General features: G+C 52.1%; 690 protein-coding genes, 9 tRNA genes, 3 rRNA genes, 2 other RNA genes, 7 pseudogenes and 1 riboswitch (2 of these 712 running past the window's edge). Of the genes and pseudogenes, 377 read left to right on the top strand and 334 right to left on the bottom strand.

What is annotated here, in order from left to right:
- Window positions 1-1,955, bottom strand: the 5' portion of a protein-coding gene (locus tag ADH68_RS06760; RefSeq protein ID WP_068961463.1) for a SusC/RagA family TonB-linked outer membrane protein. The gene continues 649 nt to the left of window position 1, outside the view; 1,955 of the gene's 2,604 nt are visible here — the first part of the coding sequence; its start codon is at window positions 1,953-1,955; its stop codon lies off the left edge, out of view.
- Between the two features lie 99 nt (window positions 1,956-2,054).
- Here ADH68_RS06760 and ADH68_RS06755 point away from each other — a divergent pair, with 99 nt between their 5' ends.
- A complete protein-coding gene (locus ADH68_RS06755; protein WP_068960265.1) occupies window positions 2,055-2,819 on the top strand; it encodes an IS5 family transposase in 765 nt (254 codons plus the stop codon).
- Here ADH68_RS06755 and ADH68_RS06750 read toward each other — a convergent pair.
- From ADH68_RS06750 to trmD, 4 genes are all read right to left on the bottom strand, one after another.
- Window positions 2,806-3,396, bottom strand: coding sequence for a carboxypeptidase-like regulatory domain-containing protein (locus ADH68_RS06750; protein WP_084274106.1), 591 nt, complete (start codon window positions 3,394-3,396; stop codon window positions 2,806-2,808). The genes ADH68_RS06755 and ADH68_RS06750 overlap by 14 nt on opposite strands.
- 361 nt (window positions 3,397-3,757) lie before the next feature.
- Window positions 3,758-4,048, bottom strand: a complete 291-nt coding sequence (locus ADH68_RS06745) for a DUF721 domain-containing protein (RefSeq protein WP_068961465.1) — start codon at window positions 4,046-4,048, stop codon at window positions 3,758-3,760.
- Between the two features lie 14 nt (window positions 4,049-4,062).
- The gene (gene recF, locus ADH68_RS06740) at window positions 4,063-5,160 is read right to left on the bottom strand and encodes a DNA replication/repair protein RecF (RefSeq protein ID WP_068961466.1); all 1,098 of its coding nucleotides are present in this window, start codon (window positions 5,158-5,160) and stop codon (window positions 4,063-4,065) included.
- Window positions 5,161-5,173: 13 nt separating this feature from the next.
- Window positions 5,174-5,863: a tRNA (guanosine(37)-N1)-methyltransferase TrmD gene (gene trmD / locus ADH68_RS06735; RefSeq protein ID WP_068961467.1), complete on the bottom strand. Its 690-nt coding sequence runs from the start codon at window positions 5,861-5,863 to the stop codon at window positions 5,174-5,176.
- 341 nt (window positions 5,864-6,204) lie between these two features.
- Here trmD and ADH68_RS06730 point away from each other — a divergent pair, with 341 nt between their 5' ends.
- The 10 genes from ADH68_RS06730 to ADH68_RS06690 all read left to right on the top strand — a co-directional run bounded on the left by ADH68_RS06730 (window position 6,205) and on the right by ADH68_RS06690 (window position 26,815).
- Complete coding sequence (locus ADH68_RS06730) at window positions 6,205-9,366, top strand: choice-of-anchor Q domain-containing protein (protein WP_088294793.1); 3,162 nt, start codon at window positions 6,205-6,207, stop codon at window positions 9,364-9,366.
- Between the two features lie 84 nt (window positions 9,367-9,450).
- Window positions 9,451-10,548 carry a hypothetical protein gene (locus tag ADH68_RS06725; RefSeq protein ID WP_133165669.1) on the top strand — a complete coding sequence of 366 codons (1,098 nt, stop codon included), beginning with the start codon at window positions 9,451-9,453 and terminating at the stop codon, window positions 10,546-10,548.
- A 134-nt stretch (window positions 10,549-10,682) separates the two neighbouring features.
- Window positions 10,683-10,755, top strand: a tRNA-Pro gene (locus ADH68_RS06720).
- An 804-nt stretch (window positions 10,756-11,559) separates the two neighbouring features.
- A complete protein-coding gene (gene carB, locus ADH68_RS06715; RefSeq protein ID WP_068961470.1) occupies window positions 11,560-14,769 on the top strand; it encodes a carbamoyl-phosphate synthase (glutamine-hydrolyzing) large subunit in 3,210 nt (1,069 codons plus the stop codon).
- Window positions 14,770-15,811: 1,042 nt separating this feature from the next.
- Window positions 15,812-17,377, top strand: a complete 1,566-nt coding sequence (locus tag ADH68_RS06710; RefSeq protein ID WP_068961471.1) for a TonB-dependent receptor — start codon at window positions 15,812-15,814, stop codon at window positions 17,375-17,377.
- A gap of 124 nt (window positions 17,378-17,501) precedes the next feature.
- Window positions 17,502-19,127 (top strand): hypothetical protein, encoded by a 1,626-nt coding sequence (locus ADH68_RS13920; protein WP_068961472.1) that lies wholly within the window; start codon window positions 17,502-17,504, stop codon window positions 19,125-19,127.
- A 56-nt stretch (window positions 19,128-19,183) separates the two neighbouring features.
- Window positions 19,184-20,380: an MG2 domain-containing protein gene (locus ADH68_RS06705; RefSeq protein ID WP_068961473.1), complete on the top strand. Its 1,197-nt coding sequence runs from the start codon at window positions 19,184-19,186 to the stop codon at window positions 20,378-20,380.
- Between the two features lie 265 nt (window positions 20,381-20,645).
- Window positions 20,646-22,091 (top strand): efflux transporter outer membrane subunit, encoded by a 1,446-nt coding sequence (locus ADH68_RS06700; protein ID WP_068961474.1) that lies wholly within the window; start codon window positions 20,646-20,648, stop codon window positions 22,089-22,091.
- Window positions 22,092-22,114: 23 nt separating this feature from the next.
- Window positions 22,115-23,239, top strand: coding sequence for an efflux RND transporter periplasmic adaptor subunit (locus tag ADH68_RS06695; protein WP_068961475.1), 1,125 nt, complete (start codon window positions 22,115-22,117; stop codon window positions 23,237-23,239).
- A 387-nt stretch (window positions 23,240-23,626) separates the two neighbouring features.
- A complete protein-coding gene (locus ADH68_RS06690) occupies window positions 23,627-26,815 on the top strand; it encodes an efflux RND transporter permease subunit (protein ID WP_068961476.1) in 3,189 nt (1,062 codons plus the stop codon).
- 1 nt (window position 26,816) lies between these two features.
- On the opposite strand, the gene ADH68_RS06685 is transcribed toward ADH68_RS06690, so the two are convergent.
- The 23 genes from ADH68_RS06685 to ADH68_RS06575 all read right to left on the bottom strand — a co-directional run bounded on the left by ADH68_RS06685 (window position 26,817) and on the right by ADH68_RS06575 (window position 62,462).
- Complete coding sequence (locus ADH68_RS06685) at window positions 26,817-27,629, bottom strand: glycoside hydrolase family 16 protein (RefSeq protein ID WP_068961477.1); 813 nt, start codon at window positions 27,627-27,629, stop codon at window positions 26,817-26,819.
- A gap of 122 nt (window positions 27,630-27,751) precedes the next feature.
- On the bottom strand, window positions 27,752-28,741 hold the full coding sequence (locus ADH68_RS06680; protein ID WP_128712233.1) for a hypothetical protein: 990 nt from the start codon (window positions 28,739-28,741) through the stop codon (window positions 27,752-27,754).
- Window positions 28,742-28,939: 198 nt separating this feature from the next.
- Window positions 28,940-29,920, bottom strand: coding sequence for an AEC family transporter (locus tag ADH68_RS06675; protein ID WP_068961479.1), 981 nt, complete (start codon window positions 29,918-29,920; stop codon window positions 28,940-28,942).
- Between the two features lie 100 nt (window positions 29,921-30,020).
- The gene (gene oxc, locus ADH68_RS06670) at window positions 30,021-31,775 is read right to left on the bottom strand and encodes an oxalyl-CoA decarboxylase (protein WP_084274237.1); all 1,755 of its coding nucleotides are present in this window, start codon (window positions 31,773-31,775) and stop codon (window positions 30,021-30,023) included.
- A gap of 127 nt (window positions 31,776-31,902) precedes the next feature.
- A complete protein-coding gene (gene frc / locus ADH68_RS06665; protein ID WP_068961480.1) occupies window positions 31,903-33,213 on the bottom strand; it encodes a formyl-CoA transferase in 1,311 nt (436 codons plus the stop codon).
- A gap of 134 nt (window positions 33,214-33,347) precedes the next feature.
- Window positions 33,348-34,394, bottom strand: coding sequence for a 4-phosphoerythronate dehydrogenase (locus ADH68_RS06660; protein WP_068961481.1), 1,047 nt, complete (start codon window positions 34,392-34,394; stop codon window positions 33,348-33,350).
- A 66-nt stretch (window positions 34,395-34,460) separates the two neighbouring features.
- Window positions 34,461-35,444, bottom strand: a complete 984-nt coding sequence (locus ADH68_RS06655) for a hypothetical protein (protein ID WP_068961482.1) — start codon at window positions 35,442-35,444, stop codon at window positions 34,461-34,463.
- A gap of 121 nt (window positions 35,445-35,565) precedes the next feature.
- Complete coding sequence (purD, locus tag ADH68_RS06650; protein WP_068961483.1) at window positions 35,566-36,846, bottom strand: phosphoribosylamine--glycine ligase; 1,281 nt, start codon at window positions 36,844-36,846, stop codon at window positions 35,566-35,568.
- A gap of 51 nt (window positions 36,847-36,897) precedes the next feature.
- Window positions 36,898-38,571 carry a THUMP domain-containing class I SAM-dependent RNA methyltransferase gene (locus ADH68_RS06645; RefSeq protein ID WP_068961484.1) on the bottom strand — a complete coding sequence of 558 codons (1,674 nt, stop codon included), beginning with the start codon at window positions 38,569-38,571 and terminating at the stop codon, window positions 36,898-36,900.
- Entirely contained in the window at window positions 38,571-39,494 is a 924-nt protein-coding gene (locus ADH68_RS06640) for a serine O-acetyltransferase (RefSeq protein WP_068961485.1), read from the bottom strand. Before ADH68_RS06640 ends, ADH68_RS06645 begins: the two co-directional genes overlap by 1 nt.
- A 172-nt stretch (window positions 39,495-39,666) precedes the next feature.
- The gene (locus ADH68_RS06635; protein ID WP_068961486.1) at window positions 39,667-40,575 is read right to left on the bottom strand and encodes a S66 peptidase family protein; all 909 of its coding nucleotides are present in this window, start codon (window positions 40,573-40,575) and stop codon (window positions 39,667-39,669) included.
- 15 nt (window positions 40,576-40,590) lie between these two features.
- Window positions 40,591-41,370 (bottom strand): radical SAM protein, encoded by a 780-nt coding sequence (locus ADH68_RS06630; protein ID WP_068961487.1) that lies wholly within the window; start codon window positions 41,368-41,370, stop codon window positions 40,591-40,593.
- Between the two features lie 62 nt (window positions 41,371-41,432).
- Window positions 41,433-42,749, bottom strand: a complete 1,317-nt coding sequence (locus ADH68_RS06625) for a hypothetical protein (RefSeq protein ID WP_133165670.1) — start codon at window positions 42,747-42,749, stop codon at window positions 41,433-41,435.
- A gap of 89 nt (window positions 42,750-42,838) precedes the next feature.
- A complete protein-coding gene (locus tag ADH68_RS06620; protein WP_068961489.1) occupies window positions 42,839-43,234 on the bottom strand; it encodes an HIT family protein in 396 nt (131 codons plus the stop codon).
- 19 nt (window positions 43,235-43,253) lie between these two features.
- Complete coding sequence (greA, locus tag ADH68_RS06615) at window positions 43,254-43,724, bottom strand: transcription elongation factor GreA (protein ID WP_068961490.1); 471 nt, start codon at window positions 43,722-43,724, stop codon at window positions 43,254-43,256.
- 214 nt (window positions 43,725-43,938) lie between these two features.
- On the bottom strand, window positions 43,939-45,414 hold the full coding sequence (locus tag ADH68_RS06610) for a retropepsin-like aspartic protease (protein ID WP_084274108.1): 1,476 nt from the start codon (window positions 45,412-45,414) through the stop codon (window positions 43,939-43,941).
- Between the two features lie 298 nt (window positions 45,415-45,712).
- Entirely contained in the window at window positions 45,713-50,029 is a 4,317-nt protein-coding gene (locus ADH68_RS06605; RefSeq protein WP_068961492.1) for a choice-of-anchor J domain-containing protein, read from the bottom strand.
- Between the two features lie 179 nt (window positions 50,030-50,208).
- The gene (locus ADH68_RS06600) at window positions 50,209-52,677 is read right to left on the bottom strand and encodes a glycoside hydrolase family 2 TIM barrel-domain containing protein (RefSeq protein ID WP_232321565.1); all 2,469 of its coding nucleotides are present in this window, start codon (window positions 52,675-52,677) and stop codon (window positions 50,209-50,211) included.
- A gap of 257 nt (window positions 52,678-52,934) precedes the next feature.
- The gene (locus ADH68_RS06595) at window positions 52,935-54,584 is read right to left on the bottom strand and encodes a DUF5123 domain-containing protein (RefSeq protein ID WP_161953074.1); all 1,650 of its coding nucleotides are present in this window, start codon (window positions 54,582-54,584) and stop codon (window positions 52,935-52,937) included.
- 24 nt (window positions 54,585-54,608) lie between these two features.
- Window positions 54,609-56,528, bottom strand: a complete 1,920-nt coding sequence (locus ADH68_RS06590; RefSeq protein WP_068961495.1) for a RagB/SusD family nutrient uptake outer membrane protein — start codon at window positions 56,526-56,528, stop codon at window positions 54,609-54,611.
- 19 nt (window positions 56,529-56,547) lie between these two features.
- Window positions 56,548-59,769 carry a SusC/RagA family TonB-linked outer membrane protein gene (locus ADH68_RS06585; protein WP_068961496.1) on the bottom strand — a complete coding sequence of 1,074 codons (3,222 nt, stop codon included), beginning with the start codon at window positions 59,767-59,769 and terminating at the stop codon, window positions 56,548-56,550.
- Between the two features lie 20 nt (window positions 59,770-59,789).
- Window positions 59,790-61,547 (bottom strand): hypothetical protein, encoded by a 1,758-nt coding sequence (locus ADH68_RS06580; RefSeq protein WP_068961497.1) that lies wholly within the window; start codon window positions 61,545-61,547, stop codon window positions 59,790-59,792.
- 18 nt (window positions 61,548-61,565) lie between these two features.
- Window positions 61,566-62,462 carry a hypothetical protein gene (locus tag ADH68_RS06575; protein ID WP_068961498.1) on the bottom strand — a complete coding sequence of 299 codons (897 nt, stop codon included), beginning with the start codon at window positions 62,460-62,462 and terminating at the stop codon, window positions 61,566-61,568.
- Window positions 62,463-62,927: 465 nt separating this feature from the next.
- Between ADH68_RS06575 and ADH68_RS06570 the strand changes: the two genes are divergently transcribed.
- Window positions 62,928-66,203 carry a helix-turn-helix domain-containing protein gene (locus ADH68_RS06570; RefSeq protein ID WP_068961499.1) on the top strand — a complete coding sequence of 1,092 codons (3,276 nt, stop codon included), beginning with the start codon at window positions 62,928-62,930 and terminating at the stop codon, window positions 66,201-66,203.
- A gap of 76 nt (window positions 66,204-66,279) precedes the next feature.
- Here ADH68_RS06570 and metK read toward each other — a convergent pair whose 3' ends face one another.
- Entirely contained in the window at window positions 66,280-67,566 is a 1,287-nt protein-coding gene (gene metK, locus ADH68_RS06565) for a methionine adenosyltransferase (protein ID WP_068961500.1), read from the bottom strand.
- Between the two features lie 765 nt (window positions 67,567-68,331).
- Here metK and secD point away from each other — a divergent pair.
- Window positions 68,332-71,211, top strand: a complete 2,880-nt coding sequence (gene secD / locus ADH68_RS06560; protein WP_068961501.1) for a protein translocase subunit SecD — start codon at window positions 68,332-68,334, stop codon at window positions 71,209-71,211.
- A gap of 118 nt (window positions 71,212-71,329) precedes the next feature.
- Here the strand turns inward: secD and mutS are convergent, their stop codons facing one another.
- A complete protein-coding gene (gene mutS / locus ADH68_RS06555; protein WP_068961502.1) occupies window positions 71,330-73,945 on the bottom strand; it encodes a DNA mismatch repair protein MutS in 2,616 nt (871 codons plus the stop codon).
- Window positions 73,946-74,065: 120 nt separating this feature from the next.
- Here mutS and ADH68_RS06550 point away from each other — a divergent pair, with 120 nt between their 5' ends.
- The 4 genes from ADH68_RS06550 (at window position 74,066) to ADH68_RS06535 (ending at window position 76,514) form a co-directional block, all read left to right on the top strand.
- On the top strand, window positions 74,066-75,568 hold the full coding sequence (locus ADH68_RS06550; protein ID WP_068961503.1) for an arylsulfatase: 1,503 nt from the start codon (window positions 74,066-74,068) through the stop codon (window positions 75,566-75,568).
- Window positions 75,569-75,727: 159 nt separating this feature from the next.
- Window positions 75,728-75,804 (top strand) — tRNA-Ala (locus tag ADH68_RS06545).
- A gap of 64 nt (window positions 75,805-75,868) precedes the next feature.
- The gene (locus ADH68_RS06540; protein WP_068961504.1) at window positions 75,869-76,168 is read left to right on the top strand and encodes a nucleotidyltransferase family protein; all 300 of its coding nucleotides are present in this window, start codon (window positions 75,869-75,871) and stop codon (window positions 76,166-76,168) included.
- A complete protein-coding gene (locus ADH68_RS06535; protein ID WP_068961505.1) occupies window positions 76,161-76,514 on the top strand; it encodes a HepT-like ribonuclease domain-containing protein in 354 nt (117 codons plus the stop codon). The genes ADH68_RS06540 and ADH68_RS06535 overlap by 8 nt, the downstream gene beginning before the upstream one ends.
- A gap of 138 nt (window positions 76,515-76,652) precedes the next feature.
- Here the strand turns inward: ADH68_RS06535 and ADH68_RS06530 are convergent, their stop codons facing one another.
- From ADH68_RS06530 to rsmA, 4 genes are all read right to left on the bottom strand, one after another.
- The gene (locus ADH68_RS06530; RefSeq protein WP_068961506.1) at window positions 76,653-77,342 is read right to left on the bottom strand and encodes an SIR2 family NAD-dependent protein deacylase; all 690 of its coding nucleotides are present in this window, start codon (window positions 77,340-77,342) and stop codon (window positions 76,653-76,655) included.
- 117 nt (window positions 77,343-77,459) lie between these two features.
- Window positions 77,460-78,032, bottom strand: coding sequence for an FKBP-type peptidyl-prolyl cis-trans isomerase (locus tag ADH68_RS06525; RefSeq protein WP_068961507.1), 573 nt, complete (start codon window positions 78,030-78,032; stop codon window positions 77,460-77,462).
- A 68-nt stretch (window positions 78,033-78,100) separates the two neighbouring features.
- Window positions 78,101-79,468, bottom strand: coding sequence for a magnesium transporter (gene mgtE, locus ADH68_RS06520; protein WP_068961508.1), 1,368 nt, complete (start codon window positions 79,466-79,468; stop codon window positions 78,101-78,103).
- On the bottom strand, window positions 79,468-80,289 hold the full coding sequence (rsmA, locus tag ADH68_RS06515; RefSeq protein WP_068961509.1) for a 16S rRNA (adenine(1518)-N(6)/adenine(1519)-N(6))-dimethyltransferase RsmA: 822 nt from the start codon (window positions 80,287-80,289) through the stop codon (window positions 79,468-79,470). The genes mgtE and rsmA overlap by 1 nt, the downstream gene beginning before the upstream one ends.
- A 209-nt stretch (window positions 80,290-80,498) precedes the next feature.
- Here rsmA and ADH68_RS06510 point away from each other — a divergent pair, with 209 nt between their 5' ends.
- Entirely contained in the window at window positions 80,499-81,065 is a 567-nt protein-coding gene (locus ADH68_RS06510) for an RNA polymerase sigma-70 factor (protein ID WP_068961510.1), read from the top strand.
- A gap of 75 nt (window positions 81,066-81,140) precedes the next feature.
- Here the strand turns inward: ADH68_RS06510 and ADH68_RS06505 are convergent, their stop codons facing one another.
- The 5 genes from ADH68_RS06505 to ADH68_RS06485 all read right to left on the bottom strand — a co-directional run bounded on the left by ADH68_RS06505 (window position 81,141) and on the right by ADH68_RS06485 (window position 88,760).
- A complete protein-coding gene (locus ADH68_RS06505) occupies window positions 81,141-82,463 on the bottom strand; it encodes a BACON domain-containing protein (protein WP_068961511.1) in 1,323 nt (440 codons plus the stop codon).
- 32 nt (window positions 82,464-82,495) lie between these two features.
- Window positions 82,496-84,076 carry a SusD/RagB family nutrient-binding outer membrane lipoprotein gene (locus ADH68_RS06500; RefSeq protein ID WP_084274110.1) on the bottom strand — a complete coding sequence of 527 codons (1,581 nt, stop codon included), beginning with the start codon at window positions 84,074-84,076 and terminating at the stop codon, window positions 82,496-82,498.
- Between the two features lie 16 nt (window positions 84,077-84,092).
- A complete protein-coding gene (locus ADH68_RS06495) occupies window positions 84,093-85,823 on the bottom strand; it encodes a SusC/RagA family TonB-linked outer membrane protein (RefSeq protein WP_084274111.1) in 1,731 nt (576 codons plus the stop codon).
- A 1-nt stretch (window position 85,824) separates the two neighbouring features.
- Entirely contained in the window at window positions 85,825-87,693 is a 1,869-nt protein-coding gene (locus ADH68_RS06490; RefSeq protein ID WP_084274112.1) for a carboxypeptidase-like regulatory domain-containing protein, read from the bottom strand.
- Window positions 87,694-87,761: 68 nt separating this feature from the next.
- Window positions 87,762-88,760 (bottom strand): FecR family protein, encoded by a 999-nt coding sequence (locus ADH68_RS06485; protein WP_068961513.1) that lies wholly within the window; start codon window positions 88,758-88,760, stop codon window positions 87,762-87,764.
- Between the two features lie 264 nt (window positions 88,761-89,024).
- Here ADH68_RS06485 and ADH68_RS06480 point away from each other — a divergent pair, with 264 nt between their 5' ends.
- From ADH68_RS06480 to ADH68_RS06455, 6 genes are all read left to right on the top strand, one after another.
- The gene (locus ADH68_RS06480; protein WP_068961514.1) at window positions 89,025-90,098 is read left to right on the top strand and encodes a radical SAM protein; all 1,074 of its coding nucleotides are present in this window, start codon (window positions 89,025-89,027) and stop codon (window positions 90,096-90,098) included.
- A gap of 20 nt (window positions 90,099-90,118) precedes the next feature.
- A complete protein-coding gene (locus ADH68_RS06475; RefSeq protein ID WP_068961515.1) occupies window positions 90,119-91,222 on the top strand; it encodes a glycosyltransferase family 4 protein in 1,104 nt (367 codons plus the stop codon).
- 64 nt (window positions 91,223-91,286) lie between these two features.
- The gene (locus tag ADH68_RS06470) at window positions 91,287-92,927 is read left to right on the top strand and encodes a dipeptidase (RefSeq protein ID WP_068961516.1); all 1,641 of its coding nucleotides are present in this window, start codon (window positions 91,287-91,289) and stop codon (window positions 92,925-92,927) included.
- Between the two features lie 19 nt (window positions 92,928-92,946).
- Window positions 92,947-93,417, top strand: a complete 471-nt coding sequence (queF, locus tag ADH68_RS06465) for a preQ(1) synthase (RefSeq protein ID WP_068961517.1) — start codon at window positions 92,947-92,949, stop codon at window positions 93,415-93,417.
- Between the two features lie 5 nt (window positions 93,418-93,422).
- Entirely contained in the window at window positions 93,423-96,749 is a 3,327-nt protein-coding gene (locus tag ADH68_RS06460; protein ID WP_068961518.1) for an ATP-binding protein, read from the top strand.
- A gap of 662 nt (window positions 96,750-97,411) precedes the next feature.
- On the top strand, window positions 97,412-97,783 hold the full coding sequence (locus ADH68_RS06455; RefSeq protein ID WP_068961519.1) for a lipocalin-like domain-containing protein: 372 nt from the start codon (window positions 97,412-97,414) through the stop codon (window positions 97,781-97,783).
- A gap of 9 nt (window positions 97,784-97,792) precedes the next feature.
- Here the strand turns inward: ADH68_RS06455 and ADH68_RS06450 are convergent, their stop codons facing one another.
- On the bottom strand, window positions 97,793-98,113 hold the full coding sequence (locus tag ADH68_RS06450; protein WP_068961520.1) for a hypothetical protein: 321 nt from the start codon (window positions 98,111-98,113) through the stop codon (window positions 97,793-97,795).
- 113 nt (window positions 98,114-98,226) lie between these two features.
- Window positions 98,227-99,321: an OmpA family protein gene (locus tag ADH68_RS06445; RefSeq protein ID WP_068961521.1), complete on the bottom strand. Its 1,095-nt coding sequence runs from the start codon at window positions 99,319-99,321 to the stop codon at window positions 98,227-98,229.
- A gap of 780 nt (window positions 99,322-100,101) precedes the next feature.
- Between ADH68_RS06445 and rsmH the strand changes: the two genes are divergently transcribed.
- The 16 genes from rsmH (at window position 100,102) to era (ending at window position 119,449) form a co-directional block, all read left to right on the top strand.
- Entirely contained in the window at window positions 100,102-101,010 is a 909-nt protein-coding gene (gene rsmH, locus ADH68_RS06440) for a 16S rRNA (cytosine(1402)-N(4))-methyltransferase RsmH (RefSeq protein WP_068961522.1), read from the top strand.
- Between the two features lie 12 nt (window positions 101,011-101,022).
- Window positions 101,023-101,367 carry an FtsL-like putative cell division protein gene (locus ADH68_RS06435; protein WP_068961523.1) on the top strand — a complete coding sequence of 115 codons (345 nt, stop codon included), beginning with the start codon at window positions 101,023-101,025 and terminating at the stop codon, window positions 101,365-101,367.
- Between the two features lie 90 nt (window positions 101,368-101,457).
- Window positions 101,458-103,542 carry a penicillin-binding protein gene (locus tag ADH68_RS06430; protein WP_068961524.1) on the top strand — a complete coding sequence of 695 codons (2,085 nt, stop codon included), beginning with the start codon at window positions 101,458-101,460 and terminating at the stop codon, window positions 103,540-103,542.
- A 43-nt stretch (window positions 103,543-103,585) separates the two neighbouring features.
- Window positions 103,586-105,037, top strand: coding sequence for a UDP-N-acetylmuramoyl-L-alanyl-D-glutamate--2,6-diaminopimelate ligase (locus ADH68_RS06425; RefSeq protein ID WP_068961525.1), 1,452 nt, complete (start codon window positions 103,586-103,588; stop codon window positions 105,035-105,037).
- A gap of 57 nt (window positions 105,038-105,094) precedes the next feature.
- Window positions 105,095-106,354, top strand: a complete 1,260-nt coding sequence (gene mraY / locus ADH68_RS06420; protein ID WP_068961526.1) for a phospho-N-acetylmuramoyl-pentapeptide-transferase — start codon at window positions 105,095-105,097, stop codon at window positions 106,352-106,354.
- A gap of 16 nt (window positions 106,355-106,370) precedes the next feature.
- The gene (gene murD, locus ADH68_RS06415) at window positions 106,371-107,744 is read left to right on the top strand and encodes a UDP-N-acetylmuramoyl-L-alanine--D-glutamate ligase (RefSeq protein WP_068961527.1); all 1,374 of its coding nucleotides are present in this window, start codon (window positions 106,371-106,373) and stop codon (window positions 107,742-107,744) included.
- A gap of 71 nt (window positions 107,745-107,815) precedes the next feature.
- On the top strand, window positions 107,816-109,180 hold the full coding sequence (locus ADH68_RS06410) for an FtsW/RodA/SpoVE family cell cycle protein (protein ID WP_135993842.1): 1,365 nt from the start codon (window positions 107,816-107,818) through the stop codon (window positions 109,178-109,180).
- A 15-nt stretch (window positions 109,181-109,195) separates the two neighbouring features.
- A complete protein-coding gene (gene murG / locus ADH68_RS06405; protein WP_068961528.1) occupies window positions 109,196-110,296 on the top strand; it encodes an undecaprenyldiphospho-muramoylpentapeptide beta-N-acetylglucosaminyltransferase in 1,101 nt (366 codons plus the stop codon).
- A complete protein-coding gene (locus ADH68_RS06400; RefSeq protein WP_068961529.1) occupies window positions 110,293-111,669 on the top strand; it encodes a UDP-N-acetylmuramate--L-alanine ligase in 1,377 nt (458 codons plus the stop codon). The genes murG and ADH68_RS06400 overlap by 4 nt, the downstream gene beginning before the upstream one ends.
- Window positions 111,670-111,719: 50 nt before the next feature.
- Window positions 111,720-112,712, top strand: a complete 993-nt coding sequence (locus ADH68_RS06395) for a cell division protein FtsQ/DivIB (protein WP_068961530.1) — start codon at window positions 111,720-111,722, stop codon at window positions 112,710-112,712.
- Between the two features lie 43 nt (window positions 112,713-112,755).
- The gene (ftsA, locus tag ADH68_RS06390) at window positions 112,756-114,081 is read left to right on the top strand and encodes a cell division protein FtsA (RefSeq protein ID WP_068961531.1); all 1,326 of its coding nucleotides are present in this window, start codon (window positions 112,756-112,758) and stop codon (window positions 114,079-114,081) included.
- A 54-nt stretch (window positions 114,082-114,135) separates the two neighbouring features.
- Entirely contained in the window at window positions 114,136-115,524 is a 1,389-nt protein-coding gene (gene ftsZ / locus ADH68_RS06385) for a cell division protein FtsZ (protein ID WP_084274113.1), read from the top strand.
- Window positions 115,524-116,231, top strand: a complete 708-nt coding sequence (locus ADH68_RS06380) for an SAM-dependent methyltransferase (RefSeq protein ID WP_068961532.1) — start codon at window positions 115,524-115,526, stop codon at window positions 116,229-116,231. Before ftsZ ends, ADH68_RS06380 begins: the two co-directional genes overlap by 1 nt.
- A gap of 24 nt (window positions 116,232-116,255) precedes the next feature.
- The gene (locus ADH68_RS06375) at window positions 116,256-117,305 is read left to right on the top strand and encodes an MBL fold metallo-hydrolase (protein ID WP_084274114.1); all 1,050 of its coding nucleotides are present in this window, start codon (window positions 116,256-116,258) and stop codon (window positions 117,303-117,305) included.
- A gap of 73 nt (window positions 117,306-117,378) precedes the next feature.
- A complete protein-coding gene (locus ADH68_RS06370; protein ID WP_068961533.1) occupies window positions 117,379-118,467 on the top strand; it encodes a mannose-1-phosphate guanylyltransferase in 1,089 nt (362 codons plus the stop codon).
- A 91-nt stretch (window positions 118,468-118,558) separates the two neighbouring features.
- Window positions 118,559-119,449: a GTPase Era gene (era, locus tag ADH68_RS06365; RefSeq protein ID WP_068961534.1), complete on the top strand. Its 891-nt coding sequence runs from the start codon at window positions 118,559-118,561 to the stop codon at window positions 119,447-119,449.
- 736 nt (window positions 119,450-120,185) lie between these two features.
- On the opposite strand, the gene ADH68_RS06360 is transcribed toward era, so the two are convergent.
- The 7 genes from ADH68_RS06360 to ADH68_RS06330 all read right to left on the bottom strand — a co-directional run bounded on the left by ADH68_RS06360 (window position 120,186) and on the right by ADH68_RS06330 (window position 131,826).
- On the bottom strand, window positions 120,186-120,773 hold the full coding sequence (locus ADH68_RS06360; protein ID WP_068961535.1) for a TlpA family protein disulfide reductase: 588 nt from the start codon (window positions 120,771-120,773) through the stop codon (window positions 120,186-120,188).
- Window positions 120,774-120,796: 23 nt separating this feature from the next.
- Complete coding sequence (locus ADH68_RS06355; RefSeq protein WP_133165726.1) at window positions 120,797-124,150, bottom strand: hypothetical protein; 3,354 nt, start codon at window positions 124,148-124,150, stop codon at window positions 120,797-120,799.
- A 93-nt stretch (window positions 124,151-124,243) separates the two neighbouring features.
- A complete protein-coding gene (locus tag ADH68_RS06350) occupies window positions 124,244-126,112 on the bottom strand; it encodes a hypothetical protein (protein WP_068961537.1) in 1,869 nt (622 codons plus the stop codon).
- A gap of 31 nt (window positions 126,113-126,143) precedes the next feature.
- Complete coding sequence (locus tag ADH68_RS06345; protein WP_084274116.1) at window positions 126,144-127,370, bottom strand: FimB/Mfa2 family fimbrial subunit; 1,227 nt, start codon at window positions 127,368-127,370, stop codon at window positions 126,144-126,146.
- Window positions 127,371-127,593: 223 nt separating this feature from the next.
- Window positions 127,594-129,555 (bottom strand): fimbria major subunit, encoded by a 1,962-nt coding sequence (locus ADH68_RS06340; protein ID WP_084274117.1) that lies wholly within the window; start codon window positions 129,553-129,555, stop codon window positions 127,594-127,596.
- Between the two features lie 167 nt (window positions 129,556-129,722).
- Window positions 129,723-131,201 carry a DUF3868 domain-containing protein gene (locus tag ADH68_RS06335; protein ID WP_161953093.1) on the bottom strand — a complete coding sequence of 493 codons (1,479 nt, stop codon included), beginning with the start codon at window positions 131,199-131,201 and terminating at the stop codon, window positions 129,723-129,725.
- Window positions 131,202-131,223: 22 nt separating this feature from the next.
- Window positions 131,224-131,826: a DUF3575 domain-containing protein gene (locus ADH68_RS06330; protein ID WP_068961542.1), complete on the bottom strand. Its 603-nt coding sequence runs from the start codon at window positions 131,824-131,826 to the stop codon at window positions 131,224-131,226.
- Between the two features lie 506 nt (window positions 131,827-132,332).
- On the opposite strand from ADH68_RS06330, the gene ADH68_RS06325 reads away from it, so the two are divergent.
- From ADH68_RS06325 to ADH68_RS06295, 7 genes are all read left to right on the top strand, one after another.
- Window positions 132,333-135,557, top strand: coding sequence for a SusC/RagA family TonB-linked outer membrane protein (locus ADH68_RS06325; protein WP_084274119.1), 3,225 nt, complete (start codon window positions 132,333-132,335; stop codon window positions 135,555-135,557).
- Window positions 135,558-135,574: 17 nt separating this feature from the next.
- Window positions 135,575-137,293: a RagB/SusD family nutrient uptake outer membrane protein gene (locus ADH68_RS06320; protein WP_068961543.1), complete on the top strand. Its 1,719-nt coding sequence runs from the start codon at window positions 135,575-135,577 to the stop codon at window positions 137,291-137,293.
- Between the two features lie 217 nt (window positions 137,294-137,510).
- Complete coding sequence (locus ADH68_RS06315) at window positions 137,511-138,203, top strand: 5'-methylthioadenosine/adenosylhomocysteine nucleosidase (RefSeq protein ID WP_068961544.1); 693 nt, start codon at window positions 137,511-137,513, stop codon at window positions 138,201-138,203.
- A gap of 1 nt (window position 138,204) precedes the next feature.
- Complete coding sequence (locus tag ADH68_RS06310) at window positions 138,205-138,681, top strand: S-ribosylhomocysteine lyase (protein WP_068961545.1); 477 nt, start codon at window positions 138,205-138,207, stop codon at window positions 138,679-138,681.
- The gene (locus ADH68_RS06305) at window positions 138,678-139,331 is read left to right on the top strand and encodes an AlbA family DNA-binding domain-containing protein (RefSeq protein WP_068961546.1); all 654 of its coding nucleotides are present in this window, start codon (window positions 138,678-138,680) and stop codon (window positions 139,329-139,331) included. The genes ADH68_RS06310 and ADH68_RS06305 overlap by 4 nt, the downstream gene beginning before the upstream one ends.
- Window positions 139,332-139,878: 547 nt before the next feature.
- The gene (locus ADH68_RS06300) at window positions 139,879-141,615 is read left to right on the top strand and encodes a GumC family protein (RefSeq protein ID WP_068961547.1); all 1,737 of its coding nucleotides are present in this window, start codon (window positions 139,879-139,881) and stop codon (window positions 141,613-141,615) included.
- Window positions 141,616-141,666: 51 nt separating this feature from the next.
- Window positions 141,667-142,404, top strand: a complete 738-nt coding sequence (locus ADH68_RS06295; RefSeq protein WP_068961548.1) for a tyrosine-protein phosphatase — start codon at window positions 141,667-141,669, stop codon at window positions 142,402-142,404.
- 78 nt (window positions 142,405-142,482) lie between these two features.
- Here the strand turns inward: ADH68_RS06295 and serS are convergent, their stop codons facing one another.
- The gene (gene serS, locus ADH68_RS06290) at window positions 142,483-143,754 is read right to left on the bottom strand and encodes a serine--tRNA ligase (protein ID WP_068961549.1); all 1,272 of its coding nucleotides are present in this window, start codon (window positions 143,752-143,754) and stop codon (window positions 142,483-142,485) included.
- Between the two features lie 51 nt (window positions 143,755-143,805).
- Complete coding sequence (locus ADH68_RS06285) at window positions 143,806-144,255, bottom strand: GatB/YqeY domain-containing protein (protein WP_068961550.1); 450 nt, start codon at window positions 144,253-144,255, stop codon at window positions 143,806-143,808.
- Between the two features lie 102 nt (window positions 144,256-144,357).
- On the opposite strand from ADH68_RS06285, the gene ADH68_RS06280 reads away from it, so the two are divergent.
- From ADH68_RS06280 to ADH68_RS13915, 10 genes are all read left to right on the top strand, one after another.
- A complete protein-coding gene (locus ADH68_RS06280) occupies window positions 144,358-144,909 on the top strand; it encodes a shikimate kinase (protein ID WP_068961551.1) in 552 nt (183 codons plus the stop codon).
- Window positions 144,902-146,089: an alanine dehydrogenase gene (locus tag ADH68_RS06275; RefSeq protein ID WP_068961552.1), complete on the top strand. Its 1,188-nt coding sequence runs from the start codon at window positions 144,902-144,904 to the stop codon at window positions 146,087-146,089. Before ADH68_RS06280 ends, ADH68_RS06275 begins: the two co-directional genes overlap by 8 nt.
- Before the next feature lie 57 nt (window positions 146,090-146,146).
- On the top strand, window positions 146,147-146,785 hold the full coding sequence (locus tag ADH68_RS06270; protein WP_068961553.1) for a ribonuclease H1 domain-containing protein: 639 nt from the start codon (window positions 146,147-146,149) through the stop codon (window positions 146,783-146,785).
- 63 nt (window positions 146,786-146,848) lie between these two features.
- On the top strand, window positions 146,849-148,549 hold the full coding sequence (locus ADH68_RS06265) for a hypothetical protein (RefSeq protein ID WP_133165727.1): 1,701 nt from the start codon (window positions 146,849-146,851) through the stop codon (window positions 148,547-148,549).
- 252 nt (window positions 148,550-148,801) lie between these two features.
- Window positions 148,802-149,176, top strand: a complete 375-nt coding sequence (locus tag ADH68_RS06260) for a hypothetical protein (protein ID WP_133165728.1) — start codon at window positions 148,802-148,804, stop codon at window positions 149,174-149,176.
- A 33-nt stretch (window positions 149,177-149,209) separates the two neighbouring features.
- The gene (locus ADH68_RS06255; protein ID WP_068961556.1) at window positions 149,210-149,857 is read left to right on the top strand and encodes a hypothetical protein; all 648 of its coding nucleotides are present in this window, start codon (window positions 149,210-149,212) and stop codon (window positions 149,855-149,857) included.
- A gap of 96 nt (window positions 149,858-149,953) precedes the next feature.
- Window positions 149,954-150,355 carry a hypothetical protein gene (locus ADH68_RS06250; protein WP_068961557.1) on the top strand — a complete coding sequence of 134 codons (402 nt, stop codon included), beginning with the start codon at window positions 149,954-149,956 and terminating at the stop codon, window positions 150,353-150,355.
- Between the two features lie 66 nt (window positions 150,356-150,421).
- The gene (locus ADH68_RS06245) at window positions 150,422-150,871 is read left to right on the top strand and encodes a hypothetical protein (RefSeq protein ID WP_068961558.1); all 450 of its coding nucleotides are present in this window, start codon (window positions 150,422-150,424) and stop codon (window positions 150,869-150,871) included.
- A 409-nt stretch (window positions 150,872-151,280) separates the two neighbouring features.
- The gene (locus ADH68_RS06240) at window positions 151,281-151,685 is read left to right on the top strand and encodes a hypothetical protein (protein ID WP_068961559.1); all 405 of its coding nucleotides are present in this window, start codon (window positions 151,281-151,283) and stop codon (window positions 151,683-151,685) included.
- Between the two features lie 325 nt (window positions 151,686-152,010).
- Complete coding sequence (locus ADH68_RS13915) at window positions 152,011-152,160, top strand: hypothetical protein (protein WP_157517408.1); 150 nt, start codon at window positions 152,011-152,013, stop codon at window positions 152,158-152,160.
- A 47-nt stretch (window positions 152,161-152,207) separates the two neighbouring features.
- Here the strand turns inward: ADH68_RS13915 and glyA are convergent, their stop codons facing one another.
- From glyA to ADH68_RS06215, 5 genes are all read right to left on the bottom strand, one after another.
- Window positions 152,208-153,488, bottom strand: a complete 1,281-nt coding sequence (glyA, locus tag ADH68_RS06235) for a serine hydroxymethyltransferase (RefSeq protein WP_068961560.1) — start codon at window positions 153,486-153,488, stop codon at window positions 152,208-152,210.
- A 115-nt stretch (window positions 153,489-153,603) separates the two neighbouring features.
- Complete coding sequence (locus ADH68_RS06230) at window positions 153,604-154,176, bottom strand: flavin reductase family protein (protein WP_068961561.1); 573 nt, start codon at window positions 154,174-154,176, stop codon at window positions 153,604-153,606.
- Between the two features lie 8 nt (window positions 154,177-154,184).
- A complete protein-coding gene (locus tag ADH68_RS06225) occupies window positions 154,185-154,643 on the bottom strand; it encodes an aspartate carbamoyltransferase regulatory subunit (protein WP_068961562.1) in 459 nt (152 codons plus the stop codon).
- A gap of 23 nt (window positions 154,644-154,666) precedes the next feature.
- Window positions 154,667-155,593, bottom strand: a complete 927-nt coding sequence (pyrB, locus tag ADH68_RS06220; RefSeq protein WP_068961563.1) for an aspartate carbamoyltransferase — start codon at window positions 155,591-155,593, stop codon at window positions 154,667-154,669.
- Between the two features lie 193 nt (window positions 155,594-155,786).
- Window positions 155,787-157,010, bottom strand: a complete 1,224-nt coding sequence (locus ADH68_RS06215) for an IS4 family transposase (RefSeq protein WP_068960910.1) — start codon at window positions 157,008-157,010, stop codon at window positions 155,787-155,789.
- Window positions 157,011-157,152: 142 nt separating this feature from the next.
- On the opposite strand from ADH68_RS06215, the gene ADH68_RS06210 reads away from it, so the two are divergent.
- From ADH68_RS06210 to ADH68_RS06185, 6 genes are all read left to right on the top strand, one after another.
- A complete protein-coding gene (locus ADH68_RS06210; protein WP_068961564.1) occupies window positions 157,153-157,530 on the top strand; it encodes an L-rhamnose mutarotase in 378 nt (125 codons plus the stop codon).
- Between the two features lie 156 nt (window positions 157,531-157,686).
- A complete protein-coding gene (locus ADH68_RS06205; RefSeq protein WP_088294790.1) occupies window positions 157,687-160,551 on the top strand; it encodes a putative LPS assembly protein LptD in 2,865 nt (954 codons plus the stop codon).
- Between the two features lie 107 nt (window positions 160,552-160,658).
- Window positions 160,659-161,705: an NAD-dependent epimerase/dehydratase family protein gene (locus ADH68_RS06200; RefSeq protein ID WP_068961566.1), complete on the top strand. Its 1,047-nt coding sequence runs from the start codon at window positions 160,659-160,661 to the stop codon at window positions 161,703-161,705.
- Window positions 161,702-162,004, top strand: coding sequence for a hypothetical protein (locus ADH68_RS06195; protein ID WP_068961567.1), 303 nt, complete (start codon window positions 161,702-161,704; stop codon window positions 162,002-162,004). Before ADH68_RS06200 ends, ADH68_RS06195 begins: the two co-directional genes overlap by 4 nt.
- A gap of 31 nt (window positions 162,005-162,035) precedes the next feature.
- The gene (gene deoC / locus ADH68_RS06190; protein ID WP_068961568.1) at window positions 162,036-162,920 is read left to right on the top strand and encodes a deoxyribose-phosphate aldolase; all 885 of its coding nucleotides are present in this window, start codon (window positions 162,036-162,038) and stop codon (window positions 162,918-162,920) included.
- A gap of 39 nt (window positions 162,921-162,959) precedes the next feature.
- On the top strand, window positions 162,960-163,364 hold the full coding sequence (locus ADH68_RS06185; RefSeq protein WP_084274120.1) for a DUF2752 domain-containing protein: 405 nt from the start codon (window positions 162,960-162,962) through the stop codon (window positions 163,362-163,364).
- Between the two features lie 16 nt (window positions 163,365-163,380).
- Here ADH68_RS06185 and ADH68_RS06180 read toward each other — a convergent pair whose 3' ends face one another.
- The 4 genes from ADH68_RS06180 to ADH68_RS06165 all read right to left on the bottom strand — a co-directional run bounded on the left by ADH68_RS06180 (window position 163,381) and on the right by ADH68_RS06165 (window position 168,008).
- Window positions 163,381-164,520, bottom strand: a complete 1,140-nt coding sequence (locus tag ADH68_RS06180) for a glycosyltransferase family 4 protein (protein WP_068961569.1) — start codon at window positions 164,518-164,520, stop codon at window positions 163,381-163,383.
- Window positions 164,521-164,729: 209 nt separating this feature from the next.
- On the bottom strand, window positions 164,730-165,260 hold the full coding sequence (locus ADH68_RS06175) for an RNA methyltransferase (protein WP_068961570.1): 531 nt from the start codon (window positions 165,258-165,260) through the stop codon (window positions 164,730-164,732).
- Window positions 165,261-165,355: 95 nt separating this feature from the next.
- A complete protein-coding gene (locus ADH68_RS06170; protein ID WP_068961571.1) occupies window positions 165,356-166,951 on the bottom strand; it encodes a YifB family Mg chelatase-like AAA ATPase in 1,596 nt (531 codons plus the stop codon).
- A 25-nt stretch (window positions 166,952-166,976) separates the two neighbouring features.
- Window positions 166,977-168,008 carry a DUF4369 domain-containing protein gene (locus ADH68_RS06165; protein ID WP_133165702.1) on the bottom strand — a complete coding sequence of 344 codons (1,032 nt, stop codon included), beginning with the start codon at window positions 168,006-168,008 and terminating at the stop codon, window positions 166,977-166,979.
- 205 nt (window positions 168,009-168,213) lie between these two features.
- On the opposite strand from ADH68_RS06165, the gene ADH68_RS06160 reads away from it, so the two are divergent.
- The 6 genes from ADH68_RS06160 to ADH68_RS06130 all read left to right on the top strand — a co-directional run bounded on the left by ADH68_RS06160 (window position 168,214) and on the right by ADH68_RS06130 (window position 175,199).
- The gene (locus ADH68_RS06160; RefSeq protein WP_232321388.1) at window positions 168,214-169,068 is read left to right on the top strand and encodes a phospholipase A; all 855 of its coding nucleotides are present in this window, start codon (window positions 168,214-168,216) and stop codon (window positions 169,066-169,068) included.
- Window positions 169,069-170,152: 1,084 nt separating this feature from the next.
- Window positions 170,153-171,235, top strand: a complete 1,083-nt coding sequence (locus ADH68_RS06150) for a lysylphosphatidylglycerol synthase transmembrane domain-containing protein (RefSeq protein ID WP_068961575.1) — start codon at window positions 170,153-170,155, stop codon at window positions 171,233-171,235.
- A gap of 47 nt (window positions 171,236-171,282) precedes the next feature.
- Entirely contained in the window at window positions 171,283-171,996 is a 714-nt protein-coding gene (locus tag ADH68_RS06145; protein ID WP_068961576.1) for a hypothetical protein, read from the top strand.
- 96 nt (window positions 171,997-172,092) lie between these two features.
- Window positions 172,093-172,998, top strand: a complete 906-nt coding sequence (locus tag ADH68_RS06140; RefSeq protein ID WP_088294788.1) for a helix-turn-helix domain-containing protein — start codon at window positions 172,093-172,095, stop codon at window positions 172,996-172,998.
- Window positions 172,999-173,169: 171 nt separating this feature from the next.
- Window positions 173,170-174,246, top strand: a complete 1,077-nt coding sequence (locus tag ADH68_RS06135; protein WP_068961578.1) for a hypothetical protein — start codon at window positions 173,170-173,172, stop codon at window positions 174,244-174,246.
- A 740-nt stretch (window positions 174,247-174,986) separates the two neighbouring features.
- The gene (locus ADH68_RS06130) at window positions 174,987-175,199 is read left to right on the top strand and encodes a winged helix-turn-helix domain-containing protein (RefSeq protein WP_068961579.1); all 213 of its coding nucleotides are present in this window, start codon (window positions 174,987-174,989) and stop codon (window positions 175,197-175,199) included.
- 78 nt (window positions 175,200-175,277) lie between these two features.
- Here the strand turns inward: ADH68_RS06130 and ADH68_RS06125 are convergent, their stop codons facing one another.
- The 3 genes from ADH68_RS06125 to ADH68_RS06115 form a co-directional block, all read right to left on the bottom strand.
- A complete protein-coding gene (locus tag ADH68_RS06125) occupies window positions 175,278-177,248 on the bottom strand; it encodes an LTA synthase family protein (protein ID WP_068961580.1) in 1,971 nt (656 codons plus the stop codon).
- A 38-nt stretch (window positions 177,249-177,286) separates the two neighbouring features.
- Window positions 177,287-178,477 (bottom strand): DUF4421 domain-containing protein, encoded by a 1,191-nt coding sequence (locus ADH68_RS06120; protein ID WP_068961581.1) that lies wholly within the window; start codon window positions 178,475-178,477, stop codon window positions 177,287-177,289.
- Between the two features lie 140 nt (window positions 178,478-178,617).
- Window positions 178,618-179,679, bottom strand: coding sequence for a linear amide C-N hydrolase (locus ADH68_RS06115; protein ID WP_084274121.1), 1,062 nt, complete (start codon window positions 179,677-179,679; stop codon window positions 178,618-178,620).
- 230 nt (window positions 179,680-179,909) lie between these two features.
- Here ADH68_RS06115 and ADH68_RS06110 point away from each other — a divergent pair, with 230 nt between their 5' ends.
- The 3 genes from ADH68_RS06110 to ADH68_RS06100 all read left to right on the top strand — a co-directional run bounded on the left by ADH68_RS06110 (window position 179,910) and on the right by ADH68_RS06100 (window position 183,500).
- Window positions 179,910-181,730: a Na/Pi cotransporter family protein gene (locus ADH68_RS06110; protein ID WP_068961582.1), complete on the top strand. Its 1,821-nt coding sequence runs from the start codon at window positions 179,910-179,912 to the stop codon at window positions 181,728-181,730.
- A gap of 419 nt (window positions 181,731-182,149) precedes the next feature.
- Entirely contained in the window at window positions 182,150-182,878 is a 729-nt protein-coding gene (locus ADH68_RS06105) for a response regulator transcription factor (RefSeq protein ID WP_068961583.1), read from the top strand.
- Window positions 182,862-183,500 carry a ribonuclease HII gene (locus tag ADH68_RS06100; RefSeq protein ID WP_068961584.1) on the top strand — a complete coding sequence of 213 codons (639 nt, stop codon included), beginning with the start codon at window positions 182,862-182,864 and terminating at the stop codon, window positions 183,498-183,500. The genes ADH68_RS06105 and ADH68_RS06100 overlap by 17 nt, the downstream gene beginning before the upstream one ends.
- Window positions 183,501-183,582: 82 nt before the next feature.
- Here ADH68_RS06100 and ADH68_RS06095 read toward each other — a convergent pair whose 3' ends face one another.
- The 3 genes from ADH68_RS06095 to ADH68_RS06085 all read right to left on the bottom strand — a co-directional run bounded on the left by ADH68_RS06095 (window position 183,583) and on the right by ADH68_RS06085 (window position 186,470).
- Window positions 183,583-184,611 (bottom strand): FAD:protein FMN transferase, encoded by a 1,029-nt coding sequence (locus ADH68_RS06095; protein WP_068961585.1) that lies wholly within the window; start codon window positions 184,609-184,611, stop codon window positions 183,583-183,585.
- A 121-nt stretch (window positions 184,612-184,732) separates the two neighbouring features.
- Window positions 184,733-185,959: an S-adenosylmethionine:tRNA ribosyltransferase-isomerase gene (locus ADH68_RS06090; protein WP_068961586.1), complete on the bottom strand. Its 1,227-nt coding sequence runs from the start codon at window positions 185,957-185,959 to the stop codon at window positions 184,733-184,735.
- A 34-nt stretch (window positions 185,960-185,993) separates the two neighbouring features.
- A complete protein-coding gene (locus ADH68_RS06085) occupies window positions 185,994-186,470 on the bottom strand; it encodes an acyl-CoA thioesterase (protein ID WP_084274122.1) in 477 nt (158 codons plus the stop codon).
- A 98-nt stretch (window positions 186,471-186,568) separates the two neighbouring features.
- On the opposite strand from ADH68_RS06085, the gene ADH68_RS06080 reads away from it, so the two are divergent.
- From ADH68_RS06080 to ADH68_RS06040, 9 genes are all read left to right on the top strand, one after another.
- The gene (locus ADH68_RS06080; protein ID WP_068961587.1) at window positions 186,569-189,265 is read left to right on the top strand and encodes a DNA gyrase/topoisomerase IV subunit A; all 2,697 of its coding nucleotides are present in this window, start codon (window positions 186,569-186,571) and stop codon (window positions 189,263-189,265) included.
- 2 nt (window positions 189,266-189,267) lie between these two features.
- Window positions 189,268-190,110 carry a DUF3316 domain-containing protein gene (locus ADH68_RS06075; RefSeq protein WP_068961588.1) on the top strand — a complete coding sequence of 281 codons (843 nt, stop codon included), beginning with the start codon at window positions 189,268-189,270 and terminating at the stop codon, window positions 190,108-190,110.
- Window positions 190,111-190,122: 12 nt separating this feature from the next.
- The gene (locus ADH68_RS06070) at window positions 190,123-191,178 is read left to right on the top strand and encodes a S41 family peptidase (RefSeq protein ID WP_068961589.1); all 1,056 of its coding nucleotides are present in this window, start codon (window positions 190,123-190,125) and stop codon (window positions 191,176-191,178) included.
- Window positions 191,179-191,234: 56 nt separating this feature from the next.
- Window positions 191,235-192,098 (top strand): lysophospholipid acyltransferase family protein, encoded by an 864-nt coding sequence (locus tag ADH68_RS06065; RefSeq protein ID WP_084274123.1) that lies wholly within the window; start codon window positions 191,235-191,237, stop codon window positions 192,096-192,098.
- Window positions 192,095-193,357, top strand: a complete 1,263-nt coding sequence (locus tag ADH68_RS06060) for a sigma-54 interaction domain-containing protein (RefSeq protein WP_068961590.1) — start codon at window positions 192,095-192,097, stop codon at window positions 193,355-193,357. The genes ADH68_RS06065 and ADH68_RS06060 overlap by 4 nt, the downstream gene beginning before the upstream one ends.
- A complete protein-coding gene (locus ADH68_RS06055) occupies window positions 193,350-193,937 on the top strand; it encodes an LptE family protein (RefSeq protein WP_235606687.1) in 588 nt (195 codons plus the stop codon). The genes ADH68_RS06060 and ADH68_RS06055 overlap by 8 nt, the downstream gene beginning before the upstream one ends.
- Before the next feature lie 17 nt (window positions 193,938-193,954).
- Window positions 193,955-194,758, top strand: a complete 804-nt coding sequence (locus tag ADH68_RS06050; RefSeq protein WP_068961591.1) for a hypothetical protein — start codon at window positions 193,955-193,957, stop codon at window positions 194,756-194,758.
- Between the two features lie 9 nt (window positions 194,759-194,767).
- Entirely contained in the window at window positions 194,768-195,136 is a 369-nt protein-coding gene (gene secG, locus ADH68_RS06045; RefSeq protein ID WP_068961592.1) for a preprotein translocase subunit SecG, read from the top strand.
- A gap of 240 nt (window positions 195,137-195,376) precedes the next feature.
- On the top strand, window positions 195,377-195,841 hold the full coding sequence (locus tag ADH68_RS06040) for an Lrp/AsnC family transcriptional regulator (protein WP_068961593.1): 465 nt from the start codon (window positions 195,377-195,379) through the stop codon (window positions 195,839-195,841).
- An 87-nt stretch (window positions 195,842-195,928) separates the two neighbouring features.
- Here ADH68_RS06040 and ADH68_RS06035 read toward each other — a convergent pair whose 3' ends face one another.
- The 14 genes from ADH68_RS06035 to ADH68_RS05970 form a co-directional block, all read right to left on the bottom strand.
- Window positions 195,929-197,338 carry an ATP-dependent DNA helicase gene (locus ADH68_RS06035; protein WP_068961594.1) on the bottom strand — a complete coding sequence of 470 codons (1,410 nt, stop codon included), beginning with the start codon at window positions 197,336-197,338 and terminating at the stop codon, window positions 195,929-195,931.
- Between the two features lie 32 nt (window positions 197,339-197,370).
- The gene (gene cysS, locus ADH68_RS06030) at window positions 197,371-198,855 is read right to left on the bottom strand and encodes a cysteine--tRNA ligase (RefSeq protein ID WP_370014994.1); all 1,485 of its coding nucleotides are present in this window, start codon (window positions 198,853-198,855) and stop codon (window positions 197,371-197,373) included.
- Between the two features lie 12 nt (window positions 198,856-198,867).
- Window positions 198,868-199,197: a DUF3467 domain-containing protein gene (locus tag ADH68_RS06025; RefSeq protein WP_068961595.1), complete on the bottom strand. Its 330-nt coding sequence runs from the start codon at window positions 199,195-199,197 to the stop codon at window positions 198,868-198,870.
- A 35-nt stretch (window positions 199,198-199,232) separates the two neighbouring features.
- Window positions 199,233-199,916 (bottom strand): NigD1/NigD2 family lipoprotein, encoded by a 684-nt coding sequence (locus ADH68_RS06020; protein ID WP_084274124.1) that lies wholly within the window; start codon window positions 199,914-199,916, stop codon window positions 199,233-199,235.
- Window positions 199,913-200,596, bottom strand: coding sequence for an ABC transporter ATP-binding protein (locus ADH68_RS06015; protein WP_068961597.1), 684 nt, complete (start codon window positions 200,594-200,596; stop codon window positions 199,913-199,915). The genes ADH68_RS06020 and ADH68_RS06015 overlap by 4 nt, the downstream gene beginning before the upstream one ends.
- A 34-nt stretch (window positions 200,597-200,630) precedes the next feature.
- Window positions 200,631-201,359 carry a tRNA threonylcarbamoyladenosine dehydratase gene (locus ADH68_RS06010; protein ID WP_068961598.1) on the bottom strand — a complete coding sequence of 243 codons (729 nt, stop codon included), beginning with the start codon at window positions 201,357-201,359 and terminating at the stop codon, window positions 200,631-200,633.
- 29 nt (window positions 201,360-201,388) lie between these two features.
- Entirely contained in the window at window positions 201,389-202,624 is a 1,236-nt protein-coding gene (locus ADH68_RS06005; RefSeq protein ID WP_084274125.1) for a C1 family peptidase, read from the bottom strand.
- A 116-nt stretch (window positions 202,625-202,740) separates the two neighbouring features.
- A complete protein-coding gene (locus ADH68_RS06000) occupies window positions 202,741-203,442 on the bottom strand; it encodes a DUF4919 domain-containing protein (RefSeq protein ID WP_068961599.1) in 702 nt (233 codons plus the stop codon).
- A 55-nt stretch (window positions 203,443-203,497) separates the two neighbouring features.
- Window positions 203,498-204,025 (bottom strand): hypothetical protein, encoded by a 528-nt coding sequence (locus ADH68_RS05995; RefSeq protein ID WP_068961600.1) that lies wholly within the window; start codon window positions 204,023-204,025, stop codon window positions 203,498-203,500.
- 202 nt (window positions 204,026-204,227) lie between these two features.
- On the bottom strand, window positions 204,228-207,875 hold the full coding sequence (locus ADH68_RS05990) for a leucine-rich repeat domain-containing protein (RefSeq protein ID WP_068961601.1): 3,648 nt from the start codon (window positions 207,873-207,875) through the stop codon (window positions 204,228-204,230).
- Window positions 207,876-207,946: 71 nt separating this feature from the next.
- On the bottom strand, window positions 207,947-210,325 hold the full coding sequence (locus ADH68_RS05985) for a S8 family serine peptidase (protein WP_068961602.1): 2,379 nt from the start codon (window positions 210,323-210,325) through the stop codon (window positions 207,947-207,949).
- 198 nt (window positions 210,326-210,523) lie between these two features.
- Window positions 210,524-212,434: a hypothetical protein gene (locus ADH68_RS05980; RefSeq protein ID WP_068961603.1), complete on the bottom strand. Its 1,911-nt coding sequence runs from the start codon at window positions 212,432-212,434 to the stop codon at window positions 210,524-210,526.
- 429 nt (window positions 212,435-212,863) lie between these two features.
- The gene (locus ADH68_RS05975; RefSeq protein ID WP_068961604.1) at window positions 212,864-214,915 is read right to left on the bottom strand and encodes an HD family phosphohydrolase; all 2,052 of its coding nucleotides are present in this window, start codon (window positions 214,913-214,915) and stop codon (window positions 212,864-212,866) included.
- 58 nt (window positions 214,916-214,973) lie between these two features.
- Window positions 214,974-217,241 (bottom strand): RelA/SpoT family protein, encoded by a 2,268-nt coding sequence (locus tag ADH68_RS05970; protein WP_068961605.1) that lies wholly within the window; start codon window positions 217,239-217,241, stop codon window positions 214,974-214,976.
- Window positions 217,242-217,397: 156 nt separating this feature from the next.
- Between ADH68_RS05970 and ADH68_RS05965 the strand changes: the two genes are divergently transcribed.
- Window positions 217,398-218,585 carry a MalY/PatB family protein gene (locus tag ADH68_RS05965; RefSeq protein WP_068961606.1) on the top strand — a complete coding sequence of 396 codons (1,188 nt, stop codon included), beginning with the start codon at window positions 217,398-217,400 and terminating at the stop codon, window positions 218,583-218,585.
- 346 nt (window positions 218,586-218,931) lie between these two features.
- The gene (locus tag ADH68_RS05960) at window positions 218,932-220,014 is read left to right on the top strand and encodes an ISAs1 family transposase (RefSeq protein ID WP_232321368.1); all 1,083 of its coding nucleotides are present in this window, start codon (window positions 218,932-218,934) and stop codon (window positions 220,012-220,014) included.
- Window positions 220,015-220,356: 342 nt separating this feature from the next.
- Here ADH68_RS05960 and ADH68_RS05950 read toward each other — a convergent pair whose 3' ends face one another.
- A complete protein-coding gene (locus ADH68_RS05950) occupies window positions 220,357-221,649 on the bottom strand; it encodes an O-acetylhomoserine aminocarboxypropyltransferase/cysteine synthase family protein (RefSeq protein ID WP_068961608.1) in 1,293 nt (430 codons plus the stop codon).
- 151 nt (window positions 221,650-221,800) lie between these two features.
- Between ADH68_RS05950 and ADH68_RS05945 the strand changes: the two genes are divergently transcribed.
- Window positions 221,801-222,277 (top strand): Lrp/AsnC family transcriptional regulator, encoded by a 477-nt coding sequence (locus ADH68_RS05945; protein WP_068961609.1) that lies wholly within the window; start codon window positions 221,801-221,803, stop codon window positions 222,275-222,277.
- Window positions 222,278-222,378: 101 nt separating this feature from the next.
- Entirely contained in the window at window positions 222,379-223,611 is a 1,233-nt protein-coding gene (recA, locus tag ADH68_RS05940) for a recombinase RecA (protein WP_084274126.1), read from the top strand.
- A 132-nt stretch (window positions 223,612-223,743) separates the two neighbouring features.
- On the opposite strand, the gene ADH68_RS05935 is transcribed toward recA, so the two are convergent.
- Window positions 223,744-224,112, bottom strand: a complete 369-nt coding sequence (locus tag ADH68_RS05935) for a hypothetical protein (RefSeq protein ID WP_068961610.1) — start codon at window positions 224,110-224,112, stop codon at window positions 223,744-223,746.
- A gap of 134 nt (window positions 224,113-224,246) precedes the next feature.
- Between ADH68_RS05935 and ADH68_RS05930 the strand changes: the two genes are divergently transcribed.
- The 4 genes from ADH68_RS05930 to ADH68_RS05910 all read left to right on the top strand — a co-directional run bounded on the left by ADH68_RS05930 (window position 224,247) and on the right by ADH68_RS05910 (window position 228,217).
- Window positions 224,247-225,761 (top strand): GH3 auxin-responsive promoter family protein, encoded by a 1,515-nt coding sequence (locus ADH68_RS05930; RefSeq protein WP_068961611.1) that lies wholly within the window; start codon window positions 224,247-224,249, stop codon window positions 225,759-225,761.
- A gap of 22 nt (window positions 225,762-225,783) precedes the next feature.
- Window positions 225,784-226,413, top strand: coding sequence for an HAD family hydrolase (locus tag ADH68_RS05925; protein ID WP_068961612.1), 630 nt, complete (start codon window positions 225,784-225,786; stop codon window positions 226,411-226,413).
- A 38-nt stretch (window positions 226,414-226,451) separates the two neighbouring features.
- Window positions 226,452-227,105 carry a uracil phosphoribosyltransferase gene (gene upp / locus ADH68_RS05920; protein WP_068961613.1) on the top strand — a complete coding sequence of 218 codons (654 nt, stop codon included), beginning with the start codon at window positions 226,452-226,454 and terminating at the stop codon, window positions 227,103-227,105.
- Window positions 227,106-227,626: 521 nt separating this feature from the next.
- A complete protein-coding gene (locus tag ADH68_RS05910) occupies window positions 227,627-228,217 on the top strand; it encodes a class I SAM-dependent methyltransferase (RefSeq protein ID WP_068961614.1) in 591 nt (196 codons plus the stop codon).
- Window positions 228,218-228,324: 107 nt separating this feature from the next.
- Here ADH68_RS05910 and ADH68_RS05905 read toward each other — a convergent pair whose 3' ends face one another.
- Both ADH68_RS05905 and gap read right to left on the bottom strand, forming a co-directional pair.
- The gene (locus tag ADH68_RS05905; protein ID WP_084274127.1) at window positions 228,325-234,339 is read right to left on the bottom strand and encodes a C10 family peptidase; all 6,015 of its coding nucleotides are present in this window, start codon (window positions 234,337-234,339) and stop codon (window positions 228,325-228,327) included.
- 379 nt (window positions 234,340-234,718) lie between these two features.
- The gene (gap, locus tag ADH68_RS05900) at window positions 234,719-235,729 is read right to left on the bottom strand and encodes a type I glyceraldehyde-3-phosphate dehydrogenase (RefSeq protein WP_068961616.1); all 1,011 of its coding nucleotides are present in this window, start codon (window positions 235,727-235,729) and stop codon (window positions 234,719-234,721) included.
- 249 nt (window positions 235,730-235,978) lie between these two features.
- Here gap and mscL point away from each other — a divergent pair, with 249 nt between their 5' ends.
- From mscL to ADH68_RS05855, 9 genes are all read left to right on the top strand, one after another.
- Complete coding sequence (gene mscL / locus ADH68_RS05895) at window positions 235,979-236,434, top strand: large-conductance mechanosensitive channel protein MscL (RefSeq protein WP_068961617.1); 456 nt, start codon at window positions 235,979-235,981, stop codon at window positions 236,432-236,434.
- Window positions 236,435-236,457: 23 nt separating this feature from the next.
- The gene (locus tag ADH68_RS05890) at window positions 236,458-237,666 is read left to right on the top strand and encodes a saccharopine dehydrogenase family protein (RefSeq protein WP_068961618.1); all 1,209 of its coding nucleotides are present in this window, start codon (window positions 236,458-236,460) and stop codon (window positions 237,664-237,666) included.
- Between the two features lie 102 nt (window positions 237,667-237,768).
- The gene (locus ADH68_RS05885) at window positions 237,769-238,734 is read left to right on the top strand and encodes a glycosyltransferase (RefSeq protein ID WP_068961619.1); all 966 of its coding nucleotides are present in this window, start codon (window positions 237,769-237,771) and stop codon (window positions 238,732-238,734) included.
- Window positions 238,735-238,855: 121 nt separating this feature from the next.
- On the top strand, window positions 238,856-240,010 hold the full coding sequence (wecB, locus tag ADH68_RS05880; RefSeq protein ID WP_068961620.1) for a non-hydrolyzing UDP-N-acetylglucosamine 2-epimerase: 1,155 nt from the start codon (window positions 238,856-238,858) through the stop codon (window positions 240,008-240,010).
- A gap of 67 nt (window positions 240,011-240,077) precedes the next feature.
- On the top strand, window positions 240,078-241,073 hold the full coding sequence (locus ADH68_RS05875) for a glycosyltransferase family protein (protein WP_068961621.1): 996 nt from the start codon (window positions 240,078-240,080) through the stop codon (window positions 241,071-241,073).
- A gap of 72 nt (window positions 241,074-241,145) precedes the next feature.
- Window positions 241,146-242,600 (top strand): flippase, encoded by a 1,455-nt coding sequence (locus ADH68_RS05870; protein WP_068961622.1) that lies wholly within the window; start codon window positions 241,146-241,148, stop codon window positions 242,598-242,600.
- Window positions 242,601-242,649: 49 nt separating this feature from the next.
- Window positions 242,650-243,492 (top strand): polysaccharide biosynthesis/export family protein, encoded by an 843-nt coding sequence (locus ADH68_RS05865; RefSeq protein WP_068961623.1) that lies wholly within the window; start codon window positions 242,650-242,652, stop codon window positions 243,490-243,492.
- 23 nt (window positions 243,493-243,515) lie between these two features.
- Window positions 243,516-244,793: an O-antigen ligase family protein gene (locus ADH68_RS05860; RefSeq protein ID WP_068961624.1), complete on the top strand. Its 1,278-nt coding sequence runs from the start codon at window positions 243,516-243,518 to the stop codon at window positions 244,791-244,793.
- Window positions 244,793-246,835 carry a GumC family protein gene (locus ADH68_RS05855; RefSeq protein WP_068961625.1) on the top strand — a complete coding sequence of 681 codons (2,043 nt, stop codon included), beginning with the start codon at window positions 244,793-244,795 and terminating at the stop codon, window positions 246,833-246,835. The genes ADH68_RS05860 and ADH68_RS05855 overlap by 1 nt, the downstream gene beginning before the upstream one ends.
- 106 nt (window positions 246,836-246,941) lie before the next feature.
- On the opposite strand, the gene uvrC is transcribed toward ADH68_RS05855, so the two are convergent.
- The 5 genes from uvrC to ADH68_RS05830 form a co-directional block, all read right to left on the bottom strand.
- A complete protein-coding gene (uvrC, locus tag ADH68_RS05850; protein ID WP_068961626.1) occupies window positions 246,942-248,768 on the bottom strand; it encodes an excinuclease ABC subunit UvrC in 1,827 nt (608 codons plus the stop codon).
- A 50-nt stretch (window positions 248,769-248,818) separates the two neighbouring features.
- A complete protein-coding gene (locus ADH68_RS05845; RefSeq protein ID WP_068961627.1) occupies window positions 248,819-249,337 on the bottom strand; it encodes an adenine phosphoribosyltransferase in 519 nt (172 codons plus the stop codon).
- 59 nt (window positions 249,338-249,396) lie between these two features.
- Window positions 249,397-251,274: a tRNA uridine-5-carboxymethylaminomethyl(34) synthesis enzyme MnmG gene (gene mnmG, locus ADH68_RS05840; protein WP_068961628.1), complete on the bottom strand. Its 1,878-nt coding sequence runs from the start codon at window positions 251,272-251,274 to the stop codon at window positions 249,397-249,399.
- Window positions 251,264-251,704 (bottom strand): rRNA maturation RNase YbeY, encoded by a 441-nt coding sequence (ybeY, locus tag ADH68_RS05835; RefSeq protein WP_068961629.1) that lies wholly within the window; start codon window positions 251,702-251,704, stop codon window positions 251,264-251,266. The genes mnmG and ybeY overlap by 11 nt, the downstream gene beginning before the upstream one ends.
- A gap of 124 nt (window positions 251,705-251,828) precedes the next feature.
- Window positions 251,829-253,061, bottom strand: a complete 1,233-nt coding sequence (locus tag ADH68_RS05830) for a nucleoside recognition domain-containing protein (protein WP_068962152.1) — start codon at window positions 253,059-253,061, stop codon at window positions 251,829-251,831.
- 419 nt (window positions 253,062-253,480) lie between these two features.
- Here ADH68_RS05830 and ADH68_RS05825 point away from each other — a divergent pair, with 419 nt between their 5' ends.
- On the top strand, window positions 253,481-254,560 hold the full coding sequence (locus tag ADH68_RS05825; RefSeq protein ID WP_068961630.1) for a glycosyltransferase: 1,080 nt from the start codon (window positions 253,481-253,483) through the stop codon (window positions 254,558-254,560).
- 24 nt (window positions 254,561-254,584) lie between these two features.
- Entirely contained in the window at window positions 254,585-255,337 is a 753-nt protein-coding gene (locus ADH68_RS05820; protein WP_068961631.1) for a lipopolysaccharide kinase InaA family protein, read from the top strand.
- 155 nt (window positions 255,338-255,492) lie between these two features.
- Here the strand turns inward: ADH68_RS05820 and ADH68_RS05815 are convergent, their stop codons facing one another.
- The 6 genes from ADH68_RS05815 to ADH68_RS05790 all read right to left on the bottom strand — a co-directional run bounded on the left by ADH68_RS05815 (window position 255,493) and on the right by ADH68_RS05790 (window position 263,478).
- Window positions 255,493-256,041 (bottom strand): hypothetical protein, encoded by a 549-nt coding sequence (locus ADH68_RS05815; protein WP_068961632.1) that lies wholly within the window; start codon window positions 256,039-256,041, stop codon window positions 255,493-255,495.
- Between the two features lie 393 nt (window positions 256,042-256,434).
- Entirely contained in the window at window positions 256,435-258,081 is a 1,647-nt protein-coding gene (locus tag ADH68_RS05810) for a hypothetical protein (protein WP_068961633.1), read from the bottom strand.
- 21 nt (window positions 258,082-258,102) lie between these two features.
- Window positions 258,103-260,859, bottom strand: a complete 2,757-nt coding sequence (locus ADH68_RS05805; RefSeq protein WP_068961634.1) for a TonB-dependent receptor — start codon at window positions 260,857-260,859, stop codon at window positions 258,103-258,105.
- 291 nt (window positions 260,860-261,150) lie between these two features.
- The gene (locus ADH68_RS05800) at window positions 261,151-261,708 is read right to left on the bottom strand and encodes a dihydrofolate reductase (protein WP_068961635.1); all 558 of its coding nucleotides are present in this window, start codon (window positions 261,706-261,708) and stop codon (window positions 261,151-261,153) included.
- Window positions 261,705-262,499 (bottom strand): thymidylate synthase, encoded by a 795-nt coding sequence (locus tag ADH68_RS05795; RefSeq protein WP_068961636.1) that lies wholly within the window; start codon window positions 262,497-262,499, stop codon window positions 261,705-261,707. The genes ADH68_RS05800 and ADH68_RS05795 overlap by 4 nt, the downstream gene beginning before the upstream one ends.
- Window positions 262,474-263,478, bottom strand: a complete 1,005-nt coding sequence (locus ADH68_RS05790) for a 4Fe-4S binding protein (RefSeq protein WP_068961637.1) — start codon at window positions 263,476-263,478, stop codon at window positions 262,474-262,476. Before ADH68_RS05790 ends, ADH68_RS05795 begins: the two co-directional genes overlap by 26 nt.
- A gap of 152 nt (window positions 263,479-263,630) precedes the next feature.
- On the opposite strand from ADH68_RS05790, the gene ADH68_RS05785 reads away from it, so the two are divergent.
- Both ADH68_RS05785 and ADH68_RS05780 read left to right on the top strand, forming a co-directional pair.
- Entirely contained in the window at window positions 263,631-265,463 is a 1,833-nt protein-coding gene (locus ADH68_RS05785) for an ABC transporter ATP-binding protein (RefSeq protein WP_068961638.1), read from the top strand.
- 26 nt (window positions 265,464-265,489) lie between these two features.
- Window positions 265,490-265,942, top strand: coding sequence for an RpiB/LacA/LacB family sugar-phosphate isomerase (locus ADH68_RS05780; protein ID WP_068961639.1), 453 nt, complete (start codon window positions 265,490-265,492; stop codon window positions 265,940-265,942).
- Window positions 265,943-266,025: 83 nt separating this feature from the next.
- Here the strand turns inward: ADH68_RS05780 and ADH68_RS05775 are convergent, their stop codons facing one another.
- Both ADH68_RS05775 and ADH68_RS05770 read right to left on the bottom strand, forming a co-directional pair.
- The gene (locus ADH68_RS05775; protein ID WP_232321394.1) at window positions 266,026-268,068 is read right to left on the bottom strand and encodes a M13 family metallopeptidase; all 2,043 of its coding nucleotides are present in this window, start codon (window positions 268,066-268,068) and stop codon (window positions 266,026-266,028) included.
- Window positions 268,069-268,259: 191 nt separating this feature from the next.
- Window positions 268,260-270,923, bottom strand: a complete 2,664-nt coding sequence (locus ADH68_RS05770; protein WP_084274129.1) for a family 43 glycosylhydrolase — start codon at window positions 270,921-270,923, stop codon at window positions 268,260-268,262.
- A gap of 376 nt (window positions 270,924-271,299) precedes the next feature.
- Between ADH68_RS05770 and ADH68_RS05765 the strand changes: the two genes are divergently transcribed.
- Genes ADH68_RS05765 through ADH68_RS05755 form a run of 3 tightly spaced genes read left to right on the top strand, consistent with a single transcriptional unit; the run spans window position 271,300 to window position 274,188 of the window.
- Window positions 271,300-272,229: a glycosyltransferase family 8 protein gene (locus ADH68_RS05765; RefSeq protein ID WP_068961641.1), complete on the top strand. Its 930-nt coding sequence runs from the start codon at window positions 271,300-271,302 to the stop codon at window positions 272,227-272,229.
- Between the two features lie 22 nt (window positions 272,230-272,251).
- Window positions 272,252-273,172, top strand: coding sequence for a glycosyltransferase family 8 protein (locus ADH68_RS05760; protein WP_068961642.1), 921 nt, complete (start codon window positions 272,252-272,254; stop codon window positions 273,170-273,172).
- Window positions 273,173-273,177: 5 nt separating this feature from the next.
- Window positions 273,178-274,188 (top strand): glycosyltransferase family 2 protein, encoded by a 1,011-nt coding sequence (locus tag ADH68_RS05755; protein WP_068962154.1) that lies wholly within the window; start codon window positions 273,178-273,180, stop codon window positions 274,186-274,188.
- Window positions 274,189-274,191: 3 nt separating this feature from the next.
- On the opposite strand, the gene ADH68_RS05750 is transcribed toward ADH68_RS05755, so the two are convergent.
- Both ADH68_RS05750 and ADH68_RS05745 read right to left on the bottom strand, forming a co-directional pair.
- Complete coding sequence (locus tag ADH68_RS05750; RefSeq protein WP_068961643.1) at window positions 274,192-275,208, bottom strand: glycosyltransferase family 2 protein; 1,017 nt, start codon at window positions 275,206-275,208, stop codon at window positions 274,192-274,194.
- Between the two features lie 19 nt (window positions 275,209-275,227).
- Window positions 275,228-276,232, bottom strand: coding sequence for a glycosyltransferase family 2 protein (locus tag ADH68_RS05745; protein WP_068961644.1), 1,005 nt, complete (start codon window positions 276,230-276,232; stop codon window positions 275,228-275,230).
- A 251-nt stretch (window positions 276,233-276,483) separates the two neighbouring features.
- On the opposite strand from ADH68_RS05745, the gene nadB reads away from it, so the two are divergent.
- Together nadB and ADH68_RS05735 are read left to right on the top strand one after the other, a co-directional pair.
- A complete protein-coding gene (gene nadB / locus ADH68_RS05740; protein ID WP_068961645.1) occupies window positions 276,484-278,049 on the top strand; it encodes an L-aspartate oxidase in 1,566 nt (521 codons plus the stop codon).
- Window positions 278,050-278,165: 116 nt separating this feature from the next.
- On the top strand, window positions 278,166-278,819 hold the full coding sequence (locus ADH68_RS05735) for a DUF4294 domain-containing protein (RefSeq protein ID WP_232321396.1): 654 nt from the start codon (window positions 278,166-278,168) through the stop codon (window positions 278,817-278,819).
- Between the two features lie 15 nt (window positions 278,820-278,834).
- Here the strand turns inward: ADH68_RS05735 and ADH68_RS05730 are convergent, their stop codons facing one another.
- The 5 genes from ADH68_RS05730 to ADH68_RS05710 form a co-directional block, all read right to left on the bottom strand.
- A complete protein-coding gene (locus tag ADH68_RS05730; RefSeq protein ID WP_068961646.1) occupies window positions 278,835-279,350 on the bottom strand; it encodes a hypothetical protein in 516 nt (171 codons plus the stop codon).
- Window positions 279,351-279,540: 190 nt separating this feature from the next.
- Window positions 279,541-280,578, bottom strand: coding sequence for a glycosyltransferase family 2 protein (locus ADH68_RS05725; protein ID WP_068961647.1), 1,038 nt, complete (start codon window positions 280,576-280,578; stop codon window positions 279,541-279,543).
- Window positions 280,575-281,606, bottom strand: coding sequence for an acyltransferase family protein (locus ADH68_RS05720; RefSeq protein ID WP_084274131.1), 1,032 nt, complete (start codon window positions 281,604-281,606; stop codon window positions 280,575-280,577). Before ADH68_RS05720 ends, ADH68_RS05725 begins: the two co-directional genes overlap by 4 nt.
- A gap of 56 nt (window positions 281,607-281,662) precedes the next feature.
- Complete coding sequence (gene porZ, locus ADH68_RS05715) at window positions 281,663-284,062, bottom strand: type IX secretion system anionic LPS delivery protein PorZ (protein ID WP_157755873.1); 2,400 nt, start codon at window positions 284,060-284,062, stop codon at window positions 281,663-281,665.
- Window positions 284,063-284,332: 270 nt separating this feature from the next.
- On the bottom strand, window positions 284,333-284,917 hold the full coding sequence (locus ADH68_RS05710) for a non-canonical purine NTP diphosphatase (RefSeq protein WP_068962156.1): 585 nt from the start codon (window positions 284,915-284,917) through the stop codon (window positions 284,333-284,335).
- Window positions 284,918-285,110: 193 nt separating this feature from the next.
- Here ADH68_RS05710 and ADH68_RS05705 point away from each other — a divergent pair, with 193 nt between their 5' ends.
- Window positions 285,111-285,773, top strand: a complete 663-nt coding sequence (locus ADH68_RS05705; RefSeq protein ID WP_133165668.1) for a hypothetical protein — start codon at window positions 285,111-285,113, stop codon at window positions 285,771-285,773.
- 88 nt (window positions 285,774-285,861) lie between these two features.
- On the opposite strand, the gene leuS is transcribed toward ADH68_RS05705, so the two are convergent.
- The 7 genes and pseudogenes from leuS to lysS form a co-directional block, all read right to left on the bottom strand.
- Entirely contained in the window at window positions 285,862-288,633 is a 2,772-nt protein-coding gene (gene leuS, locus ADH68_RS05700) for a leucine--tRNA ligase (protein ID WP_068961651.1), read from the bottom strand.
- 53 nt (window positions 288,634-288,686) lie between these two features.
- Window positions 288,687-289,667, bottom strand: coding sequence for a quinolinate synthase NadA (nadA, locus tag ADH68_RS05695; RefSeq protein ID WP_068961652.1), 981 nt, complete (start codon window positions 289,665-289,667; stop codon window positions 288,687-288,689).
- An 812-nt stretch (window positions 289,668-290,479) separates the two neighbouring features.
- Window positions 290,480-291,087, bottom strand: a pseudogene (locus ADH68_RS05685) (CatA-like O-acetyltransferase, family 2).
- 164 nt (window positions 291,088-291,251) lie between these two features.
- Entirely contained in the window at window positions 291,252-292,178 is a 927-nt protein-coding gene (locus tag ADH68_RS05680) for a leucine-rich repeat domain-containing protein (RefSeq protein ID WP_161953071.1), read from the bottom strand.
- Between the two features lie 1,031 nt (window positions 292,179-293,209).
- The gene (locus tag ADH68_RS05675) at window positions 293,210-294,553 is read right to left on the bottom strand and encodes a glucose-6-phosphate isomerase (RefSeq protein ID WP_068961655.1); all 1,344 of its coding nucleotides are present in this window, start codon (window positions 294,551-294,553) and stop codon (window positions 293,210-293,212) included.
- A gap of 45 nt (window positions 294,554-294,598) precedes the next feature.
- Complete coding sequence (locus ADH68_RS05670; RefSeq protein WP_232321398.1) at window positions 294,599-295,612, bottom strand: NAD(P)H-dependent glycerol-3-phosphate dehydrogenase; 1,014 nt, start codon at window positions 295,610-295,612, stop codon at window positions 294,599-294,601.
- A 14-nt stretch (window positions 295,613-295,626) separates the two neighbouring features.
- On the bottom strand, window positions 295,627-297,378 hold the full coding sequence (gene lysS, locus ADH68_RS05665; protein ID WP_068962158.1) for a lysine--tRNA ligase: 1,752 nt from the start codon (window positions 297,376-297,378) through the stop codon (window positions 295,627-295,629).
- A gap of 203 nt (window positions 297,379-297,581) precedes the next feature.
- Between lysS and ADH68_RS05660 the strand changes: the two genes are divergently transcribed.
- The 4 genes from ADH68_RS05660 (at window position 297,582) to ADH68_RS05645 (ending at window position 301,142) form a co-directional block, all read left to right on the top strand.
- Window positions 297,582-298,604 carry a branched-chain amino acid aminotransferase gene (locus tag ADH68_RS05660; RefSeq protein WP_068961656.1) on the top strand — a complete coding sequence of 341 codons (1,023 nt, stop codon included), beginning with the start codon at window positions 297,582-297,584 and terminating at the stop codon, window positions 298,602-298,604.
- 10 nt (window positions 298,605-298,614) lie between these two features.
- Window positions 298,615-299,172, top strand: a complete 558-nt coding sequence (locus ADH68_RS05655; protein WP_068961657.1) for an HDIG domain-containing metalloprotein — start codon at window positions 298,615-298,617, stop codon at window positions 299,170-299,172.
- A gap of 222 nt (window positions 299,173-299,394) precedes the next feature.
- Complete coding sequence (locus tag ADH68_RS05650) at window positions 299,395-300,402, top strand: PD40 domain-containing protein (RefSeq protein ID WP_068961658.1); 1,008 nt, start codon at window positions 299,395-299,397, stop codon at window positions 300,400-300,402.
- A 44-nt stretch (window positions 300,403-300,446) separates the two neighbouring features.
- Window positions 300,447-301,142 carry a porin family protein gene (locus ADH68_RS05645; protein WP_068961659.1) on the top strand — a complete coding sequence of 232 codons (696 nt, stop codon included), beginning with the start codon at window positions 300,447-300,449 and terminating at the stop codon, window positions 301,140-301,142.
- 90 nt (window positions 301,143-301,232) lie between these two features.
- Here the strand turns inward: ADH68_RS05645 and ADH68_RS05640 are convergent, their stop codons facing one another.
- The 14 genes from ADH68_RS05640 to ADH68_RS05575 all read right to left on the bottom strand — a co-directional run bounded on the left by ADH68_RS05640 (window position 301,233) and on the right by ADH68_RS05575 (window position 310,867).
- The gene (locus tag ADH68_RS05640; RefSeq protein WP_157755872.1) at window positions 301,233-301,733 is read right to left on the bottom strand and encodes an AAA family ATPase; all 501 of its coding nucleotides are present in this window, start codon (window positions 301,731-301,733) and stop codon (window positions 301,233-301,235) included.
- A gap of 5 nt (window positions 301,734-301,738) precedes the next feature.
- The gene (locus tag ADH68_RS05635; RefSeq protein ID WP_068961661.1) at window positions 301,739-302,632 is read right to left on the bottom strand and encodes a DUF362 domain-containing protein; all 894 of its coding nucleotides are present in this window, start codon (window positions 302,630-302,632) and stop codon (window positions 301,739-301,741) included.
- 41 nt (window positions 302,633-302,673) lie between these two features.
- On the bottom strand, window positions 302,674-303,264 hold the full coding sequence (locus ADH68_RS05630) for a TatD family hydrolase (RefSeq protein WP_068961662.1): 591 nt from the start codon (window positions 303,262-303,264) through the stop codon (window positions 302,674-302,676).
- Window positions 303,265-303,269: 5 nt separating this feature from the next.
- Complete coding sequence (gene yidD / locus ADH68_RS05625; RefSeq protein ID WP_203415217.1) at window positions 303,270-303,491, bottom strand: membrane protein insertion efficiency factor YidD; 222 nt, start codon at window positions 303,489-303,491, stop codon at window positions 303,270-303,272.
- A gap of 28 nt (window positions 303,492-303,519) precedes the next feature.
- Window positions 303,520-303,966 carry a ribonuclease P protein component gene (locus tag ADH68_RS05620; RefSeq protein WP_068961663.1) on the bottom strand — a complete coding sequence of 149 codons (447 nt, stop codon included), beginning with the start codon at window positions 303,964-303,966 and terminating at the stop codon, window positions 303,520-303,522.
- A gap of 18 nt (window positions 303,967-303,984) precedes the next feature.
- Window positions 303,985-304,725 carry a uroporphyrinogen-III synthase gene (locus ADH68_RS05615; RefSeq protein WP_068961664.1) on the bottom strand — a complete coding sequence of 247 codons (741 nt, stop codon included), beginning with the start codon at window positions 304,723-304,725 and terminating at the stop codon, window positions 303,985-303,987.
- Window positions 304,726-304,739: 14 nt separating this feature from the next.
- Window positions 304,740-305,519 carry a DUF4271 domain-containing protein gene (locus ADH68_RS05610; protein ID WP_068961665.1) on the bottom strand — a complete coding sequence of 260 codons (780 nt, stop codon included), beginning with the start codon at window positions 305,517-305,519 and terminating at the stop codon, window positions 304,740-304,742.
- Window positions 305,520-305,526: 7 nt separating this feature from the next.
- On the bottom strand, window positions 305,527-306,117 hold the full coding sequence (locus tag ADH68_RS05605) for an LOG family protein (protein WP_068961666.1): 591 nt from the start codon (window positions 306,115-306,117) through the stop codon (window positions 305,527-305,529).
- 11 nt (window positions 306,118-306,128) lie between these two features.
- The gene (locus tag ADH68_RS05600) at window positions 306,129-306,740 is read right to left on the bottom strand and encodes a riboflavin synthase (protein WP_068961667.1); all 612 of its coding nucleotides are present in this window, start codon (window positions 306,738-306,740) and stop codon (window positions 306,129-306,131) included.
- A 30-nt stretch (window positions 306,741-306,770) separates the two neighbouring features.
- On the bottom strand, window positions 306,771-307,979 hold the full coding sequence (locus ADH68_RS05595) for a glycosyltransferase (protein ID WP_068961668.1): 1,209 nt from the start codon (window positions 307,977-307,979) through the stop codon (window positions 306,771-306,773).
- 76 nt (window positions 307,980-308,055) lie between these two features.
- Window positions 308,056-308,129, bottom strand: a tRNA-Pro gene (locus ADH68_RS05590).
- A gap of 159 nt (window positions 308,130-308,288) precedes the next feature.
- Window positions 308,289-309,119 (bottom strand): SDR family oxidoreductase, encoded by an 831-nt coding sequence (locus ADH68_RS05585; protein WP_068961669.1) that lies wholly within the window; start codon window positions 309,117-309,119, stop codon window positions 308,289-308,291.
- On the bottom strand, window positions 309,116-310,282 hold the full coding sequence (gene uxuA, locus ADH68_RS05580; protein ID WP_068961670.1) for a mannonate dehydratase: 1,167 nt from the start codon (window positions 310,280-310,282) through the stop codon (window positions 309,116-309,118). Before uxuA ends, ADH68_RS05585 begins: the two co-directional genes overlap by 4 nt.
- An 87-nt stretch (window positions 310,283-310,369) precedes the next feature.
- Window positions 310,370-310,867, bottom strand: a complete 498-nt coding sequence (locus ADH68_RS05575; RefSeq protein WP_088294785.1) for a hypothetical protein — start codon at window positions 310,865-310,867, stop codon at window positions 310,370-310,372.
- Between the two features lie 140 nt (window positions 310,868-311,007).
- On the opposite strand from ADH68_RS05575, the gene ADH68_RS05570 reads away from it, so the two are divergent.
- Window positions 311,008-312,522: a mechanosensitive ion channel family protein gene (locus ADH68_RS05570; RefSeq protein WP_157755871.1), complete on the top strand. Its 1,515-nt coding sequence runs from the start codon at window positions 311,008-311,010 to the stop codon at window positions 312,520-312,522.
- On the opposite strand, the gene ADH68_RS05565 is transcribed toward ADH68_RS05570, so the two are convergent.
- From ADH68_RS05565 to ADH68_RS05530, 8 genes are all read right to left on the bottom strand, one after another.
- Window positions 312,443-313,117 carry a WbqC family protein gene (locus ADH68_RS05565; protein WP_068961673.1) on the bottom strand — a complete coding sequence of 225 codons (675 nt, stop codon included), beginning with the start codon at window positions 313,115-313,117 and terminating at the stop codon, window positions 312,443-312,445. The two genes, ADH68_RS05570 and ADH68_RS05565, sit on opposite strands and share 80 nt — an antisense overlap.
- Window positions 313,114-314,520 (bottom strand): signal peptidase I, encoded by a 1,407-nt coding sequence (gene lepB, locus ADH68_RS05560; RefSeq protein ID WP_068962159.1) that lies wholly within the window; start codon window positions 314,518-314,520, stop codon window positions 313,114-313,116. Before lepB ends, ADH68_RS05565 begins: the two co-directional genes overlap by 4 nt.
- 94 nt (window positions 314,521-314,614) lie before the next feature.
- The gene (locus ADH68_RS05555; RefSeq protein ID WP_068961674.1) at window positions 314,615-315,370 is read right to left on the bottom strand and encodes a 4-hydroxy-tetrahydrodipicolinate reductase; all 756 of its coding nucleotides are present in this window, start codon (window positions 315,368-315,370) and stop codon (window positions 314,615-314,617) included.
- Between the two features lie 161 nt (window positions 315,371-315,531).
- Window positions 315,532-315,903 carry a nucleotide pyrophosphohydrolase gene (locus ADH68_RS05550; RefSeq protein ID WP_068961675.1) on the bottom strand — a complete coding sequence of 124 codons (372 nt, stop codon included), beginning with the start codon at window positions 315,901-315,903 and terminating at the stop codon, window positions 315,532-315,534.
- Window positions 315,903-316,355 (bottom strand): D-aminoacyl-tRNA deacylase, encoded by a 453-nt coding sequence (gene dtd / locus ADH68_RS05545; protein WP_068961676.1) that lies wholly within the window; start codon window positions 316,353-316,355, stop codon window positions 315,903-315,905. The genes ADH68_RS05550 and dtd overlap by 1 nt, the downstream gene beginning before the upstream one ends.
- 3 nt (window positions 316,356-316,358) lie before the next feature.
- The gene (ribF, locus tag ADH68_RS05540; RefSeq protein WP_068961677.1) at window positions 316,359-317,309 is read right to left on the bottom strand and encodes a riboflavin biosynthesis protein RibF; all 951 of its coding nucleotides are present in this window, start codon (window positions 317,307-317,309) and stop codon (window positions 316,359-316,361) included.
- Between the two features lie 87 nt (window positions 317,310-317,396).
- The gene (locus tag ADH68_RS05535) at window positions 317,397-318,080 is read right to left on the bottom strand and encodes a tetratricopeptide repeat protein (RefSeq protein ID WP_068961678.1); all 684 of its coding nucleotides are present in this window, start codon (window positions 318,078-318,080) and stop codon (window positions 317,397-317,399) included.
- Between the two features lie 214 nt (window positions 318,081-318,294).
- Window positions 318,295-319,515 (bottom strand): DUF418 domain-containing protein, encoded by a 1,221-nt coding sequence (locus ADH68_RS05530; protein ID WP_068961679.1) that lies wholly within the window; start codon window positions 319,513-319,515, stop codon window positions 318,295-318,297.
- Window positions 319,516-319,776: 261 nt separating this feature from the next.
- Here ADH68_RS05530 and ADH68_RS05525 point away from each other — a divergent pair, with 261 nt between their 5' ends.
- Complete coding sequence (locus tag ADH68_RS05525; RefSeq protein WP_068961680.1) at window positions 319,777-321,138, top strand: MATE family efflux transporter; 1,362 nt, start codon at window positions 319,777-319,779, stop codon at window positions 321,136-321,138.
- 24 nt (window positions 321,139-321,162) lie between these two features.
- Here ADH68_RS05525 and ADH68_RS05520 read toward each other — a convergent pair whose 3' ends face one another.
- The 4 genes from ADH68_RS05520 to ADH68_RS05505 all read right to left on the bottom strand — a co-directional run bounded on the left by ADH68_RS05520 (window position 321,163) and on the right by ADH68_RS05505 (window position 324,757).
- A complete protein-coding gene (locus ADH68_RS05520) occupies window positions 321,163-321,930 on the bottom strand; it encodes a DUF3108 domain-containing protein (RefSeq protein ID WP_157755870.1) in 768 nt (255 codons plus the stop codon).
- Between the two features lie 66 nt (window positions 321,931-321,996).
- Window positions 321,997-322,455, bottom strand: a complete 459-nt coding sequence (locus ADH68_RS05515) for a YhcH/YjgK/YiaL family protein (RefSeq protein ID WP_068961682.1) — start codon at window positions 322,453-322,455, stop codon at window positions 321,997-321,999.
- Window positions 322,456-322,561: 106 nt separating this feature from the next.
- Complete coding sequence (locus ADH68_RS05510; protein WP_068961683.1) at window positions 322,562-323,185, bottom strand: thymidine kinase; 624 nt, start codon at window positions 323,183-323,185, stop codon at window positions 322,562-322,564.
- Window positions 323,186-323,317: 132 nt separating this feature from the next.
- On the bottom strand, window positions 323,318-324,757 hold the full coding sequence (locus ADH68_RS05505; RefSeq protein WP_068961684.1) for an alpha-amylase family glycosyl hydrolase: 1,440 nt from the start codon (window positions 324,755-324,757) through the stop codon (window positions 323,318-323,320).
- Window positions 324,758-324,967: 210 nt separating this feature from the next.
- Here ADH68_RS05505 and ADH68_RS05500 point away from each other — a divergent pair, with 210 nt between their 5' ends.
- Window positions 324,968-326,965 carry a glycoside hydrolase family 97 protein gene (locus ADH68_RS05500; RefSeq protein WP_068961685.1) on the top strand — a complete coding sequence of 666 codons (1,998 nt, stop codon included), beginning with the start codon at window positions 324,968-324,970 and terminating at the stop codon, window positions 326,963-326,965.
- Between the two features lie 219 nt (window positions 326,966-327,184).
- Here the strand turns inward: ADH68_RS05500 and ADH68_RS05495 are convergent, their stop codons facing one another.
- Window positions 327,185-328,264: a uroporphyrinogen decarboxylase/cobalamine-independent methonine synthase family protein gene (locus ADH68_RS05495; RefSeq protein WP_154955890.1), complete on the bottom strand. Its 1,080-nt coding sequence runs from the start codon at window positions 328,262-328,264 to the stop codon at window positions 327,185-327,187.
- Window positions 328,265-328,492: 228 nt separating this feature from the next.
- Window positions 328,493-328,704, bottom strand: a riboswitch (cobalamin riboswitch).
- 129 nt (window positions 328,705-328,833) lie between these two features.
- On the opposite strand from ADH68_RS05495, the gene ADH68_RS05490 reads away from it, so the two are divergent.
- The 8 genes from ADH68_RS05490 to ADH68_RS05455 all read left to right on the top strand — a co-directional run bounded on the left by ADH68_RS05490 (window position 328,834) and on the right by ADH68_RS05455 (window position 338,413).
- Complete coding sequence (locus ADH68_RS05490) at window positions 328,834-329,439, top strand: DUF4254 domain-containing protein (protein ID WP_068961687.1); 606 nt, start codon at window positions 328,834-328,836, stop codon at window positions 329,437-329,439.
- Window positions 329,426-330,487, top strand: coding sequence for a glycosyltransferase family 9 protein (locus ADH68_RS05485; protein WP_068961688.1), 1,062 nt, complete (start codon window positions 329,426-329,428; stop codon window positions 330,485-330,487). Before ADH68_RS05490 ends, ADH68_RS05485 begins: the two co-directional genes overlap by 14 nt.
- A 7-nt stretch (window positions 330,488-330,494) precedes the next feature.
- Entirely contained in the window at window positions 330,495-331,526 is a 1,032-nt protein-coding gene (gene ruvB, locus ADH68_RS05480) for a Holliday junction branch migration DNA helicase RuvB (protein WP_068961689.1), read from the top strand.
- A gap of 33 nt (window positions 331,527-331,559) precedes the next feature.
- Window positions 331,560-333,047 (top strand): lipopolysaccharide biosynthesis protein, encoded by a 1,488-nt coding sequence (locus tag ADH68_RS05475; protein ID WP_068961690.1) that lies wholly within the window; start codon window positions 331,560-331,562, stop codon window positions 333,045-333,047.
- 10 nt (window positions 333,048-333,057) lie between these two features.
- Window positions 333,058-334,443 (top strand): DUF389 domain-containing protein, encoded by a 1,386-nt coding sequence (locus ADH68_RS05470; RefSeq protein WP_068961691.1) that lies wholly within the window; start codon window positions 333,058-333,060, stop codon window positions 334,441-334,443.
- Between the two features lie 15 nt (window positions 334,444-334,458).
- Entirely contained in the window at window positions 334,459-335,550 is a 1,092-nt protein-coding gene (locus ADH68_RS05465; RefSeq protein WP_068961692.1) for a glycosyltransferase family 4 protein, read from the top strand.
- Window positions 335,551-335,667: 117 nt separating this feature from the next.
- Window positions 335,668-338,031 carry a leucine-rich repeat domain-containing protein gene (locus ADH68_RS05460; RefSeq protein ID WP_068961693.1) on the top strand — a complete coding sequence of 788 codons (2,364 nt, stop codon included), beginning with the start codon at window positions 335,668-335,670 and terminating at the stop codon, window positions 338,029-338,031.
- Between the two features lie 133 nt (window positions 338,032-338,164).
- The gene (locus tag ADH68_RS05455) at window positions 338,165-338,413 is read left to right on the top strand and encodes a hypothetical protein (RefSeq protein ID WP_068961694.1); all 249 of its coding nucleotides are present in this window, start codon (window positions 338,165-338,167) and stop codon (window positions 338,411-338,413) included.
- 98 nt (window positions 338,414-338,511) lie between these two features.
- On the opposite strand, the gene ADH68_RS05450 is transcribed toward ADH68_RS05455, so the two are convergent.
- The 6 genes from ADH68_RS05450 to ADH68_RS05425 all read right to left on the bottom strand — a co-directional run bounded on the left by ADH68_RS05450 (window position 338,512) and on the right by ADH68_RS05425 (window position 348,219).
- The gene (locus ADH68_RS05450) at window positions 338,512-339,588 is read right to left on the bottom strand and encodes a hypothetical protein (protein ID WP_068961695.1); all 1,077 of its coding nucleotides are present in this window, start codon (window positions 339,586-339,588) and stop codon (window positions 338,512-338,514) included.
- A gap of 37 nt (window positions 339,589-339,625) precedes the next feature.
- Window positions 339,626-341,089, bottom strand: a complete 1,464-nt coding sequence (locus tag ADH68_RS05445) for a BT_3987 domain-containing protein (protein WP_068961696.1) — start codon at window positions 341,087-341,089, stop codon at window positions 339,626-339,628.
- Window positions 341,090-341,234: 145 nt separating this feature from the next.
- Window positions 341,235-342,368, bottom strand: coding sequence for a DUF1735 and LamG domain-containing protein (locus tag ADH68_RS05440; RefSeq protein ID WP_068961697.1), 1,134 nt, complete (start codon window positions 342,366-342,368; stop codon window positions 341,235-341,237).
- Between the two features lie 36 nt (window positions 342,369-342,404).
- Window positions 342,405-343,475: a glycoside hydrolase family 18 gene (locus tag ADH68_RS05435; protein ID WP_068961698.1), complete on the bottom strand. Its 1,071-nt coding sequence runs from the start codon at window positions 343,473-343,475 to the stop codon at window positions 342,405-342,407.
- 47 nt (window positions 343,476-343,522) lie between these two features.
- Entirely contained in the window at window positions 343,523-345,151 is a 1,629-nt protein-coding gene (locus tag ADH68_RS05430; RefSeq protein ID WP_068961699.1) for a SusD/RagB family nutrient-binding outer membrane lipoprotein, read from the bottom strand.
- Window positions 345,152-345,174: 23 nt separating this feature from the next.
- On the bottom strand, window positions 345,175-348,219 hold the full coding sequence (locus tag ADH68_RS05425) for a SusC/RagA family TonB-linked outer membrane protein (RefSeq protein ID WP_068962160.1): 3,045 nt from the start codon (window positions 348,217-348,219) through the stop codon (window positions 345,175-345,177).
- Between the two features lie 555 nt (window positions 348,220-348,774).
- Between ADH68_RS05425 and ADH68_RS05420 the strand changes: the two genes are divergently transcribed.
- A complete protein-coding gene (locus ADH68_RS05420; RefSeq protein ID WP_068960103.1) occupies window positions 348,775-349,875 on the top strand; it encodes an ISAs1 family transposase in 1,101 nt (366 codons plus the stop codon).
- 497 nt (window positions 349,876-350,372) lie between these two features.
- Here the strand turns inward: ADH68_RS05420 and ADH68_RS05415 are convergent, their stop codons facing one another.
- The 3 genes from ADH68_RS05415 to ADH68_RS05405 form a co-directional block, all read right to left on the bottom strand.
- On the bottom strand, window positions 350,373-352,652 hold the full coding sequence (locus ADH68_RS05415; protein WP_068961700.1) for an alpha-amylase family glycosyl hydrolase: 2,280 nt from the start codon (window positions 352,650-352,652) through the stop codon (window positions 350,373-350,375).
- 98 nt (window positions 352,653-352,750) lie between these two features.
- On the bottom strand, window positions 352,751-353,878 hold the full coding sequence (locus ADH68_RS05410; protein WP_068961701.1) for a hypothetical protein: 1,128 nt from the start codon (window positions 353,876-353,878) through the stop codon (window positions 352,751-352,753).
- A 16-nt stretch (window positions 353,879-353,894) separates the two neighbouring features.
- Window positions 353,895-354,695 carry a protein kinase domain-containing protein gene (locus ADH68_RS05405; protein WP_068961702.1) on the bottom strand — a complete coding sequence of 267 codons (801 nt, stop codon included), beginning with the start codon at window positions 354,693-354,695 and terminating at the stop codon, window positions 353,895-353,897.
- Window positions 354,696-354,928: 233 nt separating this feature from the next.
- Here ADH68_RS05405 and ADH68_RS05400 point away from each other — a divergent pair, with 233 nt between their 5' ends.
- The 4 genes from ADH68_RS05400 to ADH68_RS05385 are packed head-to-tail and all read left to right on the top strand — an operon-like array spanning window position 354,929 to window position 357,522.
- Window positions 354,929-355,426 carry an RNA polymerase sigma factor gene (locus ADH68_RS05400; RefSeq protein WP_068961703.1) on the top strand — a complete coding sequence of 166 codons (498 nt, stop codon included), beginning with the start codon at window positions 354,929-354,931 and terminating at the stop codon, window positions 355,424-355,426.
- 17 nt (window positions 355,427-355,443) lie between these two features.
- Window positions 355,444-355,947, top strand: a complete 504-nt coding sequence (locus ADH68_RS05395; RefSeq protein WP_068961704.1) for a hypothetical protein — start codon at window positions 355,444-355,446, stop codon at window positions 355,945-355,947.
- The gene (locus ADH68_RS05390) at window positions 355,928-356,434 is read left to right on the top strand and encodes a DUF6108 family protein (protein WP_068961705.1); all 507 of its coding nucleotides are present in this window, start codon (window positions 355,928-355,930) and stop codon (window positions 356,432-356,434) included. The genes ADH68_RS05395 and ADH68_RS05390 overlap by 20 nt, the downstream gene beginning before the upstream one ends.
- Window positions 356,435-356,466: 32 nt before the next feature.
- Window positions 356,467-357,522 carry a hypothetical protein gene (locus ADH68_RS05385; protein ID WP_068961706.1) on the top strand — a complete coding sequence of 352 codons (1,056 nt, stop codon included), beginning with the start codon at window positions 356,467-356,469 and terminating at the stop codon, window positions 357,520-357,522.
- Window positions 357,523-357,650: 128 nt separating this feature from the next.
- Here ADH68_RS05385 and ssb read toward each other — a convergent pair.
- The 10 genes and pseudogenes from ssb to ADH68_RS05335 form a co-directional block, all read right to left on the bottom strand.
- Window positions 357,651-357,977: pseudogene (ssb, locus tag ADH68_RS05380) on the bottom strand (single-stranded DNA-binding protein); the annotation flags it as partial.
- A gap of 7 nt (window positions 357,978-357,984) precedes the next feature.
- The gene (proC, locus tag ADH68_RS05375) at window positions 357,985-358,782 is read right to left on the bottom strand and encodes a pyrroline-5-carboxylate reductase (RefSeq protein WP_068961708.1); all 798 of its coding nucleotides are present in this window, start codon (window positions 358,780-358,782) and stop codon (window positions 357,985-357,987) included.
- A gap of 4 nt (window positions 358,783-358,786) precedes the next feature.
- Window positions 358,787-359,917 (bottom strand): aspartate aminotransferase family protein, encoded by a 1,131-nt coding sequence (locus ADH68_RS05370; RefSeq protein WP_068962161.1) that lies wholly within the window; start codon window positions 359,915-359,917, stop codon window positions 358,787-358,789.
- Between the two features lie 26 nt (window positions 359,918-359,943).
- Window positions 359,944-360,915, bottom strand: a complete 972-nt coding sequence (gene argC / locus ADH68_RS05365; protein WP_068961709.1) for an N-acetyl-gamma-glutamyl-phosphate reductase — start codon at window positions 360,913-360,915, stop codon at window positions 359,944-359,946.
- Window positions 360,912-362,129 carry an argininosuccinate synthase gene (locus ADH68_RS05360; RefSeq protein ID WP_068961710.1) on the bottom strand — a complete coding sequence of 406 codons (1,218 nt, stop codon included), beginning with the start codon at window positions 362,127-362,129 and terminating at the stop codon, window positions 360,912-360,914. Before ADH68_RS05360 ends, argC begins: the two co-directional genes overlap by 4 nt.
- A 40-nt stretch (window positions 362,130-362,169) precedes the next feature.
- Entirely contained in the window at window positions 362,170-362,799 is a 630-nt protein-coding gene (locus ADH68_RS05355) for a GNAT family N-acetyltransferase (protein ID WP_068961711.1), read from the bottom strand.
- Window positions 362,800-362,882: 83 nt separating this feature from the next.
- Window positions 362,883-363,395: an arginine repressor gene (locus tag ADH68_RS05350; RefSeq protein ID WP_068961712.1), complete on the bottom strand. Its 513-nt coding sequence runs from the start codon at window positions 363,393-363,395 to the stop codon at window positions 362,883-362,885.
- A gap of 315 nt (window positions 363,396-363,710) precedes the next feature.
- Complete coding sequence (locus ADH68_RS05345) at window positions 363,711-365,000, bottom strand: GTP-binding protein (protein ID WP_068961713.1); 1,290 nt, start codon at window positions 364,998-365,000, stop codon at window positions 363,711-363,713.
- 15 nt (window positions 365,001-365,015) lie between these two features.
- Entirely contained in the window at window positions 365,016-366,860 is a 1,845-nt protein-coding gene (gene glmS / locus ADH68_RS05340) for a glutamine--fructose-6-phosphate transaminase (isomerizing) (protein WP_068961714.1), read from the bottom strand.
- Window positions 366,861-367,094: 234 nt separating this feature from the next.
- Entirely contained in the window at window positions 367,095-367,619 is a 525-nt protein-coding gene (locus ADH68_RS05335; protein ID WP_068961715.1) for a PepSY-like domain-containing protein, read from the bottom strand.
- A gap of 105 nt (window positions 367,620-367,724) precedes the next feature.
- On the opposite strand from ADH68_RS05335, the gene purN reads away from it, so the two are divergent.
- From purN to ADH68_RS05320, 3 genes are all read left to right on the top strand, one after another.
- Window positions 367,725-368,309 carry a phosphoribosylglycinamide formyltransferase gene (purN, locus tag ADH68_RS05330; protein WP_068961716.1) on the top strand — a complete coding sequence of 195 codons (585 nt, stop codon included), beginning with the start codon at window positions 367,725-367,727 and terminating at the stop codon, window positions 368,307-368,309.
- Between the two features lie 204 nt (window positions 368,310-368,513).
- Window positions 368,514-369,707, top strand: a complete 1,194-nt coding sequence (locus ADH68_RS05325; protein WP_068961717.1) for a mechanosensitive ion channel family protein — start codon at window positions 368,514-368,516, stop codon at window positions 369,705-369,707.
- Window positions 369,708-369,884: 177 nt separating this feature from the next.
- Complete coding sequence (locus ADH68_RS05320; RefSeq protein WP_068961718.1) at window positions 369,885-371,108, top strand: serine hydrolase domain-containing protein; 1,224 nt, start codon at window positions 369,885-369,887, stop codon at window positions 371,106-371,108.
- Between the two features lie 704 nt (window positions 371,109-371,812).
- Here ADH68_RS05320 and ADH68_RS05315 read toward each other — a convergent pair.
- From ADH68_RS05315 to istA (ADH68_RS05270), 10 genes are all read right to left on the bottom strand, one after another.
- A complete protein-coding gene (locus ADH68_RS05315; protein ID WP_068961719.1) occupies window positions 371,813-373,474 on the bottom strand; it encodes a putative transporter in 1,662 nt (553 codons plus the stop codon).
- A 580-nt stretch (window positions 373,475-374,054) separates the two neighbouring features.
- The gene (locus tag ADH68_RS05310; protein WP_068961720.1) at window positions 374,055-374,849 is read right to left on the bottom strand and encodes a hypothetical protein; all 795 of its coding nucleotides are present in this window, start codon (window positions 374,847-374,849) and stop codon (window positions 374,055-374,057) included.
- A gap of 12 nt (window positions 374,850-374,861) precedes the next feature.
- The gene (locus ADH68_RS05305) at window positions 374,862-375,761 is read right to left on the bottom strand and encodes a hypothetical protein (protein ID WP_068961721.1); all 900 of its coding nucleotides are present in this window, start codon (window positions 375,759-375,761) and stop codon (window positions 374,862-374,864) included.
- A 63-nt stretch (window positions 375,762-375,824) separates the two neighbouring features.
- A complete protein-coding gene (locus ADH68_RS05300) occupies window positions 375,825-376,163 on the bottom strand; it encodes a hypothetical protein (protein ID WP_068961722.1) in 339 nt (112 codons plus the stop codon).
- Window positions 376,164-376,341: 178 nt separating this feature from the next.
- Complete coding sequence (mobV, locus tag ADH68_RS05295) at window positions 376,342-377,814, bottom strand: MobV family relaxase (RefSeq protein WP_068961723.1); 1,473 nt, start codon at window positions 377,812-377,814, stop codon at window positions 376,342-376,344.
- 425 nt (window positions 377,815-378,239) lie between these two features.
- Window positions 378,240-379,586, bottom strand: coding sequence for a primase-helicase family protein (locus ADH68_RS05290; protein WP_232321401.1), 1,347 nt, complete (start codon window positions 379,584-379,586; stop codon window positions 378,240-378,242).
- Window positions 379,580-379,891, bottom strand: coding sequence for a helix-turn-helix domain-containing protein (locus ADH68_RS05285; RefSeq protein ID WP_068961724.1), 312 nt, complete (start codon window positions 379,889-379,891; stop codon window positions 379,580-379,582). The genes ADH68_RS05290 and ADH68_RS05285 overlap by 7 nt, the downstream gene beginning before the upstream one ends.
- A 286-nt stretch (window positions 379,892-380,177) precedes the next feature.
- On the bottom strand, window positions 380,178-380,660 hold the full coding sequence (locus ADH68_RS05280) for an ORF6N domain-containing protein (protein ID WP_068961725.1): 483 nt from the start codon (window positions 380,658-380,660) through the stop codon (window positions 380,178-380,180).
- 62 nt (window positions 380,661-380,722) lie between these two features.
- The gene (gene istB / locus ADH68_RS05275) at window positions 380,723-381,505 is read right to left on the bottom strand and encodes an IS21-like element helper ATPase IstB (RefSeq protein ID WP_068961956.1); all 783 of its coding nucleotides are present in this window, start codon (window positions 381,503-381,505) and stop codon (window positions 380,723-380,725) included.
- A gap of 37 nt (window positions 381,506-381,542) precedes the next feature.
- Window positions 381,543-383,144 carry an IS21 family transposase gene (gene istA, locus ADH68_RS05270; protein WP_068959738.1) on the bottom strand — a complete coding sequence of 534 codons (1,602 nt, stop codon included), beginning with the start codon at window positions 383,142-383,144 and terminating at the stop codon, window positions 381,543-381,545.
- 110 nt (window positions 383,145-383,254) lie between these two features.
- On the opposite strand from istA (ADH68_RS05270), the gene ADH68_RS05265 reads away from it, so the two are divergent.
- The 3 genes from ADH68_RS05265 (at window position 383,255) to ADH68_RS05255 (ending at window position 385,497) form a co-directional block, all read left to right on the top strand.
- Window positions 383,255-383,854, top strand: a complete 600-nt coding sequence (locus ADH68_RS05265; protein ID WP_068961726.1) for a BspA family leucine-rich repeat surface protein — start codon at window positions 383,255-383,257, stop codon at window positions 383,852-383,854.
- A gap of 350 nt (window positions 383,855-384,204) precedes the next feature.
- Complete coding sequence (locus ADH68_RS05260; protein WP_148060989.1) at window positions 384,205-384,828, top strand: hypothetical protein; 624 nt, start codon at window positions 384,205-384,207, stop codon at window positions 384,826-384,828.
- A gap of 219 nt (window positions 384,829-385,047) precedes the next feature.
- Window positions 385,048-385,497, top strand: a complete 450-nt coding sequence (locus ADH68_RS05255) for a hypothetical protein (RefSeq protein WP_133165750.1) — start codon at window positions 385,048-385,050, stop codon at window positions 385,495-385,497.
- 58 nt (window positions 385,498-385,555) lie between these two features.
- On the opposite strand, the gene ADH68_RS05250 is transcribed toward ADH68_RS05255, so the two are convergent.
- The 3 genes from ADH68_RS05250 to ADH68_RS05240 form a co-directional block, all read right to left on the bottom strand.
- Entirely contained in the window at window positions 385,556-386,890 is a 1,335-nt protein-coding gene (locus ADH68_RS05250) for a tyrosine-type recombinase/integrase (protein ID WP_068961729.1), read from the bottom strand.
- Window positions 386,891-387,105: 215 nt separating this feature from the next.
- A complete protein-coding gene (locus tag ADH68_RS05245; protein WP_068961730.1) occupies window positions 387,106-387,327 on the bottom strand; it encodes a DUF2795 domain-containing protein in 222 nt (73 codons plus the stop codon).
- A gap of 65 nt (window positions 387,328-387,392) precedes the next feature.
- Complete coding sequence (locus tag ADH68_RS05240; RefSeq protein ID WP_068961731.1) at window positions 387,393-387,956, bottom strand: cob(I)yrinic acid a,c-diamide adenosyltransferase; 564 nt, start codon at window positions 387,954-387,956, stop codon at window positions 387,393-387,395.
- Between the two features lie 26 nt (window positions 387,957-387,982).
- Here ADH68_RS05240 and ADH68_RS14255 point away from each other — a divergent pair.
- Window positions 387,983-388,054 (top strand): annotated as a pseudogene (locus tag ADH68_RS14255) (hypothetical protein); the annotation flags it as partial.
- 7 nt (window positions 388,055-388,061) lie between these two features.
- On the opposite strand, the gene ispF reads toward ADH68_RS14255, so the two are convergent.
- The 3 genes from ispF to porV all read right to left on the bottom strand — a co-directional run bounded on the left by ispF (window position 388,062) and on the right by porV (window position 390,831).
- Window positions 388,062-388,550: a 2-C-methyl-D-erythritol 2,4-cyclodiphosphate synthase gene (ispF, locus tag ADH68_RS05235; protein WP_068961732.1), complete on the bottom strand. Its 489-nt coding sequence runs from the start codon at window positions 388,548-388,550 to the stop codon at window positions 388,062-388,064.
- Window positions 388,551-388,596: 46 nt separating this feature from the next.
- Window positions 388,597-389,511, bottom strand: a complete 915-nt coding sequence (locus ADH68_RS05230; protein ID WP_084273910.1) for an IS982 family transposase — start codon at window positions 389,509-389,511, stop codon at window positions 388,597-388,599.
- Window positions 389,512-389,631: 120 nt separating this feature from the next.
- Entirely contained in the window at window positions 389,632-390,831 is a 1,200-nt protein-coding gene (gene porV, locus ADH68_RS05225) for a type IX secretion system outer membrane channel protein PorV (protein ID WP_068961733.1), read from the bottom strand.
- Window positions 390,832-391,003: 172 nt separating this feature from the next.
- On the opposite strand from porV, the gene ADH68_RS05220 reads away from it, so the two are divergent.
- From ADH68_RS05220 to queG, 3 genes are read left to right on the top strand one after another with little or no spacing between them, the layout of a single operon-like run.
- A complete protein-coding gene (locus tag ADH68_RS05220; RefSeq protein ID WP_084274243.1) occupies window positions 391,004-394,453 on the top strand; it encodes a protein O-mannosyl-transferase family in 3,450 nt (1,149 codons plus the stop codon).
- Window positions 394,454-394,465: 12 nt separating this feature from the next.
- Window positions 394,466-395,119 carry a polysaccharide deacetylase family protein gene (locus ADH68_RS05215; protein WP_068961735.1) on the top strand — a complete coding sequence of 218 codons (654 nt, stop codon included), beginning with the start codon at window positions 394,466-394,468 and terminating at the stop codon, window positions 395,117-395,119.
- A complete protein-coding gene (gene queG, locus ADH68_RS05210; protein WP_068961736.1) occupies window positions 395,119-396,066 on the top strand; it encodes a tRNA epoxyqueuosine(34) reductase QueG in 948 nt (315 codons plus the stop codon). Before ADH68_RS05215 ends, queG begins: the two co-directional genes overlap by 1 nt.
- Before the next feature lie 97 nt (window positions 396,067-396,163).
- Here the strand turns inward: queG and ADH68_RS05205 are convergent, their stop codons facing one another.
- The 10 genes from ADH68_RS05205 to ADH68_RS05160 all read right to left on the bottom strand — a co-directional run bounded on the left by ADH68_RS05205 (window position 396,164) and on the right by ADH68_RS05160 (window position 411,460).
- Window positions 396,164-397,192, bottom strand: coding sequence for a hypothetical protein (locus tag ADH68_RS05205; RefSeq protein ID WP_068961737.1), 1,029 nt, complete (start codon window positions 397,190-397,192; stop codon window positions 396,164-396,166).
- An 89-nt stretch (window positions 397,193-397,281) separates the two neighbouring features.
- Window positions 397,282-398,889 carry a calcineurin-like phosphoesterase C-terminal domain-containing protein gene (locus ADH68_RS05200; protein WP_068961738.1) on the bottom strand — a complete coding sequence of 536 codons (1,608 nt, stop codon included), beginning with the start codon at window positions 398,887-398,889 and terminating at the stop codon, window positions 397,282-397,284.
- Window positions 398,890-398,895: 6 nt separating this feature from the next.
- On the bottom strand, window positions 398,896-399,228 hold the full coding sequence (locus tag ADH68_RS05195) for a hypothetical protein (protein WP_068961739.1): 333 nt from the start codon (window positions 399,226-399,228) through the stop codon (window positions 398,896-398,898).
- A gap of 37 nt (window positions 399,229-399,265) precedes the next feature.
- Window positions 399,266-400,216, bottom strand: coding sequence for a DUF6772 family protein (locus tag ADH68_RS05190; RefSeq protein WP_068961740.1), 951 nt, complete (start codon window positions 400,214-400,216; stop codon window positions 399,266-399,268).
- Window positions 400,217-400,281: 65 nt separating this feature from the next.
- On the bottom strand, window positions 400,282-401,985 hold the full coding sequence (locus ADH68_RS05185) for a RagB/SusD family nutrient uptake outer membrane protein (protein ID WP_068961741.1): 1,704 nt from the start codon (window positions 401,983-401,985) through the stop codon (window positions 400,282-400,284).
- Window positions 401,986-402,003: 18 nt separating this feature from the next.
- Window positions 402,004-405,093 carry a SusC/RagA family TonB-linked outer membrane protein gene (locus tag ADH68_RS05180; protein ID WP_232321403.1) on the bottom strand — a complete coding sequence of 1,030 codons (3,090 nt, stop codon included), beginning with the start codon at window positions 405,091-405,093 and terminating at the stop codon, window positions 402,004-402,006.
- A 45-nt stretch (window positions 405,094-405,138) separates the two neighbouring features.
- The gene (locus ADH68_RS05175) at window positions 405,139-406,452 is read right to left on the bottom strand and encodes a BACON domain-containing protein (RefSeq protein WP_084274140.1); all 1,314 of its coding nucleotides are present in this window, start codon (window positions 406,450-406,452) and stop codon (window positions 405,139-405,141) included.
- 34 nt (window positions 406,453-406,486) lie between these two features.
- The gene (locus ADH68_RS05170; RefSeq protein ID WP_068961743.1) at window positions 406,487-408,661 is read right to left on the bottom strand and encodes a histidine-type phosphatase; all 2,175 of its coding nucleotides are present in this window, start codon (window positions 408,659-408,661) and stop codon (window positions 406,487-406,489) included.
- Window positions 408,658-410,388, bottom strand: coding sequence for a sodium:solute symporter family transporter (locus ADH68_RS05165; protein ID WP_068961744.1), 1,731 nt, complete (start codon window positions 410,386-410,388; stop codon window positions 408,658-408,660). Before ADH68_RS05165 ends, ADH68_RS05170 begins: the two co-directional genes overlap by 4 nt.
- 22 nt (window positions 410,389-410,410) lie before the next feature.
- On the bottom strand, window positions 410,411-411,460 hold the full coding sequence (locus ADH68_RS05160) for an NAD(P)-dependent alcohol dehydrogenase (protein WP_068961745.1): 1,050 nt from the start codon (window positions 411,458-411,460) through the stop codon (window positions 410,411-410,413).
- Window positions 411,461-411,803: 343 nt separating this feature from the next.
- Here ADH68_RS05160 and ADH68_RS05155 point away from each other — a divergent pair, with 343 nt between their 5' ends.
- Window positions 411,804-412,832: a LacI family DNA-binding transcriptional regulator gene (locus ADH68_RS05155; protein ID WP_068961746.1), complete on the top strand. Its 1,029-nt coding sequence runs from the start codon at window positions 411,804-411,806 to the stop codon at window positions 412,830-412,832.
- A gap of 24 nt (window positions 412,833-412,856) precedes the next feature.
- A complete protein-coding gene (locus ADH68_RS05150; protein WP_084274142.1) occupies window positions 412,857-414,455 on the top strand; it encodes a calcineurin-like phosphoesterase C-terminal domain-containing protein in 1,599 nt (532 codons plus the stop codon).
- 99 nt (window positions 414,456-414,554) lie between these two features.
- Here ADH68_RS05150 and ADH68_RS05145 read toward each other — a convergent pair whose 3' ends face one another.
- Together ADH68_RS05145 and ADH68_RS05140 are read right to left on the bottom strand one after the other, a co-directional pair.
- Window positions 414,555-415,997, bottom strand: a complete 1,443-nt coding sequence (locus ADH68_RS05145) for a Gfo/Idh/MocA family protein (RefSeq protein WP_084274143.1) — start codon at window positions 415,995-415,997, stop codon at window positions 414,555-414,557.
- Between the two features lie 140 nt (window positions 415,998-416,137).
- Complete coding sequence (locus ADH68_RS05140; RefSeq protein WP_088294784.1) at window positions 416,138-417,478, bottom strand: hypothetical protein; 1,341 nt, start codon at window positions 417,476-417,478, stop codon at window positions 416,138-416,140.
- Between the two features lie 355 nt (window positions 417,479-417,833).
- Between ADH68_RS05140 and ADH68_RS05135 the strand changes: the two genes are divergently transcribed.
- From ADH68_RS05135 to xerA, 20 genes are all read left to right on the top strand, one after another.
- Complete coding sequence (locus ADH68_RS05135; RefSeq protein WP_068960594.1) at window positions 417,834-418,817, top strand: IS30 family transposase; 984 nt, start codon at window positions 417,834-417,836, stop codon at window positions 418,815-418,817.
- 295 nt (window positions 418,818-419,112) lie between these two features.
- A complete protein-coding gene (locus tag ADH68_RS05130) occupies window positions 419,113-420,480 on the top strand; it encodes a DUF4886 domain-containing protein (protein ID WP_133169804.1) in 1,368 nt (455 codons plus the stop codon).
- Between the two features lie 113 nt (window positions 420,481-420,593).
- Window positions 420,594-423,737 carry a SusC/RagA family TonB-linked outer membrane protein gene (locus ADH68_RS05125; RefSeq protein WP_232321405.1) on the top strand — a complete coding sequence of 1,048 codons (3,144 nt, stop codon included), beginning with the start codon at window positions 420,594-420,596 and terminating at the stop codon, window positions 423,735-423,737.
- 39 nt (window positions 423,738-423,776) lie between these two features.
- A complete protein-coding gene (locus tag ADH68_RS05120) occupies window positions 423,777-425,273 on the top strand; it encodes a RagB/SusD family nutrient uptake outer membrane protein (protein ID WP_068961750.1) in 1,497 nt (498 codons plus the stop codon).
- A gap of 30 nt (window positions 425,274-425,303) precedes the next feature.
- Window positions 425,304-427,772 (top strand): BACON domain-containing protein, encoded by a 2,469-nt coding sequence (locus ADH68_RS05115; RefSeq protein WP_068961751.1) that lies wholly within the window; start codon window positions 425,304-425,306, stop codon window positions 427,770-427,772.
- A gap of 14 nt (window positions 427,773-427,786) precedes the next feature.
- Window positions 427,787-430,054 (top strand): DUF5689 domain-containing protein, encoded by a 2,268-nt coding sequence (locus ADH68_RS05110; RefSeq protein WP_068961752.1) that lies wholly within the window; start codon window positions 427,787-427,789, stop codon window positions 430,052-430,054.
- Between the two features lie 27 nt (window positions 430,055-430,081).
- A complete protein-coding gene (locus tag ADH68_RS05105) occupies window positions 430,082-430,990 on the top strand; it encodes an endonuclease/exonuclease/phosphatase family protein (protein WP_084274146.1) in 909 nt (302 codons plus the stop codon).
- A 12-nt stretch (window positions 430,991-431,002) separates the two neighbouring features.
- A complete protein-coding gene (locus ADH68_RS05100) occupies window positions 431,003-431,920 on the top strand; it encodes an endonuclease/exonuclease/phosphatase family protein (RefSeq protein WP_068961754.1) in 918 nt (305 codons plus the stop codon).
- Between the two features lies 1 nt (window position 431,921).
- Window positions 431,922-432,827: an endonuclease/exonuclease/phosphatase family protein gene (locus ADH68_RS05095; protein ID WP_068961755.1), complete on the top strand. Its 906-nt coding sequence runs from the start codon at window positions 431,922-431,924 to the stop codon at window positions 432,825-432,827.
- A gap of 378 nt (window positions 432,828-433,205) precedes the next feature.
- On the top strand, window positions 433,206-435,035 hold the full coding sequence (gene ilvD, locus ADH68_RS05090; RefSeq protein ID WP_068961756.1) for a dihydroxy-acid dehydratase: 1,830 nt from the start codon (window positions 433,206-433,208) through the stop codon (window positions 435,033-435,035).
- 51 nt (window positions 435,036-435,086) lie between these two features.
- A complete protein-coding gene (gene ilvB / locus ADH68_RS05085) occupies window positions 435,087-436,805 on the top strand; it encodes a biosynthetic-type acetolactate synthase large subunit (protein ID WP_198161567.1) in 1,719 nt (572 codons plus the stop codon).
- Entirely contained in the window at window positions 436,805-437,356 is a 552-nt protein-coding gene (gene ilvN, locus ADH68_RS05080) for an acetolactate synthase small subunit (RefSeq protein ID WP_068961758.1), read from the top strand. Before ilvB ends, ilvN begins: the two co-directional genes overlap by 1 nt.
- Window positions 437,357-437,367: 11 nt before the next feature.
- A complete protein-coding gene (locus tag ADH68_RS05075) occupies window positions 437,368-438,156 on the top strand; it encodes an acyl-[acyl-carrier-protein] thioesterase (RefSeq protein ID WP_068961759.1) in 789 nt (262 codons plus the stop codon).
- A gap of 61 nt (window positions 438,157-438,217) precedes the next feature.
- Window positions 438,218-439,261, top strand: coding sequence for a ketol-acid reductoisomerase (gene ilvC / locus ADH68_RS05070; RefSeq protein WP_068961760.1), 1,044 nt, complete (start codon window positions 438,218-438,220; stop codon window positions 439,259-439,261).
- A 429-nt stretch (window positions 439,262-439,690) separates the two neighbouring features.
- Window positions 439,691-441,199, top strand: coding sequence for a sensor histidine kinase (locus ADH68_RS05060; RefSeq protein ID WP_068961762.1), 1,509 nt, complete (start codon window positions 439,691-439,693; stop codon window positions 441,197-441,199).
- A gap of 123 nt (window positions 441,200-441,322) precedes the next feature.
- Window positions 441,323-442,852, top strand: coding sequence for a glutamate--tRNA ligase (gene gltX, locus ADH68_RS05055; protein WP_068961763.1), 1,530 nt, complete (start codon window positions 441,323-441,325; stop codon window positions 442,850-442,852).
- Window positions 442,852-444,102 (top strand): 3-deoxy-D-manno-octulosonic acid transferase, encoded by a 1,251-nt coding sequence (locus ADH68_RS05050; RefSeq protein ID WP_068961764.1) that lies wholly within the window; start codon window positions 442,852-442,854, stop codon window positions 444,100-444,102. The genes gltX and ADH68_RS05050 overlap by 1 nt, the downstream gene beginning before the upstream one ends.
- 63 nt (window positions 444,103-444,165) lie before the next feature.
- Entirely contained in the window at window positions 444,166-446,718 is a 2,553-nt protein-coding gene (locus ADH68_RS05045; RefSeq protein WP_068961765.1) for a glycosyltransferase family protein, read from the top strand.
- Window positions 446,693-447,430, top strand: coding sequence for a hypothetical protein (locus ADH68_RS05040; RefSeq protein WP_068961766.1), 738 nt, complete (start codon window positions 446,693-446,695; stop codon window positions 447,428-447,430). Before ADH68_RS05045 ends, ADH68_RS05040 begins: the two co-directional genes overlap by 26 nt.
- 40 nt (window positions 447,431-447,470) lie before the next feature.
- Complete coding sequence (gene xerA, locus ADH68_RS05035; RefSeq protein WP_068961767.1) at window positions 447,471-448,391, top strand: site-specific tyrosine recombinase/integron integrase; 921 nt, start codon at window positions 447,471-447,473, stop codon at window positions 448,389-448,391.
- Between the two features lies 1 nt (window position 448,392).
- Here xerA and porE read toward each other — a convergent pair whose 3' ends face one another.
- The 4 genes from porE to ADH68_RS05015 form a co-directional block, all read right to left on the bottom strand.
- Entirely contained in the window at window positions 448,393-450,375 is a 1,983-nt protein-coding gene (porE, locus tag ADH68_RS05030; RefSeq protein WP_068961768.1) for a PorE family type IX secretion system protein, read from the bottom strand.
- Between the two features lie 109 nt (window positions 450,376-450,484).
- Entirely contained in the window at window positions 450,485-451,006 is a 522-nt protein-coding gene (locus ADH68_RS05025) for a ferritin (protein WP_084274148.1), read from the bottom strand.
- 435 nt (window positions 451,007-451,441) lie between these two features.
- Window positions 451,442-453,694, bottom strand: a complete 2,253-nt coding sequence (locus ADH68_RS05020; RefSeq protein ID WP_068961769.1) for a GH92 family glycosyl hydrolase — start codon at window positions 453,692-453,694, stop codon at window positions 451,442-451,444.
- Between the two features lie 279 nt (window positions 453,695-453,973).
- Entirely contained in the window at window positions 453,974-455,566 is a 1,593-nt protein-coding gene (locus ADH68_RS05015) for a hypothetical protein (RefSeq protein ID WP_068961770.1), read from the bottom strand.
- 969 nt (window positions 455,567-456,535) lie between these two features.
- On the opposite strand from ADH68_RS05015, the gene dnaB reads away from it, so the two are divergent.
- The 3 genes from dnaB to ADH68_RS05000 all read left to right on the top strand — a co-directional run bounded on the left by dnaB (window position 456,536) and on the right by ADH68_RS05000 (window position 460,078).
- The gene (dnaB, locus tag ADH68_RS05010; protein WP_068961771.1) at window positions 456,536-458,059 is read left to right on the top strand and encodes a replicative DNA helicase; all 1,524 of its coding nucleotides are present in this window, start codon (window positions 456,536-456,538) and stop codon (window positions 458,057-458,059) included.
- Window positions 458,060-458,194: 135 nt separating this feature from the next.
- Window positions 458,195-459,175, top strand: a complete 981-nt coding sequence (gene pfkA, locus ADH68_RS05005; RefSeq protein WP_068961772.1) for a 6-phosphofructokinase — start codon at window positions 458,195-458,197, stop codon at window positions 459,173-459,175.
- 21 nt (window positions 459,176-459,196) lie between these two features.
- The gene (locus ADH68_RS05000; protein WP_068961773.1) at window positions 459,197-460,078 is read left to right on the top strand and encodes an HAD family hydrolase; all 882 of its coding nucleotides are present in this window, start codon (window positions 459,197-459,199) and stop codon (window positions 460,076-460,078) included.
- A 114-nt stretch (window positions 460,079-460,192) separates the two neighbouring features.
- Here the strand turns inward: ADH68_RS05000 and ADH68_RS04995 are convergent, their stop codons facing one another.
- From ADH68_RS04995 to ADH68_RS04980, 4 genes are all read right to left on the bottom strand, one after another.
- Window positions 460,193-460,906: an MIP/aquaporin family protein gene (locus ADH68_RS04995; RefSeq protein ID WP_068961774.1), complete on the bottom strand. Its 714-nt coding sequence runs from the start codon at window positions 460,904-460,906 to the stop codon at window positions 460,193-460,195.
- Between the two features lie 430 nt (window positions 460,907-461,336).
- Window positions 461,337-461,696, bottom strand: coding sequence for a DUF4834 family protein (locus tag ADH68_RS04990; protein WP_068961775.1), 360 nt, complete (start codon window positions 461,694-461,696; stop codon window positions 461,337-461,339).
- A gap of 58 nt (window positions 461,697-461,754) precedes the next feature.
- Entirely contained in the window at window positions 461,755-462,456 is a 702-nt protein-coding gene (pssA, locus tag ADH68_RS04985; protein WP_068961776.1) for a CDP-diacylglycerol--serine O-phosphatidyltransferase, read from the bottom strand.
- A 76-nt stretch (window positions 462,457-462,532) separates the two neighbouring features.
- Complete coding sequence (locus tag ADH68_RS04980) at window positions 462,533-463,198, bottom strand: phosphatidylserine decarboxylase family protein (RefSeq protein WP_068961777.1); 666 nt, start codon at window positions 463,196-463,198, stop codon at window positions 462,533-462,535.
- A 360-nt stretch (window positions 463,199-463,558) separates the two neighbouring features.
- Here ADH68_RS04980 and rpsL point away from each other — a divergent pair, with 360 nt between their 5' ends.
- The 34 genes from rpsL to eno all read left to right on the top strand — a co-directional run bounded on the left by rpsL (window position 463,559) and on the right by eno (window position 483,373).
- On the top strand, window positions 463,559-463,954 hold the full coding sequence (rpsL, locus tag ADH68_RS04975) for a 30S ribosomal protein S12 (RefSeq protein WP_068961778.1): 396 nt from the start codon (window positions 463,559-463,561) through the stop codon (window positions 463,952-463,954).
- A 169-nt stretch (window positions 463,955-464,123) separates the two neighbouring features.
- Window positions 464,124-464,600, top strand: a complete 477-nt coding sequence (rpsG, locus tag ADH68_RS04970) for a 30S ribosomal protein S7 (RefSeq protein ID WP_068961779.1) — start codon at window positions 464,124-464,126, stop codon at window positions 464,598-464,600.
- A 45-nt stretch (window positions 464,601-464,645) separates the two neighbouring features.
- On the top strand, window positions 464,646-466,772 hold the full coding sequence (gene fusA, locus ADH68_RS04965) for an elongation factor G (protein ID WP_068961780.1): 2,127 nt from the start codon (window positions 464,646-464,648) through the stop codon (window positions 466,770-466,772).
- Between the two features lie 27 nt (window positions 466,773-466,799).
- Window positions 466,800-467,105: a 30S ribosomal protein S10 gene (rpsJ, locus tag ADH68_RS04960; RefSeq protein ID WP_068961781.1), complete on the top strand. Its 306-nt coding sequence runs from the start codon at window positions 466,800-466,802 to the stop codon at window positions 467,103-467,105.
- A gap of 116 nt (window positions 467,106-467,221) precedes the next feature.
- Window positions 467,222-467,839 (top strand): 50S ribosomal protein L3, encoded by a 618-nt coding sequence (gene rplC / locus ADH68_RS04955; protein ID WP_068961782.1) that lies wholly within the window; start codon window positions 467,222-467,224, stop codon window positions 467,837-467,839.
- Window positions 467,839-468,459: a 50S ribosomal protein L4 gene (gene rplD, locus ADH68_RS04950; RefSeq protein ID WP_068961783.1), complete on the top strand. Its 621-nt coding sequence runs from the start codon at window positions 467,839-467,841 to the stop codon at window positions 468,457-468,459. The genes rplC and rplD overlap by 1 nt, the downstream gene beginning before the upstream one ends.
- A gap of 22 nt (window positions 468,460-468,481) precedes the next feature.
- Window positions 468,482-468,772: a 50S ribosomal protein L23 gene (gene rplW, locus ADH68_RS04945; protein WP_068961784.1), complete on the top strand. Its 291-nt coding sequence runs from the start codon at window positions 468,482-468,484 to the stop codon at window positions 468,770-468,772.
- 3 nt (window positions 468,773-468,775) lie between these two features.
- The gene (rplB, locus tag ADH68_RS04940; RefSeq protein ID WP_068961785.1) at window positions 468,776-469,603 is read left to right on the top strand and encodes a 50S ribosomal protein L2; all 828 of its coding nucleotides are present in this window, start codon (window positions 468,776-468,778) and stop codon (window positions 469,601-469,603) included.
- A gap of 19 nt (window positions 469,604-469,622) precedes the next feature.
- On the top strand, window positions 469,623-469,892 hold the full coding sequence (gene rpsS, locus ADH68_RS04935; RefSeq protein WP_068961786.1) for a 30S ribosomal protein S19: 270 nt from the start codon (window positions 469,623-469,625) through the stop codon (window positions 469,890-469,892).
- A 54-nt stretch (window positions 469,893-469,946) separates the two neighbouring features.
- Window positions 469,947-470,363 carry a 50S ribosomal protein L22 gene (gene rplV, locus ADH68_RS04930; protein WP_068961787.1) on the top strand — a complete coding sequence of 139 codons (417 nt, stop codon included), beginning with the start codon at window positions 469,947-469,949 and terminating at the stop codon, window positions 470,361-470,363.
- A gap of 3 nt (window positions 470,364-470,366) precedes the next feature.
- Window positions 470,367-471,104 carry a 30S ribosomal protein S3 gene (rpsC, locus tag ADH68_RS04925; protein ID WP_068961788.1) on the top strand — a complete coding sequence of 246 codons (738 nt, stop codon included), beginning with the start codon at window positions 470,367-470,369 and terminating at the stop codon, window positions 471,102-471,104.
- A gap of 20 nt (window positions 471,105-471,124) precedes the next feature.
- Window positions 471,125-471,556: a 50S ribosomal protein L16 gene (gene rplP, locus ADH68_RS04920; RefSeq protein WP_068961789.1), complete on the top strand. Its 432-nt coding sequence runs from the start codon at window positions 471,125-471,127 to the stop codon at window positions 471,554-471,556.
- Window positions 471,557-471,562: 6 nt separating this feature from the next.
- Window positions 471,563-471,760 carry a 50S ribosomal protein L29 gene (gene rpmC / locus ADH68_RS04915; RefSeq protein WP_068961790.1) on the top strand — a complete coding sequence of 66 codons (198 nt, stop codon included), beginning with the start codon at window positions 471,563-471,565 and terminating at the stop codon, window positions 471,758-471,760.
- A gap of 9 nt (window positions 471,761-471,769) precedes the next feature.
- On the top strand, window positions 471,770-472,030 hold the full coding sequence (gene rpsQ / locus ADH68_RS04910; RefSeq protein WP_068961791.1) for a 30S ribosomal protein S17: 261 nt from the start codon (window positions 471,770-471,772) through the stop codon (window positions 472,028-472,030).
- Between the two features lie 2 nt (window positions 472,031-472,032).
- Entirely contained in the window at window positions 472,033-472,398 is a 366-nt protein-coding gene (rplN, locus tag ADH68_RS04905) for a 50S ribosomal protein L14 (protein WP_068961792.1), read from the top strand.
- Window positions 472,399-472,425: 27 nt separating this feature from the next.
- Window positions 472,426-472,746 (top strand): 50S ribosomal protein L24, encoded by a 321-nt coding sequence (gene rplX / locus ADH68_RS04900; RefSeq protein WP_068961793.1) that lies wholly within the window; start codon window positions 472,426-472,428, stop codon window positions 472,744-472,746.
- Window positions 472,746-473,297 (top strand): 50S ribosomal protein L5, encoded by a 552-nt coding sequence (rplE, locus tag ADH68_RS04895; RefSeq protein WP_068961794.1) that lies wholly within the window; start codon window positions 472,746-472,748, stop codon window positions 473,295-473,297. The genes rplX and rplE overlap by 1 nt, the downstream gene beginning before the upstream one ends.
- A 9-nt stretch (window positions 473,298-473,306) precedes the next feature.
- The gene (gene rpsN / locus ADH68_RS04890; protein ID WP_068961795.1) at window positions 473,307-473,606 is read left to right on the top strand and encodes a 30S ribosomal protein S14; all 300 of its coding nucleotides are present in this window, start codon (window positions 473,307-473,309) and stop codon (window positions 473,604-473,606) included.
- Between the two features lie 89 nt (window positions 473,607-473,695).
- A complete protein-coding gene (rpsH, locus tag ADH68_RS04885; protein WP_068961796.1) occupies window positions 473,696-474,094 on the top strand; it encodes a 30S ribosomal protein S8 in 399 nt (132 codons plus the stop codon).
- A 20-nt stretch (window positions 474,095-474,114) separates the two neighbouring features.
- The gene (gene rplF, locus ADH68_RS04880) at window positions 474,115-474,669 is read left to right on the top strand and encodes a 50S ribosomal protein L6 (RefSeq protein WP_068961797.1); all 555 of its coding nucleotides are present in this window, start codon (window positions 474,115-474,117) and stop codon (window positions 474,667-474,669) included.
- A 17-nt stretch (window positions 474,670-474,686) separates the two neighbouring features.
- Window positions 474,687-475,028 (top strand): 50S ribosomal protein L18, encoded by a 342-nt coding sequence (gene rplR / locus ADH68_RS04875; RefSeq protein WP_068961798.1) that lies wholly within the window; start codon window positions 474,687-474,689, stop codon window positions 475,026-475,028.
- Between the two features lie 6 nt (window positions 475,029-475,034).
- A complete protein-coding gene (gene rpsE / locus ADH68_RS04870) occupies window positions 475,035-475,553 on the top strand; it encodes a 30S ribosomal protein S5 (protein WP_068961799.1) in 519 nt (172 codons plus the stop codon).
- Window positions 475,554-475,567: 14 nt separating this feature from the next.
- A complete protein-coding gene (gene rpmD, locus ADH68_RS04865) occupies window positions 475,568-475,747 on the top strand; it encodes a 50S ribosomal protein L30 (RefSeq protein WP_068961800.1) in 180 nt (59 codons plus the stop codon).
- A 13-nt stretch (window positions 475,748-475,760) separates the two neighbouring features.
- A complete protein-coding gene (rplO, locus tag ADH68_RS04860; protein WP_068961801.1) occupies window positions 475,761-476,207 on the top strand; it encodes a 50S ribosomal protein L15 in 447 nt (148 codons plus the stop codon).
- Window positions 476,208-476,209: 2 nt separating this feature from the next.
- Window positions 476,210-477,565, top strand: coding sequence for a preprotein translocase subunit SecY (gene secY, locus ADH68_RS04855; RefSeq protein WP_068961802.1), 1,356 nt, complete (start codon window positions 476,210-476,212; stop codon window positions 477,563-477,565).
- Between the two features lie 69 nt (window positions 477,566-477,634).
- Window positions 477,635-478,417 carry a type I methionyl aminopeptidase gene (map, locus tag ADH68_RS04850; protein WP_068961803.1) on the top strand — a complete coding sequence of 261 codons (783 nt, stop codon included), beginning with the start codon at window positions 477,635-477,637 and terminating at the stop codon, window positions 478,415-478,417.
- A gap of 9 nt (window positions 478,418-478,426) precedes the next feature.
- Entirely contained in the window at window positions 478,427-478,645 is a 219-nt protein-coding gene (gene infA / locus ADH68_RS04845; RefSeq protein ID WP_068961804.1) for a translation initiation factor IF-1, read from the top strand.
- 15 nt (window positions 478,646-478,660) lie between these two features.
- Entirely contained in the window at window positions 478,661-478,777 is a 117-nt protein-coding gene (gene ykgO, locus ADH68_RS04840; protein WP_068961805.1) for a type B 50S ribosomal protein L36, read from the top strand.
- Window positions 478,778-478,812: 35 nt separating this feature from the next.
- Window positions 478,813-479,193: a 30S ribosomal protein S13 gene (rpsM, locus tag ADH68_RS04835; RefSeq protein WP_068961806.1), complete on the top strand. Its 381-nt coding sequence runs from the start codon at window positions 478,813-478,815 to the stop codon at window positions 479,191-479,193.
- A gap of 9 nt (window positions 479,194-479,202) precedes the next feature.
- A complete protein-coding gene (gene rpsK, locus ADH68_RS04830; RefSeq protein ID WP_068961807.1) occupies window positions 479,203-479,592 on the top strand; it encodes a 30S ribosomal protein S11 in 390 nt (129 codons plus the stop codon).
- Between the two features lie 181 nt (window positions 479,593-479,773).
- A complete protein-coding gene (gene rpsD, locus ADH68_RS04825) occupies window positions 479,774-480,379 on the top strand; it encodes a 30S ribosomal protein S4 (RefSeq protein WP_068961808.1) in 606 nt (201 codons plus the stop codon).
- Window positions 480,380-480,399: 20 nt separating this feature from the next.
- A complete protein-coding gene (locus tag ADH68_RS04820) occupies window positions 480,400-481,392 on the top strand; it encodes a DNA-directed RNA polymerase subunit alpha (RefSeq protein ID WP_068961809.1) in 993 nt (330 codons plus the stop codon).
- 7 nt (window positions 481,393-481,399) lie between these two features.
- On the top strand, window positions 481,400-481,885 hold the full coding sequence (rplQ, locus tag ADH68_RS04815; RefSeq protein WP_068961810.1) for a 50S ribosomal protein L17: 486 nt from the start codon (window positions 481,400-481,402) through the stop codon (window positions 481,883-481,885).
- A gap of 192 nt (window positions 481,886-482,077) precedes the next feature.
- Entirely contained in the window at window positions 482,078-483,373 is a 1,296-nt protein-coding gene (eno, locus tag ADH68_RS04810; RefSeq protein ID WP_068961811.1) for a phosphopyruvate hydratase, read from the top strand.
- 98 nt (window positions 483,374-483,471) lie between these two features.
- Here the strand turns inward: eno and ADH68_RS04805 are convergent, their stop codons facing one another.
- From ADH68_RS04805 to ADH68_RS04790, 4 genes are read right to left on the bottom strand one after another with little or no spacing between them, the layout of a single operon-like run.
- Complete coding sequence (locus tag ADH68_RS04805; protein ID WP_068961812.1) at window positions 483,472-484,908, bottom strand: lipopolysaccharide biosynthesis protein; 1,437 nt, start codon at window positions 484,906-484,908, stop codon at window positions 483,472-483,474.
- Between the two features lie 10 nt (window positions 484,909-484,918).
- Window positions 484,919-485,815, bottom strand: a complete 897-nt coding sequence (locus ADH68_RS04800; RefSeq protein ID WP_068961813.1) for an ornithine cyclodeaminase — start codon at window positions 485,813-485,815, stop codon at window positions 484,919-484,921.
- Window positions 485,816-485,819: 4 nt separating this feature from the next.
- Window positions 485,820-487,631: an aminotransferase class I/II-fold pyridoxal phosphate-dependent enzyme gene (locus ADH68_RS04795; RefSeq protein WP_068961814.1), complete on the bottom strand. Its 1,812-nt coding sequence runs from the start codon at window positions 487,629-487,631 to the stop codon at window positions 485,820-485,822.
- Between the two features lie 51 nt (window positions 487,632-487,682).
- Window positions 487,683-488,552 carry an N-acetylmuramoyl-L-alanine amidase-like domain-containing protein gene (locus ADH68_RS04790; RefSeq protein WP_068961815.1) on the bottom strand — a complete coding sequence of 290 codons (870 nt, stop codon included), beginning with the start codon at window positions 488,550-488,552 and terminating at the stop codon, window positions 487,683-487,685.
- Between the two features lie 644 nt (window positions 488,553-489,196).
- Here ADH68_RS04790 and ADH68_RS04780 point away from each other — a divergent pair.
- From ADH68_RS04780 to nfo, 5 genes are all read left to right on the top strand, one after another.
- Window positions 489,197-490,736, top strand: a 16S ribosomal RNA gene (locus ADH68_RS04780).
- 178 nt (window positions 490,737-490,914) lie between these two features.
- A tRNA-Ala gene (locus tag ADH68_RS04775) sits at window positions 490,915-490,988 on the top strand.
- Window positions 490,989-491,132: 144 nt separating this feature from the next.
- Window positions 491,133-494,040, top strand: a 23S ribosomal RNA gene (locus ADH68_RS04770).
- A gap of 142 nt (window positions 494,041-494,182) precedes the next feature.
- A 5S ribosomal RNA gene (gene rrf, locus ADH68_RS04765) occupies window positions 494,183-494,291 on the top strand.
- The 16S, 23S and 5S rRNA genes sit together here with 1 tRNA gene alongside, the layout of an rRNA operon.
- Window positions 494,292-494,547: 256 nt before the next feature.
- Complete coding sequence (gene nfo / locus ADH68_RS04760) at window positions 494,548-495,390, top strand: deoxyribonuclease IV (protein ID WP_068961817.1); 843 nt, start codon at window positions 494,548-494,550, stop codon at window positions 495,388-495,390.
- Window positions 495,391-495,564: 174 nt separating this feature from the next.
- Here the strand turns inward: nfo and ADH68_RS04755 are convergent.
- Both ADH68_RS04755 and ADH68_RS04750 read right to left on the bottom strand, forming a co-directional pair.
- Window positions 495,565-495,638 (bottom strand) — tRNA-Asn (locus ADH68_RS04755).
- 22 nt (window positions 495,639-495,660) lie between these two features.
- A tRNA-Asn gene (locus ADH68_RS04750) sits at window positions 495,661-495,737 on the bottom strand.
- Between the two features lie 472 nt (window positions 495,738-496,209).
- Between ADH68_RS04750 and pckA the strand changes: the two genes are divergently transcribed.
- From pckA to ADH68_RS04725, 5 genes are all read left to right on the top strand, one after another.
- Window positions 496,210-497,814, top strand: a complete 1,605-nt coding sequence (pckA, locus tag ADH68_RS04745; RefSeq protein WP_068961818.1) for a phosphoenolpyruvate carboxykinase (ATP) — start codon at window positions 496,210-496,212, stop codon at window positions 497,812-497,814.
- Between the two features lie 149 nt (window positions 497,815-497,963).
- A complete protein-coding gene (locus ADH68_RS04740; protein ID WP_068961819.1) occupies window positions 497,964-500,084 on the top strand; it encodes an Ig-like domain-containing domain in 2,121 nt (706 codons plus the stop codon).
- Window positions 500,085-500,103: 19 nt separating this feature from the next.
- On the top strand, window positions 500,104-501,009 hold the full coding sequence (locus ADH68_RS04735; protein ID WP_068961820.1) for a DUF3822 family protein: 906 nt from the start codon (window positions 500,104-500,106) through the stop codon (window positions 501,007-501,009).
- Entirely contained in the window at window positions 501,000-501,578 is a 579-nt protein-coding gene (gene rsmD / locus ADH68_RS04730; protein WP_068961821.1) for a 16S rRNA (guanine(966)-N(2))-methyltransferase RsmD, read from the top strand. Before ADH68_RS04735 ends, rsmD begins: the two co-directional genes overlap by 10 nt.
- 32 nt (window positions 501,579-501,610) lie before the next feature.
- Window positions 501,611-502,471, top strand: coding sequence for a CE1 family esterase (locus tag ADH68_RS04725; protein WP_084274151.1), 861 nt, complete (start codon window positions 501,611-501,613; stop codon window positions 502,469-502,471).
- Window positions 502,472-502,637: 166 nt separating this feature from the next.
- Here the strand turns inward: ADH68_RS04725 and ADH68_RS04720 are convergent, their stop codons facing one another.
- Both ADH68_RS04720 and ADH68_RS04715 read right to left on the bottom strand, forming a co-directional pair.
- The gene (locus ADH68_RS04720) at window positions 502,638-503,666 is read right to left on the bottom strand and encodes an aspartate-semialdehyde dehydrogenase (protein ID WP_068961823.1); all 1,029 of its coding nucleotides are present in this window, start codon (window positions 503,664-503,666) and stop codon (window positions 502,638-502,640) included.
- Window positions 503,667-503,877: 211 nt separating this feature from the next.
- Window positions 503,878-505,044, bottom strand: coding sequence for a putative sugar nucleotidyl transferase (locus ADH68_RS04715; protein ID WP_068961824.1), 1,167 nt, complete (start codon window positions 505,042-505,044; stop codon window positions 503,878-503,880).
- 144 nt (window positions 505,045-505,188) lie between these two features.
- On the opposite strand from ADH68_RS04715, the gene ADH68_RS04710 reads away from it, so the two are divergent.
- Window positions 505,189-505,635, top strand: coding sequence for a hypothetical protein (locus ADH68_RS04710; RefSeq protein WP_133165740.1), 447 nt, complete (start codon window positions 505,189-505,191; stop codon window positions 505,633-505,635).
- A 100-nt stretch (window positions 505,636-505,735) separates the two neighbouring features.
- A complete protein-coding gene (locus ADH68_RS04705; RefSeq protein ID WP_068961826.1) occupies window positions 505,736-506,308 on the top strand; it encodes a hypothetical protein in 573 nt (190 codons plus the stop codon).
- Between the two features lie 442 nt (window positions 506,309-506,750).
- Here ADH68_RS04705 and ADH68_RS04700 read toward each other — a convergent pair whose 3' ends face one another.
- The 4 genes from ADH68_RS04700 to ADH68_RS04685 all read right to left on the bottom strand — a co-directional run bounded on the left by ADH68_RS04700 (window position 506,751) and on the right by ADH68_RS04685 (window position 511,699).
- Entirely contained in the window at window positions 506,751-507,347 is a 597-nt protein-coding gene (locus tag ADH68_RS04700) for a 4'-phosphopantetheinyl transferase family protein (protein WP_068961827.1), read from the bottom strand.
- Entirely contained in the window at window positions 507,344-507,931 is a 588-nt protein-coding gene (locus tag ADH68_RS04695; protein WP_088294780.1) for a hypothetical protein, read from the bottom strand. The genes ADH68_RS04700 and ADH68_RS04695 overlap by 4 nt, the downstream gene beginning before the upstream one ends.
- Before the next feature lie 37 nt (window positions 507,932-507,968).
- Window positions 507,969-509,291: a gliding motility-associated protein GldE gene (gene gldE / locus ADH68_RS04690; RefSeq protein WP_068961829.1), complete on the bottom strand. Its 1,323-nt coding sequence runs from the start codon at window positions 509,289-509,291 to the stop codon at window positions 507,969-507,971.
- A 302-nt stretch (window positions 509,292-509,593) separates the two neighbouring features.
- Window positions 509,594-511,699: a leucine-rich repeat domain-containing protein gene (locus ADH68_RS04685; protein WP_068961830.1), complete on the bottom strand. Its 2,106-nt coding sequence runs from the start codon at window positions 511,697-511,699 to the stop codon at window positions 509,594-509,596.
- 174 nt (window positions 511,700-511,873) lie between these two features.
- Here ADH68_RS04685 and ADH68_RS04680 point away from each other — a divergent pair, with 174 nt between their 5' ends.
- Window positions 511,874-512,668, top strand: coding sequence for an IS5 family transposase (locus ADH68_RS04680; protein WP_232321407.1), 795 nt, complete (start codon window positions 511,874-511,876; stop codon window positions 512,666-512,668).
- Between the two features lie 66 nt (window positions 512,669-512,734).
- Here the strand turns inward: ADH68_RS04680 and ADH68_RS04675 are convergent, their stop codons facing one another.
- Complete coding sequence (locus ADH68_RS04675; RefSeq protein WP_068961832.1) at window positions 512,735-513,835, bottom strand: ISAs1 family transposase; 1,101 nt, start codon at window positions 513,833-513,835, stop codon at window positions 512,735-512,737.
- A gap of 439 nt (window positions 513,836-514,274) precedes the next feature.
- Here ADH68_RS04675 and ADH68_RS04670 point away from each other — a divergent pair, with 439 nt between their 5' ends.
- Window positions 514,275-515,258 (top strand): IS30 family transposase, encoded by a 984-nt coding sequence (locus tag ADH68_RS04670; RefSeq protein WP_068960594.1) that lies wholly within the window; start codon window positions 514,275-514,277, stop codon window positions 515,256-515,258.
- A gap of 76 nt (window positions 515,259-515,334) precedes the next feature.
- Here the strand turns inward: ADH68_RS04670 and ADH68_RS04665 are convergent, their stop codons facing one another.
- On the bottom strand, window positions 515,335-516,336 hold the full coding sequence (locus ADH68_RS04665; protein ID WP_133165745.1) for a hypothetical protein: 1,002 nt from the start codon (window positions 516,334-516,336) through the stop codon (window positions 515,335-515,337).
- Between the two features lie 164 nt (window positions 516,337-516,500).
- Window positions 516,501-516,574: transfer RNA gene (locus tag ADH68_RS04660), tRNA-Asp, on the bottom strand.
- A 249-nt stretch (window positions 516,575-516,823) separates the two neighbouring features.
- Here ADH68_RS04660 and ADH68_RS04655 point away from each other — a divergent pair.
- Together ADH68_RS04655 and ADH68_RS04650 are read left to right on the top strand one after the other, a co-directional pair.
- Window positions 516,824-519,229, top strand: a complete 2,406-nt coding sequence (locus tag ADH68_RS04655; RefSeq protein WP_068961833.1) for a TIM-barrel domain-containing protein — start codon at window positions 516,824-516,826, stop codon at window positions 519,227-519,229.
- A 352-nt stretch (window positions 519,230-519,581) separates the two neighbouring features.
- Window positions 519,582-520,202, top strand: coding sequence for a hypothetical protein (locus tag ADH68_RS04650; RefSeq protein ID WP_068961834.1), 621 nt, complete (start codon window positions 519,582-519,584; stop codon window positions 520,200-520,202).
- A gap of 13 nt (window positions 520,203-520,215) precedes the next feature.
- Here the strand turns inward: ADH68_RS04650 and rlmN are convergent, their stop codons facing one another.
- The 15 genes from rlmN to ADH68_RS04570 all read right to left on the bottom strand — a co-directional run bounded on the left by rlmN (window position 520,216) and on the right by ADH68_RS04570 (window position 543,458).
- Window positions 520,216-521,259 (bottom strand): 23S rRNA (adenine(2503)-C(2))-methyltransferase RlmN, encoded by a 1,044-nt coding sequence (rlmN, locus tag ADH68_RS04645; protein WP_068961835.1) that lies wholly within the window; start codon window positions 521,257-521,259, stop codon window positions 520,216-520,218.
- 336 nt (window positions 521,260-521,595) lie between these two features.
- Window positions 521,596-523,773, bottom strand: coding sequence for a cation:proton antiporter (locus ADH68_RS04640; protein ID WP_068961836.1), 2,178 nt, complete (start codon window positions 523,771-523,773; stop codon window positions 521,596-521,598).
- 765 nt (window positions 523,774-524,538) lie between these two features.
- The gene (gene rpsO, locus ADH68_RS04635) at window positions 524,539-524,814 is read right to left on the bottom strand and encodes a 30S ribosomal protein S15 (RefSeq protein WP_068962168.1); all 276 of its coding nucleotides are present in this window, start codon (window positions 524,812-524,814) and stop codon (window positions 524,539-524,541) included.
- Window positions 524,815-524,920: 106 nt separating this feature from the next.
- Window positions 524,921-525,253 carry a DNA-directed RNA polymerase subunit omega gene (locus ADH68_RS04630; protein ID WP_068961837.1) on the bottom strand — a complete coding sequence of 111 codons (333 nt, stop codon included), beginning with the start codon at window positions 525,251-525,253 and terminating at the stop codon, window positions 524,921-524,923.
- 47 nt (window positions 525,254-525,300) lie between these two features.
- Entirely contained in the window at window positions 525,301-526,110 is an 810-nt protein-coding gene (locus tag ADH68_RS04625) for an outer membrane protein assembly factor BamD (RefSeq protein WP_068962169.1), read from the bottom strand.
- Window positions 526,111-526,828: 718 nt separating this feature from the next.
- A complete protein-coding gene (gene tnpA / locus ADH68_RS04615; protein WP_068961839.1) occupies window positions 526,829-527,293 on the bottom strand; it encodes an IS200/IS605 family transposase in 465 nt (154 codons plus the stop codon).
- A 1,317-nt stretch (window positions 527,294-528,610) separates the two neighbouring features.
- A complete protein-coding gene (locus tag ADH68_RS04610; RefSeq protein WP_068961840.1) occupies window positions 528,611-530,539 on the bottom strand; it encodes a hypothetical protein in 1,929 nt (642 codons plus the stop codon).
- 81 nt (window positions 530,540-530,620) lie between these two features.
- The gene (locus ADH68_RS04605) at window positions 530,621-532,039 is read right to left on the bottom strand and encodes a DUF4302 domain-containing protein (protein ID WP_068961841.1); all 1,419 of its coding nucleotides are present in this window, start codon (window positions 532,037-532,039) and stop codon (window positions 530,621-530,623) included.
- A gap of 58 nt (window positions 532,040-532,097) precedes the next feature.
- A complete protein-coding gene (locus ADH68_RS04600; RefSeq protein WP_068961842.1) occupies window positions 532,098-533,459 on the bottom strand; it encodes a substrate import-associated zinc metallohydrolase lipoprotein in 1,362 nt (453 codons plus the stop codon).
- Between the two features lie 27 nt (window positions 533,460-533,486).
- Window positions 533,487-535,193, bottom strand: a complete 1,707-nt coding sequence (locus ADH68_RS04595) for a RagB/SusD family nutrient uptake outer membrane protein (RefSeq protein WP_068961843.1) — start codon at window positions 535,191-535,193, stop codon at window positions 533,487-533,489.
- A gap of 21 nt (window positions 535,194-535,214) precedes the next feature.
- Window positions 535,215-538,544 carry a SusC/RagA family TonB-linked outer membrane protein gene (locus ADH68_RS04590; protein WP_068961844.1) on the bottom strand — a complete coding sequence of 1,110 codons (3,330 nt, stop codon included), beginning with the start codon at window positions 538,542-538,544 and terminating at the stop codon, window positions 535,215-535,217.
- Between the two features lie 586 nt (window positions 538,545-539,130).
- Complete coding sequence (locus ADH68_RS04585; protein WP_068961845.1) at window positions 539,131-539,835, bottom strand: Bax inhibitor-1/YccA family protein; 705 nt, start codon at window positions 539,833-539,835, stop codon at window positions 539,131-539,133.
- A gap of 128 nt (window positions 539,836-539,963) precedes the next feature.
- Window positions 539,964-541,748 (bottom strand): arginine--tRNA ligase, encoded by a 1,785-nt coding sequence (argS, locus tag ADH68_RS04580; RefSeq protein WP_068961846.1) that lies wholly within the window; start codon window positions 541,746-541,748, stop codon window positions 539,964-539,966.
- 79 nt (window positions 541,749-541,827) lie between these two features.
- Window positions 541,828-542,814 (bottom strand): FecR family protein, encoded by a 987-nt coding sequence (locus ADH68_RS04575; protein ID WP_068961847.1) that lies wholly within the window; start codon window positions 542,812-542,814, stop codon window positions 541,828-541,830.
- Between the two features lie 68 nt (window positions 542,815-542,882).
- Window positions 542,883-543,458: an RNA polymerase sigma factor gene (locus ADH68_RS04570; RefSeq protein WP_068961848.1), complete on the bottom strand. Its 576-nt coding sequence runs from the start codon at window positions 543,456-543,458 to the stop codon at window positions 542,883-542,885.
- A gap of 243 nt (window positions 543,459-543,701) precedes the next feature.
- On the opposite strand from ADH68_RS04570, the gene ADH68_RS04565 reads away from it, so the two are divergent.
- Genes ADH68_RS04565 through ADH68_RS04540 form a run of 6 tightly spaced genes read left to right on the top strand, consistent with a single transcriptional unit; the run spans window position 543,702 to window position 553,259 of the window.
- A complete protein-coding gene (locus tag ADH68_RS04565) occupies window positions 543,702-547,241 on the top strand; it encodes a TonB-dependent receptor (RefSeq protein ID WP_084274156.1) in 3,540 nt (1,179 codons plus the stop codon).
- Between the two features lie 23 nt (window positions 547,242-547,264).
- The gene (locus tag ADH68_RS04560; RefSeq protein ID WP_068961849.1) at window positions 547,265-548,989 is read left to right on the top strand and encodes a RagB/SusD family nutrient uptake outer membrane protein; all 1,725 of its coding nucleotides are present in this window, start codon (window positions 547,265-547,267) and stop codon (window positions 548,987-548,989) included.
- A gap of 8 nt (window positions 548,990-548,997) precedes the next feature.
- Window positions 548,998-549,999 (top strand): endonuclease/exonuclease/phosphatase family protein, encoded by a 1,002-nt coding sequence (locus tag ADH68_RS04555; protein ID WP_161953075.1) that lies wholly within the window; start codon window positions 548,998-549,000, stop codon window positions 549,997-549,999.
- Entirely contained in the window at window positions 549,996-550,892 is an 897-nt protein-coding gene (locus ADH68_RS04550; RefSeq protein WP_068961851.1) for a glycerophosphodiester phosphodiesterase family protein, read from the top strand. The genes ADH68_RS04555 and ADH68_RS04550 overlap by 4 nt, the downstream gene beginning before the upstream one ends.
- 16 nt (window positions 550,893-550,908) lie before the next feature.
- Window positions 550,909-551,856, top strand: a complete 948-nt coding sequence (locus ADH68_RS04545) for a glycerophosphodiester phosphodiesterase family protein (RefSeq protein WP_084274157.1) — start codon at window positions 550,909-550,911, stop codon at window positions 551,854-551,856.
- Window positions 551,857-551,861: 5 nt separating this feature from the next.
- A complete protein-coding gene (locus tag ADH68_RS04540) occupies window positions 551,862-553,259 on the top strand; it encodes an MFS transporter (protein ID WP_068961852.1) in 1,398 nt (465 codons plus the stop codon).
- A gap of 133 nt (window positions 553,260-553,392) precedes the next feature.
- Here ADH68_RS04540 and ADH68_RS04535 read toward each other — a convergent pair whose 3' ends face one another.
- The 10 genes from ADH68_RS04535 to ADH68_RS13905 all read right to left on the bottom strand — a co-directional run bounded on the left by ADH68_RS04535 (window position 553,393) and on the right by ADH68_RS13905 (window position 568,984).
- Window positions 553,393-554,121, bottom strand: coding sequence for a glycoside hydrolase family 28 protein (locus tag ADH68_RS04535; RefSeq protein ID WP_084274159.1), 729 nt, complete (start codon window positions 554,119-554,121; stop codon window positions 553,393-553,395).
- On the bottom strand, window positions 554,082-554,864 hold the full coding sequence (locus ADH68_RS04530) for a glycoside hydrolase family 28 protein (RefSeq protein ID WP_133165721.1): 783 nt from the start codon (window positions 554,862-554,864) through the stop codon (window positions 554,082-554,084). The genes ADH68_RS04535 and ADH68_RS04530 overlap by 40 nt, the downstream gene beginning before the upstream one ends.
- Before the next feature lie 233 nt (window positions 554,865-555,097).
- Window positions 555,098-558,202: a glycoside hydrolase family 2 TIM barrel-domain containing protein gene (locus tag ADH68_RS04525; protein ID WP_068961853.1), complete on the bottom strand. Its 3,105-nt coding sequence runs from the start codon at window positions 558,200-558,202 to the stop codon at window positions 555,098-555,100.
- 961 nt (window positions 558,203-559,163) lie between these two features.
- Window positions 559,164-560,747 (bottom strand): DUF4832 domain-containing protein, encoded by a 1,584-nt coding sequence (locus tag ADH68_RS04520; RefSeq protein WP_088294779.1) that lies wholly within the window; start codon window positions 560,745-560,747, stop codon window positions 559,164-559,166.
- Between the two features lie 67 nt (window positions 560,748-560,814).
- Complete coding sequence (locus ADH68_RS04515) at window positions 560,815-562,101, bottom strand: SusE domain-containing protein (protein WP_068961855.1); 1,287 nt, start codon at window positions 562,099-562,101, stop codon at window positions 560,815-560,817.
- Between the two features lie 22 nt (window positions 562,102-562,123).
- Window positions 562,124-563,767 (bottom strand): RagB/SusD family nutrient uptake outer membrane protein, encoded by a 1,644-nt coding sequence (locus tag ADH68_RS04510; protein WP_068961856.1) that lies wholly within the window; start codon window positions 563,765-563,767, stop codon window positions 562,124-562,126.
- Between the two features lie 13 nt (window positions 563,768-563,780).
- Window positions 563,781-567,086, bottom strand: a complete 3,306-nt coding sequence (locus tag ADH68_RS04505; RefSeq protein WP_232321409.1) for a SusC/RagA family TonB-linked outer membrane protein — start codon at window positions 567,084-567,086, stop codon at window positions 563,781-563,783.
- Window positions 567,087-567,147: 61 nt separating this feature from the next.
- Window positions 567,148-568,110: a FecR family protein gene (locus ADH68_RS04500; RefSeq protein WP_068961857.1), complete on the bottom strand. Its 963-nt coding sequence runs from the start codon at window positions 568,108-568,110 to the stop codon at window positions 567,148-567,150.
- Entirely contained in the window at window positions 568,094-568,666 is a 573-nt protein-coding gene (locus tag ADH68_RS04495) for an RNA polymerase sigma factor (RefSeq protein WP_068961858.1), read from the bottom strand. Before ADH68_RS04495 ends, ADH68_RS04500 begins: the two co-directional genes overlap by 17 nt.
- Window positions 568,667-568,786: 120 nt before the next feature.
- Window positions 568,787-568,984 (bottom strand): hypothetical protein, encoded by a 198-nt coding sequence (locus tag ADH68_RS13905; protein ID WP_133165691.1) that lies wholly within the window; start codon window positions 568,982-568,984, stop codon window positions 568,787-568,789.
- A 275-nt stretch (window positions 568,985-569,259) separates the two neighbouring features.
- Between ADH68_RS13905 and ADH68_RS04490 the strand changes: the two genes are divergently transcribed.
- The 7 genes from ADH68_RS04490 to ADH68_RS04460 all read left to right on the top strand — a co-directional run bounded on the left by ADH68_RS04490 (window position 569,260) and on the right by ADH68_RS04460 (window position 576,963).
- Window positions 569,260-571,992, top strand: a complete 2,733-nt coding sequence (locus tag ADH68_RS04490; RefSeq protein WP_068961859.1) for a M6 family metalloprotease domain-containing protein — start codon at window positions 569,260-569,262, stop codon at window positions 571,990-571,992.
- A gap of 12 nt (window positions 571,993-572,004) precedes the next feature.
- Window positions 572,005-572,295 carry an FtsB family cell division protein gene (locus ADH68_RS04485; protein ID WP_068961860.1) on the top strand — a complete coding sequence of 97 codons (291 nt, stop codon included), beginning with the start codon at window positions 572,005-572,007 and terminating at the stop codon, window positions 572,293-572,295.
- Window positions 572,296-572,344: 49 nt separating this feature from the next.
- A complete protein-coding gene (locus tag ADH68_RS04480) occupies window positions 572,345-572,710 on the top strand; it encodes a hypothetical protein (protein ID WP_068961861.1) in 366 nt (121 codons plus the stop codon).
- Between the two features lie 132 nt (window positions 572,711-572,842).
- On the top strand, window positions 572,843-573,589 hold the full coding sequence (locus ADH68_RS04475; RefSeq protein ID WP_157755868.1) for a type III pantothenate kinase: 747 nt from the start codon (window positions 572,843-572,845) through the stop codon (window positions 573,587-573,589).
- A gap of 51 nt (window positions 573,590-573,640) precedes the next feature.
- The gene (locus tag ADH68_RS04470; protein WP_068961863.1) at window positions 573,641-574,909 is read left to right on the top strand and encodes a hypothetical protein; all 1,269 of its coding nucleotides are present in this window, start codon (window positions 573,641-573,643) and stop codon (window positions 574,907-574,909) included.
- Complete coding sequence (gene lptC, locus ADH68_RS04465; protein WP_068961864.1) at window positions 574,906-575,610, top strand: LPS export ABC transporter periplasmic protein LptC; 705 nt, start codon at window positions 574,906-574,908, stop codon at window positions 575,608-575,610. The genes ADH68_RS04470 and lptC overlap by 4 nt, the downstream gene beginning before the upstream one ends.
- 60 nt (window positions 575,611-575,670) lie before the next feature.
- On the top strand, window positions 575,671-576,963 hold the full coding sequence (locus ADH68_RS04460; RefSeq protein ID WP_068961865.1) for a hemolysin family protein: 1,293 nt from the start codon (window positions 575,671-575,673) through the stop codon (window positions 576,961-576,963).
- Between the two features lie 132 nt (window positions 576,964-577,095).
- Here the strand turns inward: ADH68_RS04460 and ADH68_RS04455 are convergent, their stop codons facing one another.
- From ADH68_RS04455 to ADH68_RS04420, 6 genes are all read right to left on the bottom strand, one after another.
- The gene (locus tag ADH68_RS04455; RefSeq protein WP_084274164.1) at window positions 577,096-577,527 is read right to left on the bottom strand and encodes a D-Ala-D-Ala carboxypeptidase family metallohydrolase; all 432 of its coding nucleotides are present in this window, start codon (window positions 577,525-577,527) and stop codon (window positions 577,096-577,098) included.
- Window positions 577,528-577,795: 268 nt separating this feature from the next.
- Window positions 577,796-579,214 (bottom strand): InlB B-repeat-containing protein, encoded by a 1,419-nt coding sequence (locus tag ADH68_RS04445; RefSeq protein ID WP_133165692.1) that lies wholly within the window; start codon window positions 579,212-579,214, stop codon window positions 577,796-577,798.
- Window positions 579,215-579,503: 289 nt separating this feature from the next.
- Window positions 579,504-583,838 carry a choice-of-anchor J domain-containing protein gene (locus tag ADH68_RS04440; RefSeq protein ID WP_068961868.1) on the bottom strand — a complete coding sequence of 1,445 codons (4,335 nt, stop codon included), beginning with the start codon at window positions 583,836-583,838 and terminating at the stop codon, window positions 579,504-579,506.
- Between the two features lie 828 nt (window positions 583,839-584,666).
- Window positions 584,667-586,742, bottom strand: coding sequence for a hypothetical protein (locus ADH68_RS04430; RefSeq protein WP_068961870.1), 2,076 nt, complete (start codon window positions 586,740-586,742; stop codon window positions 584,667-584,669).
- Window positions 586,743-586,753: 11 nt separating this feature from the next.
- The gene (locus ADH68_RS04425) at window positions 586,754-588,856 is read right to left on the bottom strand and encodes a pectate lyase family protein (RefSeq protein WP_068961871.1); all 2,103 of its coding nucleotides are present in this window, start codon (window positions 588,854-588,856) and stop codon (window positions 586,754-586,756) included.
- Window positions 588,857-589,034: 178 nt separating this feature from the next.
- Window positions 589,035-592,514 carry a pectinesterase family protein gene (locus ADH68_RS04420; protein WP_068961872.1) on the bottom strand — a complete coding sequence of 1,160 codons (3,480 nt, stop codon included), beginning with the start codon at window positions 592,512-592,514 and terminating at the stop codon, window positions 589,035-589,037.
- A gap of 317 nt (window positions 592,515-592,831) precedes the next feature.
- Between ADH68_RS04420 and xyl3A the strand changes: the two genes are divergently transcribed.
- Together xyl3A and ADH68_RS04410 are read left to right on the top strand one after the other, a co-directional pair.
- Entirely contained in the window at window positions 592,832-595,396 is a 2,565-nt protein-coding gene (gene xyl3A, locus ADH68_RS04415; protein WP_068961873.1) for a xylan 1,4-beta-xylosidase, read from the top strand.
- A 7-nt stretch (window positions 595,397-595,403) separates the two neighbouring features.
- Window positions 595,404-597,101, top strand: a complete 1,698-nt coding sequence (locus ADH68_RS04410; RefSeq protein WP_068961874.1) for a glycoside hydrolase family 43 protein — start codon at window positions 595,404-595,406, stop codon at window positions 597,099-597,101.
- 140 nt (window positions 597,102-597,241) lie between these two features.
- On the opposite strand, the gene ADH68_RS04405 is transcribed toward ADH68_RS04410, so the two are convergent.
- The 7 genes from ADH68_RS04405 to ADH68_RS04370 all read right to left on the bottom strand — a co-directional run bounded on the left by ADH68_RS04405 (window position 597,242) and on the right by ADH68_RS04370 (window position 609,985).
- Entirely contained in the window at window positions 597,242-598,915 is a 1,674-nt protein-coding gene (locus tag ADH68_RS04405) for a nucleoside kinase (RefSeq protein WP_068961875.1), read from the bottom strand.
- A 922-nt stretch (window positions 598,916-599,837) separates the two neighbouring features.
- Window positions 599,838-601,463, bottom strand: coding sequence for a hypothetical protein (locus tag ADH68_RS04395; protein ID WP_133165693.1), 1,626 nt, complete (start codon window positions 601,461-601,463; stop codon window positions 599,838-599,840).
- Window positions 601,464-602,033: 570 nt separating this feature from the next.
- Complete coding sequence (locus ADH68_RS04390; RefSeq protein WP_133165694.1) at window positions 602,034-603,584, bottom strand: hypothetical protein; 1,551 nt, start codon at window positions 603,582-603,584, stop codon at window positions 602,034-602,036.
- A gap of 386 nt (window positions 603,585-603,970) precedes the next feature.
- Entirely contained in the window at window positions 603,971-605,782 is a 1,812-nt protein-coding gene (locus tag ADH68_RS04385; RefSeq protein WP_084274166.1) for an LTA synthase family protein, read from the bottom strand.
- Window positions 605,779-606,585 (bottom strand): formate/nitrite transporter family protein, encoded by an 807-nt coding sequence (locus tag ADH68_RS04380; protein WP_068961879.1) that lies wholly within the window; start codon window positions 606,583-606,585, stop codon window positions 605,779-605,781. The genes ADH68_RS04385 and ADH68_RS04380 overlap by 4 nt, the downstream gene beginning before the upstream one ends.
- Before the next feature lie 15 nt (window positions 606,586-606,600).
- Entirely contained in the window at window positions 606,601-607,554 is a 954-nt protein-coding gene (locus tag ADH68_RS04375) for a Rossmann-fold NAD(P)-binding domain-containing protein (protein WP_068961880.1), read from the bottom strand.
- Between the two features lie 274 nt (window positions 607,555-607,828).
- Window positions 607,829-609,985: an elongation factor G gene (locus ADH68_RS04370; protein WP_068961881.1), complete on the bottom strand. Its 2,157-nt coding sequence runs from the start codon at window positions 609,983-609,985 to the stop codon at window positions 607,829-607,831.
- A 462-nt stretch (window positions 609,986-610,447) separates the two neighbouring features.
- Here ADH68_RS04370 and ADH68_RS04365 point away from each other — a divergent pair, with 462 nt between their 5' ends.
- The 18 genes from ADH68_RS04365 (at window position 610,448) to pnp (ending at window position 629,536) form a co-directional block, all read left to right on the top strand.
- Window positions 610,448-611,032 carry a hypothetical protein gene (locus tag ADH68_RS04365; protein ID WP_068961882.1) on the top strand — a complete coding sequence of 195 codons (585 nt, stop codon included), beginning with the start codon at window positions 610,448-610,450 and terminating at the stop codon, window positions 611,030-611,032.
- 10 nt (window positions 611,033-611,042) lie between these two features.
- A complete protein-coding gene (locus tag ADH68_RS04360; RefSeq protein ID WP_084274168.1) occupies window positions 611,043-611,600 on the top strand; it encodes a hypothetical protein in 558 nt (185 codons plus the stop codon).
- Window positions 611,601-611,615: 15 nt separating this feature from the next.
- Window positions 611,616-612,215: a hypothetical protein gene (locus tag ADH68_RS04355; protein ID WP_068962175.1), complete on the top strand. Its 600-nt coding sequence runs from the start codon at window positions 611,616-611,618 to the stop codon at window positions 612,213-612,215.
- Between the two features lie 137 nt (window positions 612,216-612,352).
- Window positions 612,353-612,862, top strand: coding sequence for a hypothetical protein (locus ADH68_RS04350; RefSeq protein WP_084274172.1), 510 nt, complete (start codon window positions 612,353-612,355; stop codon window positions 612,860-612,862).
- 19 nt (window positions 612,863-612,881) lie between these two features.
- Window positions 612,882-613,472, top strand: coding sequence for a hypothetical protein (locus tag ADH68_RS04345; protein WP_068961885.1), 591 nt, complete (start codon window positions 612,882-612,884; stop codon window positions 613,470-613,472).
- Between the two features lie 215 nt (window positions 613,473-613,687).
- Window positions 613,688-615,292, top strand: coding sequence for a DUF4435 domain-containing protein (locus tag ADH68_RS04340; RefSeq protein WP_068961886.1), 1,605 nt, complete (start codon window positions 613,688-613,690; stop codon window positions 615,290-615,292).
- Window positions 615,293-615,348: 56 nt separating this feature from the next.
- Window positions 615,349-616,218: a 1,4-dihydroxy-2-naphthoate octaprenyltransferase gene (gene menA / locus ADH68_RS04335; RefSeq protein ID WP_068961887.1), complete on the top strand. Its 870-nt coding sequence runs from the start codon at window positions 615,349-615,351 to the stop codon at window positions 616,216-616,218.
- 2 nt (window positions 616,219-616,220) lie between these two features.
- Entirely contained in the window at window positions 616,221-616,979 is a 759-nt protein-coding gene (locus ADH68_RS04330; protein ID WP_068961888.1) for a glycoside hydrolase family 25 protein, read from the top strand.
- A 243-nt stretch (window positions 616,980-617,222) separates the two neighbouring features.
- A complete protein-coding gene (locus ADH68_RS04325) occupies window positions 617,223-617,807 on the top strand; it encodes a C40 family peptidase (RefSeq protein ID WP_068961889.1) in 585 nt (194 codons plus the stop codon).
- Between the two features lie 221 nt (window positions 617,808-618,028).
- Window positions 618,029-618,748: a porin family protein gene (locus ADH68_RS04320; protein WP_084274174.1), complete on the top strand. Its 720-nt coding sequence runs from the start codon at window positions 618,029-618,031 to the stop codon at window positions 618,746-618,748.
- 307 nt (window positions 618,749-619,055) lie between these two features.
- Window positions 619,056-620,612, top strand: a complete 1,557-nt coding sequence (locus ADH68_RS04315) for a DUF6242 domain-containing protein (protein WP_068961891.1) — start codon at window positions 619,056-619,058, stop codon at window positions 620,610-620,612.
- A gap of 40 nt (window positions 620,613-620,652) precedes the next feature.
- Window positions 620,653-621,387 carry a type IX secretion system protein PorG gene (gene porG / locus ADH68_RS04310; protein WP_084274175.1) on the top strand — a complete coding sequence of 245 codons (735 nt, stop codon included), beginning with the start codon at window positions 620,653-620,655 and terminating at the stop codon, window positions 621,385-621,387.
- Window positions 621,388-621,417: 30 nt separating this feature from the next.
- On the top strand, window positions 621,418-622,173 hold the full coding sequence (locus tag ADH68_RS04305; RefSeq protein ID WP_068961893.1) for an isoprenyl transferase: 756 nt from the start codon (window positions 621,418-621,420) through the stop codon (window positions 622,171-622,173).
- An 81-nt stretch (window positions 622,174-622,254) separates the two neighbouring features.
- Window positions 622,255-624,894, top strand: a complete 2,640-nt coding sequence (locus ADH68_RS04300; protein WP_068961894.1) for a BamA/OMP85 family outer membrane protein — start codon at window positions 622,255-622,257, stop codon at window positions 624,892-624,894.
- 108 nt (window positions 624,895-625,002) lie between these two features.
- A complete protein-coding gene (locus ADH68_RS04295; RefSeq protein WP_068961895.1) occupies window positions 625,003-625,518 on the top strand; it encodes an OmpH/Skp family outer membrane protein in 516 nt (171 codons plus the stop codon).
- Between the two features lie 116 nt (window positions 625,519-625,634).
- Window positions 625,635-626,135 (top strand): OmpH/Skp family outer membrane protein, encoded by a 501-nt coding sequence (locus ADH68_RS04290; RefSeq protein WP_068961896.1) that lies wholly within the window; start codon window positions 625,635-625,637, stop codon window positions 626,133-626,135.
- A 160-nt stretch (window positions 626,136-626,295) separates the two neighbouring features.
- Window positions 626,296-627,126: a glutamate racemase gene (gene murI, locus ADH68_RS04285; RefSeq protein ID WP_068961897.1), complete on the top strand. Its 831-nt coding sequence runs from the start codon at window positions 626,296-626,298 to the stop codon at window positions 627,124-627,126.
- Between the two features lie 160 nt (window positions 627,127-627,286).
- Window positions 627,287-629,536, top strand: coding sequence for a polyribonucleotide nucleotidyltransferase (gene pnp / locus ADH68_RS04280; protein WP_068961898.1), 2,250 nt, complete (start codon window positions 627,287-627,289; stop codon window positions 629,534-629,536).
- 204 nt (window positions 629,537-629,740) lie between these two features.
- Here the strand turns inward: pnp and porU are convergent, their stop codons facing one another.
- The 4 genes from porU to panB all read right to left on the bottom strand — a co-directional run bounded on the left by porU (window position 629,741) and on the right by panB (window position 637,173).
- A complete protein-coding gene (gene porU, locus ADH68_RS04275) occupies window positions 629,741-633,163 on the bottom strand; it encodes a type IX secretion system sortase PorU (protein WP_068961899.1) in 3,423 nt (1,140 codons plus the stop codon).
- A gap of 165 nt (window positions 633,164-633,328) precedes the next feature.
- Window positions 633,329-635,620: an NADP-dependent malic enzyme gene (locus ADH68_RS04270; RefSeq protein WP_068961900.1), complete on the bottom strand. Its 2,292-nt coding sequence runs from the start codon at window positions 635,618-635,620 to the stop codon at window positions 633,329-633,331.
- 239 nt (window positions 635,621-635,859) lie between these two features.
- Entirely contained in the window at window positions 635,860-636,252 is a 393-nt protein-coding gene (locus tag ADH68_RS04265) for an FKBP-type peptidyl-prolyl cis-trans isomerase (protein ID WP_068961901.1), read from the bottom strand.
- A gap of 102 nt (window positions 636,253-636,354) precedes the next feature.
- Window positions 636,355-637,173 carry a 3-methyl-2-oxobutanoate hydroxymethyltransferase gene (panB, locus tag ADH68_RS04260; RefSeq protein WP_068961902.1) on the bottom strand — a complete coding sequence of 273 codons (819 nt, stop codon included), beginning with the start codon at window positions 637,171-637,173 and terminating at the stop codon, window positions 636,355-636,357.
- Between the two features lie 423 nt (window positions 637,174-637,596).
- Between panB and ADH68_RS04255 the strand changes: the two genes are divergently transcribed.
- From ADH68_RS04255 to ADH68_RS04240, 4 genes and pseudogenes are all read left to right on the top strand, one after another.
- A complete protein-coding gene (locus ADH68_RS04255; RefSeq protein ID WP_084274177.1) occupies window positions 637,597-637,800 on the top strand; it encodes a transposase in 204 nt (67 codons plus the stop codon).
- A 98-nt stretch (window positions 637,801-637,898) separates the two neighbouring features.
- Window positions 637,899-638,813, top strand: coding sequence for an IS982 family transposase (locus ADH68_RS04250; RefSeq protein WP_084273910.1), 915 nt, complete (start codon window positions 637,899-637,901; stop codon window positions 638,811-638,813).
- 24 nt (window positions 638,814-638,837) lie between these two features.
- Window positions 638,838-639,413: pseudogene (locus tag ADH68_RS04245) on the top strand (IS5 family transposase); the annotation flags it as partial.
- A gap of 132 nt (window positions 639,414-639,545) precedes the next feature.
- Complete coding sequence (locus tag ADH68_RS04240; RefSeq protein ID WP_068961904.1) at window positions 639,546-640,178, top strand: hypothetical protein; 633 nt, start codon at window positions 639,546-639,548, stop codon at window positions 640,176-640,178.
- A gap of 90 nt (window positions 640,179-640,268) precedes the next feature.
- Here ADH68_RS04240 and ADH68_RS04235 read toward each other — a convergent pair whose 3' ends face one another.
- A complete protein-coding gene (locus ADH68_RS04235; RefSeq protein WP_068961905.1) occupies window positions 640,269-641,210 on the bottom strand; it encodes a hypothetical protein in 942 nt (313 codons plus the stop codon).
- A 329-nt stretch (window positions 641,211-641,539) separates the two neighbouring features.
- Here ADH68_RS04235 and ADH68_RS04230 point away from each other — a divergent pair, with 329 nt between their 5' ends.
- From ADH68_RS04230 to ADH68_RS04185, 10 genes are all read left to right on the top strand, one after another.
- Window positions 641,540-642,262, top strand: a complete 723-nt coding sequence (locus tag ADH68_RS04230; RefSeq protein ID WP_068961906.1) for a LexA family transcriptional regulator — start codon at window positions 641,540-641,542, stop codon at window positions 642,260-642,262.
- On the top strand, window positions 642,262-643,581 hold the full coding sequence (locus tag ADH68_RS04225; protein WP_068961907.1) for a leucine-rich repeat domain-containing protein: 1,320 nt from the start codon (window positions 642,262-642,264) through the stop codon (window positions 643,579-643,581). Before ADH68_RS04230 ends, ADH68_RS04225 begins: the two co-directional genes overlap by 1 nt.
- Window position 643,582: 1 nt before the next feature.
- On the top strand, window positions 643,583-644,341 hold the full coding sequence (gene trmB / locus ADH68_RS04220; protein WP_068961908.1) for a tRNA (guanosine(46)-N7)-methyltransferase TrmB: 759 nt from the start codon (window positions 643,583-643,585) through the stop codon (window positions 644,339-644,341).
- Window positions 644,342-644,375: 34 nt separating this feature from the next.
- A complete protein-coding gene (locus ADH68_RS04215; RefSeq protein ID WP_068961909.1) occupies window positions 644,376-645,485 on the top strand; it encodes an Mrp/NBP35 family ATP-binding protein in 1,110 nt (369 codons plus the stop codon).
- A 9-nt stretch (window positions 645,486-645,494) separates the two neighbouring features.
- Window positions 645,495-646,817, top strand: coding sequence for a glycosyltransferase family 2 protein (locus ADH68_RS04210; protein WP_068961910.1), 1,323 nt, complete (start codon window positions 645,495-645,497; stop codon window positions 646,815-646,817).
- Entirely contained in the window at window positions 646,817-648,892 is a 2,076-nt protein-coding gene (locus ADH68_RS04205) for a DUF4922 domain-containing protein (protein WP_084274180.1), read from the top strand. Before ADH68_RS04210 ends, ADH68_RS04205 begins: the two co-directional genes overlap by 1 nt.
- A gap of 324 nt (window positions 648,893-649,216) precedes the next feature.
- Complete coding sequence (locus ADH68_RS04200) at window positions 649,217-650,497, top strand: MFS transporter (RefSeq protein ID WP_068961911.1); 1,281 nt, start codon at window positions 649,217-649,219, stop codon at window positions 650,495-650,497.
- A 1,426-nt stretch (window positions 650,498-651,923) separates the two neighbouring features.
- Entirely contained in the window at window positions 651,924-655,139 is a 3,216-nt protein-coding gene (locus tag ADH68_RS04195; RefSeq protein WP_068962177.1) for a glycoside hydrolase family 2 protein, read from the top strand.
- Between the two features lie 20 nt (window positions 655,140-655,159).
- The gene (locus tag ADH68_RS04190; RefSeq protein WP_232321412.1) at window positions 655,160-658,882 is read left to right on the top strand and encodes a glycoside hydrolase family 2 TIM barrel-domain containing protein; all 3,723 of its coding nucleotides are present in this window, start codon (window positions 655,160-655,162) and stop codon (window positions 658,880-658,882) included.
- Between the two features lie 584 nt (window positions 658,883-659,466).
- On the top strand, window positions 659,467-661,761 hold the full coding sequence (locus ADH68_RS04185; protein ID WP_084274184.1) for a GH92 family glycosyl hydrolase: 2,295 nt from the start codon (window positions 659,467-659,469) through the stop codon (window positions 661,759-661,761).
- An 85-nt stretch (window positions 661,762-661,846) separates the two neighbouring features.
- On the opposite strand, the gene rnpB is transcribed toward ADH68_RS04185, so the two are convergent.
- Window positions 661,847-662,262: RNase P RNA component class A (gene rnpB, locus ADH68_RS04180), an RNA gene on the bottom strand.
- Window positions 662,263-662,317: 55 nt separating this feature from the next.
- Window positions 662,318-663,142, bottom strand: coding sequence for a LicD family protein (locus ADH68_RS04175; protein ID WP_068961913.1), 825 nt, complete (start codon window positions 663,140-663,142; stop codon window positions 662,318-662,320).
- A gap of 68 nt (window positions 663,143-663,210) precedes the next feature.
- Between ADH68_RS04175 and ADH68_RS04170 the strand changes: the two genes are divergently transcribed.
- Entirely contained in the window at window positions 663,211-664,257 is a 1,047-nt protein-coding gene (locus ADH68_RS04170; RefSeq protein ID WP_068961914.1) for a C45 family peptidase, read from the top strand.
- A 58-nt stretch (window positions 664,258-664,315) separates the two neighbouring features.
- Window positions 664,316-664,693, top strand: a complete 378-nt coding sequence (locus ADH68_RS04165; protein WP_068961915.1) for a DMT family protein — start codon at window positions 664,316-664,318, stop codon at window positions 664,691-664,693.
- A 268-nt stretch (window positions 664,694-664,961) separates the two neighbouring features.
- Here the strand turns inward: ADH68_RS04165 and ADH68_RS04160 are convergent, their stop codons facing one another.
- The 3 genes from ADH68_RS04160 to ADH68_RS04150 all read right to left on the bottom strand — a co-directional run bounded on the left by ADH68_RS04160 (window position 664,962) and on the right by ADH68_RS04150 (window position 668,046).
- Window positions 664,962-665,690 (bottom strand): GIN domain-containing protein, encoded by a 729-nt coding sequence (locus ADH68_RS04160; RefSeq protein WP_084274186.1) that lies wholly within the window; start codon window positions 665,688-665,690, stop codon window positions 664,962-664,964.
- Window positions 665,691-665,695: 5 nt separating this feature from the next.
- Window positions 665,696-666,685, bottom strand: a complete 990-nt coding sequence (gene dusB, locus ADH68_RS04155) for a tRNA dihydrouridine synthase DusB (RefSeq protein WP_068961917.1) — start codon at window positions 666,683-666,685, stop codon at window positions 665,696-665,698.
- 125 nt (window positions 666,686-666,810) lie between these two features.
- Window positions 666,811-668,046 (bottom strand): M16 family metallopeptidase, encoded by a 1,236-nt coding sequence (locus ADH68_RS04150; RefSeq protein WP_068962179.1) that lies wholly within the window; start codon window positions 668,044-668,046, stop codon window positions 666,811-666,813.
- 820 nt (window positions 668,047-668,866) lie between these two features.
- Between ADH68_RS04150 and rplS the strand changes: the two genes are divergently transcribed.
- Window positions 668,867-669,220 (top strand): 50S ribosomal protein L19, encoded by a 354-nt coding sequence (gene rplS, locus ADH68_RS04145; RefSeq protein ID WP_068961918.1) that lies wholly within the window; start codon window positions 668,867-668,869, stop codon window positions 669,218-669,220.
- 95 nt (window positions 669,221-669,315) lie between these two features.
- Here the strand turns inward: rplS and ADH68_RS04140 are convergent, their stop codons facing one another.
- The 3 genes from ADH68_RS04140 to ADH68_RS04135 form a co-directional block, all read right to left on the bottom strand.
- Window positions 669,316-669,600, bottom strand: a complete 285-nt coding sequence (locus ADH68_RS04140) for a hypothetical protein (protein ID WP_068961919.1) — start codon at window positions 669,598-669,600, stop codon at window positions 669,316-669,318.
- Between the two features lie 21 nt (window positions 669,601-669,621).
- Window positions 669,622-669,786, bottom strand: a complete 165-nt coding sequence (locus ADH68_RS13900) for a hypothetical protein (RefSeq protein ID WP_157517409.1) — start codon at window positions 669,784-669,786, stop codon at window positions 669,622-669,624.
- Window positions 669,787-669,913: 127 nt separating this feature from the next.
- Window positions 669,914-670,297, bottom strand: coding sequence for an START-like domain-containing protein (locus ADH68_RS04135; RefSeq protein ID WP_068961920.1), 384 nt, complete (start codon window positions 670,295-670,297; stop codon window positions 669,914-669,916).
- A gap of 138 nt (window positions 670,298-670,435) precedes the next feature.
- Here ADH68_RS04135 and ADH68_RS04130 point away from each other — a divergent pair, with 138 nt between their 5' ends.
- The 4 genes from ADH68_RS04130 to ADH68_RS04115 all read left to right on the top strand — a co-directional run bounded on the left by ADH68_RS04130 (window position 670,436) and on the right by ADH68_RS04115 (window position 674,469).
- Window positions 670,436-670,990, top strand: a complete 555-nt coding sequence (locus ADH68_RS04130) for a DJ-1 family glyoxalase III (protein ID WP_068961921.1) — start codon at window positions 670,436-670,438, stop codon at window positions 670,988-670,990.
- A gap of 251 nt (window positions 670,991-671,241) precedes the next feature.
- A complete protein-coding gene (locus tag ADH68_RS04125; RefSeq protein ID WP_068960594.1) occupies window positions 671,242-672,225 on the top strand; it encodes an IS30 family transposase in 984 nt (327 codons plus the stop codon).
- Window positions 672,226-672,354: 129 nt separating this feature from the next.
- Window positions 672,355-673,437: an SGNH/GDSL hydrolase family protein gene (locus ADH68_RS04120; RefSeq protein WP_068961922.1), complete on the top strand. Its 1,083-nt coding sequence runs from the start codon at window positions 672,355-672,357 to the stop codon at window positions 673,435-673,437.
- A 102-nt stretch (window positions 673,438-673,539) separates the two neighbouring features.
- Complete coding sequence (locus tag ADH68_RS04115; RefSeq protein ID WP_068961923.1) at window positions 673,540-674,469, top strand: hypothetical protein; 930 nt, start codon at window positions 673,540-673,542, stop codon at window positions 674,467-674,469.
- 39 nt (window positions 674,470-674,508) lie between these two features.
- Here the strand turns inward: ADH68_RS04115 and ADH68_RS04110 are convergent, their stop codons facing one another.
- On the bottom strand, window positions 674,509-675,255 hold the full coding sequence (locus ADH68_RS04110) for a hypothetical protein (protein WP_068961924.1): 747 nt from the start codon (window positions 675,253-675,255) through the stop codon (window positions 674,509-674,511).
- Window positions 675,256-675,410: 155 nt separating this feature from the next.
- Here ADH68_RS04110 and ADH68_RS04105 point away from each other — a divergent pair, with 155 nt between their 5' ends.
- The 9 genes from ADH68_RS04105 (at window position 675,411) to xylE (ending at window position 686,404) form a co-directional block, all read left to right on the top strand.
- A complete protein-coding gene (locus tag ADH68_RS04105; protein ID WP_068961925.1) occupies window positions 675,411-675,953 on the top strand; it encodes a helix-turn-helix domain-containing protein in 543 nt (180 codons plus the stop codon).
- A 42-nt stretch (window positions 675,954-675,995) separates the two neighbouring features.
- The gene (locus ADH68_RS04100) at window positions 675,996-677,666 is read left to right on the top strand and encodes an AMP-binding protein (RefSeq protein WP_068961926.1); all 1,671 of its coding nucleotides are present in this window, start codon (window positions 675,996-675,998) and stop codon (window positions 677,664-677,666) included.
- A gap of 20 nt (window positions 677,667-677,686) precedes the next feature.
- Window positions 677,687-678,799, top strand: coding sequence for a glutamate 5-kinase (gene proB, locus ADH68_RS04095; protein WP_068961927.1), 1,113 nt, complete (start codon window positions 677,687-677,689; stop codon window positions 678,797-678,799).
- A gap of 89 nt (window positions 678,800-678,888) precedes the next feature.
- Complete coding sequence (locus tag ADH68_RS04090) at window positions 678,889-679,458, top strand: hypothetical protein (RefSeq protein WP_123611446.1); 570 nt, start codon at window positions 678,889-678,891, stop codon at window positions 679,456-679,458.
- Between the two features lie 16 nt (window positions 679,459-679,474).
- Window positions 679,475-680,722 carry a glutamate-5-semialdehyde dehydrogenase gene (locus tag ADH68_RS04085; RefSeq protein ID WP_068961929.1) on the top strand — a complete coding sequence of 416 codons (1,248 nt, stop codon included), beginning with the start codon at window positions 679,475-679,477 and terminating at the stop codon, window positions 680,720-680,722.
- 287 nt (window positions 680,723-681,009) lie between these two features.
- Complete coding sequence (locus ADH68_RS04080; protein WP_068962180.1) at window positions 681,010-681,738, top strand: NUDIX hydrolase; 729 nt, start codon at window positions 681,010-681,012, stop codon at window positions 681,736-681,738.
- A gap of 108 nt (window positions 681,739-681,846) precedes the next feature.
- Window positions 681,847-683,349: a xylulokinase gene (locus ADH68_RS04075; RefSeq protein ID WP_068961930.1), complete on the top strand. Its 1,503-nt coding sequence runs from the start codon at window positions 681,847-681,849 to the stop codon at window positions 683,347-683,349.
- Window positions 683,350-683,385: 36 nt separating this feature from the next.
- Window positions 683,386-684,702 carry a xylose isomerase gene (gene xylA, locus ADH68_RS04070; protein WP_068961931.1) on the top strand — a complete coding sequence of 439 codons (1,317 nt, stop codon included), beginning with the start codon at window positions 683,386-683,388 and terminating at the stop codon, window positions 684,700-684,702.
- 181 nt (window positions 684,703-684,883) lie between these two features.
- Complete coding sequence (gene xylE / locus ADH68_RS04065) at window positions 684,884-686,404, top strand: D-xylose transporter XylE (RefSeq protein WP_068959691.1); 1,521 nt, start codon at window positions 684,884-684,886, stop codon at window positions 686,402-686,404.
- A 294-nt stretch (window positions 686,405-686,698) separates the two neighbouring features.
- On the opposite strand, the gene ADH68_RS04060 is transcribed toward xylE, so the two are convergent.
- The 4 genes from ADH68_RS04060 to ADH68_RS04045 all read right to left on the bottom strand — a co-directional run bounded on the left by ADH68_RS04060 (window position 686,699) and on the right by ADH68_RS04045 (window position 691,588).
- Entirely contained in the window at window positions 686,699-687,997 is a 1,299-nt protein-coding gene (locus ADH68_RS04060; RefSeq protein ID WP_068959692.1) for a DUF2851 family protein, read from the bottom strand.
- 136 nt (window positions 687,998-688,133) lie between these two features.
- Window positions 688,134-689,315, bottom strand: a complete 1,182-nt coding sequence (locus ADH68_RS04055) for an AGE family epimerase/isomerase (RefSeq protein ID WP_068959693.1) — start codon at window positions 689,313-689,315, stop codon at window positions 688,134-688,136.
- Between the two features lie 20 nt (window positions 689,316-689,335).
- Entirely contained in the window at window positions 689,336-690,253 is a 918-nt protein-coding gene (locus tag ADH68_RS04050) for a dihydrodipicolinate synthase family protein (protein WP_068959694.1), read from the bottom strand.
- 33 nt (window positions 690,254-690,286) lie between these two features.
- Window positions 690,287-691,588, bottom strand: a complete 1,302-nt coding sequence (locus ADH68_RS04045; protein WP_068959695.1) for an MFS transporter — start codon at window positions 691,586-691,588, stop codon at window positions 690,287-690,289.
- A 455-nt stretch (window positions 691,589-692,043) separates the two neighbouring features.
- Here ADH68_RS04045 and ADH68_RS04040 point away from each other — a divergent pair, with 455 nt between their 5' ends.
- Together ADH68_RS04040 and tamL are read left to right on the top strand one after the other, a co-directional pair.
- Window positions 692,044-696,867: a translocation/assembly module TamB domain-containing protein gene (locus ADH68_RS04040; RefSeq protein ID WP_107042894.1), complete on the top strand. Its 4,824-nt coding sequence runs from the start codon at window positions 692,044-692,046 to the stop codon at window positions 696,865-696,867.
- The gene (tamL, locus tag ADH68_RS04035) at window positions 696,851-699,175 is read left to right on the top strand and encodes a translocation and assembly module lipoprotein TamL (RefSeq protein ID WP_232321414.1); all 2,325 of its coding nucleotides are present in this window, start codon (window positions 696,851-696,853) and stop codon (window positions 699,173-699,175) included. The genes ADH68_RS04040 and tamL overlap by 17 nt, the downstream gene beginning before the upstream one ends.
- Window positions 699,176-699,256: 81 nt before the next feature.
- Here tamL and ADH68_RS04030 read toward each other — a convergent pair whose 3' ends face one another.
- The 3 genes from ADH68_RS04030 to ADH68_RS04020 all read right to left on the bottom strand — a co-directional run bounded on the left by ADH68_RS04030 (window position 699,257) and on the right by ADH68_RS04020 (window position 705,369).
- Window positions 699,257-701,887, bottom strand: a complete 2,631-nt coding sequence (locus ADH68_RS04030) for a Kelch repeat-containing protein (RefSeq protein ID WP_157755867.1) — start codon at window positions 701,885-701,887, stop codon at window positions 699,257-699,259.
- A 1,252-nt stretch (window positions 701,888-703,139) separates the two neighbouring features.
- Window positions 703,140-704,633: a sensor histidine kinase gene (locus ADH68_RS04025; RefSeq protein WP_068959698.1), complete on the bottom strand. Its 1,494-nt coding sequence runs from the start codon at window positions 704,631-704,633 to the stop codon at window positions 703,140-703,142.
- A gap of 25 nt (window positions 704,634-704,658) precedes the next feature.
- On the bottom strand, window positions 704,659-705,369 hold the full coding sequence (locus ADH68_RS04020) for a response regulator transcription factor (RefSeq protein WP_068959699.1): 711 nt from the start codon (window positions 705,367-705,369) through the stop codon (window positions 704,659-704,661).
- Window positions 705,370-706,104: 735 nt separating this feature from the next.
- On the opposite strand from ADH68_RS04020, the gene ADH68_RS04010 reads away from it, so the two are divergent.
- The 7 genes from ADH68_RS04010 to ADH68_RS03985 all read left to right on the top strand — a co-directional run bounded on the left by ADH68_RS04010 (window position 706,105) and on the right by ADH68_RS03985 (window position 720,814).
- A complete protein-coding gene (locus ADH68_RS04010; protein WP_133165714.1) occupies window positions 706,105-707,400 on the top strand; it encodes a hypothetical protein in 1,296 nt (431 codons plus the stop codon).
- A gap of 402 nt (window positions 707,401-707,802) precedes the next feature.
- Window positions 707,803-709,863, top strand: a complete 2,061-nt coding sequence (locus ADH68_RS04005) for a hypothetical protein (RefSeq protein ID WP_068959701.1) — start codon at window positions 707,803-707,805, stop codon at window positions 709,861-709,863.
- Between the two features lie 402 nt (window positions 709,864-710,265).
- A complete protein-coding gene (locus ADH68_RS14205; protein WP_256359323.1) occupies window positions 710,266-710,397 on the top strand; it encodes a PH domain-containing protein in 132 nt (43 codons plus the stop codon).
- 3 nt (window positions 710,398-710,400) lie between these two features.
- Complete coding sequence (locus tag ADH68_RS04000; RefSeq protein ID WP_084273882.1) at window positions 710,401-713,568, top strand: SusC/RagA family TonB-linked outer membrane protein; 3,168 nt, start codon at window positions 710,401-710,403, stop codon at window positions 713,566-713,568.
- A 15-nt stretch (window positions 713,569-713,583) separates the two neighbouring features.
- Complete coding sequence (locus tag ADH68_RS03995; protein ID WP_068959702.1) at window positions 713,584-715,695, top strand: SusD/RagB family nutrient-binding outer membrane lipoprotein; 2,112 nt, start codon at window positions 713,584-713,586, stop codon at window positions 715,693-715,695.
- A gap of 53 nt (window positions 715,696-715,748) precedes the next feature.
- Complete coding sequence (locus tag ADH68_RS03990; RefSeq protein ID WP_068959703.1) at window positions 715,749-717,020, top strand: glycoside hydrolase family 71/99 protein; 1,272 nt, start codon at window positions 715,749-715,751, stop codon at window positions 717,018-717,020.
- Between the two features lie 14 nt (window positions 717,021-717,034).
- The gene (locus ADH68_RS03985; protein ID WP_068959704.1) at window positions 717,035-720,814 is read left to right on the top strand and encodes a glycosyl hydrolase family 28-related protein; all 3,780 of its coding nucleotides are present in this window, start codon (window positions 717,035-717,037) and stop codon (window positions 720,812-720,814) included.
- Window positions 720,815-721,219: 405 nt separating this feature from the next.
- Here ADH68_RS03985 and ADH68_RS03980 read toward each other — a convergent pair whose 3' ends face one another.
- Window positions 721,220-722,419 carry an IS110 family RNA-guided transposase gene (locus tag ADH68_RS03980; RefSeq protein ID WP_088294777.1) on the bottom strand — a complete coding sequence of 400 codons (1,200 nt, stop codon included), beginning with the start codon at window positions 722,417-722,419 and terminating at the stop codon, window positions 721,220-721,222.
- Between the two features lie 166 nt (window positions 722,420-722,585).
- Between ADH68_RS03980 and guaA the strand changes: the two genes are divergently transcribed.
- Window positions 722,586-724,109: a glutamine-hydrolyzing GMP synthase gene (guaA, locus tag ADH68_RS03975; protein ID WP_068959706.1), complete on the top strand. Its 1,524-nt coding sequence runs from the start codon at window positions 722,586-722,588 to the stop codon at window positions 724,107-724,109.
- 163 nt (window positions 724,110-724,272) lie between these two features.
- Here guaA and ADH68_RS03970 read toward each other — a convergent pair.
- Window positions 724,273-724,346 (bottom strand) — tRNA-Met (locus ADH68_RS03970).
- 243 nt (window positions 724,347-724,589) lie between these two features.
- Between ADH68_RS03970 and thrS the strand changes: the two genes are divergently transcribed.
- The 10 genes from thrS (at window position 724,590) to ADH68_RS03920 (ending at window position 737,351) form a co-directional block, all read left to right on the top strand.
- Window positions 724,590-726,527 (top strand): threonine--tRNA ligase, encoded by a 1,938-nt coding sequence (gene thrS, locus ADH68_RS03965; RefSeq protein ID WP_068961933.1) that lies wholly within the window; start codon window positions 724,590-724,592, stop codon window positions 726,525-726,527.
- A gap of 9 nt (window positions 726,528-726,536) precedes the next feature.
- Entirely contained in the window at window positions 726,537-727,127 is a 591-nt protein-coding gene (gene infC / locus ADH68_RS03960; RefSeq protein ID WP_084273883.1) for a translation initiation factor IF-3, read from the top strand.
- A gap of 82 nt (window positions 727,128-727,209) precedes the next feature.
- Window positions 727,210-727,404 carry a 50S ribosomal protein L35 gene (gene rpmI / locus ADH68_RS03955; RefSeq protein ID WP_068959707.1) on the top strand — a complete coding sequence of 65 codons (195 nt, stop codon included), beginning with the start codon at window positions 727,210-727,212 and terminating at the stop codon, window positions 727,402-727,404.
- Between the two features lie 155 nt (window positions 727,405-727,559).
- The gene (rplT, locus tag ADH68_RS03950; RefSeq protein WP_068959708.1) at window positions 727,560-727,910 is read left to right on the top strand and encodes a 50S ribosomal protein L20; all 351 of its coding nucleotides are present in this window, start codon (window positions 727,560-727,562) and stop codon (window positions 727,908-727,910) included.
- A gap of 386 nt (window positions 727,911-728,296) precedes the next feature.
- Window positions 728,297-730,105: an AMP-dependent synthetase/ligase gene (locus ADH68_RS03945; protein WP_068959709.1), complete on the top strand. Its 1,809-nt coding sequence runs from the start codon at window positions 728,297-728,299 to the stop codon at window positions 730,103-730,105.
- A gap of 57 nt (window positions 730,106-730,162) precedes the next feature.
- Window positions 730,163-731,284 (top strand): peptide chain release factor 2, encoded by a 1,122-nt coding sequence (gene prfB / locus ADH68_RS03940; protein WP_068959710.1) that lies wholly within the window; start codon window positions 730,163-730,165, stop codon window positions 731,282-731,284.
- Between the two features lie 28 nt (window positions 731,285-731,312).
- The gene (gene argB / locus ADH68_RS03935) at window positions 731,313-732,098 is read left to right on the top strand and encodes an acetylglutamate kinase (protein WP_068959711.1); all 786 of its coding nucleotides are present in this window, start codon (window positions 731,313-731,315) and stop codon (window positions 732,096-732,098) included.
- A gap of 133 nt (window positions 732,099-732,231) precedes the next feature.
- Entirely contained in the window at window positions 732,232-733,860 is a 1,629-nt protein-coding gene (locus ADH68_RS03930; RefSeq protein ID WP_068959712.1) for a CTP synthase, read from the top strand.
- A 10-nt stretch (window positions 733,861-733,870) separates the two neighbouring features.
- On the top strand, window positions 733,871-735,982 hold the full coding sequence (yidC, locus tag ADH68_RS03925) for a membrane protein insertase YidC (RefSeq protein WP_068959713.1): 2,112 nt from the start codon (window positions 733,871-733,873) through the stop codon (window positions 735,980-735,982).
- A gap of 157 nt (window positions 735,983-736,139) precedes the next feature.
- Window positions 736,140-737,351, top strand: coding sequence for an iron-containing alcohol dehydrogenase (locus ADH68_RS03920; RefSeq protein WP_068959714.1), 1,212 nt, complete (start codon window positions 736,140-736,142; stop codon window positions 737,349-737,351).
- Window positions 737,352-737,634: 283 nt separating this feature from the next.
- On the opposite strand, the gene ffs is transcribed toward ADH68_RS03920, so the two are convergent.
- An RNA gene (ffs, locus tag ADH68_RS03915) (signal recognition particle sRNA small type) lies at window positions 737,635-737,734 on the bottom strand.
- A 133-nt stretch (window positions 737,735-737,867) separates the two neighbouring features.
- On the bottom strand, window positions 737,868-738,575 hold the full coding sequence (locus ADH68_RS03910; RefSeq protein ID WP_068959715.1) for an SGNH/GDSL hydrolase family protein: 708 nt from the start codon (window positions 738,573-738,575) through the stop codon (window positions 737,868-737,870).
- Window positions 738,576-738,674: 99 nt separating this feature from the next.
- Here ADH68_RS03910 and ADH68_RS03905 point away from each other — a divergent pair, with 99 nt between their 5' ends.
- From ADH68_RS03905 to ADH68_RS03840, 14 genes are all read left to right on the top strand, one after another.
- A complete protein-coding gene (locus ADH68_RS03905; protein WP_068959716.1) occupies window positions 738,675-740,666 on the top strand; it encodes an ABC-F family ATP-binding cassette domain-containing protein in 1,992 nt (663 codons plus the stop codon).
- 63 nt (window positions 740,667-740,729) lie between these two features.
- Window positions 740,730-742,766, top strand: coding sequence for a M13 family metallopeptidase (locus ADH68_RS03900; protein ID WP_232321416.1), 2,037 nt, complete (start codon window positions 740,730-740,732; stop codon window positions 742,764-742,766).
- A gap of 24 nt (window positions 742,767-742,790) precedes the next feature.
- Window positions 742,791-743,072 (top strand): HU family DNA-binding protein, encoded by a 282-nt coding sequence (locus tag ADH68_RS03895; protein ID WP_068959717.1) that lies wholly within the window; start codon window positions 742,791-742,793, stop codon window positions 743,070-743,072.
- Window positions 743,069-744,358, top strand: a complete 1,290-nt coding sequence (locus ADH68_RS03890; protein WP_068959718.1) for an HU family DNA-binding protein — start codon at window positions 743,069-743,071, stop codon at window positions 744,356-744,358. The genes ADH68_RS03895 and ADH68_RS03890 overlap by 4 nt, the downstream gene beginning before the upstream one ends.
- A gap of 137 nt (window positions 744,359-744,495) precedes the next feature.
- Window positions 744,496-745,491 carry an AAA family ATPase gene (locus ADH68_RS03885; protein ID WP_068959719.1) on the top strand — a complete coding sequence of 332 codons (996 nt, stop codon included), beginning with the start codon at window positions 744,496-744,498 and terminating at the stop codon, window positions 745,489-745,491.
- Window positions 745,492-745,576: 85 nt separating this feature from the next.
- A complete protein-coding gene (locus ADH68_RS03880; protein WP_068959720.1) occupies window positions 745,577-746,452 on the top strand; it encodes a DUF58 domain-containing protein in 876 nt (291 codons plus the stop codon).
- A gap of 17 nt (window positions 746,453-746,469) precedes the next feature.
- Window positions 746,470-747,525 carry a cell wall anchor protein gene (locus tag ADH68_RS03875; RefSeq protein WP_133169805.1) on the top strand — a complete coding sequence of 352 codons (1,056 nt, stop codon included), beginning with the start codon at window positions 746,470-746,472 and terminating at the stop codon, window positions 747,523-747,525.
- A complete protein-coding gene (locus ADH68_RS03870) occupies window positions 747,525-748,511 on the top strand; it encodes a vWA domain-containing protein (protein ID WP_068959722.1) in 987 nt (328 codons plus the stop codon). The genes ADH68_RS03875 and ADH68_RS03870 overlap by 1 nt, the downstream gene beginning before the upstream one ends.
- 14 nt (window positions 748,512-748,525) lie before the next feature.
- A complete protein-coding gene (locus ADH68_RS03865) occupies window positions 748,526-749,557 on the top strand; it encodes a vWA domain-containing protein (RefSeq protein WP_068959723.1) in 1,032 nt (343 codons plus the stop codon).
- Between the two features lie 3 nt (window positions 749,558-749,560).
- The gene (locus ADH68_RS13895) at window positions 749,561-750,403 is read left to right on the top strand and encodes a tetratricopeptide repeat protein (protein WP_107033568.1); all 843 of its coding nucleotides are present in this window, start codon (window positions 749,561-749,563) and stop codon (window positions 750,401-750,403) included.
- Between the two features lie 76 nt (window positions 750,404-750,479).
- A complete protein-coding gene (locus ADH68_RS03855; RefSeq protein ID WP_084273884.1) occupies window positions 750,480-752,282 on the top strand; it encodes a BatD family protein in 1,803 nt (600 codons plus the stop codon).
- 24 nt (window positions 752,283-752,306) lie between these two features.
- Window positions 752,307-753,095 carry a tetratricopeptide repeat protein gene (locus ADH68_RS03850; protein ID WP_084273885.1) on the top strand — a complete coding sequence of 263 codons (789 nt, stop codon included), beginning with the start codon at window positions 752,307-752,309 and terminating at the stop codon, window positions 753,093-753,095.
- Between the two features lie 313 nt (window positions 753,096-753,408).
- Window positions 753,409-753,669 (top strand): DNA-binding protein, encoded by a 261-nt coding sequence (locus ADH68_RS03845; RefSeq protein ID WP_068959726.1) that lies wholly within the window; start codon window positions 753,409-753,411, stop codon window positions 753,667-753,669.
- 23 nt (window positions 753,670-753,692) lie between these two features.
- A complete protein-coding gene (locus ADH68_RS03840; RefSeq protein WP_068959727.1) occupies window positions 753,693-754,832 on the top strand; it encodes a universal stress protein in 1,140 nt (379 codons plus the stop codon).
- A gap of 457 nt (window positions 754,833-755,289) precedes the next feature.
- Here the strand turns inward: ADH68_RS03840 and ADH68_RS03835 are convergent, their stop codons facing one another.
- Window positions 755,290-756,192: a hypothetical protein gene (locus tag ADH68_RS03835; RefSeq protein ID WP_133165715.1), complete on the bottom strand. Its 903-nt coding sequence runs from the start codon at window positions 756,190-756,192 to the stop codon at window positions 755,290-755,292.
- 143 nt (window positions 756,193-756,335) lie between these two features.
- Between ADH68_RS03835 and ADH68_RS03830 the strand changes: the two genes are divergently transcribed.
- Window positions 756,336-758,150 (top strand): DUF6383 domain-containing protein, encoded by a 1,815-nt coding sequence (locus tag ADH68_RS03830; protein ID WP_068959729.1) that lies wholly within the window; start codon window positions 756,336-756,338, stop codon window positions 758,148-758,150.
- Between the two features lie 103 nt (window positions 758,151-758,253).
- Here ADH68_RS03830 and ADH68_RS03825 read toward each other — a convergent pair whose 3' ends face one another.
- The 9 genes from ADH68_RS03825 to ADH68_RS03785 all read right to left on the bottom strand — a co-directional run bounded on the left by ADH68_RS03825 (window position 758,254) and on the right by ADH68_RS03785 (window position 770,705).
- Window positions 758,254-760,284 (bottom strand): transketolase family protein, encoded by a 2,031-nt coding sequence (locus ADH68_RS03825; RefSeq protein ID WP_068959730.1) that lies wholly within the window; start codon window positions 760,282-760,284, stop codon window positions 758,254-758,256.
- Window positions 760,285-760,540: 256 nt separating this feature from the next.
- A complete protein-coding gene (locus ADH68_RS03820) occupies window positions 760,541-761,878 on the bottom strand; it encodes an MFS transporter (protein WP_068959731.1) in 1,338 nt (445 codons plus the stop codon).
- Between the two features lie 185 nt (window positions 761,879-762,063).
- On the bottom strand, window positions 762,064-762,738 hold the full coding sequence (locus ADH68_RS03815) for a YggS family pyridoxal phosphate-dependent enzyme (RefSeq protein ID WP_068959732.1): 675 nt from the start codon (window positions 762,736-762,738) through the stop codon (window positions 762,064-762,066).
- 14 nt (window positions 762,739-762,752) lie between these two features.
- Window positions 762,753-763,205: a DUF4494 domain-containing protein gene (locus tag ADH68_RS03810; RefSeq protein WP_068961937.1), complete on the bottom strand. Its 453-nt coding sequence runs from the start codon at window positions 763,203-763,205 to the stop codon at window positions 762,753-762,755.
- A gap of 250 nt (window positions 763,206-763,455) precedes the next feature.
- On the bottom strand, window positions 763,456-764,880 hold the full coding sequence (locus tag ADH68_RS03805; RefSeq protein ID WP_068959733.1) for an MFS transporter: 1,425 nt from the start codon (window positions 764,878-764,880) through the stop codon (window positions 763,456-763,458).
- Entirely contained in the window at window positions 764,880-765,782 is a 903-nt protein-coding gene (locus ADH68_RS03800) for a glycerophosphodiester phosphodiesterase family protein (RefSeq protein WP_068959734.1), read from the bottom strand. The genes ADH68_RS03805 and ADH68_RS03800 overlap by 1 nt, the downstream gene beginning before the upstream one ends.
- Before the next feature lie 151 nt (window positions 765,783-765,933).
- Window positions 765,934-767,622 carry a DUF6528 family protein gene (locus ADH68_RS03795; RefSeq protein ID WP_068959735.1) on the bottom strand — a complete coding sequence of 563 codons (1,689 nt, stop codon included), beginning with the start codon at window positions 767,620-767,622 and terminating at the stop codon, window positions 765,934-765,936.
- A gap of 20 nt (window positions 767,623-767,642) precedes the next feature.
- Window positions 767,643-769,664 (bottom strand): outer membrane protein assembly factor BamB family protein, encoded by a 2,022-nt coding sequence (locus ADH68_RS03790; RefSeq protein WP_068959736.1) that lies wholly within the window; start codon window positions 769,662-769,664, stop codon window positions 767,643-767,645.
- 18 nt (window positions 769,665-769,682) lie between these two features.
- Complete coding sequence (locus tag ADH68_RS03785; protein ID WP_232321418.1) at window positions 769,683-770,705, bottom strand: RagB/SusD family nutrient uptake outer membrane protein; 1,023 nt, start codon at window positions 770,703-770,705, stop codon at window positions 769,683-769,685.
- A 134-nt stretch (window positions 770,706-770,839) separates the two neighbouring features.
- On the opposite strand from ADH68_RS03785, the gene istA (ADH68_RS03780) reads away from it, so the two are divergent.
- From istA (ADH68_RS03780) to ADH68_RS03770, 3 genes and pseudogenes are all read left to right on the top strand, one after another.
- Window positions 770,840-772,432: an IS21 family transposase gene (gene istA / locus ADH68_RS03780; protein ID WP_088294776.1), complete on the top strand. Its 1,593-nt coding sequence runs from the start codon at window positions 770,840-770,842 to the stop codon at window positions 772,430-772,432.
- A 37-nt stretch (window positions 772,433-772,469) separates the two neighbouring features.
- On the top strand, window positions 772,470-773,252 hold the full coding sequence (istB, locus tag ADH68_RS03775) for an IS21-like element helper ATPase IstB (RefSeq protein WP_068961938.1): 783 nt from the start codon (window positions 772,470-772,472) through the stop codon (window positions 773,250-773,252).
- Between the two features lie 68 nt (window positions 773,253-773,320).
- Window positions 773,321-773,758: pseudogene (locus ADH68_RS03770) on the top strand (transposase); the annotation flags it as partial.
- 243 nt (window positions 773,759-774,001) lie between these two features.
- Here the strand turns inward: ADH68_RS03770 and ADH68_RS03765 are convergent.
- The 10 genes from ADH68_RS03765 to glpA form a co-directional block, all read right to left on the bottom strand.
- Entirely contained in the window at window positions 774,002-777,028 is a 3,027-nt protein-coding gene (locus tag ADH68_RS03765; RefSeq protein ID WP_068959739.1) for an endo-beta-N-acetylglucosaminidase, read from the bottom strand.
- Between the two features lie 121 nt (window positions 777,029-777,149).
- Window positions 777,150-778,925: a SusD/RagB family nutrient-binding outer membrane lipoprotein gene (locus ADH68_RS03760; protein ID WP_068959740.1), complete on the bottom strand. Its 1,776-nt coding sequence runs from the start codon at window positions 778,923-778,925 to the stop codon at window positions 777,150-777,152.
- Between the two features lie 28 nt (window positions 778,926-778,953).
- Window positions 778,954-782,136, bottom strand: a complete 3,183-nt coding sequence (locus ADH68_RS03755) for a SusC/RagA family TonB-linked outer membrane protein (RefSeq protein WP_235606685.1) — start codon at window positions 782,134-782,136, stop codon at window positions 778,954-778,956.
- A gap of 548 nt (window positions 782,137-782,684) precedes the next feature.
- Window positions 782,685-784,187, bottom strand: a complete 1,503-nt coding sequence (locus ADH68_RS03750; RefSeq protein ID WP_068959742.1) for a sulfatase-like hydrolase/transferase — start codon at window positions 784,185-784,187, stop codon at window positions 782,685-782,687.
- 133 nt (window positions 784,188-784,320) lie between these two features.
- The gene (locus ADH68_RS03745; protein WP_068959743.1) at window positions 784,321-785,547 is read right to left on the bottom strand and encodes an anaerobic sulfatase-maturation protein; all 1,227 of its coding nucleotides are present in this window, start codon (window positions 785,545-785,547) and stop codon (window positions 784,321-784,323) included.
- A gap of 94 nt (window positions 785,548-785,641) precedes the next feature.
- A complete protein-coding gene (locus ADH68_RS03740) occupies window positions 785,642-786,439 on the bottom strand; it encodes a glycerophosphodiester phosphodiesterase family protein (RefSeq protein WP_068959744.1) in 798 nt (265 codons plus the stop codon).
- 129 nt (window positions 786,440-786,568) lie between these two features.
- Window positions 786,569-788,107 carry an MFS transporter gene (locus tag ADH68_RS03735; RefSeq protein ID WP_068959745.1) on the bottom strand — a complete coding sequence of 513 codons (1,539 nt, stop codon included), beginning with the start codon at window positions 788,105-788,107 and terminating at the stop codon, window positions 786,569-786,571.
- Window positions 788,108-788,232: 125 nt separating this feature from the next.
- Entirely contained in the window at window positions 788,233-789,531 is a 1,299-nt protein-coding gene (gene glpC / locus ADH68_RS03730; protein WP_084273890.1) for an anaerobic glycerol-3-phosphate dehydrogenase subunit GlpC, read from the bottom strand.
- Window positions 789,528-790,796 (bottom strand): anaerobic glycerol-3-phosphate dehydrogenase subunit GlpB, encoded by a 1,269-nt coding sequence (gene glpB / locus ADH68_RS03725; RefSeq protein WP_068959746.1) that lies wholly within the window; start codon window positions 790,794-790,796, stop codon window positions 789,528-789,530. The genes glpC and glpB overlap by 4 nt, the downstream gene beginning before the upstream one ends.
- A 53-nt stretch (window positions 790,797-790,849) precedes the next feature.
- Window positions 790,850-792,514 (bottom strand): anaerobic glycerol-3-phosphate dehydrogenase subunit A, encoded by a 1,665-nt coding sequence (gene glpA, locus ADH68_RS03720; protein ID WP_068959747.1) that lies wholly within the window; start codon window positions 792,512-792,514, stop codon window positions 790,850-790,852.
- Between the two features lie 596 nt (window positions 792,515-793,110).
- Here glpA and nifJ point away from each other — a divergent pair.
- The 9 genes from nifJ (at window position 793,111) to ADH68_RS03675 (ending at window position 807,213) form a co-directional block, all read left to right on the top strand.
- Window positions 793,111-796,683: a pyruvate:ferredoxin (flavodoxin) oxidoreductase gene (nifJ, locus tag ADH68_RS03715; protein WP_068959748.1), complete on the top strand. Its 3,573-nt coding sequence runs from the start codon at window positions 793,111-793,113 to the stop codon at window positions 796,681-796,683.
- 366 nt (window positions 796,684-797,049) lie between these two features.
- Window positions 797,050-797,598: an SPFH domain-containing protein gene (locus ADH68_RS03710; protein WP_068959749.1), complete on the top strand. Its 549-nt coding sequence runs from the start codon at window positions 797,050-797,052 to the stop codon at window positions 797,596-797,598.
- Between the two features lie 29 nt (window positions 797,599-797,627).
- On the top strand, window positions 797,628-800,840 hold the full coding sequence (locus ADH68_RS03705) for a tubulin-like doman-containing protein (protein ID WP_068959750.1): 3,213 nt from the start codon (window positions 797,628-797,630) through the stop codon (window positions 800,838-800,840).
- A gap of 64 nt (window positions 800,841-800,904) precedes the next feature.
- Window positions 800,905-801,582 carry a hypothetical protein gene (locus tag ADH68_RS03700; RefSeq protein WP_068959751.1) on the top strand — a complete coding sequence of 226 codons (678 nt, stop codon included), beginning with the start codon at window positions 800,905-800,907 and terminating at the stop codon, window positions 801,580-801,582.
- Window positions 801,583-801,639: 57 nt separating this feature from the next.
- Complete coding sequence (locus tag ADH68_RS03695; RefSeq protein WP_068959752.1) at window positions 801,640-802,770, top strand: hypothetical protein; 1,131 nt, start codon at window positions 801,640-801,642, stop codon at window positions 802,768-802,770.
- A gap of 92 nt (window positions 802,771-802,862) precedes the next feature.
- Window positions 802,863-803,780 carry a hypothetical protein gene (locus ADH68_RS03690; RefSeq protein WP_068959753.1) on the top strand — a complete coding sequence of 306 codons (918 nt, stop codon included), beginning with the start codon at window positions 802,863-802,865 and terminating at the stop codon, window positions 803,778-803,780.
- 38 nt (window positions 803,781-803,818) lie between these two features.
- Window positions 803,819-804,832 (top strand): hypothetical protein, encoded by a 1,014-nt coding sequence (locus tag ADH68_RS03685; RefSeq protein ID WP_133165663.1) that lies wholly within the window; start codon window positions 803,819-803,821, stop codon window positions 804,830-804,832.
- Between the two features lie 35 nt (window positions 804,833-804,867).
- Window positions 804,868-806,004, top strand: coding sequence for a formylglycine-generating enzyme family protein (locus tag ADH68_RS03680; protein ID WP_068959755.1), 1,137 nt, complete (start codon window positions 804,868-804,870; stop codon window positions 806,002-806,004).
- Window positions 806,005-806,229: 225 nt separating this feature from the next.
- Window positions 806,230-807,213, top strand: a complete 984-nt coding sequence (locus tag ADH68_RS03675) for a metallophosphoesterase family protein (RefSeq protein WP_084273891.1) — start codon at window positions 806,230-806,232, stop codon at window positions 807,211-807,213.
- Between the two features lie 105 nt (window positions 807,214-807,318).
- On the opposite strand, the gene ADH68_RS03670 is transcribed toward ADH68_RS03675, so the two are convergent.
- Window positions 807,319-808,692, bottom strand: coding sequence for an alkaline phosphatase (locus tag ADH68_RS03670; protein WP_068959757.1), 1,374 nt, complete (start codon window positions 808,690-808,692; stop codon window positions 807,319-807,321).
- A gap of 3 nt (window positions 808,693-808,695) precedes the next feature.
- On the bottom strand, window positions 808,696-810,006 hold the full coding sequence (locus tag ADH68_RS03665; protein ID WP_084273892.1) for a hypothetical protein: 1,311 nt from the start codon (window positions 810,004-810,006) through the stop codon (window positions 808,696-808,698).
- Between the two features lie 219 nt (window positions 810,007-810,225).
- On the opposite strand from ADH68_RS03665, the gene der reads away from it, so the two are divergent.
- From der to ruvA, 7 genes are all read left to right on the top strand, one after another.
- Window positions 810,226-811,542: a ribosome biogenesis GTPase Der gene (gene der / locus ADH68_RS03660; protein WP_068959758.1), complete on the top strand. Its 1,317-nt coding sequence runs from the start codon at window positions 810,226-810,228 to the stop codon at window positions 811,540-811,542.
- The gene (locus tag ADH68_RS03655; RefSeq protein ID WP_068959759.1) at window positions 811,539-813,326 is read left to right on the top strand and encodes a DEAD/DEAH box helicase; all 1,788 of its coding nucleotides are present in this window, start codon (window positions 811,539-811,541) and stop codon (window positions 813,324-813,326) included. The genes der and ADH68_RS03655 overlap by 4 nt, the downstream gene beginning before the upstream one ends.
- Window positions 813,327-813,394: 68 nt before the next feature.
- Window positions 813,395-814,021 carry a DUF3256 family protein gene (locus ADH68_RS03650; protein ID WP_068959760.1) on the top strand — a complete coding sequence of 209 codons (627 nt, stop codon included), beginning with the start codon at window positions 813,395-813,397 and terminating at the stop codon, window positions 814,019-814,021.
- A 34-nt stretch (window positions 814,022-814,055) separates the two neighbouring features.
- Window positions 814,056-815,414 carry an exodeoxyribonuclease VII large subunit gene (gene xseA / locus ADH68_RS03645; protein WP_068959761.1) on the top strand — a complete coding sequence of 453 codons (1,359 nt, stop codon included), beginning with the start codon at window positions 814,056-814,058 and terminating at the stop codon, window positions 815,412-815,414.
- Between the two features lie 46 nt (window positions 815,415-815,460).
- Window positions 815,461-815,676, top strand: a complete 216-nt coding sequence (gene xseB, locus ADH68_RS03640) for an exodeoxyribonuclease VII small subunit (RefSeq protein WP_068959762.1) — start codon at window positions 815,461-815,463, stop codon at window positions 815,674-815,676.
- A 6-nt stretch (window positions 815,677-815,682) separates the two neighbouring features.
- Window positions 815,683-817,044, top strand: a complete 1,362-nt coding sequence (locus ADH68_RS03635; protein ID WP_068959763.1) for a TrpB-like pyridoxal phosphate-dependent enzyme — start codon at window positions 815,683-815,685, stop codon at window positions 817,042-817,044.
- A 9-nt stretch (window positions 817,045-817,053) separates the two neighbouring features.
- Complete coding sequence (gene ruvA / locus ADH68_RS03630) at window positions 817,054-817,650, top strand: Holliday junction branch migration protein RuvA (protein WP_068959764.1); 597 nt, start codon at window positions 817,054-817,056, stop codon at window positions 817,648-817,650.
- A gap of 88 nt (window positions 817,651-817,738) precedes the next feature.
- Here the strand turns inward: ruvA and ADH68_RS03625 are convergent, their stop codons facing one another.
- Window positions 817,739-821,467, bottom strand: a complete 3,729-nt coding sequence (locus tag ADH68_RS03625; protein WP_068959765.1) for a glycosyl hydrolase family 95 catalytic domain-containing protein — start codon at window positions 821,465-821,467, stop codon at window positions 817,739-817,741.
- Window positions 821,468-821,640: 173 nt separating this feature from the next.
- On the opposite strand from ADH68_RS03625, the gene ADH68_RS03620 reads away from it, so the two are divergent.
- Window positions 821,641-823,929 (top strand): AraC family transcriptional regulator, encoded by a 2,289-nt coding sequence (locus tag ADH68_RS03620; protein WP_068959766.1) that lies wholly within the window; start codon window positions 821,641-821,643, stop codon window positions 823,927-823,929.
- A 104-nt stretch (window positions 823,930-824,033) separates the two neighbouring features.
- Here ADH68_RS03620 and hpf read toward each other — a convergent pair whose 3' ends face one another.
- The 9 genes from hpf to aspS form a co-directional block, all read right to left on the bottom strand.
- Window positions 824,034-824,333: a ribosome hibernation-promoting factor, HPF/YfiA family gene (hpf, locus tag ADH68_RS03615; protein ID WP_068959767.1), complete on the bottom strand. Its 300-nt coding sequence runs from the start codon at window positions 824,331-824,333 to the stop codon at window positions 824,034-824,036.
- A complete protein-coding gene (locus ADH68_RS03610; protein WP_068961941.1) occupies window positions 824,323-825,237 on the bottom strand; it encodes a tyrosine-type recombinase/integrase in 915 nt (304 codons plus the stop codon). Before ADH68_RS03610 ends, hpf begins: the two co-directional genes overlap by 11 nt.
- Window positions 825,238-825,356: 119 nt before the next feature.
- Window positions 825,357-825,548, bottom strand: coding sequence for a 30S ribosomal protein S21 (rpsU, locus tag ADH68_RS03605; RefSeq protein WP_068959768.1), 192 nt, complete (start codon window positions 825,546-825,548; stop codon window positions 825,357-825,359).
- Between the two features lie 244 nt (window positions 825,549-825,792).
- Window positions 825,793-827,865 (bottom strand): hypothetical protein, encoded by a 2,073-nt coding sequence (locus tag ADH68_RS03600; protein WP_133165662.1) that lies wholly within the window; start codon window positions 827,863-827,865, stop codon window positions 825,793-825,795.
- 7 nt (window positions 827,866-827,872) lie between these two features.
- Window positions 827,873-829,213, bottom strand: coding sequence for a Na+/H+ antiporter NhaC family protein (locus ADH68_RS03595; RefSeq protein ID WP_068959770.1), 1,341 nt, complete (start codon window positions 829,211-829,213; stop codon window positions 827,873-827,875).
- 42 nt (window positions 829,214-829,255) lie between these two features.
- Complete coding sequence (locus tag ADH68_RS03590) at window positions 829,256-829,822, bottom strand: hypothetical protein (protein ID WP_068959771.1); 567 nt, start codon at window positions 829,820-829,822, stop codon at window positions 829,256-829,258.
- Window positions 829,823-829,930: 108 nt separating this feature from the next.
- On the bottom strand, window positions 829,931-830,710 hold the full coding sequence (locus tag ADH68_RS03585; RefSeq protein ID WP_068959772.1) for a zinc ribbon domain-containing protein: 780 nt from the start codon (window positions 830,708-830,710) through the stop codon (window positions 829,931-829,933).
- 2 nt (window positions 830,711-830,712) lie between these two features.
- Window positions 830,713-831,501, bottom strand: a complete 789-nt coding sequence (locus ADH68_RS03580; RefSeq protein WP_068959773.1) for a Nif3-like dinuclear metal center hexameric protein — start codon at window positions 831,499-831,501, stop codon at window positions 830,713-830,715.
- A gap of 12 nt (window positions 831,502-831,513) precedes the next feature.
- On the bottom strand, window positions 831,514-833,277 hold the full coding sequence (gene aspS / locus ADH68_RS03575; protein ID WP_068959774.1) for an aspartate--tRNA ligase: 1,764 nt from the start codon (window positions 833,275-833,277) through the stop codon (window positions 831,514-831,516).
- A 281-nt stretch (window positions 833,278-833,558) separates the two neighbouring features.
- On the opposite strand from aspS, the gene ADH68_RS03570 reads away from it, so the two are divergent.
- The gene (locus ADH68_RS03570) at window positions 833,559-834,416 is read left to right on the top strand and encodes a hypothetical protein (protein WP_133165661.1); all 858 of its coding nucleotides are present in this window, start codon (window positions 833,559-833,561) and stop codon (window positions 834,414-834,416) included.
- 256 nt (window positions 834,417-834,672) lie between these two features.
- Here ADH68_RS03570 and ADH68_RS03565 read toward each other — a convergent pair whose 3' ends face one another.
- The 6 genes from ADH68_RS03565 to mce form a co-directional block, all read right to left on the bottom strand.
- On the bottom strand, window positions 834,673-835,023 hold the full coding sequence (locus ADH68_RS03565; protein ID WP_068959776.1) for a hypothetical protein: 351 nt from the start codon (window positions 835,021-835,023) through the stop codon (window positions 834,673-834,675).
- A 313-nt stretch (window positions 835,024-835,336) separates the two neighbouring features.
- Window positions 835,337-836,494, bottom strand: coding sequence for a sodium ion-translocating decarboxylase subunit beta (locus tag ADH68_RS03560; RefSeq protein ID WP_068961942.1), 1,158 nt, complete (start codon window positions 836,492-836,494; stop codon window positions 835,337-835,339).
- A gap of 53 nt (window positions 836,495-836,547) precedes the next feature.
- Window positions 836,548-836,985, bottom strand: coding sequence for a biotin/lipoyl-containing protein (locus ADH68_RS03555; RefSeq protein ID WP_068959777.1), 438 nt, complete (start codon window positions 836,983-836,985; stop codon window positions 836,548-836,550).
- Between the two features lie 37 nt (window positions 836,986-837,022).
- A complete protein-coding gene (locus ADH68_RS03550; RefSeq protein WP_068959778.1) occupies window positions 837,023-837,928 on the bottom strand; it encodes an OadG family transporter subunit in 906 nt (301 codons plus the stop codon).
- A gap of 10 nt (window positions 837,929-837,938) precedes the next feature.
- On the bottom strand, window positions 837,939-839,492 hold the full coding sequence (locus tag ADH68_RS03545) for an acyl-CoA carboxylase subunit beta (protein WP_068959779.1): 1,554 nt from the start codon (window positions 839,490-839,492) through the stop codon (window positions 837,939-837,941).
- Between the two features lie 46 nt (window positions 839,493-839,538).
- Window positions 839,539-839,961, bottom strand: a complete 423-nt coding sequence (mce, locus tag ADH68_RS03540; protein ID WP_068959780.1) for a methylmalonyl-CoA epimerase — start codon at window positions 839,959-839,961, stop codon at window positions 839,539-839,541.
- Window positions 839,962-840,328: 367 nt separating this feature from the next.
- Here mce and dnaK point away from each other — a divergent pair, with 367 nt between their 5' ends.
- Together dnaK and ADH68_RS03530 are read left to right on the top strand one after the other, a co-directional pair.
- Entirely contained in the window at window positions 840,329-842,236 is a 1,908-nt protein-coding gene (gene dnaK / locus ADH68_RS03535; RefSeq protein WP_068959781.1) for a molecular chaperone DnaK, read from the top strand.
- A gap of 273 nt (window positions 842,237-842,509) precedes the next feature.
- Window positions 842,510-842,911, top strand: a complete 402-nt coding sequence (locus tag ADH68_RS03530; protein ID WP_161953080.1) for a PepSY-like domain-containing protein — start codon at window positions 842,510-842,512, stop codon at window positions 842,909-842,911.
- Window positions 842,912-843,089: 178 nt separating this feature from the next.
- On the opposite strand, the pseudogene ADH68_RS14330 reads toward ADH68_RS03530, so the two are convergent.
- Window positions 843,090-843,296, bottom strand: a pseudogene (locus ADH68_RS14330) (IS982 family transposase); the annotation flags it as partial.
- A 113-nt stretch (window positions 843,297-843,409) separates the two neighbouring features.
- Here ADH68_RS14330 and ADH68_RS13820 point away from each other — a divergent pair.
- From ADH68_RS13820 to ADH68_RS03500, 7 genes are all read left to right on the top strand, one after another.
- Entirely contained in the window at window positions 843,410-843,625 is a 216-nt protein-coding gene (locus tag ADH68_RS13820) for a hypothetical protein (RefSeq protein ID WP_068959783.1), read from the top strand.
- A complete protein-coding gene (locus ADH68_RS03525; RefSeq protein ID WP_068959784.1) occupies window positions 843,612-844,214 on the top strand; it encodes a zeta toxin family protein in 603 nt (200 codons plus the stop codon). The genes ADH68_RS13820 and ADH68_RS03525 overlap by 14 nt, the downstream gene beginning before the upstream one ends.
- A gap of 132 nt (window positions 844,215-844,346) precedes the next feature.
- Window positions 844,347-844,688 (top strand): PepSY-like domain-containing protein, encoded by a 342-nt coding sequence (locus ADH68_RS03520; RefSeq protein WP_084273894.1) that lies wholly within the window; start codon window positions 844,347-844,349, stop codon window positions 844,686-844,688.
- A gap of 346 nt (window positions 844,689-845,034) precedes the next feature.
- Window positions 845,035-845,505 carry a lipocalin-like domain-containing protein gene (locus ADH68_RS03515; protein WP_068959785.1) on the top strand — a complete coding sequence of 157 codons (471 nt, stop codon included), beginning with the start codon at window positions 845,035-845,037 and terminating at the stop codon, window positions 845,503-845,505.
- A gap of 607 nt (window positions 845,506-846,112) precedes the next feature.
- Window positions 846,113-846,910, top strand: coding sequence for a glycoside hydrolase family 16 protein (locus ADH68_RS03510; protein WP_068959786.1), 798 nt, complete (start codon window positions 846,113-846,115; stop codon window positions 846,908-846,910).
- 116 nt (window positions 846,911-847,026) lie between these two features.
- Window positions 847,027-850,107: a SusC/RagA family TonB-linked outer membrane protein gene (locus ADH68_RS03505; RefSeq protein ID WP_068959787.1), complete on the top strand. Its 3,081-nt coding sequence runs from the start codon at window positions 847,027-847,029 to the stop codon at window positions 850,105-850,107.
- 18 nt (window positions 850,108-850,125) lie between these two features.
- Complete coding sequence (locus tag ADH68_RS03500; protein WP_068959788.1) at window positions 850,126-851,760, top strand: RagB/SusD family nutrient uptake outer membrane protein; 1,635 nt, start codon at window positions 850,126-850,128, stop codon at window positions 851,758-851,760.
- Between the two features lie 286 nt (window positions 851,761-852,046).
- Here the strand turns inward: ADH68_RS03500 and ADH68_RS03490 are convergent.
- From ADH68_RS03490 to ADH68_RS03480, 3 genes are all read right to left on the bottom strand, one after another.
- Window positions 852,047-852,130: transfer RNA gene (locus ADH68_RS03490), tRNA-Leu, on the bottom strand.
- 129 nt (window positions 852,131-852,259) lie between these two features.
- Window positions 852,260-852,712, bottom strand: coding sequence for an SsrA-binding protein SmpB (smpB, locus tag ADH68_RS03485; RefSeq protein ID WP_068959790.1), 453 nt, complete (start codon window positions 852,710-852,712; stop codon window positions 852,260-852,262).
- Between the two features lie 72 nt (window positions 852,713-852,784).
- Window positions 852,785-853,336, bottom strand: a complete 552-nt coding sequence (locus tag ADH68_RS03480; RefSeq protein ID WP_068959791.1) for a hypothetical protein — start codon at window positions 853,334-853,336, stop codon at window positions 852,785-852,787.
- Window positions 853,337-853,458: 122 nt separating this feature from the next.
- Here ADH68_RS03480 and ADH68_RS03475 point away from each other — a divergent pair, with 122 nt between their 5' ends.
- The 3 genes from ADH68_RS03475 to ADH68_RS14050 all read left to right on the top strand — a co-directional run bounded on the left by ADH68_RS03475 (window position 853,459) and on the right by ADH68_RS14050 (window position 858,617).
- Complete coding sequence (locus ADH68_RS03475; RefSeq protein ID WP_157755865.1) at window positions 853,459-854,571, top strand: acyltransferase family protein; 1,113 nt, start codon at window positions 853,459-853,461, stop codon at window positions 854,569-854,571.
- Window positions 854,564-855,298 (top strand): HesA/MoeB/ThiF family protein, encoded by a 735-nt coding sequence (locus tag ADH68_RS03470; protein ID WP_088294774.1) that lies wholly within the window; start codon window positions 854,564-854,566, stop codon window positions 855,296-855,298. The genes ADH68_RS03475 and ADH68_RS03470 overlap by 8 nt, the downstream gene beginning before the upstream one ends.
- Before the next feature lie 121 nt (window positions 855,299-855,419).
- A complete protein-coding gene (locus ADH68_RS14050) occupies window positions 855,420-858,617 on the top strand; it encodes a hypothetical protein (RefSeq protein ID WP_068959793.1) in 3,198 nt (1,065 codons plus the stop codon).
- A gap of 79 nt (window positions 858,618-858,696) precedes the next feature.
- Here ADH68_RS14050 and ADH68_RS03460 read toward each other — a convergent pair whose 3' ends face one another.
- The 12 genes from ADH68_RS03460 to ADH68_RS03405 all read right to left on the bottom strand — a co-directional run bounded on the left by ADH68_RS03460 (window position 858,697) and on the right by ADH68_RS03405 (window position 872,174).
- On the bottom strand, window positions 858,697-859,629 hold the full coding sequence (locus ADH68_RS03460) for a ribose-phosphate pyrophosphokinase (protein ID WP_068959794.1): 933 nt from the start codon (window positions 859,627-859,629) through the stop codon (window positions 858,697-858,699).
- 86 nt (window positions 859,630-859,715) lie between these two features.
- Window positions 859,716-861,428, bottom strand: a complete 1,713-nt coding sequence (locus ADH68_RS03455) for an alpha-amylase family glycosyl hydrolase (RefSeq protein ID WP_068959795.1) — start codon at window positions 861,426-861,428, stop codon at window positions 859,716-859,718.
- A complete protein-coding gene (locus ADH68_RS14135; protein ID WP_068959796.1) occupies window positions 861,425-862,225 on the bottom strand; it encodes a patatin-like phospholipase family protein in 801 nt (266 codons plus the stop codon). The genes ADH68_RS03455 and ADH68_RS14135 overlap by 4 nt, the downstream gene beginning before the upstream one ends.
- A 173-nt stretch (window positions 862,226-862,398) precedes the next feature.
- Window positions 862,399-862,830, bottom strand: a complete 432-nt coding sequence (locus ADH68_RS03445; RefSeq protein ID WP_068959797.1) for a GtrA family protein — start codon at window positions 862,828-862,830, stop codon at window positions 862,399-862,401.
- Between the two features lie 35 nt (window positions 862,831-862,865).
- A complete protein-coding gene (locus ADH68_RS03440; RefSeq protein WP_068959798.1) occupies window positions 862,866-863,531 on the bottom strand; it encodes a trimeric intracellular cation channel family protein in 666 nt (221 codons plus the stop codon).
- Window positions 863,532-863,554: 23 nt separating this feature from the next.
- Complete coding sequence (gene nth / locus ADH68_RS03435; protein WP_068959799.1) at window positions 863,555-864,235, bottom strand: endonuclease III; 681 nt, start codon at window positions 864,233-864,235, stop codon at window positions 863,555-863,557.
- Window positions 864,236-864,323: 88 nt separating this feature from the next.
- A complete protein-coding gene (gene pheS, locus ADH68_RS03430; protein ID WP_068959800.1) occupies window positions 864,324-865,346 on the bottom strand; it encodes a phenylalanine--tRNA ligase subunit alpha in 1,023 nt (340 codons plus the stop codon).
- Window positions 865,347-865,401: 55 nt separating this feature from the next.
- The gene (locus ADH68_RS03425) at window positions 865,402-867,411 is read right to left on the bottom strand and encodes a dipeptidyl-peptidase 3 family protein (RefSeq protein ID WP_407940414.1); all 2,010 of its coding nucleotides are present in this window, start codon (window positions 867,409-867,411) and stop codon (window positions 865,402-865,404) included.
- Window positions 867,412-867,450: 39 nt separating this feature from the next.
- Complete coding sequence (locus ADH68_RS03420) at window positions 867,451-868,635, bottom strand: class I SAM-dependent rRNA methyltransferase (protein WP_068959801.1); 1,185 nt, start codon at window positions 868,633-868,635, stop codon at window positions 867,451-867,453.
- Between the two features lie 22 nt (window positions 868,636-868,657).
- Entirely contained in the window at window positions 868,658-870,019 is a 1,362-nt protein-coding gene (rseP, locus tag ADH68_RS03415; protein ID WP_068959802.1) for an RIP metalloprotease RseP, read from the bottom strand.
- A 4-nt stretch (window positions 870,020-870,023) separates the two neighbouring features.
- Window positions 870,024-871,202: a 1-deoxy-D-xylulose-5-phosphate reductoisomerase gene (locus ADH68_RS03410; RefSeq protein ID WP_068959803.1), complete on the bottom strand. Its 1,179-nt coding sequence runs from the start codon at window positions 871,200-871,202 to the stop codon at window positions 870,024-870,026.
- 96 nt (window positions 871,203-871,298) lie between these two features.
- Window positions 871,299-872,174 carry a M23 family metallopeptidase gene (locus tag ADH68_RS03405; RefSeq protein ID WP_068959804.1) on the bottom strand — a complete coding sequence of 292 codons (876 nt, stop codon included), beginning with the start codon at window positions 872,172-872,174 and terminating at the stop codon, window positions 871,299-871,301.
- A 350-nt stretch (window positions 872,175-872,524) separates the two neighbouring features.
- Here ADH68_RS03405 and ADH68_RS03400 point away from each other — a divergent pair, with 350 nt between their 5' ends.
- The 4 genes and pseudogenes from ADH68_RS03400 to ADH68_RS03385 all read left to right on the top strand — a co-directional run bounded on the left by ADH68_RS03400 (window position 872,525) and on the right by ADH68_RS03385 (window position 878,324).
- Window positions 872,525-873,727 carry an OmpA family protein gene (locus tag ADH68_RS03400; RefSeq protein ID WP_068959805.1) on the top strand — a complete coding sequence of 401 codons (1,203 nt, stop codon included), beginning with the start codon at window positions 872,525-872,527 and terminating at the stop codon, window positions 873,725-873,727.
- An 804-nt stretch (window positions 873,728-874,531) separates the two neighbouring features.
- Window positions 874,532-875,191, top strand: a pseudogene (locus tag ADH68_RS14125) (succinate dehydrogenase cytochrome b subunit); the annotation flags it as partial.
- A gap of 381 nt (window positions 875,192-875,572) precedes the next feature.
- Entirely contained in the window at window positions 875,573-877,552 is a 1,980-nt protein-coding gene (locus tag ADH68_RS03390) for a fumarate reductase/succinate dehydrogenase flavoprotein subunit (RefSeq protein WP_068961944.1), read from the top strand.
- A gap of 22 nt (window positions 877,553-877,574) precedes the next feature.
- Complete coding sequence (locus ADH68_RS03385; RefSeq protein ID WP_068959807.1) at window positions 877,575-878,324, top strand: succinate dehydrogenase/fumarate reductase iron-sulfur subunit; 750 nt, start codon at window positions 877,575-877,577, stop codon at window positions 878,322-878,324.
- 139 nt (window positions 878,325-878,463) lie between these two features.
- On the opposite strand, the gene ADH68_RS03380 is transcribed toward ADH68_RS03385, so the two are convergent.
- Entirely contained in the window at window positions 878,464-879,243 is a 780-nt protein-coding gene (locus ADH68_RS03380; RefSeq protein ID WP_084273896.1) for an N-acetylmuramidase family protein, read from the bottom strand.
- Window positions 879,244-879,332: 89 nt separating this feature from the next.
- Window positions 879,333-880,793 carry an aminoacyl-histidine dipeptidase gene (locus ADH68_RS03375; protein WP_068961946.1) on the bottom strand — a complete coding sequence of 487 codons (1,461 nt, stop codon included), beginning with the start codon at window positions 880,791-880,793 and terminating at the stop codon, window positions 879,333-879,335.
- 156 nt (window positions 880,794-880,949) lie between these two features.
- Between ADH68_RS03375 and ADH68_RS13890 the strand changes: the two genes are divergently transcribed.
- Window positions 880,950-881,132 carry a hypothetical protein gene (locus ADH68_RS13890; RefSeq protein WP_084273897.1) on the top strand — a complete coding sequence of 61 codons (183 nt, stop codon included), beginning with the start codon at window positions 880,950-880,952 and terminating at the stop codon, window positions 881,130-881,132.
- Between the two features lie 24 nt (window positions 881,133-881,156).
- Window positions 881,157-881,750, top strand: a complete 594-nt coding sequence (locus ADH68_RS03370; protein ID WP_084273898.1) for an OmpH/Skp family outer membrane protein — start codon at window positions 881,157-881,159, stop codon at window positions 881,748-881,750.
- Between the two features lie 135 nt (window positions 881,751-881,885).
- Here ADH68_RS03370 and ADH68_RS03365 read toward each other — a convergent pair whose 3' ends face one another.
- Window positions 881,886-882,476 (bottom strand): sigma-70 family RNA polymerase sigma factor, encoded by a 591-nt coding sequence (locus ADH68_RS03365; protein ID WP_068959809.1) that lies wholly within the window; start codon window positions 882,474-882,476, stop codon window positions 881,886-881,888.
- A 365-nt stretch (window positions 882,477-882,841) separates the two neighbouring features.
- Here ADH68_RS03365 and ADH68_RS03360 point away from each other — a divergent pair, with 365 nt between their 5' ends.
- Entirely contained in the window at window positions 882,842-883,021 is a 180-nt protein-coding gene (locus ADH68_RS03360; RefSeq protein ID WP_088294773.1) for a hypothetical protein, read from the top strand.
- 4 nt (window positions 883,022-883,025) lie between these two features.
- Here the strand turns inward: ADH68_RS03360 and ADH68_RS03355 are convergent, their stop codons facing one another.
- A complete protein-coding gene (locus ADH68_RS03355; RefSeq protein WP_068959810.1) occupies window positions 883,026-884,048 on the bottom strand; it encodes a gliding motility protein GldB-related protein in 1,023 nt (340 codons plus the stop codon).
- Between the two features lie 189 nt (window positions 884,049-884,237).
- Here ADH68_RS03355 and ADH68_RS03350 point away from each other — a divergent pair, with 189 nt between their 5' ends.
- The 7 genes from ADH68_RS03350 to ADH68_RS03320 all read left to right on the top strand — a co-directional run bounded on the left by ADH68_RS03350 (window position 884,238) and on the right by ADH68_RS03320 (window position 893,220).
- Window positions 884,238-885,347 (top strand): N-acetylmuramoyl-L-alanine amidase family protein, encoded by a 1,110-nt coding sequence (locus ADH68_RS03350; protein WP_157755864.1) that lies wholly within the window; start codon window positions 884,238-884,240, stop codon window positions 885,345-885,347.
- A gap of 72 nt (window positions 885,348-885,419) precedes the next feature.
- Window positions 885,420-886,319 (top strand): MlaD family protein, encoded by a 900-nt coding sequence (locus tag ADH68_RS03345; RefSeq protein WP_068959812.1) that lies wholly within the window; start codon window positions 885,420-885,422, stop codon window positions 886,317-886,319.
- Window positions 886,320-887,023: 704 nt separating this feature from the next.
- On the top strand, window positions 887,024-888,415 hold the full coding sequence (dnaA, locus tag ADH68_RS03340) for a chromosomal replication initiator protein DnaA (protein ID WP_068959813.1): 1,392 nt from the start codon (window positions 887,024-887,026) through the stop codon (window positions 888,413-888,415).
- 246 nt (window positions 888,416-888,661) lie between these two features.
- A complete protein-coding gene (gene dut, locus ADH68_RS03335) occupies window positions 888,662-889,096 on the top strand; it encodes a dUTP diphosphatase (protein ID WP_068961947.1) in 435 nt (144 codons plus the stop codon).
- An 18-nt stretch (window positions 889,097-889,114) separates the two neighbouring features.
- Window positions 889,115-890,881 (top strand): tetratricopeptide repeat protein, encoded by a 1,767-nt coding sequence (locus ADH68_RS03330; protein WP_084273899.1) that lies wholly within the window; start codon window positions 889,115-889,117, stop codon window positions 890,879-890,881.
- A gap of 57 nt (window positions 890,882-890,938) precedes the next feature.
- On the top strand, window positions 890,939-891,796 hold the full coding sequence (locus tag ADH68_RS03325; protein ID WP_084273900.1) for a DUF4292 domain-containing protein: 858 nt from the start codon (window positions 890,939-890,941) through the stop codon (window positions 891,794-891,796).
- Between the two features lie 44 nt (window positions 891,797-891,840).
- Window positions 891,841-893,220 carry a murein hydrolase activator EnvC family protein gene (locus tag ADH68_RS03320; RefSeq protein WP_068959816.1) on the top strand — a complete coding sequence of 460 codons (1,380 nt, stop codon included), beginning with the start codon at window positions 891,841-891,843 and terminating at the stop codon, window positions 893,218-893,220.
- 89 nt (window positions 893,221-893,309) lie between these two features.
- Here ADH68_RS03320 and ADH68_RS03315 read toward each other — a convergent pair whose 3' ends face one another.
- Window positions 893,310-894,533 carry an IS4 family transposase gene (locus ADH68_RS03315; protein ID WP_068959817.1) on the bottom strand — a complete coding sequence of 408 codons (1,224 nt, stop codon included), beginning with the start codon at window positions 894,531-894,533 and terminating at the stop codon, window positions 893,310-893,312.
- Between the two features lie 180 nt (window positions 894,534-894,713).
- Between ADH68_RS03315 and ADH68_RS03310 the strand changes: the two genes are divergently transcribed.
- From ADH68_RS03310 to ADH68_RS03300, 3 genes are all read left to right on the top strand, one after another.
- Window positions 894,714-896,204 carry an oligosaccharide flippase family protein gene (locus tag ADH68_RS03310; protein ID WP_068959818.1) on the top strand — a complete coding sequence of 497 codons (1,491 nt, stop codon included), beginning with the start codon at window positions 894,714-894,716 and terminating at the stop codon, window positions 896,202-896,204.
- 209 nt (window positions 896,205-896,413) lie between these two features.
- Window positions 896,414-898,189 carry an LTA synthase family protein gene (locus ADH68_RS03305; protein ID WP_084273901.1) on the top strand — a complete coding sequence of 592 codons (1,776 nt, stop codon included), beginning with the start codon at window positions 896,414-896,416 and terminating at the stop codon, window positions 898,187-898,189.
- On the top strand, window positions 898,186-898,908 hold the full coding sequence (locus ADH68_RS03300) for a phosphatase PAP2 family protein (protein WP_068959819.1): 723 nt from the start codon (window positions 898,186-898,188) through the stop codon (window positions 898,906-898,908). Before ADH68_RS03305 ends, ADH68_RS03300 begins: the two co-directional genes overlap by 4 nt.
- Before the next feature lie 162 nt (window positions 898,909-899,070).
- Here ADH68_RS03300 and ADH68_RS03295 read toward each other — a convergent pair whose 3' ends face one another.
- Window positions 899,071-900,621, bottom strand: coding sequence for an endonuclease (locus ADH68_RS03295; protein ID WP_068959820.1), 1,551 nt, complete (start codon window positions 900,619-900,621; stop codon window positions 899,071-899,073).
- Between the two features lie 129 nt (window positions 900,622-900,750).
- Between ADH68_RS03295 and ADH68_RS03290 the strand changes: the two genes are divergently transcribed.
- The 12 genes from ADH68_RS03290 to ADH68_RS03235 all read left to right on the top strand — a co-directional run bounded on the left by ADH68_RS03290 (window position 900,751) and on the right by ADH68_RS03235 (window position 913,553).
- Window positions 900,751-901,401, top strand: coding sequence for a chromate transporter (locus tag ADH68_RS03290; RefSeq protein WP_068959821.1), 651 nt, complete (start codon window positions 900,751-900,753; stop codon window positions 901,399-901,401).
- Complete coding sequence (locus ADH68_RS03285; RefSeq protein ID WP_068959822.1) at window positions 901,398-901,928, top strand: chromate transporter; 531 nt, start codon at window positions 901,398-901,400, stop codon at window positions 901,926-901,928. The genes ADH68_RS03290 and ADH68_RS03285 overlap by 4 nt, the downstream gene beginning before the upstream one ends.
- 35 nt (window positions 901,929-901,963) lie before the next feature.
- Window positions 901,964-903,259 carry a bifunctional folylpolyglutamate synthase/dihydrofolate synthase gene (locus ADH68_RS03280; RefSeq protein ID WP_068961949.1) on the top strand — a complete coding sequence of 432 codons (1,296 nt, stop codon included), beginning with the start codon at window positions 901,964-901,966 and terminating at the stop codon, window positions 903,257-903,259.
- 79 nt (window positions 903,260-903,338) lie between these two features.
- On the top strand, window positions 903,339-903,797 hold the full coding sequence (locus ADH68_RS03275; protein WP_157755863.1) for an energy transducer TonB: 459 nt from the start codon (window positions 903,339-903,341) through the stop codon (window positions 903,795-903,797).
- Window positions 903,798-903,913: 116 nt separating this feature from the next.
- The gene (locus ADH68_RS03270) at window positions 903,914-904,642 is read left to right on the top strand and encodes a lysophospholipid acyltransferase family protein (protein ID WP_068959824.1); all 729 of its coding nucleotides are present in this window, start codon (window positions 903,914-903,916) and stop codon (window positions 904,640-904,642) included.
- A gap of 118 nt (window positions 904,643-904,760) precedes the next feature.
- Window positions 904,761-905,315 carry an IS1096 element passenger TnpR family protein gene (locus ADH68_RS03265; protein WP_068959825.1) on the top strand — a complete coding sequence of 185 codons (555 nt, stop codon included), beginning with the start codon at window positions 904,761-904,763 and terminating at the stop codon, window positions 905,313-905,315.
- 231 nt (window positions 905,316-905,546) lie between these two features.
- Window positions 905,547-906,230, top strand: coding sequence for an SDR family NAD(P)-dependent oxidoreductase (locus ADH68_RS03260; RefSeq protein WP_068959826.1), 684 nt, complete (start codon window positions 905,547-905,549; stop codon window positions 906,228-906,230).
- Between the two features lie 119 nt (window positions 906,231-906,349).
- A complete protein-coding gene (locus ADH68_RS03255; protein WP_157755862.1) occupies window positions 906,350-907,279 on the top strand; it encodes an alpha/beta hydrolase in 930 nt (309 codons plus the stop codon).
- Window positions 907,280-907,458: 179 nt separating this feature from the next.
- Window positions 907,459-908,256 carry a DUF5715 family protein gene (locus tag ADH68_RS03250; RefSeq protein WP_088294772.1) on the top strand — a complete coding sequence of 266 codons (798 nt, stop codon included), beginning with the start codon at window positions 907,459-907,461 and terminating at the stop codon, window positions 908,254-908,256.
- Between the two features lie 5 nt (window positions 908,257-908,261).
- Entirely contained in the window at window positions 908,262-911,690 is a 3,429-nt protein-coding gene (locus tag ADH68_RS03245; RefSeq protein WP_068959827.1) for an AsmA family protein, read from the top strand.
- 6 nt (window positions 911,691-911,696) lie between these two features.
- Window positions 911,697-912,440 (top strand): HAD family hydrolase, encoded by a 744-nt coding sequence (locus ADH68_RS03240; RefSeq protein WP_068961951.1) that lies wholly within the window; start codon window positions 911,697-911,699, stop codon window positions 912,438-912,440.
- A gap of 54 nt (window positions 912,441-912,494) precedes the next feature.
- On the top strand, window positions 912,495-913,553 hold the full coding sequence (locus ADH68_RS03235; RefSeq protein WP_068959828.1) for a 3-dehydroquinate synthase: 1,059 nt from the start codon (window positions 912,495-912,497) through the stop codon (window positions 913,551-913,553).
- 123 nt (window positions 913,554-913,676) lie between these two features.
- Here ADH68_RS03235 and ADH68_RS03230 read toward each other — a convergent pair whose 3' ends face one another.
- Together ADH68_RS03230 and ADH68_RS03225 are read right to left on the bottom strand one after the other, a co-directional pair.
- Complete coding sequence (locus tag ADH68_RS03230; protein WP_068959829.1) at window positions 913,677-913,874, bottom strand: hypothetical protein; 198 nt, start codon at window positions 913,872-913,874, stop codon at window positions 913,677-913,679.
- Window positions 913,875-914,188: 314 nt separating this feature from the next.
- Window positions 914,189-915,679: a succinate CoA transferase gene (locus ADH68_RS03225; RefSeq protein WP_068959830.1), complete on the bottom strand. Its 1,491-nt coding sequence runs from the start codon at window positions 915,677-915,679 to the stop codon at window positions 914,189-914,191.
- Between the two features lie 146 nt (window positions 915,680-915,825).
- Here ADH68_RS03225 and miaB point away from each other — a divergent pair, with 146 nt between their 5' ends.
- Complete coding sequence (gene miaB / locus ADH68_RS03220) at window positions 915,826-917,205, top strand: tRNA (N6-isopentenyl adenosine(37)-C2)-methylthiotransferase MiaB (RefSeq protein WP_068959831.1); 1,380 nt, start codon at window positions 915,826-915,828, stop codon at window positions 917,203-917,205.
- Between the two features lie 104 nt (window positions 917,206-917,309).
- Here the strand turns inward: miaB and ADH68_RS03215 are convergent, their stop codons facing one another.
- Window positions 917,310-917,996 (bottom strand): Crp/Fnr family transcriptional regulator, encoded by a 687-nt coding sequence (locus tag ADH68_RS03215; RefSeq protein WP_068959832.1) that lies wholly within the window; start codon window positions 917,994-917,996, stop codon window positions 917,310-917,312.
- Between the two features lie 59 nt (window positions 917,997-918,055).
- Window positions 918,056-918,985, bottom strand: coding sequence for a transporter (locus ADH68_RS03210; RefSeq protein ID WP_068961952.1), 930 nt, complete (start codon window positions 918,983-918,985; stop codon window positions 918,056-918,058).
- 652 nt (window positions 918,986-919,637) lie between these two features.
- Between ADH68_RS03210 and ADH68_RS03205 the strand changes: the two genes are divergently transcribed.
- The 3 genes from ADH68_RS03205 to ADH68_RS03195 all read left to right on the top strand — a co-directional run.
- Window positions 919,638-921,140 (top strand): DUF6377 domain-containing protein, encoded by a 1,503-nt coding sequence (locus ADH68_RS03205; RefSeq protein ID WP_068959833.1) that lies wholly within the window; start codon window positions 919,638-919,640, stop codon window positions 921,138-921,140.
- Between the two features lie 499 nt (window positions 921,141-921,639).
- The gene (locus ADH68_RS03200; RefSeq protein WP_068959834.1) at window positions 921,640-922,074 is read left to right on the top strand and encodes a deoxycytidylate deaminase; all 435 of its coding nucleotides are present in this window, start codon (window positions 921,640-921,642) and stop codon (window positions 922,072-922,074) included.
- A gap of 111 nt (window positions 922,075-922,185) precedes the next feature.
- Window positions 922,186-922,746, top strand: the 5' portion of a protein-coding gene (locus ADH68_RS03195; RefSeq protein ID WP_068959835.1) for a S41 family peptidase. It continues 1,104 nt past the right edge of the window; 561 of the gene's 1,665 nt are visible here — the first part of the coding sequence; the start codon lies at window positions 922,186-922,188; the stop codon falls past the right edge of the window.

The following is a 922,746-nucleotide window of genomic DNA, read 5'->3' as shown; positions in this document are numbered from 1 at the left end:
TCATTGCCTGCGGTAAGTTTGGTAATCTTGTTTTGGTTCCAGGCGATGTTGAAGTCGGACGACCATGTGAGATCCTGAGTGACAATCGGGCGTGTTGATACGGTAAACTCAATACCGGTGTTCTCAAGGTCGCCGATGTTCATGTTGAGGGCGTTGGTGAGGTTGGAGCCTGCGGGCACAGTGGTGAATGTGAGCAGGTCCTTGGTCTTGCGCTTGTAGAAGTCGAGGCTACCGTTGATGCGGTTGTTGAGGAAACCGAAGTCGACACCAACGTTCCATGTGTGTGTCTCCTCCCACTTGATGTCAGTGTTGTAGCCGTTGGGCTTGAGCACATTGATGAATGCGTAGTCAGAGCCATACTGGCCGCGGAGCGACTCGGGTATGGGGTTGGGATATGATGTGGTGTTGGGCTCGAGGTTGCCGTTATTGCCGATAACGTATACAGGGAGGTAGGGGAAGAAGTCGTCGCCGAGATCCTGCTGTCCGGTGACACCGTAGCCTACACGCAGCTTGAGGTCGGAGAGCACGGGACGGAGCGAAGCCATGAAGTTTTCGTCGATAAGGCGCCATGCGAGAGCTACAGAGGGGAATGTGCCCCAGCGGTGGTCCTTAGAGAAGCGCGATGTACCGTCGCGGCGTACGGTCACGGTAAGGAGATACTTGTCCATGAATCCGTAGTTGAGTCGGCCGAAGAAGCTGACGAGAGCAAGGTCGTTGCGGTAGTAGCTTGTTGGATATGCCTGGAAGTTGTTGTATTCGCCTGAGTTGATACGGGTAAGGCTGTTGCCCTGCCAGCGGAACGACTGCCATGAGTAGCCGGCTGTAACATCGAGGTTGGAGCGGATGCTCTCAAACTCTTTCTTATAATTAAGGTAGAAGTCGAGAAGGAGGTTGGCCTTCACCTGGTGTTCGTGGAATGTACGGCCCTGTCCGTCGCGAGTCGACTTGATGTCATATTTTCCTGAGCCAATCTGGTCGGGAGCCACCAGCACATCGCCTACATAGGGGAGGTCGGAACCGTTTTTCCACGACATGGGGGAGTATGCGTTGTGGATATTGTCGACATTCGAGCGCGAGATGTCGTAGCCGAGGTTGAGGTTGGCGTGTAGCTCGGGGAGCCAGGGGAGAGCGCCGTCAATCTGGAGGTTGCCGATTGACTGGAACACCTTGGACTGCGAGTCATACTCCTTGAGAAGCGAAACCGGGTTGAGTGCCTTCAGAGTGTTGATTGACGATCCAGGGGTGTCCGGGCCCGCTACGGCAGTACCGGCATAGGTGGTATAGTTGAGGAATATGTTGCCGTCGGGAGCATATACGGGGAGCGTCGGGTTGAAGCTCACGGCACTACCAAGAGCCGACTCCTCGTAGAAGCGGTTGTTGATGTATGCGCCGCGGAGGTTGGCGTTGATAGAAAGGAGTCCGTTGAAGAACTTGGGCGAAAGGTTGAGGCCGAAAGTGGCACGGTCCATCTTGGTGGTCTCCACGATACCGTTGTTGTTGGTATAGCTGACCGACACGCGGTAGGGAAGAGCACGGTATGTGCCTCCGACGCTGAGGTTGTAGTCGGAGCTGACGGTGGTGCGGAGCACCTCCTTCTGCCAATCGGTAGAAGTGTTGCCGAGGGCGTTGGCCTGCGATGAGCCTTCGCCATATTCATTGATGATGAAGTTGCGGAACTGCGATGCCGACATCATGTCCATGTAGTTGCGCGGAGTGTTGATGTACATGTTGGCTGCGAAGTTGACTGTCGGCGCGCCCGAGCTACCCTTCTTGGTGGTGATGATAATCACACCGTTGGAGGCACGGCTACCGAAGATTGCGGTTGCCGATGCATCCTTGAGGATTGTCATCGACTCGATGCTCTCGGGGTTTACGAGCGACAGAGGGTTGGATGAGCCCAGAGTGCCCTTTGTGTCCATGGGCACACCGTCGATAACAATAAGAGGGTGTTTCATAACAACTGTTAAGATAGTCCATCAAAAAAATGCCTCTGCTAAAGGAGAGGACATTTCTAAATTGTTTATTTGTTGACAATTATAAGAAAGGATTTAGAAATGTACACCTCTGATTTAACAGAAGCACAGAAAGCTTTCATAAAAGAAACAATTCCAATGGATAATTGGACGAGCAAATATGATTTTTTCCTTGTCTTTGATGCCATTCTATATGTGGACAAGACCGGCTGTCAATGGCGTAATCTACCTCATGACTTTCCGGCATGGCAGACCGTATATTACTATTTCCGTGCATGGAGTGCCATCGGCGAGTTCAAGAATCTGCTTGACAGCCTTGTCGCAGAAGTGCGATTTCAGGAAGGTCAGACACCGGAACCAAGTGTTGCGGTTGTAGACGCTCAAAGTGTGCGGGCTGCCTCATATCCCTCACCGAAAGGTTTTGACGGCAACAAGAAAGTCAAGGGAATAAAACGGCAGATTGCAGTTGACGAGAATGGGCATCTGCTTGATGTAAAGACAACTACCGCTAACATACATGACTCCAAAGGCGGTTTGATGCTTCTGGCTTTACTTGCCGCCTCGCACCCGGTCATCAAGAAGATTCTTGCAGACAGAGGCTATCGCGGAGATTTGATTGAACTTGTGAGAAATACCTTTGGCATGAACGTGGAAATCACTTTGTCTGGTTCTTCTGACGGGAAGTTTATCCCGGCAAAGGGCAGATGGGTTGCGGAGCGCTCTATCTCATGGCTTGACAACTTCCGACGTTTATGCAGAAATTATGAGGATACATTGGAGGTCGCACGACAGATGGTCATCATAGCAGGTGTGGCAATGCTCTTGAACAGGCTTACAGCAAATTAACAATCGTTATGAAACACCCTCTAAGAGGCTCGTTGGATGCCGAAAGCGAGGCACCGCCACGAATCTGGATGTTGGCCTTGCCTTCGGGCTGACCGCCGGCGGTAGTTACAACCACACCGGGCGAACGTCCTACGAGGAGATCCTGGGCCGAAGTCGACAGACCGGCCTGCACCTCAGAGGGCTTGATGGCCGACACAGCGCCTGTGGCGTCGCTCTTCTTCACTGTACCATAGCCGATGGCTACGACCTCGTTGAGCATAACCGAGTTTTCGGATAGCACAACGTCGATTGTAGTGCGACCGTTGACAGCTACGTTCTGAGTGTCGTAGCCTACATAGGAAAATACGAGAGTGGCGTTGGCATCGACGTCGATACGGTAATTGCCGTCGAAGTCGGTGGCTGTGCCCTGCTGGGTGCCTTTTGCGAGCACACTCGCCCCAATCAGGGGTTCGCCGGTCTTGTCAGTGACAGTACCTGATACTGTAATCTTCTGTGCAAGAGCCGGGAATGAAAGACACAGGACCATAATGGCCACAAGCCATGCCTTCCGATTCATCTGGAAACAAATGTTCTTCATGCAAGAGTTTGTTTAAATAAATATTAGTTGATATGTTGCTATAAGACTTGAATTTATTCCATGCGCTTACACGCATGGACGGGCATATGCCCGTGAATCCGGAGAGATGGGACAGAGGTACACGGGCAAATAATCTTATACCCGCGAAATGTTAAAATCTTATATTTGGTTAACTTAATAAAAACTATCTTCAGACAAAAGCGTTCGAAATTATTATATATCGACGCTCTGTTCGGGCGCAAATATAGCTCATTTAAGGAAAATTCGGCAAATAAAGATTTAAGAATAATATTCAATTTCACATTTTTTAACCTAAATAAAAATTTAGGGAATCTCCCGGAAGTCAGGAATGCATAAGAAATCAGTGAATCACAATTCCGGTGAGCACCGGGCGACCGATTGCAGCATTGATGTCTGCGGTAAGGCGCTCGCGGCAGAATGAGAGCTCCTGCTTAAGGGGCGCCGACGAAATGTATACATGCAACACACCCTTGTCGACATAGCGACGTGTGGTGTAGCGGTTTATCACATGCCCGACCACCTCGGGCCACAGGTAGGCCGCCCGCTGCTCGTCGACAGTGGTCGTGAGCCCTTCATGGCTGAGATATTCGTCGATAATCTGGTTGACTGACTTAGGGTCGGTACGCTTCATGGCAATAATGAGTTTCAGAGACGGGAAAATACCCCGGAGTCGACATTCCACAGCGAATAGTCGGAACCGGTGCGGCGTATTATTCCGTCGAGATGCGTGCGGTTGGTGTCGGTGATGAATATCTGGCCGAACCCGGCGCCGGCCACGAGCTCCATTATGCGCTCCACGCGTGTAGCGTCGAGTTTGTCGAAAATGTCGTCGAGCAACAGTAGCGGGCGCATGCCGACATTCTCTCGCAGAAAGTCGTACTGGGCGAGTCGCAGGGCTATGGCATATGTCTTACACTGTCCCTGCGATGCAGCCCTGCGCATCGGCATTCCGTCGATAAGCATTTCAAGGTCATCGCGATGAGGGCCGACCGAGGTGTGGCGCACAGCCTCGTCGCGTCTCCTTGCCGAGTCGAGCAGAGATGAAAGCGTGGCGCCGGAGTTGAGCGAACTGTCGTAGCGGAGCTCTACCTGCTCGGCGCCGTCACCGGCAATCGCCGAATAGTATCGGCTGAATATCGAGGTAAGGCGCTCGGTCCATGCGGCTCTTGACTGATGGATTGCCGAGGCGGCGATGTCCATCTGCATCTCCACCGCAGCGTATAGCGAGGTGTCGGCGATGCCGTCGCGCAGCATGCGGTTGCGCTGGTCGAGGGCACGTCCGTAGCGTATGAGTGCGTCGAGATACACAGGGTCGGTCTGCGATATCACCATATCCATAAGGCGCCGGCGCTCGTCGGAGGAACCACGGATGATATCGACATCCTGAGGCGACGACATCACCAAAGGAAACGCCCCGATATGGGCCGACAGGCGCTGGTACTCCTTGCCCTGGCGTTTGAGCGACTTGCGGCGTCCGGGAGTGATGCCGAGCGACAGCTGCTCGTCGATACCGTGGCGCAGGTATGTGGCCCTGACCATGGCGAAGTCGTCGCCGCGGCGTATAATCTGGGCGTCGGTCATGCCGGAAAAGCTCTTACAGAAACTCAGGAAATATATGGCGTCGAGCAGATTGCTCTTGCCCATGCCGTTGTTTCCCAACAGCGCGTTGACTTTCGGCGAGAAGCACAGCGATGCCTCGGCTATGTTCTTGAATCCGTTGATATGTATCTCTTTGAGAATCATGGCGGGGAGTTTATCAGTCAAGCCCCATGTCCTTGAGCAGGTTGGGCCGGAGGGAGCGTGTGCGCGCTATGGCCTGCTCGTGGCGCCACTCGTCGATGCGCGCCTGATGGCCCGAAAGGAGTATGTCGGGCACACGCCATCCCTTATACTCGGCGGGGCGTGTATATATCGGAGGGGCGAGCAGTCCGTCCTGGAACGAGTCGGACAGCGCGCTCTGCTCGTCACCTATGGCTCCCGGAATCAGGCGCACTATGGCGTCGGTGATAATCAGGGCGGGCATTTCGCCTCCGGTGAGCACATAGTCACCAATGGTGATTTCGCGTGTCACAAGGTGCTCGCGTATACGCTGGTCGACCCCCTTGTAATGGCCGCAGAGTATAATGATGTTATCGAGCATCGACATGCTGTTGGCCATCGGCTGTGTCAGCTGCTCTCCGTCGGGCGATGTGAATATCACTTCGTCGTAGTGGCGCTCGGCTTTCAAGGAGGATATAGCGCGGTCGACAGGTTCAATCTGCATCACCATACCGGCCTCTCCGCCAAATGGATAGTCATCGACCTTGCGGTAGCGGTTGGTGGTATAGTCGCGCAGGTTGTGTACTTTGATTTCCACCAGGCCCTTTTCCTGCGCGCGCTTAAGTATGGAGCAACCCAGGGGCGACTCCAGCATCTCGGGCAGTACGGTAATGATATCGATGCGCATGATTTCTTTTTTGTAAAACGTGTTAACTGTCATGCAAAGTTAGTGACTTTGGCCGACATTACAACAATACCGGATGTGGCAGAGTATTACTTCATGCATCCGTATGCCCGGCACAATCAGAATGGAGTGGGTATATAATATTTGCAAAAATTAGTTAAATACATATACAACTGCGATTAATTCGGGTTGTTTTAGTATTCTTTTTCATATATTTGCAAATATTCGGAATAATATCTGCATTATTTCAGAATCTAATCCGGCACATTCTATACAATGCCGCGACAAGGCAATAGCCTCATGAGCTAAAAAATGGAGAAGTAATACACTACAGCTATATTGATATGTACGAGAGATTATATGCACGCATAGCGGGCATAGCCGCCATTGCAACGATGGCGGCCGGCGCATCGGCCGACGCCGCGGTGCGCTATGTGAAAGCCGGAGCCGAAAGTGGCGACGGCCTGTCGTGGGCAACCGCCATGACCGATCTGCAGGATGCAATCGATGCGTCGGAAGCGGGCGACGAGGTATGGATTGCCGGCGGCACATACCGACCGACACGGATATACGACTCTCGCGTAGGCAACTCGCGCACATTTGTAGTAAAGGACGGGGTGTCGATATACGGTGGATTTGCCGGCACCGAGACCGCAAAGGCCGAACGTGCCGTAAAAGCCGGAGGGCGCCCGTGGGAGATGATCAACGAAACGATACTCGACGGCGACGACGATGTGGCCGACGTGTGGGAACGCGAAATCACTGCCGGCACCACATACCGCAACACATGGAAAAAGGAGGACAGCCAGATACCCGGCACACAGAACAATGCCACCCATCTGCTCTACCAGCCGGAAGTAATACGCCAACACACCGTAATCGACGGGCTCACCATCAAGGGGGGCAACGCAAACAATTACCGGGTGAAAGCCTCGGGAGGCGGCATATACGTGCGCGGCAACGTGAGCATCAGCGCGTGCCGCTTCTATGAAAATTCATGCTACCTGCGCAACGAAGCCTATATCAACGCTGCCGGCGGCGCAGTATACCTCAATGGAGCCGGCGACGCATCGGTGTCCGACTGTCATTTCGCCAGAAACTACGCATACGCCTCATATACCATGGGAATAGGCGGAGGCCTGTATGCCCAGAACGCACGGGTGGAAGGTTGCCTGTTTGAGGACTGTGTGGGCGAAGACGCCGGTGGCGCCGTGTATCAGAGCGGAGGCTCGCTGAAAAACTGCCACATCACCACCAGCTATTCCTCGGCAGGAGGAGGCCTGTACACCATCGGTGTGCTTGACAATAACGACAACGTACAGTATGCCGCTACCGCAGAGGATGTGACCGTGACCGACTGCCAGGGTCTTAACGGCGGCGGAATCAACGTAGCAACAGGTAGCACACTGACCCATGCCCGCGTATGGAACTGCAAGGCCGACGCAACGGAATATGGAGAAAGCGCCGGAGGATCAGGCGGCGGAATATTCTTACAGGGCGGCACCGCACTGGGGTGCGTGGTATACAACAATATGGCATTCCGCGGAGCGGGCATATGCATCCGCTCGGGCAAGGCCGCCAACTGCACAGTGCAGCACAACGCCAACCGCAAGGCCGACCCCGCCGTATCAAATATTGCCGAATGGCCCGAATCGGGAGCCATGAAAGGTGTATCGAACTGCATAGGCAACCCCGACGCCGACGCGTCGAACTTCACTGCCCCGAGCACATTCACCGGTCTTGCCACTACCGACGGACAGAAAGCCTCGCTCGCCTCGGCCGACTGGAGCCTGAGAGCCGGAAGCGAGTTTATCGATGCAGGGACATCCACCGACGGACTGCAGGAGGCCACCGACATGGCCGGCAATCCGCGAGTGATGGGGAGCAGCATCGATGTAGGCGCTTATGAATATGTAAGCGAGGCTGCACCCAACGCGTCTCTGACATTCAACGGCAAGAACGAGGAAGTGATAATATACTTCCGCACTACCGACGGAAACTTCAAGGTGAAAGTCGGCGACGACATGTACACCGTAGACAATGTGAAGCCCAACGCCGACAAGGGTGTGGCCCTCCCTCTCGGCGGCTCGACCGTAGCCGCGATATATGCCGAGGGACTGTCGCGACTGAGAATCGAAGGCCAGGGCCTGACCGCAATCGACCTGTCGAACGCTCCGGAACTCACCATGCTGCAACTTGGCAAGAACGAGCTGTCGGAACTTGACGTGACCCGCAACACAAAACTCACAGGCATCTATGCCGAAGACAATAATATCGCTGCCCTCGACATAAGCAACTGCACGGCTCTGCGCGTGCTCACCATGTATGGCAACCGACTGAACGGCACACTCGACCTGAGCGGAATGTCGGTACTGTCGTCGGTCGACATTGATGACAACAATGTGAGCGAACTGCTGTTGCCGGCCCATGCATATCTTGTAGAGGTAAACTGCGAAAACAACGCTCTTACCGACATTGACATCGCCAACCGCTCGGGACTGCGCGACATCAATCTCTACGGCAACCGTCTGACTTCGCTCGACCTCACGGGACTGAGCGCGCTTGAAGACCTCTATGCCGGCAAAAACGAAATAACCGAGGTGAAAGGCCTGGCCGACTGCAAGGCAATCGAGACATTAAATGTAAGTGGCAACCGGCTTACCGGTATCGATATAAGCGTAGCGCCCACCATCACCGGTCTATACCTATATAATAACGAGCTGACCGCGCTCGACCTCTCGGGCAACCCCAACATCTCGTGGATGAACGTAAGCGACAACCACATCGGCGCACTTGACATCTCGCGCCTGACCAACCTGCGCCTGCTCCACGCCAACAACAACGCCCTGACAGAGCTCGACCTAAGCAACTCGCCCTACTGCTCGCAGCTGACCGTAGGCGGCAACAGAATCGGTAAGCTCGACCTTTCGAAACTTACCGCGCTCTACTGGCTCAAGGCCGACGGCAACAATCTCAGCGAACTTGACGTGACCGCCAACACCTACCTCAGTCTGCTCGAATGCGGCAACAACCGTCTGACTGCGCTCGACATAAGCAAGAACACCATGCTGCGCCGCCTTGCCGCCGAAAACAACATGCTGACCACGCTCGACATCGCGGCCAACAAGGACCTTTGCGGCATATCAGTACAAGGCAACGCCATGGAGACTGCCGCCATCAACAACATGATTGCCAACCTTATCGACGTAAGCGACATGACTCCCCTTGAAGGAAGCGAGTGGATTACCATGCTCGACATCAGCTCTATGCCAGGCACCGCAGGGGCCAACGTAGCCGCAGCAGAGTCCAAAGGATGGAACGTGACAGCCAACGGAGGAAGCGGCATCGACAGTATCGACATCAACGGAGCCGAAGTGGCGGCCGTGACATTCTACACCCTGTCGGGAGTGGAGCTCGGTCCGGAAACACCATCAGCAGGATGCTACATAGCCCGCATGACCCTCACCGACGGACGCACCGTAGCCCGCAAGTATTTTGTAAAATAATATAATATCGACGGCGTTCAGGAGATGCCATCCACGACACTCCTGAACGCTCTTTTATCTATCCAATCATTTAAAAATTTCCGTATGAAAAAAACTTTACTCTTCGCTTTTGCTATGTGTGGCACTATAGCAGTCAACGCCATGGAGCCACTGTCGGCCGAACAGCTCGCCAGACTCTCAATCCAGATTAATACCTCGGACAATGCATTCAAATCCAATGCCACTGTAGGGCCGGAATATACCGACGAGAGCAATCCCACCACAATAAAAATCCAGAATTTCAACAATTCCGGACTTGCAATTTCTTTATTTGTAGACTGGGAGAATGCAACCCTATCGGCCGCACCTCAGACTCTCGGCTATGATGATGACTATGCCAATATGCTGATGGTGGTCACTCCTGAAGCGTCAGAGCTAAGCAGTCCGATGGATCAGGCGTTCCAAAACGCAAGGATAACAGGCACAATCAGCAACGATGAAATCAGGCTCAATCCATGGACAATCGTGTCAGTGCCTACAAGTTTTACATCTGTAACCAAACTATACGACAAGCCTTTCGACACAAAATTCATTTCACCCAACGCCACCATGTCGCAGGAGCGCCTCGATTGGGATAACGACTGGGAGAATCTTGTGTCATCATATAGCCAGGATTTCCGCGTATATACCGAGGTGGACGGCACCACTCTGACCGTATACGGCTGGGACGACATGGAATCATGCGTGAAACTCACCCGTAAAGTGGACAACGGCACCTTTACCTATGAGAACAACCCTTCTGACCTGATTTACGCCGACAAAAAACGCGACTGGTATCTTTGCGCTCTGCCCGGCACAACATGGGATGACCTCGAAAATTTCAAATCGGAGAACGCCACTTCATTGGTGTCAAATCCGATTACCGACTCAAAGGTCATCACATTCAACCAGTGGATTATCGTAAATTTCGGCGAGAGCTACAACAATGAACGCTCATTCGGCTCCTCGGCCAAACTTACACTTGACACGCCTCTTCAGCTCGGCACAAGCGGAATCGGTGAGACAATAGCATCGGGCGCCCCCGTAAAAGTAGCCTACTTCAACCTCAACGGCATTGAGACCGCCAAACCGGCCGCAGGTATCTTCGTAAAGGTATCCACCTATGCCGACGGCTCTGTAAAGACTGAGAAGGTGGCCCTGTAATCGCTCTTCCCCACAATCGCCGTCGATTGTAAACCAGCAGGTTGCAGCGATTTTAACATCTGAATGAATAAAAATCATAAAAAAGTTTTTGCGACTGCAAGATAATTGCTTATCTTTGCAGTCGCAAATGCCATCGGGGTGTAGCACAGTTGGCAGCGCGCCACGTTCGGGACGTGGAGGTCGGAAGTTCGAGTCTTCTCACCCCGACATTTATTAAGACAAACGGATTTAGCTCAGTGAGTTAAATCCGTTTTTTTGTAATTTGCAAGGAGTAATCAGTCGCCGGGCTACGCCGGGCATGCCGAGATGTTGCTTATTGACCTGTGGCTGCGCACCGCTAACGCGGAGCTTACCACAGGCTAACGTTGTAGACGCCCCCATAGGGGCTATGCGCTAACGCGAAGGGTTGTCATTGCAATCCAACGGGCTATCCAAGGACTTTCAATTAACACTCCAACAACACCCTCCCCGGCACACATACACAGCCCTACAATACACCTGCGTGCCGCAACAAATCCTCCGGGCTACAAAGAGTCTCATTCATATCTTCCTCGCACACCCATCATCCCGCAACACTGCTTCATCCCGCAACAAATCCGCCGGGCGACAAAAAGCTACATCCACAACTCCCCGCGTCAGCGCATAGCCGCGTTAGCGGTGTCTACAACGTTAGCCCCACCCAAGAGCCGCCATAGCGGTTCGCAGGGTGGGGTCACGGTCCTCCCCTCGACATGCCCGGCGTAGCCCGGCGACTCAATACACCACCGTCCAATCAAGGGAAACAATCTCTTTTTCCGAGGGCAATCCGGGCACTGCACCCCGCGAGCCGCATGATACTTTATAATTGCCAAAAAATTGCGGAAACGGCTTAATTGTCGTAACTTTGCGGGAGTGGGAATACGCGCAACCGCACAATCCCGCTATGACAGGGAGCGGCAGAATGCGCCGGACACCGGAGAGACGCCGCCGACCGCGACAGAGACACGCGAACAACAAGGAATTTCTTTATATATGAAAAAGGTATTGTTATTAGGCTCAGGCGCCCTGAAAATCGGGCAAGCGGGCGAATTTGACTACTCCGGGTCTCAGGCTCTGAAGGCGCTGAGAGAAGAGGGCATTTCCAGTGTGCTCATCAATCCCAACATTGCAACAATCCAGACCTCCGAGGGCGTAGCCGACCAGGTATATTTCCTGCCGATTACGCCCTATTTTGTAGAGGAAGTAATCAAAAAAGAGCGTCCCGACGGCATTCTGCTCGCATTCGGAGGGCAGACTGCACTCAACTGCGGCACCGAACTGTATCAGAGCGGAGTGCTTGACAAGTACGGAGTGAAAGTGCTCGGCACATCGGTCGAGGCAATCATGATTACCGAGGACCGCGACCTTTTCGTAAAGAAACTCAAGGAAATCGACGTAAAGACCCCCGTCAGCGAGGCTGTCGAGAGCCTGGAGGATGCCAAGCGTGTGGCCCACGAAATCGGCTTCCCGGTAATGGTGCGCTCAGGCTACGCCCTGGGCGGTCTCGGCTCAGGCATCTGCACCAACGACGAGGAGTTTGCACGCCACTGTGAGAGCGCCCTCGCCTACTCACGCCAGATTCTTGTGGAAGAATCGCTCAAGGGCTGGAAAGAAATCGAATTCGAGGTAATACGCGATGCCAACGACCACTGCTTCACCGTAGTGCCGATGGAGAACTTCGACCCGCTGGGCATCCACACCGGCGAATCAATCGTAGTGGCACCCATCGTAAGCCTCACCCCCGAGCAGATAAAGATGCTCGAGGATATCGCCATCCGCACCGTGCGCCATATCGGCATCGTAGGCGAGTGCAACATCCAGTATGCATTCAACGCCGAGACCAACGACTACCGCATCATCGAAATCAATGCCCGCCTGTCGCGCTCGTCGGCACTCGCGTCAAAGGCTTCGGGTTATCCCCTTGCATTTGTTGCCGCCAAGCTCGCCCTGGGCTATACCCTCGACCAGATTGGCGAGATGGGCACCCCCAACTCGGCCTTCGTGGCTCCGAGCGTCGACTACATGATTGTGAAGATTCCCCGCTGGGACCTCACCAAGTTTGTCGGCGTCGACCGCGAAATCGGCTCGTCGATGAAGTCGGTAGGCGAAATCATGTCGATAGGCAAATCATTTGAAGAAATCATACAGAAGGGTCTGCGCATGATTGGCCAGGGCATGCACGGATTTGTCGGCAACAACGACATCCGGTTCGACGACCTGGAGAAGGCCCTCACCCACCCCACCGACCTGCGCATCTTCGCCATCGCCCAGGCGCTCGAAGAGGGCTGGACCGTAGAGCGCATCTCCGACCTTACCAAGATTGACCGCTGGTTTGTAGAGCGCCTGAAAAATATCGTCGACTACAGCCACAAACTCGGCGCCTACGACAAAATCGAAGACCTCCCCAAGGATGTGCTTGCCGAGGCCAAGCGTCTTGGCTTCAGCGACTTCCAGATAGCACGTCTCGTAGAGAAGCCCGAAGGCACCATGGAGGCCGAGGTGCTCCGCGTGCGTGCCCACCGCAAGAGCCTCGACATTCTGCCCAAGGTGCGCCGCATCAACACCGTGGCTTCGGAATACCCCGACCTTACCAACTATCTCTACGTGACCTACGGCGCCACCGAGAATGCGATACCCTACGACATGAACCCCGGCAACAACATCGTGGTGCTCGGCTCGGGCGCATACCGTATAGGCAGCTCGGTAGAGTTCGACTGGTGTTCGGTCAACGCCGCAAGCACCTGCCGCAAGCTCGGCTACCGGTCGATAATGATCAACTACAACCCCGAGACCGTATCGACCGACTACGACATGTGCGACCGCCTCTACTTTGACGAACTGTCGTTTGAGCGCGTGATGGACATCATCGACCTTGAGTCGCCCCGCGGCGTCATCGTGAGCGTCGGCGGCCAGATACCCAACAACCTGGCCATGAAGCTCTACCGTCGCCACGTGCCCATCCTCGGCACCTCGCCCGTGTCGATCGACCGCGCCGAAAACCGCCACAAGTTCTCGGCCATGCTCGACCAGCTCGGCATCGACCAGCCCCGCTGGAAGGAGCTCACCACCCAGGACGACATCGACTCGTTTGTAGAAGAGGTAGGCTTCCCCGTGCTCATCCGCCCGAGCTACGTGCTCTCAGGCGCCGCGATGAACGTATGCTACGACTACGAGCAGATGCATCGCTTCCTCGGACAGGCCGCCAAGGTGTCCAAGGAGTTCCCCGTGGTCATCTCCCAGTTCCTCCAGAATGCCAAGGAGATTGAGTTCGACGCCGTAGCCCGCAACGGCGAGATTGTCGAGTATGCCATCTCGGAGCACATCGAGTTTGCCGGCGTACACTCCGGCGACGCAACCCTCGTGTTCCCCGCCCAGAAAATCTACATGGCCACCGCACGCCGCATCAAGCGCATCTCGGCCAAGATAGCCAAGGAGCTCAACATCTCCGGACCGTTCAACATACAGTACCTCGCCAAGGACAACGACGTAAAGGTGATCGAATGCAACCTGCGCGCATCGCGCTCATTCCCCTTTGTCAGCAAGGTGCTCAAGAAAAACTTCATCGAGACCGCCACACGCATCATGCTCGGCGAGAAAGTCGACCGACAGGATTCGTCGACATTCGACATCGACTACATCGGCGTAAAGGCATCGCAGTTCTCCTTTGCCCGTCTCCACAAGGCCGACCCCGTACTGGGTGTCGACATGTCGTCGACAGGCGAGGTAGGCTGTCTCGGCAAGGACTTCGACGAGGCCCTGCTCAACGCCATGATATCCGTAGGCCACCACGTGCCCAAGGGAGGTGTGCTCGTAAGTTCGGGCGATGTACGCGGCAAAGTCGACATGCTCGACGCATGCCGTGCGCTCTTCGACAGCGGCTACAAGATTTACGCCACCGAAGGCACAGCCCGTTTCCTCAACAACAACGGCATAGCCACCCAGGCTGTAGGATGGCCCGACGAAGAGGGTACAAGCACCGAGAATGTGCTCGACCTCATTGCCTCTCACAAGGTCGACCTGGTAATCAACATCCCCAAGAACCACACCAAGCGCGAGCTCACAAACGGCTACCGCATACGCCGCTGGGCTATCGACCACAACATACCGCTGCTTACCAACGCCCGCCTCGCCGGAGCCTACGTGAAGGCATTCATCAACCGTCCGATGGAATCGATATCAATCACTCCCTGGAAGGAATATTGATTATAGTCTACATACCCCATACAAATGCCGCAGAGTACATCACAACTCTGCGGCATTTATTTTAGGCAAGGGCCTCACACCGCAAGGCTTGGTCATCTCCAATTAGCGAAATAGTCGCCGGGCTACGCCGGGCATGCCAAGGGACGGGGACACAGACCTATGGCTGCGAACCGCTAACGCGGCTCTTACCATAGGCTAACGTTGTGGACGCCCCCAAAGGGGCTATGCGCTAACGCGGGGACTTGCCAATGTGACCATAACGAAATCGGCGGAATGCAGACAGCCATAACAAACTATGCACCAACATATAGCATTACAGATACAATCAAAAGAAACACGATTGCGGACTATACCACCCCCACCTGCAACTCAACGCGTTAGCGCATAGCCCACACCTCCTTAACACCTATCCCTTTGGCCCCATCCACAACCCAACGCGTTAGCGCATAGCCCCTCTGGGGGCGTCCACAACGTTAGCCCCACCCAAGAGCCGCCCAGACAGCCATAACAAACTATGCACCAACATATAGAATAACAGATACAATCAAAAGAAACACGATTGCGGACTATACCACGCCCCACCCCACCTGCAACTCAACGCGTTAGCGCATAGCCCACACCTCCTTAACACCTATCCCTTTGGCCCCATCCACAACCCAACGCGTTAGCGCATAGCCCCTTTGGGGGCGTCTACAACGTTAGCCCCACCCAAGAGCCGCATTAGCGGTTCGCAGGGTGGGGTTGGCCTCCTCCCCCCCGAAATGCCCGGCGTAGCCCGGCGACTTAACACCAACCGCGCCATTCCTCGACTACACTCCTTATACCCTGTACCGGCGTGTTGAATATCACAACCAAATAACCGTAGAAGGCTTTGATGACAACGGCCATATTGTCGATACAGTCATAAAACAGGATTGACACATACGAGTCATTGACAGGCACAACCTGTGACCGGCGGGTTAAAAATCATCAACACAATTGTAAACATATCTAATTATTGCTAACTTGCGGCAGATTTATACAATAATATCACTGAAAACGTATGAAAAAGGTAATTTTAGCTATAATTGCGAGCGTTTTCGTTCTCACTGATGTCGGGGCGGTGACGCGCATTCAGTGCCGCATCGACACAGCCCGCAGGGTAGTAGTGATTCCGGCGGTTGAGGGTGGCGCCGACGTGGCCGTCGCGGTCATCGATCGCAGCATAGGCGTGCCCGACACCACAGTCACCATAGCTTCGCAGTTGCTGATGCAGAGCGACCTGCGCGGACACGTAGAGGATGCAGCATGGTATCTGCGCACTCCACGCCGCGAGGCCGGCCCTGCCGCCGACGCCCTGATGCTCACTCAGGGATGGACGCGCTACGATATGCCGGCGGCAATACGCGGCGAAATCAACGACTCACTCCCCTACCCGCTGGAAATCGGTGCACAGCTCGACGGAGTAATCCGCTCGAAATGGCGCGGAAAGCCACTGACAGGTGTCACAGTAAAAGTGCTCGCTCCACGAATGGCTGACGGAGCGGTAGCACTGACCGATTCGCTCGGCCACTTCTGCATCACAGGACTCGAGTGGCCCGACTCGACATTTCTCGTAATCAGCGCCACCAACCGGAAAGGTAAACTTGAAGAAAATATCAATCCCGAATTCGACTTTTTCCCTCGTATCTCAACATTCTCGGAGCCGGAACTTGAAACTTCCGCGAATATATCATCATCCGGCCGGTCAGATAACGAGTCGGAGTGGAATCTGTTTATAAACAGACTGGCGGCATCCCCACAGGGTATGCATAATCTGCTTGAAGAAGTAGTAGTGCACGGCCGACGTCCCCGCAACGCAAGCAATGCCATTGATTATCTCGCCTCCGTATATATCCGTCCGGGAGAAGACCGCAATATACAATCATATGAAATAGCTGTAGCCGGTATCCCCGGAGTAAATATAATAAACGACAAGCTGATGTACCACCAGACTCCTGTAGCCGTGTGGGTCGACGGACGCTATCTTGGTTCGGCCGACGGAGCATCGAGGATACGCAACAGCACATCGCTGTCAGTCTACAGACCAAGCTACAATTCCGTGCAATCCTCCGACTTCGGACTTGGAAATTCCGCCTCCATGGCAGAGGTAAACAGTGCTATATACGGACAAAATCAGGCCTCTTATTCAAGTAGCGGACTACTCCACAATCAGCTGAATATCTCGGAATTGGAGGCAATGTACCCTTTCCTGGAAAACGAATCGGTGGCATACATACCCCCTCATCTGTCGACACTTTTCCGGCGCGAAGGACATACGCGTGGCGGAGTATTGAATATCACAACCAAAAATCCCGGGAAGGTACACCATACACTCTCACCTGAATTCAAATGCGTCACTCCATTAGGATATCAGAGGCCTAAGTCGTTCTATGTGCCGGAGTACATTGCCGACACTGACCCCGACATCCCACGTGGAGCTACTTTGACATGGATTCCTTCTGCATGTCCGGTGGAATCCATAGCAATCCCCATACCTCCTTCAGCCGATATAAACCACCTGGGCATAATCGTAGAAGGCTTTGATGGCAACGGCCATATTGTCGATACAGTCATAAAACAGGATTGACACATACGAATCATTGGCAGGCACAACCTGTGACTGACGGGTTAAAAATCATTAACATAATTGTAAACATATCTAATTATTGCTAACTTGCGGCAGATTTATACAATAATATCACTGAAAACGTATGGAAAAGGCAATTTTAGCTATAATTGCGAGCGTTTTCGTTCTCACTGATGTCGGGGCGGCGACGCGCATCCAGTGCCGCATCGACACGGCCCGCAAGGTAGTGGTGATTCCGGCGGTAGAGGATGGCGCCGACGTGGCCGTCGCGGTCATCGATCGCAGCATAGGTGTGCCCGACACCACAGTCACCATAGCTTCGCAGCTGCTGATGCAGAGCGACCTGCACGGGCACGTAGAGGATGCCGCATGGTATCTGCGCGCACCGCGCCGTGAGGCCGACCCCGCAGCCGACGCCCTGATGCTGACTCAGGGATGGACACGCTACGACATGCCGGCGGCAATTCGCGGCGAAATCAACGACTCACTCCCCTACCCGCTGGAAATCGGAGCGCAGCTCGACGGAGTAATCCGCTCGAAATGGCGCGGAAAGCCACTCGCCGGGGTCACCGCCAACGTCCTTGCTCCGCGCATGGCCGACGGCGCTTCCGCCACAACCGACTCACTTGGCCGCTTCTCGATAAAAGGGCTCGAATGGCCCGACTCCACTGCACTCGTAATCAGCGCCATGAACGTAAAGGGCAAACTCGAAGAGAACATCCACCCCGAATTCGATTCCTTTCCTGCCATCACGTCACTCCCCGAGGATGAATCATTTATCTCCATCATCCCAACTCCGGCATCCGAAGATGATGACTGGGAGGGCTACGTGGCGCGCCTCAACTCCTCGCCCCAGGGCATGCAGATATCCCTGAAGGAGGTAGTCGTGCGCGGCACGAGGCGGCGGCAAGAAAGCAACCCGATCGACATACTTGCCTCCGCCTGTATCCATCCCGATGACAATCCCGATATCCGCAGCTACGAGCAGGCGATGGCCAATGTCCCCGGTGTAAACGTGGTCAACGACCAATTGTATTTCCAACAGGTGCCGATGGCTGTATGGGTTGACGGACGTTATATCGGCTCATCGCCGGCGGAGTTGAAGCGTCTGCGATACAAGAACCTATCGGTATATCCCGAACAGCATTCAAAGATAATGCAGCTGTCAGGGAAACCCAATCAAAATGCACAACCTCTCGGTTCAGAACCTTCTCCCTACTCAATTCCCTCCGAATCCACTATTGGCGTCTCCCTTCCCGGCGCTGCGAGTACTATTTCTGATGTTCCCAACTCTATAGACACCGGCTTATTCAGCGACAAACTGAAACTTTCCGATCTTGAAAACATCTACCCGTTCATCGACAACGAGACGGTGTCATTCATCCCGCCGCATCTGTCGATGTTGTTTTACCGTAGCGCCCTCAACAACATCTCCATCCTTGACGAGAGGAACGGAGGCGTACTGAACATCACCACCAAGAATCCCGGTAAAATAAAGGCTAAGCTCTCGCCCGAATTCCGTGCGGTGATGCCACTCGGCTATCAGAAGCGGAAACAATATTACATGCCGGCATATACTCCTGAGGGTACCATCGAAGAGCAGAACGGCGCTACTGTCGCATGGATTCCCGTGGCCGATCTGTCAGGCGAGCTTGTTCTGCCGATTCCATCGGGAAAGGGAGCCTCCGACATCGCAGTGACAATCGAAGGCATTTCGCCCGAAGGAAAGACTGTAGATTACAGAAAATAACATGTAGCCCAATCTCCGGAAAAAACAAAACCATCCACCCAATAACTACACTTCGTATGAAAAAGATAATAACCTCGATAATGACTACAATCGTGGCGGCGGGAGCCTCCATTACAATGCATGCCGCCCTACACCCCGACAGCATCTCGGCAAGAATGGAGCGCCAGTTGCTCGAATATCCGCAGGAGGCGATACACATCACCACCGACCAGGGTGTGTATCTGGCCGGCGACACCATATGGATGCGCCCGTTTGTGGTCGATGCCGCCACTCACCGCCAGGCCGATGCAAGCCGCTACGTATATGTAGAGTTTTCCACTCCGACAGGCGAACTGGTAAAGCGCGTTAAACTGCTCAAACACGAAGGCCGGTTTACCGGCTATATCCCCCTGCCGATAGAACTGCCCGAGGGGACATACACCCTGAGCGCCTACACCACATTCATGCGCAATATCGGACAGGAGTACTTCTTCCGAAAGGGAGTAAAAGTGCTCAGCCCCTACGCTCTGAGAGAGGGTTTCGACATCAAGAGCCTGGTCAACAACCGCATGACCGTAGAGCGCAAAAGCACCGTCAACCCCATGAAGATAAAAGCCGGCGAAGAGGAACGCATCATCAAGAAAAGTGAGCCTACAGTCGAATTCCAGCTCTCGAAAAATGAGCGCAAGGCGGGCACCATACTTGTAAGCAACGGCAACTACGCCCGCTATATCAAGCTACCCTCAGCCGACACGACAATCTCTGTCACACTCCATCCCGAGGGCGGATACCTCATCCCCGGCATACCATGCAAGGTAGGTGTGAAAGCCATCGGCACCGACGGCCTCGGGCGCGACATCGCCGGCGAGGTAGTCGACAGCCACGGCAAATCGATATGCGGGTTCAACACACTTCATGCCGGAATGGGGACATTTACCATCACTCCCGAAACAGGCGAAAAATACACCCTGAAAGTCGGCACCGACAGCTACGCGCTGCCCGAGGCCGACAGCCGTGCGGCTGTAATCCATGTGGCCGGTAGCGAAAACACCCACTCCGCAATCACGGCAAGCGCCGTGGGCAATGTGCCTGCCGGGGCTATGCTCGTGGTGCATACACGCGGCATTCTCAAAGGCGTATCGCCTATCGCCGCCGGCACCCCGGTGCGAATACCGCGCGAACGCCTCGGCGAAGGTATAAGCCAGTTGCTGCTGATTGACGCCGACGGCAACCCTCTGAGCGAGCGCCTCGTATGGACCGCTCCCGAGGAATAGACAAAATATGATTGAGTACCCCCGCGGCCCGTGTTTTCCGACAGTTGGAAAACACGGGCCGCGTGTCATATCGGCATACCCCGACCGCCACGGAGAGTGCGTTTAAAAGTTGTTAAATACAGTAGAGGAATGCTAACCAATTGAGGCAATGAAAGGTTATAGTATCAATACGCCACAGGCTATCCGGGACTTTACCGCGACCATGCTACCCGCAATGCCTGAGCGTAAACCTTACTTTGAGCTTGTTTAATAACTTCTCTACCACATGTATCTGTTATTTCGCAAACCTGCCGGATATCTGCGCCACACCCTCCTTGCCGCATTCCTTGCACTCTATGCCGCGGCGGCCTATGCCGGAGGAAACAATACCGGAGAGGCGGCGCTTACCGACTCCGTGCCGTCACACTGGACCTACGACGAGCACTTCAACCAGTCGATACCTACCGACGACAACTGGTGGCATCAGCTCGGCGACCCTCTGCTCGATTCGCTGATAGCCCGCGGCATCGAAAACAACCCCAACGTGGTAATCGCCGGTAAGCGCATAGTCATGGCCAAGGAGGCTCTCAACGCCGCACGGGCCGGATATTATCCGTCGCTCGGACTACAGGGCGGCTGGACGAAAGCACGCTCGTCGGGCGCTCTGGGCAACGTGTCCATGCCTGCCACCACAACCGACTACTTCTCGCTCGGACTCAACATGAGCTGGGAAATCGATGTGTTCGGCAAAATCTCGGCCAAGGCATCGCAACAGAAAGCGCTCTACAACGCCACCCGTGCCGAATATGCGGCCACTATGGTGACACTCTGTGCCAACATAGCCAAAGCCTACGTGAATCTGCGTGTCTGGCAGGCCGAGTGGCAGGTGGCCGTGGAGCATATCGCATCGCAGGAGAAGATAGTCAAGATAACCGAAGCACGCCATGAAGCCGGGCTCGCATCGATGCTCGATGTGACACAGGCCCGAATCGTGTACTATTCCACACAGGCGTCAATGCCCACTCTGCGCTCCTCGATACGCACCACCATCAACTCCATAGCCCTGCTGCTCGGAGTATATCCGCGCGACATCAACGACCTGCTTGAGCCTACGAGTCCCCTACCCGACCACCGCCAGATTGTGCCGGTAGGCGTACCCGCCGAACTGCTGCGCCGGCGTCCCGACATCGTGGAGGCGGAGTATGAGCTGGCATCGTATGCCGCAGCACTCGGCATAGCCAAACGCGACTTCCTGCCGACACTCTCGCTCAATGGGTCGATAGGCACAGGCGCTCACAGCGCCGGCGACCTCTTCTCGCGCAACAGCCTCACCTACTCGATAGAGCCCACCCTTACATGGACAATTTTCGACGGCATGTCGAGACGCGCGAATATGGCGAGCGCACGCCAACAGATGGAAATCGGCATCGAGAGCTACAATAACACCGTAATGACGGCAGTGGAGGAAGTCGACAACGCCATCACCACATATGCCGGCACTCTGCGCAACCTTGACATACTCGATGACGTGGTGACGCAGAGCCGCAAATCGCTCGACCTGTCGCTCGACCTGTACAAGCGCGGTCTGTCGCCGTTCAACAACGTTGTGACGGCACAGATGAACCTTCTCGAATATCAGAACTCGGTAGTGACAGCAAGTGGAAACGCCCTCACTGCCCTCATCACACTCTATGAGGCCCTCGGAGGCGGATGGGATGCCGCCGACATGTAAAACGCCTAAATTCCTAAACGATTATGAAAAAGATATACCATATGACAGCCCTGCTTACATGCACGGCACTGACCATACTCCCCTCATGCCACAATGATAAAAGCTCCGACCACTCCGACGGGGTACTCGCCGTAGATGTCGCACGTCCAGTCACCGACTCGGTGATGCTATACCGCACCTATCCCGGAACCGCCGGCGCCAGAGCCTCGGCCGATATCGTGGCACGCGTAAACGGCACGCTGCTGACCCGCGACTACACAAGTGGCTCACTTGTCGACAAAGGGACAGTGCTCTTCACAATCGAGCCCACCCAGTACAACGACGCCGTGATGCAGAGCCGCGCATCGCTTGAAACCGCCCGAAGCGAATACACCTACGCCTCCAACCAGGCTGCGGCTATGAAAAAAGCCCTCGAAAGCGACGCCGTCAGCAAACTCGACGTAATCCAGGCCGAAAGCAATATGGAACAGTCGGCGGCAGCAATAAAGGAGGCGGAGGCACAGCTCAATCTGGCACTCACCAACCTTGGCTACTGCACGATACGAGCACCTTTCAAAGGGCACATCACCTCGTCGACCGTCGACCCCGGCGCCTACATATCCGGAGGCGGATCGCCATTCACTCTCGCCACGATATACGATGACGCCGAGGTAGTGGTGACATTCTCAATCTCCGAACCGCAGTACCAGCAGATGCTCGGAATAAGAGGCACCCCGCAGGAAGAGATATTCCGAAAAGTGCCCCTGTCGTTTGACAATGAACTCGCACACAAATACACAGGCGACCTCTACTACACCTCGCCGATTATTGACAAAAGTACCGGTACAATCACCCTGAAATGTATCGTCGACAACCCCTACGGCGAACTTCGAGACGGAATGTATGTGACAGTCCACATGCCATTCGGCGCCTCGTCCCATGCCCTGCTGGTCAAAGACAGTTCGATAGGCACCGACCAGCTCGGCAAATACCTGTATGTGGTCAACGACAGCAACCGCATAGTCTACACCCCCATAGAGACAGGCGACATATACCGCGACTCACTGCGCATAGTCACCAAAGGAATTGGCCCCGAGAGCCGTTATGTCACCTCAGCCATGCTCAAGGTACGCGACGGCATGGAGGTAAAACCGGTCGAGGCAAGATAGCATATCCGACACTCTCATGCCCTAAAACAATAAGAGCTTGTTTAATAATAAATGTTGCCGCCAGGGTCGTATAGCTTGAGTCGATTTTCGACATGTGACGAAGGAGTGTACTTTATGTACATGACTGAGGGTCATGGCGAAAAGCGGCCAAGATATACGAGACAAAAGGTAGCTTTATAACCATTCAATCTCTTGCCTGCTTTAAAGCAAATGTAAAAATATATTAACAATATGGAACAAATTACCTCCAGTCGGTCATTCGCCGGCATATTTCCGCCTGTTCTTCGGTCGTTATGGAACCCCATAACTCCCTCATCACAAGCGAAAATCTGCTCGCCGACTGACCGCCCTGACGGTAACATTTATTATTAAACAAGCTCTAAGCCCATGTTCTCAAAATTCTTTATAGACAGGCCTATATTCGCCACAGTGCTCGCCATACTCATGGTGATAGCGGGACTGCTGACAATAAACTCACTGCCCGTCGCGCAGTTTCCCGACATCACTCCACCGACCGTAAGCGTATCGGCCTCATATCCCGGAGCCGATGCTGAAACTGTGGCCCGTACCGTAGGCGTCCCCATCGAACAGCAAATCAACGGAGTGGAGGATATGCTCTATATGAGTTCCAACTCAGGAAGCGACGGAAGCTATGGCCTTACCATCACATTCAAGCAGGGCACCGACATCGACCAGGCTGCAATCAACGTGCAGAACCGACTGAACCAGGCTACACCACAACTGCCGGAGGCTGTGACGCAACAGGGGGTCACTGTCAACAAGGAATCGACCAACATCGTGCTGTTCTGCTCGCTCGAGGGTGACAGCACCGGGCGCTACAATGCCCTATATCTCACCAACTACGCCAACATCAATCTCGTCAACGCTCTGTCGCGCGTAGAAGGTGTAGGCGGAGTCGAGGCATTCGGCGGAGGCAGCTACAGTATGCGCGTATGGCTCGACCCGGAGAAGATGCGATTCTACAACCTGACACCCCAGGATGTCACCGCCGCCATACAGTCGCAGAACATGGAAGTGTCGGCCGGCTCGGTAGGCGCATCTCCTGCACCGACCGACGAGGCGTTCCAGTTCACACTCGTCAGCAAAGGCAACCTCAACACTGCCCAGGAATTCTCCGATATCATCATACGCAGCGGTGCCGACGGGCTGCTACGGCTCAAGGATGTGGCACGCACCGACCTCGGCAGTATCAGCTACTCGGCCACTACATTTGTGTCGGGGCATGAGGCCGCACTGCTCGGCATCAAGCAGTTGCCGGGTGCCAATGCACTGTCGGTAAGCAAGAACTCGCGCGCCGAGCTCGAACGCCTTGCCCAATACTTCCCCCCGGGTGTGAAATACAATATCGTACTCGACTCGTCAGACTTCGTAACAGCCTCAATCGACGATGTGCTTGTCACCTTCGTAGAGACCACCCTCATCGTCATGATTGTAATCCTGCTATTCCTACAGAACTGGCGTGCGGTAGTCATCCCCATGATTACCATTCCGGTGAGCCTCATCGCCACATTCGCCGTAATGAAAATAATGGGCTTTACCATCAACACCCTCACGCTCTTCGGCCTGGTACTGGCAATCGCCATTGTAGTCGACGACGCCATTGTGGTGGTGGAAGACTGCTCGCGCCTTGTCGATGCAGGAAAACTCTCGCGGCGCCAGGCTGCAGAAAAAGCCATGGAGGAACTTACAGGCCCTGTAATCGGCGAAGTGCTCGTGCTCCTGTCGGTATTTATCCCCACTGCCTTTGTGAGCGGCATCACCGGCGAACTCTACAAGCAGTTTGCCCTCACGATAGCCGTATCCACGGCATTCTCAGGATTCAACGCCCTCACGCTCACCCCGGCTCTGTGCGCCCTGTTTCTTACCCCGCGCAAGAAGACAAAATTCTTCATCTACCGGTGGTTCGATAAAGGGTATCAGGCGACCGAGAATCTCTACAAGCGCTGTATCCATACATTGCTGAAAAGACCGTGGCTGTCGACATGCGGCTTTATCGCGATAGCCGTATTCGGATTCATTCTGTTTCTCAACCATCCCACAAGCTATGTGCCCCAGGAGGACCAGGGCTATTTCATGAGCTCCATCCAGCTCCCTCAGGGCGCATCGCTTGAGCGCACACAGAAAGTTGTCAACCGACTTTCCGACATGATACGCAAAGAGATACCCGAGGTCGAGAATGTGATGAGCATAAGCGGATTCTCATTCATGGGCGGAGGTGCGGCAAGCAATATGGGCTCACTGTTCGTAACCCTTACCCCCTGGAAAGAGCGCACCGGCAAAGGACAGGGGGTCGACGCAATCATGGAAAAGGTCGACGCCATAGCCGCACGCATGCAGGAACCGATAGTCTTCTCCGTCAACCCTCCATCAATACCCGGACTCGGCATGTCGGCCGGCCTCGAAATGCAGCTGCTCGACATCAACAACCATGGAGCGGCAGAACTCGCCAAGGCTGTCGCCTCACTGCAGGAGGCGGCCAAGGAAGAGCCTGCAATCGAGCGCGTCACATCGCTGTACCAGGGTGTCGTGCCACAATACCGTCTGAATATCGACCGCGACCGCGTGCAGATGCAGGGTCTCACTATGAGCGATGTGTTCAGTTCGCTTAGCGGATACACGGGCGGAAGCTATGTCAACGACTTCACCGAGTTCGGCAGAGTGTTTCAAGTGACAATGATGGGCGACGAAGAGGCCCGCGGCAATATCAGCGACATAATGAAACTGAGTGTGCGCAACTCGTCGGGCGCTATGGTGCCCTTCGCATCGTTCACCACCATCGAACAGACCATGGGCGAACCCTCCGCTTCCCGCTACAACATGTATGGCACAGCGTCGGTGACCGCCACCCTCGCCAAGGGATACAGTTCGCAGGAAGGGATAAAGGCAATGGAACGCCTCGTAAAGAACACACTCGGCAACAACTACAGCTATGCCTGGACCGGCGAGGCATACCAGGAGACACAGTCGGGCACCACAGTGACTGCCGTGTTTATCTTCGCCATCATACTCACCCTGCTGGTGCTTGCGGCCCAGTATGAGAGCTGGACCGACCCGCTTGCCGTGGTGCTGGCGATGCCTGTAGCAGTGCTGGGCTGTGTGTTAGGATGCATCATCATGGATCAGAGCATAAGCATCTACACCCAGATCGGTCTGATACTCGTGCTTGGTCTGTCGGCCAAGAACGCTATTCTGATTGTTGAGTATGCTACCTATTTCCGGCGCGGCGGAGTGCTGATACCCGGCGCGGCCGAGGATGCGGGAGTGATACGTTTCCGTCCGATTATGATGACGGCAATAGCATTCATCCTCGGTGTGATACCTATGATGACCGCCCACGGCGCCGGCGCTGCAAGCCGCGTATCGCTCGGCACGGCGGTAGTGTTCGGCATGCTCATCAACGCCGTGTTCGGCACTCTGTTCGTGCCCGGCTTCTGGGCTGCCCTGCAGGGATTTCAGGAGAAATATCTCGACAAATTGTTTAAGGATGTCGACACCGTGCCCCCCGCCCCGATGGGCGATGACTCGACCCTCGGGGGAGGCGCCTCCGGAGTATGACCTATCGCCACTGATAATATTTCACCCATGCAACCTCCATCTCTACCGGCAGCTGGCGTGCATTGATTTTGCCTACCCAGCTGCCGCCGAGCTGCATATCGATGCGCAGATCCCACTCCTGGTAGAATGGATACTGTCCGTCGACAGCCATGCGCGGGTAGGTCAGCTTATCGACACCGTCGATATGAAAAACGACCTTGTCCTCTGTAATATCCACGCCGTAGACATGAAATTCGGTGACATCGGCAACCGGCGACTGGCGTGAATACAGCGGGTTGTCTCTGTTATTGTCAACATCTATGTAGCCTGAGTGAAGTGTCTGATGTACCGACTTGTCCATATTGAGATGCTCCATTATGTCGATTTCGCCATCGTAAGGCCACCCCTTGTCGGATTGGAAAGGCATCATCCAGATCGCCGGCCACGCACCCTGTGCCTGTGTCATACGGGCACATACCTCGATACGGCCGGGGCCGAACGCTTTCTTTCCGGCGGTGTAGAGGCCTCCGCACAGATAGTCGCGAGGGTCAGCATCCTTGTCGTCATTCACAATTCCATAGAACACAATCGAACTTCCGCGCTTCTCATAGCAACGGTCGTCGGTGCTCTGATATTTTTTCCAGTCGGGGGTACCCTCTGTGATGCGGCTCCATACACTTTCGTCGACAGTCTCGCCGTCAAATTCGTCCTGCCATACCAGCTCCCAACCCGGCTCCTTATTATTGTCGGAGATTACATTTTCATCGTCGCTACCGCCACAGGCGAGCAACATGAGAGACAACAATGGCATTGACATCATTATTTTCTTTTTCATGGTATAAATAAAGTTTTAAGTTATTAAATTTCGCGCTAATATAGTGATAAATCCTGAAATACACTCAATATTACACGGATTCCTATGAAACAGGTATTGAGTTTGCCTGCTATGCCGGGGAGTCAGCGGGTATGGAAATAGCGAGGCGCCGTGAATTTATGGCGCGGAGAGGCTTTGGTGCGTGGCGTACGGGCTGTATCGAGCACAAATTGAAAACCGCAGGAAATCATAAGGTCATGTCCCCACCGCGGCGAAGACACTATCTCTTTCTCGGCAACCGCTCCGGGCATATGCATCTCATTATTACCGGAATAATGATGGCCGCCCGGTGCGAAGTAACTGAGCCAAATATGAGGATAATGGAACGGCAGACGGTATCCGGCTTCCAACACGACATTGACGCCTCTGGCCAGCCGATATCCTGCGGTCAGCCCGACAGAGACATAATTCGACCTGATATGACGGCATATCTCAAATTTCGGATAAACATAATGGTCATCCATCCGATAGTATATTCCCATTATATCCTCATCCGCTCCCATGCTAAATATCCCGTATCCGGCTCTGGCCTGCAATACCCATTTCCTGTACTGCACCTGATATGAAATACCGATTTCCCCTGACACATTAAACAGCGGTGTGCTCATAAGGCATCCATCCGAAGAAGGTGTCACAAGTGGAAGCCCTATGATATCGGCCCAGTAACGGCGAGGCTTGTAGGAGGAATATGAAGTGGAAAGATATACTCCCCAATGATGCAACGGATAGTATGCGATTCGGATTGTGAACCAGTTGACGGCATTAGGGCGCGGACCGGACCAGTCATGGCGGCTGCCATGCGATCCGAGGGCTATGGCCGGACCCGTCAAAATGTCGAACATAAACGGCCTGCGAAACGGACGCATCCTGTACTCCTTGTTATGGCGTGCCAACATCGACTCCGGCCCTATGGCATCTATCTCGGGGAACGATACGGCAGGGCATGTCGATATAAGCGCGACACTGTCGGGCTTCACCCCGGCAACCGACAAATCGAGAGCCGGTCGGTCAGCAGCCATAGCCGATAAAATGCCTGAAATCCACAGGCACAACATAGCAATCCGTTTTTCCATGCGCTTAGTCCTTTAAAAATCGCAAGTTAGCAATACTACTCCACAAATCAAAATTCCACTACATCGAGAACATGAAAAACATTAAACCGTAAAATTATCATAGCCGTGGTGACATAAATGAAATTCCCGCCTACAGGATTCTCAGTTTGAAAATCCTGTAGGCGGGAATATTATTATATCTATAGGAAAAGATTATTGTCAGCAGAGGAAACCCGAGCGCAGGGCCGCATCGGTAAGCCATATCCACAACGGGCAGAATCCGATGAAGAGAATTACCGAGAGGGTAAGTGAGGATGTGCCTGTAGCGACATATGTGTTGTATTCATCGGCAATGATTATACCGGAGAAGGCAGGGGGCAGAGCGGCTGCTACAACCAGCATCTTGAGGTTGAGCGGATCCATATGGAAGAGCAGGCCGAGGATAAGAATCACGGCAGGCATCATTATCATCTTGAATATCGAGCCGAGCACTGCCTGCCAGTTGACAGTAAACTTGATTGCAGCCAGAGTGATGCCGGCGGAGAATACAGCCATCGAGGCATTGGCCTTAGCGATAAGGTCGAACGAGGGACTCAGATAGGCCGGCCATGGAATGCCGACCACAACCCACACCACAGCCAGTATCGGTGCCCAGGCCACAGGCTGCTCAAGAGCGTGTATCACAGGTTTCCACGCACTTTCATGCTTGGTCGAGCCTGGATTCTGCTTTTCGAGGGAAGCATTCATCAGCGACAGCCCTACAGGTATGCCAATGGCATTGACCACTATGCCTACGATTGCCACCACGAGCGCTACCGAGGGCGATGTGCCGAAGATAGGCTCCAGCACGGCGAATCCGAGGAATCCTATTGTAGGAGAGCCGCTGATAAGGGCACTGACGGCTGCATCGGCGCCGGTGTTTTTCTTGAACATGCGGAACACGAAGTAAACCGTCATGAAGCAGGCCATGATGCCTACTGTAGAAATCAGAGTGAGCTTGATATCCTTAACAAGGTCCTCGCGGGTTGCCTGCACAATAGATACAAACAGAGCGGCAGGAAGGGCATAGTCAAGCACTACCTTGTTGAATTTCTTGGCATCGTCGCCGGTGAATACACCCTTCTTTCCGGAAAGATATCCGGCGAGCATCACCACTATGATAGGGACGATGGCATATAGAATGACATGAGAAAGATTCATAATTCGCTATTGTTAGGCATTCTGGTAATATGGTTGCAGAGAGGACGGGGCGCCGACAGCCCGGTGCGCCATGGGATTTATGGCGCACTGCGGGCTGAGGTCACACGGTATAGTCTATTAGCGGTATCGGATTGAGATAACCGATGTGGCCGCTCTCCTTGCCGGCATCGGCGGCGAGCTGCACATCAATCAGACACGGACGCTTTGAGGCGATTGCAGCCTCGAGGGCGGCACGCAGGTCGGCGATATTGTCGACCCTGTAATTGTCGGCACCAAAGGCCTTACCGATAAGATTGTACTGTGCGTCGATATCAAGGGTGGTAGGCGCAGGCGCATCGGCACCCGAAGGGTTGACACCTATGCCGTTGTATATGCCTCCGTTGTTGAACACGAGTACAGTTACAGGGAGTTTATAACGACATATTGTGGCGAAATCCATGCCGGAAAATCCGAATGCGGAATCGCCTTCGACAGCAACCACACTCTTGCCGGTAGCCACGGCGGCTCCAACCGCAGAACCCATGCCCATGCCCATAATCGACCATGAGGCACAGTCGATACGATGGCGCGGGAGCGACATGTCGACAGAGTCGCGTGTGTCGTCAAGAGTATTCGCTCCTTCGTTGACCAGTATCACATCGGGATTGGCCTCAAGCACCGGCTTGACAACCGACAGCGCGCTCCAGTGGTTCATAGGCGAGAGCCTGGCGGCATCGGCCAGACGGGCGGCAAACTTGGCATTCTTGGTCTTTGTGTCGGCCTGCAGCGAAGCGAGCCATGCCGGGTCGGCCGACATAGAGCGCCCCTTCATCTCGTCGAGCAACATGTCGAGCGCGAGCCCCATGTCTCCGACTACAGGAGCGGCGACAGGCACATTGCGGTCAATCTCGGAAGGCTCTACCTCAAGCTGAATGAACTTCACATCGGGATTCCACTTGCCGCGGCCGAACGAAAGCATCCAGTTGATACGCGCTCCGACAACGACCACTACATCTGCCTTCTCCATAATCGTTGAGCGGCAACTCAGTGCGCTGAGTTCTCCGGCATCGGGCATCAGTCCCTTTGCCATGGACATGGCCAGATATGGAATACGGTATGTGTCGACAAGAGTCTTTATCTTGTTGTCGACCTGCGCATATGCGGCGCCTTTGCCGAGAAGCAGTGCGGGCCGCTTGGCTGAGGCCAGAATATCGGCGGCACGCGCCACAGCCTCCTTATTGGGAGCCACCGGCGAAGCCACATCTACCGGGCTATAGAACAGTTTCTCCACATCGGCGGCATCCATTATCTCGGCAAGAGCCGGGGTAGTCATATCGATATACACGCCTCCCGGGCGGCCGCTTACAGCTACACGGTAGGCACGTGCCACCGCCCTTGGAATATCCTTGGCATGAGAGCACCGGAAAGCGGCCTTGACAAGCGGGCGCGCGGTATTCAACTGGTCGAGCTGCTCGTATGTGCCCATGTCCATGTCGACCATATCGGGGTCGGATGCACCCGATATCTGTATCATAGGATAGCAGTTGACGGTGGCGTTGGCAGTCGCGGTAAGACCGTTGAGCATGCCGAGCGACGACACGGTGAGGAGCACTCCGGGCTGCTTTGTCAGGTAGCCGTGGGTAGCGGCAGCCATGCCGGCCTGCTGCTCGAAACGGAATCCATAGTAATTTATGCCCACTTTCTGCATCGCATAGGCGGCTTCTGTGACCGGAATGCCGACAAGTCCGTAGACATGCATCAGCCCCAGTCGTCGCAGAGTCTCGGCAAGAATATACATGCCTGTCACCTGCTGAGGAAAATGTGGCGCCGCGGCGGAAGCCGGCGCAGCAGATTTTATTGTATTAACATCAGCCATTGTGTTCAGTATTTTCAAGAGCTGTCCGGCAGAGTAGATTGCCAAACAGCCAATTAGACAAAGAGGTGGCGCCGACAGGGAGTAGTGTCCATGTGCGGGCAAGCCACCTCATAAAACAATCACATTATCATTTCTTCGGCTCTGCGAGCGAAGCGGTAGTGCCGTTCTGAGCAAAAGTCTTTATCTGGTCATCGGTATAGCCAAGTGACTTGAGCACCTCATCGGTATTGCCGCCAAGTGACGGGCACGGGCCATACTGCGGCTGATAGTTGGACATCGTAAACGGACATCCGACAGTGACGAACTCGCCGATATCACCACCCTGATTTATCCTCACGAGGGTATTTCCATCGTAAAGCGATTCATCGGTCATCATCTCCTTAGTCGAGAGCACGGGGCCGACAGGCACACCTGCTGCACCGAGAATCTCGGTCACTTCATACTTTGTCTTATCGGCAGTCCAAGCGGCGATACGCTGATGGACGGCATCCTTGTGACGGTCGCGAGCATCGGCGGTATTGAAGTCGGGATTGGTGAGCCAGTCCTCGAATCCCATAGCCTTGCATGCGGCCTCAAAGTCCTTGGCACCACGCTGAAGGATTACATATACATAATTATTTCCATCGATTTCAGAGTCGAGGCCACCGGCAGGCTTACATTTATAGGTCCATCCGAGCACACCGCTACCCTCGATATTGCCGGCACGCGGCACACAATCGCCGAACTTTCCGTCGGGATATTGCGGGAACTGGGTAAGATACCCGATACGGTCGAGTGTAAGCTGGTCGCGCGTCTTGATACGGCAGAGGTTAAGACATGCATTGTGCATCGACTGGTACACATATGTGCCCTCACCTGTCTTCTCGCGCTGGCAAAGAGCGGCGAGCAGACCGATAAGCAGATGCATGCCTGTGTTGGAGTCGCCAAGAGCGGCGCCTGACTGTGTAGGCATATTGTCGGGATCCGAATACCATCCTGTAGTAGATGCAGCGGCAGCAGTCACCTGGGCAATAGGTTCATATGCTTTCAGATTCTTATATTTCGAGGATACCGGAAATCCCTTTATTGTGCCATAGATACAACGGGGGTTAAGGGCATGCACGGCCTCCCACGAGAATCCGAGCTTATCCATTGCTCCCGGATGAAGATTTTCCACAAATATATCAGCTTCCTTAATAAGCCGGGTAAGGATTTCCTTTCCGTCGGGAGTCTTTGCGTCGAGAGCAAGAGATTTCTTGTCGGAATTCAACTGAAGGAAGTAGTAAGACGGCTCATCGGGAGCGAACTGAAGTTCCTTACGTGTAGCGTCGCCTACTCCTGGACGCTCGATTTTTATTACATCGGCTCCGAGCCATGCCAGCATCTGTGTACATGACGGGCCCGACTGAACCTCGGTGAAATCCACCACCTTGATTCCCTGTAATGGTGCAGTGTTCATAAGTCAGGAATGTTTGATTTTGTTTTAATCTTTCTTTATACTGAATTATAAACATTACCATAAACAAATAGTTACCCGCCGAGGTAACTATTTCATATTTTTTAAATAAATTAATTATAAAATTATCAGATAATTCAACGGACCTCCGGACGGTAATTGTAGCCGTTGCGCAGGGCTTCGAACGCTGAGGGATTGAGGCGCAGTGCGGCGGTGTCGGCAAGCGGATTGTAGGAGGCCGATATCTCATGGGGCGCAGGGTGGTCGGGGACGGGAAAGCCGACAGTCTCCAACGGCGATACGTGGGGCAGGGCGAAAAATCCGCAGATAGCGTCGAGCGCCATTGATGTGGCACGTATTTTGCCCTCTCGTGAATATCCGGCGATATGGGGAGTGGCGATGAATGCACGCTCAAGAAGCGCGGGAGATATGCCCGGCTCGCCTTCCCAACAGTCGATGGCCGCAGCCCTTACTTTGCCGCCATCGATAGCCTCCACAAGCGCGGCATTGTCGACTACCGGCCCTCTGGCACTGTTGATGACCAGCGGCTTGCGCTCAAGAGTGTTGAAAAAAACGGCATCAGCCATATGGTAGGTCGGACAGTAGCCATCGCGGGTAAGCGGAGTATGGAAAGTGATGACATCGGCCTCACGGGCGGCATCGGCAAGAGTGGAGAATCCGGCAGGCCCCTCGGCCATTGCGCGCAACGGGTCGACACGAAGCACTCGCATCCCCAGTCCCTCGCCCCAGCGAGCTACGATGGAGCCGACATTTCCTACACCGACCACGGCCAGACTCATATTGCTCAACCGGGAGTCGCACCCATCGACATCCGAAACGTCTCTGGCAAGCCCAAAGGCTTTACGGTAGGCCAGAATGGAAGCAAACACATATTGGGCGACCGCGGGAGCATTGCATCCGGGCGCATTGGCCACGGTGATACCACGGGCACGGCAGTAGTCGAGATCGATATGGTCGGTGCCGATTGTGGCAGTGGCTATAAACCGGCAACGGGAGCCTTCGAGCAGAGCGGCGTCACATCGGGTGCGTGTACGCGTAATCAACGCGTCGGCATCGCGCATCGTCTCGGGAGTAATGTCCTCTGGAGCGAGATATTCGACATCGGCCATGCCGTCGAGCAAGCCTTGGATAAATGGGATGTTTTTTTCAATTATAAGTTTCATAATGACAGAAAAGCTATCAATCGTGCAGTTATTCGGGATTACCATCACAGAAATTTTCCCATGGGGCTACAAGGACAACGCCCACAGGTAAAGCACGGCATATATACCTATAACACATATGACAGGGATATAGCTGCGCTTACGCCGGTTGATTATGAAAAAGTGGCCCATCTGTATGGCTGTACACACATTGAGCATCGGCAGGTATATGACAAGACGGTTGTAGTCGACCACCATCAGCGCGACCGTGGTAATGGCCAGAACGACAAGGAAACCGTTGTAGGCGCGTGTGCGTGCATTGTAGCTGTAAATCTTCAGCAGATTGAACATTCCGAATCCGATGCCGAGCGCCAGGGATGTGCCGGCATATACCAGTACCTGGGCTATCTTCATGACCTCAAGCACCGAGAATAGGCTTACAAACTCAGGGAGTCTAATCGCCGCTACAGATAGCGCTCCCGTGCCCCACGCAATCCACCATGGTGTGATGATACCCAATACGGCGGCCAGCATCGTGCGCAGTGTGATGCATCTCATCTGGAAGCATCCGACAAACAAGGCTATAAGATAGGCCGCACATGTAATGTCGACCAATGCACCGGCACTTACGATGCAGAAACTCAGGAACACCCGGCGTGTGCGCTCAGAATCCTGAAAGGTGGTATACAGCGGTATGAGAGAAAGGAGAACGACCACAGCTATAAATATGCCGTCGGACATATGCACAAAAAGCGTGGGGAGCGCCGCCTCCATCACCAGAAACAGTCCGGCAAACAGGTAGGATATGGAGCGTAGCACATTGTAGTGCTTGTTGATGTAGATAAGCAGAAGCGCTATAAAAAAGTTGAGCGCCACGGCTACTGCCAGAGACACCGGCGGTATTTTCGAGAACCATTCTGCAAATGAAAACATCAACGGTCCCCATCCGGCCCCGGGCGCCATGGTCGGAGCCTGTATGTACGCGCCACCGGCCGCAGCAACCGACATAAGGGCCATCAGCATGAATCCGTAGCGCGAATGCAAGAAATCGGTGATTCGTTGCTCTTTCATATCTTAATTGAAAAATCCAACAGCCTCGTCATCACAGACAGGAGGCAGACGGGAGTTTTGAACAAACAGAATGAGGCGGCCTTTCAACCGCCTCTTCTATCTTGAGTAATTGTATATTCGATTATTTTTCGAGAGCCATGAGGTCGCGGCCAATGTCGCGGCGGAAGTTGGCATGGTCGAAAGCGATTTCGCCGATTGATGAGTAGCTGCGAGCGAGCGCGTCGGCAATCGAATCGCCATATGAACTAACCGACAATACGCGTCCGCCGGAGGTAAGGACACGTCCGTCGTCGTCGCGCGAGGTTCCGGCATGAAACACAATGCTGTCGGTCACGCGGTCGAGCCCGGTGATTTCGTACCCCTTGCCATATGAGCCGGGATAGCCTCCTGACACCATCATCACGGTGACGGCAGTGCGAGAGTCGTGGCGCAGTTCAAGATTGCCGAGATTACCTTCGGCAGCAGCCTTCATAAGCTCAACCAAGTCGGCATCGACGCGCAGCATCACAGCCTCGGTTTCGGGGTCGCCCATGCGCACGTTGTATTCGATAACCATCGGTTCGCCGGCCACGTTAATCAGTCCGAGGAATATGAATCCACGATATACGATACCTTCCTCGGCGAGGCCCTTTACAGTAGGCTCGATGATGCGCTCTGTAACCTTGCGCATGAACTCGTCGTCGGCGAAGGGAACGGGGCTGACTGCGCCCATGCCGCCGGTGTTGAGACCGGTGTCGCCCTCGCCGATGCGCTTGTAGTCTTTAGCGACGGGGAGCACGCGGTAGCCACCGTTGCCGTCGGTGAGGACGAATACGGAGCACTCTATGCCGGAGAGGAATTCCTCGATAACCACAGTCGCACTCGAAGAGCCGAACATGCCGCCGAGCATCTCCTTAAGCGATGCTTTGGCCTCATCGATATTGTCGATTATGAGCACGCCTTTGCCTGCGGCGAGTCCGTCGGCCTTGAGCACGTATGGTGCCTGAAGAGTTTCGAGAAAGGCATATCCGTCCTCGAGAGTATCGGCGGTGAAACTGCGATAGCGTGCTGTAGGTATGGAGTGGCGCATCATGAATGCCTTGGCGAAGTCCTTGCTCCCCTCCAGGGCGGCTCCGGCCTGCGACGGGCCTACAACAAGCACACTCTGGTCATCCTTGAAATAGTCCCAGATGCCTTTTACGAGCGGGTCCTCGTTGCCTACGACAATCATGTCGACGGCATTTTCCTTGACAAAAGCGGCTATTGCAGGGAAATCTACCGGCGATATGGCCACATTTGTACCGTAAGCGCCGGTGCCTCCGTTGCCCGGGGCAATATAAAGATTCTCTACGACAGGGCTCTGACTGATTTTCCAGGCGAGGGCCGATTCGCGGCCACCCGATCCAAGCAGGAGTATGTTCATTGGGGTTATGCTTTGTGGTTGTAATGTCGATAAAAATTGGAGCATTTAAAATCAATTCTCCGACGCCGGTGCGGCCGAGGAGTCGGTATCATTTCCCTTAACGCGTCGCCATCCGCGGCGTGCAAGCGGCTGCGGCTGCGAGTCGCGGTTCATAATCTTGTCGAGCAGGGCCTGGTTGCGGCGTTTTGCAAGCGGATTTTCCGACTCTGCGGCGGGAGCATCATCGCGGCGCGCCATCGGCTTACCGTCGCTTTTGCGTGCGAAAGGCTTGCTGTCATCGCGACGTGCGAAAGGTTTCCCTCCAAACGACGGCTTGCGGCCGAATCCGTCAGGGCGCTCCTCACCGTCGTAGCGTTTTTTGCGTCCGAGCGGTTTGGCGCGGTATTTCTCCTCAAGCGCATTTGGCTTGCGCTGCGGGCGTTCGGCGCCTTTGCGGAATCGTGGATTGTCGCCGTCGCGTCCGCCGAATCCTTTCTTGCGGGCATCGCGACGCCACTCATCGTCGGTCTTGCGGCGATCGGCCTTGCCGCGCTGAGGGGCGGTATCCTTGTTGAGTCGGTTGCCCTCGCTTCTGAAACTCTTGTAATCGCCCTCGAATATCTCGTATTCGCGCAGTTCGCATTCCAGAGAGCCGTTGTAGAGGCTGATTTTGTGAGATGGGGCAAGACCGATATGTCGCATGTGTTCATCCTGATAGCCGATAATCCAGGCATGATAGCCTTTGAACACATTTTTGAGGCGGTTGCCGATGGTGGAATACAGCGATGCCATGTCGTCGACCGATATGCGCTCGCCATAAGGGGGATTGGACACGAGTATGCCTGCGGCGGGAGCCTCTTCCCACTTTGCTATCGGCTTGATCTGTATGTCGACCCAGCGGCCTACTCCTGCCTGCTTGATGTTTTTCTCGGCAATCGCAATCGCTTTGGGCGATATGTCGGCTCCGATAATAGGATATTCGGGGGTGCGCTCGGATGAATCGTCATTGTAGAGACGCTCGAACAGCTCTTCGTCGAAGTCGGGCCACTGCTCGAAAGCAAAGTTGCGACGGTATACGCCGGGATTTATATTGGCGGCAATCATTGCAGCCTCAATAAGGAATGTGCCCGAGCCACACATGGGGTCGACGAGGGGACACTGCCCGTCGTAGCCGGCCTTCAGCAGGATGCCTGCGGCAAGCACTTCGTTGATGGGGGCTTCGGTCTGTGCCACACGGTAGCCGCGCTTGTGGAGCGATTCGCCCGAAGAGTCGAGCGACATGGTGACACGGTTGCCGTCGATATGCACGTTGATCATCACGTCGGCATCCTGGAGGCGCACGCCGGGGCGCCTGCCCTCGCCGAGACGGTCCTGGAAATAGTCGACGATAGCGTCCTTGACGCGATATGTCACATAGCGCGAGTGGGTGAATGTATCGGAATTTACCACCGGGTCGATGGAGAAAGTCTTGTCGACCGAGAGCAGCGAGCTCCAGTCCATCTCCTTGACCATATCATAAAGTGTGTCGGGGTCGGACGCCGTAAACTTGCATATTGGCTTAAGTATTCTCAAGGCTGTGCGGCAGCAGAGATTAGCCTTGTATAGCATCTCGTTGTCGCCCGTAAACGATACCATGCGCCTTCCGGGGGTCACATTTTCGGCACCGAGTCGTGTAAGTTCGCCGGCAAGCACATCTTCCAGTCCCTGGAAGGTCTTGGCTACCATTTCAAAATTTTCCGATTTCATCACTGCTTTATTCTAAGTATATTGTCGGCCTTCGCCTGTATGAGTCGTTCGCCGGGCGCCACATCATTGGTCACCCATATATTACCGCCGATTATGGCGTTGTCGCCCACCGTAATGCGCCCGAGTATGGATGCATTGCTGTAGATTATCACATTGTTTCCGATTATTGGATGGCGGGGTATCCCCTTGATAGGATTTCCCGATTCGTCGAGGTCGAAACTTTTTGCACCGAGTGTCACCCCCTGGTATATTTTCACGTGGTGTCCGAGTATCGCAGTAGCTCCGATTACCACACCGGTGCCATGGTCGATGGTGAACGATTCGCCGATTGTGGCCGCGGGGTGTATGTCGATACCGGTCTCACTGTGGGCGCGCTCGCTGATCATGCGAGGTATGATAGGCACGCCGAGCTTCACAAGCTCGTGGGCGATACGGTAGTTGGCTATGGCCTTGATGCCGGGATAGCAGTATATCACTTCCTGTACGGAATCGGCGGCAGGGTCGCCATGGTATGTAGCCTCGACATCGGTGTTGAGTACCCGGCGCAGCTCGGGAAGGGTCTCTATGAACGAAAGAGCTTTTTCAGCGGCCAGGCGCTGTATGGCGTCGTACTGCGGCATGGAGTCGGTGCATGTGCTCATTGATATGCCGGCATGTATCTGCTCTACAAGGAGATGATACAGTTTTTCCATCCATAGGCCTGTAAAGTAAAGCACGTTCTCGCGGGTGACATCGCTGTCGCCAAAGAATCCGGGGAACACCAACGCACGCGAGAGCGTGACAATGTCGCGCACCGCCTCCTGCGACGGCAACGGCTCCCCTCGCCATTGCGAAGGGCAGATGTTGGTGAGGTTGTCGCCGTCGCTCAGACGCGCAACCGTTTGGCGAAGCACTGCTTCGGCTCTCTGGTTCAGTTCTATCATAGTGCTTTTTGCGGGGAGACGCTCTGCCTGATTATGCGGCGCCCCACTCTTTCACCCACAAAGTTAGCGTTTTTCCGACAATATCGCACAGAAATCCTGCTGAAATTTGAGCCGTAGTATAGAAAGTTTAGGATGCTACTCTTCTGAAATTCCGCCACATCCGCGATTTTTCTTAGATAAAGCGCAATGTAGCGGATGAGGGAGTAACGGAAAGTGTGGCCGGGGCGCCGGAGAGGAGCGGGAGATTGTGGTCGACGTGTCCTACGGGGAAGTTGAAGGTCACGGGGCATGTGACTCCGGCGAGGGCCGAGTCGAGCATAGTGTACATGTCGGGGTAGTTGCGGTCGGGACGGTAGTCGGTAAACTGTCCGATGATAATGCCTGCCACCCGGTCGAGGAAACCCATGAGGCGCAGCTGCCAGATGATGCGCTCTACCTTATATATAGGCTCGGCGATATCCTCAATAAAAAGGATTGTGCTCTCGGGGTCGGCAAATGGTGAGACAGGGGTGGCGATAAGGTCGGCAATAACGGCGAGATTACCACCGCGCAGACGTCCGGAGGCTTCTCCGAATCGGTTGCACGGATGCGGCTCCACCTCATAGACAGGCCGAGAGCCTTCAAGTATGGAGAAAAGGCGACGGTTGTCGGCATCGTCGGCCTCACGCAGGGCGAGGGCCTTGCACATCGAAGCGTGGACGCTGACAATACCCCTCGAGTTGAGCATTGCATGAATGGCAGATATGTCGCTGAAGCCTACAAGCCAACGCGGGTCGGCGAGCCATTCGGCTATCGGAAACTCCGGCAAAAGATGCACTGCGCCGTAGCCACCGCGCGAACATAGTACGGCTCGCACTTCCGGGTCGGCCAGTGCCGCGCGGAAATCGGCAAGGCGCTCCAGTGGAGTACCACTATAAGAACCAGTGGAACCGAGCGTATGCGGCTCGACTACCGGCACATACCCGCGGGAGGAGAGCCGGCGGCACGCGCCGTCGACATAATCGGGGTTGATGATACCGGCGGGGGATAGGATGGCGACCTTGTCGCCGGGCGCAATCGGGCGCGGGAATATTGTATCCATACGTCGGAGATGATGTCAGGCAGTGGCAATCTTTATGCCGGTGGCTTCGGCAATACGGGCAGCGATGGCATCAAGCTCGGGGCGCTCCACCTTACAGAGGTCGGCCTCGGGAGTGGCGCGGTCAATCGAATAGAGCATCACCTCGCGCGGACGTATGCGCCGGTATGCCTCGATGAGTGCGTCAATCTCCTCGGGGGTAGTGTTGTCGATATGGTGCCCGTCGTGGTTGCCTCGCAGGAGCATTGTCTGGATGATACACCTGTCGCCCATCGCGGCAAGTTGCGGGATAAGCGTCGCACAGGAGAATGACGGCGAGTTGGGCTGATCGATAAGCCGCATTGTCGGGGTAAGGGCCGAATCGAGCTTGAGTATGCAGTTGTCGGCCATAAGCAGTCCGCGCCTTACATCCTCGCGGTCAAGCCGGGTGGAGTTGCATAGCACCGACACCTTGGCGTCGGGAAAGAAACGGTCGCGCGCGGCCACCGTATCGGCTATAATCCCCTCGAAGTCGGGATGCAGAGTCGGCTCGCCGTTGCCAGAGAATGTAATCACATCGAGCGACTGTCCGCGCGAACTCATTTCGGCAAGGCGGGCCTCAAGGTCGTGTTTTACGTCGGCGCGCGAGGGCAGTCCGGTGGTGCCGGGCCCCTGGGCATTCCATCCGGCCTCGCAGTATACACAGTCGAACGAGCATATCTTGCCGTCATTTGGCGAGAGGTTCACTCCGAGCGATGTGCCGAGGCGGCGCGAATGTATCGGGCCGAATATTGTTGAGTGGAATAGTACGCGTTGCATATTTTCGCTATGAGGGTTTACGCAAAGGTAGGAAGTATGCGGCGCAAATGCAAGAGATTGTTTCAGAAGCTGTACTGATAGGTGAGCCCTACGCGGTTGACCCAACGTCGGTCGCCGCTGACATCCTTGCGCGCACCGAAATTGTACTCGGCACCCAGGAGCAGGCGCGACGTTGGATTCCAGAATATATTGGCAGCGCCATATAGGCCGTATTTGTACATTCCGTCGTCCTTTATATCGCCGGGGAACAGGCGTACCTCGCTAAACATCACGGTAGAATATAGGTCAGGGCGGAAATTATACTGGAGCGCGGCATACCATGCAATTGATTTGGCGGTATGCATGGCTCCGGGATTCCACACCGATGGGAGCATGTCGAGGCCGCGGCTGTCGCACTGCAGGTCGTTGTTGAGCGACGCGATGCCCTTGCCGGCATTTATACCACCATATAACACGGTGGAAGGGAGCGGGTTGGCAACTGTGCTGAGATGAGCGCCCCACCCTATCACATGATGATTCGCGGCAGTGATGTCGTCGCGGTACTCAAGCCCGCGTATTATGCCCGACAGCCTTACGTGGTAGAGTCCGTCGGCCCACTGATACTGTCCGAATGCTGCAAAGTCGGGCATGTAGGAGTTGCACGCGGTGGCTATGCCCGGATATGTGGGCACCTGGGCGTCGGGCGCTTCCACAGATGCCGCTATGCTCCAATGATTGCCCTTGAAGGTATGCATGTAGCGGAGAAGGAATGTCGTTTCGGAGACCTCGGCATTTGGGCCCTGGGGGTCGACTGTGTTGGGGCATGCGGCAGGGTCGGCAAAGGTGGTCGACGCATAGCCGAGAGTCCAGTCGCCGACACTTGCATATGCTTTGCTGAGTTTGAAGCCGTATCCGTTCATGCCGTTGCCTGTAAATTTAGCCTGTATATACAGCTGATACCACCCGAAGCGGTCGGATTTTCCAAACAGACGCAGGAACAGTTGCGACTCGCTCACCGAAGCGCCTATGCGATGGCGCTGTGTGTTGTCGCGCGACATCGGTATCTCAAACGGGATGAAACCATTGTCGTCGACAGTGCCGTTCCAGTCGTAGTAGGCCGTGGCATTGAACTTGCCGCCGATACCGAGCGCCAGTTTTGAGTCACGGCTCATAAACATGAAATATGGTGCAAGCGGGTCGTGGGCGTGGCGGAACTGGTCGAAATAGAATTTGCTTATCATCTCTTCCGACGAGCCGGACTCGGCAGTTCCGTCGCCGAAATATATTATTTTATGGCCGTTGTCGGCGGTAGAGCTCGGTGCGGGCTGTTCGGCATTAATCTGTGCGAACGAGGATAATGAGGCGGCACACATGCCTACCAAAAGCAAATGACGTAACATAATAAAGACGGTAGAAAGTTGTTATATATTGTTAACAACAATCTACCGTCGGAATGTGTTGGCGGAGTACTCAGTTTTTTAGAGCATGTTCATTCCATTGCCGCTGCGATGGATGCGGCCATAGAAGCCATCTCTTCGGGCTGCATCGAAAGATGCTCGCCAAAGAAGTTCATGTCGGCCTCGCGGTTGATGGGCACAAGATGGATATGGGCGTGGGGAACTTCCAGTCCCATCACAGCCACTCCCACGCGCTTGCAGGGGACAGCCTTCTTTATGGCTCCAGCCACCTTCTTGGCAAATAGCTGAAGATCGGCGTACTCCTCGTCGGAGAGGTCAAATATATAATCGACCTCACGCTTGGGAATCACCAGTGTATGACCGGCCGCTACCGGACTGATATCAAGAAAGGCATAGTGGCGGTCGTCCTCGGCCACCTTGTAGCTCGGTATCTCGCCGGCTACTATTCTTGAGAATATGCTTGCCATAATCGTGGACTGCAGTTTATCAGAATGAAATCTCGACAATCTCGAATTTAGCTGTTCCGGCGGGTATCTTTATCTCGACTACCTCGCCGAGTTTATGTCCGAGCAGACCCTGTGCTACCGGAGTAGACTGTGCGAGTTTCTTCTCGCGGAGGTTGGCCTCGGAGTCGGCAACGATGGTATACTCCATTGTCATGCCATTGGCCACATTGCGAATCTTGACCTTGTTGAGCACCTGCACTTCCTCGGTGTTGAGTTTTGACTCATCGAGTATGCGGGCATTGGCCACGAGGTCCTTTAGCTGGGAAATCTTCATTTCGAGCATTCCCTGGGCCTCCTTGGCGGCATCGTACTCCGAATTCTCGGAAAGGTCACCCTTGTCGCGGGCCTCAGCGATAGCTCGTGATATTTCAGGACGCTTAACACTTTCAAGGTAAGCGATTTCGTCCATCTTCTTCTTGTACCCTTCGCGGGTCATGTAAGTGATAGCCATTATTGATGTTTTTTTAATTGACAAAAAAATTAAAGGAATCTCGACCTTTCCGGGCGAGACCCTTATACTGAACTTACGCCTGCCGGTTCTTTGACCGTGGCATTTCTGATGTTACGATGCAAAGATAGGGAATAAAATCCAAATTCCGCGAAATGGCAGACATGTTTTATAACACATCACCACGGATTTTGTTTTCACGCACTATATCCGGGCGCTACAAATCGGGATTAGCCGGGGCGTTGGGATTGATAAGAGCCCTTGCAGTTCCGACAGCAATCACTCCCAATGCCTGAGCCACCGACATACCCTTATGCCTTGGCACTTTAAAAGACGGCACATCATAATTCCGGCTGTTGAAAACAGTGATATCCTGAGGATATGTGGTAAGGACGAAATCGACCAGATTGAATCGCACCTTACCAAACATCATAAGTGTCTTCAGCCCTATGTTGCAGTCAAACGACAGTGCGGAGACTGATATCGGCTTGGTGTTTACCACGAGTCCCGGTATCTCAAGGGTGTGGCCGCCCATGGTCACAGGCATTGCCGGCATACGATAGCAGAGCAATTCGACGACACCGCCAAGACCGCCTCCGCGTATAGTATCCGTCCGGCCATTGTCCATAATGAAATTTTTGTTGGCATTGAAGAAAGAGACACCCAATGAACCGTAGGAGGCATCGCCCGTGTCGATATTCATTAGTATGGGATTGTTGAGCACACGCCCGGCGACACTGAGATTCATGCCGTCGCTAAAACTCATATTGGGAGACGCATCGCTTCTCTCAGGCGCTACTGACGGCACGGTTATCTCCTTATTGGTGAAATCGACGGTCAAATCTTTCAATTGCAACATCAACTCACTTCCGAGAATAATGCTGAAGTGATGTGTATGCCGATCAGCCTTAGCGTTGCCGGTCTTGAAATCCATAATCACGAACGGCACATCGCTGACGGTAATGTTGCCGAGCCTGACCTCGCGGGCTATCGCATACCGTCCCTTACGCCTCCCAATTCCGGCAGCCGTGACATATCCGTCAATGGGGATAAGATTGAATTTTCGGGCAAGCGAGTCTGATATAACATTGACTCCGGCTCCGGTGTCAAAAGTAATGTCGGCATCGATTCCATTTATGGAGGTGTTTTCAAGATGCATTAGAACCGAGCCATATTTTTCCTCTCCAACCGGTACAATCCTGAATGGAACACGTCCGAGCGGTGCGGCAAACGTAAAGCCGTATGGCCTGTAGGCCGACAAGGCAGAGTATTTCGATACAGCCTGCTCCAACGATGCTGTCCATGTAGAATCAAGATGCTCACGGGTTGCTTCCAGAATCGATTTGGTCAGTTCGGCGGCCTGTCCGTTATACCCTATCCGGCTTAAATCGGTTGAAAACATGATGGTTGAACTCAACAGATTGTCGAGGCCAAGAGATGAGGAATGTTCTTTGAACAGTTGGTCGAAAGCGGCCACGGAAACGTCAGGTCGGTTGAGGCGGTTGCCGATGAGACATCTTGAAAAGACTTCAAGAAATGGTGATATTGAATCTTTTGGTGCAGACTTATATATTGAATCCAAGGCAAACCAGTCGCCGGCATTCATAGCCCCGGCTATACGCTCGTCATATGATTGAGCCGAAGAGACCAGCGACGAGACCATGAGCATGACAGACAGTAGGACTTTCCGCATAATGATTGGGAGTTTGTTTAAAAGATTTACAAATATATGTAATAATGTTATCTTCAACAAGCCACAGCGATTTTTTTTACATGGATTTAACACCTGTAAATAAAACAATTATCTAAAACGATGTGTTGTAGTTGCAGAAACCGCGGAATAGCGGCGGGATAAGAAATCCCAATTGTGGTTAATGGCGGATGAAATAGTCGCCGGCCGTCTGTTCCCCTATAGATTTCAAGAAAAAAGATGGAGTCCCTTGTACAAGGTGCTCCATCTTATTTTTTAGAGGATGATGTGAGAAGCGCTGTCAGAACACACGCTTTGCTGTTGTACCGTCGGACAATCTTACTATATATGTATTGCCCCGTACAGGCGTGCGAATCGCAATGCCCTGAAGATTGTAATAGCGCACCGGTGTGCAAGCTGTATCGTCCGCTACGGCCTCTATGCCAGAAGTGAATACGTCGGCATCGTTGGAAAATGCCGATTCGCCCACATGGTAGGCTGTAGTCACGTTGTAGACATGTGTCTTCCCGTCGCCGGATGTGGTATCAAGGTATTCCTCCACATCGGACCATGCGATTCTCTCGCCGTCGCGGTATATGTTGTAGCCGCGTATCTCAAGCTGCTCCATCGGTGACGAAGCCGGCACAAAGGTGATATCGTCGATTACGATGGCCTTATTGTCCTGAGTGGACAGACTCGCGCGTATTGCGGCATATTTTGCATCGGCAGGGAGCGTGACCTCATACTTCCGGAAACCGTTTTCAGAGTCGGTGCTCCATCCGTTGGGCACCTCAAATGGCTCGCCATATGTGGTGAAATCGGCGATATCGCATCCCGTCGACGAATAGAGTATCTCGATTTTCTCAGGCCGAATCTGGCCGTAGCTTACCGCCGCGGCATGTGCCCAAAACGCCACTGTAGTCTCTCCCGGGAACAACTCCGGCAAGATGAGCCAGTCGGAACTTGCACCCTCGGCCGCACCCCACACTACAAATGAGCATGCACCCGAACGGGCATTGACGCCATAGGTAGAAAGGTCGAGGTCGGGATATTTCCCGGCCTTTGCCACCTGAAAGGCCATCGGCGCATAGGCGTTGGGATGCTTCGCCCACGAGCTTATAGCCACAGTGGCCCCGCCGTCGGCGTCGTAGATGCGGTAGTCGCCGATTGCTCCGTGGGGATTTCCGGCACTGACGCCCCCGAAGTCCCATGGGTCAAGCGACTCCAGACTGTCGGTAAACGGACTCGGATTGCGCTCCTCGGCAGGACGTTCCCAAACGAGCCTGACAGCACCTCCGGCATTGACGGCGGAAAGCGAACCTACGACAGGGAGACGGGGAACATCGACCGACACCGCCAGCGCGGCCTCATCGTTGGCTCCATACTCGTCGCCGTCGACCGTCACCGCCGCAGTGAGACCTATGCTCTCAACATTGACCGGCACCGGAACATCGACAGAGAGCGACACAAAACCGTCGGGCTCTACCGGAGCGCCTGTGGCCGAAGCGAGCAGTCGTCCGCCGGCAGAGATATCCACGGTGTAATTTTCGGCTGTCTGAGTGCCCTCGTTGAGAAGTCGCACGGAGTATGCGGCGACGGTGCCGCCTACCACACGCTCGGGCCCGGAGAACGAGACCACGCCAAGGTCTATGGCCCGGCTGTCGGTAAGCCGGATATTGTCGAGCATCATATCGTTGTAATCGCGGGTGGCGGCTTTGAATGCTACCTGAAGGCGATTTGCAGAAGCATATCGGTCAAGACCGAAGGTAACGCACTCCCACGCGGCACATTCGGCCTGCAGAGAACACAGGATGTCCCATGTAAGACCCTGATCGGCCGACACCATCACGTCAAGGGCGACAGGACCGTCGGGCGACATCATCCAGAATTTCAGCATCGGCGAGCGGAGGGGAGCGATATCGACAAGCGGCGATACAAGCGTGACAGTGCCGTTGGACGAATATTTCACCCATCCGGCATCGCCGTCCTGCGAGTAGTCGATATTGTCATATCCCTTTGTTGTGGGAGTCCACGACGGATAGCCCGTCCCCTCCTCCACAATTGTCACCCATGGCGACATGTCCTCCCTGCCGCCGGAAAACGACTCAACGAACGGAGCAGTGTAAGGTGTGCCGAATGTCAGACTGTTGGAGCGTGTGCCCGACGAGGTACCGGCTGCACTTGTGGCATAGACGGTATATTGGAGCACTCGCTGGCCGTCGGTAGGCTGTGAGCTGTCGGTAAAGGTGCATTCCGTAAGCGAGGGCGCCACGGTAACTGAACTCGACGAGAGGGCCACCCGGTAGGTGAGCCGGTCGGGATTCACATAGCCGCCGTTGACACCCTCGGCGGGAGCTTTCCACACAAGCACGGCATTGTCACCCTCCTGGCGCAAAACCACATCGGATACAGGCTGCGGTATATCCTCTCCGACATAGACACTGACCGTAGCGGGATACCCCTTACCTGCCTCGGTGTAGAACACCACCGAATATTCATTGAAACCGTTGACAGGAGCGACATCTGTGACAGATACCTGCGCGCCAGGCTCCGGATTATCAACGACAGAGACCGTATTGCCGGTGGTAAGATTGACAATCTCAGCTTTCAGAAGCGAGACAATCGCAGAACCGTCGACAGCTTCTACAGGAGCTATTGCAGAGACTGTGGCCTCCAGTCTGCCCAAGGGAGCGGCCTCAGCTACAAGGGCCGACGGAGCGACCGGCGCCCCGGGAGCCACCGGCTCTGAAACAGAGAAGGAGTAGATGTATATCCCGTTCATATATTTCTCGCTGATACCGTGGATACCGAAACGGCAAGGGCCGTCGGCGTCGGGAGTGAACACTGCGGTGACAGTCTCCCGGTTGCCGGCAGTGAGCTCAGTCGGCCCTATCACAGGAATAGCAAGAGCCTCGGCATGCGGCGACGGTCCGGCCATCACCTCAAACATCTCCTTATACCGGTTGCTCCCCGAGCGCCCCTCTATCTCTATCTTGTAGCGATGGCCGGCCTTTAGCTCTACAGGCGGAGTAACAAGCCAGTCATCGGTGTTGTTGGTGCGGTGGTAGTTGCAGCGTGTGCCGTTGATGCTCCACTGCCATGTAGTGCCGTCGGCGTTGGCATCTATTACCGTAAAAAACTTGAACTGCGCCTCATCGGTAAGGTCAAACGCCACCGGAGCCGACAGTGTTGAGCCAAGGGTCAATGGCGCGGACACGGCCGGCGAGCCTTGTTTTCCAGCATATGATGCAGCAACCTCATATGTATAGTCGCCGAGCAGAGAGGGCAACGCAGTGTCTTTACATGACGTCGACGAAATGCCGGAAGCAACTACCTGCGCATCGGGCATTCTGGTGACTGTATAGGTGACAGCGGACGGGTCGACATAGCCGCGGTGGGCACCGTCGGCTACGGCATTCCAGGATATGACTATCTCATCGCCGGTTTTCACCGCCGACACCCCCGACGGAACTGCAGGGGTGTCATCTCCGGCATATACGGTAAGGCGCGAGGATGCACCGCGCCCTTCGGAGGATGCTGCATATACCACGAGTGTATGCAGCCCTTCAGCAAAGGTAATGTCGCGCTCGACCGTAGCACCGGCAGAGGCCGTACCTGACATGATGACGGTGCCGCCATCCTCTACGGTATAATCCAGAGAGCCGGAAACGGCGTCACCGGAAATAGTGACCGAGGGCATATCGAAAGATATTGTGCCGGAAAGCACGTTGCGGTCAAGTACGACTGTGAGCGAACCGACAGCCTGCGGCCCCTTGAGGTCGGCCACAGAGCTTAGCGAGTAGAGCCCGACGAACTCCTCATCGTCGGCAAATGTGCAGACACGTGTGGCTGCGCCGGTCGAGGTATCCACGATAAAGAGCGCAGAAAGGTCGGCATTGCATGCGGCCCAGTAAAGCTCGCCGGTAGTGAAGTCGAAACATCCCGACTGATTCCACAGGGCGGGCACGAATCCTGTAGGGCCGACACACGTATAGTCGCCGGTGAGACGGTCGAAACGATAGAGGTCGCCCGTCGAGGCTATGCCGTAGATGTCACCCTCCTTGTCGGCGGCAACCACAAGAAACGATACAGGACGGTTTCCGTCCATGAGGGTGATCTCCTTGATTTCGCTTACGACGCCATCGTCAAGACAGAGCGTGCCGAACACATATCCCGAAGATGTCGAGTTGGTGAACACTCCGTATACCTTGTTGTCGACCGGACACCAGGTAAGGTCGGAAGCTGATGTCGAGAGCGGTATTTCCTTCTCGGATATCAGAGTCCACGTGTCGGCATCGTAGGTATAGAGAATATTTTTCTGTATCTTGCCGGTGTTGGGCACATGTGTGAGCACATAATATTTCCCGTCGGCATACACAGCTCCGCCGTTGGCATAGATATTCCCCTCGCCGGGATGATATTCCAACGCTACCTCAGGAGCATTTGAGGCATTGAAGCGGTATACGCCGGCACGGGTAGCGTCTTCATCGCCCCATGTACGGGTATAAATCAGGTTGCCGTAGAGCACAGGGGTAAAAGCCGCGGCCATCATATCGGCCACTCCAATCACACAGAAAGACAGGGCCAGCGCGACGGCTGACAGCAGGATTTTTCGCATTGCAAGTATATCGTTTACAAAATTTACATAATTCCTGCGTAAAGATATACAATATTTACGTCAGGACACACATATTGATATTGTTTTTGCCGACAAGGATATATACATTGACAGGTGAGCCATTGTCCTTGTTGCGGGGACAATGGCTCACCTGTGTTTCTATAAACAGTGTTGTACTGTTATTTTGTAGAGTTAAGAGTTATTCGGGCAGATTTCACTCCCGGCGCCGAGGCCGTGAATACAATCTCACCGGGTTTCTCGCCGGTGCGCACTACGGCTGTAAGCTGGCCATGGAACAGCGACATCTGAGGCTCCTGGAACGATTCGAGCGAAGATGCGTCGCCGTTTGCAGCGGCATGGTATGTGCCGGCGCCCTTTACAGCGAATTTCACTTTCTGCGAGGCATCGGGACACAGGTTTCCATCCTTGTCGACAACCTTCACGTTGATAAACGCCATGTCGCGTCCGTCGGCCACATAGCTGTCGCGGTCGGCGGTCACAACAAGATGGTGGGGCTTGCCTGCGGTACGCACTTCGGCGGTATCGACGGGAGTACCGGCGGCATCGTAAGCCACCACGGTGACGGTGCCCGGCTCATAACGGGTATCCATCCACATGAGTCGGTAGCGCTTCTGTCGCTCGAAACTCTTCTGTGCGGCCTCAGTATATGAGCTGTCGATTCCCACGGAGAGGTCCTTCTTGCGGCGTCCCTGGCTTACGCCGTTGATAAACAGTTCGGCCTCGGGATGGTTGGTGTAGACAAATACCGGAGTCACTTCGCCCTCGCGTCCGGGGAATGTCCAGTGAGGCAGTATATGCAAGGTCGAGGCCTCGGGATTCCAGTGGCTGCGATAGAGATAGTAGCGGTCCTTGGGTATGCCCGCAAGGTCGACAATGCCGAACAGCGAGCTGTGGCTCGGCCAGTTGGTATAATACGGTGTAGGCTCTCCGAGGTAGTCAAATCCGGTCCATACGAACTCGCCTATGCAGTAGGGAAGGTCCTCATGCTGGATGAAATCATCTTCAGGAAGATTGGACCATCCGCAGTGTTCCACATCGTAGCCTGAGGCCTGGTGGTCGTCGTAGGTGGCCATAGCCTTGCGCTCTACGGGGAATTTGTAGACACCGCGCGAGCTGACGGTAGAGGCCGTCTCTGTGCCAAGTACAATCTGCTGTGGCAGTTTCTGGTATGCCTCAGGATATTTAAAGGGACGGTAATTGAATCCGGCCACATCCATTATCGCAGCGAAGTTGTTGTTGAGCACAGCGTCGGGACCGTCCATGCCCTGGGTGACGGGACGTGTCGGGTCAAGACGGTGGCATATGTTCTGGAGGAAATATGCGGTCTTGACGTCGCCGGGATGCCACTGTTCCGATACCTCGTTGCCGATACACCACATGACCACCGAGGGACTGTTGCGGTAATTCTTTATAAGATTGGTAAGGTCCTTCTCGGCCCACTCGTCAAATAGGAGGTTGTAGCCGTTTTTTACCTTGGGGCGACGCCATTCGTCGAAGCTCTCGGCCATCACCATCATGCCCATCTCGTCGCATGCCTTTACCAGCTCGGGAGCAGGCATGTTGTGGGATGTGCGGATAGCGTTGCAACCCATATCCTTGAGAATGCGTATCTGGCGGCGTATGGCGGCATCGTTGACAGCCGCGCCCAAGGGGCCGAGATCATGGTGATTGCACACACCCTTGAACACAGTCTTCTCGCCGTTGAGGAAGAATCCCTCATTGGGACGTATCTCGATAGAGCGTATGCCGAATGTGGTAAGGTACTCATCTCTTACCTTGCCGTTGCCGATAAGCTCGCTCTTCGCTTCATACAATTGCGGTGCATCAGGCGACCACAGCGCCGGACGGTCAACGACAAACGACTGACGCACGGTGCTGTCATTGTATTGGAGGTCCGACAGTGGTGTAGTGACGCTCTTGACCATCTCGCCCGAAGGGGAGTAGACAGAGGTACGCAGCGAATACTGCGCCTCGTCGGCACCGGCGGGGAGGCGTACCTCGGTGGCGACATCTACTTTGGCCCACTCTTTGCTGACATTGGGAGTGGTGATGTATGTGCCCCACACGGGTATATAGGCTCCGTCGGTAACAATAAGGTGTACATTGCGGTACAGCCCCGCTCCGGGATACCAGCGCGACGATTCGGGCAGGTTCTCCAACCTTACGGCGATATTGTTTTTCTCGCCGGGCTTTACAAGGCCGGTTATGTCGAAATAGAAAGAATTGTATCCGTAGGGCCAGTAGCCGGCTTCCTTGCCGTTGACATACACTCGCGCATGCGACATGGCGCCGTCAAACTTTAGTGTAACTCGCTCGCCAGGAGCAAGAGCGGGGATATCAATATCGTTGCGATACCATCCGGTGCCTACAAAAGGGAGGCCTCCGGTGCGTCCGGCATGTTCCATGGCTTCTTTCTGACCGTCCTGTGCGATAGCCACTTTCTGCATGTCGTTCTGCCAGCTGAAGGGGCCGTATATAGCCCAGTCATGGGGTACGGTCACAGCCTGCCACAACCGGTCGTCGTAAGACGGAACTGAGAATTCACTGTTGTCCTCACGGGTAAACCTCCACCCTTTCTCAAGCAGCTGTGTGCTGCGTGCCGAGGCGCTTAAAGAAACCACGGCCATGGCCGCAGACAAAGCAGTATAACAAAAGGATTTTTTCATGATAGGCGCTTTATTACGTCAAAAGGTAAGTTGCACTGATTTTATTCAAAGCTACAAATATAGCACATAATTGACATTAAATCAAATCACGCTGAAAACTTTATGGAATATTAAGAGAGGCGTTTCATAACAAACTCTTAATATAATAACAACAGGCTCGCCGTACCGGACATATCCGGTACGGCGAGTCGGTCTATTCAGTGTGTTGTTTCAGCTAATCAGTCGACGAGCCAGCGCGGGTCGCCTGCCTCGTTGATGAATATCAGCGACGAGTGGTCCTTAAGGGTAAGGTCGCCGCCGTCGGGATTCACAAACAGGTCGGCCGCAGCTGCTCCGACGCTTGTGGCACGAATCTGAGAGCCTCCAAGACGGTAGTCGGTAGTAGCGTAGTTGTTGGAGAATGTAGTGCGTGTGCCCGATCCGAGCGAAAGCAGCTCGCCCATGTCGGATGCAATGACGGTATTGCGCACGGTTACTGTAGAGCGCTCGGTGTTGGTAATGTCGACAAGACGCTGGTTGATACAGAAATCGTAGAATGTGACACTCTCTATGATAAGATTAATCGGATGAGACGACTGTGAGTGGTTGACAAGATTGCCCCAGCCAAATCGAGTATCCTGTTTGTATCCGCCACGCGAGAATGTTGTGTTGCGTATGGTCAGATTGTCAATCTGGTCGTATGTGCCGATTTCGTCCTTGTTGCCTGAACCGAATGCGAATGTACCGTAAGTACCGCTCTGCCACCCGCACTGGTCAAACCAGCAGTTGTCAATCTCAATGTTCGATATATGCTTGGTGCTTGCACCCTGGTGACGCCAGAAGCCACGGCGAATCTGACGGAACACACAGTTGGTAAACGATGCGGTCTCCATTTCGAATGGATTGCCTGAGTTGAAGAAGTACTGATTGTCGGCCTGATTGCGAAGTTCGACATTCTCAAACGAGAATGAGGCGATATTGGCGTTGGCTGCGGTGCTCCAAGTGCCGTTCATCACGATTACCGGACGGTCGCCCGTAGAGGGACCATGCAATACGAATCCTTTCTTGATAGCAAAGGGAGTGATAGTATATGTAGTACCTGCGAGGAGGTCGTATACAGTGCCTTCGGGAGTCTCGGGATCGTCGTTGGCGGCAATCAGCATGGCCGAGAGGTCGTCGGTAGGCTCTACCTCAACGGTAGCCGGCGCGGGACCGGTGGTGCGGAGCGACACTGCATTGTAGGGCTTGTCGTATTTACGCGGCTTGGAGGTGTCGTAGACATTGACTGTATACAGTGTGGAGGGGATAAGCCCTGTAACGTGTATCTCGCCGGTCTGCTTCTCCTCTGATGTCACGTAACGGCTTACCGAAGGTATGTCGGACGAGATGGCCGGAACCACCGAGAAACTGTCGACCGGATTGGCTGCGTCGACACGCCAGCGGATTATAGCGTCGTTGTCGCCGATTTCAGTCTTTGACACGCCCATTAGTATCTGCTCGTAATCAGGACGTGCCTCGGTAGAGAAGTTGCAGCGGGCCCACTGTGAATTGTTGGCAGGATTGGCCGCATTGGAACGTACTCTCACATAGAATGTGGTCGCGTAAGGTATATCCTCGATGGTCACATATGGGTCGGTGGTCTCAAGTTCCATGAAAAGGCGCTGATAGTAGCTGTCCTCGAAGAGCTGCACGGTATAGCCTACAGCGTCGTTGACCTTGTACCATACAAGCGTCATATCGTTGTGATTCTTGACGGTGACTTCGGGGCTTGTTGCAAAGCGGGGCTGGAACAGGTCGCCACGCGAGGTAAACTTGTCATCGTCGTCGCAGGCAGTGAGGGCGAGCGCAACCGCCGCCATGGCTGCAAAACGGAATATATTGAATTTCATAAGTCTGAGCATGAAAGGTGAAAATTAACGATAACCGTACTGCTGCTGTATGCTACCCTTGTGGGTAGTGATGATACGGCTTGGATAAGGACAAAGATAACGCACGGGGATATCGGAGGTGACACTTCCGGCATTGGTATAGTTGATGTATCCACGTAAGCTCCACTTCACATCGTCGTGAAGCTCGTAGTCACCTGTCTCGGCATTGCGTGTCCACCAGTTCTTGGCATAGTCCTGCTGGTCGCGCCATCCCTCGGATGCGGGGTGATCGACATCCTCGCCATACTCCTTGAAGCCACGGAACTCAAGGGTTGTGCGTCCGGCATCGTTGGTGCTCTTGCGCATGTAGATTACATCGCGCACATCATCACGGGTACCGATACCGTTGGCACGCTTGCCCCAGTCAGCGAGTTTATTATAAAGGTATATCAGAGTTTCGGAATATTTGTTCCAGCGTGCGAGGTCATACTTGCGTATACCTTCACCGCCGAATTCCCAGGCGCGCTCGTCCATGATGGCCTTGAAGAATGCGTCGCGTCCGGCAAGACCCTCGACATATGTCTCTACCATCTCGCCATAGAGCGAGCTGTCGAAAGCGCGGCGGCGCACCTTCTTGAGCGCTTCCTTGGCGTCGGCTGTCGGACCGTTCAGTTCATTCTCGACCTCGGCAAACATCAGGAGCACGTCGGCGTAGCGCATACGCACGGCGTTAATACCGGTCGAGCCGGCGATACCCGACATCATATTGTCGAGATCCATCTTCATCTTATCCCACTTGCCGATATTCCAGCCCGACACACAGCTCTTGCCGAAGTCGGCTTCCTGGTTTAGGTCCTCGTCGTACTTGTAGGGGACACAGGTGACATCGAGACGGAGGTCGCGCTGGTCGAAAGTGAAGGGATAGAGGCCGCAGAAGTTGACACGGTTGGTAGCCTGTCCGAACTGATGTCCGGGACGGTCCTCGTTGTAGCCGATAGTCATGCCGACGTTGTAGCCGTAAGCACCGTTTCCATCCTTCATCATCGGCACCTCGAATATGATGTCACCGTCGCGGAGCACCTGCCAGCGGCATTCGCGGGCCCACATTTCGGCGAAGCTCTCGCGGTCGAGCGAATGACGGTTGTCGGAAATCACCTTGCCGAGGTAGGTCTTTGCCGTACGGTAGTATTCGAGATAATCATCGGCGCGGGTCATCACACCGGTAGAGCCACCGGGGCGCAGGGCATATCCGCCGCGATAGAGACAGAGCTGTCCGATAAGCGCCTGACAGTATTCGCGGGAGGCACGTTCAACACCCTCGGTAAGGTCGGCGGCAGGAAGCATAAGATCCTCTATGCCGATAAGGTCGTCGATGAGACTGGAAAGAATCACATTGCGGTCGGTGACACCCTCTCCGTAGAAGTCGATGCCAACCTTGGTCGACTCGGTGCGGTAAGGCACGTCGCCCCATGTGCGGATAAGGTCGAGATAGAGCATCGCGCGCAGACACTTCACCTCACCATACATCTGCTGCATCATAGTAGGTGTGCCGCTGACCTGGGCCGAGAATAGGGGCGACTGCTCCATGTTCTCCACAAAGTCGTTACAGTAGTTGACGGCCTCATATGCGGCATTCCAGGTCTTTTCGAGCGAACCCCATAGAGCACGCATGTCAAAGCAGTTTACTTCGTCGCCGTTGCCCGAGGTGGAGTTCTGGTTGCCGTTTGACCTCATCTCGACATCGGTGTTGGTATTGAATGTGTAGGGCCATGCCAGACCATAGAGGTCGTTGGCGGTCAGCTTGGTGTAGATAGTGTTGAGCATCGCCTTTGTCTCGTCCTCCGATGAGAATATGTCCTCGTTGGTAATCGACGAGTCGGGACTTACATCGAGGAAGTCCTCGCAGGCTGAGAGCGACACGGCTATCGCGCCGAAAGCTATATAGCGGAATATATTGAGTTTCATGACTGTGAATTAGATGAGATTAGAAAGCGAGCTGCACACCGAATGTGTAGGTACGCGAACGGGGATACATGTTGTAGTCGATGTTAGGCGAAGTGCCCTGACCGATATTTACCTCAGGATCATATCCGGAGTAGTTGGTGATTGTGAAGAGGTTGTAGCCGGTGGCATAGAAGCGGCACTTCGACATATGCAGATGGCGCAGCAACGACTTGGGAAGCGAGTATCCGAGTGTAAGAGTCTGAAGACGCATGAACGAACCGTCCTCGACACCATAGGTAGAGATGAACGACTTGGTCATGTTGGCCGGATTCCACATTGTGGCGTTGCGGTTGTAGTAGGCCATCAGCTCGGGGTTGCGGTACATATCGTTGCCCATCTCGTCGTAGCGGTGCCACATTCCGGAGAATTCAGCCGAGAGGTTGCGGTAGGCGCCTGTGCTCGACGGCATGAGGCTCATATTGATTTTGTTGAGGTTGATTACGTCGAACCCTGTCATGAAGTTGAAGAACGCGGCGAGGTCAAACCCTTTGAAGGTGGCATTGAGTCCGAAGCCGCCCGAGATTTTCGGCGATGTGTTGCCGATAAACTGACGGTCGTCGGCAGTAAGCACATTGGCGTTGGGGTCATTGGGATCGACTTTAGCGGTCTTCTTGAATTTGGGCGAACCGGGGGCAAGGTTTCCGGCAAGCAGCGAGCAGTCGATGACACCGGGCTTGAGTGTATAGGTGTTGGCCTCTGAGTCGAATGTGAAGTCGTCAACAGTATAGAAACCGTCGTTGACATAGCCGTAAATCTGGCCCATCTTCTTACCTACACGGTACCAGAACACGTCGTCGTTGACATCTACTTTCGGAGCAGTGGTGTAGAATGACTCCTCGCCTTCGGAGAGCTTGTCGATCTTACCCTTGTTGAAGCCGATGTTGAAGCTGGCGCTCAGCGAGTAATCGCGTCCTTCGAGAATGAATCCGTTGAGGTTGAGCTCAACACCACGGTTGGAGGTCTGGCCGATGTTGGTCATCATCTGTGTGAAACCAGTATCACCGGGTATCTGTGTGGCGAGCAGGAGATCCTTGGTGGTGTTCCAGTAGATGTCGACAGTACCGTCGAGACGTCCGTTGAACATACCGAAGTCAAGACCGACGTTGCGGGTGATGGTAGTCTCCCACTTCACGTTGGGGTTTACCGGATATTTGCTCTGGAATTCATAATATTTACCGGAAGGGAGTAGGCCTGAAGCCTTGGAGGCATCGCCTTCCTTATAGAGCTTGATGTAGAGGTCGGAGTCGATACGGTCGTTACCCGACATACCGAATGACAGACGGAGCTTGAGATTGGAGAGCCAGTGGTAGTTCTTGAGGAAACGCTCGTTGGAGAGACGCCATGCGAGGGCGGCTGCGGGGAAGAAGCCCCAGCGGTTGCCGCGGGCAAATTTGGAGGAACCGTCGGCGCGCAGAGTCACGGTGGCGAGATAACGGTCGTCGTAGGAGTAGTTGACACGACCGAACCACGAGAGAATCCTCACGTCGGAGGGGTGAGTCCAGGTGTGGCTCAGGAGCTGGCCGAGGTGGCGGTTGGCAAAAGCGATGTTGGCGTTGACTTCCTCGTCAGTGGCAAATCCGAACAGAGCACCGCGCAGGTAGCCTACATAATCCTTGTTGGTGTTCTCTTCCTGACTCTTCATCTCCTGACCGGCCATGAGCTGGAAGTCATTGGCACCAAGGTCGAAGTTCCAGTTGAGCACGTTGGTCATCTGCCATTTGTGGCGGCCCTTCAGCTGGTCGGTAAGGTTGGGTCCTACAGTCTTGGAATTGCTGTTGGAGTTGGCGGCGTTGAACTGACGGTCGCTTTCACGGAAATACTCGTAGTAGAACTCGTTGCGCAGTGTAAGGCCCTTCTTGAATGTCCATGTAAGGGCACCGCCGAGGTTGATGAGGCGCGACTTGCGGCGACGGTAGAAGCGACGGTTGGTCTCAAGGGGATCGTAATGGAAGTATTCCACAAAGGTATCCTCATCGACAATTTCAGAGTTGTCGGGTACGGAAGTATAGTCCTGAAGGCCGTTGGTGGGCTGCTCCTGAAGAGCTGTCAGCAGTGAGATACCCTCAGTGCCGCGGCCCGATAGGGTCTTGTCCATATAGCGTGTACGCCACTCGATACCGAGCCACTTGAAAGGCTTGAAGTTTAGGTTGAGGTTGGCGTTGTTCTGCACAAGGCCATTGTCGGGCATCACCGACGGCTGGTCCTGATGCATGTAGGAGAGTTTGTACTTGAACTTGTCGGTACCTCCGTTGATGCTGGCGTCGAGCGACCATGACACGGGATGAGTACCGAAGATGATATCCTGCCAGTCATAGCCTTCCTCGCCCTGGTAGATATACATTTCGTAGGGCTGTCCGAAATTGGCCGCATAGCCATTGCCTGCGCTTGCGCCTTTGGGGCGGATGCGCTCGTAGTTGGCCCATACGAAGTCGTAGGGCTTGAGCACGTCGATTTTGTTGGAGAGTTCGGAGGTCTTCACATAAGCGTTGACCGACACCTGTACCTTGCCCTTGTTGGCCTTCTTGGTGGTGACGAGCACAACGCCGTTGGCGCCTCGCGCACCATAGATAGCTGTCGACGCGGCATCCTTAAGCACCTGGATATCCTCGACATCGGTAGCGGGCACATCGTTGAGCGAGCCTTCAAAACCGTCAATAAGCACAAGTGGCTCGTTGCTCTGGGTAAGCGAGCCGCCACCACGCACACGTACGGTAATCTCGGCGTCGGGCGAACCGTCGGCTGTTGTAACCTGCACACCGGGCATACGTCCTACGATAGCCTCGCCGACGTTGGCCACAGGCATGCGCTCGATAGCCTTGGCGTCGACCGAAGCCATTGAGCCGGTAAGGTTGCCGCGCTTCTGTGTGCCGTAGCCGATGACCACAACCTCGTCCATAAGTGTCGAGTTTGTCTCAAGGAAGATATCTATGCCCGAGGTGCGTCCTTTCAGAGCCACCTCTTTGGGATTGTAGCCAACCGAGCGCACTTCAAGCACCGCTTTTTCGGGATTTACTCCCGAGAGTGTGAAGTTGCCGTCGAAGTCGGTGGCAGTAGCTATGGTTGTGCCTTTCACCTGCACGGTAGCACCGATTACAGGGCCGTCGGGGTCGTTGACAGTACCGGTGACGGTGGCAGTCTGAGCCCATGCTCCGGTCGTGCAGGCCAGGAGCATGAGAAGTGTAAGGATTATCTTGTTCTTCATAACTGTGTTTCCTATGGGGGTTAGAGGTTAAGGCTCGATATGATTTCGTCGAATGTCATTGCAACTTCGTCGGGCTCTGGAGTAAAGCCATAGGCCTTCATATCATAACCTTTGGCACGGGTATTGCCCGAAGCATTGACTGTAACGTTGGAGTTGGTCACCATCCATGTGCCCACACAGCTCTTCGGGCTACCTACAAGACAGTCGATGATAGTGACGGTCGCGGTAGTGTTGGCCGGCGATACATTACACATGGTAAAGTTACCGCCGCGTGTGTCAAGGAACTTACATCCGTCGAACTTCATTGACACAGGCCCGTCGGTCTTGTCGAGACCCTTCATGAAGAATATCGAGCTGCCGAAATTGCCGTGGAACAGACAGTCGGTGAACTCCCAGTTGTAGATTGGCTCGACGCGTGCCGCAGGAAGATTGAAGAGCGGAGTGTTGTCTGCGGCCACAAAGTTGGTGATGGTACATCTTTCCATACGGAACTTATGTACAATCTGGCTGCGGTCGGTTGCCGCTATCTGATACCATATGATACCCTGGTTCCAGCGGTTGGGGAAGCGGCAGTTGACCAGCGATACCTCCTGCAGTGTAAATGTATTGCGGTTGATATTGAACAGACGGGACGATAGTCCGGAGAATTCTATATTCTCGAAATGCACTCTGTCAAATGTGCCGCTGAAGGTAAACGAGTTGACTGTAACGACTGCCTCCGACTGTCCGTAGCCTGGAGTCTGGCCGAGAATCGAAATCGACTTTGTAAGGGTGTTGGTAGTAGTGCCTCCAATCTTATAAGATGCCGAAGCCTTCAAGAATATGCGTATTTCGTCGACTGAAGGATCGGCAGCCTGGGCTTTGATTACGTCGTCGATCGACTCGCCGGGAGCCACATATGTATAGCCTTCGGGCACCTTGACCTCGGTCGAGGGATAGAGAGTCGACTCTGTCCAGCGGTTGGGACCAAGGACGATGTTGTAATTGATGGTCACACGCTCGTCGGGGTTGTTGAGCATGAACTCGACCACTGTTGTGTCGTTGGGGAGCACCTTGATGGGATCGACACCCTCAAGAGTGCGGGTCTTCACTACCGCTCCGGCATTGTCGAGGTAGTCAAGGCGAATATTCAGAGGCTGATCGGAGCCGAGAATCATTGCGTCCTCGGTAAATCCTACTCCACCCGAGGAGGTGTCTTTCTCACGCACGAGTTCGTATGACTCTCCAAGCACAACCTCGGCACGCCCTACATGATAGGCTGTGACAGGAGTAGTGATGACAGTGCGTATGGCCGAATAGCTCTTATCCGACTTTACATCAGTAGAGCGCAGACGCAGCATACCGGTGCGGGTCTTGAGCTCAAGCGTCATCGGACTGCCCGCGCTGTATACTACCGGTGCGGAAACGGCAAATGTCTTTCGTGTCTCCGGGTCCTGCTCTATTACCTGGTCGTTGAGCGAAGTCGGCGGATCGAGATATGTCGACTGATTGGTGGCGAGCACGAGATATTCCCCGCTCTCAAGCGAGAATCGGTAGGACGACTGCATGTTGCGGTAGTAAGAGCCGTCGGTAAGGTATACGAATATAGGGCGGTTGTTGTTGGTAGGGTCGACTTTGTTGTCGGTGCCGTAGTAAGGGCTCCACGGCTCACCGTCAAGAGTCATCTGCAAGTCGCGCATCACCGCCGTGTCGTAGGCTTCCTCCTTGCTGCATGAGACAGTTACGGAAGCGGCGGCTATCGCCAGCATGGCTATGCCGCAGTTGATATATCGTTTCATATCGATGGTGTCGGTTGATTAGAGGTCTGAAATAGTAACGGTCAGGGGCGACATCGCAGAGCGTGCCCATTCATCAGCCATATAGTTGATGTCGGTCACCGGTACTTTCAATGTATATGCCGCTCCGGATGTGTAGGGAGAATTGACATCAAGGTCGCTCGAAGAGGTGTTGACCTGTACGCCGCCCTTCATATAGCTTAGGCTCAGCGCTCCGTTGACACCTGTGTTGCGGGTCTCGAATGTGTATATGGTCGCGCCATACTGTGATGCAGCGTCGACCGACACCGTCACCTCTGACAGTTGCGCCTGCATCTTGCTCACAAGATACGCGTCGGCCACATTCTTGAATGTAACGTCGATACGGTCGAAGTCGGTCTGCGAGGCAAGGAGTGCCTGTCCGTCGGGAGTATCGTTTTCAGCGGCAGCGAATGTGAGCCTCGATACCACACGTCGCATCTCGAGAGACACCTCTGACACCGATTTGTCAGTAGAGAAGCGTACCGGGCTTGTAAGCCACACGTCGCTTCCGCCCTTCGGGTCGAGATGTATCACGGCAGTCTCACAGGTTTCCTTGTCGGTGACACCGCTCGCGTTGGCCACAGCAAAAGTCTGGTAGGTTTCACCAAGAGGGAATTCGAAGTCGATACAGGGCTCGTTGACATCAAACTCCTTCTCCATGAATAGTGCTGACCCACGACGCTCTACCTTATAGACATAGACCGTAAACTTCTGAATCCCGGCCTGAATAAACTCAAACGCGGCGGCACGAGAAAGCGCCATTGTCACTGTGGCTCCCTGTCCGGGCACAGACACATCGCCCAAACCGAGATCCGAGGCTGCATCATCGACACCCTGCGAGCACGCCGTAAGAGTGACGGCACACCCGAGCATGAGCTTTGAGAGTGATTTGATCATGATATTATTGGTTTATTTGGTTTAGATTACTTTTTATGGATATTTGCACACTTCCGCCACGGCATCTGCCGTGACAGAGGCGACATAGGCCAATGTCATAGAATCGGGCAAAGGCTTAAATCACCTGTGCAAAATTCCGAAATAAAAAAGTAAGTCGGGGTGAATTTTTGACGTATTGGGCGTAAATTTAATATATTCCACCGACAGAAGACACCTCGGGACAGGGTTTTAACTTTTTAACATAATGCATATCAAAATTGCCTCCAGGTATTATAATTAGTGTGAATAACGCCATGCCAACCATATACATCTGGTAGAATTATTGGCACCACCGTCACTCTGCTTCTTTATAAAGTGTTTATTTTTATTTAGTGATATTTGCAAATCATCAGCCGATTTTGTTACTTTGCAATTACTATTTTACGAATTGCAGGGCTAATTTATTATTCACATCTTTACGCAGCCATGAACACAGCAGTGACAGAAAAAGACACATACATATGCCGGGCGCAACGCCCTATTGCCACAGCAATAATGCTCATAGCCGCAGCGATACTATATATTAATGTATCGGCGCAACCTTATTGCAGAGTGCGCACATATCGCACGTCCGACGGGCTGCCGTCGCACAACGTATCGCGAATCGCACAGGACTCCACCGACCTGATATGGGTGTCGACATGGGGCGGACTGTCTAATTTCGACGGCAAGAATTTCATAAGCTATCGCTCGGGTGAACGCAACGGCACTCTCCCCACCAACCGCATCACCGCCATATGGCCCGACACCCACGGGCGCCTGTGGATGCATCTGTATGGCGAGCTCCCCTACTACCTCGACATCGCATCCGGAAAATTCGTAGCAGTGAGCGACGATATCGCCATGAAGACCGGCGGCGAATACCATTGCAGGGCCATATCAGTAGCGCCCGAGGGGATATGGATGATAGGCTCGAGAGGCAAGCCGACAATCAGGCTTAACGCCAAAGCGCCATCCGACACGGCCTTGATGGAGATATGGGACACAACCCATATGGCCTCTATCGGCGCACACCACATAACAACGGTGAAAAGCACTCCATCGGGACATGAATGGATATTCACCGACACGGGCATCAGCCTGTATGGCAGCGACGTGCATGCCGACGGTGTATTCATGGAGCCGGTAGAACTTGATGGGAAAGACTATTTCCTGACAACCGACGGACGCGCATACGTGTATAACTCCGGAAAGCTGACGGCAATCTCCGCCGTGCCGGGACGTCCGTCCGTAAGCGCCGGACGCCGGCTTGATGACAAACGCATAATGGCGGCAACATCGTCGGGAATAGCCATATATGACATTACAACCAACCGCTGGAGCATGATAACATCGCCCGGAGGAGAGGAAATAACCGACCTGTATGTCGACACAAAGTCGCGCATATGGGCCTTTGCAGAGGGTGGCAACATACTGCTTGCCACGCCAGAAAGCAACACCGCAAGATACATCGACACGGAAGAGAGCATGACACCGATAACAGTGTCGCGCCGCCCCCTCTGGCTTGAAGACCCGACCGGCACGGTATGGCTCGCCCCACGCAACCGGCCATTCGGATATTACAGCGAATTCAGCGGTAAAGTAAAACCTCTGCCTCTGGTATCACCGCAGCTCAACTACTCGGCCATACCGTCAATCGAACGATACTTCATTGACAACCAGTCGAACCTGTGGCTCAGCGGCGCACACGACCTTACCTGTGTAACTTTCGGCCGACGTAGCATCAACACAATACCGCTTGAACGCAACGAAGAGGTAAGAGCGCTTACTGTAAATGACGACGGGACATTACTCGCCGGCACCGCCACCGGCATTATCGGATGGCTCGACCCTGACGGCAAGCTGAAAGGGTATCTTACACAAACCTCCGGCTCTGACGGTAGCACCAAAGCACAGATATCACAATCGCCCCAGCCTTTTGCCTACCGCATATATTCAGTGCTGACCGACTCTAAAGGTACTACCTGGATAGGCACCAAAGGCAACGGGCTGTATACCATAGACCCTAAAGGAAAAATCACCAACTACCACCGCACCTCCGACCCCTATTCAATAGGATGCGACAGCATATACCAGGTGATGGAGGACAGTCGCGGAAGAATATGGCTGGCCACCTACGGAGCAGGCGTGCATATGGTAAGACGCGACTCAACAGGTGGATACCGGTTTATACATCGAGGCAATGACATGAACGGATATCCTGCCGACGGATTCAACCGCGTAAGGCGCGTGGAGGAAGGCCCGGGCGGAGTTATGTTCCTATCCACAACCGAAGGCTTTCTTACCGTCGACGGACATAGCGACGACGCCCCGTCTATGCGGTTTTTCCGTACCACCCATTCGGAGACCGACCCGTCATCGCTGCTTACCCCCAACGTAATGCAGATTCTTTCAAGCAAGAAAGGCCGCATATATGTAGCCACGATGGAGGGCGTACAGGTTGTGGCGGAAAAGACTCTGCTGAAAGACAATCTGAAGCTAAAGCCGATAGCCATGCCGGCCACATCGTCGTGTATCAACAATGTGCTTGCACTCGGCGAGACTCCTGACGGACGTATATATATTGTAAGAGAGTCAGATATTGTGGCATACAATCCGTCGACCGGAGCTGACCGCACCCTCAGCCATACCGACAACGCAGAGTTTACAGAAGCACTCCCGGTATATGACGGACAAAATCTGTGGACAGGAGCACTGAACGGTCCGGCATTCTTCACCCCCGACAAGAAGATTCCGGGAGTAGAAATCCCGAAGATAATCGTCACACGTGTGCTTCACGGCACCGGGACCGACGCCGGAACCGAACTGAACCCCTCGGAAATAACCGTGGCTGGCAACGAACGGCACCTTACCGTAGAGTTTGCCGCACTCGACTATGCCGACACAGGGAGCCTGCGCTATGCCTACAGGCTCGACGGCGACACATTATGGCACAATCTCGGCAGCGAGGGCAAGCTGAAATTCAACCGACTGTCGCCGGGAAACCATACTCTGTATCTGCGTAGCACAAACAGTTCGGGACATTGGGTAAACAACACGCGCCAGATAAGTCTGAAAGTCGAGCCCTCGTTCTGGAAATCATGGCGCGGAACGGGAGTGATACTGCTGATAATCCTTGCCGTGACCGGAGCGGCCGTAATCATATACCTGCAGAGACGCGACAATGTGCGCATGTCGGAAATCAATGAGCAGCAGCGACGCACTCTTGAGGAGATAACCCGTGTGATGCACGAACAGGCTGTGAGAGCACAGGCCGCACGCGAGGCCGAAGAAGCCCGCGCCGGAAATACGCAGGAACCACCTGCTCCGGCGCCACAGGCGTCCGACTACAGACTTGAATCTCCCACCATCATCGACGAAGACCAGGAAATGATGCAACGTCTGCTCAAATTCCTCGACACACGTATCGGTGACGAGAATCTGAAGATAGAGGAACTGGCCGAGTCTGTCAACATGGGCCGCACCGTATTCTACGGTAAGATAAAGACCCTTGTTGGCATGTCGCCGAGCGATTTCCTGCGCCGACTGCGGCTTCAGCGCGCCCAGGAACTTATAGCCAACAGCCGCATGAGTTTCTCTCAGATAGCTTTTGCCGTAGGATTCTCCGACCCGAAGTATTTTACGAAATGCTTCAAAAAAGAGACCGGGATGACTCCGTCGGAGTTCCGCAGCAAGAACCAGTTGTCCGACAACGACGCATAGTACCATATTGCATAACACAGGGCCGTCAGAGAGTATCAATGTTCTCTGACGGCCCTGTGTTATGCAATATGGAGGGTTACAGTCCGAACGCCTCGCGCATGTCGTCGACACGGTCGAGCTTCTCCCAGGTAAAGAGTTCAACCTCGCGGGTCAGTGAAGGGTTGCACTTGCTATGCCAAGTGACGGTCTCAGGTCGACGACCCACATGGCCATAGGCTGCTGTCATCTGATATATCGGATTGCGTAGCTTAAGACGCTGCTCGATAGCATGCGGGCGCATATCGAAAAGCGAGCTTACTTTTGCTGAAATCTCGGCATCGCTCATTGCCACATTGGCAGTGCCGCGTGTATTAACATACAGGCTTACGGGCTGCGCCACACCGATAGCGTATGCCACCTGCACAAGAGCCTCGCGCGCCACACCGGCTGCCACAAGATTCTTGGCGATATGGCGTGCGGCATATGCGGCCGAACGGTCGACCTTGGATGGATCTTTTCCGGAGAACGCGCCGCCGCCGTGGGCGCCACGGCCGCCGTAGGTGTCAACAACAATCTTACGTCCGGTAAGTCCGGTATCGCCGTGCGGGCCTCCAATCACAAACTTGCCGGTAGGATTGACATGAAGTATCAGTGTATCATCAAACAGCGCACGGATGCCATCGGGGAGCACGGCTTTCACACGCGGCAGAAGTATATCGCGCACATCTGTGCGTATCTTGTCGAGCATCAGTCGGTCGGCCTCGGTCTGCGAGGCTGTGTCGTCGGCGGGGATAAACTCGTCGTGCTGTGTGGAAACCACAATCGTATGTATGCGTACAGGCTGATTACGGGTGTCGTACTCTACAGTAACCTGGCTCTTGGCATCAGGGCGCAGATAGGTCATCTCGCGGCCCTCCCGGCGTATTTTAGCAAGCTCCACAAGGAGAATATGGCTGAGATACAGCGGCAGAGGCATATAGTCGGGAGTCTCGTCGATAGCGAATCCAAACATCATGCCCTGGTCGCCTGCACCCTGGTCTTCCTTTATCTCGCGGTCGACTCCGCGGTTGATGTCGGCGCTCTGTTCGTGGAGAGCCGACAGGATGCCGCATGCATTGCCGTCAAAGCGGAGGTCGCTGCGGTCATAGCCTATGTCGGTAATCACCTTGCGGGCCACAGCCTGCAGGTCGATGTATGCTTCGGAATTGACTTCCCCGGCGATAACTACCTGACCGGTGGTGACAAGAGTCTCGCATGCCACCTTAGACTCCGGGTCCTGGGCAAGGAACTCGTCGAGTACGGCGTCGCTTATCTGGTCGGCAACCTTGTCGGGATGACCCTCGGACACCGATTCCGACGTGAAGAGATAATGATTAATATCCATATATTCAAAAAATCTGTTGTTTTGCAAAATATGCCGGAAGGGCAAAAAAAATCTCCGTCACCGGCGTAAGACTCAAACCGGAGCGGAGTAAAATATGCATTAATAACCTCTGTCGTAAATTCGTGCAACTTCCCTGCATGAGGACAAGCGGTTTTAGCATTTTTTTCGGTGGTTGCAAGCAGCCAAATTTGTCCACCCGGATTGATATCGTGGCGCAAAGTTACATCTTTTATCCGATACTCCAACCATCGACCGTGTTAAATTTTTCGGATCATGACCTCCAGACCGCAAAATGCATGGTCACAACGGAACACGGGATATTGATGACGAATATGCCACATAGCCATCGGCCATGATAGCATACCCACCATGTCATTCCGGAATATCAATCAATTGGAAAAGCTGATTTTATCCTTTGTCCATGAACCATCGGCAGTGCCGGAGAATCGGCCATATCCAATAATGCCCTGTTGCAACATGAAGAGTATGTTTAAAGCGATTTAAGCAACTACGGTCGCCCACTCCCGCCAGCGTGTGAACTGTAAAAGATATTTTAAGAGCAGTAAAATGTGTATTATGAGAAAAAAACGCTATATTTGCACGCTGAAAAATAGTGTTAAATTTCAATCCCTGAAAAAGATGGAAATCTGATGACATTTTTTTCGAATAGAGTCTGCACTATCCGGCTGCTTCACACATCATGCCGGTGCACAGATAAAAAACGTATTCTATTAACTACTTTAATCATATCATCTTAACCAACACATGCAAAGCAAAGGTACGACCGGAAGCGCCATTTCCGGTGTAATAGCAATCTTCCTCGTGCTCGTGTGTCTGTTCTATCTCTCATTTACGTGGGTCACAAACCGCTATGAGAAGAAAGGCCAGGAGTACGCACTGGCAATCGCTAACGGCGATTCCAATTCCGAGGCTTACACAAAGGCTTACAAGAACTACATCGACTCAATCGGAAAAGAGAAGGTGTACCCGGTATTCGGCTATACATTCAATCAGGTACAGAAGATGGGCGTAGGCCTCGGCCTCGACCTGAAAGGAGGTATGAACGTAATCCTCCAGGTAAGCGTGCCCGACATTCTGCGCTCTATCGCCAATGCCGAAGACAACAAGACATTCAACCGTGTACTCGCTGCAACCGACTCGGTAGTGAAGCGCACCAAGACCAGCGACTATGTATCTGCATTCTTCAAACAGTACAAGGAGATGGAGCCGGGCGCCGACATGGCCGTAGTGTTCAAAAACGTGGCCAAGCGCGGCGAGAGCGCCGACCAGGTCGAAGCAACAGTAAAGCAGGAGGTAAAGGACCGCGTGAACTCTTCCACCAACGTGCTCCGCAACCGTATCGACCAGTTTGGCGTGGTTGCCCCCAACATCCAGGAGCTTGAAAAGGACGGACAGATTCTTCTTGAACTTCCGGGCGTTAAAGAGCACGATCGTGTACGCGACCTGCTCAAGGCATCGGCCAATCTCGAGTTTTACGAAGTATACAACCTTGAGGACATACAGAGCCAGCTCATGGCCCTCGAGAATGCCCTCCGCAGCGACAGCGCCGGTGTAGCCAAAACTTTCTTCGGCTACTTCGACGGCCAGGGCTATGCAGGAACTCCCTATATCGGTATGGCCACACAGGCCCACCGCGAGGTAATTGACTCCATTCTCGGCACAGCAACCGCTGCACGCATCCTCCCCTCCAACCTGAAACTCCGCTGGGAGGTGAAGCCCCAGGAAGTGACCTACACTGACACCGTGACCAACACCACCCGCAAGGCCGACATATACCAGCTCATCGCTCTCAAGAGCAATAACGGCAAGCCCGCTCTCGGCGGCGACGTGGTGACAAACGCCACAAGCGACTTCGACAACCTTCAGGGCAACTACGTGAGCATGGAGATGAACAGCGAGGGCGCAAAACAGTGGGCCCGCGTGACTCAGAACAACCTCGGCAAGCCCGTGGCTATCGTACTCGACGACGCCGTATACTCAGCTCCGCGCATCAACAGCGTAATCGAGGGTGGCCGCTCGCAGATTACCGGCAACTTCTCTGTCGACGATGCCAAGGACCTCGCCAACGTGCTCAAGTCGGGTAAGATGGCAGCCAAGGTCGACATCGTAAGCGACACTGTAATCGGTCCGTCGCTCGGCAAGCAGGCAATCCACGACGGCTTCCTGTCGTTTGCTATCGCCCTCGTGCTTCTCATGGTGTTCATGATGGCATTCTACGGATTTATTCCCGGACTCATCGCCAACATCGGCCTTGTCTGCAACCTCTTCTTCACATTCGGCATCCTCGCCTCGTTCCAGGCAGTGCTTACACTCTCCGGCATCGCCGGTATCGTGCTCGCCCTTGGTATGGCCGTTGACGCCAACGTGCTTATATTCGAGCGTGCCAAGGAAGAGCTCCGCGCCGGCAAGAACATCCATCAGGCTATCGCCGACGGTTATGCCAACGCATTCTCCGCCATCTTCGACTCTAACCTTACCTCAATTATCACCGCAGTAATCCTGCTCCTCTACGGCACAGGTCCTATCAAGGGATTCGCCACCACACTTATCATCGGTATCGTCTGCTCGTTCTTCACAGCAGTGTTCCTTACCCGACTGGTATTCGTGGCATTCGGCAAGACCAAGCCTTTCCTTAACCTTACCTTCACCACTCCCCTCTCGCGCGGCAAACTTGAGAATGTAAACTTCAACTTCCTCGGCGGTCGCAAGGTATCGTTCATGGTAGCTCTGGCATTCATCGTAATCGTTGTAATCTCGCTCTTCGCCCGCGGCCTCAACCAGGGCATCGACTTCTCCGGCGGTCGCAACTATATCGTACAGTTTGACCATGAGGTTAAGACCGGCGATCTCCAGCAGAAACTCGCCCCGATGTTCCCCGATGCATCGCTGTCGGTAATCACCATCGACAATGACACCAAGGTGCGCATCTCGACCAACTACAAAATCAACGAAGAAACCGACGGTGTAGACAAAGAGATTACCGACATCCTCTACAAAGGCCTGCAGAGCGAACTCGGCGGCATGTCTCTTGAAGACTTCTCTACAACCAACGAGAATATCGGCATACAGCAGTCGCAGAAAGTAGGTCCGACCATTGCGGCCGATATGAAGAAGAACGCCTACATCGCTGTAGTGCTATCGCTCATCGCGATGTTCCTCTACATCCTGCTCCGTTTCCACAACGTGGCCTTCTCGGTAGGCGCTCTTGCAGCCGTTGCGTTCACAGCCTTCACCGTAATCGGATTCTACACCCTATTCTGGGGCGTACTTCCCTTCTCGATGGAGATTGACCAGTCGTTTATCGCCGCTATACTTACCGTTATAGGATATCAGATCAACGATACCGTGGTAGTATTTGACCGTGTGCGCGAAAACGTTGGTCTCTATCCCAAACAGGACTTCTTCACCACTATCAACAAGTCGCTCAACTCGACTCTCGGACGTACAATCATGACATCGGCATCAACCGTGCTCGTGCTCCTCTGTATCTTCATCCTCGGTGGCGAAGCTATCCGCAGCTTTACATTCGCAATGCTCTTTGGTGTAATCACCGGTACGCTGTCGACCATCTATATCGCAGCGCCTGTGGCTTATCTTACCGACAAACGTCTTGAAAAGAAATAATCCGTAATACAGCCATAATTAAATAGAATCGCCCCGACCGTTGTTTTCGGTCGGGGCGATTTGTATATACAGATACGTGAATCAGTCTGTCGGAATCGAACAGATACCATAACCGGTATCATGCCTTGCCGGTGATTATCGAGCGGATATCGTGGAGCTTGTTGAGCGCTGCCATCGGTGTAAGATTATTGATGTCGAGAGTGAGAATCTCATCGCGTATCTGCGACAGCACCGGGTCGTCAAGCTGGAAAAACGACAGTTGCATCCCTCCCTCTACAGCCGGAGACGTAATCTCCTTGCCGATATCGTCGCGCCGGTTGGACGCTTCGAGCAGATGGAGCACATGTGTGGCACGCTCGACTATCGACTTAGGCATGCCGGCCAGACGCGCCACATGGATGCCAAAGCTGTGCTCTGAGCCGCCGCGCTGGAGTTTACGCATAAACACCACTTTGCCGCCGATATCCTTTACCGACACATTATAGTTGGCTATGCGTGGATAGGATGCCTCCATGTCGTTGAGTTCATGATAATGTGTGGCGAAGAGAGTCTTGGGATGCATCCCGGCATGCTCATGAATATGCTCCACGATAGCCCAGGCTATCGATATTCCGTCGTAGGTGGAGGTTCCGCGGCCAAGTTCGTCAAACAATATCAGCGACCGTTCGCTCATGTTGTTTAGAATCGATGCAGCCTCGTTCATCTCCACCATAAATGTCGACTCGCCAAGGGATATGTTGTCGCTCGCTCCCACACGGGTAAACACCTTGTCGACAAGTCCTACGCGGGCGGATTCCGCCGCTACAAAACATCCGGTCTGCGCCATTATCACATTAAGCGCAGTCTGGCGCAGCAATGCCGACTTACCCGACATGTTGGGTCCGGTAATCATCATTATCTGCGTGGCGTCATTCGAAAGTGAGACACTGTTGGATATATACGGCTCGGAGGCAGGAAGCTGCTTCTCTATCACCGGGTGGCGCGCCTCGTTGAACTCTATCACAAGCGAATCGTCGACCACAGGCCTGTTGTAATGGTTCTCAAGAGCCACACGGGTGAACGCGGAAAGCACATCAAGCCTTGCCAGCATATGGGCGTCGAGCTGAATGGCAGGGATATACTCCGACACAGCGGACACAAGATCAGTGAAAATGCGTGTCTCTATTATGGCGATACGGTCCTGAGCGCCGAGTATCTTCTCCTCGTACTCCTTCAGCTCCTGGGTTATATAGCGCTCGGCGTTGACGAGTGTCTGCTTTCTTATCCACTCCTGCGGCACCTTTGCCTTATGAGTGTTTGTCACCTCGATATAATAGCCGAACACATTGTTGTATCCAATCTTAAGGCTCGGGATACCTGTGGCTTCTATCTCGCGCTGCTGCACCTTCATCAGGTAATCCTTCCCCTGATAGGCTATCTCACGAAGCTCGTCGAGCTCGGCATCGACGCCGGGACGCACCACTACCCCGCGGTTGAGAGCCGCGGGAGCGTCATCGACAATCTCCCGGGCGATACGGTCACGGATACATTCACAGGGGTTGAGTTGTTCGCCGATAGAGCGCAGTGCCGTAGTGGCCGACTGCATGCACATGGCTTTTATGGGAGCAACAGCACGCAATGCGTCGCGCAGCTGCACCAGCTCACGCGGCGACACTCTGCCTACCGCTACCTTTGAAATAACACGCTCCATGTCTCCCGCCTGCTCCAGCCCTTCTTTCAGCAGAGTACGCTCGTCGGGATAGCGCATGAATCCCTCCACCACATCCAGACGCGCATTGATAGCCTTCACGTCGGTAAGGGGGAATAGCAGCCAGCGACGCATCAGTCGTGCTCCCATAGGAGTGACTGTGCGGTCAAGAATCTGCAACAGGCTGCGCCCATCCTCGCACAAAGGCTCTACCAGCTCGAGATTGCGCACAGTAAATTTGTCAAGCCTGACATAAGTCCCCTCCTCTACACGGGTAAGTTTGGTTATATGTCCTGTCTGTGTATGATTGGTTATGTCGAGATAATGAAGTATGGCTCCGGCTGCCACGATAGAGGCGTGCATGCCGTGTACGCCGAATCCTTTCAACGATGATGTGGCAAACTGCTTAAGCAGACGGTCGCCTGCGGCATCATCAGTAAATATCCAGTCGTCAAGTTCGAAACTGAGCAACTTGCCTGAAAATTTCTCTTCAAGCAGACGTCGGTTGCCACGCTCGACCAGCACCTCCTTCGGAGAGAAATTATTGATTAGCTTGTCGACATAGTCGGCATCGCCCTCGGCAGCGAAGAACTCGCCGGTAGATATGTCAAGAAACGCCACTCCGATTGCAGCCGAACGTGTGAAATGTACGGCGGCTACAAAATTATTTTCCCTGTGATTGAGCACGGTATCGCTTACGGCCACACCGGGAGTCACCAGCTCTGTAATGCCTCGTTTTACAAGTTTCTTTGTGAGTTTCGGATCCTCAAGCTGCTCGCATATAGCGACACGCTTCCCTGCACGGACAAGTTTCGGCAGGTAGCTGTCAAGGGCATGGTGGGGAAATCCTGCAAGTTCCACATACTGAGCGCTACCGTTGGCTCGTCGCGTCAGCGTAATACCAAGAATCTCGGATGCAACGATTGCATCGTCGGAAAATGTCTCATAGAAGTCGCCGACACGGAAAAGCAGTATGGCATCGGGATGCTTGCCCTTCATCTCTACATACTGCCTCATAAGCGGCGTTTCCACTATCTTTTTAGCCATTTAATTTTCATCTGTTTGTTATGTAAAGTTACGATTTTAGCGCCGTACGTGCAAATTCAGGAAAAAAACTGTAAATTTGCCATTATGAAAATTTTTTCGTCATTAGAAAGCACAGTCTTGATGGGACTGTGTGTTACAGCCATACCGGGATGGGCGCAGAAAAGCGAAACGACGACTGCCGCCAAACCCAATATCATATATATAATGTGTGACGACATGGGGTATGGTGATTTGGGTTGCTATGGCCAGAAATACATCAGTACTCCGCATATCGACAATATGGCATCCGAAGGCATGCGCTTTACACAGGCTTATGCGGGAAGCCCGGTCAGCGCTCCATCGCGCGCTTCGTTTATGACCGGACAACACTCGGGACACTGTGAGGTAAGGGGCAATAAGGAATATTGGCGCGATGTGCCTATGATGAAATATGGCGACAACGATGAATACACCGTAGTAGGACAGCACCCATATGACCCCGGACATATCATCCTCCCTGAAATAATGAAAGATAACGGCTACACTACCGGCATGTTCGGCAAGTGGGCCGGAGGATACGAAGGCTCGGTGTCGACTCCCGACAAAAGGGGGATAGACGAATTCTACGGCTACATATGCCAGTTCCAGGCCCATCTGTACTATCCTAACTTCCTCAACCGCTACAATCCGGCCAAGGGTGACACAACAGTGGTGCGCGTAACGATGGAGGACAACATCCCCTACCCCATGTATGGCGATGATTATTTCAAGCGTACACAATACTCGGCCGATATGATACACCAAGAGGCGATGGACTGGCTTGACCGTCAGGAAGAGGGCCGACCATTCTTCGGCATTCTTACATATACACTACCGCATGCCGAACTGGCACAGCCCCGCGACTCCATACTCCTCGACTATCACCGACGGTTCTTCGAAGACAAGACCTGGGGAGGTCAGGAAGGCTCCCGATACAATCCGTCGGTACATACCCACGCACAGTTTGCAGGAATGATTACGCGCCTCGACCATTACGTAGGCGAAGTACTTGCAAAACTTAAAGAGAAGGGACTGGACGACAACACCCTGGTAATATTCACCAGCGATAACGGCCCCCATGAGGAGGGTGGTGCGGATCCTGAATTCTTCGGGCGCGACGGACAGTTGCGCGGACTCAAGCGCCAATGTTACGAAGGTGGCATACGTGTGCCCTTCATCGCGCGTTGGCCCGGGAAGATTCAGTCAGGAAGCGTTACCGACCATCAATGTGCGTTCTATGATATAATGCCTACATTTTGCGACCTCATCGGCGTAGACAATTATGCCGGAAAATATGCAAACAAAGAGAAGAGCACCGATTACTTCGACGGCATATCCTTCGCCCCTACACTGATGGGAACCGAAGGGCAGCAAGCTCATGAATTCCTGTACTGGGAATTTGACGAGACCGACCAGATAGGCCTCCGTATGGGCAACTGGAAGATGGTTGTAAAGAAGGGTGAACCTTATCTCTATGACCTTGCTACTGATATACATGAGGATAATGACGTGGCGGCACAGCACCCCGACATCGTAGCGCGCATGACAGATATAATACGTGCGCAGCATACTCCAAACCCTCATTTTTCCGTCACCATACCCTGACATTCCATCTGAGGACATGCACAATCCCGGACAGAATTCAAGATTGCATCCAAGATGCTTGTCTAAAGATTTCTCATTTCAACGATAATCACAAAAAAATAGCGCATTGTCTTGCAAATAATAAAATATTATATTAACTTTGCATCGCAAAAGCGCATCGGGGTATTAGCTCATCTGGCTAGAGCGCGACACTGGCAGTGTCGAGGTGAGCGGTTCGAGTCCGCTATACTCCACCAAAGGCGAATCGAAATTTCGATTCGCCTTTTTGTTATATAATTGTAAATAATTATATTTGCGTCGATGAAACTTATAGAGATGAACATAGACAAGATTATAGCTTTGTGTAAAAAATACAAGGTGGCCAAACTGTGGGTGTTCGGCTCTATACTAACTCCGCGCTTCAATGATGACAGCGACGTTGATTTCTCTGTCATTTTTCACTACGACCAAATTCAGGATTTGTTTGTAACTTTTTTTGATTTCGTCGAAGATCTCCAATTACTACTCGGGAGAAAGGTCGACTTGGTTGATGAAACAGCTATCAAAAACAAATATTTCCGCAAAGAACTTGACAACACAAAACACCTGATATATGGATGAGCAAATTCTCAAATCGCTGAATGATATACTTAAATCAGTGGAGAACATTGAATTATTCTGCTCATCACGACCAAAAGAGTTTAAGACATTCTGTGAGGACACCTGTTTCCGCAGCGCCGTGCAATGGGAAATTGCAATAATTGGAGAAGCGATGAACCGCATCTTGAAAATATCTCCAAATATCCAAATCACATCTGCCCGAAGAATTGTCAACACACGCAATTATCTCATCCACGGATACGACAGCTTAAGAGAAGACTTAATATGGGCAATTGTAATCAACCATTTGCCTTTATTAAAATCCGAGGTCACAAAACTCATCGAATCCTCTCAGGAAGTTCGATAATTTGGCGGCATACCACACCAAAAGCGAATTCAGAATAAAATCTGAGTTCGTTTTTTTCATTTTCAGCCACTCAACTCCATGCAAACCGATGCATGCAAAGGGGGAATCAGAGCCGATGTGACAAGAAGGGGATTCAGATTAGCGTACGGGATTCAGCATGGCGGCGAGACGCGCTACGCCTTGTGTGGCCGGAAGGGGTAGAACGGTAACACCAGCCGGCACCGATGCCGGATGCGGGTCGATATAGTATACCGGAGTGCCGGGACGCACATAATGGAGCAGACCTGCAGCAGGATATACATTGAGCGATGTGCCTATTACGACAAACACATCGGCCTCGCTCACAAGCTGTATGGCCGGCTCTATATTGGGCACGGCTTCCTGGAAAAACACGATATGAGGCCGCACACGGTGTCCGTCGATTACGGTATCGGGAGTAGTGTCGAGCGCCCCTGGATGAAGAGTGTACACCTTTGTCTCATCATCAATGGCACGCACTTTCATAAGCTCGCCATGAAGATGAAGCACATTCTTGCTGCCGGCACGCTCATGGAGGTCATCGACATTCTGAGTAATGACGTATACATCGTACCACTGTTCGAGATCAACCAGCCCGAGATGACCGGCATTGGGCTCGGCTTTCAGCAGATCGTGGCGCCGCTGATTGTAAAATTCATGTACGAGCGCAGGATTTGCGGCATAGCCGTCGGCACTTGCCACCTGCATCACGGGATATTTCTCCCAAAGGCCGCCTGCATCACGGAACGTGGAGATTCCACTCTCGGCGCTCATGCCGGCACCGGTGGATATGACAAGTTTAGGTTTCATGATAAGTAACTGTCGTGATTTATTTACCGAAATGTTGTAAATGCAGCCAAGGCCAACAAGGCCGATACTTTGTATCTATCGCGCTTGTCGGCCTCGACCGTGATTAATATAGGATAATCAGTGGCAACCACCGCAACTGCCGTCGTTGCAGCCGCACTCGCCGTCTTCATCGGAGCCGCATCCCGAGCAACCGCCGCAACCGCCATGAGCCGGATGCAGTTCTTCAGGAGTGGCCTCGCGCACCTCGGCGATAGTGCCACGGAAGCGCACGTCCTTGCCGGCAAGGGGATGGTTGAAGTCCATCACCACCTCTTTGTCTGTGATTTCAAGCACCTTTCCGTTGATACGGTATCCCTCGGCTGTCATCATCGGAATATAGTTGCCTACGGTCACGTATTCATCATCAAATTTTCCCTCGACTTCGAAAATCGACTTGTCGAGATGAGCCACCTGCTCGGGGTCGTGAGGGCCGAAGCCTTCGGCCGCGCTAACCTTAACATCAAATGCATCACCTTTCTTAAGACCTTCGATTGCCTTTTCAAGGGGAACGATTACACCCTTAGTAACTCCAAACACTATGCGCTCGGGGCTGTCGGGCTCTACCTTATGTACCAGTTCTTCACCGTCGGGTGTTACTACAGAGAGGTCGTATACCATCTCAACATATTTTCCGGGTTCGATTTTTTCCATAATTTTATATTGTTGAATATTGATTTAGAGGGTGATTGATAGTAAAACATTCATGTCCGGCATTTTGCTCATGCCACCGTGCCGAAAGCCGCCAGGAGCGACGAGGAGATAAGCATATAGATTACCATGCCTATAATATCGTTGGTGATGGAGATGAACGGGCCTGTCGCAAGGGCCGGATCTATTTTGAATTTCTCGAGGGTCAGAGGCACGAATGTGCCGAATACGGAGGCGAACACCACTACTGCAAAGAGCGACAGCGACACCGCTATGGTAGTCACTTGCGTAGGACCAAGCGCAAATACATTGTAGACAAATACCAGCAGCGATATGATGCTGGCATTGAGAAGGCCTACGCCCAACTCCTTGAATATCTGTTTAGCCGACGATTTCACATCGAGAGAGCCATTGGCAAGGCCCTGTACGATGATAGCCGACGACTGTATACCCACATTTCCGCCTGTACCGCCTATAAGGGGGATAAACAGGGCCATGGCCGGATTGACCGCAAACGCGCCTTCAAAATTACCGAGAATCAGCGAGTTGCCTATACCACCCAATATGCCGATGAGAAGCCACGGCAGGCGCGCCTTGGTCTGGGTAAACAGAGTGTCGTCGCTCTCCACGTCGCCCGACAGACCCGATGCCAGCTGATAGTCACGCTCGCTCTGCTCGCGCGCCTCATCCATAACATCGTCGACGGTAATCTGCCCTACCAGACGCCCTATCGAATCCACCACAGGCATGGCCACGAGGTCATACTTCTCGAAGTCGAGGGTCAGGTCGTCAATCGGAGTATCGGTCTTAACTGCCACAGGGTCGGTCTCCATCACATGCTTTATCTTGCTTACTGACGGATGGGTAAGCATCTTTTTCAGAGGGAGCACTCCGAGCAGACGGTAATCATTGTCGACAACGTACACATAATATATGTCGTCGAGATTCTCGGCCTGACGACGCATCTCCTGGATGCATTGGGGCATCGACCAGTTCTCGTTGACCACAATCATCTCGGTGCCCATAAGGCCGCCGGCGGTGTCCTCGTCATATTTAAGCAGGTCAATGATGTCGCCGGCCTGCTCCACGTCGTCTATATGGGCCAGAATCTCGTCGCGGTCCTCCTCGTCGAGTTCCTGTATGATGTCGACGGCATCGTCAGTGTCGAGGTGCACTACCTGCCGGGCGATATCTTCGGTCGACATCGCGCTAAGCAGTTTGTGACGGTCATCCTCGTCAAGCTCCATCAGCACATCGGCCGCAGTCTCGTCGTCGAGCAGCCGATAGAGGAATTCCGCCTCTTCAAGGTCAAGGTCCTGATACAGCTCGGCGATATCGGCCGGATGGAGGTCGGCTATTGCCTTGCGTGCCTCCTCCTCGTCGTGCCGCTCTATTATAGCCTTAAGGCTGTCCAGATATTCGGAAGAATGTTCTTTCATCAAAGTTCGTTTATAGAGCCGGATACAGCGCTTCTTACACCGGATGCAAGATTGGTCAACTCGACAAAATCGGCCACCGACAATTGCTCGGGACGTTTTGCCCAAAGCGGAGATTCTGGCAGAGGCGCTCCCGCTGGCAACAGGCCGCGTATGGAGTTGCGCAGAGTCTTGCGGCGCTGGCCGAATGTGGTCTTGACGATAGTGCGAAACAGACGCTCGTCGCAGCCGAGATCGGTCACATCGTTGCGTGTCATTATTATCACACCCGACTTTACCTTTGGCGGGGGGTTAAACACATGCTCGTCAACAGTAAACAGATACTTCACATCGTACCACGCCTGGAGCAACACACTCAGTATGCCGCGCGCTTTAGTACCCGGGGCCGCTGCAAGACGCTCGGCCACCTCTCGCTGAAGCATACCGCTACAGCAGGGTATCATATCCTTGTAGTCAAGCACCTTGAAGAATATCTGCGACGATATATTATAGGGATAATTGCCAATAACACAGAAAGGCTTATACCCCATTTTGTCAGCCAGATCCATCTGCAGGAAATCGCCGTCGATTATGCGTTCGCCCTGCAACTGAGGAAAGTTCTCGCGCAGGTAATCTATGCTCTCGCCGTCGATTTCGACAACCGTCACATCATGGCCGTCGGCAATCAGATACTTGGTGAGCATACCCATGCCCGGCCCTACTTCTATGACCGGAGTGCCTACATACCCCGACAGGGTGTCGGCGATACGCCTCGACACACTCTCGTCGGTAAGGAAGTGCTGTCCCAAAGCCTTTTTGGGCCGTACTTTGCCGTTGTTTGCCATGCGAAAAGCAGTTTATTAATATTCAAACAACAAATTTACCATCTTTTCTCAAATAACAGGCAAATACTTCGGTTTTAATTCATGAAGATTGAAAGCATATTCCATATTTTTCATGAATAAATTACATAGAGCTGTATAAAATAACCTCCGATTCACTTGTGTGACAGATATAATTTACGTATCTTTGAATAATAAGAAACGGCATAAAAATGCAGGAAAATCCGAAAGAATCCTCCGACGTCCAATTGCTTGAGCGAGTGCATAAGGGCGATTCCGGTGCGCTCGGCCTTCTCTATATACGCTATTCTGCAAGAGTCTACGACTTAGCATTGCATTTTTCAGGAAATGAAAAAGAAGCCGAAGATATCACCCAGAATGTATTCTCCCGTCTGTGGGAGCGGCGTGAGCTGCTGACAAACATATGCTCGCTGAAGGCATATCTGTTCCGAATGACACGGAACGAGATTCTCACACTGTTCCGCCACCGCAAAGTCGAGCGTGGCTATGCCCGGCAACAGATGGAAAAAGAGCCTCAGCATGCTCCCGACAGCTCGATGAAAGTAACTACCACAGAACTGGTAGAAATGATTGACATTGCCATCGAACGCATGCCGGAATTACGCAAGCGCATATTCATGATGAGCCGATACGACGAAATGACATATGCAGAGATAGCCCGACATCTCGACATAAGTCCGCGCACAGTCCAGTACCACATCGGCAAAGCATTGAACGAGTTACGGAAACTCATGGATGTGATGGTTCTGTTTGTATGACATAAAGTATCCAATAACAAATGCCCGGCTGAAATCAGCCGGGCATTTGTTATTGGATAAAAATAGAGTCTGCCGTCAGTTTTCAACAATTTTAAAATTGTCGACAAAGAGGCGTGAGTTCTTGGAATTACTGTTTTGATATGCGTTGTCGACAGAACCCGTACCGGTTACGAATACTACCCGTGACTCAGAGGTAAAGCCTTCTACATTGATTGAAAACAGCGAGGTGGCAGAGGTCCACACTTCCGTTCCGGTAGGATCGTTTACAGGGTCAAACCATGCGCCGGCACCAAGTTCAAACCGGACCGCATTGAGCATGACTGACTCTCCGTCGCTATCTTTGTAGATAAACGTGGCGCCTGAAGTCCCGTTTGAGCTGGTGCCTGTGATATTGCCAGGGCCAAGTATTCCTACAAAATAATAGTCAATATCATCGTGCACGTTTTTGGCTGTGACATATCCGAGGGCGTTCCATGAAATAGTGACATCGGCCGACCCGCTGATTTCAGATATGTACGGCGACGCAACATCCCCTCCGTAGCCACCCTTGCCAAACTTTATGAAACCGGTGCGCGAGTAGAGCCATGTCGACAGCGATGTCCAGCCATGACCTTTCTCTTCGGCGCTCCACTGGTCTATGCGCACCTCCTTCTTTCCTGTTGCAATTTTCCATCCAAGTACCCCGGCTTCGCTTTTCAGCCAGCTGAAATCGTCGAAGAATGTGGCATACAACTGAGTAAGGGATATGACCCGGTTCACAGAGCTGTTGTCACCAGTACCGCGCAAAATCAATGCGGCCGATATGTCGGCACCGGTCTCATTTACACCTATAGCCTTGACTGTCAATGAAGCCATGTCGGATGAGGTAGCCACAAACCGCGAAGCATCTTCGCCATCAATGTTGTATTCCCAGTCGACATTAGTGTCGACTATCACACTAAGTTCACCGCCTATTCGTTTGAATGTCAGCGCAGATGTACTGATATTAAGAAACGGCTGTGCCGGAGCCTGGGTTATAGTCAAAGTCTCTTCCTGTGGGATGCCGTTGACACTTATCATGTATTCTGCCGTACGCTCCGAGGCGCGAGTGTTTTCGTCGGCATACAGGCGCAGCCATCCGTCATCATCACCCTCCATGGGATATATCTTCATCCATCCCGTATCGTCGCCTACCGGCTCGATTGTCCAGTGACCGTTGGCACGGATTATTACTTTCTTACCATTTCCATAAGATGTCGGATCGATACCTTTAGACGGAATAAGATAGTCGGACGACAACTCGATATTGTAATAAAGGCTGTCGGCGGATATGGCATCATCACTGTCACATGAGGTAATGCAGATACCTGACAGAATCACGGCAATATATATATGTCGTATGAAATTTCTCGTGTTCATGTAGATATATAGGTTGATATATTATGGCATGATTAATTTATGGCATTGTCGGGCCGCACCTCTCGGAAGGTGCCGTTGATTGCCTTGTAGCTCCACCATACCGGGGTGAGCATATTGTTTACGCCTCCCATGTTGCTGAGCGCGGCGTTTACGTTGTCGGGATTAGAACCCACCGATTCCGATGGGTAGCCCATACGCTGAGGCAGATGCCAGTCGTTGTACAAGGCCCCTCGGCCTATCGTGAGTTCGGGCCATGACGTGCGTCGCAACTCATGATATGCTTCCAGCCCTACCCAAAACAGCGACAGATACTTCTGTTCGGCAATCAGACGTTCCTTGTCGGTATGGCTGTCCCATCCGGCCAGTCTTCCTGCCAGCAGTTTTGCTATTGCATTATCGTCTATTGGCGCCTTGACATCTGAATACCGCTCGAGTTCGGCCCATTTCTGACACGACGCTTTTACGGCCGACTCATAATATACTCGTGCCTGGGCTTCGCCTCCGTCAATCCATCCTTTAAGGGCCGCCTCAGCCATAATGAACCGAATCTCGCTGTAGTCCATCAAAAAGTTAGGGGCATCGTCACGTACAAGTACTTTATAGTTGAGCAATGCGCAGTCTTTTACATCTACTTGTTGGTCGGCAAGTTCACAGCCGGCAGTCGCACCTTTCCAGTCGTCACCGTCGCGCTCGGCCCATGTAGTAAGCCGCGGATCCTGCTCTGAATCTGCGCCATCGGCTATAGTAGTCATTGCAATAAACTGTTTTGCTATCTTGTATGCGCTGCTTGTAAAATTCATCTTAGTCATATCGGCCGGTCGAAATCGGCCAAAGTACGGGTCTACTCCGGTGTTGTGAATAGTGGCATTCTCAGTGTTTGATGCAATCAGAGGGTATTTTGAAGAGTCCTTGAGCATAGCTGCAATCTTTTCTCCCGCCTTCATCTCCGGGCGCCCGCTCACACGGCAGAGCAGACGCAGATATAGCGAATTATTGAATTTCCGCCACAGCTTCATATCGCCTCCATACATTATGTCGAGAGAGGCACGCTCAAATGTAGGTTGTTGCGCATAGAGTTCATTGGCAGTCTCAAGCTCGGCAAACATCTGCTCGTACACCTCTTTCTGAGTGTCAAAGCGCGGTCGGTCGATGCCCTCGCGCTGTCGGTATGCCTCGCTGTATGGTATATCGCCGAACAGGTCGGTAAGATTGCTTAGCGCGTACACTTTCAGAGTGAGGGCCACGGCCTGGCAGCCCTTGTCGCCAAATTTCACTCCGAGTTCATACATATGAGTGGCATTAAGACCTTTGCCGGCATAATTGTTCCAAAGCGAGCCCCATTGTATATCGGTAATTTTATATCGGTGGCGCTCTTGAGCCGTCAGCGACGATACCGTAAACTGAGCAAGTTCGTCGGTCCAGTAGTAGGCATAGTAGGTCTGCTGATTGGCCATTCCATAAAGTAACGGCTCAAACATGCCGTAAGGCTGAAGGTCGCCAACCTGCATTTTGTTGGGGTCTGTATTAATCTCCTCGAAGCCGTGGGTGCATCCTGCAATCGACGCCACAAGCATGGCCAGCCCACAATATAGTATTCCTGATAGTATCTTCATGATTGACAATACGGGATTAGAATGAAAGTTTGAGATTAAATCCGTAAGTACGGGTCATCGGCATAGCTCCGATTTCTATGCCGCTGTAAATGTTGGTTCCGACTATATTGCCGGCTTCCGGGTCAAACTGCGGAAAGTCGCTTATACAAAACACATTGGTAGCATATGCGCCTATAGCAGCTCCCTGCAGCACCTTAAGTTTGCGACACACCTTGCGCGGCAAGGTATAATCAAGGCGCATCTCCTTCAGTTTGAGAAAGTCGGTTTTAAACACATTCTCCTCGGCATTATCACGGGCAAAATATGTAGTATAATATTTGTTGATCTGTTCGGTAGGCGTACGGTTGAGTTTGTACACCGTGTTGCCTTCGGCATCGGTGCTTACGTTGACTCCCTCGACCACAAGACCGTCGTTACGCCCCGGAAGAGAATTTTCAAGTTTGCCCTGGTAGGCAAGTATGGCGTTGGTAAATGAATAGGCATGCCCACCCATCTGAGCCGTGAAGTTAAGCCCTAGGGTACAGTCGCGGTAGCGCAGTGTGGTACCGAGTCCGCCGCGCCATGTCGGATTTACTTTGCCAAGACGTATGTTGTCAGTTGTCATTACTGGATAACCGGTACTTTCGGTGATAATCTTCATGCCGGCGCAGTTTACAGTGTTGCCGTCAGCATCGACGTATGTAGCGCCTTCCGGAGCGCGTTCGTAGCCGCGTCCGTATATTATGTTCATTTCCTCCCCGATGTACGACAGTATTCTGCCATAGTTGCCTATGAGATTCTTTGTCTGTTCATACGGCGTGCGTATGTCCCAACCATCTTCAAGACTTACAAGTTTGTTCCAGTTGCGGCTCCAGTTTATATCGATGCTCCATGTAAAATCGCGGCTGCGCACCGGCACTGCATGGAGAGCGATTTCGATACCACGGTTACGTATCTCTCCGGCATTGATTTTCTTGCTTGACGCTCCTGTCATAAGGTCGGTCACAGCATTGACAATCTGATTTGTTGTTGAAGAATTATAGAACGCGACATCAAATCCGAAACGATTCATGAAAAACATTGTCTCGATACCGCCCTCCCAGCTTTCCACATTCTCAGGCTTGATATAGTAATTGGAGCAGTTGGTAGGATAAGTATAGCCCCCGGGATAGGTGGAAGAAGCCGTGTATGCGTCGGTAAGGGAGTATGGCGAAGTATCATTGCCTACGTTAGCCCATGATGCTCGCAGTTTGAGCATGTTGACTTGCGGAGCTACATCCTGTAGATTTAGTGTCTTGTCAAGCAATACGCTTGCGCTGACACTCGGGTAGAAAAACGACCAGTTACCTCTCCCGAGCGTCGACGACCAGTCGTTGCGGGCCGTAAGATCGAGAAAGTAAGTATCGTCCCACGACGCTGATATAAATCCATAGAAGCTATTGACAACCTTTTTGCTACGCCATTGGTAAGGACGCGATGTCTCGCCTGTGGGAGTATTGCTTGAATTATACACCCCCGGCTCTCCAAGTTTGTCGAGAGTAATCTGCGAACGGTATACACTGCGGCTCATGTTATTTCCGCCGAATGCGGCGTTGAATGCAAGGCGCGTGCCAACCATGCGGTTGTTGACATATTTGAGCAGAAAATCAATATTTGTCTCTTCATCTCGATTGTTCTGTTCGCGGTAGAATCCCGATTTATACCCGGGAGTATAAAACGGTTTCTGCTGCTGACGGAAGTCGGCTGATATGTCTGTACCGCCACGCAAATCAAGAGTCAGGCCTTTTACCGGGAATGATAATTGTAAGGTTCATTGCGCCGTATACACGGCTTTTGTTGATGGAATTGGTCGCCTCGTAAAGCTGATGATATGGGTTGCCCGGCTGAGAGTTTCCCAGCGAATTGACCATACCAAGCCCATCCTTGCAGCCTCCGTTGTAATTGGCCGAGTTGACACGCCCGCTGAAATACTCGTCTTTATACAATCTCATCGAGTTGGATGTCAGTCCCCACACAATATAATATGTAGGCGACGATGTGGAATATCCTGTAACGGGCGTATTGTCACTGGTCTTGTGAAGATAATTCACTTTTGCGTTGAACTTCACCCATTTACCCATCTTTGTCGAGAACGATGCCGACACAGTCTGGTTCTGATAGCCGGTATTTGGCATAATCCATGAGTTGCGTGTGTCGGTTATCAACACACGTGCCGACGTGCCTTTACCATTATTGGAAGTCAGGGTTACGTTGTTCTTATATGTCGTGCCGGTCTCGTAGATACCGCTGTACCAGTCATCGGCATATTCAAACGGAGTCAGTGTATATTCCCCCGTCAGCCAATTGTATGAGTTGAACTGGTTGCGTAGCTTGCCGTAGCCGAAAGCCTCGCCATATGAGTATCGGGAAGCATTACGCCCGCTCTCGAAACCCTCGGGAGCTTCTGTCTTACTGAAGTTCCATGCAGCAAACGGCTTGTATCCATTGTCATTGCCCGGACCATATACTTTCTGGAACTTCGGAAATCTCATGGCCTTTTCAAATGTCACCGACGAATTTACGGTGACACCAACACCCTTTGTATCGCGTCCGCTTTTAGTGGTTATCACTATGGCTCCGTTGGCCGCGCGCGACCCATATAGAGCGGTAGCGGCCGGACCCTTGAGTACAGACACCGACTCTACATCCTCGGGATTTATTTCCGACGCACCGTTGCCGAAGTCTACTGTCGCGTCGGTATTGCTCATACCGCCGCTTCCTGTACCGACGTCGCCCGACGAGACAGGTACACCGTCTACTACAAACAGGGCCTCGTTAGAGCCATAGTTGAGCGACTGGTCACCACGCAACACCACACGCATCGAGCCGGTCGGGCCAGAGGCGCCGCCAACCGTACTGAGTCCTGCGACTTTGCCGTTGAGATTATTTAGCCAGTTGCCGCTGACGCTATTGTTGAGCTCATCGGAGCTCACCTTTGACACGGCATATCCAAGGGATTTCTGCTCGCGGGTTATACCGAGCGCTGTCACTACTACCTCATCAAGATTGATACCCGACCCTTTCAGCTTGATTTTCATTGGTTTTCCAACTATTGCCTTTACTTCAGAAGGAGTGTAGCCTATATAGCTGACCCTGATTGTAGGCTCTGAACCGCCGACATTAATTGTAAAGTGACCGTCGATGTCGGTAGTAACCGCATTCGATGTGTTGCGCTGCATGACAGTAGCGCCGATTACAGGCTCTCCGTTTTCATCATAGACTGTGCCGGTGACAGTCTGCCGCATATTTTCTTTTTCCTTCTTATTATCTTTATTCTTCTTTCTTGGCGAAAGCAATATTTTCTTGTCTTCGGTTCGTACAGATACTTCAGGCATTACCTCGGCAATAATGGCCTCGACCGACATGTCGACTGCATTGACCGATACACGCCTGTCGAGTGGAATCTGAGAGTTGGCATATGCAAAGGTATAGCCGCTCTGAGCCTCAATCTGCTTCAGCAGTTCTTTGACTGTGACATCTTTTACGCTTACACTTATGCCGGCCGGCTGCGCCGACAGACTTAACGTGGCAATTGAGCATAGAAGCATCACCCAAAGCATCCGCCGTGAAATACTTTTAATTGTGAAGTGTGATGGCATGATAGATTTAGTGAAGAATTTAATAGATTGGTAGATTTATATTGCAGTTGCGCAAACTGGATATCAAATTATTCAGCACTGACATACAGGGTATTGCCCCTGATTTCATATGCAATCGGCGACAGATATGACAGAACGCCCATTATACTCTCAAGCGATTCCCCACCCATGGTCACCGAAAGACAGAATGACGTGTCTACGCCACTCTCGATTTTAAGGTCGACTCCATATCGCCGACTTACATTAATCAGAATGTCGGAAAGCGGTTCGTTGTCAAATATTGAAAATCGCTCAAACCAACGGCAGTAATTGTCGGCATCAGTATGTGAAAGCATCACTTTTCCCGTTTCACGGTTAAATACCAGCATTTCGCCCGGAGCCATAGTCACATGCTTGTCGCCCCATGGCCCGCTGACATTTATGCTACCCTCCCTCAATATGATATCATGGGTACGGCATGCTGTATAGTTTCTTACATCAAATTCAGTACCTGTCACCTGTATCTGCATGTCGTCCATATCTACGATAAACGGGCAGTCATTATCATGCGCCACATCAAAGTATGCTTCACCGTCTATCTTGACTTTACGGAATCCTCCTGCTGAGAAATCTCGGTTATAGACAAGGGTAGTGCCGCCATTCAGCCACACATGACTCCCGTCAGGCAGTGTAAACTCGCCTACACTCCCTGTTGCGGTGACAAGCATCATATCCGGTTCCGACAGTCTGTTGTCAAGCATATTTACAGTGCCGAATACTAATGCGGTCAGCACTGCGGCCACAGCTGCCACGCGCCATATTATACCGGCAGGACTATAATATCTGCCATTTCGGGATGCCGGTGTCTCGATTGACTGCAAAAGCCGTATAAGGCCGGCCATATTTACTTTTCCCGACATGTCCTCGCCCGAGGCCCATATACGTGCGATGCTCTCCGACAGACGGTGCTCGTCGCTGTGGTCAAGTATCCATGACTCAATCTTTTCCCGCTCTTCATCCGGAATGTCGCGGGATGCGCCTAGGTATCCTACAATCAGGTCGTAATCATCTGGTGTATGATGTATCATCTGGTGCTATGATTTTTCGGTTAATCCGTTTTGTTTATCCAAGACGCACAAGTTTATGCATATGCTAACATACGATAACATTTTTTTGAAAAAAACATTTTAAAAATGCGCAATGCACGGAATACGCAATAATTCACCTCACTGCACAATAAAAAAGCAAGAACCGGTGTTAATACTATACCGTCCAACCGACCCATTGCCGGGCTGATTCTGTACAGTGGACACTACTCTCTCTCCACGACAAACTTATCACCAATATCCTATATGGAAAATAAACATACGGTACCGGTGCCGACCGACGCCAGCATTATCCTCACTTACCGCTGCCCAATGCGCTGCAAGATGTGCAACATATGGCAGAACCCTACCGACAGACGCGAGGAGATAACCGCGGCCGATTTGCGCTGTCTGCCCGACCTGAAATTCATAAATCTCACCGGCGGAGAGCCATTCATCCGCGAAGACCTTGCTGAAATTGTCGAGGAGTGCTACCGCCACACCCGTAGGATTGTGATATCCACAAGCGGATGGTTTGAGGATCGTGTGATAGCGCTTGCACGCCGTTTTCCCGACATCGGCATACGCATATCGATAGAGGGGCTCAGCGGCAAGAACGACGAGTTGCGCGGTCATGCCGGTGGATTTGACAAGGGGCTCCGCACACTCCTTGCTCTTAAGCAGATGGGCCTTAAGGATATCGGTTTCGGCTGCACAGTCAGCAACAACAACTCGGCCGACATGCTCTCTCTGTATCAGCTCAGTCGCTCGCTCGGCATGGAATTTGCCACCGCCGCCTTCCACAATTCATATTATTTCCATAAGGATGACAATGTAATTACCAACAAGGAGGAGGTATGCCGCAATTTCGAGCAACTGATTGAATGGCAGCTTCAGGAGAAGCACCCGAAATCGTGGTTTCGCGCATGGTTCAACATGGGCCTCATCAATTATATCGAAGGTGGACGCCGGATGCTCCCCTGCGAGGCCGGTTCGGCCAATTTCTTCATCGACCCTTGGGGCGAGGTATATCCCTGCAACGGCCTTGAGCCAAAATACTGGAAGAAATCGATGGGCAACATACACACCACTCCCGACTTCATGGAGCTATGGCGCTCGCCGCAGGCGGCAGAGGTGCGCGACTGTGTGGCCCGTTGTCCCAAAAACTGCTGGATGGTAGGCACGGCATCGCCGGTAATGCATAAATACATGAAATATCCGATGCGATGGGCTGTCACCAACAAGTTGCGCTCGATGCGCGGGCTGAAACCGTGTCTTGACAAGACCTGGCACGATGTAGGGCAGAATCCTTCTCAGGGCGACCTCCGCGAAAAATTCTGACCATATTCACACATTATCCCATGAAAGTATTCGTAACCGGCACGCGAGGCATACCAGGAGTGATGGGCGGAGTGGAGACCCACTGCGAGCATCTCTATCCGCGCCTTGCCGCGATGGGCTACGATATTACAGTCGTGAGGCGCGACTCGTATGTGGCCGGCGATTCCCGTACACGATGGCAGGGGGTGAATCTGGTCGACATAGCCACTCCCCGCAAAAAGGCTTTTGAGGCGATAGTCCATACGATAAGAGCCGTGGTTGCCGCTCGCCGGGCTAAGGCCGATCTGCTGCATATACACGCCGTGGGGCCATCGCTGGCAGTACCCCTGGCCAAACTCCTAGGCATGCGTGTCGTAATGACCAACCACGGGCCCGACTATGAGCGCGCCAAATGGGGACGATTAGCCCGCACGATTATCAAGATGGGCGAAAGCTGGGGGAGTCGTTTCTCCGACGATGTGATTGTAATCAGCGACGCCATTCGCCGCAACATCGCCTCTCGCTATGGCCGCACACGCCGTGTACATCTTATATACAATGGTGTCCCTGAGCCTGAGATATGTTCCGACGACGCATACTTCTCTGAACTCGGAATCAAGCCCGGACGATATATTCTGGGCATGAGCCGTTTTGTGCCCGAGAAGAATCTCCACCACCTTATCGATGCCTTCAACCGCACCGGCCTCGCCCGGTATGGATATAAACTCTTGCTTGCAGGCGACGCCGACTTCGAGGACGACTACTCACGCTTGCTCAAGCAAAAGGCCCGCGACAACGATGTGGTGCTGACCGGATTCATACGCGGACGGCGGCTGCACTCGCTCCTCTCCAACGCGGCATGCTTCTCGCTCCCATCTTCCCACGAAGGGCTACCCATCGCTTTGCTTGAGGCTATGTCATATCGACTGCCGGTGGTGGTGAGCGACATCCCCGCCAATCTTGAGGTAGGACTGCCCGCCGGTGACTATTTTCCCACCGGCGACATCGACACCCTCGCATCGCGCATACGTTCAAAAATCGACAATGGCCCGCAACGTATCGATTACAGCCTCGGAAAATATGACTGGGACAACATCGCCATGCAGGTAGCGTCGGTATATGGCGCTCCGGACAGCGCCATATAGTTGCCCGAATCCCTCTTTTTGTGTAAATTTGTAGTCACGTATATCACATGTGACAAATACCTCTATGAATTTAAAGACCATATCCGCAGCTATTGCCGCCATATTCGCGGCAGGGCATTTTACTGCATCGGCCTGTACAAGCCTTATCGCAGCCCCCGGCGCCACCGCCGACGGAAGCGCCATGATAACATACGCCGCCGACTCCCATACCCTCTACGGCGAGCTCTACTCAACACCGGCAGCCGACCATGCCCCCGGAGAGATGCGCGAAGTACGCGACTGGGACACCGGACGCCTCCTCGGACATATCCCCCAGCCGGCCCACACCTATGCTACCGTAGGCAACATCAACGAGCATGGCCTCGCAATCAGCGAGAGCACATGGGGAGGGCGCGAGGAACTGGTCGACACCACCGGAATAATCGACTACGGCTCTCTCATCTACATCACCCTCGAGCGTGCCAAGACCGCTCGCGAGGCCATAAAGACTATGACCGACCTTGTTGCCGAATACGGTTATGCAAGCGAGGGCGAATCATTCTCGATAGCCGACGGCAACGAGGCCTGGATTATGGAGATGATAGGCAAGGGAGGCAAGAGCAAAGGAGCCGTATGGGTGGCCCGCCGTATCCCCGACGGCATGATTTCCGGACATGCCAACCACGCCCGCATCCACACCTTCCCCCTCAACGACCCGGAGACCCTGTATTCGCCCGATGTCATCAACTTCGCCCGCTCACAAGGCTACTTCTCCGGCAAGGACAAGGATTTCGACTTTTCGAAAGCATATGCAATCACCGATTTCGGCGCGCTGCGCGGATGCGACGCGCGCGTGTGGTCATTTTTCAAGAAACACTCCGACGACGATATCGATCGCTGGCTCCCCTGGATCAACGAGGCCAAGGGCGAACCGATGCCACTGTGGGTAAAGCCCGCACGCCCGCTATCGGTGCGCGACATGCAGTGGGCTATGCGCGACCACTTCGAGGACACACCCTTCGACATGACACAGGATGTCGGAGCCGGCCCGTTCAAGGTGCCCTACCGCTGGCGTCCGATGACATTTACTGTCGACAGTGTTGAGTACACCAACGAACGCGCCATCGCCACACAGCAGACCGGATTCAGCTTTGTGGCGCAGCTGCGCAAGGATATGCCCAAAGCTATGAAAGGTGTTCTGTGGTTCGGAGTCGACGACACCAATACCTGTGTGTATGTGCCAATGTACTGTTCGATTCAGCGTGTGCCGCGCTGCTATGCCCCGGGCAACGGCGACATGCTTACACTCAGCTGGGACGCTGCATTCTGGGTCCACAACTATGTGGCCAATCAGGCCTACAACCGCTACAGCCAGATGATTCCCGACATACGCCGCGTACAGAACGAGCTTGAGGACAATATCGCCCATGCGGCAGCCGACATCGAGTCGCGCGCCATGCATCTCGCTCCCGCCGACCAGGAACGTCTGCTTACCGAATTCTCATGCACATGGGCCGACCGCTCGACCAAACGCTTCAAAGAGCTCGGCGACTATCTTTTTGTAAAATACCTCGACGGCAATATAAAGAAAGAGACAGCCCCCGGACGGTTTGCCCGCACTCCTGAAGGGCAGTGCGCATCGCCTGTGTTCGGAGGATACAGCGAGGAATATTACCGCTCGGTGGCAAAAGATGCCGGCGAACGCCTTAAAGTAGTCAACCCTTGATTCCATAATTATTTAACATATGTCACGTCAGGACAACGAGATGCCGGGCCTCAGCTTGCTCGGTAATACAGCGACTAACTATCCGGATAAATATGCCCCGCAGGTGCTTGAGACATTCCCCAACAAGCATCCCGACAACGAATACCTCGTCACATTCCATTGTCCGGAATTCACATCGCTCTGCCCAAAGACGGGCCAGCCCGATTTCGCAAAAATCATCATAAGCTACATACCGCGCGAACGCATGGTAGAGAGCAAGAGTCTGAAGCTGTATCTGTTCAGCTTCCGCAATCACGGCGACTTCCACGAAGATTGCGTGAACATTATCATGAAGGACCTCGTGGCTCTCATGGACCCTCGCTATCTGGAGGTAAAGGGCATATTCACCCCTCGCGGCGGCATCGCCATACACCCCTTTGCCAACTATGCCGACGATGAGCACCGCGACATGGCCCGCTCGCGCATGCTCGCCTCATTTCCTGAATCCTGACAGATATGACTCCTGACAGAGACAAGAAATACACTTTCCCGGCCCGAGAGATAGAAGTCAACCGTGAGTCGGGAAAGCTCTTTTTCAATATCAGCGCATTCGGCCGCACATACCGAGTGCCTGCCTATAATTTTCAGCGCGACAGTCTTCCGGAAAGCATCACATGCGTGCTTCGCGACGACGGGAAGATGGAACAGGATCTTGACACTATCCTGCCGCAATTCTACACCGTGGGCGAAGACTATGCATTCTGCGTGCTGTCAGGGCTACAGTCGGGCGGCTACAAGGTGCGCGACGATATCAACGGTTTTACGTTTCCGCTTACCGACTTCGGACGCCGCCGTCTGCAGCGCTTCAAGCGAATTGTATGTCGGGTAAACGGTATCGCCGACGGTATGCTCCAGCTTTCTCTTGTTGACTATGAGAAAGAACGGGCTACCACCGTAGGGATTACACCCGGCCAGATAGCCATGCTCGACCCCGAAGGGTCAATGACCGGAGAGTGGATTATCTCGTTCATGCGTTCCCACAAAGTGCTCGGCGAGGCTCTGTCGCTTTGCGAAAACTCCGACCCGCGATGGGTAATTGCCGCCCTTGAGGGCGTGGAGCGCAACTTCGCCCAATGGCTCAACCCAAAGAAGGGATGCCGTCCCGACATATATATGCAGCGCAAACTGCGCTGGCTCGAACGATATATAGCCATAGCTACCGGCGTGCTTGAACGCGGCAGTGTGCTCGGCGCGTTTCCCGCCTCCTCCCACGAAGGGATACAGGCCCGGCTAGCACGCATAATAACCCATGCCGGCGACTATCGCGAGGCTATCTGGCTGCTGCTCGACGGACGCGAGCAGGCATTTATCGACGATGCCATCGACACACTCAAACTATCGGGTTATCTTTATCAGCCAGAACGCCGCATGCGTGTGCTCATGTCGCTGTTCACTCTGCGCACGGAGTATCTGCGTCGATACGTGTCCGACATATTCGACATCATACGCGACCGTCATGCCCAGCCCCGGTTTGCCAAACTCTACAGCAAGGCATTCATCGAGATGCTCGACATCTTCATCAACAATGAAAGCAAGATTGTCGCCGCCATAGACAAAGCCTCGGTACGCGAGATGATTGTAGCCCTTGCCCTGCAGCTGCTGCTTACTTCCGGACGCGATTTCTCTTCGTGGAATCTGTACCGCGCCATGCTCTACCGCTACGCGTCGATGCTTATCGACAAGCGCAGTTCCGAACTTATCGACAAAGCATTCTGCACATTGCTCGGCGAGAATGAAGATGCCATCGAATTCGGGTGGAACGATCTTGACGACGTATCGCTCCTGTGCTCGACAAGGCTGTTGCGCCCGGTGCAGCACCGTGGTATCCCGGTGCAGGGTGTCTACGAAAGCAGCAGCGCCATAATACGTCTGCGCGACGGCATAATCACCATCGCACACTCCGACCATGCCGCACTACGCAACGTACTTCCCTCCGACATGTTCGCTCCCCGAAAGGTACAGGTGCTGCTCAACGAGAAACTCCCCGAAAAAACCGGCAGTGACATCAACGATCTGAGCCGCCTGCACACTATATGGGACACCGTGCAGGACACTCTACTTACCCCCCGCAAAACCAATACTCATAAAGCCGACACGACATCCAGGACCGTGCTCCCTGAAGTGGGACAGTCGGTGCTTGTAAGAATTGCTGGCGCGATGCCGGATAATCCGCACAATTTCCTGTGCTGTGTCGAAGAGCCCGGCTATACCGGACAGGGCACTATCAACACATTCGACATCGTGATATACCCACTTGCAGCAAAAGCCGAGGATTTTGTAGATTTCGACAGCGGACGCCCGTTCCTGCTCAAAGCCACTGTCGAGGAAGTGGACTATGCCACAGGGATGATGCGCTTCTCGATGCGCAAAGGCATACGCGAGCTTACCATACGCATGGCCTCTGAAGCACGCGACTCCAAAGAGGAGTGCCGCACCTATCTCTACGACTACCGCAGCGCCACCAACCAGTGGTTCGGAGTTACCGATTCCGGATTTCCTGTCGTTTTCAAGGCACCGCGCGAAGAACTTATGGCCAATGAAGTGGTGTACACCCGGATTGAGTACATTAATTCACGTCCTGACAACAAACTGTTTATCAACGGACGGTTTATTGACACAGAGGACAAGGACGACAATCTGTTCCGCTTCAAGCGCAACGCGTTCTATTATCTGCTTAAACGCTATGCCGGCGGCGCATTGTACTCGCCTGCTCCGGGAGCGGATACCGACGAGATGGTAGCAGCACCCACCGAGCCCGAGGTATATCTTCAGCCCGACGAGGTAAGAGAGCTGATAAGGCTCGTCGACAGCGTGGCCTCGATGCGCCATACCGACTATGTGCCCACCTACAATCATCTTGCGCTCGCAAGGCTGCTGTCGGCCATACTTGACGACACTTTCCTGCGCGAGGTATACTCCGTAAAGATGTCGCTTGTCGAGGCCTTGTGGTCATTTGCGGCTGTAGGATGGATTGACAGGGAGACGTTTGACGCCCTTGACCGCCGCGCGTCAATGCTCGCCCAGAGCGATCCCGACACACGTCGCCGTCTGATGATACTGCGGGTGCTCTCGCGCCTCGACACTCCCTGGCAGGAATCGGGCGCTCTTGTAGATGCCGCATCAAGCGGCGACAACACAACAATCGGAGCGCTCGCCCGTCTGGTAATGTCGTACAATTTCCTACGAGGCATTGAGGTATACGAGGCTCGCCAGACTCTTAAGCGGGAGATTTACCGACTGCTCGACCTGCCTATGCCCGACACGCTCCACACACGTGTGGCACAGGAGGAGGACATTTACCACGAATTCAAAACATCCCTGATATATCCGCCCGAACGCGACCGTCACATGACGGCCGACCCGCGACTACAGGTAGCCGACATAATGAAGGGTATCGATGCCATGCTCAACCAGAAGGGTGGTACACTCTTTATCGGCGTTAACAACAACGGACAACCCGTAGGGCTCCATTCCGACTTTGTATACCTCAACGGCGGAATAGACGATTACGATATCCAGGATGTGAAAGACAAGTTCCGTCTGATGCTTGACAACGGCATGCGCCGGCATTTCGGAGCCGCACCGGAGGGCGTTGTACTCTATCCCGACTATGTGAAGCCTGAGTTTGACTTCATTGACGGACAGTGGGTATGCCGCATCGACGTGCGTCCCGCTCCGGTAATAATCCCGATGACAGATGGAACCGTATACGTACGCGGCATAAACGGGAAGGGCGAACCCCTCACCTCCAAGGAGATAAAAGCGCTGAAAGCGGCCCGATAGATATACGTATAAACAAGGAGTCTGCGGCTACCTGATTCTTATCAGTGTATCCGCAGACTCCTGGATATATATTGACAGCAGATGGATATGATGGTTGTAGAGATTTATATTTAGGCATCCAATGCTGCTGGATCCGCACTCAATTCAAGATTAGTGCAATCTGTTATCTTGGCTCGATTCTCAACAGAGAGCCGGCGTATAAGACGTATCAATCGGTACGCGGGCCTCTGTCCCGTCATATGTCGTTGCTCTATTTCTATGTCTTATGCCTCCTTTCTATTAGAATGTGGCATGCGGTGATTCTTACTTTTGCCGCGGCTTTCCGCATGCGGCTTCCGGAAAAAGGTAAGAGCGGATACGACCGATTTGGGATTTCTATTTTGAGAGCCATTACATATGTGTACGGGCTCTTGTAGTTCCGTCGGGAAACTTCGCATACATCCTTTCATGCCCTACCCGCTCTTGCCGGAAGTATATGCATAACGAAAATCGGGATGAAAAAGTTAGCTCCGGGAGCCGTTTTTTATGATATTTACAAAAAGTTTCACATAGCTTTTGTTAATATTTTCCCGGTTATTCTGTATCTTTGCCATACAGCGCCAGCCTCCGGAAGGCAATCTAATACAATTAACAATCGTCTACATCCTCAACACCCCGACAATATGAAATTAATAACAAGAGCTATTTGTGCTGCCGCCATATGTGCCGTGGCCACTACTACGCTGACTCTATGCGTAGGCAAGAACACCGATATCGAAGGAAGATGGATTCAGCCTGTGCCTGGACAGCCTGACGCATGGCAGGGAATTGCACTCGAGCCTGATGGAAAAGCCTCATCAATAAACATGGCCACACTCGCCTACGACACATGGACAATCGAAGGCAACCGCCTCATACTCGGAGGCAAAAGCATAGGCAACGGCCAGACAATAGATTTCTCCGACACCCTTGTCGTTGTCAGACTGTCGGCAGATACCATGGTACTGCGAATGGGCGCGATGGACCTCGAGTATACAAGAGAAAAATGCCAATAGCCCGCCAAGCTAATAATAGCTGACAAAACTGTAATGCCTACGTCTGCCGGGATATCCCGAATCCGACTGATTGCAATATGCCTCTTTCTCAAATGAGATATTAAGGTATCCCTTGTGTAAACCCCTGTACTGTATTACCCGTATCAGCCACTCCACTACATACGCCAGATAGAAAAACAGATATCCCAGTTCTTTCATCTGTGCGGTATGTATCTTCTCGTGGGTTATGATTGTGCGGTTGCACGGACCCTTGGCAAACAGCACTCCGAAAAGATTTATCGCATAGTACCGTTTGCCGACAGGAATCAGTCTGTTATAGATAATTTTCATCGTACTGTAGTGTAATTTTTTTACACACCTGATATAATAACGTAGACGGCGGCCGAATATTCGGCCGCCGTCCTCTGTATGGATATCCGGTATTTGCCTGTAATGGCAATATGCTACTCAACCACGAAGTCAATACGACGGTTGGGCGACAATTCCTTTGATATCGGGTCGGAGGTATTAAGACCGCTGGCTTTCAGGCAGTCGGGAGCTACGCCCTTGCTTACAAGATAGTCGACAACAGTGGCGGCCCGCTTATCGGAAAGCACCTGGTTGGCCTGTGGATTGCCTTCTCGAGAGGCATATCCGTTGACCGTAATCTTCATGCCGGGATTCTCTTTCATTATCCGGGCCACATTGTCGAGAATAGCCTTTGCATCAGGCTTAAGCTGATATTCTCCGACAGGATATTCAATTGCGTCAAACTGTTTCTGATATTTCTCTATCTGGGCAACAGCCTCAGCCGGTGCGGTGGTACACGTACCGGTGTTACCGGTCACCTTGGCTGTAGCAGCACCGGTGGCGTCAGACACAGCAGCTCCAGTTGAGGAATTTACGCTGCTTGCATCAGTACCGGCATTCTGGCCGGCAACGCCATTTGCCCCGGTCTGAGCACCTCCGCCGGCCTCATCGACAATGATGGCAGTTTCGGTGATTTCCCCTGCCGGAACCACAGTATCATCCTTACTGCAGCACTTACCGATGAACAGAGCTATAAGGAATATGAGGAAGATACCGAGCAGAACCCACAGCCATCCCAGACAACCGCGTTTCATCTTGCTCTCCTCATATTGCTGTACCGTCTCAACCTCGTCACCGGGAACGAAGCCGTTGACATACTCTATATAGTAGGAGCCTTTTTTACCCACCTGCTGCTGATGCTCAAACTCGGCCACCTCTATGTCGTAGTCGGCGGCACGGCGCACCAGATTGTCATATGAGGGCTTTGTCCAAAGTTTTGCCATGGCTACTCTCTTGCCATCGGCAGTCTCGATTACCTCATCGGCCGATGTAAAATAGTGCTCGTCGGCATCAGGGGTGTCGGCGTCAATGAAAATTTCGGCCACACCTTTATCGGGCGATAGCGCGTCGGGAAAGGCATTGCGCAGATCTTCAATTGTTGCCTCGGGATACAGCTTCATGTATGCATGAATTATCCCCAGCGCAGTTAGGTTTTGAGCCTGTCCGTAGACTCTGATTTTGCTTGCCATGATTCTCTTTTTTTGGGGGTTATAAACTTCGAGAAAAATTTTTATGGAAGAGTAGGCTTTTATTTAAAAAAGATTTGTAACGCAAAAAGTTTAGAGCTTGTTTAATAATAAATGTTACCGTCAGGGCGGTCAGTCGGCGAGCAGATTTTCGCTTGTAATGAGGGAGTTATGGGGCTCCATAACGACCGAAGAACGGGCGGAAATATGCCGGCGAATGACCGAAGGGATGTAATTTGTTCCATATTGTTGATATATTTTTACATTTGCTTTAAAGCAGGCAAGAGATTGAATGGTTATAAAGTTACCTTTTGTCTCGTATATCTTGGCCGCTTTTCGCCTTGTTCCTCAGTCATGTACATAAAGTACACTCCTTCGTCACATGTCGAAAATCGACTCAAGCTATACGACCCTGGCGGCAACATTTATTATTAAACAAGCTCTTATAGTCATCTGCCTAATTCTTGCATTTTGCAAGCCGACTGCCCGTTTCATTGTGCGTTTTCTTATCCGTACTATTAATTTCACAGTTTGAGGCTCCATTAAAGCATGTTTAATAACATGCCGTCACAGACTCTGCCTACATCGACATTTTATTATTATCCCTCATAAAACCATCTATCTTTCCTCACGAAGTGTTTACAAATGCAAACATACTGCCACCCAACCTTCAGGAATGAAGATTTTCTACATATGTCGATAAGTTTTTTGGAATTTGTAGTTGCAAATTTTTGGGTAAATATATGGAATTTCTGTAACTTTACACCTTTGAACCGTTGAGCTATGAACGACCAACCCTACCACATACCTGCGCTCCTTGATGCAACCATCAAAGGCCTTGATATAAAGCCCGATGGCACCTATGTCGACGTCACATTCGGTGGCGGCGGACATTCGCGTGCGATTATGCGGCAACTTGGGGGCGAAGGCCGTCTGCTCAGTTTCGACCAGGACGCCGACGCAATGGCCAACGCCATCGACGACCCGAGGTTTACATTCGTCTACGGAAACTTCCGCTTTCTGCGCAACTTCCTGCGCTTCTACGACGCGCCTCAGGTCGACGGAATCCTTGCCGACCTCGGAGTATCGTTCCATCATTTCGACGACCCGGAGCGCGGATTCTCGTTCCGCTTTGACGGACCGCTCGACATGCGAATGAACCGCCGGGCCGAACACTCCGCGGCATGGCTCTTGGCAAATGCCTCTGAAGAAGAACTTACACGCATGTTCACCCTTTACGGCGAGCTTCGCCAGGGAAAGCGACTCGCACGAGCTATCGTGAAAGAGCGCGACAACTCTCCTGTCGACACTGTCGAGCGCCTTATTGACCTCTCTCGGCCATTCATCGACAAGCGGCGCGAGAAAAAAGAGCTTGCTCAGGTGTTTCAGGCACTGCGTATCGAGGTAAACGGTGAAATGGAAGCCCTGCAGGCATTCCTGCGCCAGACACTCGAAGTACTCAAGCCGGGAGGAAGACTCGCAATAATCACATACCATTCGCTCGAAGACAGGCTGGTCAAGAACTTCATGCGCACAGGCAATCTCGACGGACAACTCCGGCAGGATTTCTACGGACGCAATCTCTCCCCTCTCCGCCTCCTCACCTCCAAACCCATAATACCCGACGATGACGAAATCGAATCCAATCCTCGCTCACGCAGCGCGAAACTTCGCATCGCCGAAAAGATATAACATAGCCCCGCAATGGCAAAAAAAACGACATCAAAACGCAAAAGCGACAATATAATATTGAGGATAGTCCACGGGCGTCTGCTACCCATCGACTACTTCGTAAAGCATTGGGTGTACGTACTCCTATGCGTAGGAATGATTATGGTGTACATCACCAACCGCTACCAGTGCCTGACACGCATGGAAGAGATACGTAAGCTTGAGCACGAACTTGAAATCGTGCAGACGGAACGCATACGCGAACGCAGCGAATACATGAGCCGCATACGAGAGTCGTCGATGCAGGAACTCGTCGACACAATGCACCTCAACCTGCGCGTACAGGACAAGCCTCCCTACCGGCTCGCGCCGCGATGACCCCCGGCACACAAGACATCACCAAGCCTCATCTCCATCATCTCCAAACAACCCGTTCTTGTTATAGCAACACATGGATTCAAGCGCACGATGAAAAAAGAAAACCGCTCGCACATATTACTTAGATATGCCGTAATCATCGGTCTGATTTTCCTGTTTGCCGGAGCTGTCGTGTACAATTCGCTCGACAACACCGTGCTTTCCGCGCCGAAATGGAATGAGAAAGCCATGCAGGAACTGTCAAGAGTGGTATCCCTACCCCCCGACCGAGGCAACATTCTCGCCAACAACGGCAGCATACTCGCCACCAACCTCTGCTTCTACAACATACGCATCGACTACCGCAGCGAACGATTCCTCGAAGGACGCTATCTTGTAGCAGTCGACTCGCTCGCCGACAGTCTGGCCAAGCATTTCCCCATACGCGACAAAGCCGGATGGAAGAAACGGCTTATGAAACCCCTGGAGACAGAAAAAAGGAAGCGTCCGAGAGCCTACAAGCTCCTTGGCAATATCTCCGATACCCAATACCAGCTGTTGCGCACATTCCCGTTCTTCAATATCCCCAATCGCAATAAGACCGGACTCACACGCGAGCCGGTAATGCGACGTGTCAACCCCTACGGGGCCATGGCCCGACGCTCGATTGGGGGTGTAGGCATCGACTCAATCACCGGAGAGACCCATGGCATATCCGGACTCGAACGCGCCCTCGACTCGCTGCTATACGGCACGCCGGGAGTAGCGAAAAAAGTGCCTCTGACAAAAGATATCGTCAATTGGACCGACATACCTCCGGTCAACGGCTACAACATAAAGACCACCATCGACATCAACATGCAGGATATCGTGGAGAATTCGCTCAACGATGTTCTTACGGCATGCGACGCCGACTGGGGCGTGGCAGTGCTGATGGAAGTATCCACCGGAAACATCAAGGCGATATCCAATCTCGAGAAAAACCGTGCCGGAACAGAATACATCGAAGGCATGAACCGCGCCGTGCTCGGCTATGAGCCGGGGTCAGTGGTAAAGACACTCTCCATGATGATTGCACTTGAGGACGGCATCGTGACCGATGTAGAGCAGGTGATACCCACAGGTCGCGCATTCCCTTATGCCGGCGGACGCCCCATCACCGACAGCCACGCATGCGACGCCATGCCCGTAAGAGAGGTAATCGAGCGCTCGTCCAATATAGGCATGGCCAAGATAATAACATCGCGCTACGGCGACAATCCCGGAGCATTCTACTCCCGACTGAAGCAGCTCGGATTTCTCGACCCGATGAATACCGGCATCGCCGGAGAGCGGCCGCCGCGCATCGACAGTGTCGCCAACAACCGCGGTGGCCGCATTGCCCTCTCGCGCATGTGCTACGGATACTCCACAGAGATTCCTCCGCTGTATACCCTATCCATATACAATGCCATAGCCAACGACGGTGTATACGTAAAGCCCCGACTGGTCAAAGAACTGATAAGCACCAACGGCGTCGACTCCGTGCTCCCGGTGGCATACATGGGCAACGGACGCGCATGCTCACAGCAGACAGCCGAACGGATGCGCATGATGCTCACACAGGTGGTATGGGGTGACCATGGCACCGGAAAGATGCTGCGCAACGACAAAGTACGCATAGCCGGAAAGACGGGTACGTGCTATATGATCGAAGGCGGCGGCTACAACACCTCCAAAAAGCGCCTCGCTTTCTGCGGATTCTTCCCGGCTGAGAAACCCCAATACTCATGCATAGTGCTGACATGTCATCCGAGGCAAAACTTCTTCGGAGCAGCATCCACTTCAGGCACCGTACTGAAAAATGTGGCTATGAAAATGTACTCGCGCGGCATGCTCAACAACAGTTCCGACTTCCACAGCGACGCAAGACCCGACCCGGGAGTTCCTACATTTTTCGCAACCTCGCGCCCGCATATAGAGCGTCTGCGCGAATCATTCGATATACCCAGGGTAAAGCACTTCGCCACCGCCGACAAGCAATCCGACGGGTTGCCGTCGGTCATCGGATACTCCCTGCGCGAGGCCCTCAACCGGCTTGAAAAAGCCGGCGCGGAAGTCACATTCTCCGGCACAGGATTCGTCACAGCGCAGACCCCATCGCCGGGACATATACCTGCCTACGGGACACGAGTGCATCTTACCCTCGCACAATAAGACCTGACAACAACGACATTTCACCATTTTTAAACTTTCATATATGAAAGCCCTTTCACAACTCCTTTCCGCAATTCCGGTGATTGAAGTCATCGGTTCGGACGACAAGCAGATAACCGACGTCGTAAGCGACTCCCGACGTGTGACCACCGGCTCACTGTTCGTGGCCGTACGCGGCACACAGGTCGACGGACACACCTTTATTCCTCTGCTCCAGTATAGCGGGGTAGCCGCTATCGTATGCGAGGAACTGCCGGAGTTTCTCGAGACATCGATTACATATATAAGAGTGGCAAACTCAGCCGTGGCTTTGGGGCATCTCGCATCGGAATGGTACGACAATCCCTCGCGCCAACTGAAGCTCGTCGGTGTCACAGGCACCAACGGCAAGACCACAACAGCCACACTAATCTACGAGATGGCCCGACTGATGGGCTACAAGGCCGGACTTCTCTCCACCGTGTGCAACTACATCGACACAGAAGCAGTGCCCACAAGCCAGACCACTCCCGACCCGCTCACAATCAACGCCCTGCTGCGCCGCATGGTCGACAACGGATGCCTATACGCCTCTATGGAGGTAAGCTCCCACGCCGCCCACCAGCACCGCATCGCCGGACTACACTTTACCGGAGGCATATTCACCAATCTCACCCGCGACCATCTCGACTACCATAAAACAGTCGAGGCATATCTTCAGGCAAAAAAATCGTTCTTCGACGACCTGCCGTCGACAGCATTTGCCCTCACCAACGCCGACGACAAGACAGGCCAGGTAATGCTCCAGAACACTCTCGCAAAAAAATACACATACTCGCTGCGCACACAGGCCGACTTCGTAGGCCGCGTAATCGAAAGCCGACTCGACGGCACATCGATGTCATTCAACGGACGCGAGGTCGAGGTGCTGTTCACCGGACGCTTCAACGCCTACAACCTGACTGCTGTCTATGCCGCATCTGTGCTTATAGGCTGGCCCGTCGAGCAGGTACTTGTAGCCATGAGCCGCCTCGTGCCCGTCGCCGGACGCTTCCAGGCATTCCACTCACCCAAGGGATTCACAGCAATTGTCGACTACGCGCATACTCCCGATGCCGTTGTCAACGTACTCCAGGCCATACGCGAGGTAGTGGGCACACGGGGCTCAATCATCACCGTAGTCGGTGCCGGAGGAAACCGCGACAAAGGCAAACGTCCCATCATGGCAAAAGAAGCCGCTCTGCGCAGCGACCGGCTCATACTTACCTCAGACAACCCGCGCAACGAGGAACCCGCCGACATAATCCGCGACATGGAGGAGGGACTCGACATCGAAGGACGCAAAAAGACCCTGAGCATTGCCGACCGCAGGGAAGCGATACGCACGGCGGCAGCCATAGCACAGCCGGGCGATGTAATCCTTATCGCCGGCAAGGGACATGAGGACTATCAGGAAATCAAAGGTGTGAAACATCACTTCGACGACCGCGAGGTAGTGAAAGAGTTCCTTCTGTAAACCGCCGTACCACCATACATTAACATACAACTACAGACCTCCCCTCCTATATACGCAGTGATATACTATCTTTTCCAGTGGCTTGACGATTTCGGCGTGCCGGGTGCGCGCCTGATGGACTACATAACCTTCCGCAGCGGATGCGCGCTGGTGCTGTCGCTATTTATCGCCGTGATATTCGGCCGCAAAATAATCGACCGACTGCAGATGATGCAGGTAGGCGAAATAATTCGCGATCTCGGGCTCGAAGGCCAGATGAAGAAGACCGGAACCCCTACAATGGGCGGTGTCATCATCATCATCGCCATCCTCGTGCCCTGTCTGCTCGTTGGCAACATAGGCAACGTATACATGGCCCTGATGCTGATTGCCACATTATGGCTCGGGGTGCTCGGAGGCCTTGACGACTATATAAAGGTCCACCGCCACGACAAGGACGGACTCAAAGGCAAGTTCAAGATTGTAGGCCAGATTGGCCTCGGACTTATGGTAGGCCTGACGATGGTGTTCAGTCCCGACATCGTAATGCGCGAGAATGTCGAGATGCGCAATGTCGAGAACAGTGAAGTGGTGATAGAGTATGTCCAGGAAGATGTAAAGACACCTCAGACCACCATCCCGTTTGTCAAAAACAACAATTTCGACTACTCATGGCTCACATCATGGATGGGACGCGGCGCCACAGCCGGCGGATGGATACTCTTCGTGCTCGTGGTGATATTCGTAGTCACAGCCACATCCAACGGTGCCAATCTGACCGACGGACTCGACGGGCTTGCCACAGGCACATCGGCCATCATCGGCACAGCGCTCGCCATAATGGCTTATCTCGGAGCCAATATCATATACTCCTCCTACCTTAATATAATGTATATCCCAGGCTCCGAGGAACTGGTGGTATACATGGCCGCATTCATAGGCGCTCTCGTAGGATTCCTCTGGTACAATGCATATCCCGCACAGGTATTCATGGGCGACACCGGAAGCCTCACCATCGGAGGCATTATCGCCGTATTCGCAATTCTCATCCGCAAGGAACTGCTCCTCCCGATATTATGCGCGATATTCTTCGTCGAGGATCTCTCGGTGATTATCCAGGTAGCATACTTCAAGATTACAAAGAAACGCTATGGCGAAGGGCGAAGGGTATTCAAAATGACACCTCTCCACCACCACTTCCAGAAACAGGGTGGTATCGTCACCGCGCTCATACAGAAACCGATGCAGGCTATTCCGGAGTCGAAAATCGTGACGCGGTTCTGGATTGTGGGCATAATGCTCGCTGTAATCACATTTGTCACTCTCAAAATACGATAATAAACGACACTGCAATATGACAGACAACTCAATAACACACCGCAAGCGCCTGGTAGTACTCGGAGGCGGAGAGAGCGGAGTCGGAGCCGCCATCCTCGGAAAGGAAAAGGGGATGGACGTGTTTCTCTCCGACTACGGAAATATCCCCCAACGCTACGCCGCGCAGCTTGAAGAGGAAAACATACCGTTCGAACAGGGCGGACACTCCGAGCATCTCATACTCAACGCCGACGAGGTGGTAAAAAGCCCCGGCATCCCCCCTACTGCCCCCATAATGGTAAAAATCGCGGAAAAAGGGATACCGGTAATATCGGAAATCGAGTTCGCCGGACGCTACACCGACGCCAAGATGGTATGTATCACAGGCTCTAACGGAAAGACCACTACAACACTGCTGACATACCACATATTGCGTGAGGCCGGTATAAATGTCGGACTCGCCGGCAACGTAGGCCGTAGCCTCGCCCTGCAGGTTGCGCGCGAGCACCACGACGTCTATGTCATCGAGCTAAGTTCATTCCAGCTCGAAAATATGTACGACTTCAAAGCCAACATCGCCGTGATGCTCAACATCACTCCCGACCATCTCGACCGCTACGACTACAAGATGCAGAACTATATCAACGCCAAGTTCCGCATCATCCGCAACCAGACACCTGAGGACGCGTTTATTTTCTGGCAGGACGACCCCGTAATCGAGGCCCAGCTTCGCCAAATTACCATAGAAGCCGCCAAATACCCTTTCAGCGAGCATATGGAAGAAGAGGCCGCCGCATATGTCGACACTCTCGACAACCTCATCATCAACACTCCGCGCACATCCCTTGAAATGCCGCGCAAAGACCTTTCGCTCCACGGTCTGCACAATCTGTACAATTCCATGGCTGCCGGACTGTCGGCATGTCTGCTCAACATCCGGAAAGAGGATATACGCCGCGCGCTCGAAGACTTCGAGGGCGTAGAGCACCGTCTGGAATTTGTAGCCGATATAGATGGCGTGCGCTACATCAACGACTCCAAAGCCACCAACGTCAACTCATGCTGGTATGCCCTCGAAAGCATGCCACCCGGAGGCAACGTAATCCTTATCCTCGGCGGAAAAGACAAAGGCAACGATTACTCCGAAATCGAGCCGCTCGTGCGCGACAAGGTCAAGGCAATCGTGGCAATGGGTCTCCACAACGAGAAAATCGTGGAATTCTTCGGAGGCAAAGTGCCGGTAATCCGCGACACACACTCGCTACAGGATGCTGTCGACGCATGCGCCGCGCTGGCAACCGCCGGCGACACCGTGCTCCTTTCGCCATGTTGCGCCAGCTTCGACCTGTTCCAGAGCTACGAGGACCGCGGACGTCGGTTCAAAAATGCGGTAAAAGCTCTGAAGAAATAATCCCGCACACTTCATATACATCACACATACATCCACCCGGGCCTCACTCCATCCCTTACAGCTCTCCGGCAATGATACTCGACAACAATACTACGACAACCGAATCAACCCCTTTCGGCAATATAGCCGCCGCAGCTACCAAGGCCATACCATCGTCTACGGCCTCCACATTCCGCCGCCACGGCGACAAATACATATGGGGCGTATACATCGCTCTCTGTATAATCTCTATCATCGAGCTGTACAGTGCCTCGTCGCGTGAGGTGGCGTCGGCCGGCGTCTATGGCCCTATCGTGCGACATCTGAGCATGCTCCTCGCCGGCTTTGGCATAGTGTGGACTCTTGAGAGAATGCACTACAAGTGGTTCTATGCACTGGCCTACGTTTTCGTAGGCTTCTCCGTGCTGCTGATGATATACATCACATTCTTCGGCGATATCATCAACGGCGCGCGGCGCAGTGTGACAATCGGACCACTCGCCCTGCAGGGAGCCGAATTCATCAAGATGTCGGCCGTTCTGGCCATAGCAAAGATAATGGGCACATCACAGAAAGCCAAGAGTATAGGCGTGGAGACACGCGCCGTGGTCATCTCTGGTATAGTCATCGCCATATTCTGCGGGCTCCTCCTCCCTCAGGGGCTCACCAACACGATTCTGCTCACAGGCATAGCAGCAGCCATGATACTCATAGGCGGCACAGAGTGGAAAAAAGTGCTTGCGCTCGGAGCCGTATTCGCGTTTCTTATGGGATGCGTGGTGGCATACAAGTTTCTCGGCTCCTCCCACGACAAGAATTCCGAGCTGACAGAGGCCGTCGCTCAGACCGGAGGCACAGAGAGCGTGGCCGGAGCACGCGAGGGCACATGGGCAAAGCGCCTCGACCGATTCTTCGGCGATTCCATACCCAAATACGAAATGGAGATTACAGCCGAGAATCGCCAGGAGATGCTCTCCTACATGGCACAGGCCAACGGCGGACTTTTTGGAGTGTTTCCCGGCAACTCGCGCGAGACAGCACGTCTGCCGCTCGCATTCTCCGACTATATCTATGCCATCATACTTGAGGACATCGGATTTATCGGCGGAACACTGCTGCTCGGACTTTATCTCACATTGCTTGCCCGAGCGGGAATGATAGCACAGAGGTGCCACCGCGCGTTCCCCGTAATCCTGCTGATGGGGCTGGCGGTAATGATAGTGTTGCAGGCCCTCTTCCATATGGCTATCACTACCGGCACCTTCCCGGTGTCGGGACAGCCGTTGCCGCTCATATCCAAGGGGGGCACCTCGATTCTCATAACATCAATAGCATTCGGCATGATGCTCAGCGTAAGCCGTACAGCCGTGCAGAACGGCACATCGCAGCAGATAAAGGAGGAGCTCAACGCACTTCCCGAAGAACTTCGTGCCAGCAATCCGGTAGAATTGCGATAACAGACACACCGACCTATGAAAGTACTTATAAGCGGAGGTGGCACAGGAGGCCACATTTTTCCCGCACTGTCAATAGCCAATGCATTGCGCCGGCGGATGCCCGACGTCGAGATATTGTTTGTCGGAGCCGAAGGACGCATGGAGATGGAGCGCGTTCCGGCTGCCGGATATAAGATTGTCGGACTCCCCGTAAGCGGATTCGACCGCAAGCGCCTGTGGCGCAATTTCGGCGTGCTCATGCGCCTGTGGCGCTCGATGCGTATGGCAAAAAAAATATTGCGCGAATTCCGTCCCGACATAGCCGTGGGCGTAGGCGGATATGCCAGCGGACCGATGCTCAAGGAAGCGCAGAAGCATGGCATACCCACCCTCATACAGGAGCAGAATTCATATGCAGGAGTCACCAACAAACTGCTTGCCGCCAAGGCTGAAGCCATATGCACCGCATATCCTGGAATGGAACGTTTCTTCCCATCCGGCAAGATATTGCTTACGGGCAACCCTGTGCGCTCGGCCATCACCGAAGCCGCGGCCATAAGCCGTAGCGAGGCATGCAGCGAACTCGGAGTGCCTTCCGACAGACCTGTCGTGCTCGTAGTGGGAGGCTCACTCGGGGCGCGCACTGTCAATGAAGCTGTGGCAGCATCGCTCGACGCAGCCCGTAAAGCCGGGGCGTTCATACTGTGGCAGACAGGTAAATACTATGCCGAACAGTGTGCCGCCATAGCCGCCGGGCATGAAAACACGGTAAAAGCCGTGCCGTTCATCTCAAGGATGGATCTCGCCTACCGCGCCGCCGACATCGTAGTTTCGCGCGCCGGCGCCGGCACCATATCCGAACTCCAGATACTCGGCAAGAGCGCAATCCTTATTCCATCGCCCAATGTGGCGGAGGACCATCAGCGTAAAAACGCCGAGGCTCTCGCCTCGCGCGATGCCGCGGTGATGATTCTCGACTCGGAGGCATGCCGTGAACTACCTTCCGCGCTTACATCGCTCCTTGACAATCCCGATGCACTCGGACGACTCGGACAAAACGCAGCAAAGATGGCGCTCCACAATGCCGACGATAAGATTGTCGACCGTATTATTTCTATTGTAGCAGACAGAAAATGATTAAGAAAAAGATATATTTCGCCGGAGCCGGAGGTATCGGAATGGCCGCGCTCGAACGTTATTTCCTTTCAAAAGGGATGCGTGTGGCCGGCTATGACCGCACACCCTCCGACCTCACCAGTGCCCTAAACGATGAAGGTGTCGAGATTACTTTCGACGAATCGGTCGAGGCTATCCCGGCCGACTTCCGTGGCTGTCCCGACGAAGTGACCGTAGTCTACACTCCCGCACTACCCGACTCACATCCGCAGCTCACCTACTTCCGCGACAACGGGTATGAGGTTATCAAGCGCGCGGCAGTGCTCGGCGCCATAACCCGCGACTCCAAAGGTCTCTGCTTTTCCGGCACCCACGGCAAGACTACCACCTCGTCGATGGCCGCCCACCTGATGCACACATGCGGCATAGGCTCCAACGCATTCCTCGGAGGGGTGTTGCGCGGCTATGGGAGCAACCTTATGCTAAGCGCCACATCGCCCTACTCTGTCATCGAGGCCGATGAGTTCGACCGCTCGTTCCACCATCTTTCGCCCTACGTGGCCGTAGTCACCGCCACCGACCCCGACCATCTCGACATATACGGCACCGAAGAGGCTTATCTCGAAAGTTTCGCCCACTTCACCGAGCTGATAAAGTCCGGCGGAAAGCTGCTGCTCCACACCGGGCTGAAGCTAAAGCCCCGGCAGAGTCCCGGAGTGGAAGTGTACACCTACTCCCGCGACGAGGGCGACTTCCATGCCGCCAACATACGCCGCGCAGAGGGCCACCTGTCGTTTGACCTCGTGGCTCCCGGTCGCACAATCTCCGGCATTGACCTCGGTGTACCCGTAGACATCAATATCGAAAATGCTATCGCTGCTATCGGCGCATGCCTCCTCACAGGAGAGGATATCTCCGATGACAACATACGCAAAGCCATGGCTACATTCCAGGGCGCGAAACGCCGCTTCGAATTCTGGCTGCGAGAGCCGGGACGGGCAATAATCGATGATTACGCGCACCATCCCGACGAACTGCGGGCATCGATTACCTCGGTCAAGGCACTATATCCCGGACGCCGGCTTACCGTGGCATTCCAGCCCCACCTCTATTCACGCACACGCGATTTCGCACCGCAGTTTGCCGAGGCCCTTTCTATGGCCGACTCCGTAATCCTGCTCGACATATATCCGGCACGTGAAGAACCTATCGAGGGGGTAACATCAAAAATCATATTCGACCGTATCTCCACTCCCGACAAAATAATGATTTCTAAAGAGAATTTGACAGAAACAATAAAAAGTCGTAACTTTGAGATATTATTGACCGCCGGGGCCGGCGACATATGCGCCAGCCTTCCCGCAATCGTCGATGCTGTCGGCCATAAAGGCTGACATGCAGCGACTTAACGCATATATACCCCTCTCTCCTCCGACATAAGGCAATGAAAAGAACAGTACGCTGCATAATCACCCTTCTACTGCTCGTCTACGTAGCGGTAGCCGTATCATGGTCGCACAGCCGCGCCGACGAGATGATGTGCCGCGGACTTCACATCGAGGTCGATGACTCCAAAGGCTCCCACTTCGTCACAGCCCGAGAGGTAGCCCACGAACTCGGCAATATGGCGAAAAGCCCGTCGAAGCGACGTCTGGCCGACATAAACACCGACAGCATGGAGCGACTGCTCAACAATATTGACAAAATCGAGAGCGCAGTATGCACCAAGCTCACCGATGGCACCGTCAACATCGAAGTGACACCCATGCAGCCTGTAGCCAGAGTATTCGAAGGCAATCACTCCTACTACATCAACAAGGACGGAAAGCGCATATCGGCTACGGCACGCTACCACACCGACGCGCCCATCATCTACGGACGCTTCGACTCGACTATGAGCGCCGTCGACCTGCTCCCGCTCCTGCGCCATATCAGCTCCGACTCGGCATGGTCGGCGCTGATTACATGTGTGAAAGCCGACGGACCGAACAATCTCATTCTCGTGCCCATGATTCACGGACATGTAATCAATATCGGTGACATAAACGACCTCCCCGACAAGTTCAAACGCATAAAAAGAGCCTATCGGGAGATACTTCCTGTAAAAGGCTGGAACTTTTATGACACCTTATCGGTTAAATGGAAGGGGCAGATTGTCGCGACGCGTCGCGCCAAGAAACTACACACTGCAATAAGCGCTGTGGATTTCGAGGCTGAACGCGAAGCTCCTGATGTCGGGACAATGCTTGTAGGCGACTCAGTGCTCATATCCGACAACCAGTCGATAAAGACAGTACCGGCCGGCAAAGTGAAAGCCATAGCCGACACAATGCCCCGACCGAAGCTCACACTTGAAAAGGCCGCACACGGAGCCGCCAAAAAACCGGCTCCAAAGCACTCGCCACAAAAAAACGGAAAAAAGAACAGCAAATCCTGATTCCGCCCCATCACTCACAACACAGTAAAACTACATTCCACATATGGAACCGACATATATCGCAGCAATCGAGATAGGAAGCTCACACATCCGCGCCGCAGTAGGCCGAGTAGACGAGACCGGAACACTCTCCGTGCTTGGCGTTGAAGAGGAATGCGCTATCGACGCCGTACGCTACGGAGCGGTACAGAACGTCGAGGAGGTAAGCAACCGCATCAGCAAGCTCAAACTCAAGCTCGAAAACCACCAGACAATACATCCACGCAAGATAAAGGCAGTATACGTGGCCCTGGGCGGACGCTCTACAATGGGGGCGTCGGCCACTGTGGAGCGCGCCTACAACGAGGAGACCGAGATTACGGCCGATGTACTCCGACAGCTCAACGACGAGGCACGCGCGCAGGCATTCTCCGACCGCACGGTCGTGCAGGTGCTCCCGCGCCAGTTTATCGTCGACAATATGGACATCGCCAACCCCCGAGGCACATTCGGACGCGACATCCACGCCGAGTTCAACCTAATCACCTGCAAGCCGATGGTGCAGAAAAATCTCGTGAGAGCCATCTCCGACCGCCAGCAGCTGGCCATAAAGGGGATACTCGTGCGCCAGACCGCACTCGCCGCTCTTGTACTCTCTTCCGACGAAAAGAAACTCGGATGCATGCTCGTCGACTTCGGTGCGGAGACCACCACCGTAAGCATCTACAAAAACGGATTCCTGACCTACTTCGCCACCCTGCCGATCGGCTCGCGCTGCATCACACGCGACATAATGACCCTCGGCTACACCGAAGAAAAAGCCGAGGAAATCAAGCGCAATATCGGCGACGCCATAAACGCCGAGCCGGCCATACGCAAGCACGACTTCGACGGCGACCCAGCAGAGGTCAACAATTATGTGCGCGCACGCGCCGGAGAGATTGCGGCCAACATCATCGAGCAGCCAAAATATGCCGGACTGTCACTCACCAACGACCTCCCGGCAGGAATCATACTCGTAGGCGGCGGCTCGCGTCTGCGCGGATTCCCACAGCTGCTTCAGTCGCAGCAGAGCAATGTAAAGGTGCGCCTCGGCAGCCTGCCTCCCGAAATACGCATCTCCGACCCGCGGCTCCAGAGCATCGACACCCTGGATGTTATATCGATTCTCAACATCGCGGCCAGAGTGCCACAGGAGTGCACCGAAATGCCCGAGCCTACAGTAGCTGTCGATTCGGCCTACGACGAAGAGGACGGTCCCGGCATCAACCCCAAAAAGAACCGCGAGAAGAAAAAGGAGAAAAACAAAGGCAACGGAGGCTCGTCGATCGACCGCATCATGGGGCGCCTCAGCAAATGGTTCCAGGAGCCCGATGACAATGACGAGTAAACCGCGAGCCCTCAGAAAGCCCACCAAACACCTCATCCACTGATTATTACCGACATGACAATCGAAGACATACCCAACGCATATGATGCCGGATTTGCAACCGGTGAGGACGAAGACGTTATCATAAAGGTGCTCGGCGTAGGCGGCGGCGGCAACAATGCCGTCAGCCACATGTTCCGGCAGGACATCAAGCATGTATCGTTCGTAGTGCTCAACACCGACCGCAAGGCCCTGATGCAGTCGCCGGTGCCCACCAAGGTGCAGATCGGCAACGGCCTCGGCGCAGGCAACAAGCCCGATGTGGCCAGAGCCGCTGCCGAGGAGAGCGCCGAGAAGATTGCCGAAATCTTCAACGACAAGACCAAGATGGTGTTTATCACCGCAGGCATGGGTGGCGGCACCGGCACCGGCGCGTCGCCGGTAGTGGCACGCATCGCACGCGACCGCGGACTCCTCACAATCGGTATCGTCACCATTCCCTTCCTGTTCGAAGGCACCAAAAAGATTATCAAGGCCCTAGAGGGCGCCGAGGAGATGAGCAAGTATGTCGACGCCATGCTCATCATCAACAATCAGCGCCTCAACGAGATATACCCCGACCTCAACGTCATCAACGCGTTCGGCAAAGCCGACGACACCCTCACCACCGCCGCCCGCTCAATCGCCGAGCTGATCACATGGGAGGATGTGCATATCCGCCTCGACTTCAACGACGTGGACACAACCCTGCGCAACGGTGGCGCCGCAATCATCTCAACCGGATACGGCGAAGGCGAGAACCGTGTGACCAAAGCCATACAGGACGCTCTCAACTCTCCGCTGCTCAAGAACCGCGACGTGCTCTCGTCGAAAAAACTCCTTTTCAACATCTACATCAACCCCGACATGGACTTCAAGATGGAGGAGACCGACGAGCTCACATCGTTTATCAGCTCGATTGACACCGATGTCGACATCATCTGGGGTATGTACTACGACCGCACTCTCGAAAACCGCGTGAAGATGACCATCCTCGCCACCGGATTCGAGATTACGATCAACGATACCAAGGACAACACCCGCTCCACATTCTTCGGCGGCAAGAAAGACAAAATCGACTTCGGCGAGAACAAGAATTCAGCCGACGCCACCGAACGCATACGCCAGGAATACGGCGACAAGGCCGTGGCCGGCATGGTCGAGCAGAAGACCAAAGCCAAGTTTATCGTCCTCACACCCTCGCAGATGGACGACGACCGCTTTATCGAGGCTTTCGAGAAGAGTCCGACCCACAACCGCAACGCCAACACCGCCAACGAAATCCGCGAGATAGGCCGCAAGGGCTCCAATCCCGGCTCGGTGGCCGCCGCAGTGCTGTCGCGCAACAACGACTCACCGCTATCGTCGGGCCCCGCACCCATGTCCTCACAGCCCGGCACGTCAAACCGCACAATCCGATTCTGATGGCCGGCCGACTCTATCTCATCCCCGTCCCCCTGTCAGAAACCGCGCCCGACCGCGTGCTTCCCGGCTACAACACCGGCATAGTGCAGACGCTGCGCTACTTCGTTGTCGAGAATCTGCGCTCGGCGCGCCGCTTCCTCAAGTCGTGCGACAAGAGCATCGATATCGACAGCCTCACCATGGTCGAGCTGAGCGAACACACCCGCCGCGAGGAGGTCGACGCCATGTTGCGCCCCATCCTCGACGGAGCCGACTGCGGTGTGATATCCGAGGCAGGATGCCCCGGAGTGGCCGACCCCGGAGCCGACATCGTGGCTCTCGCACAGCGCCACGGCATAGAGGTAGTGCCCCTCGTAGGCCCGTCGAGCATAATCATGGGGCTGATGGCATCGGGATTCAACGGACAGAACTTCGCATTTCTCGGCTACCTCCCGATTGAGAGCCATCGCCGCACAGCCGCCATACGCGACATGCAGCAACGCATAGCGCGCAACAGCCAGACACAGATTTTCATCGAGACACCCTACCGCAACAACCGTCTCATACGCGAGCTTGCCGCCACACTCCCCTCCGACATGCTCCTCTGCGTGGCCTCCGACATTACCGGCCCGCGGCAGTCGATTGTCACCCGTACTGTGTCGGCATGGGCGCGTGCCGACTACAACTACGACAAGATACCCACCATATTCCTGCTATACAAAGCATAACCCACCTACCGCCACCGACAAGATATGGCCAAACGATCCAGATACACAACCCCCGACTTCCCCGGTCTGTTTGACGACCAGGAGCGTACGCCATATACCCCACAGCCGGTGCAGACCGACATCGCCCGCCACTCCACCCTGCTCGAAGGCGGCCTCAACGCGTTTCCGCATCCGGTGGCGCCCGCATCGCCCCTCGGCCCGGTAGTCGCAAGCCCGGTGCCCAACCGCATACGCTTCATGTCGCTCGGCTCGGGCTCCTCGGGCAACTGCTGCTACATCGGCGACTCGCAGAGCGGATTTCTCGTCGACGCCGGTGTCGACGCGCCAACCGTGGTCGACACCCTGCGGCGCCACGGCATCAGCATGCAGCACGTGAAAGGGATATGCATAACCCACGACCACAGCGACCACATGCGCTGCGTCTACACCCTGCTGCGCAAACACCGGCACATGGCGCTGTACTGCACCCCGCGCGCACTGAGCGGCATCATGAGGCGCCACAGTGTGTCGCGACGTCTGAAGGACTACCATGTGGCAATATACAAGGAGATACCCTTCACGATAGGCAACTTCACCATAACGGCGTTCGAGACCATGCACGACGGCACCGACAACGCCGGCTTCTTTATCCGGCACGACGACCGCGCGTTTACCATAGCCACCGATCTGGGATGCATATCTCCGCGCGTCGACCACTATATGCGCCAGACCGACTATCTGGTCATCGAGTCGAACTACGACCTCGAGATGCTGCGCCACGGCTCATATCCCGAGTATCTCAAGGCACGCATACAGACCGACAACGGCCACATGGACAACCTCGTGACCGCGCACTATCTGGCCGAAATCTACACCCCGAGGCTCAAGAACGTATTCCTGTGCCATCTCTCGCAGGAGAACAACACCCCCGAGAAGGCCCTCGAAGAGTCGAGAAAGGCCCTCGAAGGGATAGGCCTCAAGGTGGGCGAAGGCAACGACACCCCGGCCGACTTCGCCGCCGACATACAATTGGTGGCCCTGCCGCGCACGGGCGAATCGAGGTTCTACTCATTCCGTCCCGACCGTACCCGGTAAGCCGACACCGGCCACTCCATACTGAAATTTCTTTTTTACTTATCTCATTTCTCCCATAAACTTACCAATCTCTATGAGCAATCCACATCGTTATTGCGTGATTATGTGCGGAGGCATAGGCTCCCGATTCTGGCCCTACAGCCGCGCCGACCGCCCCAAGCAGTTTATCGACTTCTTCGGCACCGGACGTTCGCTGCTCCAGATGTCGTACGACCGCATATTGCCGCTCGTCGACAAAGAGCATGTGATTATCGTGACCAACGACCACTACGCGCCGCTCGTGCGCGAGCAGTTGCCCGAACTCGCCGACCACCAGATACTCCTCGAACCCGCCCGCCGCAACACAGCACCCTGCATTGCCTGGGCGGCCCACCACATCCACGCGCTCGACCCCGAGGCGTCGATGATAGTCACCCCCAGCGACCACCTCATCACCCGCGAGCTTGAGTTCATCAACTCGATCGACCGCGGATTCTCATTCGTCGAAAACAACGACGCCCTGCTCACTCTCGGCATCAAGCCCACACGCCCCGAGACCGGCTACGGCTACATACAGGTAGGGAGCCCCGTGGAAGGCAACGACGGCATACTCAAGGTGAAGACATTCACCGAAAAGCCCGACCTCGACCTGGCCAAGGTGTTTGTCGAGAGCGGCGAGTTCTTCTGGAACTCCGGCATATTCCTGTGGTCGGCCAAGGCCATACTTGAGGCGCTCCACATGCACGCGCCCGACCTGACGGCCACCTTCGACCGCGGCCTAGGCGACTTCGCCACAGAACGCGAGCGCGAGTTTATCGAGCGCGAGTTCCCCTCGTGTGTCAACATATCGATTGACTACGCGGTGATGGAGCGCGCGGCAAACGTGTATGTCGAGTGTGTCGATTTCGGCTGGAACGACCTCGGCACATGGAGCTCGCTCTACGACAATTCGCCCAAAAACCGCGACCAGAACGTGACCCAGAACTGCCGCGTGCTGGCCTACAACTCGTCGGGCAACATCTTTGCCGTAAAGGGCGAGAAACTTGTGGTGGCCAACGGCCTTCACGACTATATCATAGCCGACGCCGGCGATGTGCTGCTCATATGCCCCAAGTCGGAGGAGCAGCATATCAAGCTCTACGTCAACGACGTGAAGCTCACCTACGGCGACAAGCACCTGTAATCCCCCCTCCCGGCTTCCACCGCGGGCGGCTCACAACTTAAACGTCCATTCGGGCGTTATAGGTAGAGTACAATCAAAATTCAAGACACCAATGAACGAAAATCATAAATCAGGCTTCGTCAATATCGTGGGCAACCCCAACGTAGGGAAGTCGACGCTGATGAACGACCTCGTGGGCGAGCGCATCTCGATCATCACCCAGAAGGCCCAGACCACACGCCACCGCATAATGGGTATCGTCAACACCGACGACTACCAGATAGTGTTCTCCGACACTCCCGGCGTGCTCAAGCCCAACTACAAGATGCAGGAGGCGATGCGCGAGTTCTCCGAGGGCGCGCTGACCGACGCCGACGTGCTCCTCTACGTCACCGACGTGGTCGAGGACCCTACCAAAAACGCCGACTTCCTCGCCAAGGTGGCCAAGGAGACCGTGCCGGTGCTGCTGGTCATCAACAAGGTCGACCTGCTCAAGGGGCAGGACGAGCTTGAGTCGACCGTGGCCCGCTGGAAGGAGCTGCTCCCCAACGCCGAAGTGTTCCCCACCTCGGCCAAGCTCCATTTCAACACCGACACACTCATGGCGCGTATCGTCGAGCTGCTCCCGGTGGCGCCGCCATATTTCGGCAAGGATGCGCTCACCGACAAGCCGGCGCGCTTCTTCGTGACGGAGATAATCCGCGAGAAGCTGCTGCTCAATCTCGACAAGGAGGTGCCCTATTCGGTCGAGGTGGTGGTGGAGAAGTTCGACGAGAAGGAGGACGGTATCCACATCATGGCCGTAATATACGTGGAGCGCGACTCGCAGAAGGGCATCATCATCGGCAAGGGTGGCACGATGCTCAAGAAGGTGGGCACGCAGGCCCGCAAGGATATCGAGACATTCTTCGGCAAGCACGTGTATCTCGAGTTGTTTGTGAAGGTCGAGAAGGATTGGCGCAACCGCGACAACAAGCTCCGCGCGTTCGGCTATATCGAATAGATAATCTTTTTACCCGGTCTAATCGGAATATACCATCAATACGAATGTCAGCCGTCCCCCCGTGGGGCGGCTGATTTTTTTCGTTTTGGGCGGGGACAAATGCGGGGATGGGTGGTGGGGGTTGGGAGGGACGATGGAGGATGGATGGTGTCGCCGGGCTACGCCGGGCATTCCGGGGGTGGGACTATACCTATGGTTGCGAACCGCTAAGCGCGGCTCTTACCATAGGCTAACGTTGTGGACGCCCCCAAGGGGGCTATGCGCTAACGCGGGGAGTTGCCGGCGCAGCCATACCAGGACGCCACCATCATGATTGCACTCAACAATGGGGATTATCGGAGATAGCTATCCGAATTGCGCCCAACAATGGATGGAGGGAGCGCCATGGCATGGCGATGGGAATAAGACAATAGAATGATGAATTGGGCGACAAGAGCATACGGATAAAAAATGCCTCCCGAGATTTGGATTGCGGGGCGGGCAAATCGGTAAAGATGATTGGATTGCCGGGCGGCTATACTACACGAAACGCGGATTGCGGGGGCGGCCCAACGCGTTAGCGCATAGCCCCCTTGGGGGCGCCCACAACGTTAGCCTATGGTAAGAGCCGCGCTTAGCGGTTCGCAGCCATAGGTCAAGGGATTTCATCTCGTGTGTGCTCGGCGTAGCCCGGCGACAATTCCAAATTGGGACAATGCTGTGCACGGGGGATTGGGGGGCGGGGCAAATGCGGGAATCAGGGGAGGGCGGCGCGGAGGGCCTCGGGGGTGAGGCGCTCGACGAAGAGGGCGGAGATGACGGGGAGGGGCGCGGAGGAACGGGTGACGTAGACGCGCGGGATGATGCGGTTGGCGAAGAGTCGGTAGACGGCATCGTCGGGTTGGGCGGAGTACGGGAGGGTGAGGCCGGCCTCCTGCCAATAGGCGGCGACTGAGGGTTGCGTCTCACCTCGGGATATGCATATGAAACGCACATCAAGGGCATCACCACGGGCCTTAGGGGAGGTGTAAACGGCATTGTCGGCAACCTCAACCCCATCGCGGGGAATGCATGACGTCGAGGCGGCGAGCTCTGAGGCTACAGACTGGATGACGGGGAGGGCGGCCCGGCAGTCGGGGCACGAGGTGTCGAAGAATACTATGACGCAGGGGTGGCGGCGCACTATGTCGTAGTCAAACTGCGAGCCGTCATCGAGCGTCACCGAGAACTGCGGCACGGCATCGCCGACTCCGACCGACACCACAGGCTCATCTTTCTCAGTGATGCAGCCGCCCGCCACAACAAGCAGCAGGAGTGACAACACAACCCTTACAACGACCGTCATAGCAGACATAAATCTTCGGTACCCTACTCTTCTACAAAACGCACCATACAAGCATCCTCTCCTCCGGCAAGATTGCTGACTCCAATCATATTTACATCAAATGTAAAATAATTCAAGTCCATTCCAGCAGCAACACCATCATTGGTGACATTAGTAACCTCGCCGGCCCAGTTCAGAGAATTGGAGTCCTGTTTTTTTGCATAATATATGGCTCCAGGACGATAATAGAGAGCGGAGAATAGCGGAGCACTCTTGTCAAATGTAGCACCTCGCGACTGATATCCCGTACAGCTATAACGTAATACGCCTTTCTTATCTGGCGATTCCGTCCAGGTATTATTCCATTTTGTATATACTCCCTGCTTACGATGGCCATATCCAGAACGTCCAATCGGGAAGAATATATTCTTTCCTGTATAGGAATCATCAGGTTTAGTAGCGTCCCAATAATACATGAATCCACCTCTCATACCCTTTTTCTTTCTGTCGGGATCATCACGATAATATCCATAGGCATCATTCACACTAAACTGTGTGGTTGTGGCGCCATCGGCATAAAGCACACCAAATCCGAAATTAATATTAGGAGTGGTATAAAGCTGCTCGTAATGTCGCATTGTAGCCATTGATTTCCATCCATCATCGTCGGGGAAACCGTTACTATCCATATTTATATCGGTCCATAGGGTACGTGTCCCAGCCTTAGAGCCATCGTCATTGGTAAGGTAATAGCTTCCGGATGATGCATAATCATTGGCATCATAGAATACAGTTGGCGCCCTGTAATCACCAATTCCATCATACTTACCACTGCCATCCTTATCACCATAGCAATTATTGAATGGATGAATCGGTTGAGTGCTCTTGCCGTATTTAAACAATGAGCCCTCGTCGCGCGGATCGTCGGTATCCATAGTCTTTGACAATCTATTGAAAGTGCGCCATTTCACAGGGGGGGCTGTATTTTCCTGATGGTCATAATCTTTTGCCTTTTCAGATATGGCCTGCGGCTCATATCCCTGGCGCACAAATATGAGGTGGGTACATGTATAGCTGTTGTAGAGCACACGCACCACGGCATTGCGCACAGTCTTATCGTCAGAGGTGTTCAGTTTGTTGAAGCGGATAGTAAATTCGATAGAAGAGCCGGTAGAGCCGGTGACCACCTGCTTTCCGTCGAGAGTGATAAAATTTTTATCACCGAGTATCTCGGCCATCCAGGGGCCATCGGACTTGAAGTCGCGGAATGAGGTAGCCAACTCGCCGGGGAGTTCCAGCAGATGCACTCTAAAGTCCTGATTGTTGCCCGACCGGCGATATACACCCTTGGGATTCACAATACGACGCACCTGCTCTACTTCAATCTCTTTTGGAGTAGCCGGCTCGGGGGTATCCTCGCTGCCAATCTTTCTCACATAAGGCGTTACCTCTATCTTGGCCGTACGGGTATAGCCGACGTAAGGATTATTCCCACTATAACCGGACTGCTTGATCAAGACCTTGGCCCTGGTAAATAACGGAATCTCCATAGAGACACTATTGCCTCTCCGCTGATAACTATACTGCTCAAAACCGGTATTCTCCGGGTCGGTACGCCCATCTACATAGTATTTGCGCCTGGATCTATCCAACCTATTCTTTTCCGGAACGCTTTCAGCCCCTGTAAAATAGGCCTGATTCAAGTCCTTCATATTATCAGCTGCATAATCGACCTTCCAATCATCGGAAGCACCACACATCTGAGGCGTAACCACCACAGCGGTTGTCTTTCTCAATGATAGAAAGCCATTTCCGAGACTTTTGTTTTCCGTAGCGTTAATAGCTCCGTCGTTGTCGGGAGGGAGGGAGATACCGGGGTCTTCGTCGGGTTCCCACGGATTCTTTATAATCTCGGCGTCGAAGTACACGACCTCGTAGCCATCCTTGGGAGTGTATTTGAAGGGGATATTTGACTGATGGTTGTAGAGGTAGGATACATACCACGGGTTAGGCACATCCCACGAATCGGGCTCCTCGCGATAGTCGATATGCCAGGAGTAGTCGTTGGCATTGCCGTTGAATTTCAGCGTCACCTTGTAGTGGTAGTTGCGCTCGGCATCGCAGTTTTTCACGGCGTCCTTGCCGAGCATGAAGCGGTATTTGATCGGGCCGTTGCTCACATTGCCCGAGGCTTCAGACTCGTAGAATCCCGTCACTTCGATATATGTGCCGTAGGGCACGCTCTCTTTCACGACATCCTTGTTGGCCACGCCGCCGTTGATGAGGTCGAGTATGGGGCCTTTGCCGTTGGGAGCGTCGCCCTGCATGTTTTCGTAGAAGAATAGCGACTGCGCATCGTTGGCATGCAGATTGCGCTTCTCCATCACATCGGCTTCAGGATCGACATAGATGAAAGGCGAACCTTTGGAGATACGCGGCCAGTCCTTGTGGGAGGCATCGTCGGCCGAGGCGGCGCTGTTGTACATGTTGTAGAACTTGATCTCATGCGGTCCGTCGTGGAGCATGGCGGCCTTGTCGCCCGAGGCGGCATCCTCGTCGCTCCCTACGGTGTTGTTGTAGTTCTTGTAGTGCTCTTGGGCATCGAGGCGTCTCTTGCCGAATCCGAGGGTGCACGACGAGGCAACGTCGTATATCTTCACGTCCTTGATATATATCTTCACGTTCTCGCGCAGGTCGGTGCCGTCGAAATCGACAGTCACCTTCGAGGCGATACGCCGCATCCACGCGCGCAGAGTCATCCCGTCGCGGTCGACTACCACGGTAAGGAAATTGTCGGTAGCGCCGGGGCTGTGTGTGTCCTTGCTCTTGTCGGCAAAGTATCCGCACATGGCGCGGTTGTTGGCATAGTTGGTGGAGTCCCATGCACGACGCAACAAGCGCAGACGGTCGAGCGTAGAATACTCCTCGGCATCCATAGCATCGAGCACCTGCTTGGTGCTTTTAGCTACGGTAATCTTCCCGTCGGCATCCTTGGCATACTCGCCCATATTGGCCACGGCCACGATATAGTATTCGCCGTAGAATAGCTTGACGGTCTTTTTGAGACACTTTGTCATGATTTCGGCGGTGGCGCCGTTGCTTGCATCGGAAGGGCCGCGGGTCTCGTCGGCCTCGGTGTAGTCGGTCAGTTCCATCGGGAATCCGTCGAGGATTTTGCCGTTGATATCGTAGGCCAACAGCACTACATCGGACACATCGCCCATCACATCGCCTTTAGGAGCGTCGTAGGCACGGCTCCCCACGGCGCTCTCGGAGAACGGCACGAAAGCGGCCTCGATATTTATGACAGCCTCGCCGTGGGGCATGACTCCCTGCCGGAACACGAGGTCGTCGTCGACACACGAGGTGACACCCACGGAAACCAGTACCGTGAGCATGAACATGTATATTGATAAGCAGTATTGTTTCATCTGATGGATAGCTGATTGGTAAGTATCGTATGCCGCCGGCATGCTGACGCACCCCGGGAATTAGCGTATGCTGTTTCTTTCCTCTTCAGGAATCTCAACCTCAACCTTGTTGCCGGTCTCCGTGCCGGAGATATCATATTCGATAAAGATATACCTGGTGCCGTCGGCCGACGTGGCGCGGACGTAGAATATGCCCGTAGACTCGTCCCACGACTCGACGGGATAGAGCTTGCCGTCGACATCCTTGAAGCAGAGACCCTTCTCCTCGTCATAAATCACAGAGGAGTGGTTGTGGTTGTGCTGACGGCGTATATCGCCGTCCATATCCTTGTGGCACACCTCCTGGTGGGAACCTGTGTAGGCTATGACCTTGCGTGTCGAGCAGTCCTGGCTGTTGTCGTCCTTCGGTGCGAAGTTGGTGAGCACCCTGTCGCCGTCGCGGTCCTTAAGCCAGATTTCTGAACCGGCCATGGTGCCGTCGGTGCCGCGGTGTATGGCGTAGTAGTCGCCCATCTCGCGCTCAAACTTCAGCTCCACCCCGTCGGGGTCTTTGGGAAGCTCCTTGCCGTACTCCGACCTAAAGGCATTGAAAGTCTCGGGGAATACCCACTCGCCTGACTCCTCGTCAAACACCATGTAGACCATCAGGTCGCCCATGTCGTCGGCAAGGAGGCCAAGACCGGGCTCTACCTTACACTCGGCATAGGGCTGCACGTCAAGCTCTACCGTTACATCGTGCTCGCGGCGGCTGAGTGAGTATATGTACCAGTTGTTGCGGCAGATGTCGAACGGAGCGTTCTTTGCCGGAGTGGCGAGCTGGCCATAGTTCTTGAAATCGAGCATGAAGCTGCTCTTGTCGGCATAGGTGACTTTGATTCGGGCTTTGGTGGCGGAGGCCGATGTGTTGTCGTACTCGGGGACGTAGATTATCCAGGAGCCTTTGCCGGAGTTGCCTTTGGAGTATTTGAAGAACGGGATGTCGGTGCTCACGCCGGGGGCGGCTGCTCCGGGGGTGTCGCAGGTGTCGCCGGGGAGACTCACGTGGTCGACATAGTCGGTGGCGTGGGAGCCGGTGACGTAGTCGCCCTTGCCGTACACTCGCGAGGGGAGACACTTGAAGAGGGTGTTGCATCGGGTGAGGCTCACCGACTCGATGGCGCGCTTGGTGTCGGGGGCGTCGTATACCTCGATTTTGGCGAATGCGCGCAGCAGGTGGAGGGTCTCGCCGAGGTCGGTAAGGCCGTTGGCCATGAGGTCGATGTCTGAGTATCCGTGTACGCCGAAGAGGGGCACGCGGGTGTCGCGGGTGAGCTCGGGGCCTACAGCCCCGTCGGGGAATTCGCGTGTGGAGCCTGCGGCGGCATACAGCTCGTCGAGAGTGGCGCCGGCGGAGAGCACGGGGTAGTCGGCCCACTGCCCTGAGGCGAGTGTCCATGCATGCCAGTTGGCGAGCATGACGAGGCGGAACGAGGCCTTGGCGGTAGCCTTGTCAAACAACAGCATAGGGTCGTCGACACGGAAGCGGCACATGTAGCGCTTGGCCGACTCGGCGGTGCCACCGTCGGCGGGCACAAGACCTGTAATCTCGGCGCGCGCTATGAGGCGGGGTGCAGAGGCCGAGGCATCGCCGGCGCTGAAGATATAGAGAGCGAAGTCGCCGGCGCTGATGTCGATGAAGTTCTCATATCCCGCTCCGGGGTCGTAGTCGCCGTCGGAGGGTGTGGCGCGTCCGGCAGGCATGTCGCCATAGGAACGCTCCGCGCCGTTGTCGCCGAGCGAGATGAGCATGCCGAACTCGACGGGCCCTTCGGGACACACCGGGAGCACGGGCGCAGGCGCACTGTCCGGGCCGGCGAGCGGATCGGACGAGCATGCTGCGGCGAGCAGCAGCATCAGTATAGGCAATATGACTTTATATATGCGGTACATTAAGATATGGCCGGGTTATTGTGGGGGAGGGTCAGAGTTCTTCGTTCTGATGGCGCTTTGACCATGAGAGCACGTTGACCACGATGTCGCAGTAGGCCCACGACTCGCCTTTGAGGAAGAGGTTGAGATGGTAGTCGTACTCGCGGTCGAGATACTCCTGTGGCGAGTAGCCGTAGAGCTCGTAGGCGGCGCGTCCTTCGGCGAGCATGTAGGGGAGGTTGATGCGTGCCACTACCTTGCCCGAGTTGAGGTTGCGCACCTGTAGCATGGCCGAGCGGGCGGCATCGTCGTTGTACATCAGTCGGTTGAACATGAGATTGTAGTGGGCGGTGCGCTGGTAGCGCAGTCCGTCGGGTGCGTCGTCATCGGCCTGGGATGTGGCGCGCGGCACGGTGGGGTCTACAATCACGCCGCCGTCGGTGAATCGCGAGGTCCATGCGGCATAGGGAGTATACCTCAGGGAGTCGGACGGGGCGAGGGCGTTGTCGTGGAGCAGGGTCGCGTTGTCGTCGACAATCGTCACCTCATAGTCGTGGTGGAACACATCGTCGGGGAAGTCGAGATGGCGCATAGTGATGTTGAGGTGCTTGGTGTCGCGCACGAGCGATATGGTGGCGTATGTGGCCATGTTGTCGGTGACGGTCACATACTGTTCGTCGAGGGGGTATACCGAGTAGGGGCGCGATGTGCGCTGCATCGGCATGGGGGCCACACCGTCGGTGGGGGCGTGGCTCTGCACCTTCAGGGTGTGCCAGAGGGTGTCGAGCGGCAGACTCTTGTGGTCGACGAGGTGCTGCTCGGTGCCGGGTATCACGCCTGGGTCGTGGTCGAGGGTGATGCGCATCGCCTCGCCGTGGGTCACGTCAGCCTCGTGGCGGTAGCGGGCACCGTCGGCAGCGGCGGCGGCGTCCCAGTCGCGCTGCATGGCCACAGCCTGCAGGCGGTAGCGTCCGGGCCTGAGCTCGGAGGGGTCGAGATGGAGTGCGTAGCCGTAGTCGGCAAGGGGGGCCGATGCGGCGGTGTTTGACACGGAGCGCTCGGCTACCTTGTGACCCTGCTCATCGTACACGTAGAGCCTTACGTGACCGACGTGGTCCTTAAACATGTCGGCGCGCGCGGTATTGTAATCGTAGACAAAGCGGACGTAGAGCCCTGTGGGGCAATAGTCGACAGAGTCCTGGATCATTGTGCATGATGCTACAAGCATGGCTGCGGCCATGGAGCAGGCGGCGATTATATATTTAGATAAGCGGGGCATCTTGTTTTGTCGGTTATTATGGGGCGGAGAGAGAATGGGGCAGGAAAGAGGGTTGATGGTGGTTGAGGAGCGGGAGGGAGGGGAGTGTATAATGAAAAATGGGGATGAAAAAATAATCGCGGGCCGGGAGGTGGAGCGCCTTGCAGGCGACGGCCCTGAGCCGTGCCCGCGATTATGGTAAAGAGAATGTGTGTCGGAGAATACTCCTTTCCTTAGATATAGATTAGAGATCTACATTCTGTACGCGCTTAGCCCAAGAGAGGATGTTGACCTTGAAGGCAATCCACTGCTCTACGTTGTCGTCGGGAGTGCTATCGGAGTCAACCTCGAGGCCACCGATAGAGGGCTTGCCGAGCTTGTTGAAGCCGGTGACATTAAGGTCGTACCAGTTGTTGCGGACCATACCGTAGCGGCCGAGCCACATGTTTTCGGCGTTGCCCGACTTTGTTCCGGTATATCCGTCATAATCATAGGATGATGCGCCTACCTTGTCGGCATCCCAGGGAGCGAGGTCAGTGGCATCGGTTGTGCTGGCGCCGGCGAAATGCTTGAAGCGTACGGGATAGTAGCTTACACCATTCTCATACTCGGCGATTGTGTATGCCTTGTTGACATCCGCAATAAGATTGGCGCCGGCTTCGCCTTCGAATACGGGCTTTTTACCCTGAACATAGCCTTCGTCAGAGGGATCCTTGCCGTTGTGGAGCTTTTCGAATTCGGTGGCGATGAATTCAATGTTGCTTACAGCATACAGACCCTTGTCGTTGCGGGTGAATGTGATGGTCATGTATTTGGTATAGTTCTCGTTGGTAATGCTTACCGACTGGCCTGTACCTTCAATAGCTTTCTTGACAGCAGCGGCAACACGCGAATCCTGAAGGATATAGCTTACAGGATATGTGATGACTTCATTCTTATTGGTATAGATGATGTCCTGGCGGTCGTTGATGGTATAGAATGTGGCGGCAGCGTCAGCACCTTCTACCTTGAACTGTACCTTTACGATAGCCTGGGTGGTGTACTGATGAAGCTGATGCTCTACATTAAATGTATTCTCGTAGCAATAGAGGGGATTTCCGCTACCGGCCTTTACAAAGTCAGTAGTAGTCTTGTCTTCCTTATAGGTAAGGTCGCCCTCGGTATAGGTGTCATAATTGGGGTCAATACACCAGTATGTACGGTAAAGGTCGACCTCGGGCTGAATCTGGGTAGTACCCATCTTCTGGTTGCCGACCATACGGAAAGGCTTGTTGGGGCTCTGGTAGCCGATATAGTCGAGTTCGCCCATATTGCGCACGATATACGACTTTGTGTTGGTGGCATTGAGAGTCCACTCGATATTATCGGCTGTGAAGTGCACAGCATTTTCGCCTGTGCCTACGTTCAGTCCGTTGTTGGCAGTGACCGAAAGGGTGGCCTTGGCCACGGCGCGTTCAACGAAGAATGAGCCGGCAGGAGCGTTCTCAGCTTCAAGACGTGTGCGCTTGATGCCGTCGGTGATGTCGACGAGTGTGGTCACATTGGAAGCCTCGGGCTCGGGCTTGGTCTTGTCATCCACGCTGCTCAGAGGAGCGTTGGTCATGAAGAAGTTGGTGGCGCCTGTGCCTGAACCGGTATAGAACGAACAGTCGCTGATTTTATTCACAAGGTCGGAAAATTTGCCGGAGAATGCAGTAGAACTTCCGTCAGCGGCTTTAAGCTGGAGGGTATTGTCTTCGCCGATACCTGCTACGTTGCGGAAGTTGACCATCACAAGGCCATAGAGTTTCTCGCCGGTCTGGGCAGGGTTGGTGACCTGTACAGCAACGAGGTTGGAGGTTGTGATGTTGTCAGACTGGTCGGGCTTGGAAATCCAGTAGCTCTCGAGGTTGAGGTCGTAGGCCGCTTTGAATACGGCTTCGCCCTCTTTGTCGGTAGGAGCTGCTGCGGTAAAGAGGAGGAGGGCACCATTGCTCACGCGGTACTCGTTGGGTGTACCGTCGTCGAAATTGTCGTTGGTGGCACGGGGAGCTGCCGAAACGACATTGGTCGGGAGGTTGATTTGCACAGCCACGTAGCCGTCGCCGATGTTTTCACCGGGATTGCCGATTCCGTTGTCGGGACCTTCGCCGAGAGGATCCTTGTCGGAACAAGCTGCGAGGAGGGCAACCGCCATCGTCGCAGAAATAAACCTGTTAAATGTCATATGTTTAAGAAATTATGTGATTGATTGTTTGATAAATTTCATATGCGGAGAGCATGCCTGATACCATCGTAGGGATGGCATCGAACGACCGGCAACTGTGTATATATGATTGGATTTTAAAGCCTCTGTATGGCGGGGGATGATTATGATTGGTGGAGAGAGGGGGATTATTGCGGCAGTTCCTCAAGATTTTTGGCGGCCTCGGGGAGTCGGTCGGCGGCGTTGAGGAAGTGGGTGCGTGCCGAGTCGAAGTCGCCGCGCCTTACAGCCACCACCCCTCGGGCGTTCTCGGCCTGGGGCGAGTCGCCGGCACGGTCGAGCAGCAAGGCGGCGCGGTCGTAGTCGGCGGCGGCAATTGCCGCGACGGCGGCGTTAAGGTTGGCCACGGGCGAGTCGGGGTAATGCTCGAGGGCGATGCCTATCACGCGGTTGAACTCGGGGGAGCCTTCGGGGTAGAGGCGCGCCACTCGGAACATCTGGTTGAGCGACATCATCTCTGGGTCGGTGTCGATGATGCGGGCGAGCTGCTCGTCGGACATCGGCTTAAGACGTGTGGATATTGCAAACTTGGTGGCGCGCAGGCGCGGGAACCATTTGGGGAGAATCATGTCGCGGTAGAGTCGGGCAAAGCGCGGGTCGGTCTTGAGCGTGCGCTCCTTGGCGTCGTAGTCGGCCGGGCCGTAGGCGGGGGCGTCGATGAGCTCGAGGAGGTCGGCGCGCTGTCGGTCGGTCAGCTCGGGCGAGGCTACAACCATCTCGCGGAACTCGCCCCAGTTTTCTGGCACGGCGCTGTAGGTGCACTTCTCGGCGGGGAGGCTGAAGCGTTCGCCGATGTACTCGGCCAGTGCGCGCGAGCGGTTGGTGGCGAGGTAGTCGTTGTGGCTGTATGGCGACTCGGGCGATGCGTATCCGCATATGTCGATGCGTGCTATCTCGACGTTGGGGTCGGAGGTGGCGTAGCGTATCGAGTCGTATATTATGGAGAGCTGCTCGCGGTTGTCGATGCGCTGTCCGTTGCGGCACTTGTAGGGCTCGGGGTGGAGCTCTGTGCGGTCGACCTCAAACTGCACGCGGGCTTTCCCTTCGTGGATGGCTACGGGCAACTCGGTGACTTCGGGGGTGAGGTAGGCGTGGCGCATCACGGGTGTGAGCCCGAGGGGTATCTTCACAATCTCGCGTCCGGCGGGCACTCCGCATCCGCATGTGTCGTAGACGATGCTGAGGAATGCCTTTGGACCGTACATCCAGCGGCGCATGGGAGTAGTCTCGGCGTAGGGGTGCTGCTGGGGGCGTCCGTTGTGGCGCCATATCTCGGCCGACAGATTGTAGGAGTCGACAATCTCGCGGCGGAGCGAGCCGCGCTCGTAGGCGTAGTGCATGTTGCGTCCGTTGATGAGCACGGTTGGGAGGGCTACCCGCTGGGTGGAGTCGGCTGTGCCTCCGTTGATTACCGGAGTGACGTAGATCTGATGGTCGGCGCCGAGGTGGAGCGAGTCGAGCACAAGCTCCATGGCCACGCGCATGTCGGGGCCGGCGCGGTGGAAGTCGATGTTGCGTGTAATGCCTGTCGACGATGCCGCGGAGGCTGTGGCCGTAAGGATTGCGGCGGCCATCATGATATGTATAGAGTGTAGAAGTCGTTTCATAGCGTAGGCGGTAATCGTAGGGTTAGAAGAGGTAGAGGAATGATATGCCGAGCTTGGTGATGCCGAAGTAGTTGGTGCCGCCGTCGGCCAGGCGCGCGCCACACTCTCCGCAGGCATATTTGTCGTACCACACATGGGCGTATCCGACACCTACCTCGGCCTCGATGTTCCAGTGGCGCGACAGTATCCACTGGTATCCGTAGGTGGCGCCTGCGCCGAGAAAACTGCCCTGGTAGCGGTAGTCGCGCACTCCGCTGCGGAGGTTGTCGCCCCCGAAGAATGCGCCGGGCACGGGGATGTTCATGTTGGCGGCATTGAACTCGCCGCCAAGGGCGTGCACACCGAAGAAGTGGCCGTTAAAGCGCGAGCAGAGCCACCACCGGTACTCGGGCATGAGCACCCAGTGCTTGGCCTTGCGCTCTCCGCCGGAGAAGCTCCAGGGATTGAGTCCATACACGAGACTGACGGTAGAGCGGTAGCCCACCCCGTACTCCAATCCGAGATTGGGAGTGGTGGTGAGGTCGTACAACAGGTTGTTTTTTACTGCAAGCTGTGCCTCCGTAGCTATTGTCCCTGAAAAAAATAAGACAATCAGAATTATAGTACTTCGAAGAAATTTCCTCATCTCATACGCTTAATTTTCCACACCGTAAACAGCCCGGTGCCAACTTTTTCCATTACCAACTGTACCGGCCCGGAAATCCGGACCTGCTAAATGGAATGCAAAATTACTAACAACAATGAGTTTTACCCCCCCCATCCAAGTTAAATAATGTTAATTTAACATCCATTAATTCCAATTTGTGATTTTTAAGACACATATTTCGGTGCAATATTTGCCGGAAATCAAATGGAGCCGGAGGGTGCCTCCCTTGCAGTATTGTTCGGAAAAACGGCAGAAAACAAGAAAATTTCTATAAAAATGCATTTTGTTTAATCTTTTTATGGTTAAATCTTGTTCCGTAATGTAAAATCGAGTAATTTTGCAGGCCGATTCACTGACAACCGATATTAACCCGGCGCTGCAAGAACCCCGCGAGAGGTAGCCGAGCACCTGCCGCATTTTTCGATTTCAAAAGAAGATTCACAGTATTAAAGTTAGTCTATATTACAGTATTACAGTTACAAAGTATGAAAAGAATCGTTTTTTTTCTAACGGCGCTTTTCGCGTTTACCTTCGCAACGTTTGCGGCCAACCGCACGGTACAGGGTATCGTAGTAAGCGCTGAGGACGGAGAGCCTCTGGTAGGTGCCACCGTGATGGGTGTAGGCACGACCGACGGCACCGCCACCGACATTGACGGACAGTTCAGCCTGTCACTCCCCGAGACAGTCAACCACATCAAGGTGTCGTATGTAGGCATGCACACCCGCGAGCTCGCCATCGCCCCCACCGGCACCATGCGCATCGAGCTCACCAGCGCCAACCAGCTCGACGAGGTAATCGCCGTGGCCTACGGTACGGCCAAGCGCTCGACCTACACCGGCTCGGCCTCTGTGGTAAATGCATCGGACATCTCCGACCGCCTCGTGACCGACGTGACGTCGGTGCTCAAAGGCACAGTGTCGGGCGTACAGCTTCAGTCGACCACCGGCCAGCCCGGCGAAGAGCCCACAGTGCTCATCCGCGGCGTAGGCTCCATCAACGCCAAGACCACCCCGCTCTATGTAGTCGACGGCATACCCTACGACGGCGGCCTCAACTCAATCAACCCCCAGGACGTACAGTCGATATCCGTGCTTAAGGACGCCGCATCGGCAGCCCTCTACGGTGCGCGCGGCGCCAACGGTGTGATTCTCGTCACCACCAAGCGCGGCCAGGCCGGCCCCGCCAAGGTGACCCTCGAAGCCCGCTGGGGCGCCAACTCGCGCCAGGTGAGCGACTACGAGACTGTCGACGACATACCCACATACTACGGTCTATTCTACCGCTCGATACGCAACTACTACACCGCTGCCGGCGGCGAAGAGTTAGGCATGGAGTATGCCAACAACTACATGGACGCCCCCAGCGGCAACCGCAACGTGTTCGGCTACCAGATGTACACCATCCCCCAGGGCGAACACCTCTTCCTGGCCGACGGCACCATGAACCCCAACGCCATACTCGGCAACTTTGACCATAACCGCAACATCGGCCTCGTGCCCGACGACTGGAAGAAGGGAACATACCACAACGGATTCCGCCAGGAGTACAACCTCAGCGTGAGCGGAGGCAACGACCGCATGAACTACATGGTGAGCGCATCGTTCCTCGACGACCAGGGTGTAATCCAGGAGTCAGACTTCAAGCGCCTCACCACACGTGCCTCCGTAGAGTACCAGGCCAAGGACTGGCTCAAAATCGGCACCAACATGACCTACACCTACCAGGCTTCCAACAAGCCCTACGGACAGGATAAAGACGGATACTCAGGCAACGCCTCATATATCGCCAACTTCATCGGCCCGATGTACCCGATGTATCTGCGCGACGCCAACGGCAACTTCAAGCACGACCCGACCTCCAACCGTGTGCTCTACGACTACGGTATGAGCGGCCTCGACGGCATGCCCTTCTCGCGTACATTCATGTCGGGCGGCAACCCCACCGGCGAGCTCGTGTACAACAAGGAGGAATACCTCTACGACGTGTTCAACGGCAAATGGTTCGCACAGATCACCCCCACCCAGATTGAAGGCCTTACCCTCACCGGGTCGCTCGGATACTGGCTCGAGTGGCAGCGCTACAACTCCATGGGCAACAACCGCTACGGCCAGATGGCTATGTACGGCGGCAACGTGACCCAGCAGACCATCCGCAACCGCTCGATCAACCTCCAGTTCCTCGCCAACTACGCAAGGACATTCAACGATGTGCACAACATTGACGTGCTCCTCGGCTACGAAAGCTACGACCTCAACATGGCCGACATCTACGGCCGCGGCGAGACTATCTTCTCCAACGACAACTACACCCTGAGCAACGTAATCGACAACCTCGAGGTAGGCGGCACAATCGACACATACGCCACCCGCGGATACTTCGGCCGCGTCAACTACGACTACGACTCCAAGTACTTCGCCAGCGTAAGCTATCGCCGCGACGCCTCCTCACGATTCACACGCGAACACCGCTGGGGCAACTTCTGGAGCGTCAGCGCAGCTTGGGACCTCGCCAACGAATCGTTCATGGACAATGCCGAATGGATGGACATGTTCAAAATCAAGGCATCGTTCGGCCAGCAGGGCAACGACAACGTAGGCAACTACTATCCCTGGGCCGACCAGTATCAGGCTTCAGGCTCCAACGGCCTCTGGTCGGTAGGTCCGCTCTACTACAAAGGCAACCCCAACCTCACCTGGGAGACCTCCAACAGCTTCAACGTAGGCGTTGACTTCGCAATGTTCAACTCCCGCCTGCTCGGTACTCTCGAGTACTTCTCTCGCCAGACAAAGGACATGCTCTACTATCGTCCGACAGCATCGTCGCTCGGCTACGACAAGATACCCATGAACATCGGCTCGATGCGCAACAGCGGTCTTGAGCTCGACCTCACCTACCAGATTATCCGCAACAAGAATATCGACTGGACAGTAAGCGCCAACGTAACCTATATCCGCAACAAGGTGCTCAAGCTCGCTCCCGAACTCAACGGCACATGGATCAACGGCTCACGCATCTACAAGGAAGGCAAGTCGATGTATCAGATCTACACCGTCAAGTATGCCGGCGTCGACCCCGAGAACGGTAACGCACTCTACTGGGCTCGCCGCACCGACGGCACCGAAGAGAAGGTAAGCAACTGGTCGCTCGCCCGCAACGGCGACGCAGCCCAGGGATATGTAGAGAACCGTCAGGAGTCAGGCAACCTCCTGCCCCCCGTCTACGGCGGCGTATCTACCAACATCAAGGTCTACGGATTCGACTTCGGCATCAACTGCGGATTCCAGGCAGGCGGCAAGATGGTCGACTACAGCTACCAGCTGCTCATGTACGGCGCCAACAACAACGATGCCGGTATGGCCCTGCACAAGGATATCCTCAACGCATGGACTCCCGAAAACCGCAACACCGACGTGCCCGCACTCGCCTGGGCAGGCAATCAGGCCACATATGTAAATGCCCTGTCCGACCGCTGGCTCATCAGCAGCAACTACTTCACCATCAACAACATCACCGCCGGCTACACCCTTCCCAAGAAGGTTGCCGACAAGCTCTGCTGCTCGAATATCCGCGTATACTTCTCCGGCGACAACCTCTACCTCTGGAGCAAGCGCAAGGGTCTCGACCCCCGTCAGGGATATGCCACATCGCTCGCCGGCTCATACTCAGCTCTGCGTGCAGTGTCGGGAGGTGTGAAAATTGAGTTCTAATCACTCTAAGAAACTTCATGATGAAAAAGACTTTAAAATATATTGCCGGCTCACTCGCCGCAGTGATGCTGGCCGGGTGTAACGACCTCAATACCCTCCCGATGGGAGAATACTACACCGACGACCAGCGCAAGGATGCCATTGAAGAAAATCCCGACGCTATCGAGGGTGTGATGGCCGCCGTATATGCCAACTTCTACGCGTTCGAAAAGAATATCGACGATTTCCTCGCCGACTTCGGATATCCCGCTACAATGCTCTCGCTCGACAACCGCAGCCAGGACATGTCGATGATGATGAACTACGGATGGTTTGAGACAAGCGAACTTTATACCGACAACACCCCCACCAACCAGGAACTGACATGCACATGGGGTACGCTCTACCGTGTGGTCTACTCTTCCAACGACCTGCTGAAGATCCTCCCCGCCGACACCGAAAACGCCACTCTGCTCTGCTACAAGGCACAGGCTCTGTCGGCACGCGCATGGGCCTACCACATGCTGGTGCAGCTCTTCGCCACTCCCTACAGCGTCAATCCACAGGCTCCGGGTGTACCCGTGATAACCGACCTGAACGAAGATGAGGCTGTAGCCAACGGAACACCCCGCGGCACCGTGGCTCAGGTGTACACACAGATTATGTCGGACCTCGACGAGGCAATCGACATTTTCGACATGGGAGTATACACATCGCGCTTCGACAAGCGATTCATCGACCCCGCCGTGGCCCACGGTCTCCGCGCCCGCGCCAACCTCTGCCAGGGTCTTTATACCGAAGCTGCCGATGACGCCTCCATGGCGCTTCAGCTCACCGACGGTGCCAACTGCGGCGTAAATGTCGTAAACAAGCCCGCATTCAACAGCTTCACTCAGTCCGACTTCATGTGGGGCATACATATCTCCGAACAGGATGCACACGGCCTCTACACATTCGCCGGCATGATGGGTTCGCTCACCTACGGCTATGCCTACGCCGGACAGTGGCGCTGCATCAACGCCAAGCTCTGGGATATGATTCCCGAAGGCGACGTGCGCAAAGGCTGGTGGCAGGGCAATGAACCCGACCCCGACTGGCTGGACGAAGAAAAACCCGACAACAGCATCTACGTATATAAGTCGAATGTCGACAACTATACTCCCGACGGTTACGACCCCAGCGTGGCTCCATATGCCCCCTATGGTGTAGGCGTAATACTCGGTCTGCTCGACTGTCCTCCTTACGCAGTGGTCAAGTTCGCACCATATCAAGACTATCTGATTAACTCTACCGGAGCTACCGACATACCTCTGATGCGTACCGAAGAGATGGAGCTCATCATTGCCGAATGCCAGGCCCACACCGACTGGCAGACAGCCAAGACTACTGTGGAGAACTTCGTCAACACCTACCGCTGGACAGGCGACACCCCCTATGTATGCCCGGCCACATCGCAGGATGAAATGCTCGACGAGGTATGGTTCCAGCGCCGTATAGAGCTCTGGGGCGAGGGATTCAGCTACACCGACTGTCTCCGCCTGCAGAAAGGTATCGACCGCCGTGGCGGAGGATTCCCCGCCGAGGCCGTATTCAACATCGCGGCCAACGCTCCCATCCTCCTCTTCCCGATTCCCAACGCCGAGATGGAAGGCAACCATGCGATTACCGCAGCCAACCAGAATCCTTCGGGTGAAGTGATGGCCATCGTAGGCGCCGACGCCGAGGCCGACCCCTACTGGTACAAAGCTCGCAACTGATAATAAGACCGACTTAATACTCACCGGAGCGCCGTGTCATCCCGCATGACACGGCGCTCCCTGTATATAGCTTACAGGGGGGTATTGGCAGATGTACGAGTCATCGGGACATCATCATGTTTATGCCCGGCGTAGCCCGGCGACACGTCGCACTTCGGCTACTCTGAAAACTTTTTCGTAACTTTGCCGCCCTACACCCCTATCTTACTGAAACAATATGAAAATCGGTATAATCGTGGCAATGGGCAAGGAACTCGACCTGTTGCTCCCCCACATTGAAGGACACTCACAGACAGTGCTCCCCTCGGGCCAGACCCTCCACACCGGCACCATGGCCGGCGGACGCCATAGCGTGGCCGCCATGCAGAGCGGCATCGGAAAGGTCAATGCCGCCCTGGGCACCGCGGCCCTCGTCGACGCGTTCGGCCCCGAGCTCGTGATAAACACAGGTGTGGCCGGAGGCACCGGCTCCGACGCCAGAGTTATGGATGTGGTGGTGGGCGACCGTGTGGCCTACCACGACGTGTGGTGCGGACCCTGCGCCGAACGCGGACAGATACAGGGTATGCCCCGCTTTTTTGAAGGCGCCCCCGCTGTGCTCGGGCTTGAAGTTCTCGACAGCATAAGCCGCCTGCACCGCGGACTGATTGCCAGCGGCGACCAGTTTGTCGACAATGCCGCCGACCTGGCGAAAATTACCGCGCTATACCCCGACGTGAAGGCCGTCGACATGGAGAGCGCCGCCATGGCCCACACATGCCATAGCAAGGGTGTGCCCTTCGCCAGCATACGCGTGGTAAGCGACACCCCCGGCAAGGAGGAGGACAACACGGGCCAGTATCTCGACTTCTGGACCGACGCTCCCAAAGCCACATTCGCCACTCTGCAGACCCTCGTCAACGCATTGTAATATGAATAAGATTCCAAGTTTTACCGTCAATCATCTCACCCTGCGCAGAGGCATATATCTGTCGCGCCGCGATATGAGCCCCTCGGGCGATGCAATCACCACCTTCGACATCCGTATGACCGAGCCCAACCGCGAGCCGGCCATCGACGGAGCCGCTCTCCACGCCATCGAGCATCTCGCAGCCACATATCTGCGCAACAGCCCCTGGCAGTCCGACATTGTATACTGGGGCCCGATGGGATGCCGCACAGGCAACTACCTCGTGCTGCTCGGCGACCATACCCCGGCAGAAGTAAAAGAGATGATGCGTGCCACGATGGAGTTTATCGCCGGATTCGACGGAGAGATACCGGGTGCCACTCCGCGCGACTGCGGCAACTACTCTTACATGAATCTCGACGAGGCTCGCCGCCAGGCACGCCGCTTTCTCGACGAGGTAATCCACGACCCGCAGATGCCGACAGAGTATCCCGAATGAAGGACATAAAAGCCATACGGGGCCGATATTACATCCACGGACTGATACAGGAGGGGGAGCATGAGCACCAGGACTTCAAATTTGCCATCACCGACGCCCCCAAGATAGCCCACTCCATCAGCGCCTTCGCCAACAACGACGGAGGGCATCTGCTCATAGGCGTACGCGACAACGGCTCAGTGGCCGGAGTGCGCTCCGACGAGGATATCTACATGATAGAGCAGGCGGCCCTGATGTATTGCCGCCCGGCACAGAAGGTGGAAATAACCGCATTTGCCGTGGAGGCAGGAGCGATAGTGGTGCGTGCCCGGATACCCAAGGCTGAAAAACGTCCGGTCTACGCCCGCGACACCGACGGCTCATGGCGCGCCTACTTCAGGGTAAAGGATGAGAATATAGTAGCGCATCCGGTGATGCTCGCCGCATGGGAGCGGATGGCGCGCGGAGGCGACACCCTCTTCGCCCTGTCGCAGGCCGAGACGGCTCTGCTCACATATCTCGACGAATGGGGCATGACCACCGTCGACCGCTACATGACCGGCGCCCACATATCCCGCGCCACGGCCACAGATATCGTGGCCCGGCTGTATGCAATGGGCATAATCGATTTCTCGTATACAGGAAGCGAATTTGTAATCGTGCGAAAATAAGAGGTTGCTCTGAATCCTGGTGCTCAAGCAAAAAAGAAGTCCACGGCAAGACATCGCGACTCTCCGTGGACGTATAACTAACTTCGTATAATTATCCGTTAGCAAAGTTACGCACATCCTCCGTCGTGTGCCATACCATATTTTAGTGATTTTTCGTCCCGTATCCCTTGAGCCTGTCATCATAAATGATTACATACACCATACGGGTATGCCCGCAGGAGTGCCTTTACGCGACTGCGACGGTATCCAAAAACAGGCCATATTTTGCATTATTGTTGTTTTTGATTAACTTTGCGCAGTAACAGGCACTTTGATGTGTAATAATTGGAGATAAGCGTCCGTGTACCGGACAATCAGAATCGAAACAAAGTGCGATATTATTAAAAGAAAAGTAGCCATGACGACCGGTGTGACGGCCGATTGTGGCTGAGATACAATTAAGCCAAAATGAACCGTTTCAGCTATCGTAATCCCTTAGCATGGGTGGCATTTGTAATTGCCATTCTTACCGGTTGCAACACACCGAAAAATGTGACATATTTTCAAGATGCAAGTGCTCAATCTCACATGCAACGACGTGAACGTACAGCGCGCCGAGGACTTCATCAACACTCTGATATCGGCCTACAACGAGGACTGGGTACGCGACAAAAACCAGATAGCCACAGCGACATCACAGTTCATCAACGACCGCCTTGCCGTAATCGAGCAGGAACTCGGCCATGTCGACTCCGACATATCATCCTACAAATCCGAGCATCTGATTCCCGACCTCGCGCTGGTAAGCCAGATATACCTCGACCAGAGCCATGAAGCAGCCAACCAGGTGCTTGAGCTGAACAACCAGCTCTACATGGCGCGCTATATACGCACATTCCTTGCCGACGAGCGCAACAAAGGACAGTTGCTGCCCGCCAACTCAGGCCTCGGCAACTCAACGGTCGAGAAGCAGATAGCCGACTACAATACACTGATGCTGGAGCGCAACTCCCTGGCCTCAAACTCCTCGGAAAGCAACCCGCTCGTGGTCGACCGCGACAACTCGCTTGAGGCCTCGCGCAATGCCATAATATCATCTATTGACAATCAGATAAACGCACTCAATGCCCAGGTGCGCGCATTCCGCGGAAGCGAGTCGAAGAGCCGCAACCAGATTGCCTCCAACCCACAGCAGGCAAAATACCTGCTTTCGGTCGAGCGACAGCAGAAAGTAAAGGAGGCTCTCTATCTGTTCCTGCTTCAGAAGCGTGAAGAAAACGAGTTGTCGCAGGCATTCACCGCCTACAACACCCGCATCATCACTCCTCCTATGGGGCCCGTAGGACCCACATCGCCCGTGCGCCGCAACATACTCCTGATTGCCTTTGTGGCCGGCCTGGCCATACCCGCCGGGATACTCTTCACGATGGAAAGCCTCAACACCAAGGTGCGCGTGCGAAAAGATATAGAGAATATCACCGCACCATTCCTCGGCGAGCTCCCCATGTCGGGCAAAGTAAAGAAGAAAGGTATACGCGCCCGTCTGCTCTCCATGATTGGAATCAAGCCTAAGGCAGGCGATGTGGAGAGATATGAGATACTTGTAAAGGAAGGCTCGCGCAACATCGTCAACGAGGCATTCCGCGTGATACGCTCCAACCTCGAATTCATCATCGGAAAGAACACCGACCACAAGGTAATAATGCTTACATCAATGAATCCGGGCTCGGGGAAGACATTCATAACCTCCAACCTCGCCGCATCATTCGCCATAAAGGGGAAGAAGGTATGCATAGTCGATCTTGACCTTCGGAAGACCACGATAAGCAAATATGTGGGCTCACCAAGAGCAGGTGTCTCGGGGTATCTCAACGGAGAGATTGCCGACTGGCACAAGATACTCATGCCTGTAGGCAAGACCCACAACCTGTCGATGCTGCCGGGCGGAAGCATACCTCCCAACCCCTCCGAACTGTTGTACTCGCCCAATATGAGCCGCCTTATCGACGAGTTGCGCAAGGAGTTCGACCTGGTGTTCATCGACTGTCCGCCTACCGACATGGTCGCCGACACGAGCATCATCACCCCGATGGCCGACCTTACGATATTCGTAATGCGCTCAGGTGTGCTTGACCGCCGTCTTGTGCCCGCTATCCAGGGATTCTATACCGACAAGAAGTTCAACAACATGACCATCCTGCTCAACGGCATACCCTCAAAAGTAAACGGATACGGCTATGGATACGGTTACGGGTATGGTTACGGATACGGCTACGGGTACGGACATGGAAAAGAGGATGCATGACCGCGCCTTACAGCATGACACAATTCACCGACATAACACCGACACACATATATGTGGCCATTCTCACCATCTACAACCACTCTTGCCTGCTCGGGGCTGCTTGAGGGAGCTACCGACTGGCACTCCCACATACTCCCCGGAGTCGACGACGGAATAAAGACCATCGACGAGACCTTCGACACCCTCCGCACGATGAAAGAGGCGGGAGTGGCGAGGGTATATCTCACTCCGCATATCATGGAGGATGTGCCCAACACTCCATGCGCTCTCCGTCAGCACTTCGAACGGTTGTGTGAGTCCACGGCCGACGTCGCCGACATGCCCGAACTTGCCCTTGGCGCTGAAAACATGCTTGACACCGTATTCTCTGGCCGGCTAACGGAACGCGACTTAATCCCCATATCCGCCCGTACCCCCGGACATGCCGACACTCTGCTCGTGGAGACATCCTTCGCCAACCCGCCCATGGGGCTGTATGAAATACTCTCCGACACCTTAAAGGCCGGCTACTTTCCGATGCTCGCCCACCCCGAGCGCTATCTGTATATGTCGGAATCCGACTATACAAGGCTCAGGAGAGAGGGTGTAATGCTCCAACTCAATCTCCCGTCAATAGCCGGATTCTACGGACCGCAGGTAAAGCAACGCGCCATCCATCTGCTGAAAAAGGGCATGTACGACTTCACCGGCAGCGACACGCACTCACTGAAATGGTACCGCCGGCTGCTTGAGGCACCCATACCGCGCTCGCTCGTAAAGCACCTCGCGCCCATAATGAGCCCCCGATAGCATGTATCCCCGGAAAACGCATCAACGGCCCGACAGCGAATCGCTGTCGGGCCGTTGACGTATCGTTGAGAATCTGTATCAGTCGATAATATCGAAGCCAGTGTACTTGCGCAGACACTCGGGCACGATGATTCCTTCGGGGGTCTGGTTGTTCTCAAGCAGCGCGGCCATGATACGCGGCAGGGCGAGAGCCGAACCGTTGAGAGTGTGGCACAGGCGGGTCTTCTTATCGTCGCCACGGTAGCGGCACTTCAGGCGATTGGCCTGGTAGGTCTCGAAGTTGGATACCGACGATACCTCGAGCCAGCGCTTCTGGGCAGCCGAATACACCTCGAAGTCAAATGTGATGGCCGAGGTAAACGACATGTCGCCCCCGCAGAGGCGGAGTATATGCCAGGGGAGACCGAGCTTCTCAAGCAGACCCTGCACGTGGGCTTTCATCTCCTCAAGAGCGGCATATGAATCCTCGGGCTTCTCGATGCGCACGATTTCCACCTTGTCAAACTGATGCAGGCGGTTGAGACCGCGCACATCCTTGCCGTAGCTGCCTGCCTCGCGGCGCCAGCATGCCGAGAAAGCGCAGTTCTTTACCGGGAGCTTGTCGGCGGGGAGTATCACGTCGCGATAGAGGTTGGTCACAGGCACTTCAGCCGTAGGAATAAGGTAGAGATTATCTTCGTTGACGTAGTACATCTGGCCCTCCTTGTCGGGGAGCTGTCCAGTACCGTAGCCTGAAGCCTCGTTTACTACAAACGGGGGTTCCACCTCGAGATATCCGGCCTTGCCTGCCTCGTCGAGGAAGAACTGTATGAGGGCACGCTGCAGACGCGCTCCCTTGCCGAGATATACCGGGAAACCGGCGCCGGTAATCTTCACACCGAGGTCGAAGTCGATTATGTTGTACTTCTTGGCCAGATCCCAGTGGGGCATAGCGTCGGCGGGGAGTTCGGGGATTACTCCACCGGTGGCCTCCACCACATTGTCGTCGGCGGTCTTACCTTCGGGCACCATGTCGCAAGGCACGTTGGGCACTGTAAGCAGTATATCGCGGATACGTGTCTCGGTGCGTGCGAGCTCGTCGGCGATGGCCTTCTGCTCGTCCTTGAGAACGGCAACGGCTTTCTTGGCCTCCTCGGCCTCATCCTTCTTGCCGGCCTTCATGAGCTGACCGATAGATGCGGCGAGGCGGTTGAGCTCGGCCGCCTTGGTATCATTGCTGAGCTGCGACTGACGACGCATGGTGTCGAGCTCGAGTATTTCGTTGATGGCGGCTGTGCCGTCGAAACCCTTTACCGCGAGACGGGCTATAATACGCTCGGGGGCTTCCTTAATCTGTTGTATTGTAAGCATGATGTGTGGTTTTTACGAATGCGGGTATGTGAGTATCGGCGAGGGAGAATCTCAGGCGAGAAGTTCCTTTACCTTGGCCGAGATGGCGCGGCCGTCGGCACGTCCGGCGAGAGCCTTCGAAGCCACGCCCATTACTTTGCCCATCTCCTTGGCCGATGTGGCGCCGGTCTGCTCGATTATTTTCTTGAGCTCGGCGGTGAGTTCTTCGTCGGAGAGCTGCTTCGGCAGATATTCCTCTATCACGGCAGCCTGAGCCAACTCCTCCTGAGCCAGCTCGGGGCGGCTTTGCTGAGTGTAGATTTCGGCGCTCTCCTTGCGCTGCTTCACCATCTTTACGAGCACCTTTGTAGCGGTCTCGTCGGTCAGGGTGCCGTCGGAACCCTTGGCTGTCTTTGCCTCAAGGAATTCCTTCTTAATACCGCGCAGAGCCTCAAGGCGCGCATGGTCGCGCGCAAGCATCGCCGACTTTATGTCAGCATTGACTTTCTCAAACAAGTCCATAGTGAAATGTATATATTTTTGACCTACAAATTTACTCACATTTCCTGTAAATACCGTCATAAGGCTGTTTAAAATCTCAGTTTTTTTATGTAGGTTTGCAGTATGCAACCTATATTTCTTATCGGATACATGGGGAGCGGCAAGTCGACCGTAGGGTGCCATCTTGCCGCCATCACCGGTCTGCGGTTTATCGATCTCGACAACTATATCGAGAGCCGCTACCATGCCACAGTGCGCGAACTGTTCGACCGCCACGGAGAGGAGGGATTCCGCCTGCGCGAGCAGGCCATGCTTCATGAGGCAGGCGAGTTTGAGGATGTGATAATAGCCTGCGGAGGAGGCACTCCATGCTTTTTCGACAATATGGAGTGGATGAACGCCCACGGCACCACCGTGCTGCTCGACGTAGACATCGACCGTCTGCACGAGCGTCTGCTGCGCGGACGCCACAAGCGCCCTCTGATAGCCTCGAAGAGCGACGACGAGCTGCGCCGGTTCATCGTCGAAGCCCTGGCCGCGCGCATGCCACACTACGAGAAAGCCGACCGGCGGTTCAAGGCCGACCGTCTCGACAACGAACAGGAGAAGGCCGTCACAGCGCGCCGCTTCGCCGAATTCCTTCAACTCCCTACCATAACAGACAGCCATGACTGACCCTTCGGAATATTTCACCCCCGACCCACAGCCCGCAGCCTCGGCCACAATGCGGCGCCGGCTGTCGATAGGCCTCCCCGCCACAGCAGGAGACCGCGAAAAGCGCTTTTCTCTCACCCCGGAGGCTGTAGGGGTGCTCACCGACCGCGGATATGAGGTGAGAATCGAATCGGGGGCCTCCGCCACCATACACTACGCCGACAACGACTACATGCGCCAGGGAGCGTGTGTGACATCGCGCGGCGAATCCCTTCAGGCCGATATAGTAATAACCCTCGGGGCATTGTCTCCGGCCGACCTGCGAGCCATGAAGCGCGGCGCGATGCTGCTCACCATGCTGTCGAGCGTGACATCGGATTGCGACATCCTGCGCGAGCTTATGAGGCGCAACATCGTGGCCCTCGCCATCGACCTCATCGGTGACCCCGAAGGGCACACCCCGTTTGCCGACATTCTCAACGAAATCAATGGCCGAGCTGCGATAGCGATAGCCTCGTCGATGCTTGCGTCGCCCGACCATGGCAAGGGGATACTGCTCGGTGGAGTGGCCGGCATAATACCCTGCGAGGTGCTGATACTGGGCGCGGGCATAGCGGGACGCGCCGCCGCCGCGTCGGCCCTGGGTCTGGGCGCCTCGGTAAGGATGCTCGACAATGATGTGTACCGCCTGCGTCGCGCTGCCGAGCTGCCGGGATGCTGTGTGGCCACATCGGTGATGCATCCACGGGTGCTTGAGAACGCACTGCGCACAGCCGACGTGATTATAAACACTCCGATGGATCGGCCCTGCACCATCGACTCCCACCAGGTCGACCTCATGAAGCGTGGGGTAATCATAATGAATCTCGCCCGGAGCGAGGACGGCCCTCTGAGCCACGCCATACCGGAAATCGACATCACAGCCACCGACACGCTGCGGGCCGTGCCACGCGGAACACGCGTATGCTATACCGGACCGGGTAATGCCGTGCCACGTACGGCAGCTATGGCACTCAGCAACACGTTCCTGTGGCTGCTGAGAGATATCATCGGATGTGACGGCGCCGTCAACACTGTGAAGATGCTCCCCGGAGTGCAGCGGGCCGTTGTCACCTTCCTCGGCAAGCCTGTCAACCGTCGGGCCGCGGAGAAAGCCGGCATGCGGGCCATCGACATAACCCTGCTGCTGAGTTGCAGCTGACCTTCAACGACCCGAGTGATGACACGACATGACAATAACCGGTAATAAGACAAACCTATGGCAAGAAAATTTTATGTAGTATGGGAAGGCCGTGCACCGGGCATCTACGACTCCTGGGAGGAGGCGCAGGCGCAGGTCGAGGGATTTCCCGGGGCAAAATACAAGAGCTTTACGTCGCAGACCGCCGCCACCGAGGCATTTCGCAACGACGGGGGCGACGAGCTCTACGCCCTGCGGGCCATGGCCGCACACCGCCAGCCCGAGATTATCAACTATGAGGCGTTCCCCGAGATACGTCTCGACGCCATCGCGGTCGACGCCGCATGTGCCGGCAATCCGGGCGTGATGGAGTACCGTGGAGTAGTGGTAGGCACCGGCGAGGAGCTGTTCCACTATGGCCCGGTGGCCGACGGCACCAACAATGTAGGCGAATTCCTGGCCCTGGTCCACGCCCTGGCCCTCTGCGAGCAGAAGGGATGGGTGCGCACCATCTACTCCGACAGCCGTACGGCCCAGGCATGGCTGCGCAACCGCAAGACTCGCACTTCGCTCGCCCCTACCCCACGCAATGCCGCCCTGCTCGCCACCCTGCAGCGCGCCGAGCGCTGGGTGCAGACCCACACTTCGCGTTGCACCGTGGTAAAGTGGGACACCGAAAAGTGGGGAGAAATCCCCGCCGACTTCGGCCGCAAGTGATACACTCCGGCCCGAGGGGTCGCCGGTGAAAAATATACCTCGTTGAATATCCGTTTACTTTATATGCCCCAACACAGTATCATCATCTACAGTTTGTTGCTCCTTTTTGCCATGGCCTGCTCCACATCGGGCCGTGTCGACACCATGCTGCTTGAGGCCGAGAGTCTGATGATGGAACATCCCGACTCGGCTCTCGACATTCTCGACAGCATAAGCCCCACGGAATTAGGCTCCGACCGTCAGCGCGCTGACTATGCCTTGCTGCTGACGCAGGCGCGCGACAAGAATTTCCGGTTTGAGACCGACGACTCGCTCATATCGACCTCCGTAGCCTACTTCGACGAGCATCCCGAGCCGAGGAAGCGCACGCTCGCCCATATGTACCGAGGCATACTCAATCTCTATCGCGGCAACCTCACCGTGGCCATAAAGGAGGCGCTCACGGCTCTCGACCTCGCCGACCGACTTAATGATGACTATATTTTCGCCAAGACCCACGAGCTTATCGCCGATATATACGTGGCTGCATACAACTTCGACAAGGCAATAACCCACCGACGCCTTGCCGCCGACTACTACCTCCGCGCCGACAAGCCCCTCAACAACCAGTATGCACTCGTGGATTTGGCATCTGCATTCAACCGTATTGACAAACCAAACACCACAATTGCGATGCTGGACAGTCTTTCAATTGAAATAGCCGACTCAACTTTCCTTGGATTCTACCATGCGACATACATGAAGCCTCTGCTGAAACTGAAGCGGTACAATTCGGCGCGCCACCATTCCTCCCTCGCAGAGCAATTCTGGGGGAATGAAACAGCAGAGTTACAGAACCGACCTTACACATCATATATGTATACACTCCTAAACCGACTCGACAGCGCAAACTACTATCTACAATTGGAACGGAAATACAACCCCCGTTGGGATAACACGGAAGAGTATCATTGGGCCCAATCAACCCTACTTATTAAAAAACATGACTATGAGAATGCTGTGGCCGAACTTGAGAAGATGTGGACAATCCATGATAAAGACATAAAGGAGGTCCTTAAAAACAATGTGGCCTTTGCCGAAAGCGACTTCCATTACAATAAGTCGGTCGCCGAACATGAAAAAGCCGACAGATACCATGCCCTTACATTGCTGCTTATTGCGATAATAGTGTTAATATGTTTCGGTTTTTTCATCTTTTATCGTGAACGCATGAAACGTAAACGTCTTGAACTTGAAAACAAGATGCTGGAGGCTCGCGAACTCACATCTCGCCTTCTCTCTTTGGAAAATAATGCTGCGGCGCTAAAATCCATCGCTGCAGAGAAGGATATACGCCTGCGTGAGCAAACCATACTTGTAAACCAATTGTTCCGGGATAGATATAAGGTTTTGAACAATTTAAGCAACGAATATTTTGAAAAGCGCGATTCCGATGCTACGCGCCTAACCATAATAAAGGATGTTGAAAACGAAATTGCCAAAATCAAACACGACGACTATCTCGATCAACTAAAGGAAATTGTAGATCAATGCCGCGACAATATTCTCACGCGCATGCAGGAACAGATGCCACGATTCAAGGAAAATGATATCACTTTCTGCGCTCTCATACTCGCAGGATTTTCGCCTCGCGCGATATGCCTGATTATGGATATGAAGCATGGCAATTATTACAACAAATGGACGCGCCTAAGAGCACGCATTGCTGATTCTGCCGCCCCCGACAAAGAGTTTTTCCTCACCGCATTAAACAACAAGCTATAAATCAGCACCTTACCCCCCCCCCTAGCTCGAATATGTATATAATCGGTTGATTTTCAACAAATTATACAAGCAGTTGGCGGTGATAAAAACATCGAGTTTTTATCACCGCCAACTGCTTGTATATAAACTTATTACATAGACATCTTTTATAAAGTGATAAATATTTCCGAGATTAAAAATAGTATATTCCCGCATACCTATCTCTAACTTTGTGGTGACACAAAACCTATTCATCACACAAATAAAACATCAATGAAACTTAAAATTTTACTTTCACTCGTGCTCCTCTTTTCGGCATCGACAATGATATTTGCCGAGGAGCACAAGCCTCCGGATAGCAAACATGTTGAACTCGATTATTTACGTAAGCGTCCGAAGGACACTACTCCGGAAGAAGTCAATGCGACATGCTACTACATCAACGGCAATCTTCACATTGAGTTCATCACACCTGAAGGCAAAGCCACCGCTACAATCACACACATGGATAACGGCGACGCCATCTCCCGTACATTCCTGACATTCTCTCCCACCACAATCACCATAGGTACAGCCCCAGGCATCTATGAAATCTTAATCGATACCACCTCCGGCGGCAAATACCTTGGCTACCTTACTCTTGAATAACATCGTTAATTTAATTCAATATTTTACTCAATTATGCTAAACAAAAAAACACTTATCACGCTGATAGCATCAGTCTGTGTTATCCTTCCTGTAGGATGTACATCACAAAATGAAATAGACGAAACAATCAATCCGATTGTAGAAAATACTGCTACCGGAGATGACATTATGTTTCTAAAGACAAATCCTACGACCATAACAAAATCCGACATAACAGCTGTATCAGATGAATTCAGAGACATTTTAGAGACTAAAAATAGTCTTCTTAGCCGTTCTGCAAATGAGTTGGAAGTTTATCATTTCGAAGACGCCACAGCTAAACGAGATGCATATGCTATTGCAAATCCTACATTTCCCAATTCTTGTATCATTGAATGCCAAAGTACCGAATCTAATGCATCGGTAATAATATCATTTGAACAAGTTTCTGACAATGAATTCATTGCACTTGATGAAGAGGGGAAAGTAATGCGATCATTTGTTTACGACCCTGAAACTCAAATCCTCTGGACCTCCAATGATCCAGAACGACAATTCTCTAAACAGGATCAATTCTTATGCAATACAATGTTTACCTCTTTAAACGTTTTAATTTGTGGCTCTCTATCGGTTACAACTTTAGGCGGCTCCCTACTTGTGGGACTTGGATGTCAAGTAGCTGCATATTATGTATGTGATTAAAAAATATGTTATGCCCAATTACACGACATAATTGGGCATAACATATTTTTATTTTTTCTATCTTTACAATAATTCAATTTTAATTTTCATTATTACATGTACAAATATAAATTCAGTTATCTTGGCTACGTTGCAATTAACTGGGTGCTGACAGTAGCGCTTCTGACAATGCGGGGGCTCGATACCGAGGCTGCCAAGGTGCAGGAGTGGCTTGAGGGCGCCATCATATTCTGGGGCGGAAGCATGGTGCTGTTTCTGTGGAGCAAGGTATTTGTAGCGGGCGATGATTACAAGGGTGTCGGCACACTGAATGCCCGTATCACTCGCGCTCTGACCTTTGCATTGGCCATCGCTGAAGCCGCGACGATTTATTATTCGATGTTCGGCCACGACGTGTTTTATTTGCCAGCTATGGCTCTGACATGCATATGGACGACAACATTCATCTATGCCGCCTGTTTCGGCAAGAAGTTCATATTAAGAACCTCTGCGACGTGACATGATGCGCAACAATATTGCGCAACGATTGAACGATACATTTCATACACCTAAATAATAAAGATTATGGAACACACCTTAAAAGACACATTAAAATACGCCTTCATCGGGGCTACTACCATGGGAGGCGCTTGCTATATTATGCTGTTTATCGGGATGTATGTAATCCATGGAAGAGTATTTACCGGGCTCGATGAGCCATCGTATTTCTATCCGCTATACATACTTTGGGTATGTATGGGAGGATATGCAGGAGTATGTTTTCGCAAACAGTATCTAACTCATATAATGGTCTTTATAAATGAGCATAAGGATTTGCCACACTCCACAGCAAAGAAATTTGCCAAAGAGAGTTTTAAGATACTATATGCCAAACAATTATTTCCGGTAGTTGCATGGTTTCCATTGGCATATTACTCCTTTGAAAGAGCGCTTCCAGATTCAATAGGCGATATTATATTCATCATCGCAATCGAACTGATTGCATTTAAGCTCTACCGGATAAAGAACAGATAAGCTGTCAGTAGACCATACTATATCATACACAAATCTAATGTTTTTCAGCATTTTTGCATAATATTTGCAGATATTTACCTATCTTTATGGAAATTTATCGCCATACGGTAGGGATTGCATGTAATTCAACATCCTCCGGCTACGTTGGTGGCAAATACATAGTAAGTAATAGAAATATTTCGCACAACCCATTAACAAATTTTACTTTTGATGAAGAAATCGATAATGTATTCAATAATCTATTTCGTGAGTCTGGCATGCTTGTCGTGGCTAATAGTCGAAGACTTCAAGTCTGATAATATAAGAAGGATAATAATATCATCGGCATCAATTATTATTGGCACCATCGCCTATATCCAATTGATGATGAAATGCAGGAAATGTTAAATCATCATATTATCCCTTATATATGCGAAACTATAAATTCAGCTTTCTTGGATACTTCGCCCTGAATGTGGCGCTTGTAATTGCTCTTTTGGTGATACGCGGACTTGATGTCGACGCCCCCGGTCTTCTCGGTATAATTGAACACAGTATCGTATTTTGGGGCGTCAGTATGGTATTGTTTCTGTGGAGCAAGGTGTTTAAAGTCACTGACGACTATACCGGTGTGGGCACTCTCAACGGCCATACCACCATATCGTTGGCGCTGGTGTTGGCGTTGGTCGAGTTTATGGCGGTGTATTATTCTATGTTCGGCCATGAGGCGCTCTATCATCCTACTATTGTTGGGCTTTGTGTATGGGTAGCATGCTTTTTGTCTTCAGTGTTTTACAGCAAGAATCTTATCAGCCGGCGTAAGGAGCACGCTTGATTGCGTGTCGCCGGGCTACGCCGGGCACGACGTGAGAATGGGAATTCCCCACCCTACGAACCGCTATGGCGGCTCTTGGGTGGGGCTAACGTTGTTGACGCCCCCAAAGGGGCTATGCGCTACGCGGGAGTTGCGGATGTGGGCAATTTGAATTGTGATGATATGTTTTGGCTGCGTTGGCATGCCGCGCGTTAGCGCATAGCCGCGCTTAGCGGCGTCCACAACGTTAGCCTATGGTAAGAGCCGCGCTTAGCGGTTCGCAACCATAGGTGGCTTAGCGGTTTTTGGGGAATGCCTGGCGTAGCCCGGCGACAAAACACCAACCATGCCATCCATAAAAACGACAACCCATGGCGACAACACACCACCCCATGCTCCGCCACAAAACATGCCGCAAATTAATTCGATATTGTCGGCCGGCGACGAATGCCGCGGGGTATGCGCTGAAAACGACGTCACCCATGATGCGTCGTGACGCATCATGGGTGACGTATGTATCAAATGGCGCGGCTACAGCGCCAATCAATAGGCAAACATGGGGTAGCCTTCCATCACGGAATTGACCTTCTCGCGCACTGCGGCAATCATCTTGGGGTCGTCGTGGTGGGTGAGCACGGTGTCAATCATCTCGACGATGTCGCCCATGAGGTCTTCCTTTGCGCCGCGTGTTGTGATGGCGGGGGTGCCGAGGCGGATACCGGATGTCTGGAAGGGTGAGCGGCTGTCGAATGGCACCATATTCTTGTTGGCGGTGATGTCGGCCTCTACGAGCACCTTCTCGGCCACCTTGCCGGTGAGGTCGGGGAACTTGGTGCGGAGGTCGACGAGCATGCAGTGGTTGTCGGTGCCGCCGGAGATAATCTTGTAGCCCTTGTCGATAAGGCCCTGGGCCATGACTGCGGCGTTTTTCTTCACCTGGGCCTGATAGTCGCGGTAGCTGGGCTGGAGAGCCTCGCCGAATGCCACAGCCTTGGCAGCGATGACATGTTCAAGCGGGCCGCCCTGCACACCGGGGAACACTGCGGAGTCGAGCAGAGCCGACATCTTGCGCACCTCGCCCTTGGGATTGGTCTTGCCCCAGGGATTCTCGAAATCCTTGCCGAGGAGGATGATGCCGCCGCGCGGGCCGCGGAGGGTCTTGTGGGTGGTAGAGGTGACGATGTGGGCATACTTCAGCGGATTGTCGAGCAGACCGGCGGCGATAAGTCCGGCGGGATGAGCCATGTCGACCATGAAGATGGCACCGATTTCGTCGGCCAGACGGCGCATGCGGGCATAGTCCCATTCGCGGCTGTAGGCGCTGGCACCACCGATGATGAGCTTCGGACGCTCGCGGCGTGCTACCTCCTCCATCTGTTCGTAGTCGACGAGGCCGGTATCTTCCTTAACGTTGTACTCAAGCGCCTGGAACATAAGGCCGGAGAAGTTGACGGGGCTTCCGTGGGAGAGGTGACCTCCATGCGAAAGGTTGAGGCCGAGGAACTTGTCGCCCGGCTTGAGGCATGCCATAAACACAGCCATGTTGGCCTGTGCTCCGGAGTGTGGCTGCACGTTGGCATATTCAGCGCCGAATATGCGCTTGATGCGGTCGATTGCGATGCTTTCAGCCTCGTCTACCACCTGGCATCCGCCATAGTAGCGGTGGCCGGGATAGCCCTCGGCATATTTGTTGGTAAGGCATGAGCCCATGGCCTGCATTACCTGGTCGCTGACAAAATTTTCAGAAGCAATCAGCTCGATGCCATGACGCTGGCGCTGGTGTTCGCGCTCAATGATGTCGAAGATGGCGTTGTCTCTTTCCATTTACGTTTATTGATGAATTTATTGTTTGATGAAATCTTTTTTGAATCTGAGTACTCGGAGAACTCAGAGTACTCGGAGTTCTCTGAGGGCTCCGAGCTTTCGGAGGCTCGGAGAGCTATCTCTTTTTCTGTCCCTTGACCGACCATCCGAAGCGTCCGAGGCAGCGGCCCAGCTCATAGTATCCGCCGTGGCTGTAGGCCATGAGGCCGGCCCGGGCAAGATCGAATGCTCCGGTGTCTGGGTCGATAAAGCGGTCGTCGGCAATCACTCCCGCCACATCGGCGATAAACATGTCGTGGCTGCCAAGTTCCATGACGTCGCGCACACGGCATTCGATGCTGAGCGGCGACTCTTCGATATAGGGGCATCGCACACTGACACCCTCTACGGGAGTCAGACCTGTCTCGGCCCACTTGTCGTAGTCGGCTCCGGAGCGTACTCCGGCCCAGTCGGTAGCGCGTGCCATGTCGGCTGTGGTAAGGTTGATGGTAAACTCCATCTCCTCCTTTATTATAGGATAGCTGTGGCGCGAGCGGCGCACAGATATATAGCACATCGGAGGCTCCGAGCATATGGTGCCTGTCCATGCCACGGTAAGCATGTTGTAGCGCTCCGGGGTATTGCCGCAGGTAACGAGAGCCGCAGGCACGGGATAAATCATGTTGCCCGGTTTCCAGACTTGCTTCATGAGGCCGATTATTTGATGTGGGCGTGGGAGGCGGCCACAGAGTGTCCGCAGTAGTAGCAGCGTATCACACGGTGGGCGGGATCGACGAGGTCGAAGCGTGTGCGCATCGGCTCGTTGTTGGTGATACACTTGGGATTATCGCACTTCACTATGCCCATTACGGTCGACGGTAGCTCGACATGGTATTTCTCTACCACCTCGAAGTCGCGTATGATATTTATTTTTGCCGTTGGGGCAATCAGGGCTATGCGGTTGAGCACATCCTCGGGAAAGAATGTGTCGGCCACCTTGATAATGCCTTTGGTGCCGAGCTTCTTTGAGTCGAGATTGTTGCCGATGGTCACATGCTTGTCAAGACGCTCTATGCCGAGGATTCTCACAGCCTCGAAGAGCACCGACGATGGTATACGGTCGATTACCGTGCCGTTGCGCAGAGCGGCTACGGCGAGTTCTTTTTTTGATGACATGGTGTGGTTCCGTATAGTGGTGGTTAATCTTCTTCAGGGATATCCATACCGAGGGCGCGGCAGATGATGGCCTGACGGGCAAACAGGCCGTTCTTTGCCTGCTGGAAGTAGTAGGCCTTGGGGCTGTCGTCGACATCCTGGTCGATTTCGTTGACGCGCGGCAGTGGATGTAGCACACGCAGATTCTCTTTGGAGCCTTCGAGCATGGCGGCGTTGAGATTGTAGAGATTTTTTACTTTCTCATACTCCATTATGTCGGTAAAGCGCTCGCGCTGCACGCGAGTCATGTATATTATGTCGCTTGAGTCGATTATCTCATTGGAGAAGTCGGTGCTCTCATTGTAGCGTATCCCCTTGTCGGTGCAGAACTGACGGTATTCCGGGGGCATCTGCAGCTCCTTGCATGCCACAAAATTGAATGTCGGGTTGAAATACTGCATGGCCTCGAGAAGAGAGTGCACGGTGCGTCCGTACTTGAGGTCGCCGACCAGCGTTATGGTAAGGTCGTCGATGCGCCCCTGTGTCTTGTATATTGAGTAGAGGTCGAGCATCGTCTGAGAAGGGTGCTGGTGGGCACCGTCGCCGGCATTGATAACGGGCACATCGGTAACCTCGGTGGCGTAGCGGGCCGCTCCCTCCAGATGGTGGCGCATGACAATGAGGTCGGCGTAGTTGCTCACCATCTTGATTGTATCCTTCAGGGTCTCACCCTTTGACGAGCTGGTAGTGGAAGCATCGGAGAATCCGATTACACGCCCTCCGAGGCGGTTTACGGCGGTTTCGAAACTTAGGCGCGTACGTGTCGACGGCTCAAAAAAGAGCGTCGCCACCACTTTGCCTTCAAGAATACGCTGGTTGGGGTGACTCTCGAAATAACGTGCCTGGCGCAAGAGACGCAGAATCTCCTCTTTAGTGATATCGGAGATGCTTACCAAACTGTTGGGATTCATAGTTGCAAGTGTTGGATTTTCCTCCCCGCAAATTTACTATAATCCATCGGCACTGCCAAATTTTCCACCATTCGGTTTGCGCCGGCTGTGATTCTTGTTTATTTTTTATTACTGTCCGCTAAACCATAAAAAGGCGAGTCCAACTTCCTGAACGGCAGAAGTTGGGCTTACTTTTTGTATTTGACAAGCCCCCTCAGCAGTTTTCAGGAACTTCGGGAGGCGATTCCGATGCTTCGGCGAGCATGATTTTCAGGTCTGCATCGGGCTGATTGAGGAACTTTTCGAGATTCAGGTAATACATCAGCACAATTCTGACGATTGTAGCCAGCCCGGAGAAGCTCCAACGTCTTTCGAGTTTGCTTTGAAGTACTGACAGCAGCAGATTTGCGATGAGTGTAACCCATATCTGGATTTTGATGGCGTTGGCGCTCTCGCCATAGAAGTATCTCAAGGGGAAGTTCTGTTTGATCTGCTTGAAAAGAGACTCTATCTGCCATCGGCGGCGGTATATCGCCACGATTGTCTCTGGCGGCATGTCGAAGTCGTTGGTCAGAAGCGATATGAGTTTTGGCTTCCCGTTCTTCTTGATGTCAACGTATGTAATTATTCTGGCGATGTGGTTTATGCCGTCTTTACGGAACACCACGACCTGTTCACGGTATTCCATCAGTCCCTGCGGGTTCTGATGCATACAGTCTACAAGTACCTCATAACTTAGGTTCTTCTTCATTTTGGTGACATATACAACGCCACGGTCCGTCAGTTCCTCGAATTTGGCATAATTGATATAGGCGCGGTCAAGAGCGACTATCTCGTTGTGGCTGTAATGGCTCGGAGCAAGCATGAAAGAGTCATTGGTCGCCGCCGAAGTGAACTGCACGTCGCAGGGGACGCCCTCGTTGGCATGTATTACCGAGTGTACCTTGATACCTCCCTTCTTCTTTCCGGTTTTGGGATGTCGGCCAACACCCTTGAAAATGGCGTTGGAGAACAATGTGATTGTAGTGGAATCGATAATCCTAAGCTGCTTTATCCACTCTTCCGTGCCGTTGCGTCTGCTGTCCGATGAAAGAATGTCTTTGTTGGCTGCATACAGGTCGCGATAGACATCCTCAAAGAACTTCTCTGACCGTCGGGCATTTGCATCCGACAGGGTGCTGCGCTTTGGTACAGTATCAATTCCGACATGGTGCAGTTTGCGAACCTCCGCTGTCATAGATGTCTCTATCTCACGCAATGAGTCGAAGCGCTGGATCACGGCATAGAGCATCGTAAGCAGATGCGTATAGCCGTCAAAGCTCTTTACATACTTCTCTCCGCCGTGTTTTCGGCTGAATTCAACAATTTTTTCACGATTGAGTGATTTTATCAGCTGTCCATATATCGGCTGTCCGAAGAAATTACTACTTTTACTCATGGTTATTCATGGATTGTTTGGCGACACCAAAATAACCATTTAGGGCTGACTCCTGCAATAGGTGTCAGCCCTAATTTTTCAATCGCTCAAAAAAAGTTTAGCGGACAGTAATATTTATTTTTGCGGAAACATATCATACGACATGGAAGGATACAGAGTAAAAGAATACAGAGTGCCGGTAAAGCGGTATGTGCGCACCCTCACCCTGCGCGACGACTCAGCACTGATAGCCGAATACCGTATGCGACACTCGCGTGGAGCTATATGGCAGGAGATACTCGACGGCATAAAGGCGGTGGGAATACTCGAAATGGAGATATACATCAGAGGCACTCTGCTGATAATGATACTTGAAGCGCCGGCCGACCTCGACCTTGACGCCGCCATGGAGCGTCTCGCCACACTTCCGCGCCAGCAGGAGTGGGAGGATTATATGGCCATATTCCAGCAGGCAGGCCCCGGAGCCACGTCGTCCGACAAATGGCAGCCGATGGAGCGAATGTTCCATCTGTACGACTGAAACACCGACGTTGATTTCGGAATATCTGTTAAAGATTTTCATAAGTGGGCGGGTTGTAGTAACTTTGCGCCGCATAGTATGCACTGCGTCCTCCGAAGCATATGATTGCTCTGCGGATAGCATCGCGGCATACGGCAAACCGATACAGAGATACAATTGGCACGCTCACATATTTACATCGGACTGTCTGTGATTGCCTGCGCATTGAGCGCAGTAGCTGCGTCGCGCCCTCAGCGTGCCGACGCATCGTTGCCTGTGCCACCGACTGTGGCCATGCCAGGCAGCCCGACCATACCCGACTCCGACGCAATAGCCGACATACTGAACACCCCGGTGCCGGATTCGACACTCGCAGTACCACTGCTGCAGCGCACTCTTATCAGCGACGTAGACTCCGACTCGCTCGCCGCAGCTGTGATGCCCGCCGGCATCGACACTCCGGCCCGCTCGCTGATACGCCGCGAGAAGGTCGACCTCGACAATGTGGTGAAATTCTCGGCAAAGGACTCCATGATAATGGAGGGTCGCAACTCGGCATATATGTATGGCGACGCCAAACTCGACTATGGCGACATGAAGCTCGAGGCCGAAAAGGTGTCGATGAACATGGCCAACAGCAATGTGTATGCCGTCGGTCTGCCCGACTCCACCGGCGAACTCATAGGCACCCCGGTATTCACCGACAAGAGCGGCGAGTATGAATCGGAGACCATGAGCTACAACTTCAAAAGCCAGCGCGGATTTATCACCAACGTAGTGACCGAGCAGGGCGAAGGATATCTCACCGGCGGACGTACAAAGAAGATGGAAAACGGAGAATACTTTCTGCAGAACGGACGCTACTCCACCTGCAACGACCACGACCATCCCCACTTCTATTTCCAGCTGACAAAAGCCAAGGTAAAGCCCAAGAGCAATATCGTGACCGGCCCGGCATATATGGTACTCGCCGGACTGCCGCTGCCGCTTGCGGTGCCCTTCGGCTACTTCCCGTTCTCCGAGAAATACTCATCCGGCATAATTTTCCCCACGTTCGGCGACGACTACAACCGCGGCTTCTATCTGAGCAACGGCGGATACTACTTCGCCATCAACGACAACATAGACCTGGCGCTTACAGGCGAGATATATACCAAAGGCTCATGGGGGCTCACGGCTCAGTCGAGCTATGTGAAGAGATACAAATACAACGGCTCGTTCAACATATCGTATCTCACCACGATATATGGCGAAAAAGGCAATCCAGACTACTCTAAGCAGACCAACTTCCAGGTGCTGTGGAACCACTCGCAGGACTCCAAGGCCAATCCCAACATGTCGCTGTCGGCATCGGTCAACTTTACCTCATCGGGCTACTCGCGCAACGACCTCAACAGCTACTACTCCCCCTCGTTCACCGAGAACACCAAGAGTTCGACGGTCAACATGACCTATCGTTTCCCCAACTCGAAATGGTCGCTGTCGACAACCGCCAACATAGCGCAGCGTACATCCGACTCCACGCTTACCGTATCGTTTCCCAACCTTACGGCCTCTATGTCGCAGATATACCCATTCAAGCGCAAGCGTGCGGTAGGCAAAGAGCGCTGGTACGAGAAAATCAAGCTGAGCTATAGCGGACAGTTCCAGAACTCGCTGACTGCCAAGCAGGATGTATTCTTCCAGAAGAGTCTCGTAAAGGACTGGCGCAACGGCGCCCGCCACTCGGTGCCCATATCCGCCACATTCAGCGTGTTCAAGTATCTCAACCTCACGCCCTCTCTGCAGATTAACGACCGAATGTACACCAACAAGGTACGCCGCCAGTGGGACCCCAATGCTTCGGCCGAAGTGTGCGACACGACCTACGGATTTTACAACGTGTGGGACTTCCAGGGCTCGCTCTCTCTCGACACAAAAATCTACGGCTTCTTCCAGCCTATGAAATTTCTCGGCGACAAGGTGAAGATGATACGCCACGTACTCACTCCCACTATCAGTTTCTCGGGAAATCCCGACTTCGGATCGCCATTCTTCGGATACTATGGCAAGTACCACTACATGAACTCGCAGGGAGAGATGGTCGAACGACAGTACTCGATGTTCCCCAACGCCGTGTTCGGTGTGCCAGGCACCGGACGGTCGGGTTCGGTGTCGCTGTCGCTCGCCAACAACCTCGAAATGAAAGTAAAGAGCGACGCCGACTCCACAGGCGAAAAGAAGATATCGCTTATCGAGAACTTCACCGTGTCGCAGAGCTACAACTTTGCAGCCGACTCGATGAACTGGAGTAATATCAACACCTCGCTGATGCTACGCCTGGTGAAGAACTTCAACCTCAACCTCAACGCCACCTGGGATGTCTACACCTACCAGCTGTCGCCGACCGGCACTCCCGTGCGCGTAAACGTTCCTCGCTGGAAAGTGGGAAAAGGGCTCGGACGTCTGTCGTCGACCGGCACCTCATTCTCCTACACATTCAACAACAATACCTTCAAGCGAGGAAAAGACAAAGACAAGAATAAAGACAAAAACCGTCGGCGTCGCGGCTCGGACGACGATGACTTCGATGAAGATTACGACGAAGAGGGCGACAACTTCGCCGGCAACAACGACCGCCGGCGTCGGCGCGGAAACGATGACGACAGCGTAGAGATGGGAGCCGACGGATATATGGACTGGAGTGTGCCCTGGAATCTTACATTCAACTATTCCGTCAACTACGGATACGGCACGTTCAACAAGAAAAAGATGGAATACGACGGGCGTATCACCCAGAACCTGTCGTTCTCAGGCAATATCCAGCCTACCAAAAACTGGAACTTCGGATTCTCGGCGTCGTACAATTTCGACACCCACAAGCTCGCCTACATGAACTGCAACATCTCGCGCGACCTTCACTGCTTCACGATGACAGCGAGCTTCGTTCCCGTAGGGCCATACAAAAGCTACAACTTCCATATATCGGTCAAGTCGTCGATGCTCTCCGACCTCAAGTACGACAAACGGTCGTCATACTCCAACGGCATCACATGGTATTGACGCCCGACTGACATCCCCCCTGATGTCAGGCACTCCGATTTTCATATGCCAAGGCATAACGTTTCATTTTTTTGTTATAACTTTGAGAAAACAACGACAAAGGCAGTATGAAACGTGTTCTCATCATTGGCGCGGGGGGCTTTATCGGCGGATTCATCGCCGAGGAAAGTCTGAGAAGGGGCTACGACACCTGGTGTGGCGTAAGACCATCGACATCGCGCCGGTTCCTATCCGACCCGCGGCTCCACTTCGTGGAACTCGACTACGACTCACCCTCGGCCATGGCGCGACAGCTTCGCGGCGCACTACCCGAAGGTGAGAAATGGGACTGGATTGTATACAATCTGGGCGCGACCAAAGTGATGGTCTACTCCGACTTCAACCGCATCAACTACCAGTATCTCAGACATACCATCGAAGCTCTGGAGACGGCGGCCATGATGCCAGCGCGCTTCCTGTATATGAGCAGTCTGAGCGCACTTGGCCCATGCGACGAGAAAAACTATGAACCTTACCGCGCGGGTATGATTCCCTGTCCCGACACCCGCTACGGCACCTCGAAGATAAAGGCCGAGACCGTATTGGAGACCACCCCCGGGCTCGACTGGATAATATTCCGCCCGACGGGGGTATACGGCCCACACGAGCAGGATTACCTGATGATGGTGAAATGTATCGACCGCCATTGGGACTTCGGAATTGGATTCCGCAAGCAACTGCTGACATTCATCTATGTTGAGGATCTCGCCACAGCCATCTTCGACGCTCTTGAGCGCGGAAAGACCGGCAAGAAGTACATTATCTCCGAGCCGAGAGCCTATACCCAGAAAGAATTCCGCAGGATTGTATCAGATGCGCTTGGAGGCAAATGGGTGATACCCGTGCGTCTTCCCCTCTGGATGGCCAAGGCGGCATCGGTAGTGGCCGAGAAATACGGCGTATTCCAGATGAAGCCATCGACCCTCAACACCGACAAATATAAGATAATGAAGCAGCGCAACTGGAATGCTGACCCGTCGGAGGCCCAAGCCGACTTCGGATTCGTGGCACGGCACTCCCTGCCGGAGGGGATACGTCTTACCGTCGAGGCCTACCGCCGCGATGTAGAGATTGCCCGCGCGGCGAAAAAGGCCGGGAAAGGAGGCAAGGAATGACACCCCCTAAACAGCGCCCTCCGGCATGGTTCACCATAGTTGTACTGGTGATGATGATTCCGATTTTTTTCTACATTCCTCTCGTTATCGGGATGTTTGACACCCCGGGGACATTTGAGCCGAACACAAAAGGCTTTGTTACCCTGTTTTTCCCGATTTACGCCCTGTTTTCCGGATGGCTTGCCTATCAGTGCTATCCCGAGCGCAAAGAAATAAGCTGGATTCTACTGGGGCTGCTGTTTATATTCTATGTCTATGGAGCAATATCTCAATTTATCATCGGGAGCACAATACCATAACGCGATATCAATAACATAAAAACAAATATATATGAGCGACAAATATCATCAGCCCATAGAGGCTTCGACTGTTACTATCGATGACGCCTCTGTAGCTGCGGCCGTCAACAAGATTCTTGACGAGCATTATCAGGAAAACTGCAATACAGAGGTGTACCGCACCCTGTTCAACTGTATCGACCTCACCACACTCGCGACTACCGACTCGCCGGCATCGGTGAGCGACTTTACCGAGAGAGTCAACTCGTTTGAGGATAAACATCCCGACCTTCCCAACGTTGCAGCCATCTGTGTGTATCCTAATTTCGCTCAGGTAGTACGCGCCGTGCTCGACGTAAGCTCGGTGCGCGTAGCCTGTGTGGCCGGAGCCTTTCCTTCCGGACAGTCATTCCCCGAAGTCAAGGTAGCCGAGACAGCCATGGCCGTATCGACCGGAGCCGATGAAATCGACATGGTGTTTCCCGTCGGCGACTATCTCGACGGTGACTGGGAAGCAGTAAGCGACGATATCGCAGAAATAAAGGCGGCCTGCGGAGAAGCCCACCTCAAGGTAATCCTCGAGACAGGCGCACTGAAGAGTGCCGAGCATATCCGCAACGCATCAATACTGTCTATGTACTCAGGCGCCGACTTTATCAAGACATCGACCGGAAAGGTATATCCCGGAGCATCGCTTGAAGCTGCATATGTAATGGCCCAGAGCATAAAGGAATATTACGAGAAGACCGGCCGCAAAGTCGGATTCAAGGCAGCCGGAGGCGTAGCCACCACGGAAGATGCCGTGAAGTATTACACTATTGTAAAGGAAATTCTCGGCGAGGAATGGATGAACAATACAACCTTCCGCCTCGGAGCGAGCCGTCTGGCCAACAACCTGCTAAGCGCACTACTCGGCAGCGAGACAAAACATTTCTAATGCGCCTATTGCCTCCGGAGGGGGCAATCCACACAAAGTTTGGAAGACACCCGGACTCCTAAGCCAAGGCTTCGTGCCTATTCATTGCCGATAGCGGCCGCCATAATACTGGTGGTGGCTGTCGGTGTATATTTTTTTATCGACCCGTCGTCATCGCCGGTATTTCCCAAATGTCCGTTCAAGGTGATGACCGGACTGCAATGTCCCGGATGCGGGTCGCAACGTGCCATCCACGCACTGCTTCATGGCGACATCCCCTCGGCATGGAGGTTCAATGCCCTGTTGGTCATTTCAGCCCCCGTGCTGGCGGTTATGCTGCCCGTACAGTTCATGCGTCGCAGACATCCGCAGCTATATCTCAAAGTATTCTGCACGGCCACAATATGGACCACATTTGCCGTAGTTACCGCATGGTGGATTGCCCGCAACGTCTGGGGCTGGTAATCTTACAGGCAAACTCCTACTGCTGCCTGTCGAGTGCACGACGGTAAGTATCCATTATCGAGTCGGCCATCGCACGATGGCTGAAACGTGCGGTATACTCTTGTCCGAGCCGTACTGTCTCAGCCCTCAGCGACGGATTTTCCATTATATTCATTGCCGCCTCGGCAAATCCGTCGACATCATCAGGATCAATATACACCGCACCCGGGCCTCCGGCCTCCTCAAGCACCGAACCCGTACATGCTATGACCGGGGTACCTGAGTTGATTGATTCGATTACCGGAAGTCCGAATCCCTCGAAACGCGACGTATAAGACGACACCGCGGCCATCTCGTATAATGCCGGCAGATGGTCAAACGGTATCCCTTCAAGACGGCGCACACGCGCGGACAGACCGTGTGCATCGGCGTAGCGGGCTATTTCATCGGCATAAGGGGTGGCGCCACCTACGATATAAAGCACTACATCGCGCGGCAACAGAGCAAGTGCCTTGACGGCAAGCAGCTGGTTCTTGCGCGATTCGACTGTGCCTACAGTGACTATATAGCGCTCAGGCAACTGATACTGTCGGTGCACATGCTTGAGTTTCTCCGGAGGTATAGCGGCTCCAAACTGCTCGTGACATCCCTGATATATCACATCTATTTTTTCGGCGGGAGTGCCGTAGTACTCCATTATGTCGCGTTTGGTACACTCGCTTATCGCAATCACACGGGTGGCATCGGCACATGCGCGCCGGAATTTGTAATCGTATATCCGACAGTCAATCGCCTTATAATATTCAGGATAACGCCGGAATATAAGATCATGGATAGTGACGACAGAGGCCATACCGCCCGAACGTATATTGAACGGCAGCTCGCCCGAAAGCCCGTGGAATATCTCGCATCCGTCGGCCCGGGCCTGCGAGGTCATGCCGTAGCTGCGCCATACGTGGCGGGCAAACCGTCCGAAAGCGGTAGCTGGAGTAAGAAGTTCCACATTGTGGTTGGCCAGTACAGGGGTCAGCCGCGGATTGGCCCGGCGCACAGGAGCATACAGCCGGTAACTGTTGGCCGGATAGTAGCGCGACAGAGAGTCGACAACAAGTCGTGAATAATTGCCTAGACCGGTGTTGTTCTGCACAGCGCGTTTGCCGTCAAATCCGATTATCATAACCTGGGTATTTTAAGAGCTTGTTTAAGTGCAATATGGGCATTCTTAGAGATTGTCTAAATTTATATGATACCGATTTTGAGAAGGATTGTCTGATGGATTTTTGCTTGTGATGAGGGAGTGTAGCCATAGCTACATGACCGAAGAATAAACAAAAAGACGCCGACAAGACTCTCAAAAGCAAAGTAATATGAATTTTAGACAATCTCTTAAAACTGCATATGGCTGAAGAGATGCCAGAGGGTGATTCCCGCGCTGACCGACACATTCAGCGAATGCTTTGAGCCGAACTGTGGTATCTCGATACAACAGTCGGCTGCATCGACCACTTCCTGATCGACACCCTTCACCTCATGTCCGGCAATGATGGCATAGGCCTGTCCGGGCTCCACGCTGAATTCCTGCAACGGGACACTGCCTTCTACCTGCTCAAGCACACATATGCGGTAGCCGAGGCCGCGCAGATGAGCCACAGCCTCAAGAGTGCTGTCGAAATGCATCCATGGCACCGAGTCCTCAGCCCCGAGCGCCGTCTTGTGTATCTCTACCGACGGCGGAGTGCCCGAGACACCACACAACATCACTGATGCCACGCGGAATGCGTCGCACGTGCGGAATATCGCACCGATATTGCTGAGACTCCTCACATTGTCGAGAACCATCACCAGCGGCAGTTTCTCCGCCTTGCGGCATTCCTCCACCGTCATACGATGCAGTTCCCAAATAGTCTTCTTCTTCATATGCGCAAAGTTAATAAACTTCCGCAAATAAACCTTAAATGCACCGTTCCATCCCCACCCCGGCTCCTAACCGGCGCGAAGAGCATGTTTAAACTCTAATGTCGGGATGCAGGAAAATCGGTGGAGGCGCCCCAGGTAGAGCGGTCGAGGTTGCGGTAGGAGATTGCCTCGGCCATGTGATGGACAAGGATGGGAGCTACGGCAGCCTCTTCGACGGGGAGCGACGAGGAGTAGTCGATATCGGCTATCGTGCGGGCTACCTTGCGAATGCGGTCGTAAGCCCGGGCCGACATATCGAAGCGCTTCATCGCGGTCTCGAGTACCCGCATGCATTCTTCGTCGAGCCGGCAGTATCTTTCAAGCAGCCGTGATGTCATCTGAGCGTTGCAGTGTACGCCTGCAATACCTTTATACCTGTGGCTCTGAATTGCTCTGGCCTTGATGACCCGAGCCCGTATGGTCTCGCTCGACTCGCCCGGAGCGGCGGACGACAGTTCCTCAAACGGCACAGGCATAATCTCAACCTGCAGGTCGATGCGGTCCATCAGCGGGCCTGATATGCGCCCGAGATATTTCGTCACGGCTCCCGGAGGGCATGTGCACTCCTTGCTAGGATGATTGTAGTAGCCGCATGGACAGGGATTCATGGAAGCCACAAGCATGAATCCGGCGGGATAGTCGATTGAATACCGTGCGCGAGCTATCGATATGTGGCCGTCCTCAAGCGGCTGGCGCATCACCTCAAGTACCTGCCGGGAAAATTCAGGGAACTCGTCAAGAAACAGCACGCCGTTGTGGGCAAGCGATATTTCGCCGGGTACAGGATAGGTGCCGCCACCTACAAGCGCCACAGGCGAGATGGTATGGTGTGGAGCACGGAAAGGGCGCGTGGTCATAAGCATCGAGCCACGCTTCAGCTTTCCTGCCACAGAGTGTATCTTAGTCGTCTCAAGGGCTTCCTGAAGTGTTAACGGCGGGAGTATAGAGGGCAGGCGCTTGGCCATCATCGACTTGCCGGCGCCTGGAGCACCGACAAGCAGTATGTTGTGTCCGCCGGCACATGCCACTTCAAAGGCCCGCTTTACATTCTCCTGTCCTTTAACCTCCGAAAAATCACAGTCGAAGTCAGACTGAGCTCGGCCAAACTCCTCGCGGGTATTGATTACCGTCGGCTCCAGATGGCATGAACCGTCGAAAAATCCCATCACCTCGCGCAAGTTCTCTACGCCGTAGACTTCAAGATTATTGACTACGGCAGCCTCCGTGACATTGGCCTTGGGCAGTATAAGTCCCTTGAAGCCGAGTTCGCGCGCCTTTATCGCCATAGGGAGAGCACCGCGTATAGGGAGCACCGAACCGTCGAGCGACATCTCGCCCATAATCATGTATCCGGCCATGCTTTCGCCTGACATCTGCTCGGATGCGGCAAGGATGCCGAGGGCTATCGGGAGGTCGTAGGCCGCGCCCTCCTTGCGGACATCGGCAGGCGACATATTGACTACCACAGCCCTATGGGGCCACTTCATGCCACACTGGGCCAAGGCGGTCTGTACGCGCTGAAAACTCTCTTTTACAGCAGTGTCGGGGAGTCCGACAAGGCTGAATCCGACGCCCTGATGCACCGACACCTCGATAGTGACCACTATCGCGTCGATGCCTTGCACGGCAGCTCCATAGGTCTTGATTAGCATGGCAAGAAAATGTTAACAGTCTTTATTATATGTTGCGCGCATGGATGCGTCGGCGCAGAGAGTCGACCGCAGCAGATATGTCCGATCCACGGTACACCTGCACTCCGAGGCTGTCGCACAGTATCCAGTAAGGCAGACGCGGGATATCCAGAGGAGCAAACGTCGGATTGGCCGGACCACCAGGCACCCACACCTGCGCCCAGGCTGTAGTATCGGCACGCCAGTTGCGCTTCCACACAGCAGTGTCCGGTGCCATAGATATCTCTACCACCCGAATGCGGCGCTTTGGCAGACTGTCGACAAGACGATGCATTACCGGCGTCACCATGTCGCGCCGTTCTCCAGGAGCTCCCGAGAAATACAGCATCGAATAGCTAGCACGCCCGGGATAGAAATTCTCATGCTTTCCCTGCGCGCTATAGAGATTGAACGAGCGCACTTTCTCCTCGATTGCAGCTGTATTAAGCCGTGATACCATACGACGGTAAGCCGACACGAGAGCGTCGGGACGTGCTTCCGGCGAAATCAGAGCAAATATGCTGTCTGCCCGCGACTCGCCGTCGACCGCGTAGTACTGTGTGAGCATCAGCGCCGCCGACTGTATATCGCCCTTGTGTGAGTCGACATAATCGAGAATCAGACGGTTGGCTCCGGCATGGTCGCTTGACCGGAGTTGCTCGTGGTTCTCGCGCAGAAACTTCGCCCACTCTTCTGTAGGTTTATTGCCTTTGACCTGAATATTGTAGGGGTTGTCGACGTCAAACACGCATTTAAGCGTCTGGCCGTTGCGCACAAGCATCCTGGCAATTAGGCGTCCGTCAGTAGTAGTCAGATGGGCGAGGGTATAGTCTTTCGAGGCACCCTCGGCCGAGAACTTACCGTCGATAGCCTGAATAGTCTCTGTATGCAGACCATTACCAGACTCATACATAAGCTGGAGGCCGCGAGTACCCAGCCCGTCTACCACCCCTTCCACACGGAAGCGGTCATCATCGCCGCATGCCCAAAGCATGCCGCACACTGTCAATATCAATAATATACGTATGTTGCGTACCATATCTGACAAAGATACAGAAAGTATAGCAAACTTATCAGATATCGGACCATTTTTTATATCACCGTCCATTTACATGCTGTTAGCATGCTGTTAGTACCAAAAATTTCTACTTTTGTAAAATCAACATGGCCTTAAAGTTTGTTAACTTTGTAGCCGACTTCAACTCAGCCACATCCACTACACTCACATTTATCCATTATCAACAGTGCCACGACGTCTTCTACATACCGTCTACATACTATTCCTGCTTGTCATATCAGGAATGCAGAGTGCCGATGCCCAGATAATCTCACCCTCGAAAGAGGATGTACTAAATGTCGACAGCGTAAAGCAGGCATTTGAGGACGCACCATATTTCAGCCTGTACAAGGACAATTACTTCATATTCGGTCCTTCAATAGGCCCAAGACCGACACGCACCAACACCAACGTGAAGTTTCAGATATCGGTAGCCCAACGCCTTACAAGAAGCACACTGCCGGGTGGCTCCTATCTGTACCTGTTCTATACACAGAAATGCTTCTGGAATGTGCTTGAGAAGTCGTTTCCGATGACCGACCTCAACTTCAATCCAGGCATAGGAATTACGCGCCCTATATTCGTAAAAAACCGGTTCATAGGAAAAATCACCCTTGTCCTTGAGCATGAAAGCAATGGCCGCGACTCCATACAGAGCCGTTCGTGGAACAAAATATCGCTTGCCGCCAACATGCTTATCGACCCCAAGATTATGATATACGGCAAGTTCTGGATACCGTTTATCGACGGGCAGAACAACCGCGACCTCCTCGACTATGTAGGAATATACTCATTCGGCATAAGCTACATGCCTTTCAACCACCGGTTTGCAGCCACACTGCTTGTCACCAAACGAAAAGGCTGGAACTTCAACTACAACACCATGTTTGAGATGAGCTACAAAATCGGGCGGCGCACCAACCAGTATCTGTTCCTCCAGTACTACAACGGCTACGGCGAGGGGCTGCTCGACTACAAGCAGTTTAAATCGCAACTCCGCGTCGGCTTCGTAATCCGCCCGCGATTCTTCAGCGACTATTAAGAACCTGTATTACAGCAAATCAAACAAACACCTAAGGTAGTTACATCCAATTGCTATCTTTTTATGTATTGACAGAAACGGAGTTCTGCAACACTGCATAAACTTTTATGTTGTCACAAATGAATACCGAACAATGAATATTATAATGTTGTTTTTTTGCGAAAACAATAGATTTAAATTATGACATTTGTGTTAACTATAATAGTAATTGCAATAGCGATGCTTACGCTACCCATAGGAAATTTGTACAAGGAAATACAACAAAAGAAAAACAATCCTAAATTCAATAATCAGGAATTTGTGCATAAATACACCCGTATCTTAAATATCATAACTATCTGTGCTGCTTTTATTACCTTATACTTATTATATTTTAACTAACTCTCTTATGAAAAATAAGAGAATATACGACGAACTCAGTGCGCCATTGCGATATTCTGAATAGCCATTCTACATATAAATAAATGATATCACTCTGAAGTTATATATTTAGCAAACTGGGAGAAACACACAACAAAATTATTGTTGGAAACAATTCTAATGAATGATTTGTTATCAAATTATAAATTTAATTATATCTTATTATGAAATTTTTTCGCTTTATTTCCATTGCTTAGTTTTATGCTTTGGGGATGACTTATTATCTACTTTCCCAGGTGTTGATGTTGCATATGAATTATTCACAGCCGGTTGTGATTTATATAATGCGATAAAGTTAGCATATGAGTATAATCAGTGTTGTTTAACAAGTATATCATAAGCATTTTAATCTCAATATATGGTAATATTTGCAATTGTATTAGCAACCATAGGACTAATAATCTTACCTCTTGGAAAAATCTATTTGAGCATTCAAAGGAAAAAGGATGTTAGATTTTCAGACCCAATATATATCCATAAATTTGAAATAGTCCTAAGGCTTATTAGTATCTGTATATTTAGTATCGGATTATATATAGTCTATCGTATGTTATAACATACGATAGACCAATCTAATTAAGAGCTTGTTTCATAATAATGCGGGTAGATTTCCGTTAAAGCGGTAAATATGCTAACTTTGTAAATATAGTATAAACCGTAGTCTATGCCGACAAATCAACCCGACGAACTTACTACAGGCTCCATGAAGCCGGAGAAACATAGTATTGCAGGCAACCTCATCAAATACGGCATACCGCTGGTAATCACCGTAGGACTGTGCTGGCTGCTGTTTCACAACATCAACTTCTCGGAGATGATGGAAATCATACGCCGCGACTGCAACTTCTGGTGGATTGGTCTGGCGCTTGTAATCAGCATCTTCTCCCACGTGTTCCGCGCCATGCGCTGGCGCATACAGCTGCGTGCCCTCAACATCAACGCATCGCTCTGGGACACCACGCTCAGTATCTTCGGCACATATGCCGTCAATCTCGTATTCCCGCGCCTGGGTGAGGTATGGCGCACGGGCTACATCGCTCAGAAGGAGAAGGCATCGTTTACCACCGTGTTCGGCTCGATGGTAGCCGACCGATTGGCCGATACGGTGACAGTGCTGTTGCTCACGCTGGCCACATTCATCATCGCCCACAAGCAGATAATGCTCTACCTGTCGCAGAACGGCGACACATACCGACACATGGCCGAGCTGCTCTCGTCGCCATGGCTATGGGCCGGCCTGATCGCCATATGCGCAACCGTGTGGTGGGGTCTGTGGCAATTCCGCCACAACAAGCATGTAAGCAAGCTCCTCGACCTGCTTCGCAACCTCTGGGAGGGATTTTCCGTAATCCTCAGCATGCCACACAAGGGACGCTGGCTGCTCCTTACGTTCGCCGTGTGGGGATGCTACTTCATGCAGCTCTATGTGGCGTTTTTCTCATTTCCGCTTACTACCGATGTAGCCTTGCAGTATGGCGCTACAGCAGTGCTGGTATGTTTCGTCCTGTCAAGTATATCGATGGGTGTACCCTCAAACGGCGGCATAGGTCCCTGGCAGTGGGCCATCATATTCGGGCTTAAGCTATACAGCGACAATATCCCCGGTCTCACCGAGGAGTATGCCGGCTCGTTTGCCAATCTCGTAATGGGCATGCAGACACTGCTGCTTATCGTACTCGGCCTCTTCACCTTCGCCGCAATATCAATCGGAAGAAAGAAAAGTGCACTCCGGCCGACAAGCCGCTGACAATACCGACGCCTGGATTGTTTAAAAAATAACAATGACCTTTATACATGCTCTTAGACTTCGATACAAAACCCGACAACTTCACACGCGACGAGGAAGCAATAACCCGCGATGAGGACAAAGTAATGGTCGACGGCGTCAATTCCGACGGACGTCCTACCATATCGTTCAACCGCGATGAAGGCAATCCTACAGAATCCCCGTCGCAGAAACCGCCACGCCGCCGACGCTCCCGCGGACGTGTCATACTCTGGTGGACGATTTGCATCGTGACCGTAGTGCTGGTGGCAGCATTCTGGATACGCTACTTCAATCCCTACAGCGTCGGAGCCCAGGAGCGCGGATTTATTAACAGCCTGGAGTGCCGCGGATTCATTTTCAAGACTTGGGAAGGGGATTTGATTGTAACCAACGCCCTGGCCGACTCTATACGTCCCTACATGCGCGATTTTGACTTCTCCGTTGAGAAAAGCCGTGTGGCCGACGAGCTCATGCGATACAAGAACTCCGCTCAGGAAGTCGTAGTCACCTACAAGCGATACCTCGGCACAATACCCTGGCGAGGCGAACACAAATATATCGTAACATCGGTAAAGCCGGTGAACGAAAACTCAGATTCCCCACTCCACCGTCCGGTAGTGCAGGAAACGACTCCTCCTGCCGAAGAAGCGGAAACAACACCCGGAGCCACAAACAACAAAGCAACGGCCTCAGACACTACCACATCCCATGTAGCTCTTGACACGAAAACCGGGAATTAGAGCATACAGCACACATATTGTCCCAAAAGTCGAAAATTAAGCATAAAGTATTGCAGATTTCACCATATATTCTCAATTTTGGCAAAATTTGACTTTATGAGCAATAAAATAGGACCAATCTCTCTCAGCGATATACGCAGATTCGGCAGTGAATTCAGTTCTCTCGGTCAGGAATATATCCTCGCCCGTGTCGAACCGGGCGACTTCAGTTCTGCCGACATAATCTCGCCATGGCGATTCGACGGCGTGACAATCGTGCTGATGCTTAATGCCTCAGGCAGTGTGACCATAAATCTTGAGACACTTGAGGTGCCGAGATACTCCATAATGGTAATCGACGAGACTATGCCCGTAAATCTCCACTGCGACGACGTGTCGGACATGGAGGCATATCTACTGTTTCTCTCAAAGGCCTTTCTGGAAAGCGTCAATATCGACACCAATGCTATAGGGCACCATCCGTTCCATCCCGAGAATTCACCGGTGCTGAAACTGTCGGAAGACAACACCGCACTGATTCAGAAATACCTCGGACTACTACGCGACAATGCAGAAATGCCCGATGAAAGCCACTACCGCATCAGCATAGCACGCAATCTCATAGCCAACATATTCTATATATTGCTTGAGATTGACCGACAAAACCGCAACAACAAAGATGAGGCCGACAAGGCCCCGCGCTCGCGACGAATAAATTATGTGACCGACTTCCTGCGGCTCGTGCGACAGCATTTCCGCGAACAACGCTCCGTAGGATATTACGCCGACCGGCTGTACATCACCCCAAAATATCTGTCTCTGGTAATAAAGGAAACCACCGGACGAAGTGCCGCCCAATGGATTGGACGACACGTAATCATCGAGGCCAAGAATCTACTGCGCTTCTCCGGCAAAAACATACAGCAGATAGCCTACGAGCTTAATTTCCCCAACCAGTCATCGTTTGGCAAATACTTCAAGCACAACACAGGGATGTCGCCCTCAGAGTTTCAGAAATCATAAGACATCATTAACATTATTTCACATAGAACACATAAACTTTCATATACCGACGCTATCTTATAATATATAAGCCCCGATACAATCATTATATCCGCTATGGATTGGAGATTGTCATTGACAGGGGCCTGCAACAAACTGAATAAAACTTTTCAATTAACAACCACCAAACTCATGACACCGCTATTCCGCAACATCGCAATCGGCTCATTATGCGCTATGCTTTCAGCCTGCCCGCTTTATATGGAGGCTCAGCACCACTCGGGACGCGGTGGTGGAAACCACACATCGCAATCAGAACCCTCACGGTCGCATGGCAAAGATGGCAGAAAACCATCGGCACCCGGCGGCAAATCGCAATATGGCAATTTCCGTCCCGGAGGCAACAATAGCAGCCCGAGCCGCCCAAAAGAGCCCGGCATGAGTCCGGGCGGTAACGGTAACCACAACAACAATAATAATCACCATCAGGGCGTAAAACCACCTGCCCACAATGGCAATCACAACAACCAGGGATTTAAACCCGGCAACGGACACAATACTCCCGACAAACGCCCCGGGCATTGGGGACCGCAGGACAATCATCGCCCTTCGACACCACAGCGTCCACAACCGGGCAACAACTGGCGCCCGTCGGCCGGCAACAACCACCATCGTCCAGGACCGGGGATACCTCCACCGCATCGCCCGGGCAATGTACACCGCCCGACCCCTCCCGGACATGGAATGCAGCCGGGCCACTGGGGTCCACCACCGATGCGGCCTCACCGCCCGGTAGTACGCCCATGGCATCGTCCGGTACCTCCGGGCGGCTGGCGTCCACGTCCGTCGGCTCCGGCATTGTCGACAATTCTCGGCATAACATTCGGCACAGCCCTTAATCTGTCGCTGACCACATTAATCAACAATGGATATTATATCGACGGATACGCCAATAATACCGTATATCTCCGCGATGTGAATTCATACAATTATCTATGGCCCGACGCCACTCTGTATTACTCCAACGGAGGGATGAACCGGTCGGAGTTTCTGTATTCAACCCCCTACCCCGACCCGATGCGCTACAACAATCTGTACAATAATTTCATAGGTATATATGGTGCTCCGGTCAATTATGTAAACAACGGCACATCGCTCAGTGCCACATGGTTTGCGCCCAACAAGGGCTACATAACACTGCAATATGCCCCACAATACGCTCTCGGAGGCCAGTTGCGCTACTTCACTACCCTTACGCTCGGGCTATAACACCGACAACTCTTAGAGATTGTCTAAAATTCATATTACTTTTCTTTTGAGAGTCTTGTCCGCGTCTTTTTGTTTAGAGCTTGTTTGATAATAAATGTTGCCGCCAGGGTCGTATAGCTTGAGTCGATTTTCGACATGTGCCGAAGGAGTGTACTTTATGTACATGACTGAGGAACAGGGCGAAAAGCGGCCAAGATATACGAGACAAAAGGTAACTTTATAACTTATACAATCTCTTGGCTGCTTCTAAAATAAATGCAAAAATATATCAACGATATGAAATAAATTACCTCCCTTCGGTCATTCGCCGGCATATTTCCGCCCGTTCTTCGGTCGTTATGGGACCCCATAACTCCCTCATCACATGCGAAAATCTGCCCGACGACTGACCGCCCTGACGGTAACATTTATTATTAAACAAGCTCTTATTCTTCGGTCATGTAGCTACGGCTACACTCCCTCATCATAAGCAAAAATCCATCTGACAATCCTTCTCAAAATAGGTATCATATAAATTTAGACAATCTCTTACAACGCAAAAACTCATCAAACAATATCGGCTAAGCTGCATCCGAGCTTAGCCGATATTTAAACCTTTAATATGCCGATTTTGTTAAAATAATGTACTAAAAATCCGTAAAACTTCGTAAATTCGCAGCATGAAGCCATACACATGCCGCTATTGTGTACCGCCAGACCTGAATAAAACAGATATTGTCCAACTATAAAATCATAAAACAATGAACATCGACACTATCGGCTACAATGCCGGACTCGTATGGAATGCACTTAACGAGGTTGAGGCCATCGGACTGGTACAGCTTCGCAAAGTAACAAAACTTAAGGACAAGGAGCTGATGCTCGCCCTCGGATGGCTCGCACGCGAAGACAAGCTCGTCATCTCTGAAGATGAGAACGGCAAGAATATCATCGTATCTCTTGCTCAGGGATAAATCTACATCACCGTATAGTACAATGCCGGCGGCGGAATCAACAGCAAGATTCCGGCGACGGCATTATCATTCAATACGTTATCGGTGCAGACGGTCGGAGACAAGCCTCTGTGTGAAATCCTGCAGATATGCCTTCGCATAAGTAATCATCGAATCGGCCATGACCGCCATATCCATGTCGTAGGCGATATCAACAGGATGCTCAAGCGAATCATCGACAGTAACGTCGTATACAGCCAGCGGTATATCCCCGATGCCGTCCCACTTGACAACAAGCCGTGGCGATATTATATGATACACATTATTACCTTTATATATGGCATAATGCAGTTCGGCAGAAGACATATGGAGGATATCGCGTCCCATTGACACATAAGGCTCGTCGTATCCGAGGAGTCCGAGTATCGTAGCTCCCGTGTCGACCTGCGACATCACCCTGTCGTTAATCTCGCCGGGCGATGCAATCTCTCCCGACGGATCGTAAATAATCATCGGTATTGAAGAGTACAGCCATGGCGTGTCATATACAGTACCATGCAAGTCGCGGCAACCATGGTCGCCGGTAATCACAAACAGCGTATTGTCGTACCAAGGCTGCCTACGGGCGGTCTCAAAGAAATAACTCAGCGAGCGGTCGACATATTCCATCGACCTCTCCATAGAGCCTGCCGGGCTCAGATATCCGTCAGTACGCCAATATTCCGGCACTCGAAACGGGGCATGGCTCGACAATGTAAACCAACAGGCCATCCATGGCGCGGAAATATCCGACAGGTCAGAAGCCACATACCGGGCCATTGCATGGTCATATATGCCCCACACTCCATCGAAATCGCGGTCGTCGGCATAAGTCTCCCTGTCGGCCACACTCTGCATACCCATCATCATAGCCATCTGGTCGATAGCAAACGAGCCATGATTGCTTCCGCAATAATATTTTGTGGCGTAACCCTTACGGCGTAGCAGGGCCGGCATAGCATCGACAGTGTTGCTCTCATACGGCGAACCCATATAGATGAACGGCTCAAACATCGGGAATCCGCCGAGAATTGCGGTAAGCCCCTCGTTGCTACGGCGCCCGGTGGTAAAATTGTAGCGTACTACCAGCGACTCCGACGCCAGAGAGTCAAGAAACGGCATAAGTCCGCGGGGAGCGGCATCCCGGGCATTGTTCAGACGGTCAATCCAATGCTGTCCGCCGCTTTCAATCACGATAAGCATGACATTTCTGCGTGACATATCACGTCCGTCGCCCTGAACTACTTCATAATCGGGACGAATCGCGGCAAGCTCCTCCTCAGTGAAATATTCCGGAACCTCCAGCGGACGGTCCTTAAGCGAGTGGATAATGTTAAACGGGGTGTTCAGCACAACATTCATATCGTCGAGTCGCTCCACCCCTCGGGCCGCATCGGCAGGCTTAAGCCCCTTGCCTATGACACTGAGACGTCCGCGCATGCATACTACCACCACGGCGGCTACTGCTATAAACACTCCTCCACGCATCAATCCCGTAAGGATACTGGTACGGGCCTTCGGTAGTCCGGCAGGACGCACCCTACGGTACAACCATATCATAAACAGAACAATGGCTGTCGCCATGGCAAATGCCCACCAGTATTCAACCGAGTATGACAGAAATATACCTCCGAGATTTGAATCGGTAAAGAAGCTCTTTATTGCCGCAAAGCGCATACGCGATCCTTGAAACGGGAACATGGCTACATCGGCTATATTGATACAGAGCAACAGACTGTTGGTTATGATATAGACAACATCCGTAGCCAGCAACCAGCCTCGCGATGCAACGAACGGCGCCGGAATAAACCTCATCACCACAAACAGTGCATTGAAATATGCCCATGCCGAGAGATCAAACGGTATACCCTGCCACATGAGCCGGCACATATATCCGACATCCGCCCCGGAAAGTTTACAGTCATAGACCATAAACACCACACGCGACAGCCATAGCAGCACAAAAGCCACCGCACACTGCCACAGTGTGGCAATCCATATATTACACGAAATACGTCGAATCTGTGCCATAGCAATCTTACCTGTCAAACGAAAAGCGCGGTCCACAATCAGAATCGCGCGCCCACTGTAAGAGAAAGAGACATGTTGGAATTGAAGAATGTATACGCCTCTCCAAGATAGAACGCACCGTCAAAGCGCCCTGTCAGCGATGAAAAAAGAGCCTTGTAGTTGTAGACAAACGAGAACAACAGTTTCATATTGGTAGCAAACATGTCCTTACGTCCGTCGGAACTCTCGCGGAACACATGCTTGTATCCTATAGATGGGAGTGCTGTGATATTGAACAGCCACTTTCGCGGAGTAAGCACGCAGTTGTAGCCATACCCGACTATAATATTATAGTCGGCATAGTTGAACTTATAGTCCATGCGCCCTTCAGGCACATACTCAAGCATATCCGCAGGAAGAGAACTGAAATTGATGCCGACATCCTGGCGCTCGTAATTGATGCCGCATATAAGTGTGCCGGCGCTTTTGAGCTGATACTTGCTGTAGCAATATGCCGCGGCATGTGAATATCGTCGGTGATTGAAGAAGTAATATCCGTCGATTGTGGTTGATTTTTGGCGGATATCATTGAAATCCTGCGATATATGATGTCCGTCATTATACTTGCCGAAGTTCATTATAGTCACGCCGCCGCCTGTCGACTGCCGCGTATACCGGAATGTAAACAGCGCACAGGTAAAGTTCCAGTCAAAATTGCGCCGCTGGGCCACGGGGTGCCCGAAAAGCTCATTGGCATTGAATGTATAACTTAGACCCACAGCCATGAAATTGATACTCGGACCAAGGTCGCTGTAGACATTGCTGAGCATACGCACATTGAGATTCTCCGGAAAAAACAGAGCATAACTCTGAGCCCAGTTGTGACTGTTGAGATATAGTTTCCAGTTCTTTCCCGTACCTACCACATACTCCGGGTCATAACTGTTGAACGTACGGTCGCCCCAATTGTACACATTGAGGCAAAATCTCATGAACTTAGGATAATTGATACCCGGCTCATTTATTCTGAATCCGTTGGCAAACAGCTGCTTCACCCAATTCTGCCGATAGTATTCAGGCCCCCATAAAGGATGCCCGCATTTACGCTCAAGAGTATCGGCACATTGCACATCCATCTCGCGCTGCACGGTATCGCCCGCAGCAACAACCTCTGAAGCACAGATATCGGGACCGACAACCAGAGCTACCGACCACAACGCGACAATGCCAAGAACTATACGATGAAGCATATCGTGTAAAATAATGGTGCAAAATTAAGAAATTTTGCACCATTATTCAAATCATTAACTATCTGAGATACCCTTAATGTAGACAATAGTTTCCTTTATGTCGCATTTGGCGCATGTGTTAACATCTCTTTCATAAGCCGTCAATACATCGGCTTGAACGGAGCATGCTTTTTAAGCAGATGAGTGGCGTCGCCAACCACATCGTATGTCTTGCTCACATCAAGGCGCAGCACCGGAGCGCCCGGACGCAAATCGACCTTCTTGAGATCGACATAAAAAACTCCAAGGTTGTCCACTACCTCAAAACCATAAAGTCTGTCGCGGATATCTGAATATGAGCGCCATTGTGTCGATGACACCTCAGGCGATGTCTCCACCGTATAGTGGAACGGCACCGAAACATTGGCCATTATCGAACGTATAATCGCGAATCCCTCGCGGAAATCATTGGTGTGAACGACATTCTTATTGAAGAACGACCCTCGCACGAATCGGTCGGGGCTGGTGACAGTGCCCGGCAGCATATGCACCCCGCCGATTTCCACCCAATAGTCGTTAATGGCGTTGATGACCGGGAAACTCGGCAGATTGGTCAAGACGGGGATATCCTGTCCTTCGTATATATTTATCTCACCTTTGTCAAACTCCACTATGGCGCTCTTGCCGGTGGCATCGGTTATACCCCAGTGCAGTGCCGACACAGTTCCGCCGTCAAAAGTGGCGCCTCCGATGGAAAAGTTACGGTTGCGCAACACCTCTATCACCTCGTCAGTGGTAGCGTTCATGTCAAGCAGCCATCCGGGGAATAAGGCCAGCGACATCGACGGCATATCCCGGTTCGACTCATTGTTGTATACCGCACCGCGGCAAAACAGAGAGTTGACCACAAGCCCCTTCTCATTCATACCCTCGGTAATGCCTCCGTCATAGCCCACAGCATATACGGCACCGTATTTTGAAGTCCACTTGACGGAATTGGGAGCCGGATTGCCAATCTTCGACATTCCGGCCGGATATACATATATATTGGTAGGAATAGGGGTTTTCCAGTCAAGCGAACGTCCTACTATACGCAACACACTGTCGGGATTGCTTACTGTAGTATCGCCCACGTAAAGTACACGGGAACATGCATCGGCATCCGAAGCCGAGGAAAGGAGGGCCGCGATGGCTGCACCAATGAGCATAATACGATGTTTCATATCTCTTGCTGTTTAATTAGTTATCACATATCCCAATAACACCCCTTACCTTGCGATAGTTCTACTATCCGGCGTTTCATGATGAAAAAAAGTTAATCAATATTTAAAGTTTTTTGAACATTTATATAACTTTGCAACTATAAACCCGTCCTGTTGTCCGGGAAGCGCGGCTCCGTGCGACAAACCGCCTCCATGACAGCCGGCCACATAGCCAACATTCCTTTTAGGTAATGAACTATACACTTTTAGACTTTTTCGCTCTTCTCGGCTCAGTAGGCCTGTTCCTCTACGGAATGAAGGTAATGAGCGAAGGCCTCCAGAAAGCAGCAGGCGACCGTCTGCGCAACATTCTGTCGGCCATGACCCGCAACCGGTTCACAGGACTGCTTACCGGCATCCTTATTACAGCCCTCATCCAAAGTTCGTCGGCATCGACGGTGATGGTGGTAAGTTTTGTCAACGCGGGGCTTATGACCCTCGGCCAGTCAATGGCCGTAATATTCGGCGCCAATGTCGGCACGACTTTTACGGCCTGGATTATAGCACTGTTCGGATTTAAAGTCGACACGTCGGTATTCATTCTCCCGCTTATAGCATGCGCGGTGCCACTCCTGTTCTGCAACTCATCGCGCAAGAAATCATTGGGCGAGTTCATAATCGGATTCTCATTCCTTTTCATGGGCCTTAACATGATCAGCGATTATGTGCCCGACCTGCAGAGCAACCCCGAGATGTTTGCATTCCTGGAGCACTATGCATCGATGGGATTCCTTTCGGTACTGCTGTTCCTGTTTGTCGGCGTCATCCTTACAGCCATCATCCAGTCGTCAGCGGCCACATTTGCCATCGTGCTGATTATGTGTACTAAAGGCTGGATTACTTTCGACCTCGCATGTGCTGTCGTGCTCGGCTCCAACATCGGTACAACCATCACCCCACTTCTTGCCTCAATGAGCGGTAACGTAGCCGCCAAGCGCACCGCGATGGGCCACCTGCTCTTCAACCTCTTCGGTATACTATGGACACTCGCTGTATTCTATCCTTTTGTGCGCCTCAATGTCGACATTACCCAATGGCTCGGGCAGGGCAATCCAGAGAGCATGTTCAGTTTTGTCAATAACCTTGAGGCCACCGACCCGCAGACATACAATCTACTTGTCGGCAACTCGCTCCCTGCCGAGCATCCCGTATTGTTGCAGGTTGCACAAATGCAGTTCAGCGTATCGTTCGGCCTGTCGATGTTCCATACCGTATTCAACCTCGTCAACGTGGTTATCATGATATGGCTCACCGGACTTTATGTGAAAATTGTCGAGAAGCTCGTGCCGGCCAAGCACAAGGAAGACGAGGAATTCCAGCTCAAGTTCATCTCAGGAGGTCTACTCAGTGCGTCGGAACTCAACATCGCCCAGGCCGAGAAAGAGCTTGTCGTATATGCTCAGCGCGTACAGCGCATGATTGACATGGCCGAACAGCTCGTCCATGCAAAAGAAAAAAGCGAGGAATTCTCACAACTATACTCCCGTTTGGAAAAATACGAGGAGATTTCCGACCGCATGGAAATCGAGATTGCCAATTACCTCAACCGTTGTGCCGAAGGTCGTCTCTCCAACGAAGGCAAGCTGCATATAGCTGCCATGCTCAATATCGTGAGCGAAATCGAGAGCATCGCCGACTGCTGCTTCGGATGCGCCAAGATACTAATCCGCAAGCAGGAGAGCGGCGTAGAGTTCCACGACTCGATTCTCGCCAATATAGACACAATGTTCACATATGTCAAGGAGGCGATGTCCGATATGCTCGTAATCCTCAGCGACGTAGAGAAAGTTCGCGAGGTCGATATAATACGCTCGTACAACAAGGAGCGCGAAATCAACAACCTGCGCAACCAGTACAGAGCCAAGAATGTCGAGAACATAAACAACCAGGTTTACGAATACCAGGCCGGCATCTACTATATGGATATCATCAACGACCTGGAAAAGATGGGCGACTATGTAATCAATGTCGTCGACACCATCCGCGACCATTTCCGCAAGCACTCAGCCTGACAGAAACCTACCACATGCAGCATAGTCGCTGCATGACACACTCCCGAGATATTGACGCAGCCCGGCTCTGACCGGGCTGCGTCGTTTTTTTTACATCATAAGCTAATCAGAGCCGCCGCCCGAAATTTACATTTATGTGGCAAAACAACACCCAAGCAATGACAGCATCTTTACAAAGCGGAGGCGAATAACACTATCAAGACATTATTGCTACAATACGGTTGCATCAAATCACCTTTTAAAATTAATTTTATAATTTTATCCCGATTTCCGATGCACTATCTTAGAATTCGTTCAACAAAATCACTTAAGTAAGTCGTGGAAATTATCTCGCCCCTAAGTTATACATCCGGGATGTAGAAAATCATTCTACTCCGTATTTTTCAGGAATTACAAAACAACTACCGTTTGTGACAATAATGACAGACAGAGCCACACACAGCATATCCAATTCCAACTCACAGGGAAGTAAGATAATGATTGCCGACGAGGATCTTCTCGCCTGTGACCTCATGCAGTACTCGCTCGAAAATGAAGGCTATAAAGTAGAGGTGTGCCATTCGGCCAAAGAAGCCATGGAGAAAAACCTATCCGGCTACAGCCTGTTTATAATCGACATGAATCTTGACGACTCGACAGGTATAAAACTCGCATACCACCTCAAGCAGAACAAGGCCACGGCACGCATACCGCTGATTTTCTGTTCATCGCCCGATGGCGATGTAATCGGAGGCCTTGACTTCGGAGCCGACGACTATATACTGAAGCCGTTCTCCATGCGTGAGATGGCTGCACGCGTCAACGCCTTGTTGCGACGCAGCCGCCTCGGCTCCGCACAAGAGAAACATGATAAACCGACAATGGTAAGCCACAACACACTTACCGTAAACCTCCGCGAACGCACTACCTTCATCGACAGTCAGCCAGTAAAACTCGGACGCGACGAATACAGTCTGCTTGTATTCCTGATAAGCCACAAAAACAAGATATTCGATGCCGATGAGATATACGACAACGCATGGCCGGAAAAAGATACGGTAAGCGAGGTGTATATCAGCAATGTACTCGACCGTCTGCGGGCCAAACTCGGCCGCTATTCCCACTATCTCGTGACACGTTATGGCTACGGATATGGATTCATACAATAAAACACAACACAACAGCCTGCCTCAGCCACTCCCAGCCTGCTTTATAGCAGGACGTCTTGAGGCCGGATGCGACGAAGCCGGGCGAGGATGCCTTGCAGGACCGGTATATGCAGCCGCAGTAATACTTCCCGACAATTTCAGCCATCCCTGGCTAAACGACTCCAAGCAACTGACAGAAGCCCGCCGCGACAAAATGCGCGAGATAATCGAAACTAATGCCGCCGCATGGGCCGTAGCATCGGTTAGCGCCGAAGAAATCGACCGCATAAACATATTGCAGGCATCAATACTCGCCATGCACCGTGCTCTTGACATGCTTGCCCCACGGCCCGGCGCGGTCATTGTCGATGGCAACCGTTTTACACCCTATGGCACACTGCCATGCACGACATTCGTGAAAGGTGACGGCAGGTTTGCCAACATCGCCGCAGCCTCGATTCTTGCAAAGACCCACCGCGACCAGGAGATGAAGCGACTGCATGCGCTACATCCCCAGTATGGCTGGGCTGTAAACAAAGGATATCCGACAAAAGCCCACAGAGCAGCAATTGCGGAATACGGTCCGTCGCCATTCCACCGAATGTCATTCCGGCTGCTCGACACACAGCTGACCCTATTCTGACACACGCGCCTTGTGACATAAACATATCAGCGCCGCTCCACATGCCATGTGGAGCGGCGCTGAGTATATTAGAGCTTGTTTATTATCGCACAAGGAGTGGGAATCCGCGCGTGGGATGCAACTCCCATAGTCCGTCGCTGTCAGTAGTCACAAACAGACCGGCAGCCTCCGGAATATCGTTGAGCATAGCGCGGGCACTGTCCATCGGCATAACCATACAAGCCGTAGCAAGGGCATCGGCAGTAATGCAGTCAGGAGCAAGGATAGTGACGCTCAACACTCTGGTAGTGACCGGATGTCCGGTGACCGGGCTTATAGTATGCCCTACCGTACCTACATCTGTCTTGTGGAAATTACGATAGTTGCCTGATGTGGCCACACCGTCGTCGGTCAGACGTATGATAGCCGTACCCGTATGAATTATAGAATCGGTGCTGGGGATAGGCGCATCAATCATCACACGCCATTGCTGCCCCATCTGGCTCTCTCCCTTTACATTTATCTCTCCGCCTATCTCCACCATATAGTTTTCCACCCCGTTACGTTCGAGCATCGCGGCTACAAGGTCGCAGGCATATCCTTTGGCTATTGCAGAGAAATTAAATTGTGTGCCGGGGTGCTTCTTGCGCACATGTCCGTCAGAAAGCAATTCGCAGTCGGCCATACCTACAAGCATGAGCACACTGTCTATGGCTGCTTTCGACGGAGCCTGTATACTGTCGGAATGTGTGGCATTCGACGGCCCGAACCCCCATAAATCCACAAGCGGACCCACTGTGGGGTCAAACGCGCCGTGGCTGAACCTGTTGATACGTATCGACTCTTCAAACACCCTGCGCAGGATGGTATCGGCCACTGCCGAAGTATCATTACGGTTTATGGCAGAAATTATCGATCGCGGATTAAATGCCGATACCGAATGGTCTACCTGCTGCATCACTGTCCTTATACTGTCATCGAGCAAAGCGTTGGACGCATAGGTCACATGATAGGTAGTAGACCATATTATACCCTCGCATGTACGGTAGGGCTTCGGTGAGTTGCAACCCACAAACGCCCAGGAAAACAATGTAATGACGGCAAGAGCCAGAATTGAAAGTTTCGTTTTCATAAGCAATTCATCAGACGTCTGTTGCCAACTTGGCACGGCATCGCAAAGTTACAATCTTCACGCTGATTTATTGCAACTTAATTACAGTTTATTTAAATAATCTTTACATTTTAACAAAATTTCACTCTGTCAGCAGCAACGAGGCGTCTCCATAGCTGAGAAAGCGAAATCCCCGGGCCAATGCGAAATCGTACATCTCACGCCAGTGTCCGTCGACAAATGCCGACACAAGCAGCAGAAGCGTTGACTGTGGCTGATGAAAATTTGTCACCATCCCCGCTACTACCCGATAGGTATATCCCGGAGCTATAATGATGCGCGTCGATGCTATAAAACGCGACGCATCCGTCCCGTCGACATAATCAAGAAGAGCTTTAAGAGCCTCTCGGCGTCCCAGGCGAGGATGCGAGCTTTCGTAGGGATACCACTGGGGCACCTCACCCTGCCATTTGCCCTCATACACAAGACATCCTGCATGGTACAGGCTTTCAAGCGTACGTACGGAGGTAGTGCCTACCGCCACCACACGTCGCTCGGTATCGGCAAGCTCGGCAATAAGATCACGCGGTACGGATATAAACTCACTGTGCATACCGTGCTCTCCGACAGTATCGCTCTTGACCGGCTGGAAAGTGCCGGCTCCTACATGCAGCGTAAGCTCCCGGCGGGGTATTCCACGCCTGTCTACAGCATCCAGCACAGCAGGAGTAAAGTGAAGCCCGGCGGTAGGCGCGGCGACCGAGCCCTCGATACGGCTGTATACTGTCTGATAATCGGTAGAGTCGCTCTCTTCGGTGCCGCGATTGAGATAAGGGGGGATGGGTATCTCTCCCGCCGACTCTATAATCTGGGAGAATGTGACATCGGGATTATCCCAGTCAAAGCGCACCTCCGAGGCATTGCCGTCGCGAGCCACGCGTGTAGCGCTGAGCACCACCTCCTGTCCCCCGATATTCAGACGCCGCCGTATCGCCCCGTCTTTCCACCGCTTCGAGTTGCCTACGAAACATATCCATGAACAACCCGATGTCGAGGCGAAACTGATAGCATAGTCCGACGGCGAGGCCGGCTCAAGACAGAATACCTCGATAAGCGCTCCGTTGCCGTTGTCGCCTTTGCGGAATCTAAGACGAGCATTGATTACCCGCGTGTTATTGTAGACAAGCATTGCATCAGAGGGAAGAAGACCGGGGAGTTCCAAGAATTCATGCTCTTCGATTTCTCCGTCGCCTCTGCGCACAAGCAATCGGCAACGGTCGCGCTCGGCAAGCGGATGTTTTGCAATCAGCTCGTCGGGCAACGTATAGTTAAAGTCAGCGATATGAAGCGAATGCGGATCGATAGCCATACTATTCCTTTTCTTGATTTTTTATTATATCCGATCAGCGGTATTCCCGGCCTTCAAATTCCGACACACGTCTTACCCAGTCGGGATCGACAGGGACAGAGTGGCCGGTAGCAGGGTCGATTGTCACCATCACGGTACGTCCGATACACTTAACGTCGCCGGTGTCTATATCCACGATTCTCTGCTCCAGACGGAAACTCGACTCCCCGATATGGGTGATGGCTGTTATCACACATATCTGCTCGTCGATAGTGGTGGGCGCATAAAAATCGCAGTTGACATTGGCTACTACAGTATTGATGGCGCGCCAGTCGAGCTTGTCGTCCATCATCTCCTGAAAGTAACGCATCTTGCCAAGATCCATATAGGCAAAATACATCTCGTTGTTGACATGTCCGAGCAGGTCTATATCGTTGAATCGTATCTGCAACGGCAGCACGGTACGGAACGGCTGTGTCGGTGCAGGCACTCGCGGATTAAGCGGAGTAGGAAGTATTATTTCAGGTTTCATGGGCGCAAATTTAATAAATTTTACTAACTTTGTGGGAAGTAGGCTGCTGTGAATGCCGAATATTACACACAGTCTGTCCCAATCATGACGAACACCATATGAGCGACGATATAACCACTCCTGACGATTTGAACGACCCTGATTTCGAAGATTCCCCCCTGGAGCAAAGCGAAGACAACAGCGCTCCGACGGGACGTGTCACCCTCGACACGTCCGACGACGTTGTACGCCACCAGTTGCGAGGCATGTACCAAAGCTGGTTTCTCGAATATGCATCCTACGTAATCCTCGAGCGTGCCGTACCGCATATCGACGACGGACTGAAACCCGTGCAGCGACGCATACTCCACTCCATGCACACCCTTGACGACGGGCGATTCAACAAAGTGGCCAACATCGTGGGCAACACCATGCAATATCACCCCCATGGCGACGCGTCAATCAATGATGCCCTCGTGCAACTCGGACAAAAAGACCTCCTGGTAGAAACACAGGGAAACTGGGGTAACGTGCTCACCGGAGCCTCGGCCGCCGCCGGACGTTATATCGAGGCGCGCCTGTCGCCGTTTGCCCTTGAAGTACTGTACAACTCCAAGACAACCAACTGGACCGTAAGCTACGACGGACGCAAGCCTGAGCCGGTGACACTTCCGGCAAAGTTCCCGTTGCTGCTCGTGCAGGGTGTGGAGGGTATTGCCGTAGGACTGTCATCGAAGATACTCCCACACAACTTCAACGAGATTATCGACGCCGCAGTGTCATATCTGCGCGACGAGCCGTTTGCCCTATACCCCGACTTCATCACCGGAGGCTCGCTTGATGTGTCGAAATACAACGACGGCGAACGTGGCGGCTCGGTAAAGATACGCGCAAAAATCGAGAAAGTCGACAACAAGACACTCGCCATCACCGAGATACCATTCGGAAAGACCACAGGCACAATATCCGACTCTATTATCAAGGCCGCCGAAAAAGGCAAGATAAAAGTGCGTAAAGTCGAGGACATGACCTCTGAAAACGCCTGCATACTCGTACACCTGCTCCCGGGAACATCAAGCGACAAGGCAATCGACGCCCTCTATGCATTTACCGACTGCGAGTTGAGCGTATCGCCCAACTGCTGCGTGATTTCCGGCAAGAAGCCACACTTCCTTGGCGTGAGCGACGTGCTGCGCCACAGCGTCGACACCACTCGCGAGCTATTACGCCGCGAGCTTGAAATACAGCGCGGCGAACTGATGGAGTCGCTCCACTTCGCATCGCTCGAACGTATCTTCATCGAAGAGCGCATATACAAAGACAAACAGTTTGAGGAGGGCAAAGACATGGACTCAGTACTCGCCCATATCGACAAGCGCCTTGAACCGTTCAAGAAAAATCTCTGGCGCGAAGTCACCCGCGACGACCTCCTGCGCCTGATGGAGATAAAAATGAAGCGCATACTCCGCTTCAACTCCGACGAGGCCGACCGACTCATCGCCAACTACCGCGAGCGCGTGGCCGACATCGACCTCAAACTCGCCAATATCATACAACACACCATCGACTGGTACCTACATCTTAAGGAGAAATATGGCGATGCATACCCGCGCCACACCGTGCTGCGCAGTTTCGACAGCATCGAAGCCGCTACCGTAGCCGAGGCCAACGAACGTCTGTACATCAACCGCGAGGAGGGATTCATAGGTACATCTCTGAAAAAAGACGAATATGTATGCCAGTGTTCCGATATCGACGACATAATAATATTCTACAAAGACGGTAAATACAAAGTAGTCAAGGTCCAGGACAAAATGTTTGTCGGCAAAGGCGTACTGTATGTCAACGTATTCAAGCGCAACGACCTGCGCACTATCTACAATGTAATATACCAGAACGGCAAAGGAGGCACATACTACATGAAGCGCTTCGCCGTGACAGGAGTTTCCCGCGACAAGGAGTACAATCTCACACAGGGTCTTCCCGGCTCGAAGGTGGCATGGTTCTCGGCCAATCCCAACGGAGAGGCCGAGGTAGTGAAGGTGACTCTCAAGCCAAAGCTGCGGCTTAAGACCCTCCAGTTTGACATCGACTTCAGTCAGCTCGCCATAAAAGGCAAGCAGAGCCAGGGCAATATGGTAACAAAGAACGAAGTGCACCGCTTCACTCTGAAAGAGAAAGGAGCCTCCACTCTCGGCGGACGACAGGTGTGGTTTGACCCCGACGTGCTGCGTCTCAACTACGACAAGCGAGGCATATATATGGGCGAATTCAACGGCACCGATCAGGTACTCGTCATACTGAAGTCGGGAGAATACTATCTGTCGAGTTTCGATGCCGGAAATCATTATGAAGATGGTATATTGCGCATAGAGAAGTTCCGTCCGGGCCATGTCTGGACAGCTGTAATCGATGATGCCGACCAGGGATATCCCTACCTAAAGCGGTTCACATTCGAACCGGCCTCCAAGCGCACCAGATTTATCGGAGAGAACGAAAAAAGCAGCCTCATCCTTCTCAGCGATGCCGCCGGATGCCGCATAAAGGTCATATTCGGAGGCACCGACGCATATCGTGAGCCCCTGGAAGTCGACGCCATGGATTTCATAGCTGTAAAAAGCTACAAAGCGCGCGGAAAGCGACTTACAACATACGCGGTCGACAAGGTGGAAGAGCTGGAGCCTCGCGAGGTAGAGGATGTGGAGGAAGATGAAACAGAAGCAGCCATCCCCGACGACGAGTCAGCGCCCGACAGCGAGGAGAAATCCGACGACGAGGTACGCGACGAAATCAACGGCCAGCAGCGCATATTCTGACAATGAAAAAGTTTATAGCCATTATCTGCGGACTGTGGACGACAACAGCATGTGCGGCCCTGCCCGACAGCATAGTACGCCCGGTCAATTCCCACTTCACCTACGATATCGGCTCCTCTATCATAGCCAACACCTATCTCACCCCATTGAAATATACCGGATGGGGCATGCGAATTGGCTACGACCGCACTCAGGCCATGAAATTCCGACCGGAACATATGGTACAGCGCATAACAGCCGGAATCGATCTCGACCGGACACTCAATCCCGCAGGCAACGCCAAAATGTGGCGTCTGACAGGTGACTTTGACTACGGAATCACATACCGCATGCGCCTACCGCAGAATATCACTGTGGCGGGAGGTCTGTCGACCGGCATAGACCTCGGAGTCATATACAACACACGCAACGGCAACAACCCGGTTGCCGTCGAGGCCGCCTGGACAATCAACATAACCGCCGCGCTGATGTGGCACCACACACTGCTGGGTAAAAAGCTACTGCTCACATACCGCCCGACAATACCGATTACAGGAGTATTCTTCTCACCCGACTATGGCGAACTATTTTACGAGATATCCCTCGGCGACCACAGCGGCCTCGCACACTGCGCATGGTGGGGAAATTATTTTCGCATGGAGAACCTTCTTACCGCCGATATATCATTCGGAGCCACCGAGCTTCGTCTGGGCTTCCGAAACAATATCCTCTCGACACGCGTCAACAACATCACGACTCGCGTGGTCACATGTGCCGCGGTAATTGGCATCGGAGGCACATGGATGTCGCTGAACCCATACAAAGGCATCAGCGCCGACGCGCGCATAATATCCGCAACCTACTGATTCACTGCCACTATGAAGATATCCATCCATGCTATTATATCCCGGCTGATGCTATTCACCGCAACAGCCTCCGCCGTGATTGTATCAGGCGGATGCCACCCACTTGAAGAGTGGGACAACAATCCGCAAGGAAATTTCGAGGCCTTGTGGACCATTCTCGACGAGCATTACTGCTTCTTTGCGGAAAAGGATGTGGACTGGCGCGAGATTCACGACAAATATGCTCCTCTGGTAAGCAACCGCATGACATCAAAGGAGCTATTCTTCGTATGCGCCGACATGCTCGACGAACTGCGCGACGGCCACACCAACCTGTCGGCCTCGTTCAATACCTCATATTACCGCAAATGGTGGAGCGATTATCCTCAGAACTACTCCGAACGACTTGTCGAGCAATATTACCTCAACTTCAACTTCCTCTCCGCTTCCGGACTCGACTACGCCGTACTGCCTCAGAACATAGGCTACATACGCTACAGTTCGTTCAGCACTCCCATAGGCGAAGGAAATCTCGACGAAGTGCTAATGTACCTCAACACATGCGACGGTCTCATCATCGACATACGCGACAACGGAGGTGGTTCAATGACAAACGTCGAGACACTCGTGCGACGATTCATTACATCGCGCACACTCGCCGGATACATATCCCATAAGACCGGTCCGGGACACAACGACTTCTCCGAGCCTTTCGCCTACTACTTCGACCCCGCCGAGCGCGGACGCATAATGTGGGGCAAGCCTACAGTCGTGCTCACATCGAGAGGCACATTCTCCGCGGCCAACAACTTTGTGTCTATTATGAAATACATCCCCGGGGTGACTATCGCAGGAGCCCGTACAGGAGGAGGCTCGGGCATGCCCTTCAATTCCGAACTGCCCAACGGATGGAGCGTGCGTTTCTCGGCATGTTCCGTGCTCGACAGCAACGGCCAGTCCACAGAGTTCGGCATAGACCCGACACCGGGCTGTGAAGTAGACCTCGACCCCGGGCAGGCACTCCTCGGCCACGACACCATCCTCGACTTCGCAATCACACGCCTTACATCCCCAGACTCCGGGGAGTGACAGATTGTCGGGGATATTTGTTATCTTTGCATCCTATAATGTATTGATTTCTTCGTATGTCAACTAATATAGACGATAAGAAGGTCGAGACACCTATCAAGCGCTCGGTGCTCGACTACGACGATATTGTGGCCATGGTGCCCAAAGCAGCCGGCCACCGCAAGCTGATAAATCGCCTGCTCCACTGGCTGTCGGTCGACAAAGTCAACGATGTACACGACCGGTATTGCGACAATCCAGGCCCTGAATTCTCGCGCAATCTTCTGAAAGACTTCGACATCAACCTACGTGTCGACGGCCGCGAAGTGCTCGACAGCCTGCCTGATGGTGCATTCATCACTGTAAGCAACCACCCTTTCGGCGCGCTTGACGGTATATCGCTGATAGCCCTGATGGGCACTCTGCGCCCCGACTTCAAAGTGATGGTCAACATGGTGCTCAACCGTATCTCGGCCATGCGCCCCAACTTTATTGCAGTCGACGCTCTTGCCAGCGACGACCCCGCCAAGCAGACTGTCAGCAAGAAAGGCATCATGGAGGCTATACGTCAGGTACGTTCGGGCCATCCGCTCGGATTCTTTCCCGCAGGTGCCGTGAGCAAAATCAACAGAAGCCTCCGCATCGAGGACCGCGAGTGGCAGCCAACCATCATCCGGCTTGTACGTCAGATGGGAGTACCTGTAGTGCCGATATATTTCCACGGCCACAACAGCGCGCTTTTCAATATTCTCGGTGTGATAAGCTGGCAACTGCGCACACTGCGTCTGCCTACGGAAGTATGGCGCAAATGCCACTCTACCATCCATATTTCGGTAGGCGATATCATCCCGGCTGAGAAAATCAAGGAGTTCGGCGACAACGACAAAGCGCTCGGCGAATTCCTGAAAGCCAGTACTTACGAACTCCGCAAAAGAAAATGACCGCGATTTCCGACATATCAGCCCAGGTGCAACAGGCCAAAGCCCGATGGGGCATCATAGGCAATGCCCCGGCCTTGATTGCAGCCATACAGAGAGCGTTGCGGGTGGCCCCGATCGACCTGTCGGTGCTCGTGACAGGCGAAAGCGGCTCTGGCAAGGAGTTCTTCCCCCAGATTATCCATGCCGGCTCACCACGCAAACACTCCAAATATATAGCGGTGAACTGTGGAGCCATACCAGAAGGAACTATCGACTCCGAGTTGTTCGGCCATGAGAAAGGAGCATTCACAGGCGCCGTATCATCGCGCAAAGGATACTTCGAGGAGGCCGACGGCGGCACTATATTTCTCGACGAGGTAGCCGAACTGCCGCTTACCACCCAGGCCCGTCTGCTCCGAGTGCTCGAAAGCGGTGAGTTCATAAAAGTAGGCTCCTCGACCGTACAGAAGACCAACATACGCATCGTGGCCGCCACCAACGTCGACATGGCCCGCGCCGTAGAGGAAGGACGCTTTCGCGAGGACCTCTACTACCGTCTGTCGACAATACGCATAGAGGTACCGCCGCTACGCGACAGAGGAAGCGATGTGACCCTGCTCGCACGCAAATTCGCAATCGACTTTGCCGAGCGCTACCGCACCCCGGCAGTGTCGTTCAGCGATGATGCTTCGCGCATGCTCATGCGCTACCCCTGGCCCGGCAACGTACGTCAGCTCAAAAACGTAATCGAACAGATAGCCCTGTTCGATGCCGGAGCGACAATTTCAGGCGACGGGATAGCGGAATATCTGCCTGCACACGGAGTGACAGCTCCCGCCACAATCGACCGGACTGCCACTACCGACTCCGGAATGCACTCATATGCCACTGAGCGTGAGCTGCTGTTCAATATGATATTCAGCATGCGCGGCGAAATAGACGAACTGCGCGCAGCCCTCAACGATTTGCGGGCCGGCATACGCCCACACTCCACCTTCCCTGAGGCTCCGACACTGACACGCGTCAACACACCACAGTCGCTGGTAAGATACACCCCCGCCCACGACATTTTCAGCCACACGGAGACAATCGACAGCGATACACGAGTATCCGCCGATACAGTCACCGGCTCCTCGCCCCGAACTCTTGAGGACACCGAGCGCGAGACAATACGGATAGCACTCGAACACAACGAGGGTCGACGCAAGGCTACCGCACGCGAACTCAACATATCGGAGCGCACGCTATACCGCAAAATCAAGGATTACGGCCTTGAATGACAACCAATCCATCCCCCACTCCATTAATCAGACTATGCCCAACGGATTATTCAGAAAGATAGCACGCCGCATAACTCCACGCCGCTGCATCGCCATGGTTATGGCTGCCATAATTGTGACGGGTTGTACAATCAGCTACAAATTCAACGGCAGCGCTATCGACTACAACGTATACAAGACCATACATATCGGACAGTTCCCGATACGTGCCGCATTGGTATATCCCCCATTGCAGCAGACATTTGAGAACGCCCTGCTCGACTATGTAGCCCGCAACACACGCCTGCAGGTAAACGACGGCATGAGCGATCTTAACCTCGAAGGCGAAATCACCGGATACTCCCTCTCGCCACAGGCTGTCACAGAAAATGCGATAGCCTCCAAGACAAGACTTACCATCACTGTCAGAATCCGGTATACCGACTCGAAAAATGACAAAAACAACGTCGACCAATCATTTTCGGCCTATCAGGACTTCGATTCCAACGAGATGCTGACCGACGTGCAGGAACAACTCTGCCAGGAGATTACCGACCAGCTTATCGAACTGATATTCAACGCCACTCTCGGCAATTGGTAAAAAAACAATACCATCATATGGCATCCTCACCTCTTGAGCATCTTACGGAACTGATGCGCGACCCCTCGCTGCCGGTGAGCGTGGAGTGGGTCGACGAAATGGCCCGCCTGTATCCATACATGACCCTGCCGGCCAAACTTCTCCTCGAACGCTCGGGCGACACCCTCGACGAATCTACCCGACGGCGCGTAATGCAACAGATGGCTCTCAACAGCTCCTCCCACGAAATGCTATACCGCATAGCCGATAAAAAAAACGTATCCGATGCCAATTTCTATCCTCCCGAGCAACAGCCGGAAGCTCTTGATACCGACAGTGCTATCGAGACATTCATGTCGCACTACGGACGTCCCGATCCGCAGGAAAACGCCCTGCTCGAACGGCTTATATTCAACCCCGTGCCTGATTACGCGCTGACTCTCGCCGACGAGGAAGAGCGCAGTCTGCCCACAAGTGAAGAAGCCGACGGAGACTCCCCTGACTCGCTCATAAACGCATTTATCCTGAAGAGCCGCCGCGAGGGGGGACACTTCCCGTCAAGCACCGACAGCAATGAGGCGACAGCTGATTCATCACCGGAGAAACCCGCCGAGCAGACACGCGACACCGAGCCCCTGCATTCACCTAACAATGCATCCGAACAAGGCCTGCTGAGTGAGAGTCTGGCTAAATTTTTCATAAAACAGCGACGATATGCCAAGGCTTATGAAATAATCAGCAATTTAAGTTTGAAATTTCCGGAAAAAAGTCGTTACTTTGCAGACCAATTGCGTTTCTTACAGAAACTTATCATAAACGAGCAATTTCAGAAACAAAAATAAACCAATAAAATGTACGTAGTCGTAATAACACTTACCGTCATAGTTGCGCTTCTGCTGATTGGAGTAGTCCTCATCCAGAAGTCGAAAGGCGGTGGCCTCTCCTCTCAGTTCGGCGGTGCCAACCAGGTGATGGGCGTTCGCCGCACAAATGATTTCATCGAGAAAACAACATGGTATCTTGCCGGAGCATTGGCCATACTGTGTATCCTCGGCGTATTTTTCATGCCCCGCAACCTCATCCAGAGTGCGTCGCGCATCACTCCCCAGGCCGTAGAGCAGACACAGCCCGCCGACTTCAACACTCAACTTCCTGCAGCAGCTCCCGCAGCAGAAACTCCCGCTCCCGAAGCAACACCCGAAGCTCCCGCCGCTGAATAATCATCAGCCCCCGACATCATAAAACGCCATACAATTCGCTTGTATGGCGTTTTTCATTATCAACCCCGTTATAGCACATGACAAGCATATCGAATAAATGTATGTCAATATGCTTGTCATGTTAAAAGTTTTGACTATATTTGCCAAAATAATCAGCCTAATTGTAATAAATCTTGCCTCACTCCAATAATTTTAAATTAGGCCGTTTGTACGTAATACCCAAGCGAAAGCATACACATTATGGAGAAAATCGACAATCTTGACCGCAAGATTCTTGAAATAGTGATGCGCAACGCACGCATCCCCTCAAAAGATGTAGCGGTAGAATGCGGAGTATCGCGTGCCGCCATCCACCAGCGCATACAGCGCATGATAGACCTTAAGGTTATCACCGGCTCGGGATACCATGTTGATCCTCACGTACTCGGTTATACCACATGTACATACATCGGCGTAAACCTTGAGCGAGGAGCCATGTACCGCGACGTAGTGCCCGAACTGGAGAAGATACCGGAGATAGTGGAGTGCCACTTCACGACCGGCCCCTACACTATGCTTATAAAGCTGTACGCACGCGACAACGAACACCTGATGGAGCTCCTCAATGACAAGATACAGACTATCCACGGGGTGCTCGGCACTGAGACTCTGATTTCACTCGACAACTCAATCGACCGCGAAATCCATGTCGACTACGAGTCGTAGGCCATCACCGGATATAGACATACATAATTTACATCGCGCATAAATCGAATCAGGCCGCAGGACAGTCGCTGTCCTGCGGCCTGATTGTTATTTGATTTCTACCGTCGGATTGAAGAGATACAGGCGGCGAGTAGCGCGCGTGACTCCCGTATAAAGCCATCGGTAAAAGTCCATACCCATAGCCTCCGGCGGTATATAGCCAAGATCTATGTATACATCCGACCACTGTCCGCCCTGCGCCTTGTGGCATGTGACGGCATATCCGTATTTCACCTGCAGCGCATTGAAATACACGCTCTTGGTAGCACGCACGATACGCTGCGACTCCGTCTCCCCCTCGGGAGCGCCTTCAATATCCGACATTATTGCCTCAAAAAGCTCGCGCATAGCCTGCGACGACACTGAGGCATCCTCGCTCATAAGAGTGTCAAGCATAATCTTGCACTCCACAGCTACATCGCGGTCGGTAAGACGCAGACTCACATCGGCAAAACGCCGTCCATAGCGCGTCTCCGTACCGTACACCTTCTCGACTATGGCCATGTCGCCATTGGCGATAAAGTCAAGCCCCTTGATATCCTTAGTCCAGAAATAATTGTTCTTTCCGACAAGCAATATTTCGTCGGCACGCAACTCCTCCTCATAGTAAAGTACCGAAGAGCGCACGGCCATGTTAAACTCCGTGGCGCGCCGGTTGGACCGCGTAATCAATATCGTGTCAAGTACTCCACGCTCCGCATAGCTGTGGGTAAGCATTTCCTCAAGGTCGTAGGCCTCGACAACCTCGACATCGGAAAACGGACTTACAAATAGTCGCGGCACCGGCAGCTGTGGCTGTCGCATCGCTTTGCGCAACCATGTGGCATTGTACAGAATGCCGGAATCACGGGCCTGACGCACCGTGGCGGTAAGCACCACCCTGGTAACACGCAGACCCATGTCATGGAGCACTTTCGCACTCATGGCCGGACTCTCGTCACATCCTACCGGAGGAAGCTGTGCGGTATCACCCAGAAGTATCAGGCGACAGTTGACGCCGGAGTACACATAGTGTACCAAATCTTCAAGCAGATTGCTTCCCGTGGGGGTATCGCCTCCAATCATCGAAGCCTCGTCGACGATAAACACGGTATTGTGAGCCCTGTTTTCCGCCACACGCACAGTACGGCTCTGCGTTATGCCGTTGCCGCCGACATTGTAGATGCGGCGATGGATGGTATATGCCTGATGACCGGCAAATGCGCTGAACACCTTGGCTGCGCGACCGGTGGGAGCCATAAGCACTGTGCCTATGCCCACGCCGTTGAGAGCGCGCACAAGAGCGGCACACAGCGAGGTCTTGCCCGTACCGGCATAGCCGTTGAGCAGAAACACCGAGTCAGACGGCGTGGCCCGCGAACAGTAGCGGGCAAGCGCCGCTATAAGCTCTATCTGCTGAGAGGTAGGCTCATACGGCACTTGCTCAAGTACGAGTTGCGCAAAGTCCATTACATCCATCGCGGCAATACTGTAACGATTATACTGCAGTCTTATTTAAGGCTCCACTCGGCACCCTGCTTCGTATCCTTAATATCGAAACCGGCCTGCGCGAGGCGGTCGCGAATAAGGTCGGAGGTAGCCCAGTCCTTGGCAGCCTTGGCCTGCGCGCGCACTTCAAGCAGGAGGTCGACCGCCTGCTCGAAAGGTTTCATGGCATCGGGCTGCGAAGCGCCCTCCACCATCTCGGTGCGTATGCCAAGAATATCTACGAGGAATATGCGGAACACATCTTTCAGCTCGTCGATATCCGACGCCGTAAGAGTGACAGCACCATCCTTTGCCTGATTGATGATACGGCATGCGTCAAACAGTGTGGCAATGACAATCGGCGTATTCAGGTCGTCGTTGAGCGCCTCGTAGCAACGGGCGCGCAGACCCGACACTTCGGCTGTCGACACTTCGGCCGGCTTCAGTTCCTGCAGGCGTCGGTAACCGTCGAGCATACGGTTGAGAGCCTTTTCAGATGCCTGAAGAGCGGCATTCGAAAAGTCGAGAGTACCGCGGTAATGGGCCTGGAGGATGAAGAAACGGATTGTCATCGGCGAATACGCCTGCTCAAGAGCCGGATGTGTGCCGTTGAAAAACTCGTCAAGAGTGATAAAGTTGCCGAGCGACTTGCCCATCTTCTGTCCGTTGATGGTCACCATATTGTTGTGCATCCAGTAGTTGACCGTCTCATGGCCGTTATGGGCCACCGACTGTGCAATCTCACATTCATGGTGGGGGAACATGAGGTCCATGCCGCCGCCATGTATGTCGAATGTCTCGCCAAGATACTTCTGCCCCATTGTAGAGCATTCCAGATGCCATCCGGGGAATCCCTCGCTCCATGGCGACGGCCAGTGCATGATATGCTCAGGCGCGGCCTTCTTCCAGAGAGCGAAGTCGGCCGGATTACGCTTCTCCTGCTGCCCGTCGAGCGCACGGGTTGTGGCCAGCAGCTCATCGACATTGCGGCCGGAGAGTTTCCCGTAATGAAAATCGCGGTTGTACTTGGGCACGTCGAAATATACGGAGCCGTCGCTCACATAGGCGTATCCGCTGTCGAGGATTTTCTTCACATACTCGATTTGCTCGATAATGTGGCCTGAAGCGTGAGGCTCGATACTCGGAGGAAGCACATTGAGCGCCTCCATCGCTTTATGGTAACGGTTGAGATAGTGCTGCACCACCTCCATCGGCTCGAGCTGCTCAAGACGCGCCTTCTTGGCGATTTTATCCTCGCCCTCGTCGGCATCATGCTCAAGATGGCCGACATCGGTAATGTTGCGCACATAGCGCACCTTGTAGCCAAGATGGGTAAGATAGCGGTAAAGTATGTCGAATGTGATGGCCGGACGCGCATGGCCGAGATGTCCGTCGCCATACACCGTAGGGCCACACACATACATGCCCACTCTACCCTCATGTATAGGCTTGAAGAGCTGCTTTGTACGGTTCAGGCTATTGTAGATGAGCAGATCCTGCTGTATCATCGGAAAAATCGATTAGGCTTTGAACGGGTTGGGGATGTTGTTGTTGCCGTCGGCAGGAGCACCGCCATTTACGGGACGACGCTGCTCGATAACACCAAATGTATTCTCGAAGCGCTCAATATTGTCGCGAAGGGCAAAGAAAAGATTCTTGGCATTCTCCGGAGTCATGATGATACGTGACTGTACGCGTGCCTGCGGTGGATTGGGAATCATGTTGATGAAGTCCATTACAAATTCGTTGGGTGAATGGGCTATCATGGCCAGATTGGAATAGTGGCCGTGGGCTACTTCGGGAGTGAGTTCAATCTTTATCTCGTTCTGAGGTTTCTGTTTGTTGTCCATTTTTGATATGATTTTAAATGTTTGTATTATATGGATTAATATTCTGTTCTTTTAGGAAACTCATATGTGTCGGCAGGCAGATTTGAGTCATTGACATGGATTCTCAGCCCAAGGCATCCCGGCTGACTCCATACCTTCGATATATCAAACGACGCATAGCTCTCGCGCAGATATCCAGGCGGGGCTCCATCGAGATTGTGGAGTATGTATGCCTCAGGCCAAGGATTGTCCATCGTAAGAGAGTCCACTACCAACCCGAAGTAACGCGGCTTGTCGGAATATTCGGCACGCATACGCAGATTTATGTATTCGCCTGTGCGCCATATAGAGTTTAGGAATATGGCATCGTGGTCCCATTCGTATCTCTCTATCGGCCTTATTATCGCCGTATCGCAATTGATAGCCCCGAGCGAGCGTATCTCAACAGGGCCCGATGCATACGGGTCGCCCGACTCGGGATAATAGTAAAGCAACGCCCGGCTACCTACACGGCCTTTGTCGACAGTGCGGCCCGCGGCAGTAAGGGTAATCAACGGGGAGTCATCATAACGCTGAAACGTGAATACAGTGCCCGAAGCCTCGTCTGTTGATTGAATTGTCACTATGGAGCTATAGAATATGCGGTCGTTGTAATCATCGTCGGTCGAACACGACGCCATCACTCCCGACATGATTATGGCGGGGATGCAGAGCCTTATATGCCTGAGTGAGTGTTTCATACCGTCGTGGTGTTGATTCGTTGCTCGATGTTCTGTATGCGGCCGTCCGACATATGCACGATACGGTCGCAGGTAGAGGCCAGATGCTCGTCGTGAGTGACAATCACGAATGTCTGTCCCATGTCGCGGCGTAGTTGGAAAAACAACCGGTGCAGCTCGTCGCGGTTGCGTGAATCCAGACTTCCGGAGGGCTCGTCGGCAAGCACTACTGCCGGACTGTTGACAAGCGCACGGGCCACAGCCGCCCTCTGGCACTCGCCGCCCGACAGGGCCGACGGCTTGTGGGTACGCCTGTCATATAGCCCGAGATACTTTATCAGTTCACCGGCCCGCTCCATAGCCTTATAATGCGACATTCCGGCTATCATGGCCGGAATAGCCACATTCTCCTGCATGGTGAACTCAGGCAAAAGCTGATGAAACTGGAATACAAAGCCGATACTGCGGCATCGGAATGCCGCGAGCCGCGATTCCTTCATACGCACCACATCCTCGCTGTCAAACACCACACTGCCTGAGTCAGGGCGCTCAAGAGTACCTACAATCTGCAGGAGTGTAGTCTTGCCTGCTCCGCTCGGGCCTACTATCGACAGCACCTCGCCCCGGTTTATGTCGAGCGAAATGCCGTGAAGCACTTTGAGGGAGCCGTAGCTCTTTGATATGTCGCGTATTGATATCACGTTGACTTAATTTGTAAGATTGTATTTTCCCTACCTAAAGCGGATGCCCCGACAGACGCCCTATGGCATACGCCCCGAGCATAAGACCAAACTGTGCCGGAATCCATGAAACCGTGCCGAACGACGAACGCTTGAATGCAATCTCATCGGTAAGCACGAGCGAGGCCTTGCGCGGCTGCTCTGTCGAAAATACGACTTTGAGCCCTTTGCTTATGCCTGCGCGTCTAAGGCGATGGCGCACCTCGCGGGCAAGACCGTCATGGACAGTCTCCGAAATGTCGGCATAACGCACCTTCATCGGGTCGGTACGCCCTCCGGCTCCCATCGACGATATTATCTTCACCTTACGGCGCAGACACGTCTCAATCAGAGCCACCTTCGGCGCGATTGAGTCAATGGCATCAATGACGAAATCGGGTCTCACCCTATCAAGCATGGGAGCCACATCGTCGGGAGCGATGAAACCGCAGAATGCCTCGACGCGGCACTCCGGATTGATATCCAGCAGACGGCGCCGCATGACCTCGACTTTAGGCTCACCTAATGTTGAAACAAGCGCGGGGAGCTGACGGTTCAGGTTGCTCGGAGCCACGGTGTCACCGTCAACGAGCGTGATCGCACCGACACCGGAACGGGCCACGACCTCTGCCGCGTACGCGCCTACGCCGCCGACGCCTACCACCAGCACATGAGCACCGGCAAGAAGGCCTACGGCATCACTGCCAAGCAGAAGGGCTGTACGGGAAAGGGCCTCGGCATCCATAATGCAATAGTCGCAGATGTTATACAGTATCAGTTTTTGAACTTGGATGCAATATTGGCAGGAACGGCATCCTTGTGCACCATTATATCCATGGTCTTGGCCAGGAAGAATGGCACGCTCACATACATGAATCCGTCGTAGAGCTGGTTAGTGTCCCAGGAGTTCTGTATCTTGTAATATTTGTTGCCCTCCTGGTCCTTTGCGATGCCCATGATTACCATACCATGGTCGTCGGTTGTCTCCTTGCGGTCGAACATCTCCTGTCGCATCTCCTGTGTGACGGTTATTTCCTCTACCGGGCCCTTGATGTTGTAGCGTTCGTCGGCACGATCCTTGTCGGAAAGCTGTACCCAGCGCGAAAGTTCGGTACCTGACAAATCCTTGGCTCCCTTCTCTACGGGAATCACCGCATATCCCTGGCGCCATTTGAATCCGCCTTCGCTTACGTCGGCACCCCATGCCACGGGATAACCGTGCTCGATAGCATTGTCGACGATTGCCTGAAGCTCATCGAGAGGCACATTCTGCATTGTGCCCCACAGCCAGTTGTCGGCGACCTCAAGAGCAAACGGCTCATAGAACGGATGATGTGTAAAGGAGGCAACCTCTATATAATCGTCAGTGTCAATGCCGAGCGACTCGGCAAATGAGCGTGGTGTGTATGTCTTGCCCTTGTACTCAAATGTCTCGGGCAGGGGACCGAAATAGCTGTCGAGAATCGCCTCGAACCCCTTTTCCCATGCGGTAGAGAGGCGTTTGCTGCCCGACGACAGCACGGCATCGAGGTATGACTGCAATACCTTGGAAAGCTCGGCATGCGCATGCTTCTCCTCACCGTAGTTAAGACCGGGATAGGCCTCCTCGGGCATAGCGCCGTAACGTGCCATCACATAGGGCACATCGTGGGCCGCACCACCCTGCGAGAAGTTGATTTTTCCGTCCATGCGCACATACTTGCGGGCCTTGTCGAGGTAGCACATACGCACTACGTACATCTCGCTGAGGTCAAGCTCGTCGCCACCTTTGCGCATTATCTCATCCTCAAAAAAAGTATTTGTAGAGAAGCACCAGCATGTGCCCGACTGGTTCTGGTCGCGCACAGGGGTAGTCTTCACCAGTTTGATGTCCTTGAATTTGAATCCGGTGCTGTCGGGCACCACAACCTTAGAATCGCCGGCTGCGGCAACAGCCATAGCCGAGCTGTCCCACGCTGAGGCGTTCAATGCCATGGCCGAGGCCATGACGCATGCAAGTATATGTTTCATCGATAATGATTGTGTTGTTTGATATACAAATTTACAAAATTACACCGACACGGCAAAAGGGAGCACAATCTCGTCGAGGCGGCCATGCCCTTATTATACCACCGTGCCCCGCGCCTTTATTGCTCGGGGAATTTACGGTTATACTCTTCAAGAAGATATCGCACGTCGAAGTAGAATCCCTTGGGATCTTTTTTGTCGGCATCCTTTATGGTGATATAGTCGTAGTAGGGAGGACGGTCCTCCTGGGCATCGACCACATGGTTCTGGAAGTTGATAAGATTATATTCATGCATCGGATTTATCACAATCCAGGCATTTTCCTCATCAAGCCCGGTACCGGTCGACACGATAGCCTCCAGAAGATGGTTGAGCTTGTATTGCCATATCTTGGCAAGATTGTATTTTTTCTTCTCCTGATAAGCGTAAATCAGAAATGACATCTGGCGCAAATCAAACGGGTCATCCTTCAGCGACAGTTCGGCATAGTGGATTATGGTGTCGGCCTCGGCGGCTGTGTGCTTGTCGCGCATGTATAGTTCTTCAGCCTTCTGGCTGTAACGGCTGCGGCGGTACGGATTGTAATCTTCCTGGAATACATATCCGAGATACAGATGACGGAACTGGTCGAGCGTCATGGTAGTATCACGCGTCGCAAACTGTTTCATCAGTTTCGGGTAGTAATACTTCGACTTCGGGTCGTTGACATCCCGGCGTATCTGTTCCATATCCGGCTTTACAGGCTTTACCTTCTCAGCAAGGGCGGAAAACGATATCGTGGCTGCCATTAATACCATGGCTATGTGTAGCAGACGTTTCATAATCTTATGTAGTTAAGGATTATACATGTATGTTGGCGCAGTATGCAGAAGGCGGCTACATGTACTGAATGGTGGCAACCGGATGCTGTTCGATAATCCATAGCATCACCGCGATACCGATAATCGACACTGTCACTACAGCCGGCAGCCCCTTGGCACAAAGATACTGAAAAAATTGAGCCGAAGGAAATCCGAGAGGTTTCCCGGCCGGAGTGCGTGCGTAGACATATCCGCCGGCAATCACCCCTATGGCAGCACCTGCTACCATCCACAGATAGGAAAATCCGGTCATGCCGACCATCATACCGACAATCGCTCCGATACCGATATATGTCATGCCGTTGGTACACCTTGCGAGCCTGCGTGGCTGCATCATGTCAATAACAAGTACAATCGCCACAGCGATACCCCATGAGGTCATTAGCCAGTCGCCCGGATGAATCACATGCGACCATTTCATAAACCACAGTGATGCATAGGCAGTTACAGCTACCGGGAAATAGGGCCTGACGAGCAGAAACAGCGAAATCGCCATAACAAAAAGAGCGGCTGCAAGCCATATGACTGTTATATCGTTTGCCATGTAAACATTGGTTTTTCTCAGATTTCTTTCAAAACATCCGGATGTAGTAAAAATCTACAGCATCCTACTATAGGAAAACGCGGGCTTAACCCAATTGTTGCCTGCATCATGAGATGAAGAAGTCTCCGATACCCGCAGAGGATACCGGAGACTCACATTATTTACGAATTTTTAATATTCGAAGACAGTTGTATGTCAGATGTCAGCGCACAACAACTTTTCGGCCGCCGACAACGTAGACACCAGGAGCAAGGCCATCGACAGCAGTGTCACGGTCTACATTCTCGCGGACGAGCATGCCCTGGAGATTATACACATTTACTATCGAATCCTGAGTACCGGCTACAATGGTGTCGATACCGCTTGTCTGGGATATATCCAGATAGTTGGTGTAAAGAATCAGATTGGGGAACTCAGCATTTGTCATAACACAGATAACCGGTTCGGTATAGTTGACATGGAAGGTTGTCACACCGTTGTCAATGCTATACTCAGGCTCATCTCCCTCCGGGCTGAGCATCTCGCCGATAATCTCTCCGGTATCGGCATCGACCGATATCTCACCGTAGTACCATGTATATACCGTCTCGGTATCACCTACACGCGCCTGGGCGGCGAGATCTACCTTTCCGTTGATTACCTGAGTCTCGACAGGTGCCTGGTTGCCGTAATAGTATGCATCCATCATAGCCGGGAAATCAACCTTGCGCGGGAGAGTGGCGAATGTGAACTGATTGCCTACAAGAGTAAGCGCACTCAGAGTGGATGCCACCGGCGATAGGTCAATCTCGGCAAACATATTTCCGCTAAGCAGCAGCTGTTTAAGAGCGGGAGTGCCCGACACGTCGATTGTCGACAATCCGTTTCTTGTAAGGTCAAGGCCCCACATCTGAGGATTGCCGAGTTTTACAGAAGAAATGCTGTTATTGGCGAGCGAAGCCGTCTTCAGTGCGGGAGCTTTTGAGAGGTCAATATTCTCGATAGCGTTGTTGCTGAGCACCAGATACTCAAGAGAGGGGAATTCGGCAAGATTTATGTCGGAAATCTCGGCCTCGGTGATGCTGAGTTCTCTTATTCCCTTCTTTTCAGGGAATATCATATTCTCAGGATTAAGCCCGGTATTATACAACCCAAGCATAGTAAGATCGGTCATAGGCGATCCGTCGAAGTCAGACATACCGATTCCTGAAATCGAGAATACAGTAATATCCGAAGGGCTGTCGTAGGTATATGCCACGGCTTTTTTACCGACTACGGCATGAACATCGGTATTGGCAACAAACACATCGCTGCGTGTAGGATATGCCTGGAAATCCACGCCTTCAGATGTCCAGTCGATGTATACGTTGCTTAACTCCTTGGTGCGGAATCCGACAACAGGTGCATCACCGACTTCCGATACTGTAAAGGACGCTATCATTGTAGTGGGCGCTCCCATCGGTATGACATCAGTAGTGGCCAATACATTCTCTCCGGTAAAGGCGGGGAAAGCGCCATTGGTAATCTCGCAATGTACGGCATCACCGTCGATTGTAAGGAATCGTGTGAATCCATCCTTGAGAGTGTAGTCAGAGCCATCCACAAGCACTGTGCCGTCGGTCTTGACCCACTTGTATTCGGTAGTATTGCCATTGATTACCAGATTCTGCTCGTCAAGCGCTACAGACGGAGCCTTTGATGCGATTACAATCTTTGACTGTGGAGCATAGACATACTTTGTAGCGGCATTCTCTATTACAGGCAGAGTAGCAAGAGTAAGCATATTGCCTGAAAGATTCAACTCGGCAAGACCGGGTATCTCTATCATATTCTCAATCTCAGAAATATGGTTGTTGCTGAGATTGATATACTCGGCATTGGAGAGATAGGCCATATTGACAGTCTGGATTTTATTGCCCGACAGGTCAAGATGGAGCATATTGTCATAGTTCTTCAGGTTGTATTCCTCAAGTTTGTTATTCGACAGATCGAGATAACGGCAACCGGATGTGTTTACGATATGGAAATTGGAAATACGGTTGTTGGCGGCTACAATCTTTTTGAGGAAAGTCTTCTCATAGCTGCCGCTGATACCGGCAAGGTCAAGAGTCGACAATGAGTTGTCGGAAAGATCGATTGATGCCAGACAGCGGTTGTAGGCCAGATTAACAGTCGACAATTGGCATCCTCGTGCCGAGAGGTGGCGCAGTTCTGTGGCAGCCTTCAGGTCAAGAGAGAGCAGTCGCTGTCCGTCAAGACTGAGGGCGGAAAGCACTGCATTCTCAGGCATATATATATACATGTTGTAGGCTGTTGATGTACCGGATATTGTGGTTGTGGCCTCATCGGAAGTAACATCAAACTCTTTGAGCTCTCCATTACCGAAATCAACCATAATCTTGGAGGGATTATCTACAGAGGCACCGCTTATACCGGCCTTGAAGTTTACTTCAGTATTTCTCGGAACCATCATTGACACGATTTTTGAAGGCTTGCCAAATTCATCGGCGGTCTTCACCATGAATCGTGATGATGTAAGGGTATAATCCGACAACTCGGAATTGACAAACTCGACATATACCGAATCGGCAAATGTCTTGTTGAATGTAAGCATGCCGTTTTCCCAGGTATATGCATCGAGGTCAACCTCCTCCGCCGTGCCTCCGACAGGCTCCGACATCACACGCACATATGTGTTGCTCTCGGGACGCAGCATACAGGTAAAGTCGATTGCAGTCTCTACACCATACGAGCGGTCGACCTGATATGGTTTCTGTCCATAGAAGTATTCGCTGAAAGTAGTGCGGTCGGCCGGAAGAGTGGAGTATGTAAACCGGTTCAGATTAATATCTATGCTTGCCAGATTGGGATTGGCTGAAATATCAAGGGCAGTAAGATCATTGCGGCGTATATAAAGGGTACGCAGCTTGGGGTTCTTGGAAATATCAAGTGATTTGAGATTATTGCTGGCGGCAGAGAGATAGGTAAGTTCAGGAAGCCCGGTAAGGTCAAGCGACTCTATTTTCACATCGGTATTTACTGTACCCGATGTATGGCTACAGAACAACTCGGACAATTTTGGTACCTTCGTAAAATCAACTTCACGTATGCGGCTCTCACTTATGTTAAGATGCCACAGATAGGGCACGGGGGTGAGGTCGAGAGTCTCCACGTCGGTAAGTTCCAGCACAAGATTGACCAGCAACGGACATCCCGACAGGTCGATGCTCTTCAGGCGACGTGTGTAGTACAGGTCAAGCATCTTCAGATTGGGATAATCGGGGCGGAAATTGGGGTCAAGCCAGCCGATGATATCCAGTTCAAGAATCTGAAGATTGGGCTTTGGTGTACCTATTATAATCGGAGTCTCCTCGCTTCCCGGGTTATCCGAAAGATAAATGGCCGAAAGTTTGGTATTGGGCGTCAGGTCGAGACCTTTTAGCTCATTATGCTCAAGCACAAGGATGTCGAGATTCTCACACTTGCTGAGATCGATATCGGTTATATAGCATCCTATGGCTTTTATCACATCGATTTTGGATGCATCGCCATATATCTTTATCTCACCCTTCTCCGACACACGGGCCTCGATGGAAGAGCCATGCCACAAGCCTTCGGAATCAATAGTGGCATATGTGGCCTCAAACTCCTCAGGACCGAAGCCCATGTCGATATCGTAGTATTCGCTTTGCTCTGTAACTCCGATAAGAATAGTGAACACATTTGCCTCGCCAAGATTGGCGTAGGCATTCGTCTTTATAGTGATGGCGGGCTCTCCGAGATCGGATGTATCCTGGGCAGCGGCACCGCCGGTCAGTACCGACGACACAACCATCGACAGAGCCATCACAACATTACGTAGTATGCGCATAACTGTTTTATTATATTATATGGTTTAATTAGCTTGAATTTATTCTGACAACGGTGTGTCAACACCCTTTGTCATTTTACTAATACTTTGCGAGCATGGCCGTTGACATTGGCTATATACACGCCGGGGGCAAATCCGTCAAGGCTCACTGTAATCTCGTCGCCGGCGTATGTGGCGCTCGACAGGAGACTTCCGCCAAGAGAATACACATTGGCTTCAATTGACGGTACCCCTCCGATAAAGAATGTATAGGCATTGCGGCCTGCGGATGTGACGACAAGGCGGCCTGCGGCATCATCGGACGATATTCCCGAAATCGATGATGACCCTCTGCGACGTATTACCTCCTTAAGACCGGCCATGGCATCGAACTTTCCGGCACCCCACTGCACGGGATCACCGGCACGGACATCATCGTCGACCACAGATGTCGCGGCTATTATATCCTGTACGTCGGCATATGTAAGCGAGGGGTCGGCCTGAAGCCAGCAGGCGATTGCGCCGGCCACAAGCGGTGTCGACATTGAAGTGCCGATTTCCTGTTTCCAGTAGCTTACACGTCCGTCGGAGCCTGTCGCTTTGGCCTGATAGAGTTTGTCGGCCTGTTCCTTGACATCGTCAAGATCGGTAAAATATCTGTTGACCGATGATATGATAGTGCTGCCCGGTGCGCATACGGTAGGCAGATTGCGGCCGTCGCGCAGTGTGCCGAACGACGAGAATCCGCTTACACGCCCTACGGTAAAGTAGTCGCCCTCCGACTCATAGCGTGAAGCATAGCCGTCAAGGCAGAACCATTCATTGCGGGTATTGTACGAGCCCACCACAATCAGCTTCTTTCCGACAGCCATGTCAGAGATTGAGCCGTTGCGCGAGCCGTTGTCGAACGAAGACACGCCATAATCGTACATCTCGGAGTACTCGCCTGAGCAATAACACTCAACCGTTATGCCCTCGGCCGGAATCTCCTGTCCGGCGGCAATCTTTACCTCGAATCCAAGTATATAGTTGTCGTCAAGATTGCTGTCATTGTTCTGAAGAGCATAGTCAATCATGGAGTAATACCGGTTGACATCCTCGTCCATCATGCCACCAAGCCCTACATAGCCATAGAAGTACTTTGCAAGGTAGCTGTTCACCATATCGCCGGATGATACCTTAAACGACTCGTCCGACAGATAATAGGCACCTACTCCATCGCCGATTACCGGCATTCGCGATGTCACGCGGTAGCCGCGCGACTTGTTGTAAAGTACGGCCTGGACATCAAGCCGGGTATCGTCGGAAGAATATATCGCAATCTGGTCCTTACGCAAAGTGAGCGAACCCTCAACATCGGGGTCATATTGGTACACCGAAGGCCATATCATGGTCTTGAGCACATCCGACTCGCTGTGAAGAGTCTTTCTCAGAGATATACGGCGGTCGCCCTCGTTGCCTGCCGAAAGACACAGAATGGGCGGGTTGGGATTATCCTCGCTACGGGTAGCTATAAGGTCGAGAAATTCGTTCATCATCGAACCCTCGTCGTGAGGTCCGACATTCGACCCGAGCGACATGCTCAGTACCATCGGTTTCTGCCGGTTATATGCATGACTGCACATCTGGTCTACGCCATAGGCGATAAACATGTCGGGGAGATCGGCGCATGCTGCGGCGGCAAGCTCAGCTCCGGGAGCGGCGCCACAGAAGGGATTGGAGGTATCGATTACGGGTACGGCATGGTCGCGATCGGTAAACTTTGACGCGTCGGGCATAGTGACATCGCCCTGATAGTTGCCTCCAATTATGCCGAGGGTATGGGTACCGTGGTAGCCGTAAGGAGTATCGGTAGTGAAGTCCTTCACTTCCTCACCCCAATAACCGTTGTCGGCATAGCCGTTCATGTTGTTGGCGTAATTGATTGTATAGAGATATCCGAAGCGTGTGGAGCCGTCGGGGTTCAGAAAGCTGAGGTGGTTGGGGTCGACACCCTGGTCGACAACAGCGGCGATAACGCCCTCTCCCCGATAGGGCTGTTCGAGTCCGGCCGCGCCGGCATGCACCTCATCAAGGCCGACCGACTTACGTCCCAGATCCATATGGGTATGGGCCTTGCGGGCAATCTGCATTGTATGTACCGGCGACTTCTCAGCAAGCACCTCGGCGGAATCGACAGGCACCATGCACAGAGCTATATTACCTCGGCATGACAGCACTATGATGCCATCAGCTTCAAGGTCATCCACTGTATATCCTTCATTAAGTCTCACAAACGCACCGATACGCGAGCCGGCCTCTGACCGGATGTCGCCTTTCACCGCCAGCGGCGAAGGAGCACGCATCGGAGTTGCCAGCCGGGCCTCACGTGCGCGGCGTAGTTCGGCGCGACTCAGCAAGTCGAGACCACCTGCCCAGACAGAGCCTCCGGCCAACGCCAGCGCCAACGAAACAACTATGTATTTTCTCATTCAGGTAATAAATTATATTTACGTTTTTCAATCACATCTTATAGCCATACGGACTAACTATCCTTATGATGACTACCTCAATTGCCAAAACCGGCAAGACATCTTTATTAAAGAGACAAAGTCCCGTAGGGCACATTCACAAGCCGCACCCTACGGAAAATATCATTGTAATGTGGCCGCATCATATGCGGAAACTGTTTACTTTACAGCGACCTTCTTGCCGTCGATGATATATATGCCGGCAGGAAGATTGTCGGTATTGGCCATGCGGATACCCTGGAGATTGTATATCACACGGGGAGCAGTGCCCTCGGCTTCTACACGGTCGATACCGGTAGTATTCATTCCAAGAACCACATTGTGGTCGCCGGTGACGATAAACGAGAAGCATCCGTCGCTGTCGGCTGTCACAGGACGTCCGTCGACACTGCATGTAACGGCAACGGAAGGTATAATCTTCACTTCCGAACCCTTGAAGAGCGACATGGATGACCATTCCGACACAGCGCGAGTGTCAACCTCCACTGCGATATCCGACGGGGCGAGAGCCTCCGGAGCGCTGACGGAAACAGTGGCTTTTTCGGGCTGCTCATAGAATATGCGGAGTATATCGCCATCGGCCATACCCGAGTAGCTCGACATCTGGAAGTATGAAGCCTGGTAAGCGTCTGCCTCATTGTATGACAGATATGGACTCCAGGCAATATAGCCTTCGGGTATAGGATTGGGATGATTAACATTTATGTTCATCTGCATCGACAGGTCGCTGAAGCAGTAGTCAAACACGTTGACACCGGCTTCCGGAACAATCGTGCCGAATACCTTGCTTCCGTAGTATTCATTGAATGTTATACTCTTGATTGAGCTTACAGCAGCCGGCTCAACCCATACTATTAACTTTGTGTCAGGCTCCTTGACAGCAGAAGTGATGTATACCTTGTCGCCTTTGTTCACTGTTATAGTTCCGCCCGAACGGTTAGACTCGTTTTCGCCGTTGACGATACGCACGTTTTTTACTATATTGCCCTCGGTAGCGGCAATATATATATTACTGCCATAGTTGCTCTCCTTGAACTCGAAAGTGTTGACACCTGCAACAATATCAAACTTCTCGGTACCATATGAGCTGTAGCCGTTGTATATCTCTACTCGCGAGGGATCATCGACATCGAAATCCACGGTGTAAGTGCCAAACTCATGGGCAAGTATCTCGAAAGTATAATCCTTGTCGATTACACCCGACCAGTATGTGCTTTTTGTTGACTCACCGTTTACAATCACATCATCTACAGCATAATCGGTGGTGTTAAGGCGCAGATTGAGCGAGGTGCCCGCATGCACGGCCACACCCTCAGCGAGATTTCCGTCAAGAGCAGTGTTGGATGCATCATAAAGACCGGAGAACACACCTTTTACATCGTCGGCAACTATTACCTTTACCATATAATCGATATCCGGGAAGTTGGCGGCAATCTCAATCTTATCGCCATCTTTCACGTCAACCTTATACTGTCCGTATACCATAGCCACATCCTCACCGTTATGCTTTACATAATATATAGGCGCTGTCGACGACTTGGCCAGAATGCTGAACGGGCCCTCTATCTCCGGAGCAAACTTCACGGTCTGTGTACCTGCGGTAAGGGCGACATCACCTCCAAGGCTGCCATTGCGGGTAAGCCGTATCTTGGAAGGATCATCAACGGTGATTTCAACCGATGCAGTACGCGATTCTTCCAGATTTATGGTTGATACCACATATACGGCACCGTTTGTATACTCGTCCACACTGAACGACCAATTGTCGGAGGGGACAGTGCGAAGCTGCTCTGTCTCACCAAGTACTACAGATGTCAGGGCAAAACCATCCTTTGCTTTTACATATGCATACAGATAATCTGTCGCCTCAACCACATTCACATCTTCCACGGGCTCCACGATAGGAGTATATACATACTCTCCATTGCCCTGGTCGTCATACTTGTATTCCGACTTTACGATGTCGACGGCCGAAGGATTGTCGACAATAATTGTCACTGACGCGGCCGAAGCTGTAAAGGATGTAGCCAAAGCAACAGCCGACGCAAGAAATGAGTAAAATTTTTTCATATGTAACTGATTGGTTTATAAAATTTACGCAGTGATATCAATGGCATCGAGGCAACCTTCATTACTTTATCAGCAATAATGCGACATAAGATACAATAACATGTATCTTCCCGCATCATTTTCTCCCGAACGAGTCTTAACGGCTCCCTGTAACAAATCTCATACGTCTGAGCGCAAAGTTAACTATTTTTTTTCTTATCTAAATGATAAATCGCGATTTTTTACAGCTGCAATGCTCTTGTTTTTAATTACAAGTTGTTAATTACAGTAATTCAAGATATATCACCGTAGATTCTCACAACAATATTTAACACATTACGACTTCATACAGCCATACAATAAGCCCAATTATATATATGAAGACACGTGTCCGCAGAAAAATCCGCAGACACGCCTGTCAATATAATGCAAATTGCGGTGGTCCGACAATCAGTCGCCCTTATCGTCCTTCTTTAGTTCGGGATAGCTTACACGGGCATGGTACATCGTGCGCAGACGCTCCACAAAAGCCTGCTTGATGATATTTACATCGCGGAATGAGATTGGCGATTCATCGTGCAGCCCATCGGCAATCTGTCCGTCGACGATACGATTGACAAGTTCGGTTATTGCCTCTACCGAGTGCTCCTTAAGCGACCTTGAGGCAGCCTCTACAGCGTCGGCCATCATAAGTATGGATGTCTCGCGCGATTGCGGATTAGGACCCGGATAAGTAAACGGGGCCGGGTCTACCTCTTCGCCCGGATGGGAGTTGGCATAGGTGGTATAGAAATATTTGGCCTTGCCTCGCCCGTGATGCTGGCTTATAAAATTACGTACCACCTGTGGCAACTTGGCCTTGTCGGCACGTTTCAGACCGTCGGTCACATGGCCTATGACTATGCGGGCGCTCTGAAGCGGACTGAGAGCGTCGTGGGGATTGACGCCGTGCTGGTTCTCGGTAAAGAATGCGGGATTATCAATCTTTCCGATATCATGATATAGCGCTCCGGTGCGCACAAGCTGCACGTTGGCACCGATACGGTGGGCGGCTTCCGATGCGAGATTGCTTACCTGCATGGAATGCTGGAATGTGCCGGGGCATTCCTGGGAGAGTTCGCGCAGGAGGGGATTGTTGACGTCGGACAACTCGACAAGCGTAACCGTAGATGTGAAGCCGAAGGCTTTCTCAAGCACAAACACGAGCACATATGTAAACGATATTAGCACGGCATTGATGCCGAACGCGCCAAACATGCGGGTATTGATTTTGTCGATTGTGCCGGCCTGCATCACCTCGGCGCCTACATAGGCCAGGCAGTAGGCAAGGAATATCACAAGTGCCGAACGCACAAGCTGCGAACGCCGGGTAAGCTCCTTGAGCGAACATATAGCGGCAATGCCTGCTATCAGCTGCACATAGATGAATTCCAAGGGGAAGGCGCTGACCAGCGTACACAGCATCACCTCCGTGATATATACAAAGAATGCCGTACGCCCGTCGAAGAACACCACCATGAGTATGGCCACTATGGTAAAAGGCACCATATAAAGGCCGCATGTAAGGGCGTCGCCCATCAGATATGCCATGAGCAGGAAGCCTACCACAAGGGTCATTATGAACACCATGGCGCGGTTGTCGGCAAACGTGCGGTGGCGAAAATAAATCAGAAAACAGTACAGAGCCGAGAATATAATAGTCACGTACAATATCTGACCGAGTATGGGATAGTGGTGGGAATCGACCTGCGACGCCGATTTCTGTCCGGCAATCTTCTCGTAAGTGCGCAGCAGCGAGTATAGTTCGGGAGTCACCACATCGCCCTTGTCGATTATGCGCTCGCCCTGCTGTATCACCCCTCGCGGAGCCATCGCTCTCTGCAGAGCCTCTCCGCGCAGACGGTTGGTGACTGCGGTGTCGCATATTATGTTGCTTACAAGAAACTGCGACATGGCCGTGCGCTCGATAGCCTTGCGGTATTCGTCGCCCTGAAACATGGAGTCGATGGCCGCATAAGCCGCGCGTGCCGAAAGCAGGGTCGAAGTCGGCATCGTCATTGCCGTATTGTCGTGGATGAAACGTATAGCCGGAAGGCGTCCGGAACGTACCTCCTGATATGTCTCCTGGTCTACTATGCCGTTGTCAAGCACATTGCGCAATGCGTTGATAAGACGGTTGCGCTCAAGTGGCGACAGTCCTACGTTGGTGGCGTTGACCCTTGTGGCATAAGCGGCCTGGGCCTGCTTCTCTCGTGAGATATCACGTACATACACCGGCACAAACGACACATCGATACTGTCAAGCACCCGCTGCGCGCTGATACTGTCGAGATATATTGGCATATCCGAAGGCGCGGTAAGCAGGCTGTAGGCCCAGGGCTTGCCGAGTTCGTAGTGGTAAGAGTTGCGCCCTTTGCGCGGAAGCAGCCACACGGAGATTACCACTGCCGCCACAAACAGAGCGGCACGAAGGAGATTGTACGGGTTGAATATACGGTTCATCACGTAAATGTCAAATTGGTAACGTAAGCAAGAATATGTTGTCTACCTAAGGATGATATCATTCGAGATGGTTGACACGGGCGGCACGCTGCACACCGCGTATATTTCTGAGCTTGGAGCAAAGGTCGGTAATTACTTTGGTGTCGTGGACTCTTACGGCGAGGTCGCAATGAAACACCTCTTTCTCGGCCTCGATATCCAGCTTGCGTATGTCGATGGCAAGATGCATCGATATCATCTGTATGATTTCCTGCAGGATGCCGAACCGGTCGATACCCTCTATGCGCACTTCGGCAAGAAACAGTCCCGACTGCTCGGCCCAGCGCGTGTTGAGAATACGCTTGCCGTAGCTTGCCTTGAGCACAGATGCACGCGGACATGACAGGGCGTGGAGCTCGACCTCGCCGTCATCGTTGACCCAACCCATCACGTCATCGCCGGGTACAGGGCTGCAACAGTCGCAAAGTTTGAAATTATGCCCGTTTTTCTCGTCATATTCCAAGACGTAGGTCTCCTTCATGTTGACCTTGCGCTTTGTCGGTGTCTTAATGTCGGTATTCTGCGATTTCTTGCCTTTGAGCGGACGCAGTATCTTCGAAAATATCGACGATGAAGCCGGACGCAACGATTTGGCCAGATAGTCGGGCAGAGTTGCCTCTCCTCGGCCAAGGGCTGTAAAAAGTGCCTCGCGGTTGTCGTAGCGTAGTGTACCAAGCACTTTGGTTATTACCGAGTTATTGTCGGTTATGGAATTGTCGGCAAGATATTTCTCATATATCTCACGACCCTGCTCTATCACCGGTGCCATCTCTCTGCGCATCAGCTGGCGCAGACGCGATTTGGCTTTGGCTGTAGCCAGATAGTTGACCCAGTCGGGCTTGGGAGTCTGCGACTGCGACGTAAGGACCTCAACCTGGTCGCCTGAATGAAGACGGTGGCTAAGAGGCACCAGTTTGTGGTTGACCTTGCCGGCGATACAGTGCATACCTATTTCGCTGTGGAGCTCAAAAGCCACATCGAGCACGGTAGAGTTGTTGGGGAGCGTCAGCAGTTCGCCCTTTGGCGTAAACACCACTATCTCGGAGGCAAAAAGATTTAACTTAAGCGTATCGAGAAAGTCTATGGCATTGGGCTCAGGATTGTCAAGTATGTCCTTGATTGTCGACAGCCATGCGTTGAGCTCGCTCTCCTCGTCGCCCTCTCCAATCTTATATTTCCAGTGGGCGGCAAAACCGAGCTCGGCTATCTCGTCCATGCGGCGCGAGCGTATCTGCACCTCTATCCAGTTGCCGTCGGGCCCCATTACCGTAAGATGCAGTGCCTGATATCCGTTGGCCTTTGGATTGCTGATCCAGTCGCGCGTACGCTCCGGATGCAGTCGGTAGATGTCGGTTATGGCCGAGTATATCTGCCAGCATATAGCCTTCTCTTTAGCCTGGTCATCACATTCAAATATGATACGCATGGCATAAAGGTCGTAGACCTCCTCAAAGGGCACATGCTTCGTCTCCATCTTGCGCCATATCGAATATACCGATTTCAGGCGTGCTTTCGCCTCATATTTCAGGCCCATCCCTACGAGCTTCTCCTTTATAGGCTCGGAGAAGTCGTTGTAGACAGCCGACCGACGTGCCTCGGAGGCCTTGATCTGGTTGCTGATACGTTCGTAAGCCGCCGGATGCTCATACTTGAAGCTGAGATCCTCAAGCTCGGTCTTGATGGCGAAAAGCCCCAGTCGATGGGCCAGCGGCGCATATATATATAGTGTCTCTCCCGCGATTTTATACTGTTTGTTGGGCGACATAGAGTCGAGGGTGCGCATGTTGTGCAGACGGTCGGCCATCTTGATGAGCACCACGCGTATGTCCTCGCTCATGGTAAGAAGCAGCTTACGGAAATTCTCGGCCTGAGCCGACGCCTTATCGCCGAATATACCGCCTGATATCTTGGTAAGGCCGGCCACGAGCTGTGCTATCTTCTTGCCGAAATGCTGCTCAATGTCCTCCACGGTATACTCCGTATCCTCGACCACATCATGGAGCAGAGCGGCGCATATGGATGTGGAGCCGAGCCCTATCTCCTGACTGGCGATCTTGGCCACGGCGATAGGATGGAGTATGTAAGGTTCGCCCGAACGCCGCCGGATACCCTTGTGGGCCTCTTTGGCAAATCGGAAAGCCCGCTCTATTATCTCGACTTTCTTTCTGTGGTTGCTCGAAAGATAGCCGGCGAGCACATCTTGAAACTCGGCTTCGACCAGACGGTCCTCCTCTTCGGGCGAGAGCTTATAGCGTACGGTCGGTGATGTGGAATCGTTGGGAGTCATATTTGTAGTGGGTGGAGAGTTGGCTCTGAGGTGTTGACAGGTATTATAAATTACAAATTTAATATATTTGCATAAAAGTTGGCACAAAAAAATAGTATATTTGCGCAAAATATGGCCGGAAGGCTCTATCCAAGTATTGTCTAACGATTATCAGCAATGGGAAAATACGATTTCGACAAAGTTATCGACCGACATGGCTCGGGAGCGCTGAAGGTAGACGCGCTCAGTGAATTTTTCGGACGACACGACCTCAAAGGACTGTGGGTGGCCGATATGGACTTTGCCGTATCACCGCGCATACAGGAGGTACTTGTCGAGCGTATGCGCCACCCTATCTACGGATATGCCGCAGTAAGCCCAGGGTACTGGCAGTCGATTACCGACTGGCTGTGGCATCGCCACGGATGGCATGTGGCACGCGAAGAGATGACATACATCCCCGGAGTGGTAAGGGGTATAGCATATGCCGTCAACTTCTTCTCGCGCCCGGGCGACAGGATTGTCATACAGCCGCCGGTATACCATCCGTTCAAGATGGTAATCGAGGGCAATTCGCGAGTTGTTGCCGAGAATCCTCTGATATTCAACAACGGTGCCTATTCCATGGACCTTGAAGGCCTTGAGCGCATATTCGCCGGGGAGCACCCCTCAATGATGATTTTATGCAATCCCCACAATCCGATTGGACTGCAGTGGGACGAGGATACACTCCGCCGAGTGGCCGAGCTCGCCTATAACTACGGAGTAACAGTAGTAAGCGATGAAATCCACGGCGACCTGGTATTGCACGGCAAACCTCACTACCCCTTTGCCTCGGTAAGCGACAAAGCCGCCAAAGTGGCCATAACGCTTGGCGCTCCATCCAAGACATTCAACATCGCAGGCCTCGTAAGCTCATGGGTGGTGGTGAAGGATGAGAAACTGCGCCGGCCCTTCTTCTCCTGGCTTGCCGCCAACGAATTCGACTCGCCTACTTTCATCGCCACAATAGCTACAGAAGCGGCCTACAGATATGGAGAGGACTGGCTCGACGAATGCCTCTCCTACATTGAAGGCTCGATTGAAGAGACCGACCGTATTGTCTCCGACACACTTCCGGGCATGACCCTCATTCGCCCCGAGGCTTCATTTCTCGCATGGCTCGACTGCCGCGGATTAGGCCTCGACCACGACTCTCTTCAGGATCTCTTTATCAACAAAGCTCATCTCGCGCTCAACGACGGCGCGATGTTCGGCACTCAGGGAGTCGGATTCATGCGACTCAATCTCGGATCGCCACGCTCCGTAATCCGCGAGGCCCTCGCATCGCTCGCCGCATCGCTCGCCGGCGTTCCCGCCCGCTGACATGTAGAATTTTCTCAATCAATGTTTCAGAACCAAGCCGTTCGCTGTATTTCCTCGTCATTTACGTCAATTTAGTAGCGTTTTTACAGTTTTTACACCAGGGCAACCGCACCAAAATTATGTGTGATAAGTAACGGTTGCTTTGAGTCAACGATGATATATGTTGGCGAAATTCTTTGAATCCAGCATATCCGAAGTCATAATTCTTAGTAATTTTATAGCACTAAAAAATGGATAATTGTCTGATTTTTAGTGTTGTAATAATTGTGTATCTCATATATTTTTAGTATCTTTATGGTTGAAAATCAACAATATAGACACCGAGACTATGCTGAACGAAATCTTTATGACAGTACCGGATCATCGAGTTACAGGTCGTTGCACGTATGCACTTTCCGACCTTTTGACAATCGCTTTGCTGACCTATATCTGCGGAGGCGAGGATTATGTTGACATGAGCGAGTTCGCCTATTATCGGGCACGTGATTTTGGTCTTATTGCCGACCGTCCTGACCGCAGCCCGTCACCTGACACTTTCGAGCGGCTGATGAGCGCCGTGGATCCCGATGAGATTGAGAGATGTCTGGTTGAGCATGGCAGGAAGTTCCTTGACACGCTTGCTGAGAAGCAGGTTGTCATAGATGGCAAAAAGCTCAGAGGCACATCGCCTAAACAGCATGGCTCGAAAGGCGATTATATCATGAACGCCTATGTCAGCGAGAATCACATTGTAGTAGGACAGCAGCGTCTCAAAGACAAGGAAAATGAAATAGTCGCCATACCTCAGCTTCTTGAAAAACTGGATATCGAAGGTGCCACAATCTCGATAGATGCGATTGGTACACAGATTAATATCGCTCAGAATATCCTTGACCGGAAAGCTCATTACTTCCTTGCCGTCAAGGACAATCAGGGCGCTCTGAACGAACAGGTAATCGATGCATTCCGCTACAATAAGCCCACTGACTCGGCTTCGCAGATGGATGCCGACCACGGACGTATAGAGATACGCGATTGCCGGATACTCAAAGCCGATACAATCGAAGACAAGGATGTATTGGCTCGTTGGCCTGGACTGAAAACATTGGTAGAGGTCACTTCCTCGGTTGACTATGGAGACCACACGGCAACTGCCGTCAGAAGATACATTAGTGACGAGGATTATCCTAAGGCTGCGTACTTCAATATGTTGGCTCGAGGGCATTGGTCTATCGAGAATCAACTGCATTGGAATCTTGATGTGACATTCCTCGAAGATGCCTGCCGTGCAAGGAAAGGGTATGCGTCACTAAACCTCTCAACAATAAGGAAGTTGGCTATGCAGGTTATAAAAGAGCATGTTGACAAAAGCAGTCTAAAGAAAAGGCGCTTCAAAGCGAGCCTTTCCAACGACTATTTGACCGATATGCTGCTTAAAGCCAAATTTTGATGCGGTTGCCCTGGTTTTTACACTTAATGATTTGGTAAATCGGTTTATTTACTCTAAATTTGCCCGCTGAAAGTTTCGGAGGGCCGTATTGACTGTATCATTCTCATTGGTAAACGTCAGGAATATATCCCTCACCGGCTCTCTTTAAGCGCCGGAATTCTTTCACCATAATTTCTGAATATATATCCCAAATCTCCACTTTTAATAATCGTTTCGATAACTGGAAAGCGCCGGGCCTGTGAAGGTCCGGCGCTTTCGCATCCAATTGCCTGTTCAACAAAGCCATGTCAAAGGGCCACTCGTGCAGGTACGTGAGTCATAGGCATAAGCCTGCAGCTGAAATCACACATTTGCAAGCGCCTGCTCCATGTCGGCAATAAGGTCGTCGACATGTTCGGTGCCGATTGACAGGCGCACGGTACCTGGGTAGATTGACTGTTCGGCCATCTGCTCTTCGGTAAGCTGTGAATGGGTGGTGGTAGCCGGATGTATGACAAGACTCTTTACGTCGGCCACATTGGCAAGAAGCGAGAAAATCTCAAGTGAGTCGATAAAACGGTGGGCCTCGGCCACACCACCATTAATCTCAAAAGTGAATATCGAGCCTGCTCCTTTGGGGAAAAGCTCTTTATAGAGTTCATGATCGGGATGAGACGGCAACGAGGGATGGTTGACCTTCTTTACCTTAGGATGGGAGTCGAGGAAGCGCACTATCTTCAGAGTGTTCTCCACATGTCGCTCCACGCGCAGCGAAAGTGTCTCGAGGCCCTGGAGCAGCAAAAAGGCGTTGAACGGACTGATGGCGGCTCCTGTGTCGCGCAGTATCACCGCTCGCACGCGGGTAACGAACGCATCCTTTCCGGCGACATTGGTAAACACAGCACCGTGGTAGCTCGGGTCGGGCTGCGACAGCTGGGGGAATTTGCCCGATGCCGCCCAGTCAAACCGGCCAGAATCAACAATCACACCGCCGAGCGATGTGCCGTGACCGCCGATGAATTTGGTGGCGCTGTGCACCACGATATCGGCCCCGTGATCGATAGGGCGTATCAGGTAGGGTGTGCCAAACGTATTGTCGATTACCAAAGGGAGTCCGTGGCTGTGGGCGATATCGGCTATCGCCTTTATATCTATGCAGTTGCAGTTTGGATTGCCGAGAGTTTCTATATACAGCGCCTTTGTCTCCGGTCGTATCGCGGCCTCGAAGTTGGCCGGATTCGACGGGTCGACAAATGTAGTGGTTATGCCATAGACCGGAAGTGTATTGTCAAGCAGATTGTATGTGCCCCCGTAGATTGTGTTAGCCGACACGATATGGTCGCCGGCCGAGGTAAGCCCGAGTATGGTATAGGTGACAGCAGCCGCACCGCTGGCAAGCGCCAGCGCGGACGACCCGCCTTCCAGAGCTGCGATACGCTCTTCAAGCACAGCCTGCGTAGAGTTGGTCAGACGTCCATAGATATTGCCAGGGTCTTTCAGCGCGAAGCGGTCGGCTGCATGCTGTGAGTCACGAAACACATAGCTTGTAGTCTGGTATATAGGCACCGCGCGCGCATCTGTGGCGGGGTCCGGCTCCTCCTGCCCGACATGGAGCTGAAGAGTCTCAAAGTGTAGTCTGTTCTTGTCAAGTGGCATATTGTGTCGTTACGTTTTTCTGCAAAATTAGTCCACATTAAAATAAAAATAGCTATAATTTGCATATTTTAGAACAAAATAATACATTTGCATCATACCTACAGAACAAATAGGCTACAACTACTACTGTCAGCACCCACATACAGAACAAATGTCATCCACCCTGACCGAGATGCTCGACAGCATCGACATAGACATACTGCGCGCGCTGCAGACCGACGCGCGCCTCTCTACGCGGCAACTTGCTACAAAAGTCCACCGCTCCCCTACTCCTGTGTTCGAGCGCCTGAAGCGACTGGAAGCCCAGGGATATATCAGCAGATATGTCGCTGTGCTTGACGCCGACAAACTCGGACGTGGGTTTGTGGTATTCTGCCAGGTAAAACTGCGACATATCAACCGCGACATAGCGTCGGGATTCGTAAGCCTTGTAAAGTCGCTCCCGGAGGTCACAGAATGCTACAACGTAAGCGGAGCCTTCGACTATCTGCTCAAGATATACGCCCCGTCGATGGCCGACTACCGCGACTTTGTGCTCAACAAACTCGGCGCATTCGACTTCATCGGTGCCATAGAGTCAACATTTGTAATGTCGGAAATCAAACGCGAGTACGCCATCCCGCTATGATGCCTGCATTATGTTTATTTAACTTTACTGTGCCATGTTTTTGCACACATCATTCCTTATCTTTGCATTATCATCAGAAATCAATATAAAACATCATACTTATGGCACCAACCGACAAAACCAAGAAAACCGCCGCTAAAAAGAAAGGCGAACCGACAGCCGACCCAAAGCAGGCGAAGCTCAGCGCGCTGACAGCCGCCATGGAGCGTATAGAAAAAACATATGGCCGCGGAGCCATAATGAAACTCGGCGATGACAACATCACCGACGTCGATGTAATACCCTCCGGCTCCATAAGCCTCAACTTCGCTCTGGGTGTAGGCGGATTTCCACGCGGACGTATTACCGAAATCTACGGTCCGGAATCATCCGGCAAGACAACTCTTGCCCTCCACGCCATAGCCGAGGCGCAGAAAAAAGGAGGCATAGCAGCCCTGATTGACGCCGAGCATGCATTCGACCGCTTCTATGCGGCCAAACTCGGAGTAGATGTAGACAATCTCCTGATATCGCAGCCCGACACCGGCGAGCAGGCTCTTGAAATCGTAGAGCAGCTGATCCGCTCATCGGCAATCGACATAATCGTAGTCGACTCGGTAGCCGCGCTTACACCGAAAGCCGAAATCGAAGGCGATATGGGCGACCGCAACGTAGGCCTACAGGCACGACTCATGTCACAGGCCATGCGCAAACTCACGGGAGCCATCGCACGCACCAACACATGCTGCATATTCATCAACCAGCTGCGTGCCGCAATCGGCGGCATGGGATTCGGCCCCGCCGAAACCACCACCGGTGGCAACGCCCTCAAGTTCTACGCGTCCGTGCGTATAGATATACGTCCGTCCTCTACACTCAAGGACAAAAAGGAACAGCCCATCGGACGACATGCCAAGATTAAAATTGCAAAAAACAAGGTAGCTCCTCCATTCAAGCGCGCCGAATTCGACATCATGTTCGGAGAAGGCATCTCGCGCACCGGAGAAATCGTTGACCTTGGCGTCGAATACGATATCATAAAGAAGAGCGGCTCATGGTTCAGCTACAACGGCGATAAACTCGCCCAGGGACGCGATGCTGTAAAACAAGTGCTCGCCGACAATCCCGAATTGTTTGAAGAGCTCGAGCAAAAGATTACCGAGGCCATCAAAGGGAATCCCGAAGCAGGAGCACCCAAAAAGTCTAAGCTCTCGCTTAAAAAGAAAGATGACGATGACGATGACATTGATGAAAACAACGATGAAGAATCCACCGAAGAGGGACGTCAGGCCGACCTTGACCTTGATGATTTCCCCGAGGAGGACTTCTCTATCGACGATGACGCCCGCGACTGATATCACCCCGCCGCCCCACACCCGATAGAGTCGGGAAAGCATAGGACGTATACAGAATCAGCGGCTTCGCTCCGGCATATGTATACCGCGACGAAGCCGCTGATTCTGTATACGTCCTCCCGGTGGTATGGACTACTGGCGCCAATATACCGTCGTATACCCGGTGCCGGTATTATACAGTTGCAGACATCCGTTAGGTGCAAACGACCAGCTGAAATTCCATACCGTACCATCGTAGAAATACACATTAAGCCATCCGCTGCCCGCGCTCCAGGTAAAATCGTATTCATCGCCATACGCATCCTCGTACACTCCGTCGCCATCACCGTCAAAATCAAAATAGGTGTCGGTCTCCGGACTGTACCACTCACCTATCAAAGGCGAGCTATAAGAGTCGTAGTAATTGTCGTCATCCTCGTCGCACGAGGTGGCACACAGAGCCACAATTACAAACATAAGGCTCATAAGCAGATGCTTATACGGGTAGAGTCGCTGTATCATAAATCATAAATATTTGTTTGTCGAGAAAGTAAGGCAATCGCCCGAAGCACACGGAATGCGAATTGCCGGAAGAGTCTGTATAGATTTAACAAAATTCCACTAACTTTGTTGTTATATTAACAAAACTCGCGACAATGCACCTTACCAGAATACTCCGTCCGATATTCATGCGCCGGGCTAACGCATGGCGCCGCAATTCTGTGGTGCCCGAGAGGGTGCAGACCGCCGAGTTGATGAAACTTGTGAGAAAAGCCCGGTCGACATATATCGGCGAGACCTATGGATTCGAATCCATCACAAGCTACAATGACTTTGCCGCCAGAGTGCCGGTAAGCGACTATACATCGCTGCGACCGCTCGTAGAGCGCATGATTGCCGGAGAGCGCGACATCCTGTGGCCTGGCGCAGTACGCAACTTCGCTCAATCATCGGGCACATCCGACGGGAAAAGCAAGTATATACCCATCACTCCCGACGGCTTCAAGCGCAACCACTATCAGGGCGGATTCGACGTAGTGGCCCATTATCTCGCATCCAACCCCGACAGCCGGATATTCTCAGGAAAAGCATTTATACTCGGAGGCAGCTTTGCCAACGAGCTGTCCCTGAAGCCGGGAATAAAGGTCGGCGACCTGTCGGCCAACCTCATCAACAATATAAACCCGCTGGCCAACATGGTGCGCATACCCTCAAAGGATATAGCTCTGATGGCCGACTGGACACAAAAACTACCACGGCTGGTAGAGGCTGCATCGAAATGCGATGTCACCAACATATCCGGAGTGCCGTCATGGTTCCTGACGGTGATAAAAGAGGTGATGAAACAGAGCGGCGCCGAGTCTATCCATCAGGTATGGCCCAACCTCGAGGTATTCTTCCACGGAGGCATATCCTTCAAGCCTTACCGGCGGCAGTATGAGCATATCACCGACACAACGAAGATGCATTATCTTGAGACATATAATGCCTCAGAAGGCTTCTTCGCCGTACAGACCGACCCGTTGCGCCACATGATGTCGATGCTGCTCGACATAGGCGTGTTCTTCGAATTCATACCGCTTGACCAGACCGGAGAGAAATTTCCCGATGCCGCCACGGCATGGACTGTCGAGGAGGGAAAGACATATGCGCTCGCAATCACATCGTGCAACGGACTGTGGCGATACGCCATAGGCGATACAGTGCGAATCGAGAGCCGCTATCCGCTCAACATCACCATAGCAGGCCGTACTCGGAGTTTCATCAACGCATTCGGCGAGGAGCTGATGGTGTACAATGCCGAAGCAGCAATATCATCCACATGCGCGAAACTCGGATGTGCCGTGTCCAACTATACCGCAGCCCCGGTATATGCAGGCGACCGTTCGCGCGGACGCCACCAGTGGCTCATCGAGTTTGCCACCCCGCCGCGTTCCACCGCGGAATTCGCCGAGGCTCTCGACAAAGCACTTCAGGCCGAAAACTCCGACTATCAGGCAAAACGTGCGGGAAACCTCTTCCTCGACCCTCCGGAAATTATTACGGGACGTCACGGAGTGTTCGACCGATGGCTCGCAATTACAGGCAAACTCGGAGGCCAGAGAAAGATACCCCGCCTGTCCAACGACAGAAAGACCATAGATACTCTCCTCTCGCTCAACAACCAGTAACCCCTACCCCAACCGACAGATTATGATACGAAACCTTCTCTTTGACCTTGGCGGAGTGATAATGGATATCGAACGCGAACGCTGCGTGAACGCTTTCCGGCAGCTTGGCATGGACAATATCGGCGATTTCCTCGGCGACTATGGCCAGAAAGGCGCGTTCGGTCAGCTCGAAGAGGGACTTATCTCACCCGCAGAATGGCGCGAAGAAGTGCGCCGCAACATCCCACATGAAGTAACGGACGCACAGATTGACGAGGCTTTCAACAGCTTCCTCATCGGCATCCCCATCCACCGTCTGGAGGCACTGAGAGAACTCCACAAGCATTATCGTCTGTATCTGCTCAGCAACACCAACTCCGTGATGTGGAACTCTAAAATCGCCGAGTCTTTTACAGCCGAAGGCCTTACCGTAAATGATTACTTCGACGGAATCACCACCTCATTCGAGGCTAAAGCGATGAAGCCGGCACCCGAGATATTCCGCAAGGTAGCCGACGACTACGCAATACTGCCTGAGGAGACAATATTCTTTGACGACTCACTGGCCAACTGCAAGAGTGCCGGCGAGCTCGGATTCCAATATATACATGTAGCTCCGGGCACAGAATTCAAGGCCCTCCTGGCCGAAAAAATCAGCCGCGACTCCAACTGACCTATTATTTCTCCACCTTATCAAATACCCTATAACAGATGAAAATAGTAAACTTCGCCGAATACCCCTCGGTAATCAGCCAATACATGATGGAGCTGCGCAATGTCAACATCCAGAGCGACATGCTCCGCTTCCGCCGCAATCTCGAACGCATAGGCGAAATAATGGCCTTCGAGATAAGCCGCACACTCCGCTACCGCAAGGAGACGGTCGACACCCCGCTTGCGCCATGCAAATGCGACGTAATCGACACCCAGGTAGTACTCGCCACAATATTCCGTGCGGGCATTCCATTCCATCAGGGATTCCTCAACATCCTCGACACTGCTGAAAACGCATTTGTGTCGGCCTACAGGAAATACCGTGAGAAAGAAAACTTCGATGTATTTATCGAATACCTCGCATCGCCGCGCCTCGACGGGAAGACTCTGATTCTGGTCGACCCCATGCTGGCCACCGGAAAATCGATGGAACTGAGCTATCATGCGCTGCTCACCAAAGGCACTCCGGCCCACGTACACATCGCGTCGGTAATCGCCTCACAGGATGCGGTAGACTATGTCAAGGAGCATTTCCCGGCCGAACATACCACTCTGTGGGTAGGAGCCATCGACCCTGAAATCAATCCCCACAGCTATATCGTGCCGGGCCTCGGCGACGCAGGCGATCTCGCCTACGGTACAAAAGACTGAACAAACAAATGTGTCCCGAAAACAGATAAAATCACAACTATGCAAACAAAGACATCTGTTCACACACAATTATCAAGAATTTCCGATAAGCGGCAAACGATTAGGACATGTATATTCATTTTCTCTCAAATACCCATACTTACCAAGTCGGAGTATGCTACAGAGATTGTAGGCATATGCTTCATACTGTCTATAATATTATGCTTCAGCCAAATATATTGCTACCGAAACGGCGATGACAAAAAACGGTCGTATATCGATGCTATAAAAAAGAGCCTTTATGGCATCTATTTTGCAGGCATGATGCTGATTATATGGATTCTCGTAATGATATCCATACCGTAAGAATGACGTATCACAACAACAGAAGTGCACCCCGAAGGTAATATAACCTTCGGGGTGCACTTCTGTTGTTGTGGCACAGGCCTACGCCGGCGATTTCGCCTATGGTACAAAGGATTGAACAAACAGCGACATACGGAGGTTAAGAATAAACATACTATTATAATCTTTCCTGCCGTATGTTTGACCCTGAATTCCACAATCTCCTTTTGCGCAAACGCGACGAGACAGTCGAGAACAATCCACAGGCTATCAGTCTGATTGTAGCCCGACTCGAACTAAAACCCGACAACATAGTGCTCGATGCCACAGCCGGTACCGGACAGTTGCTTCCATACCTATTCAAAAGGCTCACAGGCTCAGGATGGGTCGATGCCTACGACCTGTCATGCGGGCTGCTCGAACAGGCTGCCGCGGCCTACGGCAGTAGCGCCAAGGCCCGATTCATACTCGGTGATGTGGAACACGATGCCATATTCGGCGCCTACGACGCGATTGTGGTGTTCTGTATGCTGCCGTCGTTTGACGACCCTGTAGCCACCGTAAAACGCATGTATGATGACCATCTGATGCCGGGCGGACATCTTGTGATAGGATTTCCCTGCTCCAAAGAGGAGATAAACTCGCTTCACGCCGATATGGGTAAAAAGGGAGAGCCCCATTTCCTTGACTCCGCCGAGGAACTGGCATCGCGCCTAACAAAGGCCGGCATGACCGTGTCATACACCCGCGACGACGACTCGGCCTACATAATCACCCTCACCAAATAATCCCGACAAGCTACCCCAACATAAGCGCATAAACAGATCGAGGCCCCGCTTCATGGCGGGGCCTCGATACTATTGCTATATAAAGTGTGTGTTTATCGTCTGCGGGGTTACAGCACAACCTTCTGTCCGGAGATTACGTATACGCCCTGGAGCAGACCACTTACCTCGTTGCGACCTGCGGAGAGGCGAATCTCTCTGAGGCGCATACCGTTGACACTATACAGGTCGATGCTGAGACCCTCGGTGTCGGAGTAGATGACGAGGACGCCATTTTCAGCGGCTATACGCAGACCACTCTCGGCATACACGCCGTCGATGCCGGTAGGAACGCCCGGAGCTTCCTCGATATTGATGTCAAAGCGGTCGCCCGAAGGAGCCACTGCATATACCGAGAAGGGAGCGGCAGTCACGGTCTCTGCATAATCGTCCGAGGTGGCGAAAGCAGAGCCGTCGTCGGTAAGCATATAGGTGGTAGCCGTGGGGAGTTCGCTCTTGGCAAATGTAGCCGACAGAGTGTAGTGTGCTCCGTTTACGCTGATATTATCGGGAGTATTGGCCACTTCGCAGGCACCAGACTCGAAGCGTACCACACCTGGCTCGGTTTCGGCACACAGACCGGCCACGTAGGGTACATTGGCCTGAATACCCGCCATGAGGCTGAGTCCTTCGGCTGTCTCATCAGAGAGCGAGGCAACCATATAAGAACCGTTGGCACCTACCTCGTCGTCGCTGCCGGTATAGGCGGAAATCTCATCGCCGGCCACGTTGGTAACCTTGGCGGGAACGAACGGAATCACGAACGAGTTCCAGTTGCTTGCTCCATAGGATACATCGAGAGGCATTTCCATGCTGATGGTATTACCCTCGGTCACATTGAATGTGTTGAGAGCGCGGAAGTCGTACATCGGATCGATAGAGATGCTTCCGAGAGCCTCGTATACGCGGCCACCTTCGACGGTGTCATCCTTGCGGACACGTACATAGTTGGCAGGGGCGTCGGGCACGGCCACATTCTCATCGAGGTATACGATACAGTTGGGGTTGATGCCGGCAAACGCATCGGCAGAATATCCCTCGGCACGCGCACTGCGCGATACGCTACGCACACGGGCCACGGTAGTCTCGGAACCGGGAGCTGTGAAAATCACGCTTGTAAGACCGGTACAGCCGTTGAAGGCATTCGCGCCTATCGACTTGACATCGGTAAAGTTGATTGTCTGGAGCGAGCTACATCCGCTGAATGCATTGGCACCTATAGATGAAACGCATGAGGGTACCTCGACACCGGTAAGGTTGGTACAGCCGCTGAATGTACCGTCCTCGATATGGTCGGCTGCAGGGAGCGATACCGTAACGAGAGTCTCTTTGCCGGCCATAGCCTCGGCGGGGAGAGCGGTGGTGAGCTCAGAGAGGTCAAGTTCCTGGATAGAGGGCAGCTGGTCGATAACATCCTTCACCTTGTCGGCCTCGATATCACCGGCAAGAGCTATAGAGGTTACATCGACTGCATCGGCAGGAGTGATTGCATCGATATCGGCAGAGGTAAGTGTAGCGCCGTTGACAGGCACTGCCGAGATGCTTACAGCCACATTGCTGTCAGTGACATCTACGGTATAGTAGCCTTCCTCGTCGGGAGAAACCACATTCTCGCCATTCTTGACTGAAATAGCAATCTTGGGATTATTCTCGGTAAGAGAAACCTTGAAGCGTACGGAGCTGTTCTCTTTTACGTTTTCGAGTACAGGAGCGAGAGCGTTGTAGTAGTTGAATGTCTCAAACTCCGTAGCCTCATCGCCGGCACTCTCTTCATTGTTACGGATATTGTCGACGGCAACCAGGAGGTTGGCAGAAGCACAGTTGAATGTTACATCGTAGAGGTATGCAACCTCGACAGCGTGGTTGCCGCTCTTGTCGGCATGCTTGTTGGGGTTGTAATAGGTAATGCTTATCGATCCGTCGGCACCGATCTTGTCGGCGTCGAGCAGCTTGCCGTTGTCGTAAACCTTGTACTTCCGTGATGCATCGTAAGCATCAACACCTTCAGGACGATTTGCACTCTCATTGCTTCCGGTCGCTACATAGAGCTTGCAATCCATCTGCTCGAGCTTGACATTGTCTTTAAGGAAAGATGCGATTTTGGACACATCGACACCGGCTTCTGCGATAAAGCACCGCGAGGGATCGAAATCGAGAGCATACACGGGATATTCACCTACAAGATTGAATCCGCCTGCTTCCCAACCGTTAGACCATTGATTCTCAAAGTCTCCATCATCAACACGAGGAGTCTTATATGCGGTAAGATGCTCGGCTGGAACCACTACAGTCACCTTTGTATTGTCGGGAAGGCCTGTTTTCAGTGCATGATAATTAGAATAATACCAATGGCCAACCTTACCGCCCACTCCGGGGACGCAAGGCAGATATATAGTCTCAAGCGATGTACAGCCTTTGAATACATCATCATTAAGACCACCGCGGGTCAGATTTTTCACCGCTCCTACATATGGAGTGGGACCTGTAGTCCAGTTGCGAAGATTGGAGGGCAATCTGATTTCTCTGAGTCGGCTGCACCCGTTGAAACAAAGGTCGTCAAACTGAGTCAGAGAAGAGGGGAGTACAATCTCTTCGATATAGCATCCTCCGAGAGCGTCATTTTTAAAAGCATTCCTCGGGAAAACATTGTCAAGACCATTCTTTGCATCCTTGTCGCGGTCACGCACGAATGTAGCCTCAGAGAGGTCAAGATAGCGGATGTTTGCAGCAATCCAATAATTCTCACGGAAGAAATTAAAGTCATAATAATCAAGTTTTCCTACAATCTTGAGTTTCTTGATATTCTTATATTTCTCGGCCATCTGATGGTTGAGAACCCCCCAGTTATCGATACCTTCATCACCAGATAAATACAGATGTTCGCCATCCTTAAGTACAATTGTAGCCTCAGTATATGTAACAGGAGGATATATATTTATATCGAAATCAATATCTTGCTTGGCAATGAACGAATATGTAAATGCCTTGCCAGCCTTTATGATGGTATCACCATTGACAACAGCATCAATCATATGCGATGCCTGCTTGGGTGTAATCTTGAAGGTGAGGTCGCGGCCATGGACAGCGGTCGACACGACCCCCGACATATTGGCCTTCGACTCGAGTCCCTCAGAAAATGTAAAGTTGTAGACGGGAGTCTGGTTGTTGAGAGCGGGTAGAGAAGCTATTACATTATCGTTCTTGCCGTTGACAAGAGCCCAAGTCCTCTTGTTGAAGGATGTGGCCAGACGGATGAGATTGCCTTCGCGCACAGTAGCGTCGTTGACACAGCAGTTTACATTCATCTTCAGACCCTTGCCTGGGCCTGCCGACCAGTTGCCAATGGGTGAAATGAACTCTTTGATGCGACCATCGTCGGTAGTGAGTACCACAGCCCAAAATGCATTGTCGGTAACTGAGAACGAGTTGATACGGATAGAGAAGGGCACGCCGGGGAGCACATTGACGGCATCGGTAAACATACCGACAGTACCGCCGTCGTCGGTGATGGTCCAGGGCGATTCGTAGGTGCTGACAGGTGTGGGTTCTACGAGATCGAAGTGTATGATGGTGTTGCCGTTGAGCACGGTAGAATAGTTGCCCTGTGCGTCGGGCTTGAGCAGAGTAGAGTTGGCATAGACATCCATGCGGTTGTCGTTGTCGGCGATATGCTCGGCCGAGAATACAATCTTCTTGCCTTTCTCGTATGAGCCGGGCTTGATGTCGCACACATATTTTACGTCATCGTCTTCCATCACGGCAAACGAACAGTCGGAAGTAGACACGATCGGGTCAACGACGATATTGGCGATGTCCTTCCAGTATTCCTTGGCCTTGTAGTTGTTGACGGCAGCCTCGCTGGGACAGTGGAGAGTCATGCGGCTGGTAGGAGTGGCATGGAGCACACACCAGTTGATATAGACGGGATTCGAATTGCTCACCCATATATCGAGAAGACCCGACGAAGCATTGAATACATTGTAGTCAATGGTCCTGACGCCGGCAGGGATTACCATCTTGGAGATGCCGCAGGAGCGGAATGCGCCGTTGCACAGACGGTTTACACTGTTGGGGAGCACAACCTCCTTGAGTTTCCACAGATTGCGGAAAGCATCGCGGGGCACTGCATTGGCGGGGTCTGAGCCGTTGGCAAGGATGCGTACCGACGAAATGTCGAGTCGGGTAAGGCTCTTCATGTTGCCCTTGATGAAGGCAAAGTCGCGGGAGTCCATCGTGCCGAACAGAGTGAGTTCTTTCAGCGCAGTGGCGTCGCCGCCCGGGAGCAGCGATTCAAGCGAACCGGCCTCAACCCAGAGGCTACGCTTCTCTTTTACATCGGCTGCATTCTGGACGTAGACTGTAATCTCCTGGTCGGAAACCACATTGCCGATGGTGTATGTGTGGTTGGCACCGGGCGAAACCACATATCCGTTGGCTTTTACAGTCACCATATCGCGCTCGGGGAATTCGGGCACTACGGTAAAATGATAGTTCCATCCGCGGATTACCGAATTTTCGCCGGTGAATGTAGCACCTGTAATCGACGATGGACGTGTGATGGCGAAATACTGTGGAGCGGCGCCTTTGGCGGGAATCTCGTTGGTGGTGACAAGCTCGCCGGCTACAGGGAGCCAAGTAGTGCCGTTGTCGGCGCTTGTGGCCATACGTATCATGTCGCCGTCGGCAACAGCCACTCCTGCGGGAAGCTGGCATTTGAAGTCGGCATATCCGTAGGGATAAATAGCCATGCCCGACAGAGAGAATCCATCAATGGCGCTGAGCAGCGACTTGAATGTGCCCTGGGCGTCAAAGAGGGCGACTGCAATCTTTCCGCTGAAGTCGTTGTAGCTGACATTCTTCAGGTTGCCGACTCTTACGGTAAAGGAAGTGCCTACGGCGAGATCACCTTTGAGGTCGGAACCCATACCCACCTGGCGTCCGTCGGCAGTGATATGAATTGGCGACCATGAGCTGTTGTTGCCGTTGCCGGGCTTGATATTATATATAATGGTAGTCAGGTTGTTGAAGCTGTGTTGCTGGCTGACGGTAGGATTGAGGGCGGTGCTTGCATACCATCCTCCATTGTTGTTGCCGTCGGCTCCGCCCCATCCCCAGTTGACATGAATCATGCTGGTCAGGGGATCATATCCGTCGACCACGAATGCATGGCCGGCAGTCACATCCTGTCCGCAATAGAGCACGGGGCGACCGGCCTTTATGTCGTTTTCGACGAGACGGTCGAACTCGGCTTGAGTCGCGGCCTCAGAGCGTTTCTTGAATGACACTCCGGGGTCGTAGCCGAAATAGTTGATAAGGGCGGCAGGCACCTTTACCTCATATGCACTTGAACCGGAGTAACCGAACTGAGTGCCGATACTTGCCGCAGCATGGTATACGAGCGTAGCCACGGCGTTGGCCTCGGTTTCTGAGTAACCATAGCGGTAATTGTCCATGCGCATGTTGTCCCAGTCGTAGGCCACATCGAAGTTGACACCGTTGTAGCTGCCGGTACCGCGCTGGGGATAGTTGTGATATTTCATGATTGTGGCCATAGCTGTGCCTACACAGCCTACCAGCGGTCGGCCCGGAATCATATTGTTGAATGGGGCCTCCTGACGCCATTCCGGTGTGTTCAGAAGGATTTTCTCATTGCTTCGGGCGGCACGGCGCATAACGCTGCGGCGCACCTCCTGGGTGGTTGGTTTCTGGAGCTTGGATGCCGCCTTGATTTCATTCTCAAGGCCGCCCATCATCCATTTCATAGCGGGGGGCACGGAGGCGACATTGTAGTTGTTTTCAAGAGAATAGCCAAGCACGGGAGTAGTACAGTCGTCGGCCGAGACGATAACGAATCCCTGACCCTGGCGTGCGTTGAATACGTAGTAGAGCGGTTTTGCTGCGTCGCCGCATGTATACACAAGCTCTAATGCACTTTCAGAGGCTAAATTTTCCTGACCGCTTGCGGCAAAGAAATCGGCAGCGAGCTGCCTGGCATTGTCCGCAGACACGGTACCTGCATAGGCCATAGAGGCCGCGGTTCCGGCAAGTAAAGTGAAAATCAGCCTTTTAGAGAACTGTTGAAACATAACTTTTTTGTTAATTTTCGCTATTGGTTTACTTATTATGTATAAAATATGTGAGATTAATCTTTAGACACTTCGGTGTGCATTATCAACATTCTGACAATCAATCAACTACACATCCTTGGTTTATTCTGCCCACAAAGTTACATAATAAATCCTAAATAAAAAAAATCCGGCAATATATTTCAATCCTGTGTCATATCTGTTGCATTCCGGTGTATCACCACTGTAACAATGACTATCTTTAAATCACATCATTCCATAACGGACACCCCTCTGTACCTACCATGCAACTACCACCTCTGCGTATCATATAGATAATAAAAGCGCCCGCAGGCCTGATGGCCGCGGGCGCTGATGCTTTATGATTAGATGGGGCTGATTAGCCGTTTACCTTCTTCATGTGGGCGATGAGGTCGAGCACCTTGTTGGAGTAGCCGATCTCGTTGTCGTACCAGGAGATAACCTTAACGAAGGTCGGAGTGAGCTGGATACCGGCAGCCTTGTCGAAGATAGAAGTGCGGGGGTCGCCGAGGAAGTCGCTTGAAACGACTGCGTCCTCAGTGTAGCCGAGGATACCCTTGAGCTCGCCTTCGCTGGCTTCCTTCATGGCAGCGCAGATTTCGTCGTAAGTAGCGGGCTTTTCGAGGTTAACGGTGAGGTCAACAACAGATACGTCGAGGGTGGGGACACGCATAGACATACCGGTGAGCTTGCCGTTGAGTTCGGGGATTACTTTACCTACAGCCTTGGCAGCACCTGTAGAAGAGGGGATGATGTTGCCGGAAGCGGCACGGCCACCACGCCAGTCCTTCATAGAGGGACCGTCAACGGTCTTCTGAGTAGCGGTAGTAGAGTGAACGGTAGTCATGAGGCCTTCCTTAACGCCGAACTTGTCGTGGAGCACCTTGGTGATAGGAGCGAGACAGTTGGTTGTGCAAGAAGCGTTGGAAACGAACTGAGTGCCCTTAACATACTTGTCGAGGTTTACACCGCATACGAACATGGGGGTATCGTCCTTTGAAGGAGCCGACATAACTACATACTTGGCACCGGCTTCGATGTGGGCCTGAGCCTTTTCCTTTGTGAGGAAGAGACCTGTTGACTCAACAACGTATTCAGCCTCAACAGCTCCCCAGGCGATTTCAGCGGGGTTCTTGCAGGCGGTAACACGGATAGCCTTGCCGTTTACGATAAGAAGGCTCTTTTCGAGGTCGTAGTCAACAGTACCGTCGAACTTGCCGTGCATGGTGTCATACTTGAGCATGTAAGCCATGTAGTCAACGGGGAGGAGGTCGTTGATAGCAACTACCTCGATGTCGTCACGCTTTGTAGACGCACGGAACACGAAACGTCCGATACGGCCGAAGCCGTTAATACCGATTTTAGTCATAGTAATTCAATAAATTATTGGGTTATGATATTTTTTTCTGCCTTTCGGAAAGGTACGGGATAGCCGTATGTCTTTCACTCCGCAAAAGTAATAAATATTTTTCAATCGCCACATCTATATTTTTAAAATAAAAGAAAAATTTCCTTAATGCCTCCAATCGGGGAAATCGTGACAAGATTTTTGAACCGCGGGGTGCATTATTCCGTTAATTTTCGTAGTTTTGCACTAACTTTATATTTTAGAAGTCCTATGGGAAAATTTCTTACCGAATTCAAGGAGTTTGCCATGAAAGGCAATGTCATCGACATGGCAGTCGGCGTAATCATCGGCGGCGCTTTCGGCAAAATCGTAACATCGCTGGTCAACGATATAATCATGCCTCTTGTCGGGATAGCCACCGGCGGAGTAAACTTCAAGGACCACAAGATACTGCTCAAGGCGGCGGAGACCGCAGCCGACGGCACTGTAATCAATCCGGAGGTTGTGCTCACCTGGGGAGTGTTCGTACAGTCGATTGTGGATTTTCTCATCATCGCCTTCTGTATATTCGTGGCTATCCGCTGGATGAACAAGCTCAAGAAAGCCACCGTCAAGGCCGAGGAAGAAGCTCCGGCAGCAACTCCGGCCGAGCCGACCAAAGAGGAACAGCTTCTGACCGAGATACGCGACCTGCTCAAGGCCCAGGCCCGGTCGGACAAGAAATAACCAGAATTCATTAACACATAATCATGTCAAAAGTCATAATCATCGGCTGCGGAGGCGTAGGTACTGTCGTAGCCTACAAATGCGCACAGAACCCCGACGTATTCACCGAAATCGTGCTGGCCTCGCGCACAAAGAGCAAATGTGACGCCCTGGCCGCAAAGATAGGCGCACCCAACATCACCACCGACCGTGTGGACGCCGATAACGTAGACGATATCGTGGCTCTTTTCGAGCGCCACAAGCCCCGTCTGGTAATCAACGTAGCTCTTCCCTATCAGGATCTCGCCATCATGGAGGCTTGTCTGAAGTGTGGCGTCAATTATCTTGACACCGCCAACTACGAGCCCAAGGATGTGGCCCACTTCGAGTATTCATGGCAGTGGGCCTACCGCGAGCGCTTTGAGAAGGCCGGTCTGACCGCCATACTCGGCTGCGGATTCGACCCGGGTGTATCAGGAGTGTTCACAGCATATGCAGCCAAACACCACTTCTCGGAGATGGAGTATCTCGACATAGTCGACTGCAATGCCGGTGACCACGGCAAGGCATTCGCCACCAACTTCAACCCGGAAATCAATATCCGCGAAATCACTCAGAACGGCCGCTACTACGAGGCCGGGGAGTGGAAGGTGACCAAACCGCTGGAAATCCACGCACCCCTCACCTACCCCAACATCGGCGCACGCGACTCCTACCTGCTCTACCACGAAGAGCTGGAGAGCCTGGTGATTAACTTCCCCACCATCAAGCGCGCCCGCTTCTGGATGACCTTCGGCCAGGAATACCTGACCCACCTGCGCGTAATACAGAACATCGGCATGGCCCGCATCGACGAGGTGGAATACAACGGCACGAAGATAATACCCCTGCAGTTCCTGAAAGCCGTGCTCCCCAATCCGCAGGATCTCGGCGAGAACTATCACGGCGAGACCTCAATCGGCTGCCGCATATCGGGCAAGGACAAGGAGGGCAAGCCCCTTACCTATTATATCTACAACAACTGTAGCCATGAGGCAGCCTTCCGCGAGACCGGCATGCAGGCCGTCAGCTACACCACCGGCGTACCCGCCATGGCCGGCGCCATGATGTTCCTCACCGGCAAGTGGGAGAAGCCCGGCGTACACAACGTAGAGGAGTTTGACCCCGATCCGTTCCTGGCTATAATCGCCGCCCAGGGTCTCCCCTGGCACGAAGTGCTCAACGGCGACCTCGAAGTGGACAAAATCGGCTGATACCGGAGCCGCCACCCGATAACACATTGAGCCTGCCGCCCGGCAACAAATATACCGGGCGCAGGCTTTTTACAGTTTATACCAGCAATTATAGCCGCAACTATGGAATATTTTCTCATCGACCAGCCCGGCGAAACATATTATCCGCGCCCGGAGGGGAGCATTCTAATCAATTCCCCCGCTGCATCCCTAAAGGTCGTGATGTGGATAAAAGGCGCATGGCGTGCGGTAAACGCTACAACTAATGACGATATATTGCTATGCTACCTTGACATACAGGCAGTAATATGCTGGTGGATTGCGATACTCACATGCCGCAAGCGCAATATCGTTGCCATAAATATACTTCTTAAAGACAAGCCGACTCTGAAAAACAGAGTTGCGTCGTGGCTTTACAAGCGGGCCCTTTCCTCCAAAAGATTCCATGCGACAGTGACCTCTCCGGAATACGGCAAATGGCTTAACCGCAAATTCCGACGCGACTTCAGTTACTATCACCTCCCCGACCTGTATGTATATGATGACCTTGCCGATATCGCTGCCACGACTCCTGTGGAGCCCGACACCGTATTCTGCGGAGGCAAAAACGGACGTGACTGGCAGATGATGGCTGATATAGCCAAGGCAATGCCCGAAATGAGATTCAAACTGATAATGCCGGGGGAGGTGTGGAACGCAATCGGCGCCTCACTCCCGCCAAATGTAACCTGCCGGCATGACATTCCGGTCGATGAATTCCTCCATGATATGGCCTCATCCGAAGTCGTATGCCTGCCTCTCGACACTGAAGCTCCGGCCGGCCTGATAGTCCTGTTTCAAGCCGCCGCAATGAACAAACCAATCGTAACATCCGACACAGTGACCACCCGAGGATATATAACCGACAAAATATCCAATGCTAGACTTGTAGCCAGTAAGAACCCTCTAAAATGGGCCGACACTATACGTCGGTCAACCAGTTGCAAAACCTCCTCAGGACACAGTCTGCGCAACTATCTTAGAAATAATTGCAACTCCGACTCTTTTGTCGGTCACCTTTCGAATATCATCAGTGGCTTGCAGAAATAATAATCATTCTATTCGACAACCGGAATCACATATCTGCCTATTAAATATACTTTATGCATCGAATAAGCGTTATTATTTATATCTAAATGGTGATTGAATAATAATCCTCATATCACATCAAATGAAAAAAATTTTACTTGTATTCGGCACTCGACCGGAAGCAATCAAAATGGCTCCCCTTGTTAACGAGCTTAAAAAATATAGTTCTGAATTAATTACAGAAGTCTGCGTTACCGGTCAGCACCGAGAGATGCTCGATCAAGTGCTTGAAATATTTGACATAACCCCTGATTATGATTTAAATATTATGAAAAGCGGTCAGGATTTATATGATATCACATCAAGGGTATTACTGGGAATGAAGGATGTGCTTGCTGAAAGTAAACCTGATATAGTACTTGTACATGGAGACACCACAACATCAACGGCTGCCGCATTAGCCGCATTTTATCAACAGATACCTGTAGGGCATATTGAAGCAGGCCTAAGAACAGGCGACCTAATGAATCCATGGCCCGAAGAACTTAACCGACAAATTACCGGAAGAATTGCAAGCCTCCATTTTGCACCAACTCCACTCAGCAAAGAGAATTTACGTAAAGAAAACATCGCTGCTGACATAATTTATATAACAGGCAATACTGTGATTGATGCCATACATTATGTATGTGATAAAATCGCACATAACTCCACTATCGCCAAACATATAGAAGAACTACTGATTGCCAAAGGATATAATCCATTGCGCAATAATAAAAAAGTGCTTATCACAGGACATCGCCGTGAAAATTTTGGAAACGGGTTCATCGGGATATGCAATGGAATCAAGAAACTCGCACAGAAATATCCTAATGTAGATTTTATCTATCCAATGCATCTGAATCCAAATGTAAGGCGTCCTATTAATGAAATATTTTTCACACCGAACCAGACTCAAATGACAAATGTATTTTTCATAGAACCATTAGACTATCTCTGTTTTGTTAGTCTTATGAATACATGCGACATCGTACTGACTGATAGTGGAGGCATACAGGAAGAAGCTCCAGGTCTTGGCAAACCGGTACTTGTAATGCGCACCACTACCGAGCGGCCGGAAGCAGTCGAGGCCGGAACAGTGAAACTGGTCGGCACAGATACAGATACTATATTTAATGAAGTATCGCAACTGCTTGACGACTCCGACTATTACGAAACAATGAGCAAAGCCGTCAATCCTTATGGCGATGGAAAAGCCTGCTCTCGTATTGCAAATATATTACGGTGCAATATTTAATTATTAAATAAGCTCTTAATCCATCCCGATTATCAAATCATAACCTGAATACAACCCATACTCCAACATGCCAAGTTATTATTTTTATCTGCCGGAGGGGCTTAGTGCGGCTACAGAATACTATGTAGATACTATTAGACAAGCATTGTTACGCAGGGGTGACAATGTAATATATACAGCAAAAATAAAAGATATCCCTCTCTACAGCAATATCGTGGCAATCCGAGCAATCGACCACATGACTGCATTGATAAGGCAACCTCGCACGACTATTGTATGGTATCAAGGAGTTGCCCCATATGAAGTAGAGCTTATATTTAAGGGAACGTTTCAATCAAAAGCTAAAAAATGGATACACACTCTCTCCGAAAAAGTAAGTCTCAATAAAGTAACCCTGCCGATATTTGTATCCGAAGCAATGATGCGCCATTATACAACAGCATACAATTGCACTTTCGGACACAACTACTTCATAATGCCATGTTTCAACATGGACATAATGAGCGAATGCTTCACTGTTTCGCGATATGAAAAGCCCCGTTTTCTATATGCAGGCAGCCTTGGCGCATGGGAAGACATCAACGGATTGATGGATATTTTTTGCCGGATTAAAAGCATTATACCATCTGCCGAGCTGGCAATATTCACAAATTATCCCAAAGAGGCCGGAAAATTACTTGAATACCATCATCTAAATGGAGAGGTAGATAGTCTGACCCCCAAGGAGCTACAGAAAAGAATGACAGAGTTCAAATATGGATTGATGGTAAGAAAGCCCAGCATAATAAACGACGTAGCGACTCCAACAAAAATAAATTCGTATATGTCAAGCGGGTTAATACCAGTATACTCTGATGTTGTATCAGATTACAGGACTAAAATAGCAAAAGAAAACCCATATGTCATCTCTTTTAAATCAAGAGAAGAATGTATCCGAGAGATTACGCGCTTTGAATCCACTCAGATTATCCCGGAAGAAATAAAAAAGGCACATACAAATACCTTCAATAGCTATTGGAACAGAGAAAAATATATCAATGAACTGACAAAAATACTGCCTTAGAGCTTGTTTAATAACCGATATTACCAATCTGAAATATTTAGAGCTTGTTTATTTACACCTTATACAATATAGATGCCCTCACTCAAAACAAATTTCATATACAATTTTATTCTCACCGGAAGCAATTACCTAATGGCACTTGCCGTATTTCCATATATCTCACGAGTATTGGGACCGGAGAATGTAGGGATTGTAAATTTTGTAGACAGCACAATTGATTATTTCATAATGCTGTCGACCATGGGCATGATGTTTGTTGGGGTACGAGAAATTGCCTCTGCAAAAAATAATCCTGAAAGACTTTCCAGTACATTTTCCGGACTGTTTATTGTAAACCTGATATTTACTATACTTTCATTGCTGGCTTTAGGTACGGCATATATTTTCATCCCGGCACTCTCAAAATATCCGGAAATGGTATTCATCGGTGTTATAAAACTAATTTTTAAGTTCCTGCTTATCGAATGGTTTTTCCTTGGACTTGAAGATTTCAAGTATATAAGTATTCGCTCCCTGATAATAAAATTAATCTTCGTAATTGGAGTATTCGTATGGGTACGACAACCCTCCGATTATGAGAAATATTACATATTATTGGTGGGAATTCTGGTAGCCGGAGCTATAGCAAACTGGGAATATGGCCGTAAGAAAATAAAATTTATCTTTAATAACTCGTCGTGGAAATCACATATCCGACCGTTTTTGTATATAACATCATACACATTATGTGTAAACATGTACAACTCTTTCAACGTAATGTTTTTGGGAATAGCCACAAATGAGACCGAAGTAGGATATTACACTACTGCATTAAAGATGTTTGCCGTGATTATTGCATTCTACTATGCATTTACCGGTGTAGCGCTTCCCCGCATGTCGGCTCTTCTTTCAGAGAAAAACATCGACGAATTTATCAACCTCATCCATCGAACTACGAATACCCTTATTGCATTATCCATACCAATCATAATCTCTGGCATATGTCTTGCTCCTCAGATTATCTTTATAATAGGTGGACCTAAATTCAACGGTTCTATAATACCCATGATCCTCATATTTCCCCTGCTTATTATAACCGGATACAACAAGATACTGATTGATCAGATAATGATGCCGTATAAAAAAGATAAGATATTAATGAGAAACGCAGCAATCTCGGCAATCATAACTATTGTACTTAATATTCTTCTCGCAAAATCATTGGGAGCTGTAGGCACTGCCATTGTCTGGATTGGAGCGGAGATTACTCTCTTGATTCTATCCATGAAAACTGTGGTAAATTTATTACCAATAAAGTTTCCCATCTACGACTTGATTAAACAGGTCATCATATATATTCCTATGGGCATATGTCTATGGTATATGGGACATCTGATTAATAATAACTATATACATTTTGCTGTCGGTGCTTTATTTACAGCAATATATTTCATAATAATTCAATATAAGTATATCAAGACTCCGGATGTTAACAATATGATTAAAAAATTCACATCAATTAGACACATTGACAATAAAGCTGTCTAAACTGACGTTTACAATAAACAATATTAAATTCTAAGATCAACCCGAGTATATGTATCTTCGTCATATCATTACCATATTAGCATTCCCTATTTTATTTTGCGCCTGTACCACGCAAAAGGATCTCGCATATTTTGAAAACATAAAGGATTCTCAGTTCGGGACAATACAGACCGCAGACTATCAAATTAAAATTAAGTCTCAAGACGAACTAATGATTATAGTAAGTTCTGAGGTTCCTTCGGCATCCACTCAGTTTAATACTGTAATGGCCAATCCGGTTACAGGAAAAGATCTTCCCGATATAACATCGGCTTCCATTGGAAGTATCATGACAACGTCGTCAACCACACCTAAATATCTCACATATACCGTCAACAAAAATGGGGATATAGACTTCCCTGTATTAGGAGAAATACATGTTGAAGGTATGACAATCGAAGAACTAAAGAATTACCTGAAATCACAGATAGAAAATACTGTCCGAAATCCTCTGGTATTTGTTTATCTGGTAAACTTCAAGGTAAAAGTAATAGGAGAGGTGAAAGAACCTCAGACAGTCAACGTAACCACCGAAAAATTCTCTATAATCGATGCCCTGTCGGCTTGTGGAGACATGACTGAATACGGCAAGCGCGACAATGTGATAATTATGCGAGAACAACCGGATGGAACTATGGGGTATTTTAGATTAAATCTACATGATACCTCGTTGTTTACCTCTCCATATTACTATCTACAACAGAATGATATTGTGTACGTTGAACCCAACCAAATAAAACAAGATAACTCGAAATATAATCAGAACAATAGTTTCAAACTCTCCACAATATCAACAATCGTCAGCGCAGCGTCTGTAATAGCATCATTAGTAATTGCACTCACTGTAAAGTAGAGTAGACTATCCCGAATCAAGAAATGATACGAATCGACCGGATATGCATATGGCTATTTCTATCAGCACTTGTGCTTCTGCTCGTCAGCCATAAGTTCTTGAAACCGGTCGACGAAAGTATAACTGTATTCCTGCTTGGCATAGCTCTCGCCGACAGCATTCTTAATAATAAGTGGAGAAGCTATATCCCGTTATGGATATTGCTCGGCGTAACGCTTGTGTATATCATATATTCACTTACCGGTGTGCATTTCAACACTGCCCGTTATGTTCTGACCGATGCGCTGATTGAGATAAAACCATACGTGCCGTTTTTGGTATGCCTTGGAATATCACCTAAATGGAGCAATGTCGATTTGCGCCTTCTGCAAACATGCGCATTGCTTGTGGCTGTAATCACCACCGGAATACTGCTGACTGGACCAAGCAACACCAACATGATTTTTGAACATCAGGCATTCGCAGGTCTTATTATTTATATATGTGCTCTATGCTATTGGTTTAGCTGCATAAAGTCTAATGGCCAAGTCGCCCACCGCGATAAAATAATTATACTTTTAATCATGACTGGGGGGCTGCTGTGCACACGTTCAAAATTCTATGGATATTATGTGCTTGGAATATTCTTCATGTTTTTTTACAGACCCGGTATATTAAAACAGATAAACATGAAACATCTGGCTATGATTGTTTCTCTTATCATAGTGTTCATAGCCGTATCCTGGAAAAAAATCAGTTTCTACTTCATAACCGGCAATTCTGATTCATTCGATCCAAATGTTATGGAGAGTTTCGCCCGTCCGGTAATGTATCTCCATGGATTTACGATATTATTCGATTATTTCCCATTTGGTTCGGGATTGGCATCTTTTGCTTCATTCCCATCTGCCGAAAACTACTCGTCGCTATATTATGAGTATGGCCTCAATAATATACATGGCCTGTCTCCCGACATGCCCGATTTCATCTGTGACGCATTCTACCCGACGTTAGCGCAATTCGGTATAATAGGAGTAATTTTCTTCATCACATTCTGGGTTTATACATATAGATTTTTACGAATGATGATTCGTAAAAACCCGATACTATACATCAATCAATTCTCAATAGGAGCTCTGATTATCTCGGCAATGCTTATCGAGTGTGTAGCATCAACATCATTCGTACAGCCCTCCGGACAAGTAGCCATGATGTTGTTGGGCATGATATGTTCAGTGTCCAAATCTGTCTCCGATAACGCAACTATAGAAAATGTAACATCGACTCTCACAACCGACAATAAAAAAAGAATCAAAATATAATGGAAAAAGCTACTGACAACACCCTTGACATAAGACGTTACTGGCGCGAAATGCGACGTCTGCGGTGGGTTTATATCCTGGCATTCATCTGCATCGTCGGACTGGCCTCAATATATGTAGTGCGGTCATTGAAACATTGCGAGTCAACAGCCATGGTGCTGATAGAGGAGAGCACATCCGACACCGGCTCCGGCGCAAGCAAAGGAGGAGGACTTATGGGAATGATGAAGATGTTCTCGGTCGGAGGCTTCGGGTCATCTTCGGTCGACAACGAGATATTCCTTATCCGTTCTCACGACATAGCTGTACGCACCGTAAAGGCTCTCGGACTTACATCGACATACATCGAGCGCGACGGACTCAAGAAACACCTGCTTTTCCCCAATTCACCGGTAAAGGCCACAATGCCCCAGTCGGTGCTTGATACTCTGGCGTTCCCATTTCTTATACGTGTGGAAATTTCACCGGACCAGCATGTCAATGCAAAAACCATGAGGGGACGCCTCTTCTGGCGTACTACTTTCGACGAGGTGAAGGATGCCACTCTACCTGTGAATCTCGACACCCCCTACGGTCCCGTGACACTGACCGCCGGCGACATGTCGCTACTCGACGGCAAGAAGATGGATATTGACATTGTAATCTCAGGCGTGAAGACTGCAGCTCTCAAATTGGAAAAAAATACCAGCACCGACGTTGTCGACAAACTTGCCGACGCAATCGAAATCACACTTTCTGGAGGCAGCGATACATATTGCAACACGGTGCTTGCCGAATACATCAATCAATACAACAACCGACGTATCGAGCGCCGTGCGGAGAATGCAATGAGCGAACTCGAATTCTACGACGCCCGCATAGCCGACCTGTTCAGCGACCTCTCGGAATCGGAAGAAAAACTTGAGAAATTCAAGTCGGAAAACAACCTTATCGGCATGGACGCACAAGCCAGCATGCTCGTCGAAAGCACCGTCGGCAAGACCGAAGCCATAACTGTCGAACGCACCAAGCAGGAATATTACCGTACAGTAAAATCCACCCTTGAGAATCCGGAGTCGGCCAACAGCCTCATACCCGTTGTAGAGAGTCTCGGCAACCCGATGATTGCAAAGTACAACGAGCTCCTTCTTGCCCGCAAGAATCTTGAGCGCTCGGCCACGGGAGAGAATCCACAGCTCGTTGCTCTCAACGACCAGATTGATGAACTGCGCACATCCATTCTCAAAAATGTCGACGGTATGCTCGCCGAAAGCCGCATGCAACTCGAAGCGATGTCGGGCCTGATGGGCACAGCCCAGTCGCGCCTCAATAAGATGCCCGCCTATGAGCGCGAATACATTAATCTTATGCGCGACCGCACGATGAAAAATGAGCTCTATATGTTCCTGCTCCAGAAACGCGAGAACGCCGCACTTCAGGTTTCATCGACATCTACTCTCGGATTTGTCATCGATCCCCCCCACACCCCGGAAAAGGTAAGCAACATAAAGAACATCATACTGATTCTGGTTGCGATATTCCTGAGCTTCGCACTCCCCACATTCCTTGCAATATTCCTTGTACTGTGGCGCAACCGTGTTGAAGACACTTCGGATTTGGCTTCGATGCACATAGAGTCTCGCGCCGTCATGGTATCATCCGACGACGCATCGTCAATCACCGGACTTCGCACCCAGATTCTTTCCTCTCCAGAGCAGACAACCGTATATGTATGCAATCTTGCCGACAGCGATGGCAACACAATCGTAGGAGAACTCACCGAAAGCCTTGAGCACATCGGCCGCCAGGTAAATCTAATAAACCACCTCGAAGACAATGACGCGATACTATCGCCACGCTTCCAGCCGCTGCTCAAGAGCGGAGCATACAATTTCATCGTTATGCCCGACAGTTCCCATATCAGCGCATATGTAGACTCATTCAACGCCGACAACGCAACACTCCTCGTAATAATCAAAAGTGGTGCAATGCGTAGAAACGCTCTCAGAAGCCTTCTGCGCGGCATTTATGCCGACAAGGTAGTGACAGCCATCTTACGATAATCCGAAGCCATAGAGCGCAAAATAACGCGGCAGTTCCCGATGTATGGGAGCTGCCGCGTTTTGTGTATAAGAGCTGATTCGACAAAAATTATCATAAAGCGCAGGCTCACGCTCCGGGCTCGGGCGAGGCAGAGTGTAGCGCCTCGTATATGATTCGGGCGCGCGTCTGGCCTGTGGTTTCCGAAATAGACTCGATTGACGCCTCGCGCAGACGCTTTACACTTTTAAAGCGCTGTAGCAGAGCCTCTTTTGTCTTTTCACCTATGCCCTTTATGCCATCTAATTCACTGATAATCTGACCTTTGCTGCGACGGTTACGATGATGGGTGATGCCAAACCTATGAGCTTCGTCGCGAAGTTGCTGTACTATACGCAGAGACTCGCTGTTTTTGTCAATATATAGCGGCACACTGTCGCCGGGAAAATAAATCTCTTCAAGCCTTTTGGCGATACCGACCACGGCGATTGTGCCACGCAGTCCCATATCGTCAAGAGCCTCCACAGCCGCGCTCAACTGCCCCTTTCCGCCATCTACTACGATAAGCTGAGGCAACTCCTCGCCCTCCTCCATAAGCCGCGTATAACGGCGCGTGAGCACCTCCTTCATCGATGCGAAATCATCCGGTCCCTCAACGGTCTTTATGTTGAAATGACGATAGTCGCGCTTGGCCGGTTTGGCATTGCGAAACACCACACACGAAGCGACAGGATTCGTGCCTTGTATATTTGAATTATCAAAACACTCTATATGCCTCGGCAGTTCCGACAGACGGAAATCCATCTTCATGCGCTCAAGAGTGCGCTCAACACGTTTCTCCGGAGCATGCTTCTCCATCATCTTCAAAGCGTCAATTTTATTCTGACGGGCATTGCGTGCCGATACATCAAGCAGCTTCATCTTGTCGCCACGCTTCGGTATGGTAAATGTAGCTCCCGCTACCGGAGTTTCAGGAGTTTCCGGCACTACAATCTCATCATACTTTATATCGAAACGAGCGGCAACCTCTGCAATCGCATAATCGAGCAACTGGGCTACAGTCTCGTCAAGACGCCTCTTATACTCCAGAGTTATGCTCCTCACGATAGCTCCTCGCCGCACGTGCATGTAATTTATATACACCTGATCAGTGTCATCGTCGACTCCGAACACGTCGATATCATCGAGCGTCTGGCTTACAATCACACTCTTCGACTGATAACGGTCGATAAGCATATACTTCTCCTTTATCACCTGTGCTTCCTCAAAACGAAGTTCCATGCTCAGCCGCTCCATCTCGCCGCGCAGATAATCGAGCAGTTCCTGAGTATCGCCGCGGAGTATCTGCTTTACATGGTCAATCATCTCTCCATATTCAGCTTCTCCGATGCGACCGGTACAGCATCCCATACAGTTCTTGAGATGAAACTCCAGACACAGCCGACCCTTTCCCTTTGCAATATAGGCAGGGGTGATGGCATGTCGGCATGTGCGCACAGGATACAGTTCACGGATAAGATTGAGCACAGCCTTGGCAACTGCCGTGTTGGTATATGGCCCGAAATATTTAGAGCCGTCCTTCAGACGCGTCCTTGTAAGAAACACCCTTGGATAAGGCTCTTTCGTCACCACAATCCACGGATAGGATTTGTCATCCTTGAGAAGTACATTATAATGCGGCTTATACTCTTTTATGAGTGAATTCTCAAGGTTAAGAGCATCCTCTTCGGTAGGCACCACGATATACTTCATATCGGCGATATTGCGCACGAGCATATTGGTGCGTATACTATCGTGCGTGCGGTTGAAGTATGACGATACTCTCCTTTTCAGATTTTTCGCCTTACCCACATATATCACTGTCCCGGCTGCATCATAATACAGATAGCAGCCGGGAGTATCGGGAAGGATTGAGATTTTCTCCTTCAGTTCTTCAGATTTGTTGTGCTTTGCCAAACCTATATTTCATTAAAGCTACGGTCGCGCAGAGCCGCAGCGCAGATGTGTCAGTACACTATCAGCGAAGTCACCTCGGCATCCTTTGGGAGGTTGTCACGTCCGTGGAGGTCGCTCAGCTCGACTATGAAGTTTATATAGACCTTCTTCGGATTCATCGACTTCACCAGCTCATAGCAAGCAGCCATTGTGCCGCCGGTAGCCAGAAGGTCGTCATGAATCACCACCACATCATCCGGCGTGATAGCATCGCGGTGAATCTCGATAGTGTCAGTACCGTATTCCTTGGCGAAGTCGGCGCGCACAGTATCGGCGGGAAGTTTGCCGGGCTTACGGGCAGGGACAAAACCCGCGCCGATTTCATATGCCATGATTGCACCTCCGATAAAGCCGCGCGACTCAATGCCCACTACTTTAGTAACGCCTTTGTCTCGATAAAGTTGAGCGAGGTCCCATCCTACGATATGCATAGCACGGGCATCCTTGAACATTGTAGTAAGATCACGAAATATGATTCCGGGCTTCGGGAATTCATACACATCACGTATTTTCTGGCGAACGTATTCCATTTGTGTTTTGAGTTAAAAGAGTGTATTATATTTGTTTATATCTGTTCCACGTGAAACAATCATCGTCCGAGCATCAACAAAAGGATATTAATATCGGCCGGTGAGATACCGGGGATGCGCGAAGCCTGGGCCACAGTCTCCGGTCGTATTTTATCAAGTTTCTGACGCGCTTCCGTCGATATCGACTTGATTGACGAATAGTCAAACCGGTCGCCCAGTCGAAGATCCTCCAGACGTCTAATCTTGTCGGCGGTGAGCCGCTCGCGGTCGATATATCCCTGATATTTTATCAGAATCTCCGCAGCCTCCACTATCTCATCACGACGACATTCATCGACCGATTCGATTTTATCCCTGAGTGGCGCGAGCACCTTCGCAAGCATATACACATTGAGTTCGGGTCGTGTGATGAGATCGCGCAAACGGATACCCTGCCGTAGTGGAGAAGAACCGATGCTCTCAAGGTACGGATTTATGTCGGCCGGATGAACGGTATATGATGCCGCGAAATCTATCAGCATATCGCGCTGACTGCGCTTTGACATCATCAAGCCATAGCGCTCTTCCGACGCCAGACCAACGGCATATCCAAGGGGAGTCAGACGCATGTCGGCATCATCCTGACGGAGAAGAATACGATATTCCGCACGTGACGTAAACATACGGTACGGCTCATCTACACCTTTGGTGACAAGGTCATCGATAAGCACACCGATATATGCGTTATCACGGGCAAGAGTGAACGGCTCGCGTCCAAGTACACGGTTGGCCGCATTTATACCGGCCACCAGCCCCTGCCCGGCAGCCTCTTCATAACCGGTAGTTCCGTTCACCTGTCCTGCAAAGAACAGGCCCGACACGAGCTTTGTCTCCAGCGTGTGGCGCAACTGCGTAGGATCGAAGAAATCATACTCAATGGCATATCCCGGACGATATATCTGCACATCGGCAAGCGCCGGAATAGAATGCAGAGCTTCTACCTGAATATCGAGCGGAAGAGACGAACTGAACCCATTCAGATAGAATTCCTGAGTATCCTCCCCTTCCGGTTCAAGAAAGAGCTGATGCTCGGTCTTGTCGGCAAATGTGACAATCTTAGTCTCAATGCTGGGACAGTATCGCGGACCGATACTCTTTATCTGTCCGTTGTAAAGCGGAGAGTCAGGCAGACCGCGACGCAGTATATCGTGGGTGGTCGCATTGGTATAAGTAATGTAGCAGTCACGCTGCCGCAACTCGCGCTTCACCTCCGGAAGATAGCTGAACTTATGGAAGTCATTGTCGCCGCCCTGCGGTACGGTCAGTTCAAAATGCACCGAACGCGCATCGATACGAACAGGAGTACCCGTCTTCATGCGGTCGGCACGAAATCCGAGTTCAACAAGCTGCTCGGTAATACCATGACTCAGGGGCTCGCTTATGCGTCCTCCGGCCACCTGTGCGCGTCCCACATGCATAAGTCCGTTAAGGAATGTACCAGCTGTGATGACAACACTCCCGGCGCTGAATTCGACGCCCAGCGCAGTACGCACACCCTTTACAGCCCCATCCTCGATTATGAGCGAAACGACACTGTCCTGCCACATATACAGATTGTCAGTATTCTCAAGAATCTTGCGCCATTCCGCAGAAAAGCGCATGCGGTCGCTCTGCGCACGCGGACTCCACATTGCAGGCCCTTTGCTACGGTTGAGCATACGGAACTGTATGGCCGTACGGTCGGTCACAACGCCGGTCATACCGCCAAGCGCATCAATTTCACGTACAATCTGTCCTTTCGCGATACCTCCAATGGCCGGGTTGCAGCTCATCTGGGCAATTTTATTCATATCCATAGTGATCAGCAGAGTGCGCGCACCTATCACAGCCGCAGCATGTGCCGCCTCGCAACCGGCATGTCCGGCCCCGACCACTATCACATCATAGTCAAATCTCATTGCATTTAATTTTACGCCACATATCAAGAGCGGCATTCTCATTCGCCTCCATCACCTCACGCTCCCCGGGCCCTTTGTCATTGATACCGCACAGATGCAGTACACCATGTATTATCACCCTCATAAGTTCCTGAGCGTATTCCACACCAAGCCCTTCGGCATTGCTCCGGACAGTATCAAGCGAGATAAACATATCGCCGCTCACCATACGCCCGCGCGAATTATCAAATGTGATAATGTCGGTATAGTAATCATGTTGAAGAAACTGACGGTTTACCTCAAGTATGCGTTCGTCATTGCAGAACACATAGGCAAGCGGACCGAGGATGCGGTCATGCGAGGCTGCAACGTCAGAAATCCAGCCTTCGACAAGGCTATAATCAAGTTGGGGAAGAGCTACCTGCTCAGAGGTCCATATGAATTTTTCCATTGCTTTAAGAGCATGATGTAAGCATGCAAAAATAGGAAAAATCCCCAACACTGGCAATAGCATTACCGGGCGTCGGAGCGCCACATCCCTCACTCCGACTACAGCTGATTATATTAACCGGAATTCAATGAAAGAACACGTAGGCCGCAATCACTCCGGCCACCGAACCTGTAAAGTCGGCAAGCAGAGCATATGGTACGGCATAGCGTGTCTTTACCACTCCTACACTGCCAAAGTACACGGCAAGGATATAGAATGTAGTGTCGGTACTGCCCTGGATAGCCGCCGACACACGGGCCACAAAAGAATCGGCACCATATGTGCTCATCAGATCGACCATCATTCCGCGGCTGCCACTCCCGCTCAACGGCTTCATCAATGCAGTCGGCAACGCACCTATCCAGTCGGCATCCATACCCAGAAACTCAGCACATGATGTCATTGCAGAAGTAAGCACGTCCATGGCTCCTGAGGCGCGAAACATACCGATAGCAACAAGGATAGCCACCAGATAAGGTATAATCATCACAGCTGTCTTGAACCCCTCCTTAGCGCCTTCGATAAAAGCATCGTACATATTGAGACGCTTTCGTAACCCACTTATGATAAAGAATACTATAACACTGAATAGCAGCACATTAGCAAAGAATCCGGAATAAAGTTCAACCTCCTCCTTCGGAAGCGTCGAGAAGAACCATACAATTGTCGACACGGCTGCCGCCAGTCCGCCAAGCCACGATATCAACACCCTGTCCCACAGGCGTATACCCTGTTTCAGACACATGGCGATTATACCCACCATCGTAGAAATGAATGTAGCCAGCAGTATGGGCAGAAACACATCTGTAGGATTGGAGGCACCGGCCTGTGCGCGATACATCATAATACCGATAGGTATGAAGCACAACCCCGAAGCGTTAAGCACAAGAAACATGAGCATTGCATCCGTGGCACGTTCCTTTTCCGGATTAAGCTCCTGAAGTTCCTGCATTGCTTTAAGGCCGAGCGGAGTCGCAGCATTGTCAAGCCCAAGCATATTGGCCGATACATTCATGAATATTGACCCCATGGCCGGATGATTCCGCGGGATGCCAGGAAAAAGCCGTGTGAACAGCGGACTAATGACGCGACCGAACATCTGTATCACGCCGGCTCGTTCTCCAATCTTCATCAGCCCCATCCACAGCGACAGCACACCGGTCAATCCGAGCGCAATCTCAAATGCTGTAGCGGCAGAAGTAAATGATGCACCCATGATATCACTCCATATGCCAAAATCACCGCAAAACAGAGTACGGCCGACAGCCACAACAAAGGCGACAAGAAAAAAAGCAATCCAGATGTAGTTAAGTACCATCGCAAGAAAAATTTCCGGTTCAATCATGCATTGTGCCATTTCATGGCCACTGCTTCACAAATTTACAAGCATTTTCAGATTTATTTCTTATTATGAAGATGAATTTACACTCACCGTTCTATTTCGCATAAAATAACGCGCAGCCCAAAACGACGTCATACGCCTATATTTCAGCCCATTAACCCCAAATTAACCGCTCTGAGATTTTAATATTTAAAAACGGCACGTATCCTACGTAAGGATTTTTATTTCTCAACTCGAAATTATTTGTATCTTTGTAGTGTTGCGCCGAAGACAGCAATGGACTTACTTATGACGCTACAATCATATATCACGGGCACTCCCCTACCCTACCCCACCGACACTGCCGGCAATAATTCCGGGGCAAGAAACAGACAATACCATAAAAAGAAAAATATATGCACGTAATCCATCTGGTAAGCAACAACACCTGGGGCGGCGGCGAGCAATATGTGCTCGACCTGTCACGGGCCATGGTTGCCGACGGACATCATATAGAAATAATCACACGACCGGTAAGCGACGTCATCGACCGCTTCACCGGGTGCGGACTGTCGCCGGTAGCAAAGATGCCATTGCGCGGAGCCATCGACTTTATATCGGCTGTAAGACTTGGAACCCGGCTGCGCCAATGCGACGAGGTGATTGTGCATGTCCACAATTTCAAGGACGCGATTGTGGCAACTCGCGCACGCGCCCTTTCCGGCAACAGCAAAGTACGCATAGTGCTTACACGCCATCTGGTAAAAGCCGGACGCACATCGTCAATGTACCGCGACCTTTACTCGCGTCTCGACGCAGTGATATTCGTATCCGACCTTGCCCGAAAAGAATTCCTCAGCAGCAATCCGCCGATTGACCGGGAGAAGCTACATGTGGTGCACAACAGCATCGCATCGCCCCGGGCAACAAGCCTTCCCGAAGATATAGCGAGAACCGACGTACCGGTAATAATGCACCACGGACGTATCTCTCCGGAAAAGGGGCTCGACGTACTGTTTGACGCACTATCTACCCTTACCGACCTGCCATGGATTCTTCGTATAGCCGGCGAAGGGAGTGCACGAAATGTCGGCCCGCTCAAGCAACAGTCGCGGCGCCTCGGGATAGACAGCCGAATAGAATGGCTCGGCTTCCGCCCCGACGTACACAGCATCATACCGTCAGCCTCAATCGGAGTCGTGCCGTCGACATGGCGTGAACCATTCGGACTCGCAGTGCTCGACTATATGGCCGGCGCAGTGCCGGTAGTGACCACCGACAACGGTGCCCAGCCCGAATATCTCACTTCCGGAAAAGACGCCATTCTTGTACCCCCATCTGATGCGGGAGCACTTGCCGCCGCATTGCGCACGCTCCTTACCGACGATGACGCCCGACAGGCCATCGCCGCCGCCGGAGCCGAGACATTCAGGCGCTCACTTTCCTATCCGCGTTTCCTGCAAAATATCTATTCAATATACCAGTCAGTACGATAAGTATCCTCAAAAAATCCTTCAACAATGCCATCCTACCACATCCACGTAAGCGCACGCTATACCAAGATAAAATCGGAAATAGAGAAGATTATCCGCCAGGGCATTCCCGCGGACGCCACAGTAATATATAAGGCGCGCAATACCGTATACCGCCTCAACGTAGGCGGCACAGACCTTGTGATAAAAGCCTTCAGGGTGCCCAATATAATCAACTCACTTGTCTATACACACCTGCGCAAAAGCAAGGCAATGCGCTCATATATGAACGCAAAAAGGCTTCAGGAACTCGGCTTTCACACTCCGACTCCCATTGCCTATGGAGAAATAAGAGAAGACGGACGCCTGCGCCAGAGCTATTACATATCGGAAAATCTGGAGGGAGAAAACATGCGCGACTGGGAACACTACCATGACTGCGACGCACTTCTCAGAGCCTTTGCCGCCGATATCGTGCGACTCCATCGCGCAGGGGTACTGCATAAGGATTTCTCACCGGGCAACATACTGTTTACCCGCGACGAAAACGGAGCCTACCGTTTCTATTATATCGACCTCAACCGAATGGAGTTCGGTGTGCGCTCACGCAAGAAACTCATGTCAATGTTCCGCTCGATTAATCTTGACACAGCCCAGACTCTACGGCTGGCAGCACTCTACTCCATGTCGGCCAAAGAAGATATGAAGCAGGTATGCGACGAGGCTGCAGAAGCACAGGCGGAATACTTACGGTTTCAGCGCCGCAAACGCCGCTTCAAAAGTCTTTTCTCAGGAAAATAATCACTTATATATCTCATAGAAGAGCCGGACAATATGTCCGGAATAAGACATCCTGAAACCATGGCACATCATCCGCTACACGCGCTGTGCAAGCGCCGGTGCGGACGAAAACTCCACGGATTCAGGGTGTTCTACAATTATGTGGAAGGAACAGGTTATTTCTTGAGTTTGTCGGCTCCCGACTGAAGCACTTCGGCGGCCTTCTCCTTGGCATTGTCAGCAGCCTTTGCAGTGGCGTCCTTTGCCGAATTATATGCGTCGACAGAGGCATCTTTCACCTCGCCGGCTTTCTCGGATACAGCGCCCTTTACGGCATCGTATGCCGATGCTGCGGCATTCTTCACAGAGTCGGCGGCATTGGCAACAGTGGTCTTGGCCGAATCGACAGCAACCACAGTAGTATAATTAGCCTGCTCGGCGATAGCATTTATTTCAGCCGCTACCGAGGCATCCTTCTGCTGAACGGCAGGAGCAATATCCTTGATATATGCAGCTGCAGCTGTGCTGTCGCCCTTTGCCATAAGATTCATGGCATGATCCTTTGCCTGCTGAACATAGATTTTCAGACTGTCGGGATCCTTGCAATTCTCAATCTTAGCCTTGATGGCATCGCCATCAGCAACAGTCTTTGTCGATGATCCGCCACATGAATACATACCGACCATCATTGCGACAGCAGCCGCACCGAAAACAAGTTTCTTCATAATCTTTATTTTATAGATGTACTAAGGATACAACAACCAAATAGCAAAATGTTTCACCTGGAAATGAAATTTAATTTGCATATTTTTGATTTCACATGCATTTATATGAATAAAATTTGCATTATTTTAGAAAAAATCCATTAAAAATATTGGATATGTAAAAATTATAAATTATCTTTGTTGACATCAAGTAAAGAGATTTTAAAATTTACGCATAATCACATCCCTGTATACACTTTACAACATGTTACAAAAAGCGCCTTGTCGGGAGACAAGGCGCTTTTCTTATGTGCATCAGACAAAACAAACTGTTTCATGGCACTCTAAACACAAGGCGCTACGCCCTGAAACGGACGTAGCGCCTGATATTAATCAAGTGATAATCTCTAAAGATTATTCAGCCGAAAGATTCCAGTCGGCACACTCAACGAATACAAACTTGCCGGGAGCGACAACTCTGTAACGGAGTGTGACATTGTGGCGGCTGGGATTGTACTGAAGTAATGTCACCTCATATTCCTGATCGATACCGCCGGTACCGGGCTTTGCATCAGGATAGCACATTCCAAGAGCACCTGGAGCAACCTCGGTTGCGAAATGCTTTTGGAGAGTTTCGGTAATCTGCTCGTCGTTCAGGCCGGGGAAGTAGGTATCCATCTGCTCCTCAGTGAAGTTCTGCTTAAGGGTGGATACACGGCTGTCGTAGTTGCCATACCATGCAGATGCGCCCGAATAGCCTTCCTGTGTAGCCTTGCCTCTACCCCATACATAGCCATGGGTGGTAAACACATTGGCCTCACCCCAGTTGTTCCAAAGGTCGGGGTTAAGCCCAAGCTCCTTAACACACTTTTCCTGCCATACCCACTCTACGCATCCGTACCAGAACTTACCGGAAATCTCGTCGGTGAAGTTACCGCTTGAACCGGTCTGCATAGTTACATAGACTGTAGGATCAAACACCCAGTTCTTTGCAGTAGTACGTACAAACTGGCTCATTGTCGACTCGATTACGACAGCCTTCTGTGCTACAGGCACTACAGCGGTGCCGTCTACGTAAACGGGGATAATATTACAGAGAGTCTTACCCATGCTCGAGCTATATGTACGTGACACAGCCCAGCCTTCAACCGTTACAGTAGCGTCATCCTTATTGGCAAATGCCGCTTTCTGAGTGTCAAGACCCTGATAAAGGCTACCGCCATAATTAGCGCCGTCAACGAGGAAGTTGACATAGTTGCCATCAAGTTTTACCTTGACAGTTGCCTTGATATACTGGGGGAAAGCGCCGGTCTTGGCAGAATTGGCATCATCATATACCTTAGCTACGGCATCCCATTCAGCAGCAGTCGAGATGACTTTGGGAGTAGGCTTTATTGTGGATATGCCGCCAATCAGATTATATACAGGTGAGCCAATCTGCATGGCACCGCCGTAAGTAGCGCCAGAACCAGTGATATTCAACTGGTCATTAATGCTCCATGCCGAAGCATCAAATGACTTGCCGGTATAAGCCAGAACACTGCCTGAGTTATCGGTCACAATCATACCCTGGGCGCAAATGCCGGTCACTGCCACATTTACATCCACTGCGGCTCCTGAAGTAATCGAGGCAACAGCATTGGAGGGGGTGAAGGGCACCTGAGTCTCATCCACTACGGCATTCTCATAGGTAATACGGGCAGTAGTGTTGGCAACCGCGCTCTTGAATACTGAGGTTGGAGTATTTGCGATAGAATCAAGCCATGCGGGTATATACTCGCGAACTGTGATTACTTCGTTGAAACAGCCCTTGGAACCCATTTCGGCAAGCTGCTCCTCAACGCCGGCGGCTTTAGCCTTCTGTACGTTGGCCTTCATACAGGCTATTTTCTTATAGTCGCTGGAAGTAAGGGTATAGTCGATGTAGTTGCGCTGGGGTGCGTTGGGATTCGGGGCTTCGAAACCATCGAGATACTTCTCGTTCCAGGAATTCTCGGAGCATCCTGCCATAGCAACAGCTACGCCACATGCGAGCAGACCTTTAAATATATTATTTTTCATAATTATAGTTCTCTGTGGGGATTAGAAGTTGATGCGCATACGTATGGAGTAAGTACGGCCGAATGAGTAGAACACACCGTAAGCATTTTCCCATGTACCGTTGGAAGTGGTATTGGTCATGGCGTCGGTGATATAGTAGTTGTTGAACACGTTGTAGACGTTGCCATACAGACGGGCGCGTACACCGGCAATCTTGAAGCTGTAGGAAGCGAAAAGGTCGAACTGCTGTCCCCAAGGAATCTGCCAGGGATCGCCTACATTGACAGTACCGTTGCTGAGTGTCGAGCCTGAGAGCGAGAAGTCGGAGTATGTACGTGCCTCTGCTACCCAGTCGGCACCTATGCGGAAGCCTTTGAAGGGGAGGAAACTTACAGATACCGAACCCTGTGTTTGGGGAGAGTCGGCAACCTTCACACCCTTCTGGTTGACAGTAGCTTTGGCTTGAGTGGTATATTTAATAGGTTTTGCCGGATTGCTTGGGTTAGGATATTCAACACCTACTACATATCCATTCTTAATTTCGCCAAGTGGTTGGCCATAGTTGTTGAAGAAGTAGCCTGAAGCGTTGGAGCACCATTCCCAATTGCCGAGCGATAGCATACCCTCTACGTTGAGCCACTGTACGGGGATCCAGTTTACATTGAGCTCGACACCCATGTGGCGGGCGTTGACACCCTCAAGGTTGATGGTGTAGCGGTTGCCGTCGTCCATTGTGCCGCCGCGGGCCATGGTCTTGTCAATCCACTTGGTATAGTAGGCATTGAATGTGACAGCGAGCTCACGGCTCTGATAGCCGTAACCAGCCTCAAACGATACTACCTTTTCGTTGACGGCATTCTTGTTGGTAGCATTAGATGTGCTGTAGGAGAGGAATGCGCCGCCCTGGAAGAAGGGAGCACGAGAGATATAACCGGCGTTGAAGAACACGTTGTTGCGTTTGTCGATATTCCAGTTGGCACCGCCCTTGATGGTTCCGGCCCAGAAGTTCACGGTCTCAGAATCGCGGTGGGCCTTGTCGGCATAGAAGAGTTCGTGGCGCCAGTATGATGTGTTGTTGACCGAGCCGGCGAGCACGAAGTTGAATTTATTGTCCATCATTGTATACTCACCTTGAGCGTAGATACCCTCCTGGGCGGTATAGCCGCGATAGTTTTTGTATACGATGTCGCCTACACCGAGGTGCTCGTACTGCCACGACGGGTCGGCGGCGGCTGCATTCAGTTCGGCAGATACGCCGCGACGCGACGAGTAGTCCATGAAGTATTCGCCGTTGTAGAGGTCGACGAGCTTGTTGTAGTGAGTGCCACGGTAATAGCGCATGTCAATACCGCCGATAATGTTGAGCACGTCGCCGTTCTGGAAATCGAACTCTTTCTTATAAGAAGAAACGAGGCCGTACCACTGATGCTGGTTTACACCTACCGACATTGCATACATCGAACCCTCGGTAGAGTTTTCGTTGATTTCCTGGATTGCGCCGTAGTCGAATGTGCCGTCGGGACGACGGAAGCGGGTAGAGAGCACGCCGTCGGTGGCACCATACCAGTCGCTATAGCTATAGCCATTGAGACCTGTAGCCTGACCGGAGTAGCCGCCTGCATCGCAGAATGATGCGTAGAGAGCCGATGAGAGTGAAGAAGTGTCGTCAATCTTCCAGATATGGTTGAGCTGGATGATGGGCTTGTGGGAGTAATTCTTGTTCTGAGTCTTCACGTGACCGTACTTGTCGTAACCATAGGTGGGGTTGTACTTGTACATGCAGTCACCGTCCATATACTCCTTGCCATATGTCTGATAGCCCATTACAGAGAGGCCTGAGCGCTGATTGGGGCGACGGATATGATTCTGCTGGCCGCCGAAAGCAGTAAGGCTGATCTGATGGTTCTCGTTGATGCGCTTGGAGAGGTTGAAGAAGTAATTGTAGTTATTGTAGGGAGTGTACTGTACATAACCGTCGCCCCACTTGCGCGAGCCGAGGAATGTCATAGCCCAGCCGTTCTTCATAAGGCCGGTTGACACCTTCACACCGTATGTGTTGAGGCCGTCGTTGCCCATACCGTACCATACCGAGCCGCCTTTTTCAGAATCGATAGTGCGGGTGGTGATATTGATGGTACCACCTACAGAAGGACTCGATACAATTGTGGCACCGAGACCGCGCTGTACCTGAATGTTGCTGGTAACGTCGGAGAGACCTGCGAAGTTGCTCCAGTATACACCGCCCCACTCCATATCGTTGACGGGGATACCGTTGATCATCACGGCCACGTTCTCGCTCTTGAATCCACGTACATTGGTCTTGGCATCGCCGAAACCGCCGCCCTGCTTTGTTGTCCATACGCCGGGAGTAGTCTTGAGCACCTCGGGGAGGTCCTGGTTGCCGAGCTTGAGATCGATAGTCTGTGCGCCTACAGTAGATACAGCCACAGGAGTAAGACGTGTCTTGGCAGCCGACTGCTCTATAACGACGTCCTTGAGCATCTGAGCCTCCACATCAAGGGCGATATCACCCATCGAAGGAGCAGCCTTGAGGTCGCGCGACTTGTATCCAATGTAAGAAATGTGGATATTCTTCCCCTTTGGAACTTCCAGAGAGAAGCGGCCGTCGATATCCGTAGCAGCGGCAATGGAAGTGCCGGGCACGCTGACCGTGGCGCCGATAATAGGCTCGCCCTGGTCATCCACAACGACGCCACTACACTTGATATCACCAGGTGCGGCCATCGCAGCCACACAAGCGAGCCAGACGATGCTGGCCAAGAGAATGAGTCTCTTCATAATAATGACTTGGTTGAATTAATTGAAAAATATAGCAAATTTTATCTTTTCCAACACAGATGCTTTGACATTTCCACACCGGAAAACGCAAAAACACAAAACTGAAAGATAGCGCGTTAGCATGCCTCCGCAGCCACGTTACAATTTTTCACAAAGTTATTAAAAATAATAAAATCAACCGCTTCAAAATTGTTAAATCTTTGTGGCATAACAATATTTTGGGGGTGATGTGTTGCAGTACACACATCACCCCCAAAATATAATGATAATACTATGTAACATCAAGAGCCGCTATTTCCTGCGGCTATAAGTAATAAATCGATATTGCGCACCAGAGCGGGAATCCGACTGAATTGCTCCCTCGGATACTACATTCCATTCGGCGGAGATGATTTCCGGAAACCATGTATCGGTGTCGGATGGAGACAAAGTGTCTATCTCGGTGATTTCAAGAGCATCGGCCACCGGCATAAACGCACGGTATATCTCCCCTCCGCCTATCACCATGGCCGACAGCACCCTATCGTCAGCATAAGATTCGCTTTTATCGGCAATATAGCTTGCTGCTATGGAAAGAGCCTCTTCGGGAGTATGCGCTACGACAGCCCCTTCAGGCAACTGCATATCGCCACGCGTTAGCACTATGTTGAGACGGCCCGGCAACGGACCGGAGGGAAACGATTCATACGTCTTGCGGCCCATTATAAGCGGATGTCCCATTGTAAGGGCTTTGAAATGTTTCATATCTGCGCTTATATGGTAAAGGAGACGCCCGGAGCGTCCCAGCCCACCGTCGCGGGTGACAGCCGCCACGAGAGTTACCGGAATTTTTACAATGTCGTTCATCATACCGCTACTACCGCTTTAATATGTGGATGCGGATCGTAATCCTCAAGGGTAAAATCATCATACTTGAAATCAAATATTGATTTTATGTCGGGATTCAGTGTCATACGGGGCAGACGGCGGGGCTCGCGCGACAATTGCATACGCGCCTGCTCGATGTGGTTGTTGTAGATGTGGGCGTCGCCGAGAGTGTGTACGAAGTCTCCCGCACGCAATCCCGTCACCTGGGCCATCATCTGGAGCAGCAGGGCATATGAAGCTATGTTGAACGGCACTCCGAGGAATATATCGGCCGAACGCTGATAGAGCTGGAGGCTGAGACGTCCGTCGGCCACATAGAACTGGAAGAAGGCATGACAGGGGGGCAGATGCATCTCGTCGAGCTGCCCTACATTCCAGGCACTGACGATTATACGCCGCGAGTCAGGATTATTCTTCAGAGTCTCCACCACTTCGGAAATCTGGTCGATATGTCCGCCGTTGTAATCGGGCCACGAGCGCCACTGGTATCCGTAAATCGGGCCAAGCTCACCGTCGGGACCGGCCCACTCGTTCCAGATACGCACTCCATGCTCCTGCAAATAATGCACATTGGTGTCGCCACGCAGAAACCACAGCAATTCGTATATAATCGACTTCAGATGAAGTTTTTTGGTAGTAAGCAACGGAAAACCCTCTTCAAGGTTGAAACGCATCTGATAGCCGAATACACTGCGTGTGCCGGTACCGGTGCGGTCGCCCTTTTCAACGCCGTTGGCCATCACATGGTCAAGAAGTTCGAGATATTGTTTCATCAGATATTGTATTCAGAGCATTTTTCATGCCCTTAGTATCAGTATTCATCGATGCGGAAGCCGACGTTCCCGAGCATGCGCTTGCGCGCCCTATCTCAGGAGAGTCCAGACTCTGCATCATGGGAAGCGATAGCTGCTTGCGGTCAGGACGGTAGAAAATAGCATCGTCGGGACACACGGTAAGACAGTCGAAACAGCCTACACACCGAGAGCCGTCGACAACATGGTCGGTAAGATCGATACAGTGGGCCTTGCAGGCATGTTCACATTTCCGACAGTTGGTACACAGGTCGGTGTCTATATCGATATGCCATAGAGAGCGGGCAGAGACCACGCCTAATACAGTGCCTACCGGACAAATGGTATTGCAGAACGGACGGCCGGATATCCAAGCTGATACGGCAACTCCTGCCAAAGATACCACCGACAGAGCGATGCCGAACAGCGATGCGGTGATTACCGACACATAAGTCACTGTCCACCATCCTGTATATACGCCAAACGCAGCCACTGCATTGTTAACCCATCCCCATACTGGTTTCAACACATTCAGCACAAATGCCGAATACATGCTGTAAGGATCCAATATGGCGGGGATTATAAGAAGCCCGGTAAACAAGCACACAGCCACCACGGCAAGCGAGCAGTAACGCAGACGTGTCATAGGCGGAGAATAATGGTAGTCGCGACGCGATCCCTTGCGGCTCATGCGCCCAAGTCTGGCCGCCACATCCTGCACGACACCGAGCGGACAGAACATCGAGCAGTATATCCTGCCAAACAGAGCGGTCATCACAAGCCAGAACAATATCGTGACACCCGACAAGGCCATACCGGCAGGGATAATCTGTGTATGCTCAATCCATCCCATCGCTCCAAGCACAAGGTCGCTATATTCAATCCATAACAAGGTGATGACAGCGGCTACAGCCACCGACACCGTTATGCGCATAGCTTTGAGACCTTGATAACGTTTCACACTACGGATTAATTATTGCCACCCTATTGTGTAGGTCAAACCACACTCCTCAGGCCGGCTACAAAGATTATTTTCCACAAAATTAATACTTATTGTAGACTTCGCTGCATCCGACAGCTAAATAAATACCAAATAAATAGTAACTTTGCCGCATGAAAGAATTGCTCATTATCATACGACGCTTTGTACCTCCCTACAAGAAGTATCTGGCACTCAATATCATCTTTAACATCCTCGCGGCTTTCCTCACACTGTTCTCATTTGCGGTGGTGATACCTATACTGCGTATGCTGTTCGGGATAGACCAGATGAACTATACGCATATCGCATGGGAAAACGGTAGTTTCAAGGAAGTATTCTTCAACAACTTCTACTACTACACCCAGGAGATGATAACTACCTACGGTCCATCAATCACTTTGGCCGCCCTGGCCGCCCTGCTGGTAGTGATGACCGGACTAAAGACCGGAGCAACATTCCTATCCTCGTATTTCATAATACCGATGCGTTCGGGCATAGTGAGGGATATCCGCAACTATATGTACGACAAGATTGTACGACTGCCTATATCCTACTTTACCGATGCCCGCAAAGGCGATGTGATGGCGCGTATGACAGGCGACGTGGCCGAGATTGAGAACTCAATCATGTCGTCGCTCGACATGTTCTTCAAAAATCCGGTGATGATTATCGCGTGCCTCACGATGATGATTATCATGTCGTGGCAGCTCACCCTGTTTGTGCTCGTGCTCATCCCTATGGCCGGCCTTGTGATGGGGCGTGTGGGCAAACGCCTTAAGCGACAGTCGCTCGAAGCCCAGAACCAGTGGGGCCTGCTTATGTCGAACATCGAGGAGACTCTCGGCGGCCTACGCATCATAAAGGCATTCAACGCCGAAGACAAGGTCAAGGCCCGTTTTCATGCCGGCAATCAGGTGTTCTATAAAATCAGCAACCGCATAGCGCGCCGCCAGTCACTCGCCCACCCCATGAGTGAATTTCTCGGCACTATCACAATAGCAATTGTGCTGTGGTTCGGTGGCACACTTATCATTGACCATCGCTCATCGATGGAAGCACCCGACTTCATATACTACATGATTATCTTCTACAGTATCATCAACCCGGCCAAAGAACTGTCGAAGAGCGTATATGCCATACAGAAAGGCCTTGCGGCCATGACACGTGTCGACGCGATAATCGAGGCCCGCAATCCTATTCACGACCCGGCCCATCCTAAGAAACTCGCCAACTTCAAGGGAGATATCCGCTACAACAACATATCGTTCAGCTACACGAAAGATATGCCTGTGATACAGGATGTATCACTCCACATCCCGGCGGGAGCAACTGTGGCTCTCGTAGGGCAGAGCGGCTCAGGAAAATCCACGATGGCCGACCTCCTGCCCCGATTCTACGATGTAGACAAAGGGTCAATAACCATCGACGGCACCGATATCCGCGACTTGCGTGTACACGACCTTCGCTCGCTTATGGGCAATGTAAACCAGGAGGCAATCCTGTTCAACGACACAATATACAACAATATAACATTCGGCGTGAAAGAGGCCACACGCGACCAGGTAGAGCAGGCCGCACGCATAGCCAACGCACATGAATTCATCATGGAGACTGAACAGGGCTATGACACATGCATCGGCGACCGCGGATGCCGCCTGTCGGGTGGACAGCGCCAGAGGCTCTCTATAGCCCGTGCAGTGCTCAAGAATCCGCCTGTGCTCATTCTCGACGAGGCCACATCTGCGCTCGACAGTCAGAGCGAGAAGTCGGTACAGGAAGCACTGGAGCGACTGATGAAGGACCGCACCACACTCGTAATCGCTCATCGACTGTCGACAATCAAAAATGCCGACCTTATATGCGTGATGAATGAGGGCCGTATAGTGGAATCAGGCACTCATGACGAGCTTATGACTATCGAGGGCGGAGCATACCGCCATCTGGTCGATATGCAGAAATTCTGATAACTCCACATAATACATATTCCAAAATGTCCATACTCCAACCGGGCAAGAAAGTTGCCCTATGTAGCGACCATGCAGGCTACGAACTGAAAAGCATTGTAGAGGGATACCTCACATCCCAAGGTATCGAATACGAGGACTTCGGCACATTCTCTGCCGAAAGTTGCGACTATGCCGACTACGCACACCCGTGTGCGAAAGCAGTAGAAGAAGGACGATGCTATCCGGCTATTGGTATATGCGGAAGCGGCAACGGCATAAACATGACCCTCAACAAGCACCAGGGTATACGTTCGGCTCTATGCTGGGAGGTGGAACTGGCCCGACTGGCCCGTGCCCACAACGATGCCAACATTCTGGTAATGCCGGCCCGCTTTATTGAGCCTACTCTGGCTCTGGCCATTGTAGATGAGTTTCTGGCAACTCCATTCGACGGCGGACGCCATGAGAAGCGCATAGCCAAGATACCCTGTCAGTAAGTGACTGATATCATACTAAAGCATAAATGCCGTGGCGGGATTCGCCACGGCATTTATGCTTTAGTATGATATCATTGAGCGTATTACCAGATAACCACGCGCTCTTCTACGGGACGGAACATTTTGTCGCCCTCCTTGATAGAGAATGCCTCGAAGAACGGATCGATGTTGCGCAGAGTAACGTTGACACGCTGTTTGCCAAGCGAATGCACATCGCCCTGAGTAAGTGAACGAATCTCCTCATCACGGATATTCTGAGCCCAGAGGTTGGCATAGTTGAGATAGAATACCTGCATAGGGGTCAGACCCTCGATTTTCTCGGTAGTGATATCCACACCCTTCTTCTTCTGCGAGTCGAGGAATGCGGTCATAGCCACACGGAGGCCGCCCTGGTCGGCTATATTCTCGCCAAGTGTATACTGCCCGTTACCGTGAAGACCGGGAAGAATCTCCACTGCATCAAACTGTGCGATAAGTCCTTTGGTCTTTTCGGCAAACTTCTCTGCGTCCTCAGGTGTCCACCAGTTGACCATATTGCCATCTGCATCGAAGTTGCGGCCCTGGTCGTCAAACCCGTGGGTCATCTCATGTCCGATAACTACACCGATACCACCGTAATTCTCTGCATCCGACGACTCGGGATCATAGAAGGGAGCCTGGAGAATAGCCGCCGGGAAAACAATCTCGTTGGCCAGAGGATTGTAGTAGGCATTGACGGTCTGCGGTGTCATTCCCCACTCTGTCTTATCGACAGGCTTGCCCCACTTGGCATACTCCTCTTTCTGATGCCACATGCCGGCGTTGTGCATATTCTCGTAGTAGCTTAGTTCGGGGTTGATGACCATGCCGCTATAGTCCTTCCATTTGTCGGGATATCCGATTTTTACAGTAAAGGCGTTGAGTTTCTTGATGGCGTTGAGCTTGGTGTCGTCGCTCATCCAGGGAAGATTGATGATGTGTTTGCCGAGAGCGGTACGGAGATTCTCTACCAGGCCCACCATGTAATCCTTTGACGACTGAGGGAAGTATTGCTCAACATATAGTTGTCCAACAGCCTCGCCGAGCATCCCTTCTGTAGCTCCGAGCGCACGTTTCCAGCGCGGGCGCTGCTCGCCCACACCGCTCATCACCTTGTTGAACTCAAAGGCAGCATCGGTAAATTTGTCGCTGAGCTTGCCGGCAGCCTGTGCCACATATTTCCACAGGTAGTAGTCCTTTATTTCGCGATCGGTAAGGGTCGACAGCAGATTCACACCCTGCATAACAGAGTTAGGCTCTGTGACGATAACCGTCTCGGGCGAAGGAATTCCCATGGTCTCTATAAAGAAACGGTCCCAGTTGACTCCGGGATAGGTTTCCTTGAGTTTTGCAAACGTAAACGGATTGTACATCGCCGGAATGTTTCGGCTCTGTTCGCGGGTCCAAGCCGAATCGGCAAGAGCGGTCTCGATTTTCATAACGTTTGTCATGATGCGCTTTGCGTCCTTGGCCTTGAATCCGGCATTCTGCATCTGCTTTACAATCAGCTTCTTGTATGCTTCGCGCACTTCCTTGTTGCGCTTGTCGTCGAGCAAGTAGTAGTCGCGGTCGCCCAGACCCATTCCACCGCCTGACACATACATGGCGTATTCCTTGCTGTTGGCGAGGTCCTCCATGGGACCGGCGCCGAAGAAAGGTGATGCATAGTTGCCGTGCATCCAGAGGAAAAGGTCGGTCATCTCCTCGTGGGGAGTATTCTCAATCTTCTTGAGATCAGCCTGAATAGGAGCGGCACCCTCACGGTTGCGACGCACAGAATCCATAGCCTGGGAGTAAAGTGTCCATACCTTGTGGGCCACTGTACCCGGCTTAGGATTGGTTGCGCCCAAACCGAGCACAATACGCTTCACACGAGCCTCAGAAGAATCGTTGAGTACGTCGAAAGCGCCGTAGCGTGCATGTTCGGCGGTAAGAGGATGCGCGTCACGCCATCCTTTTGTGACATGCTGGTAGAAGTCGGCAGAGGCCGGAGTGTTTGGATCAAACTGCTTGGGATCAAGGCTTTTCAGATGTTCCTCAGCGCTCATGGGGAGCACCGCGAGGAAGCCCATGAATCCGGCGGTTGCAAGTGATTTTAACAGGTTCATATTATTACTGTAATTGTGTAAGTTGAAGTATTCAACACTATTTGATGCGCGTAAAGCGCAAACAGTTGCAAAAGTACTCAAATTTTTCCAATTGTAACATAATTTTATCTGACCTGCCATAGCTGATATAATGACGACGGAAGCATAAAAATATACTCCCGCCATACATGATACATCTAATAATATGTCTGTTATTTTGCCACCTTGCGGCCTCCCACTATGTATATCCCACGGTCAAGACCGTCAAGAGCTGTACGGGAGTCGATGTTGTGTTTTATCAGCCGCCCATCTATTGAATATACGCTGACACAATCCGACGAAGCATTTTGATATAAGGTTCCGCCAATTCCTGAGAGCTCACCGGTACGTGTGAATGTAAAGCGGTCGATATTCATCGGTCCTCGCACAACCTCGAATTTCAGCACATGTGCACCCTCTGATATCGCAACCTCCTTTACGTCGTGGTCAAAATATGTGTTCCAGTCATTCTGTCCCGAGAAACTCCAGTCATCTATCTCCTTGTCGTCGATATACATACGCATACGGCTTGAGGCCTTCGGGTCGTCGCTAAGGCGGGTTGTGATGGTGTATACTCCGCTCTCTTTTGCGATAAAGTTGTACTTATAGTAGTCGCCGGAGGATGTGGAACCGATATGCCAGCCGTCGGAGTGGGAGTCGATGGCCACCTCCACGTCATCACGGTAGCCCTTGGAGTTGCGCTCCCATGCGCCCTTGTCCTGATATCTGTAGTCATCGGCCTCAAGGTCTTCAGCTTCGATTGTACCCGGTATGTAGGCGGCTCCGGTAGAGAGGGTGAAATCGTAGAATTTCATAGCTCCGCGTGTTACACGAAGCTCGATATAGTGCTCGCCGGCCTCAAGCGTGAGGGGGAACATATAGAGTTCCTGTTTGCTTCCCACACGGTTTTTATCGGGGAGTTCGCGGCCGTTCTCGGCAGTCTTGTAGGTGCCGTCGTAGTCCACAGCCACCTTGCTGTCGGCCATGAGGTTGGCGGCCCGCAGAGTCATGGCGTAACGTCCCGAGCGGGCCACTTTAAGAGTAAAGCGCAGGAACTCGAAGTTGTCAAGTTCAACACCGTCGGCACTACGCGACGGTACCGACATATCACGCTTGTAATACGCGTTTCCGCCCTTGCCATCGTTGTATTCGACAGCGCTTATTGTCAACGACTCAGTACCGTTGAATGTCCTGACAGTTCCGCCATACGGCTCACCGAAATTGCGAAGCAGATTGAGATTTCCCTCATCATCAAATGTCTGCTCATCGTAACATACCGAGCGCAATGCTCCATGTCCCGAGAAGTCAGCCGTGTGGTAGAATGTATACCACTTACCCTTGAACTCCACAACAGAGCCGTGGGTGGTGTTGCAACCCATCGGATTCATGAAAACGCCCTTGGGTGTATATGGTCCGGCAATATTATCGGCGACAGAGTATTGCATACGGTTGACCGTGGTATAACCGTCGGCATAGACAAGATAATACCGCCCGTCTTTCTTGAACACCCAGGGTCCCTCATGAAAACTCGGGAAACCGCTTGCGACATCTCCATCAGGCCCAAGCAACATGACACTCTCGCCTTCCATCTCAAGCCAGTTGTCGCGTTTCAGCTTTGTCATCCAGCATCCGCCCTGTCCGGAAGTGAACACATAGGCCTGTCCGTCGTCATCCACAAACAGACAAGGATCTATTGTCGAGGGAATACCGTCAATATATCCTATACATTTCCACGGACCGGCCGGATTTTCGCTTGTAGCAAGAAAGTGTTGCCATACCGGCTCCCCATTCATACGTATTCGGTGAGGATAGATGAAGTAGTACAGACCGTCAGAGGGATTGTAATTGCAGTCGGGCGCCCACATATACTCCTCGCCGTAATTATTGACAGTTCCTGTATACCGGTTGGATGTCGCGGCATTCATTACCTCGCCATGGTCGGTCCAGTTTATCATATCCTCGGTAGAAAAAATATGGTAGCGGTCCATATGGTCGCACCCCTGTGCGGGCGACATGTCATGCGAGGCATATAAATAGAGCACTTCCTTGCCGTCGATATTCCACACATGGGCCGACGGATCGGCTGTATACAGCGGAGAGGTAAAGCCGACACCGAACATAGGCGAGGTAAGCTCCGTAAACATGGGATTGGAAACGTATGTCCATTCTCTCGGATAACTGAAATCCTGATGACCATAATCTCCGGTATCGACATATTCTCCCGTGCGGTGCCAAACATAGTAATCCATATTCATTGAATTTGACGGAACCCAGCGTAGCACATGTTTACCCTCAGTAAGCATAATTCCGGTATTGACCACTGTTATATAATTGTCCCAGCCCAGCCCCGGAGCCGATATTATCTTCCCGGCAGCCTTGCCGTCAATCTCAAAGAAAAGATCCTTTACATTGTCGGAACTCATGCATATGCGGAGTTCGTATTCACAGGCATCGGCCACCTCAAATGTATAGCACAGCCAATCGCCTGCACTCACATTGCCTATTACATATCCCGAGCCGCCGCCATTGATACGAACCTCGTCAATATCTTTACGGTAAGCGTTGGAACCTTTATTTCGGAAACTCCAGCTTATATTGTTGCCACCGTTGTCAAAATCCTCGGCCTGCATAATACAGTCGGATGACGCGCTCAGTACATGACTTCGGTATGGTGTGCCCTTATACTCGACCACATATTTCTCCGCAGTAACACCATTATCGTAATAATCATAGATATAAGGCTGGTCATCTGGAATGTTAAAAGCATTCACTGCCAGGGGCAATATGACATACAATGTTACCGCCACCAAAAACCGACTACGTATAGGATAACTCATAATTTTGTTTTTTGATTGGTTTAACGTAATCAAAAAAATGGGCTACTACAAGAAATATAATTATTTGCAGCAGCCCGTTTTTCCACTTTTAAATATATCGCTTCGATTAACTTTTCGATGGCAAAGTTAGAGCCTGAGACTTAACACAGGATTTAAAATCCACTTAATACAGACATAATTTCAACTTAATGATATGTTTTATAACATATGATTGCTTTATGTGAGGCATATAATTGTCCGTAGTCCCTGCAAAACATGCATAGCTTGACATATATCTATCCAAAATGAGGAAAAGTATATGATTTTTACTACTTTTGCATTAGTACAGAATTCAGCACAATCCTGAATTAATCTATTTGCTTATAGTCTGTGTGTTATGGCTACTATTGAAATCATATGTAATATCGACCATAACTTCGTAAAGTATTGCGGAGTGATGCTGACATCCCTTTTTGAAAATAACAGGAATGAAAAATTTCATATACATATATTTGCCACAGACCTCAATAACAAAGCCCAACGCATACTCAGCGATATAACCGAACGAAAGTACAGACAGCAACTGACATTCCACTTCATCGGCGACGAGCTCCCTGCAAATCTTCCTGCGATTGTAGCGGGAAGCCATATTACCGCCGCTACATATATACGGTGTTTCATGATGCCTCATCTATCACCCGACATGCACAAAGCCTTGTATCTCGACTGCGATATAATAGTATTAGGCAGCATACGTCCTCTATGGGATACTGACATATCAGACTATGCGCTTGCTGCAGTAGAAGATCAGACAGGTAATGACCCGGCGCATTATACCTCTCTTGACATGAATCCGGATTCACTCTACTTTAACGCAGGCATAATGCTGATAAATCTTGACTACTGGCGCAAACACGACGCTCAGCAGCAGATGAGTCAATGCATGAAAGATTACAACAACCGTATAGTACAGCACGACCAGGATGTTCTCAACAGGATATTCGAGGGCAAAGTGCTCGAACTGCCGATGCGATGGAACATGCAGGACTTCATGGTGCGCCGCAAGCTGAAGACACGGCGCAATACATCCGAACAGCGCCGAACAGAGTTGCCGGCCACGGTAATAGCCCACTTCAACGGTCGGAAAAAGCCATGGCAGGCAAAATGCATAAACCCTTTCAAAAAAGAGTATGAAAAATATCTTGACATGACTCAATGGAAAGGTGAACGTCCGCATACGAGCCTGGCGTTCAGAATAAACCGCCTAACATTCCCGATAGCCGGAATGTTAGGACTAAAGAATACATACGTAAGAGTCAGACGCTGACATAAAATCCACATACCCAACCATGGACATTGTATGTAATATCGACAACCGCTATGTACCATATTGCGGTATAATGCTTACCTCGCTACTCGACAACAACCGCGACAACGAGGTAAACATCCATATAGTGGCAGCTACTCTGTCGCCAGACAATATCGAAATACTTCGCAGTATTGTGGAAGATACATTCGGCGCACGTATCAACTTTTACATCGTGGGTGACAATCTTGTAAAAGAACTGCCTCACTTTGACAACGACTACATAAGCCTATCTACATATTTCAGATGTTTTCTCACTGAAATCCTACCCTCCGACATAAAAAAAGTAATCTACATAGACTGCGATTTGCTTGTGCTCAACTCCCTTAAACCCCTGTGGGATACCGATATATCAGGCTATGCGCTCGCTGCAGTAGAGGACATGAACAGTTCATTTACCGACAAGCACCGTCGACTCGGTCTGCCGGAAAGCTATCTTTACTTCAATGCCGGAGTATTGCTGATAAATCTTGACTACTGGCGTAGCCACGATGTGATGAATCGCCTGATGATATGGATGGGACAGTACCGCACGCGCATCGTAGCACATGACCAGGATTTGCTCAACGCAGTATTGTCAAAAGAAGTCACCTACCTGTCCCACCGCTGGAACATGCAGGAAGGTATGCTGCGCCGGCGCCGCCACACTCTTCCGTCATCAGAATCCACAATTGACCAAGAGATGAAGCAGCCTGCCATAATCCACTTTGCAGGCAAACACAAACCATGGCAGGAAAAATGTATCAATCCGTATAAACCCATGTGGGAAAGATACACCGATATGTCGCCCTGGAAGGGGATGCGCCCCAAAAAACATATCGGATTTACCATCAACCGCCTTACATTCCCTCTGCAGGACGCACTCGGACTGCGAAACGGATACCGCACCATCAAACTAAAATGAAAGTCATGCACAATTCTTCAACATCCGACAGATATACTAAAAACATTCCCATAGTTTCAATTATAGTGCCCAACTATAATTATGCCCGTTTTCTTGATATCCGCATGGAGTCTATTCTCAACCAGACATTCCAGGATTTTGAGATAATATTACTTGACGATCATTCCACTGACAATTCAGTAGAAATCATTGAAAAGTACCGCAATAATCCCAAGGTAAGCTATATTGATATTAACAAGGAAAACTCAGGATCTCCTTTCCGGCAGTGGAAAAAGGGTATAGAGTATGCCCGCGGCAAATATATATGGATTGCCGAAGCCGACGACTCAGCGCTGCCTGATTTTCTTGAGAAGACAATAACAGCTCTTGAAGCAACACCATCGGCATCTGTCGCATTCACAGGCTCGGAAACAATTGATGAAAACGGTGACCCTTACGGAAGAGATATCGATAAATGGTATAAAAAGAGTCCTCAGAAAACCAACGGCGGATGGATGGCTTTTAATGGCAAAGAATATGTAGTACACAATTTATATTGGCATTGTTATGTATACAACGCCAGTATGACAATATTCCGCAAAGAGTATTATTCGCCAGACCTGCTTGATGACAGCATTAAAATGCGTAATGCCGGCGACTGGCTGTTTTGGATAAAAATTACAGCAAAAGGAGATATCATCGAGGTATACGAGAAGTTGAATCTATTCCGCCTGCATAGAAAAAGCGCTACAGTAGCAGGAATAATGTCAGGAAATAACGTATGGGAAGATATCAAGGTAATGAAATACGTCGAAGACCACTTCAACGTAGGCAAGTATCGTAAGGCTATGCGGCTTGGCCAATACATAAAAGTATTACGGCGTTCTAAACAATATTCTCCTGAAACAAGACGGAAGATGATGAATGCCATACGCACATCCTTAGGTGTCGGCATGGGCACATTCAGAATGGAGCGTATAAATAAAATGTTATCATTTATACCATTTACACTTACCCAACAGAAGGATAGGCTCTAATGCTTATCTTCCGCATTCTGATTTACGCATTTTTTTCATTGCATATCCACGCCATCCGTACTTAATACGCAATAGCCTGATACGGTCTTCATAACGTATCAGGCTCCATGGAAGATTAAGCATATCCAACAGTTTGCTACGTAATGACAGCATCTCAGGATTGTAAATATTATCAGCTCCATACGCTATAATACATACCTTGCCGAAAATATGAATACACCGGTGTGTTATGTGGCGTATAACCTCTTTTTTAGTGGCTACATCCATTAATTCATTGCCTGAGACAAACGCTATTCTGTCAAACTCGGCATTGAAAAAGTCGGCAGCTTTCTTTCTACTCTTCTGAGTGATACCTGTAGTGCTTCCCGGACGTATTTCATAATGATAAAAGGCTTTATCCAAATGAACTACTTTCTCAGCCAGCGAACTCCACCGGTATATGCAAGCATGATCTTCGTAAAACACCCCCTCGGGAAAACGACACTCCTTGCCTAAAAATTTTCTGAGGTATATTCTTCCGCACGGGCTGGAGGTACATTTCTCCAACAATATATCAGCCATGGCTTGCAGGCCATTCTTGACATATACTTTACCTTCGTTCAGACATAAGTTGTCACCTATTATTCTTAATTCCTTACCAGGGACATTCAAAAAATAGTTGCTCTCGACAATATCCGCATCATAGCTCTGCGCTATATCCAATAATGCTCCAAACATAGTCGGCTCAATCCAGTCATCCCCGTCTATAAAAGTTACGTATTTCCCTTTAGCACAATCAATACCTATATTACGTGCTTTCGATACATCGGGAATGTCTATCCGTATAAGGCGCACAATGTCAGGATACCGCATGCTAAGACTTTCAACAACCTCATAAGAGTCATCACTACTCCCGTTCTCTACAAGAATTATCTCATATTTTCCTTTAATTTCTTGATTTATAATTGAATCAACACATTTTACAATATATTGAGCGACATTATAAACGGGTATGATTATACTTAATAACATAGAGTCCATAACTATTATACCGGGATTATTATTTTAATATGGCTTGGTCAAGATACAATGATTCCAATATTCTGCTTACACGATGTTTGAACTTATGCCTTCCTTCCAATGTCTTCACAATAAGGAAAGGACTACTCAACACCCTCCTTATATCAAGAATATCAAGGTAGTATCTGTATATTTTCCGTGCGCCTTCAATATCATTGTTCTTCAAAAGCATATTTACATAATATGCCGCCACTACCCTTGTATTTTTTATCAAATAACGTAATACCTTCTTTTTATGTACGGAATCAAGATTGCTATAATCGTATACAAAGTCCAGCCGTCCGATTTCGGCATAGAAATAGTCATGATATTTCCTTAAATCCTTGTCAAAGCCATTTGTAATGCTTCCAATTCGGGCATGATAATTATATAAAGGTTTGTCGATATGTACTATCTTACTCATCTCACTCATCCATCTGTACATGGTTGAATGATCCTCGTAGACCATTCGTTCCGGAAACTTTCGATTATCAAAAAATGAACGGTCATATATCCTTGCCCAAGGGGCAGAGGTCGACTCCTCCATAAGAATCTCATAACAGAGCTCAGAGGGCGATATCTCCGAAACGGCGCCGGTATCGGGAAAGCGATGTTCTACAGTTCCGTCAAGCTGTACATACTTGAAATTACAATACGCAATATCAGCATGAAAGGCTTCTTTAGCTTTTATCAGCTCCTCAAACATTGTCGGCTCTACCGTATCATCGCCATCAATAAATCCGATAAGACTTCCACGAGCTATATTCAAGCCACAGTTTCTTGCAGTTGAGACATCCGCAATATCTGTAGTTATAACTTTTATACACGGATTACAATCACTTAATTTATGACATAGCTCTAAAGAATTGTCTTTACTTCCATTTTCCACCAAAATTATCTCCATATCCCGGATTACGGTCTGGTTCAAAAGAGAATATACGCTCTCTTCTATATATGAAGCCACATTATATACAGGAATAATTATGGATAGTTTCGGTGTCCTCATAAATCTTGAATTCTGATTTTTTTATAGCCTACAAAGATATAACAAATATATTTAAGCAATGTAATATAAATCATCCTATATTCTCTGATAATATTAGATGATTGGATATTATCATTTGGATACCATGAATATAATTCATCATCATACATCATTTTTATCATATATATTTTTGTCAGAATGGATAATGGGGTGGAATTTTATGTATCTTTGCGATTGCAATTTCTACTAATCATTAGCCGGATTTCTACGCTATGACCTACGAATATGACTATCTGGTGATTGGCTCTGGCATCGCCGGAATGAGCTTCGCGCTTAAAGTGGCCGCTACAGGTCGCGTGGCGCTTATATGCAAGACCAGACTTGAGGAAGCCAACACCTACTTCGCCCAAGGCGGGGTGGCGTCAGTGACCAATCTTGAAGTCGATGACTTCGACAAGCATATCAACGATACTATGATTGCCGGCGACTGGCTGTCAGACCCGGAAGCTGTAAAGAAGGTTGTGACGGAAGCTCCGGCACAGATACGTGAACTGATACGATGGGGCGTCGACTTCGACAAGAAGGATGACGGCAGTTTCGACCTGCACCGTGAAGGCGGTCACTCCGAATTCCGCATACTACATCACGCCGACAATACCGGCGCTGAGATACAGCAGTCGCTTATCAAGGCCGTAAAAGCCAACCCCAACATAGACATATTCGAAAATCACTTCGCTATAGAAATCATCACTCAGCACCATCTGGGCAAGATTGTCACACGGCGTACACCCGACATCACATGCTACGGTGCCTACGTGCTTAATCCTGCGACAGGCAAAGTTGACACATTTCTGTCGAGGGTGACACTCATGGCCACAGGAGGAGTGGGAGCCGTCTACACTACCACTACCAATCCGCTTGTAGCCACAGGCGACGGCATAGCGATGGTATACCGCGCCAAAGGAACGGTCAAGGACATGGAGTTCATTCAGTTTCACCCAACCGCACTGTATCATCCGGGCGACCGTCCATCATTTCTCATTACCGAAGCCATGCGCGGCTATGGAGCCGTGCTCCGCAATCTCAAGGGTGAGGAATTCATGCAGAAATACGATCCGCGTCTGTCGCTTGCTCCGCGCGACATAGTGGCCAGAGCAATAGACTCAGAGATGAAACTCAATGGCGACGACCATGTATTCCTCGACGTGACGCATAAAGACCCGGAGGAAACACGCCACCATTTCCCGAACATATACGCAAAGTGTCTATCTCTCGGCATAGATATCACAAAAGATTACATACCTGTGGCTCCGGCGGCCCATTACCTGTGTGGAGGCATAAAAGTGGACACCAATGGTGAGTCGTCAATAGGTCGTCTGTATGCCGTAGGCGAATGTTCATGTACAGGATTGCACGGTGGCAACCGTCTTGCATCCAACTCACTGATAGAGGCTGTGGTATATGCCGATGCAGCCGCCAGACATGCAATGTCGGTAAAGGACGGATACGCCTATCGCACTGATATTCCTGAATGGAACGACGAGGGTACGCGCCATAACGAAGAGATGGTGTTGATAACCCAAAGTATCAAAGAAGTAGGACAGATAATGTCGGCATACGTGGGTATAGTACGTTCGGATTTGCGCCTGAAACGTGCATGGAACCGTCTTGACATACTGTATGAGGAGACAGAACGCCTGTTCAAGTGCTCAAAAGCATCGCGCGAGATATGCGAGCTGCGCAATATAATCAACGTGGGCTATCTGATTATGCGGCAGGCCATGGAACGAAAGGAATCCCGAGGTCTACACTACACCATCGACTATCCTCACAAATAGACGATTGCAGCGGCATCCCTGATTTGTGCCGGACCTGCGCCATCGCGTTTGTGCTATATCGTCCCCTACTCCGGTGATTTTCTGAACTTTTTTTGCTTATCGAGCATTTTGTGTGAATGAAGAATATCTTTTGCGCCATCATAATGATATTATCGTGTGTCGTCAGTGTCTCGGCTCAAGACGACACATCTGATGGTGTGGTCGGAATACTCGACGAGCCTACGCTTAAAGACGCCCGCATACCCCTTGTACGCGGACGCTATCATTTCGTCAGCGAGGAGGGAGACACTGCTATAATGGTGGTGCTCAACAATATCACATACTTCCCTCCGTTGAAGTTCAAGAACAAAAAACAGGAACAGTTCTACTGGCGCACTGTACGTGATGTGAAGCGCACGCTTCCTTATGCCAAAATGATTGCAGAAACCATACTCGAGACATACGAATACATGGAAACACTGCCATCGCAGGAAGAGCGACAGCGTCATCTTCAACAGATGGAAAAAGAGGTGTTCAACCAATATAAACCTCAGTTGAAGAAGTTTACCAAATCACAAGGCAAAATGCTGGTGAAACTCATCACGCGTGAGACCAACCAATCGTCCTACTCTATATTGAAAGCGTTTCTCGGAACTTTCCGCGCCGGATTCTGGCAGACTTTCGGACGATTTTTCGGTGTAAACCTTAAAAGTGATTTCCGTCCCGACAAAAACGAAGAAGATGCCATAATCGAGCGCGTATGCGTTCTCGTGGAGCAAGGTATGCTATAGCACAACCATCTCTCATCATAGATTGCACAATGACGCAAGAAGTTCCGACACATCACCGCGAGTAAGAGTACGCTGTGTCTGGAGTTCACGTGCAAAATCTCTCACAATACTCTGTACGCCGCTATGAGAGAATACTCTGTCGAGGTAAGAGTAACTGCGGTCAAACAGTCTGTGTATTTCATCATTCTCAAGCGAGCATGCGTCAGCACCCTCTTGCTCCAGACATTCAAGCAGAGCGTTTCGTGTATCTGTGTCGGGAGCCATATTCCGCTGCATATAGTGACGGCACATCACATTGCCTATCATCATGCCCATAGAAGCCTGATAATGCTTGAGTATGTACTGCCATGCCACTTTTGCCGACAGTCTGGGATTTCCTGAAAAATAATATTCCGGTACGAACTCTATATTGTCGTCAGAATCTATATCAATGCGTGCCAGCATATCGTCGGCGTCCCACACAACAAGGCTTACGGCCATGCCTGTCACGCCGTAACACTTGTCTTGATCATCTGTATATTTCAGTTTCATGTCTGCTTAAAGTAGTATTTTTTAGTACATAACAGCCCAATGTAACTCCCACATAAATTTATGGGATAAATGCTGTCGGTAGACCCGGTAGCCATAGTCATACCGTTTTTACTACGGTACTGTTGACGGACCTTTTCCTTATTAAACATCAAATATAATGAATTGTATCGCCTGCAACAAAATTTATCCATTATTTTTTTAGAATGGATATGATTCTTGAGCCAACCCAGCCACATACAGTAGGACCCAAAAACGACAGCAGTATACCTAACTTATTCTTTCTTCTTACATTCGGATTTATAAGCGAACCCATTCTGAGGCGCTTTATCTGAGTCCAGCATGATACCAGCTGATTGTTGTATCCACAACTGTCTGTATCGTCCTTTTCAGACTTAGATTGCCGGATATATTTCCACAGCTGCATATATATATCAAAATTAGCGCTCAATCGGCGGTCACGAGCCGCCTTCACCAGCCTTAGGTCAGCAGATGCAATCGCTTTATCCTCGATATCACGCGTGATATCGAGCACATCAAGTCTGTGTCCCGAAAACGTTTCCATAAGACTGCCATTTCGCTTACGGTAATAGTACAGAGGAGCATTACACAGACCTATGCGCTTAGACTTAGGCATCTTCTCCAACACCCTTACCATCCACTCAAGATCCTCATATATTATCCCCTCCTTAAACCTTATACCTTCAATAACTTCCCGACTGAACAACTTACCCCATGGAGCGCTACATATAAAATCATTCTGATACAGCAATTTTCTTAATGCATCTTCAGGAAGATAATGATGAAATTCCGTCATATCCCATTTATGTGCGGTAGTGATTATATCAAAGTCTCCAAATCTGATATAATCAACTCCGGATATAGAGTATACTTTTTTTCTTTTTACAATGCCGACCAAGGTCTCTATGTACTCGACGTGTATTATATCATCACCATCTACAAATGCTATGTAATCTCCTTTAGCATTATCCAATCCTACATTACGTGCTATCGAAGGACCTTCGTTATACTTTCTGATCAAAATAAATCTGCCATCCTTTTTTTCCCATGACCGACATATCTCGGTACTTCTGTCGGTAGATCCGTCGTCGACCATTATTACCTCAATATTATTATATGTCTGTAATGCAACAGATTCCAGACATGCATCCAGAAACTGCTCTACATTCCATACCGGAATAATGACCGAGACCATACCAGAATCAATCATACACTGCTTTTATTAGGATTATGGCCAAGAAGCCAAAGTATAGACCTTGCCGACCGGCTTGATGCCGAGTATCTGTGTAGCATTTTTCCTATTGACCAAGGTATATATATACTGCTCAATAAAGCTATAATGGTATATATCCACCACGGAAAATCGGTAAAATGATGAAGTATCTGCTGTGACACTACACATGTAAACCACGACAACAGGTACATCATATAGTTGTATCCCTCAAGATGTCGCCAACCAAGCTGCCACTCACAAGCTATAATAGCCAATGTAATAAGCATTGCAAGCCCGGATAAAGAGCATACAAGACCATATATTCCTGATAAATTTTCGGTATAAAACAAGGTAAACCATATTGCCGCACATATGCCGCCAAACCACCACTGTCCTAATAAAAAATCTATATCAGGTTTCCATCTGCCATATGCGATACCACACATAAAGAAGACCGCGAGCTTGGCTGTACGTCCTACGCCCATGAAAGTCCACTCCCACTGATTTACGCAGAAATAGCCTGCAATAGACAGTATGCCTCCAATCAAAAAAAACAGTGAGAGTCTATTCTTGAATAATTTTATCCCTATGAACGACACACACAACAAGACAAATACAACAGGCAGGAACCATAGAAACACAATTGTGAGCTTATCCGAGAAAAAAATGGATGAAATGAATGAGTTGATATCCATATTTACCGGCTCGTCAGCATATTCCGACATCAATGCACGAGGTACAAATGTCAATATTGTCAGTACAAAATAAGGCACCAGCAGGCGCTGTGCCTTATTCTTTATGAAATCTACCAAAGAGACATTATACTCCCTTTTTACCATTGATATCATAAATAAATAGCCTGAGATAAACACAAATAGTGGCATCCTCACCGTCTGAAACATTCGATAGAACCAAAACTGATGAAAATCGCCCGGATATTCATGCAAAGAATGTCCAAGAATCACCAGTATCACTCCTAAAATCTGTAGAAATGATATAAATCGTATTCTTTTCGATTGTGCCATTCTCTATAAACTGCGACACACATATCCTGACAGGGCATGTGTATCGTCAGACATATTTATTTTACTACCAGAATCTTTGTTACTGCTCCATTATTAGACTCCTGATTCTGAGAGGCATACACATAATATACTCCTGTGGGTACACGTTCGCCAGCTCCATTGCATCCGTCCCACATCACCATACCTCCCTCCGAACGTGTCTGAAGGAATACATTACCGGCAGAATCTGCAATTTTTACAAGAGAATTATCCATCAGACCCTTTATTGTAATCCAGCCTGTATAATCAGGCCTTACCGGATTGGGATAAGCATATACATCACTGAAATCTGAAGCAGCCGGAGTAATCGTACTGTGATATACAGCCACGCCATTGGTAGTACCGAAATATACGTCACTGCTATTAGGCTCACATACTATAGAGTGTACTTCATTTGAAGGAATAATACTATTGGAACGAGTGAAATTATCAATAATCTCACGCCCGTCAGCACTTACATAATAAACACCAGAGGTAACCGTTGACAGCCACTTACGATTTCCGGCATCTACCGCAATCGAAGTTACTTCCTGATTATCAAGAAGGTAATCAGCAAGTGAAGTACCATCGTTGCGAGGTACCTTCACGCGCTCTATTGTATTATCCTGATTAGACAGCATGTTTCGAAGATTATGTATTACCACAACTCCACACGCGGTACCAAGCCAGATATCGCCGTTGTTATCTTCTGCTATGCTTATTACAGCATATGGACCAAAAGTCTTACCATCCTGGTCAGTAAATCTGTTAACCATCCAGTAATTGTCGTCCGACACAGCCGATGTACCTTTAGTATCGTATATCACTACATTTTGGTCACCGTATGTCTGCGTTATCATGGCAAGATTCTTATTTTTTGAATGCTTAAAATGCACGATTCTTGAATCTCTACTTTCATGAGTTCCGAAATAAGGCAAATCGAGAGTAATCCAGTCACTATAAGAAGCCGTGTTGCTTTTATTCTTATTGGCAGGCAAAATAGTAACAATCTCGCGAGATCTTGTGAAATCGTGCGCAATCGCCCATAGATTATTATTGCTGTCAAAAGCCACATCCTCGACCGAACATGAGTATCCTGTGCCAAAAGGACCATTGGTCTTGTCATACTTGCCTATCTGCTTTCCATCCTTAAACTTCCATATTCCTTCAAACCATGTGGGTACATATACAATAGATGGATCCTCAGGATCAACAACAACATGATGCCCTGTTCGTAAAAGATTTGCACTGTTGGGATTTATAGTGGTATAATCACCCTTTCGGGGTGTGATATCATCAACGAAACCATTGTTTACTATATTCAGTTTCATCAAATAACTATAGTTATCGTGAGCCGGATATCTGCTCTGGGCGTTGTAAGTGGCATAAACTCCTATATCAGAAGCAGCAAGTCTGGTAGGACCTCCATGCACCGATGTTCCAAAAGGATATGATGGTTCTCTGTCAATTGTATAGTTAGTTAATTTCTGAGAATTGTCAATACCAATATAATTAGTAGTGTATGTAAGATGACCTAATCCGTCATCATTCAAATACCATAAATCATTATCACTGCCGGAACCATTTCCTCCTACATAAATAAAAGAAGTATATAGACTTGACGGCAACTCAACATATTTATATTCCACCCTATCCTCCTCATAGAGTCTACATAGTACATATCCATATCTTGATATGATAGCAAACCAGTCGCCAAACATTCGCATTCTTGCAAAATCGTACATTGCAAATCCCGGATAATTGCCTCCGACTGTTTTATTATCAAAATCTATCTTATATATATTGACCCAATTGGCCGATGGGCGATGTGCAATAATAAAATCATCACTCATTCCATACAAACCATCACACTGCAAATCGCTCAATTTCACAAATTTGCTAAAGTCATTAACCCTTTGTGACTTGCTTATGCCAAAAAGACCGTTATCTGTGCTTATAACTACATTCTCACCCATTACAGTAACCCCATATACCGGAAAACTGAAAATACCCGACTCTTTTACAGCTCCATTCTTAGTGTCATATCTGACAATGCCAAAACCGGTAGCTACATACATCTCGTCGTCATCAAACGATACACTGTTGATACTCTTGTCAGTAACATATTGCGCATCTTTGATATCACTCAGATTCACAATATTTCCATTATCATATATCAGGTCGATATTGCTGTTTTCATATACACAAACGGTGTAATCTCTATCATAGTTACGATAGATACCACATACATTCACATCCGAAAGTCCATTTCCAAGATTATACGAATACATCTCGTCCATATCCTTATCGTAATGAAACAGCGAACCGCCACCACAAAAATAAACTCTCGATTTAGTGTCGAGAATATCAGCGCGGTCAATACCGTAATTACTGTACAATTCCCATGAACCTACGGTATGCTGAGCCGACAGATTCACACTTAAAATTGATATAAGAGATACTAATATCAGATAATATCTATACATACACTATGATTACTTTAATAAGTATGTGTTCTAAATTATTTATTGTATTGGATTATGAAGTATGTGGATGAAATTTTACATTCGGCTGATGGCGTTATGGAGTTCCATAGCAACTGAAGCCGGATTCGAAAGTTCGCCTCATAATTTATGAGACAATGCATTAAATAATTTCGAACACATACTTAATTGCAAGAAAGCAGAGTGTCCCCTACTCTTTTTACATCATACTTGCGCGAGATATGCAGCAAGTTTCTTTACCGCACGTCCACGATGACTGATTGCATTTTTTTCCTCTTCTTTCATCTGGGCAAAAGTACGCTTCTCGCCATCCGGCCGGAACACAGGGTCATATCCGAAGCCACTTTCTCCATGACACTCATGAGTTATACATCCCTCTACTATGCCATTAAACAGCATAGGCTCTTCATCTCCGATTATAAGAGCAATTACAGTACGGAAACAGGCTTTTCTGTCATTCATCCCATCCATGTTGGCAAGAAGAAGAGCTACATTGGCAACCGAATCATGACCGGGACCTGCATAACGCGCCGAATACACACCCGGAGCACCACCAAGCGCTTCGACTTCAAGACCGGTATCATCGGCAAAACAGTCATAGCCATAGTGCTGTTTCACCCATTTGGCTTTTATTAAGGCATTGCCTTCAAGTGTATCAGCTGTCTCAGGAATATCATCATTACAGCTTATCTCGTCCAAAGAAAGCACTTCTATACCGGTATCATCGAGTATCTCGCGCACCTCCCTAAGTTTGTGGGCATTATTTGTAGCAAACACTATCTGTTTCATACATATATGAACGAAATACCAAAGCCTTTTATTGCTGTACTCCAAAGCATAAATCATGTATGCTACAATAATTGTCACAAAATTTTTAAAAATTTTCATTACCGATTAGCATGTCACGCTATTAAACTGTCTTCATTATACACATATTTATATACATCAACCAATAACCTAAAATTAACCATTAAATTTAATTATGAAGAAATCTTTACTCTCATTATTTTTTGCAATTGCCATGACATGTGTGGCCAAAGCTGATGAAGTTGTTGTAGTTTTCGCCGGATATAATTATGAAGGTGACGTTACTTCAAAAGTAGAATTTTCTGAAGGCAGTTCAGATACTTCCATCAACGATAAAGATTTTGAAGTACCCGGAGTATGCAAGTTTGCATTTTACAAGAAAGTAGAATCCACCGGATTTTCTTATATCAATCCCTCAGGTCAGACTCCTCATCTCCAGTGGGCCAAGCAGACTCTGCTTAACATTTCTCCCGAGAAAGGTGTCACCATTACAAAGATAACTTTTGCTTGTACTACTGCCGGATACACCCAAAACCTGGAAGTAGACTACCCGGAGAATTTCGGTGAATGCATTACAGAAGGCACCACTCCTTACTGGACAGGCTCTGCAACATCCGATTTCGGTCTTACATTCACTCCCAAGAAATCAAATCCCATGCGCTTTTCTTATATGACGATTGAGTACAGTGAAGAAACCTCATCAATCGACAATATAGCAATCGACGAGACAACTCCTGCCAGATACTTTAATCTTCAGGGCATCGAAGTTGCCAACCCTACAAAAGGTAAAGTGTATATCCTGCGTCAGGGCTCCGAATCAACCAAAATAATTATGTAATTCAAGTATTTACATTCTATAATAAATCCGCCGGGTCTGAAATATCAGACTCGGCGGATTTCTATTTCTAAGAGCTTGCCTAAGGGTATCAGCCTACCACGATATTGACAATCTTGCCGGGCACCACGATAATCTTCCTTATCTGTTTGCCTTCAATCCATTTGGCGGCACCTTCATGCGCAAGAGCAATCTTTTCTATCTCTTCGCGCGGTGCATCGGCAGGTACCTGAATATTGTATCGAGCCTTACCGTTGAAGCTCACTGCCATAGTCACAGTCGACTCCACAAGGTACTCCTCGTTATGTACCGGCCATTTGGCATCACACACTGTAGTATCGTGTCCGAGCGCATGCCACAGCTCCTCTGCTATATGAGGTGCAAACGGAGCAATGAGCACAACCAGAGGTTCAAGAGCCTCACGACTATGACATTTGAGCTGTGTAAGTTCATTTACACATATCATAAATGCCGCTACCGAGGTATTATAGCTGAATGACTCTATATCGGCAGTTACCTTCTTGATAAGTTTATGCACGGCTTTCAGAGCATCCTTTGATGCAGATTCATCGCTCACAAGCAGATTGTCTCCCTTATAGAACAGGCTCCACAGTTTTCTGAGGAAGCGGTTCACACCGTCAATACCGTTTGTATCCCACGGTTTGCTTGCCTCAATCGGACCGAGGAACATTTCATACAGACGAAGTGTATCGGCACCATAGCGTTCTACTATATCATCGGGATTCACTACGTTGAACATCGATTTCGACATCTTCTCGACAGCATATCCACATACATACTTGCCATCCTCAAGGATAAATTCCGCATCCTTGAATTCCGGACGCCATGCACGGAACTTTTCTGTATCAAGCACATCGTTGCTTACAATATTGACGTCGACATGGATAGGAGTAGTGTCATACTCTTTGCGCAGACCGGCCGATACGAATGTATTGGTATCCTTTATGCGGTACACAAAATTACTTCGACCCTGAATCATGCCCTGGTTGACAAGTTTACGGAAAGGCTCGTCGCGACATACCACTCCGAGGTCATAGAGGAACTTGTTCCAGAAACGACTGTAGATAAGATGCCCCGTGGCATGCTCCGTACCGCCGATGTAAAGGTCTACATCCTGCCAGTATCCGTCAGCCTCCTCGCTTACCAAAGCATTGTCGTTCTTCGGATCCATATAGCGCAGATAGTATGCGCTCGAACCGGCAAAACCGGGCATTGTATTCAGTTCAAGTGGATAACCCTCGGCTGTCTTCCAGTTCTTGGCACGTCCCAAAGGAGGCTCTCCTGTCTCAGTAGGCAGGAATTTATCCACCTCAGGAAGTTCGAGAGGCAGACTTTCCTCCGGAAGCAGCGTGGGGATACCATCCTTGTAATACACCGGGAATGGCTCGCCCCAATAGCGCTGACGACTGAATATGGCGTCGCGTAGACGATAGTTCACCTTTACCTTGCCTATACCTTTCTCTTCTATAAATTTCTTGGTAGTGGCAATTGCGTCCTTCACCTCCATACCGTTAAGGTCAAGCTCAGCGCTTGCCGAGTTAATCATCTTGCCGGATTTGGCGTCGAAACTCTCCTCCGACACATCGGCTCCCTCTATCAGTGGTATTACAGGAAGATTGAAATGACGGGCGAAAGCATAGTCGCGGCTGTCGTGTGCAGGCACTGCCATGATAGCTCCCGTACCGTAGCCGGCAAGCACGTAATCGCTCACCCATACAGGAATATTCTTTCCGGTAAGAGGATTCACAGCATATGCGCCGGTGAATACACCGCTTACCTTTTTATCTATCATACGCTCGCGCTCTGTCTTATGCTTCACTTCATCAAGATATGCATCCACCGCACCACGCTGCTCGGGAGTGGTTATCATGTCAACATAGACACTCTCGGGAGCAAGCACCATGAATGTTACTCCGAAAACGGTATCGGCGCGGGTAGTGAAGATTTCAAGTTCTACATCACTGCCGTCTATAGGGAAACGCATCTCAGCACCTTCCGAACGGCCTATCCAGTTGCGCTGTGTCTCCTTGAGCGAGTCGGTCCAGTCTATTGTGTCAAGACCGTCGAGCAGACGCTGTGCATAAGCCGATACACGCAGACACCACTGATACATCAGTTTCTGCTCCACAGGATATCCGCCACGCAACGAAACACCCTCGCTTACCTCGTCATTGGCAAGCACTGTACCAAGTTTCGGACACCAGTTTACCATTGTATCGGCAAGAAAAGCGATACGGTAGTTCATCAGAGTATCGCTCTTCTCCTTGGGCGACATACCTTTCCATTCCTCGGCTGTGAATTCCATATCCTTTCCGCAGGCTGCATTCACACCCTCTGTTCCCGACTTCTCGAAGTGGGCTATAAGATCCACTACAGGCATTGCCTTGTCGGCATTACGGTCATAGTAATGCTCATACATCTTCATGAACGCCCACTGTGTCCATTTATAATACGATGGGTCGCATGTACGTATCTCGCGGTCCCAGTCGTAGCAGAAGCCTATCTTGTCGAGCTGGCTGCGGTAGCGGTCAATATTCTCGAATGTGGTCTTTTCCGGATGCTGTCCGGTCTGTATGGCATACTGCTCGGCAGGCAGACCATATGAGTCATAGCCCATGGGATGAAGCACATTGAAGCCATTGAGTCTCTTATAGCGGGAATATATATCACTTGCTATATAGCCAAGGGGATGTCCTACATGAAGTCCAGCTCCGGAAGGATAGGGGAACATGTCGAGCACATAGTATTTCGGACGTGAGCGGTCTATCTCAGTTTTGTATGTCTTATGATCTTTCCAATACTGTTGCCAGCGCGATTCGATCTCTTTATGGTTGTATTCCATATTATATTATGATTATTTTATTTTCTAAAAGTACACTCTGCCCAATATCTGTGTCAAAGTCCGAGCTTAGCGCTTATTTCAAGCATTCTCTCTATAGGCTTGCGGCCACGTGCAGCCGTATCGGCATCTACATTCACTTCAGGCTGTTCATACCGCAAACAGTTGTACAGCTTTTCAAGAGTATTCAGCTTCATATATCCACAGTCATTGCATGCGCATGTGGAGTCATTGGGAGCGGCAGGGATAAATGTCTTATCCGGACAACGCTTGCGCATCTCATGGAGTATGCCGCTCTCTGTGGCTACTATAAATTCCGTTTCATCTGACTCTACGGCATATTTAAGAAGTGCCGCAGTAGATCCTACATGGTCGGCAAGAATTATAAGCTGGCGTGGACACTCTGGATGAGCAAGCACCTTAGCCTTTGGATACTCTTTTTTCAGCTCCACAAGTTTCTCTACAGAAAACTGCTCGTGAACATGGCATGCGCCGTTCCACAGTTTCATAGAGCGTCCGGTTATGGAATTGATATAATTGCCGAGGTTGCGGTCTGGACCAAAGATGATAGGGGTGTCTTCAGGAAGACTCTCTACAATCTGCCGCGCATTGGATGATGTCACCACTATATCAGTAAGGCTTTTCACAGCAGCCGAAGTGTTGACATAGCTTATTACCGTATGCCCGGGATTGGATTCTATGAACTCCTTGAATTCATCGGCCTTGCAGCTGTCGGCCAGCGAGCATCCTGCCGACAGGTCGGGTATAAGCACCTTCTTGTCGGGACAAAGCATCTTGGCCGTTTCGCCCATGAAATTTACTCCACACAGTACTATCACAGGCTCGTCGAGACGCGAGGCAATCTGAGCCAAAGCCAGAGAGTCACCTATATAGTCGGCGAGATCCTGTATTTCACCCTTCTGATAGTAGTGGGCCAGAATCACTGCGTTCTTCTCTTTCTTGAGTCTTTTTATCTCTGCTACAAGGTCGGTACCAGGCTCTACTGGAGCATCGACATAGCCTTTTTCTATATTCATCTGCTGATATGTGATGAGGATTGAGAATGACTTATATGTATATTATTCGTTATCCACATGGTTTCTACCTGATATCAACATTTCTTTTATTGGATTATCAGATATTTAGCATGTTTATCAACATATGGTTGATAACTGCAAAGTTAATATAATTTCCTCAAAGACTCAAACCATTGGCCTATGTAGACATGTTGTAAATCGCAGAAAGCCACAGAAGCAGCACGGCTCTTTCATTTAAGATGTGTATTTATAGCAATAATTCATAACTTTACACACAGCGATGCCGAAGCATCGACTTAGGTGTTTCTTTAACATATGAATAAATTTTTTAAGAGGCGGAAGAGCCTTCCCGGCCACTCCGCCTCTATTTTCGCCATACGAAAAATAAGCATTAAGAGCTTGTTTAATAATAAATGTTACCGTCAGGGCGGTCAGTCGTCGGACAGATTTTCGCTTGTGATGAGGGAGTTATGGGACTCCATAACGACCGAAGAGCGGGCGGAAATATGCCGGCGAATGGCCGACGAGAGGTAATTTGTTTCATATAGTTGATATATTTTTGCATTTACCTTACAAGCAGCCAAGAGATTGTATAGGTTATAAAGTTACCTTTTGTCTCGTATATCTTGGCCGCTTTTAGCCCTATTCCTCAGTCATGTACATAAAGTACACTCCTTCGTCACATGTCGAAAATCGACTCAAGCTATACGACCCTGGCGGCAACATTTATTATTAAACAAACTCTAATTTGCTGATTTACAATTTTTCAGCTTAATCTATACTAAATTTTTTTAAATGAAAGAGAAAAATAACTATAGTGCGTGTATTTCCTTTTGCAATAAATCAAGGAAACGGGCAGCATGTGCTCCGTCCATCTGTGTATGGTGAAATTGAAATGACACTGACAGTGTGGTCTTAAACCAGCCTTTACGGTATCTTGCCCCATATCATGAACGGGTTGTTGAATATACCGCTATACATCCCCACTGCACCATCAATGTCGTATTGCACCAATGCCGATGTGCCTATCACCATGCTGTCTGCCAAATCATGATTCTCACAAGTTTCGGCAACTTGGCTGGTAAGCCTGAGATAGTCGGTGTTGAATACTGCCAGGTCATTAGAGAACGGTATGTCGCACGAACTTACTTCACCAGTTTTATTGGCAACAATGGTGTTTACTGCGATTGTATCATATCGTACCAGTTTGCCGGCAACCATAGAATTCTTCGATGCTTGTTGCCGCCTTACCGATACACCAACACATCAGCATATTAAACTTCAGTCCTTTACTTCGGCTTACTTTTATAAGTCGTGACACATCAAGCGTTTTAAAGAATGTGACCATAGGCATCGGAGCCTTCGTCCACGTCTCAAACGCGTATGCCCTGGTTGTTTCTTTAGGGTTTATCTCTTCCATTTATTTGTTTTTAGTATAGAAATGGTTTATTGGGTACCTAAATAAGCAGTTAAAATACAGCGTACGATCAAGATTATTCGCTATAATTACGGGGGCTTAGAACCATCCATAAGGGACAACCTATGTACGCTGTATTAGATAAGATCAACTAAAACCTACAGCTGTTATCTCACCACAATCTTCTTACTATTATTGCCTTGTCTGATAATGTATATCCCGGGGGCAAGACCGTCTATGTCTTGTCCTACCTGCCGGCCGTAGAGATCAAACACATGTAATGGCCCGCTTGCATCCATATCTGAAGCGATATCAGTAATACCAGAGTATTCAGGAGCTTCCTTAATCTCGGAAAAATATTTGCTCCAGGATGAGTTTTTATATAATTCGATACTCTCGGCCGGAACATACAAAGTCATAGCCGACTCGTCTGCCCGACTTCTTACAGCCATTTCTTCCTCCGAAAAAAACACATCACTCTCAATATAAGGTGGTTCTATTGAATAGACATAGAAATGCCTTAAATTAGGACATTTCTGAAATGCAGCAAAACTGATATAAAAACATTCAGTCGGAATAACCACTTTGGTCAATGATGTGCATCCATAACAAAACTTCTCTCCGATACCCAAGCTATAATATGTGGTACCATCTTCTTTATAGAATTTGTAGTGAGCCTTGGGTGTCGTCAATTCCGTCAATGAAACACATTCTTCGAACATATAATCGGGGAGACTTGACATATCAGTAAAAGATGGCAAAGTTATACGTTTTAAATTACTATTTCTTCTGAACGCGCCATCCCCAAACTGCCTTACAGTCTCAGGCACAATAATCTCCTCAACAGTCGCACCACCGTGTATACCATAAACATATGTATTGGTATAAGTCTTCTGTGTGTAAGTATTTGTCACAGACGCCGGAATGTTTGCAATCTTTTGTGCTTTACCCCAGATAAAGCCATCACATCTTACTTCACTCTCATTAAAAATTTCCCACTCATAACCCTCTGCCTGAAAAGCCGAGGCAGAGACATGGGCCGAAAGCATCAGTCCAAACGACAGGACACATTTTCCACTTAAATTTCTTATCATATTCTTAAAAAAATACCGCCGGACTCCCCTCTTTGGTTCTGATTGGTTTATAAAAAAAGCGTAGGAATCTGTATCTGTTACCGTCCTACTCCCTGAGGCTTCTCGCATTGCCCATCAATAGTCGGACGGCAACGAAGAAGCCCACGCTTATATATGTAATCCATGCATCCGACAGTATGCCTCTCACGAGACAATATGCCGAATGTAAGAATATTACATACCTAATGGACATCTACCGTTGCTCAATCCCTGACTATTGATAGAAATTTTGCGAGAATCTCAGAGAGTCAAGAATCAGCGCTGATAAACGCTTTTCACAGAAATGTCTTTACCACTATCTTTTGTGGCAAAAATACATCTACACATCAATCTTATTCAGAAAGAAAAGTGCTCAGTATTCGCCTGTAAATTTAAATATTTTAGTCCAACCAGCAAAACAATATATGCTAATAAATTTTACCGAAAAGTATCCTGATTGTTCAGCCAAAGATTATCATCATCAACATTAACCTATTATTATTTAAGATTAAAAATTTTTTCTCTTTTCTATATTGTAGTGTTTATTGACGTTGATAATTAGGATAACTTTTAGTTGATTTGCTTGTATATTAAGTTATTGATGTTCCATCAACTCAACTTACATCTTTATCAACATGTAATATGGTAGAACTTAGATATATGTCGATGTTATTTACATTGCGTTGATAACGTTATTGGTTGAAAAAAATATATGATTTCATACCTTGAAAACATATGTCATGCCTGTTGAAACAGTGCTGATACAATTGCTGAAACTCTTTTGGACGGTGAGTGTACATTTTAGCTATATACAAAAATTCCATAAACTCCAAATCTACTTATTAAAACTTCCTTTATATTTCTCAACCTTTATCAACATTGTTTTCAACAACTGTCTGCACATATATGCAATAGAAAAAATACCTGTGCCATTTGGATAATGGCACAGGTATTTTTAGGATATATAGATTATCAACAATTTGTGTTGATAATACTGTCTGAAAACCGGATTATCAGAGTTTTGCTTTTATTTCCTTTGTGGCTTCCTCATAACCGGGTTTTTCAAGAAGAGCAAACATATTCTTTTTGTAGGCCTCTACACCGGGCTGGTTGAATGGATTCACACCGAGCAGATATCCGGAGATGCCGCAGGATATCTCGAAGAAATAGATAAGTTGTCCGAGATACTCTTCGGAGAGTTCAGGCACAATGATACGCATGTTGGGCACTCCGCCATCCACATGGGCGATACGTGTACCCAGCTCGGCCATCTTGTTTACATCGTCGACATGCTTGCCGGCGATGTAGTTGAGACCGTCGAGATTAGCCTCGTCAGAGGGGATAAGTTTTTCCGATTTTGACTTTTCAACGGAAATTACAGTCTCGAAGATAGTGCGCTCGCCATCCTGTATCCACTGGCCCATCGAGTGGAGGTCGGTAGAGAAGTCGACAGCTGCGGGGAAGATTCCCTTGTGGTCCTTGCCTTCGCTTTCTCCATAAAGCTGTTTCCACCATTCTCCGAAGAAGTGGAGTTTAGGATTATAGTTGACAAGAATCTCTGTCTTCTTACCGGCGCGGTACAGAGCGTTGCGGGTCGATGCATAGAGTTCGGCCATGTTGCTGTCGGATGCGTTGGCAAGTTCTTTTTCCATTTCTGCAGCACCCTTTACGAGCTTCTTGATATCGTAGCCGGCTACTGCAATGGGGAGAAGTCCTACCGGAGTGAGTACTGAGAAACGTCCGCCCACGTTGTCCTCGATTACGAAGGTACGGTAGCTCTCTTCTGTTGCGAGCTGGCGCAGAGCTCCACGCTTGGCATCGGTGATGGCCACGATGAGGTTTTTGGCGGCTTCCTTGCCTGCCTGGGCCTCAAGCTGCTCCTTGAGCAGACGGAAAGCTATGGCGGGTTCGGTAGTGGTGCCTGACTTGGATATAACGATGATACCGAATTTCTTGTCCTTAAGGAATTCCTGCAGTTCAGCGAGATATTCCTCGCCTATATTCTGGCCGGCAAAGAGTACTTTGGGAGCACCCTTAGAAGTAGATGTATAGGCGTCAAATGAATTGTTGAGAGCCTCGATTACGGCTTTTGCTCCCAGATAAGAACCACCGATGCCTACCGACACTACATATTCGCATGAGTTGCGGAGGTCGTTGGCCACCTCGATGATTTCATCAAGTTCTTTCATGGATGTACGAGAAGGAAGATCGTACCATCCGAGGAAGTCATTTCCCTCGCCGGTACCGTTCTTCACCATGTCGATAGCCTTGGTGGCTTCTTCCGATTCAATCTGTCGGATTTCCTTTTCTGAGACAAACTTCAGTACTGAGTTGATGTCTAATTTGATTTTTTCCATAAGGTATATGAAAATTTGTTTAGGTATGAGTATACTTGTTAGTGGTTATGTAAGATGATGGCTGATGCGTTCCATTATCTTTGCTGCCGGCAGAGAGCGATAGAGGATATCGTATACGCCTTCGAGTATTGGCATGTCGGCTCCGATGACGAGGTTTATCTCATGCATGCATTTGGCTGCATAGTACCCCTCGGTTACCATCTCCATTTCCATCATGGCGCGGCGCACGGCGCATCCGCGGCCTATCATGGAACCGAAATTGTGGTTGCGTGAAAATTTTGAATAGGCAGTTACAAGCAGGTCGCCGAGATATACCGAATGGCATATACAGCGTTCGCCGCCCACAGCCTTGTCTATAAAACGCTCCATCTCTTTTGCTGCATTGGCTACAAGGATAGCCTGGAAGTTGTCGCCTGCCTTCATTCCGTGGACTATTCCCGAGGCTATGGCATAAACGTTTTTAAGCACACCGCCATATTCGATACCGCGCACATCGCCGGATATAAGCGTGCGCATCGCCGGGCCATTAAGACAACGGGCGAAAGCCTCGGCGGCATCCTTGCTTTCTGAGCCTACGGTAAGGTAGCTCAGACGTCCGAGAGCCACCTCTTCGGCATGGCACGGACCGGACACGACAATCATTCTCGAAGGGTCGATATTGTATCGTTCTTCAAGATAGTCGGTGACAAGCTGATTTTCATCGGGGATTATCCCCTTTGTAGCTATAACAATATTTTTGTCCGAAATGTTGGTATCGAGCTTTGCAAGATGGCTTTTGAAGTATGGGGAAGGCATCGCCATGAGCAACGTGTCTGCATCTCTTGCCGCGGCATTTATATCGCTCGTGAAGTCTATGCGGTCGATTGGGAATTCTACATCCGACAGATATGCCGGATTATGACCGATACGTCTGAATTCCTCTATCCGGTCGTCGCGCCTCATGTACCATATTATACGCTCTTCATTGCGTATGATAAGTTTTGCAAGGGCAGTTGCCCATGAGCCGCCGCCCATGACGGCAATCCGTCCGGGCAGCGGGTGTGGCATATTGTTATCCATACCTTTGGAGTGCATTATTCAGCCTCCTCTTCCTTTTGCGACGCAGATGCGACCACCCAGTTCTTTACATCCTCCTGTGAGGGATTCTTGAGTTCGAGTTTGAATTTTTTGTTGAGACCGCAGATATCCTGGAACAGTTTCCCCGGATTGGCTGTGGCGAGCTGGGCTACGGTATATACGCCGGCTTTCTGCAATACCGGTACCCATTCGGCCGGTACGCCTGCCGTGGCATATGCTTCAGCATTATCACGTTTTTCTACTTTTTCGGGGCGCATCTGCGGGAAGAGAAGCACTTCCTGTATTGTGGTCTGGCCGGTCATGAGCATTACCAGACGGTCCATGCCGATACCCATGCCTGAGGTGGGGGGCATACCGTATTCGAGAGCACGTATGAAGTCCTTGTCGATAATCATGGCTTCGTCATCGCCTTTCTCGGCAAGACGCATCTGCTCGACAAAGCGTTCATACTGGTCGATGGGGTCGTTGAGCTCAGAGTAGGCGTTGGCAAGCTCCTTGCCGTTGACCATGAGTTCGAAGCGCTCGGTAAGTTCGGGATTGTCGCGGTGGCGCTTGGTAAGGGGCGACATCTCGATGGGATAATCGGTGATGAAGGTAGGCTGGATATATGAGCCTTCACATTTCTCGCCAAACATTTCGTCGATGAGCTTGCCCTTGCCCATAGTGTCATCCACTTCGATGCCCATGCCGCGGGCAGCCGCTCTCAGTTCTTCCTCGTTCTTGCCGTTGATGTCGAATCCTGTGTGCTCGAGGATAGCGTCGCGCATGGTGATGCGTTTGAAAGGTGCCTTGAATGATATTACGTTGTCGCCGACTTTTACCTCGGTGGTGCCGTTTACATCCATGCATATCTTCTCAAGCATGCGTTCGGTGAAGTCCATCATCCAGTTGTAGTCCTTGTAGGCTACATAGATTTCCATACAGGTAAACTCCGGATTGTGGGTACGGTCCATGCCTTCGTTGCGGAAGTTCTTGGAGAACTCGTATACACCCTCGAATCCACCTACAATGAGGCGCTTGAGATATAGCTCGTCGGCGATACGAAGATACAGGGGTATGTCGAGAGCATTATGGTGGGTAATGAATGGACGGGCTGCCGCTCCGCCGGGGATCGACTGTAGTATAGGGGTCTCCACTTCCATGTAGCCGGCCTCGTTGAAGAACTGACGCATGGAGTTGAATACCTTTGTGCGCTTGATGAAGATTTCTTTCACACCGTCGTTGACCACAAGGTCGACATAACGGCGGCGATAGCGTAGTTCGGGGTCATCGAAAGCATCGTATGTGACACCGTCCTTCACTTTCACTATAGGTAGCGGGCGCAGCGATTTGCTCAGTACTGTGAGCTTCTTGGCATGGACGGATATCTCGCCGGTCTGGGTGCGGAACACAAAGCCCTTCACTCCTACGAAGTCGCCTATGTCAAGGAGTTTCTTGAACACTACGTTGTAGAGATCCTTGTCTTCGCCCGGACATAAATCATCGCGAGAAATATATACCTGTATGCGTCCTCTGGAGTCCTGAAGTTCCATGAACGATGCTTTTCCCATGATGCGTCGGCTCATGATACGTCCGGCCACGCACACCTCTCTTTGTGGAGCGTCGTCGCTGAATGTTTCTTTGATTTCGGTGGTATATGCGTCGACCGGATAGAGGGCGGCAGGATAGGGATCGATACCGCGGTTGCGCATCTCGTCGAGCGAGCCGCGGCGTATAATCTCTTGTTCGCTGAGTTCAAGTAAGTTGATAGCCATATTGCTTTTACTGTAATGTTTTGTCAATTAATCGCAAAATTAACGATTTTATCTCTATTCGCCAATTTTGATACATAATGATAAAATAAAATAGTTTGATAAAGGGTGACAAGTGAAATATTTTTGTAAATTCGCGGTAGAAAGTAATTGATTCAACTGTGGAGCCTGTCTGCAGTTGTTTAAAACATAAAATAGTTATGGATAAAGAATTAGACTGGAGCCATCTTTCATTTGGCTATATTCCTACCGATTGCAATGTACGTTGCTGCTTCCGCGACGGCAAATGGGGTGATATAGAGGTATCTCAGTCAGAGACCATCGATCTCCATATTGCAGCTACCTGCCTCCACTACGGGCAGGAGATATTCGAGGGTCTGAAGGCTTTCCGTGGAAAAGACGGAAAGATACGTGTGTTCCGCCTTGAAGAGAATGCCCGGCGTATTATAGAATCGGCTAAAGGAATCATGATGGAGCCGGTGCCCGTAGAGCTTTTTACCGAGATGGTCAAGAAGGTGGTAAAGCTTAATGAGCGCTTTGTGCCCCCGTATGGCAGCGGTGCCTCGCTTTATATCCGTCCGCTTGAAATCGGTATCTCGGCACAGGTTGGGGTAAAGCCTGCCAAGGAATATATGTTCATAATACTCGTTACTCCGGTTGGGCCGTACTTCAAGGAGGGATTTAAGCCCACCAATATATGTGTTATGCGCGAATTTGACCGTGTGGCTCCCAAGGGTACCGGACGATGGAAAGTAGGTGGCAACTATGCCGCCAGTCTTGAGGCGGGTGAGAAAGCCCATTCACTCGGATACAGTGCGGTGCTTTATCTTGATCCTAAAGAAAAGAAATATATCGACGAGTGTGGTCCGGCCAACTTCTTCGCCATAAAGGACGGCAAGTATATTACTCCGGCGTCAGAGTCTATTCTTCCCTCGATTACCAACAAGAGCCTCATGCAGCTCGCACGTGATATGGGCATCGAGGTAGAGGCGCGCCATATACCTATAGAAGAGCTCGCTGAAATTGAAGAAGCGGCCGCATGCGGCACTGCCGCCGTAGCATCGCCTGTAGCTGAAATCGACGACCTCGACACAGGTATAAAGTATGTGGTAAGCAAGGACGGACAGCCCGGGCCTGTCACAACAGCTCTCTACAACCGTCTCCGCGCCATACAGCTCGGCGAAGAGCCCGACGTGCATGGCTGGAATACTATTATTGACTGATTGTGATTGAATGACTACTGATTATCAGGCTATAATCGACAAATATTATCCCGCATCAGGAGACAATCCCCTGATGCGGGAAATATATATGAAGCATGCATGCCAGGTAGCCGATATGGCTGTGGCCCTTAACGAGGCGGCCCGGCTCGGACTCGATGCCGATATGGTACGCGGTGCGGCTATGCTCCACGATATAGGCATTTGCCGTACGAAAGCTCCGGGAATACATTGCTTAGGCGAAGAACCTTATATACGACATGGCATAATCGGTGCAGGGATGTTGCGCGAAGAGGGCGCTCCCGAGGAATGGGCACGTGTGGCCGAAACCCATACCGGCACAGGACTCACTGCGGAAGATATAGTCCAGCAGCAGCTGCCGCTTCCGGAATGCGACTATATGCCCGAGTCAATACTTGAGAAACTCGTATGCTATGCCGACAAATTCTATTCTAAATCGGGCGCCATGGAGAAGCGCACTGTAGCCAAAGCGAGGGCAGCCCTGGCGCGCCACGGTGGTGACTCGCTGATGCGCTTTGATGCCATGCACCGCATGTTCGGCTACGTATAGCCGACAATCTGTACATATATTTATATATAGCATTGTGCGGTATCCTGTGCGAACAGTGTATCGCGCAGTTCTTAGTGTATTATCAAGTCCTGAGAAGGATTAACATTACAAAATGTATATTTTAATTATTATTAACAATCGGGGGGGTAATTGGTTAACAAATGTGTAAATTTGTAGCTGTTTTACAATTATATAAACCAGTTCATTATTTACAACATTTCAATGAATAAAATTTTCGCAGCCATCCTTACAATTTCGCTTCTGGCAGTAAATGCAGAGGCTAAAAAGATAAAGTTTGACTACTCTGTCGTAAATGTACCTGAAGAGGGAGGTGTTAATTTTGAGCGTATTACCGACGATGCCGATTGTGTGTTGTATACTGTCAACAATCGTACGGGCATATTCGGCAAGAAGAAAGCCTCGGGGGTAGACTGGTGGGTAAACCCGCAGATAGCCATATCGCCCGACGGACAGAAGATAGCTTATATCAATCTCAAAAATGGTACTCAGAATATTATGGTGAAGAATGCCAAGAAGGGCGGTGCAAGCGTGCAGCGCACATTCCGTACAGCTGTCGAGGACTTCAGCTGGAGTCCCGACGGTACTACTCTGTGTTTTACTGAAGTACGCAACGGACATCACGGCATATATCTTGTTAATGCCGAGCAGGGATCGGTGGTTAAACAGATTTCAGGAGGTAATGACAATGACTATGGAGGTGTTCTTTCCCGCGATGGAAATACCATTTTCTTCCACCGTGGAGAGGGATTTCAGTCATACAGCATATGGAGCTATGACCGCAAGACCAACCTTTTTTCCAACTATTCTCGTGGCATGACACCGGTGTTGATTCCCGGAAAGGATAATGAGATATATTGCGCACGTTTCACCGACCAGAAGGAGAGCGAGATATGGCGTATCAATTTTGAGACCGGTGTAGAGGAGATAATATTGTCGCAACCCGGACGCAGCTTCACCACTCCGCAGCTTTCACCTGACGGCAAATGGCTACTGGTGACAGGTACAAGTGTATCGGAAAAGGATAAGGCAATAAATACCGACATTTTTGTAGTGCGTACTGACGGTACTAATCTTACCCAGCTTACTTATCATCCCGGCAACGATATGTCGGCAATATGGTCGCCCGACGGAAAGTATATCTATTTCCTTTCCCAGCGCGGCTCGGCCAACCGCATATTCAACGTATGGAAAATGTCATTCGACCTTTGATACAACACCTAACCACCAGTTATTAACCATAATTTATTTTTGCAATGAAAAAATTATTTCTGACTGCTCTGGCAGTAGTATCAGCTCTCGGCCTTTCGGCACAGCGTGCTTCCGATTCGTCTGAATTTTCATTCTGGGATACTGACGAAGTTGAACAGAGCATTGTCATCGGTCCGCGTGTAGGCCTGAATGTCTCTACTTACTCTGTTGATAAGATTGATGACTCCGACCTCGGTTCAAAGGTGGGATTCAGTGCCGGTCTGGCTGTAGAGTTTCCCATCGTACGTTCTTTCTATATCAATACAGGTCTGTTCTACACCGTGAAGGGCGCCAAGGAGGAGGTCACTGAAGATGGCTATACTGCCAAGACCACTATGACCGCCGGTTATCTTGAACTCCCTGTATATGCTTCTTATCGTCTTAACTTCGCGGAAGAGTCGCAGCTTCAGATTAACTTTGGTCCCTATTTCGCTTATGGTGTAAACGGCAAAATGAAATATGAGGATAACGAAGGAAATACTGATATAGATCTTTTTGGCGTTTCTGACGAGGATGACTATAAGGCCGGCTTAAAGCGTTTTGATTTCGGTCTGGGCGTAGGTCTCGGATATACTTTCCATAAGGTATATCTTGGCATGAACTATCAGTTCGGTCTTGTCAACATCGCAGATAAGAAGGAATGGGAGAATGCTTCGATAAAGAACAGCAACTTTAATATATCGCTGGGCTATAACTTCTGATTTCATCCGGAGATAGCTCTGTAAAAAGGTACTTATCAACAACATATCCGCCGTAGCATCGCGATAGATGCTACGGCGGTTTGCTTTTTGTCAGATGGAATTGCATATGATTGCATTTTCATCAATATATGGTATCTCGAAATTGGTGTAGAACCGGTAGAGATTCTTCTCGTCTACTATCAGGTCATCAGGGCCTGTGTCTTTGCGCTCCGATAGTCTTTCTTTGAGTATGTGCAGCGGGGCCGACATATAGACTATGACCGGCTGTATCCCTTTGCTGATGCATAGGGCCCGCATTTGGTCGCGCTTTGCACGGCGGCACATGGTTGAGTCGACAACTACTTTCTTACCGATGTCAATAAGCGATATCATCTGTTGGGCCAGCTCATGTTGAGCCTCCATGAATATTTCTTTCTGTCGTTGGAGTGGGAAATGTGTGAAGTCACTGCCATATTTATTCCATACGATGTCGTCGGATGAAATGCGGCAGAACCCTGCTTGTTCAAGCCTGCGGGCGAAAAACGTCTTTCCCGAACCGCTTACTCCGCACATAATTACTACCTGTGCTTCTTTGGCTTTTTCTATGGCCACACGCATCAGAACTCGATATTCTCGATTACATATTTCTGCGAGCCGAGTCCCATCTGCTCTGCATAGTCGAGTAGATGGGTGCCGCAGCGCGATTCGATACGTTCGATGAGGTGGGATTTTCCCGGGTCCGGCGAGTTGTACACCATGTCGATGCTCGCACGGTCGAGCGCTACAGGGTCGAGCGAGGCGAGTATGCCGATATCCTCCATGTGTATGGTTTCCGGTTCGGCCACGCAGTCGCAGTCGACCGACAGGTTGTTGGCTACGTTAATGTATAGTATCCGGTCTCCTGCCTTGTCGAATACCGACTCGCAGGCTTCAGCCATTGATTCGAGGAAGTCTTCCTGAGAGGGCACATTCTCCCAATCGACAGGCACATCCAGTGAGCGGCCTGCTGTATGTATCCATGCCTTGCCGCGCGACGACGCCATGCCGATAGCCACATTCTTGAGCGCACCGCCGAATCCTGCCATAGGATGTCCCTTGAAGTGCGACAGCACGATTGTGAAGTCGTAATTTTCCCAGTTTTTTCCTACATAGTTGCGATTCAGATGGCGTCCGTTTCTTACAGGAAGCTCGATATCGCCCTCTGCATCCATTATATCTACGTCGGCTATAGCAGTGAAACCATGTTCGGCGGCTGTCTGCATATGTTCGGCGACAGTGTTGCGGCGTCCCTCGTAAGCTGTGTTGCATTCCACTATAGTGCCCTTTGTAAGCTGTACCAGCTGTTTTATCACATCGGTGCTTAGATGGTTGGGGTTGCCGGCTTCTCCGGTCGAGAGTTTTATTGCCACACGACCTTTAGCCTCGCGTCCGAGAGCCTGATATGCCTTGACAAGATTTTCAGCATTGATTCGCGAACAGAAATATACTTTTGAGGGATTTTCTTTCTCCATGACGATTGTAATTTACACTTGAACGCAAATATACTAAATTTCTATGAAATTTTTAAGCTGAGAATTTTTGAAGGGAGTGCCGGATCGAGGGTAGGGAGCATGGCTGCAATCTCGGTTATATCCATATCGGAGTCATCAGTCTCTGCCAGCAATCTTTCTGATGGTATGATTTTAGCTGATTCTTGATTGAAATGTTTGCCTAATGAGAGGTAGAATCCGTGGCGCAACAGTTCGGCAGCTTGTTGAGGTTTGCCTCGGAAGCCGTGGATTATCCATGGCTTCCGAGGCTTAAACCTGTGTTTGAGCGCTATGATTTCAGGGAATGCCCTCACTATGTGCAATACAAGGGGTTTGTGTAGTTCCTCGCTGAGGGCTATGTGGTGTATCAGCAGTTCTGTCTGTCGTTCGATTGGCGCGCCGCGAAGTTTATCGAGACCGGTCTCACCTATTGCCTTTACGCAGTCGAGCCGTGCGTCGGCATCCAGCCGTCGCAGTTCCATGTCAGTTACATTGGCGCAGTTCCATGGATGTATTCCTACCGAGTATATTGCTCCTTGTCGAGGTATGAATCCCGGTTCTGCGTTTATCATAGCGTCGATGGCATCGGGATTGTGTGTATGGAAGTCAAACATGCTTTTTAAGGTACCGGATCATATCCGCTCCCTCCCCATGGATGGCATCTCGACAGCCGTCGTAGTGTGAGCCACATGCCGCGCAGTGGGCCGTGGCGTTGTATGGCCTCAATGGCATATTGGCTGCATGTCGGGGTGAAGCGGCACGACGGAGGGAAATGTGGGGAGATGGCCGCGCGGTAAAATTGTATCGGTAATATCAGCAACCGGACTGTCAATCGCTTTATCATACGGGAGGGTATGGGGTTGCTACTATTACTGCACCTTGTCGCGAGTGCTGTTGTCTGTTTCTGAGTCATAACCGTCCGGAAGTACCGATTTGGCAATGCGTCTAAGGCTCTTTATCATCGCGTGGCTCACTCGGCGGAAGTCGGTATGTCTGTCGGCCACATATGCAAAGGCTATGTCTACGGGCATGTCAATGGCTTCGCCGAGATGCCGACGATTGAGACGATAGGCCTCGCGGATGAGCCTTCTCATGGCAACGCGGTCCACGGCGTGGCGAAGGCGCTTTTTGGGCACGCTTATCATAAACTGTGCTCCACCGCTGCGTGCCTGATTGTGGCGCCATACAACGCGCAGGGGAAAAAACAGCGCGGCCTGCCCTCCTCCTTGACGGGAAAAGAGCAGGTCGATGGCTGTGTCCGAGCAGAGCTTCTCGCGCTTGTACAGTCGAAAAGTGTGCTGTGATATATTTACCATATCGCTGGACGATATAGTTTAATTGTGCTCTTTCAGAAATGCATCGAGAGCGGCGGTCATTGACGGAGCTTTCTGTGTGGGGGCTTCCATGTCCAGACGCAGACCGGCGTTACGTACAGCCTGGGCTGTTGTTGCTCCGAAGCAGCCTATCTGTATGTCGTTCTGATGGAATTCCGGGAAGTTCTTGAGCAGTGAGTCAATACCCATCGGGCTGAAGAACAGGAGCATATCGTAGTCAAATGGCTCGCCGGGCTGAAAGTCGTTGCTTACAGTGCGGTACATCACGGCCTTGGTATAGTTGATGTTGTTGCGGTCGAGGATGTTGGCTGCATCATTGTGTACATCGCTGACTGCATAGAGATAACGCTCTTTATTATGCTTGAGAAGCGATGGCAACAGGTCGTCGAGTTTACCGGTAGTCACGAAGAAAATCTTACGCTTGCGGTATACGATATACTTTTGCAGATAATTGGCAATGGCCTCGGTTGTGCAGAAATACTTCAGTGTGTCGGGTACACTGTAACGCATCTCTTCACATAGACGGAAGAAATGATCAACAGCCGTGCGGGCTGTGAATATGACTGCAGTAAAGTCTGACAGATTTATGCGCGACTGGCGAAATTCCTTCGCCGTAAGTCCCTCAACCTTGATGAATGGACGGAATTCGATTTCCACACCATATTTCTCCGCGATCTCGTAATAAGGGGATTTTTCAGAGGCAGGCTTTGGCTGCGACACCAGTACTTTCTTTACTTTCACTATGTTAGGAGACTTTAACTCAGAAAATTACAACAAATAGAAGATATCCCTCTGTATACTAAAATCAAAGGAATAATTTCCACGCTGCAAAGGTACAAAATAAAATATGTCAATGAGAAGAAATTGTGGTAAAAAATCCTAAAACCTTTGCAGATAAACACAATCCGGGCCAGGATGTATAGGCACACCGATACGGTAATAAGACCTTCAGATGCCGACGGATAGAAAAGAGATATAAGGGTAGGCACGAGCAGGGCGAAGCCCAAAAGGGTCTGGGTGGAGTTGAAGCCCTGAATCCACTGTATGCACAGCAGACGCGATGTGAATGCATAGCCGACTATTCTGTATACGACAATCTGTGCTACATAGTAAAGGCACGTGATGAGTGTGCCTATTGCAGCAGCAGCAGCCAACCCTCCGGAGGTAAATGTGTATCCGTGACTGGTCATCCATGTGACTCCGAGCAGAGATTCGCACACACATACCTGCACAATCAAGGCTATCATTATGCGGGTCTCGTTGACAGTATGCTCGTCAAACAGATTGGTTCGTACGCGTATGCTCCATACATTTTTCACAAGGCGCCTGAAGAATCGTCCGTAATGGCGAGCGTTGAATATTACGAGCAGCATCATCGCTATCACCATGCAAAGTACTCCGGAGTTGTATCCCGGCAGTTCCGGACGGTCTGTGGCGGCAAGTCCGGTAGTGTATCCTACGCTGTCTTGCGTAAGTCCGCTTATCCACAGTTCGGTGGGCGCGTCGTCCGGATGGGAGTACTGCTGGAATTGCATCGTATGGTCAGAATTTTCCTTGTGTATAGTCGTCGGTGATTATATCGGCAGGAGCGAGAGCCATATCTACAGCTTCTTCTGCCGATGAGGCCACACGCCAGAGTCGGGCCGGAGCGCCGGGGCGCATGAAATGCTCTTCATCCACATGCGCCAGGAACTCGAGCAACTTGTCGTAGAATCCCATGACGTTGCATATCACCATGGGGCCTGTATATAATTCGAGCTGGCGCCATGTGATTATTTCGAACATCTCTTCAAATGTGCCGATACCTCCAGGCAGTGCGATTGCTCCGCGCGACATGCGGGCCATGGTATGCTTGCGTTCGTGCATGTCGGCTGTGCGGATTGTTTCAGTAAGGGCCGGATGATTCCATCCGCGGTCGAGCATGAACGATGGCAACACGCCTATTGATGTGCCTCCGGCCTCAATGGCACCTTCGGTTGTAGCCGCCATTAGTCCCATGCGGCCTCCGCCGTTGATTACCGGCACACCGCGCAGAGCGAGCTGTCTTCCCACCTCGCGCGCGCAGTCGTAGTAGGCCTTGGCAAGCCTGTCGGACGATGCGCAATATACCGCTATACCTTTATGTGTTGTCATATTGCAATCTGTCAATTGTCTTTTACTTCCATCAGTCGGCTTAGGTATTTGCCTATTATGTCGAATTCGAGATTTACTCGGGTTCCTTTCTTTATACGGCAGAAATTGGTATGCTCCATGGTGTAGGGTATTATGGCTACCTCAAACGAGTCAATCTGCGAGTTGCATACGGTAAGGCTTACTCCGTTTACTGTCACCGAGCCTTTCTCTACTGTCACATATCCGCGACGGGCCATCTCGGGCGCTACATTGTAGTCGAAACGGAAGTAGGTGCTGCCATCGACTTCGCGCAGTTCGGCGCATATTGCGGTGCAGTCTACATGGCCTTGTACGATATGTCCGTCGAGACGTCCGTTCATCACCATTGAGCGCTCCACATTTACCAGGTCGCCTTCCCGGAGGTCGCCGAGATTGCTTCGTTCGAGTGTCTCCTGTATGGCTGTGACAGTGTATGTGCCGTCGCCGGGTAGAGCTACAACGGTAAGACACACACCATTGTGCGACACCGACTGGTCGATACGCAGTTCGTCGGTAAAGGAACATTCAAGGGTAAGATGTACGTTGCCGCCATCGCGTTTTACCGCCACTACTTTGGCGGCTTCTTCTACTATTCCGGAAAACATATTTTTTATTTTTGTAGTTGGAGAGTGAATTTACAGTATGGATTTATATATGGAGAGGAGGCGTGCGTAATAGGTCTCGGGGTTGAACCGTGATATGGCGTCGCGACGTATCTGTTCATGATTCCAGGGACCATACACTGCTGCGTCTATTGCCGCCGCCAGTGCCTTGGAATCCCCCGGGGTGAAGGTCAGGCCGTTGTTGTCGTCAATCAGTTCGGGTATTCCGCCGATTTCGGCTCCCACTACCGGGGTACCTGCGCATAATGACTCGATTATGCCCAGCGGATTGTTTTCATACCATTCTGACGGGAGCACCGAGCACGCGGCTTCCCCGAGCAGTTTTGCCACACCGTCACTGTCGAGTTGTCCGAGGAAAGTGATTTGCGGCCAGCTGTCGTACTTGGCTTTTAGTTTGCCATAAAGCGGTCCGCTCCCGGCTATGCGGAGTTCATGTTGCAGCATTGTCGCGGCTTCGAGCAGCGTTTCCACACCTTTCTCTTCCGACAGGCGTCCGACATAGCAGTAGTATTTTCCACGTTGTCCGGTGGGGGGAGCCGGTATGGCGGGGATAAAGTTGTTGAGAGTGTATAGTTTTTCTACCGGATATTTTCCCAATTCCATTTCGTGGGCCATGAATGCGCTTGGGCATATAAAAGCGTCAGTATCACGGCTCAGCATACGTCGGCGCCAGCGCAATGACTCAATCCATGCCAAAATGCTTGCCACCCCCGAGGATTTCATGCATCGGGTATGGAGTACACATGTCTTGAAGCGTGACGAGTGGCAGCGGTCGCATACTTTGCCTCCTGAAAGTCTGCTGTAGGAGGGGCATAGCAGTTTGTAGTCGTGGAGAGTCCACACTACCTTTATCCCTAGGGCATGGGCGATTGATGCAAGTGCCGGCGACAGGTATGAATGTATGTTGCTGAGATGAACTATCTCAGGCCGAAAATCATTGAGCAGCGCTGTGAAACAGCTTGCCACATCGTCGGAGCCGAGCATACGGCGTACTGCTCTCAATTTCTGAGTAAGACTGCCTGAAAATGATACTTCTGTAGGGAAATAGTCCTCCCAGTCGGCGGATTCGTTAAGCGGATAGCGCATCGCGAACACCGCGACCTCATGTCCGGCGCTACGGAGCATATGCTCAAGATTGAGCGTATATACGCAGTCGCCTCCCCTGCGGTAATAGAATTTGTTTACCACCAGCACACGTGGCAGCCTTTTGCTCTCGTTCATGGCCGCAAAAATAATGAAAAATACCGAAATGCAAAAACGGTGCAATCCAACAGATTGCACCGTTTTTGTAATACTGTCGGGGTGACAGGATTCGAACCTGCGACCACCTGGTCCCAAACCAGGTGCGCTACCGGACTGCGCTACGCCCCGAAAGGTTTTGCAAAGTTAGCATCTTTTGCCGAGAGTTTAAAAATTTTGGAAGAAATTTTCTCACGAAAATATTTCCGGACGTCATTCCCCGTTTAAATAATCTTGTACCATGGTTAAACACTATGTTTCCGACAAAAGATGCTAAGTTTGCAAATATCATCACATGGCGAAGGCATTGAATCCTCCATCCACGATGGCAACTGTGCCGGTGACGAACCGCGAGGCCTCCGACATGAGATAGTGGATTGTGCCGCATAGCTCTTCAGCTTCTCCCATGCGCCCGAATGGTGTCTGGCGTATAACGTCGCGTCCGCGCTCTGTATAGCTTCCGTCGGGATTGGTAAGTAGCGACCGGTTCTGCTCTGTGATGAAGAATCCCGGCGCTATCGCATTGACGCGTATCCCTTCGCCGAATTTTTTTGCGCATTCGGTGGCAAGATAGGCTGTGAAATTGGAAATACCGGCCTTGGCTGCCGCATATCCGCATACTCGGGTCAGCGGACGGAATGCGGCCATTGACGAGAAGTTGATGATGACTCCTTTGCTCTGCTCTACCATGGGCTTAAGGAATACCTGTGTCGGGATTACCGTGCCGGTAAGGTTGAGGTCGAGCACTCTCCGGAATTGCGAAGGGTCAAGATCGAAAAAAGTCTTGTCGGGGTTTATTACCGCTCCGGGCATATTGCCTCCGGCTGCATTGAGCAGTGTGTCGACACGTCCGTAGTTCTCTATGATATATTGGAGGTTATTTTCAAGGACTTCGCGCTCCATTACATCGGTCTTAAGGAACTCGATGCTTCCTGAGGCTTTTTCTGCGGCTATGGCCTCACGGGTATCAGCCACTATTTCAGCTCCTGTGCTTTCTTTGCGGCCAAGTATTATCACATATGCGCCGTTGAGGGCGAGATATCGGGCGATAGCGCGTCCAAGCACACCTGTGCCTCCTGTGATTACAGTGACGTTGCCCTTTATGTCAAACAGATTTGTCATGATTTTTGATTTTCAGTGTCGATTGTAGCCATGATACCGCTTATCATGCCAAGGGCAAGCATGCGTCCATGGAATGAATATCCTGCATTGTAGCCCATCTTTTCATCGCCAAGCATGAGCGGCGCGTGGTCGACGCGCATGGGTACGTCGGGATTCAGGCGGCTGAATGTGCGTATTACCTCAATCAGGCGCGGGTCGAGATGGGATGATTCCTTGAAGTCGCCGTCGGGCATTACCTGGCATATGCGGAAATGGGCGAAGTGGGTACGACCGGCGTATTTCTCCGCAAGAAGGCATACATCGTTGTGTATTCCGGCCGAGAGCGAGCCTGCACAGAAAGTAAGGCCGTTGTGACGGTCGGGCACAGCATCAAGAAGCCAGCGGATATCCTCATCGCATGTCACTATGCGAGGCAGTCCGAGCACAGGCTTGGGGGGGTCGTCGGGATGCACACACATGTTGATGCCATATTCGTCGCATACGGGCATTATAGCTTCGAGGAAATACTTCATGTTGGCACGCAGATGCTCCTTGTCGATGCCCTCATAGAGTTTCAGCAAATCGCGGAATTTGCCGACGGGGTCGAAGTCGGCCTCCGAAAAGTTGCCGCTTACAAATCCCTGGGTCTTGATTATTATATTTTCGATAAGCTGTTGCTCTTTTTCGGGAGTTAGGCGGCCCATAGCCTCCATGCGATTTATTACATCGGTAGGGTAGTCATTGCGAGCGCCTTCGCGTTGCAGTATATTTATGTCGAAATATGCGAACTCGGCATTGTTAAAATAGAGATTTGAGGTGCCGTCGGGATTAGGGTACTCCAGATCGGTACGCGCCCAGTCGAGTATAGGCATAAAATTGTAGCACACAGTGCGCACACCCTCCTTGCCGAGATTGCGCAAACTCTCCTTATAGATTTCTATCTGTAGGTCGCGGTCAGGCCCTCCGTATTTGATGGTCTCGGTGACGGGCAAAGACTCTACAACGCTCCATCGCAGTCCGCGACTTTCAATAAATTCACGCATTTCACGTATGGCCTCGCGGCTCCATACCTGTCCGAGCGGCACACTGTGTAATGCTGTTACAATACCCTCTACTCCAATCTGTCGTAGCATTTCGAGGGTAATGGGGTCATTAGGACCAAACCAGCGCCATGTTTTTTCCATATCTTCTTCTATTAATCGTTTAACCGATGAGCCATCCTGGCTTTTTCTTACGATGACTTCTGAGTTGCAAATATAGCAATAATGGGATTATTGGGCAAGAATACGCGTCATGACTACTCCCGGCACTATTGCGAGCGACATAGCTGCCTCACGGCTGAGCGACTGGCTACGGTAGTGGATATGAAGTGGACGACCCGACGGACGCAGGCAGTCAAGATAAGCTATAGCTTTTACCGGTTCTTCAAGTATGGCTCCGGAGCCTGGAGTTATGCGCTCTTCTATGGAAATGTCGGTTCCTTTTATATTTACAGCAAGGCTTACGGCCCCGGTATCGGTAATAGTGCGGCCAAATCCTTTGCGTGACACTACTACTCTCATGTCATCGAGTACCTCAAGACTTACCTCTGGCTGTACGTGCATGTCGCTGCTGTCTGTTGTAGAAAATATGTCGCATGCGTATAGGTATGTCATGACCGGCGATGCCGTAGCCGGACGTATGACGGCGGCGAGCACGGCTGCGGCTACAATAAACAGCATCACGCATATTTCAGTCGCGCCGATGGCAATCCACAGTAGGGTGTGCATATATTGTTTGCAGTTTTGTTGTTCTATCCGGTAGCAGGGCAATGATGTCTGGCCTACTTCATTTTCAAAGGTACAAACTTTATGGAACTTATTTATAACGGGGATTGTTAAAAATAAGTCAATATCCTATGCCCACAGTTATGCTGATAAATCTTATTCCCGCCCATTCGTTGGCCAGATGGCTGATGTCGGTTGTCGACTCTGTGCTCGAGGCTCTTGGTATAGAGAAGTCAAGCACTCTTGAAGAGATAATATATACGATTGTCATACTTGGTGTGGCCATATTGCTGGGATGGATGGCGCGGAAGATAACCGTGCTGCTCGTAAACCAGTGGATGAGTCACTACAAGTCGCCTTTTATCGAGGATATGGTCAGGCTCAAGGTTGTGAGCCGTACGAGTCATATCATACCGCCGCTTGTATTTCTTGCGCTGGTGCCGGTCGCCTTCGAGACAGACCCGCATACTCTGGCACGTATCGAAGCTATAGTGATAATATATTTCATGATGGTGCTCGGATGGTCGATATGCTCTCTGCTGGAAATAATATGGATGGCCTACGACCGCCACGACAATACCAAGAATCTTCCGCTGAAGGGTATTCTTAATGTCGGCAAGGGGCTTGTGTGGATAGTGATTGCAATAATCATAGTATCGATAATTCTTGATAAGTCGCCTCTGGCTCTTCTTACCGGACTTGGTGCGTTTGCCGCAGCTCTTATGCTTATATTCCGCGACTCGATACTCGGGTTTGTGGCCGGCATACAGCTGTCGACCAATGATATGCTACATGTCGGTGACTGGATAGCAGTGCCGAAGACCATAGCCAACGGTATAGTGACTGATGTGTCGCTCACAGCCGTTAAGATACGCAACTGGGACAATACCACAGTAACGATGCCGCCTTACACACTGGTACAGGACGGGTTTCAGAACTGGACTCAGATGCAGAAACGAGGACGCCGACAGATTGAACGCTCGGTCTACATTGACGTTACATCAGTAGGCCCTGCCACGCCAGAACTTATCGAGGAATGTCGAAAGATGCCTTATATGGGCGAGTACATCGCCGAGATGCAGAAACTTGCGTCCGAAGGCAAGCCCACTGCGGTAGTCGGCGACGGGGTTCCTGTAAATGGTTCGCTTGATACAAATCTAGGTCTTTTCCGTGCATACATAGGTCTGTATGTGAATCATCATCCATGGGTAGCTCAGGGGGGGCCGATATGCATGGTGCGGTTGCTTGAGCATACGGCCCAGGGGATACCTTTGCAACTGTTCTGTTATCTCAACACAGTCGATTGGGTAAAGTACGAAGGCATATCAAGCGATATTTTCGAACATATCATTGCCGCGGCCCCGGTATTCGGCTTGTCGGCCTACAGCTCGCCTACAGGGCGCGACGTGGTCAATATAGCCAATCCTAATCCTAAGGCGATGCCTTACTACGGCGACAGGCCGCTATCGTCACTCCCGTATAATCCGACGACTAATTTCATGGTGCCGCCCAACACCTCGGGCGACCCGGGCTATACATTCTCGACTGTCACAGTATATCCCTCCGATATTCCGAAGGCTACCGGAGAGACTCCGGTAATGCCCGGTATGGTGGAAGACCACCCCTCAGATACAGCGCCGACTCCGGCCCGAGATTGAATATCAGGTCGAGTATCGACAATCCGTCGGTAAATCCGAAACGGTCGGCCCACAACTGATAATATGGCGGCATATTTTCTGCCGTATTTCCGAGTCTTATGGCATCGGACGGCATATTTTCGCGGTTCTCGATGAGTACATGACTTCGGTAGTCGATACCGAGGGCATCGAGGCAGAAGCGGTGTATGCCCATGTCAAGGTCGACCAGTCGCTTAATCTCGCCGATGAACCATTGACGCAACTCGTCGGCATAATATTCGAAAAACGGCGTGCGGCCATAGGCGGCCTCAAGCGCGCCCCAATGTACATGCCACCAGTCGCCGTGGGTACTTACCATGACGTCGGATATACGTGTCGAGTGCCATTCCTGCGGTTTCTGCAGAGGCACGGTGAGTCGCTGTATTCCGTTGGGTCCTTCAATCGTGCAACGGTGGAGCGACTTCTCGCGCTTATTGTATTTGGCTGATGCGTCGATTATGACATGTCCGTATCGCGCCATTGCAGCATACATGGCCACATTGCCGCAATAGGCCGGTGGCACGATTGCCGTACGCTCCGGGTATATCACCAACGGAGAGTGAGCAGTCTTATTCACTTGTCGGGATTGGCTGTGCGGAATATTCTGTTCCATCGTATTTTTCCATCGAACAGGCCTTTGTCCTTGTCAAATGACACGAGCACTCTCCATGGCTTGCCCACGATATGGTCCTCGGGCACGAAACCCCAGAAGCGGGAGTCGGAAGAGTTGTCGCGGTTGTCGCCCATCATGAAATAATAGTCCATGGCGAATGTATAGGTGTCGGCCGGCTTTCCGTCGATATATACCGTGTTGTCTTTCAGATACGAGTCGGTATGACCTTCATAATTGCGTATGACACGCTCGTATACGGGCCATGTCGAGGCATCCAGATGTATTGAGGCCCCCTTCTTGGGTATCCATATTTCTCCGTAGTCGCTTACAGTCCAGCCGTGGTCGATATTTTCCGGGAAGAGGCGTACGGGATATGACGGCGCTTTGATTATGCGGGCGAGGTCGGGGTTGGCCTTCAGTTTGTCGATCATTTCACGGGTAAGGGGAGAGACATATATAGGTGGTACCTTTCCGTCGGGCGCGATATAGAATCCGTTGAGTTCTACTGCCGACATATCGGCTGCCGACAGTTCCATCGTATAGCGGTCGGCCGCGCTTACACCGAGTTCCTCCCAGTCGCGGTCTGTAAGTCCGCCGTTGCGGAACTGGTACAGATAGTTGTACTGCACATACTCAGGGTCGTCAAGCTGCTCTCCGTTGATATATATGGTGTCATTTACAATCTTGAGGCGTTCGCCTGGAAGACCGATGGCACGTTTCACGTAATTCTGACGGCGGTCGACCGGTATATGGATTACATCGCCGAATACATCCTTGTTGGTATGCACGGCATTGCGTCCGTACTGGGCCACGAGGTCGTAGTATGTCTGGGCCGATTCCATGAATTTGGTTGTGACGGTATCACCCTTGGGGAAGTTGAAAACAACGATATCACCTCTTTCGACTTGTCCGAGACCTCTCAGGCGTCGATACTTCCACGATGGCCATTCGGTGTAGCTCTTTGTGTCGATTATCGGCATGCGGTTCTGCACCAGCGGGAAGTGTATCGGCGTCATCGGCACTCGGGGCCCGTAGGCCATCTTGTTGACCCAAAGGTAGTCGCCTACGAGTAGAGTCTTTTCAAGCGAAGATGAGGGTATGGCGTAGTTCTGTCCTACAAAAGTGAATATAAAGTATACGAGAATGAGGGCGTATACAATGGCGTCGACCCAGCTCATGACTGTGCGTACAGCCGCCGATTTGCTTTTCTTCCACCATGTGAACGGGATAAATCCGGTGATGTATATGTCAAACAGCAGCGGAAGGAATATAAGTACCCACCAGCTGCCGAGCCATGCGACCCAGGCTATGAATATTATGGCTACTATGGCGAATCGAATCCAGCGGGTTGTACGGGTGGCTCTGATACGTTCGCGAAGGTCTTCGCCGAATGAGCGCTTTGCTGCGGTATTGTTGTCGGCCATTTGTGTTTCGGGGGGATGGATGTGGATTGTCTGTGTATTATTTTACTATGTCGAGCAGGGCAGGACGTGCTATCAGAGAGTGCATCATCTCGTCCATTGTGAGCCAGCCGCTGCGGCCTTCGGTCCACTCGGCGGCTATTACGGCGCCAAGAGCGAATCCTTCGCGCGAATGGGCGCAGTGTTCGATGGTTATAGTGTCTACGCGGCTGTCCCAGCGTATGATGTGTGTGCCTGGCACCTCTCCTTCGCGCTTGTGGTCTATAAGCATCTCGCTTTCGGAGGCTCGCGCCGGTTCTTCGGTCCATCCTTTTATGCGTGAGTCGGCGCCGATGATGCCTTCGGCCAGAGTGATGGCTGTGCCGCTGGGATGGTCAAGTTTGTGTATATGATGTATCTCCTCCATTGAGGGTGTATACTGGGGGAATCCCTCCATGATAGATGCGAGATACTTGTTGACAGCGAAGAATATGTTTACACCGAGCGAGAAATTGGATGTCCAGAACAGGGTTCCGTCTCCGTTGTCGCACATCTGCTTTATCTCCGTCATCTGAGCGCCCCAGCCGGTAGTGCCTGATACAACAGGTACTCCCTTGGAGAAAGCTCGCCGATAGTTGGCCACAGCTGTAGCGGGCGTGGTGAATTCGATGGCCACTTCGGCCTTTGCAAATTCCGGTGATTCGAAATCATCCTGATTGTCGGCATCGATGCGGCACACAATCTCATGGCCTCTTTCGATGGCTATTTTTTCAATGGCACGGCCCATTTTGCCGTATCCTATAAGTGCTATCTTCATTTATATGGTGTATTTGTAGTTTGTCCCGCAGAAATGGAGATTGCATGCGGAAGCCGTACAAAAATACTCAAATTCATCAGCATATGCAAATTGTTGATAAATGCTTACTATATTTTGAATACTTTATAACAATATAACAATCTGCCGGGAGATAGATACAACTATTCTGCCAGATGTTCGTGGCGGTGACGGTCGCGGGCTGTCTTTTTGGCGATGTTGCGGGCAAAGGCATCTGTGAGGTCTACGCCGGTCTGATTGGCGATTGCCGCCACTACCCACAGCACATCGGCAAGTTCATCGGCAAGGGCGTCGGGATTCTCTCCCGGTTTGAACGACTGGTCGCCGTAACGGCGCGCCATTATGCGGGCCACTTCGCCTACTTCTTCAGTGAGGACAGCCATATTGGTCAGCGGCGAGAAATAGCGTACGCCGATACCTGTAATCCACTTGTCTACCTGCTCCTGGAGTCCGCGCAGTGTAGTGTCTTCATTGGCATTGCCGGAAGGAGGTGTGTTATTGTTGTTGACAGACATTATTCTTTCAGTTTAGAGTCGATTATGATTGTTACAGGGCCGTCGTTGACAAGCTCTACCTGCATGTCGGCGCCGAATACTCCGCGCAGGGTGGGGCGACCGAGCAGGCGTGCTGTCTCGTCGCAGTAGAGCTCGTATAGGGGTACAGCCGTGTCGTGGCCTGCCGCACGTATGTAGCTCGGTCGGTTGCCTTTGCGAGTGGATGCGGTAAGTGTAAACTGGCTTACGGCAAGTATCTTTCCACCGGCATCGGCAATCGATCGGTTCATTACACCGTCGTCATCGTTGAAGATGCGCAGACCGGCAGTCTTGGATGCGAGCCAGATGGCGTCGTCGCTGGTATCCTCTTTCTCGACTCCTACGAGTACCATGAGGCCTGCTCCGATAGATGAGTGGACCGAGCCGTCGATAGTCACTGATGCGCGCTTTACGCGCTGTATTACAATTCTCATATGCTACAAGGAAGAGGTAATCATGTTTTTTGTTTCTGAAAGCGCCATTACTGCGGCTGCATCTTCGGCAAGCCGGCTGCGTAATGCGTCGAGCGACGGAAATTTGTGTTCCGGGCGCATGTAGCGCAGGAAGTCGACTGCCACAGTTGTTCCGTATATGTCTCCGTCGAAACCAAGTATGTGGGCTTCGATTGAAATCGGAGCCAAAGGTGTGTCAACACTCGGACGGTGGCCGATATTTAGCATCGCGGGGTATGTCGTGCTGTCGGCGAGGGTCACGGCTGCGGCATAGACGCCGTTGGCCGGGATGAGGCATTCTTCGTCGAGCGGCTCGATGTTGGCGGTCGGAAATCCGATTTTGCGCCCGAGTTCCTTTCCGTGGACCACACGACCGATAATCCTGTAGGGTGCGCCTAATATACGGGCGGCCTTTTCGGGCCGTCCTTTTAGCAGCAGTTCGCGTGCTTCCGACGAGCATACTCTGCAATAGCCGTCAACTGTCAGCTCGGAGGCTCCGATAATTCTGACCCCGGTCTCTTCTCCGATAGCCCGGTAGGTGTCGAGTCCCCTCGGTCGGTCATGCCCGAACGAATTGTTGAATCCCATCAGCAACGCTTCCACCGAATAGCTGGTGTGGAGCATCTCCATAAACTCGCGTGCCGACATCATGCGCATCTTCTCGTTGAAGTCGAGCAGAATCACATCCTCTGCTCCGGCCGACATTATGGCTTTGGCCCGTTGTCGCGGCGACATAAGCATGGGCGGTGCGTCGGCAGGGGTAATGTTCCGGCGAGGGTGGGATGTGAAAGTCACAACAGTCGGTATGAGTCCGGCTACGTGTGCTTCCTCAGTCAGTTGTGACAGGAGAGCCCTGTGGCCAAGATGCACACCGTCGAATGTTCCGATTGTGGCCATCCGACGGTGTGTGTGGTCATATGGTGCTGTGATGAGCATTTGGGTGGTAGATTCTGAAAAATGCAGTGCGGGTGTGTCATGACCAAAGTAATGACACACCCGCGCCGTGTTAGTTATGGATGAGGCTTATTCGCCGGCCTGATATTTGGCGCGGGCTATGTATTTGTCAATGTCAAGACGATAAGCATTGCCATAGTTGGGGTATTTGGCTTTGATGGCTTCAAGAACCTTGAGCTCTGCCTTGTAATCTTTCTGCTCGCGGAGCACGGTCGCTTTCTTGAGCATGAAGAGGGGTGTGTAGAGCTGGTTGTCGTCGCTCTGCGAGATTGCTTTGTCGTAAGACTTGAGAGCTTCGGGATATTTCTGGAGGTTGACGTAGCAGTCGCCTTCGAGCGAGTATGCGGCAGCGCCTACGATGGCTTCCTTGGCATCATAGTTTTTCAGCTGGTCAAGAGCCTGCTGGTATTCGCCCTTCTGGAAGAGGAGTGTAGCGGCCATGAGGGTGGCGCGGTTGCCGGCGTCGTAGCCGTATTCGTTGGCAACCTGCTGGTACTGTGCCAGAGCGAGCGAGTCGTTGCCCTGCGCGAGTGTAAAGTCGGCCTGTCCGACAGCTTCGTCGGCGCTCTTTATACCGGGGTTGCGTACTGCAAAGATATATACAAGTACAATTACGGCAATAGCCGAGAGGGCAATCATGCCCCACATGATGTACTTCTGACTCAATGTTACTTTATCTTTCAGCTCCTGATTGTCGCGGTTTACTTCGTCAAGGGCTGTGGGTTGGGGGATGTTTTGGTCTTTTTCAGCCATTTTATTGTAAATTTTTATTGTTTCCTTGATTTGGAGATTAATGTTTCTTATGTTGCGTTTTGTCGCAAATCCCGTTCGTATAATTGGGAAAACATGGACTTTAAGGCCGATTATTAGCCTCTACTCCACATTATCGCGCAAAGATAACTTAAAATCCCTTTTCCCGCAAATACTTCATTCAAAAAACTCCGAGGGTTGAGGAATGTGGTTGTCATTATGCTGGGCGCGGAGTCGGAGTGGCTCGGAACGGAAATTCAATCCATGTGGCACGTTTCCACATGTATTCGAGTGGCCCGTGTGAGTGGCTGCGTGCCCATGCCAGGCATATTGCGTATTGCAGGGCGAATATGGCTATGCCGACAAGCAGGCTTCCGGTGATTCCTACGCGCAGATATAGCCCCCAGTGGTAGAAGAGCGCCGAGCCGATGATGCCTTGTGTCACATAGTTGGTCATGCTCATTCTTCCATACGGTATCAGCCGGGCGAGTATGTTGCTTAGCCTTGTCGTGCAATAGTATGCCTGTAGTATGCCGCTCACGAGTATTACCATGAAGCTGAGATTGGCGAGCGAGGAGAGTAGTATCCCCATCGGTTTCAGGATATCGGGACGCGTGATGTATTCGGGAACCATGGCATTGAGTCCGCGCAAAGGGAAGAAGCATATAAGGGCTATGGCAAGAGCACGTCGCCATAATGGCTGGGATTCGCGGCCAAACCATCCGCGTCGGCCTATGAGCATGCCGGCCATAAAAAGTCCGGCAGTCTGGAATATTCGACCGTGATCCCATGCCCATGCGAGCGAAGCCAGTTGGCCCTCCCACAGGTTGACCTTTACTGTCTCGAGGAATCCTGCACTGCTTTGTGCGGCGAATGTCGCACTCCAGAATGCCGATGTGTTTATCGCTGTTATTGTATACTCCGGGTCGGATATGGCGCGCATTATCTGCCACAGGCACACCGGCTGCAGCATGCATATGGCCGACAGGGTAATAATCCATCGGTCGGACAGACGACAGGTGGCTACGAGCACGAAGCCTACAAGTGCATACATCACCAGCACTTCGGCGGTAAAGAATGCGGCATTGAGCTGACCAATCAGCAGCAGAAGAACCAGTCGCCAGCAGAATCTCAGCCGGAAGTCGGAGCCTCGCATACGCTGGTTGTCGTGCTGGATAAAAAAGCTGAATCCGAACAGCAGGGCGAATATGGCATATGCTTTTCCTCCGAAAGTAAAAAACAGGCCGTCCCATATTGAGCGGTCGGCGAATGTGAGCCATGCGCTCTGGCCCTCGGTGTCTGGAAACGAGTAGAAATTGAAATGCTCGATAGAGTGTAGCAGGATGATTGCAAGCACTGCGAATCCTCGGAGCACATCGGCTACGTCGACTCGTGCGTGACGTTTTGTTACGGTTGTGTTTACGGTATTGATTTCCATGACCTCAAAGTTATCACTTTTTCATATCACAACCAAATCATGGCGGTATGTCAGGAGGTGTATCCATGTCGGAGATAGCCGATTGCGGTGCGGCATGAGCATGCTCGTGGAAAAAGCGTAACTTTGCACTATGAAAACAGTTGTTTTAGGATTATGTCTGACGGGATGACCGAACGGCCCTTAAACCGACAGATACAGCCTGTCATTCCAACATTTTCTGTAACTTTGCAAAGTTTTATAGCATAAGATAAAGAGGCTCAAATGAATCAGGTTAAGAATTTTTGGAAAAACTATAAAGATTATTACGGCTCGATAATACGCCTGGGTATACCGATACTGATAGGGCAGCTTGGCATGATTGTCGTGGCGTTTGCCGACAATATAATGGTAGGACGCTATTCGACCGAGGCCCTTGCATCGGCATCGTTTGTCAACAATGTATTTAATGTGGCTAACTTTGCCTGCATGGGGTTCACATATGGCCTTACTCCGCTTATCGGCGCACTGTTCACCCAGAAACGTTTCGACACTATCGGTGCGATGATACGCACCGGTGTATGGCTCAATATCGCGTTCACTCTGCTTGTGACGGCCGTGATGACTCTTGTATGGCTTAACCTCGACCGCATGGGCCAGCCCGAGGAACTTCTGCCGCTGATACGTCCGTACTATCTGATAGTACTGGCCGGTCTGCTCCCTATATCGTTATTCAATGTGTTCGCCCAATGGCTCTTCGCCATCAACCGTACGCGTCTGCCGATGTGGATTGTCTTGGGCGCAAATGCTGTGAATATCCTTGGCAACTATGTGTTTATCTACGGCAACTGGGGTATGCCCGAACTCGGACTTATGGGAGCGGGAGTAAGCACCCTTACGGCGCGCATAATATGTCCGCTTACCGTAATCGCCATATTCTGTTTCAGAAAAGAGTTCAGCGAATATTTCCGAGGATTCCGCCATGGGAGAATGACACGCCGCATGGCTCTTCAGGTCAACCGTACGTCGTGGCCGGTATCCATGCAGATGACATTCGAATCGGGCTCATTTACATTTGCAGCGGTGATGGCCGGATGGCTGGGTGCGATATCGCTTGCGGCATTTCAGATTATTGTCATAACCGGTACTCTCGGTTTCTGCATCTACTATAGCATGGGTAACGCCGTTTCGGTGCTGGTGGCCAATGCCTCCGGACTGAGCGACAGGCGCGAGATGCGCAGGGTTGCGTTTGCCGGCTACCATATAATACTTACGCTTGCCACCATATCCTCGCTTATATTCATATTTTTCGAGCGCGATATGATACATGCCTTTACCGAGGATATAAGGGTGATAGAGGCTACGGTGGCCTTGATAGTGCCTTTGGTCATGTATCAGCTGGGCGACGCCACTCAGATTAATTTCGCCAACGCTCTGCGCGGCACATCTCATGTGATGCCCATGATATGGATTGCTTTCGTAAGCTATGTTGTCGTAGGCGTTCCTGTAACCTATCTTATGGGATTTCCGCTTGGACTCGGCACTTATGGCATTATCATGAGTTTCTCTGTAAGCCTGTTTCTTGCGGCGGCGCTGTTTCTTTATTTCTTCCTGCGCTCTACCCGCAAGGAATTAGAGCATGTTTAAGAGCTTGTTTAATAATAAATGCTCTTATTCCGGCCCTCCGGTGTACAGGGCCTGGACTTTGCCGAGTGGCAGTTTGCCCTCGACTTTCAGAGGTATGCGCTGGGCATCGGTAGATATCCAGGTGTACATGGTCTCTCCGGTGGGCTTCCCTTTGTGGGTGAAAGAGAATGTAAGGTAATATGCGTCCCATTGGCGTCCCTTGATTTTCACCCTCTGTGTGCCTCGGTAGGTCACTGTTATCTGTTCCACATTCTTTCCGGAGAAAAGGCTGGCATGAATCTGAGAGCCTACGCTCATCGCGGGATAGTCGAACTGTCGCAGGTAATAGAATATTGACAGCATGTCGAATGTCGGGCCCGTAGCGTACAGTGTAGTATCAAAACGCATCACCGGGCCATCGTTTTTCTGTCGCACGCGTGTCGCATGTCCTGTCACCTCGTTGCCTACGCGGGAATATCTGACTACATCGCGATTGTATGTGCCCCCTTCGTGTGTTATCTTACGGTATACCTGAGGGAGGCATCCTGATTTCTGAATCCTCACCTGAAGGGTATCGCGCACACGAAACACCTTGTCGGCCCACGGAAGTGTCGAAGCTGCGAGCTGCGCGCGATAGTCGGAGCCGTCGCTGCGCAGTGACAGGGTGGCCGAGGCGGCATCTTTGTTGATCAGTCCCCATTTGTACAGCACGATGTAGTTGAGGTCTTCGTCGGGAAGGTCGAAAGCGTTTGCCGGCGATGTGACAGCAACAGCCAGTAATAGAGCGAACAACAAGTGTTTAATGCGTGTCATGAGGTCTGAATGTGTTTTGTATGCACCGGCAGAAGCCGGCGCATACATTGATGAGTAAGAATCGAGTTATTTGCCTACCCGCACTTTCACTACATACTTGCGGTGGCGTCCCTCGCCGATATTCGGGGCGTGGGCATCCTCGGGATATAATATCATGAACTGTCCCGGTAGCATCGGCACAAGACATTGCGGTTTGTCGGCGACAAGGAGGCAGTCATTTTCGCTGTCATATTCTTGTACGGTGTCATGACAGGCCGACAGTGGCGACCAACCCATAAGTTCGGGTGTGTCGATTGATACCTGGATATCAATCCAGTCGCGATGGGCTTCCATCAGGGCCTTTTCGGCCGGTTTCAGGTCTACTTCCTGGCAGTTGACCACAATGTCGCCGTCGGCAAGAACTGTTTTCTTTCCGGCTTCAAAGCCGGGCATTCCGATATTGGCCTTTACCCATGCAAGAGCGTCGGCGATAGCCGGCGACAGGGTGTCGTAGCGGAATGTATCGGTAAGATTTCCTATTACCATTGTCAGAGGGTATTATTTGATTAAAACAATTCAGTCATATATAGGGTTGACTCGAGGATAGTGCTATGGTTTAAAATCGGTGTGTTGATATGTTGCCGATGTCGTTTCATAGAAGAGGCAACGCATGGCGTGCGGCCTGTTCGATACGGTTGTTGCGCCAGCACTTGCGGCATACCGCTATGTATCGGTCGTCACCTCCGATTTCGAGTTGTTGGCCTTCTGTCACGAAGTCGCCGTTGGAGTCTATGCGCGCGTTTACTATTGTCTTGCGTCCGCAGGAGCATGTGCTCTTTATCTCGTCGATAGAGTCGGCGATTTCAAACAGGCGTCGCGAGCCTTCGAATAGGTGGGTGCGGAAGTCCGTGCGGAGTCCGTAGCATATCACGTTGCTTCCATAATCGTCGACTACGCGCGCGAGCTGGTCGACCTGATCGGCCGACAGGAACTGTGCTTCATCGATAAGTATCCAGTCGATTACAGCTCCGGCCTGTCCGAACAGGTCGCGAATCATCACATACAAGTCGGTATCGGCATATATCCAGCTGCATTTACGCTCTATGCCGATACGTGATCGTATCACATTGTCTTTCTCGCGGGTGTCGACTACGGGCTTCATGCATACGTAGGTCATCTTTCGCTCTTCGAAGTTGTATGCCTGAGTAAGGAGCAGGGCTGTTTTGGCCGAGCCCATCGTGCCGTATCGGAAATATAGTTTGCCTTTGCGGTCCATGGTTATCTTTGATGCATGTGTGTTTCAGCACAGAGCGCCGCCATACATGCGTTTCAGGGTTAGGATTGTGCCCTCAAAGATAGTGAATCCGCAGCAAAGAGTGGGTATCCGCGTTATGATTTTTCCGCAATATTATCGCGATACATATATGTGATATTCCCCGGGACTGAGTGTTGTCGGGAATTCATCTGTTCTGCCTGTGAAGAAGTTGACCGCAGTGATGTCTTTAGCCGGCGCCTCGCCGGTATACTTCACTTCGGCATCTGACTTCCCGAGGTTGGCGAATACGTATATTGTGGCTCCTCCGTCATCCTTGCGGCTGAAAACATATATGTCGTCGCTCGCGGTAGGATAGCGCTTCATATCGGCTCCGGATGACCCGGCTCTGAGGGCGGGATGTGTATGTTTCAGATGATTGAGTTTCTGGTAGAATTCGAAGTAGTCGTTGCGAGGCGTCCATGTCGGCGGCATATCCTTTTCGAAGAACTCCAGCGCGCGGTTGAGTCCGGTTTCCTGTCCGGTGTATATTAGCGGCATCCCCGGGAGTGTATAAGTAAGCACGGCCATCGCACGTGTGAGATTGCCGAGGCGCTCGAATTCTGTGCCTTCCCACGAGTTGAGGTCGTGGTTGGTAATCATATTCATCATGTATGTGCCTGCCGGGTACTCTATCGACTGCTTTGCCAGCAGTGTGTCGATATCGATGGCGTGTTTCTCCGGGTAGATTACCGAGCTGCTGTCGGGACGCCTGTAGGTGTTCTGTCCTGAGGTTGCCGCTATGGCGTTGAAAAGATCTTTCATCGGCCAGTTGTAGCCCATGTCGAAGGCATTCTTTTGCAGTTCGGGTTTGCTTGCCTCTGCGAGCATGAATATATCGGGCTTCACGGTCTCGAGTTGCTTGCGGGTATCGTCCCAAAAGTCGGTCGGAACCTCTCCGGCTACGTCACATCTGAATCCGTCGATATCGGCCTCGCGCAGCCAGAATGCCATCGCATCGGACATAGCCTTGCGCATCTCACTGTTAGTGTAGTCGAGCTTGTATACGTCGGTCCAGTCGTAAGGCGATACTAATTCTCCGTCTTCATCGTGCACATACCAGTCGGGATGTTCCGCAACCCATCTGTTGTCGCATCCGGTATGGTTGGGCACCCAGTCGATTATCACTTTGAATCCCATTTCATGGGCTTTGCTTACCATTGCCTTGAAATCGTCCATTGTACCGAATTCCGGATTGAAAGCCTTATAGTCGGCCACTGCATAGTAGCTGCCGAGCGTGCCCTTGCGCTCTTTTTCGGATATGGGGTGTACGGGCATGAACCATAATATGTCGGCACCGAGTTCTTTAAGCCGGGGGAGATGCCGGGCAAAAGCCCCGACAGTGCCTTCCGGGGTGTATTGGCGCAGGTTTACCTCGTAGATTACTGCATTTTCCGACCATTCGGGGTGGACTACTGTTGTGGCCGTGCTGTCGGCGATATGAGCCTTTGAGTTCTTACTGCCGCGGGAGGTGCATGCGGCTGCCAGACATGCCGCCGCTCCGGCGACAATGGTAAACAATATAAGTTTTCTCATGACCATATATAGCTTGATGAATGGACTTGGATGGAGGCCGGTGAGATACCGTCATACACATCATCGGCCTTGTTTCGCAAAAATAGATTATTATTGTCTAAATGCCAAATTTTTCGCAACGAATGATGATTGCGCGAATGAAACTATTGTGTACCTTTGTATGAGCCTGTTAGACATGCTCGGATATCACAATAACAATATCAATAACCGATGAGAAACGAAATACTTATTGTAGCAGTACTTGGCATTGCCGCTGCCGGATGCTCTAAATCAGTGCCGGTCGTGCAGTCGCCCGACGGGCGTATTGCGGTCACTCTTGACAGAAACGATTCCTCGCTCAGCTATCGGGTCGATGTCGACGGCCATCCGCTGATTCTTCCATCCGGTTTGGGATTTGTTGCCGACGGCCTTGTCTCTGCCCCTGACGCCCGTATGTCGCTTGCTTTCGCCGAAGCCGACACTGTGTGGCATCAGCCATGGGGCGAGAACAAAGAGATACGAGACCATTACAACGAGATGGCGATGACACTTGCCGACTCTGCGCTTACCATGACCCTTCGCGTGCGTGCGTTTGATGACGGTGTTGCTTTCCGCTATGAGTGGGATGCCTCGGGACGCGACTCAATAACGGTTATGGACGAACTCACCGAGTTTGCATTTGCCGAGGAGGCCACCACATGGTCGATACCTGCCGATTTTGATTCATATGAAAAAAATTACCGAGTACTGCCGGTCGACAGCGTTCCCGACGCCAATACTCCGTTTACCTTTATGACCGACTCCTCGGGGATATTCGGCTCTATACATGAAGCCGCACTATATGACTTCCCCGAGATGACTCTCCGCCGCGACACTGCGTCGGCTCGCACGTTGCGTGCGTCGCTTGCGCCTATGCCCGACGGAGTGAAGGCTGTCACCCCGTCACGGTTTACGACCCCGTGGCGTACGATACAGATTGGCCGCAAGGCTACCGACCTAATCAATTCGTCCATGATACTTAACCTCAACGAGCCGTGCCGGATTGACGACATATCATGGATAAAACCGCAGAAATATATCGGAGTGTGGTGGGGTATGCATCTCGGTACACAGACCTGGACCATGGGACCGCGCCACGGTGCCACAACGGCCAATGCCATACTACACATTGACTTTGCCAAGGCCAACGATATACAGGGTGTACTCTTCGAGGGCTGGAATGAAGGTTGGGAGAACTGGGGCGGTAACCAGCATTTCGACTATATAAAAGCCTATGCCGACTTCGACATCGACTCCATAGCACGCTATGCAGCAGCCAATGGCATAGAACTTTGGGCCCACAATGAGACAGGCGGCAATATTCCGGAATATGAGGCTGTACTCGACAGCGCTTTCGCCTACTATCAGTCGCTCGGGATACACACAGTTAAGACCGGCTATGCCGGCGGATTCAAGGGTGGATATTACCATCACTCCCAGTATGGTGTGCGCCACTATCAGAAAGTGGTGGAGACTGCCGCGCGATATCATCTGATGATAGATGCCCACGAGCCTATAAAGGAGACCGGCATACGCCGCACATGGCCCAATATGATGACCCGTGAGGGTGCCCGCGGCATGGAATGGAACGCTTGGTCGGAGGGGAACAGTGCCGACTACCTGTGCATACTTCCTTTTGTGCGTCTGCTTTCCGGTCCGATGGACTATACTCCCGGAATATTTGACATAAACTACAACCGCGCCAAGGCCGACAAGGGGCGTCTGGAGTGGAACGGCCCCAATGCCGACTGCTGTATAAAGACTACAATTGCGCGTCAGATAGCCAACTGGGTGATTATATACTCGCCGCTGCAGATGGCATCCGACCTTATCGAGAATTACGACGGTCAGCCCGGCTTCAAGTTCTTCCGCGACTTCAATGCCGATTGCGACTGGTCGGAAGCTCTGATGGGCGAAATAGGCCGGTATATAGTGGTGGCGCGCCGTGCCGGCGAAAGCTACTTCATTGGTGCCGGTACCGACAGCGAGGCCCGTACACTTGAGCTTCCCCTCACTTTCCTCCCCGAGGGCAAGACATATACAGCCGACATATATGCCGACGACATCGAGTCGGGCGACCCGTCACGACTGGCTATCTCGTCGCGCACGTTGACATCAGCCGACACGCTGACCATACAGATGGCTCCGACGGGCGGACAGGCCGTGATCCTTGTCCCTGTAAGAAATTAGAACTTAGTCTGAATTATATAGAGCAGCCCTGCCGGGTATACGTATCGTATGCCGCGGCAGGGCTGCTTCATTATAAATCGCTGAAAAGAGTCTTGTTGTTATAGCGCGATTTATGACAATTATTAAGGAAAAATTATGACTCCTCCGTCGCCACAAATCCGTCATCACGACGGACTTGTGGCGGCATGTAGGAGTTGCAGACAATAAAGAAAAATATCTTCACATATGGCTCTCTGTATTATGCTGAACTATTGCATGCTGCCGGAATATCTCAGTCACAATGCTGTTGAGCCGATCTACTTTAGTCCATTGTGTTTCGGGGGAGGGTAGAAGCGATGCTGGATTGTTCATGCCGCATCGGAAAGAGATGCCGGGATAGGTAGAGCCCCGGTATAGCGATGCCTCGTTGAGATTGGTTTCTATGAATTGCGACGGATTATCCGGTGTATCGAACGGCGATACAATGCCCAGCATCACTTTTTTACCATCCGGCATATACCGGAGTATGGAATAGTCGTTATCCGAGTCTACATTGAGGTCGAGGTAAAACATATCCGCGTTGCTTTCCGCAAAAAGACGCGGTGCGATAAAGCTGTAGTCGACCCGGCGGTAGCGCGGTGAGTCGTAGCTGCCACGGCATACATAGTGTGCAATGGTCATGTCGGAGGGGAGTCCGTCTATGGAGTCATTGTTGATGTCAATCAGTAGTGATATGTATCTTTCGATATCGGTTCCGCCTTGTAGCAGACTTTTAATGCCTCCAGCATACATCATCGGCTCCCATGTGCAGTCATCAAACTGCACGAACCGGCATCCTTCGGAATATAGGCCCAAGAGTATTTTTCTGTAAGCGCGTGCTATATCTCGACATAGCTCCTCCGGATTGCTGTAGATTGATTTCCAGATATTGTCATCCAGAATTTTTGCCAGGAAATGCGACGGCGCAGGCATTGTCTGCTTGATTGTATAGCCTTTTGGGGTGATATCCCTCAGCGCCTTGAATTCCACGATTGCCGGATGTATGTCTGTTGCTTCGATTCTTCCCGTAAGGCGTAGCAGAGTGGTCATGGCCGGATATTCCTGATATATGTGTCCCGACCCGATTACAGTCTCTTCCATACCGGTGAGACCTTTGAAGAAGGAATTATCCCATTCTTTACGGTGTATGTGGCCGTCGGTGAGTATCTTCAGTCCGGAGGCTATCTGAGCCTTTACGATTTTGTCGGGCGAAGTGCCCTGAGGTGCTGCAAAACTGCCGATGGTATCAAACATCAAGGCAGCAAAAAAATCACTTAGCATTTGTCAATACTTTTACACGTTGAGATTGAATGTGACGTGAAAAAGAACTGAAGTGAAGCCGTAAACAGAGGATTGTCGGAGATAAAATATGCGACAGCCTCATCGCCGTCCCCGCATTGGAGGGGCGGACAACAGAAAAGGCGGAGTCGCGTTTCAGACTCCCTGACAATGCCTGATGATTATGGCCGGTTGCTGTGTTCACTTCAAAATCTAATCCGCGAGATTGTTGAAATAATATTGGCATGGCAGGTCTCCTGGCTTGTCCCCGTTGCGGTTGGCCTTCTCAACACCATGATTCATAGTGGCAGTGTCAATGGCTTTGTGTGCCGCAACGTTGCATAGGACTTACAGTAGCGGGTCTGCTCCGGATTTTCACCGGCTTCCCTTTTAATCGGCCATAATGATACATCATGATCCGAACCAATGCGGATGCAAAGATACGGAATTTTTCAAAATTGCCGGCGATATGCAGGAAAAGTTTCTTGGATGTTTCTTGGAGGGAGAAAAAGTTGGAGGATTCGAATGTAGATGTTATCTTTGTGTTTTACAACCCTAAGATTTCCGCTGATATGGAACTTGCAAAGAAAGCCTTCAGGATATTCGCCGACGCTACAGAGGCATATCATCAGACAGATAATGTAGACACACCATGCCCCAATCCTTACGGCGAGGGTACATTTGAACACGTGCTGTTTGCGAAAAATTGGGTCGATGTCGTACAATGGCATCTTGAAGATCTTATACGTGACCCGGCTATTGATCCGGCTGAGGCACTGGTGCTGAAGCGCCGTATCGATGCCTCCAATCAGGTGCGTACCGATATGGTCGAGCAGATTGACACATACTTCCGCGACAAATATGCCGGCGTGGCAGCTCTTCCCGATGCCACTATCAACACAGAGACTCCGGCATGGGCCCTCGACCGTCTGTCGATTCTGGCCGTAAAAATCTATCATATGAATGCCGAGACCGAACGCACCGACGCCGACGAGGCCCATGTGGCCCGTTGCCGCGGCAAGCTCGATATACTCCTGGAGCAGGAAAAAGACCTTACGGCGGCCATCGATATGCTGCTTGCAGACATCGAAGCCGGACGCAAATACATGAAGGTGTACCGGCAGATGAAGATGTACAACGACCCGGCCACCAACCCTGTGCTTTATGCCAAAAAATAAAAAGGAACTTCCCCGCAATGTGCTGGTGATGCGCTTCTCCGCTCTCGGAGATGTAGCCATGACCATTCCGGTGGTCTACTCCGTGTGTCGCAGCAATCCTGCTACCCGGTTCATATTTCTGACCAAGAAGTCGCAGGCGTCGCTCTTTATCAATCCGCCTGCCAATCTGGTTGTGCTCGGCATTGATTTCAAAGCCGAATATCCTCATGCCTACGCTCTGTGGCGTCTGTTCGCAAAGCTGAAGAAGGAGTATGGTATAGATGCGGTGGCCGATCTCCACGGGGTGCTTCGCAGCTATATGATATCCATGTCGGGGCTGTTGCGCGGAGTCACTGTGCACATGATAAGGAAGGGGCGTATGCATAAGCGCGCTCTGACACGTCCGCGCAACAAGGTGATGCTCCCGCTCATCTCCTCGCGTGCCCGTTACCGCGAGGTATTCTATCGCTTCGGGTTTTCGATGGAAGAGCCCTTTGTAAGTATCTACGACGGTGCGGCCGATACGGCACTCTTCGCCTCGATTACTCCCCCGAAAACTCCGGATGAGAAATGGGTAGGCATCGCGCCTTTTGCCAAACACAAAGGGAAGATATATCCGCCCGAGCTGATGGAGAAGGTGGTCGAGGAACTGTCGGCCACTCCCGGAGTGAAGATATTCCTATTCGGCGGCGGCGATTATGAACGCGAGATTCTCGGGCGCTGGGCGCAGACATATCCCGGGGTAGTGTCTCTTGCCGACAAAAAGCATGGATTTACGGTTGAGATGGCGTTGCTGAGCTATCTTGACACGATTGTCTCCATGGACTCAGCCAACATGCATCTCGCCTCGCTGGTAGGGGTAAGAGTTGTCAGCATATGGGGAGCCACTCACTCATACTGCGGATTCAAGGGATACCGACAGCATGAGAGCGACATCATACAGTTGCCTATGACGTGTCGTCCCTGCTCAGTGTTTGGCAATAAGCCGTGTATGCGTGGCGACTATCACTGTCTGCGCGGCATATCACCTCAGATAATAATCAAAAAAGTAAAGTCAATCATCGAATAACAACCGGATGGACAACGACTTCGACATACGTGACTCATCGCTCTCGTCCGACCGTACGGAAAATGATATCGAACGTGCGCTGCGCCCCTCGGGGTTCAGCGCTTTCAGTGGTCAGGAGAAAATCGTGGAGAATCTCCGCGTGTTTGTCGCCGCCGCCAAGATGCGTGGCGAATCGCTTGACCATGTGCTCCTGCACGGCCCTCCTGGCCTTGGCAAGACAACACTGTCGCAGATTATCGCCAACGAGCTTGGTGTCGGATTCAAGATAACTTCGGGCCCGGTGCTCGACAAACCGGGCGATCTTGCCGGCCTGCTTACCTCGCTTGAGGAAAACGATGTGCTCTTTATCGACGAGATACACCGTCTGAGCCCCGTGGTCGAGGAGTATCTGTACTCGGCTATGGAGGATTACCGTATAGATATAATGATTGACAAAGGGCCGGGTGCTCGCACGGTGCAGCTTACTCTTGCTCCTTTTACACTTATCGGTGCCACTACCCGCAGTGGTCTGCTCACATCGCCGCTGCGTGCGCGCTTCGGCATAAACTGCCATCTGGAGTACTACGACCACGAAGTACTTGAGCGTATAGTGTTGCGCTCGGCCGGACTTCTCGGAGTCAAGTGTACGGCCGAGGCAGCCCATGAGATAGCGCTGCGCAGCCGCGGCACACCACGTGTGGCCAACCGTCTGTTGCGCCGTGTGCGCGATTTCGCGCAGGTAAAAGGGCGCGGTATCATCGACCCTGAAATAGCCCGTTATGCTCTGGAGGCATTAAATATCGACCGATACGGTCTCGACGAGATTGACAACAAGATACTTACGACTATCATACACAAGTTTCGCGGCGGCCCTGTCGGCCTCACGACTATTGCCACGGCGCTCGGCGAAGATGCCGGCACTGTCGAGGAGGTGTATGAGCCGTTCCTCATCAAAGAGGGTTTTATAAAGCGCACGCCGCGGGGCAGAGAGGTGACGATGCTTGCATACACGCATCTTGGCATCAGTCCGGACACCGATGCAATGTCGCTGTTCTCATAGCCGACGGTATGATTAAAAAGTTATAAAAAGTATATGGCCGGAGTAAAATCACTGGCAAAGGACACCGCTATATATGGTGTCAGTTCTATCGTGGGGCGCTTTCTCAACTGGTGTCTCGTCCCGCTTTACACGCGTCTGTTTCCCGAGGACATGTATGGAGTGGTCACTTATGTCTACTCCATTGTGGCGCTTGCACTGATTATCCTTACCTATGGCATGGAGACCGGGTTCTTCCGTTTTGCCAACCACGAGCGTTACAGCAACCCCGATGAGGTGTACTCTACCTCGCTCACTTCGCTGGGATTTACGTCGACGCTGTTTTTCGCTCTCGTGTTGTTGTTTCTGGAGCCTGTAAGCCGGGCCATGGAGTGTGGCGGACATGAGAGTTATGTATGGATGATGGCTCTCGCCGTGGCTATTGACGCTTATTCGTGCATACCGTTCGCATATTTGCGCTATAAAAAGCGTCCGGTGCGTTTCGCCATGCTCAAACTGGTTAATATAGGGCTCAACATAGTGCTTAATATCTTCTTCCTGCTGATCTGTCCGTGGCTTATGCGTGTAGCTCCCGGTTGGGTCGAGTGGTTTTATGTGGCCGATCTCGGCATAGGCTATATATTCCTAAGCAATCTTATTGCGTCGGCGGTGACGCTGCTGATGCTTCTCCCTGATATAGTGCGTATACCGCTGAAGTTCAACGGACGTCTGCTGCGCGAGATGCTTGCATACTCGTTTCCGCTGCTTGTGCTCGGCATTGCGGGCATCATGAACCAGACTCTCGACAAGATATTGTATCCGGTGCTTGCCACTTCCGATGCGATGGCCGGGCTGGGCATATATGGTGCAAACTACAAGATAGCCATAGTGATGGTGATGTTCATCCAGGCGTTCCGCTTCGCCTACGAGCCGTTTATCTTCTCGCAGAGCCGTGAACGTGGCGACAACAAGCTGCAGGCCTACCGCGACGCCATGAAGTATTTCGTAATTTTTGCCCTGTTTATATTTCTCGGGGTGATGTACTATCTCGACATCCTGCGCTACTTTGTGCGTCCCGACTATTGGGCCGGACTTAAGGTTGTGCCGGTGATAATGGCTGCTGAATTCTTCTTTGGTGTATTCTTCAATCTGTCGCTATGGTACAAACTTACCGACAAGACCGTATGGGGCACATGGTTCTCCCTGCTCGGACTTGCCGTTACCGTGGGGCTTAACGTGCTGCTTGTGCCGCGTTACGGCTATATGGGGTGTGCATGGGCCGCCTTCTGCTGCTACGGTGTGATGATGTTGGCCAGCTATTTTGTAGGCAACGCAAAATATCCGATAGGCTATAATGTGGGGCGCCTTATGTTTTATGTAGGGCTTGCCGCAGTGCTTTATCCGCTCGGATGCTGCATAGAGCTCGGAGCCCATTGGGCCGACTTTATCTACCGCGGCGCTCTTCTCGCTTTGTATGTGTTTGTGGTGATGCGTCGTGAGCATCTTTCCCCTGCGATGATAATACCACGAAGGTCTCACAGATAATATCGTGGATATGAAACAGATAGATTTAAAGGCCTTTTCCGGGGCCATAAAGGACTATTTCGACCTTACCTCTTTTCTGCTTCCGCAGGCTGAGGCTGAGGAGACGATTAGAGAGGGTGTCTCTTTTCGCGGCACCAATCTGCTGGTGCTCATCATGGCTATCTTCATAGCCTCGCTCGGACTCAATGTCAATTCTACGGCGGTGATTATAGGCGCGATGCTTATCTCTCCGCTTATGGGGCCTATTATCGGCCTGGGACTGGCTGTCGGTATCCAGGATTTCGACCTGATGAAGCGCTCGTTCCGCAATCTGTTTATGGCCACAGCGTTTTCGATAGCCACTTCTGCTATTTATTTTCTGATATCTCCGGTCAATGAGGGGCACAGCGAGCTGCTGGCGCGCACATCGCCTACCATCTACGATGTGCTTATCGGATTTTTTGGCGGCGCAGCGGGTATTATAGCTATCGGGAGCAAGACCAAGGGCAATGTGATACCCGGAGTGGCAATCGCTACGGCGCTTATGCCACCGCTATGTACAGTCGGCTATGGTCTGGCCACATGGCAGATGAACTATTTTCTCGGCGCACTCTATCTGTTTTTTATCAACTCGGTGTTTATCGCTTGTGCAACTACACTCGGCGTTAAGGCGATGAAATACAAGGTGACCGATTTCTCCAACCCTGTCCGCGCCAAGCGTGTGCGCCGCACGGTATACACCGTGGCTCTGCTTACGATGGTTCCGGCCGGATTTATGACCTATCGCATGTACCGCGCCAATGCGTTCCAGACTGCCTGCGGGAGATTTGTCGAGCAGGAGTTTGACTTTCCCACCACACAGGTGCTGTCGTACAAGGCCAAGGAAGATAGCCGTGGTGAGCGCACACTTACGGTGACGCTTATGGGGCGTCTGCTCCCGGAGGACTCTCTGACCATGGCTCTTACTCCGCAGCTCGCCCGCTTCGGCATAGCAGGTACTCAGTTGCGTATCATCCAGGGCGACAACAGTGTGCAGGTCAATCCCGGAGAGATTACGTCGACCATGGTGCGCGATATATATCAGGTGACGCAGAACACCATTAACGCCCAGCGTCAGGAGATTGACTCTCTGCGGGCCGTGACCGATGTGATAGCCCGCAACGATACCATCGGCGCCACTATCTCACCGGAAATCAAGGTGCTGTTTCCACAGGTGAGGGATATTGCCGTCACTCGCGGCATTGTCAGCAATGTCGACACGAGGATTCTCGACACCGTCAATGTAGCTCTTGTACAGTATCGTTCGCCAATTTCCCGCGCTCAGGAAGAGAAACTTAAGGAATACCTTCAGGCTCGCCTCGGCTACTCCAATATCGACATAGTGTCCTCGACCGCTTTGTCAAAAAAACACAAATAAGTAAGTCATAATATAATGAAAGTCCTGTATGATACCCAGGTGTTTGCCTGGCAGAGATTCGGGGGCATATCCCGCTATTTCGTAGAGCTGATGCGTCATATGCCCAAAGGAATCAGCCCGGTATTGCCGGCGCCTTTTTTCAGTGAGAACGCCTACCTGCCCGACCTTGGGATGAGACTGCCGGTCAAGCGTCTCGATATAGGCTCGTTCCGTCTGCGCAAGAAGCTATATGAGTGGGCCGACAACTCTATGGCACGCCAGCAACTGAGGGGTGGTGCGTTTGATGTATTCCATCCCACTTACTACAACGATTACTTCATGAACGCTATAGGGAGAAAACCTTTTGTGCTTACTGTCCACGACTTCACGCATGAGCGTTATCCCGATCTGCTTCCCGATTCGCGCAAGGTGATAAAGCGCAAGAAGAGACTTGCCATGGCAGCCTCGCGCATAATCGCTATAAGCGAGAACACCCGGCGCGATATCATGGAGTATTACGGTATCGACGAGAGCAAAATCGACGTGATACACCACGGATACGCATCGCTTTCTTCGCGTGAGGCTGCTGTCGAAGGGATATCAGGCCCATATCTGCTTTTTGTTGGCGACCGCAAGGGGTATAAGAATTTCAGCGGGCTGGCCGAGGCGTTTGCATCGCTTGCCAAGGCCGACCGGGGGGTGCGGCTGGTGTGTGCCGGTTCTCCACTGTCTGACGCCGAGACAAAGCTGCTAAATGTGCTCGGTATACGCGACAGTGTGACTGCCGTGCAGGCTACGAATGCCCAGCTGCTGTGGCTGTACCGCCATGCTGCATGCTTTGTGTATCCTTCGCTTTACGAGGGGTTCGGGCTACCCGTGCTGGAGGCTTTCGGCGCGGGATGTCCGGTGGCTGTGAGCTCTACCAGCTGTTTCCCCGAAGTGGCCCGCGACGGGGCTGTATATTTCGACCCCTCCGACCCCGGGTCAATAGCATCGGCTGTGGCCGGAATACTCGACGACAGCGATGCAACACGCTCGCTTACGCGCAGGGCATCGGCAGTGTTGCGTGGGTATTCATGGGAGCGTACTGCCCGGCAGACTGCCGAAACGTATAGAAAAAGCATGTGACTGCAATCAATTTTGCGACAAAATGTGTAACTGATTACAATATTGAAAACAAATTGCTAAATTTGTGCGGTTGTCGAATGTGACAACTGTAATTTTCAATAAAACCAATTACACATTATGAGCTATTTCTACAATGTTGTGCGTATGTCGGCTGTGGGGGCCTTTATGGTGGCAGCTTTATCGGCGTATGCAGAGTCTGTACAGGTTGGCGAACTGTTCTACGATCTGAATGAGGCGGATGGCACTGCCTCTCTTGCACGTAGTGCCACCTATACCGGTATGACAAACGTCAATATCCCGGGCGAAATAACGGTCGATGGCAATGAGTACACAGTCACCTCTGTGGCGCAGCAGGCTTTTAGGGAGTGTAAGTCGCTTGAGAGTGTAACGATGGGCGAGGGTATCGCAACAATCGGTGCATGGGCTTTCTACAAATGTTCGGCACTCACCGAGGTGCAGTTTCCATCTACGCTTACCTATGTGATGGGTAGCGCGTTCTCGAATTGCACCGCTATACCGGCGCTTGTGCTACCCGACAACCTGAAGAAAGTGGATTCCTATGCTTTCGGCACTTGTAAAGCGCTTGCCGAAGTTACTCTCCCAAAGGAAATGGAGACACTCGGAGGGTATGCCTTCTATTCATGCGGCAAACTCTCCACTATACACTTCAATGCCGCCCTCGACTCGATTGGCGAGAACACTTTCTATGGCTGCGGCATGACTGCAGTAGAGCTTCCCGAATCCCTGAGGGCAATCGGTGCCGGAGCATTCAGCAATTGTACCAAACTTGCAGAGATATCGCTCCCGCAATCCCTTGTAAAAATCGGCGATCAGGCTTTCTTCCGCTGTAGCGCGCTGACAGGTATACAGCTTCCGGATGGAATCAGGACACTTGGCATGGCTGCTTTCTACGAATGTACCTCGCTCGCCGATGTGGCTCTTCCAGAGGGTATCACTACTATCGACTCCAACTGCTTCTATGGCTGCACTTCATTCAGGAGCATGTCGGTTCCGGCAAGTATTACGACTATAAGCAACGGTATGTTTTATGGCTGCACCGGACTTGAAAACGTAAATCTCCACAGCGGTATCACGGCAATCGGCTCGTCGGCATTCTATGGATGTTCGTCGTTGAAGACCGTAGAACTTCCAGCAGGCATCACTGCGATAAGCAACAGCATGTTCAACCGCTGTTCGTCACTGTCGTCAATCAATATACCCGAATCTGTGACGCTTATCGATGAGAATGCATTCCGCCAGTGTACATCCCTCACCGAGCTTTTCATCCCTAAGAATGTGGCTGCGATAGGCGATGTGATGGTGCTCGGCTGCACAGCTCTGCAGAATATCAAGGTTGATGAGTCCAATCCTTACTATACTGATATCGACGGTGTGGTAGTGAGCAAGGACAAGACCCACCTTGTAGCATATCCTGCCGGGCGTACCGATGTCTACGTAATGCCGGAGTCGATAACCGATATCGACGGATATGTATTCAACAGCAATCCCAACATATCGGGAATAGTATTCTCAAAGAATCTCAAGACAATCGGCATATCGGCTTTCTACGGATGTCCGGGCCTTACCGAACTTGATTTTCCCGAGAGCCTGGAGAGCATCGGGGGTATGGCATTTTTCACGGACTCCAATATCAAGTCGGTCAAGCTCCCCAACCGCGATATCACTATCGGCAACAATGCTCTGTCACTTACCGGTATCAGTAATCTGGTGTTTCCCGAGGGTATCACCACCATCGGCATAGAGGGTGAGAGCGGATTCTCGATTATGGGTATGTGTAGCTCGATGCAGTGGATGAGTCTCCCCTCGACGCTCACAAAGATGAGTCCGCTCGGCTCGTCGTGCAACAATATGACGGTGTTCTACAGCTTCGCTGCAGAGCCTCCGGTACTTGTCGGAGCCAATGTGGTGACTCTGGCTTCGAATGTAAAAGTACCCAAAGGCTCGGCCGAGGCATATGCTTCGGCATGGAGCGGACTTTATCCCAATCTTACATATGATGACGTGCTTCCGGGCGTACCTTCGGTAAGTATCAACGGCAATGCCGCCACTGTTGCCTGGGAGGCATATGGCGATGATATCTATACCGGCACTCCGGTAAGATATGAGCTGATTCTTTCGGCCGGGGGCCTGGAGATACATACCGATGTACTCGACGGTGATAATATCGGTGCCGGCAGCATGAGCCATACCTTTGAGGGTCTGAGCGCGGGCAATGCATACTCTTATGAAATCAAAGGATATTCTGCCCTCGGACAACTTACATTGCTCTATACCGGGGATATCAATCTTTCCTCATCGGGTATAGATGACGCTGTGGCTGCTGAGCGTGAGGCAGTATCCCGCGAGTATTATGATATGTCGGGCCGCAGAATTTCAGCTCCCTCGGCATCGTCCATTTGTATTGTAAAAACGGTGTATTCCGATGGCTCTGTGACTACAGAGAAGCATGTGATGAGGTAATGGCACATGTATTCAATAATATCTGTTAACGGCTGTCATCTCGGCTAACCACTGTATTCAGTGGGTTGTTATATATCAGTAGGTTCGGTCGACCGGACTTACTGATATTTTTTTGCAGAAAATACAGACAGTTATGAACGACAGAATTTCTTACGAGGAACGCAAGGAGATCCCCGACAGTGTATTCGGGCTACCCGAGCGGCGTGAATACCCTATGCCCGATGCCGCACATGTGCGCGCGGCCGAGGCATATTTCCGATATTGTCCTGAAGAGCTTAAGCCCAAGTTGGCACGTGCCATACTTGCGCGGGCCAAAGAGTATGGCGTGGATGTAGAGAGCCCGACTGTGCGCGAGTATGCCGCAGAGAGTGCCGGGGCATAGCAGAGAGTTGCCACAAGACGTATGCATATGACAAAGGGTGTATGTCCGGACCTTACCGGACATACACCCTTTATGAGTCGGTTAACCGTCGATGCCTCTTATTTGTATATTACAAACCAGCCGCGGTTGAGGTATTCGTTGTCGAGGTCGGCATTCTCGAAGATAGCCACTGTGCGGGTGGCGTCATCCTCAAGGATGGAGATTGTGCCGTTGTGGTCGTGCACGCCCCAGCCCCATGAAGGAGCGGAGTAGGCAAATGTCAGGTAGCCCTGCGACTGCTGTCCGGCTGTTGTGCCGGCGGCATATGTGATGACGAGGCCGCCGTATCCTCCGCGGAAGTACTCGTTGCCGTCCCACCACCATCCGAGGCGGTGCTGTCCGTCCTCGATATCCTGGCTGATGTAGAACCATGGATATTCGTCTTTATAATAAGGATAGTAGTAGGGGGTGTTGCCGTCGGATGGGTCCTTGACATCGGCCCATATCTCGCTTCTTGTATTGGCCTTGATGTCATTGATTTCATCGGCAGTGAATGCCTCGAACGAGGGTGTCACCGTTACCTTTATTGTGCCTTTGCGGTCGGAGCCGTCGGTGCAGGTGAGAGTCGCGGTATATTCCTCTTTGCCGGCCTTGGCGCTTACGGTGACTTTGCCTGTGGCATCGTTGTAGAACGCCGATACGCGGGGATTGTCGGAAGTGAATGAATAGTCATCATTTCCTTCGATGAGGTCGACCTCGACCTCGTTCTGCTTTCCGAGCATCAGAGTCTGAGTGATGTTTTCATTGGAGAAGCGTACGCTGCTGTAGTCGTATACCGATACAGGTATCTGCACATATGAACCGTCGGCAGTCGACACGAGAATCTGGGTTTTGCCGCGGTGCACGCCTTGCACATATATCTGTCCGTTCTCTTCAGTGACAATCGCTACCGACTCATCGAGCGAGGTAGCCTTGAGTCCGGAGTATGACCCTTCGACGGGGAGTGGCTGCTTTGATTCCGCGCCGCTCTTTACCGCGAATGCTTCGCCGGGAGCGAGGTTGATATCACCGGGCTTTCCGGGATATTCGATTACGGAGGATACACCGTCGATATCGTCATCGTCATCGCATGATGTGAAAATCATTGGAGCTGATACCGCCAGGGCGAGGCTCATCATATAATATTGGAGTTTCATATCTTGTGGGAAGATGTTTTTGGGTTATGGAAATAAATTACCAGTCCTTGCCGTAAGTGTTGCCGTCCCATACTATGCTTTCGCCATAGAATACTTCGGCTGCGTTGCCGAGAGCCTGGAAGCGGTCGTTGTTTGTAGCCGGGAAGGTGTTGCTCTCAAGGCTCATGGCGAATACGAGGTGGCATCCGTAGCCGGCGGCGTAGGTTGACTGTAGCGCGTTCTTCGACCAGAGGTCGGAGCCTCCCTGGGCAAATTCCATCGAGCAGTAGCCGAGCTGGCGATTGCTTATGCCTGCGTAGTTGTTGATGATGGGGTTGGAGGTAGGAGTATCGGGGTAGTTGGCGAATGCGAAGTCGACGTAGTCGCCGGGATTTACCAATTCGCCGGTCTCAAGGTCACGTACGGGATTCATATACGCGGCGCGTGCGAAGGCATAGGTTATGTTCAAGCGCTCGGGCTGTACTTTCTTGATTTCATAGAAAAGTCTTGAAAGGGCGTCGACCGAGGGAGCTACGAAGCCCGGGGGTACAGGGTTGGTCTCGTAGTCGGAGTATTCGTCGTCGAGCATTACACCGTCGAGATCGTAGGCATCGCAGCAGTTCTTGATCTGCTTGGCGAAATCCTTGGCGGTGGCGTCGCTGAGATTGGCCACACCCGATTTGTCGTGGTTGCCGAGTACCGACAGTATAACCTTTATGCCGCGCTCCTTGAGCGGACGCAGATACTTGTCGGCGTTGTCAAGCACGTGCTGCACGTTCTCGTTGTGGAAGATGTACACACGTCCTGTCTCTGAGTCGAAGTTGATGTTGGAGGAGAAGAGGATTACGGCGTCATACAGAGGCTTGCCCGAACGGTCGAGTGTGAAAGCCATTGTGCAGAGGGGATTGGTGCCGTTGACCTCGATACAGTTGAACATCTTTACGCCTTCCACCATGTTGCCGTTGCCGTCATTGACATATTTTGTGGCGTCGGGAAGATTGGTGAGGTCTCTTACGAATATCAGGCGCGTCTCATCGGTCTTGCCGAGCTGTGCGCCGCCGGAGATTGTGACACGGAGAGGGAGAACGTAGGTATCGGTGTATGTAAGCGAGCCGTCGGAGGTGAGGGTATATTCGACCGATGCGGTGGTCGTTCCGGCTGCGATTGTGGCAGAACCGTTGCCTGCGAATGATACTACGCCCTGAGGCACTGCCTTATATTCTGTAGCATTGGCGGAGTTGTAGTCGGCGAGCACAGAGGGGTCGTAGGCGAAGGTCACATTGCAGTCGGCGGCTACAGCCTTGGGAGAGTGTACCCAGAGCTGTGTTGTGGTTGCGTCGCGGAATTCGATAGAGGAGAATTTGCGCTTTCCTTCAGCGTCGGTGACGTATACCACGCTTCCGTCAGGCACATTGAGCTTGTCTGTATCTACCTTGCCGAGATCGGCGTCGTCGGAGCATGCTGCGGCAGTGAGTGCCACGGCAGCGACAAGGCAGGATCTGAATAAGAAATTTTTCTTCATTTGGTATTGTAGGATTGAGTTGGGAGATGAGTGTTTGTATAAATGTCTCTAATGTCCGTTGATTCTTTCCCGATGATATGCCCTGATGCAGTACGCCGGTATTGCAGACGCCTGCACCGGGGATAATTGGAGGGAAAGAGGGATATTATTTTTCAGGGAGCGATACAGAAACCCATGTGGGTGCGGTATTGCATGTGAGGTCGTAGCCGTTGGCGTAATCGTGTATGAGCGATCCGGCGCCTTCGTTAAACTTCCAGTATGCTACTAGACCTTCGGAGTCTACGGGAACGAGGAATGCCTGGTCTTCATCGCTCAGCTCGGCGTCTGTAAGTATGCGGTTCCATACTCGGGCTTCACCAATGCAGCCCGTGAGCCAGCGCTCGTTGTCGTATGATTTTCCGATGTAGAAGTCGTCGGAAGCCCAGTTGACAGAACCGGAGTAGCCTGATGTAAGAGTGGCTTTCTTGTTGCCGTTGATCCAGAGTGTTGCGGCGCCTGTCGATGAGCTGAAGGTAAATGCGCATCGGAGCCACTTGCCTGTCTCAAACTGCCATGAGGGATCGGTGACGTTGCCGTTGGAGGTGGCCAGCTGAAGCTGATTGTCGGGAACGCCGGCATCGCCGATACGCAGGAGGAAACGGCCTTCGATACCCATTACTGTAGATATGAGTTTGCCGAATTCATTGACGTTCATAATCCACTGTACGGTAATGTCGGTAATGCCGTTGAGCTGGGTGGCGTCGGCGCTGTTGTTGAGCGAGCAGTAGTTTCTGGTAATGTCGGCAACGATATTTACAAGTGCGGCACCACGTACGACTATGAAATGTGTGCGCTGGCTTTCAAGTACCTCTACCGACGAGCTTACAACAGTCACGGGCAGTACGTATACAAGGTTTCTGTCGAGAGATGTGAGATTCTTTACAGTTACCACGACATCGTCGCTCTCTACGGCTCCGGCGATGATAGTGGCGGTAGGCTGGGTGAGTTCATAATTCTCTGCGGGGAGCATTATTGCGGTGCCGTATATGGCGTTGTAGCGTTCTACCAGTGAAGGTTCCACACCGTAGGTCACGGTCTCGTCGCGGTCGGTCGGGTTGGCCATTTTCACGGTGAAGGTCTGCACGGAGCTTTCGGCCATTCCGTCGATAAGGACTGTCGATGGCTCCATGGCCGACGTGTCGTAGATTCTGTTGGCAACCGTTTCGGTGTCGTCGGAGCATGCTGTAAACATTGCAGCGGCGATGCAGAGGGTTGCCTGAATATATGCTGAAAATTTCATGATGTAGTAATCGGTTGAAGGAATTTATATGAAATTTTATTTAGCGCAGGGATTTACAGTCTGTATGAGATTGCGTACAGTGGTGTAGTGGCCTGCGGAGATGAAGTAGTCGTTGGCGGTATTGAAAATGCCAACAGCTCCTACATTATTGGCGGCAGTCCAAGCCGAAAGACCGTCGATGGCATATGTGCCGTCAGAGAAGATTCCGGTCTTGGGATCGTCGCTTGTGTTTACAGCATGTATGTAAGCCGGTATGCCGAGTTTGCTGTCGGCTACGGTTCCGCTGGCCTCGGCATAGATGATGTCGAACATACGTGCATTCGTGGCCGAGAGACCCTCGGATAGGAATACTGTACGGAAGTCGTTGAGTATCGGATGTGACGCGATATTCTGGGGCTTGCCGAGGTAGTCGACAGGAACCGAAGGATTGCGTTGGTGCCAGTCGTTGAGAATGCCAAGGAAGAGTTTGGCCTGGCTGTTGTATTCGGCGAGTTCCGCAGGGGTAAGGTGCTGAGTGGCCTTGCCGTCGAATGCTGCCATGATGCCGTCGAAACCTACGGCATTGAAGTATGACAGCTGTTCCATCCATGCTTGAGTCATGAAATCGTTGAAGGTCGGGTCGGTGAGTTCGGCGGGAATCTCGGCGTCCTCTCCGTTCTGGGCGATGAATTCGAGGCGGCGTGCCGCAAGTTCCTCACACTTGAGAGTCCAGTCTTTCTTGATTTCGTTGAAGTCGATACAGTAGGATATCTGCATCCCTTTGTCGTTGCGCACCTGATTCATCTCGCCGACAAGTTTGTCGGTGACTGCTCCGGGATTGGTGAGCACGATTACGTCGATTGAGTCGGGAAGTGCTGTTATGCGATGGCCCTGCGAGCCGAATTCGGCCACATTGTCAAACCATGCATATACTTTCTTGTGATCGCGACCGCGGTATTCGCGCAGGTCGGCCAGGTATTTGGCATAGGCTTCGGGGTCGGCCTGGTCGATAGTCCCGTAGTTGAGGTCGATGCTTTCAGGCTCTGTCCAGTCGTCGCATGCGGTCATGGATACACCGAGTGCGAGTCCCAGGAGGGCTGAATACAGGTATTTGAAGTTTTTGTTCATAAAAATCAGAGTTGTAAATAATGATGAGGAAAAAGCTGCTGAAAAAATTAGATGTTAGGCTTGGCCGCCCACCAGAGCTTTGTAGCCATGTTGTCGGGACCTCCGAGGAGTGTGTTTACAGCATTGCGTACGTTGGTGCTGTTGTTGGTGTATTCTTCCTGGGGGTATGGCATGCGCTGAGGGCCTTTGGCCGAGTCGACCACACCACCTGAGAGGTTGGCGGCAACGGGAATCAGGCTCGGATATCCTGTGCGGCGCAGGTCGGCCCAGGCTTCGTTGCCGAGAGTCCAGTTGGCAATCCACTTCTGGATTATGATGCGCTCCTGCTTCTGTTCTGCGGATGCCGATTCATCCCATTTTACGGTGACTCTGGGGAGAGAGCCCGACCATGGATTGGCCGAAGAGGGGTCGTAGTAGGTGGCGGGTACCGATGTGGCGTCGGCCATGTAATCCTCGGCTCCGCTTACGCCATACTGCTCAAACGATAGCGCGATACCGTTGTTGTAGAAGCTCTCGGCAGTGCCGCCCATGTTCCAGTTGAACACGGCAGCGCCTTCAGCGCGGAGGAATGCTACCTCGCTGGCTGTCATCCAGATTGTGGGGTCGGAGGATGATACACCGATCTGCGACATCTTCAGAGCCCATCCGTCGCGCTCATATGTCTCCCATCCGCGGCGCACACCTACATATTCGAGGGGGTTGCCGGCCGGGTCGGTCATGTATGAGCCGTCGGCGTTGGTCCAGCCCGAAGTGGTGAAGTATTCGGCACGACGGGGGTCGTTGTATCCGTTCATGTAGCAGATGAGGTCGGCCGAGGGGCGCGAGTCATTGCCGTAGTTCACGGTCGACATGTAAGTGGGATTGCCGCCGTTGGAGTAGTGTTTGTAAGTGGCGTTGGCGTCGACTGTCTCGATTACACCGCCGTTGGCCGGATTTACGGCCTCTTCAGCCATCTGCTTGGCTTTTGCGGGGTCGGCATAGGATATACGCAGGGCAAGACGCAGTTTAAGCGAGTTGGCGAAGCGTATCCATTTGGTGACGTCGCCGCGGTATACGTCGTCAATCAGCGGATTGAGCTGGGCGCCGCGGTTCTGGTTGAGCTCCTCGATTGCCTCGCCGAGTTCCTCGAAAAATTTGTAGTACACGTCCTGCTGGGAGTCGTAGGGGGTGAGGATGTTGCCGTCGTAGCCAATCTTGCTGTAGGGAATCGGACCGTAGCAGTCGGTGACACGGCTCATGGCGGCTACTTTCACCACTTTGGCGATGGCTGCGGGCACGGGGTTGCCCGATGTCTCGCAGTATCCTTCAATCATCGAAATGTTGGTGTATAGTGTGGGGATGATTGAGTTCTGGTTTGCCTCCATGAACACTCGGCTCCAGCCATTGGCTGGATTGTAGCGTGAGAATGAGGCGGTGAAGTTTCCGTTGCCGTCGGCGAAGTATCCTCCGAGTGTGCAACCCATGAGGCTCTCGACAAACTGGTACTGGTTTACGTCGTTTGACATCACGGTGTTGCAGATGTTGTACATCGAGGAGGAGAGCGCGTAATCGTCGGCAGTGAGATCGTCGGGCTCAAAGGGATTGCGGTTTATATCCTCGTATGCACCGGTACAGGCGGTTGCGGACAGGGCGAGCACACCTCCTGCGATGATGTTATATAATGAGTTTTGTTTCATTGTTTATTGCAATGTTGGGGGCGTTAGAAATTGAAATTAACGTTGAAGCCGAAGTTACGCAGCGACGGCATCATGAAGTTGTCCATGCCCTGGTAGTAGTTACCGGCTGAAGCTACAGCCTCGGGGTCGAAGGGAGCCTTGTTGTAAATCATCCAAAGGTTGCGTCCGACAAGCGATACGCGGATGTCGCATACGTTGGCAAGCAGACGGCGGGGTATGAGGTAGCTGATGGTAGCCTCCTGCAGGCGCACGTTGGTGGCCGAGTATGTGTAGTACTGAGGCACCATATCGCCGGATGCGATGGTTCCGTACCACTGTTCGGGATTTACATGGTCGCCGCCGTTGATTGACACGTAGCCGAGGTCGCGTGCGGCACCTGAAGCCTCCGACACTCCGTAGAGGTCGAGAATGGCCTGTGTGCGGGAGAATACGATACCTCCGAGACGAGCCGAGAACATGCAGCTTGCCGAGAGGTTCTTCCAGCGGAAGGTGTTGCTCCAGGCGAGGTTGCCCTTGGGGAGTACTGAGCCGAGTTTGATATACTCGGAGTTGTCCTTGATTGTGGTCTTGGATACGGCGCCGGTGTTGTCGACATAGATGTTGCCGTTGGCGTCGCGCATGAGGTCGACAGAAGAGTAGAGATCGCCCATGGTGCCGCCTTCACGCAGGATGAAGTGGGTGGCTCCGAGGCTGTTGCCGGCAGCAGGTTCAATCTGGTCGAGGGAGAATGTCTCGCCGGTGACGGGATTGATTACATTGCGAGCGAGTTCGCGTATTTTGTTCTTGTTGAACGAATATGTGAGTCCTGATGACCAGGTGAAGTTGCCCCATGTGTGCTCGTAGTTGAGGGCGAATTCCATACCCCAGTTGCGCACGTTACCGGCCTGTACATAGAGGTTGGAGTACTTTCCGACAGCGAGGTTGGGGTTGAAGGTCTGGTTGTATGTGTCGGCGAGATACCATGTGGCGTCGAATGTGAGGTCGGTGAGGAACCGGAAGTTCATACCTACTTCCCACGACTTGGTACGCTCGGGCTTGAGGTCGCTCATGGGATACTGTGTGAGCACCGACCATGCGCCGTTGACCCATTCGTATGTGGGGTTGGCGATGAAGCGGGGGAACGCGGTACCTACCGATGCCCATGAGGCGCGTATCTTCCAGAACGAGATGATTTCGGGGTTGAACTCGATGCCGTGGTCGGCAAACATCTGGTTCATAAGCACTGATACACCTACCGAGGGGTAGAAGAATGACGATGACTTGGAGTCGGGGCCGGCCAGCTGCGAGGGCCAGTCGTTACGTCCGGTCAGGGTCAGGTAGTATGTGTTCTTGTAGCCGAGGTCGGCGCTTGCATAGAGCGACTGGGTCTGTTCGCGCCATCCGGTCTGAGTCTTCGAGGGGCGGTCGTTGATATTGGTGATGGCGAAGAAGTTGGGGAGACCCACATTCATGCCCTCGTATGAGCCCTTGCCGTCGGAGATTGCTCCGTGTACGTCGAGCGACTCAAAGCGCATATCGGAGATTGAACCGCCGAAGTTGGCCTGTAGGTTGAAGTCGTCGCCGAGGTCTTTGCTGAATGAGGCGAGGAAGTCGGCATATATCTGTTTGTCCTTGTAGCGGGCTGTGCCGAACCATCCGTTTGAGCTGCCGTCAGACATGATTTCGTTGGTTGTGGCGTAGCGCTTGTCGGTGGTCGAGGTGTTGGAGTTGTCGATGCGAACTCGTCCGCTAAGGGTGAGGTAGGGGAGTACCTTGTACGAAAGGTGTGCTCCCAGCATGTAGCGGTCTTTGAAACTTTCGCGTACGTTGCGGTTGCTTACCCAGTAGGGGTTCTGAGTGGTCATGCCGTAGTCGCCATACTTCCAGTTCTGTACGTTGAGGTGGCGTGCCGGGTCGTATACCTCATACATCTTGACTTCGTCCCAGTCGTTGCCGCGGGGGAAGAGGTATGCGCCTACGATGGGGTTCATGTATGTACCCTGGTTTACCATGTTCCTATCGTTCTGATAGATGTAGCTTGCGTTGAGGTCAAGGGTCATCTTGTCGTCGAGGAATGTGGTGGTATTGCGGATGTTGAAGTTGTAGCGGTTGTAGCGGTCGTTGGGAACGATACCCTGCGAGTTGACAGCGGCTGCCGATGCGTAGGTCTGGCGCTTGTCATTGCCGGTAGAGAATGTCACGGAATTGGTTGTGACAAATCCGGTGTTGAGGAAGTCATCGGCCACGTCGTATCCCGAGTTGTTGTATGGAGTCATTCGCGCACCCCAGCTCCATGATGAGTTGGGATTGTATGCACCATTCTGTCCGGCACCGTAGGTGTTCTGGAAGCGGGGCAGAATCCAGGCCTGGTTCCATTCGGTGTTGGTGCCGACTGTGATTTTTGTCTTACCGGCCTCACCCTTTTTGGTGGTGATGACGATAGCACCGTTGGCCGCCTCCGAGCCATAGAGAGCGGCAGCGGCAGCACCGGTCAGTACCGACAGTGACTCGATATCGTCGGGGTTGAGGTCGGCTATCGGCTCGGTGGCGCCGGCAGAGCCGAAAGCACCTGTATCGCCGGTAGAACGTCCGGAGCGCATGGGCATGCCGTCGACAACGTAGAGGGCGTTGGATGACTGCATGATTGATTTGGTACCACGCATCACAACCTTCGAGATACCGCCAGTACCTGATGATGAGGCATTGATGTTGACACCGGCGACTTTACCTGCGAGAGAGTTGACAAAGTTGGCGTCTTTGTTGGTGGTGAGAAGATCGCCTTTTACCTGCTGCACGTTGTATGAGAGCGACTTCTGGGAACGCTTGATGCCGAGCGCTGTTACAACGACTTCGTCGAGAGTCTGGCTTCCGTCCTGCATGGTAACGGTCAGAGGGCCGTTGCCGTTGACGGTCACTTTGGCCGGGGCGAGACCGATGTAGGAGAATGTCAGAACGTCGCCCTGCCGAGCCTTGACGGTAAAGCGACCGTCAATGTCGGTAGTGGTTACAGCTCCTTTACCCTCGATTCCGACGGTAACACCGATAAGAGGCTCGCCGGTCGAATCCAGAACTTCACCGCTGACGTTCATCAGAGCGTCGCCGGCTTGCGCCGCGGTAGCTGATGTTGAGAGAACTTGATTGCTCTGCGCGTATAGCAACGGTCCGCATGCGATTGCGGCACTCAATGCTACAAACTTAGGATACATGAATCTAAAATTCATACCTTCATGGCATTTTTTAAATTAATAATATAGTAGTTTGCAAGTAATCGAGATTGGGAAAATCGATATAATTAGCACTGATGTTAAGATGTCTATAATAGCTTTTATAAGTATAGTCTTTCAATAATTCCGGTGTAAAAGAGTCTTTCGCAGTATGAAAAAATATCGCGAGGAAAGTTAAGTATTATAGGTGTGATTGAAATCCCACACGCATAATACAGATACTGACAGCGAAATCTCTTACCAAGAGATATTGAAATTTCTGCAAATATATATAAAATATTCGAATAAAACGCCATATGAGGTGAAATAATCAGGGCTGGCGCATGAGATTTAACTCAAATTCAGTCAAAAATTCACCTGATTATGTGAAATAAACTTTCAGATATTGCATATATTGCTGAAAATGGATATATTAGAGGTATGCAAATAGAAATTTTCAGCAAAGTAAAAGACCCGCGTGACTTGGGCAAGGTTAAACATGAGCTCGAGGATGTGCTCCGAATGGCACTCATCGGCGTGTTGTGTGATTGTGAGGACTGTGACGACATATCGGATATGGTTACAGACCGAGAGGAAGAATTCAAGGCCGCCGGATTGCTGAAGCTTAGCAACGGCGTCCCGTGTGGTGACACGATACTTCGTGTTGTAGAGTCTGTCAATCCCGCTCAGCTCCGGGCAAGTCTTGATTGCTGCCGAGGCCACATAATCGAATCCCTGTGCGGCAATCAGGTCATCATTGACGGTAAGAAACTGCGGGGTGAAAATCCCAGGAGTCCCGGATGCCACGGACTGTATATCCTCAATGCGTGGGTATCTGAAACAGAAATCTGCGTTGCCGAAAAGCCGGTGGATGGCAAGACCAACGAACTTACGGTTCTGCCGTCCGTATTGTCCTCTTTATGGCTTACAGGGGCATTGGTTTCAGTCGACGCAATGGGGACCCACCGTAATATCGCAGAACAGATCATGCTCCAGGGCGGCGACTATCTGATGGCGCTTAAAGACAATCAGCCGATACTCAAGAGCTTGACGGAAAGTATCTTTAGTAGGACTACTCCATTATCGGTATACACAACCGAGGAAAAGGGGCACGGAAGAGTTGAGAAGAGAACCTGTTCAATTATGGATACGACACTTTTGGAACAGGAGGGAATGTACGAGAAGTGGCCCGGTCTTAAACGTATCATAAAGATGGAGCGTGAGCGTACTGAGAACGGTGCCCGCTCGCGTGAAACAATCTACTATCTCAGCAGCGTGGAGAAAGATGAGGCTTCTTACTATGCGATGCGTATTCGTGCGCACTGGGGTATCGAGAACAAACTGCACTGGCATCTCGACGTGACGTTTCGGGAAGATATGTGCCGCGTACGCGCCAAGAATGGCGCTGTCAATTTTTCAGCGATGCGCAAGTATGCATTGGAAATGCTTAAAAAGCAGAACGATAAACTCAGCCTTAAACGAAGACGCAAAAAATGTATGTGGAGCACTGAATATCTGTACAAAGTCTTTAAGGATAGTTAAATCTCATGCGCCAGCCCTGTGAAATAATGAAAAATTATAACGCTTATATCCGTCCATTATCATAATAATGGATTCTTGAATTGACTTTTTTAGGCTGTAAATTGGCTATTATGAGTCGTTTATGGAATGTTGTGCATCTCTTGGTAAGAGATGCACAACATCTTATAGGGATACTCCGGTTGTTGCATAAGAACATATATACAGACTGACTAAATAAAAATACCCCTGCCACAGTTTACTGTATTGCGGCAGGGGTAATTATGTGTATATGTCTATGGTCAGTATATTACTTTGTATGCCGCTGTGCCTTGCCGGCGGATTACAATTTGGCCGGGAACCGGTGCGGCAATCTGCCGGCCCTGGAGATTGTAGTAAATTATCGGATATGCGCTGTCGTAGTCTGATGGTATTTCGTCGATGGCCGATGACACATCTTCGCTACCGTATACTGCAAACGCACCCGGCTCAAGAGCGATGCTTCCGTTGGCGATTGCGGGTTAGGTGTTGTGGCTTGCTGCAAGCAATCGGAGAGATGACGCGTCGCCGGCTTCAGAGGGTATGAATATGTCGATTGACTTGTCGACAAGCGGGTTGACGGCAAGCAGTAGCTTCTTGTCGGCGTATGAAAGGAGTATGGAGCGACCTTCTGCCCATCCGTTGAGAAGTATGGTGGCGGATGATTCATTGCCGAACAGCTCGGGGTTGGCATCGCGCAGGGCGAGCAGGTCGCGGTAGGTCTGGCACAGTCCGGCATTATTGGCGTTGTTGAGATTGTTCCATACCACGAGTTTTGGGTTGGTATTGTTGGAGCCGTCGGTATTTTTCGTAGTCTGGTTGGCGCCGAATTCCTGGAACTGCCATATCATGTGTGGGCCGGGAGTCATAAGCATCTGTGCGGCCACAGATCCGAGACGGCGCATACGCATGGCATAATTATTTTTGACTCCGTTGGCGCCGTATTTCATCTGCTTGTATGCCATGCGTTCTTCGTCGTGGCTTTCAGCATAGCTGACGGTGGAGCCGCGCATTCGGCCGCCGTCGGAGGGTGAGAAGAACCGGCTCAGCGAGGAGTTTTCCTCATAGCCCATGGCAAACTGGCACGCAGAGTTGTTGATATTGGCCCAGTTGAGATCGCCGTCGGAGGCAAGTGCGTTTTCTTCCTCGGCTCCGGCAAGGTCCTCGTTGATGAAGTAGGCGGTGGGGTCGACATCTCTGACAGCTGCATGGAGGGTGACCATTCGTGCTATGCGTGAGGTGTTGTATGCGTCGGTGCCCGGGCCTGATGGTGTGCCCCAGGTATTGGTGGCTTCGTTGTATGTGTTGCCGTAGGAGTCGTTGTCGCCAAGGCCTTTTACGAGGTCAAATCTGAATCCGTCGACTTTGTATTCCGTGAGCCAGTAGCGCAGAACGTCCTTGAACTGCCGCTGCACCAGTTCGTTGTTCTGATTCCAATCGTTGAGCACTGAGTAGGCGTGTGGTGATGTACCGTTGTAGAATTTCGACAGAACCATAGGATACATCAGATACCAGGGGTGTAGTCCGGCTGTCTGGTTGAATACCACGTCGAGCACTACGGCCAGCCCGCGGGCATGGCACTCGTCGACGAGGCGCCGGTAGTCGTCGGGCGTCCCGTAGGCTTTGTCGGGTGCGAAGTAGAAGTTGGGGTTGTAGCCCCACGAGTTGTTGCCGTCGAACTCCATTATCGGCATCAGTTCTATGCCGTTGACACCAAGCTCTTTGATATAGTCGAGTCTGTCGATAAGGCCCGATATGGTGCCGTTGCCGTTGGCCTTTCCCTCGGTCCCGGTGAAGTCGCGTATAAGCACTTCGTAGAGCACGAGGCTCTCCTGCGAGGGGCGGGTGAATGATGCCGTCTGCCAGTCGTATTTGCCGGCGTCAGAGTTATATACGGCTACAGGAACAGATGAGGACACTTTCTCGGACGGAAATACGGGCATGTCGGGGTAGACGGCTGAAGAGATGTACTTGTCGTTGTTGCCGTCGAGCACAAGGCGTGCATATGGATCACCCACTGCGGTCTGTCCGTCGACTATATAATAATATGTGTAGTCTTTTCCCGCCTCAAGGCCGTCGACCGAAGTCCAGAAGTATCGAATGCCGTCGATGTCGGTATAGTGCATCTGCTGGTCAGGTACGATGGCGAAATCATTCCAGGAGCCAACGAGCTGCACCATGTTTTTTTCGGGTGCCGGGAAGCAGAATATTGCAGAAGAGCCGTCGGACGAGGGGGTTGCTCCCGGTTGCGGGTCGCCGTCGGGATACTGTCGCATGTCGGGTGCCGGAAATCCGGACGGGAATACCGTCAGTGATATGTCGCCACCGTTGATTGTCTTTCCCTGGGAGTCGGAACCTGCGGCATCGCGGAACACGAATACCATGTTTTTAATCTCTACTCCGGCGGGCACTCCGTAGTATTGCCTGATATCTGGTATGTCGAGGGTCCATGTGCCGGAGCCTTCCGCCTTGAGTTTGTATTTCGCGGAGTTGTCGGGCCAGGTTGGTGCGAAAGTCCAGTCGTCGGGTGTAGCCGATTGCGATGTGATGAGACCGGTGTGGGCGTATACAGCGGTTGATGCCGGTAGCCCGGCCATGCCGCGGTTGCCCCAGTCGGCATGGAATGTGATTACTATATTCTTTGTGTCGGCAGTGATTATTGCCGGACTGGTAGTGACCACCTGCGCTCCGGCGGTCGGCGGCAATATGCCGAGCGATGCGAAAAGCCAGATGGCTCCGCATCGTAGATAACTGTTTTTCATTGCTATAAAATAAACTATCGTAAAATTTAGAATCCTATTGAGACGTGCGAGTCAATGATGACTCCTGAGGGGAGGCGGAGACGGTAGGCGTGAGAATATCAGATGGGTTTTCTGAATGCAGCGCGGCGGCGGTGGAGACGCTTGTCGAAGAATTTCCATTGCTGCTGCACATTCTCGTTTTCGGCCAGTTCGGGATTGGTTTCGGCCCAGCGTACGCGGTTTTTGATATATGTCGGCAGAAGGTCGGTGAAGAGTAGAGAGTTGACACCCTTGCTCTGGTATTCGGGTGATACGCCTACGAGCAGGAGGTCGACAGTGTCGTTGTAGCGGTACATAGCTTTGAGCAGATGGTACCATCCTGTGGGGAAAAGGCGTCCGCGTCCTTTCTGCAGTGCCCGCGACATCGACGGGAGCGATATGCCTACGCCGACGAGTTTGTCGTCCTTGTCGATGATTAGGCTTACATATTCCAGTTTGAGAATGGGGAGGTATATGTCGATATAATATTCAATCTGGCGACGGGTGAGCGGGGAGTAGCCGTAGAGCTTGTCGTAGGCTTCGTTAATCAGTTCGAAGAGCGCCTGTCCGTAGTCGGCTTTGATTTTTTTGCCTGAAGTGTATTTGAGGGTGCGTAGTCCGTACTTGCGGCGCACGATATCGGCAACTCTCTGCAATTGGTCGGGCACTTTGTCGGGCACCGATATACGGTATTCGACCCACTCGACATCTTCGGTGAAGCCCATGCGGCGCATGTGGCGGGGGTAGTATGGATAGTTGTAGATAGTGGCCATTGTACCCATCTCGTCGAATCCGTATGTAAGCATTCCTTCATGGTCGAGGTCGGTGAATCCGAGCGGGCCTACCATAGAGTCCATGCCGTGGGAGCGTCCCCACTCGGCTACGGTGTCAAACAGTCTGTCGGCGACCTCGTCGTCGTCGATGAAGTCGGTAAATCCGAAGCGTACGTCGCGTTTCCCCGAGCGTTCGTTTACCTGGTTGTTTATGATTCCGGTAATTCTCCCTACTGGTTTTCCGTCGCGGTAGGCCATCCATGATTTTGCCTTGCAGAAGTCAAATGCCGGATTCTTGGATGGAGTCAGTGTGTCGACATCGTCGCCTATCAGTGGCGGCACAAAGTATGAGTTTCCTTCGTAGAGATCAATCTGGAATTGTGTATATCGGGTTAGTTCGGCCTTTACGGGCTTTATTTCGCGTATTTCAATCATACTTCGTCGGGGTGAGTTACATACGTGTGATGTTAAGCCATGTCAGCAGGCATATCATCGCTATGAGGAATATAATCAGGAATGTGTACACCTGGTTGCTGTTGCGCCGTTCAAATGCGAGGTGGAGGTCCTGCACGTCACGGTAGCGTTTCGTCGGGTCGGGGTCCTTGCATCGCTGTGCGATTTTGCGCAGCTCGGGCAACTTGGCGGGAACATGGTCGAGCACTTCGTCGAGCACACATCCGTAGCGGTATATATCTTCCGAAGCATCGGCCGGCTCAAGGTGCTGCCGCTGGTCGAAACCTACATCGATTAGTTTGAGATTACCTATGTTTTCGGTGAAGTATATGGTTTCGGGGCGGATGGGGTGGTGCACTATGTGGTTGCTCTGTATGTAGTCGATAGCATCGACCAGTTCGTGCTGCAGCTTTTCGAGGATTTCCGGTGTGATGCGGTTTTCATCGATAAGTTTGCGCAGTGAATCGCCGTATACGTCGTCGGTGATGATGCATCGTCCGAGGGTGGGCACTTCCTCGAGGTCGTTTATCATCACGATATTGGGGTGTGCGAGGTTGTAGCGTACGTCAAACTCCTTTTCGAGCATCTGGCGATACTCTTCCTGCGATGCGTATTCCGGCTTGAGAGTTTTGAGCATAACCCACCGGCCATACTTCTTTGCAGTATATACAAGATAGTATTCCTCCTCCCATTCGGGGAGCAGTGTAATCTCGGTCCATTTTTCCGCAGCCGATGGTTTGGTGTGTTCGGTTGCGTTCTCTTCCGGTTCGGCCGGTATTTGCTGTTTATCGGTGCTCATAGAGAGCAAAGTTACAAATTTCTTCTGTAAATATGCCGATAGTAAAAGGCGGAAGTCATATCGACTTTTTCGTATTATGCATTTTCTTAGGAATTTTGGGATGTTTTCTCTTCGATTCAGCTGTATTTTGATGCGAATTCTATAAAAATTTTATCCGGTGATGTTACATACGGCAGTCGCTTCCGTTAAAGATAGTGAAGGCGCAACATAGCGCGTCTGAAATATTGCGAAAAGTGAGTACCGATATACTGACATCCACATTTGAGAGACTGCGCCTGCGTCTGCGGGGCATCGCAGCAGGCATTGCCGGCGATATTGACGCCGATGATGCGCTTCACGACGCGTTTTGCGGTCTTTGGGCGCGTCACCGCGATGTGGAGTCGTCGGTAGAGGCGATTAAGCTCAGCTATGCGGCTGTGCGTAATTCTGCGATAGACCTCAGGCGCCGTGCCAAATCTCATCCTATGGTATATCTTGACGAGGGCGGCTATGCTGCCGAATCGCCGGAATATGCCGAGCGAGAGCGGAGGATTACGTATCAGGCTGTGCTTGAACTGAGCCGTCGCGTGCTGAGCGAACGGCAGTTTGAGATATTCAATCTTCATGACATTGAGGGTGTGGGATACGAAGAGATTGCCATGCGCCTGTCGATGTCGCAGGAGAGTGTGAGAATGGCGCTCAGCCGTGCGCGCAAGGCTATACGCGAGCTGTATCGCCAAGGAATAATTTAATGCTGAATTACTTACTTATGGATAAAGACTTAGATGAACTGTCGCTGATAATCAGGCTTGGAGAGCGCTATTTCGATTGCTCTTTGTCGGATGCCGAAGAGGAGTTGCTGAGAGATATGCTCGGCAGGACACGCCTGTCACATCCTGCGATTGACGAGCTGCGGGCCTTGACAGGATTCCGCACGAACGTAGGCCTGCGCTCTTCAGAGAGACGCTTAAAGGGGCGTGTAAGGCTTGTGTCGGGCGTGGCGGCCGCCTGTGTCGTAATCTTTTCGCTGGGGCTGTATACAACTGTCACGCGCCGTGCATCGGCGATTTCAGCGCCTGCCGATGTGACGACATGTGTGGCATATGCCGGAGGCAAGCGTATCACCGACCAGGAGGCTATAATAAGGCTGCTGGGAGAGGACATGAGAGAATTTACACGTGATGTGCGGGCCTCCGAGGAGTCGTTCAGCGAAGAACTCAGCGATGTGGCGCGTATAATCGACAATATAGAGAATGAATACCCAGAAATATAACCGTGCTATGAAAGGAATAATACGACTGTTGATATTGTTGACAATATTGGTGTGTGGGAATGCATCCGCGCAGACCGGAATGCATATCAACAATGTGCTTGGCGGGAAGTATGTGAGCGATCCGTCGGTCACTGAAGTGATAATGAGCGGCGAACAGAAGTTTGTGAAAGCGCATGGACTGTCAAATCTGGCTACATTCCGGGGCGACTCGGAGACCTACGCGCCGATATTGCAGCCTCTTGTGCTTGCCGACGGCGCAAAGTCGATAGGGCGAAATGTGAGATATAAGGACGGTAAACTGCAGTATGCCTTCTTTATGCTTCCGGTGACTATTGTCAACGGCAAGAAGACCAACCGGTATCTGTATTATCTCAATAATCCTGACGGCAACAAGCCGTCGGTGATGATGATTTACTTTGACGGGACACTTTCGCGTACAGACGCGGAGGCCGTTATCTCTAAATTGTCATCATTAAATGAAAATTAAGTAACTGTTCCAAATTATTTTATATTACGTATATGTGTTCTTCGAACTGCAAAATCATACTCACATTACTGTCGTTGATATTCACAGTATTTGTTGCCCGGGCTTCCGATATCCGTGAGGAGATGCCTGTCGATACTCTCCTCAATGCCTCGTGCGCAAGCAGCATTGCCATATCTTATGCTCCGGAGTCTACTTCCATACAAGTGAACAATATCAATGGCACCGACGATAATTTTTACTTTAAGTCGGGTAAGGATCATATGCGCCTGACACTTGGCGCCTCGGGGCGTACGAGTGTCAACTGTTCCGATATAACGAATGTAACCATTGTTGAGAGCCGTACTGCACTGTGTGTCGAGTTCACTACATGCGACGGAGAGACTGCAAGTTACGATTTTGCCTTTGTCGATCCCGACAACCGCTCTTTTACATCGTATGTCGGACGACGGGCGAGCGATTTCGGATTTACAATCTCTAAGACGGGAAGAGTTACATGGGAATGTGTGTCGCAGGGACTGGGAATCGGATGGGTAGATGCCGTAAGGGAGAATCCCGAGACGGGCACTTCGATGTGGCGCAGCTATGAGTTTACATGGCTCATGACTCTGGGCGTGCGTATGAGCTGGTCGCGCCATCATTCGCTGGCGTGCGGACTGGGACTGCATTGGCAGAATTTCCATACAAGGAAGCCCTGGTACTTTCATAAGAATCCCGACGGACGCATCTCTCTTGAGCCGTATGACGAGGGTGTGACCAATCATCGTTCCCGCATACAGCTGTTCTCTCTCCAGGTACCATTCATATATTCACTTTCATTCGGTCATAAGGAGCGTGTGTATGCCAAGATTGGTCCGATAGTATGTTTCAATGTCGGAGGAAATATCATGACAGAATATGATTATGAGGGACGGGAATACTCGATAAAGACCGGGCGTATCGGTCAGCGTCCGGTGACGGTCGACGGTATATTCAGCATGGGGTACGGAGGTATAGGTGTGTATGTGCGCTATTCGCCGATGTCGAAGATGCGCACATCTTCCGGACTCAACTTCGGCTCGCTCTCGACCGGTATTGTCGTGGCGTTCTAAGAAACTGTTTGTTTTGTTGAATTAAGATTAATTGGTTTATATGGGATTCATAAAAGACAATCGGTGTACAGGGTAGTTGAGGTCCTGCACACCGATTGATGTTTTGTGTCTGCGGATTATTGGCGCGGAGGCGCGAGGATTTCGAATGTGTCGACGATAATCTCGGTCACGTTGCGCTTGATGGTATTTCGGTCTTCCCAGACTCTTGTGCGCAGTTTCCCCTCGATATACAGGCGGGTGCCTTTGCGTATGTATTTTTCGGCAGTCTCTGCAGCGCCGTCCCACATGACAATCCGGTGCCACTCGGTGCGCTCCGGAATCTGTGCGCCCGATGCGCTGGTATAGGCGCGCTCAGTGGTGGCGAGAGTGAATGTCGCTACCGGCCGGGTCTCGACATAGCGTATTGTAGGGTCGACTCCGACGTTGCCGAGTAGTATTACCTTGTTTACTCCCATATTGCCGTCAGTGTTTTACCGATGCTCGCAGGCCCTTGATTACGGCTCCCGAGAATCCACTTTCTTCCATTGCGTTTAGTCCGCGTATGGTGAGTCCGCCGGGTGTTGTAACTTTATCGATTTCGCTCTCGGGATTGGCTCCGGTCGATTCGAGTAGCTCTACGGCTCCGCGCATGGTCTGGAGAAACCATTCCTTCGCCTTGTCGGGGTAAAGACCCTGCTCTACGGCTCCTTCCGATGCGGCTCGGATGAATCGCATCACGTATGCTATGCCGCAGGAGCATAGAGCCATGGCTGCACCAAGCTGTTGCTCGGGAATGACGGCGGCAGTTCCAAGCCGGTCGAATATGTCGGTTACGGGCGATATGCGGGCCGGGTCGGCATCGTCGGCATGGCAGATGAATGTCATGCTGCGCCCGACGGCCATTGCCGTGTTGGGTATCGCCCGTACTATAGTGCGTCTGGATGAGTAATTGCGCAGGATGTTGTCGAAGTCGGCCAGCGATACTGTGGCTGCGAGGCTTACGAGTGTCTGCTGGCGGAAGTCGATACGCGGGGCAATCTCCTCGACAACGGATTGCACAAGCCAGGGCTTTACAGCAAGTATTATCACGTCGGCTTCCTTGACAGCCGCTGCATTGTCAGTGTCGGTAGTTATTCCCGGGCATGCGTCGGCGATACGGTAGAGTGTTGCCTGACGTGGTGATGTCACGGTTATATCTGAGGCCGGTATGAAACCTGTCGACACGAGTCCGACAGCTATTGCCGAACCCATGTTGCCTCCGCCGATTATTCCTATCTTCATAATGTCAGAGTGCTGTAAGAGCCCTGCGGAATCTCTCGAGGAAATCGTCGGCCTGGGCTATGGTGAGTGTAAGCGGCGGAAGCAGGCGCACGATGTCGGTCGACGCCGCGCCGGTGAATACGTGCTCTACATTGATGAGGTGGCGTCGGAGCTCTTTGACTTCGAAAGGCATCTCAATACCTATCATCAGGCCGAGTCCGCGTACCTCCTTTATTTCCGGCATCTCTTTGAGACGGTCGATGAGATATTGACCTACTTTAGCCGCGTTTTCAACGAGGTGTTCCTCCTCGATGATGTCGAGCACGGCAATGGCTGTGGCGCATGCGAGATGATTGCCTCCGAAGGTTGTGCCGAGCATTCCGTAGGATGGCTTGAACATCGGGGATATCAGTACTGCGCCCATCGGGAATCCGGTGGCGATACCTTTGGCGCATGTAATGATGTCGGGGCGTATGCCGCTGTACTGATGAGCGAAGAATCGTCCGGAACGACCGTAGCCCGACTGTATCTCGTCGAGAATCAGTACGGTACCATAGCGGTTACACTCCTCGCGCAGCACGCGGAGGAAGTCGGCTTCGGGTATGCGTATGCCGCCTACGCCCTGTATACCCTCGATAATGACAGCCGCCACATCGCCTTTGGCCAGCTCGTCGCACATGGCGTCTATGTCGTTGAGCGGCAGGAAGGTCACGTTGTTGTTGGAGTTGAGCGGGGATACAATCTTCGGATTGTCGGTCACCTCGACTGCGGCCGACGTGCGACCGTGGAATGCACGGCGGAATGCCACCACACGCTTGCGTCCTGTATGGAATGAGGCGAGCTTCAGCGCGTTTTCATTTGCCTCCGCTCCTGAGTTGACCAGAAACAGAGAGTAATCGTCGTAGCCGCTGATTTTGCCGAGTTTTTCGGCAAGCTGCTGCTGGAGCGGGTTGATTACCGAATTGGAGTAGAACATCAGCTGCGATGCCTGCTTCTCTATAGCCTTTACGACGACAGGATGGCAGTGTCCTACGGATACTACCGCATGTCCGCCATATAGGTCAAGGTATTCAGTTCCGTCGGCATCATATACGTGGCAGCCGCGGCCTTTGGTTATCTCTATGTCGAAGAGTGGATATACGTCGAAAAGATTCATGACTGAAAGTGTTTTGTTGCCGGACATCAGAATGCAGAGGGCTTCAACTGGAGGCCGATGCGCTCGTGGAGTCCGAAGAGGAGGTTCATGTTGTGTACTGCCTGGCCTGAGGCACCCTTTACAAGGTTGTCGATGACGGATGTAATCAGGAGTTTGTTGTCGACCTTTTCGAGGTGTATTATACACTTGTTGGTGTTGACTACATCTTTCAGGTCAGGAGCCTTGTCGGTAATGAACGTAAAGTTGTGGTCGTCGTAGTACTCTTCGTAGAGTTTCTTTATCTGGTCGAGACTTACCGGGCAGTCGAGGTATAGAATCGCCATTATTCCGCGTGAGAAGCATCCGCGTACGGGTATGAAGTCGATGTCGGCCTTGAAACTCTGCTGGAGCTGCGACAGCGACTGGCGTATCTCGGCCAGATGCTGGTGGCGGAATGGCTTATAGATGGATACATTGTCGTTGCGCCATGAATAATGGCTTGTAGCCGATGGCTTTACGCCTGCGCCTGTAGAGCCTGTGATTGCTGTTACGTGGATTGTCGAGTTAAGCATAAGGTTCTTGGCCAGCGGAAGCAGAGCCAGCTGTATGGCTGTGGCGAAGCATCCGGGGTTGGCTACATGTTTTGCACCCCTTACGATGCGTTTGCGGTTGAGTTCGGGGAGGCCATACACAAAGTCGTGGGTGCCATCCTCGATGCGGTAGTCGGTCGAGAGATCGACTATGCGCAACTCGTCGGGCACGGTGTGGCTATCCATGAATTTGCGTGTATCGCCATGTGGTGTGCAGCAGAACAGCACGTCGATGTTGTCGAGGTCGGTATCGGAGCTGAATTTCATGTCAATCTCTCCGATGAGGCCCTGATGTACACTTGTCACGGGATTTCCGGCGTTGGATGTGCTGTGAATCCATGAAATCTCTACATCCGGATGGTTGACAAGCAGACGCAGAAGTTCACCGGCAGTGTATCCGGCTCCGCCGATTATACCTGCTCGTATCATGCCTCACGCTCCTTTCCGTTGCGCATCTGCACGTTGTGGTATATCTTCATCTGGTTGCCGAGTATTTTGGTGAATCCTTTCACATCGTCGGCAGTCCAGGCCTTGGACAATTCGCCGTATTCGCCGAAGTCGGTCTTCATGAGGTCGAAATCGCTGTCGACACCAACTACCACGAAATGGTAGGGCTTGAGGTCTACGATAACACGTCCGGTCACGTTGCGCTGCGATGACTCCAGAAACCGCTCTATGTCGCGCATCACCGGTTCAAGGTACTGGGCTTCGTGGAGGAACATGCCGTACCATGTGCCGAGCTGGTCCTTCCAGTATTGCTGCCACTTTGTGAGTGTATGCTTCTCAAGCACCTTGTGTGCGCCGAGTATCACCATAGGAGCTCCGGCCTCGAAGCCTACGCGGCCCTTGATGCCGATGATTGTATCGCCCACGTGCATGTCGCGGCCGAGAGCATAGGGTGCCACAAGTTCTTCGATTTTTTGTATGGCGGCCACCTTGTCGGCAAAGTATTCTCCGTTGACGGCTTCAATCTGTCCCTGTTTGAAGTCGATGGTCAGCCGGGCGTCGTCGGTGGCTGTCATCTGGGTGGGATACGCCTCTTCGGGGAGTGTCTGGTCGGAGTGAAGGGTTTCTTTACCACCGATTGATGTGCCCCACAGGCCTTTGTTGATGGAGTATTCGAGCTTGGTGAAGTCGGCTACATATCCGTGCTCCTTGAGGTAGTTGATTTCGTAGTCGCGGGTGAGATTCATGTCGCGTGTGGGAGTGATGATTTCAATCTCCGGTGCGAGAATCTCGAATGTGAGGTCGAAGCGTATCTGGTCGTTTCCGGCGCTTGTAGAGCCGTGGGCAACGCAGTGCGCGCCGATTTTCTTTGCATATTCGATTATGGCTATAGCTTGGAAGATTCGTTCCGAACTTACCGATATTGGGTATGTGCCGTTGCGGAGCACGTTGCCGAAAATCATATATTTGATTGACTTGTCGTAATACTCCTGCGTGATGTCGAGAGTGGCGTGCTCTTTAGCTCCGAGAGCGATGGCGCGCTCCTCGATGGCTTTCAGTTCAGACTGTGAGAAGCCTCCTGTATTGGCGATGGCTGTGTATACTTCGTAGCCGCAGTCTTCAGAGAGATATTTTACTGCGAATGATGTGTCGAGGCCTCCGCTGAAGGCAAGCACGACTTTTTTCTTGGGTTCCATATATTGGTCTGGTTGTTTTTACGGGTGAATATTGAGGATGTTATTCGTCGACACAGTTGTCCTCGGCAAGAGGAGTGCCTGTAATCGGATCGTTGGGATGGTATTTTGTCTCTGCCGGGTCGTAAAGGAGTCCTACGCATAGACATTTGTGGCCGCCGTTGCGCTGTAGTATGTCGAAGTTGACACAACTCTCGCATCCGCGCCAGAAAGCGGCATCGGTGGTGAGCTGGTCGAATGTCACCGGGCGGTAGCCGAGTTCGAAGTTCATCTTCATTACGGCCGCACCTGTTGTAAGGGAAAAAATCTTCGCCTGTGGGAACATCTCGCGCGACAGGCGGAATATTCGTCGTTTGATACGGGTGGCAAGGCCTAACCCGCGGAAGTCGTCGGCCACAATGAGGCCTGAGTTGGCAACAAACTGTTTGTTGCTCCAGCACTCTATATAGCTGAAGCCGGCAAAGCGTCCCTCGTAAAGGGCAATCACCGCTTTGCGTTCAAGCATCTTCTGGCGCACGTATTCCGGCGAGCGTTTGGCGATGCCTGTGCCGCGTACCTTTGCGGCGCGGTTGATGGTGTCGAGAATCTCCTCTACATATCCTACGTGGTCTTCAGAGGCTACGAGTACCCGGATTTTCGAGGGGTCGATTGAACTGTTGACAGGTTCTAACATCTATATTCTTAAATATATTTTAGAAACGGTGTGGAATCAGTATGACTCCAGACGGTTTCTTAGAACATTGGGGTTGACTAAAATCACAAGAACTGGTCGCGTGCTTTTTCAAGTACACTATCGGGGAAAAAACCGAGAAATGAGTCGAATATCTCGGTGCGTGAATACTGCTCGTTGACAATGGCAATTACCGTGTCGGCTCCGGATATTGTGCCGAGCAGATACGGCGAGTCGAGCTGGTCGATGTCATATGCGAGACCGGACGCATATCCTGTACGGGTCTTTATCACGAGTATGTTGCCGGCAAGGGCTATGGATTCTACGGCATGGTGTGTGCCCGACTGCGCTGTTGAGGGTACGGCTTCCCATACCTCATCGACAGGGACTTCGCCGGGTTGCATCACTACATAGCGGTAGCCGCCGAAGTCGGTAGCCACTTTGGTGGTGCGCAATGCTTTAAGGTCGCGCGACAAGGTTGCCTGAGTGACTACGAAACCTCGTGCCGCCAACAGTCGTGACAGTTCTTCCTGGCTGCCTATGACATTGTTGGTAAGGATTTCCAGTATGGCCTGAAGTCGGGTTTTTCGTTTGTTCATAACTTTCCGATGTATCGTGGGGATATGCCGTTGACTTATATGATGCAGCACCGGATACGGCGAGCAAATCCCGAGGCGCTACGTATCGGTGTGAATTGTTGTCTGCAAATTTAGCAACAATATCTAACAAAACAGCAGATTTATGAATTTTTATACAATAAATCTGCGAAAAATTAAATGATATGTCCGCCCGATAGCTCTCATAGTGAGAGAATCGCAGCGGACATAGTTAAAATGCATGAAATTTGGAATCAGCAGCCTCCGTATGCATGTATGTATGGCTGAGTGGAGACATGCTTTGTCGACGATGTCATATCAGAAATGTCCGAGACAGGCGTCAAGCTGATGTGTGATTGCTTCGCGGTCGAGATTCTGTCCGATGAACACGAGTTTGACCATGCGGTCGCCATAGTGCTCGTGCCAGTCGCGCATCATGTCGGGATTCTGCTGCATTATCATCATGAGGTCTTCCTCAGGGGCAGTCGCATACCATTGCCCGGCCTCGGTCAGCTTTTTCTGCACACCTGCCTGCTCAAAGAGGTAGGACATTTCGGGACGTTGCTCGAAGTATAGCACACCCTTTGTGCGGATTATATTTTGAGGCCAGTTTTTGGCGAGGAAGTAGTCGAATTTGTTGAGGTCGAACGGGTCGCGGCGATAATAAACGAAGGTCTGGATGCCATATTCCTCGGCCTCGCCTTCTCCATCGTGATGGTGGTGGTGATGGCAATGGTGGCCGTGTGTATCGCATTCGGAGTGGTCGTGATGGTGGTGGTGCTCTTTGGCGTGCTCTTCGTCGTGGGCCTCATGGTGGCTGTGGTGGTGATGGTGGTCGGCCTGTGCGTCGAGTTCCTCCTCTTCCGTCACAGGGCGCTCAAGCTCGCGTACCCATCCTGCCGAGGTGGCCACTTTCTCGAAGTTGAACAGATGAGTATCGAGTAGGCGCGATATGTCTACGTCGGCGTAATCGGTGTCGATAATCTCGGCCTGCGGCTGTATCACCCTGATGATTTCGCGTATGCGGCGCAACTCTTCGGGAGCGACTTCGGTGGCTTTGTTCAGCAGGATGATGTTGCAGAATTCAATCTGTTGTATCACAAGATTCTCGATGTCTTCGTCGTCAATCTCTTTTGAGGCAAGACTGCGTCCGCAGTCAAACTCGCTCTGCAGGCGCAGGGCGTCGACGACGGTTACAATACAGTCGAGGCGCGGTATACCTTTCTGGGCGTATCCGGCTCCCATGTAGGGAATGGAACATATGGTCTGGGCTATAGGCGCCGGCTCGCATATGCCGCTTGCCTCGATTACGATGTAGTCAAAACGGTCGAGAGCGATAATGTCCTCTATCTGTTTTACGAGATCCATCTTCAGGGTGCAGCATATGCATCCGTTCTGAAGGGCAACCAGAGAGTCGTCACTTTGGTTTACCACTCCTCCTTTTTGTATGAGGGAGGCGTCGATGTTTACTTCGCCGATGTCGTTGACGATTACCGCAAAGCGTATGCCGCGTTCGTTGGTGAGGATATGATTTACCAGAGTGGTTTTACCGCTGCCGAGATATCCTGTAAGCAGCAATACCGGTGTTTCTTTTTTAATATCTGACATTGCGTATTATTAATGTTATTCTACGGTAACCGACTTGGCCAGGTTGCGCGGCATATCTACGTTGCAGCCTTTCATTATGGCTATATGGTAGGCCAGTAGCTGCAGGGGGATGGCGGCTATAATCGGTGAGAGAGCCTCAGGCACTCGCGGTATCTCCAGCACATGGTCGGCCATGGCCGGGATTGTAGTGTCGCCTTTTGTCACGATGGCTATTACCGAGCCGCCACGTGCTTTTACCTGCTGTATGTTGGAAATCACCTTTTCGTGAAGTTCGTCGTCCGGAGCAATCACGACTGTAGGCATCTCCTTGTCAATGAGGGCGATTGGACCGTGTTTCATCTCTGCGGCCGGATATCCTTCGGCATGTATGTAGCTTATCTCTTTCAGTTTGAGAGCGCCTTCCAGGGCATTGGGGTAGTTGTAGCCGCGGCCAAGGTACAGGAAGTTGTGGACATATGTGTATATGGCCGACAGTTTTTCTATCTGAGGATTCAGCTCGAGAGTCTCGGCGATGAGGTCGGGCAAGCGGAGTATAGAGCGTCCTACTTCGGCTATCTGCTCACTGCTGATTGTCCCTTTCAGCTGTCCGATTGCCAGGGCGAGCATGGTGAGTACTGTCACCTGTCCTGTGAATGCTTTTGTAGAGGCCACACCGATTTCCGGCCCTACGTGTATATATGTGCCGGTGTCGGTCTCGCGGGCGATGGAGGAGCCCACTGCGTTGCATATGCCGTAGACGAATGCTCCGGCCTCCTTTGCGAGTCGTATGGCGGCCAGGGTGTCGGCGGTCTCTCCGCTTTGGGATATGGCAATCACCACATCGTCGGGGCGGATTACGGGATTGGCATATCTGAATTCAGAGGCATACTCCACACGGGTCGGTATGCGGGCGAAGTTCTCGATAAGGCGGGCTCCGATTAGTCCGGCATGCCACGATGTGCCGCATGCCACTATAAGTATGCGTCCGGCATTGATGAAGCGGTCGGGGTGGTCGTTAACTCCCGAGAGTTTTATGGCGGTGCCGTTGGCGACGACACGTCCGCGAATGCAGTCGAATATGGTATCAGTCTGCTCGAAAATCTCTTTCAGCATGAAGTGGGGATAACCTCCTTTCTCAAGCTGAGATACCGACATGCGCAGTGTCTGGATGTCGATTTTCGACTCTTCATTGTCGGTGGTGATTACCTTTAACGGCCGGTTGCGGGTTATTATGGCGATTTCGTTGTCACGCAGATATACGACTTTGTTGGTGTATTCGATAATCGGCGAGGCGTCGGATGCGATGAATGTTTCGCCCTCACCTATGCCGATAACGAGTGGTGAGCTCTTTCGGGCGGTGATTATCGTGTCGGGATTGTCAGAGTCGATGACTGCTATCGCATATGCCCCGACAATCTGATGCAGGGCCTCGCGTACGGCATCGAGCAGAGTGCAGTTGTTTTCGTTCTGAATATATTCAATAAGTTTGACTATGACTTCCGTGTCGGTCTGGCTATTGAATTCGCATCCGTGCTGCTGAAGGGCCTGCTTGAGTATACTGTAGTTTTCTATTGTTCCGTTGTGTACAATAGCTATGCGGCCATTGGTGCTTGAGTGGGGATGGGCGTTTATGTCGCTTGGCTCGCCGTGCGTGGCCCATCGGGTATGGGCGATTCCGATTGTTCCTGAGATGTCCTTCGCCCGGCAGAACGATTCGAGTTCGGCGACCTTTCCGGTGTGTTTATATATGTTCAATCGGTAGTCAGGGTTGATTATCGCTACGCCGGCGCTGTCGTAGCCTCTGTATTCGAGTCGGTGTAAGCCTTTTATAAGGATGCTGTAAGCCTCTTGATGTCCGATGTATCCTACTATTCCACACATAAATAATTAGTTAATTAATCAGTAATAGATATTTTTCAATATGCAAATTTAACTAAAAAATGTGAAAACGGGTAATGCTTGTCCAAGATTAAGAGCTTGTTTAAAAATAAATGTGAATTTAGAGCTGTATTTGTTGTGACACGCTGTAACGGCAAAACAGGCGATGCGCCTTGGGTGGAACGCATCGCCTTATGCAGTATTACGGTTACATTTAATAACTGAGAGTGTCAGAGTTCAGAGTATGGACGTTGTGGGCAGGATGTCGGGTGCGGTATCCGAAGGGATTGCCTTTATCATGGTGCCGTCGGTGGTGTAGAATACATCCATGTCGGCACTTCCCGTCTTCTCTACTTCAAAAACATAGAATTCAGATGCTTTCTGTTTGTAATGGGTAATGTCGTCGATAGTCCAGATGCCATATTCGCCTTTTGGGAATGCGGCCGTGACGGCATTGTCAGGAACCAGGAAGATATCCTTGCCATAATCCATTTCGGTCATGGCCCATGCGGTAGTCTTGTCGAACCATACATCGTAACCGACTCCATTTTTATTGAATTCGGCTACGCGGTATTCGCTGTTTCTTTCCCATTTCACATTCTGTGCGTCGGGAAACTGCTCTTTGAGAGCGTCGTTGAAAGCGGCATCGACACGCGACGGGGTGTAGGGATCGTTGTGTTCGTTGCTGTCGCATGATGGCATTGCAACGGCTATGGCAGCCATTGTAAATAGAAATGCCGGTATCGAATATGAAAGTTTCATAATTCCTGGTTGTTTGGGAATGGCCAATTGTCAAGTATCATAATATTAACAATCATTGGGTCAAAAGAGTTTCTTACTCCCGGAGAAATTGCCTAACTTCACGGCATGGAAAAAGGATACACAACGAAACGTTTCGCGATATTTGCCTCGGGCGACGGGAGCAATGCGGAGAATATCGTAAGATATTTCCGCGACAACTGTTGTGACGCCGAGGTGTGTCTTATAGTGTGCAATAATCGGACTGCAGGCGTAATAGGCCGGGCCGCCAGGCTTGGCATCGATGTGAGGGTGATGTCGCGGGATGATATCAATGACTCATCGCGTCTGCTTCCGCTTATGGAGGAGCACGGGATTGATGTGGTTGTGCTTGCCGGGTTTCTGCTCATGGTTCCGGAATTTCTCATAAATCGCTATCGCGGAAGAATCATCAATATACACCCGTCGCTTCTGCCAAGATTCGGCGGACGTGGCATGTATGGAAGGTATGTACACGAGGCTGTGATTGCTTCCGGGGAGTCGCGCACGGGCATAACCATACATCATGTCAGCGAGAAGTATGACGAGGGGCGTATCATATTTCAGGCCTCTACCGAGGTGGCGCCTGACGATACGGCCGAAGATGTCGCGGCTAAGGTAAGGATTCTTGAGACGCTGTATTTTCCGCGTGTGCTTGCCGAGACATTTCTTTAGAAACTGTTTAAAACTCATATTACTTTGCTTTTGAGAGTCTTGTCGGCGTCTTTTTGTTTGTTCTTCGGTCATGTAGCTACGGCTACACTCCCTCATCACAAGCAAAAATCCATCAGACAATCCGTCTCAAAATCTGTATCATATGAATTTAAACAGTTTCTTAGGCAATAATCTGTTATTAAACACTCTATTAAGGATTTATCTATGTCCGATAGTATCAAGGAAATCGTCGGGACTATAGCTCCCGAAACTCTTCATCCGCATCTTGCGTCCGTGTTGCTGCTCAGTGGTATAGCGATTGTGGCAATGATTGCTTATTTTGTGACCAAGGGAGTGCTGATGATGTTTGAGAAGGTGATTTTGCGCAGTCCTACCGACTGGGATGATGATATGCTCAATCCACGCCTGATGAGAGCCGTATCGCAGCTTGCTCCGGCCCTTGTGGTGTCGTGGCTGTTGCCTCAGACATTTGCCGACTCGCCCGCGTCGGTCAAATGGATTGATGTGGTCACTTCGCTGTATATTCTATGGGCGATAGTGAGGATTGTCGTGATTATAATAGACAATCTTTATAAGGCCCTTCTCAGGAGAGACAATCTGAAGGCATACGCCATAACCGGTATATTTCAGATGTTCAAGTTGATAATGATTGGTATCGGTGTAATAATAGCTGTGAGCATACTTATCGGAAAGACTCCTATTGCGATACTTACTGCTCTGGGCGCTTCGGCGGCGGTGCTGTCGCTGGTGTTTAAAGACACAATACTCGGACTTGTGGCAGGCATTCAACTTACTGCCAACAAGATGTTGCAGCGTGGCGACTGGATTGCAATGCCCAACCGTGATCTCAACGGCGAGGTAATCGATGTGTCGCTTACTACAGTCAAGGTGCGCAACTGGGACAATTCGGTCACTACCGTACCTCCATATTCGCTTATCACGGACTCTTTTCGCAATTATCGTCCGATGCAGATTTCCGGAGGGCGCCGTGTCGACCGTTCGATATATATCGATATAAATACGGTGAGGCTGGTCTCGGATGATGAGCTTAGCCGTCTTTGCGAGGATGGCTTGGTTCCGGATGATAATGGCGATGATGTAAGAAATCGTCGTGGCGGGAATGTCAATCTCAGATTGTTGCGGGACTATCTGGAGTGGTATCTGCGGACGCATCCTGAAGTGAACGCGGATATGACTCTTATGGTAAGGCAGATGGCACCAACTCAGTCGGGGCTTCCGGTGCAGTTGTACTTCTTTATTCGCGAGACGGCGTGGGTGAAGTATGAGCATATACAGGCCGATATATTCGATTATGTATATGCTGTGGTGCGCAAGTTCGGTCTGGCCATCTTTCAGACACCGTCAGGGACCGATATTTCCGGGCGCGGATTGCTATAGCTTCGTGCTGTTACATTTTATAAATATGGTTTACAATTCTAATACAAATAGTATAAAATATGATTAATGTCTTACGGGTATTAGTATTATAGAGTATATTTGCAGCGTTCCGCCACCGTGGTTATTTACGGCGACGAATCTATAGTTCCAAAGCCTAAACATAATCACATACGAGCAATGTACAGGATTTTTGCGGTTATTCAGCGTGTAGCGCTTGCTGTCGGTATTGCGGTATCAGTATATTCATGCAATTCATCCGATAAAATGTCGGATAGCGGTTTGCCTGTCTGTGCTGTGACTGCCGATTTAGACTCGCTGTTTCAGAGGATATTCCCGGATGCCGACGGCCCGGGCGGCATAGCGATAGTGATGCATCACGACACTATAATATACAGACATGCATTCGGAGTGGCCGACCTGCAGACCATGGTTCCTGTTACCGACAGCACGCTGTTCAATCTGTCGTCGGCTTCAAAGATATTTACTTCGGCCGCTCTTCTGAAACTGTGCGAGCGTGGTATGATTTCGTTGGATGATAGTCTGTCGAGGTTTTTTCCGGAATTCGAGTGCGATGTTTTCGACAAGATAACCATACGGCATATTCTTACACATAGTTCGGGGTTGCCCGACCTGCGTCCGCGCAATCAGGCGGAGTGGAATAAATATAAAAGTGCTCATGGTTCTGTATTTGCCCTTGGCGAGGATTATGCCCGTTACGGTACCGGTACGGAATTCATGCATTCGTTTCAGAATATGAAGACGGCGGAGTTTGTGCCCGGGACTCACTGTGACAGTCAGGATGCGGCATATATTCTTGTGGCACCGTTGATAGAGCGTGTCACCAGGGTTGATTTCGACGACTGGATGTCTGAGAATATTTTCCGTCCCGCCGGCATGCGCGAGGCATTCTATTATACATACGACGGAGGGTTGCCAGCTACGGCACATGCTTACCGTCCTGCCAGGCGCGACACTTCTCCGCTTGTTTTTCGCAGTGATGACGGTAAATGGGAGGAGTATGACCTGGGAGAGGTGCCTTACTTCCTTACCCGTGCCGACAGAGGTGTATATGGTTCGGCCCGTGACTTTATGCAATGGAACAGGGCATTGTATTCCGGAAAAATTATATCGGATTCGTCGCTCGCCGCTATGAATACTCCGTATGTGGCCACGGAGATTCCGATGGTGTCGTTCGGTCTCGGAGGCGCGGTACGCCGTGAGCCGGGATTTCCCGACAAGAGCTATCATATGAATACCAATGGCGGATATGCTATAGTGGAAGGCTCATGGCCGCAAGAGAAATTGCACTATATCGTGTTTGCCAACCGTGCCGACTGGAATCAGCGGGATGTTACTTATGAGATAGACAGCATATTCCGAGCTAAAAATTTTCTGCGATGAATATCGGTCAGGAGGTATTCGGGGGAGAGTGTACCGATGCTGTGTTTACATAATTTAACACAGTTGACTATGGAGATAATCTTAGTTTTACATATATTGCGGTGCAAAATGTATTAAGCCTGTTGCTTATACATCGGGAAGATACATCACCTCGGCAATTCGGCATATTTGTTCCGGCCTGATAAAATTTTTAGTGCGGAGATGTGCTGAAAGTGATGGGACGGCTCTCTTTCCGTTATAAAATGACATACCTGCGTCCCGTCTTGCAGAATCAATAAAGATATCCCTATCTGGGGTATGTGTTTTAATGCATACCCCAGATAGGGGGTATAAAGATTGTATTCTATGCAGACGTGTGCCTACGGCAGGATATATTCCTCTATCAGATTTTATAATTATATTATAGACTCGGCAGCCTGCCGCCAGGCAGGGTTGCCGAGTCGGGTATGCTGTATTCCGGGTAACGGCTTACGGCATCACTATGTCGTATGACAGGTTGACTGAATTGGGTTTGCCCATCAAGATATTAAGGCAGTTTAGGTTTACTGTATCAATTTCTGAGTACAGAGACCCGCGGGATTGACTAATAGTTCCGGCGGGCAAATATGAGAAACGCATGCTTGGGGCTGTGGTCATATACTGAGCCACGGCCTCAGACGCATGTAAGCACATGCACACTACGGCGCCGTGGATGAGTTATCGTATCAGACAAAACAGATAATCAGCAGCTGTACGATTACCACGCGTGCGAACATCGACAGAGGATATGTGGTGGCGTAGGCTACAGGAGCATCGTCGCCCGGGGTGATTTCGTTGGCGTAGGTAAGCGACATCGGGTTGGCCATCGCTCCGCTCACCATGCCTGCTGCAGAGCCGAAGTCGAGATGCCACAGACGCATCGACAGGATGGTCATGACAAGAGAGGGGAGCAGGGTGATGATAAATCCGGCCGCAATCCATATAAGCCCGTCGGCACGCATGATTGTGTCGAGGAATTTGCCGCCGGCGTCAAGTCCCAGACATGCCAGGAAGAGCGATAGTCCGATGCCGCGCAACATGAGGTTGGCACTGCGTGTGGTATACGTCACCATGTGAAAGTGGGGTCCGAACCGTCCGATGAGTATTCCCACCACGATTGGGCCTCCGGCCAGACCGAGCTTTATGGGAACTGATATGCCGGGAATGGTGATGGGTATTGAGCCTGCTATGAGCGACAGCACCATGCCGATGAATATAGCCGCCAGATTGGGGTCTTTCAGGTCGGTAACTGAATTGCCGACAAGAGCTCCCACCTTGTTGATGGCCTCGGGTGTACCTACGATTGTAAGCCTGTCGCCGAGCTGCAATATCAGATTGGGACGCGCCAGCAGCCGTATGCCCGAGCGCGACACACGCGAGATGTTCACGGCATAGTGTTTTCTGAGTTTCAGAGAGTCGAGCCTTCGGCCGTTGAGCTGAGGCTTGCTTATGGTGATGGTGCGCGACACAAGATTCTTGTCGAGTGTGTCCCAGTTTATGTCAGGTTTGTTCCAGTTGCGCTCGCTTTTCTCTCCGAAGAAGATTGTTAGGCGCGCCACTTCGTCTTCGGTGGTGATTACGAGCACTCGGTCGCCGATGGATAGGGTGTCGTCGGGCCCGGGAATCGACACGTCGTCGCCGTGCCATATGCGTGATATTACGAAGTTGGTAGTTACGAGCTTGTGTATGTCGCGCAGTGTGAGGCCGCCTATGCCCGGATTTGTCACATGAAACTCGGCCACATACGTATTGTCAGACTCACCCTGGTGGTGTGGCTCGTAATCCGATTTGCGTGCTACGAATTTCCTTACCAGGGCGAATGCTATGATTACACCCACTACTCCAAGCGGATATGTCACGGCGCAGCTGAGGGCGGCCCCCTCGGCAGGTAGGCCGAGCTGATTGATAGCCTGCTGGGCAGCTCCGAGCGACGGAGTGTTGGTCGTGGCTCCGCTGAGTATGCCCACCATGTCGGTCATCGGGATGGCCAGTATGTAGCTCAGGGCTATGGCGGTGGCTGTACCGGCTAACACAAGTCCGAGCCCAAGCATGTTGAGCTTCAGTCCGCCTGTGCGGAAGGAGCTGAAGAAACCGGGGCCTACCTTGAGACCGAGTTCGTAGACAAACAGCATCAGTCCGAAATCTTCGGCATATTTCAGTATGGCCGGATCGATAGCCAGACCGAAGTGTCCCGCCATGATTCCGGTGAAGAACACGAATGTCACGCCAAGCGATATACCGCAAATACGCAACTTGCCTAATCCCAGCCCGATAGCTATTATGACTGAGATTACGCATACAGCCTGAAGAGCCGATTGCTCAAAAAATAAACTTTCAAACCAATTCACACCGCAAAATTACACATTCTCCCTGCCAATGCCTATATCCGCACCTAAAAATCGCACTGCGACTCCACAATTGTGCACGTTTTTATATTGACGCGGTTTTTTAAGCCTACCCATGTTGTATGTTCCGTTTCTTTTATTTTAAGCGAATTTACAACAGTTTTACGACAGTTTATCCCGATTGTCTATATTCCTTTTTTGTCGGTGCGCTAATTTTACGCCAGTTTATTTTGCAGTAAAAGGGGGGTAAAATGCAAGAAAAAAGAGTTGGGCTGTCGCGTAGTGCGAAGCTCAACTCTTTGGTATTCTTTGGGTTAATCCTTTTGCGTGGGCTTAGTATTCCTCCTCGTTGAAGAAGGTCTGGATGTCTGATGATCAATAAATTGTGCCGTTATATGCTATAATAGACAAGTGTATTTTGCGATAAAAGGCGATGAAATGACACTTTATAATCTGAAAGAAAACATAACTATATGTGAAAACAAATGGCGTCTTTATTGCTAATCATTTCATTTACACATAGCATCATTGCAAAATAACACTAAAACACCTAATGTATCGTGTTTAAAGTCATTCTTAATTGTCAATCTGAAAATTCATCATCATCCTCGGATGTATTTGAATTAATTTCAGAAAAGTCTATATTTGATTCGTTTGTTAAGTCAGAAAGTGCCGAGGTATATTCTGTTACTGCTGAGTTACATTCACTAGAATATGTAGATAAGTTACCTGTTGGATTGTGAGATAACTCATGAAGTCTTTCCATTGCTTTAAACATTTGTTTAATATATACATGGATATCTTTGTACCTACTTATTGGCGGTGTCATTTCTTTATATAACCTCTTTGCCTTTTCATAAGATTCAAAAATAGTTGAAGGAAGATTTTTTTCATTCCATCTTATTTTGCGATTAACTGCTTCGCTGAAATTCGAACAATATTCATCTCCATCATAACAATAACGAGTGAACGTTCCTGAAGAATTGATGAAATATTCTTTATCTTCAAAAATATAATCATGCCAAATCGACCGGAGATCTTCGCATATATATGCTAAAGCCATAGACGCTTTACCTGATTCAAGGACAAACTCTTTGAGGTTTTGCTGATATTCTTTTTCAGTAAGTGATTTGTTTATTATGTACCAAACTGATGCTCCACTAATTATAACGACAACAAAAGAAATAATCAACCACTTGGATTTGAGTATAGTTGTTGTGTAAATTTTCTTATTCATACCTACTGCTGACTCCTTCGTGGTATCACTATTAATAATTTTCTCAGATGATTGAGTGTTGACTCCATCAGTGTGATTAGATGTAGTCTGAAGTATTTCAGAGGAAGAACCTTCTGAAATTTTATTATAATCATTTTTCATAAGATCTATTTGCTATTTACTTGGAGAAAATTCTAGGGTTTCACCAATTTGTTCCATGGGAGCATATGTCACTTTTACTCCACCTTTATACCAATGATACCACGTGTAATCACCTCCAGCTACAGAGGAATCGGAATCATGGGCTCCATAAAGCTCGTCAAGTTTAGATATTAAGGCTTGTTTTTCTGAATACGATAACATATTTTGTGCGTCATTATCGAAAAAAATCGCATCTAATATTTTATCTTTACCAATGCGAACGGTATTCCAGTTCACGCCCAAAAATTCTATCTGAGAATCTATTCGATAAAGATATTGCGTTTCTGTAAATGTCAACTTGTTGTTTCTAATTGAATCCAAAGCATCTTTAACAGGTTGTCCCATTTCAAATATCCATATTTTTTTAGGATCAAAATTAGCATTTGTTTTGGACTCGCAAGAATTTGCTGAGTTGTTATAGGTATCATCAAAAATTATAAGGCTCGCCCATTGGCTCTTGAAGATTGTAGTAAAAAGAACATTTATGTTATCTTTTTCCCATTTCCAAGCAACAGTTCCATACTCAGCTTTGGCTGAATTGTCTACTACATGATCTCCATAAATTTTGTCAAGTTCATCAACAATATATTTCTTTTGTTCACGAGTTAACTTTTCGCCCTTAAACATCCGGAAGGATATCGAACTCAGAAAATTATTTTCAAAGTTAAAAGAGACGCCATCCCACTTAATTCCGAGATATGTTATTGAGGATTCCAGCTCAATTTTTCCGTCGTTGTTCTGGTATGAATAGTCCTTATTTTTTAAGGTAGACTCAATATCAACCATCGACTCACCGAGTGAAAAATCCCATACCTTTTTGGGATTATTACAAGATAATAACGTGAGAAATAATAGAATCAAATACTTCTTCATGTTGTTTAACTTTGATATGATATTGCAAATCAGAACAACTTTGCTGTTAAAACGATATCTCAATTAGCGGATATCGTCTATAGTACGGGAAAATCCGCCACTTTGAATGATAAGGAATATCATTGCGAGGAGTACGGCTATGCCATTATTTTCTGCAACAAACTTTCTGCTGTCATAAACGTTGGCGGCAGAGCACAATTCCTCGGCCAAGATTTTTCTATCATCTACATCCCACTCTTTTATTACATTTTGAGCATCTAACCAATTAATAATGGAATAGTCTTCAGACATTTTGATTACATCATCTTCCGTCAAAGATATGTCCTGATCAATTAATGCCGAAATCTTCATTCCAAGGAAGCAAAGCCCTCCTATCGCGTCTTTTGATTTTGTAACAAACATATTTTATTTCTTAAATGAGAGCTGTTATGCCTCCTATGCATCCTGAGAATTTCGATGTTCTAAAATACTAGATAAACATAAGCTCTGTAATTTTACCAAATGTAGAGCAAGACAATTGCCCTATGATTGCAAAATTACACAAAAAGTGTGAAACATATGGTAGTTATTGTAAAAAATTTCACAGATGTCCTGCTATATGTCCTGCTATACCGTGTTTTTGCTGAGAGGGTTTCATCATTCGGTGAGCTTGCATCATGCAGCGGTAGGCGAAGCGGCGGTCGTCTTCATCCGGATTGCGTCCCCATGGGAGGTCTGATGAGGTGCCTCCGCCACCGCATGACTGGGCGAATTGGGTTGCACCATCGAGGTAGCCGAGGAATAGATACATCGCACACTTCAAAATCTCGTTGGGCTGTTCGACGATTGCTGTCAGAAATTCTCCATCAATCCCTGCTTTCTGTTCCGACGGCATAGCTTCCAGCAGTGAACGCACATCGACAACCATTCTGGCAAAGACGGCATCAGTGAGCCTCATGCGCACCTGCTCCTGATTCTTTTCAGTAAATTCGTGGTAATTCTTTTGCGCCGAGTCTCGCTTCTCCTTGACGGTGTGCAGCTCATCCTGCAGTTCGGCAAGTTGCCGGTCAGCGAGCTTGAGCTTGTCGCGCTTGTTGGCGAGTTTCTGTCCGGTAGATTCAAGCTGGGATTCAAGAGAAGCGATACGGCAACGCAATTCGGAAACACTTCCGGCACCATTCTCTATGTCAGACTCCAACTGAGCTATCTCGTCATTCAGTTCGACTTCCAGCCTTTCAAGATGTGCAATCATGGTCGTAAGACCTTTGACGCGCGTTTCGGCCTTCTTGATTTGTTCTTCAAGTTGGCCCAACTGCCCTGACTTGTCACTTATAAGAGTTTCGAGCTGGGCGTTTTCACGATGAAGGTCGCGATTGTATTCAGCGGTCGAGCGATGGCGTGCGCCTGTCACTTGGATGTCATCGCCACAGTCAAGACCGTATTTACGGTTCACTTCGGCAAGTCGGGTGTGCAAATCCCTCATGTGCTGCCGCGCCTCGATTTTGTTCTTGCCTCCGAGAACCTCCTTTGAGCAGAGGCGTCCGTCGGCGGTCAACGGCACGAACACACAATGCGCATGTGGTCCCGTCTCGTCAAGATGAACGATGAACGAGGCTACGTTTTCCTCTCCGAATTCACAGCATACAAAACCATAGATGTCCTTCGCCCATCGTTCGATTTCAGGTTGCCGCACAAGATGACCGTTGGTCTCCTCATACTCGTTCAGCGCTTGGGAGCCGAAAGCCATCTCACGCATCCGCTCACGGTTGCCGCCGAATACGACCATGACTGCATGGTTGGATACGGCGGTCACTCGGGCATCCGGTCGAAGATGTTTTTTGATTATCTCCTCGACTCTGTCGCCGATACGATGCGATTTGTCGACGGTTGTTATCACTCCTCCCGGCCCGACCTGAAAATTCAAGGCGGTGCGTGAGCGGTCATAGTTGTGGTCGGGATTCTTGGCCTTGCGCTCGAAGAGTTCATCGCTCCAGTCGCGCTGATGTTCGTTGCCGACATTGGCATCGACTGATTTGACAGGCTTGAAGTCCATCATCTGTTTTGGTGAAGACATATAAATATTGGCGCTTTTGGTTATGGTTTGGTTGGAATTGATTATACAACAGAGGTGCTTGCACGGTCAGTCTCCTCATCGGAGTTGCCAACCTTCGCATGAAGGTATATTAGGCTATACCCTCATAGGTCTTATTGCAAGCAATCTCGCACTGTCTTTCCGGATGCGCCCGACATCTATTCAATAGCGGCCTCAAAGTCCGGAATATGCTGTTTTGTGAAATTATAATCGGTAGAAATTTGATGAAATGATGAAAGCGTGTTTAAATCGCAGTATTACAGCCCAATTCAATTCATCATCAGATAATATTGAATGAAAGGGAAAGAATAGGAGGCTTCTCAACATCCACGAATCCATTTGATGAGAGCCTACGACACTGTAACTTGCTTACTTTCTTTCCCTTCATTTATTCTTTCATCAATTCATCAAAATAAAGACAAATTCAGAATAAAATCTTTGGTAACGGTGTAGTATCTGCCGACAGCGGTCTTGGCGGTGTACTTCGCAGGGTACATGCCGACTGAATAGGTGCGATAGGTAAGTAAGTTCGATACCGGCTTGAGGCGCCAGTAGATTTGCAAGAGACGGCGTATCTCGCTTGTGTCGGCACGGACATTACGGTAGGTGAGTAAGTTGGCGATGTCGTTCACAACGAATGACACCGATGATTCGCCGGTACTGTCCATGATGTCCATCAGCAGTTCGGCAACCTCAAACTCAATCTTGGAGCGGTTGGAAATCACTATACGGTTGAGGGCTGCGGTGCGCAGTCTTTCCGGACTGAACCACATTCGGTTTTCGCATTGTACCGATAGTTCTCTTTGCATAAGGAAGTGGAGAAACGCCGGAATCTGTGCCACAAGTTTCTTCATGAAGAACGGGTCGTCAGTTTCCAGAGAATTAACCTTGCGTACCCAGTAGCGAACTTCCTCACGGTCGATTACAATGGGGAAATGCTCGTTGTTGGAACACAGGACGAACTTTCCGAAGAAAACCATCTCGTTGCGGTCTTTGCCTTTTGACTCCATCTTGTAGGATGTTGCCGTACTGAGATTCTTCAGTCGCTCGGAATCCTCACGCCGAGAGAGTAAGACTTCATCAACCATGATAAGTAGCTTCCCGGCCCAGTCGGAATTGAACTTGCTGCGGAAGTCCTCGTTGGTATTGAAAGTCGCGTTGTCCTGAAAGATTGCCTTTAGCAGATTGAGGAAAGTTGTTTTGCCGGTGTTGCGTTGCTCCGACACCAATATCAGTATCGGGAGTTTTTGAAGAGGCATCTGATACAGCAACTGGATATAGTCAAGACCATACTCGTAATGCTCCTCGAAGATGTGGTGAAGCAAGCCGTCAATCGCGCTCCAGTCTACCGTCATCGGCTGATGGGAGATTGGCTCATAGAGATTGTAGGCGTTGCCGATTATCTTGCGGTAGTCGGTATGGCTCGGAACGGTACAGAAGCAGTCATACTTCGGCACATCATTCAGATAGTCCTTTCCGAAGTCAGCCTTGATTGTCGAAGCCCTCCAATAGACAAGACACTTACAAGTGGTTCCGTTCGCCTGCGGTCGATTGACTTCACGGTAATAATCCGTACCGACCCGGATATAGGGGCACTCGCTGTCATCTGGGTTCAACAGGTCATTATGCTCCACTGGAATGTCAGAATACTCGACATCCACCACCTCGGTTTCTTCATCTGATGCCACATCATTGTGAGTGGTTTCATCAACATGAGCCGGAAGCAACTTGATGATGTCTGAGAGCGTCAACATATTGCACCGCCTCCACAGGCAAATGCTTCATACTTGAAGCGTTGTAGAAATGTGTCAACATCATTCTGTGTATACCAGAACTTATCCCCGTGTCGGGAATAGGAGAGATAACCATTATCCCTGAGGTTTTTGAGATAGCGGCTCTCCACACCGAGCAGTTTCATCAGCTCCTTGTTGGTGTAGATGCGGCACTCGTCTGAAGTGCCATTGCCTGAGGTGCTTCGTTCCTGCGATTCCTCAAGCAGATGGAGGATTCTTTTGAGCATATCCTCCGCTGTGGTGATTGTGTTACTTGATTTTGGCATTTACGTTATCGTTATTCTTTTTGCGCTGCGGATTCCTCCGCCATTATTTTCAAATCGGCTGCAAAAGTATCTCTTTCGCCATCGATTTAGAAATATTGCGCACGAAATGCCCTGATATTTAGCACGGTATAACTAAATCACACAATCGGCACTAAATTCCGGCACTCTAGTATCCAAGATTACGTTACAAAAGTCAGATACAGGCATAAAAAAGGAGGCTCTACACCTCCTTTAAACTTGGTTGGATTATTTTGTTGCTGACTAAATGATTGTTGCCAACAACAGATTATAATTCGGTGGAATCATCAGATGGCTGGAAACCGATTCTCTTTCGGGGAGTAGATTTCTTCATTTGTAATTCAGCGAGCGATTCCGAAATAGCATCGAGCTGGGCCTGGGTTTCTTCGTTGATATCATTCTGGTCAGCCAGAATCTCCTCTATATATTCCTTCAGCTGATTTACACTCTTGCGCAGCTGCTTGAATTCATTCGAAGGCTGCATCAATGCTTGACGCACCATGACAAAGGCTCTCATTATGCTGATGTTTACTCGTATTGCAGCTTCGCTTCTCAATACACTTGACAACATCGCAACACCTTGTTCGGTGAATACATACGGGTTTGTGCGACGACCGCCATAGGAACTTGCTATTCCAATTTGGAATTTCAAGTTTGAATACTCCTCATCATTCAGTTGGAACATGAAATCATCAGGGAAACGCTCTATATTACGCTTGACTGCTTTATTAAAATTACCTGTATCTAACATTTGAAAAGGGACCCGGATAGCATTTGAAAAGGGGACCACCCGGGATGGGGATGCAAAGATAATTATATTTGTTGAGTCATCATTTCCTGAGTTTCTTTCATGCGGTATGATTTGCCTGTCATGTTAAGCAGTATAGCCTTGTGGGTCAGGCGGTCTACCATTGCGGTGACCAGTACTTTGTCGTCAATAATCTCGTTCCAGCGGTTGAAGGCGAGATTGGTTGTGACGACGGTCGTCTTCTTGTCGGTGCGGAGGGAGAGATGGTTAAAGAGCATCTCTGCGCCGGCCTTGTCGCAGGAGACGTATCCGAACTCATCACAGATGACCATGTCGTATCTCTCGAACTTGTTTTCCAGCGACCGGAGTGTCAAAGCGTTGCGGCACTCGCGTATCTGCGTGAGCAGTCTTGGCACGGATGTGAACAGCACCGAGTGTCCGGCATTACATGCGGCGATACCGAGAGCTGTCGCCAGATGAGTCTTGCCTGTTCCGGGATTGCCGTATAGAATGAGGTTGCGTCCGTTTTTGATGAAGTCGAGTGTCTCGAGTGTCGGGAGCGCTTTCCGGGCATCGGCGGGCAGAGCGTCGGTGTCGATTTCGTTAAGATAGCGAAGTTGCGGGAACCCTGCGTTTTTGATGCGGTGACGGCGCTGGTTTTCAGAGCGGTTCTCTTTTTCGCGCCGGAGCAGTTCGGCTGTAAACCGCCATAGGTTCCATTGTTCGTCGGCGCTCTGCTGTATAAGCAGGTCGATGTCGCGCCGCACAAGCGGGAGTTTAAGGTCGAAAGCGCATGAGCGAATGAGCTCCCGAAGTCCGTCACGGTCTGTTTCATGTATGTCTGTCATTGTCATTCAGTGTATTGGTTGTTTTTTGGGGGGGTATTCAGTCTGCCTGCGATGCGCGGGTATATTCCATAAATGATGAAAGCATGTCAAGGGTATGGCTTGCCGAACTTTCTATTTCAGCCTGTTGCGGGTCGGGAACGTTCGTTGCCGCGATATCGGCGGTTGACTGCATATGTCCTTCCGCCGAGATCATCTGAGCCTGTATCTGTTCAGATGAGAGGCGCTGGAGCCCGCGGGACGAAAGACTTGTGGCGGCACGGACGATGTCAGTGTATGCCAGATTGTTGTCGCGGGTGAACACAAGCAGTTCTATGAAGCTTCGCGGAGACTCGCGGAAGTGTTCGCGGTAAAGCGCCGCCACCGACGGATGTACCTGTTGCAGAGCCACAGACCGCCCCAGAGCGGCCGGTTTGCGCAGGAATGTACCCAGATAATGCATCAGGTCGATGACCCAGTCGCCGGAGCGTCGGCTTCGGGCATGATTGGCCACCTTGTCGCGTCCGTAAAGCACCACGATGCGCTCGGAATACAGCTTTACCGCCACCTGCGAGCCCACCAGACGGTCGGGCACAGAGTAGTGCACTCCGTCAACGGTTATCGTTGAATACTTTCCGACGCGGTACAGCCGCTGCTCGAAGCAGCCGATGTCACCGTGGTCCAACGGACGTAGCGCCGCCAGATCGGCCTGTATGCGCAGGCGTTTTTCTTCCGCCGACATGTTGGACGCCTCTGTGTTGAGCCTGTCGCAGACTGCCGCCAGATGCGTCTGCGCGGCATCCAGGGAGTCAAACCGGACCTCGAACGAGAATGCACGACGCCGGATATATTCCACCGAACGTTCCACCTTGCCTTTTTCCCATCCCGAGCGAGGGTTGCAGAAATGGGGTGTGAAACAGTAGTGTACCTCCATGCGCAGCAGCGCATCCGTGTGCTCGCGGTCGCGCCCGAGGAACTTCTTTACGGCGGTACGCATGTTGTCATAGGCCATCACGCGCGGGGTGCCCCCCAACTCCCGGAAGCAGTTGCGGTGGGCTTCCATAAGAGCCAGGGTATCTTCGCGCGAAAACAGATATGCCTTGCGCATATTGCTGTGGTCGAGGGTGAATACCGCCATGTGAAGGCGAGTCCTGACTCCACCGATCCACAGGGTAAGCACGCCCCAGTCGAACTCGCAACGGAATCCAGGCTCATAGTCCTGACGGATATATGCCTTTGCAGGCTTTTCTTGCGACTTCGGCGCTGCCTCCAGCGCACGGACATACTGACATACTGTGGAATAGGCGATACGCACGCCATCGTCCTGAAGACGTCGCCACATATCGAGCTTGCGCATCTGCTGCTTGTGCAATCCGGCAGCGACGTTCTCCCGGTTGCGGGCGATAAAACCATCGATGCGACGGCGGACATCATCGGTCACAACACGCCTGACGCGTCCGCTGCTGTCATACTTCGGCCTGGTCAGCAGATAATCGTCAACCTCCCGCTCTGTCGGTGACGGGCCGGCCTCTCTCTCGAACTCGCGCAGATACTTGCGCACGGTCTTGCGGCTCATGCCGTTGCGGCGCGCTATCTCGCGGATGCTCATCCCCTCGCGGCGATGAGACAGAATAATGGATGTTTTTTCCTCCATGTGTAGCATTTTGTGGAATCGTTGATGTCGTTCTTTCTAATCAACGATATCCGGTTGAACTTACCCATGGGGTGGGTCCCTTTTCAATTGCTCTACCTGGGTCCCTTTTCAAATGTTAGATGCAGTCAGGTTTGAGATTCAATAGGCCATACCCGAACACCATCAAATCAGTCAATCTCTCAGCTTGTGACATACCAAGGCTGAGAGACCTGTCATATATGTTTTACGGGTGCTGGGATCTGGTGGCCGTTGACCTTTCTCCTCTGGATGTCTCAGAAGTTACAACCATGAAGTTCATGTTCGGGGAATGTCTGAGCCTTAAATCGCTTGACTTGTCGGGGCTCGATACATCGAAGGTGAAAGATCTGTCATGGATGTTTCATGAGTGTTGCAATCTTCTACGGATAGACTTCAGGAACTTTGACACTTTAATGGTGGAAGATATGAGCTGGATGTTCTCTTTGTGTCATAGTCTGGCCACTCTTGACCTGAGCATGTTTGACACATCAAGGGTAAAGGATATGTCCCGAATGTTCTATGAGTGTGTAAGCCTTGAAACGGTAGACCTAAGCTCTTTTGATCTTCGTAGAGCCGAATCTACGGAAGAAATGTTCGCACGCTGCGACAGGTTGCATACAGTCTTCATGAAGAACTGTTCCGACCAAACTGTCGGAAGAATAAGCAAGGAACTACCACCATCGGTAAAAATCATACGATGACATGATTGTTATGCTCCCGACTGTATTAATATAACCTAAAAGATTGAACCGCTGCGAAAAAGAGCGTGTCAGGATAACCTTTACAAGATTATTCTGACACGTTTTTATATTGACGCGGTTTCCTGTTCTAACACCGGTAGCCGGATATGTAATTTAGACTTCGAGGACTCTTTCATATATAACTTACAAAACCATCAGTCATTATAGATATGATCACAAATCCCAATTTCAAGATTGACGTATCCGTCACTGAAAAATGTTACAAGTCCAAACCGACTCCTACCGACTACCGGCAAATGCGATGGAATAAGACCAAAATGAGTCTTAGTAGCTTCATTTCGATGGTCAGAATGGGTTACAGCTATTGCCATATTTACTATGGAAACCTGCGTAGGAAAAATAAATTTCTCTATACGCAAACCATAAGCATTGATGTTGACGATACCGATACAGACCTCGAAACATTCTACCGTCAATGCCAGTTGAAACCGACCTTTGCTTACGAGACATTTTCAAATGGTACTGGCGGAAAGTACAGCTATCGTCTGGTATATGTCTTCAAAGAGCGTATTAATATCCGTGCTTTCGGTGAACTGTATGAGAAAATATGCAGGATGACCAATCTTGACAAGACTAAAGACCATTGCGGTAAAGTCATCACACAGCTCATGAACGGAACTACATATGAAGCAAAGGTATTCCGCTCCAACCGGATATATTCGTCAATCACCGACCTTCCTGTCGATGCAACTGAACAGGAACAGATTGTCACATATCAACATTCACTTCTTCCTGTAGTGCCAAACGTTTATAAACCCAGACACTCTTCAGCAATCTATCAACCTAATAATATTAATTCATCAAAATCAAATCAAAAACAATATAAATCTAATGACCCGGATTGGAAAAAACAGCTTGAAAGCATCAGTGTCCCTTTGAAGGTTCTTGCAGAGAGCAGACAGGAATTCCTATAGATTTATGGGAAGGAACACAGGCTTTTAAGGTGGTCAAAGCTGTCATATAACGAAGCCGGCTATTGTGTCATTCCCGAAAATCATCTTTCACTGTTTGTACGTTATCGTAACAGGCGAGGGGAATGTACGGTCAACCGTTTCCGTGACGGGGAGAAACGTCGTAACCGATTGTTTACCGACGGATGCATCATACGCAAGATAAATCCCGGAGTAACATTCATGGATCTATTTTTCAATCTGGTTCACAGGGTGTATTTCTACTATGACAATTCCGACGGTGTGTTGTCTGATGAACTTATAGCCCGTAAGGCTTATGATGTCATGAATTATACCGAGTTCGATGCGATGGAGTTCAAGTCGCTTGACGCAGGGAAGGTCACTACTTCTCCCGGATACTGTCGTGAACACGGTGTGTCAAGACGATCATATTCCCGGAAGGCTCTTATGTATCAGAATTACGAATCCATACAGGCGTGGTATGAACCTGGGAAATCTGTTACCTCAAACCTAAAGGAAGCGCGCGACAGAGGGCTTACCGTCAGTCTGTCTACACTCCGACGCTATTGCAAGTTCAACAATATACCTGTCAATCCGGGACATTGCGACATATCTGAGTGGTATAACCCGGCTGTCTCGGTAAGACTTAACCTACAGACAGCACGGGCATAGGGCATCAAGGTGTCACAGTCGTCCTTATACAAGCACTGCAAGGACAACGGCATTTCAACTAAAGGGATGGCAACTTAATCTTGCTCAGCTCCTCACGTAGCCTTGCCGGCATAAAGTGAGCGTAGACCTTCTCGGTTATTTCAGTAGAGGAATGACCGAGAAGCTGGCTCACCATCGTCATGTCCATACCGTTGTTAAGGCTCAGGACAGCAAAGGTGTGGCGCCCGACATGAAATGTGAGACTGAATGACAGTCCCAGTTTTTCACCAATCACATTGAGAGCTTGATTGATACCACGTGTCTTTGTATTCCTCACACGGTACAGGGCATCTGTGTCATCAAGGTTAAAGTCATCGTCAAGCAATCCGAAAACAAAGCGATTGTATCGACCTTTCCACTGTTCAAGTATTCCCATAGCCTGGTCGCTTAGGGGTATAACATTCCTGTTTTTCGTCTTGACCTGTATCTTGTTAAGAGTCCGTTTGTCGAAGTCTATGTCAGACCATTGCAGGGTGATGATGTCAATGACACGCAAACCACAGGCATATAGGGCAAACAGGAACATCTCGATATATTCCTTCCGTCTCGCTTCCTTATCTTCCGTGTAAAACTTTATAAGACACTCCAGTTCCTTTTTGGAAAGATGCTTCACGCTTGACTCATCATTCTTCTGAAGTGATACGGTCTTGATGATTCTCATCTTCTGTATGGCGGCATTGAGAGCCACCGGGATGTATCCCATGACCATTGCCTGTTGACAGCCTTTGAGTATAGGGGTCAGGGCATGGTTTATGGTATCGTCACTGTTGTCCTTGATCTCACGTCTCCACTTTATGTGTGACTCTATAAGCTCCGTGGAAATCTCGGAGACATAAATGCTGTCGGGTGCATACGTACCGCGTTTTTCCGATTTCAGGAACTCACGGAATATTTTCATGGCGCTCAGGCCATTGCGATATACACTCTGACCGATTTTATTTCGGTCCAGTTCGTTTTTAAGGAGGTCTGACACATAACTCACAAAATCAATACCTTTGTCCTCGCGTGTTGTCGGGTGGTCGTCAAGAAGAGCCCTCATGGTCTCTACTGTCAAACGGTCGGGGTGCTTCTCACTCCAAGCCGCTATCTTGGAGTCAAGCTCATTGACGCTTTTGGTAAGCCGGCTGTTGATATTGCGATAGTCAGGTCCGTAGCTTGCCCTGACACCGCCACGTCCCTTGTTCTCGTTAGGATTCCAGTCCTTTTCTTTGACAGAGATCCCGGTAGAGCGTCTGACTGCCACTGATTTGACAGCATATTCAATCTGGACCACCAGAGGGCGATCATTCTTGGTTTGTCTGGTCTTGTACAACCGGAAATGTCCGGTCGGGAATGGTCTTGCTGCTTTACCCATGTTGTATGTTCCGTTTCTTTTATTTTAAGCGAATTTACAACAGTTATACGACAGTTTATCCCGATTGTTTATATTCTTTTTTTGTCGGTGCGCTAATTTTACGCCAGTTTATTATGCTCTAAAAGGGGGTAAAATGCAAGAAAAAAGAGTTGGGCTGTCGCTTGGCGCGAAGCTCAACTCTTTGGTATTCTTTGGGTTAACCCTTTTGCGTGGGCTTAGTATTCCTCCTCGTTGAAGAAGAAGTCTTCTTTGGAAGGGTAGTCGGGCCATATGTCCTCGATGCATTCGTAGGTGTCGCCCTCGTCCTCCATTTCCTGAAGGTTTTCGATTACCTCGAGGGGAGCACCTGAACGCATGGCATAGTCTATAAGCTCCTCTTTGGTTGCGGGCCATGGAGCGTCCTCAAGTTTTGATGCTAATTCAAGTGTCCAGTACATATTTCTTAGATTTTATTGATAACTAACGTATGTCGACCTGCGGGTGTTCAGCAATTTAAGAGCAATTAATTGTTCTTGTCCCAGAATAACTCGTCGGTCTGGTTGTCTACGTTGTTGAAGCGGGCGAAAACGAAGAAGAAGTCGCTCAGACGGTTGATGTAGCGCAGCACGTTAGGGTCGACATATGTCTGGTCGGCCAGGGCCACGATACGGCGCTCGCAGCGGCGGCACATTGTGCGGCACACGTGGCATACGGCGGCACGGTGTGTTCCACCCGGGAGCACGAAATTGTTGAGCGGGGGAAGCTGGGCGTCAAAATGGTCGATTACGTTCTCGATTGCCTCTACGTTTTCAGCCGAGAGACCTGCACAACGTGTGATGGCGTTGTCGGGATTGGGAGTAGCCAGATATGCTCCGATGCTGAAAAGACGGTTCTGTACCTGATGAAGCAGGTCGACGGCAGCAGGCTGCAGACAGGGTATTGCAAGAAGCACTCCGATGTTGGCATTGAGCTCGTCGATTGAGCCATAGGCTTCGATGCGGATATCGGTTTTCTTCACTCTGACACCTCCGACAAGCGATGTTGCACCGTTGTCGCCGGTAGTTGTGTAAACTTTGCTTTTTGTCATGACTTATCTGATTTGGGCGGCAAAGATATGTAAAAATATCTATTTTGCCAAAACATTTGAAAATAAGCAACAATACTGCACGTCGTGATGTGTCCTGAGTCAGGATTACATCTTGTAGATTAGCGCTGTAGCCATGGCAGCAATCCCTTCCTCGCGGCCAGTGAACCCGAGTCGTTCGGTAGTAGTGGCCTTTACCGATACACAGTCGGGGTCTATCCCGAGGTCGTCGGCTATATTGGATATCATGACGGGGATGTGGGGCAGCATTTTGGGAGCCTGTGCCATGATTGTCAGGTCGACGTTTCCTACAGCATATCCTTTATCGGCGAGCAGGCGTACCACCTCGCGCAGCAGACGGCGTGAGTCCGCGCCTTTATAGGCCGGGTCGGTATCGGGGAAATGATACCCGATATCGCGCAGGGAGGCCGCTCCGAGCAGTGCGTCGCTGAGGGCATGTAGAGCCACATCTGCGTCGCTGTGGCCGAGCAGGCCGAGGGTGTGGGGTATTTTCACGCCACATATCCACAAATCGCGGTCGGCCACCAGTCGATGTACGTCAAATCCGTTTCCTACTCTGAATGTTGGAGGGGTCATAATCGTTGATATTCTATAATAATTAACGTGAGTTCGATGAAAATAATCAAAATAGAGTCAGCTGATTATCATACACGCGTTCTAAGTTTATCCTCGGTTTCTTTGGAAACAGGCAATAAGCCGCTATCCCACCAATGAGATTAACGATGAAATTCGGAAATGAACGGTGTCGCGAGTGTTCTATCTGAGCGATGTTTTTGAGTTGGTCGTTTACAGTTTCGATAATAGCCCGTTTTCTCAGAAGTATTCTGTCATACATTGATCTCAGACCGCCTTTCATGTTGTTTTTCAGTTTTGTGATCAATTGGATTCCGTCAATGAACAGCTTGCAGAACAGGTCTTTGCCGATATAACCTTTGTCACCGACCATCTTGCCGTATATGAACTCGACAAACGACTTCACTTTCAGAGGTTCCCGGTCATCAACATCTCCCGGAGTGATCATGAAGTTGAGAATCTCGCCCTTGTCGTTGCATATCAGATGTAGCTTGAATCCGTAGAACCAACCTAACGAACACTTCCCACGTTGCGCTATTCCTTTGAACACCTTGTGCATGTGTATCCGTTGGTTGCGGCACACACGTAGCAGTGTGCTGTCGACAAAACTAATACCGGTACATTTTCCCAGCAGACATTTCTTTACGAATATCACGAACTGAACGACCACTGATTTCTCCAGCTCCGTGAATCTGTTGTATGAGACTGTTTCGGGGAACAGATGCCTGTATCGCTGACATATCTCGTTCAGATAAAAGTGTTTGAGACATTTATGGTTGGAACTGTGGAACATGATCATGATAACAATGACCTCCGCCTGCGACAGACGGCAATCTCGATGATATTCCCGCTTCCTGTCCGTACGAATCTTCGAAAGACCTCTGCGACGGAGCATCGCATTAAAAACTTTGCAGAATTCATCTGCAATCACGAATATTTCAGTAATTTTGTCTTCGGTGAGCATAGCGATAAGAGTATTTGTTTGAAATTGAGTCCTTTAAATTTAATACTTTTATCGCTAATCACCAATTTCTCATCTAATTAATTTTCGTCGAACTCACGTTAATTAATAAATGAGTAGGGATTATCGGCGTCCGAATATCTCTTTGATGCCGTCCATGTCAAAAGTGAGGGAGAATCGAAGTGTCTGGTCGAGGGGCGAGTTCTGCGACGCGGCAATCATATAGCTGGCATCGAGACGCAGCACGTTGAGGGCGAATCCTGCACCGAGGCCATAGTATTTTCGGCCGCCCTTGTATTCGTTTTCATAATAGTATCCTGCGCGCAGGAAGAACTGCTGGTTGTAGTTGTATTCGGCGCCCAAACTCCAGGTAATCTCCTGAAGTTCCTCTTTCATGCCTCCGGGGGCATCGCTGAACGATTTGAATATGCCTGATATCGATGAGGTGTTTTCCCAGTCGATGGTGGCCTGTTGCCATTCGATTTGGCCCTCCTCGTCGTCGGCGTAGTCGATACGGCGAGGCTTGGTCGGTACGAGCAGTTTGTTGAGGTCAAGTCCGATTGACAGTGTGTGGTAGTCGGCCAGAGGGAACGCAAAGTTGGTGCCTATACGCAGGTTGGTCGGGAGAAACGCCGGAGAGGTGCCGTTGTCGAAGTTCAGTTTTGAACCGATATTGCTTATGTTCCATCCCAACGACCACTGGCATTCGTTTTGTCCGATTATCGGATACTTTGTCAGATATCCCGATATATCGGCCGAGAAGGCCGATGCACCGCTCACCGGGTCGCCGGCCTCCGAGCCTCCGTCGCTGTTGTAGCCGAGCGACGAATATATATAACGGAATACGATACCCATCGAGTAGCTTTCCGACAGTTTGCGCGAGTAGCCTATGTCGAACGCCATCTCGTAGGGGTTGAATGTCTGGCCTATTTCCGAGTAGGTGGACACCTCGCCCAGCGAGAAGTAGCGCAGAGATGCGCTGACAGCCTGATTGTCGCCTCCGCCAAATTTCCAGTACCCCGACACGTTGGCGAGGAATATGTCATTGACAATCTTGCGCAGCCACGGGGTGTAGCTGAGCGACACGGCGGCATCGCTATAGGCAAAGGCATATTTCGACGGATTCCAGAACTGGCTGTAGGCGTCGGGGTCGGTGGCAGCTCCGAGGTCGCCCATACCGGCAGCACGTGCGTCGGGAGCGATGCCGAGCGACACCACGCCCGTCTCTATGGGGTTAAACTGGTTCTTCTGGGCCAATGCATATTGTGGCAACGCCATTGCCATAGCCACAAGGAGGAGTATTGATGCTTGTATTCTTTTCATGCGATAATGATTCTAAGAGTATTAACCTGCCTTGGAGTCGATTTATTGTATCCCTCATGGCTATTGTGTGTGAAAAAAACAGAAAATCAGTGTGGATAATGCCGACTTCGCGGATTAATCGTTAACTTTGCCAAGTTTTCACGGCGGCATGTGGCTGCCATTTCTTGCAAGAATGAAACAATATCGCATACTCAACAACATTCTGGGCTGGGTGGCATTTCTGATTGCCGCCGTCACATATATGTGCACTCTTGAGCCCACGGCAAGTTTCTGGGACTGCCCGGAATTTATATCACAAGGCTATAAGCTGGAAATCGGTCATCCACCGGGCAACCCTATCTTCATGCTTACAGCCCGGTTCTTCGTTAATTTTGTAAGCGATCCCTCGCAGGTAGCCCTTGCTGTCAACACAATGTCGGGGCTTCTTAGCGCGGCCACGATATTGCTGCTGTTCTGGACTATAACACATCTTGTCAAGCGACTTATTGTCAAGGACGATGCCACTACGGTCACTCCTCTCCAGATGCTCGTAATCTTCGGCTCGGCAATGTGTGGCTCTTTGGTGTATACATGGAGCGACACTTTCTGGTTTTCTGCCGTCGAGGGCGAAGTATATGCTTTCTCGTCATTCTGCACAGCACTTGTATTCTGGCTCATACTTAAGTGGGAAAACCGTGCCGACGAGCCTCATAGCGACCGATACCTTGTGCTTATCGCCTATGTGATAGGCATATCAATTGCCGTACACTTGCTCAATCTGCTCTGTATCCCGGCGATTGTGCTCGTATTTTACTATAAGAAATTCAAGAATCCCGACGGACGCGGCTCAATCGCAGCGTTGCTTGTGTCATTTGTTATCGTGGCCCTGATACTCTACGGTCTCGTGCCCGGTTTCATCGAGATGGCTCAGTACAGCGAGCTTTTCTGTGTCAACACCCTCGGCATGGGATATAATTCCGGCGCATTGCTCTATACGATAGTCACCTTTGCAGTGATGATATGGGCTGTGGCCGAACTATACCGACAGAAGAGTCCCGCACGTATCCGCTCGTCATTTTTCCTTACCGTATTCTTCTCCGGCATACCGTTTATCGGCGACAGCTGGCTGGTGTCAGCGGTAATATTCTGCGCACTGCTCTGGTATCTGTACTTCTATATGAAGAAGATTCCTGTAAGGATATTCAATGTAGTGGTGCTCAGCATACTCGTTATATTCATCGGCTATAGTTCATATGCGTTGCTTCTTATCCGCTCCAACGCCTATACTCCGATGAACCAGAACTCTCCCGACAATGTGTTTGCCCTTTCATCATACCTCAACCGTGAGCAGTATGGAGAGCGCCCCCTGCTGTATGGACAGACATTTAATTCAGGTATAGTATACGAGGTTGGAGCCGACGGTGTTCCCAAAGCATTGAAAAAAGAGGGCAAAAACCTATGGGGAAAGACCGTGAAGACCTCTCCCGACCAGCCGGACAGATATGAAGTGACAGGCACAAAACTTGATTATGAGCTGACTCCGGAACTCAACATGCTCTTCCCTCGTATGTACGACGGTAAATATGCCGAGGCCTACCGCGAATGGACCGGAATGACAGGCACTCCGGTCTCTGTCACCAGCTATGTCGACAGCCAGGGAAATCCCCTCGGTGAGAAGTCAATGCGCATCAAGCCTACATTCATGGAGAATCTGCGCTACTTCTTCAACTATCAGCTCAATCATATGTACTGGCGATATTTCATGTGGAACTTCGCCGGGCGGCAGAATGATATCCAGGGCAACGGAGAGATTACCCACGGCAACTGGATTTCCGGCATACCATTTATCGACAATGCCCGTCTAGGCGACCAGTCGCTTCTGCCTGAAGACCTCGGGAGTGGCAACAAGGGCCACAATGTATTCTTCATGCTCCCGCTGCTGCTGGGCATAATAGGACTCCTGTGGCAGGCGTTTACATCACGGCGCGGTATCGAACAGTTCTGGGTGATATTCTTCCTGTTCTTCATGACCGGTATCGCTATTGTAATATATCTCAATCAGGTCCCCAACCAGCCCCGTGAGCGCGACTACGCGTTTGCCGGTTCATTCTACGCATTCGCTATATGGGTAGGAATGGGTGTGGCCGGTATCTGGCGTCTGATTGCCGGACTTGCCGATGCCAAGGCATCAAAAGAGAAAGTGAGCCGGCTTAACTGGATTGGTGCTGTCGCAGCCGCTCTGTTCGGTATATTTGTCCCCCTTCAGATGGTGTCGCAGACATGGGACGACCACGATCGTTCCGGACGTTATGCCGCACGCGATTTCGGCATGAACTATCTCAGTTCGCTTGAGCCGGGTGCCGTAATATTCACTAACGGCGACAATGACACATTCCCACTATGGTACGCACAGGAGGTAGAGGGATACCGCACTGATGTGCGTGTAGTCAATCTGTCGTATCTCACCACCGACTGGTATGTCGACCAGCTGCGCCATCCGTCGTACGACGCTCCCGCCATACCAATGATGGCCACCCCCGATGTATATGCACATGACAAACGTCAGTTCACCTATTTCATCGACCCCGATACAACCCGCATCAACGCTCTGGCGGCACTTAAGGAGGCATACCGTGAGGATGCACGGAATCATACCTACGGTCTGTATGAATTCCGCCACCCCAACATGTATATTCCCGTCAACGGCGATGACATGGTAGCTTCCGGACGCATAAAGGAAACTGAACGCGAGGCCTTGTCGCCGGCCATTGACCTCAACCAGGCCGGTAATTCCGAGAGCGGTCTGCGCCTCAGCTCGATGATTGCCATCGACATGCTCGCCACCAATGCCAAGGATGGCTGGAAACGTCCGTTCTATTTCGCCATGACAGTGCCCGACGACTACTATCTCGGCCTCAATCCGTTCATGCGCTCGACCGGCATGGCCTACGAAGTAGGTGGCATAAAGGATACCGAATCAAGCCACGGACAGATTGCCGTGAATACCGACAAGGCCTACGACAACATCGTCAACAAGTTCCGCTGGGGCGGTCTCGACAATGTCAAGAGCGCCGACGACATCTATCTCGACGAGACAGTGCGCCGTATGGTCACCACCACACGCAGCGCCATGCTCGACCTTGCTCAGGCACTATACAACGAGGGTATTACAGCCGAAGCCTATTACTTGGAGGATTCCGTAAAAATGACCCCGGAAAAGCGTAAGGAGACCGAGGAGTACATTGCACAGCGCTATGCTCGGGCCACAGAGGTGATTAACCTCATGGTAGAGAAGATGCCTGAATATACTTCGCCCTACGGCATACAGATCGGCTACCAGATTGCCGACCTCTTCGGACGTCTTGGTGCTGTCACAGGCGACAAGCAGCTTTCCGACCAAGCCCTTGCCATAGCAAAGCACGAGATTGACCTCTACAAGCAATATATGCTTTATATCCAGAGTCTGTCGCCTGCCAAATTCCAGTCGCTCACACGCATCGACCGATATATATTCGATACATACTTCATGCAGCTCGTGCAACTCTATGTATCGCTCGGAGCCGATCCTGAGGAGACTATAAAGGAACTGGCCGCCCAGGGTGTTGATTTCAACCGCTACTACCGCAATCACAACGAAGGATAATCCTGCCTATAGATGAAAGGTAGCAAGTATTTCCGTTTCAAGCCGTCGCGCTTCATTGAGCAGCCGCCGTTGTTGTACCGTATCCTCTTTCCCGAGGCCATATGGCGCATCAAACGCAAGAAACGGCGCACTGTTTATCTGACTTTCGACGACGGCCCCATCCCGGAGATTACTCCATGGATTCTTGACCTGCTCGACTACTATGGCATAAAGGCCACATTCTTCCTTGTGGGCGATAACGTACGCCGTCATCCCGAACTGCTTGAGGAAATCAAGCGCCGTGGTCACAGCTGGGGCAACCATACGATGAACCATCTGCAGGGATTCAAGGAAACCTCGCGCAACTATCTGCGCAACATAAAGGAAGCCGACAATCTCATCGACAGTCCGCTCTATCGCCCTCCACACGGCATAATGCGCTGGGGACAGGCGAAAATCATCAAGGAGCATTTCAACATCGTTATGTACGATGTCGTCACACGCGACTACTCCAAGAAGCTCAACGGCGAGAAGGTAGTGAAGAATGTTCGGCGCTATGCCCGCAACGGCTCTATCATCGTGTTCCACGATTCGCTAAAGGCCGAAGCCAATCTCCGCTATGCTCTTCCGCGAGCGATAGAGTGGCTACGCGACCAGGGCTTTGAATTTGCGCCCATCCCGATGTGATGAATACTGAGCAGCTCGACAGTATCATGCGCTCCTCCGGCGCTGTGGCATGGGGTGTGGCCACAGCCGAGTCTGTCGATTCAGAAGCCTGGGAGCGACGCGAGCGATGGATAAGCGACGGAAATAATGCCAGGATGGATTATCTCGACCGCTATCCCGACGTCAGGCGCGATCCGCGCAATCTGCTTGAAGAGGCCCGCTCGGTAATTGTGGCCGCCTACAGCTACTATCCGTCGCGACGTCAGCCGGCAGATGCTCCACAGTTTGCATGGTATGCTTATGGGCGCGATTATCATGAGGTGGTGCGCGCACGCCTGGAGCGGGTGGCCTCCCGACTCGATGAGGTATACGACGGAGCTCGATTCAGGATATGTGTCGACACAGCCCCGCTGATGGAGCGCTACTGGGCCGTAAAGGCCGGTGTAGGCTTCGTCGGACGCAACGCCCAGCTTATTGTGCCAGGCCACGGATCGGCATGTTTCCTCGGTGAGATTGTTACCACCATCCCGCTTCCCGCTTCAACCCCTTCCGAGGGTGCATGTCCCGACGGATGCGATTTGTGCATACGGGCATGCCCCGGAGGAGCTATATCCCGCGAATGCACTGTTGATGCCCGCAGGTGTCTGTCATACCTTACCATTGAGCATCGGGGAGCTTTTACCGACGGTATGCCTCAACTCGGGCGCAGGATATACGGCTGCGACGCATGCCAGAGCGCATGCCCCCTTAACCGGGGCATATCGCCTACCGACATACCGGAATTCTTACCGTCTGAAGCCCTTATGTCGCTTACCGACTCCGATATCGCTACCCTCACTCCCGAGCGGTTTTCATCCATTTTTTCCCATTCGGCGGTAAAGCGCGCAAAGCTCGCAGGCCTTTTGCGCAACCTTTCGGCGCTCACGCCGCGCTCTGCCGCCGGGCCTCCCTCTGAAGATAAAATATAGTAAGAGCGCCGCTACAGCTATGGACTGTAGCGGCGCGTTAATTGTAGTCGATAGCCGGATGCGCAATCATCGTGCCGCCCGGCTGCAATGCAAACCTTTATTTAAAAACAACCTTTCGCGATACTGAGCCTCTGCGCTCAATGAAGATGCCTCCCGAAGGTGTGCTTACCTTTACTCCCTGCAGATTGTAATATTCCGCGGGAACGGCAATATCGTCGGCCATCTCGGTCTCAATACCCGATGTGGAGGTATATTTCCTGGGAGTGTATCCCTCATGCAGAGTCTGATAGTTGGTCCAACCGATTCGCTCGCCCGGTTTTACACCGTAGAACACGATATCGGCATATCTTACCGGAAAACCATTAAGGTCATTTGTGCTTTTTCTGCGGAAGTCAAACAGATTCCAGCTGTTGGTGGCTTTTCCTGAGAATGTTATATCCTGTGGCCCTGTAGCTGTGGTCGACGGCATATTGAATATGGCGCAACGCTGCATTTTCCCGAGAGTGTCGTCAGTGCCTGCGAATCCTCCTGTAAATGCCGTACTGGTATTAGCCTGTACAAAATCGGATGTGATACGCACATGAGACGGCGCGTCGACGGTTACATAGACGCCTGTGATATCGTTTACACGACAGTCCTCACCGTCGCCCATACGGCTCTTGCTGTTTGACTCGGTACAAAAGCGCACGCGTATGTCGCCTCCTTCGGCCGGTACGTCGACAAGCGTTCCGTTCTTGTAATATTGGGCCGGCACTGTTACGTAGGCAAGGCCGTTGTTGTCCATTTGCGATGTTAGCAGCATACCGTCCATAAGGCCGCTTTCAAGTGATTTCTGGGCGTCGCGCGGCTCTGCGTAGTCTTTCTGGGCATCGGCTGATAGTGTTGAGCCGGGTGTGGTTATCTTCGACAGGGCCTCGTCGACTAATACCGGGGTATATGCAGGCTGATAAAGCACCTGGAGTGTGATGGCTTTCCCTTCCAGGCGATACGCTTCGGCAGACAGTTTTGTTCCTACAGTGTTGTCGATAAGTTCCTGCGAGGCATCGATGCTGAATCCATGGTATTCCTCTGCATAGGCGGAAACGATGCTTAGCGAGATGGCTGAGATGAGTAATGTTTTTTTCATGTGATAGAAATGGTTGTTGATTTATGTGAAGTGTGTCGTATTCCGGAGGCGTGTAGAAACTCGCCTCCGGAATATATGATGTGTCGGGATTATTCGAGTGATGAGGGACGGTTGAGTACAGTGGTGAATTTACGGCCTGAAAGATCGGTAAACTCGATTGTCACCGGCGAATCGGCAGTCGAAGCCTGTGCGCGGAACAGATGGGCCGTTTCCTCCGGATTCATGCCGGAATTCCACTTTGTATACTCTTTCTTTATGGGGACAAGGTATTTCTGTATGAGATACGGGTCCTGGGTCTTTACTCTCTTTACGGTAAGCTCGCGTCCGTTTTCATACATTTTTACCGTACATCCAGGTTCGTAAGCCCATATATTGGCGAGCACTACATCTTTGTTTGCACTATTGCCGGGGAGGTAGGCCGTCGAGAGATCCTGGTCATCGATAGATACCTGGTTGAGATCGTAGGCGCGTATCTGGAAATCGGTCGGTAACTGGAATCCCTTGTATATATGGTGGGGGGTGCCTGAGGCGAAATCCCATATGCCGAAGCCCCAGGGAGCTCCGTCAAAGCATACCGGGAGGTTAGGCATGTGGGGTTTGAAACCTGCCGGCCACCAGCCGCCATTGGCACCTGCGTAGTTGTATTCGCGGATATTCCCCTCCGGGGTGTGCTGGAAGTGACTCTTGTGGGAATGTCCTGAGAATACCTTTACGTTAGTGAATTCCGACAGCAGAGCGCCAAGTTGAGGACCGCCTTCGTCGAAGCGGTATACCTTGCTCACATTTACGCCTTCGGCTTCCGGATAGGTCAGGAAAATTCCATGCATGGTGATGAACAGGGGGGCAGTCTTATCCTTTATTGTGGCAAGATCTTTTGCAATCCAGTCGAGTTGGTCGGCTTTAAGGGCCGTTCCTTCCTGGTATACCATATTGTTGACAACGATGAAGTGAGCGCCTCCACGGTTGAATGAATAGTACGACGGGCCGTTGATATACAGCCAGTTGGATAGCCCAGGTATATCTCCTGTCATGAACGGGTCGTAGTCGTGGTTGCCCATCGTGTGGTAGAGCGGTGCATTGACCTTGAAGTCCTTGTTGAAGAGATCAAGAGTATATCCGTAGCCGTCGGCCACAAAAACATCACATATAAGGTCGCCGAGAGTTATCACGATGGGACTTGTGCCTTTTGCCTTCAGAGAGTCGATGGCTCGGTTTACGTCGGGCACAATCATGTTTTTAAGCAGCTCCACGTCGCCACATCGGTTGGATATCTGGGGGTCGGCGATAGCGATTATGCCGAGAGGATTGTTGTCGGCTATCTTGCGTAGGATGAAATCCACGCTCTTGCCGTTGGTTTTCCTTACTTGCTGCCAGAATTTCGGGCGGTTATTGTCGAGGAATGCGGCAGGCTCATATCCGTCGGGAGTCGATACGAAGATATATCCCAGGGCTACCTCCGATTTCATTATATACTTGCCGTTGACATCGGTGGTAGTCAGATTGTATCCGTCCGAAACCACTACGTCGGCAAGCGGAGTGCCGGTGTCGGTCTTTACAGTCCCTTCGATATATACTTCCTTGGGTGCCGGTTGCTTGATGGCCGGAGCGCCGAAGTACTCGTCACTGTCGGAGCATGCCGAAGAGAAGAGCATCGTTGCGCATGCGAAAAATGCTGTATATGGAAATTTCGATTTCATGGTTGTTTAGCCTTTACAATGTATCTGGATGTTTAGGAATAGTTCGCCGCCGTCGATATTGACAGCAAGGCGCAGCCAGTTGCCGAAATTGGGCTGTACCTTTATCGGATGGAGTCCGCGGCCCGATACGGTGACTGGAGAGCTTCCGTCGGATGCCCAGTTTACTCCGTCGTGTGATATCTCGACATGGGCTGTGAGCGTCGGATTCTCACCCTTTATGTGCTCGATCATAACGAAGAATATAGCTTCATCGGCCCAGCCGGTCTCGTAGGGATGGGTCTCAAACCGTCCGGTAAACCATTTCTTTATCTCAAGATGGGATGCATTGAACTGTTTCATGATTGGTCAGCTGTTTTGTAGGTGAAGACTCGGGGGATTATTCCTGCGACACGACTACCGAGTCGATGTAGAAGTACACGCGGCGGTCCTGGTCGGTCTCGACCCAGAACAGAGGGTTGATGAGGTTGTCGATACGATGGTAGCCGGGTACATTGGTCACGTGGGTGCCGCGCAAATCCCATATGCGGTCCTGACACTGGAATTCGACATACTCACGGTTGAGGGTGTCGATTTTCAGGCGCATGTACTGCCAGTTGAGTTTGCAGTCAGTCTCGTTGTATATGAGTTTCTGATGGGAGTCGGGTATCACCTGGAATGCCTCGTGGCGTCCGTCGGGATACCGGCGTCCAAACCACCACGGGTCGATGCCGCGCTTGCACCAGTCGCCTTCGAGCCCGAAAGCCCATTCCTTGTCGGTGACATCGGCTGAGTTCTCTATTTCCCAGCGCTGCACCAGATTGCCGTTGAAGCAGTTGAGGTGGCGCACACCTACCTGGTAGCGTTCGCCTCTCTCCTGGATATCAAATCCCATGCCGAAGGCGCGGATGCTCTTCTCGTGCAGACCGGGCTGCGGAGTGCCTTCGGCATCGAGAGTATCCTGTTCGGCCGTGTATGAGAACCAGCATTCTATCTGCAGGAACCGGCTTCCCGGACGGTAGAACGACAGGCGCTTTATGGCATGTCCCATCGAACCCGGCGCCGGAATATCCTCGTAGCGTGAGTGCACGGGACGCGTAGAGAGCTTCAGACTGAATGTGCCCGACATGGCGCCGTGGCTGCCGGGATAGCGGTATGTGGCTGAGCTGAGCATCACGGGGGGCCACTGGTCTTTGTTGACCAGGGTAGGGGGAACGTCGAAGTCGGGATACTCGGTAAAGTTGGGCAGGAGGGTCATCCAGCCGTTGAAGCCTGTGTTGAATATATCGTAGCAGATTATGCGCTCGAGCGGCTGATAGCGGCTGCGGAGCAGTATTTCGTCTACACTCATGGTTGTTATGTTTGTTTCTGAGGATTATTTGTTGGTGAGATTATGGCAAATGTATACCGGTCGAATTACCATCCGGGATTTTGGGAAATCTTGCCGTTGGAGATGCTTACCTCTATCGCGGGAATCGGCAGAAGAGGGAATCGGCTGTCATATTTCCTTGGGAGTACGCGCACGATTTTACCGGCGTCGAACATCGGCTTGAAATCGGCGAAGCCGCATTCGTCAATCTCCGGAGTTGAGGGCCAGTAGTAATCGCCGGCTTTTTCCATATCGACCATACCCTGTTTTGTCGGGAAGGCATAATAGTCGTGGCTGAAAGCCTTCTCCATCCATCCGTCCCAGCGCAGGAGGTCGAAGAAGCGTCGTCCCTCCCAGGCAAACTCCACCCGGCGCTCTTTGCGCACGGCCAGGCGCATGGTATTCTGGTCCGATAAGGCAAGCGCCGGATATGCGGCTGTATTGTCGCGGGTAGTCTTGTAGGCGCGGGCGCGCACATCGTTGATGGCATTGAGCATACTTGCATCCAGTTCGCCGAGTTCGATTTTAGCTTCGGCATACATGAGCAGCACGTCGGCATAGCGGATGATGATAGTCGGGTTCTCGCTTACGTTTTTGCCGGTACGCCATTCGTCCTGCGCGCCTTTCCTGAGACATGTTCCTGTCGGTGCGGCATACTGGTCGTTGATTTTTGAGTCTTTGTTGGTGACGGATTTTCCGTCGAGAAGCACGGTCTTGGCCGACGGGCTCGGATTGTAGACACATCCGTATACTACCGAGCCGGGAGCTACGAATGTCTCGTTGCATCGTGGGTCGCGGTTGAGGTATGGATTGTGGGGGTCAAACAGCGGAGATTCATCAATCGGCTTGCCGTCGGTGCATTCAAAGGCGGCAAGGAGATCCCATGAGGGGAAGCCCGACGCTCCGCTGCTGACAGTTGTGCGCAGCATGAATGAGTTGACCGATGAACTCTGGCCCAGTTCGATAGAGTTGGCTATGCAGAATATGTATTCTCCATTGTCCATGGTCTTGTCGCGGAATAGCGCTCCGAAGTCGGGATAGAGGGAATATTGCCGGGAAGCCATCACAAGGCGTGCGGCGTCGCGGGCGATTTCCCAATCCTTCATAGTAAGGGCGATACGACACTTCAGAGAGGCTGCCACATATCGGTTTACGCGCCATATGCCCTGGACTATGTTGGACTCGGGCAGGTTTTCATAGGCATAGTCGTAGTCAGAATATATTACAGGGAGGATGTCGGCTACCGGAGTGCGTCCCATTTGGCGAGCTTCCTCTATTGTGATTGTCCCCGTGCAGAAAGGCACATCGCCCCAGAGTGATATCAGGCGGGCGTAGAAGTATGCGCGGAAAAGGCGTGCTTCAGCCGCCAGACGCTTGGCTTCGTCGGAGTTGTAGCCCAGTTTGTCAAGACTTTCGAGCACACGGTTGCAGCGGCTGATGGCCTTGTAGGTGTCTGACCAAGTGGTCTCAATCCATGAGGTGGAGCTTGTAAGTGTGGCCGCCGGAACGTCGTATACCTTGTTGCGGTGACAGAAGTCATCGGTATGTCCGTCGGTAAACCAGCGGGTCTCAAGATTATATGGATATGCGCGGTATAGGTCATTGACAGATATCCTTACCTCGTCAAGTTTTGAATTCCATGTGCCCGACGAAGGCTCTGTCAGAGGCTGAAGGTCGAGATCGGCACATGACGCGGCCATCATCATTGTGGCGCATAACAGCGCCCCTTTAAATATATTGCTCGTTTTCATTTCTTTATGATTTTCAGGTTAGAATGAGAAGTTGAGGCCGAAGGTATAGGTAGTGGCGATGTAGTTGGATGCGCTCGAATTGACTTCGGGATCCCATCCTTTTGGATAATGGTGGAAACAGAACGGGTCTTCGACATTGAAATAGACACGCAGGTTGTCGAAGCGGATGCGGTTGACAAGTTTCTTGGGGAATGTATAGCTGAGGTTGATGTTCTTGACACGCATGTATGAGCCGTCCATCAGCCAGAAATCCGACATCTCATAGTTGTTGCTGTTACCGGTAGCGCTGTTCAGTCGCGGATATATCGCTTTCTGATTCTGCTCGGGAGTGTTGTAAAGACTCCAGTATTTGCCCATGATGATTTCAGGAGCGGCGCGGAACGACTGCTGGCGCACCATTACCTCAGACATGCGTACTTTCTGCTGTCCGACGCCGTTGAACGCCGCCGAGAGGCGTAGGCCCTTGTAGCCTACGTTGATATATCCTCCAAACAGGTAGTGGGGGAGTGATGACGCGAGTACCTCGCGGTCATTGGTCTTGTCGATTTTGCCGTCGGGTGTTCCATCAATTCCGCTTAGGTCCTTATACCGGATATCTCCGGGGCCTACCGAGGTCACCAGCTTCGGAGAATTTGCTACCTCCTCGTCGGTCTGGTATATGCCGTCGGCACGATATCCGTAGAATGCCATGTATTCGTCGCCTCCGCGTATGATACAGTCGCCCGAATACTGGATTTTACCGTCGAGGTTGCCCATCTTCGACTTGGAATTGGAGATATTGAATCCTACGCCATAGGTCCAGTCCTTGCCGATATTGTCGCTCCATGATATTTTCGCCTCCCATCCACGGGTGTTCATGTCGCCTGCGTTTACCTCAGGGGCGTTGTAGCCGGTATATTTGGGTATTTCGGTGGCGATGAGCATATCTTTGGTCTTCTTGTAATAGATATCGCCGGTGAAGTCGAGACGACCGTTGAACAGGGCGAAATCCACACCGATATCCCACGTATGTGTCGATTCCCATGTGATGTTTTCTACAGCATATCTTATCTGAGCTGCCGAGGTTGCCGCTTCCGGGCCTTTGGCGCCGAACATTATCGCATTCTCAAGATTCACGGATGCCTGATAGGGATAATTGCCGATACGTTCGTTGCCGAGAGATCCGTATGAGGCGCGCAACATGAAGTTGGATAGCACCGGCGACAGGCGTTCCATGAATTTCTCCTTGCTCAGACGCCATCCGAGCGATGCCGAGGGGAACCATCCCCAGCGGTATGAGCTGGCGAAACGCGAAGAACCGTCTCCGCGTATGTTGGCCTGGATGAAGTAGCGGCTGTCGTAGTTGTACATAACTCGTCCGAAAAATGAGCGGTATGCGTTTTCAAATGCGTTGCCTCCGGGCGACACTTCGTTTTTATTGGCGTTGTCAAGATACGGATAGTCGGGGAGGGTCATCTTGTCGGAGGATACCGACATCGTCTCGTAGTGGTAATAGTAATCTTCGTATCCGGCGAGTACGTTTACGGCGTGTACACCGAAATCCTTGTTGAAGGTAGCGGTGAGCGATTTCTCCATAGAGTGGTTCTCGGTACGTGTTTCAGTCAGTGTATTTGTCTCGTAGCCGGAGATATATCCTATGAGCTGGTCAGTGTCAAACGCATCATAGTAGGGTACAGCCTTTTTCATGTCTTTTATCTTTTGGAATGACATGGTCGGAGTGACAGTGCCCTGGATTGTCAGGAAGGAGAACGGCTTGTAGGTAAGAGCAATCTTGCCGGTGAGGTAGTTTATGGTATTTTTCTTCTCACCGCCTTCGAGATAGGCGCCTTCGGTATTCGAGCCCGACTGGCCGGCTGCTATTCGTCCGTCGGGATATGTGCCGGCATATATCTGCGGATAGCGCAGTGCCGCGCCTATCGGACTTCCCGAGTGCGGGTCGTTTTTTACAGCATGACGCATGGAGAGATCGACAGAGGCTGTCCACTGTTTGTTGAAGTTGATGGTGTTGTTGGCACGGACATATATGCGTTCGTGGTCTGAACCCTTGTACAAGGCTTCGGTCTTCTCATACGATGCGGATATGCGGGTCTTTACCTGTTTGTTGCCGTATGACAGGCTTACATTGTGCTTGGTGCGGGGTGCGGTCGATCTGAGCAGTCTGCTTTTCCAGTCATATACAGGGTATTCGATGGGGTCATACATATGATTTTCCATATACTGCTCGATATACTCTTTTGAGTAGGTGGGATATTCGCCACCTGCGGGATTGCCGGCTTCGTTCCAGCGGGTCTCATTGATAATCTGCATGTGGCGTATGGGATCTACCACATAGTCGGGGTATGATGAGGCGTGCATCAGAGAGAACTCTCCGTTGTAGGTGATGGAGAGATCGCCCTCTTTGGCCCCTTTGGTTGTTACGAGTATTACGCCGGCCGCCGCACGTGCGCCGTAGATTGACGCCGTTGCGGCATCTTTGAGCACGGAGATTGACTCTACATCATCGGGATTCACATTGTCGAGGTCGCTTACTGGAGTGCCGTCGACAAGAATCAGAGGGCTGTTGTCGCCCATTGTGGTCACACCGCGTACCTTGATGGTTCCGCTTGATCCGGGCATACTGCCGCTGCGGGTGATATCGAGGCCGGGAATCGCTCCCTGCAGCGCTGTGGTAAGGTTGGGTGAACGCTGTTTGTCAAGCCTATCGGAGCCTACTGAGCCTACAGCACCGGTAAGATCCTTTTTCTTTACAGTGGCGTAGCCGATGACTACAGTCTCTTCCAGCATCTGTGCGTCGGGGTAGAGCTTGAAGTCAAGAGTACCCTTTCCGGTCCATCGGGCAGTCTCTGGTTTGTAGCCGAGATATGTTACCTTTATTTCAGTGCCGGCCGGTACCGACGCAATATTGTAGCGGCCGTCGATATCGGTCATTGCAGAATATTTGCTTGTCTTGTCGGATACTATCGCACCTACTATGGGCTCGTCGGTCTCGTCGGTGACTGTACCTGACAGAGTGGTCCCTTGTGCCGTAGCCGCCGCGGGGGCAAGCATGGCCGCCATTACAAGGATGGTGGCCGATGCTTTGCGCATCACGTTTATAAATGATTTCATTTGGTATTTCATGATTGGGGTTAAATATGTGGGAGAGTGGTGGTATTACTGTGCGAACTCAAGTTTTACCGTCTGGTTGTATTCTTTTACAGCCTTGTCGCCATCATGGGGATGTTGTGCGGTAAAGCGTGTGCAGGTACTTTGCGATATCTGGTCGATATATTTTCCGCACTGGGCAATTTCTGTCGCCGGGCGCAGGCGTATCTGTACTTTCTCGCAAGAATGCTTAAGGGAGAATGTGCCTTCAAACAGCACATAGATGCCGTCTTTGGGATATTCATAATTGTAGGTGACGGTCTCTGTCCAGTTGCCGGCAGCTCCCGACAGGCCCTCGGTGGCTGTGAGCGTCACGGTCTTTGGAGTCATAAGCGGCAGCCATTCGTTTCCGTCGAGATATTCGGCCATCCAGTGGGCTGCACAACTTGAATAGATATGGCCCGTGAATTCAAAACGCATGGGAGTATCGGCCGGAATCTGCGATAGCGACTTGTTGCCACACTCTATAAGCCAATAGTCGGTAGTAACACATCCGCGTATCATCAGGTCGCCGTGTGAGCCGGTCTGGGTGCGCATGCCTTTACCATCATCGAGGCGTCCTGATTTATCGGAGTTGTAGAATCGTATTGAACCGACACCGGTGGTCGGGTTGGCGAAAGCGTCGATAAATCCGGCTGTCGACTTGTCGAACTTAAGGGCACCCCATGTCGAGGAGTATTCATCTTTGTTTTTGTCGATTGCCCATTCGGTAATCAAGGTCATGTCGAGAGCAAGCTGTGTGATGGTAAGCGTGTAGCTTTTGCCGTCGATATTTACTGTAATGGTTGTATTGATGTCGGAGAGTGTGTTGTTTTGCGGGAATGTGACTTTTACCTTGGTCTCTCCCTCGCCGGAGTCGGGTGTGAGCACGAAGTCGGGATTGGATGAGGTAGCTGTCCATGAGCCTTCGCCGAGTACGGTAAATTCGGTTTCGCTCGCTCCGGATTCAAGAGTGATGCTTTTTACCGACACGCCGGTGGGTACGAGGCCGCGCTGGGTGATGTCGAGAGCTTTAGGTGTCACCCCTTCGCCGATGAATTTTATGCGGCCCGTTCGAGGATCAAACTCCTCGTTGGCGTTTACATCGATAGTGAATGTCGTAACATTGTGATTATTTGTGGCTTCGGTGATATTCAGCCATTCTGTCTGATGATTCACCACATATTTCACATTGGAGGTAACCGTCATGGTAATCGTTCCTCCGTCGGCCGATACGGCCATTTCTTTGTCCGAAAGATCCATGTAGGGAGCTGCATCGTCATCGGAGCAGGCTGTCAACATTGCCATGAAGGCAATGAAGAGAAGTCTTGATAGGATTTTCATGATCTGTTTTTTAGGTTAATATTGGTTGGTGATATTAGTTGTGGTTGAGAGGAGTGTCGGCCGAGGCTTCGAGGGCTTCGTAAGCGCTTTCTATCTTTGACAGGGCAAGTGAGCGCAGTTGTGGCCATCGGTAGCACTGTGCCGCTCCCGTCGGTTGAATAGGGAGCGACAGGGCTTTGCCGTTGAGGAGAACTTTTACAAGGATATCATCATTGTCCGACCGGTTGCGGAAGAATACAAAGCTGAGTTTCGAGGCCATTGGTATGCGCCATGTCTGCCAGAAGTCTTTCACTTCGTCGAGATTGTCGGTGGCTGTGCCCCACGAGTCAGCCTCAAGCAATGCCAGAAGTGCCATCAGACAGCCGTCGTGACCGAAACGCATGCGCAGTCCGCGGCGTCCCGATGTTATATCGTCGTCGGCACAGGAAATGATGTTGTCGAGCATTCTGGCGGCCTGTTGCCATCCGCGGCCGAGGTTCACGCTGTGGCGCCCTTTCTGCATGTACTGGCGTGCGTTGTCGGCTTCCCACATGGCTTCGGCCTGGGACGGAGTGAACAGTTCGCTGAACGACTCCGGGCGGTCGAGTGCGGGAGCGGCGTTGGAGAGGGTAAACATGGCCTCGCACAGGGTTATGGCATCAAACCGCGATGCCGCGCTGTCGGGCTGTGTGAATATCGTGGCGAGCCATCCGTGCAGGTCGATGCGGGATTCCACAAACCGGCGCCAGAGCTGATACCAGCGCCCGTCGTGAGAGCGCATCTCCTCGTCGAGCGGCAGCTTGGTGGGGCAGTCGTTGGCATATGGGTTGAGCCATGTGTGGTAGCGGCTGCTTACATCGCCTGTTATTCTTACATCTCGGCATATGCGTGACAGGGCGCTGTTGAATGCCTCCATCGAGCGCGCCGTACGCATCACGTTGGTCGACTGCGACTGTACGGTGGCGCCGGCCGAGATTACCTCGGGGTATTCGCGGCATAGTTTGGCCGCGTATGTCTCCCACTGCCTGGTGCCTCCTGCCGTGAGGTCGCCGGTGCGCCGGTCGACAGTAGGCCATAGGCCGTGCAGACGTTCAAGCATTATGGTGCCGAGTGGGGTAAGAATGCCGGCGGAGTCGCCCCATTCGAGCGCGCTCTTCACGAGCGGCAGCACCGGAGCGCTGTCGATGTGGCGTATGCCATGGCGGCAGTAGGTGCTGATCATAAACGGATGGTAGCCGTCGGGAGCAGTGCGGTCCTCGGGTTGGGCAAACGGGTCGACACGGTAGGTGCCGCGGCTCAGTGTCGGGTCGGGCATTTCGGGCATGGCTACAGAGTATATCCGTGGGCTGTTGGTATTGACCAGCATCCTATGGCCGTCGACCATAAGGGCCTCGCACTCCTCGCGGATGAGGCTGTCGAGGTCGACGCGTGCAGCCACGCAGCGGCGGTCAAGGTCATATACACGGATTTTGGATGTCGTCACGGGATATTTGTCACCGAATCCGAAGCTGTAGAAGAGTTTCCCGTCGTGGATGCATCCCGATTGTGTGGCATAGGCGTCCATGTCGAGCACTACCTGTTCGAGTACATCGTCGGCTCCGAGTCTGACATATTTGCCTTCGGAGAGCGATGGTATGCGGAAGCGTGTGGCCACCAGCTTGTTGTGGGCGAATGTAGGCATAGCAGCCGGCACGGTGCGCACACGTCCGGAGAATACCCACATATCTCCTCGCTCGCGGTCGATGAGCCACGACGGAGCTCCGAATATAGTGTTGAGCTCGCGTCGTGCCCATCCGGCGGTGTCGAGTTCGAGTGTCTGCACAAGGCCGGAGCTCCATTTGCGCCCTTTGCGGGTGATGCTCTCTACATGGCAGCGCATATCCAGCGGACTTTTGGGCTGGGCGACCGACAGGTAGATGACGGGCATCTCCGCTCCGGGCAGCCGCTCTACTCCGAAGTTTGCCTGGTTGCAGTGGTTGCCGCGCGACGACGACTCTACGTCAAACTCTCCCGCATGTCGTAGCTCTCCCTTGCTGCGGTCGTACACCGTGCAGTGTCCGCCATGCTCGAATGCTAACAGTAGGTCGCCCCAAAGGGCCATCCCCTGCTGTGAGCGGCGCGAGGCGTCCTTTGTATAGGCCACTTCACATAAGGGTGCGGTAGCCCTGGCCTCGCCATACATGAGGCATGACGCCAGAGTCAGGGTGAGGTATGCAAGGCGTAGTCTCATGCTGTTACAGTCTTTTTGTGTTTGCGTGAATCGGCAATGCGGTAGGCCGTGTAGATTCCGATAAGGACGGCGATTACGAGGCATGTGCCGGTCATTATGCTGACTACAGCCGGGTCGTATGTCTCGGTAGCCATCAGATACAGGAGCAGCAGGGCTATTGCGCCGAGTGTGACCAGGAAGCAGTTTATGGCCATGAAAGAATACGATTTTACAGCGCGCCGTGTGGCTTCGTCAGGCTCCGTGTCGGCTGATGTATCCTCCATCTGTGTGATTTTTTCGTAGCCGGGACATACATATCCCTTGAGATGGCCGCGTAGCTGCAGTGTGGCCATTATCGCAACCGGGAGGAGCAACCCTACGGTAGCTTCGAGCACCTGGTTGTTGACCAGGCCGGAGAGGGAGAACTTCATGGTTATGCCGATGGCGTAGGTGGCGAGCATAGCCCATATCACCTGTCGGCCGTTGATACGGCTTGACAGCAATCCCCACACCGACGGGATAAAGAGCGGTGCAATCACCATGGTGAGAATAGTCACTACCACGCGCTCGGCTCCGCCCATAAACGGGATGAGCAGGGCGATGGCTATGATGGCCACACCGAAGGCGAGGGTAAAAAGTCGTCCGGCCTTGATGAGGGTGCGGTCCTTTGCCTCGGGATGCGTGGCTCCGTATATCTGGTAGGTGAACACGTTGGCGTATACATTAAGCGTGCCTGACACACAGCTGAGTGTCGCCGAAATCATAGCCGCGAGCATTACTCCGAGCATACCTTTCATGAGTACCGTCTGGCTCATGAGTATGTAGGCCTGCTCGGGATTGGCGTCGGGATTGATTGTGCGGTATACCATGGCCGGGAGATACCACAGTATCGGGGTGAATAGATATAGCACTCCTACGAGGTAGTTGCTCCTGCGTGCGTCGCGGGCGGTTGGCACGCTGATATAGCGCTGTACGAATGGCCAGTCGCCTCCCATCTGGAATATGTTGAGGCCGGTCCAGAGCAGAAGCCATATCCACGGATACTCGCCTGAAGCGAGGTCGAAGTACGTGTCGGGCAGTGCCGGTGAGTTTATGAAGTTGTCGAGACCACCGATAGTGTGCAGCGAGAGGGGTATCATGAACAGGACCACCGCGATGAGTACACCGAACTGAATTACGTCGGTCATCAGTACCGCGAGAAATCCGCCGGCTATGGTATACACGAGGGTGATGGCTCCGAGTATCACCACAGCCCATGATATCGACAGATGCCCGGTTGAGTCGGCGAGGAAATGTCCTTCGGGGAGTACCATCAGTGTCGACATCACAACGGCGATGGCGTAGAGCGCCACTCCGGTATGTACGCCGCGGCCTATGATGCCGGCTATCGTGTAGAAGTCGACAGTGGTTTTACCGAAGCGTACAGCGATGAAGTCGCCGGGAGAGTTAATCTTTATCTGACGCCATCGGCCGGCGAGCCACCTGCCTGTTACCAGGCAGGCTATGCCTACGAGGTTGCCGATTATTACGGCAACTATTCCCGAGCGGTATGCCACGCCTCCCCACACTACGAAAGTGCTGGCTGAGAATATGGTCATGTATGTCGACATTCCCGACAGCCACCACGAGGAGCTGCGTCCGGCGATAAACATGTCCTCCGAGCTTTTTATGCGGCGCGACATGAGCCAGCTTACGGCAATCAGTCCCAGGAAGTAGAGAAACAGTACTATATAATTGAGTGATTCCATGGCAGGGAATTGCTGGAGGTGATTACTGGTCAATCCTTACGGCAGCCTTCACGATGTTGGCTTTGTCGCTTACGCTGCGGTCCATGGCTTCCTGTATCTCGCTGAGGCCGAATATGTGGGTTGCTATATCTTTCAGGTTCACACGTCCTTTGGCTACAGCCTCGATTGCCATGGGATAGATATGCCGGTAGCGGAATACACTTCTGAATGTGAGCTCCTTGTCGATGAACAGAGATATGGGCAATGTGAGTTCGCCGGTCTTGCTGTAGCCAACAAGCACTATAGTGGAGCCTTTGCGGGCCACCTCGATAGCCTGGCGGGTGGTTATCTCGGTGCCTGCGGTCTCAATCGACAGGTCGATGCCTTCGCCGCCGGTGAGTTCCTTTATACGCTCTACAGTATCCTCTTCGGCTGCATTGATGGTGGCGGTCGCTCCGAGTGTCATCGCTTTCTCAAGACGCTTGGCCATGACATCGACTACGATAATTTCCGACACTCCCTCGGCTTTCAGCGCCATCATGCATACCAGTCCGATACATCCGGCTCCGAATACCACGGCTTTCTGTCCGGCCCGTGCGCCACCTTGGTTGGCGGCATGGAATCCGATGGCCAGAGGCTCTATAAGCGCACCCTCGAGATTACTTACATTTTCCGGAAGCCGGAAGCAGAGGTCGGCGGGGTGGGTGGCATATTCCTGGAATACTCCGTCGACAGGCGGAGTGGCGAAGAACACCACGTCGGGACACAGATTGTATTTCCCTTCACGGCAGTAGCGGCAGTGACCGCATGTCTTGCCGGGTTCAAGCGCCACACGGTCGCCTACGGAGAGATTTGTCACTCCCTCGCCAAGCGCCACTACCTCGCCTGCTGCCTCGTGGCCGAGCACAAACGGGGGCTCTACCACATAATTTCCTATGCGGCCTGTTTCATAATAATGTATATCAGAGCCGCATATGCCTACATAGTCAATCTTTATAAGTACTTCTCCCTTTGACGGAGTTGGAACCGGGCGTGTGATAAAGCCCATCTTTCCGATGCCGTTCATTACGGCTACATTCATGTTTTCCTTCATGATATATTTGATACAGAGTAAAGTTAAATGCCTGATTGGTAGATTTTACGGTGTAAAAATATAAACATTTTATCCGATTTTAAAGTATTTTAGCGCTTTTATTTTTCGCAACCGTTCCCGCAATCGGTTGCGGTTTCCACAATCGGTTGCGGAGGGCGTCGGCATATTGAAATGTAACCCCTCAACCGTTTGCGGGCATCGCAACCGTTCCCAATCGTGCTCTTCGCCCCTTTTTTTCAAAACATCATTTTTTATTAATGGAATTTATCTAAATTTGAACTGATATATTGATGGTGGAAGTCCCTGTAGAGGGACTTTTGTCTGAATTCAAATCTGATATCTGATGCGATACGTTACAATAAAAGACATTGCAGACGCTCTCGGCATATCCAAGTCGAGTGTGTCGCGTGCGTTGGCCGGGGATATGCGCAACGTCAGTCCATCCACTATTGAACGCGTCCGTGCCAAGGCGCTGGAGATGGGTTATCGCCGTAACATGACGGCAGTAAACCTCCGTGCCAAGGCCAACAAGATTATAGGGATAATAGTGCCGGAAATCACAACACCCTTTTCGATGGAATTCGTCACTACGGTGCAGGAGGCGGTGCAGCCGCTCGGCTATCGGGTGCTTATTGCTGTGTCGAGCGAGGATCCGTCGCGTGAGCGTCAGAATCTTGATATGTTTGAGAATGGCCGTGTCGACGGTCTTCTCGTATCGGTTACGCACAACGTGGCCAACCGCGACCATTTTGAAAATCTGGTAAAATCGAATTTCCCAATCGTATTCTTTGACCGAACCATACGTGACCTTCAGTGCTCGTCGGTGTGCTCCAACGATGGCCTCATGTCATTTTTTCTTGTGGAGCACCTGATACGTAGCGGACGCCGGCGCATAGTAAATCTCGCCGGCCCGTCATATATAGAAAATTCGCGCGCGCGTTCCCAAGGATATCGCGAAGCGCTTGAGAAATTCCATATACCGCTCGACCGACGGCTTATTGTGTCGGGAGGAATGTCGGTCGAAGACGGTGCCGTAGCGGTAGAGCGGTTGCTCGACGGAGGCATTGATTTCGACGCCATATATTGCTTCACGGAAACACAGGCGCTCGGTGCGAAGCGTACACTTCAGGAGCGCAATCTGATAATACCGCAGGATGTGGCCATATGTACGATGTCGGGCACATCCCTGTCATCGTTCGTATATCCGCAGATTACAGCAGTAGAGCAGAATGTGGTTGAGATGGCGCGTATCGCTGTGAGATTATTGCTGGAGAAAATCGACATACCGAGTGCCCCTCGGCAGAACATAACTCTCCACTCCTCTATGATAGTACGTGGCTCTACCTCCGCCGAGGAATCGTCATCGCTCTAATCGCATGTTTAAACAATTCCTTATATGAGAATCCTCTTTACATCGATTCTGTCGGCCATATTGCTACCGGTAATGGCCGACACTCTGGTACATGGCACTGTTACGGATGTCGCCGGCATACCGGTAGCCGGAGCAGCCATATCCGATGGGCATGAGGTAGTGCTTACCGACTTGGCGGGACAATACTCTCTGATGTCGCCGCTTGATCTCGGCTATGTATTTGTATCGACTCCCGATGGATATGAACCGGCCGAGCGTCTGGGCAACCGTCCTAAATTCTGGCAACACGTGGCGCAGGGAGAGACTTCGCCTGTCGATTTTCGTTTGCGCAGACTCCCGTCCGATTCGGCTCTTGCGGTGATTGCAGTGGCCGACTTGCAGATTGCAAATCGGGCCGTCGACCGCGAGCGTCTGCGCGATTTGTATGTGCCCGACCTAAACCGTGCCGTCGACTCGCTTCGTTCATGCGGTCTAAACCCTATAGTTCTGACTCTCGGCGACCAGACATGTGAGTATTACTGGTACGATAATAATTACGGACTTGCTGATTTCAACAGGGAGTTTACAGTCGGCGCTCCGGTATATCATACTATGGGAAATCATGACAATGACCCATATTTTGCAGGTGACATCCCTGCTGCCACTACCTGGCACCGGGAGATGGGCCCCTCCTATTATTCATTCAACCGGGGCGGATGTCACTTTGTAGTGCTTGACAATATACTGTACAATAATGCAGACGGAGCGCCCGGCCATCATGGCAAACGCGACTATCGTACAGGTATGACCTCATCTCAGCTCGCGTGGCTTGAGCGCGACCTCGCCACTGTCAGGGATAAGGATGCTCCCCTTTTCATATCCATGCATGGTGTGCTGCTCAGCTATCCTGTAGCGGAGGGCGACACGGTGAAAACAGTCTACCGCATGACCAACGGTGGTCAGCATATTGATTCGCTCCTTGCGCCTTTCCGCAGAATCAATGTCTTGTCGGGGCATGCCCATAACAGTCACTTCCAGCATACTCCCGACGGACGCATACGCGAGTACAACTATCAGGCCGCCTGCGGCACATGGTGGCCTGCACGAATCAAACCACCGCGTCCGAATTTCTGGATGGGCGGTGACGGAGCCCCGTGGGGATATGCCATATGGAATTTTTCCACTCCGGAGCCTACACAACTCTACAAGGGATTTGCCATGAGTCCTGACTATCAGATGCGCGTTTACGACCTCAACTGCGTGGCGATAACCGATACAACCCTCACTAAAGCGTATCTGCCCGGCGATGAGTCCAACCGAAATGTAGTGCTTGCCAATGTCTGGGCCTATGAGCCGGGATGCAGTGTCAGAATGTTTGAGGATGGCCGTGAATTGAAGGTGACACGTGTGAAGGCTCAGGACCCACTCCACTTCATGCTGCGCGCTATCCCGCTGAAAGCCGACGGGGTGGCTGTAAATAAAGCGCTCATGCCTGAAAATACCGCACATATGTTTAGGGCGCACGCCTCGCGGCCCGACACCCCTGTCATGGTCGAGTTTACCGATATCCACGGGCATACGTTTACTACTGTACTCTCTCGTCCCGCCCGGAATTCTTGTCTCGAAACTTTTTTAGCGAAATGATTGACGCGATAACAAATAACGGGGCGCCCTCAATCTTGAAGGCGCCCCCGTTATTTGTTGTAAATAGTTGAGTTTAGGTACTCTGATTTGCTTGGATTATTATTTCATCACATCCTTGGCAGGGGCTGCCATTGCGTGGCGATAGCCTTTCACGCGATTCCAGGCGCCGCGTGTGAAGTCCGGTACCTCGACAGGCGCGGAGCCGTTGTTGATGGAAATCTCCGACAGGGGGATGAGCGAACACCATTCGGCCAGGTCGTATACATCCATGTCGAGAGGCAGACCGTTGCGCAGACAGTAGATGAGGCGATAGTCCATTATATAGTCCATTCCACCGTGTCCACCTACCTTTTTTGCCTGCTCGCCTACCTCACGTATGATAGGGTGGGTATATTTTTCCTCCAGAGCCTTTTTCTGAGCTGATGAGATGAAACTGTGGGCGCTCAGGTTTTCATGGTCGGGCATAGTGCCGTTGTCGGCAATCTGCTCCGGCTCGAATGCGTAGCCCTGCGAGGGATATTTGTTGGCGAATCCCTTTGTGCCTGTAAGCTGATACATGCGTGAATATGGCCTCGGTGTGAGTACGTCATGCTGTATGTGGATAGTCTTGCCGTTGGCGGTGCGTATCATTGTCATCGTGTGGTCACCGTTGAGGAATGTCTCGGGGCGTTTGCCTGTAGTTTCCTCGATGTATGCCGGGCCGTTGACAGCCTTGGTGTCCATTGACACGAGTGTGGTCATGCGGTCGCCTCGGTGTATGTCGAGAAGCTGACAGGCCGGCCCTACGCCATGGGTCGGATATACATCGCCGCGATGGTCGATGTTGTACTTCATACGCCAGTCGTTGTGGTAATATGGCCAGAATTCTTTCAGATCATGGATATAGCTTCCCTCTACGTGAAGCACTTCTCCGAAGAGTCCCTGCTGGGCCATATTGAGGGTGTTCATCTCAAAGAAGTCGTAGATACAGTTTTCGAGTTGCATGCAGTGACGGCGTGTGCGCTCGGAGGTGTTGATGAGCTGCCATATCTCGTCGAGATTAATGGCTGCGGGCACCTCGATTGCCACATGTTTGCCATGCTCCATGGCATATACGCCCATCGGAGCATGTGTCTTCCAGTCGGTCACTATATATACGAGGTCGATATCCTTCCGTTCACACAATTTCTTCCAGGCGTCTTCCGAGCCGGAGTATCCGGCGGCATCTGGCAGGCCCGCGCGCCGCAATATCATCTGAGCGGAGTCGACACGAGCCGGCTCAAGGTCGCACAGAGCTACTATGCGTGTGCCCGGTATATGGGTGAAACGTTCTACAGCGCTCGGACCGCGCATGCCAAGGCCGATAAATCCGATGCGCACAGTGTCAATCGGGGCTGCGGCAAATTCAAGCATGTCGGTCTGGCCTTTTGCGCGTTGGGGCACTTCAGTGCGGATGGGGTTGTAAGCATTACATTTTACAGATGCGGGAGTGCCATCTGCGGCACTTATTTCCGGCGATAAGGCAAATAGTGTTGCGGCGAGGAGAGCGATTACTTTTTTCATGATTTTGTTAATGTGAAAGATTATGGTGAGTTACAAATTTAGATATTGGTTATATAACGCGCAAATCTTGTATGAAAAAAAGCAATCGTTTTAGTGCAGATATCCGAAGGTAGAAATCCTTTTGTATCGGCAGTGTGGTGTCAGAATGAGAATTGGGCCATGATTCCGAATCGATGGGCCCACCGGTGTGCGCCGCTGAAGTTGTGGCGCACACCGAGGTCGATTTCCGCACCCATCTGCATGCGTGGAGTCAGGTTCCAGAAGATGTTGCCCACACCAAACATGCCATATTTGTATTCATCCGGGCTTACTGCTTTTGACGGTAGATAGCGTGTCTGGCTTGCCGCAACTGACACAAACAGATTGGGCAGGAAATTATACTGTACGCCCAGACACCATCCGAACGATGCCGGAGCATACAGCTTTCCGGGGAGTTCAGGGTCGCCGACAAGGTCGTAACTACCCATCAGCAAGTCGCCGCCCAGGCTCTGGTAGCCGTGGCCGTAGCATACATTGGCATATGTGGTGATGGCATTTGTGGGGCGCGCTACCGAACTCAGAAGCACTCCCCATCCCACGGTATTGTGGTTTCTGGCATTGATGAGATCGCGGTATGAGAGAGTGCGCATTATGCCGGCCAGTCTCACATGCTGTCCTGCGGCCCACTGGTATTGCATAAACGCTGCGAAATCAGGCACCCAGGGGCTTGCTTTCTCTGTGTATTCGTTGTCGGCGCCTATTGAGTTTTCCGGTGCCTCGACTGATACCGCTGCTGTCCACCGGTCTTTGAATGTATGCATATAGCGCACGAGTACCGCGGCTGGCGATATCTTGTTGTTGGGACCTTGTGCGTCGACAGTAGGGGGCAACGCCGCCGGGTCGCTGAATGTGGAACTGGCGTATCCGATGGTAAAGTCGTTGATTATGGCATATGCTTTCTTCAGCTGAAATCCGAGATACTGGTATCCGTTGAAGTTGGCCTCTATGTATAGCTGGTATTCTCCAAGCGATTTATTGCGTCCGAGCACCCGGAAAAACAGAGCTGTACCGGATGGCGATGTGCCGAGATGGCGCATGTCGGCGGGATCGGGCTCCATCGGTATGAGGTAGGGCGCGAATCCTCGTGACGGTATCGCCCCTCCCCAGTCGTAGTATGCGCGCATCCTCACGCATCCTCCGATACCCATGGCGAGCTGTGCGTCTTTGCTCATAAACAGAAAGTAGGGGGCTGCCGGGTCGGAGAAGTGGCGGAACTGGTCGTAATAGAATGTTGAGATTTTATGTCGTATCGAATCTACGTATGCTTGTGTGTCTGCATCAGCGGGGCGTCCGTCGATATATACGATTTTATGAGAACCGGCAAGAGAATCAATCTGCTGGTCGGCCAACGGTTTTTGTGCGTGTATGCTTGTTGCGTATATGATAGAGCCGGCAGCAAGTAACAATGCCGCGATACCGCGTTTCATGTCTTTTGACCTCATGTGTGAAAATTGTTTGGATAATGATAAATATGATTAATAAACACTATGGTTTCAACTTTTGTTTGTAAAACCACAATATTGCGCCTGTTGGAGTTTTCATATCGTAGAAATAGATTATGTTATCGGAATATTTCATGTTGTAGCGATGTTGTAGTGATGTGAAGATTCCAAATCGAAGTGCAAAACTTTGAGATGGGCATTAGTCATTCTCCTCTCTCCTTCTGGCGAGGGGATGCCCAAGCGGCGGGGGCGGCCTAAACCGCCCCCAAGAGCGAACAGCAGCAGAACATACTGGCAATACAAAATAAAAAGGGAGACCGAAGTCTCCCTGAGATTAACTAATTTTGTATTGCTTATGTACAGACAATTAACCTCGCAGCAAAGGTCGCAAATTTTCGCCTTACTGCAAAGAAAAACTTCGAGAGAAGAAATTGCCCTCATAGTAGGGTGCAGTCAGTCAACGCTTTGTCGTGAACTGAAGCGCAATTCCACAACCAAAGGCCACTATCTGTGGGAAAAGGCTCATGCCAAAGCCCTTGAACGCAGAAAGCGCACCACATCCAACAAGAAGCTCGACAGCGTGTTGGTGTGGCGTATAAAACAGATGATTATTGACCACCAATGGTCACCAGAACAAATTCGTGGCGTGTTGGCCAAGGAAGGTGTTTCCGTATCCATACAGACCATTTACAACATTATAAACGCTGATGAAAGCGGAGAACTGCGCCGTCACCGCAGACATCCCGACTTCCGACGACGACCAAAAGGCGAACGCAAACCCACTAAAGCCACCAACATACCAAACCGCACAAGCATACACGACAGACCGGCCGAGGCCGACGGCAAACGCTTTGGCGATTTTGAGATGGATCTTATTGTTGATGCCTACGGGCACGCGATTCTAGTGCTGCTTGAACGCATGACTGGCTTTGTGATGATGGAGAAACTACCTTACGGAAAAAGAGCCAAGCCATTGTCAAAGACTGTCGTGAGAATGCTGTACGCATACCGTAAATATCTTAAAACCATCACTACTGACAACGGCAGCGAGTTCGCGGCACACCTCGACATAACCGCCGGATTACGCATCAAAGGTCTCGATGATGTGACTGTTTACTTTGCCGACAGCTACTGCTCATGGCAGAAAGGAGCGGTCGAAAACATCAACAAACTCATCCGTCAATACATCCCCAAAAAGTCAAATTTCAATGATTTCACTGACCTATACATCAAGAATGTCGCAAAGAAACTAAACCTCAGACCACGGAAAAAACTCGGTTTTTCAAACCCGAAAACCGAGTTCTTCAAACAAATCGCTAATTTTGCACTTGCCAGTTGAACCTGCGGATGTTGTAGTGATGTTTCGTTTTGAAAAATATTTACTAAAATTATTTTTCGATATGTAAAAATATGGTTATATTTGTCGCCGATTCAGACAAATCGGCAGTCGGTGGAAGATGCGGATTGTCGAAAGAAACCTTACATTAACTCATCTAAGGCCATAAATGATTGATAATGAGAAATATAATGGGGGGGGTAGGACTCGCTCCTCTATACAGTTGAATGACAGTGCGGTCGTAAGACGGAATATCGATGTAAGATGTCGACGGTATTTCGGTTTTGCACTAACCCTGTTGGCGTTATTCTCATCTACGTCATGCACCCGCTCGGATAGTAATAGCGAGAATCTCGAAGTGGAACTGCCGGGCGATACGACTGTACTCCCTGAAGAAACGATTGATTACACCGGGTTGAGAAAATTCATCTCGGAGAGTGTCGGAAACTACGATTACTGTCGTACTGTCACAGCCGCCGGCGAGGAGTTCCGACTCGTATCCGTAAGTGGCAGAAATGTATCGGTAGCCAAAGGCCGTGTGCCCTATATTCTGACCGGAAGCGGAGGCGATATCATTGTCGACGGAAAAACATTGCGTGGAGATGCGGCTCCAAAGATATCTTATGACAGGGCGCCTGCAATATCGGCCACCCAGTCGGGCAATCTGTTGATTGACGGGGTTGACATAGGAGTGAAAGCCGGAAAGACACTTCAATGTGTGATAAATGCACGCAAGCACATATATTTCTGTTTCGACGATGTGACCATGACTCTCGGCAGCGAGATGTTTACCCCATATAATCCCGCACTTCCTGAGAACCGGAGTGAGTTGAATGTGCTTTTCATCGGCAACAGCTTTACGGTCGATGCTACCGAGCATCTTCCGGGAATGATTACAGCATCGGGTATCACAGGCGTGAATATGACACGCCTTTACCATGGAGGGTACACACTTCCTGAATATTACTCCAACTTTTATGCATCGGGCGTCTGCGCCCGCTACGACTATGTGTCCGGCGCTCAGTCGTGGAGCGGCAACAGCACTCTTGATGACACACCGTCCGACGCGCTTTCAGCCCGCGTATGGGATGTTATAGTAATCCAGGAGCACACCGGCCGCAGCGAGGCATGGTCGTGGCCCGGAGTGCTGGAGCCTGCTGTAGAAGGTTTGCGCGACATATTCTATACATTCCGCAAAGATAGCCGTCCCACGGTGGTCTACCTTATGTCGCAGACTTATAGCAATGGTTCCACTGTACTGCTTAATTCCTTCGGCAACAGCCGCGAGAAGATGTTTGCCACTACATCAGGTGTTGTGAAACAGCTGATGGCCGACACCGGTATCGATGTTGTCATATCCACCGGAGCAGTGCTGGAGAATCTACGCACTTCGAGGGTGAATGTAGACAATGGTCTCCAGCTCACACGCGACAGCTATCATATGGATTTCGGTCTTACACGCTATGCCGCTGCATGCGCGGTATTCGAGACAATAATCACCCCCGCTACCGGAAAGTCGATTGATGATTGTCCGTACCGTTATTCGGTGTCATCGACCGAATCGGGCAAATACTGCACTCCCGTTACCGACGACAACGCTCCTGTGGCGCAACAGGCCGCCCATGAAGCGGTAAGACATCCCTTTGCCGTTACGGCAATAAAATAAACAGGCCGGGGAGGTAACGCCTCCTGCGGCCTGTTGCCCTTATATACCCCTCGCTATAGACATTCTTAACCTTAACGTGTAGATACTTGAATTATTAACTAACCCAACATCTAATGAAACCAAGAAGCAGTGTTACAACAGCCGACACTCTGCGTGGTATCCTGATGAGGATATCCGTCGTGATGGTGTCGTTGCTTATGTGCGTGCCGCCGGCATTCAGCCAGGGCGCAGGCGGTATGGTAAAGGGTGTGGTAAGCGATGAGACCGGTGAACCTCTCACCGGAGCCGTGGTAAGTATTCCCGGCACCTCGCGCGGCACCTCTACCGACATTGACGGAGCGTATACCATCCGCGCCTCCGTAGGAGAAACTCTGGAATTCGCCTTTATCGGCTACGACAAGCAGCAGGTAAAGGTAAAGGAAGTTCCGGCCACAATCAACATCACTCTTAATCCTAACGCGCAGATGCAGATGGATGAGGTAGTGGTAATCGGTTACGGTACTGTCAAGAAAACCGACATGACCGGATCGGTGACCAATGTAAAGATGAGCGATATCAAGGATGCTCCCGTGCTCTCGGTCGACCAGGCTCTCCAGGGCCGTATTGCCGGTGCCGACATCATGAGTTCAACAGGTGAGCCGGGTGCCAATACCTCAATCCGTATACGAGGCACACGTTCTATCACCGCATCCAACGAACCTCTTATCGTTGTCGACGGTGTGATGGATGCCGTTCATGACCTTAACGACCTCAATATGGCCGATATCCAGTCGATTTCGGTATTGAAGGACGCATCATCCACCGCCATCTACGGTTCGCGTGGCTCCAATGGTGTAATCATCGTCACAACAAAGCAGGGAAGCGGCACGAGCGGAAAACCAAATATCACCCTAAAAGCCGATATCGGTTTCTCTCAGCTCCCCAAAGGCCTCGACATAATGAATGCGTCGGAATTCGCCCAATACCGCAACGACTATGCCTATTTCAACACTGCCGACGGCAATGATGCGGTAGGCGACGGCACTCCGCTCAGCAAATATCCCTATCCCGACCCGTTCTCGCTCGGAACCGGCACCGACTGGGTGAAGGAAATCACCCGCACTGCCCCGACTCAGAATTATGCCCTCTCAATCTCCGGCCGCAGCGCCAAGACCAGCTACTACGGCTCGATAAGCTACAATGACACCGAGGGTATCATCGAAAAGAGCGGCATGAAGCGCTTTACCGGACGCCTCAGCCTCGAACACGAATTCGCCAAATGGATTAAAGTAGGCTACAAAGGCACTTATACCCACCGCGACCAGGATATGAATCTCGCTTCAATCGGCGGCACGGCATATTATCAGGCGGCCATATACCTCAGTCCGCTTATCAAAGCCAACGACAACTTCAACCCATTGTGGAACAACGGACAGAAAATCAATACTCCGCGTTCGACAATCGACCTTAATACCCACAATCTGAAGCGCCGGTCGATGAACCATGCCATCACTTTCGATGTGACAATACTCCCTAACCTCAAATTCCGCAGCCAGAACTCATATTACACTTACGATCGACAGACATTCCGTTACTATCCGAGCACACTCCCCCGCAAGGTGGAGGGCGAAGGCGGCGAGGCCTACCGAGCCGACTGGAGCGAGTACACACTGTCGAGCGAGAACACACTTACATTCAACCTCAACACAAAGAGCGGACATAATCTCGACGTGATGGGAGGTTTCACCGGATATACCTACCACGGCGACAACTTCACCCTCGAAGGTAAAGGATATATGGACGATAATGTCAAGTGGAACAATATGAACGCTGTCCCCGACAAGGAGACATATTCCGCTGCAACATCCACGACAAAAAAGACCAAGATGTCGGCGCTTGCACGCTTCAACTATAACTACAAGCAGCGCTACTACGTTACTTTCACCGGTCGTTATGACGGTGCGTCAAACTTCGCCGCCAACAACAAGTGGGCGTTCTTCCCCTCGGGAGCTCTTAAGTGGAACGCCGCCAACGAGGCGTTTCTCAAGGGTGTCGACTGGCTCGACGAACTTTCTATACGTCTGAGCGCCGGGCGTACCGGCAACGACGCCATCTCGGCCTACCGTTCGATGGCCGCTCTGTCAAGCACCACCAACGGATACTTATTCGGTGGGTCACAGCCGGTTGCATTCTATCCCAGCCGCCTGGCGTCGCCCAACCTTACATGGGAGAAGACCGACCTTTACAATGTGGCTGCCGATATATCTCTGTTCAACGGCCGACTTACACTTACCGCCGAGGGATATATCTCCCGCACTACCGACCTGCTCCTTACCGTGCAGACCGCAAGCCAGTCGGGATATACCACCAGATTCACCAACCTTGGAAAAACCTCCAACAAGGGTGTCGAGCTCAGCATCGAGAGCCGCAATATCTCCAACCGCGATTTCTCATGGACTACCAACTTCACTCTCGCCCACAACAAGCAGATGGTAGATGAAATCGGCAGCGAGGACTTCGTGTCGGCACAGGATTCACCCGGCAATAATCCCTACATGATGCAGGGATATGTCAAGGGATATCCTCTCAATGCTCTTTGGGGATTCAAGTATGCCGGAGTATGGCACAGTGTCGACGAGTTCAACCGCAACAAAATCACCAAGGCCTATGCTCCACCGTCGACCCTCAACGACGGAAATATCGCCGGCAATCTCGGCACACCGCGCTACTATGATATAAACCGCGACGGAGTGCTCAGCCAGGACGACCTTGTGTATCTCGGCAACGCCGACCCGATTCTTTACGGAGGTCTGCAGAACAATTTCCGCTGGCGCAACTTCCGTCTGGGTGTTTACTTCACATACTCTATCGGAGGCAAGATTTACAACTATTCGGAGATTTATATGTCGGGCAGTAACTTCACCAACCAGTACCGCTATATGCTCGACTCATGGCATCCTGTGCGTAATCCCGAGTCTGACTACCCGCGTGCGGGAGCTGTCAATGCCCATGTGCCCTCCGACTTCATGGTTCATGATGCGTCCTATCTGCGTCTGAAAAACATCACATTCGGATATACTCTCGACCTCAGCGACAAATGCAAGTTCATGCGCGATGTCCAGTTTACGGTATCTGGCGAGAACCTCTGGCTCTGGAAGAAGTACAACGGATTTGACCCTGACGTGTCAAGCAGTGATGACTCGGCCCTGAGGCGTGTCGACATGGGCGCTTACCCCAAAGCCCGGACATTCGTGTTCAGCGTGCAGATGCGCTACTGATGACCGGCATATTCACAAATTATCATAATCAAGACGAAGATGAAAATCAAATATTTCCTGACAGCAGTAGCGGTAGCGGTAACGTCGGCTTTTTCCTCGTGCAGTCTCGATGAGGAGGTTGATGGATTCTCTGAGCCGCATACTTTCTATCAGAACCGGGCGCAATGTATCTCGGGTCTGAATTCCTGCTATATCCCGCTGAAAAATATATACACCTACAAGATGATGCTTGCCACGGAGTCGACTACCGACATAGCGTTTGCCCGCTCGGGCACACTCGACGCCGTGCTCGACCTCTCCCCCTCACAGCCACGCCACGGCGCCGACGTGTGGACATATTCCTATCGTGGAGTCATGTACTGCAACGCGGCAGAGGCTGGTATAACCAGCTCGCCGCTCTCGGAGGAGGACAAGATACCTCTGTTGGGCGAGGCCCGGATAATGCGTGCGTTCTACTACTACGTGCTCACGAGCTTCTTCGGCGACGTGCCTTACTATACTGTCGATGTAGCTACCGAGGAGATTCAGTATGAGGTGGCCCATCTGCCGCGTATGTCGGCTGTGGAGACACGCGAAAAGATTATAGCCGAACTCCTTGAAATCCTCCCTATGATGGAGCAGGCACGCACCTCCGATGTCGAGGGCAACCGCTCCGGCGCCGCCATGGGATGGATGCTCGTGACTAAGATGGCCATGTGGAACAAGGATTATGATACGGCTCTCTCTGCCATCGCCCGCCTTGAGGAGATATACGGCAGTCTCGACCAGTATCCGATCGACGATATCATGTTCCGCAACAAGAATACTCCCGAGTCAATATTCGAGATACAGCACACATACACTGCCGGCGGTGTCAACTACTCGTCGAACGTTGCAGCCATATGCATGCCTTATCCCAAGACTACCGGCGAGGCCATATACAACGGTGTGGAGATACCTATACTCGGCAAGGATGCCACAGCCTGGTCGCCTATGCTCCCGTCTGCTTATTTCTCCGGCTCGCTGATGTATGAAGGCACGGTCGACAAGCGTGATGCAATCAATCTCATCCACTCAGGCTACGAAGGACAGAAATTTCCCACCACAGGCTACACGGCCTTTGGTCCGAAATTCTGGTGCCCGGGTATGTCGGGTACTTACGATTCCAACAATTACAAGGTGTTCCGCTATGCCGATGCCCTGCTGATGAAGGCCGAGTGCTACTGCATGAAGGAGACCGATGCCGACAAGGCTGTAGAGTACCTCAACATGGTAAAGCGCCGCGCAGGTCTTGATGACTATCAGTTCCGCAACTGGACTAAACTCTTCCAGGAGATTATGGACGAGCGTGCCCGTGAGCTGTTCGGTGAGTTCCAGCGTAAGTTCGACCTCGTGAGGTGGGGTGTATGGTATGAACGCACCAATGCCTTTACCGGCTACGACAAGGTGCAGAACAACATGCGCCCCTGCCATGAGTATTATCCTATTCCCGACAAGGAAGTGGTATACTCGGGCTATGCTCTTGACAACAATGCCTATAAGGCCGATGGTCTATAGTAATCCTACTTATTTTTAATATCAGAACAAATGAAAACATCATATATAAATGTCCGGCTTTTCATGGCGGCCATGTTTATGACTCTCATTTCGGTATTCACATCGTGTGAGGAGGATTATAAGCTGGAACTGCCGCTTGCTGTGGCTCAGAATGAGCTCACTCTTGGTGCCGGAGGCGGGTCGACCCATGTGCTCGTATACAGTACCGGCGACTGGACTGCAACCCTCAAGAATCCTGCCGACGCCGCATGGGCCACTATCGACATGGGCTCGGGAAGCGGCAACGGCGAGTTTATATTCAGCTTTACTAAAAACCCGGGGATACCCCGCAAGGCGGTGGTGGTGCTGACTACCGGCTCCGACACAAAGGAGATTGCCATGGAGCAGTCGGGCTTTGTTACTGCTGCCGAAATGGTGTTCATGAAAAAGAGTTTCCGTATGCCCGGATGGGAAGCAGCCTCAGCCGTGGCTTTCGATACCAACCTTGGTCTTGCGCTTGACCGCATCACCTCAAAGGTTGAGTACGGCGATTTTGACACAGCCGAAGGGGCCGACAACAGTGCGGTAGAGACCACTCCGGCCACCGCTGACAACCCTGGATGGCTTACCGGTGTAGTTGTCGAGGAGGACTCGGTTCGGTTCAACGTCGCAGCCAACTCCGACGGAATGCCCCGCAAGGCCCGAATAACCCTGTCGGCCCGCAATACTGTAAGCGGACGCACATACACAACCTCTACAATTGTCGTGCAGGATGCCGATGGCGGCTATATCCGCTTCAATGCTCCCGACCAGGTTGCCGAGGTTGAGTCGTTTGCAAAGACCGTGTCGTTCCTCTGGGATACCAACATGGAGATGTTCTTCAACCGTATGAATGTCGATGTCGTTTACGAGGAGCCGGGCGAGGAATGGATTACAGGTTTCGTAATGACTCCCCAGGGCCTCCAGGCCAATATCCTCGAGAGCCACTACGACGGAGAGCGCCATGCCTCCATCACTGTGTCATACAACGGCAGTGAAGGCTCGGTGACAGCAGTGCGTTCCGTATTGCAGGTACGTCCGGCCCTTGAGGTGAACTTCTCCGACCTGCGCGCGCGTCTTGCATCGGCCGGTACTGTCAATCTTGAACGCGACTACATCATGGCGCAGGTAATCTCTGAGCCCGGCAACCCTAACCTGGAGACTAACCCGCATACTGCCTGGAACCAGTGTGATCTGACAGAGAGCGCTCGTACGGCCTATGTCCAGAGTATCGACGGCGCATATGGACTGCGTGTGAAGCTGGCCGATATAGCCGACATGTCCGCTCTGCCGCGTTACGCAACGGTGAAAATCGCCCTGGCCGGTCTTACTCTCGAACGTGAGGATACCCCTGCACGCTATACTCTGCGTGGATTCTCAGCCTCCAACATACTTGAGATGACTGAAGGAACCGTCTCTTCGCTTCCTGCCAAAGAACGCCATATCGGCCAACTTACCGACAATGATATCTATACATTCGTCACATTTAAAGACATGGAGGTATCGCTCCGCTACGGCTCGTGGGGAAATCTTCATAACGGATATCCTCACGTTTCCGACCTGATATCTGTAGGCGACAAGTCGACACACAGAGCCGACTGTATGCCGCGTTTCTTCCGCGACATAAACGGCGACGTGATTCCTATGCTTGTCAATGCCGAGACTCCGTGGAGATGCGAGGGTGTGCATGTGCCCAAAGGCTCAGGTACAGTGAAGGCCATTGTGGTATACGCTCCGCTTGACCGCCAGAAGGCCAACGGCGAGATGGGCGACTACCAGATTCGTGTCCTCAGCCGCGAGGATATAAATCTCCATGCCACACAGGGCTTCTCTACCGTAATCGCCGAATGGCAATGGAATTCATCGGCTGACATAAAGAAGGGAACCGACTCCGAGTCGAAAGTATATGCCAATACCGGCACAGGAGTAATGGATACCGACTGTCCGCTTACCGGTACCAAAACTGCTCTTACCGGTGGTTTCTTCAACCTGACGTTCGCCACGAAGAATCTCACCAATGCTTTCCGTTATTGCGGACCATGGTGGAACTTTACCGACAAGAAGGGATACAGCATCTCCTGGACATTCTCGACCGAGGGGCTTTCAGGCTCTAACCTCGCCATGATGATGACGTGTGCCAGCGGTCTGCAGGCTGTGCCGGTGCCGGTGCCAACCTATTGGCATATCGAGTATTCGACCGACGGCACTAAATTCACTATGCTGAAAAAGAATCTCATCATCTATCCTTGCCCCGTATGGGCGTATGAGAAAGGCGACTGTCCCGCAGGCAATGCCGAGTATATCATCGATCTTCCCGACTCTTTGTTCGGACAGAAGTCGGTGACTGTGCGCATGAGAGCGGCCTCCGCCAAAATGACCACGAAGGACGGTCTGGCCAAAGGCACAGTGAAAGCTACTACCGCCAAGGTCAATGACCAGTATATGCGCTTCGACGCCATAACTATCAAGTATAACAAGTAACGATATCCTGTATCATGAAATATAATATTCCAGTCATCGGAAAGCTGTTGGTCTGCGCCGCCGTGATGTTTTCATTTACGGCGTGCAACGACGACGCTATCGACGATACCGCTTTGATTGAATTCGGCATCTCGGCCAATACTTTTACCGTAAGTGCCAATGCCGGGCATGTCGACCTCCAGTTGCTTTCCAACCGCAACTGCCGACTCGATTTTATCGAGGATACACCCTGGGCTGAAATCAGTATCAGGGATGTAAACGGCGATGCCAAGTTTTATATCGACTACGACGACAATCCTTCGTTCCCGCGTATTGCCAAGGTTATCGTCTCGGCGCAGGGAACGGCTCTTGCCGATACTATCGTGCTGCGTCAGCGCGGAATGATGACCCCCGAGGTGAAAATTGCTTCAGGGTCTCTGGTGCTCGACGGAAGCCGCCCGGGCTACGGACAGGAGGGGATGGAGACAAATCTCGACTTCGACACCGATGTAATCCCCGAAGTGGTATATACCGGTGGGGAGGGCTCCGGATGGATTGAGAGTGTGACCCGCGACGCCGACGGCAACCTGTCGTTGAAGTATGCAGCCAACCAGTCGGACAATCCTCGCAGTGCCACGCTTAATCTCACATTTGACAACGGCTGGGGCGAGATGCAGGCCACAACCTTGTTCCTTACTCAGAAGAACCGCAACGACGAACTTGGCCGCAACGTGTCGTTCGAGGATATCATCGGGATGGCAAGGATGAGCGCCGACGTCACTATCGACGACTATTATATAATCACCGGCTATGTAGTGAGTAACCGTGAGTCGCGCAATGCCGGCGATAATATCCAGTCTACACCCACAAGCATCGACTATACGATATGCGACCGTACCGTATATCTCGAAAGCGAGGACGGACGATATGGATTCAATGTCCTTACAGCTACTGCCGATGACAATGTGTTCGACCGTTACGACCGCGTACAGCTCTTGCTGAAGGGTGCCGTACTGCATGGCGAGAACGATCCTGACCGTTACGAGCTGTCGGGTATCACTACTTCCATGATTGTCGGACGCACCGCCGGCACTGCCGCCGATATTCCCGTGAAGGAGAAATACATATCCGAGCTTACCGACGACGATATGTACACCTACGTCACGCTGAAGGATTGCGAGTTCCCTGTACGCCAGGGCTCTCTCACTCCGATTCACGACGGATACACCCTTGCCGACAATGCCCACCGTATGACAAAGTATCCGCGTCTGATGCGCGACATACAGGGCTCAAGCATATATCTGTATACCAACACTACATGTCCCTATCGCCGTGACGGCCGTCGCCTCCCTTACGGGTCTGGTAAAATATCGGGCGTGGTTGTTTTCGAATATTTCAAGGCATATGTTTATGGCGACGGATATGATACCGACACGCACGGACGCATAGGCACATACCAGCTGCGCCATCAGTCGTACGACGACATTCAGTTTGATGCGGAACAGAGTTTCTCCAATCTCCTCACCGAGTACCGCTACATCAAGGATAAGGCCAAGGAAACCGACGGACTTACCTACTGGTACCCGACCTATGGCAAAAACGGCCGTTTTACCCATACCTCCACACGTTATGCCGGATGCTATGGATGTACAACATGGAACTATCTCGGATGGACTGGCACTACCAAGGGTATTGCGCCTTTCCGCAACCATGTGGGCGACGACGGCTCCGGTCTCGGTATCATACTTGAGGACGGCACCGACTACAATGCCAACAAGAAAATTTTCAATACCGACGGAAAGGGACAGGGCACCAATACCAACGGCAATGCATGGTGCAACATGTACTGGTGGGAAGAGGCGGCAAATGAAGGCGAGGAGGATACCCCGAATTCATGGCTTGTCGAATTCTCAACGGCAGGAATCTCTACCGACCGTCTGTCGATGCAGATATCAGTGCAGGGCGGACGTGCTCTCGAGCTGGTGGGCCCGATATTTTGGAAAGCCGAATGGTCGACGGAGCGGAATCTTGCCGATGCATCAAAGTGGCAGAAGATAGGCGAGTACCAGGTGCCCGACTTCCCGATATGGAACAATTATCACGAATGGCAGCTCCCTGCCTTCAAGCAGATTGATTTCCCCCTGCCTCTTGAGATGCTCGGACACGAACATGTATATGTCCGACTCACTCCTGTGAGCAAGGCTGCGTCAACATCCTATGGCTGGAATGCCGGCGAGATTACCAATCCTTACTCGGGAGCAGGAAGCGCCATGGACTATTTCGCCATCCGTTACAACAAGTAGTAATAACCATATCTATCAGCCAGAAAAATGAAAATCAGAAATATTATATTGATGGCCGGGATGATGCTGCTCGCCGCCTGCTCCGACGATGACGACAAGCAGGCAGTGGAACAGGTGACCGGGCCGACGGAAGTATGTGTCATATCATGCAATGTCCTTGCCGACAATTCCAACCAGACCGGCGACTTGTCCTGGAAAAAACGCCGCGATGCATTGGTCAGTATGGTTGAGACCGAAAAACCCGATGTGCTGTGCCTGCAGGGTCAGTATTGGAACCAGGTGATATATCTTGAGCAGCAGCTTGCCGGATATGCATCGGTCGACTATAATGTCAACGGCAACGACGCCAACACCGGCCGCCACAATACGGTGATGTATCGTGCCGACAAATATACTCTGTTGCAGCAGGGGCGCTACTGGCTCAGCCAGAAGCCGAATACAATGACGTATCCCTGGGCATCGAAGGATGAGGAACGCCGCTGTACCACATGGGCGTTGCTGAAAGACAACTCCACAAATGCCAGGTTCTATGTGGCATGCACGCAGATGAACGACGGCGACGAGCCTGAGGATATGGCCGCACGCCTAAATAGTGCGGAACTCAATGTGGAGATGATACAGCAGATGGTCATCGACACCGGCGGCGCAACGACTGTCATTCTGGCCGGCGACATGAACGCGTCGAATGATGCCGACGATGCGCGCCGCGACTGCCTTGCTCCATACTATGGATGGATGACCGATGCCCGTACCGTGGGTGGAGATACAAAGCCGAGCTACAACGGGCTCGGCACTCCGGCCGCCGGTGCACGTCTCACGCCCGACCATATATTCCTATACAAGGCTGTTCCGCAGTCGTTCACCACTCTCGACGGAAACTATGGTGTGGCCTACATCTCCGACCACAATCCTATCTCCTGCAAAGTTAAATTCTAAGATAAGAAGATTATGAAACCAATATATCTTTTGCCTCTCTCCATGCTGTTCATCGGCCTGTCGGCCTGCGGCTCCGATGACGATGACAACATGGCGTCATCGGCTGACGTGGCCGGTACACCTATGAAGGTCATGTCCTACAACATCCGTTATTCCAACACCATCGATCTTGGCGAAACCTCGTGGGACTCACGCCGCCAGCCCAGCATCGACATGATTCGCGATGAGAATCCGGATATCATAGGCCTTCAGGAGCCTCGCGCCGACCAGCGCGAGGAACTGGCCGGAGCCCTTGGCGATGTCTATACAATGTACAGCGCTGTCGACAACGGTGTTGCCGACAACCGAACCGGTCATACGGCAATCATGTATCGTACCGACCGTTTTACTGTGCTCGACAAAGGCCATTTCTGGCTGAGCCCCACACCCGATGTGGAGTCGAGGCCTGAATGGGGTGCTACCGACACCCAGTACCGCACTACCATATGGCTTCATCTATATGACAATGTGGCCGGAAAGGAATTTTACTTCTACAATACCCACCTCCCTTATCAGAGTGCCGACAAGGCGGCTCGTACAGAGTGTGTCAAGCTCAATGTGGCGCGTATGAAGGAGAAGGCCGGACGCAGTATTCCCGTATTCATTACCGGCGACATGAATACCTCGGCCGATTCCAGAGACGATCGCTCGGGATGTCTTGAGCCATACTTCGAATGGATGTGGGCCGCGCGCGATGAGGCTGTCAATCTCAATCCGGAGGCTTTCAGTTTCAATGGTTTCGGTGAAGGTTCGCCTACCTATCGATGGAATCTCGACCATATATTCTACCGCAAGGTGACTCCGCTTGAGTTCAAGGTTGTCGATAGTGACAGCTATGGAGTGAAGTACATCTCCGACCATTATCCCATAACCCTGACGTTGAGATATTGATATGAAGACAATCAATATTCTTTTCGGTGCTATTGCCGGCATGGCTTTGTGTTCCATGCCGGCAATAGCTAAGAGCGTGGAGACCGATGGCACGCCGATGAAAGTAATGTCATACAATCTCCGCTACACCAATAAAATCGATACTGCTGAAAATGCATGGGCTGCCCGCAGGCAGCCCAGCATCGACATGATTCGCGATGAGCGCCCCGATATAATCGGATTTCAGGAACCACGCGCCGACCAGCGTGCTGATCTTATAGAGGACCTGGGCGATACCTATGGTTTCTTCAGTGCCGTTGAAAATGGTGCCGACCCCAAGCAGTGCGGGCATGTGGCTATTATGTATCTGAAGGACCGCTTCACTCTGCTCGACAAGGGGCACTTCTGGTTGAGTCCTACTCCCGACGTGCCTTCGCAACCGGAATGGAACGCCACCGACCGCCAGTATCGTGTCACCGTATGGGTGCATCTGTATGATAAAGTGGCCGGCAAGGACCTTTATTTCTACGACACGCATCTGCCCTATAAGTGGGCCGACAATGAAGCCCGTACGGAATGTGTCAGGCTCAATGTGGCCCGGATGAAAGAGAACGCCGGAGACAGTGCGGCGGTATTCATCACCGGCGATATGAACACCTCGTGGCACCCTTCCGACAAACGCCGCGAAGGGCTTGCTCCATACTTTGAGTGGATGAGCGGGGCGCGCGAGTCGGCTCCGGTCAATCTCAACCCCGACACCTACAGTTTCAACGGATTCGGCGGCGGTGTGCCAAAGGATTCATGGAATCTTGACCATATATTTTACCGCAATGTGACTCCATTGGAATTCAATGTCGTGAGCAGTGAAAAGTATGGCGTGAAGTATATTTCCGACCATTATCCGATAACTCTCACTCTTACGTATTGAGTTCTTCTCTCTCCAAATTTTCATCGGTTTAGTGTAGCCGGTTCGACATGATACGTTGTCGAACCGGTTTTCTCTGTTGTTGGAATTAGTGTGAAATCATTGCACAGATTGCGATTTTCTGTGTAATATTTGGTTTTTATGGCATAATGTTATAAATTTGCGCAAAGTAATAGCAAATATATTAGCCTATGACACTGCCACTCATCCTTATCGGTAGCGCCGGCCTCGTGGTCAGCATTGTGATTTCCGTCCTTAGCATATGCGTTGGGGTAAAGTGAGCGTGCAGTTGTCCGACAATGTACATAATCACTAAGCCCCTCCACATCAAGCGGTAGGGGCTTTCGGTTTATTCATGCAGATAATAAAAGACAAAATATAATGACACATCCACTTCGCAGCGACGCCACGACAAAAGGCCGAAGAATGGCCGGTGCCCGGGCTCTCTGGAGAGCGAACGGCATGACGGAGGAACAGATGGGCCGTCCGGTGATAGCCGTTGTAAACTCGTTTACCCAGTTTGTTCCGGGTCATACCCACCTGCATGATGCCGGACAGATTGTAAAGGAAGAGATAGAACGCCTCGGCTGCTTTGCCGCCGAATTCAATACCATAGCCATCGACGACGGAATAGCTATGGGCCACGACGGCATGCTGTATTCGCTCCCGTCGCGCGACCTTATCGCCGACTCTGTGGAGTATATGGTCAATGCCCACAAGGCCGACGCCATGGTATGCATATCCAACTGCGACAAGGTGACACCGGGTATGCTTATGGCGGCAATGCGTCTGAATATCCCGGCGATATTTGTCAGCGGAGGCCCGATGGAGGCCGGCAATCTTGACGGCCGCCCGCTTGACCTTATCGACATAATGATTGACTCGGCCGATTCATCGGTAAGCGATGATACGGTGCGTCTGCTTGAGCAGAAAGGTTGTCCTACCTGCGGCTCATGCTCCGGCATGTTTACAGCCAATTCGATGAATTCACTCAACGAAGCCATCGGCCTTGCTCTTCCCGGCAACGGCACAGTTCTCGCCACACATGCCAACCGCCGCGAGCTCTTCAGGCGTGCTGCCCGTCAGATTGTGAAGAATGCCGAAGCCTACTATTGCCATGGCGATGACTCGGTACTCCCGCGCAACATCGCCACACGCGAGGCGATGCTCAACGCCATGTCGCTTGATATCGCCATGGGCGGCTCTACCAACACTGTGCTCCATCTGCTGGCCATTGCCAACGAGGCTGGAGCCGACTTCACTATCGACGATATCGACCGCTTGTCGCGTGTCACCCCTGTGCTCTGCAAGGTGGCCCCGAATTCGCATTACCATATCCAGGATGTAAACCGTGCCGGAGGAATCCTGTCGATAATGAAGCAGCTTGCTCTCAATGGGCTGCTGCATACCGGCGTGAAGCGTGTCGACGGTCTTACTCTCGAAGAGGCTATCGAGCGCTATTCGCCGGAAGGTACGGCATATACTCCCGAAGCCGATGGCCTGTGGCACAGCGCTCCGGGCGGAGGACGCAATCTTTTGATGGGCTCGCAGAACGCTGTATATCCGTCGCTCGACACCGATCGCGCAGCGGGATGCATACGCGATTTCGACCATGCATATGTAAAAGATGGCGGCCTGGCTGTGCTCCACGGAAACATTGCCATTGACGGATGTGTTGTTAAAACAGCCGGTGTCGACGAGAGCATCTTCCGCTTCAGCGGTCCGGCCAAGGTGTTCCGTTCACAGGAAGAGGCTGTCGACGGCATCCTTCGCGACAAGGTGGTGAGCGGTGATGTCGTTGTCATCACCTATGAGGGCCCTAAAGGAGGCCCCGGCATGCAGGAGATGCTCTATCCTACAAGCTATATCAAGTCGAAGCACCTCGGCAAGGAATGCGCACTGATTACCGACGGGCGCTTCTCAGGCGGTACATCCGGACTGTCAATCGGACATATCTCTCCCGAGGCTGCTGCAGGCGGCAACATCGGCCTTGTGCGCGATGGCGATATAATCGACATTGACATTCCTGCACGTACCATCTCGGTGCGGCTGTCGGATGAGGAGCTTGCCTCCCGACGTGCTGCCGAGGAGGCGCGCGGCAAAGAGGCGTTCACCCCCGCCGGACGCGACCGCTATGTCAGCAAGGCCCTAAGAGCCTACGCGGCGATGGTCACTTCGGCCGACAAGGGTGGTGTGCGGGGCGACATATGACCCCCTGCAGGCCATCTACATATTATTAATAAGGAAACATAACACATATTGATTATGGAAAAGATATCAGGCGGCGATGCGCTGATTCGCTCTCTTATCTGCGAGGGGGTAGATATTGTGTTCGGTTATCCGGGTGGTTCGATTATGCCGGTCTACGACCGTCTCTACGACTACCAGGACAAGCTCAGACACATACTTGTGCGCCACGAGCAGGGGGCCACACACGCCGCACAGGGATATGCCCGCGTGAGCGGACGTACAGGTGTGGTTATCGTCACTTCCGGCCCGGCGGCCACCAACGTCGTCACCGGACTCAGCGACGCGCTTATGGACAGCACTCCTATGGTTGTGATAACCGGACAGGTGGCTACCCCTTTCCTCGGATTTGACGCATTTCAGGAGACCGATGTAGTAGGCATCACACAGCCGATTACAAAATGGAGCTACCAGATACGGCGTGCCGAAGATGTGGCATGGGCTGTGGCTCGCGCATTCTATATCGCCTCTACCGGGCGCCCGGGGCCGGTAGTGCTCGACATCACTAAGGACGCGCAGGTAGGGCTTACCGATTTTCAGTTCAAAAAATGCGACTACATACGTTCATATACGCCATATCCGGCAATTGACATGGACGATGTTGAGCAGGTGGCAGAGATGATTAATTCTGCCCAACGTCCGATGATACTTTCAGGGCATGGCGTGATGATATCCGGAGCAGAGGCCGAGCTTGCCGCTCTTGCCGAAAAGGCCGAGATACCCGTGGCCGCGACTCTGCTGGGACTATCTACAATCCCTTCGGCACATCCGTTGTACAAGGGAATGCTCGGTATGCACGGCAATATCGGACCCAATATCAACACCAACCGGGCCGACCTGATAATCGCCATAGGCATGCGTTTCGACGACCGCATCACCGGCAATGTAAAAGCCTATGCTCCACAGGCCAGAATCGTGCATATCGATATCGATGCATCCGAGTTCGACAAGAACATAGCCACCCACGCCACTATCCACGGCGATGCCAAGGCTGCCCTGCAGGCTCTGTTGCCGTTGGTGAAAGAGAATACCCACAGGCAGTGGCTTGCCGAGTTTGATGAGCCGGCCCGCGTAGAGTATGAGAAGGTGGTTATGCGCGAGGTGCACCCCGCAGAGGGGCGTATGACGATGGGCGAGGTGGTCAACAATGTAAGCAAGGCTACAGGGCATAAGGCTATCGTGGTGACCGATGTGGGCCAGAACCAGATGTTCTCCGCACGTTACTCGCGCTTCACCGAGCCCCGTTCGATTGTCACATCCGGAGGTCTGGGCACTATGGGATTCGGACTCCCGGCAGCCATCGGAGCCAAGATGGGAGCGCCTGAGCGCACTGTCGTGTTCTATACCGGCGACGGCGGTCTGCAGATGACTATACAGGAACTGGGCACGATAATGGAGTATGGCACCGATGTGAAGATTGTGCTTCTCAACAACAACTTCCTCGGCAATGTGCGCCAGTGGCAGTCGTTGTTTTTCAACGATCGCTTCTCGCAGACACCTCTGCTCAATCCCGACTTCGTGATGATTGCCAAAGCCTACGGTATAGCGGCCGAGAGTGTGGCTACACGCGAAGAGCTTCCGGGAGCCATTGAGCGTATGCTTGCCCATGACGGAGCATATCTGCTTGATGTGAATATCGACGAGACCGACATGATTTTCCCCATGACTCCGGCCGGCGCACACGTCGACCACGTGATGATTAACGCCACCGAAACATATCCTACCGACAAATAATGGAACAGCAGCTATTTACCGTTACAGTCTTTACCGAGAATCAGGCCGGACTGCTCAACCAGATCTCTGTGATCTTCTATCGTCGCGGGCTCAACATAGAGAGCCTGTCGGTTAGCCCATCGTCAATCGAAGGGATACATAAATTTACAATTACCTGCCTGAGCAACCGCGCCATGATGGAGCGTGTGGTAAAGCAGATTGAAAAGCGCATCGATGTACTCCGTGCCTTCCTATATACCGACGACGAGATTGTTTACCAGGAAGTGGCGCTCTACAAGGTGCCTACGCTCCAGCTTCTCGATGACACAAGCGTAGAGGATGTGATCCGCCGTCACAGCGCACGCATTCTCGAGATTACGCGTGAGTATGTGATAATCGAGAAGACCGGTCATTCTGAAGAGACCGAGGCTCTGTTCCGAGAGCTTCAGAAATATGACATACGTCAGTTTGTGCGCTCCGGACGCGTTGCCGTCACCAAGTCGGCCCGGGAGTATTTCTCTATGTTTCTCCAGGAACAGGAGATACGCAAATCGCATACGGAGACACTGTAGACTTCTATATCATGAGCATCGAAGAGCAGACTATAAAGGAATATGCGGTGAGCTATCTGCTTACCGCGGCTGAGTGTGGTCCTGAACAGAGGATGACACCGTCTCTGATGGTCAACCGACTTATAGACGTAGCCACCCTGCATGCCAATTATCTCGGTATCGGGTATGCCCGGCTTCAGGCCGACGGACTGGCATGGGTGCTCTCGCGTGTGTCGCTTGAGATGAAGCGTTGGCCATCAGTAGGGGAGGAGTATGCTCTGCGCACATGGGTCGAAGGGTGCAACCGGCTATTTTCCCAGCGCAACATGGAGATTACATCTGTAGAGTCGGGCGAGGTGCTCGGATACGCGCGTACGATATGGATGGCTATCGACATAAAGCGTCGTGTGGCCGGAGAAATACCCTCGCTTGACACTCTGGCGCAAGTGGTGGTCGAGGACCGTCCATGTCCGATAGCGCCGACACCCAGACTCCGGGAGCCAAAGGGCGACGACATGCACGATACGGCCTATACATTCCGCTACACCGACCTCGACTTCAACCGACATGTGAATACCGTGCGATATCTTGAACTGCTTATTGACCAGTGGCCTCTGGCATGGTACGATTCCCACAGCCTTGTGAGGCTCGACATGGCATTTCTGCATGAAGCCCTCTATCCCCAGTCGGTCACAGTGACTACCGCCACTGATGCCGACAATCCTATGCGCTTCACACAGCAGATTACCGGTCCCGACGGTCCGTGTATGCGTGCCGCCTTCACATGGCGTCCCGACGAATATCATCCTGTATGTGACTGAACTGATACATCCCAAATATCGATATATTAGAATAATTACTTAAAATAACCACATAACTATTATGGCAAAAATGAATTTTGGAGGCGTCGAAGAGAACGTCATCATCCGTGAGGAATTCCCTCTGGAAAAAGCTCGTGAGATACTTAAGGACGAGACTATCGCAGTGCTCGGATACGGCGTGCAGGGCCCGGGCCAGAGCATGAACCTGCGCGACAACGGATTTAATGTGATTGTTGGCCAGCGTCAGGGCAAGACCTACGACAAGGCAGTGGCCGACGGCTGGAAACCGGGCGAAACTCTCTTCTCTATCGAGGAAGCCGCCGAACGCGCCACTATCGTGATGTGCCTCCTCTCCGATGCTGCTGTGATGTCGGTATGGCCTACCATCAAGCAGTACCTTACCCCCGGTAAGGCTCTGTACTTCTCCCACGGATTCGCCATCACCTGGAATGACCGTACCGGAGTTGTGCCTCCCAAGGATATAGATGTAATAATGGTAGCTCCAAAAGGCTCCGGCACTTCACTCCGCACCATGTTCCTCGAAGGCCGCGGCCTCAACTCTTCATATGCCATCTATCAGGATGCCACAGGCCGCGCCATGGAGCGCACAATCGCCCTCGGCATCGGCATCGGATCCGGATATCTGTTTGAGACTACTTTCCAGCGTGAGGCTACATCCGACCTTACCGGCGAACGCGGCTCGCTCATGGGAGCTATCCAGGGGCTGCTCCTTGCCCAGTATGAGGTGCTCCGCGAAAACGGTCACACACCCTCCGAGGCGTTCAACGAGACTGTGGAAGAGCTTACCCAGTCGCTAATGCCTCTGTTTGCCGCAAAGGGCATGGACTGGATGTATGCCAATTGCTCCACTACCGCACAGCGCGGCGCGCTCGACTGGATGGGTCCGTTCCACGATGCCATCAAGCCTGTTGTGCAAAAGCTATACGACAGTGTGAAGTCAGGCAACGAAGCCCAGATTTCCATCGACTCCAACTCCAAGCCCGACTATCGCGTAAAACTTGAGGCCGAACTGAAGGCACTCCGCGAGTCGGAGATGTGGCAGACAGCTGTGACCGTGCGCCGTCTGCGTCCGGAAAATGACTGATACATAGCCTCATGGGTTATGAAGTCGATTTGACTTCATCATCAGCATAGAGCCGCATTGTCGCGGCGCCGCCTACGGCATATTAATGTCGGAGGTGACGCCGGCAGTGCGGCTCGGTGTATATTGGCGTGATGACCCTAAGTGTTATTATATATTAATTGCTGTTAATATTTTTGTAGCGATTCTGAAATATTGCTACCTTGCAGAGAAATTGGTGAATAAAAAGAGCGTTGGAAAGTTGTCTTTTTTCCTTCGATTTATACCATAATGAATTCCGGCCATGATTATTACTGACACAGAAGGAATATCCCGGCATATGAAACGCTACAGGCGTATTATCCCATACCTGGGGCGGGGCATCCGTAACAACGCTTGTTTCGGTGTGATATTAAAATATAAATCAGTGCGTTATATACTTAGTTACTTGTTATGAACAGACTTTTGACATTCTTGCTCGTCGCTGCCGTGTCGGTAGTGTCAAATATTGCTGTCGCGCAATCACGAGGAGCGGATTATAAGAAGCAGGCCCAGTCTTTTTTTGCAGATAAGGAGTATACAAAGGCCCGTTATTATTTCCTGCAGGCCTATAACTCTTTCTATGCTAAAAAGGATATGCCCGATGCCGTGGAATGCGGAGTAAAAGCCAGTGCGCTTTATCATCGTGAGAATTATTATAAGGAAGCGTTCGATTTGTTGCGCAAAGTGGAGACATCCTTATCGGAAGAGGAAATCGCTTCGGGAAAACAGTTGCCGGCACTGCACTATACTATCGGACGCGAGCGCCTGCAGATGTATATGAAACTAAAGAATGCCGCCCGCTCCAAAGAACTCCTGTCCGGGCTTGAACAGCTTGTCAAGGCTTCCGGCAACGACTCGATAGCTAACGATGCACTTTATGCCCAGGCGATATATTACTATACTTTCGGTATGCCACAGCAGGGCGACGCCGCAATCAACCGCCTCATCGGGCAGTATAAGTCGGCAAAGGATTATGATGGTGTGAGCGATTGCTACCGCACTCTGATAGATATGGCTGTGAAGGGCAACAATGCGCGCCTTGCATCCAGAGTCTATGATAAGCTACTGGTATGGAACGACTCGGTGCGTACGCTTGTTGCAGCTGATGAACTGGCGGCCCTGCAAAAAAAATACGATGACAGTCTGGCTGTAATAGACGATAAGGATGGCACAATCAGCGCCAAGCAATACATAATCATAAGCCTGTGTGTGCTTGCCGCAATTCTTGCCGGTGTTCTCGTACTTGGAGGTATTGTGCTGATGCGGTATATAATGCTTACGCGCCGGCAGAAACACACGATAGAGATTGCCAATGAACACAACCGTCTGAAAAATGAGTTTATCGCCAATATCTCCGCGCAACTGCGCCCTACGATAGGTCTCCTCGACCAATCGCAGAAACCGGTAGTCGCGATTAATGCCTTTCTGGATGATATCAGCGAACTGTCCGAGCTGGAGAATACTCTCGACCGTGCATATGATGTAGAGGACTGCAATACTCAGGCTCTCTGTCAGAATATAATGGATGGAATCCGGAGCAAGGTAAAGGAGGGTGTTACTCTTGCTGTCGACGCTCCGAAGGTCAGTGTTGCTCTTGCAGTGGAGCCGTTGAGTCAGGTACTTGCCCATCTGCTTCAAAATGCTGCCATATATACCCCCGATGGTGGACGCATATCCCTGGAGATGAAAAAGCGCGGTGCTAAGCTCTATCAGTTTATAGTCACCGACAGCGGGCCCGGAATTGCCGAGGAGAACGCCGAAAGTATTTTCAAACCATTCACTGAAATACGCGACCTTACAGAAGGCGACGCGCTCGGATTGCCAATATGCTCGCTCAAACTCGCCAAGATGAACGGTACAATAACCCTTGACGGCAGCTATAAGCGCGGTGCCCGCTTTGTAGTGGAGATTCGCGTGTGATTCGCATGCGTGAGACCCACCCGGCTCAGACGTAAACATTGACAATTGGAATTTAAAGCTCTTATAAATCTCTGTTTGCGAAAAATTGTTTAAATTTGCGGCAAATTACATATCTGTACCCTTATGGATCGTAAAGTTAGAGTAAGATTTGCCCCGTCACCTACCGGGCCCCTGCATATCGGCGGCGTTCGTACCGCACTATACAATTATCTGTTTGCCCGCCAGAACGGTGGCGATATGATACTTCGCATCGAGGACACCGACTCAAACCGTTTTGTCCCCGGTGCCGAAGATTACATTAACGAGGCTCTCGCATGGCTTGGTATCGGCATCGATGAAGGCGTGCGCGAAGGCGGTGCCTACGGTCCATACAAGCAGAGCGAGCGTCGCGACATATATCGTGAGCATGTCGGCCGCCTGCTCGACCGCGGAAAGGCATACATCGCTTTCGACACTCCGGCCGAGCTGGAGGAAAAGCGCAAGTCGGTGCCCAACTTCCAGTATGACGCCACTACCCGCGGCTCGATGCGCAATTCCCTTACGATGAAGGGTGGCGAGGTCGACCGACTTATATCCGAAGGTCATCCCTATGTAGTGCGCTTCAAGGTAGAACCCGGACGCGACGTAGTGGTCAACGACCTGCTCCGCGGCAAGGTTACAATCAACTCATCGGTACTTGACGACAAGGTGCTCTATAAGAGCGCCGACGATCTGCCTACATATCATCTTGCCAATATCGTAGATGACCATCTCATGGAGGTGACCCACGTAATCCGTGGCGAAGAGTGGCTCCCATCGGCTCCCCTCCACGTGCTCCTTTACGAGGCGTTCGGATGGGCCGATACCGCACCTGCGTTCGTGCATCTGCCGTTGCTTCTGAAGCCTGACGGAAAAGGCAAGCTCAGCAAGCGCGACGGCGACCGTCTGGGCTTCCCTGTATTCCCACTCGAATGGCATCCGGAAGGTGGCGAGGTATGCTCCGGTTACCGCGAGTCGGGCTATCTGCCCGAGGCCGTAGTCAACTTCCTCGCCCTTCTTGGCTGGAATCCCGGCGACGACTCCGAGCTTATGACTATGGACGAGCTCATTAAACGCTTCGACCTTGCCCACTGCTCACGCTCCGGCGCACGCTTCGATTTCGAGAAGGGAAAATGGTTTAACCATGAATATCTTCTAAAGAAAACCGACGAAGAGCTTGCCCGTCTGTTCAAGCCCGTGCTGCGCGAGCATGGTGTAAACCCCGACGACTTTACCGACGAATACATAGCGCGTGCCGTAGGTATGGTAAAGAGCCGTATCTATTTTGTGCGCGACCTTTGGGATCAGGCACGTTTCTTCTTTGTCGCTCCCTCGGAGTATGCTCCCAAGGATGTGAAGAAACGCTGGAATGCCGACACTCCACGTATCATGGAGGAACTGACCGAAGTAATACGCGGTATTGACGACTTTTCATCGGCGGCAGCCGAAAAGGTGGTACTCGACTGGATTGCGTCGAAAGGCTATCATCTCGGCAATGTGATGAACGCTTTCCGACTCACTGTGGTCGGAGAGTGCAAGGGTCCCCACATGTTCGATATCACCGAACTTATGGGTAAGGAAGAAACAATCAACCGTATAAACCGCGGACGCCGGGCCATCACACTCCCAGAGTAATGAATCTCCTCTACAATGCCGGCATAAGCCTGTATGGTCTTGGTATGCGTATCGCCGCACTTCGCAGCGATAAGGTGCGCCGTCTTCTAAAAGGGCAGCGCGAAGCGTTGCCGTATCTTCGGCACACTATTGACAGCGACCATGGCTATATATGGATTCACGCCGCTTCGTTGGGAGAGTTTGAGCAGGGGCGTCCTTTCGTAGAGATGGTGCGCCGCCTTCATCCGCAGGCTAAGATTCTACTTACATTCTTCTCTCCGTCGGGTTATGAGGTTAGATGCAATTTCCCTCTTGTCGATGCCGTAAGTTATCTTCCTCTTGACTCTCCTCATAATGTAAAAGCGTTCCTCGACGCAGTAAAGCCGCGCATGGCCTTGTTTATCAAGTATGAGTTCTGGGGCAATTATCTCCAGGAACTGCGCCGTCGCGGCATACCCACATATATCATCTCCTCGATATTCCGCAAGTCGCAGATTTTCTTCAAGCCGTGGGGTGGCATGTTCCGCTCGATGCTTCGGTGCTACACCCATATTTTTGTACAGGACGACAACTCGATGCGTCTCCTGTCCGACATAGGTGTATATAATGTGTCTGTGGCCGGTGACACACGCTTCGACCGAGTTACCGACATCATGCGCGAGCGTCCCGATGTGCCTCAGGCCGAGGCCATATCGGAGGACAGTCCGTGCCTGACAATCGTGGCCGGAAGCACATGGCCGCCCGATGAAGAGCTGCTGCTCCCTTATGTCAATTCCCATCCGGAAGTCAGGCTGATAATCGCGCCCCACGAGGTACGCACCGACCGTATCGAGGATATTGTCTCTAAACTCAACCGTCCCGTCGTGTGTCTGTCAAAGGCCACGCCCGAGCAGGCGGCAAAAGCCGACTGCCTGATTGTCGACTGCTATGGAAAACTGTCAGGCGTATATCGGTACGGCGATATCGCCTATATCGGAGGCGGATTCGCCGCGGGTATACATAATATCAACGAGGCCGCGGTCTACGATATGCCTGTGCTTTTCGGCCCCCATTACCGAAAATTCAAGGAGGCGTCCGACATGATTGAGTGTGGTGGGGCCTTCACTTTCAGCGACAAAGCCGGCTTTATCAGTGCCATCGACCCGCTTGTATCAGATTCAGAATATCTGCACGAGGCCGGACGTGCCGCCGGACATTATATCCGCGAGCATCTCGGCGCCACTCAGCGTGTATATACAGCCCTCTCTTCCATCATTGAGTCAATCAATTAATTCGCTTATGTAAGGGTGCGGATAATAGCTGTGCTCCTGCATAATTACTTATAAATATTGGTCATGGCCATTTCCGTTAATAAATCATCGATAGGTCAGCGATTCGGAGAGTTCCTGACTTCGCGTACTTTTATTGGTTTCATCGTGTCGGTCGTCATACTGGCTGCAATCTCGCTGGCATTTTTCTGGCCGGATGCGCTGCAGGGCGGCGAATTGCGTCAGCACGACACATTGCAGGGTGTGGCCATAAGCCGTGAAGTGGAGACATGGCGCGCCGAGACCGGCGATACACCACGATGGACCAACGCTCTGTTCTCCGGCATGCCTACATTCCAGATTTCACCCGACTATGCGGCCGCCAAGGTGATATCGGCAGTGCGCACGGCCTATGGGCTGTGGTTGCCCTCTCCGGTCAATCTGCTGTTTATAATGATGATGGGATTCTTTATCCTGCTGCTGGCCATGAGGGTACGATGGTATTTTGCGCTGATTGGCGCTATTGCCTACGGCATGTCATCCTATTTCATAATCATCATAGGCGCCGGACACATATGGAAGTTCTATACACTCGCCTATATACCGCCCACCATAGCCGGGATGGTGCTTGCCTACCGCGGACGCTATCTCGCGGGCGGTGCACTGGCGGCTCTGTTCGCCATGTTCCAGATTGCGGGCAACCACGTGCAGATGTCCTATTATTTCATGATTGTGGTTGTCGGCTTTGTTATTGCCTATGGAGTGATGCTGTTCCGCAGCCATAATATGCGACGTTGGGTCAAGGCCACATGTGTGCTCGCTGTATCGGCTGTGCTGGCTGTGCTGGCCAACTGTCCTAATCTCTATCATACTTATGAATATTCCAAGGAGTCGATGCGCGGGCGCCATAGTGAACTTACCTCGGCCGACGGCGCCAAGGGTGGAGGCCTCGACAAGGACTATATCACTGCATGGAGCTATGGTAAGAGCGAGACATTCTCTCTGCTCATACCTAACGTAAAGGGTGGAGCCACAATAAAGCCGGAAGCCGGAAGCAATAAGTTTTTATCGCTGTATGATGTGCCTGAAGCCGGCAAACTGACTGCTTCGGGACAGCTTCCGGGCGAGATTGCACCGTATCTGGGGCAGTTGCCGCAATATTTCGGCGACCAGCCGATGACCAACGGCCCCGTATATGTAGGCGCGCTGCTTGTGGCTCTTTTCCTGTTGGGATGTGTAATCGTCAAGGGCCCGATGAAATGGATGCTGTTGGCATGCACTCTCATATCGGTGGCGCTGGCCTGGGGGCACAACATGATGTGGCTTACCGATATCATGATTGACCATTTCCCGATGTACAACAAGTTCCGTACGGTAGCGAGCATCCTGGTAGTGGCTGAGTTTACCATCCCGCTGCTGGCCATACTCGCCCTCAAGGAGATAGCCGCCAACCGCGACGAGTGGAAAGCATGCTATCAGAAGCCGTTCTTTATCACGTTCGGCATCTGCGCCGTGTTATGTTTGGCCGGAATGTTCGCGCCTGAACTCTTCGGCAGTTTCCTGAGCGAACAGGAGGCCGCGGCTTATGGCGGATATCTGATGGAAGCTCCGTACGCCACGCTTTTTGCAGCTGTACAGAAGATACGTATGTCAATGATTTCAGCCGACAGTTTACGCAGTCTGGCGTTTATTGTGGCCGGTGCGGTAGCGCTTTGGCTTTACGGCAACCGTAAGATTAACGTAAGGGTATTTGCGGCACTGCTTGTTGTGATAGTCACTGTCGATATGTTCAACGTCAACAAGCGCTATCTCGATTCGGCAAGTTTCGTTCCCCGTCAGCTTGCACAGGGTAATCCGTTCCCTCTTACCGGTGCTGACCGTAAGATTCTTGCGGATACTGCCATGAACTACAGGGTGATGGATATCCCGCGCTTCAACGAGGCCGCTCCGTCATACCATCATAAGACAATAGGCGGATACCATGCTGCCAAACTCACCCGCTATCAGGATATGATAGAGCGTCATCTCGGAAAGTTCCTTTCAGGACAGCCTTCGGAAGCCAACATGAATGTACTCAATATGCTCAATGCCAAATATGTGGTTGTAGGTGAGAATGAGGTGGTGGAGAATCCGGGAGCGCTCGGCAATGCCTGGCTTGTCGACCGGATTGTGTATGTTGACAACGCCGATGCCGAGATGGCCGCTCTCGATAGCCTCAATCCGGCTGTTACGGCAGTGAGCGACAGCCGTTTCCGCGATGTGCTCGGCACTTCTGTGCCTGCAAAGATGGCCGGCGACACTATTTATGAGACATCCTATGCCCCCGACCGTCTCACCTACAGGGTGAAGAGCGCCAACGGAGGTCTGGCCGTATTCTCCGAGGTGTATTTCCCCTGGGGATGGGAGGTTACGGTTGATGGTGCCGATGTGCCGCTTGGACGTGTCGATTATCTGTTGCGTGCTGTGCGTGTACCTGCCGGAACCCACGATGTCGTAATGACATACCGTCCTGAGTCGGTAAGAACCACCGGTGTTGTCTCGATGGCTTCGGTAATAGTAATCTACATAGCAGCTCTCGCGGCTCTTCTGTTCGCTATATTTACGCTCCCCGCCCGTGGTAAAGATAAAGAAGAGGTTTAAACTGTATCTTACCGCCGTCAACCGTTACAAGCGGAGCAAAGGGTTCGGCATACACTCCCCGTTTGCCTTCATGTTTGTGCTCAGGGTGTTGCGCGAGCAGTCGGCATATTACGCATATTCCGATATTCAGGAACGGCGCACTATTGCGGCGTCGCTTGCCCATAAGGTTGAGGGTAGGCGTCCTAAGCTGATATCGATGAAGTCGGCAAGGATGCTTTTCCGCATAGCCTGTTATTTCCATCCTGAGGTTATGATGCAGATAGGTACCTCTTATGGGGTATCGACTACGGCATTGCTCGATGTGTCGTCGTCATCGCGGATGTTGATATACAAGGGCACTGACGCGCACGATGTGGTGTATGATGAAGTGACCCGCAGATACTCCGGGCGTATCGAGGTGTGCCGCTCGATTGATTCCGCTATCGACAGGTACAGTGCGGAATGCCGTGCCGCGGAAACTCCTTCCTTTATACTTGTAAACTCTATCGACGATGGGAATGACGCTGCAATGTGTGCCGATGCGTTGGTCGATGCTCTTGCCCAAGGCGGTACTGTGATTCTACGCAATCTTATGAGGTCGCAGGCCATGGCTTCGCTGCTGGCCGACGTTGAAGCACGCATTTCCCATGGTATGACCTTCACCAATAGCCGGGTCGCAGTGATTGTAGGGCTGCGCCATCTGCCGCGTCAGCGCTTCAGCCTGTGGTTCTAAAGGTGGCATTTTGTTATACTCTTTAATGTCTGTCTACTGTATGCGCACTCTTCCGGAATGGGACAAACTTCTTGAGGATTACTACACGTATCTGATGCTTGAAAAGGGGCTGAGCGAGAACTCGTGTGCCGCTTACTCGACCGACGTGCGCAAGCTCGCAGCATATCTCAGTGATGAGAACACATCGGTCGCGGATGTCTCCCTTGACCAACTTCAGGAGTTTGTGGCCGGACTTCATGACCTTGGTATTGCCGGTAGCACACAGGCGCGTATCATATGCGGGATACGCTCTTTCTTCGAATATCTGCACATGGAGGGATATATGGATGCAAACCCCGCATTGCTGCTTGAGACCAACAGGCATGTGCGCAAGCTGCCCGAGGTGCTGACTGTCGAGGAGATTGACGCCATGATCGGGTGTATCGATATGGGGAGCCGGGAGGGACAGCGCAACCGTGCGATTATGGAGACCCTCTACGGATGCGGTCTGCGAGTCACCGAGCTTGTGGAGCTGCAGTTGTCGTCGGTATTTCTCGACGACGGATATGTAAGGGTACGCGGCAAGGGGAGCAAGGAACGTATCGTGCCTATATCGCCGGCGGCAATAGAGGAGATACGCGATTATCTGCCTGAGCGTGCGGCCATAGATATAAAGCCCCGCGAGGAGCAATATCTGTTTCTGAGCCGCCGCGGCACACATCTCACGCGGGTCATGATATTCTATATAATAAAGAAACTGGCATCGCTGGCGGGGATAACACGTTCGATCAGTCCGCATACCCTGCGGCATTCGTTTGCCACACATCTGCTTGAGGGCGGCGCCAACCTCCGTGCCATACAGCAGATGCTCGGTCATGAGTCAATCGGCACGACAGAGATATATCTGCATCTCGACCGCACGGAATTGCGCCGTGAGATACTATGTCACCATCCTCGCAACATACGCCGTAATCAGGCCTGATTCAGTACATGTGGTAGTCGATTGACAGCACCTGGAATTCAGTGCGACGGTTGATCTGGTCGGCCACTTCCTGGCCTTCCTCTGGGAGTGAGAGTATAAATTCTTCGTTGAGCACATCGCCCTCCTTGAACTGGGGATACCTGCGCGCGAGCCGTTTTGTGATTGTCTTCGGACGTGATTTCCCGTAACCCTGCGGCGACAGGCGTTCGGGGCGTATGCCTGCGGCGACAAGATAGTCGATTACCGATTGGGCGCGACGTTGCGACAGCTTTTGGTTGTACTCTTCCGAGCCCCAGCGGTCGGTATGCGATGCCATTTCTATGGTCACGTTGGGGTTGTCGCGGAGCACCTGCACGATGGAGTCGAGCGCGGTCTTAGATTCGGGGCGCAGGGTGGCCTTGTCGAAGTCGTAGAATATGTTGTCGACGACATTGGGCTTGTTGATGGAGGCGAGTATGAAGTCTACACCATATTCGGCATCGACTTCGGCCGTGTCGGCCCGGAATTCCTGTTTTGCGTTGAGATACCCCTTGGCTCCGGCGAGCATCACATAGCGCACGCCTCTCTGCAGGGGGAATGAGAAGCTGCCGTCGGCCTTCCCGGCTGCTTTCTGGTTGGAGCCGTCGTCGCCTACGATTCGTATCACCGAGTTGGGCACAGGCTCTTCATCTTTGTCAAGGACCATACCTGATATGGTTATCTTAAGGTCGGGTAGTACGAATGAGTACAGATGGTCGTATCCTCGTCCGTCACCTCGGTTGCTGCTGAAGTATCCGCTCTCGCCTTCGCCGAAGGTAATGCCGAAGTCGTCGGATGCGGAGTTGACGGGATAGCCCATATTGGTGATGTTCCATCCGCCCGACGGTGTCTGCTCGGCACGAAAGAGGTCGAGACCGCCGAGTCCGGCATGGCCGTCAGAGGCAAAGTATAGCAGACTGTCGGCGCGCATATAGGGGAAACACTCATCGCCCGGGGTGTTGATGAATTCGCCGAGATTTTCAAGGGTGCCGGCGCGTTCTTTGAGATTGATGCGCCATAGGTCGAGGCCGCCCATGCCTCCCGGCATGTCGGAGGCGAATATGAGCCAGTTGCCGTCGGGCGACACGGCAGGATGGCCGTAGCTGGAGAGTGTGTCAGCTGTAATCTCAAATTTTACCGGGGCACTCCATTTGGCATCGCCGCGCTGAGAGGTGAATATCTCTACGCCGGTATGGGCGTTGGGCTCGCGGCGCGCGCGCGTCAGGTACATTGTGGAGCCATCGGGCGAGAATGATATTATCCCTTCGTCGTGCTCGGTATTGAGCTCCCCTTCCACAGCCTCGGGGCGTTGCCACTGTCCCTGCTCGTTTTTTCGGGCTACCCATATGTCCCCCTTTTTCATTCCGGTAATTTCGCTGCGGTTGGAGCCGGTCACCTTCTCGTTGGTCGTGGTGAAGTAGAGCACGTCGTGGTCATCGCCGGCAAACATCGGTGAGAAGTCGGCACGGCGTGAGTTGAAGAGTTTGGCCTGCTTCACCACATATCGGGTGGGGGAGGCTTTCGCTCCCATCCCTTTGCGGCATCCGGCTATGCCGGTCTCGGCAACGGCGGCGTCCCGCGGCTCTGTGGCCAGATAGTCCTGATAGGCGTTGATGGCGTCGCGGTAGCGCCCCTCCGACTGTAGCGACTGTGCGAGGTAAAGATGTGTCAGTGAGTCGGGGTAGGAGTAGCGCAGTGCGTTCTGGAACGCTGCAGAGGCGCGGGCGCTCATGTTGAGCTTGCGGTAGCAAAGGCCCATTTTGTAGGCGACTTCACCGCGCAGAGGGCGCTCCTCGCGTTTCTTGAGCTTGTTGTAGACTCCGCGGTATGTGCGCGACGCGTCGTAGTATTCGCCGCGTTCCATCTGCTCGTCGGCAACGGCGAGCTTGGCACCCCCGCAGCTCCACAGCATCAGTGCGCAGAGTATGGCCGCGGTATATCGCATGTATATGCTGTTATGTCTCATACTATTATTAACGCGCGGGCGTCGGGTATATTATGTCGGCGCGGCCTCATACTGCCCCGTTGCATAGGGGAGTGTGAGGCCGCGCATGGTGGATTATTTGCCGTAGAGATTATTCTGCCGATGCCAAAGGCGATGGAGTGTTATAGGTGCGGGTGGCGAGCTCCTTGTCGAGCATGTACATGCCGTATTTGTTGTCCTCTACTGCCTCTGTGGCCTGGATAAGGTTGCGGGCAGTCTCCTCCTCTTCAATCTGCTCGTCGATAAACCATACCAGACGGTTGACCGATGCGAAGTCGTTGTCGGCCTTGGCTATCGCGGCGAGATTGTTGATCATGGCTGTAACCTTGCGCTCATGTTCGAGGGTCTGGCGGAACATGTCGATTACTCCGGGCCATGATGCGGGCACTTCGGCGATGGGCTTGAGCACCACCTTTACGTCGCGCGAGTTGAGATAGTTCATGAAGATGCGGGCGTGGTCCTGCTCTTCCTTAAACTGGATGAAGAACCAGTTGGCGACACCGTTGTGGCCTTTTGACTCGGCATCCATCGACATTGCCAGATATAGGTAGGCCGACCATAGTTCGGCATTGATTTGCTCGTTTATTGCGTCCTGTAATTTTTGGCTAAGCATAGTTGATGTAATTAAGATGTTAGACTTTTGATGACGCAAATATATTTATATTTTCGTGATGCGCCAAATAAAATTAAGAGCTTGTTTAATAATAAATGTTACCGTTAGGGCGGTCAGTCGGCGAGCAGATTTTCGCTTGTGATGAGGGAGTTATGGGGTTCCATAACGACCGAAGAACGGGCGGAAAGATGTCGGCGAATGACCGAAGGAAGGTAATTTGTTTCATATCGTTGATATATTTTGCATTTATCTTACAAGCATGCAAGAGATCGTATCGGTTATGAAGTTACCTTTTGTCTCGTATATCTTGGTCGTTTTTCGTCCTGTTCCTCAGTCATGTACATAAAGTACACACCTTCGGCACATGTCGAAAATCGATTCAAGCTATACGACCCTAACGGCAACATTTATTATTAAACAAGCTCTAATATGTCATTAATGTGTGTCTGACATTTCGAACACAAGTTTTCCGCCGCGGGCTATCTCTTCGTGGGATATGAAGGGGGCGTCGAGTTCTTTGCCGTTGAGCAGCACGCGTTTAACATACATGTTGGCCGGCGAGTTGTCCTTGACCTCGATTTCAAACGGTGCGTGCTGTGCGTGGATTACCGCACGGTCTACCATCGGGCGTCCGAGGGTGTATACAGGTATGCCGGGAGCCACCTGATAGAGTCCGAGGGCGCTCATCACGTACCATGCCGACATCTGGCCGCAGTCCTCGTTGCCGATTATGCCGTCGGGAGCGTTGGTGTAGAATTCGCGCATGATATAGTCGAGGCGCTCCTGGCCTTTCCAGGGTGAGTCGGTCCAGTTGTAGAGATATGCCATGTGGTGGCTCGGCTCGTTGCCGTGGGCATACTGCCCGATCAGGCCGGTTATGTCGTTGGAGGCTTCGGCTCCATCGACCTGCGAAGAGGTGGTGAAGAGTGTGTCGAGGCGCGCTTCAAGCTCGGGCTTTCCGCCGATGGTCTCGATGAAGTTGTCCATGTCGTGAGGTGCGAAGAAGCTCCACTGGAATGCGTTGCCCTCTGTGTAGTCGCTCTTCATGTGGGCCGAATAGCGCGGATTGAAGGGGGTGCGGAATTTTCCGTCGCCCATGATGGGACGCATCATCTTGGTCTCCGGGTCGAGATAGCGCTTATAATATTCTCCCTTGGCCGCATAGGCTTTTGCCAGGGAGTCCATGCCGGCCTTGGCTGCGAGTTGCGACACACACCAATCCTCGTAGGCCATCTCCAGACCCCATGATACTGACTCGCTCACGGAGTCGGCGGGCACGAAGCCGTATTTCTCCTTATAATAAGGATGCATAGTGATAAGGTCGAGCTCGCGAGTGCCCTTGAACTTATCGGCGAGATCCCGGCGGTATACCGACGATGCGGCGCCTGCCTCGGCCCATGTGGCTATGTTGGCGCTGTCGGCAAGTCCTTTGCATGCGAGGTCGGCGAGCACTGCCACGGCGGGATATCCTACCATACATCCGGTGTAGCTTGAGCCGATAGGCCATTTGGGTAGAATGCCTCCCTGCTCGTAACCCTTAACGAGCACTTTGCCCCAGTCGGCGGCAAGCTCGGGGTTGATGATGGTCATCAGTGGCTGGAATGCGCGGAAAGTGTCCCAAAGCGAGAACACCGAGTAGTTGGTGTATCCCTCTTCGGCCTGATGCACCTGCTTGTCGAGCCCACGGTAGCGGCCGTCGGCATCCTGGTAGGCGAAGGGTGCGATCATTGTGTGATAAAGCGCGGTGTAGAAGTTGACCATCACGGTAGAGTCGGCCTGGATTTCTATCGCCGACAGGGCATTGTTCCAGATGTCGGCCGAGCGTGTGCGTGTGGCATCGAAGTCCCATCCGGGCAGTTCTGCGGTCATGTTTTTGGCTGCACCCTCGGGGTCGACCATTGATATCGCTACCTTTATATATAGAGGCTCCTTGCTGTCGGCAAATTTATAGTGGAGCTTGAGGTCGCGGTCGGTCTTTATCACCGGAGGAGTGTCGGGATTGCTCTTCCCGTCGATATAGCGGGTTACGCTTTCAAACGGCTCGGAGAACTCGATGCGGTACGATACATCGTGGAAATGTGCCCATCCCTGTGTGCTCACCGTGCCCTCTACGGTCGAGTCGTTGATCTCAGTGTAGGTGTTGCCTACGAGTTTGTGGCCCCAGTTGGGCTGGAGGATGTGGCCGAGGTCGAGCATCACACGGCGATCCGAGGGATTATCGTATGTGTAGCGGTGGAATCCAACACGGTCGGTGCTCGTAAGCTCGACGTCGACGCCGAAGTTGTCGAGGCGCACGGTATAGTAGCCGGGGGTGGCCTTTTCAGTCTCCTTTTTGAATGTTGCCACCGGCTTTATGGAGTCGGCTCCGGAGTAGGGTAGCAGGGCCACATCGCCGAGGTCGCCGATGCCGGTGCCTGACAGGTGGGTGTGGCTGAAGGCATATATCTCATTGTCGTCGTAGTGGTATCCGCTGCTGGCTTCCCATCCCATTATGTGGGTGTCGGGGCTCACCTGCACCATTGCAAACGGACGAGTGGCGCCCGGGAATGTATGGCCGTGGAATCCGGTGCCGATAAACGGATCCACATACTTGATTTCGTCGGTAAGAAGAGGCTTATTGGCAGAACTGTTGCATCCGGCCAGCAGACAGATTGCCGCCGCCGGTAAGAAAAATGCTGATTTTTTCACGTGGTATCTTTGGGTTTTGATTATGTTCTAATTGCTATGAAGGTATGATTCAGAGTGTAATATGCAATCAACTCCAAAGATACGAATTTTAACCCGTAGATGCCGTCTCTGCCCCCTCCTTTTTAAGTACGTTTAATAATAAAAGCCTGTTTGATAATAAATGTTAAAATGCTTTTATTCAGCTCCTTCTCCCGCGCGCAATCTAATCCATATATCTGGAGTGGGAAATGGAACATTAGGTTGAGCGATTTGTGGGATGTGGCATGCATGTTGTTTATGCTAATTGGAGATGACCGAGCCTTGTGGTGTGAGGCCTTCGACGGCTACCGCGATGTCAGATGGGGAGATGTTGGCTGGGATTGGGAGCTCTACCGATTGCGTGAGGTCGACAGCGGGTAGCCATTGTAGGGTTGCGCCTGTTGGTTCCTCAGTAATACTTTTGGGAGTATATGCGGGTGTGTAGAATTTTTTGCGTCTTTGGTAGCCGAGAGGAGTTATGAGTTTGAATTCCTTTGGAAGTTTGTGTCGAAATTTGCGGGTGTTTTTTGTATTGATGCTGAGGATGCCTCCGGTCTTATCCATGACGTTGCCCATGCCGGGGCTGAAAAGTACAGCTAAATGTGGCGGTACGTAGGATACGGATTCATTGTCGAGATAAGGATACATAGCTTCAAGATCAGCTAAGGATATTTTGTTCTCATACGTTTGGTTCTCTGTATTATTTGGAGATGTTCTCAATGACATGCTATTACCACTGAGGGCATTTGCGGCCATATTGGCAGAATAGACACCAAGACCTCTATAAGTAGGAGTACGACTAAATTTTCCGTTGTTTTGAGATTGGCTAATGTCACTCCCACCATTATTCGAGCCCATGATGTTCCGCAAGGTTTGTGCCGGGTCTGTGTAATATCCGATGTAACGGCCGTCGACCCAGATGCTTACCGGTACTTGATGATGCATGAGAATGTTTCCGACGATGTTTATGCCGGGAACATTGGCCACGGCATCGGCATAGCAGATTATGTTGTCATCCTCGCCGGGACGGACTGTCATATAAGAAAGTCGCTCAATTATATTCTCACCCTTGTGGCGGCTTTTTCCGTGGACAACCACTTCCTGAAGAGCGACATGCATGCCTTGGATAGATGACTTTATGCGTGCGATATATTCCTCGGCTGACTGTTCCTCATCAGATTCCGCCGATGCATACGACTGCTTCTGAGGTAGAGCCGTAACTTCGGGATAACTATCGAAATCGGGATAGATGTTTTCTTCGAAATATCCTTTTTTGTTGACTGCTCCGATTACAAAATATGTGCCATCTGGCCATTCGATTCCGGTGATGTGGAATCGTCCGAGGGAGTCAGTCATGGCCGATGCACCGTCGGCCATGCGCGGTGCAAGTACGTTGGCAGTGACTCCTGCCAGTGGCTTTCCGCGCCATTTTGAGCGGATTACTCCGTCGAGCTGGGCTCCGATTTCCAGCGGGTAGGGGAGAGAGTCGTTGATTTCGCCGCGAATGGCCGCCGGCATGTCGTAGCGTGTCCATCCCTGAGTCAGCATCAGGGCGTCGGCGGCGGGGTCGGCCTCACGGCGCGGTGCGCGCAGATACCATGCGGCATCCTCCACGTGTCCGCGCAGGTCGTTCTGCATCAGCAGCTGCGATGCGATGGTGACTGTGGTGTCGGGCACTCCTATGCTTCGGTCGATGACGGCGACGGCCACATCCGCGCCACCCTCCACGGCGGGGATGATGACCACATGTCGGGCTGAGTCGACCGTGATTTTCAGTTGCCCGGCGTTGGCGGGTGTCAGTGCCGCCGATGCGGCAATTGCGGTGGCAAGGATGGATTTAATGCAGGGATTCATACGCGGACTTTCGACAGATTGGTGAGATAGATAGGCGTTTCCATGGAATTTCGATTTGTAAGTGATTTCCATGGCTCACATTAATAATTTCCGCAAGATAGCATTATGTCAAGACTATCGCAATGCGATTATGGATATTTAACACGCCGGTACTGGGGTGAGCCAGGGGGTGGGATGATATGATAGCGTTGGTGGCAGGGATAGTGTTTAGTCGCCGGGCTACGCCGGGCATTCGGGGGGAGGGGCCAACCCCACCCTGCGAACCGCTATGGCGGCTCTTGGGTGGGGCTAACGTTGTGTACGCCCCCAGAGGGGCTGTGCGCTAACGCGTGGAGTTGTGGATGGGGGCCAACGGATAGGTGTTAATGAGGTGTGGGCTGTGCGCTAACGCGTTGGGTTGCGGATGGGGCCAACGGATAGGTGTTAATGAGGTGTGGGCTGTGCGCTAACGCGTTGGGTTGCGGATGGGGCCAACGGAGTAGGGATTAAGACTATGCGTTGGCTTGTAGACGTTTTGGAGCGTTAAAATTGTTTTTTTGACTGTGTTTGTGGTTCAATGTGTTGGTGAACAAATTGTTAGTGTTGTCTGAATTCCGCCGATTCCGCTATGGGTCACACATTTGCAACTCCACGCGTTAGCGCATAGCCCCTCTGGGGGCGTCTACAATGTTAGCCTATGGTAAGAGCCGCGTTAGCGGTTCGCAGCCATAGGTTTGTGAGGAACATCCCCGGAATGCCCGGCGTAGCCCGGCGACTAAAGAAGACCGAGGAGTTATTGACACTGAGGTATTGATAAGTGGTTGGAAAGAGGCGGGTCCGGCAGTTGGGCGGCATAGAAAGATTTTGTAATTTTGCCATCTCTCACAGAAAACAAGCTCTAAAAATCAATTTATGCCAGATCCAGCATTAGAGACACCATACAGCAACAGGCAGGGAGGCGCAAGGCGCCGCACGCCTCAACACCAGTCGATGTACGACACCGGCGGACGCATCATGCCGCAGGACAAGGAGGTAGAGGAAGCGGTGCTCGGCGCGCTGATGCTTGAGAAAGACGCCTACACCACTGTGTGCGACATTCTCAAGCCCGAGTGCTTTTATGAGCCACGCAACCAGCGCATCTACGAGGCGATCCAGAGCCTTGGCGCCTCGCAGAAACCTATCGACATGCTTACCGTGGTCGAGCAGTTGCGTCTCAACGGCACACTGGCCGAGGTGGGCGGTCCGGTAGTCATCTCCGAACTGACTTCGCGTGTGGCTTCGGGCGCTCACGTCGAGTTCCATGCCCGCATTGTGGCGCAGAAGTATCTGGCGAGGGAGCTTATCTCGTTTGCCGCCGGAATCGAGGGAAAGGCCTTTGACGAGAGCAACGACGTGGACGACCTGCTTCAGGAGGCCGAGGGACGCCTGTTTGAGATATCACAGCGCAATGTGAAGAAGGATGTCACGCAGGTCGACCCCGTAATCTCCGACGCCATCAAACAGATTCAGGCCGCCGCCAACCGCGAATCGGGTCTTTCGGGCCTCGAATCGGGCTACCACGACCTTGACAACCTCACTTCGGGCTGGCAGAACTCCGACCTTATCATCATCGCGGCCCGTCCGGCCATGGGCAAGACGGCGTTTGTGCTTTCGATGGCCAAAAACATGGCTGTCAACTACAATATACCGGTGGCGATATTCTCGCTTGAGATGTCGAACCTTCAGCTCATCAACCGACTCATATCCAACGTGTGCGAGATTGAGAGCTCGCTGATAAAATCGGGAAAGCTGTCGCGCCTACAGTGGGACCAGCTGATGACCCGCATCAAGCATCTCTATGGCGCTCCTCTGTTTATCGACGACACTCCGTCGCTGTCTATTTTCGAACTGCGCACAAAGGCCCGCCGTCTGGTAAGGGAGCACAACGTGAAGTTTATCATCATCGACTACCTCCAGCTGATGAATGCTTCGGGCATGCACTTCGGCTCGCGCGAGCAGGAGGTGAGTATGATATCGCGTTCGCTCAAGCAGCTTGCCAAAGAGCTAAACATACCTATCGTGGCGCTGTCGCAGCTCAACCGTTCGGTCGAGAGCCGTCAGTCGGGTGACGGCGGCAGCAAACGCCCGCAGCTAAGCGACCTTCGTGAGTCGGGAGCCATCGAGCAGGATGCCGACATAGTGTGCTTCATCCACCGTCCGGAGTACTATACAAAAAGCGACGTCGACGCCGAGGGGCACGACATACGCGGACTCGCCGAGTTTATCGTGGCCAAGCACCGTTCGGGTTCGGTCGACACGATAAAGATGCGCTTCAAGGGGCGTCTTGCCCGATTCGAAAACTGGAGCGAGAATGACTTTGACCCCGATGCCGCCCCGGTAACGGTAGAGTCGAGCTTCAATACAGGCTCGTTCGGACAGACTCCGACAGGCACATTCACCGCGTCCCCCACACCTCTGTCGGGCGGTACTGCCGACTTCCTCTCGGGCCCCTCCGACGCTCCAGCGCCATTCTGACGCCTCGCTCCCGACACACTGCGGAGTAAGGCGGATAAAAATATGTTAACATGGCTGACAGTAGGGCGATAATGCGGAAAAGATTATTAAATTTGCTCTTTCAAGACCAATATTACTCAAAAAACTTACACAGCCATGCCAGCAATTAAAACCATAGGCATCCTTACCTCGGGAGGCGACGCTCCCGGAATGAATGCCGCTATCCGAGCCGTCACCCGCTCGGCCATCTTCAGCGGTTTCAGCGTAAAGGGTATATACCGCGGCTACAGGGGCCTGATAACCAACGAGATTGTCGACTTCAAGACACAGAACGTATCCAACATCATACAGATGGGCGGCACGATTCTGAAAACCGCACGTTGCAAGGAATTTCAGACACCTGAGGGTCGCCAGCTTGCCTACGACACTCTGCGCCAGCATGGTATCGACGCCCTTGTGGTAATCGGCGGCGACGGTTCGCTAACCGGTGCACGCATATTCGCCACTGAATTCAACTTCCCGATAATCGGTCTGCCCGGCACTATCGACAACGACCTTTACGGCACCGACAAGACCATCGGCTACGACACCGCCCTCAACACCATTATGGAGTGTGTCGACAAGATACGCGACACTGCCACCAGCCACGAGCGCCTGTTCTTCATCGAGGTGATGGGACGCGACGCCGGATTCCTCGCCCTCAACGGCGCGATTGCCTCCGGAGCTGAAGCCGCCATCATCCCTGAGATATCCACCGAGGTCGACCAGCTTGCCGAACTTATCCAGAACGGATTCCGCAAGAGCAAGAACTCATCGATTGTGCTTGTGGCCGAAAGCCCCGTTACAGGTGGAGCCATGGCCCTGGCCGAACGTGTAAAGAACGAGTATCCCGGCTACGACGTGCGTGTGTCGATTCTCGGCCACCTGCAGCGCGGCGGCTCGCCTACTGCCTCCGACCGTATCCTGGCCTCACGCCTCGGCGCGGCAGCCATCGACGCACTTCTCGACGACCAGCGCAATGTGATGATAGGTATCTCAAACGACAATATTGTCTACGTGCCTTTCTCCAAGGCTATCAAAAACGACAAGCCTATCAACCGCGAACTTCTCGATACTCTGCGCCGACTCTCTATCTGATACAGCAGAGTAGCGAAAACTATGCATGACAACAATACAATCGGGCAGCGCCGCACGCTCTATGTCACAGACATGGACGGGACGCTGCTCGACCTTTATAGTCGGGTGAGCCCCGAAAGCGCATCAATAATCCACCGTCTAAGCCGCGAGGGCGCGCTGATTACGGTGGCTACCGCACGCACTCCCGCCACGGTGGTGCCACTTATGCGCGACTGCCACACCTTTGTGCCCTACGTCACGATGACCGGCGCCGCTCTGTGGAATCCCGTGGATGGGAAGTATGGCGAAGTCGTGCTGATGCCCGACGATACGGCCGCCCGGGTAAGAGAGGTGATAGAGTCGTTCGGACTCCACCCGTTTATCTACACAATCACTCCCGACAACAGATTGCTTGCCGCCTACCACAACGGGCCCATGAACCGGGCCGAGCGGAAGTTTGTCGAGGAGCGCACCGGCCTTGCACTCAAGCGTTTCCATCTCGACAATCCCGGGGGTATGGCGCCGTTTCTTCCGCGCACCATACTCTATTTTGCAATCGGAGATGCCGAGGCCACCTCAGCTGCCGCCGAGGCTCTGACCCGGATGGGCGGATGTGCCGTCAGCTCATATATGGACAATACTGTGCCCGGAATGGGCATTCTGGAGGTATTTGCCTCCGGTATTGACAAAGGAGCTGTGGTGAAGCGGCTGGCCTCGCGTTTGGGCGCCGACAGGATAGTGGCTTTCGGTGACAATCTCAACGACCTGCCCCTTTTTGCGGTTGCCGACATTCCGGTGGCGGTAGAAAACGCCCTCCCTGAGGTAAAGGCTGCCGCCGAAGTGGTAATCGGAACCAATGACACCGATGCCGTGGCGCGCTTCATCGAGTCGGATTTCATGACAGATTGCTATGCCAAGAATTGACAGGAGCATAATATTTTATGCCATGGCAGCCGGCGCTTATTTTTATTTTTGGAAAAACAGACAGGGCGCCCGCCACGGTGCAGTGGCCGACGCCTTGTGTTGATTATATAGCTATTATCGGTTGCCTTTGGCAATGTAGGGCGACACGACTTTCCATGCGATTACCGCGATGATGGCTCCTACAAACGGACCTACCACCATAATCCAGAAATCATGGAATGCTCCGGGGCAGAATACAGCCGGTCCGAAGCTGCGCGCGGGGTTTACCGAGCAGTTGTCGACAGGGATTCCCACGATGTTGACCAGTCCGAGGGCGAGGCCGATGCCGATACCGGCAAATTTGCCCCATCCCACATTGGCGTCAGTGGCCCCGAGGATTATGAACACGAAGAAGAATGTAAGGAGTGCCTCCATCAGTAGTGCCATGCCCGATGTGGCGCCCGGCTGCAGCACATTGGTGGCAAGATTGTAGATTGCGCCCCCGTTCTCGGTGATTCCTCCGAAGTTGAATTCAGGATTCATGTTGACAAACCAGAAGAGGAATGCAGCGCCTACAACTGCACCTCCCATCTGGAAGAGCCAGTAGCAGAGCATATCCTTAAGGCTCATGCGTCCGCTTAGATATACGCCGAGCGACACTGCGGGATTGACATGGCAGCCCGATATGTTGCCAAGGCAGTAGCAGAGGCATACAAGAACCAGTCCGAAGCATACTCCGACTCCATAGCCCCCTATCGACGGGCCGGCGAGTACTGCGCTGCCGCATGCCAGAAGTACGAGAAACATTGTCCCGATGCCTTCGGCGATGTACTTCTTTAAATCATTCATAAGTGTAAGAGCTTGTTTAATAATAAATGTTACCGTCAAGGCGGTCAGTCGTCGGGCAGGTTTTCGCTTGTGATGAGGGAGTTATGGGGTTCCATAACGACCGAAGAACGGGCGGAAATATGCCGGCGAATGACCGAAGGGAGGTAATTTGTTTCATATCGTTGATATATTTTTGCATTTATTTTAGAAGCAGCCAAGAGATTGTATAAGTTATAAAGTTACCTTTTGTCTCGTATATCTTGGCCGCTTTTCGCCCTGTTCCTCAGTCATGTACATAAAGTACACTCCTTCGGCACATGTCGAAAATCGACTCAAGCTATACGACCCTGGCGGCAACATTTATTATCAAACAAGCTCTAAATGTTAGTTGGTTGGTAGTTGAATCTTGATTATGAAGGCGCGGCCGTAATAAAGAGGGGTAGGGGAGGGGTCAGATATCAGTCCATTCGGCATCGCTTATCTGCTCTTCCATGCGGAAGGGTGTGGCACCGTAGTTGCGCCGGCGTTCCTGCTCCAGGGTGATGTCTACATCAATCTCTTCGAAGCGCACATATTCTCCCTCATCAGAGCGGAATATCTTTCGGGTAGAGCGGCGTCTGCCGCGTCGTGCTTCCTCCGTTTCGTAGCCTTGGGCTGTCCTGTCTGTATCATATGTCCTGTTGTTGCCGGCAAAAGCCGCAGTCTGCCGCTTTACATGGCGGTATGCGCGGAATATGGCGGCGCCTAACTTGACTACGGGTATGAGTACAAGTATCAGCAGGGTGAATATGAGCATCTTGAATATAACCATAGGCTGAGATATAGTGGATGTTGGTGGTAGCGTCGGATATCATCGGCTGGCTGGGGGCTCAGGCGCGTGAGGGTAGCAGCGAGAGCACAAGGTAGAAGAGGATTGTCCATGCCAGTCCGGGGACGCCTTCAGATATAACAAACAACAAAGCGGCGAGAATGATTACGTAGCGGCGCAGATTTTCGCGGAAATCAAAGTTTTTAAACTTAAGGGAGAACATGTGGATACGGGTAGCCACCATCAGCAGCGACATCGCTACGACAAGCACAGCCATAGGCCAGTGTCCGATGTAGCCGTGGGTTGTCATCCATGACACCGAGCCAATCCAGAATATGGCGTTGGCCGGAATCGGCATGCCGAGAAATGAGGTGGTCTGGCGGTCGTCAATATTGAAGCGTGCGAGGCGCAGTTCGCCCATCAGAGGGATGAATATGGCCACAAACGGCAACCATGCCGGTCCGGCCTGAAGTGTCATCATGTTGTATACGAGCATGCCGGGGGCCACTCCAAAACTTACCAGGTCGCTGAGCGAGTCGAGCTGTTTGCCGAGATTGGAATACGCGTGTAGCATGCGGGCCGACGCTCCGTCGAGGAAATCGCACACGGCCGAGATGCCGATGCATATGAATGCCCACTGGTAGCATGGGAGTCCCCATACAGTGTCATTGAAATGAAAAGATGCTATTATTGCTATAGCTCCGAAAAATAGGCTCAGACAGGTGATGGTATTGGGCACCTGGGATATGATTCTGCGTAACATGCTTTTATGCGTTTTCGTCAGTCGCACCGGTTGGGGAGGGAGTGGCGCGGTTGTGGTCGTTGTGTCGGGAGGGATACTATTTCAGGCGGGCTACTTCTGTCACGCCGCCGATAGTCTTGTCGCCGAGCTTGACGAGGATTTCCGAGTCAAGAGGCAGGTAGAGGTCTATGCGTGAACCGAATTTTATGAATCCCATATGCTGCTCTATCGACGCGCGTTCTCCGGGACATGCATAGGTGACTATGCGGCGTGCGAGAGCACCGGCTACCTGGCGCATAAGCACTATGGGGCCTGCGTCAGAGCGGATGGCTACCGTGCTGCGCTCGTTTTCGGTGCTTGACTTTGGCAACCATGCCGAGAGGAATCGGCCTGAATGGTGCTTTACATAGAGCACTTCGCCATCGACCGGAAACCAGTTGGCATGGACATTGAGCACTGACATGAATACTGACAACTGGATGCAACGGCAGTGGAGATATTCGTCCTCGAATGTCTCCTCCAGCGCTACTACCTTGCCGTCGGCCGATGCCACGACTACCTTGTCGGGATTGCCTCTGAACTGTCGCCGGGGCGAACGGAAGAAGTTGAGCACAAGCAGATAGATAATCGCCGACACCGATGTGAATGTGGCTGGTATTGCGGCAGGGCGTATGAAAAGCCATACCGGTATGTTGATTACCAGTAAGATAAGAAGAAGGATAATCAGTATATTTAGTCCCTCGCGGTGTATCTTTACTTTCATTACGCGTATATTAATGAGCACAAAGATAAACCATTCTTGTAAAATAACAAAATTTTTCGTGACGCCGAATCCCGATGTTGGCCCATATGGCCTCGGATATTGCGATATTGTCGACTCGAATAAATTTGAAATGCGAATTTTCCCATCGCTTTTTGCCGATATTGGAAATAAAATTTAAATTGACTCGGAAATATTTGCATATTAGCCGATTAAATGCTAACTTTGCACAGTTTTTGAGAGCAAGATGCGTATTGTTGTATTCAAACTGCTGTGTGTCAGCAGGTAATATGCGTGCGTGAATGCTAACTTACAACGACAAAACAGAACGACAACCAATAAATTAACAAACAAAACACTAAGATGCCTACAATTCAGCAATTAGTAAGAAAAGGACGTGTAGCTCTCGTAGACAAGAGCAAGTCGCCTGCTCTCGACAGCTGTCCTCAGCGTCGTGGCGTGTGCGTGCGTGTCTACACCACAACCCCCAAGAAGCCTAACTCGGCAATGCGTAAGGTTGCCCGTGTGCGCCTCACCAACGGCAAGGAAGTCAACTCCTACATCCCCGGCGAAGGTCACAACCTCCAGGAACACTCGATTGTGCTCGTTCGCGGCGGTCGTGTGAAAGACCTCCCCGGTGTGCGTTATCACATCGTTCGTGGTACTCTCGACACCTCGGGTGTGAAAGATCGCACACAGCGTCGCTCTAAGTATGGAGCCAAGCGTCCCAAAGCCGGTGCAGCAAAAGGTAAGAAATAATAAAAGTCTGAGTCTGAGCTGATCCGGGTAAAGAAAACCCAGTTTAACACAAACAACTCCGTTTTTGATTTATTGGAATTAGCAACAACGGTTGAGTAAACCCGGCAAGAGTGCCGAGTTGAAGATTCAAAAAGCTGCCAAGCAACCAAAAACAACAACAATTAAACAAATGAGAAAAGCTAAGCCAAAGAAACGTGTGGTCCTCCCCGATCCCGTTTTCAACGACGTAAGAGTATCAAAGTTCGTCAACCATCTGATGTATGATGGTAAAAAGAACACCTCATACACAATTTTCTATTCCGCACTTGAGACTGTGAAGTCTAAGCTGCCCAATGAGGAGAAAACAGCCCTCGAAATCTGGAAGAAGGCTCTCGAAAACATCACTCCTCAGGTGGAAGTGAAGTCGCGCCGCGTGGGCGGTGCCACCTTCCAGGTACCTACCGAAATCCGTCCCGACCGCAAAGAGTCGATCTCGATGAAAAATATGATTCTATATGCACGCAAGCGCGGTGGCAAGACTATGGCCGACAAGCTCGCTGCCGAGATTGTGGACGCTTACAATGAGCAGGGTGGTGCATTCAAGCGCAAGGAAGACATGCACAAGATGGCCGAGGCCAACCGCGCATTCGCTCACTTCCGCTTCTGATTATCACGCTGATATAAAGATTTACTTTTTTAACGAAGCAATCAAATGGCTAACAAAGACGAACATCTCAAATATACCCGCAATATCGGCATTATGGCCCATATTGATGCCGGTAAGACCACCACATCGGAGCGTATCCTCTTCTATACCGGTCTGACACACAAGATTGGTGAGGTGCACGACGGTGCCGCTACCATGGACTGGATGGCCCAGGAGCAGGAGCGCGGTATTACCATTACCTCCGCCGCCACCACCGCATTCTGGAAATATGCCGGCGATAAATACAAAATCAACCTTATTGACACCCCGGGACACGTTGACTTTACCGTAGAGGTAGAGCGTTCACTTCGTGTGCTCGACGGCGCAGTAGCCACATTCTGTGCTGTAGGCGGTGTTGAACCCCAGTCTGAGACTGTATGGCGTCAGGCCGACAAATACAACGTTCCCCGTCTGGGTTATGTAAACAAGATGGACCGTTCGGGTGCCAACTTCTTTGAAGTTGTACGCCAGGTAAAGGATGTGCTCGGAGCCAATCCCTGTCCCATTCAGATACCTATCGGTGCAGAAGAATCATTCAAGGGTGTTGTCGACCTGATTCTCATGAAAGCCATCTTCTGGCACGACGAGAGCATGGGCGCCGACTACTCGATTGAAGAGATTCCTGCCAATCTCCAGGCCGAGGCCGAGGAATGGCGCGACAAGATGCTTGAGAAAATCGCCGAATTCGACGATGACCTCATGGCAAAATATTTCGATGACCCCTCTACTATCACAGAGGACGAAATCCGCCGTGCCCTCCGCAATGCCACTCTGGCAATGGAAATCGTTCCGATGATCTGTGGTTCGTCGTTCAAGAACAAGGGTGTGCAGTGTCTCCTCGACGATGTATGCGCATTCCTCCCCAGCCCTGTTGACTCGGGTGCTGTAGAAGGCCACGCAATGGACGATCCCGAAAAGATTGAGACCCGCGAGCCCTCAAGCGACGCACCCATGTGTGCCCTCGCATTCAAGATTGCCACCGACCCCTATGTAGGCCGTCTGACATTCTTCCGCGTCTACTCTGGCGACATGGTTGCCGGTAGCTACGTGCTCAACACCCGCTCCGACAAGAAAGAGCGTGTGAGCCGTCTGTTCCAGATGCACTCCAACAAGCAGAACCCCATGGAGAAAATCGGCTGCGGTGATATCGGCGCAGGCGTAGGCTTCAAGGATATCCGCACAGGTGACACTCTCTGCGACGAGAACGCTCCTATCGTGCTCGAAGCAATGGAATTCCCCGAACCCGTTATCGGAATCGCCGTTGAGCCCAAGACTCAGAAAGACCTCGACAAGCTCGGTGTCGGCCTTCAGAAACTCGCTGAAGAAGACCCCACATTCCGTGTGGAGACCAACGAGGAGACAGGCCAGACCGTTATCTCCGGTATGGGTGAGCTTCACCTCGACATCATCATCGACCGTCTGAAACGCGAATTCAAGGTAGAGTGCAACCAGGGTCGTCCCCAGGTTACTTACAAAGAAGCCATCACCAAGCCCGTCGAACTCCGCGAGGTATTCAAGAAGCAGACCGGTGGTCGCGGTAAATTTGCCGACATCATCGTACGCGTTGAGCCCGCCGACGACGAATTCGAAGGAACACTCCAGTTTGTCGACGAGGTTAAGGGCGGTAACATTCCCAAGGAATTCATCCCCTCGATTCAGAAGGGCTTCCAGACCGCTATGAAGAACGGTGTACTCGCAGGATATCCCCTCGATCGCCTCAAGGTGACTGTAATCGATGGCTCGTTCCACCCCGTCGACTCCGACCAGCTCTCGTTCGAGCTCTGCGCTATCCAGGCCTTCAAGAAGGCTTCCGAAAAGGCAGGCCCCGTACTCCTCGAGCCTATCTTCAAGGTAGAGGTTGTCACCCCCGAAGAGAGCATGGGCGACGTAATCGGTGACCTCAACAAGCGTCGCGGCCAGGTAGAAGGCATGGAGACAAGCCGTTCCGGCGCACGCATCGTAAAGGCCAAGGCTCCCCTCGCCGAAATGTTCGGCTATGTGACAGCCCTCCGTACCATCACCTCCGGACGTGCTACCTCCACAATGACTTTCAGCCACTATGCAGAAGTGTCGAACGCAATCGCAAAGAATGTTCTCGCCGAATGCCAGGGCCGTGTGGATCTTCTAAAATAATCTCAGAACAAATACTTACTTAAGAATATGAGCCAGAAAATTCGTATCAAGCTGAAATCGTACGACCACAACCTGCTCGACAAGTCGGCTGAGAAGATCGTAAAGACAGTCAAGGCTACCGGTGCGGTGATTAGCGGCCCCATACCCCTGCCCACCCACAAGCGTATCTTTACCGTCAACCGTTCGACTTTCGTCAACAAGAAATCACGCGAGCAGTTCCAGCTCTCATCATTCAAGCGTCTGATCGACATCTACAACTCGTCTGCAAAGACAATCGACGCTCTGATGAAGCTCGAGCTACCCAGCGGTGTTCAGGTTGAGGTTAAGGTTTAATCGACAGCAGAGAAAAGAGACTAAAATGGAAGTTCCCCGCTCCGCAAGGAGCAAGGGGCTTCCCTTTCAAAGAAACTCAAAAAGCAATCAAATTACTTTTTTAACAAACAAGAGAAATGCCAGGATTATTAGGAAAGAAAATCGGAATGACATCCGTATTCAGTGCCGACGGCAAGAACGTGCCGTGCACTGTTATCGAAGTAGGTCCTTGTGTCGTTACTCAGGTTAAGACAGTGGAAAAAGACGGTTATGCAGCCCTTCAGCTCGGCTTCGAGGACAAGAAGGAAAAGCACACCACCCAGCCTATGCAGGGCCACTTCAAGAAAGCCGGTGTGACACCCAAGCGCCACTTGGCCGAGTTCAAAGGTTTCGAGGGAGAATACAACCTCGGCGACAGCATCAGCGTAGACTTCTTCACCGAAGCTGATTTCGTCGACATCGTCGGCACATCAAAGGGTAAAGGCTACCAGGGTGTTGTTAAGCGTCACGGCTTCGGCGGTGTCGGCCAGGCAACTCACGGCCAGCACAACCGTCTCCGCAAGCCCGGTTCAATCGGCGCCTGCTCCTACCCCGCAAAGGTATTCAAAGGCATGCGTATGGCCGGCCACATGGGCAACGAGCGCGTTACCGTGCAAAACCTCCAGGTGCTTAAGGTTATCCCCGAAAACAACCTGCTGTTGATCAAGGGTTCTGTACCCGGAAGTAAAGGTTCAATCGTATTAATTGAGAAATAATGGAACTCGCAATATTAAATGTAAACGGAGAAGACACCGGCCGTAAAGCTCAGCTCAACGATGCCGTGTTCGCCATCGAAGCCAACGAGCAAGCCGTTTATCTCGATGTAAAGCAGTACCTCGCCAACCAGCGTCAGGGCACACACAAGTCAAAAGAGCGTAGCGAAGTTTCCGGTTCTACCCGCAAGCTCCACAAGCAGAAGGGTGGCGGCGGCAGCCGTATCGGTGACATCAACTCGCCCGTACTCGTAGGCGGTGGCCGCGTATTCGGTCCCCGTCCCCGCGACTATCGCTTCAAACTCAACAAGAAGCTCAAGGCTCTCGCCCGTCGCTCTGCTCTTACATACAAGGCACAGGACAACCAGATAATCGTTGTGGAAGACTTCAATTTCGAGGCTCCCAAGACTAAAGATTTCTTAAACGTTGTTAAGAATCTTAAAGTCGACGGCAAAAAAATCCTCCTCGTTTTAAAGGACCACAATAAAAACGTATATTTGTCGGCTCGTAATATTCCGGGCGCACAAATCATTACCGCATCGGACGTTAACACCTATGCCCTGCTCAACAATAAGGCAATCATCCTCACCGAGGGTTGCCTCGAAGTTATTAACAACCTTTAAACAACATAGGAGGATTTAAGCAATGGAATTTGAACTGACTCCCATCGTTACTGAAAAGGCGACTAAGCTCACAGAAAAGCTCAATCGCTACACTTTCCGTGTTTCCCCCGAAGCCAACAAGTATGAGATCCAGAATATGGTCGAAAAGCTCTACGGCGTACATGTTGTCAAGGTAAACACCATGATAGTCCGCGGCAAGAACCGCTCACGCTACACCCGCACAGGTATCATCAAGGGCGCCACTTCGGACTACAAGAAAGCCATCATCACAATCGCTGATGGCGAGACTATTGATTACTACAGCAATCTCTAAAAAATGGCAGTAAGAAAATTCAAGCCCACCACACCGGGGCAAAGACACAAGGTTATTGGCGTATTCAAGGGTGTAATCACTGCCACTGCGCCAGAAAAATCTCTTACAGTCGGCAAGAAATCGACCGGCGGCCGCAACGCCGAGGGTCATCTCACCAACCGCTACATGGGCGGTGGCCACAAACGCAAATACCGCGTCATCGACTTCAAGAGAAACAAAGACGGTGTTCCCGCAGTAGTTAAGTCGATCGAGTACGATCCCAACCGTTCGGCCCGTATCGCCCTTCTCTACTATGTCGACGGCTCAAAGTCCTACATCATCGCCCCCAACGGCCTTGAAGTAGGTCAGACTGTTGTCAGCGGCCAGGACGTTGCCCCCGAAGTAGGCAACACACTTCCCCTCAACAAAATCCCCGTCGGTACTCTCATCCACTGCATTGAGCTTCGTCCCGGCCAGGGCGCTTTCATGGCCCGTTCTGCCGGTACTTTCGCGCAGCTTATCTCGCGTGAAGGCACATATGCTATTGTCAAATTACCTTCTGGAGAAACCCGCAAGATTCTCTCTGCATGCCGCGCCACTGTAGGCGTTGTAGGCAACAGCGAGCACTCTCTCGAACGTTCAGGCAAGGCCGGCCGTTCACGCTGGCTCGGTCGCCGTCCCCGCAACCGCGGCGTAGTCATGAACCCTGTCGATCACCCCATGGGTGGTGGTGAAGGTCGTGCATCTGGTGGCCATCCACGTTCTCGCAAGGGTCTGTACTCAAAGGGTCTCAAGACTCGTGCACCGAAGAAGCACTCTTCGAAGTACATTATTGAAAGAAGAAAAAAGTAATCTGATTAATTAAGCAACTATGAGTCGCTCACTGAAAAAAGGCCCTTATATCAGCATTAAGCTCGAAAAGAAGGTCGCAGCTATGGAGGAATCCGGCAAGAAGTCTGTAATCAAGACTTGGAGCCGCGCTTCGATGATAGCCCCCGAGTTTGTTGGCCACACTTTCGCAGTACACAATGGCAACAAGTTTATCCCTGTCTATGTAACTGAAAACATGGTAGGACATAAACTTGGCGAATTTGCCCCCACCCGCACATTCCGCGGTCACTCGGGCAACCGCAAGAAATAATACACGGGCCATTGATATAACAGTTTTTTTGACAAGAAAAAGAAATTCAATACAATGGGTGTAAGAAAAAGACAATCCGCCGAATTAAGGAAGGAAGCCCAGAAGAGCCAGGCTTTCGCCAAGCTCCTCAACGTACCCTCGTCCCCCCGCAAGATGCGCCTCGTCGTAGACATGATCCGCGGCAAAGAGGTGTTCCGTGCTCTGGGTCTCCTCGAATTCTCTAACAAAGAGGCTGCTGCCCGCCTGCGCAAGTGCCTCCTCAGCGCAATCTCTAACTGGGAGGCCAAAAACGAGCGCAAGGCCGAGAACGGCGAGCTCTACGTATCAACAATCTTCGTAGGCCCCGCCCCGATGCTCAAGCGTCTGCGTCCCGCTCCCCAGGGCCGCGGCTACCGCATCCGCAAGCGTGCCAACCACGTTACCCTCTACGTAGACACTATCGACAACAAAACAACTAAAGAAGACAAATAAGAGATGGGACAGAAAGTTAATCCGATTAGCAACCGCTTAGGCGTCATCCGCGGTTGGGACTCCAACTGGTATGGCGGCAAAAAGTATGGCGACAACCTGCTCGAGGATTCCAAGCTCCGCAAATACCTGGAGGTCCGTCTCGCCAAGTCAAGCGTTTCACGCATCGTAATCGAGCGTACCCTTAAGCTCATCACAATCACAATCTGCACCTCACGTCCAGGCCTCATCATCGGCAAGGGCGGCCAGGATGTCGACAAGCTCAAGAAAGAGCTCATGAAGATTACCGAAAAAGATGTGCAGATCAACATCTATGAGGTTAAGCGCCCCGAACTCGATGCTCAGATTGTTGCTGCCAACATCGCACGCCAGATTGAAGGCAAAATCGCCTATCGCCGTGCCGTAAAGATGGCAGTTGCTTCAACCATGCGCGCCGGTGCCGAAGGCATCAAGGTGCAGGTCAGCGGACGTCTCAACGGCGCCGAAATGGCCCGCAGCGAAATGTTCAAGGAAGGCCGTACCCCCCTTCACACCCTCCGTGCCGACATCGACTACGCTCTTGTCGAAGCACACACAAAGGTAGGTGTAGTAGGCGTGAAAGTATGGATCTGCCGTGGCGAAGTATATGGCAAGCGTGAGCTCGCACCCTCTTTCGCCAACAACGAAAAGGGTCCCCGCAACAACGGCGGCGAACGCCGCGAACGTCGCGACCGCGGTTTCCGCAAGCCCAAAAACAATCGTTAAAATCCGCAAACTAAATCACAATGTTACAGCCTAAGAAAACCAAGTTCCGCCGTTCCCAGAAGGGCCGCATGAAAGGCAACGCCCAGCGTGGCAACCAGCTTGCCTTCGGCTCGTTCGGCATCAAGACACTTGAGTCGAAATGGATCACCGGCCGACAGATTGAGGCCGCACGTATCGCCGTTACACGCTACATGCAGCGTCAGGGCCAGGTGTGGATCCGCATATTCCCCGACAAGCCTATCACCAAGAAGCCTGCCGAAGTGCGAATGGGTAAAGGTAAAGGTAACCCCGAAGGATTCGTGGCGCCTGTGACTCCCGGACGTATTCTCATCGAGCTCGAAGGCGTTCCCTTCGACGTGGCTAAGGAAGCACTCCGCCTTGCAGCACAGAAGCTCCCCGTCACCACAAAGTTCATCGTTCGTCGTGACTACGACCCCACCCAAAACGTGTAACCGATTATGAAGAAAGAAGAAATAAAGGAGTTCAGCACCCAGGATCTCAAAGAGCGTCTGGAGCAGGCTCGCAAGGACTATCTTCAGCAGAAGATCAACCATGCGATTTCCCCCATCGACAATCCCGCAAAGATTACACACGATCGTAAAATGATTGCACGCATGAAGACCGAGCTCCGTCAGCGTGAACTTAACAATAAATAATCCCCAGATATGGAAATTACAAGAAACTTAAGAAAAGAGCGTATTGGGGTAGTTTCGTCAAACAAGGGAGACAAAACAATTACCGTTATGGTGAAGTGGAAAGAAAAACACCCCATCTACGGAAAGTTTGTCAACAAGACGAAAAAGTACCACGCACATGACGAAAACAACGAGTGCAGCGTTGGCGACACCGTTCGTCTGATGGAGACCCGTCCCTTGAGCAAGACCAAGCGATGGAGATTAGTTGAAATTATTGAAAAAGTTAAATAATCATGATACAGACCGAATCACGTCTTACAGTTGCCGACAACAGCGGTGCCAAAGAAGCCCTTTGCATCCACGTACTTGGCGGCACCGGACGCCGCTACGCTTCTGTAGGCGACATCATTGTAGTGACCGTTAAAAACGTTATCCCTTCGTCCGACGTAAAGAAAGGTACTGTGTCTAAGGCTGTCGTTGTCCGCACAAAAAAGGAAATTCGCCGTCCCGACGGATCCTACATCCGCTTTGACGACAATGCCTGCGTGCTGCTCAACAACGCCGGTGAGCTCCGCGGTACCCGTATCTTCGGCCCCGTTGCCCGCGAGCTGCGTGCAACCAACATGAAGATTGTATCGCTCGCTCCCGAAGTACTTTAACTAATCAGCTAACTGAAGTAAACCACAATGAGCAAACAAAATATCAAAAAGGGCGATATCGTTTACGTCCTCGCAGGCGACGACCGCGGCAAGCAGGGCCGCGTGCTCTCGGTACAGGTAAGCAAGAACCGAGCCACTGTTGAAGGTATCAACATGGTATCCAAGAGCACCAAACCCTCCGCCAAGTATCCCCAGGGCGGCATCATCAAGATTGAGGCTCCCATCCATATTTCAAACCTCGCCCTTCTCGACCCCAAGTCAGGCAAGCCCACCCGCATCGGACGTGCCCGCAACGAGGAAGGAATGTCGATCAGAATTTCTAAAAAATCAGGAGAGGAGATTAAATAATGGCCAACGCAACACTTCATAAAGATTATAAGGAGCGCATTGTCCCCGCCCTTGAGAAAGAGTTCAACTACACCACAGTCATGCAGGTGCCCCGTCTGGAAAAGATTGTAATCAATCAGGGTCTGGGCGAAGCAACTCAGGACAAGAAGATTATAGAGACAGCTATCAACGAGCTCACAGCCATTACCGGACAGAAAGCCGTGGCTACACTCTCGCGCAAGGACATCTCTAACTTCAAAGTACGTAAAAAGAACCCCATCGGCGCACGCGTAACCCTGCGTCGCGACAAGATGTATGAATTCCTCGAACGTCTGGTACGTGTGGCCCTCCCCCGTATCCGCGACTTCAAGGGTATCGAGAGCAAGCTCGACGGCCGTGGCAACTACACCCTCGGCATCACCGAGCAGATTATCTTCCCCGAAATCAACATCGACTCTATCTCCAAGCTGCAGGGTATGAACATCACCTTCGTTACATCGGCAAAGACCGACGAAGAAGGCTACGCACTGCTCAAGGAGTTCGGACTTCCCTTCAAAAACGCTAAAAAATAATCTTCCGATATGGCAAAAGAATCAATGAAGGCCCGCGAAGTAAAGCGTGCCAAGCTGGTAGCCAAGTATGCCCAGAAGCGTGCCGAGCTTAAGAAGATTGTCAACACCGGCAATCCCGAGGACGCTTTCGAAGCCGCACAGAAGCTCCAGGCACTTCCCAAGAATGCCTCTACAGTGCGCCTCCACAACCGCTGCAGCATAACCGGACGTCCCAAAGGCTACATGCGCCAGTTCGGCATCTCGCGTATCCAGTTCCGCGAAATGGCCTCCGCAGGTCTCATCCCCGGAGTAAAGAAAGCAAGCTGGTAATCCACGGGAGGATACTCAAACGAAACATTCCAGAATTAGTATTAAATATTGTTCGGACACCGTCCGGATCAATTTAAAACAATTTACAAATGACTGATCCAATAGCAGATTATTTAACAAGATTGAGGAACGCAATCAAGGCCCAGCACCGTGTGGTCGAGATTCCCGCCTCAAACTTGAAGAAGGAGATCACCAAGATTCTCTTCGAGCAGGGCTACATTCTCAACTACAAGTTTATCGAAGGTGAGAATCCTGCCGGCACCATCAAGATTGCCCTCAAGTACGATCCCGTCAACAAGGTCAACGCTATCAAGAACCTGAAGCGTGTATCTCGTCCGGGTCTGCGCCAGTACACCGGCTACAAAGATATGCCCCGCGTGTTAAACGGTCTCGGCATCGCAATCCTGTCAACCTCAAAAGGCGTCATGACCAACAAGAAAGCCAGCGAGGAAAAAGTAGGTGGCGAGGTTCTTTGCTATGTTTACTAATCAGATAGGAGGAAATTACAATGTCAAGAATAGGTAAAGCACCCATTGAAATACCCGCAGGAGTGACTGTCACCGTCAACGGCGACAACGTCACCGTGAAGGGCCCCAAGGGCGAACTCTCCCAGAAAGTAAATCCCGACCTCACCGTTAAGGTTGAAGACGGACACGTTGTACTCACCCGCCCCTCTGACGACCGCGAGCACCGTGCACAGCACGGTCTCTACCGCGCTCTCATCCACAACATGGTAGTCGGCGTAAGCCAGGGTTACCGCAAGGAGATGGAGCTCGTAGGCGTAGGCTATCGTGCATCCTCCGAGGGACAGGTACTCGAGCTCTCGCTCGGTTTCTCCCACGCCATCTTCATCAAACTTCCCAAAGAAGTGAAAGTAGAGGCAAAGACCGAACGTAACAAGAACCCCCTCATCATCCTTGAAAGCGACGACAAGCAGCTTCTCGGCCAGGTATGCGCCAAGATTCGCTCACTCCGCAAGCCCGAACCTTACAAGGGCAAGGGTATCAAGTTTGTCGGAGAGGTTATCCGTCGCAAGTCGGGCAAGTCAGCAGGTGCTAAATAATTAAAACAGGCAGAATCATGATATCCAAGATACAAAGAAGAAATAAGATCAAAACCCGCATCCGCGGGAAGGTGTCTGGCACTGCTGCTCGTCCCCGCATGACAGTGTTCCGCTCCAACAAGCAGATCTACGTGCAGCTCGTCGATGACCAGGAAGGCAAGACCCTCGTGTCTGCATCCTCCAAGGGAATCGAAGAAGGCACCAAGATTGAAATCGCCGCCAAGGTAGGCAAGGCTGCTGCCGAGAAGGCTCTCGCCGCCGGTATCACAGAAGTTGTTTTCGACCGCAACGGCTACCTCTTCCATGGTCGTGTTAAATCATTGGCCGACGCTGCTCGCGAAGGCGGACTTAAATTTTAAAGAATCATGGCTGACAAGTATAATAGAGTTAAATCTACCGGCGATCTCGAACTCAAGGACCGCCTCGTGGCCATCAACCGCGTAACCAAAGTTACCAAAGGTGGACGCACATTTACCTTCGCCGCCATCGTTGTGGTAGGCAACGAAGACGGTATTGTAGGCTGGGGTCTCGGCAAAGCCAACGAAGTGACCGCCGCTATCGCCAAAGGCGTGGAGGCTGCAAAGAAGAATCTGATTCGCGTTCCCGTACACAAAGGAACCATACCCCACGAGCAGTACGCCAAATTCGGCGGCTCACGCGTAATCCTCAAGCCCGCATCACACGGTACCGGTGTTAAGGCCGGTGGCGCTATGCGTGCCGTGCTTGAGAGCGTAGGCATCACCGACGTGCTCGCAAAGTCAAAGGGCTCTTCCAACCCCCACAACCTTGTAAAGGCCACAATCGAGGCCCTCGGCGAAATGCGCAGCCCCGCACAGGTGGCACAGAACCGTGGCGTATCCATCGACAAAGTGTTTAACGGTTAATCCTAACTGACAATATGGCAAAAATCAAAATCACTCAGATAAAGAGCCGCATCAACGCCCCGAAGGTGCAGAAACTCACCCTCGACGCGCTCGGACTCAAGAAGATGCATCATAGTGTCATCAAGGAAGACACTCCCAGCGTGATGGGCATGGTAACCCGCGTACACCACCTGGTAGAAGTTACTAAGCTTTAATTGAAAGAAAATCATGGAACTGAATACTATCCATCCAGCCGTAGGCTCCAACAAAAAGAAGCGTCGTATCGGCCGTGGTCCGGGTTCCGGCAAGGGCGGTACATCAACACGCGGACACAAAGGTGCTAAATCACGCTCCGGCTACAAGACCAAGATCGGATTCGAAGGAGGTCAGATGCCCCTCCAGCGCCGTCTCCCCAAGTTCGGCTTCAAGAACATCAACCGTGTCGAGTACAAGGCAATCAATCTGTCTGACCTCGAGACTCTTGCTGCAGCCCGCAACCTTGAGAAGATCGGTCTGGAAGAACTCCGCGCCGCAGGCTTCATCTCCAGCGCACAGCCCGTCAAGATACTCGCCAAGGGTGCCGTGACACGCGCTATCGCCGTTGAAGCCAACGCATTCTCACAGGCCGCCCAGAAAGCTATCGAGGCTGCCGGTGGTTCAATCGCTAAAGTATAAAGATAATGAGATTTGTTCAGACCTTAAAAAACATTTGGACAATCGAAGAGCTTCGCAAGCGACTTCTTATAACATTCCTTTTGGTATTCGTATACCGAATGGGATGTTTTATCGTGCTTCCCGGCATCCATCCCGATGACCTCGACGCGCTTGCAAGCTTCACCGCCGGAAGCGGTCTGATGCAGCTCCTCGATATGTTCTCCGGTGGTGCGTTCTCCCAGGCGTCCATTTTCGCTCTCGGTATCATGCCCTACATCACTGCATCCATCGTGATACAGCTCCTTGGCATGGTACTCCCCTCGTTCCAGAAAATGCAGCGAGAGGGTGAAAGCGGTCGTCAGAAGCTCAACCAGTACACGCGTTACCTCACCGTGTTCATCCTGCTTTTGCAAGGACCGGCATATCTGATCAACCTTCAGATGCAGGTAAGCAGCGCGGGCGGTCACGCCTCAATGGGCTTCTGGACGGTGGCTTATCTCACCGTCATCCTGGCTGCGGGTTCGATGTTCATCATGTGGCTCGGCGAGAGGATTACCGACCGCGGTATCGGCAACGGTATCTCCTTCATAATCCTCGTGGGTATCATCGCCCGCCTGCCACAGTCGCTCTACTACGAGTTTGTAAGCCGTCTGCCTGACTCTACCGGCTCTGCCGGCGGTCTGGTGATGTTCCTGGTCGAGCTCATTCTGCTCTTCGCCGTAACAGTAGGCGCGGTCCTTCTGGTACAGGGCACACGCAAGGTACCCGTACAATACGCAAAGCGCATCGTGGGCAATCGCCAGTATGGAGGCGCACGTCAGTACATACCCCTCAAGGTAAACGCCGCCGGTGTAATGCCTATCATCTTCGCACAGGCAATCATGTTCATCCCCATCACCCTTGCCGGGTTCGGGGCTACAGCTGATGCCTCGCACGGATTCTTCCAGGCATTCTCCGACATCAACGGCTGGGCCTACAACATCACCTACTTCATCCTCATCGTAGCCTTCACCTATTTTTACACAGCAATCACCGTGCGTCCCGCCCAGATGGCAGAGGACATGAAGCGCAACAACGGCTTCATCCCCGGTGTGAAGCCCGGTAAAAAGACAGTGGAATACCTCGACTCAATCATGTCGCGCATCACCCTGCCCGGATCGATTTTCCTCGGCATCGTGGCAATCATGCCCGCCTTTGCGCGCCTCTTCGGAGTGAGCCAGAACTTCGCCCAGTTCTTCGGCGGCACATCGCTGCTGATTCTCGTAGGCGTAGTCCTCGACACACTCCAGCAGATTGAGTCGCATCTGATGATGCACCACTACGACGGTCTGATGAAGGACGGCAAAATCAAAGGCCGCACAACAGGCAGCGCATATTGATTAATATTGCGTCAAGCGTAAGAATCAGTAAAAACGATATTCGCAATAAGGCTACTTTAAGTAAACTGAATGATCTATCTGAAGACACCTGAAGAGATAGCTAAAATGCGAGAAGCATGTGATCTGGTGAGTCGCACACTTGGTGAAGTTGCCAAGTGGGTGACTCCCGGTGTCACTACACTCAAGCTCGATACAATTGCGCGCGAATATATGCTCGATAACGGCGGCCGTCCGGCCTGTCTGGGCTACGCCGGCTTTCCCGCCACCCTCTGCATAGAGGTAAACGAGACAGTCGTCCACGGCTTCCCGAGCAACTATACACTCCGCGAAGGCGACATAGTAGGCATCGACACCGTAGTCGAACTCAACGGATACAACGGCGACCAGTGCTACACCTTCCCCGTCGGCGACATCGCACCCGCGACCCGCCGCCTGCTGGAAGTGACCAAAGAGTCGCTATACAAAGGCATCGCAGCCTGCAAGGTCGGCAACCGCATCGGCGACATTGCCAACGCCGTCCAGACCTACTGCGAGCGCCACGGATACTCTGTAGTACGCGAAATGTGCGGACACGGCATAGGCCGCGAGATGCACGAAGACCCCGAAGTGCCCAACTACGGACGCAAGAGCACTGGACCGATTATCAAAAACGGCATGTGTCTCTGCATCGAGCCGATGATCAACCTCGGAAAGCGCAATATCCTCATTGAAAAAGACGGCTGGACATGCCGCACACGCGACCGCCAGCCCTCCGCACATTACGAGCATACCCTTGCCATTGTCGACGATAAGACCGAAGTGCTTACCACGTTCGACTATATCCAAGAAGTGCTTAAAGAGAGATTTATTTAATATTTACTTATGGCAAAACAGTCTGCAATCGAACAGGACGGCACCATCGTCGAGGCCCTCAGCAACGCAATGTTCCGCGTAGAGCTTGAGAACGGCCACGAAATCACCGCCCACATCTCCGGAAAAATGCGTATGCACTACATCCGCATCCTCCCCGGCGACAAGGTAAGGGTAGAGATGTCGCCCTACGATCTGTCGAAAGGCAGAATAGCATTCCGATACAAATAAAACAATCAAAATAAAATGAAAGTTAGAGCATCAATCAAAAAGCGCACTCCCGACAGCAAAATCGTGCGCCGCAAAGGACGTCTGTACGTAATCAACAAGAAAAATCCGAAGTACAAGCAGCGTCAGGGATAAATTTTGTAACTTTGCAGAAAATTTAGTCAATTAATATGGCAGTTAGAATCGTGGGAGTTGACCTCCCCCAGAACAAAAGAGGTGAAATCGCCTTGACTTATATCTTCGGCATCGGACGCAGCGCCGCCAAGTCGATCTTGGAGAAGGCCGGAGTTGATGGTAATATCAAAGTAATGGACTGGACCGACGCCCAGGCCGCCGCCGTACGTGAAGTCATCGGCAGCGACTACAAGGTAGAGGGTGACCTCCGCAGCGAAATCCAGCTCAACATCAAGCGTCTCATGGACATCGGTTGCTACCGTGGCATCCGTCACCGCAACGGCCTCCCCGTGCGCGGTCAGAGCACCAAGAACAACGCCCGTACACGCAAGGGTCGCAAGAAGACCGTTGCCAACAAGAAGAAAGCTACAAAATAATAAAATAGTATGGCAAAAAAGACAGTCGCAGCAAAGAAGAGAAACGTTAAGGTTGACGCCAACGGTCAGCTTCATGTTCACTCATCTTTCAACAACATTATCGTGTGCTTAGCCAATTCCGAAGGACAGGTTATCTCATGGTCAAGCGCAGGTAAGATGGGCTTCCGTGGCTCAAAAAAGAATACTCCCTATGCAGCCCAGATGGCAGCACAGGATTGTGCAAAGGTTGCTTATGACCTGGGCCTCCGCAAGGTAAAGGCTTATGTAAAGGGTCCCGGCAACGGTCGTGAGTCTGCAATCCGCACCATCCACGGTGCAGGCATCGAAGTAACCGAGATTATCGACGTTACCCCGCTGCCCCACAACGGTTGCCGTCCTCCCAAGCGCCGTCGTGTATAAGCAATCAGGACTGAACTCTACTTTCACTTACATTTTATCCAACTAAGGGAATCCGATACGCCGACATGGCCTGGGACGTGAATGGACTGCATTTTTTATCACCTCTCTGCAGTCGCGGCTGCACTACCTGGCACATCGGGACGTACCTTACCCCTTTCCCATCAATTTCTGACTAAACAAAATGGCAAGATATACCGGACCAAAAACAAGAATTGCCCGCAAATTCGGTGAGCCTATTTTCGGTGCAGACAAAGTTCTCTCGAAAAAGAACTACCCCCCGGGCCAGCATGGCGTAAACAAGCGTCGCAAGAGCAGCGAGTACGGCGTGCAGCTTCGTGAAAAGCAGAAAGCCAAATATACCTATGGTGTACTTGAGAAGCAGTTCCACAACCTCTTCAACAAGGCCGCCCGCAAGAAAGGTATCACCGGCGAGATTCTGCTCCAGCTTCTCGAGTCACGTCTCGACAATGTTGTATACCGTCTGGGCATCGCTCCCACACGTGCCGCAGCCCGTCAGCTCGTACTCCACCGTCACATCACTGTAAACGGTGCCGTTGTAAACATCGCTTCTTACGAAGTGAAGCCCGGCGACGTAGTAGGTGTGCGCGAGCGCAGCAAGTCACTTGAGGTTATCGCCGACGCACTGGCCGGATTCAACCACAGCAAGTATCCCTGGCTCGAGTGGGACGAATCACTCAAGGCCGGCAAGCTGCTGCATGTTCCCACCCGTGAGGACATCCCCGAAAACATCAAGGAACAGCTTATCGTCGAGTTGTATTCTAAGTAATCATTCCAAACAATAGATCCATGGCTATTTTAGCATTTCAGAAACCTGACAAAGTTGTCATGTTGGAAGCCGACAACCACTACGGTAAGTTTGAGTTCAAGCCATTGGAGCCCGGTTATGGTATCACCGTGGGCAATGCGCTTCGCCGTATTCTCCTGAACTCTCTTGAGGGTTATGCCATATCCTCGATCCGCATCGATGGCGTAAAGCACGAATTCGACACAATTCCCGGAGTAAAGGAGGACGTGACCAACATCATCCTCAACCTCAAGAAGGTCGACCTGAAGCAGACCTTAGAGGACGTAGAGGACGAAAAGGCTACAATCACCGTGTCAGGGCAGGAGGTGTTCAAGGCCGGTGACATTGGCAAGGTACTCACGGGATTCGAGGTTCTCAATCCCGACCAGGTCATTTGTCATTTGGATCCCGATGCAAGTTTTCAGCTCGAGCTTACCATCAACAAGGGCCGCAGCTGGGTGCCCGCCGAAGAGAACGCTACTCCCGGCGATGCTATCGATGTGATTGCAATTGACTCTATCTATACTCCCATCAAGAATGTGAAGTATACCGTAGAGAACTTCCGCGTAGACCAGAAAACCGACTACGAGACACTCATAATCGAGATTACCACCAACGGCTCTATCCTTCCCAAGGACGCGCTTAAGGAAGCTGCCAAGATTCTAATCTACCACTTCATGCTCTTCTCCGACGAGAAGATTACACTCGAGACCACCGAGACCGACAACAACGAGGAGTTTGACGAAGAAGTACTGCGCATGCGCCAGCTTCTCAAGTCGAAGCTCACCGACATGGATCTCTCGGTACGTGCTCTCAACTGTCTCAAGACAGCCGAAGTGGAGACTCTTGGAGAGCTTGTCGTGTTCAACAAGACCGACCTGCTGAAGTTCCGCAACTTCGGCAAGAAGTCTCTCACAGAGCTCGACGAGCTGCTTGCAAGCCTCAACCTGTCGTTCGGCATGGATATTTCAAAATACAAATTAGACAAAGAATAATTAAACGATGAGACATAATAAATCCTTCAACCACCTCGGTCGCAAGAAGGCTCACCGCGACGCGCTGCTCGCCAATATGACTATCTCGCTCATCATGCACAAGCGCATCTTCACCACGCTTGCCAAGGCCAAGGCCCTCCGCATGTATGCCGAGCCCCTCATCAACCGCGCCAAGGAGGACAATACCCCCAACCGTCGTCTGGTGTTCTCACACCTTCAGAACAAATATGCCGTCACCGAACTCTTCCGCGAAATCGCTCAGAAGATCGCTGACCGCAACGGCGGCTACACACGCATCATCAAGACCGGCAACCGCCTCGGTGACAACGCCAAGACATGTTTTATCGAACTCGTTGACTACAACGAAAACATGATGAAGCAGCCCGGCGCCAAGAAGACCGGCCGCACACGCCGCAGCCGCAAGAACTCCGCTGAAAAAGCTGTAGAGGCTCCCGCAGCAGAGGCTCCCAAGGCTGAAGAGGCAGCAGAATAATATATCTGCACGCCTTTGCGTCATAATATGAAAATGTCCGGCTCCCAGACCACGGCGGAGCCGGACATTTTTCTTTCGTATAAAATTTTTAAAAGTTTGCTAAAGCCGTAAGAATCATTTGAAAAATTCGTATCTTTGTGTCCGGCTAAATGACCAAAATCTTATTCTCTCATATAATTAAAACCACCAATTATGAAAATTGAAAAAATCATCGGACGTGAAGTGCTCGACTCACGTGGCAACCCCACTGTCGAAGTAGACGTAATCCTCGAATCAGGCGCCCGCGGCCGTGCATCAGTACCCTCCGGTGCATCGACCGGCGTAAACGAGGCTCTCGAGCTTCGCGACGGCGACAAAAACCGTTATATGGGCAAGGGTGTTACCAAGGCTGTGGCCAACGTAAACGGCCCCATCGCCAACGCTCTCGTAGGCATGTCGGCTCTTGACCAGATCCGTATCGACGAGACAATGCTCGCACTCGACGGCACAGAGACCAAGAGCAACCTCGGCGCCAACGCCATCCTCGGAGTATCTCTCGCCGTAGCCAAGGCCGCTGCCGACTATCTCGATCTCCCCCTCTACAAATATATCGGCGGCTGCAACACATACTGCCTCCCCGTGCCCATGATGAACATCATCAACGGCGGCGCACACTCCGACGCTCCTATCTGCTTCCAGGAGTTCATGATTCGTCCTATCGGCGCATGCTGCTTCAAGGAAGGCATCCGTATGGGTACCGAGGTGTTCCACAACCTCAAGAAGGTGCTTCACGACCGCGGTCTCTCTACAGCCGTAGGCGACGAGGGTGGTTTCGCTCCCGCACTCGACGGCACTGAGGACGCCCTCAATGTAATCATCAAGGCTATCGAGGCTGCCGGTTACGTTCCCGGAAAGGACGTTACAATCGGTCTCGACTGTGCATCTTCCGAATTCTTCAAGGATGGTCTCTACGACTATACCTGGAAGCAGGGCGAAGGCGCTCCCAAGTATACCTCACAGCAGCAGGCTGAATACCTCAAGACTCTCGTTGAGACATATCCCATCGACTCAATCGAGGACGGTATGGCCGAAGGCGACTGGGAAGGCTGGAAGATTCTTACCGATCTTATCGGCAACCGTTGCCAGCTCGTAGGCGACGACCTGTTCGTTACCAACGTTAAGTATCTTGAAAAGGGTATCGAGCTCGGCTGCGCCAACTCTATCCTTGTTAAGGTTAACCAGATTGGCTCTCTTACCGAGACCCTCCGTGCCGTTGAGCTCGCTCAGCGCAATGGCTACACCGCTGTCATCTCCCACCGTTCAGGCGAGACAGAGGACGCTACCATCGCCGATATCGCTGTTGCTACCAACGCCGGACAGATTAAGACCGGTTCTGCAAGCCGCAGCGACCGTATGGCCAAGTACAACCAGCTCCTCCGCATCCAGGAAGAACTCGGTGAAGACGCAGCTTACGGTTACGGCAAGCGCACCAAGATGCCCCAGGCTTAATAAGCACAGGCATTCGCTGCAAACAGCGACAATTATAAAATAGCGGAAGGCTGCTCCAATTGCGGGGCAGCCTTCTGTGTATAAATGTTCTAACTGTATTATGCCGACTTCAGACGCCTCATCATATCCAGTGCCTCGTTTACCGCACGCAGGCGCAACGTGCAGGCTCCCGCTATATATAATGTGGCGAAGATTGCTGCCTGTATGGTCCAGTGCAGGCTTATGCCAAGCCATGAGAGTGACATAAGGGCGCAGAGCAGCGCGGTGCTCAACAATCCGGCGGGGAGTACAGCTCGCGCAATGGCGAAAATACCGATGCCCACCCATTTTCTTGAGAGGAAGGCATTGGTGAGGAAGATATTCACGTTGCTCGCGACTATCGACCATATGAGTGCAGTCATGCCGAAATTCATTCCTATAAGCAGTAGCGCGAGCAATACTCCCCATTTATAGAAACTCCAGAGGAAAAGCTCGCGCGAATGTCCTACCGCGGCAACTCCATAATAATTGATATTGGTAAGACACATGAACACACTGCCGACACACAGAATGCGGAAATATGGTGCGGCCGGCAACCATGCCTCGCCGTAGAGAAATCCAATCAGTGGCTCGGCTACAAGAATCAGAATGAACAGCAGGGGGAAAATGACAAAGGCAATAACCCGGAGATTCATCAACATGGTCGAGATAAGCAGCGGGCGATTGTCCTGAATGCGTGAATAGACGGGGTACATCACCTGCACGATTATCTGAGGCAGAGTATAGCCCGATATCGAGTTGAGTTTGTCGGCCTGGGAGTAATAACCCATCTGTGACGCCGAGAAGCGTTTGCCGATGATGATTCCCTGCACGTTCTGGCACACTGTCTGCAGCAGGTTGGCGCAGAACAGGTAGCCGCCGAAGTTGAACAACCGTCGAAACGCCTGTCGGGAGAATTCAGGAGAAGGGAGCCATCCGGTCACGCAATAGAACATTATTATCTTGATTGCGTTCATCGAAAGCATCATCCCTACCAGGCTCCATATGCCGAGCCCGTAGAGAGCCATTGCTACGGCTGTGGCTCCGCCGAGCAAAGATGAAATGATATCGATGGCCGCCAGGCTGGCAAATGAGAGGCTTTTCTGAAGACGTGTAGTCTGGATTGAGATTATGGCGTTGAGTATAAGTATTGAGCCGAGCACACGCAATACGGGTTGCAACACAGGCATGCTGTAGTAGGCCGCAATCATAGGCGCGGAGATGAATATCAGCAGATAAAAAATGGCTCCGACACCGATGTTCCAGAAAAATATAGTGGAGAAGTCGGTCTGGTCGGCATCCTTGCGCTGTATCAGTGCCGAACTGAATCCGCCGTCGACAAACACCTGACTTACCAGGATAAAAATCATAATCATGCCTATCGCGCCGAAATCGGCCGGCACAAGCAGGCGGGCGAGTATCAGGTTGACTGCAAATTGCAATCCCATTGAACCCAGTCGGTCGACTGAGGCCCATATCGTGCCCTTTATCGCTTTGTTTCCTAAGTTTTCAGCCATTAGCTCCGGACTATTGGAGTATCTCAAGAATCTTTGTGGCAAACAATACGTCGTGGAGTCCGAGGCCAATATTGTAGGCGAGTATGCGCTCGCTGTCGGATGTGCGCCCGGGACGGTTGCCTTTCAGCACATCCTCCAGCTGTGAGAAATCGCGGAAGTCGTGGAAGTAGCGGAATCCCTCGACGTGGGAGCGGTCGTCGGCTACCACGCGGTCGAATACCGTGTCGCAGTTTTGGAATCCGCGAGTGTGTACCGGCACAACGAGCACTCCTGGCTTGAATATGGATGTATCCTCGGCCACAAGGCCGTCGGCATCGGTGATGCACGACACTATGACGTCGCTTCCGTCAGCGAATGCCTCGACAGTGTCTACGATTGAGAACCGCGCGTTGGCATGGGCGGCATATTCGTCTGCGATGCGCTCGGCCTGGTCCTTGTAGCGCATCAGTCGGATGTCGAGAATGGTGTCGGGATTGGTGGCTAACAGGCAGTCGAGAGTTGCCCGGGCCATGGCTCCGAGGCCGATAAACGAGTAGACAGAGGCGTTGCTGCTCCTGAGAGTGGAGATTGCCAGAGTGGCCACGGCACCGGTGCGCATAGCTGTAATCCAGTCGGCATTGACAAGGGCAATCATTTCGCCGGATCTGGTGTCAAACAGCATCAGTTCGCTTTTCAAAGCAGGGTGGGAACCTTTGATGCGTGACACTACTTTGCATCCGAATCGGTTGTACTCTTCCGGCAACAGGCATGGCATGGTGTTGAAGAAGTCATTGCCGCGCGGATGTACCGACAACTTTGCCGGCAGCTGACAGCGGTGTTTCATCATGAATGCTTCACGTACCCATTTTACGCATTGGGCCGGGGTGATGCCGAGCGAGGCAATTTCGGAGGCAGTGATTATTTTCATTTGGTCAGATTGATTTGAGTATTGAAATCAGACGGTCGTTGTCCTGCGGGGAGCGTACAGCCAGGCGCACGAGATTTTTGTCGCCCATGTTCTTTTTGCGTGCGCAGTTGCTTACGAATACGTCATGGTCGAGGAGTATGCGTGTCAGTTCGGTAGATGTGAACCGTGCGGTTATTTCGCAGAGGAAGTAGTTGGCCTGCGACGGCATTACATGCAGGTAGGGTATTTCCTTCAGCAATGTGTAGAAGCGGTCGCGTTCGGCAATAAACCTTCGGCATGCCTTTATGTAGTCGGCCTCATACTTGCCGTATATCTGCATGTAGTATTCTGCGAACGAGTTGATGTTCCATATAGCCACATCTTTTTTCATTCCGGCGATCGTGGTGGTGTCGGCCGATGCGAACACTCCAAGGCGCAGCCCCGGCACTCCGTAGCTCTTGCTTATCGACTTCATTACGCTCAGGTTGGGGTTGTCATAGAGAATGTCGTTGTGCAGCAGGGAGTTGTGCTCGAAATCATATGTGAAGTCGACGAAGCTCTCGTCGACAAGTAGTGCGCAATTCCGCCGGCGGCACCATGCAGACAGCCTTAGCACATCGGCAACGGGTATGAAATTTCCCGATGGATTGTCGGGGTTAATGAGCAGCAGCAGGTCGGGACGCTTGTCGGCGAAGTATTCCATGAGGTCGTCGGCCGTGTATCTGAAGTCGGGCTTGGTGGAGATATACGGTATTATCTCGGCATGTGGCAGGCGGTTGGGGTATTCGTCGAAAGTGGGGTATATCACACCGATGCGTTCGTGGGCGTGGCTCTCGGCGAATGATTTTATCAGTTCGGCCGCACCATTGCCTACTATAATGTACTCCTGGCGTATGCCGAAATACTTTGCTGCAAGCAAAGAGTTGACATGCTGGCCTGAGGGATATTCCGTAAGCAATGTTGCGAAGTTGGCCTTCATCTCGTCGATAAGGCGTTTGGGCGGGAAGAACGGGTTGACGAGATAGCAGTAGTCGAGCAACGACGGGAAACGCCAGTATCCGCCGTAGCGCTTGTGGTACTCATGGTAGCGTGTCTCATTCTGCGAGAAAATCGCCGAGGCGATGTCGAGGTCCTGAATGTCGTCGATTTCATACCATTTCTCGTTTGCCACGGGCAGGGCTTTGAGCGTTGAGTCGTGGAGCATGGTGATTACGCGAAGCACCTGCTCATAGTATTCGTTGTTGCCCATGACCTTGGAGTATGCGTCGAGAAACGGCACGTACTCATTGCGGGAGAAGTCGCGCGAGAATTTGTATATATTTACGGTCTTGTAATATATGTCGGCATCTTCATAGCGGAATGCCTGTTTGGGCACGAAGTTGAGGATGTTGCGTTCAGAGTCGATTGTTACCATAGTGCCGTCCATCCATGTCTCGTATTTTGCCACGAGGGCGAGGTTGGGGTCCGGATGGTTGACAATCATTTCGAGAATGCTGTCTTCGAATATCAGGTCGGACTCGAGCAGAAGAGTGTCATCCTCACACAGCTTATTTTTGGCGAGCGCGAGAGAATATATGTTGTTTGTCTTGTCATATATCGGATTGTCGACATATTCGATGTTGATAACGCCCTTGTAGCGGTCGCCGATGTATTCCTTGAGCCGGTCGCCCTGGTAGCCTACGACAAGTACAAGGCGCGACAGGCCGAGGCGCGACAATTGAGTTATGACTCGGTCGATAAGTGTCACTCCGTTTACTTCGACCATACATTTTGTATGTCCTTTTGTCAGGTCGCCCAGGCGGCGTCCCATTCCGGCCGCCAATATTATCGCTTGCACAGTATGATATAAAAGATATATTTTTGAAAATGAAAAAAACGATTGCTCCGTCTATTCGCAGAGTCGTATTACTCTTATTCCGGTAGCACTTCTGTTTTTACGGAAGTAATCGGCCAGTGGGGCTGATTCGACCACAACCTTGCCGGCTGCCGAAGAGGCATGCATGAGGTGGGGGATACCGTTGCTATCGATTGATATTATGCCCATATGCTGCACGTCGAGTCCTGGCGTTTTTGTTGTTATGGCTATTATGTCTCCGTCGCGCAGCTGTGAAGTTACCCCTTTGCTCCCCACACGCGAGCTCTTTATATACGGGTACCGGTGATTACGGTATCCGAGTTCCATATTCTTTATCCCTTCCAGGTTGGCCGAGTCATTCAGCGCAGGATATTTGTCGCGGTGCGCGCTTATGAAGTCGAGGGTCTTTACTGCGTATTCCGCCTCCGCAAAACTATTTGTAGCCTCTTTTAGATTGCCTCGGTGTACATTGTCGAGTATCCATGCGCTTATATAATGTAGGCGCGAGGCATATCCGTTGATTTCTCCGCCATAATAGCGCATGCGTTTCAGATTATACACGAAGTCGCGCCATGATGTGCGTCCTTCGCCTAAAGTGAAGGCCAGAGCGGCCACATTGTCGATAAATGTGGTGCAGTCGACTTCGTCCATATTTATGGTCAATACTTCGGTGTCCCCCTCAAGGGTGCCGGCGACATATGGTTTGTCGATAAACATTTTTGCTATATAGGCGACACGCTGTTCCGGTCTCGCATTTTTGACGTTGGCGGCAACTTCTATTAATATATTATTGATTGTTGCCGTGTCGGTCGCTTCGTGTTTAAAGCGTATGGCGGGATTGGCTGCCTGGATTGCGTGGAAAAACAACAGTGAAGCGCATAAAGAAAGTAGCTTCTTTTTCATTTTTGTGGGGTGATTGGTAAATAACGATGCTTTTGCACAAAAATAAAAAAAATTCCTCAGATAGCCGTCAGATTCCTTACTCAAATTGGATGATTGGGGAAACGGCCTAAAAAGCACTTGTAAACAAAAGTTAAAGTGATTTTGTTATTTGTTTGAGGGATAATAGTATAGTTTTAAAAAGCATGTTTTACGACATAATTTTCTCGTCGAAAAATTTGGAGGTAATGTGGAAAGTGTCTAACTTTGCACTCGCTTTTGAGAAACACCCCACGGGTGAACGACTCAAGGCCGTCCGGCAGAGGCCGAGGCGAGGCAGACGCCAAGAAATAAAAACAAAAATTTCTTCGAAAAAGTTTGGAAGTTAAGAAAGAAAGTTATTAACTTTGCAACGCTTTTCGCTTCCGGCCTTCCGGGCCGCAAGGGAGCGTCTGACAAGAACATTGAAAGCATTTACAATAGACAAGTAGTACAAGAGAAAGGGTCTGCCGCCGCAACGACGGCGGCATGACATGAAAGTCTCTTAGTCAATTTCTGAGCCAAGCGCAATAAGCGGTCGGGACATGACACTTCGGGTCGGCGATTCTTTGGTTCACAAACCGCGCAGCGGTCGTGAAAGCAATAGAAAAAACAAAGACAACATACATACAACGAAGAGTTTGATCCTGGCTCAGGATGAACGCTAGCGACAGGCCTAACACATGCAAGTCGAGGGGCATCGGGGAGCGAAGCTTGCTTTGCTCCGCCGGCGACCGGCGCACGGGTGAGTAACGCGTATGCAACCTGCCCGTTTCAGCGGGATAACCCGGAGAAATCCGGCCTAATACCGCATGTGGCCGAGGGGAGGCATCTTCTTTCGGCCAAAGGAGGCGACTCCGGAGACGGATGGGCATGCGTGACATTAGCTTGTTGGCGGGGTAACGGCCCACCAAGGCGACGATGTCTAGGGGTTCTGAGAGGAAGGTCCCCCACACTGGTACTGAGACACGGACCAGACTCCTACGGGAGGCAGCAGTGAGGAATATTGGTCAATGGGCGAGAGCCTGAACCAGCCAAGTCGCGTGAAGGATGACGGCCCTACGGGTTGTAAACTTCTTTTGTCAGGGAGCAATTGGGTCCACGTGTGGGCTTAGCGAGAGTACCTGAAGAAAAAGCATCGGCTAACTCCGTGCCAGCAGCCGCGGTAATACGGAGGATGCGAGCGTTATCCGGATTTATTGGGTTTAAAGGGTGCGTAGGCGGAATATCAAGTCAGCGGTAAAAATTCGGGGCTCAACCCCGTCGTGCCGTTGAAACTGATGTTCTTGAGTGGGCGAGAAGTATGCGGAATGCGTGGTGTAGCGGTGAAATGCATAGATATCACGCAGAACTCCGATTGCGAAGGCAGCATACCGGCGCCCAACTGACGCTGAAGCACGAAAGCGTGGGTATCGAACAGGATTAGATACCCTGGTAGTCCACGCAGTAAACGATGAATGCTAATTGTCCGGAGGGATTGACCTCTGGGTGATACAGCGAAAGCGTTAAGCATTCCACCTGGGGAGTACGCCGGCAACGGTGAAACTCAAAGGAATTGACGGGGGCCCGCACAAGCGGAGGAACATGTGGTTTAATTCGATGATACGCGAGGAACCTTACCCGGGCTCAAACGCAGGAGGAATACATTTGAAAGGGTGTAGCTCTACGGAGTCTTCTGCGAGGTGCTGCATGGTTGTCGTCAGCTCGTGCCGTGAGGTGTCGGCTTAAGTGCCATAACGAGCGCAACCCCTATCGACAGTTGCCAACAGGTTAAGCTGGGAACTCTGTCGAGACTGCCGGCGCAAGCTGAGAGGAAGGCGGGGATGACGTCAAATCAGCACGGCCCTTACGTCCGGGGCGACACACGTGTTACAATGGCGGCCACAGCGGGAAGCCAGGCGGCGACGCCGAGCGGAACCCGAAAAGCCGTCTCAGTTCGGATTGGAGTCTGCAACCCGACTCCATGAAGCTGGATTCGCTAGTAATCGCGCATCAGCCACGGCGCGGTGAATACGTTCCCGGGCCTTGTACACACCGCCCGTCAAGCCATGGGAGCCGGGAGTGCCTGAAGTACGTGACCGCAAGGAGCGTCCTAGGGTAAGACCGGTGACTGGGGCTAAGTCGTAACAAGGTAGCCGTACCGGAAGGTGCGGCTGGAACACCTCCTTTCTGGAGCGACCGCACAAGCGGTGAACTCAGGAGGAAACGACGACCTTAACGAAGGCAAAACGTCAGCCGGACCGTAAGGTTTGGCCGGAATGACACAGAGAGGCGTTTCGGGTCATATCCCGGTCTCTTTACTGCTTGGATATTGTTTTCCCATACCGCATCTTCATGATGTGGAAACGGGGGATTAGCTCAGCTGGCTAGAGCACCTGCTTTGCAAGCAGGGGGTCAACGGTTCGAATCCGTTATTCTCCACACAGGAAGGAGCACATTGACATACTGGAAGCAGTCATGATAAAAGTCATGACAGACAAATCGAAATACGAGTGACCAAATTGGCAAAGTATACTACAATATACGGCGGGCTCATCTTATGATGAGTCAAGTCAAAAGACACCAAGGAAAGGAGACAAGGGCACATGAAGGATGCCTTGGCTCTCGGAGGCGAAGAAGGACGTGACAAGCTGCGATAAGCCGCGGGGAGGGGCAAATACCCATTGAGCCGCGGATTTCCGAATGGGGCAACCCACCGGAAGCGATTCCGGTATCTGCGGTATGCGCAGAGGCGAACCCGGGGAACTGAAACATCTCAGTACCCGGAGGAAAAGAAAATAACAATGATTCCGCAAGTAGTGGCGAGCGAACGCGGAGGAGCCCAAACCGGAGATGTGGCAACGCATCATCCGGGGTTGTAGGACCTGACGACAAATTTGGTATCCAGGATAGCCGAACCGGCTGGAAAGCCGGGCCGTAGCGGGTGAAAGCCCCTTAGGCGAAATCCGGAGGATATTGAAGAGACAGGCACCTGAGTATCGCGGGACACGAGAAATCCTGCGAGAATCAGCCGGGACCATCCGGCAAGGCTAAACACTACCGAGAGACCGATAGCGAACCAGTACCGTGAGGGAAAGGTGAAAAGAACCTCGAACAGAGGAGTGAAACAGACCCTGAAATCATGTGCCTACAAGCGGTTCGAGCCCTTGAGTGGGGTGAGAGCGTGCCTTTTGCATAATGAACCTACGAGTCACCGTCGCCGGCGAGGCTAAGTGTCATCAGGCACGGAGCCGGAGCGAAAGCGAGTCTGAACAGGGCGTCAGAGTCGGCGGAGGTGGACGCGAAACCAAGTGATCTACCCTTGGGCAGGTTGAAGGTGGGGTAACACCCACTGGAGGACCGAACCGGTAAGCGTTGAAAAGCTTTCGGATGACCTGAGGGTAGGAGTGAAAGGCCAATCAAACTTGGAGATAGCTCGTACTCCCCGAAATGCATTTAGGTGCAGCCTCGGGGTCAGTACCGCGGAGGTAGAGCGACCGATAGGATGCGAGGGCTTCACCGCCTATCAAGTCCTGACGAACTCCGAATGCCGCGGCACGATCCCCGGGAGTGAGGGCGCGGGTGCTAAGGTCCGCGTCCGAGAGAGGAACAACTCAGACCACCGGCCAAGGCCCCCAAATGCGGGCTAAGTTGAAGACCATAACGAGGTGGGATTGCCTTGACAGCTAGGATGTTGGCTTGGAAGCAGCCATTCATTTAAAGAGTGCGTAACAGCTCACTAGTCGAGTGATCCCGCATGGATAATAATCGGGCATAAGTCCGCTGCCGCAGCCGTGGAATCTCAAATAGCTTTGAGATTGGTAGGGGAGCATTCCGCACGCCGCAGAAGGTGAGGCGCGAGCCTTGCTGGAGGTACCGGAAAAGCAAATGTAGGTATAAGTAACGATAATTGGGGCGAGAAACCCCAACGCCGAAAGACCAAGGGTTCCTGATCAACGCTAATCGGATCAGGTTAAGTCGGGACCTAAGGAGAAGCCGCAAGGCGTATCCGATGGACAGCCGGTCAATATTCCGGCACCCGGCGCAAGAGTGATGCGGCGACGGAGAAGTGACACATCCGCGTGCTGACGGAATAGCACGTTAAACCGCGTAGTTATATACGGCGCAGTCAAGTACACGCTGTATGATGAAACGGGACAGTACCGAGAAGCCCCGGCGGATCGGACAGAGATGGTAATCCGGCTCCCAAGAAAACCCGCTAAACAAATCTTGCGTTGGCCCGTACCGTAAACCGACACAGGTGGTCGGGTAGAATATACTAAGGCGCTCGAGAGAATCATGGTTAAGGAACTAGGCAAATTGACCCCGTAACTTCGGGATAAGGGGTCCCCGCTGCAAGGCGGGGCGCAGAGAATAGGTCCAGGCAACTGTTTAACAAAAACACAGGGCTATGCAAAGTTTAAAGACGAAGAATATAGCCTGACACCTGCCCGGTGCCGGAAGGTTAAGAGGAGATGTCATCGCAAGAGAAGCATTGAATTGAAGCCCCGGTAAACGGCGGCCGTAACTATAACGGTCCTAAGGTAGCGAAATTCCTTGTCGGGTAAGTTCCGACCTGCACGAATGGTGTAATGATCTGGACACTGTCTCAACCATGAACTCGGTGAAATTGTAGTATCGGTGAAGATGCCGATTACCCGCAACGGGACGAAAAGACCCCGTGAACCTTTACTGCAGCTTAGCACTGTGACCGGGTGTGCGATGTGTAGGATAGTCAGGAGACAGCGAATCAGGGACGCCAGTTCCTGAGGAGTCGACGTTGAAATACTGACCTTCGCACATTTGGTCTCTAACTCTCGTTTGAGAGGACACTGCTTGGTGGGTAGTTTGACTGGGGTGGTCGCCTCCAAAAGAGTAACGGAGGCTTCTAAAGGTGCGCTCAGGCCGATTGGTAACCGGCCGCAGAGTGTAATGGCACAAGCGCGCTTGACTGGGAGACAAACAAGTCGCACAGGTAGGAAACTAGAGCATAGTGATCCGGTGGTTCCGCATGGAAGGGCCATCGCTCAAAGGATAAAAGGTACTCCGGGGATAACAGGCTGATCCCTCCCAAGAGCTCATATCGACGGAGTGGTTTGGCACCTCGATGTCGGCTCGTCACATCCCGGGGCTGGAGAAGGTCCCAAGGGTTAGGCTGTTCGCCTATTAAAGTGGCACGCGAGCTGGGTTCAGAACGTCGTGAGACAGTTCGGTCTCTATCTGTTGTGGGCGTAGGAGATTTGCGAGGGTCCGGCACTAGTACGAGAGGACCGTGCTGGACAGACCACCGGTTTACCGGTTGTACCGCCAGGTGCACCGCCGGGTATCCGCGTCTGGACAGGATAAGTGCTGAAAGCATCTAAGCACGAAGCCCTCCTCAAGATAAGATCTCCTCCATATAGGGTCGTTGCAGACTACGACGTAGATAGGTTGCAGGTGCAGGGGCAGCAATGTCCACAGCCGAGCAATACTAATAGCCCGAACCCTTTCCGGGGAGTATAATCCCCCAAATAACAAGTGATAGTATACGACAGCAGGAGTCGCGAGTAAAATAGATAAGTCACAGCTTCCAGAGTGCTACCGACCTGACCCATACCGGCCGGACGATAAGTACCGGTGCCAGGAAAAAGATAAACTAAGGTGGCCATAGCGCGGGGGCTCCACCTCTTCCCATTCCGAACAGAGAAGTTAAACCCCGCCACGCCGATGGTACTGCGAAAGTGGGAGAGTAGGTAACCGCCCCCTTCACGACAGAGCCTGATGATACACAATCATTGGGCTCTGTCTTTTTTTGTATACCCCGCTCTCTTCATGCCGCCCACAGCATATGCGCTCTGATGCATCTTCACAGTGCTCTAATGTGCGTTTTTCAATTGATGTTACGGCAGGTGTTTTCTATTGCCAGCTTTAGAAAATTTTGTATTACTAAATTTGCGTGAGAGGTATGGCTTGTCGTATCTTTGTTGTAATATCATTAATCTTACTAAGCTGAATAAATTGTATGAAATATATCGGAGCACATGTAGCGGTCGACAAGGGTGTAAGTAGTGCGCCTGTCAATGCCCATTCCATAGGTGCCAAGGCGTTTTCCCTTTTTACCCGCAATCCGTCGAGATGGAAGTCGGCACCTATATCCGCCGCTGAGACCGAGAAGTTCAGGATGCGGTGCGAGGAGTTTGGATACACTTCCGAACATATTCTTCCCCACGATAGCTTTCTTATTAATCTGGGTAGTCCGGATATCGATAAACTCGCGGTGTCGCGCAATGCATTTATTGACGAACTGCAGAGGTGTGAGCAGCTGGGGCTGACAATGCTTAACTTTCATCCGGGTAGCCATCTCAACCAAATTGGGATTGACGAGTGTCTCGACCGTATCGCGGAATCGCTCAACATTGCATTGGACCAGACATCAGGTGTAAAGGCCGTGATAGAGAATACAGCCGGCCAGGGCAGCAATCTCGGCCACAGCTTTGAGCAGATAGCGCGTATTATCGATGGTGTCGAAGACAAGGGCCGTGTAGGCGTATGTATCGATTCTTGCCATGCTTTTGCAGCAGGATATAATCTTGCCACTCCTGAGGGCTATGAGGCAATGTGGAAAGAGTTTGACACAGTCATAGGGCGCGATTATCTCAGCGGAATGCATATAAACGACAGTAAGAAAGGGCTTGGCTCGCGGGTCGACCGTCATGAAGTGAGCGGCAGCGGCATGATTGGGCTCGGATTTTTCGAGATGCTTGTCAATGACCCGCGTCTTGACAACATACCTCTGATACTTGAGACACCCGACGATGTGCATTGGTCGGAGGAGATACGGATGCTGTACTCTTTGATTCATTAGAGCCGGGTATACCATTGAATAAAGGACAGGAGGGCTTGCGCTCTCCTGTCGGCATATTTGGATAGTGATGTATGCGTGTGTTTGTCGTATGGAAATCGCCTGGATGTCTGGCGCACCGTTGCGTCTGCATGATAAAAAAGGCGATGTCTGATGGACATCGCCTTGGATTTCTTGCGCTTCAAGATGGACTCGAACCAACGACCCTCTGATTAACAGTCAGATGCTCTAACCGACTGAGCTATTGAAGCAAGAAAATCTGTTTTGTATGTTTGGCGCTTCAAGATGGACTCGAACCAACGACCCTCTGATTAACAGTCAGATGCTCTAACCGACTGAGCTATTGAAGCGGTTGTTGCTTATTCGGCTCTCCGAATTAGCGATGCAAAATTACATACTTTCTTTCATATCTCCAAATTTTTAGCGCATGAATGTTGCAGAAATGTGCAAAAAGTGATTTTTTTGGAAATAATGCGCCCTTTAATCTCTTAGAGCGAACAATTTGAGGCATGAAATATGTTACTAATTCAGTTGTAGAGTTATTGCGGACGGAGACAAGGAGAGGATTACAATACAGTATGGCTTATGGCTCCTCCGCATTGCGGAATAATGCACGTGTCGGCGTAATTCTTAAAATTATGTAATACGGAAATTTTTCTTTATTTCGAGAATGATGTTAATGAAAAAGTCATTAACTTTGTAGTGGATTTTATTGCCGCTACTGCGGACGTATGAAATCCGGCTGACGGCGTATGATGTGCGCACGAAGCAGCAAGTGAGAAAATAAATGTTTATAAACCATATAATTAAAGTCTATACAAAATGAGCAAGATCGATTTAGCCCAGTATGGCATCAAGGATGTCAAAGAGGTGATCTACAACCCCAGCTATGACGAGCTCTTCAAGGCAGAGACCTGCCCCACACTCGAAGGTTTTGAAAAAGGCGTTGTAACCGAACTCGGCGCCGTAAACGTAATGACCGGTGTATATACCGGCCGTTCGCCCAAGGATAAATTCATCGTACTCGACGATAACTCCCGCGACAATGTATGGTGGACAACCGAGGAATATCCTAACGACAACAAGCCTGTGACTGAAAAGACTTGGGCTGCTGTTAAGGAAATCGCCATCAACGAGCTGTCCGGCAAGAAACTCTATGTTGTCGACCGTTTCTGCGGTGCCAACAAGGATACACGTATGGCTGTCCGCTTCATCATGGAGGTAGCATGGCAGGCTCACTTCGTGACCAACATGTTCATCGCTCCTACAGAAGAGGAAATCAAGGAATTCAAGCCCGACTTCGTTGTTTACAATGCATCGAAGGCTAAGGTTGAAAACTACAAGGAGCTCGGCCTCAACTCCGAGACTGCTGTTGTGTTCAACACAACTTCACGCGAGCAGGTAATCATCAACACATGGTACGGCGGCGAGATGAAGAAAGGTATGTTCTCTATGATGAACTACTATCTCCCCCAGAAGGGTATCGCTTCCATGCACTGCTCGGCCAACACCGACAAGGAAGGCAAGAACACCGCTATCTTCTTCGGCCTCTCAGGCACAGGCAAGACAACCCTTTCTACAGACCCCAAGCGTCTTCTTATCGGTGACGACGAGCACGGATGGGACGACAACGGTGTGTTCAACTTCGAGGGTGGCTGCTATGCCAAGGTTATCAACCTCGACAAGGAGAGCGAACCCGATATCTTCAACGCCATCACACGCGACGCCCTCCTCGAGAACGTTACCGTTGACGCAGAAGGCAAGATTGACTTCAAGGACAAGAGCGTTACCGAGAATACTCGTGTAAGCTATCCCATCAACCACATCAAGAGCATCGTTGAGCCTGTAAGCGCAGGTCCCGCTGCCAAGAATGTTATCTTCCTGTCGGCTGATGCATTCGGTGTGCTTCCTCCCGTTTCAATCCTTACCCCCGAGCAGACCAAGTACTACTTCCTTTCAGGCTTCACCGCCAAGCTCGCAGGTACAGAACGCGGTATCACAGAGCCTACTCCTACTTTCTCTGCTTGCTTCGGCCAGGCATTCCTCGAACTGCATCCTACCAAGTATGCCGAGGAACTTGTCAAGAAGATGGAGAAGAGCGGCGCCAAGGCTTATCTCGTAAACACCGGCTGGAACGGAACCGGCAAGCGTATCTCTATCCGCGACACCCGCGGTATCATCGACGCCATCCTCGACGGTGCCATCCTCACAGCTCCTACCAAGAAGCTCCCCATCTTTGACTTCGAGATTCCCACCGAACTTCCCGGTGTTGATTCCACGATTCTTGATCCCCGCGACACCTACGCCAATCCCGCAGAATGGGAAGTTAAGGCCAAGGACCTCGCAGCACGCTTCATCAAGAACTTCAAGAAGTACGAGAACAACGAGGCCGGCAAGGCTCTTGTTGCCGCTGGTCCCCAGCTCTGATAACTCTCTGACGGGCCGTGCCCATCGCGTGGCATGACCTGGAAAAATAACGGCAGACATCCCTATCGGGGTGTCTGCCTCTTTTTTATGCACCCCTACGGTGGATATACGCGATTTTCTGTGTAAATTTGTGGTCATACTTTTGTGTAATGACAAGAAACGAATCTACATACATGCGCGGGATTCTTGGGGTGATACTCATTTTCATCCTTGCCGCCTGTGCCTCCATCGGACATCCGTCGGGAGGTGAATACGACTATACTCCCCCCGTCTATGTGAAAAGTAATCCCGCCATAGGGAGCCGCAATGTAGCCGCAAGCCGTATAAGCATTGATTTTGATGAGAACGTGCAGGTAGAGGATGTCATGACAAAAGTTGTTGTCTCGCCTGCTCAGAAGGCTATTCCCTCGATTACCGCCAACGGCCGCCGCATTACCGTAGACATACGCGACAGTCTTATACCCAACACCACTTATACAATCGATTTCTCCGATGCCATACGCGATCTCAACGAGGGCAATGTGCTTGACGGATTTGCCATTGACTTTTCCACAGGCGACAGCATCGATTCGCTTCGCATATCGGGCATGGTGTTTGAGGCGCGCACTCTCGAACCGGCCCAGGGGATGCTCGTTGGTGTCTACAGCAATCTTTCAGACACCGCTCTCCGTACACTTCCCATGGAGCGCATCGCACGCACCAATCAGCTCGGCCAGTTTACAATACGCGGATTGCGCCCCGGAGAATACCGAATTTTTGCCATCAACGATGTGAACCGCGACTACCATTGGGACCGTTCGGAGGATATCGCATTCTACGACACTATAATAAGCCCCTGGGCGGAGACTGTCGTAATTACCGATACGCTGACGACTGCCGAAGGTGTCGACTCGATAGTGACACGTGAGGCGCGCGACTATTTTCCGAACGACATACTCCTAACCTGGTTCAACGAAGGCTACCAGTCGCAGTACCTCAAGGATTACCGGCGTCCCGAGCGAAAGAAGCTCACAGTCGATTTCGGCACACGCTCCGACTCATTGCCGGAGCTCACGATACTCAACGGGCCGTTGGCCGGAGCTTCATCCTCGCAGTGGGCTCGGCTCAATGCAGTGGCCACCCTCGATACTCTCGAGTATTTCATCACCGATTCGGCTGTCTATGGTATGGATTCAATGCTTGTGGCAATGAGATATCTGCGCACCGACACTGCCTCGCGCCTTGTATGGGGCACCGATACATTGCGGTTCAGCTTCAAAGACCCCAAAAAGAGCAAGGGTCAGCTGAAAAAAGAGGCGAAAGAGCGCGAGCGCAAGATTGAACGTATACTTAAAGAGCGCGAAGAGGCCGGCGATACGTCAAAGACAATCCTGCCGTCCGATACTATAGAAATCAAATTCCTCCAGTTCTCGTCCAAATCGGGCGGCACCCAGGAACTTGCTCGCCCCATGTGGTTTACCACCGACCAGCCTTTGCTCGTTGACACAATCCCGGAGTCAATCGTCACATTTGCCATGATGCGCGACACTGTCTGGGACACAATCCCGGCACCGCGTATTTATCGTCCGGATTCTCTGCGTCTGTTGAGCTTCAAGGCAGATTATGCATGGGCGCCGGCTACAAAATATAAGCTCTCGATTGATTCGGCGGGACTGCACGGTGTATATGGTCTGTGGAATTCGCGTACCGATTTCGAGTTCACTACAAAATCTCTGGAAGATTACTCTGCTCTTTTTGTCAATGTGTCCGGCACGACCGATTCGGCGTTTGTCGAGGTGCTTGGGCGCGATGACAAGCCGGTGGCTGTCGCGCCGGTCAGAAACGGTGTGGCAGAGTTCAATTATCTCGCGCCCGGCGATTATTATATGCGCCTGTTTATTGACAGAAATCACAATGGCATTTACGATACAGGCACCATTACTGACAGCATCTCGCAGCCCGAGGAGGTATATTACTATCCTAAGAAAATCGTGTTGAAGAAGAATTGGGATGTGGAGCAGTCGTGGGATATCTACGAGACAGCAATCGATCTCCAGAAACCGGCAGAGATTAAGAAAAACAAGCCCAAGGACAACAAGAAGCGCCGACGCCGTCCCGACGGATCATATATTGACGAGCGTGATGAAAACTCCGACGAATATGATGATGAGTTTGACGATGGCTATGGTGAGATGGACCAGTTTGGCCCGGGCAGCTACAACGGCGTACGCAATATCGGCAACAGCCGTAACAATTCTGTAGGCGGATTCTCTCGTAACAATCGTTTCTAACCGGCTATGCGTATATCCTATGGGTAAATGTGTCATAGATAAAGAGAATGTTGTCGCTCCAGGACGGTGTCATCTTATCCTTGATGTGGATGAGACTCGTCTTGGTGTGACAGTCATTGATCCTATTGTCTCCGACCCGCTATGGCGTAGCATTGAGCTGACTCCGGCTCTCTCTCCATCCAGAGGGGCAGGGTTTGTAGAGTCGGGCTCTGAAGCGCTTGTCAAATCGCTTGAAGAAGCTGTATATGACAATCCGGTATTACTGTCGGGATTTTCATCGGTAGAGGTCATACTGCACACACCATGGTTTGCCATGGTGCCGCCGGAAATTTCTGCGGATGCTGAGATGCGGATGACTGTAGCCGAAGCATCTGTGCCTGAAGAGGCCGCCGACGCTACGATGATTGAGCTTCCTCCGCTCTCCGCAGAGGCGCCCGACTTCGTCATGTATGCCGACACCCGGCTTGTCGACTTTCTGAGGCGCACGTTTGCCAATCCTATGTTCCGTCATCCTCTTGAAGTCATGTGCCGGTATTTCATGGGTACGGATCCTCTTGGTGTCTCTGGAAAGATGCTTGCCCGTTTCGCTCCGCGCCGTGTCGATCTTATGGCGTTTGGCAATTCGGGCCCCGTTTTTGCCAATAGTTTCGAATGTATGTCGCCTGTCGATGCTGTATATTTCATACTTGCGGTAAGGGAATGGCTTGATATCGGTGTCAACGGCGAGCTATTGTTGGCCGGAGATGCCGCCATGCGTGAGGCCGTCACCCCCGTCTTGCGCAAATACATCGGATTTGCCATGCCTTTGCCGCTCCCTTCGCGAGTCGCCTCCGGCAATGTCGCGATGCCGTTCCATGCCGAGGCTCTTGCGGTCATGTATATGAAGAATATTAACAATCCTGCTGACAGACCATCATGCGAATAATACGAGGAAAATATGGACGACGTCGCTTCGACGTCCCGTCGAATATATCGGCCAGGCCGACAACTGATTTCGCACGTGAGAACATATTCAACGTGCTCGAGAACCTCACTGACCTTGAGGATGCCGACTGTCTCGACCTTTTCGCAGGCACGGGAGCCATCAGCTTTGAGTTTTTGTCGAGAGAATGCCGACATGTCACTGCCGTAGAGAAAGCCTCTACACAGTGGCGCTTTATCAGTCAGGTGGCACAACGTCTGAATGTCGATAACTTCACCCTGATACGTGGCGATGTATTCCGCTTTGTTGCCACATGCACCGGCAAGTTTGATATCATCTTTGCCGATCCTCCCTACGACCTTCCGCGTTTCGGTGAGATTCCCTCCTTGATTCTCAGCTCAAAAATGCTGCGTGAAGGCACAATATTTGTCATCGAGCATTCGCGCAACTACGATTTTTCCAATCTGCCGCATTTTCTTGAGCACCGTGTCTACGGCTCTGTCAACTTCTCCATATTTCGTATCGGAGACGTGGAGCCGTGTGGTGCTGTATCTTCAGGCGAAAATGTCTAGCATAATGATAACCTTATATCAAATATCTGAATATGAATAGATTTGTTTATCTTCTCGCTGCGGTCGGTTTATTCACCCTATCGGCCAAAGCGCAGATACTACCGGCCTACAGTATGGAGTATGGCGACACTTTGCGCACCTACTCGATGTTTATTCCTGAAGGCATAGGCAAAAATGCTCCGCTTATAGTCTATACTCACGGATATTCGACAAAACCGGCAAACAGAGTCCGTCGCGACCTCAACGAGGCCGCCGCCGAATATGGCTTTGTCGTATGTTATCCCGACGGAGCGCCCGACAGCCGCGGTAAGGACGGATGGAATGTCGGTTATCCATCCCAGCATACCATGACCGTCGATGAAAACGACTTCTTCGCAAAACTCCTCGATGAAGTGTGCGGGCGTTTTGGAGTAAGCCGCAGCAACGTATTCCTTGCGGGCATGTCAAATGGCGGTGACCTCTGTTATCAGATGGCGTATACACGTCCCGACCTCTTCAAGGCTTATGCCTCCGTGGCCGGACTCACCTTTGAGCATGTTTACCACAACGAGCACCTTACTATTCCGGTTCCGTTCCTCGAAATTCATGGCACAGCCGACAAGATTTCAATGTGGCAGGGTGACCATGCCAATGCCGGAGGATGGGGGCCATATATCCCAGTGCTGCTCGCAGTGGCCGCAGTGGCCGCCAACAACCGTTGCACAACAATGACAACCGACACCATACCATCGCGTTCGGAGCGTCTGGTGACACGTTACACATATAGTGGAGCACCTTCGGGAGCCGACGCGGTGCTCTACCGTATCGAGGGTGGCGCTCACCGCTGGGGCACTGCCGATGTCAATACTTCCGACATCATCTGCCGGTTCTTTTCCCGCTATCTCGACAGATAGTCTCACCCTCTAAGGCTCACGAATAAAGCAAAAGGGAGGCGGTTCACACCGGCTCCCTTTCTTTTAAAATAAAGGCTTAAGGTTACTTATCTTATTTGTACAGAGGTTTTGCTTTATTACGATGAGGAGGTAGAGTCGGATATAATCCGGATGAGGAGAATATTTTTTATCGAACTGCCTTTGACTTCCAGCCATTGGCAATCAGATACTGTGCAATCTGCACTGCATTGAGCGCGGCGCCCTTCTTAATCTGGTCGCCCACAATCCAGAATGACAGTCCGCGGTCGCATGTGAGATCCTTGCGCAGACGGCCTACATATACCGGATCCTTGTCGGCGATATCAAGCGGCATGGGATACTGCTTGTTGGCGGGGTCGTCGAGCATCACTATGCCTTCGGCCTTTTCCAGAGCCTGGCGGGCATCCTCAAGGCTTACTGGCTGCTCTGTCTCTACCCATATGGCTTCGGAGTGGGCGCGCATCACCGGCACTCTCACGCATGTGGCGCTCACTTCGAGCGATGGTGCATGCATTATCTTCTTGGTCTCGTGGTACATCTTCATCTCCTCCTTGGTGTAGCCGTTGTCGGTAAACACATCTATCTGAGGGATGACGTTGTAGGCGAGCTGATATGCGAATTTCTCGACAGTGGGCTCCTCGCCGCGGGTGAGCTGTGCATGCTGCTCAAGCAATTCGGCCATTGCCGATGCCCCGGCGCCGCTGGCGGCCTGATAGGTCGACACATGTACGCGGCGTATCGGAGATATGTCATTGATAGGCTTCAAGGCCACTACCATCTGTATTGTGGTACAGTTGGGGTTGGCTATGATATTGCGGGGAGTATCGAAAGCGTCCATTCCGTTGACCTCGGGTACTACCAAAGGCACATCGGCGTCCATGCGGAATGCACTTGAATTGTCAATCATCAGTGTGCCGTTGGCGGTGATTACATCGGCGTATTCGCGTGATGTGCCGGCACCGGCCGAAGCAAAGGCAATGTCGACACCCTTGAAGTCGTCGGCATTACGTGTAAGCTCTTTTACTATGATTTCTTTACCACGATATGTATACGTCCGACCTGCACTACGGCTTGAGCCGAACAGCAACAACTCGTCAATTGGGAAATTCTGTTGGTCAAGTGTGCGGAGGAATTCTTGTCCCACGGCTCCGCTTGCACCTACAATAGCAATCTTCATTTATTTCGCGGTTATGATAAATAAATCATATGGTGTGGCAGACTGATGTCAGTAATAGTGCCTGATGGAGGAGTTTTGAGCGCTATATATGATTTTGCGCACCTTTCTGTATTGCAAAATTAAAAAGAGTCTACCTAATTGCCAAATTTATGGCCAAAAAAGTGGCGTATAGCATCGTCAAATGTGATTTTTGGCCTTATTTTGGTATTATTTACTTGTACGTTTCGGCAATATCGCGTATTGCTTCAAAGATATCGATGTCGGTCTGGGTCAATTCCACATGTCTGCGTGCCATGGCACGGCGCGCTATGTCAAAGAATTTGCTCATTGCCACATCCGAAAATCCTGCCGCTCCGCCTTCGCTGAACGAAGCCACGAAATTGCGCGGAAATCCCGACCCGTGGATGTTGCATCCGACACCGACCACAGTGGCTGTGTTGAACATCGTGTTGATGCCGGCCTTGGAGTGGTCGGCCATGATAAGTCCGCAGAACTGAAGCCCTGTGCGCAGAAACCTGTGGGCCGGATAGTTCCAGAGCTTGATTTCGGTATAGTCGTTTTTGAGATTCGATGCCACACAGTCGGCTCCCAGATTGCACCATTCGCCGATTACGGCGTTGCCGAGAAATCCGTCGTGGGCCTTGTTGCTGTATCCAAGCATCACTACGTTTGACAACTCGCCTCCTACTTTACACCACGGGCCGATGGTCGTGGCTCCATATACACGGGTGCCCATGTTGATGTGCGAGTCGTGGCAGAGTGCCAGCGGACCGCGTACAAGAGTGCCTTCCATTATTTCGGCATTGCGGCCAATGTATATCGGGCCGTTCTGCACATTGAGCACTGCGGCTTCCACCCATGCTCCCTCTTCGATAAATACCCGAGATGGATCGCCTATTATCGTTACCGTCCGGCTTATCGGCTGTGAAGTGCGTCCGGCGGTCACTCTTTCGAAATCATACTCAAGAGCCTCTCCGTTGAGTGTGAATATGTCGGTCAGCGAGCGAAGTGCGGTGATATGTATGGGATCGTATTCTACAGTATCCTCTGCCTCTTTTCCGTGACGGGCTATTTCCTCTCCATCCACCGTCAGACGGCATCCGCAAGGCAGAGCCTCGATTGCTTTTACCAGTTCGTCCGACGGACATACGTGTGAGGCTATGTAATAGTCGTCGAGGGTATCGGCTTCTTTTAGCGGGAACTTGGGCGCGAGATATTCAGCGCTTACCTTGTAGGAATATTCTCCCGGGAAAGCGCGCTCCCACTTCTCGCGGATTGTCTCGATTCCGAGGCGTATTCCGGCCACAGGACGTGTATAGGTGATAGGGAGCAGGTTGTCGTGCACCCGGGCTACATCATATAATATTACGTTTCGCATATATTGCACTCTTATTGTGCAAAGGTACTAATAAACTGTTTCAATGAAGATTTTTTTGAGGGATATTCTATGCCGAGGGTAAAACAGATATGTACGGTCGGGTGTTAATAATGATAAAATCCGATAAGATAATTTGAAAGACTTATGGTTACGCTACTATTGCCTGCCGCTGTTTCGGCGTCGTTTCTTTCTTGCGTTGCGGGTGTGTTGGCGCTCGTTATACTCATATTGATTGCCATGGTACGGCGCAGTTCCGGACAGATGACCACTCTTGGCGGAGGGGTTATAGCCCTGCTGTCGGTGATTGCCATAGGTGTGATATGGATTGTGGCTGTAAGTCCGGTGGATATGGTATGGTCAGTAGCCGGCATGCGCGAGTCGGCCGATTTGATTGGCTCAGGCACAAGCGTGCAGCGTTCGCTCGGATACACCTATGGCCACGATGCCCTTGTGCCGCGCGGTGTTGCCGTATGGCTTGCCGTGATAATCAGCGCGGTAGTCGTAATGTCGGTATGGATTGCGATATCCATCCTCGGCCGTCGCCGCCGTCTCGCTCCACCCCGTCCATCCGTAAAAAACGAATCGTTATAGTTGTTCTTTAACTGTTCTGTCATTGAGGTGCATGTCGACATCTTTTTGATATTTATTCATTCGTTACTATATTTGCAAGGTTAAAGCAAATATAACATACATGAAACGAACGATTATTACAATGTGGATGGCAGGAGCCACGCTCCTGTCGTCGGCGCAGGATGCGCCTTTGATGCCTTATCAGAATCCGTCACTTTCATTTGAAGAGCGTGCCGACGACCTGCTTTCTCGCCTTACTCTTGAAGAGAAAGCATCGTTGATGAGAGACTCGTCGCCTGCGATTCCGCGGCTCGGTATCCCGGAGTGGCACTGGTGGAGCGAGGCTCTCCACGGGGTAGGACGTAACGGCACGGCCACCGTATTTCCCATAACCATGCAGATGGCCTCTACGTTCGACGACGTTTTGGTGGAACGGATATTTACCGCCGTCAGCGACGAGGGCCGTGCCAAGAACTCGATAGCCAAGCGTGCGGGCCGGCTCGACAACAACCGCTGTATGTCGTTCTGGACTCTGAATATAAGAGCTTGTTTAATAATAAATGTTACCGTCAGGGCGGTCTTCGCCGGCATCTTTCCTCCCGTTCTTCGGTCGTTATGGAACCCCATAACTCCCTCATCACAAGCGAAAACCTGCTCGCCGACTGACCGCCCAGACGGTAACATTTATTATTAAACAAGCTCTTAGCGAGCGGGACCTTCGTGAGACATATTCAGCGGAAGCATAACCCCGGCCCTGGAGGGAGAGGAGATGCCTGTCGATTTGCCTGGATTCTATCGTGGCGATCGTCTGTCTATCGAGCTCCCAGATGTACAGCGGAAGTTGATACGCCGGCTTCACGATATGGGGAAGAAGGTGGTGATGGTCAACAATTCAGGCTCGGCTGTGGCGCTTGCCGCGCGAAAGTTTCACTTGTTGGGACGAGGCTACCCGCTCGATGCGTGTGGTCCCCGGCTCCTACCTGCTGATGGCCGGCTCGTCAAGCGCCGACATTTCTGCTCCGGTTGCGGTAAAAATAAAATAATCGGAGATTGTCAGATGGATTTTTGCTTGTGATGAGGGTGTGTAGCCACAGCTGCATGACCGAAGAATGAGCTAAAAGGCGCAGACAAGACTCTCAGAGGGCGACTGCGATGGTTGTGGACGGGGCGATGTCCGGAAGGAAAATCAGCCGGAACCGTCGCCCGTCGGCAGTCGCCGCTATAATGTCGCTGATGGCGTTGTCGGCAATCTCTGCCTGAGGCAGCCTGATTCCTTCGGCAAGCGGAAGTCCGGGTATGCCTGCCGCTTTGTATACTGCCTCTTTGATAGTCCAGGCCCGCAGCAGCAGAGTGTCGGAGGCGGTCCATCCAGGCATTTCATCGGCAGAAAGCACTCTCGGGGCCACGTTGCGAAGGGCTTTTCGGAAATGCTCGCAGTCAATGCCGATTGCTGTGCCTTCCGGTGCCACGGCGAGCATGGCGGTGTCGCTGCAGTGGGATATTGACACGCTATGCAGGGTGTCGCATCCGTCGCCGGCCAGTATATATGGGGCTCCCGACTCCTTGTGCATAAGCCGGGCCTCGGGGCCGAATGCTGCTGTGACAAGCCCGGCCACGGCCTCACGTTCTGCTTCTCGGCGACCGGACCTGTCGGAGGAGCAGGCGATAGCCGTGTGCCATACAGTAATGCCCGGATATGGGTCGATTCGCACGATGTCGTGTCGGCTGCTCATTCGGCTGTCAGATTCTTGGCCATATGGATGAGGTCGCGCTCCACACCTTCCACTATAGGCATGTAATATTCCGCGTCATTGCCCGGAAGTGCCGGCGGCATTTCAAGCGCGCCGGTAAAGAGCAGTCCTGTGCTGTCGGTGGCGATTATCTGTAGCGGAGTCACCATTGCACCGGGGGTGGCCACGATTTCCGATGAAAGTCCGTTGGGGGCAGTCAGTTCCGTCACAGTGCTGCGCAGACCTCCGGCGTTCAGGGCAATGCGCTCCCTGCGGTTGGCGATAGCCGTGAACAGAGAGTCGCCTTCGAGTCGGCTCAGAGTAAGACGCAGAGTGGCTCCATAGCGTGGATAGCGCACGTCGATCCATGTGGCGACATCGCCGTGTGAGGCAATATCGACTGTAGTGGAATCGTTGACCATGATGCGCACGGGCAGAGTGGGCGAGACCTGACGGTATACGGAGTCGTAAAGCTCGATACGCGGATATGCAGTGCGGCGCGGCACGGCCGACGAGTTGTCGGTGCGGCCTGTACAATCGCCGGTAAGCAGAATGAACAATGCTGCCACTACAAACGTGGGCAGCATAAGTAAAAGACGCTTGAACATGCTCTTTGACAATCTCTTAGTTTGAAGCAGGGGTGGTCTGGTCGGGATTTTCCTGCGGCATTACCTTGACGCGTACCGACGATATGCGGTGGCGTTCGATTGATATGACAAGGAAACGGCATCTGCGGTATACTATCGACTCTTTCTGCCGCGGGAAGTCGCCCTTGATGGCGAGCAACATTCCGGCAAGAGTGTCGCAGTCCTCGGTCACTTCCTCATAATCCTGCTCGTTGAGGTCGGTCACACGGAAGAAGTCGGTAAGCAGGGTCTTCCCGTCGAATATGTATGTGTCGTCGGGCAGGCGCTTGTAGGTGGTCTCATCCTCGTCGTACTCGTCGTTGATATCGCCGACAATCTCTTCAAGCACATCTTCCATGGTCACAAGGCCCTGAGTGCCGCCATATTCGTCGATAACGACAGCCATGTGTATGCGGCGGCGGCGGAAGTCCTCGAGGAGGTCGTCGATCATGCGGGATTCAGGCACGAAATATGTCTCGCGGATAAGTTTCTGCCACTGAAAGTCATCGGGAGTGTCCTTTCCGATGTAGGGGAGAAGGTCGCGGCTGTAGAGCACACCGCGGATATTGTCGTCGGTATCCTCCACTACCGGCAGGCGGGAGAATCCGCTCTGCAACACCACATCCATCACCCGGCTGAACGAGAAGCCGTAGTCGATTGTAGTCATATCGACGCGCGGTGTCATAATCTGCGAGGCCGTAGTGTCGCCGAATTCAAGTATTCCCTCAAGCATCTCCTTCTCGTCGGCGCCTTTCACCTCGGTCACTTCGAGAGCCTGCGACAGGTCGTCGACCGATATGTCGTCGACTTTCTTTGTAATCACGCGGTTGACTATCGAGCCGCTTTTTACCAGCATGGATGATATGGGGAAGAACAGTTTTATGGCGGCTCCGATTCCTCCCGAGGCCATTTTGGCCCATCCTACAGTGTAGGTGTTGGCATAAAGTTTCGGTAGAATCTCGCCGAACAGGAGTATGAGAAACGTAAGGATGACCGACTGGAATATAAAGTCGAGCACACCGCTCTCGAAATGGAAAATCTGGTTGAACGCGAAATTGCAGAGAATTACTATGGTTACATTTACCAGATTGTTGGCGATGAGTATCGTGGCGAGTAACCTCTGAGGCTGTTGCAGGAAGCCCTCGATTGTGGGGCCTTTGGGCGACTCGTCAAGTTCTTCGCGTTGCGACGGAGTCAGCGAGAAGTAGGCGATTTCACTTCCTGATACAAAGCCTGATATGAGCAGGGCTATTGCGGCGCATACCAGCGCTATTATGCTTCCTGCCGTCGGAGTGTTTACTGTTATGAGCTGGGCGGCCATTACAAGCCCTGTGAGTGGCGAGGCCACCGGTAACGGATCGATATCCAAGACGATGGGGTGTTAGTGAGACATATATCGCAGGCTTCGGCTCTGCGGATGGAGCGTTTGCCCAGATGTGAGGCACAAAGTTAAGGAAACTTTTGCATTCCACCCAATCCGTACTATTCTTTTTATTGACCTTTGCAGCAATCTGTTTACATTGAAAAAATGCCCCTGCCTCAGTGTGTATTCCGAGGCAGGGGCAAGAGGGTGTGGTGGGGTTTCGTATACCCTATGGTGTCATCAGGGACGGTAGTGCGCTTTTATTTTACAAGCACCTTCACTGCTTTGTTGCCCTGGCGCTTGATGTAGAGGCCCGAGGTGGGGTTGTCTACGCGCACACCGTTGAGGTTGTAGTATACAGCCTCGGTGTTGTCGGCGGCCTCGATTGTCTCGATGGCGCTTGTGTTGCCGAGGGGCTGGTAGTTGGTGAATGATTTCCATTCGGCTGCTGCCTTGTAGTCGTTGATGCTGCCGGCAGGCACGTATACGGGGATGTCGGTGGGTATGCCGTCGAATGCCATAGCGGAAGCGGCTGGAGGAATGGTGGCTGCCGAGCGGATTTCGGTCATACCGCTGCATGAGTCAAATGCCATCATGTCGATCTGGGTCACTGTAGATGGAAGGCTGACTGACTTGAGAGCGGAGCATCCGGAGAATACCATTTTGCCGATATATTTTACGCCTTCGGGAAGGTTGATTGACTCGAGGGCCTTGCATCCGTAGAATGTCATATTCGCGAATGAGTCTACGCCGCCTTTCAGTGTGACGTTCTGAAGTCCGCTGCAACTGAAGAACGAGGAGCCCATTGAGGTTACATTAGCCGGAATCTCAATATCGGTGAGGCCTGTGCAGTTGGCGAATGCCTGGTCGCCAAGTACTTCGAGTGATGCGGGTAGAGTGACTGAGGTCAGGCCCTTGAAGCCATAGAATGAGCGACCGATTGAGGTGACACCTTCGGGAATCTCGAGAGCTGTGGTCTCCTTGCCGTTGAAGTATACTTTACCCCATTTTGAGGTTGAGGTGGGGAATGCGTTGTAGATGGGGTTGGCGTTGCCGTTGGCAATCTCTACGGCGCACCATGCGGCCAGGTCGGCGATATATACCGTCTTGATGCCGCTCATGTTGCGGAATGCGTCGGTTCCGATTGTGGTGATTGATGAGGGAATCGAGATTGATGTCACTACCTTATTGTTCATGAAGGCTTTCTCTGCCACAGAGGTCACTGCATAGTTCTTTCCGCCTACGGTGATTGACGCGGGGATGTCGAGTGAGGTGACAGTGGCGATGCAACCGGTGACTGCAGCTGTGTTGTTGTCGCGGTCGAGCTGGTAGTTGATGCCGCTGATGCTCGGGGTGTCGGTGTCCTCGTTGTCGTCGCCTTCGCCTGTGGCTTCGCCGGTGAATACGTTGAAGTCAACGTCAATCTTGATGTCGGAGAGAGTATATCCCGACAGGTTCGTGCCGTTGACATAGCAATAAAGTATGGCGTCGGCCTTGAGCAGCGAGGTGGCCTCGGAGGTGACTACCGAAATGGTGAGGTCGTCGGCCATTCCTACAGGATTTCTTCCGTATAGAGAGTAGACTCTGTTATAGTAATAGTAGCAGTCGACCGGGGTACCGGCTGCGATAGTGGCGCTGTTGGCTGCGGAATTGAGCGATACGGGCACTTCATAGTATGCACCGTAAAGGAATCCGCTGAGTCCTACTATTTTCAGAGATGTCTCTGTGGGCTTGGAAATCAGAAGTGGCATTTCGAAGGCAACAGATTCTCCGTCGTTGGTTGAAAGGGAATATGTGATATTGGCGTTTGCTTTGGTTGCCTCTATTCCGCTCATGATAACTAAACCTCCGGCATCGACTTTGCCATAGACACCGTTGTCAAATGTGATTTTGTCGCCTGATACAGTGCCTGTGATGTCCTGTGAGGAATACTGGTTGGCATCGGGAATGAGTGCGTATAGGGTGATGTCGCCATATGTGGAATGTGTGCCTATCACTACGCCTGTGGGGATGGAAATTTTTCCGGTTGAGGCGTCATAGGTGGCGTTGACTGAATAGCCTTCTGCGAAGTTGTTGAGTACGATGCCTCCGTCGGTACCTTCGGAAACGGTAAAGAAACCGTTGTAATTATCTTCCGTATCATTGTATGTAGTTACGAAACGCATGCCAACGATTGACTCGGGAGCGGTTGTAGATGCGTCGTCGGCTGCACGCGACACTTTGCGCACGCTTTCGGAATACTCGACTTTGGCTGACTTGAGTTCCTGATGGTGTTCGGGCATCGAAAGTGTCGTCACTGTCTGAGGAGCCGCCATCGAGCATACTGTACATAGTGCAGCAAGCGATAATGAGTAGAATTTTTTCATAAGGTTAAATAAAAAAATGTGAATATTGTGCTGAAACAAGCGCACAAAAGTATGAAGTTGTCTTGACTTATTTTAAACATACAAAATACAATAAGGAGTGTTAAGTGTAATGAGCAAAAACACACCTAAACACTCCTTGAATTGATAGAACTCATAGATAAAGACACCATAAGAATGGAAATCCTGCCGTATCTGACAACCGCCAAACGAGGCTACACATGCAAGGGAGACCTTTGCGAGGTCATCCAGTGCATATTGTATAAGCTCAAGACAGGCTGCCAATGGCACATGATTCCCACAATGGCGATCTTCACCGAAGTAGTCCTCCATTATAAAACAATCTTCGGGAAGTTTCGGCAGTGGTGCAAGGACGGTTCGTGGCAAAAAAGTTGGGAATCGCTGCTTGGACGCAACCGCGACATGATAGACCTCTCCAGTGCCGACCTTGACGGCAGCCATACCGTGGCACGGCGCGGAGGAGAGGAAGTCGGTGGAGCAGCGCATAAAGCGGCGCAGACCACCAATGCCATATTTATTACTGACCGTCAGGGTATTCCGATGGCTATGTCTGAGCCAAAATCCGGCAAGCACCATGATGTTCATGAGATTGGAACGTCACTTGATCAGATTTTTGGCATGATGGATAACGCAGGAATTTCCATTGACGGCCTTTTCCTCAATGCCGATGCCGGATTTGACTGTCACGATTTCAGAAGAAAATGTGAGAGTGCCGGAATCATTGCTAATGTAGATTTCAACAATCATACAAAAAACGATGAGAAATATCTGCTGGACAGAGAACTCCTGTCTCTCAGATATAGCATTGAGAGGACAAATGCCTGGATGGACTCTTTCCGATCCGTGCTCAATCGTTTCGATAAAACGGTTTCCAGCTGGAAAGGGTGGAATCTCCTGGCATTCCATGTGATATTTCTTAAACACATTAACAGACTCAAAAAGTCAAGATGACTTCTATCTATTTAATTTTAAAAACACAACAAATGTAAATAAAATTTCAGGGCTGGCGCATGAGATTTAACTATCCTTAAAGACTTTGTACAGATATTCAGTGCTCCACATACATTTTTTGCGTCTTCGTTTAAGGCTGAGTTTATCGTTCTGCTTTTTAAGCATTTCCAATGCATACTTGCGCATCGCTGAAAAATTGACAGCGCCATTCTTGGCGCGTACGCGGCACATATCTTCCCGAAACGTCACGTCGAGATGCCAGTGCAGTTTGTTCTCGATACCCCAGTGCGCACGAATACGCATCGCATAGTAAGAAGCCTCATCTTTCTCCACGCTGCTGAGATAGTAGATTGTTTCACGCGAGCGGGCACCGTTCTCAGTACGCTCACGCTCCATCTTTATGATACGTTTAAGACCGGGCCACTTCTCGTACATTCCCTCCTGTTCCAAAAGTGTCGTATCCATAATTGAACAGGTTCTCTTCTCAACTCTTCCGTGCCCCTTTTCCTCGGTTGTGTATACCGATATTGGAGTAGTCCTACTAAAGATACTTTCCGTCAAGCTCTTGAGTATCGGCTGATTGTCTTTAAGCGCCATCAGATAGTCGCCGCCCTGGAGCATGATCTGTTCTGCGATATTACGGTGGGTCCCCATTGCGTCGACTGAAACCAATGCCCCTGTAAGCCATAAAGAGGACAATACGGACGGCAGAACCGTAAGTTCGTTGGTCTTGCCATCCACCGGCTTTTCGGCAACGCAGATTTCTGTTTCAGATACCCACGCATTGAGGATATACAGTCCGTGGCATCCGGGACTCCTGGGATTTTCACCCCGCAGTTTCTTACCGTCAATGATGACCTGATTGCCGCACAGGGATTCGATTATGTGGCCTCGGCAGCAATCAAGACTTGCCCGGAGCTGAGCGGGATTGACAGACTCTACAACACGAAGTATCGTGTCACCACACGGGACGCCGTTGCTAAGCTTCAGCAATCCGGCGGCCTTGAATTCTTCCTCTCGGTCTGTAACCATATCCGATATGTCGTCACAGTCCTCACAATCACACAACACGCCGATGAGTGCCATTCGGAGCACATCCTCGAGCTCATGTTTAACCTTGCCCAAGTCACGCGGGTCTTTTACTTTGCTGAAAATTTCTATTTGCATACCTCTAATATATCCATTTTCAGCAATATATGCAATATCTGAAAGTTTATTTCACATAATCAGGTGAATTTTTGACTGAATTTGAGTTAAATCTCATGCGCCAGCCCTGATAAAATTTAAAATTACAGATTGATATAGATATTCGGTTTAATGCTACTGTGCCGGATATCGCTTGTGGGGATTCTTACAAATAATTTGCCTTTTTGTCGTGATTATTCAAGCGAATATAGGTGTGTATTGGGATGAAGATTCCAAATCGAAGTGCAAAACTTTGAGATGGGCATTAGTCATTCTCCTCTCTCCTTCTGGCGAGGGGATGCCCAAGCGGCGGGGGCGGCCTAAACCGCCCCCAAGAGCGAACAGCAGCAGAACATACTGGCAATACAAAATAAAAAGGGAGACCGAAGTCTCCCTGAGATTAACTAATTTTGTATTGCTTATGTACAGACAATTAACCTCGCAGCAAAGGTCGCAAATTTTCGCCTTACTGCAAAGAAAAACTTCGAGAGAAGAAATTGCCCTCATAGTAGGGTGCAGTCAGTCAACGCTTTGTCGTGAACTGAAGCGCAATTCCACAACCAAAGGCCACTATCTGTGGGAAAAGGCTCATGCCAAAGCCCTTGAACGCAGAAAGCGCACCACATCCAACAAGAAGCTCGACAGCGTGTTGGTGTGGCGTATAAAACAGATGATTATTGACCACCAATGGTCACCAGAACAAATTCGTGGCGTGTTGGCCAAGGAAGGTGTTTCCGTATCCATACAGACCATTTACAACATTATAAACGCTGATGAAAGCGGAGAACTGCGCCGTCACCGCAGACATCCCGACTTCCGACGACGACCAAAAGGCGAACGCAAACCCACTAAAGCCACCAACATACCAAACCGCACAAGCATACACGACAGACCGGCCGAGGCCGACGGCAAACGCTTTGGCGATTTTGAGATGGATCTTATTGTTGATGCCTACGGGCACGCGATTCTAGTGCTGCTTGAACGCATGACTGGCTTTGTGATGATGGAGAAACTACCTTACGGAAAAAGAGCCAAGCCATTGTCAAAGACTGTCGTGAGAATGCTGTACGCATACCGTAAATATCTTAAAACCATCACTACTGACAACGGCAGCGAGTTCGCGGCACACCTCGACATAACCGCCGGATTACGCATCAAAGGTCTCGATGATGTGACTGTTTACTTTGCCGACAGCTACTGCTCATGGCAGAAAGGAGCGGTCGAAAACATCAACAAACTCATCCGTCAATACATCCCCAAAAAGTCAAATTTCAATGATTTCACTGACCTATACATCAAGAATGTCGCAAAGAAACTAAACCTCAGACCACGGAAAAAACTCGGTTTTTCAAACCCGAAAACCGAGTTCTTCAAACAAATCGCTAATTTTGCACTTGCCAGTTGAACCTGCGGGTGTGTATTGGGATATTCGGATTGTAAGAATATTTTAGAAAAAATAAGAATGTTCTGGACATTGTATGTCAGTGATGGGTAAATCGTATGTAAGCGCGGTCGTCGAAAGATAGATTGCCGGGGATTATCCCTTTGGTGGAAATGTTTTCGTGCATGCACATGGGGTCTGAGTCGAGCAGTCGGTGCAGGTGTGTCTCACTCTGCGCAAGGGTAGGGAACACTTCGGGGTAGCCGTCTGAGGCGAGTATTACTTCTGTGCCGGCCGGTACGGTGAATACCTTTACTTTGGTCGGGCCTATCGGGGTGCCGTCGAATACGGGGAATGAATATTGCAGTTCCGTTGCGTGATTGTTCTGAAGAAGTGCCTGGCGCTCAAGGAACGGCCTGATAAACGTTCGCCCGGGGTCGTCGCGCATGATTTCCTCGCGGGTCATTCCTGAGGCAAGTGCGGCCTCGTTCATGGCGGCTCGTGCACGGGACATTATGAGGTCTATCTCCTTTTCATTGCGTGAATATGTGTCGGCGTATCTCAGTTGGCAGTCGCCTATCTGCCATATCTCTCTTCGCGATATACTGTATATTACACCATTGGCAACAAACCTTTTGTTGGGTGAGGCCTTTATTTCCATTTCGAGGCCGTTGGCTCTGTAGAATCGGGCGATTGCCGATGTGATATGCTCCATGGCTTCGTGCATTGTGGCCTCCGGTGGAAGGGCGGCTATGGCTTCGCATACGATTTCCATGGCTAATCGGCCTGATTTCTTGTCTTGTAGGGTGAAGCTGCTTTTTGAGGTCGCCCCGTCGATTACGGCTATGTGGGCGGGTGTGACAATGATTCCGTCTTCGTTGGTGTCGGGGCTTTTCTTCCCTTTCAGGTAGCTTTCGGCAATGGTGATGCCGTCGAGGACAACGTCCGGTGCGGCCCATTCGCTCGGACCGTCGGGCATAGTGTGGCCTATGGCCGCTACGGAGGTGGATGTTGTATCGGTTGGCATGGCTTTGACGGGGATTATCATGGCGCTGATAATTCCTATGCAGGATAGCGCTGTTGTGAGTCGAAGTTTGTGCATTTGTGTTGGCATTTAATTTGTAATACAACCGAGATGATTGTTCACGCCAACGGGAGTATAGTATGGATAGAAAAATCGATGAGGTGGCAGGATATAAATAAAAAAGAACTCTTTGTAATCAATCCCGAAGGACTGAATTGCAAAGAGTTCTCCTCTCTCCTCAGCGGTGCGTACGGGACTCGAACCCGTGACCCCATGCGTGACAGGCATGTATTCTAACCTACTGAACTAACGCACCAAGAAGTATTTTTTTTGTTTTAGCTTAGCGGCCTCTGCCGTTTTGCGTTGCAAAGTTAAGGCGCTTTTTTTGATTTGCCAAATCTTTTTGAAGAAAATTTGCGAGGAAATGTAATTTTTACTTTTGTTAACAATTTTCAAATCGCTCGAAATAGCACTTATTCGCCTAAAAGTCTTATATTTGCATCGTGCAAACGAGGCACACGAGCATGTAAGAAAAAATCAAGATAGTTTGTCAACTTTTTTATCCATGAGAAGAATCGCCAGAATTTTTAATGTGGTATCCGTAATTTTTTTAGGATACGCTTCGGCTGTGGCCGTGACTCCGGATGCGGTGAACGGCACTGTATCGACATCGCTGCCGGATGGTCGTACTATAGTGGTGAGGGCCTATAGCCCCGATATAATCCGTGTTGAAAACTTTGGAGCCGGTGAGGCGCCCTCGCGCACGCAGGCCGGACAGCTTGGTGTGGCGCCTTTCGACGGCGTTGTCGAGCGCACTGCCGACGAGGCTGTAATCAGGACCACCTCGGGCCTTTCGGCTATAATCGACCTGAAGAGTGGCGCTGTGTCTTTTGACGTTGATACTACGCCTGCCACGAAGCGGCTGCTTTACGACAGCGGCGTCAGGAGCAATGACGGCGGGAGTGTGAGCCTTAGTCTGATACCCGAGGGTGGCGGCACATTCTATGGCGCCGGCGAGCGTGGCCACAGCCTCAAGCTGAACGGTGACACGCTTGTGATGTACAACAGGCAGAATTACGGCTATGAGGGGCACGACCCGCGCCTGAGACAGATGAATATAACGGTACCGATGTTTGTAAGCACCGAGGGTTACGGTGTGCTGTTTGACGACCATGCTCCGGCCACACTGGTGATGTCGGACCCGATTGTGTATAGCTCGGAGCAGGAGAGTCCGGTGTCGTACTATTTTATATATGGCGGGGGCACTGTGGCCGGCGTGACGGAGGAGTACTCACGTCTGACCGGCCGACAGGATCTGCCGCCATTCTGGGCGCTGGGCTACATCACCTCGAAATACGGTTATAAGTCGCAACAGGAGACCGTAGGGGTAATTGACACGCTGAAGCGTGAGGGATTTCCTGTCGACGGTGTGGTGCTTGACCTCTACTGGTTTGGCAAGGAAACCGACATGGGCAAGCTCGCCTGGGATACCGTCAGCTGGCCCGACCACCGCGGCATGCTTGCCGGGCTGAAGGCACGCGGGGTGAATACAGTGCTGATATCCGAGCCTTATATCAACAAGAAAGGCGCTATCGACAATTACAATCTGCTCGCCGAAGGTGGGATGCTCACCCGCGACAAGGATGGCAATGTACACGATGTGACGACATGGGTAGGCGACGCCGGTATGTTTGACGTGGCCAATCCCGCTACCCGCCGGTGGCTGCGCGAGCGCTACCGTGCGCTTACCGACGAGGGTGTCGGCGGCTGGTGGGGTGATCTCGGAGAGCCTGAGGTGCACCCCGAGACAATCGTCCACTCCAACGGGATGACTGCGCGCGAATACCACAATGTATATGGCAACGAGTGGAGCAAAATCATATATGATATGTATCGTGAGGAGTATCCCGGACGCAGGCTTATGACCATGATGCGCGGAGGCACAGCCGGATTGCAGCGCTACAGTGTGTTTCCTTGGAGTACCGACGTGGCGCGCACATGGGGAGGTCTCGAACCACAGGTGCGCATAATGCTCAACTCGGGGCTTAGCGGACTGGGGTATATGTCGCACGATGTAGGCGGATTCGCCATTGTCGATACCACGCGTGTTACTGACCCCGAACTGTATGTAAGGTGGCTGCAGCTCGGTACATTCTCTCCGGTGCTGCGCACGCACGCACAGAAGATGCCCGAGCCGTACAATTATCCTGACCAGCGCGATATAATTCTCGACCTGGTGCGCGAGCGTTACCGCTGGCTCCCCTACAACTATACTCTGGCGTATGAGAATGCGTCAAGGGGATATCCGTTTGTACGTCCGCTCAATTTCGCCGACACGTCGTCGGCCCCCGACAGTGTGTCCGACCAGTATATGTGGGGGGAGGAGGTGATGGTGGCGCCTGTCACCGCTCAGAGCGCCACTCGTCGCCGTGTAGTGTTCCCCACAGGTGTATGGATTGACTATAACCATCCGGAGAAATCTCCGGTGGCCGGACTTTCGGAGAGCGTGGTCGATGCGCCTATTGAGGAGATACCGATGTTTGTGCGCTCAGGGTCTTTCATTCCGCAGGCCATGTACCCGATGGATAATGTAGGCGACTATGATCCCTCGCGCTATACCGTGCTGTATTATCCGCGTGGCGACGGGGAGAGCCGCTATACGATGTATGATGACGACCGCATGTCGTCGGAGTCGCTGAGAGACGGTGAGTATGCTCTGATTGACTTCGCCGGGAAGGTCGACGGACGCCATGCCGCAGTCCGGGTTGTGCAGAGCGGATATTATGAGGGCATGCCCGACGAGCGCGAGCTTACATTCGTACTTCCGGGAATAAATTCCGGAGACGTAGCTTCAGTCAAGCTCGACGGCAAGGCGTGTGCTGTCGGTAAATCGGAGGAGGGGTACGCGACGTTTGTCATGAGGCTTCGCGGCGACACTCCGGCAGTGGCCGACATCACTCTCCGTCGATGAGACGAATTTTGTTTAAAAAAATTAAATTTATCTCGCTGGCAATCAGTGAGATGTGTGATTATGGCAAAAAATATGCAAGGAAAAAGCATAAGGCGCTGAACTTTATCATTCCGGCTGCGTTTTAGTAGTACATAGCAAAATTACTTTTTCCATTGCAAGAAATGTGATAATGATTGGTTTATTATTAAACAATGAGCGACTGTGAAGTCGCTCATTGCTTTTTATATTGACTGTGGTTGAATCCGTCCTTCCTGAAATATGGCGGCACAGTGTGTGAACAGTATGCCTCCGAAAGTGTTGTGATAACAGAATCAACTATGTCGTTAGAAATTATCTATATATCAGAACTATTATGTCGAAGATTGAATCAATACTGGCGGGTGCGCTTGTCTCCGGCGCGGCACTGCTTATGGCCTCGTGCTCCGATAATGCCCGGTTTGTAGGTACATGGAACGGGATTTCGCCTGTAGACATGTCGGTCAGGATGCCCGATGTGGTGAGGGCATCCTCGGTTGTCTCTGTCGATTTTACACTCAACCAGCACAAGACCGGCGGCCCGATAGGGCTGTCAGGCAAACTTGATGTAGTAAAGAGCCTGCCGGGCGATTCGGCTTCGTCGGGCGTGCCTTATCAGCTCAGCATACCGGCTATGGCCTCGGTGAGGGGTGTATGGACATATGATATCGACGATGACGATGATTTGCTTGTGAATCTCGATATGTCGAGTCTTAAGGTGACTGTTGACCGTGAGGGTGTACGCTGGTTGGGCAATGTGCCGTCGGCAGGGGCTGACTCTCTGGCTGCTGTGACGGCGGCTATATGCGAGCGCGAGCTTTCCCATGCCGCGTACACCGATTTTTCGCGGTTTACTGTAATCAATGATGTAGACGTCGACAAGAGCGGGAGCAAGATGAGTTTTGAAATACATTCTCCCGAGGCTGAGATTTATTTCGTAAAGGCTGCTACGGAGTAACCCCGGATCGGCTTTACGGCTGCTGCTCGCGAGCCTTACCGGCAAGCATACCGCATGCGGCGGCTATATCCTCGCCGCGCGATGTGCGTATGGTGGCGGTTATGCCCAGCTCGTTGAGACGGTCGCGGAACGCCACCATGGTGTCGGCGGGCGATGTGCGCAGGTCGCTGTCGGGTATGGCATGGAAGCGGATTAGGTTGACTCTGACATCGAGTCCGCGCAACAGACGTGCCAATGCCTGGGCATGGCGCATGTTGTCGTTGAGTCCTCCCCACATTATATACTCTACCGACAGTCGCCTCTGGTGGGCGAAGTCGTAGCCGCGCAGCAGCTGGAGTACATCCTTCAGCGGATAGGCTTTTTCGACAGGCATAAGCGATGCGCGCTCTTCGGCGAAGGGCGAGTGGACGCTTATGGCTATATGTACCTTGGTGGTGTCGAGCAGTGTGCGCAGTGTGTCGATTTTTCCTATCGAGCTTACGGTGATTCTTTTGGGACTCCATGCGAGTCCCCAGGAGGATGTGAGTATGTCGATGGCACCAAGCACTGGGTCGAGGTTGTCCATCGGCTCGCCCATGCCCATGAACACGATGTTGGTAAGGGTGGCCGACTCGGGTATCGACAGCACCTGGTTGATAATCTGTCCGGCGGTGAGATTGCCGTGGAAGCCCTGGCGGCCTGTCATGCAGAAGCGGCATCCCATGCGGCATCCGGCCTGGGAGCTGACACAGAGTGTGGCCCGGTCGCGGTCGGGTATGTAGACGGCCTCTATATCGCGCCCTCCCACTCCTTCAAACAGGTATTTCACCGTGCCGTCGACGCTTCTCGCCTCGGCCTTGGGGGCGGTGCGTCCTATGGTGTAGCGCCGGGCGAGTGTGGCGCGTGAGGTCTTGGACAGATTGGTCATATCGTCGATTGATGCGGCACGCTTTTCGTAGAGCCATTTGGCCATCTGTCCGGCGGCGAAGGGTGGCATGCCGCACTCGGCGGCTACGTCGCGCAGTTGCGGGAGTGTCATCCCTATCAGGGGTGTGAGGGTGGTCTGTGTTGCTTCCATGGGTGCAAATTTAGCATATCCGCGCGATATGACAGGGGTGTTTCATGGGTTGTTTTTGCATGACTGTGAATAAAAAGCGCTACAGTCGCGAAGATGGACTGTAGCGCAGGGTTCAACAACATTGTGTGCCTTCCGTAACAAATAAGATTAAATTTTGATGTGTTATGTTGCCAAACTATAAGGATTGTATTATTGTTTGGTTTCTTTTTGTGCGATAAAGATATATAAAAAAAGGAGGGGTTAAAAATACCCCCCCCCATTTTAAGAAGTTTTAACAATATTTAATGTATTGTTGTATAATCCGAAAAATTTCGGTGTATTCTGTGAGTAGGTCTGTTAAAGGTCGATTTTCTTGATGCGCTTGCGGTGAGTGAAGCGTTTGCGGAATAGAATAAGTCGACGGTAGAAGGCGGCGATGCGTACCCATAGCGATGATGGGGTGGCCATGAAGTCGGAAGAGAGCGGGTCGATGGCCGATGGCACGTTGGCGCTCTCGGCGGCTCCGAACTGCTCGGGATATATGACCACGAGATTGTTGCGCGCGAAGTATTTCTGAAGGAACATGGGGAGCTCGTCCATCGATGAGCTGAACGATACCGACGAGCGCCGGGCATTGATGATTACGAATAGGTCGTCGTCGAGTATATGGTTGGCGAGGAGAACGAAGTCGTCCCAGTCCTCTACGTCGCGGTATTCCGAGCGTATCTCGAAGCGGTCGCGGATGAGGACTCCGCTCACACAGCGCCGGGTGTCGGTGTTGCAGCAGAATATTATGCGGCATCCGATCTGGCGTGTAAGGCGAGCGAGCGAGTTGACCCACTGGGCAAATCCGGTCTCGAATTCGGCCTTGGGCGGCACTACCACCACGATGCGCGTAACGGCGTTGACGGGGATGAAGCATCGGGTGATGAGCACCATCTTGTTGGTCGACTTTATCAGCTGCTCGATTTTGCTTCCGAAGAATGAGTCGACTACAGTGGCCTTGCGGTGCATGCCTATGATTACCTCGGAAATGTCGCGCTCCTTGATGGTGTTGACGAGTCCGGCGGTGACGTTGAGGTCGAAGCGCTCGATCGGGTCGATGCGGAGATCCATTGCCGCGGCGGCCTGCTGGGCCTGTTCGAGACACGTGCGTCCGATGGCGCGGTGGCCGGGAGTGTCATCGGTGATGATGTTGAGGGCGTAGAGGCGCGAGTCGCGCGAGTTGTTGTGCATGAGCACGGCGAAGTCGACCAGCGACGAGGCCGTCACGGGGTTGCTGACCGATATGAGCATGTTGGATGGGCGTCCGCGCATGCTTTCGGTGGATGAGGCGTCGTCGCTGAGCATCTCCAGGCGCATGCGTGTGGCGGCGCGCTCGGTGATGATTGACGAGATGGTGCATGTGACGAGTATCATCACGATGGTGCCGTTGAGCACATCTTCGTTGAATATGCCCATGCGGTAGCCTATCATCACCGCGGCGAGTGTGGCGGCGGCCTGGGCGTTGCTGAGGCCGAATATCATACTGCGGTCGATGCGCGACATACGGTAGGTGAGCTGGGTGAACCATGCCGCAAGCCATTTGCATATCGTGGCGATTGCTGACATCACCGCCGCTACGTAGAGTGTCTGCCATGATGACACCACGACGTGGACGTTGATGAGCATGCCTACGCCGATGAGGAAGTAGGGGATGAATATGGCGTTGCCGACAAACTCGATGCGGTTCATCAGCGGTGACATGTTGGGTATGTAGCGGTTGAGCACGAGTCCGGCATAGAAGGCTCCGAGCACGCTCTCGAGTCCGATGGCCTTGGCCGAGTAGCTGGCAAGGAACACCATGGCGAGAACGTAGATAAACTGTGTGACGGGCTCGGAATAGCGCTTGAAGAACCAGCGTGTGAGCCGCGGGAAGAGGTAGACGATAACCAGGCAGTATATGACGAGGCGTCCCAGTAGGGCGAGGAGTCCGAGGGGGCTGAATGAGCCGTCCTCCCAGATGCCGGCGATTGCGGCGAGCACAATCAGCGCGCCGAGAACGGTGACGATGGTGCCGGCGATGGTGATGATGACGGCGGGCGATTTGTTGAGGCCGAGGCGGCTTACTATGGGGTAGGCGATGAGGGTGTGGGAGGCGTACATCGAGGCGAGGAGTATCGATGTGAGCCAGCTGTAGCCGAGCAGCCACACTGAGGTGAGTGTGCCGAGTATCATCGGCACGAAGAATGTGTAGAGGCCGAATGTGAGTCCTTTCGACATGTTTTTCTTCAGGTGGTACATGTCGATTTCGATGCCCGCGAGAAACATCAGGTAGAGTATGCCTACCTGTCCGAATATCTCGAAGCTCGCGTCGCGGCTCAGCAACCCTATGCCGTAGGGGCCGATTACGACACCGGCCACAATCATGCCGATGATGTGGGGTATCTTGAGACGGTTAAGCAGAATCGGTGCAAGCAGGATGATTACCAGTACGATGAAGAATATCATTACCGGGTCGGTGACAAGCGGGGTTATGGCGGCGATCCTGCTCATATGTGTGGAAGTTTTAAGGTAAGTAATTGTTACTTATTTCTGCAAATTTAAGAAAAAAGCGGAGAATTATGTAGTGTTGGGGCGAGGAAAAGGGGAAATGCCTCAGAAGCAATAACGAGAGGGAATGGGATAAAGTTTTTCCGTAGCCGCGGCAAGCCATGCATAGCCTCCGGCCGGTGTAGGGGATGGGGTGGGGTTGGTGTGTAATGGAGTTGTGTTTGATGGGATGGGGTTGGAGTTTTTGTAGCCGGGCTACGCCGGGCATGCGGGTGGAGGGGGCGATGACCTATGGTTGCGAACCGCTAACGCGGCTCTTACCATAGGCTAACGTTGTGGACGCCGCCAGGGCGGCTGTGCGCTAACGCGTGGAGTTGTTGGCATGTGGCATGTGGATGCGATGTGGTCGCAGTGCGGATTTGTATGGGGCGAAGTCGGTTGGGGTGATGTGTAATGGCGGCGGATGCAATGCGACTTTGTATGGAGTGTGGGATGGTGTGTTTTGTCGTAGGTGGGATTGGCGTGGATGTGTGTTTGGGTGTAGGAAATGGCTGCTCCCCGCGTTAGCGGATAGCCCCTTTGGGGGCGTTTACAACGTTAGCCTATGGTAAGAGCCGCGTTAGCGGTTCGCAGCCATAGGTCGGTGAGTGGCTCCCCTCGCATGCCCGGCGTAGCCCGGCGACTAATCGGGGCGGGGATATAACGAGGCAGGGTGTGGATTCGTGGGAATCCACACCCTGCGGTGATGTTTTTGTGGGAAAGGACGGCTTACTTGCGGATGCCGAGTTCCTTCTGCGCGATGATGGCGCGGTAGCGGGTGATGTCCTTCTTGATAAGGTAGTCAAGGAGACGACGACGCTTGCCTACGAGGGCCTTCAGAGCGCGGGCTGTAGTATAATCTTTGTGATTTGACTTGAGGTGTTCAGTCAAATGAGCGATACGGACTGAGAATAATGCTATCTGTGCTTCAGGTGAGCCAGTATCAGTCTTGCCCTTACCGTATTTCTCAAAGATGTTAACTTTTTCTTCAGAATTTAAGTGCATTCTTTCGAGAGTTAAGTATGTGAATAAATTGATAATGAATATATTGTGCCCGTCAGTGTATTTCGGGCGCACAAAGTTAGCAAATTTTTTTCGGATTGCCGAAACTTTAGTCGAGGTTTTTGTCGGTGGCGGGGTTGCGCCAGAATATTTTGTCCTCGAGGTATTCCTGTGTGGCGATGAGGGTGGGCTTGGGGAGCTTCTCGTAGTAGCGCGAGATTTCAATCTGCTCGCGGTTTTCGGATATTTCCTCGAGGTTGTCGTTGAGCGATGCGAATTCCTGGAGCTTCTTCTCGAGGTCGTGCTTCATCTCGCCGGCAATCTGGTTGGAGCGCTTGGCGATGATGCATACGGTTTCGTAGATGTTGCCGGTGGGTTCGGCCATCTTCACAAGGTCGCGTGTGGTGGTGTTGAGAGGAGCGTTAGTTTTCTTGTAGTCCATATTATGAAGTAAGAAATATTTTACGTAATCGGTGGCGTCGGCGGATATTATTCCTTGACGTATTTCTGAGCGATTTTTAGAATGTTGTCGGCTTCGCGGCGGTAGCGGCTTTCTGGCCAGTTGTTGGTGAATGAGTAATACTCGTCAATCACGTCGCGGAAGCGGTCCGACTTCTTTTCCTCGACGCTCTGGTCGGCTTCCTGGTAGCGCGACTTTAGGATGAGCATCTCGAGGTCTTCCTTATATTTGGAGTAGGGGTAATTTTTGATGGCGTTGCGGGCCACAATCACACACGACTCGTAGTTGTTGCCCATGTATGTGCCGAGGTTGTAGTAGAGCTGTGCGTTTTGCAGCTCTTTGAGGGTGAGCTTGTCCTGCAGTTCGAATATGGCCTGCTGTGCCACGGGCACTTTGTCGCTTTTGGGGAAGTAGTCGAGAAATGCCTGTAGCTCTTCGATGGCCTTGATGGTACCCGACTGGTCGAGCTGTGGCTCGGGTGAGTCGAGATAGTATCCGTAGCCGGCGTAGAAGCGTGCCATTTCGGCGTATTTACCTTTGGGATAGCGCGAGTAGTAGGTCTTGAAGTATGCTCCCGAGGTCTCGTAGTCCTTGTTTTCGTAGTGGGAGAGGGCGAGCAGGTAGAGCGATTCTTCGGCTTTAGCAGTGCCCTTGAATGCGGTCACGATGTCGGTGAGCACGGTTGCGGCCTGGGTGTATTTCTTCTGCTCGAATGCGCGGCGTGCGAAGTCGAGTCGGGCGTCGGCGTCGGCGGATTTCAGCATTCGCTGGTATTCTCCGCACGAGGTGGCCATGAGTGCGATTACGGCGGAGAGGATTATGGTGAGTAGTCTTGACATAAGATGCATTGATTCAAGCTGCAAAGTTATGAAACTTTGGGGGATTACGTGTGGGTGGGTTGCGTGTGTTAATGTTTTTTAACGATGTTGTTGCATGTCGGCAAGTGTTAAAGTGTGTGTCGTAGGGTGGGGCCGGGATGGCAGGTGGATTGTTGTCGATGCGTAGCGCCCGTCGGTCGGTAAAGTTTCGGATGGGGCAGGGGATGATGTGTGATGAGGAGGTGTGTTTAATGGGGGCGGGTTGGTGTTTAGTCGCCGGGCTACGCCGGGCATGCGGTGGAGGTCGGTTAACCCCACCCTGCGAACCGCTATGGCGGCTCTTGGGTGGGGCTAACGTTATGGACGCCGCCAGGGCGGCTATGCGCTAACGCGTCGGGTTGTGGATGGGGCGTTGGTGGGATGGTGGATTGGTTGCAGATGGAGCCGGCATAGGTGATGGTGACGTGGGAATGGTTGTGGATGTGGGTGGTGGTGTTTGGGCGGGAGAGGGTAGAAAGGTGGGTTGTGGATGGAGCGTTGGTGGATGGGGCGGAGGGGTGTGGGAATGGTGGGAGGGGATGGCTAGTCCCCGCGTTAGCGCATAGCCCCTTTGGGGGCGTTCACAACGTTAGCCTATGGTAAGAGCCGCGTTAGCGGTTCGCAGCCATAGGTCGGTGGGGCATCATCACGTTTGTGCTTGGCGTAGCCCGGCGACTAAACATAAATTCTATCCGCCAATCTAATTCGTGTGGTCTTCAAAGATATATTCTTCATTGTATTCGATGCCGTAGCGGGTGTAGAGTTTCACGATTTCATCGCGCAGAGACATGTTGTTATGATGTTCGTTCTGGTGCTCGACATATGATTTTACATCCGGTATCTGCGATGGTGAATGGGAGAAACATGCATATCCTCTTTGCCATGCAAATAGGAATGGAATAAAGCGTTGAGAGTTTATAAATTTTGTTGTCGACGCTTTGGTATCCCTTACCATTTCCGGTATTGACTGTGATGGGGAATAATCGACAAGTATGTGCACATGGTTTTGAACGCCTCCGACCTTTATCGGATGGTGGCCAAGTCGGCGCAGCGTCTCGGCTATGTATGCATGCACTCTATTGCGGATTGTTGGTGGCAATAGAGATTCCCGGCCTTTTACGGCGAATATGATATGTAGGAATATTTTGGTGTAAGTGTTCGACATGCCATAAATTTCATGATTAAATTTTGGATGTGAAAATGTTTGCATGATTTTTTTAATGATGATGGCAAATTTTTCGCAAGAGTGGGGTGTTTAGTCGCCGGGCTACGCCAGGCATGCGGGAGAGGAGGTCGGTTAACCCCACCCTGCGAACCGCTATGGCGGCTCTTGGGTGGGGCTAACGTTGTGGACGCCGCCAGGGCGGCTATTCGCTAACGCGTTGAGTTGAGGATGGAGGTGGCGGCGGGATGATGGATTGGTTGTGTAGGTTGGTGTTTAGTCGCCGGGCTACGCCGGGCATGCGGTGGAGGTCGGTTAACCCCACCCTGCGAACCGCTATTGCGGCTCTTGGGTGGGGCTAACGTTGTAGACGCCGCCAGGGCGGCTATGCGCTAACGCGTCGGGTTGTGGATGGGGCGTTGGTGGGATGGTGGATTGGTTGTGTAGGTTGGTGTTTAGTCGCCGGGCTACGCCGGGCATGCGGTGGAGGTCGGTTAACCCCACCCTGCGAACCGCTATTGCGGCTCTTGGGTGGGGCTAACGTTGTAGACGCCGCCAGGGCGGCTATGCGCTAACGCGTCGGGTTGTGGATGGGGCGTTGGTGGGATGGTGGATTGGTTGTGTAGGTTGGTGTTTAGTCGCCGGGCTACGCCAGGCATGCGGTGGAGGTCGGTTAACCCCACCCTGCGAACCGCTATTGCGGCTCTTGGGTGGGGCTAACGTTGTAGACGCCGCCAGGGCGGCTATGCGCTAACGCGTCGGGTTGTGGATGGGGGTGTTTGGGCGGGAGAGGGATGGAGGTATGGAAATGGTGGTTGGTTTGGATAGGGGTGTTGGTGGAGGGGCGTGTGGATGCAAGGGTGGGAGGGGATGGCTAGTCCCCGCGTTAGCGCATAGCCCCTTTGGGGGCGTTCACAACGTTAGCCTATGGTAAGAGCCGCGTTAGCGGTTCGCAGCCATAGGTCGGTGGGGGCATCATCACGTTTGTGCCCGGCGTAGCCCGGCGACTAATTAGAGTTGGGGATTTGGGGACGCGGGGTTGGTTGGGGTGTGGGGTGAAAAGGTGAGGGCGGGTTGCCGTGAGGCAACCCGCCCTCGGGGAATTCAAAAAATTAGCTGTTATTAATTCAATTCCAATGAAAAATCTTTTTGGGAAAATTGCATCCGTGGGGCGATGGCCCGGGGGAGTACAATTGTCTTTTTTGGGGGAATTGCATCCGTGGGGGCGATGGCCGGGGGAGTGTAATTTTTTTGGGGAGGGTGACGTCGGCGGGATGGCCGGCGTCGCCCTTTTTAATCAGTGTGAGTGGAGGGTGTGGATTACTTCACAACCTTTACGGTCTTTACACTGCCGTCGGCCATGGTCATCTTCTTGATGACAACACCGTTGGCCTCGCCGGAAATCTTGCGGCCCTGGAGGTCGAAGTATTCGGTAGCTACAGCCTCACCGTCGGCTACTACGTCGCCGATGCCCGACATTTCATATGCGGGGAGATTGATTTTAAGAGAGTCGGTGATATTGTTGACCTTAATCCATGAACCGGCAGGGATGTCGGCAACAGGTAGAATGGTTATACCATACTCAGCAGATGTAAATGGGATATTGTTTACGTTAGTGGCGGAGTTATTCTTTACGCCAACATAAAGAGCTTCTTTAAGAGCTTCAGAAGAATACTCGATTGAGTTGGCAAGGGTAGTTGAATCCATGTCGGTCACGATAACAGGGAGTGCAGCAGCAGTGCCTTCGATGGAGAAGAACTTAACATCAATTTCACTGTCATCAGCCTCGAAGTAGTCGGGGATATCGGTATTATTTGTGCCGGTGAATGCGTAAGCAGGAACTGTATAGGGATATTCAACGTCAAGAATCCATCCCATAGAGGGCGCATATCCTACCGGTTCGCCTGCTAAAAGACTATTAACCCATGAAGATACACCAACAAGATCCAGCGCGCCCTCGTTGTCGGTAAAGAGCACATAGGTATTGGCCATAAATGCCTGAGGAATATTAGGATATGTTTCGGCATCATACGAGATGAGGTTGGGGACAAATGTATTCAGACCATCTACGCCTTCGATTGTAAAGAGATAGGTGGTTTCAGGCTCAAGGATAACGTAGTCGAGCTCAGTGGTCTCGTCAAATATTTCAGCGATTATTCGGGTGTCGACATAATTATCGCTGGTAGCCTCTTCGGCGGTATATATGGTAGATGTTAGAAGTGTGTTGCGATTAATATCTATAATGTTGAATGTAACTTCATCACCGACAGCGAGTCCGAAGCATCCGCTTATACCGATTTTTTTCAATACGACAGGTGCGCAACCGGTATTAAATGTCTGTGCGAATCCGATGAACTGTGCGTTTTCAGGCATCTTATTGTTTTTTGTGAGATAGTTTGTACGTACGTCATTGATGCTGGTACCACTATAGAATGATGTGTTTGTTCCGGCTCCAAAGGCATTGCTATAGCCATACATTGAGGCAAGGGCTTCGGAATAAACGTCAGTGATATAGGCGGTGGGTTTCATCTCAGTGCGATTATACTTAGTCTCCATGTATTTGCGATATCCGGGGTTGAGATTGCCGTCGCCGCCTACGACTACTGACTCAACATCTTTTTTTTCCTCGTCCCAGTTGGCCTTGGGTTGATATGTCTGGCCACCAACGGTCAGTGATGGAGCTTCCCAAGCAAAGTCTCTTCGTGCGCATGGAGTGGCTACGTAGGTGAGATTGTGCTCTTTGGATTCATCGATGTAGCCTAATTTGTCTTGTCCATACCATGAATTCATATACTGCCATGTGCTTTCAATGCCTTTGATGACATTTCCTGTTGTTTTGTCGTATACAAGATTTTGCCACTCGTTTTTTCCGTTAGGGATAAGTGCGCTTCCATTGACAAAAGTGTATTCTTTCAGATTGCCCTTGTCATCAGGCTGAAAGAATGATACTTGGCAATAGAATGTACCGTTGGGATAGGCATAGGTTACAATCTCATTGGAGGTTTCTTCATCGGCTAAAGCAGGCGCACCGAGTGTGAGATTCTGGTCGTTGTGTTTGGCTACCGTGCGTAATTCGTTCGTTATCTGCTGAGTCATTGTTGTGGCAGAGATAGCGGCCTTGGTCTGGGCTGAAACCTCAACTGCGTTTCTGGAGTTTGTGGATGACTCGGGCATTACTACAGGCTTGATTGCAGAAGCCTGACCCAGTGTCAGAGTTGTGACACATAGAAGGGTAAAAGTCTTTTTCATACTCGAAATGTTTTAAGGAATTAGTGATAGAGTGCCGTAACGGAGTGTCGTTACGGCACTCTTCATTTATTTGATTAGATGTTATTTTAAAGAGATGTTGAAGAAATCAGAAGGGTCCTCAGCATTGGTAAATTTCATTTTTTCCGGGGCCATGGGTGCATCAGAAGAGACAATCCATGTCTTGGCTGAAATCTGTTGTAGGAACTGCTGCATGGCAGGAATCTTGCTTACGCGGTCGATACCGTTTTTGTCACCGTCGGCAGCATTGAATGACATTTTAATGCTGTTGTTCTCGCCATATTGATATTCACCGTAGATAGAACCGAGAGAAGCAATACGGGATACACGAATTGTCAGAGCATACTTATGTGATGCGGAAGAGTAGTTGAAATAGAGGAATTTCAAGCCTCTGTAGGAGTTGTGGGCCTCAAATTCGGCAATAACCTGATCAAGAATAGTCTTGGTCTCACCGCCAGCATTCTCAAGGTCGATATTCCACGAGTAGTTTCTCATACCGAATATTTCGGGATATGAGCTGTTGAGGGCGAACTCGACGTCGCGGTCGGTGCAGCGGAGGGTACCGTCTTCATTGAAGGCGAAGTTCTGGATTGCGATGTCGGCGAGACGGTCCTCGAAGCCTTTGTAAGGCTCGCGGAGGCGGATTCCGTCGGGGGTGTAGACGAACGGAATCTTTACGGTCTCCATGAGGGGATCGTCATCGTCGGCGAGGATGCTCATCACTCCTGAGGTGAGGTTGCTGAGGTGGAGTTCGTGTCCGCCTACCACAATCTTGAGGTCGCCGAAGCGGTTGGAGAAAGTATTCTCAGCGAGACGGTTGACAGTGGCAAAATATGTATCCCAGTCGGTGTCGTCGGCGAGGCGGCGCAGGCGCATGTTGATGCGGGTCTTCTTGCCGCGGAGAATGATTTCGTTGTCGGTCTTCGAGAGGATTACAAACTCGTAGTCGCCGTTGTGTCCGTAGCCTGACTCGTTGACATCAGTGTCTTTTCCGCTGACGGGGCTTTTCTCCTGCGGGCCGATGGGGAATGGCACGTTTTCAGGGTTGTATGTGGCCGAGGGGAGGTTGTACGGCTCCGAGAATATGTGGAGCATCTTGTTGAATGTGTCGAATGTGAGCACGGGGCCGTCGTCGGAAATCATCTTGTAGAGCGATGTCTCGCGCTGCACGGCGTAGCGGTCCTGCGACATGAATGCGTTGGCCACCCATGCGTTGGAACCTGCCATTTCGACTGACTCATCGTTGTGGAATTTCATGAGAATCACGTAGCCGGGCTCCCATTCGTTGTCGGCGAAGTAGGAGAGTTCCCAGCCGTTGGGGGCGCTTATGAGTAGCGCCTTTGTATCGGCCTTTGCTGCGTCCATACGCACGGCTGCCGCGTCGTCGAATATGTCGTCCTCCTTGTTGGAGCATGATGTGGCGGCAATTCCCGCGATTGCGAGCAGGGCTGAGGCTGTAAGGAATCTGCTGTATAGTTTCATTTTAGTGTAATCAGTATCTGTGATGTTGATTGCTTATGAGAGATTTTCCACGTAGGGATTACTCGGCATCCGGGACTTTGTCGATATCGTCGATCTGCTTGAGGAGCTCGTTGATATCGATATCGCTCTGACGCTCCTGGACGAGGGCACGGAGGGCGTCCATGTCGATGCCCCATGCCGATGCGAACCACTGGCGTGCGATTGACACCTTTTCGAGGATAATCGCACGGCCGTCGCGGCCGTCACCGCCGTCCTCGGTCTTTTCAGAGGCTGCGGCAGGGAATATCTCGATGCCTTTGTCGGTGAAGTTGGTCTTGACCCAGGCCTCGAAGTCTGCGACTTTTTTGAATTTCTGACCACCGCCCGCGATGTAGTAGAAGTAGTCGTTGACATATTCAAAGTCGGGAGTGCTGCATGAGCCTGTCGCATCGACTGTGAGCTGAAGGTTGGTCAGGTAGTATACCTCCTCGCGTTCGACAAATTGGCCGAAATAGGTTTTGCGGTTTTGGTCTTTATCGCTCTGGTTGCGGTAGTAGTAGTAGCAGAAGCCGTATTTCTGCATTACGGCGTCGTCAATACCGGTCTTGTCGAGATCCCTGAAAGCGCCGGGCCAGACGTCGGAAAGGGCATATGTGATAAAGCTGTCGTCAACCTCAACCCATCCTCGGTCGGCGAGCCAGAGGGTTAGCTCCCATTCGTCGGGTGTACGCACGATGTAGTTGGCACATGTCTCGGCGAAGTCCTCGCGGGCCTGACCGGATGCGTAGGGTGATGTGAAGCCCAGTGAGCATGTGGTGCCTCCGAGACGATCCTGCCAGGTGTTGGGCTCGTAGTTGGCTGCGTTAATCTCGTCGAAGCTCTTTGGGTAGGTCTTTGTCTGGTGGAGAATGTGGGAGAACTCGTGGTGCATTGTCTTGAAGTACTTTGCATTGAGGAGCTCGGCATTCTCGGGATCGAGGTCGTTTACCACGAAAAGCGACACTTTCAGACCACCCTCGGCGAGACCGAGGATTTCAGTGCCGGTCGAGGGATTGACGGCCGACGAGCCGATGATGTGGAGCATCTTGGGCCCGTACTGGCGGAGGAAGTCGGTGCTGCCGGTAATCTGGTCGTAGACATCGTACCAGAGGTATTTGGTGAGCACGGCAAGCTGCATCGACTTGTCGAGCGATGCGGGCACGAGATTGTAGTCGGGGTCGGTGGCGAGCGACTTCATGCGGTAGGTGAAAGTCATGTTGTACTCGTCGAGGTAGTTCTTCTTCACCCACTTGTCGAACTTATAGGTAGGGGATGTGGGGTCGAGCACGTCTGGTTCCGGCTGGAATATTGAGACCGGGTCGAGATCGTCATCGCTGCTGCATGATGCGAATGCTCCTGCAAGGGCGAGGCAGACGGCTGAACCTATGATATATTTTTTCATCGTGATGTCAGATTGATATAGTCGTTATTAAGGACGTGCGGAGATTGGCTTTTTGTAGCTTTCGGTTGATAGTGTGGCATCGGCTCCTCCGGAGGATACGGGGATGCGGTTGTTCTCAGGGAATCCGGCGGAAAGTACATCGGCGGGAATCTGGAAGGCGCGGCGTGTGTCACCGAGGGGGAGATGCTCTACGCGCGAGCGTCCGATTTTGTGGGTGATTTCGATACCGTTGCGGCGGATGTCGAACCAACGGTCGCCCATGTCTATGCGCTCAAGGCGGCGGAAGTGGAGCACGCACTCAACGAGGTGCTGGATGTCATCGCCGTAGTTCCATGATGCATTGGCGGGTGTGCACACCTGATCTATATTGATGGGGCTTACGATGCCGTTTTTGCGGAGTCCGTGGGTGTCGCCTTCGTCGGCGTAGAATTTGTTGATAACTTCGAGAGTTAGCTCACAGTCGGGCTTGTCGCTTACGGGGAGATTGGTCCACCGGCTGACATCCCAGGCGCTGAGGTCGGCCACGGCTTCTGAGATCTTGCGCATGTAGATGCGTGCCTCGGCGCGTGTGAGGAGCACTTCTTCCTTTGTGAACTCGGGGCGGATGTGGTGTACATATCCTATACCAGCAATCTTGTCGGTGTATTCAAACAGCTCAAGCATCGGGGCGAATACCGAGCCGTATTCGCTTTGTCCGTAATAATAGAGCTTTCCGTTGAAGCAGGGGTGGAATGTGTATTTGGACCATGTCGGGCCTGTCGAGTGGGTTGTAGCTGCCTTGGCCTCGCGGTTGTGGGCGTATTTCTGACCGATTACACGATAATATATCGATGAAGTGGCCACGAGCATGAGGTTGCCGGGGTCGGACACATCGATGTACGACTGTGTGAGCGCCTGTCGTGTGGAGAACGTCTTTGTCCAGAAATTGCGCATCGAGGTCGGGGCTCCCGCATCGCCGAGGGCTATTGTGGCGTGCTTCTCAGCGAGGTCGTACTTGCGTGCGAAGAGGTAGAAGCGAGCCGCGAAAGCGTGGGCCGACGCTATGGTGAAATGGTATTTGGGAGCGAGCGGATGGAGATTGTCGTTGACGAGGGGGAGTCCGACTGCGAGATCCTTCTCGATATGGTCGAATACGTCGGCAAGGTTGCCTCGGTCGTACTGGGGCTTGACCTCGGTCTCGATATCGGTCATGTAGGGTATGCCGGGAATCGACTTCGATGCCTCGGCTCCTGCATACGGGAGGCAGAAGAGGTTGGCGAGGATGAAGTGGTGGTAAGCGCGGCTTACGAGTGCCTCGCCCTTCTGAGCGGCCACTTCGTCGCCACGGCCCTGTGCCTCGAGCTGCTCGATGGCCTGGAGGGCGTAGTTGCAGACTGCGATGGCGTGGTAGGCACCTGACCATATATGAGATGGGGTGTCCTGCTGGATGCCGCTCTTGATGTCTTCCCACGCGAAAGCCTCGTCGTCGGCGGGAGCGTAGTTGGAGTCTCCGCTGAGGTTGTAGCGCACTCCGTTTTCATCGGGCGAGGTGTTGTCGACGATATTGTCGGAGGAGAGTTCGCAGATTGTGGCGTGGTTGCCGTCGGAATAGGCGTTGACCAGCAGCTGGGTGACCTGCGTGGGTGTGGATATGGTCACGCGGTTGTCGGGCGTGTGGTCGAGGAAGTCGTCGCAGCCGGTGAGGGTCACGAGGATTCCTGCCAGGGGTATATATTTTAGATTCTTGAGTTGCATTGTCTTAAGAATTTTGATGGATTAGAATCCGAGACGCACGGTGAATGTGAACTGCTTGGGAGTAGGGGTAGCCACACCTCCGGAGTTGAAGAACTCGGGGTCCTGTCCGTTGAGCTTCTTGTCGGAGTAGATGAGGAAGAGGTTGGTGGCGGCGAGCTTGAACGAAGCCGAGCGCATGCGGAGTTTCTGCATGAATGATGTGGGGACATCGTAGCTGATGGAGATGTCCTTCATGCGGATGAAGTCGCCCTTTGCTATGCGTGCGGTAGAGTAGTTGTAGGCGTTGAACGCATAGTTGAGGTAGGGGTCGTTGTGGGTCTGAACCTTTGATGCGATTACCGGAATGTCGGTATACTTCTCGTCGCCGGGGTTTACCCAACGGTTTTTGAACTCGCGGGGCATGGCGGTAAGGTCGTTGTAGGACTCGGCGAATACCGGGTCGAGGCGAATCTTGTTGCCGAACGAGTAGGTGATGAACACGTTGGCATGCCAGTTGCGCCAGCGGAACACGTTGCCGAAACCGCCGGTGATTGTCGGGTCGGTGGGACCTTCGTATACGAGGTGGTCCATCTTCTCAAACTCCTGGAAGTTGAAGTCGGAGGTGGTGAGCTCGCCGTTTTCGTTGATGAAGGTGGGGAGACCCTCGTCGTTAAGGCCCATGAAGGGGATTGAGAAGAGGGCGCGCACGGGGTAGCCTTCCATCGGGTAGCCGTTGCCGGTGATGAGGTCGATTACACGCGACTGAGCGTCGAGGTTGGTAATCTTGTTTTTGGCGTAGGCGAATGTGAGGTCGGTCGACCAAGAGAAGTCGCGTCCCTGGAAGTTGCGAGTAGATACGGTGAACTCGACGCCGTGTGAGGCCATTTCGGCTACGTTGGCATACTTCTGGTTCTCACCGCCGACACCCTGGGTGAAGATGGTGCCGATGAGGTCGTAGTTGTTACGGCGATACCAGTCGAACACTACGTTGATGCGGTTGTTGAAGAATCCGAGGTCGACACCGAGGTTGAGCTCGTGCTTCTTCTCGTAGGTAAGCTCGCCGTTGGCGATAGACTCAAGCTCGATACCGAGTTCCTTGACGGAGCTGAGCGGGCGCCAGGGGGTGTAGGGGTTGAAGATGGCGGTGGCGTTGGATACATAGTCGGGGCCTGAATCGGCTGTCAGCGAGTATGAACCTTTGAGTGTGGCGTGGCTGAATGTGGGCATGAGCGCTTCCCAGAAGGGTTCTTCGTGGGCATTCCATGCACCAGACACGTTCCATGTGGGGAGCCAGCGTGATTTGCGGGCCTTTCCGAGCTTGTTGGTTCCTTCGTAGCGTGCGGTACCGGTGATGATGTAGCGCGCTGCGTAGGAGTAGGTTGCTGTGCCGAAGAATGCGGCGCTGCGGCGGTAGGTCCACTGGTTGGAGTAGTAGGTGGAGCCTTCCTCTACCTGCTGCTTGAAGAGGTTGTAGTCGACGAAGGGAATGTTACCGTTTTCGTAGCAGAATCCCCATCCCTGGAACGACACGGCGTTGCGGTCGGTCTTGGCGACTTCGGTACCTACCATGGCGTTGATGATGTGGTCGCGGTTGATGGTAGTGTTGTACTGAGCGTTGAATCGGAAGTCGAGCTGCGAGATAGAGTATGCGTTGTTGAAGTATATACCGCCCTGGGGGAGGATTGTCTCGGGAAGTGCGTTGGGATCGTCGGGGTTGGTATAGAGATATTTGTTTGCGTCGCGGATGGTGGCATCCTCGGGTATGATACCTGCGCGGTAGGCGTTGGCCTGGTTGGAGTTGTCCTTTACGAAGTGCTCGGAGGTTGAGCGCTGGTAACGGTATGAACCGAGGGCTGTGAGGTCGAGGCCCTGGAAGGGGCGCCAGTTGAGCTCGCCCTGGAACTTGAGGTCGGTCACACCCAGCTCGATGTAGTTGTTTTCGAGCTCGTCCTTGATGTTGAAGCCGGCATAGTTGCGGGTATACTGTTCGTCGGCGTCAAGCGTACGCGATGTGTTGAGGGCGTAGCTGTAGGGGTTGATGTCGAATCCGCGCTTTACCTGACCCGACACTATGTCGGTCTCCTGCGAGAGTGTACCGGGAGCGGTCTGCTTGCGGTAGCTGTCGGAGGTGAGGATCGAGACGCGTACGGTAGGTGACAGGTCGTAGGATGCGTTACCGTTGAAAGTGTAGCGCTGTACCTTCGAGGAGATTGTCCATCCCGGGTCGTTCATTACCGAGATAGAAGAGTAGAAGCGACCCTTGTCGGTACCGCCCGACATGCTTACGGCGTGGTTCTGCATGATGTTGTTCTGGAACAGTTCGTCAAACCAGTCGGTGTTGCGGAATTCGGCCTGACGGAGGTAGTTGTACTGCGCTTCCTGAGTGTTGGGGAGGCCGAACGAGCCTGTGGCGGGGTCGTATTTGTTGATGAGCTGGTACATCTTGCCGAACACACCCGACTCGGATGCCTTGGTGAGCGACGAGAGTTCGAGCCAGCCCTTTTCGAGCATTTCCTTGTATACGCCCATCTGCTCCTGCGAGTTCATGATGTTGAAGTCGCCGTAGCGGGGCTTCATGCGGTAGGTGAACTCGCCGGTGTAGTTGAGGGTGGTTGTGCCGGCCTTACCTTTCTTTGTGGTAACGACAATCACACCGGCCATGGCGCGCGCGCCATATATAGATGTGGCGGAGCCGTCCTTTAGAATCTGGAACGACTCGATGTCGTCGGCGTTGAGGCCTGCGATGGCTGAAGATATAAGGGTTGTGGCGTCGCCCGACGAGAGGTCGTCGGCCGAAACCTCGACAGCATCCTCAAGCACGACACCGTCGACCACCCAGAGGGGCTTGGAGTTACCGTAGATTGAAGTGGCACCGCGCACACGGATTTTTGGAGCGGTACCGAATGTGCCTGACACATTCTGCACCGACACACCGGCGGCACGGCCTTCGAGAGAACGGGAAATATCGCTTACACCGGAGAGGCGTGCATCCTCGGCGTCAATTTTGGTAGTCGCACCGGTGAATAATCGTTTGTCCATCTTAGACATACCAGTAACCACTACCTCGCCGAGCTGCTGAGCGTTGCTTTCGAGCTTGATGGTGAGGGGTGAAGATGATGCCTTGACTTCGGCAGGCTTCATACCCACGTATGTCACCACGAGCGTGGAGCCGGCTGACGGTACGCTTAGCGTAAAGTTTCCGTCAAGGTCGGTAGATGTGGCGATGGCAGGCTTGCCTTTAACCGCTACCGTGGCGCCAATCAGAGGCTCATCATCTTCTGCGGAATAAACAACACCTGTTACACGGACCTGGGCCCACATGCCGATGCATGCGCACAGTGTCACCAATAACAGCATAATTCTTTTCTCCATAGAATTGAATGTAATAATAATGATCTTTAGGCGCGACTCACAATTAACATATAGCACGATTCTCCGGGCGGTCGCACTAAAAATAACCCGGCGATGTGCGTCAATAGACTTTCTCTGCGCAGCCTACATAGCAAAAAACGACTTGCGCTGAATCATGGTCTTTAGCAATCAGAAAGATTGTATTTTGCTGATTGGACTTACAAAGGTATGCGATTTGTTTTATAAATCAAAACATTGTGCGTTAAATTTAAAGTTAAAAAGTCATTATGCCATTATGGAGGCTTGTTGGGTGTCATTTTGTAATAATCAATAGGCATCCGGGCCGTTGCCGGAGTCTCCGGCATTGCATGGCCGCGGCCATGCAATGTATAATGCGCAGTATATCAGTGGGTAAGGACTGTAGGGAAATATGGTTTAAAATTATTTAAATAATGTAGATAAAGATGTAATGTACGCGTTTTCAAGAGTTAAAAATATGTTGTAGCGCTGTGATTTTCCATAGCCTGATAATATTTGGTAACAAATTGATACAAAAAGAAAGTCCCCCCGGAATGCGGAGGGACTTCGTGTACTGTTTGTCGGAATATCAGTCGCGGCTGCTGCCGAAGAATCGGAGCAGGTAGAGGAAGAGGTTGACAAAGTCGAGATAGAGCGACAGGGCGCCTATGGTGGCGAGGCGGCTGTCGGCCATGGCACCCGACTGTGCCCATTCCTTCACTTTCTGTGTGTCATAGGCTGTGAGGCCGATGAATATCAGCACGCCTGCGGCCGAGATTATCCAGTCGAGTACGCCATTGGACCAGAAGAGGTTGACCACGATGCAGATAATGAGGCCGAAGAGGGCCATGTAGAGGAACGAACCGATTTTCGTGAGGTCGTTGGAGGTGAAGTAGCCGTATACGCTCATCGCGCCGAACACTCCGGCTGTGATAAGGAATGTCTTGAAGATGGAGTCGAAGCTGTAGGCGCAGAATATCAGCGAGAACACCACACCGTTGAGCACCGCGTAGAGGTAGAACAGTCCGGTGGCCACACCTCCCGACATGCGCTTGACGCCTCCCGAGATGGAGTAGACCATCACCAGCTCAACGATGAGCAGGCCCCAGTATACCCAGGTGTGGGTGGCGAGGAAGTATGTGAGCCCGGGGATGGCTCCGACAGCAAACGATGCGGCTGTGGTCACGAGCAGGGCGAGGAACATCTTTAGATAGACGTTGCGCATCACGTGGGACACGCGCATGTCGAGTGCGTCCTGGCCTCCGTTGTAGTTGTTGTAGTTCTGAGGATACATAATAGATAATGTGTTGATTCAGTTTTTGTTGTTGTTATTTTGTGCCGTTGGCACGGATGTGCCGATTACACTATAACGTTTAGACTGGAATAATAAAGGAGGAATTAATGTTAAAAAATGTGAATGCATCACATGCGTTCGGGCACCTCGATGCCGAGGAGCCACATGCCGCGGCGCACGACATCGGCAGTGAGAGCGCTGAGCGCGAGGCGCATGGCGCGTACGGCGGTGTCGGGCTCGTTGAGAATGGTGCAGTCGTGGTAGAACTGGTTGTACTCCTTCACCAGCTCGTAGACATAGTTGGCCACGAGCGCGGGCGAGTAGCTGCGTCCGGCCTCGGCCACGAGCGCGGGGAAGTCGGCCAGATGCTGTATGAGCGATGTTTCCTTTTCGTTGGGCTCGACGGTGTCGTATCCTTCGATGGCGATGCCTGACTCGGCGGCCTTGCGTAGTACCGAGCGGATGCGTGCGTAGGTGTACTGGATGAAGGGGCCGGTGTTGCCGTTGAAGTCAATCGACTCCTTGGGGTTGAAGGTCATGTTCTTGCGCGGGTCGACCTTGAGCAGGAAGTATTTGAGCGCTCCCATGCCTACGATGCGTGCCACCTCGTCGGCCTCTTCGGGCGACATGTCGCCGCGTCCACGCTCGTTGCTCACCTCGCGTGCGCCCTGTATCATCTCGTCCATGAGGTCGTCGGCGTCGACCACTGTGCCCTCGCGGCTCTTCATCTTGCCTTCGGGGAGCTCGACCATGCCGTAGGAGAAATGCACAAGGTCCTTGCCCCACTTGAATCCGAGGCGGTCGAGCAACAGCGACAGCACCTGGAAGTGGTAGTTCTGCTCGTTGCCCACGACGTAAATCATCTTGTCGATGGGGAAATCCTGGTAGCGCAGTTTGGCGGTGCCGATATCCTGGGTCATGTATACAGAGGTACCGTCGGAGCGGAGCAGGAGCTTGTGGTCGAGTCCGGCGTCGGTGAGGTCGGCCCATACCGAGCCATCCTCCTTGCGGTACATGATGCCTTTTTCCAGGCCTTCGAGCACCTTGTCCTTACCCTCGAGGTAAGTCTCGCTCTCATAATATATCTTGTCGAAGTCGACACCCAGACGCTTGTATGTCTCGTCGAATCCGGCATACACCCACTCGTTCATCATTGCCCAGAGCGCGCGCACTTCGGGGTCCTTCTGTTCCCATCGGCGTAGCATCTCGCGGGCCTCCTGCATCAGGGGAGCGGCATTCTTTGCCTCCTCTTCGCCCATTCCGCCGGCTACAAGAGCCTTCACCTCCTCTTTGTAGTGCTTGTCAAACAGCACGTAGAAGTCGCCGATCAGATGGTCGCCCTTCTTTCCGGCCTTCTCGGGAGTCACGCCTTCGCCCCATTTCTGCCATGCGAGCATCGACTTGCAGATGTGTATGCCGCGGTCGTTGACGATGTTGGTCTTCACCACACGGTTGCCGCAGGCGCTGAGTATGCGCGACAGGCTGTAGCCGAGCAGGTTGTTGCGCATGTGGCCCAGGTGGAGAGGCTTATTGGTGTTGGGCGACGAGTATTCCACCATGACCAGTGGGCTGTCGGCGCCGGCCTTCCTGAAGCCGAAGTCGCTGTCGGCAGCCATGTGGCGCAACATAGCCGTGAAATATGTAGGCTCGATGACGATGTTGAGAAATCCTTTCACTACATTGTAGCCCTTCACGGCAGGCTCGTTGGCGGTAAGCCAATCGCCAATCTCCTTGCCCACAGCCTCGGGAGCCTTGCGGGCCGCTTTCACCCAAGGGAATACCACGATAGTGAGGTTTCCCTCGAATTCCTTACGTGTGGCCTGGGGCACGATGCTTGCTGCATCGGCCTCAATGCCGTAGAGTGAGGCAACCGCTCTCGCTACCGCCTCCTGTATGATGCTATCTATCGACATTTGCTTTGTCCTTTGCGGTTTATGTTTCTTGGTTTATAAATCTTTTAAGGACGCAAAGTTACGCAAAATTTGTCAAAAATCACTCACTCCTCACGAGTTTCACCCTCTCGGCGCTCCACTCCACCTCCAGGCCATACGCTTTGGTGATTATGGTCAGAGCCTCGTCAAGATTATTTTTAGGCAACGTCCCGGTAAATCTTTGGGATGCCATCTCTTCCGGGGCCTCGAAATCTCCGGGATAGTACAGTTTCAGCCGTGACAGAACATCGGCCAGCGTCACATCATCGAATGTCAGTACATTGCTCCCGATGTCGCTGTCGAAATCTTCTATGCGTTTTACCGATATTTCGCCTGTAACACTGCTGATTGTGGCAAGATACTCCGGGGAAAGACGGCAGCTGGAGTCGGATGCAGACAGCTCTACCGAGCCTTCTTTTAGATACACAGTCGCTTCGCCATTGCCATGACGTACATCAACCGAGAATATCGTGCCAAGCACCTTTATGTCGAAGTAGCCTGTATGTACTACAAACGGACTTTGCCGGTTGTGAGCAACCTCAAATACCCCTTCGCCGTTCCAGTCGACATTTCGTGTCTTGTCGTTGAACGATGACAATGAATAGCGGATTTCCGATTCAGGAGCCATCCTTACCCTTGAGCCGTCGGGCAACACTGTAAGTATCTCTTCACCGTTGCCACTGCGTATTGTCTGTTCGCCGGCGATTACTTTCTGATATCCGTCAAGTCGGGCCACACGTATTCCCAGCACGATGGTAAGAGTGATAAAAATAGGTATCATTACGGCTGCGACCGTAGCAATACGCCTATATATCCTGTAGTGATGGCTTCCGGAGTATATTTCATCAGCAAGGCGTTGGCGTATAGTCTCTGCATCTTCGGGTGTTATCCGATGCACCGATTCCATACTGTCAGGTGCGGATTCGGAGAGATATCCGTCAATTTCGTCATCGCTCATTTGGTTTACCTCATAGCGCAGTTGCTGCAACTCCTCCGGGGAGAGTTTTCCTGAGTAGAACTTATTGAAGAGATCGTTGGCCTGCTTCATATAATATATAAGTGTGGTATTGGAGATGGATGGTGTTATTTGGTTATGTTATGCACTTCTTTCCGGGGCTATGTATCGGGAGGTATGCGCCGGTTATTGTCTATATATGGGCTTAACCGGTAGTGCAGTTCTTTGAGTGCGAGTGACAGTTGGTTGCGTACTGTTTTTTCAGCAACACCAAGTCGTAATGCTATTTCGCCATTGCTGAGTCCTTGAAGTTTCGACCATATTATCATTGTACGCATTCTTGCCGGCATCGTGCATAGCGTTTTACGGAATATTCGGTCAAATTCCTCATATTCCATAGGCGGATGCTCCGGTGAGGGAAGTGAATTCTGATGCTCGATGTAATCTTCGTATATGGGGCTGTTGACAAGTTTTCGGAAAGCGTCGATACGACGTTTACGGGCTATTGTAAACAGTAGTCGACCTACCCCTTTGTCCGGTTCTATGTTGTCGCGGCTCTCCCATAGAGCCAGGAATACGTCGTGTACCACTTCCTCGGTCTCTTGCTTCATTCTTATTGCATCAAAGCAGTAGGCATACAGTCTGTCGACATACAGCCTGTAGATAGCCTCAAAGGCCTTTACCGACCCGGCCTTTAATGACGTTGCCAGTGACTGTTCATCTTTGGGGTGATGCATTGGTTTGAATATTAGACTTTTGTGGCGAATATGGGAGATTTTATTCTTTATAATATTAGGCAAAGGTAATGGTTTGTGTGGGGGGTTCAAAGCACTTTTTAATAAAAGTTGCAATATGTTTTTAAACATAAAAAATCGCAGGGACAATCGGTTAACCGATACGAAATATCTATTGGTACGGATATGTTCCGTAGTCTGCCCTAATATAAATCCAACTGATTCTATAACCTTTAATACCACAACATGTACAAACTTATTAGTACGAGATTGTTCTCGCTTTTGTTAATGTGCTTCATGGTCGCAGGCATATGTGGCGCTGCTCCCTCCGGCCGGAATGTCACTGTCAATGTCGAGAACTCTACTTTAAAAAGCCTGTTCAAGGCTATCGAGTCACAGACAACCTATCGCTTCTCTTACCGAATGGAACTTATCGACGGACAGAAAGGCGTTACTGTAAAAATGACAGATGTGCCTGTCGGCAAAGTGCTCGATGCTGCGTTTAGCGGAAGAGATCTTTCTTATGAGATTGTATCTCCCAATTCAATTGTCATTACCAAAAAGGTTGACTCCGGTTCACCCTCCTCCGCATCGGGAAACAAGAAAACCATATCCGGTGTCGTACTCGATAATCTCGGAGACCCTGCCATCGGTGCGACTGTTATGGTAAAGGGTACAAATAACGGGTGTTCTACCGATATCGACGGCAGATACACTCTCGGCAATGTGCCTGCCGATGCCACCATTGTTTTCTCGATGATTGGCTGTGTGCCACGCGAGATTGCCGCCTCTGATGCCCGTGCTCTGACATCGGTCGAGATGAAAGAGAATGCCGAGGTGCTCGATGAGGTGGTTGTCGTAGGTTATGGCACTCAGAAGCGAGCCAACCTTACAGGGGCTGTAGCTACCATAAGTGCCGATGACATAAACAACCGTCCGGTAGCAAACGCTGCAAATGCACTTCAGGGAGCTGATCCGTCGGTCAACCTGACATTTAATTCCGGCTCGATGGACGCAGGTTATAAGATTGATATACGTGGTGCCGCATCTATCAACGGTGGTTCGCCCCTGGTACTTTGCGACGGTATGGAAGTAAGCCTCGGACAGATTAACCCTAATGATATCGAATCAATTTCAGTGCTTAAGGACGCCTCTGCCGCCGCTATCTATGGTGCGAAGGCATCTTCAGGCGTGATTCTGATTACTACAAAGTCGGGAAAGGATTCTGATGGAAAGGTAAATGTAAGCTATAATGGACGCTTCGGATGGCGTAAGAATACTACATCCACTGATTTTATCCATACCGGCTACGACCATGTCACCATAGTTAATAAGTTTTACCGCATAGCCCAGGGTAAGGATATGTGGGGCTATACCGGCGAGGATCTTGATATGCTTGAGGCCCGACGCTACGACAATACAGAGAATCCTGACCGTCCCTGGACTATAGAGCGCGACGGGAAACTCTATTTCTATGCCAATTATGATTGGTATGATTATTTCTATCGCGATACTCGACCGGAACAGGAGCACAATGTATCGATTACCGGTGGAAATGCCAAAACCAACTACTACGTGTCAGGTCGTTTCCTTCAGCAGGACGGTATATTCAAGATATACAACGACAAGTATACCAACTATTCGTTTCGTATGAAGCTCAATGCCGAGCTTTTTCCTTTCCTGCGTTATTCCGGTGGTGCCAACTTCAATTATACCAATTACAAATATGCCGGCTATTGGAACGAACAGCAGACTATACATGCCCTACAGAGCAATATAAACTCTGCTGTAATGCCTCTGTCGCCCGACGGACAGACGATACAGTATGTCAATACAATGACCGGTGCCAACTCTCCTCTTGGAGCGGGCCATGCAGGTTATCTAACGGACAACCAGTCGCGCAATTCCCGCGGGAACAAGGATTTTGTCCTTACAAATCAATTTGATATCGACATATATAAGGACCTTGTCATTACGGCATCATATGCCTACCGCTATCGCAACCGTGGCATCGAGCGTCGGGGTGTTCCGTTTAATTATCTTGACAAGAGCGGTAGTGTGAAGAAATTCACATCAGGGACTGTAGAAGATTTCTATCAGGAAATAAAGTCGGATATCAACCGACACTCTGTAAACGTGTTTGGTACATATAATCACGTATGGAACCGAATGCACAACTTCAAGGCTGTGGCCGGTATGCAGTACGAACACCAGAGGAATACAGAATTGAGTGTTAAAAAGTCCGATCTTCTCTCCGATGATTTGAGCTCAATGAGCGTGGCCAACGGTGTGGCTACCGTCACCGAGGAAATCTCTGCGTACAAGACTCTCGGCTATTTTGCTCGTCTTAACTATGATTACGACGGCAAGTATCTGTTGGAAGTCAGCGGACGCTACGACGGTTCCTCGCGTTTCGCTCCGGGCTGTCGTTGGGGATTCTTTCCTTCTGCCTCTGCAGGCTGGCGCATGAGTCAGGAGAAATTCTGGGACGGTATGCAGGGATGGTGGAACAACTCGAAACTCCGCGTGTCATATGGTTCGCTGGGTAACCAGCAGGTAAGCAATTATGCTTATTTTGATAAAATCTATACTGACAAGATTCTTACAGACTATACTTTCGACGGCGAACAACGTGCCACATACGCTACAGTTTCATCTCCGTTGTCATCAAATCTTACTTGGGAAAAGGTCATCACCTACAATCTTGGTCTTGATTTCGGATTTCTGAACAATCGACTTACTGCAACCGCCGACATCTTTGTACGTGACACCAAGGATATGCTTACCCACTCGGTTACTCTGCCTTCGGTATTTGGAGCTACCACACCAAAACAGAATTGCGCCGACCTACGCACACGCGGATGGGAACTATATCTGAGATGGAATGACAATTTACGCCTTTTCGGACATAGACTGAACTACAGTATATCCGCTACCTTCGGCGATTATAAGTCGAAGATTACCAAATTTAACAATCCTGACAAACTAATATCCGATTACTATGAGGGCATGACCCTTGGCGAGATATGGGGATACAAGGTAGACGGTCTGTTTGCCTCGGATGAGGAAGCTGCCGAATATCAGTCGAGAATCAATGACAAGGCTGTGAATCAGCGTGTATACAATGCCAAGACTGCAGGCGATAATAAACTTCGTGCCGGTGATGTGAAATTCATTGACCTGGATGGAAATGGAAAAATAGATGAAGGGTCCGGCGTTGTCGGAAACTCGGGAGACAAACGCATCATCGGTAATAGCATTCCGCGATACAATTATTCTTTCCGTCTTGACTTGAATTATGTCGGATTTGATGTGTCGGCATTCTTCCAGGGTGTAGGGAAATGCGACTGGATGCCGGTACAGAATTCTTATGACTTCTGGGGACCCTACGACTTTCCGTCTCTGTCGTTCATACATAAGGATTTCCTGTCAATGTGCTGGAGCGAGGACAACCCCGATGGCTACTTCCCCCGTCAGCGCGGATACCAGACATATGATGGCGGTTCTCTTTCTGTAGCGACTGACCGCTATCTCCAGAATGCAGCCTATCTGCGTCTGAAAAATCTTACAGTAGGATATACATTGCCGATAAAGAAGAATAGATGGATTAATTCTGTAAGGGTGTACTTTACCGGTGAGAATCTTGCTTATTGGTCTCCACTTAAGAAACATACCAAGACTGTTGACCCTGAAATGGCGACCTCATCCGGGACGTATAAGTCAAATTCGGGCACCGGTTATGGTTTCTCAAAATCGTTCTCGTTAGGAGTCGATGTTAAATTTTAATTATTACCACACATTATTGAGCAATGAAATTTTTCAAATATAATCTGATGTCGGTATGTGCCGCGTCATTGATGTTTGTATCGTGCGATCTCACTCAGGAGCCGGAAGACACAATGAGTCCGGATACATACTTTAAGACTGCCACACAGCTCGGACTGTGGACGCAGGGCTACTATGATATGCTTGACAGTGACGGCATTGTCGCTACAAATGCCGATGACAATGTCGACAATGCGTTGGGCGAACTTATGATGGGACAGCGCACAGCCGCCTCTTCTTCAGGATGGAACTGGGGCGCTCTGCGTAGAGTCAATTATTATTTTGAGCACAAGGCGTGTGATGAGAGTGTCAGTGCGCCGTATGATGCCGAAAGCTATTTTTTCAGGGCCTACTTCTATTTTGTGAAGGTGCGCCGATTCGGTGATGTTCCCTATTATACTCAGGTACTTAAAGACAACGATACAGAACTGTTGCGTAAGAAGCGCGATGATCGAGGCTATGTAATCGACCGTGTGCTTGAAGACCTTGATGAGGCTTATCGTCTCGGTACAAAAAGCAGGGATCTTGTCAAGGTCACGAAATGGACTGCTTTAGCCCTAAAGAGTCGAGTGGCGTTGTATGAAGGTACATGGCGTAAGTATCGTGGATTACCCGATGCTGATAAATATCTCCGGGCAGCTGCGGATGCTGCTGAGGAATTCATTTCCAATAGCGGGTATTCTATCCAGAAGACCGGCTCAGAACCATACCGGAATCTATTCAATGCAATCGACGCTACAAATACCGAAGTGGTGCTGGCACGCAAATATGGGAACAAAGCCAATGTAATGCACTCTATCCCGTTCAATATCAAGAATGACAGACAGGGATTCACACGCCGCTTCATGAACCATTATCTTATGGCCGATGGCTCATTCTATTCATCTGTTGCTGACTATGACCGTAAGATATTTGCAGATGAGGTTGCCGGACGCGACCCGCGTCTTTCGCAGACTGTACTTTGTCCCGGATATATTCAGGTTGGGGCCACTAAGGTGACAGCCAATGACCTGACTGCTATTACCGGCTATCAGCCGATTAAATATGTAGGTAATGCAAATTATGATGGTTCTAAAAAAGCGTTTACCGATTTGCCTCTTTTCCGTGCGGCGGAAGTTTACCTTAATTTCGCGGAGGCAAAGGCTGAGCTTGGTACTCTGACACAGGACGACCTCGACCGTTCAGTCAACAAAATACGCGACCGCGTAGGTATGCCGCATATGTCAATGGTGGATGCCAACTCCAATATAGATCCTCTGATGGTTGACTATTATCCCAATGTGACACAAAGTGCCAATACCGGAGTGATTCTTGAAATCCGCCGTGAGCGTACTATCGAACTATGTCTGGAAGGGTTCCGTCAGTGGGATATCCTTCGCTGGAAAGAGGGAGCGCAGCTTACGCGTCCGTTCTATGGCGTATATTTCCCTGCCGAGGGAGAGTACGATATGGATGGTGACGGTAAAGCCGACCTTCTCGTGTCATCGGCAGCCAAGCCTGCATCGTGGAAAGGCAACTACAAGCAGATTGGCAAGGATATAACTCTTACCGGCGGCTCTGAAGGCATGATTCATGCTCTTCCCAATCTTGCGATTGAATGGAATGAGGAACGCGACTATCTATGGCCCATACCGGCAAGCGAGCGTGTGCTTTCGGGGGGTGCTCTTTCCCAGAATCCGGGTTGGACCGACACTACGAATTTTGATTGAACTCTGTTATGGATCTACTGAATAAGGTCATGCATATCGCCGGGATATTCCTTGTCCCGGCGGTATGCTGGGCCTCTCCTGCACAAGAGGATGATATCGACAGTATCCCTGCCTCCGACAGAAATCTGCGTGTGCTCTACTGGAATATACAGAATGGCATGTGGTCGGGCCAGCAGAGCGATTACAAGGAATTTGTGGCATTTGTTGCCCGGTATCAGCCCGATGTATGTGTGTGGGCTGAGGCGCAGTCCAACTATCTGACAGCTTCTTCTGAGGGATATGCCGATGACTCTGACCGTTATTTCCCTGGCGCATGGGCGGATTTTGCCCGTAGATACGGACACGGTTATTGTTATAAAGGAGGACATCGTGACCGTTTTCCCCAGGTGGTGACTTCGCGCTATCCTATTGAAAATGTAAAGCGGATTGTCGGAGCAGAGCCTGACAGCATAGTGAGCCATGGTGCCGGTTGGGCAAGGATAGTTGTTGGCAATGACACTGTCAATATTGTCACGGTTCATACCTGGCCTCAGAAGTATGGATTTGGAGTGGATAAGTCTCGGCAGAAAGATGACGCCGCCGTAAATGGCGGCGACAGGTACCGCAGGAAAGAGATAGAGTACATATGTCGTAATACTATAGAGAGTGTTCCTGGTGCCGATCGTCAGTTATGGATGATGATGGGTGATTTTAATTCCCTGTCGCGTCTTGACAATCGTTTTTATGGTATGCCGGCTGATACTTCCGCGTTTCTATGCCATGACTATGTCCTGGAGCATACTCCGTATATCGACGTCGTATCCAAGAAATATCCTTCTGAGTTAGTTCCTACAATATGGCGTGACGCACGTATCGACTACGTTTACTGTACTCCTGCACTCTACAACTGTATCGCTGACGTGAAAGTGATTCGTGACGATTATACAACACCCGTACGCGATTCGCTTGTGTCGAGATTTTTTCATCCATCCGACCATTGCCCGATACTGATTGACTTTAATAAGCCATGAGATTGATTTCTGCTATTGTCATGCTGTTGGCGGCTGTATCCGTAGGTGCGGCTACCCGTGTCGATTCGCTTCGTGAGGCCATATATTCGCCGGCTCCGTTCAAAAAACCGATTGTAATAGCCCACAGGGGCGACTGGCGTAGCGGTACTGAAAATTCACTGCGTGCTATAAGGAGATGTATCGACATGGGGGTGGACATTGTCGAGCTGGATATTGCCATGACTCGCGACAGTGTGCTTGTGCTGATGCATGATGAGACTATCGACCGCACTACAACCGGCAGCGGACGAGTGTCGGACTATACGCTTGAGCAGCTGAAAGAGTTTAATCTCCGGTCTCCGATTGGTGTTGTCACCCGCCAGAAGATACCCACATTCAAGGAGGCTCTGGCTCTGTGCCGTGGGCGTTTGCTTGTTCAGGTCGATAAGTGGCCGCATTTCAGGGAACGCCTGCTTAAGGAAGCCGCCGAGGCCGGGTGCCTTGACCATATCATATTGCGCAGTTCATGGAGCAGCCTCCGAAAGAATAAAGAAATAGGAGCACTGCCCCGGGAGGTAATCTATATTCCGGTATTGGTGTGCAAGGGCGATGGCGATGATGAACGGCTTGACGATTTTCTTGCGAATTTTGATACTCCGGTCATCAGTTTTTCGTTTCGACACACTGACTATCATGTGCTTCGGCGTATAAAGGAGGTTCGAGACAAAGGATACCATGTGTGGCTCAATTCATTATGGAGTACATTTAATGGCGGCCATGATGACGAGCTTGCTTATGAGAATCCGGCCGAGGCCTATGGATGGCTGATAGATATGGGAGCCGATATGATTTTTACCGATCATCCCGCTCTTCTTGTAGACTACCTCACAAATGATTTAAAACAAAATAATTAGCTTCAACTGTTTTATTATGAAATTTAGCAATTTTATCTTCGCCGGACTCATGGCCTTCTCCATGGCTGCATGCTCGTCCGGTAAATCAAATGAACCTGTTAAGGAATATGCCAACCGGGCAGAGCGTGTGATTGCGGCTCTCAACGACCCCTCTACCGATTATGTTGTGGTAGTGTCGCATCGCGGTGACTGGCGCAATTATCCGGAAAATTCCATTGCGGCAATTGAGTCGGTAATCCGAATGGGGGTGGATGTTATGGAACTTGACCTCAAACTCACATCCGACAGCGTGCTCGTGCTGTGTCACGACCATACGATTGACCGTACCACAACAGGCAAGGGCCGGGTGTCCGACATCACCTACGACTCCATTGCATCATGTTACCTGAAAACCGCCCACAATGTGGCCACCTCCAATCATCGGATGCCTACACTTCGCGAAGCTCTCGAGGTATGCAAGGATCGTATCGTGGTCAACATCGACCAGGGATTTCAGTATTACGATCTCGTGATGAAAATTACCGATTCGCTTGGCGTGACAGATCAGATGCTCATCAAAGGTAAGAAGCCTATGGCGTATGTTGACAGCATCATGGGTGCATATCCCGAGAAGATGATGTATATGCCTATCATAGATATAAATAAAACCAAAGGGCAGGCTTTGTTTGCTGAATATATCGAGAGCGGCACCGTGCCTCTTGCCTATGAAGTATGCTGGCAGACTCCCGGAGCTGAGCTTGATTCATGTCTGGCTGATATCAAAAAACAGAATTCTAAAATATGGGTCAATACTCTTTGGCCTTCGCTCTGCGGAGGTGATGGCGCAGGTATGTACGATGATTACGCCTACGACAATGGTGCGGAATGCTATAAAAAGGTGCTCGACCTTGGTGCGTCGATAATTCAGACCGATCGTCCGGAGCTCCTTATCAGTTACCTTAAGTCAATCGGTCGCCACGATTAAAGACTATGGAAGTTACCGATTCTATTGCGTCCTCTTCTTCTGGTCAGTCGCTGTGGAGCCGAGTCGCCGGTTTTTATCGAATATCGGCGCCGGCGCCCGAGGTGAACAATGACCGCGAGAGGTTCCGCCGAGTGCGCATTGCCACATTTCTGTCGGCCACGATTGGATATGCACTGTATTATGTGTGCCGTCTATCTATGAATATCGTGCGTAAACCCATTGTTGATGACGGTGTGTTTACCGAGACTCAGCTCGGCATCATCGGCTCATGCCTGTTTTTCGTATACGCTGTCGGTAAGATGGCCAACGGATTCCTCGCCGACCGATGCAATGCCCGTAGATTTATGGCTACAGGGCTGCTCCTTACAGCCGTTGTCAACCTTGTCCTTGGCATGACAGAGATGTTTTGGGTGTTCGCCATACTCTGGGGCATGAACGGATGGTTCCAGTCAATGGGCGCTCCTGCAGGAGTTGTGTCGCTCAACCGTTGGTACACATCAAAGGACCGTGGCACTTACTATGGCTTCTGGTCGGCCTCCCACAATCTGGGCGAGGCCATCACCTTCATAACCATAGCCATGCTTGTAAGTTGGGCAGGCTGGCGCTACGGTATGCTCGGTGCGGGAGTGATTGGTCTGTGTGGTTTTTTGCTCATAATGCTTTTCATGCACGATACTCCACAGAGCCTCGGATTTACCAATCCGGAATCTCCATCGGCCAAGGTTGTGTCCGGTGACGTGAAGAAACCCGACTCGGCCGACTTCAACCGGGCCCAGAAGGCCGTGCTGCGCAATCCCGCCATATGGTGTCTTGCTCTTGCCTCGGCGTTCATGTACATCTCGCGCTATGCCGTCAACTCCTGGGGTGTGTTCTACCTTGAGGCACAGAAGGGATACAGTACCCTTGACGCGTCGCTGATTATATCGATTAGTTCCGTATGCGGCATTGTTGGCACTGTGGCCTCCGGCCTGATTTCCGACAGGATGTTCAACGGTTCCCGCAACGTTCCCGCGCTTGTGTTCGGCCTGATGAACGTCGCGGCTCTTTGTCTCTTTCTCCTTGTGCCGGGCGGGCATTTTTGGCTCGACGCCACTGCCATGGTGCTATTCGGCCTTGGCATAGGTGTGCTCATATGTTTCCTCGGAGGCTTGATGGCCGTTGATATCGCTCCACGCACAGCCGCAGGTGCCGCACTTGGTGTGGTTGGCATCGCCAGCTACATCGGCGCCGGGCTTCAGGATGTGATGAACGGCATCCTGATTGAAGGCCACAAGACCGTTGACGCCGTCACCGGCGCCGACATCTACGACTTCACCTACGTCAATTGGTTCTGGATTGGCGCCGCAGCAATATCAGTTCTCCTCACCCTCCTCGTATGGAATGCACGTCGTGCCGACGACTGATTCCCCCTTTATTCGGATACTTCCACATTCTGCAATTTCAGATTGTCAGGTTTGCAACTCAAAAACGCCATTCAGCAAGATTGCTGAATGGCGTTTTTGAGTTGACACGACTGTTGCTGTCGGTGCCGATGGGTCAGCGGTCGGTAAGGTTGGCTGTGTTGGTTACTGTAAGGCGCGAGCCTGTCGAGTGGTTTATGGTCACGTTGTGGAGCGTAACTGAATCGGCGTTGTTGATTATCGCTCCGGCTTCCGCCGATATTGTCGAGTTGGAAATGGATATATTGCGTATCGGCATCTCCGGCAGTCCGTTGAGCCATATGGCTCTTGCCGCGCCTGTGCATGATATGCCGGATATCGATATGCCGTCGAATACCGGAGTTGACTCGTCGACGGGCTCCGCATGCTGTCCGGCTGTCTTACGGCCATAATACAGGTCGGCCGTGATGGCGTCGCCGGCTATGCCGACCATCTTTATCTCGGAGATATGTATACCACTTACAGCACCTCCGCGGCCGCGTGTCGACTTGAATTTGATGCCCGTGTCGGTGCCTATAAACAGACAGTTGCGCACGGCCACGTTGTAGACGCCTCCCGACATCTCCGAGCCGATTACGAATCCGCCATGCCCGCTGTATACCTTGCACTCTTCTATCAGTACATTTGATGTTGGAGCGCCACGCATGCGTCCGGCCCGGTCTTTACCCGACTTGATGCATATGGCATCGTCACCGACGTCGAATGTGCATCCCGTCACATGCACGTTGCTGCACGACTCGATATCAAGTCCGTCGCCATTCTGTGCGTACGCCGGATTACGGATGGTTACGTTACATCGCGGCAGAGCAGCGGACGTACATTCCATCGCGGAGAGTTCTCGAATGTCACGTCCTCAAACAGCACACGCTCACACCTCACCGGCAGCACCATTACCGGACGGAGGAATTCTCTCATGCTCTCCCATGCGAGGTCGTCGTCGGGAGCGGCACCCCCGATTTTTTCATGGGTGCACTCCTTTATGCTCTCCGACGGATACCATATGTGTCCGTCGTCCGACAGTGTGCCTCCGCCACACAGTTTCTTCCACTGGTTGTTGGTGAGCTTCATTTTCTTTACAGGACGCCATATCTCTCCGCGTCCGTTGATAGTGCCGTGGCCGGTAATCGATATGTCGTGCTTGTCAAATGCGCTGATTGGCGACACACATTCCCTCGCCGGATTGTCGGCCACATCCCAGCGAAACAGAGGATAGTCGTCGCGGTTGTCGGAGAACAGTAGTATGGAGCCATGTTCGAGATGAAGGTCGGTATTGCTCTCCAGGGCAATAGGCCCCGTGAGCCATATTCCGGGCTCAACGTTCAGATGCCCTCCGCCCTTCTCCTTCAGATGCTCGAAAGCCCTTTGGAATGCCTCGGTATTGTGGTGGTGTCCGTCGCCGGTGGCGCCGAAATCGATGAGCGATACGGTATACTCCGGTATCGAAGGAGCCTTTACCTCCTGCATGTCAAAAGGGAGTTGGCCATAGTCTGAGCCATAGGCCCCGGGAAAGGTCCATAATATGGCTATGACTGCTAAAATTCTGCATAGGGTTGCTGATACAAATTTCATTGCTCGGATATCTGGATAGTGATATTGGTGTGTTGACTTTTGATGCGAATATACACCATAATAAGCTAATGGGCAATCCGTAGATGCATTCGTGCCGGTATCTTCCCCTGTTTCCGACAGATTGTATCCCTTCATGCCACCTTTGCGCTTCTGCATAATATGGCAAGGGCGCCGACGATTGAGTCGCGGCGCCCTTGCGGTTGTAGGCTGTGTATGCCCGGGGAAGCACGTTATCAGCGGTTGCCGATATATCCGTGTACAGGGGTCAGTGTATAGTCGAAGGTGTAGTCGGCGGGATGGATGAGGTACTTGTCCATAGGCCATGCGCCCCACGAATCCACACATCCGAGGCCCATCTGGCGGAGGTCGACACAGAGCTGTGTAACATTGTCCTCCTTGATGTCACCCCAGTGTGCGTTGTGCTTCTCCTCGCCCTCGTCAAGAGTCGCTATTGTGTAGTGGAGAGCCGATGCCGAGAACGGTTCGGCGGCAGTCACTTTAAGACCGTTGCCGGCGGAGTTGGTCACGACATACCAGCGCAGGTCGCTGCGTGTGCCGGTCTCCTGCGGGCGGATATAGCGGTAGGGCATGTCGGTCACGGTGATGTCATATATGCCGAGGTCGGCCGAAGTGTGACGGTCGATGTAGTTCTCCTCAGGACCGCGGCCATAGAACTCTACATTCTCGAAACTCTTGGGCATATCCATCACCATTCCGTAGCGGAACATGTCGGACACCTTGGCCTCTTTCGCGTCGGGAAGCATCTTCATTGCCTGGCGCACGTTGAGCTCACCCTTGCCGTTGAGTGTGTAGGTGATGGTCATTGTGGCGTGTACCTCGGGCATATCATACATGGCGGTGACAATCCCACGGCCCGCTTTCTCCTCTTCGTTGAGCGAGGTCAGTTTCATTTCGGGAGCGAGCCAGGCGCGGAATTTCTTCTGCATGCCTGCGCCAAGGTCATTGTCGGTCGGAGCACGCCAGAAGTTCGGCTTGATTGATGCACCCTCGACAAGCATCTCTGTGCCGTCTACATCATAGCGGGTGATAAAGCCGGTGGCTTTGTCAAAAACAAGGTTGAGCGATGTGCTTGTGAAGGTGAGTTTACCGTTGGCATCGGTTACGGTGAGAGCGGGAGCGTTCAAGGCGCAATGCGGGCACACTTTGCAGTTGGTACCGTCGTACGGGCGCAGTACAATCTGCTCTTCGGCTACAACATGTCCGGCAGGAACAAGATTCTTCCCCTCGCGGGTGAGGTAGGTGAGATTGAGCAGCCACTCGCCCTTGTCGCTGATGTCTCCGTAAGGTATGTCGAGCTGTACCGTGGCCTGCGGAGCTACGTCGAGGCGGTCGATACTGCCTGTTCGCACCGCTTTGCCATCGTGGAGCAGAGTCCATGTCATGCGCTCATTGTCGAGCGGACGGAAGAAATTCTCATTGTATACGCTTACCTTGTGAGGTGCGGAGAGGGTGGTGAGGATAGGCTGCTGCACTCGCTTTACCTCCCATGCGTGCGGATTGGGCACACGGTCGGGCGATACCACACCGTTGTCGCAGAAGTTCCAGTCCGACGGGTCGTAATCGTTCCAGTCGCCTCCGTAGGCGAATATCTCCTGTCCGTTCTTACCCTTCCAGCGTATCGACTGGTCTACGAAGTCCCAGATGTATCCGCCCTGGAGTTTGGGATATTTGCGGAAGAGGTCCCAGTATTCCTTGAATCCTCCCTCGGAGTTACCCATGGCGTGGGCATATTCACACTGTATCATAGGGCGCATGTCGGCCTTGTCATTGGCAAACTGCTCCACACCTTTGTAGCCGCTGTACATTGGGCAGTAGATGTCACTCTTGCCATTCTTTTCGGCGCGCTCGTACTGTACGGGGCGCGACGGATCCATTGCCTTTACATACTCATATGCGGCGTCGAAGTTGGGTCCATAGCCGGCCTCGTTGCCGAGCGACCACACGATGATACTCGGATGGTTGAAGTTGCGGGCCACGTGGCGGTCGTTGCGCTCGATTGTGGCTTTCTTCCATGCGGGCACTTTCGCCAGAGTCTTGTCGCCGTATCCCATACCGTGGCTCTCGATATTGGCCTCGGCGGTGATATACAGGCCATAGCGGTCGCAGAGGTCGTACCAGTAGGGGTCGTCGGGGTAGTGGCATGTGCGCACTGCGTTGAAGTTAAGCTCTTTCATCAGCTTGATATCCTGAAGCATGCGCTCCTTGCTCACCACATATCCGCCGTCGGGGTCGAGCTCGTGGCGGTCGGCGCCCTTTATCAGCACGGGCTGGCCGTTGACGAGCAGCTGGCCGTTCTTTATCTCCACGCTGCGGAAGCCCACATTTACCGGTATCACCTCAGTTTCTTTCCCTTTGGTGAATGTAGCCCGCAGGGTGTACAGGTTGGGAGTCTCGGCAGTCCATTTCTGCGGAGCGGTTATGTCAAATGTCTTTACTACATTCCCTTTGGCATTTTTGATTACGTCGGAGGCCACGGTCTTGCCGGCAGCGTCGATGAGGTCGAGTGTCAGTTCGCCCGAGCCTTTCACTTTAGCTGTGACGGTAAGGCGTCCGTCGGTATAGCCGTTGGTCAGGTCGCCCTGCACGCGCAGGTCCTCTACGCGGTTTTTGTTGCGGGCATACAGATAGTTCTCACGTGCCAGACCCGAGAATCTGAAGAAATCCTGGTCTTCGAAGTAGGTGCCGTCACACCAGCGGTCAATCTGCACGGCGATGTCATTCTCCTGGCCGGGTATGAGATAGCGGGTCACGTCAAACTCGTTCTCAAGTTTCGAGTCCTCGCCGTAGCCTACAAATCGTCCGTTGACCCACAGGCGTATGTTGGAGGTGGCCGAGCCGAAGTGGGCTATCACATCCTTCCCTTTCCAGTCGGCGGGCACTTTTATCGTGCGGCGGTACGACCCTATATGATTGTTCTTGTCGGGCACGAGCGGCGGATTGTTGTCGAAATTGCCGCGCCAGGGGTAGCCGACATTGAGATACATCGGGTCGCCGTAGCCGAGCAGTTCCCAGTTGCCGGGCACATCGATAAGCTCCCAGCCGCTTACGTCATATCCTTTTTTCCAGAAGTCGATTGGTCGCTGGCCGCGGTCGCGTACCCACTTGAAGTGCCACTTTCCGTCGAGCGACACAAAGTTTTTTGATGCCTCTTTTCCGGCATCGGCTTTATTGGCCGACTCGAAAGCAAAATAAGAGGTGTGCATAGGCGCGCGGTTCACTTCATTGACCTCGGGGTCTTCCCAAGGCTCGGCAGCGAAGCCGGCAACCGGTAGCCCCGCGAGGAGAAGTGCGCCTAAAATGGCAGAGTCCTTTTTCATGATTCGGTTATTGGGTTATTATGGTAAAATACGTATGATTGGCACGGTGTTATAAAATTAATTACAAAAATACGAATTTTAGCGCATATTTTCATACTGCCGTCGACATGCTGAACCTTGCTGTCAGACTATATTTGGGGCTAAAAGAGCTTGAAAAACGGGTGCGATGGTTAAATTAAGTTAACAAGATGTATTTTTATGGCCAAAAACTATGTTGTATAACATAAAATCCATTACCTTTGCAACGTGTTTTTCATGGTATTAGATTTAAGGTTAAGAAGATTATTCGTCGTGACGACGAGTAATTTTTTTTTATACCTGCCTGATCTGACTTACTGCTAAGGCAAAAGGTCTATCATGACTTATCTATAAAATGAAAGTGCACATCTTCACAGATGCGCACTCCCTCATAACCAAAATTCAAGTATATATTCTCTGTAGTCTAACAAAATGTTGCCAACTGTCAACAATTAGAAGTAGAGGGAGACTGCGGAACGTCAGCCGTCAGGCAGATATGAGAATGAAGAGTGGAAACATTCATTTACAGCTGTGTTATCCGAATTCCCTGGTCACTTTCAACAAGCTGATGCAAAGTTACTGCCTTTCCCTCGGTTGTAACGAATTCAAAGTCAAAATAATAATAAAATCAGCACGTTGGATGAACTTTTTGCTAAAAACTTTGTTACTCACTCAGTTAAGTCACTTTTTGGTGATAAATGCGGTAAAATTGGCCTGTTTTCGTTATAGTTTATTTGGTTAATTCACCATTGTTAATGATATTTAGCGGTTTTTCCGTCTGTTTTACTGCAATTCGGAGTAATGAGTATAGCCGCTTCGACAAAAAAGCAAATCTGTAGAAATTGCCGCCATGATACAAAATCAGCGCCCGAAAAAATCCGGGCGCTGATTCTCGGAAACCGGTTGACCGGTTTCGTAGGGTATATGGATAGATTGCCTGTGTTCAGTCGACTCTTACTTTCGACAGAGCAATCCAGCCCGATTGGGCGGGTTTGCTCGACAGCGCCAGTTTTATACCCGGCTTATTGTCGTCCCGGGTATTGACGATGGCCACACCCCATGTGTATTCGCCGGCGCTTACCGATGGCGATACATTGAAGCGGTAGTCATAGGGATTACCCTCCTGCCAATGCGATGGCTCGCACTCTTTGTCGACGAATACCTGTACCGGCTCGCCGTTGCGGTCGAGCAGAGCAAAAGCCACTTTGTACTTGTAGTTCCACTGCTGAAGGTTGTTGGGCAGATAACCCCAGCCTACATTGCGCCAGCGGTGTCCGATTGTAGCTGTCTGTCCGCCTTTGATTGCCGTCGGCAGAGACAACTTGTCGGGATACAGACGGTAACCTCCCTCGGCAATGAATCGTTTCACCAGGTTGAAGCTGGTCTTGAACCATGATTCGGTCTCGTCGCCTACGCGGAAGTCCATCATGTTGACACGTGCCTCCTTCGAGTCGTCGAATTCGCCCTGACGCACATCCTCGGGGTGGTCTCTGCGATACTTCTTGTCGTCGTTCCAGTAGCTGTGCTGACTCACAATCCAGCCTCCTTCCATCAGTATGGGGAGCTTGTAGTTCCAGGTACGGGCAAATGCCTTCTCCCATGAGTTGTAGCCCCACTCGGCGTTGTTCATGCCGATGGCGTCGGAGCGCAGACAATATCCGTTGCGTATAGCTATGGCCAGCAGAGCCTCGCTGTCGGGTTGTGCGTTCTTGCCAGAGCTTACGGGATGGCCAAGCTGGCGGTGGTAGTTGATTACCAGAGGCACCTCGGTGAAGTTGTCGGCATAAAGACGTGTGATCCACTCCATTGTATTGGCCTTGTACTCAACTGTCTTGTCGGTGATGGCGTTGCCCTGTTCGTAGCACACATTGTGTCCCTCGCCCCATTTGCCGAGACCATAGGCGTCGATAAATGCTGTGGTCTCCGCATTGTTGAAGCGTTGCGCGAATGCGCGCACGAATTTCTCATAGTACTGGCGCCAGATTGGATCCATTGCCAGCGGAGTCTTGCGGTCGGGATACCGGTCGTTTTCGAGCCAGTACTCTGCGCCGGCGTCAAACACAAACTGCGGGGTGTTCTCTCGCTGGTCGCGACCGTCGACTACCACACGGAAGGCAATCGGCAGACCGAGTTCTTCGGCACGGGCCACGAGCTTGTAGATTGGGGTCGAGGGGTCCTCCCAGGCATACTTTCCGTCGGCGGGATTGAGCGATTTCCATCCGGTGCGGATATAGCAGGCCGATGCATAGTCGCGCACGTAGACATTCTTGCCGAGTTCCGACAGATAAATCTGGCGGTCGAAATATGAGGGGTCGGCCGAGCCCGATACATACATCACCCATCCGTTCATCGGGTTGCGCAGCAGGTCGGTCGTGTTGGCTGTAAACGACAGCTCGGTGTTGCCTGTTATGCTGCCTCCGCCCTGGCCTGAGTTGTCGGCGGCCTGGGCGTCATCTCCGCCTCCGCATGAGCAGAGCGTCAGAGCCGCTCCTACTATTGTGGCTGATATCATTCTGTTGATTTGCATAAGAGATTTGTGTGATGACCGGCCGGATTATGTCGGTCATGACTGATCCGGCCGGTATACAGTTGTGTTATCTTTTTGATGCCAGGAATGTGTTGTGACGCAGGTCAAACACAATGAAGTTGCTGCCCGAGGGGACTCCCATGTAGGAGTTGCGGGTCTCTTTGTCGGCGCCGCAGTGGAGGTCGAACACCTTGTTGAGCTCGGCCTTTACGTTCTGTTTATTCCCTTCGGCAGTCAGCGGACAGGTGTAGCAGAATGAGTTGTTCTGATTCCAGGTGCCGCCGTTGGCGTCGGTGAAGCTCTTCGAGATACAGAACTTCATGCCGCCTCCGAGGGTCTTGAGCGCGTTGTTGGCGCCGTCGAAGATAAACACCTGCGGGTCGGCGAGCGACTGCACCAGGTTGAGGGTCTTCACGCCCCAGTCGGTGCCGTCTCCGAAGGCATATAGGTCGTTCACCTCAATGGAGACTTCAGGATTGGTCTCGTCGCCGCTTGGGTGGAATGTCACTACGAGCGGCTTCAGGTCGGTGGCCTCCGAGTAGATGGTGGCACTCTTTTCGGTCATGTTGACTACGATGCGGTAGTCGCCGGCGGCAGGGATATTCCATGCACTCTTGGTCTCGGTCATTTCCACGGCCATGGCGGTGCCGTCGGCTATGTTGGTCGAGCCGTCGGTGTTGCGCAGGTAGTAGGTCAATCCGTCAAATTCTATAGGTATCTGTAGCTCGCCGGCGGTGAGGGCACCCTTCCAGGCGTAGATATTCTCGTTTTCGAGAGTCTTGTTGATATCTGTGCTTTCGGCTATGGCATTGCCTCCGAGCATCATCCTGTCGCAGTCAAATATTATTACCTGTATGGGCTTTATCTCTGCGCTGACCTTTCGCACCTCGGGTGCCTCAAATTCAGAGCCGCCGTTCCATTGTGCCATCACACGGAATTCCAGTGTGAAATTCTTGTTGGCGGGGAGTGCCCAGCGGTCCTTGTACCAGTTGTTGAGCTGCTCGTTGGTAAATGTGGCCGAATATAGGCCGGTAGCGTCGTCGTAGGTGTAGTCGAATCCGACTCCCGAGGTGATTACTGTCTTTGAGCCGAAGCTGTTGCCGAGCACGTCGAGTTCGGCCTTGTATGTAAGCACATACTCCTCGGGCAGATGGCGGGCGCCGCTCCAGGTGAATGTGAGTGCCGGTGCGTTAAGATTGTTCTCGTCAATCTCTACCATCGGATTCTCACATTTGAGGGTCATCGTTTCCATTGTGGGGTCGATGTCCGTCTCATACGGGTCGTAGGTGCAAGAGGCTGCCGCGAGCACGGCTGCACCCATTACGGCCGCTTTTATATAATATATGGGTTTCATGTTTTATCGATTGAATGTATGATTAATATCCGGGATTCTGGGGGAACTCAATGTCGCGGTTGGCGTCAATGATGGTCTTGGGCACCGGCCAGAGGGCGTGGTGCTCGTCGACGGTATTGCGGAGCACTTCGTTGTACTTGCGCACACGGTCTACATATTTGCCCGTGCGCACCAGTGTGAAGCGGCGGCTCTCTTCGCCTACGAGCTCGCGGATGCGCTCATCGAGCAGGAAGTCCATGTCCATCTGTGAGGCGCTTACCGACGATGCCTTGGCGCGGTTGCGCACTACATTGACGGCCTTGGCGGCATTATCTGCATCGTTGAGGCCGAGATAGGCTTCGGCAAGCAGCAGATAGGTCTCCGACAGGCGGAACTTCATGCGGTCGCGGTAGCTGCCGGTGTGGGTCAGGTCATCATCGTGGGCGAAGAAAAACTTGGTGGGGGCGGGGAACAGCCAGCCGTCCTGCCAGTACTTGTCGGTGATATGTACGCGCTGTCCTTTTGTAGATTCCTGGTTGGCAATCCATTCGCGCTTGAAGTTGTACTCCGAGTTGCGGATATCGGTATCCTCGAATATGCCGTCGGGCACATTGCCGGCCTCGGGAGTGGCGTTAGTGTTCTTGGTGCCGATCCACCACTTGAAGGGGGCAATCTGTGCGAGGCCGCGGCCGCCGTATTCCGAGCAGATTTTGAAGAATGAGCCAAGCTGGTGGTACTGGGGGAGCCAGTCGCGGCGCGTCCAGTCGTCGGATGGTGTGCCGCCGCCTACAGTCTTGTACTCAAACTGCATTACCCATATGCTCTCCTGATTGCCGCTTGTGCGGTTCTGATTGTTCTCGACAAAGAGGTCGTGGAAGTAGTCGCCGGGTTTGCCTTTCTCGGCTCCGAAGCGCTCTTTCATCAGCGAGAAGTAGCCGCTGTCGATTACCTGCCGGGCGCATTTGCGGGCATTCTCATAATCTTTCTGACAGAGGTATACTTCTGCGAGCAGATGCAGGGCAGCCCACTTTGTGAGCTTGCCGGGCTTTACGGCATCGGGATTCACGGGGAGATTGTCGACGGCAAATTTAAGGTCATCGACCATATGCGACAGCAGCTCGGCGCGGGGAGTGCGGGTGAAGTTGAGCACAAAAGGCTGCTGGATGGTCTCTACCCAGGGAGCATCGCCGTAGAGATACTGGAGCGAGCGGTAACCATAGGCGCGGAAGAAGCGGGCCTCGGCCTGATAGAGCGCCTTGTCGGTCGGGTACGACCAGTTGTTGTTTTTATTAGCGTAGATGAGAATCTCATTGGCCGCGTTGATAAGCGAGTACGACCAGTTCCAGTACGATTCGATGAAGAGAGTGGAGGGTGTCATCGTCAGGTTGGCGTAGTGGGTCAGAGAGCCATCCTTGGCACCGCTCTGGAACACAATGTCGGTGGCTATCTGCTGCACGGCATAGGCGCATGCGCCGTTGTGCATGAATGCTCCCTTCTCGCCCCAGGTGTTGTACTCCGAGCGGGCAAGTGAGTAGAGACCTGCACTGCCTGCTTCGAAACCTAATGAGCTTGTGAAGGTGTTTTCCGGAGAGAGCGAGCTCTTGAGTTCTTCGTCAAGGAAGTCTGAGCAGCTTGTGGCAGCCATTGCAAGGGCTATGACTGATGTATATTTGAGTATCTTGTTCATGATGGTATTCGGTTTAGAATGTTACGGTAAGTCCGAGGCGCCATGCGCGCTGCATCGGGTAGGAGGCAAACCAGGTGTTGTCGTAGTTGAGCAACTGGCGCATGTTGGAGAAGACATGGAGGTTGTCTACGCCTACGTTGATGTCGAGGCCCGAGAGACCGAATCTCTTCACATCCTCCTTGAGGAACGAGTATCCGATGGTGATGTTCTTGATTTGCAGATAGTTCTGTTTCTTATAGTAACCGTGGCTGAACGTCTTTACATAGCCTGGCGACGGGGCGTCGGTGTTTTCGGGATGCTCGGGAGTCCAGTACTTCACGCCGTGGATATAATTGGAAGTACTGAAGGTGTACTGTGAGATATCGGGGATGTTGTCCGACATCCATCGGCCAAACGAGCCGTAAAGCATAAATGAAGCGTAGAACTGCTTGTAGTTGAACTGGTTGGACATCGACAGTGTGAACGACGGACGCTTGCTGCCGATTACCTTCTTGTCATCGTCGGTGATTACTCCGTCGCCGTTGACATCCTCGAGCTTGGCGTCGCCGGGCTGTGCGCCTTTCTGGCGGGTCACTGTGTTGCCTGCGGCGTCGGTGTAGGTGAATTCGTCACCCTCCTGCCATATGCCGATTACATTGAAGTCGTAGAATACCGAAAGGGGCTTGCCGATAAACCATTTGTTGTTGATGTCATCCTTGCCGTCACCGCGCAGCTCTACAATCTTGTCGCGGTTAAGGAAGAAGCTGAGGCTGGTACGCCACTGGAAATCCTGGGTCTGGATGTTGATGGTGTTGAGGGTGGCCTCTATACCCTTGTTCTCGGTCTCGCCGATATTGTCCATTATGTTCTTGTAGCCGTTCATGATGGGCACGGTGCGCTTCATCAGCAGGTCCTTGGTGCGCGAGCGGTAAATGTCGATGCTGCCGTTGATGCGTCCGTTGAAGAACGAGTAGTCGATACCGATGTTGGCGGTATAGGTTGTCTCCCATTTGAGGTTGGGGTTGCCTACGCCGTCGGAGGTGGGGAGGAAGGTGGCGTTGACAGCCGAGGAGCCGTCGCCCCATACGTATTTTATACCGGCGTCGGTATAAAGGCGGTCGAGTGTTGTATAGCGGGATATGGCGTTGTTGCCGTTGGCACCGTATGAGAGGCGCAGCTTGAGCATGTCGAGCCACTGGGCGTTGTCGCGCAGGAACGATTCATTGCCGATATGCCATGCGAGGGCGGCCGAGGGGAAGAACGCATACTTGTTGTTGCGTCCGAATACAGATGCGCCGTCGCTACGACCGGTGAGTGTAACCATATACTTGCTGTCGAACATGTAGTTGATACGTCCCATCATCGACATCATGGTTTCTTTCCAGAAACTTGAGCCGGTCTTGATATTCTTCTCTCCGTTGCCGAGCGAGTAGAAGCTCATGTCGTCGTTGATGAAGCTCTCGGCACTGCCCGATGTGCCCTTGTTGTTTTTCTCCTGCATGGAGTAGAGGGCGGTGAGATCGATATGGTGCTTGCCGAATGTATTGTCATACTTGACGATGTTTTCCCAGGTCCAGTCGACGGTGCGCGAGGTGCTTACCGAGCCTTTGCCTTCGGCTTTCTGTCCATCGGCGGTGTTGCGCCCATAGTATGTGCCGGTGTAGTTGTCGCGGTAGTTGTAGCCGTACTGCGATTTGAGCGTCAGGCCCTTTACCGGCGCGATTTCGATGAATCCGTTGTAGAGCACGTTACGGCTGGTATTCTTGCTGTCGGCCCTTACGTTGCGCATGGGGTGGGGGAGGTTGGAGTAGTCCATCGGCTCGTCGTAGTAGTTGCCGTCGTCAGCCATGAATATACCGTAGGGTGCCTGCTTGATAGCGTGCTCGAGATTGGGAGTGTTGCCGCCGGTCTCACGGTTGACAAACTGGCCGGTGAGTCCGATGGTGAGCCACTTGTTGAGAACCTGCTGGATTGAAGTGTATACGTTGATACGCTCGTAGTTGGAGTTGACCACTACACCTGGCTGGTCGAGGTATGAAACTGCGGCCATGTATGAGGTAGCGTCGGTGCCGCCTGAGATGGAGAGCTGGTGATTGTGCTGAAATGAGGTACGGAACACATCGTCCTGCCAGTCGCGGGTAATCCCCTGGGCGTAGTTGATACGCTCGCTGGCGCTGATTACCTGGCCGTATAGCGGATCAAGGTCGATGCCGGTGAGTTTCTTGGTGCCCAGACGGCCGAGATCCTGCTTGAACTGGATGTATTCGTTGGGACCCATGGTCTCGATGCGCTGCATCTCCGATGCCACGGCGAAGGTGCCTTTGTAGACTACCTTGGCGTTGCTCTTCGTGCCTTTTTTAGTCTGGATAAGAATTACACCGTTGGAGCCGCGCGAACCGTAGATGGCTACCGACGAGGCGTCCTTGAGTACGGTAAGGGACTCTACGATGTTGGGGTCGATATCTCCTATTGAGCCTTCATAGGGTATACCGTCAAGAACCACCAGAGGAGAGTTGCCGCCTGACAGAGAGTTGGTGCCGCGGATGAGCAGACTCTGGTCGCTGCCCGGTTTTGCCTCGCTTGAGGTAATCGAGAAGCCGGCCACCTGACCCACGAGGCGGTCCATAAGGTTGGCCGAGCCCGACATCTTGAGAGCCTCCTCGCCTACTACGGTAAGGCCGCCGGTGAGGTCTTTCTTCTTCATTGTGCCGTAGCCCACTACCACCACCTCGTCGAGATTGTTGGTCGATTCCGACATCCTGATTTCCATCGGGCCGTCGCCTACGGTGACATCCTTTGTGGCGAATCCTACATAAGATATCTCCAACTGCTGTCCTTTACTTGCAGGGAGCATGAAATTTCCGTCAAGGTCGGTCATTGTGCCTTCGCCGGCGCCCTTTACCACTACGGCGGCGCCTACGAGCGGTTCACCCGAGTTATCTACTACCGTACCTTTGACCATGGTGGTGGCCTCCAGGTTTTTTGGCATCTTTCCCTTTGGGAAGAGTGTCACCTGGCGTCCGAAAATGCGATAATCGAGCTTTGCCTTCGCACACATGTCGGCGAGTATGGCGTCGACATTATTGCCCGACAGGGTGATGTTGATGCGTTTGTCGAGCTGACGGTTGGCGCCTTCGGCATACACAAACATGTAGTCGCTGTGCGTCTCGATATACTTGAGCACTTCGCTTACTGACTTGCTGTTCTGCTTCACAGAGGATGTACCTGCCTGAGCCTGTGTGGCGGATGAGTCGGCCGCCACTGCGAGGGAGGGTGCGACCATCGCCCCGCAGAGCCACAGCATGCCTGTACACATTGCTCTTTGGAAGTTATGTCTCATTATTAGTTTGATTGGTTAATTATTATAGTTGATTTATTCAGTAAATTGTTGAGGAGTATGCCTATCTGGCAGTCAGTCGGTAACGGCGGCTGTCGTCGCTTGCCTTGTCGGCATCCATTGATATGGTGGAGCACAGTACCGACAGCACCTCGCCGATATCCTCCTTGAGGTCGAGGTGACCGTACAGGCGGCGGTTGTATAGGGTCGGGTCGGTCTCGATATCCACATCGTAATATATGCTTAGCCGCTCGGCCACCTCGCCGAGTGTCTGGTCCTTGAGCATTATGGCGCCCTTGGTCCAGCAGGTATAGAATGAGGTGTCGACAACCGATATCCCGTCGACAGAGCCTTCGGCTATATCCACTTTCTGGCTCGGACGCATGCGTATGCATTCGTGGGTATCGGTGGTCACGGCCACGCTCCCCTCTACCAGCACGATGCTCGCTTTGCCGGGATGGTAGCTGCTGACGCAGAAGGTGGTGCCGAGTACCGTCACATCGAACCCGTCGCCCGACATGACAAACGGACGGTCGGCATCCTTGGCTACCTCCAGATACACCTCGCCCGAGGCCCATATGCGGCGCGTGTCGCCGTCAAACCGCGAGGGGTATCTCACTTGCGAGCGCGAGTTGGCCATCAGCCTGGTGCCGTCGGCGAGCATCAGTGTCATGCGCTGACCGGCCGGCACGTTCAGCTCGTTGTAATCATCTAAGCCTGTATCGTCTGACGCGGTGCCGTCGGCAAGGATGACCGATGAGGCGGCGACACCCTTCTCCTCTCTGTAAGCCACCGTCATGGCTACCACTATTGCGAAGCATGCCGCCACGGAGCACAGCGATATCATGCGCCACATACTCCGCGAGCGCGACATGCGCTCATGGAGTATCTTCAGGCGCGTCAGCGTCATCACCCTCTCGGTGTCGACCTTAGGGAGAATCACGCTTGAGAAGTACCTGTCGAGCAGTTCGTCCCATTTCCGGGCCGAGACTTTCCGGGTATTTTCTATGTCATTGTTGCTGTTCATTGTCGGTTTTATGGATTAATCGGTTGCGAAGGTACTCCATGGCGTATCCTACATGGTAGTTGACCGTCGACAGTGATATGTTGAGCATCGTGGCTATCTGTTTGTAAGGCATCCTTTCGATTTTTGCCAGAAAGAATACATGTTTGCACTTCGGGGGCAGTGTCTCCAGTGCCTTGTTGACCTCTTCCTGCTGTTCGTGGCTCAGGATGCTTTCGTCGGGAGCCTCGACGGGAGGAATCACGAACGTGTCTATATCGTCGAGCGATACAAATGTCGGCTTTCCCGATTCGTAGCGCAGCTTGTTCACAACCTTGCAGTAAGTGATTGTGCGCAGCCACTGACCCATGTATTCAACCTCAGCCAGTTTTTCCCGCGACTTCCATACCTGTAGGAATACATCGCTGACCACCTCCTCTACGCTCTCCTTTGATCTGAGCATGGTCATCGCGTAGTGGTAAAGTTTTGATGTCCATTGGCCCATAAACTGATCGAAAGCGCGCTCGTCGCCTTGGCTTATCCGGTGCAGCAGGTTGCCTGGTTTTTCGATGGTTGTCATTGCGGGGTGCTCTCAGGCGGGGTTTGGCATTCAGGTTGGAGACATTCTCAAAAAAAGGCCGGGGCAGAACCGGGAGATTGTTCTCCCCGGCCATTTTACCTGTTTACAATCGTTTTTACCTTAATACAATATTTTACTCTCCCCTCTGTATGGAGCATCGCTCAGGTGGGTTCCGTCGTGTATGATATGGTGATGGAATCCGCAGGATATGCCGGCCCTCTCCGTGCATGGCGCGCTGCGGAGATATCTGTGGCAGCCGGCAACCGCTTTATGTGTTGCCGCTGTCAGGCCTGATGAAAGTGGATGGTTGGTCATCATGATTGATTGTTGGTTAAAGGGACGTTGTTAAAAAAGGCAGTGGATACGGCCATTTTTAACGGCTCTCCACTATTAATGCCGCAGATGTACGGAAAATCTATAGTACGTATTTTTGTGTTTTAAAACATATTTTTGCATTTTCCCACCCTAATATTCATATCAATCAACATGATAGCTATGTCATTTTGCATATTTTTGCATATGCTCGGCTTTCCGACTCCCTTAAATTCATTAATTTTGCATCCGGTACAATAAGTATGTAATCATTATCCGCAATGAATATTTCCATAAAAAGTCTGGTGAAAGGTATTTCAGCGCTATGCATTGTGTCCATGTCGGCGATAGATATGGCCGCCGTACCTGCCACTCCCTATCCTATAACTAAAACACTGCCCGACGGAACTGAACTGACCGTGCGCCTTCACGGCGACGAACATGGCAGTTTCGTCACCACCACTGATGGCTATCTGCTCATGCAGGATGCCTCGGGATTCTATAATTATGCAAAAAAGGATGTCTCCGGCAATATCGTGTCGACCGATTGCCGCGCAGTCGATGTAGAGATGCGCGGTGCCGCTGACAATGCCATGCTCAGGAGTATCGACCGCGAGGCCGTGGTCGGTGCCCGAATCAGCGAGCTGAACCGGGCAAGGGATGTGCAGCGCATAAGCCGCATCGAGGGCCCCGCCACCGGGATAATACCTCCGGTTGACGACATCGACCATCACCGCGAGGCATGTCATCCTACCACACCCTCGCTCGGCAAGCCACGACTGCTGGTCGTTCTTATAGAGTTTGCCGACAAGGAGTTCACTATTCAGGACCCCTACGACACATTCTACCGTATGCTCAACGAAGAGGGGTATTCCGACTATAACTGCACAGGCTCGGTACGCGACTATTTCGTGGCATCCTCCAATGGCAAGTATGCTCCCGAGCTCGACCTCTACGGCCCGGTGAAATTGCCCCAGACTTCGGCCTATTATGCCGGTAACGGAGGCGCGGAGAACACTCAGATTCTAATCAGGGATGCCTGCAACCTTATCGACGACCAGGTGGATTTTAGCATATATGATACTGACAACGATGGCGTTGTCGACAACGTATATCTCTTTTATGCCGGCTTCAGCCAGGCCGACACCGGCGACAAGACATGCGTGTGGCCACATTCTACTCAGGTAGGCGGCCGTGTAGTGCACGACGGCGTGGCTTTGGGCAACTATACATGCTCCAACGAGTTGCGCGGTTTCTCCAACTATATCGCCGGCATCGGCACATTCTGCCACGAATTCTCCCATGCGCTGGGTCTCCCCGACCTTTACGAGGTACAATATACCCATCAGCATACTCCCGGCCTGTGGTCGATAATGGACCAGGGTAGCTACAGCAACGACTCCCGCACCCCGCCTCTCCACTCGGCCTACGAGCGCTGGACTCTCGGATGGCTCACACCCGAGGTGATTGTTGCCGAAAAAACCGGCAACTCGCTGCTGAGGCCGGCTACTTCCGAGGAGGGATACAATGACGTGAAACTCGTGCGCACATCCACGGCCGACGAGTTCTTCCTGCTCGAAAACCGACAGCTGCTTGGTTGGGACAGCTATCTGCCCGGGCATGGCATGCTTATGTGGCATATCGATTTCAATGCAACAGCCTGGGCCATCAACCGTGTGAACCAGTATAGCACTCATCCACGTGTTGACATCGTGGAGGCGAGCGGCGATATCACCCACACCTCTACTTCGGCGGCCTCTTTCCCCGGCACAATGAATGTGATGGGCCACACCATAGAAGACTGGAACGGACGCAAGCTCGGAGTGGAAATCGACGGTATCTACGAGTCGGAAGGGGGCAACGTGTATTTCAACATAAATGGCGGCAACCAGGTGGAGGCCAATGCCTCGGTACTCAACGAACCTGTGGTCGAGGCCAACACCGTCACCCTGTCGTGGAGTCCCGTGAAGGATGCCGAGTACTATATCGTGTACATATATGACGCTGACGGCAATCCGGTGCAGAGCGAGCGTGTCTACACCAACTCCTACACCACTACCCTTGCCGAGGGCACAGGCTATACATGCCGCCTTGTGTGGATGATTGGCAACGATTGCTTCTACTGCGAGACTGCCGTCACTACCGGCTATCTGCCCATATCGGTGCATACTGTCAACGCTCTTGAGCCCGAGGCTGTCGCAGCCGATGGTGTCACCGCTGTGTGGGAACATCTGCCTATCGCCAAGTCGTATACGGTCGAAATCGCAATATGCGAGGGTGTCGAAGGCCGCACATTCACAGAAGATTTCACCGGACGTCAGGTAAATAATGACGGATGGGTGTCGACCGCAACATGGAACACTCAGCGCTACGGCGCATCCGCTCCGGCCATCACTCTTAAAGAGGGCACTTCGCTCACCGTGCCTGCATGGGAGCGCCCGATCGACAGCGTGAGATTCTTCGTAAGCTCAAGCTCCTCGCTTACAACGGCATCCCTTATCGTAGAGACAATCGACAGCGACGGTAATGCCACAGAGGTGTACCGCGAGCGAGCCGCCGCCTACAAGTCGACCGACAAGGAGGCACTCATGGTGACTCTCGGCAAGGATGTGCTCGGCAAGGATGCCTACGGCCTGAAATTTACCATGACCGGCACTGTCAACTGGGTTGTGCTCGACGACATATCGGTAATCTACGACGAGACATATTCATACCACGACGCCGGTATTGCTCCGAAGGAAGCCGGCAGCGCCACATCGCTTGAGGTGACCGGCCTCGCCCCTGGCACAGTGTATGCTTACCGAGTAATTGCCGACGACGGCAGCGGACTGAAGAGCCGTCCGTCGCAGTGGATTGTATTCACCACCACCGGCTCCTCGGGTATAGGCGATATAGTTGTCGACGACGAGGGTGTGGACTCTCCTTGGTATACGCTTACCGGCCTGCGCCTTGACGTACGTCCGTCGGCTCCCGGCCTGTATATCCACAACCGCCGCCTGGTACGCGTGCCCTAAATTACCGGACATATGAAAAAAGTGTTTACGTGGTGCCGGCGTTATCTGTCGGTGACATTTCTGATACTTATCACATTTGTCGTGATAGTGCTATTCTTCAACGACAACTCGTTTGTGAAGTCGGTGGAATACACCACCCGCATCAAGGAGTTGCGCGAGGAGATACGCGACAATGAGGATACGTTGCTCTATTACCGGCGTATGAACCATGCCCTCGACACCGATCCGGAGACAATGGAGCGTATCGTGCGCGAGAATTACCATATGCAGCGTGAGAACGAGGATGTGTATCTCGTAGACTAATCCGACGCTCAGACATATACTTTCTTAGAAGAACTTAGAAGAATTAACAATGGATAATACAAAATCCTCAGGATGGCAGGCATGGCTTGTTACCGCCGGGCTGCTCCTTATCGTAGCCGGAGTGCTGTTGCCTATTCTTGGCATGGGGCTTTCGGTCTACCGCTGGATATATGCCGCCGGAGCCGCCGTGTGTCTTGTCGGACGTCTTTTCAGCCGCGTGCCCGATAGTGTGCCTCTAAGAGTAAAGAGGCTTATGCGCATCGAATCGTGGTCGGCGATATTCTTCTGCGCCGGAGCGTTCTTCATGTTCTGGCCCGGAGCGGGAGCCGGCGACTGGCTCGCGTTCACCCTCGCCGGAGGAGCCATACTCATCTACACCTCGATTATGATACCTCGTGCCATGCGCAAAGGGTAGTGTAGTTTACAGCCGGGGTGTGCCGCCATACCCTTGAAATCGCTACAAAATCTCTTAAAATCACGAGGTTCCTCTATTTTATGGGGGAAATTCATGCGATATTCGGCAATATTAGTTAATTTTGTCATCGCAATGTCATATAATCTCGTCATAGACCAGGGCAACTCTACTGCCAAAATCGCAGTTTTTGAGGGTGATAGCCTTGTAGAACAGTGGCGGTGCGAAGACCTTCTGCCGGAAGTGCTGCGCCGTGTGGCTGTATCCGCCCCTATCGAAGCGGCGATATACTGCTCTGTGACCCACCACAGTGAGAATATAATTGTCACTTTGCGTGAAATCGCGGGCAAGGTCTACGAGCTGACATCTCTGCTCCCTCTCCCTATCACCATCGGCTACGCCACCCCCTCGTCGCTTGGCCGTGACCGTATCGCCGCCGTCGCCGGCGCCAGGGCCATGCTTCCCGGGCGTACGGTGCTTGTAGTCGATGCCGGCACGGCGATTACCTACGACGTGCTGCAGCCCGACGGCAACTTCCTCGGAGGGAACATCGCTCCCGGGCTGTGGCTTCGCGCCGAGGCTCTCAACCGTCACACCGAGCGTCTGCCGCTCGTTAATGTAGAGACTCCGGGCGATGTGGCGCTATGGGGCACCGACACCCCGCGGGCCATTACGGCCGGTATCGTGCGTGGCGTGGCAGGTGAAATCGACTACTACCGCCGGATGCTCCCCGACGATGCCGCGGTGATACTTACCGGCGGCGATGCCGTGCGTCTGGCGCCTTTTGTGCCGCAGCACCATGCCGCAGATGTGATAGTAGAGCCGGCACTGGTAGTGCGCGGGCTCAACTGCATATTGCAATACAACCAGGCTCTCCAATAAATCAACACTCCCATATCGTCCCGCCGCGCGCGGGCCCAATACATGCGATTAATGAATCTACGCAAATCAATCATCACGGCTGCCATGAGCGCAGCATGTCTCCTCCCTTCACTTTGCGCGAGCGCCCAGGAGGGGATGACTCCATACTCAAAATACGGCTACGGCATACTTAACGACCAGGCTACATCGGCACAGCGCTCGATGGGCGGTGTGGGCTATGCCATGGCTTCAGGCCGTCAGGTCAATGTGATGAATCCCGCGAGCTATGCCGCCATCGACTCCATCACATTCCTTTTCGATATGGGCATAACGATGTCGAAGCTCTGGAGCAGCGAGACCGACACACAGGGAGCGCGCCACAACGAGCAGGAGTTCGGAGGTGGCCTCAATTACGTCACCATGCAGTTTCCGGTGGCCAAGAACATGGGTATGGCCCTCGGTCTTGTGCCCTTCTCGTCGGTGGGATACTCGTTTTCCAACAGCATCAGCAACGGTAGCGAGGCCCGTTCGGGCGAGGGTGGTCTCAACTGGCTGTTTGCCGGCTATTCGATACGTCCGGTCAAGGGGCTCAGCGCAGGTGTCAACTTCGGCTATCTCTTCGGCACAGTCATCAACGATACCTACGTATACACCAACAACGGTTCGCAGACACTCTTCGAGACTCAGGTAGAGGTGCGCGACTATCATCTGCAGTTCGGTATTCAGTACGGCTATGATATCAACCGTGACAACCGTGTCACCGCCGGTCTTACCTTCTCGCCCGGCAAGACTCTGCTGGGCCATGCCTGGGGTCTCAACTACGACATGACCCAGACTTCCAACAAGGCCGACACCGTGGGCTACACCTCGCTACGCCACAAGTATACCCTTCCGGCAGTGTGGGGAGCCGGTATCAACTGGCAGTGGCGCGAGAAACTGATGGCCGAGGTCGACTTCACCTATTCGCCATGGAGCGACGCAAAGTTTCCCGACATCGACTCGGAAAAGCAGACTCTTGAGTTCAGCGATAGATGGAAGCTCGCTGTCGGCGCGCAGTATACACCGAAAAGCCGCGGCAGCTATCTGCAGCGTGTCACCTACCGTGGAGGCGGTTTCTATGAAAACAGCTATATCAAGGTACTCGGAAATACAATCAAGGAGTACGGGGCCTCGATTGGTCTCGGCTTGCCTGCCCCCGCCGGGAAGACTCTTATCAACTTCGGCGTGGAGTGGCGCCACCGTCAGGCCAGCCCCAACTCGCTTATCAAAGAGGACTATATCAACATCACGCTGGGTATCAACTTCAACGAACGCTGGTTCTATAAAAACAAGATACGATGACCTCACGGGCGATGCGTGCTCTTCCGGGTATAGTCTGCGTGATGATTCTTGCGGGCGCCGCCGGTGCGTGCAAGGATGAGAAGACCGAGGTGGTGAGCCTCAATGTGGTAGGCGACAGTGTGCCGACCATGACCACCCACACGGTGACTACGCTCATATCGGACAGCGGACAGATACGTTATCGCGTCACTACCGACAACTGGCTCGTATATGATGAGGCCCAGGTGCCTATGTGGCGTTTCCCCGACGGACTCTATCTCGAGAAGTTTGACAAGGATTTCGGGATAGAGGCCACAGTGCAGTGCGACTCCGCCACCTACTTCAGTCAGCGCGGTCTCTGGCGTCTTGACGGCAATGTCAATATCCTCAACACCGTTGGCGAGAAATTCCTGTCCCAGCAGGTGTTCTGGGACCAGCGTCTCAACAAAGTCTATTCCGACTCGTTTATCCATATAGAGCGCGCCGACCGCACAATAGAGGGGTACGGCTTCGAGTCAAACGACAAGATGACCAACTACCGTATCACCAATCCGACAGGCATCTTTCCGGCGAGCGACTTCAATCCCGGCAAAGAGAGCGGAGCCGCTGATGCACCCTCGGCCGGCAGTGTGGCCGAAGCAAAGGGCCCTGACAGGCTGCCGCCGCCCAACCGGCCCAGTAAGCCGGTGCTTCCTTCCCGGCCACCGGGACGGCGGCCTTAGTGGCCGTGCAGTGCCGTGTCGGAAATCTGTTTTTTCAAACATTAACCCATCTCTAAGGATATGGATCCCAACTGGAGCGTATGGCTCATAATCACAATAGTCTCGCTGGTGCTCTCGGCCCTCTTTTCGGGTGTCGAGATAGCCTATATATCGTCCAATCGTGTCAAGGTTGAGATTGACGTAAAGCGCGGAGGCTTCATAGGCAAAATCATCAATCTCTACTATAGCCGTCAGGAGCTGTTTATATCCACCATACTTGTGGGCAACAATATCGTGCTTGTAATCTATGGCATGGGAGCGGCGGCCCTGCTTGAGCCGTGGATTGCCGTGTGGTGTCCCAACGAGGCCGGAATCCTTATCATACAGACTCTTATCTCTACCGCGATAATACTCCTTACAGGCGAGTTCTTCCCCAAGACGATATTCCGTATCAATCCCAATTCGTCGCTGAGGGTGTTCTCTCTCCCGATATTCGTGTTCTGGGTGGTGCTCTATCCGGTGTCGGCTTTTACCACCTGGCTTTCCAAGGCCTTGATGTGGATGGCAGGCATACGCAATGTAAACCATACCCTCGGGGTGCTTACCGTGGGCGATCTCAACCAGTATATCCAGACCAATATCGACGAGCGTGCGTCGGAGGCCAAGGTCGAGAACGAGGTGAAGATATTCCACAATGCCATTGATTTCTCGTCGACACATCTGCGCGACTGCATGACTCCGCGCAATGAGATTGTGGCGGTGAATATCGACAGTACCGACCGCGACGAGCTGTCGGCCCTGTTTACATCGTCGGGCAGGAGCAAGATACTTGTCTATCGCGAAGATATCGACAATGTGCTGGGATATATCCATGTCAGCGAGCTCTTTACTCCCGACAGCGACTGGAAAGAGGCCATAAAGCCGGTGCTTTTCGCTCCCGAGACACTTCTGGCCAACAAGATGATGCGACGTCTGCTCAGCGAGAAACGTTCGATGGCTATCGTGGTTGATGAGTTCGGCGGCACGGCAGGGCTTGTGTCGCTTGAGGACCTTGTCGAGGAGATTTTCGGCGATATCCAGGACGAGCATGACAATGCACGGCTTACTGCCCGTGAGGTGGAGCCCGGAGTGTATGAGTTTTCCGGGCGCTGTGAAATCAGTTATCTGCACGATTCTTTCGGAATCGATCTTGAGGAGAGCGACGAGTATCAGACTCTGGCCGGCTTCATCCTGCATAATCTGGGAGAGATTCCCGTGCAGGGAGCGACCATCGAGCTTGACGGATGGACGCTGACTATCCTGCGCCGCACGGCTACGCGCCTTGAGCTGATAAGGCTCACAAAGAGCGCCACCGCCGGTTCCGACAAGGAGTAGGCCGGGCACAGGTTTTCCGGGATGACGGCGCATATACCGCGCCGGTGATTGTGTGTTCATAGAATTGTTGTTTTAGTATTGGTTGCAGGCATTTGAGCCTGCGACAGTGACTTTATGCCCCGGCTTCTGCTATCACCAGGCTACATGTATCCATATGCCTCCGCGCTCCAGTATGAGTTCGCGGTGGGGCAGTGTGCACAATATCTCGTATAGTCGCCGGTTGCCTTCTATAGAGCCTGTAGTGAGGTCGGCGGCGCGGCCTGCAAGATGGTAGGAGCGCTCGGCGCCGCCTACTGCTTTGTTGAGTGCCTTGCACCGGTATCCGCTATTTACATATATCGGTGAGCCGTACTGAATGCGTGCCGGCTCAAGCACGTCGTTGATAAGACGGTACATGGCTTCAACGGCCTGAGGCGGCGGAGTGTTGTCGATGCCGAGCCGTCGGGCAGTAGCCGAATGGGTGAGTTCGCGGATGGTGAAGTGGGATGCCGCCTCTTTGGCGTCGAGCGGCACGACTGCCTCGGCGGCTACCACCGAGAGAGCGATTAGGGTGTTTTTATTCATAGTAATAAATATGCTGTGTGTTGTGTTCTTGATGCAAAGATATAATGATATATTGTAATATGCAAATCTTTGTGCGTCTTTTTTGCGCAAACTCAGATGGCTGTATGGTCGGTAGAGTGGGGCTATAGGGCTGAACCGGTGGCCAGCGGGGAAGAGGAGAGCGGTGATATACAGAGATGTATATATGGAAAGAGCGCGGACCTATGGTGGGTCCGCGCTCGGGATTACGAATTGCAAGGCTGCTCACGCAGCTATTGGGGATTTCTGATTACTTGACAACTTTCTTGCCGTTGATGATGAGGAGGCCCTTGGCAACCTCGGGATTTACGGGGATACCCTGGAGGTTGTAAGCCTTTACGGGAGCGTCAGCGTCCTCAATCTCGATATCCTCGATGGCGCTGCTGCCGCCGAAGTCATCGCCGATGCCGAAGCTCATGTAAAGTACATTGGCGGTATACTTGTTGGCCACGGGTTCGGTGAACTTGAGAGTCATGAGTTTCTTGCCTTCGGTGAGGTTGATGTTTTCAACCTTGTTGGTGACAAACTTCTGCCAGTTGCCGGTCTTTTCGGCTGCTATGTTGAAGGTTGCTTCAGGAGCTACAGTGGGGTCGGCGTCGTAAGCGGCCTTGTCAAAGATGTTAAACTCGATGTTGGCGGCTTCCTGCTTTGTAGCAGTGGGGCATATGAGAGTATAGTTGCCGGCTTTTGTCACGTTGAGGATGAACTGCTCCGACTTGTTGGCGGTATAGTTGCAGAGATAGGGCACAATCTCGCCTTCGAGGTATGACGAACCGTCGAGTGTCACAGCCTTGGACTCTTCCTTCACGCCACCGATTTTCTTGGTGTTGAGGTCGATAGTGCCGGGGATGTCGTTGACAGAGCTTACTGCCTCGAACATAGCTGTAATCGACATGCTTTCGAAGATTTCGAAGGTGTAGGGGTTGGCGGTGTACTCGTCGCCGTTGTCATCGTTGGTGAAGTTGATGAACTTGTAGGTTGTGTCGTCGTCACCGGCGCTGGGAGTGGCTGTGATGCTGATGGTAGTGCCTTCGAGATAGTTGTTTGCGGCGGGCGATACCTTTATTGTACCGGCCTGTTCGGGATATACTCCGGTGAAGAGAGAGAAGTATTTGATCTGGTCCTTGGCCTCAAACCAGAAGTTGGCGAGGTTGGCGGTCTCCTTGGTGTTGTCGTGGTGGAATGTGACGCGCAGAGTGTATTCGCCTTCGGGGATTTCCTCGTCGAAGAATGCCATAGCGTCGTAGAGAGCGTTCCAGTTGCTCTTTTCGTTGGCCAGATAGATGGGGTCGAGAGCACGTTCGAGGTCTTCTCCGTTGTAAAGCTCAAACACGATGTTTGCGCCGTCGGTCTTTACGGCATACTGGAAGTGGAGGATGTACTGCGATTCCTTGGTGTTGTTGATTTTGAGATCCATGTAGTCGCCTTCCCAGAAATCAGCGGTCTGCTCAACAACTTCCTGCTGCTGTTCCCATGCATAGCGGTTTTTGTCGATAGAGGGATCGGGAAGTTTCTCATCGGCTGTAGCGGGCACACGGGGATATACAGCTACACATTTGCTGTATTCGCCACCGAGTTTCAGCGGATTTGTGTTGATGTCCTGCACTGTCTGGGCAGAGGCGAAGCCCATCGCGAGAAGGGCTGCTGAAAGGAGTAAAGTTTTCTTCATGATAACTTATCTGTGGTTAATTCTTCAATTTGGATTGCTGTGGTTACTTGTATTCCGTCGGAAACGGTGTGAGTTGAATGACGGATATGTCGGATAGGTTTTCCGACCGCTAAGTTAGTAGCGGAGTGGCCCTTAAATGGGTGAAATTTTATCGCAAGAGGTGTAAAAGTTTGTTTTAGTGCTTTATAACATAAAAATCTCTGAGGTGTGGCAATGTCATGATAAAAGCAACCCCGAAGCGTATGGCACGCTCCGGGGTTGCGGGATGGGGTTGTTGTGGCTGTGTGGCTTATCTTACAATGAGCTTGGCCACCTTTGAAGATGCTTTCACTACATAGACTCCGGCGCCTGTGGTGATTTCGGTCAGAGCCTCGCCAAGGCCGTTGTATATGACACGGCCATCGGCAGCCGATACCATCACCGGGAGACCTTCGCATCCGGTGATTACGATGCGTCCGGCTTCAGCGCGGATTGCGATGCCGTCGGCCGAGGGTGAGTCGATCGACGAAGTTCCGGCAGTAACCGGGTCGGAACCTTTCGACTCGCGTTCGCCGTAGAGTGCTGTCACAGTCCATAGGTGTGAGTCGGGATTGTCGACATTGTCGGTAAAGGAGGTAGCGGTGACGGGGGTGTCGTTGACAAGCCGTCCGTCGCGGTACACGTTGTAGCCGGTCACTTCCATGCCATAGGAAGAGAGCGGGGTGAAGGTTACGTCGTCGAGCATCAGCATAAACGAGTTGGTAGCGCATGAGCGTATTGCAAAGTTGCGTGCTCCCTGTGGTAGGTCGGCCTGACATTGTGTCCATGAGCCGGGCACTTTGTCGACAGAGACGCCTGTAGGGATGAAGTCGGCCGGTTCGAGCGAGCCGGTCGAGTAGAGCACCTCGACACGTTCGGGATAGGCGGCATCGTAGCTGCGGATGTAGAACGATACTGTCTGGGCCTCGCCGCTGAGCTCGGGCGATATGGCCCAGTCGTCGGTAGTACCGTTGTCGTAGCGTGCGAATGCGGCAAGATACTGCTTGCCTGAGTTGGGCATAAGGTATTTGTTGCCTTCAAACATGCCGGTGGCGCTGAACATGAAGAATGACGCGAGGGTCTTTCCGGCTTCGATGCCGGGGAGGTCGGCCTGGGCGAATCCGCAGACAGCTGCGCCGTCAAGGTCTCTCATGGCCCATCCGTCGGCATAGTGGCTCCATGCTTCGGTCGACTCGAAGTCGTCGGTGACCGGCGATGCGGGAGCCGCCGCAATCTCTGGAGCTGTCCATGAGAGGGCCACGCTGCCGTCGGCCGACTGTGTGGCGGTCAGGAATGCCGGCGCAGGGAGGGGCGATACCAAAGGTGTCACTGTCAGGGTCTCCGAGGCGTCGTTGTCGTTGGTGGTATCGTCGGTGTGCGACACGATTGCCTTGAAGGCGACAGCCTTGTCGGAGAGCGGGCTCATGGTAGTGGTGAACTCAACCGAGCCACTGCCCAGAGAGGGTATGGGGTCGCCGTCGACAATGTCAAGGAGGTTGCCGTCGGCATAAATCTCGACGATATAGTCGGCGGCGTTCTCAGCGCCGTTGTTGGCGATGTCGACTGCAATTCTGAATTTCTCGCCTCCTCTCACGTGGGCGGGCGCGCTGATAGCCTTCACCTCAAGGTCGATGCCGGCCATCGACTCTACATTGATATTGTCGATATATGTGGCGATGTAGGGACGGTCGTGGGTGGTTGCGGTAAACTTCAGGCTTATGTTGCGGCCTGCATATTCGGCGAGCGACACGATTACCTCATGCCATCCGCGTGTCGGGCCGATTTCCACTACGGTCTTGTTGAAAATCTCGGTCCATTCGCCGCCGTCGGCGCTCACGGCCACAGCCAGCGGATTAAGGTCGAGCAGGTCGTTGTCGGGGGTATAGCTGTAGAAGCGCAGGATGGGAGCCTTCATGTCGGCCAGGCTAATCTTGCCTGTCGTCATAGCGCCGCAGTATCCGGCGAAATATCCGTTCATGGTCATCAGACCGCCGTCGCCGTCCTGCGATGTTACGTCGCTGTCGTCGGCCTGAGGCGCCCAGTTGCCATAGTTGATGCGCTCGGTCATGTAGACGGTCGAGGCGCGTCCTCCGGCATACGATTCATGGAATTCCTTGTAGGGAGTGCCCGCGGGGATGCTCTTTGTCATGGTGCGGTCGCTCTCGCCGCGGTCGGTGACAGCCGATACGGAGTACTGCACAAACTTCTGTGTGCCGGTCTCCACACCTGTGAATGTGAACGATGTGCCTGACACGTTTTCGGCCACCGGTTCGCCGTAAGCGTTTGCGTCATAGATGTTGTAGCGCACTCTGGCGGGATTGATGGCGTTGCCGTCGGCAGAGAGCGATACCTCGTTCCACGACAGTGTGATTTCGCCGTCGGAGGCTTCGGATATGGCTACCGATGCGGGCGCGGCTGCAAGCGGTGTGCCTACGAAGGCAGTCAGTGAGGCTTCGGGGCCGGCATCCTCGCCTTTGTAGGCAACGGCGCGGTAGGTGTAGTCGCCACCCTGTTCGAGAATATCATCGTAAGTGAGGATGGCGCCGGGAGCCGGTGCTGTGAATGTGTGTACGAGAGTCTCGCCGCGACTAAGCTCGATACGGTCGATGGCCGACAGCGCGGCTCCGCTCATGTCGGTCGCGGGTGCCTTCATCGACACGGTGGCCTTGTAGTCGCCATTGGCGTCGGCTGTCACAGCCAGCTCTGTGGGGCGCGAGGGTGCACCGGCGTTAATGCCGGCCTCAACCGATATCATGCATACTTCGAGGTTGTACATGTCGGCGTCGGAGATACCGTGCAGACCGATGTGATATATGCCTGAAGTGGCCGGGCTAATGAGGTCGCCGAATGTCTCGTAGTCGCCCGAGAGAGTCACAGGCTCCACGAGTGTCGAGGTCATGTCGGCCGGGGTAGCTCCCGCACCCCATTTTGCCTCGATTTTCTCGGGATAGCGGGCGTTGGAGCTGCGTGCCTTGAAGGTGGTGCGATACATCTTTCCGGCCTCAAGACGCAAGGGTGGAGATATCAGCCAGTCGTCCATGGTGACAGTGCCGTACTTGACGCGTACGAGTCCGGAGGCATATTCCCAAGTCTTGCCGTCGCCGTTGGCATCGACCACAGTGAAGAAACCGATAGACTCAGCCGAGGCAAAATCCTCCGACCATGGGAGCACGGGGTTGCCGCACACTACCTTGTTGGATTCGGAGGCCGCCGACAGGCAAGAATGGTTGTCGGCGGTGACGGTATAGCTGTAGGCCTGCATTCCGGCAGCGGCATCGGGGGTGTCGGTCACTGATGTGGCGCTGACGTTGCGTGCAATCACGACATCGCCGGGGATGCGTTTCACTGTGTATGTCACGGCTGCTGCATCGATGTATCCTCCGTCGGCCGACTCCGATACGGGTTTCCATGCCACGGTAATGGTGCCGTCGGTGTTTTCGGCAGTCACACCTTCGGGAGCTGTCGGGGTGCCGAAGCCTACAAACTTGTCGACTGTAACCTTGGGCGATGAGCCTTTGTCGTTGGCCACGGAGATGGTGAAGGTGTATTTTCCTCGTTCGGCCACAGTTACCTCGGCCTTTGTGGCGGCTCCGAATGATGTGGTGCCGGATGCAGCCTCGCTGCCGTTGCAGAGGACTGTGTATGAAATCTCTCCGGAGGCTGCTGTGCCGTCGTAGAGCGACGCCGGAACGGTGAAGCTGACATATCCGTTGAGTGAGCCTTCGTCGAATATGGCTTCGGCATCGGTCACAGCGGCCGGAGCGTCGTCCTCGGCCGGAGGGGTGGGCACATAGAGACCTACCACCTGGCGTCCTGCGGCGAAGTCCATCAGCTTTGTGGCCTTTCCGGTGGTGAGGTCCACCTCGCAGAGGTAGCTCTGCGAGGCGTCGGGGCCTACCGTCCAGAACATGCGTCCGCTGCGGGCGTCGATTGTGGCCGAGCCGGTGATGAGGGGGAGCTGTCCGGTCTCACCGACGAGAGTAGTCTCTCCGGTGAGACGGTCGATTTTATGTAGCGACGATGAGTTGACCTTTACCGAGGTGCCCTGTATATCCAAATCCGACGATATGCCGTAGAGTTGTCCGGAGGGATCGGCTGCGATAGCAATCCAGTTGCCCTCCATCTCGCGTATCGGTGTCACGGTCTCGCCGGCCTTGTCGTAGGAGATGGTGGCGAGCACCATACCTGTATTTTTCTCGTTGGAGAAGAATCCGTAGATTTTGTCATCGTATGGATTCAGGGTGAGGTCGTAGGGGAGTGCTGTGAGTTTTGGATAGTTGGTCCAGAGTTTGGTTCCGTCGGTCATCGAATATGCGTCGACGTATACGATGGTGCCGTACTGGGCATTGCATCGGGTGGCATAATATACGTCGCCGTACATTACTCCGTTGTAGAACGATGCGTATCCGGGGTCCATGGCGATGTCCATCTGCCATGTGCCGGTGGCTGTGACGGGGAGGGTCCACAGGCCGGTCAAGGTTTCATCCTGCGACGAAATTACCATACCTTTCATCTGAGGCACAGTCGTGGATGTGTCGGCAGCAAGCGATGGAATAGAGATTCCTGCGGCATATATAGCCGCCAACATAGTAACAAGTTGTTTCATCAAAAAATTTAAGTGATTATGATTGGATAAGGGATATCGTGATGATATTAACGAAATTACCGAGGCAAAGGTACGGAAAACGGGCGGGAGTACAAAATTAATGAGGTTGATATCGGTGAATCTCAATCATCGCCGGATGCAGCCGTGTGTCGATGATGTAGAGCAATCATAAAATTTCATATGCATGTTGCGCATTGGGGTAGATAAGGTCTGTAAGAGGTTTTTTCACAGCAAAAGTTACTTTTGCTGTGAAAAAACCTCAAAAAAAAGGCTCCGCCACTGTATCACACAGGAGCGGAGCCGAATAGGTTGCGTTGTTTATGGATATTTGAAAATGTCTGTGAAAAAGTATGTGATAAAATCTAAAAAAAAGTGCAGCCTATACGTGTTTACTTAGAGCTTGTTTGATAATAAATGTTGCCGCCAGGGTCGTATAGCTTGAGTCGATTTTCGACATGTGCCGAAGGAGTGTACTTTATGTACATGACTGAGGAACAGGGCGAAAAGCGGCCAAGATATACGAGACAAAAGGTAACTTTATAACTTATACAATCTCTTGGCTGCTTCTAAAATAAATGCAAAAATATATCAACGATATGAAATAAATTACCTCCCTTCGGTCATTCGCCGGCATATTTCCGCCCGTTCTTCGGTCGTTATGGGACCCCATAACTCCCTCATCACATGCGAAAATCTGCCCGACGACTGACCGCCCTGACGGTAACATTTATTATTAAACAAGCTCTTAACCCAATCTTTTTTAATCCTTAGCAGGTCAGGCCCATTGACTGTAGAGATACGGTCGTAGGCCTGACCGTTGAAAATCATCTATCTGCGTATGAATATTTTTCGTCCGTTGTGGATATACAGTCCGGGAGCCGAGGGCTGTCGGTCGAGACGTATGCCCTGGAGTGTGTACCAGGCGTCGTCGGCGTTTTCGCTGTCGTCGGCTACAGTCTCTTCAATGCCAGAGGTGGATGGGTTGGCGGTGAAGAGAGTGATGCGTACGCACGGGCGGTTGCCTGTGAAGCTGAATGTCAGCGACTCCTTGGCGGGACTTGAGAGTGCGACTTCGAAAGAGTCGGGGTTGTCGGCTGTGGAGTTTTTGGCGATTACATAATCGCCGGGGTTGAATTCAGCGCCATTGAGGCCTATGAGCGAGGCGTCGGAGTGTTTGTCGGAGGTGTAGTATGTGCATCCCTCAAACTTCAATCGGCTTATTTCGGCATATGGGGGTAGTGTGACAGTGTGGGTCACATCCTCGTTGATGCGGATGAAGTCGCCCTTTGTACCATATCCTTTTCCTCCGGTATTTGAGATGGATATGCCGTTGCCGAAGCTCCATGTGGAGCCTTCGCGGTTGGCGGTGCATATGGTGTAGCTTTCGGGAATCGGGTCGGAGTATATCAGCGCACCCTCGGAGGTGCCGCCTTCGTTCTGAGCCTCGGTGATGTGCTCTACGAGCGAGTTGAGGTATACTTCGAGCATGGTGTATCGCTCCTCGTCGAGGGTGAGGGCGTCGGCGGGGTTGTTGGGGTTGAGGCCATGCTCGGTCTCCCACTCGTCGGGTATTCCGTCGCCGTCGGTATCGACGGGCGCTGTGGCCGACATGAGGTCGGGCCAGGCCGACCAGTTGGCGGGGGCATCCGAGGGTTTGTTGTCATTCTGGCTGTTGATGAGTCCGCGGCTGTTGCCCGAGCCGGTGTATGTGGCTGTGCCCCGGCGGGTGTCGTCGATAATGAGGTCGTCGTGGGAGTCGCGCGACAGCGAAGCGCCGGCATAGTCGAGTACGCGTGCGTAGGTGTCGTCGGCCGAGTGGGTTGTGGTGGTGATAAAGTCGATTGGCGAGTCGAGGCGCAGGGCGTCGTCGCCGGGATATGTGCCGTCGGTGGCTTTGTCGCTTTTGTCAATCTGGTTGAGGAAACCGTTTTTCCAGTTGTCGGCGGTCACGTCGGAATATTTTGTGTTGACGTTTCCTTCCACGAAGAATTTTCCCCAGAGATGGAGAGCCGGGGTGTATGCGGGGTATGTCTCGCAGTAGGAGTTGGTGCGCACGCCTATGCCGGCAATGCGTCGGCCCCGGTAGTTGGTGGGCGTGGCCGGTCCGGGCTTGTAGTAGTTGTTGACGATGTTCACGTTCATTCCCTCGCCTCCATAGCATCCGTTGCCTCCGAAGTTGAAGATGACATTGTTGCGCATGTCCATGCGTTCGTCGAGCTGAGTTGTGGGGCGCGGACCGAGTCGCGGAGTGCGCGATCCGTGGTGTGCAATCAGGTTGTGGTGGAACGAAGCCCCGGAGCCGCCCCAGTTGCCTCCGTATCCGTGTGCGCCTTTGGAGTGGCCGGCATTTACGAGGCTCTGGTCGATAATGCTCCACTGCAGGGTGGTGTTGGTGTTGCCGAGAATTGAGCAGCATTCGTCGATACTCCAGGATATCGAGCAGTGGTCGACGATGACATCGTGGGTGTCCATTACCGACAGGCCGTCCCAGCCGTCGGCGCCGTTGGCTGTCACGTTGGTGTTGCCGAGTCGGAAACGCATGTAGCGTACGATGCAGTTTCCGGCGATGCTGACGGGATAGTCGGCGATGCATATGCCGTCGCCGGGGGCTGTCTGTCCGGCAATGGTTGTATTTGATGAAATGGTGAGTCCGGATGAAAGATGTATAGTGCCCGACACGTCGAATACTATGGTACGCGGGCCCGACTGAGCGAGCGCCCAGCGCAGGGTGCCTTTCAGGCGGGCGTCATCCTTGAGGCTGGTGACGTGGTATACATTGCCGCCGCGTCCGCCGGTGGTGTAGCGTCCGAAACCTTCAGCTCCGGGAAACGCCGGAGTCTTTTCAGGAGTGTCGGCTGCCGATACGAGCAGAGGCAATGCGATGATGGGGAGAAGATATTTCATGATTCGGTAGATTATTTTCGAATTATTATTTTGCGTCCGTGGTGGATATATAGTCCGGGAACTGATGGCTCGGCGGGGAGTCTGTGGCCCTGGATGGTGTACCATGCGGGGTCGTATCCGTAGCCTTCGGTGGGGTAGTCAACGGTTGTGCCGATGGCGGCTGTGGTCGATGGGTTGGATGTGAGGAGTGTAATCCGCACGCATGGATTATTGCCTTGCCATGTGAATGTAATCCGGTCGGCAGCAGGCTCATCCAGCTTTATCTCGAAGGATGACGGGACGGTGGATATGTCGGAATTTTTCGCGATGGCGAATGTCGATTCCGGATATGCCGTGCCGTTGATTTCGGTAAGCGAAGCATCGGAATAGCTGTCGGAACTGTAGTAGGTGAATCCCTCGAAGCGTATGCGGTCGACCTCGGCTCGCGACGGGAGGGTGAGAGTGTGGCGCACGTCGCGTGCTAGGCGTATGTAGTCGCCTCGGGTGCCGTAGCTCTTTCCGGCGTCGTTGGAGAGTGTGATGTCGTTGCCGAAATTCCATGTCGAGGGGATGCGTGTGGATGTGGCGACAGTGTATGAGGGGAGTATGTCGGGAAGGTATTCGAGGTCGCCGTCGGCGGTGCCGCCTTCGTTCTGGGCTTCGGTGATGTGGTCGACGAGCGAGTTGATGTATACCTCTACCATTGTATATCCCTCGTCGTCGGTGAGGAGCGCGTCGGCGGGGTCGGCGGGGTCGAGTCCGCGGGCGAGTTCCCAGGCGTCGGGCATGCCGTCGCGGTCGGTATCGAGCGGCGCTTCCGTAGAGTTTAGCACGGGCCATGGGTTCCAGTTGTCGGGAGCATCGGCGGGGCGATTGTCGTAGGGCGAGTCGATTATGCCCTTTGCGTTTCCGGCTCCTGAGCCTGTGTAGGTGGCGATGCCCTCGCGCACATCGGATACCATGAGGGCATCATGGGAGTCGCGCGACAGTGACGCTCCTGCATGGTCGAGCACACGGCTGTAGGCGTCGGCTGCGGAGTGGGTGGTCACACGGTAGTATTTCATCGGCTCGGAGAGACGCATGCGTTTCTCGTCGAGGTTGTATTTTGCGGGGTTGTTGCGGTAGGTGTCGGAAATCTGTTGCCATATGCCGAGACCCCAGTTGTCGGCGTCTACGGCCGGGTGGCGGGGGTTGACATTTCCGTCGACAAACAGGCGTGCCCACACGTGGTACATCTCGTGTCCCTCCTGCTCGTTGACTCCGACTCCGCATATGCGGCGCTGGTAGCCGACTGCGCGTGAGGCAATTGTGCCCGGGCCGGGCTTATAGTAGTTGTTGACGATGTTGGCGTTCATGTTCTCGGCTCCGTAGCATCCCTGTCCGCTCCAGTTGTACATTACATTGCAGCGGAAGTCGGTGGTGTCGCGAGCTCCGGTGGCGGGGCGTTCACCCAGGCGCGGACAGCGCGAGTCGTGGTGCACAAGCAGATTGTGGTGGTATGATGCGCCCTCGCCGCCCATCATGGCTCCGTAGCCGTGGGTATTTTTAGAGTGTCCTCCGTAGCGCAGGCTCTGGGATATGATACACCACTGTACGGTGGTGAAACGGTTGCCATAGATTGAGCAGCATTCGTCGACACTCCATGATATCGAGCAGTGGTCGACAATGATGAGGCGCGAGTCGACGGCACCGAGGCCGTCGGGCTCGAATCCGTCGCCTTCAGTCTCGGCCATGCGGTTGCCCGGACGGAAACGCATGTAGCGGGCAATGATATTGGGGCAGGCGAAAGTCACGGGGTAGTCGGCCACACAGATGCCGTCGCCGGGGGCTGTCTGTCCGGCGAGGGTGAGGTTGCCGTTGGTAATCTTGAGGTCGCTCTGCAGATATATGGTGCCTGAGATGTCAAACACTACGATGCGCGGGCCGGTCTGCTCGCAGGCCCATCGCAGCGATCCGTAGCCGGAGTCGCGCAGATTGGTCACATGGAGCACCTTTCCGCCACGTCCGCCTGTCACATATCGCCCCCATCCCTCGGCTCCGGGGAATGCCGGCGTGCGCTCGATGCGCTCCTGAGCCGAGGCGGCTACGGAAGCGATGATGAGCATCATGTATTTAATCAGGAGTCTGGTTTTCATGACATCGTAGATTGGTCGGTGCAAAATTAGGCAACATGTACAGCATAAGGGGGTGAAAATTTGCCGAAAGATGGTGGATTCGGACAAATTGTAGGTGGAAATTACGCCAATGATAAACAAGCGGGGCACGCCTCGGATGTGGCGTGCCCCGTGTCGGTGTGCGTAGATTACAGGAAGATTATTTTATGATCTTCTCGGAGTGGCGTGTGCCGTCGGGGAGGATTTCCACGCGTATCACGGCGCCTTTGGTGTTGGCGTTGACCTGCACACCCTGGAGGTTGTAGTATACGGTGGATACAGCACCGGTCTCGCCGGTGACTGCGTCGATACCTGATGTGCCGCCGGTAGCGGGCTCGGATGCCGCACCCAGACCGCCGTGGGCGTTGGCCGCGCGTACGGTGTATGATGCTCCGTCGTTGGCGTTAAGCTCATAGCGGTTGGTGGTGGTGTGGGCGAGGTACTCTCCGTTGCGGAATACGGCGTAGCCCGATGCGTTGTCTACGGTCGACCAGGTGAGAACGCCTTCGGCAATAGCGATGCTTTCGGGAGCCTCACACTGCAGTGTGGCCGATGCGGGATCCCAGGAGTCGTTGCCGCAGAGTACGTTGCGTACGGTAAGGCGTGCGGCTTCCTCCTCGGTGAGCACCGGAGTGTAGGTGTTGGTCGATGTCGGAGAGTTCTTGCGGGTGCTGAGGTCGATGGGGTTTCCGTCCTTGTCCATAGAGTTGTACTCGTAGAAGTGGGTCGGTAGAGTGCCCATAGAGCCCCATCCTTCGGCGCTTGCCTCGGCTATCATCACGGTGTTGAGGAAGTAGGCGCGGGGTTCGTTCTGCCAGGGGCGTCCGAGGACGTAGGGGCCATAGCCTGATATCGTGTTGCTCTCGAATACGTAGCCGTACTTGTTGTTGGCCGAGGTAGAGGGGGCGGTGATGTATCCGCCGGCAATCTCATGGATGATGTCGCAGTGGTCGAAGAAGTGGTCGCCGCCTCCGCAGATATAGTCGACAGAACCGTGGATGAAGCAACGGTCGAGATAGCTCTGGCTGCCGGTTACATAGGTGTCTTGAATCGACTGGAGGGCTACATTAGAGAGGATGTCCTTGTTGCCTCCGTAGAATGCTGCTCCTACACCCTGACGCTTGTCGGCACCGAAGTCGAGGTCGTTGCGGATGGTGAGGTCCTGGAAATATGTGCCGGTGGCGTTGCGGGTAGAGATGATGGGGTTGGAGATACCGGTGCGGTTGCCGTGGAGGATTACGCCTTCGCGGCTCTCACCTACAATCGACACGTTGTATGCGCGGAGAGTCTGCTCTTCAGAGCCGAAGTCGTAGTCGCCGTTTTTCACGAAGATTACCGCACGGGGAGCGTCGGCAGTATTGTTGGATGCTGCCACAGCTGCGAAGGCTGCTTTCCATTCGTCGACATTTGTTACCACTACAGGCTCGATTGCCTCGACTGTGGCGGGAGCGCCTACGGTCATGGAGAGTACGATATCCTTGTCATTGACATTGCCGAATGTATCCTCGGCCTTGCCGGCGGGAATCACGAGCTCGGAGGTGGTATTGTAGGGGAGATCCCATACTTTGAAGCGCACGGTGGCACCGGCTACCTCGCCTTCTACATCCTGTTTTCCGACAAAGGCTGTGACGCTCTTCATCTCGCGGTCGAAGTTGAATGTGGCCACGGCGTGGTTTACGTTGGCAGTAGGTGTGGCCGACGAGCTGTTGACTGCGGGAGGTGTGGAGAGGGCTTCCTTGTTGACGAGGATTTCAAACCATGCCACGGGCTGGCTGCCGGGGGTGAAGAGGAATTTCACGGGTGTGCCTGCTTTGTGTCCCTCGAAGTTTACAAATATGTTCTTCTCGGCTCCGTCGCCGTTGCGGAAGTAGGTGGCAGTGGGGAGGTAGACTGTGGCGCCTTCGGAAGTCACATAGCCGATAGTGCCGGGTGTGTAGTTGTCCTTGAGATTTGTGAACTTAATCTGCTTGATAACCACATTGGCGGGTACGGATAGAGTGATTTCGGTGTTGTTCTTGAATTTGAACTGTGTGCCGCCCCAGCCGTCGTTGGCAGGATTGAGGCTGTATGAACCGTTGCTCCACGAGCCGTCGGCCTGATTGAGCGAAGAGTCGTAGACGAGTTTTACCATCTCGTCGTTGTCGGCTGCTGTGTAGAAGTGGAATCCGGATACGTTGATTGTATAGTTTTTGCTCTTCGAACCTGCCTCTCCCTTGAAGGTGAATGTGCCTTCGGCGCCGTTGACAGAGCCGGTGGCTGTCACTTTGCTGTTGTCGGTGAATGTGGCCACGATTGTAGGCTCGGCGGTGAAAATCCAGTCGCTGAGAGTGGCTGTGACGTCGGTGCCCGAAGCGTTGAGGGCTGCCAGGAGTTCGGCGGGAGCATCTACCTCGTCGATAGTGAGAGCGTTGATGATGATGTCGCCTATGCGGTAGAGACGCAGGGTGTATGTGTCATGGAATACGACGACACCCTCCTTGGCTGATACATTGAATGTGACGATTGTCTGAGTGCTTCCCTCGGGGGTGGGGAGTGTGTATGTGCCGTCGCCGTTGTCGGTCACTGCCACCGCGTTACCTTCGCCGTCGACAGCGGTTGCTGTGATGATGGCGTTGGCATTGGCGTTGGTCTTGATGGTGGTGGTGGCGTTGAAGTCGAGCGGGAGGTTGCAGTTCCAGTTGTATCCTTCACCGGCGGTCACATCCTGACCGTCGATAGCCACGCCGCGGAATGTGGCGCAGTTGTCGGCAATTTTCTCCAGCACCATGTCTTTGTAGTTGGCGATAAAGCCACCGTGACCGGCGTTGAAGACAAGTTTGAGCACCTTGCGGCCTGTGGTGAGTTCGCCTTCGAGGTTGATTACATGCTCAGTGTAATTCGATGATTCGGCGGGAATGGGCCAGTTGGTCTCGGCCTCTACACCATTGTTCTGGTCGGTGACAGTGACATTGAGCACGCCGTCGCCATAGCGCGACAAGGGAAGGGTCATGGCGTATACACCGGCCTGGTCGACAGTGATTTCGTTGGATGTGCCGCAGCCGTCCTTTATGTATCCGATATTCTGGCCCTCGTTGCGTGCTCCGCCGATGAGGTCGGATTTTGCGATTGTCACAGTGCCGGGGATGTGCTCGGAGTTGTCGGCGAAGTCATTGTAGAGCGCGAGCTTGCCCCAGTTGCCGGCATAGTTGCTCCCTTCGAGGTCGCGGGCCTTGAGGGTGAGGATGTAACTGCCGGCGGGGAGTGCCGGAGTGTAGAATTTAGAGGTCGTGGATGGTGTCCAGCTACCGGTGTTCTCCATCTTGTGGACTGCTTTGAACAGAGTGTCGCAATCGGCTGTGGATATGGAGATGTCCATATAGGCTGTGCCTTTGTGCCCGGTGGCGATGGTGAACTGATAGCTGCTTTCCTCCTCGCTGACGAGGTTGAAAGTGACATTTGTGTTTTCACCGGTGGAGCCGATGTTGTCGCCGTTGTTCTCGACTTTGCCGGACGTGCCGTTGAAGTCGCAGTTGTTCCAGTCGATGAATGTTCCGGCCGGTGTCGGGATTGACACTGGGTCGCCCGAAGCGGCAGCGGCCGAGAGTCCTCCTATCGCCATTATGGCCGACAGGGTCAGGGCTGAATTAAATTTTTTAAGCATGAATGATGGTTGATTTTAAGGTTATGAATGCCGGAGCAATATCTTTCCGGCACCCTTAACGGATATTGGATTATGAGATAAAAATCTGCCTATGGTTATTTGCACAAATGACTTCGCCGGCAAAATTATGCTAAAGATTGAAGCGGAGGAATACTCCGGGCCCGCGAATCAGCTGAAAAGTCAAAAAATACACCCTTTCCGACAAATTTGCGCCATCGCAGTCGGCTCGGGGCTTTTTGCGATAATAAGTGCGCTTTAAAGAGCGATATACGATTTATCTTCGCACAAAAACATAGAAAGCAAATATACTTAACCTTATGAGACTACCACGAATTATAATCATGCTTGCGGCTGTCGGGTCGGTAATGGCAGGGCATGCCCAGCGAGCGCCTTATCTCGATGCGTCACTCAGCCCGGAGGAGCGTGCCGCCGACCTCTGCGGACGTCTTACCATAGATGAGAAAGCCCGTCTGATGATGAACAGTTCGCCGGCTATTGAGCGCCTTGGTATCCCTGCGTTCGACTGGTGGAGCGAGGCTCTGCACGGTGTCGGGCGCAACGGGCTTGCCACGGTGTTTCCGTCGTGTATCGGCATGGCGGCCTCGTTTGATGATGAGATGATTGACCGTGTGTTTACGGCGGTGAGCGACGAAGCCCGAGCTAAAAACACCGAAGCGCGTCGCCGCGGGCAGATGGGCAAGTACAAGTGTCTGAGTTTCTGGACACCGACAGTGAATATCTTCCGTGACCCCCGGTGGGGCCGCGGCCAGGAGAGCTATGGCGAAGACCCTTATATGAACGGGCGTATGGGTACACGCGTAGTGCAGGCCCTGCAGGGCGACACATCCCGGAAGTATATCAAGCTGCTTGCCTGCGCAAAGCATTTCGCTGTACACAGCGGTCCTGAGAAGACTCGCCATAATTTCAATATAGAGAATCTACCGGCGCGCGACCTGTGGGAGACTTATCTTCCGGCATTCGAAAGTCTGGTGCACGACGGCGGGGTGAGAGAGGTGATGTGTGCCTACCAGCGCTTTGAGGGTGAGGCATGCTGCGGGAGCAACCGCCTGCTTCAGCAGATACTCCGCGACGAATGGGGCTTTGACGGAATGGTGGTGAGCGACTGCGGAGCCATCAACGATTTCTATCTGCCTAAGCGCCACGGTGTGGCGGAGGACGCCCGCACGGCTACCGCACTCGGTGTGATGAGCGGTACCGATGTCGAGTGTGGCTCGGTATACAAGCATCTCCCCGAGGCCGTGAAGAGAGGTTATCTCGGCGAGGATGCTGTCGATGTGTGTGTAAGGCGTCTGCTTGCCGAGCGCTTCCGTCTCGGTGATTTTGATCCCGACTCGCTTGTGGAGTGGACGTCGATACCGATGAGTGTTGTCGACTGCCGGGCCCACCGCGACCTCGCTCTGCAGGCGGCGCGCGAACAGATGGTGCTGCTTAAGAACAACGGGGTGCTACCGCTGGATACCGGCAAGAAGATAATGGTGATGGGGCCGAATGCCGCCGACTCGACAATGCAGTGGGGCATATACTACGGTCAGCCAAGCCATACGGTGACGATACTTCAGGGCATGCGTGGCCGTCTGGGCGACTCCCTGCCGTATATGCAGGCTTGCGGCATAACATCGTCGACAGAGAAGGTAAGCATATTCGACCGCATCACCGGAGAAGACGGCACTCCCGGAATGAGCGGAACCTACTGGAACAATACCGAGATGGCCGGCGAGCCGGCTGCTACAGCGCGCTACACCTCGCCTGTGAATCTTGACAACGGGGGCAACACGGTGTTCGCTCCCGGAGTCGAACTTGAGCATTTCACTCTGCGCCTTCGCGGGTCGTTTGTGGCCGAGGCCGACGAGGAGCTTGATGTAATCTACAACAACGACGACGGATTGCGCATAATTATCAACGGCGACACCGTGTACGAGCGCTGGAAGGCCGAACCGCTCAACCACCGCAGCCGCAAACTTGCGGTGAAGAAGGGCAAACGCTATGATATCGGTGTAGACTATATGCAGGTAGCCGATGCTGCTACTCTCAATTTCGACATATGCCGACAGAAGGAGCTGACTGTCGATGAGGTGGTGGCTCGTGCCGGCGATGCCGACATAGTAGTGTTTGCCGGGGGGATATCTCCCGCATTCGAGCGCGAGCAGGCCAAGGTGCGCGAGCCGGGATTTGACGACGGCGACCGCACGTCGATAGAGCTCCCAGCCATTCAGCGCGAGATACTGCGCGCGCTCAAAAGCGCGGGCAAGAAGGTGGTGCTTGTCAACTGCAGCGGCAGTGCGGTGGCTCTGTCGCCGGAGATGCAGAGCTGCGACGCCATACTACAGGCTTGGTATCCCGGCCAGGAGGGTGGCACGGCTGTGGCCGAGGTGCTGTGCGGCGACTTCAATCCGTGCGGCAAACTGCCGGTGACATTCTACTGCGACGACGCCCAGTTGCCACCCTTCGACGAGTACCGTATGGAGGGACGCACATACCGCTATCTGCGCGAGGCGCCTCTGTTTCCGTTCGGCCACGGACTGAGCTATACTACATATAAGTATGGCAAGCCCCGCTATGCCGACGGTATCGTGACTGTGGAGGTACGTAATACCGGCAAAGTGGCCGGCACAGAAATAGTGCAACTGTATCTTCGTCGCCGGGGGGATGAGAAAGGGCCCAACAAGACTCTGCGCGGTTATGAGCGTGTGACACTCGCGCCCGGCGAGAAGCGTACGGTAAGCATTCCACTGTCGGACAAACTGCTTGAGACATGGGACGAGGAGTCGGGACGCATGCGTGTGCAGCCGGGCCGGTATGATGTGATGGTAGGGCCGTCGAGCCGCGACAATGAATTGAAAACCATAAGTGTAACCATTTGATAACCTCATGAGACTGACACAGAGCATATACTCGCTGGCTATAATGGCCGCAATAGGCGCGGCGTCGCTGACGGCAGGCAAAAAAGCTGTCGGACAGGCTGAGTTCAGTTCGTTTGTATATATTGGAAACGACGATTATTATAATGCCAATCCTCTTAAGGGGGATGGCGATTTCTACAATCCGGTAATAGCCGGATGGTACTCCGACCCGAGTGTTGTGCGCACTGGTGAAGACTATTATCTTGTCACCTCCACATTCGGTTATTTTCCCGGAGTGCCTCTGTACCATAGCCGCGACCTTGTCAACTGGCGTCTTGTGCGCAATATACTTGACCGTCCGGAGCAGTTGCCCGGTCTTGTAGGGCAGAGCCTTGACCGCGGAGGCATATATGCTCCGCAGATTTCGTACAATCCCCACAATTCAACCTACTATATGATAACCACGGATGTCGGGAGCAAGGAGGGACATTTCTATGTCACCGCCACCGATCCCGAGGGTTCGTGGAGCAATCCGGTGTGGCTGAAGGGTATCGACGGCATTGACCCCTCTCTGTTTTTTGACGACGACGGGAGCGCATACATAGTATATAAGGAGGATACGACCGGGCGACCGAAGTGGAGCAACTACCGCTGCATACGGTTTATCGCCTTTGACCCCGAGTCGGGCCAGACTGTCGGGGATTCGTGGCCGTTGGCCGAGGCCGGCGTCGGTCCGGAGGAGCATCTCGACCGCGACGAGGGGCCTCATATCTACAAAATTGACGGGCGCTACTTCCTGATATGTGCGGAGGGTGGCACAAGCAACCATCATTCGGCTGTCATCTACCGTGCCGACAGCCTTCGCGGAGAGTTTACCCGCTGGAGCCGAAATCCGGCGCTTACGCAGCGTTATCTCAAGGAAAAGCGCACAAATCCTATCACCTGCACCGGGCATGCCGACCTTGTAATGACTCCTGAGGGAGAATGGTGGGGAGTGTTCCTCGGATGCCGTCCCGGGCCGGGAGGATTTCAGGCTCTCGGTCGTGAGACATACCTGATGCCAGTAAAGTGGAGTCGCGACGGATTCCCGTATTTTACCCAGTCGCAGGATACTGTCCCGCTGACTCTGCATCGCGAGGGCGTTAAGCATGACCCCTCATGGGGCAGTTCGGGCAACTTTACCTGGAGCGACCACTTCAAGGGGGAGAGCCTGCGTCCGGAGTGGATCGGCCTTCGCGGCACGACCGCAGATTATTGCCATCTCGACGGAGAGTGCCTGCGTATGCAGTGCTGCCGCGAACTGTCAACCGGGAAGGGGGTACCGGCATATGTGGGCCGGCGTATCCAGCATCATAAGTTTGAGGCTTCGACACGTGTCAGATTCAAGCCGCGCAACGGCGGAGAGTCGGCCGGGCTGCTGATGCTCAAGAATGAATCGAGACAGTATTATCTTGCCGTGTGTGGCGACCGTGTGGAGTTGCGCACGCTCTCACCAAAGGAGGTGCGTGTAATCGCATCGGCGGAGATGCCCTGCAAGGCCGGCCGTGATGTGGAACTGCGGGTGGTATCCGACGGCATATGCTATGATTTCTACGTAAGGGAGGCCGCGCGGGATGCCGAATGGACTCCTGTGGCCGAGGATGTGGATGCCTCCTATCTTGCATGTGAGCGTACCGGCGGATTTACCGGGGCAACGATAGGCCTCTATGTCGAGAGCAGAGACTGATGACATGATATATCTACATGCACCTAATCATATAGGCATATTGCATGGTTGAACGTGGACAGCGCCACAAAAGTCGCGTATGAGGCTTTTGTGGCGCTGTCTATAGATTGTCGAAGATGTTGCTGTGTATGGCGTGAGAATCAATAGCGGAATGACGAGCCGCCGAGAAACTCGCGGAGGAGGGAGGTGGAGGGGATTGTCTTGTCGGTGATGGGTGTGAAATAGCCCAGGAGAGTGCGCAGTCGATAGGCTTCGGCGTACTCGGGTATGTCGCGCGGCACTCCGCGCAGCAGCTCTTCGGCGTATTCCTTTATTACGCTCAATTCGAATATGAGCGATGAATTGAACATTGCATCGGCATTCTCCTGATAGGGGTATATCCATTTGTCCTCACCGCGGCGCACACTCGGCCAGCGGCGTATTGTCTCGGTGGCACTGACTCCACGGTAGCGGCTGTCGCGCACCATGCGGCGTAGCAAACGGTTGTCGGAGGTGGGCACCCAGTTGTGGTCGTCAATCGACAGGGTGGTAAGGGCCGAGACGTAGATCATAAACTTCATGCGGGCGTCAATCTCTTTTGTAAGCTCGGGGTTTAGGCCATGGATGCCCTCGATGAGGAGTACGCTGCGGTTGGTGAGCTTAAGGGTCTTGCCTTTGTATACACGTCGTCCAAGTTCGAAGTTGTAGGTCGGGAGCTTCACTTCCTCCCCGGCAAGCAGGGCGTTGAGGTCGGCGTTGAACTGATGCAGGTCGAGAGCATACAGCGACTCGTAGTCGTAGTCGCCGTCGGGTTCGCGCGGGGTGTCTTCGCGGTTGACGAAATAGTCGTCGAGCGATATCATCTTAGGCTCAAGGAGGTTGGTCATCAACTGTATGGCAAGGCGTTTTGTGAATGTTGTCTTTCCGGATGACGATGGCCCGGCGATGAGCACCACACGTGCTCCGCCCTCGTTGTAGCGGCTCTGAATCTCGTCGGATATGCGCCCGATTTTCTTGTCGTGGAGCGCTTCGGCCACGTTGATCAGCATCGGGGCCTCCTTATGGGCTATGGCAAGGTTGAGCTCGCCCACATTGGCCACTCCGATTACGCGGTTGAACGCGAGATAGTCGGTGAAGGCGTGATACATTTTTTTCTGCATTATCGGTGACTCGGCGGCTGTAGGGTCATCTTTGGCCATGCCCATGAGCAGAAATCCTTCTTCGAAGAGTTGCAGGTCGAACACCGGGCACATGTCGGTCGATGGTGCGAGGTTGCCGTAGTAGCTGTCGCACACACCGTCGAGTCGGTAGTATACCGTGTAGAGGTCGTGGAGACTTTGCAGCAGTTTCACCTTGTCGTCAAGGCCCTGTTCCTCGAATATCTTTATGACATCGGAGGTCAGGCGCTCCTTGCGCTCAAACGGGAGCGCACGCCTGACAAGCGAGTGCATGTAATCGCGCAGAGAGTCGACAACCTGTTGCGACATGGCAACGTCCGAGCCTGTGATACGGCAATAGTAGCCTCGTCCGATAGAGTGCTCTATAATGAGCCGTGCGCCGGGATAGAGGGCCACTACCGCGCGGTAGAGCATCATGCAGAGCGAACGGATATATACCCTGTGGCCCGAGGGGCTCATGGCTGTCAGAAACTCGACCTGCTTTGGCGCGAAGAGGGGGTAGGAGAGGTCTTCGGTCTTGTTGTTGACGTGGGCGCAAATGGGGCGCTGCGGTATACGGTCGGCGAGAGTGTTGTAGATTTCCATGAGGGTCTGTCCACCTTGAAACTCTACATATTCGCCTATGTTTTTGCAGTAAATTTTTAATGTTGAACTCATAAATATGTGATGAAACGTGTCTCCTTAAAGTTACAAATTATTTCTGATAAAAGTTCAAATCAGCAATATAATATGGAAACATATGTTCATCACTCGACGCTTTGACAATAACTTTTATTCATCCCATTTTCCCGAGCGCAATCCTGGGCCGCCACGGGGATGTTAAATGGATCATTATGGTGATGTTGGTGGGTTGGGTTGGTGTAAAGTCGCCGGGCTACGCCGGGCATTTCGGGGGAGGGGACCAACCCCACCCTGCGAACCGCTATGGCGGCTCTTGGGTGGGGCTAACGTTGTGGACGCCCCCAAAGGGGATGTGCGCTAACGCGTTGGGTTGTGGATGTGAGCCGGGATGGTATGTTGGTATTGGTGGTTGGGATGGTGTTCAGTCGCCGGGCTACGCCGGGCATTCGGGGGGGAGGGGGCCAACCCCACCCTGCGAACCGCTAATGCGGCTCTTGGGTGGGGCTAACATTGTTGACGCCCCCAGAGGGGCTGTGCGCTAACGCGGGGAGTTGTGGATGTGAGCCGGATGGGGTATAGGAGTTAATGACATGCGGATGCTTGGGCTATGTGCTAACGTGGAGATTTATGGATGGAGCCGGATGAGGGTGTGTGGTGCGGAAATTGGGATAATATATAAGATAGTGTTACACAGGCGACTAATGTTAAATGCATGATTGTTTGGTGATATGATTTTGTTGCAGCTGCAACTCCCCGCGTTAGCGCACGGCTGTTTTTGTGGCTGTTCACAATCTGTATTTCGTTTTGTATACATTGGCAACCCAACGCGTTAGCGCACAGCCCCTCTGGGGGCGTCTACAACGTTAGCCTATGGTAAAAGCCGCGTTAGCGGTTCGCAGCCATAGGATTGTGGTGTCCCCATCCTCGGAATGCCCGGCGTAGCCCGGCGACTATTTCGCTAATTGGAGATGATTGAGCCTTGCGGAGTGAGGCCCTCGACGGATACTGTGATTTCGGATGGGGAGATATTGGCGGGGATAGGGAGTTCTACCAATTGCGTGAGGTCGACAATCGGTAGCCATTGTAGGGTGGCGCCGGTATCGTCCTTAGGAATACCCTCGAGAGTGTACGCAGGGGTATAGAATTTTTTGCGCTTTTGGTAGCCAAGAGGAGTAATGAGATTGAATTCTCTAGGTAATTTGCGATGCAGTTTTCCAGGGCATTTTGTATTTATACTTAGTATACCTCCTGTTTTGTCCATTATGTTTCCTCCTCCAGGACTAAAAAGAACAGACAAATGAGGCGGTACGTAAGAAACTGATTCGTTGTTAAGAAATGGGTACATTGACTCAAGTTCTGATAAAGATATTCTGTCACTATGGTTGCTATTCTCAGAATTATCCGATGATGCTGTTCTAGTGTTATTGGAATTTAATGCATTTTCTGCAATTTTTGCAGAATACTCTCCGAGGCCTTTATAAATAAGAGGTTTTGATGATGAGGTCACAGAATTTCCACCATTATCATTTTTGGATTGCAGAATCTTGTTGTTCTCACGATTAATCCAATCTGAGTTACCGTTGCCAAATATGTTCTGTACAATTTGTTTCGGATCTATATAATATCCTATGTAACGGCCATCGACCCAGATGCTTACCGGTACTTGATGATGCATGAGAATGTTACCGACGATGTTTATGCCTGGCACATTGGCCACGGCATCGGCATAGCAGAGTATGTTGTCATCCTCGCCGGGACGGACTGTCATATAAGAAAGTCGCTCAATTATATTCTCACCTTTGTGGCGGCTTTTTCCGTGGACGACCACCTCCTGAAGAGCGACATGCATGCCTTGGATGGATGACTTTATGCGCGCTATATACTCCTCGGATGACTGTTTCTCATCAGATTCCGCCGATGTTCTCAACTGCTTCTGAGGTAGAGCCGTGACTTCGGGATAACTATCGAAATCGGGATAGATGTTTTCTTCGAAATATCCTTTTTTGTTGACTGCTCCGATTACAAAATATGTGCCATCTGCCCATTCGATTCCGGTGATGTGGAAGCGCCCGAGGGAGTCGGTGACGGCCGATGCACCGTCGGCCATGCGCGGTGCGAGCACGTTGGCCGTGACTCCTGCCAGTGGCTTTCCGCGCCATTTCGAGCGGATTACTCCGTCGAGCTGGGCTCCGATTTCCAGCGGGTAGGGGAGTGAGTCGTTGATTTCGCCGCGAATTGCCGCCGGCATGTCGTAGCGTGTCCATCCCTGAGTCAGCATCAGAGCGTCGGCGGCGGGGTCGGCCTCACGGCGCGGTGTGCGCAGATACCATGCGGCATCCTCGACATGTCCGCGCAAGTCGTTCTGCATCAGCAGCTGCGATGCGATGGTGACTGTGGTGTCGGGCGACGATATACGACCGTCGACGATGGACACGGCCACGTCGGCTCCACCCTCCACGGCAGGGATTATGACCACATGGCGCGCTGAGTCGACGGTGATTTTCAGTTGCCCGGCGTTGGCGGGTGTCAGTGCCGCCGATGCGGCAATTGCGGTGGCAAGGATGGATTTAATGTAGGGATTCATACGCGGACTTTCGACAGATTGGTGAGTATATATATAGGCGTTTCCATGGAATTTCGATTTGTAAGTGATTTCCATGGATCTCATCGATAGTTTTCGCAAGATAGCATAAAATCAAGATTATTGCAATTAGATTATGGATATTTAACACGTCGGTACGGGGCATGAGGGGATGTTGGGGGCTGGGATGGTGTTCAGTCGCCGGGCTACGCCGGGCATTTCGGGGGAGGGGGACTAACCCCACCCTGTGAACCGCTATGGCGGCTCTTGGGTGGGGCTAACGTTGTGGACGCCCCAAAAGGGGCTATGCGCTAACGCGGGGAGTTGTGGGTGTGAGCCGGATGGGGAATAGGAGTTAATGACATGCGGATGCGTTAGCGCACGGCTGTTTTGTGGTCGTTCACAATTCGTATTACGTTTTGGATACATTGGCAACCCAACGCATTAGCGTACAGCCCCTCTGGGGGCGTTCACAACGTTAGCCTATGGTAAGAGCCGCGTTAGCGGTTCGCAGCCATAGGATTGTGGTGTCCCCATCCTCGGAATGCCCGGCGTAGCCCGGCGACTATTTCGCTAATTGGAGATGACCGAGCCTTGCGGTGTGAGGCCCTCGACGGCTACCGCGATTTCGGATGAGGAGATGTTGGCGGGGAGGGGTAGCTCTACTGATTGCGTGAGGTCGACAGCAGGGAGCCATTGTAAGGTGGCACCGGTCTCGCCCTCCGGAATACCTTCGGGTGTGTACGCGGGAGCGTAGAATTTTTTTCGCCTCTGGTAGCCGAGCGGAGATATAGTTCGGAATTCAGGAGACAAGGTGTTTGATATTTTGCCGGGATGTTTAGTCTTTATATTTAAAACGCCCCCATCTGTATTGGCTCCATTTTTAAATAATACTGAAAGATGTGGGGGAATATATGCAACTGATTCATTATCAGCGAATGGGTACATGTTCTCTAAATCGATAAGTTTTAAGTTATTTGTGAACAATCCGATATCATATAGATTATTATAAGAATTGCCATTATAAGCAGTAGTCTCATTTAAATCTAAAGGAGAAGTACCACCAATGCCATATGTTTGTTGAGATGTGGTATTCATCTTTCTTGTGCGAAGAGACGCTCCACTTTTGCGAATCCTGGTCTGTGCATCGGCAGATCCAAGATAGCGACCGTCAACCCATACGGAAACTGGGGTTTGATGATACATTAATCTGTCATTTATCACGTTAACACCGGGGATGTGAGTGACGGCTTCTTCATATGAACGGATATCTTTGTCATCGTCGGGGCGTATATAGACGGAGGCAAGATAGTCGATGGCGTTGGCCCCTTCGCGCTTTTTGGTGGCGCGGACCACGACCTCGCGTAGTGAGATTTGCATTCCCTGCGGAGATGAGTTGAGTCGGGCCACGTAGTTGTCCCATCGGTCGGGGTCTTCGTCGAGAGCGGCGAACGATTCGGCTATTGACTGCGATTCGGGGAGAATGTCTATAGTTGGGAATGAATCGAAGTCGGGATGAATGTTTTCTTCGAGTTTTCCCTTTGAGTTCATGGCGCTGATTACAAAGAATGTAGAGTCGGCCCATTCGATTCCGGTGATGTGGAAGCGCCCGAGGGAGTCGGTGACGGCCGATGCACCGTCGGCCATGCGCGGTGCAAGCACGTTGGCCGTGACTCCTGCCAGTGGCTTTCCGCGCCATTTGGAGCGGATTACTCCGTCGAGCTGGGCTCCGATTTCCAGCGGGTAGGGGAGTGAGTCGTTGATTTCGCCGCGAATTGCCGCCGGCATGTCGTAGCGTGTCCATCCCTGAGTCAGCATCAGAGCGTCGGCGGCAGGGTCGGCCTCACGTCGAGGGGTGCGCAGATACCATGCCGCATCCTCGACATGTCCGTGCAGGTCGTTCTGCATCAGCAGCTGTGATGCAATGGTGACTGTGGTGTCGGGCGACGATATACGACCGTCGACTATGGCCACGGCCACGTCGGCGCCACCCTCTACGGCGGGGATTATGACCACATGTCGCGCTGAGTCGACGGTGATTTTCAGTTGCCCGGCATTGGCGGGTGTCAGTGCCGCCGATGCGGCAATTGCGGTGGCGAGGATGGATTTAATGCAGGGATTCATACGCGGACTTTCGACAGATTGGTGAGATAGATAGGTGTTTCCATGGAATTTCGATTTGTAAGTGATTTCCATGGCTCCCATCGATAATTTTTGCAAGATAGCATGAAATCAAGATTATCGCAAGCCGATTATGGATATTTAACACGCCGGTACGGGGTGCAGTTGGGGATGGGACCGGGGCGGCGGGTTATGGTGATGTTGGTGGGTGGGTTGGTGTAAAGTCGCCGGGCTACGCTAGGCATTCGGGGGAGGGACAGCGACCTATGGTTGCGAACCGCTAACGCGGCTCTTACCATAGGCTAACGTTGTGGACGCTCCAAAAGGGGCTGTGCGCTAACGCGTTGGGTTGTGGGTGTGAGGCCTTCTTCGATGCATATGCCGTTATGTCAGGGCATGATGGCAAATGCGTCGGTGGAGATAATGAGGTCGGATATGGCTCGGGCCGAGCGAATGTTGGAGAGCGCTTCGGGAGATACTGCGGTAGTGTCGCCGACGAGTTCGCCTGTCATGGAACTTATTGCAAACGGGGCCTTGGAGGGGTCGAGGATACTGTTGCCCATCCCTTTCCACCGGTATGAGTCGAGTTGCATGAGGTTGAGCAGGGTGGGGTATATGTCGGCCTGTCCGAGAACGGCGTCGTATCGTCCCCCTACCGGGGAGTTGACTACAATCAGCGGGGTGTATTGTCCAGGCGACACTATTTCCCGTGCGTCGGGATTGTCGAGAATGGCTGCTCGATCCATTGCGAGCCCTTCGTGGTCGCCTGTAATCACTATCAGTGTGCGGTCGTAGTCGGGACGCGAGCGCAGATATGATAGCAGGGTGCCGATGGCACTGTCGGTGTAATGTGCCATCATCATATAGTCGCGCATGCGCTCCGGGAAGCGGTCGGAGAATGTCACCGTGCGCAGATTCTCAGGGAGTCGGAATGGGTTGTGTCCGGAGTATGTCACAAACTGTAGGAATGCGTTTTCCCCGACGGGCCATATTTCTCCGGCCTGCATTTTCTCTACAGCCTGGTGCATGAATGAGCCGTCGCTCAGTTTGGCGGGGTTGCCAACGAGCTCGTCGTTGCGCCAGGATGACCGTGTGAGGAGGGTGTCGATGCCGAATGCCCGAGCAATCGGTTCCTGATTCCACACGATAGGCTTGTCGCATGTGAGTATGTAGGAGCGTGCACCGTTTTTTTCAGCGAGGGCCCGGTTGAGGGTGTAGTAGCGGTTCTGGGGATAGCGCATCGAATATACGCTCGACTGCATCGGCAGCATGCCGGCATTGACGAGGAGCTGGCAGTCGATTGAGCGTCCGGCGGCGACTTGAGTCAGCACGTTGGGCGCATAGAGAGTGGATGCGGTGTCGGCGATGAGAGAGTCGAGCACGGGGGTAATCTCCACTCCGTCGACCTTGCGGTCGATAACCCAGCTTTCGAGCGATTCGCACAGTATAATCACCAGGTTGTCGCGGACGCCGATGGAGTCGGGGAGAGCGCGGTGGGGGCGGTGTCTTTCTTTTTGCTCCATCCATGAGTCGATGCGCGCGCGGCCGGCTTCGTCGAGCGCGCGTGAATTGCCGCTCAGGATATCGTACATGACCGAGCCGCCTACGGTATATATCGGTGTGGTGCATGTGGTGTAGTAGCAAGACTCCTGCAGGCGCGAATAATGGGCACGGAATCCGCCGCGGCACATGGCCGCTATGGCAGCGAGGAGCGCTGCGACCGCGAGGCAGACAAGGTAGCGCAGTGTAGACCGTGGCGGGAAGCGTCGCGGCATGCGACGTCCGATTATCCAGGCCGCAACTGTGGTAAGCGGAATCAGTATGTCGAGCCATCGCATCGAGTCGGCCACGCTTGCGGTGAAGTCGGAGAGATTTCCGGCGAGAAGATAGCTGTCGAGGGGTATAGCCGTGAAATATGTGCGGCAATACATCAGATTGGCCACGAGCACGCCGTCGGCCAGGAACAGTACAGTCACGGCTATCCAGAACCTGCGCGACACCATATAAGGGAGCACCAGCAGGAGCGCCCCGAGCAGGGAGTTGAGGTAGAGGCCTATGTCGGACATGGCGCGGAATGTGGTGCCTGTGCACCACACTACGTCGAACAGGATGAGCTTGAGGAACGCGGCGACAACGAGCACAGACAGGCGTCCGCGCCACATGTCGGCCGGAAACAGCCGTGACAGGATTGGTTTCATCATTTCTTGTGGTCGAGATGCAGATAGGCGTGGACACAGCCCACAAACAGCGCTCCCCCGATAATATTGCCGAGGGTGACGGGGATGAGGTTGTCGACAATCATCTGAGAGACGGTGATTCCGGCTCCTTCAAGCATTGCCGCGGGTATGAAGAACATGTTGGCGATAGAGTGCTCGTAGCCGAGGACTACAAAAGCCATTACCGGGAGCCAGCATCCGAACATCTTCGCGCCGGAGCTTTTGGCGGACAGGGCGAGCCATATGGCAAGGCATACGCACCAGTTGGCACCTATGCCTCGTAGGAATGCGGTGAGCCAGGGGAGCGATACTTTGGCCTGCGCCACAGCGATTATGGATGAATGGTAGGGCTCGGGGCTTAGCAGTCCGGTAAGGTATACGAGCATATACACGAAAAGGAGAGCGCCGACAAAGTTGCCGAGATAGACGAGTGTCCAGTTTACAATTATGTCCCACGCCGAGCAGCGCTTCATGAGCCATGAGGGCATGAGCATGGCGTTGTTGCCTGTAAACAGTTCGGCACCGAGCACTACCACGAGTATGAGTCCTATGGGGAACGCGGCACCGCTCAGCAACTTCTGCATGGCGGGGTTTGCGGCTGTGATTTCGGGGAATCCGAATCCGAGAATCACTGATAGCACTCCTCCGAAAGCGATATATACGCCGGCGAGTATGGTAAGGAGAGCGAAGCGGGCGTAAGTGCCGTTGCGGCCTGAGCTGAGGTCGGCCTTGGCCGCGCCGATGCCCGCTACTTTGTCGATAACTTCTTTAGGTGTATGTGTAGCCATTTAAACGATTGACGGTTAAAGATCTTCGAGCATTCGTTTCAGCACCACCTGGGCGGAAATTTCGCGGTTGGCGGCTTCGGGGATTACAAGTGAGCGCGGCCCTTCGATGACGTCGTCGCTTACAATCATGTTGCGGCGAACGGGGAGACAATGCATGAAGAATGCGTTGTTGGTCAGTGCCATCTTCTCAGCTGTTACAGTCCATGAACGGTCGGTTGACAGGACTTTTCCATAGTCGGGGTCGGCGAATGCGCTCCAGTTTTTGGCATATACGAAGTCGGCTCCGGCGAGAGCCTTGTCCTGGTCGTATTCCACTCTGGCGTTGCCAACAAATCTCGGGTCGAGCTCGTAGCCTCGCGGATGGGTTATCACGAAATCGTAGTCGGTGGCGTTCATCCATTCGGCAAACGAGTTGGGCACAGCCTGCGGGAGTGCTTTGGGGTGAGGCGCCCAGGTCATTACTATTTTGGGTCGGTCGACGGTCTTATGCTCTTCGATTGTGATGAGGTCGGCAAACGACTGGAGGGGGTGGCGTGTCGCGGCCTCCATTGAGAATACCGGGCGCTCTGAGTAGCGTATGAACTGGTTGATGACTTTCTCCTGATAGTCATCTTCTTTCGACTCGAATCGGGCGAACGAGCGAACACCGATTATATCGCAGTAGCATCCCATCACAGGGATTGCCTCAAGCAGGTGCTCCGGCTTGTCACCGTCCATGATGACTCCGCGTTCGGTCTCGAGTTTCCATGCGCCCTGGTTGACGTCGAGCACGATTACATTCATGCCGAGATTGAGGGCCGCTTTCTGGGTGGAGAGACGCGTGCGGAGCGATGAGTTGAAGAAAATCATCATTAGCGTGCGGTTCTCACCGAGATGTTTGTAGGCAAAGCGGTTGGCTTTTACTTCGAGGGCCTCGGCCACAGCGCGGTCAAGAGGACCTATATCTGATACTGAAATGAAATTGCGCATAGTTTCTGCTTTTTGGGTTATTCTTCTGATATTCAACAATGGAAGCCTGGCGGAGTGTCCGCGGGATGAATGACTGTGACGTCATTGACCTTTCGTAAGGGCGGTCTGTATGGCTTCATTATGCAAAGATACGAAAAAAGCCGGTAACGCGGTGAAGTCAAGATGATTTCTCGTGATGGAGCGGATGGGATATATGCAAAAAGCAGACGCACCTTTTGATGGGCGCGCCTGCGGGTTTTAAAAATGGTAGTAGATGATATTTTAACCAGTTTCTTTATTCTTCAGACTGCGACTCGGCATATGCCTTGAGGAGTTTTTCCTGAACGTCGGAAGGCACGAGCTCATAGGAGCTGAACTTCATGGTAAATGAAGAGCGGCCACCTGTGATAGAGCTAAGTGCGGTAGAGTAGGATGACATCTCTTTGAGGGGCACACGAGCGGAGATTTTCTCGAATCCGTTTTCGCTGGCCATACCCATGATTATGGCACGGCGTCCCTGAAGGTCGCTCATCACGTCGCCCATGACATCGGCTGGAACGAATACGTCGACATCGTATACCGGTTCAAGAATCTTGGGATTGGCGTTGCGGAAAGCCTCGGAGAATGCGTTGCGTCCGGCCAGTCGGAATGATATTTCGTTGGAGTCGACGGGATGCATCTTGCCGTCGTAGATGCATACGCGCACGTCGCGGGCATAGCTGCCTGTGAGCGGGCCCTGTTCCATGCGATCCATGAGTCCCTTTACGATTGCGGGGATAAAGCGTGCGTCGATGGCTCCGCCGACGATACAATTGCACACCACCAGCTTGCCGCCCCATTCGAGGGGTATCTCCTGAGTGTCGCGCACGTTCATCTTAAACTCCTGGTTGCCGAACTTGTAGGTGTCGGGCGCTGGCATTCCTTCGGTGTATGGCTCGATGATCAGGTGAACCTCGCCGAACTGTCCGGCGCCACCCGACTGTTTCTTGTGACGGTAGTCGGCACGTGCGGCTTTCGTGATAGTCTCGCGATACGGTATGCGCGGCTCTTCGAATATGATGGGGAGCTTGTCGTTGTTTTCGACGCGCCATTTGAGTGTGCGCAGGTGGAATTCACCCTGGCCCGAGAGTATGGTCTGCTTGAGCTCTTTTGACTGCTGCACTTCCCATGTCGGGTCTTCTTCATGCATGCGGGTGAGGATTTCCGAGAGTTTCTCGGCGTCGGCCTCGGTGACGGGACGTACGGCGCGCTGATATTTGGGCGCGGGATACTTTATGAAGTCGAAACGGTACTCACAACCCTTTTCGTCAAGGGTGTTTCCGGTGCGGGCGTCTTTCAGTTTTACGGTGGCGCCGATATCTCCGGCACAAAGTTTGTCGACGGGAGTCTTAATCTGGCCGCATACGCAGAACACCTGTGCGATGCGTTCTTTTGAGCCGCGGTCAACGTTGGTGAGGTCGACACCCGGGGTGAGTGTGCCGCTCATTACCTTGAAGTAGCTGACTTCGCCGATATGTGGCTCGATGGTGGTCTTGAACATGAACAGGGAGAGGGGACCGTCGGAGTCGGGTTTTACCTCTTCGCCTTCGGTGTCGACCGGCGCGGGCATATCCTCAACAAAGGGCACTACGTTGCCGAGGAATTCCATCATACGGCGTACGCCCATGTCCTTGAGGGCGCTTACGCAGAATACGGGGAAGATTGAGCGGTCGACGAGGCCTTTGCGGATGCCTTCGCGCATCTCGTCCTCGGTGAGGTGGCCCTGATCGAAGAATTTTTCCATCAGGGTCTCGTCGTTTTCGGCGGCAGCCTCGACGAGTTTCTGGTGCAGCTCCCGGGCGCGATCGTGTTCTTCGGCCGGTATTTCCTCAATAGTGGGAACTCCGCCGTCGGGGCCCCAGGAGTATTTTTTCATTAGTAGCACGTCAATCATGGCGTTGAAGCCCGGGCCGACGTTGATGGGGTATTGTATAGGTGTTACTTTTGGGCCGAAGATTTCGGTCATCTGCTCGATTACATTGTCGTAATCGGCTTTTTCGCCGTCGAGCTGGTTGAGGGCGAATATAACCGGCTTTTTCAGGGAAGCCGTGGTGCGGAAAATATTCTGGGTGCCTACTTCCACGCCATACTGCGCGTCGATGAGGATGACGCCGGTATCTGTTACGTTAAGGGCTGTGATGGCGTTTCCTACGAAGTCGTCGGCGCCCGGACAGTCGATTACATTGAGTTTCTTGCCAAGGAATTCGGCGTAAAAAATGGTAGAGAATACTGAGTAGCCATACTCTTTCTCCACCGGGAAATAGTCGCTGACGGTGTTGCCTGACTCGACATTGCCGCGACGTTTTATAACTCCACACTCGTAAAGCATCGCTTCGGCGAGTGTGGTTTTACCGGAGCCTTTGCTACCAAGCAAGGCTATGTTTTTGATTTCGCTTGTCTTGTAAACCTTCATGTTATTAGAAGTTTATAGTGAGAAAAAGTAGTCTGTTGCCGTGGCGTGAGCGCCTGTGGGTGTCATGCCGAGTGGCAACGGTTGGCAAATTACAGAAAATATTTGAGAAACGCGTCATGGAGCAATATGTTACAAAACATAGCTAAACAGCCAATTGCTCCAATCGTCGCAATAACGCGCGAAAATATACCGGCATCGCGTTGTGTGAAATATTGTAAACTGAGAAAATTTTAGTAAGTTTGCAATCACAATTTCCTTTTGTATTTTAATTATGAAAGGGATTATATCTTAAATATTTTAAACATGCTCTAAGGAGTTTGAGGAAGAGAATACCCTGGGTATTATGTATCGGAGGTATTATGCTATACCTATGTGGTATAGCCTCACTGTTGAGAATAATGATTGGATTGGAGAATATTCGTTTTCCATTCCCGAGGCATTGATTAAGCATAAAATGTAGCTATGAGAGATGATAGATTCGAATATTTCCTTAATGCGGTGCATTACTGTATTTGGCGAGGAGATATAAGGGTACGCCTTTTCTTTGATAAAATTATGGGAGGATTCCTGTTGGTTTTTGTAACAATCTTTCTTTCGAAGAAATACAAGGCTCGCTTGTATGCTCATGTAGTAAATCATGAAAAGGAAACATATGATTATTTCTATAATAAGAAAACCGGATTTCATATTAATTGGGCGCATTATCGGGTAATTGTTTTTTATTTATGTTATTCAGCTTGCATATCATTTTTATTGGAAGGAATATTGTTTAGAGTGTTTGGACTGATTAGTCCTATAATATTTGGTATAATATTAATATCTCCTATTTGGTTGTTCTACATTCCTGCCAATAAAGTGGTCTTTTCCGATGATCGTTATCTGAAATATTTCAAGGAATTTGAAAAAATGGATAAATCGTGGCACAGAAAATGGGTAATGATTACATGGGCATTTTGTGTCGGTGGTATATTGGCATTCTTTGGAGGTATAATTGCTTTGTTCGCTATCGCGATAGGATGGAGTAATGTCCATCTGCCTTTTTTGTAGCATATAGATTATGGTTGAGGATAGATTTGCATATTTCCTGAATGCAGTGCATTACTGCATTTGGCTTCATGAGATATGGATTGGCAATTTTATTCATAAACTGGTCTTTGGCAGTATACGTCTTTTTGCCAAGTATATGTGTTCAAGGAATTGTCAGGAGAGACTTTATGCTTATATGGCAATGCGTGAACAGCAAATATATGAGTTTAAGCATGATAAAAAGAACGGGGTTTATATAGGGTTGTCGAAGTATGAGTTCGGCTACGTTTATTCGTGTTATCCGTGTTTCCTGTCATTCCTCATGTTTGGGTTGATACTTAAAATCAATGGAGATATTACTCCAATCGTAATGATTGGCACTCTTGCTGGGCCAATTGGTTTGGGATATATTCCGGTCTATAAAGCAGTCTTTTCAAATAATCGCTACCTTGAATATTTCAAGGAATTTGAGAAAGAGAATAGGGCTTGGCATCGTAAATGGGCGAGAATCACCACTGCGTTCTGTATTGGGGGAGTCCTGATTTCTTTATTGTCTATAGCTGCTGCATGGGCTATTCTATTGTGGTAACCGGTCATGTATGATATGATAGATAACAATCGATTTGCATATTTTCTGAATGTAATGCATTATTGCATTTGGCGAGGAGATATAAGGGTAGGACATGTGCTTTATAAAGTGATAGGAGGATTCCTGTTGGTTTTTGCCACGCTATTTCTTACCAAGAAGTATAAAGGACGTCTGTGTGCCCATTTGGCAAATCATGAGAAGGAAACACATGATTATTTTTATAATAAGAAAAGTGGTTTTCATATAAGATGGGCACATCATAGATTTGGTATGTTTTATTTATGTTATTCAGTTTTTCTGTCATTTCTGATTGCAGGCATCCTGCTTAGAAATTTTGTGGCAGTCATTAATCCGACGTTATTTATTATCATATCAATAATTCCGATAGTGGTGAGTTATATTCCAGCCTATAAGGCTGTGTTTACCGATAGCCGTTACTTGAAGTATTTCAAGCAGTTTGAGAAGGAGGATAATAGATGGCATAAAAAATGGACATTAATAACATGGATATTCTGTGTCGGAGGGATAGTAATCGAAATTTTCGGGATAATTACAATGATGGCTATTGTAGTTGGTGGATACAATAACATAGATTTACCATTCCTGCCGCATTGATTTAAGAAACTGTTTAAATTCAGATGATACAGATTCTAAGAGTAAAATAGAACACTATGAGAGGTGATAGATTTGCATATTTTCTGAATGTAATGCATTATTGCATTTGGCTTCATGCTATTAGCTACAGTAATTTTATGCATAAACTGGTCTTTGGCAGTATTCGTCTTTTTGCCAGGTATATGTGTTCAAGGAATTGTCAGGAGAGACTTTATGCTTATTTGGCAATGCGTGAACAGCAACTATATGAGTTTAAGTATGATAAAAAGAAGGGGCTTTATATCGGGTGGGCTAAGTATAAGTTCGACTACATTTATTCGTGTTACCCCGGTTTTCTATCTTTTGTGATATTGGGACTGATATATAAAAATTATGGTGCGGTAAATCATGTGATAGCCATGACGACTCTACTTGTCACTATTGTAATATGTTATATTCCAGCTTATAAGGCTGTGTTTGCCGATAACCGTTACTTGAAGTATTTCAAAGAATTCGAAACAAAAGGAAAGAAATGGCATAAGAAGTGGAAGAGAATAACGATTGTATTCTGTTTTGGAGGATTTGCTATTGTCATATTCGGAGTGGCGATATTATTTGATATAATGATCGGCTTGGAGAATTTTCGTTTCCCAATCCTGGGGCATTGATTAAATGTGAAATGGAGCTATGAGAGGTGATAGATTTGCATATTTCCTTAATGCAGTGCATTACTGCATTTGGCGAGGGAGTAGAAGATTACAGCTTGTTATTGATAAGGTGATAGGTAGATTCCTATTGTTTTTTGGAGTACTATTTCTTTCTCCCAAAAAACAGGAACGATTGGATATACATATAGCAAATCGTGAGAAGGAAACATATGGATATTTTAATAATAAAAAAAGAGGTTTCCATATTCTATTTGCTAATGATAACTTTGGATTTTTTTATGGAGGGTATTCTATTTTCATATCATTTTTGCTTAATGGAATATACATTAGAGTATTTGAATATATAAATCCTGTTTTACTTATTGTCATGTTGGTGGTGCCTATTTGGTTATGTTATATTCCGGCTTATAGGGCTGTATTTACAAATGATAATTATCTGAAATATTACAAGAAGTTTGAAAAAATGGATAAATCGTGGCACAGGAAATGGGTAATGATTACATGGGCATTTTGTGTCGGTGGTATATTGGCATTCTTTGGCGGTATAATTGCTCTGTTTGCCATTGCAATAGGATGGAATAATGTCCATCTGCCATTTTCGGGGTATTAACTTGTAAATGGGAAATTATGAGTGATGAACATTGGACATAATCTGAAATGCACGGCTTGTTGAGAGTGGCGAGGTGATATAAAGAGCAGGATTGGGGGATGGGAATCCTGATTTTCCTTGATTTCCCGTTGCCGCATTGTTGACAAACGTTGGGAGGGTTGATTGACTGTAAGGAATAATTTGTTAACTTTACTGACTCAAAACATCGACAGCATATGAAACTCACGCTTCCGCCACAGCTTGACTCTACGCGCGAGGTTATCGACGATGACTCCCGGCGCATTATAATAATAGGAGCAAACGGTTCGGGTAAGACCCGGTTTACCGAGCGTCTTGTCGAGGAGACCGGCATGAGCATGCCGGTGTTCCGTATCTCGGCTCTTAACGCGCTGTATCGTGCTGACAGCACCGACACTCTGGAAGGATCGGTCGACGTGCTTTATGAGGCGGCCACAGAGCGTTCGCCATTTATGCGCAGCGACCACCATACCCAGTTTGAGCGTGTGATGGCTCTGCTGCTGCTCGATGAGGTGTTGCACCTGCTTTTGCACAAGCATTCGGGAGGCCGGATGGAGCCTACGTGTCTTGACCGTGTGATCAGCGCTTGGCAGGAGGTGTTTCCCGACAGCCGTATTCTCAGGGAGAGCGGACGTCTGCTGTTCAGCCGCAAGGAGGATGACAGCGCTTACTCGCAGATGCGTCTGTCGGACGGAGAGAAGGCTGTGCTTTATACGTTCGGTGCCGCAGTACTTGCTCCGGAGGATGCCGTGATGTTTGTAGACAGTCCGGGGATGTTCCTCCACCCGTCGGTGATGGGCATGATATGGGACAAGGTAGAGTCGTTGCGCCCCGAATGCACGTGGGTATACACAACCCACGACGTGGAGTTTATGACATCGCGCGTGCGCCCCGATGTGATATGGGTGCGCGGGTATGACGCCGAGGCCCAGCGCTGGGACTATGCCGTGCTGCCCGCCGGGACTCCTCTTGACGACGAGATATATACTACTATAGTAGGCGCGCGCAAGCCGGTGCTGTTTATCGAGGGCGACGGCACCCACAGCATCGATGCCAAGCTCTATCCGCTGGTGTTTACCAACTATACGGTGCGCTCGCTGGGTAGTTGCAACAAGGTGATAGAGGCCACTCGCACGTTCAACGACCTGAATTCATTCCACCATCTCGACAGCCACGGCATAGTCGACCGTGACCGTCGCGACGCCCATGAGGTGGCTTATCTGCGCAAGAAGCGTATCTTCGTGCCAGATGTGGCTGAGATTGAAAATATACTGATGCTTGAGGATGTGGTAAGGGCCGTGGCACGGCATTTCCACCGCAATGACGACCGAGTGTTTGACCGTGTGCGCAAGTCGGTGATAAACATGTTTCGCGGCGAGCTCAAGCAGCAGGCGCTCATGCATACACGCCACCGGGTGAAACGTATGGTGGAATACCGTATCGACGGGCGATTCCCGTCGATTGACAAACTTGAGCAGCATATGGCCGATCTGGTCAATGCCCTGCGTCCGCGCGACATATACAACGGGCTTGTGCGCGATTTCCGGGGGTATGCCGAAGGGGGCGACTATCAGTCGATACTCAGGGTGTACAACCAGAAGTCGATGGTAGGGCAGAGCAATGTGGCCGAGCTGTGCGGGCTGAAAAATCATGATGCGTATGTGGCCGCGATAATCGAAATCCTGAAGGAGGACTCTCCGGAGGCCGACAGTATACGCCGCGCGGTGACAAGATGTTTTGGCATCACCGACGACGAGGCTTCGGCAAAACTGTCGGAAAACTCAATATCGGAAATCGACTGAGAGGGTGTCTGCCCCCCTGTAATCAGGACTTTCCTACGTAAACAAGCTCTAAGAATATGACTCTGAAACCGTGGATTGAAGCCATGCGTCTGCGCACACTGCCTGTTTCTGCAGCCGGAGTGCTGACGGCGATAGGATATAATGTAGGCGACGGCACCTTTAAGGCTGCGCCTGCGACGCTGTGTCTGATATTTGCCCTGCTGGCGCAGGTGGCCTCGAATTTTGCCAACGAATATTATGACTACCGTGACGGTCTTGACCGAGCCGGACGCGACGGTCCGCGCCGCGGAGTTACCGAGGGCGACATCACCCCCGGCGCGATGCTCCGCGCCACGTATGCCACTCTCGGCATGGCTTGCTGTGTGGGTCTGTCGTTGCTGTGGTGGGGAGGCTGGTGGCTTCTTATTGCCGGCATAGTCATAGCGATTGGTGCCATGGCCTACAGCGCCGGGCCGTATCCGCTGTCGCGCCACGGGCTTGGCGAGGTGGCTGTGATTATCTTTTTCGGAGTGATACCTGTAAATCTTACATATTATGTACAGTCGGGATATTTTGCGTGGCCTGTCGGTATAGCTTCGGCCGCTATCGGACTGATGGGTGCCAATGTGCTGCTGGTCAATAATTACCGCGATGCCGACGATGATGCCTCTGTAGGCAAGCGTACCCTTGCGGTGATAATGGGCCGTGGATTCGCCTATTCGCTGTATCTTATCAATGGAGTGCTCGCCATGCTTCTGCTGCTTGACGCTATGGGTGTCCATCGATGGATTGCATGGGTGTATCTGGCCGTGCACCTGTTGCTGTGCATGATGTTGAAGCGCCGTACAGGCCGGGCCATAAATCCGCTGCTCGGCATGACGGCTGTGGCTATGCTTGCCGTGGCGCTCGCATGGCTTGTGTCTGAAATCTGTAGCAAGGGAGTGTAATCATGAGTGCGCGCGGAAACAGCAAATCGGGCATAAATGTTGCCACAATCGTTATCCTGTCGGTGTTTCTTGCCGTCGGGATGGTGATGTTGCTCGTGCGTCTGCGCAGGGAGATTACTCCACTTGAACTAAGCCGTGATGAGTATCCCGTCACAGGTCTTGATCTGTCGGCACATAACGGAGATATTGATTTCAGCCTTCTGGCGGCTGACTCGATTGATTTCGTGGTGTTGAAAGCAACGGAAGGAGCTACCTTCAAAGACCCGAAATTCCACCACAATTATCTTGCAGCCCGCAAGGCGGGAATTAGGAATATCGGTGCCTATCATTTCTTTAAATTCGGCACCGACGGAAAGATGCAGGGTATCAATCTGCTCAACTCACTGGTGGGGAAGACCCTCGAACTGCCACTTGTGATAGATCTCGAGGAGTGGACCAACCCCAAAAACATGCATACCGACTCTATCGTAGTGCGCCTTCAGGACATGATAGACTATCTGGAGAGCAACGGTCATGCCGTGATGCTGTACACCAACAAGGACGGATATGAACGGTTTGTGCGTGACCGTTTTACCGATTATCCTCTGTGGATATGCTCGTTTACCAAGCCGCCTTTGCCGGAGGATGCCGACACCGACTGGTCGCTTTGGCAGTATAGCCACTGGGGGTGGGTTAGCGCCACCGACACGTCGGTCGACCTGAATACATTCAACGGCAGTCGCGAACAATGGCGGCAGTGGCTCCGCTCGGTCGATTTCTGATGTCGCTGAGCGAATGCCCCGGATCGTTTGTGAAATCGCTGAGACATTACAATGTTAATGCAAAGCGAAAATTATGTTAATTTGAAGAGCCGGATGCGTGGAGGATGCTAAAAGACTTTAAATGGCTGTATGTCCGGTTGATTGCTGACGATGATTTTAGTATCTTTGTGAAGAATGGAAAGAGAGGCAGTGCAATATGCGCAATGGACAGGGCCTCGATTCACTAAAATTACCTTAATTTAAATGAGCAATATCATACGGGTATCTCTCGCAGTTGTCATGATGCTTGTCGGTGCAGTCTGTGCCGATGCGACCACCCCTCTGCGTGAAACTCTCGACCATAAAAACATATCAGCCGACTTTGCTTCCATAAATACATGGAAGCCCGAATTGCCGTTGATTCATCCCATAAGCAATGGCGATGCCGATGAGGCTCCGGAGTATATTGCCGACATGCTGTCGTTTGCCGGTCAGTACAAGGGTCTGCGTTACCGTCGTGGCGGTAAGACTCCCAAGGGATTTGACTGCTCGGGTTTTACCAGCTATGTGTTCAGACAGTTCGGCATGAAACTTAATGCCTCCAGCTCTTCGCAGTATACTCAAGGCGAGGCCGTCGAGGATATGGATCTTCTGCCCGGTGATCTGGTGTTTTTCAGCGGTCGTGCCGTGAGCAAGACAAGAGTGGGCCATGTAGGGCTTGTTACCGACGTAAATCCCGACGGCACGTTCAAGTTTATCCACTCGTCTAACTCGCAGGGTGTCACCGTGTCGAAGAGTACCGAGCCATATTATTCACGCCGTTATATCGGCGCGCGCCGAGTAAGATAATTCAGGCCTGAGGGTCTTACAATAGAACGATTTGAAATATGTGGCACGGAATGGTTTCTGTGCCACATATTTTTAGACCACTTTTGTACGACCGTCTTATACTGTATCTATGTTGTTTTGAATGAGGTATGCGATGTTATGACCAACTTTTATACCGATAGGGTTTGTGATTTTCGTCGATAATGTCTAATTTTGGCAATACACACAAATAAACCGAAGAAATGAAAAGACTATTCATCGCACTATGCATGGCCACCGTTGCGATATTTGGCGGCTCCAGACTCAATGCGCAGACTATATTCGACACCGGTGTGCCGGAGAATCTGTTCCGGTTCGGAGTACGGCTCGGCTTCAATACCTCCAATCTCACCAACAATTATGATAAGGTGATGAGCGGAGTGGAGTGGAAAGACAATCAGTGGCGCGGAGGATTCAACGCAGGCTTCGTGGTTGATATAAATTTCCGCAATTTCTTTGCCATACAGCCCGGCGCCTTTATTTACACACGTAAAAACGATTACCATCTGCTGTATACCGACGGGCATAGCCTCAGTGCAATCAATGGCACTCAGAAGGCTAATTTCCTGCAGATACCTATTCTCGCCTCTCTGCGTCTCGGTGTGCCGCAACTGGTACAGGTACATATCGACTGCGGTCCGTATTTTGCATGGGGCTGGGGTGGAAGCAATAAATATAAGAAGTATGACTCATCGACCGGTGAACTCGTTGTTACCAATGGCAAGCAGCCTTATTTCGGTGACTCTACATTTGCGCTTTCCGACCGCTATGACTATGGTCTGAAATCCGGGGTAGGTGTCATGGCGATGGAGCATTTCTACGTGGGTGCCCATTATCAGTACGGATTCCGCAATGTGATGAAAGGCAATGGGCAGAAAGGGCACAATAAGATGTGGACTTTCTCGGTAGGATACAATTTTTGAAAGAATCCCTTGCGATGCTGTCCCTCTTTGCCGGGGCGGATTCAGCGGGCTTGACAGTGGCGCCAACTACGGCAACCGGCTGTCAGGCCCGCTGAATCGCAATTATACAGATGTTTTGCCGTTAAAAACATATAAAAACGGTATATAAAAATGTAAACTTCTAAAAATGCGTTGCCGTTTCAGCGGTAATGATTAATTTTACCATCTCTTAGCACGGGCATACTGCCGGTGCTGTTACGTTTTTTGCAATATCCTGCATATACTTGGCAAATACTTCGTATCTTTGCAGTTTGAAAAATATAAATATATGAATAAGCGACTTGCTGCCTCATCACTTGCCGCGCTCTCAATCATGCTTGGGAGTGTGGTTGTGTCGTGCAACAGCGACGATGATACAAACGATTACGACATCGATACCGGATATACTCCGGAAACGATGTATTCAAGTACGGCTATAACGGCATTCAATCTGAAAGCCGATACGAAGGTGCTGGCCAATCTCGACTCGGTGTTCTTTACTATCGACCTGGAGGGGCAAAAGATTTTCAATGCCGACTCGATGCCTCTGGGCACGGATGTGCGTAAACTGGTACCCGTAATCGGCACCGGCGGCTCGTCGAAAATCATGATTAAATATACCGACACCGAGGGCAACGAGAAGGAGGAGGAGTACAACAGTACCTCACCCGATACGATATCTTTCAGCTCTCCGGTAAAGGTGACTGTTACGTCGCTTAACGAGACATATTCGCGCACATATACTATCACCGTGAATGTACACAATCAGAAGCCTGATTCATTGTGCTGGGGTGATATGGCCTATTCGGTCCTTCCTGCCATCCGAGGAGCAAAGGATGCGGTGACCGTAGAGAAAAATGGCAAAGTATATTGCTATTCGACCGATGGTACAGCCTGGCAACGCGCTTCGGCCGATGACCCTGCGACTCCTGTCGACAGCTGGGTGCGCGAGACTGTCAATTTCGGATTCACTCCGCGACTCTCCACTCTTACAGCTACAGATGGCGATTACTATGTGCTGTCGGACAACGGTACCCTTTACAGTTCGACCGACGGACTTGCATGGTCGTCGACCGGAAAAGTATGGTCATGGATTTATGGCGCGTATGAATCGCGTGTAGTAGGTGTCGCCTCCGATGGCGCAGGATATGTACATGCCACCTGCCCCGAACCCCAGGGCTATGTGGCATCGGCGGTAAGAGCCGACTTCCCTGTCGGCGGCACTACCCGCATGCTCACATTCTCTTCCGACTGGAGTTCGGCACCTCAGGGCATAATAGCCGGCGGTCATATCGCTAACGGCAATCTTACGAGTGCCGTTTGGGGATATGACGGACAGGCATGGAATAAATTTGCCAATATGCCTCAGGATGCAGCGCTTGACGGAATGACAATCTTCCCGTACTATACATTCAAGACCAATACCGTCAACTGGACTGTCACCAAGCAGTCGACTATATTCGCTATGGGCGGCCGTAAGGCCGACGGGTCATTGTCGCGCGAGGTGTATATATCACGCGACCTTGGTGTCAACTGGCATGAAGCCGACTCTCTTATGCAGTTGCCGGAACAGATGGAATCGTTTGCCGGTGCCCGGGCTCTGGTGATTCCTACGGTGATGCATGCCCGCTCGACTTCCGGAGGCGGATGGGAGAGCGTGACACTTCGCCGCCTGCCGGCATGGTGTATGCTCGACGGATTCTATGGTAGCCGTGCGGTAGCCCCGATTACCGAGTGGGACTGCCCCTACATATATATATACGGAGGCGAGAATGAGGCCGGCAATCTGCGCGACATAGTGTTGCGTGGAGTCATAAACCGGTTTACCTATAAGCCGCTTCAGTAAACATCCTCATCTCCACTTTATCACGCCTGACAACTCGGATATGCCTGACAAGAGGCCTCGACAGAACACAACAATACAGCTATTGCGCCGGCCGGTCATTATTATAATGGCTATGGTGGCGCTTTGGGGTGCATGTTGTGTAAATCGTGCCTCGGCTCAAGAGACAGCTTACAAGTTTGAGCTTGGCCCTGCCCTCGGCTTCAGCGGTTATCTCGGTGATGCCAATACCGGCAGTCTTTATGCTCATCCGGGATTTGCCGGGGGAGCTATATTCCGCTATCTGGTGAGCCCTCGCTGGAACATACGCGGCAACTTTACGGTTGCCACTCTCAGCGGCGACAGTTCCGACATGACAAATGTATACCCCGGCGGAGAGACTTACCGCTTCTCGTCGACCGTATACGACCTCGGCGCCCGCGTCGACTTCAATTTCTTCAACTACGGTATCGGCGAAACGTACCGCAGGATGCGCCGCTGGTCGCCATATCTGACTCTGGGCATGGGTATGTCGCTAATCTCGTGTGAGGGCACAGCGGTAGCATTCAATATACCGATGGGCGCCGGAGTGAGATACAAAATCAATCCACGGCTCAATCTCGGAGTTGAGTGGTGTATGACCAAGACGTTTACCGACAAGGTCGACGGCCCGGTGTTAAGTGACTTATACGGCATAAAAAGCTCTTTTGCGAAAAATACCGACTGGTATTCCACAGTCATGGTGTCGCTGACATTTGAGTTCGGCGAGCGCTGCAGAAGCTGCTATTATGTCGACTGAATATATTATTGACCAATCAATGTGACCGTTATGTCATATAAAGATAAGATTGACCCCCAGCGGCTGCCGCGTCATGTGGCCGTGATAATGGATGGCAACGGACGATGGGCCAAATCACGCGGTCTCGACCGTTCGGAAGGACATGTCGAGGGTGTGAATACTGTAAGAAAAATCACCGAGATTGCCTCGGAGATAGGTATCGGCTATCTTACGCTCTATACATTCTCTACCGAAAACTGGAATCGTCCGCAGGCCGAGGTCGATGCTCTGATGAATCTGGTTGTCGTAGCCATCGAGAGGGAGACGGCCGATTTGATAAAAAACAACGTGCGTCTGACGATGATAGGCGACTTCTCGCGCATGCCACGGTTTGCCTACACCCGCCTGTGCAAGTGTATCGACGACACTTCCCATTGTACCGGGCTGACCTTGGTGCTGGCCATCAGCTACTCTTCGCGCTGGGAGATTACCGATGCCATGCGCCGGATAGCACGTGAGGTAGAGCAGGGCAACATGCGTCCGGATGAGATAACCCCCGATACCATATCCGCTCATATGGCCACATGCGACATGCCCGACCCGGATTTGCTGATACGTACCGGCGGCGACCATCGTGTAAGCAACTTTCTGCTGTGGCAGATTGCTTATTCGGAAATCACCGTTGTGCCGACCTTCTGGCCGGATTTCTCCAAGGAGGATTTCTGCAAGGCGGTGGTCGACTATCAGAGCCGTGAACGTCGTTTCGGCAAGACCTCCGAGCAGGTAAGCGGCGACGCCGCGGAGTGACCGCACACAGCCACCACACATTATATATACGATATCAAATATTTCACACGACACGACATCTCCGAAAAATAAAATCAGCTTATGCTTAACCGACTGCTGACAATCATCGCTCTGACTCTCCTTTCCGCAACTACGGTTGCCGTTGCTCAGGACTCACCTGTCCTGAACGCACCGGTCGATACCGTCTATAATCCCAATATACTCTATACCGGCATGCCCAAAAGCTATGAGATTGCCGGAATCGAGGTGACCGGTGTGCCTAATTATGAGGATTACATTATAATCGGATACTCCGGGCTGAATGTCGGCGACCGAGTGGAGATACCCGGTCCGGATATTACCAATGCGGCAAAACGCTTTGCCCGCCAGGGCCTTTTCAGTACTATTAAAATCAAAGTAGCCAAGATGGCCGGCGATAAGGTGTGGCTTGAGTTTGCTCTTAAGCCCCAGCCGAGAATCTCCGCCATAAATTATTACGGAGCAAGCAAGGGCGAGAAGAAAGACCTTGAAGAGCGTCTGCAGCTCATGAAAGGAAATCAGATTACCCAGAATATCGTAAACCGCGCTACCCAGATTATCAAAGGCTACTACAGTCAGAAGGGCTTCGGCAACGCCGAGGTTCGTATCGACCAGATTGAAGACCTTTCAGCTCCCAACGAGAATATAGTCAATATCAATATCGACAAAAACTCGAAGGTAAAGGTGCACAAGATATACATCGACGGCAACGAGATGCTCTCTGACAATGTGCTGCAGCGTGCGATGAAGAAGACCAACGAGAAGGGCAAGCTCATCAACCTCTTCCGTCAGAAGAAATTCGTTGAAAGCGATTATCGGGACGACCTTGACCGGATTATCGCCAAATACAATGAGAAAGGCTACCGCGATGCCAAGATTATCAGCGACAGCGTTGTCAAGTACGACGACAAGAATGTCGATGTCTATATAAACCTCGAAGAAGGAAAGAAATACTACATCAGCAATATCGACTGGGTGGGCAATACTGTATATCCCACCGAGATTCTTGAGCGCATACTTGACATCCGTCCCGGCGATGTCTACAACCAGAAACTGCTCAACAAGCGTACGGTAGAGGATGAGGATGCCGTGAGCAACCTTTATCTCAACAACGGATATCTGTTCTACCACCTGTATCCGATTGAAAAGAATGTGACCGGCGACTCGATTGCTCTCGAAATGCGAATGGTAGAGGGCCCGCAGGCTACAGTCAACAATGTAATCATCAACGGTAACGACCGTCTGTACGAGAAAGTAATCCGTCGAGAGCTGCGTGTGAAGCCGGGCCAGCTTTTCAGCAAGGATGACCTCATGCGTTCGGCACGTGAAATCGCTCAGACAGGCCACTTCGACCCTGAGGCTATGGACATCCGTCCCGAGCCTAATGCCGAGAACGGTACGGTAGATATAGTGTTTGGTCTGGAATCGAAAGCCAACGACCAGGTCGAGGTTTCATTCGGCTGGGGACAGACCGGCCTTATCGGTAAACTTGCCCTTAAGTTTACCAACTTCTCGATAAAGAACCTCTTCAATCCGAGTTCTTACAAAGGTATAATACCACAGGGCGAGGGTCAGACATTTACGATTTCCGCCCAGACCAATGCCAAATATTACCAGAGCTACTCGATATCGTTCCTCGATCCGTGGTTTGGCGGAAAGCGCCCCAACTCGCTGTCGGTGTCGGCCTACTATGCCCGTCAGACCGGTATCAACTCCTCGTATTACAGCAGCAACTGGCGTAACCCCTACGGCTACAACTACTGGGGCAGCAGCAATTACTACAACGATTACTACCAGAACTCCTACGAGAATGCCTACGACCCCAACAAGGTGCTGCAGATGATTGGTGTCACAGTCGGTATCGGAAAGCGTCTGAGCTGGCCTGACGACTACTTCACCTTCCAGGCTGAAATCGGATATCAGTGGTACTACCTCAAGAACTGGGACTACCTCTATTATATGAACAACGGTACTTCAAATTCGCTGACTCTCGGTCTTACTCTCGCCCGCCAGTCAATCGACAATCCGTTGTATACGCGTAGCGGTTCGATATTCTCTCTCAACCTCCAGCTCACGCCCCCCGCTTCTCTTTTTGGCAAGAAAGACTGGAAACGTCTCTCCGAAGAGGGCAACAACGGCTCTGTCGAGGCCAAGAAGGAACTCTACCGATGGATTGAATACTGGAAGCTCCGCTTCAAGAGCCGTACCTACACTCCGCTTACCGACCCTGCAGGAAAATGGACTCTCGTGATGATGACCCGTGCCGACTTCGGTCTGCTCGGCAGCTACAACAAGTATCTTAAGACTCCGTTCGAGACATTCTATGTCGGAGGCGACGGTATGTCGGGCTCATACACATATGCTACCGAGACCATAGCCCTGCGCGGTTATGAGAACGGCCAGTTCACTCCATGGACACGCGAGGGCTACGCCTATGCACGTGTCGGCATGGAGCTCCACTTCCCGTTCATGCTCTCCAACTCGACCACCATCTACGGTCTTACATTTGTCGAGGCCGGTAATGCCTGGACCGCTGTCAAGGACTTCCAGCCCTTCAACCTCAAGCGCTCGGCCGGCGCCGGTGTGCGTATCTTCCTGCCGATGGTGGGTATGATGGGTATCGACTGGGCCTACGGTTTCGACACCGTCTATGGCCGCAAGGGTGGAGGCCAGTTCCACTTCATTCTCGGTCAGGAATTCTAAAAATAGTTAATCATTTCAAACTATTCCGCTTCTGTAGTGTCATATGATTAAGTGGCCCCGCTATAATGGAGATGTCACGTATTATTAACTCTCTTAACATCAACAAGTATGAAAAGACTTGCCATAGCTCTTATGCTTTGCGTCGCATGTTGCTGCGGAGCTTTCGCCCAGAAGTTCGCTCTGATTGACATGGAATATATCCTTAAGAATGTGCCTTCCTACGAGATGGCCAACGAACAGCTCAACCAGATATCACAGCGTTGGCAGAAAGAGGTCGAGGCCAAGGCTACCGAGGCCCAGACAATGTACAAGAATTATCAGGCCGACATGGTGTTCCTGACCGATGAGCAGAAGACCAAGAAGGAGGCTGAGATTGTAGCCAAGGAGAAAGAGGCTACCGAACTCCGATACAAATATTTCGGACCGGAAGGCGAACTCTACAAGAAGCGCCAGTCGCTGATGCAGCCTATTCAGGACGAAGTGTACAATGCCGTAAAGAAGGTGAGCGAGGAACGGGGATACCAGTGTATATTCGACCGCGCATCATCGGCAAATATCATCTTTGCATCACCGCGTATTGATGTCAGCAACGAGGTACTCGCAAAAATGGGCTACGCGCGATAACCGGCATATGAATATTTTATGAATTTTATTAATATCTTTGTCGCGTAATCGGCAGAGATTGCTTAACTTTGTGCAATTAAGTAAAATTATCTACGCAAATTAACATTTCACATATCATGATAAAGAAAATTTTGCTCGCCGTTGCTGTGGCACTTCCCATGTTCGCGGCTGCTCAGGCTCCCAAGTTCGGTGTTATCAATACTCAGTCTGTAATGGAGGCTCTGCCCGATTCAAAGCAGGTTGAGGAGCAGATACTGGCCGCATCAAAGAAGTATGAGGATGAGTTTGCCAAACTTCAGGAGGAGATGAACAAGGCCGTACAGGAATTCCAGGGCCTTGGCGCGGATACCCCCGAGACCATCAAGCAGCGCCGTCAGCAGGAAATCCAGGATCTATACCAGAAATCCGAGCAGTTCCGTCAGACAGCCACTCAGGACCTACAGCGTCAGCACGAGCAGCTGATGGCCCCCGTAGTACAGAAAGTTACCAATGCAATCAACTCCGTGGGCAAGGAGCAGGGTATGACATTCATATTTGAGCAGGCTATGCCTCTGTATGTAGGTACTGATGTTGTCGACATCACCCCGCTGGTGAAGACTTCGCTCGGCCTGAAGTAATCCCGCATTTCACGATAAATTATTATAAACCATAGCCTCGGGCCGTGAACGCCATTCAATAAAGGCGTTCACGGCCCGAGTTGCAAGATAATCATAAAAATGCATGCGGAGTAGTTGTTGCCTTGACGGTGCTCTGCCCTCCGTATGCTCCAATAGCTTCATGCTGTCAGCTGTACCTGGCCCGATAGGTGTGTTCGACTCCGGATTCGGAGGTCTCACCATATTGCGCGACATACGCCGTCGCTTGCCACAATACGACTATCTTTTTCTTGGAGACAACGCCCGTGCGCCATATGGTACACGCTCGTTCGACGTTGTTTACCGATTCACGCTGCAGGCCGTGCGCTACCTGTTTGACTGCGGATGCCAACTGGTGATTCTCGCCTGCAATACCGCATCGGCCAAGGCTCTCCGCACTATCCAGCAATGCGACCTGCCGGAGATTGACCCCGCACGCAGAGTGCTTGGGGTGATACGCCCGACAGTGGAGATTCTGCCGGAGTTTACACGCAACGGACATATCGGTATTGTCGGTACACCGGGCACTGTGGCCTCCCGCTCCTACGATATTGAAATCGGCAAGATGCATCCGTCAATGACCGTCACCTCACATGCGTGTCCGATGTGGGTTCCTCTGGTGGAAAATCGTGAAGCCTCTTCGCCGGGAGCTCGATATTTTGTAGAGCGCGATCTCGGGCGACTGCTTGACGCCGACCCGCAGATTGATACGCTGATACTCGGCTGCACGCACTATCCGTTGCTTATCGACACGATACAGGAAGCGATTCCATCCGGTGTCAGGGTGCTCTCTCAGGGGAGTATTGTTGCCGACAGCCTCGCCGACTATCTGCGGCGTCATCCCGACATGGCCTCGCGCTGCACTGAAGGCGCCAGTGTGCAGTATTTGACCACAGAGAGCGCCGACCGCTTCAGCTCGCTCGCCTCGCTCTTTATGGACACCCCTGTCGAGGCTCGTCAGATAGAATTATAAAGGTGCTCCACCGGTATATTTCAGAGTATAAATCGAAAGAATTATAGACCGTATAAAAAATTTATATACAATTTATTAGGCACATTAAGCGGAATTCGCTATCTTTGTGCGATTTTTTGTATAAGAAAAAACATACAATTACAGAGACATATTATCATTTATGGCACAACCAATCAAGAAAACCATCGCGCTGCCCGACGGACGTGAGATCACGCTCGAGACCGGCAAACTTGCCAAGCAGGCCGATGGAGCGGTAGAGCTGCGCATGGGCAACACCATGCTCCTGGCCACTGTGGTGTCGGCGAAGGAAGCCGGCGAGGGGGTCGACTTTATGCCCCTCCAGGTAGAGTACAAGGAGAAATTCTCTTCAGCGGGACGTTTCCCCGGCGGTTTCCTCAAGCGTGAGGGCCGCGCATCCGATTATGAAATCCTGACAGCACGCCTTGTCGACCGCGTACTCCGTCCGCTTTTCCCCGACAACTATCATGCCGATACGTTTGTCAACATCATCATGTTCTCGGCCGACGGCGAGGACATGCCCGACGCTCTCGCCGGTCTGGCCGCTTCTGCAGCCATCGCCGTGAGCGACATACCGTTCAACGGTCCTATATCTGAGGTACGTGTAGCCCGCGTTAACGGCGAATTCGTTATCGACCCCACATTCGAGCAGCTCAAAGATGCCGACATGGAGCTGATGGTTGGTGCCACCTACGAAAATATCATGATGGTCGAAGGCGAAATGAAGGAAGTCAGCGAAGCTGATCTCCTCGCCGCCCTCAAGGCTGCCCACGATGCTATCAAGGTACAGTGCAAGGCCCAGATGGAACTCGCCGAAGAGCTCCATGTGGTAAAGCGCGAATACTGCCACGAAGTCAACGACGAGGAGCTCCGCAAGGACGTGCACGACAAGTGCTACGACAAGGCTTACGAGGTTGCCAAGGCAGGATGTGCCGACAAGCACTGGCGCATGGACCACTTCGACGCTATCTGCGACGAATATATCGAAAGCCTCCCCGAAGAAGTGCGCGAGGAGAAGACTCCGCTCGTAAAACGCTACTACCACGATGTAGAGCGTGAAGCCATGCGTCGCTGTGTGCTCGACGAAGGCGTGCGTCTCGATGGCCGCAAGACCACCGATATCCGTCCTATCTGGATTGAGACCGACTACGTGCCCGGCCCCCACGGATCGGCCGTGTTCACCCGTGGTGAGACACAGGCTCTCGCTACCGTGACTCTCGGCACAAAGATGGACGAGAAGATTCTCGACGACGTGCTCAACCAGGGCAAGGAGCGTTTCCTCCTCCACTACAACTTTCCCCCCTTCTCTACAGGCGAGGCTAAGCCCCAGCGTGGCGTTGGCCGCCGCGAGGTAGGCCACGGCAATCTTGCCCACCGCGCCCTCAAGGGTATGTTCCCCGACAACTTCCCCTATGTATGCCGCATCGTCAGCGACATCCTCGAGAGCAACGGCTCCTCGTCTATGGCCACCGTATGTGCCGGCACACTCGCCCTGCTCGATGCCGGCGTGAAGATGAAGAAGCCCGTCAGCGGTATCGCCATGGGTCTCATCACCGACTCCGACGGTTCGAAGTATGCCGTGCTCTCCGACATCCTCGGCGATGAGGACCACCTCGGCGACATGGACTTCAAGGTGACCGGAACACGCGACGGTATCACAGCCACACAGATGGACATCAAGGTCGACGGCCTCAGCTACGAGGTGCTTGAAAAGGCCCTCAACCAGGCCCGCGACGGACGTATGCATATCCTCGACAAAATCGCCGAGGCAATCCCCGAAGCACGCGCCGACTACAAGTCCCACGTGCCCCGCATCGAGACAATGCTCATACCCAAGGAGCTTATCGGTGCTGTTATCGGCCCGGGTGGAAAGGTTATCCAGGGTATCCAGGAGGCTTCCGGTGCTACCGTTTCAATCGACGAAATCGAAGATGGCGGCTACATCGAGGTTGCATCCTCCGACAAGGAGTCGATGGACAAGGCTCTCGACATGATTCGCGCTATCGTGGCTCTCCCCGAAGAGGGCAAGGTATATCAGGGCAAGGTACGCTCGATACTCGACTTCGGTGCGTTTGTTGAGTTCATGCCCAACCGCGACGGTCTGCTCCACATATCCGAAATCTCTTGGGAGCGTCTCGAAAACATGGAGGCTTCCGGCCTTAAGGAAGGTGACGAGGTAGAGGTAAAACTCATCGAAATCGACAAAAAGACCGGCAAGTACCGACTGTCGATGCGTGCCCTCCAGCCCAAGCCCGAAGGCTACGTAGAGCCCCAGCGCCGCGAGCGTGCCCCGCGTCGTGAGGGTAGCAACGACCGTCCCCGTCGTGATGGCGACCGCGGTCCCCGCCGCGACCGTGGCGACCGTCCCCGCCGCGACAACAACCACGACTGATTTCCTTGAAAGGATTCATATACTACATGAAAGGCCGTGCTGCGATTTGCAGTGCGGCCTTGTTATATTCTATATATAGACTGGAATCCAATCCTATGGCATAAGCGGTGATTGGATTGTGTATGTTTACAATATAGCAGTAGACCGTCAGTCACGACGGTCTACTGCTATATTGTAATGTCTATAATGTCTTTCGGGAGGGAATCAGGGGGCGGTGACGGCGAGCTTGCGGGAGGCGGAGACGTACTGCTCGTGGTCGGTGGTGACGGTGGCCCGGTAGAGGTAGATGCCACGGTTTACGCGGCGGCCTGCGGGGTCGGTGAGATCCCATGCGAGGGGCTCGGAGAGTCCCATGTCGGACTTGGCATTCTGCTCACCGGTCCACACGGGGCGCCCCATGAGGTCGAATACCTCGACCTTTACGTGCATAACAATGTCGGGACGATTGTGCGATACGATGAAGTTGGTGTGGTCGCGCGCAGGGTTGCAGTCGGCATAGAGGTCGAATATCTCCGGAGCCTGTCGGGGGTCTACAGAGAATTCAATCTGCGACTCAGCCATATTGTTGGAGGTGTCCCATACGCGCAGACGCAATGTGTGGGTACCTGCCGTGAGTTCGGGCATAAGGAAGTTGAGATTGCCCGACACGGCGCCATCCTCTCCGGGAGTGTAATAATATACGGCCTCGGGATAGGTGACATTGCTGTCGAGCTGAAGGTTAATCTGGTGGCCGATGCCGGCTGTCGATATATTGATGCCGATGTCATCGCGTACGCGCGCGATTACCATTGGTGTGGCGTTGACGGTTTGTCCAGAGCGGAATCCTTCGGTGTTGAGACCGAAGAATTCAATTACCGGGGCATTATTGTCGGGTTCCACGTCGGATGCGAAGCCGTAGACATAGAATTCGCGATTGACTCCGCAGGCATCGCGTGAGGTGTCATCGCTTACGGCATAGAGGTTCATTGTCGCCGGGCGATAGTTGCCTGATATCTCTATGGGCATGGCTACGTTGACCTCGAATTCTCCGGCGGTCACATTTCCGCGGCCCACAAACAGGCGTTCGCCCATCTCTTCAATAATCTCCTGTTTGCCTTCGACCAGTACGCCGTTTTCCACTGTATTGTGACCCTGTGTTGTGGTGCTGTATTCGGCGTCGTAGATTGTGGGGGTGACGTAGCCGTTGAATGAGGTGTCGGTGTTCCCTTCGCTGTCAAGGATGCGCCCTGATATGGTGAGGCGCTGCTGTGCCATTATCGAAGGAGGGTTGTCAGGGTCGAGTGGGGTATTGTCGATAGCTTCCAGCAAGGCTTTCTCCTGAGGTATGGCCAGCGGAAGAGCCGGGTCGCCCATGAGCACATAGCGCAGTTTGTTGCTGTCGTTGTTGAGACTGGTGTTTTTGGCCCGGCGGAATATCTCGCCTATGGATAGCGGGTTTCCGGCCGGGTCGCGTAGATTGGCTGTCTGTGCGACGCCGAATGCCATTGTCTTGTTATAGTCTATATATACAGGGCGAGTGGCGGCTATGGCTCCTATTATCCCGTTAGGATTGAAGAAGAGCATTTCGGCGCCGGAGGTTTGTATTCTGTCCCAGCGCAGGAAGTTGCATGTGGCGGCAAACAGCATCGGGGCGTGGGGATAGCTTGCCACGTTGATGTCGGTGAGTTCGAGCAGTCCCTCACCGGTCCATGAAGTGGCCGATGCATGGCCGATATACCACCACCATATCACCCCTTGGTCGAGATAGCGCTGCATGCGCTCGCGTGCGTCGGGTGCCTTGCCGTTGATAATGGTGAAGGCGTCGATGTATACTTTATGGAATATGTTGTCGGCTCCGAATCCGTTTTTCTTCAGCAGCGATTCGGTATCTTCCATCTGTGTGAGGTGTTTGGAGTCGTTTCCGTCGTCGGCACAGAGCAGATAGCGGTTTTTCCAGTCGTTCTTTCGGGAGTCGCGCACATAGTTGCGAATCTTTTCCAAGATTACTTTAGCTTCGTTGGCATTGTTGACCGGTATGCGGCCTACTCCGATGCAATGATAGTCCTGGCCGGGATACGCGCCGGAGTCATCGCGCAGAAAAGCGAGATAGTCTTCTGTGGTATATGACACGTTGTCGGTCTCTCCGTCAATTGATTGCCATTGGGGCAGAATGGAGTTGAGATAGCTGCGCCCCTCGGGGGTGATGCCGCGATGGTCGTAGAAAGCGCGTCCGAACATCAGAGCATATTGTAGTTTGCTGTCGGAGCCGGTGGCCGGATTGGCTGACTCCCGGCCGCGGTCCCACATCATCTTGAGCATGCGGCGGAATGCCCCTATGTCGGGTGTGCCTGATGAGAATTCATTGTATACCTGTTCGGCATTTACCACCAGTACCTTGAGGTTCTGCGGAGCCGCGCGGTGTATGTCGGCCAGTTGCTCGGCTCTTGCCTTCCATTGCGGCAATGTGAATATGACCATGTCGGGTGTCTCCTCGCCGTGGAGGTTCTGATTGGCTGTTGTGCCGACATATGCCGGAGTCGGGAATTCGGCGTCAGCGTTCCATGCCACATACTCCCTTACGCCAGAGAATGTAGGTGTGGAGCATGCTTTGCCGCCGTCGACGGTGAAGTCGACGCGCGCTACCGCTCCCGGCGATGTGATGTCCCATATGCGGATATTGCCACTGGCAGCGAGGGCAAACCCACGGTCGGTACGGAACGCCAGTTGGGCTCCGTCGAGCGAGAGCGCACGTGTATAGTTGACTGTTATATTGTCGAGGCGTGCGAGCCTTACCGTGCCTGTACAAGAAAATGTGATGCCTATATCAAGTTTGCCGATATTGTCGCCGAGGGTGGTGGAGGCAATCATGTTGGCGCTCTTGTAGTGTCGTGCGTCGGATAAATCCGAGGTGTCAATATAGTTTGGCGATGGCGTAACGGCGTTGCCGTTGACATTCATCTGGATGCGTGCGATGCTATACTGCACGTTGGCGCCGAAGACGGTGCGTATCCACACGTTCTCAGATACGTTGCCAGGAAGATTAAACGAGAATGTCTGAGTGGTGCGCGTGCGGAAATCTTCGCCGAGGAGTACATGGCCCGTCTCACCCGGCGACATTGTTTCGGTCTCGTGCAGCAGATGCTCTGTAAACTGTTCGGTGGCATTGCCGGCTCTCACGGGCGAGCCTGTGGCGGGGATTCCTCCGGTAGTTCCCGGGGCATCCGACAGAAAGTAGTAAGCGTCGGTCGAATAATAGTTGTGCACCGGGAGATATCGGCCCGAGGGGTCCTGCTCCCAGCTCAGAGGTCCGTGGGCATAGAAGAAAAGGCCGCGCGAGGTGTATTCGCATCCGGCAAGAGGGAGATCGTCGGTATATGTCACGGCGTTGAGTATGTCGCTCTGGATATTGCCTCCGTATCCATATACGCGCACATTCTCCGGCTGCTGGAATCCCCATTTGCGCAGCTGGTCGGGAGTAATCCTGTATATGCCGGAATCGGAGACTTTGATTTTTACCCAATGGCCGGATGATAGTTTTGATTGTGGGGCGTATGTGTCGAGAGGCAGGGCGGCGGCGTCAGCCGGCAGTAGGAGCATGCATGCTACCATACATGCCATAGCGATTATATTGCGGTAGAGTATATTCATGATTCCATTGCAGATTTGCTCTAATGAATATAACGTCAACGCATTGCATGATATTGTGCAAGGCAGAACGTTTGCCTCCGCTTTAACATGACGGCTGAAAACAACGACAGCATCCGGATTCCGGATGCTGTCGTGCAATTGTATTGGGTGTTGCGTGTGATTGGGTTATTTATCGTGGCCGTTGCCTACTTTTTCAAGCACTGCGGCATCGATTACCGCTACGGTGGCGAGGTTGATTATGTCGCGCACGGCAGCGTCTGTGCTGATGAAGTGTATAGGCTTGTTGAGGCCCATCTGTATCGGGCCTACAGCCTCGGCCAGTCCCATTTCGAGCATCATCTTGTAGGCTGTGGAAGCCGCGCTAAGATTGGGGAAGATGAGAGTGTTGACATCCTTGCCGTTGATGCGCGAGAAGGGGTAGGCGGCGTCGCGGGCTTTTTTGTTGAGCGCATAGCTCATCTGCATTTCTCCGTCGATGGGCAGGTCGGGATATGCTTCGTGCATGCGTTCTACAACACGGCGGGCCACTTCCGGCTCTTTCTCCTTGTGGGAGCCGAAGTTGCTGTACGACACCATTGCCATTATCGGGTCGTGGGCGAAGTACTCTACCGAGTTGCGGGCCAGGCGTGTTATGTCGAATAGAGTTTCTTCGTCGACCTCGCGGTTGACGGTTGTGTCGGCCATGAAGAAAGTGCCACGTTTGGTGTTGAGTATATGCATTGTGGCGAAGTGGTTGTAGGTAGGACGTATGCCTACTACCTCTTCGGCTATCTTTGCAGCCTTTTTGCTTCCGGAGTATGTGCCGGAAATCATGGCGTCGGCCTGACCGGTCTCTACCATCATCATGCCGAAGTAGTTGCGGTCGAACATGAGTTCCAGAGCCTCGGGGCGGGTGATACCTCTGCGCTGGCGTGATGCGGCGAGTTTTTCGGCAAACTGTTCGCGGCGTTCGGCCTCTCGGTCGTGGCGGAGGTTGACTATCTCGATGCCTTCTATATCGAGTCCGAGACGTTTGGCTCGCTTCTCAATCATCTCCTCGTTGCCAAGCAGGATGGGTATGCATATTCCGTCGTGATATGCATTGACGGCCGCGGTGAGCATATTGTCGGTGTTTGCCTCGCCGAATACCACACGTTTGGGGTTGCGACGGGCTTCTTCAGTGACGCGGCGCATGAATTTGTTGTCATACCCCATTAGGTGGCGCAGTTTCTCGTTGTATGCTTCCCAGTCGGTGATGGGCCGGCGAGCCACTCCGCTCTCCATGGCGCCTCGCGCTACAGCCGGAGATACGGCGGTAATCAGTCGCGGGTCGAGAGGCTTGGGCAGGATGTAATCGCGGCCGAACTTGAGGTTTGACATGCCATAGGCTGCGTTGACTACCGAGGGCACCGGCTCTTTGGCGAGGTCGGCGATGGCCTTTACGGCAGCGAGCTTCATGGTCTCGTTGATGGCTGTCGCGCCTGCGTCAAGCGCTCCGCGGAATATGTAGGGGAACCCCAGCACATTGTTAATCTGGTTGGGATAGTCGGATCGTCCGGTGGCGAAGATTAGGTCGGGGCGCGATGCCATGGCTGCCTCGTAGGATATTTCCGGGTCGGGATTGGCGAGGGCGAATACAATAGGCTTCTCGGCCATGGACTGTACCATCTCGGTGGTGACTACATCCTTTACCGAAAGGCCAAGGAATACGTCGGCTCCCACCATGGCCTCGGCCAGGGTGTTGATGTCGCGGTCGGTGGCAAATTCTTCTTTCTGAGAGTTGAGGCCTTTGCGCGAGCGGTTGATCACACCCTTTGAGTCGCACATCACAACATTCTCTTTCTTTACGCCGAGAGCGATGTAGAGGCGTGTGCAGCTTACTGCTGCTGCGCCGGCGCCGTTGACCACCAGCTTTACATCACCGATATTCTTGCCTTGGATTTCAAGGGCGTTGATGAGTCCGGCGGCGGATATGATGGCGGTGCCGTGCTGGTCGTCGTGCATCACGGGTATGTTGCATTCCTCTTTCAGACGTTGCTCGATTTCAAAACATTCGGGCGCTTTGATATCCTCGAGGTTTATGCCGCCGAATGTCGGAGCCAGCGCTTTCACAATCTCGATAAATTTTTTCGGGTCTTTCTCGTTGACCTCGATGTCGAAACAGTCGAGCCCGGCGAATATCTTGAAAAGCAGAGCCTTGCCCTCCATTACCGGCTTTCCGGCAAGCGCGCCGATGTCGCCGAGGCCAAGCACTGCGGTGCCGTTGGAGATTACGGCGATGAGGTTGCCCTTGTTGGTATATTCATAGGCATCTGCCGGATTTTTCTCAATCTCCAGGCAGGGATATGCTACTCCGGGCGAGTAGGCGAGTGCCAGGTCCTGCATTGACGAGTAGGGCACGGTGGGCACTACTTCGATTTTGCCCGGTTTGCCCTCGCGATGGTAGTCGAGGGCCATTTCTTTGGTTACTTTTGACATGCTATAACAACAAATAATCTACGTTTCATGCAAAATTACGAAAATTTATTTTGAAACGTCGGGTTTTTCAAGAAAAATGTCAGAGATGTATTCCCCAATATTTGTTAACGGACTATCGACCGAAATATGTCGATCCGGGGGAAACTTCATGCGGGCTGCGGCCTTCGGCGATGGCTGCCCGGCATGTGACTCTTCCGTTTTTATAACGACTGCGAGTGGCGCGATGTTTTAGAGCTTGTTTAGGATACCGCAATCAGCTCGATGTCAAAAATAAGAGTAGAGCCTCCGGGGATGCCCGGCTGGGATATCTTGCCGTAGGCCTGCTCGGCCGGGATATAAACCTCCCAACGGTCGCCGACATGCATCTGCTGCAGGGCGATAATCCATCCGGGTATCAGCTCGCGCAACCTGAACGCAGGGGCCACGCCTCCGCGCGAGCTGTCGAATGTCTTGCCGTTGATAGTGCGTCCGGTGTAGTGCACTGTCACTACGCTTCCGCGGTTGGGCTGTGCTCCTTTCCCTGATTTAATGGGCTTGTAGCAGATGCCCTTGTCGATAGCGGTTACACCGGCTTCGCGTGCCTTTTCGGCCAGCCACTGCCGGTTTTTCTCGATATATTCCTGTTTTGCCATTGTGGTTATATATATAGTATAGCCCTCCGGGTCAGGGGGCGCATAGCATCATGCGTAGGCCGTGACCGGGAGGGCGTTTGTTGTAGGTAAGGTGTGGTACGGTCAATACTGCTCCGAGGCGTTGGGGAAGTCGGATGTCTTCACGTCGTCGACATAGTGGGCCACCGCGTCGTTGATGATTGTCGACAAATCGGCATATCGGCGCAGGAACCGCGGGGAGAATCCCTTGTTGATGCCGAGCATGTCGTGCATCACGAGCACCTGTCCGTCAGTGCCGCCTCCGGCACCGATGCCGATTGTTGGGATGATGAGTTGTTCCGACACACGCTTGGCCAGCGCGGCGGGTATCTTTTCGAGTACTATGGCGCAGCATCCTATCTCCTCAAGCATTTTTGCGTCGGAGATAAGTTTCTCGGCCTCGGCCTCCTCCTTTGCGCGCACGGCATAAGTGCCGAATTTATTGATTGACTGCGGGGTAAGGCCGAGATGTCCTACCACCGGTATGCCGGCGCAGAGTATGCGCTCGATCGACTCGCGTATCTCGGCGCCCCCTTCGAGTTTCACGGCTTCGGCGCCGCTCTCTTTCATGATGCGTATTGCCGAGTCGAGGGCCTGCTTGCTGTTGCCCTGATAGGTGCCGAACGGCAGGTCGCATACAACCAATGCGCGTGTCACACCTTTCACTACCGATGTGGCATGGTATATCATCTGGTCGAGAGTCATCGGCAGTGTCGTCACATTGCCTGCCATCACATTGGATGCGGAGTCGCCGACGAGTATCACATCCACTCCGGCCTCGTCGATGAGTTTGGCCATGGAGTAATCGTAGGCGGTGAGCATAGCTATCTTTTCGCCACGCTGCTTCATTTCGGCGAGTCGGCGTGTGGTGACCTTGCGACGGTCCTCGGTATAAGTTGACATTTCTTGTTTTACGTTTTTTAGTTAGAGCTTGTTTAAGAGCTTGTTTAATAATAAATGTTACCGTCAGAGGGCTTTTGGGGAGCAAAGTTAGGCAACTTTACCGAATCATCGGCTCATTATACCTTAAAACTTGTAAATTGGGCTTGCGCAGTTATGTCAGCGCAGTTATGTTGTAGAACATAAATATACTGACTATATATTTTAGGGAAATATGCGGCTTATTTAGAGGGTGTTTCATAACAACTGTTAAGATAGTCCATCAAAAAAATGTCCTCTCCTTTAGCAGAGGCATTTTTTTGATGGACTATCTTAACAGTTGTTATGAAACACCCTCTTAGAGATTGTCTAAAAATTAGTGCGAAATAATGTTATTAGGCATAACAAACCCTCAATCAGAGTGTTGAAAGAGAAAAGGCTAATATTATGCACGAAATCAATCTCTATCAGACACATCTGACCGAGGGTCAGTGGTCTTATATAAACAAAGAATTCCTTGAAAATGATAGACGCAAGAGAAAATATTCACTACAATCAGTTTTTGAAGCTATCCTCTACCTATTGGCCAGCGGTTGTCAATGGCGAAGGTTGCCTCACGACTATCCCGCGTGGAAAAGTGTCTATTATTAACGTGAGTTCGACGAAAATTAATTAGATGAGAAATTGGTGATTAGCGATAAAAGTATTAAATTTAAAGGACTCAATTTCAAACAAATACTCTTATCGCTATGCTCACCGAAGACAAAATTACTGAAATATTCGTGATTGCAGATGAATTCTGCAAAGTTTTTAATGCGATGCTCCGTCGCAGAGGTCTTTCGAAGATTCGTACGGACAGGAAGCGGGAATATCATCGAGATTGCCGTCTGTCGCAGGCGGAGGTCATTGTTATCATGATCATGTTCCACAGTTCCAACCATAAATGTCTCAAACACTTTTATCTGAACGAGATATGTCAGCGATACAGGCATCTGTTCCCCGAAACAGTCTCATACAACAGATTCACGGAGCTGGAGAAATCAGTGGTCGTTCAGTTCGTGATATTCGTAAAGAAATGTCTGCTGGGAAAATGTACCGGTATTAGTTTTGTCGACAGCACACTGCTACGTGTGTGTCGCAACCAACGGATACACATGCACAAGGTGTTCAAAGGAATAGCGCAACGTGGGAAGTGTTCGTTAGGTTGGTTCTACGGATTCAAGCTACATCTGATATGCAACGACAAGGGCGAGATTCTCAACTTCATGATCACTCCGGGAGATGTTGATGACCGGGAACCTCTGAAAGTGAAGTCGTTTGTCGAGTTCATATACGGCAAGATGGTCGGTGACAAAGGTTATATCGGCAAAGACCTGTTCTGCAAGCTGTTCATTGACGGAATCCAATTGATCACAAAACTGAAAAACAACATGAAAGGCGGTCTGAGATCAATGTATGACAGAATACTTCTGAGAAAACGGGCTATTATCGAAACTGTAAACGACCAACTCAAAAACATCGCTCAGATAGAACACTCGCGACACCGTTCATTTCCGAATTTCATCGTTAATCTCATTGGTGGGATAGCGGCTTATTGCCTGTTTCCAAAGAAACCGAGGATAAACTTAGAACGCGTGTATGATAATCAGCTGACTCTATTTTGATTATTTTCATCGAACTCACGTTATTATTACTACCATAAATGGAGACAAGAGGGTCGTGTCGAGCATTTCCTTGAGAAACTCGTCAGAAAGATACGTCGCAAACGCGGCCAGGCATCAAGTCCGAGTGTTGGCGCGATGGATGCCCAAAGTGTCAGATGGGGTAGCAGACAGGGAGATAACGGATATGACGGCAACAAAAAAGTCAAGGGTGTCAAAAGGAATATCATCACCGACCGCAATGGCTTCATCCTTGCGAGGAAAGTCTGTAACGCTGGTATTCACGATTCAAAAATGGCTCATGATCTATGCGGACTGGCGGATGATGTATGGGAAGACCTGCGCAAGGTATTGTCCGACCGAGGGTATCGGGGAGACGTGGACAAAGACATTGAAAAAGACTTCGGCATCGAGCTTGAGGTATCCAATACCCCCAATGGAGTTAAGGGATTCCTGCCAAAGCCGCTCAGATGGGTGGTTGAGAGGACTTTCGCATGGCTTGACTCTTGCCGCAGACTCGCCCGGAACTATGAGATACTGAATGAATCAGCGGAAGAAATGATTGATTTCGCTGCCATAAAATTTTTAATCAATAAAATTTAGACAATCTCTTAATATAATGAATAGGGACATTAGACTCTATGAACCTGTCATGCCCCGATATTCAATAAATCCATATACAAATATTAGAAATAATCCGATGAATCCGTATTTTAATATTAAAAACCGTTAACGATGAAACATTTGTATTATAACGTTAGTTTCAACGAGTCTAAGAAAGTCGGCATTTTGAGCAAACCTAAAGATTGGCAGCCCTTCCCGATTGAGAGATCTGGTGTCCCGGTAGAGAATATCGATAAGTTGATTCTTACGCTTAAAAATGGGAAATATGCCGATTTTATGTTTAGTGTTGGGTGTGCCTATTTCTTGTCTCCACGCCTTAAGGAGCTGTTTGAGCACTATGTTGCCGATTCGACTCTTATTGAGTTTTATCCGGTACCGGTGGTGAGTGAGCAATATGGTGACAGGACATACTATCTGCTTCATTTCACTCGATGGTGCGATGTCAGAAACGAGCAGATGACCAGCTTTATGCCTCGATCAAAGTATCCGGCACGTATGGTGCTGGACTATAATAAGGTGTGCAATCTGACGATTTTCAACAGTGATTCCTATAATATCTCCTTTCTTATGAGAGACGAGGTAAGGCGCGCTATCAAACGGGAGAAGATGCATATAGGCATTGCATTTGACCCGGTCGAGTGTTCGGGCGTTCCTGAGGAGTTACAGAAAAAAGGCTATGCGTGCGCCAATCCCCGGAAGCCGATATGGAAATGCCTGTCGTTCCCCAAAGGCAAAATCTGGTAATTATTTACCAAATATGCAGTTTAAAATATTGTGAAATTGCTTCTTACAGTCAGCGTTGCTATTAACGACAATCGCAACGCTGATATTCAATTATTTCATAATTTTAATTGTATCTATCACCTGGTTATTTCTTATGTGTTTTACAATAAGCAAGCCTTTGTATGAGATTTGTGATATTGAAGCTAAATCATTGGTAACCCCAATGCGATTTCCGTTTATATCATATATTTCAAATCTGTCATTATCTCCGTAAGCTGAATCGGATAAGGGTATCGTTTGGATTGAATTAGTTGGAGATACAATTCCACCCGGCTGCAATTCAATGGTGTATACTGTTTTCCCATATTTGTTTTCAGCGGTGAAGTCAATCCAAGCATAGAATAGTGAGGTAATATGGTCAGCAATGCCATAAGCGATAAGTGGCTCATAAATAAATTGTGCTTTCATTTTTGCCCCATATTCTTCTTCAACCGTAACAAGTATTTTATCAGCTCCATAATATTTCACCTTGAAGTGAGCATCATAGGAATAATACGGAGAGTTGTCAACGATTTTTTCGATTGTGGCATACTTGATAATCGGCTTGAGTTCGAGACTTATCTTAAACGGTATGGCATTGAGCTCACGGCCATTTGATGTGCAAGAGAAATAAAGTTTGGCCTCAATGTCGCCATCGACATTTATCTGATACTGCTCCTCATTATCAATCTTCGGAACGGTGCATGAAAGTCCTGTATCAGGGAGTGATATGGTGCTGAAACTGCCGTCGGCGAGAGGGAGCTGCAAGGTCCACTTTGGATTGGTAATGGACAGAGAGCCGGCATCTATCCGGAATGTGTGCGGTTCGTATGCCGATGCAAGCCCCGTGTCGGGTACATCATCACTGATTATTTTGATTGAGGCAGACCCTGCTGTGGTGTAACTATCTGAATAAGATATTGATACGATATCTTGTGCGGAGATTGTCGGCCCTATGCACAGTGCGAGGGATATTGCAATGCTCTTCAATATGGTTTTAGTAAAATTATTCATATATTATGTGATTAAATTGGTTTATCAGACAAATGACACGGTATCATCGATAATAGTCGGATTGATTGCCATTTTTGCAAAAATAAGCTAAATATTTGAAAATTGCAAATAAAAATGGGTGTATTTGCATTAAAATGAAAAACATTTTGTAAGATTGAGTTATGAATAATTGCATTAGTGGCTTGTTTAATAATAGATGCTACATACAGTGGCGTATTATAAACTAATCTTGGTTACATTCGAGGACAGAAAAAATGACTTTTTCTTGCAAGATAACAATTAAAGGTGTAAATTTGCCAAAAGGACTATAAACACACCTTAATATAAAAATGAGCTCAGAATTTAGAAAACAGATATCTCTTGACAAAGAGAAGGCCGCCGCGGTGGTAGGCCGTGTGCGCCATCTTATGGGGCTTACACGCCTGTCGCAGGCGCAGTTTGCGAAAAAAATCGGTCTTGACCCCGCCAACATATCCAAGTATATCAACGGGCATCTGCCGATTACCGACAATCTCATCAACCGCATCGTTGTAAATACAGGCGTGTCGCGCGAGTGGCTACGCGACGGCATCGGGCTTCCGTTTGACAAAAATCATGTGGCTACTCCGGCTGTCGCCAGAGTGGAGCCCGGTTTTCAGATGTTTCAGCAGCGTTCGCTCCCTATCTATGATATCGCTGTGCTCGCCGGTGTCGAGGAGCTTGACCGCGCGTTTACCCAGGAAAATGTAATCGGCTACCTCACTATGCCTCATCTCAGCCCCAACTGGGCCGTGGTGCAGGCACAGGGCAATTCGATGATGCCGATAATAGAGAGCGGGGCCTATCTCGCCTTCCTCCCCGAGAATGAGTTCCCCATGATTGCCTGGGGAGAGATATATATAGTGGTGATGGAAAACCGCCGTGTAGTAAAGTATGTGCGTCGCCATGACAATCCCGAGAAGATAATACTCAAGAGCGCCAATGAGGATTATGACCCGATGGAGGTGGACAAGAGCGATATCGTGGCCATGTATCCGGTGAAAGCCATAATCAACATGCATTTATGCCATTGATGGGCAGGATCTTTGACGGCTTTTCGCGGACGATGATTGCAGCCGTGGCGGCATTTGCAGCCATTCCCGGAGCTATGGCCCTGACTGTCGTGTCTGATACTCCGGGCACACTGTCGTCGGCTATCGGCGGGGTGCCCTCCGACACCCGTGTGCTTGTGCTGGAGGGGAGGGTATACTCCTCGGAACTCGCGGTGCTGCGCGACAGCATGCCGATGCTTGAGGAGATTGATATGCGCAGGCTCTCTGTCGAGCCGGCCCGCATACCTCCGTATGCTTTTGCCGTGATGCCTCTGTCCAATGTGCTGTTGCCCGATGACATCGAGGTAATCGGTGAGGGCGCATTTGCCGCCATCCCCGCAAAGGAGCTCACATTGCCTTCACGGCTCGATTCGATTGCACCGTATGCATTTGCCCACAGCGGGCTTGTGTCGCTTGCGCTTCCCGACGGTCTGCGCGCTATCGGGCGAAACGCTTTTGGCGACTGTGTGTCGCTGTCGGACATCTCCGGAGGCAAGGGAGTCGTGACGGTCGGCGAGTCGGCGTTTCACGGCGCGTCGTTCCGGCGTCTTGACCTTTCGCATTGGGCGAGTCTGCGCTCTGTAGGGGCGCGTGCTTTTGAGGGTTGCCGGTCGCTTGCCGGAGTGTCACTCCCCTCAGGCATAGCCTTGGGCGAAGGCCTGTTTCTTGGATGCGGCGCCCTGACCGAAATACAAGTCTCTGGCATTGACCATCTGCCGGCTCTCATGATTGCCGGCTCTCCGGATGCCGATGTCTCCGGAATACTGGGTGAGGGATTGCGTACTATAGGGGCTTACGCCATGTCGGGAAACCGTGCGCAGGATATTGTGCTCCCCTCCACTCTCGATTCTATCGGCGACCACGGCATGGAGCGTATGCTTGAGCTCGCATCGATGGATGCGTCGGCTCTGCGTTCGGTGCCGGCTCTCGGCGAAGATGTATGGGATGAGGTCGACAAGTCGGCTGTGAAACTTGGAGTGGCTGAGGATATGGCCGACAGTTTTGCCGGCGCACCGCAGTGGCAAGAGTTTGACATCACCCGCTCTACCGGCACTGTCGATGACATCGGGCAGGACGCAGACGGGATTGACCTGCGCTTTGACGGCACTGTGCTGAGAGTGTCGGCCTCGCGCGACATCTCAAGAATCGAGGCCGTGTCAATCGACGGCATAATGCTCGCCGACATAACCCCGGGAGCTCCGGAGGCCGCGATTGATGCCTGCCGGTGGCCCGGCAGAGTATGCGTGGTGACGGTGACACTCGTGGGCGGAACAAAGACAACATATACATTATCAAGATGATATGGGAAAGAATAAATTGAAGAAATTCAGCGAGGTAGAGCAGATGAAGTGTGTGTTCCAGTATCCGTTCAGAGTGCTGGAGGAGCAGGGATTCCCCATGCGCGGACAATGGAACCGCGAGTATTTCCACAACGACAACCCCATCGTGCTTGAACTCGGATGCGGCAAGGGGGAATATACCGTCGGGCTCGCCGAGCGTTTCCCCGATAAAAATTTCATAGGGATTGATATAAAAGGAGCGCGCATATGGTCGGGCGCCCGTCAGGTAACTGACAGGAACATACCAAATGCGGCATTCCTGCGTACGAGTATAGAGCTGATACCATTCTTCTTCGCTTCCGGAGAGGTCGACGAGATATGGATTACATTCCCCGACCCCCAGATGAAGAAGGTAAACAAGCGTCTTACCGGCACACGTTTCATGAATCTGTACCGCAAGGTGATGAAGCCCGACGGCATCGTGCATCTGAAGACCGACAGTCCGTTTCTATACAAGTATACCGGCCTGATGACCGCCTTGAACCGGTTGAGGATGGTGGCCGACACTGCCGACCTTTACGCTTCGCCGGAGGGTGCGGGCGACATACTCGGAATCCGCACGTTCTACGAGCAGCAATGGCTCGACCGCGGCCTCACCATAAAATATATCGCCTGGCATCTCGACCACGATACCGTGCTGGCCGAGCCCGACGAAGAAATAGAGCCTGACACATACCGCAGCTTCTCCCGCGGAGAGCTGCAGATGCCCGATATGCTCTGACAAAAGAAGCTAACAAAACAAAAACTCTAAGAATATGGAGACACTATATCCGCGTCTGATACTTGACGCATTGAGCAATGTACGCTATCCCGGCAACGGGAAAAATATAGTCGAACTCGGCATGGTTGAGGACGACATTCGCATCGACGGAAACACTGTGAGTTTCTCGCTGATATTCGACAAGCCGACCGATCCGTTTGTGAAGTCGCTCGTGAAGGCCGCCGAGACGGCGCTGACCACATACATTTCGCCCGAAGTGGATGTAAAGGACCGCATCGGCGTGAAGTTCCGTAATCCAAATCCTGCTCCTCGTCCCGACAATCCTCTTAAGGGCGTGAAGAATATCATTGGTGTCTCATCCGGCAAGGGTGGGGTAGGCAAGTCGACCGTGGCAAGCAATCTGGCCGTGGCCCTGGCACGCATGGGCTACAAGGTGGGGCTGCTCGACGCCGATATTTTCGGACCCTCGGTGCCCAAGATGTTTGGTGTGGAGGACGAGCCTATATATGCCGAGAATGTCGACGGGCGTGAGATGATTGTGCCCGTTGAGCGCTACGGAGTGAAAGTGTTGTCAATCGGATTCCTTGTCGACCGCAACAGTCCTGTGCTCTGGCGAGGCGCCATGGCTTCCCGTGCACTCAACCAGCTGATTACCGACGCTCTCTGGGGCGAACTCGATTACTTCCTTATCGACATGCCCCCCGGCACAAGCGATATCCATCTTACACTCGTGCAGACGCTCGCCATCACCGGTGCTGTAATTGTGAGCACCCCCCAGGAGGTGGCGCTGGCCGATGCCCGCAAGGGTCTGGCGATGTTCCGCGACGACAAGGTCAATGTTCCCGTGCTCGGTATCGTGGAGAATATGGCATGGTTCACACCTGCGGCACATCCCGACGAACGTTACTACATTTTCGGACGTGACGGTGCCGTGAAACTTGCCGAGGAATTTGGTGTAAGGGTACTTGCACAGATTCCGCTCGTAGGCAGTATCTGCGAGGGCGGCGACAGCGGAGCACCTATAGCTCTGCGCGACAGTATTACAGGAGAGGCATTCATGAATCTTGCCGGAAATCTTGTGGAGGCTGTCGATGAGCGCAACCGTGCTCTTCCCCCCTCGGCCAAGGTAGAGACTCATTCATAATTAATTGTAATGATAACATTGTATCACAACGAAAATGCCGACACACTCCGACGGCATCTGTGTGCAGTCGCCGCACGTCCCGACGAGGTGATGGCGCTTCCGGGATGGTCGGTGACAATGCTGCCGGGTGCCGCACGACGTATGCGTCAGGTGCTCCGCGTCACCGGCGCCGCGCTTGTGTACGGCGATTGCTGGCTGCGCCAGTCCGATGGCTCTCTGCGTATGGCAAAGAGCGAGGAGTGGCAGCCGGGAGCTTTGCGCGAGGGGTTCGACATGGGGCCCGTGTGGATGGTGTCGCCGGTGGCAATGGAGAGTGCTCTCGGCACTTTTGGCCATGAATACACCTATGGCATGCTTTATGCCCTGCGGCTTGCCCTGCAGCGTCAGGGGCCTGTGGTAAGGCTCGGCGAGCCACTTTGTATCGCCGAGCGTGTCGAGACCGCAGCCGACCAATGGGCATATGTCGACCCGGCCAACCGTGAGCGGCAGATTGAGCTTGAGGATATATGCTCTGCCCATCTGAAAGCTGTCGGCGCCTACCTGGAAGGGGAGTCTGCGCGTGTCGACCGCACGCACACCGACGGTGGCGAGTGGCCGGTAGAGGCATCGGTTGTGATACCTGTGCGCAACCGTGTCGCCACAATCGGCGATGCCGTGCGCAGTGCGTTGTCGCAGGACGCTGATTTCAACTATAATGTGATTGTTGTCGACAACCATAGCGACGACGGCACTACTGAACTGCTCGACAGCCTCGCCGCCGGAGATTCCCGTCTTGTGCACGTAGTTCCCGAAGAAGAGGGGCTCGGCATAGGCGGATGCTGGAATACTGCTATCCTGCATCCCGCCTGCGGACGTTATGCGGTGCAGCTCGACAGCGACGACATATATTCTTCGTCCGACACATTGCGCCGGGTGGTCGATACATTCCGCCGCGAGCGTTGCGCAATGGTAGTCGGTAGCTATACACTTACCGATATCGACGGGAACACCATACCCCCCGGACTGATTGACCATCGGGAATGGACACGGCTTAACGGACGCAACAATCTGTTGCGCGTAAACGGTATCGGCGCTCCGCGTGCATTTGTCACCTCGATTGCCCGCGACCTGCTTTTCCCTAACTCAAGTTATGGCGAGGATTATGCCATGGCTCTGGCCATATCGCGCAGATGGCATGTGGGACGGATATTCGATTCCATATACATGTGCCGTCGCTGGAGCGGCAACTCCGATGCGTCGTTATCGCCCGAGAAGCTCAGGGAATTCAATCATTATAAGGACTCGCTGCGCACGATGGAGATTGTCGCGCGCCGGGCTTTGAATCGCGACTGATGGATAGACAACAGATACTTGACTGGATTGCCGACGGGCTTGAGCGATGGCCCGAGGCCGCCGAACGCCATCGGATGGTGGCTGCATGCGGGCCGCGAGTGCTCGCCCGTTATGAGGGTTTTGAGTGGAAAGCCCTGCTGTTGCCGGCCCGCAAGGTAAGCACGCTTGCACGCCTTGATGCCGGCAGTGTGGCCGCGCGGCCATGTTTTCTGTGTGCCGCCAACCGACCGCAGCAGCAGGCGGCTATGCCATGGCGCGGTTATGAGATTCTTGTGAATCCGTTCCCGGTATTTCCCAATCATCTTACAATCGCCGCTACAGACCACACACCACAGCGTATACCGGGCCGTATAGCCGACATGGCAGCTCTTGCCGGCGAGCTGGAAGGCTTTACAGTAATATACAACGGAGCGCGCAGCGGAGCATCGGCCCCCGACCATTTCCATTTTCAGGCAGTGCCTTCGGGATATATCGACATGCTGCGGTTTGACCGCGGACCCGTCTACAGCCGCCGGTTTATAGGCCGCGACGCCGACACTGTGGTGAGGGATGTCGAGCAGTATCTCCTTTCGGCCGGACTGTCGGACGACGGAGCCGAGATGCCGGTGAATATTGCCATGGAGCGTCTTGATGACGGTAATCTGCTGGTAAGGGTTGTGCCGCGTCGCGCACATCGTCCCTCATGTTACCCGACACCTGCGGTAAGCCCCGGCGCGATTGACATATTCGGCACTATTGTCACTGTCAGCGATGATGATTTCATGGCGCTTGACCGTGATTGTCTTGAGCGCATCCTTGCCGAGGTAGCCTATCCCAATCCTGACCGTTGTATACGTGTCGGCATAATGAGTTCCCGTAATCCGGAATTCACGCTCAACGGACGTTATGAGCGTGTGGCCGACACTTTCTTTCCCCTCGACGATGATGCCTCGTTTACTCTTGAGGATGTGCCTGTGGGGAGCCAGTTTCATTGGGAGCATACCGAGCGGCGCACATATCCGGGCACTCTTGAGTTGCAACGCCGCTCCGACGGCACTGTCGGGGCGGTCAATGTAATCGGCATGGAGCGTTATCTTGAAGGTGTCATCGGGGCCGAGATGAGCCCGGAGTCGCCCGACGAACTTCTGAAAGCCCATGCCGTGATATCGCGCAGCTGGGCATACAAGCAGATTGCATGCCGCGAGGCGCTTCATTATACCGCGCAGTGTGACTGTGGCTTAAAGGAGGCCGGCGACGAACATATAAGATGGTATGACCACGACGACCACACCGACTTCGATGTGTGTGCCGACGACCATTGCCAGCGCTATCTCGGTCTGCCCGCCGAGGAATATAGTGTAAAGCTGCATGAGATAATCCTGGCCACTTCAGGCGAGGTGGTGCTTGATGGCGATGGCTCTCTGTGCGACACTCGTTTCTCCAAATGTTGCGGAGGAGCGTTTGAGGAGTTTGAATACTGTTGGGAGCCGGTGCATCATTCATGTCTTGAGGCGGCACGCGATACCGTGCCGTCGCATCCCGTGTCTGATTTGCGTGATGAGGAAGAGGCCGTAAGGTGGATTATGTCGGCTCCGGAGGCGTTTTGCGCCTCGCCCGATGCCGCTGTTCTGCGAAGTGTGCTCAACCGCAGCGATTTTGACACCACTCCCGATTTCTACCGCTGGACCGTGACATATACTCCCGACGAGCTGTCGGATATAGTGCGCGAACGCTCGGGCATTGATTTCGGCATGATAACCGGTCTTCAGCCGATAGAACGAGGTAAGTCGGGCCGTATCGTGCGTCTGCGTATCACCGGCACATTGCGTACGATGACCGTAGGCAAGGAACTCGAGATACGACGCTGGCTCTCTCGCAGTCATCTCTACAGCTCGGCTTTCGTGGTGGAGCGTGGCGATGAGGGTGAGTTTATACTACATGGCGCCGGCTGGGGGCATGGAGTGGGACTATGCCAGATAGGTGCCGCTGTAATGGCTTCGGAGGGGTATGACTATCGTACGATTCTGCGCCACTATTTCAACAACGCCGATATAAGAGCTTGTTTAATAATAAATGTTGCCGGCAGGGTCGTATAGCTTGAGTCGATTTTCGACATGTGCCGAAGGAGTGTACTTTATGTACATGACTGAGGAACAGGACGAAAAGCGGCCAAGATATACGAGACAAAAGGTAGCTTTATAACCATTTAATCTCTTGCCTGTTTTCAAGCAAATGTAAAAATATATCAACAATATGGAACAAATTACCTCCCGTCGGTCATTCGCCGGCATCTTTCCGCCCGCTCTTCGGTCGTTATGGAGCCCCATAACGACCTCATCACAAGCGAAAATCTGCTCGCCGACTGACCGCCCTGACGGTAACATTTATTATTAAACAAGCTCTAAAGCAGATATAGAATCATGTCAGGAAAGAAGGGAGAGATAACACCATGGGCCTGGGTGAGTACGCTGTATTTCGCCGAGGCTATGCCTTATGTGGCTGTGATGACGCTGTCGGTGCTCATGTACAAGGTGATGGGTGTCTCCAACGGTGAGATTGCCTTTTACACATCGTGGCTCTATCTCCCGTGGGTCATAAAGCCACTGTGGAGTCCGTTTGTCGATCTGTTCCGTACAAAGCGATGGTGGATTATCGCCACCGAAGCCCTGATAGCCATCGGGCTTGCCTGTGTGGCGTTTACCCTGCCCGGCGCATGGTTTTTCCGGTTGTCGCTTGCATTCTTTTGGCTTACTGCATTTGTGAGCGCGACCCACGATATTGCCGCCGACGGATTCTATATGCTTGCTCTCACTCCTCATCAGCAGGCCTTTTATGTAGGCATACGCAGTACCTTCTACCGTATAGCCACGATTGCCGCACAGGGAGGCCTTGTCGCGGTTGCCTGGGCAATAGGCGAGAGCGGAGTGAGTGTGGCCATGTCGTGGGCCATCGTCATGGGAATTATCTCCGCCTGTTTCTTTATTTTTGCATTGTATCATAGCCGTGTGCTTCCCCGTCCGGCAATCGACCGTCCTGCCGAGGGTATTACCGTGAGGAATGCCGGAAAGGAATTCTTGCGCACGTTTGCCACCTTCTTCAGAAAACCGCAGGCTTTGGCGGGCATCCTTTTCATGCTCCTTTACCGTGTGCCGGAGGCGCAGTTGGTCAAGCTGATTAATCCGTTTCTTGTCGACGGACGTGATGCCGGAGGGCTTGGACTAAGCACCGGAGAGGTCGGTCTGGTATATGGCACCGTAGGGGTCATCGGTCTTACCGTAGGCGGAATTGTCGGAGGCATAGTCACAGCCCGCGGAGGTCTGAAAAAATGGCTTTGGCCTATGGCGTGGAGTATATCTCTCACATGTGCCACATTCTGCTATCTGGCATGGGCGCAGCCGACATCGCTTCTTACAATATGTGCCTGCGTAGGCATCGAGCAGCTTGGCTACGGATTCGGCTTCAGTGCCTATATGCTTTATCTCATTTATTACAGCGAGGGTGAATTGCGCACGGCACATTATGCCATATGCACCGGCTTCATGGCCCTTGGCATGATGTTGCCGGGCATGGTGGCCGGATGGATACAGGAGCAGCTCGGCTACCTCGGATTCTTCTGGTGGGTGATGATATGCTGCGTTGTGACGATTGCAGTTACCGCCCTCGTTAAGGTGCCTGCCGGCTTCGGGAAAAAACATGTTTAAAAACATGTAACCCCAAAATAGAGCATTAAAATGCCGTTTAGCCCTCATTTTGCCTGTTGTTAAGTGGAATTTAATTGAAAATTAATGGTGGATATATCCGGTAGTTAACCGGGTAGGCTTTATTTTGCAGTCGAAATCACAATAAGTACCTGCCATACGGTCGGGCTTATCGTGGTATCAACGCAGTGTAACCAAAAATACTCGAAACGATAGATGCCTGTGATACCGCTTCGCAGACATCGGCAAAACAAAAAATATGAGAAGACAAATAGTAATTATTTTAGCTCTCCTGATTTGCTTGTCGGGCTATGCGCAGAAACAATATGACTCCTACAAGGGGTTGGTCATGGCAGGCTATCAGGGATGGTTCAACACTCCCGGCGATGGCGAAGGGCGTGGATGGTATCACTATAAGGGTAGTGACGGTTTCCGTCCAGGGAGCTGTTCGATTGACATCTGGCCCGAGACTTCGGAATACGAGAAACTTTATGATACGGAGTTTCGCTATGCCGACGGTTCGGTTGCCCGTACATTCTCGTCGCATGATGCTTCAACTGTCGACACCCACTTTCGTTGGATGAAAGAGTATGGGCTCGACGGAGTGTTCATGCAGCGTTTTGTCCCGGAAATCAAGAATCCTTCCGGGAAGAAGCATTTTACCAAACTGCTCAATGACGCGAGCGTGGCTGCCAACAAATACGGGCGCGCTTTCTGTGTCATGTACGACTTGTCGGGGATGAATGCCGGCGACGAGAAGATACTTCTGAATGATATACGCGAACTCACACCGATGCTCGGTCTTAAGAACCGTGCGGACAATCCTTCGTATCTGTGGCATAACGGCCGCCCGCTTGTAGTGGTATGGGGTGTGGGATTCAATGACCGTCGCCAGTATGGACTCAAAGAAGCCAATGCTATTGTTGACGGACTGAAAAAGCAGGGCTTCAGTGTGATGCTGGGAGTGCCTACTCATTGGCGTGAGCTCAAATATGACACAGAGTCCGACCCCCGGCTCCATGCATTGATAAAGAAGTGCGATATTATCATGCCTTGGTTTGTAGGCCGTTATAATGAAAGCACCTACCCCTTTTATAAGAAACTTATCGGAGATGACGTCAAATGGTGTAAAGCCGAGAATATAGATTACGCTCCCTTGTGTTTCCCTGGTTTCTCCTGGAAAAACATGAAAGGGGCGCAAAGCCTGCAGATTGACCGCAACAACGGCAACTTCTTTTGGAAACAGCTTTCCGGCGCTATAGAGCAGGGAGCCGAAATGATTTATGTGGCCATGTTCGACGAAATCGACGAGGGTACCGCCGTATTTAAGTGTGCCAGGAATGTTCCTGTAGGCGATAGCCGTTTTGTGGCTCTTGACGACGAGACCGAGCCTGACCATTACCTGTGGCTTATCGGACAGGCCGGAAGCATGCTGAAAAAGGAGAAGCCACTTTCAGCCTCGATGCCGGTGCGCAATCCGGCCTCACAGCGTTTGGTATACAACGGAGTTTTTGCTCCATACGAAGGGCTTGTCAACCGTCTGGAGAAGCCATATCGTAAGGAAATCTGTCTAAACGGCTACTGGGATTTCCAACCGGTAAGACTACCGGCCGACTATCGCCAGGGAGGCGGGAAAGCACCCGAGCTTCCGATGCCTTCTGCCGACGGGTGGAGCAAGACAAAAATCAAGATACCCTCTCCGTGGAATGTCAACGACTTCTCCAACCGCAATCTGGAGGGCCCCGATCATCGCAACTATCCTTCATATCCCCGTGAATGGAACGACGTGAAGATGGCATGGATGAAAAAGACATTTGATGTGCCCGCAGACTGGACAGGAGATGACATACGCCTTTGGTTTGAGGCTGTTGCCGGCGAGACTGTCGTATATGTCAACGGGCATAAAGTCGCCGGAAATTTTGACCTTTTCCTTCCGTTTTCAGCCGATATTACCGATGTCGTAAAGCCGGGTGAGAAAGCCGATGTGCTCGTAGGAGTACGCTCTCAGAAACTATTCGAGGACAACAGTACCATCGGACGACGTATTGTGCCTGGCGGCTCAATGTGGGGGTATGATATGAATGGCATATGGCAGGATGTGTATCTTCAGGCAGTGCCGCGCACACGCATCGAGGATATATATGTGAAGCCTCTGGTAGGCCGCGGAACGCTTGAAATCGAGGTCACGCTCACCAACTCCGACACCAAGAAACAGAATGTAGAGCTCGCCGGTGATATCAGCGAGTGGATCAATCTGGCCGGGACCGATGTAAATTCAGCGCCGGTACCTGCCTGGGAACTCGGGCGTCAGGCCATGGCTGTAAAGCCTGTAAAGGTGAATGTGGCCCCGGGTGATACGGTAAAGACTGTAATCGCACTCCCCGTAGCGGAGGGCACCCTTAAATACTGGACTCCGGAGACTCCCAATCTCTACAGCCTTGTTCTGTCAGCCAAAACAGGAGGCAAGAAAATCGATACGAAATATGAACGCTTCGGATGGCGAGAGTGGACTCTCGAAGGCACAAGCCATCTGCTCAACGGCAAGGTATACCCGCTGCGCGGCGACTCGTGGCACTTCATGGGTATCCCTCAGATGACACGCCGCTATGCATATGCCTGGTACAAGGCCATCAAGGATATGAACGGCAATGCCGTGCGTCCACATGCCATGGTGTATCCGCGCTTTTACCACGACATGGCCGACGAGATGGGTATATGTATACTGAATGAAACCGCCAACTGGGCAAGCGACGGAGGACCGAAACTTGATTCTCCCCATTTCTGGGAGGCGTCGAAAGACCATCTGCGCCGCTTCGTGATGCGTGACCGCAACCATGCGAGTGTGTTCGGATGGAGTGTCAGCAATGAAAACAAGCCTGTGATACTATATGTATACAATCGTCCTGACCTTCTCGAACCCCAGATGGTGGCATGGCGTGAATGGCGCGATATCGTGCGTGAACTCGACCCAACCCGTCCATGGATCAGTTCGGACGGCGAGGATGACGGCGACGGCATACTTCCTGTCACCGTAGGCCATTATGGCGATGTAGGCTCGATGCACAACTGGATCAATATCGGCAAACCGTGGGGTATCGGAGAGCATTCGATGGCCTACTACGGCACTCCCGAACAGGTGGCAAAATATAACGGCGAACGCGCCTATGTGTCGGCCCTCGGGCGTATGGAGGGTCTTGCCAACGAGTGTTATAATCTGATTAAGGACCAGCGCGACAATGGTGCAAGCTATTCGACTGTGTTCAATATGGCATGGTATGCGCTGCAGCCCCTGCCGATTGGCAAGAAAGATATCACTACACCTCCGTCGATGGAGAATGACGGTATATTCTTCGGCACATACACCGAGGGACAGCCTGGAGTACAGCCGGAACGTGTCGGCCCCTACAGCACGACTCTCAATCCCGGTTACGACCCGTCGCTTCCGCTTTACCGGCCATGGCCTATGTTTGAGGCGATGCGTGCAGCCAACGCTCCCGACGGACCGGCATGGAGCGAGTGGGCCGAAATCGACAAGAAGAAATATGAATCAAAAGGACGATGGGATGCCGCCACCCCTTATCGTCAGGTAGTATTTGTGGGCAGTGCTGATTCCCGTGCGCGCCAGCAGTTTGACGCTCAGGGAGTGATATTCTCCGACAAGGTTACAGATCCTGCCAACGCACTGTATGTTCTCGATGGCACATATTCCCTATCCGGTGAGCTTGAAGAGACAATCAGAAAACATATGAGTCTTGGTGCCGACCTGCTCGTGTGGGGCATCAATCCTGCCAATGTGCAGCCTCATAATCCTTACAACGGACTTCTGCCTCTGCCTGTGACGGTAAATACACTCAGGCGTTCCTCGTTTATTCCGGCCGAGACCTCATGGATGCGTGGACTTAATCCTTCGGATTTCTATTTCTGCGAGGTGCAACAGGCCGATGCCGCACAGTACACACTTACCGGGCCGCTTGTGGAAGAGAGCGAGGTGATTCTCGAAGCATGCCGTACCGACTGGCGTACATGGAACAAGCGAGCCGAGAATCTAAAGACTGCCGCTCTTCTGCGTTCGGAAAATGAGTGCACCACTCCCCGTGCGGTAGTTGTGAAGTATTCATCCGGTCCCAACAACATATATCTGAGCACTCTCGGAGAGTTTACCAATACCGAGAAGGGGTTCAAGACACTTGGCGCTATCATCGCCAATGCAGGCATCCCCTGTAAAGCTCTTGAACAGAATCCCGATGAAATCTTCTTCTTTCAGGACAACAAACTGTTGTTCCCGCGCCAGGCTGCCAAGAGAATGGTAAAAGCCGACGGCAGGAAGAGTCTGACGATTTATGTCTACAGCCCTCGTCCGCTTGACGACCTGCTTATCGAGCCTAATATGCCCAAACTTACACTGCGTACCGGAACTCCTGATACCGAACTTGTAATCAACGGCAAGCCTGTGGAGATTGCCGGCAAGGATTACAATCGTGCCGATTTCCGTGAACTGCCGCTACTGCAGGGATGGAACTGTCTGGAGATAAGTATGCCGGAGTCGACACCCGACGACAAGCTCCAGGGCCACTTCTTCTGCGACAACCGTGCCGACTATCTCCCGCAGGTGCGCGCTTCCTATGTCAATCCGGAGGCCAAATGATTTAAAAACATCAAGTCAATATGTCAGTTAGTTCAATAAAAATGTTGTGTGTCAGCTCCATGGTCGTAGCTTCGCTATCGGCCACGGGGGCTGATGCCGCAATATACCGAAACGATTTTTCCAACCCTTCCGAAAAGCTGCTCACTGTAGGACGCGGCTCTACCCATGTCGGACGGGAGGGTGTACTGGTGTCGAAAGACAATTATGCATCTTTCGGAGCACCCGACATGAAGGATTATTCTGTGAGTTTCCGTGCACGTGCGCCAAAAGGGGAAGAGCAGGTGCAGATATGGTGTGGATTCCGTGCAGCCAACCGCTTCGACCGATATATCCTCGGGATAAAAGGTGGCATACAGAACAATGTGATGCTCATGCGCATGGGCTATAAGGGCAACGACGAGCTGATGGGTGTGCGCCCACTCGGTTTCACTCCCCGCCCCGGAGAGTGGATTGATGTGCGTATAGAAGTCGTAGGCAACCGTATGCGTGTATTTCTCAACGGAGAGGAACATCCTCATATGGATATTACCGACCCCAATGCATCACGGTTTGCCCCGGAAGGTGGTGTGACCCTTGGCGGGAGCTGGATTCTCACAGAGTTTGACGACCTGGTAATCACGCCTCTTGCCCCCGACGCGCTTGACGGGGTCTCCGACAAGGAATGGAGCAATCCCCTTACTCCCCGTCAGAAAGAGGATATGCGCCGCAGTCAGCGAGCATCCTATGCCGGAAAAAAACTCGACAGCCTGAGTGGCGCGCGTACAGAACTGAGCCTCGACGGCGACTGGCTGTTCATGCCGGGCTACAGCGATATCGCTGAGAAGGATGCCGTAGATCCCGACAAGGGTGATTCCGACTGGCATGTGATGAATGTGCCCGACTTCTGGAATCCGATACGCATATGGCTGCATGGCGAGACTATGGGTACTCCGCGCGGACATATGCCGAAGGGTGTGTCAGACACATATTATATGCAGGAGACGGCACGCTGCGAAGGGTATACTTTCGACTACCGCCGCACCCGCGATGCATGGTATCGCCAGTGGGTCGACCTTCCTCAGGAAGTGGAGGGCCGCAATATCCGGCTGACATTCGATGCCGTGTCGCGCGCTACTGAAATATATATCAACGGTAAAAAGGCCGGGAGCCATCTGGGCATGTACGGACAGATTGACGTAGACGCTACCGGTATGCTGCATCCCGGACGCAATCTTATCGCCTTGAAAGTAATCGGCAAAACCGGCGACGGAAAATCCCCCTCAATCGATTTTTTCTATTCGTCTGTGCGCGAGAGCGAGCAGGAGGATGGAAAGGTGGAGGCCGGCAAGGATGTCATAAAGGAGATACCCCACGGGTTTTACGGTGATGATCCGGCAGGTATATGGCAACCGGTGAAACTCACGATAACCGAGCCGGTAAGGGTCGATGATGTATATATACGTCCCGGTCTCAGCGGTGCCACATTCGAGCTGACTGTCAGTAACCGTTCCGACAGACGTCAGACCATAGTCCCGTCAACCAGAATTACCGACTGCGCTACCGGCAGCGAACTTTATGGCGGCAGTATCGGAAAAGTGACACTCGCTCCCGGAGAGAAACGTACTTTGACCTATAGTGTCGACGGACTTAAGCCGCGTCTGTGGTCGCCTCAGCATCCCGACCTGTATGATTTCACATTCACTCTGTCCGACAAGAAAGGGCGCGAGCTCGACAGTTTTACCGAAACTTCCGGATTCCGCACATTTGAGGTGCGCGACGGACTGTTTTATCTCAACGGGCATAAATATTGGTTGCGTGGCGGCAATCATATACCGTTTGCCCTGGCTCCCAACGACAAGCGTCTGGCCGACACCTTCATGCAGCACATGAAGAGAGGCAATATAGATGTGACACGCACCCACACCACTCCCTGGAACGAACTGTGGCTTGACGCGGCCGACCGCAATGGCATAGGCATCAGCTTCGAGGGTACATGGCCCTGGCTATTCATACACTCCACACCACTCCCCGACGCACAGGTGCTCGCCATGTGGCGCGAGGAGTTCCTCGGATTGCTTAAGAAATATCGCAACCATCCGTCGCTGCTGTTCTGGACAGTCAACAACGAGATGAAGTTCTATGACAACGACGATGATATTGAGCGCGCCAAGGAGAAGTACCGCTATATATCCGATGTCGTGGGCGACATGCGCAAGGTCGACCCGACGCGTCCGGTATGTTTTGATTCAAATTATCAGGCCAAGGGTAAGGAGCAGAAGTACGGCAAGGCATTCATGGACTCTATCGACGACGGTGATATCGATGACATGCATGCTTACTACAACTGGTATGACTACTCATTGTTCCGCTTCTTCAACGGAGAGTTTCAGGATAGGTTCAAGATGCCGGGCCGTCCGCTCATAAGCCAGGAGATGTCGACCGGATATCCCAACAACGAGACCGGCCATCCGACTCATTCATATCAGATTATACATCAGAATCCCGAGTCGCTTGTAGGCTATGACTGCTATGACTATGCCGATCCGGCATGCTTCCTGTGGGCTCAGTCGTTTATTACCGGCGAGCTTGCCGAGGCATTGCGGCGCAGTAACGACCGGGCGTCAGGTATCATGCATTTCGCCCTGCTCACATGGTTCCGACAGGTTTACGACGCCGACCGCATCGAGCCTTGGCCTACATATTACGCGTTGGCCCGAGCTCTCCAGCCGGTGCTTGTAAGCGCCGAGCTGTGGGGACGCCATCTGTATGCCGGTGAAAAACTTACCACACGCGTCTGTGTGGTAAACGACCTGGAGGAGGGGCGTGCTCTGCGGCCCACACTTCTGCGTTGGGAACTTCGCGACGAGCGCGGCAGGGTGCTTGACCATGGCGACAGAATGCTTGACAGTGTGCCACACTACGGACGTCTGTGGATTGACCCTGAGATTACCATCCCGGAGAGTCTGCCCGAGGAGAAGGTCAAGGCACGCCTGTATCTGAAACTTACGGAAGACGGCATACCCGTGTCGGCCAATGAGTATGAGCTGCTGCTTACCACCCGCGACTGGGCCAAAGGCAATAAAACAGGAGACGGCAAGCAGAGACTTGCCATACTCAAAGGGGAGGGCGCCGATAAGACTGCCGCCACACTTACGTCGCTCGGTATCGAATATGCAAGATACGCTTCCGTTACCCAGATGCTTGCTGCAAATCCCACAGTGGCCATCATAAGCGACACGCATGTGCTTAATGACTACGATGCGAAGGCCCTGCGCAAATATGAGGAGAATGGCGGGCGTATACTGTTTCTGAACAGTAATGAAGCAGCCAAGGCGGTATTCCCCGAGCATATACTCAGCTGGGAAGTCCCGACCGAGGGTGATATCACCTTTATGGAGCGCAATGACAGCCGTGTGTTTGACGGGATAGAACCACTTGAGCTGCGCTATTTCAACAACAACCGCCGTGAGATACCCACTGCATGCAACACTACCATGCAGGTAAATCGCAGCGAGGCCCTTACCGAGCTTGCCGGGCAGATAAAGATACACGCTTATATCGACGGAGGAGGCTCCAAGGCCCGACTCGACCGCATAAATTCCCTGCGAGGATTTACCATGGTAGGCATAAATGAAGGGGAAGGCTCGGCCATTGTGTCGACTATGGCTACGCAGAAAGCCGACACCGATCCGGTTGCCGCAAGGCTTCTCCGCAACATGGTGGAGACTCTTGTGTCGGGGGCTCCGTTCACTCCATCTATATGATTCCGGAGCAGGACCTAAGAAACTGTTTAAGAGCTTGTTTAATAATAAATGTTACCGTCAGGGCGGTCAGTCGGCGAGCATATTTTCGCTTGTGATGAGGGAGTTATGGGGTTCCATAACGACCGAAGAACGGGCGGAAAGATGCCGGCGAATGACCGAAGGGAGGTAATTTGTTTCATATCGTTGATATATTTTTGCATTTATCTTACAAGCCGGCAAGAGATTGTATAGGTTATTAAGTTATCTTTTGTCTCGTATATATTGGCCGCTTTTCGCCCTGTTTTTCAGTCATGTACATAAAGTACAATCCTTCGACACATGTCGAAAATCGACTCAAGCTATACGACCCTGGCGGCAACATTTATTATTAAACAAGCTCTAAAATTCATATTGCTTTGCTTTTGAGAGTCTTGCCGGCATCTTTTTGCTTATTCTTCGGTCATGTAGCTACGGCTACACTCCCTCATCACAAGTGAAAATCTGCTCGCCGACTGACCGCCCTGACTGTAACATTTATTATTAAACAAGCTCTTAAACAGTTTCTAAGAGGATGCTCTAAAATAACTGATAACTCATTACAAGCAATGAACCATAACCATAAACTAATCGGAATAACGGCAGGATGTCTCTCTTTACTGGCCGGGGCAGCCGTATTCCATGCATGTATCAATGCCTACGCGGCTGACAATAGAGAGCCGGTAGATTATGTCAACCCGTATATCGGCAATATCAGTCATCTGCTTGTGCCGACTTTTCCTACCGTGCAGCTCCCCAACAGCATGCTGCGGGTATATCCGGAGCGAGCCGACTATACCAGCCGGCTGCTCAACGGACTTCCTGTGATAGTCACAAACCATCGTGAGCGCTCGGCATTCAGAATCAATCCCGGGCATGACGGGGCCATGGCGGCCGTGAAGCAGTACAGCTACGACAACGAGTATCTCACTCCATATGAATTCTCGGTGGATATAGCCACACCTGCCGGAGATGATCCGATGCATGTTCATTATGCAGTAAGCAACCAGTCGGCTATCTATGACATAGACTTCGAAAGCAGCGAGCCCGGCAAGCCTGCGTATATCGCGGTAAGCACAGGGAGCGGCAGGATAAATGTCGACGGCAATCATATCAGCGGATGGCAGCAGCTACCCAACGATACACGTGTATACGTATACATGGATGTTGACAAATCGCCTACAGCCGCCGGTATTCTTGAGGACGGCTCGGTGAATACGGGTCTTGGCAGCAAGGAAGGCGATAATGCATGCGCGGTGTGGCAGTTTGCCGACGGTACGAAAGATGTGGTGCTGCGCTACGGCGTGTCGTTCATATCCGAGGAGCAGGCCGCACTCAATCTGTCCCGTGAGATAAAGGACTTCAATCTCGAGGATGTGTCCGCCAAGGGGCGCAAAGTGTGGAACGACGCGCTCGGGCGTATAGAGGTGAAAGGCGGTAGCGAGGATCAGAAGACGGTGCTTTATTCGTCGTACTACCGTACATTCGAGCGTCCCATATGCATGAGCGAGGACGGGCGCTATTTCAGCGCTTTCGACGGGCAGGTGCATGACGACGAAGGTACACCATTTTATACCGACGACTGGATATGGGATACCTACCGTGCGGCTCATCCGCTGCGAATACTTCTCGACAGTGACCGCGAGGAGGCTATCCTGGCTTCGTTCCTCCGCATGGCCGACCAGATGGGTACAGGCTGGATGCCTACATTCCCGGAGGTCAACGGCGACTCGCGCCGCATGAATTCCAATCATGGCGTGGCCTCCGTGGCTGATGCCGTGGCCAAAGGTATCAGGATTGATACTCTTCGTGCCTACGAAGCGTGCCGCAAGGGTATCGAGGAGAAGACTCTTGCGCCCTGGAGCGGAAATCCGGCCGGCTGGATTGACGAGTTCTATGCGCGCAACGGATATATTCCCGCACTTCGTCCGGGAGAGAAGGAGACCGACCCTAATGTACATGGTTGGGAGAAGCGTCAGCCGGTGGCTGTGACTCTCGGCACAAGCTACGACCAATGGTGTCTGGCACGCATAGCGCAGGCTCTCGGAAAGACCGACGATGCCGCCCGATATGACAGCTGTGCGCTCAATTACCGTAATATCTATAATCCGGCTACGGCATTTTTCCATCCCAAGGACAAGGATGGCCGGTTTATCGAACCGTTTGACTATAAGTGGGACGGCGGTCCCGGTGCCCGTGAGTACTATGGCGAGAACAACGGATGGATCTACCGCTGGGATGTGCCTCACAATGTGCCCGACCTGATAGAGCTGATGGGAGGCAAAGAGAATTTTGTCGAGAATCTTGACCGTACTTTCTGTGAGCCTCTGGGCCGTGGGAAATATGAGTTTTATTCCAAACTTCCCGACCATACCGGCAATGTGGGACAGTTCTCCATGGCCAATGAGCCGTCGCTGCATATACCGTATCTATACAACTATGCCGGCATGCCGTGGAAGACTCAGAAAGCCATACGCGACCTGCTCAAGATGTGGTTTCGCAATGACCTCATGGGTATTCCCGGAGATGAGGACGGAGGAGGCATGACTTCGTTTGTCGTGTTCAGCTCGCTTGGATTCTATCCGGTGACTCCCGGTCTGCCGTTGTACAATATCGGTTCGCCGCAGTTCGAGCATGCTTCGGTGAGACTCAGCAACGGCAATACATTCGAGATTGTGGCGAGCGGGGCGAGCGACACCAACAAGTATATACAGTCGGCGCGTCTCAACGGCAAGCCTTGGGATAAGTCGTGGATAAGCCACGAGGATGTGATGAACGGCGGAAAGCTGGAGCTTGAGATGGGGGCGCGTCCCAACAAGTCGTGGGCAAGCGGTCCGGAGTCGGTGCCTCCGGTGCTGATGTGACGTCAGGTGTTCTTCTGTCAGATATAATAAGGCCATGCATTTCCTCAGATGGGATGCATGGCCTTTGATGTGTTGATAAAAAAGGAGGGTGAGCCGGGCTATAAGCCGGGTTATGTCGGTCGTGCCTGGTATCTTCGCCGTAGCGGAGACGGGGCATGCCGGTCAGCCATTTATCTACGATGTACGTTGCCGTATCATCTGGTCGGGCCATGTGTGATGACCTCGGTAGCAGTCTACCCCCCGACAATGGGCGAGCAACCCTTGAATGCCGGTATACTTGACTTTGCAACCCATGAGGTGTGCGGCGCGATATGTCGCCATACCGCCCGGTGAGCTCTTACCTCGCCTTTTCACCCTTACTGCCCCGGGGGCAGCGGTTGTTTTCTGTCACACTGCTCTGCCGTTGCCGGCAGGTTGCCGTTAACAACCATGGTGCTCTGCGTTGCCCGGACTTTCCTCTTGCCGCTCTCGAAGTCGGCAAGCGGCTGACCGCCCGGCTCACGGATTCCTCCTAAACGGATACAAAGATATGAATTATTCCGATAAGTCGTAGAAATTATTGCTTGTTTATCGGCGATGCGGGAGTGTTTGAATCTGTTGCAAGATGGGTATGGATAGTCGAGGGCAGAGAGGTGTAGTTGTCGCCGAACAGCCGGCGCAGATAGAGGTCGGGTGAATGTGGGGCGCCGAATGTGTGTCCCTCGAATGATATTCTTCCGGTGGGCAGGCATTCGCCGGCTATGCGTGGCGCTGAGAAATAGCTGGGTATGAGATGTCGGTGTGTGGCGCCTGCGCCTGTGGCAGAGAGCAGCCGCAAAGCAGGGTAGGCTATATGCTTGAGTGCAAAACGCAGTGGAGCCATGCAGCGACGTAGTCCGGGGCGTGCGACCCTCATCTTCAGTTCGGTGCCGATTAGCTTTGAGCCGAGTCGGTGGAGGCGGCGCGATGCCGATGGTGCGAGCGGGAATATGTCGATGTATGCACCGTGGAATGCCTGTAACGAGTCGAGGCCGTCGGCTTCCGCTATATTGGTATGTGTGTCGCGCAGTTTGGCGAAGGGGAAGAGAAATTCAGGGTCGGTGTCGGATGTCTGTAGGGCGTATCCGGCGGCCGGCGCTTCTTGGGCTATTGCTTTTATGAGGCGCAGATAGTCGGGGAGCATCAGCTCTATATCGACATCATCATCCCAGGGTATGAATCCGCCGTGGCGCACGGCTCCGAGCAGTGTGCCTGAACTGAGCCAGTAGGGTATGGCATGGCGCACGCAAAGTCGGTCGAGCCATATCAGCATGTCGAGCATCACGAGCTGATGGCGACGCAGGTCGGAGCCGTCGGGATTGTAGGCGGCACGGAGCGCCTTTTGGGTAGCCTCATCAATCATTGTGGAATTCAAGTTTATTTGAGCACAAATTTAGTCAAATCCCGTGTGAGATGCGTAACTTTGCATCCATGAAATTGTCTCATGGTATAATTGCGGCAGTGTTGGCTGTCATGTGCGGGGCGTCGGCCATAATGGCTTGTACGAGTGCTATAATAGGCGCCGGCTGCAGCGCGTCGGGACGTATGCTGCTGTGGAAGCACCGCGATACGGGTACTGAGCATAGTTTTGTCGCGAAGGTCGAGCCTGCGGGAGGCCTGGAGTATGTGGCTCTGTTCAACGGGGGTGACTCTCTGTTGCGGGAGGCATGGGTCGGTGTCAACGAGGCCGGTTTTGCCGTAATGAATACCGCCAGCTATAATCTGGCTCCTGACACAGCGCTTGTGCGCGACCGCGAGGGTATCGTGATGTCTCAGGCTCTCGGCACATGCAGGAGTGTGGCCGATTTCGACAGTCTGTTGCGCTCGCTTCCGCGGCCTATGGGTGTACAGGCCAATTTCGGTGTGGCCGACGGTATGGGCAACGGTGCGTATTTCGAGACATGGGACACCGGTTTCCGCCGGATAGACCTCGCGGGACCGGATACTCTGCTGGTACGTACCAACTACAGTCATAGCGGAGAGAAGGACGGTGGATTCGGATATATACGCGAGTGTTCGGCCCTCTCGCTTCTTGAGCCGATGGCAGTGTCGCACAGTGCCACTCCACGGGCTATTTTCGATTCGGTATCATGCAGTTTCTACCATTCGCTGATGGGTTATGACCCTGTAGCCGCCGACACGTGTGCGGTATGGCTTGTCGACCAGGACTTCATACCTCGGTATTCGACCGGGGCGAGCATTATTGTCGAGCTGCCTGCACCGGGCGATGACCCGCGCAGTGCGGTAATGTGGACTGCGCTTGGGTATCCTCCGTGTGCCGAGCTTATGCGCGTGAGTGTCGACTCTATCCCCGGGGGATTGAGTGCCGAGGGGGAGTTGTACCGTTCGCCGGTTTGCGACCGTGCGGTTGAGGCCAAGCACCGTGTTTTCCCTATAGAGCGAGGCTCGGGGAGGCATTACATATATCTTCCGGAGCTACGGCGCATGCTTGAGGAGAAAAGGGAGACGAAGCGGTAGCCTCCCGACTCGTATTTGACAAATCCACTCATTTATAAAATAATACATACTGAAAGTAATGAAACCGGCGATTGTAACAGTGATTCTACTGATTATCTCCAATGTGTTTATGACCCTTGCATGGTACGGGCATCTCAAACTCCAGTCGAGCGGGGTGTCGAGCAACTGGCCTCTGTATGCGGTGATACTGATAAGCTGGGGCATAGCTCTTGTAGAGTATGTGTTTATGATTCCGGCCAACCGTATAGGCTTCGACGGCAACGGTGGCCCGTATTCTTTGGTTCAGCTGAAGGTGATGCAGGAGTGTATAACTCTGGTGGTGTTTACAGTGTTCACGATGATAGCGTTCAAAGGCACTCACTTCGGATGGAATCATATTCTGGCGTTCGTGCTGCTGATTGGCGCTGTGTATCTTGTGTTTATGGACAACAAGTAGCGCGCATCATTGAGGTTGCTGCGATGTCCGGAGGCTTTTCCGGTGCCGGATGGATACAGAATAGGGATGCCGCACGGCATCCCTATCTTTATGCCTGAAAAAAAGTGAATCACAGGCAATCCAAATATCCATAAACAGATAGAAAAGATAAAGGAGTATGTCTTTTTTAAGATACTGTTCAGGTATACGAACCGCGCATGCCTGAGTTACAGTATGCAAAGTTATAGTAAAAATATCAAATGGGGTATATTATTAAAGAAAAATTTCGTTAATCGGGCTGATTTTCTTCAATAGCAAGGACTTTCACTCCGATAGAGCGATTCTTGATTTTCGGGGAACCCTTGTAATATACTTTTCCGGAACTTGCTCCGCTTACAGTAAGTTCGGCAGTGGGCGCGCACTGTACGTATCCTGTGCCGAGCATTGAGCATTTCACGTCGACAGCCGTCACTTCCTCGGCCTGAATCGAGCCTGTGCCGATGAGGCTGTATTTTGCTTTGGCGGCGCTTCCGGAGATTGCCATTACGCCGTTTCCGGTTTCGAGCGAGGCGTCAAGATAGTTTGTGTCGATATTGCGTATCGAAATCTGTCCGTTTCCGATAAGGCGTGCGCGGAACGATGGTGTAGGCTCTACAGTAGCGACTCTTACGAGCGAATCACCGGAGTTCTCTACCTTGGTGAGGAACCGCGAGTATACGGTTACGAGCGGCAGCCCTGTGTGGTTGATTCCGTCGGTTGAGAGTTGTATCTCGAGAGTCTGCTTATTGTTGGAGAACATCAGCAGGGAGGCCATCTCCGGAGTTGTGGTAAACCTGGCAAATCCGGCAGAGTCGGCGCTTGCCCGATATTCAACGGTCACGCCTTCCACTACTTTGAGTGCTGTGAAGTCGTTGACCGCGATTTCGTATTTTCTTACTGAATTGTCAATCGGTTCGGCTGCAAAAAGCGATGATGCGGCCATGGCCGTAGCCATGCATGCGAGTAAAAACTTTCTCATAAGTGTCAATCGTTAGTCGACAGGATGTCGGTTTCAATATGGTTGAGTATGGCGTCGAGCTCGGGCCATGTGTCGGCTCTCAGCATTGCTATACGGGTTTCTCTGAAGTTGGGTATCCCTTTGAACAGCGGTGATGCCGCCAGGTGGCGGCGAATGTGGAGAATGCCGCGATGCTCGTCGATGTTGGCTATACTTTCGGTAATCTGTCGGCGTAGCAGTCGGAATTTTGCGGTGTTGGAGAGTGGTTGCGGCGGTAGACCCTTGAGCTCGCGTGACACATCGTTGAATATCCATGGCGCTCCGATTGATGCTCGTCCGATCATTACTCCGTCGACTCCGTAGCGGTCAAAAGCCTCTATGGCGCGTTGCGGAGTGGTTATGTCGCCGTTGCCAATCAGCGGTATGGTGAGGCGTGGATTGTCTTTCACGCGTGCTATCATCTCCCAATCGGCCTGTCCGGTGTACATCTGTGAGCGTGTGCGGCCATGTACCGTCAGGGCCTGTATGCCGCAGTCCTGCAGCTGCTCGGCGAGATCGACGATTATGCGCGAGTCGTGGTCCCATCCCAGTCGGGTCTTTACCGTGACGGGAATTTTTACAGCTTTTACTACGGCTTTGGTAATCTCAAGCATTTTGGGGATATCGCGCAACATGCCGGCTCCGGCTCCTTTTCCGGCCACTTTCTTTACCGGGCATCCGAAGTTTATGTCGAGCAGGTCGGGGCCTGCCTCTTCGACTATTCTGGCGGCTTCGACCATGGGGTCTGTCTCGCGGCCATAAATCTGTATGGCGGTAGGGCGTTCGCGTGAGTCGATGTGGAGTTTTCGTGTAGTGGCGCTTATATTGCGTATGAGCGCGTCGGCGCTGACAAATTCGGTGTACACCATATCGGCGCCCAACTCTTTGCATATAAGCCTGAAAGAGTGGTCGGTGACATCCTCCATTGGAGCAAGCATTACCGGGCGCGGTCCGAGGTCGATGTTTCCTATCTTCATGGATGCGAAGTTACGAATTTTCGAGTGAATACCGTCCGGGGCATTCCCAAAGGAGTGTGGAAAATTGCTAAAAAGTGTAGAGATGCGTGAATAATGCTATAAAATAGTCATTGCCGGGCAGTGCGTCATCCGAAAGTGAGTATCGAGCATCGGTCGGACACTATTGCTTCGGCGGCCATGCGCAGGTGTTCGGGAGTGAGCGACATTATTCTATCGATTATTTCGCTGCGTGTTGCCACATGTCCGTTGAATAGAAGCGCACGTCCGGTCGATAGTGCCATCTGCTCGCGGTTTTCAGCGGCGACGATGGTCTGGCCGATGTATTGCTTTTTAGCGGCCGAGAGTGTGCGCTCCTTCATCGGAGAGTCGGCGAGATGTGTCAGTGTGTCGGAGATAATGCGGCGGCATGGTTTCACATGCTCGCGGTCGCATCCGAAGTATATGGTCATCTCGCCGCAGTCGGTAAACAGTGAGGTATAGGCGTCGACCGAATATACATAGCCCCGTCGTTCGCGCAGGGCCACGTTGAGTAGCGAGTTCATGCACGGGCCGCCTATTATATTGGTGAGCAGGGAGTATGCGCGGTTTTTGTCGGCAAACATGCCCGGGATGCGTGCACCGATTACGGTATGTGCCTGATGGGTGTGCAGGTCGCGGTATATGTCGAATGGTTCTACCTCCGGAGGGACGACTCTGTCAACGTGTGTGTCGGGATGGCTGAAATGTCCCATATATCGCTCGGCTGTAGCCACGACCCGTTTGGGTGTTGCCGGGCCCATGTAGAAGAATACCATGTTGCCCGGGGTGTAATATCTGTCGAGAAAATCTCGGCATGTTGCCGAGGTGAATGTCTTTATTGTCTTTTCGTTGCCGAGTATATTGTGGCCGAGTCCGGAGCCGGCAAACAGCAGTTCGTTGAAGTCGTCGAATATAGCTTCGGCCGGTGAGTCGAGATAGGAGTCGACCTCGTCGAGCACAACTTCGCGTTCGCGGTCGATTTCGGCTTCGGGGAATCGACTCCGGCTTACGAGGTCGGCTATGAGTTCGACAGCACGCGCGAGGTTCCCCGCCGGGAATGAGGAGTAGATGGTTGTTGCTTCCTCGGATGTGAATGCGTTTAGTTCGCCTCCTACCGATTCCATGCGGTTGATAATGTGCCATGAACGGCGGCGGTCGGTGCCTTTGAATATGGTGTGTTCCACAAAGTGGGCGAGTCCGAACTGTTCGGGTTGTTCGTTGCGGCTTCCTGCCATCACACACAATCCGCAGCACTCGACTCTGGAGTCGCAGTAGCGGTGTACTACTCTGAGACGGTTGCTTAGAGTATGATAGGTAATCGGATTAGAACAGTTCTGTGCCATATAGATAGATTTAGAATTGGATTTTACGGAATTTTCGGCCATGGTGAAGGGTATGTCATAGTCTATGAATCCGTAGCCTTTGGGTAGGTAGCAAAAAAAAATTACTCGTCATCACGACGAATAATCTTCTTACCTTAAATCTAATACCATGAAAAACTGATGCAAAGTTAATATTTAGTTTTTATTTGGCAAAAATGTTGATGGGAAAATTCAAGTATTTAACAAAAATTAAGTGAAATAATTGTAGAGGTTGTGTGTAAAGTGTTGATTAGTAGTGTTTCCTTTGAGTGTGGTGTCTATGCGTCGGAGTTGCAGCTGCCCGAGTATCCCTACGATGGTGCGGGCAATGTCCTGTCCACAAAAATATGTGGACAATTGTGGACACGGTCCCGGGGGAGTCGCCGGGCTACGCCGGGCACAAACGTGATGATGCCCTTGTTGACCTATGGCTGCGAACCGCTAACGCGGCTCTTACCATAGGCTAACATTGTGGACGCTCCCATTGGGGCTATACGCTGACGCGTGGAGCTGTAAGCGCAACGACAATGCCGGCGAAGGTGTGTGCGTTGAGGAGGGGCCGTATCCCACCGATATGCCCGGCGACAATATGCCATGTCGGGCTACGCCACACCGACACAATATCCCCTGACTATGCACGCGCGGGCATAGTCGGGCGTGTAAGCGCCGAAAAATGTGTGGAAAAACTTTGCCAGTCAGCGGATTATTGCTACCTTTGCAGCGTTTTAGCGCAATCTCTGGCGGTACAAGCAGCCCGTTATATTGCGTAATATCTACATTATTAATTCATTACGAACTAAAAATGGACTTAATCAAAGTAGCCGAAGAGGCATTTGCCACCGGCAAGCAGCATCCCGAGTTTGGTCCCGGCGACACCATCACCGTGGCTTACCGTATCAAAGAGGGTAACAAAGAGCGTATCCAGCAGTATCGCGGCGTAGTTATCCGCATCTCGGGCGAAGGCAACAAGAAGCGCTTCACCGTGCGCAAGATGAGCGACAACATCGGTGTAGAGCGTATCTTCCCCATCGAGTCGCCTTTCATCGACTCAATTGTTGTCAACAAGTACGGCAAGGTACGTCGTGCCAAACTTTACTATCTCCGTGGTCTTACAGGCAAGAAAGCCCGTATCAAAGAGCGTCGCGTAGTGAAGTAATCGCAGTTGACACTGCAAAACGCATCAAAGCCCCGCAGCCATATCGACATATGGAAAGCGGGGCTTCGTTGTATTCTCTCATATGGCGGGGACGCTCACTCGTCGGTGATATCGTCATCGTAGTTGCGCTTTGGCGAGGCGATGGTGAGCACCCACAGGAACAGCGCACACACCACTGCCGACGCCACCAGCGACAGTACTTCGGTATTGGTGTTGCCGGTGCCGAACAATATAAGAAACAGGAATCCACCAAGCAGAGCGCCACATATGCTTACGCATATCGCAAGTGTGAGATTCCGGATTCTTGAAATCAGTTTTCCTACCATGAAACCTCCGATTATGCCAATCAGAGCCCATGCAATCCACAGACTTGCTCCCATAGCTTTTTTTGGTTAAACGGTCTATGCCTGCCAGAACTCAAAAATGGTGAGCCACAGCAACAGTAAAATCACAAGGACACTCACTCCAATCCACATCCATAATAGGGAGGAACTGTAGCGGCGGTGGAGCAGACGACGGTCGTACTCCTCCTGGCGGTCGAGCCTTCGTTGTTGACGATTTTCCATAATTTCCTTTTTGCAAATAAATAGCTGATATCGGGAATTTTTCCCCGACTGTTGTTAAAACAATAAAGGAGCGTGTATGGTTCTCCGGCATGCGACAGCAATGTGTATCAGTGGCGGTGGAGCGATATCAGCATCCGAGGGTGATGCGGAGGTTCTCGAGCTGTGATATCCACAGGTCGCGCGCGTCGTCTAACTCGGAAGAGAGGGCAAAGTCGGTGACAAGGAGCGAGGTAGAGTCGGTCATCTCGCCCGACAGTATCTTGAACTCGAAATAGTGGCGCAGTGAGTCGCCGTGCCAGCGGAGTCTCAGCGACGATTCCGTGCGCTGTGCCACGATAGCGGCTGTTTGTTCGGCGCCGTCGTCCCAACGGAATGTGAAACGCTTTCCGTGGAGTGTTACCTCGTCGGCAAACCACTCTTTCAGTCCCGACGGAGAGGAGATGTATGTCCACAGCAGAGCCGGAGGTATGCTCTTGAGGTCGAATTCGATTTGAAATTTTGTTTTTTCCATGGGTTAAGACAGATTTATGTTTACACAGTTTACCTATGTGCAAATATATAGGAAGAATATAAATTGTGCAAATAATAAAACATGAGGGGTGAGGGTTACGTTACTTAATTAGTATATAACCAAACAAAACAATCAAGTATGAATACAAGTTATGTTTTTCTTGCCGACGGCTTTGAGGAAGTCGAGGCTTTGACTGTGGTCGACGTGATGCGCCGTGCCGGCATGGAAGTGTCAACAGTATCGATTGCCGACAAGCTCAATGTAAAGGGCGCCCACGGAGTAGAAGTAATGGCTGACAAACTGATTGCAGAGACTGACACCACCGATGCCGAATGGCTGATAGTGCCCGGAGGAATGCCCGGGGCCACCAATCTGGCCGCATGCGACGCGTTAAACGACGCTTTGCAGAAGCATTGGCTCAAGCAGGGCAAGATAGCCTCGATATGTGCGTCGCCCGCCGTGGTGCTCGCTCCGCTCGATATAATAAGAGGGCAGAATGCCACATGTTATCCCTCATTCAAGGCCGACCTTGAGAAGGGTGGCGCCACCTATGTTGACATGCGTGTGGTAGAGAGCGGAAATCTGATTACCTCCAACGGCCCGTCGTCGGCTTTTGTATTCGCTTTTGCGATTGTAGCCGCCAGTATGGGCGAGGATGTGGCCTCGTCGGTGGCCTCGGGAATGCTTGTGTGATTTCCCTGTATATCCCCTACGATATGGGCGCAGTGTCGTTACGGATACTGCGCTCTGAAGATTCCAAATCGAAGTGCAAAACTTTGAGATGGGCATTAGTCATTCTCCTCTCTCCTTCTGGCGAGGGGATGCCCAAGCGGCGGGGGCGGCCTAAACCGCCCCCAAGAGCGAACAGCAGCAGAACATACTGGCAATACAAAATAAAAAGGGAGACCGAAGTCTCCCTGAGATTAACTAATTTTGTATTGCTTATGTACAGACAATTAACCTCGCAGCAAAGGTCGCAAATTTTCGCCTTACTGCAAAGAAAAACTTCGAGAGAAGAAATTGCCCTCATAGTAGGGTGCAGTCAGTCAACGCTTTGTCGTGAACTGAAGCGCAATTCCACAACCAAAGGCCACTATCTGTGGGAAAAGGCTCATGCCAAAGCCCTTGAACGCAGAAAGCGCACCACATCCAACAAGAAGCTCGACAGCGTGTTGGTGTGGCGTATAAAACAGATGATTATTGACCACCAATGGTCACCAGAACAAATTCGTGGCGTGTTGGCCAAGGAAGGTGTTTCCGTATCCATACAGACCATTTACAACATTATAAACGCTGATGAAAGCGGAGAACTGCGCCGTCACCGCAGACATCCCGACTTCCGACGACGACCAAAAGGCGAACGCAAACCCACTAAAGCCACCAACATACCAAACCGCACAAGCATACACGACAGACCGGCCGAGGCCGACGGCAAACGCTTTGGCGATTTTGAGATGGATCTTATTGTTGATGCCTACGGGCACGCGATTCTAGTGCTGCTTGAACGCATGACTGGCTTTGTGATGATGGAGAAACTACCTTACGGAAAAAGAGCCAAGCCATTGTCAAAGACTGTCGTGAGAATGCTGTACGCATACCGTAAATATCTTAAAACCATCACTACTGACAACGGCAGCGAGTTCGCGGCACACCTCGACATAACCGCCGGATTACGCATCAAAGGTCTCGATGATGTGACTGTTTACTTTGCCGACAGCTACTGCTCATGGCAGAAAGGAGCGGTCGAAAACATCAACAAACTCATCCGTCAATACATCCCCAAAAAGTCAAATTTCAATGATTTCACTGACCTATACATCAAGAATGTCGCAAAGAAACTAAACCTCAGACCACGGAAAAAACTCGGTTTTTCAAACCCGAAAACCGAGTTCTTCAAACAAATCGCTAATTTTGCACTTGCCAGTTGAACCTGCGCGGATACTGCGCTCTTTCGTTTTTATCAAGAAAGGGTTTCGTTTAGTTTTGGAGGAGTGCCAAAAAGTTGTATCTTTGCGGAAATAATTAACCAAATTTTTATCATTAAACACTATTAAGCTGTGAAACTCAAGAGTTTTGTGGCGGCTCTACTCCTCATTGCAGCCGCTCTCCCGTCGGCATATGCCGCAAAGAATAAGACAAAGTTTGTACCCGGAAAAGACCTGACGCTTATCGGCAAGGTGATGCCTACCCCCGACCGCTATGCGCGTGTCGATACCGTGAAGTATGACGGATTCACTGACTACCAGCGTCGAAGTCTCAACCAGGAGTCATCCGGACTGGCACTGGTATTCAAGACCAACAGCGATCGCGTGGAGGTAAACTTCGACTATAAGAAACGCCATCATGCCTACAACGGCACGGATGTGGCATCGGCCGGCGCCGACCTTTATATAAAGCGCGACGGCAAGTGGGTATACGCCGGCTCGGGCGTGCCCTCGGCCAAGGGAGAGCCTGTGGCCCTGGTGTCGGCCATGGCTCCCGGCGAGAAGGAGTGTCTGCTCTACATGCCTCTGCGCAGTATCATCGATGAGGTGTATGTGGGTATCAGCCCCGACGCCACCATCACTCCGATGGAAAACCCCTTCAAGCACAAGATTGTATTCTGGGGGTCGAGCTTCACCCACGGCGTGTCGGCCAACCGCTCGGGCATGGCCTATCCGCTGCAGCTGCAGCGCGCCACCGGCCTTGATATCCGTTCGCTGGGCGTGAGCGGTAATTCCAAGCTCCAGCAGAGCTATGCGCGTGTGCTCGCCGACTCCGATGCCGACGCATTTGTGTTCGACGCATTCTCCAATCCTCAGGCTCCCGAAATCAGGGAGAACTTCAACGATTTCGTAAAGACCATCCGCGCCAAGCACCCTGTCACCCCGATTATCTTCCAGCAGACCATATATCGCGGAAGCCGCAATTTCAACACTGACAACGACCAGAAGGAGGCCGCCAAGATGGCCGCCGCCGAAGAGATGGTGCGCAAGGCCATGGAGACCGACCCCAATATCTACATCGTATATCCTGCGGCTGACACCGACGGCTCGACCTGCACCGACAAGACCCACCCCTCTGACATGGGCTACTACAACTGGATGGAGTCGATACGCCAGCCGATACTTGACATCCTCGCCAAATACAACATGAAATAAGAATATGCGATACGCGATATCGTAGCGCAAGCCATTATGGCGGCACCTTTCAGTCGAAGGTGTCGCCATTTTTCGTTACCTTTGCGGAAACAGCAGTTTTCCATGATGATAAATGCAGTGACCCCGCGCGAGTACGGGATGATGTTTCCCTGTCCGCCACATATATTCAACGGCGTCGCATTCACTGAGCACAACCGACATAAGTGTGACGACGGCGACGTGCGCTATCTGTTTGCCGGTGACGGCAAGGTGCGCGGAGGCATAATCCTCGGGCGTCGCGACGGCATGCTCCACTCTCCGTTCTCTGCCCCGTTCGGAGGGCTTACAGTAAACCGCAACCAGTGCTTCGCGGCTGTCGACGGCATGTGGCACGATGTGGTGGAGTATTGCCGGGCGGAGGGACTGGGTCTGCGCGTGACCCTTCCGCCCGAACCGTATGCTCCGGAGCTGACGGTGAAGTCGGTCAGCGCCCTGTCGCGCCTTGGGCTGACGCCGACGCTTGATGTGAGCTATCATCTCGACCTCGGGCGCGGCAGTTTCCGCGACGGAGTAAGCCGCAGTTGCCGCAAACTGCTGAATCAGGCCTCTGGAAACGGACTGTCGGTCGCCAAAGTGGTCCCTGTGCCGGAGAATATACTGAGGGTATATAATATCATCCGCACCAACCATCTGAGCAAGGGGCGCCCTATGTGGATGGAGCCGGACGATGTAATCTCCACCGCAATGCTTGTCAAGGCCGATTTTTTCCTGCTCATGCATGATGGCGCTGATATAGCCGGAGCCATGGTGTATCCTGCGGGCGAGGGGATAGCGCAGGTTGTGTACTGGGGCGATATGCCCGGCTACAGCGAGCTGCGGGCCATGAATCTGCTCGCTGAATATGTGTATGAGTATTATCGCCGGGCGGGGATGCGTCTGCTCGACCTCGGGCCTGCTACCGAGACGGGTGTCCCCAACTATGGCCTCTGTGTGTTCAAGGAGAGCCTCGGCGCAGAGCCGACACTCAAGTACACCATGATGCTTCAGGGCTGAGATACCCCGGAGCCGTGAGTGATGTCTCTGACAGTACAATTACTCAATATAGAGCTTCGGCAGTGCTGTTGAGTCGATTTCTTCTTTTTGCCAGAAGGTGGCGCGGTCGATTGAGTCTTTCTCGACTTTCGAGCCGTGTGAGCCCCATTTGCTGGCTTTCATCTTGCGTGCCTGCTCTTTCTTGGCTTTTTTATCCTGCTTGGGATTCTTGCGGGTTGTAACGCCTACCTGACGCCCCTCTTTCTTGGCCTTGTCGACTTCGGCCACTGTGATTACCTGTGAGAAGTCGGGGATAGCCTTGGGGTGATTTGGGTCGGTGAGGTCGACAGTGATGGGCAGGAAATCGCTCTCGGCCAGGAATTCACCCTTCTTGCCGGGGTCGGAATAGAGCGACAGTTGTGCGTAGATGCGGTATTTGTGTCCGTTGCTGAGATGCAGCTCCCTGACGGGGATAAACAGTTCGAAGTCGCTTACCTTCATGTCGCGCTCCTCCGGGCGGAAATAGTCGAATGCGGCCACATAGTTGAGTGACGGCGACAGCCGGTACTTGTCGTTTTTGTCGCGTAGGGCCCATCCGCCGGGACGGCTGTAGAATATGGCCTGCACGCCTACCAGGCGTCCTTTGGCATCGGTAAGGTCGAAGTCGACATGCAGCGAGAGGCCTTCCTGGTCATGTTTCATCACTCCGGTCTCCACCCATGTGCGGTTGAGGCGTGCGGTTGTAGAGGCTGCGGCAGGTAGGATTGCGACGAAAGATAAAAGTAGAGCAAGTATTGTTGATTTCATAGGTGTGTATTCTGTTTTGTCAGTACAAAGGTACATATAATTTTGGAACGTGGTCAAAACATCTTGCACAATGTATGTGTTTAGCGTGCATATCCGTTCAGTTTTTAGAAAAATTGAGTAACTTTGTGACTCTTTGACGTGAATAAAAGAATGTTATGAACCATATACAAGAAGTGGCGGCGCGTCTGCGCGGACTCCGCGACGCCCTGGAACTTACGGCAGAGGAGATGGCACACCAGTGTGATGTGTCGCCCGAGGTGCTTGCCGCCTATGAGAGCGGCGAGTCGGACGTGCCTGTCAGTTTTCTCCATCGCCTTGCCTCGGCCTACGGGGTGGAACTTACAGCTCTCCTTTTCGGCGAAGAGCCTACGATGAATTCCTATTTTGTCACCCGAGCAGGCAAGGGCGTTAAGGTGGAGCGCACTGCGGCATACAGCTATCAGGATCTTGCCTCCGGATTCCAGAGGAGAATCATGGCGCCGTTTCTTGTGACCATAGAACCAACCGACTCTCCTCTGACTCTGAATGTGCACAGCGGTCAGGAGTTCAACTATGTGCTTGAGGGTGAGATTGAACTTTCGGTAGGCGGACACGTTACACGTATGCGTCCCGGCGACAGCATAATGTTTGATTCTCTTCGCCCCCACGGCCTGCGTGCCATAGGCTCTACGGCAAGGATTATAGCCATAATTTCGTAGTCTGTCGTTGCTCTATATCATCAACCTATTATTTGCTTACACATGCTTGAAAAGTTTTTAGATAAGACCGAATTTGAGTCTTATGAGGATTTTATGGCCAACTTCCATGTCAACGTGCCCGACAACTTCAATTTCGGCTACGATGTGGTTGACGCCTGGGCCGAGAAAGAGCCCGACAAACCGGCTCTGTTATGGACCAACGACAGGGGAGAGAAGATACAGTTCACATTTGCCGACATCAAGCGCGAGAGCGACCGCACGGCATCGTTTTTCCAGTCGCTCGGTATCGGACGCGGCGACATGGTGATGCTGATACTCAAGCGCCACTACCAGTTCTGGTTCTCGATTGTGGCTCTCCACAAGCTCGGGGCCACGGTAATCCCGGCCACCCATCTGCTGACGGAGCATGACATAATATACCGTTGCAACAAGGCCGGCATCAAGGCCATTGTGTCGACCGGTGACGAGGTGGTGCTTGGCCACATACAGCGCTCCATGCCCGAATGCCCTACGGTGGAGGCTCTGATATCCACCGGACCTGTGGTGCCCGAGGGATGGTACGACTTCAACCGGTCGATAGTCGCGGCGGCTCCTTTTGAGCGCCCTGAGACAGCCAACTCCAACGACGACATATCGCTCCTCTACTTCACCTCAGGCACCACCGGCGAGCCCAAGATGGTGGCCCACGATTTCACCTATCCTCTGGGGCATATCATAACCGCCAGCTACTGGCACAATCTTGATGAAGATAGCCTACACCTTACCCTGGCCGACACAGGCTGGGGTAAAGCCGTGTGGGGAAAGCTCTATGGCCAGTGGATAGCCGGGGCCAATGTATTTGTCTACGACTTCGAGAAGTTTGAGCCTGTCGATGTGCTGCGCATGATTCACGACTATGGCATCACCTCGTTCTGCGCGCCCCCTACGGTGTTCCGTTTCCTCATACGCGAGGATATGTCGAAATACAATCTGTCGACCCTGCGCTACTGCACGATTGCCGGCGAAGCGCTCAACCCGAGTGTCTACGAGGAGTGGCTGAGACTTACCGGAATAAAGCTGATGGAAGGGTTCGGCCAGACAGAGACCACTCTTACCGTGGCCACATACCCATGGCTCGAGCCTAAGCCCGGCTCGATGGGCAAGAAGGGCCCGGAATATGACATCGACCTTGTCGACGGGCAGGGTGTACCGGTAGAGGACGGTCAGCAGGGCGAGATTGTGATCCGGCTCCCCGAGGGTGGTCACCGTCCGCTCGGACTGTTCAAGGAATATCTCCACGACCCTCAGCTAACACGCGAGGCCATGCACGACGGACTCTACCATACAGGCGATGTGGCATGGCGCGACGAGGACGGATACTTCTGGTTTGTGGGCCGTATCGACGATGTAATCAAGTCGTCGGGCTACCGTATAGGTCCGTTTGAGGTGGAGAGCGCTCTGATGACCCATCCCGCCGTCGTAGAGTGTGCCATCACCGGTGTGCCCGACGATATACGCGGTCAGGTGGTGAAAGCCACCATCGTGCTGAGCAAAGAGTATGAGAATCGTGCCGGCGACGAGCTGGTCAAGGAGATTCAGAATCATGTAAAGCGCGTCACCGCCCCATACAAATATCCCCGTGTGGTGGAATTCGTGAAGGAACTGCCCAAGACCATCTCCGGAAAGATACGCCGTGTGGAAATACGCCGCGACGACAGCAACAAAAATGACTGAGAAATTGTTGAAATTTACGTATGCCTACACCACGCTTCAAAAGTATTGCCGTAAAAATCGGCAGTAATGTGCTCACACGCCGCGACGGCACCCTCGACGTGACCCGCATGTCGGCTCTTGTCGACCAGATAGCCGAGCTCCACTCGGCGGGGATGCGTGTGGTCATAGTGTCGTCGGGAGCCGTAGCCGCAGGGCGCAGTGAGCTCCGAGGCATCCAGGGGCTTGACTCCGTGTCCTCGCGTCAGTTGTATTCTGCCGTAGGGCAGGCCAAGCTCATCAACCGTTACTACGACCTCTTCAGCGGCCGCGGACTTGCCTGCGGGCAGGTGCTTACCACTAAAGAGAATTTCGCCACACGCCGCCATTACCTCAATCAGAAACATTGCATGGAGGTGATGCTCGACAACGATGTCATACCCGTGGTAAATGAAAACGACACCGTATCGATGACCGAACTGATGTTTACCGACAACGACGAGCTGTCGGGGCTTCTCGCCACGATGATGGGCTGCGAGGCGCTGGTGATTCTCAGCAATGTCGACGGTGTATATACAGGTGACCCTACGTGCCACGACAGCCGGCTCATACCGGTGATAGGGAGCGGATTCGACGCCTCGGGCATGATAAGCGAGAACCGCTCGTCGCTCGGACGCGGAGGCATGGCCACCAAATATCGCACCGCTACCAAACTTGCCTCGGAGGGTGTGGCTGTAATCATAGCCAACGGCAAGCGAGAGGGTGTGCTGACCTCGCTGATGGGTCTCGGCCCAGAGGTGCCGCACACACTCTTCAGTCCGTCGGCCACGCCTGTCACCGGCGTAAAGAAATGGATAGCCCACAGCGAGGACTTCGCCAAGGGTGCCGTGCGTGTCAACCGCGGAGCCGCCGAGGCCCTTCTGTCGCCTGTCGGCACAAGCCTGCTCATGGTGGGTGTCGACGCTGTAGAGGGCGACTTCGAGAAGGACGACATCGTGCAGGTAATCGACCCCGAGGGCAACGTCATAGCCTGGGGACGTGCAGGCCTTGATTCAGTCCATGCACGCGCTGCTATAGGTGGCCGCGGCAGTCGTCCGCTCATCCATTGCGACTACCTGTACATCGACTCTTCGGTGAGGTCGCCCTTCCTCCCCTGAGGCGCATGTCTCATACTCTGAGAGACGTAACCAGCTTCCTGAAAATCACACACATATCTCTATATCTATTGTATCTATTTTTATTTATTATGAGAAAGTTATTCAGACGCACATTGCTCATGGCAATAGTGCTGCTCGCCGGAGCATCGACAGCCGGCGCGCGTGACAAAATGACGGGTGTCAACGGCATACGCTTCGGATGGAAATACGACAAGTGTGTCGAAGCTCTCGGCGACCCTCAGCGCTCCGTCACCACCGACCCCATAAACGAGCAGCGCCAGTACTCCTATGCTCCTGCCTCGTGGGGCACTGTGGCATGGGATAACGGCGTGCTCGACTTCTACAAGGACAAGCTGATGCAGGTAGGCTTCTCCCGCACCACGGCTACACCCGACATGTCGGCTTTCGAGGGGGCACGCAGCCACCTTACCGACCTCTACGGCGAACCTGCTAAGATACGCGACACCGACAACAACCTTCTGTGGCGTGCCGCCGACGGCAATATCGCCATCCTGCAGTATGTGGCGGTAAGCCCTTCGAAGGGTGAAGCCAGGCAGGCGTCGAAAAAATATACCACACTGCTATATTTCATCGACAACAAGGAGGTGGCCAAGAAAGCAAAGAATGCCGAAGGCTACCTGCGCTCTCTGATCGAATAAACAACAAATATACATTATGTCTATAACTTCGCTTTTACAGCACTCGCGCCGGGCATCACGCCAGCTCGCCCTGCGCTCTCCACAGGAAATCGATGATATGCTGCTGCGTGTGGCCGCATCAATCGAACGCAACGCCTCGGCCCTGCTTGAGGCCAATCTGTCCGACATGTCGCGCATGGAGCCAGCCGACCCGCGTGCCGACCGTCTGCTCCTTACCGAGCAGCGCATAGCCGACATTGTGCGCGACATGCGTGCCGTCGCCGCCCTCCCGTCGCCCCTCGGGAGAGAACTCTCGTCGGTGACCCGTCCCAACGGGATGGTGATACGCAAGGTGTCGGTGCCGTTCGGAGTTATAGGTGTAATATATGAGGCGAGGCCCAATGTCACGTTCGACGTGTTTGCCCTCTGCGCCAAGGCCGGAAGCGCCACCGTGCTCAAGGGTGGCCACGAGGCAGCCGACACCAATAGCGCAGCCGTGGATATCATACGCCGCGAGCTTGAGGCCATGGGGTGGGACCCCGATATCGTCACCCTGCTGCCCAACGACCGCCAGGCTACAGCCGAGATGCTCGGAGCGGTAGGTATGATTGACGTGGTGATTCCCCGCGGGTCGCGCCGGCTTATCGACTTTGTGCGCGACACAGCCGCGGTGCCTGTCATAGAGACCGGCGCAGGAGTGTGTCACACCTATGTGCACTCATCGGCCATGCTTGAGAAGGCCCGCGACATAGTGTTCAATGCCAAGACACGCCGTGTCAGCGTATGCAACGCCCTTGACACGCTTGTAGTCGACTCGTCGCGTCTGGCCGACCTTCCGGCCATATGCGCTCCGCTTGCAGAGAAGAATGTCGAGATACATGCCGACCACCGTGCGCTTGAGGCCCTTGCCGGGGCATACCCTGTGGGGCTCCTGCGCGAAGCCTCTCAGGAGGATATGGGATGCGAGTGGATGGACTACAAGATGACCGTGGTGACTGCCGACGGGCTGCGCGACGCAATCGACTTCATCGATGCCCATACCAGCCGCCACAGCGAGTGTATAGTGGCCGAGGATGAGGCTGCCGTGGCTGCATTTCTGCGCGAGGTCGACGCCGCCTGTGTCTACGCCAACGTGTCGACGGCCTTTACCGACGGCGGCCAGTTTGGCTTCGGAGCCGAAATAGGCATATCTACCCAGAAGCTGCACGCACGCGGCCCGATGGGTCTCCCCGAAATCACTACTTACAAGTATCTCGTGACCGGCGACGGCCAGACTCGGTGGTAGACCCCGGAGCCCGTTGATCTCACCCCCGGAGAGGGGCGAATGATATAGCTGAGCGATGGTTAACAATATTTAACTGTCGCTCTCTTTTTGTATATCCCAGCCTTATTGTCGATACGACAATAACTGATTATCAGCTTAATGTGTCATCTACAATATCATCTGCGATGTTATTGTAGATGGTATGAAAACTAAATGTCGGGGAAATAATGTTTTATAACATATAAATATAGTTTTACGATACTTTGCGTTAATGCTAATTTTGCGCTGTAATTAATCATATGACAGCCATGCCGACACAACCAGCAACCACAGCTCCTCTTGCCAACAACCACATATCGGTGGACTGTGTGGTGATGGGCTGGGATGGAGAGCGTCTCAACGTGCTCCTTGTAAGCCGCCACAGCGAGGGCGAGGAGTATCGCGACATGAAGCTCCCCGGCAGTCTGATATACCAGGACGAGGACCTCGACCAGGCCGCCTCAAGGGTGCTGCGCGAGCTTACCGGAGTGGAGAACGCCGGCCTGATGCAGTACAAGGCCTACGGGTCGAAGGACCGCACCCGCGACCCGCGCGATGTAAAATGGCTTGAGCGTGCCCAGCAGGCCCATGTCGAGCGCATAGTCACCATCGCCTACATAGCGCTTGTAAAGATTGACCGCTCCACCACCGGATGCCTCGAAGGGCACAATGCCCTGTGGATGCCACTTGACGGAGTAGGTACCCTGGCCTTTGACCACAACCTTATACTCAGCGAGGCAATCATGCAGATGCGCTCGATGGCTGTAGCCGACCCGGCGCTGCTCTTCGAGCTGTTGCCGCGCAAGTTTACCCTGGCGCAGATGCGCACGCTTTTCGAGATTGTGTTTGGCCGGAAGGTCGATGTGCGCAACTTCCACAAGAAAGTGGCCTCGATGTCCTACGTGGTGCCCCTCGACGAGTACCAGCAGGGCGTGGCCCACCGTGCGGCACGCTTCTACCGGTTTGACCGCAAGGCATACAACCGACAGCGCCGCTGACCCCCGGCACAGACTACAGAACATAGCCGCGACAGAGGCCCCTCGGGCCACCCCACCGGCAATCTATATATCCATAAGCACTTTAAACCATAAAATTACATTACCCATATGTATCTTTTAGGATATGACATAGGCAGTTCTTCAGTGAAGGCTTCCCTCGTAAGCGCCGATACAGGCAAATGCGTAAGCACCGCGTTCTTCCCCAAGACCGAGGCCGAGATTATCTCGGTGCGCACAGGCTGGGCCGAACAGCACCCCTCGGAGTGGTGGAAACACCTGCGCGAGGCCACAGAGGCCATCATGGCCGAGTCGAAGGTCGACCCCCGCGACATATCCGCCATCGGCATTTCCTATCAGATGCACGGGCTGGTATGCATCGACAGCGCATGCAATGTCATACGTCCGGCCATCATATGGTGTGACTCCCGCGGAGTGCCCTACGGCGAAAAGGCATTCGGCGAACTCGGCGCCGACCTCTGTCTGGGCCATCTGCTCAACTCTCCCGGCAACTTCACCGCCACCAAGCTCGCGTGGATCAAGGAGAACGAGCCCGAGCAGTTCGACCGCATATGGAAAATCCTCCTCCCGGGCGACTACATCGCCATGCGTCTCACAGGCCGTGTGGCCACCACCGTGAGCGGCCTCTCGGAGATGATGCTCTGGGACTTCAAGGAGGGTGCTCCCGCTGCCTTCCTGATGGATTACCTCGGATTTCCCGCCGACATACTGCCCGAAATCGTGCCTACATTCTCCGTCCAGGGCACCGTCACAGCCGAGGCTGCCGCCGAACTTGGCCTCGCCGAGGGTATCCCCGTCACATACCGCGCCGGCGACCAGCCCAACAACGCTCTGTCGCTCAATGTATTCAACCCCGGTGAGGTAGCCTCTACCGCAGGCACCTCGGGTGTGGTCTACGGCATAATCGGCGATGTAAGCTACGACCCCCAGTCGCGTGTCAACAACTTCGCCCATGTCAACCACACCACTGCAGAGCCCCGCCTGGGTGTAATGACCTGCATCAGCGGCACAGGCATCCTCAACTCATGGATGAAGCGCAATGTGGCCCCCGAGGGGATAGGCTATGCCGAAATGAACGACGTGGCCTCCCAGGCTCCCATCGGAGCCGAGGGCGTGAGCATACTCCCCTTCGGCAACGGAGCCGAGCGTGTGCTCCGCAACCGTGAGACAGGCTCATCGATACATGGTGTCAACTTCCTGCGCCACAACAAGAGCCACCTTCTGCGCGCCGCCCAGGAGGGCATCGTATTCTCGTTCATGTACGGCATGGAGGTAATGCAGCAGATGGGCATGAAGCTCAACAAGATACACGCCGGCCACGCCAACATGTTCCTCTCGCCTCTCTTCCGCGAGACCCTCGCCGGAGTCAGCGGGGCCACAATCGAGCTGTTCAACACCGACGGTTCGGTCGGAGCGGCCAAGGGCGCCGGAATCGGAGCCGGCATATACCGCGACAACAACGAGGCATTCGCCACACTCGACCGCATCGAGATAATCGAGCCCGTGGCCGCCGACGCCGCAGCCTACGCCGAGGCATATGCCCTGTGGAAGGAGCGCCTCGCCGCAGTCATGGCACAGAACTCTGAAAATTAATCAACATACATATAATCCCAAAATCCATTAAACATTATGGCAACAAAAGAGTATTTTCCCTCGGTAGGCAAAATCGCCTATGAAGGTCCCCAGAGCTACAACCCCATGGCATTCCGCTACTACGACGCAGAGCGCGTGGTGCTCGGCAAGCCCATGAAAGAATGGCTCAAGTTTGCAATGGCATGGTGGCACACACTCTGCGCCGAAGGCGGCGACCAGTTCGGCACAGGCACCAAGAAATTCCCCTGGAACGAGGCTCCCGACGCAATGACAGCCGCCAAGCAGCGCGCCGACGCCGGATTCGAGATTATGCAAAAACTCGGCGTTGAATACTTCTGCTTCCACGACACCGACCTCATCGGCGACCTCACCGATATCGACGACTACGAAGGCCGCATGAACGAAATCGTAGCCTACCTCAAGGAGAAGATGGCCCAGACAGGCATCAAGAACCTCTGGGGCACCGCCAACGTATTCGGCAACGGCCGCTATATGAATGGCGCAGCCACCAACCCCGACTTTGACGTAGTGGCCCGCGCTGCCGTGCAGATTAAGAACGCTATCGACGCCACAATTGCCCTCGGCGGTCAGAACTACGTGTTCTGGGGCGGACGCGAAGGCTACATGAGCCTCCTCAACACCGACCAGAAGCGCGAGAAGGAACACCTGGCCATGATGCTCACAATCGCCCGCGACTATGCCCGCTCAAAAGGCTTCACCGGCACATTCCTCATCGAGCCCAAGCCCATGGAACCCTCCAAGCACCAGTACGACGTTGACACCGAGACCGTAATCGGATTCCTCAAGGCCCACGGACTCGACAAGGACTTCAAAGTCAACATCGAGGTAAACCACGCCACCCTCGCCGGCCACACATTCGAGCATGAGCTCGCTGTAGCTGTCGACAACGGTATGCTCGGCTCTATCGATGCCAACCGCGGCGACTACCAGAATGGCTGGGATACCGACCAGTTCCCCATCGACAACTACGAGCTCACCCAGGCCATGATGCAGATTATCCGCAACGGAGGCCTCGGCAACGGCGGCACAAACTTCGACGCCAAGACACGCCGCAACTCCACCGACCTCGAGGATATCTTCATCGCCCACATCGCAGGCATGGATGCCATGGCCCGCGCCCTCCTCAGCGCAGCCGACGTGCTTGAGAAGTCGCCCTACAAGAAGATGCTCGCCGAGCGCTACGCCAGCTTCGATGCCGGCAAGGGCAAGGAATTCGAGGACGGCAAGCTCACCCTCGAGCAGGTGGTAGAATATGCCCGCACACAGGGCGAGCCCGCCACCACATCAGGCAAACAGGAACTCTACGAGGCAATCGTCAACATGTACGCTTAATGCTCTGCTCCCTGATATAACAACCCCGCATATGACCGCTCCGGCCCGCTTCGGCAGACCGGAGTAGGTCGTTTTTATCGAAACGGCAATCGCGCGGCGCATACATGCACAAAGATAGATGCCCGCCAAGAGATTCTTAACCTTAAAGGCGGTTTTCACTGCCTCTTAATATCCAACATCAATGAATTATCCAGAAAAAGGCAGTAAAGCCTACCTGTTTTCCATAGTGCTGGTCGCCGTAATGGGAGGACTGCTCTTCGGCTACGACACCGCTGTGATATCCGGAGCCGAGAAGGGTCTGCAGGCATTCTTCGTGGGTGCCTCCGACTTTGTGTACACCGACGTAATCCATGGCATCACCTCGTCGAGCGCCCTGCTGGGATGCATCATCGGTGCCGCCGTGTCGGGCTTCTGCGCCCAGTATCTCGGACGCAAGCGCTCGCTTATCCTCGCCGGCATCCTCTTCTTCGTGTCGGCCCTCGGCAGCTATGAGCCCGAGTTTATCCTCTTCACGCACGGCCGGCCCAGCTACAGCCTGCTGTGGATGTTCAACGCCTACCGCATCATCGGAGGCATAGGCGTAGGCCTCGCCTCAGCCGTGTGCCCCATGTATATCGCCGAGGTGGCTCCCTCCAACATCCGAGGCACCCTCGTGTCGTGGAACCAGTTTGCCATCATCTTCGGCCAGCTCGTGGTCTACTTCGTCAACTTCATGATTCTCGGCGACCACGCCAACCCCATCATCGAGAAGACCGCTGAAAACATCTACAACATCGTCAACCTCTCCGACGCCGCCTGGACCATCGACCGCGGATGGCGCTACATGTTCGGCTCCGAGGCTATCGTGGCCGGCCTGTTCACAGTGCTGGTATGCTTCGTGCCCGAGTCGCCGCGCTACCTCTCGCTTGTAGGCCGCGACGAGCGCGCCCTCATGGTGCTCTCGCGCATCAACGGCCTTGCCAAGGCACGCGAGACACTGGCCGAAATCAAGGCCACCGTCGAGGTAAAGAGCGAGAAACTCTTTTCGTTCGGCGTGATGGTAATCTTCCTGGGCATCATGCTCTCGGTGTTCCAGCAGGCAGTGGGCATCAACGCCGTGCTCTACTTCGCTCCGCGCATCTTCGACTCCATGCACATGGGCAACCCGATGGTGCAGACCGTAATCATGGGCATCATCAACATCGCCTTCACCCTCGTGGCCGTGTTCACCGTAGAGAAGTGGGGACGCAAGCCCCTACTCATCACAGGCTCCATAGGCATGGCCATCGGCGCCCTGGGCGTAGCCGCCGTCAATCTCTTCGAGCTGCATCCCCTTGTGTCGGTAGTGTGCATCATGGTCTACTCCGCTTCGTTCATGTTCTCATGGGGTCCCATCTGCTGGGTGCTCATCGCCGAGATATTCCCCAACACCATCCGTGGCGCCGCCATGGCTATCGCCGTGGCCTTCCAGTGGATATTCAACTTCATCGTGTCGTCGACCTTCGTGCCCATGTACAACATGGAGGCGTTCGGCATGGGCGACCGCTTCGGCCACATGTTTGCCTACGCCCTCTACGGAGTGATATGCGTAGTAGCCGCATGGTTTGTCTACAAGCTCGTGCCTGAGACCAAGGGCAAGACTCTTGAGGAGATGTCGGCCCTCTGGCGCAAGCGCGACGGCAAAGGCCCGGCTCCCGCCAATCGTGCCGTGGCCGCCGAGTAATCCACCATGGCATGCGAGGGGTGACAAGGATGGCAACCCTCAGATAAGTTTAAGTTCAGAACCCCTGCGGGTCGACAGTCGCCTTGGCGTGGCTGCTCCGCAGGGGCATTTCTTTTTACGGGGTTGTATCGCCGCATCCGCCTGGGTGGCATTGCCTGAAGGTGAGGTGTCCTGTCCGAAAACTGTGTGGACAGATGCGGACACTGTCCCGATTGTCCCGAGAATGTCCCGACAGGACAGCCTGTTGCCATCCGCGCGGTGGGGGAGGGCCGGGGATGTGTGTGGCGGATGTGGCTATTGGTTGCGGGCTATTGATTTTCGCGCCAGCATGCGGTGGCCTATGCGGCAGTAGAGACATTTGCGGCTTTCGCAGTATTCGCGCCGCAGCTGTATCAGGGCCTGCGATGTGAATGCGTCGGTACACTTTATGCCGGCTGAGCCGAACAGCGATGTTATTGAGTTGCTTTCCGCCGGAATGTCCTGGAGCAGGGCTACGGCGGCGTCCTGCCACCGGCGCAGGTTGTGTGTCGTTCCCCAGGCGTAGAGTATGGGTGCGGCCACGTTGATGGCGAGTATGCGTTTCGACGACAGGCTGAGCATGGTCGGGAGGCCGGGCGACTCTTTTCCGAAATGGTAGTGCGACTCCCAGTATCCTGTAATCGGGGCGTTGAATATCTTCAGAATCTCTTCGGTACCGGTGGCTGATGTGATGGCACTCATGAATTTGAATCCTCCCAGCAGCATTGCCGAGAGAAAGGCGATACGCCTGTGGGGGAAGTTGGCCGGACGCATGCGTGCCATTTTCCACCCTGGATTATCCAGCGGTGTGAGCGAGAATTTGTGGGCGAGGAATTCATATTCGCGTCTCAGCAGGGAGGCGTATCTGTCGGATGATGACGTGTCGGCCGGTGGAATCAGGCCGGCCTGCCCCAGGAGCATAGCCTCTATTGACAGCGGCGAATCGCTGTGCTTGCCTATGGCGGCCAGGGGAATGGAGGCGGCGAGCCGTTCCAACGGGTCGGAGTTTACGCCGAATCCCAGAGCGCGTGCGAGTGTTATGAAGCATGCTTCCTCCCAGTCGCCGTTGGTGCGTCGGAGCAGCCGCTCTATGCGGTCGGCCTTGGCGTGGAGTCTCTCGAAGGCAAGGCGGTCGAGCCATCCGTGGAGGTGTATGTTTTCGATTGAGCGTATCTCCGACGCGCAAGGCAGAGATGATGAGGCCGAGTGGCCTACCAGCGCGGTGTAGCTGTGGTGAAACCCCGGGTCGCACTCCATGCGCATCTGCGGTATGGTCTGTCCGTCGGGGCGTTGAATCGCCGCGTCGTCGCGTGCCACGACATGCAGTATCACCGACCGGTATGCCGGGTCGTGGTCGTGGCGGTGGCGGTGCCAGTCCGATGCCCTGACGTGGATTTCAATGTCGCCGGCCCATTTCTGTCCGTCGATTATTACTTTTGCGTTGAAGAAGTCGGGCCCTGCGTCGGTGTTGAGGCGTCCGGGGTCGAGCACCTGCACGCGGCGCCCGTCGACAGTTTTCATGTCGGCGGGCATCCACAGGCGGTGTTGCCATATGTATTGCATCAGTCGCTCCATCTCAGTCAAAGAGAGAAAGGTACATTTGGTTATGGCAATATTCCGGGCGGCTCACGCAGTGACGGTGATGTCGTGGTCGTGGCCGGCAGGATGAAACGATATTGTGTGTCCCCCTGGCAGGGGGGCGTGGCTACGTTTACATGGCGAGTATCTCGTCGCAGAGTTTCGATGCCTGGACGAGCATGCGCGGTATGTGGAACGGACCCTTGAAGATGTTGCCTTTGGCAGGCTGTGCCACAGAGCCGTCGCGGTGGAGGTAGCCGTACCACTCGGGATACTCGGCGTCGGGCAGATGCGCGTACATCCACTCGTTGGCTTTGCGGTGCATGTCGAGATATTTCTCGTTGCCGGTGGCTATGTAGGCGTAGAGGGTAGCGATTACTGTCTCGCACTGGGGCCACCAGAACTTCATGTCCTGCGAATAATCCTGAGGCGGGAAATTGCGGCAGTCGCGGAAGTTGATTATTCCGCCGAACTCCTCGTCCCATCCCCAGTCCCACGACCAGTCGAGTATTTGTGTCGCCATCTCCACGAGCTGCTTGTCCCAGTTGCGGTGGCGTGCTTCCTCAAGCAGGAACCATGCCGTCTCGATGCAGTGGCCGGGGTTGATTGTGCGTCCCGAGCATGTGTCGATGAGGTTGCCCTCGGGGGTCACGGTCTCAAGCAGGGCCTTGTATTCGGGGTGGATAAACAGCTTGATCTTCTCGATTGACTCGTCAATCTGGCTGTCGAGCTCGGGGTCGGAGATGACCTTGCGTATGCACGACGCCGTGTTGATAAGAATCATGGTTATCGAGTGGCCGATAGCGGGCTGTGTGGGGAGATACTTCGGGGGGAGTATCCCCGGGGTGGAAATAAACCGGCGTATCTCCTTGAACAGGGCGAGGGCCTTGGCGGCATATGTCATGTCGCCCGATGCCAGGGCGTATTCGCTCATGGCTATCGCGGCGAAGCATTCGGAGAATACGTAGCGGCGTTTTCTCAGAGGGGTGCCGTCGGCCATCACTTCAAAATACATGCGTCCGTCCTCGGGGTCGGAGCAGTGGGCCTCGATAAACTCGATACAACTGCGCGAGGCGTCGAGCCACTGCGGGTTTTTCTCGATATTGTTGAACGCAAACGAGCCTATGAATCCGAATCGGCCCTGAAACCACACCGATTTGGTGGTATCCATTATGTTGCCCTGCCGGTCGAGGCATGTATATACTCCGCCGTATACCGGGTCGAGGCCTTTCTCAATCCAGAATGGCATGATGTTGCCCTTAAGGTCGGCCTTGTATCTCTCGGAGCATTGGCTTAGGTATTCCTTGTCAATCATCTGTGACTGTGCTTGTTCGGTTAGAGTTTATTGCAGCGTTCGAAAAATCCGATTGCCTCGAGTTCCTGCTTCATGGAGGCTTCCTCCTCGTCGGTCATGTTGCGGAAGGGTGTGCGGTTGGGGCCGAGGTCGAGGCCTATGAGCTTCATGATGCGCTTTCCGCCCACGATGTTGCCGCGGTAGTTGCAGATGACGTTGATTACGGCCTGAGAGAAATTCTGCTTCTCGCGGGCAGTCTCGATATCGCCTTTCTCCCATGCTTCGATGATGCCGGTGAGCTCGCGGCCGTTGTAGTTGGTGGTGCCGCCGATGCCTCCCTGTGCGCCGCCTTGTGCCAGCGAGGGGAGGATGGTCTCGTCCTGTCCGTGGAGCATGTCAAACTTGCCGTCCTTGTACAGGCGGCACTGGTTGTACTCATAGAGGCTTTCAAATGTGTATTTGATGCCGGCGAAGTTGGGTATGCGTCCGTCGACAGCCTTGAGCAGCTCGATCATGGGGAGGAACGCGCCGTTGAAGGCGGGTATGTGGTAGTAGTAGAATGGGAGCGAGGGAGCGGCGGCGGCTATCTCCTCGCAGTATTTCACCAGCTCCTCGATGCGTCCGATTTTCGGGAACGGAGGCGCCATCGAGCCGATGCCCCATGCTCCGATTTTCTCGGCATGGGCCGCAAGGGCAACGCTTTCGCGCAGACAGCAGCTGCCTACATGCACTATTACCTTGAATCCCTCGGGCACTGAGGCCATCCATTTCTCGGCCACGGCCATGCGCTCTTCGGGGGTGAGCATGTAGCCTTCGCCTGACGAGCCGTTGATAAACACGCCCTTGAGGCCGTTCTTTACAAGCATGTCGGCATATGCCGGTATTACTTCGAGATTGATGTCTCCGTTGGCATGCATCGGGGTGAACGGAGCGTCGATTAACCCTTTGATTTTTTCCATTGTCAGATATTATGAATAGCTTAGGTTTTATTGTCATGCACTGATAAGGTTGGAGTCCTTTTTCAGAGCTTCATCCTCCTCGGTCATGTTGAGAGTGGTCGGGCGCAATACTGTGAGCTGCAGGAGCACCGCCAGCACCAGCGCGGCGGCCATCATGGCAAATCCGAGACCCATCTTACCTTCAGCCGCGAGCGAGCCCAGGAAGTCGGTGGCAAAGGCGCCGATAAACAGGCCCGACATGTTCATCAGGCCGTAGGCCGAGCCTCTGTTGCGCGACGACACAAACTGGCAGAGTATAGGCATGTTGTTGGCGTCAAACAGTCCGTATCCCAGTCCGAAGAGTATTCCGGCTCCTATGGCGGCGAAGAGCGACGAGCCGAAGCCCATCATCACCAGGGCAGGTATCATCAGCGAGAGCCCGATGGATGAGGTGTATATGCGCCCTTTCACATTTCTGCGGGCCCAGTTGTCGGCAAGCGGACCGCCGATCATCACCCCGATAAACGAGCTTATCGCGATAGTGATTGTGGCAATCGGGCCGGCCACCACCATCGATATGCCCAGCGACGAGGCAAACAGCTCGGGGAGCCAGTTCTTTGTCGACCATCCGGGTATGGAGCATGACGCGAAGAAGAAGAGTATCGTCCAGAACGCGGCGTTGCCCAGAAGTATGCCCAGCGAGGATTTCACTCCGGCAAGGCCCTGGCTGATGGCCCGGGAGATAGAGGTCTTCTCTTTGGCTTCTGCGGCGGCAACACGCTTTTCATACAGGAACGCGATGAGGATTACGGCGTAGACTATGCCGATAATGCCGAACCAGTGGAATGTGGCCTGCCACGAGAGACGCTCGGCCACGAATGCACCGAATCCGCCGATGGCCTGCCCCATGTAGAGGCCTGTCATATGTATGCCTATGGCGAGGCTCAGCTGCTTTCCGGTGAAGTAGTCGGCAATCAGAGAGAGGGCCGCAGGGATATAAAGGGCCTCGCTGACGCCCATTATCGCGCGGAGCACATACACTTCATGGAATGTGGTGGCATAGCCGAGCATGAGGGTCACGGTCGACCACACAAACAGGGAGCCCACGATGAGCCATTTGCGGTTGACACGGTCGGCTATGATGCCGGAGATGGGGCTGCAGAATCCGTAGATCCACATGAATGCGGCCATTACCTTTCCAAACATGATGGTAGATTCAAGGTCGGCGATGTCGACGGCCATCGAGGCGCGCATCGTAGAGAGCATCTGGCGGTCCATATAGTTGAGGAGCGCCACAATCCATAGCAGACCTACGACCAGCCACGGATACCAGTTTTTTTTAGTCAGGGAACTCATGGTATAGTGTATTGATTTGTTTCTTGATACGACCCCCGTACCGACCGACGGTACACGACGTGAATAGATTATGCGGGCCGTAAGCCGCCGTTTTCGCCGGCTATGCCTCTGCCCTTGTCGGGATTTGTCCGGATGTCAGATGAAAAGATTGGGTTATAATATGGTTTATTTATGCAAAGTAAATAATAATTTTTCAATAGGTAAAATAATTAAATGAAATATTTGTATGTATTCACCGCGGGCACAGTCGGGCGAGGTATAGTCGGGTGTGTAGTCGTGCGGATGTATTCGGGTGTGCCCGGCGTAGCCCGGCGACAAAACATTCGACCACGTGCCATGCCATCGTCCGTGCTATAAGCGCAGGATATTTTGCGGGGTAAAACATTTAGTGTAATTTTATGTTTTAAATAGCAAAAGACTATTTATTTGTGGGACATCATTGGATAAAAAATACGGTGCTGCGTCGTGTTCTAAAGACGCTTATGTGGGTGGTGGTAGCAGTTATGGCGTTGCCGCTGCTGCTGTATGTGCCTTTTATTCAGGATGCCGTGTTCCCGTTTGCGCTGCGCAAGGTATCCGGTATGACAGGCATGGAGATTACTGCCGACAGGCTGAGACTGCAATGGCCGCTGAGGGTCACAGCCTCCGGAGTGATGATTGTCAACGCTCCCGGCGACACTATGGCCGTCGCACGCAATGCGCGCCTGCAGGTGGAGCCACTCCCGCTGCTCGGGCTTGACATAAGGGCCGAGGGCGACCTCGACGGCATACGCTACCGCCTCGGCACACCCGACTCTGCCATGTACCTACAGGCCGTCGTAGACCGTTTCCGCCTGCTCCCCTCGGGCTACAACCTGCGCGACGGACATATCTCCATCAGCCGCGCCGAGCTCGACGGAGCCGACGTGCTCCTGCTGTTCAACGGCCCCGACACCACGGCCAACCCGCCCGACACTGCCGCCGCCACTGCGCTGACCATCGACGCCTCGCTGCTGTCGCTGCGCAATGTGCGCTACCGCATGGCCATGCTCCCCGTAATCGACAGCCTCGACGTGACGGTGCCCGCGGCCACTCTGGCCGACGGCCATCTCGACATGCTCTCCCACACCATCCATGCCCGCTCGCTGCACATCGACTCCGTGAGCGCCACCTATCTCACCCCATCGGCCGAATACCTCAAGACCCATCCCGCCGACTCCACACTCGTCGACGCCTCCGCCATCGCATCAACCCCCGACTCGCTGATGTGGACCATCACCGGCGACTCGCTGCGCCTCACCGCACGCGACGCCATCTACGCCATGCGCGGAGCCGTGCCGGCCCCCGGGCTCGACATGAACTACCTGGCCGTGTCGCATGTAGACCTGCGCATTGACTCGCTCTACAACCGCGGAGCAGCCATCACCGTGCCCCTGCGCCGCCTCAGCGCCACCGAGCGCTGCGGGCTCAGGCTCGACGCCTCGGGCACATTCGCCATGGACTCCACCGCCATGCGTGCCTCGGGATTCTCCCTGTCGACCATATATTCGTCGGCCGAGTTCGACGCAATGATGGGGATGGGCGACATCGCCTCCGACCCCTCGCTCCCGCTCAGTCTGCGCGCCAAGGCCGCCATCGGTCTCCCCGACCTTGCCATGGCTTTCCCGGCCATGCGCACGATGCTCGACGCCCTGCCGCAGTCGCGCGACATAGAGCTGCAGGCCAACGCCGACGGTACAGTCGGCCGGCTGTCGGTCGACCGACTGTCAGTCGCCATGCGCGACTATTTCAACATCGAGGCATCGGGCCATGTGGCCGACGCCATGAACCCCGACAACCTCTCGGGACATATCGACATCGACGGCTCACTGCCCAACGTGCAGTTTGCCCGCAACATAGCCCTCACTCCCGCTATGGCCAAGGAGATAAGCATACCCCCGCTGACACTCGACGGCTCTGTCGACATGAAGCGCGGCGTAATCAGCGGTGACCTTGCCGCTACGGTCGACCGCACCGGCGACATGCTGCTCAAGGCCATGTGGAACGGACGGGCCACCGACTACGACGTGGCCCTCTCGCTCGACCGTTTCCCCGTAGCATCGATAATGCCCTCGCTCGGGGTAGGCGACATCACTGCCTCCGTATCGGCCGAGGGCCACGCCCTCGACATCACCTCGACACGCACACGCCTAAAGGCCGAAGCCGATGTGGCCTCTATTGTGTTCAACAAGAAGACATATACCGACCTCAAGGCATGGGCCTCGCTCGCCGACGGAGAGATAAAGGGAGGCCTGCTGTCGCTCAACCACGACGCCGCCTTCGACCTCGACCTCTCGGGCACGGTGGCAGGAGGAGTATACGATGTGGCTTTCGACGGCGACGTGCACAATCTCGACCTCAAGGCCCTGGGGATGACTCCCGACGAGTGCCGCGGCACATTCGGCCTCGACGGCACCGCACGCATAGTGCCCGACAGCGCCATATACGATGCCACAATGAGCGTGAGCGGTCTGGGCTGGACAATGCCAGGACTCGACCTCTACACTCCCGCCATCGACCTCACGCTCAAGGCCGACGACTCGACTACAGTGGCCACGCTCGACAACATGGACCTCAAGGCCACACTCAACGCACGTTGCGGTCTCGACTCGCTCATAGCCCGCATGTCGGACGCAGCAACGCTCGCATCAGCCATGATGGCCTCGCGCCGCATTGCCGTCGACACCCTGCAGAGGGCCCTCCCCCCGTTCAGGATCGATGTCAGCGCCGGAGTGGGAGAGAATCTGCTGGCAAGCGTGCTCAAATCATCCGACACGGAGATACGCTCGCTCTCCCTCGCCATGGCCAACGACTCGATAATAACCCTCGGCGCTGCCGCCACAGGCATATCGGCCGGAAGCACACGCATCGACTCGGTGTCGCTCAGCGCCATGCAGCACGGCGAGTTCCTCATATACCGCGCGGCCATGAACAACCGCCCCGGCACATTCGACGACTTCGCCCATGTCGACCTCTCGGGATATGCCGGATACAACGGCCTGTCGGCTTTCTTCGACCAGAAGAACATACAGGGCAAGACCGGATTCAGGCTCGGAGCCACAGTCGCCCAGACCGATACCACAATGACCCTGCGCCTCACACCGCTCAACCCCGTAATCAGCTACAAGGACTGGACTCTCAACCCCGACAACTTCATCACCTTCAACTTCCCGCAGAAGCATCTCGACGCCAATCTGCACCTGTCGGGAGCCTCCGGGAGCCACCTCGACATATTCACCCGCCACGACTCCCTCGCCACGGGACATGAGCAGGAGAAGGTGATACTCAGCGCCTCGGGCATCGAGCTGGCCGACTGGCTGTCGCTCTCTCCGTTCGCCCCGCCGGTAAAGGGTGTCGCCGGGGCCGACATAGCCATCGACTGGGACGCCACATCGCGCTCACTCACCGGACAGGGCAATGTGTCGCTCGACTCGCTATCCTACGGCGGAGAGCCCGTGGGCTCATTCCTGTTCGATGTCGGAGTCACCACCAATACCGCAGGCGTGATTCATGCCTCCACATCGCTGATGATCGACAGCGTCAAGGTAATAACAGCCGTGGGTGCCCTCAACGACAGCACGCGCCTCAACCCCTTTGACCTCGACTTCTCAATGATACACCTGCCGCTGCGCATCGTCAACCCGTTCCTCCCCCCGGGCATGGCCTCGATTAAAGGCACTCTCAACGGCACGATGAGCATCACCGGCACCCTGACCGAGCCGGTGTTTGACGGATACCTCGACTTCGACTCCACGACCGTGAAGGTCGACATGATAGGCACCGAATTCACATTCTCCGAAGAGAAGATACCGGTCGACAGCAATGTGGTGCGGTTTGACCGCTACGCCATAAAGGGAAAGAACGACAATCCGCTCTACGTTGACGGCACTGTCGACATGCACTCGCTATCGTCGCCCGCCATCGACCTCACCCTCACCGCCCGCAACATGCAGGCCATATCCTCGCAGCGCTCCTCGGGCAGCGACGTATACGGCAAGGCATTTGTCGATGTCGACGCTCGCGTGAGAGGCAACCTCGACATAATGCGCGTCAACACCACACTGACCCTCCTGCCCGGAAGCAACGTCACCTACGTGATGGGCATCGCCGGCAACGACATGTCGGCCCTCGGCCCCACCGACGACGACATGGTGCGCTTCGTGCAGTTCAGCGACACAGCTGCAGTGGCCATGGCCGACACAATCGCCAACACCGGAATGGCAATGCTCCTTGAGGCTAAGCTCGTAATCGACGACGGCACTACCATCGGGGTCGACATATCGCCCGACGGAGCCAACCGCGCACAGATACAGGGTTCGGGAACGCTCAACTTCAACATGAATCCCTTCAGCGACATGCGGCTCTCCGGACGATACACCATCGAGAAGGGATTCGTCAGATACACCCCGCCGCTGATGACCGAGAAACTGTTTGACTTCCGCAGCGGCAGCTATGTGGCATTCAACGGCGACATGATGAACCCCATCCTCAACATCCATGCCGACGACGTGGTGAAAGCCAACGTCACCGAAGAGGGTCAGAACTCACGCCTGGTCAACTTCATAGTGTCGCTCGGCGTCACCGGCACTCTTGAGGACATGGACGTGGCCTTCGACCTCTCGACCGACGACGACATCACCATATCCAACGAGCTGCAGTCGATGAGCCAGAGCCAGCGTGCCAACCAGGCCATGAACATGCTCCTCTACAACGTCTACACCGGCCCCGGCACAAAAGCCAACTCCAACCTCGGCGGCAATCCCCTGTTCTCGTTCCTGACGGCAAGGCTCAACACATGGGCGGCCAACACCATACACGGAGTCGACATATCATTTGGCATAGACCAGTACGACCGCACTCTCGACGGAGCCACATCGACCACCACAAGCTATAGCTACAAGGTGAGCAAGACCCTCTTCAACGACCGGGTGAAGATAGTGGTGGGTGGCAACTACTCGACCGATGCCGACACCGACGAGAACTTCTCGCAGAACCTCATCAACGATATCTCATTCGAGTACATGCTCAACCGCACCGGCACGATGTATCTGCGCCTGTTCCGCCACGTGGGATATGAGGACATACTCGAAGGCGAGGTGACACAGACAGGCGTGGGCTTCGTCTACAAGCGCAAGCTGCGCTCCCTGCGCGACCTCTTCCCCTTCCGGCGGCGCAAACCTGAGCCTCTCCCCGCCGACGCTCCCGCTGCCATCACCACCCAACCAACAGCAACACCCCCGACCGATGATAAAGAAAAATAACCACACTATATCCCGCTCATGGAGCATGCTGTCGCTGGCGGCTATGCTCATAGTGGCCATGGCTGCGGCGCTCTCGTCGTGCTCCACCACACGTCGTCTGCCAAAGGGAGAGACCCTCTACACCGGAGTCAAAAAGGTGGAGATATCGGCTCCCGACGGTGCGAAAGTGCCGGGCGGAGTCGCCGACAAAGTGAAGAGTGCCGTCGACGTGAAGCCCAACCAGTTCAAGGTGATGGGATTCCCGGTGCCTATACCCGTGGGGCTGTGGGTCTACAACAACTGGAATCCCGACAGCCACGGACTCAAAGGCTGGATGTACCGCAAGCTCGTGCAGGAGCCGGTGACGGTGAGCGACGTGCGCCCCAACCTGCGCACCACAATGATTGAATCGGTGCTCGACAACTCGGGCTACTTCCGCGGCACCGCATCGTATGAGCTGATACCCTCAAAGCGCAACAGCCGCAAGGCCAAGATACTCTACACCGTCAATACCGGCCCGGCATATCTGCTCGACACCATCGAGCTTCTGCCCGATTCGACACTCCTCTGCCACAAAATCGACTCCCTGGCCCGACGCAGTACATACATGGTGGCCGGACAGCGCTACTCGACCGACTCCCTCTCGGCCGAACGCATACGCATAGCCAACGCCCTGCGCAATTCGGGATACTATTTCTTCCGCCCGGAGTACATTGAGTATCTCGCCGACAGCACCATCGAGGCGCAGCGCATAGCCCTGCGTCTGACCATAGCGCGCAATGTGCCGAAATTCGCCCTGAAGCGCTTCACTACCGGCAACGTCACCGTCTACGTCAACCGCAACGAAGGCGGAGGCACCCCCGACACCATACCCACTCGCAGGGCCACGATAATACAGATGATGCCCTCCAAGCTGAGGCATGCACTCATACCCGAGTGTGTCACATTCCGCAAGGGGCGCACATTCTCCGTGCGCGACATGAACAGCACGCAGACCTACCTGTCGCGGCTGGGCATATTCAACTCGATAAACATCGAGGCTTTCCCCGACACCACAGCCGCCGAGCCTACACTCGACGTGGCAATCGACTGCACGTTCGACGCCCCGCTCGAAGCAAGCATAGAGGCCAACGTATCATCCAAGTCAAACAGCTACATCGGACCGGGCGCCACATTCTCCGTCACCAACCGCAACCTATGGGGCGGCGGCGAACAGCTGAGAGTAGGGCTCACCGGCAGCTACGAGTGGCAGACGGGTCACGACCGCAGCTCGGTGTTCAACAGCTACGAGGTGGGCATCAACACATCCCTGGCCATACCGCGCCTGCTCATGCCGCATTTCGTAAGGCTGTCGCGCAAGAATATCAACTGGACACGCTTCCAGCTCAACGCCGACCTGCTCAACCGGCCCCACTACTTCAACATGGCTCAGTTTACCGCCTCGATGACCTACGACTGGCAGACACGCAAATACTTCTCCTACTCTTTCACACCCCTCAAGCTCACCTACGTAAAGCTGATGCACACCACATCGGTGTTTGACTCCATAATGGCCCGCAACCGTGCTGTGGCACTCAGCTTCCGCGACCAGTTTATACCGCAGATGCTCTGGAGCATGAACTACGAGCACCCCATGGACCGCGACAATGTGATAAGCGTAAACACCACATTCCAGGAAGCCGGCAATATATCCTGGCTCCTGTGGCGTGCCGCCGGAGTGAAAGGCGAGAAGAAACTTTTCGGAATGCCATTCTCCCAGTTTGTGAAGGGTACCGCACAGGTGGTCTACAGCCGACGTCTCGGCACAGGCGACAGCTGGCTCGTGTCGCGATTTCTCATCGGAGCAGCCCACGCCTATGGCAACGGAAAGGAAGTGCCCTACAGCGAGCAGTTCTATGTAGGCGGAGCCAACTCAATACGCGCGTTCACCGTGCGAAGCATAGGCCCCGGCTCATATCATCCTGAGGAGGGCTCGGTCAACTCCAACTTCGACCAGACGGGTACATTCAAGCTGGAATTCAATGTCGAATACCGATTCCCCATCTATGGCCCGCTCCACGGCGCACTGTTTGTCGACACCGGCAATGTGTGGCTGCTCAAGGCCGACCCGCAGCGCCCGGGTGGTAAGCTCGAAGCCTCCACATTCTGGAAGGAAGTGGCCGTAGGCACCGGTGTCGGACTGCGGTTTGATATCGGCATGATGGTAATCCGTGGCGACCTCGGCATCGGTATACATGCTCCCTACTACACAGGCTATGGCGGATACTACAACATGAAGAGCTTCGGCAACAGCCTCGCTTTCCACCTCGCCATCGGATATCCTTTCTGATTGCCTCCCCGCCGAATAATACAGCAAGATGCCCTGCCATGGCATCCTCTTGTCGTATGCTTGTGCCGGAAGTGGATTGAATCAGTCGATGAGGCTCTGGAATGCAGTGGCGAAGTCGTCGCCCATCACCTGATGGTACTCCTTGCAGAAATTGTTGTAAAGAGCCTTGGCCAGACCCGTCATATGCCGGCGGTGGAGTATGCGGCACTGCACGCGCAGGGCTTCCTCCGACAGAGTGTCGTGTCTCATGATGGTCTGCGCTATGCGGTAGGCTGTATCCGACTCCTCGTCGTTCCCGGCTTTGTCGGCAAGCAGCTTGGTGAGGCATACCAGACACCGGTGGGAGTAGTCGCCCTTGTACTGGTCGAGCCATTCATACACAGTGTTGGGGAGGAGCGGACCGTACAGCAGCAGCTCAAGCGTGCGCTCTATGGTCTCTTCATCAGCACCCGGCTCGTCGAGTTGCTGCATGCGCCCGATTACCTCGTAATAGTCGATAAACACATTGCCGGCATCGAGCTTGAAGTAGCCGTTGTCGAATGTGATGGTGATGTCGCCTACCTTTTCAAGGAGCAGACGCAGGCGGCGCATGTACACGTTGCGGTTGTTGCGTGCCGACACCTCGTCTTTGTCACCCCAGATGGTCTCGTCGATAAGGTGCATCGGCACTCCGTTTTTGTTCTTCTTGTTGACAAGCAGCAGAAGCAGGAGCAGTTTCTTTGTGCGCGAGGAGAATGCAGTGGTTATGTTTTTGCCATTGCGGTCGGTGACATTGAAGTTGCCGAGCAGCGATATGGCCATCCTCGAACGGTCGTAGTAGGCGGGAATGTTGGCCTTTGTTGTCAGCTCCGACAGGGCCTCCTCCTCGTAAATGTCGGTATCTGGGGTATCGGTCTCCTCCGGTTCGGTCGTTGCATCAGCAGGGCAGGCGCTGTTGTCGGTCGGGTTCGGTTGCTGTGTGTCGGTTGCCGCGTCGGGCCCGGGAGTCTCGGAGTCGATTGGTTCGGGGCTTCCAGTCCCGGGATGTACATCCCGGCTATATTGCATGGCACTGCCATGCAATATATTGTCTTCTCTACAAGTCTCTGTCAGACGGTTGCGGCGACGGCGCAGTGCCAGGGCGGCTCCACCCGCGGCTCCAAGGAGAGCCAGTCCGCCGATTATCCACCATATCCATGTGCGTGAGCCTGCCAGAGTGTCGAAGTGCTGCCCGGTGTTGTTGTCGAGAGCGAGCGGCCCCTCCACGGCGTATACGTTCAGGTCGTGGGTCTTGTCGGTGAGCAGACGGTCGACAAGCAGATAATATGTACGCGACTCAGGAGCATAGAAGAAGTCGTAGACACAGTCGCGGTAGCCCATGTCGAGATGCAGAGGTTTCACTACCGTGCTGTAGGCCGGACGGTCGAGATATATGCGCGCCACACTGCGCCCGAACTGTGTGGTGGCTACAAGGAAACTCCTGGTCTCCTCGTCGTAGTACATTGTCGATGCGTTGAGGAAGATATTGCTCACGGTATCCATCTCCCATACCTTGCGTCCCTGCATGGTGGCCAGGTCGTACTCGTAGAGGTCGTAGTAATAGCGGGTGGGGAGTTCCTGGCGCCCTGTCTCGTTGCCTTTGCCCCCGAATATGTAGAGCCTGTCGCCTACGACAGCCGATGCCGCACCGTTGCGTGGAGCGGGACGCGGACGCAGTTGTATCTGCTCCATCGTATTGCTGTTGAGGTCAAGACGGTACATGTCGTTGGAAAACCTGAAGAAGCCGTAGCCGCCAAATGAGTAGTAGACTGAATCGCCCTGAAGGGCCCATGAATGGTTGGCATGGACGGCCTCAAGCTCGGAGTGCGACTCGGGATTCGACCATGTGGCTGTCGGGAAGTCGAAGGTGGCTATTGTGCCGCGGTTGAGGTCGAACGACACCAGTTCGCCGGTCGACGGGCGATAGACAAGATTGTTTGACATGGTCATCTCGCGGTATCCGCCCTTTACGGTTATTGTGCGCGAGGTGCTGTCGGGCAGATTCACGATGTTGACCACACTGTCGCTGACGATGAAGAGCGAGGCTGTAAGCGGGTCGAAAGCTGTCTGTATCCTGTCGGCGGTCTTGAGCGAGTACACGCGGCGTGTTATCTTGTGGTCGTCGAGCATCCAGTGGGGATTGTCGGCTCTTGCCGGTATCCGGCTTATCTGGTCGTAGCAGATTTTGTCGTCGTGGTGCGACAGTTCCCAATGGTAGCGAAGACGGTCGCCGTCATGTATCTGTATGTTGGCCACATTGATGGGTGGTGTCTCGTACTCCACGCGGGCACCGAATGTGATGCTTACCTCGCTGAGCGTTTTCATGTCGAGCTTTGCAGCTACGGTGTCGGTGGAATAGATAAGGCGCAGCAGGCCGTTTTTCTTGTCGATGAGCAGACTGGTCTCTACAGGCGATGTGCTTACAGGGTTGACACATGGAAATATCCTGTCGTTGACCACAAGGGTGGGGTAGAATAGGCTCCCTTCGGGTGAATATACGACTGATATGTCGGTGCCGTCGTTGCCGGTAAGGCCTACCACACATCCGAACATCGACATCTCAGGGCGTGTCTCAATCTCAAACGACAGGGTGAAGCGCTGGTACACAGGCAGTGGTTTGCCGTCGTTAAGAGACAATGATGTGCGCTCAGCGACGGGTGAGTCGTTGGAGTTGAACTTCAGGCCGTAGTTCATAGCGTTTACGGCGGTGCCCACAATGAGCATTATTATAAAACTTAGCAATGTTGTCAGTTTATGCCACATCAATCATAACGGTTTATTTATTGCACATATGCGGGGACGTGAAGTGGATTCAGAGACCGGTGGTTCATGGTTAATGTCGATGTCACCGATGACGCACAGCATCGTGAATAGACAGGCGGTGCCATGTTTCTTATGGTATTTTTCGAAACAAAATGTTAATGATACAAAATTAGTAATTTGACTTCATTCCGAGAAATATTAACCGCTAAAATTTAGCGCACGGACTACGGATATACGAATCTCCGTGACGTTACTTGCGATTCTTTCGATTACATATGAAATTAATTTGTAATTAAAGCTCGGAATTATGTTTTAAAACATAATATTGCTAATGTTCTTAAATACAGATATTTAAGGGTGGCATCAGGTGTGCTTCAAGTGTAATTGGCGTTTTTTATTGTGAAGTTAGCGCTATGTAACCGGAGTGTTAAGCGGGCGCATTTAACTTTGTGGCAGAGAAAAGAAAAATAAGTATTTATCAATCACTCACATCAATTATAACTGCTTATTTATACACTTGTGCGGAGCCTGATGTCGCGACGACAGGAGATTCCGGTCCGGAGGCTTTCTAAGAGTCTTCCGGTGTTGAAAAAGGTATGACAGACATTCCAATAATCATCCCGATGCTCCATTCGTGAGAAGCATGTGTGTCGGATAGGGTTAGAAGATTGGTTTTTGGTTAATTTTCTAAGGTATGAGAAGTAATCGGCGTCGTATCGGCATTGGCCTTGATATGGCGCCGGTTTCTGTGTCGGGCCAAGTTTACTCCGTAAACTTGGCCCGACACAGAGGATTATATATGCGTATATATACAAGAAAGCCACCTTGTGGTGAGGTGGCTCAATCTTGCTCTAATGTATCTATTATTTGTATAGCAGCGGGAGGTGGGGGTCATCTCGACTGGTCCTCTATGTTTCCCTAACCTATGCCCGGATTCGGGTGCCTCGCTTTCAAGAAAGGCGTCTTACAAGGCCTGCTCCATAACTAATAATTACTAATTCTTTGCAAGCTATGCTTATTTTGGCATAATTTCTTTTCTCAGAGGTAACGACAACTCCTTGTCGTCTGAGGTAGTGCAAAGGTAATATGACGATATGACAAACCGGTTACGCCGATGTGTCAATGTTGATAAAATTGCAATATGAGGTCTTTTTATCGTATTTTCCCCGGTTAAGGCCACTGTTCAGGCCTCCGATGAAGCCTCCTGCCGGGCTTTCATAAGGGTGAATACGAATTCCAGACCATGAGGCTGGCGGTTGCGGGCGAAGATTGTGCCTCCGAATACCGTTACCGTGTTTTTTACGATAGGGAGGCCGAGGCCGGTGCCTCCTACCTTTCGTGAACGCCCTTTGTCGATGCGGTAGAATCGGTCGAAGAGATGGCTCAGGTGCTGCTCGCCCACGCCTACTCCGTCGTCGGCGAATGCAAACGTATATTCTCTGGAGTTCTGGCTGAGGAGCCTGATGCCGCAGTTCTCGCCGCGTGAGTGGAAGTCGGCGTTGCGTATGAGATTCATCATCATCCCGTACAGGAGATTGTAGTTGCCGATAACGATGCAGCCGTCGGGTATGTCGTAGGAGAAGTGGATGTTGTTGGTCATGTTGATTGACTCCAGCTCGGTACTGATATTGAACAGCAGGTCGTTGAGGTCGACGTCTTCGTTGGATATCGAGTTGGCGCCCTCTTCCAGACGTGTTATCGACGAGAGGTCGTTGAGCAGGTTGCACAGCCGGTCCATGGCGTTGCGGGCGTTTTCGATGAATTTCTGCTTCATCTCCGGTACCATTTCCTGGTGGGTCGCTATGGTGTCGAGATAGCCGCGTATTACACCGACGGGGGTCTTGAGCTCATGGTTGATGTTGTTGGAGAGCTCGCGGGTCATGTGTATCTTGTCCTCGGTGGCCTTGATGGCTATGGAGTGTTCGCGTTCCGACCGGTTGATTGCCGCGTCCTTCTCGGTATACAGTTTGTATATCTGCCTCGATATGTCGCCGAGCTCGTTGTGGGGGAAGTTGTCGATACGCGGCAGCGGCTCCCCTGCGGCGGCTTTCGTCGCGAAGTCGTGGAGTATGATTACGTTGCGGCCGAGGATGCGGGTGGTGAAGTAGGCGAAGATTGTAGTGCCTATGGCCATGGCGAGTATCAGCAGCCACATGCCTTTGTCGACCGACAGTTCGCGCGACAGGGCGCTTGTGTAAGGCATAGCTGTATGTACATAGATTTTGCCGTCGGCCGATGTGCGCACTCCGAAGTAGTAGTAGGCCTGTGTCGGGTCTACGTCGCTTCGTCGCAGCGAGGTGCCGTGGCCGGTCTCGTTGGCCGCGATAAGCTCGGGCGGCGTCTTGCCGTTGACCGACGACGGTATCGGGGTGCCGGTGCAGTACAGCAGATTGCCGTGGTTGTCGTAGACCGATATGCGTATGCCGTTGAGCGCTGAGTTTTCGTAGTACTTTGCTGCAAACTGGATTACCGGCATAAGGTCGAGTTCCTGCTCGTAGGCAGCGATTATGCGCGAGTTGAGCAGACGTATCTCGTCGTTGACAATCTCCTCGCGCAGCTTCGACTCGTTTTTATACTGATATATGGCCACTGCGATGATTACAAGCCAAAGCAAGCCGACCAGCGGCAGAAACAGCCGCCAGCCATAGTTGAGCTTGTGTTTTCTAATCAGTGACATGTATATGCAGATCGGTGTTTGGAGGTCAGATTGTCTCTTTGAATCCGTAGCCGAATCCCAGGCGGGTTATGATATAGTTGCCGTAGGGGTCAATCTTTTTGCGCAGGCGGGTTATATTGGTGTCGATAGTGCGGTTGCTTACTACCACATCGTCGGGCCACACCTCGCGTATAATCTCCTCGCGGGAGTAAATTCTGTTGCGGTGGGTGAGGAAAAACAGCAGTATCTCGAATTCGGTCTTGGTAAGTGCCACCGGCTGTCCGTCGAGGTAACATGCCTTTTCGTTGCGGTCGATGCGCAGGGTCTTGAACACGATATCAGGCTCGGTAAGGGCCTGGGATACGTTGTAGGCATATTGCTGTGAGGCCTGCGAGCGGCGCAACACGGCACGCACACGGGCAAGCACCTCGCTGATTACAAAAGGCTTTGTGATATAGTCGTCGCCACCGATATTGAGCCCCATCACGGTATCGTCCTCTCCGTCGAGGGCCGAACAGAAGATAATGGGGGTATTTTCGGTCTTGATATTGTTGCGCAACTGCTTGGCGAAGTCGAAGCCCGATACCTGATCCATCATTATGTCAAGGATAAACAGGGCGTAGCTTGACAGGTCGAGATTCATGGCTTCTTCGGCCGACAATGCATAGTCGGCTTCGTAACCTTCAAGCTCAAGGTTGTATTTCAGGATTTCGCAGATGGGTTCTTCATCGTCGACGATAAGAATCTTTATTCTCATGAGAGTGTCTGGTTTCGATTTGTTTTACAAAGGTAATGAATTAAAATTGTTGCAAATGTTAAAGAATATTAAATCGGATTATAGGATGAACTATTCACCATGCCCCGTGTTCTGTAAGTATAATTACTATATTTGCACTGTGTTTTTCATGGTATTAGATTTAAGGTTAATAACAAAGGGCGAGTCGTGATGACTGGCCCTTTGTTATTTTTCGAGATTGAGGCAGGCAGATATACAGGTACTGACAGAGAGGTCAGGAATGTGTTATTAAACGTGTTTTGACACATTAACCGGAGATTAAGAGCTTGTTTAATAATAAATGTTGCCGTTAGGGTCGTATAGCTTGAGTCGATTTTCGACATGTGACGAAGGATTGTACTTTATGTACATGACTGAGGAACAGGACGAAAAACGGCCAAGATATACGAGACAAAAGGTAACTTCATAACCGATACGATCTCTTGCATGCTTGTAAGATAAATGCAAAATATATCAACGATATGAAACAAATTACCTTCCTTCGGTCATTCGCCGACATCTTTCCGCCCGTTCTTCGGTCGTTATGGAGCCCCATAACTCCCTCATCACAAGCGAAAATCTGCTCGCCGACTGACCGCCCTAACGGTAACATTTATTATTAAACAAGCTCTAAGTAATGTATTAAGCGTGTATTAATTGGCGCGGGATAAATTTGTGATTGAAAAATTTAACAGTGCACATTTAATCTTAAACATCATGAAATGTACAATTACACAATTGATTCTCGCGTCTATGCTTGGCTCCGGTATTGCTGCTGCACAGACCGCTGAATTACCCGATTATTACGTAATAGCCGAGAATTCCCAGGAGAATACCATTTCCAACGGGTCACAGGATGGCAACGGTCGCTCGTGGTGGGCTTACGGAGCTTTCAACCGCGACATGTCTTTCAGTCTTGAAAAATGTTGCGTGGAAGATGCTGTGATTGAGTTTGATTTATACGTGGAGAGTCCGTTGGCCAAGGATGGCATGGCTTTCTCCGGAATCGAATGGGGTTGCCCGCTTGATGACGGTAATGGCAAAATGGAAAATCAGAACTACATCAACCTCAATCTGAAGTCTTCGGGCGCCGACTGGACATTTGTCTCCATGGGGCCGGGAATGAATACGGTATATGCCGATATATTTGGGGGAGTGGTCGACGGACAATGGAATCATATGGTTATACCGATGTCCAAGAGTCCGAATCTTGACAAACTCAATGCCGACACTCAGTTTACCGGTGTAAGCCTGCAGTTCGCGCGCATGAAATCAGCCGGATACATATTCAAGATGAAGAATATGAAGATTGTCGATCATGGCAGAGTTATTGTCAACGAGTCGATTGCTACTCGATATAAATATAAGCAACCTAACAGTTCTACGAAAGAGTGTCAGTTTGTGCTTGGCGGAGACCCTAAGACTTCGGCATATATCACTTTAGAAATCGACCACGTAGATTTGTCAGGATATACAAACACTGCGTTTAATTTCGAAGTCGAGATTACACCTGTAGATGGAGTAGAAGATCCTGCACTTCTTGAGAACATAAAAGGAAAAGGCGGTCAGGGTGTGATACTGGCGAGCAAGCCAAGCGAAGAGATAAAAGACTGGGGGCAGGAGGCCGCCGGATATTATAACATAAAGAAACTTGACTGGAAATTCGGCAAGCATGTATATTCCGTTGCCACCTCTTCAATGAACAATCTCGACAAGGTGGATTGGTCAGATATTGTTACATGCCGCATGTACATCTACAATGATGTCACCACACTTGGTAAAATCAATGTAAAGTTTACCGACTTCTACTTTACCGGCGATATAGTCCGGGATTATGATGATGGCGACGATACCGTTGGTATTGAAGATACGTTCATCGACGCCGAGAGCGAGGTGACTGTATATAATCTGAACGGTATACGTGTGTATTGCGGAGTATTGAGTGAGGCAGTACTGCCACATGGAATTTATGTGGGGGTAAGTGGACGGAAGGTAAGTAAAATCATACTTTGACTTAACATGACCATTGCATTATAATACGGCAGCCGGGGTTGTGACAGTACATCCCGGCTGTCTTGTGTGGACGTGATACTCCTATATGGCGACAATATATATGCGTACCGGCTGTGTGAGCTTCATGTAGCTGTATGTCAATGTGTTGCGTGGGCGGTTATCGAAGTGTTAAAAATATGTTTAAAAGCATGTCGGGCAAAATTAATTGCGCGTTAAGTGGGAATTAAGCGCGCAGTTAAGGCTCGTGCGTTAAGTTTGCATCGCATTAACTCTCCTGACATCCGCAATGTGGCGACGATACCGGACGGTATCCGGTAAGGCGCAGGACGGAAGTCGGACCGCTGACATGAAGTACACAAAAAAAATATTATATAGTTTAATCTTCAATCAAATCCATCACGCATGAAAAAGAATTTTACACGTGCATCAGTGCTCGCCACAATGGCGGCTCTGGCAATGGGAAATCTTCAGGCAAAGGATCTCTATCTTTCGCCCAATGGAGATGACGGCAACAGCGGTCTTACCGCCGATGCTCCCCGTAAGACTCTTACCAATCTGGCATCGATTATCGAGACCGGCGACATTGTAAATATCTCCGGTATTCTCAGTATGGCCGCCGAATATGATCTCGCTCTGACAGGCAACCGTCTGTCTAAAGGCAACTGCGGTCATTTCTATAAGGAAGGAAACCAGAACGGATTCCAGCTCAAAATTGACGACGCCCGCTGGGCCAACATCACTTTCCGCGGCATGGATCCGGAGACCGACGGTTTCGACGGTGACAAGGCATGGCGCTTTTTCGAACTCGGACGTGAGACAAACTTCAGCAAGTGGGTTAATCCTGAGAATACTGTAGAAAACTCATGGGTGCGTTTTGAGAATCTACGTTTCCAGAACGGTGTCGCTCCTACCGAGGGCGGAACATTCTATATCCACGACCATATCGTGGCCGACTTCGACAACTGTGTTTTCGCTGACAATGGTTTCGACTCAACTACCCTTACTCCCGCTACCGAAGGCTCGATGGAGTGTTACAATCCCGAAGATGGCAAGACTGTCGAACGCGGAGGCGCCATCCATTTCCAGTTCGGCCAGCTTACAATACGCAATTCTGTGTTTATGAACAACAGTGCCCGTCGCGGAGGTGCTATCTGCCAGACCGGCGGTAACCTTGTGCTTGAGGACTGTCTGTTTGACAATAACGGAGCCAACTGTTTCGACAAACCATGCAAGCGTGTAGAGGGCGGCGCTCTCGTGCTTTGGACTCTCCACACCTCGACTAAAGTGGATATCAACCGCTGCTCGTTTGTCGGAAACTCTGCATGGAGCAAGGGTGGCGCCATATATGCATTCAGCAATGTTGACGGCAACGACCGTATTGTCGACGCCAACATCACAAACTGCTACTTCGGTTTCAATGACGCCATATGGGAACATGGCGGTGCTGTGGCTGTAAACAATGTCGACGGCAATCCCGACGGCACAAAACATCTGCTCATGAAGTTTGGCAACTGTCTGTTTGCCGGTAACACCGCAGGATTTTATGGCCCGCAGCTTTATTGGAACGGCGGCAATGAAGGGTCGCTCCTCAATCTTACCAACTGCTCGATGATTGCCGGCGGCTCCAACGGAAACCGCGGCGAGACCAACGGTGGCCATGGCGCCAATATCTGCTTCGACGGCAATGCCGCCCATCCCGCCAACGCAATCTCTGTCGAGATTTTCAATACCATCATGGAGGGCAACCAGTGTGGCAACGGCGATTACAGCGACGTGTCATTCCTCAATGAGAATGCCAAGAGCATTGCCGACATGAAAATAGAGCACAGTGTAATTGCCGCCATTCCCAATGACGAAAACGGCTCTGTGAAGTCAGAGACATCTCATATAAACTATGGCAACGATGCTCCATGTTTCGATGAAGGCGCTGCCGAACTTTCCGCTGCGTTTACATACAATGGAATGGTATGGGGCGTGTCTCCTATAAATCCCGAAAGCGAGGCCGGCAGTCTTGGCGACAAGCAGTATTATGTAAAGGCCGACAAGGAGTCTGAGAAGATTGTCACCAACAATGGTTCAAACTGGACTATCCGCGGCTTCGACATCTCTGCCACCGACATGAACGGCAAGACCCGCGGCGACAAGGCTATCGTAGGCGCCAATGAAATCGATGTCGACCATCTCTACGACATCGTTGACGGTGGCGGCGAGATTACCGATTACTATACACCTCCCACTACCGGCATCGATGAGATTACCGCTGTCAACGGCAAGCTGCAGATGAATATCGCCGACGGCATAGTTACAGCGACTGACACCACCGTATTCTCCGCATATACCCTAAAGGGCGTGAAAGTAGCGCAGGCCAAGGGTGCTCTTGACCTCAATGGTCTTTCCGCAGGTGCCTACGTGATAGTGGCACGCGACGGAGCCGGATTCGCGGTAGCCAAGGTTGCCCGATAACGGAGCATAGCTCGGCGCTTTCCGGTTGACGAAACGATTATTATGGAATCCAGTCCCGGAGGGGATAAAATTGATCCTTGTCCCCTCCGGATTCTCCTCACTTTCATATATGGCGGATATAACGTAAATTTGATATAAATCCAAGATAAAGGTATATTGTCGGCAGAGGCCGATTATTGTAAAAAAGATTGTATTTAGGATACCCCGGTGCAAACCGCAGGCCTCAGACTATTGATTGATGGCATTGCGGACTGCTTTGGAATTTGTAGATTGTATATAAAGTCAATTACACCATATATGTGTGGCAGGACTTTGGCTGTAGCAATGGACCTTGGCCTGCAACACGATCCCCTCTTCTGAGACAAACAAACCTTAACTCATCACAAAAACTCAGTACATAGGATGCGAATATCATTCAAACATCTGTCACGGCTCTCGGCATCGGCCGCTCTGCTGGCAACATCACTGGCTGGACAACAGGCATGGGCACAGAGTCTGTCGCTCAGCGGTACGGTTGTTGACCAGGATGGATAGCCTATCATCGGCGCTACCGTGCATGTCGCAGGTACAAACCGAGTCACCTCCACCAATGTCGACGGCAAATTCTCCATAAAGGCCGACAAGGGCGAAAAGCTCCAGATCAGCTACGTAGGCTATCGGCGTCAGAATATAACAGTAAAAAATGCGGGTGCTCTCAACGTAGTGCTCGTAAATGACCAGAACCAGCTCAACGAGGTGGTTGTGACAGCGCTCGGTATCACACGCGACGCCAAGTCGCTCTCCTACGCGCGGCAGTCAATAGATACAGAGCCTCTTACAGAGGTGCGTGGCTCCAACCTCATGGATATGCTTACCGGAAAAGCCGCCGGTATGCAGGTAATATCCGGCGGTGGTCCTACCGCCTCGACACGTATAGTGCTGCGCGGTGTCAACTCTCTCACCGGCAACAACCAGCCGCTTATCGTAGTCGACGGAGTGCCCATCATCAACAACATGGGCGAGGACGGCGACCTTGACTTCGGCAACCCGGCCAACCTTATCAACCCTGATGAAATCGAGGACCTCGAGGTGTTGAAGGGAGCCAACGCCTCGGCTCTCTATGGTTCCGATGCAGCCAACGGTGTGATTCTTATCACCACCAAGAAGGCCACCAAGAAAAAAGGCCTCGGTGTGACTTACGGATTCAACCTTATGCTCGGCTACCTCTACAACTATCCTGCCTATCAGAACTGGTATGGCGCAGGACAGTCATGTGCCTTCGAGCGTGCCAATCAGGGACGTAATTTCTATGGAAGCCAGGGTACTGCCGGAGGATATGACCCAAGCCTTCCATACGGCATATGGAATCCCAACAACGCCGGTCAGGACCAGCGCTCGTGGGGCATGCCGATGCTCGGCTTCGACGTTGTTGGACGTAACGGCCAGGTGCGTCAGTATTCGTCGCATCCCGAGACCACCAAGGCCATGTATGGTACGAGCCATATGTACACCAACTCACTTTCGGTCGACAAAGTGTTCGACGGAGGCACATTCCGTCTGAGCTACACCAACATCATCTCCGATGACGTGCTGAAGGGTGTGAACGATCTCGAACGCCATACCTTCAACCTCCATACCACTGCCGACATAGCCAAATGGTGGAATGTCGACGTGTCCACCCGCTATGTCTACGAAGAGGTCGAGAACCGTGCGTTCCGCAACTCCTCCGACCGTAATCCGGTGTATCTTTTCGCCAATCTGTCGCGCGATGCCTCTATCGATGAACTTGTCCCCTGGAAGAAGCCCGACGGCACAGCCTATAATTTCAAAGGCTTTACAAATCCGTTTTGGTCGCTCAACGAGTGTGACAACTCCGACAACAAGCATTGGTTCATGGGCAACGTCACATTCAACTTCAAGCCCTATAAGATGGTCGACGTGCGTCTGCGCGCCGCTACCGACCTGCAGGTGAGCGAGGGCTGGTCATTCACCAATCTCAATACACCCTTCGATACCGACGGCGAGTACATGCGCTGGAAACGCGACTGGCGCAATACCAACTACGAAGCCCTTGTGATGTTCCACAACGGATTCTGGGACAATCTTCTCAATGTCAACGCCAGCATCGGTGCGTCGGCCCAGTCGATACATGGCTCACGAATGTATTCCAAGGCTTCTCAGCTCCAGTTCAAGGACATGCGCTCGCTTTCCAATGCCAAAGGCCTCGTGAGCGCTCTTGAAGAGAGCGAAGGGAAAAAGAAACAGGCCGTGTACGGAGCCCTTTCTCTCGGTATCGACGGGTGGGCATACATCGATGCTACCGCACGCAACGAATGGTCATCTGCTCTTCCCCAAAATAATAATTCATACTTCTACTGGTCGGTAGGTACCGGTCTGGTGATTTCCGACTTGCTCAAGCTCGACCAGCATATCTTCCCGCTCGTAAAAGTTCGCGGCTCTTACGCCAAGGTGGGCAACGATACGGGCTACGATCGTCTTATCTCGGGATATTACAAGGCTGAGGACGGTTCATTCCTCGGTATACCTTATTTTACCGGTGAATCAGTGCTGAAGACACTTGGTCTGCGCCCGGAGATGACCAAATCGTGGGAGCTCGGTGCCGAACTCAGATTCTTCGACAACCGCTTCTCGTTTGACTTCACATATTACAACAAGGCTACCACCGACCAGATTGTAGAGGCCGACGCTCCTTTGGCCTCAGGCTATCAGCGCGAGATTATCAACGCTGGCAAGATGACCAACAAGGGTGTAGAGCTCAGTTTCTCTGTAACTCCGATACGCACACGCGACTGGACTTGGGAGATACGTGCCAACTGGGCGAAGAACAACAATATGGTGGTGGCGCTCGCTCCCGGCATTGACCGTTTCGAAATCCGCGGACGTGACAATATCAAATCATATGCCGAAGTGGGCAAGCCCTATGGCGTGTTCTACGGCAACGACTATAAACGCGACGAAAACGGGAATATATATGTAGGCCGCGACGGCAAGGCCGAGTATGAGCCGGACCGGTATCTCGGTTCGATTCAGCCCGACTGGATTGGTGGTGCCGGAACAACTCTACGCTGGAAGAATCTCTCCGTGGGCGCTGCCATTGACTTCAGCCACGGTGGCAACTTCTGGAGCTACACCACATTCCGCGGAGGTATCGACGGAAACACAGTGAATACCCTTGAGGGCCGTCTCGAAAATCAGATTTCGCGCCTCGTCTATGGCGAGAACGACCGCGAACGTCAGGGTGTGCTCGAATCGCAGTATACCAATGTACCCGGCTCCGATCCGAATACCAATCCTGTGATTTATGCCGACTGGGCGCGTCCCAAGGGTGTATGGGTAGGCAACACCGTATACTCCGAGGGGCTTGAATATTGGGGTGGCAAGCAGTCGATGACATGGGTTACTCCTACCGACCACTGGTGTCACAACGGCACTTCGTCGGCCGCACGCTATATATATTCGGCTTCTTATGTGAAGTTGCGCGAAATCAGCGTAGGCTATAGTGTGCCTCAGGAATGGCTGCGCAAGTCATTTATCCGTTCGGCCAAGGTTTCAGTTGTAGGCCGCAACGTGGCGATTCTCTACCAGAACTGCCCCAAGGGTATGGATCCGCAGGCTACATCCTCCACCGGCAATGCCCAGGGCTTCGAGGAAGGCTTCACTCTGCCGCAGGCCACATGGGGATTCGACATCAAAGTCACATTCTAAAAGACCAATTACCGTATGAAACTTAAATATATCATTCCCTCTGTCGCGATAGCCGCTGCCGGACTCGGTTTTTCAGGCTGTACCGATGATTTCGAGGAGATAAACACCAATCCTCACAAGGTATATGACGTTGAACTCAACGATGTGTTCGCCGGTACCGTGCAGCGTACCGCCAACAACTGGGCCGAGATGAACTATCGTCGTTTCCTCAACTTCTCCCGCCTTACGATTGTGATGTTCTGCTGCAATCCGAGCCAGGACACCGGCGACGGATATTTTCGCAACTACTATGTCAACGTGCTCCGCGACCTTATCAAACTTGAACGTGAATATGCCGCTAATGTCGACAATGAGGGGCGCACTATATATCCCAAAAACATGGCCATCGTCAAGGCATGGAAGTCATATGTATACTATGTGATGGCATCATGCTGGGGCCCCATTCCCATGAGTGACGCTATCGTTGTCGGTAATGAGGGCAAGCGTTATTACAAGTACGATTCGGAAGAGCAGGTATATACACAGATTCTCAATGACCTAAGGGAGGCCGTCGATCTGCTCGACCATACCCAGAACGCATCGGCTCTTGACGCCCTTCAGAACGACCCGATATTCGGTGCCGGCGGTATCGGTGCTCCCGATATGGACAAATGGCTCAGATTTGCCAACACCCTTCGTCTTAATGTGGCCATGCACTGTCAGAACCTCAATTCCGACCTGTCGCGTGAGCATGCTCTCGAGGTGCTTGCTGACGGACGTCTTATGGCGTCGAACGATGATAATGCGGTGATGCAGTGGGGGCTCGACTCGGATAAGTCGTCGAGCTACTACTACCGTTCGTTCCAGAAAGACCATAAGGCCGAGCAGGGTGGGGAGGCCCCGATATGGCCATGTCTCAACGAGTACGGCTACATATACTTTGCTACATTCAACGACCCGCGTATCGGGAAGTATGTGCGCAAGATGAACGAGCGCAATCCAAAGGCCAAGCCGTTCCTTGTCACAGACACTCTTACACGTGCGCATTCAGCTTACTGCAAGAATTCCGACACAAAGATGACAATCAACGGCCAGAGTGTGGTAGTGGCCACAAAGTGTGCCAATTACACTCAGCACCGTTCGCTCCCTACTGCCGTTAAGAACACTCTTCGCGACTCGATTATTGTACGCTATACTGTCGACTATGCGCCCTATCAGGAGCAGTGCGATATTCCCAACTCATGGCGATATGCCACGGTGCCGGGTATGACATATACCTACCACGATGTGCTCGGCTCTGCCCGACAGGACGATTACAATCATTCTGTGGCACAGCCTTACTTCGTAAGCGAGGATGCCCATTGGGTAATCCTCACCTATGCCGACGCATGCTTCCTCCGCGCCGAGGCCGAACTCATTTACAACAACAATCCGGGCCGTGCCAAGACTGCCTATGAGGAGGGTATCGATGCCTCGATGGCACAGTGGGGCATTACCGACTATGCTGACTTCAAGGCTCAGGACGGTGTGAAATGGGGTACCTCGAAAGAAGGATACCACGACCGCCGTCTCATATATCAGGCCAAAATCATGGGTGGCGACAATGGCAACGACGGGCTGCTTGAGCAGATTTACAAACAGCGCTCCTTCGCCGACTATTTCAATGGTCTTGAGATATGGAACATCGAGCGCCGTACCCGCACATTTGACTGGCCTCCTACATTTACAAAAGATCAGTCATCGGGAGTGCTTGGCGCAAGTCCCGACTACAACTACTGGATGGAACGCCTCATATATCCGGAGGCCGAGACAACAAAGAACGGTGCAGCAAATGCCGAGGGTATCGCGATGCTTCAGTCAGTGTCTCCGTTTGTACGTACCGAACGCTGGGGCGACAATATCTTCACCTCTCTTGGCTTTGCAAAAAAGAATCCACATGTCGAGGATGCAAGTCTCTGGGGTACTCCGCGTGAGATTACTCCAAAGATGGAATATTACGAGCACTACTACGGCGATACGTATGAGAAACTCCTCGCACGCGCCAAGGAAATCAGCGGTGCACGTCTGGAGGCCGCAGCCCTCGGAGCTGTCGCTTTCGAGTACCAGAGTACCAAGGCCTACGGCTACAACCTCACTTCAGGCAACTGATTTTCCACATCCCCTGCATACACCAACACTATTAAACATATATTGAAACCGACATGAAAAAGAATATATTATGGAGCCTGGCTATTGCACTCGGACTGTTTGCCACAGCGTGTGTCGAGGATGACAATCCCGATATCTCCGAGCACCCCTGGAACTATAAGCTGACTCCCGTCAATGTAGGAAAGGTGCCTACCGGCATCCTGATGTACAACCCCTCGAGCTGGTGGAGCAATGCCCAGATTATGCGTCGCCTTGAGGAGGAATATGATGCCGAAACCGGTAAATACGGACCGTACGTAAAGGTTGCGGCCGGTCAGTACGAACTGTTCGGCACCAACCGCGACTATCATGAAGAGTATGCGCAAAATCTCGGCGTCATCGTGGAGAATGTGAAGAAAGCCAAAATCGACTATATCATCACTCCCCACATATCGGAGGACCGCAACAAGATGTTCCCCAATAATATCAGCGCTCAGGATACTGTGTTCATAAATATGCTTTCGGGCCATACCGACACACTTCAGTGGAAGAACGACGGCTCGATGGGCTTTGCCATCCGCTTCAACGCGCAGAACGTTGCCGACGGTCTCGGTTGCAAGGACAACAATACCCTTCTTGAGGATTGCTCTCCCCGTGAGTACCGCCTCGACAACGGCCAGACCGTACAGGTGCCTGCCCGTGAAGTGTTCCTCAACTTTGTGCGCCGATTGTCGTGGTTCATGACCGAGTCCACATATTTCCATTTCCACGGTCGTCCCGTGCTGGTTATCGACGGGTTGCGTCAGCTTTACAGCCGTGATCCGCGGGCTCTGTACGACGACATGCGCTCCATAATCAAGAATGAAGTCGGCAAGGATGTGTATATCATCGCGCGCCAGACACAATGGACTCCCCCTGCACGCTGGCAGCATTTCTGGATTGAAGGACATGCCGACGCCGTGGTTCCCGAGAAACTGACCAATCTTGAAAACGGTATCGGATGGGACCGGTTCGATCTACACAACATTCTTATAAACGAGCACATGAAGGTCAACCGCGAGTATTATGCCAACTGCGGTATAAACTACATACCTTCGGTCAGCCCCGGATTCTCATTCTACGTGCAGGACGGACGCTGGGACTATCCTATCATTCAGCCCGATCCTCAGGACTTTCGCGAACGTTGCTGGTCGGCCAAGATGCAGCTCGGCTCGCAGCCTATGGTGATTGTCGACGCATACAATGAATGGAACTTTGCCAATGCCGTAGAACCTGCCGACCCCGAGTATGGCAATGGCTGGGGTGATACCTATCTGAATATTATCGCCGAAGAATTCGGCCAGTAATAAAATTAATAGATATGAATAAGATTACAATATCCATATTGGCGGGATTATTCCTGGCGGTGACTCCGGTTGCCGCCGGGGCCGCTACCTATGAGCGCAAGCCGCAGGTTGTCGACAATCCCGACTATCCCACTCCTGATGTCAAGGTCGTGGAAATGAACATCCTCGACTATAGTGCCGACGCCAACAAGGGAAACACCAATGTGACAACAATAATACAGCAGATGCTGAATGCTCTGGGCGACGCATCGTCGTATCCCTCCGGTGAGCGCCAGGCCTATCGCAAGACCGGCGGCACTCTGTATCTTCCGGCAGGCACATACAAGATTGACGGCCGGATTACTGTGCCCCGTGGAGTATCCATACGCGGTGACTGGAAGAAACCCGTAAAGGGCGAGAAAATCGAAGGCACGATTCTGAAAGTGTCAAACAAATATGCCAATGATACGGTAGAGACAAATTCATGTTTCATCATGGAGCCGTCCACTGTTGTCAGCGATGTGGCTGTCTGGTATGAGACTCAGCGTGCCGACAATCCGATTCCTTATCCCCCGACTGTAGTCATGGGAAAGCAAGGATACTTCGGAAATGATTACTGTAACGTACGTAATGTGACACTTGTCAATTCGTATATCGGAGTCATATTCTCAGAACGCAACGGTGGCGGATGCCCTAATATCTTCGGGCTTTACGGCACTCCGCTTCACAAGGGTGTGACTATGGATAATATCGCCGACGTAGGCCGATTCGACCATATTGACTTTTCTCCGAAATACTGGGCCGGCTCCGGTCTGCCCGACGCGGCCGATGCTACTTCATGGACCTACTACCATGCAACAGGATTCGAGATGCGCCGCAACGACTGGTCATATTGCTGCAACTACTCTGCTGAAGGCTATAACCGTGGATTTTGGGCAAAAAAATCTCCGGCCCATATGGCGGCACAGTCTACCGGTTCGCCCAATGGCCACAACTATAATCTTACATTTACAGACTGTCGTACCGGCGTGTATATGACTGAGTCGGCAGGATGCGGATGCATGTTCACACGAGTCACCACTCAAGGCTGTGAGATAGGTCTGGAACAGGCAGCCGGTGATCTTGGCCCTTCGCAGTTCCTTGCATGTGACTTCACAGGCTCGCGCTACGGCATATACACCCATCCCGACGCTACACAGACCACACAGCTTCATCAGTGCCGGGTAAACGGTATTGTTAATTTCGAGGGCGGACAGCTGATTGCCGATCACAATACATTCAATGGAAATGTCGAGGTAGGTGCCATGGCGCGTTGTATCTTTGTCGGCAACAGATTTACCGCAGGGCAGTTTGTCAACAACTCGCTGTATGACTGTCAGGTGTCGGACAATGCATCCTATACCGCAAAGGCTGTGCCGGAATATCCGGCTGAGATGATGGCGGTAAAGGAGACACGCCCGGCAAAGACCGACCTCTTCCTTGCAAGCGCCTACGGTGCGGTAGGCACTTATATCTCCCCCGAGGACACATCACATGGTGAAAATTCCTCACACGACAATTCTACAGCCATCCAGCAGGCTCTGGACGCTGCCGGCGCCAATGGCGGTGGTATCGTATATCTGACCCCCGGACACTACAGGTGCAACTCTCCTCTGTCAATACCCGCGGGCGTAGAACTCCGAGGTGCTTCCGATATGGCCAGTGTTCCGCGTGGCCAGGGTGCCGTACTTGAAGTATATTGTGGAGAGGGCAGTGACAATGGCACTCCGTTCATAACCATGGCACAAAAGTCGGGCATACGTGGCATCTCCATAAATTATCCGGCTCAGGACGAGTCGATATTCACTGATGTGGCAGGAGGTATGGTCAACGGTGTGTTCGTAGCGGCTCATGCGGTATGTACCCCGAAGAAGTATCCATATGCAGTGAGAGGAAATGCCGATACATATGTGGTAAACCTTGCCGTGCGTGCATGCTATCAGGCTGTAGATATGTTCACCAACAAGTGTGACAATCATTATGTCGATTACATCTCGGGACATTGCTTCAAGAATGTGATACGTGTGGGCGGTATGTCGGAAAACGGTACCATAAGCAATATTCAGTGCAACACCATCGGATATGCCGCCGGCGACGAATGGAAGTTCGGTCTTTGGCCCAATTCGCTCCACAACAAGAACAATCTCCATCAGGATGCATGCTATCAGCAGAACTACGACGAACTCGACTTCTTCATCATAGGCGACTGCCGCAACGAGAATCTGTACAACAACTTCCTGTTCGGATCGGCTACCGGTATGCTCTTCCAGAGCGACGGCCAGGGAGGCGCGACATTCAAATCGCTCGGCAATGCGGTCGACGGTGTTGTGAAGACATTTGTATTCAAGGCTATCGCAGCCGATGCGGCTATGACCAACTCTCAGCTTGTGGCTCTCAACAACGGCCACTCGGCGAGCTTCTTCACCACAGACGCCGGATTCAACCGTACGGTCGATATGTTTGCCACCAACAACTGGGGTGGAGGCGACACATTTGCCGATATCAAGGGTGGAAATGTAAATTTCATTCTCGCCGCTCTACAGCAGAATGGCGACAAACAGACCTTCCTTGTCGACAACGGAGGCAAGTTTGCGATGAACAACTTCAACGTGCGATCCAACAACAAGAATGCCAATGGCAATAAGAATGTCAGCCTTTACTCAGGCGTCTTCACTCCGCTTACCAATGACGGAAAGAACGCATTCGACACATCTTTGTTTGCTACTTACAGCTATATGCTTCCGATGGCCTGGAACATGAGCAACCGCAGCGGGTTTAAAGACCGTGACGGATGGCATGTGATAGCGTTCAACGATATGCTCGGCAAGATTTACGACCAGAACGGCAACCTCGTGGAGGGTAGTTCGCTTACCAACTATGTAGAGGGTAGCACTCTTCAGGACCTTGACCGCTACGAAGCCAATGAGTTCTATGAGCGTAACCCCGGCGACGCACGTGCAAGCCGTGCCACAGACGACGATATCAAGACACGCTGGTCTACTAAAGGGAGCCAGAACCCGCTTGAATGGTACGACCAGAATGCCAACGACGATACAAAGCCGCAGCAGGCCTGGATGACACGTGAGATGCAATGGTTTGCAGTATATTTTGACCAGAATCTTCTCGATCTTAAGAAGACCGAACATATCAACGCTCTCATCCTTGACGCAAGCAACGACCCTAACGACGGCCCGTCGTCATGGCAGTTGCAGGTGCTTGACTACGACAGCGAGGAGCAGATTGTCAGTCCCGAGCAGACTCCGCAGGATGCAAAAAACTATTTCAAGAATGAATTTGGCATTGAACTTGACGATTACCTCTCATGGGAGGATGACCGTACTGATGAGCTTTATGGACACCGCTGGCGCACGGTAGCTACCGGCAACGGTGCAGGCTCTCTCCTTATTGCTCCGTTTCCTGAGGAGGATGTGCTCGGACTGCGCATACTCCAGACCGGAAAGAAAGGCAACTACTGGTCAATCGACGAGATTTACGTAGCGATGATTGAAGGATTGAATTCCGATTTGAACGGTATTGACGAGGTAACTGCCCTCAACCGGGAGAAGACACTGTTTTTTGCCGAAGGCACTCTGATTATCGCCGCATCTCTCTTTGACGCCCAAGGCAAGGCCAATGTTGAGATTTTCAACCTTTACGGACAGAAAGTCAGGGATTTCACAGTCACATCCGGTCAGGTGGCTATCGACGGTCTCGACAGTGGCGTTTATATAGTGTGTGTAGGTTCGGCCTCGTTAAAGTTTGTCAATAGAAAGTAGTGTAGGTGTTTCCCGCATTGTGGACACAGAACGGTAATTAATCACTCTATAAATAATAAGGTGTATCGTACATGTCGGCGGTACACCTTATTTATTTTTTACATGGTCCATGCGCTATGTTTTTATATATGCCGCAATTATGCTAACTTTCCTCTAAAACGTATTTACCTTATAAGAATGTGATATCCCCATAAACGGACAAGAACTGAGACAAATGTACATAAACACGGGTTCCGGCAGTCATTAGACAGCGGAATATAGATATAAGATTGCTACTTTCCTCTACAAGCTTGGTTAGCTTATGCCGGTATCCAACTCCTTCCGATGCTATTGCAAATTTGCGAACCGGGCTGCGATGCACCACAAAGTTAATTACATTGCACCGGAAGGTATGTCGAATGGCCCTCAGGCCATTTTCGATTCGAAAGATTTGAGTTGCTCCTCCAGGAGCCTCTGCTGCTCAAGTCTTTTGAGGTAGATGTCGATGAAGTCCTGCTCTTTGGAGAGCATGTGCCATATGGCGACGAGTATCTTGCGTGCGATGGCCACCTGAATTTTCATCCTGCTCTTTTTCTTGACCGTGGTCTGGACGTAGCTGAAATTTGAGAAGAAACAGTTCCGGGTTCTTGATGCGACCCATGCGATTTCAATCAGTATTTCTCTGAGATATCTGTTTCCGTGCGTCACTTTTCTGCTTTTGTAGCGACCATTGCTGACATCGTTTCGCGGTTTGAGTCCGCACCATCCGACAAGAGATGCCGCTGTTGCAAACATCTGCATGTCAACCCCTGTCTCCGCAATTATTGCCGTGGCCGCGCGTTCCTTGACTCCGGGGATGGTCTGAAGACGTCTGTACTGCTGGGGAAAGTGTTTCCCGCACAGGGCGGTGAGTTCCTTCTGGCATTCCGCCATCTGTGCCTCTATCAGGTCTATGACCGCCTTAGTCTGCCTGAAGATGATAATATCTGTATCCGAGAAGCAGCCTGTGACGGCCGCCATTATCGTCTGGCGGCCATGCTTGTTGATGGTGCGGCCATGAACCTTGGCGATCAGCTTTCCCGGATCACGCCCACCGTCGATTATGCAGGAAAGTACCGACTGATAGCTTTTCCCCTTTATCCGGCTCACGTAGTTGCTCAGCCTGAACCCGCAGCGCTGAAGGGCCGCATCAAGCTTGTTGGTGTTGTAGGTCAGATCTTCGTTGAGATCCATGATGCGGCGGTTAAGCTTGCGCATGTCCTGAACTATTGTCTCGGGAACGAAACTTCCTCTGATAAGATTCTTCAGCAAACATTCGGCTATCCACTGGGCATCCTTGATATCGCTCTTGCGTCCCGGAAGCTGTTTGATGAAATAAGGATTGACAAGCTTGAGTTCCATCGACCCGCAAAGCTCGTTCCATACGGGCACCCAATATACAGCTGTACTCTCCATGGCGGCCTCGGTTACGCCCCGGGCTGTCATATCATTACACATCTGGCGCAGGTCGGGAGTAAGAACTCCATAGGTTTTTTCGAAAATGATGGCCTCGTCATGCCCCATAATACAAAGATAAATGCTATCTTTGTGGACATCAAGGCCGGCGACTGTTCGGTTTCTGTCCATACCATTGAATTTAAATTATTCCTCCAAATTACTAAAATTGTGACTAAGAGCACGCAGGAGGGGACAGAAATCGGCGCGTCAGCCTTGTTTTTATTCTGCCGGTGTAGAAATCTCGCTGTTTTTATGTAAATTTGCAGTCAGAAAATCCCCTCCGATTAATATTTCTATGCAACAGAAAATCATTATTCTCGATTTCGGAAGCCAGACCACCCAGCTGATTGGCCGCCGTGTGAGAGAGCTGAACACTTATTGCGAGATTGTGCCTTACAATAAGTTTCCCCACGACGATCCTTCCGTAATTGGCGTTATCCTTTCAGGTAGTCCGTTCTCGGTCTACGATGAAAAAGCGTTCCGCATGTCGCTCGACGGCATCCGTGGCCGTCTGCCCATACTCGGCATATGCTATGGCGCACAGTTTATGGCCTACACCAACGGCGGTACGGTAGAACCCGCCGGAACCCGCGAATACGGTCGTGCCCATCTTGAAAAATTTGATGCCGCCAATCCTCTGCTTAAGGGGTTGGAGCCTTCTACACAGGTATGGATGAGCCATGGCGACACCATTACCTCAATCCCTTCCAACTTCAAGATTATCGCATCGACCGACAAGGTTGCCGTTGCCGCCTATCAGGCCGAGGGCGAGCAACTGTGGGGTGTGCAGTTCCATCCCGAGGTGTACCATTCGGTACAGGGTACCGAGTTGTTGCGCAACTTCGTGGTAGATATATGCGGCTCGCGCCAGGACTGGAGTGCCGCCTCATTTATCGAATCAACTGTGGCCGCACTCAAAGAACAGCTGGGCGACGACAAGGTTGTGCTCGGTCTGTCGGGTGGTGTTGATTCCTCTGTAGCTGCCGTGTTGCTCAACAAGGCTATCGGAAAGAACCTTACCTGTATATTCGTAGACCATGGCATGCTTCGCAAGAATGAGTTTGCCAATGTGCTCCACGATTACGAATGTCTCGGACTCAATGTTATCGGAGTCGATGCTTCGGCCGAATTCTTCGCCGAACTCGCCGGAGTGACCGATCCCGAGCGCAAACGCAAGATTATCGGCAAGGGATTCATCGACGTGTTTGACCGCGAGGCCCACAAGATAAAGGATGTGAAATGGCTCGCCCAAGGCACCATCTATCCCGACTGTATCGAGTCGCTCTCTATCACCGGCACGACCATCAAGAGCCATCACAACGTAGGCGGTCTGCCCGAGAAGATGAATCTTAAGCTCTGTGAGCCGTTGCGTCTTCTCTTCAAGGATGAGGTACGCGCTGTTGGCCGCGAGCTCGGAATGCCTGAGCATCTTATCAAGCGCCATCCGTTCCCCGGCCCCGGGCTTGCCGTGCGCATTCTTGGCGACATCACCCCCGAAAAGGTGGCCGTGCTTCAGAATGCCGACGACATATTCATCTCTGCCCTGCACGAATGGGGACTGTACGACCAGGTATGGCAGGCAGGTGCGATTCTCCTCCCCGTGCAGAGTGTAGGAGTGATGGGCGACGAACGCACCTATGAACGAGCTGTCGCACTCCGTGCCGTTACATCTACCGACGCCATGACAGCCGACTGGGCTCATCTGCCTTACGATTTCATGGCCAAGGTCTCCAACGACATTATCAATAAGGTTAAAGGTGTCAACCGCGTCTGCTACGACATCTCCTCCAAGCCGCCGGCAACAATCGAGTGGGAATAATTCACCCCACAGGTCAATATAATACAGCAAGGACTACGGAACATTTCGTAGTCCTTGCTGTATTATATAATGTATATGCAAAAATCCGTCAGTCTAAATGAAGCGTTGAACGCAGGTATATAAAAAGTCAGTACCACAACGGATGTCCGTTGTGGTACTGCTGTAGCGGGACCGAGAATTGAACTCGGGACCTCCGGGTTATGAATCCGACGCTCTAACCAACTGAGCTATCCCGCCATTTGTGAGTGCAAAGGTAGTGCCTATTTTTTGATTTTCCAACAAATTCGGCAAAAAAATTAATGCAAAATTTCATTATGGATTCCGCCTATGGGTGATAAGGTGCTTTTGCCGTCTCATAACCCTTTAATCCTCAGTCGAGAGAATAATAACATCAAAGATTTGCATGTGTCAGAAAAATATCCGACATTTGCAGTCAGTTTTTACGTGGGCAATCTGTGCCCTCTTACATATTATCACAGAATGATTACGATTACATTCCCCGACAAAAGCACCCGGCAGTATGAGCCCGGCACTACCCCGCTCCAGATTGCCGAGAGCATCAGCACCCGTCTCGCTCAGGACATTCTTGCCGCTACTGTCAACGGCGCTGAGTGGGATATATCACGCCCCATAACCGAAGATGCCGAGATAAAGCTGTTCAAGTGGGACGATGCCGAAGGCAAGCACGCTTTCTGGCACTCGTCGGCCCACCTGCTCGCCGAAGCTCTTCAGGAACTGTATCCGGGCGTAAAGTTCGGTATCGGTCCGGCCATTGAGAATGGCTTCTACTACGACATCGATCCCAATGGCAACACCATCACATCGGCCGACTTCCCCGCTATCGAAGCCAAGATGATTGAGCTGGCCCAGAAAAAAGAGTCTATCGTGCGTGCAGACATCTCTAAGGACGATGCCTTGAAGATGTTCGGTGACCGTGGCGAGGAATATAAGTGCGAGCTTATATCCGAGCTTGAGGACGGCCACATCACCACATATACACAGGGCGCGTTCACCGACCTGTGTCGTGGTCCGCACCTTCCTACTACTGCACCTATCAAGGCTGTGAAAATCCTTTCGCTTGCCGGCGCATACTGGCGTGGCGACGAAAAGCGCAACCAGCTTGTTCGCGTCTATGGCATCACCTTCCCCAAGAAAAAGATGCTCGATGAGTATCTCGTGATGCTCGAAGAGGCCAAGAAACGCGACCACCGCAAGATAGGCAAAGAGATGGAGCTGTTTGCATTCTCGCCCAATGTAGGCGCAGGACTTCCGCTCTGGCTCCCGAAGGGTGCCGCTCTGCGTGACCGTCTTGAGCAGTTCCTGCGCAAGATACAGAAGCGCTACGGCTATCTTCAGGTAATCACTCCTCATATCGGCAACAAGAACCTTTATGTTACCTCGGGCCACTATGCCAAGTATGGCAAGGATTCATTCCAGCCCATACACACCCCCGAGGAAGGCGAGGAATATCTGCTCAAGCCGATGAACTGTCCTCACCACTGCGAGATTTACCGTAGCTCGCCCCGCAGCTACCGCGACCTGCCTCTGCGTCTTGCCGAGTTCGGTACAGTGTACCGCTACGAGCAGAGTGGCGAGCTCCACGGTCTTACCCGTGTGCGCGGTTTTACTCAGGATGATGCCCACATCTTCTGTGCTCCCGACCAGATTAAGGATGAGTTCCTCAAGGTGATGGATATTATATTCTACATCTTCAAGGCTCTTAAATTCGACAACTTCGAGGCGCAGATTTCGCTTCGCGACCCCAATAATAAGGAGAAGTATATTGGCTCTGACGAAAACTGGCATCTCGCCGAGAACGCCATTATCGAGGCATGCGCCGAAAAGGGTCTCAATGCCCGCACCGAACTCGGTGAGGCTGCATTCTATGGCCCCAAACTCGACTTCATGGTGAAGGATGCCATCGGACGCCGCTGGCAGCTCGGCACTATTCAGGTCGACTACAACCTCCCCGAGCGCTTCCAGCTTGAATTTACCGGAGCCGACAACCAGAAGCACCGTCCGGTAATGATACATCGCGCACCGTTCGGCTCGCTCGAACGCTTCGTTGCCGTACTTCTCGAGCACACCGCCGGCAAACTGCCCCTTTGGCTTGTGCCCGACCAGTGTGCCGTACTGCCCATTTCCGAGAAGTTCAACGATTATGCACGTCGTGTGGCCGCCGAACTCAACGAGGCTGACGTACGCGCCATAGTCGATGACCGTAACGAGAAAATCGGTAAGAAAATCCGCGACAACGAGCTCAAACGCATACCTTACATGCTCATCGTAGGTGAAAAAGAAGCACAAAATGATGAAGTTTCTGTAAGAAAACAGGGCGAAGGCGATAAAGGTACGATGAAAATCACTACCTTTGCAAAATATTTGACCGATGAGGTCTCCAGCATGATTAACCAATAACCCTACTGAATGGACAACAAACCATCTTATCCCTCGGGTCCGCAGAGAGGCGGCAACCGTCCCCCCTTCCGCGGTGCTCCGCGTAAAGAAGAACCATATGCCATAAACGAGCGTATCCGTGCCCGCGAAGTACGCATTGTCGGCGATAATGTCGAAAATGGCGTATATCCCATTCAGCAGGCTCTGCGTCTTGCTCAAGAGCAGGAGCTTGACCTCGTGGAGATTTCTCCCAAGGCTGTGCCTCCTGTATGCAAGATTCTCGACTACCAGAAGTTCCTTTACCAGCAGAAAAAGCGACTCAAGGAGCAGAAGGCCAAGTCGACCAAGGTAGTTGTGAAGGAGATACGTTTCGGACCTCAGACCGACGATCACGACTACAACTTCAAGCTCAAGCATGCTCAGGGCTTCCTCAAAGAGGGCGCCAAGGTAAAGGCCTACGTGTTCTTCCGCGGACGTTCTATCCTTTTCAAGGAGCAGGGCGAGGTGCTTCTTCTTCGCTTTGCCAACGACCTTGAAGAGCTCGGCAAACTTGAGCAGATGCCGGTGCTTGAAGGCAAGCGCATGACCATCATGCTTTCTCCCAAAAAACCGGCAAAGTAAGGCTCTGGCCGCTCTGTCGACAACAGTGTAAATCAAGGCGCCTGTGCGCCACATCTACAAATACTTTTAATTAACGAACAAAATGCCTAAGATTAAGACTAATTCCGGTGCCAAAAAGAGGTTCGCCCTTACCGGATCAGGAAAGATCAAGAGAAAACACGCTTTCAAGAGCCACATTCTCACCAAAAAGACCAAGAAGCAGAAGCGCAACCTTACCCACAGCGGCCTCGTGGCTACTGTAGACCAGAAGGAAGTTCGCAACCTCCTCGCTCTCTAATCAGTGTCATCTGTGTGGGAGACATCCCGTTTTCTCCTGCTCTTGCAGGTAAATTCGTGATTCCGAAGCCCCGAGGGCTTCAACAACAAAATTTCATTAACCGAATGTTCAGCCCAAAGAGCTTTAGCCGCTGACATTCAAAATCATTCAAAACAATGCCAAGATCAGTAAACCATGTTGCTTCAAGAGCACGTCGTAAGAAAATCCTGAAACTCACCCGCGGTTATTTCGGCTGCCGCAAGAACGTATGGACCGTAGCCAAGAATACCTGGGAAAAGGGTCTTACATACGCTTACCGCGACCGCAAGGACAAGAAGCGCAACTTCCGCGCTCTTTGGATTCAGCGTATCAACGCCGCCGCACGCGAGGAGAATCTTTCTTACTCCAAGCTCATGGGCCTCATCCACAAATCAGGCATCGCTATCAACCGCAAGGTGCTCGCCGACCTCGCCCTCAACAACCCCGCCGCTTTCAAGGCTGTTGTTGCCAAGGTTAAGGACGCATAAGCTGCTTGCCTGACGCGAAAATAGAAACAAATAAGACTACGGTATGTCACAATCATTTTGACATACCGTAGTCTTTGTATTGCCATATAAGGCATTCTGCATACGCAGAGCGTAGTCGATTGGTCCGATAATCCCGCTGATATGCCATCGCCTGATAGATGCCATGCATATATTATAGTTTGTGAAAATGAGTTAATTTGCATTGTCTGATATTATCATAATACAAATGAATGTTAATATCATTGAAGAATGCAGCCACTCAATTCCTCCTCATCACTTCATTCTTGTTAAATTTGCAGAATGTGGTGGCGTATCGTCATGCATGCCGTACGGGCATCTGCGTCCATGCCTCCGAATCAAGATAATAATTAACCAGATATATAGGTATGTCTAACATACTCACCGGCCTCATTCACAGGCAGGCGTTAAAATATGGCGATCGTGCGGCCCTGAGCTTTAAGGATGCAGCCACTCATCCATGGGTGGATATTTCCTGGCGCAGTTTCGCCGAAATGGTCGACAAGGCTGCCATGGCCCTCGAACGGCTTGGAGCGGTGCCTGCCGACAATATAGGTGTATTCTCTGCCAACCGTCCCGGGGTTCTTGTTGCCGACTTTGCCGCCTATGCCAACCGGGCGGCTTCGGTGTCGATATACTCCACAAGCAGCCAGGAACAGGTGGAATATATAATTAATGATGCCGGGATAAAGATACTTTTCACAGGCACTCAGGAACATTACGAAATAGCTCGAAAAGCCCTCGGCCGATGCCCGTCGCTCAAGCGTATAATCGCTTTTGACATGTCGGAACGCCAGCCCGACGATAATGATACCCTTACCTTCTCTGAATTCCTTAAACTCGGAGAAGAGGCCCCGGAAGAAAGCCGCCGGGAGGTACAACGTCGCATCGATGAAGCCATTCCGGAGGATATCGCCACCCTGATATACACCTCAGGCACTACCGGAGAGCCCAAAGGAGCCATGCTTCCCCACAGCTGTTTCTCGGCCACATTGCCTATGCATGTCGAGCGCCTGACATCGATTTCCGATGCAGATACATCGATTTGCTTTCTGCCGCTTAGCCACATATTCGAGAAAGGATGGACCTACGTGTGTCTCTACGTAGGCATGAAGGTATACGTGAATCTCGACCCACGCGACATACAGAACTCAATCCGCGAGACCACGCCGACATGCATGTGTTCAGTGCCTCGCTTCTGGGAGAAAGTGTACGCCGCCGTACAGGCCAAGATACACCGTATGAACGCTTTCCAGAAGGTGATGGTGCGCCGCGCCCTTGCCGTGGGACGCCGTCGCAATCTCGACTATAAGCGTATTGGCCGTAAGGTTCCGGCATTGCTCGAAATGGAGTATCGCTTCTTCGATGCTCGCGTGTTCACTCCGCTCCGTAAAGTGATAGGCATCAATAACGGCAACATTTTCCCCACCGCCGGCGCCCCGTTGAGCGATACCATATGCGAGTTCCTCCATTCCTGCGGAATCAACATAATGGTCGGCTACGGACTCTCCGAGACCACCGCTACCGTCACCTGTTATCCTGCCGTAGGCTATGAAGTAGGTACCGTAGGTACCGTCATACCGCGCGTGCAGGTAAAAATCGGCGAGAACAACGAGATTCTCGTCAACGGGCCTACTATAATGACCGGATACTACAATAAGCCTGAAGCCACAGCCGAGGCGTTCACCCCCGACGGATGGTTCCGCACAGGCGACGCCGGACGTATTGACAATACGGGAGCGCTCATACTTACCGACCGTATCAAGGATCTCTTCAAGACATCCAACGGAAAATACATCGCTCCGCAGGCTATTGAAAGCCGCCTCGGCGAGGACAAGTATATCGAGCAGGTGGCCGTAATCGGCGACCGCCGCAAATATGTGACAGCCATTATCGTGCCGGCTCTTGACGCCCTGCGTGAGTATGCGGAAAAGAAGAAAATAAGCTATAAGTCCATGGCCGATCTTGTGGCCAATTCCGAAATCAACCGTATGATTCAGGAGCGTATCGAGAAGCTGGAAAAAGGCTTTGCCAACTACGAGAAGATAAAGCGCTTCACCCTCCTTCCCAAGGAATTCACAATGGAAGGCGGCGAGCTTACAAATACGCTTAAGATAAAGCGCCCGGTGATTAATACCAAATATGCCGACTTGATTGAGGCCATGTACGCACAATAGAGTCGGCGCCCCGACATTTTACTTCACCCCAAAAACAACGACTCCAATTCCCGCAATATGATAACCTACGACCAGCTAAAGCAGGCTATAGAGCGCAAAGATGCGCTTCGACATTATCTTGATATAGACTCCAAACGTATCGAAGTGGAGGAAGAAGAGCTGCGCACTCATGTGCCCGACTTCTGGGAACATCAGAAAGAGGCTCAGGCACAGATGAAGAAAGTGAAGCAACTGCACCAGTGGATTGACTCATATGATGAAGTCGACAAGGCTGTCGGCGAGCTTCAGCTTGCCTGGGACTTCCTTAAAGAGGGGCTGGTCGAGGAGGAAGAACTTGATCGAATGTACACCGACCTCATCGCCAAAATCGAGGATATGGAGCTGCGCAATATGCTCCGCCGCGAAGAAGACTCGCTTGGAGCCGTATTGAAAATCAATTCCGGCGCCGGAGGTACCGAGAGCCAGGACTGGGCGTCAATGCTTATGCGCATGTATCTGCGCTATTGCGAGGACAGAGGCTACAAGACCGCAATCGCCAATATACTTGAAGGTGACGAAGCCGGCATAAAATCGGTTACAATCGAGGTCGACGGCCCGATGGCATACGGCTATCTCAAGAGCGAGAACGGCGTGCACCGTCTTGTGCGGGTTTCGCCCTACAATGCCCAGGGCAAGCGTATGACATCGTTTGCGTCGGTATTCGTTACTCCGCTTGTCGACGATACAATCGAGGTACACGTTGATCCGGCGTTGCTCAGCTGGGACACCTTCCGAAGCGGAGGTGCCGGAGGCCAGAACGTCAACAAGGTAGAGTCGGGAGTGCGTCTGCGTTATCAGTTTACCGACCCATATACCGGCGAGAAGGAAGAGATTCTCATTGAGAACACCGAGACACGCGACCAGCCCAAGAACAAAGAGAACGCCATGCGCCAGCTGCGTTCGATTCTTTACGACAAGGAGCTGCAGCACCGTCTGGCCGAACAGCGCAAGATTGAGGATGGAAAGATGAAAATCGAATGGGGCTCGCAGATTCGCTCGTATGTGTTCGACGACCGTCGTGTCAAGGACCATCGTACCGGGTGGCAGACCTCTGATGTCAATGCAGTGATGGACGGGGATCTTGATCCGTTTATCAAAGCATACCTCATGCAGTTTGCCCAGGAGCAGGACGGAGAGTGAGATTCATTGATATACACCGGATAAGATTATGTGTAAGGACAAGATAACGGTAGTGAAGGTCGGAGGCAAGATTGTCGAGGAGCAAGACAGTCTCGACCGTCTCTTGCGCGATTTCGCAGCCATAGACGGATTCAAACTTCTCGTGCACGGTGGAGGTCGCTCCGCCACAAAAGTTGCAGCCGACCTGGGCATCGCCACCACTATGATTGAAGGACGCCGCGTCACAGACGAGGCCATGCTTCGCGTGGTGACAATGGTATACGGAGGTCTGGTCAACAAATCGGTGGTAGCCGGTCTGCAGGCCCTCGGAGTCGATGCTCTCGGCATGACGGGCGCCGACATGGACATAATCCGTTCGCGCCGTCGACCCGTCACTGAGGCCGGAATCGACTACGGATGGGTAGGCGATGTTGAGCGTGTCAACGGCGAGGCTCTTGCCACACTTGTCCGCGCTGGCGTAGTGCCGGTAGTCGCACCCCTTACCCACGATGGTATAGGGCATCTGCTCAACACAAATGCCGACACCATGGCACAGTCTGTCGCCACCGGTCTTACCCCATATTTCGATGTGCGGCTTGTATTCTGCTTTGAGAAGCCAGGAGTACTGAGCGACGAGGCGGATGATGATTCGGTAATTCCTGCCATAAATCCTGCCATGTTCGAGTCGCTGAAGGCCGACGGCACGGTGTCGGGAGGTATGATTCCCAAGTTGTCAAATTCTTTCGATGCATTGTGCGGAGGAGTAGGAGAGGTGGTGATAACTTCGGCCGCGGCTTTAGCCGATATGTCGGGAGGCACACATCTTACCCTCTAAAAAATTCGATGCCGGCCACAGATGATTTGTAATTGAAAATAATTACCTTTGCCGACGTTTTGATTATAAACGTCGGCATATGTGGCTATAGTAAGTGAATCTATGGTGCAGATGCTGTAAAATACATTTTAGCGTGGAAACGAAGTATATTTTTGTGACCGGAGGCGTGGTCTCCTCCCTGGGTAAAGGAATTATCTCATCATCTCTCGCCTGCCTGCTTGAGGCACGTGGATTCAGTGTCACCATCCAGAAGTTTGACCCCTATATCAATATTGACCCCGGCACACTCAATCCTTATGAGCATGGAGAGTGTTACGTCACTGTTGACGGCCATGAGGCCGACCTCGATCTTGGACATTACGAGCGCTTCACCAACATGCGTACCACGCGTGCCAACAATATCACTACTGGACGTATCTATCAGAATGTAATCGACAAGGAACGCCACGGCGACTACCTTGGAAAGACAGTCCAGATAGTGCCACATATCACCGACGAGATAAAACGCAATGTGAAGCTCCTCGGCAACACCGGCAAATATGATTTTGTCATTACCGAAATCGGCGGTACGGTAGGAGATATCGAGTCTCTCCCATTTATAGAGGCTATGCGCCAGCTTCAGTGGGAACTTGGCAACGATGCTCTCTGTATACATCTCACTTATGTGCCGTATATCCGTGCGGCAAAGGAACTCAAGACGAAGCCCACACAGCATTCCGTGAAGCAACTGCAGGAAGTAGGCATACGTCCCGACATACTTGTGCTCCGCACCGAGCGCGAGATTCCGGCCGACATGCGCCGCAAAATCGCCCAGTTCTGCAACGTTTCGGTCGATGCGGTAATCCAGTCGGTCGATGTGCCCACCATATATGAAGTCCCGGTAAAGATGCACGAGCAGCATCTCGACGAGATTGTGATGCGCAAGATGGATGTGCCGGTAGATGGTGAGCTCGACATGAAAGCCTGGATGCACTTTCTCCACAAACTGGATAACGCCACAGAGACCGTCACTATAGGTCTTGTCGGAAAGTATGTGGAACTGCAGGACGCCTACAAGTCAATCAACGAGGCTCTGTTGCAGGCTGCTACATACGGCGACCGACGGCTCAACCTCGTATACATCCACTCGGAGAAACTGACCGACGACAATGTGGCCGAGAAACTTTCAGGTCTGGACGGTGTCGTTGTGGCTCCCGGATTCGGACAGCGCGGTATAGAAGGCAAGTTTGTGGCCTTGAAGTGGCTTCGTGAGCACGATGTGCCTACTTTCGGCATATGCCTCGGCATGCAGTGTATGGTAATCGAGTTTGCACGCAATGTACTCGGACTCGCCGACGCAAACTCTACCGAGATGGATGTGCACACACCCCACAATGTGATTGACCTTATGGATGAGCAGAAGTCGGTCACCGACAAGGGGGGAACGATGCGTCTCGGTGCTTATGATTGCCGTCTTGTGCCCGGCAGCCGTGTCGCCGCCGCCTATGGAAGCGAGATGGTAAGCGAACGCCATCGCCACCGCTTTGAATTCAACAGCGACTATCGCCTCCGCTTTGAGGATGCCGGTATGAAATGCGTCGGAGAAAATCCCGCCACACGTCTTGTCGAGGTTGTGGAGCTACCCGACCATCGCTGGTATATCGGCACACAGTACCATCCCGAATACTCGTCGACGGTGCTTGCTCCCAATCCTATCTTCCTCGATTTTGTCAAGGCATCTATAGAGTATAAATCAGAAAAATCAAAAGAAAAAACAGAATAAAGAATACTGAATGGATAAGAACACTATGTACGGCATGCTCCTGATGGGTGCCGTGCTATTAGGATTTATGTGGCTGAATCAGCCGGAACCACAGCCTGGCCCGGCCCCCGACATGGAGGTCACTCAAGAGCAGGCTCAGGCTGCCGCCGACAATCTGCTTGCGTCGCCTTCCGACTCGCTTACGCGCGGACAGCTTGTGATGCTTGCCGATGCTGTGGCCCGTTATGGCGTACAGGACAGTACCGGCACCGGTCGTATCGACCGCGACGGAATAGTGCTTACAGGAAATGGCACGGAAGTCACCGGACATATACGTGTCGACTCCGTTGATGTGCCGGTCGGGATGCTTGCCAATCCGGCTATGGCGCTCACCTCGTCGGGCATCAGCTCAAAGGCCTACTCCGACGCTGTGGCGCGGGTAAAGACACTGCTTCGCGACCTTACCCAATATCAGGGATTTGCACGATATCTCCAGGGCACAAACGATACTGTGCGCCTCGCCAACGACCTTATTTCACTTGACATCTCTACCAAGGGTGCAATGATTGCCGCCGCCGAACTCTCGAAGTACGACAGTTTTCGTGGTGGAAATGTAAAGGTAATCTCCGGTAACGACGACGCCTATTCGTTTATCCTCAGTTCGGCCGACCGCGAGTTTGATACACGTGATTTCTATTTCCGTCCTACCGAAGTCACCGACTCCTCGGTGCTCATGAGCCTCGATCTCGGCAAGGGTACCGAGTTCGGTCTGCGTTATACGCTGCTCCCCGACAGCTATGTAGTGCGTCTCGACGTTGAGCAGAAGGGGATGCAAAGCATTATCCCGTCGAATGTCGTGACAATGGACTTCGTTTGGCGACAGCGCATGATACGCCAGGAGGAAGGCCGCATGTTCGAGGAGCGCAATTCCGCTATTTTCTACAAATATGCCGGAGGCGGTGTTGATAATCTCAAGGAGACATCGTCTGACTCCAAGGAAATCAACGAGCCTGTCAAGTGGCTGGCGTTTAAAAACCAGTTCTTCTCCATGGCTTTCATCGCACGCAATTCGTTCAACAACGCTGCTCTGCAGTCTACGGTACTTTCTGTAAACGATGATGCCGACTATCTCAAGGAGATGGAGGCAATATCCACCCTCGACTACAACCCCGGCACAGAGAGTCCGGCTTCGTTCGATATTCTTATCGGCCCCAACCTCTATCCGATGCTGAGCGCTGTCGACAAGGAACTTTATCCTGACGATGATCTTGACCTTACGGAACTGGTTCCGCTGGGATGGCCTATCGTGAGGTGGATTAATACATTGATTGTAATTCCTGTATTCAATATCCTCGGTTCGGTATTTAGTAATTATGGAATTATAATCCTCATCCTCACTATATTCATCAAGCTCATACTCTTTCCCTTTACTTATAAGAGCTACATGTCCCAGGCCAAGATGCGCCTGCTGAATCCTGAGATTCAGGCTATCAACGAGAAGTATCCGGGCCAGGAAAACTCTATGACCCGCCAGCAGAAGACCATGGAACTTTACTCCAAGGCCGGCGCCAACCCCATGGCCGGATGTCTGCCGATGCTTCTTCAGTTCCCTGTGCTTATAGCGATGTTTGCTTTCTTCCCCTCATGTATCGAACTGCGCGGACAGTCGTTCCTCTGGGCGAAAGACCTTTCGGCTCCTGATGCCATCCTTACATGGTCGGGCAACATACCTCTGGTTACGGAGTACTTCGGCAATCATCTGTCGCTCTTCTGTCTGCTCATGACAGTCACCAATATCATCTATACCAAGTTCACTATGGCCAATCAGCCCTCATCGTCGGCTATGCCGGGCATGAAGTGGATGATGTATCTGATGCCTTTGATGTTCCTGGTGTTCTTCAACAATTACGCTGCAGGTCTGTCATACTATTACTTCCTTTCGCTCCTTATCACCATCGTGCAGATGTATATCTTCCGCCACGTGGTAAACGAGGACAAGATGCGCGCCAAGATGGCCGAGGCTGCCAAGAAGCCCCGTAAGAAGAGCGGATTCATGGCACGTCTTGAAGAGGCGCAGCGCCAGCAGCAAGCCATGCTTCGCGAGCAGCAGAAGCGTCAGGGCGGAGCCGGCAAACGCCGTTGATTTTATATATGATATAAATAGATTAGGGCCGGATGGGCATAAAGTTCCTGACGGCCCTAACCTCTTTTCTCCCCTTGTGGAGTCATTACGACATTGATTACTTTAGAGCATGTTTTTAGACATGCCCTTAGCTTGCTTAACCCTACAACTTGTTATCATGGATAATTTTGTATATTATGCTCCGACAAAGTTTGTGTTCGGGCGCTATACTGAAAAGAGAATCGGCGAGCTTGCCAAAGAGTTTGGCGGCACGCGCGCGCTTGTGGTATATGGCGGAGGCTCTGCCGTAAGAAGTGGTGCCGTCGGGCGTGCTGTGCGTTCGCTTCATGCAGCCGGTTTCGACACTTTCAACCTCGAGGGCATCCAGCCCAATCCGGCCGACGACCGTGTGCGCGAAGGTATCGAGCTTGTGCGCATGCACGATATAGATATCATCATTGCTGTCGGCGGCGGCTCGGTAATCGACACAGCCAAGGCGATTGCCCTCGGTGCACTGTACGACGGCGATTTCTGGGATTTCTATTGTGGAAAGGCTACGCCTGAGCGTGCTTTGCCGGTCGGAGTGGTGCTTACCATACCGGCTGCCGGCAGCGAAGGCTCGGGCAATTCGGTAATCACCCTTCGTGAGGTAAGGAATGAAGACGGAGAGGTCGTTTCCGGCCCCGTGAAACTGAGTCTGCGCACTGAGTCGGTGCTGCGTCCTAAGTTCGCGATAATGAATCCGGAGCTGACTCTCACACTTCCGGCCTGGCAGACCGCCTGTGGTATTGTCGACATGATGGCCCACATATTCGAACGCTATTTCTCCAATACTCCCGATTGTGAAGTTACCGACCGCGTGGCCGAGGGGCTGCTGAAAGCGATTGTCTGCGAAGGGCGCCGTGTGATGGAGTCGCCCGACGACTATCAGGCTCGTGCCAACATAATGTGGGCGGCAACACTCGCCCACAACGGCATCTGCGGCACCGGACGGCGCGAGGACTGGTCGAGTCATTTTATCGAGCATGAAATCAGTGCTGTATATCCGGATGTAGCACATGGAGCCGGACTCGCGGCTGTGATTCCCGCATGGATGGAGTATGTGGCTGCAAAAAATCCCGGCAAGGTGGCACAGTTTGCCGAGCGGGTGATGGATGTCGTCCCGGCCCCCGGGTCAGTTCCTGTCGATATTGCCTTGGAAGGCATAGCGCGTCTGCGCTCTTTCTTCCTCAATATCGGCATGCCTTCCGATTTTGCCGGACTCGGTGTCATCGACCCGGATATCCCGGCACTCGTCGAGGCTCTGCACATGCATAAGGGTGAATCCATAGGCAACTACGTCCCCCTCACGGCCAGGGATACCAAAGCTATATACATGGCTCTGATGTAGTTCCGTTCGATTCTTACAATTAACAACAAGTTTCAGGCATATCAGGAGATTGGTTTCATGCGCAGGAATCAAACTCTGATATGCCTGAGTCGTACATAATGGCGCGGTATACATGGAAGTGTTATGTCCGGGAGTTTTGATTGTCAGTGCCCGATTTGTACGATAGGTGATAGAAAAATCGGGTCCGCAATGCCTCTAGAAATGTGTTCAGAGGCTCTGCGGACCCGATAGTTTCTATTATGCTGTGGCGCTTGCCGGCGCCGGCTGATGTAACTGCATGAAAAAAGGGTAAGCTGACTACATCGCACCGCTACAACCCGGTACCGTTGCTCCGGTCAAGGCCTGGCGGAGTTCCCGGGGAGCTGGTCGTGTAGGACTTACCCGGGCGCAAAGGTACTACATTTTTTTTACGTCGCAAATTTTTGACTGCGATTTTTTGCTACTGAAAGGATAACTCATTTACAGCCAGCGCATGCGTGCAGCAATTCCCCTATTGCGAGTCACGTGGATGGTGACTTATTTCGCGAGCAAGTCCTGTAGCACAGGGTGGATTATTGATTCCATCACTGCATATCCGGCTTCGGTGGGATGCACGCCGTCGTTGGTATAGGCCGGATTCAGTGCCCGGGTCTCGTCGCCCGGACTGACAAGACGCGAATAATAGTCGACAAACAGGATGCCTTTCTTCTTTGCGAGCGCTTCAAGACGCTTGTTCAGAGATGCGATTTTGTCGGAACTTCCGGTAATCTCCTTGCGCCATCCGAACGATGCCGCCGGAAGAGTGGTGGTGAGTACCGGAGTTATGCCGTTGGCCTGAGCGAGTTCGATGAGCGACGATATATTGTCGACAGTCATATCCTCGACATATGGATGGGTGTTTTCAGCCACATCGTTGGTGGCGGCATTGATGACCACGATGCGCGGACCCAGATTGATTACATCTTCACGGAAACGCGACAGGAACTGATAGGTGGTCTGTCCCGAGATTCCGCGTCCGATATAGCCGTTCTGTTTGAAAAAGTCGGGTCGGAAACGGGCCCAGTTGTCTGTAATCGAGTTGCCCAGGAACACAACCTGTCGTTCGGCCGCAGGAAGTGCCTTTACTTCGGTGTTGCTGTCGTGGTAGCGGCGGAAGTTTGACCAGTCCTGAAACTCACGGGCATCGCACAGAAGAGATGTCGCTGCGATGAATGTACTGATGGCAATTGTTTTAATAATCTTCATATGATAATGATGTTTCGATGTTATTCAGGGGTTCGGATACAAAGTTATGAAATGTCTGCGGGATTGAGTACCTTTGTAGTGTTTTTCTATAGATAACAGATGATTTCGATACAGAATCTATCGGTTGAATTCAGCGCGAAAAGTCTTTTCGACGGCATAAACTATGTAATCAACAAGCGCGATCGCATAGCCCTCGTCGGAAAGAACGGGGCCGGAAAGTCGACCATGCTCAAGATTATCGCCGGTGTGCAGAAGCCCACCTCCGGCTCTGTGGCCGTACCGCAGGATGTGACAATAGGTTATCTCCCGCAGCATATGACGCTGACCGATACCAACACGGTAATCGACGAAGTGCGCAAAGCCTTCGGCCATATACAGCAGCTTCACGAGCAATACGACCGTCTGAGCGCGGAGCTTGCCGAACGCACCGACTACGAGAGCGATGCGTATGCACGTCTCATCGACCGCATGACCACACTTTCCGAGCAGATATCAATGGAAGAGGGCGACGGCGGAGAGGCTGAGATGGAGAAGACACTCATAGGCCTCGGATTTGTGCGCAGCGACTTCAACCGTCCTACTTCAGAGTTTTCAGGCGGATGGCGTATGCGTATCGAGCTTGCCAAGATTCTATTGCAGCGCCCCGACGTGCTGTTGCTCGACGAGCCTACCAACCATCTTGACATCGAGTCGATACAGTGGCTTGAGAATTTTCTTGTCACCAAGGCCGGCGCTGTGGTGCTTGTAAGCCACGACCGTGCGTTCATAGACAATGTCACCAACCGCACAATCGAGATTTCACTTGGCAAGATATATGACTACGCTGTCAACTACTCGAAATATGTGGTGCTTCATCAGGAGCGCATCGAGCAGCAGCGCCGTGCCTATGAGAATCAGCAGAAACAGATACAGGACACCGAGGAATTCATCGAACGCTTCCGCTACAAGGCCACAAAGGCCGTGCAGGTGCAGAGCCGCATGAAGCAGCTCGCCAAAATCGAGCGCATAGAGGTCGATGAGGTCGACACCTCGCGTCTTAACCTGCGATTCCCTCCGGCCCCACGCTCGGGCGACTACCCGGTAATAGCCGACGGGGTAGGGAAGGCATATGGCGACCATCAGGTGTTTGACGGCGCAACGTTTACCATAAAGCGTGGCGAGAAGGTGGCTTTTGTCGGAAAGAATGGCGAGGGAAAATCGACTCTTGTAAAGTGTATAATGGGTGAAATCCCGTTTACCGGACACCTCAAGCTCGGGCACAACGTAAAAATCGGTTATTTCGCACAGAACCAGGCTCAGCTGCTTGACGGGGAAATCACAGTGTTTGACACAATCGACCGTGTGGCTGTAGGCGACATCCGCACAAAAATACGCGATATTCTTGGCGCGTTTATGTTCGGAGGCGAGGCGTCCGACAAGAAAGTAAAGGTGCTTTCCGGCGGTGAAAAGACCCGACTGGCCATGATACGCCTGTTGCTGGAGCCTGTCAACCTGTTGATTCTCGACGAGCCTACCAATCATCTCGATATGTCCACAAAAGATATCCTCAAGCAGGCTATCAAGGATTTCGACGGCACGGTAATTGTCGTGAGCCACGACCGAGAGTTCCTCGACGGACTTGTCGAGAAGGTCTACGAATTCGGAGGCGGAAAGATGAGAGAGTGCCTTGGAGGCATATACGAGTTCCTTGAAAAGAAGAAGCTCGATTCGCTTGCCGAGCTTGAGCGCAACAAGCCCTCGACTCCCGACAAACCGGCTCAAGACACAAGAAATACCACGGCACCTCAGAAACCGGCGACTCAACAGGATGCTCCTGCACAGCGCCAGGGGCGTGTAAACTATACCGAGCAACGTGAACGCCAGCGTATGGTGAAACGCGCCGAGAAGAAAGTGGCCGAGGCCGAGGCATCAATCGCCGATATCGAGGCGCGGATTGCCGAAGTCGAGGCACGGATTGCTGCCGGCGAAGTCGATGCCGACATATTCGAGCGTCATGCGGCCCTTGGCAAGCAACTTGACAATGCCATGAGCCTGTGGGAACTCGCGGGTATCGAACTCGACGAACTCAAGCAGAGCCTCGGCATTGACTGAACTCCAGTAGAACTATTTATAAATCCATTACGTTAAATATACTCACTCCTCGTCCATTCACTCATGTCATCATTAACCCATCGGGCCGTCAGGCTCACTCTCACACTTGCTACCGCCACTACCATTATGACCGCCAATGCCATAACCGCACCGCTCGGAGTCGACCGTGCCAATCTCGACGAAAGCGTGGCTCCGCAGACCGACTTCTACGACTATGCCTGCGGAGGATGGATGAAACTCAACCCGCTTAAACCGGAGTTCGCGCGCTTCGGCACATTCGACCAGTTGCGCGACAATAACCGTATACAGGTGCGCGAACTCATCTCCGGCCTCGACAGCCGCAATGCCGTCCCCGGCTCGGTGGCGCAGAAAATCGGCGACCTGTATTCCATGGGCCTTGACTCTCTGCGCCTCAACATACAGGGTGCGCAACCGGTGATGGGCGATGTGGTGGCCATAAACCAGGCCGGTCGTGCCGACATAATCGACATGCTTGCCACCGCGCCGGGAATGAGCGGATTCTTCGAGACCGGTGTGGAAGCCGACATGATGAGTTCCGACAACAATGCCATGTATCTTACGCAGGGCACACTCGGCATGGGCGACCGCGACTATTATATCGAGGATACCGATCGCGCACGCAGTGTGCGTGAGGCATATGCCGGATATCTGCGCCGGCTTGCCGAGCTGGTAGGCTACTCCGCCGACGGACAGGCTCGTCTCGCCGACAACACAATAGCAATCGAGACTCAGCTGGCACATGCCGCCATGAGCCGTGAGGAACTCCGCGACCCTGCTGCGAGCTACAATCCTATGGCCATGTCGGAGCTTGTGGCTGAATATCCTGCCGTCGATCTCCGCCGCTATTTTGACCGCCAGGGCATCACTGACATTGACACTCTTATCGTAGGGCAGCCAAAGGTGCTCGCCGCTGTCGATTCGATTCTTGCCAATGCCTCCGAGCAGGCACTACACGACTATCTTACAGTAATGTATCTTGATGGCGCCGCCGACTATCTCAGCGACGATTTCGTAGCCGCCAAATTCGGTCTTACACGTGCCATTACAGGTGTGGAAGAACCCATGCCGCGCTGGAAACGCGCTCTCGCCGTGCCCAACGCTCTTCTTGGCGAGGCTGTAGGCGAACTGTATGTCGAAAAATACTTCCCCGAGCGCTCAAAGACAAAAATGCTTGAGCTTGTCGGCAATCTGCGCAAGGCTCTCGGCATGCATATCAAGGGGCTGACATGGATGAGCGACACTACAAAGACCCGGGCTCTGGAGAAGCTCGACGCATTTACCGTAAAGGTCGGATATCCTGACAAATGGCGCAACTATTCGGCTCTTGTCATAGACCCGCGCCAGAGCTACTGGGACAATATCAAGCGTGCCATTGTCAATGAGCAGAAATACAATCTGGCCCAGTGGGGGAAACCGGTCGACCGCGACCGTTGGTACATGACTCCGCAGACTGTCAACGCATATTACAACCCCACAACCAACGAGATATGCTTCCCCGCAGGCATACTTCAGCCGCCTTACTTCAATCCCGATGCCGACCCGGCCGAGAATTATGGTGCCATCGGTGTGGTAATCGGGCATGAGATGACCCACGGTTTCGACGACCAGGGGAGTCTGTTTGACAAGGACGGCAATTTCGCAAACTGGTGGACACCTGCCGACAAAGAAAAATTTACCGGACTCACCGACCGGCTTGCAGCTCAGTTCGACCGTATAATAGTGCTTGGCGACACCCATGCCAACGGACGTCTGACTCTCGGCGAGAATATCGCCGACCAGGGAGGTCTGCGCGTTGCGTATACGGCCTATCATATGAGTCTTGAAGCCGAGCCGGAGTCCGACAAGACAATCGACGGCTTTACACCCGACCAACGCTTCTACCTTGCCTATGCCAATGTGTGGGCCGGAAATATACGCGACGAGGAGATTCTCAACCGCACAAAGACCGACCCCCATTCTCTCGGTCGCTGGCGCGTCAACGGCACTCTGCGCAATCTCGAGCAATTCTTCGACGCATTCTCCGTTAAGGAGGGCGATGCCATGTGGCTCGCTCCGTCAGAGCGTGTGATTATCTGGTAATATTATTGCAGAAATTATTTCCCGATGGATAACAATATACTTGTGGCCGAACTGTCGGCCGAACTGCATCGCCCCGAGCGCGATGTAGAGGCTCTTGTCGAAGGGCTTGCCTCGGCACTGCGCGATGCGCTTGTCGACGGTGATACTGTTTTGCTGCCCGGTTTCGGCACTTTTACTACGCAGAAAGAAGACGAAAAGATAGTTGATGACCTCGATCGAGGAGGCAAACTGCTCCTCCCTCCCGCGATAACCATACAGTTTAATCCCAGCACTCTGTTGCGAAGAAAAATCACAGAACGCCCATGAACGACAAGATGACATTCCACCGTATTGCGTCTTCAATAGCCGGAGCCACAGGATGCACCGACGAGGAGGCTGCTCTTTTTCTGCGCGCATTGCTTGACAAGGCCACTGAGGCGCTTGCCCGTGGAGAGCGTGTGACTATCGCCGGTATAGGTACATTTGCCCCGGGCGAACCGTCGCAGGAGGCGGTAGTGTGGGCACCTGACCCGTTGCTGGCCGAGGCCGTCAATGAGCCCTTTGCAGCTTTTGAACCGGTAGCACTGGCTGCCGGAGTATCGGAGGATGACCTGACTGAAAAGTCAGCGCCCGACGTCACAGCCGTTCACGCTGCGGTAGAAGCGACTCAGGCAGAGGCAGGCATAGACAATGCCGTAGCAGCCGACGAAGATAAAACGGCCGAGGATAAGGCTGAGGCGCACGCCCCGGGCGACAAACCGGAAATCGAAGAGGCGGCCTGTGCCGACTCCGGCGCTGGAATTCCGGCTGTGCCTGCTGAGGCTGAAGTAGAGGCTGAGGCTGACATCATAGCTGACTCCGCTCCCGAAATGCTCGAAGCACAGGTGGTAATCCCTGCAGCAGCGGAAACTGTTGTGCTGCCGGTTGCTGATAATAAGCCGGAAGCACCCGTCGAGAAGAAATACAGCGAAAGCGCCGAACGTCTGAAAAAACAGTTCTTCAGCGACGATGACGACTCGTCGTCAGACAACCGCGAGCCGATAATCGTATATCGCGACCGCACCGGTCTTAATCCCTGGCTAATGTTGCTTGTCGGAGTCATTGTAGGCATGGCCCTCGGCTATCTGCTGAGTATCACTCTGGGCTATCTCAGCAATACATCCGACACCACATACGACGATTCCGCCGATGACGAGGAAATGGTTGAGGAGACAACCCCGGCAGACGGTTTCATAACAGAGATTGCCGACGAGCCTCAGACTACAGAACCCGTTGCCGACCCCGAGGTGTCAGCTCCTGAAAAAACGGAGAGCGCCGATGCGGTTGCACCAAAGGCTCAGACATCGGCCCCGAAAGTGGTCACAGACACAGTAAGCGGCCATCGCTACCTTACCACAATGGCCCGCAAATATTACGGCAACCACTGTTTCTGGGTATATATATATGAAGAGAATGCCGATAAAATCGGTAATCCCGACCGTATACGCCCGGGCACGGTTGTAGTGATTCCTCCAGCCTCGAAATACAATATCGATGCCTCCAACCCTGCGAGTGTGCGCCGCGCCACAGCTAAAATCGGCGAGATAGAGCGCCGCACGAAAGGACGTCGCTGAATCAGAAGCAGGAATTGCGAATTTTAACAACCTAAAGGATATATATATAATTTTAACAATCGTGATTAACGCTTGAGTTGTTAGAATTAATAAATTTGCATCATAGAATACTAAATATACCCTAATACATTCCTATTATGAGTGAATCGGTAAACATACGCGAGCTCAACGATCTTGTGGCTTCCAAAAGCGACTTTATCAATATGATACAGCGCGGCATGGATCAGACTATTGTAGGCCAGAAGCATCTTATAGACTCTTTGCTGATAGCCCTTCTGTCCAACGGGCATGTGCTCCTCGAGGGTGTGCCCGGTTTGGCCAAGACTTTGGCTATAAAGACTCTCGCGCAGGTAATCGACGCAAAGTACAGCCGCATACAGTTTACTCCCGACCTTCTGCCGGCCGACGTTACAGGTACGATGGTCTACAGCGTGAAGAGCGAGCAGTTTCAGGTAAAGAAAGGCCCGGTTTTCGCTAATTTCGTGCTTGCCGACGAGATAAACCGTGCTCCCGCAAAAGTGCAGAGTGCGCTTCTTGAGGCCATGCAGGAACGTCAGGTGACTATCGGCGACAATACATTCCCTCTCGACGAACCGTTCCTGGTAATGGCTACGCAGAACCCTATCGAGCAGGAAGGCACATATCCTCTGCCCGAGGCACAGGTCGACCGTTTTCTTCTGAAGGTAGTGATTGGATATCCTACAAAAGAGGAAGAGAAACTCATCATACGCCAGAATATCACCAACGAGCGCAAGGAAGTGCGTCCTCTGCTCCGTCCGCAGGAGATTATCGAGGTTCAGAAGGTATGTGAAAAGATATATATCGACGAGAAGATAGAGCGTTACATCGTCGACATCGTGTTTGCCACACGTTTCCCCGCCGACTATGGCCTTAACGACCTCGTGTCGATAATCGACTTCGGCGCTTCGCCTCGTGCCTCGATATCGCTGGCACGTGCCGCCCGCAGCTACGCTTTCCTGCGCGGCCGCGGATATGTGGTGCCCGAGGATGTGCGCGCCGTAGCCCACGATGTGATGCGCCATCGTCTTGGACTCACCTACGAGGCTGAGGCCAACAATATCACTGCCGACGACGTAATCTCTGAAATTCTCGACAAGGTAGAGGTGCCTTGATTCGTGCCGTCCGGCTTTCCTGTAGGGGTTGCCGGACCGTATGATGCGGTATTTCATACACCCACCTGCTGATTCCCTTATACCTATGGACGCTAACGAGCTACTCAAGAAGATACGTAAGATTGAGATAAAGACCAAAGGTCTGTCGCAGAATATATTTGCCGGTGAATATCATTCGGCATTCAAGGGCCGCGGCATGACCTTCAGCGAGGTGCGCGAGTACCAGTATGGCGATGACATACGCGACATAGACTGGAACGTGACCGCGCGCCACAACCGGCCATATGTCAAGGTCTACGAAGAGGAGCGCGAGATGACGGTGATGCTGCTTGTCGATGTGTCCGGCAGCCGTAATTTCGGCGCCATGGGCGAGCAGAAGCGACTGATGATTGCGGAGATTGCGGCCACGCTCGCCTTTTCCGCCATTCAGAACAATGACAAAATCGGCATGATTTTCTTTTCCGACCATGTCGAGAAGTTCATTCCACCGAAAAAGGGGCGCCGGCATATACTGTTTCTCATACGCGAACTGCTTGATTTTACGCCCGAACATACAGGCACGGATATATCCCTTGCATTGCGCTATATGACCGACGCGCTGAAAAAGCGGTGTACAACTTTCCTCATTTCCGACTTCATCGACTCGGGAGATTACTATCGGGCTCTGTCCATTGCCAACAACAAGCATGACGTAACGGCGATTCAGGTATATGACCGCCGCGACGCCCAGTTGCCCGACGTAGGGCTGATGCGTGTGCAGGACCTTGAGACCGGTGCTCTGCGTTGGGTCAATACCTCCTCCGGGCGTGTGAGGAAGGCTTTCAACAAATGGTGGTACGAGCGCCAGCAGGTGATGACCGACCGTTTCAACCGGTGTGGTGTCGACTATGCGTCGATTGCCACCGACGAGGATTATGTCAAGTCGCTCATGGGCCTGTTCAAGAAGCGCGGCGTAAGGTAAACGTTCAGAATCTGATTATGATGAAGCATATTATCCCCTCAACCGTAACATTTTTAAGGTACACACTGCGACATGTGGCCTTTCTGCTCTGTACGCTCACTGCGGTGGGTGCATCGGCGGCCGGTCCGGTACAGTTGAAGACCAGCCTCGACTCGGCCTACATACTGATGGGAAAGCAGACCACACTGCATGTGGATATTGTGCAGGATCGCGGTGTGCAGGGCCACTTCCTTAATGTCGGAGACACGCTTACATCGGCTATCGACCTGGTTGAGGCCGGCCGTCCCGACACATCCGACATCGGTTCCGGACGTGAGGAGATACGCCAGCAGCTCATTATACAGGCTTTTGATTCCGGATTGTATACCATACCGCCTTTCGTGTATGTATGCGGCAACGAAACAATAATGTCGAATGATTTGCCGCTGAAGGTAATTCCGGTAAGTGTCGACTCCCTCCGCACAGTCCACGACTATGCTGATACTGTCGACGGCGGATGGAAGCTCTGGGACTTCGTGCCCGACTTTATAGCCGACTACTGGTGGGTGATACTTATATGCGCCCTTGTAGTCCTCCTTGTGGCGGTGATTATATTCTTCCGTAAGAAGAAGGTGGTAAGCATACTTCCGCAGAAGAAACCTGTTCCTCCGTACGAACTGGCCATGCAGGCCCTTACAAGGCTCAAGAGTGAGAAACTCTGCGAAAACGGCCATGAGAAAGAATACTATACCCGTCTTACCGAGATTCTGCGTACCTATCTGGAGCAACGTTTTGGAATAAACGCCATGGAGATGACCTCTACCCAGATTATGCAGCAGGTAAGCCGCCACGATGAGACTCGTCCGTCAGCCGGACTGATGAAGCAGATTCTCGAGATGGCCGATTTTGTCAAGTTTGCAAAGGTAAGGCCTCTCCCCGACGACAATGTCAAGAGCTTCACTATGGCCACGCGATTTGTCGAGGATACAAAGCCTGTAGAGAAACCTGCCGATGACACGGTCGCCGACGGTAGCGCCCCCGCGACGGCCACTGACACGAAATCTGAAATCACTAACTCTGAATCAATAAAATAATGCAGCTCGCCCATCCGGAATATCTTTGGCTGTTCACGATATATATACCGCTGATAGCCTGGTATGTGTGGAAGCACCGCTCGGCCTTTCCGGCTCTCGGTATATCCACGGTGAGTCCTTATGCCGGGCTTCCGCGCTCGTACAAAGAGTATCTCATACATCTTCTGTTTCTGCTGCGTCTGGCAGCGATAGGATGTGTGATTATAGTCCTTGCGCGTCCGCAGACCCGCGACAGCTGGCGTACATCTTCCACCGAGGGTACCGATATCGTGCTGGCGCTTGATATATCTTCGTCGATGCTCGCACGCGATTTCACGCCCGATCGCTTCGAGGCTGCCAAGGATGTGGCCGCACGCTTTGTCGCCGGACGCGAGAGCGACAACATTGGTCTTGTCATTTTTGCGGGAGAGAGTTTTACAGCTCTCCCTATGACTACTGACCGTGCGATGGTGACCAACTATATAAAGGATATCCGTATGGGCATGCTCAACGACGGTACAGCCATCGGCGACGGTCTGGCTACCTCAATCAACCGTATAAAGGAAGGGAAAGCCAAGAGCAAGAGCATCATACTTATCACCGACGGCACTAACAATACCGGTGTTGTGGCTCCTATGACTGCCGCCGAAATCGCCAAAAAGATGGGTATAAAGGTATATACCATCGGTGTCGGTCGAAACGGCACAGCACCCACACCTCAGCGCAACTACTTCGGAGGCATAGATTATGTGCCGATGCCTGTAGTCATCGACGAGGCGACTCTTCAGAATATCGCACGCTCGACAGGCGGCAAGTATTTCAGAGCTACCGGCAACACCGTCCTGAAGGACATTTTTGCTGAAATCGACCAGCTTGAGAAGACACAGATGGATGTAAGGCATTTTTCCCACACCGAGGATGACTACATGCTTTGGGCCTGGCTTGCCTTCGGCCTCTTCCTTGCCGAGATAATCCTGCGCCGTACGGTGCTACGTACATTACCCTAATCTCTGAGTTCACTATGTTTAGTTTTGCCAATCCGGGACTGTTATATCTGATGTTCGCGCTACTTGCCGTAGCCGGACTCTTCCTGTGGGCACGTTATACACGCCGACGCCGGTTGCGCCTATACGGCAATCCGGAAGTGCTGGCCGGGCTTATGCCCGAGGCCTCGCGCTACACTCCGGCGCTTAAGCTGGTGCTCCAGCTGGTGGCTCTGGCCACCCTTGTGATTGTGCTCGCCCGACCGCGCGCAGGCGCTAAGGAGGAGGTCAGCGAAGTGCAGGGTATCGAAGTGATGGTATGTCTCGACGTGTCAAACTCAATGCTTGCATCGTCGACCGACGACCCGCGTGGTGTGAGCCGTCTGCAACGTGCCAAACTCATTCTCGAGAAACTTTTCGACAAACTTGGAAACGATAAGGTGGGACTCATCGTATTTGCCGGTGATGCATACACGCAGCTACCTGTCACAAGCGATTTCTCTTCCGCCAAGATGTTTCTCAGCAGCATATCCACCGAGATGGTGCCCACTCAGGGCACAGCTATCGGTGCGGCCGTAGATATGGCCGTGACATCATTCTCGCCCGACGAGGATGTGCATAAGGCTATAATCGTGATTACCGACGGCGAAAACTTCGAGGACGACCCTGTGGCAGCCGTACAGGCCGCTGCGAAGCAGGGCATTCAGGTCGATGTAATCGGTCTGGGCTCGGCCAAGGGTGCGCTGATACCTATCGGGCGTGACGGACAGTTCTTGCGCGACGACAACGGCACGCCGGTCACCACACGCCTCAACGAAGAGATGGCGCGCAAGATAGCTGAGGCCGGCGACGGCATATACGTGCAGGGTGCGTCGTCGAGTGTGGTAAAAGATGTCGACGAGCAGTTGAAGACACTCGCCACATCATCGCTCGAGAAGGTTACATACAAAGCCAGCGCCGAGCAGTTTCCGGTATTCGCATGGCTTGCTCTTGCCTTCCTTATCGCCGACATGCTTCTGCCGGAGCGCAAAATCGGATGGCTCAAGAAATTCAACTTCTTTGGTAAATAGCCTATGTCACTATTTAAACGCAACATACTTACAGCATTGGCTACAGCCGCATTGCTGACGATACCGTCGGTAGCCCGTGCCGCCGGCGACACCTCCGACACGTCGACACGTAAGGAGCGCAACCATATAAGAGCCGGCAACAAACTCTATGAGGAGAAGCGTTTTGCTGAAGCCGAGGTAGAGTATCGCAAGGCTCTCGAACAGAATGCCATGAGCGAAAAAGCAATGTATAATCTTGCCGTATCGCTTCTGCGTCAGGCCGGGAATGCCGACCCCAACAACGAGAACAATCCAATAGCCGAGGCTCAGTCAATCCTGACTGATTTGGCAAAGACGGCCGGCGATGATGCTATCAGCGAGCGCTCGTTCTACAATCTCGGCAACATGGCGTTCAACCAGCAGCAGTACGACCAGGCCATAAATATGTATAAAGGAGCCTTGCGTAAGAATCCCGACAATGACAAGGCAAGGGAAAATCTGCGTCTCGCTCAGCTGAAGAAACAGGAGCAGGAGCAAAATCAGGATCAGAATAAAGATCAGAATAAGGACCAAAATCAGGATCAGAAGGACCAAAACAAGGACCGGCAGAACCAGAATCAGAACAAAGACCAAAACAAAGACCAGGACCAGAATAAAGATAAAGACCAGAATCAGAATCAACAGAATCAGGACAAGCAGAAGCCTCAGCAGCAACCCCAGCAGCAACAGGGCGGAATCAGCGACGCAAATGCCGCAAAAATCCTCAAGACAATGGAGAATGAGGAAAACGCTACCCGTCGTAAAGTCCAGGAGATGCAGAAGAAAGAGGCTCAGGGCGCACGCCGTACCACAGGCCCGCAGTGGTAGTCTGTGGCTCCGTTTCTCAGTTTCTCAACATGCTTTACCTGACAACGTTTTTGATTAAGATAAACAGAATATTGCAATGACACGAAGGATATTGATGACCATGCTGATGATGGTGATGGTGGCTGTGGCTGCCGTTGCCGAAACTTCGTTCACGGTCATACCGCCGCGCACAGTGATTGCGGGCAATAAGTTCAATGTGACCTTCCGCCTTAAGGACGGCGAGGGTTCCGGACTGAAGGCACCGGAAATCAAGGGGTGTACACTCCTTTACGGGCCTTCCACTTCGCGTATGCAGAATTACCAGTGGGTCAACGGCCACGCATCGTCGTCGACCACTGTCGATTATTCGTTTACCTATCGTGCCGACAATCCCGGCACATATACTATCGGCGAGGCGCGTATCACATCAGGGGGCAAGACTTACACTACCCGCACGGCGTCGTTTACCGTGCTCCCTCCCGACCAGACACAGCAGGGAGCACAGCCGTCGGCGCGTGTCGACGATATCGGCACACAGAGTGCCGACCGAGGCGTTAACGCCAACGATGTGCTCGTACGCATTATACTCAACAAGACCAGAGCTTACGAGCAGGAAGCGATTCTGTGTACGATAAAACTCTATACCAAGCACAGCATCAGTTCGTTCATACCCACTACGCAGCCGTCGTTCGACGGATTTCTCATTGATGAGATTCAGCTTAATCCCACGCTCAACGAGGTGGAGCATTACAACGGTCAGAACTATATGACCGCCATACTTAAGCAGTGTGTGATATTCCCTCAGAAGTCGGGTCGGCTTACCATCAACTCCGGAAAATATGATGTTACCGTAGTGCAGTATGAGCGCATGGGCGGATTCTGGGGTGGAAACCGCCCGGTGGAGCGCCAGATAAAGACTACCTCCAACTCGGCGTCGATTACAATAGATGCTCTTCCGCAGCCTCAGCCCGATGGGTTTACCGGCGCTGTGGGACAGTTCTCGATTGACAGCCGTCTGAGCGGACAGGTGTTCAAGACCAACGAGGCAGCCTCGCTTGTATATACAATCAAAGGCACCGGAAATATCAAGTATGTGAAAGAGCCTGTAATCGATTTCCCCTCGGAGTTCGAGCAGTATCAGCCGCAGACGGATATAGATTCTCATATCTCCGGCAGTACAGTCACAGGCACCATGACTGTCGATTATACATTTGTGCCGCAGAGCGTTGGTACGTTTACCATAGGCGCCGACAAGTTTGTGTATTTCAATCCCGATAGCCGCCAGTATGTCACTCTGAGCACCCCTTCCTACAATATAAAGGTCACGCAGGGTGCAGCCCCCTCTGCGGTAGCAGGCGGCAAACAGAGCGTGTCGAGCAAAAACTCCGACATACTGCATATCAAACTTGGTGATCTTGACCTTCAGAAGACACATACATATGTCTACAACTCCTGGTGGTACTGGCCCTGTTATCTGCTTCTGCTCGCCTTGTTGGTGCTGATTGTGTGGCTTTACAGCAAGCAGGCGCGCCTTAATGCCGATGTGCAGGGGCGCCGTCTCGCACGTGCCGGAAAGATTGCCCGCCGCCGTCTTAAGAGTGCCCACAAGGCAATGCTCGCCCATGACTCAGATAGGTTCTATGCCGAACTGCTCGGTGCCATATGGGGCTATCTCGGTGATAAACTCGGACTGCCGGCCTCCCAGCTTACACGCGACAATATCGCAGGACAGCTTGACTCTTACGGTGCGCCCAAGGAGCTTGCCGATACTTTTATCAGCATTATCGATGACTGCGAGATGGCTCGCTATTCTCCTGCCCGCTCCGATGAGCAGATTGAGCAGCTTTACAATGAAGCGTCGCGTGCGATGAACTCCATGGAAGGCATCAGAAAGAAATAACCATACTCCTCTATCACTCATAACATGAACTCCAGGATTATATACATGATATCTCTGCTGGCATTTCTATGCCAGACGATTAGCGTATCCGCCCAGTCTCTGACTCAGCGTGCCGACTCAGCGTATGCGGCCGACAACTTCGCCGAGGCCACCGAGCTTTATCTTCAGATAGCCGGTGAGGAGGGCACATCGAGCAACCTCTATTACAATCTCGGCAACTGCTATTACCGTCAGGGTAAGCCGGGAATGGCCATACTCTACTATGAGAGGGCGTTGCGACTGGATCCGTCTAATGCCGATGCCCGCACCAATCTCGAGTTTGTCAACTCAAGGATTACCGACGAGCCGGGCGACCGCGGTATGTTCATATCCAATACCGTAAATGGATTTGCCTGCCGCCTGTCGGGCAACGAATGGGCCGGCATAGCCATCGGATGTTTCATCATGCTGCTTGGAGCGGTCGCGCTTTATATTTTTTCGGCCAATGTGCCGTTGCGCAAGGTCGGCTTCTTCGGTGGATTTGTCCTGCTGGCTCTATGCATTATCGCCAATGTGTTTGCCTCGGTGTCGACACGCTATTCTACCAGCCATGACCATGCCGTGGTAATCGATCCGTCGACGTTGCTGAGTACATCGCCCCGTGTGCCGAAAGACCGCTCGGAGGAGGCTATGCTTTTGCACGAGGGTACATGTGTCGAGATTCTTGATTCGGTCACAACGCGTGTGGATTCTACCGTGGTCAAGTGGTACGATGTAAAGGTCGACAACAGCCACCGCGCATGGATCAACGGCAATGCCATAGCTATAATATGATATAGCCTTTGGGATTTTAACGGCAGTGCCCTTCCGTCCTGATATCGATGGTAGCCTTGTGCTCCGTCTATGGTGCGGAAGGGCACTGCTGTGTCAGGCGGCTTTATGAAAAGGTTGTAATACATGGTGTTAGGCGGATATAGCCCGGGCGGCGGATAAAAACATGTTTTAAAACAGAAAACTTTATAGCCCCTAAAATTTGTTTTTATTGTCGGAATAACCTAATTTAGGGATGTCAAGATACCGGGTGTCGGCAGAGTGGCCGGTGCAGGTATCATACTGAATTTATTATTCACATTAAAATTATAGTATCATGACAAAGACTATTTCTTTCAATGACCTCCGCCGTATCAAAGACAGCCTTCCTGATGGCTCGATGCATAAAATCGCCGATAAGCTCAATACAACTGTACAGACCGTCCGCAATTACTTCGGCGGCAGCAACTATGAGTTCGGCAACAACTGTGGCGTACACATCGAGCCGGGTCCCGACGGAGGCATCGTAGTACTCGACGATACGACAATATACGATATGGCTATCGCCATCCTCGAAGAGAACGCCGCAGAAAAGTAACCTCACACTACATCCCTGCATCCATGTCATCAACGGCAGAACCACGTCTGATAACTGTAGCGATACACACCTACGACCATGCTGTCGCCCTTAAAGCATTGCTGGAGGGCGAGGGCGTGAAGGCTGTGCTGCAGAATGTCAATCTTTCTGCTCCGGTTGTAAGTTCGGGTGTCAGGGTGCGTATTCTCGAAAGTGATCTTCCGAAAGCTCTCCGCATAATCGAAAACCGCGATATATTTCTCCCTGTGCCAGGTGACGGGGAGAAACGACAGGAAGGACACTTCATCCTTGTGCCCGTCGATTTCACCGAACATTCCATCAAAGCCGTGGATATCGCATTCGGCATCGGTGCGCGCCACCATGGGCGCATAGTGCTCCTGAACGCATTCCTTGACCCGGATATCGCGATACCGTCGCAACTCTCCGACACTCTCAGTTATGAAGATGTGGCCGATGCAGAGTTGCGACGTGAACTTGATATAGAGGCCAGGCACACGATGGAGCTGTTTGCCCGTCGTCTGCGGGAGCGCATAAAATCGTCGGAACTCCCTGCTGTGAAATTTACCACAGAGGTGCTTGAAGGGCTTCCGGAGGAGGTAATCACCGAGTATGCTAAAGAAAATGTACCGTCGCTGATAGTGATGGGTACGCGCGAGAGCGATAAAAAAGGGCGCGAGCTTGTGGGGAGCGTCACGGCCGAGGTGCTCGACTCATGCAGGTTCCCGATTATCACGATTCCGGAGTCGGCATCATTCCGCGACCTTTCCGACCTGCATCATGCAGTTCTCTTCTGCAATCTCGACCAGGATGATATCCTGACGATGGATGCCTTGTATGGCCTGTTTGCTGACCGCAGTCTGTGTGTGACTCTTATCAGTATTCCTGACCGCAAGGGAGGTGGACGTCTGCGCCGCAAGGCTCAGTCGGTAGAGCCTTTGCTGGAATATTGCAGGGAGCATTATCCAAGATTCGAGTATCATGCCGCCACGATGTCGCCGGGAAATCTCGTAGAAGATTTCGAGGCTCTTGGGCGCGACAGGCATATTGATTTCATAGTAGTGTCAAATAAAAAGAAGAACATGTTTGCCCGGCTTTTCAATCCGTCGCTTGCACATCGCCTGCTTTTCCACGCCGATATTCCTATGATGGCTATTCCGGTGTAAAATCCTGCACTTCCACACAAGAATTCAAGTAACCGCACTTATTGCCGGGCTCTGTAACCGAATGTTACCGGGCCCGGATATTTTTTCGCTTGGTAAAAAGAAGCGGAGACCAATCCGGCATCATAGTCGTATTGGCCTCCGCCGATTGTCGGTTGCATGCGGGAGGCTCCTAAGAGAGCAAGAGCGAAATCAAGAGCAAGAGCCCGGGATTGCTTACCAAAGCAAAAACACGCCTACGAACAGTCAAGTCATCAACGGCGGAAAAAGATGCAACCCCGGCCATATGGATTATGATAGACCGCGGGAGCGGTTTCGCCTATGATTGCATGATTTTCATGCTAAAAATGTACTGTCAGGTACTTCCCGCCATGCATTAGGGGGCTATATGCCGCAAATGGGACATTTCAGCTCCCGACCGATATATCTTACAGGAGAACTCCCGGAGTCACGCTGAGTGTTATTGGTTCACTCCAGTGTCGTTGTTTTTCTTACCAAGACGTGACACATCATCGTATATATTCTTAAGCGACGCCGGAATGACGATGCGGTAATCGGCAATCTCCTTTACGCGTTTTCTGATATCTTTTGCAAGTTCCGCTTCAAGGAGCTGTCGCTCTGCGTTGTAGCGTTTGATAGCTTCGGCATATTCGGTCTTTACCCTTACCTCCGATTCCATCACAGCTTTGCGGCAGTCGTATTTGATAGAGTTCAATCGAGCCTGTGCCTCGCGATACTGCTTCTGCAATGAGAAATAAGTGTCCTCAACGATAGTCTCGCTTACCGAAGGAATGAATGTATATATAAGTGTGTCGCGACCGTCGCCTTTTACATCATGAGGCTTCGAGAATCTTTCGGTAAGGGACGCACGTGCTTCGGCGAAATGTCCGCCCGGGTGTATCTCTTCGCCGATTACGGCTGCGAGAGTCTCAAGCTCATAATAGCGGTTGCGTTCGTCAAGCGAAAGGGATGCATAATAGTCATCTTCAGTGATTGGAGTACCGGCCTCCGGCTCTTTTTCAAGTGTGATGCCTTTCTCCTTGACATACTCTTCCAGTGTGAGAGACTCTGCTTCGGTTATGAGTCTCTCGCGGGCTTTTATGGCTTCTCTCAGCCATGCTATCAGCGACTTGGCTTGTGCGATGATGCGTAGTTTGCCCGCTACCGACAGCACATCCGCGTCTGTTGCGCCTTGCTGTAGCACATTGCGCGAGTCGACGCCTATAAGCGATACTTCAGTCGTATAGAACACAAGATTGGCAATTGTGCTGTCAAGATTGCGTATCATCTCCTTCGCCATATTGGCGATATGGTTGGCTGAGGTAGAGGTGAGTCCTTCTCCATCGGGAGAGAAAAATATCATATCTTTTTTCATAAACATGCACTAAGGGTTGATGTTGAGTCTCACTTATAGAACTATTGATGCGATATTTATGTTGAGCCTGCGTTTGGAAACTTTGATAGATTAACGTACTTTTGTAAAGTATGAATTTATTTGATTAATTTATGAAACCAACATTACTCACAGGGATATTTGCTTTTGCTTTATATTCTGCGCCTCTGCATGCAGCCGTTGTCATTGAGGAGGATTTTTCCGGATTCTCCAAGGGGACTGATGTAGCACCCGATATGGGCAGTCCGGTAATCACAGACGGTATCGTTCCGGCTGAACTGACCAAAACCCCCGGTTGGAGCGGCAGTGGAGTGTTCCAGGCCGGTGGCTCGGTCTATATATCCGCGGGAGAGGGATCCCTTGCCACTCCCGCCATAAATCTCAGCGGCAACGGAGGTAACTATAAAATCATGTTCAGGGCAAAGGCCGACGTAGCTTCCACTCCTCTGCTTATTATGGACACTCAGAACGGCAGTGGATACGGCTTTGCAACCCTTACCGACGAATGGGCCGAATACACAATGACGATGAACGGAGGCACACATGCATCCGTAATCGTATTCTCCGGCATGTATGGCGGATATTGCATTGATGATATTGTCATTGACGACGGAGGGGTGGGGATTCCGGTGTTGCTTCCGGCCTCTGACTTTACGCGCGGGTCGTTTACCGCCAATTGGGAAGAGACAGTCGGTGCCGATTCATATGCATTGAATGTGTTTACATTACGCTATGACCCGGTGACTACTATATTCAAAAGAGATTATCTGCTTGAAGGCTACATTGTGGAGGGCACGAGCCATACGGTTGCCGATATTGACTTCGGCACACCTTATTACTATACTGTGTGCGGGTGCCAGGGGGGGAATGTCACATTCGAGCAGGAACAGCCAATGAGGGTTATCCCCGAGGCCGTGTCGGCTCCTGTGGCTTATGCGGCCACGGATGTGAACGCTGACAGTTTCACGGGTTCATGGTCGGAATCGGATCTTGCCACCGTATATGCCATGCATGTAGTAAAAGTGCATACAGCGCGGCAGGCCGAGACCTATGATATCGTAAATATGGATTTTTCGTACATTCATACTGAGGGCACTGTGGATAAGCCTCAGAAGGAACTCAGTGGGCGTATTGATGGCGACTGGGAGGTAGTGATGCCGGCTTTTGCCAAGGGATTGCTTGGGCTGAATAATCAGGACTTCAGTCTTTTTGATGACGCCATGCTCGTGTCGCCGGTCTACGACCTGTCAGTAGGTGGCGGACATGTGAGCATCTCGTTCGATGCCATGGGACGCCGCAATCTTACCGGCGGCTTCGTGGCGATGGGCCGGTATACTGATTCGGGAGGTATAGAGTACGTCGAGCGTAAGGAATTTGATGTCACCGAGAATATGACGTCATTCCATTTTGATTTTTACGGAGGTTCGGCAAGGTCGTTCATCTTAATGTCGTCGGAAATGCTCGGCATGCTTTTCATTGACAATCTGCGGGTGTCGGTCGACATGAACCCGGGAGAGTCGCTGCTTGTACCTGTGCGCACATATGATACGGCACAGACCTCATGTACGGCATCCTCTTTTGGCCTCGGACACGACGATATCGCCGGATATTATGTTACCGGCATCTATCGCGACAATGCCGGGCAGTTTCCGGAAGTCGTGAGCGAGATGTCCAACTCGGTAGTAGTTGCAGGCTTGGCAGGTATAGATGCGACGTCTGATGATGACTCGAATGTATCGGTGACTGTATCAGGAATGGATATCCGTATTGCCAATCCATATGGCGGGTGTGTCGTAATATGTTCGGCTGATGGCAGGAGAATAGTTTCCGATTGTTCGGGAGATGCAACACTGACATGCCGCGTGCCATCTGCGGGCATATATGTCGTGACGGTAGACGGCAGGGCTTTCAAGGTAATTGCAGACTGAACTTTGGCTCGTCGGTACGATAAATAATAGAATAAGCGGATATATGAAATCAGCGCCGGTCCTTCAACGAGGACTGGCGCTGATTCTGTATGGCAGGGATATGTTACTTCGAGAGGTATGCCTTTACGTTGGCAAGTACGGCGTCAACAGTAAAGCCGAATTTCTCATCAAGCACCTTGTAGGGGGCCGATGCACCGAAATGGTCGAGGCCGAACACCTTGCCATTTGCTCCTACGACACTGCGCAGGGTTGATGGCAGACCGGCAGTGAGTCCGAATACCTTGCCGTCGGCGGGGATTACGCTGTTGCGGTACTCGGGGCTCTGGCATTCGAATAGACCGATTGAGGGCACGGAAACCACGCGTGCTGTGATGCCTTCCTTGTCAAGCTCTGCTGCTACGTCGACAAGCAGAGATACCTCCGAACCGTTGGCTACAAGTGTCACAGCCGGATTTTCAGCCTGCTTGACGATGTATCCACCTTTTTCGGCTCCGAGAGCCTCGCGGTAGCGGTTACCGGTGGTGGCGGGTAGGTCGGGGATGTTCTGGCGCGAAAGGATAAGGGCGGTAGGAGTCTTGGTGTTCTCCATGGCCATCTTCCAGCATACTGATGTCTCGGCGGCGTCGCCCGGACGGAGCACGAGTACGGAAGGCTCGCCATTGAAGTTGCGCAGTTCTTCCATAAGACGTATCTGGGCTTCCTGCTCTACAGGCTCGTGGGTAGGACCGTCCTCGCCTACGCGGAATGCGTCGTGGGTCCAGATATATTTCACGGGGAGTTCCATGAGTGCGGCCATGCGTACTGCAGGCTTCATGTAGTCGGAGAATACGAAGAATGTGCCGCATGCGCCGATGAGGCCGCCGTGGAGGGCGATGCCGTTCATTATGGCAGCCATGGTGAGCTCGGCCACACCTGCATGCAGGAATGCGCCGGAGAAGTCGCCGTTGGTGAATGCATGAGTATTCTTGAGGAATGCGTCGGTCTTGTCGGAGTTGGCGAGGTCGGCCGATGCTACAATCATGTTGCCGACCTTCTTGGCGAGTTCGGCGAGTACGTCGGCCGATGCCTGACGGGTGGCGATATTAGGCTTGTGGGCGATATTTTCCCAATCGATTTCAGGGAGCTTGCCGGCGATGTAGCTGTCGAGCAGAGCTGCCTTTTCAGGATTAGCCTCGCGCCATGCTTTTTCAGCCTCGCGGCGCTCTTTCACGATAGCACGCAGTTTCTCGCTGCGTGCGTCGTAGAGGGCTTTCACGTCATCCCAGATGTGGAATGGATCAGCGGGGTCGGCGCCGAGGTGTTCCATTGTCTTTTCGTAGCTTGCGCCCGATGCACTCAGCGGATTGCCGTGGGTCGAGCATTTTGCCTCGAAGCATTCACCGTCGGCTGTCACTGCGCCACGGCCCATTATTGTCTTGCCTATGATGATGGTCGGACGGTGTTTTTCCTCGATGGCAGTCTCGATAGCGCCGGCCATTGCAAGCGGGTCGGTACCGTCGACTTCGATTACATTCCAGTGCCATGCGCGATACTTCGCGGCTGTATCTTCGGTGGTCACTGCATTGACCTCGGTCGACAGCTGTATGTCATTGCTGTCATAGAACATGATGAGGTTGCTCAAGCCAAGATATCCGGCGAGGCGTCCGGCGCCCTGCGAGATTTCTTCCTGGATACCGCCGTCGGAGATGAAGGCGTATGTCTTGTGGGTCAGCCAGTCGCCGAAACGTGCCTGTAGGAAACGCTCTGCGATGGCACATCCTACAGCCATCACGTGGCCCTGTCCGAGCGGTCCGGATGTGTTCTCGACTCCGCGTTCGGGGTGTAGTTCGGGGTGTCCCGGAGTCACACTGCCCCACTGACGGAAGCCTTTGAGCTCTTCAATCGTATACTTGCCGGTGAGAGCGAGCACGGCATATAACATGGGAGACATGTGTCCCGGATCGAGGAAGAAGCGGTCGCGGGCAATCCAGGTGGGATTGTCGGGATCGGTAACAAGGAAGCTGGAGTAGAGCACGTTGACGAAATCGGCTCCGCCCATAGCGCCTCCGGGGTGTCCGGATTTGGCTTTCTCGACCATTGAGGCTGCGAGCACGCGGATGTTGTCGGCAGCGCGGTTCATGACTTTAGTGTCCATTTTATCTTTTGATTTAGAGAATGATATGTCTTTCTATCGGTTATGGATATCGCTTGAGTGAGAGATATTATATTGTATGATGTACAATAAGTGTTCTTGTGGTTTAACGCACGATATGCTTATATTATTGTGCGCGGGTGAAATATCCTCTGTTATACAATGCTTGCCGGCAACTCATGGTAGTGTCGGCAAGCATGGTATTCAGATTTCATACAGGTCGGTGTGTCGCCTGTCTGGTAAAGTGCGATGTGCAGTATCAGGCTGCGTTCTGGATGGAGTCGTCAACAGGTATGTCGGTGTTGACATTTTTGCATCCCACAAGGCCGTAGAAGAGGAGGTAGGCGAGCATTGCCACTACCAGCCAGTAAGATTCCATATAGCCTACGTTGTCGGCAATCCAGTTCTGAATCAGAGGCATCACGCCGCCGCCGACAACCATCATCATGAATATGCCCGATGCCTGTGCCGTGTACTTGCCGAGGCCCTCTACAGCGAGGTTGAAGATGCCGCCCCACATTACCGATGTGCAGAGGCCGCAGAGCACGAGGAAGAGTGCCTTTGTGGGCACCTCTACAATCGAGAATCCTTCATTGGCTGCGTAAGAAGGCATGTTGATGGTATAGCTGTCGGAGAGGAAGATTGCGATGCAGATGAATGCGATGGCTGTTATTGACACAGTGATAAGCTGTGTGCGGCTTGATACCTTGCTGGAGATAGCCGAGGAAATCATACGTCCGCAGAGCATGAGGAGCCAGTAGATGGCTGCTACACCGCCGGCTACAGCCGCCGAACCTGTGACTGAGGCCAGATAGAAGATAAGCACGCCGGGGATACCGATCTCGATACCTACATAGAAGAAGATGCCGATAACGCCGAGCACGGTGTGGCGGAAGTTCCAGGGAGAATGGGCCATTTCCACTTTCTTCACGCCCTCTTTGCGGAGGTGGGGCTCAGGGATGGCTACAGCAGAAATCACGAGGAATGCCACTACAAACACGCCCATGGCTATAAAGAGGAGCGGAGCCACATTGCCCATTGTGGTCTTGTCGGAGACTTCGCCCACGAGCATACCTACGAAGAGCGGGGTGAGAGTTCCGGCGAGTGAGTTGAGAGAGCCGCCGGCCTGTACCATCTGGTTGCCCTTGTTGCCGCCGCCGCCGAGCATGTTGAGCATCGGGTTGACTACGGTGTTGAGCATACATACGCAGAATCCGCAGATGAATGCGCCCAGGAGGTATATGATGAAGTTGAGGGTCACAACCTGTTCGCCGACGCTGAAGAGGCCGGCTTCGGCGCCGACTTTTCCGGAGAGCCACTGGAACACAAGGCCGATAAAGCCAACGGCCATAGCCCAGAGAGCTGTTTTCTTATAGCCGATTTTCACGAGAAGATTGCCGGCGGGGATGCCCATGAACAGGTAGGCGAGGAAGTTCATCATGTTGCCGAGCATGCCCGACCATGTATACTGGGTCTTCCAGATAGTTCCGATAGGAGCGGCGAGGTTGGTCACGAAAGAAATCATGGCGAAGAGGAAGAACATCGCGATGATTGCAATCAGCCTGCCGTTAGTTGATTTTGTTTGAGCGGTTTCCATTGCTGATCGATGATTTTTCTTGGGTTGTTTAATTTTGATATTTTAGGTTAAGTAGATTTCAATAGGTAAAATTATAAAAAATATGCTTTACGGCAGTAACAACATGCTGTAAAACATATCTTGATGATTGCTCAGAGCTATGTCGGAAAGATTGGGCGTCGCCGTTGCCGGCAGTGTGGGTAAAGTCAGTACTCACGCGCGCCGAATATGTCGGTGCCTATGCGCACCATGGTGCTCCCTGCGTCTATGGCTATGCCGAAGTCGTCGCTCATCCCCATTGAGATGGTGTCGAAGGTTGCGACTCCTGCAAAGAGGCCTTCGCGCAGTTCCCTGAATACTCTTGCTATTTCTGAGAAATCAGCTGCGATGCGGCTGTTGTCGTCAGTCAGCGACGCCATGCCCATTACGCCGCGCACTCTTACCGAGGATGTGTCGGCGGGTTGCCATTGAGCAGGAAGCTCTGCGAGCAGTTCGTCGGGGGTAAACCCGAATTTTGTCTCTTCCCGGGCCACATGTACCTGAAGCAGCACATCTACCGTGCGGCCTATGCGTGCGGCCTCGCTGTCGACGATGCGCAACAGCCTTATCGAGTCGATGCTGTGAATCAGACTGACATGTGGCATTATCTGGCGTACCTTGTTGGTCTGCAGGTGGCCGATGAAGTGCCAGCGCACATCTTCGGGCATGGCGGGAGCCTTGACGGCGAGTTCCTGCGCGCGGCTTTCACCGAAATCGCGCTGGCCGGCGTCGTATGCCTCGCGGATGGCCTCGACGGGATGGAATTTTGACACGGCCACCAGTGTCACACCCCGGGGGATGCGACTTTGTATATCAAGCAGGCGTGATGTTACCGATGGCATGGCTAGTGTTGATGTTATTCGGCTGTCTGACCTTCGAGTTTGGCTTTGTATACGTCCATAAGCTGGGTCTCGGCTATCGAGCTTACCTCGAAGTCGGCCATGGTGCCTTTCATCCCTTCCATGAAATGGTCGAGAGCGCCGCGGAAGTCGTTGGCGGCAACAAGGATATGTGATGTGGTCTTCTTTTCTACGGCAGTCTTCTCGTCGAGTGTGATGAAGCTGACTTTTACGTGATACCACTTGTCGGCAGTGTCGTCCCAGAAAATTTCAGTGAAATTGGTACGCTTCACAGCAGATACGGAGAAGTCGCCGGAGATATAGGGGGTCACCTCCTCGATTATACGGGCTTCAGCCTCTGTAAAACTGAGAGCGTCGACAAGATATGGTTCGTTGACCTTCTTGGCCGAGCCGTTTTCCTGTATCTTGTCATAGCGCACTTTGCATTCAAACCATGTACTCATAGGTATAAAATTTCTATTGTTGGATTTTATGGACGGCAAATTTACGAAAAAGTTTTGACAGCGTACTGATGCTATTTCTAAATATAACTTAACATCCTGCACCTGGATTGCTGCTCGTGTAGTTTGTTAAAAAAGAATGGGGAATCCTTCGCGGATTCCCCATTCGGCTTTTTTTGAATTCCCAATAACCTAAAACAAAATTAATTCCTTTGATTAGTTGATTGTCAGTAATTGTATATATAGAGTGTTGGTGGGTTTATTCTGAATGGTCGACTTTATGGCGGAGATTCAGCAGCGGGAGCAGGAACGATATTATCGATGCCCCGAGCCAGAATATCGCTACGGGTGTGAAGTTGTAGTGGTTTACACCGTCGACTACAGTTATATTGTCGTTGATAAGCCATCCCGAGGCCACGTCCTGTATGCCGGCGGCTACGTACGACGCTATGCCTACCACTCCGAGAGCTGCGCCGGTGGCGCGTCGCGGCACGATATCCACGGCCATCAGTCCGCCAAGGAAGCAGATGAGCACTCCGATGGCGATGCCGAAGAGTATCATGGAGAGGATATTAATCCACATGGCGTTGCCTCCGAATAGGAACAGGGCGAGGGCTGTGGCGTTGAGCACACCGAATATCAGGGCCGGAATCTGACGGTCGCCTTTGAAGAGCTTGTCGGAGAACCATCCGGAAAGCACTGTGCCGGCGATGCCGAGCAGGGCGTTGATAGATATAATCGACAGCGCCTCAACATCGGTAAAGCCTTTCTGCTCCTGCAGGAAGAGCATGCCCCAGCCGTTGATGGCATAGCGCGAGATATACATGAAGGCGCTTGCTGCGGCCAGTACCCATACGGCCGGAGTGCGGAGCACCATCTTCTGTATATCCTTGGTCGACATCTTGTCGTCCTTACCTTTCTTCTCGCCCGAGAGAGCCTCGATAGAGGGGAGTCCGTGGGCCCCGGGGTGGTCGTGGAGGAAGAAAATCACAAGAGCGATGCCGATGGCGCCGGCTATGGCCGAGCCGAAGAAGCCCGACTGCCATCCGGCTACTGCCACTATCGAGCCTACGAAGAGAAAAGAGAAGAACTCGCCGAGATTGTGGCTTGCTGAGAAGAAGCCGTAGTAGGTGCCGCGCTCTTTGAGCGGGAACCATCGCGAAAGGCTGATAATGGCAGGAGGGGCGCCCATTGACTGTGCCCAGCCGTTGAAGCACCACATTATGGCGAAGCATGTACACATCACCGCTCCGGGAATGGCGCTTGAGGCTATGCCCATCATGCCCATGAAGGCGTTGGCCAGAGCCGATATGATAAGGCCGGTGGCCATGAAGCGCTTGATGTTGCAATAGTCGGCGATGAACCCGTTGACAAACTTGCCTATGGCGTAGGCAAAGAGGAGTGCCGAGCTGATGATACCGAGCTGGGTGGCGTCGAGGGCACCGCTGTCGATAATCGGTTTTTTCATCACATTGAGCGACGTACGGCACACATAATAGAGGCTATAGCCTATGGTGGCGGCGAAGAAAGCCTGTAGACGGAGCTTCTTGTAGAATTTAGTGCGCGCTTCGTCCGACGGGAATTCCCGCTCGTCAGCCGTAGGACTGATGGAGTAGAACGACGCTATTCTGGAGAATATCGAGCGCGAGCCGGTGGCTCCGATTGTTGCTGTATCGGTAGGCATTATTTGTGGAGGTTACGTGAACGGAGATATCCGAGAAGAAGTTCGGGACGGTCGGTCTGGATGATGGTGGCACCCATGTCAACGAGTTGGCCGTAGATTTCGGCGGGATTGCCGTCGAATGCGGCGTCATCCTCAAGTCCGCCGCAGAGGCTTGACCATAGAGAGTTGACCCATAACTTGGAGGGCTGGGCCACGATTGCGGCCATGCATTCGGTGACGGCGGGAGTCATTTTGTCCCAGCATACCTCGTAGGCAAGAGGCACGGTGTTGGTGGTCATGTACTCCTTGAAGAGTTTCTCACCCTTGGGTTTGAGTATATCGATGATAGGCATGTACATCATGTTGTGTTTGTGCGATGCCATCTTTTTGGCCACAGCCTTTACCGGTTTTTTCCCTTTGATGAGGAGTTGCTCGGTCATGCCCAGAGAGTCGGAAATGGGGAGTATGAGGTCGTAGTAGTCGTAGCCTTTGTCGATATTGATTACGATGCGGTCCTTGCATAGTTGGAGAGCTTCGCGCAGTGTCGGCATCTTGTGGCGTGTGCCTACACCATGTCCGCTCTTGAGGTTGACATGAGTGATGGAGTCGTAGGTGATGTCGGCGATGAGCCCTTTGCCGGTAGTGGTGCGGTCGATTGTGCGGTCGTGGCATACAACAAGCACGCTGTCCTTTGTGAGTGCGAGATCTATCTCGACAATGTCGGCGCCCATCTTTATTACGCTCTCTATGGCGGCGAGGGAATTTTCGGGATAGTTGCGCCAGTCACCGCGGTGGCATGCCACGAGCACTGTCTTGGACGATGGATCGTGGATTTCCTTTACGATAGACTCGGCACGGTTACCTCCGGCTATGGCCGATATGGCCATCATAAGAAATGAAATTGCAAAAACTGCCTTTTTCATGATGTGTAGGGGTAGCGGTATTCTTTAGGGTTGGTTAATAATGCTGAAATATGGCTAAATCAGATTGGCCTTTGCTATAAGGAAACTTCACCCCGGGAAAACTACCAATGCCCGGGGTGAATTTAATTATTTTTAACTAAAAAACGGGCTGTTACCAGTTGAGCACTCTCACTTTGTATACATCCATGTCAGTGATACGGATGCTGCCTGCCATGGATGTCGCGGCCGGGTCGGTGGCATAGCGCAGGGTGTGGGTCGACCACGACTGGGTGCCTTCGGGCACTGTGGCGTCGGTGTACCACAGTTCCGAGGTGAGCGGATTGTAGTTGACCGACTTAAGCTGTGTGGAGGCTGCAAAGTGGGGCATCTCGGTGAATGACTCAGTGTTTACGTCAAACAGGTAGGCGCGCACTCCGGCCACTACCAGTGTGGTCGGGTCAGCAAGGCTTATGTCGTGGTTGCTTCCCTGCGGAGTGGTGATGCTCTTTTCGAGCTTCAGCTTCGGAGCCGATGTATCCCAGTCCTGGAGGCTGTATACATTGATTTGCCTGTTGCCTACGGCATAGAGGCGTTGAGTGCTTTCGCACCATGTGACTCCGTGGGCCGAAACCAGTGGCGAGCTGTCGAGCAGCACATTTGACCTGGCTGCATCATAAAGGCGCACCTGATTGTGGTTGCTTGTCGTGCCGTCGCTGCAGGCCACTGCTATGCGGTTGCCGGGAAGCAGTTCGGCAGAGTGGGCGTTGGCGCAGTCGAGCGCATGGAACAGTACCTGCTTGGAGGCTTTGTCCAGGAGTACACACCAGTTGTAGGAACTTGATACGAGTATCTTCGAGCCATTGTCGACGGGCTTGCAGTCATCGATGTGGTCACATCGTGATTTGGCTATGCCGAGTATGTCGGCGGCATCTTCGGCCTCCCAGGTCCATTCCAGGCCGGCCTTGTAGTCGGCTCCCATGCACTGGGCTACATTGACAATGTGCACCTTGTCGCTTCCGCCGATGAGCAGATGTGACGGTTCGGTATCAGAGGCGCTGTTTGTGATGAATATTTCGCCGGATTCGAGTATTACAGGAGATGACGATGTCACATTGAATGAGTGTCCGTCGGTGGTGTTGACTGTAACGGTGTATCCTTCAGTCAGTGTCACCGGAGCTACCTGTACGGCGATTGTGGTACCGTCGAGCGCACAGCTTACCGGGGTTGCCAGATCTACATGAGCTGTTTCGGCATCGGCCGAGAATGCCCATGTGGCAGCGTCGATGCTTACATGGCCGGCCAGTTTCTCTCCGGCGTTTCCTCTTACATCGATGCTCTCTACAGTATAGTTGCCGCGGCTAATGCTTACCATCATCAGGGCCGGGAACTGGCGTAGGGTGATGTCGCATCCTTCGTAGGATGAGATTGACTGTGTGTCGGCTCCGATGAGCAGGGGAGTTACGGTGCCGTCCTGTATGGCGGGTATCTCAAGGCCAACATCACCGTTGCCTACCGTTACAGGTGCATCTGTAGGCCAGTAGCTGACTACTGTGGCGGCTCCCGGAGCTTTTACAGTGAACAGGAAAAGCGATGATGTCTGCCCGGGACGAATTGGCGATGCCATGTAGGAGCTTCCGTCGGATGCGAGCCTCAGTATAGCCTGGTCGTCGCTGTTCCATTTAAGCTGTGTCGATGCTCCGTTGGCGTCGAAGTAGCGTGAGAAGCCGATGTTGACCTTCGCTGCGCGTTCGGTCACGGCATCGAAGTCTTTATCGTCATCGTCGGAGCATGCCGTGGCCGAGAAGGCCAGGCATGCACCCATGATGAGGTTGAATATCATTGTATTTCGTGGGGTGAACATAATTATCAGGTTTTATTAGGTTATTTAATGCAGCATGAACCGCACAGGTCGCCGCCGTGGGTCGACCATCCCGGAGCACGGTCGTAGCCTACGCCGATGCCTACGAGCTTGCCGTTGATACCCTTGTCACCTACCAGGGCGCTGTATACTACCCCGTTGAGCAGGTTGTTGCCTCCCATCTGCTTGTCGGCTGCGTCGGTGTCGTTGCCGATGCGGGTGTCGGATATCAGATTGCCGGTGGGGCTGAATACAAACAGTTTGTTGCCTTTCTGTCCGGAGGTGATGTAGAAGTTGCCCTCAGTGTCGACACACGGGTGGGAATAGTTGAAGGCATTGTTGCCGTCGAGGCCTTTGTAGTTCCACTTTTCGTTGAGGTTGCTGTCGAAGCAGTAGGCATAGCTGTCCTTGCTTCCTACGAATACGTCGCCGTTGGGAGCTACTACCGGCTCATACATGTTGTTGGGGCTTGCGCTGGTGCATACTTTGCTGTCGATGAGCACGGTATGGCCGGTGATGTCGATTTTCGACATGCAGCCGTTGTTTTGAGGCACATACACGGTGCGTTTGTCGGCTGCTACGGCAAAACCTGAGATATCGGTCATCTTCTTTTCGAGGGTTATTTTAGCTGTCTCGGCGCCGGTTTCGGCGTTGAGGAAGAAGATTGCGGTGCCGTTGGTGCCGACTACCAGCTCATTGCCGTTGACAAGCAGGCCGGCGCACTGTGTGCCGAGGCTTACGCCCCACTTCTTGGCTCCTGTGGCGGCATCGATGGCAAATGCATTGCCGGCGCGGTCGCCGATGTATACTACTGTGCCTGCTGCGTTGACTGCCGGGGCTGCCGCCTGCATCGACTGTGCTTCGGTGAATGTCCAGCGGAGGTTGCCTTCGTTGTTTACGCAGTAGAACTGGCCCGCTGTCTGTGTGCCGAAATATATGTCGCCGTTTACGGGGTTTACGGTGAGCATGTTGTAGCTGCCCGACTTTGCGGCGGGTTCATATTGCCATTTCTTGGCGCCGGACGCGATGTCGAATGCGTAGAGTACGGTCACTTTGTTGAAAGTGATGATGTACAGGGTGCTTCCATCGGGCGAGAATACAGGGCAGGTGCCTTTGAAGCCGTTCCAGTTGGTGCCGTCCTGTACCCATTCGGTGTTCCAGATGGCATATTCGCGTACGTTCATCTCGATGTTCCATTCGCGTGTGGCGGTACCGATCTGGGCCGAGAGTTTTACGGTCTGTGTGCCGGCTGAGGTAAACGCATAGTCAATTTCATCGCCGCTCTTTACGATATTTCCGGGGAATGTCCATGTCACGTTGCCGGCGTTGGTGTAAGCCTCGCGGTTGAATGTGAAGTGTACCGGCATGCCTACAGCGGTCTCGGTGGTGCTTACGTAGTAGGGAATAGCCAGGGTTGGCATCGCCTTTACGGTGGCGGGAGCCGACTGTCCGCGGTCGTATTCGGCCACAAGGGTGAATGTGTAGTTGATGTCGTTGGTAAGCCGGTCGACAGTGACGGTCTCAATGTCGGCGGCAAGGTTCATGGTGCGGATGTCGGATGGATTGTTCTCGCTGAAATAGGTAAGCGTATATCCTTTTACAAGAAGCGAGGGGCGTGTCCATGTCAGCACCACCATTTCGCTTGTAGCGTCGGCGGTAAGGTCGGCTACGGGGAAGCGGGATGTAGACGGCTTGGCGATGGCCGTGACTGCACCTGAAATCAGGTCGCCGTACACGGCCTGTATGTCGAATGAATACTGGTAGTCGTTGACGAGCGAGCCGATTGTATAGGTATATTCTCCGAGTTTGCCGGTGCGGTATGACACGGTTTCCGACTCCGGAGTCTTATAGGTGATAATGAAGTCGGAGGGATTCCATCCTTTGGGCATTGTCCATGTCACTACGGCCTCTTCATCGCCTGGTACGGCCTTCAGATTCTCGACCTGCGGGCGCGGGGCTCCGGCTTCGACCACCTCGTCGTCCCAGCATCCGGTGAAGCCCACAAGCATCCCTGCGAGCATTAGTATGTTGATAAGTTTTTTCATTGTGTCAGAAATGATTGGTTAGGAATTGTAGCCAGGATTCTGCCAGAGGATAGAGGCGTTGTTGACAATCTCTATCTGATTCTGGGGAATTGGGAAAATCAGATTGTGCTCGTCGAGCGTGAAACCTGCGGCGCGCATTGTCTCGATGGCGAGGCCGAGGCGCACGAGGTCGAACCACCGGTGTCCCTCAAGGGCGAATTCACGTCCGCGCTCGTCGGCAAGGGCTCTGATAAACTGGTCGCGGGTCGATACTTCGGCGATTGTGAGCTCGGAGAGGCCGGCGCGGGTGCGGGTCTTGTTGAGCCATACCAGGGCGTCGCTTACTGAAGTCTCGGCGAGGGCTTCGGCATACATGAGGGTTATGTCGGCATAGCGCAGGAAGGGGAAGTCGTTGCCTACATGGGAGGTGTAGGTGGCATCGTATTCGTCATACCATTTTTTGAGTACGTAGAGCGAGCCTTGCTTGATGTATTCCCAGATGAGGGGACGGCGCAGGTCGTCGGTCGAATACAGAGCACGGAGCTCGGGCGATGGAGAGTTGATTTCGCTGAGCACGTTGGACTTCTGCGAGTACCAGTGTCCGTGGCCTTCACCGTTGGTCTTCTCGTAGTGGAGCACGAATATGAGTTCTTTATTGAACTTCTTGTTTACGTCAAACACGTCGGCGGGGTTGTCCATCAGTCCGTAGGATGTGTTTTTGATGGCTTCGTCGAGCGAGGCTCTGGCCTCGGCGTGGCGCTTGAATGTGAGTTGTACCTTGGCCAGGAGGGTCCATGCCGCGATATCTGTCACTCGGGCTTTTTCAGCTCCGGCTTTTGCGGGGAGCAGGGAGGCTGCTTCTGTGAGGTCGGAGACGAGCAGACTGTACATCTCCTGTTCGGAACAGCGAGGTATGCTCTTTGCTGCCTCGGGGTTGACTACATTGCGGGCGATGGGCACCACTCCGAAGGCGCGGTAGAGGTTGAAATAGAACCATGAGCGGATGAAAAGAGCCTCTCCGCGATATTGACGGTAGTTGGGCAGTGACTCTTTTCCGGTCATATGGTCGAGCTGCATCTAACATTTGAAAAGGGACCCAGGTAGAGCAATTGAAAAGGGACCCACCCCATGGGTAAGTTCAACCGGATATCGTTGATTAGAAAGAACGACATCAACGATTCCACAAAATGCTACACATGGAGGAAAAAACATCCATTATTCTGTCTCATCGCCGCGAGGGGATGAGCATCCGCGAGATAGCGCGCCGCAACGGCATGAGCCGCAAGACCGTGCGCAAGTATCTGCGCGAGTTCGAGAGAGAGGCCGGCCCGTCACCGACAGAGCGGGAGGTTGACGATTATCTGCTGACCAGGCCGAAGTATGACAGCAGCGGACGCGTCAGGCGTGTTGTGACCGATGATGTCCGCCGTCGCATCGATGGTTTTATCGCCCGCAACCGGGAGAACGTCGCTGCCGGATTGCACAAGCAGCAGATGCGCAAGCTCGATATGTGGCGACGTCTTCAGGACGATGGCGTGCGTATCGCCTATTCCACAGTATGTCAGTATGTCCGTGCGCTGGAGGCAGCGCCGAAGTCGCAAGAAAAGCCTGCAAAGGCATATATCCGTCAGGACTATGAGCCTGGATTCCGTTGCGAGTTCGACTGGGGCGTGCTTACCCTGTGGATCGGTGGAGTCAGGACTCGCCTTCACATGGCGGTATTCACCCTCGACCACAGCAATATGCGCAAGGCATATCTGTTTTCGCGCGAAGATACCCTGGCTCTTATGGAAGCCCACAGCAACTGCTTCCGGGAGTTGGGGGGCACCCCGCGCGTGATGGCCTATGACAACATGCGTACCGCCGTAAAGAAGTTCCTCGGGCGCGACCGCGAGCACACGGATGCGCTGCTGCGCATGGAGGTACACTACTGTTTCACACCCCATTTCTGCAACCCTCGCTCGGGATGGGAAAAAGGCAAGGTGGAACGTTCGGTGGAATATATCCGGCGTCGTGCATTCTCGTTCGAGGTCCGGTTTGACTCCCTGGATGCCGCGCAGACGCATCTGGCGGCAGTCTGCGACAGGCTCAACACAGAGGCGTCCAACATGTCGGCGGAAGAAAAACGCCTGCGCATACAGGCCGATCTGGCGGCGCTACGTCCGTTGGACCACGGTGACATCGGCTGCTTCGAGCAGCGGCTGTACCGCGTCGGAAAGTATTCAACGATAACCGTTGACGGAGTGCACTACTCTGTGCCCGACCGTCTGGTGGGCTCGCAGGTGGCGGTAAAGCTGTATTCCGAGCGCATCGTGGTGCTTTACGGACGCGACAAGGTGGCCAATCATGCCCGAAGCCGACGCTCCGGCGACTGGGTCATCGACCTGATGCATTATCTGGGTACATTCCTGCGCAAACCGGCCGCTCTGGGGCGGTCTGTGGCTCTGCAACAGGTACATCCGTCGGTGGCGGCGCTTTACCGCGAACACTTCCGCGAGTCTCCGCGAAGCTTCATAGAACTGCTTGTGTTCACCCGCGACAACAATCTGGCATACACTGACATCGTCCGTGCCGCCACAAGTCTTTCGTCCCGCGGGCTCCAGCGCCTCTCATCTGAACAGATACAGGCTCAGATGATCTCGGCGGAAGGACATATGCAGTCAACCGCCGATATCGCGGCAACGAACGTTCCCGACCCGCAACAGGCTGAAATAGAAAGTTCGGCAAGCCATACCCTTGACATGCTTTCATCATTTATGGAATATACCCGCGCATCGCAGGCAGACTGAATACCCCCCCAAAAAACAACCAATACACTGAATGACAATGACAGACATACATGAAACAGACCGTGACGGACTTCGGGAGCTCATTCGCTCATGCGCTTTCGACCTTAAACTCCCGCTTGTGCGGCGCGACATCGACCTGCTTATACAGCAGAGCGCCGACGAACAATGGAACCTATGGCGGTTTACAGCCGAACTGCTCCGGCGCGAAAAAGAGAACCACTCTGAAAACCAGCGCCGTCACCGCATCAAAAACGCAGGGTTCCCGCAACTTCGCTATCTTAACGAAATCGACACCGACGCTCTGCCCGCCGATGCCCGGAAAGCGCTCCCGACACTCGAGACACTCGACTTCATCAAAAACGGACGCAACCTCATTCTATACGGCAATCCCGGAACAGGCAAGACTCATCTGGCGACAGCTCTCGGTATCGCCGCATGTAATGCCGGACACTCGGTGCTGTTCACATCCGTGCCAAGACTGCTCACGCAGATACGCGAGTGCCGCAACGCTTTGACACTCCGGTCGCTGGAAAACAAGTTCGAGAGATACGACATGGTCATCTGTGATGAGTTCGGATACGTCTCCTGCGACAAGGCCGGCGCAGAGATGCTCTTTAACCATCTCTCCCTCCGCACCGACAAGAAGACGACCGTCGTCACAACCAATCTCGCCTTCAACCGCTGGAACGAGATTATTGACGACAAAGTACTGGTCACCGCAATGGTAGACCGCCTGACCCACAAGGCTATACTGCTTAACATGACAGGCAAATCATACCGCATGAAAGAAACTCAGGAAATGATGACTCAACAAATATAATTATCTTTGCATCCCCATCCCGGGTGGTCCCCTTTTCAAATGCTATCCGGGTCCCTTTTCAAATGTTAGATACAATAAACCACATCGCCAGAATAATTACATACGTTGACATCAAGAAGAACGGGAAGCCAAAACTCATATCGCTTCTGACCAACGACTTCGACATGCCGCCAGAGACAATCGTGGCGATATACCGCCGCCGATGGCAGATAGAGTCTCTTTTCAAGCAGATCAAACAGAACTTCCCCTTGAGATACTTCTATGGCGAGAGCGCCAACGCCATCAAAATCCAGATATGGGTTACACTCATCGCAAATCTGCTGCTGTCAGTACTTCAAAGCAAACTCGAAAGACGTTGGAGCTTCTCCGGGCTGGCTACAATCGTCAGAATTGTGCTGATGTATTACCTGAATCTCGAAAAGTTCCTCAATCAGCCCGATGCAGACCTGAAAATCATGCTCGCCGAAGCATCGGAATCGCCTCCCGAAGTTCCTGAAAACTGCTGAGGGGGCTTGTCAAATACAAAAAGTAAGCCCAACTTCTGCCGTTCAGGAAGTTGGACTCGCCTTTTTATGGTTTAGCGGACAGTAATAATTTTTTTTACGCTATTATATGCTTCACGGCATGCGGTAATATGACAGCGGGCGGCTCCGTAACCGGATCCGCCCGCTTTGGGAATTCCGACATCAATCCTTCACGGACTAATGTCGGGTGTAGTAGTTAAACCGTTATTATTTTACTGTCTTGTATTATTTTACAATCTTGGCTGAGCGAGCAACCTGACCGTTCTGCATCTTCACAACGTAAACGCCGGAAGCGAGACCGCTGAGGTCGACAGAAGCTACATTGTTTACGAACTCAACGCAACGACCGTTCATGTCGTAGAACCAAGCCTTGTCAACATTGGTGAAGTAAGCTACACCACCGATAACCTTAACGGTTGACAGAGTGGCGTCGTCACCGATGTTTTCGATAGCAGAGCCACTGCCACCGCCGAGACCGGCGGGTTCGTCAGCTTCGCCCTTGTCCTGAAGATCCTTGTAAGTTTCAGCAGGACCGCGGTCAGCGTTGGTACCCTGGATTTCAACAGGGAAGTCGATAGAGTAGCCCTTAACTGTACCGCCTGTAGGACCGGGGTGAGGAGTCCAGGCGTCGGAGCCTACGATGCGGAGGCGAGATTCGCCGATGTGAGCGTCTTCGGGAACAGTGAATTCGAGGGTCAGACCGGGATTAACGATTTCGTTAGTACCGGCATTCATCTTACCGAACTGGCCGAGTACTTCGTCAGCGTCGAGGAACGAGTAGTTGCCATCGTAGTCAAGATAAGGATAGATGAAGTCATACTGCAGTGACTCGCCTGTGCCGGAATCGTTGCCCTTGAATGTCATTTTGATCTTCTGGCCCTGATTGAGGATGAGCTTGTGGTCAGCTGCGAAGTAGTACTGGTCGGTAGAAACGCCTTCCAGCGGGTTGGATGTAGCTGTATAGTTGAGGTTCTGGGTAGCGCCTTCGGTAGTTACCTTCTCAACCCAGATGTGCTTGATACAGTTTTCGAGAGTACCGTTGCCGTTTGACGACATCCAGCTGCGTCCGTAGGGATCTTCTACGGTAGGTTCGGGGAGTTCGCCGCTTGAGTGGGGTATTGCAACCCACTGTACGTCGGAGTACGACTTGAGGTCGACAGAGACAGCGCGTACGCCGATGAAGGCGTTGGTAGTCTGGGCAACAGGGAGGTTACCGATATATGTAGCCCACTGAGCTGTACGGCCTACTTCCTTCACGCGGCCATCGTTGCCCTCCTTGTAGAGGATTTCGAAGTGGTCGACGTTGATTTCGTCGTTGTATACCATACCGAACTTGTCGATAGAGGTGTTGTAACCCTCATAAGCGGGCTCCCAGTTGAGTTTTACAGAGAGTGACTTGGTAGTCTCTTCCTTAACCTCAACAAGCAGAGAGTTGGCCTTGAGAGCAGCGGGAGATACTGTAAGGTCGTCGGAGATGTTGAGCTTGCCTACGAGCATCTTGTAGCCTTCGGCTGAAGAGTTGACGCGGAGACCGATGTATTCGATAACTTCGCCCTTGGCGATACCGGATACATTGAGAGTCTTGGCTTCCCAGGTAGTGCCTGCGAGTTCGCCTGCGGGAACTTCAATCCAGTTGTCGGAACCCTCTTTCTTGAGGATAACGGAGAGGTTGGAAGCACCCTTGGCACCCTTGAGCGCGAGGTTTACCTTGACATTGCCGGCAGAAGCCTTGAGGGCTGTGCGGTAGAGCACGATGTCGTTGCCGGCGGTTGTAGCGCCTGAGAGACGGATACAAGAACCGCCTACATAAGCGTCTTCGTGGGTGAAGCGAACGTCGATATCGTTGGCGAAGGTCTTCATGTCACCTTTGGCGGTAACGAGCCAGCGGTAGGTGGGCACGATGTCCTGCATAGACATGTTGTACCAAGAGCCGTTAGTAACCTTACCGTTATAGAAATAGTTCTCACCGTTACCGAGGTTGAAGTGAGTCTCGAAGGGGAGGTTGCCGCCGATAGCGGTGCGCTCTGCAAACATCGAGGCGAAGCCTGGAGAGTTGTTGAGCTGCTCGTTGGCATGGTCAGCATCAGCTACCTGGAAGCTACCCCATGCGTTGGAGATTTCGGGACGGCTGAGCGGGTTGCGGTTGGCGCCTGAGAAAGCCTTCTCGAGGAGGAGCTGGTAATTTTCCTGAACATTTGTGGGGCTTGAACCGACGCGGAACTGGAAGAAGCGGCTCTGGTCGTGCTCACCCCATATACAGATGTTCATTGCCTTTGTGGCTTCTGTATTCATCTCTTTCCAGTAGTCGCTGGAGAGACCAACGAGGAGCTGACCCTGATAGACATCATCAGTGCTCAGTCCGGCTTTCTCGATGGCCGCAAGCGAGTTTGATACATAACGATAGGCGAGCTTGTTGCCTGAGTAGTTGAGCATACAGTCGAATATCTTGCCCTTTTCAGCATTTCCGTAGATATAGCCGATATTTGAATCGGAAACGTTGGGCTGCTGAGTGTATTGGCCGATACCGAAGCCTTCGATGTTGAGCTCCTTGGCGATTCTGTTAACTTCAGCATGGAAGTTTACCCAATCGGTATCACGCCAAGTAGAGCCTTCAGAGTTGTAGTTGTAACCGTCGCAACCGAAGAAAGCAGCGGCGTTAACGAATGCGCGGGCATACTTGTAGGTACCGTCTTCATTCTTTGTAGAGATGAATTTGAGGAATGCGCCCTCAGAGCCGTCATCGTTCCATCCTTCGAAGAACTTGATACCGCCGTAGATGCGTGTACCGTTCTTGTGTGCGGCGTCGACCCATGAACCGGGAGCCTGGAGGAAGCCGTAGTTCCAAGAACCGAAGATGGAGGTATAGTTCCACATTGAGAACACATCCTGGTCGAACTGTGTCGATGGATAGCCGCCGAGTCCCTTGCCGTAACCGGCAGGAAGGTTACACCACAGACTACGGTTGTGGTTGATGTCGCTTACTACATCCTTGGACGCGTCCTTGTAGGTAGCGCGCTGACGAGAGTGCGAACGAACGAATTCAAGGTCGAAAGTCAGACCGATAGACTCGAATTCAGCCTTGGTCGGGTAGTTGCGACCCTCGTCCCATGCTTTGGAGAAAAGCTCGAGCACCTGCTCGTTCTCCCAGGGAGCCTGGTCGAAAATTGATTCCGAAGATTCCTGGGCCATAATGGGGCTTGCGAATACCAACGGAGTCAGCAGCATCGAACTCTTAAGAAAAGATCTTTTCATGTTGGTTTAATGATTTAGTTAAAATAGATTGGTTTAAGATTTAAGATATGTTGTCCACCGTCCCTTGTGGAGCCAATCCCCACAGGGACGGTGAATTTATCTTCAGTTTAATCGGGGATTATTAGAAGTTAGCTTCATTTTTGTCCCAGAATACTCGTGTAGCCTGCTGGTCGGGTCCGCCGAGAGCCTGGATACCGCTTGTGGCGATGTCATCCATACCGGCCTGAAGGTCGCCGTGGGGGAGAGGCAGACGGCGAATGAGGTCACCGTCGGAGAGAGAGCCGTCGCCGAGGTTGGGATTGAGCACGGGGAATATCTTGGGATACCCTGTGCGGCGTATGTCGGTCCATGCTTCGTAGCTGTAGGGGAAGATGGCGATATACTTCTGGGTGATGATTTTCTCGAGCTTGGTTTCGTTGTCGTCGGAGTCGTTCCACTTCACGCCAATTTTTGTTACGCTTTCGATGTCGTTGTTGTGATCCATCGGGTCGACGTAGGTGAAAGGTACGGCGTTCTCGACTTGCATGTAGTCGTCAAGATATGCCTCGTAGTTGCCTGTCGGCATGCTGAAACGGTCGCCGCAGTCGGCATTTTTGATACCACGCTCGTAGAAAGACTGTGCGGTTCCGCCCATGCTCCAGCCGCGAAGTGCGCCCTCGGCACGGAGGAAGTCTACTTCAGCCCACTTCATGGCGTAGATAGGCATCCATTCGAAGTCGTCTCCCTCAAACTGAGAGTATGCCACACGCGCATTGGCATAATATGCCTGTCCGCTCTCCATACGTATACCGGCTCTCAGACCGTAGATTCCCGAGTTTTTGTTTGTAACAGAGCCGTCGGCATTGATGAGATCATCAGTGTTGTTGCCTATCATGTAGTTTATATACGGATGCTGCAGTGAGGTGAGCATACTTACAAACGATGCATTCACACGGCTGTCGTTCCAACCCGACATAATCATTTTGAGGGGATGTGAGCCCATGAATCCGGTATTTGCGTTCATGCCGATTTCCTGAGCCATTGATTCAACAACACCCGAGGCTACAGCTTCTTCAGCCAGTCTCTTGGCTTCAGCCGGGTCGACTTTTACAAGGTGCATTGCCATACGGAGTTTGAGAGAGTTGGCAAAACGGCGCCATGTGTCAATCTGCTGGTCCTGTGTCAGTTTGTCTGATTCGAAAAGAATATTATTGATTTCAGCACGATACCAGTCGGGACGGTTGGGGAAGTTGTCGAATACAGCTACGATATCATCAATGTTCTTGAGTATAGAGGTATAGATGGTGTAGCCGTCATTGAAGGTAAAGGGGTTTGTCTCCTTGTTGCCTTTGTGGTCCTGATATGCGATTGAACCGTAGAGGTCGGTACACTCCTGAGCCACATAATCGAACAAGAGAAGGGCAATAGCCTTGATTTCGACCATCTCGTTGGTGAGGTCGTTGTTGAGAAGGTTGCCGAGGTTGTTCTTCATCGAGAGGAAGCGTCCGTGGGGGCCTTCGCAGAAGTCGCGCTTGTAGCTGTAAGTGGTTGGGAAACTACCGTTCCAGCTTTGGTCGCAGGTAGTATAACCTGCGTAGGCGTCAGTGGTGAGGTTGAATACATACTGCCACTGGTGAGCGCCTGGTTCCTCTCCATTTTTACCACCCATGAGATAGTACTGGGCGGTAATTAGCATGTCGAGGTCGTTTTTAAGAGCTTTCTTGATCTCAGGGAAATCTTCTTCTGCTACGACATCCTTGATTTCAAGGTTGTCGGCATCTCCGTGGAGAGGCTCGGGACGCAGAGTGACGTCGGTCTCTTTATTAAACTCGTCGGACGGGGTATCGAAGTCCATACATGCGGAGAACGTTACCAATGGAAGTGCCGCGAGTGCGTATTTTAATATATTCAGTTTCATTTTTTATTATAATCTGGGTGGGTGGAGATTAGAACTCAAGTTTGAGGTTGAAGCCATAGGAGCGGGCAGAGGGCATGTTGAAGATGTCAAACGCGCCGAGACCGTTCTTGGTAGAGAGGGCGATGTCGGGATCGGAGGGACAATCCTTGTAGATGAAGAAGAGGTTGCGACCGACAGCCGAAACTGTGAGGCCCTTGATGGCGCCCTTGAAGAGGTTGCGGAGGGTATAGCTTACCGAAACCTCGCCGAGGCGGAAGTTGGTGGCGTCGTATACATACTCGGATGCAATCTGCTGGCCGCCTACAGTGTTGTAGTAGTCCTCGATGGGAACGAGTGTGCCGTGGGCGTACATACCGGGCTTGCGGGTCTGTCCGTCGGCCGATACCCATGTGAGCTTTTCGGGGTTGGCTTCATAGGCGAGACGTGCGTCGGCTGTGCGCTTGGAGATACCGGCCTGGTCTAGGTAGGCCTCGGTGAGGGAGATGAACTTGCCGCCGATACGGCCTGAGATAAGGAAGTAGAGCGAGAGATCTTTCCAGCGTACGGTATTTGACCAGCCGAGGTTCCACTTGGAGTTCATGTTGCCAAGGTATACGTAGGATGTGCCTTTGACGGGGGTGCCGGCCTTGGGGTCGATATAAATCGAGCCGTCGGCGTTGCGGCGGAAGTCGAGGGCATAGATATCGCCGTAGGAGCCGCCCTCTTCATAGCGTACTGCGATAGAGCCGTTGGCGATGAGCTGCTCCATCTTCGAGGGGTTGCCCTGCTCGTCCTTGAAGGTCTTCTCGATCTTGTTGTCGTTGTAGGCAACGTTGAAGCCTGTCTTCCACATCCAGTCGCGGCCGGCGAGGATATTGTAGGAGATTGATGTCTCGATACCCTGGTTGCGGATAGAGCCGGTGTTTACGGGTTTGGACTTGCCGCCGGTTGTGGCTGCTATGAAGTAGCTGTTGGTGAGGTTGGTGTTGTAGTAGGTGAGGTCCCAGTTGAGGTTGCTGTTGAAGAGCGAGATGTCGAAACCGGCCTCAAATGATTTGGACTTTTCGGGGAGGGGGTTGTCGAAGTAGCCGTAGGTATTGGTGGCGACTGCGCCGGTGGCGAGATTGGCCGAACCCTTGGCGAACACTTCGTTGGGGATAGAGTTACCTACCTCAGAGTAAGAGGCGCGGAGCTTGAGGTGGGTGATTACCTCGGGGAGTGTGAGATAGCGGTGAACGAGGGTGTTGGCGCCGAGTGACCAGTAGCCGTAGTGGTCGGATGTGCCTCGGTCGGCAAACTGCTTGAACGCACGGTACCAGTCGATACGGTAGCTGCCTTCGAGGTAAACCATGTCTTTCCAGCCTACCTGGCCTGTGAAGAACCAACCCTTATCCCAGTTGGACGACTTGCTGTAGCTGCCTCCGTTGCCGCCCGACCAGCGTGCGGTGGGGTCGAAGTAGTTTACGAGAGTAGGCATTTTGCGCATCGAGAGGGGCTCGAAGTATGTGGCCTGTGTCCAAATTTTCTGTGTGGTACCCTTTACGGTGTGGCCTACCCAACCGGTAGACGCCGATACGGAGAGGGCCTCGGCGAAGGTCTTGTTGTAGTTTGCCATTACGTCAATATACCAGTCGTTACTTGAGTATATGTCCTGGCCGTAGATGCCGAAGTCTTCCATCTGGGCTACGTTCTGTGTGGTGGCGTAGCGGTTGGTGTAGCCCTGGAATTTTGAGCGGTCGATGTTGAGACGTGCCTGTACCATAAGGCCGTCGATAATCTGGTAGCTTACGGTGGCGGAGCCGTAGACACGCTCTTCGGTCTGCTGGCCGCGGTTCATGTGGGTGAGCCAGTAAGGGTTATTGTTGCCGGCCATCGGGTAGGCCCAGATCTGCTGGGGACCTTCGAGCATTGTACGGCCAATTACAGACTTTCCTGAATTGTCGAGATAAGTGATGTCGTTTGACTCCCACTGTCCGTTCCAGTTGACATAGTTGTCGCGGTAGTAGTCCATGTCAATGTTGCCGGGCACACGGTATAGGTCGTAGAGGGGGTTCATCACGGTGCCGCCGCCGGGACGGTTCTTGTTTTTGGCGGATACGTAGTTGATAGAAACGTCAATCTTGAGTTTGTTGTTGATGAGATTGTAGTTCTGACGGAATGAGAAGGTGTTACGGTTGTAGGAGTTGTTGGGCACCATACCCTGTGAGTTGGAGTTGGCATACGAGAAGTATGAGCGGACTTTCTCTGTACCTCCGGAAATTGATACGGAGTTGTTCCAGGTAGTTCCTGTGCGGAAGAAGTCGTCGACGTGGTCGGATGTGTAGTTGCGTAGTTTTGCGTTGGCGTAGGCGAGCTCGGCTTCGCTGTATGTGCCGATGCGCTTGCCCCATGCGCCGAGCGGCATGTTGATAGCCTCGCCGGTGGCGGGATTGACATTGACCTTGGAGCCGTATATGTTCTGGAGCTCGGGTGTAGAGAGGGGCTTGTCGAAGGTCACGTTGGAGTTTACAGTGATGCTGATCGAACCTTCTTTACCTTTCTTTGTTGTAATCATAAGTACACCGTTGGCGGCAGCGGAGCCGTAGAGTGCGGCAGCGTTGGCACCCTTGAGCACGTTGATGCTCTCGATGTCGTCGGGATTGATGAGCGAGAGCGCGTCGCCGCCTTCGGACGAACCTGAGTAGCCAAGGCCGCTACCGCTGTCCCAGTTGGACTCGGCCGACTTGCCTACCTGGTTGGTCATGGGTATACCGTCGACAACGATAAGCGGGCTGTTGTTGCCCATTACCGACTTGTTACCGCGGAGAAGGATTTTAGAGGTACCGCCTGCACCACCTGCACTCTGTGTGATGGTGACACCCGATACCTTGCCGTTGAGGGCGTTGACAAAGTTGGCGTCCTGGACTTTCATGAGGTCGTCACCTTTGATTTCCTGGGTGGCGTATGTGAGAGAGGATTCTTTGCGCTTGATACCGAGAGCAGTTACCACGACTTCGTCGAGGACCTTACTGTCTTCTTTCAGGACTATGCGCATGGGCTGGTCGTTTTCAACTTTGATTTCGGTGGTGGAATAGCCGATGTAGCTGAACACGAGTGTGTTTCCTTTGGCGGCTTTGATAGAGAAATTACCATCGAAGTCAGTGGCTGTACCGTTGGCGGTACCCTTGACCATGACACTGACACCAATCAGCGGTTCGTCAGTGCCATCGTAGACTGTTCCGGTAACGGTCATGGGGCTTTGTGCCCAACCGATGAGAGGAAGCAGCATTAATACAGAAATTAGCAGACGTGTTATCATGCAAGTCAAGTTAAATTGTGATATGGGATTAATATTAGAATTTAATGGCTGAATTGAGCTTAACAGACGGGATTCAAATTACTAACTTTTTCCGAAGGGATGGTCAGATTTAAAGGCCAACTTTCCGAAGAATTGGTCAGGATTTATAGCTAACTTTTCCAATGGTATGGTCAGATTTTAATCACATGTGAACGCAAATATAGTACTAAATAATTAACAACTTTTCACCCCCCCTATTTTATTAAATATAATTAACTTTTGACAATAATAAAGTTAATTTTTGTATACGAAATCGATTGCTTTTTGTATACGAAATCGATTGCTTTTTGTATACGAAATCGATTGCTTTTTGTATTTCGGCACGTTGCAGACATGAAAAAAAGCCACGGAGTGCGAACCGTATATCGGTGCGTACTCCGGGGCTTTATGTAAAATAGTGTTGGCCGCAGATGCAGCTATGAGTAGTTACGTTACTTATGTACTTAGTTGTTGACAATCTTGCCGTCGGTCTGTGCGGCGAGACGTTTCTTGAGGTCTTCGAGCACTTCGGGATACTTGTCGGCCACGTTGGTCAGCTGGGCGGGGTCGTCGACGAGATTGAACAGGGCATACTCTTTCAGGTTGCCGAGCTCGTTGCCGGTAACGTTGCGTGCTTTGCCCTTGTAGGGAGGTATCATCACCCACGGGCCGGTGCGGAACGCTACCTTGCTCTTGGCTTCGATAACGAGGTCTTTGCGGTTGGATGCTCCTTTGCCCATGAATGCGTCGAGAGTCTCGATGCCGTCGAGTCCGGCCGGTACATTACCGTCTACCATTTTGGCGAGAGAGGGGAGGAGGTCCATCTGGCATACGAATTCGTCGGAGTTGAGCGGGGCGATATGTCCTTTCCAGTATACGAAAAGGGGGATGTGTGTTCCGCCGTCGAAGAGACTGTATTTTCCGCCACGGCGTCCGCCTGTGGGGCTGTGGTCGCCTACTTTCTTGACAGCTTCGTCGTAATATCCGTCCTGGAGCACGGGGCCGTTGTCGCTGGAGAAGATAATCATGGTGTTGTCGAGGATACCCTCTTTCTCAAGATGGTCGATAAGCTGTCCGACACACCAGTCGGCCTCAACTATAGCGTCGCCGCGGGGGCCCATGGTGGTGGAGCCGGCAAAGCGTTCGTGGGGAGCGCGCGGCACGTGGGGCTCATGCAGACCGTAGTAGAGGAAGAAGGGCGCGTCGGCATGTGCGGTGATGTAGTCTTTCACCTTTCCTACGAAATAGTCGGCCATGTCTTCGTCGCGCCAGCGTGCTGCTGTCCCGCCCTTCATGAAGCCGATGCGTGGGATGCCGTTGACGATGGAGTTGTTGTGGCCGTGGTGCCACTTCATGCGCAGCATTTCGGGGTTGTCGATGGCGGTGGGTTCTCCCGGGAAGTTTTTCTCATAGTCAACCTCGATGGGGTCGTTCTTGTCGAGGCCCACTACATCGCCGTTTTCGATATATACGGTAGGCACGCGGTCATTGGTGGCGGCAATCAGACATGAGTAGTCAAATCCTATCTGGTTTGCTCCGGGCTTTACGGTCTTGTTCCAGTTGATTTTACCCTTGCCCATGCCGAGGTGCCATTTTCCGATGGCTCCGGTGGCATAACCTGCCTCGCGCATCATTTTGGGGAGGGTGAACTCATCCTCGCGGATAATCAGGGGGGCGTCGCCCGGGAGAATCTTGGCATCGGGGTTTTTCCAGGGGTACATGCCTGTCATCAGGGCGTAGCGGCTGGGAGTGGAAGTGGCCGATGTGGCGTAAGCGTTGTTGAAGCATACGCCTCCACGAGCGAGTCGGTCGATGTTGGGGGTACTGATGGTTTTGGAGCCGTAGGCGCTAACGTCGCCGAAGCCGAGGTCGTCGGCAAGCACGACAATTACGTTGGGCTTGGACTGGGCGGCCATCCAGGCTGCGCCAGCCAGCATGGCTGATACGAAGCAGGAGAATTTTCGCATTGTTTTCAGGATTGGTTTATTGGTTAGAAAATTGTATAGATATTTTATATATGACGCCTCAGCGCGATAATATGCTAAAAATCGGTTAAAATTTATATTACACAGACGTTTAGCGCTATTCTGCCGTGATTTGTCAGAATCGTGCGTTCATTACGTTGGACGGTGGCCGCTGATTGTCGAGCTCGTTTTTCATGAAGTCCATGTAGGGGGCTACATGTTCGAAGAAGCGGTAGTAGCCCTCGCATAGATAATTGAGGCCCGGCTCACCGTCGGCGGTGACTGTGAAGCGGTTTTTGGGGCATTCGCCGTTGCATGCAAACAGGTACTTGCAGCGGCGGCACTGACCGGGGAGGGAGTCGTATTTATCGGTGCCGAATTTCTGCTGCCGGTCGCTGTACATCATCTCGACGAGTGTCTTTTCGCGGATGTTGCCGAGCTTGTATTCGGGGAATACGAAATGGTCGCAGGAGTAGACATCGCCGTTGAACTCCATCACCCCGGCGTGGCCGCATGTGCGCGCCATGGTGCATACGCCGGGCTGCACGCCGGCCCAGTTGGCAAGCGTGGAGTCGAACAGCTGGATGAAGTATTGTCCCACATCGTTTTTCACCCATTCGTCGAAGATGGTACACAGAAACTCGCCCCACTGCGCGGGCGATACCGAGAAGTCGGCCAGCGGGGCATCGTGTGCATCCATCGGCGAGGCCAGTGTGCGCCCGTCGGTGTGGGGTATGATGCGCTCTACAATGGGGGTGAACTGTATGTATCGACATTCGATTTCCTTGAAGAAGTGGTAGAAGTCGAGCGGATAGTCGGCGTTGAAGTCGTTGACCACGGCGAGGGCGTTCCATTCTACGCCATGTTTTTTCAGCAGGTTGATGCCGCGCATCACCTTGTGGAACGATGGCGCGCCGATGTTGTTGCGGCGGTACTCGTCGTGAAACTCCTGTGGGCCGTCGACCGATACGCCCACAAGCCAGTTGTTGTCCTTGAAAAATCGGCACCATTCGTCGGTGAGCAGTGTGCCGTTGGTCTGGATGGAATTGTCGATTACCAGTCCGCCGCCATATTTTTTCTGCAGCTCGATAACCTTTTTGTAGAATGACAGCGGGCGCATGAGGGTCTCGCCGCCATGCCAGCTGAAGAGTATCTGCGGCATCGACTGCGACTCGATATACATCTTTATAAAGCGCTCAAGCATGTCGTCGGACATGACATGGCGCCGGTCGGCTGATGCGTCCTTGTATAATTTTTTTTTCTCGAGGTAGTAGCAGTATTCGCATGCCAGGTTGCACGACGAGCCGGCGGGCTTGGTCATAATATAAAGAGGACGGGCGAAAGGGGTCAGGACTTGTTCCATAGGGTAGAGTGGGATTGTTAGGGGGCTATTTGAGAGAAGAGCGTGTTTAACGGATTAAACACGCTCTTCTGCTATAACGTAGCGGCCTGGGGGTTTATTTCTTCTTTTTCTTGGAAGTCTTGGCAGTTTTGTTGCTGTCGGCAAGCATCTTCTGCACTCTTTCCGGATAGTTGGTGGTGATGTAGTCGACGCCGTGGTCGATGAAGAACTGTATGTCCTCGGGCTCGTCGACTGTCCATACGTTGACTTTCAGACCGAGTTTCTGGGCCTCCTTAATCCACTCGGGATGCTCGCGCAGCGCCTTGATTGAGTAGTCCATGCCTGCGAGGCCGAGCTTCTTGATTTTTTTCGGGGCGAGGTCACCGTCGAGATAGTAGATGGGCACACCCACGGGGAGCAGTTTCTTGAATGCCATGCAGGCGTTGATGGAGAATGCGATGATGTCGGTGCGGTTGAGCAACTGGTACTTCTTAAGAGCGTCGACAATCTTTGCGGCCATCTCGTCTTCGCGCGATGGGTCCATGAGCGACTTCATTTCGAGCACTACGCGTGTCTTGGGCAGGTTGGAGCATTCGGCAAGGTATTCGTCGAGGGTAGGCACGGTCTCGCCGTTGTCGAGGCGTATCTGCTGCACTTTGGCGTAGGAGTCTTTTTCGAAATGGGCGCCCTTGAATTTGCGGTCGTGGTTTACGACAAGCTGACCGTCGGCCAGCATCCATACGTCAAACTCTGAGCCGTATACGCCTACCGAGTCGGCTTTAACGAGCGATCTGATTGAGTTCTGAGCCGAGCCCGGAGCAGTCCAGTAGCCGCGGTGTGCTACAACCTGCTGGGCCGATGCAGCTCCAGCAAAGAGAGCCAGGGCGGCGCTGATAATTGCAATGCGTTTCATTTGGAGATGATATTATATTGTGTGGTTAGAATCATGTGATGTATATATTATGATGCGCGAATCCCGGAATGTCCTAAACCGGATGTCATAAAATATACATTTTTTTGTTTACTCGTCGGTTTTGGCCGGTCAGTCACCGTTGATGGCGATGTTCTCTTCGGCTTCAGCCACGTTCTTGGCCTCGGATGCGTAGAAAGCCTGCGAGCGGGCGTATCCGTCGCGAGGAGCGAGCCACATGGTGGCGAATGTTACTGCGCCGAGTATGCCTACACCGATGATGAGATAGAACACGGTGTTCCAGCCGTAGGTGTCGGCGATGATGCCCACGCCGATTGCCGACAGGAACGAGCCTACATAGCCGAATATGCCGGCCAGGCCGTTGGCGGTGGCGGCAGCTTCCTTGGTGGCTTGGTTGGCCGATCCGATGCCGATAAGTGCCTGCGGACCGTAGATGAAGAATCCGGCGCCTGCGAGCAGTGCGATGGAGCCTACTACAGGCATGTTGGGGAAGAGTATGAACAGGGTCATGAATATTGCAGCGGCAGCCATGCAGACGAGGCACATGCGGTGGGCCTTTCCGTTGAAGATATGGTCGGTGGCCCATCCGGCGGCGATGGTGCCCACGATGGCGAAGAATTCAAAGACGGCTACTGACCATGCGGCTGCCTCGATGCTCATGCCGCGCGATTCGGTCAGGAACTTGGGACCCCAGTCGAGGATACCCATGCGCATCACATATACAAATACGTTGGCGATACAGAGTGTCCAGATCCAACGGTTGGTCCATACCATTACCTTGAGGAAACGGCCATGTGAGGGATTTTTTGCGCCGGAGGCTGTGCTCTTGCCGGTCTTTGTGCCGGGGAGTTCGGGCAGGCCTACCGACTGAGGGTCGTCGCGGAGACCGAAGTAGAGCCATGCTGCGCCGAATACGGCGATTACAGCCGGAATCCAGAAGCACCACTGCCATGCATCCCAGTGCCGGGCATACTGGAGTATCTGGTTCATGCCTTCGGCTGTCGAGGGATCAAGTTTAAGGTTGGCGGCCACACGGTTGATGATTTCAGGGTTGTTGCTGAGGTCGGTACCCATAGAGCCCATGATGTAGCCGCAGGCGATTACTGCAGCTCCAGCACCGATGGAGTGGGAGGTGTTCCATATCGACATCTTTGTGGCGAGTTCCGATGGATGTATCCAGCAAGGCAGCAGACGCGCGCACGGTGGATATCCCACACCTTGGAATGCCTGGTTGAGCACGATTGTGATACCCATCACCAGGATGAGCATATTGATGAGGTCGGGCCCTTCCGACACACCTGTTATCCATGCCGAGATATTTACACCCCAGCCGAATGCGAAGTTGCTGAGCGCGCACAGGAGCAGGCCGATGGCCATGATGGTGCGTGCGCTGAATTTGTCGACGATAAAGCCGTTGGCGAAGCGTGAGAATCCGTAGATGAGCGAGCCGATACCGATTACGATACCGAAACTGGTGTTGGAAATACCGTACTGCGCAGTGAGGCCGGGCATCGCAAGTGAGAAGTTTTTGCGAACGAAATAGTAGATGGCATATCCTATCATCGATACTACGATAGTGCGCAACTGCCATGATTTGAAGCGCTTGGCTACATCCGGATCCCAAGACGCGTAAATGTTGTTCTTTTCCATTGTTAGAAAGTGTTTTTTCTGAATAAATGGTGAGAGGGGTGGTATGATTGAAGGCGTTGTCTTATTGATGATGACGGGGAGAAAGCATATGTCGCAGACACTGCTTTCTCCCTGTCGGTTAAGGTTTACAATCCGTTGAGGCGGCGGGTGGCCTCAATGTCGAGAGCTTCGGCGAATATGCTTATCGGATTGTCGACATGTACTCCCGTCGACATCTCAATCTGCCATTTGCAGGTCTCGCAGTCGGTGGCTACGCTGTCGACTCCGGCATGGGTAATCTGCTCGAAGAGCGCATTGCCTATCTGCTGGGAATAGTTGTAATTCTCCTTCTTGAATCCGTAGGTGCCGGCGATGCCGCAGCATACCGACTCCAGTGGAACGAATTCCAGCCCGGGTATCATTTTCAGCAGGGAGGTCGAGTAGATGGCCCATCCGAGTTTTTCCATGTGGCATGGAGTGTGGTATGCGACTCTGCGCTTGAAATCAGGGCGGAAAGCCACTTTCACTTTGCCCTTGTCGATGAGGTTGTATACAAAGCGAGTGGCGAGTTGTATATGGTCACGTACGTCGTGGGTGTCGATGTCAAGTATGTGGTGATATTCGTCGCGCATGGTAAGCGTGCATGTCGAGCTGGTTGTAAGCACTTCCAGCCCTTTGGCCACCGACTTGCGTATCGACTCGAGGTTTATGTTGGCGTCGCGCCGTGCCGCATCCACAAGGTTGTTGGCTATTTTGGCCACACCGCAGCATTTCTCCTTGTCGAGCAAGTTTACACCGTAGCCGATAGCGTTCATCACCGTCACGAAGTCTTTGCCGAGCTGCGGATAGTTGTAGTTGACATAGCATCCGTGGAAGTAGCTCACCTGGTTGGCGTAGCGGCTTTGCTCGGGAGCATGGCGCTTGAACCATGATGTGAATGTCGTATGGCTGTATGACGGGAACTGACGGTGCTTGTCGATACCCATCACCTTGTCGAGCACGACCTTCATTGGCTTGAGGTGCAGCATTCCGTTGACAATCGGGGCGAACGGAGTGGCCATGGTGCCTACAAAGTCGGTCGACGCGAGCATCTTGTCGCGGAGCGACGGCTTCTTCTTGCTGTAGTGCAGACGGGCCGACTGAATGATGTCGCCGATGCGCACGTTGGATGGGCAGGCCACTTCACATCGCTTGCAATTCAGGCAGTATTTCAAAGCCTCGTCGTAGTAGAAGGGCTTCTTCAGTCGGTAGCGTTCGCCGTCGGGACCGGCCTGTTTAGGTCCCGGAAAGTCGGGATTGACCGGCGTCACGGGGCAGTATACCGTGCAGATTGTACACTTTATACAGTCCTCGAAGTTGTTGTCGCTTATATTTGCTGCCTGATAGCAGGGATTGCTGAGCGACTGTACGCGGGCTTCAGCAGGATTTATTGCAGGTGTGCTCATTGCTTTCCTCCTTTCTTGCTGTTTAATATCTGGTCGGCTACCTTGAAAGCGGTCATCAGTGTCACTCCGGCGCCTGACTCCTCTTTGAGGGCATTGCAGCCGCCGATTACAGCGCCTGCGGCAAAGAGATTGTCGAGAGTCGAGCCCTTGTGGCTTACGCGGAGCGAACTGTCGGTAGCTATGCCGTAATGTTCGAAACGCTGTTCCTTGTAAAGGTCGGGGTCGCACCACTGCGGACGGTTGGGGTCGGCCACGACATCGAGTCCGAATATGGGTTCGTATACGCTGTCGGGATTGGCCTCGAGTCCATGACTCAGGAATGAGCCGGATGCGATTACGAAGTTGTCGGCAGCCAGAGGCATGTCGGCAAGGTTGGCGGTGTATATCTCCTTCACGCGTCCGCCGTCGATTGTGCCGCGGGTCACGATGTCGCCAAGCAGGTAGGTGCCGCCATGCTGGTGAAACCATGTGCGCAGTTTCATCTGTGCCCTCATGCCGCCTACCGACATCGGTATTGTCGAGATGAACCTTACCGGCACTTTTACCTGCTCTTGTAGCAGCCTTATCGGCGACTCGTCAAACATACCGATTACTGCCGGCATGATTACAGTAGTAGCGTCTGTCTCGTCGATAAACCGGTTGATATGGCGGGCTACGTCGCGGAGTACATTTCCGTCGAGCACACGGGCGATATTGGTGGCACGCATCTCGGTGGCGCTCTTGCGCAGATGCTGCAGGCTGTCGAGGGTGAATGTGCGCGACTCCACTTTCAGTCCGGCCTTTTCAAGGCCACGTGAAAGGAACTGAGGATAGAAGTCGAGATATCCCTGGATATTTACAAGTAGCGCCTTGCCCCACGACAATGGCGCAGGACTGTCGGCAGTGGCGTATCCTTCCATCGACAGCCATGCCGGCTTGAGCATCCCTATCGGGGTGAGACGGTAATGGTTGCGCTTTTCGTCGCCGTGTAGGGTCACGCCGACCTCTTCAAACAGGGGCTTGACCTGCGGTATGTACTTTAATATATTGTCGATTCCTACCTTGCTGTAGGGATGTGTCTCAGGCAGCCCTTTTATGTAATCGAGAGGGTTGTCGGTGATATCCTCGCCGTTGTGGCGTCCGTACAGTCCGAATGAGCCCGAGTTGAAGTGGAGCGCGCTCTGTCCGGCTGAAATCACGGCCACTTTCTGCCCCTGGCGCAACAGGTTTATGCCTGTGACGAGGCCGCCCATGCCGCCGCCTATTATTATGGTATCGTATCTCATGTGTATGCAGTTGGCTGAATTTGGTTATCTTCTGGAATGGTTGTGTGTGAGGATTACTTTGTATCGATTACATCCTCAGGGAGGGCTATCTTGTCGATACCGCATACCCCCTCGTAGAGCCACGACATGAATTGTCCCTCTACAAGGGTCTCGCCCCATGACACGGGGCACATGCCCTTCCATCTCTCATTGATGAACGACGAGAGGTCGCGCAGTGTGCGCTCGGCGCAGTTGTTGGCCTTGACGAGCAATCCTGCGGCACGGCATGCGCAGAGCTCACCCTGGCATGTGCCCATTCCGAGTCGTGTGCGTCGGCGCAGATTTATGAGGTTGCCTACCTGAAGGTGGTCTATGGCATATTTGATTTCGCCTACGCTCACCTGCTCACATTCGCATACTACGGCTTCATCCTCCAGACTGTTGAATTCAATCTGTGAACTCAGTGTGCCGTGGCGGTCTTCGGCGGCCTTCTGTCCCACCGGCAGTGAGATAGTGTGTGCGTGATGATGGGTGAATTCCTGTTCTTTACCATAGCTGTTGTCAAGTTCCGAGCCCGGCAGAGGCACTTCGGCTGTGGTGCACGCTCCTTCCTTGCCGAGTTTTCTCATTGCCATATCGGTGGCCCACTCGGCCATCAGACGGTAAGTCATGAGCTTTCCGCCGGTAATGGTGATGAAGCCCTCTATGCCGTCGCGTACGGCATGGTCCAAACACACGATGCCTCGCGATATCGAGCGCCCTGACGGGTCGTTGTCGGCGGCTACCAGAGGTCTTACTCCGGCATATGCGCGCAATATGCGTGTGTATGCCAGAGAGGGAGCTATCTTGATGCCCTCGCGCAGCAACACGTCAACCTCCTCGGGTGTTACCTCCATGTTGTCAATCTGGTCGTATGGCACTCTCGATGAGGTCGTGCCTATTAGTGATATAGTGTCGCCGGGAACGAGTATGTCGGCATCGGCAGGCTTGCGGCATCGGTTGATAACGACATTGTTGACACGGTGTCCGAAAATCAGCAGCGCGCCTTTTGCCGGGAACATATTGATGGTGATTCCTGCGAGCGACGCGATGTTGTGTCCCCATATGCCTCCGGCGTTAATCATGAGGTCGGCATGTTCGGTATGCTCCTCTCCTGTGCGGGTGTCGCGCAGCTTCACTCCTGTTAGACGGTTGCCTTCGCGCTCGAAGTCGATTACCTGGTGGTAGGTAAGCACATCGGCTCCGTTCTGGCGGCCCGCCACCACATTGGCTACTGTGAGGCGGAACGGGTCGATTGCTCCGTCAGGCACCTTTACGGCTCCGATAATGTCGGGGTTTACCGCCGGCTCGATGCGCATCGCATCCTTGGGGTCGATGGCTTCGGCATTGATGCCGGCCTTCAGGCACGATTCGATAAATGTCTTCTGATATGCAAGGTCATCCTCCGGGAGGGTGATGAAAAGTCCGCCGGTGTCTTCCACACAGTGGCGTGCGATACGGCGGAGAATCATATTCTCCTTGATGCACTCTGTTGCCGATTCCTGATCGGTCACCGCATAGCGGGCGCCGCTGTGCAGCAGGCCGTGGTTGCGTCCGGTTGCGCCGGCGGTAAAGTCGAAACGTTCTACGAGGAGCGTTTTCAGACCACGCATGGCGCAGTCGCGGGCAGTCCCGGCGCCTGTGGCACCTCCGCCTATCACAATCACGTCGTAGTGTGTCTTAGCGTTGTTGTCGTTCATGACCAAGTGTATATGAGGTGGTTTAATAATCTATAATAGGGTGTGCGAATTGATGTTTTATCGCGGTATCGGGTAGGATTGTCAGCTCTTTCGGAGTGAAGAAAACGGGCAAACTTGCAGTTTCATCGCAAAAGTAAAAAATTTTTTAATGAAAATGAAGCGACACGCGGTATTTTTTTCTTGGCGAGATGTATTTTAATTGAGTAAACCGTTAAAAAATGTTCAGAGTGCTCTCTGATATTTACATCGGGAGGATTTTTGATATTAAACGTCTCAGCGGTGGCATTTTGTTCAACTTGGAGATGCACTACTTGCAGACTATAATCATAAAGACTGTAAAAACTGAAAAACACAGTTTGATAAAATTTGGACGGTTCGGCTAAATTGAGTAATTTTGCCGCAAACAGGTGTGGTGGGTTTGTCTGCCGGCATGTGTCTGAAGCCCACTCTCTCAGTAGAGTGGTATTACAGATTGATATAGTAGTGTCCCTCATCGCCCTAACGGGCAGTCCGGAGCCACCACCTTACCAGCAGCTATGACCATCATCCTATAATACAGATAGAATCCATAAATTTCAAAATTTAGATACACAGTTATGAGTAAAGAAAAAAAATTCCTGACCTGTGATGGAAACCAGGCCGCCGCACATGTGAGCTACATGTTCTCGGAAGTGGCTGCCATATATCCCATCACGCCTTCATCGACAATGGCAGAATATGTCGACGAGTGGGCTGCGGCCGGTCGTAAAAACATCTTCGGTGAAACTGTTCTTGTACAGGAGATGCAGTCTGAGGCCGGTGCGGCAGGTGCCGTGCACGGTTCGCTTCAGGCCGGTGCGCTTACTACCACCTATACCGCTTCGCAGGGCTTGCTGCTAATGATTCCCAACATGTACAAGATTGCCGGCGAGCTGCTCCCGTGCGTGTTCCATGTTTCGGCCCGTACACTTGCAAGCCATGCCCTGAGCATCTTTGGTGATCATCAGGATGTGATGTCGGTACGTCAGACCGGATTCGCCATGCTGGCAGAAGGTTCAGTGCAGGAAGTAATGGATCTTTCCGGTGTTGCTCATCTTGCAACAATCAAGAGCCGCGTACCTTTCGTCAACTTCTTCGACGGATTCCGTACCAGCCACGAAATACAGAAAATCGAGGCTCTCGAAAATGATGACCTCGCTCCTCTCGTAGACCGCGAGGCTCTCGCCGAGTTCCGCGCCCGCGCCCTCAATCCCGATGCTCCCGTAGCACGCGGTATGGCCGAGAATCCCGACGTATTCTTCCAGCACCGCGAGGCATGCAACAAGTACTACGACGCTGTGCCCGCAATCGTAGAGGAATATATGAACAAGATTTCCGAAATCACCGGACGCAAATACGGCCTGTTCAACTACTACGGAGCCGAGGATGCCGAGCGTGTGATTATCGCCATGGGTTCCGTTACCCAGGCCGCTCAGGAGGCTATCGACCATCTCAACGCCAATGGCGAGAAGGTAGGTCTGGTGAGCGTTCACCTCTACCGTCCTTTCTCTGCAAAGCACTTCCTCGCCGCTGTGCCCAAGACCGCAAAGAAAATCGCCGTTCTCGACCGCACCAAAGAACCCGGTGCAAAGGGCGAACCTCTGTACCTCGACGTAGTCGACTGCTTCTACGGCGTTGAGAACGCTCCTGTAATCGTTGGCGGTCGCTACGGCCTTGCCTCCAAGGACACCACTCCCGCACAGATTATCTCTGTGTTCGAGAATCTTGCTCTTCCACAGCCGAAGAACAACTTCTCGCTCGGTATCGTCGACGACGTTACCTTCCAGTCGCTCCCCCTCAAGGAGGAGGTGGCTCTCGGCGCTGCCGGCACATTCGAGGCTAAATTCTACGGCCTTGGAGCCGACGGTACAGTCGGTGCCAACAAGAACTCGGTGAAGATTATCGGCGACAACACCAACAAGTACTGCCAGGCCTACTTCTCCTACGACTCCAAGAAGTCGGGCGGATTCACCTGCTCTCACCTCCGCTTCGGCGACGAGCCCATCCGCTCTACTTATCTGGTGACAACCCCCAACTTCGTGGCATGTCACGTGCAGGCTTACCTCCATATGTACGACGTGACTCGCGGTCTCCGCAAGGGCGGTACATTCCTTCTCAACACCATCTGGGATGGAGAGGAGCTTGCCAAGAACCTTCCCAACAAGGTTAAGCGCTTCTTCGCTGAAAACGACATCACAGTATACTATATCAACGCTACCAAGATTGCTCAGGAGATTGGTCTCGGCAACCGTACCAACACCATCCTCCAGTCGGCATTCTTCCGCATTACCGAGGTTATCCCCGTTGATCTCGCCGTTGAGCAGATGAAGAAATTCATCGTCAAGAGCTATGGCAAGAAGGGCCAGGACGTTGTCGACAAGAACTATGCAGCCGTTGACCGTGGTGGCGAATACCACAAGCTCGACGTGGATTCCGCATGGGCTTCGCTCGCCGATGATGCTGCCGTTGCCAACAACGATCCCGCTTTCATCAACAACATCGTACGTCCCATCAACGCTCAGGATGGCGACCTTCTTCCCGTAAGCGCTTTTGTCGACATTACCGACGGCACATGGGAGCAGGGCACAGCCACATACGAGAAGCGCGGTGTCGCCGCATTCGTTCCCGAGTGGGTTGAAGAAAACTGTATCCAGTGTAACAAGTGTGCCTACGTATGTCCCCACGCCGCTATCCGTCCGTTCGTCCTCACTCCCGAGGAAATGGCTGCAGCACCCTTCGGCGAGGATGCCACCATCCCCGCTATCGGCAAGCAGTTCACCGGCATGCGCTTTATCCAGAGCGTAGACGTGCTCGACTGTCTCGGCTGCTCCAACTGCGTTGACGTATGTCCAGGCAAGAAGGGCAACAAGGCTCTCGTAATGAAGCCTCTTGAGACACAGCTTCCCGTACAGGCCGAGTGGGATTACTGCGTGGCTTCCGTCAAGTCGAAGCAGAATCTCGTCGACATCAAGGCCAACGTGAAGAACTCGCAGTTTGCAACTCCGCTCTTCGAATTCTCAGGCGCATGCTCCGGCTGTGGCGAGACTCCCTATGTGAAGCTCATCACCCAGCTCTTCGGCAACCGCGAGATTGTGGCCAACGCTACCGGATGTTCGTCTATCTACTCAGGTTCTGTGCCCTCGACTCCTTATACCACCGACGAGAATGGCCACGGTCCCGCATGGGCCAACAGCCTCTTCGAGGACTTCTGCGAGTTCGGCATGGGTATGACCCTCGCCAACGACAAGCTCCGTGCACGCCTCGATGTTGAGATGCGCGCGCTTCTTGACTGTGCTGACTGCTCCGACGAAATCAAGGCTCTCGCCACACAGTGGCTCGACGAGAAGGACAACGCCGAGCGTTCGCGCGAAATTGCCGACGCCATCATTCCTCTGATGGAGGCTTGCGGCTGTCCCGCCTGCAAGAAGGTGCTCGAGCTCAAGCACTATCTTGTTAAGCGCAGCCAGTGGATTATCGGCGGCGACGGTGCTTCCTACGATATCGGCTTCGGCGGTCTCGACCACGTTATTGCTTCGGGCAAGGATGTCAATATCCTCGTACTTGATACCGAGGTATACTCCAACACCGGCGGCCAGGCATCAAAGGCCACACCTATCGGCGCTATCGCCAAGTTTGCCGCTTCGGGCAAGCGCATCCGCAAGAAAGACCTCGGTCTTATCGCTACAACCTACGGCTACGTTTACGTTGCACAGGTGGCTATGGGCGCCGATCAGGCTCAGACCCTCAAGGCCATCCGCGAGGCTGAGGCTTACGACGGTCCTTCGCTGATTATCGCCTACGCTCCCTGTATCAACCATGGTATCAAGGCCGGTATGGGCAAGGCTCAGCAGGAAGAGGTCAACGCCGTTGCATGCGGCTACTGGCACCTCTGGCGCTACAACCCCGCAGCCGAGATGGAAGGCAAGAACCCCTTCACTCTCGACAGCAAGGAACCCAACTGGGACGAGTTCGAAGGCTTCCTCAAGGGCGAGGTACGCTACGCTTCTGTAATGAAGCAGTATCCCGCAGAAGCTGCCGAGCTCTTCGCCGCAGCAAAGGCCAACGCACAGTGGCGTTACAACAACTACAAGCGTCTCGCCCAGCAGCAGTGGGGTGTGGATCCTGAAGTTGAGACCCTCGAAAACAAGTAAGTTTACTCATAATCTTCAATAACGGCCGGCGCCGGAGTGGATTGTCCACTCCGGCGCCGCTTATTTCAGCATGTTTTAGAGCATGTCTGAAAATGCTCTTGCCGTTGATGTGTTTATGATTTTGTTGTTATGGTTAACATATATTTGTGCAACGGCCGGTTTAGGTGTCGATTTTTGATATCCTGTGTGGGGTATTGGAGCGCTTTTGTGACGAAAATGGTTAAAATGAGTGGAAAAAGTTGTTTGGATGCTAAAAATGATTTAAATTTGCATCAATTACCCCCCCCCATTTGCTTTCAGATTGTTAGTACGTGGCCGGTGGCGGGTTGACAGTGCAAATAATAACCCTCCATCATCTTTTCGGCCATGGATACTATTTGGGCTTTTTTATCATCCCTGCTTACCGGAGTCGGCGCCGCTTTGGCGCTTACCGCCGGCGTGGCGCTGCTGCTTCATTATGTGGCCCGCGCCGCATGGATAGCCAATGCCCTCCTTTCATTTATCCTTTTTGTATTGGCGTCGTTCCAGTTTGTGCTCCTCTTTGGGGCGGAAGCTGTGAGAGGCTATGCCGAGCTGGTTATCGACAGTGCCGCCATTGCAGGCGGGATGGCCGATGCCGAATCCGTGCAGGCGCTTGTAAGCGAGGTGCCGGGCATGGCCGATTATGTGGAGATGGGCAAGCAGGGGCTTGAGGATACATCCGTTACCATACAACAGCTTGTTGACGACGTGCTGTCGGGATATATATGGCGTAGGCGTCTATGGATTGCCGCATTCACGTCGGCAGTCGTCATCGCCGGATTCTTTATCCCTTCGCGACGGCGCAGCAGCCACAAGGCCTCCCTGTCGGCCGATATGTACGGAGGCGGAGGTTACTCATCATCTTCGTCATCATCTTCTTCCTTGAATTTCTAATATAAACATAAAAATATTCAACAACCGTTATGGCTGATATTCTTATTGGTCTCGGAGGCACCGGAGGCAAAATCCTCAAAGCCTTCCGTCAGCGACTCTGGACTGAGTTTGACTCTTCCCAGCGCAAGAATCTCCCTATCGAATTTATCTATGTCGACAGCGACCGCGCAATGCTCGACGCCTCTGATGTGTCATATCAGACAATTCATGGCAACTGTGTGTTCGAGACCAGCGAGTTTGTCGATATCAAGACACACAGCAACATTGATGCCATCTTCGCCAATCCCAAAGGCTATCCGCGCTTGATGGGTGTGCTCGGCAACGTCGGCGCTACCCAGTCGGCTGTATGTCCCATAGGTGCAGCAGCCGACCAGAAGCGACGCGCAGGCCGTATGCTGTTTGCCGCCAACATCGACGCATATCTCTCGCGACTCGGCAGAGCCGTGCAGGATGTGCAGAAAAAGGAAGTGGGCGGAAAGATTAACCTCCACCTGTTCTGCGGTCTCGCCGGCGGTACCGGTTCAGGCTCGATTATCGACGCTATAACCCAGACCCGCAAATGGATGTTCGAGCATAATATCTCCGAGAAAAACGGATTCTCGCTTACAGTATTCTGCCAGATACCCGAGGCTACTCCCCAACCCAACTGGGACACCGGCCGCTACAAGGCCAACGGCTATGGCGCCCTGCTGGAGCTCAACAACCTCTTTACATCACACTACAACATGGAATGGGGCACACGCGTGTCTACGCCACCTTACGACGTGTCGACCAACATAGAGACAGGCCGTATCTATCTTACATATGATAATCCCACCCCTCAGAATGTAAAGAACGGGAATATCCCTCAGGAGCTGAATATCGCCGGAGGTCTGATACTCTATACTAACAAGAACGACTTCGGTTATTCCGTCAATGACCCTATACAGCTTGCCGGACTTGTATCCGACTTTGTATACAGCCGTATATTCTCTCCGATGGACCAGATGGGTCAAGAGCTCGGACGTTTCTATACATTCGAGAACCTCAGCAACAACCGCGACGAATACGACGAGACTGCCGACCCCGAAGAAGGCTCGCCATTACCCGTGCGCACACGCGCTATAGGCTCGTTTGGCATAAAGCGCATCATCGTGCCTGAGACCGAATTACAGGAACATATCGCCTATACTCTCGGCAGCAGCGCGCTCCTACAGCTGAAATACAACAATTGGAGCAACACCTCGGGCTATCGCGAGGAAGCGCCCTCATTCGACGAGGTGACCTACGTGCGCGACCCGGGACGACGCGGCTCATGGAAGCTCACTCCCGAGCATATGCGTCTGAAGCAGTATGTCATTGACTCCGACGAGAAAGAAAAGTGGAATACAGGTGATTTCGCAAGCTATTGGAATCCATGTGTCGACCGCTGGGCCGAAGCCGCAAAAGGCACACAGCATCCGTTCGACAAACTTGTCGACCTCTGCCGCGGCGGATATGCCGAGGGATTCCGCAGTGTCGGTGTCGAGAATTTCTACCGCGACAAGGCACGCAGCCTCGACACATACGCCAAACAGATTGCCGAGGGTGTGGAAAAATACCTGTTCCGCGAGTGGTCCGACGGTCGTCTGGCGCTTGTGAGCGTACGCCATATTATCAGCGAGCTCGCAAAGCAGATGCGCGAGCAGGCTCTTGAGTGCTCGGAGATTGTGATACCTGACCTCGACACCAAAATCAACGAATTCAAGGGCATCATCAACCAGGCCAAGGAAGATGTGCTCAATACCAATATTGTAAAACGTCAGATTATATTCGGCAACCGATTTGAGCGCGCCACACACTATGCCAAGATGCTCTACTCGGTTATGACCGAAAGAGCGGCTGTAGAAATCTTTACCAAGCCACTTCTTGAGAATCTGGAGCAGCGCTTCAACGACCTCAACAGTCGCCTTATAGGATTTGAGGGACGTTTCGACGAGCTCTACAAATTCACCAAGGAGCGCATGACAGCACTGAGCGATCTCGAGACTCTTTCTGACGGCGAGAACCGCGACGGTACAGAGACACTGACCGACCCGATTGTCAAGTTCTACAACCGCAATCGTATGAAAGAACTTGAGCGCCGTCTCAACGGTGACCATGACCGCATGGGCACCATCACCGACAGTGTGCGCTCGTCGATTGTAGACTCTCTCAACAGCGAGGGACGTTTCACCAATGTCACCAACCTCTCAAACAACACTGTTTCCAGCGCATTGCTCGGCCAGGTGTTCGAGACAATCCGCACGTTCCACAACGATCTCCTTGTAGAACGCACAGAGAAAGTGCTTGATGTGCCTATCCTCGAACGTCTCCAGCACAAATTTGGAGGCAACGACATGGCGCTTGCCAAATTCGCTCAGGATATCATCCAGGCGAGCGGTGCTTTCCTTGAAATCAACCAGAACGAGATTCAGCTCAACAACGCCAATACTCCGGCACCGGAGGTAGGTAAGAATATTCTTCTGAAGCGTGTGCTTGTCACTCTGCCCAAGGCCAAGGATCCGGCACTCATGCAGTTTGCCGACGAACTTAAGCGCAAGCTCGAAGGTGCTATCCCCGGCGGTTCGGGCGCATCCGTGATTGTCAGCACAGAGGGTACCCGTGCCAACGAGATTACATTGATGATTGTCGAGAACGGATTCCCGATGCGTGCTATCGGCTCTCTGCCCATGCTTAAGGCTGAGTTCGACCGTCTGATTGTATCCAATCCAGCCAACTCGATTGTACTTACATCAGAGGGTAAGGCTGAGGATTTCCGCAGTCTGACAGCACTTCCTCCGAAGACTCCCGACCAGCTCCGTGCCGAGGTAATGCCTTATATGATGATGGCACTTGGTCTGGGTGCAATCAAGTTTGATACTAAAAGTACCGAACAGTGGGGTGCCGCCGGCGAAGAAGATATCTTTGGTGAATCTGATATAGTGTCATGGGGATATTCCAAGTTTACCGACATGGCTTATGATGACCGTCTTATCGAGGAGCATGGAAAGGAGACAATACGTATAGCCCGCGAGGCTCTTGCCTCTCGATTACAAGATGTGGATCCTGCCGCGCTCAAGGCTATTCAGGATAAACTTAAGGAGACCGACGCCGAGTTTATGGCTACAGTAGGCAAGGTGATAAAGGATGAGAATCCTACTCCCAAGTCGCGCTACAACGACTTTGTCAATTGGACCATGGCCGCCAAGAAAATCATAGGCGAATACCGTCCCCAGCGCTAAGCCGTATGTGCATTGCACTTTTTAAGGAATAATAAGAAAAATAAATCAAGAATATAAGAAAGCAATGGCAAACGTAAAGAAATATCGTTGCATGAACGTTGGCAACTGTAAGACAGCCAACGAGAATAAGACTTTTGAGATAGCCGACGGCGCCGACAAGGTGTGCCCCGACTGTAAGAAAGATATGATAGTCGAGGTGAAGGGCGGCTCAAAAGGCCTCATCTTCGGCGGAATAGCTGCCGGTGTAGTAGCTGCTGTGGCTATAGGATTATTTAGTACCGGTGTATTCTCCGGTAAATCGGATGTGGCCGAGTCTGTAGCCGTAGCCGACACTACAGTTGTGGTAGAGGAGACTCCGGTGCAGACCACTGATTCCGTTACTGTGAATGAGGCTGAAAAAACCGACACTGCCGTGGTAGTAGAGGAACCGGCAGCCGAACCACAGGCTGCGCCTGCTACTGACAAGGAGGTAAAACAGCCGGCAGCGTCCAATTATCTTAACGGATATGCTCTTCCCTACGGATTGTATACCGGCCCGGCAAAGAACGGTCGGCCCCACGGCCCCAATGGTGACATTAAGGTTACTAAATCATATACTCTGGATCTCCACAACGGAAATTCACTTCAGCTTAATCCCGGCGATAAGATTTCTCGCTGTAAGTTTGTCGACGGCAAACTTTCCTCCGGTATGCTTGAGCGTCCCGACAAGACGGCCAAGCAGATCAACATCGGTGTGAACTAATCGGGCATGAGTTGCGTATCATATTTGATGTAACACTCAAATAGATACCATAGACGAATGAAATTTTTCGCCAACATAACAGCAGCTGTACTGACGCTGTCGGCCTTAGGTGGGCCGACAGCGTTTGGTGCACCTGTGTTGTATGATGCCGACTGCCTCGAGCGCATGGTCGATGCCCTTGATTACGACCTCGACCAGCAGTATGCCTGGGAGAGCGCCGACACGACCCTTATGCTGGAATTCAAAAAGCGCCCGGTGCGTATCGACATATCCGACGGTCGCGTGGTGCATGTAGGCTACCGTATGTTTTCCGACAGTCAGCGTGAGCATATGCCTTACCGGCAGGTATTCGATTTTCTGGAGCGATATGCCCTCGATGCCGAACTGCCGGTCAAGCGGGTGAAGAGCGTGGGGGCGATGCTTGCCGAGGATGAGGTGACATGTTCCGAATCAGGATTCTCGCGTCTGCGCTCCTATGCCTCCGACTCTACACTCCTTCTATCGGTGGCCGATATAGGCGGACGGCGCTACAGAGTGGAATGGCATAAAGAGGACACCCCGGTATATTATATCGAGTTTCCGATTGAATACGAGCTGCTCCACGGCACTTCGATGCCTGAAAACGAGCGCCGCCTTGTAGCCGATATCCAGGCGTGGAAAGGGAGCCGCGAGAGAGTCGACACGCTGACGTCGCGCGAAGAGCTTGTGCCGATTTACCGGAAGAATTACTACATACTTCCTGGTGACTCGTATCTGCTCGACAATCTCACATCCAACCGCTACTACATGCTGGCCGAGGATTCCGATTCACTCTTTGTGCCGATATATACCCGAGATTATCCCCTCGAGACTCTTGCCACGCTGCTCGTTACGGGCACACTGCCCAACGACTTCTCGTTTGAGATGAAGGTTGACGGCTACAACATGCTCCCTACAGTGACCGTGCCGGTCAATGCCGCCCTTGATTATTTCCGTAGCTGCGGTTGCGTGCCGTTCTTCGGAGTGGGCGATTTCACCGACCCGGTGGCCACATGCTACCTCGTGATGCGCAATCCTTCCGAGGGCTACTGCCATCTGATGCGCGTCACCGCCAATGTCTCGGAACTCGACAGCCGACACGGCACTATGGCCTGCCGACTTACACCCTATATACCGATGTCGCGCGTAGCTTCGCTTTTCGACGACTGACAATCACGTTACCCATACCCATTGCGGTGGTAGTCCTGCCGCAGAAGTTATTATCACGCCTCTCTTATCTACGATTTTTTTGCAAGGAAAATATGAAAGAATTGAATCGTTTGGTCTTCACCATCATTGTAGGATGCGTCGCTATGGCGTCGTTTGCGCAGAGCGAGTCGCAGACAAAGGAGATCAACAAAATCAAGCTCGACCCGGGCTATGTGTTTGCCGAGTCGACTATGGAGAATGCCGACGAGGCACGCGAGACCGTGTGTCTGACGCTTTCCAATTTTATGAACGAATATCTGGAGGAGAGCGGCGAGTCGCGCCGTGTGGCAGCAGCCGAACTCGGTGCGATAAAGTACATCAATGCCAAGCGTGGCAACGCCACTTACGTGTTTGGCTACATACCTGTAGCGACATTCTCTTCTTCGGCACCCGCTCCTCTGGCTGTGGAGAATACTGTGGCTGAAGAGCCCGTTGCCACACAGCCTGAATCTGTGGTGGCTCAGCCGGAGCCGGCCGTTATGCAGCCTGTGGCTGAAAATACCCAGGCCACTGTAGCTCCACAACCCGAGACGTCGGTCGAGGATGACTATGCCGAAGTGTCGCCCGAACAGCAGGCCATGGGGGGTGCGGCTCTCGGTATGCTTTTCGGTAATGTATTCGATCAGCCTTCGTCCTCTCAGACAAAAATCTCCTGCCATGGTAATCCAGCCGACAGCGGACAGCTTAGCGACATGATTTCCGAACTTCTAGAGTCGGCCGACGCGCGCAAGGCCGCTTATCTGCTCAATGTATACAAGACTACCGGCAAGATTCGCGGATTTGGGGCTCTCCCTACCTGTCGCGACGCAGCCGGCTCCCACTGGCTCATAATCGATGCATCCGGCTCGATTGTGGCTCTGCTCGGCCCTGCCTCCGACGACAATCGTCACAACTATGTGTCGGGCGGTGTCGACCATCTTGCATCCTACGGCGGCAAGTATGCCGTATGGTTTACTCCGAGAGCCAGATAGACAGATATCAATATACCATAAATGTGCAAATATACGATATGAAAAAATACATTTCACTTATCTTTCTCGCCCTCGGGCTGGCAGCATCGGCTCAGGGTGCCTACGACTTCCGGCTGGCTCCCACCACGGTGAGCCCGGCGGTCAAGTCGGCCATAGAGCAGAATGTCTCCAATCTATTTACGGCTATCAATGCGGCTGCAATGACCGGCGGTGACATAAACTTCACCGGCATTGACCTCACACAGGATGCCAAGCAGTCGATTGTAATGACATGGGAGAATGTGCACTTCACCACTGCCCAGGACCAGTATGTAGGACAACTTCTTAAAGAAAAGAACTCCAACGGCTCGCTGCGAGGCCTGCAGGTGCGCAACCAGCAGGTCGACATGAAGCCTATCGACGATACCTACGAGGGGCCGATGGCTCAGGAAATCGTGCTCGACTTTACCCCCACAGGGCGTATCTCCGACTTCAATTTCGCGATGGAAAACACACAGTATCTTACACTCCTGCGCGATGGCGCACGCCTGGGTGATGCCGCCAACCGCATGCAGATAATCAACTGGTGTGAGAAACTGCGCAACGCATACTGTCAGAAGGATATCCGCATGCTCGACGATCTCTTCAGCGACGACGCTCTGATTATCACCGGACGTGTGGTGACCGAGCGCCGCCGCAGTGATATCGCGCTGGCCAATCCTACACGTGTGGAATATGTGAAGCAGAACAAGCAGCAGTATCTCAGTCGACTGAAGATTGTATTCGACAGACAGAACCGCGGCGGATACGTCAATGTGAAGTTTGACGATTACCGTGTGGTGCGCCATGCCTCCAAGCCAAATTATTACGGTGTTACCCTGCGCCAGCAGTGGCACACAAAGGGGTATTCCGACGAGGGTATCGTGTTTCTCATATGGGACTTCAACGATGAGGACCATCCCAAGATTCACGTACGCACATGGCAACCCCTTCAGGATACAGCCTTCACCATGGGCGATTTCAAATTGCCCGACCCTGCCGAAAAGGCCTCGTTTACTCTCGACCGCAACTGATAAACTGAATTTAACCTTAGAATAACCTTTGACTGATGAAACGTATTGTTACAACTATTCTTGCTACAATCTTTTTCATAGCCTCTTCGATGGCTCAGGAGCTGATGGTGCGCGAGTTCCGTCCCGACGCTTCCGACCTTAGCGCTGTAGTCCATCAGGTGGCTGATGCCAACGGCAATCCCTGTGCGCTCGTGCGCCTCGGACTCGCCGTGCCCGATGCCTCGTTCGAAGGCGATATCATAAAGGCCGACCCAAAGGACGGCGAATACTGGATATATATGCCCGAAGGCTCCAACTGGCTCAATGTGAAGACCTCGCAGTATGTACCCCTGCGCTACGACTTCCCCGAGGCCGTTAAGGCCAATACCACCTATGTACTCAACGTGATGCCCAAGCCGCAGGAGAAAAAAGGCCTTGGCGACGTTGTGCCCGTGACTCTCCCCGCGCGTGCCGCCGCATCAATCGGAGGAATGGCCGCCGACCAGGGACAGCCTGTCACATTCAACATGATTAAAGTAAAATCGGGTATGTACAAAATGGGTGCCACTCCCGAGCAGGAGAGCCACGAGGGCGACGAGCAGCCGGTGCACTGGGTCACTATCTCCAAGGACTTCTATATCGGAGAGACCGAGGTGACACAGGAACTCTGGGAGTATGTGATGAACTCCAATCCCTCTGTCATCAAGGACCCCCAGCTCCCGGTGACCAACGTGAGCTGGAACGACGCCAAAGAGTTTATCCGTGCTCTCAACCAGATAACCCGCGTAAGATTCCGCCTCCCCACAGAGGCCGAATGGGAATATGCAGCCCGAGGCGGTCATCAGGCCGGCCACTTCAAGTACAGCGGCAGCAACACTGCCGAGGAGGTCGGCTACTGGTATATCAACAGCTCGTCGCGTCCGAATCCTGTGAAGTCGCTCAAGCCCAACGAACTTGGCATATACGACATGAGCGGCAACGTGTGGGAGCTCTGCGAGGACTATAAGAACGACTATCCTAAGAAAGATGTGGTAGACCAGTTCGGAGCTTCTCCGGGCAAGAACCGTGTGCGCCGCGGCGGTGGCTGGGACAGCGAGAATGTCGACCAGCTGCGCAACGCCTACCGCCGCCGTGTGGAGGAGAACATGCGCGAACGCTCTACCGGTTTCCGTCTGGTGCTCACCACCGATTAAGCTGAATAGAACTTGTCATTAACTTAATTCATATGCGGTCAAATTCGGAAGTAGTTGATTGTCAGTAAATCCAGATTTGACCGTTTTTCATTAAACAAGTTCGGAAAGGATGTGTGATGGTGTATATAAAGGATATGTTGGTAATAAAAAGTTCCGATGACCAATATGAAATAGTTGATTAAGCATAATCTAATTATTATCTTTGGGCGTTTTATGAAAAGAATTATGAATTTAGCGGCAGTGTTGTCTGTGCTTCTTGCTGTATGCGGAGATGCATTTGCCCAGCCCTCGCTGAGATTTAACAGTGACGGCACTTTAAAGATAGTGCAGTTTACCGATACACACTACAAGTATGGAAAGAAAGCCTCGCATGCCGCCACCGAGATGATGGACGAAGTGCTTGAGGCCGAGAATCCCGACTTTGTAATCATAACCGGCGACCTCGTATACTCCAAAGGGGTAAGAGAGGCGCTCCCCGAGCTTGTCGAGCCTATCGTGCGCCGCGGACTCCCGTGGGCCATGGTGTTCGGCAACCACGACGAGCAGTTCGACATGACTTTACCCGAGATGTACGACGCCATGCAGGTGATGGCCGGATGTATCATGCCTCCGCGTCCCGAAGGCGTCGACAGCCCCGACTACTCGGTGAGTCTGCTTGGAAGCGACGGTTCCGACCGTGTGGTGGGAGCGCTTTATTGCCTCGACAGCCATTCAGGCGCCCGCGTGCCAGGAATCGGGAAATATGCATGGCTCACCTACGACCAGATAGGGTGGTATCGTGGCGAGAGCATGATGCGCACGCAGGCGGCAGGTGGCAAGCCTGTGCCCTCGCTCATGTTCATGCACATCCCTCTGCAGGAGTTCTCAGCCGCCCACGGCGATCCTAAGAACTTCCTCCTTGGCACAAAAGGGGAGAACATATGCCACCAGGCGGCCAACAGCGGCATGTTTGCCTCGATAAAGGAGATGGGCGATGTGTTTGGTGTATTCTGCGGCCACGACCACGACAATGATTTCGTGACCCAGTATGCAGGCGTGATGCTCGGCTACGGGCGCTATTCCGGCGGCAAGACCGTATACAATCATCTTGGTAAAAACGGTGCAAGAGTTATCGTTCTACACGAGGGAGAGCCGCGCCTTGACACATGGGTGCGTCTGCGCGGCGGCGATGTAATAAACACCACGGCTTTTCCCCGTGCTGCCAAATAAACTCTAACATAGACCGCATGGCGGCTAAAATATTATCAGGGCGCGTATTGGAATTGATTCCAATACGCGCCCTGATAATATTTGGTCGATGCTTTACGCAGCGTTTCAGCGCGCGGCTTCAAGTATCTTATGGGGAATCTGTGTATTGTCGTTGAATGTAGCGAAGCGCTCGGCTCCGACCCCGACGGCATATACAGGCACCAGTCCGGCGGTATGCTTGTTGGATGTCCAGCCGATGCCGGTAGCTTTGTCGAGCACATCGTACACGGCCTCGGTAAACTGGTCGAACGTCTTGTACAACGTGTGGTTGTCGGTGCCTTCGTTGCGGGTGATTGCCTTGTCGTAAATAGCCTGTAGGCGCTCGGTGTCCTTGTCGCTTACCGGCACATATGCCCAGAATCCGAGTTTGTCGGTCAGGAATCCTTTCATCTCGTCCCACGAATATGACTTGCCCGATTTTATTATATCGCGACAATACACCGTAAAACGCTCCTTGGATATGCGTTGGTGGTCGTAATGCTTGAGCTGCAGGTTGTAGCCGAGAGAGTTGTTGCCGAGACCCATACCTCCGGTCTCGTGGTCAGCGGTGACTACAATCAGAGTCTCATCGGGGTGTGCGAGATAGAAGTTGTAGGCCATGCGTATCACATCGTCATAGTTGAGCACCTCTTTTATTACCGTTCCGGCGTCGTTGGCATGCCCGGCATGGTCGATATTGCCACCTTCTACCATTATAAACCACTTGTCGCGGCCGTTCTTTTCAAGATGTTTCATGCATGCCTCGGTCATTGATGCAAGCGTGAGCCCCGGCACTGAATCGATAGTGTAGTACCACACGTCGGGGAAAGCGATACTGTCGAGCAGCATCACTTTTTCAGACTTTGAACGGCTCAGAGCATCGAGTCCGCGCACTACATCCACACCGTTGTCGGCAAATCTCTTTTCGAGATCGGTCGCTTTGCCGTCGCGCACGGTTCCGCGCAGACTACGTCCGGCGATGAAATCGAAACCGCACCTCGCGGCATCGCATCCTATTTCATAGAACATACCCCTGTTCGGCACATGGGCGTAGAATGCTCCCGGAGTAGCGTCGTCGGCATCTTCGGTTGTGATTATGCCTATGCCGTAGCCCCTCTTCTGAAGGTCTACAGCAATTGAGTTGACATGGGATGAGTCCGGAGCCATTCCCAGCATGCTGTTGGTGGTCTTTATGCCTGTGGCCAGGGCTGTGCCGGCTGCAGCCGAGTCGGTCACCGGTGACGATGCCGAGTGTGTGGTACACTGCGATGCAACCGGAAACTGCATCATCATCAGCGGCGTGTCATTACCTGCTACCGTCCGGTTGTAGGCCTCTGCTCCCATGGCATGGCCCATGCCCATGCCGTCGGCGATGAAGTAAAAAATGTATTTCGCTTCTTGAGCTACGGCTGCTGACGATAACGACAGAAAAAATGCGGTTATTAATGCAAATTTTTTCATGGTTTATTCTTTGAATGAGTCAAGTTTTTCAAGATAATATTTTCTGAGGTCTTTCCACCGGTAGTAAGGTCCGCTTACAGGTGTACCTGGAAGTACAATCTCATTCTCGTTGAGAAGCACCTTTACCAGCACATCGTCGGTGGCGATAGAGTCTGTCGGGCGGTAGAAAATCATCTGGATATTTGCGGCCATAGGTATTATGTCCTGACAGTACCAACGCGACTGCTCAAGTTGGTCAAGGCTGTTGATTTCCCGGGCATAGTCGTTTATCTCCATCAGTACGGTAAGCGGCAACACCATACCGTCGTGACCGAACCGCAGATTGGCGCTTACACGTGGCGATGCTACAGCCGTATCGGCGCTTTCGATAAAGTTGCGAAGGAGATGGCGCTGGCTGTATTGCGCTCTGTTTTTTGTCAGCTTGCTGTTGCCTGCTTCGACAAACCAGTTGGCGTTGGAGCGCATCCATTGGCCGTGCTGCTCCTCGCGGGAGAACACCCTGTCGGTAAGCCATGGCATCCCTATATGGCTCTGCATGTTGGAGAGCACACGCCACAGGCGTCGTTCGACCCGGCTGTTGTCAATGCTGTCGCGTATAAATTCCGGATTTGTTATGAGTCGGGTTAGAAAGACTCCTTTTTCCGGATATTTTGCCTGAAACTTTTTCAGTTCTTTTTTCTTTGCTGCCTTGCGAATCTTTACTCCGGTCGTATCGTCAAAATTCATGTAGCGCATGTCGGCATTACTTGCGTCGGCAAGCACTTTTACTCCGGGTGCCAGTTTGTTGATTGAGTTAAGCTCGTTGACCATCGACAGTATGCAGCGTATCACTATCGTCGATTTTGCGTTGACTGTCGAACCCGGTGCGAACACCTGAGGGAAATTCCTTACCATTCGCTCACCGATGAGCTGATGCTGTAGAGCCCCCATGTCGGTAAGTTCCTCGCAGCGTCCCTGTTCTTTGGCGGCTATGTCGCGAAGCAGTTCAAGAGTCTCTTTGCCAAGTGGTGTGAGGTATCCGTTGCGTTCAGCCTTCTCAAGTTCGGCCACAGGGTATTCATAGTCCCTCTGGTCGATAAGCCAGCGCGAACCGTGGCGTCCGTAGTGTTCGATATGAAACGGCTCATAACCGTCAGGCGCAGGTGTGAGAGCCGGGGCAGGGCTGTCGGTATACGGATACGCATAGTACTGTGCCGATAATTCTTGGCCTGTAAACTCATCCACAGACTTTGGCTGAAGAGGGGACGCATTGGCGTATAGTATTGTGCAGGATGCGAATCCGGCAAGAATGCAACGTAGAGAGGTTTTCATCATATTGAGTTGTTGGATAGATTGTATGTGCAAATTTACCAAAATTATGGCAATATATGCCGACTGTCATCCGGCAGTGGATTCCATGCAGGGTGTTCATTTGCCTAAAAAGTGTTAAATGCGTCTTTAATCGATAATCGGACTTGTTTATATTGAGAGATAAGATAGGTTGCTATCTTTAAAAATGTTAAATTTGCAGTTTGAAAAAATATATAGAATATAATGGGAAGACTCGTAGCAATAGTCGGACGACCTAACGTGGGCAAATCCACGCTTTTCAACCGTCTCACCCAGACCCGCACAGCGATAGTCGACGATATGGCCGGTACAACACGCGACCGCCAGTATGGTAAGGTCGACTGGATTGGCAAGGAATTTTCAATTGTCGATACCGGCGGATGGGTAGTAAACTCCGAAGATATATTTGAATCGGAAATCAACAAGCAGGTGCAGCTGGCAATAGAAGAGGCTGATGTAATACTTTTTGTAGTCGATGCGATGAACGGAGTCACTGACCTTGACGATCATGTGGCTGAAATCCTGCGTCGCTCCAAGAAGCCTGTCATACTTGTGGCCAACAAGGTGGATTCCAACGACTGGATTTACAATGTTCCGGAATTCTACAAGCTCGGTCTCGGAGACCCGTTTACGGTATCGGCTTCCAACGGTTCCGGCACCGGCGACCTTCTTGACGAGATTGTAAAGGATCTGCCGGAGGACGACGGCGAGGAAGAGCGCCTCGAGAGTATCCCTAAATTTGCGATTGTAGGACGCCCGAACGCCGGAAAGTCATCTATTATCAATGCATTTATAGGCGAGGACCGCAATATCGTGACCGATATCGCAGGCACTACACGCGACTCTATCTATACCCGCTACAATAAGTTTGGCTTCGACTTCTATCTTGTGGATACCGCCGGTATCCGTAAGAAGACCAAAGTCAACGAGGATATCGAGTATTACTCTGTAATCCGCTCGATACGCTCTATCGAGGCTTCCGACGTGTGTATCCTTATGATAGATGCCACACGAGGAATCGAGGCTCAGGACGTCAACATATTCTCGCTGATACAGCGCAACAAGAAAGGCCTTGTGGTGTGTGTCAACAAATGGGATCTCGTGGCCGACAAGTCCAATGAGTCCATCCGCCACTTCGAGCAGACTATACGCCAGCGTTTCGCCCCCTTTACCGACTTCCCGATTATATTCGGGTCAGCGCTTACAAAACAGCGTATTTTCAAGGTGCTGGAGACAGCCGTAAATGTCTACCACAACCGCAACCGCATCATACCTACCTCCCAGCTCAACACCTATATGCAGGAGGTAATCGGAGCCTATCCGCCACCCGCCAACAAGGGCAAGTATATCAAGATCAAGTATGTGACCATGCTTAAGGAATCGATAATCCCGACATTCGTTTTCTTCTGCAACCTTCCCCAGTGGGTAAAGGAACCCTATCGCCGCTATCTTGAGAACAAGATCCGTGAGAAATGGGACTTTACGGGGACTCCGGTCAACATATTTATGAGAGAAAAATGACAAAAACATTTGAACAATTAGGCGTAAGTGAACCCCTGCGCCGCGCTATCGAAGAAATGGGGTTTGAAACCCCGATGCCTGTACAGGAGATGGTGATACCCCATCTGCTGAATGAGGATGGCGACGTTGTGGCGCTCGCACAGACCGGCACGGGCAAGACTGCCGCATTCGGACTCCCGGTGCTGCAGCGCACCGACACTCATGTCAACGCTCCGCAGGCGCTCATAATAGCGCCTACACGCGAACTGTGTCTGCAGATCAGCAGCGATCTGGCCGACTTCTCCAAATACATGCCCTCCCTTAAGGTGCTCCCGGTGTATGGAGGGTCAAGTATAGAGAGCCAGATACGCTCGCTTCGACAGGGTGTGCAGATTATCGTGGCTACCCCCGGCCGACTTATCGACCTCATCAACCGAGGTGTAGTAAACCTGACCGAGGTGCACACAGTAATCCTCGACGAGGCCGACGAGATGCTCAACATGGGATTCGTCGACGATATCAACGACATCCTCACCCATGTGCCCGACAACCGCAAGATGCTGATGTTCTCTGCCACCATGCCCAAGGAAATAGCCCGTATCGCCCAGCGGTTCATGAACAATCCGCAGGAATTTGTGGTAGGTGTAAAAAACTCCGGGGCCGAGAATGTGCGCCATATATACTATATGGTACATGCGCGCGACAAGTACCTCGCCCTGAAGCGTATTGCCGACGACAATCCCAACATATACGCTATCGTGTTCTGCCGTACACGTAAGGAGACACAGGAGATTGCCGACTGGCTCATACAGGACGGCTACAATGCCGACTCTCTCCACGGAGAGCTCTCGCAGCAGCAGCGCGATATGGTGATGAAGAAATTTCGCGATCATGTGTTGCGCATACTTGTCGCCACCGATGTAGCCGCACGCGGCCTCGACGTGAGCGACCTTACTCATGTCATTAATTACGGACTTCCCGATGATGTGGCCACATACACCCACCGCTCGGGGCGTACCGGACGCGCCGGAAAGACCGGCATATCGATTGCCATAATCCATTCGCGCGAGCGCGGCAAACTGCGCGACATAGAGAAGCGCATAGGCAAGACCTTCGAACGCAAGGATGTGCCTACTCCCGACCATATCATAGAGAAGCAGCTCTACAATCTTGCCGACCGTCTGGAGCGCGTGCAGGTCGACGACGACCAGATATCGCGCTACTTCACCGGAGTGGAGCGCAAACTCGGATGGCTGTCGCAGCAGGATTTGCTCAAACGCATACTGTCGCTTGAGTTCAATCGTCTGCTCGACTACTACAAGGATGCGCCTAAAATCGACTATATCGACGAGAAGCCTGCCGGACGTGGACGCAAGGATAAGGACAAGACGATATCTCCCAAAGAAAAAGACCGCCGTACCGCCGACAGGGGCATGGCACGCATATATGTCAATGCCGGAAAAAGCGACGGATTCTTTGCAGGAAACCTCATCGACATCCTTAACCATACGGTCTCCGGTCAGCGTGTCGACGTGGGCCGTATCGACTTGATGCCCGGCTACTCGCTGTTCGACGTCAAGAAGTCCGATGCCCGCCGGGTGGTCGAGGCTCTTACGGGACATGAGTTTGTAGGCAACAAACTGTATGCAGAGATTGCCGATCCCGAAAAGGACTATACGCATGCGTCGCGCCGAAAGAAAGAGGCGCCATCGGGTGACGGAGCGCCGCGAGCCGGTAAGCCGGCACGACGGAAACCGGCCGGGAACTATGATAAATTTATTAAGAAAGGTAAAAAACACAAGTAAAATGCTTGTTTCCGTAGAAGATTTTATAACTTTGGATATCTTCTACGGATTTTTTTTAACAGAAAGTTATGCGCAGACTGATTATATTTATCGCGGCTATGGCATCATTTGCCATGGCTTATCCGCAGCTTACCGCCACTGAGGCGTTCAGCAGCGCACCGGCGTCGGTATTGCCACTTATCGACTATATCACGCGCCTCGACATGATTGACTACTACAACAGCGGGTCGGCCACGGCCTCGAAAAACGTCATGCAGGGGCAGTCGCGTATAACGGCGCTCTCACCGATGTCGGTATCGGTCTCTGTCACATCAGGTTCTGAATGCCAGATAGCCCTGTTGCCTATGCGCGGCGACACGGCCATCGTGTGCATAGAGACTGTAATGACTCCGACGCCTGACAGCCGTGTTTCTGTATATGACCGCGACTGGAAGCCCTTGTCGGGCTCCTCTTTTGCTATGCCGGCAGTGTCGGCATGGCTTACTCCCGAGGGTAAGAAACAGGCTGATGTGGTGGAGTCGCAGGTACCGTTTATGCTTGCCTCGGCGCAGTATTCACCCGAAACCGATACGCTTGTGCTTACCAACCGACTCTCCGACTTCCTGTCGGATGATGTTTACGGACTTGTTAAGCCATATCTGCTTCCGTCAATCACCTACAAGTGGAACTCGTCACGGTTCGTTCCTGTGAAATAATGTCAGCAAATCTGTATATTTACCCAACAAGGCTTTGGAACCACTGACCCTACTGCAACTCAACCAGCGTATCGCACGCCTTATTGTGACGCCCGACACCCAGAACGTATGGGTGACGGCCGAACTGTCGGATGTGGCCGTGCGCTCAGGCCACTGCTACATGGAGCTCCTGCAGAAGGACCCGGCTACCGGACGTACTCTGGCAAAAGCACGGGCGGCAATCTGGGCGAGCGCATTTCCGGCCATACGGTCGGGATTCTATGCGGCTACCGGACAGGATTTCGTTACCGGACTGAAGGTGATGGTACGCCTGAGCGTGTCGATGCATGCCGTCTACGGCATGTCGCTGGTAATCAATGCCGTCAATCCCGACTATACGATGGGCGACTTGATACGGCGGCGCAACGAGATGATAGCACGGCTGAAATCGGAGGGCATTTTCGACATGAACCGCTCTCTCGTACCGGCCGAACCTACTTTGCGTGTGGCTGTGATATCGGCTCCAGGAGCAGCCGGTTTCGGCGACTTCATGAATCAGTTGTCGGCATCACCTCTGCGTCTGCGCTTTGTCACGCGCCTGTTTCCGGCCATCATGCAGGGCGAGCGCACCGCACGCTCAGTAATGGAGGCTCTCGCCACGGTAGAGCGCGAACAGACCGACTGGGATATTGTGGTGATTATCCGTGGCGGAGGAGCTACCTCCGACCTGCTCGGTTTTGAGGATTATGACCTTGCCGCCACCGTGGCCCGCTTTCCGCTGCCGGTAATGGTAGGCATCGGCCACGAACGCGATGTGACAGTGCTTGACTATGTGGCATGCATACGTGTGAAGACTCCTACAGCCGCCGCCGAGTGGCTGTTGGCTAAAGGCAAGGAATGTATCGACCGGCTCGATTCGCTCGGACGTGATATCGCGCTCGCCGTGTCGGGATATCTGGGAGGATGCAAGGAGCAACTCGGTGCTATCGAGGGGCGTCTTCCCGCTCTTCCGGCCGCAATGCTCGCACGTGCGTCTTCGCGGGCCGACCGTCTGGCCCTCGCCCTTCAGCAACTGTCGTCAAGGGCTACAGCTCCGCATGTGGCCAGAATCGACCGTCTCACTCTCGCATTGCGTCAGATAGCAAGCGGGATAACCACGCCGCGACGTGTGAATCTCGAAAAGTACGGGGCCACTCTGGCCGCTGCTTCCTCGGCCACACTGTCGGCGCGCCGCAACAGGATAGAGGCTCTCGCACAGTTGCTCGACGCATTGTCGCCCGAGGCCACTCTGCGCAGAGGCTACTCAATAACACGTGTAGGCGGACACGCCGTCACCGATCCGTCGCAGGTAGTTCCGGGCGATGTGCTCCACACCACACTCGCCGGCGGCACTGTCACTTCAATAGTTGAATAATAAAGGCATTTTTACTCATGCTCTAAATAATTGTCATAAACACAATATGGTACCTAAATTTACCCCTGTCGCCGATATGACCTACACACAGGCTGTAGCGGAGATAGAAGAAATATTGCGGATGATGCAGGCCGATTCGCTTGATATCGACCTCCTTGCCGCTTATACACGACGCGCCACAGAATTGCTGACGGAATGCCGCCGACGTCTGACGGATACCGACCGCGAACTCCAGTCTATACTTAACCCCAACAATAATTAATACACGATGGAATCAAAAAAAATTCTTCTGTCGGAGAAAGATATACCTACCGCATGGTATAATGTGCTGGCCGAGATGCCGGTAAAACCGCGCCCGATGCTCAATCCTGCCACTCATGAGCCTCTGACTGCCGAGGATCTGATGCCGCTTTTTACCGAGGAGGCTTCACGCCAGGAATTCAATACGACTGATACATGGATTGAGATTCCCGACGAGGTGCGCGACATGTACCGCATATGGCGTCCGACACCGCTGGTGCGTGCACGCGGTCTCGAGAAGGCCCTCGACACAAAGGCCCACATATATTTTAAGAACGAGAGTGTAAGTCCTGTAGGCTCCCACAAACTTAATTCAGCTGTGCCGCAGGCTTACTATGCCAAGAAACAGGGAGTGACCAATATCACTACCGAGACAGGCGCCGGCCAATGGGGTGCCGCTCTTTCGCTTGCCGCCAAGCATTTCGGTCTTGAACTGGCTGTGTATATGGTGAAGATTTCGTTCAACCAGAAGCCGTACCGACGCTCAATCATGCAGACCTATGGAGCCGAAGTGATAGCCTCACCATCGATGTCGACCAAGGCCGGGCGCAAGATTATCACCGAGCATCCCAATTACCAAGGTTCGCTTGGTACTGCTATCTCCGAGGCCGTAGAGCTTGCCATGTCGACCCCCAACTGCAAGTATGTGCTCGGCTCGGTGCTCAATCATGTGGCACTCCACCAGACTGTAATCGGCCTGGAGGCTGAGAAACAGATGGAGATGGCCGGAGAGTATCCCGACATTGTTATCGGATGCTTCGGCGGCGGCTCTAACTTTTCGGGCATATCCTTCCCGTTCATGCGCCATAACTTTTCGGGAGAGCGCTCCACGCGTTTTGTTGCAGCAGAGCCTTCGTCGTGTCCTAAACTGACACGCGGTGTGCTGCAGTACGATTTCGGCGATGAGGCCGGTTATACTCCGCTTATTCCGATGTATACCCTCGGCCACGATTTCTCTCCGGCCAATATACATGCCGGCGGTCTCCGCTATCATGGTGCGGGAGCTGTCGTCAGCCAGTTGCGCAGCGACGGCATGATTGACGCTGTCGACATACCCCAGCTTGAGACATTTGCCGCAGCCACACTTTTTGCACGCGCCGAAGGCATTATCCCGGCCCCCGAAAGTTCGCATGCGATTGCAGCTGCCATCCGCGAGGCAAAGCGTGCCAACGAGGAGGGTACCGCTCCGGTAATATTGTTCAATCTCTCGGGCCACGGACTTATCGACATGGCAGCCTACGACCAGTATATAGCGGGCGACCTTGCCAACTATGAAGTGACCGACGAGGATGTGGCGCGTACTACCGATAGTCTGGCCAAACTTATCTGACGCTGCGCGATGATTGAATATGTCAAGGGCGCTCTGATGGAGCTTACCCCGACCGACGCCGTTGTCGAGACAGCCGGAGGTGTGGCTTATTCGCTTTCCATCACACTGCCTACATATACTGTGCTTGAGGAGGCGCTGTCTGCTCATGCTACGGTGAAGTTGCTGTGTCACGAGGTGATACGCGAGGATGCATGGCTGCTCTATGGATTTACCGAAGAGCGTGAGCGAGCGCTGTTCCGCCTCCTTATCGGAGTAAGCGGAGTAGGGGCGTCGACCGCACGCATAATGCTGTCGTCGATTCCTGTGGCTGAACTTGAGCAGGTGATTGTAGCAGGAGATACGCGCCGTCTGAAAGCTGTCAAAGGCATCGGTGCCAAGACTGCCGAGCGCGTGATTGTCGACCTCAAAGACAAGGTGCATCCATCCGACGACGCCACGCTTCCATTGGCGACTGCCGACTCCGAGGTGTTTGAGGAGGCTCTTGCCGCTCTTGTTATGCTCGGATTTCCCAAACCGGCTTCTCAGAAGGTGCTTAAGAAACTATTTGAGGCCGAGCCCGCAATCAAAGTTGAGTCGGCCATACGCAAAGCGCTTGCTATGCTTTAACCGAAAGTCATTAGATATAATATTAACGCCGTGCGTTTCAGCATATTGAAACGCACGGCGTTGTTGTTGAAATTAGGAGTTTTACCGGTTAGCGGTTCATGTATTTGTTGCCGTTCCTTATCACGATGCCTTTGTAGTCGCTGTTGACTTTTATGCCTGACAGGCTGTAGGCTTCATCCGACTCTGTGGCGATGGTATTGTTATCGATAATTCCGGCAATCGACGATGTGCTGTTTGCTGTCAGCTCAATCTCCTCACCGGCCACTGTCGGGATGTCGTAGAGATATGTCTGAGGCAGTATGGTGTCCGGTATCTTTTTGCTGTCGGCCACAATCGGGTCGGGCATACCGTAAGGCTGTGTCAGCTCGTTGGTATTGGTGCCTTCGGCGGCTGTGAGTGGAGTGCTGTCGGCCATGAACAGGGGTGTGTTGGACCGTAGTCGCAGGTTTCCTCCGATTGTCGACCTGATTTTTACATTGTCGACGATGCCCCCTTTCCATGAGAGCGACACGATTTCAAATCCTCCGCGTGCGCGCAGTCCCGCTACAGTTCCTTCAGCCCAGCGGTCCGGTAGGGCGGGGAGCAGGTGCACGAATCCGGCGTGAGATTGCAGCAGCATTTCGGCTATGCCTGCACAGCATCCGAAGTTGCCGTCGATCTGAAACGGTGCATGCGCGTCAAACATGTTGGCGTAGGTGCCTCCATTGGGGTCCGACATGGTGATGTCGGGCGATACCAGTCGCAACTGGTTCTTTATAATTGACAGAGCGTGGTTGCCGTCGAGCATGCGTGCCCAGGCACATACCTTCCACCCCATCGACCATCCGCGTGCGGCATCGCCTCGCCCGGTGAGCGACTTGTGCACTCCCTGAAACAGAGTCGGGTTCTCGTAGGGCGACACCTGGTTGCCGGGGTATGCGCCCCAGAGGTGCGAGAGATGTCGGTGAGAGGTCGATTCGCGGTCCCAGTCTTCCTGCCATTCCTGTACCTGGCCGTATTTACCTATCTTATATGGTGTGAGGCGTGCTCTGAGTGTATCAAGCTCCTTGGCGAAGTCGGCATCCTTGCCGAGAATTCCGGCAGCCTCGGCGGTGTTTTTGAGAATGTCATATACCATCTGGTTGTCCATGGCCACACCCCCGAACAGAGCCACATTTACTTTGGAGCCGGCATCGTTGGTGTAAGAGTAGAGCCCGGGATGATTTTCGGGAGAGTTTGACGGACATACTACCATATATCCCGAGTTTGGGTCCTCGACAAGAAAATCCCGGAAGAACTCGGCACATCCTTTCATTACGGGATACACCTCGGCGAGATATGCCTTGTCGCCCGAGAAGAGATATTTCTCCCAGAGGTGAGAGCAGAACCAAGCGTTGCATGTCGGCCATATGCCTACGGGGCCGTTGTCGACAGCGCCTGTCGTGCGCCAAAGGTCGGTATTGTGGTGTAGAACCCAACCGCGTGCTCCGTACATCTCGCGTGCTGTCTGCGCGCCGGTTTCGGCTACATCCTTTACCATCTCGATGAAGGGGTCGTGGCATTCCGACAGATTGGCTACCTCGGCTGCCCAGTAGTTCATCTCGACATTGATATTGGTGGTATACTTGGAGTCCCATGCCGGATACTGGCGGGCGTTGGGATTCCATATTCCCTGAAGGTTGGCCGGCTGTGTGCCGGGCTGCGACGAGCATATGAGAAGATAACGTCCGAACTGGAAGTAGTTTTCTATGAGTCCGGGGTCGTCGGGGTCGGAGTAGAATTCTTTGATGCGCTGTTCGGTGTCCTTTGTCTCGCGTGCAGGATTTTCGCCCAGTTCGAGGCTCACACGGTCAAATTGCTCCTTGTATTTTTTTGTATGTCCTGCAAGGGTGGTGTCGTAGTCCTTCTGCTTGTCGAGATACTTGGTGATGTATTCAAGCGCCTTGGCCTCGGCATCGTCGCTTATGTCGTTGTAACTCACGAAATTCGTGGCCGATGAAATGATGACAGTCGCGCTTGTGGCGTCGCTGACGGTAATCTCCGGTGCAGCCGTGTTGCCGGCTACGATACCTTGCTGTATGATGTTGCGCCGGGATGATGCAGTCTGTGTGCCACCGTCGTTGATTACCTTTATGAATGTGAAGCATGTAAGTTTGTTGTCGACATTCTCGCTCTGCGATTTAGCCGGTACGAGCGATGCCTTTATCATGCCGTCGGCGGTGATGATGTTCACACCGAGTTTCTCCATATTTGTCTTTGCCGGAGCGGCATAGCTTACGTTGAAGTTCAGGTGTCCGGGCTCGGAGGCCTTGAGTCGCATTATGGTCACGTTGTCGTCAAACGAAGTAAACACTTCGCGTGTGTAGGTCACCCCGTCGGCCACATATGATGTTGTGGCTACAGCGCGTGACATGTCGAGGTCGCGCACATATGCCTGCACGTCTTTCGAGCCGGTTGTGGCTCCTCCCTCTTCATCGTCGAAGCGATGTCCGGGGAATCCTACGAGCACACATCCTGCGGCCTGATACTGGGCACCGTGGGAGCCCTCCGACATCCAGTTGGGTATGGCCAGACGCTGTGCCGACACATAGTCTTTGGAGAATATGTAATCCTGCACCTGCTTGAGTACGGAGGCGGCTTTGGGATTGTGGTTGGTGTTGGGCGACTGTCCCCAGAATGTGTCTTCGTTAAGTTGCAGGGTGTCTACAGCCACGCTGCCGCTTACCATTGCTCCGAGGCGTCCGTTGCCGAGCGGAAGGGCTTCTTCCCAATAACCGGCGGGACGGTTATACCACAGTCTGTTTTTGCTCTCAAGCACCGGTGGCTCTATGGGGCGGTTTGCCGAAGTGGTGAAAGTAGCGCGATACTCTTTGTCGCAGATGTTGCCGGCGAGGTCGACGAATGAGTTGGCCGGCATTACGAATGTGTATGATGTCGACAGATCGAGCTCTTCGAAGGGGAACGATGCTTTCGTGTTACTGATTGCAGGCGCTATGCTTTGTGCTGTCCCGGTGGTATTGTTGGTAAGTGTGGCCGATGCGTTGTCTTTAAGTACGATGCTTTCGTTGAAAAGCATTGTCACTTTTCCGGAGGGCACTACACCTGTATCGCCGTCGGCGGGGGTGATGCTTACGAGTTCGGGACCCTGGAAGTCATCGGCAAGGATGTTGACATATTTCAGATTGTAGTTGCTCGTCTTTGTTGCCGATTGTATGAGCATGCGTATGATGAGGTTGTCGCGGTTGTCGGCGTCAAGGGAGTATGTGGCGTCGTTGTATTTGTTCCAGTGGCTTGCGGCGACATAGTCGTCGAGCACAGTCCAGCTGTTGCCGCCGTCGGTCGAGTATACCACTCCGAATGGTGTCGCTGAGCTTGAGCCGTCACCGATAGCAAAGTTTACTTTTACATTTGTAAGCGACTTTGTAGGGAGCGACACTTCAAAGTACTGGTCGTGCTTCGACGGGTCGGCATAGTCGGCTTTGTCCGTGAAGCGGTCGGTCGAGGCTGTGTTGAGCCGGAGCAGATAGCTTGGTGTGGAACCGCTTGATGTCAGCTGCCATTTGCCGTCGCTTGTGTGCAGTGTGACCCGGCATTCCTCCTGAGGCAGAGCGGAGATGTTGGGCAGGAAATAGGGCTGTAGTGCCGACCACTTCTGATTGGCTGATGCGGTCCATCCCGATTCATCGGGGGTGTAGACTGCGGATACACCATCTTTAGTCTCGCTGTAGCCTGAGGTAAACTCCCAATGTACTACGGTTGTCTGCTCGGCGGCAACAGTTGTATGGGGGACGCCCACTACTGTCGACAGTGCCAGCAGCAATGCTCTGATTGTTTTCATCGTTGCAATTTTAAAGGTTGGATATTTGAATGATTATGCGGAATACAAAATTAGTGTCAGACGTGAGGTTCCGACGTGAAAAATGGCTCAAACAGGCATGAAAAACGGCTCAAAATGGTCATGAACAGTGAAATTTCACTATCTTTGGCCTGAATTGAACCGAAAATCTACTGATGAACCATTGCCGTACTGTCATTATAGTGATTATTCTGCTGACAGGGCTTTTCCTGACCGCACGTCAGACTGAGCCTTGCCGTACGGTGCGGTATGACGACAGCAACGGATTGTCGGGTACGCTTGTCGGCGGCGGTCTGCAGGACGGAAACGGGCTTATGTGGTTTGCTACATGGAACGGTCTTGACTGCTACGACGGCTATGAGTTTCACCGCATGAAAATCAGGCCGGGTGACAGTGCGGCCATAGGTACCAACCGCATACGTGACATCCTGCTTTCTGAGCAGGGCAACATTGTGTGCCGCACCGATGACGATATATATGAGTTTGACCTGTCGCGATACACCTTCCGCGATATTCCTGAGGAGAGGAAGGATTCACTTAAAGGAAAAATGGGTCGCACATGGAGGGGGCTGACCGACCGACAGGGGAATATCTGGAGGGCTGACCCGTCGGGATTGTACAAGACATGTTTCCCGCATCACCCGGCAAGGTTGCTTGACGGTACATCGGGCGCACATCCGCGCTCGCTGATGGTTGATCGCGACAGCATGCTGTGGGTGGGGCTGCGCAATAATCATAGTATAAATGTGTATGACCGGAGTTCGACGCTTGTCAGGACCATTCCGCTTGAGACTGCGCCTTACTGCATCTACCGTACGAGTCATGGCGACATATGGATAGGCGGCAAGCCGGGCGCTCTCATAAGGAATGGGGGAGAGAGCATATCGCCGGATGCGGTATACGATATGGCCGAGGACAGGTATGGACGGCTGTGGATAGCTACGTTCGGTGCCGGAGTGAAATGCTGCGAAAATCCGCAGGCCATGGAGCCGGAGCTTTCCGAGTCGTTGGGCGGCTACAAAGTGAGAAAGATTATCATCACGCCTTCCGACAATATAATTGCGGCTACTACCGAAGGGCTGCTTGTCGGGACTGTAGACTCCGCTGATTGCCGCAATACGAGGCTGATGCCTGTAAGGCGCGACGGCAACCGTCCCGGGAGCTTGTGCAGCAATGCCGTGATGAGTGTGGCGAGGGATACCCGCGGCAATATAATAGTCGGTACGGAGAGCTCGGGAATCGATATTATAAGCGAGGAACGTCTGTTTGACGACAAACCGGAGTTCCGACATCTGAATACAGGCAATTCCACCCTTGCAAGCGATGTGTGCCGGGCTATGGCGCTTGTGTCCGACACATTGTTGTTGATTGTAGGTCGGAATCATGTGATGGCTCTGAATCCATCGACAGAGCAGACGGTGAATTTCGGGCGTACATTCTGGAACGACACGTGCCGCTTTGCCGAGACTGAGCCTGTGATGCTGCCCGACGGCACATGGGTGATCGGCGCCGAGGAGGGCGCTTTCTGTGCTACACCGCACAATATATACAGCCGGGGATATGTGCCGCCGCTTGTGTTCACTACACTGGCTGTCAACGGACTGGCACCGGCTTTTTGTCTGGCATCTCGTGACACACTTTTTCTTGAGCCGGACCAACGCAATATATCGATAGCTTTTGCTGCTATAGATTATACCGACAATAGCGGTATCCTTTATCGTTCGCGTCTTGACGGCTCTCCATGGACCGGCGCCGGACCGGTGCGTAACGTCACTTTGTTTAATCTAAGCCCGGGCACCCATTGGCTTGAGGTGCAGTCGACCGACAGATACGGGCGATGGGTCGATAATAACCGTCTGCTTTCCGTGGTGGTAGCTCCTTACTGGTATGAGACATGGTGGGCCACTGCATTGTTTGTGCTGGTCGTGGCAGTGCTTGCCGGCCTGACGGTATATATAATAATGTATATACGCGATGTCAATCGCCAGCGTCGCGACTTGCTTGAGAAGTATATGGCGGTAATCGGGGAGATGGAGGCGCGTTCCATGCAGGATAGTGACTGCCTGACAGCATCGCCTGAGGATATGGCTCCCCTTGTCCCTGAGCAGAAACCGGAGGACACAGCTTTCCTCAACCGGGTAAGGCGCTATATAGAAGAGAACATAGACAACCCCGACGCAGGTGTCGACAGCATGGCTGATGCCGCCGCAGTGAGCCGTTCGACTCTTAACCGTCATCTGCGTGCTCAGCTTGGCATCTCGGCGACCCAGCTGCTTATCGAGGCTCGCATGCAGCGTGCCGAGCAGCTTTTGCGTGCGCGCTCTACCGGAGAGCCGCTTTCGCTGTCGGATATTGCCGCAATGTGTGGCTACTCCGATGTGCAGTATTTCCAGCGTGTGTTCAAGAAAAGGCACTCGGTAGCTCCGGCTGATTACAACGGATAAATTTTCCGCTCTTTATAACGGCGGCGCCGCATCGGAGAGGATGCGGCGCCGCTTTTTCAGTGGGGCCTGACAGCGGGAGAGTGCATACAGGCTTGTAAATACAATCAATAATCTTTCTGCGATTTGATACGCTGTAGCTGGCGTTCGATTGCTTCGAGCGAGAGGTCGACAGCCTCCTCGAAGGTGTCGGCAATCTTCGAGGCGTAGAATTCCTCCTGCATCGGAATGGTCAGTTTCACGGCAGCCTCCTTGTTCATGGAAGTTTCCGGTTTTACTACTTTCAGTGTTACGTCGGCTTTGGTGATTGACTCGAAGCGGCGAGCCAGTTTATTTAGTTTCTTCTCGATGAAGCTCTGGAGCTGTTCTGTTGCGTCGAAGTGGATTGACTTGATGTTAATTTCCATGGGGTCCTCCTTTCTTTGCGGCACGCGGATGTGCCAGTTGGTAATTGTTTTTAAGTTCCTGGTAGGTAATATGAGTATATACCTGAGTGGTTTCTAATGATTTATGGCCGAGAAGCTGTTGCACTGAGAAGAGGTCGGCACCGTTATTGAGCATATCGCTTGCGAATGAATGCCGCAGTACGTGAGGGCTCTGCCGGGCTGCTACCGTGCGTCCCTCCAAAGCTCCGTGTACGACCCTGTAGATAAGCCTTCGGTACAAGGGCTGTCCGTCGGGCCTGACGAAGAAGCGTTCCGGGGGGAGGCCTCCTACTGTGGTGTCTCGCAGGTTTCTGTATTTTGCAATCATTTCCGAGAGTTCTTCCCCGAAAGGTATGATTCTTTCTTTATTACGTTTACCCATTACCTTTAGTTCACCTTTCGCGGTGTTTACATCGTTGTCGAGCAGAGTCTCCAGCTCAGAACTGCGCATGCCTGTCGAGTAGAACATAAGCAGGATGAGACGGTCGCGCACGGAGGTGAAGTCGCCGGTATCGAAATCGTCAGCGAGCATTGATGCCATTTCCGACTGACGGACGTATACCGGGAGAGGCTTGTCGGCTTTTGCCGAGTGGAGTTCGGCCGCAGGGTTCGACATCATCCCGTGGCGTTTCATCATGTAGCCGAAGAATGTGCGTAGTGAAGAGAGCTTGCGCTTCAGTGTCCGCGGACTTTCACCCTGCCGGGCCAGACGTCCGATCCATAATCTTATATCGGAGGTGGTTACGCTCAACGGGTCGAGCTGCTCGGGATGACCGCCGGTGGCGAAGTCGGCCCATTGGGAGAGGTCTCGCATATATGCAGAAACGGTGTGGACTGAATAATTCAGCTCACACCGTATATATGTCGAGAAAGAGTCAAGTATCATGGAGTCGATTCGCTTTATCAACGGATGCCGCAGGTGGGCTTCCTATGTTTGGTCAAAAGCGAATTTAACTCTTTCTTTGGATATTTCCAAATAATATGGATAAAAATAATAGGAGTCGATTACTCCTCGACCATGCGCAGTTTCTGTACGTAGACGGCCTTCATCATCTTCTTGCGGTTGGTGATGGAGGGCTTTTCAAAAGCCTGGCGGCTGCGAAGCTCTTTAACGATGCCGGTCTTTTCGAATTTTCTTTTAAACTTCTTTAAAGCTCTTTCTATGTTCTCGCCTTCTTTAACTTGTACGATGATCATGTTTAGTTATTGATTTTATGTTGTTTTTTTAGATTTTGCATTTTGCGCGACAAAATTACGGTTTCTTTTCCAAACCGCAAAATTTTTTATGACTCATTTTGCATTATCTCAGCAAGATAAGATGAAGGAGCCGTTAGAGCGCATTATCCGTCGGTGTATAATGATACAAAAGTTCCGACAGTGGCTGTCGGTGTATGACGGTGCACACTGTCGGAATATATTGTAGAATATGATTCAGAGAGGATTAGCGACGTACAATTTTTCTTGTCGTGCCGTCAGCTTTTACTTCAATGAATATGCCGCCGCGGGCGTTGTCGTCGACTTGCACACCCTGCAGATTGTATACTGCTGTGGTGGGGGAGGTAGTCTCCGTAGATATCTCCTCGATTGCCGATGAGCCGGCAGTGTCGACTTTGATGTCGCGGATACCAAGGCCTGCACCATCGGGGTCGGAGCAGGCATGGAAGCCTATGTAATACAGACCTGAGGCCTCGGGCGTGAATGTGTGCTTCTCTTCTACGCAGCAATAGCTTTCATATTCCTTTACAGGCATTATATTGCCGGTCATGGCGTCGGGCGATGGAGCGGTGCCGAAATAGAGTGCGAGCTTTTCGTTGGCTCCCGCTGTCGATACCTGGAATTCAACGGAATATGTGATGCCTTTCTCAAACATTATAGCGGGGAGTATCATCCAGTCGTCGGCGCGGTTGACGGATGAATAGGGATATAGAGCGGCCGTGCACTCGAGGTCGGTTGCTTCGATATACCAGTATTCCTCGCGGTACCATTCGTTGCGGTCGCCGTTGGCATCGATTATGGTGAGGCCGTCGAAGCTGTCGTCGCTGTTGAAGTCGAGGACATAGGGGAGTGATACCGAACCGAGGTTGTAGGTGTCGGTGGTGAGAGAGGATACGGGCACTCCGCGGTATGACATGTCGATGCGGTAGCTGTAGCCGGTCATTGAGGCGGGTATCTCTACAGGGTCGGTCACGGCGGTTGAGGTGATGGCTGTGGCCACACGTACGTTGTCGGGCATTCGTGTCACGTCATATGAGAGCATCGCATGGTTCATGTAGCCGCCATGTTCCGTAGATGTCGGGTGCGCCCATGTCAGGGTAAATGCTCCGTCGGAGTATGTGAGATTGGCTGAGGAGAGGCTTACGGGTGTATCATGTCCTATCCATTGTGAGATTTTCGATTTGGGCCCGCGACCGGCGGCGTTGGTTAGTTCAAGCTCGATTTCGTATGCGCCGTCCTCGTCGACTTTGCCGTCGGCCTCGATTTTTGTTCCCGGGGAGGCTGTGCCCTGGGCGAATAGTGAGCCGTTGGCGCGCACGAGATATTTTATGTCACCCTCCAGAGTGTTGCCGCCGAATGTCTTGTCGGGAATGGTAAACGAGACAGTGCCATTGAGGGCGCCGTCGGAGAATCTGGCGGAGAAGTCAGTGGCTTGGGCGGGAGCGTTGTCATCGGAGAGCGGGCCGGGTATATACATGCCTCCTACAGCCTCGCCGTCGCCAAACTCATATACGAGCTTTGCAGAGCCTGCAGTGACGTCGACTGCATATAGCTCCGACTTGCCAATGCTGTAGCCATATTCTTCGATGGTCGATGAATCCTCGTTGGTCACCACAACATAGAATATGCCCGATTCGGTGTCGAAAGCTCCGGTAGAGCGGCGGTTGGCGGTCACTCCGAGGTCGGCAATCTGCTCTGTCGCGCCTGTAGTCTTCTCAACCTTCCAGAGTATGCCGCCCATGTCTACAGCATATAGGCCGCCTGAGCGGTCGCAGCCGAGTGCAATCCAAGGTGTGTCGATTTTTCTGATGGCAAGGCGCTGTCCGGTGGCTTCGTTGAGAGAGCCGAACACGAATTCTCCTTCTGTCTCACCAAGTTCGGGGTCGGTGGCGAAGCATCCGTATATGCGTGCTGTAGTGTGGTCGTAGGCGAGATCGGTGGCTACGCCCTGCATTGAGCCGAACAGCTGTGAATTCAGTTGCCAGGAGTCGGGCTTGAATGTGTAGTGGGTCACATCGGTCCATGCGCCGTAGTTGATTTCGGAGGTACAAAAATAGAAATCCTCGGTCATTGTGCCGCCTCCGGAGGCGTCGAGGTCGGAGTCCTCTTTTACCAGCGTGCGGCTGTATTTGTCAAGGGGGAAGCTGTACATGCCGGTCTCGGAATATACATACTCTTTCCATTCATTGGTGCTGTAGACCGATGCATAGAAACGTTTTTCCTGAGCCATTGCGGCTGATGTCATGACGATAGCTGCTGCTGCTACAGTCGCGACAGATAGTCGTAAACGTGGGTTCATGTTGTAATTATGGATTGGTATTATCATTTGTGGATACGGGTGGAGATATGGTGGCAAGCCGCGGGAAGCGGAACACCACCGATAGGATAAGGAACACGGCAAGCGCCCATGGATAGTAGAGATAGGGCCATGTGGCTACCGGAGATATGGATGCAAGCGATGTGGCAAGGAGTGTCTGTGCGCCATAGGGAATAAGGCTCTGCACGATACACGACGAGGTGTCGAGCAGCGAGGCCGCCTTTCTGGGGTCGACGCCGAATCTTTTTGACAGGGATGAGGCGAGCTGCCCTACGGTAATTATGGCTACGGTATTATTGGCTGTGCATAGGTTGACGAGTCCGACTACGAGTGCGATTCCGGCCTGGGCCCCGCGCGGTCCGCGTATACGTCGGGTAAGCACCTGGAGTATATAGTCGATGCCCCCGGCGGCTTTTATCAGTCCCAGCATTCCGGCGGCAAGGAGTGTGATTATTATCAGCTGGCCCACGGAGTCTATTCCCCGTCCCATGAATCCGAACAGACTTATTATGTCATGTCCGGTGCACAGCCCGAGGATGATTGCCACTACAATGCCTATGGAGAGCACTACCGTGACGTTGAGACCCGCGAGTGCAAGTAGTATTATGAGCAGATATGGAGCTACCAGCAGCGGATTTGAGCCGGAGAGGCTTGCCATGTCGGGTAGCCGGACGCCGAGTATCACATATAATATAAGTGAGGCTACGGCTGCGGGAAGGGCTATCCACAGGTTAACCCGGAACTTGTCGCGCATGCGGCATCCCTGGGTGCGCGTGGCTGCGATGGTAGTGTCGGAGATAAACGAGAGATTGTCGCCGAAGAAGGCCCCTCCGAGCACTACGGCCACGAAAAACGGCACGTTGCCGCTCTCCGACTGTGCAAGTTCTACAGCCAAAGGGGTCAGAGCCACCACCGTGCCCACAGATGTGCCTATGGCAAGAGATATGAAGCATGCCGCAGCGAAAAGCCCTGGAATCAGCATCTCTACCGGAAGGAAACGCAGGGCGAGATGTACGGTTGCCTCTATGGCGCCGATTTCACGGGCGAGGGCGGCAAAGGCTCCGGCAAGGATGAATATCCACACCATATACATCACATTGGAACTGCCTGCGTCGCGGGAGAATATCTCTACCCGCTCTGACAGTGGCTTGCCATGCATTATTACTACGGCCCATGCCGATCCGAGCAACAGGGCGACTGCGATAGGCATCTTGTAGAAGTCGCCTATGATTACCGATACAGCCAGATAAAAGAACAGGAATACGAGTATGGGTGATATTGCGAGTAGTCCGCGGCGTGCGGGTATATGCGGGGCTGGTGATTCTTTCATTTCGTTTTCGACAGTATAAAACAAGTATATAACAAGCGTATGTCAGTTTTTTATCATGGCCAGGAACTCCCGCAGTGAGGCTGATGACGGAAATGCCGAGTATGGTATGATGAGCATGGGTGGTATGGTCCTGTTATCGAGGTTTATACATATATTCCCGCGAGAGTGCCTTATGCCATATAGAGAGGATAGCGGTATCTTGCTGACGGCTACGGGAGCATCGTCCGGCGATGTGAATTCCCTCTGTGGCGTGGTGTCAACATTGTCGTTCTCTTCGTTGGAATCGGGTTGTGGCGCGGCGTATTCTGAGATTGTCAGGGTATGGCCGTCGCAACCTACGCTATGCGGCGGTATATTGACCCGAGCTTTGGGGTCGAGCGCGTAATAATAGTATACGATAAGGAGAGCGGGCGGAATTACGAGACACACAAGCACCAGCGCGAGCATCAGATAGCGAATGTCGGTCATGAGGATAGCCGCGGCTATGGAGCATAAAGGCAGCGCGGCCACAGCCCACCACCATATGGCAAGCCATCGGCGCATGATTATTGCGGCGTATGATGCCGGAGATATACGGAACGTAGCGGTGGTAATGGCGTTGTCGTGCATACAGCAATCATTTTTGTCAGGCGCTGGCTATTATGCAATACCGGCGGTATGTCAGTTGAAATCTGACACACCGCCGGTAAATGTATCTTACGGATGTGGGATTCGGGGTTACTTTCCGGCTGCAACCTCTGCTTCGGCGATACCGGCGAGTTCAGGGTCAATCATGATGCGGCCGCAGTATTCGCATACGATTACTTTCTTGTGCATCTTGATTTCCATCTGCTTCTGTGGCGGGATGCGGTTGAAACATCCGCCGCAGGCGTTGCGCTGGATATATACTATGCCAAGGCCGTTGCGGGCGTTGTCGCGGATACGCTTGAATGCTTTGAGTGTGCGCTCGTCGATAGTGGGCTCGATTTCCTTTGCGCGCACACGAAGGCGCTCTTCGTCCTGACGGGTCTCGGATACGATTTCATCAAGCTCGGCCTTTTTCTCCTGGAGGATATGCTGGCTGTCGGAGAGTTTCTCCTCGGTAGCGGCGATATCGGCGTTGCGCGAGTCGATGGCACGGGCGAATTCGTTGAGGTGCTTTTCTGAAAGTTCAATCTCGAGGGTCTGGAATTCGACTTCTTTAGAGAGTAGGTCGAACTCGCGGTTGTTGCGTACGTTGTCGAGCTGCTCCTTGTATCGTGCTATTTTAGCCTGCGACTCGTTGATTTTCTCCTTTTCGATAGATGTTTTTCTACGGAAGTCCTCAACGTCGCGGCGATAGTTCTCGATGCGGGTCTTGAGACCTTCGATGTTGTCCTCGAGGTCTTTAACCTCAAGGGGAAGTTCGCCGCGTATCTGCTTGATGCGGTCGATTTCGGAGAGTATGGTCTGAAGCTCGTAGAGGGCTTTCATGCGCTGCTCTACCGAGAGGCCTTCGGATTTCTTTTCAGTAGCCATTCCTAAATATAGTTTATCGGATTTTTTTCTGAATCGGAATAATGAACTGCAAAGTTAGGAAATTTTTGTGTAATTATATGATAAAAAATCCGTTTTGTGCATTCCTCCGACTCGAAATGGCCTATGTCGATGATGAAAATACGGTCGGCATAGTCGAGAAAGTCGTGATAGCGTACGTCGGAAGTTATGTATGCCTGTGCTCCGGCCGCTATCGCGTCGGGTATCATTGAGCCTCCGGAGCCTCCGCACATTGCTATGCGGGTGATGACGGCGCCTTGAGGAGGTGTCGTGCATCGGCATACCGGCGAGCCGCATGCTTTCTTTACTCTGTCGGCAAGCATGGCTGCTGTGAGCGGTGTGGCTGCTGTGGTCAGGGCGCCGGCACCCGCCTGGGGCATGTCGGCACTGATGGGGCAGAGTGGACCCGTATAGTTGAGGCCAAGCTCCCGGGCGAGCCATGCGCTGACACCTCCTGGGGCATTGTCGAGGCTTGTGTGGGCCGAGTAGATGGCCACTCCGGCCTCAATGGCGCGAATAACGGCCTGCTGATGCGGGGTGGCGCCGGTAATCTGTTTGAGTCCGTGGAACAGGAGCGGGTGGTGTGACACAATCAGGTTGCAGCCGCGGGCTATGGCCTCGTCGACACGACCGGGGGTGACGTCGACGCAAAGCAGTATGCCGGTACATTCTTTGGAGGCGTCGCCGAGCTGGAGGCCTGAGTTGTCGTAACCCTCCTGTAGAGAAGTCGGGGCCACCTCCTGGATGGCCCCGATTATTGAGTTGATAGTCATATGTCGCGGATGTTATTCCTTGTCGCGGATGTCGATGGCGAGGTTGAGCTCGTCGAGCTGCTTCTGGTCGAGGGCGGCCGGCGCGTCGAGCATCACGTCGCGTCCTGAATTGTTTTTTGGGAATGCGATGCAGTCGCGTATCGAGTCGAGACCGGCGAACAGGGATACCCAGCGGTCGAGTCCGTAGGCAAGACCTCCGTGGGGCGGTGCGCCGTACTTGAATGCGTTCATCAGGAATCCGAACTGCTCCTGTGCCTTCTCGGGGGTGAATCCGAGTATCTCGAACATTTTGGCCTGAAGCTCGCTGTCGTGGATACGGATTGAGCCGCCGCCCACTTCCACGCCGTTGACAACCATGTCGTAGGCATCGGCGCGCACGGCTGCCGGGTCGGTGTCGAGCAGGGGTATGTCCTCGTCCTTGGGATGGGTGAAGGGGTGGTGCATTGCCATGAGGCGCTGCTCTTCGTCGCTCCACTCAAACATCGGGAAGTCGACGACCCACAGGCAGGCGAATTTATTTTTGTCGCGCAGGCCGAGCTGGCGTCCCATTTCGAGACGAAGCTCGCACAGTTGCTTGCGTGTCTTCATCACGTCGTCGCCTGAGAGTATCAGGATGAGGTCGCCGGGCCGGGCGTTCATTGCTTTTTTGAGTTCCTGGAGAGTCTCCTGGGTATAGAATTTGTCGACCGACGATTTTACGTTGCCGTCGGCTTCCACTCGGGCGTATACCATGCCCTTGGCTCCAATCTGCGGACGCTTTACGAAGTCGGTGAGCTGGTCGAGCTGCTTGCGAGTGTAGTTTGCAGCGCCGGTGGCGCAGATGCCTCCGATGTATGCTGCGTTGTCAAATACGCTGAATCCGTGTCCCTTGAGCACGTCCATCAGTTCGACGAATGTCATGCCGAAGCGCAGGTCGGGCTTGTCGGAGCCGTATAGGCGCATCGCGTCGGCCCATGGCATGCGGATGAACGGCTCGGTAAGCTCTACGCCGCGCAGTTCCTTGAAGAGGTGCTTGGCCATACCCTCGAACAGGTTGATGATATCGTCCTGGTTTACAAATGACATCTCGCAGTCAATCTGAGTGAACTCGGGCTGGCGGTCGGCGCGCAGGTCCTCGTCGCGGAAGCACTTCACTATCTGGAAGTAGCGGTCCATGCCCGACACCATAAGCAGCTGCTTGAGGGTCTGGGGCGACTGGGGCAGGGCATAGAACTGGCCGGGGTTCATACGAGAAGGCACCACAAAGTCGCGTGCGCCTTCGGGGGTGGAGCCTACGAGCATGGGGGTCTCGATTTCGAGGAAGCCCTTGCTGTCGAGATAGCGGCGTACCTCCATGGTCATGCGATGGCGCAACTCGATGTTGGCGCGCACGCAGGGACGGCGCAGGTCGAGGTAGCGGTACTTCATGCGTATGTCATCGCCTCCGTCGCTCTCGTCTTCAATAGTGAACGGTGGCACTTCCGAGCGGTTGAGCACGGTGAGAGTCTGGGCCTCAATCTCGATGTCTCCGGTAGGCATTTCGGGATTTTTGGCATAGCGTTCGGCTACTTTTCCGGTAATCTGCACTACGAACTCGCGTCCGAGATGGTTGGCTTCTTCGCAGAGAGCTGCGTCAACCTCGTTGTTGAAAACGACTTGGGTTATGCCGTAGCGGTCGCGGATATCGACAAATGTCATACCGCCCATCTTGCGGATGCGCTGCACCCATCCGGATATGGTCACGGTCTGACCGGCATCGGCGAGCCGTAGCTCGCCACAGGTCTTGGTACGATACATAATTGGCTGTAAAATTTTGGCGTAAAGTTAGTGAAAAGTAGAGGAAACGCAAAATACAAAATAATCGCATATGCGCTGTTTCTTTATGAAATATCTGTATGTTTCATGTGATTGGCAGGGTCGTTTGAGTTTTTTCGATAAAAAAGTGATTTTTTTTGGGATGTAATTGTATTATATATAAATTTGCGATGTACTAAGCCTGTCACGTGTCGGCTGTATTATGGCCGACAACGGTATATTCTTAGATAGTCTGACCATATTAACCTTAAAAACAATAAGATATGAAGAAATTTTTACTTTCATTAAGTATTGCGGCCATGTCAATATCCGCCGCACAGGCCGAAACAGTCTATTTCCAGGAAGATTTCGAGTGGCTTGAGCCTTATGCTAAGGCTGGCAAAAATGGCAATGGTGAACCTGCAGCCGGAAATACAATTGGAACAAACGGTGCTGAAGCTGAAGCTCCTAAAGCCGATGCATGTAAGGTCGATGATGTAAGTGCTCTCGAAGCTATGCAGCAGAAGGGTTATGATCTGGTATCGGTGTATAACTTCCTTAATAATAAGAATAATAAAGACATAGCTCTTTATTTGCAGCAGAATTATCTGAAATTCAATAAGACAGGTAAGACGACAAGCAATGGAAAGGGTTTCCAGCTCGGACTCGTATTGCCATCAATCGAAGGAATTCCGGAAGGTAAGGATGTGTTTGTCAGCTTTGACTGGTGTCCGATGAAGCAGGGTTCTGGCGTATTTGACAAAACGGAACTTTGCGTTATTGTCGAGAATGGTACAGATGTAAAGTATGTCAATGCGCCGGTAGAGACATGGGCTGATGATGCTGATTATGAGTGGAAGACAGCTGTAGTTTCTCTCGCAGGTATCACAGTTAATGATAATACAAAACTGACAATCCGCACTACTGAAGCAAATTGGGAATTAACTACTGCCCAGCGTTGGTTTATCGACAATATCAAGGTATACTCGGAGGATGCATCTTCAATCGATGAGATTGGCATTGACATGAATGCTCCTGTAGAGTACTACAATATGCTTGGTATCCGAGTGGAGAACCCCGGCAACGGACTCTACATCGTGAAGCAGGGCAACAAGACTGCAAAGAAATTTATCGTGAGATAATCTATCTGACCCTATAGCAAGACGCCGCGTCGACACAGTAGATTGTGTGTCAGACGCGGCGTCATTTTTTTTAGGCGTGATTAAATATTTAAAAATCACGCTCTAATAAGTGAGGATATAATTAATCCCGACGGGGAATCATCGGTGACCCGGCCGGGAGGATGTAAATGGAGGAGATGTATATAGGGCGATGGGGGAGAGGCAGGAGTGGAGTGCGGAGCGTGGAGAGGAGGATTATATTGATGCGCGAGGCGTGTCAGGCATTGCGGAGCTTCCAGCGCAGGCGCTCCCATATGGAAGGCTGTTCGGTGCGGATATGTACGTTGACGCCCTGGTCGTGCTTGTTGAGAAAGAGAATTGAGCTGTGGAGCACGATTGCGAGAGTATCATCAAAATGTGTTATACCGTTTACATTTCTCAGAGCTATTTCACGGAAAGGAGAGCGCTCGTCGATACTTCCGATTATCAGATTGCCGTCGGCGTCAATCTGCAGGTCGTGGTTGTCTGGTGCATGTTCGAATAGCAGAGGTATATCGAGCGAGTCGATGCTGTCGGGACGACGGCGGTATTTACGGTAAAGTTCGTCGATTACTTTTTTTGTGATCATGAGTCGTGTAGAGTAATGCTGGGGGTATTTCAGTGAAAAGTGATAGAGAACGTCTGCGTGAGCTGTGTCGGATGCGGTAGCACTGTGATGGCAGTCTTGCAGCGTGCTTTGACCTTAATACGTTTCACCGTACGATAAAGTTTGGTAACCGATGTTGATTGTAACTGTATTTTAACATCCACTAATTTTAGTCGAGCGCTTCAGAACACTCGTATGCTGTATGGCCGGCAGTGTCTAAAGAGAGGTATTGTAATATCTACGGCGCCATCGGTATGTATGAAATATCCGATGGCGCCGTTGATACTTGCACTTATCAGGCGAGGAATCCCAGAAGGACACCTGCTGCGACGGCTGAACCGATTACGCCCGAAACGTTGGGGCCCATGGCATGCATGAGCAGATAGTTGGTCGGGTCGTATTCGAGGCCGAGGTTGTTGGAGATACGGGCCGACATCGGCACAGCGGATACTCCGGCGTTGCCGATGAGGGGATTGAGCTTCTTGTTCTGGGGGAGGAATAGATTGAAAATCTTCACGAATATCACACCTGATGCCGATGCGATGATGAAGGCCATGAAACCGAGAGCGAAGATGAAGATGGTGTCGACGGTAAGGAACGATGTGGCCTGAGTCGACGCGCCTACTGTAAGGCCGAGGAGCATTGTCACGATGTCGGTAAGAGCGTTGCTTGCAGTCTTGGCCAGACGTGTTGTGACACCACACTCACGGAGCAGGTTGCCGAAGAAGAGCATGCCGAGCAGAGGTATGCCGGAGGGAACCACAAAGCAGGTAAGCAGCAGGCCGATAATCGGGAAGATGATTTTCTCGTTCTGGCTCACGGCGCGGGCGGGCTTCATGCGTATCACACGCTCTTTCTTTGTGGTGAGCAGGCGCATGATTGGCGGCTGAATCAGTGGCACAAGGGCCATGTAGGAGTAGGCCGACACGGCGATTGCTCCCATGAGGTTAGGCGCCAGTTTTGATGACAGGAAGATGGCTGTAGGACCGTCGGCGCCACCGATGATGGCTAGCGCACCGGCCTGGTCGGGCGAGAATCCAAGGGCGAGGGCCACCATGTAGGCTCCGAAGATACCGAACTGTGCCGCCGCGCCGATAAGCATTAGCTTGGGGTTGGCGATAAGCGCGCTGAAGTCGGTCATGGCGCCGATGCCGAGGAATATCAGCGGAGGATACCAACCGGCCGACACACCGTTGTAGAGGATATTAAGCACTGACCCCTCTTCGTATATGCCGATTTCGAGACCGGCGGTGGCGTTGAAGGGAATATTTCCGAGGAGTATACCGAAACCGATGGGCACCAGAAGCATAGGCTCGAAATTCTTCTTTATGGCGAGCCATATGAAGAACAGACCCACGAGGAGCATCACTCCATGCTGCCATGTGACATTGGCAAAGCCGGTGAGCACCCAGAACTGGTGGAAGTTTACGGATATGAATTCGCTGAAACTCATTAATGATATCATATTCCGGGGGATGAAAGTTTGAGGTTGTTACGGAATATGGATTATTCAAGGGTGATGAGTACGGCACCCTCGAGCACGGCGTCGCCGGGGTTGCATGTGATGGATGCCACCTTGCCGTCGTATCCGGCATGAATGGCGTTTTCCATCTTCATGGCCTCAAGCACTACCACTGTGTCGGCGGCTTTTACTACATCGCCTACTTTGCAGTTGACCGACATCACGGTGCCGGGAAGGGGGGCTTTAATCTGAGTGCCGCCGGCAGCTACGCTGGGTTTTGCTATTACCTTGTCGCCGGCTGCGGTGCGGGGAGCTGCCGCTGCGCGCGGGGTCTGGCTTACTACGGTTACGGGTGCTTTCTTCTGGTCAAGCTCCACTTTGTAAGGCGTGCCGTTGACAAGCACTTCGGCTTTGCCGTCGACAATGTCGCCTATGGCAACATTGTAGTTGTTGCCGTTGATTTTATATTTATATTCTTTCATTGTAGTTTGATCTTTGTTGGTAAGATGTGTTGTCGGATTAACGGTGCGGAAGCTCGCGGAGATTGTATATCTTTGAGCTCCAGGGCGAGTAGGCGCGACGTACCTTGTTGATTGTGAGGATTGTACTCTCGCGGTCGTGTGCGTTGAGGTGGTCGTTGAGGGCCATTACGATAGCGGCAATTTCCTCGCCTGAGTCGTGCTGGGGCTTCTCTTCCTTCGGCAGCTGACGGGCATCTATGCCCTGTGATGCGGCCTTGTTTCTGCGCGATACCGAGGCGCCCACTCTGCTTATGATGTAGAAGCATACACACAGAAGAGCGAGTGCGAAGAATACGATGAGCATCGCCATGAGCGACAAGCCGAATCCGTGGCCGTCGGTCTCTGCAAACATCTCGACTTTTCCGTTAGTGTCGACAATCTGGTTGGCACTTGAGGGAGTGATGTATTTGTCGCCGCCGTCGCGCACCTCCCACAGTCCCTCGCCATCGATTGCTCTTGCATAGGTAGTGTTGGGCAGTAGCGAAGCGGGCACTGTCACAGAGTCGATAAGCGTGCGTCCGTTGGCGTCATATACACCAATCCAGTTGTCCTGTCCCGGGGTAAGGCGGAAGCTGAGGTGAAATGTGCCTTTGTTGGGCTCTCCGTCGGCCCAGAACACAACATGCTGACGTGTGGGGATTTCGGTGTTGACATCGCCCAGAGGCACGGGGTACTTCTTGGGCTCGGCGGGGTCGTTGGTGATGTAGACGCTGGAAATCTCCATCGGGGCATATGTCGAGTTGAAAAGCTCGATCCAAGCCTGATGCTGTCCGTAGTCGTCTACATAGTTTGAGTCGTTCTGTACCATCACCTCGTTGATGCGTAGGCCTTTGCGTCCTTGAGCAAAGGCCGATGCGCCGCATACGAGTGTGAGGGCAAGAAACAGGATGATACTCTTTCTCATTGCAGATGGATTAGAGAGGTATGTTGCCGTGTTTCTTGGCGGGGTTTGTGACTTTCTTGGTGGCAAGCTGCTGGAGTGCACGGATTACGCGGAAGCGTGTGTTGCGTGGCTCGATTACGTCGTCGATGTAGCCGTACTTGGCAGCGTTGTAGGGGTTGCAGAAGAGCTTGTTGTACTCCTGCTCCTTCTCGGCGAGCACCTTTGCGGGGTCTTCGGCAGCCTTGGCTTCTTTGGCATAGAGCACCTCTACGGCACCGGCACCACCCATAACGGCGATTTCGGCGGTAGGCCATGCGTAGTTCATGTCGCCGCGGAGCTGCTTGCAGCTCATCACGATGTGTGAGCCGCCGTAGCTCTTGCGCAGGGTTACAGTAACTTTGGGCACTGTCGCCTCGCCGAATGCATAGAGCAGTTTTGCGCCGTGGAGGATAACGCCGTTGTATTCCTGGCCTGTACCCGGGAGGAAGCCCGGCACGTCGACGAGTGTCACCAGAGGAATGTTGAAGGCGTCGCAGAAACGTACGAAACGCGCGCCTTTGCGGGATGCGTTACTGTCGAGTACACCGGCCAGGTATTTGGGCTGGTTGGCCACGATGCCGACGCTCTGGCCGTTCATGCGGGCAAAGCCTACGATTAGGTTCTTTGCGTAGTCGCGCTGTACTTCGAGGAATTCACCGTGGTCAATGATGGCGCCGATTACCTCATACATGTCGTAGGGCTTGTTGGCGCTGTCGGGAATGATTTCGTTGAGAGTGTCTTCCAGACGGTCGATGGGGTCGGTGCATTCAATCAGCGGCGGCTCCTCAAGGTTGTTCTGAGGAATGAAGCTGAAGAGCTTGCGTGTGATTTTCAGTGCGTCCTCGCCATCTTCGGCTGCGAAGTGGCATACACCGCTTTTGGTAGAGTGTACCTGAGCGCCGCCGAGGGCTTCCTGGGTCACATCCTCGCCTGTCACGGTCTTTACTACCTTCGGGCCTGTGAGGAACATATAGGAGATACCCTTGGCCATGATGGTGAAGTCGGTGAGGGCGGGGGAGTATACGGCACCGCCGGCGCAGGGACCGAGGATACATGAAATCTGTGGCACTACACCCGAAGCGAGGATGTTGCGCTGGAATATCTCGGCATATCCGCCAAGGGCGTTGATGCCTTCCTGTATACGTGCGCCTCCCGAGTCGTTGAGGCCGATGACGGGAGCGCCCATCTTCATGGCCATATCCATGATTTTGCAGATTTTCAGAGCCATTGTCTCCGACAGCGAGCCGCCGAATACGGTGAAGTCCTGAGCGAATACGTATACGAGTCGGCCGTCGATAGTGCCGTAGCCGGTCACTACGCCGTCGCCGAGATATGATTTCTTTTCCTGGCCGAAGTTGGTGCAACGGTGGCGCACAAACATATCGAGCTCTTCAAACGAGCCTTCGTCGAGGAGCTGTGCGATGCGTTCGCGTGCGGTATATTTGCCTCTCTCGTGCTGTTTCTGGATGGCTTTCTCGCCACCGCCAAGGCGGGCCTCCTCGCGCATGGCGATGAGTTCCTTGACTTTTTCGAGTTGGTTGCTCATATATAAATATATGTATATGGGTATAGTATGATTCTTGAAAACTTGGTTACATCTTCTTGGGGTCCTCGCAGAGTTCTACGAGTGTGCCGCATGTCGATTTGGGGTGGAGGAAGGCGATGTTGAGGCCCTCTGCGCCCTTGCGGGGAGCCTTGTCGATAAGACGGCAGCCTTTTTCCTCGGCTTCGGCCAGTGCGTTGGCCACGCCGTCGGCCATGGCGAATGCGATGTGCTGTATGCCGCCGCGACCGCCGTTGTTGGCGATAAACTTGGAGATGGCGCTGTCATCGGATGTGCCTTCAAGCAGCTCGATTTTGGTCTGTCCTACCTGGAAGAATGCTGTGCGCACTTTCTGGTCGGCTACTTCTTCGATGGCAAAACACTTAAGGCCAAGGATGTTTTCGTAGAAGGGGATAGCCTCGTCCAGCGAGGGAACGGCTATGCCTACATGTTCAATGTGGGAGATGTTCATTTTGTGGTATATATGGTTTATGATAATTGTTGTCGTAATGTCGCCGGAAGGTAGTCTATGCCCACTACCGGCAATTTCCGGCAAATTTAGCAATTTTTGAGTAAAAGCATCGGGGCGACATGTGAAAGTTTGTAAAAAGATGAGACTGTATAGTGTCAGATGTCAGTGTCAAGTGAAATTGTGTCAGTGGGTGTGTCAGTAGGTTAAAAATGGCTAATGTGCTGAGATATATAAAATTAATATTACATGCAACCTTTTTGGCACATGATTTGTTTTGTCTATGAGCGTCGGAGGTCCGCAATGGAGATTCGGCAATTGACCTGATAAAATCAAAATTCAAGAAACAAAAAATATAAAACTTACAATTATGGGAAAAATAATCGGTATTGACTTGGGTACTACCAATTCATGTGTAGCCGTACTTGAGGGTAACGACCCTGTGGTTATCCCTAACAGCGAGGGACGCAACACCACACCTTCTATCGTGGCTTTTATCGCCGGAGGCGAGCGTAAGGTAGGCGATCCTGCCAAGCGTCAGGCTATCACCAATCCTGAAGGCACCGTATATTCAATCAAGCGTTTCATGGGTGAACGCTACGACGAGGTTGCCGAAGAGGTAAAGCGTGTGCCCTACGAAGTTGCAAAGGCCGACAACGGCACCGTGCGTGTGCTTGTCGATGGCCGCGAATATACACCTCAGGAGATTTCGGCCATGATTCTTCAGAAGATGAAGAAGACTGCCGAGGACTACCTGGGCCAGACTGTAGACGAGGCCGTAATCACCGTGCCCGCCTACTTCAACGATTCACAGCGTCAGGCTACCAAGGAAGCCGGTGAGATTGCCGGTCTCAAGGTGCGCCGTATCGTCAACGAGCCTACCGCGGCTGCGCTTGCTTACGGTCTCGACAAGAGCGACAAGGATCAGAAGATTGCCGTGTTCGACCTCGGTGGCGGTACATTCGATATCTCCATCCTTGAGCTTGGCGACGGCGTGTTTGAGGTTAAGTCGACCAACGGTGATACACACCTTGGCGGTGACGACTTCGACCATGTCATCATCGACTGGCTCGCCGACGGATTCCAGCAGGAATACGGCGTTGACCTCCGCAAGGACTCAATGGCTCTCCAGCGTCTGAAAGAGGCTGCCGAGAAGGCCAAAATCGAACTTTCGAGCTCTACAACCACTGAAATCAACCTTCCCTACATCATGCCTGTCGACGGTGTTCCCCGCCACTTGGTAAAGACTCTTACCCGCGCCGAGTTCGAGCGTCTGGCCGACAGACTTATCCAGGCTACAATCAAACCTTGCGAGCAGGCTCTCAACGACGCCGGTCTCAAGGCTTCCGACATCGACGAGGTGATTCTCGTAGGCGGCTCGACACGTATCCCCGCTATCCAGGAGATTGTAAAGAAATTCTTCGGCAAGGCTCCTTCGAAGGGTGTCAACCCCGACGAAGTGGTAGCCGTAGGCGCCGCTATCCAGGGTGGTGTGCTCTCCGGCGATGTTAAGGATGTGCTTCTCCTCGACGTTGTGCCTCTGTCGGTGGGTATCGAGACCCTCGGCGGTGTCATGACCAAACTTATCGAGGCCAACACTACCATCCCTACACGTAAGAGCGAGACATTCTCTACCGCAGCCGACAACCAGCCTTCGGTAGAAATCCATGTGCTCCAGGGCGAACGTCCTCTTGCAAAAGACGACAAGACCCTCGGCAAGTTCCATCTCGACGGTATCGCACCCGCACCACGTGGCATTCCTCAGATTGAGGTTACTTTCGAGATTGACGCCAACGGCATCCTCAACGTGTCGGCCAAGGACAAGGCTACCGGCAAGGAGCAGAGCATCCGTATCGAGGCTTCATCGGGCCTTACCGATGCTGAAATCAAGCGTATGAAGGACGAGGCAGCAGCCAACGCCGCAGCCGACGAGGCCGAGAAGCAGAAGATTGACAAACTCAATCAGGCCGACGCCCTCATCTTCCAGACCGAGAAACAGCTCTCTGAACTCGGCGACAAGATTCCTGCCGACAAGAAATCGGCCATCGAAGCCGGTGTGGCCAAGCTGAAGGATGCCCACAAGGCTCAGGACGTGGCTGCATGCGATGCCGCAATCAAGGAGATTGAGGCCGCATTCGGTGCCGCACAGCAGGATATCCTCAACGCCCAGCAGCAGGCTCAGTCGGCTGCCGGTCAGCAGGCAGGTCCTCAGCCGGGCGCCTCGCAGCCCTCAGGCGACGACCATGTGACCGACGTAGACTTCGAGGAAGTGAAGTAACCTTCATTTGGTCACACCTGCAATAGGCAGGACCGACTCCGGATTGATATTCTGCAATCAGTACGGAATCAATCGGATAAATTTTTAATTCATATATGAATCGGCTCACATGCATTGCAAGATGGTGTGGGCCGATTTTTTTTAAGGATATGTCCGGAGCTGATTTTTAGAATCATCCGGATTTGTCTCTCAAGATGTACTCAATAAGATTTCAAGATTGACATTATGAAGAAACTTTTGTTTTTAATTTTTGCATTAATCGCATTCATACCTATGGCCAGGGCCGATAAATACACCCTTGACCGTGACAATCTTCCTGTAAAGGCGCAGGAGATGATTACCACCTATTTCCCAAAGGCAAAAATATCTATGATTAAGGTCGACAAACATCTGCTTAAAAAGACCGACTATGATGTAAAGCTGGTAAACGGCACTAAAATAGAATTCAACAATGCGGGCGAATGGACATCCGTCGACTGCAAAAAGAAGAGTGTCCCGACTGAGCTCGTGCCTAAACATATCCGGAGAAAAGTGGCTTCAAGCTATCCTGATGCCACTATAACCCGAATCACCAAGAAGTCAGGCGGACATATCGTCGGGCTTTCTGACGGCACGGAATTGAAGTTCAATCTGCTCGGTCAGCTCAAAAAGAGTTCCGACAGTCTTGACGAGTAATCCACATCTATGTAAAGTAGAGGCGTTGTGGCGAAACGCGTTTTCAGCCGCAACGCCTCTTTTTTTAAATCTGTGGATGTATTGGCTGGAGCTATTATTATCGGTACTTGAAGTCCGGATGGAGATAGGCGGGATATCACACAAACGACACACGCGATATAGACAGAAACGTGAGTTCGCCTGTACATGTCCCCGGCAGCACTTCTTTGATGAATACTGTGATAGAAAGCAGCATGGATTTATGGAGTTTCATAATGACTGAATTATTCTCTGAATCCCTTGCTGTGAAAGAGAATTGGGATGGTGATTTGAGTTAGGATGAAAAATACTTGCAGAAGTCATCTGCAAGACAGAAAATTTCTGTAATTTTGTTCTCGGAAATCATAGCGATAAATTCTTGTTAATGTTATAATTAGACACTAACGAAGATGTGTTGATTTCTTTCAATGTCTCTATAATAGAGGACGTCGATGGCGTTGAATAATAAAAGATTATATTATGTCGGAAGCTGAGATGAATAGTTATCGACTGACGTCGATGGAGGAGCCGGGCGATGAACGCATGGCACAGATTATGCGTGAGGTGGCCGAGGATGCCCGCGAAAGCACCCGCAGGGCTGCCGAGCGCGTGGTTGCCGGTATTGAGGCAGCTTCGCATGAAGCTCGCGCAAGAGTTGAAGAAACCTTAAACAGGCTTCGCAATGGCGGCAAGTGAGCACAGACCGGTGCTGATAGTGATTGCCGGGCCCAATGGGTCGGGCAAGACTTCCGTGACCTCCAAGATTCTGCATCATGAGTGGTTGGAGGATTCGGAATATATCAATCCCGACAATGTCGCCCGCGATGTATTCGGCGACTGGAACAATCAGGCATCTGTACTGAAAGCCGCCAACTATTGCAATGAATGGAGGGAAAGATGTCTTGCCGAACGCAAGAGCCATATCTTTGAGACTGTGATGTCTGCTGCAGATAAGGTCGATTACATTCTCAGAGCGAAGCAAGCCGGATTCTTTATCCGTCTGTTCTTCGTTTCCACTGAATCGCCGACAATAAATGCGAAGCGAGTAGCAAACCGAGTGCTGAATGGAGGTCACGATGTGCCTATACCCAAAATTATATCCCGCTACGACAAGTCCATCGCAAACTGTATAGCTTTGGCTCCATACGTTGACAGGCTCTATGTCTACGACAACTCAATTGAGGACGCGGAAGCCCGGCTTTTGTTCCGATTGAGCGACGGTGAGCTTGCGAAACGCTATGTCGAAGAGCTTCCCAACTGGGCTTCAAACATACTTCCGAGATAAGAAATGACAAAGTAACTGATATCATTCTTATGAATTTAAACCTTCATATTTGCACCATACGGTATCAATGCATTGATATTCAAATATGGTTAGATTCTTGACCGTGACAATCTTCCTGTAAAGGCGCAGGAGATGATTACCACCTATTTCCCAAAGGCAAAAATATCTATGATTAAGGTCGACAAGCATCTGCTTAAGAAGACTGACTATGACGTAAAGCTGGTAAACGGCACTAAGATAGAATTCAACAATTCTGGAGAATGGACATCCGTCGACTGCAAAAAGAAGAGTGTCCCCGATGAACTCGTGCCTAAACATATCCGCAGAAAAGTGGCTGCGAGTTATCCTGATGCTATTATAAACCGAATCAACAAGAAATCAGTCGGTCATATAGTCGGGCTTTCTGATGGTACGGAATTGAGATTCAGCCTACTTGGTCAGCTCAAAAAGAGTTCCGACAGTCTTGAGGAATAACATATCACACCAATCAGAAAAGAGCGCAACTAATTGCCGTCCGGATATAATTTCATTATAGGTACATGCATTTCAAATGTTGGCGGATATGAATTAATTAGACGCAACATCTGCGTTATTGTTGTGGTACTCCTGCAATCCATGACATTCTTCTGCCGATGCTTTCGACAGTAAAATAATGACGGTCAATAGGTAAATAAAATATTCTGGGATGTGTCAGCAGTGGCACATTCTTTTTTCTTGCGATGTTGGCAATTACTTTGTGTTAATAAATGTTAAATAGGGGGGGTAAAATAAAAGTATTACCTTTATCGAGTAAATAATAACTTAAATAAATCATTATCGAATGAAAACCTTACAAAAATTATTGCTAATCAGTGTGTTGATGTTCTCTTTTTCGTGTGTTTTCTCTGCTTGCGGCGACGATGACGACGAACCGGAAGGTACTTCCGGTGCTCCATATCCTGGAGTCTGGAGAGTGACTTATGTGAATGTGACTGATGAAGATGGCGAATCTTATGCCGGTCCGATGCCTGATGAAACAAAAATAAAATTGACGTTATATCAAAACGGGAATTTTATTTTTGAAAGCCTTGTAGAAGATGATCTGGATGGACCTTCTGCTGTCACAGAAAAAGGGACGTGGAGCTATGGAAATCAAGTGTTGACGTTGAATGTTACTGAGCCTTACGCAGGACGTGGAACCATTAATGTAATTACTTGGACTGACACAAAACTCGTAACAAATATTCCTGATGAAATGGACGCCGGTAGTGGTACATTGACATGGACTAAGAGTGCGGGAGTGAATATATGATTTAACGTTTTTCTCCTTTTGATAAAAGAGGCTGTGTCAGTTGTGACATGGCCTCACGTATTTTTTAGACAATCTCTCACTGTGATGTCGGCAACCGATAAAGTTGACTATATCATAAGAGCAAAGGAAGCGGGATTATTCATCAGCTTGTTATTTGTCTTCACTGAATTTCCTGCAATTAATGCAAAGCGCGTGGTAAACCGCGTACTGAATGGCGTTAATCCTATGTAAAGTAGTGGCGTTGTGGCGTAACACACTTTCAGTCGCAACGTCTTTTTATCTGAGGTTATTATCCGTACTTGAAGCCCGGATGGAGATAGTAGGTGTGGTGTTGCGCGAATGATACACACAATAGAGACACATTTGGTTAATTACTGTAATTGTTACTTCAATATCTATAGATTTGTGGTATAGGTAACTAATAGGCGGTTATTGGGTGCTATTGATAAGTATGCCATAGTATTTTTGTGATTATTGAAGTATTTTGATATAATTATAGTTAAATAATATTAAAAAAAAGCCTGGATGTTAAGAAAAATAAAAATTAATATCATACCTTTGTTTCCATCAAATTGATGCCATAAAAACAAATTATCATTATTATTGAATGAACCGCTTATTGTCTATTGTTATTTCGGCGCTGCCAATTATGGCGCTTGCATCTAACGACCCTGCCCCCGACCAATACAAGTGGCGTCTCGCCTGGGAAGAGAATTTCGACGGTACACAGATTGACTCTACAGCATGGAGCAAATGTACTCGCGGAAATCCCGATTGGCAGAACACCCAATCGCCGGATCCGCGCCTTTATGAAGTGAGCGACGGCACACTGAAACTGCGGGGAATCGTAAACGACGACACCACCAAGGATCCTGCTCCATATCTTACCGGAGGCATCTGGACAAAGGACAAGAAATCGTTTGACCCGGGGCGTTTCGAGATTCGTGCGAAGCTCCATGGTGCCAAAGGCGCATGGCCTGCAATATGGCTCCTCCCTTACGACCACAAAAACAATATGTGGCCCAATGGCGGCGAAATCGACATTATGGAGCGCCTCAATAACAATCATGGCGCTTACCAGACGGTGCATTCCCACTACACACACGACCTTGGCCGTACAGCCAACCCCCAGTCGACAGGCATATATCCCATCAATCGCGAGGAATTCAACGTGTATGGAGTTGAGATGTATCCCGACAAAATCGTATTCATGATTAACGGAGAGCCGACACTTACCTATCCTAAGGTGAATGACGGGGCCGAAGGTCAGTTCCCCTTCTACATACCCCAGTATCTGCTCATAGACATGCAGCTTGGCGGGCAGTGGGTTGGTGATGTTGACCCTGCCGACCTGCCTGTGGAGATGGAGATTGACTGGGTCCGCTACTACGAGCCTGTAAAATGATGTGGATTACGCGTATCTTACCTTAAATTTTAGCAGAACACAAACCATCTATTCTAATCTTGGGTGATACTGTCTCCATACATACGGAGTCGGAAGCCCGTTATTTACCAATCATTATGAGTGTGAACTATTTCAGTAAGTTCCGCCGCGGCATGGCCATGAGCGCTATGGTCTGCGCTGTCACTGTGGCTCAAGGAGCCGTGGTGAAGGGAACTGTCACCGATCCTGACGGTGAGCCGTTGATCGGCGCGAGAGTTGAAATCAAGGGCACGAAAGTGACCGTGATTACTGACGTAAATGGAGAATTCAGGCTTGATGCTGACCCGAAGCAGAGCATTACGGTAAGCTATATCGGCTATTCGCCCGCAACCTATCCCGTTGGCGACCGTACATCGTTCGATGTCGTGCTCCAGCCCTCAAGCACAATGCTTGACGAAACTGTGGTAGTAGGTTATGCCACACAAAAGAAAATCAACCTTACAGGTGCGGTAGCCTCTGTATCTTCCAAGGATATTGAAAACATACCCGTGGCCAACACTGCAACCCTACTTCAAGGACGTGTACCCGGACTTGTGATGACAGGAAGTGGCGCCCAGGCCGGTGCCGACAACCCTGAAATCCGTATCCGCGGTATCGGTACTTTCGGCAACAACAACCCGATGCTCCTTATCGACGGAGTAGAGTGTGCCCTCTCGCAGCTGTCGGAACTACCCGCAGCCGATATCGAGAGTGTGTCGGTACTTAAGGACGCTGCATCAGCGGCAATCTATGGTGTGCGTGCCGCCAACGGCGTTATCCTTGTCACCACCAAGCGCGGACAGAAGTCGGAGAAGGTAAGCGTGAACTACCAGGGCAGCTATACCCTCCAGACTCCCGGCACTCTTCCCAATTATGTCGACTCCTACAACTGGGCTCTTATCCGCAACGAGGCCATGGCATATGCCAACCGTGATGCAACATACGACGACGCAGCCCTCCAGAAACTGCGCGACGGCAGCGACCCCGACCATTATGCCAACACCGACTGGCTCGACGAGGTGCTTCGCAACGCTCCCATGTGGCAGCATCGCATAGGCGTGTCGGGCGGCTCGGGCACCAGCAACTATATGGCGTCGCTCAGCTACTCCAACCAGGACGGTATCATGATGCAGACCGGCGTTGAGCGTCTCGGATTCCGTCTTAACCTCGACACCAAATACAAGCGATTCTCATTCGGTATGAACGCTTTCGGTTCGCGCAGCAAGATTACCGCTCCATGTATCAATGTAGACGGTGAGGGTGGTGTGATGCGCTACATCTCGTGGTTTACACGCCCCACTGTGCCAGCTATGTACTCCAACGGTCATTTCGGTTATATCGACGGTTCGTCCAACACACCTTCCGGTCTTAACGCCGAGCAGATGAAGAACCCGCTTGAGAGCATGACCAACGGCTACCGCAACAACTACAAATGGTTCTTCAACGGAAAGGCCTGGGCCGCAATCGACATCTACGATGGCCTCAAGTACCAGCTCAACCTCGCCTACAACTTCGACATGAACACCACCAAGGCGTTCAATCCCACCGGCGGCGAGCGTTACGATTCCGACGGCAATGTAATCAAGGCCGGCAGCACCGAGAACTCACTCACAGACTACTGGTACAACAACGCCACCTGGACCATCGAAAACCTCCTTACCTACAACAAGCGCTTCGGTGTACATGAAATCAACCTCCTTGCCGGCCACTCGGCCATCAGTTCGGAGTACCGCAGCACCACTGCCTCCAAGGCCGGTTTCCCGACCAACAATATCTATGAACTCGACGGCGGCACAAAGAATCCTACAGCCGGCGGCAGCTCGCAGGGATATCGCCTGCAGTCGTTTTTCGGGCGCATCAACTACATCTACGACAACCGCTACATGCTGGAATTCAACGTGCGCCACGACGGTTCGTCACGCCTCCCCTCCAAGAATCGCTACGCCACATTCCCCTCAGTATCGCTAGGTTGGGTGTTCACCAACGAGAAGTTCTTCCAGAATTTCAATATTCAGGAGATTCTCAACATGGGTAAGATTCGTGCCTCATGGGGTAAGCTCGGCAACCAGGAGATAGGCAACTATCCCTACACAGCCACCCTCGGCGCATCGGGCAACTATTTCTTCAACGAGGCTGTCGACAAGCAGGCCGGTATGGTAGCCACCTCTGTGCCTAACGACGATATCCGCTGGGAGACAACCCGCACATGGAACCTCGGTGTCGACCTCGGATTCTGGAACAACCGCGTCACCACCTCTTTCGACTGGTTCGACAAGAAGACCTCCGACATCCTCATGCAGCTCGCCATGCCCGGTATATTCCTCGGCAACCTCGGTGCTCCTTACCAGAATGTGGGTACAGTGCGCAACCGTGGTCTCGAATGGAGTGTGAACTATCTCGACTCCTACGGCGACTGGACATGGAACGTAGGCTTCAGCATCTCTCATGTGAAGAACGAAATTCTCGCCATGGGAGGTCAGGAAGAGCGTATCTCCGGCAATACCATCAACCGCATCGGCGATCCTATCGGATCATATTATGCGCTCAAGGCTATCGGCATCTACCGCACACAGGATGATGTCAACAACCGCCTCACCCCCGACGGACAGGTTGTCACTCAGTACGGCTCTGTTCCCAAGCCCGGCGATATCATGTATGAGGATGTTGACGGAAGCGGCGATGTCAACGACACCGACCGCAAGATTATCGGTAATCCCTTCCCCAAATACAGCTACGCATTCAACCTCGGCGCCACTTGGAAAAACTTCGACGTGTCGGCATTCTTCCAGGGCGTAAGCGGTATCGAACGCTACTGCTGGGAGACTACCTCCGATATCCGAGGCAACCTCACCGAACGCTTCCTCGACCGCTGGTCAGAGACAAACCCCAACGGCTCAATGCCCCGTATCGGCAACACCGCCAACGACAAATACTCTTCATTCTGGCTCGAAGACGCAAGCTATCTGCGTCTGAAGACAGTCGAAGTTGGCTACACTTTCCGTCAGCCAGTGCTCGCCAAGGCCGGTATCTCCAGCATCCGTCTCTACTTCTCGGGCGGCAACCTCTGGACAATCACCAGCCTCAAGAACTGGGATCCCGAAAAGACCTCAGGCGACAGCCGTCAGGATGTGCATCCCGGCATGAAGACATATTCATTCGGCGTTAATGTTCAATTCTAATCCCGAAAGGAACAAATCATGAAACATAATATTTTCAACATAAAGACTCTTTTTGGCTCGGCCCTCATTGCGGCCATGGCCATGACGTCGACCTCTTGCTCCGATGACTTCCTCAATGTCGACAACCCCAACCAGCCCTCGTCATCCACATTCTGGGCTAACGAGGCAGATGCCCTGATGGGGCTTACCGCCTGCTACGACGCTATGCAGTCGATGAACCTCTACAACGATCACCTCGACAACTGGAACTTCGGTTTCCTCTCGCGCGAGACATCGACCGACAACGGTGACCACACCTGGGGCAACTGGATGCTCGGCAGCTCAATCAGCGAATGTACTTCCGGCACCAACGACGAGTGCTTCTCGATGTACTGGAACGCCAACTTCGAGCTCGTTAAGCGTTGCAACGAGGTGACTGCCAATATCGACCGTATCGCAGCATCCGATGCTGTAAAGAATGTGTTCCGTGCCGAAGCCATGGCTCTGCGCGCGCTCGCTTACTGCAACCTTACATCGGTGTTCCGCGATGTGCCCTATTTCACCGAGCCGCTCACGATGGCAACTGCCGAAGTAGCTAAAACTCCGAAGGCCGATATCGTCAACTCGATTATTGCCGAGCTGAAAGCCAATCTCCCCAACCTCCCCGCAAAGGGCTCACAGAGCGTAGGCCGCATGAGCCGCGAAGCCGGATACGCCATCCTCGGTCGTATCGCCCTCTTCTCCGGCCTTTATGACGAAGCTATCAATGCGTATAAGAATGTATACGGCAAGGCACAGCTCTTTAAGGCCGGCGACGGCTCCGACCTCTATGCCAACTTCCGCGACCTCTTTACCGAAGCCAATGAAAACGCCGACGAAGTGCTCCTGAGCGTGCACTACAAGGGCCCGGCTCTGGGCGAAGGTCAGACATTCGGTATCGCATGGAAAGCTCCCATGAACGCTATCGAGGCATCGATGAACCTTGCCAACGAATATTACTGCACCGATGGTCTCCCCATCACTGAGTCTCCTCTCTTCCCCGCCGAACTCCTCCCGGGCGGAAGCAATCCCTATTCGAAGACCAATCAGGATCTCCGTATGTGGGACAACCGCGACCCGCGTCTCAAAGGCACTCTGTTTGTGCCCGGCATGACATGGAATGGCACATATTACGCTACCTGCGGAGCATCGTCTACAGTGCATATCTTCAAATGGTACATCCCCGAAAATACCCAGAACGAATACGACGGCTCAATGGACTACTACATTATCCGCTATGCCGAGGTGCTTCTCAGCTATGCTGAGGCTCTTATCGAGAAGGGTACCGACACTACTACAGCCATCGACTGCATCGACCAGGTGCGTCAGCGCGTAGGTATGCCCAAGGTAGGTGATGTAGAGGGTAAGAACAAGAGCCTCTCTCAGGCCGAGCTTCGTGCTATCGTGCGCCACGAGCGTCGCGTAGAGCTCGCCTTCGAGGATCTCCGTTTTGCCGACCTCTATCGCTGGGGTGAGTTTGCAAATGCCCAGACTCGCATGCAGCAGGACCGTGCCAACGGTTATGGTGTGCTGAACCACCAGAACCCCCGTGGTCCTCAGGATACAGTATGGCCCATTCCTCAGGGCGAGATAAACACCAACTCCAAGCTCGTGCAGCACGACGAATGGAAGTAATGTCATCCACTTGGATTTAGGTCTTTATTGATTGGTTCAATATAACCCGACGGTGTGTCAGAGAGGCTGACACACCGTCTCTTTTTTTGCTCCCGTCAGGTTCCTTTTTCGACTTGTCGCCGGGCATAAAACGGGGAGACGTTAGCCCCACCCAACAGGCGCCATAGCGGTTCGCAGGGTGGGGTATACCACACATCATGACATGCCCGGCGACAAAAATGCCCATCCCCATTGATGCAAAAAATCGCCGCACTGACCTCTTTTGGTCAGTGCGGCGATTAGGGGGTACCTGAAGTGGGACTCGAACCCACACAGCCGTTATGGCCAAGGGATTTTAAGTCCCTCGTGTCTACCATTCCACCATTCAGGCAGCCGGTATTATGGGTGCAAAGGTATGTAGTTTTTTTTGATTGTGCAAATCTTTTGTCGTGATTGACTGCACAATGCTCCGCATATATCGCATCCGGAAGCAGAACCGAAGATGCATGGCGAGGCTACATTATTTCTGCATCATGCGGGCCATGTCGCGCTTGTCCTCGCGCTCTTTGATTGACTGGCGCTTGTCGTACTCTTTTTTACCGCGGGCTATGCCCACAACCAGCTTGGCCAGACCGCGCTCATTGATAAACAGGCGCAGCGGAACAATGGTAAATCCGGCCTCTTTTCCCGATTTCTCCATACGCGCTATCTCCTTGCGGTTGAGCAGCAGCTTGCGGTCGCGGCGTTCGGTGTGGTTGTTGTAGGTGCCGTAGAAGTATTCGGCGATATACATGTTTTTCACCCATACCTCTCCGTTGTCGACAAGGCAGAATGTGTCGACAAGGCTCGCTTTTCCCTGGCGCAGCGACTTTATCTCGGTGCCGGTAAGCACAATCCCCGCTGTAAAAGTCTCGGTGATGGCGTAGTCGTAGGTGGCACGCCGGTTTTTTATGTTGATTTCTTTACTGTTCATGTTGTCAGATTACTCGCGTGTGTTGATTGTAGTGTCTCTTATTGGCATGTCTGCCTGTGGCTTGCAGACAAATCATATAGGCATAAGCAATTTGAAAATATAGCCTACCACGTAGGGGGGCAGGAGGATAAACAGCCCGCAGAGCAGCAGGAACGATGGGATGTTTCCTTCCGCAACGTTGAGGTATTGCCGGCCGGCCCACATGATTACGAGCACAAACAGCGGCATGAACTGCACGAGCGACAACTCCATAGGCAGGCAGTTGCGTATCAGCGTTATCAAGGCCAGTATCGACAGATTGTAGAGTATGAATGTGTTTATCTTCTTGTCACCTGGATTGTCGGTCGACACCTTGCCTATCGTGGCCGACATAAGGGCGGATGCAAGAAAATAGGCTATGAAATAGCTCACGAATGTCACAACCGCGCTTTCTACCAGCACCGGGAGCGTGAGATTCTTGTCGTAGATGCGGGGCAGGAATGCCGAGCAAGCGGTAATGCCGAGCAACGGATAGAAACCGGATGTGGCGAGTTGCTGCGGTGACTCGCCGACTTCGTCGATATCTGCCCAACCTTTGCCCGGGGATATGATAAGCTGCATCATGCAGCCGATAAATTTCAGCATAATTCGTATGAGATTATGTATGGTGTGGAGGTTGCAAAATTACAAAAAAAATAGCTAAATTTGGCCGTAATATGGAAAACTCGGTTGCAACAGCTAATAAGTCCCGTCCACGTAACACAGTTATGTCGATTGTGAAGGGTATGGCTATCATCCTTATGGTTGCAGGCCATGCCGAAGGTGGCGACATGCTTGTGCGGTTTATATATCTTTTCCATATGCCGGTGTTTTTCATCGCTGCCGGATATTTCTTTTCGCAGTCGAGTCTCGACGACCCCTGGCGATTCTGCATGAAGCGTGTCAGAGGGCTTTATTTCCCGTTTGTGAAGTGGGCGCTCCTGTTTCTGGTGCTCCACAACATATTGTTTTATTTCGGCATACTTAATGAGACGTACGGCAACTGGAAGGGTGGAGTCACACATCCCTACACGCTGCATTCATTCTTTCAGAGGCTTGTGCATATCATATTTTCAATGGCCGGCTACGACGAGTTCATGGCAGGAGCGTTCTGGTTTTTCAGAGCGCTGCTGATTACTTCTGTCGGGTATCTGTTGCTGCGGCTGCTTCTGCGCCACATGTTTCCCGGAATTGGTGTGGTACGTGCCTCGTTAATAATATGTGCCGCCGCTCTTGCATTCGCCCTTTTCAAGATAGGATGCGGCATGCGTATCGTCACCGTTGTGCAGGGTGGCATACGCGAGACATGGGGCATATTCTTCTTCAGCTTCGGGGTGATATTCCGGGCTTTGGAACCGCGTATGCCGCGCCTGTCGTGGTGGCATGCCGTCGCGATATTCGCTTTTCTGATAGCCGGGGCATGGCTGGAATGGACCGGGATGACGCTGACACCTGCGCTGCTTACCGTAGCAACTCTGCCGGTGACGGGAATACTCGGATTCATGCTCCTGCGCCGGATTGCACAGCATGTCGACCGGCGCGACAATGTGCTGCGTCGCACGCTTGTCACCGTCGGCGAGATGACAATGTGTGTGTTTGTGTTCCATATATCGGCGTTCAAGCTCGTGAGTCTTGTGAAGATATGGTGGTACGGTCTAGATTTCGGGCAGATAGGGTGCCATATGGTAATCCACGACTATGCTTCATCCGATTTATTCTGGGTGGCATATACGGTGGTAGGCGTCGCGGTTCCCATCGTCTGGAAAATGGCTTATGACCGGCTTGCGGCAGGAGTGCGCGACAGGCGCATGAGTATAAGTAAAGTCACTGAAAATGGATAAGGATATTGATGAAGATATAGCGGTGCGCTACAGCGGCCACCGCGCTTTGTGTGAGATTGACCTCCCCGGACAGCGTGCCATCGAGCGCGGGCGTGTACTCGTAGTCGGAGCCGGAGGCCTTGGCTCTCCTGTGTGTCTATATCTTGCGGCGGCAGGAGTCGGGACTATCGGCATAGTCGATGCCGACACTGTGTCGCTAAGCAACCTTCAGCGCCAGATTATTCATCATACATCCGACATCGGACGCCCTAAGGTGGAAAGCGCCGCCGTGAAGATGAAAGCTATAAATCCTCATGTCAATGTGGTGACGGTAGGCGAGATGCTTACCTCGCGCAATTCATCGTCGCTCGTGGAGGGTTATGATATAGTGGTCGACTGTACCGACAATTTCGATACGCGCCTTCTGGTCAATGACACGTGTGTGGCCCTTGGCACGCCGATGGTATATGGAGCCGTGCAGCGTATGGCCGGACAGATATTCACCTATCTTCCCGGAGGCGCCGACTATCGCGCATGGTTCGGATGCCGTCCTCCGTCGCAGGAGCAGCCATGCTCGGTCAATGGAGTGATGAATACCGTGGTCGGTGTGATAGGCACGCTTCAGGCCACCGAGGTGATAAAATACCTGTCGCATGCCGGCGATTTGCTCGATTGCCGTCTGCTGATGTTCGACGCCGTGACAATGACATTCCGCACGATAAAGAGCAGTGTGAGGAGTGGCCGTTAACTTTTTTGCCTTGGCCGGGCGAATTTAATTGTCGTGTATGTGAGGATTAAGTGGAAATTAATCGCGTGCATGTAAATTTGTGGCGAATCTACTAATCTAACAACCATAGCACGACAAGGTTATGAAACGATTTTTCTATGGCATCCTTGCGGGTGCCGTGCTGTCGGTGCCTTCGGTATCTTCGGCCAAGGACATACAGCAGTTTATCATCAACGGACAAAGTCTCTCTACGGGTCATCAGTCATGGCCCGTTGTATCTACCGAAAACGTCCCCGGCAACTACATGATGGGTGCGGAGATATGGATTAACGGCGGTACAGGATACAGTCACGGGTATGACGGCAACCACTCATGGGCGATAAATCCGCTGGTCGGCACCATGAGCCATGCTTTCAAAGAGTTTGACAACAACAGCCGCAACGGGGGCGCCATAGCCGAGTGTCCTCTGCTTGGAGCGGTCAACCATATGCAGCTTTCATTCCTCAAAGGGCAGGACATACTGGCCACATCGGTCGGTGTGAGCGGTGCCGCTGTCGAGGAACTGTCGAAGGAGTGCACACAGCGCGACAATTACCGGCATTTCCGGGAGTCGCTGTCTCATGCCGTGGAGGAGGCCGGGAAGGCCGGGTACGACGCTATTACGTGTCCGGCTGTATTCTGGATGCAGGGCGAGTTTAACTACGACGTAAAGAACGGACACTGCGGCCTCAATGCAGGCGAGGACAACTGTACTGACAAGAAGACCTACAAGGCCCTGATGTTGAAACTGAAGGAGAATATGCAGCAGGACATAAAGGCTGCCTACGGTCAGGAGCAGGCTCCCGTATGGATTACATATCAGGTCGGGGCGCAGTATGTGCGCGACAAGGTGGCAATCGGCATGGCGCAGCTTGAGGCCGCAAATGAAAATGACGATGTGGTGATGGCCGGCTCTCCATATCCTTATACCGACAGGGGCGGACATCTCGACGCCAACGGCTACCGGTGGTTCGGCGAGATGCTTGCCAAGGCCTACTATAAAAGCCGGGTGCTCGGCGAGCGTGTCATACCTCTCCAGCCCAAGAAGATTACCCGCGAGAATGGCGGGAAGACCATCCGTGTGAAATACTATGTGCCCGTAGGTCCGATGGTGTTCGACACCGATCTCCTTCCTGAAATCGCCAATTACGGCTTCAATGTATACCACAACGGTTATGGCGGCTCGGCCCGACAGAATATCAGCAGCATCGCTATCGAGGGAGATGATGTGGTGATGACATTTGACCAACCTCTTACCGGAAAAGTTGTTGTAACCTATGCCGACCCGCAGTCGCGCATAAAGAATCAGCCTGAAGGCCTCAACCATCTGCAGGGGCACGGAAATCTCCGTGACAGCGACCCCTATAAAAGTATGCTCACATACATCGACCTTGACGCTAAAAATGCCGACGGTACATATGTTTATTCCCGTAATGAGGCCGAGACACGTCTGCGGCCGGACTATGAGCCCAGGGATGCCGACGGAAATGTGATTTACGGAAAGCCTTATCCACTGTACAACTTTGGTGTGGCATTCTATTATACTCTTGAGAAAAAAGTCGACGAACTGATAATACTCGACGACGACAACCGCCCGGTGCCTGTCGAAGAGCGTGAGCCCGGCACTCTCGATGTGGCTTATGTCGATGCCGTGAATGGCTCTGACGGCAATGACGGTTCTGTCACAGCCCCTTTTGCTTCGCTCACCAAGGCTATGGCCTCGGTGAGATGGGACGGAGCCAAGGTGATTGTCAGCGGTAATGTGGAGATTGCCGACGAACTCAATCTTGAGGGGTACACGGCGCTTGCCATAGAGGGTGCGGGAAATGGAGCGTGTATCGACGGCACGGGCGCTACGCGCCTGGCCGAGACCGAGCGTGTCGACATATCCCTACGTAATATCACATTCACCAACTTCTTTACCAATGGCGCCGGCGGCGTGCTGAGCATGAACGGCGGCAATCTCTATGTGGAAAACTGCTATTTTATCGACAATTCCACATCGCGTATGGCCAATGAGAATGGCGGTGTGTTCAGTCTCCGCAACTGTGGCGACGTAGTAATCGACGGCTGCTGTTTCGAGAATAACATGGCTTTTCTCGGTGGAGCCATATACACTTATCTAAGCAAGCAGGTGACTGTCGATAAATCGGTGTTCGATGCCAACAAGTCAATCAAGAATGAAAAGGAGAGCAACAACAACTCGCGCGGGGGCGCCATGTCGATATGGGGCACGAATGTAGACATAGACGGCTGTGTGTTCACTCGCAACGAGTCGTCCAACCAGTGCGGAGTGTTCCAGCTCGGATGGACCAATATCGCCGGCCAGCATTTTACAGTCAGAAACTCGGATATCCTCGACAACAAGGCTCCGAAAGACCATGGGGGAGTGCTCGTGGCAGAGAACTGCGGACAGCGCGATTTCGAGTATAATTTCATCAATTGCACCATATCAGGCAATACCAACAATGCCTGCGGCTCAGTGGCGTGGGTACAGAACGACAATAACGTGTCACCCACACAGACGTTGAATATCTATAATTGTACCATCACCGGCAACCATACCAACGGCAACACATTCCACAGTACAATATTCCTTTGGGAATCAAATCTTAAGATCAATATCGTCAACACAATTCTCGAAGGCAATACCACAGGCGGCAACAAGGAATACTCCGACCTCCATGCCGGTGAATACACCGAAGCCAAGTCGGCAAACATCAATATCAGCCACTCGGTATTGGGCAGATTTTATGCCCTGCGCCAGGACAATACTGCCGGTCAGGAGCGCGGTGTGCCTGTGATTGACGATGCCTCAAAGTTTAATATCTCGCCCTACAGCATGTCGCAGGGCGTGGCCAACCATGCAGGTCTGCTGCCTCGCAACGAGGAGGGTGCCCACATATTCGCCACTACCGGGTCGAATGGTGTGGGTATGGGCGACGACAGCCTCCTTGCTGATAAATATGGAGTGACAACCGACCGATTCGGCAATGAGCGCAAGCTCAACTGCATAGGCTCTGTAGAGCTTATCGAGGGGTACACTACCGGTCTGCAGCTCGTCACGGCCGAGGATTCCAGGCTCGCTCTGCGTCTTGACGGCGACTACCTCAGTGTGTCGTCGGAAATATATGGAGCCGGTGTCACCCTTGAGGTTTACACCGTCGACGGCCATCGTCTTATCTCCCGGCCGATGATGGAAAGCGATGTCGCTCTGAGAGCCTCGCAGATTGGGCGTGGTTTGCGCGTGCTCCGCGTAGCCTCTTCATCGACGGCACGTACGGTCGTGTTTCATATCTGATTTCTTTATACAAGAGAGACGCATGCCCCGACATCGGGGCATGCGTCTCTCTTGTATAAAGATGTTATGATTGTATCCTTTAGATGAGGTACTGCGAGGATATGGACTGGTTTTCGTGGACACGGCGTATTGTGTCGGCGAATAGATGTGCTACAGACAGGATGGTGCACTTTGTGCAGCTGCCTGTGTAGGGTATTGAGTTGGTAAACATCATCTCGGTTATGCCGCAGTCCTGCACACGCTGGCTTGCGGGGTCGCTCATGATGGCGTGGGAGCAGAGAGCGCGTACGCTCTTGGCGCCTTCGCTCATCATCAGGTCGGCGGCCTTGGTGATGGTGCCGGCAGTGTCGACCATGTCGTCGATGAGGATTACATTTTTGTCTTTTACGTCGCCGATTACTGTCATCGAAGCCACTACGTTGGCTTTTGCGCGCTGCTTGTGGCAGAGCACCAGGGGCACATTAAAATATTTGGCGTAGTTGTTGGCACGCTTTGCGCCGCCTACGTCGGGAGTGGCGATAACCATGTCGGGCAGATGTAGCGATTCGATATAGGGGATGAATACCGAAGATGCGTACAGGTGGTCGACCGGTACGTTGAAGAAACCCTGAATCTGGTCGGCATGCAGGTCCATACAGATGACGCGGTTTACACCGGCTGCACTAAGCAGGTCGGCCACCAGCTTTGACGCGATTGACACACGAGGTTTGTCCTTGCGGTCCTGACGGGCCCAGCCGAAGTAGGGCATCACGGCGATAATCGAGGCTGCCGAGGCGCGTTTGGCTGCGTCAATCATGAGAAGCAGCTCCATGAGGTTGTCGCTGTTGGGGAATGTGGACTGCACGAGATATACCTCGCAGCCACGGATTGATTCTTCAAACGATACCTCGAACTCGCCGTCGGCGAAATGCTGGATATTCATTTTACCGAGTTCAACACCAAGGTCTTTGCATATCTCCTTGGCCATGTACTGCGACTTGGTGCCGGCAAAAATCTTAAAAGGGGGTAACATTACAAGAAATTGTATTTAAGTTCAGAAATTCCAGATTTGATGGTGCAAAGTTATCGCTTTTTGCTGGATAATCGCCACAAGAGCGCCTACTTTTTGTAACGTTGCAGCACGTTCTTGTGCTTAATCTTCCATACTACTGCGTCGTACGGACCTATTTCAGTCTCAAACGGCAGGTCGGGCGACAGGTGTTTGCGCATCATGTCGTGGGACAGGAGGTCTACGGCAACGCAGTCGCCCTGTGGTATTCCGAGAGTCTCGAAGGCGTGTAGCGGTATGTTGATTTTCAGATTGCAGGGATTGGAGTCGAAGTTGACGGCAATCAGCAGGGTTTCGTCGTCGCAGCTACGCAGGAATGTGTACTGGCGGTGGGGGTTGAGCGTACGGTTCTCATAGTTGACATACATAAGGTCGAAGAATCGTCCGCGCGATATGGCTTTCTCCTGGTTGCAGATGGTAAGTACCGTGCGGTATTTGTCGCGTAGCCATTGCTCTTGCGAAGTCAGGAGTTCGGAGTCCCAGTTGCCCGAGTTCATCCATCGGCGTATGGTGGGGATGCTCCAGTAGTCGAATATGGTGGTTCGGCCGTCGTTTCCGCTGAAACCCTCGGCGTCTTTCGCCTGCTCTCCGATTTCCTGTCCGGCATATATCATCATAGGGCCGGTAGAGATGAATGAGCTTACGACCAGCGATGGTATCACGAGTGAAGGGTCGCCGGCATACTGTTGTGAGCCGAATCTCTGTTCGTCGTGGTTTTCGAGGAAATTGAGCATGTTGCCACCGATGCCTTCCACGGTCTGCCAGCAGTGGGTAAGCTGTGCGGCCGACACGTTGTGGCATTGTATGCCTCGGAGAGTGTCGTAGAGGTTTACCTTGTCGTAGAGATAATTGAATCCGCCATATTTTATGAAGTCGCGGTAGAGCGCCACGTCGTATATCTCGGCGATGAACACTACATGGGGATAGCGTTCGCGTATGTTGGGTATTACCCACTGCCAGAATTCAAGGGGCACCATGTGGGCCATGTCGCATCGGAAACCGTCAACTCCCATGTCGCACCAGTAGCGCAGTATGGAGTGCATGTCGTGCCATGTGCGCGGTATCGGGTAGAAATGGTTGGTGTGGTCGCCGTAGTCGACACCGTAGTTGAGTTTTACAGTCTCGTACCAGTCGTATTGCGACGGAAATGCCGTGAAGCAGTCGTTGCCCGAGGCCTTGGCCGGGAATTCGACATATGCGTCATCTCCCGAGCCGAGATTGATTGATGGTGCGAAGAGCTGGTGAGGTATATAGTAGAAGCTGTTGTCGCGAGAGAAGAATCGGTTGCGGTCGTCGCCTACTCCGAAGTCCTTGATTCCTGCGGGTTTGGCGTCGGAGATATACTGGCGCGATACGTGGTTGGGGACAAAGTCGATTATCACCTTCATGCCTGCGTCGTGAGTGCGGTCGACAAGGGCCTGGAACTCCTCGATGCGCTTGTTGACGTTTACAGCGATGTCGGGGTCGATGTCGTAGTAGTCTTTTATCGCATAGGGCGAGCCTGCGCGTCCTTTCACTACATGGGGATTGTCGCGGTGTATGCCGTAGCGGCTGTAATCGGTCTGGTTGGAGTGCTCGATTACTCCGGTATACCAGATGTGGGTCACACCGAGCCCTTTTATGCTTTTGAGGGCTTTTTTTGTGATATCGTTCATTTTGCCTGAACCGTTCTGCTGTATAGTGCCGTTGGGCACACAGTGGTCGCACGGGTTGGCAAACAGTCGGGGGAGAAGCTGATAAATAATCGGTTTTTCGCTGGTCATAAAATTGAGAATGTCGATTTCAGGAGCGGGGAGTCGGCGAGCGCTTTTTTAGTTGCGTAATAGCCGCTCTTGAACATCCGTTCCTTTTCTTTGAGGGTGAATACGCCCATGTCGGCGATAGAGTCGACCGATACGATGGTGTCGCACAATTCGATGTCGGCCGTTGCGTTGTTTCTTGACATGAGGTGGAATGAACGCGAGGCAACACCGATAATGTTGCCCGACGATCGTCCTGGCTTTATCTGTGGGCTTACGTTTATGCCTATAAGATGGGTCACATCTTTACGGATAGCCCATGACGGGAGATTGTGGAGCACGCCACCGTCGACATAGTGAGTGCCTCCGATAGTTACAGGTCTGAACACCACCGGCATTGAGCATGATGCGAGCACGCGCTCGGAAATCTCGCCGGCACGCCACTGTACGGGTTTGCAGTTGTCGAGGTCGGTAGCGCATATCACAGTCGGCAAGGGACACTCTTCAAGGCGCGTTACTTTCAGATTTTCTTTGATAAACGCGTGAAAGCCTTTCATAGTGAAGAATCCTCCGCTCGGCACTCCTATCTCACAGAAGTCCCAGAACCGGGCTTTCATGAAGCTGCGCATGATTTCCATAGGCTTCATGCCGCTGCCATAGAGAGCCGCCGCAATACTTCCGGCACTGACTCCGGCAACGATTCCGGGTTTGATGCCAAGCTCCTCAAGTGCGTATAGGGCGCCAAGGTGAGCGAATCCGCGGGCGCCTCCGCCGCTAAGAGCAAGGCCTATTCTGTAGGGTCGACGTCGAAACATTACCATAGGTTTTATTTGTGAGACTGATTATATCACAAATATAACAAGTGAACACACAAATTTAGTTCTTTCCCGTGAAAGAGCAGGGACGCAGAGATGGATAAAAACTGTACTGTGGTGTTAATCTGTGTTAACCGCAATATTTCCCAGCTGTGAGGGTGTGCTTATGCCTGTGCCGGCTACTGCCGGAATGTAATGAGTTTATTGTAAATATAATAGGCCACCGTGTACACGATGTTGCCGCATATCGTGGCTATTCCGTAGCCTGATAGCGTAAATGAGAACAGTGAGTATTCCCATTCCTTGAGACTTGTCTCGTTGAAGAGTAGCCATACGGCAAGCAGTTGTATTCCGTAGCATATGAGTGCTCCCGAAAGGAATGCTATCGCCTCGCGGGCATAGTGGCCCGAAGTCTTGAACACCCATCGCTTGTTCCAGATGAATGAATTGACGATACCGCATATGTAGCCGAGTGCGTTTGAAATCCACGGATTAAGACCGAGGATTGATTTGCATAATATGATTACGCCGAATGTCACCAGGGTGTTAATCACACCGACGCAGGCGTATTTAATGAATTGCAGCGCTGACCGGCTTATCGGGAGTTTCATGCTTTGTACCTGTGATGTTTCCACGTGAGGGAGTTCTATTTACGTTTGTTTTCTGTTGACTGGTTTTGATTGGCGCCGTCGGTGCAGTAGACATCGCCCAGCACCGGGAGCGACCATCCGTATTGTACGGCCAGCACTCGCATTGCAATGACTGTGGCGGCGCATGCTATGCCTTGCACGGGTACCGATGCATGGCAGCAGATGAGCGCGCCGTATACGAGTCCGCCAGCCAGACATGCCGTGGCATAGAGGTCTTTCTTGAAAAGGAGCGGCTCGCTGTTAATTAGAATGTCGCGTATCACACCTCCTATGGCTCCTGTGATTATGCCCATTATTATGGCTACCCATAGGGGATAGTCGGTGTCGAGAGTCTTCTGTATGCCTATCACTACAAACAGGGCCAGCCCGATGGTGTCGAATATGAATAGTACGCGTGTATGCACGAGTATGCGTCGGAACACGATTACCACTATCAGCGACATGGCTGTGACTGCGAGGTACCACCATGTCTGCATCCAGAATACCGGTATGTCGAGCAGAATGTCGCGCAGGGTGCCGCCGCCGATGGCGGTGACAAGTCCGACTGTATAGGCTCCGAACCAGTCGAAATTTTTCGCAGCGGCCATGCGTATGCCCGATATGGCAAACGCTACCGTGCCGATTACTTCTATGATAAATAGGAATGCCTGCTCGTAGTCCATTGCCTGTGAAAAGTTATTTGGCGTTAATCGTTGATGTCCTTGTTGCTGTCAGCTGGTGCGCTGTTGCCTGTAGCGCGGTTGTAGTAGCGGCATACACCTGTCAGGTAGCAGTTGAGACAGTCGGGGCGGCGCGCCTTGCATACATAGCGCCCGTGGAGTATAAGCCAGTGGTGGGCTTTGGGTATGATTTCTTCGGGAATGTTGGCACACAGGGCTTTCTCTGTGGCGAGGGGAGTCTTGCTGCCGGTTGTCAGGCCTATGCGTTCGCTTACTCGGAACACGTGGGTGTCTACAGCCATGGCGGCACGGTTCCATACTACGGCGAGCATTACGTTGGCAGTCTTCCGGCCGACTCCGGGGAGACGCATGAGAGAGTCGATATCCGATGGTAGTTCTCCACCGAATTCCTCCACGAGCATGCGTGCGGCCCCGAGCAGAGAGCGTGCCTTGTTGTTGGGGTATGATACTGAGCGGATGTATCCGTATATATCTTCCTGTGTGGCCGCGGCCATGTCGGCCGGGGTGGGATATGCCTCGAACAGAGCCGGAGTGACTATGTTGATACGCTTGTCGGTGCATTGTGCCGACAGAATCACCGCTACCAGCAGGTGGAACGGAGTGTCGTAGTGGAGCTCGGTCTCAGCCACAGGCATTTCATGGCTGAATATCTCAAGTACGCGGCGGTAACGCTCTTTTGTGGTCATTACGGCTGTCTGGATTCAAGAATGTGTCCTGACTTTATCTTTCCCGAGGGCAGAAGTCAAGGACACATTCACGGTATTTTTGTCGTTTTTACTTGTGGGCGGATGTGAATTCGTCGAGGAACCGGGTGTCGTTCTCGGAGAAGAGGCGCAGGTCGTTGACCTGGTACTTGAGGTTGGTGATGCGCTCTACACCCATGCCGAGTGCGAATCCCGAGTATTCCTTGCTGTCGATGCCGCAGGCTTCGAGCACAGCGGGGTCTACCATGCCGCAGCCGAGAATCTCGACCCATCCGGTGTGCTTGCAGAATGAGCATCCCTTGCCTCCGCAGAGGTTGCATGAAATGTCCATTTCGGCGGAAGGCTCGGTGAAGGGGAAATAGCTTGGACGCAGACGTATCTGAGTCTCGGGGCCGAACATCTCACGGGCGAAGTAGAGAAGTGTCTGTCGCAGGTCGGCGAATGATACGTTCTTGTCGACATAAAGCGCCTCGACCTGATGGAAGAAGCAGTGGGCACGGGCCGATATAGCCTCGTTGCGGTATACGCGTCCGGGGCATATGATGCGGATAGGGGGCTTGGAGTTCTCCATTACGCGCGACTGTACGGATGATGTATGAGTGCGGAGCAGCACGTCGGGTGTGCGCTGAATGAAGAATGTGTCCTGCATGTCGCGAGCGGGATGGTCGGCAGCGAAGTTCATTGCTCCGAACACATGCCAGTCGTCCTCGATTTCCGGACCTTCGGCGAGAGTGAACCCGAGTCGCGAGAATATGTCGATAATTTCGGCGCGAACGAGCGAGAGCGGATGTCGGGTGCCGAGAGCCACGGGAGCTGCGGTGCGGCTCATGTCGATGGATATCTCCGAGGCACCGTTGTTGTCGAGCGCCTCGCGCAGGGTGTTGATTTTCTCGGTGGCGAATGTCTTGAGTTCGTTGAGTGGAGCGCCGATAGCGCGCTTTTCATCGGGGCCGAGGGCCCTGAAATCGTTGAAGAGAGCGTTGATTTCTCCTTTTTTGCTCAGATATTTTATGCGTAGTACCTCCACTTCGGCAGCGTCGGCGGCATTGAGACTTTCGATTTCAGAGTGGAGCGCTTTTATTTTGTCTAACATTGTCTTTAACTTGATGTAGCAGTAGTCGGGTAAATCTTCTGCAAAGTTACTGTTTTTATTTTAAAGTGCGATAGTCGCGTGAATAGCGGAGCATCTGGGGAATATATTCTTCGCCATAGGTGACTGTTACATCGGTGATGGCTCCGTCGGCGTCGCGTACAATCGAGTATGTCGGGTTGACGAATCCGCGGTAGGGGGCTATGTCGAGATGGCTGTAGCGCTCGAGCACTTCGTTGTGTATGGCCGGATCGACTTTTACGGCATATTTCTCCACGAGGTTGCGTCCGGCCTCATAGTCGCCTTCGCTCTTTATGCGCTGGATTTCGCCGAGCAGACGGCCGAAAAGGGCGCGCAGTTTCCGGTAGTCGTTGATGCGGATGTAGGTCTTTCCATCGCGCTTTACGTACTCTATAACGTTGTCGGCCTTGCCATGCTCGTAGGCCCACTCCGATATCAGTTTGCGGTTGCGCATGTGGGCTTCTTCCACATCTTTTCCGGGCTCGATACGCATGAGCTGTGTCATCAGGCCGTTGAGGATGTATTTGTAGTATTCGGCCTTGTAGGCGTCGGGGTTGTCGAGTAGTCCGAGCTCAATCAGCTTGGGGTCGGCCAGGTAGTAGAGTGCGAACAGGTCGGCGCGGGCTTCTTCAAGCGTCGAGCCGTGGGCTTTCAGTGCGTCGGGGTCGACTCCGGGGAGCAGACGTCCGGAAGCATGGCCCAGGCATTCGTGGAGGTCGGTGTGAAGGTTGTCGGTTATGAACAGGTAGTCGTCGAGCAGTTTTGAGGTTGGCTCGTCGATTACGAATTCCTGGTTGAATCCGTTGCCGTGTGAGGCTTCGTCGTAGGCCTGTGTGATATTCTCGAGTGTTACCGATTTGGAGCCATGGGCCGCGCGTATCCAGTTGGCGTTGGGCAGATTTATGCCGATGGGAGTGGCGGGGTATGCGTCGCCGGCGAGGATGGCTGCGGTGATTACTTTTGCGGTGACTCCTTTTACTTTGTCCTTGCGGAAGCGCGGGTCGACCGGCGAATTGTCTTCAAACCACTGTGCGTTGCCGCTGATGGTTTCCGTGCGCTGCGATGCGGGTATGTTCTTGAAGTTTACGATTGATTCCCATGAGCCGGTCATCCCCAGCGGGTCACCGTAGCTTTCTATAAAGCCGTTGATGAAGTCGACCTGCGAGGCTGTCTCCTCGGCCCACAGTATCGAGTAGTCGTCGAATGTCTTCAAGTCGCCGGTACGGTAAAATTCAATCAGTTTGTCGATATATGCTTTCTGAGCGGGATTTTCGGCATATATCGAGGCAAGCGAAAGCTCGCGTATGATGCGTTCGATGGCGTTGCTGTAGAGCCCACCGAGTTTATAGGGAAGCTCGCATACCTGACCGTTGCGTTTTACCTTTTTTGTATTGAGACCGTAGGATATTGGAGTGAGGTCGGTAGTGTCCTTGCGGGCGTTGTAGTAGTCTTCGATTTCTTTCTGAGTGAGTCCTTCCTCATACATGTTGACCGCAGATGTGCGTATCAGGTCCTCGCCTTCGGCCTGGTTGACACGCTTGGCCATGAATGTCGGGTCGAATATGAGTTTAATCAGCTGTGGTTCGTGGGGCGGACGCTGATTGTCGGGCATCCTTACGAGCTGCGACATAATCCACTTTCGGGAGAATTCGGGGGTGAATTTGTCCATTGAGTAGTGGTGGTGGACGCCGTTGGCGAACCATACCTGTTTGAGGTATTTCTCAAAAGCCTTGAACTGTGGGTCGTTGCGGTCGCCCTGATATCCTGTGTATATTTTTTCGAGCATGTCGCGCAGCTCGAGATTCAGGCGGCAGTTCTGGTCCCACAGGATGTCGCGTCCGGCGAGGGCGGCCTCTGTGAGATGGTATACGAGCATTTTCTGGCTCAGCGACAGTTTGTCGAAATCGGGCACTGGGTAGCGTAGTACCTCAATGTCGGCGAAACGGTCGACTACGTAGTCGAAATCATTTTTGTCTTCGGCCATTGCTGATGATGTTGTTGTGAATGCCATTGCGGCTATGCAGCCGCATGCGATATGTCGGTACAGGTTCATTTTTTAGGATAATAACAGATATACGTGGGGAGTCTATTCGACGTAAAGGATAAGTCCCTTCAGGTATTCGCCTTCGGGGTGATATATGTTGACCGGATGGTCGGCCGGCTGTGTGAGCTGATGTAGTATACGCACCTTGCGTCCGCTCTGTGCTGCTGCCGAGAATACTGCGAGGCGGAACTGTTCGCGGCTTACAGCCTGGGAGCATGAGAATGTGAATAGGATGCCTCCGGGTGCGATTTTGGAGAATGCGGCTGCGTTGAGGCGTCGGTAGCCTGTGAGGGCGTTTTTCAGTGCGCTGCGGTGCTTTGCAAATGCCGGGGGGTCGAGAATGATGAGGTCGAAGGCGCCATGCTCCATCTCGGCAAGATAGTTGAACGCGTCCTGGGCTATGGCCTTGTGGCGGCTGTCGCCGGGGAAGTTGAGCTCGACGTTTGCTTCGGTGAGGGTCACTGCCTTGGCCGAGCTGTCGACGGAGTGGACCATCGTGGCGCCTCCGCGCATTGCATATACCGAGAATCCTCCGGTGTAGCAGAACATGTTGAGTACGCGACGACCGGTGGCGTATTTTTCAAGCAGGGCGCGGTTGTCGCGCTGGTCTACGAAAAATCCGGTCTTCTGCCCTTTCAGCCAGTCGATGTTGAAGCGCAGGCCGTTTTCAATCGCTACGTTGGTTGAGAAGGCTCCGATGATATATTCGTTCTGTGGGTCGAGATGGGCCTTGTAGGGGAGTGTGGTTTCTGATTTGTAATATACGTTGGCGATGCCGGCTTCGGGAAGAGCAGTGAGTGCGCGCGCTATAGTGTCGCGCATAAAGTGCATTCCCGGCGAGTGGGCCTGCAGCACCGCTGTGTCGCCATATATGTCGACAATAAGTCCGGGCAGGAAGTCGCCTTCGCCATGTACGAGCCTGTAGGCGTTGTTGTCGTCGCGTATCAGTCCGAGAGCCTGCCGCATGCGAAACGCTTCGTTGAGTCTGTCGGAGAAGAATGCTTCGTCAATGGCCTTGTCGCCCCAGGCGAGTATGCGCACGGTGATGCTGCCTATCTGATAGTGGCCTACGCCTATCATGCGGCCGTCGCTTGTGTACACCGCTACGATATCGCCTTCTTCGATAGTGTCGGGGGTGTCGGCCACTGCTCCTGAGAACACCCAGGGGTGGAATCGCTCAAGCGACTGTTCTTTGCCACGGCGCAGTGTGATGCGTGGATATTCCATAATATATTAATAAGGAGAGGCTTTATTTTAAGAAGAACCGGTAGAGGTCGTTGCCATTGGCATAGAGGAGCAGTATGAACAGGAATGCCATGCCGCATATCTGGGCATACTCCATGAATTTCTCGGAGGGTTTGCGCCGCGATATGATTTCGTAGAGCAGAAACATGATATGCCCGCCGTCGAGCGCCGGAATGGGCAGGATATTCATGAATGCGAGAGCTACCGAGAGGAATGCGGTGATTTCCCAGAATGATATCCAGCTCCATCGGTCGGGAAACATGTTGCCGATGGCGCCGAATCCACCAAGGCTCTTGGCTCCCTCGGCTGTGGCCACGTATTTCATCGAGCTGACGTAGGCCGACAGTTTTCCTGTGCCGTTTTCCCAACCCTTGGGTATCGACTCAAGGAGGCCGTAGCGCTTTACGTGTACAGGGTAGATGTCGGTGATTGGGCGTAGCTGGATACCGATTTTGCCGCCTTCGGTCGGAGTGATGGCGATGTCGGCGGGATGTCCGTCGCGGACGATGCCGAGCTCGATTTCCTTGCCTCCGTTTTCGGCGAGTAGCCGGGTGAAATCGGTATAGGTCGATGCGGGCTCTCCGTTGATGGTGCGTATGCGGTCGCCGGTTTTCAGTCCGGCTTTGTCGGCGGGTTCTCCGCTGACGGTGTTGTCGACAACTACGGGCAGACGGTATGTGAAGAAGCCCTTGTCGTCATTGACGCGGAAAATGAAGTTTTCCGGTATGGCTATTTCTACTGAGTCGCGTCCGTCGCGCAGTACCGTCACAGTCTTTGCCTCTACCATTTTAAGCAGACTTGACGGGTCGGAGGCGTACATCTCCTCGCCGTCGGCGAGAAGGGGTATGTCGCCGTCGCGGAATCCGATTTCCTTTGCCGACTGTGCATACTCCATGCCTTCCTTGGCGTCGCGGTATTCGATATATTTCTCGCCCCAGTACCATGCTATGCCGGCATAGATGATTATGGCGAGAATGAAGTTCATGAGCACTCCGGCTACCATCACCAGCAGGCGCTGCCATGCCGGCTTGGAGCGGAATTCCCAGGGCTGCGCGGGCTTGCTCATCTGCTCTTTGTCCATCGACTCGTCAATCATACCTGCGATTTTCACATAGCCGCCCAGCGGCAGCCAGCCGATGCCATACTCGGTGTCGCGCCATGTAGCGCGGTTGTCGACGGTGTCTTTAGTCGCCTTTTTCTTTGGCCGCCATTTTACCAACGAGAACCAAGGGTCGAAGAACAGGTAGAATTTCTCAACTTTAATCCCGAACATGCGGGCGAAAATATAGTGTCCGAACTCATGTATTATCACGAGCAGGGCAAATGCGGCAATCAGTTGCGCCGCTTTTATCAGAAATGCGTCCATTGTGTTATCTCTTCTTGTCGAACCGGCTCTTGGTATGCTCCTCGGCTATGCGGCGGGCGAGTGTGTTGGTGGCAACATAGTCGTCGTAGCCAGGCGAGGCTATGAATGGCACATCGTTGAGCGTAGATTCTATTGTACGTTGTATGTCAAGGTAGCCGATACGCTCGTGGAGGAATGCGTCGACAGCAATCTCGTTGGCGGCGTTTATCACGCATGCGGTATTGCCTCCGCGTTCGAGCGCGTAGTAGGCCATGTTGATGAGGGGAAATTTTTCGGTGTCGGGCCTGAAGAATTCGAGTCGGTCGTAGTCCTGCAGGCGTAGACCGGGACGGTTGGTGGCAAGCCTTGAGGCATCACCGAGGGCATAGCGTATGGGCAGATGCATGTCAGGGATGCCGAGCTGTGCTTTTACCGATCCGTCGGTAAACTCTACCATGGAGTGTACAATCGACTGGGGATGCACGACCGCTTCAATGCGGTCGGGGGTGATGCCGAACAGCCAGCGTGCCTCGATTATCTCGAATGCTTTGTTGAGCATCGTGGCTGAGTCAATGGTGATTTTGGCTCCCATCGACCAATTGGGGTGGGCGAGGGCGTCGCGTACGGTCACACTGCTCAGTTCGTCGATGCTGCGGGTGCGGAAGGGGCCTCCCGAGGCGGTGATAAGCAGCTTTTTTACTGTTGATGATTCCTCTCCTGCCATACACTGGTATATGGCCGAGTGCTCGGAATCGACGGGAATTATACGTGAGGGTGAGTTGTCGAGTCGTCGTGTCACAAGCTCTCCGGCTACAACCATTGTCTCTTTGTTGGCCAGGGCTATCTGCTTGCCGGCATCGATGGCACGCAGGGTGGGGGCGAGGCCGCTGTAGCCTACAGTGGCTGTAACCACGGTGTCTACGTCGTCGCGCTCCATAGCATCAGTTATGGCATCGGCTCCTGCCGCGGTCTCTATACCGAGCGGGGCGAGAGCGTCGCGCAGAGTGGGGTAGAGGCTCTCGTCGGCTATTACGGCGAGATTCGGACGATGCTGACGGGCCTGCGAGATTAGCAGCTCTACGTTGCGGCCGGCCACAAGCACTGTGGCACGGAAACGGTCGGGATATTCTGCGATTATATCAAGTGTCTGTACTCCTATTGAGCCTGTGCTCCCGAGTACGGCTATCTTTTTCTGTGGGTCCACGGATTAATGGCTATATATAAATAATGGCTATATATAAATATAGGTGCAAAGATAGCGTAAATTCCGCTATTATGGAAACCGGGGCTTTAAATTCGGTCAGATAGGCATGACGCGGAGTGGGTTCAGCCGTGTCCCGGCGCTCCATAACTGTATGGTCACGTCGTGGGATGTGTCGGCATTTCCAAGGCTTTCTCCGACCGATACGGAATCTCCGGCCTTTACTCTGCAGGATGACAATCCGTCGATTATTGTCACATATCCGTTTGTGTGCTGAAGGGTTACGGCCCATAGGCCCGAGGGGGAGTAGGATGTGGCTATGATAGTGGCAGAGCCCGGGGATGTGACTGTGGCATTGCGCGGAGGGCTTACGACAGTAAGTTCGGATGAAGTGTCGGACAGCATGCGCGCTCCTCTTATCGGAAAAAGAAATATTGCTGATACTCCGGGCGCGGAGGTGTGGTTGCCGATGCTGTAGCGCTTGCGTTCATCTATCATTCTTACGAACTGTTCTTCTGTCGGGGTTGCCGGAAGCAGCGAATCGGGCGATACTGAGTGGCTGGAGATTGCAGATGCCTGCTGTCCGGTATGTGTGACTATTGAGCTGTCGCCCTGTAGGATTGATTTCAGTGTGGCCAGATATTCCGATGTCTCTCGTCCGGCTTTCAACAGTGAGTCGACACGGAATACGTTGACTGTGTTCTTCTGTCTCTCTTCCTGCTTGAGGTATCCAGGTAGGAGAGTGCGCAGTGGGGTAAATACTATGAGTGTTGCCGCCATGCATCCTAATGCTACGAATATTAGTGCGATACTGGCAATTACTTTGCGCTGTGACATGCCGATTGTCCACACCTCGTTGAATGTGTTCTCGTTGATGAACGAGAGCCTGAAGCGCCGGTGGGTGCGCAGACGGTGGCGTGCACGCTGCCCACGGTGAGGCTGGTCAGGTGGAGATATGGGAGTGGACGATGGCATTATCCGGAGTTTTTTTTGTTTTTGCAAATATAAGCATAAATTTCTGATTGTAAAATTAACATTAAACCGGGTGCTAACCTATATATTGCTGAATTTCAGTGATTAATTGATTTTAACGTAGTCCTGATTTTAACATTATAGTGTTAAAATTTGTCGAAAAAAGTTGCAGAGATTCTAATTATACTTTACCTTTGTGAAAATTTTGCTGAACAAACGGTAAACGCGCGGCGTTACAATAGCAAAATCACAAAACAAGTCGCTGCCTTCTACCGGCAGCCTGCGGAAAGCCTTGAAGGCTGCCCGTATAAAGAAGGGTTAAAACAAATTGTATAAATTAAAAACTTAAGAGAATGAAAAAGAACATCCTTTTCGGTTTTGCTGCCTGCGGCGCAATGCTGCTTTCAGCAAATGTTGCTACCGCACAGGAAGCTGTAGCTGTTGAGGAAGTTACCATCACTGAGACTGAAGCTGTGGAGTGTGGTGACCACTTCTACTCAGAGCGCGGAGCCAACTGGTTCCTCCAGATTGGCGCCGGTATGGAGCTCCCGATGACCGACCGTATCGCTGACGGCCAGGAACATCACCGTCACATCACTGCCTCCTACAATATCGCCTTTGGTAAGTGGTTCAGCCCTTATCTGGCATGGCGTATCGGTGCTACCGGCGGTGCTTACCATGTTGACGCCGATGGCTACAACAAGGCAAAATACATCAATGCCAATGCTGACCTTATGTGGGATATGTTCAACAGTTTCGGCAGTGTGAAATCCGACCGTTTCTTAAGTGTGATTCCTTTTGTAGGTTTAGGAGTTTCCCGTTCATGGGGTTGGGCTCATGATCCCGCGCTCTACACACAGCACGGTGCCGTAAAGACCCGCGTATGGGAGTTCCCGGTATCAGTTGGTCTTCAGCTCCGTTTCCGTCTCTGCAAGTATGTTGACTTCTTTGCAGAAGGCCGCTACGGTCTCTTCGGCGACGAATTCGACGGCTCTGCAATCGGCCAGAATGTTGACATGAACCTCAACGTACTCGGCGGTTTCAACATCAACTTCGGTGGCCGTGAGTTCAAGAGCTTCAATCCCTGCGATTATCTTGGCTACATCAACCAGCTCAACGGTCAGGTAAATGATCTTCGTGGTGCTCTCGCTACATGCGGTGCCGCTCTCGCAGCAGCTGAGGCTCAGCTCCCCTGCCCCGAGGTTGTAGCTCCCGAATGTCCCGACGCACAGGCTCCTCTGCTCTCTACCGTACGCTTCACCATTAACTCTGCCAAGATTACTTCTACCGAGACTGTCAATGTATATAACATCGCACAGTGGATGAAGGCCAACCCCAACAGCAACGTTGTAATCAAGGGTTATGCTGACAAGGATACCGGTACTGCATCTTACAACATGAAGCTTTCAGAGCGTCGTGCACAGAATGTATACAACATGCTTACAAAAGAGTATGGTATTCCTGCCGACCGTCTCACAATCAAGGCTGAAGGTTCCGACTCTCAGGTTTACGACGTAAACAACTGGAACCGTATCGTAATCTTCTCTCAGAACTAATCCCACACGCTCTGTAGCAGAAAAGATTGCTCAGCAGATATAACGACTCTTGCAGTCGATATGAAAAAAGCCTCCGGATTTCCGGAGGCTTTTTTTATTTTGGAGCTTGTATATATAATGTATAGTGCGGGAGTAGATATATTGTCCTTTTCGTGACATGGTATTCCTGTGCGGGTAAAAAAAACAGACGGCCTCGCTTATCACAAGTTCTGCCGCCTTTCCATTCATGAGAAATCTATCTACTGTTTTAGAGTTCTTAGAATGTAGATTTTAATGTCTGTCTGGTGGTTTTAAGGTAAAATTAAACTATAAGTTTAGTAAAAGCTGTTATTAGGTGTGTATGTTAGAATGATTGAAATCAGGCTATACATGACATGATATATGTAATCATGTGTTGATTTGCTCGAAATCATGTGCAAGTTTAGCTATTTTTGATTACATTATTACAATATTTTTAGGGGAATTTTTTGATTTGTGTTTTATAACATATAAATGGTGCCGCAAATGGCCAAAAATGAGAGAATCGTTACTAAAAAAGCCGTTGTGTGGCGCTATTGGCATGTGGGCAGAAAAAAATGTGGTATGATAAATTAGCGAATTTTTTCCGTAATGTTTGTGTCGGTTTGTAATTTGTCTTAAATTTGCATATCCAAGTCGATAATGCCTTTTTGTCAGCAAGATTGAGCGTTGGTCTAAAAGCATACAGGAGGCTTGTCTTGTACGCAGTGTCTCTGTAGGAGGCCCAATAATACCGTAATTCAGAACATCAAATAACATAACTAACTTAATCCAAATTAAACTACTATGTGGTTAACAAGCTCGTCTATAGGACGTAAACTGGTGATGGCCGTTACCGGCATCTGCCTCGTCCTATTTGTAACTTTCCACTGCTTGATGAACGCGGTAGCGATCGTGTATCCCGCTTCCTACAACGTGATTTGCGAGTTTCTGGGTGCCAACTGGTACGCTCTCGTAGCGTCGATGGGCCTGGCCGTGCTTTTCATCATTCACATTATCTATGCCGTGTGGCTGACCCTGCAGAACCGCAAGGCCCGTGGCAACAACCGCTATGCCATCAACTCTATCCCCAAGAGTGTTGAATGGTCGTCACAGAACATGCTCGTGCTCGGTGTCGTAGTGCTCGCATTCCTCGTTGTCCACCTGATTCAGTTCTGGGCAAAGATGCAGCTCGTTGAAATCCGTGGTGTAGAAGAAGTGCTTCCTCCCTCGATGGGTACCTTGTTTATTCAGGAAGCATTCAGCAGCTGGGCTACTCCGGTAATCTATATCATCGGCTTCATCGCATTGTGGTTCCACATGAACCATGGTTTCTGGTCGATGTTCCATACTATCGGCTGGGACAACAACGTATGGGTAAGCCGTCTGAAGACAATCGGTTGCTGGTGGACATCAATCGTAATCGTGCTCTTCATCGCTCAGGCTATTGTATTCACAGTCAACGCCCACAACGACTTCTATAAGAAAGATGCAGCTCTCCGCGACCAGTACAAGGAAGTGCTCGGCAAGATGGTAGGTGTTCCCGCCGACCGTTTTGATTACGACCAGCTCCCCTCTGCTGAAGAACTCAAGGCTGCCGAAACTCAGATGCAGGAGCTCAAGAGCAACCCCGAAATGGCTGCTCAGTATCAGGCTACTCCCGAGCGCATCGAGAAGCAAATTGAGACTATCGGCCAGTGGCGCCGTGTGCTTGAGTTCGTTGATTACCTCAATGGCTCAAAGAAAGAATGTTCCGCCGCAGTTTGCGACGAAGCAACTGAAACTAATGTTGAACCCGCTAACTAATCAAGCGATATGGCAACTACCGATTTAGACAAAGTAAAAGTGATGAATCCGGCTGATTCCAAAATCCCGGAAGGTCCTATCGCTGAAAAATGGACCAACTATAAGGCTCACCAGAAACTCGTGAACCCCGCCAACAAGCGCCGCCTGTCGGTGATTGTGGTTGGTACAGGTCTTGCCGGCGCATCAGCCGCCTCGACTCTCGCCGAGATGGGTTTCAACGTACTTAACTTCTGCATCCAGGATAGCCCCCGCCGCGCTCACTCAATTGCCGCACAGGGTGGTATCAATGCTGCAAAGAACTATCAGAACGACGGAGACTCTGTTTATCGCCTCTTCTACGACACAGTAAAGGGCGGTGACTACCGTGCCCGCGAAGCCAACGTATATCGTCTGGCCGAGGTGTCCAACAATATCATCGACCAGTGTGTGGCTCAGGGTGTACCCTTCGCACGTGAATACGGAGGCCTTCTTGCTAACCGTTCGTTCGGTGGCGCCCAGGTGTCGCGTACATTCTACGCAAAGGGCCAGACCGGCCAGCAGCTCCTCCTCGGAGCCTACAGCTCGCTCAACCGCCAGATTAATCTTGGCAAGGTGAAGAGCTACAACCGCTATGAGATGCACGATGTGGTTATGATTGACGGCCGTGCCCGCGGTATCATCGCCAAGAATCTCGTTACAGGCAAGTTCGAACGCTTTGCAGCACACGCCGTGGTTATCGCTACCGGCGGATACGGTAACGCATACTTCCTCTCGACCAACGCTATGGGTTGCAACTGTTCTGCCGCTATGGCTTGCTACCGCAAGGGCGCATACTTCGCCAACCCCTCTTATGTGCAGATCCACCCCACATGTATCCCTGTGCACGGTGACCAGCAGTCGAAACTTACCCTTATGTCGGAGTCGCTCCGCAACGACGGTCGTATCTGGGTGCCGAAGGATATCGAGGACGCCAAGAAACTCCAGCGCGGTGAAATCAAGGGCTCTGATATTCCCGAAGAACGTCGCGACTACTATCTCGAACGCCGATACCCGGCATTCGGCAACCTCGTGCCCCGCGACGTTGCATCGCGTGCAGCCAAGGAACGCTGCGACAAGGGATTTGGTGTCAACAACACCGGTCTCGCCGTATTCCTCGACTTCTCTGAGGCCATCAACCGTCTCGGTATCGATGTCGTTCGTCAGCGCTACGGCAACCTCTTCGACATGTACGAGGAGATTACCGATGTTAACCCCGGCGAGAAGGGCAGCGAAATCAATGGTCAGGTTTATTACAACCCGATGATGATTTTCCCCGCTATCCACTACACAATGGGTGGTATCTGGGTTGACTACGAACTCCAGACTTCGCTCAAGGGTCTGTTTGCAATCGGTGAGTGCAACTTCTCTGACCATGGCGCCAACCGTCTTGGTGCATCCGCACTCATGCAGGGTCTTGCCGACGGATACTTCGTGCTTCCCTATACAATCCAGAACTACCTCAGCGACCAGATTACCGTTCCGTGCCCCGGCACCGATGGCCCCGAATTTGCCGAGGCCGAAAAGAAATGTGTGGAAGCCCAGAACGCATTCCTCAAGATTCAGGGCAAGCGCTCTGTCGACTCCATCCACAAGGAGCTCGGCCACATCATGTGGGAATATGTAGGAATGGGCCGTACCAAGGAGGGCCTCACACTCGCGCTTGACAAGCTCAAGGCTCTTCGCAAGGAGTTTGAGACCAACCTCTATGTGCCCGGCACCGCTGAAGGAATGAACAATGAGCTCGATAAGGCTTTCCGCCTCAAGGACTTTATCACGATGGGCGAACTCGTGGCCTACGATGCCCTCAACCGCAACGAAAGCTGTGGCGGTCACTTCCGTGAAGAGTACCAGACCGAGGAAGGCGAGGCTAAGCGCGACGACGAAAACTACTTCTACGTAGCATGCTGGGATTATCAGGGCAGTGATGAAAAAGCTCCCGAGCTTATCAAGGAACCCCTCCACTACGAGGCTATAAAGGTACAGACACGTAACTATAAGTCGTAACTCTTAAAGAATTTTCTACAACATGGCAAATATGACTGTAAATCTCAAGGTCTGGCGTCAGGCCGGTCCTAAGGAAAAAGGTGAGTTCCGCACTTATACCGTGGAGACCGATACCGATACCTCGTTCCTTGAAACTCTCGATATTCTCAACGAGCAGCTCGTTAACAACCACGAGGAGCCGATTGCATTTGACCACGACTGTCGCGAAGGTATCTGTGGTATGTGCTCGCTCTATATCAACGGACACCCCCACGGCCCTGCTACTGGTGCTACCACTTGCCAGCTCTACATGCGCCGTTTCAAGGATGGCGAGACAATCACTGTAGAGCCCTGGCGCTCTGCCGCGTTCCCTGTGATAAAGGACCTCATGGTCAACCGCAATGCTTTTGACCAGATTCAGCAGGCCGGCGGCTATGTATCGTTCAACTGCGGAGGCGCACAGGATGCCAACAATCTCCCCATCTCCAAGGTCAACGCCGACATGGCTATGGACTCTGCTACATGCATCGGCTGTGGCGCATGTGTGGCTGCTTGTAAGAACGGCTCTGCAATGCTCTTCGTTTCTGCAAAGGTAAGCCAGTTCGCACTCCTGCCCCAGGGACAGGTTGAGCGCAAACGTCGCGCACGCGCCATGGTAATGAAGATGGACGAGCTCGGTTTCGGCAACTGCACCAACACCGGAGCCTGCGAGGCGGAGTGTCCCAAGTGTATCAAGATTAGCAATATCGCACGTCTCAACCGCGAGTTTATCAAGGCCAAGTGTGCCGAGTAATTACGGTTAAGTCGGCATATCCGACGATATACTGAACAGATGCGGCGTAAACCGATAATCCGGTTTACGCCGCAGTATTTTTGTGTACCTCGCTATGTCGGGAATGATATCAATCAGGTTAATCGATTAATAGACTCCATCACTTATGTTTGTCTTCCTCTTTGCGATACCTTTCGTATGCGCTCGCCAGCCGCTTATGGTATCGCCGTTTTGCGTATCCGGGGCCATTGTATCTGCGGGCAAATCCGGCCCAGTCTTTCTTCTTGAGATACTTGTCAAGGCCTTGCGATTTTACGAATTCGACAAAGAGCTCGAGTTGCTCATGCTCGCTTGATGACATGCGGTCGACAAAATCCTTAATCGATTCGGCTCCACATTTACGCCAGTTGAATCCCCCGATCTGAAACATTCCCCAAAACGTGTTTTCCAGCGCCGTTATCGAGTCTATGGCCATAGCGCCGTTGAGCCGGGCATACTGTGCAGCCTGATAGCTACCGTAGCGTTTTATGTTGGGCCGAGAAAATACCACCGGTTGTTTTTTTGTGTATGTAGCGAGATTGATGCCTCGTTTCCGTGCTCCGCGTCTGAACATTGCAAGATCGAAATTAATCAATGGCTTTCCCGGAGCATAAAATCCCCGGTGGGTTGAGCCGGCCTCGATTGCTACGACAGCTTTCATGGCGGCAGTCTCGATGCCGAGTTCGTCGGCAGCCTCGCGGTAGTCCTCGTCGGTAAGACGTTCGATACTGTTGCGCCGGGCCTCCGACCAAGGATTCTCCGGAAGTTCCCATAGATTTTGTGGCAGCAGATGTAGCGAGTCGGGATGTGTCACCCGTGGCGGACGGGCGCCGTCCGCATGATTGCATATAGAGCCTATTGCAGCTATGGCCAGGGCTATCAGCTTGTGTAGCGTGTTCATGGTGGAAAGAAATCCCCGACACGATGACTCGTTACAGGCATCTTGCCGGGGATATAGTTGTCTTTTTACTGATGTGTAGCCTCAGAACATTACTTTTTGAGGTCTGATACTTTGCGTAGTATGGTTACGAGCTGGTCCCAGAAGCGTTCTACTGCAGGAATGTGCATCTTCTCGCTGGGAGAGTGTACACCACGCAGGGTCGGTCCGAACGATACCATATCGAGGTGCGGATATTTCGTAAGGAAGAGTCCACATTCCAGTCCGGCATGTATGGCTGTAATCAGCGGCTCCTCGCCATAAAGTTCTTTGTATGTGTCAGCGGCAATCTTCATGATGGCCGAGTTCATGTTGGGGGCCCATCCGGGATATCCGTCGCCGTGGGTCACCTTGGCGCCGGCCATGAGGAACAGGGCCTCAATCTGGTTGGCGATGTCATATTTGCGGCTTTCCACCGAACTGCGCTGGCTGGTGGTGACAAGTATTGTATTGTCGGGCTGCATCTTTACCGAAGCGAGGTTGGTCGAGGTCTCCACCAGGCCTTCGAGGTCGTGGCTCATGGAGATTACTCCGTGGGGGCAGGCATAAAGCGAGCGTATCAGGCGCAGGGTGGTGTCGGAATCGATGGCGTATTCGGGCTTGTCGGCGGTAGCGATGGTGATATCCATTGCCGGGTCGGTGTGGGAATATTCGTTCTTGACGTCAGCCACAAATTCGTTGAACGCTACCACTACTTCTTCTTTCTTCGAGGTATGTACGCCCACTACGGCATGTGCTGCTCGGGGGATGGCGTTGCGCAGGTTGCCGCCGCTTATTTCGCTGAGCACGATATCATGCTTCTGCGACAGGCCGAAGAGGAAGCGTGCGAGCAACTTGTTGGAGTTGGCGCGTCCTTCGTGGATATCGCCTCCGGAATGTCCGCCGCTTAGGTTGGCGAGTTCGATGTCAAACCAATGGTAGTCGGCAGGAGCCATCTCGCGCTTATAGTCGAAAGTGATGGTGGTGTCGATGCCGCCGGCGCAACCGATGAAGAACTGGCCGTCATCCTCCGAGTCGAGGTTGAGCAGTATCGAGCCGTTCATCATGTTTTCACCCAGATTGTTGGCACCGGTCATGCCGGTTTCTTCATCTACGGTAAACAGAGCTTCGAGCGGACCGTGTACCAGGCTCTTGTCGGCCATCACAGCCAGAGAAGCTGCTACTCCGATACCGTTGTCAGCGCCAAGAGTAGTGTTGTCGGCATGTACCCATTCTCCGTCGATGATGGTGGTGATGGGGGAGTTGTCGAAGTCGAAATCTTTCTTGTTTGACTCGCACACCATGTCCATGTGTCCCTGCATTATTACTGTCGGAGCATCCTCTTTGCCGGGAGTTGCAGGTTTGCTGAGCACTACGTTGCCCACTTCGTCGGTCTTGGCGTCGATGCCGTTGGCTTTGGCGAAATCGAGTATGTATTTGCGGATTTTCTCTTCCTTCTTGGAAGGACGGGGCACCTTGGTAATCTCGTCAAAGATTGTCCATACGGCCGTTGGTTTGAGATCCTTGATTGTCATAATCATTATTCTGTTTGATTAGTTAATGGTCGCTTTGAAGTGTATAAAATTGTTAAATTATTCGCTTTTCGCACTCTAAGTTACAAAATAAAATTCAGATAATTCCAGATTTGTAATTCCTTTCTTATATTTGCAGTGCAAAAACATAGAGACACAGTGAAAACAGTGTTGTTAGCCATAGCTATCGTAGCCGTGTGCGTGGTGTTGCTGGGCATCAAGGTGCTTTTTGTTAAAGGCTCCAGATTCCCTTCAGGCCATGTTCACGACAATGTGGCGCTTCGCCGCAAGGGTATTACCTGCGCGTCGGGGCATGCCCACAAAAATGATAAAAGAAAATAAATACCATACATTAAGCAACTTACAATGAAGAAAACCGCACTTTGTGCAAAATCGCTCATGTTGATGCTGGCCGTTGCGGCAGTTTCATGCTCTTCCGGCAAGGAGGAAGCCGCACCTGCCGCCGCCACCGCCGATAAGGCTGCCACCGCTGCCGTCAACATCCGCTACATCGATGCAGATTCGATTGCGGCACATTACAATCTCGCAAAAGATTTCAAGGAAGCACAACTCCGCCAGATCAACAAGATTGACAACGCACAGCGTACACGTACTTCCGAACTGCAGAAGCTCGGCAATCAGATACAGCAGAAAATCAACAATAACGGATACCTCTCTCAGGAGAGCTTCCAGTCCGATCAGGAAACATTCAACAAGAAGCAGGCCGAAGCTCAGAATTATCTTGCAAGCCTTCAGCGCGAAGCAGAGCAGGAGATGATTCAGCAGCAGATTCAGCTTACCGACTCAATTGAGGCCTTTATCAAGGACTATAACCGTAAGAAAGGCTACGATGCAATCCTCTACAAGGCTGCCGGAGTATACTTCAATCCTGCTCTCGATATTACCAACGAGGTAATCGACGGTCTCAACAAGCGTTACAACAAGGTAGCCGAAAACTAATCGGTCCTTTCCGCTGATTGAGAAAATATAAAATTCTCCCTATATAATGAAAGGCGTCCAGTTTTGGGACGCCTTTCATTATATATTCTTAGTGCGCGATGTAAATGTTGCCGGATTTGCACACGCGCTCTTTCGTCATGCTGTAAGCTGAATATTGTGTTTGGCGGCCATGCGGCGCATATTGAGCAGGGCATAGCGCATGCGTCCGAGGGCAGTGTTGATGCTTACACCTGTTGCCTCGGCTATTTCCTTGAAACTCATGTCGCGGTAGTATCGCATGGTCAACACCTCGCGCTGAGGCTCCGGGAGTGCCCCTATCAGACGGCGTACGTCGGTATGTATCTGATTCTCCACAAGCCAGTCCTCCACATTCGTCTCGCAGAGGTCGCGCCGGTTGAGCATATCGGTCTCGTTGTCATCAGTCGACACGGTGTTCTCTACACGCTCCTGGCGATAGTAGTCAATGATAAGATTGTGGGCGATACGATGAAGCCATGCCGAAAACTTTCCGTTTTCGGTATAACGACCTTGTTTCAGCATCATGATAATCTTGACAAACGTCTCCTGAAAGATGTCGTCGGCGATGTCGCGGTTGCGTACGATGCGCATGATATATGAAAATAGCTTTGACTGGTGGCGCAACAATAGCGCGTCGAAAGCCTCGTTGTTCCCTTCAACATATGATTTCACCAACTGCTCGTCGGTGAGCGAAGAAAAGATTTGCATTACTTATGATTGATTTGATTTGAAGTAATGGTCGTCTCTATAGGCAGTAAATTTAAGCAGGTAAATACTATATTTGCTAATTGTAAAAAGAAAGTCTCGTTTAGTGGCAGTCAAGCAATATTTTGACATGTTTTAGCCTTCTTTTGTTGCAAAGGTAGAGATTTGCTCCGATTGCGGCAAATAAATTAAGTAATTTTTAGTATTGGGATACAATATTTTTATATTTCTGTAGTTTACGCACGCATAATGCCGATAAAGGTGTAGATGGATAAATATGTGTGATAATTTTTATATCCGGTTGAGGTAATTGATAATAAAAATCGGGTCGTATTCGTTCTACATATACAACGATAACACGCCTGCCTATGCTGAAAAAATCTACCTCTTCTTCGACTCTCGACAATAATCGCATGTTGGCTTCAGAAAAAAAGGACGAGTGCTTGAAGCCTTGCGAGTCGACTCTGGCCATTATACGACAGTTTGCCCGGGCCTACCATTTCGAGCGTGCGCTTGCTCCAAGGCATGCCGCAGTTATCCTCAACTGAATCATCAGTCCTGTCGGCGCAACGGGTTGTATCCCGATTCGACCAAAGTCTTGATGTTTCCATAAAAATCTTTCTGCAGGAGTTGCCGTGGTTCCGTATCAGGGTGACTCTTCATGTATGCATCGATGATGCGCATTCCGAGCCATGTACCCATGCGACCGGGTGCATCGGGATGTAGCATGCTTGTTGCCGGAGCACGTTGTGTCAGCCTCATGCCATAATCCTCATCGGTAGAGTATAGCATTTTTCTGTTTATCAGCGCTTCCCAGGCATTGCTTTCGTTGGCCTCGGCCCATTTTGTCTGGACTTCGTCCCAGCCGATTATTTCCTCCGGCCGTTCTGTGCCGGTGATTCGCATCGTAATCCACGCTACGGCTCCGTCATAGAGCATATGGCTCAGAGCTGTGGCGTCCTTGTCGGGCAGTTCATAAGGCCACTGGCTGTAAAGAAGCGATTCTGTGAGTTGTGCCGGGAGTGCTGCCAGGCGCTTGTCGCGTCGGCGATAATTGTCAAATCCCTCGTAGGCCTCGTCGTCAGGGCCGAGATAATGGTTCATGCCGATGAGGGCTATGGAGTCGCCGCTGAGTATTATCGCCTGGTCGTAGGTCGAGATAATACCATACAGACGCGGCCATTTCAGTTCGGGTATCATGCTCCTTGAGCGCGATGCCGCTTCTCCAAGAGCCGCCTCTATGGAGTCGGTAGCACCGAGACGCTCGCGTATCGCACACCCGAACATACTTACCCCACGGCTGCGTGCATACTCCGACATCATCGAGTCGCTCGCTTCCTTACTTACCCCTGGATGAGATGCGGCATACAGTTGTAGTACCAGCCTGTTGACATCGGCATATGCCATGAGGAAGTCGGCGCGAGAAGCCGAGTCGAGAGCCGGATAGGCACTTACCTCAAGGTCATATCGGTCGATTTTCATGCTTTCAGTATTTGCTGTGTCCGCATTGTTGCTGATGGTACACCCTCCGGCTATTGCTATTGCAGCTATGGTTAACGGTAATATTGCTCTCATACGGCAAAAATAGTTTTTTGCAGGCTATAACACAAATCTATTGGTCATATATTCCCCAAATTTGGATGCTAACGTCCAATTTGTCGGCATATCGTGCCATAATTAGCACATGTTTTCTTAATTTTGTACCTCAAAATTATGCTCAGGAGTATATTTCTACATATTATATATATGTGTGTGTGCCTCATTGTGCCAGTAGCCGCATGGGGAGCCGAACCGTTTGTCGTTGTGCTTGATGCAGGCCATGGCGGCCACGACCCTGGAACAATAGGCCGCAAGGCAAAAGAGAAAGACATAAACCTCGGTGTCGTGCTCAAACTCGGAGGCCTTATTGAAAAGAACGACAAGGATGTCAAGGTAGTCTATACGCGTAAGGGTGACTATTTCAAGACCCTGCAGGAGCGTTCCAACATTGCAAACAATGCCAAAGGGTCACTCTTCATATCTGTCCATGTCAACTCTGTCGACAAGAAAGCCCGCAACCGCACTACCATACACGGTGCCGCCACATATACCCTCGGACTACACCGCAGCGCTGAAAACCTCGCGGTGGCCAAGCGCGAGAATGCCGTTATGATGCTTGAGGATGACTACTCCGAGCGCTATTGCGGATTCGACCCCAACTCTACAGAGTCGTATATAATCTTCGAACTCAATCAGAACAAACACCTCGACCAAAGTATCGATTTTGCCGGAAGAGTGCAGAAAGAGTTGCACTCTACGGCTTCGCGTACCGACAACGGTGTGCGTCAGGCCGGATTCTGGGTATTGGCCAAGACCGGCATGCCCGCCGTGCTTGTCGAGCTTGATTTCATCTGCAATCCGACATCAGAGGCCTTTATGGCGTCAGAGTCCGGACAGAAGAAACTCGCCCAGGCCATATACAATGCCTTTAAGGACTATAAGCGCTCCTACGATATTGCCTCAGGAAAGAAAAATGAAAAGAAATCGGATGAAAAGTCGCGCAATACTAAAGTAGACGTGGAATCCACTCCTCAGGCATCTGCCGCTGTTCCCTCCGGTGATGCAAATGCCTCCTCCGTCCAATCGGGAGTCTCTGCCTCAGGCAAGCGGTGCTATCGCGTGCAGTTCATGACAAGTCCCTCGCGGGTAGCTAACGGTTCCACAAAGCTCAAGGGTGTATCCGATTATGTAGAGTATCGCGATGGCAAACTTTGGAAATATACCTCACCCGACCTCCCGGATATGCAGGCGGCCCGCCGAAGCCTCGCCCAACTTCGTAAGAAATTTCCCGACGCATTTATTATTACAGTCGTCGACGGCCAACGAGTCAGATAAATTTGTTTATACATAATAATATATTTCCCTTCCGTACCAAAATATCAAAGAACAAGATTCGAAAATAGTGATATGAAACGTTTCTCCCACGAACTGACCATCGGACTGTCGGTGCTCATTGCTGCTCTGGTGCTCTTCTTCGGCATCAATTATCTCAAAGGTATCAATATATTCAAGGCCGCCAATTACTACTATGCCTCATATACTAATGTAGCAGGGCTGAGTGTGTCATCGCCTGTTACTCTCAACGGTCTGAAAGTAGGTCAGGTGCGCGAAATCAACTACGAATATGACAATCCCGGCCATGTGCTTGTCGAGATGAGTCTTGACAAGCAGCTCCGTATACCCGCAGGCTCCAAGGCCATGATTTCATCCGACCTCCTCGGGTCGGCTTCGATTGTGCTCGAATTCTCTACGGCTTCTGGCTTCTGCAAGGTCGGCGACCGCCTGGAAGGAGGCAACGCACCCTCGCTTATGAAAGATGTATCGACCAATCTGATGCCTTCAGTGAGCGCTATTGTACCTAAAGTAGATTCGCTGCTCACTTCGGTCAACAGGCTTGTCGGAGATTCCGCACTCCTCCAGTCGGTAAAGCGTCTTGACGCCATTACCGCCAACCTTCAGGCGACTACTCTCTATCTCAACCGCACTATGGCTACCATGCCGGCTACGATGAAGACTGTCGACGGCGTAGCCCACAATCTCGACTCTATAACGGCTGACCTTGCGGTACTCTCCGCCGAGCTTAAGACAATTCCGCTGAAGTCTACCATGGATAATATAGACAGCACTATGTCAAATCTCAATGACATCACCGACAAGATGAACCGTACCGACAATTCTGTTGGCCTTCTGCTCAACGATCGCTCGTTATACGACCATATCAATGGTGCGGCCATGGGACTCGACAGTATAATGTGGGATCTCAAAAAGAATCCACGCCGCTACGTGCCCCCGATTAAGATTTTCTGATTTTTTCGATGATATTACATATTGGCTGTGTTGTAACGTTGCCAAGCGTTGCGGCGCAGCCAATATTCTTTTCCACTATACAGAGCTTTACTGTGTCGTAGAATCTAATCCCGCATCTTTTTCTGCGACTGTTTTTTTGTTTATAGTTGCCGTAATCTATACTTTATAGAAGTTGTCCGCAAATATGCAATACCAGATGTGTTATTTATAATCATTCTAAATAGTTGATAACTTTTTATTGGGGTGTGTTCCACGTCTTATATGCCTGTTTTTGCGATATTATGAAGTTTCACGCATATGTGTGATTAATCAATGTTGATAACTTGTGTTCTTAACGGTCTGATAATCAATATCAACTTTAGTTATCATCATTGCAATGTTGATAACTTTGCTGAAAAAGATAAATCCCTGAAATTCACCTGACTTGTATTTGGTGTGATATTTCCAAATTTTTTACGGTTTGTTTTTGTAAAAAAATCGGGGGAAATTTGCATTGTAGAAAAGACGCCCCCGAGGCTATTTTCCGTTCATTTTTTTTATTTGGAGATTGGCTTGTCGCCATTCGGGATTTTTCCAAGCCTGCCATATTTTTGTTCTCTCATGGCTATCGTAATCCACGGATGTGGCTCCTCTTTCCACGCACGACAGTTAGACGTGTCTACTCACTGTGCCTCTTCCTCTAAGAATTACAACCGACCATTAAAATGGAAAAGACCCATATACAGTTATGGGAAGAGTGTCTGAGGATTTTTGCAGACAATCTTTCACAGCAACAATTCGACACCTGGTTTCGCCCGGTGACGTCGCTCGGATTTGAGGGCGGCAATCTCACCTTGAGCGTGCCTACCGCATTCTTCGTGGAGCAACTCGAAGAGCGCTTCATGCGTATCATCGCTCCGACTTTGATGCGTGTCTATGGAGCCGGAGTGAAACTGTTCTATTCCTATCATCCTGTCAAGGAGGCTCCCGAGGCTGCGGTCACACAACAGTCGGAACGCCCGAGTGCCGCCGTGCAGCGCCATCCCGCCAATCCTTTTCAGGCTCAGGCCGCTCCGGAATTCGATTCGCAGCTCAATCCTAAATATACTTTTGAGAACTACTGCGGAAGCGTATCCAACAAGATTGCTCGCTCTATCGGTGAGGCGATAGCCACAAATCCGAAGTGCAAGACATTCAACCCCCTCTTTGTATTCGGGCATACAGGTGTGGGTAAGACACATCTTATCCAGGCAATTGGAATACGTATCAAGGAGCGTAACCCGCAGGCACGGGTGCTTTACGTGTCGGCACGCTTATTCGAGAGCCAGTATACTGCCGCCGCCATGGCCAAGCCGAGCCGTGTCAATGATTTCATTGCCTTCTATCAGTCAATCGACGTACTGATAATCGACGACATCCAGGACCTCATGCACAAGCCTGGCACACAGAGCGCATTCTTCCATATCTTCAACCACCTCCACCAGAATCAGCGCCAGATAATAATGTCAAGCGACTGCGCGCCATCGGAGATGAAGGATATGCACGAGCGACTTCTCTCTCGTTTCAAGTGGGGTATGACATGCGAGCTTGAAAGCCCCGATTTCGATCTGCGTCGCGAAGTGCTGCGTCAGCGTGCATCTCAGGATGGTCTCGACATTCCTGCCGAAGTACTTGAATATATTGCAGCCAATGTCACCGACAGTATACGCGAACTTGAAGGAATCGTAGTGTCCCTCCTTGCCCATGCTACCGTGCTCAACCGTGAGATTACAATCGACCTTGCCCAGTCTGTGCTCAGCAATGCCGTAAAGATTCAGAAAAAGACTGTCAATTTCGACATCGTTACCCAGAAAGTCTGCGATTACTACAACATCGATTCTGAGAAACTCTTTACCAAGAGCCGCAAGCGCGAGATTTCCGATGCGCGCCAGATGGTGATGTATCTCGCCAAGCGCCATGTCAAGATGCCCGTCACTGCAATCGGCACACGATTGTCGCGCAGTCATGCCACAGTGCTCCATGCCTTGAAGAATATTGAGGAACGCATGTCGCTTGAGGCTGCCCTGCGTCTTGATATAGAGAAAATCGAAGCATCGCTTACAGCCACTCCGGTATAAGGAGTATTACTAAAAAATATACATGAAGGATGGTCATGTCCGCCCCAGTGCTCAGGGTGTCGGAGATGATTCATCCTTTTTGTGTTTTAAATAAGTAATATGGTGTGCGTCCGGAGGTGACATATATCCCGGGAAACATTCTCAGAATTGTTGTGTTTATATAAAAAAACAGCAAGTATGAGGTAAATACGTTAAATTTCCGTATTTTCGCATAATTTTGAATAACTACGGTCAATCATGGAACATATTAAAGTAAAGATAATCAACCGATCGGGCCACGAGCTTCCCACTTACGAAACGCCCTCTTCGGCGGGTATGGACGTGCGCGCATCTCTGAAAGAGCCCGTTACGCTCATGCCCATGCAGCGTGCACTCATCCCTACCGGCCTCTACATACAGCTCCCCCACGGCTATGAATGCCAGATAAGACCCCGTTCGGGACTCGCTTTGAAGAAGGGCATATCACTTGTCAACACTCCCGGTACTGTCGACGCCGACTACCGTGGAGAGATAGGGGTGATACTGATCAACCTCAGCGATGAACCGTTCGTGGTAAACGACGGAGAGCGAATATGCCAGATGGTCATAAAGGAGTATACACGTGTCGACTGGGAACCCGTCGAGCGCCTCGACGAAACTGTGCGCGGCGATGGCGGATTCGGGCATACCGGCGTCAACTAACTAAACAAGCTCTAAAAGATGCACGTAGCCATACGTAAACATACAGTCCGATTCTTTGCCATGATAGCCATGATGGCTGTCACGGCAACGGCCCTGTCGGCAAAAAAGACCGACACCGTCAAGCCTTCCGAAGCGGACTGCCGCAAGGCCGACTATATATTCATGGAGGCGATAAGGCAGCAGGCCCTTGGAAATGATGATGCATACTTCTCGCTGGTGCAGCGTGCCCACGACCTCAACCCCGACGACCATGCCGCAGCCTACTATCTTGGCTACGATATAATGTCGATTGCCGGAAAGGATTCCACGCGCTTCGACTACGGATATCGCTTGATGAAGAATTATTTCGACCTTAATCCGTCCGACTACTACTCCTCGTATGCCTATGGTGCCGTCAACGACCATATCGGGAATATCAATGAGTCGCTGCGTGTGTGGAATAAGCTCGATTCACTCTACCCGGCCAAGACCGAGGTTGCACTCCGTCTCGCGAATGCCCTGTTCTTCACCCGCGACTCTGCCGCTGTAAGCCGCACTATCGATGTCTACAACCGCATCGAGCGCGCCAAAGGCAAGAGCATTCCCTTGTCATCGCGCAAGATACAGAGCTATCTCTCCACACAGGATACTGTTTCGGCCATAGCTGAGGTGCACTCTCTGCTTGAGGCGTCGCCCGGAAGCATCGAGAACAATGTATTTGCCGGAGATGTATTTGCCCTGTTCTCTGAAAACGACTCGGCGCTCGCCTACTACAACCGTGCCTGCGAGCTCGACTCATCCTCGGGACTTGCCTATTATTCGCGGGCCAATTTCTACAAGACCACCGGCGATAGTGTGGCCTACGACCGCGAGGTGTTTCATGCACTCAAGATGGAGAGTCTCGACCTCGACACGAAGCTCGAGATAATGACAAGCTACGTGCGCGAGTTATACCCCGACCCCGCACAACAGCCTCGTATACAGGAATTGTTTGCTTCGCTCCTCGAACAGCATCCCCACGAAGTCAGTGTCCACGACCTATACTATGCTTATCTTCTCGCCATATCCGATTATGCAGGTGCCGCCGAGCAGGTGGGATATGCCCTTGATATTGACCCCTCCGACGAGCGGAAGTGGGGTGCCCTTGTGAGCCTTTACCTCCAGACCGACGAGTTCGACAAGGCGGTCGATGCGGCGACAAGGGCTCTCGGCTATCATCCTGAAAGCGCCAACCTTACTTTCATGCGCGGAATAAGCCACGGACAGGCCAAGCATTACGACAAGGCTATTCCCGACTTCGAGCATGCAATAGAGCTTGCTGACTCAGGCGATGTGAAGTTCGTCTCCGAGGTGCTCAGTTCCGAAGGCGACATGTACTCTGCCGCCGATGACAAGGAACAGGCCGAGGAACATTATCGTCAGGCGATAGCCATAAATCCCGACAATCTGCTCGCGCTCAACAACTATGCCTACCTGCTCGCTGTCGAGGGACGCGACCTCGACAAGGCAGAGCGTATGAGTTATCGCACGATTCAGGAGCGCCCAGATGACATCAACTCGCTTGACACATACGCCTGGATTCTCTTTAAGCAGAAGAAATATACCGAAGCGCTCGTCTACATACAGCAGGCCCTCGACCTCGTCAAGGAGCCCGCCGAGGAGCTGTATTCACACGCAGGCGACATATACTTCTGGAACGGCGAGCATGAAAAGGCCGTCGAATTATGGCAGCAGGCCCTTTCAATCGCTCCCGACAACGAGTTGCTGAAGCGCAAGGTTGCCCACAAGACATTCTTCTTCAAGTAGCTCTATCCGGGTGCGATTACCTCGGTGCCATGGCAAAGATTACATCCGACATCACATATGAATCGATTATCTTCATACATTTATGCCGCTACGGCCATGTTGCTTGTAGCAGCTGTTTTTACAGGATGCCGTTCCTCTAAGGGAACAGTCTCGTCCGACGGTTATCCGTCAATTTCGGGTCAGCCGACTGTTACTGCGGTGTCGCCTCTGAAATCAATCACCGACAACTACCGCGACTGGACCGATGTCAGCGTGCCGGTCACCCTGCGTCTTGTGTCGCCTAAGAATATGTCGGTCAGTGCGCGTGCACGCATGGTGCGTGGACGCTGTATCGACCTTAGCTTCCGCATGCTCGGATTCGAGGTGGCACGCGTATGGCTTACACCCGACTCGGTGGTGGCGGCATCGCGTCCGAAGAAAGTATATCTTGCAGAGAGCCTGTCGAAACTGACCTCCGGTCTGCCGATCAACCTCGACAACCTGCAGGACATGCTGATGGGCCGTCCATTCATCCCCGGAGGCTCTACGGTCACTCTCGCCGACTCCGCTGCAATGCGCCTCGACAACTCTTCCGGCTCATTAAGACTCCTTCCGCGCCGACAGCATCCGATGGCTGATTACGGCTATGTGCTCGACCTCCCTTCAGTAGTCACGGCTTTGGCCGTAGTGGCCGCAGACCACGGCGTTTCATTCACCGCATCCTATTCCGGCCCCGAGCCGATTACCACTGCAGGAAATGTGATGGACAACGTGGCCCTCGATATCGACACCCCTCGTGGAGCATATGCCGCCGAAGTGTCATGGAAGTGGGGGAGCGCCCGATGGAACGACATGATTGCTGTCGACCCTCCCGCTACCGCCGGACTCCGGAGAGTCACCTCCGCGCAGCTTATGAAGATTATCAAGGAACTGTGACACACTCCGTATAGAAGACTCCCAACCTGACCTACCCCCACAATATGCGACGTTTTGCCATTCTCCTTATCACTGCCATTATTATCGCACTCGCGGCTTCCGATGCCGGAGGTGCCAAGCGTCGTCAGCGCCAGCAGCCAAGGGCAATAGGTGCTGTAAAGAAAGAGCAGAGCGACACTCGCCGCGCCATTCAACAGACAGCCGAGCAGATTGAAGCCAACAGGCGCAGCACAGTGCGTTCGCTCAACCGACTCGACTCCCTCAGTTCCGATATCGACATACGCAACCGGACGATTGCGCGCATCTCATCGCAGATTGACAGTATCGACCGCACCATAGTAGTGCTCAACGACTCTGTAGCAGCGCTCGAAAGGCGTCTCGGCACGATGCGCGAGAGTTATGCCCGTATGGTTCGCAGGATTCACGACCATCAGCGTGGCTCGACCTCGGTGCTTGCATTCATATTCTCGGCCGAGACAGTCACTCAGGGCTACAGGCGCATGCGTTACCTCAAGGAAGTGTCGGCATGGCGTGAGAGGCGTAGCCGCGAACTTGCGGCACAGGCCGATACATTACGTCGCCGTAAGGAGCATCTTGCAGTAGTGAAGACACAGAGGGCAACGTCGCTTGCCGAGCTTGACAGCGAGCGCCGGCAGCTACAGACTTCGCAACAGGAGACGACACAGATTGTAGCGCAACTCAAGAAAGAAAGCACATCGCTGCGCCGTGTGCTCAAGGACAAGGAGGCCAAGGCGCGTGCCCTGGAAGCCGAGCTCGAAAGACTTATTGCCGAGGAGCAGAGGCGTCAGGAAGAAGAACAGCGCCGCAAGGAAGAGGAAGCGCGCCGCCGTCAGCTCGCCGCAGAGAAGAAACAGCAACAGGCTAAAGCTGCAGGACGCCCATCGGAGTCGGCTGCATCCAAAACAGCCTCCGACAGCAAGAAATCCATACCGGCCCCGGCTGCCAAACAGCGCACATACGCTACTGCCGACGATACACGCTCGCTCTCCGGAACGTTTGAGAGCAACAAGGGACGTCTGCTGTTCCCCGTGAGTGGCCGTTACCGCATAGTACGCCCCTTCGGACGGCATCAGCATCCCGAGTTGCCCCATGTTGTCACCGACAATGCCGGCATCGATATCGAGACCTCGCCGGGAGCCACCGCGCGAGCAGTATTCGCCGGTAAAGTGTCGGCGATATTCCGCCAGCCGGGCTACAATACTATCGTGATGGTGCGTCATGGCCGCTATCTGACGGTATATGCCGGACTGACCGACATCACAGTGCGCAACGGTCAGGAACTGAAACAGGGTCAGGCTATCGGCAAGATTTTCGCTGACCCCGACGATGGCGACCGCGCACTCCTTCATTTTGAGCTTCGCCGAGAGAAAGAGAAGCTCAACCCCTCGCTCTGGGTAAAATAATATATTACTGTCCGCTAAACTATAAAAAGGTGAGTCCAACTTCCTGCATGCCAGAAGTTGGGCTTACTTTTTGTATATGACAAGCCCCCTCAGCAGTTTTCAGTATCTTTAGGTGGTGATTCTGCTGCTTCGACAAGCATGATTTTCAGGTCTGCATCAGGCTGATTGAGGAACTTTTCGAGATTTAGGTAATACATCAGAACAATTCTGACGATTGTAGCCAGTCCCGAGAAGCTCCAACGCCTTTGCAAGGTGCTTTGTAAGACCGAGAGCAGCAGATTTGCTATGAGTGTTACCCATATCTGGATCTTTATGGCATTGGCGCTTTCGCCGTAGAAGTATCTCAGTGGGAAGTTTTGCTTTATCTTCTTGAAAAGCGACTCAATCTGCCACCGGCGGCGGTATATTGCCACGATTGTCTGCAATTGCATGTCGAAGTCGTTGGTCAGAAGCGATATAAGCTTAGGTTTCTTGCCTTTCTTGATGTCAACGTATGTGATAATCCTGGCAATGTGGTTGATGCCGTCTTTACGGAACACCACTACTTGCTCACGGTACTCCATATGCCCCTGCGGATTCTGATACATGCAGTCCACAAGAATCTCGTAGCTGAGGTTTTTCTTCATTTTGGTGACATATACCACGCCTCTGTCTGTAAGTTCCTCAAATTTGGTATAGTTGATATATGCGCGGTCAAGTGCCACTATATCATTATGGCTGTAATGACTCGGAGCAAGCATGAATGAATCGTTGGTCGCTGCCGAAGTGAACTGCACATCGCAGGGGACGCCCTCGTTGGCGTGTATTACAGAGTGCACCTTGATACCCCCTTTCTTCTTGCCGGTCTTGGGATGTCGTCCGACTCCCTTGAAAATAGCATTGGAGAACAGCGTGATGGTTGTGGAATCAATGATTCTAAGCTGTTTTATCCACTCTTCCGTGCCGTTGCGTCGGCTGTCCGAGGAAAGAATGTCTTTATTGGCGGCATACAGATCGCGATAGACCTCTTCAAAGAACTTCTCTGACCTCCTGGCGTTTGCGTCAGAAAGGGTGCTGCGTCTGGGCACAGTTTCTATACCGACATGACGGAGTTTACGGACCTCGGCAGTCATAGATGTCTCTATCTCACGCAATGAATCGAAGCGTTGGATTACGGCATAGAGCATCGTGAGCAGATGCGTATAGCCGTCGAAGCTCTTTACGTACTTCTCTCCGCCGTGTTTTCGGCTGATTTCAACAATTTTTTCACGGTCGAGCGATTTTATCAGCTGACCATATATCGGCTGTCCGAAGAAATTGCTACTTTTGCTCATGGTTATAATGGTTTGTTTGGCGACACCAAAGTAACCATAAAGGGCTGACTCCTGCAAATGGAATCAGCCCTATTTTTTCAATCGCTCAAAAAATGTTTAGCGGACAGTAATATAAAATAATATGTAGCCGGTCGCCGTTTATCTGTAGCGGGACTATCAGAAATCCTGTACGGTAAAGTGATGGCATCAGGCACGACAGACAGTCAGGAAAACAGTTATCGCAGTATCATGCGAGGCATGTCGGCATTTGGCAGTGTCCAGGTGCTGCAGATTGTCATAAACGTAGTGCGCGGCAAGTTTGTGGCTCTGCTTCTCGGCCCGGAGGGCATGGGTATCTCTCAGTTGCTTGTATCATCGACCAATACACTTAAGCAGGTGGCATCATGTGGCCTCCCCTTGTCGATTGTGCGCGAAGTGGCCGCGGCCCGTGGCGCTGATGACTCCACCGAACCTACCACTCTCGACGTGGCTACGGTAGTGAGTGTGGCGCGACGTGTTGTGCGCTATACAGCTCTTGGTGCCATGTTGCTCTGCATCGTCTGTTCGGGATTGCTGAGCCGCATCACCTTTGACAACAACATGTACACATGGAGTTTTGCGGCACTGTCGGTGATGATGCTCTTTTCTGTGCTTTCCGACGGAGAGATGTCGCTTCTTCAGGGCCTTCACGAGGTGAAAAGGCTTTCCAAGGCCTCGCTTGTCGGCGCTCTTGTAGGGCTTGTGGCAGGTGTACCGCTCTACTGGGTCTTCGGCTATGGCGGAATAGTCCCCGCCATGATTATCCTGGCTGTGGCCACATGGGCGTTCTACCGCTACAACATGCGACGTGCATTACCCGCAGGGACGACGACAGTCAGTGTGCCGCACTCGCTGCAGTGGGCTATTGCCCGGCGTATGCTCTCGCTTGGAGTGGTTCTGATGGCCGGAACTGTGCTCACCACCCTCGTCGGCTATCTTGTCAACATGTGGGTGCGCGCGCTGGGCAGTGTCGGAGATGTCGGCCTGTTTCAGGCGGCAAACACTATCGCCGGGCAATACGTGGCCGTGGTGTTCACAGCCATGTCGCTCGACTACTTTCCCCGCCTGTCGGCCGCGATATCCGACAATGCCCGCATGACCGTCATCGTCAACCGACAGTTTGACCTTGTGGGACTGGTGATAGCACCGCTTGCAATAGCGTTAATGCTCACTGCACCCCTGCTCATACGCGTGCTTACTTCCGAGGAGTTTATGGCCGTGGTGCCGCTTGTGCGGTGGATGGCTCTCGGCCTGTTTCTCAGGGCTATGGCCTATCCGTTGGGCTATATATCCTTTGCCAAGGGCGACAAAAAGCTATATTTCTGTCTTGAAGGGGTGTTCGGATGCAGTGTGATGCTCGTGGCCAACTGTCTATGCTACTGGGCATGGGGCCTTGTCGGACTCGGTGTCGCCATGGTTATAGTCCATGCTCTTGATGTCGCTGCATATTACATCGTCAACCACCGCGTCTACGGTTATCGCATCGACCGGTCCACATTGCGGCTGATGCTCCTGCTTTCGCTCCCGGTGCTTCTCACATTCCTGGCGACGTTACTTCCCGACATTCGGCTCGGCTACACGCTGATGACACTGCTCCTGCTTCTTACCCTCTTCGTCTCCTTTCGGGGAATACGCTCGCGCCTCCGCAACTGATGTCTCGCCGCATATGCGCCGGCATGCTATAAATATATTTAATCCGAGATAAAAATTAGTGAATAATACGCTGATATTGGTCGGAATGGTATATCTTTGCAGTCGAAAAAAGCGACTCAGGCCCCTTGGGCGGTGCATATAGTAATTATATAGTGAAGCAGCGATTATTATTATTCGTAACCATATTTGTACAGTTGACGGTCATTTTCGTGATTGCCAAGTGTGCTTTTGTGCTTGTCAACGCCTCCGTCTACAAGGGTATCGGCTTTGACGGTTTTGCTGCCGTAGTGTGGCACGGACTGCCCATGGATTTCTCCATGGCCGGATATCTTACCCTGCTTCCCGGACTGTTGCTCGCCGCGAGCGGCGCAGTAGCGTCTCTCCGGTGGGTGAGAACATTCTCCATCATCCTTAAATGTGTGCTTGTCGTCGAGGCCCTGGTTATCGCGCTTGCCGTGTCGGCCGACGCGATGCTCTACCCCTACTGGGGCTTCAAACTCGACACCACTCCGCTGTTCTACTTCATGTCGTCGCCCGAGGCGGCCATGGCGAGCGGAGGCACCGGCGGCGGTCTGGCCATGACGTCGATATTGTTTGCACTGTTTACGGCACTGCTGTTGATGTGGACAAAGTTTGTTCCCCTTGTCCCGGTTAAGGGGGCGCCGATGGAGCGTGTACGCGTGGCGGCAGTGATGCTCCTCTGCACCGGTGCTCTGTTCCTCCCCATACGCGGCGGTCTGACGGTCAGCACCATGAATCTAAGCCGCGCCTATTTCAGCAGTGACACACGCATGAACCATGCCGCTGTCAATCCTCTCTTCTCGTTTATGTATTCTGCTTCACATCAGAGTGGATTCGACTCGCAGTTCGACTATTTTACCCTCGACCGAGCTGCTGACATCCTCTCCGGCAGCGAGCGCGCATGCATTGGCGACACCATTGCCGCTCCCGTGCTGTCGACAACTCGGCCCGACATATACCTTGTTATTCTCGAGAGCTTTTCCGCCCATCTTATGCCCTCGCTTGGGGGTTCGCCGGTGGCGATGAGGCTTGATTCGATTGCCGAGGATGGTATGCTATTCACCCGTTGCTATGCGTCGAGCTTCCGCACCGACCGCGCTCTCCCTGCCATACTCAGCGGATATCCCGGACAGCCCACCACATCGATTATGAAGTTTGTCGGGAAGACCGACCGTCTTCCGTCGCTCCCGCGCTCCCTGGATGCCGAGGGCTATGCGCTTTCATACTACTATGGGGGCGATATCAACTTCACCAGCATGAACGCCTATCTCATGTCGGCCGGATTCGACCGCATAATATGCGACCGCGACTTCCCTGTGGCGGAGCGCATGAGCAAGTGGGGCGCTCCCGACCATCTGGTGTTTGACCGTGCGTTGTCCGATGTGCCTGCTTCGTCCGATACCGTTCCGGTGTTTACGGTCATACAGACATCAAGTTCTCACGAGCCGTTTGACGTGCCATGGCAATCGGAGTTTTCCGATCCGCGACTCAATGCGTTTGCCTACGCTGACAAGGCGCTTGGCCAATGGTACGACGCTATGTCGCGCACCCCGCGGTGGGACCGCTCGCTCGTGGTCATCATCCCCGATCACTACGCCGTGTGGCCCGACACGCTTGTGTCGCAGGAGAGCCGCCACCATGTGCCGCTGGTCATTGCCGGAGGCGCGTTGCGTTTGGGGCCTGCACGCGTCGATGCCGTTGTCGCCCAGACCGACATTGCCGCAACCGTGCTCGGCATGCTCGGGCTATCGGCCGCCGAGTTCCCGTTTAGTCACAACGTATTTGACCCTTCGGCTCCGCATATGGCGTTCTTCAGCGATGCCGAGCACGCCTCAGTGGCAACTCCTGCCTCAGTTGCAACCCTCAATGTCTCCTCCGGTCTCCCCGAAGAGGGCGACAGTCTGGGGCTGGAGACAGTAAAAGCCTATTTGCAAATTCTTTATAACGACTTACAACAGAGATGATTGAATTTCTCTCCCAGATTGACACTCAGGTATTCCTGTTTTTCAACTCGTTTCATACCCCTGCGCTTGACCAGTTTATGATGCTCCTCTCCCACAGGATGGTGTGGGTGCCTATGTATGTAATGATATTTGCCATGGTTGTGCACCGCTACGGACTCCCTGCCGGTATTATAGTGGCTCTCGGTGTGGCGCTTACCGTCACTTTGGCCGACCAGACATGCGCCACTCTTATCCGTCCGTTCGTGCAGAGGCTACGCCCTGCCAATCCCGACAATCCCATTTCCGACCTCGTGCATATAGTATGGGGCTACCGGGGAGGAAGCTACGGATTCCCGTCGTGCCATGCGGCCAACACATTCGCCGTGGCCACCTACCTTTCATATGTGTTCCGCCATCGCCGTCTGGCCGTAGTGTCGCTCTTTGCATGGGCCGCATTCAATTGCTACAGCCGCGTGTATCTCGGGGTGCATTATCCGGGCGACATTCTTGTGGGCGCTGTTATCGGTGTGTTTATGGGCTATATTGTACACCGTATCACAAATCTGGCTGTAATATGGATTCTGCGCCACCCGCTCAAATCCAACCGCGACAGGGTGCATATCAGCTTCGGCTCGGGCATGCCCGAGTTGCATATGAGCAATGAGTCGCTCATATGTGCCACCGGAGTGCTTACCACCACCGTGCTCCTGTTCATCTCACTGTTTGCATATTTTGTTTAATCCCTTCGTTGTTTTGGAGAAATAAGAGCTTGTTTAGTCGCCATACTGTTAGCGTATAGTATAACATTAGCCCCACCCAAGCATCGCATTAGCGTTTCGCAGGGTGGGGCTATTGCATTGTCGCCGGGCCTATGCCGGGCATGTCATTGGTGGTGACTTGCGTTAACGTAGGATTTTGTATGTACGGCCGCGCTGGCGCACGATGAGGAGGCCGGAGGTCGAGGGATGGACGCGGCGTCCGTCTATGGTGTAGTACTCGGCGGGGAGCGACGGGTCAAATTTCACGGGCGTGTCGAAGATATTGTCGATGCCCGATGTGGAGCCGCCGCGCAGTTCTATGCTTTTGATTTCCCATGCTCCACAGGTAGAGGTGGTGCTGGTGTAGCGGAATCCGATTTTCACCTTCTTTCCGGCGTAGGCCGAGAGGTCGATTATGCCGGATTTGATGAATGACCATAAGTTGCCCGCGGGCCATGTCACCACGTCGTTTATGGGAGTGTCGACGCCGTCGCATATCACGGATACGGTGAGATAGTCGGCACACTTGCCCGGGAGGAAGTTGACAGCATGCTCAAACTGCATGTAGGCGTTGGTGGTGGCGGCGAGGTCAATCTCTTCGGTATAGAGTGTGGCGTCGCTATCATAGCGTGTGCCGCCGATGAATGAGTTGGCCACCCATCCGTACTGGGTGCTGCGGTTCCATACCTTGGACGAAGAGCCCGGAGCCTTGACGGTGGTCTCGGTCACACCATTGTCGCCCTTGGTATAGTCGGCCGCGTAGAGTATCTCCATACGGTAGTAGTGGTTGGGGTTGGCGGGATCGAGGGGTGCTGCAGGACGGTATGTGCCTCCACCGGCCACGACTGTCTTCTCGGGGTCGAACGTACAGGCTGTGCTGTCGCCCCAGAGGTACTCGAAGAGGTTGGGGAAGTCGATGTAGGGGTTGCGGTTGCCCTGGATTTTATAGACGGCATCGTTGCGGTTGATTTCTATCTCGTCGGGCTCGTCGAGGCGGCACCATTCGGAGTAGAGGTCGGCGGCCCACTGCTTGAATGTGGGGTACTGGTTGTTGTCGAGGAACTGAAGGCCGACTTTTACCCATGTATAGTTTTGCCATGCGGAAATCATATACATGTATCCGCGCGAGAAGTCGCCCTTATATTTATCGATCGGCTCCCACACGTTTTCGCTGACATTGGTGCCTTTGCCGATTTTGGTATATCCGTCGTCGGTCGACACGTTGGCAACGCGGTCCATCACAAGATTTGATTTGGCGCTGTTGGTGCTGTTGTCAGAGGGGTAGAGGTTAAACAGGTCGTTGTATATGGTGCCTTCGGTGCCTCCCCACCACGATTTGGGGAAAGAGTGCTCGATGTTCATCTCTATATAGTTGCCCTTGGAATTGGTGGTGCCCTTTATGTCCTTTTTAGGACGCGAGCCGCGTTCGCCCACCTCGAATTTAAGGTCGCTGTAGCGGTTGAGATATGTGCCGTCGGGCAACTGGTCGGTCTCGTAGAATGCCCACCAGGTCTTGTTTGCCCCGGGGCCGTAGCCGGGAGCTTTGGGATTCTTGATTGTGTTGTATATCGCGTTTTTAAGGTCGGCTCCGCTCAGGCCTTTGAGGTTGTCGTAGTAGCCCTCGGGTATTTCGGCCATCAATGTCGACGGAAGCGCCGCGACAGCAGCCAGGGAAAGCAGGTAGATTTTCTTCATGCAGGATTATGTTTGGTGAATGATTGGAAACTTGAATGCAAAAATACGTGTTTTTATGAATAAAACATGAATAAGGGATGTGAAAAAGAGATGTAAATTAGTAATTTTGCACCCTCGTAAATATAGCTTATGAGCATACAGGACAATAAACCGGAGATGGAGGAGAATTCTCCGGCCGGCGGACGGATATACGGGCCGCTTTTTTGGACGTTTCTGAAAATCGGTGCATTCACCTTTGGCGGCGGATGGGCCATGATATCCATAATCGAGCGTGAGATAGTCGACAAGCACCACTGGATACGCCGCGAGGAGTTTCTCGACCTGCTGGCTGTGTCGCAGTCGCTTCCGGGCATTCTTGCGGTAAACATTTCGGTAAGCATCGGCGACAGTCTGCGCGGGCTGAAAGGGAGTGTGGTGGCCGCTCTGGGCACTATCCTGCCGTCGTTTCTGATAATTCTGGCTATCGCCATATTCCTTACTCCCGACATCATAAAGGAGAATGAGGTGGTGAGCGCCATATTCAAGGGCATACGTCCGTGTGTGGTGGCGCTGATAATTGCTCCGGTGCTCACGTCGGCTCGCTCGGCCAAGATAGGCTGGCGCACGGTGTGGATACCTGTGGCCGTGGCGCTGATGATATATTTCGGAGCCAACCCGATATGGTTTATCATACTTGGCGGATTGGGCGGCTGGCTGTGGCTGCGACGTGTCAACCGCAGGCTTCACGATGCCTCCGGCCGTAACGACAACGGCGCTGAAGAGAAAGGAGGTGAGCGATGAGCGTGTATCTCAAGCTGATATGGGCTTATCTGAAGATAGGCCTGTTCGGGTTCGGTGGCGGATACGCCATGCTGGCTCTTATCGAGAGAGAGGTGGTAAACCCGGGATGGATTACCGAACAGATGTTTACCGACATCGTTGCTATATCACAGATGACCCCCGGCCCGATAGGCATCAACAGTGCCACGTATATCGGCTATGTGGTGACGGGCAGTGTGTGGGGTTCGGTGGTGACCACTCTCACGGTGATGCTTCCGTCGTTTCTGCTGGTGCTCTATGCAAGCCATTTCATACACCGGCATAAGGATTCCGAGGTGATAAAAGGTATTTTCGCCGGGCTTCGTCCGGTAGTCATCGGGCTTATCGCCTCGGCGGCCCTCCTGCTGATGAACCGCCAGAACTTCCCCGACAATACATTCAGCATACTCATCTGTGCGGTGTCGTTCCTGCTGGTATACTTCACGAAGATGCATCCGATATGGATAATCTGTCTGGCCGGCCTGGGCGGATTTCTGATATATTACTGATTGACTTTGCATAAAAATCTATTGACGATATGGCTATGACCTACGAGCAGGCGCTCGACTTCCTCTACACACAGTTGCCGATGTATCAGCGGCAGGGTGCTCCGGCCTATAAGCCGGGGCTTGACACTTCGCGTCGTCTGGCCGGTGCATTCGGCAATCCTCACCGGCAGTTCCGCTCGATACATGTTGGTGGCACCAACGGCAAGGGTTCGACAGCCCATACGCTTGCCGCCATACTCCAGGCGGCGGGCTACCGCACCGGACTCTATACGTCGCCCCATCTGGTCGACTTCCGCGAGCGCATACGTGTGGACGGTAAGATGATAAGCCGCGAAGGAGTGGCCGACTTTGTGGAGCGTTACCAGGCCCTCCCCGCCGAGGTGAGGGAGCTGCATCCGTCGTTCTTCGAACTTACGATGGTTATGGCGTTCGACTACATGGCCCGCTGCGGAGTGGATGTGGCCGTTGTGGAGGTAGGCATGGGCGGCAGGCTCGACAGCACCAACATCATAAGTCCCGACCTCTGTGTCATCACCAACATATCGCTCGACCATACACAGTTTCTTGGCTCTACGCTGCCCGAGATTGCCGGCGAGAAGGCCGGAATCATCAAGCCCGGTGTGCCCGTGGTGGTGGGTGAGGCCGAGGGCGATGTCAGGCGTGTGTTTGCCGACAAGGCCGCGGCCGAGGGTGCTCCGATAACGTTTGCCTGCGAGTCGCCCGATTACATCTCGGCTCGGCCGGAAGAGGACTGCATAGTGTATGAGGGCACTCCGTACGGCACTCTGCGCGGACAGCTCACCGGCGACTGCCAGCCACGCAATGCCGCCACCATACTTGCCGCCACCGGGCGTCTGATTGAGGCGGGCTATCATATCGGGGCGCAGGATGTGGCCCGCGGCATGGCCCATGTGTGCGACGATACCGGTCTGGCAGGGCGCTGGATGGTAGTGGGACGACGTCCGACTGTGGTGTGCGACACGGGGCACAATGCCGGAGGATGGCAGTATCTCGCTCCGCGTCTGGCCTCTCTGCCCGGGGTGAAGCATATGGTGCTGGGTTTTGTCAGCGACAAGGATGTGAGCCATATACTTGAGATGATGCCGCGCGGCGACGTAAGGTATTATTTTACCCGAGCCTCAATAGACAGGGCGATGGATAGCGTCCGTCTGCTTGAAATCGCCCGCGGCGTCGGGCTCGACGGCACTTCCTACCCTACAGTGAAGGATGCAGTGGCTGCAGCTATGGCTCAGGCTAAGGAGGACGACACCGTGTTTGTAGGCGGCTCGACCTTTGTGGTGGCCGACTTTCTTGCCGCCTTCCACGGCTGATTGTCCGCCGTCAATCTCCCGGTAGGGTTCTTTATGTATTATTAAACAAGCTCTTATATTTACCGGTTAAAAAATGACCATGAAAAGATTTGTCACATTAATGCTGCTTGCGGTGATTACACTTGGAGCGCGTGCCGACTATAATTCGGCAAGAGAGAGTTGCGATGAATTGACTCCGGATGTCTTAGTCCCTTTGCAAGAGGATGTAAAGGCGGATGCCTCGGATGAGGTGTGTCTTGCACCTGACAAACCGGCGCAGTATCCCGGTGGAGAAGTTGCAATGATGCGGTGGATTGCTGCAAATCTGCGCTATCCTCCTGTTGCATATGAAAATAAAATCCAGGGGCGTGTAGTCCTTCAGATTGAAATCTCTGCTACCGGGGAGGTTGACAAGGTAAATGTGATACGTGATGCTGCCCCTGACTTAAACGCAGAAGCAGTAAGAGTCGCAAAGAAAATGAAGGGATGGGTGCCCGGCACATACAACGGACGTCCGGTAAGAACCAAAATGAATTTGCCTATCACGTTTAAGCTCTAAGCCAAGCTCTAAAAAGCTCATAACTTAAACAAGATATGTCGATTAATTGCGGGGGTGGTAAAAAAATAGGCGGACACTTGCATTTTCAGCTATAGCGCACTAAATTTGCAACCGTGATGATGATACTTTACCGCATATACCAGATTGTGATAATGGCCCCGGTACTGCTTGTGGCCACTATCCTTACCGCATTGCTGTCGATACTCAGCGCAGTGGTGGGCCTTGGACGGTGGGGCGGATATTTTTTCCCCCACTGGTGGGCCCGTCTGTTCTGTGTGATGACACTGGTGAGGGTCCGGGTAGTGGGGCGCGAGCATGTGAAGCCCGGCACATCATACGTGTTTGTGGCCAACCATCAGGGTGCCTACGATATCTTTTCAATCTACGGCTATCTCAACTACCAGTTTCGTTGGATGATGAAGAAGTCGCTTGAGAAGATACCTCTGGTAGGGTATTCGTGTAAGGTCACTGGGCATATCATGGTCGACAACTCCTCGCCTTCGGCCACGCGCCGCACTATGGAGCTTGCCGAACGGCAGTTGCGCGGAGGCATGTCGCTGGTGGTGTTTCCAGAGGGGGCCCGAACATGGGACGGGCATATGCGTCCATTCAAGCGCGGCGCATATATGCTGGCTATGGAGTTCGGACTGCCCGTAGTGCCGATTTCGATTGACGGGGCTTTTGACGTCATGCCGCGGTTCCGGAAAATACCGCGCTGGGGCACGATAACTCTTACAATCCATAAGCCTATCGAGCCGAAAGCCGACGGACGGCATGACCTCGGCGAGGTAATGGCCGCAAGCGAGCGCGCTATCAAGGAGTCGCTCCCCGAGCGTTTCCGCTGATACACATAGGCCGGAATATATGCAATCAGAAATCATCCCGCTCAAGAATATCTAAAAATCCGCTCATATTTATATAAGCCACCAGTTAATTACTCACTGAATCAAAAATTACCTTCCAATGATATTCAACTTCAGAATAGTGTCAGACGAAGTCGATGACTTCCGACGCGAAATCAACATTGACGCCGATGCTACGTTTCTCGATTTCAAGAATGCAATCTGCGACAGTGTGAAATATGACAAGAACCAGATGTGCTCTTTCTTCCTGTGTGATGACAACTGGGAGAAGGGCAAGGAAATCACGCTTGAGGATATGGATGCCGATTCCGACCAGGAGGTGTATCTGATGGACGAGACCGTGCTTAGCGACTACATTGACGATGGCCAGCGTCTGATTTTTGTGTTTGACTATATGACCGACCGCTGTTTCTTTATCGAGATGAAGAAGAGCATCGCGGGCGAGAATCTGAAGGATCCCATCTGTGTGGCTTCGCGCGGTGCTGCTCCCGCTCAGATTATGGATTTCGATGAGTTTGAGACAAAGGCTGCCGTTAATACGTCGGTGTCGTCGGGCGATGATTTCGATGAGGAGTTTTATGGCTCGAGCGAGTATAACGATGATGAGTTTGATGCCGCAGGATTCGACGAGATGACTTTTGACGAGAATATGTAGACTTTTATTAGTCTATAAAAACATCCGCATGCAATCTGTCAACGGATTGCATGCGGATGTTTTTTGTAGGATTGTATTGCGGAGGCTGGAGTCTCAACATTTGTTGAGATATACTTTGTGTACTATATGTATCTTTGCCGCATGAATCGTTACTGCATGCTTGGTCATGCTGATGATTAAATAGATGACGTAACTGTAACAATCCATTGAGAATGTAATACTAATTGAGTAATGAATGTTGCGATTATCGGAGCGACGTCGGGAATCGGCCGGCGGCTGTGGGAGCATTATTCCTCAGGGCATAATATGGTGGCAGTGATGGGCCGGCGCGTGGAGCTGCTTGAAGAGATGGCAGCCTCGCGTCGGGAAAATACTCTTACTTACGCGTGTGATATATCCGACATGGGCGAGTTCGACCGGGCATTGGAGGCTATGACGGGCGAACTTGGCAGTCTGGACATAGCGATACTCTGCGCTGGTATAGGCGAACTTAATCCGGCGCTTGATGCCTCGGCGGAAATCGAGACTGCAAGGGTGAATGTAGACGGATGGACTAATGCTGCAGTTGGGCTATATCGACTTTTTGAGCGACAGGGGTGGGGACAGCTTGTCACGGTCACATCTGTCGGTGGCCTTATGCCTGCGGCAATGGCTCCGGCTTACAGCGCTTCGAAGGCCTATCAGATAAATTATACCAAAGCGTTGCAGCATAAGTCGAATGGCACCGGTGTTGTCGTGACCGAGATACGTCCCGGACTTGTCGATACCCGCATGGCCAAGGGCGACGGACTCTTCTGGGTGATGCCTGTCGATAAAGTGGCGTCACAGATAGTGAAGGCTATCGCACGACGGAGGCGCCTTGCTATAGTTAGCCGCAGGTGGAGGTTGGCCAACTATATTCTGCGTCATATATAGATTGTCGGCAGGAATATCTAAATTTGCAGGTAAATAAATTACCTGTGATGTATAAAAAGATAGCCAATCGTTTATGCCTGATATTGAGGCCGGCGACGGTGTTGTTGCTTTTAATGGTTATGGTGTCCGTAGCAGAGGCCGTGGATTTCTGTAGCGAGGCCGATAGCTTTTTGCGGGGCATGCCTAAGGGGCTACAGGAGCGGCAGACTCGCGCCATAGAGGATGCCATAGAGGGAGATGTCAGCAACCTGGCGGCTGTAAGGAATGCGCGGAATGCAAAGCCCGTACTTCCCGGTGATGTCCGCTGCGACAGCATAGGAGAACATGCGGTATTGTTCAGGAGCGAGGCTTATAGAAACGATACGGTGCCTTTGCTGGTGTATTTTCATGGCGGGGGATGGACGATAGGCAGTATAAACAGTTGTTCGCGCTACTGTGGTGCGATGGCTGCAGGAGGTGTGGCCGTGCTTGCCGTGGATTATCGTCTTGCCCCGGAATATCCTTATCCTAATGGCCTTGACGATTGCCGGAGGGCCGTAGAGATGGCTTCCGATAGCCTTGATACATGGCGATGCCGAAGTGTTTCGGTTGGGGGCGATAGCTCGGGCGGCAATCTCGCCATAGTTACGGCAATGAGTATGCCGGCCGGGGAGCTGGAGTCGCTTGTCGTGTTTTATCCGGTCACCAAGGCCTATGCCGATGGTTCGGAAAGTTGGAAAGAGTACGGAAAGGGATACGGACTTGACAGTCGGTTGATGGAGGCGTTCAACCGGGCTTATGGCGGAGGATGCGACAATCCGCAGGTGTCACCAGCTCATGCCTCCGACAGAGAGCTGCAGACGTTGCCGCGCATGATGATTGTGGGAGCCGACCGCGACATATTGAGAGACCAGGGGCGTGAGTTTGCCGACAGGCTAAGTCGCCTTGGGGAGGATGTAGATTACAGGCTGTTTCCCGGGTCGGTGCACTTGTTTATTACAGTAGGCGGACAGACTGCGGCATTTGACGAGGCCGTCAGGTACAGTCAGGAATTTTTGAAAAAGCACTGACGTCGAGCACTCTATGCTGTGAAAAGTTGTTATTTTAATTGAACAACGGTAAGGTATCCCGCTTGAGGTTGGTGGAGTGGCGGGATTTTGGTAACTTTACGGTTGTAAACCTGACAATCTCTAAAATCAATATTATATAAATCAGTCAATCTTTCAGAAGATTGTAGAAAGGAAATTTGATGATAACAAGATACATATCACTTGTTTTCAGTGCTGTGGCCGTGTGGGCTGCGGTCATCGCCGGAATTACGCCGGTATTGTACGGTTGCTCGTCGGGTAGCTCTGAGGCAGAGGCTGCCGTAAATGACACGGTCTACGTAATGGTCAAGGAAAAGCCGGTGGGGAGGAATCCTTATGACAGGCATCTGGATTCGATGCCTGACGACGAATGTGTCAAAATGAAAATCAATCCAGTAGGGGGTACACTTGGACGAGTGTTCAATGACAGCAATTATATCCATCTTGATGAGGCTGAGCGTATTGGGATAAAGCCTATAGAATCGATTGCCGATGTATGGCGGCTTAAACGGCCGGTGTGTCATATACGCAGTTGCCGTGAGTACGGGGTGGACTCTCTTACTCATTCACTTCCTTATCTGGTGCCCGAGGCCGCGGCTCTGCTCAGAGAGATAGGGGAGAGATTCAACGACTCGCTCCAGGCCCGTGGCGGTGGTTCCTACCGGTTGAAGGTGACGAGTGTGCTTCGCACGAAGCATGGCATAAAAAAGTTGCGTCGCAGCAACCGCAATGCAGTCGAGGCCTCGGCCCATCAGTATGGCACTACGTTTGATATCAGTTATGCGAAATTCCTGTGTGACTCTGTCACGGTAAACCGTACGCAGGAGGATCTCAAGAATCTTCTCGGCGAGGTGCTTAAGGCGATACGCGACGAGGGAAAGTGCTACGTGAAGTATGAGAGGAAACAGGGTTGTTTTCATATTACAGCGCGTGACATACGTAAGGAAGGAGAGAGCTGACATCTATGGTAAAGAAGATACTTAAGTGGGCGGCATGCACTGTGGTGGGGTTCATACTCCTTGTGGCAGTCGCGCTTACCCTGATTGTGTGGATAATGACCCCGGCACGCCTTACGCCGATAGTGGCTCGTGTGGCAAATGACGCGCTGGAGGCGCATGTGGGCATCGGTCGGGTGGAGCTGACTCTATGGCACACGTTCCCGCATCTTACGGTCGACATCGATTCGCTTACGATAGTCTCCGAGGCATTCGACAGCCTGCCTGTAGGGCAAAAAGCCTTTGTGTCGGCGGAAAGCGACACCCTACTGAGGGTTGGGCGTTTTCATGGCGCGGTCAATGTGGCGGCTCTTCTAGCTGCGAAAGTCAATCTGTATGATATAGAGCTTGAGGGAGCAGCGGTCAACGTGGTGGCGCTTGACTCTCTACATGCGAATTATGATATTTTTCCTGCAACGGAGCCTGCCGACGACTCTACCGGTCCGGTGTTTGTGCCGGATATATCGCTCAACCGCTTTGATATAGTCGATTCGCTGTCTGTAAGCTATCGTTCCATTGCCGATAGTGTGAATATAAGGCTTGTGCTTGCCAAATCGCCGTTGGTGGAGAATGCCGAAGGTGGCTATGCTCTGTCGGTAGAGTCGATGCTGGACATCGACATGCCTCAGGCGCTTGTGGCGCGTCCGGTGACAATTAATCTCGGCGGTGCCGTCAAATGGAACAGCGACAAGCCTATGCTTATGTCGCTCAGTGATTTCGGACTGGATGTCGGTACTCCGTCAGGAGGCAGTATCAAGTCGGTATGGAATACTACTCTGGATTTTACCGAGCCTCTCGCAATCACCGAACTGACATTTGAGGTTGGACCGTTTGCACCCGCTGCGGCTATAGGTCTCCTTCCGGAGCATATACGCAGTGAAATAGGCAGTATCGACAGCGGTATGGAAATCGTCGTGACCGGTGAGTTTACAAAGCCTTTCAGACCGATGACCGACAGCATTCCATCAATGGCACTGAGCATAAAGATACCGCGCTGCAGCGTTGTGTATGACAGTACGGTAAAGATTGACCGTATTGAAGCCGATATGGATATTGCGCTTCCCGGGAATATCGACTCAATGACGGTAACTGTCAATGCTTTAAGACTTGGTGGAATGGGCGCCGACATCACCGTAAATGGAGTGGTCGGGAGTCTGACTACCGATCCGGCTTTCACAGGCAAAGTCACTCTGGAGAGCCGTCTTGCCAGACTGCCGCGGCAATTGCTTGCTATGCTTCCCGACTCTACGGTGGTCGGAGGGATAGTGCGTCTTGATACCGGAATGAAGTGTAGGGCAAGCGATTTTTCGATGGCTAATTTCCACAGACTGATACTTGACGGCGCTCTATATATTGATGACTTTACCTTTGACTCTCCGGGTTATGGAGTGTCATGCTATACCCGCCATTCGGAGGTAAAACTCGGCACATCCGGTAGTTTTGTCACAGCCAATAATGTAAAGGTCGACTCGCTACTCACTCTGTCGATGAACACTGATACCATATCCGCCATTGTCGACGGGATGACAATCCGTCTGAAGAATGCCAAGGCTGGTGCAGGATGTCTCAACCGTCCGCCCTCGGCCGACAGTACGGCAGTGATACCTTTCGGTGGTATGCTGAAGGCCGATATGGTAAGCTATGTGGATACAGATTCGTCAAGGATGAGTCTGGCAGATATCGCGGCACGCTTTGCATTGCGTCGCTATGAGCACAATGCCCATCTGCCTCAGGTAAATGTGAATGCCGATGCGGGCAGTATATTCTTTACCGACAGGAAAAACTTCATGGGCCTGCGCAAGAGCCATTTCGAAGTAAACGCACATATAAAGCCCAGGCGAGTCCGCAACCGGGAGTTCACGGCAGCCGACTCGGCTCGTTTTGCCGCCCGCCGGGCCGGTTGGGAGGCCGAGAGGGCGATGCATGCCGGAGCCGACAGTATAGACCTCAGCGTCGATGAGTCGACAGGACGTCTGTTGCGCCGCCTTCAGATGAGCGGACGTCTCACAGCCGAGCGTGGCGGGATGTTTTCACCATATTTCCCTCTGCGCAACCGCATATCCAGATTTGACATGGAGTTTTCGACCGACAGTGTGGTATTGCGCAATGTGAGATATGAGTGCGGCAGGTCCGACTTTACTATAAACGGCTCTGTGTCAAATATACGCAGAGCTCTGACGCGTGGCGGCAAACTTGAACTGGACTGGAATCTACACAGCGATTCGCTCAATGTCAACGAATTGGTTCAGGCGCTTTACAGAGGCGCAGACTATGCGGCCAAGTCCGACGGCACCGCTGTGAATGTCGATGCACGGTCGGAAGCCGACCTTGACAGGATGGCCGACAACGCCTCTATGTCGGCCGACAGTGTGAGCGCAGTACTCATACCGATGAATCTCGACGCACGGCTTAATGTCAGCGCCGACAATATAGTATATTCCGACATGGATATGCACGATTTCAAGGGCGAACTTCTTGTAAGCGAGGGTGCTCTTAATCTACACAATCTTCATGCCTCGTCGGAAATGGGTCGTGTGAGTCTCAACGCACTGTATTCAGCTCCTGACAGGAAAGAGATGCGCTTTGGCATGGGGCTGGACCTCACCGGCATTGATATAAAGAAATTTGTAGGCATGGTACCTGCGGTAGATTCTCTGATGCCTCTGCTCAACAGCTTCGAGGGCATTATCGACGCGAGCATAGCCGCCACAGCCGATATCGATACTACGATGAATATAGTTATGCCGTCGCTTGACGCCGCCATAAGACTCAACGGACGCGACTTGGTGCTTCTGGACGGAGAGACATTCCGCACACTGGCCAAGTGGCTGATGTTTAAGGATAAACAGAAGAATGTAATCGAGCATATGGAGGCAGAGATGCTTGTGCGCAACTCGATGGTACAGCTGTTCCCGTTTGTATTTGATTTCGACCGTTATCGTCTGGCCGTGATGGGAAGCAACGACCTTGATTTGAATTTCAAGTATCATATATCGGTGCTGAAGTCGCCATTGCCGTTTAAGTTTGGAATAAATCTGTCGGGAAATCCGGATGACATGAAGGTGAGGCTCGGGGGCGCCAAATATAAGCCTGGAGATGTGGGCGAAAGTATGGCTATTGTGGCGGACACAAGGGTCAATCTGCTTAAGGAAATTGACAATGTGTTCAAGCGTGGCTCCAGGGCCGCCCGCCTGGGTGCGCTGAAGATTGAGGGGGCTGTGCCACCCGTTACCGATGGCCGGGAGGTAGCTGACACGATATCGGCCGCCGACTCGCTGGTGTTCATTAAGGAGGGTCTTCTCCCGGCTCCGCCACCTCTGCCTGCCAACGGAGATGACGATGTGGCGCCCGTCGACAAGAAATCCAAAAATAAAAGAAACAAAAACAAGAAAGAATAAATGGCAATGACTCCTGAACAGATGGCTGTAAGCCGCTATCTGAAGCGGCACGACTTGATTAGCTTCTCTCCGACAGCGGCGCTTATCGATATGGACGGCACGCTGTATGACTCTATGCCACGGCATGCCGACGCGTGGTACCGTCTGATGACGGAAGAGGGTGTACCCTGTGAGCATGACGAGTTTTTCATGTATGAAGGACGCACCGGACGCGATACGATAAGACTGTTGTTCAAGCGTGCGTTCGGACGCGATGTCACTGATGAGGAGTGTGAGGCTCTGTATCTGCGCAAGACACAGTATTTCAAAGAACTGCCTGATGTCTCACCGATGCCGGGCGCTGATAGGATGATAGGCGAATTCATGCGACGCGGCATTACTACGGTACTTGTCACCGGCTCAGGCCAGCGCTCGCTTATCGACCGTCTTGACCGGGATTATCCGGGAGCCTTTCCTGCGGGTATGCAGATTACTTCGCGCGATGTAGTTCATGGAAAGCCACATCCGGAGCCTTATCTGAGGGCTATGGAAAGAGCGGCAGCAACGCCCGACAGCAGTATTGCTGTTGACAACGCTCCCATGGGGGTGCTCTCGGGCGCCGAATCGGGTGCATTTACCATCGGAGTCACAACAGGGCCGATTCCTGAGAAAGAGCTTGTCGATGCCGGTGCCGATATCGTGTATCCGTCGATGCTTGTGCTTGCCGAGAGGTTGCCTTTGCTTCTTGACGTATTCGGCATGTCAATATAACTGTGTCGGTAATTCCCGAACAACTATAAATCAAGAACATTAAGAAACGCTTGTATGCAGAAACTGATATTTACAAATGAAGTGGCCCGCGAACTTTCAGGACTGATTGCTGCGGCCAATCCCCATGGTGTTTATGTGCTCGCCGACAGCAATACCGTCATGCTTGTATGGCCTTATTTAGCCGCCGATTGTCCGGCCTTGTCGGATGCTCGGCTGATTACTGTTCCGGCGGGAGATATCAACAAGAATCTTGACTCGTTGTCGCATATATGGAGTGAATTGCAGAAGCTGGGCGCCAATCGCCACTCCATGTTGATTAATGTCGGTGGAGGTATGATAACCGATATAGGCGGGTTTGCTGCATCGACATTTAAGCGTGGCATGCGGTTTATAAATGTCCCGACTACCCTGCTCGGGGCTGTTGACGCCTCTGTCGGAGGAAAGACGGGTATAAATTTCGGAGGACTTAAAAATGAAATCGGAGCTTTCCGTGAGGCTGAGGCTGTGGTTATATCTACAGCTATGTTTTCATCGCTGCCGGATTCGGAGATGTATTCAGGCTACGCCGAGATGATAAAGCATGGTTTGCTTGATGGCGAGGAGGCACTTACGGCATTACTTGCATATAATCCATGTGTACATGATTTCAATTGCATGCTTGAGCTGTTGGAATCGTCGGTTGGAGTGAAACGGCGTGTTGTCGCCGAGGACCCTACTGAGAAAGGGCTGAGAAAATCTCTCAATTTGGGACATACGGCAGGGCATGCCTTTGAGAGCCTGGCTATGGAGAAAGGTGCGCCAGTGCCCCATGGCTATGCTGTGGCGTGGGGCATTGTGGTGGAACTTGTATTAAGCCATATGCACAAGGGATTTTCTACAGCTCTGCTGCGCAAGATTGCTGGCTATGTGCGTGATCATTACGGTGTTCCGTCGATTACATGTGATGACTATCCACGTCTGCTTGAGTTGATGCATCACGATAAGAAGAATCTTGACGACAGGATAAACTTCACCATGCTTGAGGCTCCCGGAGTTGTGGCAATCGACAGTATTGCCGGCGAGGAGGATATCAAGGTGGCTCTTGATATTTTCCGTGATCTGATGTCGATGTAGCGCATATCTCTGACGTACGGGCATAAAAAAAGCTGATCACTTTGTGTGGTCAGCTTATTTCATGCTGTGATTCCAGAGTGTACTATGGCACGGAATTCACTGCTGTGTTGGGGCGAGCAAAAATTACTCAGCAACAACGGCAGAGTCAGCGGGAGCAGCTACGCTGTCAGCAGCTACGCTGTCAACAACTGCAACTTCCTCTACAGCAACTTCCTCTACAACTACAGAGTCAGCAGCGTTAGCCTCGGCGTTAGAGTTGCCACCGCAAGAGAAAAGTGATACGCTGAATACAACAGCAAGTAATAAAACTAACTTTTTCATTTCGTTTTGTAATTAATAATAAAACAATTTTTTAGCTTCAAAAACGATGCAAAGTTAATACATTTCCTGGAATTGCAAACACTTTTTTTCTGAAATTTTTGCAAGGAGATCTTATTTTTGCAAAAAATCCGAAAATCGGGTGTTAATTAATTAAGTTATGTTAAATTAATGTACTGTGAATAAACATCAACGGCGATACGTGAGGTATCGCCGTTGGTATAATGGATATTTCCGGAGGGGCAATCACTTCATAAAATGATGCCGTGAGATATCCGGAAGAAATCGAGTATTAAATTTATGCGCAAATTTGCTTATCAGAGGTATTTTCCGAAATCGGTGAGGTGCATGTCGCCCTGTGCGTTGAATGTCTCGTGCATTGCGAAAGCCGCGCGAAGGGTATGGGGAGTCTGTCCCATACCGAGGCGTAGGTATTCGCGGAGCATCGGACGGTAGTCGGGATGTGCGCAGTTTTCAATGATGGCTTCGGCACGCTGTACGGGATCTTTGCCGCGGAGGTCGGCTACACCTTGCTCGGTAATGATTACGTCTACGGAGTGTTCGCTGTGGTCAACGTGGGCTACCATTGGCACGATTGCCGAGATGAGGCCGCCTTTGGCTACCGACGGGCATGAGAATATCGAGATGTAGGCATTGCGGGCGAAGTCGCCGGAACCGCCGATACCGTTCATCATCTTTGTGCCGAGCACATGTGTCGAGTTGACATTGCCGAAGATGTCGGCTTCGAGAGCGGTGTTCATGGCAATCACACCGAGTCGGCGTATTACCTCGGGGTTGTTGGAGATTTCGCTCGGGCGCAGGAGCACTTTATTGCGGAAGAACTCGATGTTGTCGTACACGTGGCGCATGGCATCGTCGGTGATGGTCATGGCACATGTTGAGGCAAATTTACAGCGCTCGCGTTCCATGAGGTGGATTACGGCATCCTGGATAACCTCGGTGTACATTTCGAACGGTGGTATCTCGGTAGCGTCGGCAAGACCGAAGAGCACGGCATTGGCCACATTACCCACACCGCTCTGGAGAGGGAGGAATTCTTTGGGTATGCCACCGCTGCGATACTGGCTGATAAGGAATCCGGCAACGTTGGCTCCGATGCGCTTGCTGATGTCGTCAAGTTCGGAAAACTTCTTCACACCGTCGGTGACGTCGCTCTTCACGATGCCGATAATCTTGGATGGGTCGACACGCAGAATGGTGTCGCCGATGCGGTCGCTTGGCTTATATATAGGTATCTCGCGGCGGTAGGGAGGGTCGAGGGGGATATATATATCGTGGAATCCTTCAATCTCTGGCGAAATCGAACTGTTGAGCTCAATCACAATCTTCTTGGCCATGCGGGCCAGAGTAGGGATGTTGCCTACGCCTGAGCCGAGCACGATGTTGCCTTTGTCGTCGACGCTTGCAGCATCGATGATGGCGAAGTCGATGCCGCCGAGCTCACCGTAGCGCAGTGTCTGGGCGAGTTCGGAGATGTGCATGTCGAAGTAGTGTGCATCGTGGGAGTTGATGCGCTTGCGGAGATCGGGGGTGTTCTGGTATGGCGAACGGCGGTCTAATGCGTTGGCACGGGCGAGGGCGCCGTCGGCATGTTCCTGGGTGGATGCGCCGGTGTATACGTTTACTTTGAACGGCCGGCCGGCTGCATGTTCGCGCTCAGCTTTCGCAGCCAGTGCTTCAGTGACAAGTTTCGGGGTGCCGGATGCCGTAAAACCTGACAGACCTAAGGTATCTTGATCTTTAATCAGTTCGGCAACTTCCTGCGGAGTAAGAACGGGGAATGCCATATCTTGAATATTTTGATAATGATATTGTAATGACAATAAATTGGTAGGTGGTCTTTTCGAGAAAGTGGCCTACTTTTTGTAATTTTGCACAAAATTAGGAAATAACCGTCCACAAAGCAAATTTTCGTTGCACAAAGTTGATACAAATGAGCAATAGACAATCAGATACAACTGCTACGACCTTGTCGGCTGAAGACAGTCGCCATCTTTATATAGAGACTTACGGTTGTCAGATGAATGTGGCCGACTCGGAGGTCGTGGCCTCAGTGATGGGCATGGCAGGCTATTCGGTAACGGACAATCCGGATGATGCCGATGCCATATTGCTGAATACCTGTTCGATACGCGATAATGCCGAACAGAAAATCGTAGGCCGCCTGCAGGCTCTTGCCGCAGTCAAGCGCAAGCGCGGAGGCAGGCTGATAGTAGGTGTGATAGGCTGTATGGCCGAAAGAGTGAAAGACGACCTTATAGCCAATCATGGTGTCGACCTTGTGGCTGGCCCCGATTCCTATCTGTCGCTGCCCGAACTGTTTGCCGCAGTCGAGGCGGGAGAGACGGCCATCAATGTGGAACTCTCGACCACAGAGACCTACCGCGATATCATACCGATGAAGATTACAGGCAATAGGGTGAGCGGCTTTGTCAGCATTATGCGCGGGTGCAATAATTTCTGTACATATTGCATTGTGCCCTATACCCGCGGACGCGAACGCAGCCGTGAACCGCGAAGCATTCTTGCCGAGGTTGCCGATTTGCGTAGCCGAGGTTTCCGGGAGGTGACGCTGCTCGGCCAGAATGTAAATTCATACGACTGGGTCGGAGAGGATGGCAAGCGTGTGGATTTCGCAGGTTTGCTCGCCATAGTGGCGCAGGCTGCTCCCGACATGCGTATACGCTTTACGACAAGTCACCCAAAGGATATGAGCGATGAAATCATTGCTACGATTGCGCGCTATCCTAATGTGTGCCGTCACATACATCTGCCGGTACAGTCGGGGTCGAATGCCGTGTTGAAGAGTATGAACAGGAAGTATACACGCGAATGGTATCTCGACCGTATAGCCGCGATACGTCGAATGATACCAGATTGCGGCATATCGACCGACCTGTTTACCGGTTTTCATGATGAGACAGAGGAGGATTTCCTCCAGACGCTGTCGCTGATGGAGGAAGTGGGCTTTGACTCTGCGTTCATGTTTAAGTACTCGGAACGTCCCGGCACTGTTGCTGCGAAGACTATGCCCGATAATGTGGCCGAAGATGTGAAAATCGAGCGTCTCAACCGCATGATTGCGTTGCAGAACCGACTGTCGGCCGAGTCCAACCGACGTGACGAGGGGCGTGTGCTCGATGTGCTTGTGGAAGGCGTGGCCAAGCGCTCCAAGGAGCAGATGGTGGGACGCTCGAGCCAGAACAAGGCGTGTGTGTTCCCGCGCGGCAATGCTAAGGTAGGCGATTTCGTCAAAGTGAGGGTTGTCGGATCGTCGTCGGCCACTCTGCTTTGCGAGCTTGTCGAGGAGTAGCAGTAAAAACGAATAAGTTATAAAACGCTTCACCCTGATATCCGCACGATATCGGGGTGAAGCGTTTTATGTCAGTGTCGAGAAATTGTTGCAGTGTGTAGATTTCAGTCGGCCGAGGTATTCAGTATCTCGAGAAGCGATTCGCGTGAATGGATACGTATCTCCTGATTGTCATAGCCAATAATGCCGCGCTGCTTCATGCTTTCGAGTGTGGCTATGAACGAAGTGCGCTGTACCCCGAACAGAGCATACAGGTCACGAGCCTTGCATGTGAGAGCAATGTCTTGTCCGCCTTTCTGAGTCAGTGATATAATCCAGAATGCGATACGCTCTTCAAGGGAGCCTGCGGTAATCGACAGGATGCCTTCTACGACTTTCTGGGCGCTCATCGACAGGGTGTTCAGAAAGTTGTACATGAATATCTCAGTGGTATAAAGAATTTTCATGTAGTCGTTTTTAGAAATCTGCAATACACCGGTAGGTTCAAGGGCAAATACTGAATTCGGGTAGAACGGGGCTTTGCCGAAGAGGAATTCGGGCGCTATTACACATGGCGCATGCAAAGTCTGCGACACTTTGAAACGTCCGTCGGAGTTGGAAATAGTAGAGCGTACGCTCCCGCTTATCACAAACTTGATGTGTGTGCATGGTTCGTGGGCATTTATAATCGGGTTGCCCTCTGTATATTTGAGAAAGTGGAATTTGGCTTTTTCCACAATCTCGGATATTTTATCGTGGCTTACACCTTTGAATAGTGGAAGCCCCATGAGTATTTCATACATGCTGTCCATAGTGCACCTTATTTATATAGGTTAACGTCTGTGTCCCGTAAAAGTTCCTGAATCTGTGTTCAAGCATTTCTTTTGATACCAATTTTATCATTTCGGTTCCGGAGATATAGCTGTAGGGAGTTTATGATATTTTGCCAGGCCACGTATGCCGCCGGCCCGACCGACGATATAGGGTCGAGATATGTCAGCGACATCCATATTGCCAATACCGTATTTTTCTGGCCGAGTCCTTGCGCTCCGGAAATCCTGTCGCCATATCTGCGTCCTACGATACGGCCGATTGCGAATTGCAACACACATACCGCAAGCGAGGCCGCTGCGATAATAATCATCTCAGGAACTCGTGATGCGGGCTCGTGGATTATGAAGCTGACGGCATTTCCGACAACAATGATAAGGGCGCATGCCCAAAGGTAGAATGACAGTGACTGGCGAGATGCTATCGCAGCATGCACGCGTGGCATATATGCCCTGAATAGCAGCGCAAGAGCCAGAGGAGCGAGGATAAGAGGAAGTACGCGCTGGCTTATGAGAAGTGTCGAGTCCATAAAGGATATATCGGAATTATATCCTATGAAGGAGAAAAGAACAGGTGCCAGCATGGCCACTGAAATATTGCTGATGAGTGAATATGTGGCTAACATAGTCACTGATCCGCCAAGCATTCCTGTGATTACCGGCGCTGCTGTGGCTGTTGGACAGAATATGCATATAAATGTGCCTTGTGCGATATCGGTGCTAGCTGGAGCTATGGCAATGTATACGGCCACTGCTCCAATAATCTGGATTGCAAGTAGTATCCATATGAATCTGCCTATGTGAAATTCCTTAGGATTAATTTTGCAGAATGTGAGCAGAAGCATTGTAAATATGAGGTATGGCGATAGAAATGCCAGATAGTGGATGCTGTCGTGGAATATTATTCCCATAAGCATAGCTATCGGGAGCATCCATGGTTTTATCGCTTGCCTGAATTCGGTTATATTCATTGCGGCTGTCGTGGCTTGTTCGGAATCTGAGGCAAAGGTAGTCATTTTTCATAATATGGCAATTTCCCGCAAGATGGCAGCCGATATGGTGCGACTACTTGTCTTCACAAGTGTAAAAATAGTTCATAATACCTCCGGGGATATCCGAAATTGTGTGTTGTGGCGTCTTGTTCCCGGTAATTTTATCTCGATTTAATATCTATATTTTTAAATATTAAATAATTGATTATCAATATTAATTATTTATAAAATATGCAATATATATTTATGTTTGGGTACAATAGCGGGAAATTTCAGGAAAAAGATAGCTTACTTTGCAATACAATAGCGAATTCTCTTTGATTCGTGTGAAAAATTGGTATTAATAATTATTTTAGGGTTAGTATAGATTGTTAGAATCAATTAATGCGACGAATGTAAATAGTGCATAAAAGTAAATGTGTTTTATGTTAGGTTTGGAAGCCTTTAATAAGGCAACAATTAACGGCCATTTCGTGAGAAACGGCCGTTAATTGTTGTATGGGTTGTGGATAATGATTATATTCGCCACTCAAAATTACCAGACATGTCCCAATCAATCTTTTACCTGTTTCTTTATTGTTTATTAACGGCTTGTACTATAGTGTGTTCTGGGTGTGCCCGAGATGTGGAGATGAGCGATAAATTGCGTGGATTGCTCAATGAGATAGACTCTTCGTTTAAGTATCGCGAGGATATGATTGATGCACGGGCGCGTAATATCGCCGAATTGCGCGATTCAATAAGGGCGTCGTCTGATTATGATGAGCGTATAAGGCTGTATGGGCGTCTGATAGACGAGGGCCGTCATTTTCAGATTGATTCAATGCTGATGTATTACTCCGAAGCTAAGGAGGATGCGCTTGCTCACGGTGATATAGAGAATGTGAGAAAGTATGAAATAGGATCGATGGAACTTATGCCGCTGAAAATACGAATGCATGAAGCTATTGTGGCCATTGATACTACTGATGTGTCCGCTCTTTCAAAAAGCAATAGAATCGCCTTTTATAAGTCGGCGAGACAGGTATATATATATTTTACAACGATTTATTCGCATTGGGATGTAAACATGGAGTTACTTGAGCGGGTCGGAGAGTTTTCACGGCTTTTAGTGTCGGAACTTGCAGAGGAGGATGACGGTTATTTTTTATATAAGGCGACAGCTGATATTGCTGACAATAATCTTTCGCTCAGTATCGCTACGTTGCGCGACTATCTGTCGGGAATTGACGCGTCGCATCCCAATTTTATCGATGCAACCGGCATGCTCGCACTTGCTTATTTCAGAAGGGAGCGCTACGACGACTGGGCTTATTGTATCGCCCTGACGGCCTTGGTTGAAAATCAACGCGGATATATCGACGGGGAAGCGCTCAAGCAGTTGGGCCGATGGGTTTATGAGTCGGGCGATGCGTCGCGGGCGTATGCCTATATCGTTATAGCAGAGGAGAATGAGGTGCGTAGCGGTGCTGTTGTAAGGAGTGTGCATGTGTCGGATGCGATGCCATTTATAAGCAATGCCTATAGGGAGAGCGAGCGTAACTCGACAGTACTTTTATGTATAATAATCGGGTGTATGATAGTCATACTGATATTGGTGGGGGTGTTGTTCTACCGTAGGGCACGAGAGCGTGCCGAATTGGCCGATGCAAAAGACGAGCTTGCCAGGGCCAATGCTACAAAGGAGGTCTATCTCGGGCGTTTCCTGTCGTTATGCTATATATATATGGACAAGATGCAGGATGTGTGTAAGGTTGTATCGCGAAAACTGGCAGCCGGTCAGACCGAAGAACTTTATCATATGATGCGTACCGGTAAACTGGAAGATGAACAAAAGGAATTGTTTTATAGAGAGTTTGATGAGGCATTCATCAATATTTATCCGACATTTATCCGTGATGTCAATGCCTTGATGAAAGACGGTTTCAAACTTGGCGACGAAAACGCCGGTCATCTTACTCCGGAACTTCGTATACTTGCCTTCATGCGTCTTGGATTGGACGACAGCAGTAAGATAGCCCGTTTTCTCAATCTCTCGGTCAATACAGTGTACACCTATCGCAACCGGATGAAAAACCGAGCTTCCGACCGGGATAATTTCGAGATTATGGTGATGGAAATCGGGCGTCTGTGAAGAATTTGTCTCGTAAAAATATTTATATTCATATTTAAGATACGAATATCTATATACCATGAAAGTCAATTTGTTAGGTAGAATATATCTGTAATATATTCTATATTGAATCTCGATTACATAGGATTGTGTTGGCAGATACTATCTTTGCGATGTTCAAATCAGAAATGATATAAAAATCGATTGTTTGAACACGACAGCGAGAAACTCGCGACATGAGTTTTAGTTTTAGAAATGAATTAGGATAGTTTGTCTACACACTTTTATGTGTGACAGGAAAAGATTGATGTTTTAGGTTTAAAATTAGGGGTATTCAATTACCACAAGGCGGACCGCTCGGGAGAACGGTCCGCCTTGCTTTCAGGCATGAGGGGTAGATTTCATATGCCATAGATTATTTTTGAGAGCTTGCACAATATAATAGAATGAAAATTTGTATCTTTGCACGCGTGCGGTATTACACTAAGGACAATAATATAGACCCGCACGAAGATGTCATATGACTGATCAGAACGGGAAACAACTCGTGCTTGACAAGCGCTATCTGCGCATGGCCCGCATCTGGGCGGAAAACTCTTATTGCCGTAGGCGTCAGGTAGGAGCATTACTGGTTAAAGACCAGATGATTATATCCGACGGATACAATGGTACTCCGGCCGGATTCACCAATGTGTGTGAGGATGAGGACGGTTCTACCAAACCTTATGTGCTTCATGCCGAAGCCAATGCCATAACAAAAGTGGCTCGTAGCGGTAATTCCAGCGAGGGTTCGACCCTCTATATTACGGCTTCCCCCTGTATGGAGTGCAGCAAACTGATAATACAGGCCGGAATAAAGAGAGTCGTGTTCAACGAGCTCTATCGGCTGTCGGATGGCCTTGACCTTTTGGCAAACGCGGGAGTAGAGTGTATCCATATATCCGAGCTTGACTGATTTTGCATATGTAAATTGATATAATACAGCAATTTAGGCTTAAATATTACATAAAGGAGTATTATCCTGTAGCATGACGCAGGTCTGCTATACCCTTTGATTCGCATAGAAATGAAACACATAAAAAAGCCCGAAGCGTGGCTTCCTCTGATTATTGCTTCAGCCCTGGCCATAGGCATTGCTGTCGGTGTCGTGCTTAACAGCCGCATGCATCTTAGTCCCGGACAGGAAAAATTGGGAGAAATATTGTCGCTTATCAACAACGATTATGTCGACGAAGTGAGTATCGATTCACTTATCGAGCAGAGTCTTCCCGATCTCATAGCCAATCTTGACCCTCACTCCAACTATATTCCGGCAAAAGACCTCAAGGCGGTCAATGACGAACTTGAAGGGTCGTTCAGCGGCATAGGCATATCGTTTACGATGTTTACCGACACGATTACCGTCAATGAGGTGATACCCGGTGGTCCGTCGGAAAAGGCCGGCATACTCCCGGGCGACCGTATTGTCAGCATTAATGATTCAGTAGTGGCCGGCATGGGTATTGCCCAGACTGATATTGTAAAGCGCCTGCGCGGTATGAAGGGGAGCGTTGTCAAACTTGGCATACGCCGTTCAACCAGCAAAAAACCGCTTACATTTGAAGTAACCCGCGGCGACATCCCGCTC

Origin of the sequence: Muribaculum intestinale, assembly GCF_002201515.1 — a bacterium.
Classification (GTDB): domain Bacteria; phylum Bacteroidota; class Bacteroidia; order Bacteroidales; family Muribaculaceae; genus Muribaculum; species Muribaculum intestinale.
Note: the sequence above shows the minus strand (reverse complement) of the source record. Positions and strands in the feature narration are given on the sequence as shown.

Bases quoted from the DNA above. Each gene is read 5' to 3' on its own strand.
- ADH68_RS06755 (WP_068960265.1), top strand. From the start codon at position 2,055: ATGTACACCTCTGATTTAACAGAAGCACAGAAAGCTTTCATAAAAGAA.
- ADH68_RS06750 (WP_084274106.1), bottom strand. From the start codon at position 3,396: ATGAAGAACATTTGTTTCCAGATGAATCGGAAGGCATGGCTTGTGGCC.
- ADH68_RS06745 (WP_068961465.1), bottom strand. From the start codon at position 4,048: ATGAAGCGTACCGACCCTAAGTCAGTCAACCAGATTATCGACGAATAT.
- recF (WP_068961466.1), bottom strand. From the start codon at position 5,160: ATGATTCTCAAAGAGATACATATCAACGGATTCAAGAACATAGCCGAG.
- trmD (WP_068961467.1), bottom strand. From the start codon at position 5,863: ATGCGCATCGATATCATTACCGTACTGCCCGAGATGCTGGAGTCGCCC.
- ADH68_RS06730 (WP_088294793.1), top strand. From the start codon at position 6,205: ATGTACGAGAGATTATATGCACGCATAGCGGGCATAGCCGCCATTGCA.
- ADH68_RS06725 (WP_133165669.1), top strand. From the start codon at position 9,451: ATGAAAAAAACTTTACTCTTCGCTTTTGCTATGTGTGGCACTATAGCA.
- carB (WP_068961470.1), top strand. From the start codon at position 11,560: ATGAAAAAGGTATTGTTATTAGGCTCAGGCGCCCTGAAAATCGGGCAA.
- ADH68_RS06710 (WP_068961471.1), top strand. From the start codon at position 15,812: ATGAAAAAGGTAATTTTAGCTATAATTGCGAGCGTTTTCGTTCTCACT.
- ADH68_RS13920 (WP_068961472.1), top strand. From the start codon at position 17,502: ATGGAAAAGGCAATTTTAGCTATAATTGCGAGCGTTTTCGTTCTCACT.
- ADH68_RS06705 (WP_068961473.1), top strand. From the start codon at position 19,184: ATGAAAAAGATAATAACCTCGATAATGACTACAATCGTGGCGGCGGGA.
- ADH68_RS06700 (WP_068961474.1), top strand. From the start codon at position 20,646: ATGTATCTGTTATTTCGCAAACCTGCCGGATATCTGCGCCACACCCTC.
- ADH68_RS06695 (WP_068961475.1), top strand. From the start codon at position 22,115: ATGAAAAAGATATACCATATGACAGCCCTGCTTACATGCACGGCACTG.
- ADH68_RS06690 (WP_068961476.1), top strand. From the start codon at position 23,627: ATGTTCTCAAAATTCTTTATAGACAGGCCTATATTCGCCACAGTGCTC.
- ADH68_RS06685 (WP_068961477.1), bottom strand. From the start codon at position 27,629: ATGAAAAAGAAAATAATGATGTCAATGCCATTGTTGTCTCTCATGTTG.
- ADH68_RS06680 (WP_128712233.1), bottom strand. From the start codon at position 28,741: ATGGAAAAACGGATTGCTATGTTGTGCCTGTGGATTTCAGGCATTTTA.
- ADH68_RS06675 (WP_068961479.1), bottom strand. From the start codon at position 29,920: ATGAATCTTTCTCATGTCATTCTATATGCCATCGTCCCTATCATAGTG.
- oxc (WP_084274237.1), bottom strand. From the start codon at position 31,775: ATGGCTGATGTTAATACAATAAAATCTGCTGCGCCGGCTTCCGCCGCG.
- frc (WP_068961480.1), bottom strand. From the start codon at position 33,213: ATGAACACTGCACCATTACAGGGAATCAAGGTGGTGGATTTCACCGAG.
- ADH68_RS06660 (WP_068961481.1), bottom strand. From the start codon at position 34,394: ATGAAACTTATAATTGAAAAAAACATCCCATTTATCCAAGGCTTGCTC.
- ADH68_RS06655 (WP_068961482.1), bottom strand. From the start codon at position 35,444: ATGAAAGAGCAACGAATCACCGATTTCTTGCATTCGCGCTACGGATTC.
- purD (WP_068961483.1), bottom strand. From the start codon at position 36,846: ATGAACATACTCCTGCTTGGATCGGGTGGCCGCGAATCGGCCCTCGCC.
- ADH68_RS06645 (WP_068961484.1), bottom strand. From the start codon at position 38,571: ATGAAATCGGAAAATTTTGAAATGGTAGCCAAGACCTTCCAGGGACTG.
- ADH68_RS06640 (WP_068961485.1), bottom strand. From the start codon at position 39,494: ATGATAGAACTGAACCAGAGAGCCGAAGCAGTGCTTCGCCAAACGGTT.
- ADH68_RS06635 (WP_068961486.1), bottom strand. From the start codon at position 40,575: ATGGATACAATATTCCCGCGCCCGATTGCGCCCGGCGACAAGGTCGCC.
- ADH68_RS06630 (WP_068961487.1), bottom strand. From the start codon at position 41,370: ATGCAACGCGTACTATTCCACTCAACAATATTCGGCCCGATACATTCG.
- ADH68_RS06625 (WP_133165670.1), bottom strand. From the start codon at position 42,749: ATGTTACGTCATTTGCTTTTGGTAGGCATGTGTGCCGCCTCATTATCC.
- ADH68_RS06620 (WP_068961489.1), bottom strand. From the start codon at position 43,234: ATGGCAAGCATATTCTCAAGAATAGTAGCCGGCGAGATACCGAGCTAC.
- greA (WP_068961490.1), bottom strand. From the start codon at position 43,724: ATGGCTATCACTTACATGACCCGCGAAGGGTACAAGAAGAAGATGGAC.
- ADH68_RS06610 (WP_084274108.1), bottom strand. From the start codon at position 45,414: ATGCGGAAAGTCCTACTGTCTGTCATGCTCATGGTCTCGTCGCTGGTC.
- ADH68_RS06605 (WP_068961492.1), bottom strand. From the start codon at position 50,029: ATGCGAAAAATCCTGCTGTCAGCCGTCGCGCTGGCCCTGTCTTTCTGT.
- ADH68_RS06600 (WP_232321565.1), bottom strand. From the start codon at position 52,677: ATGGCCGTGGTTTCTTTAAGCGCCTCGGCACGCAGCACACAGCTGCTT.
- ADH68_RS06595 (WP_161953074.1), bottom strand. From the start codon at position 54,584: ATGAAATTCAATATATTCCGTTTTGCAGCCATGGCGGCGGTTGCGCTC.
- ADH68_RS06590 (WP_068961495.1), bottom strand. From the start codon at position 56,528: ATGAAACTCAATATATTCCGCTATATAGCTTTCGGCGCGATAGCCGTG.
- ADH68_RS06585 (WP_068961496.1), bottom strand. From the start codon at position 59,769: ATGAAGAACAAGATAATCCTTACACTTCTCATGCTCCTGGCCTGCACG.
- ADH68_RS06580 (WP_068961497.1), bottom strand. From the start codon at position 61,547: ATGAAACGATATATCAACTGCGGCATAGCCATGCTGGCGATAGCCGCC.
- ADH68_RS06575 (WP_068961498.1), bottom strand. From the start codon at position 62,462: ATGATCAAATCACTCTCAAAGCTCATGCTCGGGTGTGCCGTCACTCTT.
- ADH68_RS06570 (WP_068961499.1), top strand. From the start codon at position 62,928: ATGAACACAGCAGTGACAGAAAAAGACACATACATATGCCGGGCGCAA.
- metK (WP_068961500.1), bottom strand. From the start codon at position 67,566: ATGGATATTAATCATTATCTCTTCACGTCGGAATCGGTGTCCGAGGGT.
- secD (WP_068961501.1), top strand. From the start codon at position 68,332: ATGCAAAGCAAAGGTACGACCGGAAGCGCCATTTCCGGTGTAATAGCA.
- mutS (WP_068961502.1), bottom strand. From the start codon at position 73,945: ATGGCTAAAAAGATAGTGGAAACGCCGCTTATGAGGCAGTATGTAGAG.
- ADH68_RS06550 (WP_068961503.1), top strand. From the start codon at position 74,066: ATGGGACTGTGTGTTACAGCCATACCGGGATGGGCGCAGAAAAGCGAA.
- ADH68_RS06540 (WP_068961504.1), top strand. From the start codon at position 75,869: ATGAAACTTATAGAGATGAACATAGACAAGATTATAGCTTTGTGTAAA.
- ADH68_RS06535 (WP_068961505.1), top strand. From the start codon at position 76,161: ATGGATGAGCAAATTCTCAAATCGCTGAATGATATACTTAAATCAGTG.
- ADH68_RS06530 (WP_068961506.1), bottom strand. From the start codon at position 77,342: ATGAAACCTAAACTTGTCATATCCACCGGTGCCGGCATGAGCGCCGAG.
- ADH68_RS06525 (WP_068961507.1), bottom strand. From the start codon at position 78,032: ATGGAAAAAATCGAACCCGGAAAATATGTTGAGATGGTATACGACCTC.
- mgtE (WP_068961508.1), bottom strand. From the start codon at position 79,468: ATGAAAGAACATTCTTCCGAATATCTGGACAGCCTTAAGGCTATAATA.
- rsmA (WP_068961509.1), bottom strand. From the start codon at position 80,289: ATGGCAAACAACGGCAAAGTACGGCCCAAAAAGGCTTTGGGACAGCAC.
- ADH68_RS06510 (WP_068961510.1), top strand. From the start codon at position 80,499: ATGCAGGAAAATCCGAAAGAATCCTCCGACGTCCAATTGCTTGAGCGA.
- ADH68_RS06505 (WP_068961511.1), bottom strand. From the start codon at position 82,463: ATGAACACGAGAAATTTCATACGACATATATATATTGCCGTGATTCTG.
- ADH68_RS06500 (WP_084274110.1), bottom strand. From the start codon at position 84,076: ATGAAGATACTATCAGGAATACTATATTGTGGGCTGGCCATGCTTGTG.
- ADH68_RS06490 (WP_084274112.1), bottom strand. From the start codon at position 87,693: ATGCCATCACACTTCACAATTAAAAGTATTTCACGGCGGATGCTTTGG.
- ADH68_RS06485 (WP_068961513.1), bottom strand. From the start codon at position 88,760: ATGATACATCATACACCAGATGATTACGACCTGATTGTAGGATACCTA.
- ADH68_RS06480 (WP_068961514.1), top strand. From the start codon at position 89,025: ATGGAAAATAAACATACGGTACCGGTGCCGACCGACGCCAGCATTATC.
- ADH68_RS06475 (WP_068961515.1), top strand. From the start codon at position 90,119: ATGAAAGTATTCGTAACCGGCACGCGAGGCATACCAGGAGTGATGGGC.
- ADH68_RS06470 (WP_068961516.1), top strand. From the start codon at position 91,287: ATGAATTTAAAGACCATATCCGCAGCTATTGCCGCCATATTCGCGGCA.
- queF (WP_068961517.1), top strand. From the start codon at position 92,947: ATGTCACGTCAGGACAACGAGATGCCGGGCCTCAGCTTGCTCGGTAAT.
- ADH68_RS06460 (WP_068961518.1), top strand. From the start codon at position 93,423: ATGACTCCTGACAGAGACAAGAAATACACTTTCCCGGCCCGAGAGATA.
- ADH68_RS06455 (WP_068961519.1), top strand. From the start codon at position 97,412: ATGAAATTAATAACAAGAGCTATTTGTGCTGCCGCCATATGTGCCGTG.
- ADH68_RS06450 (WP_068961520.1), bottom strand. From the start codon at position 98,113: ATGAAAATTATCTATAACAGACTGATTCCTGTCGGCAAACGGTACTAT.
- ADH68_RS06445 (WP_068961521.1), bottom strand. From the start codon at position 99,321: ATGGCAAGCAAAATCAGAGTCTACGGACAGGCTCAAAACCTAACTGCG.
- rsmH (WP_068961522.1), top strand. From the start codon at position 100,102: ATGAACGACCAACCCTACCACATACCTGCGCTCCTTGATGCAACCATC.
- ADH68_RS06435 (WP_068961523.1), top strand. From the start codon at position 101,023: ATGGCAAAAAAAACGACATCAAAACGCAAAAGCGACAATATAATATTG.
- ADH68_RS06430 (WP_068961524.1), top strand. From the start codon at position 101,458: ATGAAAAAAGAAAACCGCTCGCACATATTACTTAGATATGCCGTAATC.
- ADH68_RS06425 (WP_068961525.1), top strand. From the start codon at position 103,586: ATGAAAGCCCTTTCACAACTCCTTTCCGCAATTCCGGTGATTGAAGTC.
- murD (WP_068961527.1), top strand. From the start codon at position 106,371: ATGACAGACAACTCAATAACACACCGCAAGCGCCTGGTAGTACTCGGA.
- ADH68_RS06410 (WP_135993842.1), top strand. From the start codon at position 107,816: ATGATACTCGACAACAATACTACGACAACCGAATCAACCCCTTTCGGC.
- murG (WP_068961528.1), top strand. From the start codon at position 109,196: ATGAAAGTACTTATAAGCGGAGGTGGCACAGGAGGCCACATTTTTCCC.
- ADH68_RS06400 (WP_068961529.1), top strand. From the start codon at position 110,293: ATGATTAAGAAAAAGATATATTTCGCCGGAGCCGGAGGTATCGGAATG.
- ADH68_RS06395 (WP_068961530.1), top strand. From the start codon at position 111,720: ATGAAAAGAACAGTACGCTGCATAATCACCCTTCTACTGCTCGTCTAC.
- ftsA (WP_068961531.1), top strand. From the start codon at position 112,756: ATGGAACCGACATATATCGCAGCAATCGAGATAGGAAGCTCACACATC.
- ftsZ (WP_084274113.1), top strand. From the start codon at position 114,136: ATGACAATCGAAGACATACCCAACGCATATGATGCCGGATTTGCAACC.
- ADH68_RS06380 (WP_068961532.1), top strand. From the start codon at position 115,524: ATGGCCGGCCGACTCTATCTCATCCCCGTCCCCCTGTCAGAAACCGCG.
- ADH68_RS06375 (WP_084274114.1), top strand. From the start codon at position 116,256: ATGGCCAAACGATCCAGATACACAACCCCCGACTTCCCCGGTCTGTTT.
- ADH68_RS06370 (WP_068961533.1), top strand. From the start codon at position 117,379: ATGAGCAATCCACATCGTTATTGCGTGATTATGTGCGGAGGCATAGGC.
- era (WP_068961534.1), top strand. From the start codon at position 118,559: ATGAACGAAAATCATAAATCAGGCTTCGTCAATATCGTGGGCAACCCC.
- ADH68_RS06360 (WP_068961535.1), bottom strand. From the start codon at position 120,773: ATGACGGTCGTTGTAAGGGTTGTGTTGTCACTCCTGCTGCTTGTTGTG.
- ADH68_RS06355 (WP_133165726.1), bottom strand. From the start codon at position 124,150: ATGCTCACGGTACTGGTTTCCGTGGGTGTCACCTCGTGTGTCGACGAC.
- ADH68_RS06350 (WP_068961537.1), bottom strand. From the start codon at position 126,112: ATGTACCGCATATATAAAGTCATATTGCCTATACTGATGCTGCTGCTC.
- ADH68_RS06345 (WP_084274116.1), bottom strand. From the start codon at position 127,370: ATGCCCCGCTTATCTAAATATATAATCGCCGCCTGCTCCATGGCCGCA.
- ADH68_RS06340 (WP_084274117.1), bottom strand. From the start codon at position 129,555: ATGACATTTAACAGGTTTATTTCTGCGACGATGGCGGTTGCCCTCCTC.
- ADH68_RS06335 (WP_161953093.1), bottom strand. From the start codon at position 131,201: ATGAAACGACTTCTACACTCTATACATATCATGATGGCCGCCGCAATC.
- ADH68_RS06330 (WP_068961542.1), bottom strand. From the start codon at position 131,826: ATGAGGAAATTTCTTCGAAGTACTATAATTCTGATTGTCTTATTTTTT.
- ADH68_RS06325 (WP_084274119.1), top strand. From the start codon at position 132,333: ATGAAAAGAATCGTTTTTTTTCTAACGGCGCTTTTCGCGTTTACCTTC.
- ADH68_RS06320 (WP_068961543.1), top strand. From the start codon at position 135,575: ATGATGAAAAAGACTTTAAAATATATTGCCGGCTCACTCGCCGCAGTG.
- ADH68_RS06315 (WP_068961544.1), top strand. From the start codon at position 137,511: ATGAAAATCGGTATAATCGTGGCAATGGGCAAGGAACTCGACCTGTTG.
- ADH68_RS06310 (WP_068961545.1), top strand. From the start codon at position 138,205: ATGAATAAGATTCCAAGTTTTACCGTCAATCATCTCACCCTGCGCAGA.
- ADH68_RS06305 (WP_068961546.1), top strand. From the start codon at position 138,678: ATGAAGGACATAAAAGCCATACGGGGCCGATATTACATCCACGGACTG.
- ADH68_RS06300 (WP_068961547.1), top strand. From the start codon at position 139,879: ATGCAAGTGCTCAATCTCACATGCAACGACGTGAACGTACAGCGCGCC.
- ADH68_RS06295 (WP_068961548.1), top strand. From the start codon at position 141,667: ATGTGGCCATTCTCACCATCTACAACCACTCTTGCCTGCTCGGGGCTG.
- serS (WP_068961549.1), bottom strand. From the start codon at position 143,754: ATGCTTACAATACAACAGATTAAGGAAGCCCCCGAGCGTATTATAGCC.
- ADH68_RS06285 (WP_068961550.1), bottom strand. From the start codon at position 144,255: ATGGACTTGTTTGAGAAAGTCAATGCTGACATAAAGTCGGCGATGCTT.
- ADH68_RS06280 (WP_068961551.1), top strand. From the start codon at position 144,358: ATGCAACCTATATTTCTTATCGGATACATGGGGAGCGGCAAGTCGACC.
- ADH68_RS06275 (WP_068961552.1), top strand. From the start codon at position 144,902: ATGACTGACCCTTCGGAATATTTCACCCCCGACCCACAGCCCGCAGCC.
- ADH68_RS06270 (WP_068961553.1), top strand. From the start codon at position 146,147: ATGGCAAGAAAATTTTATGTAGTATGGGAAGGCCGTGCACCGGGCATC.
- ADH68_RS06265 (WP_133165727.1), top strand. From the start codon at position 146,849: ATGCCCCAACACAGTATCATCATCTACAGTTTGTTGCTCCTTTTTGCC.
- ADH68_RS06260 (WP_133165728.1), top strand. From the start codon at position 148,802: ATGAAACTTAAAATTTTACTTTCACTCGTGCTCCTCTTTTCGGCATCG.
- ADH68_RS06255 (WP_068961556.1), top strand. From the start codon at position 149,210: ATGCTAAACAAAAAAACACTTATCACGCTGATAGCATCAGTCTGTGTT.
- ADH68_RS06250 (WP_068961557.1), top strand. From the start codon at position 149,954: ATGTACAAATATAAATTCAGTTATCTTGGCTACGTTGCAATTAACTGG.
- ADH68_RS06245 (WP_068961558.1), top strand. From the start codon at position 150,422: ATGGAACACACCTTAAAAGACACATTAAAATACGCCTTCATCGGGGCT.
- ADH68_RS06240 (WP_068961559.1), top strand. From the start codon at position 151,281: ATGCGAAACTATAAATTCAGCTTTCTTGGATACTTCGCCCTGAATGTG.
- ADH68_RS13915 (WP_157517408.1), top strand. From the start codon at position 152,011: ATGCCATCCATAAAAACGACAACCCATGGCGACAACACACCACCCCAT.
- glyA (WP_068961560.1), bottom strand. From the start codon at position 153,488: ATGGAAAGAGACAACGCCATCTTCGACATCATTGAGCGCGAACACCAG.
- ADH68_RS06230 (WP_068961561.1), bottom strand. From the start codon at position 154,176: ATGAAGCAAGTCTGGAAACCGGGCAACATGATTTATCCCGTGCCTGCG.
- ADH68_RS06225 (WP_068961562.1), bottom strand. From the start codon at position 154,643: ATGTCATCAAAAAAAGAACTCGCCGTAGCCGCTCTGCGCAACGGCACG.
- pyrB (WP_068961563.1), bottom strand. From the start codon at position 155,593: ATGAATCCCAACAGTTTGGTAAGCATCTCCGATATCACTAAAGAGGAG.
- ADH68_RS06215 (WP_068960910.1), bottom strand. From the start codon at position 157,010: ATGAGTAAAAGTAGTAATTTCTTCGGACAGCCGATATATGGACAGCTG.
- ADH68_RS06210 (WP_068961564.1), top strand. From the start codon at position 157,153: ATGGAAGGATACAGAGTAAAAGAATACAGAGTGCCGGTAAAGCGGTAT.
- ADH68_RS06200 (WP_068961566.1), top strand. From the start codon at position 160,659: ATGAAACGTGTTCTCATCATTGGCGCGGGGGGCTTTATCGGCGGATTC.
- ADH68_RS06195 (WP_068961567.1), top strand. From the start codon at position 161,702: ATGACACCCCCTAAACAGCGCCCTCCGGCATGGTTCACCATAGTTGTA.
- deoC (WP_068961568.1), top strand. From the start codon at position 162,036: ATGAGCGACAAATATCATCAGCCCATAGAGGCTTCGACTGTTACTATC.
- ADH68_RS06180 (WP_068961569.1), bottom strand. From the start codon at position 164,520: ATGATAATCGGATTTGACGGCAAACGCGCTGTGCAGAACAACACCGGT.
- ADH68_RS06175 (WP_068961570.1), bottom strand. From the start codon at position 165,260: ATGAAGAAGAAGACTATTTGGGAACTGCATCGTATGACGGTGGAGGAA.
- ADH68_RS06170 (WP_068961571.1), bottom strand. From the start codon at position 166,951: ATGCTAATCAAGACCTATGGAGCTGCCGTGCAAGGCATCGACGCGATA.
- ADH68_RS06165 (WP_133165702.1), bottom strand. From the start codon at position 168,008: ATGGTACGCAACATACGTATATTATTGATATTGACAGTGTGCGGCATG.
- ADH68_RS06150 (WP_068961575.1), top strand. From the start codon at position 170,153: ATGCCGACAAATCAACCCGACGAACTTACTACAGGCTCCATGAAGCCG.
- ADH68_RS06145 (WP_068961576.1), top strand. From the start codon at position 171,283: ATGCTCTTAGACTTCGATACAAAACCCGACAACTTCACACGCGACGAG.
- ADH68_RS06140 (WP_088294788.1), top strand. From the start codon at position 172,093: ATGAGCAATAAAATAGGACCAATCTCTCTCAGCGATATACGCAGATTC.
- ADH68_RS06135 (WP_068961578.1), top strand. From the start codon at position 173,170: ATGACACCGCTATTCCGCAACATCGCAATCGGCTCATTATGCGCTATG.
- ADH68_RS06130 (WP_068961579.1), top strand. From the start codon at position 174,987: ATGAACATCGACACTATCGGCTACAATGCCGGACTCGTATGGAATGCA.
- ADH68_RS06125 (WP_068961580.1), bottom strand. From the start codon at position 177,248: ATGGCACAGATTCGACGTATTTCGTGTAATATATGGATTGCCACACTG.
- ADH68_RS06120 (WP_068961581.1), bottom strand. From the start codon at position 178,477: ATGCTTCATCGTATAGTTCTTGGCATTGTCGCGTTGTGGTCGGTAGCT.
- ADH68_RS06115 (WP_084274121.1), bottom strand. From the start codon at position 179,679: ATGAAACATCGTATTATGCTCATTGGTGCAGCCATCGCGGCCCTCCTT.
- ADH68_RS06110 (WP_068961582.1), top strand. From the start codon at position 179,910: ATGAACTATACACTTTTAGACTTTTTCGCTCTTCTCGGCTCAGTAGGC.
- ADH68_RS06105 (WP_068961583.1), top strand. From the start codon at position 182,150: ATGACAGACAGAGCCACACACAGCATATCCAATTCCAACTCACAGGGA.
- ADH68_RS06100 (WP_068961584.1), top strand. From the start codon at position 182,862: ATGGATTCATACAATAAAACACAACACAACAGCCTGCCTCAGCCACTC.
- ADH68_RS06095 (WP_068961585.1), bottom strand. From the start codon at position 184,611: ATGAAAACGAAACTTTCAATTCTGGCTCTTGCCGTCATTACATTGTTT.
- ADH68_RS06090 (WP_068961586.1), bottom strand. From the start codon at position 185,959: ATGGCTATCGATCCGCATTCGCTTCATATCGCTGACTTTAACTATACG.
- ADH68_RS06085 (WP_084274122.1), bottom strand. From the start codon at position 186,470: ATGAAACCTGAAATAATACTTCCTACTCCGCTTAATCCGCGAGTGCCT.
- ADH68_RS06080 (WP_068961587.1), top strand. From the start codon at position 186,569: ATGAGCGACGATATAACCACTCCTGACGATTTGAACGACCCTGATTTC.
- ADH68_RS06075 (WP_068961588.1), top strand. From the start codon at position 189,268: ATGAAAAAGTTTATAGCCATTATCTGCGGACTGTGGACGACAACAGCA.
- ADH68_RS06070 (WP_068961589.1), top strand. From the start codon at position 190,123: ATGAAGATATCCATCCATGCTATTATATCCCGGCTGATGCTATTCACC.
- ADH68_RS06065 (WP_084274123.1), top strand. From the start codon at position 191,235: ATGTCAACTAATATAGACGATAAGAAGGTCGAGACACCTATCAAGCGC.
- ADH68_RS06060 (WP_068961590.1), top strand. From the start codon at position 192,095: ATGACCGCGATTTCCGACATATCAGCCCAGGTGCAACAGGCCAAAGCC.
- ADH68_RS06050 (WP_068961591.1), top strand. From the start codon at position 193,955: ATGGCATCCTCACCTCTTGAGCATCTTACGGAACTGATGCGCGACCCC.
- secG (WP_068961592.1), top strand. From the start codon at position 194,768: ATGTACGTAGTCGTAATAACACTTACCGTCATAGTTGCGCTTCTGCTG.
- ADH68_RS06040 (WP_068961593.1), top strand. From the start codon at position 195,377: ATGGAGAAAATCGACAATCTTGACCGCAAGATTCTTGAAATAGTGATG.
- ADH68_RS06035 (WP_068961594.1), bottom strand. From the start codon at position 197,338: ATGGATGTAATGGACTTTGCGCAACTCGTACTTGAGCAAGTGCCGTAT.
- cysS (WP_370014994.1), bottom strand. From the start codon at position 198,855: ATGATACAGCAGGATCTGCTCATCTACAATAGCCTGAACCGTACAAAG.
- ADH68_RS06025 (WP_068961595.1), bottom strand. From the start codon at position 199,197: ATGGACAACAAACAGAAACCTCAGAACGAGATAAAGATTGAACTCACT.
- ADH68_RS06020 (WP_084274124.1), bottom strand. From the start codon at position 199,916: ATGAAACACTCACTCAGGCATATAAGGCTCTGCATCCCCGCCATAATC.
- ADH68_RS06010 (WP_068961598.1), bottom strand. From the start codon at position 201,359: ATGGATGCCGAGGCCCTTTCCCGTACAGCCCTTCTGCTTGGCAGTGAT.
- ADH68_RS06005 (WP_084274125.1), bottom strand. From the start codon at position 202,624: ATGAAACATATACTTGCATGCGTCATGGCCTCGGCCATGGCATTGAAC.
- ADH68_RS06000 (WP_068961599.1), bottom strand. From the start codon at position 203,442: ATGAAACGTCTGCTACACATAGCCATGGTATTAATGGCAGCCACGATA.
- ADH68_RS05995 (WP_068961600.1), bottom strand. From the start codon at position 204,025: ATGGCAAACGATATAACAGTCATATGGCTTGCAGCCGCTCTTTTTGTT.
- ADH68_RS05990 (WP_068961601.1), bottom strand. From the start codon at position 207,875: ATGCGCATACTACGTAATGTTGTGATGGCTCTGTCGATGGTTGTGTCG.
- ADH68_RS05985 (WP_068961602.1), bottom strand. From the start codon at position 210,325: ATGAGAAAATACATAGTTGTTTCGTTGGCGCTGGCGTTGGCCGGAGGC.
- ADH68_RS05980 (WP_068961603.1), bottom strand. From the start codon at position 212,434: ATGAAAAAATTTTACTCATTTCTTGCGTCGGCTGTTGCTTTGGCTACA.
- ADH68_RS05975 (WP_068961604.1), bottom strand. From the start codon at position 214,915: ATGAACCGTATATTCAACCCGTACAATCTCCTTCGTGCCGCTCTGTTT.
- ADH68_RS05970 (WP_068961605.1), bottom strand. From the start codon at position 217,241: ATGACTCCCAACGATTCCACATCACCGACCGTACGCTATAAGCTCTCG.
- ADH68_RS05965 (WP_068961606.1), top strand. From the start codon at position 217,398: ATGGGAAAATACGATTTCGACAAAGTTATCGACCGACATGGCTCGGGA.
- ADH68_RS05960 (WP_232321368.1), top strand. From the start codon at position 218,932: ATGACAGTACCGGATCATCGAGTTACAGGTCGTTGCACGTATGCACTT.
- ADH68_RS05950 (WP_068961608.1), bottom strand. From the start codon at position 221,649: ATGCCACTTGACAAGAACAGACTACACTTTGAGACTCTTCAGCTCCAT.
- ADH68_RS05945 (WP_068961609.1), top strand. From the start codon at position 221,801: ATGTCATCCACCCTGACCGAGATGCTCGACAGCATCGACATAGACATA.
- recA (WP_084274126.1), top strand. From the start codon at position 222,379: ATGGCACCAACCGACAAAACCAAGAAAACCGCCGCTAAAAAGAAAGGC.
- ADH68_RS05935 (WP_068961610.1), bottom strand. From the start codon at position 224,112: ATGATACAGCGACTCTACCCGTATAAGCATCTGCTTATGAGCCTTATG.
- ADH68_RS05930 (WP_068961611.1), top strand. From the start codon at position 224,247: ATGCACCTTACCAGAATACTCCGTCCGATATTCATGCGCCGGGCTAAC.
- ADH68_RS05925 (WP_068961612.1), top strand. From the start codon at position 225,784: ATGATACGAAACCTTCTCTTTGACCTTGGCGGAGTGATAATGGATATC.
- upp (WP_068961613.1), top strand. From the start codon at position 226,452: ATGAAAATAGTAAACTTCGCCGAATACCCCTCGGTAATCAGCCAATAC.
- ADH68_RS05910 (WP_068961614.1), top strand. From the start codon at position 227,627: ATGTTTGACCCTGAATTCCACAATCTCCTTTTGCGCAAACGCGACGAG.
- ADH68_RS05905 (WP_084274127.1), bottom strand. From the start codon at position 234,339: ATGTTTCAACAGTTCTCTAAAAGGCTGATTTTCACTTTACTTGCCGGA.
- gap (WP_068961616.1), bottom strand. From the start codon at position 235,729: ATGACTAAAATCGGTATTAACGGCTTCGGCCGTATCGGACGTTTCGTG.
- mscL (WP_068961617.1), top strand. From the start codon at position 235,979: ATGGGAAAATTTCTTACCGAATTCAAGGAGTTTGCCATGAAAGGCAAT.
- ADH68_RS05890 (WP_068961618.1), top strand. From the start codon at position 236,458: ATGTCAAAAGTCATAATCATCGGCTGCGGAGGCGTAGGTACTGTCGTA.
- ADH68_RS05885 (WP_068961619.1), top strand. From the start codon at position 237,769: ATGGAATATTTTCTCATCGACCAGCCCGGCGAAACATATTATCCGCGC.
- wecB (WP_068961620.1), top strand. From the start codon at position 238,856: ATGAAAAAAATTTTACTTGTATTCGGCACTCGACCGGAAGCAATCAAA.
- ADH68_RS05875 (WP_068961621.1), top strand. From the start codon at position 240,078: ATGCCAAGTTATTATTTTTATCTGCCGGAGGGGCTTAGTGCGGCTACA.
- ADH68_RS05870 (WP_068961622.1), top strand. From the start codon at position 241,146: ATGCCCTCACTCAAAACAAATTTCATATACAATTTTATTCTCACCGGA.
- ADH68_RS05865 (WP_068961623.1), top strand. From the start codon at position 242,650: ATGTATCTTCGTCATATCATTACCATATTAGCATTCCCTATTTTATTT.
- ADH68_RS05860 (WP_068961624.1), top strand. From the start codon at position 243,516: ATGATACGAATCGACCGGATATGCATATGGCTATTTCTATCAGCACTT.
- ADH68_RS05855 (WP_068961625.1), top strand. From the start codon at position 244,793: ATGGAAAAAGCTACTGACAACACCCTTGACATAAGACGTTACTGGCGC.
- ADH68_RS05845 (WP_068961627.1), bottom strand. From the start codon at position 249,337: ATGGAATACGTTCGCCAGAAAATACGTGATGTGTATGAATTCCCGAAG.
- mnmG (WP_068961628.1), bottom strand. From the start codon at position 251,274: ATGAGATTTGACTATGATGTGATAGTGGTCGGGGCCGGACATGCCGGT.
- ybeY (WP_068961629.1), bottom strand. From the start codon at position 251,704: ATGGAAAAATTCATATGGACCTCTGAGCAGGTAGCTCTTCCCCAACTT.
- ADH68_RS05830 (WP_068962152.1), bottom strand. From the start codon at position 253,061: ATGGTACTTAACTACATCTGGATTGCTTTTTTTCTTGTCGCCTTTGTT.
- ADH68_RS05825 (WP_068961630.1), top strand. From the start codon at position 253,481: ATGCACGTAATCCATCTGGTAAGCAACAACACCTGGGGCGGCGGCGAG.
- ADH68_RS05820 (WP_068961631.1), top strand. From the start codon at position 254,585: ATGCCATCCTACCACATCCACGTAAGCGCACGCTATACCAAGATAAAA.
- ADH68_RS05815 (WP_068961632.1), bottom strand. From the start codon at position 256,041: ATGAAGAAACTTGTTTTCGGTGCGGCTGCTGTCGCAATGATGGTCGGT.
- ADH68_RS05810 (WP_068961633.1), bottom strand. From the start codon at position 258,081: ATGAAAAATAATATATTTAAAGGTCTGCTCGCATGTGGCGTAGCTGTT.
- ADH68_RS05805 (WP_068961634.1), bottom strand. From the start codon at position 260,859: ATGAAGAGACTCATTCTCTTGGCCAGCATCGTCTGGCTCGCTTGTGTG.
- ADH68_RS05800 (WP_068961635.1), bottom strand. From the start codon at position 261,708: ATGATGAACGACATTGTAAAAATTCCGGTAACTCTCGTGGCGGCTGTC.
- ADH68_RS05795 (WP_068961636.1), bottom strand. From the start codon at position 262,499: ATGAAACAATATCTCGAACTTCTTGACCATGTGATGGCCAACGGCGTT.
- ADH68_RS05785 (WP_068961638.1), top strand. From the start codon at position 263,631: ATGAAAGAATTGCTCATTATCATACGACGCTTTGTACCTCCCTACAAG.
- ADH68_RS05780 (WP_068961639.1), top strand. From the start codon at position 265,490: ATGTCCATACTCCAACCGGGCAAGAAAGTTGCCCTATGTAGCGACCAT.
- ADH68_RS05775 (WP_232321394.1), bottom strand. From the start codon at position 268,068: ATGAACCTGTTAAAATCACTTGCAACCGCCGGATTCATGGGCTTCCTC.
- ADH68_RS05770 (WP_084274129.1), bottom strand. From the start codon at position 270,923: ATGAGTTATCCTATACGTAGTCGGTTTTTGGTGGCGGTAACATTGTAT.
- ADH68_RS05765 (WP_068961641.1), top strand. From the start codon at position 271,300: ATGGCTACTATTGAAATCATATGTAATATCGACCATAACTTCGTAAAG.
- ADH68_RS05760 (WP_068961642.1), top strand. From the start codon at position 272,252: ATGGACATTGTATGTAATATCGACAACCGCTATGTACCATATTGCGGT.
- ADH68_RS05755 (WP_068962154.1), top strand. From the start codon at position 273,178: ATGCACAATTCTTCAACATCCGACAGATATACTAAAAACATTCCCATA.
- ADH68_RS05750 (WP_068961643.1), bottom strand. From the start codon at position 275,208: ATGGACTCTATGTTATTAAGTATAATCATACCCGTTTATAATGTCGCT.
- ADH68_RS05745 (WP_068961644.1), bottom strand. From the start codon at position 276,232: ATGAGGACACCGAAACTATCCATAATTATTCCTGTATATAATGTGGCT.
- nadB (WP_068961645.1), top strand. From the start codon at position 276,484: ATGACCTACGAATATGACTATCTGGTGATTGGCTCTGGCATCGCCGGA.
- ADH68_RS05735 (WP_232321396.1), top strand. From the start codon at position 278,166: ATGAAGAATATCTTTTGCGCCATCATAATGATATTATCGTGTGTCGTC.
- ADH68_RS05730 (WP_068961646.1), bottom strand. From the start codon at position 279,350: ATGAAACTGAAATATACAGATGATCAAGACAAGTGTTACGGCGTGACA.
- ADH68_RS05725 (WP_068961647.1), bottom strand. From the start codon at position 280,578: ATGATTGATTCTGGTATGGTCTCGGTCATTATTCCGGTATGGAATGTA.
- ADH68_RS05720 (WP_084274131.1), bottom strand. From the start codon at position 281,606: ATGGCACAATCGAAAAGAATACGATTTATATCATTTCTACAGATTTTA.
- ADH68_RS05710 (WP_068962156.1), bottom strand. From the start codon at position 284,917: ATGAAACAGATAGTGTTTGCTACAAATAATGCCCACAAACTTAGGGAG.
- ADH68_RS05705 (WP_133165668.1), top strand. From the start codon at position 285,111: ATGAAGAAATCTTTACTCTCATTATTTTTTGCAATTGCCATGACATGT.
- leuS (WP_068961651.1), bottom strand. From the start codon at position 288,633: ATGGAATACAACCATAAAGAGATCGAATCGCGCTGGCAACAGTATTGG.
- nadA (WP_068961652.1), bottom strand. From the start codon at position 289,667: ATGAATATAGAAAAAGGCTATGTCGATGCTCCAGTAGAGCCTGGTACC.
- ADH68_RS05680 (WP_161953071.1), bottom strand. From the start codon at position 292,178: ATGATAAGAAATTTAAGTGGAAAATGTGTCCTGTCGTTTGGACTGATG.
- ADH68_RS05675 (WP_068961655.1), bottom strand. From the start codon at position 294,553: ATGGAAAAAATCAAATTAGACATCAACTCAGTACTGAAGTTTGTCTCA.
- ADH68_RS05670 (WP_232321398.1), bottom strand. From the start codon at position 295,612: ATGGATAACAATATGCCACACCCGCTGCCCGGACGGATTGCCGTCATG.
- ADH68_RS05660 (WP_068961656.1), top strand. From the start codon at position 297,582: ATGGATAAAGAATTAGACTGGAGCCATCTTTCATTTGGCTATATTCCT.
- ADH68_RS05655 (WP_068961657.1), top strand. From the start codon at position 298,615: ATGACTACTGATTATCAGGCTATAATCGACAAATATTATCCCGCATCA.
- ADH68_RS05650 (WP_068961658.1), top strand. From the start codon at position 299,395: ATGAATAAAATTTTCGCAGCCATCCTTACAATTTCGCTTCTGGCAGTA.
- ADH68_RS05645 (WP_068961659.1), top strand. From the start codon at position 300,447: ATGAAAAAATTATTTCTGACTGCTCTGGCAGTAGTATCAGCTCTCGGC.
- ADH68_RS05635 (WP_068961661.1), bottom strand. From the start codon at position 302,632: ATGGAGAAAGAAAATCCCTCAAAAGTATATTTCTGTTCGCGAATCAAT.
- ADH68_RS05630 (WP_068961662.1), bottom strand. From the start codon at position 303,264: ATGTTTGACTTCCATACACACAATCCCGATGCCATCGACGCTATGATA.
- ADH68_RS05620 (WP_068961663.1), bottom strand. From the start codon at position 303,966: ATGGTAAATATATCACAGCACACTTTTCGACTGTACAAGCGCGAGAAG.
- ADH68_RS05610 (WP_068961665.1), bottom strand. From the start codon at position 305,519: ATGCAATTCCAGCAGTACTCCCATCCGGACGACGCGCCCACCGAACTG.
- ADH68_RS05605 (WP_068961666.1), bottom strand. From the start codon at position 306,117: ATGACAACACATAAAGGTATAGCGGTATATTGCGCATCGTCCGACAGG.
- ADH68_RS05600 (WP_068961667.1), bottom strand. From the start codon at position 306,740: ATGTTTTCCGGAATAGTAGAAGAAGCCGCCAAAGTAGTGGCGGTAAAA.
- ADH68_RS05595 (WP_068961668.1), bottom strand. From the start codon at position 307,979: ATGAACGAGAGCAAAAGGCTGCCACGTGTGCTGGTGGTAAACAAATTC.
- ADH68_RS05585 (WP_068961669.1), bottom strand. From the start codon at position 309,119: ATGACAAATCTGTTTGACATAAAGGGCAACGTCACTGTAATCACAGGA.
- uxuA (WP_068961670.1), bottom strand. From the start codon at position 310,282: ATGGAAAAAACATGGCGCTGGTTTGGTCCTAATGACCCCATTACCCTC.
- ADH68_RS05575 (WP_088294785.1), bottom strand. From the start codon at position 310,867: ATGCACACCCTACTGTGGATTGCCATCGGCGCGACTGAAATATGCGTG.
- ADH68_RS05570 (WP_157755871.1), top strand. From the start codon at position 311,008: ATGCTGATAAATCTTATTCCCGCCCATTCGTTGGCCAGATGGCTGATG.
- ADH68_RS05555 (WP_068961674.1), bottom strand. From the start codon at position 315,370: ATGAAGATAGCACTTATAGGATACGGCAAAATGGGCCGTGCCATTGAA.
- ADH68_RS05550 (WP_068961675.1), bottom strand. From the start codon at position 315,903: ATGTCTGTCAACAACAATAACACACCTCCTTCCGGCAATGCCAATGAA.
- dtd (WP_068961676.1), bottom strand. From the start codon at position 316,355: ATGAGAATTGTAATACAGCGCGTAAAGCGCGCATCAGTGACTATCGAC.
- ribF (WP_068961677.1), bottom strand. From the start codon at position 317,309: ATGCTCATCACAGCACCATATGACCACACACACCGTCGGATGGCCACA.
- ADH68_RS05535 (WP_068961678.1), bottom strand. From the start codon at position 318,080: ATGGCTGAAAAAGACCAAAACATCCCCCAACCCACAGCCCTTGACGAA.
- ADH68_RS05530 (WP_068961679.1), bottom strand. From the start codon at position 319,515: ATGGAAATCAATACCGTAAACACAACCGTAACAAAACGTCACGCACGA.
- ADH68_RS05525 (WP_068961680.1), top strand. From the start codon at position 319,777: ATGAATCAGGTTAAGAATTTTTGGAAAAACTATAAAGATTATTACGGC.
- ADH68_RS05520 (WP_157755870.1), bottom strand. From the start codon at position 321,930: ATGACACGCATTAAACACTTGTTGTTCGCTCTATTACTGGCTGTTGCT.
- ADH68_RS05515 (WP_068961682.1), bottom strand. From the start codon at position 322,455: ATGGTAATAGGAAATCTTACCGATACATTCCGCTACGACACCCTGTCG.
- ADH68_RS05510 (WP_068961683.1), bottom strand. From the start codon at position 323,185: ATGGACCGCAAAGGCAAACTATATTTCCGATACGGCACGATGGGCTCG.
- ADH68_RS05505 (WP_068961684.1), bottom strand. From the start codon at position 324,757: ATGAGAAAACTTATATTGTTTACCATTGTCGCCGGAGCGGCGGCATGT.
- ADH68_RS05500 (WP_068961685.1), top strand. From the start codon at position 324,968: ATGAGAAACGAAATACTTATTGTAGCAGTACTTGGCATTGCCGCTGCC.
- ADH68_RS05495 (WP_154955890.1), bottom strand. From the start codon at position 328,264: ATGCTAAGTGATTTTTTTGCTGCCTTGATGTTTGATACCATCGGCAGT.
- ADH68_RS05490 (WP_068961687.1), top strand. From the start codon at position 328,834: ATGGAACTTGCAAAGAAAGCCTTCAGGATATTCGCCGACGCTACAGAG.
- ADH68_RS05485 (WP_068961688.1), top strand. From the start codon at position 329,426: ATGCCAAAAAATAAAAAGGAACTTCCCCGCAATGTGCTGGTGATGCGC.
- ruvB (WP_068961689.1), top strand. From the start codon at position 330,495: ATGGACAACGACTTCGACATACGTGACTCATCGCTCTCGTCCGACCGT.
- ADH68_RS05475 (WP_068961690.1), top strand. From the start codon at position 331,560: ATGGCCGGAGTAAAATCACTGGCAAAGGACACCGCTATATATGGTGTC.
- ADH68_RS05470 (WP_068961691.1), top strand. From the start codon at position 333,058: ATGAAACAGATAGATTTAAAGGCCTTTTCCGGGGCCATAAAGGACTAT.
- ADH68_RS05465 (WP_068961692.1), top strand. From the start codon at position 334,459: ATGAAAGTCCTGTATGATACCCAGGTGTTTGCCTGGCAGAGATTCGGG.
- ADH68_RS05460 (WP_068961693.1), top strand. From the start codon at position 335,668: ATGAGCTATTTCTACAATGTTGTGCGTATGTCGGCTGTGGGGGCCTTT.
- ADH68_RS05455 (WP_068961694.1), top strand. From the start codon at position 338,165: ATGAACGACAGAATTTCTTACGAGGAACGCAAGGAGATCCCCGACAGT.
- ADH68_RS05450 (WP_068961695.1), bottom strand. From the start codon at position 339,588: ATGAAACTCCAATATTATATGATGAGCCTCGCCCTGGCGGTATCAGCT.
- ADH68_RS05445 (WP_068961696.1), bottom strand. From the start codon at position 341,089: ATGAAGAAAAATTTCTTATTCAGATCCTGCCTTGTCGCTGCCGTGGCA.
- ADH68_RS05440 (WP_068961697.1), bottom strand. From the start codon at position 342,368: ATGAAATTTTCAGCATATATTCAGGCAACCCTCTGCATCGCCGCTGCA.
- ADH68_RS05435 (WP_068961698.1), bottom strand. From the start codon at position 343,475: ATGAACAAAAACTTCAAATACCTGTATTCAGCCCTCCTGGGACTCGCA.
- ADH68_RS05430 (WP_068961699.1), bottom strand. From the start codon at position 345,151: ATGAAACAAAACTCATTATATAACATCATCGCAGGAGGTGTGCTCGCC.
- ADH68_RS05425 (WP_068962160.1), bottom strand. From the start codon at position 348,219: ATGAACGTCAGCGGTGAAGTTCTGGATTCGACCGGCGAGCCTCTTATC.
- ADH68_RS05420 (WP_068960103.1), top strand. From the start codon at position 348,775: ATGCAAATAGAAATTTTCAGCAAAGTAAAAGACCCGCGTGACTTGGGC.
- ADH68_RS05415 (WP_068961700.1), bottom strand. From the start codon at position 352,652: ATGAAAAACAGTTATCTACGATGCGGAGCCATCTGGCTTTTCGCATCG.
- ADH68_RS05410 (WP_068961701.1), bottom strand. From the start codon at position 353,878: ATGATTGAAATACGCGAAATAAAGCCCGTAAAGGCCGAACTAACCCGA.
- ADH68_RS05405 (WP_068961702.1), bottom strand. From the start codon at position 354,695: ATGAGCACCGATAAACAGCAAATACCGGCCGAACCGGAAGAGAACGCA.
- ADH68_RS05395 (WP_068961704.1), top strand. From the start codon at position 355,444: ATGGATAAAGACTTAGATGAACTGTCGCTGATAATCAGGCTTGGAGAG.
- ADH68_RS05390 (WP_068961705.1), top strand. From the start codon at position 355,928: ATGAATACCCAGAAATATAACCGTGCTATGAAAGGAATAATACGACTG.
- ADH68_RS05385 (WP_068961706.1), top strand. From the start codon at position 356,467: ATGTGTTCTTCGAACTGCAAAATCATACTCACATTACTGTCGTTGATA.
- proC (WP_068961708.1), bottom strand. From the start codon at position 358,782: ATGAAGATAGGAATAATCGGCGGAGGCAACATGGGTTCGGCAATAGCT.
- ADH68_RS05370 (WP_068962161.1), bottom strand. From the start codon at position 359,917: ATGAATCTTTTCGACGTATATCCACTCTTCGACATAGAGATAACCAAA.
- argC (WP_068961709.1), bottom strand. From the start codon at position 360,915: ATGATACGAGCAGGTATAATCGGCGGAGCCGGATACACTGCCGGTGAA.
- ADH68_RS05360 (WP_068961710.1), bottom strand. From the start codon at position 362,129: ATGGAACCCAAGAAAAAAGTCGTGCTTGCCTTCAGCGGAGGCCTCGAC.
- ADH68_RS05355 (WP_068961711.1), bottom strand. From the start codon at position 362,799: ATGTTAGAACCTGTCAACAGTTCAATCGACCCCTCGAAAATCCGGGTA.
- ADH68_RS05350 (WP_068961712.1), bottom strand. From the start codon at position 363,395: ATGAACAAACGAAAAACCCGACTTCAGGCCATACTGGAAATCCTTACC.
- ADH68_RS05345 (WP_068961713.1), bottom strand. From the start codon at position 365,000: ATGTCAGATATTAAAAAAGAAACACCGGTATTGCTGCTTACAGGATAT.
- glmS (WP_068961714.1), bottom strand. From the start codon at position 366,860: ATGTGTGGAATAGTAGGATACATCGGACATCAAGAGGCTTACAGCATC.
- ADH68_RS05335 (WP_068961715.1), bottom strand. From the start codon at position 367,619: ATGAAACTTTCATATTCGATACCGGCATTTCTATTTACAATGGCTGCC.
- purN (WP_068961716.1), top strand. From the start codon at position 367,725: ATGGAAAAAGGATACACAACGAAACGTTTCGCGATATTTGCCTCGGGC.
- ADH68_RS05325 (WP_068961717.1), top strand. From the start codon at position 368,514: ATGTCCGATAGTATCAAGGAAATCGTCGGGACTATAGCTCCCGAAACT.
- ADH68_RS05320 (WP_068961718.1), top strand. From the start codon at position 369,885: ATGTACAGGATTTTTGCGGTTATTCAGCGTGTAGCGCTTGCTGTCGGT.
- ADH68_RS05310 (WP_068961720.1), bottom strand. From the start codon at position 374,849: ATGAAAAATGATTATAATAAAATTTCAGAAGGTTCTTCCTCTGAAATA.
- ADH68_RS05305 (WP_068961721.1), bottom strand. From the start codon at position 375,761: ATGAAGAAGTATTTGATTCTATTATTTCTCACGTTATTATCTTGTAAT.
- ADH68_RS05300 (WP_068961722.1), bottom strand. From the start codon at position 376,163: ATGTTTGTTACAAAATCAAAAGACGCGATAGGAGGGCTTTGCTTCCTT.
- mobV (WP_068961723.1), bottom strand. From the start codon at position 377,814: ATGTCTTCACCAAAACAGATGATGGACTTCAAGCCTGTCAAATCAGTC.
- ADH68_RS05290 (WP_232321401.1), bottom strand. From the start codon at position 379,586: ATGTTGACGCTCTCAGACATCATCAAGTTGCTTCCGGCTCATGTTGAT.
- ADH68_RS05285 (WP_068961724.1), bottom strand. From the start codon at position 379,891: ATGCCAAAATCAAGTAACACAATCACCACAGCGGAGGATATGCTCAAA.
- ADH68_RS05280 (WP_068961725.1), bottom strand. From the start codon at position 380,660: ATGTTAGATACAGGTAATTTTAATAAAGCAGTCAAGCGTAATATAGAG.
- istB (WP_068961956.1), bottom strand. From the start codon at position 381,505: ATGACAGACATACATGAAACAGACCGTGACGGACTTCGGGAGCTCATT.
- istA (WP_068959738.1), bottom strand. From the start codon at position 383,144: ATGCTACACATGGAGGAAAAAACATCCATTATTCTGTCTCATCGCCGC.
- ADH68_RS05265 (WP_068961726.1), top strand. From the start codon at position 383,255: ATGCAGTCAGGTTTGAGATTCAATAGGCCATACCCGAACACCATCAAA.
- ADH68_RS05260 (WP_148060989.1), top strand. From the start codon at position 384,205: ATGGGTTACAGCTATTGCCATATTTACTATGGAAACCTGCGTAGGAAA.
- ADH68_RS05255 (WP_133165750.1), top strand. From the start codon at position 385,048: ATGGATCTATTTTTCAATCTGGTTCACAGGGTGTATTTCTACTATGAC.
- ADH68_RS05250 (WP_068961729.1), bottom strand. From the start codon at position 386,890: ATGGGTAAAGCAGCAAGACCATTCCCGACCGGACATTTCCGGTTGTAC.
- ADH68_RS05245 (WP_068961730.1), bottom strand. From the start codon at position 387,327: ATGTACTGGACACTTGAATTAGCATCAAAACTTGAGGACGCTCCATGG.
- ADH68_RS05240 (WP_068961731.1), bottom strand. From the start codon at position 387,956: ATGACAAAAAGCAAAGTTTACACAACTACCGGCGACAACGGTGCAACA.
- ispF (WP_068961732.1), bottom strand. From the start codon at position 388,550: ATGACCCCTCCAACATTCAGAGTAGGAAACGGATTTGACGTACATCGA.
- ADH68_RS05230 (WP_084273910.1), bottom strand. From the start codon at position 389,511: ATGCTCACCGAAGACAAAATTACTGAAATATTCGTGATTGCAGATGAA.
- porV (WP_068961733.1), bottom strand. From the start codon at position 390,831: ATGAAAAGAATACAAGCATCAATACTCCTCCTTGTGGCTATGGCAATG.
- ADH68_RS05220 (WP_084274243.1), top strand. From the start codon at position 391,004: ATGAAACAATATCGCATACTCAACAACATTCTGGGCTGGGTGGCATTT.
- ADH68_RS05215 (WP_068961735.1), top strand. From the start codon at position 394,466: ATGAAAGGTAGCAAGTATTTCCGTTTCAAGCCGTCGCGCTTCATTGAG.
- queG (WP_068961736.1), top strand. From the start codon at position 395,119: ATGAATACTGAGCAGCTCGACAGTATCATGCGCTCCTCCGGCGCTGTG.
- ADH68_RS05205 (WP_068961737.1), bottom strand. From the start codon at position 397,192: ATGAAAAAAACATTACTCATCTCAGCCATCTCGCTAAGCATCGTTTCC.
- ADH68_RS05200 (WP_068961738.1), bottom strand. From the start codon at position 398,889: ATGAAATCGAAATTTCCATATACAGCATTTTTCGCATGCGCAACGATG.
- ADH68_RS05195 (WP_068961739.1), bottom strand. From the start codon at position 399,228: ATGAAACAGTTCAATGCATCCCATCTTGAGATAAAGAAATGGTTTACC.
- ADH68_RS05190 (WP_068961740.1), bottom strand. From the start codon at position 400,216: ATGAGTGTAGACGAAATACTGCTCCGCAGCCGCTATCAGCCGCTCGAG.
- ADH68_RS05185 (WP_068961741.1), bottom strand. From the start codon at position 401,985: ATGAAAACGAGCAATATATTTAAAGGGGCGCTGTTATGCGCCACAATG.
- ADH68_RS05180 (WP_232321403.1), bottom strand. From the start codon at position 405,093: ATGAAATCATTTATAAACGTGATGCGCAAAGCATCGGCCACCATCCTT.
- ADH68_RS05175 (WP_084274140.1), bottom strand. From the start codon at position 406,452: ATGAAAATCCTATCAAGACTTCTCTTCATTGCCTTCATGGCAATGTTG.
- ADH68_RS05170 (WP_068961743.1), bottom strand. From the start codon at position 408,661: ATGAGACTACGCCTTGCATACCTCACCCTGACTCTGGCGTCATGCCTC.
- ADH68_RS05165 (WP_068961744.1), bottom strand. From the start codon at position 410,388: ATGGAATCACTCAATTATATAGTACTGTTTCTCTACTTCCTGGGACTG.
- ADH68_RS05160 (WP_068961745.1), bottom strand. From the start codon at position 411,460: ATGAAGGAAAACATGAATGTAGCCGTAATGAACGGCATCGGAAAGATG.
- ADH68_RS05155 (WP_068961746.1), top strand. From the start codon at position 411,804: ATGCGATACGTTACAATAAAAGACATTGCAGACGCTCTCGGCATATCC.
- ADH68_RS05150 (WP_084274142.1), top strand. From the start codon at position 412,857: ATGAGAATCCTCTTTACATCGATTCTGTCGGCCATATTGCTACCGGTA.
- ADH68_RS05145 (WP_084274143.1), bottom strand. From the start codon at position 415,997: ATGAAAAAAGTAATCGCTCTCCTCGCCGCAACACTATTTGCCTTATCG.
- ADH68_RS05140 (WP_088294784.1), bottom strand. From the start codon at position 417,478: ATGAGGTCAAAAGACATGAAACGCGGTATCGCGGCATTGTTACTTGCT.
- ADH68_RS05135 (WP_068960594.1), top strand. From the start codon at position 417,834: ATGTACAGACAATTAACCTCGCAGCAAAGGTCGCAAATTTTCGCCTTA.
- ADH68_RS05125 (WP_232321405.1), top strand. From the start codon at position 420,594: ATGAAACCAAGAAGCAGTGTTACAACAGCCGACACTCTGCGTGGTATC.
- ADH68_RS05120 (WP_068961750.1), top strand. From the start codon at position 423,777: ATGAAAATCAAATATTTCCTGACAGCAGTAGCGGTAGCGGTAACGTCG.
- ADH68_RS05115 (WP_068961751.1), top strand. From the start codon at position 425,304: ATGAAAACATCATATATAAATGTCCGGCTTTTCATGGCGGCCATGTTT.
- ADH68_RS05110 (WP_068961752.1), top strand. From the start codon at position 427,787: ATGAAATATAATATTCCAGTCATCGGAAAGCTGTTGGTCTGCGCCGCC.
- ADH68_RS05105 (WP_084274146.1), top strand. From the start codon at position 430,082: ATGAAAATCAGAAATATTATATTGATGGCCGGGATGATGCTGCTCGCC.
- ADH68_RS05100 (WP_068961754.1), top strand. From the start codon at position 431,003: ATGAAACCAATATATCTTTTGCCTCTCTCCATGCTGTTCATCGGCCTG.
- ADH68_RS05095 (WP_068961755.1), top strand. From the start codon at position 431,922: ATGAAGACAATCAATATTCTTTTCGGTGCTATTGCCGGCATGGCTTTG.
- ilvD (WP_068961756.1), top strand. From the start codon at position 433,206: ATGACACATCCACTTCGCAGCGACGCCACGACAAAAGGCCGAAGAATG.
- ilvN (WP_068961758.1), top strand. From the start codon at position 436,805: ATGGAACAGCAGCTATTTACCGTTACAGTCTTTACCGAGAATCAGGCC.
- ADH68_RS05075 (WP_068961759.1), top strand. From the start codon at position 437,368: ATGAGCATCGAAGAGCAGACTATAAAGGAATATGCGGTGAGCTATCTG.
- ilvC (WP_068961760.1), top strand. From the start codon at position 438,218: ATGGCAAAAATGAATTTTGGAGGCGTCGAAGAGAACGTCATCATCCGT.
- ADH68_RS05060 (WP_068961762.1), top strand. From the start codon at position 439,691: ATGAACAGACTTTTGACATTCTTGCTCGTCGCTGCCGTGTCGGTAGTG.
- gltX (WP_068961763.1), top strand. From the start codon at position 441,323: ATGGATCGTAAAGTTAGAGTAAGATTTGCCCCGTCACCTACCGGGCCC.
- ADH68_RS05050 (WP_068961764.1), top strand. From the start codon at position 442,852: ATGAATCTCCTCTACAATGCCGGCATAAGCCTGTATGGTCTTGGTATG.
- ADH68_RS05045 (WP_068961765.1), top strand. From the start codon at position 444,166: ATGGCCATTTCCGTTAATAAATCATCGATAGGTCAGCGATTCGGAGAG.
- xerA (WP_068961767.1), top strand. From the start codon at position 447,471: ATGCGCACTCTTCCGGAATGGGACAAACTTCTTGAGGATTACTACACG.
- porE (WP_068961768.1), bottom strand. From the start codon at position 450,375: ATGAGACATAACAGCATATACATGCGATATACCGCGGCCATACTCTGC.
- ADH68_RS05025 (WP_084274148.1), bottom strand. From the start codon at position 451,006: ATGCTTAGCCAAAAATTACAGGACGCAATAAACGAGCAAATCAATGCC.
- ADH68_RS05015 (WP_068961770.1), bottom strand. From the start codon at position 455,566: ATGAATCCCTGCATTAAATCCATCCTTGCCACCGCAATTGCCGCATCG.
- dnaB (WP_068961771.1), top strand. From the start codon at position 456,536: ATGTACGACACCGGCGGACGCATCATGCCGCAGGACAAGGAGGTAGAG.
- pfkA (WP_068961772.1), top strand. From the start codon at position 458,195: ATGCCAGCAATTAAAACCATAGGCATCCTTACCTCGGGAGGCGACGCT.
- ADH68_RS05000 (WP_068961773.1), top strand. From the start codon at position 459,197: ATGCATGACAACAATACAATCGGGCAGCGCCGCACGCTCTATGTCACA.
- ADH68_RS04995 (WP_068961774.1), bottom strand. From the start codon at position 460,906: ATGAATGATTTAAAGAAGTACATCGCCGAAGGCATCGGGACAATGTTT.
- ADH68_RS04990 (WP_068961775.1), bottom strand. From the start codon at position 461,696: ATGGTTATATTCAAGATGCTCATATTCACCCTGCTGATACTTGTACTC.
- pssA (WP_068961776.1), bottom strand. From the start codon at position 462,456: ATGTTACGCAGAATCATATCCCAGGTGCCCAATACCATCACCTGTCTG.
- ADH68_RS04980 (WP_068961777.1), bottom strand. From the start codon at position 463,198: ATGAAAGTAAAGATACACCGCGAGGGACTAAATATACTGATTATCCTT.
- rpsL (WP_068961778.1), top strand. From the start codon at position 463,559: ATGCCTACAATTCAGCAATTAGTAAGAAAAGGACGTGTAGCTCTCGTA.
- rpsG (WP_068961779.1), top strand. From the start codon at position 464,124: ATGAGAAAAGCTAAGCCAAAGAAACGTGTGGTCCTCCCCGATCCCGTT.
- fusA (WP_068961780.1), top strand. From the start codon at position 464,646: ATGGCTAACAAAGACGAACATCTCAAATATACCCGCAATATCGGCATT.
- rpsJ (WP_068961781.1), top strand. From the start codon at position 466,800: ATGAGCCAGAAAATTCGTATCAAGCTGAAATCGTACGACCACAACCTG.
- rplC (WP_068961782.1), top strand. From the start codon at position 467,222: ATGCCAGGATTATTAGGAAAGAAAATCGGAATGACATCCGTATTCAGT.
- rplD (WP_068961783.1), top strand. From the start codon at position 467,839: ATGGAACTCGCAATATTAAATGTAAACGGAGAAGACACCGGCCGTAAA.
- rplW (WP_068961784.1), top strand. From the start codon at position 468,482: ATGGAATTTGAACTGACTCCCATCGTTACTGAAAAGGCGACTAAGCTC.
- rplB (WP_068961785.1), top strand. From the start codon at position 468,776: ATGGCAGTAAGAAAATTCAAGCCCACCACACCGGGGCAAAGACACAAG.
- rpsS (WP_068961786.1), top strand. From the start codon at position 469,623: ATGAGTCGCTCACTGAAAAAAGGCCCTTATATCAGCATTAAGCTCGAA.
- rplV (WP_068961787.1), top strand. From the start codon at position 469,947: ATGGGTGTAAGAAAAAGACAATCCGCCGAATTAAGGAAGGAAGCCCAG.
- rpsC (WP_068961788.1), top strand. From the start codon at position 470,367: ATGGGACAGAAAGTTAATCCGATTAGCAACCGCTTAGGCGTCATCCGC.
- rplP (WP_068961789.1), top strand. From the start codon at position 471,125: ATGTTACAGCCTAAGAAAACCAAGTTCCGCCGTTCCCAGAAGGGCCGC.
- rpmC (WP_068961790.1), top strand. From the start codon at position 471,563: ATGAAGAAAGAAGAAATAAAGGAGTTCAGCACCCAGGATCTCAAAGAG.
- rpsQ (WP_068961791.1), top strand. From the start codon at position 471,770: ATGGAAATTACAAGAAACTTAAGAAAAGAGCGTATTGGGGTAGTTTCG.
- rplN (WP_068961792.1), top strand. From the start codon at position 472,033: ATGATACAGACCGAATCACGTCTTACAGTTGCCGACAACAGCGGTGCC.
- rplX (WP_068961793.1), top strand. From the start codon at position 472,426: ATGAGCAAACAAAATATCAAAAAGGGCGATATCGTTTACGTCCTCGCA.
- rplE (WP_068961794.1), top strand. From the start codon at position 472,746: ATGGCCAACGCAACACTTCATAAAGATTATAAGGAGCGCATTGTCCCC.
- rpsN (WP_068961795.1), top strand. From the start codon at position 473,307: ATGGCAAAAGAATCAATGAAGGCCCGCGAAGTAAAGCGTGCCAAGCTG.
- rpsH (WP_068961796.1), top strand. From the start codon at position 473,696: ATGACTGATCCAATAGCAGATTATTTAACAAGATTGAGGAACGCAATC.
- rplF (WP_068961797.1), top strand. From the start codon at position 474,115: ATGTCAAGAATAGGTAAAGCACCCATTGAAATACCCGCAGGAGTGACT.
- rplR (WP_068961798.1), top strand. From the start codon at position 474,687: ATGATATCCAAGATACAAAGAAGAAATAAGATCAAAACCCGCATCCGC.
- rpsE (WP_068961799.1), top strand. From the start codon at position 475,035: ATGGCTGACAAGTATAATAGAGTTAAATCTACCGGCGATCTCGAACTC.
- rpmD (WP_068961800.1), top strand. From the start codon at position 475,568: ATGGCAAAAATCAAAATCACTCAGATAAAGAGCCGCATCAACGCCCCG.
- rplO (WP_068961801.1), top strand. From the start codon at position 475,761: ATGGAACTGAATACTATCCATCCAGCCGTAGGCTCCAACAAAAAGAAG.
- map (WP_068961803.1), top strand. From the start codon at position 477,635: ATGATCTATCTGAAGACACCTGAAGAGATAGCTAAAATGCGAGAAGCA.
- infA (WP_068961804.1), top strand. From the start codon at position 478,427: ATGGCAAAACAGTCTGCAATCGAACAGGACGGCACCATCGTCGAGGCC.
- ykgO (WP_068961805.1), top strand. From the start codon at position 478,661: ATGAAAGTTAGAGCATCAATCAAAAAGCGCACTCCCGACAGCAAAATC.
- rpsM (WP_068961806.1), top strand. From the start codon at position 478,813: ATGGCAGTTAGAATCGTGGGAGTTGACCTCCCCCAGAACAAAAGAGGT.
- rpsK (WP_068961807.1), top strand. From the start codon at position 479,203: ATGGCAAAAAAGACAGTCGCAGCAAAGAAGAGAAACGTTAAGGTTGAC.
- rpsD (WP_068961808.1), top strand. From the start codon at position 479,774: ATGGCAAGATATACCGGACCAAAAACAAGAATTGCCCGCAAATTCGGT.
- ADH68_RS04820 (WP_068961809.1), top strand. From the start codon at position 480,400: ATGGCTATTTTAGCATTTCAGAAACCTGACAAAGTTGTCATGTTGGAA.
- rplQ (WP_068961810.1), top strand. From the start codon at position 481,400: ATGAGACATAATAAATCCTTCAACCACCTCGGTCGCAAGAAGGCTCAC.
- eno (WP_068961811.1), top strand. From the start codon at position 482,078: ATGAAAATTGAAAAAATCATCGGACGTGAAGTGCTCGACTCACGTGGC.
- ADH68_RS04805 (WP_068961812.1), bottom strand. From the start codon at position 484,908: ATGGCTGAAAACTTAGGAAACAAAGCGATAAAGGGCACGATATGGGCC.
- ADH68_RS04800 (WP_068961813.1), bottom strand. From the start codon at position 485,815: ATGAAAATAATCACTGCCTCCGAAATTGCCTCGCTCGGCATCACCCCG.
- ADH68_RS04790 (WP_068961815.1), bottom strand. From the start codon at position 488,552: ATGAAAAAGAAGCTACTTTCTTTATGCGCTTCACTGTTGTTTTTCCAC.
- nfo (WP_068961817.1), top strand. From the start codon at position 494,548: ATGAAATATATCGGAGCACATGTAGCGGTCGACAAGGGTGTAAGTAGT.
- pckA (WP_068961818.1), top strand. From the start codon at position 496,210: ATGAGCAAGATCGATTTAGCCCAGTATGGCATCAAGGATGTCAAAGAG.
- ADH68_RS04740 (WP_068961819.1), top strand. From the start codon at position 497,964: ATGACAAGAAACGAATCTACATACATGCGCGGGATTCTTGGGGTGATA.
- ADH68_RS04735 (WP_068961820.1), top strand. From the start codon at position 500,104: ATGGGTAAATGTGTCATAGATAAAGAGAATGTTGTCGCTCCAGGACGG.
- rsmD (WP_068961821.1), top strand. From the start codon at position 501,000: ATGCGAATAATACGAGGAAAATATGGACGACGTCGCTTCGACGTCCCG.
- ADH68_RS04725 (WP_084274151.1), top strand. From the start codon at position 501,611: ATGAATAGATTTGTTTATCTTCTCGCTGCGGTCGGTTTATTCACCCTA.
- ADH68_RS04720 (WP_068961823.1), bottom strand. From the start codon at position 503,666: ATGAAGATTGCTATTGTAGGTGCAAGCGGAGCCGTGGGACAAGAATTC.
- ADH68_RS04715 (WP_068961824.1), bottom strand. From the start codon at position 505,044: ATGCGAAACGTAATATTATATGATGTAGCCCGGGTGCACGACAACCTG.
- ADH68_RS04710 (WP_133165740.1), top strand. From the start codon at position 505,189: ATGGTTACGCTACTATTGCCTGCCGCTGTTTCGGCGTCGTTTCTTTCT.
- ADH68_RS04705 (WP_068961826.1), top strand. From the start codon at position 505,736: ATGAAACGAACGATTATTACAATGTGGATGGCAGGAGCCACGCTCCTG.
- ADH68_RS04700 (WP_068961827.1), bottom strand. From the start codon at position 507,347: ATGAGCAGCCGACACGACATCGTGCGAATCGACCCATATCCGGGCATT.
- ADH68_RS04695 (WP_088294780.1), bottom strand. From the start codon at position 507,931: ATGCTGCCCACGTTTGTAGTGGCAGCATTGTTCATTCTGCTTACCGGC.
- gldE (WP_068961829.1), bottom strand. From the start codon at position 509,291: ATGGCCGCCCAGCTCATAACAGTAAACACTCCGACGGCAGGAAGCATA.
- ADH68_RS04685 (WP_068961830.1), bottom strand. From the start codon at position 511,699: ATGAAAAAATTCTACTCATTATCGCTTGCTGCACTATGTACAGTATGC.
- ADH68_RS04680 (WP_232321407.1), top strand. From the start codon at position 511,874: ATGGAAATCCTGCCGTATCTGACAACCGCCAAACGAGGCTACACATGC.
- ADH68_RS04675 (WP_068961832.1), bottom strand. From the start codon at position 513,835: ATGCAAATAGAAATTTTCAGCAAAGTAAAAGACCCGCGTGACTTGGGC.
- ADH68_RS04670 (WP_068960594.1), top strand. From the start codon at position 514,275: ATGTACAGACAATTAACCTCGCAGCAAAGGTCGCAAATTTTCGCCTTA.
- ADH68_RS04665 (WP_133165745.1), bottom strand. From the start codon at position 516,336: ATGCACAAACTTCGACTCACAACAGCGCTATCCTGCATAGGAATTATC.
- ADH68_RS04655 (WP_068961833.1), top strand. From the start codon at position 516,824: ATGAGAAGAATCGCCAGAATTTTTAATGTGGTATCCGTAATTTTTTTA.
- ADH68_RS04650 (WP_068961834.1), top strand. From the start codon at position 519,582: ATGTCGAAGATTGAATCAATACTGGCGGGTGCGCTTGTCTCCGGCGCG.
- rlmN (WP_068961835.1), bottom strand. From the start codon at position 521,259: ATGGAAGCAACACAGACCACCCTCACACCCCTGATAGGGATGACACTC.
- ADH68_RS04640 (WP_068961836.1), bottom strand. From the start codon at position 523,773: ATGAGCAGGATCGCCGCCATAACCCCGCTTGTCACCGACCCGGTAATG.
- rpsO (WP_068962168.1), bottom strand. From the start codon at position 524,814: ATGCACTTAAATTCTGAAGAAAAAGTTAACATCTTTGAGAAATACGGT.
- ADH68_RS04630 (WP_068961837.1), bottom strand. From the start codon at position 525,253: ATGGACTACAAGAAAACTAACGCTCCTCTCAACACCACCACACGCGAC.
- ADH68_RS04625 (WP_068962169.1), bottom strand. From the start codon at position 526,110: ATGTCAAGACTACTCACCATAATCCTCTCCGCCGTAATCGCACTCATG.
- tnpA (WP_068961839.1), bottom strand. From the start codon at position 527,293: ATGTCGAACACTTACACCAAAATATTCCTACATATCATATTCGCCGTA.
- ADH68_RS04610 (WP_068961840.1), bottom strand. From the start codon at position 530,539: ATGAAAAAGACTTTTACCCTTCTATGTGTCACAACTCTGACACTGGGT.
- ADH68_RS04605 (WP_068961841.1), bottom strand. From the start codon at position 532,039: ATGAAACTATACAGCAGATTCCTTACAGCCTCAGCCCTGCTCGCAATC.
- ADH68_RS04600 (WP_068961842.1), bottom strand. From the start codon at position 533,459: ATGAAAAAATATATCATAGGTTCAGCCGTCTGCCTCGCCCTTGCAGGA.
- ADH68_RS04595 (WP_068961843.1), bottom strand. From the start codon at position 535,193: ATGCAACTCAAGAATCTAAAATATATACCCCTGGCAGGAATCCTCGTG.
- ADH68_RS04590 (WP_068961844.1), bottom strand. From the start codon at position 538,544: ATGGAGAAAAGAATTATGCTGTTATTGGTGACACTGTGCGCATGCATC.
- ADH68_RS04585 (WP_068961845.1), bottom strand. From the start codon at position 539,835: ATGTATCCTCAGAACTACAACAACTACAACGGAGGCCAGGACGCACTC.
- argS (WP_068961846.1), bottom strand. From the start codon at position 541,748: ATGTCGATAGATAGCATCATACAGGAGGCGGTAGCGAGAGCGGTTGCC.
- ADH68_RS04575 (WP_068961847.1), bottom strand. From the start codon at position 542,814: ATGAAGCAGGCCAACGATCTCTTCAATAAGTTCTACTCAGGAAAACTC.
- ADH68_RS04570 (WP_068961848.1), bottom strand. From the start codon at position 543,458: ATGCATCACCCCAAAGATGAACAGTCACTGGCAACGTCATTAAAGGCC.
- ADH68_RS04565 (WP_084274156.1), top strand. From the start codon at position 543,702: ATGTACAAACTTATTAGTACGAGATTGTTCTCGCTTTTGTTAATGTGC.
- ADH68_RS04560 (WP_068961849.1), top strand. From the start codon at position 547,265: ATGAAATTTTTCAAATATAATCTGATGTCGGTATGTGCCGCGTCATTG.
- ADH68_RS04555 (WP_161953075.1), top strand. From the start codon at position 548,998: ATGGATCTACTGAATAAGGTCATGCATATCGCCGGGATATTCCTTGTC.
- ADH68_RS04550 (WP_068961851.1), top strand. From the start codon at position 549,996: ATGAGATTGATTTCTGCTATTGTCATGCTGTTGGCGGCTGTATCCGTA.
- ADH68_RS04545 (WP_084274157.1), top strand. From the start codon at position 550,909: ATGAAATTTAGCAATTTTATCTTCGCCGGACTCATGGCCTTCTCCATG.
- ADH68_RS04540 (WP_068961852.1), top strand. From the start codon at position 551,862: ATGGAAGTTACCGATTCTATTGCGTCCTCTTCTTCTGGTCAGTCGCTG.
- ADH68_RS04535 (WP_084274159.1), bottom strand. From the start codon at position 554,121: ATGGAATGTACGTCCGCTGCTCTGCCGCGATGTAACGTAACCATCCGT.
- ADH68_RS04530 (WP_133165721.1), bottom strand. From the start codon at position 554,864: ATGAAATTTGTATCAGCAACCCTATGCAGAATTTTAGCAGTCATAGCC.
- ADH68_RS04525 (WP_068961853.1), bottom strand. From the start codon at position 558,202: ATGAAAAAGGACTCTGCCATTTTAGGCGCACTTCTCCTCGCGGGGCTA.
- ADH68_RS04520 (WP_088294779.1), bottom strand. From the start codon at position 560,747: ATGCAAATCAACAGAATGATATCAGCCACAATAGTAGGAGCGGCTCTG.
- ADH68_RS04515 (WP_068961855.1), bottom strand. From the start codon at position 562,101: ATGAAACCCATATATTATATAAAAGCGGCCGTAATGGGTGCAGCCGTG.
- ADH68_RS04510 (WP_068961856.1), bottom strand. From the start codon at position 563,767: ATGAACAAGATACTCAAATATACATCAGTCATAGCCCTTGCAATGGCT.
- ADH68_RS04505 (WP_232321409.1), bottom strand. From the start codon at position 567,086: ATGAGACATAACTTCCAAAGAGCAATGTGTACAGGCATGCTGTGGCTC.
- ADH68_RS04500 (WP_068961857.1), bottom strand. From the start codon at position 568,110: ATGAACAGCAACAATGACATAGAAAATACCCGGAAAGTCTCGGCCCGG.
- ADH68_RS04495 (WP_068961858.1), bottom strand. From the start codon at position 568,666: ATGACAACCATCGAAAAACCAGGCAACCTGCTGCACCGGATAAGCCAA.
- ADH68_RS13905 (WP_133165691.1), bottom strand. From the start codon at position 568,984: ATGATGACCAACCATCCACTTTCATCAGGCCTGACAGCGGCAACACAT.
- ADH68_RS04490 (WP_068961859.1), top strand. From the start codon at position 569,260: ATGAATATTTCCATAAAAAGTCTGGTGAAAGGTATTTCAGCGCTATGC.
- ADH68_RS04485 (WP_068961860.1), top strand. From the start codon at position 572,005: ATGAAAAAAGTGTTTACGTGGTGCCGGCGTTATCTGTCGGTGACATTT.
- ADH68_RS04480 (WP_068961861.1), top strand. From the start codon at position 572,345: ATGGATAATACAAAATCCTCAGGATGGCAGGCATGGCTTGTTACCGCC.
- ADH68_RS04475 (WP_157755868.1), top strand. From the start codon at position 572,843: ATGTCATATAATCTCGTCATAGACCAGGGCAACTCTACTGCCAAAATC.
- ADH68_RS04470 (WP_068961863.1), top strand. From the start codon at position 573,641: ATGAATCTACGCAAATCAATCATCACGGCTGCCATGAGCGCAGCATGT.
- lptC (WP_068961864.1), top strand. From the start codon at position 574,906: ATGACCTCACGGGCGATGCGTGCTCTTCCGGGTATAGTCTGCGTGATG.
- ADH68_RS04460 (WP_068961865.1), top strand. From the start codon at position 575,671: ATGGATCCCAACTGGAGCGTATGGCTCATAATCACAATAGTCTCGCTG.
- ADH68_RS04455 (WP_084274164.1), bottom strand. From the start codon at position 577,527: ATGAATAAAAACACCCTAATCGCTCTCTCGGTGGTAGCCGCCGAGGCA.
- ADH68_RS04445 (WP_133165692.1), bottom strand. From the start codon at position 579,214: ATGAAGAAAACTTTACTCCTTTCAGCAGCCCTTCTCGCGATGGGCTTC.
- ADH68_RS04440 (WP_068961868.1), bottom strand. From the start codon at position 583,838: ATGAAACAACTTGTTACTATGTTGGCGGCTATATATGCCGCAGGAATC.
- ADH68_RS04430 (WP_068961870.1), bottom strand. From the start codon at position 586,742: ATGAAATATCTTCTCCCCATCATCGCATTGCCTCTGCTCGTATCGGCA.
- ADH68_RS04425 (WP_068961871.1), bottom strand. From the start codon at position 588,856: ATGAAAACCAGACTCCTGATTAAATACATGATGCTCATCATCGCTTCC.
- ADH68_RS04420 (WP_068961872.1), bottom strand. From the start codon at position 592,514: ATGCTTAAAAAATTTAATTCAGCCCTGACCCTGTCGGCCATAATGGCG.
- xyl3A (WP_068961873.1), top strand. From the start codon at position 592,832: ATGAGACTACCACGAATTATAATCATGCTTGCGGCTGTCGGGTCGGTA.
- ADH68_RS04410 (WP_068961874.1), top strand. From the start codon at position 595,404: ATGAGACTGACACAGAGCATATACTCGCTGGCTATAATGGCCGCAATA.
- ADH68_RS04405 (WP_068961875.1), bottom strand. From the start codon at position 598,915: ATGAGTTCAACATTAAAAATTTACTGCAAAAACATAGGCGAATATGTA.
- ADH68_RS04395 (WP_133165693.1), bottom strand. From the start codon at position 601,463: ATGAATCCCTACATTAAATCCATCCTTGCCACCGCAATTGCCGCATCG.
- ADH68_RS04390 (WP_133165694.1), bottom strand. From the start codon at position 603,584: ATGAATCCCTGCATTAAATCCATCCTCGCCACCGCAATTGCCGCATCG.
- ADH68_RS04385 (WP_084274166.1), bottom strand. From the start codon at position 605,782: ATGATGAAACCAATCCTGTCACGGCTGTTTCCGGCCGACATGTGGCGC.
- ADH68_RS04380 (WP_068961879.1), bottom strand. From the start codon at position 606,585: ATGGCTACACATACACCTAAAGAAGTTATCGACAAAGTAGCGGGCATC.
- ADH68_RS04375 (WP_068961880.1), bottom strand. From the start codon at position 607,554: ATGCGCAATTTCATTTCAGTATCAGATATAGGTCCTCTTGACCGCGCT.
- ADH68_RS04370 (WP_068961881.1), bottom strand. From the start codon at position 609,985: ATGAAGGTTTACAAGACAAGCGAAATCAAAAACATAGCCTTGCTTGGT.
- ADH68_RS04365 (WP_068961882.1), top strand. From the start codon at position 610,448: ATGAGAGATGATAGATTCGAATATTTCCTTAATGCGGTGCATTACTGT.
- ADH68_RS04360 (WP_084274168.1), top strand. From the start codon at position 611,043: ATGGTTGAGGATAGATTTGCATATTTCCTGAATGCAGTGCATTACTGC.
- ADH68_RS04355 (WP_068962175.1), top strand. From the start codon at position 611,616: ATGATAGATAACAATCGATTTGCATATTTTCTGAATGTAATGCATTAT.
- ADH68_RS04350 (WP_084274172.1), top strand. From the start codon at position 612,353: ATGCATAAACTGGTCTTTGGCAGTATTCGTCTTTTTGCCAGGTATATG.
- ADH68_RS04345 (WP_068961885.1), top strand. From the start codon at position 612,882: ATGAGAGGTGATAGATTTGCATATTTCCTTAATGCAGTGCATTACTGC.
- ADH68_RS04340 (WP_068961886.1), top strand. From the start codon at position 613,688: ATGAAACTCACGCTTCCGCCACAGCTTGACTCTACGCGCGAGGTTATC.
- menA (WP_068961887.1), top strand. From the start codon at position 615,349: ATGACTCTGAAACCGTGGATTGAAGCCATGCGTCTGCGCACACTGCCT.
- ADH68_RS04330 (WP_068961888.1), top strand. From the start codon at position 616,221: ATGAGTGCGCGCGGAAACAGCAAATCGGGCATAAATGTTGCCACAATC.
- ADH68_RS04325 (WP_068961889.1), top strand. From the start codon at position 617,223: ATGAGCAATATCATACGGGTATCTCTCGCAGTTGTCATGATGCTTGTC.
- ADH68_RS04320 (WP_084274174.1), top strand. From the start codon at position 618,029: ATGAAAAGACTATTCATCGCACTATGCATGGCCACCGTTGCGATATTT.
- ADH68_RS04315 (WP_068961891.1), top strand. From the start codon at position 619,056: ATGAATAAGCGACTTGCTGCCTCATCACTTGCCGCGCTCTCAATCATG.
- porG (WP_084274175.1), top strand. From the start codon at position 620,653: ATGCCTGACAAGAGGCCTCGACAGAACACAACAATACAGCTATTGCGC.
- ADH68_RS04305 (WP_068961893.1), top strand. From the start codon at position 621,418: ATGTCATATAAAGATAAGATTGACCCCCAGCGGCTGCCGCGTCATGTG.
- ADH68_RS04300 (WP_068961894.1), top strand. From the start codon at position 622,255: ATGCTTAACCGACTGCTGACAATCATCGCTCTGACTCTCCTTTCCGCA.
- ADH68_RS04295 (WP_068961895.1), top strand. From the start codon at position 625,003: ATGAAAAGACTTGCCATAGCTCTTATGCTTTGCGTCGCATGTTGCTGC.
- ADH68_RS04290 (WP_068961896.1), top strand. From the start codon at position 625,635: ATGATAAAGAAAATTTTGCTCGCCGTTGCTGTGGCACTTCCCATGTTC.
- murI (WP_068961897.1), top strand. From the start codon at position 626,296: ATGCTGTCAGCTGTACCTGGCCCGATAGGTGTGTTCGACTCCGGATTC.
- pnp (WP_068961898.1), top strand. From the start codon at position 627,287: ATGGCACAACCAATCAAGAAAACCATCGCGCTGCCCGACGGACGTGAG.
- porU (WP_068961899.1), bottom strand. From the start codon at position 633,163: ATGAATATACTCTACCGCAATATAATCGCTATGGCATGTATGGTAGCA.
- ADH68_RS04270 (WP_068961900.1), bottom strand. From the start codon at position 635,620: ATGTCAAAAGTAACCAAAGAAATGGCCCTCGACTACCATCGCGAGGGC.
- ADH68_RS04265 (WP_068961901.1), bottom strand. From the start codon at position 636,252: ATGGCAAAACAGGAATATATCGAGAAAAACCGGCAGTGGCTGGCCGAA.
- panB (WP_068961902.1), bottom strand. From the start codon at position 637,173: ATGTCAACTTATACCGAGGACCGTCGCAAGGTCACCACACGCCGACTC.
- ADH68_RS04255 (WP_084274177.1), top strand. From the start codon at position 637,597: ATGCACGAAATCAATCTCTATCAGACACATCTGACCGAGGGTCAGTGG.
- ADH68_RS04250 (WP_084273910.1), top strand. From the start codon at position 637,899: ATGCTCACCGAAGACAAAATTACTGAAATATTCGTGATTGCAGATGAA.
- ADH68_RS04240 (WP_068961904.1), top strand. From the start codon at position 639,546: ATGAAACATTTGTATTATAACGTTAGTTTCAACGAGTCTAAGAAAGTC.
- ADH68_RS04235 (WP_068961905.1), bottom strand. From the start codon at position 641,210: ATGAATAATTTTACTAAAACCATATTGAAGAGCATTGCAATATCCCTC.
- ADH68_RS04230 (WP_068961906.1), top strand. From the start codon at position 641,540: ATGAGCTCAGAATTTAGAAAACAGATATCTCTTGACAAAGAGAAGGCC.
- ADH68_RS04225 (WP_068961907.1), top strand. From the start codon at position 642,262: ATGGGCAGGATCTTTGACGGCTTTTCGCGGACGATGATTGCAGCCGTG.
- trmB (WP_068961908.1), top strand. From the start codon at position 643,583: ATGGGAAAGAATAAATTGAAGAAATTCAGCGAGGTAGAGCAGATGAAG.
- ADH68_RS04215 (WP_068961909.1), top strand. From the start codon at position 644,376: ATGGAGACACTATATCCGCGTCTGATACTTGACGCATTGAGCAATGTA.
- ADH68_RS04210 (WP_068961910.1), top strand. From the start codon at position 645,495: ATGATAACATTGTATCACAACGAAAATGCCGACACACTCCGACGGCAT.
- ADH68_RS04205 (WP_084274180.1), top strand. From the start codon at position 646,817: ATGGATAGACAACAGATACTTGACTGGATTGCCGACGGGCTTGAGCGA.
- ADH68_RS04200 (WP_068961911.1), top strand. From the start codon at position 649,217: ATGTCAGGAAAGAAGGGAGAGATAACACCATGGGCCTGGGTGAGTACG.
- ADH68_RS04195 (WP_068962177.1), top strand. From the start codon at position 651,924: ATGCTGAAAAAGGAGAAGCCACTTTCAGCCTCGATGCCGGTGCGCAAT.
- ADH68_RS04190 (WP_232321412.1), top strand. From the start codon at position 655,160: ATGTCAGTTAGTTCAATAAAAATGTTGTGTGTCAGCTCCATGGTCGTA.
- ADH68_RS04185 (WP_084274184.1), top strand. From the start codon at position 659,467: ATGAACCATAACCATAAACTAATCGGAATAACGGCAGGATGTCTCTCT.
- ADH68_RS04175 (WP_068961913.1), bottom strand. From the start codon at position 663,142: ATGATTGATGAGGCTACCCAAAAGGCGCTCCGTGCCGCCTACAATCCC.
- ADH68_RS04170 (WP_068961914.1), top strand. From the start codon at position 663,211: ATGAAATTGTCTCATGGTATAATTGCGGCAGTGTTGGCTGTCATGTGC.
- ADH68_RS04165 (WP_068961915.1), top strand. From the start codon at position 664,316: ATGAAACCGGCGATTGTAACAGTGATTCTACTGATTATCTCCAATGTG.
- ADH68_RS04160 (WP_084274186.1), bottom strand. From the start codon at position 665,690: ATGAGAAAGTTTTTACTCGCATGCATGGCTACGGCCATGGCCGCATCA.
- dusB (WP_068961917.1), bottom strand. From the start codon at position 666,685: ATGAAGATAGGAAACATCGACCTCGGACCGCGCCCGGTAATGCTTGCT.
- ADH68_RS04150 (WP_068962179.1), bottom strand. From the start codon at position 668,046: ATGGCACAGAACTGTTCTAATCCGATTACCTATCATACTCTAAGCAAC.
- rplS (WP_068961918.1), top strand. From the start codon at position 668,867: ATGGACTTAATCAAAGTAGCCGAAGAGGCATTTGCCACCGGCAAGCAG.
- ADH68_RS04140 (WP_068961919.1), bottom strand. From the start codon at position 669,600: ATGGGAGCAAGTCTGTGGATTGCATGGGCTCTGATTGGCATAATCGGA.
- ADH68_RS13900 (WP_157517409.1), bottom strand. From the start codon at position 669,786: ATGGAAAATCGTCAACAACGAAGGCTCGACCGCCAGGAGGAGTACGAC.
- ADH68_RS04135 (WP_068961920.1), bottom strand. From the start codon at position 670,297: ATGGAAAAAACAAAATTTCAAATCGAATTCGACCTCAAGAGCATACCT.
- ADH68_RS04130 (WP_068961921.1), top strand. From the start codon at position 670,436: ATGAATACAAGTTATGTTTTTCTTGCCGACGGCTTTGAGGAAGTCGAG.
- ADH68_RS04125 (WP_068960594.1), top strand. From the start codon at position 671,242: ATGTACAGACAATTAACCTCGCAGCAAAGGTCGCAAATTTTCGCCTTA.
- ADH68_RS04115 (WP_068961923.1), top strand. From the start codon at position 673,540: ATGATGATAAATGCAGTGACCCCGCGCGAGTACGGGATGATGTTTCCC.
- ADH68_RS04110 (WP_068961924.1), bottom strand. From the start codon at position 675,255: ATGAAATCAACAATACTTGCTCTACTTTTATCTTTCGTCGCAATCCTA.
- ADH68_RS04105 (WP_068961925.1), top strand. From the start codon at position 675,411: ATGAACCATATACAAGAAGTGGCGGCGCGTCTGCGCGGACTCCGCGAC.
- ADH68_RS04100 (WP_068961926.1), top strand. From the start codon at position 675,996: ATGCTTGAAAAGTTTTTAGATAAGACCGAATTTGAGTCTTATGAGGAT.
- proB (WP_068961927.1), top strand. From the start codon at position 677,687: ATGCCTACACCACGCTTCAAAAGTATTGCCGTAAAAATCGGCAGTAAT.
- ADH68_RS04090 (WP_123611446.1), top strand. From the start codon at position 678,889: ATGAGAAAGTTATTCAGACGCACATTGCTCATGGCAATAGTGCTGCTC.
- ADH68_RS04085 (WP_068961929.1), top strand. From the start codon at position 679,475: ATGTCTATAACTTCGCTTTTACAGCACTCGCGCCGGGCATCACGCCAG.
- ADH68_RS04080 (WP_068962180.1), top strand. From the start codon at position 681,010: ATGCCGACACAACCAGCAACCACAGCTCCTCTTGCCAACAACCACATA.
- ADH68_RS04075 (WP_068961930.1), top strand. From the start codon at position 681,847: ATGTATCTTTTAGGATATGACATAGGCAGTTCTTCAGTGAAGGCTTCC.
- xylA (WP_068961931.1), top strand. From the start codon at position 683,386: ATGGCAACAAAAGAGTATTTTCCCTCGGTAGGCAAAATCGCCTATGAA.
- xylE (WP_068959691.1), top strand. From the start codon at position 684,884: ATGAATTATCCAGAAAAAGGCAGTAAAGCCTACCTGTTTTCCATAGTG.
- ADH68_RS04060 (WP_068959692.1), bottom strand. From the start codon at position 687,997: ATGGAGCGACTGATGCAATACATATGGCAACACCGCCTGTGGATGCCC.
- ADH68_RS04055 (WP_068959693.1), bottom strand. From the start codon at position 689,315: ATGATTGACAAGGAATACCTAAGCCAATGCTCCGAGAGATACAAGGCC.
- ADH68_RS04050 (WP_068959694.1), bottom strand. From the start codon at position 690,253: ATGGAAAAAATCAAAGGGTTAATCGACGCTCCGTTCACCCCGATGCAT.
- ADH68_RS04045 (WP_068959695.1), bottom strand. From the start codon at position 691,588: ATGAGTTCCCTGACTAAAAAAAACTGGTATCCGTGGCTGGTCGTAGGT.
- tamL (WP_232321414.1), top strand. From the start codon at position 696,851: ATGATAAAGAAAAATAACCACACTATATCCCGCTCATGGAGCATGCTG.
- ADH68_RS04030 (WP_157755867.1), bottom strand. From the start codon at position 701,887: ATGAACTACGGCCTGAAGTTCAACTCCAACGACTCACCCGTCGCTGAG.
- ADH68_RS04025 (WP_068959698.1), bottom strand. From the start codon at position 704,633: ATGTCACTGATTAGAAAACACAAGCTCAACTATGGCTGGCGGCTGTTT.
- ADH68_RS04020 (WP_068959699.1), bottom strand. From the start codon at position 705,369: ATGAGAATAAAGATTCTTATCGTCGACGATGAAGAACCCATCTGCGAA.
- ADH68_RS04010 (WP_133165714.1), top strand. From the start codon at position 706,105: ATGAAATGTACAATTACACAATTGATTCTCGCGTCTATGCTTGGCTCC.
- ADH68_RS04005 (WP_068959701.1), top strand. From the start codon at position 707,803: ATGAAAAAGAATTTTACACGTGCATCAGTGCTCGCCACAATGGCGGCT.
- ADH68_RS14205 (WP_256359323.1), top strand. From the start codon at position 710,266: ATGCGAATATCATTCAAACATCTGTCACGGCTCTCGGCATCGGCCGCT.
- ADH68_RS03995 (WP_068959702.1), top strand. From the start codon at position 713,584: ATGAAACTTAAATATATCATTCCCTCTGTCGCGATAGCCGCTGCCGGA.
- ADH68_RS03990 (WP_068959703.1), top strand. From the start codon at position 715,749: ATGAAAAAGAATATATTATGGAGCCTGGCTATTGCACTCGGACTGTTT.
- ADH68_RS03985 (WP_068959704.1), top strand. From the start codon at position 717,035: ATGAATAAGATTACAATATCCATATTGGCGGGATTATTCCTGGCGGTG.
- ADH68_RS03980 (WP_088294777.1), bottom strand. From the start codon at position 722,419: ATGGACAGAAACCGAACAGTCGCCGGCCTTGATGTCCACAAAGATAGC.
- guaA (WP_068959706.1), top strand. From the start codon at position 722,586: ATGCAACAGAAAATCATTATTCTCGATTTCGGAAGCCAGACCACCCAG.
- thrS (WP_068961933.1), top strand. From the start codon at position 724,590: ATGATTACGATTACATTCCCCGACAAAAGCACCCGGCAGTATGAGCCC.
- infC (WP_084273883.1), top strand. From the start codon at position 726,537: ATGGACAACAAACCATCTTATCCCTCGGGTCCGCAGAGAGGCGGCAAC.
- rpmI (WP_068959707.1), top strand. From the start codon at position 727,210: ATGCCTAAGATTAAGACTAATTCCGGTGCCAAAAAGAGGTTCGCCCTT.
- rplT (WP_068959708.1), top strand. From the start codon at position 727,560: ATGCCAAGATCAGTAAACCATGTTGCTTCAAGAGCACGTCGTAAGAAA.
- ADH68_RS03945 (WP_068959709.1), top strand. From the start codon at position 728,297: ATGTCTAACATACTCACCGGCCTCATTCACAGGCAGGCGTTAAAATAT.
- prfB (WP_068959710.1), top strand. From the start codon at position 730,163: ATGATAACCTACGACCAGCTAAAGCAGGCTATAGAGCGCAAAGATGCG.
- argB (WP_068959711.1), top strand. From the start codon at position 731,313: ATGTGTAAGGACAAGATAACGGTAGTGAAGGTCGGAGGCAAGATTGTC.
- yidC (WP_068959713.1), top strand. From the start codon at position 733,871: ATGGATAAGAACACTATGTACGGCATGCTCCTGATGGGTGCCGTGCTA.
- ADH68_RS03920 (WP_068959714.1), top strand. From the start codon at position 736,140: ATGGATAATTTTGTATATTATGCTCCGACAAAGTTTGTGTTCGGGCGC.
- ADH68_RS03910 (WP_068959715.1), bottom strand. From the start codon at position 738,575: ATGAAGATTATTAAAACAATTGCCATCAGTACATTCATCGCAGCGACA.
- ADH68_RS03905 (WP_068959716.1), top strand. From the start codon at position 738,675: ATGATTTCGATACAGAATCTATCGGTTGAATTCAGCGCGAAAAGTCTT.
- ADH68_RS03900 (WP_232321416.1), top strand. From the start codon at position 740,730: ATGTCATCATTAACCCATCGGGCCGTCAGGCTCACTCTCACACTTGCT.
- ADH68_RS03895 (WP_068959717.1), top strand. From the start codon at position 742,791: ATGGATAACAATATACTTGTGGCCGAACTGTCGGCCGAACTGCATCGC.
- ADH68_RS03890 (WP_068959718.1), top strand. From the start codon at position 743,069: ATGAACGACAAGATGACATTCCACCGTATTGCGTCTTCAATAGCCGGA.
- ADH68_RS03885 (WP_068959719.1), top strand. From the start codon at position 744,496: ATGAGTGAATCGGTAAACATACGCGAGCTCAACGATCTTGTGGCTTCC.
- ADH68_RS03880 (WP_068959720.1), top strand. From the start codon at position 745,577: ATGGACGCTAACGAGCTACTCAAGAAGATACGTAAGATTGAGATAAAG.
- ADH68_RS03875 (WP_133169805.1), top strand. From the start codon at position 746,470: ATGATGAAGCATATTATCCCCTCAACCGTAACATTTTTAAGGTACACA.
- ADH68_RS03870 (WP_068959722.1), top strand. From the start codon at position 747,525: ATGCAGCTCGCCCATCCGGAATATCTTTGGCTGTTCACGATATATATA.
- ADH68_RS03865 (WP_068959723.1), top strand. From the start codon at position 748,526: ATGTTTAGTTTTGCCAATCCGGGACTGTTATATCTGATGTTCGCGCTA.
- ADH68_RS13895 (WP_107033568.1), top strand. From the start codon at position 749,561: ATGTCACTATTTAAACGCAACATACTTACAGCATTGGCTACAGCCGCA.
- ADH68_RS03855 (WP_084273884.1), top strand. From the start codon at position 750,480: ATGACACGAAGGATATTGATGACCATGCTGATGATGGTGATGGTGGCT.
- ADH68_RS03850 (WP_084273885.1), top strand. From the start codon at position 752,307: ATGAACTCCAGGATTATATACATGATATCTCTGCTGGCATTTCTATGC.
- ADH68_RS03845 (WP_068959726.1), top strand. From the start codon at position 753,409: ATGACAAAGACTATTTCTTTCAATGACCTCCGCCGTATCAAAGACAGC.
- ADH68_RS03840 (WP_068959727.1), top strand. From the start codon at position 753,693: ATGTCATCAACGGCAGAACCACGTCTGATAACTGTAGCGATACACACC.
- ADH68_RS03835 (WP_133165715.1), bottom strand. From the start codon at position 756,192: ATGATATTTTTCTCTCCCGATGGAGAAGGACTCACCTCTACCTCAGCC.
- ADH68_RS03830 (WP_068959729.1), top strand. From the start codon at position 756,336: ATGAAACCAACATTACTCACAGGGATATTTGCTTTTGCTTTATATTCT.
- ADH68_RS03825 (WP_068959730.1), bottom strand. From the start codon at position 760,284: ATGGACACTAAAGTCATGAACCGCGCTGCCGACAACATCCGCGTGCTC.
- ADH68_RS03820 (WP_068959731.1), bottom strand. From the start codon at position 761,878: ATGGAAACCGCTCAAACAAAATCAACTAACGGCAGGCTGATTGCAATC.
- ADH68_RS03815 (WP_068959732.1), bottom strand. From the start codon at position 762,738: ATGCCATCGGTAACATCACGCCTGCTTGATATACAAAGTCGCATCCCC.
- ADH68_RS03805 (WP_068959733.1), bottom strand. From the start codon at position 764,880: ATGCCTACCGATACAGCAACAATCGGAGCCACCGGCTCGCGCTCGATA.
- ADH68_RS03800 (WP_068959734.1), bottom strand. From the start codon at position 765,782: ATGAAAAAGGCAGTTTTTGCAATTTCATTTCTTATGATGGCCATATCG.
- ADH68_RS03795 (WP_068959735.1), bottom strand. From the start codon at position 767,622: ATGTTCACCCCACGAAATACAATGATATTCAACCTCATCATGGGTGCA.
- ADH68_RS03790 (WP_068959736.1), bottom strand. From the start codon at position 769,664: ATGAAAAAACTTATCAACATACTAATGCTCGCAGGGATGCTTGTGGGC.
- ADH68_RS03785 (WP_232321418.1), bottom strand. From the start codon at position 770,705: ATGACCGGAAAAGAGTCACTGCCCAACTACCGTCAATATCGCGGAGAG.
- istA (WP_088294776.1), top strand. From the start codon at position 770,840: ATGGAGGAAAAAACATCCATTATTCTGTCTCATCGCCGCGAGGGGATG.
- istB (WP_068961938.1), top strand. From the start codon at position 772,470: ATGACAGACATACATGAAACAGACCGTGACGGACTTCGGGAGCTCATT.
- ADH68_RS03765 (WP_068959739.1), bottom strand. From the start codon at position 777,028: ATGAAAAGATCTTTTCTTAAGAGTTCGATGCTGCTGACTCCGTTGGTA.
- ADH68_RS03760 (WP_068959740.1), bottom strand. From the start codon at position 778,925: ATGAAACTGAATATATTAAAATACGCACTCGCGGCACTTCCATTGGTA.
- ADH68_RS03755 (WP_235606685.1), bottom strand. From the start codon at position 782,136: ATGACCGTTACCGGAACAGTCTACGATGGCACTGACGAACCGCTGATT.
- ADH68_RS03750 (WP_068959742.1), bottom strand. From the start codon at position 784,187: ATGCGAAAATTCTCCTGCTTCGTATCAGCCATGCTGGCTGGCGCAGCC.
- ADH68_RS03745 (WP_068959743.1), bottom strand. From the start codon at position 785,547: ATGGAACAAGTCCTGACCCCTTTCGCCCGTCCTCTTTATATTATGACC.
- ADH68_RS03740 (WP_068959744.1), bottom strand. From the start codon at position 786,439: ATGAAACGCATTGCAATTATCAGCGCCGCCCTGGCTCTCTTTGCTGGA.
- ADH68_RS03735 (WP_068959745.1), bottom strand. From the start codon at position 788,107: ATGGAAAAGAACAACATTTACGCGTCTTGGGATCCGGATGTAGCCAAG.
- glpC (WP_084273890.1), bottom strand. From the start codon at position 789,531: ATGAGCACACCTGCAATAAATCCTGCTGAAGCCCGCGTACAGTCGCTC.
- glpB (WP_068959746.1), bottom strand. From the start codon at position 790,796: ATGAGATACGATACCATAATAATAGGCGGCGGCATGGGCGGCCTCGTC.
- glpA (WP_068959747.1), bottom strand. From the start codon at position 792,514: ATGAACGACAACAACGCTAAGACACACTACGACGTGATTGTGATAGGC.
- nifJ (WP_068959748.1), top strand. From the start codon at position 793,111: ATGAGTAAAGAAAAAAAATTCCTGACCTGTGATGGAAACCAGGCCGCC.
- ADH68_RS03710 (WP_068959749.1), top strand. From the start codon at position 797,050: ATGGATACTATTTGGGCTTTTTTATCATCCCTGCTTACCGGAGTCGGC.
- ADH68_RS03705 (WP_068959750.1), top strand. From the start codon at position 797,628: ATGGCTGATATTCTTATTGGTCTCGGAGGCACCGGAGGCAAAATCCTC.
- ADH68_RS03700 (WP_068959751.1), top strand. From the start codon at position 800,905: ATGGCAAACGTAAAGAAATATCGTTGCATGAACGTTGGCAACTGTAAG.
- ADH68_RS03695 (WP_068959752.1), top strand. From the start codon at position 801,640: ATGAAATTTTTCGCCAACATAACAGCAGCTGTACTGACGCTGTCGGCC.
- ADH68_RS03690 (WP_068959753.1), top strand. From the start codon at position 802,863: ATGAAAGAATTGAATCGTTTGGTCTTCACCATCATTGTAGGATGCGTC.
- ADH68_RS03685 (WP_133165663.1), top strand. From the start codon at position 803,819: ATGAAAAAATACATTTCACTTATCTTTCTCGCCCTCGGGCTGGCAGCA.
- ADH68_RS03680 (WP_068959755.1), top strand. From the start codon at position 804,868: ATGAAACGTATTGTTACAACTATTCTTGCTACAATCTTTTTCATAGCC.
- ADH68_RS03675 (WP_084273891.1), top strand. From the start codon at position 806,230: ATGAATTTAGCGGCAGTGTTGTCTGTGCTTCTTGCTGTATGCGGAGAT.
- ADH68_RS03670 (WP_068959757.1), bottom strand. From the start codon at position 808,692: ATGAAAAAATTTGCATTAATAACCGCATTTTTTCTGTCGTTATCGTCA.
- ADH68_RS03665 (WP_084273892.1), bottom strand. From the start codon at position 810,006: ATGATGAAAACCTCTCTACGTTGCATTCTTGCCGGATTCGCATCCTGC.
- der (WP_068959758.1), top strand. From the start codon at position 810,226: ATGGGAAGACTCGTAGCAATAGTCGGACGACCTAACGTGGGCAAATCC.
- ADH68_RS03655 (WP_068959759.1), top strand. From the start codon at position 811,539: ATGACAAAAACATTTGAACAATTAGGCGTAAGTGAACCCCTGCGCCGC.
- ADH68_RS03650 (WP_068959760.1), top strand. From the start codon at position 813,395: ATGCGCAGACTGATTATATTTATCGCGGCTATGGCATCATTTGCCATG.
- xseB (WP_068959762.1), top strand. From the start codon at position 815,461: ATGGTACCTAAATTTACCCCTGTCGCCGATATGACCTACACACAGGCT.
- ADH68_RS03635 (WP_068959763.1), top strand. From the start codon at position 815,683: ATGGAATCAAAAAAAATTCTTCTGTCGGAGAAAGATATACCTACCGCA.
- ruvA (WP_068959764.1), top strand. From the start codon at position 817,054: ATGATTGAATATGTCAAGGGCGCTCTGATGGAGCTTACCCCGACCGAC.
- ADH68_RS03625 (WP_068959765.1), bottom strand. From the start codon at position 821,467: ATGAAAACAATCAGAGCATTGCTGCTGGCACTGTCGACAGTAGTGGGC.
- ADH68_RS03620 (WP_068959766.1), top strand. From the start codon at position 821,641: ATGAACCATTGCCGTACTGTCATTATAGTGATTATTCTGCTGACAGGG.
- hpf (WP_068959767.1), bottom strand. From the start codon at position 824,333: ATGGAAATTAACATCAAGTCAATCCACTTCGACGCAACAGAACAGCTC.
- ADH68_RS03610 (WP_068961941.1), bottom strand. From the start codon at position 825,237: ATGATACTTGACTCTTTCTCGACATATATACGGTGTGAGCTGAATTAT.
- rpsU (WP_068959768.1), bottom strand. From the start codon at position 825,548: ATGATCATCGTACAAGTTAAAGAAGGCGAGAACATAGAAAGAGCTTTA.
- ADH68_RS03600 (WP_133165662.1), bottom strand. From the start codon at position 827,865: ATGAACCCACGTTTACGACTATCTGTCGCGACTGTAGCAGCAGCAGCT.
- ADH68_RS03595 (WP_068959770.1), bottom strand. From the start codon at position 829,213: ATGAAAGAATCACCAGCCCCGCATATACCCGCACGCCGCGGACTACTC.
- ADH68_RS03590 (WP_068959771.1), bottom strand. From the start codon at position 829,822: ATGCACGACAACGCCATTACCACCGCTACGTTCCGTATATCTCCGGCA.
- ADH68_RS03585 (WP_068959772.1), bottom strand. From the start codon at position 830,710: ATGGCTACTGAAAAGAAATCCGAAGGCCTCTCGGTAGAGCAGCGCATG.
- ADH68_RS03580 (WP_068959773.1), bottom strand. From the start codon at position 831,501: ATGACTATCAACTCAATAATCGGGGCCATCCAGGAGGTGGCCCCGACT.
- aspS (WP_068959774.1), bottom strand. From the start codon at position 833,277: ATGTATCGTACCAAGACCTGTGGCGAGCTACGGCTCGCCGATGCCGGT.
- ADH68_RS03570 (WP_133165661.1), top strand. From the start codon at position 833,559: ATGAAGAAATTTTTACTTTCATTAAGTATTGCGGCCATGTCAATATCC.
- ADH68_RS03565 (WP_068959776.1), bottom strand. From the start codon at position 835,023: ATGATCACAAAAAAAGTAATCGACGAACTTTACCGTAAATACCGCCGT.
- ADH68_RS03560 (WP_068961942.1), bottom strand. From the start codon at position 836,494: ATGAGTTTCAGCGAATTCATATCCGTAAACTTCCACCAGTTCTGGGTG.
- ADH68_RS03555 (WP_068959777.1), bottom strand. From the start codon at position 836,985: ATGAAAGAATATAAATATAAAATCAACGGCAACAACTACAATGTTGCC.
- ADH68_RS03550 (WP_068959778.1), bottom strand. From the start codon at position 837,928: ATGAGAAAGAGTATCATCCTGTTTCTTGCCCTCACACTCGTATGCGGC.
- ADH68_RS03545 (WP_068959779.1), bottom strand. From the start codon at position 839,492: ATGAGCAACCAACTCGAAAAAGTCAAGGAACTCATCGCCATGCGCGAG.
- mce (WP_068959780.1), bottom strand. From the start codon at position 839,961: ATGAACATCTCCCACATTGAACATGTAGGCATAGCCGTTCCCTCGCTG.
- dnaK (WP_068959781.1), top strand. From the start codon at position 840,329: ATGGGAAAAATAATCGGTATTGACTTGGGTACTACCAATTCATGTGTA.
- ADH68_RS03530 (WP_161953080.1), top strand. From the start codon at position 842,510: ATGGCCAGGGCCGATAAATACACCCTTGACCGTGACAATCTTCCTGTA.
- ADH68_RS13820 (WP_068959783.1), top strand. From the start codon at position 843,410: ATGTCGGAAGCTGAGATGAATAGTTATCGACTGACGTCGATGGAGGAG.
- ADH68_RS03525 (WP_068959784.1), top strand. From the start codon at position 843,612: ATGGCGGCAAGTGAGCACAGACCGGTGCTGATAGTGATTGCCGGGCCC.
- ADH68_RS03520 (WP_084273894.1), top strand. From the start codon at position 844,347: ATGATTACCACCTATTTCCCAAAGGCAAAAATATCTATGATTAAGGTC.
- ADH68_RS03515 (WP_068959785.1), top strand. From the start codon at position 845,035: ATGAAAACCTTACAAAAATTATTGCTAATCAGTGTGTTGATGTTCTCT.
- ADH68_RS03510 (WP_068959786.1), top strand. From the start codon at position 846,113: ATGAACCGCTTATTGTCTATTGTTATTTCGGCGCTGCCAATTATGGCG.
- ADH68_RS03505 (WP_068959787.1), top strand. From the start codon at position 847,027: ATGAGTGTGAACTATTTCAGTAAGTTCCGCCGCGGCATGGCCATGAGC.
- ADH68_RS03500 (WP_068959788.1), top strand. From the start codon at position 850,126: ATGAAACATAATATTTTCAACATAAAGACTCTTTTTGGCTCGGCCCTC.
- smpB (WP_068959790.1), bottom strand. From the start codon at position 852,712: ATGAACAGTAAAGAAATCAACATAAAAAACCGGCGTGCCACCTACGAC.
- ADH68_RS03480 (WP_068959791.1), bottom strand. From the start codon at position 853,336: ATGCTGAAATTTATCGGCTGCATGATGCAGCTTATCATATCCCCGGGC.
- ADH68_RS03475 (WP_157755865.1), top strand. From the start codon at position 853,459: ATGTCGATTGTGAAGGGTATGGCTATCATCCTTATGGTTGCAGGCCAT.
- ADH68_RS03470 (WP_088294774.1), top strand. From the start codon at position 854,564: ATGGATAAGGATATTGATGAAGATATAGCGGTGCGCTACAGCGGCCAC.
- ADH68_RS14050 (WP_068959793.1), top strand. From the start codon at position 855,420: ATGAAACGATTTTTCTATGGCATCCTTGCGGGTGCCGTGCTGTCGGTG.
- ADH68_RS03460 (WP_068959794.1), bottom strand. From the start codon at position 859,629: ATGTTACCCCCTTTTAAGATTTTTGCCGGCACCAAGTCGCAGTACATG.
- ADH68_RS03455 (WP_068959795.1), bottom strand. From the start codon at position 861,428: ATGACCAGCGAAAAACCGATTATTTATCAGCTTCTCCCCCGACTGTTT.
- ADH68_RS14135 (WP_068959796.1), bottom strand. From the start codon at position 862,225: ATGGTAATGTTTCGACGTCGACCCTACAGAATAGGCCTTGCTCTTAGC.
- ADH68_RS03445 (WP_068959797.1), bottom strand. From the start codon at position 862,830: ATGAAACTCCCGATAAGCCGGTCAGCGCTGCAATTCATTAAATACGCC.
- ADH68_RS03440 (WP_068959798.1), bottom strand. From the start codon at position 863,531: ATGGACTACGAGCAGGCATTCCTATTTATCATAGAAGTAATCGGCACG.
- nth (WP_068959799.1), bottom strand. From the start codon at position 864,235: ATGACCACAAAAGAGCGTTACCGCCGCGTACTTGAGATATTCAGCCAT.
- pheS (WP_068959800.1), bottom strand. From the start codon at position 865,346: ATGTTAGACAAAATAAAAGCGCTCCACTCTGAAATCGAAAGTCTCAAT.
- ADH68_RS03420 (WP_068959801.1), bottom strand. From the start codon at position 868,635: ATGGAATATCCACGCATCACACTGCGCCGTGGCAAAGAACAGTCGCTT.
- rseP (WP_068959802.1), bottom strand. From the start codon at position 870,019: ATGGACGCATTTCTGATAAAAGCGGCGCAACTGATTGCCGCATTTGCC.
- ADH68_RS03405 (WP_068959804.1), bottom strand. From the start codon at position 872,174: ATGCCATCGTCCACTCCCATATCTCCACCTGACCAGCCTCACCGTGGG.
- ADH68_RS03400 (WP_068959805.1), top strand. From the start codon at position 872,525: ATGAAAAAGAACATCCTTTTCGGTTTTGCTGCCTGCGGCGCAATGCTG.
- ADH68_RS03390 (WP_068961944.1), top strand. From the start codon at position 875,573: ATGAATCCGGCTGATTCCAAAATCCCGGAAGGTCCTATCGCTGAAAAA.
- ADH68_RS03385 (WP_068959807.1), top strand. From the start codon at position 877,575: ATGGCAAATATGACTGTAAATCTCAAGGTCTGGCGTCAGGCCGGTCCT.
- ADH68_RS03380 (WP_084273896.1), bottom strand. From the start codon at position 879,243: ATGAACACGCTACACAAGCTGATAGCCCTGGCCATAGCTGCAATAGGC.
- ADH68_RS03375 (WP_068961946.1), bottom strand. From the start codon at position 880,793: ATGACAATCAAGGATCTCAAACCAACGGCCGTATGGACAATCTTTGAC.
- ADH68_RS03370 (WP_084273898.1), top strand. From the start codon at position 881,157: ATGAAGAAAACCGCACTTTGTGCAAAATCGCTCATGTTGATGCTGGCC.
- ADH68_RS03365 (WP_068959809.1), bottom strand. From the start codon at position 882,476: ATGCAAATCTTTTCTTCGCTCACCGACGAGCAGTTGGTGAAATCATAT.
- ADH68_RS03360 (WP_088294773.1), top strand. From the start codon at position 882,842: ATGCTGAAAAAATCTACCTCTTCTTCGACTCTCGACAATAATCGCATG.
- ADH68_RS03355 (WP_068959810.1), bottom strand. From the start codon at position 884,048: ATGAGAGCAATATTACCGTTAACCATAGCTGCAATAGCAATAGCCGGA.
- ADH68_RS03345 (WP_068959812.1), top strand. From the start codon at position 885,420: ATGAAACGTTTCTCCCACGAACTGACCATCGGACTGTCGGTGCTCATT.
- dnaA (WP_068959813.1), top strand. From the start codon at position 887,024: ATGGAAAAGACCCATATACAGTTATGGGAAGAGTGTCTGAGGATTTTT.
- ADH68_RS03330 (WP_084273899.1), top strand. From the start codon at position 889,115: ATGCACGTAGCCATACGTAAACATACAGTCCGATTCTTTGCCATGATA.
- ADH68_RS03325 (WP_084273900.1), top strand. From the start codon at position 890,939: ATGAATCGATTATCTTCATACATTTATGCCGCTACGGCCATGTTGCTT.
- ADH68_RS03320 (WP_068959816.1), top strand. From the start codon at position 891,841: ATGCGACGTTTTGCCATTCTCCTTATCACTGCCATTATTATCGCACTC.
- ADH68_RS03315 (WP_068959817.1), bottom strand. From the start codon at position 894,533: ATGAGCAAAAGTAGCAATTTCTTCGGACAGCCGATATATGGTCAGCTG.
- ADH68_RS03310 (WP_068959818.1), top strand. From the start codon at position 894,714: ATGGCATCAGGCACGACAGACAGTCAGGAAAACAGTTATCGCAGTATC.
- ADH68_RS03300 (WP_068959819.1), top strand. From the start codon at position 898,186: ATGATTGAATTTCTCTCCCAGATTGACACTCAGGTATTCCTGTTTTTC.
- ADH68_RS03295 (WP_068959820.1), bottom strand. From the start codon at position 900,621: ATGAAGAAAATCTACCTGCTTTCCCTGGCTGCTGTCGCGGCGCTTCCG.
- ADH68_RS03290 (WP_068959821.1), top strand. From the start codon at position 900,751: ATGAGCATACAGGACAATAAACCGGAGATGGAGGAGAATTCTCCGGCC.
- ADH68_RS03285 (WP_068959822.1), top strand. From the start codon at position 901,398: ATGAGCGTGTATCTCAAGCTGATATGGGCTTATCTGAAGATAGGCCTG.
- ADH68_RS03280 (WP_068961949.1), top strand. From the start codon at position 901,964: ATGACCTACGAGCAGGCGCTCGACTTCCTCTACACACAGTTGCCGATG.
- ADH68_RS03275 (WP_157755863.1), top strand. From the start codon at position 903,339: ATGAAAAGATTTGTCACATTAATGCTGCTTGCGGTGATTACACTTGGA.
- ADH68_RS03270 (WP_068959824.1), top strand. From the start codon at position 903,914: ATGATGATACTTTACCGCATATACCAGATTGTGATAATGGCCCCGGTA.
- ADH68_RS03265 (WP_068959825.1), top strand. From the start codon at position 904,761: ATGATATTCAACTTCAGAATAGTGTCAGACGAAGTCGATGACTTCCGA.
- ADH68_RS03260 (WP_068959826.1), top strand. From the start codon at position 905,547: ATGAATGTTGCGATTATCGGAGCGACGTCGGGAATCGGCCGGCGGCTG.
- ADH68_RS03255 (WP_157755862.1), top strand. From the start codon at position 906,350: ATGGTGTCCGTAGCAGAGGCCGTGGATTTCTGTAGCGAGGCCGATAGC.
- ADH68_RS03250 (WP_088294772.1), top strand. From the start codon at position 907,459: ATGATAACAAGATACATATCACTTGTTTTCAGTGCTGTGGCCGTGTGG.
- ADH68_RS03245 (WP_068959827.1), top strand. From the start codon at position 908,262: ATGGTAAAGAAGATACTTAAGTGGGCGGCATGCACTGTGGTGGGGTTC.
- ADH68_RS03240 (WP_068961951.1), top strand. From the start codon at position 911,697: ATGACTCCTGAACAGATGGCTGTAAGCCGCTATCTGAAGCGGCACGAC.
- ADH68_RS03235 (WP_068959828.1), top strand. From the start codon at position 912,495: ATGCAGAAACTGATATTTACAAATGAAGTGGCCCGCGAACTTTCAGGA.
- ADH68_RS03230 (WP_068959829.1), bottom strand. From the start codon at position 913,874: ATGAAAAAGTTAGTTTTATTACTTGCTGTTGTATTCAGCGTATCACTT.
- ADH68_RS03225 (WP_068959830.1), bottom strand. From the start codon at position 915,679: ATGGCATTCCCCGTTCTTACTCCGCAGGAAGTTGCCGAACTGATTAAA.
- miaB (WP_068959831.1), top strand. From the start codon at position 915,826: ATGAGCAATAGACAATCAGATACAACTGCTACGACCTTGTCGGCTGAA.
- ADH68_RS03215 (WP_068959832.1), bottom strand. From the start codon at position 917,996: ATGGACAGCATGTATGAAATACTCATGGGGCTTCCACTATTCAAAGGT.
- ADH68_RS03210 (WP_068961952.1), bottom strand. From the start codon at position 918,985: ATGAATATAACCGAATTCAGGCAAGCGATAAAACCATGGATGCTCCCG.
- ADH68_RS03205 (WP_068959833.1), top strand. From the start codon at position 919,638: ATGAGCGATAAATTGCGTGGATTGCTCAATGAGATAGACTCTTCGTTT.
- ADH68_RS03200 (WP_068959834.1), top strand. From the start codon at position 921,640: ATGACTGATCAGAACGGGAAACAACTCGTGCTTGACAAGCGCTATCTG.